The 878,115-nt window shown below is 68.1% G+C and carries 874 protein-coding genes, 10 tRNA genes, 2 rRNA genes, 1 other RNA gene, 2 pseudogenes and 1 riboswitch (2 of these 890 cut by a window edge); of the genes and pseudogenes, 459 read left to right on the top strand and 430 right to left on the bottom strand.

Features of this window, described 5'->3' with window-relative positions; genetic code table 11:
- The 3 genes from ACW172_RS06205 to ACW172_RS06195 form a co-directional block, all read left to right on the top strand.
- Window positions 1-1,666: ribosomal RNA gene (locus ACW172_RS06205) — 23S ribosomal RNA — on the top strand (it extends 1,116 nt beyond the left edge of the window).
- Window positions 1,667-1,753: 87 nt separating this feature from the next.
- Window positions 1,754-1,868 (top strand): 5S ribosomal RNA (rrf, locus tag ACW172_RS06200).
- A 74-nt stretch (window positions 1,869-1,942) separates the two neighbouring features.
- Window positions 1,943-2,019: transfer RNA gene (locus ACW172_RS06195), tRNA-Met, on the top strand.
- Window positions 2,020-2,075: 56 nt separating this feature from the next.
- Here the strand turns inward: ACW172_RS06195 and ACW172_RS06190 are convergent.
- On the bottom strand, window positions 2,076-3,305 hold the full coding sequence (locus ACW172_RS06190) for a TetR/AcrR family transcriptional regulator (RefSeq protein WP_492034311.1): 1,230 nt from the start codon (window positions 3,303-3,305) through the stop codon (window positions 2,076-2,078).
- A gap of 158 nt (window positions 3,306-3,463) precedes the next feature.
- Here ACW172_RS06190 and ACW172_RS06185 point away from each other — a divergent pair, with 158 nt between their 5' ends.
- The 12 genes from ACW172_RS06185 to ACW172_RS06130 all read left to right on the top strand — a co-directional run bounded on the left by ACW172_RS06185 (window position 3,464) and on the right by ACW172_RS06130 (window position 13,835).
- Complete coding sequence (locus tag ACW172_RS06185; RefSeq protein ID WP_492034310.1) at window positions 3,464-6,100, top strand: TonB-dependent receptor; 2,637 nt, start codon at window positions 3,464-3,466, stop codon at window positions 6,098-6,100.
- A gap of 23 nt (window positions 6,101-6,123) precedes the next feature.
- Window positions 6,124-6,999 carry a tyrosine-protein phosphatase gene (locus tag ACW172_RS06180; RefSeq protein WP_492034309.1) on the top strand — a complete coding sequence of 292 codons (876 nt, stop codon included), beginning with the start codon at window positions 6,124-6,126 and terminating at the stop codon, window positions 6,997-6,999.
- 207 nt (window positions 7,000-7,206) lie between these two features.
- The gene (gene moaA / locus ACW172_RS06175; protein WP_492034308.1) at window positions 7,207-8,250 is read left to right on the top strand and encodes a GTP 3',8-cyclase MoaA; all 1,044 of its coding nucleotides are present in this window, start codon (window positions 7,207-7,209) and stop codon (window positions 8,248-8,250) included.
- A gap of 2 nt (window positions 8,251-8,252) precedes the next feature.
- Window positions 8,253-8,507 (top strand): MoaD/ThiS family protein, encoded by a 255-nt coding sequence (locus ACW172_RS06170; RefSeq protein WP_492034307.1) that lies wholly within the window; start codon window positions 8,253-8,255, stop codon window positions 8,505-8,507.
- A gap of 1 nt (window position 8,508) precedes the next feature.
- The gene (locus tag ACW172_RS06165; RefSeq protein WP_492034306.1) at window positions 8,509-8,958 is read left to right on the top strand and encodes a molybdenum cofactor biosynthesis protein MoaE; all 450 of its coding nucleotides are present in this window, start codon (window positions 8,509-8,511) and stop codon (window positions 8,956-8,958) included.
- Complete coding sequence (gene moaB, locus ACW172_RS06160) at window positions 8,951-9,517, top strand: molybdenum cofactor biosynthesis protein B (RefSeq protein WP_492034305.1); 567 nt, start codon at window positions 8,951-8,953, stop codon at window positions 9,515-9,517. The genes ACW172_RS06165 and moaB overlap by 8 nt, the downstream gene beginning before the upstream one ends.
- Window positions 9,517-10,005 (top strand): cyclic pyranopterin monophosphate synthase MoaC, encoded by a 489-nt coding sequence (moaC, locus tag ACW172_RS06155; RefSeq protein ID WP_492034304.1) that lies wholly within the window; start codon window positions 9,517-9,519, stop codon window positions 10,003-10,005. The genes moaB and moaC overlap by 1 nt, the downstream gene beginning before the upstream one ends.
- Entirely contained in the window at window positions 10,002-11,201 is a 1,200-nt protein-coding gene (locus ACW172_RS06150) for a molybdopterin molybdotransferase MoeA (protein ID WP_492034303.1), read from the top strand. The genes moaC and ACW172_RS06150 overlap by 4 nt, the downstream gene beginning before the upstream one ends.
- Window positions 11,202-11,211: 10 nt before the next feature.
- Entirely contained in the window at window positions 11,212-11,727 is a 516-nt protein-coding gene (locus ACW172_RS06145) for a molybdopterin-binding oxidoreductase (RefSeq protein WP_492034302.1), read from the top strand.
- Complete coding sequence (modA, locus tag ACW172_RS06140; protein ID WP_492034301.1) at window positions 11,724-12,500, top strand: molybdate ABC transporter substrate-binding protein; 777 nt, start codon at window positions 11,724-11,726, stop codon at window positions 12,498-12,500. The genes ACW172_RS06145 and modA overlap by 4 nt, the downstream gene beginning before the upstream one ends.
- Before the next feature lie 67 nt (window positions 12,501-12,567).
- Window positions 12,568-13,209 (top strand): molybdate ABC transporter permease subunit, encoded by a 642-nt coding sequence (gene modB / locus ACW172_RS06135; RefSeq protein WP_492034300.1) that lies wholly within the window; start codon window positions 12,568-12,570, stop codon window positions 13,207-13,209.
- Window positions 13,206-13,835, top strand: coding sequence for an ATP-binding cassette domain-containing protein (locus ACW172_RS06130; protein WP_492034299.1), 630 nt, complete (start codon window positions 13,206-13,208; stop codon window positions 13,833-13,835). The genes modB and ACW172_RS06130 overlap by 4 nt, the downstream gene beginning before the upstream one ends.
- A gap of 5 nt (window positions 13,836-13,840) precedes the next feature.
- On the opposite strand, the gene ACW172_RS06125 is transcribed toward ACW172_RS06130, so the two are convergent.
- The 3 genes from ACW172_RS06125 to ACW172_RS06115 all read right to left on the bottom strand — a co-directional run bounded on the left by ACW172_RS06125 (window position 13,841) and on the right by ACW172_RS06115 (window position 15,373).
- Window positions 13,841-14,314, bottom strand: a complete 474-nt coding sequence (locus ACW172_RS06125) for a hypothetical protein (RefSeq protein ID WP_492034298.1) — start codon at window positions 14,312-14,314, stop codon at window positions 13,841-13,843.
- 330 nt (window positions 14,315-14,644) lie between these two features.
- Window positions 14,645-14,720, bottom strand: a tRNA-Ala gene (locus tag ACW172_RS06120).
- A 188-nt stretch (window positions 14,721-14,908) separates the two neighbouring features.
- Complete coding sequence (locus tag ACW172_RS06115) at window positions 14,909-15,373, bottom strand: TIGR02300 family protein (protein WP_492034297.1); 465 nt, start codon at window positions 15,371-15,373, stop codon at window positions 14,909-14,911.
- Between the two features lie 235 nt (window positions 15,374-15,608).
- Here ACW172_RS06115 and aroA point away from each other — a divergent pair, with 235 nt between their 5' ends.
- From aroA to mscL, 5 genes are all read left to right on the top strand, one after another.
- Entirely contained in the window at window positions 15,609-16,844 is a 1,236-nt protein-coding gene (aroA, locus tag ACW172_RS06110; RefSeq protein ID WP_492034946.1) for a 3-phosphoshikimate 1-carboxyvinyltransferase, read from the top strand.
- A 2-nt stretch (window positions 16,845-16,846) separates the two neighbouring features.
- A complete protein-coding gene (cmk, locus tag ACW172_RS06105; protein ID WP_492034296.1) occupies window positions 16,847-17,491 on the top strand; it encodes a (d)CMP kinase in 645 nt (214 codons plus the stop codon).
- Window positions 17,492-17,666: 175 nt separating this feature from the next.
- Window positions 17,667-19,370: a 30S ribosomal protein S1 gene (gene rpsA, locus ACW172_RS06100; protein WP_492034295.1), complete on the top strand. Its 1,704-nt coding sequence runs from the start codon at window positions 17,667-17,669 to the stop codon at window positions 19,368-19,370.
- A 244-nt stretch (window positions 19,371-19,614) separates the two neighbouring features.
- Window positions 19,615-19,905, top strand: coding sequence for an integration host factor subunit beta (locus ACW172_RS06095; protein ID WP_492034294.1), 291 nt, complete (start codon window positions 19,615-19,617; stop codon window positions 19,903-19,905).
- A gap of 96 nt (window positions 19,906-20,001) precedes the next feature.
- On the top strand, window positions 20,002-20,421 hold the full coding sequence (gene mscL, locus ACW172_RS06090) for a large-conductance mechanosensitive channel protein MscL (protein WP_492034293.1): 420 nt from the start codon (window positions 20,002-20,004) through the stop codon (window positions 20,419-20,421).
- 13 nt (window positions 20,422-20,434) lie between these two features.
- Here mscL and ACW172_RS06085 read toward each other — a convergent pair whose 3' ends face one another.
- Window positions 20,435-21,604 (bottom strand): N-acetyltransferase, encoded by a 1,170-nt coding sequence (locus ACW172_RS06085; protein WP_492034292.1) that lies wholly within the window; start codon window positions 21,602-21,604, stop codon window positions 20,435-20,437.
- Between the two features lie 192 nt (window positions 21,605-21,796).
- Here ACW172_RS06085 and ACW172_RS06080 point away from each other — a divergent pair, with 192 nt between their 5' ends.
- The 4 genes from ACW172_RS06080 to ACW172_RS06065 all read left to right on the top strand — a co-directional run bounded on the left by ACW172_RS06080 (window position 21,797) and on the right by ACW172_RS06065 (window position 29,435).
- On the top strand, window positions 21,797-22,471 hold the full coding sequence (locus ACW172_RS06080) for a hypothetical protein (RefSeq protein ID WP_492034291.1): 675 nt from the start codon (window positions 21,797-21,799) through the stop codon (window positions 22,469-22,471).
- The gene (locus ACW172_RS06075; protein WP_492034290.1) at window positions 22,389-23,999 is read left to right on the top strand and encodes a Y-family DNA polymerase; all 1,611 of its coding nucleotides are present in this window, start codon (window positions 22,389-22,391) and stop codon (window positions 23,997-23,999) included. The genes ACW172_RS06080 and ACW172_RS06075 overlap by 83 nt, the downstream gene beginning before the upstream one ends.
- Before the next feature lie 44 nt (window positions 24,000-24,043).
- Entirely contained in the window at window positions 24,044-27,406 is a 3,363-nt protein-coding gene (locus ACW172_RS06070) for an error-prone DNA polymerase (protein WP_492034945.1), read from the top strand.
- 208 nt (window positions 27,407-27,614) lie between these two features.
- Window positions 27,615-29,435: a peptide MFS transporter gene (locus ACW172_RS06065; protein WP_492034944.1), complete on the top strand. Its 1,821-nt coding sequence runs from the start codon at window positions 27,615-27,617 to the stop codon at window positions 29,433-29,435.
- Window positions 29,436-29,527: 92 nt separating this feature from the next.
- On the opposite strand, the gene ACW172_RS06060 is transcribed toward ACW172_RS06065, so the two are convergent.
- The gene (locus ACW172_RS06060) at window positions 29,528-31,621 is read right to left on the bottom strand and encodes a TonB-dependent receptor plug domain-containing protein (protein ID WP_492034289.1); all 2,094 of its coding nucleotides are present in this window, start codon (window positions 31,619-31,621) and stop codon (window positions 29,528-29,530) included.
- Between the two features lie 149 nt (window positions 31,622-31,770).
- On the opposite strand from ACW172_RS06060, the gene ACW172_RS06055 reads away from it, so the two are divergent.
- Window positions 31,771-32,739 (top strand): TraB/GumN family protein, encoded by a 969-nt coding sequence (locus tag ACW172_RS06055; RefSeq protein WP_492034288.1) that lies wholly within the window; start codon window positions 31,771-31,773, stop codon window positions 32,737-32,739.
- Between the two features lie 4 nt (window positions 32,740-32,743).
- On the opposite strand, the gene ACW172_RS06050 is transcribed toward ACW172_RS06055, so the two are convergent.
- Entirely contained in the window at window positions 32,744-33,190 is a 447-nt protein-coding gene (locus tag ACW172_RS06050) for a hypothetical protein (protein WP_492034287.1), read from the bottom strand.
- A 342-nt stretch (window positions 33,191-33,532) separates the two neighbouring features.
- On the opposite strand from ACW172_RS06050, the gene ACW172_RS06045 reads away from it, so the two are divergent.
- The gene (locus ACW172_RS06045; RefSeq protein ID WP_492034286.1) at window positions 33,533-34,669 is read left to right on the top strand and encodes an acyltransferase family protein; all 1,137 of its coding nucleotides are present in this window, start codon (window positions 33,533-33,535) and stop codon (window positions 34,667-34,669) included.
- 65 nt (window positions 34,670-34,734) lie between these two features.
- Here the strand turns inward: ACW172_RS06045 and tldD are convergent, their stop codons facing one another.
- The 4 genes from tldD to ACW172_RS06025 form a co-directional block, all read right to left on the bottom strand.
- Complete coding sequence (tldD, locus tag ACW172_RS06040; RefSeq protein WP_492034285.1) at window positions 34,735-36,165, bottom strand: metalloprotease TldD; 1,431 nt, start codon at window positions 36,163-36,165, stop codon at window positions 34,735-34,737.
- A gap of 136 nt (window positions 36,166-36,301) precedes the next feature.
- Window positions 36,302-37,087 (bottom strand): GIN domain-containing protein, encoded by a 786-nt coding sequence (locus ACW172_RS06035; RefSeq protein ID WP_492034284.1) that lies wholly within the window; start codon window positions 37,085-37,087, stop codon window positions 36,302-36,304.
- Window positions 37,084-37,674, bottom strand: coding sequence for a DUF1700 domain-containing protein (locus tag ACW172_RS06030; RefSeq protein WP_492034283.1), 591 nt, complete (start codon window positions 37,672-37,674; stop codon window positions 37,084-37,086). The genes ACW172_RS06035 and ACW172_RS06030 overlap by 4 nt, the downstream gene beginning before the upstream one ends.
- Window positions 37,671-38,042 (bottom strand): PadR family transcriptional regulator, encoded by a 372-nt coding sequence (locus tag ACW172_RS06025; protein WP_492034282.1) that lies wholly within the window; start codon window positions 38,040-38,042, stop codon window positions 37,671-37,673. Before ACW172_RS06025 ends, ACW172_RS06030 begins: the two co-directional genes overlap by 4 nt.
- A gap of 276 nt (window positions 38,043-38,318) precedes the next feature.
- Here ACW172_RS06025 and coxB point away from each other — a divergent pair, with 276 nt between their 5' ends.
- From coxB to ACW172_RS05965, 12 genes are all read left to right on the top strand, one after another.
- Window positions 38,319-39,296, top strand: coding sequence for a cytochrome c oxidase subunit II (gene coxB / locus ACW172_RS06020; RefSeq protein WP_492034281.1), 978 nt, complete (start codon window positions 38,319-38,321; stop codon window positions 39,294-39,296).
- A gap of 20 nt (window positions 39,297-39,316) precedes the next feature.
- Window positions 39,317-41,002 (top strand): cytochrome c oxidase subunit I, encoded by a 1,686-nt coding sequence (gene ctaD / locus ACW172_RS06015; protein ID WP_492034280.1) that lies wholly within the window; start codon window positions 39,317-39,319, stop codon window positions 41,000-41,002.
- A 114-nt stretch (window positions 41,003-41,116) separates the two neighbouring features.
- Window positions 41,117-42,106, top strand: coding sequence for a heme o synthase (gene cyoE / locus ACW172_RS06010; protein ID WP_492034279.1), 990 nt, complete (start codon window positions 41,117-41,119; stop codon window positions 42,104-42,106).
- A 12-nt stretch (window positions 42,107-42,118) separates the two neighbouring features.
- Complete coding sequence (locus ACW172_RS06005; RefSeq protein WP_492034278.1) at window positions 42,119-42,331, top strand: cytochrome c oxidase system small membrane protein; 213 nt, start codon at window positions 42,119-42,121, stop codon at window positions 42,329-42,331.
- The gene (locus tag ACW172_RS06000; RefSeq protein WP_492034277.1) at window positions 42,328-42,918 is read left to right on the top strand and encodes a cytochrome c oxidase assembly protein; all 591 of its coding nucleotides are present in this window, start codon (window positions 42,328-42,330) and stop codon (window positions 42,916-42,918) included. The genes ACW172_RS06005 and ACW172_RS06000 overlap by 4 nt, the downstream gene beginning before the upstream one ends.
- A 118-nt stretch (window positions 42,919-43,036) precedes the next feature.
- Window positions 43,037-43,915, top strand: a complete 879-nt coding sequence (locus ACW172_RS05995) for a cytochrome c oxidase subunit 3 (RefSeq protein ID WP_492034276.1) — start codon at window positions 43,037-43,039, stop codon at window positions 43,913-43,915.
- Between the two features lie 24 nt (window positions 43,916-43,939).
- On the top strand, window positions 43,940-44,308 hold the full coding sequence (locus ACW172_RS05990; RefSeq protein WP_492034275.1) for a DUF983 domain-containing protein: 369 nt from the start codon (window positions 43,940-43,942) through the stop codon (window positions 44,306-44,308).
- Window positions 44,305-45,030: an SURF1 family protein gene (locus ACW172_RS05985; RefSeq protein ID WP_492034274.1), complete on the top strand. Its 726-nt coding sequence runs from the start codon at window positions 44,305-44,307 to the stop codon at window positions 45,028-45,030. Before ACW172_RS05990 ends, ACW172_RS05985 begins: the two co-directional genes overlap by 4 nt.
- Window positions 45,031-45,080: 50 nt before the next feature.
- Window positions 45,081-46,292 (top strand): M16 family metallopeptidase, encoded by a 1,212-nt coding sequence (locus tag ACW172_RS05980; protein WP_492034273.1) that lies wholly within the window; start codon window positions 45,081-45,083, stop codon window positions 46,290-46,292.
- Between the two features lie 58 nt (window positions 46,293-46,350).
- A complete protein-coding gene (locus ACW172_RS05975) occupies window positions 46,351-46,953 on the top strand; it encodes a GNAT family N-acetyltransferase (RefSeq protein WP_492034272.1) in 603 nt (200 codons plus the stop codon).
- A gap of 19 nt (window positions 46,954-46,972) precedes the next feature.
- The gene (locus ACW172_RS05970; protein ID WP_492034271.1) at window positions 46,973-48,643 is read left to right on the top strand and encodes a putative bifunctional diguanylate cyclase/phosphodiesterase; all 1,671 of its coding nucleotides are present in this window, start codon (window positions 46,973-46,975) and stop codon (window positions 48,641-48,643) included.
- 1 nt (window position 48,644) lies between these two features.
- Window positions 48,645-49,007 carry a hypothetical protein gene (locus ACW172_RS05965; protein ID WP_492034270.1) on the top strand — a complete coding sequence of 121 codons (363 nt, stop codon included), beginning with the start codon at window positions 48,645-48,647 and terminating at the stop codon, window positions 49,005-49,007.
- A gap of 4 nt (window positions 49,008-49,011) precedes the next feature.
- Here ACW172_RS05965 and ACW172_RS05960 read toward each other — a convergent pair whose 3' ends face one another.
- A complete protein-coding gene (locus ACW172_RS05960) occupies window positions 49,012-50,640 on the bottom strand; it encodes a carboxylesterase/lipase family protein (protein ID WP_492034269.1) in 1,629 nt (542 codons plus the stop codon).
- 138 nt (window positions 50,641-50,778) lie between these two features.
- Between ACW172_RS05960 and ACW172_RS05955 the strand changes: the two genes are divergently transcribed.
- The gene (locus tag ACW172_RS05955; RefSeq protein WP_492034268.1) at window positions 50,779-51,420 is read left to right on the top strand and encodes a hypothetical protein; all 642 of its coding nucleotides are present in this window, start codon (window positions 50,779-50,781) and stop codon (window positions 51,418-51,420) included.
- Here ACW172_RS05955 and ACW172_RS05950 read toward each other — a convergent pair.
- Window positions 51,417-52,865, bottom strand: coding sequence for a hypothetical protein (locus tag ACW172_RS05950; RefSeq protein ID WP_492034267.1), 1,449 nt, complete (start codon window positions 52,863-52,865; stop codon window positions 51,417-51,419). The genes ACW172_RS05955 and ACW172_RS05950 overlap by 4 nt on opposite strands.
- 201 nt (window positions 52,866-53,066) lie before the next feature.
- Here ACW172_RS05950 and ACW172_RS05945 point away from each other — a divergent pair, with 201 nt between their 5' ends.
- Entirely contained in the window at window positions 53,067-53,816 is a 750-nt protein-coding gene (locus ACW172_RS05945) for a DUF72 domain-containing protein (RefSeq protein WP_492034266.1), read from the top strand.
- A gap of 16 nt (window positions 53,817-53,832) precedes the next feature.
- On the opposite strand, the gene ACW172_RS05940 is transcribed toward ACW172_RS05945, so the two are convergent.
- A complete protein-coding gene (locus ACW172_RS05940; RefSeq protein WP_492034265.1) occupies window positions 53,833-54,153 on the bottom strand; it encodes an antibiotic biosynthesis monooxygenase in 321 nt (106 codons plus the stop codon).
- Between the two features lie 348 nt (window positions 54,154-54,501).
- Between ACW172_RS05940 and phbB the strand changes: the two genes are divergently transcribed.
- Window positions 54,502-55,227, top strand: a complete 726-nt coding sequence (phbB, locus tag ACW172_RS05935) for an acetoacetyl-CoA reductase (RefSeq protein WP_492034264.1) — start codon at window positions 54,502-54,504, stop codon at window positions 55,225-55,227.
- Between the two features lie 49 nt (window positions 55,228-55,276).
- The gene (locus tag ACW172_RS05930) at window positions 55,277-56,062 is read left to right on the top strand and encodes a DUF4908 domain-containing protein (protein ID WP_492034263.1); all 786 of its coding nucleotides are present in this window, start codon (window positions 55,277-55,279) and stop codon (window positions 56,060-56,062) included.
- Here ACW172_RS05930 and gloB read toward each other — a convergent pair whose 3' ends face one another.
- Complete coding sequence (gloB, locus tag ACW172_RS05925) at window positions 56,063-56,791, bottom strand: hydroxyacylglutathione hydrolase (RefSeq protein ID WP_492034262.1); 729 nt, start codon at window positions 56,789-56,791, stop codon at window positions 56,063-56,065.
- A 56-nt stretch (window positions 56,792-56,847) separates the two neighbouring features.
- Between gloB and ACW172_RS05920 the strand changes: the two genes are divergently transcribed.
- The 5 genes from ACW172_RS05920 (at window position 56,848) to ACW172_RS05900 (ending at window position 61,691) form a co-directional block, all read left to right on the top strand.
- Window positions 56,848-57,636 carry a class I SAM-dependent methyltransferase gene (locus tag ACW172_RS05920; protein ID WP_492034261.1) on the top strand — a complete coding sequence of 263 codons (789 nt, stop codon included), beginning with the start codon at window positions 56,848-56,850 and terminating at the stop codon, window positions 57,634-57,636.
- A gap of 9 nt (window positions 57,637-57,645) precedes the next feature.
- Window positions 57,646-58,158 carry a SixA phosphatase family protein gene (locus tag ACW172_RS05915; RefSeq protein ID WP_492034260.1) on the top strand — a complete coding sequence of 171 codons (513 nt, stop codon included), beginning with the start codon at window positions 57,646-57,648 and terminating at the stop codon, window positions 58,156-58,158.
- Window positions 58,155-58,499 carry a DUF952 domain-containing protein gene (locus ACW172_RS05910; protein WP_492034259.1) on the top strand — a complete coding sequence of 115 codons (345 nt, stop codon included), beginning with the start codon at window positions 58,155-58,157 and terminating at the stop codon, window positions 58,497-58,499. The genes ACW172_RS05915 and ACW172_RS05910 overlap by 4 nt, the downstream gene beginning before the upstream one ends.
- Window positions 58,496-59,539: a quinone-dependent dihydroorotate dehydrogenase gene (locus tag ACW172_RS05905; protein WP_492034258.1), complete on the top strand. Its 1,044-nt coding sequence runs from the start codon at window positions 58,496-58,498 to the stop codon at window positions 59,537-59,539. Before ACW172_RS05910 ends, ACW172_RS05905 begins: the two co-directional genes overlap by 4 nt.
- 76 nt (window positions 59,540-59,615) lie before the next feature.
- Window positions 59,616-61,691 carry an ATP-binding protein gene (locus ACW172_RS05900; protein WP_492034257.1) on the top strand — a complete coding sequence of 692 codons (2,076 nt, stop codon included), beginning with the start codon at window positions 59,616-59,618 and terminating at the stop codon, window positions 61,689-61,691.
- Here ACW172_RS05900 and ACW172_RS05895 read toward each other — a convergent pair.
- Entirely contained in the window at window positions 61,688-62,107 is a 420-nt protein-coding gene (locus tag ACW172_RS05895; RefSeq protein ID WP_492034256.1) for a very short patch repair endonuclease, read from the bottom strand. The two genes, ACW172_RS05900 and ACW172_RS05895, sit on opposite strands and share 4 nt — an antisense overlap.
- A gap of 46 nt (window positions 62,108-62,153) precedes the next feature.
- Window positions 62,154-62,636: a peroxiredoxin gene (locus ACW172_RS05890; protein WP_492034255.1), complete on the bottom strand. Its 483-nt coding sequence runs from the start codon at window positions 62,634-62,636 to the stop codon at window positions 62,154-62,156.
- Window positions 62,637-62,766: 130 nt separating this feature from the next.
- On the opposite strand from ACW172_RS05890, the gene ACW172_RS05885 reads away from it, so the two are divergent.
- A complete protein-coding gene (locus ACW172_RS05885; protein ID WP_492034254.1) occupies window positions 62,767-63,336 on the top strand; it encodes a YqgE/AlgH family protein in 570 nt (189 codons plus the stop codon).
- A gap of 19 nt (window positions 63,337-63,355) precedes the next feature.
- Here the strand turns inward: ACW172_RS05885 and ACW172_RS05880 are convergent, their stop codons facing one another.
- The 6 genes from ACW172_RS05880 to ACW172_RS05855 all read right to left on the bottom strand — a co-directional run bounded on the left by ACW172_RS05880 (window position 63,356) and on the right by ACW172_RS05855 (window position 72,333).
- Window positions 63,356-64,219, bottom strand: a complete 864-nt coding sequence (locus ACW172_RS05880; RefSeq protein ID WP_492034253.1) for a hypothetical protein — start codon at window positions 64,217-64,219, stop codon at window positions 63,356-63,358.
- A 30-nt stretch (window positions 64,220-64,249) separates the two neighbouring features.
- Entirely contained in the window at window positions 64,250-65,923 is a 1,674-nt protein-coding gene (locus tag ACW172_RS05875) for an amidohydrolase (protein ID WP_492034252.1), read from the bottom strand.
- 105 nt (window positions 65,924-66,028) lie between these two features.
- On the bottom strand, window positions 66,029-68,551 hold the full coding sequence (locus tag ACW172_RS05870) for a TonB-dependent receptor (protein WP_492034251.1): 2,523 nt from the start codon (window positions 68,549-68,551) through the stop codon (window positions 66,029-66,031).
- A 201-nt stretch (window positions 68,552-68,752) separates the two neighbouring features.
- Complete coding sequence (msrA, locus tag ACW172_RS05865) at window positions 68,753-69,454, bottom strand: peptide-methionine (S)-S-oxide reductase MsrA (RefSeq protein WP_492034250.1); 702 nt, start codon at window positions 69,452-69,454, stop codon at window positions 68,753-68,755.
- Window positions 69,455-69,577: 123 nt separating this feature from the next.
- Window positions 69,578-70,843, bottom strand: coding sequence for a capsule polysaccharide biogenesis protein (locus tag ACW172_RS05860; RefSeq protein ID WP_492034249.1), 1,266 nt, complete (start codon window positions 70,841-70,843; stop codon window positions 69,578-69,580).
- Window positions 70,844-71,166: 323 nt separating this feature from the next.
- A complete protein-coding gene (locus ACW172_RS05855; protein ID WP_492034943.1) occupies window positions 71,167-72,333 on the bottom strand; it encodes an OmpA family protein in 1,167 nt (388 codons plus the stop codon).
- A 234-nt stretch (window positions 72,334-72,567) separates the two neighbouring features.
- On the opposite strand from ACW172_RS05855, the gene ACW172_RS05850 reads away from it, so the two are divergent.
- Together ACW172_RS05850 and neuC are read left to right on the top strand one after the other, a co-directional pair.
- Window positions 72,568-73,647: an N-acetylneuraminate synthase family protein gene (locus ACW172_RS05850; protein ID WP_492034248.1), complete on the top strand. Its 1,080-nt coding sequence runs from the start codon at window positions 72,568-72,570 to the stop codon at window positions 73,645-73,647.
- Window positions 73,644-74,825, top strand: a complete 1,182-nt coding sequence (gene neuC, locus ACW172_RS05845) for a UDP-N-acetylglucosamine 2-epimerase (RefSeq protein WP_492034247.1) — start codon at window positions 73,644-73,646, stop codon at window positions 74,823-74,825. Before ACW172_RS05850 ends, neuC begins: the two co-directional genes overlap by 4 nt.
- Here neuC and ACW172_RS05840 read toward each other — a convergent pair.
- Window positions 74,822-75,514, bottom strand: coding sequence for an acylneuraminate cytidylyltransferase family protein (locus tag ACW172_RS05840; protein ID WP_492034246.1), 693 nt, complete (start codon window positions 75,512-75,514; stop codon window positions 74,822-74,824). The two genes, neuC and ACW172_RS05840, sit on opposite strands and share 4 nt — an antisense overlap.
- A gap of 123 nt (window positions 75,515-75,637) precedes the next feature.
- On the opposite strand from ACW172_RS05840, the gene ACW172_RS05835 reads away from it, so the two are divergent.
- Both ACW172_RS05835 and ACW172_RS05830 read left to right on the top strand, forming a co-directional pair.
- The gene (locus tag ACW172_RS05835; RefSeq protein WP_492034245.1) at window positions 75,638-76,636 is read left to right on the top strand and encodes a GDP-mannose 4,6-dehydratase; all 999 of its coding nucleotides are present in this window, start codon (window positions 75,638-75,640) and stop codon (window positions 76,634-76,636) included.
- Complete coding sequence (locus ACW172_RS05830; RefSeq protein ID WP_492034244.1) at window positions 76,633-77,709, top strand: nucleotidyltransferase family protein; 1,077 nt, start codon at window positions 76,633-76,635, stop codon at window positions 77,707-77,709. Before ACW172_RS05835 ends, ACW172_RS05830 begins: the two co-directional genes overlap by 4 nt.
- 3 nt (window positions 77,710-77,712) lie before the next feature.
- On the opposite strand, the gene ACW172_RS05825 is transcribed toward ACW172_RS05830, so the two are convergent.
- The gene (locus ACW172_RS05825) at window positions 77,713-77,889 is read right to left on the bottom strand and encodes a hypothetical protein (protein ID WP_492034243.1); all 177 of its coding nucleotides are present in this window, start codon (window positions 77,887-77,889) and stop codon (window positions 77,713-77,715) included.
- A 101-nt stretch (window positions 77,890-77,990) separates the two neighbouring features.
- Here ACW172_RS05825 and argB point away from each other — a divergent pair, with 101 nt between their 5' ends.
- The 3 genes from argB to dapD are packed head-to-tail and all read left to right on the top strand — an operon-like array spanning window position 77,991 to window position 80,499.
- On the top strand, window positions 77,991-78,917 hold the full coding sequence (gene argB / locus ACW172_RS05820; protein WP_492034942.1) for an acetylglutamate kinase: 927 nt from the start codon (window positions 77,991-77,993) through the stop codon (window positions 78,915-78,917).
- A complete protein-coding gene (locus ACW172_RS05815; RefSeq protein ID WP_492034242.1) occupies window positions 78,914-79,633 on the top strand; it encodes a pyrimidine 5'-nucleotidase in 720 nt (239 codons plus the stop codon). Before argB ends, ACW172_RS05815 begins: the two co-directional genes overlap by 4 nt.
- Window positions 79,630-80,499, top strand: coding sequence for a 2,3,4,5-tetrahydropyridine-2,6-dicarboxylate N-succinyltransferase (gene dapD, locus ACW172_RS05810; protein ID WP_492034241.1), 870 nt, complete (start codon window positions 79,630-79,632; stop codon window positions 80,497-80,499). The genes ACW172_RS05815 and dapD overlap by 4 nt, the downstream gene beginning before the upstream one ends.
- Here dapD and ACW172_RS05805 read toward each other — a convergent pair.
- Together ACW172_RS05805 and ACW172_RS05800 are read right to left on the bottom strand one after the other, a co-directional pair.
- Complete coding sequence (locus ACW172_RS05805; protein WP_492034240.1) at window positions 80,496-82,169, bottom strand: TadG family pilus assembly protein; 1,674 nt, start codon at window positions 82,167-82,169, stop codon at window positions 80,496-80,498. The genes dapD and ACW172_RS05805 overlap by 4 nt on opposite strands.
- 1 nt (window position 82,170) lies before the next feature.
- Window positions 82,171-82,611, bottom strand: a complete 441-nt coding sequence (locus ACW172_RS05800; RefSeq protein WP_492034239.1) for a TadE/TadG family type IV pilus assembly protein — start codon at window positions 82,609-82,611, stop codon at window positions 82,171-82,173.
- A gap of 272 nt (window positions 82,612-82,883) precedes the next feature.
- On the opposite strand from ACW172_RS05800, the gene ACW172_RS05795 reads away from it, so the two are divergent.
- A complete protein-coding gene (locus tag ACW172_RS05795) occupies window positions 82,884-86,339 on the top strand; it encodes a TonB-dependent receptor domain-containing protein (RefSeq protein ID WP_492034238.1) in 3,456 nt (1,151 codons plus the stop codon).
- Window positions 86,340-86,525: 186 nt separating this feature from the next.
- Here the strand turns inward: ACW172_RS05795 and ACW172_RS05790 are convergent, their stop codons facing one another.
- Window positions 86,526-87,485: a rhamnogalacturonan acetylesterase gene (locus ACW172_RS05790; protein WP_492034237.1), complete on the bottom strand. Its 960-nt coding sequence runs from the start codon at window positions 87,483-87,485 to the stop codon at window positions 86,526-86,528.
- Between the two features lie 124 nt (window positions 87,486-87,609).
- On the opposite strand from ACW172_RS05790, the gene ACW172_RS05785 reads away from it, so the two are divergent.
- Window positions 87,610-89,262, top strand: a complete 1,653-nt coding sequence (locus ACW172_RS05785; RefSeq protein WP_492034236.1) for a family 43 glycosylhydrolase — start codon at window positions 87,610-87,612, stop codon at window positions 89,260-89,262.
- Here the strand turns inward: ACW172_RS05785 and ACW172_RS05780 are convergent.
- On the bottom strand, window positions 89,259-90,020 hold the full coding sequence (locus ACW172_RS05780) for a FadR/GntR family transcriptional regulator (protein WP_492034235.1): 762 nt from the start codon (window positions 90,018-90,020) through the stop codon (window positions 89,259-89,261). The genes ACW172_RS05785 and ACW172_RS05780 overlap by 4 nt on opposite strands.
- Window positions 90,021-90,142: 122 nt before the next feature.
- Here ACW172_RS05780 and ACW172_RS05775 point away from each other — a divergent pair, with 122 nt between their 5' ends.
- On the top strand, window positions 90,143-91,945 hold the full coding sequence (locus ACW172_RS05775) for an IlvD/Edd family dehydratase (protein WP_492034941.1): 1,803 nt from the start codon (window positions 90,143-90,145) through the stop codon (window positions 91,943-91,945).
- 12 nt (window positions 91,946-91,957) lie between these two features.
- On the opposite strand, the gene ACW172_RS05770 is transcribed toward ACW172_RS05775, so the two are convergent.
- The 7 genes from ACW172_RS05770 to ACW172_RS05740 all read right to left on the bottom strand — a co-directional run bounded on the left by ACW172_RS05770 (window position 91,958) and on the right by ACW172_RS05740 (window position 99,724).
- Window positions 91,958-92,788 (bottom strand): aldose 1-epimerase, encoded by an 831-nt coding sequence (locus ACW172_RS05770; protein ID WP_492034234.1) that lies wholly within the window; start codon window positions 92,786-92,788, stop codon window positions 91,958-91,960.
- A gap of 7 nt (window positions 92,789-92,795) precedes the next feature.
- Complete coding sequence (locus tag ACW172_RS05765; RefSeq protein WP_492034233.1) at window positions 92,796-94,238, bottom strand: aldehyde dehydrogenase family protein; 1,443 nt, start codon at window positions 94,236-94,238, stop codon at window positions 92,796-92,798.
- Between the two features lie 72 nt (window positions 94,239-94,310).
- Entirely contained in the window at window positions 94,311-95,744 is a 1,434-nt protein-coding gene (locus ACW172_RS05760; RefSeq protein ID WP_492034232.1) for a sugar porter family MFS transporter, read from the bottom strand.
- Between the two features lie 60 nt (window positions 95,745-95,804).
- Window positions 95,805-96,563 carry a D-xylose 1-dehydrogenase gene (xylB, locus tag ACW172_RS05755; RefSeq protein WP_492034940.1) on the bottom strand — a complete coding sequence of 253 codons (759 nt, stop codon included), beginning with the start codon at window positions 96,561-96,563 and terminating at the stop codon, window positions 95,805-95,807.
- On the bottom strand, window positions 96,560-97,705 hold the full coding sequence (locus ACW172_RS05750; RefSeq protein ID WP_492034231.1) for a fumarylacetoacetate hydrolase family protein: 1,146 nt from the start codon (window positions 97,703-97,705) through the stop codon (window positions 96,560-96,562). Before ACW172_RS05750 ends, xylB begins: the two co-directional genes overlap by 4 nt.
- A gap of 102 nt (window positions 97,706-97,807) precedes the next feature.
- A complete protein-coding gene (locus ACW172_RS05745) occupies window positions 97,808-98,797 on the bottom strand; it encodes a LacI family DNA-binding transcriptional regulator (protein ID WP_492034230.1) in 990 nt (329 codons plus the stop codon).
- A 42-nt stretch (window positions 98,798-98,839) separates the two neighbouring features.
- On the bottom strand, window positions 98,840-99,724 hold the full coding sequence (locus ACW172_RS05740; RefSeq protein ID WP_492034229.1) for an SDR family NAD(P)-dependent oxidoreductase: 885 nt from the start codon (window positions 99,722-99,724) through the stop codon (window positions 98,840-98,842).
- 188 nt (window positions 99,725-99,912) lie between these two features.
- Between ACW172_RS05740 and ACW172_RS05735 the strand changes: the two genes are divergently transcribed.
- From ACW172_RS05735 to ACW172_RS05715, 5 genes are all read left to right on the top strand, one after another.
- On the top strand, window positions 99,913-102,096 hold the full coding sequence (locus ACW172_RS05735) for a TonB-dependent receptor (RefSeq protein ID WP_492034228.1): 2,184 nt from the start codon (window positions 99,913-99,915) through the stop codon (window positions 102,094-102,096).
- Window positions 102,097-102,188: 92 nt separating this feature from the next.
- The gene (locus ACW172_RS05730; protein WP_492034227.1) at window positions 102,189-103,763 is read left to right on the top strand and encodes an AMP-binding protein; all 1,575 of its coding nucleotides are present in this window, start codon (window positions 102,189-102,191) and stop codon (window positions 103,761-103,763) included.
- Window positions 103,764-103,836: 73 nt separating this feature from the next.
- Window positions 103,837-104,592 (top strand): TetR/AcrR family transcriptional regulator, encoded by a 756-nt coding sequence (locus ACW172_RS05725; protein WP_492034226.1) that lies wholly within the window; start codon window positions 103,837-103,839, stop codon window positions 104,590-104,592.
- A 61-nt stretch (window positions 104,593-104,653) separates the two neighbouring features.
- Window positions 104,654-105,970: a spinster family MFS transporter gene (locus tag ACW172_RS05720; protein WP_492034225.1), complete on the top strand. Its 1,317-nt coding sequence runs from the start codon at window positions 104,654-104,656 to the stop codon at window positions 105,968-105,970.
- Window positions 105,970-107,610: a carboxylesterase/lipase family protein gene (locus ACW172_RS05715; protein WP_492034224.1), complete on the top strand. Its 1,641-nt coding sequence runs from the start codon at window positions 105,970-105,972 to the stop codon at window positions 107,608-107,610. The genes ACW172_RS05720 and ACW172_RS05715 overlap by 1 nt, the downstream gene beginning before the upstream one ends.
- A gap of 80 nt (window positions 107,611-107,690) precedes the next feature.
- Here the strand turns inward: ACW172_RS05715 and ACW172_RS05710 are convergent.
- A tRNA-Arg gene (locus ACW172_RS05710) sits at window positions 107,691-107,767 on the bottom strand.
- 133 nt (window positions 107,768-107,900) lie between these two features.
- On the bottom strand, window positions 107,901-110,180 hold the full coding sequence (locus ACW172_RS05705) for a S8 family peptidase (RefSeq protein ID WP_492034223.1): 2,280 nt from the start codon (window positions 110,178-110,180) through the stop codon (window positions 107,901-107,903).
- Between the two features lie 264 nt (window positions 110,181-110,444).
- Between ACW172_RS05705 and ACW172_RS05700 the strand changes: the two genes are divergently transcribed.
- The 6 genes from ACW172_RS05700 (at window position 110,445) to ACW172_RS05675 (ending at window position 115,964) form a co-directional block, all read left to right on the top strand.
- On the top strand, window positions 110,445-112,058 hold the full coding sequence (locus ACW172_RS05700) for an alpha-D-glucose phosphate-specific phosphoglucomutase (protein ID WP_492034222.1): 1,614 nt from the start codon (window positions 110,445-110,447) through the stop codon (window positions 112,056-112,058).
- A 133-nt stretch (window positions 112,059-112,191) separates the two neighbouring features.
- A tRNA-Val gene (locus ACW172_RS05695) sits at window positions 112,192-112,266 on the top strand.
- Window positions 112,267-112,448: 182 nt separating this feature from the next.
- Window positions 112,449-113,222 carry an ABC transporter permease gene (locus tag ACW172_RS05690; RefSeq protein ID WP_492034221.1) on the top strand — a complete coding sequence of 258 codons (774 nt, stop codon included), beginning with the start codon at window positions 112,449-112,451 and terminating at the stop codon, window positions 113,220-113,222.
- 44 nt (window positions 113,223-113,266) lie between these two features.
- Window positions 113,267-114,433, top strand: coding sequence for a KpsE/RkpR family capsule polysaccharide export protein (locus tag ACW172_RS05685; RefSeq protein WP_492034220.1), 1,167 nt, complete (start codon window positions 113,267-113,269; stop codon window positions 114,431-114,433).
- Window positions 114,433-115,107, top strand: a complete 675-nt coding sequence (locus ACW172_RS05680) for an ABC transporter ATP-binding protein (RefSeq protein ID WP_492034219.1) — start codon at window positions 114,433-114,435, stop codon at window positions 115,105-115,107. Before ACW172_RS05685 ends, ACW172_RS05680 begins: the two co-directional genes overlap by 1 nt.
- A gap of 8 nt (window positions 115,108-115,115) precedes the next feature.
- A complete protein-coding gene (locus ACW172_RS05675; RefSeq protein WP_492034218.1) occupies window positions 115,116-115,964 on the top strand; it encodes a hypothetical protein in 849 nt (282 codons plus the stop codon).
- A 7-nt stretch (window positions 115,965-115,971) separates the two neighbouring features.
- Here ACW172_RS05675 and ACW172_RS05670 read toward each other — a convergent pair whose 3' ends face one another.
- The 12 genes from ACW172_RS05670 to ACW172_RS05615 form a co-directional block, all read right to left on the bottom strand.
- On the bottom strand, window positions 115,972-116,847 hold the full coding sequence (locus ACW172_RS05670) for a class I SAM-dependent methyltransferase (RefSeq protein ID WP_492034217.1): 876 nt from the start codon (window positions 116,845-116,847) through the stop codon (window positions 115,972-115,974).
- A complete protein-coding gene (locus ACW172_RS05665; RefSeq protein WP_492034216.1) occupies window positions 116,844-120,119 on the bottom strand; it encodes a glycosyltransferase in 3,276 nt (1,091 codons plus the stop codon). The genes ACW172_RS05670 and ACW172_RS05665 overlap by 4 nt, the downstream gene beginning before the upstream one ends.
- Window positions 120,120-120,185: 66 nt before the next feature.
- On the bottom strand, window positions 120,186-121,328 hold the full coding sequence (locus ACW172_RS05660; RefSeq protein WP_492034215.1) for an AGE family epimerase/isomerase: 1,143 nt from the start codon (window positions 121,326-121,328) through the stop codon (window positions 120,186-120,188).
- Window positions 121,328-122,578: an HAD-IIIA family hydrolase gene (locus ACW172_RS05655; RefSeq protein ID WP_492034214.1), complete on the bottom strand. Its 1,251-nt coding sequence runs from the start codon at window positions 122,576-122,578 to the stop codon at window positions 121,328-121,330. Before ACW172_RS05655 ends, ACW172_RS05660 begins: the two co-directional genes overlap by 1 nt.
- Window positions 122,566-123,597 carry a GHMP family kinase ATP-binding protein gene (locus tag ACW172_RS05650; RefSeq protein ID WP_492034213.1) on the bottom strand — a complete coding sequence of 344 codons (1,032 nt, stop codon included), beginning with the start codon at window positions 123,595-123,597 and terminating at the stop codon, window positions 122,566-122,568. Before ACW172_RS05650 ends, ACW172_RS05655 begins: the two co-directional genes overlap by 13 nt.
- A 102-nt stretch (window positions 123,598-123,699) precedes the next feature.
- The gene (locus ACW172_RS05645) at window positions 123,700-124,773 is read right to left on the bottom strand and encodes a GSCFA domain-containing protein (protein ID WP_492034212.1); all 1,074 of its coding nucleotides are present in this window, start codon (window positions 124,771-124,773) and stop codon (window positions 123,700-123,702) included.
- 9 nt (window positions 124,774-124,782) lie between these two features.
- Window positions 124,783-125,580: a hypothetical protein gene (locus tag ACW172_RS05640; protein WP_492034211.1), complete on the bottom strand. Its 798-nt coding sequence runs from the start codon at window positions 125,578-125,580 to the stop codon at window positions 124,783-124,785.
- Between the two features lie 11 nt (window positions 125,581-125,591).
- Entirely contained in the window at window positions 125,592-126,749 is a 1,158-nt protein-coding gene (locus ACW172_RS05635) for a glycosyltransferase family 2 protein (RefSeq protein ID WP_492034210.1), read from the bottom strand.
- 43 nt (window positions 126,750-126,792) lie between these two features.
- Window positions 126,793-127,095: a hypothetical protein gene (locus ACW172_RS05630; protein ID WP_492034209.1), complete on the bottom strand. Its 303-nt coding sequence runs from the start codon at window positions 127,093-127,095 to the stop codon at window positions 126,793-126,795.
- Complete coding sequence (locus ACW172_RS05625; protein WP_492034208.1) at window positions 127,095-129,065, bottom strand: glycosyltransferase; 1,971 nt, start codon at window positions 129,063-129,065, stop codon at window positions 127,095-127,097. The genes ACW172_RS05630 and ACW172_RS05625 overlap by 1 nt, the downstream gene beginning before the upstream one ends.
- Window positions 129,062-130,132, bottom strand: a complete 1,071-nt coding sequence (locus ACW172_RS05620) for an NAD-dependent epimerase/dehydratase family protein (RefSeq protein ID WP_492034207.1) — start codon at window positions 130,130-130,132, stop codon at window positions 129,062-129,064. The genes ACW172_RS05625 and ACW172_RS05620 overlap by 4 nt, the downstream gene beginning before the upstream one ends.
- 65 nt (window positions 130,133-130,197) lie before the next feature.
- Complete coding sequence (locus ACW172_RS05615; protein WP_492034206.1) at window positions 130,198-130,947, bottom strand: hypothetical protein; 750 nt, start codon at window positions 130,945-130,947, stop codon at window positions 130,198-130,200.
- A gap of 268 nt (window positions 130,948-131,215) precedes the next feature.
- Here ACW172_RS05615 and ACW172_RS05610 point away from each other — a divergent pair, with 268 nt between their 5' ends.
- The 3 genes from ACW172_RS05610 to ACW172_RS05600 all read left to right on the top strand — a co-directional run bounded on the left by ACW172_RS05610 (window position 131,216) and on the right by ACW172_RS05600 (window position 133,906).
- Window positions 131,216-132,211, top strand: coding sequence for an NAD-dependent epimerase/dehydratase family protein (locus ACW172_RS05610; protein WP_492034205.1), 996 nt, complete (start codon window positions 131,216-131,218; stop codon window positions 132,209-132,211).
- Window positions 132,208-132,834, top strand: a complete 627-nt coding sequence (locus ACW172_RS05605; protein WP_492034204.1) for an SIS domain-containing protein — start codon at window positions 132,208-132,210, stop codon at window positions 132,832-132,834. Before ACW172_RS05610 ends, ACW172_RS05605 begins: the two co-directional genes overlap by 4 nt.
- Before the next feature lie 112 nt (window positions 132,835-132,946).
- The gene (locus ACW172_RS05600; RefSeq protein ID WP_492034203.1) at window positions 132,947-133,906 is read left to right on the top strand and encodes a GHMP family kinase ATP-binding protein; all 960 of its coding nucleotides are present in this window, start codon (window positions 132,947-132,949) and stop codon (window positions 133,904-133,906) included.
- Here the strand turns inward: ACW172_RS05600 and ACW172_RS05595 are convergent.
- The 5 genes from ACW172_RS05595 to rfbC form a co-directional block, all read right to left on the bottom strand.
- Complete coding sequence (locus ACW172_RS05595) at window positions 133,888-134,622, bottom strand: FkbM family methyltransferase (RefSeq protein WP_492034202.1); 735 nt, start codon at window positions 134,620-134,622, stop codon at window positions 133,888-133,890. The two genes, ACW172_RS05600 and ACW172_RS05595, sit on opposite strands and share 19 nt — an antisense overlap.
- A gap of 108 nt (window positions 134,623-134,730) precedes the next feature.
- Window positions 134,731-135,603, bottom strand: a complete 873-nt coding sequence (gene rfbA, locus ACW172_RS05590) for a glucose-1-phosphate thymidylyltransferase RfbA (RefSeq protein ID WP_492034201.1) — start codon at window positions 135,601-135,603, stop codon at window positions 134,731-134,733.
- Window positions 135,600-136,502 carry a dTDP-4-dehydrorhamnose reductase gene (gene rfbD, locus ACW172_RS05585; RefSeq protein ID WP_492034200.1) on the bottom strand — a complete coding sequence of 301 codons (903 nt, stop codon included), beginning with the start codon at window positions 136,500-136,502 and terminating at the stop codon, window positions 135,600-135,602. Before rfbD ends, rfbA begins: the two co-directional genes overlap by 4 nt.
- Window positions 136,495-137,550, bottom strand: a complete 1,056-nt coding sequence (gene rfbB / locus ACW172_RS05580; protein ID WP_492034199.1) for a dTDP-glucose 4,6-dehydratase — start codon at window positions 137,548-137,550, stop codon at window positions 136,495-136,497. Before rfbB ends, rfbD begins: the two co-directional genes overlap by 8 nt.
- A gap of 11 nt (window positions 137,551-137,561) precedes the next feature.
- Window positions 137,562-138,143 (bottom strand): dTDP-4-dehydrorhamnose 3,5-epimerase, encoded by a 582-nt coding sequence (gene rfbC, locus ACW172_RS05575; protein WP_492034198.1) that lies wholly within the window; start codon window positions 138,141-138,143, stop codon window positions 137,562-137,564.
- Window positions 138,144-138,359: 216 nt separating this feature from the next.
- On the opposite strand from rfbC, the gene ACW172_RS05570 reads away from it, so the two are divergent.
- Window positions 138,360-140,147, top strand: coding sequence for a glycosyltransferase (locus ACW172_RS05570; protein ID WP_492034197.1), 1,788 nt, complete (start codon window positions 138,360-138,362; stop codon window positions 140,145-140,147).
- Here ACW172_RS05570 and ACW172_RS05565 read toward each other — a convergent pair.
- Genes ACW172_RS05565 through ACW172_RS05555 form a run of 3 tightly spaced genes read right to left on the bottom strand, consistent with a single transcriptional unit; the run spans window position 140,144 to window position 143,264 of the window.
- The gene (locus ACW172_RS05565) at window positions 140,144-141,457 is read right to left on the bottom strand and encodes a glycosyltransferase family 4 protein (protein ID WP_492034196.1); all 1,314 of its coding nucleotides are present in this window, start codon (window positions 141,455-141,457) and stop codon (window positions 140,144-140,146) included. The genes ACW172_RS05570 and ACW172_RS05565 overlap by 4 nt on opposite strands.
- Window positions 141,454-142,104: a hypothetical protein gene (locus ACW172_RS05560; protein WP_492034195.1), complete on the bottom strand. Its 651-nt coding sequence runs from the start codon at window positions 142,102-142,104 to the stop codon at window positions 141,454-141,456. The genes ACW172_RS05565 and ACW172_RS05560 overlap by 4 nt, the downstream gene beginning before the upstream one ends.
- A complete protein-coding gene (locus ACW172_RS05555; protein WP_492034194.1) occupies window positions 142,104-143,264 on the bottom strand; it encodes a polysaccharide biosynthesis/export family protein in 1,161 nt (386 codons plus the stop codon). Before ACW172_RS05555 ends, ACW172_RS05560 begins: the two co-directional genes overlap by 1 nt.
- Window positions 143,265-143,455: 191 nt before the next feature.
- Here ACW172_RS05555 and ACW172_RS05550 point away from each other — a divergent pair, with 191 nt between their 5' ends.
- Complete coding sequence (locus tag ACW172_RS05550; protein ID WP_492034193.1) at window positions 143,456-145,207, top strand: gamma-glutamyltransferase family protein; 1,752 nt, start codon at window positions 143,456-143,458, stop codon at window positions 145,205-145,207.
- A gap of 47 nt (window positions 145,208-145,254) precedes the next feature.
- Here ACW172_RS05550 and ACW172_RS05545 read toward each other — a convergent pair whose 3' ends face one another.
- From ACW172_RS05545 to ACW172_RS05535, 3 genes are all read right to left on the bottom strand, one after another.
- A complete protein-coding gene (locus ACW172_RS05545; RefSeq protein WP_492034192.1) occupies window positions 145,255-147,468 on the bottom strand; it encodes an AGE family epimerase/isomerase in 2,214 nt (737 codons plus the stop codon).
- A gap of 97 nt (window positions 147,469-147,565) precedes the next feature.
- Window positions 147,566-149,047, bottom strand: coding sequence for a sensor histidine kinase (locus ACW172_RS05540; protein ID WP_492034191.1), 1,482 nt, complete (start codon window positions 149,045-149,047; stop codon window positions 147,566-147,568).
- A gap of 37 nt (window positions 149,048-149,084) precedes the next feature.
- Window positions 149,085-149,807, bottom strand: a complete 723-nt coding sequence (locus tag ACW172_RS05535; protein ID WP_492034190.1) for a TVP38/TMEM64 family protein — start codon at window positions 149,805-149,807, stop codon at window positions 149,085-149,087.
- 147 nt (window positions 149,808-149,954) lie between these two features.
- Between ACW172_RS05535 and rpmH the strand changes: the two genes are divergently transcribed.
- From rpmH to yihA, 4 genes are read left to right on the top strand one after another with little or no spacing between them, the layout of a single operon-like run.
- A complete protein-coding gene (rpmH, locus tag ACW172_RS05530) occupies window positions 149,955-150,089 on the top strand; it encodes a 50S ribosomal protein L34 (RefSeq protein ID WP_013268133.1) in 135 nt (44 codons plus the stop codon).
- 46 nt (window positions 150,090-150,135) lie between these two features.
- Window positions 150,136-150,552 (top strand): ribonuclease P protein component, encoded by a 417-nt coding sequence (gene rnpA / locus ACW172_RS05525; protein ID WP_492034189.1) that lies wholly within the window; start codon window positions 150,136-150,138, stop codon window positions 150,550-150,552.
- A gap of 4 nt (window positions 150,553-150,556) precedes the next feature.
- A complete protein-coding gene (gene yidC / locus ACW172_RS05520) occupies window positions 150,557-152,395 on the top strand; it encodes a membrane protein insertase YidC (protein WP_492034188.1) in 1,839 nt (612 codons plus the stop codon).
- Between the two features lies 1 nt (window position 152,396).
- Entirely contained in the window at window positions 152,397-153,035 is a 639-nt protein-coding gene (gene yihA, locus ACW172_RS05515) for a ribosome biogenesis GTP-binding protein YihA/YsxC (RefSeq protein WP_492034187.1), read from the top strand.
- A gap of 6 nt (window positions 153,036-153,041) precedes the next feature.
- On the opposite strand, the gene ACW172_RS05510 is transcribed toward yihA, so the two are convergent.
- Window positions 153,042-153,605 carry a hypothetical protein gene (locus tag ACW172_RS05510; protein ID WP_492034186.1) on the bottom strand — a complete coding sequence of 188 codons (564 nt, stop codon included), beginning with the start codon at window positions 153,603-153,605 and terminating at the stop codon, window positions 153,042-153,044.
- Window positions 153,606-153,707: 102 nt separating this feature from the next.
- Between ACW172_RS05510 and ACW172_RS05505 the strand changes: the two genes are divergently transcribed.
- Window positions 153,708-153,917 (top strand): hypothetical protein, encoded by a 210-nt coding sequence (locus ACW172_RS05505; protein WP_492034185.1) that lies wholly within the window; start codon window positions 153,708-153,710, stop codon window positions 153,915-153,917.
- A 31-nt stretch (window positions 153,918-153,948) separates the two neighbouring features.
- Here ACW172_RS05505 and ACW172_RS05500 read toward each other — a convergent pair whose 3' ends face one another.
- Window positions 153,949-154,806, bottom strand: coding sequence for a glutamate racemase (locus ACW172_RS05500; RefSeq protein WP_492034184.1), 858 nt, complete (start codon window positions 154,804-154,806; stop codon window positions 153,949-153,951).
- A gap of 39 nt (window positions 154,807-154,845) precedes the next feature.
- Complete coding sequence (locus ACW172_RS05495; protein WP_492034183.1) at window positions 154,846-155,490, bottom strand: hypothetical protein; 645 nt, start codon at window positions 155,488-155,490, stop codon at window positions 154,846-154,848.
- Window positions 155,491-155,619: 129 nt separating this feature from the next.
- On the opposite strand from ACW172_RS05495, the gene ACW172_RS05490 reads away from it, so the two are divergent.
- The gene (locus ACW172_RS05490; RefSeq protein WP_492034182.1) at window positions 155,620-157,815 is read left to right on the top strand and encodes a M3 family metallopeptidase; all 2,196 of its coding nucleotides are present in this window, start codon (window positions 155,620-155,622) and stop codon (window positions 157,813-157,815) included.
- A gap of 113 nt (window positions 157,816-157,928) precedes the next feature.
- Here ACW172_RS05490 and ACW172_RS05485 read toward each other — a convergent pair whose 3' ends face one another.
- The 6 genes from ACW172_RS05485 to ACW172_RS05460 form a co-directional block, all read right to left on the bottom strand.
- Window positions 157,929-158,270 (bottom strand): UrcA family protein, encoded by a 342-nt coding sequence (locus ACW172_RS05485; protein ID WP_492034181.1) that lies wholly within the window; start codon window positions 158,268-158,270, stop codon window positions 157,929-157,931.
- Window positions 158,271-158,424: 154 nt separating this feature from the next.
- Window positions 158,425-158,772, bottom strand: coding sequence for a UrcA family protein (locus ACW172_RS05480; RefSeq protein WP_492034180.1), 348 nt, complete (start codon window positions 158,770-158,772; stop codon window positions 158,425-158,427).
- A 179-nt stretch (window positions 158,773-158,951) separates the two neighbouring features.
- Window positions 158,952-159,245: a UrcA family protein gene (locus ACW172_RS05475; RefSeq protein WP_492034179.1), complete on the bottom strand. Its 294-nt coding sequence runs from the start codon at window positions 159,243-159,245 to the stop codon at window positions 158,952-158,954.
- A 235-nt stretch (window positions 159,246-159,480) separates the two neighbouring features.
- A complete protein-coding gene (locus ACW172_RS05470) occupies window positions 159,481-159,654 on the bottom strand; it encodes a DUF1328 family protein (protein WP_492034178.1) in 174 nt (57 codons plus the stop codon).
- A gap of 71 nt (window positions 159,655-159,725) precedes the next feature.
- Window positions 159,726-162,434 (bottom strand): phosphoenolpyruvate carboxylase, encoded by a 2,709-nt coding sequence (gene ppc / locus ACW172_RS05465; RefSeq protein ID WP_492034177.1) that lies wholly within the window; start codon window positions 162,432-162,434, stop codon window positions 159,726-159,728.
- A 91-nt stretch (window positions 162,435-162,525) separates the two neighbouring features.
- A complete protein-coding gene (locus tag ACW172_RS05460) occupies window positions 162,526-164,571 on the bottom strand; it encodes a S9 family peptidase (protein ID WP_492034176.1) in 2,046 nt (681 codons plus the stop codon).
- A 303-nt stretch (window positions 164,572-164,874) separates the two neighbouring features.
- Here ACW172_RS05460 and ffh point away from each other — a divergent pair, with 303 nt between their 5' ends.
- The 4 genes from ffh (at window position 164,875) to ACW172_RS05440 (ending at window position 168,437) form a co-directional block, all read left to right on the top strand.
- Window positions 164,875-166,416 carry a signal recognition particle protein gene (ffh, locus tag ACW172_RS05455; protein WP_492034175.1) on the top strand — a complete coding sequence of 514 codons (1,542 nt, stop codon included), beginning with the start codon at window positions 164,875-164,877 and terminating at the stop codon, window positions 166,414-166,416.
- A gap of 28 nt (window positions 166,417-166,444) precedes the next feature.
- Window positions 166,445-167,020, top strand: a complete 576-nt coding sequence (rpsP, locus tag ACW172_RS05450; RefSeq protein ID WP_492034174.1) for a 30S ribosomal protein S16 — start codon at window positions 166,445-166,447, stop codon at window positions 167,018-167,020.
- A 116-nt stretch (window positions 167,021-167,136) separates the two neighbouring features.
- Entirely contained in the window at window positions 167,137-167,667 is a 531-nt protein-coding gene (rimM, locus tag ACW172_RS05445) for a ribosome maturation factor RimM (RefSeq protein WP_492034173.1), read from the top strand.
- Window positions 167,668-167,732: 65 nt separating this feature from the next.
- Window positions 167,733-168,437, top strand: a complete 705-nt coding sequence (locus ACW172_RS05440) for a glutathione S-transferase N-terminal domain-containing protein (protein ID WP_492034172.1) — start codon at window positions 167,733-167,735, stop codon at window positions 168,435-168,437.
- Here the strand turns inward: ACW172_RS05440 and ACW172_RS05435 are convergent.
- The 8 genes from ACW172_RS05435 to trhA form a co-directional block, all read right to left on the bottom strand.
- The gene (locus ACW172_RS05435; RefSeq protein WP_492034171.1) at window positions 168,415-168,609 is read right to left on the bottom strand and encodes a hypothetical protein; all 195 of its coding nucleotides are present in this window, start codon (window positions 168,607-168,609) and stop codon (window positions 168,415-168,417) included. The two genes, ACW172_RS05440 and ACW172_RS05435, sit on opposite strands and share 23 nt — an antisense overlap.
- Window positions 168,609-168,806 carry a hypothetical protein gene (locus ACW172_RS05430; protein WP_492034170.1) on the bottom strand — a complete coding sequence of 66 codons (198 nt, stop codon included), beginning with the start codon at window positions 168,804-168,806 and terminating at the stop codon, window positions 168,609-168,611. The genes ACW172_RS05435 and ACW172_RS05430 overlap by 1 nt, the downstream gene beginning before the upstream one ends.
- Window positions 168,807-169,096: 290 nt before the next feature.
- Window positions 169,097-169,273, bottom strand: a complete 177-nt coding sequence (locus tag ACW172_RS05425; protein ID WP_374037556.1) for a YegP family protein — start codon at window positions 169,271-169,273, stop codon at window positions 169,097-169,099.
- A 129-nt stretch (window positions 169,274-169,402) separates the two neighbouring features.
- Window positions 169,403-170,701: an ATP-dependent protease ATPase subunit HslU gene (gene hslU / locus ACW172_RS05420; protein ID WP_492034169.1), complete on the bottom strand. Its 1,299-nt coding sequence runs from the start codon at window positions 170,699-170,701 to the stop codon at window positions 169,403-169,405.
- 22 nt (window positions 170,702-170,723) lie between these two features.
- Complete coding sequence (locus ACW172_RS05415) at window positions 170,724-171,614, bottom strand: DUF4440 domain-containing protein (protein ID WP_492034168.1); 891 nt, start codon at window positions 171,612-171,614, stop codon at window positions 170,724-170,726.
- Between the two features lie 206 nt (window positions 171,615-171,820).
- The gene (locus tag ACW172_RS05410) at window positions 171,821-172,234 is read right to left on the bottom strand and encodes a hypothetical protein (protein ID WP_492034167.1); all 414 of its coding nucleotides are present in this window, start codon (window positions 172,232-172,234) and stop codon (window positions 171,821-171,823) included.
- Window positions 172,234-172,896 (bottom strand): polyhydroxyalkanoate synthesis repressor PhaR, encoded by a 663-nt coding sequence (gene phaR / locus ACW172_RS05405; protein WP_492034166.1) that lies wholly within the window; start codon window positions 172,894-172,896, stop codon window positions 172,234-172,236. The genes ACW172_RS05410 and phaR overlap by 1 nt, the downstream gene beginning before the upstream one ends.
- A 110-nt stretch (window positions 172,897-173,006) precedes the next feature.
- The gene (gene trhA / locus ACW172_RS05400; RefSeq protein ID WP_492034165.1) at window positions 173,007-173,711 is read right to left on the bottom strand and encodes a PAQR family membrane homeostasis protein TrhA; all 705 of its coding nucleotides are present in this window, start codon (window positions 173,709-173,711) and stop codon (window positions 173,007-173,009) included.
- 155 nt (window positions 173,712-173,866) lie between these two features.
- Here trhA and ACW172_RS05395 point away from each other — a divergent pair, with 155 nt between their 5' ends.
- The gene (locus tag ACW172_RS05395) at window positions 173,867-175,054 is read left to right on the top strand and encodes an acetyl-CoA C-acetyltransferase (RefSeq protein ID WP_492034164.1); all 1,188 of its coding nucleotides are present in this window, start codon (window positions 173,867-173,869) and stop codon (window positions 175,052-175,054) included.
- Between the two features lie 3 nt (window positions 175,055-175,057).
- Here the strand turns inward: ACW172_RS05395 and ACW172_RS05390 are convergent, their stop codons facing one another.
- From ACW172_RS05390 to ACW172_RS05380, 3 genes are all read right to left on the bottom strand, one after another.
- Complete coding sequence (locus ACW172_RS05390) at window positions 175,058-175,189, bottom strand: hypothetical protein (RefSeq protein WP_492034163.1); 132 nt, start codon at window positions 175,187-175,189, stop codon at window positions 175,058-175,060.
- Window positions 175,190-175,706: 517 nt separating this feature from the next.
- Window positions 175,707-177,695 carry a M1 family metallopeptidase gene (locus ACW172_RS05385; RefSeq protein ID WP_492034162.1) on the bottom strand — a complete coding sequence of 663 codons (1,989 nt, stop codon included), beginning with the start codon at window positions 177,693-177,695 and terminating at the stop codon, window positions 175,707-175,709.
- Window positions 177,696-177,755: 60 nt separating this feature from the next.
- Window positions 177,756-179,042 carry a multidrug effflux MFS transporter gene (locus ACW172_RS05380; protein ID WP_492034161.1) on the bottom strand — a complete coding sequence of 429 codons (1,287 nt, stop codon included), beginning with the start codon at window positions 179,040-179,042 and terminating at the stop codon, window positions 177,756-177,758.
- A gap of 143 nt (window positions 179,043-179,185) precedes the next feature.
- On the opposite strand from ACW172_RS05380, the gene ACW172_RS05375 reads away from it, so the two are divergent.
- The 4 genes from ACW172_RS05375 (at window position 179,186) to ACW172_RS05360 (ending at window position 182,961) form a co-directional block, all read left to right on the top strand.
- On the top strand, window positions 179,186-179,356 hold the full coding sequence (locus ACW172_RS05375) for a hypothetical protein (RefSeq protein WP_492034160.1): 171 nt from the start codon (window positions 179,186-179,188) through the stop codon (window positions 179,354-179,356).
- A gap of 274 nt (window positions 179,357-179,630) precedes the next feature.
- Complete coding sequence (locus ACW172_RS05370) at window positions 179,631-180,752, top strand: HlyD family secretion protein (RefSeq protein WP_492034159.1); 1,122 nt, start codon at window positions 179,631-179,633, stop codon at window positions 180,750-180,752.
- Window positions 180,749-182,368 carry a DHA2 family efflux MFS transporter permease subunit gene (locus tag ACW172_RS05365; protein WP_492034158.1) on the top strand — a complete coding sequence of 540 codons (1,620 nt, stop codon included), beginning with the start codon at window positions 180,749-180,751 and terminating at the stop codon, window positions 182,366-182,368. The genes ACW172_RS05370 and ACW172_RS05365 overlap by 4 nt, the downstream gene beginning before the upstream one ends.
- The gene (locus ACW172_RS05360) at window positions 182,368-182,961 is read left to right on the top strand and encodes a TetR/AcrR family transcriptional regulator (RefSeq protein ID WP_492034157.1); all 594 of its coding nucleotides are present in this window, start codon (window positions 182,368-182,370) and stop codon (window positions 182,959-182,961) included. Before ACW172_RS05365 ends, ACW172_RS05360 begins: the two co-directional genes overlap by 1 nt.
- 18 nt (window positions 182,962-182,979) lie before the next feature.
- Here the strand turns inward: ACW172_RS05360 and ACW172_RS05355 are convergent.
- From ACW172_RS05355 to ACW172_RS05340, 4 genes are all read right to left on the bottom strand, one after another.
- Window positions 182,980-183,064, bottom strand: a tRNA-Leu gene (locus ACW172_RS05355).
- Between the two features lie 67 nt (window positions 183,065-183,131).
- Window positions 183,132-184,286, bottom strand: a complete 1,155-nt coding sequence (locus ACW172_RS05350) for a metallophosphoesterase (protein ID WP_492034156.1) — start codon at window positions 184,284-184,286, stop codon at window positions 183,132-183,134.
- Window positions 184,287-184,370: 84 nt separating this feature from the next.
- The gene (locus tag ACW172_RS05345; RefSeq protein WP_492034155.1) at window positions 184,371-186,764 is read right to left on the bottom strand and encodes a TonB-dependent receptor; all 2,394 of its coding nucleotides are present in this window, start codon (window positions 186,762-186,764) and stop codon (window positions 184,371-184,373) included.
- Window positions 186,765-186,907: 143 nt separating this feature from the next.
- Complete coding sequence (locus ACW172_RS05340; RefSeq protein ID WP_492034154.1) at window positions 186,908-188,422, bottom strand: S41 family peptidase; 1,515 nt, start codon at window positions 188,420-188,422, stop codon at window positions 186,908-186,910.
- A gap of 121 nt (window positions 188,423-188,543) precedes the next feature.
- On the opposite strand from ACW172_RS05340, the gene ACW172_RS05335 reads away from it, so the two are divergent.
- From ACW172_RS05335 to ACW172_RS05325, 3 genes are read left to right on the top strand one after another with little or no spacing between them, the layout of a single operon-like run.
- Window positions 188,544-189,701, top strand: a complete 1,158-nt coding sequence (locus tag ACW172_RS05335; RefSeq protein WP_492034153.1) for a winged helix-turn-helix domain-containing protein — start codon at window positions 188,544-188,546, stop codon at window positions 189,699-189,701.
- 53 nt (window positions 189,702-189,754) lie between these two features.
- A complete protein-coding gene (locus tag ACW172_RS05330) occupies window positions 189,755-190,705 on the top strand; it encodes an ATP-grasp domain-containing protein (RefSeq protein WP_492034152.1) in 951 nt (316 codons plus the stop codon).
- A complete protein-coding gene (locus ACW172_RS05325) occupies window positions 190,702-191,745 on the top strand; it encodes an LLM class flavin-dependent oxidoreductase (protein ID WP_492034151.1) in 1,044 nt (347 codons plus the stop codon). Before ACW172_RS05330 ends, ACW172_RS05325 begins: the two co-directional genes overlap by 4 nt.
- 3 nt (window positions 191,746-191,748) lie before the next feature.
- Here the strand turns inward: ACW172_RS05325 and ACW172_RS05320 are convergent, their stop codons facing one another.
- From ACW172_RS05320 to hppD, 7 genes are all read right to left on the bottom strand, one after another.
- Window positions 191,749-192,285, bottom strand: a complete 537-nt coding sequence (locus tag ACW172_RS05320; RefSeq protein WP_492034150.1) for a CcdC protein domain-containing protein — start codon at window positions 192,283-192,285, stop codon at window positions 191,749-191,751.
- 72 nt (window positions 192,286-192,357) lie between these two features.
- On the bottom strand, window positions 192,358-193,365 hold the full coding sequence (locus ACW172_RS05315; protein ID WP_492034149.1) for a fumarylacetoacetate hydrolase family protein: 1,008 nt from the start codon (window positions 193,363-193,365) through the stop codon (window positions 192,358-192,360).
- A gap of 97 nt (window positions 193,366-193,462) precedes the next feature.
- On the bottom strand, window positions 193,463-194,224 hold the full coding sequence (locus tag ACW172_RS05310) for a hypothetical protein (protein ID WP_492034148.1): 762 nt from the start codon (window positions 194,222-194,224) through the stop codon (window positions 193,463-193,465).
- 129 nt (window positions 194,225-194,353) lie between these two features.
- A complete protein-coding gene (locus tag ACW172_RS05305) occupies window positions 194,354-194,620 on the bottom strand; it encodes a hypothetical protein (RefSeq protein WP_492034147.1) in 267 nt (88 codons plus the stop codon).
- On the bottom strand, window positions 194,617-195,720 hold the full coding sequence (locus tag ACW172_RS05300) for an isoaspartyl peptidase/L-asparaginase family protein (protein ID WP_492034146.1): 1,104 nt from the start codon (window positions 195,718-195,720) through the stop codon (window positions 194,617-194,619). The genes ACW172_RS05305 and ACW172_RS05300 overlap by 4 nt, the downstream gene beginning before the upstream one ends.
- 42 nt (window positions 195,721-195,762) lie before the next feature.
- Window positions 195,763-195,885, bottom strand: a complete 123-nt coding sequence (locus tag ACW172_RS05295; protein ID WP_492034145.1) for a hypothetical protein — start codon at window positions 195,883-195,885, stop codon at window positions 195,763-195,765.
- Window positions 195,886-195,949: 64 nt separating this feature from the next.
- On the bottom strand, window positions 195,950-197,059 hold the full coding sequence (gene hppD, locus ACW172_RS05290; RefSeq protein ID WP_492034144.1) for a 4-hydroxyphenylpyruvate dioxygenase: 1,110 nt from the start codon (window positions 197,057-197,059) through the stop codon (window positions 195,950-195,952).
- Window positions 197,060-197,241: 182 nt separating this feature from the next.
- Between hppD and ACW172_RS05285 the strand changes: the two genes are divergently transcribed.
- The 5 genes from ACW172_RS05285 to ACW172_RS05265 all read left to right on the top strand — a co-directional run bounded on the left by ACW172_RS05285 (window position 197,242) and on the right by ACW172_RS05265 (window position 199,815).
- On the top strand, window positions 197,242-197,823 hold the full coding sequence (locus ACW172_RS05285; protein ID WP_492034143.1) for a YqaA family protein: 582 nt from the start codon (window positions 197,242-197,244) through the stop codon (window positions 197,821-197,823).
- Between the two features lie 26 nt (window positions 197,824-197,849).
- A complete protein-coding gene (locus tag ACW172_RS05280) occupies window positions 197,850-198,413 on the top strand; it encodes a disulfide bond formation protein B (protein ID WP_492034142.1) in 564 nt (187 codons plus the stop codon).
- Between the two features lie 4 nt (window positions 198,414-198,417).
- Window positions 198,418-199,008 carry a demethoxyubiquinone hydroxylase family protein gene (locus ACW172_RS05275; protein ID WP_492034141.1) on the top strand — a complete coding sequence of 197 codons (591 nt, stop codon included), beginning with the start codon at window positions 198,418-198,420 and terminating at the stop codon, window positions 199,006-199,008.
- 95 nt (window positions 199,009-199,103) lie between these two features.
- A complete protein-coding gene (locus ACW172_RS05270) occupies window positions 199,104-199,397 on the top strand; it encodes a hypothetical protein (protein ID WP_492034140.1) in 294 nt (97 codons plus the stop codon).
- Between the two features lie 106 nt (window positions 199,398-199,503).
- Window positions 199,504-199,815, top strand: coding sequence for a hypothetical protein (locus ACW172_RS05265; RefSeq protein WP_492034139.1), 312 nt, complete (start codon window positions 199,504-199,506; stop codon window positions 199,813-199,815).
- Between the two features lie 13 nt (window positions 199,816-199,828).
- On the opposite strand, the gene ACW172_RS05260 is transcribed toward ACW172_RS05265, so the two are convergent.
- Window positions 199,829-200,824 carry an esterase-like activity of phytase family protein gene (locus ACW172_RS05260; RefSeq protein WP_492034138.1) on the bottom strand — a complete coding sequence of 332 codons (996 nt, stop codon included), beginning with the start codon at window positions 200,822-200,824 and terminating at the stop codon, window positions 199,829-199,831.
- Window positions 200,825-200,832: 8 nt separating this feature from the next.
- Window positions 200,833-202,725 carry a cobaltochelatase subunit CobT gene (gene cobT / locus ACW172_RS05255; protein ID WP_492034137.1) on the bottom strand — a complete coding sequence of 631 codons (1,893 nt, stop codon included), beginning with the start codon at window positions 202,723-202,725 and terminating at the stop codon, window positions 200,833-200,835.
- 102 nt (window positions 202,726-202,827) lie between these two features.
- Here cobT and ACW172_RS05250 point away from each other — a divergent pair, with 102 nt between their 5' ends.
- From ACW172_RS05250 to hisC, 5 genes are read left to right on the top strand one after another with little or no spacing between them, the layout of a single operon-like run.
- A complete protein-coding gene (locus ACW172_RS05250; RefSeq protein WP_492034136.1) occupies window positions 202,828-205,752 on the top strand; it encodes an ATP-dependent DNA helicase in 2,925 nt (974 codons plus the stop codon).
- Complete coding sequence (locus ACW172_RS05245; protein ID WP_492034135.1) at window positions 205,753-207,063, top strand: hypothetical protein; 1,311 nt, start codon at window positions 205,753-205,755, stop codon at window positions 207,061-207,063. It begins immediately after the preceding gene.
- Between the two features lie 56 nt (window positions 207,064-207,119).
- A complete protein-coding gene (locus tag ACW172_RS05240; protein WP_492034134.1) occupies window positions 207,120-208,178 on the top strand; it encodes a DUF2125 domain-containing protein in 1,059 nt (352 codons plus the stop codon).
- Window position 208,179: 1 nt separating this feature from the next.
- The gene (locus tag ACW172_RS05235; RefSeq protein ID WP_492034133.1) at window positions 208,180-208,866 is read left to right on the top strand and encodes a hypothetical protein; all 687 of its coding nucleotides are present in this window, start codon (window positions 208,180-208,182) and stop codon (window positions 208,864-208,866) included.
- 9 nt (window positions 208,867-208,875) lie between these two features.
- Window positions 208,876-209,970 (top strand): histidinol-phosphate transaminase, encoded by a 1,095-nt coding sequence (gene hisC, locus ACW172_RS05230; RefSeq protein WP_492034132.1) that lies wholly within the window; start codon window positions 208,876-208,878, stop codon window positions 209,968-209,970.
- Window positions 209,971-210,060: 90 nt separating this feature from the next.
- On the opposite strand, the gene ACW172_RS05225 is transcribed toward hisC, so the two are convergent.
- Genes ACW172_RS05225 through ACW172_RS05210 form a run of 4 tightly spaced genes read right to left on the bottom strand, consistent with a single transcriptional unit; the run spans window position 210,061 to window position 213,050 of the window.
- Complete coding sequence (locus ACW172_RS05225) at window positions 210,061-210,774, bottom strand: lysophospholipid acyltransferase family protein (protein ID WP_492034131.1); 714 nt, start codon at window positions 210,772-210,774, stop codon at window positions 210,061-210,063.
- On the bottom strand, window positions 210,771-211,427 hold the full coding sequence (locus ACW172_RS05220) for a YdcF family protein (protein ID WP_492034130.1): 657 nt from the start codon (window positions 211,425-211,427) through the stop codon (window positions 210,771-210,773). Before ACW172_RS05220 ends, ACW172_RS05225 begins: the two co-directional genes overlap by 4 nt.
- A 9-nt stretch (window positions 211,428-211,436) precedes the next feature.
- On the bottom strand, window positions 211,437-212,342 hold the full coding sequence (locus ACW172_RS05215) for a cell division protein FtsX (RefSeq protein WP_492034129.1): 906 nt from the start codon (window positions 212,340-212,342) through the stop codon (window positions 211,437-211,439).
- On the bottom strand, window positions 212,343-213,050 hold the full coding sequence (locus tag ACW172_RS05210; RefSeq protein ID WP_492034128.1) for a cell division ATP-binding protein FtsE: 708 nt from the start codon (window positions 213,048-213,050) through the stop codon (window positions 212,343-212,345).
- A gap of 71 nt (window positions 213,051-213,121) precedes the next feature.
- On the opposite strand from ACW172_RS05210, the gene ACW172_RS05205 reads away from it, so the two are divergent.
- Together ACW172_RS05205 and ACW172_RS05200 are read left to right on the top strand one after the other, a co-directional pair.
- Window positions 213,122-214,192, top strand: coding sequence for an MJ0042-type zinc finger domain-containing protein (locus tag ACW172_RS05205; RefSeq protein ID WP_492034127.1), 1,071 nt, complete (start codon window positions 213,122-213,124; stop codon window positions 214,190-214,192).
- The gene (locus ACW172_RS05200) at window positions 214,185-214,730 is read left to right on the top strand and encodes a phosphoribosyltransferase (RefSeq protein WP_492034126.1); all 546 of its coding nucleotides are present in this window, start codon (window positions 214,185-214,187) and stop codon (window positions 214,728-214,730) included. Before ACW172_RS05205 ends, ACW172_RS05200 begins: the two co-directional genes overlap by 8 nt.
- 95 nt (window positions 214,731-214,825) lie before the next feature.
- Here ACW172_RS05200 and lysA read toward each other — a convergent pair whose 3' ends face one another.
- Genes lysA through argH form a run of 3 tightly spaced genes read right to left on the bottom strand, consistent with a single transcriptional unit; the run spans window position 214,826 to window position 217,798 of the window.
- On the bottom strand, window positions 214,826-216,127 hold the full coding sequence (gene lysA / locus ACW172_RS05195; protein ID WP_492034125.1) for a diaminopimelate decarboxylase: 1,302 nt from the start codon (window positions 216,125-216,127) through the stop codon (window positions 214,826-214,828).
- A gap of 7 nt (window positions 216,128-216,134) precedes the next feature.
- Window positions 216,135-216,374 (bottom strand): hypothetical protein, encoded by a 240-nt coding sequence (locus ACW172_RS05190; RefSeq protein ID WP_492034124.1) that lies wholly within the window; start codon window positions 216,372-216,374, stop codon window positions 216,135-216,137.
- Window positions 216,371-217,798: an argininosuccinate lyase gene (gene argH, locus ACW172_RS05185; protein ID WP_492034123.1), complete on the bottom strand. Its 1,428-nt coding sequence runs from the start codon at window positions 217,796-217,798 to the stop codon at window positions 216,371-216,373. The genes ACW172_RS05190 and argH overlap by 4 nt, the downstream gene beginning before the upstream one ends.
- On the opposite strand from argH, the gene ACW172_RS05180 reads away from it, so the two are divergent.
- Window positions 217,797-218,417, top strand: coding sequence for a TlpA family protein disulfide reductase (locus tag ACW172_RS05180; protein ID WP_492034122.1), 621 nt, complete (start codon window positions 217,797-217,799; stop codon window positions 218,415-218,417). The genes argH and ACW172_RS05180 overlap by 2 nt on opposite strands.
- A 27-nt stretch (window positions 218,418-218,444) precedes the next feature.
- Window positions 218,445-218,690: a hypothetical protein gene (locus ACW172_RS05175; protein ID WP_492034121.1), complete on the top strand. Its 246-nt coding sequence runs from the start codon at window positions 218,445-218,447 to the stop codon at window positions 218,688-218,690.
- A gap of 79 nt (window positions 218,691-218,769) precedes the next feature.
- On the opposite strand, the gene ACW172_RS05170 is transcribed toward ACW172_RS05175, so the two are convergent.
- Both ACW172_RS05170 and ACW172_RS05165 read right to left on the bottom strand, forming a co-directional pair.
- Window positions 218,770-219,084: a hypothetical protein gene (locus ACW172_RS05170; RefSeq protein ID WP_492034120.1), complete on the bottom strand. Its 315-nt coding sequence runs from the start codon at window positions 219,082-219,084 to the stop codon at window positions 218,770-218,772.
- Between the two features lie 87 nt (window positions 219,085-219,171).
- Window positions 219,172-219,248: transfer RNA gene (locus ACW172_RS05165), tRNA-Met, on the bottom strand.
- A gap of 229 nt (window positions 219,249-219,477) precedes the next feature.
- Here ACW172_RS05165 and ACW172_RS05160 point away from each other — a divergent pair.
- Complete coding sequence (locus ACW172_RS05160) at window positions 219,478-220,713, top strand: PQQ-dependent sugar dehydrogenase (RefSeq protein ID WP_492034119.1); 1,236 nt, start codon at window positions 219,478-219,480, stop codon at window positions 220,711-220,713.
- Between the two features lie 3 nt (window positions 220,714-220,716).
- Here ACW172_RS05160 and ACW172_RS05155 read toward each other — a convergent pair whose 3' ends face one another.
- The 3 genes from ACW172_RS05155 to ACW172_RS05145 all read right to left on the bottom strand — a co-directional run bounded on the left by ACW172_RS05155 (window position 220,717) and on the right by ACW172_RS05145 (window position 225,814).
- A complete protein-coding gene (locus ACW172_RS05155) occupies window positions 220,717-221,556 on the bottom strand; it encodes a TIGR02186 family protein (RefSeq protein WP_492034118.1) in 840 nt (279 codons plus the stop codon).
- Entirely contained in the window at window positions 221,553-222,479 is a 927-nt protein-coding gene (locus ACW172_RS05150) for a sulfite exporter TauE/SafE family protein (RefSeq protein ID WP_492034117.1), read from the bottom strand. The genes ACW172_RS05155 and ACW172_RS05150 overlap by 4 nt, the downstream gene beginning before the upstream one ends.
- A gap of 134 nt (window positions 222,480-222,613) precedes the next feature.
- Complete coding sequence (locus ACW172_RS05145) at window positions 222,614-225,814, bottom strand: SEL1-like repeat protein (RefSeq protein ID WP_492034116.1); 3,201 nt, start codon at window positions 225,812-225,814, stop codon at window positions 222,614-222,616.
- 227 nt (window positions 225,815-226,041) lie between these two features.
- Between ACW172_RS05145 and ACW172_RS05140 the strand changes: the two genes are divergently transcribed.
- From ACW172_RS05140 to ACW172_RS05125, 4 genes are all read left to right on the top strand, one after another.
- Window positions 226,042-226,248, top strand: a complete 207-nt coding sequence (locus ACW172_RS05140; protein ID WP_492034115.1) for a hypothetical protein — start codon at window positions 226,042-226,044, stop codon at window positions 226,246-226,248.
- Window positions 226,249-226,325: 77 nt separating this feature from the next.
- The gene (locus ACW172_RS05135; RefSeq protein WP_492034114.1) at window positions 226,326-226,826 is read left to right on the top strand and encodes a pyridoxamine 5'-phosphate oxidase family protein; all 501 of its coding nucleotides are present in this window, start codon (window positions 226,326-226,328) and stop codon (window positions 226,824-226,826) included.
- Between the two features lie 37 nt (window positions 226,827-226,863).
- Window positions 226,864-227,217: an MmcQ/YjbR family DNA-binding protein gene (locus tag ACW172_RS05130; RefSeq protein ID WP_492034113.1), complete on the top strand. Its 354-nt coding sequence runs from the start codon at window positions 226,864-226,866 to the stop codon at window positions 227,215-227,217.
- Complete coding sequence (locus tag ACW172_RS05125) at window positions 227,214-227,594, top strand: VOC family protein (RefSeq protein ID WP_492034112.1); 381 nt, start codon at window positions 227,214-227,216, stop codon at window positions 227,592-227,594. The genes ACW172_RS05130 and ACW172_RS05125 overlap by 4 nt, the downstream gene beginning before the upstream one ends.
- Here ACW172_RS05125 and argF read toward each other — a convergent pair.
- Entirely contained in the window at window positions 227,591-228,520 is a 930-nt protein-coding gene (argF, locus tag ACW172_RS05120) for an ornithine carbamoyltransferase (RefSeq protein ID WP_492034111.1), read from the bottom strand. The two genes, ACW172_RS05125 and argF, sit on opposite strands and share 4 nt — an antisense overlap.
- Window positions 228,520-229,701 carry an aspartate aminotransferase family protein gene (locus ACW172_RS05115; RefSeq protein ID WP_492034939.1) on the bottom strand — a complete coding sequence of 394 codons (1,182 nt, stop codon included), beginning with the start codon at window positions 229,699-229,701 and terminating at the stop codon, window positions 228,520-228,522. The genes argF and ACW172_RS05115 overlap by 1 nt, the downstream gene beginning before the upstream one ends.
- Before the next feature lie 182 nt (window positions 229,702-229,883).
- Between ACW172_RS05115 and ACW172_RS05110 the strand changes: the two genes are divergently transcribed.
- Window positions 229,884-230,264, top strand: coding sequence for a VOC family protein (locus tag ACW172_RS05110; protein WP_492034110.1), 381 nt, complete (start codon window positions 229,884-229,886; stop codon window positions 230,262-230,264).
- A gap of 3 nt (window positions 230,265-230,267) precedes the next feature.
- On the opposite strand, the gene ACW172_RS05105 is transcribed toward ACW172_RS05110, so the two are convergent.
- Window positions 230,268-230,486, bottom strand: a complete 219-nt coding sequence (locus ACW172_RS05105) for a hypothetical protein (protein WP_492034109.1) — start codon at window positions 230,484-230,486, stop codon at window positions 230,268-230,270.
- A 460-nt stretch (window positions 230,487-230,946) separates the two neighbouring features.
- Window positions 230,947-231,852 carry a hypothetical protein gene (locus ACW172_RS05100; protein ID WP_492034108.1) on the bottom strand — a complete coding sequence of 302 codons (906 nt, stop codon included), beginning with the start codon at window positions 231,850-231,852 and terminating at the stop codon, window positions 230,947-230,949.
- A 457-nt stretch (window positions 231,853-232,309) separates the two neighbouring features.
- Between ACW172_RS05100 and ACW172_RS05095 the strand changes: the two genes are divergently transcribed.
- The 3 genes from ACW172_RS05095 to ACW172_RS05085 all read left to right on the top strand — a co-directional run bounded on the left by ACW172_RS05095 (window position 232,310) and on the right by ACW172_RS05085 (window position 237,035).
- Window positions 232,310-233,515 (top strand): acetyl-CoA C-acetyltransferase, encoded by a 1,206-nt coding sequence (locus ACW172_RS05095; protein ID WP_492034107.1) that lies wholly within the window; start codon window positions 232,310-232,312, stop codon window positions 233,513-233,515.
- A 16-nt stretch (window positions 233,516-233,531) separates the two neighbouring features.
- Window positions 233,532-235,733 carry a 3-hydroxyacyl-CoA dehydrogenase NAD-binding domain-containing protein gene (locus ACW172_RS05090; protein ID WP_492034106.1) on the top strand — a complete coding sequence of 734 codons (2,202 nt, stop codon included), beginning with the start codon at window positions 233,532-233,534 and terminating at the stop codon, window positions 235,731-235,733.
- A gap of 189 nt (window positions 235,734-235,922) precedes the next feature.
- Window positions 235,923-237,035 (top strand): class I SAM-dependent methyltransferase, encoded by a 1,113-nt coding sequence (locus ACW172_RS05085; protein ID WP_492034105.1) that lies wholly within the window; start codon window positions 235,923-235,925, stop codon window positions 237,033-237,035.
- 358 nt (window positions 237,036-237,393) lie between these two features.
- Here ACW172_RS05085 and ACW172_RS05080 read toward each other — a convergent pair whose 3' ends face one another.
- Window positions 237,394-238,239 carry an aldo/keto reductase gene (locus ACW172_RS05080; RefSeq protein WP_492034104.1) on the bottom strand — a complete coding sequence of 282 codons (846 nt, stop codon included), beginning with the start codon at window positions 238,237-238,239 and terminating at the stop codon, window positions 237,394-237,396.
- 69 nt (window positions 238,240-238,308) lie between these two features.
- On the opposite strand from ACW172_RS05080, the gene ACW172_RS05075 reads away from it, so the two are divergent.
- Together ACW172_RS05075 and ACW172_RS05070 are read left to right on the top strand one after the other, a co-directional pair.
- Window positions 238,309-239,268, top strand: coding sequence for an alpha/beta fold hydrolase (locus tag ACW172_RS05075; protein ID WP_492034103.1), 960 nt, complete (start codon window positions 238,309-238,311; stop codon window positions 239,266-239,268).
- Window positions 239,269-239,346: 78 nt separating this feature from the next.
- Complete coding sequence (locus ACW172_RS05070) at window positions 239,347-240,288, top strand: hypothetical protein (protein WP_492034102.1); 942 nt, start codon at window positions 239,347-239,349, stop codon at window positions 240,286-240,288.
- 4 nt (window positions 240,289-240,292) lie between these two features.
- On the opposite strand, the gene ACW172_RS05065 is transcribed toward ACW172_RS05070, so the two are convergent.
- Complete coding sequence (locus tag ACW172_RS05065) at window positions 240,293-241,231, bottom strand: pirin family protein (protein ID WP_492034101.1); 939 nt, start codon at window positions 241,229-241,231, stop codon at window positions 240,293-240,295.
- Window positions 241,232-241,256: 25 nt separating this feature from the next.
- Window positions 241,257-241,745 carry an Lrp/AsnC family transcriptional regulator gene (locus ACW172_RS05060; RefSeq protein ID WP_207869007.1) on the bottom strand — a complete coding sequence of 163 codons (489 nt, stop codon included), beginning with the start codon at window positions 241,743-241,745 and terminating at the stop codon, window positions 241,257-241,259.
- 158 nt (window positions 241,746-241,903) lie between these two features.
- On the opposite strand from ACW172_RS05060, the gene ACW172_RS05055 reads away from it, so the two are divergent.
- The 5 genes from ACW172_RS05055 to lpdA are packed head-to-tail and all read left to right on the top strand — an operon-like array spanning window position 241,904 to window position 247,794.
- The gene (locus ACW172_RS05055) at window positions 241,904-243,136 is read left to right on the top strand and encodes a 3-methyl-2-oxobutanoate dehydrogenase (2-methylpropanoyl-transferring) subunit alpha (RefSeq protein WP_492034100.1); all 1,233 of its coding nucleotides are present in this window, start codon (window positions 241,904-241,906) and stop codon (window positions 243,134-243,136) included.
- Window positions 243,137-243,138: 2 nt separating this feature from the next.
- The gene (locus tag ACW172_RS05050) at window positions 243,139-244,260 is read left to right on the top strand and encodes an alpha-ketoacid dehydrogenase subunit beta (protein ID WP_492034099.1); all 1,122 of its coding nucleotides are present in this window, start codon (window positions 243,139-243,141) and stop codon (window positions 244,258-244,260) included.
- Window positions 244,260-245,921, top strand: a complete 1,662-nt coding sequence (locus ACW172_RS05045; RefSeq protein ID WP_492034098.1) for a dihydrolipoyl dehydrogenase family protein — start codon at window positions 244,260-244,262, stop codon at window positions 245,919-245,921. The genes ACW172_RS05050 and ACW172_RS05045 overlap by 1 nt, the downstream gene beginning before the upstream one ends.
- A 4-nt stretch (window positions 245,922-245,925) precedes the next feature.
- Window positions 245,926-246,387 (top strand): hypothetical protein, encoded by a 462-nt coding sequence (locus ACW172_RS05040; RefSeq protein WP_492034097.1) that lies wholly within the window; start codon window positions 245,926-245,928, stop codon window positions 246,385-246,387.
- 9 nt (window positions 246,388-246,396) lie between these two features.
- Window positions 246,397-247,794, top strand: coding sequence for a dihydrolipoyl dehydrogenase (lpdA, locus tag ACW172_RS05035; RefSeq protein ID WP_492034096.1), 1,398 nt, complete (start codon window positions 246,397-246,399; stop codon window positions 247,792-247,794).
- 44 nt (window positions 247,795-247,838) lie between these two features.
- Here lpdA and ACW172_RS05030 read toward each other — a convergent pair whose 3' ends face one another.
- From ACW172_RS05030 to ACW172_RS05010, 5 genes are all read right to left on the bottom strand, one after another.
- A complete protein-coding gene (locus tag ACW172_RS05030; RefSeq protein WP_492034095.1) occupies window positions 247,839-248,129 on the bottom strand; it encodes a GIY-YIG nuclease family protein in 291 nt (96 codons plus the stop codon).
- Between the two features lie 90 nt (window positions 248,130-248,219).
- The gene (gene thrS / locus ACW172_RS05025) at window positions 248,220-250,142 is read right to left on the bottom strand and encodes a threonine--tRNA ligase (protein ID WP_492034094.1); all 1,923 of its coding nucleotides are present in this window, start codon (window positions 250,140-250,142) and stop codon (window positions 248,220-248,222) included.
- Window positions 250,139-250,390, bottom strand: coding sequence for a membrane protein insertion efficiency factor YidD (gene yidD, locus ACW172_RS05020; RefSeq protein ID WP_492034093.1), 252 nt, complete (start codon window positions 250,388-250,390; stop codon window positions 250,139-250,141). Before yidD ends, thrS begins: the two co-directional genes overlap by 4 nt.
- 43 nt (window positions 250,391-250,433) lie before the next feature.
- Window positions 250,434-250,904, bottom strand: a complete 471-nt coding sequence (locus tag ACW172_RS05015; RefSeq protein WP_492034092.1) for an iron-sulfur cluster assembly scaffold protein — start codon at window positions 250,902-250,904, stop codon at window positions 250,434-250,436.
- 31 nt (window positions 250,905-250,935) lie between these two features.
- Complete coding sequence (locus ACW172_RS05010) at window positions 250,936-251,598, bottom strand: HAD-IA family hydrolase (protein WP_492034091.1); 663 nt, start codon at window positions 251,596-251,598, stop codon at window positions 250,936-250,938.
- 241 nt (window positions 251,599-251,839) lie between these two features.
- On the opposite strand from ACW172_RS05010, the gene ACW172_RS05005 reads away from it, so the two are divergent.
- A complete protein-coding gene (locus ACW172_RS05005) occupies window positions 251,840-252,430 on the top strand; it encodes a DUF4168 domain-containing protein (protein WP_492034090.1) in 591 nt (196 codons plus the stop codon).
- 24 nt (window positions 252,431-252,454) lie between these two features.
- Here the strand turns inward: ACW172_RS05005 and ACW172_RS05000 are convergent, their stop codons facing one another.
- Window positions 252,455-253,297, bottom strand: a complete 843-nt coding sequence (locus ACW172_RS05000) for a tetratricopeptide repeat protein (RefSeq protein WP_492034089.1) — start codon at window positions 253,295-253,297, stop codon at window positions 252,455-252,457.
- Window positions 253,298-253,380: 83 nt separating this feature from the next.
- Entirely contained in the window at window positions 253,381-254,025 is a 645-nt protein-coding gene (locus ACW172_RS04995; RefSeq protein WP_492034088.1) for a dihydrofolate reductase family protein, read from the bottom strand.
- 98 nt (window positions 254,026-254,123) lie between these two features.
- Between ACW172_RS04995 and ACW172_RS04990 the strand changes: the two genes are divergently transcribed.
- Entirely contained in the window at window positions 254,124-255,509 is a 1,386-nt protein-coding gene (locus ACW172_RS04990; RefSeq protein WP_492034087.1) for a leucyl aminopeptidase family protein, read from the top strand.
- Here ACW172_RS04990 and ACW172_RS04985 read toward each other — a convergent pair.
- Window positions 255,494-255,973, bottom strand: a complete 480-nt coding sequence (locus ACW172_RS04985; RefSeq protein WP_492034086.1) for a hypothetical protein — start codon at window positions 255,971-255,973, stop codon at window positions 255,494-255,496. The two genes, ACW172_RS04990 and ACW172_RS04985, sit on opposite strands and share 16 nt — an antisense overlap.
- Before the next feature lie 167 nt (window positions 255,974-256,140).
- On the opposite strand from ACW172_RS04985, the gene ACW172_RS04980 reads away from it, so the two are divergent.
- On the top strand, window positions 256,141-256,935 hold the full coding sequence (locus ACW172_RS04980; RefSeq protein WP_492034085.1) for a C40 family peptidase: 795 nt from the start codon (window positions 256,141-256,143) through the stop codon (window positions 256,933-256,935).
- A 61-nt stretch (window positions 256,936-256,996) separates the two neighbouring features.
- Here ACW172_RS04980 and ACW172_RS04975 read toward each other — a convergent pair whose 3' ends face one another.
- A complete protein-coding gene (locus ACW172_RS04975; protein WP_492034084.1) occupies window positions 256,997-257,728 on the bottom strand; it encodes a c-type cytochrome in 732 nt (243 codons plus the stop codon).
- A 149-nt stretch (window positions 257,729-257,877) separates the two neighbouring features.
- Here ACW172_RS04975 and ACW172_RS04970 point away from each other — a divergent pair, with 149 nt between their 5' ends.
- The gene (locus ACW172_RS04970; protein ID WP_492034083.1) at window positions 257,878-258,600 is read left to right on the top strand and encodes a 3-deoxy-manno-octulosonate cytidylyltransferase; all 723 of its coding nucleotides are present in this window, start codon (window positions 257,878-257,880) and stop codon (window positions 258,598-258,600) included.
- Here the strand turns inward: ACW172_RS04970 and nudC are convergent.
- Window positions 258,597-259,529: an NAD(+) diphosphatase gene (gene nudC / locus ACW172_RS04965; RefSeq protein ID WP_492034082.1), complete on the bottom strand. Its 933-nt coding sequence runs from the start codon at window positions 259,527-259,529 to the stop codon at window positions 258,597-258,599. The two genes, ACW172_RS04970 and nudC, sit on opposite strands and share 4 nt — an antisense overlap.
- 38 nt (window positions 259,530-259,567) lie before the next feature.
- On the opposite strand from nudC, the gene ACW172_RS04960 reads away from it, so the two are divergent.
- Together ACW172_RS04960 and ffs are read left to right on the top strand one after the other, a co-directional pair.
- Window positions 259,568-259,954, top strand: a complete 387-nt coding sequence (locus tag ACW172_RS04960; RefSeq protein ID WP_492034081.1) for a hypothetical protein — start codon at window positions 259,568-259,570, stop codon at window positions 259,952-259,954.
- A gap of 31 nt (window positions 259,955-259,985) precedes the next feature.
- Window positions 259,986-260,081, top strand: an RNA gene (gene ffs / locus ACW172_RS04955) — signal recognition particle sRNA small type.
- Between the two features lie 137 nt (window positions 260,082-260,218).
- On the opposite strand, the gene apaG is transcribed toward ffs, so the two are convergent.
- The gene (gene apaG, locus ACW172_RS04950) at window positions 260,219-260,626 is read right to left on the bottom strand and encodes a Co2+/Mg2+ efflux protein ApaG (RefSeq protein ID WP_492034080.1); all 408 of its coding nucleotides are present in this window, start codon (window positions 260,624-260,626) and stop codon (window positions 260,219-260,221) included.
- 132 nt (window positions 260,627-260,758) lie between these two features.
- Between apaG and ACW172_RS04945 the strand changes: the two genes are divergently transcribed.
- On the top strand, window positions 260,759-261,781 hold the full coding sequence (locus ACW172_RS04945) for a 2'-deoxycytidine 5'-triphosphate deaminase (protein ID WP_492034079.1): 1,023 nt from the start codon (window positions 260,759-260,761) through the stop codon (window positions 261,779-261,781).
- Between the two features lie 6 nt (window positions 261,782-261,787).
- Here the strand turns inward: ACW172_RS04945 and ACW172_RS04940 are convergent, their stop codons facing one another.
- Together ACW172_RS04940 and ACW172_RS04935 are read right to left on the bottom strand one after the other, a co-directional pair.
- A complete protein-coding gene (locus ACW172_RS04940) occupies window positions 261,788-263,098 on the bottom strand; it encodes an MFS transporter (RefSeq protein ID WP_492034078.1) in 1,311 nt (436 codons plus the stop codon).
- Window positions 263,082-263,573: a cupin domain-containing protein gene (locus ACW172_RS04935; protein WP_492034077.1), complete on the bottom strand. Its 492-nt coding sequence runs from the start codon at window positions 263,571-263,573 to the stop codon at window positions 263,082-263,084. The genes ACW172_RS04940 and ACW172_RS04935 overlap by 17 nt, the downstream gene beginning before the upstream one ends.
- A 46-nt stretch (window positions 263,574-263,619) precedes the next feature.
- Here ACW172_RS04935 and dapE point away from each other — a divergent pair, with 46 nt between their 5' ends.
- From dapE to ACW172_RS04915, 4 genes are all read left to right on the top strand, one after another.
- The gene (dapE, locus tag ACW172_RS04930; RefSeq protein WP_492034076.1) at window positions 263,620-264,816 is read left to right on the top strand and encodes a succinyl-diaminopimelate desuccinylase; all 1,197 of its coding nucleotides are present in this window, start codon (window positions 263,620-263,622) and stop codon (window positions 264,814-264,816) included.
- Window positions 264,817-264,970: 154 nt separating this feature from the next.
- A complete protein-coding gene (locus ACW172_RS04925; protein WP_492034075.1) occupies window positions 264,971-265,447 on the top strand; it encodes a carboxymuconolactone decarboxylase family protein in 477 nt (158 codons plus the stop codon).
- Entirely contained in the window at window positions 265,434-266,339 is a 906-nt protein-coding gene (locus ACW172_RS04920; RefSeq protein WP_492034074.1) for a sigma-70 family RNA polymerase sigma factor, read from the top strand. The genes ACW172_RS04925 and ACW172_RS04920 overlap by 14 nt, the downstream gene beginning before the upstream one ends.
- Before the next feature lie 85 nt (window positions 266,340-266,424).
- Window positions 266,425-266,781, top strand: coding sequence for a hypothetical protein (locus ACW172_RS04915; RefSeq protein ID WP_492034073.1), 357 nt, complete (start codon window positions 266,425-266,427; stop codon window positions 266,779-266,781).
- Here the strand turns inward: ACW172_RS04915 and ACW172_RS04910 are convergent.
- Window positions 266,778-268,238 carry a LytR/AlgR family response regulator transcription factor gene (locus ACW172_RS04910; protein ID WP_492034072.1) on the bottom strand — a complete coding sequence of 487 codons (1,461 nt, stop codon included), beginning with the start codon at window positions 268,236-268,238 and terminating at the stop codon, window positions 266,778-266,780. The two genes, ACW172_RS04915 and ACW172_RS04910, sit on opposite strands and share 4 nt — an antisense overlap.
- Window positions 268,239-268,337: 99 nt before the next feature.
- Between ACW172_RS04910 and ACW172_RS04905 the strand changes: the two genes are divergently transcribed.
- Window positions 268,338-269,786, top strand: a complete 1,449-nt coding sequence (locus ACW172_RS04905; protein ID WP_492034071.1) for an alpha/beta hydrolase — start codon at window positions 268,338-268,340, stop codon at window positions 269,784-269,786.
- Between the two features lie 18 nt (window positions 269,787-269,804).
- Here ACW172_RS04905 and ACW172_RS04900 read toward each other — a convergent pair whose 3' ends face one another.
- Entirely contained in the window at window positions 269,805-270,704 is a 900-nt protein-coding gene (locus ACW172_RS04900) for a LysR family transcriptional regulator (RefSeq protein WP_492034070.1), read from the bottom strand.
- 106 nt (window positions 270,705-270,810) lie between these two features.
- Between ACW172_RS04900 and ACW172_RS04895 the strand changes: the two genes are divergently transcribed.
- Together ACW172_RS04895 and ACW172_RS04890 are read left to right on the top strand one after the other, a co-directional pair.
- Window positions 270,811-272,238: an alpha/beta fold hydrolase gene (locus ACW172_RS04895; protein WP_492034069.1), complete on the top strand. Its 1,428-nt coding sequence runs from the start codon at window positions 270,811-270,813 to the stop codon at window positions 272,236-272,238.
- A gap of 23 nt (window positions 272,239-272,261) precedes the next feature.
- Complete coding sequence (locus ACW172_RS04890; protein WP_492034068.1) at window positions 272,262-273,083, top strand: alpha/beta hydrolase; 822 nt, start codon at window positions 272,262-272,264, stop codon at window positions 273,081-273,083.
- 11 nt (window positions 273,084-273,094) lie between these two features.
- Here the strand turns inward: ACW172_RS04890 and ACW172_RS04885 are convergent, their stop codons facing one another.
- The 4 genes from ACW172_RS04885 to ppa form a co-directional block, all read right to left on the bottom strand.
- Window positions 273,095-273,877 (bottom strand): helix-turn-helix domain-containing protein, encoded by a 783-nt coding sequence (locus ACW172_RS04885; protein WP_492034067.1) that lies wholly within the window; start codon window positions 273,875-273,877, stop codon window positions 273,095-273,097.
- A gap of 125 nt (window positions 273,878-274,002) precedes the next feature.
- The gene (locus ACW172_RS04880) at window positions 274,003-274,884 is read right to left on the bottom strand and encodes an AraC family transcriptional regulator (RefSeq protein WP_492034066.1); all 882 of its coding nucleotides are present in this window, start codon (window positions 274,882-274,884) and stop codon (window positions 274,003-274,005) included.
- A 72-nt stretch (window positions 274,885-274,956) separates the two neighbouring features.
- Complete coding sequence (lepB, locus tag ACW172_RS04875) at window positions 274,957-275,730, bottom strand: signal peptidase I (protein ID WP_492034065.1); 774 nt, start codon at window positions 275,728-275,730, stop codon at window positions 274,957-274,959.
- Between the two features lie 247 nt (window positions 275,731-275,977).
- Entirely contained in the window at window positions 275,978-276,544 is a 567-nt protein-coding gene (gene ppa / locus ACW172_RS04870) for an inorganic diphosphatase (protein WP_492034064.1), read from the bottom strand.
- A gap of 135 nt (window positions 276,545-276,679) precedes the next feature.
- Here ppa and ACW172_RS04865 point away from each other — a divergent pair, with 135 nt between their 5' ends.
- Entirely contained in the window at window positions 276,680-277,402 is a 723-nt protein-coding gene (locus ACW172_RS04865) for a DUF599 domain-containing protein (protein ID WP_492034063.1), read from the top strand.
- A 402-nt stretch (window positions 277,403-277,804) separates the two neighbouring features.
- A complete protein-coding gene (locus ACW172_RS04860; RefSeq protein WP_492034062.1) occupies window positions 277,805-278,323 on the top strand; it encodes a VanZ family protein in 519 nt (172 codons plus the stop codon).
- Here ACW172_RS04860 and ACW172_RS04855 read toward each other — a convergent pair.
- The gene (locus ACW172_RS04855) at window positions 278,274-279,131 is read right to left on the bottom strand and encodes an N-formylglutamate amidohydrolase (protein ID WP_492034061.1); all 858 of its coding nucleotides are present in this window, start codon (window positions 279,129-279,131) and stop codon (window positions 278,274-278,276) included. The genes ACW172_RS04860 and ACW172_RS04855 overlap by 50 nt on opposite strands.
- 160 nt (window positions 279,132-279,291) lie before the next feature.
- On the opposite strand from ACW172_RS04855, the gene cpdR reads away from it, so the two are divergent.
- Window positions 279,292-279,648, top strand: a complete 357-nt coding sequence (gene cpdR / locus ACW172_RS04850; protein ID WP_492034060.1) for a cell cycle two-component system response regulator CpdR — start codon at window positions 279,292-279,294, stop codon at window positions 279,646-279,648.
- On the opposite strand, the gene ACW172_RS04845 is transcribed toward cpdR, so the two are convergent.
- A complete protein-coding gene (locus tag ACW172_RS04845; RefSeq protein ID WP_492034059.1) occupies window positions 279,645-281,795 on the bottom strand; it encodes a phage terminase large subunit family protein in 2,151 nt (716 codons plus the stop codon). The two genes, cpdR and ACW172_RS04845, sit on opposite strands and share 4 nt — an antisense overlap.
- Window positions 281,796-282,030: 235 nt before the next feature.
- On the opposite strand from ACW172_RS04845, the gene ACW172_RS04840 reads away from it, so the two are divergent.
- Entirely contained in the window at window positions 282,031-283,113 is a 1,083-nt protein-coding gene (locus ACW172_RS04840; protein ID WP_492034058.1) for a DNA cytosine methyltransferase, read from the top strand.
- Window positions 283,114-283,208: 95 nt separating this feature from the next.
- Complete coding sequence (locus ACW172_RS04835) at window positions 283,209-284,861, top strand: ATP-binding protein (protein WP_492034057.1); 1,653 nt, start codon at window positions 283,209-283,211, stop codon at window positions 284,859-284,861.
- 4 nt (window positions 284,862-284,865) lie between these two features.
- Here ACW172_RS04835 and polA read toward each other — a convergent pair whose 3' ends face one another.
- Window positions 284,866-287,796 carry a DNA polymerase I gene (gene polA, locus ACW172_RS04830; protein WP_492034056.1) on the bottom strand — a complete coding sequence of 977 codons (2,931 nt, stop codon included), beginning with the start codon at window positions 287,794-287,796 and terminating at the stop codon, window positions 284,866-284,868.
- Between the two features lie 108 nt (window positions 287,797-287,904).
- Between polA and ACW172_RS04825 the strand changes: the two genes are divergently transcribed.
- Window positions 287,905-288,330: a hypothetical protein gene (locus tag ACW172_RS04825; RefSeq protein ID WP_492034055.1), complete on the top strand. Its 426-nt coding sequence runs from the start codon at window positions 287,905-287,907 to the stop codon at window positions 288,328-288,330.
- 1 nt (window position 288,331) lies between these two features.
- Here ACW172_RS04825 and ACW172_RS04820 read toward each other — a convergent pair whose 3' ends face one another.
- From ACW172_RS04820 to ACW172_RS04805, 4 genes are all read right to left on the bottom strand, one after another.
- Window positions 288,332-288,952 carry a DUF6655 family protein gene (locus tag ACW172_RS04820; protein WP_492034054.1) on the bottom strand — a complete coding sequence of 207 codons (621 nt, stop codon included), beginning with the start codon at window positions 288,950-288,952 and terminating at the stop codon, window positions 288,332-288,334.
- Window positions 288,949-289,389, bottom strand: coding sequence for a VOC family protein (locus ACW172_RS04815; protein WP_492034053.1), 441 nt, complete (start codon window positions 289,387-289,389; stop codon window positions 288,949-288,951). Before ACW172_RS04815 ends, ACW172_RS04820 begins: the two co-directional genes overlap by 4 nt.
- Before the next feature lie 67 nt (window positions 289,390-289,456).
- Window positions 289,457-289,708 (bottom strand): zinc-finger domain-containing protein, encoded by a 252-nt coding sequence (locus ACW172_RS04810; protein WP_492034052.1) that lies wholly within the window; start codon window positions 289,706-289,708, stop codon window positions 289,457-289,459.
- 107 nt (window positions 289,709-289,815) lie between these two features.
- Window positions 289,816-290,079, bottom strand: a complete 264-nt coding sequence (locus ACW172_RS04805) for a hypothetical protein (protein ID WP_492034051.1) — start codon at window positions 290,077-290,079, stop codon at window positions 289,816-289,818.
- A 207-nt stretch (window positions 290,080-290,286) separates the two neighbouring features.
- Between ACW172_RS04805 and ACW172_RS04800 the strand changes: the two genes are divergently transcribed.
- Window positions 290,287-291,261 (top strand): ABC transporter ATP-binding protein, encoded by a 975-nt coding sequence (locus tag ACW172_RS04800; protein ID WP_492034050.1) that lies wholly within the window; start codon window positions 290,287-290,289, stop codon window positions 291,259-291,261.
- Between the two features lie 78 nt (window positions 291,262-291,339).
- Here ACW172_RS04800 and ACW172_RS04795 read toward each other — a convergent pair whose 3' ends face one another.
- Genes ACW172_RS04795 through bioB form a run of 3 tightly spaced genes read right to left on the bottom strand, consistent with a single transcriptional unit; the run spans window position 291,340 to window position 293,486 of the window.
- Complete coding sequence (locus tag ACW172_RS04795; protein ID WP_492034049.1) at window positions 291,340-291,762, bottom strand: Tat pathway signal protein; 423 nt, start codon at window positions 291,760-291,762, stop codon at window positions 291,340-291,342.
- 34 nt (window positions 291,763-291,796) lie between these two features.
- The gene (locus ACW172_RS04790; protein ID WP_492034048.1) at window positions 291,797-292,453 is read right to left on the bottom strand and encodes an HPP family protein; all 657 of its coding nucleotides are present in this window, start codon (window positions 292,451-292,453) and stop codon (window positions 291,797-291,799) included.
- Window positions 292,454-292,460: 7 nt separating this feature from the next.
- Entirely contained in the window at window positions 292,461-293,486 is a 1,026-nt protein-coding gene (bioB, locus tag ACW172_RS04785) for a biotin synthase BioB (protein WP_492034047.1), read from the bottom strand.
- A gap of 159 nt (window positions 293,487-293,645) precedes the next feature.
- Here bioB and ahcY point away from each other — a divergent pair, with 159 nt between their 5' ends.
- The gene (gene ahcY, locus ACW172_RS04780; RefSeq protein ID WP_492034046.1) at window positions 293,646-295,037 is read left to right on the top strand and encodes an adenosylhomocysteinase; all 1,392 of its coding nucleotides are present in this window, start codon (window positions 293,646-293,648) and stop codon (window positions 295,035-295,037) included.
- Between the two features lie 64 nt (window positions 295,038-295,101).
- Here ahcY and ACW172_RS04775 read toward each other — a convergent pair whose 3' ends face one another.
- Complete coding sequence (locus ACW172_RS04775; RefSeq protein ID WP_492034045.1) at window positions 295,102-296,229, bottom strand: hypothetical protein; 1,128 nt, start codon at window positions 296,227-296,229, stop codon at window positions 295,102-295,104.
- A gap of 143 nt (window positions 296,230-296,372) precedes the next feature.
- Here ACW172_RS04775 and ACW172_RS04770 point away from each other — a divergent pair, with 143 nt between their 5' ends.
- The 3 genes from ACW172_RS04770 to ACW172_RS04760 are packed head-to-tail and all read left to right on the top strand — an operon-like array spanning window position 296,373 to window position 298,184.
- On the top strand, window positions 296,373-297,341 hold the full coding sequence (locus ACW172_RS04770) for a bifunctional helix-turn-helix transcriptional regulator/GNAT family N-acetyltransferase (RefSeq protein WP_492034044.1): 969 nt from the start codon (window positions 296,373-296,375) through the stop codon (window positions 297,339-297,341).
- Between the two features lie 59 nt (window positions 297,342-297,400).
- Complete coding sequence (locus ACW172_RS04765) at window positions 297,401-297,607, top strand: twin transmembrane helix small protein (RefSeq protein ID WP_492034043.1); 207 nt, start codon at window positions 297,401-297,403, stop codon at window positions 297,605-297,607.
- A 4-nt stretch (window positions 297,608-297,611) separates the two neighbouring features.
- Entirely contained in the window at window positions 297,612-298,184 is a 573-nt protein-coding gene (locus tag ACW172_RS04760) for a cob(I)yrinic acid a,c-diamide adenosyltransferase (protein ID WP_492034042.1), read from the top strand.
- 25 nt (window positions 298,185-298,209) lie between these two features.
- On the opposite strand, the gene ACW172_RS04755 is transcribed toward ACW172_RS04760, so the two are convergent.
- From ACW172_RS04755 to ACW172_RS04740, 4 genes are read right to left on the bottom strand one after another with little or no spacing between them, the layout of a single operon-like run.
- The gene (locus tag ACW172_RS04755; RefSeq protein ID WP_492034041.1) at window positions 298,210-298,743 is read right to left on the bottom strand and encodes a DUF3916 domain-containing protein; all 534 of its coding nucleotides are present in this window, start codon (window positions 298,741-298,743) and stop codon (window positions 298,210-298,212) included.
- A 1-nt stretch (window position 298,744) separates the two neighbouring features.
- The gene (locus ACW172_RS04750; RefSeq protein ID WP_492034040.1) at window positions 298,745-298,939 is read right to left on the bottom strand and encodes a hypothetical protein; all 195 of its coding nucleotides are present in this window, start codon (window positions 298,937-298,939) and stop codon (window positions 298,745-298,747) included.
- A gap of 43 nt (window positions 298,940-298,982) precedes the next feature.
- Window positions 298,983-299,864 carry a hypothetical protein gene (locus ACW172_RS04745; protein ID WP_492034039.1) on the bottom strand — a complete coding sequence of 294 codons (882 nt, stop codon included), beginning with the start codon at window positions 299,862-299,864 and terminating at the stop codon, window positions 298,983-298,985.
- Between the two features lie 27 nt (window positions 299,865-299,891).
- Window positions 299,892-300,230: a hypothetical protein gene (locus tag ACW172_RS04740; protein WP_492034038.1), complete on the bottom strand. Its 339-nt coding sequence runs from the start codon at window positions 300,228-300,230 to the stop codon at window positions 299,892-299,894.
- Between the two features lie 129 nt (window positions 300,231-300,359).
- Between ACW172_RS04740 and ACW172_RS04735 the strand changes: the two genes are divergently transcribed.
- The 7 genes from ACW172_RS04735 (at window position 300,360) to arfB (ending at window position 306,397) form a co-directional block, all read left to right on the top strand.
- On the top strand, window positions 300,360-301,124 hold the full coding sequence (locus ACW172_RS04735) for an electron transfer flavoprotein subunit beta/FixA family protein (protein WP_492034037.1): 765 nt from the start codon (window positions 300,360-300,362) through the stop codon (window positions 301,122-301,124).
- Entirely contained in the window at window positions 301,125-302,054 is a 930-nt protein-coding gene (locus ACW172_RS04730) for an electron transfer flavoprotein subunit alpha/FixB family protein (protein WP_492034036.1), read from the top strand.
- 25 nt (window positions 302,055-302,079) lie between these two features.
- Complete coding sequence (locus tag ACW172_RS04725; protein ID WP_492034035.1) at window positions 302,080-302,361, top strand: DUF167 domain-containing protein; 282 nt, start codon at window positions 302,080-302,082, stop codon at window positions 302,359-302,361.
- Between the two features lie 87 nt (window positions 302,362-302,448).
- Complete coding sequence (locus tag ACW172_RS04720) at window positions 302,449-303,942, top strand: amidohydrolase (protein WP_492034034.1); 1,494 nt, start codon at window positions 302,449-302,451, stop codon at window positions 303,940-303,942.
- Window positions 303,942-305,318, top strand: coding sequence for an amidohydrolase family protein (locus ACW172_RS04715; protein ID WP_492034033.1), 1,377 nt, complete (start codon window positions 303,942-303,944; stop codon window positions 305,316-305,318). Before ACW172_RS04720 ends, ACW172_RS04715 begins: the two co-directional genes overlap by 1 nt.
- A 186-nt stretch (window positions 305,319-305,504) precedes the next feature.
- Window positions 305,505-305,996 (top strand): YaiI/YqxD family protein, encoded by a 492-nt coding sequence (locus ACW172_RS04710; protein ID WP_492034032.1) that lies wholly within the window; start codon window positions 305,505-305,507, stop codon window positions 305,994-305,996.
- Complete coding sequence (gene arfB / locus ACW172_RS04705) at window positions 305,993-306,397, top strand: alternative ribosome rescue aminoacyl-tRNA hydrolase ArfB (protein ID WP_492034031.1); 405 nt, start codon at window positions 305,993-305,995, stop codon at window positions 306,395-306,397. The genes ACW172_RS04710 and arfB overlap by 4 nt, the downstream gene beginning before the upstream one ends.
- Here the strand turns inward: arfB and ACW172_RS04700 are convergent.
- From ACW172_RS04700 to ACW172_RS04675, 6 genes are all read right to left on the bottom strand, one after another.
- Window positions 306,394-307,251 carry an EF-hand domain-containing protein gene (locus ACW172_RS04700; RefSeq protein ID WP_492034030.1) on the bottom strand — a complete coding sequence of 286 codons (858 nt, stop codon included), beginning with the start codon at window positions 307,249-307,251 and terminating at the stop codon, window positions 306,394-306,396. The genes arfB and ACW172_RS04700 overlap by 4 nt on opposite strands.
- A 37-nt stretch (window positions 307,252-307,288) precedes the next feature.
- Window positions 307,289-307,792 (bottom strand): hypothetical protein, encoded by a 504-nt coding sequence (locus tag ACW172_RS04695; RefSeq protein WP_492034029.1) that lies wholly within the window; start codon window positions 307,790-307,792, stop codon window positions 307,289-307,291.
- Between the two features lie 23 nt (window positions 307,793-307,815).
- Window positions 307,816-309,321, bottom strand: coding sequence for a 2-polyprenylphenol 6-hydroxylase (ubiB, locus tag ACW172_RS04690; protein ID WP_492034938.1), 1,506 nt, complete (start codon window positions 309,319-309,321; stop codon window positions 307,816-307,818).
- A gap of 98 nt (window positions 309,322-309,419) precedes the next feature.
- Window positions 309,420-310,220 (bottom strand): class I SAM-dependent methyltransferase, encoded by an 801-nt coding sequence (locus ACW172_RS04685; protein ID WP_492034028.1) that lies wholly within the window; start codon window positions 310,218-310,220, stop codon window positions 309,420-309,422.
- Between the two features lie 9 nt (window positions 310,221-310,229).
- Complete coding sequence (locus ACW172_RS04680; RefSeq protein ID WP_492034027.1) at window positions 310,230-310,979, bottom strand: hypothetical protein; 750 nt, start codon at window positions 310,977-310,979, stop codon at window positions 310,230-310,232.
- A gap of 39 nt (window positions 310,980-311,018) precedes the next feature.
- Window positions 311,019-311,720 carry a Crp/Fnr family transcriptional regulator gene (locus tag ACW172_RS04675; RefSeq protein ID WP_492034026.1) on the bottom strand — a complete coding sequence of 234 codons (702 nt, stop codon included), beginning with the start codon at window positions 311,718-311,720 and terminating at the stop codon, window positions 311,019-311,021.
- Window positions 311,721-311,858: 138 nt separating this feature from the next.
- On the opposite strand from ACW172_RS04675, the gene ACW172_RS04670 reads away from it, so the two are divergent.
- Together ACW172_RS04670 and ACW172_RS04665 are read left to right on the top strand one after the other, a co-directional pair.
- On the top strand, window positions 311,859-312,164 hold the full coding sequence (locus ACW172_RS04670) for a 4a-hydroxytetrahydrobiopterin dehydratase (protein ID WP_492034025.1): 306 nt from the start codon (window positions 311,859-311,861) through the stop codon (window positions 312,162-312,164).
- Window positions 312,161-312,943 (top strand): SDR family oxidoreductase, encoded by a 783-nt coding sequence (locus tag ACW172_RS04665; RefSeq protein ID WP_492034024.1) that lies wholly within the window; start codon window positions 312,161-312,163, stop codon window positions 312,941-312,943. Before ACW172_RS04670 ends, ACW172_RS04665 begins: the two co-directional genes overlap by 4 nt.
- A 74-nt stretch (window positions 312,944-313,017) precedes the next feature.
- Here the strand turns inward: ACW172_RS04665 and ACW172_RS04660 are convergent, their stop codons facing one another.
- The 4 genes from ACW172_RS04660 to ACW172_RS04645 all read right to left on the bottom strand — a co-directional run bounded on the left by ACW172_RS04660 (window position 313,018) and on the right by ACW172_RS04645 (window position 316,085).
- Window positions 313,018-313,470 carry a PaaI family thioesterase gene (locus ACW172_RS04660; RefSeq protein ID WP_492034023.1) on the bottom strand — a complete coding sequence of 151 codons (453 nt, stop codon included), beginning with the start codon at window positions 313,468-313,470 and terminating at the stop codon, window positions 313,018-313,020.
- Window positions 313,471-313,574: 104 nt separating this feature from the next.
- A complete protein-coding gene (locus tag ACW172_RS04655) occupies window positions 313,575-314,141 on the bottom strand; it encodes a DUF3035 domain-containing protein (protein WP_492034022.1) in 567 nt (188 codons plus the stop codon).
- Window positions 314,142-314,220: 79 nt separating this feature from the next.
- Window positions 314,221-314,742: a signal peptidase II gene (gene lspA, locus ACW172_RS04650; RefSeq protein WP_492034021.1), complete on the bottom strand. Its 522-nt coding sequence runs from the start codon at window positions 314,740-314,742 to the stop codon at window positions 314,221-314,223.
- Window positions 314,743-314,789: 47 nt separating this feature from the next.
- Entirely contained in the window at window positions 314,790-316,085 is a 1,296-nt protein-coding gene (locus tag ACW172_RS04645) for a hypothetical protein (RefSeq protein ID WP_492034020.1), read from the bottom strand.
- A gap of 166 nt (window positions 316,086-316,251) precedes the next feature.
- On the opposite strand from ACW172_RS04645, the gene ACW172_RS04640 reads away from it, so the two are divergent.
- A tRNA-Arg gene (locus ACW172_RS04640) sits at window positions 316,252-316,328 on the top strand.
- 95 nt (window positions 316,329-316,423) lie between these two features.
- Here the strand turns inward: ACW172_RS04640 and ACW172_RS04635 are convergent.
- The 4 genes from ACW172_RS04635 to ACW172_RS04620 form a co-directional block, all read right to left on the bottom strand.
- Window positions 316,424-317,674 (bottom strand): class I SAM-dependent methyltransferase, encoded by a 1,251-nt coding sequence (locus ACW172_RS04635; protein WP_492034019.1) that lies wholly within the window; start codon window positions 317,672-317,674, stop codon window positions 316,424-316,426.
- Between the two features lie 18 nt (window positions 317,675-317,692).
- A complete protein-coding gene (locus ACW172_RS04630) occupies window positions 317,693-320,089 on the bottom strand; it encodes a TonB-dependent receptor (RefSeq protein WP_492034018.1) in 2,397 nt (798 codons plus the stop codon).
- 16 nt (window positions 320,090-320,105) lie between these two features.
- Window positions 320,106-321,083, bottom strand: a complete 978-nt coding sequence (locus tag ACW172_RS04625; protein WP_492034017.1) for a FecR family protein — start codon at window positions 321,081-321,083, stop codon at window positions 320,106-320,108.
- Between the two features lie 109 nt (window positions 321,084-321,192).
- Window positions 321,193-321,786 carry an RNA polymerase sigma factor gene (locus ACW172_RS04620; protein WP_492034016.1) on the bottom strand — a complete coding sequence of 198 codons (594 nt, stop codon included), beginning with the start codon at window positions 321,784-321,786 and terminating at the stop codon, window positions 321,193-321,195.
- Window positions 321,787-321,874: 88 nt separating this feature from the next.
- Between ACW172_RS04620 and ACW172_RS04615 the strand changes: the two genes are divergently transcribed.
- From ACW172_RS04615 to ACW172_RS04560, 12 genes are read left to right on the top strand one after another with little or no spacing between them, the layout of a single operon-like run.
- On the top strand, window positions 321,875-322,570 hold the full coding sequence (locus ACW172_RS04615) for an MtnX-like HAD-IB family phosphatase (protein ID WP_492034015.1): 696 nt from the start codon (window positions 321,875-321,877) through the stop codon (window positions 322,568-322,570).
- Between the two features lie 14 nt (window positions 322,571-322,584).
- Window positions 322,585-324,000 (top strand): aspartate aminotransferase family protein, encoded by a 1,416-nt coding sequence (locus ACW172_RS04610; protein WP_492034014.1) that lies wholly within the window; start codon window positions 322,585-322,587, stop codon window positions 323,998-324,000.
- A gap of 8 nt (window positions 324,001-324,008) precedes the next feature.
- The gene (locus ACW172_RS04605) at window positions 324,009-324,926 is read left to right on the top strand and encodes an arginase family protein (RefSeq protein WP_492034013.1); all 918 of its coding nucleotides are present in this window, start codon (window positions 324,009-324,011) and stop codon (window positions 324,924-324,926) included.
- Window positions 324,923-325,279 carry an EamA family transporter gene (locus ACW172_RS04600; protein ID WP_492034012.1) on the top strand — a complete coding sequence of 119 codons (357 nt, stop codon included), beginning with the start codon at window positions 324,923-324,925 and terminating at the stop codon, window positions 325,277-325,279. Before ACW172_RS04605 ends, ACW172_RS04600 begins: the two co-directional genes overlap by 4 nt.
- Window positions 325,280-325,312: 33 nt before the next feature.
- On the top strand, window positions 325,313-326,167 hold the full coding sequence (locus ACW172_RS04595) for an alpha/beta hydrolase (protein WP_492034011.1): 855 nt from the start codon (window positions 325,313-325,315) through the stop codon (window positions 326,165-326,167).
- A complete protein-coding gene (locus ACW172_RS04590; RefSeq protein ID WP_492034010.1) occupies window positions 326,160-327,272 on the top strand; it encodes a peptidogalycan biosysnthesis protein in 1,113 nt (370 codons plus the stop codon). The genes ACW172_RS04595 and ACW172_RS04590 overlap by 8 nt, the downstream gene beginning before the upstream one ends.
- Window positions 327,269-327,676, top strand: a complete 408-nt coding sequence (locus tag ACW172_RS04585; RefSeq protein ID WP_492034009.1) for an EamA family transporter — start codon at window positions 327,269-327,271, stop codon at window positions 327,674-327,676. The genes ACW172_RS04590 and ACW172_RS04585 overlap by 4 nt, the downstream gene beginning before the upstream one ends.
- On the top strand, window positions 327,673-328,803 hold the full coding sequence (locus tag ACW172_RS04580) for an ABC transporter permease (protein WP_492034008.1): 1,131 nt from the start codon (window positions 327,673-327,675) through the stop codon (window positions 328,801-328,803). The genes ACW172_RS04585 and ACW172_RS04580 overlap by 4 nt, the downstream gene beginning before the upstream one ends.
- Entirely contained in the window at window positions 328,800-329,681 is an 882-nt protein-coding gene (locus tag ACW172_RS04575; protein WP_492034007.1) for an efflux RND transporter periplasmic adaptor subunit, read from the top strand. Before ACW172_RS04580 ends, ACW172_RS04575 begins: the two co-directional genes overlap by 4 nt.
- The gene (locus ACW172_RS04570) at window positions 329,678-331,000 is read left to right on the top strand and encodes a TolC family protein (protein ID WP_492034006.1); all 1,323 of its coding nucleotides are present in this window, start codon (window positions 329,678-329,680) and stop codon (window positions 330,998-331,000) included. Before ACW172_RS04575 ends, ACW172_RS04570 begins: the two co-directional genes overlap by 4 nt.
- A complete protein-coding gene (locus ACW172_RS04565) occupies window positions 330,993-331,706 on the top strand; it encodes an ABC transporter ATP-binding protein (protein ID WP_492034005.1) in 714 nt (237 codons plus the stop codon). The genes ACW172_RS04570 and ACW172_RS04565 overlap by 8 nt, the downstream gene beginning before the upstream one ends.
- A complete protein-coding gene (locus tag ACW172_RS04560) occupies window positions 331,703-332,485 on the top strand; it encodes a hypothetical protein (protein WP_492034004.1) in 783 nt (260 codons plus the stop codon). Before ACW172_RS04565 ends, ACW172_RS04560 begins: the two co-directional genes overlap by 4 nt.
- 16 nt (window positions 332,486-332,501) lie before the next feature.
- On the opposite strand, the gene ACW172_RS04555 is transcribed toward ACW172_RS04560, so the two are convergent.
- From ACW172_RS04555 to ACW172_RS04530, 6 genes are all read right to left on the bottom strand, one after another.
- Window positions 332,502-332,966, bottom strand: coding sequence for a hypothetical protein (locus ACW172_RS04555; protein ID WP_492034003.1), 465 nt, complete (start codon window positions 332,964-332,966; stop codon window positions 332,502-332,504).
- An 85-nt stretch (window positions 332,967-333,051) separates the two neighbouring features.
- Window positions 333,052-333,411, bottom strand: coding sequence for a PepSY domain-containing protein (locus ACW172_RS04550; RefSeq protein ID WP_492034002.1), 360 nt, complete (start codon window positions 333,409-333,411; stop codon window positions 333,052-333,054).
- A gap of 114 nt (window positions 333,412-333,525) precedes the next feature.
- Window positions 333,526-336,579 (bottom strand): efflux RND transporter permease subunit, encoded by a 3,054-nt coding sequence (locus ACW172_RS04545; RefSeq protein ID WP_492034001.1) that lies wholly within the window; start codon window positions 336,577-336,579, stop codon window positions 333,526-333,528.
- The gene (locus tag ACW172_RS04540; protein ID WP_492034000.1) at window positions 336,576-337,634 is read right to left on the bottom strand and encodes an efflux RND transporter periplasmic adaptor subunit; all 1,059 of its coding nucleotides are present in this window, start codon (window positions 337,632-337,634) and stop codon (window positions 336,576-336,578) included. The genes ACW172_RS04545 and ACW172_RS04540 overlap by 4 nt, the downstream gene beginning before the upstream one ends.
- Complete coding sequence (locus ACW172_RS04535) at window positions 337,631-338,977, bottom strand: TolC family protein (protein ID WP_492033999.1); 1,347 nt, start codon at window positions 338,975-338,977, stop codon at window positions 337,631-337,633. Before ACW172_RS04535 ends, ACW172_RS04540 begins: the two co-directional genes overlap by 4 nt.
- A 122-nt stretch (window positions 338,978-339,099) precedes the next feature.
- The gene (locus ACW172_RS04530; RefSeq protein WP_492033998.1) at window positions 339,100-339,765 is read right to left on the bottom strand and encodes a response regulator transcription factor; all 666 of its coding nucleotides are present in this window, start codon (window positions 339,763-339,765) and stop codon (window positions 339,100-339,102) included.
- Window positions 339,766-339,874: 109 nt separating this feature from the next.
- On the opposite strand from ACW172_RS04530, the gene ACW172_RS04525 reads away from it, so the two are divergent.
- From ACW172_RS04525 to ACW172_RS04500, 6 genes are all read left to right on the top strand, one after another.
- Window positions 339,875-340,564, top strand: a complete 690-nt coding sequence (locus tag ACW172_RS04525) for a response regulator transcription factor (protein ID WP_492033997.1) — start codon at window positions 339,875-339,877, stop codon at window positions 340,562-340,564.
- Complete coding sequence (locus ACW172_RS04520) at window positions 340,551-341,894, top strand: sensor histidine kinase (RefSeq protein ID WP_492033996.1); 1,344 nt, start codon at window positions 340,551-340,553, stop codon at window positions 341,892-341,894. The genes ACW172_RS04525 and ACW172_RS04520 overlap by 14 nt, the downstream gene beginning before the upstream one ends.
- A gap of 305 nt (window positions 341,895-342,199) precedes the next feature.
- Entirely contained in the window at window positions 342,200-342,646 is a 447-nt protein-coding gene (locus tag ACW172_RS04515) for a helix-turn-helix domain-containing protein (RefSeq protein ID WP_492033995.1), read from the top strand.
- Between the two features lie 35 nt (window positions 342,647-342,681).
- On the top strand, window positions 342,682-343,023 hold the full coding sequence (locus tag ACW172_RS04510; RefSeq protein WP_492033994.1) for a hypothetical protein: 342 nt from the start codon (window positions 342,682-342,684) through the stop codon (window positions 343,021-343,023).
- A gap of 10 nt (window positions 343,024-343,033) precedes the next feature.
- Complete coding sequence (locus ACW172_RS04505) at window positions 343,034-343,468, top strand: hypothetical protein (protein ID WP_492033993.1); 435 nt, start codon at window positions 343,034-343,036, stop codon at window positions 343,466-343,468.
- A 70-nt stretch (window positions 343,469-343,538) separates the two neighbouring features.
- Entirely contained in the window at window positions 343,539-343,928 is a 390-nt protein-coding gene (locus ACW172_RS04500) for a hypothetical protein (protein ID WP_492033992.1), read from the top strand.
- A 50-nt stretch (window positions 343,929-343,978) separates the two neighbouring features.
- Here ACW172_RS04500 and ACW172_RS04495 read toward each other — a convergent pair whose 3' ends face one another.
- The 3 genes from ACW172_RS04495 to ACW172_RS04485 form a co-directional block, all read right to left on the bottom strand.
- Window positions 343,979-345,727 carry a ShlB/FhaC/HecB family hemolysin secretion/activation protein gene (locus ACW172_RS04495; RefSeq protein WP_492033991.1) on the bottom strand — a complete coding sequence of 583 codons (1,749 nt, stop codon included), beginning with the start codon at window positions 345,725-345,727 and terminating at the stop codon, window positions 343,979-343,981.
- The gene (locus ACW172_RS04490) at window positions 345,724-361,260 is read right to left on the bottom strand and encodes a beta strand repeat-containing protein (RefSeq protein ID WP_492033990.1); all 15,537 of its coding nucleotides are present in this window, start codon (window positions 361,258-361,260) and stop codon (window positions 345,724-345,726) included. Before ACW172_RS04490 ends, ACW172_RS04495 begins: the two co-directional genes overlap by 4 nt.
- Before the next feature lie 146 nt (window positions 361,261-361,406).
- Complete coding sequence (locus ACW172_RS04485) at window positions 361,407-363,464, bottom strand: M13 family metallopeptidase (RefSeq protein WP_492033989.1); 2,058 nt, start codon at window positions 363,462-363,464, stop codon at window positions 361,407-361,409.
- Between the two features lie 68 nt (window positions 363,465-363,532).
- Between ACW172_RS04485 and ACW172_RS04480 the strand changes: the two genes are divergently transcribed.
- Window positions 363,533-364,039, top strand: coding sequence for a PadR family transcriptional regulator (locus ACW172_RS04480; RefSeq protein WP_492033988.1), 507 nt, complete (start codon window positions 363,533-363,535; stop codon window positions 364,037-364,039).
- A gap of 3 nt (window positions 364,040-364,042) precedes the next feature.
- Here ACW172_RS04480 and ACW172_RS04475 read toward each other — a convergent pair whose 3' ends face one another.
- The 4 genes from ACW172_RS04475 to ACW172_RS04460 are packed head-to-tail and all read right to left on the bottom strand — an operon-like array spanning window position 364,043 to window position 365,823.
- A complete protein-coding gene (locus tag ACW172_RS04475; RefSeq protein ID WP_492033987.1) occupies window positions 364,043-364,507 on the bottom strand; it encodes a hypothetical protein in 465 nt (154 codons plus the stop codon).
- Window positions 364,504-365,076 (bottom strand): response regulator, encoded by a 573-nt coding sequence (locus tag ACW172_RS04470; protein ID WP_492033986.1) that lies wholly within the window; start codon window positions 365,074-365,076, stop codon window positions 364,504-364,506. The genes ACW172_RS04475 and ACW172_RS04470 overlap by 4 nt, the downstream gene beginning before the upstream one ends.
- A gap of 28 nt (window positions 365,077-365,104) precedes the next feature.
- The gene (locus tag ACW172_RS04465; RefSeq protein WP_492033985.1) at window positions 365,105-365,437 is read right to left on the bottom strand and encodes a hypothetical protein; all 333 of its coding nucleotides are present in this window, start codon (window positions 365,435-365,437) and stop codon (window positions 365,105-365,107) included.
- Window positions 365,434-365,823 carry a response regulator gene (locus tag ACW172_RS04460; RefSeq protein WP_492033984.1) on the bottom strand — a complete coding sequence of 130 codons (390 nt, stop codon included), beginning with the start codon at window positions 365,821-365,823 and terminating at the stop codon, window positions 365,434-365,436. The genes ACW172_RS04465 and ACW172_RS04460 overlap by 4 nt, the downstream gene beginning before the upstream one ends.
- Before the next feature lie 371 nt (window positions 365,824-366,194).
- Between ACW172_RS04460 and ACW172_RS04455 the strand changes: the two genes are divergently transcribed.
- The 7 genes from ACW172_RS04455 (at window position 366,195) to ACW172_RS04425 (ending at window position 375,329) form a co-directional block, all read left to right on the top strand.
- Complete coding sequence (locus ACW172_RS04455) at window positions 366,195-369,125, top strand: chemotaxis protein CheW (RefSeq protein ID WP_492033983.1); 2,931 nt, start codon at window positions 366,195-366,197, stop codon at window positions 369,123-369,125.
- Window positions 369,122-369,610: a chemotaxis protein CheW gene (locus ACW172_RS04450; RefSeq protein ID WP_492033982.1), complete on the top strand. Its 489-nt coding sequence runs from the start codon at window positions 369,122-369,124 to the stop codon at window positions 369,608-369,610. Before ACW172_RS04455 ends, ACW172_RS04450 begins: the two co-directional genes overlap by 4 nt.
- Window positions 369,611-369,644: 34 nt before the next feature.
- Window positions 369,645-371,246, top strand: a complete 1,602-nt coding sequence (locus tag ACW172_RS04445) for a methyl-accepting chemotaxis protein (protein ID WP_492033981.1) — start codon at window positions 369,645-369,647, stop codon at window positions 371,244-371,246.
- A gap of 82 nt (window positions 371,247-371,328) precedes the next feature.
- Window positions 371,329-372,447: a protein-glutamate methylesterase/protein-glutamine glutaminase gene (locus ACW172_RS04440; protein WP_492033980.1), complete on the top strand. Its 1,119-nt coding sequence runs from the start codon at window positions 371,329-371,331 to the stop codon at window positions 372,445-372,447.
- Window positions 372,444-373,271, top strand: a complete 828-nt coding sequence (locus ACW172_RS04435; RefSeq protein WP_492033979.1) for a CheR family methyltransferase — start codon at window positions 372,444-372,446, stop codon at window positions 373,269-373,271. Before ACW172_RS04440 ends, ACW172_RS04435 begins: the two co-directional genes overlap by 4 nt.
- A 99-nt stretch (window positions 373,272-373,370) precedes the next feature.
- A complete protein-coding gene (locus tag ACW172_RS04430) occupies window positions 373,371-374,105 on the top strand; it encodes a BLUF domain-containing protein (RefSeq protein WP_492033978.1) in 735 nt (244 codons plus the stop codon).
- Window positions 374,106-374,240: 135 nt separating this feature from the next.
- Window positions 374,241-375,329 (top strand): branched-chain amino acid aminotransferase, encoded by a 1,089-nt coding sequence (locus tag ACW172_RS04425; protein ID WP_492033977.1) that lies wholly within the window; start codon window positions 374,241-374,243, stop codon window positions 375,327-375,329.
- Here the strand turns inward: ACW172_RS04425 and ACW172_RS04420 are convergent.
- From ACW172_RS04420 to ACW172_RS04405, 4 genes are all read right to left on the bottom strand, one after another.
- Window positions 375,308-376,528: a winged helix-turn-helix domain-containing protein gene (locus tag ACW172_RS04420; RefSeq protein ID WP_492033976.1), complete on the bottom strand. Its 1,221-nt coding sequence runs from the start codon at window positions 376,526-376,528 to the stop codon at window positions 375,308-375,310. The genes ACW172_RS04425 and ACW172_RS04420 overlap by 22 nt on opposite strands.
- A 198-nt stretch (window positions 376,529-376,726) precedes the next feature.
- Window positions 376,727-378,682: a sulfate adenylyltransferase subunit CysN gene (gene cysN, locus ACW172_RS04415; RefSeq protein ID WP_492033975.1), complete on the bottom strand. Its 1,956-nt coding sequence runs from the start codon at window positions 378,680-378,682 to the stop codon at window positions 376,727-376,729.
- The gene (gene cysD, locus ACW172_RS04410; RefSeq protein ID WP_492033974.1) at window positions 378,682-379,629 is read right to left on the bottom strand and encodes a sulfate adenylyltransferase subunit CysD; all 948 of its coding nucleotides are present in this window, start codon (window positions 379,627-379,629) and stop codon (window positions 378,682-378,684) included. The genes cysN and cysD overlap by 1 nt, the downstream gene beginning before the upstream one ends.
- Before the next feature lie 45 nt (window positions 379,630-379,674).
- Window positions 379,675-381,387: a phosphatidylglycerol lysyltransferase domain-containing protein gene (locus tag ACW172_RS04405; protein WP_492033973.1), complete on the bottom strand. Its 1,713-nt coding sequence runs from the start codon at window positions 381,385-381,387 to the stop codon at window positions 379,675-379,677.
- A gap of 140 nt (window positions 381,388-381,527) precedes the next feature.
- On the opposite strand from ACW172_RS04405, the gene ACW172_RS04400 reads away from it, so the two are divergent.
- Window positions 381,528-382,118 (top strand): superoxide dismutase, encoded by a 591-nt coding sequence (locus ACW172_RS04400; protein WP_492033972.1) that lies wholly within the window; start codon window positions 381,528-381,530, stop codon window positions 382,116-382,118.
- A 123-nt stretch (window positions 382,119-382,241) separates the two neighbouring features.
- Window positions 382,242-382,754 carry a hypothetical protein gene (locus ACW172_RS04395; RefSeq protein WP_492033971.1) on the top strand — a complete coding sequence of 171 codons (513 nt, stop codon included), beginning with the start codon at window positions 382,242-382,244 and terminating at the stop codon, window positions 382,752-382,754.
- 69 nt (window positions 382,755-382,823) lie between these two features.
- Here ACW172_RS04395 and ACW172_RS04390 read toward each other — a convergent pair whose 3' ends face one another.
- The gene (locus ACW172_RS04390; protein WP_492033970.1) at window positions 382,824-383,078 is read right to left on the bottom strand and encodes a GlsB/YeaQ/YmgE family stress response membrane protein; all 255 of its coding nucleotides are present in this window, start codon (window positions 383,076-383,078) and stop codon (window positions 382,824-382,826) included.
- Window positions 383,079-383,309: 231 nt separating this feature from the next.
- Here ACW172_RS04390 and ACW172_RS04385 point away from each other — a divergent pair, with 231 nt between their 5' ends.
- Together ACW172_RS04385 and hisN are read left to right on the top strand one after the other, a co-directional pair.
- A complete protein-coding gene (locus ACW172_RS04385; protein WP_207868832.1) occupies window positions 383,310-383,690 on the top strand; it encodes a helix-turn-helix domain-containing protein in 381 nt (126 codons plus the stop codon).
- 150 nt (window positions 383,691-383,840) lie between these two features.
- Window positions 383,841-384,626, top strand: a complete 786-nt coding sequence (hisN, locus tag ACW172_RS04380; protein WP_492033969.1) for a histidinol-phosphatase — start codon at window positions 383,841-383,843, stop codon at window positions 384,624-384,626.
- Between the two features lie 64 nt (window positions 384,627-384,690).
- Here hisN and ACW172_RS04375 read toward each other — a convergent pair whose 3' ends face one another.
- The 3 genes from ACW172_RS04375 to ACW172_RS04365 all read right to left on the bottom strand — a co-directional run bounded on the left by ACW172_RS04375 (window position 384,691) and on the right by ACW172_RS04365 (window position 387,608).
- Window positions 384,691-385,725: an alpha/beta fold hydrolase gene (locus tag ACW172_RS04375; protein ID WP_492033968.1), complete on the bottom strand. Its 1,035-nt coding sequence runs from the start codon at window positions 385,723-385,725 to the stop codon at window positions 384,691-384,693.
- On the bottom strand, window positions 385,722-386,630 hold the full coding sequence (locus ACW172_RS04370; protein ID WP_492033967.1) for a class I SAM-dependent methyltransferase: 909 nt from the start codon (window positions 386,628-386,630) through the stop codon (window positions 385,722-385,724). The genes ACW172_RS04375 and ACW172_RS04370 overlap by 4 nt, the downstream gene beginning before the upstream one ends.
- A gap of 165 nt (window positions 386,631-386,795) precedes the next feature.
- Window positions 386,796-387,608, bottom strand: coding sequence for a class I SAM-dependent methyltransferase (locus tag ACW172_RS04365; protein ID WP_492033966.1), 813 nt, complete (start codon window positions 387,606-387,608; stop codon window positions 386,796-386,798).
- A 245-nt stretch (window positions 387,609-387,853) separates the two neighbouring features.
- On the opposite strand from ACW172_RS04365, the gene ACW172_RS04360 reads away from it, so the two are divergent.
- On the top strand, window positions 387,854-388,321 hold the full coding sequence (locus ACW172_RS04360) for an Hsp20 family protein (RefSeq protein WP_492033965.1): 468 nt from the start codon (window positions 387,854-387,856) through the stop codon (window positions 388,319-388,321).
- Window positions 388,322-388,378: 57 nt separating this feature from the next.
- On the opposite strand, the gene ACW172_RS04355 is transcribed toward ACW172_RS04360, so the two are convergent.
- The 4 genes from ACW172_RS04355 to gpmA form a co-directional block, all read right to left on the bottom strand.
- Window positions 388,379-389,626, bottom strand: a complete 1,248-nt coding sequence (locus tag ACW172_RS04355; RefSeq protein ID WP_492033964.1) for a pentapeptide repeat-containing protein — start codon at window positions 389,624-389,626, stop codon at window positions 388,379-388,381.
- Window positions 389,623-390,891 (bottom strand): pentapeptide repeat-containing protein, encoded by a 1,269-nt coding sequence (locus ACW172_RS04350; protein WP_492033963.1) that lies wholly within the window; start codon window positions 390,889-390,891, stop codon window positions 389,623-389,625. Before ACW172_RS04350 ends, ACW172_RS04355 begins: the two co-directional genes overlap by 4 nt.
- 71 nt (window positions 390,892-390,962) lie before the next feature.
- On the bottom strand, window positions 390,963-391,562 hold the full coding sequence (locus ACW172_RS04345; RefSeq protein ID WP_492033962.1) for a bifunctional diaminohydroxyphosphoribosylaminopyrimidine deaminase/5-amino-6-(5-phosphoribosylamino)uracil reductase RibD: 600 nt from the start codon (window positions 391,560-391,562) through the stop codon (window positions 390,963-390,965).
- A 29-nt stretch (window positions 391,563-391,591) separates the two neighbouring features.
- Window positions 391,592-392,305 carry a 2,3-diphosphoglycerate-dependent phosphoglycerate mutase gene (gene gpmA / locus ACW172_RS04340; RefSeq protein ID WP_492033961.1) on the bottom strand — a complete coding sequence of 238 codons (714 nt, stop codon included), beginning with the start codon at window positions 392,303-392,305 and terminating at the stop codon, window positions 391,592-391,594.
- A gap of 280 nt (window positions 392,306-392,585) precedes the next feature.
- On the opposite strand from gpmA, the gene ACW172_RS04335 reads away from it, so the two are divergent.
- Together ACW172_RS04335 and ACW172_RS04330 are read left to right on the top strand one after the other, a co-directional pair.
- A complete protein-coding gene (locus ACW172_RS04335; RefSeq protein WP_492033960.1) occupies window positions 392,586-394,082 on the top strand; it encodes a phosphomannomutase/phosphoglucomutase in 1,497 nt (498 codons plus the stop codon).
- Between the two features lie 73 nt (window positions 394,083-394,155).
- Complete coding sequence (locus ACW172_RS04330) at window positions 394,156-395,457, top strand: FAD/NAD(P)-binding protein (protein WP_492033959.1); 1,302 nt, start codon at window positions 394,156-394,158, stop codon at window positions 395,455-395,457.
- On the opposite strand, the gene ACW172_RS04325 is transcribed toward ACW172_RS04330, so the two are convergent.
- The 5 genes from ACW172_RS04325 to thiC all read right to left on the bottom strand — a co-directional run bounded on the left by ACW172_RS04325 (window position 395,458) and on the right by thiC (window position 401,182).
- Entirely contained in the window at window positions 395,458-395,823 is a 366-nt protein-coding gene (locus ACW172_RS04325) for a hypothetical protein (protein WP_492033958.1), read from the bottom strand.
- 82 nt (window positions 395,824-395,905) lie between these two features.
- Complete coding sequence (locus ACW172_RS04320) at window positions 395,906-396,739, bottom strand: DUF2461 domain-containing protein (RefSeq protein ID WP_492033957.1); 834 nt, start codon at window positions 396,737-396,739, stop codon at window positions 395,906-395,908.
- A 17-nt stretch (window positions 396,740-396,756) separates the two neighbouring features.
- Window positions 396,757-397,062, bottom strand: a complete 306-nt coding sequence (locus tag ACW172_RS04315) for a hypothetical protein (RefSeq protein WP_492033956.1) — start codon at window positions 397,060-397,062, stop codon at window positions 396,757-396,759.
- 827 nt (window positions 397,063-397,889) lie between these two features.
- The gene (locus tag ACW172_RS04310; RefSeq protein ID WP_492033955.1) at window positions 397,890-398,900 is read right to left on the bottom strand and encodes an AAA family ATPase; all 1,011 of its coding nucleotides are present in this window, start codon (window positions 398,898-398,900) and stop codon (window positions 397,890-397,892) included.
- 452 nt (window positions 398,901-399,352) lie between these two features.
- Complete coding sequence (gene thiC, locus ACW172_RS04305; protein WP_492034937.1) at window positions 399,353-401,182, bottom strand: phosphomethylpyrimidine synthase ThiC; 1,830 nt, start codon at window positions 401,180-401,182, stop codon at window positions 399,353-399,355.
- Window positions 401,183-401,324: 142 nt separating this feature from the next.
- A riboswitch (TPP riboswitch) is annotated at window positions 401,325-401,433 on the bottom strand.
- A gap of 221 nt (window positions 401,434-401,654) precedes the next feature.
- Here thiC and ACW172_RS04300 point away from each other — a divergent pair.
- The 13 genes from ACW172_RS04300 (at window position 401,655) to accD (ending at window position 412,043) form a co-directional block, all read left to right on the top strand.
- Complete coding sequence (locus ACW172_RS04300; protein ID WP_492033954.1) at window positions 401,655-402,074, top strand: BLUF domain-containing protein; 420 nt, start codon at window positions 401,655-401,657, stop codon at window positions 402,072-402,074.
- Window positions 402,075-402,147: 73 nt separating this feature from the next.
- Entirely contained in the window at window positions 402,148-403,146 is a 999-nt protein-coding gene (cuyA, locus tag ACW172_RS04295) for a D-cysteate sulfo-lyase (RefSeq protein WP_492033953.1), read from the top strand.
- A complete protein-coding gene (gene cuyB / locus ACW172_RS04290; RefSeq protein WP_492033952.1) occupies window positions 403,146-403,805 on the top strand; it encodes a cysteate racemase in 660 nt (219 codons plus the stop codon). Before cuyA ends, cuyB begins: the two co-directional genes overlap by 1 nt.
- Window positions 403,806-403,829: 24 nt before the next feature.
- A complete protein-coding gene (locus tag ACW172_RS04285; protein WP_492033951.1) occupies window positions 403,830-404,393 on the top strand; it encodes a hypothetical protein in 564 nt (187 codons plus the stop codon).
- 50 nt (window positions 404,394-404,443) lie between these two features.
- A complete protein-coding gene (locus ACW172_RS04280; protein WP_492033950.1) occupies window positions 404,444-405,403 on the top strand; it encodes a nucleoside hydrolase in 960 nt (319 codons plus the stop codon).
- Complete coding sequence (locus tag ACW172_RS04275; protein WP_492033949.1) at window positions 405,400-406,248, top strand: ribokinase; 849 nt, start codon at window positions 405,400-405,402, stop codon at window positions 406,246-406,248. The genes ACW172_RS04280 and ACW172_RS04275 overlap by 4 nt, the downstream gene beginning before the upstream one ends.
- Before the next feature lie 39 nt (window positions 406,249-406,287).
- Window positions 406,288-407,187, top strand: coding sequence for a class I SAM-dependent methyltransferase (locus ACW172_RS04270; RefSeq protein ID WP_492033948.1), 900 nt, complete (start codon window positions 406,288-406,290; stop codon window positions 407,185-407,187).
- A complete protein-coding gene (locus tag ACW172_RS04265) occupies window positions 407,184-407,921 on the top strand; it encodes a pseudouridine synthase (protein WP_492033947.1) in 738 nt (245 codons plus the stop codon). The genes ACW172_RS04270 and ACW172_RS04265 overlap by 4 nt, the downstream gene beginning before the upstream one ends.
- 31 nt (window positions 407,922-407,952) lie before the next feature.
- Window positions 407,953-408,606, top strand: a complete 654-nt coding sequence (locus ACW172_RS04260) for a phosphoribosylanthranilate isomerase (protein ID WP_492033946.1) — start codon at window positions 407,953-407,955, stop codon at window positions 408,604-408,606.
- Window positions 408,607-408,637: 31 nt separating this feature from the next.
- Window positions 408,638-409,852 carry a tryptophan synthase subunit beta gene (gene trpB, locus ACW172_RS04255; RefSeq protein WP_492033945.1) on the top strand — a complete coding sequence of 405 codons (1,215 nt, stop codon included), beginning with the start codon at window positions 408,638-408,640 and terminating at the stop codon, window positions 409,850-409,852.
- 2 nt (window positions 409,853-409,854) lie between these two features.
- Window positions 409,855-410,307 carry a hypothetical protein gene (locus ACW172_RS04250; protein WP_492033944.1) on the top strand — a complete coding sequence of 151 codons (453 nt, stop codon included), beginning with the start codon at window positions 409,855-409,857 and terminating at the stop codon, window positions 410,305-410,307.
- Complete coding sequence (gene trpA / locus ACW172_RS04245; RefSeq protein ID WP_492033943.1) at window positions 410,304-411,134, top strand: tryptophan synthase subunit alpha; 831 nt, start codon at window positions 410,304-410,306, stop codon at window positions 411,132-411,134. Before ACW172_RS04250 ends, trpA begins: the two co-directional genes overlap by 4 nt.
- 9 nt (window positions 411,135-411,143) lie before the next feature.
- Window positions 411,144-412,043 (top strand): acetyl-CoA carboxylase, carboxyltransferase subunit beta, encoded by a 900-nt coding sequence (gene accD / locus ACW172_RS04240; protein WP_492033942.1) that lies wholly within the window; start codon window positions 411,144-411,146, stop codon window positions 412,041-412,043.
- Window positions 412,044-412,279: 236 nt separating this feature from the next.
- Here accD and ACW172_RS04235 read toward each other — a convergent pair whose 3' ends face one another.
- From ACW172_RS04235 to ACW172_RS04200, 8 genes are all read right to left on the bottom strand, one after another.
- On the bottom strand, window positions 412,280-412,693 hold the full coding sequence (locus ACW172_RS04235) for a DUF6491 family protein (protein ID WP_492033941.1): 414 nt from the start codon (window positions 412,691-412,693) through the stop codon (window positions 412,280-412,282).
- A 76-nt stretch (window positions 412,694-412,769) separates the two neighbouring features.
- Window positions 412,770-414,578: a tRNA (5-methylaminomethyl-2-thiouridine)(34)-methyltransferase MnmC2 gene (gene mnmC2, locus ACW172_RS04230; RefSeq protein ID WP_492033940.1), complete on the bottom strand. Its 1,809-nt coding sequence runs from the start codon at window positions 414,576-414,578 to the stop codon at window positions 412,770-412,772.
- 93 nt (window positions 414,579-414,671) lie between these two features.
- Complete coding sequence (locus tag ACW172_RS04225; protein ID WP_492033939.1) at window positions 414,672-414,983, bottom strand: hypothetical protein; 312 nt, start codon at window positions 414,981-414,983, stop codon at window positions 414,672-414,674.
- Between the two features lie 165 nt (window positions 414,984-415,148).
- Window positions 415,149-415,442: a hypothetical protein gene (locus ACW172_RS04220; RefSeq protein WP_492033938.1), complete on the bottom strand. Its 294-nt coding sequence runs from the start codon at window positions 415,440-415,442 to the stop codon at window positions 415,149-415,151.
- Window positions 415,443-415,548: 106 nt separating this feature from the next.
- On the bottom strand, window positions 415,549-415,842 hold the full coding sequence (locus ACW172_RS04215) for a hypothetical protein (protein WP_492033937.1): 294 nt from the start codon (window positions 415,840-415,842) through the stop codon (window positions 415,549-415,551).
- 129 nt (window positions 415,843-415,971) lie between these two features.
- The gene (locus ACW172_RS04210; RefSeq protein ID WP_492033936.1) at window positions 415,972-416,322 is read right to left on the bottom strand and encodes a hypothetical protein; all 351 of its coding nucleotides are present in this window, start codon (window positions 416,320-416,322) and stop codon (window positions 415,972-415,974) included.
- A 100-nt stretch (window positions 416,323-416,422) separates the two neighbouring features.
- Complete coding sequence (gene motA, locus ACW172_RS04205; RefSeq protein WP_492033935.1) at window positions 416,423-417,289, bottom strand: flagellar motor stator protein MotA; 867 nt, start codon at window positions 417,287-417,289, stop codon at window positions 416,423-416,425.
- An 84-nt stretch (window positions 417,290-417,373) separates the two neighbouring features.
- Entirely contained in the window at window positions 417,374-419,173 is a 1,800-nt protein-coding gene (locus ACW172_RS04200) for a long-chain-acyl-CoA synthetase (RefSeq protein WP_492033934.1), read from the bottom strand.
- 274 nt (window positions 419,174-419,447) lie between these two features.
- Between ACW172_RS04200 and ACW172_RS04195 the strand changes: the two genes are divergently transcribed.
- Together ACW172_RS04195 and ACW172_RS04190 are read left to right on the top strand one after the other, a co-directional pair.
- Window positions 419,448-419,924 (top strand): peptidase S1, encoded by a 477-nt coding sequence (locus ACW172_RS04195; RefSeq protein WP_492033933.1) that lies wholly within the window; start codon window positions 419,448-419,450, stop codon window positions 419,922-419,924.
- Between the two features lie 153 nt (window positions 419,925-420,077).
- Window positions 420,078-420,608 (top strand): hypothetical protein, encoded by a 531-nt coding sequence (locus ACW172_RS04190; protein WP_492033932.1) that lies wholly within the window; start codon window positions 420,078-420,080, stop codon window positions 420,606-420,608.
- Window positions 420,609-420,713: 105 nt separating this feature from the next.
- Here the strand turns inward: ACW172_RS04190 and ACW172_RS04185 are convergent, their stop codons facing one another.
- Both ACW172_RS04185 and ACW172_RS04180 read right to left on the bottom strand, forming a co-directional pair.
- Window positions 420,714-422,039, bottom strand: coding sequence for a PQQ-dependent sugar dehydrogenase (locus ACW172_RS04185; protein ID WP_492033931.1), 1,326 nt, complete (start codon window positions 422,037-422,039; stop codon window positions 420,714-420,716).
- Window positions 422,040-422,048: 9 nt separating this feature from the next.
- The gene (locus tag ACW172_RS04180) at window positions 422,049-422,609 is read right to left on the bottom strand and encodes a lipocalin family protein (RefSeq protein WP_492033930.1); all 561 of its coding nucleotides are present in this window, start codon (window positions 422,607-422,609) and stop codon (window positions 422,049-422,051) included.
- A 147-nt stretch (window positions 422,610-422,756) separates the two neighbouring features.
- Between ACW172_RS04180 and ACW172_RS04175 the strand changes: the two genes are divergently transcribed.
- The 4 genes from ACW172_RS04175 (at window position 422,757) to ACW172_RS04160 (ending at window position 426,185) form a co-directional block, all read left to right on the top strand.
- Entirely contained in the window at window positions 422,757-423,062 is a 306-nt protein-coding gene (locus tag ACW172_RS04175) for a DUF2218 domain-containing protein (RefSeq protein ID WP_492033929.1), read from the top strand.
- Between the two features lie 109 nt (window positions 423,063-423,171).
- A complete protein-coding gene (locus ACW172_RS04170; RefSeq protein WP_492033928.1) occupies window positions 423,172-424,140 on the top strand; it encodes an ABC transporter ATP-binding protein in 969 nt (322 codons plus the stop codon).
- The gene (locus tag ACW172_RS04165; protein ID WP_492033927.1) at window positions 424,137-424,904 is read left to right on the top strand and encodes an ABC transporter permease; all 768 of its coding nucleotides are present in this window, start codon (window positions 424,137-424,139) and stop codon (window positions 424,902-424,904) included. Before ACW172_RS04170 ends, ACW172_RS04165 begins: the two co-directional genes overlap by 4 nt.
- Before the next feature lie 120 nt (window positions 424,905-425,024).
- Window positions 425,025-426,185, top strand: coding sequence for a hypothetical protein (locus tag ACW172_RS04160; protein ID WP_492033926.1), 1,161 nt, complete (start codon window positions 425,025-425,027; stop codon window positions 426,183-426,185).
- A 28-nt stretch (window positions 426,186-426,213) separates the two neighbouring features.
- Here the strand turns inward: ACW172_RS04160 and ACW172_RS04155 are convergent, their stop codons facing one another.
- Complete coding sequence (locus tag ACW172_RS04155) at window positions 426,214-426,591, bottom strand: hypothetical protein (RefSeq protein WP_492033925.1); 378 nt, start codon at window positions 426,589-426,591, stop codon at window positions 426,214-426,216.
- A gap of 186 nt (window positions 426,592-426,777) precedes the next feature.
- On the opposite strand from ACW172_RS04155, the gene ACW172_RS04150 reads away from it, so the two are divergent.
- From ACW172_RS04150 to ACW172_RS04135, 4 genes are all read left to right on the top strand, one after another.
- On the top strand, window positions 426,778-427,206 hold the full coding sequence (locus ACW172_RS04150; RefSeq protein WP_492033924.1) for a hypothetical protein: 429 nt from the start codon (window positions 426,778-426,780) through the stop codon (window positions 427,204-427,206).
- Window positions 427,207-427,279: 73 nt separating this feature from the next.
- Entirely contained in the window at window positions 427,280-428,464 is a 1,185-nt protein-coding gene (locus ACW172_RS04145; protein WP_492033923.1) for an acyl-CoA dehydrogenase family protein, read from the top strand.
- 4 nt (window positions 428,465-428,468) lie between these two features.
- On the top strand, window positions 428,469-429,593 hold the full coding sequence (locus ACW172_RS04140; RefSeq protein ID WP_492033922.1) for an acyl-CoA dehydrogenase family protein: 1,125 nt from the start codon (window positions 428,469-428,471) through the stop codon (window positions 429,591-429,593).
- Window positions 429,594-429,681: 88 nt separating this feature from the next.
- Window positions 429,682-430,047, top strand: coding sequence for a hypothetical protein (locus ACW172_RS04135; RefSeq protein WP_492033921.1), 366 nt, complete (start codon window positions 429,682-429,684; stop codon window positions 430,045-430,047).
- Between the two features lie 78 nt (window positions 430,048-430,125).
- Here ACW172_RS04135 and ACW172_RS04130 read toward each other — a convergent pair whose 3' ends face one another.
- The 15 genes and pseudogenes from ACW172_RS04130 to ACW172_RS04060 all read right to left on the bottom strand — a co-directional run bounded on the left by ACW172_RS04130 (window position 430,126) and on the right by ACW172_RS04060 (window position 442,454).
- On the bottom strand, window positions 430,126-430,425 hold the full coding sequence (locus ACW172_RS04130) for a hypothetical protein (RefSeq protein ID WP_492033920.1): 300 nt from the start codon (window positions 430,423-430,425) through the stop codon (window positions 430,126-430,128).
- A 79-nt stretch (window positions 430,426-430,504) separates the two neighbouring features.
- Window positions 430,505-430,747 (bottom strand): hypothetical protein, encoded by a 243-nt coding sequence (locus tag ACW172_RS04125; RefSeq protein WP_492033919.1) that lies wholly within the window; start codon window positions 430,745-430,747, stop codon window positions 430,505-430,507.
- Window positions 430,748-430,761: 14 nt separating this feature from the next.
- On the bottom strand, window positions 430,762-431,739 hold the full coding sequence (gene glk / locus ACW172_RS04120) for a glucokinase (protein WP_492033918.1): 978 nt from the start codon (window positions 431,737-431,739) through the stop codon (window positions 430,762-430,764).
- Window positions 431,739-433,586 carry a phosphogluconate dehydratase gene (gene edd, locus ACW172_RS04115; RefSeq protein WP_492033917.1) on the bottom strand — a complete coding sequence of 616 codons (1,848 nt, stop codon included), beginning with the start codon at window positions 433,584-433,586 and terminating at the stop codon, window positions 431,739-431,741. The genes glk and edd overlap by 1 nt, the downstream gene beginning before the upstream one ends.
- Window positions 433,586-434,290 carry a 6-phosphogluconolactonase gene (gene pgl / locus ACW172_RS04110; RefSeq protein WP_492033916.1) on the bottom strand — a complete coding sequence of 235 codons (705 nt, stop codon included), beginning with the start codon at window positions 434,288-434,290 and terminating at the stop codon, window positions 433,586-433,588. Before pgl ends, edd begins: the two co-directional genes overlap by 1 nt.
- Entirely contained in the window at window positions 434,283-435,740 is a 1,458-nt protein-coding gene (zwf, locus tag ACW172_RS04105; RefSeq protein WP_492033915.1) for a glucose-6-phosphate dehydrogenase, read from the bottom strand. Before zwf ends, pgl begins: the two co-directional genes overlap by 8 nt.
- 41 nt (window positions 435,741-435,781) lie before the next feature.
- Window positions 435,782-436,420 carry a bifunctional phosphoribosyl-AMP cyclohydrolase/phosphoribosyl-ATP diphosphatase HisIE gene (gene hisIE / locus ACW172_RS04100; protein WP_492033914.1) on the bottom strand — a complete coding sequence of 213 codons (639 nt, stop codon included), beginning with the start codon at window positions 436,418-436,420 and terminating at the stop codon, window positions 435,782-435,784.
- A complete protein-coding gene (gene hisF, locus ACW172_RS04095) occupies window positions 436,417-437,184 on the bottom strand; it encodes an imidazole glycerol phosphate synthase subunit HisF (protein WP_492033913.1) in 768 nt (255 codons plus the stop codon). The genes hisIE and hisF overlap by 4 nt, the downstream gene beginning before the upstream one ends.
- Window positions 437,181-437,909, bottom strand: coding sequence for a 1-(5-phosphoribosyl)-5-[(5-phosphoribosylamino)methylideneamino]imidazole-4-carboxamide isomerase (gene hisA / locus ACW172_RS04090; protein WP_492033912.1), 729 nt, complete (start codon window positions 437,907-437,909; stop codon window positions 437,181-437,183). The genes hisF and hisA overlap by 4 nt, the downstream gene beginning before the upstream one ends.
- Window positions 437,906-438,505, bottom strand: coding sequence for an imidazole glycerol phosphate synthase subunit HisH (gene hisH, locus ACW172_RS04085; RefSeq protein WP_492033911.1), 600 nt, complete (start codon window positions 438,503-438,505; stop codon window positions 437,906-437,908). The genes hisA and hisH overlap by 4 nt, the downstream gene beginning before the upstream one ends.
- Window positions 438,502-439,092: an imidazoleglycerol-phosphate dehydratase HisB gene (hisB, locus tag ACW172_RS04080; RefSeq protein WP_492034936.1), complete on the bottom strand. Its 591-nt coding sequence runs from the start codon at window positions 439,090-439,092 to the stop codon at window positions 438,502-438,504. The genes hisH and hisB overlap by 4 nt, the downstream gene beginning before the upstream one ends.
- Window positions 439,093-439,332: 240 nt before the next feature.
- Window positions 439,333-439,617, bottom strand: a pseudogene (locus tag ACW172_RS04075) (aminotransferase class I/II-fold pyridoxal phosphate-dependent enzyme); the annotation flags it as partial.
- Window positions 439,618-439,922: 305 nt separating this feature from the next.
- Window positions 439,923-441,242, bottom strand: coding sequence for a histidinol dehydrogenase (gene hisD / locus ACW172_RS04070; RefSeq protein WP_492033910.1), 1,320 nt, complete (start codon window positions 441,240-441,242; stop codon window positions 439,923-439,925).
- A complete protein-coding gene (gene hisG / locus ACW172_RS04065; protein ID WP_492033909.1) occupies window positions 441,242-442,123 on the bottom strand; it encodes an ATP phosphoribosyltransferase in 882 nt (293 codons plus the stop codon). The genes hisD and hisG overlap by 1 nt, the downstream gene beginning before the upstream one ends.
- Before the next feature lie 7 nt (window positions 442,124-442,130).
- Complete coding sequence (locus tag ACW172_RS04060; protein ID WP_492033908.1) at window positions 442,131-442,454, bottom strand: YerC/YecD family TrpR-related protein; 324 nt, start codon at window positions 442,452-442,454, stop codon at window positions 442,131-442,133.
- A gap of 166 nt (window positions 442,455-442,620) precedes the next feature.
- On the opposite strand from ACW172_RS04060, the gene ACW172_RS04055 reads away from it, so the two are divergent.
- The 8 genes from ACW172_RS04055 (at window position 442,621) to pgsA (ending at window position 453,167) form a co-directional block, all read left to right on the top strand.
- The gene (locus tag ACW172_RS04055; protein ID WP_492033907.1) at window positions 442,621-444,024 is read left to right on the top strand and encodes a circularly permuted type 2 ATP-grasp protein; all 1,404 of its coding nucleotides are present in this window, start codon (window positions 442,621-442,623) and stop codon (window positions 444,022-444,024) included.
- On the top strand, window positions 444,024-444,962 hold the full coding sequence (locus ACW172_RS04050) for an alpha-E domain-containing protein (protein WP_492033906.1): 939 nt from the start codon (window positions 444,024-444,026) through the stop codon (window positions 444,960-444,962). The genes ACW172_RS04055 and ACW172_RS04050 overlap by 1 nt, the downstream gene beginning before the upstream one ends.
- A 4-nt stretch (window positions 444,963-444,966) precedes the next feature.
- The gene (locus ACW172_RS04045) at window positions 444,967-445,809 is read left to right on the top strand and encodes a transglutaminase family protein (RefSeq protein WP_492033905.1); all 843 of its coding nucleotides are present in this window, start codon (window positions 444,967-444,969) and stop codon (window positions 445,807-445,809) included.
- 84 nt (window positions 445,810-445,893) lie between these two features.
- Window positions 445,894-446,667 carry a proteasome-type protease gene (locus ACW172_RS04040; RefSeq protein WP_492033904.1) on the top strand — a complete coding sequence of 258 codons (774 nt, stop codon included), beginning with the start codon at window positions 445,894-445,896 and terminating at the stop codon, window positions 446,665-446,667.
- A 53-nt stretch (window positions 446,668-446,720) separates the two neighbouring features.
- Entirely contained in the window at window positions 446,721-448,619 is a 1,899-nt protein-coding gene (gene uvrC, locus ACW172_RS04035; RefSeq protein ID WP_492033903.1) for an excinuclease ABC subunit UvrC, read from the top strand.
- A gap of 74 nt (window positions 448,620-448,693) precedes the next feature.
- On the top strand, window positions 448,694-451,762 hold the full coding sequence (locus ACW172_RS04030; protein ID WP_492033902.1) for a tetratricopeptide repeat protein: 3,069 nt from the start codon (window positions 448,694-448,696) through the stop codon (window positions 451,760-451,762).
- A gap of 40 nt (window positions 451,763-451,802) precedes the next feature.
- Complete coding sequence (locus ACW172_RS04025; RefSeq protein WP_492033901.1) at window positions 451,803-452,435, top strand: carbonic anhydrase; 633 nt, start codon at window positions 451,803-451,805, stop codon at window positions 452,433-452,435.
- A 75-nt stretch (window positions 452,436-452,510) separates the two neighbouring features.
- Window positions 452,511-453,167 (top strand): CDP-diacylglycerol--glycerol-3-phosphate 3-phosphatidyltransferase, encoded by a 657-nt coding sequence (pgsA, locus tag ACW172_RS04020; protein ID WP_492033900.1) that lies wholly within the window; start codon window positions 452,511-452,513, stop codon window positions 453,165-453,167.
- A gap of 14 nt (window positions 453,168-453,181) precedes the next feature.
- Here pgsA and ACW172_RS04015 read toward each other — a convergent pair whose 3' ends face one another.
- The 4 genes from ACW172_RS04015 to ACW172_RS04000 all read right to left on the bottom strand — a co-directional run bounded on the left by ACW172_RS04015 (window position 453,182) and on the right by ACW172_RS04000 (window position 458,434).
- A complete protein-coding gene (locus ACW172_RS04015; protein WP_492033899.1) occupies window positions 453,182-453,397 on the bottom strand; it encodes a hypothetical protein in 216 nt (71 codons plus the stop codon).
- 181 nt (window positions 453,398-453,578) lie between these two features.
- On the bottom strand, window positions 453,579-454,097 hold the full coding sequence (locus ACW172_RS04010) for a GNAT family N-acetyltransferase (RefSeq protein WP_492034935.1): 519 nt from the start codon (window positions 454,095-454,097) through the stop codon (window positions 453,579-453,581).
- Between the two features lie 2 nt (window positions 454,098-454,099).
- Complete coding sequence (locus tag ACW172_RS04005; RefSeq protein WP_492033898.1) at window positions 454,100-456,160, bottom strand: S46 family peptidase; 2,061 nt, start codon at window positions 456,158-456,160, stop codon at window positions 454,100-454,102.
- A 192-nt stretch (window positions 456,161-456,352) separates the two neighbouring features.
- Window positions 456,353-458,434 carry a S46 family peptidase gene (locus ACW172_RS04000; RefSeq protein ID WP_492033897.1) on the bottom strand — a complete coding sequence of 694 codons (2,082 nt, stop codon included), beginning with the start codon at window positions 458,432-458,434 and terminating at the stop codon, window positions 456,353-456,355.
- Window positions 458,435-458,617: 183 nt separating this feature from the next.
- On the opposite strand from ACW172_RS04000, the gene ACW172_RS03995 reads away from it, so the two are divergent.
- From ACW172_RS03995 to ACW172_RS03985, 3 genes are read left to right on the top strand one after another with little or no spacing between them, the layout of a single operon-like run.
- Window positions 458,618-459,790 (top strand): ABC transporter permease, encoded by a 1,173-nt coding sequence (locus tag ACW172_RS03995; RefSeq protein ID WP_492033896.1) that lies wholly within the window; start codon window positions 458,618-458,620, stop codon window positions 459,788-459,790.
- Complete coding sequence (locus ACW172_RS03990) at window positions 459,787-460,545, top strand: ABC transporter ATP-binding protein (RefSeq protein WP_492033895.1); 759 nt, start codon at window positions 459,787-459,789, stop codon at window positions 460,543-460,545. The genes ACW172_RS03995 and ACW172_RS03990 overlap by 4 nt, the downstream gene beginning before the upstream one ends.
- 34 nt (window positions 460,546-460,579) lie before the next feature.
- Window positions 460,580-461,590 carry an efflux RND transporter periplasmic adaptor subunit gene (locus ACW172_RS03985; protein ID WP_492033894.1) on the top strand — a complete coding sequence of 337 codons (1,011 nt, stop codon included), beginning with the start codon at window positions 460,580-460,582 and terminating at the stop codon, window positions 461,588-461,590.
- Between the two features lie 32 nt (window positions 461,591-461,622).
- On the opposite strand, the gene ACW172_RS03980 is transcribed toward ACW172_RS03985, so the two are convergent.
- Genes ACW172_RS03980 through ACW172_RS03970 form a run of 3 tightly spaced genes read right to left on the bottom strand, consistent with a single transcriptional unit; the run spans window position 461,623 to window position 465,049 of the window.
- Window positions 461,623-462,270 (bottom strand): DsbA family oxidoreductase, encoded by a 648-nt coding sequence (locus ACW172_RS03980; protein WP_492033893.1) that lies wholly within the window; start codon window positions 462,268-462,270, stop codon window positions 461,623-461,625.
- A 60-nt stretch (window positions 462,271-462,330) separates the two neighbouring features.
- The gene (locus ACW172_RS03975) at window positions 462,331-464,490 is read right to left on the bottom strand and encodes a histidine kinase dimerization/phosphoacceptor domain -containing protein (RefSeq protein ID WP_492033892.1); all 2,160 of its coding nucleotides are present in this window, start codon (window positions 464,488-464,490) and stop codon (window positions 462,331-462,333) included.
- Window position 464,491: 1 nt separating this feature from the next.
- The gene (locus ACW172_RS03970) at window positions 464,492-465,049 is read right to left on the bottom strand and encodes a biliverdin-producing heme oxygenase (protein WP_492033891.1); all 558 of its coding nucleotides are present in this window, start codon (window positions 465,047-465,049) and stop codon (window positions 464,492-464,494) included.
- A gap of 107 nt (window positions 465,050-465,156) precedes the next feature.
- On the opposite strand from ACW172_RS03970, the gene ACW172_RS03965 reads away from it, so the two are divergent.
- Window positions 465,157-466,368 (top strand): hypothetical protein, encoded by a 1,212-nt coding sequence (locus ACW172_RS03965; protein WP_492033890.1) that lies wholly within the window; start codon window positions 465,157-465,159, stop codon window positions 466,366-466,368.
- A gap of 12 nt (window positions 466,369-466,380) precedes the next feature.
- On the opposite strand, the gene ACW172_RS03960 is transcribed toward ACW172_RS03965, so the two are convergent.
- Window positions 466,381-467,193 (bottom strand): crotonase/enoyl-CoA hydratase family protein, encoded by an 813-nt coding sequence (locus tag ACW172_RS03960; RefSeq protein WP_492033889.1) that lies wholly within the window; start codon window positions 467,191-467,193, stop codon window positions 466,381-466,383.
- Window positions 467,194-467,305: 112 nt separating this feature from the next.
- Window positions 467,306-467,461, bottom strand: coding sequence for a hypothetical protein (locus ACW172_RS03955; protein WP_492033888.1), 156 nt, complete (start codon window positions 467,459-467,461; stop codon window positions 467,306-467,308).
- A gap of 149 nt (window positions 467,462-467,610) precedes the next feature.
- Between ACW172_RS03955 and ACW172_RS03950 the strand changes: the two genes are divergently transcribed.
- Window positions 467,611-467,853 (top strand): DUF1289 domain-containing protein, encoded by a 243-nt coding sequence (locus ACW172_RS03950; RefSeq protein ID WP_492033887.1) that lies wholly within the window; start codon window positions 467,611-467,613, stop codon window positions 467,851-467,853.
- Between the two features lie 118 nt (window positions 467,854-467,971).
- Window positions 467,972-468,505, top strand: a complete 534-nt coding sequence (locus ACW172_RS03945; RefSeq protein WP_492033886.1) for a TIGR02281 family clan AA aspartic protease — start codon at window positions 467,972-467,974, stop codon at window positions 468,503-468,505.
- Here the strand turns inward: ACW172_RS03945 and ACW172_RS03940 are convergent.
- A complete protein-coding gene (locus ACW172_RS03940; protein WP_492033885.1) occupies window positions 468,502-469,176 on the bottom strand; it encodes a hypothetical protein in 675 nt (224 codons plus the stop codon). The genes ACW172_RS03945 and ACW172_RS03940 overlap by 4 nt on opposite strands.
- An 86-nt stretch (window positions 469,177-469,262) precedes the next feature.
- The gene (dusA, locus tag ACW172_RS03935; protein ID WP_492034934.1) at window positions 469,263-470,258 is read right to left on the bottom strand and encodes a tRNA dihydrouridine(20/20a) synthase DusA; all 996 of its coding nucleotides are present in this window, start codon (window positions 470,256-470,258) and stop codon (window positions 469,263-469,265) included.
- A 213-nt stretch (window positions 470,259-470,471) separates the two neighbouring features.
- On the opposite strand from dusA, the gene ACW172_RS03930 reads away from it, so the two are divergent.
- Window positions 470,472-472,952, top strand: a complete 2,481-nt coding sequence (locus ACW172_RS03930) for a S9 family peptidase (protein ID WP_492033884.1) — start codon at window positions 470,472-470,474, stop codon at window positions 472,950-472,952.
- Between the two features lie 43 nt (window positions 472,953-472,995).
- On the opposite strand, the gene mmsB is transcribed toward ACW172_RS03930, so the two are convergent.
- From mmsB to ACW172_RS03910, 4 genes are read right to left on the bottom strand one after another with little or no spacing between them, the layout of a single operon-like run.
- On the bottom strand, window positions 472,996-473,895 hold the full coding sequence (gene mmsB / locus ACW172_RS03925) for a 3-hydroxyisobutyrate dehydrogenase (protein ID WP_492033883.1): 900 nt from the start codon (window positions 473,893-473,895) through the stop codon (window positions 472,996-472,998).
- Window positions 473,892-474,212, bottom strand: coding sequence for a hypothetical protein (locus ACW172_RS03920; RefSeq protein ID WP_492033882.1), 321 nt, complete (start codon window positions 474,210-474,212; stop codon window positions 473,892-473,894). The genes mmsB and ACW172_RS03920 overlap by 4 nt, the downstream gene beginning before the upstream one ends.
- Window positions 474,209-475,348, bottom strand: coding sequence for an isobutyryl-CoA dehydrogenase (locus ACW172_RS03915; RefSeq protein WP_492033881.1), 1,140 nt, complete (start codon window positions 475,346-475,348; stop codon window positions 474,209-474,211). Before ACW172_RS03915 ends, ACW172_RS03920 begins: the two co-directional genes overlap by 4 nt.
- Window positions 475,349-475,357: 9 nt before the next feature.
- Complete coding sequence (locus tag ACW172_RS03910; RefSeq protein WP_492033880.1) at window positions 475,358-476,860, bottom strand: CoA-acylating methylmalonate-semialdehyde dehydrogenase; 1,503 nt, start codon at window positions 476,858-476,860, stop codon at window positions 475,358-475,360.
- A 186-nt stretch (window positions 476,861-477,046) separates the two neighbouring features.
- Here ACW172_RS03910 and ACW172_RS03905 point away from each other — a divergent pair, with 186 nt between their 5' ends.
- From ACW172_RS03905 to ACW172_RS03855, 11 genes are all read left to right on the top strand, one after another.
- Entirely contained in the window at window positions 477,047-478,147 is a 1,101-nt protein-coding gene (locus ACW172_RS03905) for a DUF2855 family protein (RefSeq protein WP_492033879.1), read from the top strand.
- Between the two features lie 24 nt (window positions 478,148-478,171).
- On the top strand, window positions 478,172-479,062 hold the full coding sequence (locus tag ACW172_RS03900) for a LysR family transcriptional regulator (RefSeq protein ID WP_492033878.1): 891 nt from the start codon (window positions 478,172-478,174) through the stop codon (window positions 479,060-479,062).
- Window positions 479,063-479,105: 43 nt separating this feature from the next.
- Window positions 479,106-479,750, top strand: a complete 645-nt coding sequence (locus ACW172_RS03895; protein WP_492033877.1) for a TetR/AcrR family transcriptional regulator — start codon at window positions 479,106-479,108, stop codon at window positions 479,748-479,750.
- 63 nt (window positions 479,751-479,813) lie between these two features.
- Window positions 479,814-481,346 carry an acyl-CoA carboxylase subunit beta gene (locus ACW172_RS03890; RefSeq protein WP_492033876.1) on the top strand — a complete coding sequence of 511 codons (1,533 nt, stop codon included), beginning with the start codon at window positions 479,814-479,816 and terminating at the stop codon, window positions 481,344-481,346.
- A complete protein-coding gene (locus ACW172_RS03885) occupies window positions 481,346-481,747 on the top strand; it encodes a hypothetical protein (RefSeq protein WP_492033875.1) in 402 nt (133 codons plus the stop codon). The genes ACW172_RS03890 and ACW172_RS03885 overlap by 1 nt, the downstream gene beginning before the upstream one ends.
- The gene (locus ACW172_RS03880; RefSeq protein WP_492033874.1) at window positions 481,747-483,729 is read left to right on the top strand and encodes an acetyl/propionyl/methylcrotonyl-CoA carboxylase subunit alpha; all 1,983 of its coding nucleotides are present in this window, start codon (window positions 481,747-481,749) and stop codon (window positions 483,727-483,729) included. The genes ACW172_RS03885 and ACW172_RS03880 overlap by 1 nt, the downstream gene beginning before the upstream one ends.
- Window positions 483,729-485,132, top strand: coding sequence for a methylmalonyl-CoA mutase family protein (locus ACW172_RS03875; protein WP_492033873.1), 1,404 nt, complete (start codon window positions 483,729-483,731; stop codon window positions 485,130-485,132). The genes ACW172_RS03880 and ACW172_RS03875 overlap by 1 nt, the downstream gene beginning before the upstream one ends.
- Window positions 485,129-487,303, top strand: a complete 2,175-nt coding sequence (scpA, locus tag ACW172_RS03870; RefSeq protein WP_492033872.1) for a methylmalonyl-CoA mutase — start codon at window positions 485,129-485,131, stop codon at window positions 487,301-487,303. Before ACW172_RS03875 ends, scpA begins: the two co-directional genes overlap by 4 nt.
- Entirely contained in the window at window positions 487,300-487,722 is a 423-nt protein-coding gene (mce, locus tag ACW172_RS03865) for a methylmalonyl-CoA epimerase (RefSeq protein ID WP_492033871.1), read from the top strand. The genes scpA and mce overlap by 4 nt, the downstream gene beginning before the upstream one ends.
- A 46-nt stretch (window positions 487,723-487,768) precedes the next feature.
- Complete coding sequence (locus ACW172_RS03860; RefSeq protein ID WP_492033870.1) at window positions 487,769-490,123, top strand: TonB-dependent receptor; 2,355 nt, start codon at window positions 487,769-487,771, stop codon at window positions 490,121-490,123.
- A 124-nt stretch (window positions 490,124-490,247) separates the two neighbouring features.
- Window positions 490,248-491,123: a bile acid:sodium symporter family protein gene (locus ACW172_RS03855; RefSeq protein WP_492033869.1), complete on the top strand. Its 876-nt coding sequence runs from the start codon at window positions 490,248-490,250 to the stop codon at window positions 491,121-491,123.
- 14 nt (window positions 491,124-491,137) lie between these two features.
- Here the strand turns inward: ACW172_RS03855 and ACW172_RS03850 are convergent, their stop codons facing one another.
- The 5 genes from ACW172_RS03850 to ACW172_RS03830 form a co-directional block, all read right to left on the bottom strand.
- Complete coding sequence (locus ACW172_RS03850) at window positions 491,138-491,893, bottom strand: hypothetical protein (protein ID WP_492033868.1); 756 nt, start codon at window positions 491,891-491,893, stop codon at window positions 491,138-491,140.
- Window positions 491,894-492,002: 109 nt separating this feature from the next.
- Window positions 492,003-492,797, bottom strand: a complete 795-nt coding sequence (locus ACW172_RS03845) for a hypothetical protein (protein ID WP_492033867.1) — start codon at window positions 492,795-492,797, stop codon at window positions 492,003-492,005.
- A gap of 11 nt (window positions 492,798-492,808) precedes the next feature.
- Window positions 492,809-493,333 (bottom strand): hypothetical protein, encoded by a 525-nt coding sequence (locus ACW172_RS03840; protein ID WP_492033866.1) that lies wholly within the window; start codon window positions 493,331-493,333, stop codon window positions 492,809-492,811.
- Between the two features lie 8 nt (window positions 493,334-493,341).
- On the bottom strand, window positions 493,342-494,133 hold the full coding sequence (locus ACW172_RS03835) for a DUF2092 domain-containing protein (protein ID WP_492033865.1): 792 nt from the start codon (window positions 494,131-494,133) through the stop codon (window positions 493,342-493,344).
- On the bottom strand, window positions 494,130-494,732 hold the full coding sequence (locus ACW172_RS03830; RefSeq protein WP_492033864.1) for a DUF4136 domain-containing protein: 603 nt from the start codon (window positions 494,730-494,732) through the stop codon (window positions 494,130-494,132). The genes ACW172_RS03835 and ACW172_RS03830 overlap by 4 nt, the downstream gene beginning before the upstream one ends.
- A 302-nt stretch (window positions 494,733-495,034) precedes the next feature.
- Here ACW172_RS03830 and ACW172_RS03825 point away from each other — a divergent pair, with 302 nt between their 5' ends.
- Window positions 495,035-496,141: a BamA/TamA family outer membrane protein gene (locus tag ACW172_RS03825; protein WP_492033863.1), complete on the top strand. Its 1,107-nt coding sequence runs from the start codon at window positions 495,035-495,037 to the stop codon at window positions 496,139-496,141.
- Here the strand turns inward: ACW172_RS03825 and ACW172_RS03820 are convergent.
- Together ACW172_RS03820 and ACW172_RS03815 are read right to left on the bottom strand one after the other, a co-directional pair.
- Complete coding sequence (locus ACW172_RS03820; protein ID WP_492033862.1) at window positions 496,138-497,097, bottom strand: HAD family hydrolase; 960 nt, start codon at window positions 497,095-497,097, stop codon at window positions 496,138-496,140. The two genes, ACW172_RS03825 and ACW172_RS03820, sit on opposite strands and share 4 nt — an antisense overlap.
- Before the next feature lie 163 nt (window positions 497,098-497,260).
- Entirely contained in the window at window positions 497,261-498,799 is a 1,539-nt protein-coding gene (locus tag ACW172_RS03815) for an arylsulfatase (protein WP_492033861.1), read from the bottom strand.
- Between the two features lie 134 nt (window positions 498,800-498,933).
- On the opposite strand from ACW172_RS03815, the gene ACW172_RS03810 reads away from it, so the two are divergent.
- Together ACW172_RS03810 and ACW172_RS03805 are read left to right on the top strand one after the other, a co-directional pair.
- Window positions 498,934-499,956: a hypothetical protein gene (locus ACW172_RS03810; protein WP_492033860.1), complete on the top strand. Its 1,023-nt coding sequence runs from the start codon at window positions 498,934-498,936 to the stop codon at window positions 499,954-499,956.
- A gap of 15 nt (window positions 499,957-499,971) precedes the next feature.
- Window positions 499,972-500,646: a hypothetical protein gene (locus tag ACW172_RS03805; protein ID WP_492033859.1), complete on the top strand. Its 675-nt coding sequence runs from the start codon at window positions 499,972-499,974 to the stop codon at window positions 500,644-500,646.
- 16 nt (window positions 500,647-500,662) lie between these two features.
- Here the strand turns inward: ACW172_RS03805 and ACW172_RS03800 are convergent, their stop codons facing one another.
- Window positions 500,663-501,373 carry an NAD-dependent deacylase gene (locus ACW172_RS03800; RefSeq protein ID WP_492033858.1) on the bottom strand — a complete coding sequence of 237 codons (711 nt, stop codon included), beginning with the start codon at window positions 501,371-501,373 and terminating at the stop codon, window positions 500,663-500,665.
- Window positions 501,363-501,650: a hypothetical protein gene (locus ACW172_RS03795; RefSeq protein WP_492033857.1), complete on the bottom strand. Its 288-nt coding sequence runs from the start codon at window positions 501,648-501,650 to the stop codon at window positions 501,363-501,365. The genes ACW172_RS03800 and ACW172_RS03795 overlap by 11 nt, the downstream gene beginning before the upstream one ends.
- A 217-nt stretch (window positions 501,651-501,867) precedes the next feature.
- On the opposite strand from ACW172_RS03795, the gene ACW172_RS03790 reads away from it, so the two are divergent.
- From ACW172_RS03790 to ACW172_RS03770, 5 genes are all read left to right on the top strand, one after another.
- Complete coding sequence (locus tag ACW172_RS03790) at window positions 501,868-502,974, top strand: S-(hydroxymethyl)glutathione dehydrogenase/class III alcohol dehydrogenase (protein WP_207870670.1); 1,107 nt, start codon at window positions 501,868-501,870, stop codon at window positions 502,972-502,974.
- Window positions 502,975-503,003: 29 nt separating this feature from the next.
- Window positions 503,004-503,387 carry a VOC family protein gene (locus tag ACW172_RS03785; protein ID WP_492033856.1) on the top strand — a complete coding sequence of 128 codons (384 nt, stop codon included), beginning with the start codon at window positions 503,004-503,006 and terminating at the stop codon, window positions 503,385-503,387.
- Between the two features lie 590 nt (window positions 503,388-503,977).
- Window positions 503,978-505,438 (top strand): OprO/OprP family phosphate-selective porin, encoded by a 1,461-nt coding sequence (locus tag ACW172_RS03780; protein WP_492034933.1) that lies wholly within the window; start codon window positions 503,978-503,980, stop codon window positions 505,436-505,438.
- 223 nt (window positions 505,439-505,661) lie between these two features.
- Window positions 505,662-506,510, top strand: a complete 849-nt coding sequence (gene fghA / locus ACW172_RS03775) for an S-formylglutathione hydrolase (protein ID WP_492034932.1) — start codon at window positions 505,662-505,664, stop codon at window positions 506,508-506,510.
- The gene (locus tag ACW172_RS03770) at window positions 506,510-506,743 is read left to right on the top strand and encodes a hypothetical protein (RefSeq protein ID WP_492033855.1); all 234 of its coding nucleotides are present in this window, start codon (window positions 506,510-506,512) and stop codon (window positions 506,741-506,743) included. The genes fghA and ACW172_RS03770 overlap by 1 nt, the downstream gene beginning before the upstream one ends.
- Window positions 506,744-506,749: 6 nt before the next feature.
- On the opposite strand, the gene ACW172_RS03765 is transcribed toward ACW172_RS03770, so the two are convergent.
- Window positions 506,750-506,977, bottom strand: a complete 228-nt coding sequence (locus ACW172_RS03765) for a hypothetical protein (protein ID WP_492033854.1) — start codon at window positions 506,975-506,977, stop codon at window positions 506,750-506,752.
- Between the two features lie 203 nt (window positions 506,978-507,180).
- Here ACW172_RS03765 and ACW172_RS03760 point away from each other — a divergent pair, with 203 nt between their 5' ends.
- From ACW172_RS03760 to ACW172_RS03735, 6 genes are all read left to right on the top strand, one after another.
- The gene (locus tag ACW172_RS03760) at window positions 507,181-507,798 is read left to right on the top strand and encodes a superoxide dismutase (protein ID WP_207870675.1); all 618 of its coding nucleotides are present in this window, start codon (window positions 507,181-507,183) and stop codon (window positions 507,796-507,798) included.
- A gap of 70 nt (window positions 507,799-507,868) precedes the next feature.
- Window positions 507,869-508,795 carry an MBL fold metallo-hydrolase gene (locus ACW172_RS03755; protein WP_492033853.1) on the top strand — a complete coding sequence of 309 codons (927 nt, stop codon included), beginning with the start codon at window positions 507,869-507,871 and terminating at the stop codon, window positions 508,793-508,795.
- Window positions 508,796-508,956: 161 nt separating this feature from the next.
- A complete protein-coding gene (locus ACW172_RS03750; RefSeq protein ID WP_492033852.1) occupies window positions 508,957-511,326 on the top strand; it encodes a bifunctional diguanylate cyclase/phosphodiesterase in 2,370 nt (789 codons plus the stop codon).
- 201 nt (window positions 511,327-511,527) lie between these two features.
- The gene (gene rpsD, locus ACW172_RS03745) at window positions 511,528-512,145 is read left to right on the top strand and encodes a 30S ribosomal protein S4 (RefSeq protein ID WP_207870678.1); all 618 of its coding nucleotides are present in this window, start codon (window positions 511,528-511,530) and stop codon (window positions 512,143-512,145) included.
- Between the two features lie 91 nt (window positions 512,146-512,236).
- Window positions 512,237-512,800: a GNAT family N-acetyltransferase gene (locus tag ACW172_RS03740; protein ID WP_492033851.1), complete on the top strand. Its 564-nt coding sequence runs from the start codon at window positions 512,237-512,239 to the stop codon at window positions 512,798-512,800.
- Window positions 512,801-512,832: 32 nt separating this feature from the next.
- Complete coding sequence (locus tag ACW172_RS03735; protein ID WP_492033850.1) at window positions 512,833-512,961, top strand: hypothetical protein; 129 nt, start codon at window positions 512,833-512,835, stop codon at window positions 512,959-512,961.
- Between the two features lie 6 nt (window positions 512,962-512,967).
- On the opposite strand, the gene ACW172_RS03730 is transcribed toward ACW172_RS03735, so the two are convergent.
- Window positions 512,968-514,170, bottom strand: a complete 1,203-nt coding sequence (locus tag ACW172_RS03730) for a serine hydrolase domain-containing protein (RefSeq protein ID WP_492033849.1) — start codon at window positions 514,168-514,170, stop codon at window positions 512,968-512,970.
- A 79-nt stretch (window positions 514,171-514,249) separates the two neighbouring features.
- Here ACW172_RS03730 and ACW172_RS03725 point away from each other — a divergent pair, with 79 nt between their 5' ends.
- On the top strand, window positions 514,250-514,657 hold the full coding sequence (locus tag ACW172_RS03725; protein ID WP_492033848.1) for a hypothetical protein: 408 nt from the start codon (window positions 514,250-514,252) through the stop codon (window positions 514,655-514,657).
- A 3-nt stretch (window positions 514,658-514,660) separates the two neighbouring features.
- Here ACW172_RS03725 and ACW172_RS03720 read toward each other — a convergent pair whose 3' ends face one another.
- A complete protein-coding gene (locus ACW172_RS03720; protein WP_492033847.1) occupies window positions 514,661-515,773 on the bottom strand; it encodes an NADH:flavin oxidoreductase/NADH oxidase in 1,113 nt (370 codons plus the stop codon).
- Between the two features lie 287 nt (window positions 515,774-516,060).
- On the opposite strand from ACW172_RS03720, the gene ACW172_RS03715 reads away from it, so the two are divergent.
- The 3 genes from ACW172_RS03715 (at window position 516,061) to ACW172_RS03705 (ending at window position 518,417) form a co-directional block, all read left to right on the top strand.
- Window positions 516,061-516,459 (top strand): hypothetical protein, encoded by a 399-nt coding sequence (locus ACW172_RS03715; RefSeq protein WP_492033846.1) that lies wholly within the window; start codon window positions 516,061-516,063, stop codon window positions 516,457-516,459.
- 73 nt (window positions 516,460-516,532) lie between these two features.
- A complete protein-coding gene (locus ACW172_RS03710; RefSeq protein ID WP_492033845.1) occupies window positions 516,533-517,555 on the top strand; it encodes a UbiA family prenyltransferase in 1,023 nt (340 codons plus the stop codon).
- A gap of 13 nt (window positions 517,556-517,568) precedes the next feature.
- Complete coding sequence (locus ACW172_RS03705; RefSeq protein WP_492033844.1) at window positions 517,569-518,417, top strand: DUF3298 and DUF4163 domain-containing protein; 849 nt, start codon at window positions 517,569-517,571, stop codon at window positions 518,415-518,417.
- A gap of 3 nt (window positions 518,418-518,420) precedes the next feature.
- Here the strand turns inward: ACW172_RS03705 and ACW172_RS03700 are convergent, their stop codons facing one another.
- From ACW172_RS03700 to ACW172_RS03685, 4 genes are all read right to left on the bottom strand, one after another.
- Window positions 518,421-519,362 carry an alpha/beta fold hydrolase gene (locus ACW172_RS03700; protein ID WP_492033843.1) on the bottom strand — a complete coding sequence of 314 codons (942 nt, stop codon included), beginning with the start codon at window positions 519,360-519,362 and terminating at the stop codon, window positions 518,421-518,423.
- Window positions 519,363-519,397: 35 nt separating this feature from the next.
- On the bottom strand, window positions 519,398-519,595 hold the full coding sequence (locus ACW172_RS03695; protein ID WP_492033842.1) for a helix-turn-helix transcriptional regulator: 198 nt from the start codon (window positions 519,593-519,595) through the stop codon (window positions 519,398-519,400).
- Window positions 519,592-519,996: a hypothetical protein gene (locus ACW172_RS03690; RefSeq protein WP_492033841.1), complete on the bottom strand. Its 405-nt coding sequence runs from the start codon at window positions 519,994-519,996 to the stop codon at window positions 519,592-519,594. Before ACW172_RS03690 ends, ACW172_RS03695 begins: the two co-directional genes overlap by 4 nt.
- An 87-nt stretch (window positions 519,997-520,083) precedes the next feature.
- Window positions 520,084-520,464 carry a lysozyme inhibitor LprI family protein gene (locus ACW172_RS03685; protein ID WP_492033840.1) on the bottom strand — a complete coding sequence of 127 codons (381 nt, stop codon included), beginning with the start codon at window positions 520,462-520,464 and terminating at the stop codon, window positions 520,084-520,086.
- A 68-nt stretch (window positions 520,465-520,532) separates the two neighbouring features.
- Here ACW172_RS03685 and ACW172_RS03680 point away from each other — a divergent pair, with 68 nt between their 5' ends.
- Together ACW172_RS03680 and ACW172_RS03675 are read left to right on the top strand one after the other, a co-directional pair.
- On the top strand, window positions 520,533-521,522 hold the full coding sequence (locus ACW172_RS03680; protein WP_492033839.1) for a fatty acid desaturase family protein: 990 nt from the start codon (window positions 520,533-520,535) through the stop codon (window positions 521,520-521,522).
- Window positions 521,519-521,974 carry a hypothetical protein gene (locus ACW172_RS03675; RefSeq protein ID WP_492033838.1) on the top strand — a complete coding sequence of 152 codons (456 nt, stop codon included), beginning with the start codon at window positions 521,519-521,521 and terminating at the stop codon, window positions 521,972-521,974. Before ACW172_RS03680 ends, ACW172_RS03675 begins: the two co-directional genes overlap by 4 nt.
- On the opposite strand, the gene map is transcribed toward ACW172_RS03675, so the two are convergent.
- Together map and ACW172_RS03665 are read right to left on the bottom strand one after the other, a co-directional pair.
- Window positions 521,971-522,738, bottom strand: coding sequence for a type I methionyl aminopeptidase (gene map / locus ACW172_RS03670; protein ID WP_492033837.1), 768 nt, complete (start codon window positions 522,736-522,738; stop codon window positions 521,971-521,973). The genes ACW172_RS03675 and map overlap by 4 nt on opposite strands.
- Window positions 522,735-522,953: a ParD-like family protein gene (locus tag ACW172_RS03665; RefSeq protein ID WP_492033836.1), complete on the bottom strand. Its 219-nt coding sequence runs from the start codon at window positions 522,951-522,953 to the stop codon at window positions 522,735-522,737. Before ACW172_RS03665 ends, map begins: the two co-directional genes overlap by 4 nt.
- Before the next feature lie 142 nt (window positions 522,954-523,095).
- Here ACW172_RS03665 and ACW172_RS03660 point away from each other — a divergent pair, with 142 nt between their 5' ends.
- On the top strand, window positions 523,096-523,695 hold the full coding sequence (locus tag ACW172_RS03660; RefSeq protein WP_492033835.1) for a DUF998 domain-containing protein: 600 nt from the start codon (window positions 523,096-523,098) through the stop codon (window positions 523,693-523,695).
- Window positions 523,692-524,345 (top strand): class I SAM-dependent methyltransferase, encoded by a 654-nt coding sequence (locus tag ACW172_RS03655; protein WP_492033834.1) that lies wholly within the window; start codon window positions 523,692-523,694, stop codon window positions 524,343-524,345. The genes ACW172_RS03660 and ACW172_RS03655 overlap by 4 nt, the downstream gene beginning before the upstream one ends.
- A gap of 48 nt (window positions 524,346-524,393) precedes the next feature.
- Here the strand turns inward: ACW172_RS03655 and ACW172_RS03650 are convergent, their stop codons facing one another.
- A complete protein-coding gene (locus ACW172_RS03650) occupies window positions 524,394-524,960 on the bottom strand; it encodes an EF-hand domain-containing protein (protein WP_492033833.1) in 567 nt (188 codons plus the stop codon).
- Window positions 524,961-525,126: 166 nt separating this feature from the next.
- Here ACW172_RS03650 and ACW172_RS03645 point away from each other — a divergent pair, with 166 nt between their 5' ends.
- Window positions 525,127-525,297: a hypothetical protein gene (locus tag ACW172_RS03645; RefSeq protein ID WP_492033832.1), complete on the top strand. Its 171-nt coding sequence runs from the start codon at window positions 525,127-525,129 to the stop codon at window positions 525,295-525,297.
- Between the two features lie 58 nt (window positions 525,298-525,355).
- On the opposite strand, the gene ACW172_RS03640 is transcribed toward ACW172_RS03645, so the two are convergent.
- Window positions 525,356-525,544: a hypothetical protein gene (locus ACW172_RS03640; protein WP_492033831.1), complete on the bottom strand. Its 189-nt coding sequence runs from the start codon at window positions 525,542-525,544 to the stop codon at window positions 525,356-525,358.
- Window positions 525,545-525,641: 97 nt separating this feature from the next.
- Here ACW172_RS03640 and ACW172_RS03635 point away from each other — a divergent pair, with 97 nt between their 5' ends.
- Window positions 525,642-526,028, top strand: a complete 387-nt coding sequence (locus ACW172_RS03635; RefSeq protein ID WP_492033830.1) for a hypothetical protein — start codon at window positions 525,642-525,644, stop codon at window positions 526,026-526,028.
- A 73-nt stretch (window positions 526,029-526,101) separates the two neighbouring features.
- Window positions 526,102-526,965, top strand: coding sequence for a KPN_02809 family neutral zinc metallopeptidase (gene ypfJ / locus ACW172_RS03630; RefSeq protein WP_492033829.1), 864 nt, complete (start codon window positions 526,102-526,104; stop codon window positions 526,963-526,965).
- On the opposite strand, the gene ppk2 is transcribed toward ypfJ, so the two are convergent.
- Window positions 526,966-527,712: a polyphosphate kinase 2 gene (gene ppk2, locus ACW172_RS03625; RefSeq protein WP_492033828.1), complete on the bottom strand. Its 747-nt coding sequence runs from the start codon at window positions 527,710-527,712 to the stop codon at window positions 526,966-526,968.
- Window positions 527,713-527,809: 97 nt separating this feature from the next.
- Here ppk2 and ACW172_RS03620 point away from each other — a divergent pair, with 97 nt between their 5' ends.
- From ACW172_RS03620 to ACW172_RS03610, 3 genes are all read left to right on the top strand, one after another.
- The gene (locus ACW172_RS03620; RefSeq protein WP_492033827.1) at window positions 527,810-528,961 is read left to right on the top strand and encodes a serine hydrolase domain-containing protein; all 1,152 of its coding nucleotides are present in this window, start codon (window positions 527,810-527,812) and stop codon (window positions 528,959-528,961) included.
- 74 nt (window positions 528,962-529,035) lie between these two features.
- A complete protein-coding gene (locus ACW172_RS03615; protein ID WP_492033826.1) occupies window positions 529,036-529,857 on the top strand; it encodes an extensin-like domain-containing protein in 822 nt (273 codons plus the stop codon).
- A 205-nt stretch (window positions 529,858-530,062) separates the two neighbouring features.
- The gene (locus ACW172_RS03610; protein ID WP_492033825.1) at window positions 530,063-530,266 is read left to right on the top strand and encodes a cold-shock protein; all 204 of its coding nucleotides are present in this window, start codon (window positions 530,063-530,065) and stop codon (window positions 530,264-530,266) included.
- A 28-nt stretch (window positions 530,267-530,294) separates the two neighbouring features.
- On the opposite strand, the gene ACW172_RS03605 is transcribed toward ACW172_RS03610, so the two are convergent.
- The 10 genes from ACW172_RS03605 to radC all read right to left on the bottom strand — a co-directional run bounded on the left by ACW172_RS03605 (window position 530,295) and on the right by radC (window position 538,256).
- The gene (locus ACW172_RS03605; RefSeq protein ID WP_492033824.1) at window positions 530,295-531,263 is read right to left on the bottom strand and encodes a DMT family transporter; all 969 of its coding nucleotides are present in this window, start codon (window positions 531,261-531,263) and stop codon (window positions 530,295-530,297) included.
- 50 nt (window positions 531,264-531,313) lie between these two features.
- Window positions 531,314-532,603: a glutamate-5-semialdehyde dehydrogenase gene (locus tag ACW172_RS03600; protein ID WP_492033823.1), complete on the bottom strand. Its 1,290-nt coding sequence runs from the start codon at window positions 532,601-532,603 to the stop codon at window positions 531,314-531,316.
- Window positions 532,600-533,733: a glutamate 5-kinase gene (gene proB / locus ACW172_RS03595; RefSeq protein ID WP_492033822.1), complete on the bottom strand. Its 1,134-nt coding sequence runs from the start codon at window positions 533,731-533,733 to the stop codon at window positions 532,600-532,602. The genes ACW172_RS03600 and proB overlap by 4 nt, the downstream gene beginning before the upstream one ends.
- A gap of 67 nt (window positions 533,734-533,800) precedes the next feature.
- Window positions 533,801-534,226, bottom strand: a complete 426-nt coding sequence (locus ACW172_RS03590) for an acyl-CoA thioesterase (protein ID WP_492033821.1) — start codon at window positions 534,224-534,226, stop codon at window positions 533,801-533,803.
- 6 nt (window positions 534,227-534,232) lie between these two features.
- Complete coding sequence (gene grxD / locus ACW172_RS03585) at window positions 534,233-534,604, bottom strand: Grx4 family monothiol glutaredoxin (RefSeq protein WP_492033820.1); 372 nt, start codon at window positions 534,602-534,604, stop codon at window positions 534,233-534,235.
- 78 nt (window positions 534,605-534,682) lie between these two features.
- Window positions 534,683-535,612, bottom strand: a complete 930-nt coding sequence (locus ACW172_RS03580; RefSeq protein ID WP_492033819.1) for an aldo-keto reductase family protein — start codon at window positions 535,610-535,612, stop codon at window positions 534,683-534,685.
- Window positions 535,613-535,616: 4 nt separating this feature from the next.
- Window positions 535,617-535,856 (bottom strand): BolA/IbaG family iron-sulfur metabolism protein, encoded by a 240-nt coding sequence (locus ACW172_RS03575; RefSeq protein WP_492033818.1) that lies wholly within the window; start codon window positions 535,854-535,856, stop codon window positions 535,617-535,619.
- Window positions 535,857-535,928: 72 nt separating this feature from the next.
- Window positions 535,929-536,447: a GNAT family N-acetyltransferase gene (locus ACW172_RS03570; RefSeq protein ID WP_492033817.1), complete on the bottom strand. Its 519-nt coding sequence runs from the start codon at window positions 536,445-536,447 to the stop codon at window positions 535,929-535,931.
- A 52-nt stretch (window positions 536,448-536,499) separates the two neighbouring features.
- Window positions 536,500-537,489, bottom strand: coding sequence for a glycosylasparaginase (locus tag ACW172_RS03565; RefSeq protein ID WP_492033816.1), 990 nt, complete (start codon window positions 537,487-537,489; stop codon window positions 536,500-536,502).
- Window positions 537,486-538,256 carry a RadC family protein gene (gene radC / locus ACW172_RS03560; protein ID WP_492033815.1) on the bottom strand — a complete coding sequence of 257 codons (771 nt, stop codon included), beginning with the start codon at window positions 538,254-538,256 and terminating at the stop codon, window positions 537,486-537,488. The genes ACW172_RS03565 and radC overlap by 4 nt, the downstream gene beginning before the upstream one ends.
- Window positions 538,257-538,590: 334 nt before the next feature.
- Between radC and ACW172_RS03555 the strand changes: the two genes are divergently transcribed.
- Window positions 538,591-539,895 (top strand): OmpP1/FadL family transporter, encoded by a 1,305-nt coding sequence (locus ACW172_RS03555; RefSeq protein ID WP_492033814.1) that lies wholly within the window; start codon window positions 538,591-538,593, stop codon window positions 539,893-539,895.
- A gap of 129 nt (window positions 539,896-540,024) precedes the next feature.
- Here the strand turns inward: ACW172_RS03555 and ACW172_RS03550 are convergent, their stop codons facing one another.
- Both ACW172_RS03550 and ACW172_RS03545 read right to left on the bottom strand, forming a co-directional pair.
- Window positions 540,025-541,548 (bottom strand): DEAD/DEAH box helicase, encoded by a 1,524-nt coding sequence (locus ACW172_RS03550; RefSeq protein WP_492034931.1) that lies wholly within the window; start codon window positions 541,546-541,548, stop codon window positions 540,025-540,027.
- A 315-nt stretch (window positions 541,549-541,863) separates the two neighbouring features.
- The gene (locus tag ACW172_RS03545) at window positions 541,864-542,565 is read right to left on the bottom strand and encodes a DUF1345 domain-containing protein (protein WP_492033813.1); all 702 of its coding nucleotides are present in this window, start codon (window positions 542,563-542,565) and stop codon (window positions 541,864-541,866) included.
- Between the two features lie 127 nt (window positions 542,566-542,692).
- On the opposite strand from ACW172_RS03545, the gene ACW172_RS03540 reads away from it, so the two are divergent.
- Together ACW172_RS03540 and ACW172_RS03535 are read left to right on the top strand one after the other, a co-directional pair.
- Complete coding sequence (locus tag ACW172_RS03540) at window positions 542,693-543,574, top strand: ABC transporter ATP-binding protein (RefSeq protein ID WP_492033812.1); 882 nt, start codon at window positions 542,693-542,695, stop codon at window positions 543,572-543,574.
- 12 nt (window positions 543,575-543,586) lie between these two features.
- Complete coding sequence (locus ACW172_RS03535) at window positions 543,587-547,159, top strand: ABC transporter permease/M1 family aminopeptidase (protein ID WP_492033811.1); 3,573 nt, start codon at window positions 543,587-543,589, stop codon at window positions 547,157-547,159.
- A 163-nt stretch (window positions 547,160-547,322) separates the two neighbouring features.
- Here ACW172_RS03535 and alaS read toward each other — a convergent pair whose 3' ends face one another.
- The 5 genes from alaS to recA form a co-directional block, all read right to left on the bottom strand.
- On the bottom strand, window positions 547,323-549,971 hold the full coding sequence (gene alaS, locus ACW172_RS03530; protein ID WP_492033810.1) for an alanine--tRNA ligase: 2,649 nt from the start codon (window positions 549,969-549,971) through the stop codon (window positions 547,323-547,325).
- A gap of 133 nt (window positions 549,972-550,104) precedes the next feature.
- On the bottom strand, window positions 550,105-550,614 hold the full coding sequence (rraA, locus tag ACW172_RS03525) for a ribonuclease E activity regulator RraA (RefSeq protein WP_492033809.1): 510 nt from the start codon (window positions 550,612-550,614) through the stop codon (window positions 550,105-550,107).
- Between the two features lie 50 nt (window positions 550,615-550,664).
- A complete protein-coding gene (locus ACW172_RS03520; protein ID WP_492033808.1) occupies window positions 550,665-550,874 on the bottom strand; it encodes a hypothetical protein in 210 nt (69 codons plus the stop codon).
- A gap of 26 nt (window positions 550,875-550,900) precedes the next feature.
- Complete coding sequence (locus ACW172_RS03515; protein ID WP_492033807.1) at window positions 550,901-551,368, bottom strand: hypothetical protein; 468 nt, start codon at window positions 551,366-551,368, stop codon at window positions 550,901-550,903.
- 1,016 nt (window positions 551,369-552,384) lie between these two features.
- Window positions 552,385-553,467, bottom strand: a complete 1,083-nt coding sequence (gene recA, locus ACW172_RS03510) for a recombinase RecA (protein ID WP_492033806.1) — start codon at window positions 553,465-553,467, stop codon at window positions 552,385-552,387.
- A gap of 215 nt (window positions 553,468-553,682) precedes the next feature.
- On the opposite strand from recA, the gene ACW172_RS03505 reads away from it, so the two are divergent.
- Window positions 553,683-553,829, top strand: coding sequence for a hypothetical protein (locus tag ACW172_RS03505; protein ID WP_492033805.1), 147 nt, complete (start codon window positions 553,683-553,685; stop codon window positions 553,827-553,829).
- Here the strand turns inward: ACW172_RS03505 and ACW172_RS03500 are convergent.
- The 5 genes from ACW172_RS03500 to chpT all read right to left on the bottom strand — a co-directional run bounded on the left by ACW172_RS03500 (window position 553,826) and on the right by chpT (window position 558,557).
- Window positions 553,826-554,581 (bottom strand): DUF1223 domain-containing protein, encoded by a 756-nt coding sequence (locus ACW172_RS03500; RefSeq protein ID WP_492033804.1) that lies wholly within the window; start codon window positions 554,579-554,581, stop codon window positions 553,826-553,828. The genes ACW172_RS03505 and ACW172_RS03500 overlap by 4 nt on opposite strands.
- Window positions 554,582-554,641: 60 nt before the next feature.
- Window positions 554,642-556,519, bottom strand: a complete 1,878-nt coding sequence (locus ACW172_RS03495) for a M20/M25/M40 family metallo-hydrolase (RefSeq protein ID WP_492033803.1) — start codon at window positions 556,517-556,519, stop codon at window positions 554,642-554,644.
- Between the two features lie 87 nt (window positions 556,520-556,606).
- Window positions 556,607-557,425: a CheR family methyltransferase gene (locus ACW172_RS03490; protein ID WP_492033802.1), complete on the bottom strand. Its 819-nt coding sequence runs from the start codon at window positions 557,423-557,425 to the stop codon at window positions 556,607-556,609.
- A 19-nt stretch (window positions 557,426-557,444) separates the two neighbouring features.
- A complete protein-coding gene (locus ACW172_RS03485) occupies window positions 557,445-557,816 on the bottom strand; it encodes a response regulator (protein WP_492033801.1) in 372 nt (123 codons plus the stop codon).
- 87 nt (window positions 557,817-557,903) lie between these two features.
- Window positions 557,904-558,557 carry a histidine phosphotransferase ChpT gene (gene chpT / locus ACW172_RS03480; RefSeq protein WP_492033800.1) on the bottom strand — a complete coding sequence of 218 codons (654 nt, stop codon included), beginning with the start codon at window positions 558,555-558,557 and terminating at the stop codon, window positions 557,904-557,906.
- A 105-nt stretch (window positions 558,558-558,662) separates the two neighbouring features.
- Between chpT and cysQ the strand changes: the two genes are divergently transcribed.
- Window positions 558,663-559,442, top strand: coding sequence for a 3'(2'),5'-bisphosphate nucleotidase CysQ (gene cysQ / locus ACW172_RS03475; protein ID WP_492033799.1), 780 nt, complete (start codon window positions 558,663-558,665; stop codon window positions 559,440-559,442).
- A gap of 132 nt (window positions 559,443-559,574) precedes the next feature.
- Here the strand turns inward: cysQ and ACW172_RS03470 are convergent, their stop codons facing one another.
- The 6 genes from ACW172_RS03470 to ACW172_RS03445 all read right to left on the bottom strand — a co-directional run bounded on the left by ACW172_RS03470 (window position 559,575) and on the right by ACW172_RS03445 (window position 565,624).
- Window positions 559,575-559,940, bottom strand: coding sequence for a hypothetical protein (locus ACW172_RS03470; RefSeq protein ID WP_492033798.1), 366 nt, complete (start codon window positions 559,938-559,940; stop codon window positions 559,575-559,577).
- A 335-nt stretch (window positions 559,941-560,275) separates the two neighbouring features.
- Window positions 560,276-560,827 (bottom strand): CDP-alcohol phosphatidyltransferase family protein, encoded by a 552-nt coding sequence (locus ACW172_RS03465; RefSeq protein WP_492033797.1) that lies wholly within the window; start codon window positions 560,825-560,827, stop codon window positions 560,276-560,278.
- 32 nt (window positions 560,828-560,859) lie between these two features.
- Entirely contained in the window at window positions 560,860-562,113 is a 1,254-nt protein-coding gene (locus ACW172_RS03460; RefSeq protein WP_492033796.1) for a hypothetical protein, read from the bottom strand.
- A 135-nt stretch (window positions 562,114-562,248) separates the two neighbouring features.
- Complete coding sequence (locus ACW172_RS03455) at window positions 562,249-562,587, bottom strand: hypothetical protein (protein ID WP_492033795.1); 339 nt, start codon at window positions 562,585-562,587, stop codon at window positions 562,249-562,251.
- A 48-nt stretch (window positions 562,588-562,635) separates the two neighbouring features.
- Window positions 562,636-563,901, bottom strand: a complete 1,266-nt coding sequence (locus tag ACW172_RS03450; protein WP_492033794.1) for a DUF1570 domain-containing protein — start codon at window positions 563,899-563,901, stop codon at window positions 562,636-562,638.
- 91 nt (window positions 563,902-563,992) lie between these two features.
- Window positions 563,993-565,624, bottom strand: coding sequence for a peptide chain release factor 3 (locus ACW172_RS03445; protein ID WP_492033793.1), 1,632 nt, complete (start codon window positions 565,622-565,624; stop codon window positions 563,993-563,995).
- A 186-nt stretch (window positions 565,625-565,810) separates the two neighbouring features.
- Here ACW172_RS03445 and ACW172_RS03440 point away from each other — a divergent pair, with 186 nt between their 5' ends.
- The gene (locus ACW172_RS03440) at window positions 565,811-565,966 is read left to right on the top strand and encodes a hypothetical protein (RefSeq protein WP_492033792.1); all 156 of its coding nucleotides are present in this window, start codon (window positions 565,811-565,813) and stop codon (window positions 565,964-565,966) included.
- 39 nt (window positions 565,967-566,005) lie between these two features.
- Here the strand turns inward: ACW172_RS03440 and ACW172_RS03435 are convergent, their stop codons facing one another.
- From ACW172_RS03435 to ACW172_RS03420, 4 genes are all read right to left on the bottom strand, one after another.
- Window positions 566,006-567,565 (bottom strand): DUF1570 domain-containing protein, encoded by a 1,560-nt coding sequence (locus ACW172_RS03435; protein WP_492033791.1) that lies wholly within the window; start codon window positions 567,563-567,565, stop codon window positions 566,006-566,008.
- 86 nt (window positions 567,566-567,651) lie between these two features.
- Window positions 567,652-569,217, bottom strand: a complete 1,566-nt coding sequence (locus tag ACW172_RS03430) for a hypothetical protein (RefSeq protein WP_492033790.1) — start codon at window positions 569,215-569,217, stop codon at window positions 567,652-567,654.
- A gap of 86 nt (window positions 569,218-569,303) precedes the next feature.
- The gene (locus ACW172_RS03425; protein ID WP_492033789.1) at window positions 569,304-569,684 is read right to left on the bottom strand and encodes a hypothetical protein; all 381 of its coding nucleotides are present in this window, start codon (window positions 569,682-569,684) and stop codon (window positions 569,304-569,306) included.
- 135 nt (window positions 569,685-569,819) lie between these two features.
- Complete coding sequence (locus ACW172_RS03420) at window positions 569,820-570,152, bottom strand: DUF1491 family protein (protein ID WP_492033788.1); 333 nt, start codon at window positions 570,150-570,152, stop codon at window positions 569,820-569,822.
- Window positions 570,153-570,209: 57 nt separating this feature from the next.
- Between ACW172_RS03420 and ACW172_RS03415 the strand changes: the two genes are divergently transcribed.
- Complete coding sequence (locus ACW172_RS03415; RefSeq protein WP_492033787.1) at window positions 570,210-571,082, top strand: hypothetical protein; 873 nt, start codon at window positions 570,210-570,212, stop codon at window positions 571,080-571,082.
- Window positions 571,083-571,089: 7 nt separating this feature from the next.
- Here the strand turns inward: ACW172_RS03415 and ACW172_RS03410 are convergent, their stop codons facing one another.
- On the bottom strand, window positions 571,090-572,784 hold the full coding sequence (locus ACW172_RS03410) for a sensor histidine kinase (protein ID WP_492033786.1): 1,695 nt from the start codon (window positions 572,782-572,784) through the stop codon (window positions 571,090-571,092).
- A gap of 219 nt (window positions 572,785-573,003) precedes the next feature.
- Here ACW172_RS03410 and ACW172_RS03405 point away from each other — a divergent pair, with 219 nt between their 5' ends.
- On the top strand, window positions 573,004-573,432 hold the full coding sequence (locus tag ACW172_RS03405; RefSeq protein ID WP_492033785.1) for a SufE family protein: 429 nt from the start codon (window positions 573,004-573,006) through the stop codon (window positions 573,430-573,432).
- 3 nt (window positions 573,433-573,435) lie between these two features.
- Here ACW172_RS03405 and ACW172_RS03400 read toward each other — a convergent pair whose 3' ends face one another.
- Window positions 573,436-574,155 (bottom strand): DUF6456 domain-containing protein, encoded by a 720-nt coding sequence (locus tag ACW172_RS03400; protein WP_492033784.1) that lies wholly within the window; start codon window positions 574,153-574,155, stop codon window positions 573,436-573,438.
- Entirely contained in the window at window positions 574,152-574,535 is a 384-nt protein-coding gene (locus ACW172_RS03395; protein ID WP_492033783.1) for a chromosomal replication initiator DnaA, read from the bottom strand. The genes ACW172_RS03400 and ACW172_RS03395 overlap by 4 nt, the downstream gene beginning before the upstream one ends.
- 380 nt (window positions 574,536-574,915) lie before the next feature.
- On the opposite strand from ACW172_RS03395, the gene ctrA reads away from it, so the two are divergent.
- Window positions 574,916-575,617: a response regulator transcription factor CtrA gene (gene ctrA / locus ACW172_RS03390; protein WP_207870745.1), complete on the top strand. Its 702-nt coding sequence runs from the start codon at window positions 574,916-574,918 to the stop codon at window positions 575,615-575,617.
- 93 nt (window positions 575,618-575,710) lie between these two features.
- Here ctrA and ACW172_RS03385 read toward each other — a convergent pair whose 3' ends face one another.
- The 6 genes from ACW172_RS03385 to ACW172_RS03360 form a co-directional block, all read right to left on the bottom strand.
- Window positions 575,711-576,622, bottom strand: a complete 912-nt coding sequence (locus tag ACW172_RS03385; protein WP_492033782.1) for an oxygenase MpaB family protein — start codon at window positions 576,620-576,622, stop codon at window positions 575,711-575,713.
- Between the two features lie 51 nt (window positions 576,623-576,673).
- Entirely contained in the window at window positions 576,674-577,156 is a 483-nt protein-coding gene (locus ACW172_RS03380) for a hypothetical protein (protein ID WP_492033781.1), read from the bottom strand.
- A 32-nt stretch (window positions 577,157-577,188) separates the two neighbouring features.
- Window positions 577,189-578,259: an endo-1,4-beta-xylanase gene (locus ACW172_RS03375; RefSeq protein ID WP_492033780.1), complete on the bottom strand. Its 1,071-nt coding sequence runs from the start codon at window positions 578,257-578,259 to the stop codon at window positions 577,189-577,191.
- Complete coding sequence (locus ACW172_RS03370; RefSeq protein WP_492033779.1) at window positions 578,259-578,669, bottom strand: flagellar export protein FliJ; 411 nt, start codon at window positions 578,667-578,669, stop codon at window positions 578,259-578,261. Before ACW172_RS03370 ends, ACW172_RS03375 begins: the two co-directional genes overlap by 1 nt.
- A 28-nt stretch (window positions 578,670-578,697) precedes the next feature.
- Window positions 578,698-580,041 carry a flagellar protein export ATPase FliI gene (gene fliI / locus ACW172_RS03365; RefSeq protein WP_492033778.1) on the bottom strand — a complete coding sequence of 448 codons (1,344 nt, stop codon included), beginning with the start codon at window positions 580,039-580,041 and terminating at the stop codon, window positions 578,698-578,700.
- An 86-nt stretch (window positions 580,042-580,127) separates the two neighbouring features.
- Window positions 580,128-581,102, bottom strand: coding sequence for an alpha/beta hydrolase family protein (locus ACW172_RS03360; protein ID WP_492033777.1), 975 nt, complete (start codon window positions 581,100-581,102; stop codon window positions 580,128-580,130).
- 161 nt (window positions 581,103-581,263) lie between these two features.
- Between ACW172_RS03360 and ACW172_RS03355 the strand changes: the two genes are divergently transcribed.
- The 4 genes from ACW172_RS03355 to ACW172_RS03340 all read left to right on the top strand — a co-directional run bounded on the left by ACW172_RS03355 (window position 581,264) and on the right by ACW172_RS03340 (window position 584,962).
- Complete coding sequence (locus ACW172_RS03355; RefSeq protein ID WP_492033776.1) at window positions 581,264-582,013, top strand: LytTR family DNA-binding domain-containing protein; 750 nt, start codon at window positions 581,264-581,266, stop codon at window positions 582,011-582,013.
- A 106-nt stretch (window positions 582,014-582,119) separates the two neighbouring features.
- The gene (cysK, locus tag ACW172_RS03350; RefSeq protein WP_492033775.1) at window positions 582,120-583,094 is read left to right on the top strand and encodes a cysteine synthase A; all 975 of its coding nucleotides are present in this window, start codon (window positions 582,120-582,122) and stop codon (window positions 583,092-583,094) included.
- Between the two features lie 59 nt (window positions 583,095-583,153).
- Window positions 583,154-584,371, top strand: a complete 1,218-nt coding sequence (locus ACW172_RS03345) for a DUF2336 domain-containing protein (protein WP_492033774.1) — start codon at window positions 583,154-583,156, stop codon at window positions 584,369-584,371.
- Between the two features lie 162 nt (window positions 584,372-584,533).
- Window positions 584,534-584,962, top strand: coding sequence for a Ros/MucR family transcriptional regulator (locus ACW172_RS03340; protein WP_492033773.1), 429 nt, complete (start codon window positions 584,534-584,536; stop codon window positions 584,960-584,962).
- 63 nt (window positions 584,963-585,025) lie between these two features.
- Here ACW172_RS03340 and ACW172_RS03335 read toward each other — a convergent pair whose 3' ends face one another.
- The 7 genes from ACW172_RS03335 to ACW172_RS03305 form a co-directional block, all read right to left on the bottom strand.
- Entirely contained in the window at window positions 585,026-586,153 is a 1,128-nt protein-coding gene (locus tag ACW172_RS03335) for a DUF2336 domain-containing protein (RefSeq protein WP_492033772.1), read from the bottom strand.
- Window positions 586,150-587,211, bottom strand: a complete 1,062-nt coding sequence (locus ACW172_RS03330) for a hypothetical protein (protein ID WP_492033771.1) — start codon at window positions 587,209-587,211, stop codon at window positions 586,150-586,152. The genes ACW172_RS03335 and ACW172_RS03330 overlap by 4 nt, the downstream gene beginning before the upstream one ends.
- 64 nt (window positions 587,212-587,275) lie before the next feature.
- A complete protein-coding gene (locus ACW172_RS03325) occupies window positions 587,276-588,043 on the bottom strand; it encodes an ABC transporter permease (RefSeq protein ID WP_492033770.1) in 768 nt (255 codons plus the stop codon).
- Entirely contained in the window at window positions 588,040-588,798 is a 759-nt protein-coding gene (locus ACW172_RS03320) for an ABC transporter ATP-binding protein (protein WP_492033769.1), read from the bottom strand. Before ACW172_RS03320 ends, ACW172_RS03325 begins: the two co-directional genes overlap by 4 nt.
- On the bottom strand, window positions 588,791-589,840 hold the full coding sequence (locus ACW172_RS03315) for an ABC transporter substrate-binding protein (RefSeq protein WP_492033768.1): 1,050 nt from the start codon (window positions 589,838-589,840) through the stop codon (window positions 588,791-588,793). Before ACW172_RS03315 ends, ACW172_RS03320 begins: the two co-directional genes overlap by 8 nt.
- Window positions 589,841-590,428: 588 nt before the next feature.
- Window positions 590,429-591,427, bottom strand: a complete 999-nt coding sequence (locus ACW172_RS03310) for an alpha/beta hydrolase (RefSeq protein WP_492033767.1) — start codon at window positions 591,425-591,427, stop codon at window positions 590,429-590,431.
- A gap of 42 nt (window positions 591,428-591,469) precedes the next feature.
- The gene (locus tag ACW172_RS03305) at window positions 591,470-593,287 is read right to left on the bottom strand and encodes an ABC-F family ATP-binding cassette domain-containing protein (protein WP_492033766.1); all 1,818 of its coding nucleotides are present in this window, start codon (window positions 593,285-593,287) and stop codon (window positions 591,470-591,472) included.
- Window positions 593,288-593,387: 100 nt separating this feature from the next.
- On the opposite strand from ACW172_RS03305, the gene ACW172_RS03300 reads away from it, so the two are divergent.
- From ACW172_RS03300 to ACW172_RS03275, 6 genes are all read left to right on the top strand, one after another.
- Window positions 593,388-593,807 carry a YcgN family cysteine cluster protein gene (locus ACW172_RS03300; RefSeq protein WP_492034930.1) on the top strand — a complete coding sequence of 140 codons (420 nt, stop codon included), beginning with the start codon at window positions 593,388-593,390 and terminating at the stop codon, window positions 593,805-593,807.
- Window positions 593,808-593,929: 122 nt separating this feature from the next.
- Window positions 593,930-595,438: a phage tail protein gene (locus ACW172_RS03295; protein ID WP_492033765.1), complete on the top strand. Its 1,509-nt coding sequence runs from the start codon at window positions 593,930-593,932 to the stop codon at window positions 595,436-595,438.
- 98 nt (window positions 595,439-595,536) lie between these two features.
- Window positions 595,537-596,466, top strand: coding sequence for a DnaJ C-terminal domain-containing protein (locus ACW172_RS03290; protein ID WP_492033764.1), 930 nt, complete (start codon window positions 595,537-595,539; stop codon window positions 596,464-596,466).
- A 2-nt stretch (window positions 596,467-596,468) separates the two neighbouring features.
- Window positions 596,469-597,629, top strand: coding sequence for a phosphoserine transaminase (locus ACW172_RS03285; protein ID WP_492033763.1), 1,161 nt, complete (start codon window positions 596,469-596,471; stop codon window positions 597,627-597,629).
- Window positions 597,630-597,713: 84 nt separating this feature from the next.
- Window positions 597,714-599,009: an adenylosuccinate synthase gene (locus ACW172_RS03280; RefSeq protein ID WP_492033762.1), complete on the top strand. Its 1,296-nt coding sequence runs from the start codon at window positions 597,714-597,716 to the stop codon at window positions 599,007-599,009.
- Between the two features lie 87 nt (window positions 599,010-599,096).
- Complete coding sequence (locus ACW172_RS03275) at window positions 599,097-599,903, top strand: response regulator (RefSeq protein ID WP_492033761.1); 807 nt, start codon at window positions 599,097-599,099, stop codon at window positions 599,901-599,903.
- 78 nt (window positions 599,904-599,981) lie between these two features.
- On the opposite strand, the gene rpoH is transcribed toward ACW172_RS03275, so the two are convergent.
- Window positions 599,982-600,869: an RNA polymerase sigma factor RpoH gene (rpoH, locus tag ACW172_RS03270; RefSeq protein ID WP_492033760.1), complete on the bottom strand. Its 888-nt coding sequence runs from the start codon at window positions 600,867-600,869 to the stop codon at window positions 599,982-599,984.
- 228 nt (window positions 600,870-601,097) lie between these two features.
- On the bottom strand, window positions 601,098-602,105 hold the full coding sequence (locus tag ACW172_RS03265) for an RluA family pseudouridine synthase (protein ID WP_492033759.1): 1,008 nt from the start codon (window positions 602,103-602,105) through the stop codon (window positions 601,098-601,100).
- Between the two features lie 81 nt (window positions 602,106-602,186).
- On the opposite strand from ACW172_RS03265, the gene ACW172_RS03260 reads away from it, so the two are divergent.
- Window positions 602,187-602,822, top strand: coding sequence for a DUF2799 domain-containing protein (locus ACW172_RS03260; protein ID WP_492033758.1), 636 nt, complete (start codon window positions 602,187-602,189; stop codon window positions 602,820-602,822).
- A 41-nt stretch (window positions 602,823-602,863) separates the two neighbouring features.
- Here the strand turns inward: ACW172_RS03260 and fba are convergent, their stop codons facing one another.
- From fba to ACW172_RS03220, 8 genes are all read right to left on the bottom strand, one after another.
- Window positions 602,864-603,949, bottom strand: coding sequence for a class II fructose-bisphosphate aldolase (fba, locus tag ACW172_RS03255; protein WP_492033757.1), 1,086 nt, complete (start codon window positions 603,947-603,949; stop codon window positions 602,864-602,866).
- 117 nt (window positions 603,950-604,066) lie between these two features.
- The gene (locus ACW172_RS03250; RefSeq protein ID WP_492033756.1) at window positions 604,067-605,263 is read right to left on the bottom strand and encodes a phosphoglycerate kinase; all 1,197 of its coding nucleotides are present in this window, start codon (window positions 605,261-605,263) and stop codon (window positions 604,067-604,069) included.
- Between the two features lie 63 nt (window positions 605,264-605,326).
- Entirely contained in the window at window positions 605,327-605,746 is a 420-nt protein-coding gene (locus ACW172_RS03245; RefSeq protein WP_492033755.1) for a ribosomal maturation YjgA family protein, read from the bottom strand.
- A gap of 2 nt (window positions 605,747-605,748) precedes the next feature.
- A complete protein-coding gene (gene gap / locus ACW172_RS03240) occupies window positions 605,749-606,756 on the bottom strand; it encodes a type I glyceraldehyde-3-phosphate dehydrogenase (RefSeq protein WP_492033754.1) in 1,008 nt (335 codons plus the stop codon).
- Window positions 606,757-606,881: 125 nt separating this feature from the next.
- On the bottom strand, window positions 606,882-607,262 hold the full coding sequence (locus tag ACW172_RS03235; protein ID WP_492033753.1) for a hypothetical protein: 381 nt from the start codon (window positions 607,260-607,262) through the stop codon (window positions 606,882-606,884).
- On the bottom strand, window positions 607,198-608,241 hold the full coding sequence (locus ACW172_RS03230) for a S41 family peptidase (protein WP_492033752.1): 1,044 nt from the start codon (window positions 608,239-608,241) through the stop codon (window positions 607,198-607,200). Before ACW172_RS03230 ends, ACW172_RS03235 begins: the two co-directional genes overlap by 65 nt.
- The gene (locus tag ACW172_RS03225) at window positions 608,241-609,830 is read right to left on the bottom strand and encodes an ATP-binding protein (protein ID WP_492033751.1); all 1,590 of its coding nucleotides are present in this window, start codon (window positions 609,828-609,830) and stop codon (window positions 608,241-608,243) included. The genes ACW172_RS03230 and ACW172_RS03225 overlap by 1 nt, the downstream gene beginning before the upstream one ends.
- Window positions 609,827-610,531 (bottom strand): response regulator, encoded by a 705-nt coding sequence (locus tag ACW172_RS03220; protein ID WP_492034929.1) that lies wholly within the window; start codon window positions 610,529-610,531, stop codon window positions 609,827-609,829. Before ACW172_RS03220 ends, ACW172_RS03225 begins: the two co-directional genes overlap by 4 nt.
- A 131-nt stretch (window positions 610,532-610,662) precedes the next feature.
- Between ACW172_RS03220 and ACW172_RS03215 the strand changes: the two genes are divergently transcribed.
- Entirely contained in the window at window positions 610,663-611,358 is a 696-nt protein-coding gene (locus ACW172_RS03215) for an EF-hand domain-containing protein (protein ID WP_492033750.1), read from the top strand.
- 111 nt (window positions 611,359-611,469) lie between these two features.
- Window positions 611,470-612,744 (top strand): S41 family peptidase, encoded by a 1,275-nt coding sequence (locus tag ACW172_RS03210; RefSeq protein ID WP_492033749.1) that lies wholly within the window; start codon window positions 611,470-611,472, stop codon window positions 612,742-612,744.
- 12 nt (window positions 612,745-612,756) lie between these two features.
- On the opposite strand, the gene purT is transcribed toward ACW172_RS03210, so the two are convergent.
- The 4 genes from purT to tkt are packed head-to-tail and all read right to left on the bottom strand — an operon-like array spanning window position 612,757 to window position 617,192.
- A complete protein-coding gene (purT, locus tag ACW172_RS03205; RefSeq protein WP_492033748.1) occupies window positions 612,757-613,962 on the bottom strand; it encodes a formate-dependent phosphoribosylglycinamide formyltransferase in 1,206 nt (401 codons plus the stop codon).
- 4 nt (window positions 613,963-613,966) lie between these two features.
- A complete protein-coding gene (locus ACW172_RS03200; protein WP_492033747.1) occupies window positions 613,967-614,359 on the bottom strand; it encodes a VOC family protein in 393 nt (130 codons plus the stop codon).
- Entirely contained in the window at window positions 614,356-615,207 is an 852-nt protein-coding gene (locus tag ACW172_RS03195) for an alpha/beta hydrolase (protein ID WP_492033746.1), read from the bottom strand. Before ACW172_RS03195 ends, ACW172_RS03200 begins: the two co-directional genes overlap by 4 nt.
- Window positions 615,204-617,192, bottom strand: a complete 1,989-nt coding sequence (tkt, locus tag ACW172_RS03190; protein WP_492033745.1) for a transketolase — start codon at window positions 617,190-617,192, stop codon at window positions 615,204-615,206. Before tkt ends, ACW172_RS03195 begins: the two co-directional genes overlap by 4 nt.
- A 96-nt stretch (window positions 617,193-617,288) precedes the next feature.
- Between tkt and ACW172_RS03185 the strand changes: the two genes are divergently transcribed.
- The 8 genes from ACW172_RS03185 (at window position 617,289) to ACW172_RS03150 (ending at window position 621,793) form a co-directional block, all read left to right on the top strand.
- Entirely contained in the window at window positions 617,289-617,570 is a 282-nt protein-coding gene (locus tag ACW172_RS03185) for a hypothetical protein (protein ID WP_492033744.1), read from the top strand.
- Window positions 617,570-617,884, top strand: coding sequence for a cell division protein ZapA (gene zapA, locus ACW172_RS03180; RefSeq protein ID WP_492033743.1), 315 nt, complete (start codon window positions 617,570-617,572; stop codon window positions 617,882-617,884). Before ACW172_RS03185 ends, zapA begins: the two co-directional genes overlap by 1 nt.
- 311 nt (window positions 617,885-618,195) lie before the next feature.
- Window positions 618,196-618,720 (top strand): 5-formyltetrahydrofolate cyclo-ligase, encoded by a 525-nt coding sequence (locus ACW172_RS03175; RefSeq protein ID WP_492033742.1) that lies wholly within the window; start codon window positions 618,196-618,198, stop codon window positions 618,718-618,720.
- A 3-nt stretch (window positions 618,721-618,723) separates the two neighbouring features.
- On the top strand, window positions 618,724-619,545 hold the full coding sequence (locus tag ACW172_RS03170; protein WP_492033741.1) for a TIGR00282 family metallophosphoesterase: 822 nt from the start codon (window positions 618,724-618,726) through the stop codon (window positions 619,543-619,545).
- A gap of 125 nt (window positions 619,546-619,670) precedes the next feature.
- Window positions 619,671-620,132 carry a hypothetical protein gene (locus ACW172_RS03165; protein WP_492033740.1) on the top strand — a complete coding sequence of 154 codons (462 nt, stop codon included), beginning with the start codon at window positions 619,671-619,673 and terminating at the stop codon, window positions 620,130-620,132.
- 47 nt (window positions 620,133-620,179) lie between these two features.
- Entirely contained in the window at window positions 620,180-620,575 is a 396-nt protein-coding gene (locus ACW172_RS03160; RefSeq protein WP_492033739.1) for a MotA/TolQ/ExbB proton channel family protein, read from the top strand.
- Entirely contained in the window at window positions 620,575-620,886 is a 312-nt protein-coding gene (locus ACW172_RS03155) for a BlaI/MecI/CopY family transcriptional regulator (protein WP_492033738.1), read from the top strand. The genes ACW172_RS03160 and ACW172_RS03155 overlap by 1 nt, the downstream gene beginning before the upstream one ends.
- Before the next feature lie 67 nt (window positions 620,887-620,953).
- The gene (locus tag ACW172_RS03150; RefSeq protein WP_492033737.1) at window positions 620,954-621,793 is read left to right on the top strand and encodes a DUF5694 domain-containing protein; all 840 of its coding nucleotides are present in this window, start codon (window positions 620,954-620,956) and stop codon (window positions 621,791-621,793) included.
- Between the two features lie 3 nt (window positions 621,794-621,796).
- Here the strand turns inward: ACW172_RS03150 and ACW172_RS03145 are convergent, their stop codons facing one another.
- The 8 genes from ACW172_RS03145 to ACW172_RS03110 form a co-directional block, all read right to left on the bottom strand.
- Window positions 621,797-622,150, bottom strand: a complete 354-nt coding sequence (locus tag ACW172_RS03145) for a DUF1428 domain-containing protein (protein ID WP_492033736.1) — start codon at window positions 622,148-622,150, stop codon at window positions 621,797-621,799.
- A gap of 114 nt (window positions 622,151-622,264) precedes the next feature.
- Window positions 622,265-623,830 carry an alkaline phosphatase D family protein gene (locus ACW172_RS03140; RefSeq protein ID WP_492033735.1) on the bottom strand — a complete coding sequence of 522 codons (1,566 nt, stop codon included), beginning with the start codon at window positions 623,828-623,830 and terminating at the stop codon, window positions 622,265-622,267.
- A 71-nt stretch (window positions 623,831-623,901) separates the two neighbouring features.
- Window positions 623,902-625,305, bottom strand: coding sequence for a cytochrome P450 (locus ACW172_RS03135; RefSeq protein ID WP_492033734.1), 1,404 nt, complete (start codon window positions 625,303-625,305; stop codon window positions 623,902-623,904).
- Window positions 625,306-625,346: 41 nt separating this feature from the next.
- Window positions 625,347-626,387 carry a glycosyltransferase family 4 protein gene (locus tag ACW172_RS03130; RefSeq protein ID WP_492033733.1) on the bottom strand — a complete coding sequence of 347 codons (1,041 nt, stop codon included), beginning with the start codon at window positions 626,385-626,387 and terminating at the stop codon, window positions 625,347-625,349.
- A 109-nt stretch (window positions 626,388-626,496) separates the two neighbouring features.
- Window positions 626,497-626,976: a hypothetical protein gene (locus ACW172_RS03125; RefSeq protein ID WP_492033732.1), complete on the bottom strand. Its 480-nt coding sequence runs from the start codon at window positions 626,974-626,976 to the stop codon at window positions 626,497-626,499.
- A gap of 8 nt (window positions 626,977-626,984) precedes the next feature.
- Window positions 626,985-629,174 (bottom strand): phosphoribosylformylglycinamidine synthase subunit PurL, encoded by a 2,190-nt coding sequence (purL, locus tag ACW172_RS03120; protein ID WP_492033731.1) that lies wholly within the window; start codon window positions 629,172-629,174, stop codon window positions 626,985-626,987.
- A gap of 49 nt (window positions 629,175-629,223) precedes the next feature.
- Complete coding sequence (locus ACW172_RS03115; RefSeq protein ID WP_492033730.1) at window positions 629,224-629,637, bottom strand: DUF1801 domain-containing protein; 414 nt, start codon at window positions 629,635-629,637, stop codon at window positions 629,224-629,226.
- 36 nt (window positions 629,638-629,673) lie between these two features.
- Window positions 629,674-630,468, bottom strand: a complete 795-nt coding sequence (locus tag ACW172_RS03110) for a TspO-related membrane protein (RefSeq protein WP_492033729.1) — start codon at window positions 630,466-630,468, stop codon at window positions 629,674-629,676.
- A gap of 119 nt (window positions 630,469-630,587) precedes the next feature.
- On the opposite strand from ACW172_RS03110, the gene ACW172_RS03105 reads away from it, so the two are divergent.
- Both ACW172_RS03105 and ACW172_RS03100 read left to right on the top strand, forming a co-directional pair.
- A complete protein-coding gene (locus ACW172_RS03105) occupies window positions 630,588-630,791 on the top strand; it encodes a hypothetical protein (RefSeq protein WP_492033728.1) in 204 nt (67 codons plus the stop codon).
- Between the two features lie 118 nt (window positions 630,792-630,909).
- A complete protein-coding gene (locus tag ACW172_RS03100) occupies window positions 630,910-631,908 on the top strand; it encodes an aspartyl/asparaginyl beta-hydroxylase domain-containing protein (protein WP_492033727.1) in 999 nt (332 codons plus the stop codon).
- Here ACW172_RS03100 and purQ read toward each other — a convergent pair.
- The 3 genes from purQ to ACW172_RS03085 all read right to left on the bottom strand — a co-directional run bounded on the left by purQ (window position 631,905) and on the right by ACW172_RS03085 (window position 635,796).
- A complete protein-coding gene (gene purQ / locus ACW172_RS03095) occupies window positions 631,905-632,567 on the bottom strand; it encodes a phosphoribosylformylglycinamidine synthase subunit PurQ (protein ID WP_492033726.1) in 663 nt (220 codons plus the stop codon). The genes ACW172_RS03100 and purQ overlap by 4 nt on opposite strands.
- A 45-nt stretch (window positions 632,568-632,612) precedes the next feature.
- Window positions 632,613-633,842: an MFS transporter gene (locus ACW172_RS03090; RefSeq protein ID WP_492033725.1), complete on the bottom strand. Its 1,230-nt coding sequence runs from the start codon at window positions 633,840-633,842 to the stop codon at window positions 632,613-632,615.
- A gap of 145 nt (window positions 633,843-633,987) precedes the next feature.
- Entirely contained in the window at window positions 633,988-635,796 is a 1,809-nt protein-coding gene (locus ACW172_RS03085) for a methyl-accepting chemotaxis protein (RefSeq protein ID WP_492033724.1), read from the bottom strand.
- A gap of 345 nt (window positions 635,797-636,141) precedes the next feature.
- Between ACW172_RS03085 and ACW172_RS03080 the strand changes: the two genes are divergently transcribed.
- Window positions 636,142-637,185 (top strand): carbohydrate porin, encoded by a 1,044-nt coding sequence (locus ACW172_RS03080; RefSeq protein WP_492033723.1) that lies wholly within the window; start codon window positions 636,142-636,144, stop codon window positions 637,183-637,185.
- Window positions 637,186-637,188: 3 nt separating this feature from the next.
- Here ACW172_RS03080 and ACW172_RS03075 read toward each other — a convergent pair whose 3' ends face one another.
- The 4 genes from ACW172_RS03075 to purC all read right to left on the bottom strand — a co-directional run bounded on the left by ACW172_RS03075 (window position 637,189) and on the right by purC (window position 640,274).
- Entirely contained in the window at window positions 637,189-637,653 is a 465-nt protein-coding gene (locus tag ACW172_RS03075) for a YbhB/YbcL family Raf kinase inhibitor-like protein (RefSeq protein ID WP_492033722.1), read from the bottom strand.
- A 72-nt stretch (window positions 637,654-637,725) separates the two neighbouring features.
- Window positions 637,726-639,090, bottom strand: coding sequence for a hypothetical protein (locus ACW172_RS03070; protein ID WP_492033721.1), 1,365 nt, complete (start codon window positions 639,088-639,090; stop codon window positions 637,726-637,728).
- Between the two features lie 189 nt (window positions 639,091-639,279).
- Window positions 639,280-639,516, bottom strand: a complete 237-nt coding sequence (gene purS, locus ACW172_RS03065; RefSeq protein ID WP_492033720.1) for a phosphoribosylformylglycinamidine synthase subunit PurS — start codon at window positions 639,514-639,516, stop codon at window positions 639,280-639,282.
- Window positions 639,516-640,274 (bottom strand): phosphoribosylaminoimidazolesuccinocarboxamide synthase, encoded by a 759-nt coding sequence (gene purC / locus ACW172_RS03060; RefSeq protein WP_492033719.1) that lies wholly within the window; start codon window positions 640,272-640,274, stop codon window positions 639,516-639,518. Before purC ends, purS begins: the two co-directional genes overlap by 1 nt.
- Before the next feature lie 263 nt (window positions 640,275-640,537).
- Here purC and ACW172_RS03055 point away from each other — a divergent pair, with 263 nt between their 5' ends.
- Window positions 640,538-640,861 (top strand): DUF1476 domain-containing protein, encoded by a 324-nt coding sequence (locus ACW172_RS03055; protein ID WP_492033718.1) that lies wholly within the window; start codon window positions 640,538-640,540, stop codon window positions 640,859-640,861.
- 301 nt (window positions 640,862-641,162) lie between these two features.
- Here the strand turns inward: ACW172_RS03055 and ACW172_RS03050 are convergent, their stop codons facing one another.
- From ACW172_RS03050 to purB, 4 genes are all read right to left on the bottom strand, one after another.
- Window positions 641,163-641,783, bottom strand: a complete 621-nt coding sequence (locus tag ACW172_RS03050) for a fasciclin domain-containing protein (RefSeq protein WP_492033717.1) — start codon at window positions 641,781-641,783, stop codon at window positions 641,163-641,165.
- A gap of 133 nt (window positions 641,784-641,916) precedes the next feature.
- Complete coding sequence (gene purU, locus ACW172_RS03045; RefSeq protein WP_492033716.1) at window positions 641,917-642,759, bottom strand: formyltetrahydrofolate deformylase; 843 nt, start codon at window positions 642,757-642,759, stop codon at window positions 641,917-641,919.
- Between the two features lie 15 nt (window positions 642,760-642,774).
- Window positions 642,775-643,275 carry a DNA-deoxyinosine glycosylase gene (locus ACW172_RS03040; RefSeq protein ID WP_492033715.1) on the bottom strand — a complete coding sequence of 167 codons (501 nt, stop codon included), beginning with the start codon at window positions 643,273-643,275 and terminating at the stop codon, window positions 642,775-642,777.
- 8 nt (window positions 643,276-643,283) lie between these two features.
- Window positions 643,284-644,585: an adenylosuccinate lyase gene (gene purB, locus ACW172_RS03035; RefSeq protein WP_492033714.1), complete on the bottom strand. Its 1,302-nt coding sequence runs from the start codon at window positions 644,583-644,585 to the stop codon at window positions 643,284-643,286.
- Window positions 644,586-644,721: 136 nt separating this feature from the next.
- Between purB and ACW172_RS03030 the strand changes: the two genes are divergently transcribed.
- Window positions 644,722-645,363, top strand: coding sequence for a glutathione S-transferase (locus ACW172_RS03030; protein WP_492033713.1), 642 nt, complete (start codon window positions 644,722-644,724; stop codon window positions 645,361-645,363).
- Between the two features lie 129 nt (window positions 645,364-645,492).
- Window positions 645,493-645,618 carry a hypothetical protein gene (locus ACW172_RS03025; RefSeq protein WP_492033712.1) on the top strand — a complete coding sequence of 42 codons (126 nt, stop codon included), beginning with the start codon at window positions 645,493-645,495 and terminating at the stop codon, window positions 645,616-645,618.
- Window positions 645,619-645,622: 4 nt separating this feature from the next.
- Here ACW172_RS03025 and ACW172_RS03020 read toward each other — a convergent pair whose 3' ends face one another.
- Window positions 645,623-647,362 carry a lytic transglycosylase domain-containing protein gene (locus ACW172_RS03020; RefSeq protein WP_492033711.1) on the bottom strand — a complete coding sequence of 580 codons (1,740 nt, stop codon included), beginning with the start codon at window positions 647,360-647,362 and terminating at the stop codon, window positions 645,623-645,625.
- A 151-nt stretch (window positions 647,363-647,513) separates the two neighbouring features.
- Window positions 647,514-648,314, bottom strand: coding sequence for a uracil-DNA glycosylase (locus tag ACW172_RS03015; protein WP_492033710.1), 801 nt, complete (start codon window positions 648,312-648,314; stop codon window positions 647,514-647,516).
- A 194-nt stretch (window positions 648,315-648,508) separates the two neighbouring features.
- Here ACW172_RS03015 and ACW172_RS03010 point away from each other — a divergent pair, with 194 nt between their 5' ends.
- The 6 genes from ACW172_RS03010 to glyS all read left to right on the top strand — a co-directional run bounded on the left by ACW172_RS03010 (window position 648,509) and on the right by glyS (window position 657,172).
- Window positions 648,509-650,158: an electron transfer flavoprotein-ubiquinone oxidoreductase gene (locus tag ACW172_RS03010; protein WP_492034928.1), complete on the top strand. Its 1,650-nt coding sequence runs from the start codon at window positions 648,509-648,511 to the stop codon at window positions 650,156-650,158.
- Window positions 650,159-650,215: 57 nt separating this feature from the next.
- The gene (locus tag ACW172_RS03005) at window positions 650,216-652,198 is read left to right on the top strand and encodes a tetratricopeptide repeat protein (protein WP_492033709.1); all 1,983 of its coding nucleotides are present in this window, start codon (window positions 650,216-650,218) and stop codon (window positions 652,196-652,198) included.
- A gap of 1 nt (window position 652,199) precedes the next feature.
- On the top strand, window positions 652,200-653,078 hold the full coding sequence (locus tag ACW172_RS03000) for a 4-(cytidine 5'-diphospho)-2-C-methyl-D-erythritol kinase (protein WP_492033708.1): 879 nt from the start codon (window positions 652,200-652,202) through the stop codon (window positions 653,076-653,078).
- Window positions 653,079-653,200: 122 nt separating this feature from the next.
- The gene (locus tag ACW172_RS02995) at window positions 653,201-654,007 is read left to right on the top strand and encodes a fasciclin domain-containing protein (RefSeq protein WP_492033707.1); all 807 of its coding nucleotides are present in this window, start codon (window positions 653,201-653,203) and stop codon (window positions 654,005-654,007) included.
- An 82-nt stretch (window positions 654,008-654,089) separates the two neighbouring features.
- A complete protein-coding gene (locus tag ACW172_RS02990) occupies window positions 654,090-654,986 on the top strand; it encodes a glycine--tRNA ligase subunit alpha (RefSeq protein ID WP_492033706.1) in 897 nt (298 codons plus the stop codon).
- Window positions 654,986-657,172, top strand: a complete 2,187-nt coding sequence (gene glyS / locus ACW172_RS02985; protein WP_492033705.1) for a glycine--tRNA ligase subunit beta — start codon at window positions 654,986-654,988, stop codon at window positions 657,170-657,172. The genes ACW172_RS02990 and glyS overlap by 1 nt, the downstream gene beginning before the upstream one ends.
- Here glyS and ACW172_RS02980 read toward each other — a convergent pair.
- Together ACW172_RS02980 and queA are read right to left on the bottom strand one after the other, a co-directional pair.
- Window positions 657,118-657,642 carry an endonuclease domain-containing protein gene (locus ACW172_RS02980; protein ID WP_492033704.1) on the bottom strand — a complete coding sequence of 175 codons (525 nt, stop codon included), beginning with the start codon at window positions 657,640-657,642 and terminating at the stop codon, window positions 657,118-657,120. The two genes, glyS and ACW172_RS02980, sit on opposite strands and share 55 nt — an antisense overlap.
- 297 nt (window positions 657,643-657,939) lie before the next feature.
- Window positions 657,940-659,004 carry a tRNA preQ1(34) S-adenosylmethionine ribosyltransferase-isomerase QueA gene (gene queA, locus ACW172_RS02975; protein ID WP_492033703.1) on the bottom strand — a complete coding sequence of 355 codons (1,065 nt, stop codon included), beginning with the start codon at window positions 659,002-659,004 and terminating at the stop codon, window positions 657,940-657,942.
- Between the two features lie 84 nt (window positions 659,005-659,088).
- On the opposite strand from queA, the gene ACW172_RS02970 reads away from it, so the two are divergent.
- From ACW172_RS02970 to ACW172_RS02950, 5 genes are all read left to right on the top strand, one after another.
- Window positions 659,089-659,556: a hypothetical protein gene (locus ACW172_RS02970; RefSeq protein ID WP_492033702.1), complete on the top strand. Its 468-nt coding sequence runs from the start codon at window positions 659,089-659,091 to the stop codon at window positions 659,554-659,556.
- Between the two features lie 57 nt (window positions 659,557-659,613).
- Window positions 659,614-661,056 (top strand): response regulator, encoded by a 1,443-nt coding sequence (locus tag ACW172_RS02965; protein WP_492033701.1) that lies wholly within the window; start codon window positions 659,614-659,616, stop codon window positions 661,054-661,056.
- A gap of 74 nt (window positions 661,057-661,130) precedes the next feature.
- On the top strand, window positions 661,131-662,801 hold the full coding sequence (locus ACW172_RS02960; RefSeq protein WP_492033700.1) for a lysine--tRNA ligase: 1,671 nt from the start codon (window positions 661,131-661,133) through the stop codon (window positions 662,799-662,801).
- 73 nt (window positions 662,802-662,874) lie between these two features.
- The gene (locus tag ACW172_RS02955) at window positions 662,875-663,255 is read left to right on the top strand and encodes a hypothetical protein (protein ID WP_492033699.1); all 381 of its coding nucleotides are present in this window, start codon (window positions 662,875-662,877) and stop codon (window positions 663,253-663,255) included.
- A 78-nt stretch (window positions 663,256-663,333) separates the two neighbouring features.
- Window positions 663,334-663,798 carry an SH3 domain-containing protein gene (locus ACW172_RS02950; protein WP_492033698.1) on the top strand — a complete coding sequence of 155 codons (465 nt, stop codon included), beginning with the start codon at window positions 663,334-663,336 and terminating at the stop codon, window positions 663,796-663,798.
- A 64-nt stretch (window positions 663,799-663,862) separates the two neighbouring features.
- On the opposite strand, the gene ACW172_RS02945 is transcribed toward ACW172_RS02950, so the two are convergent.
- The 6 genes from ACW172_RS02945 to ACW172_RS02920 all read right to left on the bottom strand — a co-directional run bounded on the left by ACW172_RS02945 (window position 663,863) and on the right by ACW172_RS02920 (window position 666,848).
- The gene (locus ACW172_RS02945) at window positions 663,863-664,507 is read right to left on the bottom strand and encodes a S24 family peptidase (protein WP_492033697.1); all 645 of its coding nucleotides are present in this window, start codon (window positions 664,505-664,507) and stop codon (window positions 663,863-663,865) included.
- A 72-nt stretch (window positions 664,508-664,579) separates the two neighbouring features.
- Window positions 664,580-665,008, bottom strand: coding sequence for a hypothetical protein (locus ACW172_RS02940; protein WP_492033696.1), 429 nt, complete (start codon window positions 665,006-665,008; stop codon window positions 664,580-664,582).
- 89 nt (window positions 665,009-665,097) lie between these two features.
- Complete coding sequence (locus ACW172_RS02935) at window positions 665,098-665,466, bottom strand: hypothetical protein (protein ID WP_492033695.1); 369 nt, start codon at window positions 665,464-665,466, stop codon at window positions 665,098-665,100.
- A gap of 91 nt (window positions 665,467-665,557) precedes the next feature.
- On the bottom strand, window positions 665,558-665,902 hold the full coding sequence (locus ACW172_RS02930; protein WP_492033694.1) for a hypothetical protein: 345 nt from the start codon (window positions 665,900-665,902) through the stop codon (window positions 665,558-665,560).
- Window positions 665,903-665,961: 59 nt separating this feature from the next.
- On the bottom strand, window positions 665,962-666,360 hold the full coding sequence (locus ACW172_RS02925; RefSeq protein WP_492033693.1) for a PaaI family thioesterase: 399 nt from the start codon (window positions 666,358-666,360) through the stop codon (window positions 665,962-665,964).
- Complete coding sequence (locus ACW172_RS02920; RefSeq protein ID WP_492033692.1) at window positions 666,357-666,848, bottom strand: PaaI family thioesterase; 492 nt, start codon at window positions 666,846-666,848, stop codon at window positions 666,357-666,359. Before ACW172_RS02920 ends, ACW172_RS02925 begins: the two co-directional genes overlap by 4 nt.
- A gap of 59 nt (window positions 666,849-666,907) precedes the next feature.
- Here ACW172_RS02920 and ACW172_RS02915 point away from each other — a divergent pair, with 59 nt between their 5' ends.
- On the top strand, window positions 666,908-667,942 hold the full coding sequence (locus ACW172_RS02915; protein ID WP_492033691.1) for a ligase-associated DNA damage response exonuclease: 1,035 nt from the start codon (window positions 666,908-666,910) through the stop codon (window positions 667,940-667,942).
- On the opposite strand, the gene ACW172_RS02910 is transcribed toward ACW172_RS02915, so the two are convergent.
- Window positions 667,939-669,561: a response regulator gene (locus ACW172_RS02910; protein ID WP_492033690.1), complete on the bottom strand. Its 1,623-nt coding sequence runs from the start codon at window positions 669,559-669,561 to the stop codon at window positions 667,939-667,941. The two genes, ACW172_RS02915 and ACW172_RS02910, sit on opposite strands and share 4 nt — an antisense overlap.
- A 233-nt stretch (window positions 669,562-669,794) precedes the next feature.
- Here ACW172_RS02910 and queC point away from each other — a divergent pair, with 233 nt between their 5' ends.
- From queC to ACW172_RS02895, 3 genes are read left to right on the top strand one after another with little or no spacing between them, the layout of a single operon-like run.
- Entirely contained in the window at window positions 669,795-670,523 is a 729-nt protein-coding gene (queC, locus tag ACW172_RS02905; RefSeq protein ID WP_492033689.1) for a 7-cyano-7-deazaguanine synthase QueC, read from the top strand.
- Window positions 670,520-671,155 carry a 7-carboxy-7-deazaguanine synthase gene (gene queE, locus ACW172_RS02900; RefSeq protein WP_492033688.1) on the top strand — a complete coding sequence of 212 codons (636 nt, stop codon included), beginning with the start codon at window positions 670,520-670,522 and terminating at the stop codon, window positions 671,153-671,155. Before queC ends, queE begins: the two co-directional genes overlap by 4 nt.
- The gene (locus ACW172_RS02895; protein ID WP_492033687.1) at window positions 671,156-671,521 is read left to right on the top strand and encodes a 6-pyruvoyl trahydropterin synthase family protein; all 366 of its coding nucleotides are present in this window, start codon (window positions 671,156-671,158) and stop codon (window positions 671,519-671,521) included.
- A 49-nt stretch (window positions 671,522-671,570) separates the two neighbouring features.
- Here the strand turns inward: ACW172_RS02895 and ACW172_RS02890 are convergent, their stop codons facing one another.
- On the bottom strand, window positions 671,571-672,260 hold the full coding sequence (locus ACW172_RS02890; RefSeq protein WP_492033686.1) for a hypothetical protein: 690 nt from the start codon (window positions 672,258-672,260) through the stop codon (window positions 671,571-671,573).
- 105 nt (window positions 672,261-672,365) lie between these two features.
- Window positions 672,366-673,625: a S8 family serine peptidase gene (locus ACW172_RS02885; protein ID WP_492033685.1), complete on the bottom strand. Its 1,260-nt coding sequence runs from the start codon at window positions 673,623-673,625 to the stop codon at window positions 672,366-672,368.
- A 214-nt stretch (window positions 673,626-673,839) separates the two neighbouring features.
- Here ACW172_RS02885 and ACW172_RS02880 point away from each other — a divergent pair, with 214 nt between their 5' ends.
- Together ACW172_RS02880 and ACW172_RS02875 are read left to right on the top strand one after the other, a co-directional pair.
- Entirely contained in the window at window positions 673,840-674,301 is a 462-nt protein-coding gene (locus ACW172_RS02880) for an RNA polymerase sigma factor (RefSeq protein WP_492033684.1), read from the top strand.
- Window positions 674,298-675,023 carry a hypothetical protein gene (locus ACW172_RS02875; RefSeq protein WP_492033683.1) on the top strand — a complete coding sequence of 242 codons (726 nt, stop codon included), beginning with the start codon at window positions 674,298-674,300 and terminating at the stop codon, window positions 675,021-675,023. The genes ACW172_RS02880 and ACW172_RS02875 overlap by 4 nt, the downstream gene beginning before the upstream one ends.
- Window positions 675,024-675,157: 134 nt before the next feature.
- Here the strand turns inward: ACW172_RS02875 and ACW172_RS02870 are convergent, their stop codons facing one another.
- Genes ACW172_RS02870 through ACW172_RS02860 form a run of 3 tightly spaced genes read right to left on the bottom strand, consistent with a single transcriptional unit; the run spans window position 675,158 to window position 678,220 of the window.
- Window positions 675,158-675,850: an alpha/beta fold hydrolase gene (locus ACW172_RS02870; protein ID WP_492033682.1), complete on the bottom strand. Its 693-nt coding sequence runs from the start codon at window positions 675,848-675,850 to the stop codon at window positions 675,158-675,160.
- Window positions 675,851-675,900: 50 nt separating this feature from the next.
- On the bottom strand, window positions 675,901-676,995 hold the full coding sequence (locus tag ACW172_RS02865) for a M48 family metallopeptidase (protein ID WP_492033681.1): 1,095 nt from the start codon (window positions 676,993-676,995) through the stop codon (window positions 675,901-675,903).
- Window positions 676,996-677,008: 13 nt separating this feature from the next.
- Complete coding sequence (locus ACW172_RS02860) at window positions 677,009-678,220, bottom strand: DUF898 family protein (RefSeq protein ID WP_492033680.1); 1,212 nt, start codon at window positions 678,218-678,220, stop codon at window positions 677,009-677,011.
- A gap of 149 nt (window positions 678,221-678,369) precedes the next feature.
- Between ACW172_RS02860 and ACW172_RS02855 the strand changes: the two genes are divergently transcribed.
- From ACW172_RS02855 to ACW172_RS02845, 3 genes are all read left to right on the top strand, one after another.
- The gene (locus ACW172_RS02855; RefSeq protein WP_492033679.1) at window positions 678,370-679,065 is read left to right on the top strand and encodes an NlpC/P60 family protein; all 696 of its coding nucleotides are present in this window, start codon (window positions 678,370-678,372) and stop codon (window positions 679,063-679,065) included.
- Between the two features lie 84 nt (window positions 679,066-679,149).
- Window positions 679,150-679,401: a hypothetical protein gene (locus ACW172_RS02850; protein WP_492033678.1), complete on the top strand. Its 252-nt coding sequence runs from the start codon at window positions 679,150-679,152 to the stop codon at window positions 679,399-679,401.
- Window positions 679,401-680,063, top strand: coding sequence for a hypothetical protein (locus ACW172_RS02845; protein WP_492033677.1), 663 nt, complete (start codon window positions 679,401-679,403; stop codon window positions 680,061-680,063). Before ACW172_RS02850 ends, ACW172_RS02845 begins: the two co-directional genes overlap by 1 nt.
- Before the next feature lie 39 nt (window positions 680,064-680,102).
- Here the strand turns inward: ACW172_RS02845 and ACW172_RS02840 are convergent, their stop codons facing one another.
- Both ACW172_RS02840 and ACW172_RS02835 read right to left on the bottom strand, forming a co-directional pair.
- Window positions 680,103-680,387: a hypothetical protein gene (locus ACW172_RS02840; RefSeq protein ID WP_492033676.1), complete on the bottom strand. Its 285-nt coding sequence runs from the start codon at window positions 680,385-680,387 to the stop codon at window positions 680,103-680,105.
- Between the two features lie 209 nt (window positions 680,388-680,596).
- Window positions 680,597-682,234 carry a long-chain-fatty-acid--CoA ligase gene (locus ACW172_RS02835; protein ID WP_492033675.1) on the bottom strand — a complete coding sequence of 546 codons (1,638 nt, stop codon included), beginning with the start codon at window positions 682,232-682,234 and terminating at the stop codon, window positions 680,597-680,599.
- A gap of 221 nt (window positions 682,235-682,455) precedes the next feature.
- Between ACW172_RS02835 and udk the strand changes: the two genes are divergently transcribed.
- The 3 genes from udk (at window position 682,456) to ACW172_RS02820 (ending at window position 685,072) form a co-directional block, all read left to right on the top strand.
- The gene (gene udk, locus ACW172_RS02830; RefSeq protein WP_492033674.1) at window positions 682,456-683,118 is read left to right on the top strand and encodes a uridine kinase; all 663 of its coding nucleotides are present in this window, start codon (window positions 682,456-682,458) and stop codon (window positions 683,116-683,118) included.
- Window positions 683,119-683,174: 56 nt separating this feature from the next.
- Window positions 683,175-683,807 carry a TetR/AcrR family transcriptional regulator C-terminal domain-containing protein gene (locus tag ACW172_RS02825; protein ID WP_492033673.1) on the top strand — a complete coding sequence of 211 codons (633 nt, stop codon included), beginning with the start codon at window positions 683,175-683,177 and terminating at the stop codon, window positions 683,805-683,807.
- Window positions 683,808-683,881: 74 nt separating this feature from the next.
- Window positions 683,882-685,072 (top strand): hypothetical protein, encoded by a 1,191-nt coding sequence (locus ACW172_RS02820; protein ID WP_492033672.1) that lies wholly within the window; start codon window positions 683,882-683,884, stop codon window positions 685,070-685,072.
- A 24-nt stretch (window positions 685,073-685,096) separates the two neighbouring features.
- Here the strand turns inward: ACW172_RS02820 and pdxH are convergent, their stop codons facing one another.
- Complete coding sequence (gene pdxH, locus ACW172_RS02815; RefSeq protein WP_492033671.1) at window positions 685,097-685,771, bottom strand: pyridoxamine 5'-phosphate oxidase; 675 nt, start codon at window positions 685,769-685,771, stop codon at window positions 685,097-685,099.
- 88 nt (window positions 685,772-685,859) lie between these two features.
- Between pdxH and ACW172_RS02810 the strand changes: the two genes are divergently transcribed.
- From ACW172_RS02810 to ACW172_RS02800, 3 genes are all read left to right on the top strand, one after another.
- A complete protein-coding gene (locus ACW172_RS02810; RefSeq protein ID WP_492033670.1) occupies window positions 685,860-686,579 on the top strand; it encodes a DnaJ C-terminal domain-containing protein in 720 nt (239 codons plus the stop codon).
- Between the two features lie 9 nt (window positions 686,580-686,588).
- Window positions 686,589-687,674: a chorismate synthase gene (gene aroC / locus ACW172_RS02805; protein WP_492033669.1), complete on the top strand. Its 1,086-nt coding sequence runs from the start codon at window positions 686,589-686,591 to the stop codon at window positions 687,672-687,674.
- A gap of 63 nt (window positions 687,675-687,737) precedes the next feature.
- Entirely contained in the window at window positions 687,738-688,451 is a 714-nt protein-coding gene (locus ACW172_RS02800; RefSeq protein ID WP_492033668.1) for a hypothetical protein, read from the top strand.
- Here the strand turns inward: ACW172_RS02800 and ACW172_RS02795 are convergent.
- Both ACW172_RS02795 and ACW172_RS02790 read right to left on the bottom strand, forming a co-directional pair.
- Window positions 688,448-689,368 (bottom strand): MBL fold metallo-hydrolase, encoded by a 921-nt coding sequence (locus ACW172_RS02795; protein ID WP_492033667.1) that lies wholly within the window; start codon window positions 689,366-689,368, stop codon window positions 688,448-688,450. The genes ACW172_RS02800 and ACW172_RS02795 overlap by 4 nt on opposite strands.
- A gap of 76 nt (window positions 689,369-689,444) precedes the next feature.
- Window positions 689,445-690,398 (bottom strand): SGNH/GDSL hydrolase family protein, encoded by a 954-nt coding sequence (locus ACW172_RS02790; protein ID WP_492033666.1) that lies wholly within the window; start codon window positions 690,396-690,398, stop codon window positions 689,445-689,447.
- Window positions 690,399-690,606: 208 nt separating this feature from the next.
- Between ACW172_RS02790 and ACW172_RS02785 the strand changes: the two genes are divergently transcribed.
- Window positions 690,607-690,753, top strand: a complete 147-nt coding sequence (locus tag ACW172_RS02785) for a hypothetical protein (RefSeq protein WP_492033665.1) — start codon at window positions 690,607-690,609, stop codon at window positions 690,751-690,753.
- 3 nt (window positions 690,754-690,756) lie between these two features.
- On the opposite strand, the gene ACW172_RS02780 is transcribed toward ACW172_RS02785, so the two are convergent.
- A complete protein-coding gene (locus tag ACW172_RS02780; protein WP_492033664.1) occupies window positions 690,757-691,161 on the bottom strand; it encodes a protein tyrosine phosphatase family protein in 405 nt (134 codons plus the stop codon).
- Between the two features lie 30 nt (window positions 691,162-691,191).
- Window positions 691,192-691,623, bottom strand: coding sequence for a hypothetical protein (locus tag ACW172_RS02775; protein WP_492033663.1), 432 nt, complete (start codon window positions 691,621-691,623; stop codon window positions 691,192-691,194).
- A 404-nt stretch (window positions 691,624-692,027) separates the two neighbouring features.
- Here ACW172_RS02775 and ACW172_RS02770 point away from each other — a divergent pair, with 404 nt between their 5' ends.
- A complete protein-coding gene (locus ACW172_RS02770) occupies window positions 692,028-694,991 on the top strand; it encodes a TonB-dependent receptor domain-containing protein (RefSeq protein ID WP_492033662.1) in 2,964 nt (987 codons plus the stop codon).
- A 199-nt stretch (window positions 694,992-695,190) separates the two neighbouring features.
- The gene (locus ACW172_RS02765; RefSeq protein WP_492033661.1) at window positions 695,191-695,763 is read left to right on the top strand and encodes a hypothetical protein; all 573 of its coding nucleotides are present in this window, start codon (window positions 695,191-695,193) and stop codon (window positions 695,761-695,763) included.
- Window positions 695,764-695,933: 170 nt separating this feature from the next.
- Here the strand turns inward: ACW172_RS02765 and metH are convergent, their stop codons facing one another.
- From metH to ACW172_RS02735, 6 genes are all read right to left on the bottom strand, one after another.
- A complete protein-coding gene (gene metH / locus ACW172_RS02760; RefSeq protein ID WP_492033660.1) occupies window positions 695,934-698,600 on the bottom strand; it encodes a methionine synthase in 2,667 nt (888 codons plus the stop codon).
- A 12-nt stretch (window positions 698,601-698,612) separates the two neighbouring features.
- The gene (locus tag ACW172_RS02755) at window positions 698,613-699,152 is read right to left on the bottom strand and encodes a RidA family protein (protein WP_492033659.1); all 540 of its coding nucleotides are present in this window, start codon (window positions 699,150-699,152) and stop codon (window positions 698,613-698,615) included.
- A gap of 14 nt (window positions 699,153-699,166) precedes the next feature.
- Window positions 699,167-700,738: a flavin monoamine oxidase family protein gene (locus ACW172_RS02750; protein ID WP_492033658.1), complete on the bottom strand. Its 1,572-nt coding sequence runs from the start codon at window positions 700,736-700,738 to the stop codon at window positions 699,167-699,169.
- Between the two features lie 80 nt (window positions 700,739-700,818).
- A complete protein-coding gene (locus ACW172_RS02745) occupies window positions 700,819-701,913 on the bottom strand; it encodes a homocysteine S-methyltransferase family protein (protein WP_492033657.1) in 1,095 nt (364 codons plus the stop codon).
- A gap of 1 nt (window position 701,914) precedes the next feature.
- Window positions 701,915-702,889 carry a methylenetetrahydrofolate reductase [NAD(P)H] gene (gene metF / locus ACW172_RS02740; protein WP_492033656.1) on the bottom strand — a complete coding sequence of 325 codons (975 nt, stop codon included), beginning with the start codon at window positions 702,887-702,889 and terminating at the stop codon, window positions 701,915-701,917.
- Entirely contained in the window at window positions 702,889-703,854 is a 966-nt protein-coding gene (locus ACW172_RS02735) for an ArsR/SmtB family transcription factor (RefSeq protein WP_492033655.1), read from the bottom strand. Before ACW172_RS02735 ends, metF begins: the two co-directional genes overlap by 1 nt.
- A gap of 140 nt (window positions 703,855-703,994) precedes the next feature.
- Between ACW172_RS02735 and ACW172_RS02730 the strand changes: the two genes are divergently transcribed.
- On the top strand, window positions 703,995-704,495 hold the full coding sequence (locus ACW172_RS02730) for an EF-hand domain-containing protein (protein ID WP_492033654.1): 501 nt from the start codon (window positions 703,995-703,997) through the stop codon (window positions 704,493-704,495).
- A gap of 3 nt (window positions 704,496-704,498) precedes the next feature.
- Here ACW172_RS02730 and ACW172_RS02725 read toward each other — a convergent pair whose 3' ends face one another.
- The 4 genes from ACW172_RS02725 to ACW172_RS02710 all read right to left on the bottom strand — a co-directional run bounded on the left by ACW172_RS02725 (window position 704,499) and on the right by ACW172_RS02710 (window position 709,939).
- Window positions 704,499-705,428: a 2-hydroxyacid dehydrogenase gene (locus ACW172_RS02725; RefSeq protein ID WP_492033653.1), complete on the bottom strand. Its 930-nt coding sequence runs from the start codon at window positions 705,426-705,428 to the stop codon at window positions 704,499-704,501.
- A 91-nt stretch (window positions 705,429-705,519) separates the two neighbouring features.
- Complete coding sequence (ettA, locus tag ACW172_RS02720; RefSeq protein ID WP_492033652.1) at window positions 705,520-707,187, bottom strand: energy-dependent translational throttle protein EttA; 1,668 nt, start codon at window positions 707,185-707,187, stop codon at window positions 705,520-705,522.
- 120 nt (window positions 707,188-707,307) lie between these two features.
- Entirely contained in the window at window positions 707,308-709,068 is a 1,761-nt protein-coding gene (locus ACW172_RS02715) for a cellulase family glycosylhydrolase (protein WP_492033651.1), read from the bottom strand.
- 118 nt (window positions 709,069-709,186) lie between these two features.
- A complete protein-coding gene (locus ACW172_RS02710) occupies window positions 709,187-709,939 on the bottom strand; it encodes a 3-oxoacyl-ACP reductase family protein (protein WP_492033650.1) in 753 nt (250 codons plus the stop codon).
- Between the two features lie 115 nt (window positions 709,940-710,054).
- Between ACW172_RS02710 and ACW172_RS02705 the strand changes: the two genes are divergently transcribed.
- On the top strand, window positions 710,055-710,684 hold the full coding sequence (locus tag ACW172_RS02705; RefSeq protein WP_492033649.1) for a TetR/AcrR family transcriptional regulator: 630 nt from the start codon (window positions 710,055-710,057) through the stop codon (window positions 710,682-710,684).
- Here ACW172_RS02705 and ACW172_RS02700 read toward each other — a convergent pair whose 3' ends face one another.
- The 3 genes from ACW172_RS02700 to ACW172_RS02690 are packed head-to-tail and all read right to left on the bottom strand — an operon-like array spanning window position 710,685 to window position 712,533.
- The gene (locus tag ACW172_RS02700) at window positions 710,685-711,320 is read right to left on the bottom strand and encodes an NrsF family protein (protein ID WP_492033648.1); all 636 of its coding nucleotides are present in this window, start codon (window positions 711,318-711,320) and stop codon (window positions 710,685-710,687) included.
- Window positions 711,310-711,870 carry a sigma-70 family RNA polymerase sigma factor gene (locus ACW172_RS02695; RefSeq protein ID WP_492033647.1) on the bottom strand — a complete coding sequence of 187 codons (561 nt, stop codon included), beginning with the start codon at window positions 711,868-711,870 and terminating at the stop codon, window positions 711,310-711,312. Before ACW172_RS02695 ends, ACW172_RS02700 begins: the two co-directional genes overlap by 11 nt.
- A 51-nt stretch (window positions 711,871-711,921) precedes the next feature.
- Complete coding sequence (locus ACW172_RS02690) at window positions 711,922-712,533, bottom strand: TIGR02466 family protein (protein WP_492033646.1); 612 nt, start codon at window positions 712,531-712,533, stop codon at window positions 711,922-711,924.
- 88 nt (window positions 712,534-712,621) lie between these two features.
- Here ACW172_RS02690 and ACW172_RS02685 point away from each other — a divergent pair, with 88 nt between their 5' ends.
- Window positions 712,622-713,980, top strand: coding sequence for an MATE family efflux transporter (locus tag ACW172_RS02685; protein ID WP_492033645.1), 1,359 nt, complete (start codon window positions 712,622-712,624; stop codon window positions 713,978-713,980).
- Here the strand turns inward: ACW172_RS02685 and ACW172_RS02680 are convergent.
- Window positions 713,953-714,711 (bottom strand): hypothetical protein, encoded by a 759-nt coding sequence (locus tag ACW172_RS02680; RefSeq protein WP_492033644.1) that lies wholly within the window; start codon window positions 714,709-714,711, stop codon window positions 713,953-713,955. The two genes, ACW172_RS02685 and ACW172_RS02680, sit on opposite strands and share 28 nt — an antisense overlap.
- A gap of 74 nt (window positions 714,712-714,785) precedes the next feature.
- Window positions 714,786-715,121 carry a glyoxalase superfamily protein gene (locus ACW172_RS02675; RefSeq protein WP_492033643.1) on the bottom strand — a complete coding sequence of 112 codons (336 nt, stop codon included), beginning with the start codon at window positions 715,119-715,121 and terminating at the stop codon, window positions 714,786-714,788.
- A gap of 115 nt (window positions 715,122-715,236) precedes the next feature.
- Between ACW172_RS02675 and metG the strand changes: the two genes are divergently transcribed.
- The gene (gene metG, locus ACW172_RS02670; protein WP_492033642.1) at window positions 715,237-716,937 is read left to right on the top strand and encodes a methionine--tRNA ligase; all 1,701 of its coding nucleotides are present in this window, start codon (window positions 715,237-715,239) and stop codon (window positions 716,935-716,937) included.
- Between the two features lie 91 nt (window positions 716,938-717,028).
- Window positions 717,029-718,024 carry a peptidyl-alpha-hydroxyglycine alpha-amidating lyase family protein gene (locus ACW172_RS02665; protein WP_492033641.1) on the top strand — a complete coding sequence of 332 codons (996 nt, stop codon included), beginning with the start codon at window positions 717,029-717,031 and terminating at the stop codon, window positions 718,022-718,024.
- A gap of 9 nt (window positions 718,025-718,033) precedes the next feature.
- On the opposite strand, the gene ACW172_RS02660 is transcribed toward ACW172_RS02665, so the two are convergent.
- Window positions 718,034-718,834: a TerC family protein gene (locus tag ACW172_RS02660; protein ID WP_492033640.1), complete on the bottom strand. Its 801-nt coding sequence runs from the start codon at window positions 718,832-718,834 to the stop codon at window positions 718,034-718,036.
- Window positions 718,835-719,033: 199 nt separating this feature from the next.
- Window positions 719,034-719,687, bottom strand: coding sequence for a 23S rRNA (guanosine(2251)-2'-O)-methyltransferase RlmB (gene rlmB, locus ACW172_RS02655; protein ID WP_492033639.1), 654 nt, complete (start codon window positions 719,685-719,687; stop codon window positions 719,034-719,036).
- Between the two features lie 384 nt (window positions 719,688-720,071).
- Between rlmB and ACW172_RS02650 the strand changes: the two genes are divergently transcribed.
- From ACW172_RS02650 to ACW172_RS02635, 4 genes are all read left to right on the top strand, one after another.
- Window positions 720,072-720,155 (top strand) — tRNA-Tyr (locus ACW172_RS02650).
- A gap of 90 nt (window positions 720,156-720,245) precedes the next feature.
- Window positions 720,246-720,319: transfer RNA gene (locus ACW172_RS02645), tRNA-Gly, on the top strand.
- Between the two features lie 52 nt (window positions 720,320-720,371).
- Entirely contained in the window at window positions 720,372-721,562 is a 1,191-nt protein-coding gene (gene tuf / locus ACW172_RS02640) for an elongation factor Tu (protein WP_492033024.1), read from the top strand.
- Between the two features lie 175 nt (window positions 721,563-721,737).
- Window positions 721,738-723,345 carry a carboxylesterase/lipase family protein gene (locus ACW172_RS02635; protein ID WP_492033638.1) on the top strand — a complete coding sequence of 536 codons (1,608 nt, stop codon included), beginning with the start codon at window positions 721,738-721,740 and terminating at the stop codon, window positions 723,343-723,345.
- Between the two features lie 4 nt (window positions 723,346-723,349).
- Here ACW172_RS02635 and ACW172_RS02630 read toward each other — a convergent pair whose 3' ends face one another.
- From ACW172_RS02630 to ACW172_RS02620, 3 genes are read right to left on the bottom strand one after another with little or no spacing between them, the layout of a single operon-like run.
- The gene (locus ACW172_RS02630; RefSeq protein WP_492033637.1) at window positions 723,350-724,414 is read right to left on the bottom strand and encodes a L,D-transpeptidase family protein; all 1,065 of its coding nucleotides are present in this window, start codon (window positions 724,412-724,414) and stop codon (window positions 723,350-723,352) included.
- A 56-nt stretch (window positions 724,415-724,470) separates the two neighbouring features.
- Entirely contained in the window at window positions 724,471-725,280 is an 810-nt protein-coding gene (locus tag ACW172_RS02625) for an SGNH/GDSL hydrolase family protein (protein ID WP_492033636.1), read from the bottom strand.
- The gene (locus tag ACW172_RS02620) at window positions 725,277-725,444 is read right to left on the bottom strand and encodes a hypothetical protein (RefSeq protein WP_492033635.1); all 168 of its coding nucleotides are present in this window, start codon (window positions 725,442-725,444) and stop codon (window positions 725,277-725,279) included. Before ACW172_RS02620 ends, ACW172_RS02625 begins: the two co-directional genes overlap by 4 nt.
- Window positions 725,445-725,592: 148 nt before the next feature.
- Here ACW172_RS02620 and ACW172_RS02615 point away from each other — a divergent pair, with 148 nt between their 5' ends.
- From ACW172_RS02615 to ACW172_RS02455, 33 genes are all read left to right on the top strand, one after another.
- Window positions 725,593-726,765, top strand: coding sequence for a GNAT family N-acetyltransferase (locus ACW172_RS02615; RefSeq protein WP_492033634.1), 1,173 nt, complete (start codon window positions 725,593-725,595; stop codon window positions 726,763-726,765).
- Window positions 726,766-726,773: 8 nt separating this feature from the next.
- Window positions 726,774-727,679 (top strand): cupin-like domain-containing protein, encoded by a 906-nt coding sequence (locus ACW172_RS02610; protein WP_492033633.1) that lies wholly within the window; start codon window positions 726,774-726,776, stop codon window positions 727,677-727,679.
- 103 nt (window positions 727,680-727,782) lie between these two features.
- Complete coding sequence (locus tag ACW172_RS02605; RefSeq protein WP_492033632.1) at window positions 727,783-728,721, top strand: GIN domain-containing protein; 939 nt, start codon at window positions 727,783-727,785, stop codon at window positions 728,719-728,721.
- A gap of 484 nt (window positions 728,722-729,205) precedes the next feature.
- Complete coding sequence (gene rpsJ / locus ACW172_RS02600; protein ID WP_003164367.1) at window positions 729,206-729,511, top strand: 30S ribosomal protein S10; 306 nt, start codon at window positions 729,206-729,208, stop codon at window positions 729,509-729,511.
- 20 nt (window positions 729,512-729,531) lie between these two features.
- Window positions 729,532-730,284: a 50S ribosomal protein L3 gene (rplC, locus tag ACW172_RS02595; RefSeq protein ID WP_492033631.1), complete on the top strand. Its 753-nt coding sequence runs from the start codon at window positions 729,532-729,534 to the stop codon at window positions 730,282-730,284.
- On the top strand, window positions 730,284-730,952 hold the full coding sequence (rplD, locus tag ACW172_RS02590) for a 50S ribosomal protein L4 (RefSeq protein ID WP_492033630.1): 669 nt from the start codon (window positions 730,284-730,286) through the stop codon (window positions 730,950-730,952). The genes rplC and rplD overlap by 1 nt, the downstream gene beginning before the upstream one ends.
- Window positions 730,952-731,254, top strand: coding sequence for a 50S ribosomal protein L23 (locus ACW172_RS02585; RefSeq protein WP_207870902.1), 303 nt, complete (start codon window positions 730,952-730,954; stop codon window positions 731,252-731,254). Before rplD ends, ACW172_RS02585 begins: the two co-directional genes overlap by 1 nt.
- Window positions 731,255-731,258: 4 nt before the next feature.
- Window positions 731,259-732,092 (top strand): 50S ribosomal protein L2, encoded by an 834-nt coding sequence (gene rplB, locus ACW172_RS02580; protein WP_492033629.1) that lies wholly within the window; start codon window positions 731,259-731,261, stop codon window positions 732,090-732,092.
- Window positions 732,093-732,094: 2 nt separating this feature from the next.
- Window positions 732,095-732,373 carry a 30S ribosomal protein S19 gene (rpsS, locus tag ACW172_RS02575; RefSeq protein ID WP_492033628.1) on the top strand — a complete coding sequence of 93 codons (279 nt, stop codon included), beginning with the start codon at window positions 732,095-732,097 and terminating at the stop codon, window positions 732,371-732,373.
- A gap of 1 nt (window position 732,374) precedes the next feature.
- Window positions 732,375-732,755, top strand: a complete 381-nt coding sequence (gene rplV, locus ACW172_RS02570; RefSeq protein WP_492033627.1) for a 50S ribosomal protein L22 — start codon at window positions 732,375-732,377, stop codon at window positions 732,753-732,755.
- Window positions 732,755-733,504 carry a 30S ribosomal protein S3 gene (gene rpsC, locus ACW172_RS02565; protein WP_492033626.1) on the top strand — a complete coding sequence of 250 codons (750 nt, stop codon included), beginning with the start codon at window positions 732,755-732,757 and terminating at the stop codon, window positions 733,502-733,504. Before rplV ends, rpsC begins: the two co-directional genes overlap by 1 nt.
- 5 nt (window positions 733,505-733,509) lie before the next feature.
- Window positions 733,510-733,950 carry a 50S ribosomal protein L16 gene (gene rplP / locus ACW172_RS02560; protein WP_207870906.1) on the top strand — a complete coding sequence of 147 codons (441 nt, stop codon included), beginning with the start codon at window positions 733,510-733,512 and terminating at the stop codon, window positions 733,948-733,950.
- The gene (rpmC, locus tag ACW172_RS02555; protein ID WP_492033625.1) at window positions 733,950-734,147 is read left to right on the top strand and encodes a 50S ribosomal protein L29; all 198 of its coding nucleotides are present in this window, start codon (window positions 733,950-733,952) and stop codon (window positions 734,145-734,147) included. Before rplP ends, rpmC begins: the two co-directional genes overlap by 1 nt.
- A 9-nt stretch (window positions 734,148-734,156) precedes the next feature.
- The gene (gene rpsQ, locus ACW172_RS02550; protein WP_183213200.1) at window positions 734,157-734,408 is read left to right on the top strand and encodes a 30S ribosomal protein S17; all 252 of its coding nucleotides are present in this window, start codon (window positions 734,157-734,159) and stop codon (window positions 734,406-734,408) included.
- A gap of 18 nt (window positions 734,409-734,426) precedes the next feature.
- On the top strand, window positions 734,427-734,795 hold the full coding sequence (gene rplN / locus ACW172_RS02545; protein ID WP_492033624.1) for a 50S ribosomal protein L14: 369 nt from the start codon (window positions 734,427-734,429) through the stop codon (window positions 734,793-734,795).
- Between the two features lie 2 nt (window positions 734,796-734,797).
- Complete coding sequence (rplX, locus tag ACW172_RS02540; RefSeq protein WP_492033623.1) at window positions 734,798-735,106, top strand: 50S ribosomal protein L24; 309 nt, start codon at window positions 734,798-734,800, stop codon at window positions 735,104-735,106.
- On the top strand, window positions 735,106-735,666 hold the full coding sequence (gene rplE / locus ACW172_RS02535) for a 50S ribosomal protein L5 (RefSeq protein ID WP_492033622.1): 561 nt from the start codon (window positions 735,106-735,108) through the stop codon (window positions 735,664-735,666). Before rplX ends, rplE begins: the two co-directional genes overlap by 1 nt.
- Before the next feature lie 19 nt (window positions 735,667-735,685).
- Entirely contained in the window at window positions 735,686-735,991 is a 306-nt protein-coding gene (gene rpsN / locus ACW172_RS02530; RefSeq protein WP_492033621.1) for a 30S ribosomal protein S14, read from the top strand.
- A 14-nt stretch (window positions 735,992-736,005) separates the two neighbouring features.
- On the top strand, window positions 736,006-736,404 hold the full coding sequence (gene rpsH, locus ACW172_RS02525) for a 30S ribosomal protein S8 (RefSeq protein ID WP_492033620.1): 399 nt from the start codon (window positions 736,006-736,008) through the stop codon (window positions 736,402-736,404).
- Window position 736,405: 1 nt separating this feature from the next.
- The gene (gene rplF, locus ACW172_RS02520; protein ID WP_492033619.1) at window positions 736,406-736,939 is read left to right on the top strand and encodes a 50S ribosomal protein L6; all 534 of its coding nucleotides are present in this window, start codon (window positions 736,406-736,408) and stop codon (window positions 736,937-736,939) included.
- 3 nt (window positions 736,940-736,942) lie between these two features.
- Window positions 736,943-737,299, top strand: a complete 357-nt coding sequence (rplR, locus tag ACW172_RS02515) for a 50S ribosomal protein L18 (RefSeq protein WP_207870913.1) — start codon at window positions 736,943-736,945, stop codon at window positions 737,297-737,299.
- Between the two features lie 12 nt (window positions 737,300-737,311).
- The gene (rpsE, locus tag ACW172_RS02510) at window positions 737,312-737,938 is read left to right on the top strand and encodes a 30S ribosomal protein S5 (RefSeq protein WP_492033618.1); all 627 of its coding nucleotides are present in this window, start codon (window positions 737,312-737,314) and stop codon (window positions 737,936-737,938) included.
- A gap of 3 nt (window positions 737,939-737,941) precedes the next feature.
- The gene (rpmD, locus tag ACW172_RS02505; protein WP_184277823.1) at window positions 737,942-738,130 is read left to right on the top strand and encodes a 50S ribosomal protein L30; all 189 of its coding nucleotides are present in this window, start codon (window positions 737,942-737,944) and stop codon (window positions 738,128-738,130) included.
- 216 nt (window positions 738,131-738,346) lie between these two features.
- A complete protein-coding gene (gene rplO, locus ACW172_RS02500) occupies window positions 738,347-738,940 on the top strand; it encodes a 50S ribosomal protein L15 (RefSeq protein ID WP_492033617.1) in 594 nt (197 codons plus the stop codon).
- A gap of 114 nt (window positions 738,941-739,054) precedes the next feature.
- A complete protein-coding gene (gene secY / locus ACW172_RS02495) occupies window positions 739,055-740,434 on the top strand; it encodes a preprotein translocase subunit SecY (protein ID WP_492033616.1) in 1,380 nt (459 codons plus the stop codon).
- Window positions 740,435-740,463: 29 nt separating this feature from the next.
- Complete coding sequence (locus tag ACW172_RS02490) at window positions 740,464-741,027, top strand: adenylate kinase (RefSeq protein ID WP_492033615.1); 564 nt, start codon at window positions 740,464-740,466, stop codon at window positions 741,025-741,027.
- Window positions 741,028-741,109: 82 nt separating this feature from the next.
- On the top strand, window positions 741,110-741,832 hold the full coding sequence (locus tag ACW172_RS02485) for an energy transducer TonB (protein WP_492033614.1): 723 nt from the start codon (window positions 741,110-741,112) through the stop codon (window positions 741,830-741,832).
- A gap of 90 nt (window positions 741,833-741,922) precedes the next feature.
- Entirely contained in the window at window positions 741,923-744,400 is a 2,478-nt protein-coding gene (locus ACW172_RS02480) for a zinc-dependent metalloprotease (protein ID WP_492033613.1), read from the top strand.
- 127 nt (window positions 744,401-744,527) lie between these two features.
- Complete coding sequence (gene rpsM / locus ACW172_RS02475; protein ID WP_207870920.1) at window positions 744,528-744,896, top strand: 30S ribosomal protein S13; 369 nt, start codon at window positions 744,528-744,530, stop codon at window positions 744,894-744,896.
- Between the two features lie 10 nt (window positions 744,897-744,906).
- The gene (rpsK, locus tag ACW172_RS02470) at window positions 744,907-745,296 is read left to right on the top strand and encodes a 30S ribosomal protein S11 (RefSeq protein WP_492033612.1); all 390 of its coding nucleotides are present in this window, start codon (window positions 744,907-744,909) and stop codon (window positions 745,294-745,296) included.
- Window positions 745,297-745,382: 86 nt separating this feature from the next.
- A complete protein-coding gene (locus ACW172_RS02465; RefSeq protein ID WP_492033611.1) occupies window positions 745,383-746,402 on the top strand; it encodes a DNA-directed RNA polymerase subunit alpha in 1,020 nt (339 codons plus the stop codon).
- 108 nt (window positions 746,403-746,510) lie between these two features.
- Window positions 746,511-746,927: a 50S ribosomal protein L17 gene (gene rplQ / locus ACW172_RS02460; protein ID WP_207870922.1), complete on the top strand. Its 417-nt coding sequence runs from the start codon at window positions 746,511-746,513 to the stop codon at window positions 746,925-746,927.
- 264 nt (window positions 746,928-747,191) lie between these two features.
- A complete protein-coding gene (locus ACW172_RS02455) occupies window positions 747,192-748,094 on the top strand; it encodes a LysR substrate-binding domain-containing protein (protein WP_492033610.1) in 903 nt (300 codons plus the stop codon).
- A 6-nt stretch (window positions 748,095-748,100) separates the two neighbouring features.
- On the opposite strand, the gene ACW172_RS02450 is transcribed toward ACW172_RS02455, so the two are convergent.
- Window positions 748,101-748,967, bottom strand: coding sequence for a hypothetical protein (locus ACW172_RS02450; RefSeq protein WP_492033609.1), 867 nt, complete (start codon window positions 748,965-748,967; stop codon window positions 748,101-748,103).
- Complete coding sequence (locus ACW172_RS02445; RefSeq protein ID WP_492033608.1) at window positions 748,964-749,872, bottom strand: ABC transporter ATP-binding protein; 909 nt, start codon at window positions 749,870-749,872, stop codon at window positions 748,964-748,966. Before ACW172_RS02445 ends, ACW172_RS02450 begins: the two co-directional genes overlap by 4 nt.
- Before the next feature lie 106 nt (window positions 749,873-749,978).
- On the opposite strand from ACW172_RS02445, the gene ACW172_RS02440 reads away from it, so the two are divergent.
- The 5 genes from ACW172_RS02440 to bla all read left to right on the top strand — a co-directional run bounded on the left by ACW172_RS02440 (window position 749,979) and on the right by bla (window position 755,776).
- Window positions 749,979-751,193, top strand: a complete 1,215-nt coding sequence (locus tag ACW172_RS02440) for an alkaline phosphatase family protein (RefSeq protein ID WP_492033607.1) — start codon at window positions 749,979-749,981, stop codon at window positions 751,191-751,193.
- Window positions 751,194-751,255: 62 nt separating this feature from the next.
- Entirely contained in the window at window positions 751,256-752,143 is an 888-nt protein-coding gene (locus ACW172_RS02435) for a CPBP family intramembrane glutamic endopeptidase (protein WP_492033606.1), read from the top strand.
- Between the two features lie 34 nt (window positions 752,144-752,177).
- Window positions 752,178-753,404, top strand: a complete 1,227-nt coding sequence (locus ACW172_RS02430; RefSeq protein ID WP_492033605.1) for a TCR/Tet family MFS transporter — start codon at window positions 752,178-752,180, stop codon at window positions 753,402-753,404.
- Between the two features lie 66 nt (window positions 753,405-753,470).
- Entirely contained in the window at window positions 753,471-754,844 is a 1,374-nt protein-coding gene (locus tag ACW172_RS02425) for a trypsin-like peptidase domain-containing protein (RefSeq protein ID WP_492033604.1), read from the top strand.
- Window positions 754,841-755,776, top strand: a complete 936-nt coding sequence (gene bla, locus ACW172_RS02420; RefSeq protein ID WP_492033603.1) for a subclass B3 metallo-beta-lactamase — start codon at window positions 754,841-754,843, stop codon at window positions 755,774-755,776. Before ACW172_RS02425 ends, bla begins: the two co-directional genes overlap by 4 nt.
- A 50-nt stretch (window positions 755,777-755,826) precedes the next feature.
- Here bla and ACW172_RS02415 read toward each other — a convergent pair whose 3' ends face one another.
- Both ACW172_RS02415 and ACW172_RS02410 read right to left on the bottom strand, forming a co-directional pair.
- The gene (locus tag ACW172_RS02415) at window positions 755,827-756,240 is read right to left on the bottom strand and encodes a VOC family protein (RefSeq protein ID WP_492033602.1); all 414 of its coding nucleotides are present in this window, start codon (window positions 756,238-756,240) and stop codon (window positions 755,827-755,829) included.
- A 5-nt stretch (window positions 756,241-756,245) separates the two neighbouring features.
- Window positions 756,246-756,662, bottom strand: coding sequence for a VOC family protein (locus ACW172_RS02410; protein WP_492033601.1), 417 nt, complete (start codon window positions 756,660-756,662; stop codon window positions 756,246-756,248).
- A 69-nt stretch (window positions 756,663-756,731) separates the two neighbouring features.
- Here ACW172_RS02410 and ACW172_RS02405 point away from each other — a divergent pair, with 69 nt between their 5' ends.
- From ACW172_RS02405 to ACW172_RS02380, 6 genes are all read left to right on the top strand, one after another.
- Complete coding sequence (locus ACW172_RS02405) at window positions 756,732-758,054, top strand: replication-associated recombination protein A (RefSeq protein ID WP_492033600.1); 1,323 nt, start codon at window positions 756,732-756,734, stop codon at window positions 758,052-758,054.
- 68 nt (window positions 758,055-758,122) lie between these two features.
- Window positions 758,123-758,560 (top strand): hypothetical protein, encoded by a 438-nt coding sequence (locus tag ACW172_RS02400; protein ID WP_492033599.1) that lies wholly within the window; start codon window positions 758,123-758,125, stop codon window positions 758,558-758,560.
- Window positions 758,557-758,934 carry a VOC family protein gene (locus tag ACW172_RS02395; RefSeq protein WP_492033598.1) on the top strand — a complete coding sequence of 126 codons (378 nt, stop codon included), beginning with the start codon at window positions 758,557-758,559 and terminating at the stop codon, window positions 758,932-758,934. The genes ACW172_RS02400 and ACW172_RS02395 overlap by 4 nt, the downstream gene beginning before the upstream one ends.
- A gap of 265 nt (window positions 758,935-759,199) precedes the next feature.
- Window positions 759,200-759,637, top strand: coding sequence for a hypothetical protein (locus ACW172_RS02390; RefSeq protein ID WP_492033597.1), 438 nt, complete (start codon window positions 759,200-759,202; stop codon window positions 759,635-759,637).
- Between the two features lie 230 nt (window positions 759,638-759,867).
- The gene (locus ACW172_RS02385) at window positions 759,868-760,599 is read left to right on the top strand and encodes an RluA family pseudouridine synthase (RefSeq protein ID WP_492033596.1); all 732 of its coding nucleotides are present in this window, start codon (window positions 759,868-759,870) and stop codon (window positions 760,597-760,599) included.
- 241 nt (window positions 760,600-760,840) lie between these two features.
- Entirely contained in the window at window positions 760,841-761,332 is a 492-nt protein-coding gene (locus ACW172_RS02380) for a CC0125/CC1285 family lipoprotein (protein WP_492033595.1), read from the top strand.
- A gap of 2 nt (window positions 761,333-761,334) precedes the next feature.
- On the opposite strand, the gene ACW172_RS02375 is transcribed toward ACW172_RS02380, so the two are convergent.
- From ACW172_RS02375 to ACW172_RS02365, 3 genes are all read right to left on the bottom strand, one after another.
- Complete coding sequence (locus ACW172_RS02375) at window positions 761,335-761,511, bottom strand: hypothetical protein (RefSeq protein ID WP_492033594.1); 177 nt, start codon at window positions 761,509-761,511, stop codon at window positions 761,335-761,337.
- A 27-nt stretch (window positions 761,512-761,538) separates the two neighbouring features.
- Complete coding sequence (locus ACW172_RS02370; RefSeq protein WP_492033593.1) at window positions 761,539-762,777, bottom strand: hypothetical protein; 1,239 nt, start codon at window positions 762,775-762,777, stop codon at window positions 761,539-761,541.
- A 163-nt stretch (window positions 762,778-762,940) separates the two neighbouring features.
- A complete protein-coding gene (locus ACW172_RS02365) occupies window positions 762,941-763,429 on the bottom strand; it encodes a hypothetical protein (RefSeq protein ID WP_492033592.1) in 489 nt (162 codons plus the stop codon).
- Between the two features lie 30 nt (window positions 763,430-763,459).
- Between ACW172_RS02365 and crcB the strand changes: the two genes are divergently transcribed.
- Genes crcB through ACW172_RS02345 form a run of 4 tightly spaced genes read left to right on the top strand, consistent with a single transcriptional unit; the run spans window position 763,460 to window position 766,345 of the window.
- On the top strand, window positions 763,460-763,855 hold the full coding sequence (crcB, locus tag ACW172_RS02360; protein WP_492033591.1) for a fluoride efflux transporter CrcB: 396 nt from the start codon (window positions 763,460-763,462) through the stop codon (window positions 763,853-763,855).
- Window positions 763,852-764,904, top strand: a complete 1,053-nt coding sequence (locus ACW172_RS02355) for an RluA family pseudouridine synthase (RefSeq protein ID WP_492033590.1) — start codon at window positions 763,852-763,854, stop codon at window positions 764,902-764,904. The genes crcB and ACW172_RS02355 overlap by 4 nt, the downstream gene beginning before the upstream one ends.
- Window positions 764,901-765,581, top strand: a complete 681-nt coding sequence (locus ACW172_RS02350; RefSeq protein WP_492033589.1) for an HAD-IA family hydrolase — start codon at window positions 764,901-764,903, stop codon at window positions 765,579-765,581. The genes ACW172_RS02355 and ACW172_RS02350 overlap by 4 nt, the downstream gene beginning before the upstream one ends.
- Window positions 765,581-766,345, top strand: coding sequence for an ATP12 family chaperone protein (locus tag ACW172_RS02345; RefSeq protein WP_492033588.1), 765 nt, complete (start codon window positions 765,581-765,583; stop codon window positions 766,343-766,345). Before ACW172_RS02350 ends, ACW172_RS02345 begins: the two co-directional genes overlap by 1 nt.
- Here the strand turns inward: ACW172_RS02345 and ACW172_RS02340 are convergent.
- From ACW172_RS02340 to ACW172_RS02325, 4 genes are all read right to left on the bottom strand, one after another.
- Window positions 766,342-766,506 (bottom strand): hypothetical protein, encoded by a 165-nt coding sequence (locus ACW172_RS02340; protein ID WP_492033587.1) that lies wholly within the window; start codon window positions 766,504-766,506, stop codon window positions 766,342-766,344. The two genes, ACW172_RS02345 and ACW172_RS02340, sit on opposite strands and share 4 nt — an antisense overlap.
- A gap of 84 nt (window positions 766,507-766,590) precedes the next feature.
- On the bottom strand, window positions 766,591-767,742 hold the full coding sequence (locus ACW172_RS02335; protein ID WP_492034927.1) for a GNAT family N-acetyltransferase: 1,152 nt from the start codon (window positions 767,740-767,742) through the stop codon (window positions 766,591-766,593).
- A 2-nt stretch (window positions 767,743-767,744) separates the two neighbouring features.
- Window positions 767,745-768,203, bottom strand: a complete 459-nt coding sequence (locus tag ACW172_RS02330; protein ID WP_492033586.1) for a RidA family protein — start codon at window positions 768,201-768,203, stop codon at window positions 767,745-767,747.
- Window positions 768,204-768,281: 78 nt separating this feature from the next.
- A complete protein-coding gene (locus ACW172_RS02325) occupies window positions 768,282-768,455 on the bottom strand; it encodes a hypothetical protein (RefSeq protein WP_492033585.1) in 174 nt (57 codons plus the stop codon).
- Window positions 768,456-768,582: 127 nt separating this feature from the next.
- On the opposite strand from ACW172_RS02325, the gene ACW172_RS02320 reads away from it, so the two are divergent.
- Complete coding sequence (locus ACW172_RS02320) at window positions 768,583-769,515, top strand: hypothetical protein (RefSeq protein WP_492033584.1); 933 nt, start codon at window positions 768,583-768,585, stop codon at window positions 769,513-769,515.
- 3 nt (window positions 769,516-769,518) lie between these two features.
- Here the strand turns inward: ACW172_RS02320 and ACW172_RS02315 are convergent, their stop codons facing one another.
- Together ACW172_RS02315 and ACW172_RS02310 are read right to left on the bottom strand one after the other, a co-directional pair.
- Window positions 769,519-769,986 carry a hypothetical protein gene (locus tag ACW172_RS02315; protein ID WP_492033583.1) on the bottom strand — a complete coding sequence of 156 codons (468 nt, stop codon included), beginning with the start codon at window positions 769,984-769,986 and terminating at the stop codon, window positions 769,519-769,521.
- Between the two features lie 41 nt (window positions 769,987-770,027).
- Window positions 770,028-770,768, bottom strand: a complete 741-nt coding sequence (locus tag ACW172_RS02310) for a polysaccharide deacetylase family protein (RefSeq protein ID WP_492033582.1) — start codon at window positions 770,766-770,768, stop codon at window positions 770,028-770,030.
- Window positions 770,769-770,865: 97 nt separating this feature from the next.
- On the opposite strand from ACW172_RS02310, the gene ACW172_RS02305 reads away from it, so the two are divergent.
- Window positions 770,866-771,705: a c-type cytochrome gene (locus tag ACW172_RS02305; RefSeq protein WP_492033581.1), complete on the top strand. Its 840-nt coding sequence runs from the start codon at window positions 770,866-770,868 to the stop codon at window positions 771,703-771,705.
- Between the two features lies 1 nt (window position 771,706).
- On the opposite strand, the gene ACW172_RS02300 is transcribed toward ACW172_RS02305, so the two are convergent.
- Complete coding sequence (locus ACW172_RS02300) at window positions 771,707-772,969, bottom strand: DNA polymerase IV (protein WP_492033580.1); 1,263 nt, start codon at window positions 772,967-772,969, stop codon at window positions 771,707-771,709.
- Window positions 772,970-773,096: 127 nt separating this feature from the next.
- Between ACW172_RS02300 and ACW172_RS02295 the strand changes: the two genes are divergently transcribed.
- The gene (locus ACW172_RS02295) at window positions 773,097-773,486 is read left to right on the top strand and encodes a response regulator (RefSeq protein ID WP_492033579.1); all 390 of its coding nucleotides are present in this window, start codon (window positions 773,097-773,099) and stop codon (window positions 773,484-773,486) included.
- On the top strand, window positions 773,483-774,847 hold the full coding sequence (locus ACW172_RS02290; RefSeq protein WP_492033578.1) for a PleD family two-component system response regulator: 1,365 nt from the start codon (window positions 773,483-773,485) through the stop codon (window positions 774,845-774,847). The genes ACW172_RS02295 and ACW172_RS02290 overlap by 4 nt, the downstream gene beginning before the upstream one ends.
- A 22-nt stretch (window positions 774,848-774,869) precedes the next feature.
- Here the strand turns inward: ACW172_RS02290 and ACW172_RS02285 are convergent, their stop codons facing one another.
- The 5 genes from ACW172_RS02285 to ACW172_RS02265 all read right to left on the bottom strand — a co-directional run bounded on the left by ACW172_RS02285 (window position 774,870) and on the right by ACW172_RS02265 (window position 777,870).
- Entirely contained in the window at window positions 774,870-775,679 is an 810-nt protein-coding gene (locus ACW172_RS02285) for a class I SAM-dependent methyltransferase (RefSeq protein ID WP_492033577.1), read from the bottom strand.
- A gap of 131 nt (window positions 775,680-775,810) precedes the next feature.
- Window positions 775,811-775,978, bottom strand: coding sequence for a 50S ribosomal protein L33 (gene rpmG / locus ACW172_RS02280; RefSeq protein WP_207870951.1), 168 nt, complete (start codon window positions 775,976-775,978; stop codon window positions 775,811-775,813).
- Window positions 775,979-776,060: 82 nt separating this feature from the next.
- Window positions 776,061-776,462 (bottom strand): DUF5990 family protein, encoded by a 402-nt coding sequence (locus ACW172_RS02275; RefSeq protein ID WP_492033576.1) that lies wholly within the window; start codon window positions 776,460-776,462, stop codon window positions 776,061-776,063.
- A gap of 2 nt (window positions 776,463-776,464) precedes the next feature.
- Window positions 776,465-777,103 carry an NUDIX hydrolase gene (locus tag ACW172_RS02270; RefSeq protein ID WP_492034926.1) on the bottom strand — a complete coding sequence of 213 codons (639 nt, stop codon included), beginning with the start codon at window positions 777,101-777,103 and terminating at the stop codon, window positions 776,465-776,467.
- A gap of 116 nt (window positions 777,104-777,219) precedes the next feature.
- A complete protein-coding gene (locus tag ACW172_RS02265; protein WP_492033575.1) occupies window positions 777,220-777,870 on the bottom strand; it encodes a hypothetical protein in 651 nt (216 codons plus the stop codon).
- A 134-nt stretch (window positions 777,871-778,004) separates the two neighbouring features.
- On the opposite strand from ACW172_RS02265, the gene ACW172_RS02260 reads away from it, so the two are divergent.
- A complete protein-coding gene (locus tag ACW172_RS02260) occupies window positions 778,005-778,541 on the top strand; it encodes a TetR/AcrR family transcriptional regulator (RefSeq protein ID WP_492033574.1) in 537 nt (178 codons plus the stop codon).
- Between the two features lies 1 nt (window position 778,542).
- Here ACW172_RS02260 and ACW172_RS02255 read toward each other — a convergent pair whose 3' ends face one another.
- Window positions 778,543-779,715 carry an MFS transporter gene (locus tag ACW172_RS02255; protein ID WP_492033573.1) on the bottom strand — a complete coding sequence of 391 codons (1,173 nt, stop codon included), beginning with the start codon at window positions 779,713-779,715 and terminating at the stop codon, window positions 778,543-778,545.
- Window positions 779,716-779,727: 12 nt separating this feature from the next.
- Window positions 779,728-780,762: an aldo/keto reductase gene (locus ACW172_RS02250; RefSeq protein ID WP_492033572.1), complete on the bottom strand. Its 1,035-nt coding sequence runs from the start codon at window positions 780,760-780,762 to the stop codon at window positions 779,728-779,730.
- A gap of 86 nt (window positions 780,763-780,848) precedes the next feature.
- Here ACW172_RS02250 and ACW172_RS02245 point away from each other — a divergent pair, with 86 nt between their 5' ends.
- Window positions 780,849-781,754, top strand: a complete 906-nt coding sequence (locus tag ACW172_RS02245; RefSeq protein ID WP_492033571.1) for a LysR family transcriptional regulator — start codon at window positions 780,849-780,851, stop codon at window positions 781,752-781,754.
- On the opposite strand, the gene ACW172_RS02240 is transcribed toward ACW172_RS02245, so the two are convergent.
- From ACW172_RS02240 to ACW172_RS02225, 4 genes are all read right to left on the bottom strand, one after another.
- On the bottom strand, window positions 781,751-782,317 hold the full coding sequence (locus tag ACW172_RS02240) for an NADPH-dependent FMN reductase (protein ID WP_492033570.1): 567 nt from the start codon (window positions 782,315-782,317) through the stop codon (window positions 781,751-781,753). The genes ACW172_RS02245 and ACW172_RS02240 overlap by 4 nt on opposite strands.
- The gene (gene rnr / locus ACW172_RS02235; protein ID WP_492033569.1) at window positions 782,314-784,674 is read right to left on the bottom strand and encodes a ribonuclease R; all 2,361 of its coding nucleotides are present in this window, start codon (window positions 784,672-784,674) and stop codon (window positions 782,314-782,316) included. The genes ACW172_RS02240 and rnr overlap by 4 nt, the downstream gene beginning before the upstream one ends.
- 42 nt (window positions 784,675-784,716) lie before the next feature.
- Complete coding sequence (rcdA, locus tag ACW172_RS02230; RefSeq protein ID WP_492033568.1) at window positions 784,717-785,238, bottom strand: protease adaptor protein RcdA; 522 nt, start codon at window positions 785,236-785,238, stop codon at window positions 784,717-784,719.
- A 144-nt stretch (window positions 785,239-785,382) separates the two neighbouring features.
- Window positions 785,383-785,589, bottom strand: a complete 207-nt coding sequence (locus ACW172_RS02225; protein WP_492033567.1) for a DUF1192 domain-containing protein — start codon at window positions 785,587-785,589, stop codon at window positions 785,383-785,385.
- A gap of 78 nt (window positions 785,590-785,667) precedes the next feature.
- Here ACW172_RS02225 and ACW172_RS02220 point away from each other — a divergent pair, with 78 nt between their 5' ends.
- Window positions 785,668-786,639 (top strand): NAD(P)H-quinone oxidoreductase, encoded by a 972-nt coding sequence (locus ACW172_RS02220; RefSeq protein WP_492033566.1) that lies wholly within the window; start codon window positions 785,668-785,670, stop codon window positions 786,637-786,639.
- A gap of 3 nt (window positions 786,640-786,642) precedes the next feature.
- Here ACW172_RS02220 and ACW172_RS02215 read toward each other — a convergent pair whose 3' ends face one another.
- Window positions 786,643-787,536 carry a beta/gamma crystallin-related protein gene (locus tag ACW172_RS02215; RefSeq protein ID WP_492033565.1) on the bottom strand — a complete coding sequence of 298 codons (894 nt, stop codon included), beginning with the start codon at window positions 787,534-787,536 and terminating at the stop codon, window positions 786,643-786,645.
- A gap of 222 nt (window positions 787,537-787,758) precedes the next feature.
- Between ACW172_RS02215 and ACW172_RS02210 the strand changes: the two genes are divergently transcribed.
- Window positions 787,759-788,427 (top strand): DUF1013 domain-containing protein, encoded by a 669-nt coding sequence (locus ACW172_RS02210; RefSeq protein WP_492033564.1) that lies wholly within the window; start codon window positions 787,759-787,761, stop codon window positions 788,425-788,427.
- 127 nt (window positions 788,428-788,554) lie between these two features.
- On the opposite strand, the gene ACW172_RS02205 is transcribed toward ACW172_RS02210, so the two are convergent.
- Window positions 788,555-788,728 (bottom strand): YdcH family protein, encoded by a 174-nt coding sequence (locus tag ACW172_RS02205; protein WP_492033563.1) that lies wholly within the window; start codon window positions 788,726-788,728, stop codon window positions 788,555-788,557.
- Between the two features lie 124 nt (window positions 788,729-788,852).
- On the opposite strand from ACW172_RS02205, the gene ACW172_RS02200 reads away from it, so the two are divergent.
- The 5 genes from ACW172_RS02200 to ACW172_RS02180 all read left to right on the top strand — a co-directional run bounded on the left by ACW172_RS02200 (window position 788,853) and on the right by ACW172_RS02180 (window position 791,746).
- Window positions 788,853-789,491, top strand: coding sequence for a UbiX family flavin prenyltransferase (locus ACW172_RS02200; RefSeq protein ID WP_492033562.1), 639 nt, complete (start codon window positions 788,853-788,855; stop codon window positions 789,489-789,491).
- Window positions 789,488-789,958, top strand: a complete 471-nt coding sequence (locus ACW172_RS02195; protein ID WP_492033561.1) for a TIGR02444 family protein — start codon at window positions 789,488-789,490, stop codon at window positions 789,956-789,958. The genes ACW172_RS02200 and ACW172_RS02195 overlap by 4 nt, the downstream gene beginning before the upstream one ends.
- A gap of 55 nt (window positions 789,959-790,013) precedes the next feature.
- The gene (locus ACW172_RS02190) at window positions 790,014-790,238 is read left to right on the top strand and encodes a YdcH family protein (RefSeq protein ID WP_492033560.1); all 225 of its coding nucleotides are present in this window, start codon (window positions 790,014-790,016) and stop codon (window positions 790,236-790,238) included.
- Window positions 790,239-790,334: 96 nt separating this feature from the next.
- Window positions 790,335-791,444, top strand: coding sequence for a tRNA guanosine(34) transglycosylase Tgt (gene tgt, locus ACW172_RS02185; protein ID WP_492033559.1), 1,110 nt, complete (start codon window positions 790,335-790,337; stop codon window positions 791,442-791,444).
- Window positions 791,445-791,446: 2 nt separating this feature from the next.
- The gene (locus tag ACW172_RS02180) at window positions 791,447-791,746 is read left to right on the top strand and encodes a hypothetical protein (protein ID WP_492033558.1); all 300 of its coding nucleotides are present in this window, start codon (window positions 791,447-791,449) and stop codon (window positions 791,744-791,746) included.
- Here the strand turns inward: ACW172_RS02180 and ACW172_RS02175 are convergent.
- On the bottom strand, window positions 791,743-792,279 hold the full coding sequence (locus tag ACW172_RS02175) for a hypothetical protein (protein ID WP_492033557.1): 537 nt from the start codon (window positions 792,277-792,279) through the stop codon (window positions 791,743-791,745). The genes ACW172_RS02180 and ACW172_RS02175 overlap by 4 nt on opposite strands.
- A 92-nt stretch (window positions 792,280-792,371) precedes the next feature.
- Between ACW172_RS02175 and ACW172_RS02170 the strand changes: the two genes are divergently transcribed.
- The 4 genes from ACW172_RS02170 to ACW172_RS02155 all read left to right on the top strand — a co-directional run bounded on the left by ACW172_RS02170 (window position 792,372) and on the right by ACW172_RS02155 (window position 795,678).
- Entirely contained in the window at window positions 792,372-793,154 is a 783-nt protein-coding gene (locus ACW172_RS02170; protein WP_492033556.1) for an ATP-binding cassette domain-containing protein, read from the top strand.
- Window positions 793,147-794,700 carry an ABC transporter permease/substrate-binding protein gene (locus ACW172_RS02165; protein WP_492033555.1) on the top strand — a complete coding sequence of 518 codons (1,554 nt, stop codon included), beginning with the start codon at window positions 793,147-793,149 and terminating at the stop codon, window positions 794,698-794,700. Before ACW172_RS02170 ends, ACW172_RS02165 begins: the two co-directional genes overlap by 8 nt.
- On the top strand, window positions 794,697-795,179 hold the full coding sequence (locus ACW172_RS02160; RefSeq protein ID WP_492033554.1) for a YybH family protein: 483 nt from the start codon (window positions 794,697-794,699) through the stop codon (window positions 795,177-795,179). The genes ACW172_RS02165 and ACW172_RS02160 overlap by 4 nt, the downstream gene beginning before the upstream one ends.
- A gap of 70 nt (window positions 795,180-795,249) precedes the next feature.
- Entirely contained in the window at window positions 795,250-795,678 is a 429-nt protein-coding gene (locus tag ACW172_RS02155) for a cupin domain-containing protein (RefSeq protein ID WP_492033553.1), read from the top strand.
- Here the strand turns inward: ACW172_RS02155 and ACW172_RS02150 are convergent, their stop codons facing one another.
- Complete coding sequence (locus tag ACW172_RS02150) at window positions 795,679-796,206, bottom strand: gamma carbonic anhydrase family protein (RefSeq protein WP_492033552.1); 528 nt, start codon at window positions 796,204-796,206, stop codon at window positions 795,679-795,681.
- Between the two features lie 289 nt (window positions 796,207-796,495).
- Here ACW172_RS02150 and ACW172_RS02145 point away from each other — a divergent pair, with 289 nt between their 5' ends.
- Window positions 796,496-797,287 carry a PhoH family protein gene (locus tag ACW172_RS02145; protein WP_492034925.1) on the top strand — a complete coding sequence of 264 codons (792 nt, stop codon included), beginning with the start codon at window positions 796,496-796,498 and terminating at the stop codon, window positions 797,285-797,287.
- 58 nt (window positions 797,288-797,345) lie between these two features.
- Here the strand turns inward: ACW172_RS02145 and ACW172_RS02140 are convergent, their stop codons facing one another.
- Window positions 797,346-798,164, bottom strand: a complete 819-nt coding sequence (locus tag ACW172_RS02140; protein WP_492033551.1) for a DUF2306 domain-containing protein — start codon at window positions 798,162-798,164, stop codon at window positions 797,346-797,348.
- A 178-nt stretch (window positions 798,165-798,342) separates the two neighbouring features.
- Here ACW172_RS02140 and ACW172_RS02135 point away from each other — a divergent pair, with 178 nt between their 5' ends.
- A complete protein-coding gene (locus ACW172_RS02135) occupies window positions 798,343-799,332 on the top strand; it encodes a helix-turn-helix domain-containing protein (protein ID WP_492033550.1) in 990 nt (329 codons plus the stop codon).
- Here ACW172_RS02135 and ACW172_RS02130 read toward each other — a convergent pair.
- Window positions 799,329-800,558: a cation:proton antiporter domain-containing protein gene (locus tag ACW172_RS02130; RefSeq protein ID WP_492033549.1), complete on the bottom strand. Its 1,230-nt coding sequence runs from the start codon at window positions 800,556-800,558 to the stop codon at window positions 799,329-799,331. The two genes, ACW172_RS02135 and ACW172_RS02130, sit on opposite strands and share 4 nt — an antisense overlap.
- A 318-nt stretch (window positions 800,559-800,876) precedes the next feature.
- On the opposite strand from ACW172_RS02130, the gene ppdK reads away from it, so the two are divergent.
- Window positions 800,877-803,567, top strand: a complete 2,691-nt coding sequence (gene ppdK / locus ACW172_RS02125) for a pyruvate, phosphate dikinase (RefSeq protein ID WP_492033548.1) — start codon at window positions 800,877-800,879, stop codon at window positions 803,565-803,567.
- A 19-nt stretch (window positions 803,568-803,586) separates the two neighbouring features.
- Here the strand turns inward: ppdK and ACW172_RS02120 are convergent, their stop codons facing one another.
- Window positions 803,587-804,141 (bottom strand): hypothetical protein, encoded by a 555-nt coding sequence (locus ACW172_RS02120; RefSeq protein WP_492033547.1) that lies wholly within the window; start codon window positions 804,139-804,141, stop codon window positions 803,587-803,589.
- Between the two features lie 148 nt (window positions 804,142-804,289).
- Here ACW172_RS02120 and ACW172_RS02115 point away from each other — a divergent pair, with 148 nt between their 5' ends.
- Both ACW172_RS02115 and ACW172_RS02110 read left to right on the top strand, forming a co-directional pair.
- Window positions 804,290-805,195 (top strand): 2-dehydropantoate 2-reductase, encoded by a 906-nt coding sequence (locus ACW172_RS02115; RefSeq protein ID WP_492033546.1) that lies wholly within the window; start codon window positions 804,290-804,292, stop codon window positions 805,193-805,195.
- 252 nt (window positions 805,196-805,447) lie between these two features.
- Entirely contained in the window at window positions 805,448-805,921 is a 474-nt protein-coding gene (locus tag ACW172_RS02110; protein WP_492033545.1) for a porin family protein, read from the top strand.
- A gap of 86 nt (window positions 805,922-806,007) precedes the next feature.
- Here ACW172_RS02110 and ACW172_RS02105 read toward each other — a convergent pair whose 3' ends face one another.
- Window positions 806,008-806,289: a hypothetical protein gene (locus tag ACW172_RS02105; RefSeq protein WP_492033544.1), complete on the bottom strand. Its 282-nt coding sequence runs from the start codon at window positions 806,287-806,289 to the stop codon at window positions 806,008-806,010.
- A gap of 197 nt (window positions 806,290-806,486) precedes the next feature.
- Between ACW172_RS02105 and ACW172_RS02100 the strand changes: the two genes are divergently transcribed.
- Window positions 806,487-807,683, top strand: coding sequence for a M48 family metallopeptidase (locus tag ACW172_RS02100; RefSeq protein ID WP_492033543.1), 1,197 nt, complete (start codon window positions 806,487-806,489; stop codon window positions 807,681-807,683).
- On the opposite strand, the gene ACW172_RS02095 is transcribed toward ACW172_RS02100, so the two are convergent.
- From ACW172_RS02095 to ACW172_RS02075, 5 genes are all read right to left on the bottom strand, one after another.
- A complete protein-coding gene (locus tag ACW172_RS02095) occupies window positions 807,667-808,098 on the bottom strand; it encodes a Cif family virulence factor (RefSeq protein WP_492033542.1) in 432 nt (143 codons plus the stop codon). The genes ACW172_RS02100 and ACW172_RS02095 overlap by 17 nt on opposite strands.
- Window positions 808,098-809,219: a beta-ketoacyl-ACP synthase III gene (locus tag ACW172_RS02090; protein WP_492033541.1), complete on the bottom strand. Its 1,122-nt coding sequence runs from the start codon at window positions 809,217-809,219 to the stop codon at window positions 808,098-808,100. The genes ACW172_RS02095 and ACW172_RS02090 overlap by 1 nt, the downstream gene beginning before the upstream one ends.
- Before the next feature lie 74 nt (window positions 809,220-809,293).
- The gene (locus ACW172_RS02085) at window positions 809,294-811,360 is read right to left on the bottom strand and encodes a capsule polysaccharide biogenesis protein (RefSeq protein ID WP_492033540.1); all 2,067 of its coding nucleotides are present in this window, start codon (window positions 811,358-811,360) and stop codon (window positions 809,294-809,296) included.
- 32 nt (window positions 811,361-811,392) lie between these two features.
- A complete protein-coding gene (locus ACW172_RS02080) occupies window positions 811,393-812,238 on the bottom strand; it encodes an HpcH/HpaI aldolase/citrate lyase family protein (RefSeq protein ID WP_492033539.1) in 846 nt (281 codons plus the stop codon).
- Window positions 812,239-812,261: 23 nt separating this feature from the next.
- Window positions 812,262-812,756 (bottom strand): GAF domain-containing protein, encoded by a 495-nt coding sequence (locus tag ACW172_RS02075; RefSeq protein ID WP_492034924.1) that lies wholly within the window; start codon window positions 812,754-812,756, stop codon window positions 812,262-812,264.
- A 365-nt stretch (window positions 812,757-813,121) separates the two neighbouring features.
- Here ACW172_RS02075 and ACW172_RS02070 point away from each other — a divergent pair, with 365 nt between their 5' ends.
- Complete coding sequence (locus tag ACW172_RS02070) at window positions 813,122-814,552, top strand: tetratricopeptide repeat protein (protein ID WP_492033538.1); 1,431 nt, start codon at window positions 813,122-813,124, stop codon at window positions 814,550-814,552.
- Window positions 814,553-814,566: 14 nt separating this feature from the next.
- On the top strand, window positions 814,567-816,204 hold the full coding sequence (locus ACW172_RS02065) for a hypothetical protein (protein WP_492033537.1): 1,638 nt from the start codon (window positions 814,567-814,569) through the stop codon (window positions 816,202-816,204).
- Between the two features lies 1 nt (window position 816,205).
- On the opposite strand, the gene ACW172_RS02060 is transcribed toward ACW172_RS02065, so the two are convergent.
- Window positions 816,206-817,384 carry an aminotransferase gene (locus ACW172_RS02060; RefSeq protein WP_492033536.1) on the bottom strand — a complete coding sequence of 393 codons (1,179 nt, stop codon included), beginning with the start codon at window positions 817,382-817,384 and terminating at the stop codon, window positions 816,206-816,208.
- Between the two features lie 143 nt (window positions 817,385-817,527).
- Between ACW172_RS02060 and ACW172_RS02055 the strand changes: the two genes are divergently transcribed.
- Window positions 817,528-817,665: a hypothetical protein gene (locus tag ACW172_RS02055; RefSeq protein WP_492033535.1), complete on the top strand. Its 138-nt coding sequence runs from the start codon at window positions 817,528-817,530 to the stop codon at window positions 817,663-817,665.
- Between the two features lie 18 nt (window positions 817,666-817,683).
- Here ACW172_RS02055 and ACW172_RS02050 read toward each other — a convergent pair.
- Window positions 817,684-817,759, bottom strand: a tRNA-Ile gene (locus ACW172_RS02050).
- Window positions 817,760-817,954: 195 nt separating this feature from the next.
- Between ACW172_RS02050 and ACW172_RS02045 the strand changes: the two genes are divergently transcribed.
- From ACW172_RS02045 to ACW172_RS02020, 6 genes and pseudogenes are all read left to right on the top strand, one after another.
- Entirely contained in the window at window positions 817,955-818,716 is a 762-nt protein-coding gene (locus ACW172_RS02045) for an SIMPL domain-containing protein (protein WP_492033534.1), read from the top strand.
- Between the two features lie 86 nt (window positions 818,717-818,802).
- Window positions 818,803-820,050, top strand: coding sequence for a dipeptidase (locus ACW172_RS02040; RefSeq protein ID WP_492033533.1), 1,248 nt, complete (start codon window positions 818,803-818,805; stop codon window positions 820,048-820,050).
- A gap of 402 nt (window positions 820,051-820,452) precedes the next feature.
- Window positions 820,453-820,551 (top strand): annotated as a pseudogene (locus tag ACW172_RS02035) (DUF4236 domain-containing protein); the annotation flags it as partial.
- Window positions 820,552-820,710: 159 nt separating this feature from the next.
- A complete protein-coding gene (locus tag ACW172_RS02030; RefSeq protein ID WP_492035034.1) occupies window positions 820,711-821,583 on the top strand; it encodes a hypothetical protein in 873 nt (290 codons plus the stop codon).
- Window positions 821,584-821,620: 37 nt separating this feature from the next.
- The gene (locus ACW172_RS02025) at window positions 821,621-822,220 is read left to right on the top strand and encodes a hypothetical protein (RefSeq protein WP_492033532.1); all 600 of its coding nucleotides are present in this window, start codon (window positions 821,621-821,623) and stop codon (window positions 822,218-822,220) included.
- Between the two features lie 131 nt (window positions 822,221-822,351).
- On the top strand, window positions 822,352-822,876 hold the full coding sequence (locus ACW172_RS02020; RefSeq protein ID WP_492033531.1) for a hypothetical protein: 525 nt from the start codon (window positions 822,352-822,354) through the stop codon (window positions 822,874-822,876).
- Here ACW172_RS02020 and ACW172_RS02015 read toward each other — a convergent pair.
- Window positions 822,830-823,270 carry a tRNA (cytidine(34)-2'-O)-methyltransferase gene (locus tag ACW172_RS02015; RefSeq protein WP_492033530.1) on the bottom strand — a complete coding sequence of 147 codons (441 nt, stop codon included), beginning with the start codon at window positions 823,268-823,270 and terminating at the stop codon, window positions 822,830-822,832. The genes ACW172_RS02020 and ACW172_RS02015 overlap by 47 nt on opposite strands.
- A 198-nt stretch (window positions 823,271-823,468) precedes the next feature.
- Between ACW172_RS02015 and petA the strand changes: the two genes are divergently transcribed.
- The 14 genes from petA (at window position 823,469) to lpxC (ending at window position 841,353) form a co-directional block, all read left to right on the top strand.
- Window positions 823,469-824,005 carry a ubiquinol-cytochrome c reductase iron-sulfur subunit gene (petA, locus tag ACW172_RS02010; protein WP_492033529.1) on the top strand — a complete coding sequence of 179 codons (537 nt, stop codon included), beginning with the start codon at window positions 823,469-823,471 and terminating at the stop codon, window positions 824,003-824,005.
- Between the two features lie 14 nt (window positions 824,006-824,019).
- A complete protein-coding gene (locus ACW172_RS02005; protein ID WP_492033528.1) occupies window positions 824,020-825,348 on the top strand; it encodes a cytochrome b in 1,329 nt (442 codons plus the stop codon).
- A 5-nt stretch (window positions 825,349-825,353) separates the two neighbouring features.
- Window positions 825,354-826,226, top strand: a complete 873-nt coding sequence (locus ACW172_RS02000) for a cytochrome c1 (protein ID WP_492033527.1) — start codon at window positions 825,354-825,356, stop codon at window positions 826,224-826,226.
- Window positions 826,227-826,452: 226 nt separating this feature from the next.
- A complete protein-coding gene (locus ACW172_RS01995; RefSeq protein ID WP_492033526.1) occupies window positions 826,453-827,043 on the top strand; it encodes a DUF1579 domain-containing protein in 591 nt (196 codons plus the stop codon).
- Window positions 827,044-827,108: 65 nt separating this feature from the next.
- On the top strand, window positions 827,109-828,539 hold the full coding sequence (gene murC / locus ACW172_RS01990) for a UDP-N-acetylmuramate--L-alanine ligase (protein WP_492033525.1): 1,431 nt from the start codon (window positions 827,109-827,111) through the stop codon (window positions 828,537-828,539).
- A gap of 1 nt (window position 828,540) precedes the next feature.
- Window positions 828,541-828,909: a VOC family protein gene (locus ACW172_RS01985; RefSeq protein WP_492033524.1), complete on the top strand. Its 369-nt coding sequence runs from the start codon at window positions 828,541-828,543 to the stop codon at window positions 828,907-828,909.
- Window positions 828,910-828,978: 69 nt separating this feature from the next.
- Window positions 828,979-829,893, top strand: coding sequence for a UDP-N-acetylmuramate dehydrogenase (murB, locus tag ACW172_RS01980; protein WP_492033523.1), 915 nt, complete (start codon window positions 828,979-828,981; stop codon window positions 829,891-829,893).
- A 76-nt stretch (window positions 829,894-829,969) separates the two neighbouring features.
- Complete coding sequence (locus ACW172_RS01975) at window positions 829,970-831,262, top strand: hypothetical protein (RefSeq protein ID WP_492033522.1); 1,293 nt, start codon at window positions 829,970-829,972, stop codon at window positions 831,260-831,262.
- 149 nt (window positions 831,263-831,411) lie between these two features.
- On the top strand, window positions 831,412-832,356 hold the full coding sequence (locus ACW172_RS01970; RefSeq protein ID WP_492033521.1) for a D-alanine--D-alanine ligase: 945 nt from the start codon (window positions 831,412-831,414) through the stop codon (window positions 832,354-832,356).
- Window positions 832,344-833,270, top strand: coding sequence for a cell division protein FtsQ/DivIB (locus ACW172_RS01965; RefSeq protein ID WP_492033520.1), 927 nt, complete (start codon window positions 832,344-832,346; stop codon window positions 833,268-833,270). The genes ACW172_RS01970 and ACW172_RS01965 overlap by 13 nt, the downstream gene beginning before the upstream one ends.
- A gap of 21 nt (window positions 833,271-833,291) precedes the next feature.
- Complete coding sequence (gene ftsA, locus ACW172_RS01960; RefSeq protein WP_492033519.1) at window positions 833,292-834,614, top strand: cell division protein FtsA; 1,323 nt, start codon at window positions 833,292-833,294, stop codon at window positions 834,612-834,614.
- 384 nt (window positions 834,615-834,998) lie between these two features.
- Window positions 834,999-838,361, top strand: a complete 3,363-nt coding sequence (locus tag ACW172_RS01955) for a TonB-dependent receptor domain-containing protein (RefSeq protein WP_492033518.1) — start codon at window positions 834,999-835,001, stop codon at window positions 838,359-838,361.
- Between the two features lie 300 nt (window positions 838,362-838,661).
- Entirely contained in the window at window positions 838,662-840,260 is a 1,599-nt protein-coding gene (gene ftsZ / locus ACW172_RS01950; protein ID WP_492033517.1) for a cell division protein FtsZ, read from the top strand.
- Between the two features lie 193 nt (window positions 840,261-840,453).
- Entirely contained in the window at window positions 840,454-841,353 is a 900-nt protein-coding gene (gene lpxC / locus ACW172_RS01945) for a UDP-3-O-acyl-N-acetylglucosamine deacetylase (RefSeq protein ID WP_492033516.1), read from the top strand.
- Between the two features lie 159 nt (window positions 841,354-841,512).
- Here the strand turns inward: lpxC and ACW172_RS01940 are convergent, their stop codons facing one another.
- On the bottom strand, window positions 841,513-841,902 hold the full coding sequence (locus ACW172_RS01940) for a DUF1801 domain-containing protein (protein WP_492033515.1): 390 nt from the start codon (window positions 841,900-841,902) through the stop codon (window positions 841,513-841,515).
- A gap of 208 nt (window positions 841,903-842,110) precedes the next feature.
- Between ACW172_RS01940 and ACW172_RS01935 the strand changes: the two genes are divergently transcribed.
- The 8 genes from ACW172_RS01935 to ACW172_RS01900 all read left to right on the top strand — a co-directional run bounded on the left by ACW172_RS01935 (window position 842,111) and on the right by ACW172_RS01900 (window position 851,337).
- Window positions 842,111-843,397, top strand: a complete 1,287-nt coding sequence (locus tag ACW172_RS01935) for an MFS transporter (RefSeq protein WP_492033514.1) — start codon at window positions 842,111-842,113, stop codon at window positions 843,395-843,397.
- Window positions 843,394-844,425 carry an AraC-like ligand-binding domain-containing protein gene (locus ACW172_RS01930; RefSeq protein ID WP_492033513.1) on the top strand — a complete coding sequence of 344 codons (1,032 nt, stop codon included), beginning with the start codon at window positions 843,394-843,396 and terminating at the stop codon, window positions 844,423-844,425. The genes ACW172_RS01935 and ACW172_RS01930 overlap by 4 nt, the downstream gene beginning before the upstream one ends.
- A gap of 202 nt (window positions 844,426-844,627) precedes the next feature.
- Window positions 844,628-846,043, top strand: a complete 1,416-nt coding sequence (gene uxaC, locus ACW172_RS01925) for a glucuronate isomerase (protein ID WP_492033512.1) — start codon at window positions 844,628-844,630, stop codon at window positions 846,041-846,043.
- A complete protein-coding gene (locus ACW172_RS01920) occupies window positions 846,040-847,503 on the top strand; it encodes a mannitol dehydrogenase family protein (RefSeq protein ID WP_492033511.1) in 1,464 nt (487 codons plus the stop codon). Before uxaC ends, ACW172_RS01920 begins: the two co-directional genes overlap by 4 nt.
- Before the next feature lie 3 nt (window positions 847,504-847,506).
- Entirely contained in the window at window positions 847,507-849,006 is a 1,500-nt protein-coding gene (locus ACW172_RS01915; RefSeq protein ID WP_492033510.1) for a UxaA family hydrolase, read from the top strand.
- Window positions 849,007-849,054: 48 nt separating this feature from the next.
- Window positions 849,055-849,252, top strand: coding sequence for a hypothetical protein (locus ACW172_RS01910; protein WP_492033509.1), 198 nt, complete (start codon window positions 849,055-849,057; stop codon window positions 849,250-849,252).
- Between the two features lie 75 nt (window positions 849,253-849,327).
- The gene (locus ACW172_RS01905) at window positions 849,328-850,323 is read left to right on the top strand and encodes a hypothetical protein (protein ID WP_492033508.1); all 996 of its coding nucleotides are present in this window, start codon (window positions 849,328-849,330) and stop codon (window positions 850,321-850,323) included.
- Window positions 850,324-850,365: 42 nt separating this feature from the next.
- Window positions 850,366-851,337 (top strand): hypothetical protein, encoded by a 972-nt coding sequence (locus tag ACW172_RS01900; protein WP_492033507.1) that lies wholly within the window; start codon window positions 850,366-850,368, stop codon window positions 851,335-851,337.
- 21 nt (window positions 851,338-851,358) lie between these two features.
- Here ACW172_RS01900 and ACW172_RS01895 read toward each other — a convergent pair whose 3' ends face one another.
- From ACW172_RS01895 to ACW172_RS01875, 5 genes are all read right to left on the bottom strand, one after another.
- On the bottom strand, window positions 851,359-853,056 hold the full coding sequence (locus tag ACW172_RS01895) for a bifunctional protein-serine/threonine kinase/phosphatase (RefSeq protein WP_492033506.1): 1,698 nt from the start codon (window positions 853,054-853,056) through the stop codon (window positions 851,359-851,361).
- A 56-nt stretch (window positions 853,057-853,112) separates the two neighbouring features.
- Complete coding sequence (locus ACW172_RS01890; protein WP_492033505.1) at window positions 853,113-854,750, bottom strand: pectate lyase; 1,638 nt, start codon at window positions 854,748-854,750, stop codon at window positions 853,113-853,115.
- 135 nt (window positions 854,751-854,885) lie between these two features.
- Window positions 854,886-856,028: a hypothetical protein gene (locus ACW172_RS01885; protein ID WP_492033504.1), complete on the bottom strand. Its 1,143-nt coding sequence runs from the start codon at window positions 856,026-856,028 to the stop codon at window positions 854,886-854,888.
- Window positions 856,029-856,069: 41 nt separating this feature from the next.
- Window positions 856,070-857,074 carry a cobaltochelatase subunit CobS gene (gene cobS, locus ACW172_RS01880; protein WP_492033503.1) on the bottom strand — a complete coding sequence of 335 codons (1,005 nt, stop codon included), beginning with the start codon at window positions 857,072-857,074 and terminating at the stop codon, window positions 856,070-856,072.
- 10 nt (window positions 857,075-857,084) lie between these two features.
- The gene (locus ACW172_RS01875) at window positions 857,085-858,206 is read right to left on the bottom strand and encodes an FAD-dependent oxidoreductase (protein ID WP_492033502.1); all 1,122 of its coding nucleotides are present in this window, start codon (window positions 858,204-858,206) and stop codon (window positions 857,085-857,087) included.
- A gap of 112 nt (window positions 858,207-858,318) precedes the next feature.
- On the opposite strand from ACW172_RS01875, the gene ACW172_RS01870 reads away from it, so the two are divergent.
- Entirely contained in the window at window positions 858,319-860,115 is a 1,797-nt protein-coding gene (locus ACW172_RS01870; protein WP_492033501.1) for a caspase family protein, read from the top strand.
- A gap of 3 nt (window positions 860,116-860,118) precedes the next feature.
- Here ACW172_RS01870 and ACW172_RS01865 read toward each other — a convergent pair whose 3' ends face one another.
- Window positions 860,119-860,547, bottom strand: coding sequence for an organic hydroperoxide resistance protein (locus ACW172_RS01865; RefSeq protein ID WP_492033500.1), 429 nt, complete (start codon window positions 860,545-860,547; stop codon window positions 860,119-860,121).
- Between the two features lie 128 nt (window positions 860,548-860,675).
- On the opposite strand from ACW172_RS01865, the gene ACW172_RS01860 reads away from it, so the two are divergent.
- Window positions 860,676-861,140, top strand: coding sequence for a MarR family winged helix-turn-helix transcriptional regulator (locus ACW172_RS01860; RefSeq protein ID WP_492033499.1), 465 nt, complete (start codon window positions 860,676-860,678; stop codon window positions 861,138-861,140).
- On the opposite strand, the gene ACW172_RS01855 is transcribed toward ACW172_RS01860, so the two are convergent.
- The gene (locus tag ACW172_RS01855) at window positions 861,137-861,808 is read right to left on the bottom strand and encodes a J domain-containing protein (RefSeq protein ID WP_492033498.1); all 672 of its coding nucleotides are present in this window, start codon (window positions 861,806-861,808) and stop codon (window positions 861,137-861,139) included. The two genes, ACW172_RS01860 and ACW172_RS01855, sit on opposite strands and share 4 nt — an antisense overlap.
- 45 nt (window positions 861,809-861,853) lie before the next feature.
- On the opposite strand from ACW172_RS01855, the gene ACW172_RS01850 reads away from it, so the two are divergent.
- The 6 genes from ACW172_RS01850 (at window position 861,854) to ACW172_RS01825 (ending at window position 867,764) form a co-directional block, all read left to right on the top strand.
- Window positions 861,854-862,171, top strand: a complete 318-nt coding sequence (locus ACW172_RS01850) for a BolA family protein (protein WP_492034923.1) — start codon at window positions 861,854-861,856, stop codon at window positions 862,169-862,171.
- Window positions 862,172-862,221: 50 nt separating this feature from the next.
- Window positions 862,222-864,030 (top strand): ATP-binding protein, encoded by a 1,809-nt coding sequence (locus tag ACW172_RS01845; protein ID WP_492033497.1) that lies wholly within the window; start codon window positions 862,222-862,224, stop codon window positions 864,028-864,030.
- Between the two features lie 95 nt (window positions 864,031-864,125).
- On the top strand, window positions 864,126-864,626 hold the full coding sequence (locus tag ACW172_RS01840; RefSeq protein WP_492033496.1) for an RcnB family protein: 501 nt from the start codon (window positions 864,126-864,128) through the stop codon (window positions 864,624-864,626).
- 224 nt (window positions 864,627-864,850) lie between these two features.
- Entirely contained in the window at window positions 864,851-865,294 is a 444-nt protein-coding gene (locus tag ACW172_RS01835; protein WP_492033495.1) for an RcnB family protein, read from the top strand.
- A 207-nt stretch (window positions 865,295-865,501) separates the two neighbouring features.
- A complete protein-coding gene (locus tag ACW172_RS01830) occupies window positions 865,502-865,912 on the top strand; it encodes a hypothetical protein (protein WP_492033494.1) in 411 nt (136 codons plus the stop codon).
- A gap of 145 nt (window positions 865,913-866,057) precedes the next feature.
- A complete protein-coding gene (locus tag ACW172_RS01825) occupies window positions 866,058-867,764 on the top strand; it encodes a cisplatin damage response ATP-dependent DNA ligase (protein ID WP_492033493.1) in 1,707 nt (568 codons plus the stop codon).
- On the opposite strand, the gene ACW172_RS01820 is transcribed toward ACW172_RS01825, so the two are convergent.
- The 3 genes from ACW172_RS01820 to ACW172_RS01810 all read right to left on the bottom strand — a co-directional run bounded on the left by ACW172_RS01820 (window position 867,761) and on the right by ACW172_RS01810 (window position 870,441).
- Complete coding sequence (locus tag ACW172_RS01820) at window positions 867,761-868,276, bottom strand: hypothetical protein (protein ID WP_492033492.1); 516 nt, start codon at window positions 868,274-868,276, stop codon at window positions 867,761-867,763. The two genes, ACW172_RS01825 and ACW172_RS01820, sit on opposite strands and share 4 nt — an antisense overlap.
- Window positions 868,277-868,366: 90 nt before the next feature.
- Window positions 868,367-869,710, bottom strand: coding sequence for an ATP-binding protein (locus ACW172_RS01815; RefSeq protein ID WP_492033491.1), 1,344 nt, complete (start codon window positions 869,708-869,710; stop codon window positions 868,367-868,369).
- On the bottom strand, window positions 869,710-870,441 hold the full coding sequence (locus ACW172_RS01810) for a response regulator (protein WP_492033490.1): 732 nt from the start codon (window positions 870,439-870,441) through the stop codon (window positions 869,710-869,712). Before ACW172_RS01810 ends, ACW172_RS01815 begins: the two co-directional genes overlap by 1 nt.
- A gap of 544 nt (window positions 870,442-870,985) precedes the next feature.
- On the opposite strand from ACW172_RS01810, the gene ACW172_RS01805 reads away from it, so the two are divergent.
- Window positions 870,986-872,260 carry a NupC/NupG family nucleoside CNT transporter gene (locus tag ACW172_RS01805; protein WP_492033489.1) on the top strand — a complete coding sequence of 425 codons (1,275 nt, stop codon included), beginning with the start codon at window positions 870,986-870,988 and terminating at the stop codon, window positions 872,258-872,260.
- 33 nt (window positions 872,261-872,293) lie between these two features.
- A complete protein-coding gene (locus tag ACW172_RS01800) occupies window positions 872,294-872,914 on the top strand; it encodes a glutathione S-transferase family protein (protein WP_492033488.1) in 621 nt (206 codons plus the stop codon).
- 7 nt (window positions 872,915-872,921) lie between these two features.
- Here the strand turns inward: ACW172_RS01800 and ACW172_RS01795 are convergent, their stop codons facing one another.
- Window positions 872,922-873,356, bottom strand: coding sequence for a PaaI family thioesterase (locus ACW172_RS01795; protein ID WP_492033487.1), 435 nt, complete (start codon window positions 873,354-873,356; stop codon window positions 872,922-872,924).
- Between the two features lie 48 nt (window positions 873,357-873,404).
- Here ACW172_RS01795 and ACW172_RS01790 point away from each other — a divergent pair, with 48 nt between their 5' ends.
- The 6 genes from ACW172_RS01790 to ACW172_RS01765 all read left to right on the top strand — a co-directional run.
- Complete coding sequence (locus tag ACW172_RS01790; RefSeq protein WP_492033486.1) at window positions 873,405-873,719, top strand: DUF3253 domain-containing protein; 315 nt, start codon at window positions 873,405-873,407, stop codon at window positions 873,717-873,719.
- Entirely contained in the window at window positions 873,709-874,299 is a 591-nt protein-coding gene (locus ACW172_RS01785; protein WP_492033485.1) for a uracil-DNA glycosylase family protein, read from the top strand. Before ACW172_RS01790 ends, ACW172_RS01785 begins: the two co-directional genes overlap by 11 nt.
- Window positions 874,296-875,348, top strand: a complete 1,053-nt coding sequence (locus ACW172_RS01780) for an alpha/beta fold hydrolase (RefSeq protein ID WP_492033484.1) — start codon at window positions 874,296-874,298, stop codon at window positions 875,346-875,348. Before ACW172_RS01785 ends, ACW172_RS01780 begins: the two co-directional genes overlap by 4 nt.
- 90 nt (window positions 875,349-875,438) lie before the next feature.
- Window positions 875,439-877,070 carry a flagellar basal-body MS-ring/collar protein FliF gene (gene fliF / locus ACW172_RS01775; RefSeq protein ID WP_492033483.1) on the top strand — a complete coding sequence of 544 codons (1,632 nt, stop codon included), beginning with the start codon at window positions 875,439-875,441 and terminating at the stop codon, window positions 877,068-877,070.
- Entirely contained in the window at window positions 877,070-878,113 is a 1,044-nt protein-coding gene (gene fliG, locus ACW172_RS01770; protein WP_492033482.1) for a flagellar motor switch protein FliG, read from the top strand. Before fliF ends, fliG begins: the two co-directional genes overlap by 1 nt.
- A 1-nt stretch (window position 878,114) precedes the next feature.
- Window position 878,115: a 1-nt sliver of a FliH/SctL family protein gene (locus ACW172_RS01765; RefSeq protein ID WP_492033481.1), read on the top strand. Its footprint extends 656 nt past the window's final position; just 1 of its 657 coding nucleotides falls inside the window; its start codon straddles the right edge of the window (only 1 of its three bases is visible, at window position 878,115); the stop codon falls past the right edge of the window.

The following is an 878,115-nucleotide window of genomic DNA, read 5'->3' as shown; positions in this document are numbered from 1 at the left end:
AAAGAAAGCGTAACAGCTCACTGATCAAGCGATCCTGCGCGGAAAATGTAACGGGGCTCAAGCCAGTCGCCGAAGATATGGGTGCACTTATGTGCGCGGTAGCGGAGCGTTCCGTAAGCCGGTGAAGGTCAGGCGTGAGCCTGGCTGGAGGTATCGGAAGTGAGAATGCTGACATGAGTAACGATAGGAGTGTGAGAGACACTCCCGCCGAAAGACCAAGGGTTCCTGCGTAAAGCTAATCTGCGCAGGGTTAGTCGGCCCCTAAGGCGAGGCTGAAAAGCGTAGTCGATGGGAAGCAGGTAAATATTCCTGCACCAGCCAGAAGTGACGGATGGCGCAACTTGTCAGGGCTTATTGGATTGTCCTGGCAGGGAAGTTGTCCCTGGAAATAACTCTGGCAGAGACCGTACCCGAAACCGACACAGGTGGTCAGGTAGAGCATACCAAGGCGTTTGAGAGAACTATGCTGAAGGAACTCGGCAAATTGCACGCGTAACTTCGGAATAAGCGTGACTCTGCTAAGGGCAACCTATGTAGAGTGGCACAAGCCAGGGGGTAGCGACTGTTTAGCAAAAACACAGGGCTCTGCGAAGCAGCAATGCGACGTATAGGGTCTGACGCCTGCCCGGTGCCTGAAGGTTAAAGGGAGATGTGAAAGCGTCGAACTGAAGCCCAGGTAAACGGCGGCCGTAACTATAACGGTCCTAAGGTAGCGAAATTCCTTGTCGGGTAAGTTCCGACCTGCACGAATGGCGTAACGACTTCCCCACTGTCTCCAGCATAGGCTCAGTGAAATTGAATTCCCCGTGAAGATGCGGGGTTCCCGCGGTCAGACGGAAAGACCCTATGAACCTTTACTATAGCTTCGCCTTGGCGTTAGCGACCGTATGTGTAGGATAGGTGGGAGGCTATGAAGCCGGGGCGCCAGCACCGGTGGAGCCATCCTTGAAATACCACCCTTACTGTCGTTGACGTCTAACCGAGGGCCGTTATCCGGTCCCGGGACATGGCGTGGTGGGTAGTTTGACTGGGGCGGTCGCCTCCTAAAGTGTAACGGAGGCGCGCGATGGTGGGCTCAGACCGGTCGGAAATCGGTCGTCGAGTGCAATGGCATAAGCCCGCCTGACTGCGAGACTGACAAGTCGAGCAGAGACGAAAGTCGGCCATAGTGATCCGGTGGTCCCGAGTGGAAGGGCCATCGCTCAACGGATAAAAGGTACTCTAGGGATAACAGGCTGATTTTGCCCAAGAGTCCATATCGACGGCAAAGTTTGGCACCTCGATGTCGGCTCATCACATCCTGGGGCTGGAGCAGGTCCCAAGGGTTCGGCTGTTCGCCGATTAAAGTGGTACGTGAGCTGGGTTCAGAACGTCGTGAGACAGTTTGGTCCCTATCTGCCGTGGGTGTTCGAAGCTTGAGAGGATCTGTCCCTAGTACGAGAGGACCGGGATGGACATACCTCTGGTGTACCTGTCATGGCGCCAGCTGTGCAGCAGGGTAGCTAAGTATGGAATAGATAACCGCTGAAAGCATCTAAGCGGGAAACTAACCTCAAAACAAGGCTTCGCTGAGGATCGTGGAAGACTACCACGTTGATAGGCCGGGTGTGGAAGTGCGGCGACGCATGAAGCTTACCGGTACTAATAATCCGATCGGTTTGATCGTTTCTCAGATAAACTCATTCGATTTTCCTTCGGCAGCGCGCCGAAGATGACAATGTCTTCTCATTACAGTCGATATCCTCCTGGTTGACCTGGTGGCTATGTCGGAGGTTCCCCACCCGATCCCATCCCGAACTCGGTCGTTAAGCCCTCCAGAGCCGATGGTACTATGTCTCAAGGCATGGGAGAGTAGGTCGCCGCCGGGTCTACCAGGCGGATATCTCTGTAATGTTGCTCTTCACGAGCTCTCTCGAACACCTTCCTTCACACTACCGTTTGCCGCGGGATGGAGCAGCCCGGTAGCTCGTCAGGCTCATAACCTGAAGGTCGCAGGTTCAAATCCTGCTCCCGCACCCAAACTTCAAAACGCCCCGCTGATCCCAGCGGGGCGTTTTGCGTTCCACGCCTGATCCTCAAGGCCGCGGAAACAGCAGGCCTGCAAAAGCCGGGATCGCCCGCTCGGCCGCGCCCTGTCCGTCCGGGTCGGCCGACGAACGGCGCGCGGCGCCGGAAATCCAGTGCGAGATCAGAAGGGCGTCCAGTCGCGTCAGCCAGGGCGTGACGGGGCCGAGGAAGCTGAAGGTGGTCGCGCCGCGGCTGTAGCGAACCCGGGCCGCGAAATCGGCCAGGGCCGGATCCCGCGTGGCGGAGAAGAAGAAGGTTTCGAAGGCCCGGACGCGCGGCGCCGACTGCCCGACCGCCAGGAAGGTCAGGATGTGTCGGCCGAGGTCGTCGTGGTCCGCGCTGACGGCTCCCGCCCTCTGGGCCGAGGCGACGATGCTCTGATAGAGCCAGGCGTAGCCGGCCGCCATCAGGGCGGTGCGCGTGGGGAAGTGGTGGGTCACGGCCCCGAGGCTCAGGCCGGCCCGCATCGCCGTGGCGCGGTGCGTCAGGGCCCCCTCGCCGCCCTCGTCGACGGCCTCGACCACCGCCTGGGCGATCTTGGCCGCGGCCCCCGCCAGAGGCGGAAAGATGGTCGCGCGTTGTGACAGGGCCTCGGCCGCCGTCCGCCACGGTGCGGACCGGCCAAGGAGTTCGGTGTCGCCCGACAGCCGCGCGGTCAGGCGGACGCAGACCTCCTCCAGCCCTGCCCGGTCATGCGGGGCGCGCCAGCGCGCGAGGTGTCCAAACCGCTCGGACTGGAGGACCGCGGCCGCTACGGGCGCGAGGTGGGCCGGCAAGGAGAAGCGGGGCAGGGCGACGGCCCAGAATTCGTCCCACAGGCCGATCCACTGGCCGGCGGTGTCGGAAACCTCCCAGGCCATGGCGGCGGAATCGCAGGCCTCTGCCTGGGCGAGGACGCGCCGATGCGTGCACCAGTCGTCGATGACGGCGGTCGCGAAGGGCGGAAAGGCGGCGGGAGGCCAGGGCGCCCCGGCCTCGGCCTCGGCCAGCCGCGCCATGAGCCAGCCGCGGGTTTCAGTGATCGCCTGAAGCTGGGCGATGCCGTACAATCGTTCCAGAGAGTCAAAGTGGTAGTTGATGGCCGAAGGGGAGGCTCCGGCCCGCGCCGCCACGACCCGCGCGGTGGCTCCCGCGATTCCCGATTCGGCCATCTGGGCCAGATAGGCCTCAATGATGTCTCCGGCCCGCGTGGTGCGGCTGTCCAGGGAAGAAGGCGGGGAGGCGGACGATCTCGACATGATCCTTGTGTGCCGGGCCGTGGCGTCCGGGGCAACCTTGGCCGCGGCTTGTCGCTCAACCTTCGCAATAGCGTCGCGGAGATCGAGAACAACTGTTCTGAAACAGCGAAACAAGCGTTCTAAACGGACGGCCATCCAGTCGCGTCGGGGGTGTCGCCATGTCCAACAATCGTTCCAGTGTCCTGCGTTTCCTTCTCGGCGGCGGCGTCGCCGCCATCGCCCTCCTCGCCGGTACGGCCCAGGCCCAGACCGCCGCAGCCTCCACGGCCCAGGATGAGGCCCAGGCCGTCGACGACGTGGTCGTCACCGCCCGCCCCATCGTCGGCAGCCAGCGCGCCGCTCTGAACCAGCAACGCAATGCCGACAATCTGATCAATGTCATCGCCGCCGACACCGTCGGCCAGTTCCCCGACCAGAACTCGGCCGCGGCCCTCGCCCGCCTGCCGGCCGTGGCCGTCCAGCGCGACCAGGGCCAGGAACGTTATCTGCAGGTCCGCGGCGGTCCGAACCGCTGGACCAGCGTTTCGGTCGACGGCGTCAACATCATCGGCGTCGACGAAGGCGGCGTCTCGCGCGCCTTCCGCTTCGACGCCGTCCCGGCCGTGATCCTGAGCGCGCTGGAAGTGAACAAGTCGCTGACGCCCGACCTGCCGGGCGAGGCCATTCTGGCGCGGGTCAATCTGCGCACCTTCTCCCCGTTCGACCGAAGCGGCCTGCATGCCCAGGGCGACCTCGGCTACGGCGAGATGAAGTTGGGCGGCGGTCCCCAGGAACAGGCGGCCCTGCGCGCCTCCTGGTCCGGTGACCGCTTCGGCGTGATGGCCGCGGCCTCCCACTATGAGCGCGAGCAGATCACCGATAACCGCGAGTTCGCCTATGATGCGACGACCGGCCTGCCGACCACCTTCGACATCCGCAACTATCGCGTCACCCGATCCAGCGAGGCGGCGATGCTGGGTCTGGCCTTCCGTCCGGCGGACGGCCACGAGATCTTCCTGAAGACCCTCTATTCGAACTTCAACGATGACGAGGAGCGCAACCAGTATGTGCTCGAGCTGGGTCAGGCCGCCGCCGCCGGTCGCGGGACCATCGGCGCGACCACGGGCAGCCTGGTCGGGGTTCCGGTCACCGGCGCCTTCAACTACGGCGAATACCGCAACGACAACTGGATCACGACGCTCGGCGGCGACCATCATATGGCCGGCTGGGACGTCGCCTGGCGCATCAACTATACCGAGACCGAGAACAGCACCTACCTGCCGCTGATGCGCCAGATGTGGGTCGATCCGCGCTCGGCGCCGTCGCTGACCTATGACCGCTCCAACCCCAACCTGCCGTTGGTCACCCTCTATGACACCGCCGTCGGTCCGACGGGCCTGACCCGGGGCGCGGCGCGGACCACGCTCAGCCAGGGCAATCCGACGGTCAACATCCTGATCCCGATCGTCAGCCAGGTGAACACCGAGAGCTGGGTCTACAAGGCCGACGTCAGCCGCACCCTGGATCTGGGCGGTCGCGAGGTCCAGGTCTCGGCTGGTCTGGAGTATGACAGCCGCGATGTCGCCGGCGCCGCCGTCTCGACCTCCACGGTCCTGGTGTTCAACAGCCTGCTACCGCGCATCGGGGCGACCTTCAACGCCGCCGACTATGTCACCAGCCAGCCCTGGCGCACCGGCTTCCCGCTCGGCTTCGGCATCAACTGGGTGGACAACACCGCGATGCGTCGTGACATCGACGCCATCCTGGGCAAGCTCCAGACCGCCGGCCTCTACGACCCCGCCGCCCTGACGCCGAAGAACGGCGGCTATGTCATCGGCGAGGACCTGATCTCGGGCTATGCCATGGCCAGGTTCCAGGCCGGTCCGGCCCAGATCGTCGCCGGTTTGCGCGTCGAACACATGGCCCAGGACATCGGCGGCTTCGTTCCGGGCACGGGCGGCTTCACCCCGGTGAACACCAGCCAGGACGACACGAGCTTCTTCCCCAGCATCAATGTGAAGTTCGACCTGAAGGACGACATCGTGCTGCGCCTGTCGGCCCAGACCGGCATCGCGCGTCCCTCCTTCTCGGTCGTGCGCACCAGCGCCTCGATCGACGATATCGGCCGCCGGGTCACCGCCGGCAATCCGTATCTGGAGCCGGAACGCACCTGGGGCGGCGACGTCTCGCTGGAGTGGTATCTGCCGGGTTCGGGCCTGGCCTCGGCCGGCGCCTTCTATCGCAACGTCGACAATGTCCTGTTCGACAGCCAGACCAAGGTCACCGGCGATCTGTTCGACGCTCCGGGTCTGGACCGCACGGGCTATGACTACGTCACCACCCTGAACGGCGGCCAGGGCAAGCTGTACGGCGTGGAACTGGCCTATATGCAGCAGTTCGTCTTCCTGCCCGGCGCCTGGAGCGGCTTCGGCTTCCAGGGTAATCTGTCGCTGCTGGACGGCGATTTCGAGGCTCCGGACGGCCGCACCGTCGCCTTCCCGGGCGTGTCGAGCACCATCGTCAACGCCTCGCTGTTCTACGAGAATTTCGGCCTGTCGGCGCGCCTCAGCTACCAGTGGCGCTCGGCCTGGATCGATACGCTCGACTTCGCCGGCTTCGGCGACCAGATGCGCGACGCCTATGACAACGTCGACCTGTCGCTGCGCTATGCGGTTACCGGGAACGCCTCGCTCTACTTCGACGCCAACAACCTGACCGACGAGACCTATGTCGCCTACGAGGGCGACGTCCAGCACCCGACCGAGGTCGAGCAGATCGGCCGCCGCTATCTGGCCGGCGTGCGCTTCCGCTTCTGATCCCGAAAAGAAAGGACACCGAGATGAAGAGGCTTCTTCTCAGCGCCGCAGCCCTGATGCTGGCCGTCGCCCCGGTCCAGGCATCCTTCGCCCAGACCGTACCCGCCCCCGCACAAGCCCAATCGCAGGAGCATTCGCGCCTCCTGCCGCTGGAGGGGGTGCAGAACGCCCGTGATATCGGCGGTTATCGTACCGCTGACGGGCGCATGGTGAAGTGGGGCTTGATCTATCGGACGGCCGAGCTGTCGCACCTGACGGAACACGACAAGGCCCTGCTGGAGGCGCGCGGCCTGCGCTCCATCCACGATCTGCGCACCGTTGAGGAACGCCGCGCCCAGCCGACGATCTGGACCGATGCGAACGCCCCGACCATCACCGCCTTCGACTATTCCATGGACACCCTGGGCTTCGCGGCCCTGTTCCAGGGCGGCATGCCGACGGCGGACCGGGCGCGGGAGGTCTTTGCGGCCTCCTATCCGGAGATGTTGAAGTCGCAACGGCCGCAACAGCGGGCCCTGTTCGAGGAGCTGCTGCGCGGTGAGGGGGCAGTCCTCTATCACTGCTCGGCCGGCAAGGACCGGACGGGCATGGCCACGGCCCTGATCCTGTCGGCCCTCGGCGTGCCGCGCGAGACCATCCTGACGGACTATGAGCTGTCCAATCAGTACTACCGCCCCGACGCCTCGCCGGAGGCCGTCGCCGCCAATCCGCAAGCCGCCGCCTTCATGCGACTTCCGGCTGATATCCGCGCCGTCTTCATGGGCGTGGACAAGCGCTACCTGCAGGCGGTCTTCGATCTGATCGACCGCGATTACGGCTCGGTCGAGGTCTATCTCGACCGCGAACTGGGCGTCGATGCGGCTGACATCGCGCGCCTGAAGGCCCTGTACCTGGTCTGATCCCCGGACTGATGACAGGCGAACGCCCCCCGGTTCCGCCGGGGGGCGTTGTGCGTTTGGGGCTGTCCGACGTCGGAGCTTGAAACCTGTGGGGGCTGTCGTGCGAACCCTGTCCAAAGGCCGAGGTTTCATGTGGGAGCCGGAAATGCGATGTCGGGCGTTCGAGGCGCGAAAGGAGCGGATTATGAGACGGGAAGGGCGATCGGCATGACGATCCTGTTCCAGTCCGTCCCGTCCATGGCGCCTCATCGATCCGCCCTGATCGACCCGTTCGGACGGCGGATCGACTATCTGCGCGTCTCGGTCACCGACCGTTGCGACCTGCGCTGCGTCTACTGCATGGCCGAACGCCAGACCTTCCTGCCGCGCGAGGATCTGCTGACGCTGGAGGAGCTGGACCGGCTCTGCACGACCTTCATCGGTCTCGGCACGCGACGGCTCAGGCTAACCGGCGGCGAGCCGCTGGTGCGCAAGGGGTTCATGGATCTGGTGGCGGGACTGTCGCGCCATCTGCGATCGGGCGACCTCGATGAGTTGACCCTGACCACCAACGGAACGCGGCTGGCCGAACACGCGGAAGATCTGGCCCGCCACGGCGTGCGGCGGATCAATGTCTCGCTGGATACGCTCGATCCCGAAACCTATCGCCGGATCACCCGGGGCGGGGACCTGGCGCGGGTCATGGCCGGGCTGGACGCGGCTCAGGCCGCCGGGCTGGAGGTCAAGATCAACGCCGTGGCCCTGAAGGGGGACAATGCCGGCGAACTGGCCGGGATGGTGCGGTGGGCTCATGGTCGGGGCATGGGGCTGACCCTGATCGAGACCATGCCGCTGGGCGAGACCGGGATCGACCGGACAGACCAGTATCTGCCGCTGTCGGAGGTGCGCGCCGGGTTCGAGGCGCAATGGACCCTGACGCCGATCGCGCGGCGCACGGCGGGGCCGGCCCGCTATGTCCGGGTCGAGGAGACGGGCGGCGTTCTCGGCTTCATCACCCCGATGAGCCATCGGTTCTGCGAGGCCTGCAATCGGGTGCGGGTGACCTGCACCGGCGATCTGGTCCTGTGCCTGGGACGCGAGGACGGCGTGGCGTTGCGGCCGGTGCTGCGAGACGATCCGCATACGGACGAACCGCTGCGCGAGGCGATCCGCGCGGCCGTCGGCGGTAAGCCCGAGGGGCATGATTTCCATATCGACCGGCCCGGGGCGGCGCCCGCCGTGGCGCGGCCGATGTCGATGACGGGGGGCTGAGGATGGCGACGGTGAAACTGTTCGGCGTCTTCCGCGATCTGACCGGCTGGAGCGAAAGCGTCATCGACGTCCCGACCCTGGGCGCGTTGAGGGCGAAGCTGGTCGCGGATCATCCGGGGCTGGCCGATCGGCTGGATCACCCAACGACCCTGGTGATCAAAAACGCGCTCATGCTGCACCGGAGCGAGCGCGGCGACGAACTGCCGCTGGAGGCCTCGGACGAGATCGCCTTCGGGCCGCCGGTCAGCGGGGGCTGAGGTGATCCGTATCCAGACCGAGCCCCTGTCCCCCGGCGAGTGGCTGGACGCCTTTTCGCACGGTCGTCAGGCGACCGGAGCGGTCGTCAGCTTCACCGGCCTGACCCGGGGAGGGGACGGGATCGCGCAGCTGGTGCTGGACGCCTATCCGGGCTTCACCGAGACGGTGATGGAAGGGATCGAGGCCGAGGCGCGGGCGCGGTTCGAGGCGCACGACATTCTGGCTGTGCACCGCTGGGGCCCGATCGCGGTGGGGGAGCCCATCGTTTTCGTCGCCGTCGCGGCGGCCCATCGCCGGGCGGCGTTCGAAGCCTGCGACTTCCTGATGGACCAATTCAAGACCCGCGCTCCCTTCTGGAAGAAGGAGGAGGGCCCGGGCGGTTCGCGCTGGGTCGAGCCGCGCGATCAGGACCGTGCCGACCTCGCCCGCTGGGAGACCCCAAATGACTGACGCGCCAGTGACCGACATCCTTCCCGCCCCCGCCGGCAAGCTTCTGGACGGCCCGCTGACGCCGGTGCGGATCGCGGTCCTGACCGTGTCGGACACACGCGACGAGGAGAGCGACACCTCGGGCCGGATCCTCGCCGACCGCATCGTCGAGGCGGGACACGTCTGCGCCGCGCGCGGCATCGTCCCGGATGACATCGGCGCCATCCGGACGCAGGTGAGGGCGTGGATTTCAGCGGGGGCGGCGGACGTCGTCATCACCACAGGCGGCACGGGCCTGACCGGGCGGGACGTGACGCCCGAGGCGCTGGAGCCGCTGTTCGACAAGCGGATCGACGGCTTCTCCGTGATTTTTCATCAGGTCAGCTACCAGACGGTCGGCCTGTCGACCCTGCAGTCGCGGGCGACGGCGGGGATCATCGACGGGGTCTTCGTCTTCTGCCTGCCGGGCTCGAACGGGGCGGTGCGCGACGGTTGGGACAAGGTCATCCGCTGGCAACTCGACAGCCGGCACCGGCCCTGCAACATGGTCGAACTGATGCCCCGGCTGCTGGAGCGATGATGCCGGACGACCCCTCCCGCCTGACCCATATCGACGCCGACGGTCGCGCCCGGATGGTCGACGTCTCCGACAAGGCCGAGACGGCGCGTGAGGCCACCGCGCGCGGCCGGATCGTCATGGCGCCGGAGACCCTGGCGCTCGCACTGTCGGGTGGCGGGAAGAAGGGCGACGTGCGGGCGGTCGCCGAGATCGCCGGGGTGATGGCGGCCAAGCGGACCGGCGACCTGATCCCGATGTGTCATCCCCTGATGCTGACCTCGGTCAAGGTCTCGGTCGAGCCGACCGCCGACGAAGCTGGGCTGGAGGTCACGGCGATCGTGCGGACCCGGGGGCAGACCGGGGTGGAGATGGAGGCCCTGACGGCGGCGACGGTGGCCCTGCTGACCCTCTACGACATGCTCAAGGCGGCGGATCGCGGCATGGTCATCGAACAGGTGCTGCTGCTGGCCAAGTCCGGCGGCGCCTCGGGCGACTGGACCCGCGCATGAGCCTGCCTACGGTGGAGGCGGCGCGCGCCGCCATGCTGGCGGCGACCCGGCCGCTGGGGACGATCTCCGTGCCGTTGCACGAGGCCGACGGGCGTCGGCTGGCCGAGCCGGTGCGGGCCATGCGCGACCAGCCGCCCTTTGACGCCTCGGCCATGGACGGCTGGGCGGTGCGGGTCGCCGACGTCGCCCGCGAGGCGCGGCTGGAGATCGTCGGCGAGAGCGCGGCGGGACGGCCCGTGGACCTGTCCGTCGAGCCGGGTCAGGCGGCGCGGATCTTCACCGGCGCGGCCCTGCCGGCGGGCGCCGACTATGTGGTGGTGCAGGAACAGGCCCGGCGCGACGGCGACCATGTGGTGCTGGAGGCCGCGCGTGGTCCGGCCGGCTACGTCCGTCCCAGGGGCGGCGACTTCCGCGAGGGGCAGGTCCTGCTGGAGGCGGGGGTGCGGCTTGATCCCTGGCGGCTGGCCCTTGCAGCCTCGGCGGGGTGGGCGCGGCTGGTCTGCGGCGGCCGACCGCGCGTCGCCATCCTGCCCAACGGCGACGAGCTGGTGGAGCCGGGTCAGGCCGCCGCCCCGCATCAGATCTACAACTCGGCCGGACCGGGTCTCGCCGCCTTCATCGGGCGTCAGGGCGGGGTGGCCAAACCGCTAAGGCCCGCGCGCGACGAGGACGCCGACATCCAGTCCCTGATCGAGGGCGCGGGCTTCGACCTTCTGGTCGCCGTCGGCGGGGCCTCGGTCGGCGACCACGACCGGGTCAAGCCCACACTCCGGGCCATGGGCGCCGAGCTTCAGGTCGAAGGCTGCGCCATGCGGCCGGGCAAGCCGGTCTGGTTCGCCCTCCTGCCCGACGGGCGGCCGGTGCTGGGCCTGCCCGGCAATCCGGCCTCGGCCCTGGTCTGTGCCGAGCTCTTCCTCGCCCCCATCCTGACGGTGCTTCAGGGCGGGACGGGCGAGACGGGGTTCGAGACGGCCATTCTCGCCGAGGCCCTGCCGTCCAACGGCCCGCGCGACCATTATATGCGTGCGCGCATCGAGACCGGCCGGGACGGCGCGCGGCGGGTGACGCCCTTCCCCAATCAGGATTCCTCGCTGGTCTCGGTCATGGCCCAGGCCGAGGTTCTGGTTCGGCGTCCGCCCTTCGCCCCGGCCGCGCCTCTGGGGTCGATCGTCGAAATTCTGCGTCCGAGAGGCTAGGGTCAGCGCCATGTTCAATCGCGGTTTTCTCCTCGCCGGTTTCGCCGTCTGCGCCGCCCTTGCCGGCTCGGCAGCGGCTCAATCTGCAGACCTGCCTGTCTGGGTGACCGGGGTCGATGGCGCGACCCGGATGCTGGAGGCGCCGGATATCGCGGCCCTGCCCCGGGTCTCGGTCCCGCTGACGATCCACGGTGAGACCCATGTCTTCGAAGGGCCGTTGCTGATCGATGTGTTGAAGGTGACGGGGGTGGAGACTGGTCCGGCCCTGCGCGGCCCGGCCCTGGCCCAGGCGGTCGTGGTGCGGGCCGCCGACGGCTATACGGTCGTCTTCGGTCTGGCCGAGCTGGACCCGGGCGTCCGGACCAACCGGATCATCCTAGCCGACACCGTCGACGGCGCGCCCCTGACCGCCGAGGACGGGCCGTTCCGGCTGGTGGCCGAGGGCGACGTCCGCCCCGCTCGCTCTGTGCGTCAGGTCTCGGCGTTCCAGATCGTGCGCTTTCCCGTCCCCCCGGCGCATCCATGAGCGGGATTTCGCGCCGCGCCGCTCTGACCGCCCCCTTGCTGGGGATGCTTCTGGTGGCCTCCGCCTGTTCGCGGGCGCAGGAGGAGACGGCCGCTCCGGTCACCGTCTTCGCCGCCGCCTCCCTGACCGACGCCTTGACCGAGCTCGCCGGGATCTGGCGGCGCAAGACCGGCCAGACCGTCCGCCTGTCCTTCGCCGCCAGCGGCCAGATCGCGCGCCAGGTTGAGGCCGGGGCGCCCGCTGATGTGATCATACTGGCCGATACCCCGTGGATGGACCGTCTGGCCGCCGCCCACCGGATCAATCTGGACAGCCGTCAGGACCTGCTGGGCAACCGGCTGGTGCTGGTCGCCGCGCCGGACGCGCGCATCGAGGGCGACCCGCTGGTCTGGCTGAAGCGGACGCGCGGCAAGCTCGTTATCGGCGATCCCGACAGCGTTCCGGCCGGCGCCTATGCCCGCGACTGGCTGAAGGCGCGGGGCGTCTGGGACGGGCTGCAGGGCTCGCTCGTCACCGCCGCCGACGTCCGGGCCGTGCGCGGCTTCGTCGCCCGGGGCGAGGCCCGGCTGGGTGTCGTCTACCGCAGCGACACGGTGGGCGCGGCCGGGGTCCGGGTGGTCGAGGAACCGCCGGCCTCGGAACAGCCCCGTATCGTCTATCCGGCCGCCATGCGGACCGGAGCGCCCGAGGCCTCCAAATCCTTCCTGCGCTGGCTGCCGACGGTCGAGGCGGGCGCCGTCTTCCGCCGTTACGGCTTCGAGCCCCTGAGCTGAGGAGCCGCCGGTCCTGTTCGCGTCCCTGACTCCATTTGAAACCGAAGCCCTGTGGCTGTCGCTGAAGGTGGCGGCGGCCTCGCTCCTCGGCGTCGTTCCGGTGTCGTTGGGACTGGCCCTGCTGCTGGCGCGCGGGCGGTTTCCCGGGAAATGGCTGGTCGAGGCCCTCGTCAACCTGCCTCTGGTTCTGCCGCCCGTGGTCACGGGGCTGGTCCTGCTGATCGTCTTCGGGGTTCGGGGACCGGTCGGAGGCTGGTTGCACGACGTCTTCGGGGTGACCCTGGCCTTCCACTGGACCGGCGCGGCCCTGGCCGCGGGGGTCATGGCCCTGCCGCTGGTCGTGCGGCCGCTCAGGCTGTCGCTGGAGGCGGTGGATCGGCGGCTGGAAGAGGCGGCCGCCACGCTCGGCGCCCCGCCTTTACAGGTTCTCACGCGGGTCACCCTGCCGCTGGCCGCCCCGGGGCTGGTCGCGGGGGCGGTGCTGGGCTTTGCCCGGGCCTTCGGGGAGTTCGGGGCCACCGTGACCTTCGCCGGCTCCATCCCCGGCGAGACCCAGACCCTGCCGGTCGCCATCTATACGGTGCTGCAGCGTGCGGACGGGGAACAGGCGGCCCTGCGGCTGGCCCTGCTGTCGGTTCTGGTGTCCGTGGGCGCCCTCGTCATCGCCGAATGGATCAACCGCCGCGCCCTGAGCCGGAGGGGCGCATGAGCGTCTCCTTCTGGGTGCGCGCCCGGCGCGGCGACTTCGCCCTCGACGCGGCCTTCGAGGCCTCGGGCAAGGCGATCGCCCTGGTCGGCCCCTCGGGGGCGGGCAAGACCACCCTGCTGCAGGGGTTGGCGGGCCTGATCCCGGCTGAGGAGGTCCGGCTGACGGTCGACGACCGGACGCTGGTGGATACGGCCATGGGGCTGGCCCCGCCGCCGCATCAGCGTGGCCTCGGCTATGTGTTTCAGGACGGGCGGCTGTTCCCGCATCTGTCGGTCGGCGGCAATGTCGCCTTCGGGACCCGCTGGGCGGCGAACCCGATGACGGTCGCCGAGGCCCTGAAACTGGTCGATCTGGAGGGCTTCGCGCACCGCCGCCCGACAAGCCTCTCGGGCGGAGAGATGCGTCGTGTGGCCATCGCCCGGGCGCTTCTGCCGCGCCCCCGCCTGCTGCTGCTCGACGAGCCCTTCGCCGGGCTGGACGACGGCCGGCGTCAGGCCCTGATTCCGTATCTGGTGAAGCTGCGCGACACGGTGAAGACGCCGATGATCGTGGTCTCCCACGACGACCGCGATGTCGCCGCCCTGGCCGAGACCGTCCTGATGCTGGATCGCGGGCGGTCAGTCTGACCAGATCAGGGGCTCAGAAGCTTTTCCAACTCGCTACGGCGATGCTGTAGCGTTTCCAGATCATGTTGGAGGTCGTCTAATCTTGCCTTCTGTAAGTCGATCTTTCGACGTGTGGCGTCGGCTCGATAGTTGAGGCCAGAATCAACAAAATTGGCCAACTCAATTTTAAGATCGTGCAATTCCAATTGCTCTGAAGCCATATCTTGGCTTATGGCGATGTTTCTTTGAACTTCTGAAAGTTCACTTTGAAGTTCTTTTCTTCTCTGTTCCGATATAGCGGCTCTTCTTGCCTCTCTGTCTTCTGAGTTTTTTCGTATCTCGGTGTCCAGATCGGTCCGCAGCTGTTCAAGCTGCAGTTTGTTTTCCTCCAATTTGGCCAGCCTGCCCTGATCAAAACGGCCGGTGGAAAAGGCGGCCACAGATAGAACCAGACCCGCGAGGGCAATCATTGTCGCAGGAGATTTCCAGCCTTCAGCCATCGGGGTCTCCAGTCACGTTTGTTTTGAAGCCTGCGCGCGGCCCAACCTCGGAAACCCACGGTGTTTGATGAGATGGTTGATAGCGCGGTCTGGCGTGCGCTCGTTTCGGTTGTGATGTGAACCGACCATGGATAGACCCGGAAATCAACATGGGATACCGGTGTTTTACGAATTTGGGGCCAGGTGTCGGACTGGCGCTTACCGAGCCCAACAGATTTTCGGCGGATCTCGCCACCCCAACTGACAGTCGAGGGCGCGGCGCGCGTGGGACTTTTGAGGGGGCCGAAAAGCAAAGGGGGCCGACAGCGATGCTGTCGGCCCCCAGGAAATTGGTGGAGCTTAGCGGAGTCGAACCGCTGACCTCTTGCATGCCATGCAAGCGCTCTACCAGCTGAGCTAAAGCCCCGTTCCGAAGGTTTGATCCCCCGGTGGGTGTCGTCCGGTTCCCTGTGGTCCCCGGCGAGGCGGCGTTAGTATGTCAGGCCGATTTTTCGATCAAGCCCGATTCTGATTTTATTTTCCGCCGCCTTCTGAAGGTCTCGCGCAAGCTCCGGAAACCGGGTTGGGCCCGGCTTCCGGCATGTCGCTGTTCGATCAGAGATCGTCGTCGTCGGCGCCGCCCTTGGCGATGTCCTCGTCGAAGGCGTCGTCGTCTTCGTCCTCGATGAAGGGCACGGAGTCGTCGTCATCGTCGGCCAGGACGTCGTCGTCGTCGCCGTCGGTGGACCCCATGCCGGGCTCGTCGGTCGGGTCGGTGACGCTGTCGTCCTCGTCGTCCGGCGTCAGGATCGGCTCATGGCCTTCCTCGTCGATTTCCGGGGTTGCGACGTCCTCTTCCTCGTCCTCGTCGTCCGAGACCTTCTTCTCGTCGACCTGATCGTCGGCGTCGTCGGCGGCGTAACCGCCCGGACGGCCGCGGCGGCTGCGCAGCTTGATCGCTTCTTCAGGATCGAACTCGGTGTCGCATTTCGGGCAGTGGGCGGGACGACGGTTCAGGTCGTAGAATTTGGCCTGGCAGTTCGGACAGACCTGCTTGGCGCCAAGTTGGGGATCGGCCACGTGAGGGGAGCCTTTGATTGGGTGTGGGGATTTCGGTCGCGTCCCTTGCCACTGTGGGGGCTCGCTGTCAAAAGCCGTCTTTGGTCCCGGCGGCTGCACTGCGGCCGCGATCGCGGGGCGCACCCCCTCCATTTTTCTCTTTCCGGAGCCCACGCGGGTGTCTTCCGTCTCTCATCTGACCTCCAAGCCCGGCTCGGCCCTGACCGGAACGGTCCGCGCACCGGGCGACAAGTCCATGTCCCACCGCTCGATGATCCTGGGCGCCATGGCGACCGGCGTGACCGAGGTCGAGGGCCTGCTGGAGGGCGATGACGTCCTGGCCACCGCCCGGGCCGCCGAGGCCTTCGGCGCGACGGTCGAGCGTCTGGGGGACGGGAAATGGCGTGTGACGGGCAAGGGCGGCTTCGAAAGTCCCGCCTCGGTCATCGACTGCGGCAACGCCGGCACGGGCGTGCGCCTGCTGATGGGCGCGGCGGCCGGCTATCCGATCACCGCGACCTTCGATGGCGACGCCTCCCTGCGCGGCCGCCCCATGGGCAGGGTCACCGACCATCTGAGCCGCATGGGTGCGACCTTCGACTGGAGCGGAAAGGCGGGGCTTCTGCCCGCCACCCTGACCGGCGGGACGTTGACAGCCATCGATCACGTCCAGACCGTCGCCTCGGCCCAGGTCAAGTCGGCCATTCTTCTGGCCGGTCTGAACGCCGAGGGCGTGACCGCGGTCACCGAGCCGGAGAAGAGCCGCGACCACACCGAACGGATGCTGCGCGCCTTCGGGGCCACCGTTGACGTCGAAGAGGCTGGCGAGGGCTGGATCATCCGTCTCAAGGGCGGTCAGCCCCTGACCGGGACCGCCGTCGCCGTGCCGGGTGACCCGTCCTCGGCGGCCTTCCCGCTGGCGGCGGGGCTGATCGTCCCGGGGTCCTCGGTGACGGTCGAGGGCGTCATGCTGAACCCGCTGCGCACCGGCCTGTTCGACACCTGGATCGAGATGGGCGCGGACCTGACCATCGCCAACCGTCGCGAGAGCGGCGGCGAAGAGGTCGGCGACATCACCGCCCGCCATTCGGCGCTCAAGGGCGTGGTCGTGCCGGAAGAGCGCGCCGCCTCCATGATCGACGAATATCCGATCCTGGCCGCCATCGCCGCCTTCGCGGACGGTGTGACGGTCATGCGCGGCGTCGGCGAGATGCGGGTCAAGGAGAGCGACCGCATCAAGTTGATGGTCGACGGCCTGCGCGCCTGTGGCGTCGCGGTCGAGGAGGAGGCCGAAGGCTTCCTCGTGACCGGTGGTCCGGTTCCGGGCGACGCCACGGTCCACACCGCCCACGACCACCGCATCGCCATGAGCCATCTGGTGCTCGGCCTCGCCGCCGCCGCCCCGGTGACCGTGGACGAGCCCGACATGATCGCCACCAGCTTCCCCGGCTTCGTCGATTTGATGAACGGCCTCGGCGGGTCTATCGGTTAACGGTGACTACGCCTTCGCTCATCATCGCCGTCGACGGACCCGCCGCCTCGGGCAAGGGGACCATCGCCGCGCGTCTGGCCGCCGAATACGGCCTGCCGCATCTCGATACCGGCCTGCTCTACCGCGCGGTGGGGTTGAAGGTGCTCGACGCCGGCGGCTCGCTGGACGACGGAGCCGCCGCCGAGGTCGCCGCCCGGTCACTGGAGGTCTCGGGTCTTTCGGACAATCCGCGCCTGACCACGGGCGAGGCCGGAGAGGCCGCCAGCCGCATCGCCGGCTATCCGGGCGTGCGCGCCGCCCTGCTGGAGCTGCAACAGGATTTCGCGCGCCAGTCGGGCGGGGCGGTGCTGGACGGCCGCGACATCGGCACCGTCATCGCGCCTGACGCCCCGGCCAAGCTGTTCGTCACCGCCACGCCCCACACCCGCGCCACGCGCCGCTGGAAGCAGCTGACCGCGCGCGGCGACCAGATCGGCTTCGACGAGATGCTGGCCGACATCGTCCGCAGGGACGAGCGCGACGCCGGCCGCGGCGCCGCCCCCATGGTCCAGGCCGAGGACGCGGTCTTGCTGGATACGACCGATATGGATATAGAGACCGCCTTCGATGCGGCCCGCCGTATCGTCGAGGCGGCGCGCGCCCGTTAGGCCATGGGCCCTGACGGACAAATCCAACGCTCCCATCCTCGGCTTCCGCGGGCGTCCTGCTTCAGTTGCTTCAACTGGGACTCGCCTCGTCGCGATTGAATTCCCAACTTCTGTTCCACCTCGCGCGGGGCCGTCCGGTCACGCGCCTCAGCCCATTCGGAAACACCAGAGCTACATGTCTGACACCCATAACCCCACGCGCGACGATTTCGCCGCGCTGCTCGACGAACAACTGCAGGGCCGCGACCTCGGCGAAGGCCAGGTCGTTCACGGCCGCGTCGTCGGCGTCGAAAAGGACATCATCATCATCGACGTCGGTCTGAAGACCGAAGGTCGTATCCCGGCCCGTGAATTCGGCATCGGCGAAGGCGCCGTGATCCCGAAGGTCGGCGACGACGTCGAAGTCTACCTCGAGCGCGTCGAGAACGCCCTGGGTGAAGCCGTCATCAGCCGCGACAAGGCTCGCCGCGAAGAAGCCTGGACCCGTCTGGAAGTCGTCTTCGCCGAAGGCGTGCCGGTCAACGGCGCCATCGTCGGCCGCGTCAAGGGCGGCTTCACCGTCGACCTGGGCGGCGCCTCGGCCTTCCTGCCGGGCTCGCAGGTCGACATCCGTCCGGTCCGCGACGTCGGCCCGCTGATGGGCAAGGAACAGCCGTTCCAGATCCTGAAGATGGACCGTCCGCGCGGCAACATCGTCGTCTCGCGTCGCGCCATCCTGGAAGAAGCCCGCGCCGAACAGCGCACCGAGCTGGTCGGCCAGCTGCAAGAGGGTGAAGTCCGCGACGGCGTCGTCAAGAACATCACCGACTACGGCGCGTTCGTGGACCTGGGCGGCATCGACGGCCTGCTGCACGTCACCGACATGTCGTGGAAGCGCGTCTCGCACCCCTCGCAGGTCCTCGCCGTCGGCGACACCGTCAAGGTCCAGATCGTCAAGATCAATCCGGACACCCAGCGTATTTCGCTGGGCATGAAGCAACTGCAGTCGGACCCCTGGGACGGCGTGGAAGCCAAGTACCCGGTCGGCGCCAAGTACACCGGCCGCATCACCAACATCACTGACTACGGCGCCTTCGTGGAGCTGGAAGCCGGCGTTGAAGGCCTGGTGCACGTCTCGGAAATGTCCTGGACCAAGAAGAACGTCCACCCCGGCAAGATCGTCTCGACCTCGCAGGAAGTCGACGTGGTCGTTCTGGACGTCGACGCCTCCAAGCGCCGCATCTCGCTGGGCCTGAAGCAGGCCCAGGACAACCCGTGGGACGCCTTCGTCGCCGCCCACCCGATCGGCTCGACCGTCGAGGGCGAAGTCAAGAACGCCACCGAGTTCGGCCTGTTCATTGGTCTGGACAACGATATCGACGGCATGGTGCACCTGTCCGACCTCGACTGGTCGGTTTCGGGTGAAGAAGCCATCCAGCGTTACCGCAAGGGCGAAATGGTCAAGGCCAAGGTCCTGGACGTCGACGTCGAGAAGGAACGCGTCTCGCTCGGCATCAAGCAGCTGGGCGGCGATCCCGTCGGCGACGGCGACACCTACAAGAAGGGTCAGACCGTCACCGTCACCGTCACCTCGATCGAAACGGGCGGCATCGAAGTCAAGTTCGGCGAAGACGACGCTCCGGTCTCCAGCTTCATCCGCAAGTCGGACCTGAGCCGCGACCGCAACGAGCAACGCACCGAGCGCTTCGCCGTCGGTGATCGCGTCGACGCCCAGATCACCGCCGTGGACAAGGCCTCGCGCCGCGTCTCGGTCTCGATCAAGGCGCTGGAAATGGCCGACGAGAAGGAAGCCATCGAGCAGTTCGGGTCCTCGGACTCGGGCGCCTCGCTGGGCGACATCCTCGGCGCGGCCCTGCGCGAGAAGGCCGGCAAGGACTGATCTCAGTCCTTCTGGTAGAAAGAATGGAGGCGGCCGGAGCGATCCGGCCGCCTTTTTCTTTGCCGATCAAGCATCAATGACCTCTGTCAGGTTGCGTACAATTAATGATCTTTGCCGACCCCTTTTGCTCAAGAGGGCTTTTTCACCAGCCGCGCGAGAGTTAGGGTGTCGCTCGCTGTCGCGTATCTGACGGCTCAAACGCCTCTGGAAGGGCAAAACAAGACAGGGCGGGGGCCTTGAATGAATGATCAAGTCTGAGTTGATCGAGAAGCTGGCGGCCGAGAACACCCACCTCACTCACGCTGAGGTCGAGCGGGTGGTCAACGTCGTTCTGGGCCGTATGACCGAGGCCATGGCTGAAGGCGGTCGTGTGGAATTGCGCGGCTTCGGCGCCTTTTCCGTGCGTTCGCGTCCGGCCCGCGCCGGCCGCAATCCGCGCACCGGCGAGACCGTCGATGTGCCCGCCAAGTCGGTGCCCTTCTTCAAGAGCGGCAAGGAGCTGCGTGAGCGGCTCAACGCCTCGGGCGACGCCTGATTTTCCTACCGGGTTGAAAAGACGGGCGAACCGGTCTTCATTCTCCCTCAGCAACCGTGTCTGCGGCTGATCGCTGCTGCCTGAGAGGATGATTCCATGAGTCTGGTTTCCGAGTTTCGCGAGTTCGCCATCAAGGGCAATGTCGTCGACCTCGCGGTCGGGGTGATCATCGGCGCGGCCTTCAACTCCATCGTCAAGAGCCTGGTCGATCAGGTGGTCATGCCGCCGATCGGCCTGATCACCGGCGGCATCGACTTCTCCAAGCTGGAGTGGGTGCTGCGGCCCGAGAACCCGGCGACGGAGGCGGTGGAGAAGGTCTCGATCCAGTACGGCGCCTTCCTGAACACGGTGATCCAGTTCGCCATCGTGGCCTTCGTGGTCTTCATGCTGGTCAAGGGTATCAATCAGCTGCGCCGCCAGAACGCGGCCGATCCGGCGCCGGAGGCTCCGGCCGCCCCGACCCCGACCGAGCTGCTGCTGACCGAGATCCGCGACGAACTGAAGGCCCGTCCCTGACCGGGGCCGCCCTTCAGGCGGCTTTTCCCGGACGGACTCCCGTCCTGGCCTCGACGCCCGCCTGAGCCTGAGCCTGAGCCTGCGCGCGGGGCGCGGGACGCTGGCAGAAGCCGTGATCACCGTCGAACGGCGTTGGCGACCAGGTAGCCAGATCGCCGGTTTCGGCCCCCTCGCGGAAGCGGATATGGCCGTGGCCCCAGCCGCCCTCATGCCGCGCCCCGATGGCCCAGGCGCCCAACCGGCGCTGCATCTCCTCATGGACGACCTGCAGACGCACCTTGGCCGCGCCGCGCGCCCGCGCCTGGTCGATCAGGGCGCGCATCAGGGCCGGGATGGCGTGGGGCTCGTCGTCCAGGGCCACCAGGTCGAGAATCTCGAGGAACACCGGATCGATCGGCGTGGCCTTGGCGCGCATGGCCATGGCGTAGCCGGTGATCGCCCCGTCGCGCATATAGGCCAGCAACAGCGGAGGGTCGGTCTGATCCGGATCGGCGATGCGCCAGCGCAGGATCTCCGGACTGCGGTCGGCGACGGCCCGGCCGTCCGCCTTCAGCGCCCGCCAGAAGGCGTCGTAGGGCGAGCTGTCGGAAAGGTCGCTCAGGACCGAGACCGGTGAGGGGCGACGCCCGGCGACCGTCCGGCTCAGGCCCCGCTCCGAACGCAGGAACCGCTCGCGATAGGGATCGGTCAGATGCGGCGCCCGGCGCACCGCCTCGCGCAGCAGCCGGCCGCGCAGGCAGTCGATGGGATCGACGATCCAGGACAGTTTCAGGGCGCTGGTCCGATGCGGCCAGGCGCTCATGCCGTGACGGCCGTAGAGGGGCGCCGATCTGGGATTGGCGTTCAGCGTATAGCCGGCGGCGATGTTCGGCTGGTCCAGGACCGCGCGGATCAGGGCGCGGCTCTGACCGCGGGCCGCCGGAGGCACGATGACGGAAAAGCCGGTGGCGACATGATGCCGCCGGTCGTCCTTCCACACCCGCTGGATCAGATTGCCCATGAAGGCGGCAGCTTGACCGTCTCGTCCCGGGAAGACCCAGCCGGACGGCGCCCCGATGTCCAGCCGCGCCGGATTGGCCGCCAGCCACGCCCAGCCCGCGTCCGACCGCTCGGGCCACCAGACGCCGCGGTGCAGGGCATTGACGGCGTCGTGGTCTTCGGTCCGGAACGGGCGCAAACTCATCGAACAGGTCCTTCCCGATGCGGGACGGCGGGGGTCTCGGCATCCGGACGGTGCATGGTCCGGGCCAGCGGAAGGCCTGCCTTATAACAACTATAGATTGCACAAGGGTTTCCGTCTTCACGCGAAACGATTCAGGATTTGACTCTCAGGGTCTGTGGAACAAATAATGAACATCGAGGTTCAGCCCAGCCGATGTCCATTGCCCCGCCCCTGCAGACCCTTCCGGGCTCCACCGCCTGGCCCGCCCTCGCCGAGGGGCTGGAAGAGGTGCGCGCGGTCGGGACCCGCGATATGGCCGGGGCCCTGGTTTTCGCCCTGTCCCGCCTGCCGCAGGTCGACGCGCGGCCGGTGCTGCTGGCGGCGGGACGTCGGTGGGCGGGGGAGCATGGACGGCCCTACGGCCCCGGTTTCCGGGGCGCCGGGGTGGATGGGCGGGGGACCGGCCTGATCCTGACGGAGGGCCGGACTGAGGGGGAGTTGCTGTGGATCATGGAGCAGGCCCTCAGGTCGGGGGCGGTGTCGGCGGCCCTGGCCACGGTCGAGGCGGCGTCTCTGGCCCAGACCCGGCGGCTGGAGTTCGCGGCCCGCGACGGGGCCGCCGTCGGGGTTGTTCTGCGCAACACCGAGGGCGGGCTCAGCGCCGCACGCCGCCGTTGGAGTATCACAACCCTGAAGGGTGCAATCAACCGCGATGACCCGCGGGCGCCGGGGGGCTTCGCCCTCGCCGCCGAACTGACCCGGAGCCGTTCGGAGCGCCCCGGTTCCTGGAGACTGGAGCAGGATGATGAGACGTATCGTCTCCGTCTGGCTGATCGACTGGCCGGTGACGGTCTGGGCGAACGGGGCCGGGCGGGTCTCGCCGCCTGAGGTCCCTGTCGGAACCCACGACGGGCCGCCCTTCGCCCTGATCGCCCGCACGGCGCGGGGCGCGGTTCTGCACGCCCTGAACGCGGCGGCGCGGGCCGCGGGCCTGTCTGCAGGCCAGACCCAGGCCGACGCCCGGGCGATCCTGCCCTCCCTGATCTGCCGCCCCGCCGATCTCGACGCAGACCGTGCGGCTCTGGAGCGGCTGGCCGTCTGGGCCGAGCGCTGGTCCCCTTCCGTTTCGGTCGATGTGGAACAGGAGGGGATGGAGGGGCTGTTCCTCGACGTCACCGGGGCCGGCCATCTGTTCGGCGGGGAGGCGGCGCTTCTGGCCGGGATGGAGGCGCGGCTGGCCGAGGCCGGGGCCCGCGCCCGCCTGGCTCTGGCCCCTACGCCCGGCGCCGGTTGGGCTCTTGCGCGCTGGGGTCGCGAGCAGGCGGTGGTCCTTGAAGACGGGACGAAGCCGGCCCTCGCGCACCTGCCGGTCGAGGCCCTGCGCATCGAGGCGGCGGCCCTCAGGCAGGCGCGGCGGTTCGGGCTGAAGCGGATCGGCGACCTCTATGACATGCCGCGCGCCGGCCTCGCCCGCCGCTTTCGCGACGGGGCGGGGGTCGGTCTGGTCCAGCGGCTGGATCAGGCCCTGGGTCTGGCCGCCGAGGCCCTGATCCTGACGCGCCCGCCGCCGAAATATCGCGCGTGGGAGGCCCATGCCGAACCCCTGTGCGACATCGCCGGGGTCGAGGGGCGGTTGCCGGAACTGGCCGCCGTCCTCGCCGCGGCGCTGGAAAAGGACGGGCAGGGTGCGCGCGTCCTGACCCTGACCGGCTTCCGCACCGATGGCCGGACCACGTCACTGACCATCAAGTCGGGCCTGCCGGGCCGTGAGGTCTCCGTCTGGCTGCGGCTGTTCCGCGAGCGGGGGGTGGAGCGGCTGGATCTCGGCTTCGGCGTCGACGCCCTGATGCTCTCCGCCGACCTGACCGAGCCGGTGAAGGCGCATCAGGTCTCGCTGGAGGATGAGGCGGCGGCCCGTCATGCCGAAAGTCTGACCGCCCTGATCGACCGGCTCTCGGCGCGTCTGGGCGAGGGGGCGGTGCGGGTCGCGGAGCCGCAAGGATCCTGGCTGCCCGAACGCGCCGAACGCTGGCGGCCCGCCCTCGGTATGAAGAAGACGGTGCGGCCGGATGCTGATGTCGCCGAGGCCGATCCGCGTCATCGCCCCATCCTGCTTCTGGATCCGCCCGAGCCGGTCGAGGCCATCGCCGAACTGCCCGACGGGGCGCCGGCCCTGTTCACCTGGCGCAGGCTGGCGCGCCGCGTCGCCCGCGCCGACGGGCCCGAGCGTCTTTCGCCCGAATGGTGGCGGCCGCCGGCCCCGGACCGCGAGGCCCGCACCCGCGACTATTACCGCGTCGAAGACGATCAGGGCCTGCGCTACTGGCTGTTCCGCGAGGGGCTCTACGGCCGCGAATACACCGGCGCGGACAATGAGCGCGCGCCGTCCTGGTGGATGCACGGGATGTTTCCGTGAGCCGGTCTTCCCAATGGTCGGGCGAATACGCCGAGCTAGGCGTCATGACCAACTTCAGCTTTCTGGAGGGGGCGTCGCATCCGGGCGAGCAGATGATGCAGGCCAAGGCCCTGGGCCTAGCCGCCGTCGGCGTCGCCGATCGCAATACGCTGGCGGGAATGGTGCGCGCCCTGATGGGCGCCGAGGATCAGGATATCCCTCTGGTGGTCGGTTGCCGGCTGGGCTTCCTCGATGGGACCGAGCTGATCGTCTTCCCGCGCGACCGCGCCGCCTATGGCCGGCTGTGCCGCCTGCTGACCCTCGGCAAGAGCGAGATCCTCGATGGTCCGGCCGTGGCGGAATGCGGAGCGCCGGCCTCGAACGTGGTCGACTTCCCCGGCGGCGAGGCCCGCCCGGAAGCCGCTGATCCCGCGCCGGATCCTGATCCCGTCGACCGAACCACCAAGGGCGAGACCCGGCTGACCTTCGATCAGGCGGTCGTCTTCGGGGAGGGAATGATCGCCCTGGCCGTCGCGCCCATCGTCCCCGACGCCGCCTTCGAGGCGCGGCTGACGGACTGGCGCACGCGCTGGCCGGATACCCTCTATCTGGCGGCCCAGCCCCTGTGGCGCGGCGGCGACCGGGCGCGGCTGAACCGGCTGGCGGCCATGGCCGAGCGCACCGGCGCACCCCTGATCGCCACCAACGCCGTCCTCTATCACAAGCCTGACCGTCGCCCTCTGCAGGACGTCCTGACCTGCATCCGTGAGGGGACCACCATCGACGTCGCCGGGGTTCGACTCCAGTCCAACGCCGAGCGCCACCTGCGCAGCCCCGCCGCCATCGCCCGCCTGTTCCGGGGCCATGAGGCGGCGCTGGAACGGACGATGGAGGTGGTCGCCGCGTGCAAATTCTCCCTGCGCGAGCTCAGCTATCAATATCCGGACGAGCCGGTGCCGCCGGGGTGGTCGCCGCAGGGCTGGTTGATCCGCCTGACCTGCAAGGGCGCAAGAGCGAAATGGCCCCGGGAGAACGGGCCGGTCCCGACAAAGGTAGTGGAGACCATCCGCAAGGAACTCAGGTTGGTCCGCGAGCGTGACTACGCCCCCTATTTCCTGACGGTCCATGACGTCGTCGCCTGGGCGCGCGATCCGGAACGGAACATCTTGTGCCAGGGCCGAGGATCGGCGGCCAATTCCGTCATCTGCTTCTGTCTGGGGATCACCAATGTCGATCCGACCCGTCAGGACATGCTGATCGAGCGCTTCATCTCTTCGGAGCGATCGGAGCCGCCCGATATCGACGTCGATTTCGAGCATGAGCGGCGCGAGCTGGTCATGCAGTATGTCTATGACCGCTACGGTCGCGACCGGGCCGGCATCGTGGCGACCATTATCCACTATCGGCCCCGCTCGGCGATCCGTGACGTCGGCAAGGCGCTGGGCCTGACCGAGGACGTGACCGCCCGGATGGCCGACACCGTCTGGGGCTCATGGGGCGACGCGGTGAAGGACGACCATGTCGATCAGACGGGTCTCAATCGCGACGACGCCCGTATGGCGCTGGCGCTCCAGCTGACGGCGGAACTGATCAAATTCCCCCGTCATCTGTCACAGCACGTCGGCGGCTTCGTTCTCAGTCAGGGTCCGCTGGTCGAGATCGTTCCCATCGGCAATGCGGCGATGGAAAAACGCACCTTCATTGAATGGGATAAGGACGACATCGATCATCTGAAGCTGATGAAGGTCGATGTCCTCGCGCTGGGTATGCTGACAGCCATGAAGCGCGCCTTCGCCTTGATCGAGGGCAGCTATGGCGAGGCGTGGGCGCTGGACACGATCCCCAGGGAGGCGCCCGAGGTCTATGAGATGCTGTGCAAGGCGGATTCCCTCGGCGTCTTTCAGGTCGAGAGCCGGGCGCAGATGGCCATGCTGCCGCGCCTCCAGCCCCGCGTCTTCTACGATCTGGTCGTGCAGGTGGCGATCGTCCGGCCGGGACCGATCCAGGGCGGGATGGTCCATCCCTATCTGAAACGCCGGCTGGAGCGTCGGCTCCACGAGGCGGAACATGGCAAGGGCAGCTACCGGTTCGAAATGCCTGGCTCCCGGGAAGACCCGCAGGAACTGGCCAATGTGCTGCGCAAGACCCTGGGCGTGCCCCTGTTCCAGGAGCAGGCGATGCGGATCGCCATGGTCGCGGCCGAGTTCACCGGCGGGGAGGCCAACGGCCTGCGCCGGGCCATGGCGACCTTCCGGCACATGGGCACGATCGGTGAATACGAGAAGATGATGGTCGAGCGGATGATCGCGCGGGGCTATGAGCCCGATTTCGCCCAGCGGTGCTTCGATCAGATCAAGGGGTTCGGGGAGTACGGATTCCCGGAGAGCCACGCCTGTTCCTTCGCCCACATCGTCTATGTCTCGGCCTGGGTGAAATGCGTCTATCCCGAGGTGTTCGCGGCCTGTCTGCTGAACAGCCAGCCGATGGGGTTCTATGCGCCCGCCCAGATCGTGCGGGACGCCCGGGAGCATGGGGTCGAGGTACGACATCCGGATGTGAACGCCAGCGACTGGGATGCGACCCTTGAGACGCGAGACGACCAGACGCGCCGCGCTCTGCGTCTCGGCCTTCGCGCCATCGACGGCTTCCGTGAGGCCTGGGCGGAGCGGATCGCGGATGAGCGGGCGCTGGCCCCCTTCGTCGATCTGGAGGACCTGCGGCTCAGGGCGAAGCTGCCGCCCGCGGCGCTCGACCGACTGGCGGAGGCCGACGCCTTCGGGTCGCTGAAACTGTCGCGGCGCCAGGGGCTGTGGGCGGCGAAGGGCGCGCCCCCGGCCGCGAGCGCGCCCCTGTTCGAAGCCATGGGGCTGGACGAGGCCGACGGCCGCCCGCCCGAGGCCTTGCCGGAACTCAGCCCTGGCGAGGAGGTGGTCGGCGACTATCAGACCATCCGCCTGTCGCTGAAGGGCCATCCGGTGTCCTTCCTGCGCGATCGGCTGACGCAGGCGGGCGCCCTGACGGCGCTGGACTATCAGTCGGCCCGGGCGGGGCGGCGGGTCGCGGTCGGTGGCGTGGTTCTGGTGCGCCAGAGGCCGGGCTCGGCCAAGGGGGTGGTCTTCCTGACGCTGGAAGACGAGACCGGGGTCGCCAATCTGGTCGTCTGGCCGGACATCTTCGAACGCTTGCGTCCCGTCGCCATGGGCGCGCGCATGATCCTGGCGAAGGGCCGCATCCAGTGCGCCGAGGGCGTCAGCCATCTGGTGGTCGAGGACCTGATCGACTGGACCCCGATGCTGGGCCACATCAGCGAGGACGACCGGATCACGCCCGATCCGGCCCCGGGATCGGGCCATTCGCCCAGCAACCCCAACCGTCGCCGCCATCCGCGCGACGTGCGCATCCTGCCCGGATCGCGGGATTTCCACTGAGGCGAAGGGCTCCGACAGGCCGCATGCGACACTGCGGCGACGGTCCGGATTCATCCTTAAGACTTGTCCGGTCTTTCCCGGCGTGCTGCTTATGCGCCCAATCGCGCCGGATGGGCGCACCTGAAGGAGCAGTCGCTTGAGTATGACGGATGGGGGAGGGGCTGTTGAAGCGCCTCAGAAACAGTTTCTGGGACACCCACGGGGGTTGGTGATCCTGTTCTTCACCGAGATGTGGGAACGGTTCTCCTTCTACGGCATGCGGGCCTTGCTGGTCCTGTATCTGACCCAGCATTTCCTGTTCGACGCGAACAACGCCCAGGGCATCTACGCGGCCTACGCCGCCCTGGTGTATCTGATGCCGGTCATCGGCGGGGCCATCGCCGACCGCTTCCTGGGCTCGCGCAAGGCCGTGACCATCGGCGCGCTGCTGCTGGTCGCCGGTCATTTCCTGATGGCGTTCGAGGGCTCGGGCGGCAAGGAGTTCATCCAGTACCAGGGTCGTGAATATCCGATCGTGGTCGAGGGTCGCGACACCAACCGCCAGCTGTTCATCATGGACGGCGAGAAGCGGGTTCCGATCAAGATCGGGCCGGAAGGCATCCGGGTTCTCAACCTGCCGACGGCGGTCGAGAGCGCCCAGGCCGTCGCCGCCTCGCCTTCGCCCGAAGCCGTTCCGGCGACCGCCACCGTGACCGATCCGGCCGCGGCCGCGGTTCCGGCCGACGGTCCGGCCGCCGCCGCCGCCACCTCGCCCGAGGCGGCCGTGGCCCGGGCCCAGGCCGACAACGCCGCTGCGGGCTTCCCCAATGAGATCGCCAACGGCGCCTATGAGAAGAAGACCCAGGTGGACCTGACCGGTCAGGCGACCCTGTTCTTCGCCCTGGCCCTGATCATCGTCGGCGTCGGCTTCCTGAAGCCGAACATCTCGACCGTTGTGGGCTCGCTCTACGAACAGGGCGATCCGCGTCGCGACGCCGGCTTCACCATCTTCTACGTCGGCATCAACCTGGGCTCGGTCCTGGCCTCGGCGGTCTGCGCCTGGCTGGGCATCAAATACGGCTGGAAGTACGGCTTCGGCCTGGCCGGCATCGGCATGCTGGCCGGTCTGATCACCTTCTGGGTGGGCCAGAAATGGCTCGGCAACCGCGCCGATCCGCCGGCCTCGGCCAAGCTGGACAAAAAGACCTTCGGCATCCCGCGCGAGGCCTGGATCTATATCCTGGGCATCCTGTTCGTCGTGCCGATGTGGCTGATCGTGCAGCAGCACGATGCGGTCGAGGCTTCGCTGCTTTACCTCGTGCCGGCCGTCTTCATCGGCCTGCTGGGCTATTCGGTGATCTTCATCAAGGGCGACGGCCGCTGGAAGATGCTGGCGGCCCTGCTGCTGACCATGTTCTCGGTGGTCTTCTGGGCCCTGTTCGAACAGGCGGGCTCCAGCCTGACCCTGTTCGCCGACCAGTCCACCGAGATCCCCGGCTGGTTCAACGCGGCCATGACCCAGACCTTCAACCCCGGCACCATCATCATCTTCGGCCCGATCATGGCCGGTCTGTGGGTGTGGCTGGGCAAGAAGGGCCTGGAGCCCAATGTGCCGGTCAAGTTCGGCATGGCCCTGGTCGGCGTCGGCGCCGGCTTCCTGCTGCTGGTGTGGGCCGCCCACACCCAGGCCGACAGCGCCTTCAAGGTGCCGTTGATCTGGCTGTTCCTGGCCTATTTCCTCCACTCGATCGCCGAGCTGATGCTGTCGCCGGTCGGCCTGTCCATGATCACCAAACTGTCCGTGCCGCGGATGGTCGGGATGATGATGGGCGCCTGGTTCATGGCCTCGGCCCTGGCCCACATCATCGCGGGCCTGGTCGCCAAGTCGACCTCGACCGAGACGGTCGGCGGCGTGGTCACCAACCCGGAATTGGCCCTGGCGACCTATGCCAAGGTGTTCCAGGAGATCGGCATCTGGGGCGTCGGCTTCGGCGTTCTGCTGCTGCTCGGTTCGCCGGTGCTCAAGTGGATGATGAAGGGCGTGAAGTAGCGTCTGATCCCCGGCTCAAAAAGAAAGGGCGGCGCCGTCGGCGCCGCCCTTTTTCGTTATCGACCGTGTGAGCGGCCTCGAACGAAGGCTGATCAGAAGGTTTTTCTTACGCGGAACGACCAGAAGGTGCGCGGGTCGATCTGGCGGTCCTCGGTGAAGGACACCGCCCCGGCCGCGCGGTCGGAATAGACGGTGCGGCGGATCTGGAAGTCGTTCCAGATGTTCAGCTGGCCGCGGATCGACAGGGTCGTGGTCGGTTTGTACTCGACGAAGGCTTCGTAATACTCCGCACCACGCCAGCCCGAGACCTGGTCCGGGTAAAACTGCTTCTGGCCCAGCAGCGGCAGGATGTTGATGCCCCACTGGGTCTTCCACGAATGGATGTCCTGGGAGAAGCCGACATTGACCTGGGTCGGACGCACGCCCGAGATGGGACGGGTCTCGTGGGTGGTCGGGTCGGTGACCTCGGTCTTGTTCCAGTCGTTGCGGAAGGTGAAGCGGCCGCCGGGAATGTGCAGCTTGTCGGTCGGGACCACCACGTTCAGCGACAGCTGATCGAGCGTGCCGTCGCCGATGTTGCCGGTCGCCGACAGGCCGCCGGGCAGGGGCAGGCTGTCGATCACATCGATGATCTTGTCGTGGCGATAGCCGATGGAGACGATGCCCTCGCCCCAGAAGCGGCGCTCATAGGTCAGTTCCGAGATCCAGCGCTGTTCCGGCTCCAGATCGACGTTGCCGCCATAGACATTGCCGTCGTTCAGGTCGGCCGAGGCGGCGAAGTCGCCGAAGTCCAGCTGACCCAGCTCGCGCTCGAAGCGGAAGCGCAACTGGTTGTTGGGCCGGGGCGTCCAGGTCGCCAGGAAGCGCGGCTTGGCGAAGAAGAAGCTCTTCTCCTGATTGGCGTCGCCCGACTGGCTGATGGTCGAGGCCTCCATGCGCAGGCCGCCCTCCAGGGTCAGGTCGGGGTGGATGCGCCAGGTCGCCTTGCCGAAGGCCTCGCCGCGCGTCTCCTCGACCTTCACCGAGGCCGAGGGCAGGGGGATGTTGGTCCCGCCGATGGTGAAGGCCTGTTCGACCTCCAGCATATTGTAGGCGATCTCGGCCCCGGCCTCGAAGGTCAGGGCAGGCGAGCGCTCGTTGCGGACCAGGCCGCGCAGGATGCTCTCGGACGAGTTGCCGCTGGCGTTGAAGGCCTGTTCCGGGTCGGCGACGCCATTGAATCGGGCGTTGCTGGTCGAGGTGTTGTCGAAGTCCTCGTACTGATGGATCAGTCGGGCCTCGGCCGTCCAGCGGGCGTTCAGCGGGCGGGTGTAGACCAGGCCCAGTTCGCCGGAGGTGCTGTCCTGATCGTCGCGGCTGTCGCGCAGGGCGGTGGCGGAGGTCTGGGTCTGGACACCGTGCCAGTCGTTGATCCCGACCCGGGCGGTCAGATCGATCTTGCCGCCGGCGAAGGGCCCCGAATAGTTGCCGCGAATGCCGTTGCCGCCGCCGTAGCCGTCGGTGAAGACGTGCTCGTCGCGGGTGAGGTTGCCATTGGCGTCGCGGCGGATCACGCGGCCGACGCCGTTGGAATCGCTCATCCCCATGCCGTCGCTGAGGGTCACGCCCCAGCTGCGGTCGCCGTTGGTGGCGGTGAACTGGTAGCTGCCGCCGTAGATGTCATGGCCGCCCTCGAACAGGGTCGAGTTCCAGGTCAGGATCGACTGGTGGCTGGTCCCGCTCTTCAGGATCACGTTCACGACGACTGAATAGCCCTGCATGTCGATGCCGGCGGCGCCGCCGCGGACCAGTTCGATGCGCTCGACCCGGTTGGCCGGGGTGCGCGACAGGACGTTGGAGCCGGTGTCGTTCTTGGACGCCGGGCGGGCGTTGTTGATCAGGACGTTGCCGACCGAGCCCTCGAAGCCCCGGCTGCCGGAGCCGTCCTCGACCGAGAAACCTGGAACGCGGTTGACCATGTCCAGCGCCGTATTGGGCCGCTGTTCGGCGAAGAAGTCGGGGGTGAAGACCAGAACGCCGCGCTGGGTCGCGTCGGCCAGGGGGGCGACGCCGGGACCCGCCTGGGTCGGGCCGGTCGGAACCGGAGCCTGGGCGACCTGGGGATCGGTTCCGGCGAACACCAGAGTCGGAGCGCCGGCGGCGCTCAGGATCAGGGCCGTGGAGGCCAGCAGGATTGTCTTGGTCATCGCCTTGGGGTTCCCCTCTTTCGTGATGAGGGTTTTGGAGGGACAGGCGGTCTGTCTCCAGTTACAAGGCTGAAAGGTGGATTAAATCGCCTCCATCATTACAGGAAAGTCATGTGGATGTTCTGTAATCGTCAGGCCATTATTCGAACATGATGACATTCCGCCGCCTGATTTCAGTGTTCGCGCTCTGCGCCGGCCTTGCCGTTGCGCCCATGGCCGTGGCCCAGACCCCGTCTCAGGACGAGTCTGCGGATCGCGTCGAGGACGTGGTCGTCACCGCCCGCCGGGCCGGGGCGCCGATGTGGGAGATTTCCGACGGGGCGAGCACGGTCATTCTGATCGGCGCCCTCAGCGGGGTGCCGCGCGATTTCGAATGGCGGCCCGAGGCGCTGGAGGCGGCGACGGCGCGGTCGCAGCGCATCCTCTATCCGCAGGAGGGCCGGGCCTCGCTCAGCGACGTCTTCCGGCTGATCTGGCGCATCCGCACCATCGCCCGCCTGCCCGAGGGCAAGACCACGGCCGACTATCTGTCGCCGGAGTGGCAGGCCCGGCTGGAGGCGCTCAAGGCCGGTGAGCGCGATCAGAAATGGCGCACCCAGAGCTTCGTCGGCCTGAGCTTCGACCTGATGGAACAGGCCGGCTATGCGCGGGGCCGCAACCGGGGCGCCGTCGACGCGGTCCGGGGCGCCGCGCGGCAGGGCCGGATCGGCGGCGAGCCGGTCGGGATCGTGCGCGGCGACGAGATGATCGACAATCTGATCACCCAGCCGCCCCAGACCTATCTGCCCTGTCTCCAGGCCTCGATCCGGGCGGCCGAGGCGGGGCCGGCGGGCGCCGCGGCGCGGCTGGACGCCTGGCGTTCGCTGAAGGTCCCCGAGGTGCTGGCGACGCCGTTGGATCAGGCGGTCAGCCTGTGCTGGCCCTGGGGCGACCCCGAGATCGCGCCCGTGCTGCGCGGCCAGTGGGCCGATGCGGCCAAGCTGGCCCTGACCCGGCCCGGCGTGACCATGGGGGTGGCCCCCTTGCGCGTCCTTGCCGAGCCCGGCGGGGTGCTGGACCAGCTGGAAGCCCAGGGGCTGGACGTCGAGGGCCCGATCTGGCGCCCCGATCAACGCTGAGGCTTCAGTAGAACAGGCCGGTGTTCGAATTGGACGGCGCGGGCGTCTTCACCGGCGGCGGGACGGCGTTACGGTCCAGATAAGGATGGACCTCCTCACCAGGTCGGGGCGGCGGCATCGGGGCCGGGCCGGTCTCGGTGTAGGCGGGCTGTTCGGCGTGGTAGTCGTCGATGGGAGCGCCGTCGGTCGAGGCCGGTTGCGCCTCCGGCAGCTTGCCGTCGAAGCCGTTGTTCAGCTGACCCACCTCCATGACGCCGCCGGGCGCCACGTCGGGCTCGACCGGGGCCACCACGGCGACGCTGAGGTCCGCGCCGCTTCCGGCTCTGGCTTCGTCATCGCCGCCGGCCAGCATCAAGCCGCCGAGACCGAGGGCGGCGACGACGACGACCCCGGCGATGATCCACCGGGCCCTCGGCTGGCTGAGATAGTCGAGCACGTCCTTGCCGGTCATCGGCGTGTTCCTTTCGGTCCAGGCGGTCGTTTCTAACGCTCAAACCCCGGGCTCGCCAGCGGGGTTCCAGCGCCGCAGAGATCAGAGCGGAACGGCAATGCGAGGAGGAGGGGTCCTTCGACCCTGTCGCAACTCCTGACTGTGGCTGTTCAACCGCAGTGCAGCATTTTTGGGTGCGCCGCACTATTCCCAAAAAATGGCGTTTGCTAAGCATTGAAAAATCGAATGATCCCCGGGGGAAGGTTGGCGGCTTCGGGGCTTTTCGGATTTGGACTGGATCGGTTTGGGGTCCGGCGTCCGGCCACTTCCCGTGTCCGGCCTTGAGCTGAGGATGGGCATCCAGTGAACGAATCCGTGGGCCAGATTTCGCTGGGCAGGAAGCTCGAGATCGATAGATTCCGACCGTCCGGTTTCGACTATATGCGCCTGATCCTGGCGCTGTCGGTTCTCATTCCCCATTCCGCGCTGGTGGCCCAGGGCGAGGCCTACGGGGTCTGGTTCTTTGCGGCGGGCGCACCCTATTTCAAGCTTATCCTCCCCGCCTTCTTCGCACTGAGCGGCTTCCTGGTCGCGGGCAGTATGGAGCGCAGCAAGACGCTGGTGACCTTCCTGGGTCTGCGTGTCATCCGCATCTATCCCGCCCTCATGGTCGAGGTGATCCTGTCGGCCCTGTTGATCGGCCCCTTCGTCACGACGCTGCCGCTCGGCGACTACTTCACCGACCCGAAATTCTTCCACTATCTGGTCAACGTCACCGGACACATCACCTACTATTTGCCCGGCGTTTTCACGACCAATCCCAAGCCGGACATCGTCAATCTGCAGCTCTGGACCGTGCCGTGGGAGCTGATCTGCTACCTGTCGCTGACCGCCCTGATCCTGGTCGGAGGAAAGCGGTCGCGGCATATCGTACTGGCCGGCCTCGCTTTCGCCTTCGTGGCCGGGATCGTGGTGCGGGTCGTGCTTCCGGCCCTGAAGGGCGCCGACACCTTCGTGCCGTTGACCGGTCACGTCTGGGGGCCGGAGCTGGTGCTCAACTTCCTGTGCGGCGTCACCATCTATCTTTACCGTGACGTCCTGCCCTGGAACCGGTGGTGGGGCCTCGCGGCGCTGGCGCTGTCGGTCTTGCTGCTGCAGTTCGCGCCGGCCGGCCAATATCTGTCCATCCTGCCGATCGGCTATGCGACGGTGTTCCTTGGGCTCTGCAATCCCAAGCGGCACCGGTTCGCGGGGGTCGCGGACTATTCCTACGGCGTCTATCTGTACGGCTTCGTGGTTCAGCAGTTCGTCGCCTACGCCCTGCCTTTCACCCGCGTCTGGTATCTGAATCTGCTGTTCGCCGTTCCCTTGAGCCTGCTGTGCGGCGTCGTGTCCTGGCATCTGGTCGAAAAGCCGGCCGCCGGGTTGCGTGAGCCCCTCAAGAAGCTTGAAGCCGCCTGGCTGCGGCTCAAGGCGCGTTTCCCGGCGCCGTGGTCTTAAGCCCCCGCGGCTCTGTCGGACTCCGGAGCGTAACCGGGCCTGGCCGGCGTCCCTTCAGACCGCCCCTAGACCGCGGTCCCGCCGACGGTCAGGCCGCCGATCTTGAGCGAGGGCTGGCCGATGCCGACGGGGACGCCCTGTCCGGCCTTGCCACAGACGCCCACGCCCGGATCGAAGGCGAAGTCGTCGCCGATCATGGTGACGTTCTGCAGGGCCGTGGCGCCGTCGCCGATCAGGGTCGCGCCACGCACCGGGGCGGTGATCCTGCCGTCCTCGATCAGATAGGCCTCGGTGCACTGGAAGACGAACTTGCCGTTGGTGATGTCCACCTGGCCGCCGCCGAAATTGGCCGCGTAGAGGCCGCGCTTCGTCGAGGCGATCATGTCGGCCTGTTTGTCCTTGCCCCCTTCCATGAAGGTGTTGGTCATGCGCGGCATGGGCATGTGGGCGAAGGACTGGCGGCGGCCGTTGCCGGTGGCGCGCTGGCCCAGCTGGCGGGCCGAGAGGCGGTCGTTCATCAGCCCGACCATGATGCCGTCCTCGATCAGGACGGTGCGTGAGGTCGGGGTGCCTTCGTCGTCGACGCTGAGCGAGCCCCGGCGGCCGGCGATGGAGCCGTCGTCGACCACGGTCACGCCGGGCGCGGCGACCCGCTTGCCCATCATCCCGGTGAAGACCGAGGAGCCCTTGCGGTGGAAGTCGCCCTCGAAGCCGTGGCCGATGGCCTCGTGCAGCAGGACGCCGGGCCAGCCGGCGCCGAGAACGACGTCCATCTCGCCCGCCGGGCAGTCGACGGCGTCCAGGTTGACAAGGGCCTGGCGCAGGGCCTCGTCGACCTGGGCCTGCCAGCGCTCGGGCGCGATCCAGGCCTCGAAGCCGGCGCGGCCGCCGGCGCCGGCGGAGGCGCTCTCGCGGCGGCCGTCGCGCTCGACCGTGACCGAGACGTTCAGCCGGACCAGGGGGCGGATATCGCGCACCGTCATGGCGTCCGCACGCAGGATCTCGATGGCGCGGCGCTCGCCGATCAGGGAGGCCGAGACCTGGACCACGCGCGGATCGCGGGCCCGGGCCCAGGCGTCGATCTCGGCCAGCAGGGCGATCTTGTCGGAGAAGGCCGGCGAAGCGAGGGGATCGACCTCGTCATAGAGCTTCTGGTTGGTGGCGCGCGGTCCCTCGGCGCTCACGCCGGCATGGCCGGCCTTGGCCAGGGCGGCGCTGTCGGCGGCGCGGCGCAGGGAGGCGGCGGAAATCTCGTTGGCGTGGGCGTATCCGGCCGTCTCTCCAGCGACGACGCGCAGGCCGAAGCCTTCGGAGGCGTCATAGGCGGCGGACTTCAGCCGGCCGTCGTCGAACACCAGGGATTCCGATTCCGAGCGCTCAAGGAACAGCTCCCCATCGTCGGCGCCGACGAGGGCGCCTTCGAGGATCGACAGGGCCTCGGACGGGTCGACCCCGGCGGTTTCGAGAATGGGGGGCGGGGAGGTGTGGACAGTCATGGGCGATAGATAGGACGCGGAGGACGGTTCGTCACGGGCGGTTCGTAATGGGAGGCGGCGGAGTGGGGTGACGTGCAAAAGAAAATCCCCCTCCCGCAGGGCGGAAGGGGGATCAGCAGGTCAGTTTCGGTGCGGCCTATTCCTGGCGGACGTCGCCCGAACCGGTGATGGACTGGCGCAGGGTCGCCGGCGGGGTGAGGAGCTCCAGGTCGCCGGAGCCGGAGAGGTCCGCCACCACGGCCCCGGTCGGGGCGACCCGGGCGTCGCCGCTGCCGGAGATGTCGACATTGGCGTCGGTGGTCAGCAGATTCTCCAAATCGCCGTCGCCCGAGCCGGTCATGGTCAGGTCCAGGGCCTTGGTCACGCCCGAGACGCTGAAGTCGCCGCTGCCCGAAGAGTCGATGGTCAGGCTTGGCTGGTCATAGGCCTTGACGGTCAGGTCCGAGGAGCCGCGCAGGTCGAAGATGTGCACGGCCGGGGCGGTGACCACGATGTGGACCTCGCCGCTGTCGACCCAGATGCCCTTGCCGTTGGCGCGGCGCCCGAAGACGATCGTCTCGCCGTGGTGGCTGTCTTCGCCGGTCCAGACCAGACGGTCGCCCTCGATGCGGACCTTGTCGACCCGGTCGGCCGGCCCCCGGACGGTGATGCCGGGAGTGTCGCCCTGGACGTATTCGACGTCGGCCGAGAGATCGACCACCAGCTTGTCGCCGCCTGCCCAGGCCAGGGTGCGGGTGACTTCCGCCGCCTGGGTCCCGTCCTGACGGGTGATGGTCAGGTCGCCGCCGTCGCCGTGATTGGGGAAGGTCCAGTTCCAGCCGTGGGCGGCCATGTCGCGACCGCCGATGGCGACGCCGCCGGCCATGGAGGCCAGGGCCAGCACGAAGGCGGCCCCGGCGATGATGAGAAGGGTGCGGATCATGCCGGGTCTCCCGAGCTGGCGACGGCGTGGGGTTCAAGGGCCGGCTTGAGCAGCCGGTAGTGCAGGCGGGCGAACCAGATCAGGCCGTTCACCAGCAGGACGGTCGCGACCGACAGCAGGGCGCCGACGGTCACGGCGCAGGCCATCAGGCCCAGGCCGATGAAGAAGGCCGCGACGCCGCCGCCGGGGAAGCCCGCGAAGGGACCGGCGACCATGACCGCGATGCCCGAGCCGAACAGGGCCACGACCGCGACGAAGCAGCCGAACAGGGTCCCGATGACGCCCATCAGGATCGGCAGCAGGATGATGATGTCGATCGCGCCCAGACCCAGCACCGCGAAGACGGCGCCGGCCGCGGCCGACGGGGTTTGTTCCTGGGTCCAGCGCTTGACCCCGGCCTCGGCCTTGAGTTCGCGCGCCAGACGGTCGGGATCGCCCAGGGCGGAGGCCACCTCGGCCTCGGAGCGCCCGGCGGCCTTGCCGTCGTCGAAATGAGCCTCATAGTCATTGAGGATGTCGGCGGCGGTCGAGGTCGGCAGTCCGACAAGGCCCCGCTTCAATCGGGCGAGAAAGTCGGCGCGCGTCATTGGACGTCTCCAGTCGTGGTGGCTGTTTCGGGGACAGGGCTGAGCGGGGCCTCGTTGAGGACCGCGTCGACCGCGTCGGTGAAGGTCTTCCAGTCGGCGGTCTGGACGGCGAGCGCCTCGCGCCCGGCGTCGGACAGACGATAGTATTTGCGCGAGGGGCCGGCGCTGGATTCGACCAGATAGGTCTCGACGAGTCCGTCGGACTGCATCCGCCGCATCAGCGGGTAGATGGTCCCCTCGCCCATGTCGATCGCGTCCGACAGGCGGCTGGCGATCTCATAGGCGTAGCTGTCGCCTCGCTTGAGGAGGGCCAGGACGCACAGTCCCAGCACTCCCTTCTTCAACTGAATCTCTATGGTTTCGGGCACGGCGTGTCCTCCTTCGATGAAGGGAGACTATGGCAAGGTATCGTGCGTCGCAAGGTAGCTGTCTAAACATGACTGCGATTTAATGATCGACCCTGATGACTGTGTGGCTTCTTCGCGGCGCGGACCGCTTGGCAAGCGTGAAACGAGCCGATAAGGACCGGCAGAGCGCCGTGTTCAGAGAGCGCGGCGGGCGTTGCGAGTCGCTCGCAAAGGCCTGTTGCAAATGGGTTTATGGGGGTCCGCATGGGATTGGGGCTGGGGCAGAACATGGTGCGCATGCGCAGGACCGTCGGCGGGCTGATGGCCTCGGCGACCTTGGCCTTCATGTCCGCGCCGGCCTGGGCGCAGGATCGTCTGGGTCAGCCGACGCCGGGCGCGATCGACCTGCAGCCGGCCGCCTCCGCCCTGAAGCATGACGCCATCTGGTTCCACAACGTCATCCTGCTGCCGATCATCACCGTGATCAGCCTTTTCGTTCTGGCGCTGATCATCTGGATCGCCGTCCGCTACAACAAGAAGGCCAATCCGGTCCCGGCGCGCTGGAGCCACAACACCCTGATCGAGGTCATCTGGACCCTGGCCCCGGTGGCCATCCTGCTGGTCATCTCGATGTTCTCGTTCAAGCTTCTGTTCGCCTACCACAACACCCCGCCGGTCGATCTGACCATCAAGGCGACCGGCAACCAGTGGAACTGGGCCTATGAATATCCGGACCAGGGCATCGCGGAGTACGTCTCCAACGTCCTGCCCGAGGCCGAACTGGCCAAGCGCGGCATGCCGCACGACCTCTACCGCCTGGCCGCCGACGAGCCGCTGGTGGTGCCGGTCGGCAAGGTGGTCCGTGTTCTGGTGACCGGCGCCGACGTGATCCACGCCTTCGCCCTGCCGGCCTTTGGTCTGAAGACCGACGCCGTCCCGGGCCGGGTCAACGAGACCTGGTTCCGCGCCGAGCGCGAGGGCATCTTCTACGGCCAGTGCTCGGAACTGTGCGGCGACGACCATGCCTTCATGCCCATCGAGATCCGCGTGGTCTCCCAGGCCGAGTTCGAGAAGTGGGTCGTGTCCAAGGGCGGCTCGATGACGAAGAAGGATGACGCGGCGGCCGCCGCCGCGGGCGCTATCGCGACGACCGCCGCCGCCGCCGCTGACGCCGCCGTTCCCGCGGCCGCCGCCGGCGCCGCCCCTGTCGGCGCCACGACCGGCGCCCCCGCAACCGCTCCTGCCGCGGCTCCCGCCGCGCCGGCCGCCCAGTAATCGCGAGCCTGGAAGAGATCATGGCCACCGACATCACCGCCGACGACCACGCGCACGGGCACGACGCCGCTCACGACGCGCACGACCACAAGCCCGGCTTCTTCACCCGCTGGTTCCTGTCCACCAACCACAAGGACATCGGCACCCTGTACCTGCTGTTCGCCATCATGGCGGGCATCGTGGGCGGCGCCCTGTCAGGCCTGATCCGCTGGGAACTGGCCGAGCCGGGCATCCAGCTGTTCAAGGAAGGCACCTGGGTTCAGTACCTGGGCATCGTCGACGCCTCCAAGCACGGCTATAACGCCACCGTCACCGCCCACGCCCTGATCATGATCTTCTTCATGGTCATGCCGGCGATGATCGGCGGCTTCGGCAACTGGTTCGTGCCGATCATGATCGGGGCGCCGGACATGGCCTTCCCGCGCATGAACAACGTGTCGTTCTGGCTGCTGGTCGCGGCCTGGGTGCTGCTGATCCTGTCCATGTTCGCGGACGGCGGTTCGGGCCACGGCATCGCCGGCGGCTGGACCATCTATCCGCCGCTCTCGACCAAGGGCGCCCCCGGACCGGCGGGCGACCTGGCCATCTTCGCCCTGCACGTCGCGGGCGCCAGCTCGATCCTGGGCGCGATCAACTTCATCACGACCATCTTCAACATGCGGGCCCCGGGCATGACCCTGCACCGGATGCCGCTGTTCGCCTGGTCGGTGCTGATCACCGCCTTCTTGCTGCTGCTGTCGCTGCCGGTGCTGGCCGGCGCCATCACCATGCTGCTGGCCGACCGTAACTTCGGCACCAGCTTCTTCGACCCGGCCGGCGGCGGCGATCCGGTGATGTTCCAGCACCTGTTCTGGTTCTTCGGTCACCCCGAAGTCTACATCCTGATCCTGCCCGGCTTCGGCATCATCTCGCACATCGTCTCCACCTTCAGCCGCAAGCCGGTCTTCGGCTATCTGGCGATGGCCTATGCCATGGTCGCCATCGGCTTCATCGGCTTCATCGTGTGGGCGCACCACATGTACACGGTCGGGATGTCGGTGAACCTGCGCGCCTATTTCGTCGCGGCGACGATGATCATCGCCGTGCCCACGGGCGTGAAGATCTTCAGCTGGATCGCCACCATGTGGGGCGGCTCCATCAGCTTCAAGACGCCCATGCTGTGGGCGATCGGCTTCATCTTCCTGTTCACCGTCGGCGGCGTGACCGGCGTGGTCCTGTCCAACGCCGGCATCGACTACAGCCTGCACGACACCTACTACGTCGTCGCCCACTTCCACTACGTCCTGTCGCTGGGCGCGGTGTTCGCCATCTTCGCCGGCTTCTACTACTGGTTCGAGAAGATGTTCGGGGTGAAGTACAACGAGTTCCTGGGCTGCCTGCACTTCTGGATCATGTTCGTCGGCGTGAACGTGATCTTCTTCCCGCAGCATTTCCTGGGCCTGCAGGGCATGCCGCGTCGCTACATCGACTATCCGGACGCCTTCACCCTGTGGAACCACGTCTCCTCGATCGGCTATGCGATCACGATCGTCGGCGTCGGCGTCTTCCTGGTGATGCTGGCCGAGGCCGCGATCCGTCGTCGCAAGGGCGTCGCCAACCCCTGGGGCGAGGGCGCCACGACGCTGGAGTGGACCCTGTCCTCGCCGCCGCCGTACCACCAGTTCAACGAACTGCCGGTGGTCAAGGACGACGACCACGGGCACTGAGACCGACGCTCCCGACACGGGGGCGGACGTCGAAACGATAAAGAACCCCGGTGGCCGCCGCGCCGCCGGGGTTCTTCTCTTCCAGCGCCCCGGATCCGGGGGTAAGAGACCCGCGTGACCAAGACCGCCGCCACCCCCGTTCTCTCCACCGCCCAGCCGGAAGACTATTTCCAGCTGCTCAAGCCACGCGTCATGTCGCTGGTGGTGTTCACCGGCGCGACCGGGCTGATCGTGGCGCCGGGATCGATCAATCCCTTCGTCGCCGCCATCGCCATCCTGTGCATCGCCGTGGGCGCGGGCGCGGCGGGCGCGCTCAACATGGCCATCGAGGGCGAGACCGACGCCCTGATGCGGCGCACGCGCGGCCGTCCGGTCGCGGCGGGCCGCGTCAACAAGAACGACGCCATGGCCTTCGGGGCGGTGCTGAGCCTGTTCTCGGTCATGCTGCTGGGCATGAACACCAACTGGCTGGCGGCCGGGCTGCTGGCCCTGACAATCGTCTACTACGCTGGCTTCTACACGGTGATGCTGAAGCGACGGACGCCCCAGAACATCGTCATCGGCGGCGCGGCGGGCGCGCTTCCGCCCGTGATCGGCTGGGCGGCGGCGACGGGTTCGGCGCCCTGGCAGGCCTGGCTGCTGTTCCTGATCATCTTCCTGTGGACCCCGCCGCACAGCTGGGCCCTGGCCCTCTATTCGGCCGGTGACTACGCCAAGGCGGGCATTCCGATGATGCCGGTGGCGCGGGGCGCGAAGTCGACCCGGCTGCAGATCCTGCTCTACTCCCTGATCTTCGTGCCCGTGGCGATCGCACCGGGCCTGACGGGTCTGGGCGGCTGGATCTATCTGGCCGTCTCGGTGCTCGGCGGCCTCGGCTTCCTCGGCCTGGCCTGGCGGCTCTATCGCTCGCGCGCCGGCGATCCTGTCGGCGCGGAGGGCCCCGACAAGGCCGACACCGTGGGCCGCGAGGGCGCCATCTATGACGTCAAACAGGCGTCGCGTCCGGCCCGAAACCTGTTCGCCTTCTCGATCCTGTATCTGATGGCCCTGTTCGCCGCCCTGCTCGCGGAGAATCTGATCGGCCTGCCGCCCTTCACCCTTTAGGACCTGCTCACCATGGTCATCCGCCTTTCGCCTGAGGAAGTCGCCGCCCGCAGCCGCCGCAACGTCTGGATCGGCCTGGCTCTGGTCGCCTTCGTGGTCCTGTTGTTCTCGACCACCTTCCTGAGGATGCAGGCCAATCAGAAGGCCGAGCGGGAGAAGGAAGCTGCATTGGCCGCCGGCCCGATGCACCCGGAAAAGACCTACGATTCGACGCTCGCCCGATGAGCGGAACAGCCAGCAAGCGGGCGCGGACCATCGCGGCGATCTGCCTGCTGACGGTGCTCGGCATGACCGGCGCCGCCTTCGCCGCCGTGCCCCTCTACCGGATGTTCTGTCAGGCGACCGGCTTCGACGGCACGGTCAGGAAGGCCGAGAAGGCGCCGGATCAGGTGCTGGACCGCATGGTCACCATCCGCTTCGACACCAATGTCCGTGACCTGCCGATGCGGTTCGTCGCCGAACAGACGGTGCAGCGCGTCCGCATCGGCGAGACGGGCCTCGCCTATTTCGACGTGACAAATACCTCGGACCAGCCGATCCAGGCTCGCGCCGCGTACAACGTCGTGCCGGAATATGCCGGACCCTATTTCCAGAAGCTGCAGTGCTTCTGTTTCGACGCCCAGACCATCGCCGCCGGCGAGACGCGGAAATTCCCGGTCCAGTACTTCGTCGCCCCGGAGCTGGCGACGGACCGCGAGGCGAAGGGGGCGACCGAAATCACCCTCAGCTACACCTTCTATCCGGCGAAAGACGGCGCTCCGCGGGCTCTGGGTAACGGTCAGACCGGGCTGGCGATTCCGGCGAAAAGCTGAGCCTGCGGGCTTACGGCGACGCTCGCCTCATTTTTGCCCCGCGCCCCGCTCGACGGACCGTCAAAATCGGCTATAGCCTGAGACTGACGACATTCGCGTTCTCAACGAGATCCTGAAGATGGCCGACAACCACGCCGCTCCGCATCACGACTATCACCTCGTGAATCCCAGCATCTGGCCCCTGTGGTGCTCGGCCACCACGGTGGTGATGATGGTTGGGGCGGTCATCTGGATGAAGGGCCTGTTCGGCCTGCCGGAAGGCGACCATCTGGTCTTCATCATCGGCCTGTTCGCGACCCTGCTGGGCATGGGCCTGTGGTGGGCGGACGTGGTCAAGGAAGCCAACCAGGGCGATCACACCCCGGTCGTGGCCATCGGCCTGCGCTACGGCATGGTCCTGTTCATCGCCTCGGAGATCATGTTCTTCGCGGCCTTCTTCTGGATGTTCTTCGAGATGTCGGTGTTCCACACCGCGCGTCAGCACATCCCGGAAGTCGCCGGCTGGGCCGACACCGCCAAGTCCTGGTCGGCCTGGCCGCCCAAGGGGATCGAGACCCTGGACGCCTGGCAGCTGCCGCTCCTGAACACCGTGACCCTGCTGCTCTCGGGCTGCACCGTGACCTGGGCTCACCACGCGCTGCAGGTCGGCGACCGCAAGGGCGCCAAACTGGCCCTGTTCCTGACCATCGCGCTCGGCCTGATGTTCACCTGCGTGCAGGCGTACGAGTACCACGAGATCATTCTGGAGAAGCTGTTCTTCAACGAGGAGGCCGCCAACTCCGGCCTCTACGGGTCGATCTTCTTCATGGCCACCGGCTTCCACGGCTTCCACGTCCTGGTCGGCACCATCTTCCTGATCGTCTGCCTGATCCGTCTGCTGAACGGCGCCTTCACGCCCAAGCAGCATTTCGGGTTCGAGGCCGCCGCCTGGTACTGGCACTTCGTCGACGTGGTGTGGCTGTTCCTGTTCGCCTTCGTCTACGTCATCTTCGGTTGATCCCCGCTTTCGCGGGGATGACAAATGCCGACTGAAAGCAAAACGCCTGAACCGGCCCGGATCGACCCGATCCGGGCCGGTCTGCTTTGCCGCTGCCCGAACTGCGGCCAGAGCCGGCTGTTCGAGGGCTTCCTGAAGGTGGTCGAGCGGTGCGCGGCCTGCGGCTTCGACTTCACGCGGCTGAACACCGGCGACGGGGCGGCCATCTTCATCATGCAAATCGCCGGCGGCATCGTGGTCTTCACCGCCCTCTGGCTGCAGATCGCCTATGATCCGCCGATCTGGCTGTTGCTGCTGCTCGCGGTGCCGACCGCCCTGGCGCTGGCGCTCGGGCTGATGCGGCCCGGCAAGGGGCTGATGATCGCGCTACAGATGAAGGGACGGGACCGGTGAAACGTTTCCCCTGGATCCTGACGCTCGCCGTCCTTCCCTGCCTCGTCCTGCTGATCGGGCTGGGCGTATGGCAGGTGCAGCGGTTGCACTGGAAGGAGGGGCTGATCGCCCAGGCCGATGCGGCGGCCAGGGCGGCGCCTGGCCCCATCGACGAGATCCTGGCCGCGTCCGACCCCGAGTTCAGAAAGGCCCTGATCGTCTGTCCGGGCCTGCCGACCGCGCCCTTTGTCGAGTTGCAGACGATCCATGAGGAGAAGGTCGGGGTGCGGCTGATCTCGGTCTGCCGGGCGCCGGGCGAGGCCAGGCCCTTCCTGATCGACCGGGGCTTCCTGCCGGATACGGTGTCGGCCCGGCCGCGCGTGATCGAATCGACCCTGCCGCTGTCCCTGCTGGTCGAACTGCGCCGGACGCCCAGGGCCGGGGGCGGGATGACGCCGGCGCCTGCCACGATCTCGGGCGTCAATCACTTCTACGCCCGCGACAGCGTGGCCATGGCGAAGGCGCTCGGCGCGCCGGACGCCTCGGCATTCACCCTGTTCGCCCTGTCCTCGAGCAATCCTGAGCTGGGCGCGCTTCAGGCCTCGGCCCCGCCCGCCGCCTTCGCCAACAATCATTTCGGTTATGCCCTGACCTGGTTCGGACTGGCGGTGGCCCTGATGGGCTTCTATGTGGCGATGCTCCGTCGGCGACTGGCGCCGACGCCCGTGAAAGATTCACACTGACCGCCACCCTCCATACCCTCGCCAACGGCGTCCGCGTCGTCTGTGATCCGATGCCCGGGCTGAAGACCCTGGCCCTGACCGTCGCCGTGCGCGGCGGGGCGAGGTGGGAGAACGAAACCCGGTCCGGCTGGTCCCATCTTCTCGAACATCTGGTGTTCAAGGGCGCCGGAGACATGGGCGCCAAGGACATTGTCGAGCGGATCGAGGCCGAGGGCGGGACGATCAACGCCGCCACAGGATACGAGCGGACCAGTTTCGAGGTCCGGGCTCTGGACGGCTCCCTGGGGCTGGCCATGCAGGTGGTCTCCGACCTCGTCTTCCGCCCGAGGCTGGATCCGGTCGAGATCGAGCGCGAGAAGGACGTCGTGGCCCAGGAGATCGCCGAGGCCTTCGACACCCCTGACGACCATGTGTTCGAGATGGTCCAGACCAGGGCCTTCGCCGGCCAGTCGATGGGGCGGCCCATCCTCGGCTCGGTCGAGAGCCTGAAGCCGGTGACGCGCGAGAGCATCGGCGACTGGCGCGCCCGCCTCTATTCGCCCGACCGGATGGTGGTGGCGGTGTCCGGTGCGGTCGATCAGGCCGAACTGCTGGACCTGGCCGGGCGCTGGTTCGGGTCAGCGGTGGCGACCCCCGCCGAGGCGCCCGAACCCGCGACCTTCATCGGCGGGGCGGCGAGGCTGAGCCGCAAGATCGAACAGGCCAATATCGTCTTCCAGCTGCCCTCGGTGTCGGCGACCGATCCGGACCTGCCGGCCATGCGGCTGTTCACCGAAATCCTCGGCGGGGGGATGGCGTCGCGCCTGTTCCAGAGCGCACGCGAGGAACGGGGGCTGGCCTATGCCATCGACGCCTATCAGGAAGCCTATGAGGACATCGGAGTGCTGGGCGTCTATGCGGGCGCCGCCGCCGACCGGGCCGTGGAACTGGCCGGGGTCTGCGCCGAGGAGATCCGGGCCCTGGCGACCGAGGGGCCGAGCGAGGCCGAGCTGTCTCGGGCCAAGGCGGTGCTCAAGGCTGGCCTGTGGATGTCGGACGAAAGCCCGGCCAGCCGCGCGGGCCGCAACGCCGCCCAGACCCTGATCTACGGCGCGCCCGTGTCGTCGGACGACAGCGTGGCCCGGATCGCGGTGACGACAGCGGAGGATCTGCGCCGTGTAGGTCAGCGCGTGCTGGCTTCGGGCCTGTCGGCGACCTCGGTGCTGGGACCGAAGGCGGCCCATGCGGCGGGCGCGGCTTTCGTGAGGGGGTTGGCGGGCTGATTCTCCCCTTCCGGGACAGGGGTCGCCAACCGCGCTTTCTCCGGTTTAAGTTGCCCCCATGGCCCTTCTCGACTGGATGACGGATGCGACCGGCCCGGTGGTCGAGGGGCGGGGGGTGATCCTTCGGCCGCCGCGCATCGGCGACTATGCGGCCTGGGCCGACCTGCGGGAAAACTCGCGCGACTATCTGCAGCCGTGGGAGCCGGCCTGGCCCGACGACGACCTGACCCGGGCGGCCTATCGCCGCCGCCTGACCGTCTATGCGCGCGAGATGGAGCTGGGCAACGCCTGGCCCTTCTTCGTCTTCGACCCGACCGGGCGGACCCTCTACGGCGCCATCACCCTGTCCAACATCCGCCGGGGCGTCGCCGAGACCGGGACCCTGGGCTACTGGATCGGCCGTCCGTTCGCGGGCGAGGGCCACGGCACGGCGGCGGTGAAGGCCATGTCGCGCCACGCCTTTCGCCAGCTGAAGCTGCACCGGCTGGAGGCCTCCTGCCTGCCGTCCAACGCCGCCTCGCGCCGCGTGCTGGAGAAATCCGGCTTCCGGCTGGAGGGCGAGGCCCGGGCTTATCTTAAAATTAACGGCGCATGGGCAGATCATCTGCTGTTCGGCCTCTTGTCAGAAGACGCCGAACGGGCCGAGGTAAGGTCCGTCTGAAGGAAGAGCGCCCCCGCCCGTGACCCCCTCGCGATCCAGAACCCTGGCCTGGGACGCGACCACGGCGATCGAGGCGCTCGCCGCCGCCGACACGGCGCTGTGGATCTGGACCCCTTCGGAAGACACTCTGAGATTCACCGGCGCGACCCGGCCGCTGGGCCTGGGACCGCTGGCGCCCGAGTGTTCGGGCGCGGCCTTCGTCGCCGTCACCCTGCCGCAGGACCGGTCGCTGGCCGAAAGCATCCTGACCCCGAAGGAGGAGGGCGCCGAGATCGCCGTCCGCCTGAGGATGCGCGGTTCCGAGACCTGTCTGTGGCGCGGCGTCTGGCTGGAAGACGGCTTGCGCGCCGCCGGGATGGTGGCGCTGGAAACGAAATTCGCGGGCGCCGCCAAGGACGCCCTGACCGGTCTTCTGGACCGCCGCGCCTTCCTGGCCCGGGCTTCCGACATTCTGGCCACGCCGGGCGACTATGAGCTGGTGGTCGCCGACGTGGACCGTCTGCGGCGGCTGAACGAGGCCCTGGGCCATGAGCGCACCGATCTGGTGCTGTCGGCCCTGGGGTCGCGGTTGGCGGCCGCCTTCTCCGACGGCGCGGCCCCGGCCCGGATCGGCGAGGACGAGTTCGCCGTGGTCCTGCCACGCGGCATCGTCAACGCCTGCGACCGGGTGCGTGACGCCCTGGAACAGCCGCTGCGCATCGCCGGCTTCGACATCTATCCGACCGTTTCGATCGGTTCGGTCGCCTGCGAGGGCGGCGCCGATGCGCCCGATCCGGCCGAGCTTTTGCGCCGCGTCGAACTGGCCGTGGGGCAGGCCAAGGGCGCCGGTCGCGGCGGGGCCGCCGCCTATGGCCGCGCGCTGGAGAGCGACAGCCTCAGCCGCCTGGCGCTGGAGGCGGACCTGCGCAACGCCTTCGTGCGCGGCGAGATCGAACCCTTCTTCCAGCCGATCGTGAACCTGAACACCGGCGCCGTCGCCGGCTTCGAGGCCCTGGCCCGCTGGCGTCACCCCAAGCGCGGTCTGGTGCCGCCCGACGAGTTCCTGGGCCTGACCGACGAAATGGGCCTGATGAACGATCTGGGCCTGATGATGATGACCCAGTCGGCGCGGCAGCTGGCCGAATGGCTGCAACGCCATCCGCTGGCCGGGAAACTGTTCTGCAGCGTCAATCTGTCGGTCGGCGAGATCGAGCGGCCCAATCTGGTTGAGGACGTCCAGCGGGTCATTCAGGAGACCGGCCTGCCCAAGGGTGCGCTCAAGCTCGAGGTCACCGAGGGCGACATCATGCGCGACACCGCCCGGGCGGCGGTGATCCTGCAGCAGCTCAAGGACGTCGGGGCCTCGCTGGCGCTGGACGACTTCGGCACCGGCTTCTCGTCCCTGTCCTATCTCGCACGCCTGCCGTTCGACACGCTGAAGATTGACCGCTACTTCGTCCTGACCATGGACAAGGACGAGGGCTCGGCCAAGATCGTCAAGTCGGTGGTCAATCTGGGCCGCGACCTGAACCTCGAGGTCGTCGCCGAAGGGGTGGAGAACGCCCCACTCGCCAAGCTGCTGCTCGACGCCAGCTGCCACTATGGTCAGGGCTTCGGATACGCCCCCGCCCTGCCGGCGCAGGAGGCCGAGGTCTACCTCAACGAAAGCCTGTCCGACGGCGTGGCGCCGCTGAAGCAACGGTCGGCGTGATTTGAAGGTCGTCCAGCTATCGGCGGCGGTGCTCGTCGCTGCCCTTCTGGCCCTAATGTTGTTCGCTACGCGCCCCAAACCCGAGAGCTTGGCCATCAAGACGGTCGAGAGTGCGCTGGGCGAGAACTTTACGCGGACGGCCAGAGTGACCGGCCGCTATCTTTTTCGCGATACCGACGGCGACGTTCGGCGCTGGACGGAGCTGGTCTGCGGCGTGGCCGGAGACATCGATCGGCGGACCTTTGCGGTTCTGGTCTACAAGCGCCGCAGCGCCATGAGACTGGAGGAGTTCGCGATCTCGTTGCCGGCGGGCCGGACGCCGACCGCGCGAGAGGCCCAGTTACTTGGCGCCTGCCCCACCTGATCCTTTACGTCCCCGGCTGGCGATAGGGGATCAGGCCGACCAGACGGCGTTCCTCGCCGCGCGGGTCGGGGGTGGCTTTCGAGACGGTGTTCCACTGCATGGTGACCCGGCCGGGAAGTTCGTATTTCGGCCAGGCGGGCACGCCGGCGCCGTTCGGATCGCCGGTCCGGGCGAAGTTGATCAGGGCCGAGGACATGGCGTCGGCGACGGCGTCCGTCTCGGGCCCGCCCCCGGTCATGCTCACCATCTCGCGGTGATTGCGGAACATGAAGGGGATGTCGCCGCAGTGGGGCGCGCCCATCCGCCCGTCCAGAACCGGGCTCTGCCAGTCGAACTGATAGACCCAGGTATTGGCCCCCGGCTGGACAGCGCGGCGGTCGGCCTGGATGATCTGGGCCCGCCAGGAGCGCAACTCGGTTGTCATGGCGAAGAAGATCTGGCTCGGCGAATAGCCGGGGTGTTTGTCGCGGTACCAGACGACCGCCGATTCCGGCGTCAGGGGGCCGAAGAAGTTCGGGATCGACCGCTTGAGCGCCGGGACCAGCTGGTCCCAGGTCAGGGCCGAGAGGTCGGGCTCGTCGAGGCCGATCAGATAGCGGGTCTCGTCATGGGTATTGCCCATGATCAGGGCGACGTCGCGGGCGAGCGGTGTGGCATCCGGCTCGAACGGGTCGCGGGTCAGGGAGCGGCCGTCCAGCACCGGGCCGGTCGAGACCCCGCGCGTCGCCGCGATCAGCTGGTCCTTGGACATCGTCAGCAGGGCGTCGGGAGTGTCGACGGCGGCGTTGGTCAGGAACTTCCGCGCGGCGGTCGTGGCCATCTCCGCCGGGGTGACGGTGACCTGCTGGCCGCTCATGGTCATGACGCGGTGGAACAGGCCGCGCGCGGCGGGCATGGCCATCAGGACCGAGGCCTTGGCTCCGCCGCCGGATTGGCCGAACAGGGTGACCCGGCCGGGGTCCCCGCCGAAGCCCTCGATATTGTCACGGATCCACTGCAGGGCGAGGACGAGGTCCAGCATCCCCGCATTGCCGGAATCGGCGAAGCGCTCGCCGCCCAGTTGGCCCAGATACAGATAGCCGAAGGCGTTCAGACGGTGGTTTACGGTGACGACCACCGCATCGCCCCACTTCGCCAGATTGGCGCCGTCATACAGCGGGCTGTTGGCCGACCAGCCCGAGAAGCCGCCGCCGTGGAACCAGACCAGCACGGGCCGCCTGGCGCCGTCCAGCGCCGGGGTCCAGAGGTTGAGGTTCAGGCAGTCCTCGGAGGTCTGATCCTGCGTATAGGTGCTGTCGGGCAGATAGCCGGCGCCGGGGTTGCCGCCGGGCTGGGGCGCGGGGGCGCCGAAGTCGAGACAGGGCCGCACGCCGCGCCACGGCCGGGGCGGCTTCGGGGCGGCGAAGCGGGTCCGGGCCGTGTCGTCGCCATAGGGCACGCCCTTGAAGACCGCGACGTCGCGGTCGCGAAAGCCCCGGATGCGGCCTGCGGTGGTTCGGGCCCCGATGCTGGCATGGACACCGGTGTCATCGCGAGGTCCGGCAAAGGAGGGCGAGGCGGCGAGGCCCAAGCCCAGACTTGCGCTCGCGGCGGCGCCGGCCAGCAGGCCGCGGCGGTCGATGGGATCGGTCATGGGGTTTCCTCGGGCCTTTGACAGGGTCTTGTTGCGGGGACCTTCGGCCCGCGAGGAAGGGCGGTCAAGGTGGCGAAGGGCGGAACGAGCTTGCCTCGGACGCGCGCCGGGCCGAGGTTGGCGGCGGGAGAAGAAATCATGTCCAGACGCCGTCTCGCCGCCTTCGCCCTGGTCGTCTTGCTGGCCGGCTGTAGCGACCGCAAGCCCGCCGAGAGCTCGCCACCCCCGGCCGCGACCGCGCCGCCGTCGGCCGCGGCCCCTGCGTCCGCGTCCACGTCCGCCGTTCCGGCTGGGTGGAAAACCTATAGCGACCCAAGCCTGGGCATCGCCTTCGACTACAGCCCCGATCGTCACACGGACGGCTGTGGCGACGTCGGGGAGGGGGTGGTCTGCATCGGCCTGTTCGGAGCCGACGCGAAGGAGGCCCTGATCTATTTCCAGCCGGTCGACGGGCCGCTGGACACGGTGGCGAAGGATCAGGCCGGGTTCGAGAAGAACGCCCAGGGCGTCCTGATGACCACCTGGGGCCGGTTCGAGCCCGTGCCGGTCGAGCCTTTCACGGCGCGCGGCGGGCCGGGACTGAAAGCGGTGGTGACCTGCGGCATCGACGATGCGGAGACCGGCTTCCACGCGGCGGGCGGCGAATGTCTGTGGGCCGTGGTCAGCGACGGGACCCGGGCAGTGGTGGCGACGACCCAGGGGAGGATCGGCCTGGACCCCGAGACGCTGCAGACCCTGGCCTCGGTGCGATTCGCGCCCAGGGGCGGATCGGGTCGCTAGGCGCCGGGTTCGATCCGGGTGCCCGAGCCGGCGTCGAGGACGCGTGGCCGCCCCCGGGCGGTGGTCACCCGGCCGGGATCGTAGCGGAAGCGGGTGTTGGTCGCGCCGGCGGAGGCGCGCAGGGCGACGTTGGTGCGGTTGGCGCGGCGCAGATTGACGTCCATGCCGTCGGTTTCCATCCCGGCGCGCGCCCGGACGTCCACCCCCACTCCACCGCCGGCGCCGTTGTTGAACAGCTCGATCTCCCAGGCGCTGTCCCGGCCGGAGAGGGAGATGTCGGGGCTGTCGTCGCCGGACGGACGGTTCATGGCGACCGTGACGCCGCGCGCCTGAATCCGGTCGCCGATCACGGTGATGGCCCGGTCGGCGCTGGGGTCCATGGCCAGGGAGATCGCGTTGAAGGTTCCGTCCCAGCATCGCGTCACCACGTCGCTGTTCTGCAATCCGACGACCAGGGCGCCGACGCCGTTCTGGTCATGTCCTCGCCGCGCCGTGACGCCGGAGACGGTGAAGCCCCGGACGCTGATCATGTTGAGGGCGCCGGCCCGGTCCGAGACGAAATTCGATCCGAGGAAGCCGTCCGTGAACTTGATCTGTACGGGGGCGGCATTGGGGCAGTTGTCGGTCTGGACGTCGCTCACCGTCAGATTGGTCGAGCGGAAGCCTTCGTTTCCGGTCGCATAGATCGCGTGCTGGGGGTTCGGACTGTTGGGAGACAGGGTGATGTCGCGGGCCCGCACCCGGCGGATGACGGCGTCGGTCTGGCCCTTGAGCAGCACGCCCATGTCGACATTGCTGACCTTCAGCCGTTCGATCAGGTTCGCGCGGCTGCCGATCTGGTTTTCCCTGCCGTTCCAGGGGCTGAGCCAGATGCCCGAGACATGGCCGTCGATCTCCACATCGGTGACCCGGTTGTTCGAGCCGTTCAGCCAGACAGCGGAGGAGGAGCCGTAAAGACTGTCGCCCCGGAAGCTGTGGTCGCCCACGAAGATGCGGGTGTAGTCGGCGCTGAATTTCAGGTCCCGGATCCAGCAGTCGCTCACGCCGATCCCGTCCAGAGTCCGCTCATGCAGCGCCTTCTGCAGCAGGACCGCGCCCGGCTGGCCCTGCACTGTCAGGCCGTAGCCGGTCGGCAGGAGCATGGAGCCGTCGATGACATAGGCGCCGGCGTCGGCCGGGATCAGGATATGGCGCGCGCCGGAGGTCAGGGCGGCGGCGATCCGGGCCGTGACGTCCGTCCGGCCGTCGCCGAGGATGCGCGGATCCAGGCTCTTCAGGCTGCGCGGCGTGGCGTCGAGGGCGTCGCCGACCGCCGGGAGCAGGGCCGGAGCGGCGAAGGCGCGCGAACCGGACAGGGCGGCGCCCAACCCCATTATGCCCAGTCCCGTCGCGCCCAGGCTTGCGGCTCCGGTCAGCAGGCGGCGGCGGTCGAAAGGCGCGGTCATGCGGGTCCGGAAGCGGGAGGGCGGCGGCTGGGACGAACCTTCGGCCCACGACCGGCGTATGGTCAAGGCGTCGAAATGCCCCCTGCAGGCCCGCGCCCCGGTCCGTGCGCGGAATCCGGCCGTCGTGTCGCGAACCGGTGGCGGTCCCGGCCGTTTCCTGCCATCGAGACAGGACGGAAAATCAGGGATCGGGAGGATGGAATGACGGGAACCGTGCGGGTCGGCATCGGCGGCTGGACCTTCGAGCCCTGGCGCGGCGTCTTCTATCCGGACAAGCTGAGCCAGAAGAAGGAGCTTGGGTATGCCAGTTCGAAGCTGACCTCGATCGAGATCAACGGCACCTACTATTCCGGATTCAAGGTCGACACCTGGATGAAGTGGCGCGACGAGACGCCGGACGACTTCGTCTTCGCGGTCAAGGCCAGCCGCTTCTGCACCAACCGCAAGGTCCTGTCGGAAGGCAATGAGAGCCTGGAGCGGTTCCTGGATCAGGGGCTGACGGCGCTGGGCGACAAGCTGGGGCCGATCAACTGGCAGTTCATGGCGACCAAGAAGTTCGATCCGGTCGACTTTGAGGGCTTCCTGAAGCTGTTGCCCAAGGAGAAGGACGGGGTCCGGCTGAGGCATGCCCTGGAGGTGCGCAGCCCGACCTTCGACACTGAGCAGTTCTATGATCTGGCCCGCAAATACGGCGCTGCCATCATCTACGCCGTCGACGACGAGAGCCCGACCTGGCCCAGGATCGATCAGGAAACCGCGGACTTCACCTATGCCCGGCTGATGTCGAGCCGCGAGGACGAGCCGACGGGCATGACCTCGGCCGAGCTGGACGCGGTGGCGCAGCAGACACAAGGCTGGGCCAAACGCGGCGATGTCTTCGCCTACTTCATCGCCGGGGCCAAGGTGAGGAACCCGGCGGCGGCCATGGCCCTGATCGACAAGCTGAAATAGGCGAAGACGGGACCGGTCAGCGCTCGACTGTTTTGATGACGCGGTAAAGATCCGGATGGGCCGTGCCGAAGGCGCGGTTGCGGTCCAGCCAACCCTCCGCGGTCAGATGGGCGAAGACCTGCCGCATGGCCGCTTCGTCTTCGGTCTGGGCGTAGTTGACCACCCGGGCGCCGTCGAGGCTCAGATGCAGGCTGGCCGAGATCCAGCCGGGGATATGGTCGCGGCAGGACCGGGCGGCCTCGGCGAGGTGATCGATCAGTTGCTCCTGACGGCCGGGATGGACATCGAAAACGTTGATCTGGGTGACGAGGCCGGTCTCGGCGGTGATTTTGGGCAAGGCTCTTCTCCACGGTTGGGCTTGCCGGGAGAGGTCGTTCGGACATCCCGACAAGCCGGACGACGCACAGGCGTCAGGCTTGTCGAGGGGCGGCGCGTGGGGCGCTGCCGGAGCCTTCCGTTTCGGGAAGGACGGCGGGCTTACCGATGCCGCCGCAGGTCCTTTTCGACGCCGCGGAGCCTAGCCTCTCCGAATGGCGCCGGCAATCGACCTCGGCGCCTTCGATTCGGATCACGCCGCGTAACACCGGCTTTTCGCGCAACCCCGCGCGGGCTAAAGCTTTTTCGAAGGACCGATCGGGGCGCAAGACCCGGCGGCGAGGACAGCAAACAGGACGGGGAAACGCATATGGCGCGAGTGGCTCTGGTGACCGGCGGAACGCGCGGCATCGGCAAGGCGATCGTTCAACGGCTGAAGGAAGACGGCATGTCCGTCGCCGCCGGCTATTCCGGAAACACCGAGGCCGCCGAGGCCACCGCGCGCGAACTGGGCGTCATGGTGGTCAGGGGCAATGTCGGTTCCTTCGAGGACTGCGCCCGCGCGGTCGCCGAGGTCGAGGCCGAGCTGGGGCCCATCGACGTCCTGATCAATAACGCCGGAATCACCCGAGACGGCTTCTTCCACAAGATGAGCCACGACCAGTGGTCCGAGGTCATCCGGGTCAACATGGACTCGGTCTTCAACATGACCCGCCAGGTGATCAACGGCATGCGCGACCGGGGCCATGGCCGGATCGTCAACATCTCCTCGATCAACGGCCAGAAGGGGCAGATCGGCCAGGCCAACTATTCCGCCGCCAAGGCCGGGATGATCGGCTTCACCAAGGCCCTGGCGCTGGAAAACGCGCGCAAGGGCGTGACCGTCAACTGCATCGCCCCCGGCTATATCGACACCGAGATGGTCGGCGCCATGGACCAGAAGGTTCTGGATTCCATCATCGCCCAGATCCCCGTGGGACGGCTGGGCAAGGGCGAGGAGATCGCCGACATGGTGTCCTGGCTGACGGGCGAACGTGCCGGATATGTCACAGGCTGCACACTCAGCCTGAATGGCGGCCAGTATCTGGTCGGCTGAACACAGCGGCGCCCAAAATCCGCCGCGCCAAGCTTGCACCGATAAAGGCATGAAGTTGCAATGGGTCGAGACGGCGACAGCGCCGCTTTCGGCGACGATGGCGTTCGTCGCCCTCGTCGCTTCGACCCTCCTTGCCGGGGCGGCGCCCGCTGACGCCGAAGCCCAGGTCCGCACCAACGCCCAGGCCGAACAGTCGCGCAGCCTCGGCCGGGGCGCCGCCCGCACCCAGCCGGAGAGCGGCCGCTATGTCGCCGAGACGGGCGAGAGCTTCGTCTTCGACCGCTCGGGCCCGCGCCCCCTGTTCCGTTTCGCCAGCCGCAACGAGACCTGGGCCCTGACGGCCCGTCCGGCCCCGCGCGGCGACATCATCTATCGCAACGATGCGGGCGATCAGATCCTGCGCGTCACGCCGGACGGGGGGATGACCCTCTATTCGGTGCGGGCCCCGAACGGCTCGCCCGCCTCCATGACCGGCCCGGCGCCGGCGCTGGAGCGGCCGCTGCTGGGCCCGATCCAGCTGTCCAACCTGATGGTCCAGCGCAGCTTCCTGATGAGCCGCGCGCTCGGCCGGATGATCAGCGTCCAGCTGGACGGCGAACAGGACGAGGGCCTGTGCACCGACGCCCTGATGGTGACCACAGACGCCATCCTGCGCATGGCCGCCTCTCCGGCGCTGCGGGCCCAGCTGAACGGCCTGCAGACCGTGACCATCACCGAGGGTCGATCCAGTTCGGTGACCTATACCAACGGCGAGCTGCGGGTGACGGTGCACCCGAACCAGGGTCCGACCGGCCGTCCGTCCTCGGCCCGGATCATCCAGGCGATGCGCCGCTAGTCAGCCCTGGAAGCCGTCCTTGGCCGCCCGCCGGACGCCGAAGTCGGCCGCGTCGGCTGCGCGCAGGAAGGGATTGAAGGCCTTCTCCACAGCCAGAGTCGTCGGCTCGGTCGGTTCGCCGCGCTCGCGCATGGCGAAGATCTCGTCCGCATGGGCCCGCATCTCCGGTCGGTCGTCGATCGACAGGGCGAAGCGGGCATTGGCGGCGGTGTATTCATGGGCGCCGTAGAGGACGGTGTCGTCAGGCCAGGCGGTGATGGCCGCGAAGCTGGACCACATCTGTTCGGCCGTGCCCTCGAACAGCCGGCCGCAGCCGAGCGGGAACAGGGTGTCGCCGACGAAGGCGATGCCATCCTTGGCCGAGCGATAGAGGATATGGCCGAGCGTATGGCCGGGCGCGGCCGTGACCTGAAACGCCGTCTCGCCCAGCATCACCGTCTCACCGCCCGAGAGGACGCGATCCAGCGGCGCGATGCGGCGGACTTCCTCGGGACCCCAGATCTCGCAGCCGGTCGCGGCCTGGATCGCGGCGTTGCCGCCCGCGTGATCGGGGTGCCAGTGGGTGTTGAGGATCAGGTCCAGCCGGCCCCAGCCCAGCCGCTCCAGCTCCGCCAGGATGGCCTCGGCGTCGGGGGTGTCGACCGTGGCGGTCATGCCGGTCGCCGCGTCGCGCAGCAGGAAGCCATAGTTGTCAGACAGGCAGGGGAAGAGGTGGACGGTCAGGGCCATGGAGGGTCTCTGGAGGTGGGGCGACGAATGCCGTCCGAACGCATATAGTGCGCCCCATGCGTCGCAGCATCGAGGATCTTCGCGCCTTCTACGGCGAGCCGACCGGGGCCCTGGTGCGCCGGCTTCTGGCGCGGCGTCTGGAGGACGCCTGGGGCGAGGCGACCAACTGCGATGTTCTGGGGATCGGCTATCCTACGCCCTGGCTGGACGCCTTCGTCGGCGCGCGGCGGGTGGTCGCCGCCATGCCGGGCGGGCAGGGGGTCGAGCTCTGGCCCGCCGCCGGTCGCAACCGCACCCTTCTGGTCGACGACAAGCGCCTGCCCTTTGCGGCGGGCGCCTTCGATCGCATCCTGATGATCCATGCGCTGGAGGAGGCGGATGATCCGGCCCTGATGCTGACCGAGGCGGTGCGGGCGCTCGCGCCTGCCGGGCGGATCATTCTGGCGGCCGCGGCACGCGGCGGCCTGTGGGCGCGCGCCGAGGCGACGCCGTTCGGCCATGGACGGCCCTTCACCCGGGGCCAGCTGGAGCGGCTGGTGCGTTCGGTCGGGCTGGAGCCGACGGCCTGGTCCCAGACCCTTTACACCCCACCGTGGCGGCCCCTGCTCGGCATGGCGGACGGAATCGAGCAGATCGGCAAGACCCTGGCGCCGGGGACGGCGGGGGTGATCCTGCTGGAGGCCTCGCGTCAGGCCTATGCCCGTGTCCGGCCCGGCGGCTCGGCCGTGCGTGTGCGGGCCACGCCCGATCTGGTCCCCCAACCGGCGTCGCGAAGCCACAGGTCAGCGGGTGAAATGGAGTCCCGGACCGGCGGCGGTCTGGATGCCCCGTCCAAAGCACCGTAAAGCCGGGCCATGCACCGTCTTATCCTGATGCGACACGCCAAGACCGAGCGCGCCGCCGCCTCCGGGCTCGACCGCGACCGGTCGCTGACCGACCGTGGCCGCGCCGACGCCGCCCTCATGGGCCGCGTCCTGGCGGAGAAGGGGCTGAGACCCGACCTGGCTTTGGTCTCGACCTCGACCCGGACGCGCGAGACCTGGGAGGTGCTGCAGGAATCGTTCGGCGACGTCGAGGTGCGGCTGGAGCCCACCCTCTACAACGCCCCCCAGGAGGTCATCCGCCGCTTCGTCGAGGGCGCGGAAGAGGAAGCCGGCTGCCTGCTGGTCCTGGCCCACAATCCGGGCGTCCACATGCTGGCCTATGAATATCTGATCGAGAGCGCGGCCTCGCCGAGCGTGATGGACAAGATGGCCGGGGGCTTCCCCACGGCGGCCGCGGCGGTGTTCGAGGTCGATGTGGCCGGACGCTGCGCCTATGACGGCTATCTGATCCCCAAGGCTTTCGGCGGCGGCGCGGACGAATGACGGCTCACCCTGACGAGGCCTTCAAGGTCGTCGATGCGGCCGAATGGGCCGAGGCCGAGGCGGCGGGCGCCTATGGCGGGTCGGCGGTCGATCTGGCCGACGGCTATATCCATCTCTCGGCTGAGGACCAGCTGGCGGGTACGGTGTCCAAACACTATGCGGGCCGCGAGAACCTGCTGCTGCTTACGGTGGACCTGACGGCCCTGGGCCAGATCCTCGTCTGGGAACCCTCGCGCGGCGGCGCCCTCTTCCCCCACATCTACGGGCCCCTGCCGGTCGAGGCGGTGACGGCGAAGGCGGCCTTTTCGGTCGACGCCGACGGCGGCATGGTCTTCGCATGAGCGGCGTGACGGACATGGCTGCGGCCCTGCTGCGCAAGCTCGATCCGGAGACCGCGCACGGCCTGGCGATCAAGGCCCTGCAGGCGGTTCCCCTGCCGACGCCGCCCGCCGACGACCCGATCCTGATGACCACCATCGCGGGCCTGACCCTGCCCAATCCGGTCGGTCTGGCGGCGGGGTTGGACAAGAACGGCGAGGCGCTGAACGGCCTGTCGAAACTGGGCTTCGGCTTCGTCGAATGCGGCTCGGTCACGCCAATGGCCCAGGCCGGAAACCCGAAGCCGCGCCTGTTCCGGCTCAGCGAGGACCGGGCGATCATCAACCGGATGGGTTTCAACAACGCCGGACTGGAGGCCTTCGCGGGGCGCCTCGGCGACCGCAGGCCGGGCCCGGTGGTCGGGGCCAATCTGGGGGCCAACAAGGACACCGAGGACCGCGCCGCCGACTATGTGGTCGGACTTCAAAGGCTGGCCGGCCTGGCCGACTATTTCACCGTCAACATCTCCTCGCCCAACACCCCGGGGCTGCGCGCCCTGCAGGGGCGCGAGGCGCTCGATGACCTGCTGGGCCGGGTCGCAGAGGCGCGGCCGAATGTCGCAGGCCGAAAGGCGGCGCCGGTCTTTCTGAAGATCGCGCCTGACCTGACTGCGGCCGAGATCGCCATGATCGTGGAAGCCGCCATCGCCCACGACATCGACGCCCTGATCGTCTCCAACACCACCCTGGACCGGCCGAACCTGAAATCGTCCGATGCCGGAGAATCCGGGGGACTGTCCGGAGCCCCCTTGAAAGACAAGGCCTTGCACGCGCTTCGCGACGCCGCCGCCGCCGCGGGCGGACGTCTGCCGTTGATCGGCGTCGGGGGCATCGCCTCGGGCGAGGACGCCTATGCCCGCATTCGCGCGGGCGCTTCGGCGGTGCAGCTCTATTCGGCCCTGATCTATGAGGGGCCGGGTCTGGTCGGGCGGATCAAGCGCGATCTGGCCCAGCGTCTGCGCGCGGATGGATTTTCCAGCATTTCCGAGGCAATTTCGACCTGACGTTGACGGAGCGTTAGGGCCGAAGGGTCATTGTCCCGCGATCGGAGGCGCGTACTCGCCTCGGCCGGGGACCCGCATGTCGGAGGTTTCTATCCAGACCACCGCCGAGCGTTGGCAGCCGGCCGTGCAGCAGCGCCGCAAGGCCCTGCTGCAGCGCCTCGGCATGGGCGCGGCCACCGCCATGATCTTCAGCCCCCTGTTCGGCTGGGAAGTCAGCGCGGCCTGGATCGTCGTCTATTTCGCCGTCCAACTGCTGGACCTGGCCATCTTCGCCCCCCTGAACGCCGGCCATCCGGAAAAGATGGGCCCGCTGCGCGTCTTCGCCGGCGGGGTCATGCTGTTCCTGAACGCCGCCAGCTTCGGCAGCCTGTCGATCGCCCTGTGGCTGTTCGGCGGCCCGATGGGCGGTGTCTGCGCCGCCATCGTCCTGGCGTCCGGCGCGATCTACGGCGTGGTCAACTCGCCGCGTTCGGCCGAGGTCCTGGTCATCACCATCGCCCCCCACTGCCTGTACATGGCGATGATGCCCTTCTTCATGATCGCCAACGGGGCCGAGCCGTCCTTCGTGACGGCGGTGGCCATCTCGGTGGTCGTCTTCATCGCCTATTGCGTGTCGACCTGGCGCAGCATGAACGAGGCCTATGAGGCCGAAAGCCGGGCCCGGATCGACGCCGAACGGCGCGGAATCGAGGCTGAGCGCGCCATGGCCAGCCGCTCCGCCTTCCTGGCCGCCATCGGCCATGACCTGCGCACGCCCATCGGCGCGATCATGACCGGGGCGGCCGAGATGGACCGCATCGCCGGCGATGCATCCACCCGCGCCAACGCCGCCCTGATCACCGACGCCAGCCTGATGATGAAGGGGCTGCTCGACAATCTGCTGGATCATTCCAAGCTCGACGCCGGCCGGATGACGGTCGAGGTCGCCGACTTCAACCTGCGCGCCATGCTGGCCCAGACCCTGCGCCTGTGGGCCGGTCCGGTCCGGGCCAAGGGACTGTCGCTGCGCGTCGAAGGCGCCAGCGAAATGCCCGACATGGTGCGCGGCGACGCCATGCGCCTGCGTCAGGTGCTCAACAACCTGGTCTCCAACGCCCTGAAGTTCACCGATGCGGGCTCCATCACCCTGCGCCTGAAGGCCTGGGCCGAGGAGCCCTCGGGCCACGCCATACTGATCGAGGTCCAGGACACCGGTCCCGGCATGACAGCGGCCCAGCTGCTGCGCCTGTTCACCCCGTTCGACCAGACCGCCGAGGGCATCAGCGCCCGCCACGGCGGCACCGGCCTGGGCTTGGCCATCAGCCGCGATCTGGTCGGCCTGATGGGCGGCCGCCTGACCGCGCGCAGCCTGCCGGGTCAGGGCGCCTGTTTCACCCTGTCACTGACCCTGGCGCCAGCCATCAATCCCGAGGCGGTGGTCAAGGTTCTGGATGCCGACAGCCGCGCCGACGTGGCCCGGGTCCTGCGCCCCGCCGAGGTCGTCCGCGCCGAGGCCCAGCCCCGGCCGGAAGCGAAGCCCGAACCCGTCACCGCTCCGGTCCTGGAACTCCCGGCTGAACCGGCCGTCCAGCCGGGGAGCGCGGTGGAAGCCCTGCTGGTCTCTCTCCTGCCCGGCGGAGCCGCCGTCGAACCGGCGCCGGCCCTGGAAGGGCCTGCAGAAGGGTCTGATGAGGTCGCGCTCGAGGCCCCGACCGTGGAGGCCGTCTTCCCGGTCGAGGACGCCGCCGAGACCGTTGTGGACGAGGAGGACGACCGTCCGCTGCGGGTTCTGGTGGTTGACGACCACGACATCAATCGCCGCGCGGTCGAGCTGATCCTGGCGCCCCTCGGCTGCGACATCTCCACCGCCGCCGACGGCATGGCCGCCCTGCGCCAGTGCGAGGCCGCCGCCTTTGACGTCATCTTCATGGATGTGCGGATGCCGGAGCTGGACGGGCGTGAGACCACTCGCCGTCTGCGCGCCGGCCAAAGCCCCAACGCCACGACCCCGGTCATCGCCGTCACCGCCGATACGGCGCCCGACGACATTGCCGCCTGTATGGCTGCGGGTATGGATTATTTCGTCTCCAAGCCGCTGACCCCGCCGGCTCTGCTCGGGGCCCTCCAGCAGGTGCTCTCGGCGACGGAAGAGGCCCAGACCGTCGCGGCCTAGACACGGTCGGGCGGTCTGATCTCCGCGATCAGGTCACGGGCGAAGTCCGGCGCCTTCATCGCGCATTCCCAGACAGTGACCACCCGCCAGCCCTGTGCGGTCAGGGCCGTGGCATTGCGCGCGTCGCGGTCGCGGTTGCGGCCGATCTTGGCGATCCAGTAGTCGGCGTTGGCCTTGGGCTGACGCGCGCCGCGCGCGCAGTCGTGGCCGTGCCAGAAACAGCCGTGGACGAACAGGGCCACGCGCCGGCCCTTCATCACCACATCGGGTTTGCCGGGCAGGCCCGCGCCGCCCAGCCGATAGCCGATGCCGGCCCCGCGCAGAATGCGGCGGACGGCCAACTCGGGCGATGTGTCCTTGCCCTTCACCCGGCGCATGACGGCGCTGCGTTTCTCGGGCGAATAGACGTCGGTCATATCAGGCGCCGCCCGTCCGGCGAGGGCCGGACGGGCGGCCTCCGGATCAGAGCTGCGCCAGCAGGTGCTCGGCGGACGACACCTTGAACTCGCCGCCGGCCTCGATGTTGAGTTCGGTCACGACGCCGTCCTTGACCAGCATGGAGTAGCGCTGCGAGCGCTCGCCCATGCCGAAGCCACGCGCGTCCAGCGTCAGGCCCAAAGTGCGGGTGAAGTCGCCCGAGCCGTCGGCCAGCATCAGGATGTCCTCGGCGCCGTCGGTGGCCTTGGCCCAGGCGCCCATGACGAACGGGTCGTTGACCGACAGGCAGGCGATGGTATCCACGCCCTTAGACTTCAGCTCGGCGCCGTTGTCGATATAGCCGGGCAGGTGGCGGGCCGAGCAGGTCGGGGTGAAGGCGCCGGGAACGGCGAACAGGGCCACGGTCTTGCCCTTGAAGATCTCGTCCGTGGTGATCGGCTTGGGGCCGTCCGGGGTCGGGGTGCCGAGGGTCGCGGCCGGGATGGTGTCGCCGATCTGGATGGTCATGGGTGTCTCCAAGGGTTTGGTTGGAAGCCGTGGCTCCAGAAGCGCAGATAGGCCCGCACGGTTGCGTCGCCAAGCCGCAAACGGGCGCCGCGGCTTGCAAAGAAGGCTCGTCGCACCGATCATTCGTCACATGGACGCTTTCCAATCCCTCGTCGGACGACTTCTGGTCGCGATGCCGGGCATCGGCGACGACCGGTTCGAACATGCGGTCATCCTGGTCTGCGTGCATGAGCCCGACCACGCCATGGGTCTCAGGCTCGATCTGCCCGCTCCCGCCGTGGATCTGAAGTCGGTGCTGGCCAAGCTGGAGATCCCGGCGCCCGACAGCGCCGCAGGCCGTCCCGTGATGGACGGAGGGCCCGTGGACCGTGAGCGCGGCTTCGTCCTGCACACCGATGACTGGATGTCGCCCGAGGCCAGCGTCGGCTTCTTCAGCGGCCTGGCCATGACCGGCACGAAAGACGCCCTTCTGGCCATGACCGACGTCGCCACCGGACCGCGCCGGTCCAAGCTGCTGCTCGGCTATGCCGGCTGGGGCGAGGGCCAGCTGGAGGACGAGCTGGGTGAGAACGTCTGGCTGACCGCCGACGCCGACATGGACCTGATCTTCGACGGCGACCACGAGACCAAATGGAGCCGGGCGCTGGCGCGGCTGGGCGTCAATGCGGCCTTCCTGTCGGGGCAGGCTGGGCGGGCATAAGAGGGTCGACCATCAGCCCTCAGTGACCGCGTGAGATGCGGCGGCGGGTGGCCGTTTCCGTGATGGTCTTCTTTTCAGTGACGCCCTCGGCGTCGGTGATCTCTGTGGACGTGGTCCGGACGCGCCGGACGACACGACCCGTGTGATCCGTCTCGTAGCGGAGGGTGATCGTGCCCGATATCCGGTCGGCATTCCGGTTCGCCAGCGCCTGTTCCAGACTGACCGGCGCGCGGGTGATTTCACCGACGATGACGTCGCGCTCCGCAAGCTCGCGTCGAACCGCGGCGGGGTCGATCTGCATCTCGACGAACCAGGCGGCGCTACGGCTCCCCGCCTCGCGCCGCCATGGCTGGGGGGCCAGTACGCCCGGCTCCTCGTGCAGGCCGCCTTCGACCAGATCGCCCGGCCTCATATCGTACCGCGCCAGGGCCGGGAGGATCGATTGGGGGTCGCAGTCGATCTTGAAGGCGTTCCAGGTGAAGATCCATTGACCGCACTGTTCGCGGGTCATGTCGCCCGCCTTCAACCAGGGATCGACCCGGGTTTCCATCTCTGCGGCGTTCGTCAGCTGGAGGGGGCCTGTGACGGGCTTCAGAACCCGCGCGGGAAACTGCCAGTTCGAGGCCCGGTCCGCCTCGGTGGCCTTGGCCGGGAGATCGAATACCAGTTCGACGTCGCCGCCGTGGATGGCCACGACCCGTTCGGTGAGGGCGTCGATGTCGGTCGAGCTGCCTGAGGATCCATTGTCGCTCTCCGATCGGGAGCGGGCGTCCAGACGAACTTCATAAACGTCGCCGACGCGATCCTCGACCGGCGTCGGGCTTGCCGAGACATCGGGCGTCTGGCCGAGAAGCGTGAAAGCGATGGCCAGAAGTCGCAGCATGGAGTTCCCCTTCCGGCCAATGCCGGTTCGTCACTCTCGCCCGTAAACGACCTTGCCGTCCACCACGGTCAGGACCGCATGGCCGTGGGGGATCTCAGCCGCCGGGACGGTCATCAGGTCGATGTCGAAGGCGGTGAAGTCGGCGCGTTTGCCGACCTCGATGGTGCCCAGCTCGTTTTCGCGGAAGGACGCATAGGCCGGCCAGAGGGTGAACATCTTCAGGGCCGTCTCACGCGACACCGCCTCCTCCGGATGCCAGTCGGGGCCCTGGAAGCCTTCCAGATCGCGGCGGGCGACGGCGGCGTAGAATTCGATCAGGGGATCGCCGCGTTCGACGGGCGAATCCGAGCCGCCGACCACGATGACGCCGAGGTCGACCAGGCTCTTCCAGGCATAGGCGCCGTTCAGCCGTTCCTCGCCCAGACGGGCCGGGGCGAAGTGGAAGTCGCCGATGGCGTGGCTGGGCTGCATGGAGGCGATGATCGGCAGGTCGACGAAGGCCTGATAGTCGGACGGCCTCAGGATCTGGGCGTGTTCGATGCGCCAGCGGATATCGGTTCCGCCCTTCCAGTCGCTGCGGGGGACCTCGGCCATGGCCTGACGGTACCATTCGATCACCGAGCCGTTGCCCCGGTCGCCGATGGCGTGGGTGGCGACCTGGATCCCCGAGCGCAGGGCGCCCTCGTAGATGGGCACGATCTCGGCGGCGTTGGTCTGCATCAGGCCGCGCGTCTCGGGCGCGTCCGAATAGGGGTCGTAGAGGGCGGCCCCGCGCGAGCCGAGCGCGCCGTCGGCATAGAGTTTGATCGCCCGGGTGATGATCCGGCCGTCGGCGACGCTACGCGGGCCCGAGGCGAACAGGGCCTGGGCGCCGTCGGGGGTGACGGAGGTGTAGACGCGGATCGGCGCCTCACCGGCCTCGGCCATCTGCTCCAGCAGGGGGATGTCCTTCCACGGCGCGCTCATGAAGTGGACGCCGGTCCAGCCATAGGCGGCCTCGACCCGGAAGCCGGCCTGATAGGCGGCGCGCAGGGCGGCTGGGTCGGCCTGGGGCCTCAGGTCCTCGACGAGCGACATGGCGGCGTCCAGCAGGAAGCCGGTGGGCTTTCCGGAGGCGTCCCTGGCGATCTCCCCGCCTGCCGGAGCCTGCGTCGTCTCATTGATGTGGGCGGCGGCGAGGGCTGCGGAGGAGGCGGTCACCGCATGGCCGTCGGCGCGGCCCAGCAGGACGACCCGGCCGGGGGCGGCGGCGTCCAGATCGGCGGCGGTCAGGAAGCGGGGTCCGTTGGCGCTTTCGGGCCAGCGGGTCTCGATCCAGCCGCGGCCGATGATCGGCCCGTCCGGATGGGCGGTGGCCCAGGCGCTGAGCCGGGCCATGGCGTCGACGACCGAGGTCGAGCCTTCGAGGTTCAGCGTCAGCTCACGCCAGCCGATGCCGTCCAGATGGGCGTGGCCGTCGGTGAAGCCGGGAAACAGGGTCGCGCCCTTCAGATCCACGACCGGGACGCCGGGGGCGGCGGGGAGATCGGCGGCCTTGCCGACGAAGGCGATGCGGCCGTCACGGACCAGAACCGCCTCGGTGGTCACGTCGCCGGGCAGGCCTGTGTGGATGGTCCCGCCGCGCAGGACCATGTCCTGGGCAAGGGCGGGCGAGGCGCAGGCCGCCAGCAGGGCGGCGAGAGCGGGGACGGTGGACCTGGGCATCGCGACGGCTCCTGTGAGGCGCACAGGGGTATCGGGTCCCGGGGCAAAGAAAAAGGGGCGGTCCGTTTCCGGACCGCCCCCTGATCGTCTTGACTGCGTTTCGTCTTAGAAGGCGACGCGCAGGCTGGCCATCATCGTGCGCGGAGCGCCGACCTGGGCGAACGGACGGCCGTAGCCGGGTTGGCCCGGGGTGGCCGAGGTCACGGTGCCCAGCGAGCCGTAGTAGTCTTCATCAGTGATGTTGATGATGTTCAGCTGCAGGTAGGTGCCTTCGAAGCCCAGCGACGAGAAGTCGAAGCGGGCGTCGACGTCGGCGGTGGTGTAGGAGTCATCCTTCAGGTCGTTGACGTCCGAGAGCCAGCGCTCACCGACGTACTTGGCCTGGATGCCGGCCGAGAAGACTTCGTTGAACTTGTAGTCCAGACGCAGGCTGTACATCTGGTCCGGGGTTTCAACGAGTTCCTTGCCCTTGGTGGCCGCGACGGTGGTCGAGGTCAGGACGTAGTCGCTCAGCAGTTCCGAGTTGGTGAACGAGGCCGAGGCGTAGACCGACAGGGCTTCGGTCGGCGACCAGCCGATCGAGGCGTCCAGACCCTTGATGTCCACGTCGCCGACGTTGCGGTCGACGAAGTAGCCCAGGACGTCATCGTAGGTGTTCACGATGCGGTTCTGGTACTTGTTATAGTAGCCCGCGATCGAGGCCACGACGGTCGGCGACGAGTAGCGGTAGCCGAGGTCGTAGTTGGCCGAATGCTCGGGTTGAACGTTCGGGTTGCCGACCGAGCCGTCCGCCAGACGCAGGACCGTGTACAGGCTGTCCGTACGCGGAGCCGAGAGGTTTTCGGCGTAGGAGGCGAAGATCGAGTGGCCTTCACCGAAGCGGTACAGGGCCGAGACGTTCGGCAGAACGTCGTCGTACTTCTTCTCGGCGGTGTAGGGACGGATGTACTGGGTCGTCGAGGTGCCGAAGGTCACGTTGCCGTTGGCCAGCGGGGCGTTCGGGGTCTCGGTGGTGCAGCGGACGTTCGACGAGGCGTTCTGCGAGTAGCAGTACTGGTTCAGTTCACGCTTGAAGAACGGAGCGCGGACACCGAGGTTGATGCGCAGGGCGTGGTCGAAGAAGTAACCGCGGTACTCGACCGCGAACTGGTTCAGTTCGGCGACCGACTTACGGTCGCGGGCGCGCAGCTGGTAGCCGTCCAGGTTGGTGATGATGTTCGTGTCGCTGTCGCGGCCGCCGAACGGGTTCACGTAGGTGGGGTTGGCCGGATCCGAGAAGTTGATCAGGCCGTAGATGCCGGTCTGACGGTGACGACCCCAGTCCAGGGTGTAGGCGCCGCGGATGCGGTGATCGTCGTTCAGATCCCAGATCAGCGAGGTGTTGACGCCGTAGCGGTGGGTGTTGGTCACCGACGGGTTCATCACGCGGACGGTGTCGAGCGTGTCGCCGTCCTTGTTGATGTCAACGCCGGCCGTAGCGGTGGCGGCGCCGCTGGTGCCGCGGATCAGGGCGTCACGTTCCGAGATGGTCGTGTTCTGGGTGCCGCCGTCGGCCAGGGTGTACTGGAACGAAGGGTCGAAGGTGAAGGTCAGGCCGTGGCCCAGGGTGATCTTCGACTGGCCGCGGATGTTGCCCGTGTTCGACGGGTTGACGCGCAGGCCGTAGTAGGCGGTGCCGTTCGAGTCCACGTCGGCGGTGCCGTTGCGGAAGGTCGGGGCGGTGTAGGTCGGCGTCAGGTCGACGTTCCAGCCGAAGGCGTTGGTCGGGTCATTGACCTGATCGACGCAGACCTGGGTCTTGGCGACGTCGCAGAAGCCGGTGGCCGTGCGCAGGTTCGGGCCGAGGTAGTTGTTGTTGCGGTTGACGTTGTAGTGCGCCGACAGCGACATGAAGTCGCCGTTGTCGCCCAACGGTTGATAGACGCGGAAGTTGTACTGGGTCTTGCGCAGTTCGCCCAGGCCCTTGAACTTGTCGTATTCCTGCTTGGAGACGGCGAACCAGGCCGAGGTGCCCCAGGGGCCGAACTCGCCGGTGTCGACCAGGCCCATGATGCGGCGGTAGCCGAAGTCACCCAGCGAACCCTGGACCCAGCCGCCGAAGTCCGAAGCCGGACGGCGGACGGTGTAGTTGATGGTGCCGCCGGTCGCCGAGGCGGTCGGGCTGTCGACGTCGGTGGTGCCGGTGTTGACCGAGGCGCGCTCGATCAGTTCCGGGTCCAGCTGCTGGTTCGAATAGGTGGCGTAGTTGCCGGTGTCGTTCAGCGGAATGCCGTCGAAGGTCAGCGAGACGCGGTTGCCGTCGAAGCCGTGCAGACGGATGTTGCCGCCCGACGAACCGTAGGGGTCGTTGTTGGTGAAGTTCAGGCCGGGGGTCAGGTTCAGGGTCTGCAGGATGGTTTGACCCGCGGCCTGCTTGCCGATGAACTCTTGCGTGATGGTGTTACGCGACTTGCCGGCGTCCTCGGCGACGATGGCGCCGTCGATGGTGCGCGGGCCGCGCGTTCCGGTGACGATGACCTGTTCGACTTCGGTCGCTTCCGTACCGGTCGATTGGGCGGAGGCGGCGCCGGCGATCAGCATGCCGGTAAAGAGGGCGGAGGTCGCCCAGAACACGCGTTTGCGGTTCATCATTGTATCTGTATCCCCAGATGAATGCGGGCAAGCGGGCCCATGGCCGTCAGATGGCTGACCTGACGAAATCTTGCCCCATCTAGTTCGGCTCTTGTAACGTCGGACGACAGTGATGTGACAGTGATATGACAGCGCCACAGGGTTGCCCCTCGGCCACAGTCATTAACCTGTCACTGTTCCTTGAACAATGTCAGGAACTTAAGCGCCCCAGATCGCTCTCAGCCGCGCGGCGCGGCCACAGAATCGCGAATAACCTGCATAGCGGACCGGATTCAGCCGTGCAAAATCCTGGTGATAAGCCTCGGCCGGCCAGAACCGCCCCGCGTCCCGCACCGGAGTGACGAAACGACGGGCGCCGATGACCGCTACGGCGGCCTGACGCGAGGCCTCGGCAATGGGCTTCTGGGCCTGGGTGGCGAAGACCGCCGTGCCGTAGGCCGGGCCGGTGTCGCAGAACTGGCCGCGCGCGTCGGTCGGGTCGATGGTGCGCCAGAACCGGTCGACCAGCTGCCGATAGCTGATGCGGGCGGGGTCGAAGGTGACCTGGACCGCCTCGACATAGCCGTTACCGGCCTCGACGGCCTCATAGGTGGGGCGGGGCGTGGTTCCGCCCGCATACCCCGACACGGCGCTGACCACCCCGGGGATGTGTTCCATATTGGACTCCACCGACCAGAAGCAGCCGCCCGCGAAAACGGCGACCTCGCGCCGGCCGCTGTCTCGAGGCGCCGGAGACGGCGTCTGACCGCCCGTGCGGCCCGGTGTCTGGTCTGATGTCTGGCCCGACGTTTGGGCGGAGGCGGGCGTTTCGCCCTGGGAGCAGGCGGCGGCGACGACGAGGGCCGCGGCGGCGATCAGGCGGAAACGGAAAGACGTGACGGATGAAGACGAGACGGGCATGGCTGTGCTCCCGGCGTTGACGGACCGGCGCCGCCTCGGGCGGGCGCCGAAATCAGATACGTCCGAAAGGCCTGGCCGGATACATCACGGGCCGGCGGGGCGGCGGGCTCGGATCGATCTGGCTCAGATCGATCCGGCCCGGGTCTCGAAGACCGTCGCCAGAGCCAGGGCCGTCGGAAGCATGGAGCGCGGCTCGTGATAGTTGCCGTTCACCTGGGACCGGGCGATCACATGGGCCCGGAAGCGGGTGAAGAGGTCCTTGTCGGGCGTCGAGGGCGCCGACCAGAAGGCGTCAAGCGGCTGTTGATCCGTGAGGCCCTCGAAATCGAAGAAGGCCTGGCCGAGGACCTTGACCGGAGTCTGGAAGCCCAGGGCAGACAGGGCGGCGCTGGAGTTGTTGACCACCATGCCCATGGAGGCGCGGCACAGCTGGGCGAGGTTGCCGCCGTCGATGAAGTCGACGCGGTCCGCCAGCCCCCGCTCCTCGGCGAGCACGCGGGTGATCTTCGCCAGGTCGATCAACCCGGGATCGAGCGGATGGTTCTTGACCACCAGCCGGGCCTCGGGCGGAGCGTGTTCGGCGAAGCTGTTCATCACCTCGGCGAGGAAGGCGGTGTTGTCGGCGAACCGGGAATAGCGCAGCAGCTGGGCGTCGCCCTCGCGCTGCAGGCAGGCGATGAAGAAGGGGCCGCGCCGGGCGATGACGTCGGCGTCGCTGCGGGCCCGGGACTGGAAGGCCAGTCCGAAATACCGGCGGATATGTCCGGCGCACTGCAGCCACGGCGCCTGGGTGTAGGGTGCGACGTAACGCGGGAAGAGCCAGCGTCCGGGCAGCTGTATCAGGTGGTAGGCGCTGATGTTGAGCACGTGATACGGCAGGATCCGGCCGACCGGCCGGGTTACCGGCGTCTCGGGAATCGGCGGCTCATAGGCCAGGCGATGACGGGGCAGGGCGCTGGAGGAATTGACGCCGTTGCGTTCGACGGTGATCCAGTCGGGCCGGAAATAGCCGTTCTCAAGAACCCAGACGCGCACCCCAAGCGTGGCGGCGTCGCGCAGGACGGCCTGATTGTAGGGGCCGCCTTCGCCGAAGACGATGACGTCCGTGTAGGACGGCAAAAGCGCCTTGAGCCGGTCCGGCCACTGGGTCGCCCGGTCCTTGAAGTGGATCGCGCCCGGCCCACGCCAATAGAGGACGTCTCCGGCGTTGAAGAGCATCCGGGAGACGTCTGCGCCGCGCGAGCGCAGAGCCTCGGCGAGGACACGGCCGAACGGACCGAACGGAGCCGTGACGATCAGGAAGCGCCGACCCGTCAGCCCAGCGGTCCGTGCGCCCACCTGAACGGGGGCGGGGGCTTCGGGATAGTCGGGATCGAGGCTGGCAAGCAAACCCGTGGACTTTCTGAGTTCTGCGCTGGGGTCGCTCTTAGTAGAGCCCCATCTCATCCGCTGACAAGGCGGCTCTCGCATGGGTCGTGGGAAAGATGGCGATTCCGTCAAGCTTGCGCCGAAATGGTGACGCTTCACACGCCTGCCCCGCACCAGAATGCTTCGATTTCCCATTCGGTTCCGGCCCGCGAGGCGATGGCGGAGGGCGGCGGAAAAGGCGATTCAAATGCAAAACCCCCGGCCCCGCTTGCGCGGGACCGGGGGTTCTGAAGTCTTCGACATTCGAAGACCGTCGGGGCCTGCGGGAGCAGGCCCCTCGGGACTTAGAAGTTGATGTCGATGGTGGCGCGGCGGTTCAGCGGCTCGCGGACACCGTCGGCGGTGGCGCGGGCCAGCTGGGTTTCGCCCTTGCCGTCCAGCGAGATCACGCCGCCGGCGACGCCTTGAGCGACCAGGGCGTCAGCCGTGGTGCGGGCGCGGCGGTTCGACAGGCCGACGTTGTAGGCGGCCGAACCCGAGGTGTCGGCGTGACCGACGACCAGGATACGGGTCGGACGGCCCGACTTGGCGTAGTTGGCGGCGGCGGTGATCACGTCGCGGGCCTGAGCGGTCAGGTCCGAGCGATCCCAGTCGAAGTAGACCACGAACTGACGGGCGACCGGAACCGGAGCCGGGGCCGGACGCGGGGCCGGCGGCGGCGGCGGGGGAGCCGGCGGGGCCGGCGGAGCGACGTACGGCGGCGGGGGCGGCGGGGGGGCTTCCGGCTCGGCGCCGAAGGCGTACCGCAGACCCAGGGTCACGGTGTGGCTGTTGTCGTAGTCGCCCGCGAAGGTGCCCTGGTTGTAGGCCGCGACCGAGGTGGTCGAGGCGAACTCGGCGTCGCCGGTCAGGTAGCGGTAGGTCAGGTCGATGTTGGCGCGGTCCGAGATGGCCCAGGCCAGACCGGCGATGGCTTGCGCGGCGAACTTGGTCGAGGAGTCGTCAGCGGCGAAGCCGACGGCACGGTTGTTGCGCAGGCGACCGATGACGTCGGTGTTGACGTGGTTCACGCCGGCGCCGATGCCGACGAAGGGACGAACGCCCCAGGCCGAATAGCCGAAGTCATAGATGACATTGGCCATCAGGGTGGTGGATTCGATGTCGCCGTCCGGCGAGGTGCAGGGGCCGGTGGCGGGCACCAGGTTGCAAACGCCGTTGGCGCCGGAAATGGCGCGGACCTTGCCGACGTCGCCCGAGCGGTAGCCGCCCTCGACTTCAACGCGCCAGTTGGGGTTGAAGCGGTAGCCCAGACGGGCGAACGCGGCCCAGCCGTCGTTGACTTCGAAGTTCCAGTTGTTGCCGGTCGTCTGGGATTCGGCGTTGATGCCGTCTTCCATGTGGTGGTAGCCGGCGTCGACGGCGCCGTACCAGCCGTCGGGCTCAGCCGAAGCGGCGCCGGCCGACAGCGCGATCGCCGCAGCGGCGCTGGACGCCAGAAAAACAGTTTTAATACGCATGGGTGTGAGCCCTCCGCAGCCAATATTGTTTCATGCGGCGGTCTCACCGCCTGAGGCCTTCTAACAGCGTTGCCATTGCAGGTCGAGCCGATATCGGCGGTATTTCCCAGTGGCGGCTGGACCGTGACGCTGAAGCTACACGGCAAAATCCTGCTCTGGTTCCGAGGGTTCCGGGCAAGGAAAGGCCGGTGGCTTCCGGCGGGCGGCGAAGCATCCTATGCACGGGGCATGACGCCCCACCCGCGCTGTGAAATCATCGCCGAAGCCGGCGTAAACCATGACGGGCGCGAGGATCTCGCGCTCCGGTTGGTCGAGGCCGCTGCGGAGACCGGGGCGGACACCGTCAAGTTCCAGACCTTCGACCCCGCCGAACTATCCACCGCCGCAGCGCCCACCGCCGCCTATCAGGCCGAGGCGGGTCAGGGGGCGGTTCAGTCGGAGATGCTGTCCCGGCTCGTCCTGCCCCGCGACGCCTTGTCGCGGGTCGTCGATCACGCCGGGGCCTGCGGCGTCCGGTTCCTCTCGACTCCCTTCGATATCGGTTCAGCGCAACTGCTGGTCGAGGGACTGGGCATGGAGCGGATCAAGGTCGGTTCGGGCGAACTGACCAACCTGCCCTTCCTGCTGGCCCTGGCGCGAATGGGGCGCCCCTTGCTGCTTTCGACCGGGATGGCGACGCTGGCCGAGGTCGAACAGGCCCTGGGCTGTGTGGTGTTCGGGCGGGTCGCGGGCGCCGCCGCGGCGCCGTCCCTGGCCGCCTTCGCCGAGGCCTTCGCCTCTCCCGAGGCCGCGCCGGTGCTGGCGGAGACGGTCGTGATGCAGTGCACGACCCAGTATCCGGCGCCCCACGATCAGGCCAATCTGAGCGTGATGGACGCCTATGCGGCGCTCGGCGTCCGGCCAGGCTATTCGGACCATACCCTCGGCATCGACATCGCCCTGGCCGCCGTGGCGCGGGGGGCGACGGTCATCGAGAAGCATCTGACGCTGGACCGCACCGCCGAGGGGCCGGATCACAAGGCCTCGCTGGAGCCGGACGAGATGGCGGCTCTGGTCGCCGGGGCGCGTCGCGTCTCGGAGGCTCTGGGCGATCCGGTCAAGCGACCGGTCGCGGCCGAGATCCCCAATATCGCCGTGGCGCGGCGCGGTCTGGTCGCGGCCCGGCCCATCGCGGCGGGCGAAGTCTTCAGCGCCGACAATCTGGCGGCCCGGCGCGCGGGGGGCGGTCTCGCGCCGGGGCGGCTGTGGGACCTGATCGGCCGACCCGCGACCCGGGCCTATGCGGCCGACGAGATCATCGAGGCGTGAGCGTGGGGGCTCCGGCGAGGATCGGCGTCTTCACCGCGACCCGGGCGGAATACGGTCTGTTGCGCCCCGTGCTGGCCAAGCTGGAGGCCTCGGCGCGGCTGGAGCCCGTTCTGATCGTCAGCGGAACCCATCTGTCGGAACGGCACGGGGCGACGGTCTCGGAGATCGAGGCCGACGGCCGGGCGATCGCGGCGCGGATCCCGGTCCCTCTGGCGGGCGACGACGGAATCTCGGCCGCAGGCGATATGGCGGCGGTCCTGGCCGGGGCAGCGAAGGCCTATGTCGAGCTGAAACTGGACGCCGTCATGATCCTCGGCGACCGGACCGAGGCGCTGGCGGCGGCTGCGGCGGCGGTTCCGCTGGGCCTGCCGATCCTGCATCTGGAGGGCGGGCACCGGACGGCGGGGGCCGTGGACGACGCCATCCGCCACGCCATCACCAAGCTGGCGGCGCTGCATTTCACCGCCGCCGAGCCCTACAGCCGCCGCATCGTCCAGATGGGCGAGGCGCCCGAGCGGGTCTTCACCGTCGGCGCGACGGGCGTGGACAATCTGGTCGCCTTCGGACGGTCCAGCCGGGCCGAGGCGGCGGTGATGCTGGGCCTCATGCCGGACGGGCTGGAGCCGGGCTTCCTGTTGGTCACCTTCCATCCGGAGACCCTGGCGACGCAGTCGGCCGAGGCGCAGATCGCGGCCTTCCTCAAGGGGCTGGGGACGGTCACGGACCGGAAGATCGTCATCACCCTGCCCAACGCCGATGCGGGCTCGGAAGCGATCCGGGCGGCGCTGAGGGCTTTCGCCGCCGAACGTCCCGATCAGGTCCTGACCTTCGAGTCGTTGGGTGCGCGGCGCTATGCGGCGGCCCTGACGGCCAGCGACGCCGTGGTCGGCAACTCTTCCAGCGGGGTGATCGAGGCTCCCGCGGCGGGGACGCCCACGGTCAATGTCGGCGACCGGCAGGCGGGACGGCTGAAGCCGCCCAGCGTCATCGACTGCGCCAATACGCCGGAGGCGGTCGCTGAAGCCTTGGCACAGGCGCTCGAGCCGCACTTCCGCGCGGCGGCGCGCAGCCAGCCGGCGCCCTTCGGCGACGGGCATGCGGCGGAGCGGATCGTCGAGGTGCTGGAGCGGACGGACTTCGCCGGACTGGCGCGCAAGCCGTTCGTCGATCTGGCCTAGCGGCGGACCCCGCCCAAGTCCTCTCCCATCGTCACATGGGGCCACAGGGCTTCACAGACAACGAAATCGAACAGGGTGTCGACGTCCCAGCCGCGTTCGGGCGGCATCGACCAGCTCAGGGTCCCGTCGGACTGAAAAGAGCGGTCGCGGCGGAGGATTTCCGGCCGTCCGACGTAGACGGCGCCGTTGATGATGACGGCTTCGTCCGTGGACGGATCGTTGCGCTTCCACAGGCCGTCGGCGTCCACCGAACCATAGAAGCCGGGCGGCTTGGGCATGGGGGAGACGCCGATGACCGAGGGCGCGCTGCGGGCATGGCAGAGGGCGACGGCGCCGTCGATGTCGGCTGCGGTTCGGAGCGGCGAAGTGGGCTGCAGCAGGACGACATAGTCCCAGTCGCCCCCGATGGCGGTCAGGGCGTGGTCGATGGCGTCCATCACCGAGGCCGAGGCGCTCGCCAGTTCGGCGGGCCGGCGCAGGGTCTCGACGCCCATGCTCCCGGCCAGGGCGATGACGGCCTCGTCGTCGGTCGTGACCACCAGCCGGTCCAGCGTTGTCGAGGCCTGCCCCGCCAGCAGCGTCCAGCCGATCATCGGACGACCGGCGAGCGGACGCAGGTTCTTGCCCGGAAGGCCTTGCGAGCCCGCGCGGGCGGGGACGAGGCCGAGCACCCGTTTGCCGTCGATCATGTCGACCTCCTGAAGACATAAGGATTAATGCCGGCCCCGGCCTTACGTGCGGTTAACCACGTCCGGAGAATCATGCGCGCGACAGCGGCCCGCCGGGGAGCGCGGCCGCACGGAGCAGACGGCGTGGACGATCTTTTGAAGGCCTATGCGGGCAGGCGCGTGCTGGTCACGGGCGCGGGCGGCTTCATCGGCAGCCGCCTGACCGAGCGTCTGGTCGAGCTGGGCGCGAACGTCCGGGTGCTGGTGCGCTACACCTCGGACGGCGATGCGGGCTGGCTGGACCGGTCGCCGGTCCGCCCCGACCTCGACGTGCGACGCGGCGATCTGGCCGACCGCGACAGCGTTTACGACGCGGTGAAGGACCGGGAGGTCGTCTTCCACCTCGGCGCCCTGATCGCCATTCCCTATTCCTATCTGGCGCCAGAGAGCTACGTCCGGACCAATATGATGGGCACGCTGAACGTGCTTCAGGCGGTGCGCGAGCTTGGCGTCGGCCGGCTTGTCCACACCTCGACCAGCGAGGTCTACGGCTCGGCCCAGACCATTCCGATGACCGAGGCCCACCCTCTGGTCGGTCAGTCGCCCTATTCGGCCACCAAGATCGCCGCCGACAAACTGGCCGAGAGCTATCATCGCTCCTTCGAGACGCCGGTCGTGACGCTGCGGCCGTTCAACACCTTCGGGCCGCGCCAGAGCGCCCGCGCCGTGATCCCCTCGATCACCATGCAGGCTCTGGCCGGACGTCCGGTCATGCTGGGCGACACCCGGCCGACGCGGGACTTCGTCTTCGTCGATGACACCGCCGATGCCTTCCTGAGGGCCGGGATCGTTCCCGGCATCGAGGGCCTGACGGTCCATACCGGCGGCGGGCGCGAGGTCCGCATCGGCGACCTGCCGGCCATGATCGGCAAGGCGGCCGGGATCGAGGTTGAGGTGGTCGAGGACAAGCAGCGCATCCGCCCGCCGGCCAGCGAGGTCGAACGGCTGATCGCTGATGCGTCTCTCGCCAGGGCGAAGCTGGGCTGGGCGCCTACGGTCAGTGTGGAGGAGGGGCTGGCCCGCACCGCCGACTTCATCCGCGAACATCCGCAGCTCTACCGCCCGGCGGAGTATGCGGTGTGAGCCTGCCGACCAGCTCCCCGTCCAATCTCGAGGCCCAGATGATGGGCCCGGAGACGCCGCTGCTGGCCGCGATCGAGCGGCTGGATCAGGTGCGTCGCAAGCTGATCCTTGTGGTGGACGAAGAGCGGCGGTTGGTCGGCTCGGTCTCGGACGGCGACATCCGCCGCGGTCTGATGCGGCGCCTGACCATGGACGCCCCGCTCAGCGCGGTGATGAACGCCAATCCGGTGTCGCTGAAGTCCGGCGTTTCGGACAAGGATGCGGTGCGCGCCCTGTCGGACCGCGGCGTCGGCCTGGCCCCGCTGGTGGACGGCAAGGGGCGCGTGATCGGCCTCTATCCCGATGTGCTGGGCGTAGCCGCGCCGCGTGACAATCTGGTGGTGCTGATGGCGGGCGGGCGCGGGGCGCGGCTGTTCCCCCTGACCCAGAACTGTCCCAAGCCGATGCTGAAGGTGGCGGGCCGGCCCCTGCTCCAGACCATCATCGAGCGGTTGCAGGCCCAGGGGTTCCGGCGCTTCCGTCTGGCGGTCAACTATCTGGCCGAGATGATCGAGGATCATTTCGGCGACGGCTCCAGCCTCGGCGTCGAGATCGACTATCTGCGGGAAGACCATCCGCGGGGCACGGCGGGGGCCCTGTCCCTGCTGACCGATAGTCTGGATCAGCCGATGCTGGTCATGAACGGCGACCTCCTGACCCGGATGAGCTTCGGCGAGCTGATCGACTTCCATGTCGAGCATCAGGCGAAAGCGACGCTCTGTGTTCGGGAACACAATTTCCAGTCGCCGCATGGGGTGGTCGAGACCGACGGGCCGCGCGTCACCAGCCTGACCGAGAAGCCGACCTTCCGCTGGCTGGCCAACGCGGGGGTCTATTGCCTCTCGCCCGAGGTGCTGGCGCGGGTTCCCGCTGAAGGCATGTACGACATGCCCGATCTGCTCAACGCCCTGAATGCGGACGGAGAGACCGTCGGCGCCTATCCGATCCACGAATACTGGCTGGATATCGGACGGCCTCCGGACTTCGAAAGCGCCCAGGCGGAGTTCACCGCCATCTTCGATCCGGCGGAGTAGGGCTTAGCCGCCGCCGGTGCGGCCCGTCGCCTTGCCCGTGCCCTCGCAGACCGGACAGGTCTCGCCGTCCGGAAGCGTGCCGGTCCCCTCGCATTCGGGGCAGAGGCTCGCGTCGTGATGCTGGGCCTCGGCCGGATCCACCGGGGTCAGGCCGTGGTCGTCGATGTCATGCTCTTTCATGTCGCCCTCCTTCTCCAAGCCTGAACGGTCAGGCGGGGCGTGGAGTTTCATGGCCTTTCGCCGTGACAGCGCCACGCTTCGCGTTTATCAGCCCGCCGATGATGGACGAAGTTGAACGCCAGTCGGAAGAGCGCGGCTGGGCCACGGCGAAAACCCTGGCCGAGGCCCTGCCCTATATCCAGATCTACGACCGCGAGACGGTGGTGATCAAATACGGCGGCCACGCCATGGGCGAGACCGCCGTGGCGAAGCAATTCGCCGCCGATGTCGTCCTGCTCAAGCTGATGGGCGTGAACCCAGTGGTCGTCCACGGCGGCGGCCCGCAGATCAGCGCCATGCTGGACAAGGCCGGCGTGAAGTCGAACTTCATCGACGGCCTGCGCGTCACCGACCGCGACACCATGGTCGTCGCCGAGATGGTCCTGTCCGGCGCCGTGAACAAAGAGATCGCCCACTGGATCAGTGTCGCGGGCAAGGAGGCCGACGTGCGCGGCATCGGCCTGTCGGGCAAGGACGCCGGCCTGCTGACCGTCGAGAAGACGACCCGCACCCGCCGCGACCCCGACAGTCTGATCGAGCACGAGGTCGACCTCGGCTTCGTCGGCGAACCGACCAGGGTGGACCCCAAGCTGATCGCCGGACTGATCGCGTCCGAGACCGACGACTGGGTTCCGGTCATCGCCCCCATCGGGGTGGCGGAGGACGGCATGACCTATAACGTCAACGCCGACACCGTGGCGGGCGCCGTCGCCGGATCGCTCAACGCCAAGCGCATGCTGCTGCTGACCGACGTCAAGGGCGTGCTCGACAAGAACGGCCAGCTGATCCGCCAGATGACGGTCGCCGAGGCGCAGGCGCTGATCGACGACGGCACCGCCTCGGGCGGGATGATCCCCAAGCTGCAGACGGCGATGGACGCGGTGAAGGCCGGGGTCGAGGCCGTGGTCATCCTGGACGGCCGCCGTCCCCACGCCATGCTGGTCGAGCTGTTCACCGAGCACGGCGCCGGCACGCTGGTGAAGGCGTGACGGCTGAACCCGTCGCGGCTCCCCTCGAAACGGGCGAACCGGCGACCGAACTCTCCGCCGACCTGACCGGGATCACCACCTGGCTGTTCGATCTGGATGACACCCTCTATCCGCCCGAGAAGCAGATCCTGAAGCGGGTCTCGGGCCGGATCTTCGACTATATGGTGCGGCTGACCGGCCTGCCCGAGGACGAGGCGCGGGCGTTGCAGCTGCGCTATCTGACGGACCACGGCGCGACCTTGGGCGGTCTGCTGCAGGACTACAAATTCGACCCGGCGGACTTCCTCGAAGACGTTCACAATGTGCCGCTGGACGGGCTGGAGCCTGAGCCGGGCCTGCGTCTGGCGTTGGAGCGGCTGCAGGGGCCGCGCTACGTCTTCACCAACGGCTCGACCGGACACGGACGGCGGGTGCTGGAGGCTCTGGGTCTGACGGACCTGTTCAGCGGCCTGTTTTCGATCGAGGACGCGGACCTGCTGCCCAAGCCCGCGCCCGAGACCTTCGCGAAGATGATCGCCCGCTTCGGCATCGATCCGAAGCGCACCGCCTTCTTCGAGGACACGCCGCGCAATCTGGAGCCGGCCAAGGCGCTGGGCATGACCACGGTGCTGGTCGGCCCGAGGGCGCTGACCTCGACGGACGCCTATATTGATTTCCGGGCCGCCGCGCTCGGCCCCTTCCTCGCCACCGCCCATCTTGCGGAGAAAAGCTCATGACCCTCGATCGCGCCCAACTGGAAACCGTCATCGAAAAGGCGTGGGACGACCGCGCAGAGCTGTCGCCCTCGACCCATGGCGAGGTGCGCCATGCCGTCGAACAGGCCCTGGCCTTGCTGGATTCGGGTGAGGCCCGGGTCGCCACGCGTGGCGACGACGGCGTCTGGACCACCCACCAGTGGCTGAAAAAGGCGGTGCTCCTGTCCTTCCGCCTGAATGACAACCAGATCATGCGCGCGGGCGAACGCGCCGTGGCCAGCCCGACCTCGGGCGCACCCGGCGTCGGCCCCTTCTGGGACAAGGTGCCCAACAAGTTCGGCGACTGGACCGCCGCCGACTATCAGGCCGCGGGCTTCCGTTCCGTGCCCGGATCGATCGTCCGTCAGGGCGCGCACATCGCGAAGAATGTGGTCCTGATGCCCTCGTTCGTGAACATCGGCGCCTTCGTCGACGAGGGTTCGATGGTCGACGCCTGGGCCACGGTCGGCTCCTGCGCCCAGATCGGCAAGAACGTCCACCTGTCGGGCGGCGCCGGCATCGGCGGGGTTCTGGAACCGCTGCAGGCCAATCCGACCATCATCGAGGACGGCTGCTTCATCGGCGCGCGCGCCGAGGTCGCCGAGGGGGTGATCGTGCGCGAAGGCGCGGTTCTGGCCATGGGCGTCTATCTCTCCGGTTCTACGAAAATCGTCGACCGGGCCACGGGCGAGGTGTTCCGCGGCGAGGTGCCGGCCTACAGCGTCGTGGTGCCGGGCTCCCTGCCCGATCCGAACGGCGGCCCGTCGCTCTACTGCGCCGTCATCGTCAAGCGCGTCGACGCCCAGACCCGGGCCAAGACCGGCGTCAACGAACTGCTGCGCGACTAGCCCACCAGGACGGGACGTCCGGCGCCGTCCGGGCACACCGCGCCCAGCACCGTGACGTCGGCCTCGCCGAACCTCAGGCCGAGCGTCTCGAGGATCGGATTGATCACGGCGTCCAGCACGGGGCCGAGCGGCGCCAGCAGGGTCCCGAGCGCGCTCACCAGCCCGCCGAGACCGAGCGGCAGGCCGACGATGTTGACCGTGACGTCCAGCTTCTGAAGCAGGCTGACGACGATGCCGTTGACCAGTCCGGTCGCGTGGACGGTCTTCATTGTCTGGGCGGTGATCTCCGGATCGGTGAAGGCGACGGGTTTGAAGCCCTGATCCGCGGCCTCGACCGTGGCCCGGCCCGTCAGGCTGACCAGACCCGCGACCGACATCAGGGTCGCCGGGGCCGGGGTCAGGGCCTGTTTGAAATCATCCAGCTTCGTCTCGTCGATCACCCCGATGTCGGCCCGCGCCAGGCCGGGGCGGACGCCCAGCGTCACGGTGCGCGACGGCTTGCAGGCGATGGCGTCCAGTCGCGCTTCGGACGACGCCAGCTGGATCAGGATCGGCAGATCGACCTGGGCGAGACCGGACAGTTTCTGGCTGGTCCGTGCACGGACATAGAGTCGGGTCTGGGCGGTGCGGACGATCGGTTCGCCCTTCGAGGTGACCGTGATCCAGGGCGACTGATTGGGGCGTTCGCCGATGGCCAGGTTGATCTTCAGCTCCGCGATACCGGTCTGGGCCGCGGCGGTCAGGGCGATCTGTCGCTCGCCGCCGCCGATCTCCAGCATGGCCATGGCGAGATCGAGGGTCGAGACCTTGGCGTCCAGACCTTGTGCGAGCCCGTCAGTCGCATCGGCCTCGGCCCCGATCAGATCGCCGACCTTCAGCTTCGTTCCCGTGGCGGCATTACCCAGACGCGACAGGGCGCTGGCGGACTGGCCGCCCGCGAGGGTCTCCAGAACCTTCAGGGCCCGCCCGGCGTCGACGTCATGTTTCAGCAGGGCGTCATAGTCGCCGACTTGAAGGCCCAGATCGGTCGAAAGGGCGTCGGAGAAGGTCAGCAGATTGACCTTCGCGCCGGCCAGGGCGTTGTAGTCCATGGCCGTCAGGGAGACGCTGTTGCCGGTCAGTCCGCTGACCAGCTGGTTGGCGATGCCGCCGTTCAATGAGGCCAGACGCGAGCCGATCGAGAACAGGGCGCGCGGCTCGCCCGGCGTGGCCGCCGTGCCCGAGCGGGTGATTTCCACTGAGTCCTTGCCGAGGATCCAGCCGCCGAAATAGAGGGGCGCCCGGTTGGTCAGGCTGACCCGGACGGCATTGGCCTCCGCCGTCCCGGCGGTGAAACGCCGGGCCGGAGCGACGGCCTTGTCCGAGACGTAGCGGCCCTTCAGGACGACCGTGGCGACCCCGGTTCCGGCATTGGCCAGGGCCGTCGCTCGCGCGGCCGCCTCGGCGTGATCCATGTCGCGGGCGCCGGAAAGGGCGGCCAGGTCGGCCGCGCCCTGGAGCTGGCGGGCGTGCAGGGCCAGGGAGCCCAGATCAACCGTGACCGCGGCCATGGCGCAGAACAGGCCCCCGGCCATGGCGGCCATGACCGCGATCCCGCCTCTGAGGTCGTGGATCAGCCCCTCCGGGCGGTCTCGCCGGACGCCCCGGTCTCGCTTCTCATGGGGGCGCATCTCAATAGCCGCCGATCCGGACGGTGGCCGAGCGGGTGATCAGGGTCGGGGGCTTGGGCAGGGGGCCCGCCAGCAGCATCACCGGATTGTTCTGTGCGTCATAGGCGACCTGGACGCGGATGGCCTGGGCGTCGCTGGTCACGCTGACGGTGACCAGGGCCGGATCCAGCCCGCCAGCGCCGGCCGCCTGATCGGCGACGAACGCGCGCGCCAGTTGTTCGCGCTCGGAGGCGTCCAGCCCCCCGACGGCGGCGCGCGCGCCCTCCGTCGCGAGGGACTGCACCGATTGGGCCAGCCAGAACCAGCCGCCGTAGACGACCATTCCGGCCAGCAGAAGGATCATCATCGGCCCGACCAGGGCGAACTCGATCGCCGCCGACCCCTGTCGTCGGACCGGCCCCGCGCCGCCCGCTGCCGCCTCGCTGCGAAAGTCCCGTCCCATGGCGCTCGCCTCATTTTCAGCGACAAGCGTCTCAAAGCATCATTAAACAATGATTATGGTGCAAATATCATCGTATTTTGATGTTCGAAATCTGGAGCCAGCACTGTGTCGCGGACGCCGCGCCGCCGATTTCATTTGTAATATGATTTGATCTTTTCGCTCTTGTTGCTTGACACCGGTGTCACGTCAGGCTTTGTAACCAGGCCGAAACACGGCGAGATTCTGTCCAGCCTCCAGAGAGAGCGCGGACGCCTTGGGAGGAGACCTGTCACATGAACACGCTTCGCGCGCGCGCGCTCCAGTGCGCTTCCGCCACCGCCCTGATCATGGGCGTCCTGTCCGCGCAACCGGCGCTGGCGCAATCGGCCCAGCCTCAAACCGACGCCCAGGCCCAGCCCGACGACGGCTCGACCCAGGTCGATGAGGTCGTGGTCACCGGCATCCGCGGCGCCCTGCGCAGCGCCCTGAGCACCAAGCGCAATGCGAACGTGATGGTCGACGCCATCAACGCCGAGGACATCGCCGACTTCCCCGACGCCAACCTGGCCGAATCGCTGCAGCGCCTGCCGGGCGTCTCGATCGACCGCGACAACGGCGAAGGCCGCACCATCACCGTCCGCGGCCTGGGCTCGGACTTCACCCGCGTGCGTCTGAACGGCGTCGAGGCCCTGTCGACGGCCGGCGCCTCGATCGCGGGCGACAGCCCTAACCGCTCGCGCGGCTTCGACTTCAACACCTTCGCTTCTGAACTGTTCAACTCGCTGAAGGTCCAGAAGACCGCCTCGGCCGAGACGGACGAAGGCTCGCTCGGCGCCACCGTCGACCTGCAGACGGGCCGCCCGTTCGACTATCGCGGCGCCCGCTACGCCCTGTCGGTCCAGGACGCCTATTACGAGAACGGCCAGACCAACAATCCGCGCGTCGCCGCCCTGGTCTCGGACCGCTGGCGCTTCAACCACGTCGGTGAAGTGGGCCTTCTGGGCTCGATCGCCTACAACAAGCGCGACCAGACCATCGACAGCTACCAGCGTCAGGCCGGTCAGTCGGACTACACCTACCGCGGCGCGACCTTCGCCGGCACGCCGAACATCGCCGCCGGGACTTCCATCCTGACCCGCCAGGGCTTCGCCGCCCCGACCGGCACCTCGTGTAACAACGGCGTCATTCCGGGCGTCAACATCACCAACATCTCCTACTGCGACGCCCTGCGCGGTTCGAATCTCGCGGCCTACAACCTGATCAACAATCCGATCGGTTCGACGCTGAAGAACACCAACGCCACCGGCACCGCGGCAGGCACGACCGTTTCGCCCGGCTCTCTGGTCCGCATTCCGGCCCTCCCGACCCTGAACCAGCAGGATCTGAGCCAGGAACGTGTCGGCATGACCTTCTCGGCCCAGTGGCGGCCGACCGATCGGACCACGATCAGCTTCGACGGCGTCTATTCGCAGCTCGACCAGGTTTCGACCAACTACCAGATCGTTCCGGTCGGCCTGAACCGCAACAACACCCAGGGCACCGCCAACCAGGCGACCTACCAGCTCTCGAACGCCAATGTCGGTGGAACGGCGGCCCAACGCCGCGCGCTTTACGCCACCTGTAACGCCCGCGCCGAGACCCCGATTCTGGCGGGCATCGACTGCGGCCAGCAGCTCTACGGCACGACCCCGGTCACCGGCACCCTCTCGGGCTTCAGCTTCAACCCGAACAATCTCGAGCCGTACGACTACTATAACAGCCCCACCTCGCGCGGTTTCATCGCCGACTCCACCGGTCTGGCGATGCGGAACGCCCTGATCGGTCGTCCGTCGATCCGGCTGATCGACGCGGCGCTGAGCCCGAACGGTCAGAACGCCGACTATCTGGTGCTGGGCAATGTGGATATGCGCTCGGCTGCGGACGAGGCGCGGTTCACGACGATCTTCCAGCAGGGCACGATCAACGTCGATCACCAGTTCAGCGACACCTTCCGGATGCACGCGATCTATGGCGAGAGCCGGTCGGTCAACAAATCGCAGGGGTCGCTGGTCGAGTTCACCCGCCTGAACTCGGGCACGGGCGCGGCCGGTGACGGCTATTTCGTCTATGACGCCCGCAACGGCGGCGACATGCCGTCGATGAATTTCGGTTTCGACGTCGCCGACCCGACCAAGTGGGACGTGGTCAAGGGTTTTTCGGCCATCCGCTATTTCGAGCGGGTCGTGGACAACCACTATGAAGGCGGCGCGATCGACTTCGCCTATGACGCCAACGAGAACATCACCCTGAAGTGGGGTCTCTCGCAGCGCCGCTACACCTTCTACACCACCGCCCTGCAGCGGGAATCGGCGCGTGAGACCCTGAACCCCAGCCTGCTGGAAGCCGGCGTCTCGATCGGCCAGGTGGGCGCCGTCCACGAGTTCGGTCAGGGCCTGAACCTGCCGGCCGGAACACCGACCAGCTTCTTTGCCCCGAACCTGGACGCCTTCCGCAATCTGTTCGACTTCGAGTGCAACTGCGTCAACAAGTGGAACGACTGGCGCATCTCGGAGAAGTACAACTTCGCCCAGACCTATCAGGTCCAGGAAACCGACAACTCCTTCTTCGGTCAGGTCGACTTCAACTTCCCGGTCTTCGGCCGCACCCTGCGCGGCAACGTCGGCCTGCGTCGTGCGATCACCGACGTTCAGTCGGACGGTTTCACCAACCGCGGCCGGGCGATCAACGCCGGCAACAACTACGAAAACGACCTGCCGTCGCTGAACATGGCCTATGAGGTCGCGGACAACATGATCGTCCGCCTGGGCATCGCCAAGGTCATGGCGCGTCCGATGCTCGGCAACCTGGCGCCCAGCGTCACCGCCTTCACCGTGCCCAACGCCCTGGGCGCGACCACGGGCGGCGCCATCACCATCGGCAACCCGCAGCTGAGCCCCTTCACGGCGACCAACTACGACCTCAGCTTCGAATGGTACTTCCAGCCGGACGCCCTGTTCTCGGTCGCCATCTTCGACAAGGAAATCGAGAGCTTCCCGCAGACCCTGGTCGGTGACGGCCCGCTGAGCTCCATCCTCGACACGGCCGGCATCGCCGAGCTGCGGGCCGAGTTCGAGGCCATCGCCGCCGACACGACCCAGACGGCGGCGGCGCGTCAGAACGCCCAGAACCAGGTCGACTACATCAACGCCGACCGCGCCTTCGCCATTCGCCAGTATCGCGATGCGCCGGGTGGTTATATCCGCGGCGTCGAGGTCAACTATCAGCAGAACCTGACCTTCCTGCCCTGGTACTTCGAGAACCTCGGCGTTCAGGCCAACTACACCCACCTCGAATCCGAGCTGAACTACATCCTGACGCCCCAGCCCCTGGTCACCGGCGTGGGTCCGTTCACCGGCGCCTCGCCGGATGCGTTCAACTTCACGGTCTTCTATGAAGTTCCGAAGTTCTCGGCCCGCGTTTCGGCCGCCTACCGTGCGGAATATGTGACCCAGTATCCGATCGCCTCGGGCACCACCGATCCGGGCTACTCGGACTCGCCGCTGGTCAACGACTTCCTCGGCTCGGAATCGACGCTGAACATCGACGCCTCCATGACCTACAAGCTGAACAAGCAGATCACCCTGACGGTCGAGGCGCTGAACCTGACGAACCAGACCACCAACCGCTGGGGTTACGCCGACGATCCGGTGGTGACCAACTACGGTTCGACCGGCCGCCAGTTCTTCGTGGGCGCCCGCGCGGTCTTCTAAGGGCGAGCCGAACACTTCCCCGGGCTTCCGTCCTGCCGGAGCGTCTGAACGGACGCTCCGGTTCTTTTTAGGAAGGCCGGGTGTCGCGAGACGCTCCGGTTCTTTCTGGAAGAGCTCCGGGCGCCGCCAGGCGCAAAAAAGGCCGGGCCGTCGCGCGACGGCCCGGCCTTTTGTCTTGTCCAGGGATCAGTTGATCAGGCTGCGGCGCAGGGCGGGAACGGCGATCGCCAGTTCGCGCGTCACCATGGTCGCGAAGAAGGTCGCGCCGGTCGGGCCCAGGTGAGTGTAGTCGAACGACAGCTTGGCGTCCCCCATCGGCTCGACCGCCGCATTGTTCTGGGCCGGGGCCGGCGCCGAAGAGGGTGACGGGCCGGCGGCGGCGGGCGCGGCCGGAACCGGCATCCCCGTATTGGCGGCGATGGTCGTGCCGGTCAGCAGGGCGGCGGCGACGATCGGAGAGGGAGGCGACTGGGCGAAGCCGGCGGCGAGGCTGGGGCCCATGGCCTGGACGGCGGCGGAACTGTCGGCGTTCAGGTCCAGCAGGGGCGTGTGGGTCTCGGCGGCGACGGCGCGGACGGCGGCGGCCCAGGGCTCAAGATCATTGTCCAGCTTTCCGTCCACGAACTGACGGCGCGTCAGCGGCGTGACCAGAACCGGAATGGCTCCCCGCTCCCGCGCCTCGGCGACGTAGCGGCGCAGGTTCTGCGGGAACTCGGTGGCCAGATCGGTCGAGCGGCCCGGCTTGCCCGGCTGGTCGTTGTGGCCGAACTGGATCAGCACATAGGTGTCGACATAGGCGCGCGTTCCCGAGGGGATGGTCGACGCCATTTCGGCCAGGGCGATGTCCCACGAGCCTTCCGCTCGATAGTTGCTGGTGCTGCGACCGCCGCGCGCGAGATTGATGCAGGCGACGAAGGACACGACGTGATCCGAGCAGAAGCGGCCGCCCCAGCCGCTGCCACCCTGGGTGGTCGAGTCGCCGACCAGAATGATTTTGGAGGCGCGGATCGGGCGAACGGGTTCGGGGGTCGGTGCGGCGGCGGGGGCCGTCGTGGCCGCTGTCTGGGCGAAGGCGGCGGACGCGGCCGAGGCCAGAAGAATGCTCGCAAGGGCGGCGGTCAGCAGGCGAGGCACGGGATGGGTCATGGGGACGTCAACTCTCCGAAATCGGCGGCCCCCGAAGGCGATTCTTCGGTTCAGCCCCTTGTCGCCGTCTCACGCGGCGCTACGATAGATTTATAATACAAATCAGCTCGACGAGGAAACAGCCATGAAGATGACGAGACGTGGAGCCTTCGGTCTGGCCGCCCTGGGCGTGGCCGCGCCGACGCTGTCCAGGGCCCAGACTCCGAATCCGGCGCCGGCGGCGGAAACCCCGGCTGCGCCCCTCAGCCGGGATGCGGCCCGCTCGTTTGGCGACTGGACGTCGATGACCTGGCCCAAGGGCATCGAGGGCCAGCGTCTGGCCGATCTCGGCGACGGGACCTTCCTCAATCCGATCCTGGCCGGCGACCACCCCGACCCGTCGATCCTGAAGGACGGCGACACCTATTACATGACCCATTCGTCGTTCGAATCCGTGCCCGGACTGACGATCTGGTCGTCAAAGGATCTGGTGAACTGGACCCCGGTCGTGGCGGCCCTGACGAAGAATATCGGCTCGGTCTGGGCGCCGGAGCTGTGCAAGCACGACGGCCGCTTCTTCCTCTACATCCCCGCCCGCACGGACGAATACCGCTCCAGCTACGTCATCCACGCCGAGAAGATCGAGGGGCCGTGGAGCGAGCCGGTCGACCTCAAGCTGCCCAACCACATCGACCCGGGCCACGTCGTCGGCGAGGACGGCAAACGCTATCTGTTCCTCAGCGGCGGCGACATGATCCAGCTGACCGAGGACGGCATGGCCACGGTCGGCGAGGTCCGCCACGTCTATGATCCCTGGCGCTATCCGGTCGACTGGGACGTCGAGGGCTTCTCGCCCGAGGGCCCCAAGGTCCTGAAGCACGGCGAGTATTTCTACATGATCACCGCCGTGGGCGGCACGGCCGGCCCGCCGACCGGCCATATGGTTATCGTCGCCCGCTCGAAGTCGGTGTTCGGCCCGTGGGAGAACCATCCGCGCAATCCCATCGTCCGCACCGCCACCGCGCGCGAGAAGTGGTGGTCACGCGGCCACGCGACGCTGATCGAGGGCCCCGCAGGCGACTGGTGGACCGTCTATCACGGCTATGAGAACGCCTTCTGGACCCTGGGCCGCCAGACCTTGCTGGACAAGATCGTCTGGTCGGCGGACGGCTGGCCCGACGCGGTCGGCGGCGACCTGTCCCATCCGATGGCCAAGCCCGCCAACCTGCCCGGCCAGCATCACGGCATGGCCCTGTCGGATGACTTCTCGACCGACAAGTTCGGGGTGCAGTGGAGCTTCTACAATCCGGGCCCGGACGAAGGCCGCCGCTTCCGCCGCGAGGGCGGGGTGCTGCACATGGCCGCCAAGGGCACGGCGCCCAAGGACTGTTCGCCCCTGACCTTCGTCCAGGGCGAGCACGCCTATGAGATCGAATGCGAGATCGAGATCGACGAGGGCGTCACGGCGGGCCTGCTGCTCTTTTACGACTTCGGCCTCTACGCCGGCCTGGGCTTCGACGAGAAGCGCTTCGTCACCCACACCTACGGCATGGAGCGCGGACGGCCGGGCAATCCGAACGGGCGACGCATGCATATGCGGATGACGAACGATAACCACATCGTCACCTGCTACTCGAGCCCGGACGGCGTGACCTGGACCAAGTTCGACCGCCAGATGGAGGTCTCGGGCTATCACCAGAACGTGCGCGGCGGCTTCATGATGCTGCGTCCCGGCATCTATGCCGCCGGGGGATCGGGCGAGGCCCGGTTCAGGAACTTCAAGTACCGGGCGCTCTAGGCCTGATGCTCGCTCTCGACCCGTCGGAAGCCCGCGTCGATGACGGCGAGCATGGCGGCGGCGGCTCCCGGGCCGTCGCCCGCCTCGATGCGGTCGACGATACGTTCATGGGCATCGACGGTCTCGCGGTGCAGCTCGGGCGCGCGGGTCGGGGGGCTGAGGGTGAAGGCCTCCAGCAGGGCCGTCTCGATGACGCTGGCGATCGAGCGCATCATCGGATTGTTCGACGCCGCCCCGATGGCCAGGTGCAGCCCGAGGTCGGCGCGAGCGAATCCGTATTCGGAACGGGTCTCGGCGCGCATGGCGGCCACGGCCTCACGCATGGCGGCGACATCGTCATCGGTGCGGTGCTGGGCCGCCAGTTCGGCCGCCGCGGGCTCCACCGCCCGGCGCATCTCGGCCAGATGGCGGCGGAAGTCGGCGTCCATGCCGGTGCGCACCTTCCACGACAAAACCTCGGGATCGAACAGGTTCCAGCGCACCCGCTCGGCGACCTTGGTGCCCACCCGCGTCTTCACGATCAGCAGGCCCTTGGCCGTCAGGGTCTTGATCGCTTCGCGCAACGAGGTGCGCGATACGCCGAAGCGGTCCAGAAGATCGGGCTCGGGCGGCAGTTTCTCGCCGGGCGGATAGCGTCCCGCCAGGATGTCCTCGCCGAGTGTCCGCACGATCTGGGCGTGGCCCGACAGGGCGCGGTCGCCGCGTTCGGGCTGACCCTCGTGTCCGATTCGGGAAGTTCTGGTCGCGCGTCTGGCCATATTTCTCCGGCTGTACAACCCTTTGAGCTCAACGACAAAGCGCCGATTTGTCGGATGATAACACCAAACCACATTCAGACGCGCCGCTCCGGCGCAGGACGACCCGCGTGACCGAGACTCCCATGAAGACCTCAAAGCCCCTGCCCAAGCCGCTGCGTTCGCGCGCCTGGTTCGACAATCCGGATAATCCGGACATGACGGCGCTCTATCTGGAGCGCTACCTGAACTACGGCCTGACGCTGGAGGAACTGCGCTCGGGAAAGCCGATCATCGGCATCGCCCAGACCGGGTCGGATCTCGCCCCCTGCAATCGTCACCACATCGAACTGGCCAAGCGGGTTCGCGAAGGCATCCGCGAAGCCGGCGGCATCTGTCTGGAGTTTCCGGTCCATCCGATTCAGGAGACCGGAAAGCGGCCGACGGCAGGCCTCGACCGCAACCTCGCCTATATGGGGCTGGTCGAGCTGCTCTACGGCTATCCTCTGGACGGCGTCGTCCTGACCATCGGCTGCGACAAGACGACCCCGGCCTGTCTGATGGCGGCGGCGACTGTCGATATTCCGGCCATCTGCCTGTCGGTCGGGCCGATGCTGAACGGCTGGCTGAAGGGCGAGCGGATCGGCTCGGGATCGATCATCTGGAAGGCGCGCGAGATGATGGCGCGCGGTGAGCTGGACTATGAAGGCTTCATCAATCTGGTCGCCACCTCGGCGCCCTCAGTCGGCTATTGCAACACCATGGGCACGGCCTCGACGATGAACTCGCTCGCCGAGGCCCTGGGGATGTCATTGCCCGGCTCGGCCGCCATCCCGGCGCCCTATCGCGAACGGCCCCAAGTGGCCTACCAGACCGGCAAGCGGATCGTGGAGATGGTGCATGAGGACCTGAAGCCCTCCGACATCCTGACGCCCGACGCCTTCCACAACGCCATCGTGGTCAACTCGGCTATCGGCGGCTCGACCAACGCCCCGATCCACATCACGGCGCTGGCGCGTCACTCGGGCGTCGAGCTGCCGATCAAGGACTGGGAGACGGTCGGCCACGCCGTGCCCCTGCTGGTCAATTTGCAGCCGGCCGGGACCTATCTGGGCGAGGACTTCCATCAGGCGGGCGGCGTCCCCGCCGTGATCAACCAGCTGATGGACCAGGGGCTGATCCGCGAGGGCGCCCTGACCGTCAACGGCAAGACCATGGGCGAGAATTGCGCCGGCGCCGGGATCGTCCTGCCCGACGTGATCCGGCCGTTCGATCAGGCCCTGATGACCGACGCGGGCTTCCTCGTGCTGGGCGGCAATCTGTTCGAGAGCGCCATCATGAAGACGAGCGTGATCTCGCCGGAGTTCCGCGACCGCTATCTGACCGACCCCGAGGACCCTGAGGCCTTCGAAGGCCCCGCCGTGGTCTTCGACGGGCCCGAGGACTATCACCACCGCATCGACGACCCGGCGACGGGGATCACCGAACGGTCGATCCTGTTCATGCGTGGGGCCGGCCCCATCGGCTATCCGGGCGCGGCGGAGGTCGTGAACATGCGCCCGCCGTCCTACCTGATCGAGAAGGGCGTCACGGCCATCGCCTGCATCGGCGACGGGCGGCAGTCGGGCACCTCGGGTTCGCCCTCGATCCTCAACGCCTCGCCGGAAGCGGCGGCTGGCGGCAATCTGGCCCTGCTGCGCGAAGGCGACTGGATCCGTGTCGACCTGAAGACCCGGCGCGTCGATGCGAAGGTGTCAGACGCTGAGATGGTCGAACGGCGCGCCGCGCTGGAGGCGGCGGGGGGCTTTAAGTACCCGCCCTCGCAGACGCCCTGGCAGGAGCTGCAGCGCGCCACGGTCGGCCCGCTGCAGACCGGCGCCGTGCTGGAGCCGGCGGTGAAGTACCACCGGATCATCGATAAATTCGGCAACCCGCGCGACAACCACTAAGGGCGAGGGCCGCTACTCCCGGCCGATGGTCATCCACAGCGACAGGGTCTCTCCGGGCTGGAGCACGGTAAAGCCTTGTTCGCCCGGGGTCGCCTGATTGAAGACGTCGGGGCGATGGCTGACCGGCTCGACGCAGAGGAAGGCCTCGCCGGTCGGGACATAGACGTGCAGCCGGTCGGCGGAAGCGCGGACGGTGGTGGTCCCGGCGGCGTCGGACAGGCGGGCCTCGCCGGTCCAGCCCTCATAGGCATTGTCCACGAAGGGGGCGTCGGCGACCGGGCGGTCGGTCCAGTCGGCGACCTCGTCCGAGGGGGCGAGGCGGTCGGGGACGATGTCTTCGCCGGTCCAGACGCCGGTCGCGGGGGCGTCGAGGCGGCTGTCCGTCTTGCGCGGGAAATAAGGGTGCAGGCCGATGCCGGCGGGCATGGGCGTGGTGTCGCGGTTGGTCAGAGACAGGTCGATGCGCAGGCCGTCGTCGGACAGGCTGAAGGTCTGGCGCGCCTCATAGCGCCAGGGCCAGCCGTCGGCGCCGAAGCTGAGGACCAGATGGTCGAGGGCCTGCTCCAGCACGGTCCAGACGCCCAGCCAGCCCTCGCCGTGCAGGGCGTGGGGCGCAAACCGGGGCAGGACGGGCAGGCGGACCTCGCGGCCGTCGAAGACGAACCGCCCCTGCGCGATGCGGTTGGCATAGGGGACCAGGGGGAAGCAGGCGAAGTCGAGGATGTCGGTCGCGCCCGCCGGCGTCGGACGCAGGACGTCTTCACCGGCCCTGGTCAGGGCGGCGACGGCGCCGCCCTGAAGCGCGATCGTGGCGGACCAGTCGCCGTGTCGGAGCCCAATCACCGGAGTGTCATCCGGCGGAGTAGGACGTCTTGGTCTGGGTGAAGAACTCCTGCGCCGCGAAGCCCTGTTCGCGCGCGCCGTAGCTGGACTTCTTCGTGCCGCCGAAGGGCACGTGATAATCGACGCCGGCGGTCGGCAGATTGACCATGGTCATCCCCGCCTTCGCCCGGCGCTGGAAGTCTCGGGCGTGCTTGAGGCTCGAGGTCACGATGCCCGCCGACAGGCCGAATTCGACACCGTTGGCGACGGCGAGGGCGTCCTCATAGGAGTTGACGCGGATCGTCGAGGCGACCGGGCCGAAGACCTCCTCGTTGTTGATCTTCATGTCCGGGGCGGTGTCGGCGATCAGGGTCGGCTGGACGTACCAGCCCGGCGTTTCCAGCGTCAGCCGCTCGCCGCCGACGGCGATCCGGCCGCCTTCGTTCCTCGCGATGTCGATGTAGCGGTAGGAGGTCTCCATCTGGGCCTCGGACACCGCCGGCCCCATCTGGCTGGTCGGATCCAGCGCCGGGCCGACCTTCAGGGCCTTCAGCTTTTCGGACAGGGCCGCGACGAATTTGTCGTGGATGCCGTCCTGGACGATCAGACGGCTGGAGGCCGTGCAGCGCTGGCCGGTGGCGAAGAAGGAGCCGTCCAGCGCGATGGCGACGGCGCGGTCGAGATCGGCGTCGTCGAGCACGATCAGCGGGTTCTTGCCGCCCATCTCCAGTTGCACCCGCGCCTGACGCGCGACCGCGCCCGCCGCCACGCCCGCGCCGACGCCCTGGGAGCCGGTGAAGGAGACGGCGTCGACATCCAAGTGGTCGACGATGGCCTGACCGACGCCGCCGCGGCCGATGATCATATTGACCACGCCCTTCGGCAGGCCCGCCTCATGCAGGATAGCGACCAGGGCCTCGGCGGTCGCGGGGGTCAGGCCGGCGGGCTTGATGACGACCGTGTTCCCGAAGGCGAGGGCCGGGGCCATCTTCCAGGCCGGGATGGCGATGGGGAAGTTCCAGGGCGTGATCAGGCCGACGACGCCGACCGCCTGACGATAGGTCTGGATCTCGACGCCCGGGCGGGTCGAGGCCAGGTTCTGGCCGTGCAGGCGCAGGGCCTCGCCGGCGAAATACTTCAGGATGCGACCGGCGCGGACGGTCTCGCCGATGCCTTCCGGCAGGGTCTTGCCCTCTTCGCGCGACAGCAGGCGGCCCAGCTGTTCGCGGCGCTCCATGACCAGAGTCCCAGCGCGGTCCAGCACGTCGGAGCGGACTTCCGGAGAGGCCTCGGACCAGCTTTCGAAGGCGGCCTTGGCGGCGGCGACCGCCTGATCGACCTCGGCGACACCGCCGTCGGGCGTGCGGGCCACGACCTCGCGCGTGTCGGACGGGTTCAGACCCTGTCCCGGACGGTCGGCGGAGACCTTCTCGCCATTGATCCAGTGGGAGAGTTCAAGGGTGTCGGTCATGGGAATGCCTTCAAAAGAAAACGGGCGGCGGGGGAGCGCCGCCCGATGGTGGGATGAAAGTCGGCCGGGCGATCAGCCCTGCATGTCTTCCAGTTCGCGGCCGCGCGTCTCCTTCACCCAGGCCTGAACCAGGAAGTAGGAGATCAGGGCGCAGGCGGCGTAGAAGCCGTAGGTGATCGGCAGGCCGAGACCCGCGGCCATGGCCGGGAAGCTGACCGAGATCCCGAAGTTCGCCAGCCACTGGGCCAGACCCGCGACCGCCAGCGCCGAACCGCGCATCTGGTTGGGGAACATCTCGCCCAGCATGACCCACATCACGGGGCCCCAGCTGAAGTTGAAGAAGACGACGTAGAGGTTGGCCGAGATCAGGGCGATCAGGCCGACCTGATCGGGCAGGTGCATGGCGCCGTCGACGAACTGGGCCTGCGAGAAGCACCAGGCGAGGACGCCCAGCGTTACCGCCATGCCCGCCGAACCGATCAGCAGCAGCGGCTTGCGGCCGATCTTGTCGATGACGGCGATGGCGGCGAGGCAGGCGAGGATCGACAGGCTGCCCGACAGGATGTTGATCAGGAGGGCGTCGTTTTCGGAGAAGCCGACCGACTGCCACAGGGTGGCGCCGTAGTAGAAGACGATGTTGATGCCGACGAGCTGCTGGAACACAGCCAGGATCAGGCCGGCCCAGAGGATCGGGCGCACCTTGTGGGTCGACGGATCGAGCAGGTCCTTGAAGCTGGGCTTGTGGTCGGCGGCCAGCGAGGCGCGGATCTCGGCGACCTTGCGGGCCCCGGCTTCGGCGCCGAACAGCTTGGACAGCACGGTTTCGGCCTGGGCGTCCTTGCCCTTGGCGACGAGGAAGCGGGGGCTTTCCGGGATGGCCAGCAGGGCCAGCAGATAGATGGTCGCCGGAACCACCTGCAGCCAGAACATCCAGCGCCAGGCGGGGAAGCCGCCCCAGAACTCGGCGGTCGAGCTGCCGGCCGTATGGGCCAGGGCGTAGTTGCCGAGGAAGGCGCCGGTCAGGCCGGTGATGATCATGATCTGCTGCACGCTGGACAGACGTCCGCGCATCGAGGCGGGGGTCACCTCGGAGATATAGGCCGGGGTCAGGACGCTGGCCGCGCCGACGCCCAGACCGCCGATGAAGCGGGCGATGACGAAGTGCAGCGAGGAGTCCGCCGCGCCGGCCCAGAAGGCGCTGATCACGAACAGGGCGGCGGCGATCAGCATGACCGTCTTGCGCCCGATCAGGTCGGCCAGACGACCGGCGATGAAGGCGCCGACCGCACAGCCCAGAAGGATGGCGCCGACGTTGATGCCGACGCTGAGCTCCGACAGGTTGAAGGCGCTCTTCAGCCCTTCCTGGGTGCCGTTGATGACGCCGGAATCATAGCCGAACATGAAGCCGCCGATGGTGGCGACGGCCACGATCAGGGCGATGAAAGCCATATTGACCTTGTCGGTCCCGGCGATGTTGGGGCCATTGCCCCCGGTGGGTCCTGCCATTTGCCTCTTCTCCTCCGCATGGGGCTCTGGCGGCCCCTGTTGTGATGACCGACCTTCGCCTCAGCGCCAGCCGGCGTCGACCCAGTATTCGTGGCCTGTAATGAAACGTGCGTCGTCCGAGGCGAGGAACATCGCGAGCGCCGCGACATCCTTCGGCTCGATCCGGCCCTTCAGGCATTGAGCGGCGACGATCTCGGCCTCGCCCTCGGGCGTGTACCACTTCATCTGACGCGGGGTTTTGACGTTGCCGGGCACGATGCAGGCGACGCGGATTCCGTCGACGCCCAGCTCGCGCGCCAGACCCCGGGTCATGCCCTCGATCCCGGCCTTGGCGGTTTCATAGAGCGACAGGTCGGGCAGGCCGAGATGCCAGGAGATGGAGCCGAGGTTCAGGATCACGCCCTGACCCGCCGCCTTCATGCCGGGCGCCACGGCCTGGGCCGCGAAATAGAGGTGGCGTAGATTGACCGCGATCCGGTCGTCCCAATAGGCGGGGGTGACCTCAGCCAGCGAGTGGCGGTCGTCGTTGGCGGCGTTGTTGACCAGGACCTCGATCGGTCCGACCTCGGCGGCGATCGCCTCAAGCGTCGCCTTCAGGGCGGCGAGGTCGGTCAGGTCGCAGCGGCGATAGACGGGGGCGGGCGAAAGGCCCGACAGGCTGTCGGCCAGGGCGGTGGAATCCGCATCGGCGACGTCGAGGAAGACGACCCGGGCGCCCTGACGCGCGAAGCCCTCTGTGAGGGCCGCGCCGATGCCGGAGCCGCCGCCGGTGACCACCACGACCTTGCCGGCGAGGGAGGGGTAGACGTTGCTCATCAGGCGGCTCCGAGCAGGCCGCGGCCGGCGAGGTTCTTGATCAGGGCCATGACGCCCATGGTCCAGGGGGCGGCCAGATCGCAGGTGGTGACCTCATTCTCCAGAACGCCGAGGCGCGGGGAGGAGACCTTCACCCGGTCGCCCACCTTGTGGGTGAAGCCGCCGCCGGGCGTGTCGCGGTCCTGGATCGGGGCGAACATGGTGCCGAGATAGAGGGCGAAGCCGTCGGGATACTGGTGGTTCCGGCCCGAGGCCTGTTTCGCCAAATCGTCCGGATCGCGGCTGATCAGGCGCATGGAGCTCGAGCCCGACAGGACGAAGCCTTCGGGGCCTTTCACTTCCAGCGAGACGGTGGCGTCGCGGACGTCGTCCATCGAGAAGCCGGCGTCGAACAGGCGGATGAAGGGGCCGACCGAGGCGGAGGCGTTGTTGTCCTTGGCCTTGCCGAGCAGCAGGGCCGAACGGCCCTCGATGTCGCGCAGATTGACGTCGTTGCCGAGCGCCGCGCCGACAGGCTTGCCGGCCGGATCGACGACGATGACGACCTCGGGCTCGGGGTTGTTCCAGGCCGAGTCCGCCCGGATCCCGACATGGGCGCCCCAGCCGACCGAGGACAAACAGGGGGCCTTGGTGAAGATCTCGGCGTCGGGGCCGATGGCGACCTCCAGATACTGGGACCACAGCCCGTCGGCGATCAGGGCGGCCTTCAGCTCGGCGGCCTGTTCCGAACCGGGCTTCACCTTGGCCATGTCGCCGCCGATGCGCTCGGACAGGCGTTCGCGGATGCCGGCGGCGACCGAAGCCTCGCCCCGCGCCCGCTCCTCGATGACCCGCTCCAGGGCCGAGACGGCGAAGGTCACGCCGGAGGCCTTCACGCATTGCAGGTCGAGCGGGGAGAGCAGTTTCAGGTCGCCGGCCTCCCAGACGGAGGCGACGGTCAGGTCCTCTACGGAGCCCAGATCCGGGCCGGTCGCCTCGGCGATGTCATGCAGGGACAGGGCCTCGGCGGTGGTCGGGGCGAAGCCGGAGATGTCGAGGAGGCGGCCCGCGCGCAGCAGGACCGGGGTCGGGCCCTCGGCGGTCTCGATACGGCCCAGAAGGGTCGCGTCGCGCCAGTCCTCCGGCAGGATGTCCGTCAGCCTCATCGATTTCCTCCGCCCCGGTCTGTGCTCGCCGGGATCGTTGTTGTGTTAGCGCTAACATCATCCGGCGCGATGCGGATTGTCAAGACGACTTCGGGCGGGAGGTCAGGCAGGTGGGCCGGAGGTGCCGCGTTCGATCAGGGCGTGGGGGAAGACGACGTCGTCGTCGCCGGAGCCGCCGACCAGCAGGGCTACGGCCTCGGCGGCCATGCGGGCGACGGGCTGGCGAACGGTGGTCAGGGGCGGCCAGACCGCCGTGGCCATGGGGATGTCGTCGAAACCGACGACGGTCAGATCGCGCGGCACGTCCAGCCCCCTTTGATGCGCCACGGCGACGGCGCCCAGGGCCATGTCGTCGTTCGAGGCGAAGACGGCCGTCGGCGGGGCGGGCCGGTCCAGCAGCCGTCCGGCGGCGTCGAGCCCGGAGCGATAGGTGAAGTCGCCCGCCTCAATGACGGCCTCGGCGCCCGGGCAGGCGTCGATCTCCGACTGGAAGCCGATCAGCCGCTCAGCGCTGGCGCTCTGGTTGGCGGCGCCGGTGATCAGGCCGATGCGACGATGGCCGAGATCGAGCAGGCGACGCGTCATGGCGGCGGCGGCGGCCCGGTCGTCGATGCGGACCCCCAGGGCGTCCGGCCGGAAGCTGCCGGCGGCGACCACCACCACCTTCAGCCCCAGTCGGTCGGCCTCGGAGAGGGCCGCGACCGACTCCCCGTGCGGCGGCGGCAGGACCAGGCCCTTGGCGCCGCCCGCGGCCAGACGGCGCACGGCCGCGACCTCGCTCTCGGCGTCGTCGTCGCACTGTTCGACCAGCAGCTGGCCGCCGTGGGTCCGGACCCCCTCCAGCGCCCCCAGCAGGAACTCGCTCAGGTAGCCGGCGCTGGGGTTGGACCAGATCAGGCCGATACGGTCGAGGCCGCCGAGCGCCAGACTGCGCGCCGCGACATTGGGCGCGTAGCCCAGTGCCTCGACAGCCTTGAGCACGGCCTCGCGCGTCTCGGGCTTCACCGCGCCGCGGTTGTTCATGACGCGCGACACGGTCATGGCCGAGACCCCGGCCCGGGCCGCGACGTCGCTGATCCTGATTCCGCTCATCCGCCGACCATGGGGCGCGGCGGACGAAAGGTCTATCCGAAGCTACGCCGGAACGTGCTCCAGGGTGTGGCGGACCTCATGCTTGTACTGGGCGGCGCCCGATTCCGGGACCAGTTCGCCCGCGCGGTCGCTGATGACGCTCCACTGCGCCTGCACCTGCTCGGCCGCATCGGCGGCGTCGCCGACATAGATGCCCTGCGTCATGGTTATGTGCGCCTGTTCGAAGGCGCCGGCGCCGGCCAAAAGCACCGTGCGGGTCGGGGCCCCTTCGGCGGCCAGGGCGACGACGCCGGGGCTGACCAGACCGGACGACAGGCCTTTCAGGTCGTCGGCGGAATAGAGGCCTTCGGTCATCTGGGTCGCGGCGCTGGGCGCCAGGCAGTTGACGTGGATCCCGGCCTTCTGGCCCTCGAGCGCGAGCGTCTGCATCAGGCCGATGAGGGCCATCTTGGCTGCGCCGTAGTTCGACTGGCCGAAGTTTCCGTAGAGGCCCGAAGACGAAGTGGTGAAGATCACCCGGCCATAGCCCTGCGCCTGCATGAAGGGCCAGGCGGCCTTGGTGACATTGACCGAGCCCATCAGGTGGACCGACAGCACCAGTTCGAAATCGTCGAGATCCATCTTGGCGAAGGTGCGGTCGCGCAGGATGCCGGCGTTGTTGACCAGGATGTCGATCGAACCCCAGCGGTGGACGGCGCCCTGCACCATGTCGGAGACCGCCTGACGGTCGGTGACGCTGCAGACGCAACCGACGGCTTCGCCGCCCGTGGCGGTGATCTCGGCGACCGTGGCCTCGACGCCGGCGGCCGACATGTCGTTGATCACGACCCGGGCGCCGTAGCGGGCGAGGGCCATGGCGTGGGTGCGGCCCAGGCCGCCGCCGGCGCCGGTGACGATGGCCACGCGGCCGGTGAGATCGATGGTCATGGTGTTCATCCCCTGAGACTGGCGGTCGGACTGCGCCGACCTTCATGGGGTGCAATGCAGCAAATACTAGCCGTATGGTCAATCTTCACCGGACGGCTAGTGAATGTTGACGGGCGGCGAAATCGGTGAGAGGCTTCGCTTCGATGACGCCGTCAGAGCGTCCGAGGAAACATCGAGGAGGGACAGCCATGGGCCGCAAGCTCTGGATAACGACATCTGCCGCCGCTCTGCTGTGGTGCGCCGCCGCCGGCGCTCACGCGCAACAAGCCGACACCGACAACAGCCGCCGCTCCGAACAGGACCAGTCGACCAGCGTCGCCGACGTGGTGGTCACCGCCGAACGCCGCACCAGCAACCTCCAGACGACCGCCGTCGCCGCCACGGTCCTGAGCGGTCAGGATCTGGAGAACAAGGCGGTCACCTCGCTGGACCAGCTGCAGTTCGCGGCGCCGTCGACGACGATCCAGAATTTCGGCCAGGGCAATTTCTTCAACGTGCGCGGCATCGGCAAGTCCGAGGCGACCACGGCGGTCGGCGTGGGCGTGATCACCTATCGCGACGGCGTCGCCGCCTTCCCCGCCTATTTCCAGACCGAGCCCTACTACGACATCGGCAGCCTGGAGCTGCTGCGCGGGCCGCAGGGCACCTTCGCCGGCGCCAACGCCACGGGCGGCGCGGTCTTCATCACCGCCCGCAACCCCGACTTCACCGGCATCAACGGCTATGCCTTCGCCCAGGCCGGCAACTACAACGACATCAAGCTTCAGGGCGCGATCAACCTGCCGCTGACCGATACGGTCGCGATGCGGCTGGCCTTCAACCACGAGACCCGCGACAGCTTCTACACCGTCACCGGCGCCTATCGCGGCCATCCGGGCGTGGTGGATTCCAACAGCGTGCGCGCCAGCCTGCTGTGGCAGCCGAGCGACGCGCTGAAGGTGCTGTGGAAGACCGACTACAACAACATCGACCTGGGCGGCTACATGGCCGACCCGGCCCTGGCCACCAACGACCCGTTCCACATCACCTCGAACGGCCCGAACGAGGCCCATGACGAGTTCGTCCGGACCTCGCTGAACGTCAGCTACGTCTTCGACAACGGCATGACCCTGAAGTCGATCACCGGCTATCAGAACGGCACGTCGCGCTTCGCCACCGACCTCGACGGCACCTCGGCCGGCAACAACACCTTCTATGACCAACTGGACGAACAGGTCTGGTCTCAGGAGTTCAACCTGCTGTCGCCCGACAGCCAGCGCCTGACCTGGCTGCTGGGCCTCTACTACCAGAACGACATGGCCCAGTTCCCGCCGACGACGCCGGGCAAGGGCGAGTACCGCATCGGCTTCCCCGAGAACGTCGTCGACATCTATCTGTACGGCGACACGCCCAAGGAGACGACGGCGGCCTTCGGTCAGATCAGCTACGACATCTCCGACCGGCTGCAGCTGCAGGTCGGCGCGCGCTACGCCCATTCGGTCTCGACCAATGACAACGTCTACCAGACCTATCCGCAGTTCGGGGTCGTGCTGTTCCAGGACGACAAGGTCGAGGACGACAAGCTGACCGGCAAGGTCACCCTGAACTGGAAGCTGGACGACGCGAACTTCGTCTATGGCTTCGTGGCGACGGGCCACAAGATGGGCGGTCTGAACGGTCCGAACCTCTATCAGCCGGCCGCCCACTTCGACGCCGAGAACCTGGTCGACTATGAGCTGGGCTGGAAGTCGACAATGATGGACGGCCATCTGCGCACCCAGCTGGGCGCCTACTACACCGTCTACGAAGACTACCAGGTCAGCATCGGCGACCCGATCTACCCGCAGATCAGCCGCATCCAGAACGTCATCGGCGATACGACCATGATGGGTCTGGAAGCCTCGGCGCAGGGCCGGTTCGGGCCCCTGTCGTTCGACATCGCCGGTTCGTGGTCGAGCTCGGAGATGGGCGACTTCTTCGCCGCCGATCCGCGTCTGGGCCGCACCGGGGTTTGCAACCCGTCGACCGGTCCGACCAGCGCCAACTGCGTGAACATCTCGGGCAACACCAAGAACTATGCCCCGGAGTTCACCTTCAATGCGGGCATCCAGTACGCCTTCAGCCTGGGGTCGAACATGACCCTGACGCCGCGGGTCGACTATTCCCACATCGGCGAGAGCTGGACCTCGATCTTCAACAACGCCGCCCTCGGCGACAAACTGGGCGCGCGCGACATCGTCAACGCCTCGATCAAGCTGAGCACGGGCGAGTGGACCTGGGCGGCCTATGCCGTCAACGCCACCGACGAGACCTATATCGCCGCGATCAACTCGGGCCTGCGCTACGCCGGACCGCCGCGGCAGTACGGGATCAACCTGCTCAAGACCTTCTAGCCGGCCTGCGAGCGTGGGCGGCGACCCCGTCCACGCTCGTATTTTTCAGTTTCCATTCGCCTGACCGCCTGCCTCCCCGAAAGCCGCCTTTGATGACCCTCGCCCCCGGTTTCATGCAGGACTACGCCCTGACGGTGGACCGCTTCCTCGACCACGGCGCCAAATGGCACGGCGGCGCGCGGATCGTGACGGCGGGTCTGGAGGGCGACGATGACGTCGCCGGCTATGCCGATATCCGCGACCGCGCCAACCGCCTGTCGGGCGCCTTTCTTGATCTGGGCCTCAAGCCCGGCGAGCGTGTGGCGACCCTGGCCTGGAACACCGGTCACCATCTCGAGGTCTGGTACGGCGCCATGGGCGTCGGCCTTGTCTGCCATACCCTCAATCCCCGCCTGACCGTGGCCCATCTGGCGGCCATGATCATCCAGGCCGAGGACCGCGTCCTGATCGTCGGCGCGGGTCTGGCCGCTATGGCCCGGACCCTGATGGACGAGTGCCCGTGCCTTGAGCGGCTGGTCCTGCTGGACGGCGATGCGGGCCCCGGCGCCGTCATGCTCGAAGAGCTTCTGGCCGCCTCGGGCCGTCCGGCCGTCTGGGGCGATTTCGACGAGCGGACCCCGGCGGGCCTCTGCTTCACCTCGGGCACGACCGGCGCGCCCAAGGGCGTGGTCTACACCCACCGCTCCAACTATCTGCACACCATCCGCTCGCTTCAGGCCGACGCCATGGCCCTGACGGATGTGGATACGGTGCTGGTCGCCGTGCCCATGTTCCACGCCAACGCCTGGGGCCTGCCCTTCGCGGCGCCGGCGGTGGGGGCGAGCCTCGTCCTGCCCGGCCGGGTCACCGACGGGCCGTCTCTGGCGCGGCTGATCAATACGCATGGCGTCACCGTCGCCGTCGGGGTGCCGACGGTGTGGATCGGCCTGCTGGATCACCTCGACGCCACGGGCGAGGACGTACCCTCGCTGACGCGAGTGATGATCGGCGGCTCCAGCTGCCCCGACACCCTTCTGAAGCGGATGGAGAGCCGCCTCGGCGTCACGGTCCAGACCAGCTGGGGCATGACCGAGCTGTCGCCGCAGGGGACTATTTCGCCCATGACCACGCCGGACGGCGTCTCGCGCGGCTCGGGCCGTCCGCCGATGGGGATGGATCTGCTGCTGACCGACGCCTCGGGCGCCGCCCTGCCGGAGCAGAGGAATGTCGTCGGCCATCTGAAGGTGCGCGGCCACTCGGTCGTCGGCCGCTATTTCGGGGCCGAACAGCCCGCCGTCGGCGCCGACGGCTGGTTCGACACGGGCGACCTCGCCGTCATCGCCGACAACGGCGCCCTGACCCTGGCCGGCCGCTCCAAGGACCTGATCAAGTCGGGTGGGGAGTGGATCAATCCCGTAGAGATCGAGGAGATCGTCGGGGCCCTGCCGTCCGTCGGCCTCGTCGCCGTCATCGGGCGGGCCGATCCGAAATGGGGCGAGCGGCCCCTGATGATCATCGAGCCGCGTCAGGGACAGGAGATCGAGGACGCCGAGCTCAAGGCCAGTCTCAAGGGCCGCGTCGCCGACTGGTGGATACCCGACCGGATCGTGCGGGTGCCGGCCATGCCTCTGGCGGCGACCGGCAAGATCAACAAGATCCAGCTCCGCGCCACCTACGGAGCGGCCTGAGATGGCGGCTGTTTTCACCACGGAGACGGCGGACCGGTTTTCCGGAGCGTCGAACCGTGCTGAGGTTCAGCCCATGTCCGAGACGACCCCCAAAACGGCCCCGAAACCGCCCGCCCGTCCTGCCGCGAAACCCGCCACGCGCACGCCGCGCCGCAAGGCGGAACAGCGCGCCGAGAGCCTGGAACAGATCCTTGACGCCGCCGAGGAGCTGTTCTCCCGCCATGGCCTGCACGGGGTTACGGTGCGCGACATCGCCGACAAGGTCGGCGTTCACAAGTCTTTGATCCACTACTACTTCACCGACAAACAGGACGTCTTCGACAAGGTCATGGCCCGTCGCGCGCCGGTGACCTCCGGCCGCCGGATGGAGGCCCTCGACGCCTATGAGATCGCCTGCGGCGGCAAGCCGACGGTCGAGGGCGCGCTGCGGGCCTTCCTCGACACCGATCTGGACACCTATTCGACGGGCGGGGAGGGGTGGCGCAACTTCGGCGCCCTCAGCGCCCAGATCAACAATACGCCGGTCTGGGGCGCCGAGGTCATGGACCGGCTCTATGACCCGGTGGTGCTGCGCCTGATCGGCCTGCTGAAGGCCGCCATGCCCGAGAGTTCCGACGAGGACATCTTCTGGGGCTATCACTTCGTCACCGGAGCCCTGACGCTGAGTCTCGCCCGCACCGGACGGATCGATCATCTGTCCGGTGGTCTGTGCCGCTCCGACGACTTCGAGGCCATCAAGGAGCGGATGGCCGCCTTCATGGCGTTCGGCTTCGTCGGCATCTGCAAGAGCCGCGCGGCCGAACGACTGGGCGCCGCCCCACCGGGTTAGGCCCCGGCTTCCCCTTCCAGAACAGAGACGGGTCTGAAGGCCCGCAGTCCGAGGAAACGACATGAGCGAGATCGAGGCGACTGCGACGCCGGGAGCCACCCGAACGTCATCCGTAGGGGCGAGGGCCTGGATCGCCCTGGCGACCCTGTGGTTCATCTACGTCCTGAACTTCCTGGACCGGCAGCTGCTGTCGATCCTGGCCAAGCCGATCCAGGACACGCTGCATGTCACCGACAGCCAGCTGGGCCTGCTGGGCGGGCTCTACTTCGCCTTCTTCTATTGTTTCATCGCCATCCCCGTCGGCTGGCTGGCCGACCGGACCAACCGGGTGGCGGTGGTCTCCGTCGCCTGCGGCATCTGGAGCGCGGCGACCATGGCCTGCGGCCTGTCGCGCAACTTCGGCGAACTGGCCACGGCGCGGATGACTGTGGGCTTCGGCGAGGCCGGGGGCGTGCCGCCCTCCTATGCCATCATCACCGACTACTTCCCGGCGGGCCGACGCGGCATGGCGCTGGGCCTGTTCAATCTCGGTCCCCCCGTCGGCGCGGCCCTGGGCATCGCCTTCGGGGCCACCATCGCCGCCCTGTTCAGCTGGCGAGACGCCTTCGTCGCCATCGGGATCGTCGGTCTGGTGGTCGCCGTCGCCACCCCCTTCCTCGTGAAGGAGCCCAAGCGCGGCGGTCTGGATCAGGTCGCGGGCGCGCCCTTTGTCGCCCCGGCCAAGGCGCCCTTCTGGGCCACGGTGAAGATGTTCTTCTCGCGTCCCGCCCTGGTTCTGGCGGCGCTGGCCAGCGGCATCACCCAGATCATCACCTACGGCATGGGCAATTTCTCGGTCCTGTTCCTGATGCGCGAGAAGGGCATGGGCCTCGGCGACGTCGCCGTCTGGTACGCCCTGGTCGTGGCCATCGGCATGAGCGGCGGCATCTTCGTCTCGGGCTGGCTGCTGGACCGGTTCACGCGCAAATCGAAGAAGGCCTACGCCCTGCTGCCCGCCCTCTCTCTGTCGCTGGCCCTGCCCTTCTACGTCGCCTTCGTCTGGGCCCCGTCCTGGCCGCTGGCGCTCGCCCTGCTGATCGGCCCGACCTTCCTCAACTACTTCTATCTCTCGTCCTCGGTGGCCCTGGTTCAGGAAGAGGTGAAGCCCAATCAGCGGGTCATGTCGGGCGCCCTTCTGCTGCTTGTGATGAACTTCATCGGCATGGCCGTGGGACCGACCTTCGTGGGCATGGCCAGCGACGTCTTCCATGCGGCTCATCCCAACTCGCTGCAGCTGGCCCTTTACGCCTTGGCGCCCGTCTACCTCGTCGCCATCGGCCTGTTCCTGTGGCTGGCGAAGGTGCTGGGCCGCGAACCCCAAACGAGCGGAGACGCCTGATGTCCGTGCGCAACCTCCTGACCGCCACCGTCGCGGCAGCCGCCTTCCTGATGACCGCTTTCGCGCCGCCCCCGACGGATCGGCCGACGGTCCACGCCCCTGCCGGCGCCGTTCAGGGCAGGGCCGCCGACGGCATCGAATCCTTCAAGGGCATTCCCTACGCCGCCCCGCCGGTCGGTCAGAACCGGTGGCGGCCGCCCGCCCCGATCGCGGCCTGGTCGGGGACGCGCGACGCCTCCGACTACGGCGCGGCCTGCATCCAGCCCTCGCGGGGGCAGCCGTCGATCTATTCGTCGGATCTGGGCCGCACCAGCGAGGACTGCCTGACCCTGAACGTCTGGACGCCGAACACGACCGGCAAGGCGCCGGTCATGGTCTGGATCCACGGCGGGGCCCTCGTCGCGGGTTCCAGCAAGGAACCCCTCTATGACGGCGCCGCCCTGGCCAGACAGGGGATCGTCGTCGTGTCGATCAACTATCGCCTCGGCGTGCTGGGCTTCCTCGCCCATCCCGATCTCAGCGCGGAATCCCCGGTCGGGATCTCCGGCAACTACGGCCTGATGGATCAGGTCGCGGCCCTGACCTGGGTCAAGCGCAACATCGCGGCCTTCGGGGGCGATCCGGAGCAGGTGACCATCGCGGGTGAATCCGCCGGCGGGCTCAGCGTCATGTATCTGATGGCCTCGCCCATCGCCCGGGGGCTGTTCCAGCGCGCCATCGCCCAGAGCGCCTATATGATCTCCACCCCCGAGCTGAAGGACGCCCGCTACGGCGCCCCCTCGGCCGAGACGGCGGGGACCAATCTGGCCCGCGCGCTTCAGGCGCCCAGTCTGCAAGTGCTGCGCGGGAAGGATGCGCAGGAGCTGACCGACGCCGCGGCCATGTCCGGCTTCTCGCCGTTCGGGGCCGTGGACGGCAAGGTCCTGACCGGCCAGCTGATCGACGTCTTCGCCCAGGGCAAACAGGCGCCCGTGCCGATCCTCGCCGGCTTCAACAGCGGCGAGATCCGGTCGCTCCGCGTCCTCGCCCCGCCCGCGCCCCGGACCGCCGCCGACTATGAGGCCGTGATCCGCGCTCGCTACGGCGATCTGGCCGACGAATTCCTGCGGCTCTATCCGTCGTCGGACCTGGGCGAGAGCGTTCTGGCCACGACCCGCGACGCCCTCTACGGCTGGACCTCGGAGCGGCTGGTGCGCGACCAGACGGCGCTGGGCAAGCCGTCCTTCCTCTATCTGTTCGATCACGGCTATCCGGCGGCGGATCAGGCGAACCTGCACGGCTTCCACGCCTCGGAACTGCCCTTCATGTTCGGCAACACCGACCGCACCACGCCGCGCTGGCCCGCCATCCCGGATACGGCCGAGGAGCACGCCCTGTCACAGGCCATGGTCGGCTATTGGGCCTCCTTCGTGAAAACCGGCCGCCCCGAGGCACCCGGCGCCGTCGTCTGGAGCCCCTACGGTACGGACGAGGCCTATCTGACCTTCAAGGCGGTTCCCGAGGCCGGCCACGACCTCATGCCCGGTATGTTCGACCTGCACCGCTCCGCCGTCTGCCGCCGTCAGGCCCTGAACCTGGCCTGGAACTGGAACGTCGGGGTGGTGTCGCCGGATCTGTCGGCGGGCGCGCCCGGCTGCTGATCTCGCAAGGCCCGGAAGCCCAACAGCAAAAAGCCCCGCCATCTTGCGATGGCGGGGCTTTTTAGTCGCTGAAGGAGAAGTGGCGCACCCGGAACGATTCGAACGTCCGACCCTCAGATTCGTAGTCTGATGCTCTATCCAGCTGAGCTACGGGTGCGTACTGCCTCTCGGCGAGGGCGGCTATCTAGCGGCTTGGTCCGGCGGGCGCAAGCGCCTTTCGTCACAATCGTCACACGATGCCGGCGCGGACCCCCAATGCCTCAAGCGGGAGCCCGCGCCGGGGTTCGCGATCAGAAGCCGCGCGCCCAGCTGGCCAGCAGGGCATAGCCCATGGCGGCGTCGCGGCGGTGCTGTTCCTGGCTGATGGCGACCGCCTCCAGACGCAGGGCCGAGCCGTCGGGCAGGCGGTGCAGGCTGCGCAAGGTCCAGTCGATCTCGCGGCCCGAGGGCGAGGCGGAGAAGCGCCGCGTCGAGAAGGTGGTCGGGTCGAAATACTCGAGCGGCACATCGGCCAGCCGGGCCGAGAAGGTCCCGCTTTCGATGCGCAGCGGCTGCGACGCCTCAAAGGTCAGGCTGGCGCACCAGGGGGCCCAGGACGGGCAGTCGGCGGTCAGGGCCGCGCGCCAGGTCGAGGAGATCGCCGCCCCGTCCAGGCTCAGCAGACTGCCGTCCAGCTCGGTGCGGCCGAGGCCGAATTCGCTGCTGAACCAGGCGTGCTTCGCGATCCGCCAGTCGCCGCCGACGGCCGAGAAGGTGGTCTTCGACGGCAGGGCCAGATCCGATCCGACCGGGAAATAGGCCCCCAGCGGTCCCATCCGCTCGTCCAGATGACCGAAGCTCAGGTTCAGCCCGCCCTTCGCCGTGCGCCAGTCCAGGGCCGCGCGGGCATAGGTGGAGGCGTCGCGCACCACCGGCCGCAGGAAGGAAGTCCGGTCGCCGCCGCCGGTCTCGGCGGTGAAGGTCAGGGCGCCCAGGTTGACCGCACCGCGCACCGCGTGGTCGGCGTTGGCCAGGGCCGCGAAGCCGTCGCCCGAGGCCGAACGGAAGGGCGAACGCGCTCCGCCCTGACCCTGCCAGGCCGAGAAGCCGTAGCGGCCGACGGTCAGGTCCAGCATGGCCGCCTGACGCGGTTCGGCGCCCAGCCAGGGGGCGTCGAAGGGGGTGATGCGCGCCACCACCGCCTCCGGCTCCGGCGCCGGGGTTGAGGCCATGAGGTTCAGGCGGGTGCCGTCCGGCATGGCGAAGTCCAGCCGGGCCGTCTGTGACGCCTGCCGGGCCTCGGGCTGATAGCTGCGCTTCGGCGCCGTCGGATAGGCGGCGCCCAGATCAGTGCGGAACAGGCGGTCGTATTCGTCGCGGGTGACCGTCTCCAGCGCCGTGGTGCGGCTGAGCGCATCGCCGAAGGCGCCGCCGATGAAGGCGCCCGGCTCGACGGACACGCGCACCAGACCGCCGGTCGCCGAGGGGGTGCTGGTGGTCCCCACGGGGGCGAAGGCGCGGGCCAGGTCCAGCAGGCCGCGTCCGTAGACGATGTCGGTCCCGGTGTCGCCGGCGTCGCGCGCCGTGCGCAGCAGCAGATCCACAGCCTGCTTGCCGGTCAGATTGGGGAAGGCCTCGATCAGCAGGGCCAGGGCCCCGGCCACGGCGGGCGAGGAGAAGGAGGTGCCGCTGCCCTTGTAGCAGCTGGTCCCGTCACAGATGCTGATGATGTCCACCCCGGGCGCGCTCAGGAAGTCCTGGGCCGAGACGCCGGCGCGGTTGGAGAAGTCGGCGATGGTGTTGGCCGAGTTGTGGGCGCCGACCACGATGATGCTGCCGGCGAAGCGGGGGTCGGTGGCGTAACGGCCCGGATATTCGGGATTGGTCCCGCTGTCGTTGCCCGAGGAGATGGCGAACACCACCCCGGCGTTGACGGCGCGCAGAAGAGCTGCCTCGAAGGTCGCGCCGAGGGTCCCGTCCCCGCCCAGGGACATGTTGATCACCCGGGCGCCATTGGCCACGGCGTAGTCGATGGCCCGCGCCAGGTCGCTGCTCTTGAAGCAGGTGTCGTCGTCGGGGTCGGTGCAGGTGCTGACGTCGGCCCGGACCGACAGGACGGTCGAGTTATAGGCCACGCCCACGGTGCCGAAGCCGTTGAAGCCGGCGGCGATGACGCCCGAGACGAAGGTGCCGTGGTTGGAGGTCCCGCCGGGCGCGTTGCGGCCCGAGACGATGTCGGTCGACAGCGACGAGATCCGTCCGGCCAGGTCCGCCTGGTCCATCTGGATGCCGGTGTCGATGACGCCGACGGTGACGCCGGTTCCGGTCCAGCCGCTGTTCCAGGCGGTCATCGCCCCGACGTTGGCCACGCCGTAGTTGCGCAGGTACTCGCTCGAGGTCGCCGAGGGCACGGCCGGCGGTGGCGGTGGCGGTGGTGGCGGTGGCGGTGGTGGCGGCGGCGGCGGGGGAGGGGGCGGCGGCGTCACCGGAGGGGTGACGGGCGGTGTGACCACCCCTCCGCCCGTGCCGCCGCCTCCGCCGCCACAGGCGGCGAGCGGCAGGAGCAACAGGCCGCCGAGGCAGGCGGTCACGCCCCAGCTCTTCCAGCGGCCCGGATCTTTCCGATTAGAATGAAGCCCCACGGCGAACTCCCCAGTACGCAACGAACCCTGAACCCCCCGGTCATTTGCATCATTTCTGAAACAAGCGGTTATGGCCAGCGTTGCCGTGGCCGACGGCAAACGGCCCCCGGCCGGGCGGTCGTGGTTTTGGCAGTGCAAATCGATGCACGCTGTGTTCAAAACCTCCCCGATTTTCCGGCTGCGCGAGGGCGACCCTTGATTTCGACCGTTTCGGTGACCCCGTTTTCCGATCAGAAGCCCGGCACCTCCGGCCTGCGGAAGGCGGTCGGCGTCTTTCAGCAGCCCCACTACGCCGAGACCTTCATCCAGTCGGTCTTCGACGTTCTGGCCGACAAGGCCGGCGCCGTCCTGGTCATCGGCGGCGACGGCCGCTTTCTGAATCGCGAGGTCATCGGCAAGGCTGTCCGCATGGCGGCGGCCAACGGCTTCGCACGCGTGCTCATCGGCCGGGGCGGCATCCTGTCGACGCCCGCGGCCAGTCATGTGATCCGCCTGAACGGCGCGCTAGGCGGCCTGATCCTGTCCGCGAGCCACAATCCCGGCGGTCCGGACGGCGATTTCGGGATCAAGTACAATATCGCCAACGGGGGTCCGGCGCCGGAATCGGTGACCGGCGCCATCCATGCGCGCAGCCTGGTGCTGGACCGCTATCTGACCCTGGAAGGCGGGGCGGATATCGACCTCGAAACCCTGGGCGAGACCCGGGTCGGGGATATGGTGGTGGAGATCATCGATCCGGTCGCCGCCTACGCCGACCTGATGGAGACCCTGTTCGACTTCGATGCCATCCGGGCGCATCGGGCCAGGGGGTTCACCCTGTCCTTCGACGCCATGAGCGCGGTCACCGGCCCCTATGCCCATGAAATCCTCGAGCGGCGGCTGGGCTTCACGCCGGGCTCGGTGGTCAACGGCGTCCCGCTTGAGGATTTCGGCGGCCATCACCCAGACCCCAACATTGTCCACGCCCGTGAGCTCTACGACCGGATGATGGGCCCCGACGCGCCCGATTTCGGGGCCGCCTCGGACGGGGATGGCGACCGCAACCTGGTCATCGGACGCGGCCGGTTCGTGGCGCCCTCAGACGCGCTGGCCATCCTGGCGGCGAACGCCCATCTCGCGCCCGGCTATGCCCGGGGACTGGCTGGCGTGGCGCGGTCGATGCCGACCAGCGCCGCGGTGGACCGGGTCGCCGCCGCCCTGGACATTCCCCTCCATGAAACGCCGACCGGCTGGAAATTCTTCGGCAACCTGCTCGACGCCGGCCAGGTCACCCTGTGCGGCGAGGAGAGCGCCGGGGCGGGGTCCGACCATGTGCGCGAGAAGGACGGGCTCTGGGCGGTCCTGCTGTGGCTCAACATTCTCGCTGTGCGCGGGGTGTCGGTCGACGAACTGATCCAGGAGCACTGGCGCCGGTTTGGCCGCAACTACTATGTCCGCCACGACTATGAGGGCGTCTCCAGCGAGGGCGCCGACGCCCTGATGGCCGCGCTGCGCGGCCGGCTGGCCTGGCTGCCGGGCCAACGCCACGGCGACCTCGTCATCGCGTCCGCCGACGACTTCGCCTACGTCGATCCCGTCGACGGGTCGGTCAGCGAGGGCCAGGGCTTGCGGATCCTGTTCGAGGGCGGCTCGCGCGTCGTCTATCGCCTGTCGGGCACGGGAACCTCCGGCGCGACCCTGCGGGTCTATATCGAGCGCTACGAGCCCGCCGACGGCGTTCTCGACGCCGATCCGGCCGAGGCCCTGTCTGCTCTGGTCGAGGCCGGCAAGGCCATCGCCGGGATCGAGCGCTTCACCGGCCGGACGATGCCGGACGTCGCGACCTGAACGCCCCGGGCGCGCGGAAACGACGGTCGTTGGAAATAGAGGGAAAAGCCCCTTGCGGCCCGCGCCGATCACGGGCTATAGACCGCGCCTTCCCGTTCCGGAGCCGCTGCGGCGACCTCGGAACCGTCAAGGCGGACGCGTAGCTCAGCGGGAGAGCACTACGTTGACATCGTAGGGGTCACAGGTTCAATCCCTGTCGCGTCCACCATTCTCCCTCCAAACCCATGACGGCGCTTTCGAGCGCATCGGGGTCCGCGCCGCGGGCCGGTCGATCCTCCGGCGTCCGTCCGGATGTTCGCGCGTCTCGCGTATTCCGTCGCCCGAGGGGCCATGCTACGGCCTCTGCGGGGACTTTTGCGCTCCACGCCCGGGCGGCGCCAGGACACACTAATGTTTCGCTTCATCCACCGCCATTCGACCATCATCGGTTCGTTGGTCATGCGCGAGATCGTCACGCGCTTCGGCCGCGAGGGCCTCGGGTTTCTGTGGCTGGTGGGCGAGCCCCTGATGTTCTGCCTCGGGGTCATGACCCTGTGGTGGGTCCTCAAGCCGGAGTACGAGCACGGTATCCGCGTCGCCCCGTTCGTGATGACGGGCTATATGTCGATCCTTCTCTTCCGCCACGTCGTCAGCCAGGCGAGTGGGGCGCTGCAGGCCAATGTGGGCCTGCTCTACCATCGGCGCGTGCACCCGCTGCACATCTATATCTCGCGGACCCTGATGGAGATGGCGGGCGGCACGGTCGCCTTCTTCATTGTCTATGTTCTGCTGCTGCTGCTCGGCCTCGTCGAGCTGCCGTCGAACTATATCCTCCTGTACGGCGGCTATATCCTGATGGCCCTGCTGTCCCACGGGTTCGGGGTCTGCGTCGCGGCGCTGGGCATCCGCTTCGAGGTGATGGAGCGGATTCTTCCGGTCTCCATGTACCTGATGATCCCATTATCGGGGGCCTTCATCATGGTGGACTGGGTGCCGCAGCGGTATCAGGGCATCTATCTGCTCAATCCCCTGCCCCATACGGTCGAGATGATTCGGGCCTCGGTGTTCGGCGAGTTCGTGCCGACGCATTATGACATCGGCTATGCTCTGGCATGGGCTTTGGGACTGAATTTGCTGGCTTTGATGCTGTTGTCGCAAACACAGCGCTTCCTCGACATCGAATAGCAAACCCCCTAAACCGCGCAGTTGAAATCAAACGAAAGCGATCGATGAATCAGCCCGAACTCCGGTATCTGGGTCCGACCGAGCGCCCGTCGTCGGACGGCCTTCCCCGTGGGCTGGCCTTCTTCAGGAAGTTGCCGCGGGCCTTCGTCCTGGTCGTCGTGGTCCCCACTCTTCTGGCGATGTTGTACTTCCTGGTGCTCGCGAGCCCCCGGTATGTTTCGGAATCGCGTTTCATGGTGCGATCCGCGGGCATGGACCAGCCGTCCACGCTCGGGGCGGCCCTGCAGGGCGTCGGCCTGACCAGCGGCTCCTCGAACGCCTTCGCGGTTCATGAGTACATCACCTCTCGGGACAGCCTGCAGGACGTTCAGCGCGCGGTTGATCTTCGTAAGGTCTACGGTCGTCCGGGGATCGACTTCCTGTCGCGCCGGCCGCATCCGTGGAGCGGCGGTTCCAGGGAGAGCCTGTACAAGGGCTTCCAGTCCTATGTGACGGTCGGCTACGAATCCACCACGGGTATCAGCACCTTGCGGGTCGAGGCCTTCTCGGCCGAGGAGGCGCGCAAGATCAACGACACCCTTCTGTCCGGCGGTGAGCAGCTGGTGAATCGTCTGAACGAACGGTCGTCGAGCGACGCCGTCCGGGAGGCGACCCGGACCCTGGAAGAGGCCCAGCGTCGGCTGAACACCGCACAGGCCGCCTTGACCGCCTTCCGGAACCGCGAAGGCATAATCGATCCCGCCCGCACCGCTCTGGCGAGCACTCAGCTGATCGGCGAACTGAAGCTGGCGCTGGCGACCCTCAACGCCGAGCGGGCCCAGGTCGCGTCGGATACGCCGGCCAGCCCCCAACTCCCGACGCTGGACAGCCGGATCCGCGCTCTCAGCGCGCAGATCGCCCTTGAAGAGCAAAAGGTCGCGGGTCAGGCCGACTCGCTCGCGCCGAAAATCTCGGCCTACGAGGACCTGGCTCTGGAGAAGGAGTTCGCGGACCGGCTGGTCACCTCCGCGACGGCGGCGCTCAACGCCGCTCAGCTCGATGCGCGTCGCCAGCACCTCTATCTGGAGCGTGTGGTGAGCGCGAGCCTGCCGGACCACGCTGAAGAGCCGAAGCGCTGGTTCATGATCCTGTCGGTGTTCGCCACCATGCTCATCGTCTACGCCATCGGCTGGTTGGCCGTCGCCAGTGTGAGAGAGAGCGGGTCTCACTAATGAGTTCGGCCCACGGGGTTGGTTTGCGCGTCGAGAATCTGGGCAAGGTCTATCCGACGCCCGGGTCGAAGCCTGTGTTTTCTGATCTCTCGTTCGACCTTGGTCGCCAGGACCGCCTGGCGGTTCTGGGGCGCAACGGGCAGGGAAAATCGACCCTGATCAAGATCCTGGGCGGGATCCTGCCCCAGTCGGAGGGGACCGTCCGCTGGGACATGACCTCCTCCTGGCCGATCGGCTTCGGCGGCGGCTTTCAGGGCAGCCTGACAGGCATCGACAACATCCGTTTCATCACGCGGATCTACCATCGATCCTACCAGGACGTTTTCGACCGGGTCGAGGGGTTCGCCGAGCTCGGCTCCGCCCTGCACCGGCCGGTGAAACACTATTCGTCGGGCATGAGGGCCAGGCTGGCGTTCGGCCTGTCCCTGGCGATCGAGTTCGACTGCTATCTGATCGACGAACTGGTGTCCGTCGGCGACGCCCGCTTCCAGCGCAAGTGCAATGAAGAGCTGTTCGAACGACGGGGCGACCGCGCCTTCCTCATGGCGTCGCATGACATGCACATGATCGGCAGCCTGTGTGACCGAGCCCTGATTATCGAGGGCGGGCGGGCCCGGATGTTCAACGATGTCGAGGAAGCGATCGACATCTACACTTGGCTGCGCGCCGCATGAGTTCGCCTATGCGTGTGCGTGTTCTCCAGGTCCCGGCGCGGGACTCGGATTTTTGGCGGGCGCAGTTCGCTCAGGCCTGCCAGGCCGCGGACTGGGACTATGTCGAATACTGGGGCGGCGATGAACCGGCCCTCGCCGAGGGGCGGTCCGCGCTGATCGTCGGCTGGGACGCGTCCGGCGCGAGCCTCGCGCCGGATCACTGGATCATCCTCGGCTGTACGCCCGAGGAGGCGATTTCGGTCTCGGAGGCGAGCCTTCATCTGCCCCGGCCCGACGCCATCTATCACACCTCAAACCGTTTCGCCCTGTGCAGCACGCTGGCTGTCGCGGGCGCCGCCGTCTTCCAGAATACGGACGCCTTCATCGAGACGCCGGGTCTGGGACGCATTTCCCGCCACCAGATCGAGTTCGACTCCGTCACCGACCCGGCCAGTCCGCTCAGCCTCTACGAGGTCCTGCCCCCGGCGCCGGGCGTCCGTGTCCATTGGCCCGCGGACCTGTTCGTCTATCCGACGAAGGATGGGAGCCCGGGCGGATCGCCGACGATCGGGTTGCTGGGCCGCCGCCGGCTCTTGCTGAATGGCCCCAATATCGCCCTTCCGGCCGGCGCCTGGCAGGCGAAGGCCTCCTTCTACCTTGATCCTCCGGGCAAGGCGGATCTCCTGATCGAGTGGGGGTTTGGCGTCTCGGTGGCCAGCTTCCACCAGATCCTCGAACGGGAGGGGCTGTACGAGCTCACCCTGACCCATGTCTGGCCGGAAGCGGCGCCGGCCGATTTCAGGATCAGCCTGATGATGCCGGCCCTCGACGGAACGCTCGAGATGCGGGGTCTCGACCTCTCACACGTTCCGGCCTGACGGAGCCTCAGGGCTTGCGGTAGATGCCCAGCATGAAGTCGTGCTTCAACGCGCCGGCCAGGGTCAGTTCGTCCTCCAGGGCGATGAGCATCTGAACCAGGGCGGTGCTTTCCGGCGACCCGTCGTTGACCTTCGCCCCGTTCAGATAGCCGAACAGGGGGTGCAGCAGGCCGCCGCCCACGAACCGCTCGTAGACCGGTTCGAAATACATGGGCGTGAGGATCGGGATCAGGGCGGAGCGCACGCCCTCTGTCGGATCGTTCGCCATGATCATGTCGATCGTCGGCAGCGTCAGCCGCTCGTCAGCCATCCTGAAGATCGGGGCGATGCGATCAAGCACCCGGTTCACGATCTCGACCTGCGAGACGGGATAGATCTGGTAGCAGGGGCCGCAGTATTCGTTGACGATGACGTGCCCGCCCGGCGCCAAAACAGTCCGGACAGCCGACAGCATGCCCTCGATGTCCGTCACATGGTGCAGCGACCCCGAGAACAGGACGACGTCATACTGATTGGCGGGTCCGGGATCGGCGACGAACGACTCGAAAAGCCGGACCGAAAAGTCCACGTTCAAAGAGAGCGCGCGGGCATTGGCGGTGGCCTGTTCGATGGCGACGGGCGAGGCGTCGAACGCCACGATGTGTTGGGCATGGCCGCGCTGGGCCATCATGAGCTCATGGCCACCGTCGCCGCAGCCGATCGAAAGAACCCGGTTGGCCGGAGAAAGCTTCTGCGTGAAGACCCATTCCAGCCAGAAGCCCGACTGATCGGTCATGCGATGATAGAGGGCCTGTTCGACGATCGGATTTTGCGTCCAGGCCGACCGGGTCGAGGTCTCGTACATCCGGTCCCAGTGAGCGGTTGCGGTGCTGGAAGCGGTCATGAGGTCAACTCGGGGAGGGTGTTGGCGGCGTTGAGAAGCGCGGCTTCGCGAATGAGGGCTGAATAGCCGACGAGCATCTCTCTGTAACCTGGCCGGCTGTGCAGGACGTCGAGACTGGCGTCGCCGAGGCGCCGCCGGCGGCCGGCGTCCACGGCCAGACCGAGGATCAGATCCTTCAGGGCCATCACGTCGTCAGGGGGGTAGAACAGGGCATTGACGTCGCGACCGACCAGCTCCGGAATCCCGAAGACCGGGGTGGTGATGATCGGCAGGCTGAAGGCCATGGCCTCGACGATCACGCGCGGCGCGCTCTCGATCCGCGAGGTGCAGACGAAGATGTCCGCCGCGGCATAGTAGACCGTCATATCCTCGACGGAGCCGACGAGGTCGACGTTCGCCGAAACCGCCGGGGCCAGGTCGGCAATCGTGCGTGCGACGTCTGTGGCGTAGTCAGCCTCGACATGGGCGCCGACGATGAAGACGCGCAGGTTCGCCGCCGCGCTCTCCGACATGCCGGCGAGCGCCTTGACCAGATCCATCTGGCCTTTCCGGCGGCAGACCGTGCCGATCAGGATCAGCACGAGTTCGTCGCCTCGCACCTGAAGATGTCGCCGCGCCTCGACGCGGGTCCAGCGCGACACCTCGGCCTCCAGCCGTTCCGGCGGGATGCCGTGGCGGATGGTCACGGCGTTGTGGCGGGTCTGCACCGGCTGCCACCGTCGCCGGGTCGCCTCGGCGACATAGGTGACGGCATAGGCCTGACCGAAGGCGGCATAGGCATGGCTGCGAACCCCCGGCGTCAGGTCGTTGAAATAGGTTTCCCAGGGCTCGCTCTCGTGCTGGCACCAGATCGAGGCCAGGCCGAGATCGGCGGCCGCCGAGACCGCGTAGTAGGCCGTCAGGGTATTGGCCACGACAACCTCGGCGCCGACAGCGGCGAAGGTCTCGCCGAGCGCGTGGCGAAGCGTCAGAAAGTCGGACAGGCTTGATTGAGGGGCGGGCTGGCGGAACAGCCGCACCTCGATGCCTTCGCGCGCATAGGCCTCCGCCAGCGGGCCGTCGCTTGGGCTCAGCACGACCGGATCGATCACACCTGCCCGCTTCAGACCGACCAGAAGGTCCAGCAGGGTGTTCGGCGCGCCTTCCAGTCTCAGGTTGTGGGTCACGGCGGCCACCCGGATCGGCCGCGAAGCCCGCAGGGGCAGCCGGCGCGCCGCGGGCTCGAACTGTTCGTTGTCGAGCGACAGATTGGGGTTGTAGAAGCCCTCCCGCCAATCGCGGTACGTCTCACGCAGGGCGATCACCTCCCTGGGGTTGTCGCGCTGGCCCCTGGATTTTCCTTCCAGATGGTAGAGCTCGGCTTCGGGGCAGTAGACACAGCCATAGCCGTTGGCGACCAGTCGGAACCCGTAGTCTACGTCATTGTAGGCAACCGCGAACCGGGCCTCGTCGAAGCCTCCCAGACTCTCGAAAAGCGCGCGCGGGGTCAGGACGCAGGCGGCCGTGACGGCGGAATATTCGCGTGCCGTCCGCATGAAGCCCATATAGCCCCAGTCGTGCGCGGGGGCGCCGCGGAAGGCGTGCCCCACCAGGCCCTCGTTGTAGCCGTGCACAATGCCCGCGTGCTGGACGGTGTTGTCTCCGAACAGCAGCCGGGCTCCGACCGATCCGACCCCTTCCATCCGGCCATATCCGACCATCTGGCTCAGCCAGCGCTCGTTGATGACCTTTGTGTCGTTGTTCAGGAAGAGGACGAAGTCGCCGTCGGCGTGTCGAACCGCCTCGTTCATGACCGCCGCGAAGCTGAACCCGTTCGGCCCGCGCGGTACGCCGAGGACGCTGAAGCCGGGCGTCTGTCGAAGGCGTTCGAGATAGGCGATCGTGTCCGGATCGTCGCTGCCGTTGTCGACGACGAGGACGCTGTAGTTGTCGTAGGTGGTCTTCGACAGGGAGGCGACGCAGTCGGACAGCAGGTCGACCTTGTTGTAGGTCGGAATGATGATGGTGACCGACGGGCCGGTGTCGGGGAACTCCAGGGCATACATGCCGACCCGGGTCTGGAGCGCCCATGCCGGGTGCAGGACCCCGGCGTCGATCTTGCGTCGCTGCATGGCCTCTTCGACGGCCTTGCGGCCGGCCTCGAAGCTTTCGGGCTTGGCGTCGCCGGACAGGGCGGTGGAGCCGGCCGTGGCGCGCCAGTTGTACAGGACCCGGGGGATATGGCCGATGTGGCGGGCCTGTTCCGTGGCGCGCAGCGCGAAGTCGTAATCCTGGGAGCCGTCGAAGCCGGAGCGGAAGCCGCCGAGCCTCTGGAACAGGCTGCGGCGGACCGTCAGGACGTGGCCCATGTACATATAGGACAGGAGCAGGGTCGGGGCCCAGTCGGGCTTGAACTGGGGGGCGTAACGCCGACCGCGCTCGTCGATCTTGTCGTCGTCGCTGTAGACCAGGTCAGCGGTGGGGTGGGCGGTGTAATAGAGGGCGACTTCGGCCAGGCAATCGGGGGTCAGAAGATCGTCGTGGTCGAGGAAGGCGATGACCTCCCCCGTGGCCATGGCGACGGCCGCGTTCGTCGCGGCGCTGATCCCGCCGTTGACGCCTTGATGCGCAACCCGGATGCGCGGGTCGCGGGCCGCCAGCCCGTCGAGAATCTCGCGGGTCTCCGCCGAGGAACTGGCGTCGTCGACGATGCACAGCTCCCAGTTCTGATAGACTTGGCCCAGGACGGATTCGACCATCTCTTCCAGCTGATAGGCCGGCGTGTTGAAGACGGGCGTGATCACCGAAATACGCAGATCGGCGCCGGAAGCCTCCAGGGCCTGCTGAAGATCGGCGCGGGCCACGGCCGTGAAGGCGTTGGCGGCCTGCCAGGCCTCGTAGCGGTCCAGAGGCTCCAGAAAGGGCTTCAACGCCTCCGGCGCGGCCGCGAGCGCGTCCTGAAGGGTCGTCAGGCCCTGGCCTTTCGGCGTCTCGCCGGTGGTCGGGTTCGGCAAGAGGCCGAGCGCCCGCAAACGCTTGCGGACAACGCGGATGATTTTGGGCGTCGGCCGCGTGCGCAGGGCCGCGATCTGGACCGCCAGGTCGTCCACCCTGGCCGTCAGATCCCGATGATCGCGACGCAGCCCGTCGATTTCCAGGTCCCGACGGGCGATGACCGCCATCAGCCTGGCGACCATCTGGGCGTCAGTGGCCGTCGCCGAACCCGGAGCGACCGGCGCCGCGCTTGTTGTCAGGTCTTTCCGCCTTGCGGTGGAAGCGGGTCGATCACCCATCGAAATCCTTTCAACCCGTAGGACGCGGGACGGATACCCGTCGCGTCGCCTCGGGAAGCGTAAGCTTTAAGCAGACAAAGACGCCATTTCGCCGACGGCGCAGGTGATATGATAGAGTGAGCTCGCGCGGGACGGCTCCTGTGACGGGGCCCCGTCCGCGTTTATGTGTTCCCACCAGGCGCCCTGAACCGGGTGGTCGAAGAACCGCAACAGACCTGTCGCCGCCTCCGCCGTCTTCTCTCTCGCCGCCGTGGCTTCGGCCTCGGTCCGCGCCAGGGCGCCCAGGGCCACGAAGGCCTTGATCCGTTCTGTCTGGGGCCACAGCCGGTGCCGGTCGTCCCGGACGGACAGGTCCTGATTGAGTTCGTTCACGGCCATGCGCATCGGCGAAACCCCGCGCTCCTCGGCAATGCGGATCAGGGTGCGGGCGGCCTCGAGGGCGTCGGGACGGCCGCGCGATCGTCCCCAGCGAATGAGGAGCCAGGCCCATTCGAACTGATGCCCCGGCTCGACCACGTCCAGTCCGGCTTCGGTCAACGGCCGCCAGTCGGCATCGAAATATTCCTGCAGCGCCCCGGTTTCGGGATGCAGGAAATGCTTCAGGCAAAGTTCCACGATCTCATCGGCGAGGAGCCCCCAGGCGGGGTCGTCGTCCACCACCGCCCAGGCGAGCGACGCCTCCAGGATGTGCATGTGGGGGTTGGCTTTCAGGGGAAGCGACGGCGGGTCGGATTCCTCGAAGCCGCCCAGCGGGTGTTTCCAGCCCGCGCACATCCGGTCGCGGATCGAACGGGCGAGCGTCGTCAGCTCGGGCTTGCGCACGCCGAAGCCCGCGGCGGCGGCCAGACCGAACAGCACAAAGGCGTGGTCGTAGAGGTCGAAGCCCTCCACGACCGGTTCGCCCTGGGCTGTCACCACCGGCCGGATGACATCGCCGCGCAGACTATGGGTCGTGAGGAAGTCCAGCCCGTGTTCGACGATCTCGCGCGCGGGACCGTCCCAACCCAGGCGCGCGGCGGCGACGGCGGAGTAGATCTGACGGCCTACGAGCCGCGCGCGGCGGGGATCATCCAGCATGGACCCGTCCACGGACATCCGCTCCAGGAAGCCTCCGTTGACCCGATCCACTCCGGCGGAGAACCAGAATGGGAAGAGGCTGTCGTTGAGCCGGTTGCGCAGCGCGATGAACTCGGGCGAATCTTGGGTCATCAGGCTGTCCTTCCCTCGAGGATATCCGCCACGAAGGCGTCGAGCCGCCCGCCGCTGAACAGATGTCCGGCGACGCCGGCCGCCTCGGCCGCCTCCATGTCAGTGAGGTTGTCGCCGATCATGACGCTTGAGGCGACATCGACCGGCCATTTTGCGATCAGATCGTTCAGCATCCCGGGGCGGGGCTTTCGCCAGTCCGAGTCGCGTCGGTAGGCCTCGTCGACGGCCTCGAGGTGGAACGGGCAGTAGCGTTCGTCGTCGATGCGGGCTCCGGCCTCGGCCAGGTCGTCACGGATATGGCGGGTCAGCTGGTGGTAGTCGGCTTCGCTGTAGAAGCCCTTGCCGATCCCGGCCTGGTTGGTCACCACAAAGGCATAGTAGCCGCGCGCGTTGACGAGGGCGATGGCCTCGCGCGCGCCTTCGATCCATTCGAATCGGTCGCGGGTTCCCACATGTCCGTGGTTGACGTTCAGCACGCCGTCACGATCGAAAAACACGGCCGGACGTCGCCGGCTGGCCTGGATTTCGGTCTGGGCGCGGGCGAAGTCCTCAGGCACGCCGATGTCCAGGAAGAAGCCCGTCACGGGCAATCCCCTCAACCGGCCGGCGGCGGCCAGACCCGGGAGATTGTCCCGTTCGAACGAGCCCTGCGCCGCCAGGCCGTCGACGAAGGTCCGGCGGAAGACCGCGACGCCGCCGTTGATCCAGGCCGGCTCGTCCGGCGCCGCGACCCGGCCGAAGGCGGTGATGCGGTCGCCTTCGAGATCGACGACGCCATATCGGCCCGCGGCCTCCAGGCGGCGCAGGGCCAGGGCGCCGATCACCTCGGGATCCTGGGCAAGCCTCGCCAGCTGGTCCAGCGGGGTGTCGAGGAAGGTGTCGCCATTGAACAGATAGAAGACCTCATCCAGCCGATCGCGGGCGTGATAGAGGGCCCCGCCGGTCCCGGCCTGATCCGGCTCGATCGCGACCTCGACGATGATGTCGCGGCCGATCCTCTGTCCGACCTCCCGGGCGAAGGATTCGATCTGTTCGGACCGGAAGGCGGCCAGAAGCAGGAAGCGGCTCACGTCGTAGCGCGTGATTTCCTGGATCAGGATTTCAAGGAAGGGCCGCCCCGCGACGGGCAGAAGAGGCTTCGGCGTTTCGCGGGTCAGCTCTCCAAGGCGTGTGCCGAGACCGCCGCACAGGATGACCGCCTGGGCGATCCTGGGGGGGCTCGGCTCGCCGTTCCGGGTCAGAAGCGCCACGTTTCGCTCCCGCTTCCCGTGAGCTTGACCGGGGAGGCCACGCCGCCGGCCGCGTTCAGCGCCTCAATCAGCCGATACCGGTTTTCCGGATGCACCAGGAAGAACATGAAGCCGCCGCCGCCGGCGCCCGAAACCTTTCCGGCGAGGGCGCCGGCGGCCATCGCGATATCGAACAGGTTGTCGAGCATGGAGTTCGAGACCGCCTTGGCGGTCGCCTTCTTGGCGCGCCACGACGCATTGAGGATTTCCGCCATCAGGTCGATATCGCCCAGCAGCAGGGCCTGTTTCATGGCCATGGCGTCGGATTTCAGCGTGTGCATCGCCGCCAGTGTGGCTTCGTCAAGCGCGCGGATGCCGGCCGTTTGCTGGTCGATGATCGCCGCCGACTGCCGGGATCGCCCGGAGAAACACATCACCAGCGAACTTTCGAGTTCGTTGTAGACCGGCGTCGACACCCGCAACGGGTTCACGATGACCCGGTCGGCCTGCAGGAATTCGATGAAGTTCACGCCGCCGAAGGCCGCGGCGTACTGGTCCTGACGACCGCCCGAGAGGCCGAGGTCCTGGCGCTCGATCTCGAAGGCAAGATGGGCGACGTCGTACTTGCCGAGCGGTGCGCCAAGGATATCGCGGAATCCGTCGACCAGGGCGACCACGAGCGAGGACGAGGAGCCCAGTCCCGAGCCGGCGGGAGCGTCGACCGTGGTCTTGACGGTGACGGGCAGGGGCTTGCCGCCGTTGAACTCGGCGATCATGCGTCGATAGACGCCGCAATGCAGAATCAGTTCGGCGTGCAGCGGTTCGTCGGCCTCGAAGCTTTCGGACACGCCGATGTCGTCCGCCTCGAAGACGACCTTGCCGTCGGTGCGGGGAATGATCGACGCGAAGGCGTAGCGGTCGATCGTCATATTGAGGATCGCCCCGCCAAAGGTGTCGCAATAGGGGGACAGGTCCGTCCCGCCGCCGGCGAGGCCGAGGCGCAGCGGGGCTCTGGCGCGGGTCTTTGCAAAGGGCTTCATGGATTCATCTTCTCAAATCCGGTCGGTCGCGCTCTGTCGGCGACATGACCTGATGGGATCCTGGGCAGTCTGTCTTTCCCCCGACGCCGCCTGGAGGCGGGGCTAGAGCGAGCGCTCGATCAGCTCCTCGTCGCAGATCACCTGCACCACACGGGTCATTCTTTCCAGATAGGGGTCGGGTTCCTGCTCCACCGGGGGCGGGGGAGGCGCATCGGTCTCGACATTGGCGACATGTCCCAGGAACAGCCGCATGACATGTTCGACGCCTTCCTCGGTGACCTGACGCAGATCCTCCGCGAAGTATCGACCGCGATTGTAGTTTCCGACGATGATTTCGTAGGAAGGGAAGTAGGCGACATCCGTCTCCGAGCGGGACAGCTCTTCGCAGACCACCCGAAGCACCGATTTCGAATAGGTCGTCGACACCAGGACGTGACGGTTCTCGGCCGTGGCGATGAGCGGCACCGGAGACACGGTTATGATGACCCGAGACTTCGGATTGACGCTTCTCAGGCGCGTCAGGAACTCACGCATGTCCGCCAGGGTGTCCGCGACCGAGAAGTTCACGAACGCATAGCGCGCCTCGTCGAAGGTCCCCCCGGCGACGCCCGGGCAGACGGGGAAGACGGTTCCGTCTTCCAGAGACACCCAGGCCTCGGTCAGGCCCAGGGTGAAGACGAAGACGTCCAGCTCCTCGAACATCCGACGGACGGCCGCGAAGTGTATCTCCCGATCCAGTTTGAGCTCTTCAAGGCTCGGGAACCCGCCGACCTGGATCGCCGGCCGCAGGGGGTCGACATAGCCGCCTTCGGGGCCTGTCCAGACGTCCTCGATCGGCGTGAAGCGACCGTAGGCCCGGTCAAAGAGCTGAACGAGCTGACGCGCCGTATAGAGGTTGCCGTAGCGGGCGGAGTAGGTGCCGTAGTTGAAGGCGACCTTGTCCTCTTCGGAGCCCAGAGGGTGACCGTCCTCGGTCACGAAATAGCAGAACCCGTTCTTGCGCAGGTGACGCGCGATGTTCTGGGCGAAGCAGCTACCCGCGGTGGCGACCTTGTCGTCGGGCGCGACCACGAAGGGGAAGTCCACCACCGGGTCCACGGTGGAGTATGCGGGCCGTTCGACCGCGCGGGTCCAGCGCGTGTAGTCGGGCATGGACTGGTAAGGATGTTGCGCCATGTTCAGATCCTAATAGAGCCAGGCCCATCCGGCGTACTGGACGTTCAGCATGCGCTCGAAATGTCGCAGCGCCATGTCGCCATAGGCCGGTCCCGCATGCGTCGAATCGCCGCCGTAGCACTCCGGAACGAGGAAGCCCTCGTTGTCCTGTGACTGAACCGGCGAGCCGACGAAGCGAATGTCGTTCGGCTCGCTGGCGCTCCGGATGAGTTCCGAATGCAGTTTCCACAGCTTGTAGCGCAGATCGCGCGGAGCGATTTTCGGAGTCTCGACCTGGGAGCGGAAATAGCCCTCGAGGTGTTCGAGGATATAGTCGTTGTCGCCGCAGGGCGGCGGGGATTCCAGGTGGAAGACCGGCTGGTCGACGGCTTCCCGCAGCGTCATCATATTGAGCACATAGGGCGCCGCGAGCCGGCCGATGATGCGCTGCATATAGCCGTAGGGAATCAGTTCGCGGCCTTCCAGATAGCGATCCGGCTGGCTGGGCATGATGATCTCGAACGGGCGCGGGTGCTCGAGCAGGTTCAACGCGTTGTGGGCGTTGCCTCCGAACATCGACACATAGATCAGCTCGCGATCCGCCGGTATACGCTCCGAAATCATCCGGAAGATGTCAGGGTTCAGAATGTATTTTCCAGGCTCTCCCTCTTTCTCGACGGAGAACTGGTAGTCTCCACCCATGCGCACAGTGTCGAAAACGTAATATTCGATGCCGAGGCTGGGGTCGGTGCATTCATACTGGCGAGGGAAAAGCGCGTTGATGACAGCGGACATATGACTATGTCCAATAATCACTGCTGCCTTCATTCTAAATCACCTTAAACTGGCCAGACTGACGTCGGATAGGTTCGGAGAGGGCTGCGACCCGCCTTGGCGGATCGCTCCTTCAGTACGGTCGGATCGTAGCCGTCAATCAATACGGGTGCACGATCGAATCGTCCCGTAAAGATCTCAACGAGATCGGTCGACAGCCCGACCTCGAAGGTCTGGGTGAAGCCCCGGTACGACACGCTCAGCACGGGCGGAACAAGGGTGGGGTTGAGGCCGACATGAACCAGGTCCGGCGTCTCCATCCCCGTCATCTGGCTGTTGTCGTGGTCGATCCTGTAACCGACCTCGCCGGCCGTCTTGACGATGAGGGCGTCGATCGCCTGGTCCCGGACGTCCCAGAGTTCGGTTTCGCGCTCGAAGGTCGTGACCTGCTGGCGGAACTCCGGATAGCGCATGTCAATGATGTCTTCGTTCTCGGGCACGGTGGTGTGCGCGCCGCTGACGAGACCGGCGGAGACATTTGACCCGCGCCCCATGTGGTAGACGAAGGCGCTCGGGGTCAGGCAGATGCGATAGCCATAGGCCAGGCTGCGCAGGCTCCAGTCGGTTTCCTCGCAATATCCGCGACCGAAGATCGGATCGTTCAGACCGACTTCCCGGATGACGGCGGTCGGGATCATGATGCAGAACGAGATGCCCGCCGGCGTGTCGATGACCTTGTTGCGGAAGGTCTCGTGCAGGGTTTCCGAAATATAGTCGACGGCCGCCTGGTCGGCGATCAGGGCGTCCGGGTCCTGATTCGGGAGGGTGAACACCGACACATTGTTCGACCAGGCCGTGACCGAGCCCACCTTCGGCTGTTGGCAGGCCGCCACCATCACCGTGATCAGGTTTTTCGGGAAGATGACGTCGGAGTTGTTGATCGTGACGAAGTCATAACCGTTATGCACCGCGGCCAGGAGGCCGAGGTTGCAGTTGCGCGGGATGCCGAGGTTCCGCGGCGTGCAATAGTAGGACGCTCCCTCTTCCGCGCAGATCTTTTCGAGATCCGCGCTCCAGCCCGGCTCGGGACTCGCATCGTCAAGGATCAGGACGTCGACCTCCGCGGCGGTCTGGTCCATGCGCCGGGCGCTGCGAATGGCGCGGGGCACGAAGGCGCGTCCGTTATAGGCGGTGATGACGTGCAATACGCGGAGGCGGCTCATGGCGGGCCTTCTGGTCGAGCGGGAAGGAATGGGAGGAGGCGGGTCAGCCGGCGCGGTCGGTCAGGGCCATTTCCCTGGCCTTCTGAAGCCGCAACGCCGCGAGCTGGGCGCGAAGGTCGCTGACCTCCCTTTCCATCGCGGCGACGTGGCTTCCCGAAAGCTGGCTGCGCAGGGCGGCCAGCTCCTTGGACATGCCGGCGAGGCGGCGCGTCAATTCGATGACGCGACGATTGGCGACCTCCACATCGATCAGGGCCTGCTCGAGCGAGAGCCGGTCCAGCCCGAGTTCGGGCAGTTTCGCGGCCGGTCTGGCCGTGTCGTTCGAGGTCTTCTGTTTGATCGGCATCACATCCCCCTTGGGCGACCGAGAATGGAGAAATAGGCTTCGACGGATTTTTCGGCGGTCCGTTTCCAGGTGTAGTCGCCGATGTTCCTGAGCGCTCCGGCGACGGCCTTCCTGGCGGCGTCGGGGTCGGTCAGCAGCAGCTCCGCCCGATCCGTCAGGGCGTCCAGATCGTACTGCCGCGGCGCGTCGGGGTCATCGGTCAATTCACGCAAGGGACCGAACGAAACGTAGAGAGAGGGACAGCCGAAGCTGCCGGCCTCGAACGGAATCTGGCCAAAGCCCTCCGCCGCCGTGGGATAGAGGAACAGCGAGGCGTGCCTCAGCATCCAGTTTCTTTCCTCGCCCGGGACGTCGGGGAGAACCAGAAGGTCCTCGTGATTTCCCTGGAGAAGCTTGACCTCTTCGAGCCGCGTCGAGCCCTGGGGGACGTTGGCGCCGACCAGAACGAGCTTTTCCTTGCGGCCTCGTTCGCGCAGCTTTTGCCAGACCCGGATGCCGAGATCCCGGTTCTTGTGGGAATAGTTCGCGCCCAGGATCACCAGGAACGGTTCGGCCTGCCATCCCCGGCTCAGGAAGGTGGAGGGGATGGAACTGGGTTCGTTCTCCGACCGATGGTCGATGCCGTTCTCGACGACGAACAGGGCGTCGTCGGCGATGCCCAGCTTTTCTTCCCGAATGGGGCCGAGCACGTCATGGCTGATGCTGAAGACGGCGTCGGCCCGGGCGACCGCGGCTTCGAGGTTGAGCCGGTAGCCGGCCCAGTTTTCCCAGTTCTGGAAATAGGAGCCGTTCCGGTAGGCGATCAGGTCCTGGATGGTGATGATCGACCGCTTTCCGAGCGCGCGCCAGCGATCCCAGGGGATCGGCTCGATCGGTTGGTAAGGGCGGTGGATGATGTCCACTTCCGGCGCGTCCGGGAAATGCAACCCGCCCGCGCGATGGAAGGTGATCTTCGGCATCAGCCTGAGGTGCTGGGCGTAGGCGGGGATGTTCGCGGGATCCGGAACGCAGAGCGCCACCGACTTGATGTCGGGATGCTCGGCCAGCTGGGAGGTCAGGGCCACGATGAGCAACTGTGTGCCCATCTCCTGCGGCCCGAGGGCCGAGCCGTCGATCAGGACCCTGAGGCCCTGGGCCTTGGCCCGGGCGAGGTCGAGCGCGGAGGCGAGAGGGGTCGCCATCGTGTCGCGCTGGTAGTCGTGAAGGCCCGGGAAGAAGGGGTGCTTCAGGTGCAGCCGGTGACGGGGCGCGTCGTGGGTCAGGCCGGAGGTGCTGCCCGGGGCCGTCATGCGCCAGACGAAGGTGCCGGCGTCGAGATAGTTGTTGAAGCCCCGGCGGCTCGCCCGAAGGCCGAATTCGACCAGACAGAAGAAGGGGTCGGCGTCCGGCCACGGCTGGAGCCCGTCGGACGTGGACAGGGCGCCGCAATTGATCAGAACCGCCGCGCCTTCCGGGTTCGAGATCGGGACAGGGCCCGTGTCGGGCAGGCGGGTCCGCAGTCGCTCGGTCAGGGTCTGTTCGTTGTGGCCGGGCGGGGGAACGGGGACTTCACTATTCCGGTGCGGGAAGCTGAGGTAGCCCGCCGCGTTGGACAGGAAGGACACGGTGCCGATCCGGGGATCTTCGTCGATCCAGTCGATCGCCCGTTCAAAGGCCTCGGGCGCCACCGCGATCGGTTCCAGCACCACCAGCAACTGGCCTGTCCCGGCCGCGGCGACGGCGGCGGCGTCCGGCAGGGAGAAGGTCTCGATGACCTTGATCTTGTCGTGCTTGAAGACCTTGCCGACATCGTCGGCGCTGTGGTGGACGCAGACAAAGACCGTGGCGATGCCGGACATCGCGCAAAGCGACAGCATGGTCTCGAGCCAGAGCTCGGGGCGTTCGACCACCCAGAGCAAGGCGTTGGCGCGGGGGGCGGCCGGCGCGTCCGTCGCGGGCCGCCCGGCGGTCTGCGTGATCGTCGGTGTCATATGATCCCCTGGGCGACCAGCCATTTCGCGACCGCGTCACTGCCCTGCTCGAAGCTCACGCAAGGCTTGTCCCCGAAGACGCGCTTCATGGCCGTGGCGTCGGCGACCGCCCAGCGGACGTCGCCGTCCCTGAATTTGCCGCAGATCACCGGCGTGGGCGCTCCGTGATAGCCCGCGATCGTGATCGCCGCGTCATGGATCGTGGTCGCGACGCCCGATCCGATGTCGATGGTCTCTACGCCGGGGGTGTCGTGTGTCGCCGCCGCCGCGCAAGCGCTCGCCACGTCGTCGATGAAGACGAAGTCGCGCCCGATCGCGCCGTCCTCATAGACCTCGATCGTCTTTCCGGCTTTCGCCTGGCGATGGAACAGGGTGATGATCCCCGTATAGGCGTTGTCTGGCGACTGGCCCGGGCCGTAGACGTTCTGGAAGCGAAGAATGGTCAAGGGCACGCCCATCGCGCCGGTCCAGGCCTCCAGGATGTGCTCCTGGGTCAGTTTGGTGGCGCCATAGACGCTGGTCGGCCGGGGGTGGACCCTGGCGGCCTCGTGGCTCGACGGCCTCGCCGGACCTCCCGCGGGGTCGGTGAAATCCCATTGGCCGGCGGCGAGTTGGGCGTGGGAGCGCGCGCCGGGATAGAACAGGTCGCCGGAGCCCGACTGCCAGGCGCCCTCGCCGTAGACCGCCCGGCTGGACGACAGGATGATGCGGCGCGGACGCAGGCCCTTGCGGGTCAGGCCGTCGAGCATTTCGGCGGTGCCCGTCACATTGACGCTGGCGTGCCGGCTCGATTCCGTCAGGGATTGCCCCGTCCCGGTCTCGGCCGCCAGATGATAGATGATCTCGGGCTCGTAGCGGCCGAAGAAGTCATCCCAGAACGCCGCGTCGCGAACGTCGGCGACCTCAAGGCGGACGTCCGACGGCAGGGCCGCGGGCCGCTCGCGCGTCCGGTGCACCTGCGGGTGAAGATTGTCGACCGCGACGATTTCCAGGTCGCGCGGCAACAGGCGGGCGATCTCGCAGCCGATGAACCCGGCTCCGCCGGTCAAGAGAATACAGGCCGTCATATTCCATTTCCCGGGACCTTCGCGCTGGGAGTGCGCTGATCCCTTCTGGTTACGCCCGCTCCGGACTAGTCCGGGCGCGGGCTTCTGTTCTCGAGCAATCCGTACCGCACGAAGTGGACGAGGGCGTTCAGGGAAGACGCCGCGATGTCCGGGTAGGTCGTGAGGTACCAGCGGCTGTCGAAGTGCGGACTGGGGTTGCGCCCCTCCCGATCACCAACCGCGAGGTAGTGAAGCAAGGGGTTGACCCCGGCCGCCGCGACGTCCGGATACATATGCTGATAATACAAGGTACTGAACATGGGCGACGGGTCCGTGCCTGTTCGCCAACCTTCGCTCAGGTAATGGTAAATCGGGTGCTTGTCACGAACCTGATAGCGATCCGCGTACCAGGCTTCGTCGAAAAGCGTATGGGGGAAGGTTTTGGCGGGCGAGGCGAGGTAATGGGCGAGGGGGTTCTGCCCCGCGCTGTCCGGATGAAGTTCGCGATAGAGTGACGAGTCGAACAGGGGGCCGGGCTCGCGCCCCTCCTTGAAGCCCCGGGTGACATAGTGATGCACGGGCGAAACGCCGGCCTGGGTCACGTCCTGATTGATCTGCCCATACCAATCGCGATCGAACAGCGGGTTCGGGTTCAGACCCTTGGAGGCCTCGTGTCGAAAGAAAAACTCGAAGGGGTCGGTATTATCTTCAACGAGGCCTGCATACTTCGATGAAAACCACTCACGATCAAATATCGCCTTGAGTGAGTTCTTAAGCTTGGCGTCGCTTTTGGTGTTCCCGCGTCGGAATTTCTTCAATGCTTTCTTTAACTGCATTGCGCGCGCCGCCTCGATCGCGTTTCATCACTCGAATGGATTGGGTATAGAACGGAATATTTCAACGATCCAGCGGAAAACGCGGTCTTTTCGGGTGGGGCGGGCCGGCAGGCGACGTTGGCGCGGCCGCGAGGTTCCTGTTTTCGCGGACGGGATCGGGCCCTGTTTCGCACCGATCGATTTCGCGTTTCGCGCATGTCCGGAACGGGATCCGGGCGCTCGATTTGTGGGCTAGGCGCTCCAGATATTGTGCCCTAAAGACGCGCCAATGCGCAGTCCTGTTCATCTCATTACTGGCGGCGCCGGCTTTATCGGAAGTAATCTGGCGCGGACGCTCATCGCCCAGGGCAAGCCCGTCTGGCTGGTGGATGATCTGTCCCGCGGATCGATCGGATTCATCGAGGATATGCTGGACGATCCGCTGGTCCAGTTCAGCCAACTGGATTGCGCCGACGGGCGCGCGGTCGCCGCCGCGGCGACGTCCGTGGGGGCGCAGGTCAGCGACATCTGGCACATGGCCGCGAATTCGGACATCCCGGCCGGTGTCGAAGATCCGGCGATCGATCTGAACCGCACCTTCCTGACCACCGTCGGCGCGCTTGAGACGGCCCGTATTCTGAAGTCCGGGGTTTTCCATTTCGCCTCGAGTTCCGCCATCTACGGCGACTTCGGCGACGATGCGATCGCGGAGGACTCAGGCCCTCTTCAGCCGGTCTCCAACTACGGCGCGATGAAACTGGCGTCGGAGGCCCAGATCAGCGCCGCCGTGGAAGCCTTTCTGCCGCGTTCCGAGGTCTTCCGCTTCCCCAATGTGATCGGCTTTCCGTCCACCCACGGCGTCATTCATGACTTCGTGCGAAAACTGGCCGCGACGCCGGACGAGCTCCAGGTTCTCGGCGACGGCAACCAGAGAAAGCCCTATCTGCACGTTTCGGACCTGGTGGGGGCGATGCTGCACATCGGGCGGATCGAAGGCCGCCGGGTCCTGTTCAACATCGGCCCGACGGACGACGGCGTCACGGTTCGCCATATCGCCGAAACGGTTCGCGATCATGTCGCTCCCGCGGCGCGGATTGTTTTCGGCGCGTCCGACAGGGGATGGGTCGGAGACGTGCCGCGGTTCCGCTATTCCACCGAACGTCTTGCGGCGACGGGCTGGCGACCCCTGCTTTCCTCGTCCGACGCGATCGCCCGGGCCGTGGTTGAGATCGCAGGCCAGAGCGCGGACAGCGGCGCATCCCTTGTTTCATCAGTTGAGTCATGACCTTCTTTCCCGATCACCGCTTTGACGACGCGGCCTCGTTTCTTGACGCCTACGCCGAACGGGTAGGGCGGGCGCATGCCAGTGTGGATCGCGGCGCGATCCGCGCCGCCGCCGGGCTTCTCGGCGAAGCGGTGGCGCGGGGCAGCATGCTCTACTCCTGCGGAAACGGCGGCTCGGCGGCCATCGCCAACCATCTGGTCTGCGACTGCCTCAAGGGCGCCGCGAACGGCAGTACGATCCGGCCGAGGGTCTACAGCCTCTCGTCGGCCAGCGAGCTGATGTCGGCGATCGTCAACGACATCGGTGTCGAGGAGGTGTTCGCCCTGCCGCTCCGGTCTCTGGGCCTGGCGGACGATGTTCTGATCGCGATCAGTTCCTCCGGAGCGTCAGCCAACATCGTTCGCGCCCTGGAGGTCGCCGCCGAGCGGGGGATGCGGACCATCGCCATGACGGGCTTCGACGGGGGCGCCGCGCGACGGCTCGCCGATGTCTGCCTGCATGTCGAGGCCGACAACTACGGGGTGGTCGAGGACGTCCATCAGTCGCTGATGCACGTCCTTGCCCAGTACCTGAGGCAGACGGCGCTGCGCGATCCCGCCGATTTCGGCAAGGTCCGCTTCTGAGGCCTGTCGACCCGCGCGTCATGAACCCGAAGGCGGCGCTCAGCGGGGGGCTTCCCGCCGCTATGCGGTGTGCTAGGTCCGAGCGATGATTATCAGCCAGACACCTTTGCGGATGAGCTTTGTGGGCGGCGGAAGCGATCTGCCGGAGTTTTACCGTCAGTACGGCGGGGCGGTCCTCAGCACCGCGATCGACCGCTACGTCTATGTTTCGGTGAACCGGAAATTCGACGGTGGCATCCGCCTTGCCTATTCCCGGACGGAAGAGGTCGAACGCCTCGACCAGATCGAGCACAGGCTGTTCCGGGCCGTGTTCGAGATGCTTGGCGTCGACGGAGGCGTGGAGGTCACGACGACGGCCGACATTCCGTCGCGGGGCACCGGTTTGGGGTCATCGAGCACCTTCACGGTCGGCCTGCTGCAGGCCGCTTCCGCCTATCTCGGGCGCTATGTCTCGTCCGAGGCCCTGGCGCGGATGGCTTGTGAGGTCGAGCTTGAGCGGTGTGGCGAGCCGATCGGCAAGCAGGACCAGTACGCGGCGGCCTTCGGAGGGCTGAATCTCATCGAGTTTCAGCCCGACGACTCGGTCAAGGTGTCGCCGGTGATCATGCCGCCGTCGACCCGTCAAAAGCTGGAGGACGAACTTCTCGTCTTCTACACCGGCGGCGGACGGAGCGCGTCAGAGATCCTGAAGGTTCAGCGCGACGCCATGCGCGAGGAGCAGGGCGCGCAGGACGCCCTGAAGCGAATGGTCGAACTGGCCTTCCATCTGAGAGACGAACTGGCGGCCGGAAACCTCGACAGCTTTGGCGAAATCCTGCGCGAGAACTGGGCGCTGAAGAAGTCTCTGGCGGCGGGGATTTCCAATCCCGCGATCGAGGGCTGGCACGACGCGGCGATCTCGGCCGGCGCTTCGGGCGGCAAGCTGCTGGGCGCGGGGGCGGGAGGGTTCCTGATGTTCCACGCCCCACTGGACCGTCACGAGGCGATCGAGAGGGCCGTGGGACTGCGTCGCGTGCGTATGCGGTTCGAACCACTGGGCTCGCGGATCATCCTCTACAACCCGACGGAATAGCTCCCGGTGGAGGCGCACCTGTCCAGAACGCCCAGAACCTCCGCCTCGTCAGGCAGGATCGATCGGGCCGACGATGACTGGTCCCTGTGGAACGCCACGACGTTCGAAAGCTCGGCCGTCGGCGACACTTGAGAGAGCAGACCGCACACCTCGTAGTTCATCTCGGACAGCAGGGCTTCGGTCGCCTGGGTGTTGTTCTCGAACACGATGACCGGCCTGAACCGCTCGATCGTGTCATGCAGCCCCTGCATCGCCTCAAGTTCGTGGCGTTCGACATCGATCTTCATGAATGAGATCGGCCGGTCCGTCGCCTCGACCAGGATGTCGATCGGAATCTGGAGCACCGTCAGAATCTTGATCGGGATATCGCCCATGAAGTCGCGGGCGTCGACGAGAGAGCCGATCTGATTGTGGTCCAGCGGCAGGTAGAAGCGCTCTACCGATAGCCGATCGCCGACGGCGTAGGGCCAAAGCCGGACATTCTCCCGTTCCATGAGGTGCGGCCACAGCTCGGGATTGGGTTCAAAGGCGTGGACCATGCCCGTCGGACCGACACGTTCGGCGAAATCGTCCGTGTGAAAGCCCGCGTTGGCGCCGAGGTCGAAAACGGAATCGCCGGGTCGGATGACATGCGACGCCACGCAGCGTGTCAGGAGCTCGTTGAGAACATGCCGGCCCTGATCGTCCAACCCGGCGATCTCGGATCGGATATCCACCAGCCGTCTCGTCGTGGACGGCCGCGGAAGGAAGCTGCGGATAATGCCCTCTAGCATTCGCGGCGGCGCCGGACGGGGCGGCGGGCCGCGGCGAGCGCGGAGGGAAGACTACCGGCTGCTGGCCAGACGGCGGCGCAGGTAGACGCCATAGCTCGACTTGCCGAGGGCGTCGGCGAGAGCTTCGAGCTTGCCTGCGTCGATGAAACCCTTCTCGAAGGCGATTTCCTCGGGGCAGGCCATCTTGAAACCCTGACGCTTTTCGAGAACGCGCACGAACTCGGCGGCCTCGATAAGGCTGTCAGGCGTACCTGTATCAAGCCATGCATAGCCCCGCCCCAGGATTTCCACCGACAGCCTGTTCCGCTCCATGTAGATGCGGTTCACGTCGGTAATCTCGAGTTCCCCACGCGGCGACGGCTTCAGATCGCGAGCGATCTGGATGACCTCGCTGTCGTAGAAGTACAGGCCAGTAACCGCCCAGTTCGACTTCGGTTCCGCCGGCTTCTCCTCGATGGACAGCGCCCGCATCCGGTCGTCGAATTCGACGACGCCGTACCGCTCCGGGTCATTGACGTGATAGGCGAAGACCGTGGCGCCGGTCGGCCGGCTCATCGCGCTGGTGAACAGGTCGGTGATGCCGTGGCCGTAGAAGATATTGTCGCCCAGGATCAGGGCCGAAGGGCTGTCGCCGACGAAGTCCGCGCCGATGATATAGGCCTGGGCCAGACCGTCGGGGCTGGGCTGGACGGCGTACTGGATCTCCATCCCCCACTGCGACCCGTCGCCCAGCAGGGCCTGGAAACTGGGAATGTCGCGTGGGGTGGAGATGATCAGCACCTCGCGGATGCCGGCCAGCATCAGGGTCGACAGCGGATAGTAGATCATCGGCTTGTCGTAGACCGGCATCAGCTGCTTGGACGTGACCAGGGTCATAGGGTGCAGCCGGGTGCCGGAGCCGCCGGCGAGGATGATGCCCTTCATGACGGGGACCTTTCGGGAGCCAGTTCGGTGATGATCTCGGCGACGGCCGCCTGCCAGGGCCGGGGCTGAACGCCGTAGTCCGCCGTCAGTTTCGCCGTCGACAGACGCGAGTTGGCGGGGCGCCGGGCGGGTGTCGGATAGTCGGCGGTGGTGATCGCCTCGACCGTGGCGGACGGGCCGCCGCGCGCTGCGCTGAGGGCGAAGACCTCCGTGGCCAGTCCGGCCCAGGTCGTTTCTCCGGCGTTGACGAACTGATAGACGCCGGTCGGCGCCTCGGGGTCTGTGATCATCCCGAGGGCGATGGTCTTCAGCGTCGCGGCGATGTCGCGCGCCGAGGTCGGGCAGCCGGTCTGGTCGCCGACGACCCGCAAGGCCGGACGGTCGGCGGCGAGCCGCAGCATGGTCTTGAGGAAGTTGGCCCGGTGGACGCTGAGCACCCAGGCGGTGCGCAGGATGACCGAGCGCGGATTCCCCGACTGAACGGCCAGCTCGCCCGCCAGCTTGGAAGCGCCGTAGACGCCAAGCGGTCCGACGGGGTCAGCCTCGACATAGACGCCCTGCTTCGAACCGTCGAAGACATAGTCGGTCGAGACCTGGATCAGGGGCACGCCCGCCGCCCGGGTGACCTCGGCGAGGATCGCCGGCCCCATGGCGTTGGCGGCGAAGGCGGCGGCGACCTCGGTCTCGGCCTTGTCCACAGCGGTATAGGCGCCGGAGTTGATCACGGCGGCGAAGGGCGTCGCGGCGAATGCGGCGCGCACCGAGGCGATGTCGCCCAGATCCAGCTGGTCGCGGGTCGGGGCGTGCAGCACGACGTCGGCGGGCCAGTCCGCGGCCTGAAGCTCCAGCCCGACCTGTCCGGCGCCGCCGGTGATCAGGATGTGAAGGGGATCAGCCATTGGAGACGCCCAGCCGCTGGGTGGAATAGCGGGCGCCGAGGATGTCCTGCCACCAGCTCTGGTTCTCCAGATACCAGACGACCGTCTGTTCGATGCCCTGTTCGAAGGTCACCGAAGGGGTCCAGCCGAGGTCGGCGCGGATCTTGGACGCATCGATGGCGTAGCGGTGGTCGTGGCCCGGACGGTCGGTCACATAGGTGATCTGGTCGGCATATTTGCCTTCGGCCTTCGGGCGCAGACGGTCCAGGATCGAACAGATGGCCGTGACCACCTCGATGTTCTTGCGCTCGGCGTTGCCGCCGACATTGTAGGTCTCTCCGGGCGTGCCCTTTTCGAACACCGCCTGCAGGGCGCGGGCGTGATCGTCGACGAACAGCCAGTCGCGCACGTTCGACCCGTCGCCATAGACCGGCAGGGGCTCGCCGTTCAGGGCGCGGATGATGATCAGGGGGATCAGCTTCTCGGGGAAGTGATAGGGGCCGTAGTTGTTGGAGCAGTTGGTCACCAGCACCGGCAGGCCGTAGGTGTGACCCCAGGCGCGGACCAGATGGTCAGACCCGGCCTTGGACGCCGAATAGGGCGAGCGCGGATCATAGGGGGTGGTCTCGGTGAAGAAGCCGTCCTCGCCCAGCGAGCCGAAGACCTCGTCGGTCGAGATATGGTGGAAGCGGAAGGCCGCCTTCTCCGCCTCGGGCAGGCCGCGCCAATAGCCCAGGGTCTGGTTCAGCATGACGAAGGTGCCGACCAGGTTGGTCTGGACGAAGGCGCCGGGACCGTCGATCGAGCGGTCGACGTGGCTCTCCGCCGCCAGGTGGGCGACCACCTCGGGCTTGAAGTCGGCCAGCGCCTTCGCCACCGCCTCGGGATCGCAGATGTCGGCCTGAACGAAGCCGTAGCGATTGCTGCCGGCGACCGGCTCCAGCGAGCTGAGCACCCCGGCATAGGTCAGTTTGTCGAAGACCAGAACCTCGTGGTCGGTGTGTTCGATCAGGCGGCGGACGAGGGCCGAGCCGATGAAACCGGCGCCGCCGGTGACCAGAATGCGCATGTCGATCTTCCTTAGAGCGCGGGCAGGGGCTCAAGCGGACGGCCGTCGTACTCGAACGGGCTGTCGAACTCGGCCAGGGTCGGCAGCACCTTGTCCTTCTCGGAAAGGACCGGACCCGAGGCGGGCAGAGGCCAGTCGATGCCGATGGTCGGGCAGGACCACAGGACGCCGCCGTCGCAGTCGGGGGCATAGACGTCCGTCACCTTGTAGGCGACCTCGACGTTCGGCTCGAGGGTGACGAAGGCGTGGCCATAGCCGACCGGCACATAGAGCTGTTCCCCGCCTTCGGCGGTCAGCTTGGCCGCGACATGCTGTCCATAGGTCGGCGATCCACGCCGCAGATCGACGGCGTAGTCCATGATCGAGCCGCGAACACAACGCACCAGCTTGCCCTGGCCGTGGGGAGCCTTCTGGTAGTGGATGCCGCGGATGGTGCCCTCGAAAGCCGAAAACGACTGGTTGTCCTGGACAAAGACTTCGGCGATGCCGGCCGCCGCCGCCGCGCCGACGGAATAGGTCTCCATGAACCAGCCGCGATCATCGCCAAAACGACGGGGCTTGAGCAGGACAGGTATGGTGGTCGTCTGGATCATGGTTTCCGTCATAGTAGATGGGGGCGGCATGGCAACCTCGCCCATTTCGATCTCGTAGCCTTGCCTTGTCGGCCTTGCTACCCCGGGTATATGCGAAGTGGCCTTTCGGCGAGGGCAAAGCGGTTCAGAGGGATTTGCGTGGGCCGCGAATGGCTTGAGAGAGTTAGGGCCGGCTGGGCCGCCATGGTGGCGCGGCGCCGGGAACGCCTGCGCCGAGTGGCGGGCGTCGCCCGGGCGGATGACGCGCGCCGCGGGTCGGACTGGACGACGGCCGTCGAAGGCTACCGGTCCTATCTGCTGCGACGCCCCCGCGATATCGGCGTGGGGATCAGGCTGGCCCGCACGCTTCATGCCGCCGGCCGGCTCGACGAGGCCGAGGTTCTGATCGTCGCGCTTCAGCGCGCGCGCCCCGACAAGGCCGAGCTGGCCGAGCTCGCCGCGAGCGTTCGTGCGGCCAGAACCGCTTCGGTTCCCGTCGCCGAATATGAGGCTTTCCGGCGCGCCCTCACCCTGCCGGAGCTCCCGCCGACCGCCCCCCCGACCGCCCTGCCGCCGGGACGCGTGACGGCTCTGATTGACGCCCGGGACGCCTCCGCCTCGCGGATCGAGCTCACCCGCGCCAGCCTGCGGCGGTCGGAGGTTTCCGTCGATGCCGTGGTGGTGTGGTCAGGCGATCAGCCGCCGCCCCTGGAGGCCCAGCCCGTGCTCTTGCTCGACGCGGGTGTGACGCTCGACCCGAGGGGACTCGGTTGGCTTTTGCATGCGGCTCAGGCGACCGGCGCCGCCGCCGCCTATGGCGATGACGATCAGGCTGTCGGCGAAGGGGAGGCGACGATCCGGCTCCGGCCCGCCTTCCGCTCGGCCTTCCACCCCCTCGACCTCGCGACCGCCCCATCGGCTCCGGCCGCGATCCTGTTCCGCTCGGGGGAGCTGGGCGGCTTCGCCACGACCCGCGACAGACGCGTCCTTCTCGCCGAGGCCGCCGGTTCCGGAACCGTCGCCCATGTCCCCCTTGTGCTGGCGACGACGCATGACGCGGCGGGATCGCCTGCGGATGTCCCGACGATGGGCCGAGACGGTCCGGGCGAGACGACGATCCTGGCGATCATCCCGACGCGGGACGAGGGCGCCGTTCTGGAGAAGATGATCGCGAGCCTGCGCTCCAGGGCGAGCCGGCCTGACCGGCTCGACATCCTCGTCGTCGACAACGGCAGCCGTGATCCGGACACCCTCGCCCTGCTGGCGCGCCTCGGGGATGAGGGGCGAATCCGTGTCCTGACCATCGACGAGCCCTTCAACTGGTCGCGTCTGAACAATCTCGCTGCGGCCGGGGCGGGGGCGGAGGCCGAAATCCTGCTGTTCGCCAACAACGACATGCAGATGCTCACCGAGGGTTGGGACGACCGTCTGCGCCAGAGTCTGCTTCTGCCGGGCGTCGGGGTGGTCGGGGCCCGGCTCGTCTATCCGAACGGCAGGATCCAGCACGCCGGGATGGCGCTCGGCGCGCTGGACGGCAGGCCGGTGCACGAAGGCCTGGGCGCATCGCCCGACGACGGCGGCCCGCTCGACCGCTGGCGCAGAAACCGGCCGGCCGCGGCGGTGACGGGGGCCTTCATGGGGGTGCGTCGCGAGGTTTTCGAACAGGTCGGCGGCTTCAACGCCGTGGAGTTCGCCGTGGGCTGCAACGACATCGACTTCTGTCTGCGCGTCCGCGAGCAGGGCTGGTCGGTGCTCTATGCGGCCGATCTCGAGCTGGTCCATCTGGAATCGCACAGCCGAGGCCACGACGACGGCGAGGCGCGGATGCGGCGGGCGCGGGGCGAGCTTGAAGCCCTGTTTCGCATTTGGGGCGATGAGGCCGGACGCGACCCGGGCCGCAACCCGCATTGGGTCAATCACGAGACCCTGCTCTACTACGGCCTGCGTCAGCCGGATCGCGAGGCGGTCGAGGCCTGGATCGTCCGCAGCACGGATCTCTGGCGCGTCCGGCGGCGCGAGGGCTAGCCGGCCGAAAGCCCAAGGCCGCGGTAGAGGCTCGCCAGGCGCCCGGCATAGGCCGCCGGAGAGAAGCGGGCGGCGCGCGCCCTGCCCCGAACCGAAAGATCGGCCCGCAGGTCGGCATCGGCGTCGAGAAGCCTGAGCCCTCGCGCCATGTCCTCGATGTCATAGGGATCGACCAGCACCGCGGCATGCTCCGCGATCTCCGGCAGGGAGCCGGCGTTTGACGCCATCACGGGCGTGCCCAGCATCATTGATTCCAGGACCGGCAGGCCGAACCCTTCGTACAGCGACGGAAACAGGGTCGCCCGGGCACCGCGCACCAGGTCCAGGAGGATCGCCCGGGGCATGTAGTCGTATTTCCGCAACCGGCCGCCGGCCCCCAGGCCGCCGGCGATCAACTCGGTGAGGAAGCCGCTCTCCTCCTCGTCCATCCAGGCCTTGCCGCCGATGACGATCAGCGGGGTGTCGACGCCGCTGCGCAGCCAGGCCTCGACCAGCCGGCCCAGGTTCTTCTTGGGTTCGATCGCGCCGAAGTGGACGAAATAGCCCTTCCACGGCAGGGCGAAGGCGCGCTCGATCTCGGCGGCGACCTCGGCTTCCGGACGGCCGGTGACCGAGGCGGGCAGGTCGGCGGACTGCCAGGTGGTCGTGACGCGGCTCTCGTCGGCGCCCAGCATCTCGATGACGTCGCGGCGCGTGGTCTCGGAGACGGTCACGACATGGTCCGCGTCCCGCACGATCCGGCGGCACAGGTCCAGGAACCGGCGTTTGTCGTCCAGGGTGGTGTGCGGAAGCTTCAGGGGGATGAGGTCGTGGATGGTATAGATGTTCGGTATCGCCCGGACCTTCACCGGCGTGGGCCAGGTCCAGTGCATGACGTCCGGAACCCCGGGGGCCGCTTCGAAACGCAAGGGCGTGACCACACGATCGTTGGCGAAGGCCCGATTGGCGATCCGGTAGAGGTCCTGCGACAGCCAGAAGCCTTCCGCTTCGGGCGCCGTCCCATGGTCAGGCCAGAGCACGTGACCGCTGGGCGCCACGAACCGGGCGGACCGGCCGAAGCGCGCCAGCGCCGCCTGGACGCGGCGGTTCGGCCTCGGTGCGGCCATCGCCGCCATCCGTCGCCAGCGGGCGTCCCCGACCATGACCTCGCGCAGCAGCCGATCCTCGGGGACCGGCGACGGGGGCGCATGCAGAATCTGGCGCTCGAACCCGATGGCGTGCAGGCCGTCCAGCAAGGTTCGGGCATAGGTCGCGATGCCCGAACCCCGGGGAAGCGCGAGATTGTGCCCGTCGACGCAGACGGTGGTCATGCCTTGCCTCCTGATTTCATCTTTCGGGCCGGGCGGGATTTGCCGGTTTTCTTCGACGGCGCCCGCGCGGGCGGAAGATGGGCCGCCGGTTCTTCAGGCGGGAAATAGAGCCTCAACGGCTCCCGCCGGTCGGCGATCGGCACGATCCGGGCGACCTGGAATTCAGCCCAGGCGACCGCCAGCTTGACCGCGGCCTCGACCCCGCCGGCTCCCGGTTGGTCGGCCCTGGCCAGACAGGCGGCGCCCTGTTCGAGAATCTCGGCGGCCTGGCGAACCATTTCCTCGTCGGGCCGCGCCTCGCGGACCAGCTGTGGAAGGGTCGCGTAGCGCCATCCCTCGCCGGCGGGGGCCTCCAGAACCATGGCCCAGCGCTCCGCCGGCGTCATGCGGCTGGACAGGAAGGCCCATTCCAGCCGGTGTGGATCCCATCGATAGAAGCCGGACCGGTGCGGAAGTCCCAGCGCCTTCAGGACGCCGACGGCCTCCTCAAGCATCATGGCCAGGGCGCGACGCGCGATCTGTTCCGCCGAGCCTTCGGCCGCGGAGGTCTCGGCTTCGTCCGGAAGCGGATCGGAGCCTCCCGAAACGCGACGGCCGAGTCGCTGGAGAATCGTCCTGAAACCGAAGGGCTCCGATCTGGCCGCCATCAGTTTGTGGTCAGGGTGCTCGTGACGCTGACGTCGTAGATGATGCCGGTGATGCTGCGCACGAATTCGAAGAAGGTCTTCATCTCGGTCACGCTCGAGCGCGGCACGAAGATTACGTCGTCCGGGCGGATCTCGAAACCGTTGGCGATGAAGAAGCCGGTCGGCGACGACAGGTCCAGGCGATAGATGACCGGCACGCCCTTGGGCGTCGGGGGCAGGGTCACGCCGACCAGGCGGGCGGCCTCGGGGCGCTCGAAACGGAAGACCAGGACGGATCGGGCGTTGGCCGTGGTGGCGTCGAGCCCGCCGAGCTGACCCAGGGCCCCGGTCAGGGTCAGGGTGCCGCTGGGCATCTCCAGCTGGCTGACCCGGCCCAGGGCGCCGAAGCTGCTGTAGCGGCGCGGGGCGTAGACCAGATTGACCTGGTCGCCACGCTTCAGTCGGACGTTCTGGTCGAATTCGGACAGAACCTTGCGAAGCGGAGCCTCATAGGTGGTCCCGGCGCGGTTCACCGTCACCCGGATGTCGTCGATATTCCGGTTCGGGCCGCCGGCCGCGGCGATGGCGTCGAGCAGGTTTTCCGCGCCCGGCCGGACGGACGCCCGACCCGGGTTGCGAACCTCGCCCAGAACCACGATGCCGTTGGCCGGGCTGCTGGCGACGGCGACGAGAACCTGGGGATTGGCGACGCGGCCGCGCAGGCTCCTGCGAATCGCCTCGGAGGCTTCGCGGGTGGTCATGCCGGCGACGTTCACCGTGCCGCCGAACGGGATCACGATGGTCCCGTCCCGGTCCACCATCAGCGCCGGCAGGGTCTGATTGCCGGCCTGGACCGAGGCCGTGGTCGCCGAAGGGATCGCCGCGCGGGACGAGAACAGCCCGCCGCTGGGGTCGAAGATGGAAACCTGGAGTTCGTCGCCGATGTTGATTGTGTCGGCGGTGGTGCTGTTCGCCAGGGCCGCCAGACTGGAGTCCTCGACCTTGGGCGCCTGCAGCAGCTGCTGACTGACGGCATAGTTCAGATCGACCAGGGAATAGGTGAGGCCGGAGGTTTCGACTCCGTCCTGCCGGGTGATCGACCGCCCCGACGGGCCGTCGGCCGGCAGACCGGCGCAGGCGCCGAGAGAGGCGAGGAGGGCGAGGGTCGCGATACGGCGCATACGGGCAGGATCCGGCATCATGGAGTTGAGTGTGATTAAGCAGTTTTGCCGAAGCACGCCACGGCAATGTGCGGAAGCAGGTTCGGGGCGGGGCGCCAAATCGTCCGATATCGCAATCCTCTATTGGCGCGGCGGCGCGGGAGGACTAGGCCGGAAGCCTGCCAGTTTCCTCAACGGTCGCAAGGACACCGATGCGTTTTGATCGTCTGTGCGTCGCCGCGCTGCTCTTGCCGTTTCTGACTTCCGCCTGCCTCGGCGTCGCGCCCGGCGCGCGGTCCCCGGCTCCTGCGGTTTCCACAGCCGAGGCCGCCCCGCCCGCCCGCGGTCCCTTCGTCGCCGCCGCCAATCCCCTGGCGGTGCAAGCCGGGCTGGATGTGCTCAAGCGCGGCGGTTCGGCCGTCGATGCGGCGGTCGCGGTCCAGGCGGTCCTGGGTCTGGTCGAGCCCCAGTCCTCCGGCCTCGGCGGCGGCTCCTTCATGATGGTCTATGACGCCGCGACGCATTCCGTCACCGCCTATGACGGGCGGGAGACCGCCCCGGCCGCGGCCACGCCCGAACTCTTCTATGAGGACGGCAAGCCCCTGCCGTTCCAGCAGGCGGTGCTCAGCGGCCGTTCGACCGGCGTGCCCGGCGCCGTGGCCATGCTGGGAATGGCCCAGAAGGAGCACGGCAAGCTGGCCTGGAGCGAGCTGTTCGGCGACGCCGAGCGTCTGGCCCGCGACGGCTTCGTGGTCAGCCCGCGTCTGGCCGGGATGATCGCCGCCCCCGCCAATATGGGCCAGGGCCGCACCCGCTGGGCCGACGCCTATTTCACCAAGCCGGACGGGACCCGCTATGTGGCCGGCGACGTCCTGAAGAACCCCGCCTATGCCGAGACGGTCGCGACCCTGGCGCGCGAAGGCGCCGGAGCCCTGTATTCGGGCCCGATCGCCGAGGCCATCGTCGCCGCGACGCATGAGGCGCCGCGCCCCGGCGCCCTGACGATATCCGACATGGCCGCCTACAAGCCTATTGAGCGCGGCGCCCTGTGCCGACCGTTCCGCGTCTATCAGATCTGCGTGCCGCCGCCGCCGTCCAGCGGCGTGGCCCTGCTGCAGTTTCTGGCCATGTCGGAATATTCGCCGGACCTGGCCTGGGGACCCGAAAACCCCATCTCCTGGGTCGCCTTCGCCCAGCTGCAGCGGCTGATGTACGCCGACCGCGACCGCTACGTCGGCGACCCGGCCTTCGTCGGGGTTCCGGTCGAGGGGCTGCTGGACGAGGACTATGTGGCGGAGCGCGCGGCTCTGGCCCCCAATCTGACCGGCGCCGCGCCGGCGGGCACGCCTCCCGGCGGGGTCTTCCGCGGCGGCGACGCCACGCGCGAGCCCGGTGGCACCAGCCACATGGTCATCATCGACGCCGAGGGGAATGCAGTCAGCATGACCACCACGGTCGAGAGCATCTTCGGTTCGGGCCGGATGGTCGACGGCTTCTTCCTCAACAACCAGCTGACCGACTTCTCCTTCGTCCCGACCCGTCCGGACGGCGGGGAGGCGGCCAATGCGGTGGCGGCGGGCAAGCGGCCGCGTTCGTCGATGTCGCCGGTGATCATCCTGGATCAGCAGGGCAATCTGGTCGGGGCCATGGGCTCGCCCGGCGGGTCGTCGATCCTGGCCTATAACGCCAAGGGGCTGATCGGGACCCTGGTCTGGAACCTGCCGGTCCAGGGAGCCTTCAACCTGCCCAATCTGGTGGCCAAGGGCGACGGCTTCGGCGCGGACACCGAACGGTTCAGCCCGGCGCTGCGCGAGGGCATGGACGAGGCCGGCATCCACATTCAGCCCAATGCGTCGGAGAACTCCGGCCTGCACGGCGCCCTGTGGCGGCGCGCCGCCGACGGGACCTGGGGCTGGGACGGCGGGGCCGACGACCGGCGCGAGGGCCAGGCCAGAACCCACTGAGGCCAGAACCCACTGAGGCCAGAACCCGCTGAGGCCGGTTCCGGCCTTCAGGCCAGATCGAGCGCCGCGCTGCTCGGGTCCAGGAACTGGCTGGTCCGGACCAGCTGATCGAAGGCGACCATGATGTGGTAGAAGGAGCTGGCGGGCGCGGGTTCGTCGATGAACTCGCCCGACGGCAGCCGCTTGTCGCGCCACACCCCGTCCTCGGTCAGATAGAGCTTCAGTGCGCGCAGGGCGGCGGCGGCGTCGTCCAGCAGCGTCTGCCGTTCGGCGTCGACGGCGTCCTCGGCCAGGATCAGCGCGGCCTTCAGCCACTCGGTCTGGGGCCACAGGCGGGCGCGGCGGCTGCGCAGGCTGAGGTCGTCGTTCATGGCGTCCACCGCGATCGGCGGCCGGTGGGCGACGCCCTTGCGGCCGACCTGATAGAGCCGGCGGGCGGCGGCCAGGATCGCCGGGTCTCCGGTCAGGTGACCGTAGCGCGTCAGCAGCCAGGCCCATTCGAACTGGTGCCCCGGCTCGACCAACCGGCCGTCCTCTCCGGCGGCGGGTTTCCAGTCTTCGCCGAAGAACTCGCGCAGGAAGCCGCCGTCGGCGTCGATGAAGGTCGACAGGGCCAGGCCCGCGATCCGATCCGCCATCGCGCGCCAGGCCGGGTCCTCGCTGATCTCCGACCAGGCCAGGGCCGCCTCGAACAGATGCATATGGGCGTTGGACTGGTACGGATGGTCGCCGATCTCGACCATGGCTCCATTGGCCATGGCGCCGGCCAGCAGATGACCGCGCAGCCGGACCGCATCCGCCTCCAGGTCCGCGTCCTCAAGCCCCGCCTGTTTCGCGGCGCAGAGGGCGAACAGGACGAAGGCCTGGTCGTAGAGGGCGGCCTCGTCCTTCAGAACCGTCCAGTCATTGGCCAGCAGAGAGCGCGAGGCGCCGTCCGGCCGCAGATAAGCCTGGCGCAGACGGGCCAGGGCGGCGGTGACGATGGACCGCCAGGGGCCCTGCCAGCCCAGGAGCCCGGCCTGGGAATAGACGTAGATCTGACGCGTCTGCACCCGCGACCGGCGGAAGCCGATGGTCGCCTGGCCCCCCAGGGTCAGGGATTCCCGGAAGCCGCCGTCGGCGCCGAAGCCCACTGTCGACCACATCGGCAGGGCGCGCAGACGCAGCCAATTGGCGAACCAGCGACCGCCCTCGGTCAGGCCTTCGGGGGCGGGCATGGCGAAATCCAGATGCTTGGGCGAAATGGTGCGAACCCGCTCGACGATCCGCTTGATCTCCTGCGAGCGGTTGATGTCGCAGACCAGGACCGCGTCGTGCTCGACCACGATTGCGATGTCGTTGACGCCCAGGGCGGCGACCATGACCCCGTCCGGAGCCCGGGTCAGGACCCGTTCGGCGTCCTCGAGAATGCGGATGCCGGTGGAGCCTTCGCCGCTCTGGGCGATGGCGTCCCAGGCGCCCAGGTCGGACCAGGCGAAGTCCACGGCCAGGACGGAGGCCTTGGAGGTGTGCTCCATCACCGCATAGTCGATCGAAATCTTCGGCGAGGCGAGGAAGGCGTCCTCCAGCGTCTGCATCGACGGCCCTTCGGTCGCGGGCGGCAGGGCCTGGGTCGCCGCCGCCAGCACATTGGGCGCATACTTCTCGAGATCCGCCGTCAGGGTCGCGGCCGAGACGATGAAGTTGCCGCTGTTCCACAGATAGCCGGAGGCGATGAAGTCGGCGGCCGCCTCGGCGTCGGGCTTTTCGTGGAAGGAATCGACCGCGGACAGGCCCGGCCCCGTCGGCTTCACATAGCCATAGGCCGAGGACGGTTCTGTCGGCTTGACGCCGAGGGTGACGATGCGGCCGTTTCGGGCCTCCGTCGTGGCCTCCACGACCGCGCGCCGGAACGCCGTGGCGTCGGGGATGTAGTGGTCGGAAGCCACGAAGCCGATCACGCCCTCGGGGTCGTGACGGCGCACCCAGGCGGCGGCGGCGGCCATCGCGGCGGCGGAATCGCGCGGTTGGGGCTCCAGCAGCACCTGGGCCTCGATGCCGATCTCGGACAGCTGGTCGGCGATAACCTCGCCATGGGCGACGCCGCCCACCACGATCAGCCGTCCCCCGCCTGCCGCCAGTCCGGCGACCCGCTCCACCGTATCCTGGAACAGGGAGCGGTTGCCCGCCAGGGCGATGAACTGTTTGGGACGCGAGGGGCGGGACGCCGGCCAGAGCCGGGTGCCGGAACCGCCGCACATGATCACGGGAAAGAAGGCCATGATGATCCCTACAAGCGGCTGACGGGGAAGGAAAAGGGACGCGATGTTGCACTGCAACGCAACCCGGTTCGCGTGATCTTCAGGCCACATCCCATCGTTATGCGATGGCCCGGTTCTGCGGCAGGCGGATCTCGAAGGTGGTGCCGTTCGGCCCGGTGTCGACAAGCCGCAGCTCGCCGCCGTGATTGGCCGCCAGTTCGCGCGAGATGGTCAGGCCCAGGCCCGTGCCTTCCGACGCCTTGCCGCTGACGAAGGCCTCGAACAACCGTTCGGACAGGCGCGGCGGAATGCCGGGGCCGTCGTCGGCGATCAGGATGACCGCCACATCGCCGTCGGTCTCGGCATTGATGCGGATGACGCCCTTGCCCTTGCGCGCACCGCGCGTGGCGTCGGCCTCGATAGCCTGGCGGGCGTTGCGCATCAGATTGACCAGGATGCGGTGCAGCTGGTCGCTGTCGGCGACGACGGCGAAGCGGGCCGGAATGGCCTTGGTCAGCCGCACGCCCGCCGGGTCCAGCCCCGCGTCCTCGGCGGCGCTGGCCGCCGCCGTGGCCAGCGGGATACGGATCAGCACCGGCGCCGGCTCCTCGGACTTGCCGTAGTCCAGCACATTGCGGGTCAGGGCGGCGGCCCGGCCCAGCGCCCGCTCCAGCCGCGGCATGGCCTTGGCCACCTGCGGATCGGCCGAGGCGGCCAGACGTTCGGACGCCATCTGGGCCGACGTCAGCATGTTTCTGAGGTCGTGATTGATCTTGGCCACGGCCTCGCCCAGCGCCACGAGCCGTGAACGGGCGCGCAGCGACTGACGCACCTCGTCCTGCATCCGCGCCAGTTCGCGCTCGACCCGGCCGATCTCGTCATGACGGTCCGAGGGCGTGGGGGCGATGGTCTCGACGTCGGCGGCGAAGCCCTCGATGGACCGGGTCACCCGTCGCAGCGGCTGCAGCACCAGGAAGGCCAGGCCGGCATAGAGCAGGGCGCCCGCGACGATGGAGATCAGCATCGAGACCAGCAGGCTGTTCAGCAGGAAGGCGCGCAGCTCCAGCTTCAGCGGCTGGGCCGGCGCGACCACGTCGATGAAGTCGCCGGTGCGGTAGCGCGGCTTGGCCCGCACCCGGATCGACCGGTCGGGCTTGCCCGCCAGGGTCACGACCGGGTCCCACAGCCGGGCGGCCAGACCCCGGCGGCGCAGGTCGATGAAGTCCGGCGCCCGGGTCAGCTGGGGCGCCTGCAGCAGCTGGCGCATCACCCCCTGATCCGAGATGGCCACGGCCGAGACGCCGCCGATGCGCAGCATGCTCTCGGCGGTCTTGTCGTCCACCGCGTTGTAAGGCAGGGCCTCGACCCCGACCGAGGCCAGCTCGGCCGCCTGCAGCCGATCGGTCAGCCAGCGCTCGTGGAAGGAGGCGGCGCTGGGGGCGATGATCAGGGCCTCGACCGCCAGGGTGAAGGCGACGGTCAGCAGCAGCAGGCGCGACGACAGCCCGTCCGGCGCGTGCGGCTTCATCCGCTCACGCCAGTCGGCGGGAATCTTGAGGCGCTCGCGCACCTTTCCGGCCAGATCGTCCCCCAGGCTCATGTCCAGGGTCCTGCAAGACTGGCGCCGCGCGGTCGCTTCATCCGGAGACCTTCGGCGCGAAACGGGCCTGCACCGCCTTCAGGGCGAAGGGCAGGACCACGGCCAGGACGAAGACGCCCGTCATCGGGGCCCAGAACTGGCCGAACAGGGCCTGGAAGTCGGGGTTGGGGTCGCTCACCAGAAGGGCGTTCAGCCGCGCCCCGATCCAGCAATAGATGATGTGGGCGGGCAGCAGGCCGATCACCGTTGCGATCACATAGGGCAGGAGCCGCACCCCCATGACCCCGGCGGCGATGTTGATCATGTGGAAGGGCACCACCACGGCCAGACGCGAGGCCAGAACGTACCAGAAAGTATCCTTGTCGATGGCGACGCAGACCCTCTGCATCAGGCCGTCGTTCTGTTCGGCCCGCTCGCGCATCGACCGTCCCAGCGCCGACCGCGCCACCCCATAGACGATCAGGGCCCCCAGGGTCGCTGCGATCGAGGTCGAGACCCCGCCGACCCACGGCCCGAACAGATAACCGGCGGTGATGGTCACGAAGAAGACGCCCGGCACCACGCTGGCGGTGGCGATGGTGAAGATGGCCATCAGGGCAAGAAGGCTCAAAATCCAGTGCTCGGCGGTGAAGGCGCGCAGCTCCGCGCCGTGCACGCGCAGGGTCTCCAGCGACAGATAGCGGTTCCAGCCCATGCCGAAGATCAGGGCCGCCACACCGGCCAGAAGGATGAGGGGCGCGAAACGCCTCAGACGATTCATTCAAACTCCGACACGCGACTGCGTGCGATAAGGGCTTTCGGGCGCGTTCCGGCGTTGACTCATGCCGACAGGCCCCTTATACGCCCGCCCTCCTGCAGCGGACGCTTATCTGTCCGTCGCACAAACATTCAACCCGAGGAGCCGACCGTGAAGCGGACCTATCAGCCGTCGCGACTCGTGCGCAAGCGCCGTCACGGCTTCCGTTCGCGGATGGCCACCAAGAACGGGCAGAAGATCGTTGCGCGCCGTCGCGCCAAGGGCCGCAAGAAGCTGACTGCTTAAGCGGCCTGTATTCTTCCCCCCAATTCCTTACCTTGGGGGAGGAACCATGACGGATGTTCTGAAAATCGAACGCCTGACCTCGCGGCCCCAGTTTCTGGCGGCCGCGAAAGGCGTTTCCCAGGCCCGTGGCGCCGTGGTGGTCCAGCGTCTGGACCGGGCCGACGGCGATCCCGTCGTGCGCGTCGGCTTCACCGCCACCCGCAAGGTCGGCGGCGCCGTGGTCCGCAACCGCGCCAAACGCCGTCTGCGCGAGGCCGCCCGCGCCCTCGTTTGCGATCACGGCGTGCCGGGCAGCGACTATGTGTTGATCGCCCGCATGGGCACGGCGGCCCGCGAGTGGCCGCGTTTGCTTGACGACGTGAAATCGGCGCTTACAAGGCTGGCGACCGCGCCGGCGCCTCCGGCAGGGACTTCTGGCGACACGCCATCCGCTGCCCGCGACAAAAACTCCCAGGACCGCTGACCGAATGAAATTCGATAACGCCCGCAACACGGTGATCTTCGTGATCTGCACCGTGGTGATCCTGATCCTGTATCAGATCTTCGTCCTGGAGCCGCAAAGCAAGGCGCGTCGCGCCGCCATGGCCGCGCACGAGACCTCGCAGGCCGTCCAGACCGGCAAGCCGGGCGTGTCCGACGCTGTCGGGCCGCAGACGACGCCGACCAGCGCGAACTTCGTCACCGACCGCGCCCAGGCCCTGGGCGGCGCCGCACGCGTGCCGATCGCCACCCCGACCCTGAAGGGTTCGCTGTCGCTGCAGGGCGGCCGCATCGACGACCTGTTCCTGACCAAGTACCGCACCACCATCAAGCCCGACTCCGGCATGGAGGAACTGTTCCGCCCGCAGGGGATGGAGCACGCCTATTTCGCCCAGTTCGGCTGGACCGGCCCCAACATCACTGGCGGCGTTCCCGGTCCGAACACCGTCTGGTCCCTGACCAACGGCTCGACCCTGACGCCCGCCACCCCGATCACCCTGACCTGGGACAACGGCCAGGGGCTGCGCTTCACCCGCGTGGTCTCGGTCGACGACCAGTATATGTTCGCGGTCAAGGACACCGTCGCTAACCTGGGAACCCAGGCCGTGACCATCGCCCCCTACGGCCGCGTCGAGCGCCAGGGCGTGCCGCCGGCTCTGGGCAAGACCCAGATCCTGCACGAGGGCGCCATCGGCACCTTCAGCGCCGACGGCGGCAAGGGCTATTCGACCGAACAGCTCAAGTACAAGGCCTGGGAAAAGAAGCCGCTCGAGGAGCACGCCTCGACCGGCGGCTGGCTCGGCATCACCGACAAATACTGGATGGCGGCCCTGATCCCGCCACAGACCGAAAAGGTCACCGCCCAGTTCAAGGTCGATGACGCGACCCGTTTCGACATCCATGTCGCCCAGATGCTCGGCGCCTCGCACACGATCCAGCCCGGCCAGACCATCGTCGAGCAGCAGCACCTGTTCGCCGGCGCCAAGCGCAACGAAATCCTCGCCGGCTATGAGAAGTCGCTCGGCCTGCCGCGCTTCATCTACGCCATCGACTGGGGCTTCCTGTTCTTCCTGACGCGCCCGATCTTCCTGCTGGTCGAGTTCTTCTATGGCCTGGTCCACAACTTCGGCGTGGCCATCCTGCTGCTGACGCTGACGATCAAGCTCATCATGTTCCCGCTGGCGAACAAGAGCTACGAGAGCCTGTCGAAGATGCGCAAGCTCCAGCCCAGGATGGAGGCCATCAAGGCGGCGCATAAGGACGACCCGGCGGCCCAGCAGCGCGAGACCATGGCGCTGTACCAGTCCGAGAAGATCAATCCCCTGGCGGGCTGTCTGCCCATCCTGGTCCAGATCCCGGTCTTCTACGCCCTCTACAAGGTGCTCTACGTCACCATCGAGATGCGGCACGCGCCCTTCTTCGGCTGGATCCGCGACCTGTCCGACCGCGACCCGACCAATATCTGGAACCTGTTCGGCCTGATCCCCTGGGACCCGGCCTCGGCGCCCCTGATCGGCCAGTTCATCTCGCCCCATATGGGCGGCGGCTTCACCCTGGCGCTCAGCGTTCTGGCCATCGTCTACGGCCTGACCATGTGGCTGCAGCAGGCCATGAACCCGCCCGCGCCCGATCCGGTCCAGCGCCAGATCTTCATGTTCATGCCGCTGATCTTCACCTTCATCATGGCCAGCTTCCCGGCCGGCCTGCTGGTCTACTGGGCGTGGAACAACATCCTGTCGATCGTGCAGCAGTATTTCATCATGCACCGCTTCAAGGCCGAGAACCCGATCGACACCTTCTTCGCCAAGCTCAAGAAGGCGACCTGAGTTGGAATACGATGACGAGGAGATCGAGGCCGCGCGGATCCTGTTCCAGCGCCAGGCGACCTTCGTCATGGGGGCGGCCAAGATCGAGCAGCTGCCCGAGCCGAACCTGCCCGAGATCGCCTTCGCCGGCCGGTCGAACGTGGGCAAGTCCAGCCTGATCAACGGCCTCGTCGGGATGCACAAGCTGGCTCGCGCCTCCAACGAGCCGGGCCGGACGCGTGAGGTCAATTTCTTCGACCTGGACGGCCAGCTGCGTCTGGTCGACCTGCCCGGCTACGGCTGGGCCAAGGCGTCGAAGACCACGGTCAAGAAATTCCAGGATCTGGGCCGTGACTATCTGCGGGGGCGGGTGACGCTGAAGCGGGTCTATCTGCTGATCGACAGCCGCCACGGCCTCAAGTCGGTGGACACCGAGGCGCTCGACGCCCTGGACCTCGCCGCCGTCAGCTACCAGATCGTCCTGACCAAGGCCGACAAGCTCAAGAAGGGCGAGGGCGAAGCCATGCGGGAGAAGACCCTCAAGGCCATCTCCAAACGCCCCGCCGCCTTCCCCGACGTGGCCCTGACCTCGGCCGAGAAGGAGCTCGGCATGCCCGAGCTGCGCGCCGAGATCATGCGCACCACCGGAACCGCGCCCTAGGCCATCCTAGGAGGCCGGCGGCGTGTCCGCCGGGACGTCCGGACCATATTCGGCGAAGTGGACCCAACGGCTGAACTGGCCCTGCATGACGCCGTCGACACCCTCGGCGAAGGCGCCCAGGCCCGGACCGCGCACGACATAGGTCATGACCATTTCCCAGCCCCCGGCGACGCCGGACCAGCCGAGGCTCCAGTCGGCCTTGGTCGCCTTGCCCTTGAGCGGGCCCAAAGGGGCGTCGAGCAGGACGCCCGTCTCCGGATCGGCCGCCACGACCCGCCCGTGCTCGAAGGTCTTGCCGTCGGCCAGGGCCTCGCAGAAGCAGGCCCCGACTTCCAGCGGCAGGGTCAGGTTGTGCGCGTCGCCACTGTAGGTATGGGCCGAATCCCACCATTGCCCGATGTCGCCGATCGCGCCGTAGATGTCCTCTGGCGTGGTCTCCAGGGCGACGGAATAGCGCAATACGAAATGGTCGGCGTCCTTCTCGATCACCTCGGCTCGGGCGTTGGTGGCCAGAGCGGCTGTGGCGAAGGCGGAAAGGACGAACGCGGCGAACGCGGCTTTCACGGACATGGCGGTTCCTCCCCGGATGACCCTGCGACACGACGCGCCGCCCGGCGGCGCTCGTCAAGCCCGGGATCGATGTTACAACCGTCCCGAACCCTGGAGACGCCCATGCCCGCTGCCGCCCATCCCGAAGGCCCGGGCGTCTGGACCCTGCTGCAGGATCACGTCACCCACGCCCTGTGGCAGCAGGACGAGGCCGATGCGGGCGGGCGCACGGTCAGCCGCTTCTGGGTGGTCAATCCGCCCGAGACCCTGATGTTCGACACCTTCGACGAGGCCGAGGCGATGTTCGAACGGCTCGGCGAATTCGAGGACTGAGGATCAGTCGGCCGCGGAGGCGGGGCGAAGGTCAGGCGGGGGCGAAGGTCAGGGGCGCGCCCCAGAACTGGCTGACCAGCTCCGACTGCGGTCCCGGCGTCCCGCTGGTCAGGAAGTCGCGGCGGCCCGACGATCCCAGTTCATACTCCGGGTGCTGGGCGAAGTAGCGCTCCAGGGCGTCGGCGACGGCGGTCGGCTGATGGATCAGGCTCGTGCCCGCCGGCAGGGCCTGGGCGAACAGGTCGGCGATGATCTCATAGTGGGTGCAGCCCAGGATGGCCGTGTCCGGATGGCGGCCGATGCGGCGACGCAGGGCGTCGACATGCTCCTGGACCACCACCTTCAGCTCCTCGGAGGTGGCGCCCAATTCGATCAGCCCGGCCAGACCGGGGCAGGGCTCGGAGAAGACCGCCAGGTCCTCGCGCCGCTTGTCGATCTCGATCTCATAAACCCGGCTCATCGCCGTCGCCGCCGTCGAGAAGACCCCCAGGATGTCGATGGCCTGGATCTTGTCGTCCTTGGCCGTCTTGTCGGCCTCATAGGTCCAGGGCAGGCCGGTCGCGGCCTCGATGGTCGGGACGATGATGCCCAGCACGTTCACGGGACGGCCATAGTGGGCCTTCAGCCCCGGGATCCAGGTCTGCTGCAGCCGGCGCAGGGCCACGGCCGAGGCCGTATTGCAGGCGAGGACGACCAGGCTGGCGCCCGCGTCGAACAGGGTCGTGCAGCCCTCGCGGGTCAGTTCGACGATCTCCTCGCCGGTCTTGCCGCCGATCGCGCCACGCGCCTGGTCGGCGAAATAGACAAAGTCCCGCTCCGGAAAGCGGGCCACGAGTTCGCGGTGGACCGTCAGGCCCCCGACGCCGGAGTCAAATACGCCTATCGCCATGCCCGGGGCTTTAGCCGGGATCAGGGGCTCTGGGAAATCCTATCCGCGCCGCTCACGCATCTGTTCGGCCAGCCAGGCGGTCAGGGCGTCGATCAGGACGGGGTCGCCTGCCCGTTCCGGCGCGATTCCCGACCATGGCGCGCGGATCGCGGCCTCCGCCTCGGCCCGCAGCGAGGCCGCGTCTCCCGAGGGGCCGTATGCGCGCTGCCGGGCCCAGTCCCTGAGGTCGGGCGACAGGCAGTCGCGGCAGGGGGCGGGCGCCATGCGGGATGTGGGCGTCGGGGCGTCCAGAGCCGCATGCTGCACGGTCGGGGCCGCCTTCAGCATGGCGTCCCGGGCCTGCACCTGCCGCACCCGGTCGGAGACGGTCCGCACCTGGCCGCTCAGGCCCACGGCGTCGCGCACATAGACGCCCGAGTCGGGATCGGCGATGGCGGCGTTGGCCTCGGCGTCCAGGGCCTCCTGATCGCGCACCGGCCGCTCGGCCCGGTCCCGCGCCCATTCCTCCAGCCAGGGCGTCAGGGTGGTTGTCCCCGCCGCCCGCTGAGGCGTCTCCGACCGGGTCCGGGACCGGTATTCCAGCGGCGCCGGATGCGGCGAGGCCGAGGTCTGGGCGGCGGACTGGGCCGAGGCCGCGCCCCCTCCGGCCACGCTCGCCGTCAGGCCCAAAAGTGTCGCGACCATGAAACACGATCTGTTCATCCGAACCCCCATCCGTGAACGAACGATCAGGGTTACACGACGTTCAGGTGACCGCCAGCGCGTTCGCGCCTAAAGGTTCTTCATCATGACCGCATCCGACCGGAGTTTTCGATGCATCGACGCCAGCTTCTCATCGCGGGCGGCAGCCTGATGGCCCTGTCCGCCTGCGCCACGGGCCCCGGCACCGCCGACAGCATGGCCGGCGAATACCTGCCTGTCTCCAACCCCACGACCGTCGCCGAGGAAGCCCGCATCGCCCGCGCCGTCCTGCCGCAGACGGCTCCGAAGGCCGAGCTGCTGCAGCCCTGGACCGGCCCCTATGACGGCGTGCCGCCGTGGGACAAGGTCACCCCCGCCAAGCTGCGCGAGGCCCTGCTCGAAGGCATCACCCTGAACCGCGCCGACGTCGCGGCGGTGGCTGACAACCCCGAGGCCCCGACCTTCGCCAACACTCTGGTGGCCATGGAGCTGATGGGCGCGCCGCTGGATCGCGTCTCCAACATCTACAGCGTCATGACCGGCAATATCGGCGGTGATGAATACGACGCCCTCGACACCGAGATGTCGCCGATCCTGTCGGCCTTCTTCGACGAGATCAGCTTCAACGACAAACTGTTCCAGCGCGTGAAGACCGTCGCCGACAACGCTGACGCCATGGGTCTGAACGCCCAGCAGAAGCGTCTGGCCGTGCGCAGCCGCGACAGCTTCATCCGTTCGGGCGCCAATCTGGACGCCGCCGGCAAGGCCGAGCTGGGCCGCATCAACACCGCCCTGTCCAACGCCTTCACCCGCTTCGGCCAGAAGGTCGTCGCCGACGAGAACGCCTGGACGGTGATCCCGACCGAGGCCGGGGTTGCAGGGCTCCCCGCCTCCAACAAGGCCGCCGCCGCCGCCGCCGCGCGCGCCAAATCGATCCCGGGCTGGATCATCATGAACACCCGCTCGAGCGTCGATCCCTTCCTGACCTTCGCCAACGACCGCGCCATGCGCGAGACGGTCTGGAAGAAGTTCGTCAATCGCGGCGACAACGGCGACGCCAACGACACCAATGCGACCATCGCCACGATCGTGAAGCTGCGCGACCAGCGCGCCAAACTGCTGGGCTACAGGAACCACGCCGAATTGCGCATGCAGGACACCATGGCCAAGACCCCGGCCGCCGCGCAGTCGCTGATGGACCGCGTCTGGGCCCCGGCCAAGGAGCGGGTCGTGGAAGAGGTCGCCGACATGAAGGCGATCGCCGGTTTCGACATCGAGCCCTGGGACTACCTCTACTTCGCCGAGAAGGTCCGCAAGGCCAAGTACGACCTCGATCAGAACGAGCTGAAGCCCTATTTCGAGCTCAACGCCGTCCGCGCCGGCTCCTTCTACATGGCCGAGCGCCTGTACGGCTTCCAGTTCAAGAAACTGCCTGCCGGAACCGTGCCGGTCTTCGAGGAAAACGTCGTCACCTACGAGGTCCACGACAAGGCCACCGGCCGTCTGCTGGGCCTCTACTACACCGACGACTACGCCCGTCCGGGCAAGCGTTCGGGCGCCTGGATGACCACCTACCGGTCGTTCTCGCAGCTGGACGGCTCCAAGGTCATCCTGGCCTCGAACAACAACAACTTCACCAAGCCGGAACCCGGTCAGCCCGTCCTGCTCTCGCTGGACGACGCCGAGACCATGTTCCACGAGTTCGGCCACGCCCTGCACTATTTCAGCTCGGTGGTGACCTATCCGTCCTACGGCAACACCCCGCGCGACTTCGTGGAATATCCGTCCCAGGTGCATGAGCACTGGGTCCTGACCCGCCCGATCCTCGACGGCTTCATGAAGCATGTGGAGACGGGCCAGCCGATGCCGCAGGCGCTGGTGGACAAGGTCGACGCCTCGGGCACCTTCAACCAGGGCTATGCCACGGTCAGCTACCTGTCCTCGGCCATCGTCGACATGGACCTGCATACCCAGGAAACCCCGCCGACCGACATCGACGCCTTCGAGAAGGCCTCGCTGGCGCGGATCGGCATGCCGAAGGAGATCGTGATGCGGCACCGTCTGCCGCAGTTCAATCACCTCTTCACCTCGGACGCCTATTCGGCGGGCTATTACAGCTACCTCTGGTCCGAGACGATGGACGCCGACACCTGGGCCTATTTCGAGGAGTCGGGCGACGTCTTCAATCCGGACATCGCCGGGCGGTTCAAGTCGATCATGCTGGCGCCGGGCAACACCACCGACCGCGCCGACGCCTATCGTCAGTTCCGCGGCCGCGACGTCGACGTCTCGGCCCTGCTCAAGGTGCGTGGCTTCCCGGTCTCCTGAGTTGCCCTAACGCCCCTTCGGGCTGCTTGAGGGCGCCGCGCGTTAGCGCGGGTGCAAACGTGAAGGGCCGGCGGGGAAACCCGCCGGCCCTTTTCAATTCCGGCGTTGAAGGCTTACGCCGAGACGGTCGGCACCATGGCCAGGACGCGGCCCGAGCGGGCGCGGGCGTAGTCCTCGCGTTGCGGGGCGGGCAGGGCCCCGCGCAGTTCGCGCGACAGGGTCTCGCGGCACTGCATGCCCGAGAGCGTCGGGCGGCCGGCGCAGGCGGTGCGGGCGCGGCGCTCGACACGTTCGTCGAAACGGGCGGCGCCGTTGGCCGAGGACAGATCCAGATCGTCGATGCGGACGCGGACGTCATCGTTACGGGGGGCGGGGGCGCGGTCTTGTGCAAAGGCCGGGGCGGCGACGGCGAGGGTGGCGCAGGCGAGAAGAGTGGGGAGGGCGAACCGGGTCATGACCGATATCCTTGTTCGTCGCGGTGGGGTGCGACGGCGCCCCTCTAGTCCGGGTCGGTGACAGTGCGACGCCCGCTTTGTGAGACTTTCCTCACGCTTTGCGGGCGCCGTTCTGACAGTCGCTCCGGGGACGAACGGCCCTTAACCAGACGAACTAGAGGTCGATCCGGGGCAGGCGGGCCACGGCGTAGTCGCGCTGGGCGGCGAGGGGCAACTGACGCATCACCTCGGCCCGGACCGCGGCCTGGCACCAGGCCCGGTCGCTGATGCGACCACCGGGGCGGCGCGCATCGCGGCACAGGTCGCGCGCGGCCTGGTCGATCCGGACGTCCAGCACATCGGCGCCCCGGGTCGTGGACAGGTTCAGGTCGGAGAAGGGGATGCGCGCCTCCTTCTCGGCGGCGAAGGCGGGGACGCCCGTACCCAGAAGGGCCGCGGCGAAGGCGGCGGCGGCCAACAGGGAGGCGGAAAGGAAGGACGCGGTGGGGAACTCGGTCTTCATGGCGTGTCTCCTGAGGGGGTTCATCGCTCTGTCGGCGACCAGTGCGGTGTGGGCTTTGCGTGTTTCGCGCGCGTGTGACGCTGATGGCCGCGATGTGGCGCCGCCTTAAATCGCGGACAGAAAAGGACCCGACGGATCGCTCCGACGGGTCCTGTGGACGCCACTGCCTTTCACCCGGTTTACAGGGTGATCGGCTGGCGGTTGGCGGCATATTGGGCGCGGGCCTGGGCGGGAAGTTCCGACACCGCCTCGGCGCGGACGGCGGCGGCGCAGTTGGCGCTGTCGTTCAGCCGGCTGTTGGGACGGGTGGCGTCCTTGCACATGGATTTGGCGGCGGCCTCGACGCGGGCGTCGAAGGCGGCGGCGCCGGCCGCGCTGGAGAGGTTCAGATCGCCGTAGGGGATGCGGGTTTCGGCGGAGGCGGCGCCGGCGATTGCAGCGACGACGAGGGCGGAAGCGAGGAGCAGTTTCATCGGAGCGGTTCCTGAGTTGGGCGTCGCTCTTGTCGGCGACGACGGCTCTTCTGAACCCCTTCCGGAGCGGCACGCGGACCCTTCGGCGGCGACCGTGTGGCCAAGCTTTAATTCGAAGTCATGACATTGAAGTCATTACGTTTTTGTCAGGGGTTTTTTATCGTCCGTCTACGGAAAACGGCGGCCCCGAAGGACCGCCGCTTCATCGCTTTGGACTGTCTCGCAAGCCGCTGTTTCAGGTGACCTTCTTGGCCACGGTGAAGCCCAGCAGCAGGAAGACGGCGAAGACGATCAGAGCCAGAACCGCCAGGAATTTGGCGATACCCGCCGCGGCGCCGGCAATGCCGCCAAAGCCGAGCAGTCCCGCCACGATGGCGATGACGGCGAAGATGAGAGCCCATTTCAACATGACGTGTTTCCCTTGCAGGTCATTCCCTTGCAGGTCTGGGAAACGGGACAGAATGTCGCAGGTTCCTGCCGTCAGCCGCTGTTTCTCAACCCCGCCGCCACCCCGTTGATGGCCAGCAGGATGCCTTCGCGGACCAGGGGGTCGTCATCCCCCGCGCGGCGGCGCCGGATCAGCTCGATCTGCACATGGTTCAGCGGTTCGACATAGGGCATGCGCAGACGGATCAGCCGGTCCAGCTCGGGCTGGCCGCCCAGCAGGTCCGACTGGCCGGTGATGGTCAGGACGGCGTCCTTCGTCTTGTCCCACTCATCCTTGATCGCGCCGTAGATGGTGGCGCCCAGATTGGCGTCGGGAACCAGACGCGCATACCGGCGGGCGATGGTCATGTCGGCCTTGGCCATGATCATCTCCATGTTCTGGATCAGGGTGCGGAAGAAGGGCCATTCCTTGCCCATGGCCTGCAGCTCGGCCATGTCCATGCCCTGCACCGCGCTGCCGAAGCCGAACCAGCCGGGCAGCATCACCCGCGACTGCGACCAGCTGAACACCCACGGAATGGCCCGCAGGTCCTCAATGGCCGTGGAGGAGGTCCGCGAGGCCGGGCGCGACCCGATCTTCAGCTCGGCCAGTTCGGCGATGGGCGTCGCGGCGCGGAAATAGTCGACGAAGCCCGGGGTCTCATAGACCAGCGACCGGTAGGCCGACATCGAGGCCTGCGACAGCTTCGACGCCGTCGGCCCGTGGCGCGCGGTCAGTTCGTCGTCCGGCGGCGGCGCCAGGGAGGCGATCAGCACCCCGGCGGTCAGGGCGTCGAGGTTGCGGCGGGCCACGTCCGGCTCACCGTATTTGTTGGCGATGACCTCGCCCTGTTCGGTGATGCGGATGCGGCCGTGGACCGTGCCCTGCGGCTGGCTGACGACGCCGGCGAAGCTGGAGCCCCCGCCGCGCCCGACGGCGCCGCCGCGGCCGTGGAACAGCTGCAGCTTCAGGCCCGCCGCGTCGGTGACGTCCAGCAGGGCCCGCGACGCCTCGTGCAACTCCCAGGTCGAGGTCAGATAGGAGCCGTCCTTGTTGGAATCGGAATAGCCGATCATGACCTCCTGCACCCCGCGCGCCTTCGCCACGGCCAGAGCCGAGGGCTCCTGAAGCAGGCGCGACAGGGTCGGCCTGGCGGCCCTCAGGTCGTCGATGGTCTCGAACAGGGGCGCGGCCTGGATCGGGCATTCGCCGGGCGCCTCGGGCCGGTAGAGACCGACCTCCTTGAGCAGCAGATAGACCTCCAGCAGGTCCGAGGCCGCGTCGGTCTTGGAGACGATATGGGTCCGGATCGCCTGCGGTCCGTAGACGGACAACGCCTTCGCGGCCGCCTCCAGAATGGCCCGCTCCTTCAGGGTCTCGTCCGTATAGGCGGCATAGGGGCTGAACAGCAGCCGGCCCGAGGCCAGTTCGGCCGACAGCAGGGCGATGCGGCCCTCCTCATCCAGCCCACTATAGTTCGCCTCGACGCCCGCCACCTTGAACAGGTCGGCGACCACCCGCTCGTGCACATCGGAGTTCTGGCGCAGGTCCAGCGTCGCCATGTGGAAGCCGAAGATGTCCACGGCGGTGATTAATTGCGTCAGGCTGTCGTCGGCGAACACCTGGCCGTGGTTGGCCACCAGACTGTCGCGCAGCACCGCCAGTTCGGCGCGGAAGGCGTCGGGGCCGGGATAGGGATCGGCGCCGAACCGGGCGGCGCGCGGGGCCGGGGTCCCGGTGATGCTCTGGTGGGTCGCCGCCAGCCGGGCGTAGATCTCGGTCAGGGCGCGGCGATAAGGCTCGTCGGCGCGGTGCGGGCTGTCGTCCTCCGACGCCCCCGACAGGGCCGCCATCTCGGGCGAGACATGGGCGAGGCTGCCCGACAGGCTCAGCTCGGCGCCGAGCGCATTCACCTCTTCGAGGTAATAGCGCAGCACCGCCCGCGAGGCCGTCGCCAACGCCGCCGTCAGGGTCTTGCCATCGACATTGGGATTGCCGTCGCGGTCGCCGCCGACCCAGGCCCCGATGCGGATGAAGGGATTGAGGTCGGGCGCGTCCAGCGCCTTGCGCCACTCCTGCAGCTGCTCCGGCGCGACCCTCAGGAAGATGCGGTCGAGGAAGGAGACGACGGTGTCGATCTCGTCCTGCACCACAAGCCCCGTGGTCCGCACCAGCCGCGTCGCCCACAGGATCACCGTCTGGCGCCGCAGTCCCCGATCCAGCACGTCCGGTGCGCAGGACAGATCATCCTTGTCGCAGGCGTCCAGCAGGTCCGACACCGCCGCGATCCGGTCGATGACGCTCTTGCGCCGCACCTCCGACGGGTGAGCCGTCAGGACGGGCGAGATCAGGCCGTCGTTCAACAGGTCGCGCGCATCGGCCGCCGTCTTGCCCGCCGCCGCCAGCCGGGCCATGGCCCCCTCCAGCGTATCGGGTCGCGCGCCTTCCGCGGTCTGGGTCCGCGCCCGGCGCTTGCCGGCCCGGTCCTCGGCGACATTGGCCAGAAGCGAGAAGACCGCGAAGCCGTGGGCTAAGCCCACCGCCTGCTCCAGCGACAGTTCCGACAGCAGCCGCTCCAGTCGTCCGGCCGGATGCGAGCCCGGGTCGCGGTGATAAGCGACCGAGGCCTGCCTGACCGCCTCGATCCGGTCGTAGAGCTCCTGCCCGCCCTCGTCGCGAATGACTTCGCCCAGCACCCCGCCCAGCTTTCGGACCTCCTCGCGCAGACGGTCGTCGGCGACAGGAGCGGAGGAAGTCGGCATGGGCGTATCTCTGGGCAGGGGGAGCTGCGGGTGAAAGCGGGACCGTATCAGGGGTTTTCCGTCTGACCAGCGTCCCGCCGCCGGTTGAAACCTATTGTGCCCCCGGAGTTCCCGTCGCCGCCGCCGTTTCCGGCGGTTCCAGACCGAACACCTGACGCAGGAACAGGTTGGTGACCTCGGCCTGGGCGTCGGCGTTGCGCTTCTTGCGGAAGCCGTGGCCCTCGTCATTGGCCAGCAGATACCAGACGGGGTGACCCTCGCCGCGCACGGCGGCGACGATCTGTTCGGCCTCGGTATGGGGCACGCGCGGATCGTTCAGGCCCTGGACCACCATCAGCGGGCTGGTCATCCCGTCGGTCAGGTTGAGCGGCGAGATGCGGTCGAACACCGCCCGCATGGCCGGGTCGCGTTCGTCGCCGTATTCCGCGCGCCGCAGGTCGCGGCGATAGCCTTCGGTGTTCTGCAGGAAGCTGATGAAGTTGGAGATGCCGACAATATCGACCGCCCCCGCCAGCCGGTCCGAATAGGCGGCGAGCGACGCCAGAACCATGAAGCCGCCGTAGGAGCCGCCGTGCACCACGACCCGCTCCGGATCGAGGTCGGGCTGGGTCGCGATCCAGTCCAGAAGGGCGCCGATGTCCTTGACCGAGTCCTGACGCAGCGGGCCGTTGTCCATCGCCACCCAGGCCTTGCCGTAGCCGGTCGAGCCCCGGACGTTGGGCACGACGACGGCGGCGCCGAGGTCCGCGATCCACTGCTGATAGGTGGGGTTGAAGCCGGGGCGCGACTGGCCCTCGGGTCCGCCGTGAATGTCGATGATCACGGGTCGGCGTCCCGATCCGCCCGCCGGAGGACGATAGACGAAGGCCGGAATCTGAAGACCGTCGAAGGAGGGGAAGCGCACCAGTTCCGGGGTGACGAAGCTGGCCGGATCGACCGGCCCGACCTCGGAGGTCGTCCAGCGGGTCAGGCCGCCGGCCGCCACGTCCCAGCTCCAGACGTCGCCCGACGAGGCCGGGGTCGACAGGCTCAGGGCCAGGCGCGACCCGTCGGCCGAGAACTTCAGCCCCCCCAGAACCCCGGCGGGCAGATCGGGCGCCGTCAGGGGACGTCCGGTCGAAAGATCCAGGATATGGGCCCTGGCGAAGCCGTCCTCATTGACGGAATAGGCCAGCAACCGCCCGTCGTCCGACAGGTCGAATCCCTCGACGTCCCACTTCAGGGCTTCGGTCAGGGCCGTCGCCGCTCCGGACGCCAGATCGATCCGCACCAGCCGGCTGACGTCGGAGCCTTCGTCCGAGGTGGTGATGATCGACCGCCCGTCGGCCGTGAACTCCGCCGGTCCGAACGAAACCGGAGTCGCCGTCTCATGCACCCGGCTCACGCGGCCGTCGGCCACATCCAGCACCCACAGCTGGCTGTCCTGCACCGAGACGTATTTGCTGAGCAGCACCCGGGTTCCGTCCGGAGAGACGTCGACGGGCGACCAGGCGCCTTCGCCGCGATACAGGGTCCGGCGCGCCGTCGGCGCGGCCAGATCGACCGCCACGATCTCATAGTTGGGCTGGCCCGGGCGGACCTGGCTCCAGATCGCGGTCTTGCCGTCGCGCGAGAAGGTCAGTCCCTCGTTGCGCGTGCCCGGTTCGGTGATCTGAACCTCACCGCCGGTCAGGCCGGCGACGAAGATCTGGTAGTATTCCGCCCCGCCGACGTCGCGGCTGTAGGCGAAGCGGTCCCCGCCGGGCACGACCTGGGCGCCGGCGACCGGCTCGTCGAAGAAGGTCAGCTGGGTGCGGGCCCCGCCGGGCGCGGCGACCCGGTGAATCTGGGGCGTTTCGCCGAAGCGGGTCGCGATCAGGATGGAGCCGTCGGGCAGCCAGTCCTGGAACGAGGCCGATCGGGCGTTGCGATAGCGCTGGATCTGGGGTCTCAGGGTCGCCGGGATTTCAGGTATGCCGTCATAGACCAGCGTCCCCGCCTGACGCCGCGCGGGCGTTTCCCCCGCCGCCGCCGTCGTGGGCGCCGACTGCGCCAGCGCCGCCGTCGCGGTCGACATCATCAGGGCGGCGGTCAAAGCGCCAGTCAGGGCGCCAGTCAGGGCGCCGGACAGGGCGAGGGCAGGGCTGCGTCGGGTCATGGGGGGCTCCTGAAGGGTGAGGCGTCATAAGACGGCGTTCTGTCTGGACGCTCAAGTCGGGAGTCGCCGGTGAACCCTTTTCGCCCTCGCCTTGTCTTCGCCGCCCTTTTCCGTCATAAGCCGCCGCTTCCGACGCAATTGAACCTGCGTCTCCACCTGCACGTCCCCATCTTCGCGATGGACGAGGCAGGCGAGAAACCTCTGCCGACGTGATCGTCGCCAGGGGCCGTTTCGCTATGGAGACCGGTTCAGGCGCGGAAATCACGGCCCGCGCCAATCCCGGCGAGGCTGACGAGGTAGTGAATGTTCGAGGCTCTGAACGAGCGGCTGACAGGCGTTTTCGACCGGATCACCGGCCGCGGCGCCCTGTCCGAAAAGGATGTCGCCGAGGCGATGCGCGAAGTGCGCGTGGCCCTGCTGGAGGCCGACGTCGCCCTGCCGGTGGTCAAGGACTTCATCGCCTTCGCCACCGAACGCGCCACGGGCGAAGAGGTCATCCGCTCGGTCAAGCCGGCCGACCAGGTGGTCAAGATCGTCTATGACGGCCTGATCGAGATGCTGGGCGGCGAGGAGCCGGTCGGCCTCAACACCAACGCCACGCCCCCCGCCGTCGTCCTGATGGCCGGCCTGCAGGGCTCGGGCAAGACCACGACCTCCGCCAAGCTGGCGCTGCGACTGACGAAGTTCGATCGCAAGAAGGTCATGATGGCCTCCCTCGATACGCGTCGCCCGGCGGCGATGGAGCAGCTGGCCACCCTCGGCAAGCAGATCGAGGTCGCCACCCTGCCGATCGTGGCGGGCGAGAGCGCCGTCCAGATCACCAAGCGGGCCCTGACGTCGGCGAAGCTTCAGGGCTTCGACGTCCTGATCCTCGACACCGCCGGCCGCATCACTCTCGACGAGGGTCTGATGGCCGAGGTCGCCGAGGTCGCGGCCATCGCCAATCCCGTCGAGACCCTGCTGGTCGCGGACAGCCTGACCGGTCAGGACGCCGTCCGCACCGCCAAGGCCTTCCACGAACGCCTGCCCCTGACCGGCCTGGTCCTGACCCGCGCCGACGGCGACGGCCGCGGCGGCGCCATGCTGTCGATGCGCGCCGTCACCGGCCTGCCGATCAAATACATGGGCTCGGGCGAGAAGGTCGATGCGCTGGACGTCTTCGACGCCCGCCGCGTCGCCGGCCGCATCCTGGGTCAGGGCGACATCGTCGCCCTGGTCGAAAAGGCGTCGCAGGAACTCGACCAGGCCAAGGCCGAGAAGATGGCCCGGAAACTGGCCAAGGGTCAGTTCGACCTCGATGACCTGGCCGCCCAGTTCCAGCAGATGAAGAAGATGGGCGGTCTTCAGGGCATCATGGGCATGCTGCCCGGCGTGGCCAAGATGAAGAACCAGATGGCCGACGCCAATATCGACGACCGGTCGATCGCGCGTCAGGAAGCCATCATCTCCTCGATGACCAAGGCCGAGCGCAAGAAGCCCGACCTTCTGAACGCCAGCCGCAAGAAGCGCGTCGCCGCCGGCGCCGGCGTCGAGGTCCAGGACATCAACCGCCTGCTCAAGCAGCACCGCCAGATGGCTGACATGGTCAAGTCCATGTCCAAGGGGGGTCCGCGCAAGATGCAGCAGATGGCCGCCATGCTGGGCGGTCTCGGCGGCGGCGCTGGCGGCGGTATGCCCGGCATGGGCGGCCCCGATCTCAACCGTTTGAAGGCCATGGGCGGGGGCAAGATGCCCGAACCCTCGGCCGACGAAATGAAAGCCATCCAGGACCGGCTCGCCGGTCTGGGCGGCGGACAACTTCCGGGAGGCCTGCCGGGCCTTCCGGGCTTCCCACCCAAGAAATAAGACTTCGATTTAAAGAAAGAGACTGAAAATGCTGAAGATTCGTCTGGCCCGCGGCGGCGCCAAGAAGCGCCCCTACTACCACATCGTCATCGCTGACTCGCACGCCCCCCGCGACGGCAAGTTCATCGAGAAGGTCGGCGCCTACAACCCGATGCTGCCCAAGGACAGCGCCACCCCGCGCGTCACCCTGAAGGCCGACCGCATCGCCGAATGGCTCGGCAAGGGCGCCCAGCCGACCGACCGCGTCGCGCGCTTCATCTCGCAGAGCCAGGACGAAACCCTGGTCGGCAAGGTCAAGTGGACCCAGTCGAACAACCCGAACAAGGGCACGCCGGGCAAGAAGGCCCAGGAACGTTCGGCCGAACGCGCCCAGCGCGAAGCCGACCGCGCCGAAGCTGAAGCCGCCGCCAAGGTCGAGGCCGCTGAAGCCGCCGTCCGCGCCAAGGAAGAAGCCGCCGCTGCCGCCGAAGCCGCCAAGAACGCTCCGGCCGTCGAAGAAGCTCCGGCTGAAGAGGCTCCCGCCGCCGACACCGAAGGCTCCGCCGAAGTCAGCGTCGAAGAGGCCCCGGCCGAAGGCGCCGCCGAAGAAACCACCGAGGGCTAAACCCCTTACCGCTTGCCCCGGCGAAAGCCGGGGCCGGCTGGAGAAAGGCAGTGTCCGGTATCCGGGCGCTGCCTTTCTGCTATCTGGCGACACACGGATCGAACGGAGCGGCCACGATGGCGCAGAACGACCAGAAACTCATCCTCGTCGGCCATGTCGCCGGCGGCTTCGGGGTGAAGGGCGAGGTGCGGATCACCGCCTATACCGCCGACCCCCTCGCCCTGACCGAATACGGTCCCCTGCTGCGGGCCGACGGCTCGCATGGCCTGACCGTGACCGCGGCCCGCGCCACCAAGGACGGCGTCGTCGGCCGGGCGAAGGAGATCGCCACCAAGGAGCAGGCCGACGCCCTGCGCAATCTGAAACTCTACGTCCCCCGCGACCGCTTCCCTGAGCCGGAAGAGGACGAGTTCTATCTCGCCGACCTCGTCGGCCTGGAAGCCCGCGATCCGGAAGGCGTGGCGCTGGGCAAGGTCAAGGCGGTCCAGAATTTCGGCGCCGACGATATGCTCGAAATCACGCCCAGCGCCGGCGGCCAGACCTGGTATCTGCCCTTCACGAAAGAGGCCGCGCCCGAGCTCCACATTGCCGACGGCTGGCTCCTCGCCGTCCGCCCGACCGAGACCGGCGACCGCGAACCGGATTGATCGGTCCGAGCTTGCGGCGACGCTTTCGTCTCCCGACATAGGGGCTCGCCACGAGAGGGAGCCCCATGGCCGATCTGTCCGCCTTTGCGATCACCAACCAGTACCCGGCCAAGGACCCGACGGTCCTGCAGTACTACGGCCTGCCGACGCCCAACGGCGTGAAGGTCTCCATCATGCTGGAGGAGATCGGCATCCCCTATGAGGTCCACCTCGTGGACATCATGAAGAACGAGACCTGGACGCCCGACTATCTGTCGCTCAATCCGAACGGCAAGATCCCGGCCATCCTCGATCCCGACGGCCCCGGCGGAAAGCCTCTGCCGCTCTGGGAATCCGGCGCCATCCTCATCTATCTGGCCGAGAAGACCGGCAAGCTCCTGCCGACAGATCCGGCGGCCCGCTACGAGACCCTCCAGTGGCTGATGTGGCAGATGGGCGGCCTGGGCCCGATGTTCGGCCAGCTCGGCTTCTTCCACAAGTTCGCCGGCAAGGACTATGAGGACAAGCGTCCGCGCGACCGTTACGCCGCCGAATCCAAACGTCTGCTGGGCGTGCTGGAGAGCCGCCTTGAGGGGCGCGACTGGATCATGGGCGACGACTACACCATCGCCGACATCTCCATGATCGGCTGGGTCCGCAACCTGATCGGCTTCTATGAGGCGGCCGAGATCGTCGATTACGCGAGCCTGAAGAACGTCCCGCTCTGGCTGGAACGGGCGCTGGCCCGTCCCGCCGTGCAGCGCGGGCTCACGATCCCCGCGCGCTCTTGAGCACCACCACATGGCCGGGGTGGGATTCCGCCTCGGCCATGGCGTGACGCAGGGCGGCGCGGCGGTCGGTGAAGATCCCGCTGAACAGCCGGTCGCTGGATTGCAGCCGCCAGCGCGGACCGTCGGGAATGACCTCGATCACCGCCGGCGGCGTCTGAAGAGTCACGGCCATCAGCGGGCCCTTTCGCCATTAAGGGCGTCGGCCTGTTTCTGCAGCGACTTCGCGATCCGCTCGGCCGCCCGGCGGCTGCGGAAGGGGCGGGTGCAGGCGCCGTTCAGCACCACGCTCCAGCCCCCCGCCCGGGCCACGACCTCATAGTGACGCGGAGCGACCGCGCGCGGCCGGGTCTCCGAAATGCCCCCCGACATCATTTGGCGGCCCTCCGGCTGACCGGCTCGGAGGAGGTCGATCCAGAGCGTGGCGCGGCCCCAAAGGCGGCGCCCAGAACGATCAGCGCCGCTCGCCAGCAGGTCCATGGGGAAGGCTCCGGCGAGGCGGATTTGATAGGCGACATGGGAAGATGTCCTTTCGCACGGACATCACTCCCGAACCCCGTAAGCGCGCCATGCCGAAACCCGGGCGGGGCATAAGGCGGGCATAACGAAAAGGCCCCGCGGACGAACCGCGGGGCCTCATCTGTCGTGGCTGTCGAGCCGGACTATTCGATCTCGACGGTTTCCGCGTCGCCGACGTGCTTCTTGATCGACTCGATCGCCCGCTTGGCGCCCGACTTGTCGGAGTAGCCCTCGGTCGAGAAGATGATCTCGGAATTGTACTTGAACCGGACGCGGAACTCGCCGGCCTTGTCCTTGTAGACTTCGAACTTGTGCGCCACGGGGCGTCTCCTTGATTTCACGGCCCTGTCGGGCCCCGCCAAGCTGGAGCGGATCAGCCCCGGGGGTCAATCGCGAACTGTCGGCCGCCGCACACAGGCGCGTGAGTTACAATTGCCCCCTGCGTCCGGTCAGAGGATGTACCGGCTCAGATCGGCGTTCTTGGCCAGGTCGCCGATCTTCTCGCGCACCTGATCCCCGTCGAAGGTCAGGGTCTGGCCCGACAGGTCCGAGGCCTTGAAGGAGGTCTCCTCCAGCACCCGTTCGATGACGGTGACCAGACGCCGCGCGCCGATGTTCTCGACCTGGCCGTTGGCCGCCACCGCCGCATCGGCCATGGCCTCGATGGCGTCGGGGGTGAAGGCGAGCGTGACCTCCTCGGTCGCCAGAAGGGCCTGGTTCTGACGGATCAGATTGGCTTCGGGCTCGGTCAGGATGCGCACGAAGTCATCCCGCGTCAGGGCCTTCAGCTCGACCCGGATCGGCAGCCGCCCCTGCAGTTCGGGCAGCAGGTCCGAGGGCTTGGCCACATGGAAGGCGCCCGAGGCGATGAACAGCACATGGTCGGTCTTCACCGGTCCGTACTTGGTCGAAACGGTGGTTCCCTCGATCAGGGGCAGGAGGTCGCGCTGCACGCCTTCGCGCGACACATCGGCGCCGCCGCGATCCTGACGGCCGGCGACCTTGTCGATCTCGTCGAGGAAGACGATGCCCTCCTGCTCGGCCAGGGTTACGGCGTCGCGGGTCAGGCTGTCCTGGTCCAGCAGCTTGTCGCTCTCCTCGGTGATCAGGGGCGTCAGGGCCTCCTTGACCGTGGTGTGGACCGACCTGGTGCGCGGCCCGCCCATCTTGCCGAGCATCTCCGACAGATTGATCATTCCGACGCCCCCGGCGCCCATATCCATCCCTTGCATCGGCGAGCTCGTGTCGGCCAGGTCGAGGGTGATCTCCTTGTCGTCCATCTCGCCGGAACGGAGCTTCTTGCGGAAGCTGTCCCGCGTGGCCGGGCCCGAGCCGGGGCCGACCAGGGCGTCGAGGATCCGCTCCTCCGCCGCCGCCTCGGCCTTGGCCCGCACACCGGCGCGGCGCGTGTCGCGGACCATGATCAGGGCCGCCTCGACCAGGTCCCTCATGATCTGGTCGACGTCGCGGCCGACATAGCCGACCTCGGTGAACTTGGTCGCCTCGACCTTCAGGAAGGGGCTGCCCGCCAGCTTCGCCAGACGTCGGGCGATCTCGGTCTTGCCGACCCCGGTCGGGCCGATCATCAGGATGTTCTTGGGCGTCACCTCGTCGCGCAGATCGGCGGGCACGCGCTTGCGCCGCCAGCGGTTGCGCAGGGCCACGGCGACGGCGCGCTTGGCGTCGTGCTGGCCGACGATGAAGCGGTCGAGTTCGGAAACGATTTCGCGGGGGGACAGATCGGTCATGACGTCCAGATAGGGCGTCGGTTCAGCTTGCGGGAGGGGGCTGCGTCGTCACGCGCAACGGCGGCGGCGGAACGCCCGGCACAAGCTGGACGAAGACCAGCTTCCAGACTTCGTCCGTGTCACGCCGCCAGACCCGCACGAACCAGCCCTGATGCAGGGCGTTGTCGGCGTCCCAGGCCGCCTCGCCATAGGTCCAGACCAGATCGCCCGCGTCCGAGGCGCCGCCCCCGGTCATAGGTGCGAACAGGAAGGCTTGCGGCCAATGGGACAAAACCTCCCCGGCCTGCGTGAGCCCCGCCGCCGGCGCCCGGCGCGCAACATAGACCCGGGCATCCTCGGCCAGGACGGCCAGATGGGCGGCGCGCTGGTCGGTCCCGGCGGCTTCGGCCAGATCCGCCTCGACCTCGCGCACAGCGGCGAGAGCCGTGTCCGGCGTCATCGGGGTCGTGGCGCCCGGGATCATGGCGACCGGCTCCGTCTCCGGGCCGGGGACGCCCGCCGCCGTCGCGCCGGATCCGCCGTCATAGACCCACTTCCACGATCCGTCGGCCTGCCGCTTCCAGACCGTGAAATAATGCCCCGTCCGGCGGCCCCCGACCTCGACCCCGCCGGTGGTGAAACCCAGGTCCCCGGACCGCGCGATGCCCGCGAAGTTCGGCCACCAGCTCAGGCTCGGCTCGCCCTCGGGGCGCTCACGGTCGGGATAGGTGGCGCGCACCGTCGAGGCGCGGCCCTCGTCGAAGACCACGGCGTCATCGACCGACCAGTGGGTGAAGCCCCGATTGATTCCGACCCGGGCGGTCTCCGCCGCGAAAGCGCGCTCGGCCGCGACGACGGGCGCCGGATCAGCCGTCTGAGCGACGGCGGGCGCGGCGACAGCCACGGCGGCGAGGAAGGCAAAGGTTCGGATCATGCTCGGTCTCCAGACCCGCATTGATCCCCGGCCGGGCCTCCCCGACCAGTGAATTCCGCGACAGGTTCTAGAGCAGGGCCGCGAAGATCAGGGCGACGACGATCACGTCGAAGGCGCGGAAGGCGGAGCTGAAGGCGAGGGACATGGGCGCGGACCACGTGAGCGGGACAGTTGCCTGTCTTCACTGCAAGCCTCACGCCAGTCTCTCAGATGTCCGTGCGCTTGGTCGTCCCGGCCGGCGGGCGGCGGTCCTTCTCACCCGCATATTCGGCGCCGAGGTAGGTGGCGCGGGCCGCGTCCAGCACCACGGGGCCGCCCTTGATGCCGTTCCTCTGCCCGCCCTGGCCCAGCATCTGGGCCGAGAAGGCGGCGGCCGCCGCCGCGGCGTCGGCCGTCGAGACCGTCCGGGCGGCAGGGCCTGCCGGGTCATGGTGAACGGGCTTGCCGACCGGGACCAGATCGCGCGAGGCGCTTTCCTTCTTCGCCCTTCGGTCGGCCGAGCGGCGCTCCTGTCCGCGCCGGTCGTCGGCGTTGGCGCGGGTCACCGAGGGGATGACGGCCCCGCCGCCGACCCCGTTCGCGCCCCCGACCGGGCCGATGGGCGGGATGCGGTCGGTCATCAGTCGCCCTTGCCGCCCTTGGACGCCTTGGGCGGGGTGGAGATGCGCTCGATCTGGGCGCGCATCTCGTCCATCTGCCGGCGCATCTCGGCGAGAGGGTCGTTGGCCGCCTCGGGTGCGGCCGATGGCGCGGCGTCGGGCGCGTCCTTCGCCGCCTCCGGCTCGGGCCGCGCGCCATAGGCGCCGCCGAAGGCCGGGAACATCTTCATGGCGTTCTGGAAGATGGCCATGTTCTGTTTGACCGCCTCCTCCATCAGGGAGCCCGTCGAGCCGCCGCCGAAGGCCTTGGCCATCTGGGCGCGGTACTGCTCCTGCTGGCGTGAGAAGTTCTCGAGCGACATCTCCAGGTAGGAGGGCAGGACCCCCTGCATCTGACCGCCGTAGAAGCCGATCAGCTGGCGCAGGAACTGGACGGGCAGCAGGGCCTCGCCCCGGCTCTCTTCCTCGAAGATGATCTGGGTCAGGATCTGACGTGTCAGCTCCTCATTGGTCTTGGCGTCGAACACCACGAACTCGACCCCGTCCCGGACCATCTTGGCCAGGTCCTCCAGCGTCACATAGGCGCTGGTCGAGGTGTTGTAGAGACGGCGGTTCGCATACTTCTTGATGACGACCACTTCGCCCGTCCTGGTCTTCCCCGTCTGGGGTTTATCGTCGGCCACGCCAATCAACTCCCTTTGTATCTTTTCCTCAGTATCCCGCAGTGCGAAGACGGACGCCAGCGCAATATTTCGCGGCGCACAAGCGGGTAATGCTCAGGTTTGACAAGGGCTTAGGCGAACTGGGGCGCGAGGACGACGCCCAGCAGCACCGCGACCCAGTGCACCCCGGCCCCGGCGACGACGAAGCCGTGCCAGATCGCCCGGCGGTATTTGACGCGCGGACTGATGAAGACGAAGACCCCGGCGGTATAGATCAGCCCGCCCAGCACCAGCAGGCCCAGCGCCACCGGATGCACCGTCTCCAGCATGGGCTTGAGGGCGAAGACGGCCAGCCAGCCGAACAGCACATAGACCCCGCTCCAGAAGGCGTCGGAGATGCGCGGCGCGACCAGCTTGGTCGCCACCCCCGCCCCCGCGATCAGCCAGACCGCCAGGGTGAAGCCGATCGCCCACATCCCCTCGAACCGCTGCGTCGTGAACGGGGTGTAGGAGCCCGCGATCATCAGGAAGATGGCCGCCTCGTCCATCCGCCTCAGTACGGGCCGCGCGGCGCAGGGGTTGGTCCAGTTGTAGATGGTCGAGGTCGTCAGCATGGCGATCAGACAGACCGCATAGACGGCCGTCGCGATGATCGTTCCCGGCCCGCCATAGACGGCCGCCAGTCCCGCCAGGACGATGCCGCCGACGCCGGCCAGAGACAGGCCCGTCACATGCACCCAAAGGTCCGCCAGCCGCTCGGCGCGCGTCTGGTAGTGATCGATCATGTCCAGCGCGTCAGGCGTGCAGACATGGGTGAACAGGGATCGCAAACGCATCTTCATGGCCCCATCAAGCCCACGACCGTTCGGTTCGTTCCCTCCATCTGCGCGCGACACGATGACCATCCGCTGAATCCGGCTTAAAGGTCGTGACGAAAGCCCCGGGATGCGGCAGAAACGCCACGCAGAATTTCCTCAGTGAGTGAATAAACATGACCTCCGCTGTCTCCGACGTCGTCATCGTCTCCGCCGCCCGGACCCCGGTCGGCGCCTTCCTCGGCGGCCTGTCGAGCCTGCCGGCCTCCAAACTGGGCGAGATCGCCATCAAGGCGGCGTTGGAGCGGGCGGGCGTCGCGGGCGCCGAGGTCGATGAGGTCATCCTGGGTCACGTGCTTCAGGCTGCCGCGGGTCAGGGCCCGGCCCGTCAGGCCTCGATGGGCGCGGGCGTGCCGAAGGAGACCCCGGCCTGGAGCCTGAACCAGATCTGCGGCTCGGGCCTGCGCGCCGTCGCCATCGGCGCCCAGCAGATCGCGCTCGGCGATGCGAAGATCATCGTCGCCGGCGGTCAGGAGAGCATGAGCCAGGCGCCCCACGCCCAGCATCTGCGCACCGGTCAGAAGATGGGCGACATCGCCCTGGTCGACACCATGATCAAGGACGGTCTGTGGGACGCCTTCAACGGCTATCACATGGGCCAGACCGCCGAGAACATCGCCGCCGAGGCCCACATCAGCCGCCTCGCCCAGGATGAGTTCGCCGTCGCCTCCCAGAACAAGGCCGAGGCCGCCCAGAAGGCCGGCAAGTTCGCCGACGAGATCGTCCCCGTCGTCATCCCGGGTCGCAAGGGCGACGTCACCGTCGATCAGGACGAATACATCCGCCACGGCGCGACGCTTGAGGCCATGGAGAAGCTGAAGCCCGCCTTCACGAAAGACGGCACGGTCACCGCCGCCAACGCCTCAGGCCTCAATGACGGCGCCGCCGCCCTCGTCCTGATGTCGGCGGAAGACGCGAAGGCGCGGGGTCTCGAACCCCTGGCCCGCATCGCCTCCTGGGCCACCGCCGGCGTCGATCCGGCCGTCATGGGCACCGGCCCGATCCCGGCCTCGAAGAAGGCGCTGGAGAAGGCCGGCTGGACCGTCGCCGACCTCGACCTCGTCGAATCCAACGAGGCCTTCGCCGCCCAGTCGCTGTGCGTGCTGAAGGAGCTCGGCCTCGACGCCTCCAAGGTCAACGTCAACGGCGGCGCCATCGCCATCGGCCACCCCATCGGCGCCTCGGGCGCCCGCATCCTGACCACCCTCCTGTTCGAGATGAAGCGCTCGGGCGCGAAGAAGGGCCTCGCCACCCTCTGCATCGGCGGCGGCATGGGTGTCGCCATGTGCGTGGAGCGGGCTTAAGCCTCAGTCGTAGTCGCCGCGGCGCTTCCGTTTGGGCTTCTTGAGGATCCCGCGCCGCATCAGCGGATCGCGGATCGACAGCCAGACGAGGACGCCGACGGCCCCCGCGACGATGGCGTAGAACAGCAGTTGCATCGCTTGCCCCAAAGCGAACCTGACATGCGCAATTGACGGCGCCGGCCACGCGCCGCCTCATCGGGGGATGCCCTTCTCCCCTTGCGGGAGAAGGTGGCGGCCGAAGGCCGACGGATGAGGGGTCACGCAGGCGTGTATGGTGAGGAAGCCGCGCTCACGTCTGGCGGGGCACAACCCCTCATCCGACCTCGCTGCGCTCGGCCACCTTCTCCCGCAAGGGGAGAAGGATCAGATTGGACGCGCATATTCGCGCGCAGAAACCCCCGCCGGATCAGCGCTCTACCTGATCACCACTCCATTCGACCTGGCACGCCCCGCACAGGTGCTACCCTTCGCGCGGGTCTTTGACATCGCCATCCGCCGCCGGCGCGCGCCGTTGCACTCCGATTGCACCCGAGTGCAACGAACCCCGTTCTGAAAACTTGCGTGAATCCAGCCGTCTGCGGGGCGAACCTCTCGCCCCGCTTTCAGCTTTGCACTTTTTGCACCCGGTTTTTTTCGAGTGCAGAACCGGCGGCTACTGCCCCGCCGGCTTGCCGATCAGGGCGTCGACCGAGCCGGTGGTCACCGGGTGATAGCCGGGCCGGGCGCGGGCGTAGATGCGCGTGGCCAGCGGACGGCCCCAGTCGCCCTCCTTCCACAGGCTGGTGAACAGCGGCATCACGAACTTGCGCCGTCCCTGCGAGGTCAGGAACCGTTCCAGCGTCGGCACCGCCGGCTGATAGCGGTGGGCCACGGCGATCTGCAGCCAGGCGAAGGTCAGCTCGGAGTTGCCCTCGTGCTCCAGGTTCAGGGTCTGATCGAGGTCCGCCAACTGCTGGTTGGTCATCCAGTCGGCCCCATCGCGCAGGTTGGCAGGCCGCCACTGCAGGAAGCGCTGCCGCTGCTGGGTGCTCCAGTCCTTCCACGGGATGGCCGAGGCCGGGCCGCGGTCGGCGAAGAAGGCCGTCGCGGCGCGGTCCACGGCGTCGAAGTCGGCTGAGGTCGGGGCCACGGCGTTCGACGGCAGGCCGGGCTGATAGACCCATTCGTCCAGCTTCAGCTGCTGCTCCAGCGCCTGATCGCCCTTCACCAGATTGGCGCGGATGTCCTGCAGGAACAGCTCCGAGGTCATCGGCCGGAAGGCGTTGCGGTCGAAGTAGCCCTTCAGCCAGGCGTCGAAGCGCTGACGGCCGACGATCCGCTCGATGGTCTCCAGGAAGGCCGCGCCCTTCTCATAGGCGATGTCGGTCATGCCGTCGTCCGGGTCGCGCCCGGTCAGGTCGAGGTGCAGCCGGGTGTCCGCCGCCGGCTGGGTCTTCAGCTGCTCCTGCAGGGAGTCCCAGCCGAGGACGCGCTCCTGCTGGGCGCGGGCGGGGCTGTAGACGGCCTCCATGATCCGGTTCTGGAAGTAGGTGGTGAAGCCCTCGTTGAGCCAGAAGTCGGCCCAGACGGCGTGGGTCACCGTATTGCCCGACCAGCTGTGGGCCAGCTCGTGCGCCACCAGCGAGACCAGCGACTTGTCCCCGGCGATAACCGTCGGCGTCGCGAAGGTCAGGCGCGGGTTCTCCATCCCGCCGAACGGGAAGGAGGGCGGCAGGACCAGGACGTCATAGCGGCCCCAGCGATAGGGGCCGTACAGGGCCTCGGCCGCGTCGACCATCTTGCCCATCTCGGCGAACTCGGCCTTGACCGCCTCCAGACGGCTCGGCTCGGTCCAGACGCCCACGCGGCCGCCTTCCGAGGCGAAGGCCAGGTCGCCCACGGCGATGGCCATCAGATAGGGCGGGATCGGGTTGGTCATGCGGAAGCGGTAGCTGTGCATGGGCTGGCCGTTCAGGGCCGGGGCGCGCTCGCCGTTCGGCGTCAGCATCTCGGCGCTCATCACCGCCTTCAGCGCCTCGGGGACGGTGATGGTGGCGGAGTAGGTCTGGCGGATGCCCGGGCTGTCCTGGGTCGGGACCCAGGTCCGGGTCAGGATGGCCTCGCCCTGGCTGAACAGGAAGGGCTGTTTGCCGCCCGCCGTCTGGGCCGGGGTCAGCCACTGCAGGGCCGCCGCGTCGGGCTTCGTCGCGTAGTCGATGAAGATCTTGCGGGTCTCGCCGGCCGCGAAGGCCGGGAAGGTCACGGTCAGGCTCTGGCCCAGGATCGGGTCGGCGGCGCCGAGGACGAACTGCAGCGGCCCCTTGGCGTCGCGCACGGCCTTGATGTCCAGGTTGCGGCTGTCCAGCACGATCTGGGTCGCGCCCGGCTCGGCGGTGATGTCCAGCGCCGCCGTGCCCGACAGGGTGTGGGCCGCGAAGTCGGCGGTCAGGTTCAGGTCGACGTGCTTGACCCGCGCGATCTGCGGCTGGGCGTAGGAGTGGATGTCCTTCGGATAGGTCACCGGCGCGGTCGCCGAGGCGGGCAGCGGCGGCATGTCCGAGGCCGGATCGGCGGCGGGCTGCTGGCAGGCGGCGATCGCCAGCACGCCCGCGAGGGCGGCGCTCAGCGCGAGGAGGGACACGGCGGTCTTGCTGCGGGACATGGAACGCTCCGTTGAACTTCGGCGCGGACCTGAAACCCGTTGGGCCCCGAGATCAAGGGCTTATTGAGCGGCGGCAGGAACCGGGTTGTGCGGCACGAACAGCCGTCCGCGTTCGGCGAACAGCACCGCGACGATGGCGATCAGGCCGCAGCAGGTGAAGCCCACGATCATGGGGACCACGGTGCCGTTGAACTGCTGGCCGATGGCGAAGCCGGTCAGGGAGCCGATGATGGTCGACATGAAGCCCTGGGCCGAGGAGGCGGTGCCGGCGATATGGCCCATCGGCTCCATGGCCATCGAGCCGAAGTTGCCGGCCAGCAGGCCGAAGCAGAACATGGTCATGGCCTGCAGGATGGCGAAGCTCCAGATCGACTCGTGGCCCGAGATGACCACGGTGGCGTGGACGGCCGCGATGCCGGTGAAGCCCAGCAGGGCGGTGTGGCTGATCTTGCGCGAGCCCAGCTTGACCACGATCCGGGCGTTGACGATCGAGGCGATGGCGATGCCGCCGGCGATCACGGCGAACACGGTGGTGAACAGGCCGGGGGCCTTGAACACGTCGTAGAAGATCTGCTGCGAGGAGTTGATGAAGCCGAACAGGGCGCCCTGTACCGCCGCCATGGCCAGGGTGTAGCCCATGGCCTGACGGTTGGTGATCACCGCCTTGAAGGCCCCGGCGATTCGCTTCGCCTCGATCGGCAGCCGGTCTTCCGGATGCAGGGTCTCGGGCAGGCGCAGGCCCGCCCAGACCATCAGGGCGATCCCGGCGAAGGCGAGGACGGCGAAGATGCCTTCCCACGGGGCGATCAGCAGGATCAGCTGGCCCAGCGAGGGGGCCAGGATGGGCACGCCGAGGAAGACGAGGAAGCTCAGGGACATGACCCGCGCCATGGTCCGGCCGCTGAACCGGTCGCGCACGATGGAGACGGCCAGCACCCGCGTCGCCGCCGAGCCCAGCCCCTGTCCGACCCTGGCGATGATCAGGGTCTCGAAGCTCGGCGCCAGCATGGCCACCACGCTGAAGGCCACATAGATGCCCACGCCGATCATCAGGATGGGCTTGCGTCCGAACCGGTCGGCCAGCGGCCCATAGACGATCTGGGCCACGCCGAAGCCCAGCAGATAGGCGGTGACGATCCACTGCCGGCTGTTCTCCGACGCCACGCCGAGCGCGTCGCCCATCGCGGGCAGGGCCGGCAGCATCGAGTCGATCGCCAGGGCGTTCAGCGCCATCATCAGGGCGATCATGCAGACGAACTCGGGGAAGCCCGGCCCCTTCGCCGCGACCCTAGCCTCGGCCTCGAATTCGGCGGCGTCCGTGGGGGTCTGGTCAGAGGGCCTCGTCATGCCGTGACCCATGCGCCACGGACAGCGTCGCCGCAACCACAGAGGCCGGAAAATGCTGCGCCGCAGCATTATTTGACTGGCCCATTTTACAATCTGGCCTACGGTGAAGGCGGCTCTTCACTCCTGCAGATCGACAACGGCGCATGATCGTCCTCGGGGTTCTCATCATCGTGGTCTTCCTGGGCGCGCTGCTCTGGGACTACCTTGGCCAGCCGACCAAGCTGCGCCATCTCGGCCGCCGCCGCGGTTCGATCGGCAAGTCGCGCGGCGTCTCCTCTCGCAACCGCGACAAGAACGCCCCCGGAGCCGACTGAGGCCTGCCGCCCCAGCCTTGCTGACAGGGCGCCTGATCCCCACATTCGCAGCGCGAGCGCCGGCCCTCAGCGGGGTGGGCTCCGACCCCTGTCCGTGGCCCCTGTCCGTGGCCCCTGTCCGTGGCCCCTGTCCGTGGCCCCTGTCTGAGGCCAAACGGACACAGGCGCCCGGCTGTCGAAATTCCTTACAGCTTGTGAGGTTGTTTTCTGGACGATTGGGTCTATTTAACGCCCGTTCCTCCCCGAACGCCTGTTTCCCAACATCTGGTCGTCCATGCCCGCTGCACCCGCTCTCAAGAACCGCCTGCCCCTGATCGTGGCCGGCGTCGTGGTCCTCGCCCTGATCATCGGCGGCTTCTTCTGGTGGCAGAACAAGCAGCGCTGGGAGGCGACCGACAACGCCTTCGTTCAGGCCGACACCACCATCGTCAGCCCCCAGATCAACGGTTACGTCACCGAGGTCCTGGTCAGCGACAACCAGCGCGTCGAGCCCGGCCAGATCCTGGTCAAGCTGGATGACGCCGACGCCAAGGCCCAGCTGGCCCAGGCCGAGGCCAATCTGGCGGCCCTGGTCGCCGCCGTCGGCAATGTCGACGCCCGCGCGGTGCAGGAGCAGGCCACCATCGCCTCGCGCGCCGCCGCCGTCCGCTCGGCCCAGGCCAACGCGGCCCTGGCCGAGGCCCGCGTCGACCGCTACGGCAAGCTGGCCCAGCAGGGTTGGGTGTCGCAGCAGGGCATCCAGACCGAGCGCGCCGGCGCCCAGACCGCCCAGGCCTCGGTCGCCGAAGCCCAAGCCGCCCTCTCGGCCGAACAGCACTCCATCGGCGTCCTGGGCTCGACCCGCGAACAGAGCGTCGCCGCCGTCGAACAGGCCCGCGCCGCCGTCGAGGTCGCGCGCACCAATCTGGACCGCACCGTGATCCGCGCCGCCAGCGCCGGCGTCGTCGGCGCCCGCAGCGTCCGCGTCGGCCAGTATGTCCGCGTCGGCGGCCAGATCCTGTCGATCGTGCCGCTGGGCGACGTCTATGTCGTGGCCAACTTCAAGGAGACCCAGCTGGATCGCCTGCGCATCGGCCAGACCGTCGAGATCAAGGCCGACGCCTTCCCCGGCCAGCATATCACCGGCCGCATCGACAGCTTCTCCCCGGCCACCGGCTCCGAGTTCGCCCTGATCCCGGTCGAGAACGCCACCGGCAACTTCACCAAGATCACCCAGCGCGTGCCCGTCCGCATCGTGGTCAGCCGCGCCAACGGCGGCGCCGCCCTGCGCCCCGGCCTGTCGCTGGAGGTCAAGGTCGACCTCAAGAGCCCCGGCGGGGTCAGCTTCGCCGAGGCCGCCACCGGCCAGACCCGTCTGGCCGACGCCTCGGCCACCCAATCGGGCGCGCACGAGTGACCGACGCCGCCGCCTCCGAGGGGGCAGTTCCGGCGGCGGGCGGCGGCAAGCCCGCCGCGCCTGTCGCGGGCCACCCCGAGATCAACTGGACCATGCTGCTGCTCGGCTTCGCCGGCATGGTCATCGGCCAGTTCATGGCCATCCTCGACATCCAGATCGTCGCGGCCTCCCTGCCGCAGATCCAGGCGGGCGTCGGCGCCTCGGCCGACGAGATCAGCTGGATCCAGACCGCCTATCTGATCCCCGAGGTCGTGATGATCCCCCTGTCGGGGTATCTGTCGCGGCTGTGGGGCACCCAGCGGCTGTTCCTGATCTCCTGCACCGGCTTCCTGATCATGTCCGTGGCCACGGGCCTGTCGAACTCGATTGACACCATGATCCTGTTCCGCGCGCTTCAGGGCTTCGTCGGCGGGGCCATGATCCCGACCGTCTTCGCCGTGGCCTTCACCGCCTTCCCGCCGGACAAGCGCGTCACGGCCAGTGTGGTGATGGGCCTGATCGTGACGCTCGCCCCCACCGTCGGCCCGACCCTCGGCGGTCACCTGACCGAGTGGCTGAGCTGGCGCTGGCTGTTCTTCATCAACGTCGTGCCCGGCATGCTGGTCCTGTTCCTGGTCAGCCGCTACGCCAACTTCGACAAGGGGGATCCGTCCCTGGCCAAGGGCTTCGACTGGTGGGGTCTAGGCCTGATGGCGACCTTCCTGATGAGCATGCAGTATGTGCTCGAGGAAGGCTCCAAGAACGACTGGCTGGCCGACAACCTGATCCTGATCCTGACCATCGTGGCCTCGGTCGCCGGCCCGGCCTTCGTCTGGCGCTCCCTGACCTATCGCAATCCCATCGTGGAGCTGCGGGCCTTCGGCAACCGCAACTTCATGGTTGGCGTCGTCATGACCTTCACCGTCGGCTTCGCCCTGTTCGGCGGCACCTTCCTGCTGCCGCTGTTCCTCGGGCGGGTGCGTCACTATTCGCCGTCGGAAGTGGGCACGACCATGGTCGTCTCGGGTCTGGCCATGTTCGCCACGGGCCCGTTCGCCGGCCGTCTGGTCCGGGCGCTGGATCCGCGCATCCTGATGTTCGGCGGCTTCATGCTGTGCGCCTGGGGCATGTGGGACGCGCGTCTGGTCACCGACGACTGGGGCTTCTGGCAGTTCGCCAGCGTCCAGGCCCTGCGCGGCGTCGGCGTCATGATCGCCATGATCGCCTCCCAGCAGGTGACGATGTCGACCCTGCCGCCGCACATGGTCAAGAACGCCTCGGGTTTGGTGAACCTGTTCCGCAACGTCGGCGGCGCCTTCGGCCTGGCCTTCCTGAACACCTCCCTGACCACCAATACCGCCGCCCACATGAGCGAGCTGACCAGCCGCATCAGCCAGTCCAGCGTTCAGATGCAGGATATGATGACCGGCATCGCCGACCGCTTCTCGACCTCCATCAATCCGGACGGGGCGGCCATGAAGGCCATCTACGGGATGATGCAGCAACAGGCGACGACCCTGGCCTTCGGCGACGCCTTCGCGGTGCTGGGCATCGGCTGCGCCGTGGCGGCCTTCGTCACCCTGTTCGCCCGGCCGGTGAAGCCCAATCCGTCCGCCCCGCCTTCGGACGCGCACTGATGCCCAGGGCCGCCGGTCAGATCGATCCGAGGAAGAGCGAGGCCATTCTCGAGGCCGCCGCCACCCTGTTCCACGAGCTGGGCGGGGCGGTGTCGATGGAGGCCATCGCGAAGAAGGCCGGGGTGTCGAAACAGACCCTCTACAACCGCTTCGCCTCCAAGACCGAACTGGCCCACGCCCTGGCCGAGCGGCGCTCCGAAGCCATCACCGCCCCCCTGCGCACCGAGGGCGATCCCGAGGCCGTACTGACGGCCCTGGCTGCGACCCTGATCGCCAAGGTCTGCAACGCCCACAAGACCGAGAGCCTGCGCGGCGTCGCCCTGATGTCGCCGTCCATCCCGGGCATCGCCCAGGCCATCTATGACGGCGGCCCGGCGGCCAGCCTGCGCCGCATCGCCGCCTGGCTGGCCGAACAGGACCGCAAGGGGTTGCTGAGGGTGCCGGACCCGGACCACGCCGCCGAGATGTTCTCGTCCATGGCCGTCGGCCACGGTCACCTGCGCGCCATGCTGGGTCTGGACCATCCCGAGGTCGACATCGAGGCCCGCGCCCGCGAGACGGCGCAACGCTTCATCCGCGCCTTCGCGGTCTGATCATCGATCTCTGAAGATTGGTGCCCCGGGTCGGGCTCGAACCGACACTCCTCTCGGAACCGGATTTTGAGTCCGGCGCGTCTACCAGTTCCACCACCGGGGCCCGCAAGAGGCTGTGACCTAGCCAGAGGGCGGGCTGGTGTCCAGAGAAACCGTCCCGCCGGCCTGTCTCAATGGCGGTTCAACAGCTGGGCCGGGAAGTCGAGTTCGAACTCGGAGTAGGTCGCCGCGACGCCGAAGGTCGCTTCGCCGTTGCGGCCCGCATAGCGGTCCAGCAGCGGGGAGTAGGTGTAGAAGCGGATCTTCCGGCGCTCCACGTCGAACTCCATGAAGCGCAGCCAGCCCCCGCCGCCGTTGGCCGAGCCCGCCTGACCATCCGGCCCGACCGTATTGCCCTGGAAGTCCTGCAGCACCTGATAGACGGGCAGGCCCGCGTCATTGCGGTCGATCCTCAGGTTCTCGCCCAGCGACACCCCCTCGACGGCGGGGGTATAGGCATGGCCGCTCAGGACCATGAAGATCATCGGGTTCTGGCGCACGAACCGGTCCCAGATCTGGTCGGGCGACAGATGGTTGGTCCCGGCGAACAGGCTGGTGGTCGAGTTGGACCGATCGGTCGCGCCGGTCTTCGACGGCGCCAGCCACTCGTGGGTCGAGATGATCACCGGGGTGTCCGGATGGGCGTCGATCACCCCTTGCGCCCAGTCGAGCACGGCCGGCGGCGCGTCCATCTCCAGCGACAGGTGCAGGAAGGGTTTGCCGTCGCCCTCGAAGGTTTGCCAGCTGTTCAGGCCGTTGTCGGTCGCCCCGCCGTACCAGGCCTTGCCGGCGAAGTGGCGCGAGGTCGGACCGAAGTAGAAGCTGAAGGCCCGGCCGCCGGCGAGAGGCCGCGCCGCGCCCGGCCCGCCGTCCTCGGCCCACCAGCTGTAATTGTCGTAGTCGTGGTTGCCCGGAACCATGCCGAAGGGGACGCCCGAGCGGCTGAGGATCGAGATGGCGTGGTTGGCGATGTCCCACTCCTCACGGGTGTCCATCACGCGGGCGGGCGCCGTGTCGGTGGCGGGCAGGCGGAACTGGCCGTCGCCGTGCTGGATGATGTCGCCGACGAAGGTGACGAAGGCGAGGTTCTTCGGCCCCTTCTGATCGGCCAGATACTGCATCTCGCGCGCGAAGGTCTCGGCGCCGCGCGGCTGGGGCAGGGCGATGTCGGAATAGTTCTGGGTGTCGGGCACGACCGCGACGGTGAAGCTCTGGGCCAGGGCCGATCCTGCCGTGAACAGGAGGGCGGCGGCGCCGATGATCGGCAGGATCTTGTGGGTCTTCACCGAGGGGTTCTCCCGAAAGCAGAAAGGCCCTCCCGCGCCGTCGCCGACGCGGAAGGGCCCTGAGAAGGTCAGCCCGAACGGGGCCTAGAAGTCAAAGCTGATCGTCGCGAACACCTGGCGCGGGGCCGAGGCGTGGAACACCAGGATCGAGCCGGCCGCATCGTCCGGCGCGAAGACGCTGCTATCGAAGTTCGAGGCGTAGCGCTCGTCGGTCAGGTTGGTGATGTTGACCGCGAACTTCGCGCCCGAGACCTCGGCGTCGAGGTCGTAGCTGAGACCCAGATCGAAGGTGGTGACCGCGTCGAAGCCCTGATCGTTCGTATAGGTATAGAAGCGCTCGCCCGTGTACTTGCCCTGGAGCGAGGCCGAGAAGGGCCCGTTGCGGACGGTCAGGACGGAGGCGATCAGTTCCTTCGGCGTATCCACCTGTTGCTTGCCGGCCGTCGCCTTGACCACACAGGTGGTGGTGCACCAGTTCAGATCGTCGTCATAGGTGGTCTCGTTGTACGAGGCCGAGTTGTACCAGGTCAGCCAGGGCAGGGGCTTCCACAGCAGGCCCAGCTCGACGCCGTTCGAGGTGACGCCGCCGGCGTTGTGGAAGGAGTTGCCGCAGCCCGGGTTCTGCTGCTGGTTGGTCGGGCAGGGGTTGTACTGCAGCAGGCGGTTCTCGAAATTGACGTGATAGGCCGCCAGCGAGACCTGCAGCGGGCCGCTGACATAGCGGTAGCCGGCGTCCCAGCTGCGCGAGGTTTCCGGCTCCAGATACTGGCCCTGGGCGTCCCAGACCGTCTGGGTCACCGATTGCGGCCCGAGTTTGAAGCCGCCCTGATACATGGCCATGTTCTCGGCATAGCTGATGTACAGCTCATGACCGGGGGCCAGCTGGTAGTGGACGCCGACCTCGGGGAGGAAGTTGTCCTCGGCGGTCAGGCTGCCGGTGGCGAACTGGCTGGTGGCCGGCGGGGCGTTGGTCGCGATGCCGCGGATCGCCTCGGCGTCGGACTTCGAGTACGTGCTCTTGAAGCCGAAATCGATGGTCAGGCGGTCGTCCAGCAGGCGCACGGTGTCCTGGACGTAGAACTGACGCGTCTCCCAGTCGGTCTCCTGAACCCACTGCGCCGTCGAGGGCGTGCCGCCGAAGAAGCGGCCCAGATCGATCGGACCCTTCACATCGGTGCGGATGTAGCGGGCGGCGCTGGAGGTGTTCTCCTCCAGCCAGAAGCCGGCCTGGATCTCGTTGAAGCCGATGTTCCACTTCAGGCTGCCGACCACGCCGTCACGGTCGATGGTGTAGCGGGTGTCGCGGATCTGGACCGGCAGGTCGTCGGCGGTCGAGGTCGTGCCCTGGTTGGACAGGCCCGCGATGAAGTTGTTCCCGGCGCCCTTGTCGGTGTGGCTGTAGACCTGAAGATGGGCGCTCAGGGCGTCGGTGATGTTGTAGTCGCCGGCCAGGTAGTAGAGCTCGTCGTTCCGCAGGATCTGGCCGTTGGTGTAGGTCACGTCCGACAGCTTCTCGGGCGCGGTCGAGGTCACGCATTTCGCGGCCAGCGAGGCCACCGAGCACGAGGCGCGGCTCAGATAGTCGGCCCAGTTCGGCGCATAGCCGGCCCAGTCCCAGCCCAGACGGCCCAGCATGTCCTTGGACAGATAGGCGTCGTCGGCCTGGTTGGTGCGCGAGATGTCGGCGAAGGCGGTGATCTTGCCGCGGCCGAAATCATAGATCGCCTTGGCGTTGATCTGCCGGCCGTCCGAGGTGTTCTGGTCCTTCTGGTTCACGAACAGGTCCTGCCGGGCGTACTGGCCCGACACATAGGCCGAGAAGCCGTAATGTTCGCCCGTGTCGAAGCGCAGGAAGCTGCGCAGCGAGGACACCGAGCCCATCGTCTGGCTGGCGCGGAAGTTCATGTCCCTGGTTGGGTTGGACGAGGTGTAGATCATCGCGCCGCCCAGGTTGCTGGTCGACGGAATGCTCAGGCCCGCGATGCCTGTGGCCAGATCGGCGCGGCCCAGGTTGTCCGAGATCAGGGCGCGGCTGATGGTCAGGCCGTTGTAGTTGTTATAGGCGCCGTCGCCGAGCGGCATGCCGTCCAGCGAATAGCCGAGGTGGGTGGTCGAGAAGCCGCGCACCTGCAGCGACAGCGACTGTTCGTTGACGCCCAGGGCGTCGATCGACTGGGCCATGACGCCCGGCAGGATGTTGAGCGCCTTCTGGATGCTGGTCCCCGGCGGCAGGGTGTCGAGGTTCTGCGGCGTCAGGGTCGAGACCGAGCGGGTCTGGCCAGAGCCGATGACCACGATATCGTCGACGGTGTCCGGCCCGGCCTCGGGGGCGGCGGCGTCAGGCGCGGTGGCCATGGCCAGGTCGGGGGTCGTATCCGGCGCGGCGACGTCGCCGGCGAAGGCCGCGCCGGCCGCCGTGGCCAGCATGGTTCCGGCCAGAAGCCCGGCCAGCCGGGTGTATTTGATGTGTGACAACATGACGCGATCCCCCCAAGGTCGGGGGAGGCTCTAGGCTTGGCCTGTAACGGCGCAGCTTCGGTTACATGACGGCAAGATGACTTTTGTGTTGCGGCGCATCCTGTGTTGGCAACCGTGTCTCCGGTGCATCCATAACGGCGTTTTCAGCGGGTCGCCGAGCCGCGCGAGGCCTTCACCCGGGCCAGGGCCTGTTCCAGCACCGGGTCGTTCGGCCCCTCCAGGATCGGGGTTTCGATGGCGACGTCGGGCGCCACGCCGCGCGCGGTGCGGTCGCCGTCGGGGCGGACGATGAAGGCCTTGGGGTAGCCGACGACGAACCCGGTGCGGGGCAGGGCGAAGGTCTCCATCGCCCCATAGGTCGTGGCCAGATCCGAGGTCTCCTCGCCCATCAGGGTCGCGAAGCCGTAGTCCTGCAGTGTCGCCGCCATGGCCACGGTGTTGGAATAGGAGCGGCGATTGATCAGGGCGTAAACCTTTCCGGTGAAGCGCCGCCCGGTGCGGGGATCGACCATGGGGATGGGGAAGTCGATGGCCGTCCCCGGCATCGCCCCGGCATAGGCCCGGGCCATGGCCGCCGAGATCCCTGTCGGATCGTTGTCGGCCACCGTCAGCCGCGCGGCGTTGGAGGCGGTGGTCTGTGCGCTCACCCGGATGGTGAAGGAGGAGGTGAAGCGGAAGGGCCGGGTGGCGAACCAGGCCAGCACGAGGTCGCTGAAGCTGCTGTCGCCGCCGGGATTGTCCCTGAGATCGAGGACCAGGTCGGTCGCCCCGGCGTCCAGAAAGTCCGCGAACGCCCTGTCGACGAAGGCCTTGAAGGTGGTGTTGTCATAGGCCGTCGCCTCGGTCTGGGCCTCGACATTATAGGTCGGGCCGGGGCGCAGATAGGCGACGCCGTCGCCCAGCATCCGCGCCTCGCGAGTGGTCCAGCTGAGCTCGAGGCGCGGCGGTTGACCGGCTTGGGCGGCGGTCAGATCGGTCGGGCTTAGCGCCGGCACCGTGACCGCGAAGGGGGCGCCGTCGCCACGCCTCAGGACCAGATCGAAGCCGGCGACGTCGCCGAGGTCGCTCCACAACAGGCGGCGGAACCCGCTCTCCATCATCGTGCCCAGCATGTAGGGGGTGTCCGCCGACATCAGGGTCGAGGCGCGGGCGAACCAGTCGGCGACCGAGATCCCGTTGATGGAGACAATCTCGTCGCCCGGCGCGATCAGGGCGGAACCGGAGCCGTTCAGGGCGACGAAGATGCGTTCGTCGCGGATGTGGACGTCGAGCGGGAAGGCCCGGCCGCCAGCCTGTCTGTAGGCGCCATAGGCCTCGGAGGCGGCGTCGATGCGGGCGTGGGCGATATGGCCATAGGCCATGAAGCGCTGGAAGAAGGCGGCGGCCTCGGCCCGGCTCATGGGGCCGGTGATCCCGGCGTTCATTCCGGCGAACAGCCGGTCGTAGTCGGCCTTCGAGGTCCGGACGAAGAGGTCGTAGTGGGCCTGCTTCAGGCCGGCGTAGAGGTCGGCGAAGTCCTGCCGCACCGCTTCGGCCGGAATGGAGACCTCCGCAGGGGCGGCCGTCGCCTGACCCTCGCGCGCCACGGCCGCATCGCCCCCTCCGGCGGCCATCATGACCGCCAGTCCCATCGCCGCGCCAAACGTCTTGATCCGCACGTCCATACCCCTGAAGCTGTCGCTGAAGTCAGGCCGGAAGGGTAGGGGCGGCAGCCCGGAGACGGAATGACGGCGACCTCCCTTTTCCCTGACCTTTTTCTGACCGAGAGGCCTTCTGACCGTGTCCGCGCCCGCTTCTTCTGACATTCTGGATATCGGGGGTTGGCGCGCCCATCGCGACGAGGGTCGGCTGCGACGGGGCGACGAGAGCCGGACGCTGGAGCCCAAGGTCATGGACCTGCTGTTTCTCCTCGCCTCGCGCCCCGGCCATGTCTTTTCGCGCGAGGTGCTGGCGGCGGCGCTGTGGCCTGACACCACCGTCGGCGAGGACGCCCTGTCGCGTTGTGTCTTCAAGCTGCGTAAGGCGCTGGAGGAGGCCGAAGGCGGCGGACGGATCGAGACCATTCCCAAGCGCGGCTACCGGCTTGTCGCGGCGGCGCCGGAGGGCGGGGCAGGGCCGCGTCCGAAGCCGTCTCGTAAGGTCGTGATCGGCGCGGCCATCGCCCTCATCACCGTGGCGGGGGCCGTTGTTCTGGCCCTGAGCTTATTCCGGCCCGCGCCCTCGCCGGCCCCCGTCGTCGACCGCACGGTGGCCCGGGCGACCGACAGCTACTACCAGTTCACCCGCGCCGATAACGACGCCGCCATCGTCCTCTATGAGCGGGCGCTGAAAGCCGACCCCAATGCGCCGGAGGCCCAGGCCGGCCTGGCCGGCGCCCTGGTCCAGAAGCATATGCGCTGGCCCGACGGCCGGGACGCGCCGCGTCCGACGGGCAGCGCCCTGAGGGCGGCCCTGGCTTCCGGCCGGCTGGCCGAGCCCGCGGCCGTCGCGGACCTTCGCCGGGCCGTCGATCTGGCCGGGCGGGCGGCGGCGGCGCGGCCGCGCGATCCGGAGGTCCAGCGGGCCTTGGGTCTGGCCCTTTCGGCGAGCGGTCGTCTGGCGGAGGCGGCGACCGTCTATGACCGGGCCCTGGTCGATCACCCCGACGACTGGGGCCTGCTGATCAACCGCGCCGACCTTCTCGACATTGCGGGACGCGAGGATGCAGCCCTGTCGATGCTGGAACGCGCCTATGAGGGCATGGACCGGGCCTATGCCGCAGAGCCCGTCCGGGTCCGGCCCTGGCAGGCCGAGCTGGGGCTGGAGATCGGACGGCGGCATGAGGCGCGGTCGGAGGTGGCGAGCGCCCGGGCATGGTATCGTCGCACCCTGGCCGACGATCCCTCGGCCACGGGCGCCGCCGCCCGGCTGGCGGCGCTCCCGCCCGACCCGGCCTGAGAATTCGGCGTCCGCCCTTGCGTTTCAACGCGCTGTAACGCATCTGCCCTGACATGACCGATACCGAACTGCCCGATCTCGCCATCGTCTATGAGCATCCCGAATGGTTCGAGCCGCTGTTCGCGGCGCTGGACCGGCACGGCGTTTCCTATGTGAAGGTTCCGCTGGCCGGGAACACCTTCGACCCGGCGGGATCGCCCGCGCCGGCGAAGGTGGTGTTCAGCCGGGTGGCCATGTCGTCCTTCCTGCGCGAACCTGAGCATCCGATCTTCTACGCCCAGAGCCTGTTCGAGCATTGGCAGGGGCAGGGGACGCGGGTGGTCAACGCCTCGGCCCTGAACATCGACACCTCCAAGGCGCGGCAGATGTCACTGATCGCCCGGCTGGGGCTGAAGGGGCCGGCGACGCGCGTGGCGCACCGTCAGGCCGACATCCCGGCGGCGGCCGAGGGCCTGCGCTTCCCCGTTCTGGTCAAGGCCGACATCGGCGGCGCCGGGGCCGGCATCACCCGCTATGAGAGCCCCGAAAAGCTGGCCGAGGCCGCGGGAGAGAAATGGTGCCCGGTCGGGGTCAACGGCCTGTCGCTCATTCAGGAATACGCCCCGCGGCGGGAAGGCAAGATCACCCGGGTCGAGACCCTGGGCGGCAAATACCTCTACGCCATCGACATCGAGAGCCCGGGTGACGCCTTCGATCTCTGCCCCGCCGACGCCTGTCTGGTGCGGCCCGGCGCCCCGACCCTGACCATGACCAAGACGACGCCGTCGCCGGAGATCATCGATGCGGTCGAGCGGCTCGCCGTGGCGGGCGAGCTGGAGATCGGCGGCATCGAATATCTGATCGACGATCGCGACGGGTCGGTCCTGTTCTACGACATCAACGGCCTGTCGAACTTCGTGGCGAAGCCGGCCGAGGTGCTGGGCTTCGACCCGCACGACAATCTGGTCGAATGGCTGGTCGGCATCGTCGCCGAACAAACTCTCAAGGCGGAGAAGGCGGCATGAGGTACGGCTATTGGGCCCCGGTCTTCGGCGGCTGGCTGAGGAATGTCGCCGATGAGCCGCGCGCCTCCTGGGAGCATCTGTCGGCCATCGTCAAACGCTCCGAGGAGATCGGCTATGACCTGACTCTGGTCGCCGAGCTGAACCTCAACGACATCCAGGGCATCGACGCCCCGGCCCTGGACGCCTGGTCGTCGACGGCGGCTCTGGCGGCCGTGACCTCGAAGATCGAGCTGATGACGGCGGTGCGGCCGAACTTCCACCAGCCGGCCCTGTTCGCCAAACAGGCCGCCAATATCGACCGGATCTCCGGCGGCCGTCTGGCCCTGAACGTCGTCTCGTCCTGGTGGGCGAAGGAGGCCGAGAGCTATGGCCTGCAGTTCGACCAGCACGACGACCGCTACGCCCGCACCACCGAATGGCTTCAGGTGCTGGACCAGCTCTGGTCCGATCCGCGCACGGACTTTTCGGGCAGCTACTACGAACTGAAGGACGCCATCGTCGAACCCAAGCCCCTGTCGACGCCGGAACGCCGCCGTCCGGTCATCTACGCCGGCGGTGAATCCGAAGCGGCCAAGACCCTGATCGCCCGCCACTGCGACGCCTATGTCATGCACGGCGATACGCCCGAGGTGATCAGGGACAAGATCGCCGACATGAAGGCGCGCCGCGAAGGCTTCGGCCTGCCGCCGATGCAATTCGGCATGGCCGGCTACGCCATCGTTCGCGACACCGAAGCCGAGGCGCAAGGCGAGCTGGCGCGGATCACCACCATCCCGGGTCTCGCAGAAGGCACGCCGCCCGCCGGCTTCGCCAATTTCGACCAGTGGCTGTCGGGCACCCAGCTGGAGCGGGAGCTGAAGATCCGCGAATACTCGGTCTCCAACCGCGGTCTGCGCCCCGGCTTCGTCGGCACGCCCGAAACCGTCCGGGAACGGATCGAGGAATTCGAAGCCGCCGGCCTCGACCTCGTCCTGCTTCAGATGTCGCCCCAGGCCGAGGAGATGGAACGCTTCTCCGCCCAGGTCATCCGCCCGAACTGACCTCTAGGCCGTCGCCTCGACGTGACTGTCCGTGCCGCCGTGCTGGACGCGGCGGGCGCGGATGTACATCTCGACGCGCTGGACGATGATCGTTCCGACCACGAAGACCAGGAAGGCGTCGGCGACGGCCGTGGCGTTCAGACCCCAGGCAGCGGCATGGGGCTCGAGGAAGGCGCTGAGCGCGCGGCGGCCCAGCAGCAGGATGACGATCAGGATCATGCCGATGGGCGAGGCCTGGGCCTTCAGCGTGCCGTCGGCATGTTTTTCGATCGTGGTCATCTTGCCGCGCCACCAGCCGGCGACGCCGCCGAGGATCAGGCCGACGGTCAGGACGACCCAGTCGAGCGCCGCGAAGGGGGCGTGGCTGGCGCCGGGCTGTTTGCTGGTTCCCCAGATCGCCAGGGCCATCAGGGGCACGATGATGGCCGGAGCGACCCACAGATACTGCGGCCGCAGGGTTCTCGGGGCCCGGTTGCGGAGCACGACCATCAACAGGGCGAGGCCCACGGCGATGAGCGGAATATACTGTTGCGGCGTCATGCCCGGTGTCCCCCTGCGGCAGGGCGCCGCAGGGCTCAGACTATGACGGGAACCCGGCTTCGGGGAAGGGGTCTAGACCTTCACGACCGTCTGTTCGATGGCGCCGAAGATCGAGTGATGCTTGTCGTCCAGCATCTCGATGCGGACCGTGTCGCCGTACGTCAGGAAGGGTGTTTCGGGCGCGCCGCGCAGGATGGTCTCGACCGTGCGGACCTCGGCGATGCAGCTGTAGCCCAGGCCGCCCTCGGCGACCGGCCTGCCCGGGCCGCCGTCGGCGCCCTTGTTGGACACCGTGCCCGATCCGATGATCGTCCCCGCCGCCAGCGACCGCGTCTTGGCCAGATGGGCGATCAGGGTCCCGAAGTCGAAGGTCATGTCGACCCCGGCGTCGGCCATGCCGAAGTCCTTGCCGTTCAACTGGACGCTGAGCGCGCCCGACAGCTTGCCGGCCTTCCAGCGGTCGCCGAGGGCATCGGGGGTGACGAAGACCGGAGACAGGGCGCTGGCGGGCTTGGACTGGACGAAGCCGAAGCCCTTGGCCAGTTCGGCCGGGATCAGGTTGCGCAGCGAGACGTCGTTGACCAGACCGACCAGACGGATGTGGTCCAGCGCCCCGGCCGGGGTCACGCCCTGGGGCACATCGCCGACGACCACGACGATCTCGCCTTCCAGATCGCAGCCCCAGGCGTCGTCAGCGAGCAGGATCGGGTCGCGGGGCGAGAGGAAGCCGTCGGAGCCGCCCTGGTACATCAGGGGGTCGGTCCAGAAGGTGGCGGGCATTTCGGCGCCGCGCGCCTTCCGCACCAGTTCGACGTGGTTCACATAGGCCGAACCGTCCGCCCACTGATAGGCGCGGGGCAGGGGGGCGGCGGCGTCGTGCTCGCGGAACCGGCCTGTCGGCACGGCCTCGTGTTCGAGGCTTTCGGACAGGGCGCGCAGCTTGGGTTCGCACCGCTCCCAGTCATCGAGCGCCGCCTGCAGCGTCGGGGCGATCAGGAAGGCGTCCGTGAACCAGTGCAGGTCGTTGGAGACGACGACGAGGCGGCCGTCACGGCCGTGCTTGAGCGAGGCGAGCTTCATGCCCGAGGCTTAGGCCGATTTTTCCTGAGGGGAAACCGGGGATGGCGCCTGATCAATGATCAGAAATGTTCAGGGCGTCCGATTCAGGAGGGGCGGGTCAGGAGGCCCGCGTCAGCTGTTTGCGCGCCGCGCGCAGCTCGGCCAGCCGGGCGGGCTTGTCGCTCCAGTGGTCCGACAGATTGTGGACGGCGGCGCGCACCGCCTCGATCTGGGCCGCCGCGCTGAGCGTCTTCGGCGGGTGGTCGCCGCCGCCGTGACCGCCACCATGGCCGCCGCCGGCGGGCTTGTCGTGGCCCTTCTCGTCTTTGCCGTGGCCGTCCTTGTGCCCATCCCCATGGCCGTCCTTGCCGTGGTCGTCGTCGTGACCGTCGGAGGCGGGGGCGTGGCTGATGAAGACGTCACGGGCCTTGATGATGACCTTCTCGACGCCGGACTTCTCGGCATGGGCCTCGGGCTTGTGATCGGGCTTGTGGTCGGCCTTGGGCGGGCTCTTGTCGATGCCGTCCAGCGCGGGGCCGAGCGCGCCGTAGGGACCGGACAGGCCCTTGGCCAGGACCAGGACGTCGCCCAGCTGGTCCTTGATCACGGCCTGGGCCCTGCGGGCGGCGGCGATGACGCTGTCGCGCGGCGCCCCGGTCGCTTCGGCCAGGGCTTTCTTGATGGCGGTATAGATGGCTTCGGACGGATCGCCGCTCGGGCGCTTGCTGCGTCCCCAGAGCCAGCCCAGCAGCACCGCCAGACCCAGAAGCAGGATCAGGGTCGCGGTCATGGCCGGCGACAGGCTGAAGAACAGGCCGCCGGGTTCCTGGGTGTAATAGGCGTCCGGCGCCGGGAAGTCGGTCGGGGTCGGGGCTGACATGCGGCGATCCTTCTCCGGCCGGTTGCGAAGCCGCCATCATGGCTGAACGGCGGCGCTTCGCAATGAAAAGGTTAACGTCGTTGTGCGAAGTTTTTCCTGAGGCGGATCAATCGCCCGACAGGGGAATTCTCACGCAGGCGGCGCCAGGACCGCTCGCGTCTCGACCCCCGTGCGGGCGGCGGCGTCCCGCACCTCGACCTCGACCACGATGGCGCCCTCGGGCTCCAGCGCCCAGAGGTAGCGGCGCTCGACCTCGACCGTGCGCCCCGAGGGCGCGAAACCCTCATAGCTGTCGCCCCAGGGGGTGATCCGCTTGAGCTCGGGCCAGGTCAGGTCGCAGGCGGCGGCCAGCTCCTCCTCGGCCATGGCGGTCAGTTCGTGTTCGGCGAAGCTCATTGGGCCTCCGGGGGGCGCGGCGTCTCGTCGGCGTAGATGGCGACGCGGGCGGCCTCGCCCGGGTGAATCTCGCCGCGATACATGCCCGAGGTCGACATGGCGAAGGCCGGGCGGCCCTGAAGGTCCAGGGCCACGACCCCGCCCTTGCCGCCCAGCTGTTCGGCGTCGGCGACCTCGGCCTGGGCGGCGGGCAGGATGGCCGATCCGGTCGCGGTGCGGCCGCAGATGTCCCGCGCCACGCTCGCCCGGATGTAATACTCGCCGTCGCCGGTCGCCGAGACCGCGCAGCCGTCGCGGTTGGAGGCGTAGGTGCCGGCGCCGATGACCGGCACGTCCCCGACCCGACCCCAGCGCTTGCCGTTGGTGCCGCCGGTCGAGGTGCCCGCCGCCAGATGGCCGTGGGTGTCCAGCGCCACCGCGCCGACCGTGCCGAACTTGCGCTCGTTCAGCGGCGGGGCGGAGGGATCGTTCGCCGCCATGCCCTGCGCGGGCGGCGGAGGGGCGCCCTCGGGCCGGTCGGGGATCGGCTGGTGCTGTTCGTTGAGCAGGCGAACCAGCCCCTGCCAGCGGCGCTCGGTGAAGAAGTACGACGGCGGGACCTGTTCCAGCCCCACGGAAGCGGCGAAGGCGTCGGCGCCCTGGCCGATCAACATGACGTGCGGGCTCTGCTCCATCACCGCCCGGGCGGCGGCGATGGGGTGGCGGGTGGTGGTCAGGCCCGCGACGGCCCCGGCGGTCAGGTCGGCGCCGTTCATGACCGCGGCGTCCAGCTCGTTCTTGCCGGCGGCGGTGAAGACAGCCCCGCGCCCCGCGTTGAACAGGGGGTCGTCCTCCATGATCTGGATGGCGGCCTGAACGGCGTCCAGCGCCGAGCCGCCGTCCTCCAGCACCTTGCCGCCCGCCTCCAGCGCCTTCCTCAGCGCCGCGCGGTAGGCCGCATCCTGTTCCGGAGACAGGCTGGCCCGCTCGATCACCCCGGCCCCGCCATGGATGGCGAATGACCAGCGGGGCGTTTCATCTGCCGTCTGGGCGAAGGCGGGGGCGGCGATCAGGGACAGGCCGAGCGCCAGTCCGGCGAGCTTCAGGGAAGGACGATGCATGATGGGCTCCCGCGTAAACAGATCAAACATTCCGGCCGCCGGTCACTTCCGGTGATGCCACCGCTTCCACAGCCGATAGATCACGATCGGGGCGAAGCCGCAGGCGATCCCGGCGCTGAACACCATCCAGAACCCCCCGCCCAACCAGAATTCGCCGGCCAGCATCCCGGCGCCGGCCGCGAGGACCGGGCCGAGAAACGGCAGCCAGGACGGGGGTTTGGCCGGGAGCTTAATGGGCGTCGACCTTGATCACGCCGCGACGGATCTGGTCCAGCTCGATGGAGTCGAACAGGGCCTGGAAGTTGCCGTTGCCGAAGCCCTCATTGCCCTTGCGTTGGATGATCTCGAAGAAGATCGGGCCGAAGACGTCGGTAGTGAAGATCTGCAGCAGCAGGCCCTCCTCGTCCGAGCCGTCGATCAGGATGCGGTTCTTGCGCATCCGCTCCACGTCGTGCCCGTGGTTGGGCAGGCGTTTGTCGATCAGTTCGAAATAGGTCTCGATGGTGTCCTGGAACTCCACGCCGCGCTCGCGCATCGCCTCCACCGTGGCGAAGATGTCGTCGGTGGCCAGGGCGATGTGCTGGATGCCCTCGCCGTTGTAGCGCTTCAGGAACTCCTCGATCTGGGAGTTGTCGTCCTGGCTTTCGTTCAGGGGGATGCGGATCGCCTTGTCGGGGGCGATCATGGCCTGGGAGAACAGGCCCGTCGCCTTGCCCTTGATGTCGAAATACTTCTGCTCCTCGAAGGCGAAGACATCGCCGTAGAAGCCCGACCAGGTGCGCATCTGGCCGCGACGCACATTGTGGGTCAGGTGGTCGAGCAGGTGCAGGCCGACATTGTTCTTGCGTTCCTCCTCTTCCCAGCCCTCGATCTCGTCCCAGGCGTCATAGAGGGAGCCGGTCTCGCCATAGGCGTCGATGAGGTACAGCAGCGAGCCGCCGATACCGCGCAGCACATAGGCGCCTTCGCCCAGGGCGCCGCCCGCATGGGCTTGCGCCGGCTGGGCGCCGCGCGCGACGGCGCCGTCATAGGCGGCCTTCGCATCATTCACGCGGAAGGCCATGCCGTTGGCCGAGGGGCCGTGTTCGCGCGCGAATTCGCCCGCCTGACCCGTCGGGGTGCGGTGGACCAGGAAGGAGATGTCGCCCTGCTTCAGGCGCACGACATTGGTGCGCGGATTCACATGGGTCTGGACAAAGCCCATGGTCTCCAGCTGCTGGATCATGGCCTCGGGTTCGGGGCCGGTGAACTCGACGAACTCGAAGCCGTCCACGCCCAGGGGGTTCTCGGCGGCGGGGATGGTGGCGTCAGGCGTAAGGGTGGTGGCTGCAGGCGTCATGCGGCGTCTCTCCACGGAACAGGTTGTGCGGCGCTCGCCGCGATTGGGCCGGAACCTAGTGGGGGAAGTCGGCTTCGCCAAGGCGCGGGATGTTTCAGCGGTTTTCGCGTCACTGCGGCGCCGACGCCGATGGACCGCGCGCCCTGCCGTTGCTAGGGCTTGCCGGCTTTCCGGGGACATCCATGCTGCGCAAACTCTACGACTGGGTCTTCGAACAGGCGCGCAAGCCCTATGCCGAGAAGACCATGGCGGCGGTCTCTTTCGCCGAGGCCTCCTTCTTCCCCATTCCGCCGGACGTCATGCTGGCCCCGATGATCCTGTCGCGGCCGGATCGGGCCTATCGCTATGCGGCCGTCTGCTCTGTCGCCTCCCTGCTGGGGGCGTTGCTCGGCTATGCGATCGGCATGTTCCTCGAGCCCCTGGCCGTGAAACTGCTGCACATCTTCGGTCACGGCATGGATATCGCCGTCTACCAGTCCTGGTTCGCCACCAACGGCTTCCTCGTCATCCTCGGCAAGGGTCTGACGCCGATCCCGTTCAAGCTCGTGACGATCGCCTCGGGCCTGGCCCATTTCAATCTCGGCCTGTTCATCGTGGCCGTGGCCATCACCCGCTCGGCGCGCTTCTTCCTCGAGGCCTGGATCCTCAAGACCTGGGGGCCGGCGATGCTGGAAGTTGTAGAGAAGCGGCTGGCCCTGTTCTTCGTCATCGCCCTGGTCCTGCTGGTCGGCGGCTTCTTCCTTCTGAAGCTGTTGGAGCATTGAGCGTAGCGGGTTAGAACCGTCGCCTGATGATCGAGATCTATCGCCTCCTGACCCGCTGGTGGACCGCCTTCGCCCTGGCGATTTCGCTGGCCATGCTGGGCGCGGCCCACGCTTCCGAGCGCCTGTGGGGCCTGACGCCCTGCAACCTCTGCCTCAAGCAGCGCGAGGTCTTCTGGGGCGCCGTGGCCATCTCCGCCGTCGCCACCCTCTGGGCCGTGATCAGCCGCGCCAGCCGGGGCACGCCGCGCATCGCCGCCTTCCTGCTGTTCGTCGTCTTCCTGACCGGCGCCGTCACCGCGACCTTCCATACGGGCGGCGAGATGAAGTGGTGGCATCTGCCCGCGACCTGTTCGGGCGCCGGCGGGGCGGCCAGTCTGGAAAGCCTGACGGCCCTGGCGCTCGGCACCGGTCCCGCGCCCAAGGTGGTCATGTGCGACGCCGTCACCTGGCGGTTCCTGGGCCTGTCGATGTCGTCCTGGAACGCCCTGATCTCGGCCGGGCTGGCCATCTTCAGCCTGCTCGCCGCCAAACGCCCCAAGGACGCCCGCGCTCCGAAGAACGGCGCCGAGGCCATGCTGAAGGCGGCCTGAGGTCATGACCGAGGCCCGTATCCCCCATCCTCGGGTTCCAAGGCCGCCCCTGCCGCGTCCGGGCCGGGGCGCGTCGCGGGCCCGGATGGCCGAGATCCTGCGCGTCGACCACGCCGGCGAATACGCCGCCGTCCAGATCTACCGCGCCCAGCGCGCCGTCTTCGAGGCGGCGAAGGGCAAGGGCGCCATCGCCGCCGACCTCGCCCATATGCAGGATCAGGAGGCGGTGCATCTGGCCCGGTTCGACGCCCTGCTGAACGACCGGCGGGTGCGGCCGACCCTGATGGTCCCGGCCTGGCGGCTGGCGGCCCAGGCCCTGGGCGCCGGCACGGCCCTGATGGGCGAGAAGGCCGCCCACGCCTGCACCGAGGCCGTGGAGAGCGTGATCGAGGAACACTACGCCGACCAGATCGCCGAGCTTAAGGACCGCGATCCGGACCTGGCCGCCGAGCTGGAGCGGTTCCGCGCCGAGGAGCTGGAGCACCACGACCACGCCGTCGCCCACGGCAGCCGTGAGGCGCCCGGCTACCGCCTGCTCAGCGCGGTCATCAAGGCCGGCTGCAAGGTCGCGATCAAGGTCAGCGAACGCGTCTGACGTCCCCAACTGAGCAGTTGCAACATTTTTGTGTTGCATTTGCGAACAACTGGCGCATCGTCGGGCTTTCCAGTCTTCGAACAGGATACAGCCCTATGTTGTTCGCCCTTCTGACTCTGGTGGCCGCCCTGCAGACGCAGCCGGCCAAGCCTTCCGAACCCGTCCCGCCGGCCCAACCCATCCAGATCGCTCTCGCGGCGCCGACGCCTCCTGTGGCGCCCGTCGCCGCGCCCGCCCCGGCTCCCGCGGCGGTGGCGGAAGAGGCCGCGGTCGAGCCGGAGCCCGCCGCCGAGCCCGCACCCCGCACCCGCCAGCAGTGCCGCTATGTCGAGGTGACCGGTCAACGCTTCCCGGTTCGTCAGTGCCGCACCGTGGAAGTGCGCGACTGAGCAGACCGGCTTCGCGGTCGTTGCAGGCGATATTGCGCCGCAGCACAACTCATGCATGATGGGGGCAGACTAACTCCCCCATCATGGTTCCAGTCTGGAGTCTCGCATGCTCGCCGTCGCTCTCGCCCTCGCCGCCCTCGTGCAGACCGTGCCCGCCCAAACCGGCGGCATGACCAACCCGATGCCCGTCATGCCCGCCCCGGCCGCCAACGAAACGCCCGCGGCCGCGGAGGCCGTGGCGCCGACGACGACGGCCGAACCCCAACAACCGCGCATGATCTGCCGCAACGAGCAGGTCACCGGCACCCGCTTCCCCATCCGCCGTTGCCGCAGCGCGGTGCAGACCGAGGCCGAACGCGCCGAAGGTCGGGACATGCTGCGCCGGATGCAGGGCGCCCGAACCCCGCCGCAAGGCTGAGTTCAGCGACGATTCAGTGCGCTGACGGAGTCGCCGTCGGCGTCACGTCGAAGGCCAGCATCAGGGTCCGCTGGGCCGCGCTGAAGTTGTCGTCAGACAGGATGTAGATCCGCGTCCGCTCGCCGCCCGGTCCACTGCGGGTCTCGGCGGCTATGCCCTCGAAATTGTCGGTGGTGCCGGGCAGTTTCAGCTCGACCAGGACGGGGCCGAGCGTTCCGTCCGCCGTCATCCGCCGCACCCGCGCACGGGCGTCGATCGGCGGGGCGTAGGAGCGCTGCACCACGAACCAGCCACCCTGCGGGTCCCTGTCCATGCCGGTGATCCGGTAGTCGCTGTCGCGCAGAAGCGGCGTCGGCGGCGCCGTCACCACCGTGCAGCCGCCCGGCGTGCAGTCCCAGACCCCGCCGCTCTCGCCGTTGACCCGCCAGCCGTGCGGCGCGGCCGTCAGTCCCTCCATCCCGTCGTTCTCGGGGAAGGGGAAGTCGGGCCTGGCCGCCGGGACCGGGTCGCGAAGGGCGGCCAGGGGACCATAGTTCCAGATACGGTGGTCGCGCTCGAAACTGACCAGAAGCTCGCCGTCGTCCAGCAGGGCCAGGCCCTCGGAATCGCCCTCGAACTTGTCCTGGATCGGTGTGCCGTCGGCCAGGGTCAGGCGGCGGGTGCGGGCGCCGTCGATTCCGGTCAGCCGCCCTTGCGCGTCCAGCCTGAGCTCGGCCCGGACCAGATCGCCGACGTCGGACACGGTGACGAAGCCGCCGTCGCCGGTCAGCTTCAGGTCCGACAGACTGTGCAGGGGCGACCCGACCGGGGCCACGATCTCGATCCCGCCGGCGAAGACCACGCCGGGCGCCAGCATCGCTCCGCCGGGCAGGCCCAGACCCACGGGCTTGATCGTCGCCTCTTCCGGGATCCAGCCGCCGACCGCCGGGACATAGGGGCGCGGCACGCCCATCGAGCCCGAACAGGCGGTCAGGGTCATCACGCCCCAGACCACGAGCAGACGCTTCATTTGAGGATTCATGCCGCCCGTCGTGCAGGATCGCGGCCAGTTCCGGCCTTGCGCGTCGCCGCCTTCGGCTCGGTCTCGAACAGTTCGGCCAGCTTCTCGATCATGACCCCGCCCAGCTGTTCGACGTCGACGATGGTCACGGCGCGGCGATACCAGCGGGTCACGTCGTGGCCGATGCCGATGGCGATCAGCTCGACCGGGCTCTGGGTCTCGATCCGCTCGATCACCTGGCGCAGATGCTTGTCCAGATAGAGGGCGGCGTTGGCGCTCTGCGTGGAATCGTCGACCGGCGAGCCGTCGGAGATGACCATCAGGATCTGGCGCGCCTCGGTGCGCGACCGCAGCCGGTCGTGCGCCCATGTCAGGGCCTCGCCGTCGATGTTTTCCTTGAGCAGCCCCTCACGCATCATCAGGCCGAGGTTCTTCTTGGCCCGGCGCCAGGGCGCATCGGCGGCCTTGTAGATGATGTGGCGCAGGTCGTTCAGGCGGCCGGGCATGGGCGGCTTGCCGGCGGTGATCCAGGCCTCGCGCGACTGGCCGCCCTTCCACGCCCGGGTGGTGAAACCGAGGATCTCGACCTTGACCCCGCACCGCTCCAGCGTCCGCGCCAGGACGTCGGCGCAGACCGCCGCCACCATGATCGGCCGCCCGCGCATCGAGCCGGAGTTGTCGAGCAGCAGGGTCACGACCGTGTCCCGGAACGGGCTCTCGCTCTCGGCCTTGAAACTGAGCGGGCTGGTCGGATCGGTGATCACCCGGGTCAGGCGGGCCGTGTCCAGCACCCCCTCCTCGAGGTCGAAGGTCCAGGTGCGGTTCTGCTGGGCCATCAGACGCCGCTGCAGCTTGTTGGCCAGCCGCGCCACGATCGAGGACAGGGCTGTCAGCTGCTGGTCGAGCAACGACCGCAGCCGTTCCAGCTCGTTCGGATCGCACAGGTCGGCGGCGTCCACCGTCTCGTCGAAGGCGGTGGTGAAGACGCGGTAGGCGTCGATGGTCCGGCCGTCGTCGGCCGTCTGCTGACGGTTGGGCAGGTCGCCCTCCGACAGTTCCGGGCCGTCGTCCGTGGCGTCGCCGTCCATCTCGGCGGGCGCTCCGTCGGGGCGGCTGTCGCGCTCCTCCTCGGCGGCCTGGTCGTCGGAGGAGCCGTCCATCGACTGACCGCCTTCGCCGCCGCCGTCGTCCTCTTCCTCGTCCTGATCGTCGTTGGCGTCAGGGTCCTGCGGATCGGGTTCCTCGTCGCCCTGATCCTCGGACGCGTCGTCGCCCTTGCCGTCGCCGGGGTCGAGCTCCAGGGCGCGCAGCACCTCCTTGAGCACCTTGCCGAAGGCGGCCTGATCCTCTGCGACCGCGGCCAGTTTGTCGAACTGGGCGCCGGCCTTGGCTTCCAGATTGGGGCGCACCAGATCGAGCATGGCGCCGGCCCCGTCAGGATTGCGCTGGCCGGTGATCCGTTCGCGCACCAGCAGGGCCACGGCCTCGGCCATCGGCACCCGCTCGGCCTCGGCGCGCAGGGCGCCCATTCGTTCCAGCCGGGTCAGCAGGGCCGCGTTCATATTGGCCCGGACCCCGGCGAGGGCGTTCGATCCCACCGCCTCGACCCGCGCCTGTTCGACCGCGTCGAAAACCTCGGCGGCCTGGCTGTCGGATGGGCGCAGTTTCGCGTTCACGGCCGGGTCGTGATTGGCCAGACGCAGGGCCAGCCGGTCGGCCTGGCCCCGGACCGTGGCGCTGTCCGGCCCCGACGGGTCGCGCGGCGGATGCGGCAGGGTCAGGACGCCGTTCGCCAGCTTCGGCCCGTCCGAGCCGAACACGACCTCCAGCTCCGATTGCTCGGCCAGGGCCCGGGCCGCATGGGCCAGGGCGCGTTTGAAGGTTTCGGCGGGAGTTTCGGGAGCGGCCATTTCGATCCGTCATAGCAGGGGGGCGCGGCGAGGAAAGGGCGCGCGTGTCCGTCTTTGCGTGTTCCCGTTCCGTTTCCGGGCCGGAATCGCTATCTAGGGGTGGTGTCAGGCGAATCCGTCATCACCCATCCTTCCGTGACCGGCGCCGAGGCCTGGCTGGCCCTGCCGCCGGCGCTGGCCGTGCCGCCGGGCGCCGGGGCGATCTGCGACGACGAGGGGGCAAGGAAGATCGGCCGTGGAGCCGCAGAGGGCGTCTTCACCACCGCTCCGGTCATGGTCGCCCACGCCAGCCTGACCGCGCGCCGTCTGGGTCTCGCCGCGCCGCCGCGTTCGGCCGACATCCTCGATGTGCTGGAGCTCTACGCCTTCGTCCGGCCCGCCCGCTTCTGCGCCCCGTCGCCGAGTGGTCTGGCCCTCGCGCTCGGCCTGTCGGAGCCCAAGGGGGCGGAGGCCCAGGCCGAGGCCCTGCGTCACGCCGCCGGCGCCCTGCTGCGCGAACTGGCCGATCCCGCCTACCCGGGTCGGGAGGAGGCCTTCACCCTGGTCGAGACGCTGGGCAAGGCCGCTGGAGGCGGGGGGGCCGGCGCCTGGGGCTGGGCATGGCGAGTGGCGGGGGCGTTGCAGCACAATCCGATGCGCGACCGCCGCTACAGAGGCTCCGGCCTGGACGCCTGGTCGCGCCTGCCGGAGTGGGAGGACGAGGCGCCACGCGGCGATGCGGGTTCCGCCCCGGTCGATTCCGAAAGCGCCCGCATCCGTCTGGCCAAGCTGCTTCAGGCCTCGGGTCTGGACGAGACCCGCCCGACCCAGTCCGACTATGCCGCCGAGGCCGCCTACGCCTTCTCGCCGCGCAACGAAGAAGGCCGCCCGCGCGTGCTTCTGGCCGAGGCGGGGACCGGCACCGGCAAGACCCTCGGCTACCTCGCGCCCGCCTCCGTCTGGGCCGAGCGCAATCAGGGCGCCGCCTGGGTCTCGACCTATACCCGGGCCCTGCAGCGTCAGATCGACCGCGAGAGCGCCAGCCTCTGGCCTGACCCCACCGAGCGCAAGCGCAAGACGGTCGTGCGCAAGGGCCGCGAAAACTACCTCTGCCTTCTGAACCTTCAGGACATGGTTCAGGCGGCCCAGCTGGGGAACGGCGACCTGATCGGTCTCGCCCTGACCAGCCGCTGGGCGCTGCACACCCGCGACGGCGATATGACCGGCGGGGACTTCCCCGGCTGGCTGCCCGGCCTGTTCGCCACGCCCCAGAGTAATCAGGCCTCGGCCGCCAACCTCGTCGACCGGCGCGGCGAATGCGTCCATGCGGCCTGCCCCCACTACCGCACCTGTTTCGTCGAAAAGACCATCCGCGCCAGCCGCAAGGCCGACCTCGTCGTCGCCAACCATGCGCTGGTCATGACCCAGGCGGCCTTCGACGGCGCCCGGTCGGCGCGCGGCCTGAAGCAGGACGGGGAGACCGCCGCCCTGAAGCGCATCGTCTTTGACGAGGGCCACCATCTGTTCGACGCGGCCGACAGCGCCTTCTCCGCCTGCCTTTCGGGTCAGGAGGCCGCCGAGCTGCGCCGTTGGATCCGTGGTCCCGAAGGCCGGGGGCGTCGGGGGCGCGGGCTGGAGCAGCGGCTCGGCGATCTGGTCGGCGACGACAGCGCCGCGCGGAAGGCGCTGCAGGACGCCATCCGCGCCGCCGCCGCCTTCCCGGGCGAGGGCATCTCGGGCCGCATCGCCCCGCCCTCGGGCGAGGTGAACCCCGTCGGCCCGATCGAACAATTCCTCATGGCGGCGCTGGAGCAGATTCGCGCCCGGACGTCGGAGGCCGCGTCTTCGGCGTCATCGGAGTTCGGCACCGAATGCGCCGTTCGCCCGGCGACCGAGCCCCTGCTGGAAACCGCGCGCGGCGCCGCCCAGGCCATCGCCGCTCTGGAGGCGCCGCTGTTGGCCCTGGCCCGGCATCTGGAAGACATCCTCGACGAGGAATCCGCCGAGCTCGAACCCTCGGCCCGGGCGCGGATCGAGGGCGCGCTGCGGGGTCTCGACCGCCGGGCCCGCATGACCCTGCCGGGCTGGCGCTCCATGCTGGCCGCCCTTCAGGAAGGCGGGGACGAACAGGATCCGGACTTCGTCGACTGGCTGTCGGTCGAGACCGCCTTCGGCCGTATCCACGACGTGGCCCTGCGCCGCCACTGGATCGATCCGACCGTGCCGCTGGAGGCCGCCGTCATCCTGCCCTCGCATGGCGTGCTGGTGACCAGTGCGACGCTCAGCGACCCCATCGCGGCGGCGGCGGGGGGCGACCAGTTCGACATGGCCCGGATGCGCACCGGCTCGGCCCGGCTGATCGAGCCGCCGCGCACGCTGAAGGTCGAGAGTCCCTTCGACTATGAGGCCAACAGCCGGGTCATCGTCGTCACCGACGTGGCCAAGGACGATCCGCGCCAGACGGCGGCGGCGATGCGCGAACTCTTCCTCGCGGCGGGCGGCGGGTCGCTCGGCCTGTTCACCGCCATCCGGCGTCTGAAGGCGGTCTATGAGCGGCTGGGCCCGGACCTGGCCAAGGCCGGCTATCCCCTCTACGCCCAGCACGTCGATCCGCTGGAGGTCGGCGCCCTGGTCGACATCTTCCGCGCCGAGCAGGACAGCTGTCTGCTGGGCACCGATGCGGTCCGGGATGGCGTGGACGTGCCCGGCCGGTCGCTTCGTCTGCTCGCCTTCGACCGCGTGCCCTGGCCGCGGCCCGACCTGCTGCACAAGGCGCGGCGGCTGAAGTTCGGGGGCGAGAGCGCCGCCGGTCGCGGCTATGACGACAGCCTCGCCCGCGCCCGCATCGCCCAGGCCTTCGGCCGCCTGATCCGTCGCGCCGACGACAAGGGGGTCTTCGTCATGCTCGACGCCGCCACCCCGACCCGCCTGTTCGCCAGCCTGCCCCCTGGCGCCGAGGTCATGCGCATGGGGCTGGTCGAGGCGGTGGAGCTGACGAAGGGGTTCTTGGGCGAGGAGGTCTCTTCCCTCGCGGCCGGGAGCGCCTAGATGCCCGGCGGCGAACAGCGGCCTCTGGCTCTGGTCGAAGGAAACTGTCAGGCCCACTTCCTGGCGGCCGTTCTACGCCATTCCGGTCTGGCTGAAGCCTGCGTCGTCGGCAGCGATCTGGGGTTTATCCCGGCTTGGGGAGGCAAGGCCTGCGTCTTTGTAGATGAGGCCGAGGCGATGGCCCTGGTCCGCGAAGCCCGCGACGCCGGCAGACCCGTGGTGAGCGGCGAACAGGTGGCCCTGGCGCCTCCGGACCATGCCAGGCCGTGGAACGGCGATGTGGAGGCCGTGATCCGGTTTCCGCAGCTCCAGTTTTTCGCCCAGAGTCCGGCGGAATTCCAGCGGCACTACGGGGTCGAGCAGTCGCCGGAGGCGCTGTTCGAGGCGGACGTCGATGCAGTTCGGGCCTGCCAGCGCCAGTCCGGGGCCCAGACGGACTATGCCGGGATGATGCTGACCGTCGGGCGGCGCGAGCCGCTGTTTCACAGCGCCCTGCATCCCGGCGCGCGCCTTAACGCGGCGATGCTGTCCGACTTCGCCCTTCGCCTTCCCGGATGCGATCCGGTCGCCATCGGGGAAGTCACCCGTCAGCTGGCCTGTGGGGAAGGCATCAATTTCACCAGCTGCCACCCCGTTCCGCGATCGCGGCAAACGGCTTTCGGCGCCGATTGGGACGGAGACTACCCGTTCTATGCCGAGTTTCTGGGGCGGGCGGAACGGTCGGATTGGGGCTGGGTGATGGAGAATGCGGACAGGGCGCGCCGGCTGTTCCCGCAAGACACCCAGACCTGGAACGTGTTGTCCCTGGCCGCGACAGCTCACCAGGATGGAGGGCTTGCAGCCCTGGCTCTGGAACGGCTGCTGGCCTTGTCGCCCGGGTTTGCGGAGTTCTGGCGGCGCGCATTCGAGCGCTGCGTCCAGACGGGGGATGACGCCGGATTTTCCGCCCTGATGGCGCGAGCCGGAGAGTTCTTCGGTGAACGGCGGCAGTTCTTCGGCCTCGCCGCCCACGCCTGGGCTGGCCGGGGGAGATGGGAGGAGGCGATCGCTTGCGCCAGGACCGGGGTGCGGCGGACGCCGGGCCGGCTTGATGCTCATCGGGTCTTGTTGGAGGTTCTGCTCAAGGCCGGGCGTCGGAACGAGGCCCAACGCCATGCCTGGACCCTGGCGCGAGGTCGCGACGTTCCGCGCATGGGGGAACTGAAGGCGTGTCTCGCCGGAATGCCAGAGGTCGAATGGGAGTGCCTGACGCGGCCCGACCCTGTGCTGTCGAGCGACGAAATCCATGCTCTGATCCTCAATCAGGCCTGAGGCGAGCGGGCGTGTGAAGCGTTCATTTCCCGACGCCTCTGCTGTAACAGGACCTCATGAGCGACACCGCACCCCCGAAAAAGCACAGCCGCGCCGGCCTGTTCGGCCCCTTCATCCTGCTGCTGATCGTGATGGCGGGCTGGAGCGTCTGGTGGTTCTACCTCGCCGATCAGGTGAAGACGCGGCTGGAGGCCCAGGTCGACGGGATGCGCGCCGCCGGATGGCAGGTGACCTATACGAAGCTGAGCATGAGCGGCTGGCCGTTCCGGCTTCGGGCTGAGGCCGACCATGTGTCGTTCGATGCGCCGTCAGGGCACGGGGTCGCCGGACCGCAGCTGGTCGCCCAGGCCACGGCCTGGAACCCCGACAAATGGGTGCTGATCGCGCCGCACGGCCTGACCGTCACCCGGGCGGGCAAGGGCAAGGTCGCCGTGCGCGGCGAAGCCATCCGCATGAGCATCCACGGCCTGACCCAGCGCTGGCCGAATGTGGCGATCGAACTGGCGAAGCCCGAGTTCACCATCCTGCCCGGCGCCGAGCCCTTCCCGATCTCGCGCGCGAAATTGATCCAGCTCTATCTGCGGCCGCATCTGGCGCCGGCGGGGACGCCGGGCGTCGAGACCAGCGTCGACATGCTGTTCCGCCTCGTCGACGCCGAGGGGCGTCCGCACGGCCCGGTCGAGGGCATGACCCGCAACGGCATGCTCAGCGCCCAGATCGAGACCGTCATCGAACACGCCGACCAGCTGTCGGGCGCTGACGCCGCGGGCATCTTCGGCGCCTGGACCCGGGGCGGCGGCCGCTTCACCCGGGTGCGCGGCGAGCTTCAGGCGGGCGACAGCCGCGCCGTCCTGTCCAGCGACCTGCTGTCGGCCCAGCCCGATGGTCGCCTGCAGGGCCAGCTGGCGCTCAAGGCCGAGAAGCCATTGCCGGCCATCGCCGGTCTGGCGCGCTCCAACTCCGGCGCGGTCAATCAGGCCGGCGCCATGGGGGCGGCCGCCGCCACTGCCGTCGCGGGCGGGGCCGGCGACAACATCGACCTGACCCTGGTGTTCAAGAACGGCCGCACCTTCCTCGGCCCCTTCGCCCTCGCTCCGGCGCCGAAGCTGTTCTGACGTGTTGATCGAGCCTGAGCTTGATGGGGAAACCGCGGCCCTCGACGCCGCCCTCGCCGAGGCCCTGAAGATGCGGCTCGAAGCGGGCGGCCGCGCGGGTCCCGACGCCGAGGCCCTGGCTCTGCGCGGCCTTCTGGACCATGCCGACACGGTCGATCAGGCCGCCCTGATCAAGGCGGTCTGGGGTCGGATCGCCGCCGATGTCGGTCCGGTCCTCTTCGCCGCCGGTCCGACCGCCCATCTGCTGGCCGCCGACCGCTTCGGCCTGCCGGTCCGAAGCTCCGCCGACGCCGAGGCCGCCCTGGTCGAGGCCGGACGCGGCGCCCGGGCCTTGATTGATCTGGACGGACCGCGGCCCTGGTGGGGCAAGCTTCTGGCGCGGCCCGACCTGCGCATCGTCGCCGCCCTGCCTGATGACCGTCACGGCCGTCCGCGCGCGGTGCTGATCTCGAACGAGACCTCCGGCCCGACCGGCGAGGACCGCACCTTCTGGATCACCGACAGCCGCGATCCGGACGCGAAGATCGCCGATGCGCTCGCAGCCTCCGGCTTCCTTGCGCAAAGCCTTGTTTCGGCGGGCGGCTTGAAGCTGTTCATGCTGGCGGGCTATGTGCAGTCCGAGGACGGGCGGCTGATCGATGCGCCCGGCTCCCTCAAGGGCGTGATCGGCGCCGCACCCGTATTCTGAGACTGCTGAATGACTGACACCGGACCCGCCCCCAAGCCCGGCATCCTCGACATCGCCCCCTATGTGGGCGGCAAGTCGGCCATCGCCGGCGTCGCCGAGCCGATGAAGCTGTCGTCCAACGAGAACGCCCTGGGCGCCGGGCAGAAGGCGCGCGAGGCCTATTCCGAGGCGATCAAGACCATCCACATCTACCCCGACGGCCGCGCCACGAAGCTGCGCGCCGCCGTCGCCGAGCACCACGGCCTGGAGCCCGAGCGGCTGATCTTCGGCAACGGCTCGGACGAGGTCTTCGCCCTGCTCAACCAGACCTATCTGACCGCCGGGGACAATATCGTCTGCGGCCAGTACGGCTTCCTCGCCTATCAGATCAGCGCCAAGGCCTGCGAGGCCTTCGTCAAACAGGCCCCGGAGCCCGGCTTCAAGGCCGAGGTCGACGCCCTGCTGGAACAGGTCGATGAGCGGACGAAGATCGTCTACGTCTCCAACCCGTCCAACCCGACCGGCAGCTACAACACCGGCGAGGAAATCCGCCGCCTGCACGCGGCGCTTCCCGAAAACGTCCTTCTGGTCATCGACGAGGCCTATGCCGAGTTCGTCACCGAGAGTGACTGGGAGACGGCCCTGCCGCTGGCGAAGGACGCGCCCAACGTCGTCGTCACCCGCACCTTCTCCAAGATCCACGGCCTCGGCGGCCTGCGCATCGGCTTCGGCTATGCCCCGCTGGCGGTGGAGCAGGCCGTCGACCGCATCCGCCTGCCGTTCAACGTCTCGGTCGCCGGCCTCGCCGCCGCCGAGGCCGCCCTCGGCGACGAGGCCCACCAGCAGGCCTCGCGCGATCTGGTCCAGACCTGGCGCCCGCGCCTGACCCAGTCGATCCGGGGCTTCGGCTTCGACGTCCTGCCCTCGGCCGGGAACTTCGTCCTCGTCATGTTCGACGGCGAGAAGCACACCGCCGCTGCGGCCAACGACTGGCTGAATTCGAAGGGCATCATCGTCCGCCCCGTCGGCGGCTACGGCCTGCCCAATGCGCTCCGCATCACCGTCGGCACGGAAGACCAGAACCGCGCCGTCATCGACGCCTTGAGCGAGTTCGCGGCATCCTAGTGCGCTAACGCCGGCGACGCGGTCGCCGGCTGCTTGAGCGCGAAGGTGTGATCGAGACGAGAGGGGTGTCCTCTGTTCCGGTCGCCTGCGTCAGCGCAGCCGTTCGAGCAGGGCCTGTGACGCCGGTTCGATGCGGCTTTCGATCAGGGTCATGAAGGCCCCGCGCTTCAGGCCGGCCGGGGCGGGCGGCAGGAATTCGAACACCACCTTGCCGGGGATGCGTTTGAAGCCGTGCGCCGGCCAGTGCTCGCCCGAGTTGGTCGCCACCAGGGCGCAGGTCGCTTCCAGATCGCGATAGATGGCCGCGACGCCGGGCTTGTACTGGCCGGGTTCGCCGGGCGCCGTGCGGGTGCCTTCGGGGAAGATGATGATCTGGCGGCCCTCGGCCAGCCGGGCCTTGGCTTGGCGCGTCATGTCGCGCAGGGCCGTGGCGTGACCTGCGCGGTCGACGGCGATCATCTTCGTCTTCCAGGCGAACCAGCCGAAGAAGGGCAGGGGCATCAGCTCCTTCTTCAGCACGAAACAGGGCTCGGGCAGAATGGCCAGCAGGGCCACGACGTCCAGCATGCCCTGATGCTTGGAGGCGACGAGGGCGGCGCCCTTGGGCCGATGCTCCAGCCCGCGCACCTCGACCCGCACGCCCGCGATGTGGCGCAGGCCGAACAGCACGAATTTTGCCCAGGCGCGAACGACCTTCAGCGCCACCGGCACGGGCATCAGCAGGGCGGGGGACAGGCCGACCGCGAAGAGCGGCATCGACAGATAGAGCCACAGGGTGAACAGCAGCGAACGCAGGGTAATCAACCGGCCTTCTCCGGAGAGGCTTCGGACGTCGCGGTCGAACCCGGGAAGACCGGATCCCGCTCGGGATGCTTGCCCGTCAGGCGATGCAGGCCCTCGCGGCCCAGAACGGCGAGGTATTTCATATATTCCAGCGTCATCCGCCGCGCCGTGACGGCGGCCTTCCACCAGCGGGAATTGTCCAGCGACGGCGTCTCGACCGCATAGGGGGTCAGCTTGATGCCCGGCGCCACGCTGTGGATCAGCACCAGCGAGCGGGGCATGTGATAATCCGAGGTCACCACGATCAGGGTCTTGTAGTCGTGGGATTTGGCCCAGGCGGCGATTTCCTGGGCGTTGCCCACGGTGTTCTCGGCCTCGAAGCCCAGGTCGACGCAGCAGTTGAACAGCTTGTCCGAGCCGGGGGTGAGGGCGCGCAGCTCCTGACGCCGGACCTCCGGATTGACGCCCGAGATCAGCACCCGGTCGCCCTTGTCATGTTCCAGCAGGCGGATGGCCGCGTTCACCCGCTCGGCCGAGGGACCGGTCAGGGCCACGATGGCGTCGGCGCGCTCGGGCTCGGGGGCCGGGGTCAGTCCCCGCACCCGGTCGGCGAAGACAAACAGTCCGACCAGCCACAGCAGGGCGACAACGCCGATAAGCGTCAGAAACTTCATCTGAACCTCCTATCGTCGTGAACGGCGTCCGCCAAGGGCGCCTCGGGCAAGGGTCGTTTGGGCCGCGATTCTGGCCGCGACAAGCGCCACCGTACCCGCCAGCAGCGGACATGGCGAGAGCAGCAGGATGTCGCCCCAGGCCATGGGGAGGGCGGTCGTCAGTCCGCCAGGGCCGCCGAGCGCGCGAAGCGCCGCGATCAACAGGGCCGCCGCGACCGCCCCGCTGGCCCCCGCGCCCGCGGCCAGCAGTCCGAACCGGGTCTGGAACAGGCCGGCGATATAGCCCTCGGTGGCGCCCGACAGGCTCAAGGTCTCGATCACGCCGCGCTGGGCCTGAAGTCCCGCCCGCGTGGCGTAGACGATGGCCGCCGCCGCCGCGCAGGCGATCAGGAGGAAGCCCGCGAGACTGAGGGCGGTGATCAGACCGGCCGACCGCTCGACCTCGCCGCGCCACAGGGCGTGATCGTCGACGCTGGCGTCCAGACCGGCCTCGGCCAGGGCCCGGCTCAGCACCACGGAACTGGCGGGCGCCTTCGGATCCAGTCGCACGGTGACGAGGAAGGGCAGAGGCAGGTCCGGCAGGACGGCCTCGCCCAGCCAGGGCCGCAGCAGATCCTCGGCGGTCTTGCGGTCCATGACGGCGGCCTCGGACACGCCCGGCACGCTGGACAGGGTCTCGGCGGCGCGGCCGGCGGCGGCCAGACCCGTCTCGCCGACGCGCGGGCGCACCTGCACCGTCGCCTCGGCGCGCAGCTGACCCGCCCAGCCATGGGCGGCGCGGTCGGCGGCGACCGCCCCCACACAGGCCAGACAGGCGATGAAGCACAGGACGGCGATCACCGCCGCCAGCCAGGTCTCGCCCGCCGCATCACGGGGCAACAGGCCGGGCGACCGACCGGGGAAGCTGGCCTTCATCTAGACGCCCCCCGTCAGGCGGCCGCGATCCAGCCGCAGCCGGCGCGCGCCCGACTGCTCGGCCAGGGCCTCGTCGTGGCTGGCGATCAGCACCGTGGCGCCCAGTTTGTTCAGCGTCTGGAACAGGTTCAGCAGCTTGTCGGCCATGGCCTTGTCGACGCTGCCCGTCGGCTCGTCGGCGATGATCAGCTCGGGTTTGGTCATCACCGCCCGGGCGATGGCCAGCCTCTGCTTCTCCCCGCCCGACAGGGACGGCGGCCGGGCGTCCATGCGCCCGCCCAGCCCGACCCAGCGCAGCATCTCCTCCACGTCGGGGGCGTATTCGGCGCGCTTGCGGCTGGCCAGCCGCAGCGGCAGGGCCGCGTTCTCGAACAGGTCCAGATGGTCCAGCAGGCGGAAGTCCTGGAAGACCACGCCCATCCGCCGCCTCAGGGCCGGGGCCGCCGAGCGGCTGATGTCGGTGACGTCCTGCCCGAACAGACCGATCCGGCCCTCGGTCGGGCGCTCGGCGAGGGTCAGAAGCCGCAGCAGCGACGACTTCCCGGCTCCCGACGGCCCGGTAAGGAAGTGGAAAGAGCCACGCGGCAGAATGAGGTTAACGTCCCGAAGCACCTCGGGCGAATCGGCATAGCCGAAACCCACGCCGCTCAGGCGGACGGTTTCGGGCGCGGATTCGGCAGCGGCGGCGCGGCGGGACGGAGCAGGCATCGATTTTCTTTGGGACCGGGGCGCGCGCGCCTCGACGGGAGGGGGCGGATCGCGCCCCGCAGTCAGACCATATGATACTGACCTGTCCGTCCTGCGCCACCAGCTATTTCACGCCTGACGAGGCCATCGGGCCCAATGGCCGCAAGGTCCGTTGCAAGACCTGCGCCCATGTCTGGCACGCCTCCCTGGCCGACGAACCGCTTGAGCTGACCGCCCCGCCCGAGGCCGCTCTGGTCGACATGGTCGCCAATGGATCGGCAGGGGGAACCGCTGCCGGCTTCGGCAAGCGGGAGGAGGCGCCCGAGAGCCTCGCCGACACCCCGGCGCCCGAGCTGCCCAAGGCCTTCCGGGCCCGCGCGGAGGAACAGCGCCGCGTCCGCCGCGCCGCCACCCACGGCGCCGTCTGGGCGGGTCTGGCCAGCGTCTTCGTCGCCATCCTGGGCGCCGCCTGGCTGTTCCGGGTCGAGGTCGTCGAACTCTATCCCCGCGCCGCCGCCGCTTACGCCATGGTCGGCTCGCCCGTGAACCCCGTCGGCCTGCAGTTCGAGGCCGTCGGCGCCAAGGCCCTGCCCAATGATCCGAACAAGGTCGTGGTCTCCGGCGCCCTGAGGAACGTGCGCGACAAGGAGGTCGTGGCCCCGCCGGTCCGCGTCGCCCTGCTGGACGCCCACGGCGCCGAGATCGGCCATGCCATCGTCGAGATCGACGCCGCCCCGGTCCTGCCGGGCGGGGTCCAGGGCTTCGCCGTCGTCATTCCTGATCCGGGCGCGCGCGGCGCCGGCGTCGGCGTCGATTTCGTCGCCCAGCCCAAGGGCAAGGCCGCGAAGGCCGCCCACGGCGAGGATGAACATGCGGCTCCGGCTCACGGCGCCCCGGCTCACGGCGATGACCACGCTGCGCCGGCGGCGACCGAGGCGGCTCACGGCGACGACCACGCTCCGGCCCCTCAGGGCGAGGCGGCGACCGCCGCCGGCCACGGACCCGCCCCCCTGACGGGCGACGCGGCCCATAGCGGCCTGCGCACGACGATCGATCACGGCGCCTCCAGCCCGGCCCTGCCGCCGGTCGACGCCCATCCGGTGAGCAGTGCGCCTGTGGACAAGGGCCATGGCGGGGCGGTATCCGCTTCGCATCATGGCTGACCCTTCCTCCCCGACGCCCGCCAAACCCGAAATCCTGCTGTCCGAGGCCGAGATCGCCCAGGTGGTCGCGCGTCTCGCCGAAGAGATCGCGCCCGTCATCGACGACGAGACCGTCGCGGCGGTGTTGCTGACCGGGGGGCTGTGGTTCGCCGCCGACCTGACCCGGGCCCTGTCGCGCATCGGCCGCCACGTCCGCTTCGACGCCCTGTGGCTCGCCTCCTACGGCGATGAAAAGACCAGCCGGGGCCGCATCGACACCTATGCGAACTTCCAGCGCTCGCTGGAGGGCCGCAAGGTCCTGATCCTGGATGACGTCTTCGACACCGGCCTGTCGCTGGCCGAGGCGGTGCGGATCGCCAGGGAGAAGGGGGCGACCGAGGTCTTCACCTGCGTCTTCGCCCGCAAGCCCTTCCCCCTGCCCGACGCGCCCGAGCCGAACTTCGTCGGCTGGCACGCGCCCAACCGCTTCCTCGTCGGCTACGGCCTCGACAACGCCGGCGCCCTGCGCGGCCTGCCCGACATCTGCGCGCTGGATTGATGTGGAAGGGACCAGGGACTAGGGACCAGGTCGAGATTCAGACGGGTAGGTCGGCCAACCAAACTAGTCCCTAATCCCTTTTCCCTGGTCCCTTTCTAAAGCCAATCCGCCATCGGTTCGCGGGCCAGCATCTCCTCATAGGTCGGACGCGGGCGGATGACGGCATAACGGTCGCCGTCGACCAGCACCTCGGGGACCAGGGGCCGGGTGTTGTACTCGCTCGACATCACCGCGCCGTAGGCTCCGGCGCCGGTGAAGACGACCAGATCGCCCGCCTGCAGCGGCGGCAGGTCGCGGCCGCGGGCGAAGGTGTCGCCGGTCTCGCAGATCGGACCCACCACATCATAGGCGGTGGGGGTGTTGTCGCCGCCGGCCTCACGCGGGCGCACCGCCTTGATCTCATGGAAGCTGTCGTACATGGCCGGGCGGATCAGGTCGTTCATGGCCGCGTCGAGCACCAGGAACCGGCGTCCATCCGCCCGTTCGGTGATCTGGATCACCCGGCTCAGCAGGACGCCCGCATTGGCCGCCAGCAGTCGGCCTGGCTCGAACGCCGCCTCGACGCCGAGGCCGTCCAGCACCCGGGCCGCCATGGCCACATAGTCGGCCGGGGACGCGGTCGGGGCTCCACCGACGTAGGGCACGCCCAGGCCGCCGCCGAGGTCGAGCCGGGTTACGGTCTGGCCCTTGGCGCGGAGCTCCTCGGCCATCGACCGCAGCAGGCGGAAGGCGGCTTCGAGCGGGGTCAGGTCGGTGATCTGGCTGCCGATATGGCAGGCCAGACCCACGGGCGTCACATGGGGCGAAGCGGCGGCACGGACATAGAGGTCCATGGCCTCGTCCGCCGGGATGCCGAACTTGTCGCCCTCGCCGCCGGTGGTGATCTTGGCGTGGCCGCCGGCGCCGATCTTGGGGTTCACCCGGATGGCGATCTCCGGGACCTTGCCCAGACGCGCCGCGATCGGAATGAGCCGGTCCAGCTCGGCCGGGCTCTCGACATTGATCTGGCGCACACCCGCCTCGATGGCGAAGGCCAGTTCGCCGTCGGTCTTGCCGACGCCGGAGAAGATGATCTTGCCCGCCGGCACGCCCGCGGCGAGCGCCCGGCGGATCTCGCCCTCGGAGACGGTGTCCGCGCCGCAGCCCAGCCGGGCCAGGGTCGCCAGCACCGACAGGTTTGAGTTGGCCTTGACCGCATAGGCGATCAGGGCGTCGCCCCCCTCTGGACCACCCAGCGCCGACTTGTGCGCATCCGCCGCCTCGCGCAGCACGCCGTAGTGCCGCGTCAGCGTGGCGGTGGAATAGACATAGGCGGGCGTCCCGACCGTTTCGGCCAGGGCTTCCAGAGACACGCCCTCGGCTTGCAGGGCGCCGTCCTTGAGGTCGAAATGATGCAAGAGGTCTCTACTGGGGATCGCGTCCCGCGGCGGGAGCGCCGAGGGGATTGGAGGGGCCGCCGTCGATCGGCACCTGGCTGGACGGCCGGTTGACCGTGGCGGGATCGGGCAGATGCGGCGCCCAGGCGTCGCGCGGCGCGCGCTCGGTCTCGCGGGGCTTCGGCGCCTCCAGATCGGCCATTCGCCCACAGGCGGCGGCCGATGCGGCCAGAACAGCGAGAACGCCGAGAACAATCAGCTTTTTCATAGACGCGACTTCCAATCGGCGATGCGGGCGCGGACCTGCTCGGGGGCGGTTCCTCCGAAGCTCTGGCGGCTGGCGCAGGAGGCCTCGGGAGAGAGCACCTTGTAAATGGCTTCGGTGATCCCGGCTTCAAGCGATTGCAATTCCGCTTGCGACAGTTGCGCCAGGCCCACGCCCTTCGCCTCGGCCATCTTTACCGCCGCGCCCGTCACATGGTGGGCCTTGCGGAAGGGCAGGTTCAGCTCGCGCACCAGCCAGTCGGCCAGATCGGTGGCGGTGGAGAAGCCGGCGCCGGCCGCCGCCGCCATACGCTCCGTGTTCGGAATCAGGGCCGCGACCATGGCCGTCATGGCGGTCAGGGCCAGATCGAGGGCGTCGAAAGCCTCGAACACCGGCGGCTTGTCCTCCTGCATGTCCTTGGAATAGGCCAGCGGCAGGCCCTTCATCACGGTCGACAGGGCGACGAACGATCCGAGGATGCGCCCGGTCTTGGCCCGCACCAGTTCGGCGGCGTCCGGATTGCGCTTCTGCGGCATGATCGACGAACCGGTGGTCAGATCGTCGGGCAGGGCGGCAAAGCCGAACATCGGCGTCATCCACACCACGATCTCCTCGGCGAGGCGCGACAGATGGCCCGCGGTGATCGAGGCGGCGGCCAAGCTCTCCAGCGCGAAGTCGCGATCCGAGACGGCGTCCAGAGAATTGGCCATCGGCCGGTCGAAGCCGAGATCGGCCGCCGTGGCATGGCGGTCGATGGGGAAGGGCGAACCGGCGAGCGCGGCGGCGCCCAGCGGGTTCTCGTTCATCCGCTTGCGGGCGTCGGCGAAGCGTCCGGCGTCGCGCCCGAACATCTCGACATAGGCCATCAGGTGATGGCCCAGGGTCACCGGCTGGGCGGTCTGCAGATGGGTGAAGCCGGGCATCAGATCGCCCGCATGCTGTTCGGCCCGGGCCAGCAGGGCCTTCTGCAGGGCGGCCAGCTGATGGCCGGTGCGGTCGCAGGCGTCGCGGACCCACAGGCGGAAGTCGGTGGCGACCTGGTCATTGCGGCTGCGCGCCGTGTGCAGTCGGCCCGAGGGCTCGCCGATCAGTTCCGACAGCCGCGCCTCCACATTCATGTGGATGTCCTCGAAGCTGTCGCGGAACGGGAAGGAGCCGTCGCGGATCTCGCCCTCGATCGTCTCCAGCCCGCCCAGAATGGCCTCGCCGTCGGCCGCGCCGATGATCCCCTGTTTGATCAGCATGCGGCAATGGGCGCGCGATCCGGCCAGATCCTGGGCCCACAAACGCTGGTCCACGCCGATCGAGACGTTGATCGCCTGCATGATGTCGGCGGGCTTCGACGAGAAGCGGCCGCCCCACATGTCTTGACCTGCGGGCTTTTGATCCGCTTTGGTCTTTTCTTCGGGGGTGGAAACGTCGGTCATGAGCGGCTCGAAGACGGCGATCGGGGTCATTGCGGGGGTGCTGCTGATCGGAGCGATCGGCGGCGGCGCGTTCCTATACGCCAAGCCTGACGCCGTCGCCAAAGGTTCTGCACCCGCCGAGGCGCCGAAAAGCGCGCTGGCCCGCTTCGCGACCGGCTCGCTGGCGACGCTCGAGACGCCCGCCGCCACTCCGGTGGCGCCCGACTATGTGTTCAAGACCGCCGAGGGCGCCGACGTTCGCTTCGCCGCCTTCCGGGGCAAGGTGGTGCTGGTCAACCTCTGGGCCATGTGGTGCGTGCCCTGCCGCACCGAGATGCCGACCCTGGCCGCCGCCGCGAAGACGTATGAGGGCAAGGACCTCGTCGTCCTGCCTATCAATGTCGACGTCGAACCCGACAAGGTCGCGGACGCGAAAAGCTTCATCGGCGTCCACGAACCCCTGCCGCTCTACAGCGACCCGAAATTCCAGCTGCCGTTCGAGTTCCCCGGCAAGGGCAAGATGCCCCAGACCATCCTGCTGGACCGTCAAGGCCGCATCCGCGCCACCTTCGCCGGCGAGGCCGACTGGAACAGCCCCGAAGCCCGCGCCCTGATCGACGCGGTGCTGGCGGAGGGGTAGACGAGCGAGCGTTTGGTGGAAAACCCGTTGAAAACGGAAGATCGGGACCGGTGGGTCACGCTCATCAAGACGCTTCGTCAGACGTATGATGTCGACCTTTTCGAAGCCGAACGCCTCGCTCTGTCGAAACCCGAGTGGCGACGCTGGGTCGAACGGCAGATCAATTCGGACAGACGATGCCGGCGAATGGCGCTGACGCACATCCGAACTCACGGTCCCCTGGCCCTGGTGATCAAGGACGGCGACCGTCTCAACATCCGTGGAGACGCCTAGGCGTCTTTCGCGTCAGCGAGGCCTGAGGCGCCCACGGCTGATCTTTGGCAAGGCAGAGACCAGCCGTAAGAGATCGGACTCAGTGCTCCGCTGGAGCCGGAACGCGCTGGTCGGTCGACGGGTTGACGGCGCCGGGCTTGCCCTCGGCGGCGGCCTCGGCCTGATTGGCTTCCAGATGGTCGGCGACCTTGCCGGCGCCCTTCTCGACAGCCTGGGCGGCCTTCATGGCGCCGCTCTCGACCACTTCGCCGGCCTGGGCGGCGGCGTCCTTGGTCTGGTCGCCGACGACGGCGGCGTCCTGCTTGGCCTCGGTGGTTTCCGTCCTCGTGCAGGCGGCGGCGCCCAGGGCGACAGCGACGACGGCGATCAGGGCGGTGGGAATACGAACAGACATGGAAAATCTCCGGCTGAGGTGAACCTTGGCTGGAGAAACGCAGGCGACGAACGCGGGTTGCGATCGGCTTTCGCGAAGGGGGACCGATGGTGGCTGGAGGCGGGCTCGAACCGCCGACCTGTGGGTTATGAATCCACCGCTCTAACCAGCTGAGCTACCCAGCCACGCTATCGGTCGCCCGGCGGAGCCTGACGGCCGCGCGCGGGAAGAGGCGTGCCTATATAGACGGCAGGGCGGCGGTTCAAGTCGCTTCGCAAAAAGCCTGTTCCCGGTCTGCGAATTGCAAGCGGACGATCGGTCGCAGCGACAGGCCCGGGCCGGGCTGGAACGGTCAAGTCCGGCCTCCGTTTTCCCGCCTGCAGTTCTGATTCCCTCGCCTGAAAGAGTTTCCCGATGCGCACCCTCGTCCTCGCCTCCAGCGCCTCCCTGATGGTCCTCGCCGCGGCCTGCGGGGCGCGGGGCGAGAACGATGGCGCGTCGGGGGCGGCGGCGGGCGCCCAGGTCGAGACCCGGCCCGCCAACGGTCAGGGCCAGACGCCGGCCTTCGCCGGCCAGACCCGGGCCCCGGGCGTGACTACCCAGGCGACGCTGGCCCACACCGTGGTCGCGGCGGGGCTGGAGCACCCCTGGGGCCTCGCCCTCCTGCCCGACGGCCGCTGGCTGGTGACCGAACGGCCGGGCCGGCTGCGCATCATCACCGCCGAGGGTCAGAAGAGCGAACCTATCGCGGGTCTGCCCGCCGTCGCGGCCGTGGGTCAGGGCGGTCTGCTCGACGTCGCCGTCGGCCCGACCTTCGCGAGCGACCGGCTGATCTACTGGGCCTATGCCGAACCTCGTGAGGGCGGCAACGCCACCTCGGTCGCCCGCGGCCGCCTGTCCGATGACGGGACGAAGGTGGAGAACGTCCAGGTAATCTTCCGCGCCCTGCCGACCTATGAGGGCAACAAGCATTTCGGCGGCGCCCTGGCCTTCGCCCCCGACGGCAAGCTGTTCCTGACGCTGGGCGAGCGCTCCGACGCCCCGATGCGCCCACAGGCCCAGGACCTCGGTTCCCACATGGGCAAGGTGATCCGCATCAACACCGACGGCTCGGTCCCGGCCGACAATCCCTTCGTCCACACCGCCGGGGCCCGGCCCGAGATCTGGAGCCTGGGTCACCGCAACGTCCAGGGCGTGGCCATTACCCCCGACGGTCAGGTCTGGACCATCGAGCACGGCACCCGCGGCGGCGACGAGGTCAACCACGACCGCGCCGGGGTCAACTACGGCTGGCCGATCGTCGCCTATGGCGTCGAATATGCGGGCGGCCCGATCAACGGCGGCGTCACCGCCCGCGAGGGGCTGGAGCAGCCGGTCTACTACTGGGACCCGGTCATCGCGCCCGGCGGCGCGACCTTCTATGAGGGCGCCATGTTCCCGGGCTGGCGCGGCAATCTGCTGGTCGCGGGCCTGAAGGAGAAGCACATCGTCCGGCTGGTGCTGCAGAACGATCGCGTCGTCGGCGAGGAGCGTCTGCTGACCGATCTGGGCGAGCGCATCCGCGACGTGGCGGTCGGCCCCGACGGCGCCGTCTGGGCCATCACCGACGAGACCGACGGCAAGCTGGTGCGACTGGCGAAGGCGAACTGACGGCTAGTTCCGGCGGAACAGCCTCGAGGCGCCGTATCCGGTCGCCGCCGCCAGCAGGACCGACAGCACGCCGTACAGCCATGGGCTGCGGTGGGCGAACTCATAGACGTCGCGCTCGAACCCGACCTTCTCGACGGTCAGGGTCAGGTTGGACACCGACTGCGGCGCCCCGTCCTGAAACAGCCAGACGTCGGCGTGGTACTCGCCCGTCGGGGCCGTCGCCGGCAGATTGACCTCGGCGCGGAACAGACCCTTGTCGACGAAGCGGACACCCTCCGGATCGGTGTCGTAGAGAGCCGCCTGTTCCTTCAGCCGGATCACGGCGCGGCGCCAGTCGAGATAGTCGTCGCCGAGGCGAGACACGACCACGTCGCGCACCCCGTAGCGGGTGACCGTATGCTGCTCGTCCGGCGCCCCGATCCTCAGGTGGTCGACGCCGACGCCCAGCCGGCGCAGCTGGCCGAAGTCGGCGATGTCGCTCAGCGGCCGGGTCGATGCGGTCATGTAGAAGCCGGGCGCGCCCTCGAACAGCACCGGCCGGCTGTTCAACCAGACGCCCATGTTGCGCGTCTTTTTCACCAGTCGGATCGGGGTCTCCGGACCGCGCATGACCACCACCACGTCGGTCGGGGTGTTCGAGGGATTGAAGACCGCGCCGTAGAGCACGATGGAGGCCCCGCGGAAGCTGGAATCGACCCGGATGCGGGCGTCGGTCAGGGCGGCGGCGACGCGCAGCCCGCCCTCGGTCGCGGCCGACTGTTCCGACGGCGGAACCACAGGCGCATCGGGGACCAGAGGCGCCGAGAGGGCTGGAGGAGGCGGGGGCGGGGGCGCGCTGATCATTTGTCGGCGATCCCGGGAGCCAGCATGAAGATGTCATGCGGCTGCACGAACAGCTCCAACCCCATATAGACCCCGACGCCCAGCACGATCAGCCCGAGCAGGGCGCGCAGGGTGTCGGCGCGGAAGCGGCTGGCGAAACGCGCCCCCAACTGGGCCCCGACGACGCCGCCGAGCAGCAGGATGGTCGACAGGACGATGTCCACCGTCTGGTTGCGCCCGGCCTGGAGGATGGTTGTGATGGCCGTGGTGATGATGATCTGGAACAGGCTGGTCCCGACCACCGCCCCGGCCCTCATGCGCAGCACATAGAGCATGGCCGGCACCAGCACGAAGCCGCCGCCCACCCCCATGATCGCCGACAGGATCCCCGCGAAGATGCCGAGCGCCAGCGGCGGAATGGCGCTGATGTAGAGGCCCGACTTGGGGAAACGCATGCGGAACGGCAGGCCGTACAGGAACAGGGGGCGACGCCGGTCCTTGTGCGGGGCTGTCTCGCCGCGTCGCCGGCGGATGATCTCGGTCAGGCTCTCGTTCAGCATCAGGGTGCCGATGGCGCCCAGGAACATCAGATAGGACAGGGCGACGACGAGGTCGGCCTGTCCCAGCAGGCGCAGGTAGCGGAACAGTTCGACCCCCGCGAGGGCCCCGATCGCCCCGCCTGCGGCCATGATGCCGCCCAGCTTGAAGTCAACCGCCTTCTGGCCCGAGTAGCGGATCACGCCCGAGGTCGAGGAGGCCACAACGTGGCTGGCCTGGCTGGCCACCGCCACGGTCGGGGGAATGCCGAGGAAGATCAGGATCGGCGCCATCAGGAAGCCGCCGCCCACGCCGAACAGGCCGGACACGACTCCGACCGCCGTCCCCAGCAGCACCAGGATCGGCCAGTTCACCGAAACCTCGGCGATCGGCAAATAGATATCCAAAGGACGCGCCTTCGGCTGACGGACAATGAAAGCGCCGGAAGGCACTGGAGAAGGGTCTAGCGCCCGGGCGGCGGCTTCACCACCCGCTGCGCCTCATTGGGGCAAGACAGGCCGGCGAGCGGACGAGGCCGTCGTCAGCCGGTCGAACCGTTCTGGAAGGCCAGGGCGGCGCTGCGGGCCGATGCGCGCGCGGTCGCCGACAGCGTCGGCCCCAGGCGATCCGCGGCGGCACGGGACTCCTGGTCGCCGCCGCGCGCCGCGATCAGGTACCATTTGTAGGCCTCGGTCGGATTGACGGCGACACCCTGGGTGCCGTTTTCGTAGATCCTGGCCGCGTTGAACTGGCTGGCGACATCGCCGCGGTCGGCGGCCTTGACGAACCAGTCGAGGGCCTCGGGACGGTTCTCGGCGCCGCCGATCCCGTCGAAAAGATAAAGGCTGTAGGCCCGCATCCCGAGGGGATCGCCGCCGTTGGCCGCGCGGCGAGCCCAGAGCCGGGCCTCGGTCCGGTTGGCGGCGACGCCGTTCTCGCCGTTTTCGTAGATGCCGACCAGCTTCATCTGGGCGGCGGGCAGGCCCATGTTGGCCGCCCGGGTCAGGGTGGCGAGGCCTTCCGCCTTGCCGCCGTCCAGCTCCTCGACAGCCTTGTCGTAAAGGGCCTGGGCCTCGCCTGAGGGCAGGGGGGCCGCATCGATCGGTGTCGCATCGCCCGAGGTCAGGGCGACGGCGGCCAGGGGGGCGGCCTCTTCCTCGGCGGCGGCGACCGGAGCCAGACCCAAAGCCTGACGCACCCCGTCCATGCCCGGCAGCTCGAAGCCCTGACCGCCGGCCAGACGGTTGGTCGTGTAGAGGGCGCCGACGAGCGCCATGCCGGTCACCGAGGCCAGCAGGCCCTTGCGGATGGTCGAGCCGCTCTTCGCCTGCTTGTCCAGCCGCTCCTGCAGGCGCGACTTGCCGCCGCGCTTCAGGCCGAAGCCCGAACGGGGCTCCTCGGCGGCCTCGGGGGCCACGGTCATGGCCGCGCGGGCGGCGTCGATGGCGTTGCGGGTCGAGGCGGAACGGGCGCCCGCGGCGCCGGCGGCCAGTCCGGCGCGCATCGCGCGGGGGTCGACGAACTCGGTCTCGGCCGAGAACTCGTCCGGGCCGGCGTCGAAGTTCGGCGAGGCTCCGAAGCCCGTCGGGGCGGCGGGGGCCTGCGGTGCGAAGGCGGGCTCGGGCTCGAAGGCCGGGGCGCCGAAAGCGGAATGGGTCGCCGGAGCCTCGTCAGGGAAGGCGTCCGGTGCGACGGCCGCGGTCGCCTCCAGCGCGTCCTCGACATCGGCGCCGCCGAAGCCGCCGAAGGTCTGCTCGGGGTAGGCCTGTTCCGCAAAGGCCGGGGCGGCGAAGGGCTCGGGCACGGAGACGGGCGCGGCGGGCGCATGGGCGGGTTGGGCGAAGACCGGGGTCGACAGTTCCGGCTCGATCGCCGGCTCGGGCGCGGTGGGTTGGGCCAGGCGCGGCGAGGCCAGGATCTCGGCGACCGCGCGGGCCGGATCGAAGACGGTCTCGGCGACCGGCTCGGGCTCGCCGAAGCGGCCGGGGAAGGGGGCGGGCGCGCGTTCGCCGGAGGCCAAAGCCTCGGAGATCAGGGGATCGGTCGACCAGATGTCGTCGGGCGCCGCGCCGAAGTCTTCGTCGGGGAAGGCGGCGGCGCGCCAGTCGGGCTGGCTCAGGTCGGAGGCGCGGCTGAGAACGGGTTCGGGGGTCGGCTCGGGCGCACGGGCCGCCTCGACCTGCTCGGGGATGTCGAAGGTCCGGCCGAGCGCGGATGCGGGGCGATCGGTGCGGTCGACGCGGGTCTCGATCCGCTCGCGGGCCTCGTCCAGCAGACGGGCCGTGCGCTCCTCGGACAGGCGCATCCGTTCGGCCAGCTCGCCCGAGGCGCGGTCGTAAGTCTGTTCGATCCGGGCCGAGCTGTCGGCCAGGCGGCGGCCGATGTCTTCCAGGGCCTGGGCCGACTTGCGCTCGGACTGGGCGATGCGGTCGGCCAGACGGTCAGAGATGCGGGTGATCTCGCCGCCCAGCTTTTCCAGCGCCAGGGCATGCTGGTCGTCGGTGCGGTTCAGCCGGTGCTCGACGGCCTGGGCGTAGCGGCCCATGTCGCGATCCAGCTTGTCGCCGAGGCTGGTGTTCAGATCCGCGGCGATGGCCTGGCCGGCGCGGGCGATCTTGTCGGACACGCCCGACTCGACGCGCTGGATGGCGGCGTCCAGGGCCACGGCGCGGGCGTCCGCCGTCTGCATCCGGCCGTTGAGGTTCTGGGCGATGCGCAGAACCTCGCGGCCCATGGCGTCGATGCCCTGGGCCGAGCGCTGCTCTGCGGCGCGGGCCTGCTCGCCGATGGCGGCCATGGCGCGCTCGATGCGATCCATCCGGCCTTCGCGTTCGGCCGTGTCCAGCCGCTGCATCATTTCGGCGCGGTTGGCGTCGACTTGGCGGGCGAGGGTTTCGGCCAGTTTCTCGAAGCGGGCGGCCTCGCGCGAGCCCTCGGGCTCGACCCGCCCCTCGGCGGCGCGCAGACGCTGGTCGAGGCCGGCGAAGGAGCGCTCGAGCCCGCGCAGGGCCTCGGTGGTGCGGGCCTGGGCGCTGTCCAGACGGGCGCTGACCAGGGCCATGGCCTCGGTTCCCGCGCCCTGACCATTCGGCAGGGCCGTGACGGTCTTTTCGGCCGCGTCCATGCGCTGGCGCAGCTCGTTCAGGCTGGTGCGCTGACGCTCCTCGATGTCGTAGAGGCGCGAGGCGATGGCGCCGATGCCGGTCTCGACCTTGCCGAAGCTCGCCTTGGTGTCGGGGCCGACCTCCTGCTCGAAGCGGCGCAGGCGGCGATGGCCTTCCTTCAGCTCTTCGGAGATGTCGTCGATGCGGCGGCCGTAGCTGCGTGTGTCCTTGTCGGCGCCGTCCAGACGCTGGACCAGTCCGGCGACGGCCTGATCCACGCCCTGGATGGCCACGGTCGAGCGGCGCTCGGCAGCTTCGAGGCGGGCGGCGATGGCGTCGACCGAGGCGGCCAGCCGCTGCAGGGTTTCGTCGGAACCGCCGCCGTAGCTCGCCTCGCGGCCATAGGACGGCTCGCGGTCATAGGCGTCGTCGAGGCGGCGCGAGCGGTTGCGACGTTCAAAGGAATCCGCGGCGTGGGGACGACGCGACAGGGGCACGACGCCCTCGTCCTCATCGTCCATGATCATGGTGTTGAGCCACTCGCCAAGCGTCATGCCGGAGCGCCGCGCGAGGTCCTTTGCGACTTCGCGTGCCTTGGGGTCGATACCCTTGACGCTCCAAGGCGCAGCTGCGCTCACCGATTCGCTCCCCGACCTACGAGAGGCCACGCTAGTCGCCCATATCCGGGGTGTAAATCTTACGTTAACCCCAAGATGTTGGGGGCGGCCGATCTTCCTGTGGAAATCATCGGTCCCCAGGCCGTGTGTGGCTTAATCATGGTTAACCGCCCGTAAAGATTAACGCCCGGGCAAGGAATTCGAGCCTCGGACTTGCCTGTCGGGGCAGCGGACGCCAGTTGGGCCGGGTGTCCCTGTCCCTCACCCTGATCCTTCTGGCCGTCTGTCTGGCGGTGACCGTGTTCGCGGGCTGGCGCGGCCAGCGTCCGCCGGACCTGCTGAAGGGGGTGCGCATGGCGCCCTGGCGTTTTCTGATGCTGCTGTTCGGCGCGATCAGCTTCCTGCTGGCCGTGCATCTGGCGGCCCTGTTCGGGATCACCCATCCGGGCGGCTGATCAAGCGGAGCCTTAGGAACTTCAGGAACTTACGTCGGTTCAATCTCCAACCCGAACCCGAGGAACAGGAGACGACCATGGCCGACGAACTGACCGCCGCCGAGGCGGAAAAGGAATTCTGGAAGCATCTGAAAAACTCCAACACCGGCATGCTGGGTCTCGACCAGCCCGGCTATCACAACCAGCCCATGACCGGCTTCCGCGAGGAGGAGACCGGGACGATCTGGTTCTTCACCCGCGACGACACCGACTTCGCCCGTGACGTCGCCGTCGGCGGCCAGACCGGCATGTTCACCTATCAGTCGAAGGATCAGGAGGTTTACGCCTGCATCCACGGCGACCTGTCGATCGACCAGAACCGCGAGCGCATCGACCGCTACTGGAACCCGGTGCTGGCCGCCTGGTATCCCGAGGGCAAGGACGATCCGCACCTGACCCTGATCCGCTTTGACGGCGACGACGGGCGGGTCTGGGTCTCGAAGAAGGGGCCGGTCGGCTTCATGTTCGAGATCGCCAAGGCCAATCTGACCAAGACTCTGCCCGACGCCGGCGGCGTGGCGGACGTCAATCTGAACTAGGCTTGCGAAGACTGCGGAAAGGGCGTGGTCTGCCGGAATGGCCACGCCCGCCGATCTTGCCCGTATCGCGCTCGCCCTGACCGGCGTTACGGGCGAGGGCGTGGGCTTCGGCGTCGGCAAGAAGGGTTTGTGCTGGAGCTATCTGGCGCGGGTCCAGCCGAAGGCGAAGCGCGAGGTCGTGCCCGGCGTGGTGGCCATCCGCTGCGACCTCGCCGCCAAGGAGATGCTGATCGAGACGGCGCCCGAGCGCTTCTTCGACGACGACCACTATCGCGGCTATCCTGCGGTCCTGGTCCGGCTGGAGAGGCTGGAGGTGTCCGAGCTTGAGGGTCTGATCCGGTCGGCCTGGGCGATCCAGGCGCCGAAATCACTGCAGAAGGGGGCCGCATGAGCACGGTGAAGGGGCTGGTTCCTATCCTGCTGGTTTCCGACGTGCCGCGATGCGCGGCCTTCTTCACGGACAAGCTCGGCTTCAAAACCGACTTCCTCTACGGCGAGCCGGTCTTCTATGGCGCGGTGTCGCGCGACGGCGTCGTGATCCACATGCGCCATGTCGACGACCCGCCCTTCGCGGCGGCCGCGGCGAAGGAGGAGCAACTGATCTGCGCCTCCTTCTCCGTCACCGACGTGAAGGCCCTGTACGAGGAGTTCGCCGCGCGCGGCGTCCCCTTCGCCCATCCGCTCACGGTTCAGCCCTGGGGCGGGACGGACTTCCACGTCGCCGATCCCGACGGCAACGTGGTCTCCTTCGTCGCCTACGAGGTCTAGAAGGCTCCGAAACACCAGGCCAGGACGGCCTTCTGGGCGTGGATGCGGTTCTCGGCCTCGTCCCAGACCAGAGACTTTGGCCCGTCGATGACGGCGTCGGTCACCTCCTCGCCGCGGTGGGCGGGCAGGCAATGCAGGAAGACGGCGTCCGGATCGGCCAGGTCCATCAGGGCCTCGTCGACGGTGTAGCTCTCGAAGGCCTGGAGGCGGGCCTCATAGTCGCTGTCGCCCATCGAGACCCAGGTGTCGGTGACCACGACGTCGGCGCCCTTGACCGCCTCGCGCGGGTCGGAGGTCAGGGTGACCGAGTTCCCGCCCTTGGCCAGGTCGTGCAGGTCCGGGTGATACTCGGCCGGGCAGGCGACGTTGAGGTGGAAGCCGAACTTGGGCGCCGCATGCATGAAGCTGTGGCAGACGTTGTTGCCGTCCCCGACCCAGGCGATGGTCTTGCCCGCGATCGGCCCTTTCTGCTCCTCGATGGTCTGCAGGTCGGCCAGGATCTGGCACGGGTGCGAGCGGTCGGTCAGGCCGTTGATCACGGGCACGGTCGAGACGCGGGCGAAGCGTTCGACGTCCTCATGGCTGTTGGCGCGGATCATCACCGCATCGACCATGCGCGACAGCACCCGGGCGGTGTCCTCGACGGGCTCGCCGCGGCCCAGCTGCATGTCCGAGGCCGTGGCGATGATCGAGGCTCCGCCCAGCTGGCGGATGGCCGCGTCGAAGCTGAAGCGGGTGCGCGTCGAATTCTTCTCGAAGATCATCGCGAGCACGCGATCTTTCGCCGGGGCGTCGGCATCGGCGCGGCCCTGGGGCCAGCCCTTGCGGGCGGCCTTGCGGGCGTGGGCGTCGTCGAGGATGGCGCGCAGGTCGGCGGCGTCCAGCCTGTGGATATCGAGGAAGTGGCGAACGGGGGTCTGGGCCATCACGCAGCCGCCTTCATCTGTTCGCGCGCCGTCTCGCAGGCGCCTTCGAAGCGACGGATCGCCTCGCGCGCCTCGTCGAGCGTCAGGTTGAGCGGCGGCAGGATGCGGCAGCAGTTGTCGCCGCCGCCGGCGATCAGCAACTGCTGGTCGTCGCGCGCCAGGGCCATGAAGTCGCGGTTGTTCGGGACCAGCTTGACCCCGATCAGCAGGCCCTTGCCGCGCACGTCGACGATGACGTCCGGGAAGCGGTCCTGCAGGCCCGCCAGCTGCTGCTTCAGGTAGGCGGCGATCTCGTTGACGTTCTGAATCAGCTCGGGCTTCACCAGTTCGCCGAAGGCCGCCAGACCCACGGCCATGGCCAGGGGGTTGCCGCCGAAGGTGGTGCCATGCACGCCCGGAACCATGCCCGAAGCCGCCTTTTCACTGGCCAGGCAGGCGCCGATCGGGAAGCCGCCGCCCAGGGCCTTGGCGATGGCCATGATGTCCGGGGCGATGCAGGCCCATTCGTGGGCCCACAGCTTGCCGGTCCGGCCCATGCCGCACTGGACCTCGTCGAAGATGATCAGGACGCCGTTGTCGTCGGCCATCTGGCGCATCCAGCGCAGGTCCTCGTCGGGGGTGACGCGGCAGCCGCCCTCGCCCTGGACAGGCTCCAGCACGATGGCGCAGGTGGTCGGATTGGTCAGCGCGGCTTCCAGCGCCTCGCGGTCGCCCCAGAGCAGCTGGTGGAAGCCTTCCATCTTCGGGCCGAAGCCCTCGACATAGGCCGGGTTCGCGGCGGCGTTGATCGCGCCGTAGGTCCGGCCGTGGAAGGAGCCGTCGAAGCCGTAGATGTCGATCCGCTCAGGGGCGCCGTTGGCCCAGTGGTAACGGCGCGCGGTCTTCAGGGCGCATTCGACGGCCTCGGTGCCCGAGTTGGCGAAGAAGACCCGGTCGGCGAACGAATGGGCGCACAGCATGTCGGCCAGTTCTTCCTGGCCCGGGATCCGGTAGATGTTGGAGACGTGCCAGAGCTTCTCGGCCTGGTCCTTCACGGCCTGGACCAGCACCGGATGGGCATGGCCCAAGGCGTTGGTCGAGATGCCGGAGACCATGTCCAGATACTCGGTGCCGTCCGTGGACCACAGACGCGCGCCTCGCCCGCGTTCCACTTCCAGCGGAGCACGATTGTAGACACCCATCAGATGGTTTGTGGACACGGGACCTGTACCTCCAAAAGCAGAAAGCCCGCGCGCGGAATGCGGCGGGACTTTTCCGGAGCGGCGTTGTCGGACGGGGGAGGGGGTGTGTCAACACCGCGCGGCGTCGCGGGTTTGGGCGCCAACCGGTGTCAGGCGCGTTGAGCGAGGGAAGGAGGTCTCCCATGATCGACCATATCGGCCTGGCGGTGACCGACATCGCCCGTTCCAGAGCCTTCTATGAGGCCGCTTTGAAGCCTCTTGGATATCGCTTCATCCATGACGCCACCAACGACGTCGGCGGCACGGCGGTGATGTTCGGGGTGGGGGACGAGGTCGACTTCGTCATCGCCGACAAGGAGCGTCCCGGAGAAGGCAACCACGTCGCCTTCCGCGCCGCGACCCGGGCCGAGGTTGACGCCTTCCATGCGGCGGCTCTGGCGGCGGGCGGTCGGGACAACGGCGGGCCGGGCTTACGCCCGCAATACGGCCTTACCTATTATGCGGCCTTCGTTCTGGATCAGGACGGCTTCAACGTCGAGGCGGTCTGCCACGCGCCGGAATAGCGGTCAGGCGCTGTGTGGCGCTGACGGCAGCAGGCGCTCGATCAGGGGGCTGAGCGGGCTGCGCAACCAGGCGACGGTGCGGCGCGCCTGACCCAGGGCTGCGGCGCGATCGGGAGCGTGACCCGAGCGCAGCTGGTCCCCTTCCTCGTCGAACACCACCCACAGCCAATCGCTACGGCCGCCGTGCACTTCGATCTCATAGCCGTGATGGCCGATCCTCATCGTTCCCAACCTGTATCGATCAGACCCGTTCCGGGCCCGTTCGCCCCGTCTTCGCAGGGTTCATGCCAAACGATGCTACGCGAAACGGGTGAGAAAACGGCTAACGCGAACGACCCCTTCTAGCGTTGCTCTGTCTAGAGCGGGCACTGGGATAGACATCTGCGAGCCAGGACCCGCCGAGGCGAGCACAAGTACAAGGCGGCCGTTTAGGTGGCGCTCAGGCGGGCCTGATTGCCCTGTAAGTCTGCAATCGAAACTTAGAATATCGGCTGCTGCCGCGAGCTAGACGGCGCGGCGGCTCATTTTCGGGAAAGCCGGGTCAGTCCTTCGTGCGGCCGTGGCTTAGGAGCGCGGATTCTCCTGGGTGGCTCATTGAGCCTTTGGGTGAAGGAAAACCACTAGGAGGTGCGCTTAATCCTGTCCGGCCGAGCGGAAGACGATCAGGTTTGAGTTGATCGTCTCATCGGTAGGTCGCTTTGCCCGATACGAGAACAACGGAGTGGATATTATCGAATTCGGGAGGGCGCGGGGAATGGAGCGACAAGGATGTCAGTTGGTCCTTCTTCAGATGGTGAGCTTTCACGTCAACTTCATGATCGATCTCAGGCATGGGCTCATCTGACGTCCAGACTATCAAGGAGTTGAAATGGGTATCCTCCGTATGAGCTTGTCCGAGGAAAATTTGGGCCGATTTACCGTTCCAAACTCCTTGGATGACAGGGCCTTCCATCCGCACCACGCTGCGAATGGTCCTTTCGACCCCCGGGGTCGCTTCTCCAGACATAAGGCCGAATGGATCGAAACGGCTTGCGCCTCCGAAGATCGGGACTGCTGGTTCATCAAGGACGATCAATTCAACGCGCTTCGCGCCCGTCTTGGATGCGGCCTGGATGAGAAGGTTGATCTTTTGAGTGGTTTCCGGGCTCAAAGCCTGCGTTGACGCGACGATCTTAAGATCGTCGACTAGTGTCGGATGTTCCGGCTGGGGCTGGGGGCCATTGGTCCGGATGTCAAGAACCGACCGGCCTCCAAAAATAACAGCATAGAGGAGTGCCGACAGGGCGATTTTGTCGCTAACCGTAAGCCCGGATGCCCCGCGTACTGCTGCTTTAAATGCGCTCCCAGTTGGCCCTTCGAGATCTCTGATCAAGCCCTGAATATGCCAAAGGGCCACCTCCAGTGAACCTCGCCTAGGAGAGGCCGCGATACGATACTCCACCTCCCCGCTGTAACCGAGATCCTGCAAAGCAGTGCTGTAAATGCCGGATAAGTAGGTGCAGAGGTGAAGGAGGTCTACGGGGGCGAGTGAGGGTATCTCACCGTCAATCTCGCTGTAGAATTTTAGAATCGTCAACTCGTTGTTCATGACGCGGACCTGCCAGACCAGAGGGCTTCTCGGGCGTGGGCGTCGCGCGTCATCTGTGCCTCGGTGGCGAGGGTGGACTCTATGCTAACGACGGTGTTGATCACCCCGCACGGTGCCTGCAGCCATGAGGGCATAGGCCCAAGGACCTGCTTCGCGGCCGAGTCTCGGCGCGCGTCAAACGGGTCATTTCCGACGTTCTGGCTCAGCTGTCGCTGTCCTCTTTCAAACCCGCTATCCGAGCGAATGCGGGCGATTCGTCCCTCAAGAGGGATAGTAGCGCCGCCTGTAGAAGCGCGCACCGCCTATCGGCGGGGGCGTACTGGACACTAGAGCGCCTCTGGGCCGATCACGAATGCAGGACTACCGTTCCGAGGCGCGCCTTCTTACTTGACGTTGACGTAAACGTAGGGTTCATGGCGCCAACGCTTCGAACCGTCCTTATTGGAGACTGACTCCCATGGCTGACGCCTATATCTACGACGCGGTGCGCACCCCGCGCGGCAAGGGCAAGAAGGACGGCTCGCTGCACGAGATCACCGGCCTGGACCTGGCCACCCAGGTGCTGCAAGCCCTGCGCGACCGCAACGATCTGGACACCTCCAAGGTCGACGACGTCATCCTGGGCTGCGTCACCCCGGTGGGCGAACAGGGCGCCGATATCGCCCGCACCGCCGTGCTCAACGCCGGCTGGTCGCAGTACACCGCGGGCGTCCAGATCAACCGCTTCTGCGCCTCGGGTCTGGAAGCGGTGAATATGGCCACGGCCAAGGTGAAGTCCGGTGAGGCCGACTTCGCCGTCGGCGGCGGCGTCGAGGCCATGAGCCGCGTGCCGATGGGCTCGGACGGCGGCGCCTGGCCGGTCGACCCGACCTCGGCCTTCAACACCTATTTCGTGCCCCAGGGCGTCTCGGCGGACATGATCGCCTCGAAGTACGGCTTCAGCCGCGACGACGTGGACGCCTATTCGGTCGAGAGCCACAAGCGCGCCGCCAAGGCCTGGGCCGAGGGCCGGTTCGCCAAATCGGTCGTGCCGGTCAAGGACCAGCTGGGTCTGGTCCGTCTGGACCATGACGAGACCATCCGTCCGAACTCGGACATGCAGACCATGGGCGCCCTGAACCCGTCCTTCACGATGATGGGCGAGATGGCCTTCGACGCCGTGATCAACCAGCGCTACCCAGAGGTCGAGCGGGTCAACCACGTCCACACCCCGGGCAACTCCTCGGGCATCGTCGACGGTTCGGCCGGCGTCCTGATCGGCACCCTGGAAGCCGGCAAGGCCCTGGGCCTGAAGCCGCGCGCCAAGATCCTGGGCGGCGCCTCGATCGGCTCGGAGCCGTCGATCATGCTGACCGGTCCGGAGTATGTGACCCGCAAGCTGCTGGGCAAGCTGGGCATGACCCCCGACGACATCGACCTGTGGGAGCTGAACGAGGCCTTCGCCGCCGTCGTCCTGCGTTACATGCAGGCCCTGAACATCGACCACGCCAAGATGAACGTGAACGGCGGCGGCATCTCCATGGGCCACCCGCTCGGCGCCACCGGCGCCATGATCACCGGCATCGCCCTGGACGAGCTGGAACGCTCGAACAAGTCGACCGCCCTGGTCACCCTGTGCATCGGCGGCGGCATGGGCACCGCCACCGTCATCGAACGCGTCTGATCCGGAGATCCCGACCATGAAATCCTTCGAGAACTTCAAGATCGACGTCGACGCCGACGGCATCGCCGTCATCGCCTTCGACGTGCCGAACAAGTCTATGAACACCCTGACGTCCAGCGTCATGAACGAGCTGCCCCAGCTGGCCGAGCTCATCAAGACGGAAGAGTCGATCAAGGGCGCCGTGATCACCTCGGGCAAGGCCTCGGGCTTCTGCGCCGGCGCCGACCTCGGCGACATGGCCGGCGGCATGATCGGCGGCGCCTCGCTTCAGGACGCCTTCGACGCGGGCTGGAAGATGAACGGCGCCCTGCGCGCCATCGAGACCTGCGGCAAGCCGGTCGCGGCCGCCATCAACGGTCTGGCGCTCGGCGGCGGTCTGGAGCTGACGCTGGCCTGCCACTACCGCGTCGCCGGCGACAATCCGAAGATCCAGCTCGGCCTGCCCGAGATCAAGGTCGGCCTGTTCCCCGGCGGTGGCGGCACCCAGCGCCTGCCGCGCCTGATCGGCGTCCAGGCGGCGATGATGGCCATGACCGAGGGCAAGTCCTTCCGTCCCAACGACGCCAAGGGCGCCGGCATCATCCATGAGGTCGTCCCGGCCGGTTCCGAGGTCGAGGCCGCCAAGGCCTGGATCAAGGGCGGCGGCAAGGCGGTCGCGCCCTGGGACGACAAGGGCTTCAAACAGCCCGGCGGCGGCCCCTACCACCCGGCGGGCATCCAGAACTTCCTGGTCGGCAACGCCATGATCAAGAAGCAGACCTACGGCAACTACCCGGCCGCCCTGAACCTGATGAAGGCCGTCTATGAAGGCATTCAGGTGCCGATCGACGCCGCCCTGCGCATCGAGACCCGCTACTTCATCAAGACCCTGATGACGCCGCAGGCCCAGGCCATGATCCGTTCGCTGTTCCTGTCCAAGCAGGAGCTGGACAAGGGCGCCGTGCGTCCGGCCGGCGTGCCCAAGTCGGATCCGAAGAAAGTCACCGTCATCGGCGCCGGCATGATGGGCGCGGGCATCGCCTATGTGCAGGCCATGGCGGGCATCGAGACCATCCTGATCGACCAGACCCAGGAAGCCGCCGACAAGGGCAAGGCCCACGTCGAGGAACTGCTCAAGAAGCGCCTGTCGCGCGGTCAGCTGACGCAGGAGAAGTTTGACGCCCTGCTCGGCTCGGTCACCGCGACCACCGACTACGACCTGATCAAGGGTTCGGACCTGGTCGTCGAGGCCGTGTTCGAAAACCGCGAGATCAAGGCCGACGTCACCAAGCGCGCCGAGGCCCAGCTGGCCGAAGGCGCCGTCTTCGGCTCCAACACCTCGACCCTGCCGATCACCGGCCTGGCCGAGGCTTCGGTCCGCCCCGAGGACTTCATCGGCATCCACTTCTTCTCGCCGGTCGACAAGATGATGCTGGTCGAGATCATTCTCGGCGAGAAGACGGGTGAGGCGGCCATCGCCAAGACCCTCGACTACGTCCTGAAGATCAAGAAGACCCCGATCGTCGTGAACGACAGCCGCGGCTTCTACACCTCGCGCTGCTTCTCCACCTTCCTGATGGAAGGCATGGCGATGCTGGAAGAGGGCTGGGGTCCGGCCCTGATCGACAACGTCGGCCGTATGACCGGCATGCCGCGCGGTCCGCTGGAGATGCACGACGACGTCGCGCTGGACCTCTCCTACAAGATCGCCAAACAGACGGCTCTGGACCTGGGCGACAAATACGTCCCGGCCGAGGGCGCCGATATCGTGGCGAAGATGGTCGAGGGCGGTCGCTTCGGGCGCAAGAACGGCATGGGCTTCTACGACTACGCCACCAAGCCCAAGACCCTGTGGGCGGGCCTCGCCGAACTGGCGCCGGTCACCAAACACATCGACGGTCCGGAAGAGCCCGGCGCCTTCGCCCAGATCGACGAGCTGAAGACCCGCCTGCTGTACCGTCAGGCCGTTGAAGTCGCCCGCTGCTGGGAAGAGGGCGTCATCGACGACCCGCGTGAAGCCGATCTCGGCGCCATCCTGGGCTGGGGCTTCGCGCCCTGGACCGGCGGCCCGATCACGATGATCGACCAGACCGGTCTGGCGAAATTCGTGGAAACGGCCGACCGCCTGGCCGCGACCTACGGCGACCGCTTCAAGGTCCCGCAGCTGCTGCGCGACATGGCCGCCAAGGGCGAGACCTTCTACGGAAACTTCGCCGGCGCCCAGAAGGCCGCCGCCTGAGGATGCGAGGCCGGCCCCCGCGCGTTCGCGGGCAGGGGCCGGCTGTCGTCTCGTCTGCCGAGCTCCCTTGGCAGGCGAGATTGGGCTTGGTTGTCCATACGCCCACGGATAAGGTCCCCTCTACCCGAACTTGCAGACCCCCTGGCATGGGAGAGTCTGGTTCCGGCTACAGCAACCGAGAGGGATTCAATGGCTCTGGCGCTGCCGGACTGGTCGATAGACCATGTTGTCATCGTGGATGGGCGGGTCGAGATTGAAGGGTGGATTCTTCCACCGCGCAACGCCGCCGACATCGAGGTTCTGGTCAACGGAGAACCTGCGGAACTTCAGCTCCGGGAAGCGCGGCTTGACGTCAAGGACGCCTGGATCGCTCTCGAGCAGGTCGAGCCGCTCAGCTTCACTGCCTTCGCCCCTGTCCCGGCGGGCGTCATTGAGTTCGAGCTGAGATGCGATGGGGTCATTCGCCCCCTGAACGGTTGGTCCCAGGCGCAGGACGAGCGGTTTTCCGTGCCCGAAGGCACACGCCGCGAACGCGTGCACGGCACCGCGGCCGAACAGAACTTCCTTCGCACCGGTCACAGCAACTATTGTCGGATCAAGGCGCTGATCGCCCGGTTCGCACCCCGGAAGCGGAGGCCGATCCGCATTCTGGACTGGGGCTGCGGAGCGGGTTCCGTCGGGCGCTATGCGATCGTCGATCCGCAGCTCGACTATACGGGCGCCGACATCGACATCGACAACATCGCATGGTGCCGCCAGCATATCGATCCTGATCGCTTCATCGCGATCGATACCGAACCGCCTACGCCGCTGAAGAAGTCGAGTTTCGACGTCGTTTTCGGCATTTCGGTCCTGACCCACCTCAACGAGCAAAACCAGTTCAAATGGCTGGCGGAGCTGCAGCGGATCACCCGGCCGGGCGGAATATGTCTGCTGTCCATTCTCGGCGTTCAGGCCCAGGCGAAAATCCCCTGGCTTCTGACCGACGCCTATGCGTTGGGTGCCTATGGCTTTCAATTTATTGAGGAAGTTCACGAAATCGGCCAGATCGTCGGTCAGGACACCTATTACGGCATCGCCTATCATCTGAAGCCCTATGTTCGCCGCGAGTGGAGCCGTTGGTTCGATGTCATCGATTTCGTGCCCGGCGCACTGGGACACCAGGACGTGGTTGTCCTTCGGCGCCGGCGTTTCCCGAAGTGGATGCGCGTGAAGCGTTGGCCAAAACTCGCCCTTGACGCCATTTCAAGCCGGGGCGGCCCTGTGCGGACTCCCGAGCAAAGCGCGAGGGATCAGGCCTGAAATGCAATACGGCCCCGGGAGCGATCCCGGGGCCGTTCTGATTTTGGGGTTACAGGAGCGGCGGCCGCGTCCCCCGACGAAGCCGCCGCCCGTGTCGGCCGGCAGGGCCGGCCGTCGGTCGGAAGAATTAAGCCGCGTCCCCCGACGCCGCCAGTCACCGACCGATCTCGACGCGTCCGGCGCCTCCCGTTGAACGGGAGTCAGGCCGGCGCGAACGGAAATCATCGCGTGATGATCCCCCGAACGGAAGCACAAGCTTTACCTTAACGGTGGCGTGTTTCAAGTTTGGGACGAAATCAAGCTCGGCTTTTCGCCTTCAAGGCGAATGTCGCCGTCTCCGCTCGCCGACGTTCACATCTCAGATGATGTCCAGCGGCTGGGCCGTGGTCGGGGGCGGGAAGGCGTGCTCCAGGACGGCCATGTCCTCGGCGTCCAATTCGATCTCCAGCGCCTCCGCATTGGCCTCGACATGGGCGACGGTCGAGGCCTTGGGGATGGCGATGATCCCCTCCTGGCGCAGGATGGAGGCCAGGGCGATCTGGGCGGTGGAGACGTCGTGCCGGTCGGCGACCGCGACCAAGGCCGGATGCTCCAACAGACCCCCCTTTCCCCCGCGTCCCAGCGGCGAATAGGCCATCAGGGGCATGGTCCGCTCCTGCGCCCAGGGCAGGAGGTCGAACTCGATGCCGCGCGAGCCCAGATGATAGAGGACCTGATCGGTCTGGCAGCCGGTCCCGCCGTCCAGGGCCTCGATCCGGTCCATGGCCCTGAGGTCGAGGTTGGAGACGCCCCAGCGCGCGATCAGCCCCTCGTCGATCAGCTCCTCGAAGCCGGCGATGATCTCGTCCATCGGGAAGCGGCTTTCCCAGTGCAGAAGATAGAGATCGAGCCGGTCCACGCCGAGGCGCTCGAGGCTCTTTTCGCACGCCAGCATCATCGACATCTCGCCGGCGTTCTCGGGCCGGACCTTGGAGACGAGGAAGACCTCCTCGCGGCGATCCCTGATGACCTCCCCGACCAGCCGCTCGGACCTGCCGTTTCCATAGAGTTCGGCGGTGTCGATCAGGGTCAGGCCCAGATCCAGCCCGCGCGACAGGGCCGCCTGTTCGGCGTCGGCGGTCTTCGGATCGTCGCCGATCTCCCATGTGCCTTGGCCCATCACGGGGAGCAGGGTACCGTCCGGAAGCGAGGTCATGCGGGTCATGGCCCTTCAATGCACGACGCCCGCCAAGGGTGCAAAGGGCGGCGCCGACCGGGCCGCGGGAGAGGCACCATGCAGACCCGGATCATCAGGACCGACGGCCTGAACCAGCAGATCCTCGAGGCCGGCGAAGGCCCATTGGTTCTGCTGATCCATGGCTTCCCCGAGCTGGGCGTCAGCTGGCGGGCGCAGGTTCAGGCCCTGGCGGCAGCCGGCTATCACGCCGTGGCGCCCGACATGCGCGGCTATGGCGGGACCGACAGGCCGGAGCGGCGCGAGGACTATTCGATCCTCAAACTGGTCGGGGACATGGTCGATCTGGTCCGGGCGCTCGGCGAGAAAACCTGCGTCGTCGTCGGTCACGACTGGGGCGCGCCCGTCGCCTGGCACTGCGCCCTGCTGCGACCCGACATTTTCAAGGCGGTGGCGGGCCTGTCGGTGCCGTTCCAGCCGCGCATCCCCAAGGGGGCGCCGACGCCGATGATGGCGGCCCTGGCCAAACGGGCGGGTCTCGGCGACCTCTATATCAGCCGTTTCCAGCCGGACGACGCCCATGCCGACTTCGACGCCGATCCGGCGACGGCGCTCAGGAAGATGTTCTGGTCCTATGACGGCGCCACGCCGGATGAGGGCCTGTCGACCGGTTTCCTCGCGCCCGGCGTCTCCCTGCTGGAGAGCATAGACGACGACGCGACCCTGCCGCCCTGGCTCAGCGAGGCCCATTTCGCCGAATACGTCGCCGCCTTCTCCGCGGGCGGCTTCCGCGGCCCGATCGACTGGTATCGCTGCATCGATCTGAACTGGAGCCTGACCGCCTTCATGCAGGACAAGACCATCGACCAGCCGTCGCTGTTTCTCGTCGGCGAGCGAGACCCGGTGCGCCGCTACGCCGGCCAGCATGAGGCCGGGCTGTCGAAATGGCTGACCGACCTGCGGGGCCAGACCGTCCTGCCCGGCGCGGGCCACTGGCTGCAGCAGGAACGGCCGGACGAGATCAACGCCGCCCTGCTGGCGTTCCTCAAAGGGCTGTAAGCACCGGAGGCCGCAAGCCGTCTTGATGCGGGATGTCCCTGACGTATCATCCCGGAGTGGCATGCGGAGGAGGGACTGATGAGGCCGGGACGACTACCGCTCTGGGCTTTGGCGGGCCTTGTCCTCTCCAGCGCCGCTTACGCCCGGACTCCTCCTCAATCAGCCGATCCCGGCGCCTCGGCCGTCGAGGACGTGACCGTGGTTGGGGCGGCGTCGCGGCGCGCGATGGAGATCTATGCGCGCCGGATCGGCTCGGGGCCGATGGGGCGTCTGAGCCCGCGATGGAATGACCGGATCTGCGTCCGTGTCGTCAATATGGACGCCGACCATGCGAGCTTCCTGAAGAGCCGCATCGGAACAGTGGCCAGGGCGATCGGTCTGTCGCCCGACGCCTCGCCGGACTGCGAACCGAACATCACCGTCTATGCCTCGGACGATCCGGACGCCCTCGCGGATCGGCTGACCGAGGCCGCTCCGCGAAGCTTCCGTCCCGCCCGCGCCAACGTCAGTCTCGGCGATGCGGCGCTGGAGGCCTTCCGCACGTCCGACGCCCCGGTACGCTGGTGGCAGGTCAGCCTGCCCCTGATGGCCGACAGCGGGCAGCCCGCGATCGAGCTGGGGGTCAATGATCCGGCGCCGCTGTCGCGTTCCGTCGCCGTGCACAACGGCTCGCGCCTGGGCGGCAATGTCCGCGACGATCTGATCGGGGTGACGATCATCCTCGACCTGACGAAGCTGGGCGGCGTCCCTTTCAACGCGGTCAGCGACTATGTGGCCTTCGTGGCCTTGGCCCCGGCCGATCCGCGTGTCGAGACGCAAGGGTTCGACACGGTCCTCAACCTCTTCGAGCGCCCGGGTACCGGGGGCCTGACCCTGACCGACGAGGACTATCTGTTCGCCCTCTATTCGTCCTCGCGCGCCCCGGGCAACGCCGCCGTCCAGGTCGCGGAGATCGCCGACCGCATGGCCACCGAGCGCCGCCGCCGCGAGACCCTGCAGCAGCAGGGCGCGGGCCAGTGAGTCTCTAGACCGGGTCGGTCGGCTTCGGCGTCACCTCGGCCGGAGCGGGCTCAGGCGTCGCCGGGGTGTCGGGCAGGGGAATGAACTCGAGGTCGTCTTCGGTCGGCAAGGCCATCCGACCCGCCTTCCAGTCGGCCTTGGCCTGATCGATCCGCTCCTGCGAGGAGGCGACGAAATTCCACCAGATCAGCCGCTCGCCGACCGGCTCGCCGCCCAGGGCCATGACGGTCGACTGCGTCAGGGATTTGACGGTCGGCTCGGCCTGGGGCTCCAGCACGATCAGCTGACCTTCGTGGAAGGTGCGGCCCGCGACCTCGATCTGGCCCTTGGCGACATAAAGCGCCCGTTCCGACATGCCGCCGGCGCCCTTGCCCGGAGGCGGTGCGGTGCGCACCCCCTCCTGCATCTCCCAATGGACGTAGAAGAGCGGCGAGGAGGTCTTCACCGCCGACGACGCCCCATAGGCCTCGCCCGCGACCAGACGCGCGAACAGGCCGCCGTTCTCATAGGCGGGCAGGTCGGCTTCGCCATGGTGGAAGAAGCCGGGATCCATCTCCTCGGCCTCGTTGGGCAGGGCGATCCAGGCCTGCATCCCGTGCATCGGGCCGCCCTGCGCCTTCTTCAGCGGATCGGTGCGCTCGGAGTGGACGATGCCCTTGCCGGCCGTCATCCAGTTGACCTCGCCCGGACGAATGGCCTGGGTGAAGCCCAGACTGTCGCGGTGCATGATCTCGCCCTCGAACAGATAGGTCAGGGTCGACAGGCCGATGTGCGGGTGGGGGCGGACGTTGATCGAGTCAGCGCCGGGAGCGAACTCCGCAGGCCCCATCTGATCGAGGAAGATGAAGGGACCGATCATCCGCCGCGAATGGAACGGTAGGACCCGGCCCACCTCGAACCCGCCGAGATCCTTGCGCCGCGCGTCGATCACCATCTCGATCATGTCGTATCCCCTCTGAGCCCGTGTCTTATCGCACGTGGGGGGTGATGATGCCGAGGGGAAGGGCGGTCACATTCTTCACGCCGCGCGTCACGATGTGGCTTTCGCAGTCCGAGACGATGGCCAGGGCCAGAAGCTTCTCGCGCAGGAATTTGTCGAAGGCGTGCATATCGGAGGTGACGATCCGCAGCACATAGTCCTCGCGGCCGGTGATGGTGGCGCACTGGACCACTTCCGGCCAGTCGCTGACGGCGGCCTCGAAGGTCTGCAGGTTCTCGGAGGAGGGCAGCATCAACTTGACGATGGCGTAGACCTCGAAGTCCAGGCCCAGAAGCTTGGCGTCCAGAAGCGTCACGCGCTTGCGGATCAGGCCGGAATCTTCCAGTCTCTTGATGCGCCGCCAGCACGGCGAGGCGGACAGACCGACCCGATCGGCGACCTCCGCGACGGACAGCCCCGCGTCCTGCTGCAGGATGTCCAGAATTCTCGCGTCGATAGGATCGAGTTCGTCCGCCAAGGCGTTTCTCCGTTTTTCGTTATGGCGCAATAAAATACCCTTGAACCGCCATATGCAAGGCGAAATTCGGTAAGTCTTGATGCGCCGCGTCTGCTATCAGGCGCTATAAAGGCAAATGCGGCCGGATCAACCAGGCGCAGGCCAACAGGCAGGACCAAATGACCAGGAACACCCAGCCCCTGTCCCTGCGCGTTCCGGAGCCTTCGGGCCGTCCCGGAGACGCACCGGACTTCAGCGGACTGAAGCTCGACGTCGCCGGGGCCGTCGACCGTCCGCCCGTCGATTCGCGGCCCGTGCAGATGATGGACCTGGCCTTCCGCCTGATCCGGGTGCTGGATGACGCGGGCAATGCGGTCGGTCCGTGGAACCCGCGTCTGGACGCCGACACCGCAAGGCGCGGCCTGAAGGCCATGATCCTGACCCGCGCCTTCGACGACCGGATGCACCGCGCCCACCGCCAGGGCAAGACCAGCTTCTATATGAAGTGCACCGGCGAGGAGGCCATCGCCGTCGCCCAGGGGATGATCCTGTCCCGCGAGGACATGGGCTTTCCCACCTATCGCCAGCAGGGCCTGCTGATCTCGCGCGGCTATCCGCTCGCGACGATGATGAACCAGATCTATTCGAACGCCGCTGACCCCATCAAGGGCCGCCAGCTGCCGATCATGTATTCGGCGAAGGACTTCGGCTTCTTCACGATCAGCGGCAATCTCGGCACCCAGCTGCCCCAGGCCGTGGGCTGGGCCATGGCCAGCGCCTACAAGGGCGACGACAAGATCGCCATCACCTGGATCGGCGACGGCTCGACGGCCGAGAGCGACTTCCACTCGGCCCTGACCTTCGCCAGTGTCTACCGCGCCCCGGTGATCATCAACGTCGTCAACAACCAGTGGGCCATCTCGTCCTTCCAGGGCATCGCCGGCGGCAATGAGACGACCTTCGCCTCCAAGGCCATCGGCTACGGCCTGCCGTCCCTGCGCGTCGACGGCAACGACTTCCTCGCCGTCTGGGCCGCGACCCAGTGGGCCGAGGAGCGGGCCCGCACCAACCAGGGCGCGACCCTGATCGAGATGTTCACCTATCGCGGCGCCCCGCACTCGACCTCGGACGATCCGTCGAAATACCGCCCGGCCGACGAGCACGACCAATGGCCGCTCGGCGATCCGATCCAGCGCCTGCGCCAGCACCTGACCCTGATCGGCGAATGGGACGATGACCAGCACGAGGCCGCTCTGAAAGAAGCCGTCGAACAGGTCCGTCAGGCCGGCCGCGAATCCGAGGCCATCGGCACCCTGGGCCAGTCGCGCCCCTCGGTGAAGGAGATGTTCGAGGAGGTCTATGCGACCGAGGACTGGCGTCTGGTCGAACAGCGTAGCGAAGTGGGGATCTGATCATGAGCGAGACCTATTCCCCCGCCGACCAGCACGACGGCATCGATCCCGACATGGCTGACGCGACCGAAGCTCCCGCCTCCGTTTCCCAAGGGTCCGGCGTGGTCCCGATGAACATGATCCAGGCCCTGAACTCGGCCCTGGCGGTCAAGATGACCGAGGACCCCAATGTCCTGTCGTTCGGCGAGGACACGGGTTTCTTCGGCGGCGTCTTCCGCGTCACCGACCAGCTGCAGCAGAAGCACGGCCTGACCCGCAGCTTCGACGCCCCGATCAATGAAAGCGGCATCGTCGGCGCCGCCATCGGCATGGCCGCCTATGGCATCCGCCCGGTCGTCGAGGTTCAGTTCGCCGACTACATCTATCCGGCCTACGACCAGATCGTCTCGGAAGCCGCCAAGATGCGCTATCGCTCGGGCGGCCAGTTCTCCAGCCCGATCGTGGTCCGCACCCCCTACGGCGGCGGCATCTTCGGCGGCCAGACCCACAGCCAGTCGCCGGAAAGCCTGTTCACCCACATCGCCGGGCTGAAGGTCGTCGTGCCGTCCAACCCCTACGACGCCAAGGGCCTGCTGACCGCGGCCATCGAGGACGACGATCCGGTCATCTTCTTCGAGCCCAAACGCCTCTACAACGGCCCCTTCGATGGCTGGCACCAGAAGCCGGTCTCGCCCTGGAAGGCGCAGCCCGAAGCCCAGGTCCCGACCGAGAAATACGTCGTGCCGATCGGCGAGGCCAAGGTCGTGCGCGAAGGCGCCGACGTGACCATCCTCGCCTGGGGCACCATGGTCTGGGTCTCGCTGGCCGCCGCCGAACACGCGGGCGTCGACGCCGAGGTGATTGACCTGCGCACCCTCGTGCCGCTCGACATCGCCACCATCGAGGCCTCGGTGAAGAAGACAGGCCGCTGTGTCATCGTGCATGAGGCGCCGAAAACGTCCGGGTACGGAGCGGAGCTGTCCGCCCTGGTCCAGGAGCGCTGCTTCTATCATCTCGAGGCCCCCATCGGCCGCGTCTGCGGCTGGGACACCCCCTATCCGCACGCCTTCGAGTGGGAGTATTTCCCCGGGCCGGAACGGGTCGCCACCGCCCTGAAAGCCGTCATGACCGGAGGCGCACGCTGATGGGCCGTTATGTCTTCAAACTGCCCGACGTGGGCGAAGGCACCGCTGAGGCCGAACTGGTCGCCTGGCACGTCAAGGTGGGCGACCGCGTCGAGGAGGACCAGATCCTCGCCGACGTCATGACCGACAAGGCCACTGTCGAACTGACCTCGCCGGTCTCCGGCGTCGTCACCGCCACCCACGGCCAGCCCGGCGTCATGTCCGCCATCGGCTCGCCCCTGGTCGAGTTCGAGGTCGAGGGGGCTGGCAATGCCTCCGACGCCCCGGAGTCCGAAGCCCAGCCCGCCGCGCCGGTTGCCGCCGAGCCCGAAGCGGTCGCCGAGCCGGTCGAGGCCCCGGCGCCCGAACCGATTGCGGCTGGCGCCGGCAACTATGTCTTCAAACTGCCCGACGTGGGCGAGGGCACGGCCGAGGCCGAGCTGGTCGCCTGGCACGTCAAGGTCGGCGACGCGGTCGAGGAAGACCAGCTGCTGGCCGAGGTCATGACCGACAAGGCCACCGTCGAACTGACCTCGCCGGTCATGGGCGTCGTCGCCGGCCTGTTCGGCGAACCCGGCCGTCAGGTGCCGGTCGGTGGTCCGCTGGTGACCTTCACGGTCGAGGGGGCGGGTAATGTGACCGCCGCCGCTCCGGTTCCGGTCGCCGCGCCGAAGCCTGCTGAAAAGCCGGCGCCCAAGGCCGAGGCGCCGAAACCCGCTCCGGCCAAGGCCGCTGCGCCGAAGCCCGCAGCCGTCGCCGAGGCCGCACCCGTCGCCCGCACCGCCCAGACCCCCGGCGTTCGTCCGCTCGCCTCGCCCGCCGTGCGCAACCGCGCCCGCGAACTGGGGATCGAGCTGCAGTTCGTGCCCGGCTCCGGCCCGGCCGGCCGCATCGAGCACGCCGACCTCGACGCCTTCCTGGCGCGCGGGTCGCAGGCCCCGGCGGCGCCCGCCGCCGCCGGCTCGCTCTACGCCCCGGCGGAAGGCACGACCGAGGTCCGCATCATCGGCCTGCGCCGCAAGATCGCGGAGAAGATGGCCGAGAGCGTGCGCCGCATCCCGCACATCACCTATGTCGAGGAGATCGACATGACGGCGGTGGAGGAGCTGCGCGCCCATCTGAACGCCCAGGCCAAGCAGACCGGCAAGGCCAAGCTCAACGTCCTGCCCTTCATCGCCCGCGCCATCATCGTGGCCCTGCGCGACCAGCCGCAGATCAACGCCACCTACGATGACGAGGCCGGGATTTTGACCCAGCACGCCGCCGTCCATCTGGGCATCGCCGCCCAGACACCGAACGGCCTGATGGTGCCGGTGGTCCGCCATGCCGAGGCCCGCGACCCCTACGATACTGCGGCCGAGATCGCCCGCGTTTCCGGCGCGGCCAAGGACGGTTCGGCCAAACGCGAGGAGCTCAGCGGCTCGACCATCACCATCACCTCGCTGGGGACCCTGGGCGGCGTCGTCCACACCCCGATCATCAACCACCCCGAGGTGGCCATCGTCGGCCCCAACAAGATCGCCGAACGGGTTGTGGTGAAGGACGGCCAGATGGTGGTCCGCAAGATGATGAACCTGTCGTCCAGTTTCGATCACCGCATCGTCGACGGTCACGACGCCGCGGTCTTCGTCCAACGGATCAAGGGCCTGCTGGAGCACCCCGCCACCCTGTGGATGGGGTGATCGCGTGAAGCTCGCGGCTGCCGTCTCTGCCCTGACGTTGCTGGCCGCCTCGGCGATTCCAGCGCTGGCCTGCACCTATGTGGTCATGCCTCCGCAAGTCGAGGCGCAGCTGGAGCGTGAGCGCGAGATCGCCATGGTGGACGGCGCGGACCTGATCTACTTCGGAAGTCTGTGGAGCACCGGAGGCCTGACGCGGGATCGCTATGCGGTCCGGGGTGAGCAGACCATCCGGGGTGGCCGCGCGCCCTTCTATGCCCAGACCTCGCCTCGCTACGAAACGAGTTGTGGCCGAGAACCGACCTATTCGCTCGACGGCGTCCGGCGTCTTCTGCCGGGACAGCAGGTCATCGTGGTCGCGAGACGCCGCTCCTGGTGGCGGATCGAGATCGTCGAGATCGCGCGCAGGGACAGCATCCGTGGCCGCCGCCTCTATAGCCTGGCGCGATCTCGCGCAGCCCGTCACTGACCGGATCCCATGACCCAGACCCTCAAAACCAAAGTCCTGATCATCGGCGCCGGCACCGGCGGCTATGTGGCCGGTATCCGTTGCGGCCAACTGGGGCTGGACACCGTGCTGGTCGACGGCGGCGACGGTCTCGGCGGCACCTGCCTGAACGTCGGCTGTATTCCGTCCAAGGCCATCATCCATGCGGCGGGCAAGTATGAGACGGTGCTCAAGGCCGCCGGCGACGGGACCCTGGGCATCACCGCCTCAGAACCGGCCATCGATCTGTCCAAGACGGTCGCCTGGAAGGACGGGATCGTCCGTAAGCTGAACAATGGCGTCGCCGCCCTGCTGAAGAAGGCGAAGGTCAAGGTCATCAAGGGCTGGGCGAGTTTCGCTGACGCCAAGACCTGCGTCGTCACCACCGAAGACGGCGACATCCGCATCACCGCCGAACACGTCATCCTGGCCACGGGCTCGGAGCCGGTCGAACTGCCCTTCCTGCCCTTCGGCGGCGACGTCATCTCCTCGACCGAGGCCCTGTCGCTGGACGCTGTGCCGAACAAGCTGGTCGTGGTCGGCGGCGGCTATATCGGGCTGGAGCTGGGCATCGCCTATCGCAAGCTGGGCGCCCAGGTGGCCATCGTCGAAATGGCCGACCGCATCCTGCCCCTCTACGACAAGGCCCTGACCGACCCGGTCATGAAGTGGCTGACCAGCCACGGCGTCGAGATGCACCTCGGCGCCCGCGCCGGCGGCTTCGGCGACGGGAAACTGTCGATCACGACGAAGGACGGCGAACCCCTGCAACTGGACGCCGACAAGGTGCTGGTCACCGTCGGCCGCCGACCCCGCACCAGGGGTTGGGGCCTCGAGAACATGGGCGTGACCATGGACGGTCCGTTCGTGAAAACCGACAACCGCTGCGCCACGAACATGAAGAACGTCTGGGCCGTCGGCGACCTGACCGGCGAACCCATGCTGGCCCACAAGGGCTCGGCCCAGGGTGAGGTGGTCGCCGAGATCATCGCCGGCCATGACAAGATCTTCGACCCCGTCACCATCGCCGCCGTCTGCTTCACCGAGCCGGAGATCGTCTCCGCCGGCCTCGGCCCCAACGATGTCGAGGGCCGTAAGGACGTGATCACCGCCGTCTTCCCGCTCGCGGCCATCGGTCGGGCTCTCGCCATCGAGGCGGGCGAGGACGGCGGCTTCGTCCGGGTTCTGGCTTCGAAGGACGACCATCGCCTGCTCGGCGTCCAGGCCGTCGGCCAGCACGTCGCCGAACTGTCCAACAGCTTCGCCCAGATGCTGGAGATGGGGGCTGTGCTGGAAGACGTCGCGGGCGTGATCCACGTCCACCCGACGCTGGGCGAAGCCTTCCACGAGGCGACCCTGCGCGCGCTCGGGCACGCGATTCATATTTGACTTTTATCCGCTCATCCCCGCGAAGGCGGGGACCCAGGTTTTGGCTACGGCTGCAGCCTTTCAAACAGGTCGTGCCACCCAGGGTTCGTCTCTTCGATGAGCTTGAGCTTCCACAGCCGGTTCCATTTCTTGAGCTGCCGCTCGCGTCGGAAGGCTGTCGCCCGGGTTTCGTGGACCTCGAACCAGACGAGGATGTCGACGCCGTATTTGGCAGTGAAACTGTCCGGCCGCGCCTTTTCCCTGTGTTGCGAGACGCGAACGATCAGATTGTCGGTCGAGCCGATATAGAGGGTGCCGTTGCGCTTGCTGGCGACGATGTAGGTGTAGAAGGCCAACGGCGGAGACCTCGGCTAAAACCTGGGTCCCCGCCTTCGCGGGGATGAGCGGAATAAAATCCGATCATCCATGCAAGTCAAACGTGTATCTTACGCGCGCAGATCCGGCGGCGTCGCTTCTTCCGTCAGCAGACGGATCGCCTCTTCCACCGAGACGATGGTCTGAGCCTGCGAGCCCAGACGACGGATGGCGACCATGCCTTCCTCGGCCTCCTTGCGGCCGACGACGGCGATGGCGGGCACCTTGCCGACCGAGTGTTCGCGGATCTTGTAGTTGATCTTCTCGTTGCGCAGATCGGTCTCGACGCGCAGGCCCGCGGCGCGGAACTTCGCAGCGACGTCCTCGGCATAGCCGTCGGCGTCGAAGGTGATCGTCGCCACCACCGCCTGCACCGGCGCGAGCCACAGGGGGAAGGCCCCGGCGTAGTTCTCGATCATGATGCCGATGAAGCGCTCGAACGATCCGAGGATCGCCCGGTGCAGCATCACCGGCCGGTGCTTCTGGCCGTCCTCGCCCGTATATTCCGCACCCAGACGTTCGGGCAGGACATAGTCGAGCTGGATCGTGCCGCACGTCCATTCGCGGCCGATGGCGTCCTTGACGATGAAGTCCAGCTTGGGCGCGTAGAAGGCGCCGTCGCCCTCGGTCACGACGGGCTCGGTCCCGGCGGCGCGGGCCGCCTCGGCCATCAGGCTTTCGGCCTTGTCCCAGAACTCGTCCGTGCCGGCGCGGTTCTCGGGGCGCGTGCCCAGGCTGATATAGGCCGTCTCCATGCCGAGGTCGGCGTGGACCGAACGGGCCAGCTTGATGAACTCGGCCGTCTCCTCGACGATCTGGTCCTCGCGGCAGAAGATGTGGGCGTCGTCCTGGGTGAAGCCGCGCACCCGCATCAGGCCGTGCAGCGACCCTGACGGCTCATAGCGGTGACAGGCGCCGAACTCGGCCATGCGCAGCGGCAGTTCGCGGTAGGAGCGCTGGCCCTGGTCGAAGATCTGCACGTGGCCCGGGCAGTTCATCGGCTTGAGGCTCAGTTCCTCGCCCTCGACCGTCTCGCAGACGAACATGTTCGGGCGGTACTTCTCCCAGTGGCCCGACTTCTCCCAGAAGGTGCGGTCCAGCACCTGGGGCGTCTTGACCTCGACGTAGCCGGCCTTGTCCAGACGGCGGCGCATATAGGCCTCGAGCACGCGCCACAGGACCCAGCCCTTGGGGTGCCAGAAGACCATGCCCCGGCCCTCTTCCTGCATGTGGAAGAGCTCCATGGCGCGGCCCAGCTTGCGGTGGTCGCGCTTCTCGGCCTCCTCGATGCGGAGCAGATAGGCGTCCAGATCGGCCTGGGTCGCCCAGGCCGTCGCATAGATGCGCTGGAGCTGCTGGTTGCGATGGTCGCCGCGCCAGTAGGCGCCGGCCAGCTTGGTCAGCTTGAAGGCCTTGCCCACGAACTTCGTCGAGGGGAAGTGCGGCCCCCGGCACAGGTCCTGCCAGGCGCCCTGGTGATAGACGCTGATGTCCTCGCTCTCGGGCAGATCGCGGATGATCTCGGCCTTGTACTTTTCGCCCATGGCCTCGAAGCGGGCGATGGCCTCGTCGCGCGGCAGGACCTCGCGGCGGATCTTCTCGTCGCGGTCGACGATCTCGGCCATCCGCTTTTCGATCTTCGCGAAGTCGTCCGTCGAGAAGGGCTCGTCGCGGGCGAAGTCGTAATAGAAGCCGTCCTCGATGGCCGGGCCGATGGTGACCTGGGTGCCGGGGAACAGCTCCTGCACGGCCTCGGCCATGATGTGCGAGGCGTCGTGGCGCAGGGTGTCGAGCGCCTCGGGGCTGTCGCGCATGATGATCTTCAGCGCGCCCGAGCCGCCGATGGGGGCGTCGAGGTCCAGAAGCTTGCCGTCCAGCTCGATCAGGGCCGCCTTCTTGGCCAGCGACGGCGAGATGGAGGTCGCGACGTCACGGCCCGTGGCGTCGGACGGATACTGGCGCACGGCGCCGTCGGGGAATTTCAGGTCGATCATGAGTCTGTCTTTACTGGCGGCACCGGGTCGTATCCCGACCCGCCGAAGGGATGGCATTTACAGAGGCGTCGCACGGTGAGCCATCCCCCTTTGACCGGTCCGTGCTGGATCAGCGCGTCGCGGCCATAGTCGGAACAGGTCGGCAGGAACCGACACGACTGCCCGAAGAAGGGAGACAGCGTCAGCTTGTAGCCGCGATGGGCCGCGCGGACGCCGCGTTCGTAGAGGGTTGTGCCGGTGCGGGCCATTTCGCCGTGCTTATCCCCTGCGCATGGCGAAGGGGCAAGCCGCTCAGGCGGCGCCGGCGAGGCTAGTTCGCGTATCGGCCGTGTCGCGGGCGGAGGCCTGCCGCACGGCGTCCAGCGTCGCCTCGATGGCGACCATGGTGGAGGCGTGGCGCGCCGGATAATCGGCGACCAGTTTCAGGGCGCGCAGCCCCTCGAACCGGCCTTCGGGGCCTTCGCCGCCGGACTTGAGCATGGCCAGCATGGCGTCGCGGGCGTCGGCGATCTCGGCGACCGAGGCGCCGATCACGCTCTCGCCCACCACCCCGGCCGCGGCCTGGCCGAGGGCGCAGGCCTTCACATCCTGGGCGAAGTCGGCGACCCGGCCTTCTGTATCGAGAACCACATCGACGATGGCCTTGGATCCACACAGCTTGGCGACCCGTTCACCGGTGCCCTCAGGCATGGTCAAACGCCCGCTGTGCGGCAGGTTGGCCGCCAGCGACAGGATGCGCGCGCTGTAGAGCTCGTCGATCATGCGGTGAAGATAGGCGTTCCGGCCACGGCGTTCAAATGGCCAGTGAAAGCCGTCCGTCGACCCCGACCTCGCACCGCACCCCCTCATAGCCGTCCAGCGTCGGATGGGGCGTCTCCAGCGGGTGCTGATGGGCCGCGGTGATGACCACGACGTCGGCCGGGGCGGCCTCAGCGGCGGCGATGCCGGCGACCGCGTCCTCGAACACCAGGCAGTCTTCGATTGCGAACCCCAGCCGTTCGGCGGCCAGACGGAAGCCGGCGGGATCGGGTTTGCCGCGCTCCACATCGTGTGCGGTGACGACCAGGGCCGGGGGCGTCAGCCCGGCGGCCCGCAACCGGACCTCGGCCAGCTCCGGCGAAGCGGAGGTCACCACGGCCCATCGGTCGGCCGGCAGGCCGGCGACGAAGGCGATGGCGCCCGGGATTTCCGTTACGCCCCGTGTGTCCTCGATCTCGCGGCGCGTGACCCAGTCGACCTCGGCGTCCAGATCGATGCCGGGCAGGTTCTGGTTGCGAATGGTGTCGACGGCGCGGACGCCGTGGATCGTCGGCATGAAAACCTCCAGATCCAGCCCGTGCCGCCCGGCCCAGGCGGCCCATGCCCGCTCGGCGGCGGCGACGGAGGTGATCAGGGTGCCGTCCATGTCGAACAGGAAGGCGTCGTAGGAGCGGGTAGGGAGCGTCGGGGAGGGCATGCCCCCATCCAGCACGCGCGCCGTCCGGGGGCAATCACGACCGGCTGACGCGGGGTTGAACATTTGTGACCACGCCGCCCATGGAACCCTTTGGCCGCCCTGGCGATATGTCCTGTTCCGAAAGGGCCGTCTCCCCCGGCCCGAAGTAGTCTCGCGCCCGTATGGGGGCCGGAGGGTCGTGGCTTAAGTCTTGGGCTTTTGTCGTGGCGCAGCCGGTCGGGCGCGTCCTTCAGGAGTGACCATGCGTCTTCAACTCATCGCCGCCGTTTCCGCCCTCTCGCTCGCCGCCGGTCTGGCGGCCGTCGGGACCGCCGCCCTCGCCCAGGAGGCGCCCGCCGCCGCCGCTACTGCACCCGCCGGTGACGTCACCGACGCCCAGCTGACCGCCTTCAACACCGCCATGCAGAAGGTGAAGACCGTCAGCGCCACGGTTCAGGGCGGCACGCCGACCGCCGAGCAACAGGCCGAGATGGCCGCCGCGGTCGAGGCCTCGGGTCTGGGCATCGAACAGTTCAACGCCATCAGCGGCAAGGTCTCGTCCGACGCCGTCCTGCGCGCCCGTCTGGCTGTGCTCGACGCCCCGGCCAGCAGCGGCGTCGCGGCCAATGTGACGGACGAAGAGGTCAGCCAGTTCGCCTCCGCCATGGTCAAGCTGCGCGAGCTCGCTCCCGCCGGCGGCGCTGCGCCGACGCCCGAGCAGCAGACCGCCATGGCCGCCGCCGTTGAGGAATCGGGTCTCAGCCGCGAGCGCTTCAATGAGGTGGCGACGGCGGTGTCCGCCGATGCGCGTCTGCGCGCCCGGGTCCAGCTGGCCGACGCGCGCCGGGGCTGATCGGCAGTGACCGAGGGGCGGCCGTTATTGGCCCTGGAGTGACGTCCAGGTCCGGGCGGTCGCCGACCCCATCGGGAGAGAGGCCGGCGTCGCCTGCGGCGCCGACTTCTCGCGCAGCCATTGCAGATTGCGGTCGGCCTGTTCCGGCGGCAGGTCGCGGCGGATGATCTGTTCCGCCTCCGGCGTCTTGCCCTGCAGACCCAGAACGAGGGCGAGGTTCAGCCGCATCTTGGCCGTTGCGGTCGGCTGGGCCACCGCGCGGCGCAGCATGTTCTCCGCGCCCGGCAGATTGCCGTCGGTCATCAGGGCCACGGCGGCGTTGGTCAGGATTTCGGGATTGTCGGCCGACAGCTGCAGGCCCTGGTTCCAGGCCGCCCGGGCGTCCTCGCCGCGCCGCACCTGATTATAGGCCACGCCCAGCAGGGACAGGGGCCGCCAGTCGGCCGGAGCGATGGCCCTGGCCCTCTCCAGCGCTGCGATCCCGTAGAAGCCCTGACCGCGCGCGATCTGGTCGCGTCCAACCTCCAGCAGGGCCTCATAGTTGTCGGGCTGGACGGCCAGAACGGCCTGGGCGGCGTCGGCGGCCTGATCGTACTGGCCGAGTTCGCGCAAGGACGCGGCCAGCTTGACCCCGGCGACCGGGTCGGCCGGATTGATGTCGCGTTCGCGGTTCCAGAACACTGACCGGGTCAGGGCGTCCTGCCGTTCGATCGCGGCGCGCTGCTCGGCCGGGGCGGGCATGGGCGCGGTGGCGGCGGGCGCGGGCTGAGCCGTGGGCGTACGGTCGCCTGCCAGAACGGGCGCGCCGATCAGGCTGGTCAGGACGAGGGCGGAGGCGACGGTGAAGCCGGGGGCGAGGCGCGACATGGGGCGATCCCACTACGAATGAGCGGCCCCCAGAATCGCCTTTCGGCGTCAATCAGTGGTTAACGGTCGCGATCGGCCCCTGATCAGGCCTTTCGCACGATCACATGCATGGCTCCATCGGTCGCCATATGGTTTGCGACGTCATAGCCGAGCTTCGGCAGGTCCAGCCCCGCCAGCAGGGCCTCGCCCGCGCCCAGCAGCACGGGCGACACCGCCAGATGCATCTCGTCGATCAGCCCGGCTTCGAGGAAGGCCCGCACGGTCGCGACCCCGCCGCCGATCCGCACATCCTTGCCGCCCGCCGCCGCCACGGCCTGTTTCAGCACCTCGCGCACGTCGCCCGAGACGAAGTGGAAGACATTGTCGCCCTCCATCACCAGCGACTCGCGCGGATAGTGGGTCAGGACGAAGATCGGCACATGATAGGGCGGATTGGGACCCCACCAGCCCTTCCATTCGTCGTCGGGCCAGTCGCCGCGGACGGGGCCGAACATATTGCGCCCCATGATCCAGGCGCCGACGTTCTCGAAACCCTTGATCGCGAAATCATTGTCCGCACCGGTCGAGCCGCCCTCGGCGCCGATCATGTCGTGGAAGGTCTTCGTCCCGCGCAGCCAGCCGTGCAGCAGGCCGCCGCGCCCGCCCATCGGGTCCTCCAGCGTCTGGCCCGGCCCGGCCCCGAAGCCGTCCAGCGAGATGGTGAAGCCGTCCACCCGAACCCTGGTCATGACATCGTCTCCGGCCGATTGAAGTCGCCGCGATGCTGGCGCGGGCGGGCGAAAAGCGCAATGTAGGCCGCACCTTCCGACGCCTGCGAGATCGTCTCATGTCCGCCTCTACCGCCGCCCTCATCGCCTCCGCTGACGCCGCCGTCCCGGTGCGACTGGTCGGCAAGGATGCGGCGCTGGAGGGGCCGGTCGCCGCCTGGGCCGCCGCCAACGCCTTCACCGGCAAGCCCGGCCAGCTCCTGCTCGTCGCGGGCGCCGACGGCGCCCTGTCGGAGGTCCTGTTCGGCATCGGCGCCGCCTTCGAGGCCAAGGCGCTGCGGGCGCTCCCGGCGAAGCTGCCCGCCGGGACCTACCGGCTGGACGGCGTCCCCGCGACCGAAACCGGCGCCGCCGCGCTTCAGTTCGCGCTCGGGGCCTATCTGTTCGACCGCTACAAGGCCCGGCCCGAGCGGGGCGCCGTGCATCTGGTCGCGCCTGAGGGCGTGGATCTCGCCGAGACCCGGACCATCGCCTCGGCCTGCGCCCTGGCCCGTGAGATGGTCGACACCCCGGCCGCCGACATGGGGCCGCTGCAGATCGAGACCATCGCCCGCGAGATCGCCCAATCTGCGGGCGCGACGATCACCGTCACCGAAGGCGCCGCCCTGTTGGAGGACAACTACCCCGCCGTCCACGCCGTGGGCCGCGCCGCCGCCTCGCACCGCCAGCCGCGCGTGATCGAGATCGGCTGGAACCTCGACCGGACCGAACTTCCGCTCGTCGCCCTGGTCGGCAAGGGGGTGGTGTTCGACACCGGCGGTCTCGACCTCAAGCCCGCCGCCGGCATGCGCAATATGAAGAAGGACATGGGCGGCTCGGCCCACGCCCTGGCGCTCGGTCGTCTGGTCATGGCGGCGGGGCTGAACGTCCGGCTGGTGGTGCTGGTCGCGGCGGTGGAGAACGCGGTCTCCGGCGATGCCTTCCGGCCCGGCGACGTCCTCAACAGCCGCAAGGGCCTGACCATCGAGATCGGCAATACGGATGCCGAAGGCCGGTTGATCCTTGCCGACGTCCTGACCCGCGCCTCCGAGCATTCGCCCGACCTGACGCTGGATTTCGCCACCCTGACCGGCGCTGCCCGCGTCGCCCTGGGGCCCGAGCTGCCGCCCCTCTATACCGATGATGAGGCCCTGGCCGCCGACCTTCTGGCGGCCTCGTCGGCGGTCGACGACCCGCTTTGGCGGATGCCGCTCTGGGCCGGCTACAAGGCCTCGATCGACAGCGAGATCGCCGATGTTCGGAACGATTCCGCCGCCTGGGCCCAGGCCGGATCGGTGACCGCCGCCCTGTTCCTGCAGAAGTTCGCGCCTGCGACCGGCGCTTGGGCCCATATGGACATCTTCGCCTGGAACAGCCGCGGCCGCCCCGGTCATCCGGAAGGCGGCGAGGCCCAGGCCATGCGCGCCTGCTACGAGATGCTCAAGCGCCGCTACCCGAAGGCGTAGGCGCCGAACGGGTCGGGATCGTCGGACCGCGTCGGACGCGGCGCCGTCGGCCGGGGCTTCGGCGACCTCCGCCGTCCCCGGGCCAGAACCGTGCGGATGGCCGTTACGACCTGACCGCCGAGCATCAGCACCCTGTCCCTGACGGCCCGGACCCGCGTCGTGGCGGCCATGGCGACGGCCACGGCGGCGAGGTCCAGAACGGCGGCGGCGTCGAACATGGCCAGCCAGCTCATGACCTCGGGCGCCGCCATCCCGACCAGCCTGACGCCCTCCCATTCGAACAGCAGGATCAAGGCCGTCGCCAAGGCGATCAGCACGCCCGCGAAGATCAGATGACCGGGCTGCACCCGGTTCAGCCGCCGCGCCAGAGACTCCACCAGAACCCGGTGCAGCGCCCGCCCGATGGGGGTTTCGGGGAAGGCGATCAGGGTCGCGAGAATCCCCAGCAGCAGGCTCAGCAACATCGGATTTCATTCCCCTTGGGCGCCTCTTCGATCTGGGAAACGAACGGCGACGCTTCAAGCCATGCAAATCGCCTGGGGAAAAATCGTCCGCTGTTAACGCCGCTTTCGCCTTCCTTGCACAGACTATGCGTCCGGGTCGTCAGGGACCCAGTCTCGTCGGGATTTGCGTGACCGCAGCCGCCGCCATCGAGGAACGCAGCTGGCTCCTTCGGCCCGATCTGGCCGAACTGGGGCTGGAGGGGCGCGTGCGCGCGCCGGCCTTCCGGGCGGTCGTCCCGATGCACGGCCGCCTGCCGGTCACCGATATTTCGCTTTCCGCCGACCCCGCCTCCGAACGCGTCGACCAGCTGATCTTCGGCGAAGTTTTCGATGTGCTCGACGGTGACGGCGACCGCCTCTGGGGCCGCGCCCGTCGCGACGGCGTCGTAGGCTGGATCGACCGCTCGGCCCTCGACCGGGGCGCGCCTCTGGCCACCCACCGCGTCGCCTCGACCACCGCCGTCCTGCCGCTGAACGCCCTGATCCATCACGCCTGGTCCGGCGTCGCCGCCGACGACCTGATGCAGACCGGCGACTTCGAGCGCGACCCCGTCGCCGTCGCTGAACGCATGCTGGGCACCCCGCATCAGCTCGGCGCCCGCACCTCGCGCGCCACCGACTGTTCGGGCCTGATCCAGTCCTGCCTGTACGCCTGCGGCCTCGCCGGCCCGCGCCGCACCGACGAACAGGCCGAGCTTGGCCGCGCGGTCGAGCGCGCCGACCTGCAGCGCGGCGACCTCGTCCTCTGGCTCAAGCCCGACAGCGGCGAGAGCTGGACCGGTCATTCCGCCTTCGCCTACGACGCCGATCGCGTTATCCACGCCACGGGCCATGCCGGGGCGGTGGTCATCGAGGATCTGGCCGAGGCCGAGGCGCGCTATGCCGCCGATGGCTTCCAGGGCCCCGTCTTCCGTCGCCTGTAGGCCCCAAACGAAAAGGGCGGCCCGAAGACCGCCCTTCCCGATATTTCTGAAGGACCGAACCCTAGTGGTTCGCGGGCGCCGGGCTGGTCGAGGCCGGCGGAGCTGCGGGGGTCGCCTGGGTGGTCGCGGCGCCGGCGGGACCGGCGGCCGGAGCCGAGGCGCCCGAGGCCGGAGCCCCTTCGGCGGCGGCGGGAGCCGCAGCAGCGCCGGCGGCGGCGGGAGCCGCGCCGGGCTGACGCGAGGGATCCGGCGCCGGGATGGCGAAGCCGGTCGAGCCCTGCGAGCGCAGATAGGCGATCAGATTGATCCGGGTCGCGGTGTCGCGCAGGCCGGCGAAGGACATCTTGGTGCCCGGGACATACTTGCCCGGAGCGGTGATGAAGGCGTCCAGCTCGTCATAGCCCCAGGTCGGGTGCTCGGCCTTGTGCTTGGCCATGGCGTCGTCATAGGCGAAGCCGGCGCGGTGCATGACCGGACCGCCGACCACGCCGTACAGGTTCGGACCGATGGCGTCGGGACCGCCCTGGACGTTGTTGTGGCAGGCCTTGCAGCGGGCGAAGGCGGCCTCGCCGGCGGCCAGGTCGGCGGCGGGCAGGACCGTGCCCCAGTCGGGCTTCAGCGCCGGGGCGTCGCCGCCCTCGGCGGCTTCATCCGGGACATTGACCGCATAGCCGGGCTTTTCAGGGGCGTGGGTCGCATAGACGTGAACGCCTACCTGCTGAACCACGATAATGACGAAGGCCGTCGCCAGACCGGCGCCGAAAATCTTGTTCCACTCCAGATTGCCGCTCATCCGTGTCGTCGCACCCCGTTTTGGACCTCGTCGCTTGAATGAACGAGGCGAATTCTTGCGTGGGCGTCTCTGACACGCTAGCGCCGCAATCGCAACCGACCCACAACGCAGTTAGAAACGTCCCGCCGCAACAAGGCAACACCTGCACGATGAACCCGCTCATATTGATACCCGCTCGCATGGCGGCGACCCGTCTGCCGAACAAGCCGCTGGCCGATATCGGCGGCAAGCCGATGATCGTCCGGGCTTATGAAAGCGCCCTGAACTCGGGCCTGCCGGTTGCGGTTGCGGCGGGGGATCAGGAGATCGTGGACGCCATCGTCGACATCGGCGGACAAGCCGTCCTGACCGATCCGGACCTGCCCTCGGGCTCGGACCGGATTCGCGCGGCGCTCGAGGCCATCGACCCCGACGGCGAATATGACGCGGTGATCAATCTGCAAGGCGACATGCCCTTCGCCGACCCGGGCCTGGCCACGGCCTGCGCCGCCCTGCTGCACGGCGAGCCGACCTGCGACATCGCCACCCTCGTCGCCCCCGAATCGGACGCCTCGGACCGGACCAACGTCGATGTCGTGAAGGCGGTCCTCGCCCTCGCCGAGGGCGAACGTCAGGGCAAGGCCCTCTACTTCACCCGGTCGACCCTCTACGGCGACGCGCCGATCTGGCGTCACATCGGCGTCTACGGCTACCGCCGCGAGGCTCTGATGCGCTTCTGCGCCGCCCCGCCGTCGCCGCTGGAGAAGCGCGAGAAGCTGGAGCAGCTGCGGGCGCTGGAAATGGGGCTGTCGATTTGGGCCGCGACCATCGCCGAAGCGCCGCTGTCGGTGGACAATCCGGCCGATCTGGAAGCGGCGCGGGCGCTGGCCTAAACCTCAAAACCTTCCACCCACGCCTTGATCAGGGTGTGCGCAATCGCGAACGGCGGCGGGGCCTTGATGGCCGGGTGCACGCCCGCGATCACATCCGCCGCCTCCGCCCGCGTCAGCCAGGCCACGCTCTCCAGTTCCGTCTGGTCCGGCGCCGCCTGGTCGTCGGACACCTCGGCGATCAGGCCGATCATCAGCTGGGACGGGAAGGGCCAGGGCTGGCTGGAGTGGTAGCGGACGGCGGTGACCGTCAGTCCGCTCTCCTCCTTGATCTCGCGGGCGCAGGCCTCCTCGATGCTTTCGCCGGGCTCGAGGAAACCCGCCAGCGCCGACATCCGTCCCGCCGGCCACGCCGCCTGACGGCCCAGCAGGCACAGGGGCTCGGGCCCGCCCTTGTAGACCGGCAGCATGATGGTCACCGGGTCGACGCGCGGGAAATGTTCGGTCCCGTCGGCCGAGCAGATCAGCTTCCAGCCGCCGTTGGCGATGCCGTTCTTCTGGCCGCAAGCGGCGCAGAATCCGTGACGACGCCGCCAGTCGAACAGGGCCTTGGCCGTTCCCGCCATGGCCGCCTCATTGCCCGGCAGCAAGGCGGCTGCCTCGCGCATCCCGCTGAACTGGCCCAGACCCCGCACCGGCCCGGTGGTCGGGTCCTCGGGCGTCTCATATTCGATGGCGAAGACCGGCGCCTCTTTCCAGAGCCCGAGAAACAGCTCCCGGTCCTTCACCAGATCGCGCGCATGGGCCATCGACAGCCAGGCCAGTCTCGGACCCTCGGGACCCTGCTCCAGCAGCGGCTGACCCTCCCACAGCACCATGGCCAGCGCCTCCGGGTGGGTCGCCTGCGCCTCGATCCAGGCCGGATCGTTTCGGAGATCGCCCGCCCGATCGAGCGGATTGCCGGCGAAGGTGTTGACGGGAGCAAAGGCCATGTGACCTCCTTATCCTCTCAGTCCGCCGGAGCAAGATGATGAAGGTCCTTACCGCCCTGGTCCTGGCAATGATCGCCGGCGGCGCCTCGGCGCAGCCGTCGGCGCAGATTTCGGAATTCCTTCCGGGCGGGCCGTCGCCCGAGGTGGTCGCCCGGGTGGAGGCCAAGGTGTCGATGCCGCGAGGCTCCAAGCCGATCGGCGACTATCTGAGGATCTATTTCCCCTATCAGGGCAAGGTCGTCGGCTACTACCGGGGATCTGAACGTGCGGATCCAGCCGATCCCCGCTCGGCTCCGGTTGTCGGTATCCGCAGTGGTCCGGTGCAGACAGGCTACGTTTTCGACGGCGGGTGCGACTTCATCACCGTGGTCTACGACCCGGCCACGGACACGGTCGAACGTGCGGACTGCAACGGTTACGCTTGATCTCGCCGCATTGAACCGTCATATCCCCGCTCGGAGATCGGTGCGGGCGAAGGCTTCGCCAACCTGGTCAGGGCCGGAAGGCAGCAGCCACAACGAATTCCCCTTCGGGTCGTGTCGGTCTCCACTTTCCTTGTTTTCTGGCGCTAACGCTCGCAACGCGGTTGCTCGCTGCTTGAGCGCATGGTGTGCGCTACCGCTCGGCTCGCGGAGCCTCGCTGCTTGAGCGCGGCCCGATTCCGCTCATCCCGGCGAAGGCGGGGACCCTCAGTTCAGCGTCCGCCGCTTGTCCGGAATATCCAGGCTGAACGCGGGGATGGCCGCCTCGAACATCCGGCCCTCGCCGTCGGTCATCGAATAGGCGCCGACCATCGAGCCCGAGGGCGTCGTCAGCGGGCACCCGGAGGCATAGGAATAGCTGTCGCCCGGCGCGATCACCGGCTGTTCGCCGATGACGCCCGAGCCGCGCACCTCCTCGACATGGCCGCGCGCGTCGGTGATCACCCAATGGCGCGCCACCAACTGGATCGCCGTCGGGCTCAGATTGACGATCTCGACCTGATAGGCCCAGACCCAGCGCCCCGCCTCGGGATCGGACTGGCCGGCCAGATAGCTGGGCCGGACCTTGACCAGGACCCCTTCGGTTTCCGCGATGTACGGCTGACTGTCGTGCACTTTACCGAGGGCCTAACGCGCCTTGCGCTACTTGAGGCCACCACAGTCGCGCGCTCTCGTGCAGCCTTCAAGTCCGCTCGCTTTTCCGGCGGGGCCTCTCGCTTTTAAGGCGCAACGTGTATGGCTGTCGGAATGAGCATCGACCTTACCAAAGCGGGCATTCTGCCCTGCCAGTCCATCGAGACCCTGATCGCCACGGGCGCCATCACCTCGCAAACCCCCTTCGACGCCGATCAGGTCCAGCCGGCCAGTCTCGACCTGCGCCTGTCCGACCGCGCCTGGCGCGTGCGCGCCTCCTTCCTGCCGGGCCAGCGTCTGGTCGCCGACCGCATCGCCGACGTCTCCATGCATCCGATCGACCTGTCCGGCGGCTATGTGCTGGAGAAGGGCTGCGTCTATATCGCCGAGCTGCAGGAGCGCCTCAGCCTGCCGAAAGGCCTGATCGCCCGCGCCAATCCCAAGTCCTCGACCGGCCGCGTCGACGTCTTCGTGCGCCTGCTGACCGATCGCGGCGCCAGCTTCGACGACGTCGCCGAGGGTTATGAGGGGCCTCTCTATATGGAGATCGCGCCCCAGACCTTCTCCATCCTGGTCCGTCCCGGCACCCGGCTGAACCAGCTGCGCCTCAAGGCCGGCGAACCGCCGAAGCTGGAGACCCGCTCGGTCGGCGTCGACCTGCGCGGCGGCGACATCGTCGGCTTCCGCGGCCGTCGCCACGCCGGCGTCGTCGATCTGGAGAACATCGACGGCCACGATCCGCGCGACTACTGGGAGCCGCTGTCCCTGCGCCGGGGCGAGCTGCTGCTGGATCCGGGCGAGTTCTACATCCTCGCCTCCTCCGACGAGGTCGAAATCCCCGTCGATCAGGCCGCCGAGATGACCCCCATCGACCCCTCGGTCGGCGAGTTCCGCGTCCACTACGCCGGCTTCTTTGACCCCGGCTTCGGCACCGACGAGGCCCACGGCGCGGGCTCGAAGGGCGTGCTGGAGGTCCGCACCCACGACACCCCCTTCCTGCTGGAACACGGCCAGATCGTCGCGCGGCTCGTCTATGAACCCCTGACCGAACGTCCCACCCGCCTCTACGGCGAGGGCGGCAGCCACTACCAGAAGCAGGGGCTCAAGCTCTCCAAGCACTTCAAGGTCTGGGGGTAGCCGCGGCTACTCCAGCCGGTCGGCCTTCCTCAGGCTCGGGAACATCCTCGCCCACAGGCCGGTGGCGGCCAGCGCGCCGAAGCCGCCGAACACCGCGGCGCCGACCGGTCCCAGGATCCGCGCCATCAGCCCGGTGAAGGCGTCGCCCAGTTCGTTGGAGGCGCCGATGAACAGCATGGAGACCGAGGACACCCGGCCGCGCATCTCGTCGGGGGTGGCCAGCTGGATCAGGGTCTGGCGGATATTGACGCTGATCATGTCGGCGGCGCCGGCGATGGCCAGGGCCATGCCCGAGACCCAGGCGATCCGCGACACGCCGAACACCAGGGTGCAGAGGCCGAACACGGCCACGGCGCCAAACATCCAGATCCCGCCCCGGCGCACGATCGGGAAGCGCGCCAGATAGAGCCCCATCAGGAAGGCCCCGACCCCGAACGAGGCGCGGAACAGGCCGAAGCCTTCCGATCCCACATGAAGGATATCGCGCGCGAAGACCGGGATCAGCAGGGCCATCCCGGCCAGCAGGACCACGACCAGATCCAGCGAGATGGCCCCGATCACCACCCCCGTCTTCCAGATGTAGCTCAGACCTTCGCCGACGGCCGTGATCCGGTCGCGCAGGTCGCCGCCTTCCCGGGCGTTCAACGGCTTGCCGCTGGTCTTGACCAGAAGGATGCAGGTCAGGGCGGCGATGAACAGGGCCGCTGAAACGCCATAGGAGGCCGTGATCCCGAACTGACCGATCAGCAGCCCGCCCGCCGCGGGTCCGGCGATGGCGCCGACCTGGAAGGCCAGCGACTGGGAGACGATGGCGCGGGGCAGGGCGGCGCGGCCGACGACCATGGGCAGATAGGCCTGGCTGGCGGGCGCCAGGAAGGCGCGGCTGACCCCGAACAGGCCCGCCACGACCAGCAGGGCCCATAGGGGCACGGCGCCCAGCAGGGCCAGGCCCAGGAACAGGACCGCGCAGGTGAGCTCCCCAGCCACCGAAAAGGCCACGGTGCGGCGCCGGTCGCGTCGGTCGGCCATCTCCCCGGCCGGCAGGGTCAGGATCAGCAGCGGGATGAACTGCACCAGCCCCACGGCGCCCGCATACAGCGCCGCCTCCTGCACCGAAGCCCCGCGACCACGCGCCAGATCCAGCACCTGCCAGATCACCGTCGTCGACTGGATCTGGATGGCCACGCCCGCCGCGATCCGCGTCAGCCACAGCAGGCGGAAATCGGGCATCGTCCACGGATTGGTCCCGTGGGCGGCCAGCGCCGCCTCGGCCACGGGTTTGGTGATCGGCTCGGGGGCTTCAGGTGCGTCGGTCATACTTGGGGTAGGGCGTTCCGTCTCGGTGATGATAGCGGTCGGCGCCCAGCGGCAGGACCATGTCGATGTCGGGGTAGTCGCAGCCGTCACCGGTCGGGTTGCGCGTCCCGACCTCCAGCAGCACGGCAAGCGCGTCCGAGCGGTTCTCCAGCTTGTGGCCGTTGGGAACCCCGGCCTTGAACCCCGCGCACTCTCCGGCGCGCAGCACGGTCTCGGTCAGGGGCTCGCCTTCAAGACCCTCGACCAGGACCACCTCGCCGGACACGACCCAGACGAATTCGTCCTCGGTGAAATGCCAGTGGCGCTGCGCCGACCAGGCGCCGGGCGGCAGGTGCAGAAGATTCACCCCGAACTGGTCCAGCCCGACCGCATCGCCCAGCTTCCAGCGGCGACGCGGACGGCATTCTTCCGCAAACTCATCGGGGTAGGTAGTTCCGCCGATAGCCGGGGCGTCCTCATTAACTATCTTGGGCACGGCGATCCCTTCTCGCAGTCGCACAAGCCCCGTAAAGCATACCGTCATGAGCCGCGCATCAACTCCTGTGATCGATCCTGTCGAACTGACCCGACTTCTGATCAAACGGCCCTCGGTGACCCCGGCGGACGCCGGCGCCATGGAGGTGCTGGAGACGGTGCTGACCGAGCTCGGCTTCACCTGCCGCCGCATGCCCTTCGAGGGGCCGGGCGGCGAGGGGGTCCACGCGCGGATCGAGAACCTCTACGCCCGGCGCGGCACGGCCTCGCCCAACCTCTGCTTCGCCGGCCATACCGACGTCGTGCCCACGGGCGCCGAGAGCGGCTGGTCGTCGGACCCGTTCCAGGCCGAGGTCAAGGACGGCATCCTGTTCGGCCGGGGCGCGGTGGACATGAAGGGGGGCATCGCCGCCTGGGTCTGCGCCGTCGCCGAGGTCCTGGCCATGGGCGAGCCGCACGGCTCCCTGTCCTTCCTGATCACCGGCGATGAGGAAGGTCCGGCGCTGCACGGCACCAAGCGCGTCGTCGAGGCCCTGATGGCCGAGGGCGAGATCATCGACGCCTGCATCGTCGGCGAACCGTCGTCCCAGGGCGTGCTCGGCGACATGATCAAGATCGGCCGCCGCGGCTCGCTCAACACCTGGATCACCGTCCACGGCAAACAGGGTCACGTCGCCTATCCCCAGCGCGCCGCCAATCCGGCCCCGGTCCTGGTGCGCATGCTGTCGATCCTCGACGCCCAGATCCTCGACGAGGGCTATGAGGCCTTCCAGCCGTCGAACCTCGAGATCACCACCATCGACATCGGCAACGGGGCGACCAACGTCATCCCGGCCGAGGCCAGGGCGCGGCTCAACATCCGCTTCAACCCTGCCCACACCGGCGACCAGCTGATCGCCTGGCTAAACCGCGAGGCGGGTCGGATGCAGGCCGAGACGGGGATGCAGATCACTCTGGAGCATATGTGCTCGGGCGAGGCCTTCCTGACCCCCGTCGGCCCCTTCGTCACCCTCGTTCAGGACGCGGTCGAGGCCGAGCTGGGCCGCCGCCCGGAGGCCTCCACCACCGGCGGCACCTCGGACGCCCGCTTCATCCGCGCCCTGTGCCCGGTGCTGGAACTGGGCCTCGTCGGGGTCACCATGCACCAGTTCGACGAACGGGTCCCCACCGCTGAACTCGACGCCCTGACCTCCGTCTACCGCCGCGTCATCGAGGACTTCTTCGCCTCCCCTCCCCACGCCTGACGTGGGGAGGGGACTGCCCGCGTCTTCGCGGGTGGTGGAGGGGGCAACCGCGCATGCGGCTCATGAGGAAAATTCCTCTTCCCATGTCACACTCGTCCCGCCCGTCTCGTCATCGGGGGTGAAGCGCATGGATGCGCCGCATGGAGAGACGATGATGACCCCCCGCCTGACCGCCCCCTTCAAACTGGCCCCCAGCCACTATCAGGCCATGCTCGCCCTTGAGCAGGCCACGGTCGACAGCGGTCTGGACAAGACCGTGATCGAGCTGATCAAGACCCATGTGTCCCAGATCAACGGCTGCGCCTTCTGCATCCATATGCACACCACCGACGCCCTCAAGGCCGGAGAGACGCCGCTGCGCCTCACCATGCTGCCGGCCTGGCGCGAATCCAGCCTCTATTCGGACCGCGAGCGCGCCGCCCTCGGCTGGGCCGAGGCCCTGACCCGCGTCGCCGACACCCATGCCCCGGACGCCGACTGGGAAGCGCTCAAGGCGGTCTTCGACGAGGCCGAGATCGCGAAGCTCACCTTCGCCATCGGCGCCATCAACGTCTGGAACCGCCTGGCTATCGGCTTCCGCTTCGCCCACGGCGCGGACCACACCAAAGACACGGCGCATGTCGCGGCCTGACGCCCCGACCGATCTGTTCGAGACGCACCGGCCCCGGCTGGTGCGTCTCGCCTATCGCATGCTCGGCTCGGTCGCCGAGGCCGAGGACGTGGTCCAGGACGGCTGGCTGCGCTGGCGCTCCGTCGATCCGGACGAAATCCGCGAGCCCGCCGCCTGGCTGACCCGCACCGTCACCCGCCTGTGCCTGGACCAGATCAAGTCGGCCCGGTCGCGGCGCGAGACCTATGTCGGCGCCTGGCTTCCGGACCCCCTCGTCGGTTCGGTCGACCCGGAGGAGGATCAGGCCGACGACCTCACCCTGACCCTGATGATGGCGCTGGAGCGTCTTTCGCCGCTTGAGCGGGCCGCCTTCCTGCTGCACGACGTCTTCGGCGTGGCCTTCGACGAGGTCGGCCGCACCCTCGACCGCGACCCGACCGCCGTGCGCCAGCTGGCCTCGCGCGCCCGCAAGCACGTTCAGGACGCCCGCCCGCGCTTCCCGGTGGCGCGCGAGGAGGGCGACCGCATCGCCCACGCCTTCTTCGCCGCCAGCCGCGACGGTGACCTTCAGACCCTGGGCAGCTTGCTGGCCGAGAACGCGGTCCTCTACGCCGACGGCGGCGGCAAGGTCATCGCCTTCCACAATCCGATCCGCGGCCTTGCGCGCCTGCTGCGCCTGTTCGCCGGCCTGAACCGGAAATACGGGGCCGACGCCTTCAGCCTGCTCCGGCCCATGTGGATCGACGGCCTGCCGGGCTATGTCAGCCTCGAACGCGGTCAGGTGCTCCAGACCACGGCGCTCGACATTCGCGACGGCCGCATTGTCGGGGTCTACATCACCCGCAATCCGGACAAGCTGGCCCCCGTCGCCCGCCTCCTCGCGGCGCCGGATCCCGGAGCGGCGGCGCACTGACCTTCGGAAGAATGACCGATTTTAAACTGGCGGCCCGGGCCGATCGGGGGTTCACTCCGCGAAAGCCCGCCACAGGACGCCCCGCATGAGCCTCCAGCCCTCTCCGAAGAAGAGCGAAACGCTCGAGATCCGCCTGCCGCATCCGACCAAGACGGCCTTCATGGCTCGCTGTCAGGACCAGGGCCGGACCGCCAGCGAGGCCGTCCGTCGCTTCATCGACGCCGAGATCGCCGGGAGCGAACCGCGCCGCCCGCGTGTGTCCCTGTGGCAGGCCCTCGCCGCCGCCGCCGCCGGTCTCGCCATCGGCGCCGTCGCCGCGCCTTCATTGGCGCAAACGGCTCACGCTCAAATCAATGTCGGGGCCGACCCCCGCGCCGCCTTCGACCGCCTCGACCGCAACCACGACGGCGTGGTCAGCTATTCCGAGTTCCGCGCGGGCTAGGCGGTCGCCTGCAGTGCGCCGTCCTCCAGCGCATCACGGACCGCCGGCAGACGGTTCCGGCTGATCGGCAGGGGCGGGCCGTCGTCCATCAGCAGCCGCCCCCGGCCGCCGTCCCGTTCCAGACCGCGCACGTGAGCGAGGTTGGCGATCACCGAGCGATGGACGCGCAGGAAGGTCGCCGGCAGCTCCGTCTCCAACCGGTCGAGACGCGCCGCATGCAACAGCCGCCGTCCGTCCGTCAGCCGCAGCTCGACATAGTCGTCCGCCCCGACCACGGCGACGATATCCGCCAACGGCACCCGCTCGACCCCGCGTGACGAGGCCACGGTCAGGCAGTTCGGACGGGCCGCCGCGCGGGTCAGGGCGACCTCCCGCGCCCGGTCGTCCCGCCCCAGCCGCACCACCTCGGCCATCAGCAGTGGCAGCAAAAGGCCGGCGGCGAACAGGAAATAGGTCAGGTCCGACAGCCAGGCGGGGAAGATGAAACCGACCGCGAGGAAGGCCGCCAGATAGGCCAGGGTCAGCCGCGCACCCGGGACGCGGCGCCAGACCGCGACGGCGGCGATCGCGGTGGAAAATCCCAACCCGATCAGCAGGGCCAGCACCGTCTTCAGATCGAACCCGGGGGCGAGGCCGGTCGCGGCGACGGCGACCAGCGCCACCACGATCAGCGGCCGCCGCGCCCGGGGCTGGAAGCGCGATGCGGCCCAGGAGACCAGCAGCACCGCGAAGGCGGCGCTCAGGGCCCAGATCCCGATCAGCCGCCACCCGTGCACTGGATAGGCATAGGGGATCAGGCTCCTCAGGCTCTCCACGATGGCCTGCAATCCCGCGACCCCCGCCAGGACCGCCAGCGTCAGGCTGGAGCCGGTGCGGCGCAGGCTGTGGATCACCCCGAAGCCGAAGGCGGCGGCGAACAGGGTCCCGGCCGCGATGAAGGTGATCGCCAGCAGCCCCGCCGGCGGCGACCACGGGTAAGCGCCGACCACGATCCCGGCGATGGGTCCGTCCAGACGCACCCCGCCGTGGAAGGAGGACATGTGGATCGTCACCACATTGTCCGCCGGCCGCCACATCCGCTCGGGGATCGGGAAGGCGATCTGGTAGCGCCCGGCCGCCTCCGTCGCGGCGGACGACCCCGGCCGCCCGTTCGCGCCCAGAAGCTCGCCGTTGAGCCAGACGTCGGAGGAGGCGACGCCCGCGATATAGAGGGCGACCGGACCCTCGCCGGTCGGGCGCTGCACGACGGAGCGAAGCCAGAGTTCGCGTCCCTGCGGATCGATGACCCCCTCGACCGGACGGCAGTCACGCAGGACGGGCGCTCCGGGTCCCGCCGGGACCTCGGCGCGACAGGTCTCCCAACTCCGCTCCCAGCCCGGCGTTTGCGCCCGCGACAGGGTCGGGAGCGCGATCAGAAGAAGGGTGAAAAGCAGGGTCCGCCACATGGCGAAACTCATATCGCGTCATTCGCCGGAAAGCGCTGCCGTTCGCCGATCCAGAGCGACCGTTCGCCGAAGCGCGCTCCACAGCCGGGAAAAACCCGCTTCAACACCGCCATGACCCAGACAGCTCTCAACCGCCGCTCCCTCCTGACCGCCGCCGGCGCCGCCCTTCCGGTCCTGACCCTTCCGTGGGCCGTCCGGGCCCAGACGGCGACCGCGCCCCAGCCCGGCCCGTTCCGCTTCGCCTCGGGCGGCGGCGAGGAGACCGACGCTGAACGCGGCTTCTTCGAGGTCCCGGAGGATCGTCGCATCCCCGGCTCGCGTCGCATCCGTCTCGGCTATGTGCGCTTCCCCTCGACCGCGCCCAATCCGGGGCCGCCCATCGTCTATCTGGCCGGCGGCCCCGGCGGCTCCGGCGTGCGCACCGCCATGGGCCCGCGCTTCCCGATCTTCATGGCCCTGCGGTCGGTCGCCGACGTCATCGCCTTCGATCAGCGCGGCGTCGGCCTGTCGGCCCACATCCCCGACCGGCCCGCCTCCACCGGCCCCTGGCCCGTCATGACCCATGAGGGCATGACCCGCTGGTATCGCGACGAGATGCAGAAGGCCTGGGTCGACTGGACCCGCGCCGGGGTGGCGATGACCGGCTACACCACCGAACAGAACGCCGACGACATCGACGACCTGCGCCGTCACCTCGGCGTGGAGACGATCAACCTGTGGGGCATCAGTTACGGGACCCACCTCGCCCTGTCTGTCCTGAAGCGTCACGGCGACCGCATCGGCCGCGTCGCCCTCGCCAGCCTCGAAGGGCAGGACCAGACCGTCAAACGTCCGGCCCATATCGACGCCTTCCTCGACCGCGTGGACCGGCTGATGGGCGAAGACCCCCTCGCCCGCGCCGCGGTTCCGGACCTGAAGGCCCTGATGCGCCGGGTGCACGACCGCTACGAAGCGAACCCGGTCACGACGGGGGAGGGCGCGGATGCGGTGAAGCTCGGCGGCTTCGGCATCCAGCTCGCCGCCTCGGGGCTGGTCGCCAATCCCCAGACCCTGTCCATGCTGCCGGGCCTCTATCTGGCGCTCGACGCCGGCATGACCGAGGTCATGACGCCCTTGATGCCCTCGCCCCGCGACTATTTCAGCATCGCCGGCATGCCGGAGACGATGGATCTGGCTTCGGGCATCTCGCCTGGACGGCTGGCGATGGTTGAGCGTGAGGCGAGGACTGCCGTGCTCGGCGACGCCTTCAACTTCCCGATGCCCCATCTGCTGGGTTCTATCCCGGGCCTCGATCTCGGCGAGGGCTTCCGGTCGTCGATGCGCATCGACACCCCGGCGCTTCTGGTCGCCGGCTCGCTCGACGGCCGCACCCCGCTGGAGGAGCAGGCCGAGGTCATCGCCCAGTTCCGGCGCAAGTCGCAGATCCGGGTCGAGAACGCCGGTCACAACGTCTTCGAGGCCCATCCCGGTGTGCAGCCCCTGCTGGTCGACTTCTTCCGCGGCGAGGCCGTGCCCGACACGACCCTGACCCTGCCGCCCCCGACCTTCAAGGTCAGCTGACCAAGCGCGCAGAGATCTTCAGCCCCGCATCCGCTCGACCAGATAGTCGACGAACACCCGCACCCGCGCCGGCATATTGGGGCCGCCGACGAAGACCGCCTGGAAGACCTCCGAGTCGCCCGGATTGAAGTCCTCCAGCAGGGGCACGAGCCGCCCCTGCGGGATGTGGTCGTCGAGACAGAAGTTGCCGAGCCGCGCGATCCCCACCCCGGCCAGGGCCAGCTGGCACAGGGTCTCGCCGCTGTTCGCCTCCATCACCCCGTCGATCTTCATCGCATGGTCGATCCCGTTCTCGCGGAATGGCCAGACCGGCTCGGTGCGGCGGAAGTTGAAGTTCAGACAGTCGTGGTCCAGCAGGTCGCCCGGCGTCCTCGGCGTCCCGCGCCGGGCCAGATAGGCGGGGGAGGCGACGATGGTCCGCCCGTTCTCGCTCAGCCGGCGCGCGGTCAGGGTGCTGTCCGGCAGGACGCCCGAGCGTATCGCCACATCGGCCTGACCCGCCGCCACATCGATCATGGCGTCGGTCAGATGGACGTCGATGACGATCTTCGGATAGCGCTCGGCGAACCCGGCCAGCAGGGGCACGAGACAGTGCCGCCCGTGCGAGATGGCGCCGGTCACCCGCACCCGGCCCTGGGGGGCGCCCAGATCGACGATGACCCGGTCGGCCTCGTCCAGATCCGCCAGGATGCGACGCGCCGCGCCCAGATAGGTCTGGCCCTCTGGCGTCAGGGTCAGGGCCCGGGTCGAGCGCAGCATCAGCCGCGCCCCCAGCCTTGCCTCCAGCCGGTCGATGGTGCGGCTGACCCCCGACGGCGTCATGTCCGTCGCCCGCCCGGCGCCCGAGAAGCTGCCCGTTGTCGCCACCGCGACGAAGACCTCCAGCTCGCGCGCACGGTCCGCCCCGGTGATCGCCATCTTTGCCCCTCGATCAAGAATGCTTCGCCGAGCTCCCGGCTAATCGCGTTCGCTGAGTTCTGCAAATCTCTGTCTCAGCCGATAGGGGCTCTCAGGAGATCGACCGATGACCACCGCCGACGCCACCCGCACCGCCTTCCGCCGCCTCGCCCTCGCCGGCGCCGCCCTGACCGTGATCGCGACCTCGATGGTCGCCGCTCCGGTCTTCGCCCAAACCAGCCAGCCAGCCGCGGCCGCTGCCGCCTCCGCCCGCTCGGGCCTCGACTTCCCCGCCAGCTTCCGCACTCAGGAGATCGCGACCAACGGCACCACCCTGCACGTCCGCATCGGCGGCTCGGGTCCGGCCGTCGTCCTGCTGCACGGCTATGGCGAGACCGGCGACATGTGGGCCCCGCTCGCCGCCGACCTGGCCCGCGACCACACGGTGATCGTGCCCGACCTGCGCGGCATGGGCCTGTCGGCGACCGCGACCGACGGCTTCCGCAAGGCCAATCAGGCCGAGGACATCCTCGGCGTCATGGCCGCCCTCAACGTCGACCGCGCCGACGTGGTCGCCCACGACATCGGCAATATGGTCGCCTACGCCCTCAGCGCCCGCCATCCGGACAAGGTGACCCGGCTGGTGCTGATGGACGCCCCCATCCCCGGCATCGGGCCGTGGGAAGAGGTGCTCAAGAACCCGCTGCTCTGGCATTTCCGCTTCGGCGGCCCGGATATGGAGCGTCTGGTTCAGGGGCGTGAGCGCATCTACCTCGACCGCTTCTGGAACGAGTTCTCGGCCAATCCCTCGCGCTTCACCGAGACCTCGCGCGCCCACTATGCGGCCCTCTACGCCGCCCCGGGCCGCATGCACGCCGGCTTCGGCCAGTTCGCCGCCTTCGATCAGGACGCCATCGACAACCGCGCCTGGCTGGCCGACCACGGCAAGCTGACCATGCCCGTCCTCGCCGTCGGCGGGGCCAAGAGCTTCGGCTCGACCATGGCGGTCGTGACCCAGGCGGGCGCGGTCGATGTGCAGGAACGCGTCATCCCCGACGCGGGCCACTGGCTGATGGAAGAGCAACCGGCTCTGACGGTCGCCGCCATCCGCGAGTTCCTCGACCAGACGCCCGTCGTGACCACTGGCCGTCATCTGGGCCAGACCGCGATGTCGCTCGGCCAGACCCAGGCCCTGCCGACCTCGGGCGCGGGCGCCGGAACCTCCGGACTGGCGGGCGTCCAGACCGTTCTCCTCTACGGCGACCCGTCCAAACCCGGCCCCTACGCCTTCGAGATCCACGTCCCGGCCAATACGCGGATCCAGTCCCACACCCACCGCGACGACCGCTTCGCCACGGTGATCTCGGGCTCCTGGTTCTTCGGCTACGGCCGTGAGGCGACAGACGCCACGGTCCGGCCCCTGACCACGGGCGGCTTCTACACCGAGCCCGCAGGCAGCCCCCACTTCGCCTTCACCCGCGACGAACCCGCCGTCGTCCGCATCACCGGCAATGGCCCCAGCGACACCGTCTACGTCGCCGGCCCGGCCCACTAAGCCCTGCAGGGAAGGAGCCGACCATGACCTCGCCAACCGTTCAGGCCGCCATCGACCGCGCCAACGCCTCCGGGCGGCAGCCGGTGGTCTTCATCCACGGACTCTGGCTTGCGCCAGAGTCCTGGACTCCCTGGGCCGAACGGTTCGAGGCCGCGGGCTACGCCGCCCTGACCCCGGGCTGGCCGGCGGAGGAGGGCCTCCTCGAAGGCGCCGAAACCATCGTTCAGGTCCGCGAGCACTTCGCGGGCATCGCCCGGGGCCTGAGGCGCAAGCCGGTCCTGGTCGGCCATTCCTTCGGCGGCCTGATCGCCCAGATCCTGGCCGGTCAGGGTCTGGCGCGGGCGACGGTGGCGATCTCGCCCGCGCCGTTCCGGGGCGTCCTGCCCCTGCCGCTGTCGGCCCTGCGCTCGGCCTGGCCGGTGCTCGGCAATCCCGCCAACGCCGCTCGCCGTGTCCCCCTGACGAAGGCCCAGTTCCGCTACGCCTTCGGCAACGCGCTCGACCCCGCCGAAAGCGACCGCCTCTACGAAGCCTTCCACGCCCCGGCGCCCGGCAAGCCGATCTTCCAGGCCGCCGCCGCCAACCTCAATCCCTGGACCGAGGCCCGCGTCGACACCCGCGCCCCGGATCGCGGGCCCCTGCTGCTCATGAGCGGCCGGGTGGACCACACCGTCCCGCCTCCCGTCGTCCGCGCCGCCTGGACCCTCCAGCGTCGCAATGAGGCCGCCGTCACCGAGCTCTTCCAGCTCGACGGCCGCGGCCATTCCCTGACGGTGGACGGGGGTCTGGGCGAGGTCGCCGACATCGCCCTGGCCTTTGTCGAACGGGCGACGGCCGAGGGGTAGGTGTCCGAGGGCTACCGCACGAAGTAGCCCACGGCCTTCCAGCCGCCGGCTTCGTGAACGAAGACGGCGGTTTCGGTCGCGGCGGGACGGTTGGCGAAGGTGGTCTGATACTGGATCACCGCATAGTCGCCGGCGGGGGCGCCCGGCAGGGACGCGGTTCGCGTCGCGCTTTTCTGGACGCGGGAGACGACCGGACCGACGCCTTCGCGAACGGACCGGGCGTTCGCGGCCCAGTCGGCTTCGGACACCTGGGCCTTGAAGATCGCGCCGGCGCCCGCCCAGCTTTCCGCCCACTGGCCGTGATCCAGAAGTGCGATCCAGGCCATCGCGGCTTCGGTCGCTTCCGGCGTGGCGGCCGTCTGCATGGCGGCGGACGAGGTCGCCCCCGACGCAGGCATGGGCGCCGGGGCGGGCTGCCCCGCAGCGCCGCTGAGGCTGTAGACGACGGCGGCGACGGCGATCGAAATCATGATGAGCGATCCTGCGAAGAGCCAGGCAGGCCATGGCCTCTGGCGGGTGACGGGTGTTCCGGATCCTGCCGCCTCGCCCGTCGCCCCGGCTTCCCCCAATTTCTTGTCCGCAAGAAATTGGGGGGCTTCGGCTTCGGCCAGTCGCCGTGCCGCCGCCCGGCTGCTGGAGACCCCCAGCTTGCGTCTGGCCTCGCGCAGCCTGTCGTTCACGGTGTGGACGGACAGCCCGAGATGGTTGGCGAGCGACTTGGCGTCATGGCCCGACGCCAGCAATCTCAGGGCGTCCTTTTCACGTTCGGTCAGTGTCTGAAGCGCGTCGTCCATCCCGCTCACGATTCCGACTGCCCCTTGCTTGCGCATCCCGCTGTTCCGTCGCCCTGGGGCGGGACAAGCGGTTCAGACAAGCAGGAGTTATCAGCCGCCGCAACCGTGACAAGGCGACCCGCTCCTCACCGCAACGGCAGATGCACCTCCGCCGCCGTCCCCTGTTCCGGCGCCTCGAGGAAGAATCTCTGGGCGTAGACGGGGAAGTCGCGCATCTCCTCGCCGCTGTCGGGCAGCCAGTCGCGATAGAGGAACAGGGCGGCGGGCTCCAGATTGTGGGTGTCGCCGGTGACCCTCAGGACGGCGCAGCGCCCGCCGGGAATTTCGCCCTCCTTAACGTCATGCCCGCCCGCCTCGAAGGCATGGCCCTCGGGCAGGCCGACGCACAGGTCCATGGCATAGTCGGCGGGGTTCGCCGGGCGGCGCTCGGTGTGCCAGATGTTGAAGGTGGCGCTGTTGGCGGGCGACAGGCCCTGCGACTTCCGCCAGGCGATGAAGCGCTGGATGGTCTGGTCCAGGGTCTCGGGGTCGCCCCGGTGTTCGAAGATCGCGACCCGGGTCGGGGCGGTCTCGCGGATGACGACGTCGGCGGTGGTGAAGGTCTGGGGCATGATCCGGCTCCGGGCTGAGTTGAGCGGCGAAAAGGCCGCGAGCCACGGCTCCCAGGCGGGAGATTTCCGGAACTCCGACGGCGACTGCCCCAGCCTCTGGCGAAAGGCGCGGGCGAAGGCGTCGGGCGTCTCGTAACCGGCGTCCAGGGCGATGTCGGTGACGCTGTCGCCGCCGATGTCCGCCAGCCGTTTCGAGGCCTGTCTCAGGCGGGCCAGCTGGACATAGCGGTGCAGCGACAGGCCGAAGGTCGCCCTGAACTGCCGATGGAAATGGAATTTCGAAAACGCCGCGACGGCGCTGACGCTCTCCAGGTCCAGATCGCCGTCCAGGCGCCGGTCGATATGATCCAGCACCCGGGCCATCCGGGCCATATAGGGGGTCAGCGTCGCCGTCATCGTCCTCGCATCCTCGTGACGAGGCCTGTCTGAGGCAAGGCCGCCCGGCGCGCTCGACCGATCTTGCTGACCTTACCGGATCGGTTTGAAGAACCGGTTTCCGCGCAGGTCCAGCCAGGTCCAGGGCTTGATCAGGGCGGCGCCCGCGTTCCACGACCCGACGACGATCTCGGCCTTGCCGATGATGTTCTTCGCCGGCAGCAGGCCGACCCCCACGGTTCCGGGCCAGCGGCTGTCCAGCGAGTTGTCGCGATTGTCGCCCATCATGAAATAGTTCCCGGCCGGCACGACATAGACGCCTGTGTCGTCGCCCGGCAGGCCGGAACCGCCGTCATAGGTGACGTAGCTCCTAGATCCCTGCGTTTCGCGCACCTGCATCACCTCTCGCGTCGGCGCGTCGAAGTCGTGGGTCAGGCCCTCGGCCGCCTGCGGGATGGCCACGCCGTTGACCGACACCACTCCGCCCGTCACCTGCACCCGGTCGCCGGGCAGGCCAATGACCCGCTTGACCCAGGTCTGTTTCGGATCGCGCGGCAGGCGGAAGACGACCACGTCGCCGCGCTTCGGACCGTGCCCCAGCAGACGCCCGTTCCCCGGGATCAGCGGCAGGTTCAGCGGCAACGACGCCCGGCTCCAGCCGTAGGCGAACTTGGACACCACGATATAGTCTCCAGTCACCAGTCCCGGCTCCATCGAGGACGAGGGGATGGTGAAGGGCTGGAACAGCACGACCCTCAGCACCGTCGCCAGGGCCAGGGCGACGACCACGGTCTTCACGATCTCGAGGATCTCGCCACGCGTGGAGGGAGCGGAGGAGGGGGCGGTCGGTTCGGTGATCTCGGTCATGGCGGCATCGAGCCCGACCGCTCGCCTTCACGCAATCAACAGCCTGTCCGGACAGCCCCGAAATCGTGTCCGGACACGAAAACGCCCCCGGGGCGGAACCCCGGAGGCGTCGATCCTCCCCCATCGGGGGAGGGGGACCGCGTAGCGGTGGAGGGGGCCGGCTTCAGGCGCGGTGAGCGCGGTGATCCCCCTCCGTCTCCTCGCAAGCGCTCGGAGCCACCTCCCCCGATGGGGGAGGATTTGAGGATCAGGCCGCGTTGGCGGCGCCGCCCTTCTTGGCCTTCTGCTTCTCTTCGTGGGCGCGCATGCCCTCGGCGATCAGGGCGGCGGCTTCGCCGGCGTCGCCCCAACCCTTCACGGTCACCGACTTGTTCTTCTCCAGATCCTTGTAGCGGGTGAAGAAGTGCTCGATCTGCTCGACCAGGATCATCGGCAGCTGCCGATAGCTGGCGATGTCGGTGTAGTAGGGGTTCAGCTTGTCGACCGGCACGGCCAGGATCTTGTCGTCGCCGCCGGCCTCGTCGACCATGCGCAGCACGCCGATCGGGCGGCAGCGGATCACGCAGCCCGGCACCACCGGCGAGGGGTTCAGCACCATGACGTCGCAGGGGTCGCCGTCGTCGGCCAGGGTGTGCGGCACGAAGCCGTAGTTGCCCGGATAGTACATGGCGGTGTGCAGGAAGCGGTCGACGAACAGGGCGCCGGAATCCTTGTCCATCTCGTACTTCACCGGCAGGCCGCCCTGCGGGATTTCGATGATGACGTTCAGGTCCCAGGGCGGGTTCGGGCCGACGGGAATGGCGTCGATGTTCATGGTGTGCTCGGATTGTGCATCTGCGAAGTGTCGGGCGTCATAGTCCGACCGGCCGTTCCGGGCAAGTCAGCATCCCTGACAGGCCGTTCCACTTGCGGTACGGTCGGCCTCTGCTTCAGAGCTGACGAGAGCTGAATGACCACCCCCGACTGGGCCGCGCTTGGGCTCTTCATGCTGTGCTGGCTGGGCTACGACCCCCTGCTCAAACTGCTGGCCCGGCGCAGCGGCGCCCTGAACGAGGACATGCTGACCATCCGGCACGCCTGGATGCGCGCCATGACCCATCGGGAGATGCGGCTGCTGGACAGCCAGCTGCTGGGTCATTCGATCAACTCCGGCTCCTTCTTCGCCTCGTCCAACCTGCTGCTGATCGCGGCCGTGGGCGGCGTCCTGTTCGGAGGCGAGAACGCGCTGCGCGCCTTCGCCTCGGTCGGCGCCGAGGCCGTGCCGGTCCGGCTGCTGGAGGCCAAGCTGGCCCTGATCCTCGCCTGTCTGGCGCGCGGCCTGCTCGATTTCATCTGGTCCCTGCGTCAGATGAACTATGCGCTGGCCCTGATCGGCGCCGCGCCCGAGATTCACATGCCCGGCGACAAGGTCGCCTTCGGCGAGGCCACGGCCAGGGTTCTGAACCCGGCGCTGGCCTCCTTCAGTCAGGGCGTGCGCGGTTACTACTTCGCCCTCGCGGCCGGGGCCTGGCTGTTCGGCCCGATCTGGCTGGCGGCGGCGGTCGTCTCGGCCTTCGGCCTTCTGGCCTGGCGTCAGGCGGCCTCGCCCGCCGCCCAGGCGATTCGTCAGGCCCGCCGTCTGCTCGAGGCCGAGGAGGCGCGTCCGCCCCTTCTCGATGACGAAAACAGCTGAACGGCACAGCTATTTTGCATCGCAGCATCACGGATTGCGTGATCGCAGCCGTTTCGGGTCCGATTCCACCGTGGAAACCGGTTACCTGACGTCAGGTGAGGCAAAAACGAGTAACAACCCGTGATCCGATGCGCCAATTGAATGGTTGACGCATTGTGCATCGCAACCTAGATTGACCTTCGACGCCTCCGGGCGTCTTGCCCTTCCTGGGCGTTTCCTCCCTATAGACTTTCATGGCCGCGCCGGTATGGCGCGGCCTTTTTTTCGTTCTGAACGCCGGGTCTGCGGTGTGCGGGCGGCGCCGGGGATTTCCCCGATTTACCGCAGGTTCACCATCCCGCTTCATGGCGCATTCGAGAACGGCGGCGTAACCTCAGGTTCTCTCTCCAGGAGTGTTCGCGCGTGTCGCCGCCTTCCGATCTCACGCCCCGCCGGGTCCTGCGAATCCTGCGTCCGGCCGCCGCCGTCTGTGGCCTGATCCTGGTCATCCTGATGCTCGGGCCCTTCCATGGGCTGGAGCGGCTCTTCGGCCTGGCGGACGGCCCCGCCCACGTCATCGCCTTCTTCTGGATCACCACCGGCCTGTTCGCCGTCGCGCCCGGCTGGCGGCGCAACGACATCGCCCTCGGCGCCGTCCTGATCGCCGTGATGATCGAGACGCTTCAGGCGATCACCGGCCGCAGCCTGTCCCTGCTGGAGCTGGCCGCCGACGGCGCCGGCATCGTCGTGGCCATGGTCCCCGGCTGGATCGAGCGGCTGCGCCACCTCGCCCGCACCTGCCCCGATGCGAGCTTCGCCGAGATCCGCGCCGCCGACCGCCGGGGCCGGGGCGAGGAGGCCGAGGAGGAGGGGCTCGAGGTCACCGCCCTGCTCAGGGCGCCCGCCACCCGTCTGCGCCGCCGTCGCAAAGACCGGCGATGATCCGCTCCAGCACCGCCTGGCACCGCCCGTAGCCCGGCCCGGGCTCAAGCGTCGTCTCGTCGAGATAGAGGGCGCGGTTCAGCTCGATCTGGATCGCCTGATACCCCTCGTCCGGCCGGCCCCAGGTCTGGGTCGTGTATCCGCCCGCATAGGGCTGGTTCAGCCCCACGCGCCAGCCCGCCGCCTCGAACAGGGTTCGCAGACGCCGCGTCAGCCCGGCCTCGCAGGCCATGCCGTGCCGGTCGCCCAGCACCACGTCCGGTCCTGGAGCCCCGCGCGCCCCGCCCCGCACCGCCCGCGACGGCATCGAATGCCAGTCGATCAGCACCGCCAGGCCATGCCGCGCCCGCGCCGCCCGCATCAGCTCGCCCAGGGCCGCATGATAGGGTCCATGCGCCTTCGCCAGCCGCGCCCGGGCCTCCTCAAGCGTCAGCCGCCGGTCGTAGAGCGCGGCCCCGTCCCCGGCCTTGCGCGGGATCACCCCGAACCCCGCCGCCGTCTTCGCTGACGCCTGTACCGCCTCGCAGCCCTCGATCAGGGCCGGATCCAGCTCTTCGGGCGCCCGGTTCAGATCGACGTAGGACCGGCTGAAGGCCCCCGCGATCAGGGGGGCGCCGCGCCGGGGTCCCGAGGCGACCAGCCGGTCCACTCCCACGTCCTCGGCGCTCCGCAGCGAGGCCTCGGCCAGCCCCGCCGCCGCCGCCATGTCCTGCGGAATCCCCGCCCCCGAGTGCGGCGAGGCGAAGACCAGGGGGCCCGCCTCCCCCTCGGGCAGGCTCAGGCTGAAGGGCGCGGCGTCCGGCGTCATCCCTCCCGCATAGCCGATTCCCGCCCCCCGTCCACTGGCCCGTCCACAGGCCGTCCACCGCCCCGTCCCCCACGACCGCTCGCCCTAACGATGATTTTCATGGGCGGTTTACGCTTGGAGGCCTAGTGTCGCGGCTTCGTAATCGTGGGGACGAAGAACTATGGCGCGTATCCTTCTGGCGGAAGACGACGCCTCTCTGCGCGGCTTCCTGACCCGGGCGCTCGAGCGCGCGGGCCACACGGTGGTCGACTGCGAGAACGGCGACGACGCCATCGACGCCCTCGAGCACGGCCCCTACGACCTGCTCCTGACCGACATCGTCATGCCCGGCGCCGACGGCATCGAGGTGGCCCGCGTCGCCGCCGCCCGCATGCCCGGCCTGCGCATCATGTTCATCACCGGCTTCGCCGCCGTCGCCCTCTCGGCCGCCCAGGCCAGTCCGCAGGCCAAGGTGCTCTCGAAGCCCGTCCACCTCCGCGACCTCGTCAATGAGGTCGAGCGCATGGTCGCCGCCTAGGCCGACCAAGGCGCCTCAGGCCACGGCGTCCTGACCGACAACCCCCTCGGCGTCACCCCGAAGTCCAGCGTCCGGATCCTCGGCCCCTCGCCGCGCGGCCCCAGCAGCAGGGCCGTCACGCCCCAGACCAGGGCGTCCGCCCGGTCGAGGTCATACCGCCCCTCGTCCTCCGACCCAAAGGCCATCAGCTCCTCCTCCAGAGCGCTGAATACCCCCGCGTGCCGCACCCGCCCCTGCTCGTAGAGGGCCGCCACCGGCTCGGCCCGCGCCCGCTTGCCCGAGGTCGCCCGCACCGGCCGGAACCGCAGGACTGACCCGCGCAACCCCACGGCATCCAGCACCGCCCGCACCATCTCCCCGCCCTGATTGACCTCGGCGACGATCTCCGCCGCCCCGAACTCGCTCGCCGCCGCCAAGGCCCGCCGCGCCCAGCCCTCGGGCGACAACCCCCGCGCCGACCGGTCCGCCAGCACCACGGCCCGCTCTCCGCTTCTGGCGACCACCACGATCCCGCAGGCGTTCCCGGCAGCCGTCGTCGTCGGATCCACCGCCACCACGACCCGGTCGAACGGCCCCTCCACCGCCTCCCTCACCCCGGCCAACATCTCGGCTGTGAAGAGCCCGCCCTCCGGCTCCACGACCAAGCCCTCCAGCTCCTGCGCCGCCCGTCTTGTCCCGCCATAGAGCGCCTGCAGCCCCTCCAGAAACGCCGGCGCCAGGTTCTCCGCATTGTCCGCCGTCGGGGCGTGGCTCTGCTTGCACGAGGCTTCCGCCCGCAGCGCCTTCAACGCCGCCGTCGGTCGGGGCGTGGTGGTGACGCACAGACGCGGCGCTCCCGTCTCCTCCCCACGCAGTGGGGAGGGGGACCGCGAAGCGGTGGAGGGGCTCTTCACGCCCACACCGTGTTCGCCCTCAAGACCCCCTCCGTCTCCTCGCGAAGGGCTCGGAGCCACCTCCCCATCGCTGTGCGACGGGGAGGAGACGGTCGGTCCCAACGGCAACCGCAACCCCATCCGCACCATGGCCAGCACCTCGCCCCCGTCCCGCCAGGCGCAGAACTCATCCGCCCAGGCCGCCGCGAACTGCGGCCCTCTCAGCGAATCCGGGTCCTCGGCCGAAAACACGAACGCCTCCGCCCCGCCGGGAAACACCAGCCGCCGCCGCGACGCCTGATACACAGGCCATCGCCCCAGCGCTCGCCACCGCGGCAGGCTCAATATCCCCGACGGCCCCCCGATCATCACCTCGCGCGCGTCATGCAGGGTCGCCCCGATCAGGGCCAGCCGCCCGCACCTGTCCGCCATGTCCGAAATCCACGACGCCCCCGCCAGCGTCTTCCCCGCCCCGCGCCCGCCCAGAAACAACCACGTCGACCACGCCCCCTCCGGCGGCCGCTGTTCTTTCCGCAAAATCAGCGCCGACCGCGTCTCCTCCCCGCTTCGCGGGGAGGGGGACCCCGAAGGGGTGGAGGGGCTCTTCCCCCGCGCCTCCGCCCGCTGAAACAACTTGTCCATCGCCGCCTCCGCCCCACAGGCGTCGGTGATGCCGCGATAGTCCCCCCGCTCCCCCATCTCCGCGATCTGCACCCTGAGCGCCGCCCGCGTCCGCTGCGGATTCCCGGGATCGATCACAGGTCGAGGCGGCCCCACAAAGTCTCCTCCCCGTCGCTCCGCGATGGGGAGGTGGCGCGGCCCCTCTTCGGGCCGTGACGGAGGGGGCGAGGCGACCTCTCCGCCCGGCCCGGCCTCCACCCCCGCCCGCAAATCCGCCCGCCGGATCCCCCGCGCCTCCGCCTGCGAACAGATCGTCGCCGCATGCACCCCGAACTTCGCGACCAGAACCGTATCCGGCGTCCCCGCCGCCCGCAGGGCGAACAGGGCCCGCCACTGCCCCTCGGTCAGCCGGCTGTTCGGATGCCGATACTCATCCGCCCGATCCTCGAACGCCGGCGCCCCGCGCTTCGCCGGATGCCCCTCGGGCAGGTCCGCGATCCGCATCCCCAGCCGCCGCGCATTGGCCTGCCAGGTATCCGACGACACCCCGGCCCCGGCCCTCAGAACGGCGGCCGTCGCCTCCCCCGCATGCCAGCGCCCGAACAGAGCCCGCCACGCCGCGTCATCCAGCTTCGCATTGAAGTGCTTCCCCATGCCCGCAAGCATAAGGCTCCCGCCGACCCGGTCGCGCCGAACGCCGCGAGAAAAGCGCAAACCCGGGCGGGCCTTGGGATTGGGAGGTTCAGTTATGATGGCTGGCGGATTTGGGCGGGGGTATAGAGGCGAAGCGCTTTTGTTCGGTGTTGGTGGGGCAGGGGTCTGGCATCCCTTGCCTTGCGCTTGATTTTGAACGCTGGTCAGCTACTTCCCCGGTCTGCTAGGGGGTGTCATGCAAGCTGAAGTGGTTGATCTGTTCTGTGGTGTTGGCGGGCTGAGCGCCGGCTTCCGCAACGAGGGATTTGCCGTTCGCGCTGGCATCGATTCCGATGCGTCCTGCGAGTACGCCTACAAAACGAACCTCGAAGCCGAGTTCATTCCCGATGACATCACGACTGTCTCAGGCGATCGCATAAGTGCCTTTTACTCAGGGACTGTCCCCAAGGTCCTTGTCGGCTGTGCGCCTTGTCAGCCCTTTTCCACCTATACGGGCCGGTACCGCCGGTCAGACGACCACCAGAAAAAAGACACTCGCTGGAAACTGTTAGACGAGTTTGCGCGTCTGATCGAAGAGGTGCAGCCCGACGTCGTTTCGATGGAAAATGTACCGCGCCTCTTGGTGCATCCGATTTTCCAGTCGTTTATCCAGCGCCTCAAAGACCAAAAGTATGAGGTGACGACCTACACGGTGCGAGCCGATCACTATGGTGTTCCGCAACGGCGCAGCCGCCTGGTTCTATTCGCGTCGAAGCATGGTGAGATCACGTTGTGTGATCCATCTCACAAAGATGAACCACTCACCGTACGTCAGGCTATTGGCAACTTGCCACCAATCGACGCTGGAACGTCTCATCCGGACGATCGCCTTCACCAGTCGCGAGGCTTGGGAGAATTGAACCTGCGACGTCTTCGGGCGACAACGGAGGGTGGAAGTTGGAAGGATTGGGACGAAGACCTCAAGCTAGCCTGTCACAAGAAGGATGCCGGGAAGACGTTCCGGTCGGTCTATGGGCGGATGACTTGGGACGACCCATCTCCAGTGATTACCACTCAGTGTCTCGGCATCGGGAATGGTCGATTTGGACACCCTAGCCAGGATCGAGCGATTTCGATCCGTGAGGCTGCTATCCTTCAGTCGTTCCCACCCGAATATGAGTTCATTGCCCCTGGCGAGCCCGTCAACGGTTTGCGTTTGGCACGCCAGATCGGAAATGCCGTACCGGTGAAATTGGGAGAGGCGGTTGCTCGCTCTATCCGAAATCACCTTGAGGCGTTGAGCGGATCACCGCTGCAAGAGGACCCGGTCTCGCACTGATAAACGGTTGATATATTTGTATTGCGTGTGGGCGTGCGGTTGATGCAATCTGAAGTGAGATAAAAAATCACTGGCGACCCCAGGGGGGGGGGGAGATGGCAGACCAATTCAATTTTGAGATTTCTCTAAGTGTATTGAACCATCTTGGCCGGAATCTGTACCGGAATTTTATAACTGTCTTGGCTGAGGCGGTGTCTAATTCGTGGGATGCTGACGCGAAGAACGTTTGGATAAATATAGATACCGATAAATCGTCATTCTCAATTAAAGATGATGGCGATGGAATGAGTCCTGAAGATTTTCAGGGAAAATTTCTAAAAATTGGATACTCAAAGCGCAAAGATGGCCACAGAAAAAGTGGTCTAAAGAGGCCTTACATAGGGGCCAAGGGGATCGGAAAGTTAGCGCTTCTGTCCTGCGCGAAGCGCGTGTCTATATTCACGAAGACGAAAGAATCCGAATACACAGGCGGTGTTATAGACAACACTGGCTTAGATAAAGCCATTAAAAACGACAACACGGCCGATGAGTATCCTCTTGAGGTTCTAGATTTCTCCCTCATTGAGGGATTGTCTGACGATCATGATAAGGGGACCATTATCGTCTTTGATGGTGTAAAGGACAAACTGAATAGCTCTCCGCAGCACATCAAAAAGATGCTCGCCTTAAGCTTTAAGTTTTCAGTTGTGGATCCGTCATTCAACATTTTTGTGAATGGAGACTTGGTTAGCGAGCTGGACCTGAAAGACTTGGCGGATTCCACTGAGTTTGTCTGGATTGTTAACGGATATGGAGATTCCTATACAAGATCCCTATCCAAGCTGAAGAGCGACCCGATCGTAACCACAACCTCCTTGGGGGTGAAGGGGTTTGCTGCAACCGTCGAAAAGCCGAGAAATCTAAAAATAACCGGCACAGACGAGCGAGCGACAATTGATCTGTTCGTCAATGGCAGGTTGCGCGAGAAGAATATTATTCGCCACATACCGACCCAGAGGATTGTTGAAAGCTATCTGTATGGGCAAATACATTTCGATATTATGGATCGTGATGGCGTCGATCCATTCACGAGCAGTCGAGAAGGTATAGTTGAGGATGACACTCGATTTCTCGAGTTGATGTCTTATCTAAAGGACGATCTCATACCCAAGATAATCGACGAGTGGGACGATCTACGTCTCGATCGCGGACAAGAGGGGGACGATGAGAACCCGAGAAAAACCAAGAAAGCAAGAAAGGCTAGAGATCTTTATAATTTGACGACTTCAGATTTTTCTCCGGGTCCGCAGGATGCTGAAAAAGATCAGGTAGACGCGTGGCTGGATGAGCTTCGGGGTGACGCAGAGTTTAACCTGCAGGCTTACACGGACTGCTTCTTGTCGGAAAATTTGGTGAGAAAGCTGCTGATTAAAAATGGCTCCTCAATCTCCGATTCCAGCAAAAAGGAGGCGGAGAAGTGGAAAAAGGCCGAAGTGGATGGTAAAGGTTCGGCGAATATCAGCTTTGATATTCGTAAAGATAATTCAGATCTTTACTACTTAGATATGCACAACCTTGCGTATACAGCGGAAGGATCTAAAGGAAATTCCGACAAACCCTCTCTTTATCGCGACGCCACATCTTACAAGCCAGTTCGGAATGCGGTCGGCCATACTGGATTGCTTACCGGCGTAGCAAAAAACCATCTAAATGCTACGTATGAAAACATAAAATCCCGGGTGAGGGCTCTGCTAAAAGGGGCCGTATAGGGCCTCAATGCGCCTCATCCCAGTTCTTCGCGGCCCGCGCATCCACCACCAGCGGCACGCTCAGCTTCACGGCCGGTTCGTCCGCCGTCTCCATGACGCGCCGGATCACGACCATGGCCTGTTCGGCCAGACCTTCCGGGGCCTCGAAGACCAGTTCGTCGTGGACCTGAAGCAGCATCTTCACTTCGGATAGTCCGGCCTCCGCTAACGCGGCGTGCATCCGCATCATGGCGCGGCGGATGATGTCGGCGGCGGCGCCCTGGATGGGGGCGTTGATGGCGGCGCGTTCGCCGAACTGGCGTTCGGCGCCGGACTTGGAGTGGATGGCCGGGATGTGGATCTTGCGGCCGAAGATGGTGGAGACGAAGCCGTGTTCGCGGACCTCGGCCCTGGTCCTGTCCATGTAATCCCGGATGCCGGGGAAACGCTCGAAATAGGTCTTGATATAGGCGCCGGCCTCGCCCTGATCGATGCCCAGCTGGGCGGCCAGACCAAATGCGCTGATGCCGTAGACGATGCCGAAATTGATCGCCTTGGCGCGGCGCCGGGTCTCGGCGGGCATGCCCTCGACGGGGACGCCGAACATCTCCGACGCCGTGGCCGCGTGGATGTCGAGGCCGGCCTTGAAGGCGCGTTTCAGCTCGGGGATGTCGCCGATATGGGCCAGCAGGCGCAGCTCGATCTGGCTGTAGTCCGCTGAGATCAGGACATTGCCGGGGGCGGCGATGAAGGCCTGACGGATCTGGCGGCCGATCTCGTTGCGGACCGGGATGTTCTGAAGGTTCGGGTCGGAGGAGGCGAGGCGGCCGGTGGTGGCGGCGGCCAGCTGGTAGCTGGTGTGGACGCGGTCGGTGGCCTCGTCCATGGCGGCGACGAGGGCGTCGGTGTAGGTGCCCTTGAGCTTGGACAGCTGGCGCCAGTCGAGGATGGCGCGGGGCAGGGGGTGGGTCTCGGCCAGGGCCTCCAGGGTGGCGGCGCCGGTCTCCCACTGGCCCGAGGCGGTCTTCTTGCCGCCGGTCAGGTTCATCTCGCCGAACAGCAGCTCGCCGATCTGTTTGGGGCTGCCGATCGAGAAGGGGCGACCGGCCAGCTCCTGGGCCTGGGTTTCCAGCTCGGCCATGCGGATGCCGAACTCCGAGGACAGGCGGCGCAGGCGGTCCGGATCGACGCGGATGCCCTCCAGCTCCATCTTCGACAGGGTGACGGGCATGCCGCGTTCCAGCGTCTCATAGACGGTGGTCAGGCCTTCCTTCGCCAGACGGGGCTTGAGGAGGCGCCACAGCCGCAGGGTGACGTCGGCGTCCTCGGCGGCATAGGCGGTGGCCGGTTTCAGCTCGACATGTTTGAAGGATTTCTGGGCCTTGCCGGTCCCGGCGACCGATTTGAACGGGATGGGGTCGTGGGCGAGGTGGAGGCGGGCCAGCTCGTCCATGCCGTGGCCGTGCAGCCCGCCTTCGAGGACATAGGAGATCAGCATGGTGTCGTCGGTCGGGCTGACGGCGATGCCCCGGCGCGCCATGACGGCGATGTCGTATTTGCCGTTCTGGGTCACCTTCAGGACGGCGGGGTTCTCCAGCAGGGTCTTGAGGCGGGCCAGGGCCGTGGGCTTGTCCAGCTGGACGATCGGCTCGCGCGTGTCGGGCGTATCCCCGAAGTCGAGTCCGCCGGCGCCGGCCATCGGCTCATGCTCATGCGTCAGGGGGATGTAGCAGGCGTCATTGGGCCCGATGGCCAGGGACACGCCGCACAGGCCCGAATGGGTGGCGCTGAGGGAGGAGGTTTCCGTGTCGAAGCCGACCACGCCCGCCTCGGTCGCGCGGGCGAGGAAGGCGTCGAGGACGTCGAGGTCCTGAATGCAGTGGTAGGCGTCGTGGTCGAAGACATGGGCCTCGATGTCGGCGTTGACGGCCTTGGGGGCGTAGCGCGGGGTGATGACGGGGGCGGTGGGGGTCTTCGCGGAGGCGCGGTTCTGGGGGGCGGTGAAGGCCTGGCCGTCGTGGTCGGTGGTCTTGCCGTCGCCGACGCGGCGGGCGAGCGAGCGGAACTCCATCTGCTCGAGGAAGGCCGAGAGGGTCGCGGGGTCGGGGTCGCGGACGGCGAAGGCCTCGATCGGCTCGGGCGCCGGGGCGTCGCAGGTCAGGCGGACCAGTTCGCGGCTGAGCAGGATCTGGTCCCTGAAGTTGATGAGCGTTTCGCGGCGCTTGGGCTGTTTGATCTCTTCCGCCCGGGCCAGCAGGGTGTCCAGATCGCCGTATTCATCCAGCAGCTGGGCCGCGGTCTTGGGCCCGATGCCGGGCGCGCCGGGGACGTTGTCGACGCTGTCGCCGATCAGGGCCTGAAGGTCGACCATCTTGTCCGGCGTGACCCCGAACTTCTCCATGACCGCGTCTTCGGCCAGGCGCCGGTCCTTCATCGGATCGAACATCACGACCCCGTCGCCGATCAGCTGCATCAGGTCCTTGTCGGAACTGACGATGACCGCCTCACCCCCCGCCGCCCGCGCCTTGCAGGCATAGGTCGCGATCAGGTCATCCGCCTCATACCCCGCCAGCTCGACGCAGTGCACCCCGAACGCCGCCGTCGCCTCCCTGACCAGCGGAAACTGCGGAATCAGGTCCTCCGGCGGCGGCGGCCGGTGCGCCTTGTACTGGTCGTACAGCGCGTTCCGGAACGTCTTCTCCGAATGATCGAAAATCGCCGCCAGGTGTGTCGGCCCGTCGGAGCCCTTCATGTCCTGCAGCAGCTTCCAGAGCATGTTGCAGTAGCCCTGCACCGCCCCGACCGGCAGGCCGTCGGACTTGCGCGTCAGGGGCGGAAGGGCGTGGTAGGCGCGGAAGATGTAGGCCGAGGCGTCGATCAGATAGAGGCGCAGGGGCGGGCCGTCCTGCGTGAGCGGGCGGGAGGCTTCGGTCGGATCGGCGGGGGTGTCGGACATGGCGGCCAACATAGGGGGCGTCGGCGGCGACGTCAGCCTCGATGTGGCGGCAGGCTTGCATCCAACACGATTAGAGCCAACACCGCTGGGGAGCCTTCGGGGATCTTCATGCTCAGACAGTGGTGGTGGATCGCGCTGGCGATCATTCTGGCCTCGGTGGCGGCGGGGCTGCTGCTGGGCGCCGAGTTCGCGGTGGCGTGGCTGTGGCCGAATGATGAGCCGGTGGGGCCGTCGCCCGTGGCGGGCTATTGGCTCTTCCTGCTGGTCATGGCTGTCGCCACCCTGGCCTGGAGCCTCGGCCTGACGCTGCTGGGCATACCGGCGGGGATGGCGCTCAGGCGGATCGGGCGCGACGGCTATGTCAGCGCGATGCTGGCCGGGGCCATTGGAGGCTTCATTGCCCTGTTGATCGTGCTCGTGGTGCTCAGCGGCTTTCCGGGGCCGGCGGTCCTGTTCGCCTATCCGGCCCTGATGCTCATTCCCGGCGCCGCCGCGGGTCTGATCGTGCGGCGGATCGCCTACCAGTCAAAGTGACCTAGAACTCGCGCCAGCTGTCGCCGGGGTCGCGCTCGCCGGGGGAGAGGGACTGCTGGCCCCAGGCGATGACCATCATCACCTTGTGGCTGCGGATGCGGAAGGTGCCGATCATCGGGGTCACGGCGCCGAGCGGGGCGCCGGTCTGGGCGTCGTAGAGGAAGCCCGAGAACTCGGCGACGCCGACCCGGTCCCGCCGGCTGTAGACCGACAGCTCGGGGATGGAGACCACGTTGAAGGTCTCGTTGATCGGCACGGCCAGGGGCGGCAGGCCGACGACGCGGCGCATCTGCTCCAGCGACAGGGCGCCGGCGCGCAGTTCGAAGACGGCGTCGGCCTTGTCGCGGCTGTCGGCGAGAGCGTAGCCGGCCTCGGAGATGGCGGCGCGGATCGAGGAGATGGCGTAGCTGGGGTTGTCGACGTTGAAGAAGGTCCCGTCGACGAAGATGCGGCTGCCGACTGGCAGGGGCAGGGTCAGGTGCTCGACCGCCCGGTCGGCGGCGCGGGCCAGCAGCAGCTGTTCGGTCGCGGTGCGGCCGGTGTTGCTCTCGGTCGTGGAGGCGCAGGCCGTGGCGAGGAGACAGGCCCCCGCGACGCCGATCGCCTGGAGGGCCGGCCTCACCATACGCCGACGTTGGGCATGGAGACCCAGGGCTCGGCCGGGGCGAGGGGCTCGCCCTCCTGCAGCAGTTCGATGGAGATGCCGTCCGGCGAGCGAACGAAGGCCATGTTGCCGTCCCGGGGCGGGCGGTTGATGATCACGCCCGCGTCCATCAGCCTTTGGCAGGCGGCGTAGACGTTGTCGAACTTGTACGCCAGATGGCCGAAATTCCGGCCGCCCGTATAGACTTCCGGGTCCCAGTTGTACGTCAGCTCGACCTCGGGCGAACGCTCGGCGGCCGAGCGCTCCTTGTCCTTCGGCGCGGCGAGGAAGACCAGGGTGAAACGCCCCTTCTCGCTCTCGGTGCGGCGCACCTCCTCCAGTCCGAGCGCGTCGCACCAGAAACGCAGCGAGGCGTCGAGGTCGGCGACGCGGACCATGGTGTGGAGATAGCGCATGTTCGGAACCTTCGGGGGAAGAGGCGAGGCCTTGTCAGCCCCAATCCGGACTTTCTGACGTCAGGGTTCAGTGCGCCTCGGGCGGACGGGCCGCCGGGTCGAGGTATTCGCTCTCGCTGTGCGGATGGGCCGACAGGACGAAACGGCGGTCGCAATAGCCGCACTCGATGAAGTCGTCCTCGCCCATGTCCAGATAGACCAGCGGGTGGCCCAGGGTCGCGCCGTGGACGCCGTTGCCACCGTCGCAGGCGACGCGCTTGGACGAGACCACGATCTCTTCGGGCGGCGGGACGGGGGTATCGAGATGGCGCGGGGGCATGGGAACTAGCCTGAAAGGGAGGTGTCCGTTTCCTAGGCGGGGAGGCCCGCGTCGTCAAACCCTCCCCGCCGCAGCCCTTTGTCGAGGACGGGCGTCCAGGGCGGGCCTCAAGCCTGCGCAGCAACCACTTTACGGCGCCGGAACACCCGGTCGAACAAGGCCTGACGCTTCTTGAAGATTGTCAGGCCGAGGCAGCCCGCGGCGACCCACAGTCCGCATTCGCCAATCAGGGCCGCGATGGCGCCGAGAAGCAGAGCCATGGTCGCGTCCAGCGATCCCGTTTTCGCCAGAACGGCGACGCCCGCACAGCTCGCATAGCCGAGCCCACAGATCACCATGGCGCTCCAACCGATCATCCGCGTCTTCGTCATGTTCATTCTCCGTCAAGGGTGTTTGTCTCAATGACAAGGAAGCTGGACATTTTGCATCCAAAAGTCAAGTATCATTGACATAAAGTCCGCAACGCTTGTCGCTACGCACTTTCCGTAATGTCTTTCCGGCGGCGCCTTGGCGAACCGGGGCGGGGGGCATACCTATGCGGCGCGCCGTTCCGCGCGCTCTCCGACCAAAGCCGACGCATGACCGAGACCGAAGCCCTGCCCGTCAACGCCATCGAGGTGCGCGGGCTGGAGAAGACCTACGCCGGAACCAAGAAGGCGCCGCCCAAGACCGCCCTGCGTGGCGTGGATCTGGTGATCCCGCGCGGATCGATGTTCGGCCTGCTGGGCCCGAACGGGGCGGGCAAGTCGACCCTGATCAACATCCTGGCCGGGATCGTGAACAAGACCGGCGGGACGGCCGCCATCTGGGGCCGCGACATCGACAAACAGCCGCGCGACGCCCGCGCCGCGCTCGGTGTCGTGCCGCAGGAGATCGTCGCCGACGTCTTCTTCACCCCGCGCGAGGCGTTGGAGGTCCAGGCCGGCTTCTACGGCGTGCCGGCCAATGAGCGGCGCTCGGACGAGCTGCTGGCCGCGCTCGGCCTGTCGGACAAGGCCCATGCCTATGTCCGCGCCCTGTCGGGCGGGATGAAGCGCCGGCTGATGGTGGCCAAGGCCCTGGTGCACAATCCGCCGATCCTGATCCTGGACGAACCGACCGCCGGCGTGGACGTCGAGCTGCGCCGCCAGCTGTGGGAATACGTCCGTCGCATCAACGCCGAGGGCGTGACCATCCTCCTGACCACCCACTATCTGGAGGAGGCGCAGGAGCTCTGCGACACCATCGCCATCATGAACCGGGGCGCGGTGGTGGCCTGCGAGCCGACGCCGCAGCTGCTGCGCCGACTGGACACGCGCAATGTGGTGGTGACGCCCGAGGGCGAGTTGGATGGCCTGCCGACCGTCCCGGGCTTCGACGTGGTCGCCCGGGCCAACGGCGCCTTCGCCATCAGCTACAAGAAGGGCCAGTCGTCGGTGGAGCACGTCCTCGCCGCCGTCCGCGCCGCCGGGGTGACCATCGCCGACATCACGACCGAGGACCCGGATCTGGAAGACGTCTTCCTGGCCCTGACCTATGGCGACGCGAACGCGGTCAGCCCGACGAAGGACTAGGGTCCCTGCCTTCGCAGGGATGAGCGGAGCCGGGTCGCGCTCAAGCCGCGAGCGACGGCGTCGCGAGCATAGCGCGGCCTAGAGCACCATCACCGTGCCGAGCAGCACCACAGCGCCGCGTTTTCTCAGGATCTTGAAGGTCGCGACCTGAAGGTCGTGGGCCAGCTGGTCGATGTCGGGGATCTGGCCGGGCAGCAGGACCGCGGCGGTGGTCTGGACCACCTCATTGTGGGCGGCCGCCAGGCGCGGCTTGTTGATCAGGGCCTTGGCGTTGAGTTCGGCTTCCGGGACGTCGAGACCGATCTCGACCGTCATCACGCCGCGCTGGCCGTCCGGCCGCAGAATGGTCGCGGTCAGGGTGTCCAGCCGCATGAAGCTTTCCTTGGGCGCGCCGCCTTCCCCGCCTTCGCCGCCGCCGCCTGAGGCCTGGGCGGGCAGGGCCGTCGCCGCCAGGGCGAGGCCGGCGAGCGGGGCGAGGGAGAAGAGGGCGCGACGATCCATGCGCCGACCCTAGCGGACAGCGTTTAAGGCCGGGTTACGCCCGTTTACGCGCCTCTGCGGCGGCGAGGTTGGCGATCTTCAGCAGGTCCGCCGCGCTGACGTCCAGCGGCTCGCCGAACGTTTCCAGCGCGACACCGATGTCGACCTCGGTGATGGGCGGCGGAGCGGCCGGGACCGGGCTGGCCCTGTGCGGATAGGCGGGGCCGGTGAAGCGGTGGAACAGCCAGCCCGTGGCGACCACGATCACGGCGTTCAGGCCGATGGGCACGAAGGCGAACATCCAGCCGTGGCTGGCGAAGGCCGGGCCGCCGAGCGCCGCGACCAGGGCGGAGCCGCCGCCGGCCGGGTGCAGGCTGCGGGTGAGGGACATGGCGGCGATCGACAGGGCGACGGCGGCGCCCGCCGCGATCATCGGCTCGGGAATCAGATGGGCTGCGACCACGCCGGACAGGGCGGAGATGACGTTGCCGCCGATCACCGGCCAGGGCTGGCCCATCGGACTGGCGGGAACGGCGAACACGAGCACGGCCGAGGCGCCCAGGGGCGCGGCCAGCAGCAGGGCGAGGTCGAGATCGCCGAGGATCGTCCGGCTGATCAGGCCGGTCGCGGCGATGCCCAACAGGGCCCCCAGACAGGCGATGGCGCGGTCGCGCAGGGTGGCCCCGGCGAGGATGGGCGCGAAGACCTTCATGGGCGGATCAGGCGTGCAGCGGCTGCATCGGCTTCAGGTCGAGCAGGGCGAACAGCCTGGCGTCCTCGTCCTGTTCGGGATTGGGCGTGGTCAGCAGCTTGCCGCCGACGAAGATGGAGTTGGCGCCGGCGAGGAAGCACAGGGCCTGCATCTCCGGGCTCATGGTCTCCCGGCCCGCCGACAGCCGCACCATCGCTTTCGGGCAGACCAGACGGGCGACGGCGACGGTGCGGACGAACTCGATCGGATCGATCTCGCCGGTCTTCAGGACCCGTTCGCCCAGCGGGGTGCCGGTGACGGGCACCAGCGCATTGACCGGCAGGCTGTCGGGATGCTCGGGCAGGGTGGCCAAGGCGTGCAGCAGGCCCGCGCGGTCCCGGCGGCTCTCGCCCATGCCGACGATGCCGCCGCAGCAGGTTGACATTCCGGCGTCGCGCACATGCTGCAAGGTGTCGAGCCGGTCCTGATAGGTCCGCGTCGTGACGACCTCGGCGTAGTACTCCGGCCCGGTGTCGAGGTTGTGATTGTAGTAGTCCAGCCCGGCGTCCTTGAGCTGCTGCGCCTGGTCGGCGGTCAGCATGCCGAGCGTCGCGCAGGTCTCCAGGCCCAGGGCCTTCACGCCGGCGATCATGGTGGCCAGCCTGGGGGTGTCGCGGTCCTTCAGTTCGCGCCAGGCCGCGCCCATGCAGAAGCGCGAGGCGCCGCCGGCCTTGGCCGCCATGGCCTCGGCGATGACGGCGGTGGCGTCCATCAGCTTCTCGGCCTTGAGGCCCGTGTCGAAGCTGGCCGATTGGCTGCAATAGCCGCAGTTCTCGGCGCAGCCGCCGGTCTTGATCGACAGCAGCTGGGACTTTTGCACCTCGGACGGATCGAACCAGCGCCGGTGCACGGTCGCGGCCTCGAAGACCAGTTCCATGAAGGGGCGGGCGAACAGGGCCTCGACCTGATCCAGCGTCCAGTCGTGGCGCGGCAGGCTGAGATCAAAGCCAGCCTGGTTCTTGGGGGGGCGGATGGGGGATGCGTCGTCGGCCATGCGGGATTCCGTAGACCTGTCGGCGGAGCGCGCCAAGCGGCGACTCTCACATAAGGATATCCTTATATGTTTATTGCCCCATTAACCGGCTGGGGCTATAGGGCCTGCAACCGCCAATTCGCGACCGGCCAGAGGTCGTGCGCTCCAGGAGCCCCCTGAATGACCGACTACATCGTCCGCGACATCTCGCTCGCCCCGTTCGGCAACAAGGAAATCGCCATCGCCGAAACCGAAATGCCGGGCCTGATGGCCCTGCGCGAGGAGTTCGGTCCGGCGCAGATACTGAAGGGCGCGCGCATCGCCGGCTCGCTGCACATGACCATCCAGACCGCCGTCCTGATCCAGACGCTGGAAGCCCTGGGCGCCGACGTGCGCTGGGCCTCGTGCAACATCTTCTCGACCCAGGACCACGCCGCGGCCGCCATCGCCGCCAACGGCACCCCGGTCTTCGCCACCAAGGGCGAGACCCTGGAAGAGTACTGGGACTACGCCCACAAGATCTTCGAATGGGCTGACGGCGGCTATCCGAACCTGATCCTCGACGACGGCGGCGACGCCACCCTGTTGTGCGTGCTCGGCCCGAAGGCCGAGAAGGACCTGTCGCTGATCTCGAACCCGCAGAACGAAGAAGAGGAAGCCCTCTTCAAGGTCATGAAGCGCTACATCGCCGAGAAGCCCGGCTTCTACACCGCGATCCGCGAGGCCATCGGCGGCGTGTCGGAAGAGACCACCACCGGCGTCCATCGCCTGTACGAAATGGCCAAGAAGGGCGACCTGCCGTTCCCGGCCATCAACGTCAACGACAGCGTCACCAAGTCCAAGTTCGACAACCTTTACGGCTGCCGTGAATCCCTGGTCGACGCCATCCGTCGCGGCACCGACGTGATGCTGTCGGGCAAGGTCGCGGTGGTCTGCGGCTACGGCGACGTGGGCAAGGGCTCGGCCGCCTCGCTGCGCCAGGGCGGCGCCCGCGTGATCGTCACCGAGATCGACCCGATCTGCGCCCTGCAGGCCGCCATGGAAGGCTATGACGTCCAGACCCTGGAAGACGTCGCCGACAAGGCCGACATCTTCGTCACCGCCACGGGCAACAAGGACGTCATCCGCGTCGAGCACATGCGCCGGATGAAGAACAACGCCATCGTCTGCAACATCGGTCACTTCGACTCGGAGATTCAGGTCGCCGGCCTGAAGAACTTCAAGTGGGACGAGATCAAGCCGCAGGTGCACCACATCGAGTTCCCGGACGGCAAGAAAATCATCCTGCTGTCGGAAGGCCGCCTGGTGAACCTGGGCAACGCCACGGGCCACCCCTCGTTCGTGATGTCGGCGTCCTTCACCAACCAGACCCTGGCGCAGATCGAGCTGTGGACGAACATCGCGTCGTACAAGAACGACGTCTACACCCTGCCCAAGCACCTGGACGAGAAGGTCGCCTCGCTGCACCTCGGCAAGCTGGGCGCCAAGCTGACGGTGCTGGACAAGGAACAGGCCGACTACATCGGCGTGCCGACCGAAGGCCCGTTCAAGCCGGATCACTACCGTTACTGAGTGAGGGCGAAAGCCCGAACGAAAGAGCCCCGCGACGGTGTCGCGGGGCTTTTTTGATGGCCGATCAGGCGGCGAGGGAGATGCCGCCCGGCGCCTCGTCGCGGCCGGTCAGGCTGACCTCGAAATCGGCCAGGAGGTCGAGCAGTTCCTCCGGCGTCGGCAGGGGCTTGCCGGGCGCCATCCGGTATTTCCAGAAGCTGACGATATGCTGGACCGCGCCCAGCCGCTCGCCCAGCTTGGCGAACAGGTGCGGGGCGTCGCGCAGGAAGTCGCGGAAGCCGGCCGGGTCGCCCTCCTGGGTCAGGCCGTTGAAGGCGTCGTCATAGACCCGGAGCATGGTCGCGGTGCTGTCGCAGGTGGCCGAGATGCGGCGGCGCACCGTCTCGCGGCTGCGGTCCAGGGCGACATACTGCTGGTCGGTCGGGCGGCCACGAGGCTTGACGGTGCGGACCGCCTCGACGACGGCGCCCACGTCCCCGATGACGCCGCGCAGAACCCATTTGTAATAGAGGAAGCCCTTCCAGCAGAAGATGCCCTCCTCATACTCTTCGGGCTTGAGGCGCAGGGTCATGCCCAAGGCGCTCAGGTCGTCGCCGGCCGAGTTGGACAGGATCTTGTCGGTCAGGCGGGCGACGGGGTTCTCGGCCGAGAGATCGGCGTCGGGCCCCATCGACAGGTCGACCAGGGGGGTGATCTCCTCGCCGACGAAGGCGATCATGGCGCCGAGGTCGGCTTCCGACAGGTTGAAGTAGCAGGTCGCCGGGCTGACGCCGCTGCGGCGCAGGGCCTCGCGCAGCAGGAAGGGGTCGAGGCCGGGCAGGGCGTCCATGACCTTCAGCGTGGCGATGTCGGGGTGATCCGGGCCGATGCCGAATACCTGCTGCATCGTCGCCTCATAACCGATCTCGCCGACGAAGATGTAGCGGCCGCCGACGCGCAGATCGTCGGCGTCGATCGGCAGGACGATCTTGGTGGCCACGTGACGGCGCAGGCGGAAGCGGTCCAGCTCGTCGCGGCGCAGTCGGTGCTTGATCAGCAGGGCGCGGTTGAGCAGGGGGTTCCTGAACAGGGGCGCCTCGGCCCACTCCTCCGTATGGCCGTGCTCGGCATGGACGGCCGTGAGGTTGAGCACACGGGAGGTCGACGCCGAGTCGCGCAGATTGGCCAGGTTTCGGATCGAGCGGTCGGTCATCAAGGGTCCCGGGGAGGAAGCGCCACCGTACGCAGGAAAGGTTGACCAAGGCCCCTTTGAACACGGTCACCGGGGCGTTAACCCGCTTGACCGGCACTGATTGCATATGCAGTTATATATCCAGTTATATAAATGGGTGCGCCATGGTCTCCGACGTCATTCGCGAACGGCCCTTCCTGTTTCTCGGCAGCCGTCTGAAGCGGATCGGGGAGAGCATGCAGGCCGATGTGCTCAAGGTGGTCGAGCAGGCCGGTCTGCCGGTGCAGCCGGCGCAGTATCCGGTTCTGGCGGCGCTGGACCGGCACGGGCCGCTGGGCGTCGGCGATCTGGTCGAGGCGACCGGGGTCAGCCAGCCCGGCGTGACCCGCACAGTGGCCAAGCTGACGGAGATGGGGCTGATCGAGGCGGCGACGCCGTCGTCGGACCGGCGGCGGCGGACGGTGCGGCTGAGCCCCGAGGGGCTGGAGCTGATGGCCCGGTCGCGTGTCGCGGTCTGGCCCGCGGTGGAGGCGGCGGTGGTCGCCCTGTGCGCGGAGTTGAAGGGAAGTTTGCTGGAACAGCTGGACGCCATCGAGGCGCGATTGACCGAAAAGCCGCTCAATGAGTGGGGCGGGGGGGCGGTCCGGCCAGCCGTCGAGATCCTGCCCTTCGAGAACAGCCGGGCCCAGGACTTCCACGACATCAACGCCGAATGGATTTCCTCCATGTTCGTGCTGGAACCGACGGACCGCGAGGTGCTGGAGAACCCGCGCGCGCGCATCGTCGATCCCGGCGGCGACATCCTGTTCGCGAAGGCGGGGGCGCTGGGCGTGGTGGGGACCTGCGCCCTGCAGAAGACCGGCGAGCATCAGTTCGAACTGACCAAGATGGGGGTGCGCGAGACCGCGCGGGGGCTGAAGGTCGGGGAGGTGCTGCTGGAGGCCGTCATCGCCCGGGCGGGAGAGCTGGGGGCCGAGACCCTTTATCTGCTCACCAACTCCAAATGCGCCCCGGCCATCCATCTGTATGAGAAGCTGGGCTTCGTCCACGACGCGGACATCATGGCCCGGTTCGGCGCGCGATACGCCCGCTGCGACGTGGCCATGCTGTATCGGGGCCGGCAGAGAGGCTGAGGCGAGGAACGAGACGAAATCCGCTCCCGTCCCCTGCGGCGATGGGTTAGGGTCGGGGCATGGGAACCCTGTTCAACATCCTGATCCCGCTGTCGGTCCTGGCGGTCGCGATCGCCCTGGGCTTCGGCCTGTATTCGCTCTACCGGGGCGGGGACTATGCGCGGTCCAATTCCAACAGGCTGATGCGGCTGCGCGTCGGGCTGCAGGCCACGGCGGTGGTGCTTCTGATCGCCGGCCTGTGGTGGAAATCGACGCACGGGGCCTGACGCCGTGGTCGTCCTGAACAAGATCTACACCCGCACCGGGGACGCCGGCACGACCGGTCTGGCCTCGGGCGCCCGAGTGTCCAAGACCGATGTCCGGGTCGAGGCCTATGGCACGGTGGACGAGCTGAATGCGGTGATCGGGGTGGCCCGGCTGCATTCGGGCCAGAACGACCGCATCGACGCCATGCTGGGCCGGATCCAGAATGAGTTGTTCGATCTGGGCGCCGACCTCGCCACCCCTCTGGATCCGCCGCCGAAATGGGAGGCGCTGCGTATCGTCGCCTCGCAGATCGACCGGCTTGAGGCCGAGATCGACTGGATGAACGAGAGCCTGAAGGCGCTGGACAGCTTCATCCTGCCGGGCGGCTCGCCGCTGGCCACCTACCTGCATCTGGCCCGCACCGTGGCGCGCCGGGCCGAGCGCGACGCCATCCGCCTGGCCGAAACCGGAACCCCGATCACGCCCGAGGCCCTGCGCTATCTGAACCGCCTGTCCGACCACCTGTTCGTCGCCGCCCGCCGCGCCAATGCGAACGGGGCGGATGACGTGAAATGGGTTCCGGGCGGGACGCGGTAGAGTCGGCGAGACCCGTTCCGGTCTTCTAGCCGTCGACCTCCCCGATCAGCCAGACCTGATTGGCGCTGGTCCACGGCGGGTCGAAGGAAACGTCGCGGCAGACCTCGTCGAAACCGCGTACGCCGAACCCGGCCGGCAGGGAGAGGTTCAGGGTCTCGACGAGATCGGCGGCCGGTCTGGGGCTCCACCGCTGCTCCTCCAAATCCCGATCGCAAAAGCCCGCGAAATAGTCGGGATCGAAGAACAGGCAGATCTCGCTGCTGAACATGTCCGGGAAGCCCAGGATCGTCACCGCCCGGACATGCCCAAGGTGTCGCGGCCTGGAAAGAATGAGCCTTTCCGTCGTGTCGATCAGCACCTGGGCGCAGGCCGATTGAACTGGCAGCCTCCCATGTGGCGGAGAGACCATGACCTGGGGCATGGCCAGCTTCCAGTGATAGTAGCCCGCGCCCTCGTACGGCGTTTCGGGAAACTGCAACGACGCGGCCCAGCGTCGGAGACGCCGCATCTGGCGGACCGGGTCGTATCGAAACCGTCTGGCGGACTTCAGCCCGCTCACGTCACTTCGACATCCAGGGCTTGGACTTGCCTGCGGCGACGCGGGCGGCCTGTTCGCGCTGGAAGCGGCCCCCGCGCGGCGGCTTGGGCTTGGCGTCCTGAACCGCCTTCTTCAGCCGCAGAGCCTTCTGGATCGGGGTCTCGCCGGGGATGTCGCCCGCGATCTGGTCGGGGGTCTCGTCTGTGGGATCGCTCATGGGGCGGACCGTAGCACATCAGACGCCCCTCGTGAGAGCGGCCTCAGTCGACGATGGTCATCCAGGTCGAAAGGCCCACGCGATCGATGCTGACCCGGACCTCGCCGTCGCCGTAGGTCGCCCGGCCGGTGATCTGGCTGCGAATGGTGGTCGCGCTGCCGAACCCGATCTGGCGGTCCGCGAAGGTGACCGCGAGACATTCACCGCCCGGCGGCAGGGTTTCCGGGCGAACGTCGGGACAGCGTTCGATCGAGACAATCCCGTCGCGAGTCAGACGCCGTGTCTGAGCATCGCAGCCCTCGCCAGCCGGGGCGCAGTCCAGAACGAAGGGCGGCTCCGCCTGAACCAGACCCTCGCGGATCCGGTCGATGAAGATTCCGGCCAACTGGGCCACGCCGGCGTCAGGCGCGAAGAAGAAGCCGGAACGATCGGTGAAGCCTGAACAGGCCTCCGCCGGGGCGCCGGGCGGCAGCAGTCTGTAGAGCAGGTCCGTCTTGATATCGTCGACCCGGACCGGATGATCGGGATCCCGAGGAGGCTCGCTGGGGTCGAATATCGGTTGAGGCGAGCCTGGCCGCCGGGGCAGGTCCGGCCAATGTTCAGCGTCGGGAGCATCGCCGAAGCTGACCGTGACGGTGCGCAGGGTGCAGACGCCGTCGGACCCGAAGGCGGGGCGCGGCCGAAGGTCGAAGGTCGCCCACATCAGATCCTTGCGGGCGAAGCTGAGCGGCGGACGAAAGCCGGGATCGCGATGAACGGCCACGACCAGATCGGCGAGCTGGCCGAGGGCCCGGCGGGCGAGGTCCGAATCCGACAGGGCGTCGGCCTGGGCCAGGGTCAGAGGCGGCCCGGCGGGCGGGGCCGGCGCAGCGGCCTGCCCGGCGCCCAGGACGGCGAGCGCGGCCGGGAGAAGCGCGAACGTCATACCGAGCCGATCCCCTGCAAAAGTACTCTAGTGCCCCGAAGCCTTCATCTTGTCCCGCTCCTTCTGGACGGCGGCGTCGATGGCGGCCTGCTGGATCACGGCCTGGTTTTCCAGCCTGACCAGTTCGGCGTTCTTCGCGGCCGAGGCCTGGGCGCGGGTCACGCCGGCCGGACGGTGGGTGATGTCGGGAATGTAGATGGGCGTCGCGCAGGTGCGGCTCTCGACGTCGTACCAGTTGCCGTCGGCCTCGCAGCGCTTGCCGGGGTTCAGCCAGAAGGCCTGGAAGGTCATGGCCCCGGCGACCAGGACCGCGAACAGGCCAAAGAACATGAAGCTCAGGCGTTTGATGCTCAGGAAGCGATGCATGCGGTCTCTCTACGGCGAACTTTTCGAGCGGTTGGGCCCATTTAGTTCACGCTACGTTACGTTGACAGGGGCTCCGGCCCGTACCATTCCCTGCCCCAACAATTCGACGAAGATATGGATAGGCTTCCCATGAAGGTACTCGTCCCCGTCAAACGGGTGATCGACTATAACGTCAAGGCCCGCGTCAAGGCGGATCAGACGGGCGTCGATCTCGCCAACGTCAAGATGAGCATGAACCCGTTCGACGAAATCGCCGTCGAAGAGGCCGTGCGCCTGAAGGAAGGCAAGGAACATCACGCCGCCGGCACCGCCGCCGAGATCGTGGTCGTGTCCATCGGCGTGACCCAGGCCCAGGAAACCATCCGCACCGCCCTGGCCATGGGCGCGGATCGCGGCATCCTGATCCAGTCGGACGCCGACCTGGAGCCGCTGGCCATCGCCAAGCTGCTCAAGGCCGTGGTCGAGGAAGAAAAGCCCAACCTGGTCCTGATGGGCAAACAGTCGATCGACGGCGACAACAATGCTGTCGGCCAGATGCTGGCGGCCCTGCTGGACTGGCCGCAAGCCACCTTCGCCTCCAAGGTCGTGATCGGCGATGGCAAGGCGACCGTGACGCGTGAAGTCGACGGCGGCCTGCAGACCCTCGCGGCGACCCTGCCGGCCGTGGTCACGGTGGACCTGCGCCTCAATACCCCGCGCTATGCCTCCCTGCCCAACATCATGAAGGCCAAGAAGAAGGAGATCGCCGTGAAGGCGGTCGCCGACTATGGCGTGGACGTCGCCGACCGGCTGAAGGTCCTGAAGGTCACGGCCCCGGCGACCCGCTCGGCCGGCATCAAGGTGGCCGACGCCGCCGAACTCGTCTCCAAACTCAAGACCGCGGGAGCCCTGTAAATGGCCGTCCTCGTCATCGCCGATCACGACGGCTCGACCGTTCGCGACACCACCAACAAGACCGTCACCGCCGCCACCGCCATCGGCGGCGACGTGGACATCCTGGTCGTCGGTCAGGGGGCCAAGGCCGCCGCTGACGCCGCCGCGAAGATCGCCGGGGTCCGCAAGGTCCTGCTGGCCGAAAGCGCCGGCCTGGGCCACACCCTCGCCGAGGCCGTCGAGGCGACCGTGATCGCCCTGGCGCCGGGCTATGACGCGATCCTGTCGCCCGCCACCATGGACGGCAAGAACTTCATGCCGCGCATCGCCGCCAAGCTGGATGTCGCCCCGATCTCGGACATCGTCGAGGTCGTCTCGGCCGACACCTTCGTGCGCCCGATCTACGCCGGCAACGCGCTGGAGACGGTCCAGTCGTCGGACGCCAAGAAGATCATCACCGTGCGTCCGACCGGCTTCGCCGCCGCGGCGGAAGGCGGGTCGGCCTCGGTCGAGACCGTCGCCGGTTCGGAAGCGCCCAAGACGACCTTCGTCGGCGAGGAACTGGTCAAGTCGGACCGTCCGGAACTGGGCGCCGCCAAGATCATCGTCTCCGGCGGTCGCGCCCTGGGCTCGTCCGAAGAGTTCCACGCCGTGATGGAGCCCCTGGCCGACAAGCTGGGCGCCGCCATCGGCGCCTCGCGCGCCGCCGTGGACGCGGGTTACGCCCCGAACGACTATCAGGTCGGCCAGACCGGCAAGGTCGTGGCGCCGGCCCTGTACATCGCCATCGGCATTTCGGGCGCCATCCAGCACCTGGCCGGGATGAAGGACTCCAAGATCATCGTCGCCATCAACAAGGATCCCGACGCCCCGATCTTCCAGGTCGCGGACTACGGCATCGTCGGCGACTACAAGACTGTCGTGCCCGAGCTCATGGCTGCGCTCGGCTGATGACTGCACTGATCGCGGGGCGGGCGTGACCGCTCGCCTCGCCGTCAGACTGACCCCCGGAGCCTCCGCCGATCAGGTGGACGGATGGGATGTCGATGCGGATGGACGGCCTGTGTTGAAGGTCCGCGTCCGCGCCCGCCCGGTAGAAGGCGAGGCGAATGAAGCCCTTGTGAAATTGTTGGCCAAGACACTCGGCGTTCCGCGATCGTTGGTCGTTCTGACCCGCGGCGCCCAGTCGCGGTTGAAGCGGGTCACGGTCGACAACCTCGACGACGAGACTGTCCGGACAAGATTGTCCGCTTGCTGATTTTCGACCTTTACAGGTCGGGGAACGCACCGTTTCTATGTCGCCGTTCGGAAAGCCCGGCGGTGGTCGGGGACACGGGGAATATCCATGAAGATGTCTCGCCTGCGGGGAGCCAGCCTCGGCGTGCTCGCCTGCGCCATGGTCGGCGCATTCGGTCTGTCGGCCTGCGCCACGACCGGAACCTCATCCTCTTCGTCGAGCGCCAGCGCCGAGAGCAAGGCGCCTGACCCGCTCGCGCCGGGCCTCGACTATGCGGCCAACCACGACCCCTATCCCTCGACCTACCAGCCCCTGCCGCGCCAGAACTCGGCGATCGTGGGCGCGACGGTGTTCACGGGCACGGGCCAGAAGATCGAGAACGGCGTCGTCCTGATGGCCGACGGCAAGGTCCAGGCGGTCGGCGGCGCCGATCTGGCCATCCCGGCCGGCTACACCGTCATCGACGCCAAGGGGCGCTATGTGACCCCTGGCGTGATCGACGTGCACTCCCACCTCGGCGTCTATCCGTCGCCGGGCGTGCAGGGGATGTCGGACGGCAATGAGGCCACCAACCCCAACACCGCCCAGGTCTGGGCCGAGCATTCGGTCTGGCCGCAGGATCCGGGCTTCAACACCGCCCGCGCCGGCGGCGTCACCACCCTCCACATCCTGCCCGGTTCGGCGAACCTGTTCGGCGGCCGCGGCGTGACCCTGCGCAACGTCCCGGCGATGAGCGTCCAGGGCATGAAACTGCCCGACGCCCCCTATTCGCTGAAGATGGCCTGCGGCGAGAACCCCAGCCGCGTCTATGGCTCGCGCAACCAGTCGCCGGCGACCGGCATGGGCAATGTCGCCGGCTACCGCGCCGCCTTCATCGCCGCGCGCGACTACAAGGCCAAGTGGGACAAGTGGCGTGAGACGGGCAAGGGCGATCCGCCCACCCGCAACCTGCAGCTCGAGACCCTGGCCGACGTTCTGGACGGCAAGATCCTGGTCGAGAACCACTGCTACCGGGCCGACGAGATGATCGTCATGCTCGATATCGCGAAAGAGTTCGGCTACCGCGTCACGACCTTCCACCACGCCATCGAGGCCTACAAGATCGCGCCGCTGCTGGCCCGCGAGCACGTCTGCGCGGCCATGTGGTCCGGCTGGTGGGGCTTCAAGATGGAGGGGCTGGACGCGGTCGAGTCCAACGCCGCCCTGGTCGACGCGCCAGAAGGCTCCTGCGCCGTCATCCACTCCGACGACCCGCAGCTGACCCAGCGCCTCAATCAGGAAGCCGCCGCGACCCTGGCCGCCGGTCGCGCCGCCGGTCTGAACATTTCCGAGGAACACGCGGTCGCCTGGTTCACGCTAAACGCCGCGAAAGCCATCGGCATCGCCGACCAGACCGGTTCGCTGGAAGCCGGCAAGCGCGCCGACGTGGTGATCTGGTCCGCCGATCCCTTCTCGGTCTACGCCCGCGCCGATCAAGTCTTCGTCGACGGCGGCAAGGCCTTCGACCGGTTCGACCCGGCCTATCAGCCGACCTCCGACTTCGAGCTGGGCCAGCCCGGATATGGCATGACCGCCGCCACCGTGAACGAGGGAGCCCGCTGATGCGCCGCCTCATGACCAAGAGCGCCCTTCTGGGCGCCGTCACGGCCTTCGCCTTCGCCGGCGCGGCCTTCGCCCAGTCCACCCCGGTCGCCATCACCGGCGGCAAGGTGCTGACCGGGACCTCGGTGATCGAGAACGGCACGGTGGTGATCCAGAACGGGCGGGTGGTCTCGGTCGGAACCGGTCCGGCCCCCGCCGGCGCCCGCGTCATCGACGCCACGGGCAAGACGGTCGCCCCCGGCTTCATCGCGGTCGACTCAGGCCTCGGCGGCTCGGAAGTGTCTTCGGTGCAGGGCTCCAACGATCTGGCCAGCGGCGCCAATACGATCTCGGCCTCGTTCGACGTCTCCTACGGGCTGGACCCCTGGTCCTTCACCCTGCCGGTGGCGCGTCTGGGCGGCATCACCCGGGCCATCGTCGTGCCGAACCATCCGGGCGGCGGCGGCGGCAACCACAAGGACGACGGCGAGGACGACTTCGCCGGTCTGGGCGGCGGCGGTCTGCAGTCGCCGGGTCTGTTCGCCGGGCAAGCCGCGATCATCACCCTGGCGCAGGGCAATGACATCCTGGTCAAGCCGCGCGTGGCCATGATCGCTCCGTTCGGCGAGGCGGGCGCCCGCGTCGCCGGCGGCGCGCGCGGGGCCGAGTTCATCCAGTTCAAGGAAACCCTGGCCGAGGTCCGCCTCTATGCCCGCAACAAGGCCGCCTATGACCGCGCGGCCCTGCGCGACCTCAGCCTGTCGCGCGCCGATCTGGAGGCCCTGATCCCGGTCGCCAACGGCTCGATGCCGCTGATCGTCACGGTGCACCGGGCCTCGGACATCCAGCAGGTGCTGCGTCTGGCCAGGGAGGAGGGCGTCAAGGTCATCCTGGACGGCGCCGAAGAAGGCTGGCTGGTCGCCGCCGACATCGCCGCCGCAGGCGTGCCCGCGCTGATCAACCCGATCGACAACCTGCCCGGTGATTTCGAGACCCGGGCGGCGCGGATGGAGAATGCGGCGGCGCTGAACGCGGCTGGCGTGACCATCGCCATCAAGGGCAATGAGGGTTCGATCCACCGCGCCCGCGAGATGCGCTACAACGCCGGCAACGCCGTGTCCCACGGCCTGCCCTATGCGGCGGCCATCGCGGCGATGACGGTCAATCCGGCGAAGATCTTCGGCGAGGCCGGTCAGGCGGGCGAGCTGACGCCCGGCGCCGCCGCCGACGTCGTGGTCTGGACCGGCGACCCGCTTGAGCCTCTAACGACGGCGACCAACGTCTTCATCGCCGGTCAGGAACAGCCGCTCTCGAGCCGCCAGTTCCTGCTGCGCGACCGCTATCGCAACGGCGGCGCGCAGGCGAGCGGCATGCCGGCGGCTTACAACCCGCAGTAAGAGACAGCGCCCTTCTCCCCCTGCGGGAGAAGGTGGCCGAGCGCAGCGAGGTCGGATGAGGGGTCGTGCAGGCATGAACGTCTGCGCGGCGTGAAGACCCTCACCGGCCTCGACGGCGTGACCCCTCATCCGTCACGCTCCGCGTGCCACCTTCTCCCGCAAGGGGAGAAGGGATAAACGGCGGGAATGACGACCCTTCCCCGCCTGTTCATCGACGCCGACGCCTGTCCGGTGAAGGACGAGGTCTATCGCGTGGGCGCGCGGTACGGCCTGCATGTGTTCGTGGTGTCCAACAGCTGGATCAACACCCCGCGCGAAAAGTGGATCGAACAGGTCGTGGTCGATGCGGGGCCGGACGTCGCCGACGACTGGATAGCAGAACGCGCGGTGACGGGCGATGTAGTGATCACGGCCGATATCCCGCTGGCCGACCGCTGCCTGAAAGCGGGGGCGCAGGCGATCAAGTCCAATGGCCAGTTCTTCACCCCGGACATGATCGGCTCGGCCCTTGCCGGGCGGATGGTGGGCGAGCATCTGCGGTCGATCGGGGTGGCGACCTCGGGCCCGCCGCCGTTCGGGCCGAAGGACCGGTCCAACTTCCTGCAGGCGCTGGATCAGGCTGTGGTCAAGGCGAAGCGGGCGCTGGCGTTGCAGGCCGCCGGAGCGCCGCCTCAATGACGACCATCCCCGAGGACGAGCTGGAGTTTCGCTTCTATCGCGCGGGCGGTCCGGGCGGCCAGAACGTCAACAAGGTCGCCACCGCCGTCCAGATGCGGTTCGATGCGAAGAACTCGCCGTCCCTGCGTGATCCGGTGCGCGAGCGGCTGATGAAGCTGGCGGGCAGCCGGCTGACGCTGGACGGGGTGATCCTGATCACCGCCGTCCGCTTCCGCACCCAGGAACGCAACCGCGCCGACGCCATCGAGCGGCTGCAGGAACTGGTCGACAAGGCCTCGGTGGCCCCGACCTATCGCGTTCCGACGAAGCCGACCCGGGCCTCGAAGGAGCGGCGGCTGGTGGCCAAGTCGCACCGGTCGGGCATCAAGAGCGGACGCGGGAAGCCGGTGTCGACCGACTAGCGGCGACGCCCGCCGTGTCCCATGCCTCTGCCTTGGCCGCGGCCTTCCTGCAGCTGGGTCTTCGGCAGTTCGGCCAGGGTCAGGACGCCGTCCTTGTCCGTGTCCAGCAGGTCGAACCAGCGGTCGCCGGCGCGGGCCCATTCCTCAGGGGTGATGCGCTGGTTGACGTCGACGTCGGCCGCCTTGACCGGTTCGGGCACGTTCAGAAGTCCGGCCATGGCGAGGATGGAGGTCGCCGCCATGGCGCGATGGCCGCCGCCGCGCGGAGCCTGGTCCATGCCGCGACTGCCGCGACCGCCGCCGCCGCCCGGACCTCCCATGCCGCCGCCGGGCATGCCCCCGCCTTCCTGATCGTTATCGGCCAGAGAGGCCCCACCGCCCGGCGCGCCGCCGGGACGCCCGCCCCAGCGGCCGCCGCCACCCGGACTCCCGGGGCCGCCGCCCGGGCCTCTCATGCCGCCGCCCAGTTGAGCGGCCATGGCCTCATAGGCGACGATCTCGGCCTGGCCGATATCGCCGTCCTTGTTGACATCCAGCCGGTCGAACCAGCGCACGCCGTCGGCCATGAACTCGGCGCGGGTCAGCTTGCCGTCGTGATCCGTGTCCGCCCCCGCGAACCAGGCGGCGACCGGGTAGGGCTCGCCCGGTCCGGAGCGGAAGGGCTCGCCGAAGGGGCTGACGAACAGGCCCGGCGCCATGGGTGGCCCACCCTCATGGCCGCCTTCGGGACCACCGGGCCCGCCCGGCCCGCCCGGCCCGCCGGGGACACGATCAGGACCGGAGGCGCAGGCGGCGCAGGTTATCGCAAGGCAGCCGATCGCGATCGGGCCGAGGGCGGCCAGAGACTTTCGCATGGGGATATCCGGAGTGGAGAGAGAGGAGGAAGGCGTATCAGGTAGCGGGCGCGGCCGGGGCCGGGCGGAACAGCAAGGCGTTGATCTTGCCCTCGGGCGTCAGATTGATGATCCACTGGGTCGGGGCGTTGGCGAACATGACCAGGAACAGCTCCGCGCCGTTCTGGGTCCCGACGTGGCTGAGGCCGTTCAGGGTTCCGAAGCCCTGGATCAGGGGCGTGACCGTCGCGGCCTGTTCGCGGACCTTGGCGGCGAGGTCCGGGGTCATGGCGTCATAGTTGGGCGTTCCCGCCTGCATGGCGGCGATGGTCGCCTTGAGCGCGGTCTCGGCGGCGGCGACCCTGGCGGGATCAGAAGGCGTGATGGTCGCGTCGGACGGGACGGTGACCTGGGCCTGTGGCGTCTGAGGCGCTTGCGAGGCCGGGCGGTCGAAGGTGTTGGGCAGGGTGCCCGCGGCTCCGAGCGACTGGGCCGAGGCGACGGCCGGGAGGACCAGGGCGGCGGCGAGAGCCGCGAGGCCCGTCAGGGTGGTCTTGGTCATGGTGGGATCCGCGAAACCGGTCGTCACCGATGGATGATCGACCAAATGGACAGAAGAAGGGCGCCGATGGAGGCGCTTGTTGCAACGCTGATACAAACCACCAGCCAGGCGGGTGTTCCGTACTTCTCGATCACGACCGTCTCGGGACGCGGCGGATCCTGCACCAGACGCGACAGGGCGCGGGCGCCGGAGATGAGTTCGCGGACGCCGTCACGGATCTGGGCCCGGGGGCCGAGCTCGCGCAGGATCCAGCGTTCGACCACAGGCCGGGCGGCGGCCCAGAGGTCGTGGTCGGGGTTGAGGCGGCGGGCCACGCCCTCGACCGAGACCATGGTCTTCTGAAGCAGGATCAGCTCGGGCCGCAGATGCATGTCGAACAGGGCCGTGATCTCGAACAGCTGGCCCAGCAACCGGCCCATGGAGACCTGGGACGCCTGTTTGCCGATGACCGGCTCGCCGACCGCGCGCAGGGCCTGGGCGAAGGCCTCGACCGAATGGTTGGGCGGGACATAGCCGGCCTCGAAATGCACCCGGGCGATGCGGGGATAGTCGCGCTGCAGGAAGCCCCAGAGGATTTCCGCGAGGTAGCGCCGCTCCCCCGGACCCAGTCGACCCACGATGCCGAAGTCAACGGCGGTCAGCTCGGCGGGAGCCGAGGCGAAGAGGTTGCCCTCGTGCAGATCGGCGTGGAAGGCGCCGTAGTCCAGCGCCTGGCTGAGGAAGGCGCGCACGACATTGTCGGCCAGGGCGTCCTTGTCGAGGCCCGGCTGTTCGATGCACAGCGGGTCCGTCATGGGCATGCCGTTGGCCCATTCCAGTGTCAGGACCCGCTTGCCGACCCCGTCCCAGACCACGCCCGGCGCGGTCATATGGGCGCCGTCTTCCGACGCGGCCTTGTCCATGATGTCCTTCATCTCGGAGGCGGCGGCGGCCTCCAGACGCATGTCCAGCTCCAGCTCCATCGAGCGGGCGATGGTCTCGACGAAGGCGTCGGGCTCCAGACGGCGGGCGACGGGCACGAAACGGTGCACCAGCCGGGCGGCCAGACGCATGGAATCCAGCCCCCGCGCCACGCGGCGCTCGACGCCGGGACGCAGGATCTTGACCGCCACCTTGCGGCCGTCGGCGAGCCAGGCCGGGTGGGCCTGGGCGAGCGAGGCCGCGCCGATGGGATCGCCGAAGTCGAGGAAGAGGCTGTCGACCGGTCGGCCCAGGGACCGTTCGATCTCGCGCCGCGCCTGATCGGTGGGGAAGGGGGCGAGCTTGTCCTTGAGGCGGCCGAGGTCGGTGGCGAACTCCCCGCCGAAGATGTCGGCGCGGGTGGCGAGGACCTGACCCAGTTTGATGGCCACGGGACCCAGATGCTCGAAGGCCTTGCCCAGACGCTGGCCGGGCCGGCCCTCCCGGCCCTCACGCCCGGCGAACAGATGGATGAAGGCGGCGATCGGCCGGACCCAGGCGGGCAGCAGAGGAGTGATCTCGCGCGGGATCAGGGCGTCGTGACGGGCGAGGACCGAGCCCCAGCCCATCAGCCGCCAGGCCGCGCCGACGGGATCGCGCACGGGCACGGCCTTCGGCGCGGCCGGAGCGACCCTGAAGGTCGCGGGGTCGGGAGACGGCGGCGTGGTCAGATCGCCCACCCGAAGTGGATGGCCGCGACCCCGCCCGACAGATTGGTCACCGAGACATTGCGGAAGCCCGCCGTCTCGATCATCGCCTTGAAGGTCGACTGGTCGGGGAAGCGGCGGATGCTCTCGACCAGATACTGGTAGCTGTCGCGGTCGTGGGCGACCCACTGGCCGATGGCCGGAATGGCGTGGAAGGACCAGGCGTCATAGGCCTGACGGATGACCTCGGTCGTGGGACGCGAGAACTCCAGGCACAGGAAGCGGCCGCCGGGCTTGAGCACCCGACGCGCCTCGGACAGGGCGACGGCGATGTCGGCGACGTTGCGAATGCCGAAGCTGATCGAATAGGCGTCGACCGAGGCGTCGGGCAGGGGCAGATGCATGGCGTCGCCGACGGTCCACTGCATCTCAGGCTCGCCGCCCTTCTGGACGCCGGCCATGATCATCTCGGCGTTGTAGTCGAGCACGATGACCGAGGCGTCGTCGCCACCGCGCCGTTCCTGGGCCCGGCGCGCCATCTTCGAGTAGCGGCGCGCCATGTCGCCGGTGCCGCCCGCGACGTCGAGGATGGTCTCGCCCGGACGCGGATTGAGTTTGGCCGCCGCCGCGTCCTTCCAGAGCCGGTGGACGCCGCCGCTCATCAGGTCGTTCATCAGGTCGTAGCTGGAGGCGCTGTCGAAGACGCCGCGCACCATCTTCACCTTCTCCTTGGCGTCGACGTCGCGGAAGCCGAAGGAGGAGGTGTCGCCCGACGAATGGGGGCCGAAATCGTGAGGGCCGGGGGAGGAGGCGCTGGTCATGACAGGGGTCTAGCTCTTCGCAGGCGCGGCGTCACCGGGCCTGTTTGTCCCGCTCTTCGATTGGGCGCTGACCACCACGCGGGGCGCGTCGTCCAGCTCGGCCAGGGCCTGGTCATAGAGGGCGATCAACCGCCTCTCCTGGGCGACCATGTCCTCCAGCATCAGGAGGGTCCGCATCAGTCGCACCTTGGCGTCCTCGCCCGTCGCCAGTAGCTCGACAAGGCCGGTCGCGGCCTCATAGCCGGCCAGGTTCACGTCATCCAGATTGCCCTGGTCCCGATAGAGGGCGGCCAGCATGAAGACCTCGCGGGGGTCCATATGCTCCATAAGCTCGCCGCCCGAGAGGCTGGTCCAGACAGCGTCGCTGACGTGGGTGGGGTGCAGGCCGGTGGCGAACAGGCTGCGGGCGGCGCCGACGGCGGCCTCGCGCGACACGGGTGCTTCCAGCGACCCCATGCTCTCGCCGAAGACCTGCTTCAGCCGCTCATGGTGGGGCAGGGCGTCGGGATGGGCGATCAGGTCGCGGTTGGCCTGGATCTCGGCGCGCAGGAAGCCGCGCATCTCCTTCACGCGGGCCGCCGTCTTCTGGTCGTCGGCCCATTGGGAGACGGCCATGGCGACGATCACCGACAGGATGATCAGGGCGCTTTCGAAGGCGCCCTTGACCAGCCATGGCCGCCAGTTTGGCACGGGCTTCGTCGCCGTCTGGCCTGCGGTCTGGGCGGGCTCGGCCGGATCGTTGTGGGACGCATCGGACATGCCGCCACCCTTACCGCGATCCGGCCGGTTGCGAACAGTCTAGCTGGCTCGCGGGCGCGGCAGACCCAGATCATGCATGACGCCGCGCATGACCCCGTAGCAGCCGCACGACGCCTGTTCGAGCGCCTTGCGGTCCGTGACCTCGACCCAGCCGCGACCGCGCTTGATCAGGTGCTTGCCCTCAAGCACGGCGCCGACCTCGCTGACCGTGGCGCGGCGCACGCCCAGCATGCCGGCGACATCGGACTGGGTCAGTTCGAAGCGGTTGCCCTCGGACCGGTCGTGGATGGTCAGCAGCCAGCGGGCGAGCCGTTCATCCAGACGGTGCTGGGCGTTGCAGGCGGCGGTCTGCTGAACCTGGGCGAACAGCCCTTCGGTGAACTTCGACAGAGAGACCCGCATCGCCTCGCTCTTGCCGAGGGCATCGGAGAAGATATCGTTGGGCAGGCAGGCGGCAACGCCTTCGGACTGCGAGATCGCCCGGCTGAAGGCGCGGGCGTTCATGGGGCCGCAGGTGACCCCGACCAGACCCTCGCGGCCGATGGCGGCGGTTTCGATCATCTTGTCGTCGGGCAGCATGGTCATCAGCGAGACCACGCCCTTGAGCGGGAACCAGACTTCGTCGACGGCCTCGCCGGCGTCGTAGATGATCTGGCCCTGATCGAAGGCCTTTTCGCGCAGGTGCGGCTCGATCCGCTTGCGGTCGGCGGGGTCGAGCGAAGCGATCCAGAGATTGTCCATGGGTCCACTCCGTTGAAGCATGCCAATGAATGGCGACGCTCGGTAACGCCCAAGCTTGGGACTGCGTTCCTTTGTCGCGATGCGCGCTTGTGAGGGACCGTCGAGAAGGCTAGGGCGGAGAGAGGCGAGGAACATAAAATGGCGCAAATGCCTGTTGACGTTGCGGAAACTCTGGCCGCCCTGCCCCTGTGGAGCCGTGCGGACGATCCGCGTCCGGCCATTTCCCGCAACCTGATCTTCAAGGATTTCAACGCCGCATTCGGCTTCATGACCCGTGTCGCCCTGATGGCCGACAAGATGGACCACCATCCGGAATGGTCGAATGTCTACAACCGGGTCAGCGTGGTTCTGACCACCCATGACGCCGGAGGCGTCACCGAACTCGATATCAAGATGGCCCGTTTCATCGACGAGGCCGCGCAAATGCTGGGAGCGAAGGCATGACTGGACGCGTCGAAGGCAAGAAGGCCCTGATCACGGGCGCCGCAGGGGGGCTGGGCGAGGCCTTCGCCTGGATGCTGGCGCGCGAGGGGGCCAAGGTCGCCCTCAGCGACATCGACGGCGGCCGCGCCGAGGCTCTGGCCAAGGCGATCGATGCGGAGATTCCGGGGTCAGCCTTTGCCTATGCCCATGATGTGGCGTCGGAAGAGCAGTGGGTGTCGGTCGTCGCCGCGGCCGCTTCCGACATGGGCGGGCTGTCGGTGCTGATCAACAACGCCGGCGTCGGCGGGCCGCTGGTCTTCGTCGAGGAGGACACGGCCGAGAACTGGCAGCGCCAGTATGAGATCAACCTGCGCTCGGTGATGTTCGGCTGCAAACACGCCATGCCGCATCTGCGCGCCGCCGCACCCGCTTCCATCATCAACATCTCGTCCATGGCCGGTCTGGCCGCGGCGCCCGGCATGGGCGCCTATAACGCCACCAAGGCCGGGGTCTGGAACTACAGCCGCACCATCGCGCTGGAGGCCGCCAAGATGGAGTGGAATGTCCGCTCGAACTCGGTCCACCCGGTCTTCATCAAGACGCCGATCCTGGATCCCTTCGTCGCCATGGCCCACGGCGACGAGGCCAAGGCCCACGAGCGTCTGGCGCGCGGCATCCCGCTGAAGCGCATCGGGGAGCCCGACGACGTGGCCTATTGCGTGCTCTATCTGGCCTCGGACGAATCCAAGTTCGTGACGGGTTCGGAGTTCCGCATCGACGGCGGTATGCTCGCGCAATAGGCGGCAAGCCGCCTATTGCCTTTGCTTTTTGGCCTATCGCCCCTTGGGCTACTCGAGGCCCGCTATCGCGCGGGTCAGCGTTCCATCACCAGACACGTCGAGGTGGCGGTGGCGTAGAGCTTGCCGTCCAGGCCTCTCAGTTCTGCCTCGGAGAAGGCGGCGCGGCGGCCGATCTGAACGATCTTGCCCACGGCGCGGACCGGGACGTCGGCCTTGAGCGCCTTATGGAAGACGGTCTTGAGCTCCAGCGTCGTATAGGTTTGGCCGGGTTTGAGCATGGAATGGACCACGCAGCCGCAGGCCGAATCGAGCACCGTGGCCATCCAGCCGCCGTGGACCGTGCCGAGCGGATTGTAGACGGCGCGTGTGGGGACGGCTTCGAACACCACCCGGCCTTCCTCGACTTCGACGAGATCGAAGCCGACGGTCCTGGCGATGGGGGCGATCGGCGCCTTGCCCTCCATGCCGAGACGAAGCTGGTCGATGCCCGACAGGTCGGCGAGAAGGGCGGTGATGGATTCGGACATGCGACGCTCCGGGGAGGATGCGATAGGGTCCGTTTACAATAAGGACGCACAAGCCTGTGGCAAGCGCGTCCTTATCTCAAGTGCGTGTAAGGGGCTGGAAAGCCCTAGAGGCCCGGCAGCTTGAAGCCGCTCGAGCGGCGCGGCTGGATGGTGATGCCGGCGTTCGTGCCGGTCAGGGCTTCCAGGCGGGCGTGTTCGCTGGCGGCGTCGATGGTCACGGCGCCCTGGGCGGTCTGGCTGACCGTCGGGGCCTGGCTCTCGGCGCTGTCCTTGCGCCAGAACATGACGCGGTTGGCGAAGCTTTCTTCCTTGTGCGTCAGGTCGCCGAACTCATCGTCGACGACGTAACGGGCCAGGGGGTCGGCGCGGTCGGCGCCGGCGGCGTTGACCAGGGTCGTTTCGCCCGGAGTGCGGGTGATCGACTGACGCTGACCCAGAAGGATCTGGCGGGCGGCGCTTTCCGGCGCCAGTTCCTGCGGGCGCGGTTGGCCGGGCGCCGGCGGACGCAGGCCGTATTCCGGCGGCACGCTGAGCGGGGCGGTCGAGACGGTGACGAACTCGTCCGGGACGACCTTGGTCAGGCCGATGGTCTGCTTCAGGCCGCCACAGGCGCCCAGCGCCACGGTGGAAACGGCCAGCAGGCTGACGACGGCGAGGCTGCGAATGCGCATGTCTGGGCTTAACTCCGGCGACGCTGGTTGGGCGCGCCCCTAGGACACTCAAGAATGGGGAATACTCAAGAGCGGCTGATTACGACTTTTCGTGGACCACGCCAACCTGAGCGGCGCGGCGATCCGACAAAACGCTGTCGAGGATCAGCAGGACCACGCCGACGGTGATGGCGCTGTCGGCGATGTTGAACACCCAAGGGAAGACGCCGGTGCCGGAAAAGTCCAGAAAATCGACGACGTAGCCGAAGCGGATGCGGTCGATGGCGTTGCCGAGCGCTCCGCCGATGACGAAGCCGATGGCGGTGATCAGCAGGCGGCGGTCGGCCTGGGTGGCCCACCAGGCCAGTCCCGCGGCGACGACGACGGAAAACAGCGACAGCACCCAGCGCGCCGAGCCGCCGCCGAACAGGCCGAAGCTGACCCCGGTGTTCTCGACATAGCTGACGTTGAAGACGGGTGGGAAGACGAACACCCGGCCGACGTCACGCAGCTCCAGCCCGCCCAGGACGTAGGCCTTGCTCCACTGGTCCAGAACGATGATGGCCAGGGCGAAGCCATAGGCGGCGAGGGCGATGCGGGGGATGCGGTCGGGGAATTTCATGCGGTGCGGTGGTTAGCAGGATGAGGGGTGAGGGTCGAGGGTCGACCCTATTTCAGCAGATCCACCGGCAGGATCTGGCTGGCCAGCAGGGTCTCCATGCCGCGCCAATGGTCCGAACCCTGCCCTTCGACCCAGGCCCGAACCGTGTCGCGGCCGAGGCCGTAGTTGATGATGTAGCTGCGGTAGGTGTCGATGAAGCGCAGCCGCTGGGCCGCCTTGTCCGGCTGCATCAGCAGATATTTCGACAGCCGGGCGATGCTCTCCTCGCGGCCGATCCGGCCCGACAGATAGTCGTCGGCGATGGTGTATTCTGCGCGCGCCAGCTGCCGGGTGAGTCGCCCCAGTTCGGCGTCGGCGACGATGTCGGCGCGCGGCAGACCGGCCAGGGGCATCAGAACGTCGCGCTCGAAGACCTGGGCCTCATCGCCCGGGAAGGCCAGGTCGATGCCGTAGTTGGCGCTGCCCTCGGCGACGAAGGACATCGGCGAGAACAGCGGATAGACGCTCATCTCCACCCAGCCCTTCTCCTTGACGAAGGTCCGCTCCAGCAGGGCGTTGTAGACGTGGTGGCCGGGATAGCCCTCGTGGCAGCCCAGATCGATCGCCCGGTCCACATCGATGGGAAAGTCGGCGTTGATCTCGATCTTCGAGGCCGCGTCGCCGAGGTAATAATTATAGCCCGACCACGGCTTGTCGCCGACGAAGGCGAGGGTGAAGCGTTCATTGGCGGGCAGGGCGATATGTTCGGCGGTGCGTCTGCGGCACTCGGCGATGGCGGCGGAGATCACCGGCTCCAGCCGGTCCTTCGGGATCACGAAGCCGGCCTTGAAGGCGGCGATGCGGGGCGTCAGCGGGCCGGTTCCGGGGACGATGGCGTCGATGCGGGCCAGGATGGGGTCGTAGTCCGCCAGCGGCTTTAGCTCGGGGCGGATGCCGAACAGGGCATAGGCCTCGTCCGCAAAAGCCAGTTTTTCGCCCGACAGCATCCGCAGGCGCGCCGAGGCGGCGGAGACATGGGCCTTGAGGTATTTGCGGCGCTGCAGGCTCCGGGCGTCGAGGCCGCGGTCGGACACGGCGTCCAGACGCTGGGTCAGGCCGGCGGCGCCCTGGATCAGTTGCGGCACGGTGCGCGGGTTCGCCTTGGCCGCCGCCTGCCATTCGGCCGGGCCGTAATAGGCGTCGACATAGCCGGGCTCGCGCTCGCCGATCTCCAGCGTCAGGGCGACGTAGTCGCGGGCTATGGCGTCCAGGCTGTCGCCGGTCGCATCCGGCCCCCGACCCGGCTGGGGCGCGGTCGCGCAGGCGCCCAGCAGAAACAGAAGCATCAGGACGACGGCGCGCATGGCGGAACTCCGGGATCGGTCAGGGCGCGGACGCTAGGCCCGCATACGGCTTTCGCCAAGACGCAGGCGCCGATCGTCTGCTTTGCCGCCGGTCTTCATCGCTTTGGGATTGAGGACGCCCGCATCCTGCTGTAAGGCCCGTCGTCCGTCGCGTCGTCGCCGGAATGCACCCGTAGCTCAGCTGGATAGAGCGTTGCCCTCCGAAGGCAAAGGTCACACGTTCGAATCGTGTCGGGTGCGCCATTTTCCCCTTTTAAAAAAGATAGTTACCGATCCTGCATCGTCCCTGTAGGGCCGAATGGCTTTGGCGGGCGCCGTCGTAAGTCGTCCCTGGTCGATCAGGCGGCGTCTTTCCGGGCTGTTCCGGCTTCGGCCTGACGCAGCGCCGCCTCGGCCAATGGCAGATAGTCCCGGGTCACGGGCACGTTCTCCTGCCGGCGCGCCAACTGAAGTTGGAAGATGACGATGTCCTCATGGCGGAAGGCCGCCTCTGACAGCGACAGATAGAATTCCCACATCCGGCAGAAGCGAGCGTCGAACATGGCTTCAGCCTCCGCGCGGCGCGCGTCGAAGGCGTCGTGCCAGGCGCGCAGTGTCTTCGCATAGTGAAGTCGAAGCACCTCGACGTCCGTGACCACCAATCCGGAGCGTTCGATCGCCGGCGCCAGGTCCGACAGCGACGGCAGGTGACCTCCCGGGAAGATGTAGCGGGTCATCCACGGGTTGGTCACCGTGGGTTCGTCCGACGATCCGATGGTGTGCAACAGCATGACACCGTCCTCGGTCAGCCGCTCGCGGCAGGTGGCGAAGAAGGTGTCGTAGAAGTTCAGGCCGACATGCTCGAACATCCCCACCGACACGATCCGGTCAAAGGTTTCGGGCACGGCGCGGTAGTCCTGGATACGGAAGTCCAGCCGATCTCCGCGTGGTGACCGGCTGGCTCGCGAACGCGCCCGGGCAAGCTGTTCCTCCGACAAGGTGACGCCGACCACCGAGGCGGCGTCCGCGACCTCGGCCAGATACAGGCCCAACCCGCCCCAACCGCACCCGATGTCCAGAACCCGGTCCCCGGGGCGAACCAGAAGCTTGGCCGCGATATGGCGCTTCTTGGCCAGTTGGGCGTCGGCCAGGCTCTGGTCGTCGCTCTCGAAATAGGCGCAGGAATACTGCCAGTCGGGATCGAGGAAGAGGGCGTAGAAGTCGTCGCCGAGGTCATAGTGGTGGGCGACGTTGCGGCGTGACTGGCCGGGCAGGTTCTGCTGCCTCCACAACGACCAGGCCCGACGGCTGCGTTCGATGAACCGCTCGAGAGGTTTGCGGGGTTCCGAAGGCTGGCTCATGATCAGGCAGAGCAGGTCATAGACCGTGCCTTGCTCCATGATCATCCGACCGTCGGTAAAGGCCTCGCCCAGCCGCAGGTCGGGGTTGGTCAGCACACCGATGATGCTGCCGCGATCGGTGAAGCGGATGCGGACAGGCTGTCCGCTCCCGTCGCCGAACGCCAGCGCCTCGCCGCCCGGCAGAACCACCGTCAAACGGCCCGTCCGGACCACCGAAGCGAATGCCTTGTTCACCAGCCAGGTCAGCATGACTGCACAGCTTTCCGATTATCTGAAGATGTTGACCGAGAGGCCCACGGTGCGTGGGCGCAAGGGCGTGACGGCGGCGGCGTCCGCGAGGCGGAACGGGTCGCCGAACGAGAAGGTGTTCGCCCGGCTGTCCAACGGGTTGTCGACAAAGGCCGTGATCGACCAGTCGTCGCGTGACAGCCCCAGGGCGATCCGTCCGGTGGCGTAATCGCCCATCCGGTAGCGGTCCTCGCCGGAGAAGGTCAGGCGCGAGGCTCCCACATAGGTCAGGTTGGCGTTCCCCGAGAGCGTAAAGCCCTTGTCCAGCGCTTTGCGATACTGAAGGGCGATGTTGGCCGAAAAGCCGGGCACGCCGGGAAGGCCGGAATCCCCGCGGGAATCGAAATCGGGGCTGGGCGTCGTGATCTGGGGATCGTCCAGGACCGCATTGCCGCGCAGCGCCCAGTCGTCCGTGACCTGCCAGGCCGCCTCGACTTCGACACCGTCGTTGGCCCCGTTGCCGACGTTGACGGCATAGGCGAGGCCGCTGGGCAGGAATTGGTCGCTCTGGATATCGCTCCATGTCGAATGGAACAGGGCGATGCGGGCGGTGGCGCGTCCATCCAGAAACGAGGATTTGGCGCCGATCTCGTAGTTCCACAGCTCGTCCGGCAGATACTCCCGCGCAGGCGACCCCGGGCCGCCGTCGAAGACCTGCCCGATGGGGCCGGCGGTGTTGAACCCTCCGGCGCGATACCCCTGCGAGACCTGGGCGTAGAGGTTGATCTGCTCACCCAGACGGTAGGCCAGACCAAGCTTCGGAGAGAAGCCGGACGCGGTGTCGCTGGCGGCGAACCGGCGCTCCGTTCCGGCCTGGCCCACGGTGGAGTCGACGTCGTAGTCGAAGTTGAAATACCGGACGCCGGCGGTCGCGGTCAGCCGATCGGTCAGGTCGAACACGATCTCGCCGAAGGCGGCGATGTCGTTCAGGGTGTCGGCGCGATCCTCGTCATAGATTTCGGCGCGGGTCGGGGTGAGTTGCGACAGCAGGGTCGAACTGGTGGTGGTGCTGGTCGAGGCGAATCCGCCCGCGAGCCACCTCAACCGCCGGTCCTGTGGCGAGGAGACGGTGAGTTCGGCCACGAACAGGTCGATCGCCTTGCTCTCGTCCAGCGCGCCCGTTCGTCCGGTGGAACCGAAGGCGGGCAGGGCGGCGGAGGCGTCGTAGCGGCTGTCGAAATGGTGACTGACCTCGGCGACGGAGGCGACGACCCGTCCCCACGACCCGCCGCCCTCGATCGTGGCGTAGAGTTCGTCGAAATCGTTGTCGTGCGGCTCCCGCACCAGATTGCGCCGTTTCAGGGCGCCGTTCTGACGCTGGCCGTAGTGGGTGTCGTCGGTATTGATCGACTGGTGAACCAGGCCGCCGGTCAGGGTCCAGTCGGGATTGATGCGCGCCGAGACCGCCAGACGGGCGCCGTCGCGCTGGCCGCTGTTGACGTTTCGCCCCAGGTTGAGATCGTCGACATAGCCGCTGAAGGTCTCCCGGTAGACGTCCGCGCGAACCGCGACCCGGTCGTCAAACAACGGCTTGTTTGCGATGACCGACAGGTCGGTATTCAGTCCTCCGGATTCAGTGATGGACCCCGTCGCGTCCAGGGCCAAGGACGGCAGGTCAAAGGAGGGGCGACGGGTGACCATTCGGACCACGCCGCCGATCGGCCCCGTGCCGTAGAGCGTGCCCTGGGGCCCACGCAGAACCTCGACGCGGTCGATGTCGATCAGCTTTAGATCGGGGTCCGGAGCATTGTAGGTCACCGGAACGAAGTCGAGATACAAGGCCACCGTCGACTGGGTAAGGCCTGTGAAAGCGCCGTCTGACAGGCCTCTCAGGAAGATTTTGTTGCGGCCCGGCCCCAGGTTGGTGACCGTCATTCCCGAGACGAGGCCGGCCAGACCATTGACGTCCTCGATCCCGGCGTCCCGGACCTGGGCGCCTGTAACTGCTGTGATGGCCGTGGGCGACCGCAGGGGAAACTCCGGACGGCGGCCGCCGGTGACGACGACATCGCTGACCTGCGACACGATATCGACGGCGGGCTCGGGAGGCGGAGGTATTGACGGATGAGAGGCGGGGCGTGGCGGCGGGGCGCTGCGCACGATGACGGCGCCGTCCCGACGGATGGTGAAGGCGCAACCTGATCCCTGCAACAGACGGGTCAGGGCCGCATCCAGTGTCATCGAGCCGACGATGCGCGGCGACCGGCCCCTGCAGGCGGCGACCTCGCCGCCCAGTGACAGCTGGGCCTGCAAGCCCAGTTCCAGCAGCGCGGTGGAGACGCGCTGTGCGGGGATGTTGAACGAGATCGTCCGGGGCGCCGCCTCGACCGGAGGCGCGACCGCCCATCCCAGCGCCATCAGGGTCGCGCCGAACACCGCGTTTCGCCGGACCTCAGTGCGTGGCACGTTTGCGCAGACGCAGTTCCGGAGAGGTCGTGTCGCGCTCGACCGGCAGGAAGCTGGTCAACTGGCCGATCATGGCCGCCTCGTCGCCGAGCCTCAAGGTGCCGGTGAAGCGCACGGCGCCGGCATCAGGGGTGACCAGCAGCGGATGCACGGTGTAACGCGAGATATCCGCCGCCACCTCCGACAGGGGCCGGTCCTCATAGACAAGGACGCCGCGTCGCCAGCCCGAGATCTGACCAGGATTGACCCGACGTGTCGTGGCCGGGCCGGTTCCGGTCTGGGCGACGCTCTGGCCTGCGACCAGTCTGACAGTCGGCGATCCGCCGGCGGGGGTTACGGCGACGACGCCGCGCTCAACACCCACCGCAAAGCGATCTTCGTGGTTGAGGACATTGAATGCGGTGCCCAATACCCGAACAGAACGAGCGCCGGCCCGAATCTCGAACGGCTTCGAAGGGTCATGGGTGACATCAAACGCGGCCTCTCCGTCGCCCAGGGTGACCGAGCGGCGGTCCCGGCCCATGCGTACGGTCAGGTCAGTGTCGCGGTTGAGATAGATGTGGGTGCCGTCCTTAAGCGCCACGGTCATTGGCGCCGTTGTCGTCTGGTAGGTTTGCAGCCCCCCCTGGCCGGACAGGGACGGCCAAAGGCCGATGGTCAGCACTGCAGCGGCCGCCGCCGCCACTCCGGGAACCAGCCAGGCCGGGCGGCGGCGTCTGCGCGCCTCCGGGCCCCGCAGGACGACTTCGTCGTTCGCGGCCACGATCTCGGGAACGGCCACCGGTTCGGGCGTGCTCCCCATGACGATCCAGGCTTCCTCGACCCGGTCATAGGCATGACGGTGCGCGGGATCTTCTTCCAGCCAGTCGGAGAAGGCGTTCCATTCGGCGTCGGACGCAGCCTCGTCCTGCAGGCGGATATGCCAGCGGGACGCCTCGGCGATCTGTTCTCGGGTCGGGGTCATGATGCTGCGGACCGGGTCGATACGGCGTCGGAAGACGTCTTATGCATAGACGAAGACCGGCGAGCCCTACCCCATGCGGTTTTGACGCTCTGTGGCGAAAGAGTGACGGTCATGGCCGCACCTTCGCGGCCAGAGCCTGCAGCGCGTCCGACATATGCTTCTCCACCGAACTCTGGGAGATGCCGAGCGCGACCGCCACTCCTGCGTAGGTGACCCCGTCGAATTTGTGCATCCGGAAGATCTGCTGGGTGCGTCTCGGCAAACGCTCAAGCTCGGCCATCAGCAGCGCCAGCTTCTGACGGTGTTCGACGACCTTGTCCGCCGAAGGCGCGTCGTCGATGTCCTCGACCGGGCCGGTCGTATAGTTGGCCAGCCGCCAGGCATGGTCGCGCGAGACCGACTGCACGCGCGAGCGCCAGCGATCGGTCAACAGGTTGGAGGCCAACCGGAACAGATAGCCGCCCAGGTTCTCGACCTCGGCGCCGACCTCGGCGACGGCGACCTTCAGATACAGCTCCTGCAGAAAGTCCTCGACCTCGGCGCTGTCGCCGAGACGGGCGCGGAAGAAGCGGGCGAGGCTGTCACGCCTCGCGAAATAGGCAGCCACCAGAGGGGGCGCATCGGGCGCAATCACATCCAGGATCCGGGCTGACGTCTCGTTCGGGTTGTGGACATCGGTCGCGTCGCAGCAAGGCCTTTCCATGGCCCGCAACTTTTTTTGAGGCAAGCCGAAAGGGCCTCCGTCAGCCACATCAGGACCGCAAGAGGCGGTCGCTCGTGAGGCGTATTCCATGCGTATCTTCTGCGACTTCGACGGAACCATCAGCCGTAAGGACACCACTGACACGGTACTTTCCGCCCTTGGCGATCCCGCCTGGCGCGCCCTGGAGGACGAGTGGGAGGCGGGCACGCTTTCGGCCGCCGACTGCATGCGTCGCCAGATTGCGCTCGTCGGCGGAACGGACGCGGATCTGGACGCGGTGCTGGACGGGATCGAGATCGATCCCGGGTTCGTAGACTTCATCGCATGGGCGCGGGCGCAGGAGTTCGAGGTCACCATTCTCAGCGACGGCGTCGACTATTTCATCACCCGTCTGCTCGGCCGCGTGGGGCTGGACGATCTGACCATCGTCGCCAACCGCCTCGCCGGAGAGCCGGGCGCCCGGGAACTCTACCAGCCCTGGGCGCGCCATGGCTGCGCGGCGGCGTCCGGAGTCTGCAAATGTGAGGCGGTCCGGCCCAAGCCGTTCCGGCGCGATCCCGTCGTCTTCATCGGTGATGGCCGCTCGGACTTCTGCGTTTCCGGCCGCGTGGACATCCTCTTCGCCAAGGACCGGCTGGCCGAATACGCCGCCGGCCGAAATCGTCCTTTCCACCCGTTTGAAACCTTCGCCGACGTCACCGCGGCGCTGGAAGCCCTGGTGGATGTGAGCACGCCGAAGTTCGCCGCCCCGATCTATGCCGCGCCCAAACACGCCTCCCTCTGAACGGACTCCCCTTGATGTACGACACCCTCAAATCGCCGGTCACGCCGGCGACGCCCCTGATCGACGAGACGGAACTGCGCCGGCTTGAAGCCGAGTATTGTTCGCGGGGCGACACCGTCCACTACATGGCCGACCCGAAATTCTTCGACGGCTGCGAAGGCTCATACATGTTCGACGCGGCGGGCAACCGCTTCCTCGACCTGCAGATGTGGTACTCGGCCGTCAATTTCGGCTACCGTAACCCGCGCCTGAACGCCGTCGCCCACCGCCAGCTCGACACCCTGCCGCAGGTCGCGTCCCAGTATCTGCATCGTGAGAAGGTCGAACTGGCCGCCATGATCGCCCAGGACGCCGAGCGCAAATTCGGTCACAAGGGCCGGGTTCATTTCAATGTCGGCGGCGCCCAGGCGGTCGAGGACTCGCTGAAGCTGGTTCGCAACGCCTCGAACGGCAAGCAGCTGATGTTCGCGTTCGAGGGCGGCTATCACGGCCGCACCCTGGGCGCTTCCGCGATCACCTCGTCCTACCGCTACCGCCGCCGCTTCGGCCACTTCGGCGACCGGGCCCAGTTCATCGAATTCCCGTATCACTTCCGCGGCCCCAAGGGGATGACCAAGGAGGAGTACGGCCACTACTGCGTGCAGAAGTTCGCCCGCCTGTTCGAGACCGAATACAACGGCGTCCTCGACATCAAGACGGGTCAGGCCGAATACGCCGCCTTCTACATCGAACCGATCCAGGGCACCGGCGGGTACGTCATCCCGCCGCCGAACTTCTTCATCGAGCTGAAGAAGGTGCTGGACCAGCACGGCATCCTGCTGGTGGTCGATGAAATCCAGATGGGGATGTTCCGGACCGGCAAGCTCTGGTCGATCGAACATTTCGGCGTCGAGCCCGACGTCCTGGTCTTCGGCAAGGCCCTGACCAACGGCCTGAACCCGCTGTCGGGCGTCTGGGCGAAGGAGGCCCTGATCAGCCCGGAGATGTTCCCGCCCGGATCGACCCACTCGACCTTCAATTCCAACCCGATGGGCACCTCTGTCGCGCTCGAGACCCTGAAGATGGTCTCGGAAGTCGACTACGGCGCACGGGTCATGGAGAAGGGCGCCTACTTCCTGGAAGGCCTGAAAGACCTCCAGAAGCGCTGGCCGCAGATCGGTGATGTCGATGGCCTCGGTCTGGCCCTTCGCTGCGAGATTTGCGAGGCCGACGGCTTCACCCCCAACAAGAAGCTCCTCGACCTGATGGCCGACGAGGGGATGAAGGCTGACCTGAAGGCGAAGAGCGGGACCTACGGCCTCATCCTCGACGTCGGCGGCTACTACAAGAACGTCATCACCCTGGCGCCGTCGCTGGAGATCACTCACGAGGAGATCGACCTGGCGATCGAACTGCTCGACCTGTTGCTGCGCCGATGCACGGCCGACTGAGAGAGCCGGTGAAGCCGGCCCTGCTGCATCTCGACGACGCCCTGATGCAGCAGGGCGGCCTTAGCGCCCGTGCCGCCCGAGATGGCTTGTCTCTCGACTGCCGCGACCTGGGGCCGGCGCTTCGCCTGTGGAGCCGCCCCGGTCCGCTTGAGATGCTCGAAGGCCGGATCCGGGAAGGGTTCCCGCTGGACCGCCGCCCCTTGGTGACCTTCCTCGGATCCGGTGACTTCCACCATGTGACGCCCATGCTGGTGCGCCGCGCCTGCGACGCCGCCGGGACTGGGGCGGTCACCGTGATCCATTTCGACAATCACCCTGACTGGGTGAGATTTGGCGCGGGGCTGCATTGCGGCTCCTGGGTCGGAGAAATCGCGCGCGACCAACGCGTGGCGCGGGTCTTCACGGTGGGGGTGTGCAGCGACGACATCAGCGAACGCGGCCGCCGCTCGGCCGACGCCGACCTCATTCGCGAAGGGCTGGTCGAGATGTTCGCCTATCGCGCGCCGGCCGACCGTGAAGGGCTCGAACTCTTTGGGCGCATCTGGCCGACCCTGACCGACCTCGGCCTGGCCGCCTTCGCCTTGCGACTGGCGGAATCGATTCCGACCCGGGCCATCTACGTGACCATCGACAAGGACGTCCTCGCGCCCGAGGACGCGGCCACCAACTGGGACCAGGGTGAACTCAGCCTCTATGCCCTGAAGACATTGCTGGGGGCGGTGATCACTGGTCGGACCCTGATCGGCGCCGACATCACCGGCGACTGGTCGCCCGCCCGCTATGGCGGCCAGGGTCTGGATCCCTGGGTGAAGCGGGCCGAGGCCGTGATGGACCAGCCCTGGTCGCGCCCCGGCGACGGCGCCTTGCGGCACAACCAGGCGGTCAATCTGCATCTGCTCGACTGGCTGAGCGAGCTGGCCACATGACCTGGGCATCGGTCGCCTTGATTGGCCTCTGCCTGGCGGCGGAGGTGACGCACGAGCTCAGTTTCAAACTGGCTGCCGACCGCGCCCGACCCGCTCGCCGCTATGTGGCTGGGGTGGCGGTCCAGCCGTGGCTGTGGCTGGGGATCGGGGTCTGGCTGATCGAGACGGTCGCCTGGATTTTTGTGCTTCAGTCCACTCCGCTGACCATCGCCTTCCCGCTGATGACCCTGACCTACGCCGGAGTGCCGCTGATCGGCGCCCTGGTTTTGCGCGAGCGGGTGACCTTCGAACAGGCGGTCGGGATCGTCCTGATCATGGGCGGCGTCCTCTGCGTCGGCCTGGCGGGAGCCTGAGCCGTGATTTCCCTTCCAGCCCCAGGAGCCGCCATGCGCCGTCCGGTCCAGCCGCTGCGTACCGATCTGGACTTCTTCGTGGAGGGCGAGAACGGCCGCGGCGTTCTCCTGCTTCACGGCATGACCGGCGCGCCGGCGGAGATGAAGCCCCTGGCAAAGAGACTGCGTCGTCGAGGTTTCACCTGCGCCGGGCCGCTTTTGGCCGGCCACGGCGGCGACAAGAACGATCTGCTGAAGACCGACTGGCGTGACTGGCTGGACAGCGTGCGGGCCGCCTGCGCCCGGTTCGCGCCCGAGGTGGATGAGCTGCATGTCGCCGGCATCTGCGCGGGCGGCGCCCTGGGTCTGCTGCTGGCCGCCGAGGAGCCGAAAATCCGCAGCGCCGCCGTCTATTCCATGACGTTCGAATACGACGGCTGGAACATGCCGCGCTGGGCCATGGCCGCGCCGGTGATCCAGTTGGTCGCCAACCTGCCGGGCCTGCGTCGCATCGCCATCGACGAGCCCGCGCCGCATGGCCTGAAGGATGAACGCCTGCGCCAGCTCGCGGCGAACAATCCGGCCTTCGTCGAGGGGGCGATCGACGAAATCCCCCTGGGCTCCCTTTATCAGCTCTACCGGCTGGGCCGCAGGGTCGAGACCGTGGCGCCGGACCTGACAACCCCGACCCTGATCCTGCACGCCCGCGAAGACGACATGAGCAGCCCACGCAACGCCGCCCGGCTTCAGGCCGCGCTTGGCGGGCCGACTGAGCTCTCGTTGCTGGACGACAGTTTCCACATGATCCACGTCGATCGGGAACGCGACGTGGTGGCCGATCGGACCGCGGCCTTCTTCGTGAAGCACGGCGTGTGCGAGCCGGTGACGCCGGAGGTCATCCATGCCTGACGCCCGGATTGCGTCCTCAATCCGCGAGGTGGGTCGAGACGCTTGGGACCGGCTGTTCCCGGGGCAGATCGAGACCTGGGACTATCTGTGCGCGGTCGAGACGGCGGGTCTGCCGGGGTTCAAGTGGCGCTATGTCCTGGTGGCGGACGAGGGGCGGCTGGTGTGCGTCACGCCCATGTTCATGACGGACTATCCGATCGACACCACGCTGGACGGGGCGGGGCGCGAGCTGGCCCATGCGGTGACCCGATTGTTTCCGCGCGCTCTGACCCTGCGGCTGGCCTGTCTGGGATCGCCTTGCACCGAGACCCTGACCGTGGGGTTCGCACCGGAGCTGACACCGGACGCGCGCGTGTCCGTGGCGGCGCTTCTGCTGCAGGCTTTCGAAGCGGAGGCCGGGCGGGCGGGGTGCGGCCTGCTCGGTATCAAGGACGCGCCCGAGGACCAGTCGGTGCTTTGGGACCGGGTCGCGGTCCGGGCTGGATATGGTCGTGTCCCGGGTTTGCCGGTGGCCTGGCTGCCGATCGATTTTGCGGACCGCGAGGCCTACCTTGAGCGGTTGTCGCCATCGACGCGCAAGGACATGCGCCGCAAGCTACGGTCGGAGAGCCAACTCCGGATCGAGGTCCGCGCCGATCTGGACGGGATGCTGGACCGGGTCATGGACCTGTATCGCCAGACCCGCGCCCGAGCCGAGATGACGCTGGAAGACCTGACCCCGGCCTATTTTCAGGGTGTCTGCGAGACCATGCCTGGGCGCGTGGTCCACATCCTGTACTGGCAAGGCGACGATCTGATCGCGGCCAATATGCTGCTGCGGGACGACGCCGTTCTGATCGACAAGTTCTTCTGCATGGACGCAGCGCGGGGCCGCGCGCTGAACCTGTACTTCCTCAGTTGGTTCCGCAACATCGACTACTGCCTGGAGCACGGCCTGACGCGCTACCAGAGCGGTCAGGCGGCCTATGAGGTCAAGCTGAGGCTGGGCAGCCGGCTGATCCGCACCGCCATGCTGTTCCGTCACCGCAACTCGCTGGTCAACGGCGCCCTGCGGCTGGCCGCCCCTCTGTTCGCCGCCGATCCGACGCTGGAGATGGCGGCATGACGATCTGGAGCGAAGGCGACGGGCGGTCGCTGCTGCGTCGCCGAACGGCGCTGGCGGCCCTGTGCGTGGCCGTACCGTTGCTCGGGCTCGGTTATCAGGTGGCGGCCCGATATACCGCAGTCGCCATGGCCGGTGTCCCTTTCGGCCCTGCCTGGCTGCTGGGCGCCCTGCTGCAGCCTTGGGGCGTAATACTGCTGCTCTGTGAGGGCCTGGGCCTGATGGCCTGGATGACGGCCCTGTCCGAGATCAAGCTCAGCGTCGCCGTGCCGCTGTCGGCGCTCAGTTACGTTCTGGTCGTGTCCTTCGGCTGGATCGTGCTGCACGAACGGTTCGATCCCGTGCAATTGCTGGGCGCTGTGGCCATCCTCGGCGGCGTGTGGCTGGTGGGGCGGAGCCGGTCATGATTTCACTGGCTCTCAAGACCCTGCTCCACGACTGGCGCCGATACATGCCGGCGGTGGTGGCGGTCGCCTTTTCCGGGGTCTTGGTCCTGCTGCAGGGCGCCCTGATCCTGGGCATATTCTCCCTGTCGAGCCTCTACGTGACCCGGTCGGGCGCGGATTTGTGGATCGGATATCCCGGGGTGCAGAGCATCGATCTGGGCCGCCCCATCGGCAGTCAGGCTGAGCTGGACGCCTGGATGGAGCCTGATGTCCGTCAGGTCGAACCGTTCCAGTGGGGCGCCGGCGAGTGGCGTACGCACGATCAGGGCATGGTCAATGTCTATCTGGTCGGCGTGTCGCTGGCCCCCGACGCCATGGCCCTGTCGGAGGCCCTGACCCCGGCCCAGCGCGCGGCGCTTGCCGAACCCGGCTCGGTGCTGGTCGATGCCGGCGATCGGAACAAGCTCGACGCCGGACTGGGCCAGACGGTTGAGATCAACGGCCGGCGCGTCCGCATTGCGGGTTTCACCGAGGGGCTGCGCGGCCTCGGCGGCGTTAATGTCATCGGGTCCCAGGCCACAGTCCGAACGCTGGATCCCGCCGCCGGAAGCGATGGGCGGGTGGCTTATTTCCTCGCCCGTTTCGGTACGCCGGAGGCCGCCGTAGCCTCGGCGCGACGCCTGACCGAGCGGGGCAGGACGCGGGGCTTCGAGGCCGTGACGGCAAAGGCCTTCGCCGATCGCACCACCAGCTACTGGCTGGGCGAGTCCGGCGCGGGCGTGGCTTTCCTGTTCGGCAGCAGCATCGCCCTTCTGGTCGCGGTCATCATCACCAGCCAGACCCTGACCGCCGCCGTCGCCGGCTCCATCAAGGAATACGCCGCCCTGCGCGCCCTCGGCTTTCCCATGGGGTCCCTGCGCGCGCTCGTACTGGAACAGAGCGCCTGGGTCGGGGTGGCGGGGCTGGTCGTCGGCAGCCTGTTGACCCTCGCCCTCGCGGTCACCGCCCGCACCCAGGGCGTCCCGATCGTGCTGTCGCCCGCCATGACAGGGGCGGCGGCCCTTCTCATCCTCATCGTCGCCCTTGGGTCCGGAGCGTGGGCGCTTCGCCGTGTCGCCCGGGCCGATCCCGCGAGTCTGCTGCTATGATCCGAACTTGCCTCTCTCTCGCCGCCGTCGGCCTGACGGTGATCGCTCTGGCCGGATGCCAGGCATCCGCCAGACCGGTCGGGCCTGTCGCCGCCGCTCCCCAAGCTGTGGCGCGGGGCGTCGTCCAGTCCCGCGAAGGGCTGGTGCGGATCGCCGCTCCCGTCCAGGGCGTGCTGGCCTCGGTCAATCTGTACGAGGGCGATGTGGTGGTTCAGGGCGATGTCCTGGCCCGTATGGACGACCGGCTGGCCCGGCTCACTCTGGCTGCGGCCGACGCGGACGTGGCCCAGTTCGACGCCCAGACCGCCATCGCTGATGCCCGGGCCGGCGGGGCCCACCTGCAGGCGAACCGGCTCGGGCGACTGGCCTTTGCCGATGCAGGGCCGCGTGACGTGGCTGAAGGCGCCGCAGCCTCGGCGACGGTCGCCCAGCGTGAACTCACCGCCGCGCGTCTGGCGGCGCAGGCGGCGCGCGCGCACCGCCAACTGCAGGTCTTCGATGTCGACCTCAGAACGGTTCGGGCGCCTGTCTCCGGCCGGATCATCCGGCGCACGGCTGTGACCGGCGCCTCGGTAGAGGCGGGCACGGCCCTTTTCCTGATCGAGCCGGCAGGCGCCCGCATTGTCAGCGCCGACCTCGACGAGACCTATGCCGATCGTATCCGGCCGGGCGCGAAGGCCTTGATCTCGCTGGAGAGCGATCCGTCCAAAGTCTATCCGGCCCACGTCAGCCGCGTGGCCGAGGCCTTCGGCGCACCGATGCTCCAGGACGATCCCACCGCGCCCAGCGACACTCGCACCCTGCCGGTGCAACTGACGTTGGACGGCGCTCCGGCTCTGCGGCTCGGTCAGCGCGTTCTGGTCCGGTTCGTCCGATGAGGGCGCGCGTTCCTGTGCTCCTGGCGGTGCTGGCGTCCGGACTGGCGGCCTGCGCCACCGACGGCGCGGCGCCGAGGCCGTCGGCGCTTTTGCTGCAGCCGGTCGGGTCGTCTCCCTGGGTCGAGGATTTCGGCGATCCAGAACTGCGTCAACTGCTCGACCGGGCCGATCTCGGCAGCCTCGACGTCAAAGCGGCTCTGGCCCGCCTCGAGCGCGCGACGGCCGAAGGTGACAGGGCGCGAGCGTCACGCTCGCCCGTGGTTCAAATCGGCCTGGCCGGGGCGGTCGGCGGGGACAGTTTCAGCCGGGGCCGGACAGCCGCAACGCCGACCCTGGAGGCCAGCTACGACATCGATCTGTGGGGGCGGCGCCGCGCCGCCATCGCCGCCGCTTCGAACGAAGCCCTCGCCGCCGCCGCTGAAGTTGAGCAGGCCCGCCGCACGGTCGCGGCCGAGACGGTGAGGACCTGGGTGGCGCTGCGGGCTGATCAATCCGCCGTGGCCGCGACCCACAGGCGTCTCGTGCGGGCCCAGCATCAGGCCGACCTGATCGCCGTCCGTATTCGCGAGGGCGTAATCGACGCCCCCGCCGCCGCGGCCGCCGCGGAGGCGATCGCCGAGGCCCGGGCCAACGAGGCCGACCTCGGGTTGGATATCGCGGGCGACCAGCGCAGGCTCGCCGTCCTGCTCGGCGTCGCCGATCCTGTCGCACCTGGTCCGGGAGATTTGCCACGGTTCGCGCCTGCGCCGGCCGACGTCTCGTCAGACGTGGTCGACGCCTTGCCGGAGGTCCGGGCGGCTTTCGCCCGGCTGCACGCCGCCGACGCCCGACGTGCGGAGGCGGTGGCCGCGACCCGGCCGCAGTTCCAGCTTGTCGCCGCCCTGGGGGCGCCCGATGCGGCGGTCTCGACCTTGCTGGACGTCAAGGCTTTGGCCTGGGCTCTCGCCGGCGCACTGACCCAGACGGTTCTCGATGGAGGCGCACGCAAGGCCGAGGTGGCCCGGGCTTCGGCCGAGGCGGATCTCGCGGAACTGGCCTGGCGGGCGGCGGTGCTGCAGGGCTGGTCCGACATTCAGGGCGCTCTGGCCGAGGAAGCGAAAGCCGGCTCCCGGCTCGAGATCGCCGACCGCGCGGCTGACAGGGCTGCGGAGATGTTCGAGATTTCTGTTCGGCGTCACGACGCCGGTGTGATCGACGGCGTCGCCCTGACCGAGGCCGAAGCCGCACAAGACGACGCACGCCTGGCCGTCATCAACGCCCGCAAGACGCTTCTGGACGCCGTCGTCACCCGCCATCTGGCCGAGCCAAACGATGGGTGAGGTGTTGCTCGATGCGCGTGGCGTCACCAAGAGCTATGGGCAGGGCGCTGGCCGCGTCATCGCCCTGCATCCGACGGATATCGTCCTGAAGACGGGCGAGTTCGTGATCGTCGCAGGTCCCTCCGGTTCGGGAAAGTCCACGCTGCTGGCCATGATCTCGGGCCTCCTCACCCCGGAGGCGGGTGAGGTCCATATTCTGGGACACAATCTGTCGAACCAGACGCGCGCCCAGGCGGACGCCCTGCGTCTGGCGGACATCGGGTTCATCTTTCAGGGGTTCCATCTGCTGCCTGCGCTTACGGCGGTGGAGCAGGTATCCATCGTGCTGAAGCGGCAGGGGCTGAAATCGCGTTTGGCGCATGCCCGCGCAGGTCTCGCGCTGGAACGCGTCGGCCTGTCCCATCGTCTGAACAGCCGTCCGGACCAGCTGTCGGGTGGCGAGCGGCAGAGGGTCGCGATCGCCCGGGCCCTGGCCAAGGCGCCACGCATTATTTTCGCCGACGAACCGACCTCGGCGCTGGACTCGACCAACGGTCGGCAGGTTGCGACCCTGCTGCGGGAGACGGCGGTAGAGACCGGGGCGGGCGTCCTGTGCGTCAGTCACGATCCCCGTCTGGAAGGCTTCGCCGATCGGGTGATCCGTATGGAAGACGGTCGGGTCGTGGGCGAGCATCGCGCCGAAGTCGTCGCCGGGAGCGGGTGGTGAAGGACCCCGCTTACCGATCCGCACCGGTTCGCCGCGGCCTTGCCCTGATCATCGGTCCGATCCTGGCGCTGGGCTCCGCCGCCTGTGGTGATCCTCCAGGTGTGGCGGCCGGTGGGCGTCCTCGCCCGCAGGCAGCTGGCGCTCTCGGGGCGCAGGAACAGGCTGAGCGCCGCAAGGTGCTTTCGTCGGCGACGGATTCGTTTCGCCTGGTCGCCGACGGCGCGCTCGGGCGGGACTTCCCGGCGCTGGATGTGGAAATCGTGCGCCTTCACGTCGTCACCGCCGCCGCCTTGTCTGCCCTCACACCCGAGCAGGGGGCGGACCTTGTGCACTGCGTGAACCTCATCGAGACGGCGAGGGATCGTCAGGCTCGTCCCGACATGGCTCTTGCCGGCGCGGCTGGATACCGGCTGCTGGTCGTTGCAGCTCCCCCGGCGGCGATCCCGGCCGAGGTCGGCTTGCTTGACTACTCGGGCCTTCGCTTCGCTGCCGATGTCGCCGCAGACCCGCCCCGATGGACCGACGCTGTTCTGGCTGCGGATGAAGCCGGCGAATTCTGGGACCAGGTCGCCCCACGCGTACGCGACGTTGGATTGCGGGGGCGGTTCGGCGCGGCGGTTATCGACCTCAAGAGGGCGGCTCGCGCACGCAACTTTCGCAAGGCGGAGGCGGTGATACGCAGCCGAAGCGGTTTGCTGGACGAACTCGCGGCCGACCTGTCGCCGGAGAGCGGCGGCGCGGACCTTTCAGCCCGCCCGCTGCCGGATGACGGCCTTTGACGAGCCATCGCCCTGATCAACGCATTCCGACCAGCGCGTCGCGAGACGGTGTCTGAGCGGCGAGGGCGTCCCGGATCGCGAAAGAGCGTTTGAGCACGGCCTCGGCGTCGTCGCCCGGCTTGTAGGGATACATCAGCCCGATCGCGCCGATGGGATGGCGGCCTGCGTCGCGCATCTGGACCAGAACGCCGATCCTCACGCCATCCTTCTGAACTTCCACGAGCGGCGCGCCGGTCGTCATGACGCCGAGATCGTCTTCGCCCGAGGGTTCTCCATTGGCGTGCCGGAGGTGGGCCGCCACCACGATGTTCGCCGCCGAGGGTGTCGGGCTGACGTGCAGGATGACATCCAGCATATCGGGGTTGCGGGCGACGATGTCATCCGCCACCGCCTGGGCGTGCGGATAGGGAGCGGCGTCTTGCGCCGACGCGACGGCCGGCGTGAGGATCAGGGCGAAAGCAGCCAGAAATAGGGACTTCATGGGGAGGGCCTTTGACTGGGGGAAGAGGTAGCAAGCGCGACGTCGCAAGGCCGCGGGCCCTGCGACGTCGCTTGGGTTGTCACGCTCAGTCCGGATTTGCGCCTTCCTCGGCGTTCTCCAGCACAGCGCCGTCGGCGGCGTCGACGCCGACCTCGAAGGTCTTGCCGTTGACCAGGATGTCGAAGGAATACCGCAGGCCGCTGCCACCGGCCTCCTTCTCCAGTTCGTGGTCCTTGACCTCGCCCGGGCGAGCGTGAAGGGCGATCGCCTGGGCGTCGGCCAGCGAGATTTTGGCTTCTGCGGCCAGTTCGGGGCCGTCGTCGTCTTCTTCGGTTCCGGGCGCTTCGGCCGCTTCGTGGTGGGCGGGAGCGTGGGCCGACTGCGCGAAGGCGTAGCCGCCGACAGCGAGGGAGGCGACGGCAGTCGCCAACAGGATGCGTTTCATTCTTGAGTCCTCTCTATTGGAGGTGGACCCTCCGCTTGTGACCCTAGAGAGCGCTCCATTCGCGCAAGGTGACTCCGACATTCGCATTTTCAGCCCGCAACCTTCGGCCAACCTTCAGTCCGGACTTTCCGGCGCGCGGAGTGTCAGGCTGATCAGGGCCGGCATCGCCAGCAGCACCAGCGGAAACTGCAGGAACAGACCGCCGATGATCGCGATGGCCAGGGGCTGCTGGATCGCCGAGCCCTGACCGATTGCGAAGGCCAGCGGCGCCAGGGTCAGCATGGCGGCCAGTGTCGTCATGGTGATCGGCCGCAGACGGTCACGGCTGGCCTGACGCAGCGCCTCGCGCGGCGGCAGATGGTGCGACAGCTCCTGGTATTCCGAGACGAAGAAGATCGACATCTCTGCTCCGATGCCGATGATCATGGTCATGCCCATCAGGGCGGTGATGTTCAGGTCTACATGGGCTAGCCACAGGGCGGTGAAGACGCCCGCGGTGGACATTAGCGAACAGCCGATGATGATGACGGGCAGCCACAGCCGGCGGTACAGCACCAGCAGCAGGATGAACTCCGCGATCAGGGCCGCGACGAACACCTTTGACAGGTCGGTGAAGGCGATCTGCTGTTGTTGATACAGGCCACCCAACTCGTAGCGGACACCGGGGCTCAGCACGCCCGGTTTGGCCAGGGCGGTCTTCACGTCGGCGATCGCGGCGCCCATTCCGCGGCCCTCGATCCGGCCGGTTATGGCGACCATCGGCTCAAGATTGTCGCGCGACAGCTGGGGCTGGCCAGTCACCGGCACGATCTGCGCGACGCGTGACAGGGGGAACAGGTGGCCGTCGGGCGCGCGGATCGGCAGGGCCGCCAGATCGGGCTGTTGCAGCGTCATGGCGTTGGGCAGGCGGACACGGACATCGACCACCTTGGACGGCAGGACGACGCGGGTGGCGACAACCCCGGTCAGGGCGGCGTCGACGGCCTGGGCCACCTGATCCGGCGTGACGCCTTCCAGCCCGGCGCGGACGGGATCGATCCGCAGGTCCAGAGCGTCTCCGGCCAGTTTGATCCCGTCCTTGACCTCGACCACGCCCGTGATGGCGGAAATGGCGGCGGCGACGCGCCTGGCCTCCGGGATCAGGGCGGTGTTGTCGGCGCCGTACAGCTTGACCTCGATCGGCTGGGGCACGGCTGTCAGGTCCCCGATCAGATCTTCCATCAACTGGGCCAGTTCGATCTGGACACCGGGGACCTCCGCGGTGGCCTGGGCCAGGATGCTGGCCATGACTTCGGGCGTGGGGCGTTTGTGGTTGTCCTTCAGCCGCACGAAATAGTCGCCGTGGTAGCTCTGCCCCAGGTTGCCGCCCAGACCTGTGCCCAGTCGTCGGGAATAGGTCGCGACTTCGGGGGTCCGGGTCAGGATGGCGTCGATCTGGGCGACCTCGCGGTTGGTTTCGTTCAGCGAGGAGCCAGGGCGGGTGGTGTAGTCGATGATGAAGCCGCCCTCGTCGACCTTGGGCATGAAGCCGGTCGGCACGGAACGGCTGGCCAGTCCGCCGATCAGCAACACCGGGATCAGCACCACAAGCAGCAGCCAGGGACGGGCCATGGTTGCGTCCAGCAACCGCGCGTGAGTGCGGCCCAGCCAGCTGTCCTTCTTCGAGGCGCCCGGGTCGCGCCAGCGTTTGAAGTCGACCATTCGCCGCGCCAGGATCGGAACCACGAAGGCGGTCATCAGCCAGGAGATGACGAGGGCGGCGGTCATGGTGATCGACAGGGCCTTGGAGAAGGCGCCCGTCACCCCGCTCATGAAGCTCAGCGGAATGAAGACGATCAGGGTCGCCAGGCTGGAGCCGGTCAGGGGGGACATGAACTCGCGCGCGGCCGGCAGGACGGCCTCGGCGCCGGCGACATTGCCGTCCTTGTCGACGGCCCCGGCGCGGCGGGCGATGTGTTCGATCATGACGATGACGTCGTCGATCAACAGGCCGACGGCAGCCGCGATCCCGCCCAGCGTCATGATGTTGAAGCTCAGGCCCAGAAGGCTCAGCACCAGCAGGGTCGCGGCCAGGGTGGCGGGCACCACCAGGACGGCGATCAGCGTCACGCGCCAGCTCCGCAGGAACCACAGCAGGACGGCGCCGGCCAGAACCAGGCCGATCAGCACCGCGTCGCGCACGCTGGCGGCGGACTGGGTGACCAGCTGGCTCTGGTCATACCAGCTGACCAGACGCACGCCCGGAGGCAGGGGGGACGCCTTCAGCCGGGTCTCGACCGCCTTGACGATCTGGACCGCATTGCCGCTGGGCTGTTCGTAGACATTGAACAGGACGGCGGGTTTGCCGTCCTCGAACACACGCGTCCACTGGGGGGCGACCCCGCTCTGGACCGTGGCCACGTCGCGCACCCGGACCACGCCGGAGGCGTCAGCGCGCACCGTCATGTCGGCGATTTCGGAGGCCTGTGTCGCGCTGCTGTTGGTCACGACCAGGAACAGCTTGCCGCGGTCCTGAACCCGGCCGGAGGCCTGCAGCACATTGCAGGTCTTCAGGGCCTGGGCCAGGTCGTCCATCGACAGATTGTGAGCCGCCAGTCGCTGGGGATCGCTCAGCACCTGGATTTCGGCGGTGTCGCCGCCCTGCACCGACACCCGGGCCAGACCCGGGATCGAGGAGAGCATCGGCTTGATCTGATACTGCGCCAGATCCTGCAGGGCGACCGGCGACAGGGTGTCGGACTCCAGCGCGTAGGACAGGATCGGATAGACCGTCGGATCCATCCGCTTGACGTCATAGGTCGTTCCGGGCGGAAGGCCGGGCAAGGCCCGCGCCACCGCCGTCTCGACCAGCAGGGCGCCGGCGGTCATGTCGCGACCCCAACCGAAGTCGACCGAAATCTGGGCCGAGCCCCGGCTGGTGTCGGAGCGCACGTCCTGAACGCCGGGGATGGTGCGGATCGCCTCCTCGACCGGGCGGGTGACCAGAAGCGCGGTCTGGTCGGCGGGGCGACTGCCGGAGTCGAGATCGACCACGACGCGCGGGAAGGCGGCCTGGGGGAACAGGCCGACGGGCATTGATGTCGCCGCGATGGCGCCTGCGACGGCGATCGCGAAGGCGACCAGCAGGATGGCCCGGGATTGGCTGGAGATGAAACGCGGGAGAGTCATGGTCTGGCCTGTCTGGTGGGAGCTTGAATTCTGGCGCTCATGCCGTCGGTCAGCTGGAAGGCGCCGTCGACGATCACCGGACGAGAAGGGTTCAGGGCGCCTTCGACGAGGTCGTCGGTCGATGACGGCGCGCGGACCTTGACGGGAATCCGGACGGCCTTGCCGCCCGCGAGCTGGAACAGATAGTCGCCCTTCTCGTCGTTCAGGACGGCGGCGTGGGGCACGATCCAGCCCTGGGCCTGGCCGATCGGAACCGACGCCTTCACGGCTTCGCCGACGATCGGGGCGACACCCGGCGCCGACACATCGACATCGATCATCCGCGAAGCCGGGTTCAGGGCATTGTCGACCCGCAGCACCCGTCCGGACTGGCTTGCGCCGCTGGACAGGGACTGGACGGCGACAGCGTCGCCCAAGTGAACCTGACGCGCGGCGTCAGGCTCGACCCCGACCGTGGCCACCAGACCCGCGCCGGGCGCCAGGGTCAGAAGCACCGTGCCCGGCTGCGGCCGGTCGCCGGTCGCCGCCGTGACGCTGATCACCACCCCGTCGAACGGGGCGACGATCGCACCGCTCCCGCCCGCCCCCTGTTGGCGCAAGGCGGACAGGCCGGCCTGGGCGGTCTGCAGGGCGGCGTCGGCGCGGGCGACATCGTCGCGGGTCGCCAGCTGATGGGCGAAATTGTCGGCGGTGTGGGCCTGCTGCGCCTTGGCCAGATCGACGGCGGCCTGGGCCTGGGCGGCGGCGGCGCGGGCTTCGGGCGCGGCGGCGTAGGTCAGCAGGGTCTGGCCTGCGCGCACTGCGGCGCCGGGCGCGACGTTCAGGCTGGTCACCACCGCGGCCTGTTGCAGGCTGATGGCCCGCACGGCGGTCGCCGGCGCCCCGACCGTGCCGAACGCCTCGACGGTCAGGGGCAGGACGCCTTGCCGCGCGGGTCGAACGGTCACCAGCACGCTGGGATCGGCGGGGGCGGCGGGTTTGGCCCCGCAGGCTGCGGCCGTCAGGGCCATGCCGACCAGCAGCACCAGTCGCGAGTGGAAACGGATCCGCTTCATTTCAGGGAGTCCTTGGGCAGGTTCTCGACAGGGGGGAGGCCCGCGCCCGTCAGGGTGGCGATGGCCACACGTTGTTCGAGCAGGGACTGTTGAAGGGTCTGGATCTCCTCGGCCCTGGCCAGGCGGAGCGAGGCGAGATCGGCATGGGTTCGGGCGTCGAGATCGCGAGATTGGAAAGCGGCGTCAGCGCGCGCCGCGAGCGCGTCGGCGGCAGGCAGTTCAGCGTGCAGCCGCGCCAGCCGCTCGGTCTGGGTCGCTGTCTCGCGCCGGAGCGCCGCCAGTTGGCCGACGGCGGAGGCCAGCCGTGCCACGTATTCGGCGCGCAGTTGTTCGCGTGTGGCCTGTTCCACCGAGACCCCGCCCTGGTTCCGGTCGAAGATCGGCAGGCCGATGCTGGCCTGGGGGCCGCCGTTGATGACCTTGGCGTTGTCGCTGCCGATGGTTCCGCCCAGGGTCAGGGCCGGGAACTGACCCAGAATGGCGGCGCGCACCCGGGCGTCTTCGGCGGCGTAGCCGAGGCGCAGGGCCACCAGATCCGGCCTCCGCATCGCCATGGCGTCGGGATCGGACAGGGCCTCGGGATCGATCACGGGCAGGTCCGCTGTGTCGGCCAGTGTCAGCATGACGTCCGGCGCCAGTCCCAGCAGGGCGTTGAGCTGGTGACGGCGCGACAACTGCAAGGCGTCCAGATCGTCGAGCCGGGTCTGCACGGACTGCAGGGCGCCGAGACCCGGGGCGATCATAGTCAGGGTGGCGTCGCCGCGCGCCAGGGCCGCCTGGTCGCGCTGCACCCGATCGGCCAGCAGGGTCCGCGTCTGCAGCAGTAACGCCCGCAGGCGCGCGCCCTCGATCAGGTCGACGGCCACGAGCCGGACCTGCCCGACCGTCTGCCACTCCTGCCAAAGAATCTGGGCGTCAACCTGTTCGGCGGCGTGGGTGGCGGCGTCGCGGCGGGCCGACAGGGTGATCAGGGCCTTGATGTCGACGCTCAGAGCGGCGTTCCAGGCGGTCACCGTGCCCGCGCCTGACAGCAGGGGCAGCAGCGCGCCGGACAGGGTGGGGTTGGGCGCGGCGCTGTCGCGCTGGCGTTGACCCTGGGCGACGGCGTGCTGCAGGCGCAGGGCGCGCAGGTCCAGATTGTCCGTCAGGGCGATCGCGACCAGATCGGAAACGCTCAACGGCCGGCCGGGCGCCATGGAAGCGGGGGCGACGGGAGACAGGGCCGTGCCTTGTGGCAGGGGGGCGGGCTGATAGCCGGCGCAGGAGGCCAGCAGGGCGCCGATCAGCACGATCGGCGTTCCGATCCGGCCTGTACGTCTGGTGAGGGCGGCGGAAGCGGCCAAGACATGATCCTCATGCGTCGCCACACCCATCGGCGACGACACGGAGACCATGCGTCCTCGCGCATGAGGCGCCCTTCACCGCTCCATGAAAACGCCTTCAGATTCGAGGTGAGGCTTTGAGGTCAGGGCTGCAGCCGATAGCCCACGCCCGGAACCGTCCCGATCATGGGCGTGTCGAACCCGTCGTCCAGCTTCTTGCGCAGGCGGTAAACATGGGCGTCGATGACCGCGCTCTGCGGGTCGAACTCGAGGTCCCACAGCGCTTCCATCAGTTCGGTCCGCGTCACCACCGCCCCGACGCGCTCCATCAGCACATGCAGGATGGACAGTTCGCGGTGAGTGAGCCTCAGCGGCCGGCCGGCCCGGGTGGCGCTGCGGGTCGGGAGATTCAGCTCCAGATCGCCGACCTTCAGCACCGTTCCGCCGTGATCGCCGTAGCGCGTGAGGGCGTCCAGCCGCGCCAGCAGTTCGGCCAGGGCGTAGGGCGCCGCCAGATAGTCGTCGCAGCCCGCCGCCAGTCCCTCGACCCGCTCGCCTGCCGAGGTTCCGGGACCCAGCATCAGGATCGGCGCGTTACAGCCTTCCGCGCGCAACCGGCGTGCGGTCGCCAATCCGTCAAGGGCTGGCAAGGCCCGGGCCAGGATGACCGCGTCGAAGGGATACTCTGTCCCCAGGTTCAACGCCGTCTCTCCGTCCTTCGCCAGATCGATCACATGGCCGCTCTCGGCCAGGGCCCGCTGCAGATAGGCGCCCGCGCGGCGATCGGCCTCGGCGATCAGCAGGCGCATCGAAACTCGAATCTGAACATATCTTCAGTGTCCGGCGATGAGGGTCTCATCGTTGGGGACGCACTGTGCCACTCTCGCGCCGGCGCGCAAACGAAGGGCGGATCTCTTCATGGCCAGAATCCTCGTTGTCGAGGACGATCTTGAAACCGCGGCCGAGCTTTCGGCGGCGTTGAACGATCATGGGCTGGAGGTCGACTGCGTCCACACCGGCGCCGACGGCCTCGTCCGGGCGGTGCAGCAGTCTTACGACGCCATCGTGCTGGACCGTATGCTGCCTGGCGGTATGGATGGCCTGTCGATGCTGGCGGCCTTGCGCGGCGCGAATATCGAGACGCCGGTCCTGATCCTCAGCGCCCTGTCCAGCGTCGACGAGCGCGTGCGCGGTCTGCGGGGAGGCGGCGATGACTATCTGACCAAGCCTTTCGAATATCTGGAGCTGACGGCCCGGGTCGACGGTCTGCTGCGGCGTCGTCGCGCCCCGGCGGCGGTTGAAAGCCGGATCGAGTTGCGCAAACTCTCCCTCGACCTTCTGGCCCGCGTCGCCCGCTGGGGCGATCAGGTCGTGGATCTGACGCCACGAGAATACCGGCTGCTCGAATATCTCGTCCGCCATCCCGGCGAGGTTCTCACCCGGACCATGCTGCTGGAGGGGGTTTGGGGCTATCGCTACGACGAGCGCAGCAACTTGATCGATGTCCATATGAACAAGCTGCGGCGCAAGCTGGAAGCCGCCGGCGCCGATTCCGCCTTCATCCAGACCGTCCGGGGGGCAGGCTATGTCGTCGATGCGCCTGCGTGACCTGCCGCGCACCACCGGCTTCCGGGTGGCGGTCCTGTTCATGGCCTTGTTCACCGTCCTGTCGGTGGCCCTGTTCGGCTTCGTCTACAGCCAGACCTCGACCTATCTGTCGTCGCGCGTCGATGACTTCCTTCATCGCGAACAGATCCCCCTGCTAGCCATGTCCCCGCCCGAGCGCGTGCGGCGGCTGAATGAACACGCAGCAGCTGATCCGGGCGGAACCCGGCCGTTCGGCCTCTTCACCGTCACCGGCGAACACGTCGCGGGCAATCTTCGCGACATCCCGCTGCATCCCCTGCCGACGAACCGCACCTTCGCCTTCGATGGACCCGGCGCGGTGGGCGAGGCCTCATTCCGTGGACTGGCGGCCCGGCTGCCCGACGGCGGCGTGCTGATCGTCGCCGATCAGCTGGTCGATCACCAGACGTTCAAGGCAGGCCTGCTCAGGCGGATGGTGTGGGGGGGGCTGCTGATCCTGGTGCTGGGCGCGATCGGCGCCGTCTTCGTCGCCAGCGAGGCTGTCCGGCGCATTGACGCCGTCGCCGTGGCCATCGACAGGATCATGAAAGGCGATCTGGCGGAACGGCTGCCGACGCGCGGCGACGGCGGCGACGTCGAACATCTTGCGGCCGCCGTCAACCGGATGCTGGATGAGATCGAGCGGCTCATGTCCGAGGTCAAGGTGGTCGGCGACGGCGTCGCCCACGACCTCAGAACGCCGATGACCCGGATGCTGTCGGGACTGGAGCGGGTGCGCCGCCGCGATTCATCCACCGCCGACTACGAGGCCGCGGTCGATCTCGCCATTACCCAGATCGGCGGACTGCTGCGGACCTTCAACGCCATGCTCCGTATCGCCGAGATCGATCATGCCGAACGACGCGCCGGCTTCTCGACCGTAGATCTGGGCGAAATCGCGGTCGACGTCGGGGAGTTCTACGAACCGGCCGCTCTGGACAGGGGGGTTCGCCTCTCATGGCCTGCATCGCCGCCCTCCGCGCCGATCGAGGGCGATCCCAGCCTGTTGTTCGAGGCGATCGGCAATCTGGTCGATAACGCCATCAAGTTTACCCCGGCGGGGGGGCAGGTTCACATCGAGATCGACCCCTCGGGGGTCGCCGTCCGCGACACCGGCTCAGGGATTCCGGCGACCGAGGTCGCGACCCTGCTCAGGCCTTTCCATCGTGGAGAGGTCAGCCGCAACACCCCTGGAAACGGCCTGGGACTGGCGCTTGTCCAGGCCATCGCCCGGCTGCATCGAATGGACCTGTCCATCGCTGATGCCGGACCGGGCTTGCGAATTCGTCTGACGTTGGTCGGTGACGTGTGAGGGGCCTGTAAGCCAGGAGGTCGTCATTCAGTCGGGCTTAAAGATCCGTGTGGACGCGGGCATTCCGCCCCCGGGGGATGCTGGGCCCGGTCGGCGCAGCAATACTCCGAAGGCAAAGGTCACACGTTCGAATCGGGTCGGGTGCGCCATTCCTCCCAAGGAATCTAACCTAAGGTTGAATTTTCAACCCGATATTACCCCTGTGGTGCAATTATTTCGCGCCTGTGGCTGGACGTCGCCGGACGAAGCGGCATGATCCTCCTGCGGATCCGGAGAATCCGCGAGGCGTTGGGGCAGTAAGACTGATGGACCGGCCGTTGTCGCCGATGCAGCTCGAGTGTCTTCGTCGTGCGGCGAGCACCGACAAGGAAATCGCCCGCGTCCTGAACATCTCACCCGATACGGTCAGCAACCACATCCGTGAGGCCATGCGACGCTTGGGCGCGTCGGACCGGCGTGACGCCATGGGGCGCCTAGCGGTTCATCCGCTATACGGAGCGGTCGACATACCCGGGGTGGTGATTGTGACGCCTTCTCCGGTGGCGACAGACGCTCCGTCGCCGCCGGAACCGAAACTCCAGCGTCCCCAGATCTTCGGCCGTGACCTCCCGGACCTTCCGGGAACGGCGGGCCGGTTGCGATGGGTGCTCCTGACCTTCCTGGCCCTGACCGGCCTGGGGCTGCTCGGGATCGCCCTGATCAATGCGCTGGCGGACCTGGGCAATCGGCTGGCGCCGCCGGGAGCCGTCTGACGCGATTGACTGATCGCCTTCAGGGGAAACGCGACATGACCAACAAGCACGAAACGGGCATCAGGATCGCCCGGCAGCTCCGCACCACCGAACACGCCGTCGATACCGCCCTGGCCGAGATGTTCCGTCTCGGCGCCCAGATGGTCGATGGACGCAAGGCCGCCAATCTGGCCGCCGCCGTCGGTCAGGACAGTCTGACTGAGATCGTCTCCGGCCTTTCCGCGCTCAACACCGCGCGTCGGGCGACGGTGGCGGCTCACGGCAACCTCCTGGAAGTGGCCCAGGACCACGGCGTCGTCTGGCGCATGGACGGAACGACCGAGGACAAGCCGGTCCCGACCGGCGGCACGACCGGCCATCTGGCTGTGGTGGCCTGAGGCGGTCGGCGTGCAGGCTTTCGTCTTCGCCCCGTTCAACATCTTCTCCGCCATGGCGCTGGCGACCCTGGCGCTGTGCGGAGGCCGTGTGGAACGGGCGGGGGCGGCCCTGTTCGCCGCCGTTCTCCTGCTTACGCCGCTGTTCGACGGGCTGACGATCGGAACCTTCCGCTGGGCGGTCGCCCTGTCGTCCCTTGTCCTGTTCGCGGTGCTCCTCTGGGGCGCCATGACCCGGGACCGCTGGTGGCTGGTCTTCGCGGCCGGTTGTCAGCTCATGGCGCTGTCCACCCATCTGGTGGCCTTGCTGCGCGTCGACAGCCTGCTGTGGACGATGGTCTCGATCCGCTGGTTCTCATGGCTGTTCATGATGACCATCGTCCTGTTCGGAGCCTGGGAAGGCTGGGCGCTGAGCCGCATCGCGCGGCAACGCCCGCCGGCGGCCTGAGCGCTCATCCCTTTTTTCGGAAGCGCGGTCGTCCGCCGCCTCCATTCTTACCTGTATCGGAGACACCGCCATGGCGGAGCTTGATCACGACGCCTTCATGACCCACGCCCTGATGTGGGCCGCCCATGCCGAAAGCCCGTCCTCGCCCGAGCTCGAGGTCGAGGACGAGAACGGCCTGACCCTGATGGAGATCGCCGAGGCCTACATCCTGGGGCACCCGCCCGAGAACACCGCCCAGATCATCGTCCAGCTCGAGCTCATCTGCCAGGACCTGGGCGCGGAGGGTGTTCGACACGACGGGCTGGATGTGCTGGCGCTTCGCAGCATCCAGGCCGCCCTGTTCGCCCCGTCCCTGGCCACGGACGGTGATCTGGGGCGGTTCGCCGCGACCCGCAGGATATCCCGGACCATGGCCGACGGCGGTTGGAACGGTCCGCTCGACACTTCCCTGAGCAACTAGGGCGCGGCGAGACCGAGCGTTTGCCGCCCGGTCCGCTCCGGGCGGCGGATCTAGAAGCTGAAGGTCGCGGTGACGGCGATCTGGGTGTCGTGCTTGTTCGCTCCGGGGGCGCGGCGCAGCTGGGAGCCGACCTCCATCTGAATGTCGAACCGCCGGTCGACGCTGTAGTGGACGTTGAAGCCGACGCTGGCCAGGGTCGCGCTCTCGGGCAGGTCCGGGAAGGGATCGGGCTGGCTCAGCCAGGCGTAGTCGACGAACAGGCCCAACTGCATCCGGTCGTCGATCCGGGGCAGGACGCCGAAGGCGCCCGAGCGCACCTCGGTGCTGAGCACCACCCCCTGGCTGCCCAGGGCGACATTGGGGTCATAGCCGCGCACCCCGCCGAAGCCGCCGCCGCCGATCTGTTCGCTGTAGGGAAGGTTGCCGCTGGCGTACTGGCTCATGCCCCGGACGATCCAGGTCATGCCGCGCGACAGGACGGTGGTGCGGGTCACTGACAACCGGTCATAGGCGTAGTTGGCGTCGGCGAAGGGCACGAGCTGGCGGAGGGCGGCGTCGGTGTTGTGGTCGGACAGACCGCCAGGTGAGATCACCGTCATGTTCTCGAGCACCGTCTGGCCGTGTCGGTCGGGCGCGGCCAGGGTGTAGAAGATCGGGATCTGGATGATCTCCACCGAGCTATCGAGGACGGTGAAGCCGAGGAATTCCAGATCGTTGTCGGTGCGCTTGTAGTCGAAGCCCAGCTGCAGGCTCTGGGTCAGGGCGGAGTTGCGGCCGAGGTCGTGGATCAGGCGGGCGCTGACCTGGGCGGTCTTGCCGTCGCTATTGAAGATCGTCCCGTCGCCGATCTCGGGCCTCTGGGTGGCGTAGGCGCCGAACAGCCACAGCCGGGCGTCGCTGTTGATCGGGATGACGTCGCTGAGCGAGTGGGATTCGTACCGGCCCGAAAAGCTGCGCGTATACTGATAGGACAGCACCTGGGCCTGGCCGAACAGATTGCCGAGGTTGAAGCCGGCGTACCATTCGTCGCGGCCCAGCGACGGGGCGCCCTGGTTGTCATAGCCGGCGTAGACCCGGACGGGGGTGCGGTCCTCGACCTTGAGCGCGATGTCGGTCAGGCCGATGGTCTGGCCGGGCCTGGCCACCGCGCTGACCGACAGGAAGGGGTTGCGGTTATAGTCGTCCAGCGCCTCGCGCAGACGGGGCAGGGTCAGAAGATCGCCCGATTCCAGTCCGCCCAGGCGCAGGATGGTCTCGTCCGAGAAATGGCGATTGCCGCTGATCTCGATCTGGTCCAGCCGGTATTCGACCACCACGATCCGCACCACGCCGTTCTGGACGTTCTGGGGCGGGGCGGTCACGTCCATGAAGGGATGGCCGGCCGCGCGATAGCGATCACGCACGAGGGCGATCAGGGCCTCGAGATCGGCCCGGGTCAGAGGCCGGCCGACAGAAGCCTGCGCGGCGGCGAGGAAGGCCGAATCCTCTGCCAGCAGGGGCAGCCCCGCCGCGCTGACGCCGTCGGGGGGCGTCTCGACGGCGCCCCGGGCCCGAACATCCGCCGGCTCGCCTACGAAGACGATCCCCTTCAGTTCGGGGATCAGGACGGTCTGGTCCTCCGAGGCGGGTGGCGCCTCCGCCGGCGTCTGCACCGCGAGTGGCGGCGCCGTGGCCGGAAGCCTCGGCGCCACGTGTTCGAAATCCTGGGCCAATACCGCCGTCGCGGCCGCCGAGGCCAGGATGACGGACAGGACGGTGGGCAGGGCCAGACCCGTGGCGACGCCTCCCGACGCCCTCACGGCCGGGCCTCGAGCATCTCGCCGCTCGGGCGCGGGGGGAAGCTGATCGAGAAGCGCTTGGCCCGGCCGCCCTGACGCAGGATCTGGCCGGTCGAGTTGATCACCGGCGCCCCGGTGTCGATGAAGACGCCGTCCTCGAGGGTCGTGGTGCTGGGCGCCCAGATGATGCTCGGCAGGGCGGCCAGGCCGCTGGTTCCGCCCTGATAGATCGAATCGATCACCGGATACGGCACATAGAAGCGCACCGTGCCGATGACGTGGGCCACGGGCAGGACGTCGTCGGGATCGATGCATTCGTTCAACGACCGGCATGGCGTCGGGCCTGGAGGAGCCGGGGGTGTCGCCGAGGTGATGTGGCCCTCGCCGCTCGCGCTCTCCGGCAGCACATAGTTGGCGAGCAGGGTGCCCTGGGCCGCCTGATAGTCGGCCGCGGTCAGGGACGCGGTGACCGTATGGGCGCCGATCTCGGGAGCCGCATAGGCGCCGAGGGTCTGGGTGACAGCGGCGCTTTCGCCGCCGACGAAGCCGCTCAGGCCGTAGTTGGCCGAAGTCAGGGTCGCCGTGGTCGTTCCGTCGAAGGTCTTGGTCGGATCGCCGATGATGGCGGCGCTCAGGACGGCGCGGTCGATCTGGCCGGCCCCGCTTGCCGAGGTCGGCAGGACATAGTTGGACAGCAGGGTCGAACCCGCGGCGGCGAAATCTCCGGCGCCCAGGCTGACGCTGACCGTGCGGGCGCCGGCATTGGCGCTGTCGTAGGCGCCGACCGTCTCGGTGACCGTCGCGCCTTCGGATCCGACGAAGCCGGTCAGCTGATAGTTGGAGGCGGTGAGGGTCGCCGTGACGGTGGCGTTGTAGGTCCGGGTCGGGTTGCCGACCACGGCGGCCTGGAGCAGGGCGCGGTCGATGACGCCCGCCCCCGTGGCCAGGGTTGGCAGGCTGTAGTTGGAGAGCAGGGTCCCGCCGTTGGCGGTGAAGTCGCCACTGTCGAGGGCGGCGGTTGCCGTCCGGGCGCCGGCGTTGGGGCCGTCGTAGGTCCCGACCGTTTCGGTGACGGTCGCGCCTTCCGCTCCGACGAAGCCGGTCAGCTGGTAGTTGGCGCTGGTCAGGATCGCGCCCGTCGTCGCGTCATAGGTCCGGGTTGGGGTTCCGACGATGGCGGCGGTCAGGGCGGCTTGGGTGATGTGGCCGGTCCCTGTCGCCGACGTGGGCAGGATGTAGTTGGACAGGCGGGTGGATCCCGTGACCGAGAAGTCCCCGGCCCCGAGGCTGACCGTCAACGTCCGCCCCCCGGCGTTGGGGCTGTCATAGAGGCCGACGGTCTCGCTGACGGCCGCGCCTTCGCCAGCGACGAAGCCCGCCAGTTGGTAGTTTGCCGAGGTCAGGGTCGCGACGGTGGTCGCGTCATAGGTGCGGGTCGGATCGCCGATGATGGCTGCCGTCAGAGCCTTCGGGTTGATGGTTCCCGCTCCAGATGCGTTGGTCGGAACGATATAGTTGGTCAGTAGGGTCGATCCGCTCGCGGTGAAATCGCCGCCGTCGAGGCTCGCGGTGACGATACGCGCCCCCGCATCGGCGCTGTCGTAGACCCCGACAGTCTCGGTGACCGTGGCGCCTTCGGAGCCGATGAAGCCGGTCAGGCTGTAGTTGGCCGAGGTCAGGGTCGCCGTGCGCGTCCCGTCATAGGTCTTGCTCGGATCGCCGATGATCGTCGCCGTCAGGGCCGCCGGGGTGATATGGCCGAGGCCGAGAGCCGAGGCGGGCAGAATGTAGTTCGACAGCAGGGTCGAGCCGTCGGCTGTGAAGTCGCCGCTGTCGAGGGCGGCTGTGACGGTGCGCGGCCCGGCATTGGGGGAGGCATAGGCGCCGACGGTCTCGGCGACCGTGGCGCCCTCGCCCGCGACGAACCCGGTGAGTTGGTAGTTCGCCGAGGTCAGGGCCGCGACTGCGGTCGCATCATAGGTCCGCGTCGGGTCGCCGATGATGGCCGCCGTCAGGGCCGCCTGGCTGATTTGACCGATGCCGGGGGCGCTGGTGGGCAGGACGTAGTTGGCCAGAAGCGTCGCGCCCGTTGCGGTGAAGTCGCCGCTGTCGAGGCTGGCGCTGACCACCCGCGATCCCACATTGGCCGAGGCATAGGTCCCGGCGGTTTCCGTGACCGTGGCGCCTTCAGAGCCGACAAAGCCGCTCAGGCTGTAGTTGGCCGAGGCCAGCAAGGCCGCGGTCGTGCCGTCATAGGTCTTGGCGACCCCGATCAAGGCCGCTGTCAGGGTCTTCTGATCGATCTGGCCTGCGCCTGAGGCCGTCGTCGGCAGGAGGTAGTTCGACAGCAGCGTGCCGCTTCCGGCCGTGAAGTCGCCGCTGTCGAGGCTGGCGGTCACCATGCGGGCTCCGGCGTTGGCGCTGTTGTAGGTCCCGACGGTCTCAGTGACCGTGGCGCCCTCGGAGCCGATAAAGCCGGTCAGGGAGTAGTTGGCCGAAGTCAGGACCGCGCCCGTGGTGGCGTCATAGGTTCGGGTCGGATTGCCGATGATCGCCGCGGTCAGGGCGGCCTGATTGATCTGTCCGATGCCCAGGGCGCTCGTCGGCAGGATGTAGTTCGCCAGCAGGGTGGAGCCGGTGGCGGTGAAGTCACCGCTGTCGAGGCCGGCGGTGACGACGCGCGCCCCGGCGTTGGGCGAGGCGTAGATCCCGACCGTTTCGGTGACGGTCGCGCCCTCGGCCCCGACGAAGCCGGTCAGGGCGTAGTTGGCGGCGCCGAGCGCGGCGTCGGTCGTGCCGTCGTAGGTCTTGGCCACCCCGACGAGCGCCGCCGTCAGGGTTTTCTGGTCGATGGTCCCCGCGCCCGAGGCCGAGACCGGCAGCACATAGTTGGACAGGAGCGTCGAACCGGTGGCGGTGAAGTCGGATCCGTCCAGAGTGGCGACGACCGTGCGGGCCCCTGCGTTCTGGCTATCGTAGGTTCCGACCGTTTCGGTGACGGTGGCGCCCTCGGAGCCGACGAAGCCGGTGAGGCTGTAGTTGCTCGCGACCAGACTTGCTGCGGTCGTGGCGTCATAGACCTTGGTCGGGGCGCCGATGATGGCGGCTGTCAGGAGGGCCTGGGTGATGTGTCCCGTCCCGGCGGCGCTCGTGGGCAGGATATAGTTCGACAGGAGCGTCGAGCCGGTCGCCGTGAAGTCTCCGGCGTCGAGGGCGGCGGTGATCGTGCGCAGTCCGGCGTTGGGAGAGCCATAGGTCCCGACGGCCTCGGTGATCGTCGCACCGTCCGTGCCGATGAAGCCGGTGAGGCTGTAGTTGGCCGAGGTCAGGCCGGCGATCGTGGTCGCGTCATAGACCCGGGTCGGGTCGCCGATGATGGCCGCGAGCAACTGGGCCTGGCCGATCTGGCCGATGCCGACCGCCGTGGTCGGCAGGATGTAGTTGGACAGGGAGGTGGAGCCTGTCGCGGTGAAGTCGCCGCTGTCGAGGCCGGCAGTGACGACATGCGAACCGACATTGGGCGAGGCATAGGTCCCGGCCGTCTCGGTGACCGTGGCGCCCTCCGAGCCGACGAAGCCTGACAGGGTGTAGTTGCCCGCCGCGAGCACGGCGTCGGTCGTGCCGTCATAGGTCTTGGCCACGCCGACAAGCGCCGCCGTCAGGGTCTTCTGATCGATCTGTCCGGCGCCGGAAGCGCTGGTCGGCAGGACGTAGTTCGACAGCAACGTCCCCCCACCGGCGGTGAAATCGCCGCTGTCGAGGATGGCGGTGACTGTCCGCGATCCGGCGTTGGCGCTGTCATAGGTCCCGACGGTCTCGGTGACGCCGGCGCTTTCCGAACCGATGAAGCCGGTCAGGGTGTAGTTGGCGCCTGTGAGGGTTGCGCCGGTGTTGGCGTCATAGACCTTCGTCGGATTGCCGATGATGGCGGCGGTCAGGGTCGCCTGGTCGATATGGCCGATCCCTGAGGCCGAGGTCGGCAGGACGTAGTTCGACAGCAGGGTCGCGCCGTCGGCGGTGAAGTCCGCACCGGTCAGGATCGCGGTGACGATGCGCAGTCCGGCGTTGGGGGAGGCGTAGGTCCCCGCCGTTTCGGTGACCGTGGCGCTTTCCGTGCCGACGAAACCCGTCAGGCTGTAGTTGGCGCTGGTCAGGACGGCCACGTCCGTGGCGTCATAGACCCGGGTCGGGTCGCCGATGATGGCGGCGGTGAGGGTCTTCTGGTCGATCGCGCCGGCGCCCGACGCGCTGGTCGGCAGGATGTAGTTCGACAGCAGGGTGGAACCGGTGGCGGTGAAGTCAGACCCGTCGAGAGCGGCGGTGACGGTGCGCGATCCTGCATTGGCGCTGTCGTAGGCGCCCACCGTTTCGGTGACCGCGGCGCCTTCCGAACCGATGAAGCCGGTCAGGCTGTAGTTGGCGCCTGTGAGGGTTGCGCCGGTGTTGGCGTCATAGACCTTGGTCGGGTTGCCGATAATGGCGGCCGTCAGGGCCGCCTGGGTGATGTGGCCGACGCCGGAGGCCGTGGTCGGCAGGAGATAGTTGGACAGCAGCGTCGAACCGGTGGCGGTGAAGTCGGAGCCGCCCAGTGTTGCGGTCACGATACGGGCGCCGGCATTGGCGCTGTCGTAGGCGCCGACGGTTTCGGTGACCGTGGCACCTTCCGCGCCGACGAAGCCGGCCAGGCTGTAGTTGGCGCTGTTCAGAGCGGCGACGGTGGTCGCGTCATAGGTCTTGGTGGGGTCGCCGATGATGGCGGCGGTCAAGGCCTTCTGGTCGATCTGCCCCGCGCCCGAGGCCGTGGTCGGCAGGACGTAGTTCGACAGCAGGGTGGAGCCGGTGGCGGTAAAGTCGCCGCTGTCCAGCGCCGCGGTGACGGCGCGCGACCCCGCATTGGCGCTGTCGTAGGTCCCGATGGTTTCGGTGACCGTCGCGCCTTCTGCGCCGATGAAGCCGGTCAGGCTGTAGTTGGTCGCGGTCAGGGTCGCGCCGGTGGTGGCGTCATAGACCTTGGTGGGATTGCCGATGATGGCGGCAGTGAGTGTCGCCTGGTCGATCTGCCCCGCGCCCGAGGCCGTGGTCGGCAGGACATAGTTGCTCAGCAATGTGGAACCGTCGGCGGTGAAGTCGGAACCGTCCAGCGTCGCGGTGACGGTCCGGGATCCCGCATTGGCGCTGTCGTAGGCGCCGACGATCTCGGTGACGGTGGCTCCCTCGGCGCCGATGAAGCCGGTGAGGCTGTAGTTGATCGAGGTCAGGACGGCGCCGGTCGTGGCGTCATAGGTCTTGGTCGGGTTGCCGATGATGGCGGCGGTCAGGGTGGCCTGGGCGATATGCCCCGCCCCCGCCGCACCCGTCGGCAGGATGTAGTTGCTGAGCAGGGTTCCGCCGTCGGCGGTGAAGTCCGCGCCGGTCAGGGTCGCGGTGACGGTCCGCGCCCCCGCGTTGGCGCTGTCATAGACCCCGGCCGTTTCGGTGACTGTGGCGCCTTCCGTGCCCACGAAGCCGGTGAGCTGGTAGTTCGCGCTCGTCAGGGCGGCGACGGTGGTGGCGTCATAGACCCGGGTGGGGTCGCCGATGATGACGGCGGTGAGGGATTTCTGGTCGATCGCGCCCGCGCCCGAAGCATTCGTCGGCAGGATGTAGTTCGAGAGCTGGGTCGAGCCGATGGCGGTGAAGTCCCCGGCCCCCAGGCTGGCGGTGACGGTGCGCGCGCCGGCGTTGGCGCTGTCATAGCTCCCGACCGTTTGGGTGACCGTTGCGCCTTCCGCACCGATAAATCCGGTCAGGCTGTAGTTGGTCGAGGTCAGGGTCGCGCCGGTCGTGGCGTCATAGACCTTGGCCGGATTGCCGATGATGGCTGCGATCAGGGTGGCCTGGTCGATCTGGCCCGCGCCCGAGGCGGTTGTCGGCAGGACGTAGTTGGAGAGCAGCGTCCCGCCGCCCGCCGTGAAGTCTCCGGCGTCGAGCAAGGCGGTGACGGTGCGGGCCCCGGCATTGGCGCTGTCGTAGGTCCCGACGGTTTCAGTGACGCTGGCGCTCTCGGAACCGATAAAGCCGGTCAGGGCGTAGTTGCTGCTCGTCAGCGCAGCGCCGGTGGTGGCGTCGTAGGTCTTGGTCGGAGCGCCGATGATGGCGGCGGTCAGGGTCGCCTGATCGATATGGCCGATCCCCGTGGCCGAGGTCGGAAGGATGTAGTTGGACAGCGATGTCCCGCCGTCGGCGGTGAAGTCGGCGCCGGTCAGGGTCGCGGTCACGATGCGGACGCCTGCGTTGGGCGAGCCATAGGCCCCGACCGTCTCGGTGACCGTCGCGCCTTCCGATCCGACGAAGCCCGTCAGGCTGTAGTTGGCGCTGGTCACGGCGGCGACGGCGGTGGCGTCATAGGTCTTGGTCGGGTCGCCGATGACGGCGGCGGTCAGGGCCTTGGGGTCGATAGTCCCCGCGCCCGAGGCGGCTGTAGGCAGAACGTAGTTGGACAAGAGGGTCGAGCCGGTGGCGGTGAAGTCCCCGTTGTCGAGGGCGGCGGTCACCGTGCGTGATCCCGCATTGGCGCTGCTGTAGGCGCCGACGGTCTCGGTGACGGTGGCGCCTTCGGAACCGGCGAAGCCGGTCAGGCTGTAGTTGCTTGAGGTCAGGACGGCGCCGGTCGTGGCGTCATAGGTTCTGGTGGGATTGCCGATGATGGCGGCGGTCAGGGCCGCCTGGGTGATGTGGCCGATGCCGGAGGCGGTCGTGGGCAGGGTGTAGTTGGCCAGGGAGGTGCCGCCGTTGGCCGTGAAGTCGCTGCTGCCGAGGGCGACGCTGACCGTCCGCGCCCCGACGTCCTTGCCGCTGTAGGTCCCGACCGTCTCGGTGACCGTCGCGCCCTGGCCCCCGACGAAGCCGGTCAGTTGATAGTTGGCCGAGGTCAGGGTCGCCACCGTGGTGGCGTCATAGGCCCGGGTCGGGTCGCCGATGACGGCGGCCGTCAGCAGGGCCTTGGTGATCACCCCGCCGCCCGAGGCGCTGGTCGGCAGGACATAGTTGGACAGCAGGGTCGAACCCGTCGCGGTGAAGTCACCGCTCGCCAGGGTGGTCGAGACGTTGCGGATGCCGGCGTCGGCCGAGACATAGACGCCGGTCGTCCTGGTCACATCGGCGCCCTCGCCCGTGACGAAGCCGGTCAGGCTGTAGTTGGCGCCGGTCAGGGTCGCGCCGGTCGTGGCGTCATAGGTCTTGGTCGGCAGGCCGACGATGGTGGCGGTCAGGATGGCCTGGGTGATGATTCCCAGCCCGGCGGCGCTGGTCGGCAGGATGTAGTTTGAAAGCGAGGTCCCGGCTCCGGCGAGGAAGTCACTGGCCAGCAGGCTTGTGGTCACGGCCTGCGGCCCGGCGTTGACCCCGGCATAGGTCCCGGCGGTCCGGGTGACGCTGGCGCTCTCCGACCCGACGAAGCCGGTCAGGCTGTAGTTGGCCGAGGTCAGGGCAGCGACATCGGTTCCGTTATAGGTCCGGGTCGGATTGCCGATGATGATGGCGGCCAGGCTCTTCTGGTCGATCTGGCCGGCTCCTGCGGCGCTGATCGGCAGGACGTAGTTGGACAGCAGGGTGCCGCCGTCGGCCGTGAAGTCTCCGGCGCCCAGGGTCGCGGTGACCGTCCGCGCCCCGGCGTTGGCGCCGTCGTAGACGCCGACGGTTTCGGTGACGGTGGCGCCTTCCGATCCGACGAAGCCGGTCAGGCTGTAGTTGGCGCTGGTCAGGGTCGCGCCGGTCGTGGCGTCATAGACTTTGGTCGGCGTGCCGATGATTGCGGCGCTCAGGGTCGCCTGGCGGATATGGCCCACGCCGCTGGCCGAGGTCGGCAGGATGTAGTTGGCCAGCAGGGTCGTGCCAGTGGCAGTGAAGTCTCCGGCGGCCAGGATCGCGGTGACCGTCCGGGCCCCGGCGTTGGCGCTGTCGTAGGCGCCGACCGTCTCGGTGACGAGGGCGCCTTCGGAACCGACGAAGCCGGTCAGCTGGTAGTTTGCGTTGGTCAGGCCGGCGACGGTGGTGGCGTCATAGATCCGGGTGGGGTCGCCGATGATCGCCGCCGTCAGGGTCTTCGGATCGATTTGGCCGGCGCCCGAGGCCGAGGTCGGCAGGATGTAGTTGGACAGCAGGGTCCCGCCGCCCGCCGTGAAGTCGCCCGCGGTCAGGGTCGCGGTGACGGTTCGGGCCCCGGCGTTGGGGCTGTCGTAGGTCCCGACTGTCTCGGTGACGGTCGCGCCTTCAGAGCCGATGAAGCCGGTCAGGCTGTAGTTGGCGGAGGTCAGGGCGGCGACGCTGGTGGCGTCATAGGTCCGGGTCGGGGTTCCGACGATGGCGGCCGACAGGGCCTTGGGGTCGATGGTCGCCGAGATGCCGCCGGGCTGGGTCAGGACGTAGTTGCCCGCGTCGATCCCGGTCAGCAGATAGCCCGAGGCGGCGACCGAATAGGTCCCGACGTTCGGCGACCCGAAGGCCGCGCTGGAGCCTGCGCTGTTCACGCCCAGATCGTCGCTGCCCAAGGTCCCGACCACGGTCGTGCCGGTGTTGTTCAGCGTCAGGGCGGTCGTGCCGTCATAGATTTTGGTGTTCGCCAGCATGCCGGTCAGGGTGACCGTCGCCGGGGTGATCTCGCCGATCGCCGCATTGGTCAGGGCGGTGGCGATCGAATAGTTGCCCGCATCCGCGCCGGTCAGATCCAGGCCGGTGAAGGTGACGTTGATGTTCGTGCCGACGTTCTTGGTGGCGTAGTCCCCGATGATGCCGCTGGCGTCCACCGCGACGTCGTCGCCCGAGACGATCCCCGCCAGGCTGTAGGCCGCACCGTCCGTCGGCAAGGGGGTGAAGGCGGTATAGACCCGCGTCACCTTGACCAAGGTCAGCAGCGCCTGGGTGATGTCGGCGGTCAGATAGTTGGGCTGCTGCAGGATGTAGTTCGGCGCATCGGTTCCCGAAATCGAATAGCCGTTGGTCGTCACGCTCTTGGCGGTCCCGACATTGGCGTCGGCGAACTGGCCGGTCGTGGCGTTGGTCAGGGTGACGGCGTCGCTGCCCAGCACCCCGACCAGCGACGTGCCGGTGTTGGTGATGGTGGCGTTGGTCGTGCCGTCATAGACCTTGTTGTCAGCGACGGCGCCCGCGACGGTCAGCAGGGCCTGACTGATCTGGCCCGCGCCCGAGGCGCTGGCCGGCAGGACATAGTTGGTCAGCAGGGTGCCGCCGTCGGCCGTGAAGTCGCCGCCGCCGAGCGAGGCGGTGACCGTGCGCGCCCCCGCGTTCTTGCTGTCATAGGCCCCGACCGTCTCGGTGACCGTGGCGCCTTCACCGGAGACGAAGCCGGTCAGGCTGTAATTCGCCGAGGTCAGTGTGGCGGTCGTGGTGGTGTCATAGGTCTTGGTGGGGTTGCCGATGATCGCCGCGATCAGGGCCTTGGGCGAGATCACCCCGATGGCCTGATTGACGACGTCGGAGACGACGTAGTTGCCGGCGTCGGTTCCCGACAGGCTGAGGTTGGCGACGCTGACGTCGATACCGGCGGTGACCACTCCGCCCGACAGGCTGCCGCCCACATTCTTGCCGGCATAGGCCCCGGTCGCGCCCGCCGGACTGGCCGAGACCGCGTCGCCGCTGAACACGCCGCTGAAGCCATAGGCGGCGCTGTCGGTCGGCAGGGCGGTGGTCCCGTCATACGTCTTGCTGACCGAGGTCAGGAAGATCTGGAACGGAGTGATGTCGGCGGTCAGATAGTTGGGCTGCTGCAGGACGTAGTTGCCCGCATCGACGCCGCTGACGCTGTATCCGGTGGTGGTGACCGGCTTGTTCGTCCCGACGTTCTTGTCGGAGAACTGGCCGCTGTTCGAGACCGTCAGGGTGACGTCGTCGCTCAGCAGGACGCCGTTCAAGGTCGTGCCCGAGTTGTCGATCGTGGCGTTGGTGGTCTGGTCATAGACCCGGTCGTTGGCCACGGCGCCGGCGGTGGTCAGCTGGGCCGGGGTGATGGTCCCGATCGGGGCGTTGGTGGTCGTGGAGGCGATCAGATAATTGCCCGCGTCGGCCCCGGCGATGGCCACCCCTGCGAGGCTTATCGCCTTGCCCGTGCCGACGTTCTTGGTGTCATAGTCGCCCGTGATGCCCGCGGCGGTCACCGTCACGACGTCGGCGCCGAACACCCCGGACAGGGCATAGGCGCTGTCGTTGGTCGGGGCCGTGGTTGTCGCCGTATAGACCCGGGTCACCGAGGCCAGGGCCAGGGTCGCCTGGCTGATGTCGGCGGCGAGGCCGGTCGGCTGGACCACGACATAGTTGCCCGCGTCGGCGCCCGCGAGCGCGTACCCGGTCGCCGTCACCGCGATATTGGTCCCGACGTTCTTCGTTGCGAAGACGCCGCTGGAACCTGAGGAATCCACCGTGACCGTGTCGGCGCCCAGAATGCCGGACAGGTCGGCGAGGCTGTTGTCGAGCCCGGCCGCCGTCGTGCCGTCATAGACCTTGTCCAGGGCCACCACGTCGGTGACGCTGACGCTGGCCGGGGTGATCATCCCGCCGCCCAGGGCGATGTTGGGCAGGTTGTAGTTGGCCAGATTGGTCGAGCCGGTGGCGGTGAAATCGCTGTCAGTCAGCAGGGCGGAGATCGACCGGTTCCCGACGTTCTTGCTGGCGTAGAGGCCGGAGGTCTGGGTGACCGTGGCGCCCTGGCCGGCGACGAAGCCAGTGAGCGAATAGTTGGCGCTGGTCAGGGTCGCGGTCTGGGTCGCGTCATAGACCTTGGTCGGATTGCCGATGATCGCCGCCGCCAGGGTCAGGCGGTTGATCAGGCCCGGCCCGGTGAGGGTTGTGGGCAGGAGGTAGTTGGACAGGTCGGTGCCGGCGCCGGCCTGGAAGTCTGAGACCACCACCGTCGCCGTGACGGTGCGCGCGCCCGCGTCGGGACTGTCGTAGGCCGCGCCCGCCGCCTGGGTGACCGTGGCGCTCTGGCCGGCGACGAAGCCGCTGACGCTGTAGTTGGACGAGGTCAGGAAGGCTTGGGTGGTGGCGTCATACGTCCGGGTCGGCGTGCCGATGATCGCGCCGGTCAGTTGTTTCGGCGTGATGGCGGCGGTCAGATAGGAGGGTTGGCTCAGGGCGTAGTTGCCGGCGTCAGTCCCGTTCAGGGCGAAGCCCGAGGCGTTGACGTGCAGGCCGGTCCCGACATGGCTCTGGCCGAAGGCGCCGGCCGCCCCGGCGGTGGTAAAGCCGACGGCGTCGCCCGCGAAAACCCCGTCCAGCGTCGCACCGCCGAGGTTCAGGGTTGCGGTGGTGGTGGCGTCGTAGATCTTGTCCAGGGCGATGACGCCGAGAATCTGGACGCCCTTGGGCGTGATGCTGGCGGTCAACCCTTGCGGCTGGGTGAGGACGTAGTTGGCCTGATCCGCACCGGTCAGGGCGTAGCCCGAGGCGGTGACGGCGATGCCGCTTCCGACATTGCGAGACGCGAAGGTCCCGGTCGCACCGACGCCGTCGAGGCCGACGATGTCGCCGTCCACCAGTCCGAACAGGGTCGCGGTCCCGGCCAGCTGGGCGGTGGTGGTGGTGTCATAGACCTTGTCGGCCGCCGAGACGTTGAGGATGGTCAGCGGCGCCTGGTTGATAGTGCCGGCGCCCACGGCCAGGGTTGGCAGGACGTAGTTCGATAGCAGGGTCCCGGCGTCGGCGACGAAGGCGGTGGGGCTCAGGGTCTTGGAGACGATGCGCGTCCCGGCGTCCTCGCTGCTGTAGGTCCCCACCGTGGCGGGCAGGCTGGCGCCCTCGCCCGGGACGAAGCCGGTGAAGCTGAAGTTGGCCGAGGTCAGGATGGCGTTGGTCGAGCCGTTATAGACCTTGGTCGGGTTGCCGATAATGGCGGCCGTCAGCTGGGCGCGCAGGATGGTGCCGATGCCGGTCGCCTCGGTCGGCAGGTTGTAGTTGTCCAGATTGGTGCCGACGTCGGCGGTGAAGTCCGTCGGCGCCAGATAGGCGATGACCGACTGCTGTCCGGCGTTCTTGTCGCCATAGGTTCCGACCGTCTGGGTGATGGTCGCCCCTTCGCCCGCGATGAAGCCGGTCAGGGTGTAGTCGGACGGCGTCAGGGTGGCGATCGTATTGCCGTCATAGGTCTTGGTCGAGTTGCCGGTGATGTCAGCGTAGAGAGTCCCCGGGCCGATATCCCGACGCGTGATCGTCCCGATCCCCGTCACCGGCGAGGGGATGATGTAGTTCGACATCAGGGTGCCGCTGTCGGGATCGAAGTCGCCTGCGTCCAGATCGGCGCTGACGGTCCGCGTGCCGGCGTCGGACGAGCTGTAGGTGCCGCTGGTCTCCGTGACTGTGGCGCCTTCGCCGGGGATGAAGCCGTCGACCTCGAAATTGCTCGAGCCGAGCGAGGCGCCGGGCGTGCCGTCATAGGCTTTGGTCGGATTGCCGACGATGGTGATGGTCAACTGGGCCGGGTCGATGGTCCCCAGCCCCGTGGCCAGAATCGGCAGGATGTAGTTCGACAGGGCCGTGCCCGCGTCGGCGACATAGTCGGGCGGCGACAGGGTGGCCGACACCATCCGCGATCCAGCGTCCTTTGAGGCATAGGTCGCACCGCTGGTCTGGACGATGGAGGCGTTCTCCCCCGCGACGAAGCCGGTCAGCTGAAAGTTGAGCGGAGAGACGGCCGCCTGGGTGTTGCCGTCATAGGTCTTGGTCGGATTGCCGATGATCGAGGCGACCAGCGGCGCGGGGGTGATATCCGCCGAGAAGGGGGTGAGGGCCACCACATTGTAGTTGCCGCCGTCGGCGCCGCCGATCTGAACGTCCGAGGCGCGAACGGCGATGTTGTCGCCCACGTCCTTGCTGTCGAAGGTGAAGGCGCCGGACGTCACCGAGACATCGTCCCCGGAGATCAGCCCCAGGAAGGTCGCGCTGGAGGTGTCGGCGGTGGCGGTGCGCGTGCCGTCATAGACCTTGTCGTTGATCGTCACCGACGCAACCTGCAGCGTCGCCCGGGTGATGTCGGCCGAAAGGCCCGTCGGCTGCAGGACCTGGTAGTTGGCGGCGCCGGCGCCGCTGACCGAGAATCCGGAGGCGGTCACGGCGATGCCGGTCCCGACGTTCTTCGTGGCGAACAGGCCTGTCGCGCTCGCCGTGCTCAGGGCCACGTCCTCGGAGCCGATGACGCCGAACAGGGCGGCCGAACCGGTGCTCAGGGAGGCGGTGGTGGTCCCGTCATAGACCTTGTTGTTGGCGCTGACGTTGAGCACCGTCAGCGGCGCCTGGGTGATCAGGCCGGCCCCGCTCGCGTTGGTCGGCAGGACGTAATTGTTGAGATTGGTCGCGGCGCCGGCCACGAAATTGGTGCCGCCGAAGGTGGCCGTGACGGTGCGCGCTCCCGCGTTGGCGCTGTCGTAGTTGGTGGTCGCGGCGCCGTTGACGGTGATGGTCTCGCCCGCCACAACCCCGGTCAGAGAGACATTGCTCGGGACCAGCTGGGCCAGGTTGGAGGCGTTATAGACCTTGGTCGGGGTGTTGATGATCGCGGCCGTCAGGCTGGCTCGCGTGATCTCGGCCGTCGTCGTGGTCGCGGCCGGATCGGAGACGGCGTAGCCGTAGACGGGGATGCCGCCGTTGGTCGCCTGGAAGTTGCTGGCGGTGACGGTCAGGCCTGTTCCGGCGTCCTTGGTCGAATAGGCGCCGTCCAGCGCCCAGTCGTCGCCGCCCAGAAGGCCGGTGACGGTGGTGTTCGTCCCGTTCAGGATGGCCGTGGTCGTGCCGTCATAGACCTTGGTGATCGTGCCGAGGGTGACCGTGGCCGTGGGCGCGACCCGGTACAGCACGGCGTTTCCGGTCGAGGCCGCGGTTTGGGTGGTCAGGAAGTCGTACTGGAAATAGTCCGGTGTCAGGCCGCCGAGGGTGGTCGAACCCGGCCCGTCGGTGAGGATGAACCACTCGGCGCTGCTGCTGATCGCGCCGGCCCCGGCCTGGTTCACGAAGGATCCGCCGACGACGCCGACGCCAAGGGCGCCCGTCAGGGATCCTCCGGCGGCGATGGTGTAGGTCCCCGCCACCCCGGCGAAGGCCGGCGATCCGGTCGCGATGGCGGTCGCGCTCACCGGGGCGGCGATGGTAGCGTCGCGTCCGGCCTCGAAGGTCACCCAGCCGCCGCCGCTGATCGCCGCGTTGACGTTGAGGTCACGATAGGCGGTGAGGGTCAGATCGCCGGTCCCGGTCCAGACGATCGGCGCCGCCACCGTCAGATCGCCGCTGCCGCCCGTACCGCCGGCCGTGGTCGTCGGGTTGACGTTGCTTCCGCCGTCGAGGGTCGAGACGATCGTCGCCGCGGCGGCCGCGTCGATGGTCAGGTCATCGGGGTCGAGCAGCCATAGCCCGCCCTTGCCGGGATCGATGCGGGCGCCGGCGAAGGCGAGGGTCTGGCCCGAGGTCTCGATCCGCCCGCCGCCCGCCGGTCCGCCGGCCCGGAGGGACGCGCCCTCGGCGATGGTCGTATGGGCGGCAAGATCGGCGGCGGTTCCAAAGGCCGAGGTCCCGATCAAAACCTCGCCGCCCTTCATTCCGGTCGCGGCGACATTCGCCGTCCCTTCCAGGGTCACGGTCTGGCCGTTGATCAGGATTTGCCCGCCGCCTCCGTCAGCCTGCGTCGCCGCCAGCGCGCCGGCGACCCGAACCTCCCCCTTGGGCGCCGTCAGCCACAGCTGCCCGTCGATGGTCTCGGAGCCGGTCGCCTGGATCAGGCCGTCGCGGTTTCCCGCCAGGGCGAAGATGTTCCCGCCCGCCGCGTGCAGCGAGACGGCGGCTGCCCGGATGCGACCGGTTTGGGTGACATCGCCGTCTCCGCCCTCCGCGACCGAGACGAACAGATCCTTGCCGTCGGCGTCGCTGGTGGTCAGCAGAACGTCGTCGGCGGCGGCCAGGGTGACGCGCCCTTGAGACGCCTGCACCGTCCCCGCGTTCGTGACCGAGCGCGCGATCATCACCACGCTGCCGCTCTGCGACTGCAGCTGACCCTCGTTGAGAATGGTACCGTAGGAGGTCCCCGAGGCCGCCAGCGGTCCGCCGCCCATGAAGGCGTCGGGGTTCATCGGGCGTGTCGAGACGACCAGATTGCCGCCGGACAGGATGCTGCCGTCGGTGCCGACGATCACCCCGGCGGGGTTCATCAGATACACCGACCCGGTCGCGCTCAGCCGCCCGTCGATCTGCGAGATCTGGCCGCCGAGTACGCGGTTCAGAGTGGCGCCGGCGCCGTTGTTGATGTCGACCTGGCCGTCCTTGCCGATCGAGAAGGTGCTCCAGTCGATCACCCCGCGTGTGCTCGACTGGGTGATGACCATGGCGCCCGGCCCGGTCTGGCTGATCTCGCCGTCACCACGCACGAAGGCGCCGCCGGTGGGCAGGGTTTGAGGGGCTGTCTGGGCGAGCGCGGGGCTCGCGCCGGCCACGAGGGCGGCCGTTCCGAGCAGGGCGTAGCGGCGGGCGATCACCAGCATACTGGTGGAAAACAGAACGGATTTCAGCCGGCGAACACGCACTCGGGCCCTCGTTTCCCGGACCCCCCTTCCTGCTCTGAGGGTCGAGAAATTTAGAGCACCGACCCGACCTTCCGAACTATCGGGCCAAACCCCGAACCGCCCGTAAGATCATCCGCCTTTCCGGAGACAGGCCCGCGCCGCCGGACCTACCACAGCCGGATCCGGTCTCCGGGCGGGACATACATCGGGTCGCCGGGATGGACGTCGAAGGCGGTCTGGAAGGCGTCCAGATGGACCACGATCCCGTTGACCCGATAGCGTTCGGGCGCATGCGGATTGGACTTCAGCAAGGCGATGAGGGCCGCCTCGCGGCGCTTGCCCATGAAGCTCTGGGCATAGCCGAGGAAGAAGCGCTGCTCGCCCGTCAGGCCGTCGATCACCGGAGCCTCGGCGCCATTCAGCGAGGCGCGCCAGGCATCGTGGGCCAGCTGCAGTCCGGCCAGATCGGCCATGTTCTCGCCCAGCGTCAGGGTCCCGTTGACGTGCTGGCCGGGCAGGGGCTCGAAGGCATCGAACGCGCGCGTTAGCCGGTCGGACAGGGCCTGATAGCGGGCGCGGTCCTCGGGCGTCCACCAGTCGCGCAGGTTGCCGTCGCCGTCGTAACGGCTGCCGCGCACGTCGAAACCGTGGCTGATCTCGTGTCCAATCGTCGCGCCCGTGGCCCCGTAGTTGTACGCGTCGTCCGAGCCCGGATCGAACATCGGCGGCTGCAGCACCCCCGCCGGGAAGGCGATCTCATTGGTGGCGGGGCTGTAGTAGGCGTCGACGGTCGGGGTGGTCATACGCCATTCGCGGCGATCGACCGGCGCCGACAACAGGGCCCGCTTGCGCCGCCATTCGAAGGTTCGGGCGCGGAAAATGTCGCCCAGCAGATCGTCCGGCTGGATCTCGAGCGCCGAATAGTCGCGCCAATGGTCGGGATAGCCGATCTTCACATCGATCTTCGCCAGCTTGGCCAGAGCCTCGGCGCGGGTCGCCGGGCTCATCCAGGCAGCGTCGTTCAGGCTGCGCGCCTGGGCCGTCATCAGGTTCTGCACCAGGGCGTCGATGCGCGCCTTGGCCTCGGGGGGAAACTCACGCTCGACATAGAGCCGGCCCGAGATGTCGCCCAGCAACTGGTCGACCAGGGCGGCGCCGCGCTTCCAGCGTTCGCTGTTGGTGGTGGTTCCGCGCAGCACCCCTTCGTTGAAGCCGAAGGCGGTGTCGGCGAAGGCCCGGGACAGGAAGGGCGCCGAGGCGTCCAGGACCTTCAGGCGCAGCCAGGCGCGCCATACCGGCAGGGGCGTCTCGGCCGCCAGTCGCGACAGGCCTTCGAAGAAGCTCGGCTCCCGCACGACGATCAGGGGCGTCGCGCCGCCGAGTCCCTGCGCCGCCATCCAGCCGGTCCAGTCGAGGTTCGGCGCCGACCGCTCCAGATCGGCGAGCGTCCGGGGATTGTAGGTCTTGTCCGGATCGCGGGCGTCGACCGGCGACCAGTAGAGTCGGGCCAAGGCTGTCTCCAGCGCCAGCACGGCCGCCGCGTCCGATTCCGCCTGCGCCGACGGCTCTCCGGCCAGCACCAGCATCCGCGCGACATAGGTCCGATACTGGTCGCGGACGGTGATGAACCGGGTTTCCGCACTCAGATAATAGTCGCGGTCCGGCAGGCCGAGCCCGCTCTCGTAGAGCCACAGGGCATTGCGATCAGCGTCCTTCGCATCCGGATCGATGAAGACGCCGATGGGGGTCGTGACCCCGATCGCATCCAGCCGCGCCATCAGCGGGGCCAGGTCCCTGACCGTGGAAAGGGCGTCTACCGCCTGCAACTGCGGCTGGAGCGGGGTTAGGCCCGCCGCCTCGATCCCGGCCTCGTCCATGAAGGCGGTGTAGAGGTCACCGACCTTGCGCGCCTCAGGATCGGTCGCGGTCGTCGCCGCTTCGGCGACGGCGCGCTGCTTGATCAGAGACCGCTCCGCCATCATGGAATCCACGCCGTAGCGCGAGCGATCGTCGGGGATGGGGGTATCGCGCAGCCAGCGGCCATTTGCGAAGGCGAAGAAATCGTCCTGCGGCCGCACGGCCGTATCCATGTCTGCCGTCTGCACGCCCGAGCCCAGGGCGACGACCGACGGCACAGGTGCTGTCGTTTGGGGCTCGGCCAGACCCGCGCAGGCCGCTAAAGCCAGCAGGGAGACGCCGAGGACGGCGGAAAAAGGGGTTCGCATGGCCGTATCCGTGTGAATAGTCTTTTTCGTACTATCACGGCGAACGGTTCGCGCAAGGGAGGCTGGCGATGCTGACGGAACTGGAAGGCTCGGTGCTGTCCGAACTGCATCACCGGGGGCGTCAGACCGCCTTTCAGGTGCGCCGCTCCTTCTCGACGTCGCCGTCCATCGAGTGGCGCGGTAGCGCGGGCGCGGTCTATCCGGCGATCAAGCGGATGGAGCGGGACGGCCTGATTGCGGCCGAGGCCAAGGGCGACGGGCGGGCGACGCGGCTGCTGTCGGTCACGGCTGAGGGCCTTGAGGCGATGATGCAATGGGCGTGCGACCCCGGCCGCGCCTCCAGCGTCGGCATCGACCCTTTCCGGATGCGGGCCGGCATCTGGATGCAGTTGGAGGGCGCGCGCCGGGCCGAGGTCCTGACCGCCGTCCGGCAGGAGTTGCTGGAGGGGATGGAGCGGCTGGCCGGCTGGTCCCGGCACGGCGACTCCATCGAGCGCGCCAGCGTCGATCTCAGTCTGCGCCTGCAGCGCGCCCGGCTGGACTGGCTGGATGAGGTCGCCCAAGGCGAGGGCTGAACTCTATTCGAGCGCGCCGATGGAGGCGCGGGCGCTGCGCAGGCCGGACAGAAGGGCGCCGACGTTGGGCTTCTCTCCGCGGTTCATGACCAGGCCCAGGGCGGCCGCATGGACATGGATCAGATCGGCTCGCCAGCCGCCGTCGGCGTTCAGATGCCGGATCAGGACGGCGATTCCCTTGGCGATGTCGCCGATGGGGTTGGGCCGGCCCGAGCCCGCCACCTCGGCCAGAAGGCCGGCTTCGGTGGCCAGGGCCAGGCGGGCCTCCGGCGTCGCGGGCGGCGGACCCGCCATGGCGCGGAGCAGGGCCACGGAGCGATCCGCCACATAGACGTCGACGGCCGGCGCCATGGCCTCGACCCGGCGGGCGGCGTCGCGAAGCATATCGTGGATGTCGGCGGCGCCGGGCGCGTCGATGCCGCGCGCGAGGGTGTTCTCCGGGACGAAGATACGGGCGGCGTCGGTCATCCGAACAGCGAGTCCAGGTCGGCCTGGGACATTTCCCGGGTGGCGTCCGAGGTCAGGGCCAGGGCCTCCGCTCGGCGCTCATCGACGCCCTGTGGCGGCCCGGCCTTGCGGAAGCGCCGGTCGGGCCCGGAATAGTTGTCGGCGACGACGAAGGCGCGATCGTTACGGGCGATCCACTCGATCCGGCTGAGAAGGGCCGCCGGCGATACCGGCTTGGACACCACCATATTGACCCCGTTGTCGCGCGCCTCGCGCACGGTCGTCGGGGGAGTGAAGGCTGTCACGATCATGATCGGGGTGGTGAAATTGGTCTGGTCCACCCGCGACCGGACGTAGCGGCTCAGGTCGAGGCCGCTCTGGGCGGGCATCTCCCCGTCGATCAGAAGCAGGTCGAACGGCTCCTCGTCGATGGCCTTGCGGGCCTCCTCGGCGGAGCTGCACTCCCGCAGGTGCTTGATACGGAAGCCGTTCAGGATCTGCTTGAGCAGATCCAGGGACATCGGATTGTCGTCGACGGCGAGAACTGAGGCCTGACGCAGGTTCAGGCGACGGGTCGTTTGGGATGACATATCGCGCTTGCTCTTCGCTGAAGGGAGATCAGGACGTCAGCAGTCGGTCGGCGGCCTGTTGGTCCAGGCCGCCGGTTAGGGCGGGGCCGTTCAGAAGAGGGTCGGCGGTCGTGGCCTTCGGCGCCGGGTCGATCAGGCCGCCGAGGACCGTCAGCCGCTGGCCGGTCAGATCCTGGAAGGCGCAGGCCTCCATGATGCTGAAGAGGGCCTGTTCCAGCCGATCGAGCGCCTCCGCCGATCCGCCGCGAACCCCCTCCATCTCCCGCAGGCAGGTCTCGGCCCCGGTCAGCACCTGATCAACGCCGGCTTCGACCTCGCTCCGGACCGCGGCGATGATCGCGACGGGATCCAGCTGGGTCATCCCAGTTCTCCCAGCACGGTGGTCAGCTTCTGTTTGAGCACCGCCAGGGTGAAGGGCTTGATGATGTAGTTGTTCACCCCCGCCTGCCGCGCCGCGACGACGTTTTCGGTCTTGGCCTCGGCGGTGACCATGACGAAGGGCGTCTTGGCCGTGCGGGGTTCTGCGCGGACCTGGGTCAGCAGTTCCAGGCCGGTCATCGGGACCATGTTCCAGTCCGACAGGATCAGCCCGTACTCCTGGTTCCGGATCTTCTCCAGGGCGCTGGGCCCGTCCATCGCCTCATCGACATTCTTGAAGCCGAGTTGCTCCAGAAGGCCGCGAACGATGCGGATCATTGTCTTGTAATCGTCCACGACCAGTACGGGCATGTTTTTATCGACAGCCATAGTCAACGTTCCTGCTGATCTGGTTCATATCGCTGGAAGTCAGCAATATTCACTCGATGAAATCAGGAAAAAGGTTCCTTTATGGTTAAACATATAGTTTTCAAAGGAATTTCAAAATTTATATGGAATTGCAATACAGTATGAAATCGCAACGGATTGCACTCAAGGTGTAAAAATATCCGCATTTTGGGCAATCAATTCGTTTATACGTACACAACAATGCGTGTAATCTCAAGTTGCGATCTATATAAATTGATATGTTGGTCGGTTGTATGAGTAACGATGGGTCAGATTAACCATTAAGTAACAGTATTAACCCTCAATAACGTTGGGGTATCAAGCAATGCGCTTGGTCATTGAGGGGCGAGCGCTTGGACGAGCTGGTCAGCGATTTCATTGCCGAAACGCGCGAGGGGCTCGAAACGCTCGACAGCGAACTGGTGCGGTTCGAGAAGAACCCCGGCGATCCCGAAGTGCTGGGCGGGGTCTTCCGTCTGATCCACACGATCAAGGGGACCTGCGGCTTCCTGGGCCTGATGCGTTTGCAGACCGTGGCTCATGCCGCCGAGAATGTGCTGGGCGAGTTCCGCGACGGCTCCCTGGCCGTCACCCCCGCCGCCGTTTCGGCCATTCTGGATACGGTCGATCTGATCCGCGATCTGGTCGACGGCCTCGCCAGGACCGGACTAGAACCTGCGGGAGACGACGGCGAGCTTATCGGGCGTCTCGAAGGCGTTCTGGCGGGGGCGTCGGCTGATGGCGCCGCGCCCGTGATGTCCGCGCCGACGGCGGTTGAGACGTCCGCCGATCCACGCCCTCTGATCCAGCGTCTGGGTGGAGAGGCAACCCTGGATGCGGCGGTGGAATCGGCCCTGTCCCGATTGCACGCCTGGCCGGCCGTCAACGCCGCCTTCCTGTCCGTCGATCCCGACCGCCTCCAGGGCGAGTTGCGCGACTGCCTGACCACCGGCGCCTCGGGCAGTGCGGCCGCCGTCTCCCTGTCCGCGACCGTTCGGGGCCTGGTCGGGGCGCCGGTCGAGGCCGTGGCCCTGGCGGGCCTGATGGATATCGTCGGCCTTTGCCTGGCCGAGCTGGACGTCGACGATCGGTCGCTGGCCGATCTGGCCGCCGTCTTCGCCGCCGAGACAACCGCGGCGCCGTTGGTCGAGATCGCGCCGGCCCCAGTGGAGAGCCCGACCGCGCCTTCGCCCTCCAGCGAGGCCATCGCGCCCGTCGCCGCCGCACCCGTGTCGTCCCGGCCGAAGACCCTGACGCCCGACGCGTCCGACGTCGAACTGGCGGGCCCGGCCCAGACCATCCGGGTCAGTGTCGACGCCCTTGAGCATCTGATGACCGTGGCCAGCGAGCTGGTCCTGATCCGCAATCAGCTGATCCAGGTTCTCAGGCTCGATCCAGAGAGCCCGTTCGCGGCGCCGCTCAACCGCCTGAACCAGGTCACGACCGAGCTTCAGGAAGGGGTGATGACCACCCGGATGCAGCCGATCTCCGGCGCCTGGGCCAAGCTGCCGCGTCTGGTCCGCGACCTGGCCCAGGACCTGGGAAAGTCCATCGAACTGTCGATGCACGGTCAGGAGACCGAGCTGGACCGTCAGGTTCTGGAGCTGATCAAGGATCCGCTGACGCATATGATCCGCAACGCAGCGGACCATGGCATTGAGACGCCGGCGGACCGTCTGGCGGCGGGCAAGTCCGAGGCGGGGCGCATCACCCTTCAGGCCCGGCACGAGGGCGGCGCCATCGTCATCGAGGTGATGGACGACGGGCGTGGGCTGTCGGCGACGAAGCTGCGCGCGAAGGGTGTCTCGCAAGGTCTGATCACCGCAGCCCAGGCCGAGGCCATGTCGGACTCCGAGGCGCGCCATCTGATCTTCCGTCCTGGCTTCTCCACCGCGCCGGAGATTACCGCCGTCTCCGGTCGCGGCGTGGGCATGGATGTCGTGCGCACCAATATCGAGCGCATCGGCGGCGCCATCGAGATGACCTCGACCGAGGGCGCCGGCACCCGCTTCACCATCCGCATTCCCCTGACCCTGACCATCGTTTCGGCCCTGATCGTCGAATGCTGCGGCGAGCGGTTCGCCATGCCCCAGTCCTGTGTGATCGAGTTGGTCAGCGCCAGCGATGGCTCGGGCCGGGTGGTCGAATATGTCGATGACGCCGCCGTCCTGAGGTTGCGCGACCGGCTGCTGCCGCTGGTGTCGCTCGGGACGCTGCTGGGCCTGCCCGCCAACGTCGAGGTGACGGGCGAATCCTGCATCGTGGTGGCCCAGGTCGGGTCCTTCACCTTCGGGGTGATTGTCGACCGGGTGTTCGATACGGAGGAGATCGTGGTCAAGCCGGTGGCCTCGGTTCTGCGTCACCTGAAGCTCTATTCCGGGGCGACCATCCTGGGCGACGGCTCGGTCATCCTGATCCTGGACTTCAAGGGCATCTCGCAAGAGGCGGGCGCCCAGCAGAGCGCTGACGGCGCCCGGGACGAGCTGGAACTGCCGGCCTCGGCCTCAATGGAGCGGACCGCGCTCCTGACCTTCCACGCCGGCGATGCCACGCCGCGTGCGGTGCCCCTGTCGCGCGTTGCCCGGATCGAGGAGCTGCTGTCGCATCAGATCGAGACGGTCGAGGGCCGTACGGTCATCCAGTACCGCGGCGGGCTGATGCCCGTGGTCGACGTCGATGCGCGGCCCGTCCAGCCCTGGACCGACGAGACGACCCGGCCGCTGCTCGTCTTCGCACGCGGCGAACAGGCCGTCGGCCTCCTGGTCGACGAGATCGTGGACATCGTCGAGGACGAACCGGCGAAGGTCGGGGATCCCGACACCGCCGGCCTGATCGTCGCCGGCCGCGCCACCGAGATGGTCGATATCGACCGCTACTGGGGCGATGCGCCGGCCGCATCGCGGTCGGCGGCGTCTCTCGCCGCGAGGACCCCGGTCGCCGGCCTGAAGCGTCTGCTGCTGATCGACGACAGTCCGTTCAGCCGCCTGCTGCTCCAGCCGCTGCTGGCCCAGTCCGGCTATGACGTCGTCGTCGCCGAGGGCGCCGTCGAGGCTCTGACCCTCTATGAGGCCGGCGAGCAGTTCGACCTGATCATGGCCGAGACCGATCCCCAGGGTGAGGAGGCGCGCCGCTTCGCCCAGGCCTTCGGCAAGGCGACCCGCTGGCACGCCACGCCGCTGATGGGCCTGTCGCTGCAAGGCCGCGATCGCGGCGCCGCCCGGTTCGACGGCTCGCGCCTGCTCGACGCCGTGAACTCGGCCTTCAACACGAGGCAAGCCGCATGACCGCTTCCGAAACCGGGCCGGCCGCCGTGTCCTCGGGGACCGATGACGTCGAGGGTCTCGTCTCCATCCGCGTCGGGTCCCAGACCTTCGGCGTGCCGGTGCTCAAGGTTCAGGACGTCATCGCCCAGACCACTATCAACCGCGTGCCCCTGGCCCCGCCCGAGGTCGCCGGGTCGCTGAACCTGCGCGGCCGGATCGTCACTGCGGTCGACATGCGTCTGCGTCTGCGCATGGCCCCGCGCGAGGCCGGCGAAGGCTTCATGTGCGTGATCGTCGAACGGGGCGGCGAGCTTTACGCCCTGCTGGTCGATGATGTCGGCGACGTCCTGTGGCTGTCGCCCGAGACCCGCGAGATCCCGCCCGTGACCCTGTCCAACCGGTGGCAGTCCGTCTGCACCGGCCTGTACCTGCTCGAGAGCGAACTCCTGATCGTGATGGACATCGACCAGGTTCTGACCCTCGCGCCCGTTCCTATCGCCGCCTGATCTTCACACCGAAATCTCTTCAAAGGACAACGACATGCCCAGCAGCAACGCGGCCCTGAAAATCGATTCCGAGGCCGAGGAATTCGACCTCCTGTTCCAGGACTACCGGGGCAAGGTGGCCGCCATCGAGCGGTCCCAGGCCGTGATCGAGTTCGAACTGGACGGCAGGATCACCACCGCCAACGAAAACTTCCTGACCGCCCTCGGCTATTCCCTGTCGGAGATCCAGGGCCAGCATCACTCGATGTTCGTCGATCCGGCCGAACGCACCGGCCCCGAGTATCAGGGCTTCTGGGCCAAGCTGGGCCGCGGCGAGTATGACGCCGGCCAGTACAAGCGTATCGCCAAGGGTGGCCGCGAGATCTGGATCCAGGCCAGTTACAACCCGGTCTTCGACGCCGACGGCAAGCCGGTGAAGGTCGTCAAGTTCGCCACCGACATCACCGCCCAGAAGGTTCAGGCCGCCGATTACGAAGGCCAGCTGGACGCTATCTCGAAGGCCCAGGCGGTCATCTCCTTCTCGCTGGACGGCAAGATCCTGGACGCCAACGAGAACTTCCTCGCCGTCCTCGGCTACAGCCTCGATGAGATTCGCGGCCAGCATCATTCGATGTTCGCCGAGCCGGCCTATCGTCAGAGCCCTGAATACCAGGCCTTCTGGGCCAAGCTCGGTCGCGGTGAGTATGACTCCGGCCAGTACAAGCGCGTCGCCAAGGGCGGGCGCGAGGTCTGGATCCAGGCCAGCTATAACCCGATCCTCGATCTGAACGGCCGCCCCTACAAGGTCGTGAAATACGCCACCGACATCACCGCCCAGCGCGACCAGCGCAAGCTGGCCGAGCGGGTCGGTGAAATCTCCAACATCGTCGCCTCGGCCGCCACCCAGATGCAGGCCACCGCCGAGTCCATGGCCCGCTCGGCTGAAGACGCGACCCGTCAGGCCGGCGCTGTCTCCTCTGCCGCCCAGGTCGCCTCGGCCAACGTCCAGACCGTCGCCGCCGCCGGCGAGGAGCTGTCGGCCTCGATCAACGAGATCGCGCGTCAGGTCGCGGAATCGACCAGCATCACCCGTCAGGCCGTTTCCGAAACCGACAAGACCAGCGCCGCCATCCAGTCCCTGGCCGAAGCCGCCCAGAAGATCGGCAACGTCGTCACCCTGATCAACAACATCGCGGGCCAGACCAAGCTGCTGGCCCTCAATGCGACGATCGAGGCGGCGCGCGCCGGCGATGCGGGCAAGGGCTTCGCGGTCGTGGCGTCCGAGGTGAAGAGCCTGTCCGACCAGACCGCCAAGGCGACGCAGGAGATCTCGTCCCAGATCACCGCCATGCAGGCCGCGACCGCGACCTCGGTCGGCGCCATCCAGGGCATCGCGGGCACGATCAACAAGGTCGCCGAGATCGCCGCCGCCATCGCCAGCGCGGTGGAGGAACAGTCGGCCGCGACGGGCGAAATCTCCGCCAGTGTCGTAGAGGCCGCCGCCAGCACCCGCGAGGTGACGACCAACATCATCGGCGTCAACGAGGCGATCGCCCAGACCAACACCGCCTGCGGCGAGGTCACGACCTCCTCGGGCGAGCTGTCGGTTCAGGCCGAGGCCCTGCGCCGCGAGATGGACGCCCTGCTGGCCGCCTGATCCGGCGACCGATCCTTCCGGCCGGGCCGTCGCGCCCGGCCGGTCCTGTTTTCCGAGTCCGATTTTCCCGAGGTATGAGACTGTGACCTTAGCCAGCCCGGCGATGCCGACGGAGGCCTCGGCCATCCGGGTCATGGTCGTCGACGATTCCGCCGTGGTCCGGGGAATGATCTCGCGTCAGCTCGGGGCCGATCCGGCGCTGACCGTCGTGGCGACCGCGGCCAACGGCGAGCTGGCCCTGGCCGAACTGGACCGGCGGCCGGTCGATGTCGTGGTGCTGGATATAGAGATGCCGGTGATGGACGGCATGGCCGCCCTGGCGCGGATGCGCGAGCGCCATCCGACGGTGAAGGTGGTCATGGCCTCGACCTTCACCCGCCGCAACGCCGAGATCAGCCTCAAGGCCCTGCGCATGGGCGCCGGCGACTATGTGGCCAAGCCGGAGACGGGCCTGGGCGCCGCCGAGGCCTTCCAGCAGGAACTTCTGGCCAAGGTGAAGGCGCTTGGGCGGGCCCGCGCCAGCACACCGCGGGCCCCCGCTGTCTCGCCCACAGCCGCGCCTGCGACCGTCGTGGCCGCTCCGCCGAAGACCCGACCGCATACAGGCAAGTTCGTCCGTCCCGCGGTCATCGCCATCGGCGCCTCGACCGGCGGTCCTCCGGCCCTGCTCAAGGTGTTCGAGGCGATCCGGGGTTCGGTCGAGCAGCCGATCCTGCTGACCCAGCACATGCCGGCCGCCTTCACCGGCCCGTTCGCCGAACAGCTGGCCCGCGCCGGCGACCGCCCCTGCGCCGAGGCCGTCGACGGCGAGCCCGTCCTGCCCGGCCGCTGTTACGTCGCTCCCGGCGGCTGGCACATGACGGTGGAGAGCCCGGGCGTCGGCGTGCCGCCGATCATCCGCCTGAACCAGGAGGCGCCCGAGAACTTCTGCCGCCCCGCCGTCGATCCGATGCTGCGCAGCATCGCCCGGGTGTATGGCTCCGCCGTCGTCACCCTGATCCTGACGGGCATGGGCGCGGACGGGGCCAGGGGCGTCGATTCCATCGCCAGGGCCGGCGGGCGCATCGCCGCCCAGGATGAGGCCACCAGCGTCGTCTGGGGCATGCCCGGCGCCGTCGCCGCCACGGGCCTGGCCGAAACCCTTCTTCCCCTCGACGAGGTCGGCCCCTGGCTGGTCCGGATCTCGGAGCAACGTGCATGACCGGTCCTGATTTCGATTATTTCTGCAAGCTGATGCGCGACCGTTCGGGTCTCGTCCTCTCGGCGTCCAAAGCCTATCTGGTGCGTGGCCGGTTGGAGCCGGTGGCGCGGGCCGCCGGCCTGGCCGACGTCGAGGGCCTGCTGGCGAAGCTGCGCTCGGGCGCGACGGATGCTCTGATCCGTCAGTGCGTGGACGCCATGGCGACCCACGAATCCTCCTTCTTCCGCGACGGCGCGCCGTTCGAACAGCTCGGCAAGACCATCCTGCCCGCTCTGATCAGCCGGCGCCGGGCGTCGCGGCGGCTGCGGATCTGGTGCGCGGCCTGCTCCAGCGGTCAGGAGCCCTGGTCCGTGGCCATGATCCTGAAGGAAAACGCCCAACTGGCTGGCTGGACCCTCGAGATCGTCGCCACCGACATGTCCGAGGGAATCCTGACCAAGGCGCGCAGTGGCCTCTACAGCGACTTTGAGGTCCGCCGCGGTCTGGCGCCCGAGCGCTTGACCCGATGGTTCGAGCCGCACGAAGGCGAGTGGCGCGTCCTGCCCGCCCTGAGGGAAATCGTTTCTTTCCGTCCCCACAACCTGCTGCAAGGTGTCGCAGGGCTGGGCGTGTTCGACATCATCCTGTGCCGCAATGTGCTCATCTACTTCGACGTAGAGCGCAAGCGTGAGGTGTTCGTACATCTGGATCGCGCCCTCGCGGATGACGGAATCCTGTGCCTGGGCAGCTCGGAGACCGTTCTCGGCGTCGTGGATACCTTCGCCACGGCGGAGGGAGCCAGAGGCTTGTATCGTAAGGTGAATCAACGTTACGCGGTGGCGTGACAATCCATTCGCGCCAAGCGTGTTTGTCAAAAAACGATCATATCTCGAAGCTTGGCCATTCATGTTAGTGCTTCGCAGTCTCTCTCCCCCGGAGTCCCCGTGTACGTCGATGAATATTCCATCACAGGCGAGCAAGTCCGCGCGGCGCGGGCCCTGCTGAGGGTCGATCAGAAGCAGATCGCGCTCGCCGCCGGCGTCAGCCTGGAGACCATCAAGCGGCTCGAGGCCGTCGAGGGGCCGATCAACGTCACCTCGCGCACCCTGTCGGCCCTGAGAAACGCCTTCCTGAAGTTCGGCGTGGTCTTCGACGGGCGTGAGGACGCCGACCTGGCCGTGGGCTGGGCGCGCCGCGACGTCGGGCTGATCCTGCGCCCGAGCGTGCCGCGCCCCCGGCGGCGGACAGAGCCGGCGCCCCTGACGCGGCTGATGTTCTGGAGCAGGCGTCCTGCTGACACCGGTAGCGCTCCGGGGGCGGGCGGTGTGCCGAAATGGCTGAAGCAGCAGCTGAAAGCGGACGTCACGGGCGCCGAACTCGAACACGGCGACTATCGGATGCAGGTGCTGGAAGGGCCGACAGACGTGATCGCGGCCATGTTCGACACCCTGCGTCGCGACGGCGCCAACGACGAAACCACCCAGATTCAATCGCGGGCGGTGACCGGCCGGCTTTTCGACGGCTGGACCGTGTTCGGCGATGATCCGGACCTGATCGAAGACATCCTGTTCCGCGACGTCGGCCTGACCGGTGAATTCCGCCCGGGCGACCTGGCCCCGGCGACCGCGCTGGGCCTGTTTATCCTCTTGCTGGCGTCCCAGGCGTCCTCGCGGCGGTAGCGCCATCCTCCGCCGTCAGGGATGGCGTCAGGATCGTCGAAAGAATCGACCTTGGCGGTAAAATCCGGCTAGGTGTCGCAGCCGTGCGCGGGTATTCCATGCGCGCACAAGCTCATCTGCCGCGAGACACCGCCCATGACCGCCGCCTTTACCCGCGTTCCCCATCCCTCGCTGGTCACCGCCGCCGACCGCGCCGTGCTGATGGAAGACCCGGGCTTCGGCCGGGTGTTCACCGACCATATGGTGACCATTCGCTACACCGCCGGTCAGGGCTGGCACTCGCACAAGGTCGAGCCGCGCGGCCCGATCCCGCTCGATCCCGCCGCCTCGGTCCTGCACTACGCCCAGGAAATCTTCGAGGGCATGAAGGCCTACAAGACCGACGACGGCCGCGTGGCCCTGTTCCGCCCCGAACAGAACGCCCGCCGTTTCGCCGCCTCGGCCGAGCGTCTGGCCATGCCGGTCCTGCCCGAAGAGCTGTTCCTCGAGGCCGTCGCCGAACTGGTCAAGACCGATGCCGACTGGATCCCGGAAGGCGAGGGCAGCCTCTATCTGCGCCCCTTCATGATCGCGACCGAGGCCTTCCTCGGCGTGCGCGCGGCCAATGAATATCTGTTCGTCGTCCTGGCCTCGCCGGTCGGCGGCTATTTCAAGGGCGGCAAGAACAGTGTCACCATCCGGGTGTCGGAGCACTACACCCGCGCCGCGCGCGGCGGCACCGGCGCGGCCAAATGCGGCGGCAACTACGCCGCCAGCCTGATCGCCCAGGCCGAGGCCGTGGCCAACGGCTGCGACCAGGTCGTCTTCCTCGACGCCGCCGAGGGCAAGTGGATCGAGGAACTGGGCGGGATGAACGTCTTCTTCGTCTTCAAGGACGGCTCGCTGCAGACCCCGCCGCTGGGCGGCACCATCCTGCCCGGCGTGACCCGCGCCTCCATCATCCAGCTGGCCAAGGACGCCGGCGTCACCGTGCGCGAAGCCCCCTACGCCTTCGAACAGTGGCGCGCCGACGTGGCCTCGGGCGAGGTGGTCGAGGCCTTCGCCTGCGGCACCGCCGCGGTCCTGACGGCCATCTCCAAGGTGGTTTCGCCCGGCGGCGACTTCACCATCGGCGACGGCAAGCCGGGCCCGGTCACCACCGACATGCTGGGCAAGCTGGTCGGCATCCAGCGCGGCCGCGTCGCCGACCCGCACAACTGGGTTCAGACGATCATCGAAGCCTGAGGCGCTTCTCGCAGCGCTTCTGAAAGGGCGGCCGAAAGGTCGCCCTTTTCCATGATCTCGACCCGCTCCAGCCCCAGCCAGCCGGACATGGCCCGCAGCTGTTCGGCGAGGACGCGCGGCGTCTCCGCATTCGCGTCCGGCTCGCGCCAGGCGGCCTGGACCAGCAGGGCCGAGCTCTTGCGGTCGCTCTTCAGATCGACCCGAGCGGTGATGGCCTCGTCCTGAAGCAGGGGCAGGACGTAGTAGCCGTGCTCGCGCTTGTGGGCGGGGGTATAGATCTCCAGCCGGACGCGGACACCGAACAAGCGTTCTGTCCGCTCACGGAACCAGATCAGATTGTCGAACGGCGACAGCAGGGCCGCGCCTTCGATGCGACGGGGCTTGCGCGCGGCTGGGTCGAGGAAGGCCGGCTTGTTCCAGCCTTTGACGGAGACCGGGATCAGCTCACCCGCTTCGACCAGTTCGTGGATCCGCGCCCGGCTGTCGGCCAGCGGCAGGCGGAAATAGTCGCGCAGGTCGGCGGCCGTGGCGATTCCCATGGCCCGGGCCGAAATCCGCACCAGTTCGCGCTGGGCGTCCTCAGGGCTCGGCGTCGGCGCCTCGACGACGGCGCGGGGCAGGGCGCGTTCGGGCAGGTCATAGACGCGCTCGAAGCCACGCCGGGTCAGGGTGGTGATCCGTCCGGTCCAGAACAGCCATTCCAGCGCCCGCTTGCCGTCCGACCACTCCCACCAGCCGGGCGCCCCGCGCGGCCCCTCGGCGAAGTCGCCGCCGGTCACGCCGCGCCGTTTGCCGATCTCGGTCAGGATGCCGTCGACATAGTCGCTCTTCTCATGGCCGAAGCGGGCGATGGAGCCCCAGATGCCTTGCCCGGCCTCGGCCGCCGCCATGCGCCAGCGGAACAGGGGCTGGGTCTCGACTGGCAGCAGCGAGGCCTCATGCCCCCAGTATTCGAACAGGCTGCGCTTCTTTCCCCAGGCCTCGCTCTCCAGCACATCGCGTGGATAGGCGCCCAGACGCGAGAAGGCGGGCAGATAGTGGGTGCGGGTCACCACATTGACGCTGTCGATCTGGATGACGCCCAGCTTGCGCGCCGTGCGGCGAAAGGCGGCGGCGTTCACTCCCGCTGGAGACGTCCCGAAACCCTGCGCGGCCAACGCGATGCGGCGGGCCTGGGCGGCGGAAAAAGTTTCAGTCATGGGGCTCTCTGCGACTCGGTCCGCCAGTGAACGACAGAGTGTCGCGGAACGCAAAGGGAACGGCAGCGCTTGCGATCCGGTCCAGCGTGCATAGATGGGTTACGGACGCTTCGGCGTCCCACCCTCCTTCCAGGGTGTTTCCTCCCAAGAGAAACTTCGGCCGTGTCGTTTGACGCGGCCTTTTTTCTGCTTGTCGTTCTAGACGCCGCCACCCTCGGAGAACTCCGGGTCGGGCCGCAGATAACCGCCCTTGCGCAGGCGTTCGACGATCATTTCCGCCGCCTGTTCCGGCGTCATTGAGGCCGTATCGACCACGATTTCAGGGCTCTCCGGCGCCTCATAGGGGCTATCCACCCCGGTGAAGTTCCTGAGCGCGCCCGATCGGGCCTTGGCGTAGAGGCCCTTGACGTCGCGGGCCTCGGCGACCGCCAGGGGCGTGTCGACATGGACCTCGAAGAACTCGCCCGGGCCCAGCAGTTCGCGCGCCAGCCTTCGTTCGGAGCGGAAGGGGGAGATGAAGGCGGTCACGACGATCAGGCCGGCGTCGACCATCAGCTTCGCCACCTCGCCCACGCGGCGGATGTTCTCCACCCGGTCGGCGTCGGTGAAGCCGAGGTCGCGGTTCAGGCCGTGGCGGACGTTGTCGCCGTCCAGCAGATAGGTGTGTTTGCCCTCGAAGCGCAGTTTCTTCTCGACCAGATTGGCGATGGTCGACTTGCCAGCGCCTGACAGGCCGGTGAACCAGATCACCGCCGGCTTCTGACCCAGATCGCTGGCGCGCGAAGCCTTGGTGACGTCCAGCGCCTGCCAGTGGATGTTCTGGGAGCGGCGCAGGGCGAAGCGGATCATCCCCGCCCCGACGGTGGCGTTGGTCAGCCGGTCGATCAGGATGAAGCCGCCGGTATCGGGAACCTCCGAATACGGATCGAAGCCGACGGGCCGGTCGAGCGACAGGTTGCAGACGGCAATGCCGTTCAGCGGCAGGGACTTCGCCGCCCGCTCCTCCAGCGTGTTGACGTTGATCTCGTGCTTGATCTCGGTGATCTGGGCCGAGACCGTCCGGGCGCCGACCTTGAGCAGGTAGGGACGGCCGGGCAGCAGGGGCTCGTCGGCCATCCAGACGATGGTGGTCTCGAACTGGTCGGCGACCTCGGGGGCGGAGGTCGCGGCCGCCAGGATGTCGCCGCGCGAGCAGTCGACTTCGTCGGTCAGTGTCAGGGTCACCGACTGGCCGGCGACGGCCTGATCCAGATCGCCGTCCTTCGTCACGATCCGGGCGACGGTCGAGGTCCGGCCCGAAGGCTCGATCCGCACGGCCTCGCCGGGCCGCACCGCGCCCGAGGCGATCAGGCCGGAGAAGCCGCGGAAGTCGAGGTTGGGTCGGTTGACCCACTGAACCGGCATGCGGAAGGGCTTGGACTGCAGCCGGTCGGCGTCCAGCTCGACCGTCTCCAGATGCTCCATCAGGGCGGGGCCGGCGTACCAGGGCGTCGCGTCGCTCTTCGTCGCGATATTGTCTCCGGCGAGGCCCGACAGGGGGATGGCCAGCACGTTCTTGAGCCCGACCTGCTCCGCGAAGGCCGTATAGTCGGCGACGATGGCGTCGAAGACCGACTGGTCGTAGCCGACCAGATCCATCTTGTTCACCGCCAGCACAACGTGGCGGATGCCCATCAGCGACACGAGGAAGCTGTGCCGGCGCGTCTGGGTCAGGACGCCCTTCCTCGCATCGATCAGGATGACGGCGAGGTCGGCGGTGGATGCGCCGGTGACCATGTTGCGGGTGTACTGCTCATGCCCCGGGGTGTCGGCGACGATGAACTTCCGCCGGTCGGTGGCGAAGAAGCGATAGGCGACGTCGATGGTGATGCCCTGTTCCCGCTCGGCGGTCAGGCCGTCGACCAGAAGGGCGAAGTCGATGTTCTGGCCCTGCGTGCCGACCCGCTTCGAATCCGCCTCCAGCTGGGCCAGCTGGTCCTCGAAGATCTGGCGCGAGTCATAGAGCAGCCGCCCGATCAGGGTCGACTTGCCGTCGTCCACCGAGCCGCAGGTGATGAAGCGCAGCAGGGATTTGGTCTGGTGAGCCTTCAGATAGGCGTCGATGTCCTGTTCGATCAGGTCCGACGGCCTGTAGGCGTTCGAGGGCAGATCCATCAGAAATAGCCCTCCTGCTTCTTCTTCTCCATCGACCCGGCCTGATCGTGGTCGATAGCCCGGCCCTGACGCTCGGAGGTCGTGGTCAGCAGCATTTCCTGGATGATGGCGGGCAGGGTGTCGGCGGTGCTTTCGACCGCGCCTGTCAGGGGATAGCAGCCGAGCGTCCTGAACCGCACCGACTTCATCTGCGGCGTCTCGCCGGGCCTCAGGGGCATCCGCTCGTCATCGACCATGATGATCTGGCCGTCACGCTCCACCACGGGCCGCTCGGCGGCGTAGTAGAGGGGCACGATCGGGATGTTCTCCAGATGGATGTATTGCCAGATGTCCAGCTCGGTCCAGTTGGAGATGGGGAAGACGCGGATGCTCTCGCCCGGGCTCTTGCGGGCATTGTAGAGCTTCCACAGCTCGGGCCGCTGCGCCTTGGGGTCCCAGCGGTGGCCGGCCGAGCGGAAGGAGAAGATGCGCTCCTTGGCCCGCGACTTCTCCTCGTCGCGCCGCGCCCCGCCGAAGGCCACGTCGAAGCCGTGCAGATCCAGAGCCTGCTTCAGCCCCTCGGTCTTCCAGAGGTCGGTATGCAGGGCCGAGCCGTGGTCGAACGGATTGATGCCTTTCGCCAGCGCTTCCGGGTTCTGGTGCACCAGAAGTTCGAAGCCCAGCTCCTTCGCCATCCGTTCGCGCATCTCGTACATGGCGCGGAACTTCCACGTCGTATCGACGTGCAGCAGGGGGAAGGGCGGTGGCGAGGGCCAGAAGGCCTTGGCCGCCAGATGCAGCATCACCGCCGAGTCCTTGCCCACGGAATAGAGCATGACCGGGCGCTCGGCCTCGGCGACGACCTCGCGCAGGATGTGGATGCTCTCGGCCTCCAGTCTCTGGAGGTGGGTCAGGGTCGGCAAGGCGAAATCCTCGGTACTTGAGGGGGCGACATAGCCGGGCTGCATCGCCGTCCCCTCACGAAATAAGCTGAAGCCAGACCATAGGGATGCTTATCGCGTCTTTTGTCGGGCTGCAGGTTTCGCACTGTTTCCGCCCCCGAACATTCCCGGCCAGCCGCCGCTGGTCAGCAGGGCGACGTCCAGCAGGGCCAGAGGCAGGGGCGTCGACACCGGGGCGGCGATGAAGCGGGCGCGCCAGTCGGGCGCGAACTTCGACTTGTAGCTGCGCAGGCCCTGGAAGCCGTACAGGGCGCCGCCCTCCTCGAACACCAGGGCGCCGACGCGGGCGAAGACGGGGGCCAGGCGGCGATCCTCCAGCCCGGCCAGGGGCGCCATGCCCAGGTCGAAGGCCTCGAAGCCCTCCGCCGCCGCCCACTGGATGGCGCGAATGAACAGATAGTCCATCACCCCCGGAGGGGCGTTGGGCAGGTGGCGCATCAGATCGATGGCCACCTCGCGGTCGTCCCCTTCGCCGGGCAACAGGTTGGCGAAGGCCACGATCCGTCCCCCGGGGCAGGTCTCCGAGGTCTGGCGCACGATCGCCAGCGGGGTCAGGTCCAGGTAGGTGAAGTCGAACCGGCCCAGGGAAAAGGCCTTCTCAGCCCCATTGTGGTCCGCGAGCCAGGCGTCCGATACGGCCTTCAACTCGTCGCCGAGCGCACTCGCCGACCCGGCGGGCAGAACCTCGAAGCTCGCCCCCTCGCGCTCCGCCCGATTGATCGCGGTCCTCAGGTTCTGCTTGGCCTTGCCCTCCAGAGAGAACTCCGCGACCGGCACCACGGCGGTCTCGCCCACCTTGCGCATGGCCAGACCCATGGTGGCGAGGTCCGCCAGCACGCCTTCGCCGACCGAATAGAAGACCGCCGCCCCGCCGTAGCTGTCGGCCAGTTCGGCGAAGGCCCAGAGCAGGTCCAGCCGCTCGCTCTTCAGCCCCGCCGGTTCGCCCATGGCGATCCAGCGCCTACCGCGCACGCGGTAGGCCAGGAAGCTGCGGCCCGAGGGGCTGAACAACAGGGTCTTGTCGCCCAGGGTCGCCAGCCAGGCCTCGGGGGTGGCGTGGTCGGCTTGCGACAGCGCCTCCAGAGCCTTGGCCCGATCCGCCGCATTGCCGAGCCGCCGCCGTCCGGACCCCGGTGAGGACAGCAGCGACACAGCCGCCATGGCCAGGGTCAGGATGGCCAGGATCGCCGCCGCCCTCAGGAAGCCCGAGGCCTCGCGGTCGGTCAGGAAGCTCCACCACAGCTGATCGGTGTAGTCGATGTCCCGATAGGCGAAAAAGCCCAGCCAGATCGCCGCGATCACCGCCGTGGTCAGAAGGATCAGCCAGCCGGGCCGCAGCGGCTCCAACAGTCGCGACCGCCGGTTGAAGGCCGTTCGGCAGGGGATCAGCAGGGCGGCGATGATGGCCAGGGCCAGGGCTTCTTCCCAGTCCAGGCCCTTGAGCAGGGAGAAGACCACGCCCGCCCCCATGGCGGCCAGGGCGGTCCAGTAGGCGCCGCGTCGCCGCCGCCACAAACCCGCCGAGAGCAGTAGCAACAGGAAGCCGACCACGCTGGCCGCGAAATGGGACAGTTCGATCAGAACCGGCGACACCGACCCGCTGAGCGCGCGCAGGCGGTCGGAAAAGGCAGGAGTCACGGCCGAGATGATCATCAGGGCGCCGACCGCGAAGACGGCCACGGCGAAGATCTGGGGCGTCGCCTCCCTGGCCAGACCGGCCAGGCGGCGGCCCACGCCGCGTCGCGGTTCGGCTTCGTTCGTCATTCGACCCTGATGCCACGATCCCGTGAATCGTCCAATCGTGACCGCTCCGGGGTCATTTCTGGGCGGTGGAAACAATCCGAAACATTGCGGGTTTGTAATCCTGCGGCGCTCCCGGCCGCGCAGATATTCGGAGAACGGACATGATCCGCAAGACCGCCCTGATGACCGGCATCGCCGGCCTGATGCTGGCCGCCGCCCCGGCCGCCTTCGCCCAGGATGCTCAACCGACGCCTGCCCCCGCCCCGACGCCGGCTCCCGCGGAAGCTCCGGCGACCGCCCCGGCCCAGTCGCCCGGCACCCTGACCCTGCAGCCCGGTTCCGACGTCAAGGGTTCCGATGGCGCCGTCCTCGGCAAGCTGGAAGGCGTCCGCAACAACGCCGGCGCCCAGGAACTGACCGTGCGCGGCACCGACGGCCAGCTGAAGGGCGTGCCGCTCGCCGGTCTCAAGCCGGAAGGCACGGGCGTGACCGTCGGCTGGACGATGGCTGAATTCACTGCCGCCCCGGCCATCCCGGGCGCGCCGGACGCCGCTTCGTCGGCCGCCCCGGCCTCGACCCCGGCGGCCGAGCCGCCCGCGTCGGACGCCGCGTCGCCGGAAGCCGCGCCCCCGGCCTCGGAGTCCTCGACGACTGAGGCCAAGCCCACCGAAGAGCCGGCGACCGAGTCGACCCCGACCGAGACCCCGGCCCCTGAAGAGCCAGCGACCCCGCCGGCCCAACCCCAGGCCTGATCAAGGTCTGATCCGGGCTCAAGCCGGATAGGGATTGTTAATCCTGATGAAACGCGCCGGACCTCCGGCGCGTTTCTGCTTTCAATGGCGCCATAGCGGCGCCCAACAGAGAGGAAGCCCACTATGCGTACCCTTCTTTTGACCACCGCGGCCGCCGCCCTGGCGATCGCTCTTCCCGCCTCGGCCCAGGTGCTCGGCGGCGGTGTCGGGGCCCAGGTGGGGGCTCAGGTCGGCGTGCCCCAGACGGCGCCCATCACCGGCCAGGTCGGTTCGACCGTTCGGGGTGTCGGTGATCTGACACGCGGAACTGTCCGTGACGCGCGCTCTGCCGCCAGCAGCGCCGCCAATGCTTCGGCCTCGGTCCAGTCGGATACGGAGGTCTCCGCCGACCGCAACGGCTCGGAGGCCAGCCTGAACATCTCGACCGGAGCCATGGTCCACGGTTCCGACGGCAATATGCTCGGCTCGGTGGTTCGCCTGACCCGCAACTCGGCCGGTCGTGTCGAAAGCTTCGTGGTCCGTTCGGCCGACGGGACCTTGCGTTCGGTGCCCGCCACGGGCGCCAGCGTCCAGGGCGACGCCGTGGTCACCGCCTGGACCTCGAGCGAGTTCAACCGCGCCGCCCCGGTACAGTAGTCTCGCCTTTCCGGCATGAAGAAGGGGCGGCCCGCGAGGACCGCCCCTTCTTGACGTCTGATCTGTCGATCAGGCCCGGCGCTTGACCAGGCCGAGCAGGAACAGCAGCAGACAGGCGCCGCCGAATGCCACCAGCAGCGTCAGCAGATTGAAGCCGCCCACCGGAATGCCCAGCAGGGCCCCGGCGATCCAGCCGCCCAGAATGGCGCCCACGACGCCCACGATCAGATTCGTCAGCAGGCCGTGATTGCGCCCCATGACCTTTTCAGCCAACCAGCCGGCGACGATGCCGATGATCAACCAACCGATAATTCCCAAGCCCATCATGTCCTCCAAAGCTTGACTGCTTCTGGCGACCTGAACTCCCGTCGGCGACGGAGGTTGCGTTTCGGGATTGGGACGGGCGTTCCCGGTCCGTGGTCCTAAGCTCCCGCCCATAAATAGTTCGCCGAACGCGGCTACTCCCTCGGCTGGGGAAAGCGGCATGTGGTTTGCGGCGAACAAGGCGAGCCGTTCCATTTCGGGACAGTCCGTCAAACTGGGGAATATGGGGCCATGGCCACCGATATCGATCTTCACCTGGGCCGCCGCCTGCGTCGCCGCCGTCGCCTGCTGGGCCTGACGCAGCAACAGCTGGCGCTGCAAGTCGGCATCCGCTTCCAGCAGATCCAGAAGTATGAGTGCGGCGCCAACCGGATTTCGGCCGCCCGCCTGTGGCAACTGGCCGAGGCGCTGGAATCGCCGGTGAACTATTTCTACGACGGCCTGACCGAAGCCATGGAACGCAAGGAAGCGGCCGGGGCCAACGGCGGTGAGATGTTTTCCCGCAAGGAAACCCTCGACCTGATCCAGGCCTACTACCAGCTCGGCGAGCGCCCGCGCCGCCGCCTGCTGGACCTGGCCAAGTCTCTCCACGCCGAAGAGCCGGCGGCCTGAAGCCGTCGTGAGCGCTCCGGGTTCGGGGGCGAGGCGGCGAGGGCCGAGTATTGCAGACCCGGCGGCGGTCCTTGGGGGAGGACACCGGCGACCGGGCGGGGTAGAGGTCATCGCGACCCCTGACCCCTCAAGACCCGGCCCTCGCCCCTCATGACCGAATTCGAAGCCTTCGCCGTCGAACTGGCCCGTGAAGCGGCCGGGGTGACCCTGCCCTTCTTTCGCGGCGACTACGCCGAAGAGAACAAGGCCGGACCCGGCGCTTTCGATCCTGTGACACAGGCGGACAAGGACGCCGAGGCCGCCATTCGCCGCCTGATCGCCGCCCGCTATCCCGATCACGGTGTCATCGGTGAGGAATACGGCGAGGACCGTCCGGATGCGGAGCATGTCTGGATTCTCGATCCCATCGACGGCACCCGCGCCTTCATTTCCGGCCTGCCGTTGTGGACCACCCTGATCGGTCTGCGGGTCGCCGGCCGACCGTCCGTCGGCGCGATTTCCCAGCCCTATATCGGCGAACTCTTCCTGGGCGGGCCCTCTGGCGCCGTGCTGATGAGTCGGGGTCAGACGAAACCGATCAAGACCCGCGCCTGCGAGCGCCTGACCGATGCGGTCATTTCGACCACGGATCCCGAAATCTTCACCGGCTCGGAACTGGGCGCGTGGACCCAGGTGCGGGCCGCAGCGCGCCTCGCCCGCTACGGCTGTGACGCCTATGCCTATGCCATGGTGGCGGCCGGCCGCATGGACCTGGTCGCCGAGACCAGCCTGAAGCTCTGGGACTGGTCGGCCCTGATTCCGGTGGTCGAGGCCGCCGGCGGCGAGGTCACCAACTGGCGCGGCGAAGCGGTCGACGGCACGGGCCAGATCCTGGCCGTCGGCGACGTCCGTATCCGCGAACAGGCGCTGGTCACGCTGAAACGCGCGGCGCTCTAGTCACTCACCAACTGATCCCGCGCTCAGGCAGCGCGCGACCGCGTCGCGCGCGGTAGCGCACCAACTATGCCGCGCCGACCTCGACGTCGTCGGGCTGGGGCAGGGGCCGCAGGTCCTGGGTCGGGGCGACGTAGTCGGACATGGCGTCGAACTCGCTGAGGAAATGCGCCCTCAGATCGTCGGTCTCCATGATGATCTCGTGCTTGGCGCCCGGGACCTCGACATAGCGGCCGCGGCCCAGACGCTTGGCCGCCCATTTGTTGGTCTGCTTCCACACGCGGTCGTCCTCGCCCGCCTGGACGAAGGTGCAGGGGATACGGACGTTCTTCAGGGCCTTGGGCTTGAGCGCGCGCTCGCCGGCGTCCAGGGCGAAGGCCAGCCAGCCCCAGGTCGGGCCGCCGACCGCCAGGTGCGGACAAGCGTAGAGCTGCTGCCGCCACAGTTCGTAGCGGGTCTCGTCCGTGGTCAGGGCGTCCTTTTCGAAGGTGTGGTCGAAGGGATCGTCCGCATCGTCCAGTACGAAGTCCCCGGCCTTGCCGTGACGCAGGTTCCAGCGAACGGCCAGCTTGACCGACCACATCGAGCGCTTGCCCGTCTTGATACGGAGCATCGGGCCCGACAGCACCGCGCCCGAGAACCGCTCTTCGCCGTTCTCCAGCGTGAGCAGGTTCAGAGCCGCGCCCATCGAATGGCCGACCATGATCCAGGGCTTGGGCGCCCGGGTCTCGAAGGCGTCGAGCAGGCGGTGATAATCGTCGAGGAACTCCTCGACCGCGCGGGCGTGGCCCTTCAGCCGGTCGGGCAGCAGCCGGGCCGACAGGCCCTGGCCGCGCCAGTCATGGGCCAGGACGCAGAAGCCGCGCGCCAGGAAGTTGCCGATGACCTCGAAATACTTCTCGATCGGCTCGGTGCGGCCGGGCGACAGAATGACGGTGCCGCGCGGCTTGGCGGCGACCAGGGCCGAGGGCGTCCAGAAGGCGGCGCGCAGACGCAGGCCGCCGGCGCCGCGGAACCAGTCGCCCTGGCCTCCGGGCGGCGACGAGGCGCCGGGCACGCCCATCAGGGGGGCGTTGGCGGCAAAGGCTTGGGCGCGGTTCACTCAGGTTTCCTGAACTTCAAGGTCATGCGGTCGCTCTCACCGATCGCATCATATTTGCTGCGGTCGAATGTGGGATCGGGCGCCTGGCCTTGCGGGGCCGTCAGGCTTTGCGGAGGCAGGGTTCCGACACCGAACGGATGATCCTTGGTATCTGTTGCATTCGCGTTGATTTCTGACGACGCGACGAAAACAAATCCGGCCTCGGCGGCCAGCTGTTTGACGAAGGCCTCCTGGACATAGCCGTTGGCGGCGGCCGGGTCCTGATCCTCGTCGGGAGCCAGGCGATGCTGCTCGATGCCCAGGACGCCGCCGGGACGCAGAGCCTCGAAGGCGTCGCCGAAGGCCTTTTCGGCGATGCCGGTGGCCATCCAGGCGTTGAGGTTGCGCATGAACAGGACCAGATCGGCCGTCCCCGGCGGGGCCACCTCGCCCGACGACGGTCCGAAGGCGGAGAATTTGATGTCGCCGTACAGCTTCTTGTCGGCCGTAAATCGCGTTTCGTAATTGGCCATCAGCGAGGCCTGGGCGGCGTCGGCGCCGGGGCCGGTGCTGAAGCCCGCCGCGTAATAGGTCCCGCCGCCGCGCGCCAGATAGGGGGCCAGGATCTCGGTGTACCAGCCGCTCCCCGGCCAGAAGTCGACCACGGTCATATTAGGCTGCAGGCCGAAGAAGCGCAGGGTCTCCATCGGGTGACGCCATTGGTCGCGCGGACGGTCGGCGGCGCGCCAGGGACCCTGCACGGCCCATTCCAGCGAGCCCTCGGGCGGGCCGGCGGGCGCGGTCGGCGCCGGCGCCTCGGCCTTCTCGACGGGCTTGGCTTTACGGTCGCAGGCGGCGAGACCGAGCGGCGCCAGGGCGACGGCCGCAGCAAGGCCGCTCAGCACCGATCGGCGTGATCCCGTCATCGCTTCTGGTGTCCCGCCGGACGGCGCGCGTTTCTGCATACGGGTCTCCCGCCGAGCCGCCCCCAAACCTTGCGGTTCTGCTCGGGTCGAACGGGCTTAACGGGCTTCGTCGCGGTCGTCAAAGCCACGCGCGAAGGCGTGATCGGGGACCGGACGAACAGCGCCTCAGAAGGGCTTGCGGAAGCGCAGGGTCATGCGGTCGCTCTCGCCTATCGCGTCCAGCGCGGCTCTCTGTTCGGGCGTCAGGGCGCCGGATCCGTCGCGGGCCTGGGACTGGCGGGTCGGCGGCAGGCTCCAGACTCCGAACGGGTGGTCGTGGTCGTCCCCGGGGTTGGCGTTCAGCTCGCTGCGGGCCTCCAGCACGAAGCCCGCCGCCTGGGCCGCGCGGATGACGTAGCTTTCGGGCACATAGCCGGTCGGGGCGGTCGTCGCGACATTCAGCCCCTCGGCGCTGCGGTGCTGTTCCACGGCCAGGACCCCGCCCGGCTTCAACGCCTTGAAGAAGGCCGCCAGATAGGGCTCGGTGCGGCCGTCGCGGGCCCAGTTGTGGAAGGCGCGGGCGACCACGACCATGTCGGCGGTTCCGTCGGCGACCCCCATGCTGTCTGTCGGCTTGTCGACCGGCACATAGGTCCCGCCGGTCGCCGCGGCGTAGGGCTCGAGAATGTGGCGCCACCAACCGGCCCGGCCGGGCTCGATCTCGACCACCGTCAGCCCGGGGGTCAGGCCCCAGAAGGTCAGGGTCTCCAGCGGATGACGCTGGCCGTCGCGAGCGATGTCGGCCGCGGGGCGGGTGTCCGATCCGATCGCGGACTGCAGCGCCTCGTCCTCCTGCAGCACCGGCGGCGCCATGGCGGCGCGGCGCGCGGCGCGCTGGGCCGGGGTTTCGCCGACGCTGGGCGCGTCCTGGGCCAGAACCGGAGCCGCCATTGCGGTAAGAGGCAGGGTGGCCGAGAGGGCGAGGGCGATCAGGCGCATGGTCGTCTCCAGAAGGGGCCCGCCATCCCTAACGGCTCGGGTGGCCGAAGCAAGGCGACGAAACGTCCGCAAGATTGATGCCTCTTGCGCGGCCGAAACCGTATCCCACATCGATAGGCGAAGGCGCCGATCACCGGGCCTTCTCAGACCCACGGGGCCCAGAAGGGACCGCGGACCTGACCACCCAAGGCGGCTCCGGGCAAAACGCGGAGCGGCTCAATCTTGCTGATAATCAGGAGATCGACATGCGTACCATCGACTTCACCCCCCTCTATCGTTCGGCCGTCGGTTTCGACCGTCTGGCCCGTCAGCTGGAAAGCGCCGCACGCACCAGCGAGGCCGCCGGCTGGCCGCCCTACAACATCGAGACGACCGCCGAGAACCAGTACCGGGTCGAGATCGCCGTCGCCGGCTTCAAGCCCGAAGAGCTGAACATCGAGGTCAAGGAAAACCTCCTGACCGTCACCGGCCGCAAGACCGCCAATGACGACGCGGCCCCGCAGAAGACCTATCTGCACCGCGGTCTGGCCGAGCGCGACTTCGAGCGCCGCTTCCAGCTGGCCGACTATGTGGTCGTGACGGATGCGACCCTCGACAACGGCCTGCTCGCCATCAGCCTGAAGCGCGAGCTGCCGGAGGCCCTGAAGCCGCGCCGCATCGAGATCGGCACGACGAAAACGCCTCTGATCGAGGGCGAAAGCGCTGCCGCGTAAGCGAGGCGTCGGATTTGATCTGAGTTGGAAGGGGCGGTCTTCGGGCCGCCCCTTTTTCTATGCGGCTTCCGAGGACACGCCGTTGACGTGGTCGATCCGGGCGCCCTTGAAGGTCACCTCGGTCAGGTTGGCGCCCCGGAAGTCCGCGCCCGACAGATCGGCGCGGTCCAGACAGGCGCGGCCGAGGTCGGCGCGCCTGAGGCAGGCGTAGCGAAGACGGCTGTCGGCCAGGGTCGCGGGCAGGGTCCGGCCGCCGCCCATGGGCAGGGGACCTAGCTGCGTATCGGTCAGATTGGCCTTGTTGAGCAGTGCGCCGTTCAGACGTACGCCGCGCAGGTCCGAGCCCGACAGGTCCGCGCCGCGCAGGTCAGCCTTCTCGAGGTTGGCGCCCTGAAGCGCCAGATCCTTCAGGTCCATCCCGACCATACAGGCGCCCTTGACGCTCAGGGCCGGCAGCTTCAGCCCGCCCAGACGGCCGCTCAGCGGGCGCAAATCCTCGTTGTCGAACACCGCGGGCGCGCCGAGGACGCCGCCGCTCTCGGCCCAGGCGTTGGCGTCCAGCGCCTGACGCATCAGCTCCTCGGCCCGCGCGATCGCCGCCGCGGTCGGCGCCTTCAGGACACCGGTCAGATCGGTTTTGTCGAGACGGGCGGCCTCCATCTTCACGCCCGACAGGTCGGCGCCGATCAGGCGCGCCCCGGCCAGGTTGGCGCCCGAAACCTCGGCGTTCTCCAGCATGGCGCCGGACAGGTCGGCGTCCTTCAGATTGGCGCGGGTCAGGACGGCGCCGCGCATGGAACAGTCGGTGAAGTCGGCCTTGTGGGCGCTGACCCCGTCGAAGCGCGAGCCATCCAGCGTCGCCCCGGCGAAGCTGGCGCCGTCGGCCAGACCGACGCGCGTCTCGTGCTTGACCGCCGACAGGCCCTTGGTCTCGTGAGGCATGGCGATGACACCCTCGCGGAAGTCGGCCTGGGTCAGGTCGGCGTTTTCCAGACTGGCGCCCTGCAGACAGACGCCGCGGATGTCGGCGCGGACCAGAACCGCCTCGGACAGATCGGCGCCGCGCAGGTCGCAGCCGAACAGGACAGCGCGCTCCATCCGCGCGCCCCGGAGCCTGGCGTTCTCCAGACAGGCGCCGGTGAAGTCGGCGTCGTCCAGCAGCCGTCCGCTCAGGTCCAGGCCGGTCAGGTCGAGGAATTTCAGCGACAGACGGCGGCCGCCGGCCTTGCCCTCGACGAAGCGGGCGTGGGCGACGAGGAAGAGGTCGAGATCGCCCTGCGAGAGTTTGCGGCGAACCACGGTCATGCGGCGTCGGCCTTGGGATCATAGCCGCGCGCGGCCGTCAGGATCGCGCCCGTGAAGTCGGCGAGGCGGGTCTGGGCGCCGTGCAGGCTGGCGCGGCTGAGGTCGGCCTCGCAGAAGACGGCGCGGCGCAGATCGGCGCCGGACAGGTCCGCGCCCCGGAGGGAGGCGCCGGTCAGGTCGGCGGGCAACAGGCGTTCCGGCCCCAGCATCAACGGCCCCAGCTGGGCCTCGCGCAGATCGGCGCCGCCCAGTCGCGCGCCGTTCAGCCGGGCGCCGCGCAGGTCGGCGCGGCGCAGCCGGGTCGAACGCAGGTCCGCTCCCTGAAGCTGGGCGCCCTGAAGCTGAACCCCCTCCATGTCGAGGCCGTAGAAGACCGCGCCCTTGGCCGACAGGGCCGTCAGGTTCAGGCCGGTGATCGAGCCCAGCGGACGCAGGTCGACGCCGTCGAAGACCGAGGGCTGGCCCTGGGCGCCGCCGGTCTCGCACCAGACGGCGTGGTCGTGCAGCATGTCGGCGGCGGGCATCTTGGCGACGGAGGCGCAGGCCGAACCCTTGTCGGTCAGGGCGCCGTCCAGATTGGCGCCGTCGGTGCGCCACATGGAGGCGGTGACGCCGACGAGGACCGCATCGCGCAGGTCGGCCCCGGTCAGGTCGGCGCCCGACAGATCGGCTCCGGCGAGGTCGGCGCCGCGGAAGTTGGCGGATTTCAGATTGGCGCGCACCAGCTTGCAGCCGGTCATGATGGCGTCGGAGAAGTCGGCCGCCTGGGCGGCGATGCCGGACAGGCGAGAACGCTGCAGATTGGCGCCGGCCAGGCAGGCGCCCTGGGCCTGGGTCTCGTTGCGCTTCTTGGGCTCGACGACGCGGAAGCCGTCTTTCGCGTCGGCGGTCGCCAGGGTGCCTTCGCGCAAATCGGCTTCGAACAGGTCGGCGCCCGACAGATCGGCGCCGCGCAGACAGGCGCCGCGCAGGTCCGCTCGCCTCAGGCTGGCGTCGACCAGGATCGCCTCCTGCATGTCGGTGCCGAAGAAGGTGGCGTTGTCCAGTTTGGCGCCGGTCAGGTCGCAGCCGGTCATCTCGGCCGCGGAGAAGTCGGCGTCGGTCAGGTTGCGGCCGCTGAGGTCCAGGCCCGACAGGTCCATCCAGGCGAAGACGGCGCGCGCTCCGCCCGGACGCGCCTGCCAAAGGCGGTCATGTCGGGCGCAGATGACGTTCAGCTCTTGCTGGCTGATCCGCTTGCGCAGCTTTTCCTCGGGGGCTCCCATCCGGCCACTATCGACCCGTCGCGTTTAAGGAAGCCTTGCGAAAACGGGGGTTTCGCCAGCCGCCTGACTCGTCAGGCGGTGAGGAGTCCTTGCTCGGCGAGGGCGTCGGCCAGTTCGCCGGGGCCGGTCCACAGCCGGGTATAGCCCGCCTCGCCCAAGCGCTTTAGTTCGGTGACCAGGTCGGCCCGCGGGGAGGCGACGAAGCGGGCGTCGAACCCTTGGCCGTCCTGGCTGATCCGGACCATGGGTCGGCCAGTCTCCAGACGGTGCAGGAAGCCTTCGCACAGCACCTTGCCCTCGTCGCACATGAGGCCGGTCTCGACGATCAGTCCGGCCTGACGCAGCCGCTCCGTGCCTCGGCCCGAGGCGAAGGGGGAGGGGTCCAGGCAGGCGACGACGACCCGCGCCACCCCGGCCTCGGCCAGATAGTGGGCGCAGGACTGGCGGCCCGAAGACCGCGCCCCGCACGGCTCCAGCGTCACATAGGCGGTCGATCCGGCGACGTTCGGGCCGGCGGCGGGGACGGCCTGTTCCTCGGCGTGGGGGCGTCCACCCGGCGCCGTTGCGGACTCCGAGAGCACCTGCCCATCCTTGACGATGATGCAGCCGACCGCCGGGTTGGGCCAGGTCTCGCCCATTCGCCCCATGGCCAGTTCGATGGCCCGAGCCATGAACCGGGAGTCTTCTGCTTCGGGCGTGCTCACGCGATGGCCGGCAGGCTTTCGGCCCGTCCCGCATCCAGATAGCGCGCCGAAACCGGCTTCAGATCAGCGTCCAGATCGATCTCCAGCGGATTGCCGGTCGGGATCTCGACCCCGACGATCTGGTCGTCCGGCACGTCGAACAGGTGTTTGACGATGGCGCGCAGCGAATTGCCGTGGGCGGCGATCAGCACGTCCTCCCCCGCCTTCAGGCGCGGGGCGATGGCGCTGTCCCAATAGGGCAGCACGCGATCCAGCGTGGTCTTCAGGCTTTCGGTGTCCGGAATGTCCTGACCGGCGTAGCGGGGGTCGGCGGTGAAGTCCCATTCGCCGCCGGGGGCCAGGGGCGGCGGCGGGACGTCATAGCTGCGGCGCCAAACCTTGACCTGGTCGTCGCCGTGCAGCTTCGCCGTCTCGGCCTTGTCGAGCCCGGTCAGGCCGCCGTAGTGGCGCTCGTTCAGCCGCCAGTCCTCGATCGTCGGCACGTCCTTGAGGCCCGCGGCCTGCAGGGCGATGGCGCCGGTGCGCTTGGCCCGGGTCAGGACCGAGGTGAACATCACCGCCGGGGTGAAGCTGGCCTCGGCGATCAGTTCGCCACCGCGCCGCGCCTGGGCCTCGCCCTCCGCCGTCAGATCGACATCGACCCAGCCGGTGAAGCGGTTCTCGAGGTTCCACTGGCTCTGGCCGTGACGAAGAAGGATCAGACGAGGCATGGTCGGCTCCGGCGTCGCACCGGAAGGGAGCCGGCGGCGCGGTTGGGAATTTTCTGGACCCTCGGCCTAGGACGCGACCCTTCAGGGGTCAAGCCGGGACCGTGACGGAATGATGAACCGTGATACGCGGAAGGCGATCCCGGTTGTTCCCCGCGCGGGCCGCCTCTATTAGGTCTGATCATGTCCGACCGATTGTTCTTCGCCCTGGCCGTTGTGATCGCGGCGGCCATGACGGCGGTGGCGCTCGTCTGGCCCTGATCATCCTCCCCAGGACTCTCGCATGTTGAAGCCCCGCCAGGATCTGGTTCCGAACACGGCCGATTATGAGGTTACGCCTCTGGTCAAGCCGACCGGGTTCCGCGAATACGACGCGCGCTGGATCCTGGAGAAGGAAATCAACCTGCTGGGCATCCAGGCCCTGGGCCTGGGCCTGGCCACCTATGTCCACGAGATCGGGGTGCAGCCGCGCATCGTCGTCGGCCACGACTTCCGGTCCTATTCGCTCAGCGTCAAACAAGCCCTGATCCTGGGTCTGCTGGACGGCGGGATGGAGGTGCTGGACATCGGTCTGGCCCTGTCGCCGATGGCCTACTACGGCCAGTTCGCCCTGAACGCGCCCTGCGTCGCGATGGTCACCGCCTCGCACAACGAGAACGGCTGGACGGGGGTCAAGATGGGCGCCCAGCCGCCCCTGACCTTCGGTCCCGACGAGATGGGCCGACTGAAGACCCTGGTGCTGGAAGGTCAGGGCGTCTCGCGTCCCGGCGGCCGGCTGGAACGCATCGAGGGCTTCCGCGAGCAATATATCGCCGACGTCGCCGCCAAGACGAAGTTGGCCCGTCCGCTCAAGGTCGTCTGCGCCTGCGGCAACGGCACCGCCGGCGTCTTCGCGCCTCAGGCACTGCGCCTGATGGGGTGCGAGGTGATCGAGATGGATACGTCACTCGACTATACCTTCCCCAAATACAATCCGAACCCGGAAGACCACGCCATGCTGGTCCAGATGGCCGAGAAGGTGAAGGAGACGGGTGCCGACCTGGCCCTTGGTTTCGACGGCGACGGCGACCGTTGCGGCGTCGTAGACGACACGGGCGAGGAGATCTTCGCCGACAAGATCGGCCTCATGCTGGCCCGCGACCTGTCGGTCTTGCACAAGGACGCGACCTTCGTGGTCGATGTGAAGTCGACGGGCCTCTACAAGACCGACGAGGTGCTCAAGGCCAACGGCGCCACGACGGTCTACTGGAAGACAGGCCACTCCTACATCAAGCGCAAGACCGCCGAACTGGGCGCCCTGGCCGGGTTCGAGAAGTCGGGCCACTTCTTCCTCTCGGGGCCGCTGGGCCACGGCTATGACGACGGCATCGTCGCCGCCGGCGCCGTTCTGGCCATGCTGGACCGCAACCCGGGCAAGAGCCTGTCGGAGCTGAAGACGGCCCTGCCGGACGCCTGGACCTCGCTGACGATGTCGCCGCACTGTTCGGACGAGACCAAGTATCAGGTCCTCGAAAAGCTGGTCGCCGAATACGAGGCCCTGTTCGCCGCGGGCGGTTCGATCCTGGGCCGCAAGATCGTCGAGGTGATCACCGTCAACGGCGCCCGCGTCCATCTGGAAGACGGCTCCTGGGTCCTGATCCGCGCCTCCTCGAACAAGCCGGAGATGGTCGTGGTGGTCGAGAGCATGCGCTCGGCCGACGACATGCGCGACCTGTTCCGTCAGGAGATGAAGCCGCGCCTCGCCGCCCACGGCGTCACCGACTACAATCAGGAAATCTAGATCGTGATCCGGAGCCTGCGGTTTGACGCCGCAGGCGACCCGGTCCAGAACCGCGTCATGTGTCGGAGCGGTCGTGACTGAGTCTGTGAAGCGGATCGCGATTGTCGGCGGCGGGTTTTCCGGCGCCATGCTGGCCGCGCGTCTGGCCGAGAGCGGCCTGTCCTCTGTCCTGATCGGCGCCACGCCCGAGGTCGGCCTCGGCGTCGCCTATTCGACCCCGTTCGAGGGGCATCTGCTCAATGTCCGGTCCAACCGGATGACGGCGGTCGAGGGCCAACCCGACGACTTCGTCGACTGGCTGAAGGCGAACCGGCCCGAGCTGGCCGACGCCTCCGACTTCGCCCCTCGCAAGGTCTATGGCGACTATGTCCGCGCCCGGCTGGCGGCGGTGGAGGCCGCGCATCCGGGTCGGATCGAACGCCGCGTGGGCATGGTCGCCGCCGTGACGCCTTCCGGTCTGACCCTGTCGGATGGAGAGACGGTGGAGACCGATACGGTCGTCCTGTGCACCGGCAATCCGGCGCCCAACGCGGGTGACGCCCGGGGCGAGCGGGTCATCGGCGATCCGTGGGCGCCCGGAGCGCTGGACCGGATCGGCCCCGAGGACGACGTCATCATCGTGGGCACGGGCCTGACCATGGTCGATATGGTGCAGGTGCTGGTCGCGCGCGGCTGGACCGGCAAGGCGACGGCCCTGTCGCGGCGGGGGCTGACGCCCCGGCCGCATAATCTGTTTCCGGACACGCCGACGCCCTTGCCGGCCGAGGCGCTCAGCGGACCGCTGTCACAGCGGTTGAAGGCGGTGCGCGAACTGGCCCGGCAGGGCTGCTGGCGCTGTGTGATGGAGGCCTATCGTCCGATCACGGCGGATCTCTGGATCGCCGCCACGCCGGACCAGCGCGCCCGGATGGTCCGACATCTGCGGCCCTGGTGGGACGTGCATCGCCACCGGATCGCGGCCCGGATCGGCCATGCCCTCGATGCGCTGAAGGCTGGGGGGCGGCTGACCGTTCTGGCCGGTCGGTTGGGACGGGTCGAGAGCGGCCCGGACGGCGTGACGGTCCACTGGTCTCCGCGTGGGGGAGGATTGGCTCAGCCCCTGACCGCCGCATGGATGATCGACTGCACCGGTCCGGCCCATTCGGCGGCGACCGATCCGCTGACCGCGCCCCTGATCGAGAGCGGCCGGGCGCGGATGGATCCGCTGCGGCTGGGGCTCGAGCTGGACGCCGCGGGGCGGGTGCTCAACGCCGACGGGACGCCGGACGCTGGCCTGTTCGTCCTCGGTCCCCCGGCCCGCGCGGCCTTCTGGGAGACCATCGCCGTGCCGGATATCCGGAAACGGATCGAGGCCGTCGTCGCGGCCCTGATCTGATCAGTCGGCGCGCGCCGGGAAGCTCGGCAGGCGGCCGTCGGGCGCGACGTCGTAGGAGATCGGCACGGAGCACTGGCCGACGCGGCGCTCGAGCAGCAGGGTCATCTGCACCGGATCGCCCTGACGGAACATCAGATCGGTCTGGACGGGACCCGACGGCCGCTCGGTCGAGGGGGTGTCGGCCCGCTGGAGTTCGCCGTTCCTGCAGTCGCTTCGGGCGGTCCCCTGCGACCGGACAACGCCGGGCAGGACATCATCGGCATCGATCCGGACGGTGGGCGCGACCGGCGGTTCGGCCGGGGGCGCAGGCCGGGACGCCGTCTGCGGCAGGGGCGCGGCGAGCAGCATCAGCATCAGGGGCAGCATGGGCGGTCTCCGTTGCGACGGTTCAAACCTGTGCTGGCCAGCCTCGGCCAGGCGGGAGCCGGACGCAAGTCACAACTGCGGGTCATGTCGCCGCATTCCCGAGCGCCTTCCAGCCGAACTCCAGCAGGGGGCGGGCGTCGGCGGCGAAGGCGGCGATGACGGCGGGCAGGCGGTCCGAGCCGATCTCGGCGCCGGTCAGCCGACGGCGGACGATCCAGCGGGTGCGCTTCAGGGCGGGGTCGAGCGGGCCGCCGGCGTGATCGGCGAAGTCACGGGGCGTCTTCTTGACCGGATCGCCGGGCGCGAGTTCGAGACCCGCCTTTTCCAGCGCCTCGACCATGGCGAAATACGCCGCCGGATTGGCGACCATGGCGCGGCGGACGGCGTCGATATTGGGCCGTTCCGACAGCCAGAAGCCGGCGGCCACGAAGGGGCCGGAGCCGGAATAGCTGTCCTCCTCGGTCTCCGGTTTGGCCGCGACGACCGCGCCGCGCGCCGAGGGCAGGGTGGCGGGATCCAGAGGGTCGATGCTGTCGGGATCGAAGTCCGGAACCGGCGCCCGCGAGCCGCCCTCGGGCTCGATATGGATATAGACCATGCCCGGCGACATCTTGCGCCATTCGCCGTCGGGGCCGGTGCGGCTGACGGTGGCGGCGACATGGACCTTGTACGGACGTTTGTCGTTGGAGAAGCGCACGTCGCGGTGAATGCGGAACTGGCTCTTCTTAGCATCGCCGCGCAGGGGGATGCCGCGCGCCGCCAGCAGGGGATTCAGATCGTCGATCAGGGCCGCCAGCCCGGGCTTCAGCCCCTCGTCATAGGCGGCGCGGTGGGCGGTGAACCAGTCGCGGTCGTTGTTGGCGGCCAGACCGGTCAGAAAGGCCAGGTCGGCGGCGGCGAAGCCGGTGAAGCTCATACTTAGTCGGGGCCTGTTCAGTCGTGGTCCAGAGGTTCGATGCGGCCGAGGCGCAGGCGGTCGACGGTCAGTTCGCCGATGTGCAGCCGCTCGAACCGGCCGCGTTTGACGCTCAGCCGACCGATGGCCAGCGCCCCGATCGCCATGGCCCCGACCATCAGACTGCCCAGACCGAGGGTCCCGACGGCGCCCGCCCCGACCGCGCCTGCGCCCAGAGCTCCGGATTCCGCCGAGACCTTGCGCAGAGTGCGCGTCGGCGGCGCGTGGCCGGGAACGGCCCCTCGGGCGCGGGATCGGGCTTCGCGATCGAAGACATTGCTCATGGGCGGGAGGATAGCATGGAACTCCGCTTCCTTCCCCCCTTGCGGGAGAAGGTGCCCCGGAGGGGCGGATGAGGGGTTGCGCCGACGTTTGACGTCCCACGCATTCGGATATTCCTCTCCTGACGGGCCTGTGTGACCCCTCATCCGTCGCGCTCCGCGCGCCACCTTCTCCCGCAAGGGGAGAAGGCACAAATAATCGCCCTCACACGCCATGCGCTGAAGCTGTCGGGGGCCCATCCTGGTGGGGGCTGGGCGGAGCGACGGGCCTTCGCCCGGGACCGTGGGGTTATGTGTTTTTCGGCAAAGACAGATCGCTCCGCACGGACGGTTTTCGACTGCGCCGAGGGCCTGGCTTCGCTCTTAACGAACGCCCCGTCTGCGCGCCGTGGGCGGCGGAGGCGACGACCTCCTGCCGGACCGGTACGGGTACTCCTCCCCGCCCCTGAGCCTGCCGGACTCGCACCGGCTCGACTTCGCGTCCCCTTCGGCGTCTCCGCCGCCAGGTCGCGCCCACTCCCTCCGTTCCCGCCGCCGCTTCGGATCGCCGGCCGAGCGAGCCCCCTGACGACAGGACGCGAGCATTATAGGCGGGTTTTCGGGCGTGCTTGATTGGGGCGGGTGAGAAAGGCGGAAACCCGGGAAATCGTTGGGATTGGGGAGGGGGTATTGTGATGGCTGGAGCGGGTCGAGGTCGCAATCCTCCCCCAACGGGGGAGGGGGACCGCGAAGCGGTGGAGGGGGCTCACCGCTGGCTCTTGCAGTAAGCGCTAGTGGAAAGCGGCTTTCCAGCCACTGCTAGGGACGGGGAACGAGAGTGGTATGTGTCCCTAACCAGTCACTCGCACTAGGAGCGGGATAAGATCTGCGCGGAACTCACGCCAAGAAAGTTTAGCGAACTCTCGGCACAGCTCATCTTGAACCGCGTCAGTGGACCGGCCCGTCCGTTGACTCAGATATTCGAGAACCCGCTCTACGGCATCCTTCGCCGACCTGCGGAGGGGGCCTCCCGCTAGATTTTCGTCGAATGCCGCAATTGATGCCCCCAAGCGGATTTGGTTGTCTCGCATGCGGACACGCAACCCCTGCTCAACGGCCGCTAGATTGGTTCTCATATACGCGATCAGGCCAACTTCAGGAGCCCAAGGCAGATAGGCGATGTGGTTGGCCAGCCGGTCAAACTTGGCAAGACGAGGATTGTGATTGGCGCGCCAAGCCACGAGCGTTTCCTGCGCCACATCTCCGTCCAATAGCGCTTGTTGTCGACACCTATCTGGAAGGACGGCCCTGTTCTGATCGAGAAATGCCACTACCTCCTTAAATCCCCCGACTGGAAGGACTTTTACTGTAGGTCTAACGCTCGGATCTTCAAAACGTTCTTCAAGATACTGATCTAAATATCCCGAAACTATATCCTTTGCGAACAGGTCCTCAACGTAAGCGACCCCGTCAGGAATTGTCTCCTCGTCGTAAGCGATGTTTCCGATGGCGTAAGTGGGGTAGCAGCCGACGATAGGAACAATCTCTCCATCATCTTGGCGATCGAGATATATAATGCGTCGACGATCTGCTACCTTCAGTAAAGTCACGGAATGTGTTGAAAATAAAACCGTCAGTCGTTTTTGATTTGACTGCTCTGTTAAATACTCAAGAAGTCTAATTTGTGCCTTGGGGTGAAGAGCCATTTCTAACTCGTCCACAATGATCATGCTGTTATTCTGAACGGAATGGACAAGCTTAAGGAGCTTTAGCACGCAAAGCTCGCCCAAGCTGAAATGTTTTTCAGAGTGGTAGGACGTGGGGTTTCCGCCTGTTAACAGGACGAAGGCGTCGTTTCCCACGCCTCTTGCAAGGTTTACGGTCCTTAGGTCGTCCTGTCGCCCGTGGCGCCCATGTACGTGACCGAGGGGTAGCCAAATCGGGCAAGTAGGGTGGCGTTGCTTCGGGGGCGAGGTGTCCACCGCTCGCCTCGATAAGCGTATTCGACGGTATCCCCATTAATCTCGTAGGTAACGCTGCCTTGAGCGTGATTGTCTAAGCGAGTGGACCTCAATGAACTCGGAAAGTGGACCGGAAACGCGTTTGGGTAACCGATCCGTCGGATGCAGGCCAAGAGTGAGGTCTTACCAGCGCCATTGCCGGCGGTCAGAAGCCATACCCCTCGGTCAGGAACTTCGAAGCGCAGCTTCGCTATGTTCCGTAGGTTCCGAATCTCAATTGTTCCAGCCATAGGCACCTCCCCTAAGCGGGAGCGTTAGCCATTTTGTCCGGGAGGTAAAGCGTCAGGTTGTGCTCACACCTTCACCTCCACCACCCCGCCCCCGGCGCGGAACTTCGCCGACATCTCCGCCATCCCGGCCTCGGCCGCTTCCAGGCTCGCCCCCGCATCATTCTGCGCCTGGGCATCCCGGCGGATGTCCTGGCTGATCTTCATCGAGCAGAATTTCGGGCCGCACATGGAGCAGAAGTGGGCGGTCTTGTGGGCTTCTTTCGGGAGGGTCTCGTCGTGGTATTTGCGGGCCGTTTCGGGGTCGAGGCCGAGGTTGAACTGGTCTTCCCAGCGGAACTCGAACCGGGCGCGTGACAGGGCGTCGTCGTGCAGGCGGGCGGCCGGGTGGCCCTTGGCCAGGTCGGCGGCGTGGGCGGCGATCTTGTAGGTGATGACGCCATCCTTGACGTCCTGACGGTCGGGCAGGCCGAGGTGCTCCTTGGGCGTGACGTAGCAGAGCATGGCCGTGCCGAACCAGCCGATCATGGCCGCGCCGATGGCCGAGGTGATGTGGTCATAGCCGGGGGCGATGTCGGTGGTCAGCGGGCCAAGCGTATAGAAGGGCGCCTCGTGGCAGTGTTTGAGCTGCTCATCCATGTTCGCCTTGATCTTGTGCATCGGGACGTGGCCCGGGCCCTCGATCATCACCTGACAGCCCTTCGCCCAGGCGATCTTCGTCAGCTCGCCCAGGGTGCGCAGCTCGGCGAACTGGGCCTCGTCATTGGCGTCGGCGATCGAGCCGGGACGCAGGCCGTCGCCGAGGCTGAACGACACGTCGTAGGCCCGCATGATGTCGCAGATCTCTTCGAAATGCTCGTAGAGGAAGCTCTCCCTGTGGTGGCTCAGGCACCATTTGGCCATGATCGAGCCGCCGCGGCTGACGATGCCGGTGACCCGTTTGGCCGTCATCGGGATGAAGGGCAGGCGGACGCCGGCGTGGATGGTGAAATAGTCGACGCCCTGTTCGCACTGCTCGATCAGGGTGTCGCGATAGACCTCCCAGGTCAGGTCCTCGGCGATGCCGTTGACCTTCTCCAGCGCCTGATAGATCGGCACGGTGCCGATGGGGACGGACGAGTTGCGGATGATCCAGTCGCGGATGTTGTGGATGTTGCGGCCGGTCGACAGGTCCATGACGTTGTCGGCGCCCCAGCGGGTGGCCCAGACCAGTTTGTCGACCTCGTCGTCCACCGAGCTGAGGACCGCCGAGTTGCCGATGTTGGCGTTGATCTTCACCAGGAAGTTGCGGCCGATGATCATCGGCTCGACCTCGGGGTGGTTGATGTTGTGCGGGATGATGGCCCGGCCGCGGGCGATCTCCTGACGCACGAACTCCGGGGTCACGAAGTCGGGGATCGCGGCGCCGAAGTCCTCGCCGTCGCGGATGCAGGGGGCGTTCTGCTCGCGGCGCAGGTTCTCGCGGATGGCGACATATTCCATCTCGGGCGTGATGATGCCGGCCCTGGCGTATTCGTACTGGGTGACCGGGCGGCCCTCGACGCCCTTGAACACCTTGTGGTTCGAGACGTCGAAGCGCGGGGCGAGGTGGCGGCCCGAGGCGTGGCCGTTGTCCTCGGGTTTGACCTCGCGGGGGTTCTCGACCGGGGCGATGTCGCCGCGGTCCAGCTGCCAGCTGGTCTTCACCAGCGGCAGGCCCTTTTTGATGTCGATCGTGACGGTCGGGTCGGTGTAGGGGCCGGAGCTGTCATAGATGGTCACCGGCGGCTCGTTGGCGCTCGGGTGGACGGCGACCTCGCGGAAGGGGACGCGGATGTCGGGGAAGAGCTCGCCCGAGACATAGACCTTCTTCGACCCGGCGCGCTCGCCGGTCGGGATGGTCCCGGTCTCCGCCATCACCTGTTCGCGGGCGTCTTTCAGAGCCAGTTCGACGTTCGGCTCTTCCGGGAGCGCGGGCGGGGTGACTTGAATGTTCATGGCGGCCTCAGGTGTTGAGGGCTGCGCCGGCGCGGGGAATGAAATTGGTCCTGTGGCGTGCGGACCGGAAGCGTACTCATCCCTTCGCCGGCATGACCCGGATCAGGTTCGGCCGGTCAGAGGGCTACCTCAATCTCAGCGGCTCGAATGCCGCCCCCGGGAGAACGCGATGACCCTAGGGCAATCGGGCGCCGGGCTCAACCGGCGAGGTTCAGGTAATCGGGGAGGTGGTGCGGCGGCCAATTGTGGCGCGTTTAAGGCGAATTTCATTGGCCCGCAAGCGAGGGTTGTGAGATTTTCGTTTCCGTTCAGGGCCTTATGAGTTTGGAAACGTTTACAGGAAATGGTCGTTTCCTAGTAAACCGCTTCGCTTCCATCCCCCGGGAACGCCATGACAAAGACGCTCCAGCGACTGGTGTATCGCAGTACCGCCACCGGCAGCACGACCTCCCTCCTGAACCTTGTTTCCATCCTCGGCGAGAGCCAACGCAACAACGACCGCGATGAGCTGACCGGGGCGCTGGCCGCCCACGGCGGGCGCTATGTCCAGGTGGTCGAGGGGGCGGCGACGACCCTGGACGGCCTGCTGCGCCGGCTGGAACGGGACCCGCGCCACAAGGACATCAAGCTGCTGGAGCGCGAGAACATCGCCACGCGCGAGTTCGGGCGGTGGGCCATGGCCAATGCGGTGGTGACGCCCGAGGCGGCGCCGGTGCTGGAAGAGCTGATGGCGTCCGACTTCCCCTCGGCGGCCCTGATCGTCGAGGCGCTGAAGGCGGCGGTCGACCTGCAGCACGCCGAGGCGGCTTAGGCGTCTTCCCTCAGTCGTCTGGGCGCCGCCGCATCGGCGGCGTAGGAGGGTTTCGCAAACCGGAGCCCCCCTCATGCACCTCGCCCGCTTCCCCCGCGTCCGACTGGCCCATCTGCCCACGCCGCTGGAGCCCCTGCCGCGCCTGTCCGAGGCTCTGGGCGTCGAACTGTGGATCAAGCGCGACGACTGCACCGGCCTGGCCGGCGGCGGCAACAAGACGCGGAAGCTCGAATTCCTGCTCGGCGACGCCTTCGAACAGGGGGCGGATACGCTGGTGACCCAGGGCGCGGTCCAGTCCAACCATGTGCGCCAGACCGCGGCGGCCGCGGCGGCCCACGGGCTCAAGTGCGAGATCATTCTGGAAGAGCGGACGGGGTCGAAGGCGACCGACTACACCCGCAACGGCAACGTCCTGCTGGACCGGCTGTTTGACGCCCAGATCCGCACCGTGCCGGGCGGCTCGGACATGGTCGCCGAGCTGGAGATCTCGGCCGAGGCGGTGAGGAAGCGCGGCGGCAAGCCCTATGTCATCCCGGGCGGCGGCTCCAACCCGATCGGGGCGCTGGGCTACGCCGACTGCGCGCGCGAGATCGTGGTCCAGGCCGATGAGCTGGACATGCCGATCGACCGGATCGTGACGGCGACGGGCAGCGCCGGGACCCATGCGGGTCTGGTCGCCGGTCTGGCGGTCATGGGCGCGGACATCCCTGTGCTGGGCATCGGGGTCCGGGCGCCGAAGGAGAAGCAGGAGGCCAATGTCCTGAAGCTGGCGAAGGAGACGGCGGTGCTGCTGGGCCGTCCGGACGCCGTGACCGACGGGATGGTCGTCGCAGACTGCGACTATGTCGGCGCGGGCTATGGTCTGGTCGACGAGGCGGTGATCGAGGCGCTCAAGCTGGCTGCCCGCACCGACGGCATCGTCCTGGACCCCGTCTATACCGGCAAGGCGATGAAGGGGCTGATCGCCCTGGCCCGCGCCGGCCGGTTCGAGAACGAAACCGTGGTCTTCCTGCACACCGGCGGAGCGCAGGGCCTGTTCGGCTATCAGGGCGAGATCGAGGGTTCGCTGTAATGAAGGTGCTGGGCGTTCTCGGCGGCATGGGGCCGGCGGCGACGGTGGCGTTTCTGGCGCGGGTCCAGGCCCTGACCCCGGCCGAGGGCGACGCCGACCACATCCGCGTCCTGATGGACATGAACCCCCAGGTGCCGGACCGGAACAGGACGCCGGATCAGGCCGAGGCGGTGCTGGGCGAGATGGCGGCGCGGCTGAGGGACGCGGGCGCCGAGGTCATCGCCATGCCGTGCAATACGGCGCACGCTCAAGGCGCCGGCATCCGGGCGGCGGGCCTGCCCTTTATCGACATGATCGCCGAGACGACGGCGGCCGTCGTGGCGACGGGAGCAAGGCGGGCGGGCATCCTCGCCACGCCCGGCGGCGAGGCCCTCTATACGGCGGCCCTGACGGCGGCGGGGATCGAACCGGTGGTGCTGGACGGCGCCGACCGCGAGACCTTCATGGCCCGGGTCTATGGGGTCAAGGCGGGCGACATGGGCGAGGCGGCGCGGACGCGCATGGCCCAGCTGGCGGCGGCCCTGGTCGCGCGTGGGGCCGAGGTGGTCATCGCCGGCTGCACCGAGGTGCCGTTGCTGCTGAGCGCGGCCGAGGTGACGGTTCCGCTGGTGGATTCCGCCGAGGTGCTGGCCGGGGCTTGCGTCAAGGCCTGCCGCTGAGCTTAACAGGTCCGGGGGGACATCATGGCCGACGACATTCGCAGCTATCTGCTGGCCGGAGAGAAGGTGCTCTGGTCGGGCAAGCCGCAGCAGGGGCTGAGGTTCGCGCCGATCGACATCTTCCTGGTGCCGTTCAGCTTCATCTGGGCCGGAATGGCGGTCTTCATCGGCGGCCAGGCGATCTGGTCCATGCCGTTCTCGCTCTTCACCCTGATGCCCTGTCTGTTCGTCGTGGTCGGCGTCTATATGAGCGTCGGCCGTTTCGTTCAGGACATCTGGGTCCGCGCCCGGACCGACTATCTGCTGACCGATCGAAGAGCGGTTATCCATCGTCGCCCGGCCTTTGCGGGTCTGGGCAGCGATCTGGTCGTCGTGGATCTGACGCGGGGCGCGCAGGTGCGGTTCAAGGCCGGCATGGGCGATCGTGGCTCCATCGTCTTCGGACAGGAGATCGGCTTCAACCTCTTCCGTCGCGCCAACGTCGGCCAGTGGGTGCCCAGCCTTGACCCGACGGCCCGCTTCATCGGCATCGAGAACGCCCGCCGGGTGTTCGACCAGATCCAGACGCTGCAGAGCCGCGCAGGCTAGGGAAAAGGCGAGGCTTGCCCTTCGCCCCGACCCTCGCCAAACCTGTCGCGATGACGACGCGTAGCCTGATTATCGATTGCGACCCCGGGGTGGATGACGCCGTGGGGTTGTTCCTCGCCTTCGCCGCGCCCGGGCTGGAGCTGCTGGCGGTGACCACGGTGGGCGGCAATGTCCCGGTGACGGCGACGGCGCGCAACGCCCGGATCATGCGCCAGATCGCCGGGCGCGGGGATGTGCCGGTGTTCGCGGGCGCCGAGCGGCCTCTGGTGCGCGAACCGGCCGGGGCGGGCGAGTTCCATGGACTGGAAGGGACCGGCGACCTGACCGCCTTCGAACCCGAGGCGCCCGTGGCTAAGGGGCATGCGGTCGACGCCATCATCGATCTGGTCATGAGCCGGCCGGCGGGTGAAGTCGCCCTGTCGGTCATGGGGCCGATGACCAATGTCGCCCTGGCCATGCGCAAGGAGCCCGGGCTGGCCGCCCATGTCGGCTGTGTCGTCGTCATGGGCGGCGCGCGCAGTGAAGGCGGCAACATCACCGCCTCGGCCGAGTTCAACATCTGGGCCGACCCGGATGCGGCGGCCGAGGTCTTCGCCTCGGGCTGCGAGATGATCGTCATGGGTCTGGACGCCACCCATCAGGTGCGCGCGACCGAGGACAGGATCGCCGCCATCGAGGCCATCGGCACACCGGCCGCCGACGCCACGGCCTCCATGCTGCGCTTCTCCCAGCGGATCGAGCGGACCGTCGTCGGTTGGGATGCGGCGCCGCTGCATGACCCCTGCACCGTCGCCTGGCTGCTCAAGCCCGAACTGTTCGAGACCCGGCCCTGCCGGATCGAGGTCGAGACCGCGTCCGACCTGACCCGCGGCCATACGGCGGTGGAGTTCCGCATCGACCCCGCGACCGCGCGACATCACTGGGCGACGCAAGCGAACGGGCAGGGGGTGTTCGACCTGATCACGGCGACGCTGAAAGGCGCCGCCCCGTCGCGAAAGGCCGTCGGATGAACATCACCGTCGTCGGCTCGATCAACCTCGACTTCGTCGCCTCCGCCCCCAGCCTGCCGGCGCCGGGTGAGACGGTCACGGGCGCGACCCTGATGCGCCATCCGGGCGGCAAGGGCGCCAATCAGGCTCTGGCGGCCGAGAAGCTGGGCGCCGAAGTCGCCCTGATCGGCCGCGTCGGCGACGACGGCATGGCGGGCGTGGCCCTGGCCCTGATGGAGGATTTCGGAGTCGATCTGGCGGGGGTCGAGGTCGATATCGCCGCCCCGACCGGCGTCGCCCTGATCGCCGTCGATCCGTCGGGCGAGAACCAGATCGTGGTCGCGGCGGGCGCCAACCACATGGTTACGCCCGAACAGCTGCCCGCCCGGATCGAGGGGCCGCTGATCGTCCAGTTGGAGCTGCCGATCGCGACGGTGGAGGCCGCTGTCGGCCGCGCCGTCGGCTTCGTCTGCGCCAACCTGGCCCCGGCGGCGCCGGTGTCGGAGGCCCTGCTGCGCCGCGCCGACCTGATCGTGGTCAATGAGGGGGAGGCCGCCTTCTACGGCGACCTGCTGCATCACGGCGGCGGCCGGGTGGTGATCACCCAAGGCGCGCGCGGGGCCGAGATGTACCAGCGCGGGGTCAAGATCGCCTGGGCCAGTCCGCCGAAGATCACGGCGGTGGACGCCACCGGCGCGGGCGACGCCTTCGTGGGCGCCATCACCGTGGCCCTGCTGGACGGGATGGAGCCGGCGGAGGCGCTGAAGTTCGCCTGCGCCGCCGGGGCCGTCGCCGCCACCCGGGCCGGGGCCCAGCCGTCCCTGCCGACGCGCGACGAGGTCGAGGCGCTGCTGGCTGAGGGCTGAGGTTTCCTGTTCGAGGCGGAACCGGCTATAGGCGCCGCGATGAACACGATCCTCTATGGACGGCCGCCGCTGGTCTTCGATCCGCCCGGCGCCGCGACCCAAACCTCGCCCCTGATCCCCGGCTCGACCCCGCTGGAAAGCCTTGAGCCCGGCTCGGCCGACGAGATCATGATCTATGCCCCGCCCGGCGTGCTGGAACGGCGCTACACCCTGGCGCTGGCGCTCAAGGCGTTGAAGGTCGGCGGGCGGCTGGACGTCATGGCCCCCAAGGACAAGGGTGGCTCGCGCCTGAAGAAAGAACTGGAGGCCTTCGGCGTTGAGATCGGCGAGACGGCCAAGGCGCATCACCGCCGCTGCGTGGTCATCAAACCGGAGAGCATGACCGGGATCGAAGCGGCCATCGAGGCGGGCGCGCCGCGTCTGGTCGAGGGTCTGGAAGCCTGGTCGCAGCCCGGCATCTTCGCCTGGGACCGGATCGACGGCGGGTCGGCCCTGCTGGCCCAGGTCCTGCCGCCGCTGAAGGGCAAGGGCGCCGACCTCGGCTGCGGCTACGGCGCCCTGTCGACGGTGGTGTTGCGCTCGCCCGCGGTGACGGCCCTGAAGCTGGTCGACACCGACCGGCGCGCAGTCGAGGCCGCGAAACGCAATGTCGAGGATCCGCGCGCGAGTTTCGACTGGGCCGACGTGCGGACGCTGGAAGGCGAGGGGAACCTCGACTTCATCGTCATGAATCCGCCCTTCCACGACGGCGGCGCCGAGGACCGGCGTCTGGGTCAGGCCTTCATCAGGAAGGCCGCGGAAATGCTCAAGAAGGGCGGGGTCCTGTGGCTCGTCGCCAATCGTCACCTGCCCTATGAGGCCGAGCTGAAGGACGCCTTCAAGCGCGTGACCCCGGTCGGCGACGGCGGCGGTTACAAGCTGTTCGAAGCTGTGAAATGAAGACCCCTACGAGCCGCGTCGACAAGCTGCTCGGCTCCATGGGCTACGGCTCGCGGACCGAGATCGCACGGCTGGGCAAGGTCGGGGGCATCGTACTGGACGGCGTCGATCTGACGGATGTGTCGAAGCGGATTCCGGTGACGCCGGACCTGCCGTCGCGGATGGAGATCGACGGCGAGCCGCTGGATCCGGTCGCGGGTCTGGTCATGCTGCTGAACAAGCCGCTGGGCATGACCTGTTCGCGCAAGGAAGACGGGGCGCTGGTCTATGACATCCTGCCGGAGCGCTGGAAACGTCGCGACCCGGCCCTCTCGACCATCGGGCGGCTGGACAAACAGACCTCGGGCCTCTTGCTGCTGACCGACGATGGCGACCTGCTGCACCGGGTGATCAGCCCGAAGAAACATGTGGCCAAGGTCTATCGCGCGACGCTCGCCCGGCCTCTGGTCGGGACGGAGGGCGCGCTGTTTGAGCAGGGCGGTCTGGTGCTGGAGGGCGAGGACAAGCCGCTGGCGCCGGCCTGGCTGGAGGTTCTGTCGCCGACCGAGGCCCGGCTGACGGTGACTGAGGGCCGCTACCACATGGTGCGCCGCATGTTCGCCGCTGTCGGCAACCACGTCGAGGCCCTGCACCGCGAGCGGCTGGGCGGCTTACGCCTGCCCGACGATCTGGCGCCCGGCGAATGGCGGTTGCTGGATCAGGCGGGCATTGACGCGATCTTCGTGGGCTCTTGACCTCGGACCGCCCGCCGCGCACCTGCGGGGCATGACTACCGGCGTGAAGATCTGCGGCCTGACCACTCCCGAGACGCTCGACGTCGCGCTGGACGGCGGGGCGCGCTTTGTCGGGGCGGTGATCTTCGAGAAGAGCCCGCGCCATCTCGAGCCGCTGGAGGCCGCCTCCCTGTTCGAGCGGGCGCGGCGACGGGCGAATGTGGTGGCGGTGGTGGTCGATCCGGGCGACCGGCTGCTGACCGAGATCGGGCTGATGCTGCGACCGAACTTCATCCAGCTGCACGGCTCCGAGACGCCCGCGCGCGCCGAGGAGGTCCGGCGACTGACCGGAGCCGGGATCATCAAGGCCCTGCCGATCCGGAGCGCGGAGGATTTCGGCGCGGCTGACGAGTGGGCGCCTTTCGCTGACCATCTGATGTTCGACGCCAAGCCGCCCGAGGGCGCGGATCTGCCGGGCGGGGTGGGGGCGTCGTTCGACTGGTCCCTGCTGGCCGGCCATATTCGCAAGGGTGGGGCATTCAAGAACCCCTGGTTCCTGGCGGGTGGGCTGAACCCGGAAAACGTCGCCGAGGCGATCCGGATCTCGGGCGCGCCCCTGGTGGACGTGTCCTCTGGCGTCGAAAGCGCCCCGGGTGTTAAGGACCCCGCTCTGATTGCGGCGTTTCTGAAGGCGGCGCGGTCGTAATTCCGACGCCTGCCCGCTCGAAGGTCCGCCTGTGAACGCCATCCTGCCCAACGCCTACGCTCAACCCGACGCCGAGGGCCGTTTCGGTCCCTATGGCGGCCGGTTCGTGCCCGAGACCCTGATGCCGCTGGTGCTGCAGCTGGACGAGGCCTATGCGGCGGCCAAGGCGGACCCGAGCTTCCAGGCCGAGCTGGACGGCTTCCTGACCCACTATGTCGGTCGCGAGAGCCCGCTCTATTTCGCAGAGCGCCTGACCGAGCATTTCGGCGGGGCGAACATCTGGCTGAAGCGCGAGGACCTGAACCACACGGGCGCGCACAAGATCAACAACTGCATGGGCCAGATCCTGCTGGCCCGTCGTATGGGCCGAACCCGGATCATCGCCGAGACCGGCGCGGGCCAGCACGGGGTGGCGACGGCGACCGTCTGCGCCCGCTTCGGCCTGCCCTGCACCGTCTATATGGGCGCGGTCGATGTCGAGCGGCAGCAGCCGAACGTTTTCCGCATGAAGCTTCTGGGGGCCGAGGTCTTCCCCGTCACCGCCGGCGCCGCGACCCTGAAGGACGCGATGAACGAGGCGATGCGTGACTGGGTCACCAATGTCGAGGACACCTATTACATCATCGGCACGGCGGCCGGGATGCACCCCTATCCGATGATGGTGCGCGACTTCCAGTCGGTGATTGGCAAGGAGATCAAGAGCCAGTCGATGGCCCGGATGGGCAAATTGCCAGAGGCCGTGGTCGCCTGTATCGGCGGCGGGTCGAACGCCATCGGCGCCTTCCATCCCTTCATCGACGACGCCGGGGTGCGGCTGATCGGGGTCGAGGCGGCGGGCCATGGGCTGGACACGCCCGATCATGCGGCCTCGCTGAAGGGCGGGCGGCCCGGCGTGCTGCACGGCAACCGCACCTATCTGCTCCAGGACGACGACGGCCAGATCCTCGAGGGTCACTCCATCTCGGCCGGCCTCGACTATCCGGGCATCGGGCCCGAGCATGCCTGGCTGCACGATATCGGCCGCGCCGAATACCGCTCGGCGACCGATCAGGAGGCGCTGGACGCCTTCCAGCTGTGTTCGAAGCTCGAGGGCATCATCCCCGCTCTGGAGCCCTCCCACGCCCTGGCCCGCACCGGCGAGATCGCGAAGGAAGTCGGCAAGGGCGGCGATGTGGTGCTGCTGATGTCGGGACGGGGCGACAAGGATATCTTCCAGGTCGCGAAATATCTGGGTGTGGAGCTGTGAACATGAAGATCCTGACCATCGCCGCGACGGCGCTTCTGTTGTCCGCCAGTATGGCGTCGGCCCAAACTCCGGCGGAGCAGGGGCAGCCGGCGACGGACACGCCCGTTCTGGCCGGCGCCACCCCGGCTCCGGATTGCGGAAATCTGTACGAGCTGAACGGCAAGGCGTTCTGCGTGTCGGCCCTGCTGACCGGCGTGGGCGCCCTGGCCGAGACCTATATCTCCGACTTCGAGAGCAAGGGCTGGCTGGTCGCCGCCGGCGACAACAACCGCGTGGTCTTCGTCAAGCGCCGCACGAGCGGCGGTTGCGACGGGCTTCAGATGCAGGCCTTCTACGACACCGCGACGGCGACGACGCCGACGACGCTCGGTTACCTCGGCTTCGCCACCATTCCGGGCGACCTTTGCGCCGCTCGTCCGGCCCCGACGGCGCCCGCCGGACCGCCCGCCCAATGACCACCGCCCGTATCGACGCCCGTTTCGCCGCGCTCAAGGCCGAGGGCCGGGCCGGCTTCGTCGCCTATGTGATGGCCGGCGATCCCTCGCGCGACCAGGCGCTGGACATCCTGAAGGGTCTGCCCGCCGCCGGGGCCGACATCATCGAACTGGGCTTCCCCTTCTCGGACCCCATGGCCGAGGGGCCGCCTATCCAGCGCGCCGCCCAGCGCGGTTTGAAGGCCGGGCTGACGTTGAAGGGCACGCTGGCGCTCGCCGCCGCCTTCCGTGAGACCGACGCCGACACCCCGGTGATCCTGATGGGCTATCTGAACCCCATCGAGAGCCACGGCTATGAGGCCTTCGCGCGCGATGCCGCCGCCGCCGGTATCGACGGCCTGATCGTCGTCGACTGCCCGCCGGAAGAGGCCGATCCGCTTTCCGACGCCCTTGATGCGAACGGCGTGTCGCTGATCCGTCTGGCCACCCCGACCTCGGACGACGCCCGGCTGAAGGTCATCGCGCGGCGCACCTCGGGCTTCGTCTACTACGTCTCGGTCGCCGGTGTGACCGGGGTGAAGGAGGCCCAGGCCCAGTCCGTCGCCCCCGCCGTCGAGCGCGTCCGCAAGGCCTCGGGCCTGCCGGTCGCCGTCGGCTTCGGGGTCAAGACGCCCGAGCGCGCCGCCGAGATCGCCCGCGTCGCCGACGCCGTGGTGGTCGGTTCGGTGCTGGTCGAGGAAGTCGCCGCCGCCCTTGCCGCGAACGAACCGGCAGCCCCGCGCGTTCTGGCGAAGGTGAAGGCCCTCGGCGACGCCGTCCGGGGTGCGCGCGTGGGCGAAACCGTCTAGAGACCCCCGATGGCCGATAACAAATCCCCCAATGACAAGCCCAAGGTCGGCTGGCTCTCGCGCTTCGCCCCGGGCGTGCGCAAGATCGTCAGCCGCCGCACGAACGAGACCCCCGACAATCTCTGGGTGAAGGATCCGGACTCGGGCGAGATGCTCTACCGCTCGGACCTGGAGGCCGCCCTGTGGGTGACGCCCTCGGGCCGGCACATGCGGCTGAACGCCGAGCAGCGGCTGCGCTACACCTTCGACGACGGCCAGTTCGAGGCGATCGATACGCCCGACGTGCCCGAGGATCCGCTCAAGTTCTCGGACGGCAAGTCCTACAAGGATCGCCTCGGCGCGGCGCGCAAGGCGGCCGGCCGCAAGGACACGATGATGATCGGCTTCGGCGAGATCGACGGCACGCCCGCCGTGGTCATCGTCCAGGACTTCAGCTTCATGGGCGGATCGCTGGGCACCGCGGCGGGCGAGGCCTTCATCGCCGCCGCCCAGGCCGCCATCGCCCGTGAGGTTCCGCTGGTCTGCTTCACCGCCGCCGGCGGCGCCCGGATGCAGGAGGGCGCGCTCAGCCTGATGCAGATGGCCCGCTCGACCCTGGCCGTGCAGGAGCTGAAATCGGCCCAGCTGCCCTACGTCGTGGTCCTGACCGATCCGACCACGGGCGGCGTCACCGCCAGTTACGCCATGCTGGGCGACGTCCACCTGGCCGAGCCGGGGGCCCTGATCGGCTTCGCCGGCGCGCGGGTGATCGAGAGCACCATTCGGGAAAAACTGCCGCCCGGCTTCCAGCGCGCCGAATATCTTCAGGAGAAGGGGATGGTCGACAAGGTGGTCGCCCGCCCCGATCTGCCGGAGACCCTGGGCGCCGTCCTGTCGATGCTGATGGGCGGCAAGCGCCGCGCCGCCTGAACCGGCCGGAGAGACAGGCGAGGGGGTTGCCCGAAACGACCCCTTTTCGCGACCTGAGGGGGCAGGAAATACCCCCGAAGTGGCAAGTCCATACCAAAGTTAGGACGCGCGCCGGGCGCGCGTCCTCTAGATTGCCTCTGGTCCGGACGTAGTAAGTCCGGGCGGGCGGCCCGGTCGCTTAAGTCCCTTCCAGACTGACCGGGCCGCATCCCTTCCGCGGGAACCGTCCCGTCCTATCAAGGACGGGAACGGGCCGGTAGAGCCGCGACCTCGGCCTCCGTCAGCTTCCGGTCGATGTGGGCGCGACACGTCTGGCCCTGGCCGTTCGCATCCGGCGCCGCCACCGTCACCCAATCGTTCGTACACAGACGGCTGGCCCCGGCGTCGGCGACGATCGCCATGCGGAAGGCATCCTGAAGGGCGGTGCAGGCGCCCGAGGTGTTGACCTCATAGACGTCGCCGCCGCGCACCTTCACATACAAGGTCGTCGAGGACCCGGCCCGGAAGTTGTCGATCTGCTGCTGGAAGAAGCACTGCCGTTGCGGAACCCCCGAGACCGCCTCGGAGGCTGTCCCGGACGCCATCTGGCCGGGGGCGGAACAGGCCGCGACGGCCAGGGCGGGAAGAAGAACCGGCAGGAACTGACGCACGAGGGGCTCCTTGAACAGGTTCGCGACTGTGCGCCCCGCCCCATGGCTGCGCAAGCGGGGCGGCGCAAGACGCGCGTCACCCGCCCCGGAGACGCCGGGGAGACAGACGGGCCGCGAAGCCGGCGGGAAGAGGCGAGGACCCGCGCGCGATCGTCGCCGCCAGATGTTCGCCGAGCAGGGGGGCGACGCAGAAGCCGCGCGAGCCGAGGCCGCCCAGGATCCAGACCCCGTCCTCCAGGACGCCGCAGACCGGCAGGCGGTCGGCGGTGGTCGCACGGATCGCGGCTCGCGCCGACGTCGGGGTTCCGACGATGAGGTCGGCGGTCGCGGGCAGGCGGGCGGCCAGGACGGCGCGATTGCGGTCGGTGTCGCCGGGGCGGACCTCGGTCGTGGTGTCGTCGCGGTCGTGGGTGGCGCCGAACAGGAAGCCGGTCCCGGTCGGTGCGAGATAGCCGCCCCAGGCCGTGGCTTCCGGCGCCGGTTCCATCTCGACCCAGTCAGCCTGACCCCGGACGGGGCGCAGCGTCAGGTCGGGCGCCAGATCGGCCGCTCCCCAGCCGGCGGTCACCGCCACGGCCGCGGCCTCGGCCAGGATCAGGCCCGTTGCGTCGACCAGGCGCAGGATCTCGCCGTCCCGCTCGATCCGGTCGACCCGACCGGTCACGACGGGAACGTCCTCCAGCCAGGCGTCGAGGATCCGTCGCGGGGCGGCGGTCAGGGCGCCGGCCATGTGCAGGCCGCCGTCGAAGACCGTCATCTCACCCTCGGACCACCAGGGCTGGTCCGCGACCTTGCCGAAGCGGACGGCGTCGCGATCGGCCTGGGTCAGCTGGGTCACGCCGGAGGCGATCACCGCGCCCGGCGTCGCCGCATAGAGGGTGCGGGCCCGCTCCAGGGCCTGGGCGTGGAGGCCGGCGATGACGGCGTCCCCGGCGTCCAGTCGGGGCGTGACCAGTGACGCCGGGAAGCCGGATCCCCCGGCGCCGGGCCGTTCGGTCTCGATCAGCACGACGGGGACGTCGAGGGCCTTGAGGGCGCGCGCGACCGAGGCGCCGGCGATCCCGCCGCCGATGACGGCGACCGAGGCGGGCGTTCCGGTCGGCGCGGCCGCTTCGGCCATGGCTTCGGCCCCCGCTTCGGGAAGGCGGGCCTCGAGCCGCTCGCGCTTGCGTCCGTGACCGGGGCGTTTCTCGACCGCGAAGCCCCGCTCCGACAGGCCGCGCCGCACGGCCCCGGCGACGGTGAAGGTGGCGACGCGGGCGCCGGGCGCCGATCGGGCCGCGATCCCGTCCATGACCGCATCGGACCACATCAGGGGGTTCAGGGCCGGGGAGAAGCCGTCCAGGAACCAGGCGTCGGCCCCCACGCCTCCATGGCCCTGCCACTCCTCAAGCGCCCAGGCCGCATCGCCGACGGCGAGGTCGATGGTGGCGCGGAAGTCGGGCAGGTCGATGCGGTGGAAGCCGGGCGTTCCGGCGGGCCAGGCGGCGATCAGGGCCGAGGCGATGTCGGCCACCTCGGGCCAGGCCGAGAGCGCCCGCGCCGCCTCCTCCGCCGTCAGGGGAAAGGCCTCGAGGGTGAAGACGTTCAGCCGCCCGTCCGCCGGACCCTGGCGCCGCCACAGATCCAGAAGGGCGATAATGTTGAGCCCCGTGCCGAACCCGAGTTCCGCGACGGTGAACGATTTCCGCCCGGCCCATCTCTCCGGCAGGCCGCAACCGGCGAGGAAGACCGCCCGACTTTCCGCCAGGCCGTCGTCCTTTGAGAAATAGACGTCGCCGAAACGGGCCGAGCGCGGTGCGCCGTCCTCGGACCAGGTGAGATCGGCGTGTCCGCCGGCCTCGAAATCCGGGGCGTCATCTTCGGGAAGTGTTTGATCGGGCATGGGGCGCCACCTCTAGCGGCGGCGGCGGATACGAAAAAGGGGCCGCCCGTGGGCGACCCCTTTCCGTTCAGGCCTGAAGGCCGTCTCGAAGGTTCAGTGCTTTTCCGGAGCCGGGGCGGCCGGAGCGGCGTGCGGCGCCATGGCGCTTTCCGCCGGAGCGGCATGGGCGTCGGCCGGAGCGGTCGTGGTGGCGGCGGCGGCGTTGGAGGCGGCTTCGCCCGCGGCGGCGGCGGCGTCGGCGGCGGCCTGGTCGGCGGTCGCGGCGGCGTCGGCGGCGGTATCGGCGGCGGCGGCCGAATCAGCGGCGGCGTCGGCGGCCTTTTCCTCGGGCTTGGCCGAGCAGGCCGTGATGGCCAGAGCGGCGGCGGCGGCGGCCGACAGGGCCATCAGATGACGAATGGTCATGGGAATTCCTTCCTTTTCCGCGGGATCGTGAAGCCCCGCAACGGGGAGCTAACGACCGCCCGGACCAAACCGCAAGTTAAAAACATCACGCGTTCGTGATTGCCGATCATGGTGCAGTGCGAGGTCGGAGTGCGGTCGTCCGGACCCGGAAAGGACCAAAGCGGCTCAGTGTGGGGCGGGTTCAGGCAGGGGGCGGGTGGTCGGTGCGCCCGTCTCCGGAAGCCCTGCGGCCTCGGCGGCCTGGGTGCCGGCCTTGAGCGCGGTCTCGCCCGCCTCGGCGGCGTCGGCATTGGCCCGGGCGGCGTCGGCGGCGGCCTGATCGGCGGAGGCGGAGGCCGCGTCTGCCGAAGCCTGGGCGCTCTTTTCCGGGTGATCGGAGTGGCAGGCCGCGAGGGCCAGGGCGACGACGGCCAGAACGGCGCCGAACAGGGGCGCGGTCTTCGACGGGCGGTGGGTCATGGCGGGCTCCCGGCGGGCGGGCGCCGGACCCGCATCCCGGCGTAACGCGACGAGCCGCTGGGACGCAAGAGGACGCCGCCACGCAGCGACGACGTCCTCGAAGCCGTCAGTGCTTCGGGGCCATGGCGCTGTCGGAGGCCGGCGCCATCTTGTCGGCGGCGGGCGCCATGGCGTGATCGGCCGGGGCCATCGCGCTGTCCGACGGGGCCATGGCGCTGCTCGAGGCGGGCGCCATCTTGTCGGCGGCCGGGGCCATGGCGCTGTCCGAGGCCGGGGCCATCGATCCTTCAGCGGCGGGGGCCATGGGGGTTTCGGCCTTCTCGTCCGGCGCCGGCTTGCAGGCGGCGATCGAAAGGGCGGCGAGGCCGGCGGTGATGAGTGCGATGCGGCGAACGGTCATGGAACAGTCCCTCTGTCGGCGATCGGCGAGACGATGTGTCGCGCCTTTGATCGTCCCTTCGAGGGCCGGTCCGTCCGCGCCCTCGACCCGCTTACGCGGACGAGGGGCGAAGGGTTACAGAATCAGACGTCAGTGCGGGGCGGTCGGGCCGCTGGAGGCGCCGGCGGGCGACAGGGTCCCCTTGGTCGCGGCGATGGTTTCCTGCGAGGTCGGCGGGCGGTCGGTGGTCGCCGGGGCCATGGCGGAGCCGGAAGCCGGGGCCATCGCCCCCGAGGCCGGGGCGGACGACGACATGGCTCCGCTGGACGGGGCCATCGCTCCCGAGCTCGCCGGAGCGTTGGCCGAGGCGTTCGATCCGGCATCGCTCGCCGACATCGCGCCCTCGGTCGAGGCCGCGGGGGCGGTTTCCTCGGCGGGCTTCTGGCAGGCTGCGACGGATAGCGCAGCGGCGCCGGCGGCGAGGATCATCAGTCTTTTCATGGCGTTCTCCCGGACGAGATCGCCTGGCCGGAACGGCCCGCCGTCATCGGCTCGCGCGATCGTCTCTCGGGGTGAACGAGCTTGAGTGGACTGTGTTCCGTCAGTCGGTGGGCGCGGCGGCCAGGGCCTCTTCCATCTCGGCGAAGGAGGGCTGGGCCGCCGAGGGGATGTCGCCGCGGCCGATTTCGACCGAGATCTGGGCGGCGTTGCCGTGCAGGTGGGCGACCAGGACCGACTGGATGATCTTGTAGAAGGCGGCTTCCTCATCGACGATCGCGTTCAGACGCGCCGCGAACGGACCGACCAGGCCGTAGGCCAGGAACACGCCGAGGAAGGTGCCGACGAGCGCCGAGCCGATCATCTCGCCCAGCACGGCCGGGGGTTCGGTGATGGCGCCCATGGTCTTGATGATGCCGAGCACGGCCGCGACGATGCCGAGCGCAGGCAGGCCGTCGGCCAGGTTCTGCAGCGCGTGCGGGGCCATGGCGGCCTCGTGGTGGTGCTTCTCCAGCTGCTTCTCCATGGCGTCCTCGATCTGGTGAGGATCCTCCAGGTTCATCGTCATCATCCGCAGGGTGTCGCAGATGAAATCGATGGCGAAGTGGTCCTTCATCACCTTGGGATACTTCTGGAAGATGCTGGATTCGCCGGGCTTTTCGATATGACTTTCCAGGGCGATGACGCCCTTCGATTTCATCGTCTTGGTCAGCTGGAAGAGCAGGGAGAGCAGGTCCTTATAGTCCTGCTTCTTCCACTTCGGCCCGGCGAAGCATTTGCCGAAGCCGCCCATCGCGCCTTTGATGACCCCGATCGAGTTGGCCATCAGGAAGGCCGCGACGCCGGCGCCGAGGATGGCCATCAGTTCGTGCGGAGCGGCGTGAATGATCACGTCCATCTTGCCGCCGGACATCAGGAAGCTGCCGAACACCAGGCCGAACAGCAGCACAATGCCGATAATCTGGAACATGAAGGGCCCAACGTCCTCGAAGGAGAGGCCGCGACCATCGCCGTTAATGATTAAGGGGCGGTTGCGATTTGCCGCCCGACGTTCTCAGAGCCGGTTTTCGCCGCTGATGATGGTCGCCAGGATCGCCGGGGTCAGCTTCTGATAGCCGGACTTGCCGCCGCGCACATAGATCGTCCCGTCGGTCTTGGCCGGATCGAAGCCCTCGGCGACCAGATCGACCTTGCGGTATTTGAAGGTGCCGGTGGTCTCCACCGTCTTGGCGATGCGGACGAAGACCGGCCGCGCATAGGGCGGCAGCTGTTCGTCGGCATAGTCGGAGAAGGCCTTGGCCGAGAACTTGCCCTCGGGGATGATGGTCACCATCCCGGCCTTGCCTTCGGTGAAGGGCACGGGGACGCCGTAGGCGATGACTTCCTGGACGCCCGGCGCCTCGGCCAGCCGCTGCTCGACCTCGGAGGTGGAGACGTTCTCGCCCTTCCAGCGGAAGGTGTCGCCGATCCGGTCGATGAAATAGAGATAGCCCTCGGAGTCCTGACGCATCAGGTCGCCGGTGCGGAACCATTTGTCGCCGCGCGCGAAGACGTCGGTGAGGATCTTCTTCTCGGACGCGGCCTTGTCGGCATAGCCGGAGAAGTCATGGCGGACGTCGTTGCCGATGGCGCCGATGGCCTCGCCGATCTCGCCGGGCCGGGCTTCCTCGCACAGGCCGTTGGCCCCGCGGACGGGCTCGTTGGAATCGACGTCGAAGCGGACCAGACGGATGTTGATCTGCTTCTTGAGCAGCTTGGGCACCCGGCCGATGGCGCCCTGTTTGCCGTCGAAGTTGAACAGGGAGACGTTGCCCTCGGTCGAGCCGTAGAACTCCAGGATGTCGGGAATCTTGAACCGGCTCTGGAAGTCGGGCCAGACGTCGGGGCGCAGGCCGTTGCCGAAGGCCAGCCTCAGCTTGTGGGCGCGATCGTCCTCACCGGGCGGGCAGTTGACCAGATAGCGGCACAGCTCGCCGATATAGACGAACATGGTCGCCCTGGTGGCCCGGACGTCGGCCCAGAAGTTGGTCGCCGAGAAGCGCTTCCTGAGGATCAGCCGGCCGCCGTTCAGCAGGGCCGGGCCGATGCCGACCAGGCCGCCGGTCGAGTGGTACAGTGGCAGGACATCATAGATGGCGTCCTGGGGCGTGGAGTTGGTGCAGCCGGCGAAGGCCCGCATATAGGTCCGGGCGCGCGAATGGGGGATGCGCGCCGCCTTGGGCAGGCCCGTGGTGCCGGAGGTGTAGATGTAGAGGGCGGTGTCGCGGTTGGTCAGGCCTTCGCGCACGGTCTTCGGCGGCCGCACGGAGGAGGCGCTGCGCACGGCGTTGTCCAGGTTGCGGCGGGCGTCGGCCTCGTCCTCGGACTTCAGGCCCACGACCCACAGCATCAGGCTGCGCGTGGCGAAGGGCCGGGCCTCCTCGACCTGTTTCCAAGTGCTCTCGTCGGCGACCACCTGGGCCACATTGACGATGTTCAGGCAGTGGGCCAGCGCCTGACCGGTCAGGTTGGTGTTGATCAGGGCCGTGGCGATGCCGACCTTGGAGAAGCCGATCCAGGCCGCGATGTATTCGATGCGGTTGTGCATCACCAGGCCGACGACGTCCGAGCGGCGCAGGTTGCGGCTGCGGGCCCAGGCGCCGAAGCGGTTGGCCAGGGCGTCCAGCTCGCGATAGGTGACCTTGCGGGTCTCGTCCTCGATCGCGACGTTGTCGCCGAACTTGTCGACGGCTTCCTCGAAGTCGTCACAAAGCAGGACCGGGCTGTCCAGCTCGATCGGTTTGATCCGCTTCAGCAGCCGCCGCAGACCATTGGCGAATTTGAGGTCGCGCCTGATGTTCGCTGCGAGACCCATGATTGCCGTCACTCCGTATGCGCCTTCTGTTCTCCTGATGGACAACCCGCCCGCCCGGGTCAACTCGCGGGCGAATTCAGAACGATGCTCCATGAGGTTTTGGGCGGTCCGTGGCGCCGTTGCGCCGGTAACGCACGGTCAAGTTTCGGCTTTCAGGGGATTTGAAAGGACGTCAGTTTTCGTCGGCTTGATCCGGAGCCAAGCGCGACGTTAAATCGCACAACGCCGGTCGTCGGATCGTCCGAATGAATTATCGGCGGGGGGAGTTTTCGAGATGCGCCGTCTTTCCATCGCCGCCGGTCTGTTCGCCATGCTCGCCGCCGTCGCGGCGCCCGCGCTGGCCCAGGACTATGACGCCGACACCACCTACGGAAACCTGGAGCTCCAGGCCGGCTTCACGCCCGACCCGGCTTTGGTCAGCCTGCAGGCGGGCGGATCGATCGACGCCTCGACCCGGTTCGACAGCTGCCAAGGCTTCATCGCCCAGGCGCCGGACGTGCGGCTGATGTGGAGCGGTTCGACCAAGGGCGGTTCGCCGATCAAGATTTCGGTCGTGTCCAATGCCGACACCACCCTGGTGGTCAATGCCCCGGACGGCAGCTGGCACTGCGACGACGACAGCGGCGAGGATTCCAACCCCTCCCTGACCCTGACGCCCCAGAACGGCCGCTACGAAATCTGGGTCGGCACCTATACCTCGGGCGAGACCAAGAATTCGGTTCTGTCGGTATCGGAAGTCACCAGCTTCTAAGGCCGGTTCAAGCCTTGCCTTAAGGCAAGCGGCGCCGTGAGGAGCGGTTGTCGTCACGATTGTGGCGACAACGGTGTTTCTTCCGGGCGGTGACGATTTGGCGGAACCCGGATCGGTGGCGAATGTTCTTTCTCCGAACTTTTGGAGGATACAATGTCCGTCACCTATACTGGCGATGAAGTCGCCCCGACTACTGAAGATGTCTATGTGCCGTCCTTCGCGCGCCGTCCGGCGAAGCAGAAGAAGGTGCGCGCCTGGATGGTCCTGGCCCCCATCGCGGCGGTCGCCCTGATCGGCGGCGGCGCGGCGGTGCTGATGTCCAGCGGTGGCGAACCCGCCCAACCGCTGGCGGAGCTGGCCCCGGCCCCGACCCCGATAGTCCAGCCGACGCCCGCCCCGGTCGTCCAGGCTCCGGTCGCCGCCGTTCCGGTCGAGGCCACGCCGGCTCCGGCCGTCCGTCAGGCTCCGGCCCCCGTCGCCCGTCGCGAAAGCGCCCCGGTCCGTCCGGCCGCCCGTCCGGCGCCCCGCGTCGAGACCCCGGCCCCGACCGGTCCGCAGCCCTACACTGGCGCGACGTCTTCGCTGAACGCCACGGTTCCGGCCCCGCGCGTCGTAACGCCTTCGATCCCGGCGCCCACCCCGGCGGCTCCTGCGCCGGTGATCGTGGTCCAGCCCCTGAACTAACGTGTGAGCTAACGTCTGCGCGTTAGGGTCCGCGCTTGAGTTTGCGGACCTGAAATGAAGAGGCCCCGGTGGAGCGATCCGCCGGGGCCTTTTGCTGCCTGAAGCCTAGTTCGCCGACGACACCCGCCAGACGACATTGCCGACGTCATCCGCCACCAGCAGGGCGCCCGTGCGGTCGGTCTGGACGCCCACCGGCCGGCCCCGCGCCTCGCCCTGGGCATTGAGGAAGCCGGTCAGGACGTCGCGCGGCCCGCCCGCCGGAACGCCATTGGCGAAGGGCACGAAGATGACCTTGTAGCCGTTCGGCGCGCTGCGGTTCCACGAGCCGTGCTGGCCGACGAAGGCCCCGTTGCGGAAGGCGGCGGGCAGGGTCGCGCTGTCCGAGAAGGTCAGGCCCAGCGAGGCCGTATGGGCCCCCAGCGCATAGTCGGGCCGGATCGCGCTGGCGACCAGCGCCGGGTTCTGCGGCTTGACCCGCTCGTCCACCGTCTGGCCGTAATAGCTGTACGGCCAGCCATAGAAGGCGCCCGGCGTGACCGAGGTCATGTAGTCGGGGACCAGATCATTGCCGATCTCGTCGCGCTCATTGACCGAGACCCACAGCTTGCCGCTCTCGGGGTTCCAGGCGAGGCCGACGGGGTTCCGCAGGCCCGAGGCATAGACGCGGCTGGCGCCCGTCGCCCGGTCGATCTCCAGGATGGCGGCGCGGTTGACCTCCTCGCCCATGCCGAAGTCGGCGACGTTCGAGTTGGAGCCCACCCCGACATAGAGCTTCGTTCCGTCGGGGCCGGCGACCAGACTCTTGGTCCAGTGGTGGTTCCGGCCAGCGGGGAGGTCGGTCAGCTTGACCGGCGCCGCGGTGATCCGGGTCTGACCCGTCTGATAGGGGACGCTGACCACGGCGTCGGCGTTGGCGACATAGAGGCGGTCCCCGACCAGGGCCATGCCGAACGGCGACATCAGACCGCTCAGGAAGACGGTCTTCAGCTCCGCCGTTCCGTCGCCGTCGGCGTCGCGCAGCAGGGTGATGCGGTTCGGGCTCGGCGCCCGGGCCCCGGCCTTCTTCATGAACAGGCCCTGGAAGAAGCCCTTGATGCCTTCAGATTTCACCTCGGGCGGCTTGGGCGGGGCGTTGGTCTCAGCCACCAGGATGTCGCCGTTCGGCAGCCGGTACAGCCAGCGCGGATGGTTCAGGCCCGTGGCGAAGGGCTGGACCTTCAGCCCCGCCGCCGGGGTCGGCATGGCGCCGGCCGGCCAGCCCACGGCCGGCGCCACCTTCACCGTCGGGAACAGACCCGAGTGCGGCGCGGGCAGGGTGGGGTTCGCTCCGAAGCCGACGGCGGGATCCAGCGCCTCCTGACCTCCGCAGGACGCCAGCATCAGGGCGGCGGCGCAGACGGCGACGGGGGCGGCGGTGAGCGATCGAGACATGGACAGTCCTCAGTTGGGCAGCGGTGCGGGAAACTCGAGCCGGGCGGGATCATAGCCCAGCTGGCGGACGCGTTCGACGAGCCGCGCCAGTTCCGGCTGCGATGGGACGGTGCGGGTGTAGATCCACAGTCGGTCGAAGGTCGGATCGGCCGAGATAAACCAGCTGTAGTCCTCGGCATGGTCGAGGATCCAGAACTCCCAGGTCACCAGACCGCCGAAGTACCGGGCGCGGAATTTGGCATTGGTTCCGGGATCGAGAATGGTCGCGCGCGCCCCGATGGCCTTTTCCTTGCCGGTCGGGGTCTTGTCCTGACAGGTGTCGCGCAGGGTGAGGGCGGCGGGACCTGTGAGGGTGTAGCTCGTCGTTCCCGCCACGCAGCCGTCGGTCAGCCGCATCGGCAGCCGCCCGATCTCCAGCCAGCGGCCGGAGTAAAGCCGTTCAGCGTCCACGGCCTTGGCCGGTTGCGGCGCCCGATATTGCGCAGGCGAGGGGGCCGTGGCGCAGGCGCTGAGCCCCGCCGAAAGCGCCAGCGCGGCCGAGGCGGCGAGGGCGAGGGATCGAAGGGACATCGGGGCAGGCTCCACGGCTGCGGTGACAACCTTCAGCTACGAACGCGGTTCCCGTCGCGATGCGGTCATCCTGTCGACACAAGAAGATATATCTTGAGAATTGTTCGCAACTGACTATATGCGGAGCCCGACAGAAGGAATATCCCCATGGCCGACACCGCCCCCACTTCACTGGCCCGGACCGAAACCGTTCACGCCAGCCGCTACCTGCAACAACTGGCCAAACACTGGAGCCACAAGTTCGAGGTCCGCTTCACCCCGACGGCGGCGACCATCGACCTGCCGCTGGGCCGCTGCGAACTGACGGCGGACGATCAGGCGCTGGAGGTGACGCTTAAAGGCACGCCCCACGTCGACATGGGCCGGTTCCAGACCGTCGTCGCCGAACACCTGCAGCGCTTCGGTTACCGCGAAACCCTGACCTTCGACTGGCGCGACGCGAACCCGGCCTGAAGTCGACCCGACGCCGAATTGTGTCAGCAGCCCCTTCCGGCGCCTTGAGGGTCTGAAGAACGTCGCCATATTCCCCGCGCAGCCGGATGCCGGCGCGCGGGGAGCCTGCATGACCTTGACGACCAATACGCCGCCGAAAGCGGCCCCCGTGATCACCATCGCGGGCCTGTCCAAGACCTACAAGTCCGGCCTCCAGGCCCTGAAGACGGTGGATCTGAGCATCGGCAAGGGCGAGATCTTCGCCCTGCTGGGGCCGAACGGGGCGGGCAAGACCACCCTGATCTCCATCGTCTGCGGCATCGTCACCCCCTCGACCGGCACGGTCGTCGCCGACGGCTTCGACATCCAGACCCAGTACCGTCAGGCCCGCTCGCGCATCGGTCTGGTGCCGCAGGAGCTGACCACCGACGCCTTCGAGACGGTCCTGGCCACCGTCACCTTCTCGCGGGGTCTGTTCGGCAAGGCGCCGAACCCGGCCTTCGTCGAACAGGTGCTGCGCGACCTCAGCCTGTGGGACAAGAAGGACGCCAAGATCATGACCCTGTCCGGCGGGATGAAGCGCCGGGTCATGATCGCCAAGGCCCTGAGCCACGAGCCCGACATCCTCTTCCTCGACGAGCCCACGGCCGGCGTCGACGTCGAGCTGCGCCGCGACATGTGGCAGCTGGTCCGCAAGCTGCGGGACCGCGGCGTGACCATCATCCTGACCACCCACTATATCGAGGAGGCCGAGGAGATGGCCGACCGGGTGGGCGTCATCCTCAAGGGCGAACTGATCCTCGTCGAGGAAACCAAGGCCCTGATGAAGAAGCTGGGCAAGAAGACCCTGACCCTCAACCTCGCCGAGCCCATGGCCGCAGTCCCCGCCGAACTGGCCCAGTGGTCACCCGTGCTCAAGAACGACGGCCATGAGCTGGAATACAGCTTTGACGCCAATGCCGACGATACCGGGGTGCCGTCCCTGATCCGGGCGCTGGAAAAGCTGGGCGTCGGCTTCAAGGACCTGAACACCAAGCAGAGCTCGCTGGAAGACATCTTCGTCTCCCTTGTTCATCGCGACAAAGGAGAAGCCGCATGACCTTCAACGCTTACGGCGTCTGGGCCATCTATCGTTTCGAGATGGCGCGGGCCCTGCGCACCCTGTGGCAGTCGGTGGTCACCCCGGTCATCACAACGGCCCTCTATTTCGTCGTCTTCGGCTCGGCCATCGGCGGCCATATGAACTCGGTCGACGGCGTGCCCTACGGCGCCTTCATCGTGCCGGGCCTGATCATGCTCAGCCTGTTCACCCAGTCGATCTTCAACGCCTCCTTCGGCATCTACTTCCCCAAGTTCACGGGCACGATCTACGAGATCCTGTCGGCGCCGGTCAGTTCGATGGAGATCGTCATCGCCTATGTCGGGGCGGCGGCGACCAAGTCGGCGGTGCTGGGGCTGATCATCCTCGCCACGGCCGCCTTCTTCGTGCCGCTGCAGATCCTGCATCCGGTCGCCATGTTCGCCATGCTGGTGCTGATCTCGGTCACCTTCAGCCTGTTCGGCTTCATCATCGGCGTCTGGGCCAACGGCTTCGAACAGCTGCAGATGATCCCGATGCTGATCGTCACGCCCCTGACCTTCCTCGGCGGCTCTTTCTATTCGATCGACATGCTGCCTCCGGCCTGGCGGACCATCACCCTGTTCAACCCCGTGGTCTATCTGATCTCAGGCTTCCGCTGGACCTTCTACGGGGCCGGGGATGTGGGGGTGGGTTACAGCGTCCTGGCGACCCTGGGCTTCCTCGCCGTCTGTCTGGTCATCGTGGGCTGGATCTTCAAGACGGGCTACCGGCTGAAGAACTGATCGGACGCTCTGGCCTGAAGCGCGTGTAACGCTCGGGTCACGAAAGGGTCGAACTGCGCCGCCATTGTGGCGTTCCCGTTGTAACGTCCGCACGGTTCCCGCCGACGGACCGGAGTGCGCATGTCCGACAAGACCCCGGAAAATCAGCCGTCCGCCGAGACGGGGACGCCCGCCGCCGGAGCGCCGTCGGCTCCCGAGGGCGGTGCGCGGCGTCCGCTCCAGTGGGGACGGCCGCCGTCCCAGGTCTTCCACGTCGGCCCCCTGCCCAAGGGGCCGCCGATCGCTCTTGCGCCACGGCCCCAAGCTCAGCCTCCGGCCTCCGCCCAATCCTCGCCCCCGATATCGGGCGCCGGTTCGACGGTCGCTCCCATCCGTCAGGGTCAACCCGGCGCCCGCCCGGCCGCGACCGGCCGCGGCGGCATCTACAGCGGCTCCCTGATCCCGCGCGCCCGGCCGGATAAGGGGTTCGGGACCCTTCCCCCCGTCGCCAACCCGCCCGTTGCAAAGCCGTTTGCGCCGACCCCGACCCCCGTTCCGAGCCTGGCCGAACACCCGGCGCGCAAGGCTCTGGCAGCGGCCCCGCGTCCCGCGCCCGCCGCTGATCCGGTTGTCCTGCCGCACGCCCCCGCCGCGCCGGTGGAGGCTCTGGCGCCCGCGCAGGCACAGTCCTGGCCGGACACCACCGTGCGCCCCCTGCCCGAGGCCGCCACGCCGCCCCGGACGGTCGCCCCTGCTCCTGCCAGCGCGCAGGTTCCGCCTCAGGCTCCGGCCCTTGCCCGCACGACCGCCAGAAAGAGCTCCGGCCGGCTGCCGCTCTACCTCGGCGCCGGGGTAGTGGTCATTGCCGCGATCGCCGCCGCCGTCTGGGTCCTGCGTCCCAAACCCGCCGAGCCGCCGGCCCCGGTCGAGACGGCGCCCGTCGCCGCGCCTGTCCAGCCGACTGTCACACCTGAACCGGTTCCGCTCGACGCCGGTATGGTGGCTGAGACCGCCGCGCCTGTCGTCCAGCCCGCCCCGACGCCGGCGCCGGTTTCGACGGCCGCCCGCCCGGCCGCCCCGATCACGACCTCGCCTCGACCGGCCGCCACGGCCCCGGCGGGACCCGCCGCTTCGGCCCCTCGCCCGGCGACCACACCCTCGACGACACCGGCCGCCCCGCCGCCGCAGATCGTTGTAGCCCCGCTGCCGACGGCGCCCGTCGCCCCGCCGCCGACCGCCGCGCGGCCGCAGACAAACGACCCCGACGCCCCGATCACGACGCGGCCCCAGCCGTTGGATTAAGCCTCTGGATTGAGGGAAAGCCCCGTGCCTAGCGCAGGGTGATATAGCCTCGCTCGACCATGCGACGCAGCCCCTCATAGGCCTCGGCCAGCTCCTCATAGGCGCTGCGGTGGGCGGTCAGGCGGGCGGTCTGGTCGGGCGTCACGGGCGAGCCGGATTCCGACAGGCGCAGGGCCTCGGACACCCATTTGGTCCGGGCTGTGGCCACCGTCACCGCCAGCCGCTGGAAGGTCGACGGGTCGATGACCGACAGGGCCGCGCCGATCACCTCGCGGTTGGAGATGAAGGCGGTGTAGTCGATCTGCTCCATCAGGCCACGCAGCTTGCGGACCTCGCTCGGATCGCTGTCCTGGGGCTCGAAATGGTCGCGGGTGCGGCGCGTGCTCGAGGTCATGATGCTCGACATCGGTTCGTCCTCTGGCCTCTGGATGGCCGTTCAGAGCGGAGGTTGCGCCGCGCCGGTTAACGATCGGTTCCGGATCATCCCCAACTGCGACGTTCCGACCGCTGATCCTGTCTGGCGACGCTTCCGGAATCGCGCGAGTCTTCCGCCACGGAAGGGGGACGGGTGATGATGCGGGAGCGACCTTACATGCGGCTGGCCATCGTCCTGTTCGGCGCCCTGATCGTGATGCTGGGGGTTGGTCACGCCCTGACGGCGCGGGCCGAGCATATCCACATCAGCGCCGACCACATCTATCTGGCCCTGATGGCCGTGGCGCCGATCGGCATCCTGCTGCTGTTCCTGCTGGGCGAGCTGTTTCCCAGCAAGAAGATGAACTACGGCCTCGGCTGCGCCTTCGCGGTGATCTTCGTGGGCGCCTTCGTCGGGGCCCGAACCCAGATCGGCGTCAGCGAGAGCGACTTCGCCGGGGCCATGATCAGCCACCATTCCCACGCCGTGACCCGCTGCGGAAACGCCAGCCTGAAAGACCCCCGGCTGATCGCCTTCTGCGAGCGCATGACCGCCCGCAACCACGCGGAAATCGCCGAGCTCGAACAGATTCTCGACAAACCCTGACGCTGCGTCATTGCGAAATCCTGTTAGACAGGTCACGGGCGAAGGCGGAAAACACGCAGGCCCGGGAGATGACATGACCGATCTGGAAACCTTCCGCGCGGAGACCCGCGCCTGGCTGGAGGCGAACTGCCCGGCCGAAGTTCGAGGCCCGCAGGGCGGCGAGGAAGACCGTGTCTGGGGCGGCCGCAACCCGACATTCAAGACACCCGCCCACAAGCTCTGGATGGAGCGGATGGGCGCGAAGGGCTGGACCGCGCCCGAATGGCCGAAGGAATACGGCGGCGGCGGCCTGAGCCGGGAAGAGTCCAAGGTCCTGCATTCCGAGCTGCGCCGCATCGACGCCCAGCTGGCCCTGTCCAGCTTCGGCATCTGGATGCTGGGCCCGGCGCTCCTGCAGTTCGGCACCGAGGAACAGAAGAAGCGTTTCCTGCCCGAGATCGTGCGCGGCGAGATCCGCTGGTGCCAGGGCTATTCCGAGCCGGGCGCCGGCTCCGACCTCGCGGGCATCCAGACCCGCGCGGAAGACAAGGGCGACCACTGGATCGTCAACGGCCAGAAGGTCTGGACCTCCTACGCTGACAAGGCCGACTGGATCTTCTGCCTTGTTCGCACCGACCCGGACGCGCCCAAGCATCTGGGCATTTCGTTCGTCCTGTTCGACATGGCGACCAAGGGTGTCACGACCAGACCCATCACCCTGATCAGCGGCAAGTCGCCCTTCTGCGAGACCTTCTTCGACGACGTTCGCGTCGAGAAGGAGAACCTGGTCGGGACGCTGAACCGCGGCTGGGACGTCGCCAAGGCCCTGCTGGCGCATGAGCGGACCATGATCGGGGCCATGGGCTCCATCGCCTCGGGCCGGCCCATGGGTCTGGTCGCCGCCGACAGCCTGGGCGTCGATTCCGACGCGCGTCTGGAAGACCCCATGCTGCGCGCCCGCATCGCCGAGCTGGAAGTCGACCTGGCCGCCTTCAACCTGGCCATGGAGCGGGTCGGCGATCAGGTGAAGGCGCGGCAGGTCTCGCCCGCCATCGCCTCCATGTTGAAATACTACGGCTCTGAGCTGAACAAGCGCCGCCACGAAGTGCTGATGACGGCTGGCGGCTCGGATACGCTGGAGTGGGAGAGCGAGCGCTCGGACCACGGGGCGGCGGCCCGGGACTGGCTGCGCACCAAGGCCAACTCGATCGAGGGCGGGACCAGCGAGATTCAGCTGAACATCATCGCCAAACACCTGCTGCAACTGCCCGGAGCCTGAGCGGATGCCGCTGATCCTGACCGAAGAACAGACCATGCTGAAGGAGGCCGCCGACGGCTTCCTGAGCGAGAACGCCCCCATCGCCCACCTGCGCGCCCTGCGGGACGGCCACGACGCCGACGGCGTCTCCCGCGATCTGTGGAAGGCGTTCGGCGAGATGGGCTTCGCCGGGGTGATCATCCCCGAGGAACATGGCGGCTCCGGCCTCGGCGCGGTCGAGGCCGGGGTGGTGGCCGAGGCTCTGGGCCGCACCCTGACGCCCTCGCCCTTCATGGGATCGGGCCTGCTCTGCGCCAAACTCCTCACCGACGGCGGCTCGCAAGAGCAGAAGTCAGAATGGCTGCCGAAGATCGCGGCGGGCGAGGCCATTCTGTCCCTGGCCATCGACGAAGGCCCCAAGCACCGGCCCTCGGCCATGACCGCCCGCGCCGAGCGCTCGGGCAACGGCTTCAAGCTGAACGGCAAGAAGGGCTTCGTGCTGGACGGTCACATCGCCGACGCCCTGATCGTCGCGGCCAAGACCGATGACGTGACCCTGACCCTCTTCCTCGTCGATCCGAAGACGCCGGGCGTGGAGATCGAGCGCACCGTCATGGTCGACGCCCACAACGCCGCCCGCGTCACCCTGACCGACGTCCAGGTCGATGCCGACGCCATGGTCGGGGCCATCGACCAGGGCGAGCCCCTGCTGCAGAAGGCGCTCAACCTCGGCCGCGCCTGTGCCGCCGCCCAGCTGAACGGCGCGGGTGATCAGGCCTTCCAGGTCACCCTCGAATATCTGCGAACCCGAAAGCAGTTCGGCAAGCTGATCGGCGAGTTCCAGGCCCTGCAGCACCGCGCGGCCCATCTGTTCTCCGAGATCGAACTGGCCCGGGCCGCCACCCTCGGCGCCCTGCAGCGCATCGACGCCGGTGTCGACGAGAAGGGTCTGTCCGCCTCCATCGCCAAGTCCAAGGCCGGTCGTGTCGCCGAACTGGCGGTGCAGGAGGCGGTCCAGATGCATGGCGGCGTCGGCATGACCGACGAGTTCGACGTGGGCCTGTACATGAAGCGCGTCCGGGTCCTGAACGAACTGCTCGGCGACGCCGGATTCCACGCCGATCGGCTGGCGAGGGCCCAAGGATACTGATGGGTTACTGATCGGTCGGCTGTCACGAAACGGACCCATCCGACCCTTAGGCGTGTTTCAGGACTGAAGCCTGAATTCGGAGACCTCCATGCGCATCCTGATCGCCGCCCTTGCTCTCGCCGCGTCCCTGACGGCGGCCTGCACCCCGGTGGCGACGCCCGCCGATCCGACGATCCCGGGCCAGAGCGCCGACGCCGCATCCTGCGCCTCGCGCGGCGGCGAACTGCGTCGCGTGGGCCGGATGCAAACCCAGCAGTGCATCGTCAAATACGCCGACGCGGGCAAGTCCTGCACCTCGGGTTCCCAATGCGCCGGCGACTGCCGTCTGGAAGGCAACAGCGGCGTCGCGCCGGGCGCCTCGGTCACCGGCCAGTGCCAGGCCGACAGCGACCGCTTCGGCTGCCACACCACCGTCGAGGACGGCAAGGCGGGCCCGACCCTCTGCATCGACTGACGCGCCGCTCCCAACAGGCATGAAAAAGCCCCCGCCGATCGCTCGGCGGGGGCTTCGTCGTTTCAGGCCGTCAAGCGATCAGTGCTTGGCTTCGTCCTTGACCGCGTCGGCGTGGGCGTCGGCGTTGGTCTTGGTCTGATCGGCCGCGGCGCGCATGGCGTCGGCGGTCGCCTCGCCCTGGGCCACCGTCTGGTCGGCGGCGGCCTGGGCGTGAGCCTCGGTGGTCTTGGCGTCGGCTTCCAGCTTCTCGGCGTTGGCTTCGCCCTGGGCCTGGATGGCGTCGGCTTGCGAGTCGGCGGCTTTTTCGGCCGGCTTCTGGCAGGCGGCGACGCCGGTCAGGGCAGCGATGGCGGCGGTGGCGATAATCAGCTTACGCATGGGGACTTCCTCCTTATGGAGACACCCAAACGCCTGCCGACTCTGTCGGTTCACGCCGCCGTGAGAAAATCGTGACCGATCAGTGATCAGTCTTTTCGGCCGGAACCGGCGTGACTTCCATCGTCTGCATCTGGGCCTCGATCTGGCGCTGGGCGCTTTCGATCTGAAGCTCGTGACGGCGCTCTTCGGGGGTCATGGTCGACTTGTCCGGCACGGGCTCGGCGGCCGGGGCGGGCGCCGGGGCCGGAGCCTCGGCCTTCTGCTCGCAGGCGGCGATGGTCAGGGCGGCGAGCGCCAGGGCGGAAACGGTCAGGATGCGCATTGAAGAAGGTCCAATCAGCCGAGGTCGGCAAAAGCCACGCGGGCGGCGCCCAGCAGGGCGGCGTGTTTGTGCAGGATAACGTGCGTCGGAATGGCCTGCATATACTCCTTGAACCGGCCCTTGCGCTCGAACCGCTCACGGAACGGGCTGACCTTCAGGAAGGGCAGGATGCGCGGGGCGATGCCGCCGGCGATATAGACGCCGCCGCGCGCGCCGGTGGTCAGGGCGATGTCCCCGGCGACGGCGCCCAGGATGGCGCAGAAGCGGGCGAGCGTCGCGCCGCAGTGGCTGTTGGGATTGTCCAGGGCTTCCTGGGTGATCTGGGCCGGATCGTCGATATGGCTCTCGCGGCCGTCGATCTCGGCCAGGGCGCGGTGCATGTTCAGCAGGCCGGGGCCGCAGATCAGGCGCTCGATCGAGACCCGGTCATAACGGCGGCGCAGGATGCGCAGGATTTCGTCCTCGACCGGGTCGCCGGGCGGGAAGCAGGCGTGGCCGCCTTCGGACGGCATGGCCATTTCCCGGCCGTGGGAATCGCGGATCAGGGCCGAGACGCCGAAGCCCGTGCCCGGGCCCAACACCGCGACGGCCGAATGGGGATCGCCTTCCTCGGGACCGCCCAGCGAGGCCAGTTGGTCGGACGGCACCACAGGCGCGCCCCAGGCCAGGGCCTCGAAGTCGTTGATCAGCCGCACGGGGTTCAGGCCCAGCGTGCCGAGCTCCTTTTCCGACACCGCCCAGGGGGAGTTGGTCAGGTCGATCTCGCCGTCGGTGACCGGTCCGGCCACGGCGATGACGCCGCCGGTCGGCTTGACCTCGCAGCCGTCGATGAAGGCCTTCACGCCTTCAAGGAAGGTCGGATAGCGTTCGGCGGGGAAGCTGTCGTGATGCTCCAGCACCGGCTTTCCCTCGACCATGTGCGCGAGCGCGAAGCGGGCGTTGGTGCCGCCGACATCGCCGACGAGAAGGGTCTTGTCCCAGGCCACAGTCATCAGTCTTCATCCTCCCGGGAGAAACAAACGGTGGCGCCCTCTTCTGCGGAGGTGACCACCCGGCGGAACGCCGAGAACAGTTCGCGGCCATAGCCCCAGGATGAGGCGTCCGCATTGGCGGCCGACCGCCTGGCGCGCGGTCGGGATTGCAGGTCGGAAACGGCAACCGTGGTCAGGACCCCGGCGTCGGCGTCCAGACGGATGATGTCGCCCTCCTGGACATAGGCCAGGGGGCCGCCCGCGAGGGCTTCCGGCGAGACGTGGATGGCGGCAGGGGTCTTGCCCGAGGCGCCCGACATCCGGCCGTCGGTGACCAGGGCGACGCGGAAGCCGCGATCCCACAGCACCGACATCAGCGGCGACAGGGAGTGCAGCTCCGGCATGCCGTTGGCGCGCGGCCCCTGGAAGCGCAGGACGATGACGACGTCGCGGTTCAGCTCCCCGGCCTTGAAAGCGGCCTGGACGTCTTCCTGGGTCTCGAACACGGCGGCGGGCGCCTCGACGATGCGGTGCTCGGGCTTGACCGCCGAGACCTTGATCACCGCCCGGCCCAGATCGCCCTTGACCAGCCGCAAGCCGCCCTCGGTGTCGAACGGATCGGAGACCGGACGCAGGATGTCGCGGTCGAGGCTTTCCCTGACCCCGTCGCGCCAGACCAGCTCGCCCTCGACCATCGACGGCTCCTGGAAATAGGCCTGAATGCCCTGTCCCATGATCGTCGTGACGTCGGAATGGATATGCCCGTTCTCGGCCAGTTCGCGGGCGATGAAGGCGACGCCGCCGGCGGCCTGGAAGGCGTTCACATCGGCCGAGCCGTTCGGATAGACGCGGGCCAGAAGCGGGGTCACGGCCGACAGCTGGTCCATGTCGGTCCAGTCGATCAGCACCCCCGCCGCCCGGGCCATGGCGACCAGATGGATGGCGTGGTTGGTCGAGCCGCCGGTGGCCAGAAGGGCCACGATCATGTTGACGATCGACTTCTCGGAGATGACGTCGGCCATGCGGCAGTCGCCGGTCTTCGCCAGTTCGACCGCCCGCTTCGCCGCCGCCGCCGTCAGGGCGTCGCGCAGGCCGGTGTCCGGATGGACGAAGGCGGTGGAGGGCATGTGCAGGCCTCCCAGCTCCATCATCATCTGGTTGGAGTTGGCGGTGCCGTAGAAGGTGCAGGTGCCGGGCGAGTGATAGCTGCCGACCTCGCTGGCGAGCAGCACATTCCGGTCAACCTTGCCCTGCGCATACTCAGCGCGGACCCGGGCCTTTTCGGCGTTCGGAATGCCCGAGGGCATGGGACCGGCGGGCGCGAAGATGACCGGCAGGTGTCCGAAGGCCAGGGCCCCCATGAACAGGCCCGGGACGATCTTGTCGCAGACGCCCAGCATGATGGCGGAATCGAAGGCGTCATGGGTCAGGGCCACGCCCGCGGCCATGGCGATGGCGTCGCGGCTGAACAGCGACAGCTCCATGCCCGGACGCCCCTGGGTGACGCCGTCGCACATGGCGGGGGTGCCGCCCGCGACCTGGGCCGTGCCGCCGACCTCGCGCGCCGCCTTGCGGATGATGTCGGGGAAACGCTCGAACGGCTGGTGGGCCGAGAGCATGTCGTTATAGGCGGTGACGATGCCGAGGTTGGGCTTCGACCCGTCCATGGCGGTCAGCTTGTCGGCGATGGTCTGGCCGGCGAAGGCGTGGGCCCAGTTGGCGCACGACAGCTTGGCGCGGCCGGCGCCCGAATCCCGGGCGGCGTCCATGCGGCGGATATAGTCGGCGCGGGTCGCCTTCGACCGTTCGACGATACGGGCGGTGACCTCGGCCACAACCGGATGGAGGGGGGGATGGAGAGTAGGCATCAGCTGGCTTCCGTCCACACGACTTCGAGCGGGACCTTGTTGGCGATCAGGGCGGCGATGGGCTGGATGGCCGGATCGCCTTCGGCCTCCATTTCGAAGACCTCGCGCTTGGCGGCGCCCTTGAGGCCGAGGATGACCCGCTCGGCCTGCATCAGCCAGGGCAGGTTGATCGAGATCCGCTCCAGCGTCGGGGCCGAGCCGTCACGCCCGTGGGGCACGCCCAGCACCGTCGGCTTCAGCGTCGGGGTCAGCAGGGTCTTCAGCGTCGGGCTGTTGGGGAACATGGAGCAGATATGGCCGTCCTCCCCCATGCCGAGAAGGACCGCGTCGAAACGCCCGCCTGTGGCGGAGCCCAGGGCGTGGGCCGCGACGGCGGCGGCGCGGTCGACGGTGACTTCGGGCGTATAGAGGGGAATGAAGGTCGCGGCCGCGGCCTTGTCCTGCAGCAGGACGTCGCGGATCAGACGCGCGTTCGATTCCGGCGAGCTCTCGGGCACGTAGCGCTCGTCGACCAGGGTCACGGCGATCTTCGACCAGTCGATATCGGCCTGGGCCATCCGCGCATAGACCGGCGACGGCGTCGATCCGCCCGGACCCGCGAAGGCGGCGCGACCGTTGGCGAGAACCGCCTCGCCGAGGGTCTCTTCCAGCCGCCCGGCGATGGTCGCGGCCCAGCTGTCGAGGGTGGGGAAGGCCTCAAGCATCGGTCGTGTTCCAGTCGCGGCCCGTGCGGGCCATCAGCATGTCCGAGCCGTCCGGACCCCAGGTCCCGGCGACGTATTCCTGCGGCTTCACGTTTCCATCGACCCAGGCCTCGGAGACCTCGTCGACCCATTTCCACGCCTGTTCGGCCTCGTCGCGGCGCACGAACAGGGTCGAGTCGCCCTTCAGCGCATCGAGCAGCAGCCGCTCATAGGCGATGCGGCGGCGCGGCGGCACATCGTGCTTGTCGCGGAAGCCCCAGCTCAGGCTCATCTTGATCGGCTGCAGCTGCATCCGGCTGTCGAGGCCGGCCTTCTTGTTCATCACCGTCAGGGAGATGTCTTCCTCGGGCTGCAGCTCGATGATCATCTTGTTGGCCTGCGGCTCCCCGTCCTCATAGTCGAAGATCGAGTGGGGCAGGGGCTTGAACTGGATGACGATCTCGGTGCGCTTCTCGGGCAGCCGCTTGCCGGTCCGCATGAAGAAGGGCACACCCGCCCAGCGCCAGTTGTCGATGTCGGCGCGGATGGCGACGAAGGTCTCCGTGTCCGAATCCTGGCCCCGCTCTTCGTCGTAGCCCTTGACCAGTTTCCCATCGACGAGCCCGCCGACGTATTGGCCGCGCACCGTCACCCGCTCGGCGTCCTCATGGGTGATGGGCCGCAAGGAGCGCAGCACCTTGACCTTCTCGTTGCGCACCGATTCCGGATCGAGATCCGACGGCGGCTCCATGGCCACCAGGCACAGCAGCTGCAGCATGTGGTTCTGCACCATGTCCCGAAGGGCGCCGTACTCGTCGTAGTAGGGCCAGCGGTCGCCGACGCCGACGGTCTCGCCGACGGTGATCTGGACGTGGTCGATGTTCTGGGCGTTCCACAGCGGCTCGAACACGGTGTTGCCGAAGCGCAGGGCGATCAGGTTCTGGACCGTCTCCTTGCCGAGATAGTGGTCGATGCGGAAGACCTGGTTCTCGGAGAAGGCGTCGGAGACCGCGTCGTCGATGGCGCGGAAGCTGTCCAGGTCGCGGCCGACCGGCTTTTCCAGCACGACCCGGTCATCGACCTCGGCCAGACCCGCGGCGCGCATGGCTGTGACGATCTTCGCATAGAGGGACGGGGAGACGGCGAGGAAGGAGGTCACCGACCCCTGACCCACCTTGTCCTTGAGCGGCTTCAGGCTTTCGGCCGAGGTGGCGTCGACCGCGAGGTAGTCGAGCCGGGCCTCCATCCGCTTCCAGACGGTCTCGTCCCAGACGTTGTCGGCCTTCGCCTTGGCCTCGCAGGTCTCGCGGACCTTGGCGATGTATTCGGCGGCGCTCTCCTCGGAGCGGGCGGCGCCGATGATCTTCAGATCCTCGGGCAGCAGGCCGTCGTGGTCGAGGAAATAGAGCGAGGGCAGCAGCATCCGCATGGCGAGATCGCCGCCGCCACCGAACAGCACCAATGCCGCCATGCCTGTTTCCTTCCGGAGATAGGGGCCGTGAAAGACCCTTCTTACGACGCGTCTTTGGCCGGTTGGGCCCGCTGAGCCAACACGTCCAGCACGTCCTGAAACACCAATTGACGCGACCGTAACAGGACCAGCAGATGATAGACCAAATCCGCAGCCTCGCTCGCGAGTTCCGCATCGGGTCCGGCGACCCCGGCCAGCGCCGTCTCCACGCCTTCCTCGCCGACCTTCTGGGCCAGACGCTTGGGCCCTTCGGCGATCATCCGGGCGGTGTAGCTGACCGATGGGTCTTCTGAGGCGCGTTGGGCGATGGTCCGTTCCAGCGCCGCGATCCGGCCGAGACCCGGGGCATCGGCGTCGCCGAAGCAGCTGGTCGTGCCCAGGTGGCAGGCCGGTCCCATGGGGCGCACGGCGACGACCAGCGCATCACCGTCGCAGTCGGGGATGATCGAGACGACCGTCTGGCGGTTGCCCGAGGTTTCGCCCTTGCGCCACCGCCCGCCGCGCGAGCGCGAAAAGAAGGTCGCCTCGCCGCTCTCGATCGTCTCCTCCAGTGCGGCCCGGTCCATATAGGCCAGGGTCAGCACCTGAAGCGTGTCGGCGTCCTGGACGATGGCCGGGATCAGGCCGTCGCCCTTGGCGAAGTCGAGCTGGGCGAAGTCCAGAGCGTTGGGATCGATCATTGTCTCACCTCCACGCCGGACGCCGCCAGCGAGGCCTTCAGGTCGGGGATGGCGATGGCGCCGGTGTGGAAGACGCTGGCCGCGAGCGCGCCCGAGACATTGGCCTGCTCGAACACGTCGAGGAAGTGCGACACCGCGCCGGCGCCGCCCGAGGCGATCAGGGGAATGGTCAGAAAGCTGCGCGCCTCGGCCAGCTGGGCGACATCATAGCCCTTCCGAACGCCGTCCTGATCGATGCAGTTGAGCACGATCTCCCCGGCGCCGAGAGCCTGCGCTTCCGTCAGCCAGTCCAGCGTTCGCTTGCCGGCCAGGCGGCGGCTGTCGGGATCGCCGGTGTATTTGTGGACGACGTACTCGCCGTTCTCGCTGCGGCTGTCGACGCCGACGACCACGCACTGGCTGCCCAGCCGCTCGGCCATTTCGGCGATCAGTTCGGGGCGTTCGAGCGCAGGCGAGTTGATCGAGACCTTGTCCGCGCCGTGGTCGAGACAGGCCGCGGCCTGATCGACGCTGCGAATCCCGCCAGCGACGCAGAAGGGGATGTCCAGCAATCGGGCGATCGACTTGACCCAGGCATAGTCCAGCGTCCGCCCCTCGGGGCTGGCGGTGATGTCGTAGAAGACCAGTTCGTCGGCGCCCTCGTCGCGGTAGCGGGCGGCCAGTTCGGCGGCGTCGCCCATGTCGACGTGGCCCTCGAAGCGCACGCCCTTCACGACCCGGCCGTCCTTGACGTCCAGACAGGGGATGATCCGGCGCGCGGTCACTGGCAGGCCACGATGGCTTCGGCGGCGGTGAAGCGGCCTTCGTAGATGGCGCGGCCGACGATGGCGCCGTCGCAGCCGATGGCGGCGGCGGCGGTCAGGTCGTCCAGCGAGGACACCCCGCCCGAGGCCTGGACCTTCAGATCGGGACGACGACGGCGCACCTCAGCCAGCAGGTCGAGATTGGGTCCGGTCAGGGCGCCGTCCCGGCCCACGTCGGTGATCAGGACATGGCTGAGGGTTCCCGCCGGATAGCGGTCCAGCGCTTCCCACAAGGTCACGCCCGCGCGCTCCGTCCACCCCTTGAGCGCGGGAATGGGCACGCCGTCCTCGATCTTGACGTCGAAGGCGAGAGTGAACTGCTCCGGTCGATACTCGATCCAGGACAGAACTTCTTCCGGGTCGCGGACTGCGACCGAGCCCACGACCACGCGCGACACTCCAGCGCCGAGCAGTGCTTCGGCATCAAGGATGGTGCGAATGCCGCCACCGGCCTGAATCTTTGCGGTGGAGCCCTTTGCCAGAGATCCAATCAGCTCGTGTTGCACCGCCTGCCCGGCTTCTGCGCCGTCCAGATCGACGATGTGGACCCAGGTAGCTCCCTCGGCCGTGAAGGTGGCAAGCCGATCGGCTGGGTTCTCATCATACTCGGTGACCTGATCGAAGCGGCCGTGCATCAGCCGCACGCAGGTCCCGGCGCGGAGGTCGATGGCGGGATAGACGATCATGCGGGCAGCTCGATGAAATTCTTCAGGATGCGGGCGCCGGCCTCGGCCGAACGCTCGGGGTGGAACTGGCAGCCCCAGCGATTGCCCTTGCGGACCACGGCGGGGACGACGGTTCCATAGTCGGCGCGGGCCAGGGTCGCCTCGCCGTCCGGACAGACGAAGCTGTGCACGAAGTAGGCGTAAGACCCTTCGGCGACACCCTCGATCAGCGGATCGGCCTTCACCGTCGTCAGCCGGGTCCAGCCCATGTGCGGCACCGGCAGTTCGGGATCGATATCGAACTTGGTCACCACGCCCGGGATGCAGCCGAGCAGATCGACGCCGCCCCCTTCTTCACTGCGTTCGAACAACAACTGCTGGCCGAGGCAGACGCCGAGCAGGGGGCGCTGGAAGGCTTTCAGCGGTTCGATCAGGCCCAGCGCGGCCAGCCGCTCCATCGCATAGCCCGCCGCCCCGACGCCGGGCAGGATGACCCGCTCAGCGCCTGCGACAACGGCGGGGTCGTCGGTGATCACGGCGTCGGCACCCAGCCGCTCCAGCGCGAACTGGACCGAGGCGGTGTTCCCGGCGCCGTATCCGATGATGGCGACGCTCACAGGACGCCCTTGGTGCTCGGCACCGCGTCGCCCTCGATCCGGATGGCCTGACGCAGGGCGCGGCCGAAGCCCTTGTAGACGGCCTCGGTCTTGTGGTGGTCGTCGTCGCCCGAGACCTTGATGTGGACGGCGGCGCCCATGGCCTCGGCCAGAGACCGGAAGACGTGGGCGGTCAGGTCGGTGCGGTATTCGCCGATGAAGGGGGTCGCGAACGTTCCCTCGAACAGCGGATAGGGCCGACCCGACAGGTCGATGGCGACATGGGCTTCGGCCTCGTCCATGGCCAGGACGAAGCCGTAGCGGGCGATGCCGCGCCGCTCGCCCAGCGCCTGTTTCAGGGCCTGACCGAGGGCGATGGCGCTGTCCTCGATGGTGTGGTGCGGATCGGTGTGCAGATCGCCCTCGCACGACAGGCGCAGGGAGAAGCCGCCGTGGGCCGCGACCTGTTCCAGCATGTGATCGAAGAAGCCGACGCCGGTGTGGATCGTGATCGGGCCGGTCGCATCGAGGTCGACGGCGCAGACGATGCGCGTCTCTTTCGTGTCGCGCACGGCCTGTCCGGTGCGGTGCGGCCGGGCGCGCGGCACGTTGAGCCCCAGCGCCAGCAGCAGCCGGTCGTTGACCTCGGGCCTGATCGAGATCGGCAGGCGCAGCCGGTCGCCGGAGCGATCCGCCGCCACGCCGTATTTCGCCAGCTCGGCCAGGGTCGTCTCGGGGGCGCTCGGCTTGGCCATCAGGATCGGGCCGACGCCGCTCTCGATGGTCATCAGCCGCTCCACCTCGCGGGCGACGCGGGCGCGCTCCAGCTTGACCGAGGCGATGCGCTCGGCGGTCTCGATCATCCGCGACGGATCCAGCGCCTGCTGCGCCAGCCGGACCAGAGGCTCGGGCAGGGCGTAGGGCTCCAGCACCGACGTCAGACGCGCAAGGGTCTGGGCTTGCGCGACCGCCGCCCCGACGCGGGCGCCGGCGAGGCCATAGGCCAGCGACAGGCTGCGCAGCACCACCAGATTGGCGTGGTCGCCGACGACCGTCACGGCCGAGGCGCCGTCGGCGAACTCGATCAGCCCCTCGTCCACGACCAACAGGGCGGGGGCGACGCGTTCAGCCATCTCGGCGACGGCCTCGGGCGAGCCGAGGGCGCGGATGACCACAGCTGCCGCTTCGCCCTTGCCGGGGTAGATGGCGGCGAGGCCGGAATAGGGCTGGGCGTCCGGAGCCTGGACCGATTTTCCTTCGCGGGCGGCGAGGCGCCAGACCAGCTCCAGCCCGTGGGTCAGGCCCCGCACCGGCAGGACCTGTTCGACGAGCGTACCGTAGATCTGCGCCATCCGGGCGGCGAGCGCCGACGGATCGGCCGGATAGCGATCCAGACCTTCGCCGCCGGAGACCAGCGGGGCATAGGGGGCGGGCAGGGTCATTCCGGGCTCCGCAGGTCGGCGGCGCGGGCGTGGGCTTCCAGCCCTTCCAGCCGCGCCAGACGGGCGGCGACGGGGGCGAGGACGGCGGCGCCGGCCTCGGTCACCGTCTGGACCGACATGGAAGTCATGAAGCTGGCGGTGGTGATCCCGCCCAGGGTCCGCGCTCCACCGTCGGTCGGCAGGACGTGGGATGGACCGGCGGCATAGTCGCCCAGGGTCTCGGCGGCCCAGCGGCCGACGAAGACGGCCCCGGCGGCCGTGATCTGTCCGACCAGTTCGTCGGCGTCCTCGGTCTGGATGGCGAGGTGTTCGGGGCCATAGAGGTTGGCGACTTCGCAGGCCGTCTCCATGTCGCGCACCTTGACGATCCGGGCCTCGGCGAGGGAGGCGCGGGCGATGTCGGCGCGGGGCAGGGTTTCGAGCTGGTCCTCGACCTCTTCGAGGATGGCGTTGATCGTCGCGGTGCTGTCCGAGACGAGGAGCACCTGGGCGTCCGCGTCGTGCTCGGCCTGGCTGAGGAGGTCGGCGGCGGCGATTTCCGGATCGGCCGAGCCGTCGGCGATGACCAGCAGTTCCGACGGTCCCGCCGGCATGTCCTGCGACGGCCCGCCGGGCAGGGCGGAGGCGTAGCGCTTGGCCTCGGCGACATAGGCGTTGCCCGGTCCGAACAGCTTGTCGCAGGCCGGGATGACCCCGTCTTCCAGCTCGACCCCGTAGGTCAGGGCGGCGATGGCCTGGGCCCCGCCGATCAGCCACAGGGCGTCGAGCCCGGCCTCGGAGGCAGCCAGGATCATGGCGGGGTGGACGCCCCCAGAATTGGGAAAGTCCTTCGACGGAGGCGTAACCGCGACCCGCTCCCGCACGCCCGCGACCCCCGCCGGGATGGCCAGCATCAGCAGGGAGGAGAAGAGGGGCGCGCTGCCGCCGGGCACATAGAGGCCCGCCGCGCCGATCGGCCGCCAGACAAGGCGCGATTTCACGCCCGGCGTCGTCTCGACCCAGGCAGTATCGGACGGCTTCGTCATCTGGTGGAAGACGCGGACGTTCTCGGCGGCGATGCGCAGCGAGCGGGTGTCGGCGGGCGCGAGCGCATTGCGCGCCTCGGACACCACATCCGGCGTGATGGCGATGCGGCGCGGCGCGGCCTTGTCGAGCTTCAGGCTCCAGTCGGTGACCGCCTGGCCGCCGCGAGCGCGGACGTCCTCGAAGATCTCGCGCACCACATCGACGACGCGACCTTCGGTGCGTTGCGTCGGGCGGGCGAGCGCGGCCTTGCGGCCGGCGGAGTCCAGTGATGCCCAATCAACCCGCTTCATCACATCATCTTCTCGATGGGGAGGACGAGGATGGCCGAGGCGCCGGCGGCCTTCAGCTTCTCCAGCGTCTCCCAGAAGACGGCCTCCTGACAGACGGCGTGGACGGCGACCGCGTCGTCGCGGCCCATCAGGGGCATGACGGTCGGGGCGCCGGCGCCCGGCAGGATGGCGGTGATCTCGTCCAGCGCCGAGCGCGGGGCGTTCAGCATGACGTATTTGGCCCCCTGCGAGGACACCACGCCCGCCATCCGTTCGATGATCGAGTCCAGCAGATGCGCCAGTTCGGGCTCGGGTCCGGTCGGCGACTTGATCAGGACGGCCTGGCTTTCGAACACCGTCTCCTTGGCGTTCAGACCATTGGCTTCCAGCGTGGCCCCGGTTGAAACCAGATCGCAGATGGCCGAGGCCAGCTTCAGACGGGGGGCCACCTCGACAGCCCCGCGCATGACGACGGTGTCGGCCTGAACGCCCCGCTCGTTGAGGAACCGCTGCAGGATCTTGGGATAGGAGGTCGCGATCCGCAGGCCCTGCAGCGAGTGCGGGCCCTCATAGGCCAGTGTCGGCGGCACGGCGAGCTTGAGCGTGCAGCGGCCGAAGCCCAGCGGCATGATCACCTCGGCGGTCGCGCCGCCGTTCTTGTCCTCCTCCAGCACATTCTCGCCGACGATGCCCAGGTCGCAGACGCCGTCGGCGACGAAGGTCGGGATGTCGTCGTCGCGCACGCGCAGCAGGTCGATCGGATAGTTCTCCACCCGGTACAGCAGGTCGTTGTGGCCCTTGACCCATTTCAGGCCCGCATCGCGGATCAGCTCGAGCGAGCGGTCGGCCAGACGGCCGGATTTCTGGACGGCGATGCGCAGCCGTCCCTGGACAGTACTCATGGCGGGGTCAGGCCTTCTTCTTTTTCAGGCGTTCCAGCACCAGGCTGTAGCCCTGATGCGGCATGTCTTTCAGGAACCGGGCGACGCGCACCACGGTGGTCGGGCTGGCGCCGGCCTCGGCGGCGATCTCGCGATAGGACTTCACCTGCTCATGCAGCAGGCGGGCCACGGCCCAGCGCTCGGCGAAGGCGCGGAGTTCCGAGGGCGTGCACAGGTCCGACAGGAAGGCGTCGACCTCCTCTCGCGTCTTCAGCGACAGCAGGGCGTCATACAGGGCGAGCCTGTCGTCGGCGGCCTGATGAACGGCCTTGCGGGAGATCGGGGCGGGCATGGCGCGTTCCACTAGAGTGTAACAGTGAAACAGTCAAGCGACGGAACGCAATCGGGTTGCGAGGCGAGAAATCGTCTTCGCGCTGCAACATTTCTGTTGCGCGATGCGACGAGGCCAGCCCAATCTGAACGGGCTTAACAGAGGGAGCGGGGCCACGTTCGACGAGATGTCAGGCGAAAGCGGATCCGGCGAGATCCGTCCCAGCTACCGGACACTGGCCCGGTGGCTCGAGAATGCGCCGTCCGATCTGCTACAGTCCCGGTCCCGTCAGGCCGAGCTTTTCTTCCGCCGCATGGGGGTGACCTTCGCCGTCTACGGCGATGTGGAATCCAATGAACGGCTGATTCCCTTTGACGTGGTGCCGCGCATCATCGGTGCGAAGGAGTGGGAGGACCTGGAGAAGGGCCTCAAACAGCGCGTCTCGGCCATCAACGCCTTCCTCAAGGACATCTACGGCCCGCAGGAATGCATCAAGGCCGGCATCGTCCCGGCCGACCTGATCTTCACCAACCCCCACTACCGCCCCGAGATGCAGGGCCGCCGCCCGCCGGGCGACATCTGGACCCACATCACCGGCGTCGACCTGGTCCGCACCGGCGAGGACGGCTTCCTGGTGCTGGAGGACAACTGCCGCACCCCCTCGGGCGTCTCCTACATGCTGGAGAACCGCGAGATGATGATGCGGCTCTTCCCCGACCTGTTCGCCGAGCACCGCATCCGCCCGGTCGAGACCTATACGGACATGCTGCTGGCCTCACTGCAGGCCTCGGCGCCGACGGGCGCGGGGGCCGATCCGAACATCGTCGTCCTGACGCCGGGCCCGTATAATTCCGCCTACTACGAACACTCCTTCCTGGCCGACAAACTGGGGGTGGAGCTGGTCGAGGGCGGCGACCTCGTGGTCAACGATGACATCGTCTACATGCGCACGACCGAGGGTCTGAAGCGCGTCGACGTCATCTATCGCCGCGTCGACGACGAGTTTCTCGATCCCCTGACCTTCCGCCCGGACTCGGCGGTCGGCATCCCGGGGATCATGGCGGCCTATGCGGCGGGCAATGTCACCCTGTCGAACGCGGTCGGCACCGGGGTCGCGGACGACAAGGCCGTCTATACCTATATGCCCGACATCATCCGCTTCTTCTCGGGCGGCGATCCGATCCTGGGCAATGTGCCGACCTGGCGCTGCCGCGAGCCGGACGCGCTCAAGGAGGTGCTCGACAAGCTGCCGGAGCTGGTGGTCAAGGAGGTCGGGGGCTCGGGCGGCTACGGCATGCTGGTGGGGCCCGCCGCGACCAAGGCCGAGATCGAGGAGTTCCGCGCCAAGCTGATCGCCGATCCCGACGACTTCATCGCCCAGCCGACTCTGGCGCTGTCGACCGCGCCGACGCTGGAGGGCGGCAGCCTGTCGCCGCGCCACGTCGACCTGCGGCCCTTCGTCCTGTCCAGCCCCAAGGGTATTCGTGTCGCCCCCGGCGGCCTGACGCGAGTGGCGCTCAAGGCCGGATCGCTGGTGGTGAACTCCAGCCAGGGCGGCGGAACCAAGGACACCTGGGTGCTGGACGACTGATGCTTAGCCGGACCGCAGACAGCCTTTACTGGACCGGCCGCTATATGGAGCGGGCGGACTTCCTCGCGCGTATTCTGGAAGCCGCCGTGCGTCTGGCCGCCCTTCCGGCCAAGGACGGCGCCGCCGCCACGGCCTGGGCCAGCGCCATCGCCTCCGCCGGCGTCTCGCGCGCCTTCGCCGCCTCGGGCCGGACGCCGAACGAGAAGTCGGTGCGCGAATACCTGGCCTTCGCCCCGGACAATCCGTCGTCGATCCGCGCCTGCATCACTGCCGCCCGCACCAATGCGCGCTCGGTCCGCACCGCCCTGACCATCGAGCTGTGGGAGGCGATCAACGGCGCCTGGAACGGCATGAACGAGCTGGGCGAGCCGGGCAAACGCGACGACTTCGTGCGCTTCCTGGAGTGGGTGAAGACCGTCTCCCTGAACGTCGAGGGCGCCTCGTCGCGGACCATGCTGCGCAACGACGCCTACTGGTTCCTGCGTCTGGGCATGGCCATCGAGCGGGCCGACAACACAGCCCGCCTGCTGGACGTGAAGTATCACCTGCTGCTGCCGGCCGATGAACGGGTCGGCGGCCAGCTCGACTATTTCCAGTGGACCACCCTGCTGCGTGAGGTCTCGGCCCTGACCGCCTATCGCTGGGTTTATCGCGAAAGCGTGCGGCCCTGGCTGGTCGCCGATCTGATGGTGCTGAACCGCCAAATGCCGCGTTCACTGGCCAGCTGTCAGGGGATGATCGTCTCCTATCTGGAGAAGCTGGCCACCGACTACGGCCGGCGCGGCCCGTCCCAGCGTCTGGCCTCGGCGCGTCTGGCCCAGTTCAACGACGCCAGGATCGAGGACATCTTCCAGTCCGGCCTGCACGAGTACATTCTCGGTTTCCTGAACGAGAACAACAATCTGGCCGCCGCCATCCACGACCAATACCTGGTGTGACCTGATGCGCATCCGGATCGACTACCAGACCCAATATGCCTACGCCCGGCCGGCGCGGTTCATCGTCCAGACCCTGCGTCTGACCCCGCGCTCGACCGAGAGCCAGCAGGTGCGGGAGTGGCGGATCGAGACCGATGTCGACACCCGTTTGCGCCGCTCGGAAGACGCCTTCGGCAACATCGTGCACACCCTCTATACCGAGCGGCCGACGCCGACCCTGACCATCCGGGTCTCGGGCGAGGTGGCGACGACCGACACCGGCGGCGTCCTGCGCGGGACGCCGGAACGGCTGTCGCCGCTGGTTTATCTGCGCGACACGCCCCTGACCCACGCCGACGCGGCCCTGCGCGCCTTCATCGACAAGGTGGACGGGGAAGGCGACGTCCTCGGCCGCCTGCACCGGCTGATGTCGGCCATCCATGGCGAGGTGGCCTTTATGGTCGGGGCCACGACCGCCGACCACACCGCCGCCGACGCCTTCGCCCAGCGCCAGGGCGTCTGTCAGGACCACGCCCAGATCTTCATCGCCTGTGCGCGGCGCATGGGCATTCCGGCCCGCTACGTCTCGGGCCACCTGCACCGCAGTGACGGGATCATCGATCAGGACGCCGCCCACGCCTGGGCCGAGGCCTGGGTCCCCGATTTGGGCTGGGTCGGCTTCGACGCGGCCAACGGCATCGCCCCCACCGAGCACTATGTGCGGGTGGCCTCGGGTCTGGATGCGCTCGGAGCCTCGCCCTTCCGGGGCACCAGCTACGGCGGTGGCCCCGAGACCATGACCGTGGCCCTGCGTGTGCGCCAGATGCAACAGACCCAGCAACAACAACAGACCATCGGATGGTCATGAAGTGTCAAGGGTCGTTGTGAGAAGAGAATCTGTTAGCGTTACGGCTTGCTTAGCGCGTGCGCGCCCCGAGGCTGTACTGAACCGATGACCTATTGCGTCGGCATGTTGGTGAACGAAGGTCTGGCGATGATCGCCGACACCCGGACGAACGCGGGCGTCGACAACATCTCGTCCTACAAGAAGCTGCACGTCACCGAGGTGCCGGGCGAGCGCATCATCTCCATCTGCACCGCCGGCAATCTGTCGGTCACCCAGACGGCCCTGTCGATGGTCGCCGAGGGCATCAAGATGCCCGGTCACGACGACATCGAGACCCTTGAGAACACGCCCAGCCTGTTCCGTGCGGCCCAGCTGGTCGGCTATGCGCTCAATCAGGTCCGCAAGGAAATCGCCCCCTCGCTGGAGGCCGACAGCCTGAAGGTCTCGGCCTCCATGCTGCTGGGTGGCCAGATCCGCGGCGGCAAGATGGGTCTCTATCTGATCTACGCCCAGGGCAATTTCATCGAGTGCAGCGCGGACACCCCGTACATGCAGATCGGCGAGCTCAAGTACGGCAAGCCGATCCTCGACCGCGCCCTGCGTCCCGACACCCCGATGGCCGAGGCGGTCAAGCTGGGGTTGATCAGCTTTGACTCGACCATCCGCTCCAACGTCGCCGTCGGCGCCCCGTTCGACATGGTCGTGATCAAGCGCGACAGCGTCCACGGCGAGCAGCGCCGCATCGAGGTCGACGACCCCTACTTCAAGGACCTCGGCCGCCGCTGGTCCGAGGCCCTGGCCAACGCCCACCGCGCCATGCCGGCCCCGCCCTGGCTTGAAGAGACGAACGGCCGTCCGCAGATTTCGGTGGTCGGCTAAGCGGCGGTTCGATCCCGCCAGCAATCGGTTTCAAATCGCCTATATTGCTCCCGATGACCGAGGAGACGATTCTGGCTGAGGATGGTTCGGGCGCGCTGAAGGCCGCCGAGCTGATCCGCGACGAGGCGCGGCGCGCGCCGGACAAGCCGGGCGTCTATCGCATGTACGGCGAGGACGGGACCTGCCTCTATGTGGGCAAGGCGCGGTCGATCAAGAAGCGCATCCTCCAGTACGCCCAGGGGCGGTTCCACACCCAGCGCATCGGGCTGATGGTGTCCCTGACCCGGTCGATGGAGCTGGTGGTGACGGCCTCGGAGACCGAGGCCCTGCTGCTGGAATCCAACTTCATCAAGAAGCTGAAGCCGCGCTTCAACGTCGTCCTGCGCGACGACAAGTCCTTCGCCGAGCTGATGATCCGCCGCGACCACCGCGCGCCCCAGGTTCGCAAGCATCGCGGCGCCCATACGACGCCCGGCGACTATTTCGGCCCCTTCGCCTCGACCTGGGCGGTGAACCGGACGCTGAACACCCTGCAGAAGGCCTTCCTGCTGCGGTCCTGTTCGGACAGCGTCTATGAGACCCGGACGCGGCCCTGCATGCTGCATCAGATCAAGCGCTGCTCGGCGCCCTGCACCGGCCTGATCTCGCTGGAGGACTATGGCGAGCTGGTCACCGAGGCCGAACAGTTCCTGCGTGGCAAGTCGCGCGCGGTCATCGGCCGCCTGTCCGCTGAAATGACCGCGGCCGCCGAGGCCGAGGACTTCGAACAGGCCGCCCGCGTCCGCGATCGCATCCGCGCGCTTTCAGCCATCTCGATGGAGAATTCGGTCTCGGCCGAGGGGGTGGCGGAGGCCGACGTCTTCGCCCTGTTCGCCGAAGGTGGTCAGGCCTGCGTCCAGGTCTTCTTCTATCGCGCCGGCCAGAACTGGGGCGGCCGCGCCTATTTCCCGCGCGTGGACAAGTCCGACACGGATCCCGAGATCCTGTCGTCCTTCCTCGGCCAGTTCTATGAGGACAAGCCGGTGCCGCGCCTGATCCTGTCGAACGTCGTCCCGTTCGAGAAGGAACTGCTGGAAGAGGCTTTCTCGATGAAGGCCAGGGAGGCGGACGGGCGGCGCGTTGTCTCCATCGATCGCCCGCAGCGGGGCGACAAGGCTGCCCTCATCGACCATGCCCTGACCAACGCCCGCGAGGCCCTGGGCCGGAAGATGGCCGAGGGCTCTGCCCAGGGCAAAATCCTCGACGAGGTCTGCGAGGCCTTCGGTCTGGAGAGCCGGCCAGAGCGGATCGAGGTCTATGACAACGCTCACATCTCCGGGACCAATGCGGTTGGCGGCATGATCGTGGCGGGTCCCGAGGGCTTCCAGAAGTCGCAGTACCGCAAGTTCAACATCCGCGATCAGGAGATCACGCCTGGCGACGACTACGGCATGATGCGCGAGGTCATGCGCCGCCGCTTCGGCCGACTGGTCAAGGAAGAGGAGGAGGGCGCCGAGGAGGTGGTCCGTCCTGATCTGCTGCTGATCGACGGTGGCGCGGGCCAGCTGGCCGAGGTGCTGGCCGTGCTGGCCGATCTGGGGCTGGACGACATCCTGGCCGTCGGCGTGGCCAAGGGGCCGGACCGGGATGCGGGTAAGGAGCATTTCTTCGTGCCCGGCAAGCCGCCCTTCATGCTGCCGCTCAAGTCGCCGGCCCTGTATTACATCCAGCGGCTGCGCGACGAGGCCCACCGCTTCGCCAACGGCGCTCACGCCAAGCGCCGGTCGATGGACATCAAGAAGAACCCGCTCGACGAGATCGAGGGCGTCGGACCGGGCCGCAAGAAGGCCCTGCTGCACGCCTTCGGCTCGGCCAAGGGGGTGTCGCGCGCCTCGGTCGTGGACCTCGTCAAGGTCGACGGGATCAGCGAGCCCTTGGCCGAACGCATTCACGCCTTTTTCCGCAAATCCTGATTCTCCAAACAGGGTTCGCCCTCTGGCCCGGCCAAGCTTCCGTGCTAAACCTTTGCGGGAGCTCTGGAGGGGTTATGTCGAAAGCGTGGTTGTGTGCGTTGGCCGCCGTGGTGGCGCTGACGGCGGGTGAGGTGCGTGCCCAGGAGGTCGAGCGCGCCGCGACGCCGTCATGGGTGCGAGCCCTGCCCCGGGAGGTAGCCGCCCCCGCCGACGCCTCGCCGATCCGCATCCTGGCCATGGACCAGCAGGTCCGCTTCACCCGCGACGGGGTGGACACCTACACCTTCCGTCGCTTCCGTGTGCAGACCGCACAGGGTCTGGGCATGCTTTCGACCGTCAGCGCCGTCTGGTCGCCGCCGCGCGAGACCGTCCAGGTTCACGCCGTGCGCATCATCCGCGGTGACCAGATCATCGATCTTCTGGACAGCCAGCAGTTCGAGCTGCTGCGCCGCGAGAGCAATCTGGAAAACGCCACCCTGGACGGCGCCCTGACGGCGACGCTTCAGCCACGCGACCTGCGCGTCGGCGACATTCTGGAAACGGCCTTCACCATCCACGATTCGGGCGGGGTTCTGGCGCCCCACCGCGAGCTGATGGACGGCATGAACTCCACTCTGGTGGTCGATCACTACCGGATGCGGGCCACCTGGCCGGACGATATGCAGATCCGCGTCCAGGGCATCGGCTCCTGGGCCGACGCCGCGGCCCGGCCCGATCGCTCCGGCTGGGTTCTGGAGATCGACAAGCGCGACATGCAGCCACGCCGGATGCCCGACGACCTGCCGTCCCGCTTCTACTTTGACCGGACGATCCAGTTCACAGACTTCTCCGACTGGTCCCAGGCCTCGAACCTGATCGCTCAGCTCTACGTCAAGGCGACGACGCTGGAGGCGGATTCGCCGCTCAAGGCCGAGATCGAACGTATCCGCGCCGAGAACCCGACCCAGGCCGGCCAGGCCGCCGCCGCCCTGCATCTGGTCCAGGACCAGATCCGCTACATCGCCCTGCTGATGGGGGAGGGGAACTACAACCCTGCGTCGGCCGACGACGTCTGGCGCGCGCGCTTTGGCGACTGCAAGGGCAAGACCGCCCTGCTGCTGGCCCTGCTGCACGGCCTGGGCATCAAGGCCGAGGGCGCCATGGTCAGCACGGAGCTGGGCGACGGGCTCGACACCCGCCTGCCGCTTCTGTCCTGGTTCGACCACATCATCGTGCGCGCCGAGGTCGACGGGAAGGTCTACTGGCTGGACGGCACCCGCACCGGTGACCGCGACCTCGCCTCGATCCGCCCGCCGTCCTGGCATTGGGCGCTGCCCGCGCGGACCGGCCCGGTCGCGCTGGAGCGGCTGGTCGTTCCGCCGGCGGACCGGCCGATGACCGACATGATCATCACTGTCGACGCCTCCGAGGGCCTGGACGCCCTGGCCAGGATGGACATGGACATGATCATGACGGGCGACGGGGCCACCGCCTTCCGCCGCCAGATCTCGACCATCCCACCGGCCCAGTTCCAGGAAATCATGAAGTCGCGCTTCCAGGGCGACGATGACGACGACAGCGTGCAGATCACCTCGGTCGAGACCCGCGACGACCTGGCCGCCAACGAGTTCCACATCCTGTTCAAGGGAACGATGCGTCAGGCCTGGGTGGCCAGTTCGGGCGGGCGGCTACTGGCGCTCGACACCACTGGCCTGCGGGCCTCGACCCAGGACGAGCGCAAGGGCCTCTACGTCGCCTGGAAGGACGATCCCTACGCCAACGCCTATCCCTATCAGATCCGCACGCGCACGCGGATCATCCTGCCCAACGGTGGCGCCGGCTTCCGCATCGAGGGCGGCGATCAGGTCGTTGAATCGGGCGGCTACCGGATGGAGCGCGCGGCCTCGATCGTCGACGGCGTCGCCGATGTGGTCGTGACCACGACCAGCATCCTGCCCGAGGTTCCGGCCGCGGAGATGGCCGCGGCCCGGACCCGCAACGAGAACCTGAGCAACGCCCAGATGCGCCTGCGCGCTCCGGCCGACTATCAGGCGACGGCGGCGGACCGCACCCGTCTGGCCACCGCCGAAAGCGACGTCGAGGAACTGGTCAAACGCGCCGAGCGCCTGACCGGGAACGGTGACTACAAGGGCGCAGTCGCCCTGATGGATAGCGCTCTGGAGAAGGAGCCCGAGAATGTGAAGGCCCTGCGCGCGCGGGGCGACGCCCGTCTGGCGGACCACGACTATGAGGGCGCCCGGGCGGACTACGACAAGGCCGTGGATCTGGACCCCGCCGACCTCGAGGCGGTGATCGGCCAGGGCGTCGTCGCGCTCAGCGATGGCCGGCCCTCCGACGCCGTGATCAGCTACAGCGTCGCCCTGCGGCTCGATCCGGGCAGCCTGGGCGGGATGTGGGGGCGCGCCAGCGCCTATTATCAGCTCGGGCGCTACGACCGGGCCCTGGCGGACTTCCGCGCGCTGAAGACCGCCGCGCCCCAGGTCGAGGCCGCCGGCTATGGCGAGCTGCGGTCCCTGTTCCGCCTGAACCGGCTGGACGAGGCCGCGCCGATCATCGCGGCCCTGCTGGAGAAGGACCCGACCGACGGCGTCGGCCTGGACACCCGGGTCAAGCTGGCGACGCTGAAGGGCGAACCGGCGGCGGCCCTGCCGGCGCTCGACGCCGCCGTGACGGCGGCTCCGGAAAATGCCGTACTCCGCGCCCTGCGTGGCAAGACCCGGGTGCTGACGGGCGATGCGGCGGGGGCGCGCGCCGACTTCTCGACCCTGCGCACCCAGGCGGCCGGCGACCCGACCCTGCTCAACAACCTGTGCTGGGCCGAGGCGGAGGCCGGCTTCGATCTGGAGGCGGCCCTGACCGATTGCGACGGCGCCATCGCGGGCGCCGAGGAGGCCGGCTTCATCGACAGCCGGGCGCTCGTCCTGCTGCAGCTAGGCCGTTACGCCGAGGCCAAGGCCGCCTATGACCAGGCTTTGGCGGCCCAGCCCCGGCAGAGCGCTTCGCTCTACGGACGGGGGCAGGCGCGTCTGGCCATGGGCGACGCGGGCGGGGCCCAGGACCTGGCCGCGGCCAAGGCCCTGGACATGGATGTGACGGACAGTTTCGACGCCTTCGCGGCCCGTCACCCGGAACTTTCGCGCTGACGATCTTGGCGTCGCCTTCGGGCGGCGCCAAAAGCGTCTCATGACCGATCCGAAGAACGACGCCCTCGACACCCTGACTGAAGGCTACCGCCGCTTCCGTCAGGACCACTGGCCGGAGGCCCGCGCTGAATACGAGGCCCTGGCCGGAGGGCAGAAGCCGCACACCCTGATCGTCGCCTGTTCCGACAGCCGCGCCGACCCGGCCCTGATCTTCGACGCCGCTCCCGGCGAGCTGTTCGTGGTCCGCAACGTCGCCAACCTGGTCCCGCCCTATGAGCCTGACGGCCAACGCCACGGCGTCTCTGCGGCGCTGGAGTTCGGGGTCAAGGTCCTGGGCGTGTCGCGCATCGTGGTCATGGGCCACGCCAGCTGCGGGGGGGTCGGCGCCATGCTGCACGGCGCCCCCGACAACTGCCGCGATTTCGTCGCCCCCTGGGTCGAGCAGGGCACCCCCGTCGTCCGCCACGTCGCCGAGACGGTCGCCCCCGATCAGGTCCAGAGCGCGGCGGAGGAGGCGGTAGTCCGCCTGTCGATCCGCAATCTGCGCACCTTCCCCTGGATCGCCGAGCGCGAGGCGGCGGGCCAGCTGACCCTGACCGGCCTGCATTTCGGCATCGCCGACGGCGTCCTGCGCAAGCTGGGCGACGGACCCAGGTTCGAACCTCTGGGGTAATCGCCCGTTAGCCCGGATGGTCGCGTCCAGCGGCGAAGCATGGCAAACGGTATGAAGCCGCCTGAAAGAGACCCGATGACCCCCGCCTATCACGCCAATCCGATCCCCAACATCCTGACCGGCATCCGCCTGTTCGCCGGGGTGGTGATGTTCCTGATCCTGGCCGGGGCCACCGGGGGCTTCCCGATCTTCTCGGCCTATCTGGACCCGGACGACCAGTTCGCCCTGTATCGCGTGGCCTTCTGGATCTTCGTGGTCGCGGCCTCGACCGACTGGGTCGACGGCTATCTGGCGCGGCGCTGGAATGCGACGACCCGCTGGGGCGCCATCCTCGACCCCATCGCCGACAAGATCCTGGTCACCGGGGCGATCCTGGGCGTGCTGACCTCGGGCTCGGTGCCCCAGATCGCCATCCCTTGCGGCCTGATCCTGTTCCGAGAGTTCGCCGTCTCGGCGCTGCGCGAAACCACGGCGGGTCGGGTCAAGCTGGATGTCACCCTGCTGGCCAAGTGGAAGACGACCCTGCAGATGGTCGCCCTCGGCGCCCAGCTTCTGGCGCGCAACTGGGACGGCTTCGGCTGGGACCTGGAATATATCGACCAGTTCCAGCTGGTCGCCGACTGGCTGATCTGGCTGGCCGCCTTCGCTACCCTGTGGACCGGCTGGCAGTATTTCGACAAGGCGCGGCGCGAGCTGAACAAGCCCGAAGTCGTCAAGCTGGACCCGCTCTAGGGCCGGAACGGAGGTCAGCGACGGCGGCCGGGAGGCGTGTTGTCGTTCAGCCCCTGGAACGGCTCAGTGGCTTTCGCTGTGTGGCGGAGGGACCGTCGCTCCCGAAGCAGCGCGTGGAAGTCGTCGGCGAGCTCGAGCAGCTGTCGGTTCGACAGACGCCGGGCCACGACGATCAGTTCGTTTTCCAGCTTGCTGAAGCTCCGCAACGATACGCCTGGACGGCTGGGCATGCGAACCTCTGTACGATTTCGGGGGCGGGGGAGACCCGCTGATCAGCTAAATCGTCATGCGTCTCAGTGTCATGGGGGCAGCATGATTAACGCCACGCAGAACTCGCCATTTCTGAAAAGCGTCCACAGCTTTTAGCTGCAAAGCTTGCCGGCTCGCGGGCGGGCGATCAGGCTGACCCGATCATAACGCCTTCGCCAGCACCACGAACTCCAGGTCGCGCCGTTTGGGCAGGCCGAAGCGTTCGTCGTCCAGGGGGAAGGGGTGGATCTCGCCCGTCAGGGCATAGCCGCGCCGTTCGTACCAGGCGATGAGCTCCGCGCGTTGGCGGATGACGGTCATCTCCATGCGCGGCGCCTTCAGTGTCTCCGCCGCGAAGGCCTCGGCGCCCGCCATCAGCTGACGGCCCAGACCGCCGGCCTGCCGGTCCGGATCGACCGACAACATGCCCAGATAGGCCGAGCCGTCGGCCTGATGTGCCACGAGGACGCAGCCGACCAGACCCTCGCCCTCCAGCGCCAGCAGAAGGGTCTTGGCGGGATCGGCGATGATCTCCGCCAGACCGTCCGCGTCGGTGCGCTGACCGCCCAGCAGGTCGGCCTCGTGGGTCCAGCCCTTCCTGGCCGTCTCGCCGCGATAGGCGCTTTCGACCAGACGGTGCAGGGTCGGGATATCGTCCGGCGTCGCCGGTCTGAGGTTCAGGTTCACCGAACCCCCAGCTCAGCGACCAGACCCGACATGCCGTAGACATCGCGCAGGGCGGCGGTGACGGCGCCGGTGGTGACGATGACGCTGCGGTTGACCTGACGGTCATAGCCATAGGCGTTGCGCTGGCTGAGGACGGTCGAGTCGAAATTGGCCCCGACGATCTCGCCCCTGGCATTGACCACCGGCGAGCCCGAAGAGCCGCCGATGGTGTCGGACGACACGGTCATGTCCAGCACGGTGTCGGCCGGGATGCGCTCCTTCGCCGCCAGCAGCTTCGGCGCGACGTCGAACGGCGGAGCGCCGGTGGCGCGGTCCCACAGGCCGGCGAAGGTCGTGAAGGGCCCCCAGCGCTGGCCGGGAACGTCCGAACCCTCGATCTTGCCGTAGGTCAGACGCAGGGTGCCCGTCGCGTCCGGATAGACGGCGTCGCCATAGGCGGCGAAACGGGCGGCGGCCAGTTGCTCCGAGGCGCGGTCGGTCGGGGCCTGGACCTTCGCCTCCCATTCGGTGCGGATGGCGCGGGTCGGCTCCTGGATCGACAGCAGGTACTGGATCATCGGATCGTCGGAGGCCTGAATGGCGGCCAGACCGCCTTCCCACAGGGCGCGGCGCACGGCCGGGTCCGCCAGCTTGGTGCCCGAGACGACGCGCGCCGACAGCTGCTCGGGCGACTCGCGGCCCAGCAGCGGACGGACATAGGGGCTGTCGACGGTCAGCCATTCGCGGGTCTTCGAGAGCCACCATTCCATTCGGATCTGCTCAAGCTCCGGATAGACGGGCTTTTCGGCGAACAGGGCGGTGCGGGCGGCGGACAGGCGGCTGTCGGCGAACTCGGGCAGGCGCTGGTCGGAGGGCTTCTCCCGCTCCTGCGCGCCGCGCACCAGCGTCCGGGCCCAGAGGAACAGCTGCGAGCCGCCGGCGACCGAGGTGGTGCCGATGCCGGTGCCGCCTTCCAGCAGGGCGTAGGGGGCGTAGAGCTCGCGCACGGCGGGCTGGATCGCGGCGAGATCGTTGAAGGTTGCTTCGCCGGCCTTCTGGCGGAAGTCGGCCTCGCCTGCCGCTCGGGTGGCCATGAAGGCCGGGTCGGTCAGGGCGCGCATCCGGCCCAGACCGCGCTTGTAGGTGTTCTCGAGGCTGACGATCGGGTCCATGGCCTCGAAGGCCTGACGCTCGCCCTCTTCGGAATAGCGGATCATCCGGCCGCGCAGCTCCGAGGCGATCAGCTGGTCCATCGGCAGGACCACGTCGCGCACCGTCATCAGCTGGTCCTGAGTCAGCAGACGCTGGGTCGCGCCCGGGCTGCCGGAGACAAAGACGGGCGTGCCCTCGACCGGGGCCGAGGCGTTCCACTTGAAATGGGTCGGGGTCCGGGCGGGCGCGTCGTTCTCGTACAGCCGGATGAAGGCCGCATCGATGGCGAAGCGCGGGAAGGAGAAGTTGTCGAGGTCGCCGCCAAAGGTCGCGGCCCGGTCCTCGGGCGCGAAGGCCAGGCGGACGTCGGTGTACTTCTTGTAGGTGTAGAGCTTGAACTGGCCGCCCCGGTACAGGCTGACGACCTGACAGCGCTTGTCGGTGGCGTCGCCGCAGGCCTCGCTCTCGATCCGCCCGGCCTCGGCGTCGCGGGCCTGGGTGAAGGCGGACCCCGACAGGCCTTCGCCGGCCTTGTGCATGCGCTCGGTGACATCGGCGATGCCGGTCAGGACCTCGGCGGTCGAGCCCGGGCATTTGACCTCTTCCTCACGCGCCTTCGGGGTGAAGCCGGTCTCGGCGTAGTTGGTCGCCTGGGTCGAGATATTGGCCACGCAGGTCGCGACGCAGTGGTTGTTGGTCATCACCAGCCCCTCGCCGGAGACGATCCCCGCCGAACAGCCGCCGAACTTCACCGACGACAGCCGCACCTGATCGAGGAAATCCTGATCGATGCGGGTCCCCAAGGTCTGGTTGGCCCGGGCGATGGGGAAGTTGTCGAAGGTCCACATGCCTTCCTCGGCACTGGCCGAGGAGGCGGCGGCGAAGCCGAGGACGGCGATGGAGGCGGCGAAGGCGAGATGACGCATGGATAACTCCTGTTTCCTCCCTGTCGCGCAGCAATGGGGAGGTGGATCGGCGGCCGCTTGGCCGGCGAGACGGAGGGGGTCTTGAAGCGGACGCGGTCCGAGGTCTTCAGATCGTGGTGCGGCGAGAGCCCCTCCACCACTTCGTGGTCCCCCTCCCCATTCGCAAAGCAGCGAACGGGGAGGAGATATCGATCAGCGAACCCCCAGTTCCGCTAGCAGGCGGGGCTGGTGGTAGATGTTGCGCAGGGCCTCGGTGATGGCGGCGGTCGAGACCGTCACCGTCCGGTTCAGCGTGCCGTCGTAGCCGAACGACCCGCCCAGCGAGTGGATGTTGCCGTCGAAGGCCGCGCCGATGACTTCACCCCTGGCGTTGATCACGGGCGAGCCCGAGTTGCCGCCGATGATGTCGTTGGTCGAGACGAAGTCGTAGACGGTCTGCTTGTTCACCTTCGACTCGTTGTCGAGGAAGGCCTGGGCCGCGTTGAACGGCTCGGCGCCCGTGGCCCGCTCATAGAGGCCGCCCATATAGGTGAAGGGCGGGACGGTGACGCCGCGATAGGTCCAGCCCTCGACAGCGCCATAGGACAGGCGAAGCGAGAAGGTCGCGTCGGGATAGAGGTTGGTGCCGTAGACCGCGAACCGGGCCTGGGCGATCTTCTCGCCGGCCTTGGCGGTCGGGCCGTTGACCGCCGAGTCCCACTGGGCGCGCACGGCCTGGGCCGCGTCGTCATTGGCCAGGACGAAGGCGATCATCGGGTCGCCGGAGGCGGCCAGCTGTTCCGGCGTCATGGCGAACATCTGTGCACGGACGGCCGGATCGCCCAGCTTCGTACCCTGAACCAGACGGTCGGCGATGTCGGCCGGAGCGTCCTTGCCGAGCATGGCCTTCACCTCGGCGTTGTCGACGGTCAGGTACTCCCGCGTCTTCAGCATCCAGTGGGTCAGGTAGATTTCTTCCAGACCCTGATCGATCGGGGTGACTTCGGCCAGACGCCGGGCCTGCTGGGCCAGGGCGGCGTCGGTATAGCCGGCGCGGCGTTCGGCCAGGGGCTTGGCGCGTTCCTTCGCCGCGCGGACGATGGTCTTGGCGTAGCGGTACAGGTCCGAGCCGCCGCCGGCCGAGGCTTCCAGCTGGCGGTAGGGCAGGTAGAGGTCGCGAGCCGAGGCCTGGACGCGCTCCAGATCACCCCACGGATCGCCGATGCGGGCGGCGATGGCGGGATCGGCGGCGACGCGGGCGCGCAGCTCGGCCTCTTCCTCACGCTTCTTGCCCATGAAGGCCGGGTCGGTCAGGGCGCCTTCCTGGCCGTAATAGACCTTGAAGCTGTTCTCCAGGCCGAACAGGGGGTCGAAGACGACCCGCTTGGCCTCTTCCGAGGTGGTCGCATATTCCTGCAGCCGGCCGCGCAGCTCCGAGGCCTGGATCAGGGTGATCGGGTTCACCTGATCGCGCAGGCGTTCCAGCTGCGACATGGTCAGCAGGCGCGAGGTCGAGCCCGGGTTGCCCGCGACGAAGGTGACGTCGCCTTCCTTGGGCGGGTTCGGGTTCCAGGTCAGGTGGGTCGGGGTCGAGACCGGCTTGCCGTCCTCATAGATGCGCAGGAAGCCGGTATCGAGGGCGTAGCGCGGGAAGTTGAAGTTGTCGGGGTCCCCACCGAAGAAGGCGGCCTGGTTCTCCGGGGCGAAGACCAGACGGACGTCCTCGTACTTGCGGAACTTGTACAGGGCGTAGCGGCCGCCGCGGTAGAAGCTGATGACCTGACAGGTCTGGGTTTCCTTGTCGGTGCAGTTCTCGTCCTCGATCTTCGTCGTCTCGGCGGCGCGCGCCTGGACGAAGGCCGCGCCCTCCAGGCCCTGGCCGGCGCCCAGAACCCGGTCGGTGACGTCGACGATGTCGGTCAGGATCTCGGCGGTCTCGCCGGGGCATTCCTTCTCTTCCTCGCGGTTGGCGGTCAGGAAGCCGTTCTTGACGTAGTCATGCTCGGCCGAGGACAGTTCCTGGGCGCAGCCGACGACGCAGTGCCAGTTGGTCAGGATCAGGCCTTCGCCCGAGACCAGCGAGGCTGAGCAGCCGTTGATGCGGACCGCCGAGTTACGGACATGGTCCAGCCAGGCCTGGTCGATGTGGGTGCCGTATTTGTCGTTCACCGTCTGGATCGGGAAGTTGTCGAAGGTCCACATGCCCTCGTCCGCCTTCGCGGGGGTAGAGGCGGCGGACAGGACAGCCGTGGCCGCGCCGAGCGTAGCGAGTGAGACGGTGAAACGTAGCGACATAGGGTCGATCTCCGATTGGAACGCGGGAGTGCTAGACCCAAGCCGGGGGACCTGTCCATGCCGTCGGCCTGTGTCGTCGCGACACGCCCTTCGGCCGACGCGGCGCCTTACCCCGATTTAACTTGGTCTTGATCTCCGGCGGCCTCAGATAACGGCAACACTTCGGGGTTGAAACGCTTTTCCATGTCGCTTGCACTATCCACGCTGCTGTTCGAGTGGCGGCGCTATATGGCCGCCGTCATGGCGCTCGCCCTGTCCGGCCTCCTGGTCCTGGCCATGACCGGTGTCTTCATCGGCATCGGTAAGGGCTTCACCGCCACGATCGAACGTTCCAGCGCCGACATCATCATCATGCAGCCGGGCGCCAAAAGCCTGATGGGCGGCCCCTCGGGCGTGCCGCGCCGGTTCATCCCGCTCGCCTACAACCACCCCGAGGTGGTCGAGGTTAAGCCGCTGGACGGTGCCGGCGGCTCGTTCCAGTCGATCAAGAACGTCGATCCGACCATGTCCCAGGCCGAACGCGCCCGGCGCGGTGCGCCCAAGCAGCAGTTCGTCCAGACCTCGATCATCGACACCACGCCCGGTTCGGTGACCATTCCGACCGACTATTCCCAGGAACTGATCGACGCCCTGCGCCAGCCCTATACGGTCGCCATCGACGAGACGGCGCTCAAGCCGCTGGGCGTCAAACTGGGCGACAAGGCGCTGTATAACGGCCAGACCGTGACCGTGGTCGCCGTCCTGCGCGGCTATCCCAACATGATGCAGTCCACCATCGTGATGTCGCGCGACACCCTGCGGATGGTGGGCCAGGCCGACACCGGTCCGCGCGTCGGACCGCTGATGGTCAAGCTGCGCGATCCCGCCCGTTCCCAGATCGTCGCCGCTCAGCTCAACGCCATCGGCAACGGCCAGTGGAAGGCCTGGACGCGTCAGGAACTGGCCGACGCCAACGCCGGCGCCATGTTCGAAGAGGGCATCCTGGTCATCATCATCGGCGGCTGCGTGGTGCTCGGCACCATCATCGGCGTAGCCATCACCTGGCAGACCCTGCGCGGCGCCATCATGGCCAACATCAAGGAGTTCGCCTCCCTGCGGGCGCTCGGCGTCGGCATGGGTTCGCTCAACCGGATCGTGGTCGAGCTCAGCTTCTGGGTCGGCTGCGTCGGGGTGGTGGCGGCCATCGTCCTGACCTGGCTGGTGTCGCTGCTGGCCATGGCCAACGCCGTCATCATCGCCCTGCCGCCCATGCTGCTGGTGGTGGTCGGCGGCGGTCTGATCCTGATCGCCATGCTGTCCGGCATCCTGTCGCTGGGCATCCTCAAGAACAGCCAACCGGCGGACCTGCTGCGATGAACGCCCATACGAAAGTTCACGGCAAGCACGGCGACTTCGCCATCGAGGCCAAGAAGCTGGTCAAGCGCTTCAAGTCCGGCAAGGCTTACGTCGAGGTGCTCAAAGGCGTCGATTTCGATGCCCGCCACGGCGATCTGACCATGGTCATGGGGCCCTCGGGCTCGGGCAAGTCGACCCTGATCGCGGCGCTCTCGGGCCTGCTGCGTCCGGAGGAAGGCCGCGTCGACGCCCTCGACGTCGATGATCTGTGGAAGCTTTCCAGCGGCCGGATCGACAAGTTCCGCCTGGACCACTGCGGCTTCATCTTCCAGGGCTTCAACCTGTTCCCGGCCCTGACCGCCCTGCAGCAGGTCGAGATCGTGCTCAAATTCCAGGGCCTCACGCCCGGCCAGGCGAAGAAGCGCGCCACCGAGGCCCTGACCGAGGTCGGACTGTCGCATCGCCTGCACCAGCGCCCCGCCATCCTGTCGGGCGGTGAGAAGCAGCGCGTCGCCATCGCCCGGGCCCTGGCCAAGGATCCCAAGATCCTCTTCGCCGACGAACCGACCTCGGCGCTGGACGGCGAGAACGGCCAGGTGGTCATCCGCCTGCTGCGTCGCGCCGCCACTGAACACGGCGCCGCCGTCATCTGCGTGACCCACGATCCCCGCCTCGAGGCCTGGGCCGACCGGGTCATCAAGATCGAGGACGGCGTCATCGTCTCCGACGAGCGGCGGGTCCCCGACCCGACCGCCACCCTCTCCTCGCACCACTAATCGCCAGAACACGATCCCTCAGGACCCAACGCAAATGCCCGCCTTTCTGAAGAACAAATGGACCTGGATCGGCCTTCTGCTGATCATCGTGCTGGTCGTCGGCTTCCTCGTCGTCAGCAAGGGACAGGCCGCCAAGAAGGCCGAGGTCGAGAAGGCCGCGGCGACCAAGGTCGAGAGCCCCTATGCGGCTATCGCCAACGGCAAAGTCGATATCGAGGGCGGCATCATCCAGGTCGCGGCCCGTCGCGGCGGCATCATTCGCGAAGTCCTGGTCCAGGAAGGCGACCGCGTCGTCGCCGGCCAGATCCTGGCCCGGCAGGAAGACGATGAAGCCCGTCTGGCCGTCCAGAGCGCCCGCGCCGCCGTCGCCCAGTCGGAAAGCCAGCTGGCCCAGATCCGCGTCGACATCCGCACCGCCCAGCGCGAGCGCGACCGCCTGCAGAAGCTGGTCGCCACCAACTTCGTCGCCGCCCAGCGCATCGACCAGGCCCAGGACGCCATCGACATGGCCCAGGCCCGCCTGGGGTCCCAGACGGCCGCCGTCCAGACCGCCCGCGCCCAGCTGTCTCAGTCGCTCTACAACGAAGAGCTGACGGTGATCCGCAGCCCCATGGCCGGCCGCATCGTTCGCCGCTACGCCAACCCCGGCGCCGGCGCCTCGACCCTGAACGTCTCGGCCATGTTCGATCTGGAGCCCGACGCCCCGCGCATCGCCCGCGCCGAGATCGTCGAATCCGACATCCCCAACATCGCCGCCGGTCAGGCCGTCGAGATCACGCCGGAAGGCGACCCGACCAAGGTCTATATCGGTTCGGTCCTGCGCCGCGCCGCCGTCTTCGGCGCCCGCAAACTGGCGTCCGACGACCCGTCGCAACGCTCCGACGAACGCGTCGTCGAGGTCGTGGTCTCGGCCGGCGACGCGCCCCTGCTGATCGGCCAGCGCGTCCTGGTCAAGTTCATGAAGCCCGGCCAGACCGCCGGCGCCCCGCGCGCTCCGTCCAACGGCGTGCCGGCCACGCGTTCGATGCGTCAGCCGGGGGCGTAATCTGATCCTTCTCCCCTTGCGGGAGAAGGACTCTAGGCCTCCGCCGCGACCTGCCTCAGGGCGCCTTCGAAGACCTCGGCGGGCTGACCGCCCGAGATCAGATATTTGTCATTGATGATGACGGCCGGGACGGAGCTGATCCCCCGGCTGCGCCACAGCTCTTGCGCCGCGCGCACCTCGGCGGCATAGCGGCCCGAGGCCAGCACCTCCGCCGCCTCCGCCCGGTCCAGTCCGACCGAGGCCGCCGCATCGGCCAGGACCTCAGGGTCTCCGGGGTTCAGCTGTTTCGTGAAATAGGCCTCGAACAGGGCCGCCTTCAGCGCCGCCTGCCTGCCGCTCTCTTCCGCCCAGTGCAGCAGCCGGTGGGCGTCGAAGGTGTTGTAGATGCGGCTCTCATCCGTCATCCGCATCTCGAAGCCGTATTCGGCGGCGCGGCCCTTGATCATGGCCCGGGTCTGGGCCGACTGCTGCGGCGTCGCCCCATATTTGCGGCCGATGTGTTCGACGATGTTCTCGCCCTCGGGCGCCATCTGCGGGTTCAGCTCGAACGGCTGGAAGTGGATGTCGACGTCCGCCAGATCCCCGACCCGGCCGATCGCCGTCTCCAGCCCGCCCAGTCCGATCACGCACCAGGGGCAGGAGACGTCGGAGACGAAGTCGATCTTGATCGGGGTCGGCATGGCGATTGTCCTCAGGGGTTCGTCCGCATATGGGCGCTGATGCGTCCCCCGCCAGACCCGTCAGCCGATCGGCGCCGTCAGGATGACCCGCAGACCCGGCCTGGCGGCCCGATATTCGATCGCCGCCCCCAGCTGGCCGGCCAGGCTTTCGATCAGGCGCGAGCCGAAGCCCTTGCCCGACTGGTGCCCGCCCACCCCCTCGTCGGCGACGATGACCCGGGCAGAGCCGCGGTCTTCCTCCAGCGTCACGTACAAAGGGCCCGGGCTGCCGCCATAGGCGTATTTCTGGGCGTTGATGATCAGTTCGGTCAGGACCAGGCCGAAGGTCACGGCGCGACCGGCCTCGATGCTGATCGGCGCCAATTCGGTATGGATCAGCGTGGCCCAGTCCTGACCCGAGGAGGTCGCCATGTCCTCGATCAGCTCCGAGAAATAGCGACCCAGATCGATCGTCTCGAACTGGTCGGCGCGGTACAGGCGGCTGTGAACCAGCGACACCGCCTTCACCCTCCGCTGGGCTTCCTTCAGCACCTCGGACGGCGGCCGGGTATCCACATTGTCGCGCGCCTGCAGCGACAGGAAGCTGGCGATCAGCTGAAGGCTGTTCTGAACCCTGTGATTGACCTCGCGCAGCAGGAAGTCCTGATGCTCGAGTTTCAGGTCGCGGTCGGCGACCGATTCCTGCAGCGACTGGTTGACCCGGCGCATCTGGCGCAGCGCCCGAAGTTCGAACAGGGCGTCGCGGAACCGGCCGGCGCTTTCGATCTCGGGGTTGGTCCAGCGCTGGGCCCGGCCGCTCACCGTCTCGGTCCATTCGGTGAAGCTGGCGCGCGGCGTCAGCTTGCCCGCCTCGCCCGTCTTGACCGCCGTATGCGGATCGCCCGCCCAGCGCACGACCTCCAGCTTTTCGGCCCGGAACCACATCAGGACGAAGGGCTCTTCGGCGGCGATAACGAAGGCCATGAAGCCACTGGCCTCGGCCTTCCAGGCAGTCGCCGCCGGGAAAATTTCCGACAGGCTGGCGCTTGAGACAAGCCGTCCCGCCGCAGTCTTCGCCACCCAGTTCCCGAGGGCCGCGACGCCATCGGCCGGCGGGCAGGCGCCGCCGGTCGAGACGTTCTTGCCGCGCAGCACGGCCGCGCCTGTCGCCCCGATCAGGGACGCGATCTCGTCGAGGTGCTTGGCCAGGGCCGCGTCGAGCGGTTCCTCAAGCGGGATGCGGGCGACGAGCTCGTCCTCAAGCCCGCGCAGCCGCACCCGCTCGCGATACAGTTCGGCGTCGTCCTTGGCCTTGAGCTGTCGGGCCAGGCCCCGGGCGAGGGCAGTGGCGGCGATCCGCGTCTCATGGGTCAGAAGCCGGGACCGGCTGTCATGGCAGGCGACCAGACCCCACAGCACCCCGTCGGTGACGATGGAGATCGAAGCGGAGGATCCGACCTCCATGTTGCGCAAATACTGGAGGTGGATCGGCGAAACGCTGCGCAGGACGCTGTCGCTCATGTCCAGCGGCGGCTCGCCCTCCGGCAGGGCGGGACGCAGGGGGCGCGGGGCATAGCGCACCTCGGGGATGACCCGCACCGGGTTGCGGACATAGAGGGCGCGCGCCTGCTTCGGAATGTCCGTCGCCGGGAAGTGGTGGTTCAGGAAGGACGACATCTCCGGCGCCTTCGACTCCGCCAGCACGCTGCCCGCCTCGTCGTCGAGGAAGCGGTAGATCATCACCCTCTCGAAGCCGGTCAGACTGCGGAACTCGTCGGCGGCGCGGGCGGCCAGCTGGCGGACATTGGCGGCGCGTTCGAAGGCGACCCCGGCCTTGTCCATCCGCGACAGGAGGTCGATGCCGATGTGGGTCGTGTCGCCGCTACGTTCGACTTCGACGATCCGCCGCGTCCCGCTCAGATGAGTGCTGACGTCGAAGGCCTCGCCCGAGGGCGCGGTCCAGCGGCCGACGAAGACGGCGCCCTCGCCGGGGGCGGGGGACGCGGCGGCTTGCGCTATCACTTCGCCGAGCAGGGCGGAGACGGGCTGTCCGACCCAATCCTGGACGCCGGTAATGTCTTCGATGTCGCCCGCGCCGTGGGCCACGACGGCGTCATCGGCGCCGGTCACCAGCATGAAGCCGTGGGGCTGGATCGACCCCGGGATGTGGATGGGTTCGCGGTCGCAGTCGTTCAGATCGGCGTCGGAGACGGCAAGGTCAGCAGAGAGCGTTTCAGGCACGTCAGTCTCCGCAAAGAACCTCATGGGCATAGCGGAAGCCGGCGACGCCGCCGGCCAGAACGTCCGGACGCGCCTCGGGTTCCCGGCGGTCGGCCGCGTCGAGAACCTCGACGAAACGACGCCACCAATCCCCTGTATCAGCCCCGTACGGATGCAAAAAGCGCAATCCGGCCAAATCCTTACCCTGGCCGAGAAGTGTACGGTGGATGACCCGGCCGCCCAGTGAACTGCCCTCCAGCACATACCACCGGCCGAGGGCCTCTGCGGCCGAGCGAACGGTCGGCGGCGTGGCCGTCAGGGGCTGGCCGCCGAGCTCGGCGAGGTCCCGCGCAATGCCCTCCGCCCGGCGGCGACGCCCGAACTCCAGTCCCGGCATGTCTCCAAGCCACGGCTCCACCGCCGGCTCGACCGAGGCATGCAGCCGGTGGAAGCGGGCGACCAGATCGCGGCGCCGCTCCGGATCGGCGACCCGACCGAACAGGTCGATGTCGGTCTCCAGCGCCTTGTGCGCTTCGCCGGTGGCCTCGCGCAGGGCCGCGATGATCTGGGGTTGGGACATCAAGCCTGTCTGCCGAAGCCGGCGCACCGACGCCAGAGGCGAATGTGTCGTGAGACGTTAAGACCGATGGTGCAGGGTTCGTTTCGGGTCGTTTCGGGAGGGACGTCATGAAGCGGGCGACGCCCATCTTGTTTCTGTTCCTCGTGATCGCGTGGGTCGCGGGGCCGTTCCTCTATCGCGCCAGCTGGGCCCTGACCGGCGCGCCGGTCGCGACGCGGACGACCTTTCCCCTACCGAAGGTCACGCCGGAGAAGGCGCGGGTTTTCGGTCGCGACACCACTGTCGCGACCGAGCCGACGCCCTCGTGGGCGGTGCCGCCGTCGTCCGGCTTGTACGAGTGGCCCGGCGACAAGCCGCTCTCGTCGGAGGCAAGGCTAAAGAAATGCGGTCTGCCGCGACCCGACCCGAACGCCGAAATCATTCTGCTGGGGGTCGGGAGTGGCGAGGCGCTTGCCACCGTCAGTCTGGCGCATGAGGGCATGGCGACGACCGTGGTCGATCTGATCATAGAGCCCGGAGATCGGCCCCTCTATCTGGTTCTGTCATCCTGGCAGAACATCATCTGGCGGCTCGAGGGCGCCACGGACCGTGTGTCGCAGGTCGGTCTGCTGGCCTGGCCCCGGGCGTTCGCGTGGCCAGGGTCGCGAAAAGGGTTGCAGTTCAATGTCCCACCGCCTCCGCCGCGCTATGCAGGGGTAACTGGTCTTCCGGCGGCGCGCGTCGTGACTGCGCAACCCGCCAACTGTCTCATGGTGGGCGACCTGGCGCGTGAGGACCTGATGGAGACCACTGCGGCCCGGGCGAAATCCCTGTTCGGACGGCCTGCGGTGGTAATGGCCGGAGGCGACCGGGCCAGCGCCGTCCGGTTGCCGTCCGGAGTCGCCGCGACGATGCAGGCGCCGGCTCAAACGACCGGATCGGTCATGCCGGCTCCTCCCGCCACGATGCCCGAATCCTGGGCAGAGGCGCCGGATCCGCTCAGCCAGTGGCCGGGTGGGTTGGTCACGGTTCACACGAGCCAGGTCGCTTCGTCGGTGGCGGTCAGGCCCGCCGGGCTTTTACCCGGGTCCATGGGGCTGGCGCAGTTGATCGAAGCCGGCGACATCCGCCGGGTCCGGCGCGGCGATCGCGTCGAATATCAGGTCCATCGGCCGATCGCGCGCCTGCCGTCCGGGATGTCGCCATGGTCCGTCTTCGTGCTGGAACCGGGCGTCCCGGCGCCGGCCCGTGGTGATGGGACAGACTGCATTCGACGCCGAACAATCTCGGGACTGCCCTTCACCTATCCAGTTGGGCCGAGGCCATGCATGAAGTGGTGATCCCGGCCCGCGTCAGTCGCCCGTGAAGGTCCCGGGGCGCTTCTCGAGCACCGCCGTCACCCCTTCGATATGGTCGTCGGTCAGATGGGCCAGGGCCTGCATGGCCGCCGACAGCTCAAGCGTCTGGTCGAAATTCATGTCGCGGCCCTGACGGAGCAGGGACTTGGCCATGCGCAGGGCGCGGGGCGGCTGGGCGGCGACCTGTGCGGCGGTGGCGAGCGCCTCGGTCATCAGGGCCTCATGCGGCACGACACGGTTGACCAGACCCCAGCGGTCGGCGGTCTCGGCGTCCACGGACCTTGCGGTGAACAACATCTCGGCGGCGCGGACATAGCCGACGTTGCGGGGCAGCAGCCACGAGCCGCCGTCGCCGGGGATGATACCCAGCTTCAGGAAGGGCACGCCGAAGCTGGCCCGGTCCGAGGCGATTCGGATGTCGGCCAGCCCGGCGATGTCGCAGCCCAGACCGAATGCGGGGCCGTTGACCGCCGCGATCAGCGGGACCTCCAGCCCGTAGAAGGCGCGGACGATCCGGTGCACGACCCGGCGGTACTGCTCACGGATGGCCGCGCCCGAACCCGAGAACAGATCCTCGCGCGCCTTCATGGAATTGAGGTCGCCGCCCGCCGAGAAGGCGCGACCGGCGCCGGTCAGGACCACGCAGCGGATATCGAGGTCGGCGTTCACCGCCTCGCAGATGGCCGCCACCTCGTCGCCGTCGGTCAGGTCGGGCAGGGCGTTCAGCCGCTCGGCCCGGTCGAAGGTCAGGACCAGCACCGATCCGCCGCCGGGCTGGGCGATCTTTTCCTGAAGGATGAAGGCCACGACGCGCTCCGGAATTGCAAAACCCCGGCCTTGTCGGGGCCGGGGCGCGGTGGCGCAAGTCGAAACCTGCTGTCTGATCTTGCGATCTGGCTTCGGCCCGGATCAGCGGACCCTATCGGGGGCGCTTGATCTCGATGGGCGTGAAGTTGGACGGATGGCTGACCACGCGATCGTTCGCGCGGCTCTGTTTGCCCGAGTTGACCAGCATCCCGCCCCAGAAGGCGAAGGACGTCATGGCGTGCTGGAGATTCCGTTCCTTGTCGTTCATGTTTGATGTCTCCTTTCGTTGAACGAGGAAAAGAGACGCGTCGTGCTTGCAGGGGTTTGCACCCTCTTAGTCGTTTTGCGTCGAGTTTTAGATCGCACACGGAACGATTAATTGCAAGGGTTTTGGTCTGGGTTCGGAGTATATTTCGCATGTCTGTCACGCCTGTGACTCATGAGCCACGGCCAGAGAACCGGGTTGTTCCCCGCGCCATCGCGACCCCTTGCGTCAAGGTCTGCATCGTCGACGGCGTCTCCGGCCTCTGCCTCGGCTGCTACAGGACGCTGATCGAGATCGGCGGCTGGTCCGGTCTGACCGACGAACGGCGCGCTGAAATCATGGCCGAATTGCCGGGGCGAAAGAGCCAGATCGAGCCCGCAAAACTGGGGCTCTAACGCGCCGCCGATACGGCTCTGCTCGCTAACCTTTTGTCAGCCACATCGGTTCACCGCATCCCAAGACGGCTGTGAGAGAGTGATCTGGCCGCAGAAGCGGTTTCAGTCGCGTGAGCCCATGATCCGCTTCGATTTTCAGACGGTCGCCGTCATGCTGATGGCCACGGCCTCCTCGCTGAGCGTGGCCTTCTGGCTGAATCACGCCGATGCGCGGGGCCAGGCGCATGCCGAGACCGTCGCGGTCATTCCCGCGGTGGCCGCGCCCGCCCATCCGCATTCCGGCGCGAGCGCCGCCCAGGTGCTCAAGGCCGCCGACGGCCACTACTGGGCCGAGGCCGAGATCGACGGTCGCGCCGTCCGCGTGCTGGTCGATACCGGCGCCAGCGTCGTGGCCCTGACCCGCGAGGACGCCCTGCGTCTGGGGCTTCATCTGACTTCGGACGATTTCACCCGCACGGTCCAGACCGCGTCCGGCCCCGCCCGCGCCGCGGCGGTCGAGCTCAAGTCTGTCGCCATCGCCGGCGCCGAGGTTCGTCAGGTCCAGGCCCTGGTGGTCGAGAACGGTCTCAGCCAGTCCCTTCTGGGCATGAGCTATCTGGGGCGTCTGTCCGGCTTCGAGGCGACGCCCGCCGGCCTCACCCTGCGTCCCTAGAACCTGTAGGTCACACCCACCTGCACCACGGGCAGGACCTTGTAGTTGTCCGCTTCGTTCTGGATGTCGGCCTCTTCCTGCGCCAGCCGCGCCTGGAAGGTCGGGTCGCTGGACAGCGTCCCGCCGCTGGAATTCAGATCGACCTGGGGCGCATCCCCGAACGCGGCCCCGGCCAGCAGGCGGAAGCCCCAGTGGCCCGCGTGGGTGAAGGTGTTGTCATAGCCGATGCCGACGAAGGGCGCGGTGCTCTCCAGCTCGATCTTGCCGTTCAGATTGCCGATCTGGGCTGGGGTGAAGACCACGCCGCCGATGTTCGTATTGGTGGTCGGGGTGGCGTCCAGATTGACATCGCGCGAGCCAAAGAAGGCGCCGGCCGAGACGAAGAAGGCGTTGCCGGTCGGGTGCCAGTCGATGAAGGCGCCGGGCGAGTTGAAGTCCAGCTGGGCGTTGTAGGCGACGTCGTTGTAGCTGTCGTCGCGGTCGAACTTCAGCGCGTCATAGGAGCCTCGCACCACAAAGTTCGGCGACAGGGAATAGAGGACCGAGACGCCGCCGCCGGGCGTGCCCAACTGGCCGCCGACGGCGAACCGGCCGTCCTGGGCGGAGGCGCCCGACGCGAGGGCGAGAGCGGCGACGGCGGTCGCGGCGAAGAGGCAGGTCAGGCGGATCATGGGAGAACTCCGAAGAGGGCGGCCGGGGGAGCGGTTCGCCTTCTAATGGATTCACCCGATAGACGTTCCCCGCCGCCTGTGCCTGGTCAGGCGGCGCGGTCTTCGGCCTGGCTGACTTCAAACGCCCGTTCGGCCTCGCGCACGGCCTCGACGGCGCGATCGACGACCTCTATCCCGGCGCCCCTGGCGATGGCCTCGACGGTCAGGATACGGCGGAAGGCGCGGGCTCCACGACGGCCGTGCATCAGCCCCAGCATGTGCCGCGTCATGGCCGGCATATGCACCCCTTCTTCCAGTCGGGCGACCAGATAGGGGCGATAGCGGGCGATGGCTTCGAACGGATCGACGTCGGGCGTCTCCGCCCCGAACAGCCGCCGGTCGACCTGACCCAGAAGGGCCGGCTCGTGATAGGCGGCGCGGCCCAGCATGACCCCGTCCAGCTGCACCCCGTCCGAGGCGTCCAGATGGGCCTCTGCGGCCTCCAGCGAGGCGATGCCGCCGTTGATGCAGATGGTCAGATGCGGCCGCTCGCGCTTCAGTCGGCGCACCAGATCATAGTCCAGCGGCGGCACGTCGCGGTTTTCCTTGGGCGACAGACCCTTCAGCCAGGCCTTGCGGGCATGGACGATGAAGGTCGTGATCCCGACGGCGGCCGAGGCGTCGACCGTGGCGAACAGGCTGGTTTCCGGATCCTGATCATCGACCCCGATGCGGCATTTGACGGTGGCGGGAACGCTGACGGCCTCCTTGATCGCGGCCATGCAGTCGGCGACCAGCTCGGGCTCGCGCATCAGGCAGGCGCCGAAACGCCCCGACTGCACCCGGTCCGAAGGGCAGCCGACGTTTAGATTGATCTCGTCATAGCCGAAGGCCTCGCCGATCTTCGCGGCCTCGGCCAGCTGGGCCGGGTCCGAGCCACCCAGCTGCAGGGCGACCGGATGCTCGACCGGGTCGAAGCCCAGCAGCCGCTCCCGATCGCCATGCACCACGGCCGGCGAGGTCACCATTTCGGTGTAGAGCAGGGCCCGTCCGCTCAAGGCGCGGTGAAACGCCCGGCAATGCCGGTCGGTCCAGTCCATCATGGGGGCGACGGACAATCGGTGCGCCGGAGCGGTCAAGCCTTGGGCCTTTTGCGGAAGGGGAGGAGAGGGAAGCTGGGGTCTCTAATCCATTTCGCAAGATTTTTCGCCCCCGATCTGGCGGCGCGCCGGACCGGCGGTCGAGACGGGGTTGTCAGGCTTGGCCTTACCGATAGTGTCGCGCCTCCATTCGTCCGCAAAGGAGCTTGAGCCGCCATGACCCTTCGATCCCTGCGTGGGCTGGCGCCCGTTCTGTTGTGGGCGCTCGCCGCCCCGGCCCTGGCCCAGAACGCCGCTCCGGCCGCCTCGGGCGCACTCGCCTATCAGCAACCTCCGGCGCCCATCGCCTCGATCCTGGACGCCCGGCCGACGCCGAGCGCCAGCGTCAGCCCCGACAACAAGGTCCTGGCCCTGCTGGACCGGTCCAACCTGCCGACCATCGCCGAACTGGCCGAGCCCCAGCTGCGGCTCGCCGGCTATCGCATCAATCCGCGCAACAACGGCCCGGCCAATGCCCGGATCTCCTGGCTGACGGGGCTCAGCTTCCAGTCGGTGGACGGCGGCGCGGCGCGCGTCGTGGCCCTGCCCGCCGGAGCGCGGTTCACGGCGACGACCTGGTCGCCGGACGGCAAGCGGCTGGCCTTCCTGCTGGACCGTCCTGGCGGGCTTGAGCTGTGGGTCGCCGACGTCGCCACCGCCTCGGCCAAAGCCCTGACCGGTCCGCGCGTCAACGCCGCCGCCGGGGCCGAACTCGACTGGCTGCCCGACAGTTCGGCGATCCTGACCCTGCTGGTCCCCGAGGGAAGGGGCGTCGCACCCGACACTGCCCGCGCACCGACCGGACCGACGGTCGCGGAAAGCATGGGCCGCGCCGCGCCTGTGCGCACCTATCAGGACCTGCTGACTGATCCCGTCGACGCCGCCCTGTTCGACCACTATTTCACGGCTCAGCTGGCCCGGGTCGGCCTGGACGGCCAGACGCGGCTTCTGGGCGCGCCGGGCGTGATCCTGAACGTCTCCCCCTCTCCGGACGGCCGCTATATTCTCCAGACCGTGGCCAAGGGGCCGTGGAGCTATTCGGTGCCGGCGGGTCTGTTCCCGGCCGACGTCTTCATCACCGATGCGGACGGCAAGGTGGTCCACGAGGTCGCCGACCTGCCGCTACGCGACGACATCCCGATCGCCTTCGACGCGGTCGCGCCCGGACCCCGCGCGGCCCAATGGCGCGCCGACGCCCCCGCGACCCTGGTCTGGGTCGAGGCCCAGGACGGCGGCGATCCGCGCAAGCCCGCCGAGGTTCGCGATCGCCTGTTCAGCCTGGCCGCGCCCTTCAACGCCGCGCCCCAGACCCTGGTGGACCTCAAGGAACGCTACGACGGCGTGCGCTGGGGTCGGGCCGACGTCGCCCTGGTCAACAGCCAGTGGTTCAACACCCGGCACGAGACCCGCTATGTTATCGACCCCTCCAAGCCGGGCACGGCGCGCGTCCTGTTGGAGCGCAACTATCAGGACCGATACAACAATCCCGGCGATCCGATCATGGAGCCCAACGCCGCCGGGCGGTCGGTGCTTCAGTTCACCGCCGACGGTTCGGGCGTGCTGATGACCGGCCCCGGCGCCTCGGCCTCGGGCGAGCATCCCTTCCTGGCCGCGATGAACCTGACGACCGGGCGTTCGACCCGTCTGTGGCAGGCGGCTGAGAGTGACTATGAAACCGTGGTCGGCCTGGTCGATCCAGCGGGGCGCCGCATCATCACCCGGCGCGAAAGCCGGCTGGATCCGCCGAACCTGCAGATCCGCGACACCCGCAACGGCCGGGTCACGCCGCTGACCCGTTTCCCTGATCCGGCGCCTCAACTGGCGGGGGTGACCCAGCAGTCGATCACCTACACCCGCGATGACGGGGTGCAGCTGTCCGGGACCCTCTATCTGCCGGCCGGTTACGACAAGACCCGGGACGGGCCCCTGCCGATGCTGATGTGGGCCTATCCGGCCGAGTTCACCGACGCCGCCGTCGCGGGTCAGGTGGTCGGCACGGGCAACCGGTTCGTGCGCCCCGGCGGCTCCAGCCACCTGTTCCTGCTGACTCAGGGCTATGCGATCCTCGACAACCCCTCCATGCCCATCATCGGCAAGGACGGGGCGGAGCCCAATGACACCTATGTCGCCCAGCTGACGGCGGATGCGAAGGCGGCCGTCGATGCGGTGGTCGCCATGGGCGTCGCCGATCGTGACCGCATCGCCGTCGGCGGCCACAGCTACGGCGCCTTCATGACCGCCAACCTGCTGGCCCACACCGATCTGTTCCGCACCGGCATCGCGCGCTCGGGCGCCTATAACCGCACCCTGACGCCGTTCGGCTTCCAGTCCGAACAGCGCGATTACTGGGAGGCGACGGACGTCTATACGGAGATGTCGCCCTTTACCTACGCCAACCGGTTCAACGAGCCGATCCTGCTGATCCACGGCGAGGCCGACGACAACTCGGGCACCTTCCCGATCCAGTCGGAGCGGTTCTATGCGGCGCTCAAGGGCAATGGGGCGACGGTGCGCTATGTCGTCCTGCCGCTGGAAACCCACGGTTATCGGGCGCGGGAATCCGTCGGCCATACCCTGTGGGAGATGACCCGCTGGCTTGACCAGTATGTGAAGAACGCGCCGCCGCGGACCCCCGCGGCGGCCCCGACGGCTCAATAGGGCGAGGCGCCGCCCCGGAACCCGGTTCCGGGGCGGTTTCGCTTCAGGCCTTCGGCAGCCCGTCCAGCTGTCCACGCAGCATCTGCAGGATGGCCGAGAAGTCGCGGCCGCCGTAGCCCAGGCCGTTGAACATCTGGAACAGGGCCTCCGACTGGGCGCCCAGCGGGGTCGAGGCGCCGGCCTTGGCCGCTGCGTCCTGGGCGAGCTTCAGGTCCTTCAGCATCATGGCCGTGGCGAAGCCGCCGTCGTAGTTTCGGTTGGACGGCGCCGTCGGCACCGGCCCGGGCCAGGGGTAGTAGGTCGTCACCGACCAGCTCTGACCCGACGACTTGGCGGCGATGTCGAAGAATTTGACCGGGTCCAGACCCAGCTTTTCAGCCAGGGCGATCGCCTCGCAGGTCCCCAGCATGGTGATGCCCAGGATCATGTTGTTGCAGATCTTGGCCGCCTGTCCCGCGCCGTGATCGCCGGCGCGGAAGGTGGCCCGGCTCATCGGCTCCAGCGCCGCCTCAATGCGCGCGAACTGGTCCTCGACGCAGCCGACCATAAAGGCCAGGGTCCCGGCGTCGGCCGCCATCGTTCCGCCCGAGACCGGGGCGTCGGCGAAGACATAGCCCGCCTCGCTGGCCAGGCCCGCGACCTTGCGCGCCGTGTCGACGTCGATGGTCGAACAGTCGAGCAGCAGGGCGGAGGAGGGGGCGGCGCCGATGACCTGCTCGGAATAGACCGACAGCACATGCGGTCCGGCGGGCAACATGGTTATGACGATGTCGGCGTCCTTGACCGCCTCGGCGACCGAGCCGGCCGACGAACAGCCTGCGCCCTTGGCCCGGTCCAGCGCCGCCTGCGACAGGTCGAAAGCCGAGACCTCATGGCCCGCCTTCGCCTGGTTCGCGGCCATGCCGCCGCCCATATTGCCCAGGCCGATGAATGCGATCTTCATGGTGTTTCCTCGTTGAGTTCAGGCCCGGTTTGTCCGGATCTCGTGGCTATGAGCTTGCTTGCGATCTCGAGATTGAACGCTCTCGGCTGAGGGCATTCCATGTGCTCGTTTGACGCCCAGTCGAGATAGTCCGCGATCTGCTCCGGTGTTTCGTCGCGCATGACCTTGCCGATGATCGGCCAGACATAGCCGTCGTACTCGTCGTCAGGCCCCCAATCGTAAACCCCGATTGGATCCCAGTCGCGCCAGAGGATGGCATGCACCGCCGGTCCCAACGGATGCTTGAGCCTCTGTTCGACCGGAAGAAGGAGGCTCACTGTCTCAACATCTCCCGGGCGGTGATGACCCGCATGATCTCGTTGGTGCCTTCAAGGATGCGGTGGACCCGCAGGTCCCTCACGATCCGCTCCAGCGGATAGTCCTTCAGATAGCCGTAACCGCCGTGCAGCTGCAGAGCCTCGTCGGCGATCTGGAAACAGGCGTCGGTGGCGAGGCGCTTGGCCATGGCGCACCATTTGGTCTTCTCGGCGTGGTTCGTATCCAGAGCCCAGGCGCCGCGCAGCACCATCAGCCGGGCGGCCTCCAGCTCGGTCGCCATGTCCGCCAGTTTGAACTGGGTGTTCTGAAACTCGGCCAGGGCCTTGCCGAACTGCTTGCGGCTCGCGACGTAATCCTGCGCCGTCTCCAGCGCGAGGCGGGCGCCGCCCAGCGAACAGGCGGCGATGTTCAGCCGCCCGCCGTCCAGCCCCATCATCGCATAGCGGAAGCCGTCGCCCTCCTTGCCCAGAAGATTGGCCGCCGGGATGCGGCAGTCGTCGAACTGGACGATGGCGGTCGGCTGGGCGTTCCAGCCCATCTTCTTTTCCTGGGCCCCAAAGCTCAGGCCCGGGGCATCCTTGTCGACCACGAAGGCCGAAATGCCCTTCGGCCCCGCCTCGCCCGTGCGGGCCATCACGACATAGACGTCACTGGTCCCGGCGCCCGAGATGAAGGCCTTGGAGCCGTTCAGGACGTAGTGATCGCCGTCCAGCGTCGCGGTCGTCCGCATCGCCGCGGCGTCCGAGCCCGAGCCCGGCTCGGTCAGGCAGTAGGAGGCGATTTTCTCCATAGCGACCAGCGACGGGACGTAGCGGCCGCGCAGGTCGTCCGAGCCGAACCGGTCGACCATCCAGGTCGCCATATTGTGGATCGAGATGAAGGCCGCGACGGAAACGTCGCCCCGGGCCAGCTCCTCGAAGATCACCGCCGCCTCGACCCGGCCCAGCGCCATCCCGCCGTGCTCTTCGCCCGTGTAGATGCCGCAGAAGCCCATCTCCGCCGCCGAACGCATGACGTCGACGGGGAAGATCTTCTTCTCGTCCCACTCGGCCGAGTGGGGTTTGAGCTGATCCTCGGCGAAGGCGCGGGCGGCCTCCTGAATGGCGCGCTGGTCGTCGGTGAGGGCGAAGTCCATCTGGCGGCCTTACGCCATCGTCGGGATGACGAAGGAGCTGTCTGCGTGCTCGAGCTCCGAGTCCGGCCAGCGGGCGGTGATGGTCTTGACCTTGGTCCAGAACTTCACGCCTTCCATGCCGTGCTGGTTGGTGTCGCCGAAGGCCGAACGCTTCCAGCCGCCGAAGGTGTGATAGGCGACCGGCACCGGGATCGGCACATTGATGCCCACCATCCCGACATTGACGCGGGCGGCGAAGTCGCGGGCCGCGCGGCCGTTCTGGGTGAAGATGGCGACGCCGTTGCCGTACTGGTGCTTCGACGGCAGCGACAGGGCTTCCTCGAACGACGCGGCGCGGACGATCTGCAGCACCGGGCCGAAGATCTCTTCCTTGTAGGATTCCATCTCGGGCGTGACATTGTCGAACAGCGACGGGCCGACGAAATAGCCCTTCTCGTGCCCCTGCAGGGTGAAGCCGCGGCCGTCGACGATCAGGTCGGCGCCGTCCTTGACGCCCTGTTCAATCCAGCCCTCGACCCGGGCCTTGTGCTGGGCCGTGACGACCGGGCCGTAGTGGGCGCCGGCGTCGGTCGAGATGCCGACGCGCAGGGTCTCGATCTCGGCGACCATCCGGTCACGCAGTTCGTCGGCCGTCTTCTTTCCGACCGGCACGACGACGGGCAGGGCCATGCAGCGCTCGCCCGCGCTCCCGAAAGCGGCGCCGGCCAGATCCTTGACCACCTGGTCCATGTCGGCGTCGGGCAGGACGATACCGTGGTTCTTGGCGCCGCCCATGGCCTGGACGCGCTTATGGTTGGCGGCGCCCGTCTGGTAGACATAGTGGGCGATGTCGGACGAGCCGACGAAGCTGACCGCATGGATCAGCGGGTGGGTCAGGATGGCGTCCACGGCCTGCTTGTCGCCGTGCACGACGTTCAGCACCCCGGCGGGGGCGCCCGCCTCCATCATCAGTTCGGCCAGACGCACCGGCACCGAGGGATCGCGCTCGGACGGCTTCAGGATGAAGGTGTTGCCCACCGCGATGGCCACGCCGAACATCCACATCGGGATCATGGCCGGGAAGTTGAACGGGGTGATGCCCGCGACCACGCCCAGCGGCTGGCGCATGGAATAGACGTCGATGCCGGGGCCCGCGCCCCAGGTGTATTCGCCCTTCAGCGCGTGCGGGATGCCGCAGGCGAATTCGATGACTTCCAGACCGCGCTGGATGTCGCCCTTGGAGTCGGCGATGACCTTGCCGTGCTCCGAAGACAGCATTCCGGCCAGCTCGTCCATGTTGGCTTCGACCAGGCGTTTGAACTCGAACATCACCCGGGCGCGGCGCTGCGGATTGGTCGAGGCCCAGCCGTCGAAGGCGCCCTGGGCGGCCTGGACCGCGCGGTCCATCTCCGCGTCATTGGCCAGCTGCACCCGGGCCTGAACCTCGCCGGTGTTCGGATTGAACACGTCCGAGAAACGCCCCGAGGCGCCGGTGAAGCTCGCGCCGTTGATGAAGTGATTGATCTCGCGCATCGGCTGCGTCCTGTTGGTTTCTGTCCCTGTTGCGGCCCGATCTAGCAGGCCGGGCAGGGCGATGGCATTGCAAAGTTGCGGTCACTGACCTGCGAAAACGCATTGTCGCGCGACACTGAAGCTTCTCCTGCGTCAACCGCGATATCCGCTACGCTTGGCGTAACGAGGAAATGCCGGAGAGGCCAGATGCCCGATTTGAACCGTCGCCTGATGACGTCGAAAGCCGACCTCGGCGCCACCCTGCTGCAGCCCAGCGGGCCGTTCGAGCCGAAGGCGGGCGAGGTGGTTCTGGCGCTGGACCGGTTCTCGCTGACGACCAACAACATCACGTATGCGGCCTATGGCGACAGCATCGGCTACTGGAGCGTCTTCCCGACGGGACAGGAGGGCTATGGCCTGATGCCGGTCTGGGGCTTCGCCGATGTGGTCAAGTCGCGCGCCGAGGGCATCGAGGTCGGCGCCCGGGTATTCGGCTATTTCCCCATGGCGGATGCGCTTCTGGTGCAGGCCGAGAAGATTTCGAAGGGGGGCTTCGCCGACGCCGCGCCCTGGCGCAAGGCCGTGCCCGACATCTACAACCGCTATGTCCTGTGCGCCGCCGACGCCAACTATTCGGCGGCCCTGGAGAACCCCGAGGTCCTGTTCCGGCCCCTGTTCATCACCTCCTATACGGCCGTCGACTTCCTGCGCGACCACGACTTCTTCGGCGCGAAACAGGTCGTGGTCTCCAGCGCCTCGTCCAAGACCGCTTATGGCTCGGCCTGGTGTCTGGCTGAGGACGACGTGACGCTGATCGGCCTCACCGGCGCTCGCAACCGCGCCTTCGTCGAGGGTCTCGGCGTCTATTCGTCCGTGTACGGATATGACGAGGTCGAAAACCTGCCGACCGGCATCCCGACCCTTTGCCTCGACCTCGCCGGCGACCCCGTCCTGCGCCGCCGGGTCCATGCCCATTTCGGCGCCGACCTGACCTACGACTGCCTCGTGGGCTCGACCCAGAGCGATGAGTTCACCAATGACGATCCGGAACTGAGCGGCCCCAAGCCCGAGTTCTTCTTCGCCGCCACCTGTCTGGACGCCCACCGCGAGCGCGGCACGCTCAGGGCCTTCTACGAGAAATTCTTCGCCGACCAGCGCGCCTTCTTCGAACGCGTCGTCGATCCGGCCTCGCCCTGGATCCGCATCGTCGAGCACAAGGGACTGGGCGAGGCGGCCAAGGTCGTGCGGGCGCTGGCGGACGGTGTGTCGGAAGCTGCCGAGGGGGCGGTGGTCCGCATTCAACGCTAGGGTCTTGCATTATCGCAGCGGTCCATGCGCAATCGCGCAATGTTCGACTGGGACGACGTTCGCATCTTCATCGCCGCCGCCCGCGCCGGCTCTCTGGGCGGAGCCGCCACGCGGCTGGGCATAGACGCCGCCACCGTCGGCCGCCGGGTGGCCCGGCTGGAGAGCGCGCTGAAGTCCACCCTTGTGGTCCGTTCCGCCTCCGGCCTGCAACTGACGGCGGCCGGCGCCCAGTTGCTGCAGGTGGGGCTCGAGGCTGAGAGCGCCATGGACGCCGCCGCCCGGGTGGCCCAGCCCGACGTCGTCGCCGGCACCGTCCGGATCAGCGCTTCCGAGGGCTTCGGCGGCGCAGTGCTCGCCCCGGCGCTGGCCGGGCTTCACGCCGCCCGGCCGGGCCTGCGCATCGAGCTGGCCGCCAGCTCGGGCTTCCTGTCGCCATCGCGACGTGAGGTCGATATGGCCATCACCCTCAGCGCGCCGGACAGCGCCCGGCTGATCGTCGAACCCCTGACCCCCTATCAGTTGGCCCTCTACGCCAGCCCTGCCTACCTCGCCGCCCGTCCGGCCCCGGACAGCGTCGAGGCCCTCAGCGACCACGACATCGTCGGCTATGTCGACGACCTGATCTATGCGCCCGAGCTGCGCTATCTCGACGAGGTCCGTCCCGGGCTGACGCCGCATCTGGCCTCCTCCTCCATCCGGGCCCAGCGTGAGATCATCGCCGGCGGCGGCGGGATCGGCGTCCTGCCCTGCTTCCTGGCCGATGGGCTCGCCCGCGTCCTGCCCGGCGTCCTGATCGAGCGCCGCTTCTGGCTCAGCACCCATCGCGAGGTCCACGATACGGCCCGTCTGCGCGCCGTCACCGCATGGGTCCGCGACCTCTGCGCCGGGGCAGGAGAGCGGCTCTCTCCGTTCTAGAACGGCGGGCTGACATTCGCGTCCAGTCTGCTATGTCTGACGCATGAGTAGTGTTTCTTCCCCCACTGCAACGTCGACAGCCACAGACGACCTCTGGTCCGCGCCCGGCCGGCCGCGCGACCCTGACGCCAAGCGCGAGGCCATCCTGACCGCCGCCGCCACCGCCTTCGTCAAGGACGGCTATGGCGCCACCTCCATCGACGACGTCGCCGCCCGCCTGGGGGTGTCCAAGCCCACGGTCTACTACTACGCCGGATCGAAACAGGCCCTGCTCAGCGCCTGTTTCATGATCGCGCTGGACGCCTATTCCGAAGCGGTGGAGGAGGGGGCGGTCTCGGGCGCTGACGGCCGCGAGAGGCTGCACCAAGTCGTTCAGAAATATGTGGAAATAACCACGACCGTGTTCGGGCGCTGCCTGCACCGGGTGCCTGATGTCGAGCTGACCCCGCCGGTGCGCGAGCGGCTGCGCGCGGTCAAACGCAAGGTGGACGCCCGTATCCGCGACCTGCTGCGCGAGGGCGTCCGCGACGGGTCGCTCCGCACCGCCGACGTTCGCATGTCGACCTTCGCCATCTCCGGCGCGATGAACTCCATCGCCCAGTGGTACGCCCCCGAAGGCAAGCTGAGCCCCGAGGAAATCGCCGAACGCCTGTGGGATGCCTTCTCCGAAGGGGTACGTCCCCGGTGATTGGCCCCGTTGACCTTCCGGAACCGTTCCGCCATTAAGTCTACTCGCAAGTAGGAAATCGTGATGCAAGCCATCCTCGACCAACTGGAACAGCGCCGCGCGGCGGCCAAGCTCGGCGGTGGGGCCGCCCGCGTCGCGGCCCAGCACGCCAAGGGCAAGCTGTCGGCGCGCGAGCGTATCGACGTCCTGCTGGACGAGGATTCCTTCGAAGAGACCGACATGTTCGTCGAGCACCGCTCGACCCAGTTCGGCATGGAGAAGCAGCGCATCCCCGGCGACGGCGTGGTCACGGGCAGGGGCACCATCGGCGGCCGTCTGGTCTATGTCTTCTCCAAGGATTTCACCGTCTTCGGCGGGTCGCTTTCGGGCGCCCACGCGGCCAAGATCGTCAAGCTGCAGAAGATGGCGCTCACGACCGGCGCCCCGATCATCGGCCTGTTCGACGCCGGTGGCGCCCGCATCCAGGAGGGGGTCGAGGCCCTGGCCGGCTATGCCGACATCTTCCTGCAGAACACCCTGGCCTCGGGCGTCATTCCCCAGATTTCGGTGATCATGGGGCCGTGCGCGGGTGGGGACGTCTATTCGCCCGCCATCACCGACTTCATCTTCATGGTGAAGGACACCTCCTACATGTACGTCACCGGCCCGGACGTGGTGAAGACGGTCACCAATGAGGTCGTCAGCCATGAGGACCTGGGCGGCGCCAAGGTTCACGCGGGCAAGTCCGGCGTCGCCGACGGCGCCTTCGACAACGATCTGGAGGCCCTGGCCGAGGTCCGCCGCCTGATTGGCTTCCTGCCTCTGTCGAACCGGGAAAAGCCGCCGGTGCGCGACAGCTACGACGATCCGGATCGTCACGAGGCCTCGCTCGACACCCTGGTCCCCGACAATCCGAACCAGCCCTATGACATGAAGGAGCTGATCCTGAAGACGGTCGACGAGGCCGACTTCTTCGAGATCGGCGCGGATTTCGCCAAGAATATCATCTGCGGCTTCGGCCGTCTGGACGGCCAGCCGGTCGGTATCGTCGCCAACCAGCCGCAGGTTCTGGCGGGCGTGCTCGACATCGACTCCAGCCGCAAGGCCGCCCGCTTCGTCCGCTTCTGCGACGCCTTCGGCATCCCGCTGGTGACCCTGGTGGACGTCCCCGGCTTCATGCCCGGCACCAAGCAGGAGTACGGCGCCCTGATCAAACACGGGGCCAAGCTGCTGTTCGCCTATGCCGAGGCGACCGTGCCCAAACTGACCCTGATCACGCGCAAGGCCTATGGCGGCGCCTATGATGTGATGAGCTCCAAACACCTGCGCGGCGACGTCAACTACGCCTGGCCCACCGCCGAGATCGCGGTCATGGGCGCCAAGGGCGCGGTCGAGATCATCTTCCGCAAGGAGGCCGGCGACCCCGAGGCCCTCGCCGCCCGCGAGGCCGAATACAAGGACCGCTTCGCCAACCCCTTCGTCGCCGCCGGCCTCGGCTATATCGACGACGTCATCATGCCCCACGGCACGCGCCGCCGCCTGATCCGTGCGCTCAAGACCCTCGCCAACAAGGTCCAGGACAATCCCTGGAAGAAGCACGACAACATTCCGCTGTGATGGGCTCGCTCGGCGACATCGATCCCGCGGCGATTGCCTGCGCGCGTGCCGAGGACAGCCAGCGGCTGATCCGCATGGATGCGATGCGTCCTGAGGACTGGTCCGACGAAGATCTCGATACGCTTCTGTTTCGCGCGACGACGACCATCCATTCGGACAGGATCGTTCGCTCCATGGTCCCGGAATTTCTGCGCCGCGTCATCCGGGAGCCCTACGGCTATGGATGGATGGTTTTTGGCGATGTGGTCCGCTCCAAGCTCGAACGGGCCAACTTTCCCGCCTGGCCCGAAGCCGATCAGCAGGCCGTTTTGACCTTGCTGCCCGCCTTTATCGCCACCCCCGACACTGACTCCGAAAGCCTGGCCGAATGGCTGCGAGCTTTCAGCCTGAAGGACGCCTGATGTTCTCCAAAATCCTCATCGCCAACCGGGGCGAGATCGCCGTTCGGATCATCAAGACCTGTCGCCGGATGGGCATCAAGACGGTGCTGGTTCACTCCGACGCCGACACCGGATCTCTGGCCTATGAGATGGCCGATGAGACCGTGCATATCGGTCCGTCGCCCGCCGCCCAGTCCTATCTGTTGCAGGACAAGATCGTCGAGGCCGTGCGCCAGACGGGCGCCGAGGCCGTGCATCCGGGCTTCGGCTTCCTGTCTGAAAACCCCGTCTTCGCGCGCCGGCTGGAGGCCGAGGGCATCGCCTTCATCGGCCCCAACCCCCACGCCATCGAGGCCATGGGCGACAAGATCACCTCCAAGAAGTTCGCCGCCGAGGCCGGAGTCTCCACCGTCCCCGGCCATATGGGTCTGATCGACACGCCCGAGCAGGCGGTCGAGATCGCGCGGACCATCGGCTATCCGGTCATGATCAAGGCGTCGGCCGGCGGCGGCGGCAAGGGCATCCGGGTCGCGGAATCCGACGCCGACATGGCCGAGGGCTTCGCCGCGGTGAAGGCCGAGGCCCTGACGGCCTTCGGCGACGACCGCGTCTTCCTTGAGAAATTCATCGTCAACCCGCGCCACATCGAGATCCAGGTGCTGGGCGACAAACACGGCAATATCGTCTCCCTGTTCGACCGCGAATGCTCGATCCAGCGCCGTAACCAGAAGGTCATCGAGGAAGCGCCGTCGCCCCTGCTCGATGAGGCCACGCGCAAGAAGATGGGCGATCAGGCCGTCGCCCTGGCCCGCGCCGTGAACTACGACTCGGCCGGCACGGTCGAGTTCGTCGCCGGTCAGGACAAGAGCTTCTACTTCCTCGAAATGAACACCCGGCTGCAAGTCGAGCATCCGGTCACCGAGCTGATCACCGGCGTCGATCTGGTCGAGCAGATGATCCGTTCGGCGGCGGGCGAGACCCTGGCCTTCGGCCAGGACGATCTGAGGATCGAGGGCTGGGCCATCGAGAGCCGCATCTACGCCGAGGACCCCTATCGCGGCTTCCTGCCCTCGATTGGCCGTCTGGTCCGCTACGAACAGCCGGAAGAGGGCGATCAGGGGGATTATACGGTCCGTAACGACACCGGCGTCCGCGAGGGCGACGAGATCTCGATGTTCTACGACCCCATGATCGCCAAGCTCTGCACCTGGGGAGAGACGCGGATCGCGGCCGTCGACGGCATGGCCCGGGCGCTGGAGGACACCCATCTGTCGGGCGTCGGCCACAACGTCCCCTTCCTCGCCGCCGTGATGGATCAGGAGCGCTTCCGCTCGGGCGCCCTCTCGACCAGCTACATCAAGGACGAATTCCCCGAGGGCTTCCACGGCGTCCCCGCCGGCGCCCTGCAGAAGGACGTCATGGTCGCGACCGCCGTGGCCATGAACGAGATCCTGTCGGATCAGGCCGGCGACCCGTCGCAACGCACCGACTGGATCGTCCTGATCGACCGCGAGGCCGTCGGCGTCACGGTCGGCTATGACGACGAGGAGGCCCTGACGCTGGAACTGGTCGAGGAAGACCGCGTCCTGCAGCTGTCCGAGATCGACTGGCGGCCGGGTCTGGCCCAGTTCCGCGGCGTGCTGGATGGCGAGGCCTTCACCGCCGAGGTCAAGCGCGTGCCCGGCGGCTTCGAGATCCGCAGCCGCGCGTCGAAGGCCCGCGTCCGCGTCCTGTCGCCCCACCACGCCGAACTCTTCGCCCGCCTGCCCGAGAAGGTCGCGGCGGATACGTCGAAGCTGATCCAGTCGCCCATGCCGGGTCTGGTCGTCTCCATCGCGGTGGAGCCCGGCCAGTCGGTCAAGACCGGCGAGACCGTGGCCATCATCGAGGCCATGAAGATGCAGAACATCATGAAGGCCGAGCGCGACGGCGTGGTCAAATCGGTCGGCGCCAAGGCCGGCGACCCGGTCGCCGCCGACGACGTCCTGGTCGAGTTCGAGTGATGTCCAGCTCCGGTGAATCTGGGGCCTTCGACACCCCCACGCCCGAGCAATGGCGCGAGTCCGCCGTCAAGGCGCTCAAGGACAGGCCGCTCGAAAGCCTGCTTCATCTGGATACGGATCATCTGGTCACCCGGCCCCTCTATGCCGATGCGACCGGGATCCAGCCCCTGTTCGCGCCGCGTCCCTCTGACGCCGAAGGCCGGGCATGGGATCTGCGCACCCAGGTCGAGGGCGATGATCCCGAGGCCGTTAACGTGGCCGTCCTGACCGACCTCGAAGGCGGCGCCGCCAGCGTCATCCTGTCCGGCGCCGTGCTGTCGGATTCCGAACCTCTGGGCAGGGCGCTGGACGGCGTCGCGCTGGAGCTGGCCGCCGTCGGCCTCGACGCCGGGCTGGACGGTCCCGAGGCCGCCAATGCCCTCGCCGTCGTCGCCAAGGGCTCCCCACGCGCGAAGCTGATGTTCCACATGGACCCGCTGTCGGCCTACGCCGCGAACGGCGGTTCGCCCCTGCCGATCGAGATGCATCTGTCTCAGATGGCCGCCACCGCCGATCGCCATTCGGGCGCCTATCCGGAGGCCAGTTTCTTCCTCGCCTCGGGCCGCGCCGTGCATGAGGCGGGCGGCTCGTCCGGGCAGGAACTGGGCTTCGCCGCCGCCGCCATCGTCGCCTATGTGAAGGCCGCCGTCGACGCAGGCCTGTCCGCCGAACGGGCGCTGAAGGGCACGGTCCTCGGCGTCTCGGTCGATGCGGAATATTTCGACAGCCTCGCCAAGGTCCGGGCGTTGCGCCTCGTCTGGGCCTCGGTGACGAAGGCCTTCGGTCTCGACATCCCGGCGAACATCGAAGCGCGCTCGTCGCGCCGCATGCTGGCCGCGCGCGATCCCTGGCCCAATCTGCTGCGTCTGACCGCCGCCGGGTTCGCCGGCGCCGTCGGCGGCGCCGACGCCGTGGTGCTGGACGGCTTCACCCGCGCCTCGGGCCGCCCCGACGCCTTCGCCCGGCGTCAGGCTCGCAACACCCAGATCGTCCTGATGGAGGAGGCCCACCTCGGCCGGGTCGACGATCCCGCCGCCGGCAGCTGGTTCCTCGACGCCCGCACCCGCGACCTCGCCGAGGCCGGCTGGGCCGAGTTCCAGCGCATCGAACGCGAGGGCGGCGTCGTCGCCTCGCTCAAGGGCGGCGCCATCCAGATGCGCGTCGCCGCGAGCCGCCAGACCCTGCAAACCGCCTTCGACAAGGGCGCGAACCAGATGATCGGCGTGACCAAATACGTCGACCCCGACGTCCGCCCGGCCCCCGTCGAAGCCAGCGCTCAGACGCCCGTCGCCGCCATCATCGACAGCTGCGCTCCGCTGGTCCCCCTCCGCTTCGCCGCCGCCTTCGAGGAGGCCGGACAATGACCGCTCCCGGGACTTTCCCCGACTTCACCAGGGTCGAGCTCGACCTCGGCGCCACCGGAACCGGCCCCGCCCGCGACCCCTGGCGTACGCCCGAGGGCATCGAGGTCGCCTCCGCCTATGACGCCTCGGCCATCGCCGGCAATGAGACGGTGCACGGCCTGCCCGGCTTCGCCCCCTTCCTGCGTGGTCCCTATCCGACCATGTACGCGGGCAATCCCTGGACGATCCGCCAGTACGCCGGCTTCTCCACCGCCGAGGCCTCGAACGCCTTCTACCGCCGCAATCTCGCGGCCGGTCAGAAGGGGCTGTCGATCGCCTTCGACCTGGCCACCCACCGGGGCTATGACTCGGACCACCCGCGGGTGAAAGGCGACGTCGGCATGGCGGGCGTCGCCATCGATTCCATCCTCGACATGCGGACCCTGTTCGACGGCATTCCGCTGGACCAGATGTCGGTGTCCATGACCATGAACGGCGCCGTCCTGCCGATCCTGGCCCTCTATGTCGTCGCGGCGGAGGAGCAGGGCGTGCCGCACGCCGCCCTGACCGGGACCATCCAGAACGACATCCTCAAGGAGTTCATGGTCCGCAACACCTACATCTATCCGCCCGAGCCCTCGATGCGGATCATTGCGGACATCTTCGAATGGACGGCGAAGGAGACGCCGAAGTTCAACTCCATCTCGATCTCGGGCTACCACATGCAGGAGGCCGGGGCCTCGGCCGATATCGAGCTGGCCTACACCCTGTCCGACGGCATCGAATATCTGCGCGCTGGCAAGGCGGCGGGCATGGCCATCGACCGGTTCGCGCCGCGTCTGAGCTTCTTCTGGGCCATCGGCATGAACTACTTCATGGAGGTCGCGAAGATGCGCGCCGGCCGCCTGCTGTGGGCCGAGGCGGTGCGCAAGGAGGGCGGCGTCGATCCCAAGTCGCTGAGCCTTCGCGCCCACTGCCAGACCTCCGGCTGGAGCCTCGCGGCCCAGGACGTCTTCAACAACGTCTCGCGGACCATGGTCGAGGCCATGGCGGCGGCGGGCGGCCAGACCCAGTCCCTGCACACCAATGCGCTGGATGAGGCCCTGGCCCTGCCCACGGACTTCTCGGCCCGGATCGCGCGCAACACCCAGATCCTGCTGCAGCAGGAGACCGGCCTGACCCGCGTCATCGATCCCTGGGGCGGCAGCTACTACGTCGAGAAACTGACCCAGGAACTGGCGTCGAAGGCCCGCGCCCTGATGGACGAGGTCGAGGCCGCCGGCGGCATGGCCAAGGCCATCGAGGCCGGCATCCCGAAGCTGCGCATCGAGGAATCCGCCGCGAAGACCCAGGCCCGCATCGACACCGGCCAGCAGACGGTCGTCGGGGTGAACCGCTATCTGAACGACGTCGCCGACGACATTCCGATGCTCAAGGTCGACAACGCCGCCGTCCTCGCCGCCCAGATCGAGAAGCTCAAACGCCTGCGCGCCGAACGCGACGAGGCGGCGACGCAGACCGCGCTTCAGGCCCTGACGGACGGCGCGCGCGGCACTGCCAATCTGCTGGAGCTGGCGGTTCAGGCCGCACGCGCCCACGCCACCGTCGGCGAGATTTCCGACGCGCTCGAGGCCGCCTTCGGTCGCCACGTCGCCTCGGTGAAGACCGTCTCCGGCGTCTATGCGAAGGAGGCCGGCAAGGATGCCCGCTTCGCCCGCGCCCGCGACATGGTCGCCACCTTCGTCGAGAACGACGGCGGCCCGCCGCGCATCCTGATCGCCAAGCTCGGCCAGGACGGTCACGACCGGGGCCAGAAGGTCATCGCCACCGGCTATGGCGATCTCGGCCTCGACGTCACCGCCGGGGCCCTGTTCCAGACCCCGGCCGAGGCTGCGCGCGACGCGGTCGCGGCCAATGTCCACGCCGTCGGCGCCTCCTCGCTGGCCGCCGGTCACCTGACCCTCGTCCCCGAGCTCAAGGCCGAGCTGGAGAAGCTGGGGCGGTCCGACATCATGATCGTGGTCGGCGGGGTGATCCCTCCGAGCGACGTCCAGCCCCTGATCGAGATGGGCGCCGCCGCCGTCTATCCGCCCGGCTCGACCGTCGCCGACACCGCCGTCGACCTGATCGAGAAGCTGAACCAGCGTCTCGGCTACGCCCAGCCCGCCCCCGTCAAGGAACCCGCCCGATGATCGGCAAGCTGAACCACGTCGGCGTCGCCACGCCCTCGATCGCGGACTCCATCGTCCTCTACCGCGACGTCCTCGGCGCCACCCGGATCGGCGAACCTTTCGACCTCCCAGCCCAGGGGGTGAAGGTCTGTTTCGTCGACCTGCCCAATGCCCAGATCGAGCTGATCGAACCGTTCGACGACACCTCTCCCATCGTCGGCTTCCTCGCGAAAAATCCGAAGGGCGGCCAGCACCACGTCTGTTTCGAGGTCGAGGACATCCACGTCGCCGTCGCCGAAAGCCGCGCCAAAGGTCTGACCATCCTCGGCACGGGCGAGCCCCGCATCGGCGCCCACGGCACCCCCGTCGTCTTCCTCCATCCGAAAGAGATGGGCGGCGTCCTGATCGAGCTGATGGAGACGCCGAAAGGCGCTCACTGATCCCGTCCCCCGACGGCCTTTTCTCTCCCCCAACAAGAGTCCTTCGATGACCTCCGCTTCTCTCGCCCGCGCGAGCGCTCTCGCGCTCGCCGCGTCCGCCTTCGCCCTTCCTGCTCTGGCCCAGACTGCCCAGCTTGACGAGATCGTCGTCACCGCCGAACGGCGCGAGAGCCCGCTGCAGCGCACGCCCCTGTCCGTCTCGGTCGCGGCCCAGCCCCTGCTGGCCGGCGCGGGCGTCGTGGACATCAAGGACCTGGCCATCGTGACGCCCGGCCTGCTGGTCGCCTCGACCTCGAACCAGACCTACACCACCGCCCGCATCCGCGGCGTCGGCACCGTGGGCGACAATCCGGGTCTGGAGAGCTCGGTCGGCGTCGTGGTCGACGGCGTCTTCCGCGCCCGCAACGGCGTGGCCCTGGGCGACCTCGGCGAGGTGGTCCGCACCGAGGTTCTGCGCGGTCCGCAATCGACCCTGTTCGGCCAGAACACCTCCGCGGGCGTCATCAATGTCGTCACCGCAGGCCCGAGCTTCGACTTCGGCGCGACAGGCGAGGCCACGGTCGGCGACCACGGGACGCGCGGCGGTTCGGTCTCTGTCACCGGTCCCCTGATCGAGGATAAGCTGGCCGGTCGTCTCTATGCCGCCGTCCGCCGCCGCGATGGCCTCTATGACGTGCGTACCGGCAATGGTCCGCGTACGGAATCCGACGACCAGGACGAGGCCTATGAGACCATCCGGGGCCAGCTGCTCTGGACGCCGGTCGAGGGGATCTCGAACCGCCTCAGTGCCGACTTCACTCACCGCGACGAGCGCTGCTGCATCGGCGTCCAGCAATCGACCGGCCCGACCGCAGGCATCCTCGCCCTGCTCAGCCCCGACGGCGGCGTCATGAACCCGGCTGATCCGTCCGCCCGCACCGGCTACGCCAATCGGGACACCAATACCCGCATCAGGGACGGCGGCGTCTCGCTGCATACGAAGATCGACACCCGGCTCGGCCTCGTCGAACTGACCACGGCGGGTCGCCAGTGGCGCGCCGTCCTCAGCCAGGACTGGGACTTCACCTCCGCCGACATCGCCTACCGTCCCGATGACGGCAGCTGGTCCAACCGCTTCCGCACCTTCAGCGAGGAGGCTCGCCTGACCGGCTCGCGCGGCGCGGTCGACTATACCGGCGGCGTCTTCCTCCTGCGCGAGACCCTGCTGCGCAAGGACGCCTTTCTCTACGGCTCGGCCTATGAGGACTATCTCGGCCGTGTCCTGACCCGCTCGACCGCCAATCCCGTCGGCCTCGCCGGATATGTCTCGACCCTGACCGGCCTGCCCGTGGGCCAGAGTTTCGTGGCCGGGCAGGGGGCATTGGACACCTACGAACAGACCGCCACCACCGCCGCCCTGTTCGGTCAGACGACCTGGCACGCCACCGACAAGCTCGGCCTGACCCTGGGTCTGCGCTACAGCCATATCGAGAAGGATCTCGACGCCCGCTATACGAACACCGACGGCGGCAAGGCCTGCGCCGCCGCCCTCGTGCGCGGGATCACCAACGCCACGATCTGCCTGCCCTGGGCCAATCCGGCCTTCAACAATCTGAGCCGCTCCGAAGGCCTGACCGACGACGGCTGGTCGGGTCTGGCCCGCGTCGAATACCAGTTCACCCCGGCGGTCCTCGGCTATGTGTCCTACGCGCGCGGCCGCAAGAGCGCGGGCTACAACCTCGACCGCGCCCAGACCAATCTCGTCCCCGACGCCTCCACCGCCTTCGCGCCCGAGGTCGTCGATTCCGTCGAGGTCGGCGCCAAGGCCAGCCTTCTGGACGGCCGCCTGCTCGTCTCCGGCGACGCCTTCCATCAGGCCTATACGGACTTCCAGCTCAACACCTTCCTCGGCACCACCTTCCTCGTGAAATCCATCCCCGAGGTGACCGCAAAGGGCGCCGAGCTCGAAGGGACATACCGTCCTTTCGCCGGCCTCAGCCTTCAGGCGGGCGTCGTCTATGCCCAGACCGAATACGGCGACGCCCCGGTGTCCGGCCTGCCGCTTCTGGCCGGTTCGCGCCTGTCCTTCGCCCCCCTGTGGTCGGGCAATCTGGCGGGGACTTGGCGCCGCGACATCGGTAACGGGTTCGCGGTCCGCGCGGCTCTCGCGGCCAAATACTCCTCGGCCTACAACACCGGCTCGGACCTCGCGCCCGAGAAGGTGCAAGACGCCTTCTGGCTGGCCAACGGCTCGGTGGGTCTGGAGGCGGACGCAGGTTGGTCGGTCGAGCTCTGGGGCCGCAACCTGTTCGACGAGCAGTATCGCCAGGTGGCCTTCGGCGCCCCCTTCCAGACCGGCACCATCGGCGCCTTCCTCGGTGCCCCGCGCATGGTCGGGGTGACCCTCCGCGTCACGCGCTGAACCTGAGGCCGGAGATCCGCCGCACGCGGGTCTCCGGCGCGGCCGTCAGGGTTCGTGCTGATTTCCGGGATCGGGCCGGGCGGGGACACTTCGCGTCTCTCCTCACGATCCCGAAGGCGCGATCATGGAAGCCCTCAAGACCCTCCTCCCGATCATCCTGACCGGCAGCCTCGCCGGTCTGGTCCTGACCGTCGCCCTGAACTCGACGTCGGGAGACCTGCTCTACGTCCTGCGCCGGCCGGGCCTTCTGGGCCGCAGCATCCTCGCGGTCATCATCATCCCGCTGATCGTCGCGGGCCTGGTGGTCTGGCTCCTGCCACTCGATCCGGTGGTCAAGGCGGGCATCATGCTGATGGCCGTCGCGCCGGTGCCCCCCCTGGTGCCGGGCAAGGAGCTGGGCGTCGGCGCCCGCAAGGAGTTCGCCTATGGCCTCTACGCCGCCATGGCCCTGCTGACCGTGATCTCCGTGCCGATCGCCTTCAATCTCGCCTCGCAGCTGTTCGGGCGCGACGACACGGTGACGGTCGGCAAGATCGCCATGACCGTCCTGACCGGCGTCCTGATCCCGCTCGCCCTCGGCCTGCTGGTTCGCCGGTTCGCCCCGGCCCTCGCGGTGAAGGTCGCGCCCTGGCTCTACAAGCTCAGCCTGCTGCTGGTGGTGCTGGCCTTCCTCCCCATCCTCATCAAGGTCTGGCCGGCGCTTCAAAGCCTGATCGGCGACGGCACGCTCGTGGCCATGGCGGTGGTGATCAGCCTGTGCATGGCCGGTGGTCACCTGCTGGGCGGCCCTGATCGGGTTGATCGCGCCACCCTTGCGGTGGCCAGTTCGGTGCGTCACCCGGGCATCGCCGCCGCGTTGGCGGGGGCCAATTTCGAGGACCGCCGGGTCGTCGCCGCCATCCTCCTGTTCCTGCTCGTCGGCCTGGTCCTCGGCATCCCCTACAAGATGTGGATCAAGCGCACGACGAAGCCGGAACCGGCGGCCGCCGCGACCGTCTGAGCCTCGGCCCGCCGTCAGAAGGTGATCGACATCCCGATCAGCGGGCCATACTCCGCGACGTCGAAGACGAAGCCGTCGTGGTCGTAGTCGATGGCGTAGTACCGGTAGCCCGCCGTCAGGGCGAGGCCGTCGCTGAAGTGGTAGTTGACCGAGGCCAGCGCCTGCCAGGTCAGGTCCGAGGACACGCCGAAGCCGCCGACGTCGCCATAGCCCGTCAGCGACCAGCGCGGACTCAGCCAGACCATCCCCTTGGCCCCGATGATCGGATCGGCCCAGGTCTCGTTGTCGTTAGCCTTCACCGAACTGCTGTCGGGCCGCATCAGTCGCACGTCGTTGTCGGCCCAGTTGATCCGGGCGCCGCCCAGCAGGTCCAGCGAGGCGCCGTCCCCGTCCACGACCCGATACGAGATCGCCAGGGTGCTCATCAACGACTTGGAATCCAGACCCGCGGAATCGAAGCCCGAGGTCGGAACCTTCAGATCAGCGCTCTGACCGGTGTCGACATAGCTGAGGTCGCCGACGAAGGCCCACAGGCCGTTGCGGATCTCGAACGACGAGGCCAGGCCCAGCTGCAGCTCATCGACAATGTCGCTGAAGCTGGAATCGGTCTCCACCGTCGGCAGGCCCGGCACCGGGGCGACGTCCCCCTTCATGCCGGCGGCCCAGAAATAGGGGGTCACCGTGACCTGTGCGGCGGCGGGGAGGGCGGTTGCGGCCAGGGGCAGGGCGAGGGCCAGACCGGCGCAGGCGGCGGGGATGAGCGGCTTCATTGTCGGGACTCTCCGGAGGCAGACGATTGATCCGCCTCAGTATTTCGGGGTCGCTCCGCATGGCCCATCGGGCGAAACCCCATGCGGGCCGCGCGGCCTCGCGGGCGCGCTATTTCGGGAACAGGAAGGTCGCGTTCGCGCGCAGGCCCCAGTCCGGCGCATTGGTCTCATTGACCAGATAGATCTTGGCCCCGACGCCCAGCTGCACCCTCTGGCCGCCGAAATTATAGAGGTGCGACACCGACAGATTGGCCGGCACGCTCCAGGTCTCGTGGGTCCAGTCGTATGCGGCCTCGAGGTTGGCGCCCCATGTCGTCGCGTCGTGGGTGGTGTAGCTGTAGAAGGGCTGCAGGAAGGTCTGGCTGACGTCGTCGCGCGCCTTCGATCCGGCATAGGACCAGATGTGGTTGGCCAGCAGGCCATAGGTGTTCTGGCCCTGCTGCTTGAGCACCAGCCCGGTCGGCCCCGCGCCCCATTTGTTGGTGCCCAGTTCGTCGGTCCCCACGGGCCACAGGAAGACCGGCCCCACCGCCCAGGTGAGGCCGTCCTTCGACCGGGGCGAGAAGAAGAAGCTCTGGGTGACGTCCGACAGGCCGTAGGCGTCTTCCACCCCCGGCGCCGGGCTCTCCTGATAGACCAGGGGCACGATGGTCCGCACGATCAGGTTCCACTCGTCGTTCAGCTTGACCGGCACGACGGGCTGGATGTTCAGCGTCTGCCGCGCCCCGTCGTCGGGGCCGAAGCAGCAGTCGTAATTATACTGGAACGGCACGCTGATCATGCTGGCCACAGGGTTGGACAGCTTCTTGGCCAGTTCCTGGGCGTCGTCCTGTGCCCGGGCCAGGCCCGGCGCCGCCCAGGCGGCCACGATCGCAGCCGCCCGGATCAGATTTCCCCGCGTCATCCGCCCATCCGTCAGGGCCGGTCGACGACGACGTAGGTGATCGTGTCGCCCTGATACTGCGGGGCGTAATAGACCCCTCCGCAATAGTAGTAGCTCCCCGCATAGGGCGAGCAGGACGGCGGCAGGGAATAGACCATCGAGCCGATCACCGCCGAGGTCACCGCCGCGGCCGTGCCGATCGCCACTCCCGTCGCCACCGGGTGATAATGGTCGTCCCAGTCGTAGCCGTGGTCGTGGTGGTCGTTGTCGACGTTGATGTTCACGTCACCGGTGTTGATGCGGTTGTTGTTGCCGCGGTTGCCGCTGTTGTTGCCGCCTCTGTTGACGGTGTTGTTGTGGACGCCGCCGCCGTTGCGGCCGGGCTCGGCCCGACCACCGCCGCCTCCGGGGCTGCGGGGCGCCCCGGCGTGAGCGCCGCCGCCGTGACCGACGTTGGAGCGTCCGGCGCCGCGCACCTGGGCGGCGGCTTCGAGCGCCGGAGCCGAGGCCAGCAGGGCGACGGCCGCGGCGACGATCAGCTTGTGAGAGGAAGTCATGGCGAACCTCACTGTTCGGCCATGCGGATGGCCGCATCGCCGCTGGCGGGACTGAAGGCGAAGGTCGAGGCGTTAAAGCGCGGGTTCACGGTCCAGGACAGCTTGGCCGAAAACTCCGGCTGCGCGGGATCGGTCCGATCGACGATGACGATCTTGCGCGGCAGGGGCTGGTCGCCGCGCTGGATCCAGATCTGCCAGTCGATCTCGTCGCCGCCGAAGGCGTACTGGTCGGTCTCGACGCCGTCGACGGTGGCCACGCCGATGTAGTCGGCGTGGTTATAGCCGGTCGGCAGATTGGCCGGATCGTCCCAGTGGAACAGGTCCTGAAGCGGCAGGACGATGCCGTAGCGGTCGGCCGCGATGTCCAGCACCTCGGCGATCGTCGGCGGGGCCTCGACGCTGGCGTAGAAGCCGCGCGCCGGCGCATAGACCGTGAAGCGCTTGCCGTCATAGATGAAACGACGAAGCTTTTTGTCGGTCCTGGTCTCGATCACGAAGCCGTCGGGGCGGCGGACCTTATAGGTCGTGGTTCCGTCCAGATCGATCCGACGGTCGTCCTCGGTGACCAGATCGATGCTGCTCTCCGAGGTTACCTCGAAGGCGTCGAGCGTCGACAGATAGGCGCCCATCCGGTGCAGGGCGGTGGCGGGATCGGGGGCGGCGGGGGCCGCCGAGGTCTGGCTCGTCGAGCTCTGGGCCGCCGCCGAAGCCGGCGCGAGGGCGAGGATGGCTGCGGGGGCGGCGGCGATCGCCGTCGTCAGGGCCAGGGTTGAGAGGATGTTGCGCATGGTCGGGCTCACGGCAGGGTCTTGAGCATGTCGGCGGCGACGGCGTTCAGCGCGGCCTGATCGGCGTCGGCGCTGTCGACCCGGCGCTGCGATGTCGCCCGCCAGGCCAGCTGGCCCGACGCGCGATCGACCAGGTCCAGGATCATCGTGCCCTGGGTATAGTTGATCGTCTCCACATCCATCATCGGCGCGCCGTAGAAGCCCCAGCCCGCGACACAGCCGCGGAAGCCGCAGGCGGCGGCGGGCGGCGGGCCCATGTTGTTGGACTGGATGTCGGAACGCGCCTCCAGCCCGACGTAGTAGGAGACCAGCAGGGTCGCCTGACCCGGCGAGCTGACGCGGCGATACCCCTTGGCGGCCAGGGCTCCGTCGACGGCGGAGATGATGCGCTGATTGATGATGTCGTTGGCCACGCGCGGATCGGTCGCGCGCTGCGTCGGGCTGGTCACCGGGGCCCAGGCGTAGGTAGAGCCCGCGACGACCGAGGTCGCGCTGGACTGAAGCACATCGACCTTGCCTGCGGGGGTTTCGCAACCGGTCAGGGTCAGGGCGGACAGGGCGACGGCGGCAAGGCCGATCCGGGCCGCAAGACGGGTGGAGACAACGGACATGGGACGATCCCTTCGGGCTGAATGTCGGCCCCAATGTTCGATCCGCCGGTGGTCCGGAGTAATCGGGTAAAGACCTGAGACCCTTGCGGTCCTGCCCCTGATGCCCGTGTCCGGGCCGGGAGTGCCCTGGGCCGGCCTAGGGTGCCGGCCCGATAGGATTCCCCGGCGCGGCGCCGGATACGGGATAGGTAAGGAGGCGCGCGCGAATGCCGTTCGACCGATTCCGATTTCACCATCCCGCGCCGATCGGCGCCGTGAAGAGGCGGCTCGGGCCGTGGGCTTCGGTTCCGGCATTTTGCTTCGTGGTGGGAAGTGCGGCGACGGCGTCGGCCCAGAATTCGGCTCAGGATCAAGCCCCCGTCGCCTCCCTTCCGGCCGTTGAACCGGCCGCACAGGACGCCACCCGAAAACCCCACGACTTCAGCTTCGTCGCCCTGCCCATCCCCGTTTCCAACCCGACCATCGGCAGTGGCTTCGCCTTCGGCGCGGGCGCGCTCTACAAGGCCGGCAAGTCGGACAAGCCCTGGGTCACGGGCGTCGCCTTCCTCTACACCAACACCGAAAGCTGGGGTCTGGCCCTGGTCCAGAAGGCCTATATCGGTGACGACCGCCTTCGGCTTGTCGGGGCGGTCGGCGGCGGTGAGTTCCACATCGACTACTACGGCATCGGACCCGACGCCGGAGACCGCGACGTATCGATCCCGATCACCCAGAGGGCGGGCTTCATCGGCGCACAGGGTCTGGTTCGCGTCGCGCCCCATCTCTATGCGGGGCTGCAGTATCGCTATCTCGATATGGGCACGAGCCTGCATATCGATCCGCCGCCGTTCCCGGACCTCAGGCCGCCGGACGCGGAGCTGGAGTCCGTCTCCTCGGCCCTCGGCCTGTCGGCCGAATACGACAGTCGCGATAGCGAATACCAGACGTCCAGCGGGCTCTACGCCACGGGCGTCTGGCTGGTCTCTGATACGGCCCTCGGCAGCGACCGCGACTACAGCCGCGGCGAGGCGCGCATCAACGGCTATCAGCGGCTGGATCCGAAGTCCGTCCTGGCCTGGCGGGGCTCGGTCTGCGTCGCCGGCGATGACGCCCCCTTCTACGACATTTGCAACTACGGCAGTCAGGGCGACCTCAGGGGCTACGCCTCGGGTCAGTACCGCGACCGGGCCATGGTCGCCGCCCAGGTCGAGTATCGGCGCAAACTGTTCGGCCGGTTCGGGGGCGTCGTCTTCGCCGGCGTCGGCGGGATCGGACCGGATCTCGGGTCGGTCGGCGACGCCTTCCTGCCCGCCGGCGGCGCGGGGCTGCGGTTCGAGGCCTCGCGCAAATACGGCGTCAACGTCGGGGTCGACTATGCGGTGGGCAAGGACTCCTCGGCCTTCTACTTCCGTATCGGCGAAGCCTTCTAGAAGCCGCGCCGCCGGACCCGCCTGACCGGCTGCGCCTCGCAGACGGCCGGAAAGACCGACGCCCAGTCCCGGCTCATGCTGACCCGTTTCAGCCCGAAGCCGTCGGCGTGATCGAGGGCTTCGGAAAGCGGGCTCAGGATGAAGTCGCGGTCATAGGCGACCTCCCGATCCGCATCGTCGTGATGCAGCAACAGGGCCAGCCGCTTGCCGGGGCCTGACAGAGTGTAGCGCATCATCGACAGGTCGCCGTCGGAGTTGCCGAACGCCAGGATCGGCCGCCGCCCGATGTGAAGGCCGATGTTCTCCGTCTTGGCCTCGCGGTCGTCGAAGGTCTCGAGGTGCGGCAGTTTGAACAGGTCCAGATGGCCGTTGCTGTCCAGCACCTGGGTGCGCACGGCGCTGCCGATCACCCGCTCGGGCGGCACCCCGTAGCGGGCCTCGGCGAAGGCCCGGATGAAGTCGGCGCCGCCGCCGGAGACGATCCAGATCTGAAAGTCGTGGGCGCGCAGATAGTCCAGCAGCTCCAGCTGGGGCTGGTAGACCAGATCCGTATAGGCGCGATCGAACCGCGGATGACGCGCTTCGGCCAGCCAATCTCTGGCCGAGCGGATGAAGGTCTCGACGGTCATTCCGGCATGGACAGCGAAGGCGACCTCGAACACCCCGCGCTTGCCCAGAGCCTTCAGCGCCGCCAGGTCGTGGTCGAGGAAGGCCTTGTAGGGGGCGCGGTCGGCCAGCCCCGGATTGGTCCGGACCAACTGCTTCAGTCGGGCCTGACAGAAGGCGACCTGGGGCTGTACCGGCTGTTCGCACCACAGGGTGCCGTCATTGTCGAACACGGCGACCCGCTCGGCCGGGGGCACGAAGTGAGCCCCCTTGGTCGTCACCGCCTCGACGAAGCCGATGATGGCCTTGCGGATCGCGCCCGCGCGCCAGGAGGGGAGGGGTTCGGTCATGAACGGGCCGCTGACATGGGAGAGAGGCGGCCAGACAGCCACGGTTGCGGCCGGAGCGGGATCAGGTGAAACCCACATAAGGCCCAGCTCGGCCTTCGGGGCCTTTAGGCAAAGGACCGACGGTCGCCCGCCGGCCCTTCGGTCTTCCGGATTCTGCGGGCGCTCAGCCGCCGCCGCCGGCCTCCGCCATCTTCGCCACCGCATCGTCGATGGTGAAGCTGTTGGGCTTCTGCACCGGCGGGAAGTCCTTGAAGGTCGCGGCGAAGCCGTCGGCGACGCCCCAGGCGCCATAGATGATGTAGGCGTGGTAGAGGAACCACTCGTAATAGCTGTTCGAGGTGATGTCCGCGTACTCGTACGGATCGGTCCTCAGGTTGAACAGCTTGGGCAGGCGCAGCGGCGTGAAGGGCTCGGCCCACAGCTGCATGGTGCCCTTCAGTCGCTGCTCCATGAACACGACCTTCCAGTTGTCGTAACGCACCGCCAGGATGTCGCCGTCGTCCGAAATGTAGACGAACAGCTGACGCGGGCTCTTGTCGACCTCGCCGGTCAGATAGGGCAGCAGGTTGAACCCGTCGATGTGGTTCTTGTAGGTGCGGCCGTTGGCCGTCACGCCCTTCTTGACCTTCTCCACGATGTCCGGCTCGCCCGCCGCCGCCAGGAAGGTCGGCAGCCAGTCATGGTGCTGGATGATCTCGTTGGAGATCGAGCCCGCCTTGATCTTCCCGGGCCAGCGGATCAGTTCGGGCACCCGGAAGCCGCCTTCCCAGTTGGTGTCCTTCTCGCTGCGGAACGGGGTCGTGCCCCCGTCCGGCCAGCTGTTGCGGTGCGGCCCGTTGTCGGTCGAATAGACCACGATGGTGTCCTCGGCCAGGCCCAGCTCATCGAGCAGATCCAGCATCTGGCCGACGTTCTTGTCATGATCGATCATGGTGTCGTGATACGGCGACTGCCACCGCCCGGCCTGACCCAGGCTCTCCTTCTTCGTGTGCGTGAACATGTGCATGTGGGTGGTGTTGAGCCAGACGAAGAAGGGCTTGTCGTCGCCGTCCGCCCGCTTGATGAAGTCGGCCGCCGCCTCCACGAACTCGTCGTCGCAGGTCTCCATCCGTTCGATGGTCAGCTGGCCGGTCTCCTCGATCTTCTGCTTGCCGACCCGACCCCAGCGCTCATGGGTGGTGTCGTCGTCGACATCCGTCGCCCAGCTGTGCACCACGTCGCGCGGCCCGTTCTTCTTCTTGAAGTTCGGAAAGTCCGCGTCCGGATAATAGTCGTACATTTCCGGCTCTTCCTGCGCATTCAGGTGGTACAGATTGCCGAAGAACTCGTCGAAGCCGTGGTTGGTGGGCAGCATGTGGTTCAGGTCGCCGAGGTGGTTCTTGCCGAACTGGCCGGTGGCGTAGCCCTGCTCCTTGAGCAGGGCGGCGATGGTCACCAGCTTGTCGTTCATGCCCACGGGCGCGGCCGGCGCCCCGACCTTGGACAGGCCGGTCCGCAGCACGCTCTGGCCGGTGATGAAGCTGGACCGGCCGGCGGTGCAGGACTGCTCGCCATAGCTGTCGGTGAACAGCATGCCTTCATCGGCGATGCGGTCGATATTGGGCGTTTGATAGCCCATCAGACCCTTGGAATAGCAGCTCAGATTGCTGATCCCGATGTCGTCGCCCCAGATCACGAGGATGTTCGGTTTTCCGTTCGGCATGGCGGTTCTCCACTGAAAGGTAGGGCAGGGGTAGCGCCGCCCTGATCGAGCCGGGATCGGGTCAAACCCGCCTGACCCGCCCCTCAGGCCCTCGCCCGATGGCGGGCCTGAGGCAAACCGGCTTTTCTGCCGCCATGCCCAGCCGTCTGGTCACCCTTGCCGGCGTCGTCTCCCTCGCCCTCACGAGCGGGGGCTGTATCGGGCTGGGCGGGCAGCGCATCGGCATCGACCGCGCCGACTACACCGTCCGCCTGCGCGACAGCGAGAAGGCCGAGCTCCTGTCCAACATCGTCGCCCTGCGCTTTGGCGACGCCCCCAGCTTCCTCAGCGTCGCCTCGGTGATCAGCCAGTACACGCGCGAGACCAGCGGCCGCCTGCACCTGGACCTCTCGCCCCCGGTCGACGACAGCCCGGGCAATACCGACGGCTCCATCCTGTTTCGCGAGACCCCCACGGTCACCTACACCCCCATGTCCGGCGAGCGGTTCGCGCGCAGTCTGCTGTCGCCCATTCCGCCCGCCTCCCTGCTGGGCATGATCGAGGCGGGCTGGGCGGCGGACGACCTGTTCCACATCGCCGTCCGCTCGATCAACGGGGTGCGCGCCGGCGCCAGAGCCCCGCTTTTCGCCACCCCCGGAGACCCCGACTTCGCTGTCGTCGGAGCCCTGCGCCGGCTCCAGGCCTCGGGCGCCCTCAGCATCCGGCTGAAACAGGAGGACGGCGTCTGGGCTTCCGTCGCCCGGTTGTCGGAGACGATGACCGACCAGGACCGCGCCGATCTGGCGACCCTCAGCAACCTGCTGAACCTGCGTCCCGAAGGTCGCGACATGCGCGTTGTCTTCGCCGTCGAGCCGGTGGCGAAGGACGAACTGGCCCTGACCACCCGCTCCATGATCGAGGTGCTGCAGGAGATGGGGCAGGGGGTCGACCTGACCGGCGAAGACCGGTTCGACCCCGGCGACCTGATCCGCGTCCACTCCGGCCCCAAGGCGCCCGACCAGGTCCACGTCGCGGTCCAGCAGCGGGGGCGCTGGTTCTGGATCGAACAGGACGACACCGCCTCCATCCGTGCCTTCCTGCTGGCCCAGATCCTGATGTCCCTCAACGACGACACCGGCGCCGCCCGCTCGCCACTCGTCACCATCCCTGCGGGTTGATCCCCGGAGATCGCCATGGCCACCGCCGCTGACATCGCGCCCGCCACGCCCCAAACCTTCTGGTCCCGCGTCGTCCACTGGATCGGCGGTCATGCCGACATCGCCAGCGCCGTCACCCTGTCGATCGCGGGGCTGCTGACCTCCTGGTCCGGCTATCAGGCGGCCCTGTGGGACGGGGACCAGGCGGCCTCCTACAGCCAGGCCGGCGCCCTGCGCACCGAGGCCTCGCGGCGTCAAATCCAGGCCGGCCAGATCGAGGCCGCCGACATCGTCATGTTCACCCAGTGGCTGGACGCCGAGGCGCGGGGCGACACCGGCCTGGCCGGCTTCTACGAACAGAGGTTCCGCCCCGAATACCGCACCGCCCACGCCGCCTGGCGAGCCCGCCGGCCCCTGACCGATCCGGCCGCCCCGCCGACCCCCTTCGTCATGCCGGAATACCGGCTGGCCGCCCGCGCCGAAGCCTCGGCCCTTGAGACGCAGGCCTCGGCCATGTTCGAGGACGGCCAGAGGGCCAACCACATCGGCGACGGCTTCGTTCGCGCCACCGTCATCTTCGCCAGCGCCCTCTTCTTTGGCGGCATCGGCCAGGCGTTCCGACGGCCGGCCCTGCACGTCGTCATGCTGGTCATCTCGGTGCTGCAGTGCGCCTGGGGCGTCATCGCCATGATCCAGCTGCCTCTGAACTGAAGGTGGAGACTGGTGGTCAAAGCCCGGCGAGGAAGGCCGGGACCGTCTCCGTCGCCGGGCCATAGATCCTCTCATCGAAGGCGCCGGCGCCCATGCCCGGCTCCAGATTGATCTCCACCGTCCGTGCCCCCGCCATCCGGGCCAGTTGGACAAAGCCCGCCGCCGGATAGACCGTCCCCGAGGTACCGATGGAGACGAAGAGGTCGCACCTCGCCAGCGCCGCCTCGATCCGATCCATATGCAAGGGCATTTCGCCGAACCAGACGATGTGCGGCCGCATCCGGCCTTCAGGATGGTCGAGAGAGGGCTCGTCGGGGGCCATGTCGCTGGTCCAGTCGCTGACGACGCCCGAACGGGTGCAGCGCCCCTTCAGCAGTTCGCCGTGCATGTGGATCAGCTCGAAGCCCGGCGCGGGCGGGGCCTCGGCTTCGGCGCGGTCGTGCAGATCGTCGACGTTCTGGGTCACCAGCAGGAAGTCGCCCTCCCATCGCGCAGCCAGCTCGGCCAGGGCTCGGTGGGCGGCGTTGGGCTGAACCGTCGGCAGGGCGGCGCGGCGCAGGTTGTAGAACCGCTGCACCAGCACAGGGTCGCGCGCGAAGGCTTCGGGCGTCGCCACATCCTCGAACCGATGACCCTCCCACAGCCCGTCCGCCCCGCGAAAGGTCGGCACGCCCGATTCCGCCGAGACGCCGGCACCGGTCAGGACGACGAGGTTCCTATGAGCCATGCGATCTCGTACCGCGCCCGTGTGACGATTCGCGTCGCGCACGGCGAGCGGCGGCGAAACTGCTCTCGCTGTTCGCATATTCGGGCGGCAGCAGGAATTTGCCGCTGCGGTCGTAGTCGCGTGCGCTCAGGATCGAGGCCGCTCTTGTCAGGCGACCGGCCCGCCAGATGACGAACGCCGTCCATGCCAGGGCCAACGGGATTGGAAGAAGCCAGAACCAGTCCGGCATGGCCCCATCCGTCGCCCACTCAAGCAGGGTGAAGGGAAGAAGCAGCATTCAGGCCGGCGCCAAGGCCCCGCCCTGAATGCTCGGCGAGGGATTCGACAGGACCTTGTCCACCCATCGGCGGAGCGGGAGATACGCTTCGAGAAGGTTCACGCGTCTCATGCCAGGGACGCTGAACCATCCAATCATGGCTGGCAACGGCCAAGGTGGTTTCGATCCGCGCGCCCGCCCGCTAGAACCCTTCCAGACTCACGGAAAGGATCTCCCCATGAAAACCCGCGCCGCCGTCGCCTTCGAGGCCAAACGTCCGCTGGAGATCGTCGAGGTGGATCTGGAAGGTCCTCGTGCGGGTGAAGTGCTGATCGAGATCAAGGCCACCGGCATCTGCCACACCGACGCCTATACGCTGGACGGCCTGGACTCGGAGGGCATCTTTCCCTCGATCCTGGGCCATGAAGGCGCGGGCGTGGTGGTCGAGGTCGGACCCGGCGTGACCTCGCTGGAGGTCGGGGATCACGTCATCCCGCTCTACACCCCCGAGTGCCGCCAGTGTAAATCCTGCCTCAGCCGCAAGACCAACCTGTGCACCTCGATCCGCGCGACCCAAGGCAAGGGGCTGATGCCCGACGGCACCAGCCGCTTCAGCTACAAGGGTCAGGCCATCGCCCACTATATGGGCTGCTCGACCTTCTCGAACTACACCGTCCTGCCCGAGATCGCGGTGGCCAAGATCCGCAAGGACGCGCCCTTCGACAAGGCCTGCTACATCGGCTGCGGCGTGACCACGGGCGTGGGCGCGGTGGTCAACACGGCCAAGGTCGAACCGGGCGCCAACTGCGTCGTCTTCGGCCTGGGCGGCATCGGCCTGAACGTCATCCAGGGCCTGAAGATGGTCGGCGCCGACATGATCGTCGGCGTGGACATCAACGACACCAAGGAGGAGTGGGGCCGCCGCTTCGGCATGACCCACTTCGTCAATCCGAAGAACGTCTCCGATGTGGTCGCCCATCTGGTCGAGATGACGGGCGGCGGCGCCGACTACACCTTCGACTGCACCGGCAACACCGTGGTCATGCGACAGGCGCTTGAGGCCTGCCACCGCGGCTGGGGCGAGAGCGTCGTCATCGGCGTGGCCGAGGCCGGCAAGGAGATCGCCACCCGCCCGTTCCAGCTGGTCACCGGCCGCGTCTGGCGCGGTTCGGCCTTTGGCGGCGCGCGCGGCCGCACCGACACGCCGAAGATCGTCGACTGGTACATGGACGGAAAGATCGAGATCGATCCGATGATCACCCACACCCTGCCGCTGGAACGCATCAACGAGGCCTTCGACCTGATGCATGCGGGCGAAAGCATCCGCAGCGTCGTGGTGTTCTGAGACAACGAAAAGAGAGGGAGGAGACACACATGTTCACGCACCTGACGGTGGGCGCCAACGACGTCGAGGCGTCGCGCAAATTCTATGACGCGGTTCTGCCCGTTCTGGGCATTCCGGCCTCGGCCGGACCGGACCCCAAGGGGCGCTACTGGTGGCGCACGGACAAGGGCGCCTTCGCGATCGGCAAGCCGATCGACGGCGAACCGGCCTGCCATGCCAACGGCGGCACCATCGGTTTCGCGGCGAGGGACGCGGCGATGGTTAAGGCCTTCCACGACGCCGGCGTCGCGGCCGGCGGGACGTCGATCGAAGACCCGCCCGGCGAGCGCAACGGGACCTTCGGCACGCTCAACCTGGCCTATCTGCGCGATCCGTCAGGCAACAAGATCTGCGCGGTTCATCGGCCGGGCTAAGGGGTCGCGCAAATGACAGCGCCGTCGCCCACCTGAGGGCGGCCGCGAAGGCCCGGGCCATGTCCCTCGGCTGAGAGCCGGGACATGGCCCGGGATGGGCGCCGCTCCAGCGCGGTGCGCCTGCTCGGCGTACTTTGACGAGCCTTGACGGCAAGGTGTGGGAATTTCTCGCCTGAATAATTGCAACGGCGACAAATTTGTTTCCTTGAAAGCGCACGTGATGGAATATTTTTTGTTCCACGCACCTATAAGTAAAATGCGCTACCTAGGGTTAGTCCCGCATTAACCCTCTCCATGGCACGGCTTTCGCGTGGGCTAACGGCCAACGGGGGCGAAAGTGGTTGTCTAAGAAGTTTGATGGATCGTGCTCCTAGTGGAGACGGTCGCCTATAAATTGCGCCAAGGGCTACGTTACCGTCCCCAAGAAGACGGAAAGTATTTGGAAACGCTTTTGTCCTGTCCTCGGGACCTTACTTCAAATACGCGCGCCCGTTAAACCTGGGTTGCCTTTTGAAAATGCACGTCGTGCCGCCAGAATGAGCGGGCGCTTGATCTATTCATTATTGACCAAACTCAGGGCTTTCTTGACCATGAAATCTATTCTTCTCGCCGGCGCAGCGATGTGCGCGCTGACGTTCGGCACCCCAGCTCTCGCGCAGAGCCAAACGCCCGATGTCGCTGAGCTCGTGAGCCTGTTGCGGGCCCAGTCCGAAGAGATAGCTGCACTGCGTGCTCGTCTGGATGCTGTCGATGGAGGCGGCCAGACGGCTGTCGTCAACCGCCAGGCAGCGGCCCAGGTCGATGCGACCGCAGACTCGGCCTTCGTGCCCGGCAACGCTGTGGCGAACCCGCCGATTCAACTGATAACCACCGGGCAAGGGGGCGCCGCCAATCCCGCCAATGTGACGACGGAGTGGAGGGGCGGTCTGCCGACCTTCCGTTCGCCGGACGGCAACTACCGGTTCAAGGTCCGCGGCCGGATCATCAGCCACGCCAGCACCACCTTCGGGTCCGAGTTCGACGACCGCAACATCACCACGACCGGAATGCGCGCTGCTCGTATCGGTATCGAGGGGTCAGCCGGCTCGCATTTCTTCTACCAGTTCGAAAACGACTTCGCTGACAACGTGTCAGATGTCGGCACGCTGTTTGTCGGCTGGCGTGACAAGATCAACAAGGACATCTCCTACGACGTCCGCTTCGGCAACATGTTCAACGACCGCGGGTTCGAAGGATCGGGCGGATCCGATGCGCCGCCGTTCCTGGAGCGTAACGTCGTCGGGACGGCGATCATCCCGCAACGCGGCTTCTATGGCATCGCTCTGATGCCGAGAATCTTCTGGAACAGCGGCCACGCCTCACTCACCATCAGCGGCGACACGGTCGACAACCGCCAAACCGCCGCCGACAGCCTGACCGTCATGGGCCGGGCGCACTGGAACCCGGTCAAGACCGACCGCAGCATCGTGCACCTGGGGCTGTGGGGCTTTGACGAGCAGCTCTCCTCAGTGAACGGTTCGCTGACCCGCAACACGGTGATCGGCGGGCGCTTCAACGGCAACCTGCGTGTCTCCAGCGGTACGCTGACCGGCGGCACCAGCACCACGGGCTACGGCCTGGAAGCCGGCGGCTATGTCGGGTCGGTGTGGGCGATGGCCGAGGCCGGCGAACGCAACGCAGCGCTGGACGCCGGACGTCCCGACTTCAAAACGCGCGCCTTCAGCGTCTCGAGTGGTTGGTTCGTTACCGGCGAACTGCCGCCGTACAACGCTCTTCTCGGCACGTTCGCTCAACCCAACGTGCTGCGCCCCGTCTTTGAGGGCGGTCCCGGTGCGATCGAACTGTTGGCTCGCTACGAGGATCTGGAGTTCTCGGGCGTTCCCACCGCCGGTCAGGGATGGGCCGCCACCGCCGGCGCCAACTGGTATCTGGACGACGTCATTCGCCTGCAGTTCAACGTAATCCACTGGAACGCGACCAACCGCTTCGGTGCGTTCAGTGGCAACGACAGCGGCGAAACCATCAGCGCGGGTATCGGCGTCACCTACTGAAGACCCTTCTATTGCAAGAGCGCGGCAGCCCGGTCCCTGAGGCCGGGCTGTCCTGTCGTTTAGCGCAAGAGGTTTCCCTGGGGCGCGGGCCGCAGACCCACCCCCGACCGTGGCCCTTTCGTGAGGCGATACTTCGTCCCGCTGGTCACAGCGAAGGTGAAACTGTTCCGCAAGTTCGCTAATGCTCCTGCATCCCAGACCTGATGCCGGAGTCGCCTTGCCCCTGGAAATGCTCAAGACCCATGCCGTTCACGGCGGGACGCTGCGCTATCTGAGGCATGACAGCGCGACAACCGGCACGCCCATGACCCTGTCGGTCTTCGTCCCGCCCGGCGAAGGTCCGTTCCCGGTGCTGATCTGGCTGTCGGGCCTGACCTGCACCGAGGACAACTTCACGACCAAGGCCGGGGCCTATCGGTCGGCGGCCGAGCATGGCATCATCGTCGTGGCTCCCGATACCTCGCCGCGCGGACCGGACCTGAAGGGCAGGGCGGTCGCCGACGATGCGGCCTATGATCTGGGCCAGGGCGCCGGTTTCTACGTCGACGCCACCGAGAGGCCCTGGGCGCCGCACTTCCGCATGGAGACCTATGTCACGGACGAACTGATCGCCCTGATCGACGCGGAGTTTCCGACAACGAGGGCGCGGTCGATCAGCGGCCATTCCATGGGCGGGCACGGCGCCCTGACGCTCGCCCTGCGTCATCCCGAATTGTTCAAATCGGTCTCGGCCTTCGCCCCCATCGCCTCACCGACGCGTTGCGCCTGGGGCGAGAAGGCCTTTACCGCCTATCTGGGCGAGGACCGGTCGCTTTGGGACGTGCATGACGCCGCGAAACTGGTCGAGGCCGGCGCAGCCAAGGGGGTGTTCGACGACATCCTGATCGATCAGGGCGACGCCGACGGCTTCCTCGCCGACCAGCTCAAGCCCGAGCTTCTGGTCGAGGCGGCCAGGGCCGCGGGCCAGACCCTGACGATCAGGATGCAACCCGGGTACGACCATTCCTATTTCTTCATGGCCAGCTTCATCGCCGACCACGTCGCCTTCCACGCCAAACGACTGAAAGCCTGATGACTGACACTGCCCAGTCCGACTACGCCGAAATGTTCGCGGCCTTGTGCCGTGAACTGGGCTACTGCCTGCACGCCAAGGGGGAGAAGCGGGTGATTGCGGCCCTGCCTCAAGGGCTGGACGCGGCCGTGACGGCGGTGCTGGAGGCTGAGGGCGCCGATGTTCTCAACACGGCCGGTTCCCTTAAGCGCCAGATCCGCGACTGTCTGAAGGCCAATCTGCCCGCCGGCTGACAGAGGCTAGAAGGGGAAATGCTGGCCGCTGTCGTGGCAGAGGCGTTCTTCAAGCCGGTGGTGGACCTTGCCGCGCATCTGGCGCCGCGCGCGCAGGGCGTCATGCAGATGATCCGCCAGGCACAGGATCTGTTCGTCGGCCATATATTCCGCGGCGTCGCAGACCTGCTTGCAGAGCAGATTGAGCTGGGTCTCGCTCAGGCGTGGCGGGTGATAGTCCAGCGAGTGTTGCACGCGTCAGTCCTTCTATCGTCTCCCGGCAGCCCTCCCAACCGAAGCCATCAATGGTTGTGTGCGGCGATCTGTTCCCGAGCAAGATAGCTAACGACTCGCAACAGGAACGAAATCGCATCCTTCGGCTTGGGTTCGGCGAAAGGGCGGACTATCTGCTGCCTGCACAGCCTTGACCGCACAACCCCGCCGCACGGAGCTCTCCCATGGCCTTCACCCTGCCCCCGCTGCCCTACGCCTATGACGGCCTGTCGCCGGTGATCAGCAAGGAGACGCTGGAGTTCCACCACGACAAGCACCATCAGGCCTATACGGACAACCTGAACAAGGCGCTGGACGGCCTGGCCGAGGCCGAGGGCAAGTCGCTGGAAGAGATCTTCGCCGAGATGTCGAAATACCCCAAGGCCGTCCGCAACAACGGCGGCGGCTACTGGAACCATATCTTCTACTGGGAAAGCATGGCCCCCGCCGATGAGGCCGGCGCCCCTTCGGCCGAGCTGGCCGCCGCCATCGACGCCGACCTCGGTGGGATGGACGCCTTCAAGACCGCCTTCGAACAGGCCGGCGTGACCCAGTTCGGCTCCGGCTGGGCCTGGCTGATCTTCGCCGACGGCAAGCTGAAGGTGATCAACACGCCGAACCAGGACAACTCCCTGATGGACATCAATCCGGACAAGGGCGTGCCCCTGCTGGTCAACGATGTCTGGGAACACGCGTACTATCTCGACTACCAGAACAAGCGCCCGGCCTTCCTCGGCGCCTTCTGGCCGATCGTGAACTGGAACAAGGTCAACGAACGTTTCGCCGCCGCCAAGGCGGGCTGAAACCCACGGATTTGAATACAGCGCCCGCCGGTCGATCCGGCGGGCGTTTTCGTCACTGGAGGATGCTTCGATGAAACTGCTGACAACCGGCGCCGTCGCCGCCCTGATGCTGGCCGCCGCGGCCTGCGTCCCTGCCGAGAATGCGAAGCGGCCTGAGGCCAAGGCCGAGGCGGCGGCGGGGGTCGCTTCCGACGCGGTGCATCCGTTCAAGGTTGGATCGCTTCAGGCCTATGCCCTGCTGGATGGCGACAACCTCGTGCCGAACGACAACTCGGTGTTCGGTGTCGGCCAGACGCCGGAAGCCGTCGCCGCGGTTCTGACCGCCGCCGGTCAGCCGGCGGATGGTCTGGCGCTGAGCATCCATCCGTTGCTGGTCAAGGACGGCGACCGCACGGTCCTGATCGATGCGGGCGCCGGCGCAGCCTTCGGCGACAAGGCGGGCAAGCTGGGCTCCAGCCTGGCCGAGGCGGGCATCGACCCGGCGACGATCACCGACGTGCTGATTTCCCATGGCCACCCGGACCACGTCGGCGGTCTGGTCACAGCCGACGGCGCCCTGACCTATCCGAACGCCACGATCCGCATGTCGGAGGCGGAATGGGCTTCGCTGCAGGCCAATACCGACATGGCGGTCCTGGTCCAGGCCATCGCGCCGAAGGTTCAGGCCTTCGCCCCCGGCGCCGTCGTCGCGCCCGGCATCACCGCCATCGCCCTGGCGGGCCATACGCCCGGTCATACGCTGTACGAGATCGCCTCGGACGGCCAGAAGCTGCTCTATGCCGGTGACACGGCCCACCACTTCGTCGTCTCTCTGGCCCATCCGGAATGGGCCATGGGCTATGACGGCGACAAGGTCGCGGGCGCCGCGCAGCGGCAGGCGGAGCTCGCCGCCCTCGCCGCTTCGGGCGAGCGCGTTTACTTTCATCATTTCCCCTTCCCGGGCGTCGGGCGGGTTCAGAAGGCCGCCGAGGGCTATATCTGGGTTCCGGAGAGCTGAGGTCTGAGACCAAAGTCATACGGCGAGAATGTAAAACAATCTTTGGTTGCGTACTGAGTATTCACCAGTATACCGTTGTCCGGTAACGGTCATACGGGGGCGGATTATTAACCAGCGACGGTTAGGGTGTGCTGTCCAAAAGCAGCTCTCCCCGGCCGTCGATGCGCATTCTGACCTGTCTGGTCCAAGACCATAACCTTCTGCTCGTCCTTCTCGCGGCCGCGATCTGCGTGGTCGGCGCCTGGACCAGCATCCGGTTGTTCAACCGCATCCGCAGCCGTCTGGACGGCCAGAAGGCGGCCTGGCTCTTCCTCGGCGCGGTCGCCGCCGGGGCGACGATCTGGTGCACCCATTTCGTGGCCATGCTGGCCTATCAGCCGGGCGTGGCGGTGACCTACGCCCCGGTCCTGACTGGCGTCTCCCTGCTGGTGGCCGTAATCGGCTGCGGCCTGGCCATGGGTGTCGGCGCCCTGAACCACCGTTTGGCCCCGGCCGTCGGCGGCGCGATCTTCGGCGGGGCCGTGGCGACCATGCACTACACCGGCATGTCGGCCTTCGCGGTCGACGCCTTCGTCATCTGGTCCGGCCCCTATGTCGCCGCCTCCCTGATCGCGGCCCTGGGTCTGGGCGCCCTCAGCTTCCATCTCGCGACGCGCGAGGACGCGCTCAAGAACCATCTGATCGGCGCCGGCGTCATGGTCCTGGCCATTGTGGCCCTGCACTTCACCGGCATGGGCGCGATGGAGATCATCCCCTTCGCCCCGCGCGACATGGCCACCACCGCCGACGACGCCTCGGCGATCATGGCCCTGGGCGTCGCCGGCGTGGCCTTCCTGGTGCTGGGCATCAGCGTCGCCAGCCATATGATCGACGCCCAGATGAGCGCCCAGTCGCGCTCGCGCCTGCATGACCTGATGGAGGGCTCCGTCGACGGCATGTTGGTGGCCCGGGACGGCCAGGTGGTCGCCGCCAACTCCGCCTTCCTGACCCTTTCCGGCTTCGACCTTGATGTCCTGATCGGCCAGCCGGTCGAGCGCTTCATCGAGGGCGCGGACGCCATGACGGAAGGGGCCCTGATCCAGTGCCAGCTGGCCTCCTTCGCCGAGGGCGCCGTTCCCGTCGAGGTCGCCATCCGTCATGAGACCGGGGTCGGCGGCCAGGCCGTCATCTTCGCCGTGCGCGACCTGCGCGCCCGTCTGGCGCAGGAGCGCCGCATCAGCCATCTGGCCCGCAACGACAGCCTGACCGGCCTGCCCAACCGGACCTCCTTCCTGGAGAGGCTGGAGCGCAGCGTCGCAACCCTGAAGGGCGGCGAAAGCCTGGCCCTGCTGGCGATCGACCTGAACCGCTTCAAGGAGGTCAACGACCTCTACGGCCACGCCGCCGGCGACCAGCTTCTGATCCACGTCGCGGACCAGATGCGGGGCGCGCTTCAGGAGGGCGAGTTCGTCGCCCGTCAGGGCGGGGACGAGTTCGTGGTCATCGTGCCGGGCGTGGACCGCGACGGCGCCTTCCGCGCCGCCGAGCGCATCCGGGCGGCCATCATCGTCCCGACCGAGATCGAACGCGCCGAGGTCGGCTGCGGCGCCGCGATCGGCATCGCCCTGTATCCCGACGATGCGACCGAGACCTCCAGTCTGATCAACGACGCCGACCTGGCCATGTACCGGGCCAAGGGTTCGCTGACCCGGTCGATCTGCTTCTATGAAGAGGCGATGGACGAGGCCGTCCGCACTCGCCGCCGCCTGACGCAAGGTCTGCGCGAGGCGCTGGACCAGAACCAGTTCCAGCTCCACTACCAGGTCCAGGGTTCGCTCGAGACCGGCAAGGTCACGGGCTATGAGGTTCTGCTGCGTTGGCGCCAGGACGATGGTTCCTTCATCCCGCCGGACAGGTTCATTCCCCTGGCCGAGGAGACCGGCCTGATCCTGCCGATCGGCGAATGGGTGCTGCGCGAGGCCTGTCGCGAAGCCGCGAGCTGGGCCGAGCCGCACAAGATCGCCGTCAACCTGTCGCCGATCCAGCTGGCCCACGTCGACCTGCCGCGTCTGGTCCACCAGATACTGATCGAGACGGGCCTGAAGCCCGCGCGTCTGGAGCTGGAGATCACCGAGACGGCGATGATCACCGATCTGGACCGCACCACCCACATCCTGCGTCAGCTGAAGCTGCTGGGCGTGTCGGTGGCCATGGACGACTTCGGCACCGGCTATTCGTCCCTGTCGACCCTGCGGGCTTTCCCGTTCGACAAGATCAAGCTGGACCGCTCCTTCATGCTGGAGCTGGACGAAAGCCCGCAGTCCAAGGCCATCATCCGCGCCGTCCTGGCCCTGGGCGAAAGCCTGGAGATCCCGGTTCTGGCCGAAGGGGTCGAGACCATGGATCAGCTGGCCTTCCTGCGCGAACAGGGCTGTGACGAGGTCCAGGGCTATCTGCTGGGCCGCCCCAAGCCCGAGGCCGAACAGGTCGCGGCGCCCGAGGCCATCCTGTCGAGCGAGGCCGACTTCGAGGAGCATCGCCGGGTCGCCTGACACCGGTGACCCGACCTCCGTCGCGCCGCGAAAGTCCATACGGACATTGACTCAGGAGGGGCGGGCCGTCATAAGCCCGCCTTTCCCGCATTCGGCCCATGGTCGAAGGCGCGAATTCACTACGGACGATGCGTGGACCGCCGTTGAGATCGTCTTCCCACTTTCGGGGAGGCCGGGCCGCATCAAGTTGAAGAGATACGAATGTCCAAGCGCCACAGCGCCAAGTACAAGATCGACCGCGCCATGGGTGAAAACCTGTGGGGCCGCGCCAAGAGCCCGGTCAACAAGCGGTCCTACGGCCCCGGCCAGCACGGCCAGCGCCGCAAGTCCAAGGTTTCCGACTTCGGCCTGCAGCTGAAGGCCAAGCAGAAGCTCAAGGGCTACTACGGCAACCTGACCGAAAAGCAGTTCCGCAAGACCTATGACGAGGCCGCTCGCCGCAAGGGCAACACCTCGGAAAACCTGATCGGTCTGCTGGAAGCCCGTCTTGACGCGATCGTCTATCGCGCCAAGTTCGTCCCGACCGTCTGGGCCGCCCGTCAGTTCGTCAACCACGGCCACGTCACGGTCAACGGCAAGAAGGTGAACATCGCCTCCTACCGCGTGAAGCCGGACGACGTCGTCGCCGTCAAGGAAGCCTCGCGCAACATGGCTCTGGTGCTTGAAGCCCAGCAGTCGTCGGAACGCGACATCCCTGACTACATCGAACAGGGCGACCGTGGCTTCTCGGTCCGCTTCGTCCGTCAACCCGAACTAGCCGACGTGCCGTTCGCGGTGAAGATGGAGCCGAACCTGGTCGTCGAATACTACGCGTCCTAAGTTCGATCCGTTCGAAATGGAGAGGGCCCCGGAGCGATCCGGGGCCCTTTTTCTTTGGTCCGCCGGTCGCCCGCAGGCCGGAGGAAAGACGATGCCCGATATGGTTCTGGTCACGCCCGCGGCCGCGCATCTGGACAGCTATGTCCAGGCGCTGGAGACCGGCTGGTCGCCCGACAGCACGCGCGGCAGGGAGGCGGCGGACCAGCAGCTGGCGCTGATCCGGACCGACCCGGCGGCCTTTCTCGCTTCGCTGGATGATCCGGAGGCGCGGGGCGCGCCCGTCGAACTGCCGGACGGCAGCACGGTGCCGCGCCTGCCGGGCGTGATCCGCTGGATGTGGGACGGCGCCTTCTGCGGCATGATCGGCTTCCGCTGGCAGGCGGGGACGGCCGAGCTGCCACCCTCCTGCCTGGGACACATCGGCTATAATGTCGTGCCGTGGAAACGCGGGCAGGGGCATGCGACGCGCGCCCTGTCCATGATGCTGGGTGAAGCGCGTCGTGTCGGCATGCCCTGGGTCGAACTGACCACCACGCCCGACAACGCCTCTTCGCGGTATGTGATCGAGGCCAACGACGGCCGGCTGGTCGAGCGGTTCGAGAAACTGCCGGCCTATGGCGGCGGCGAGGCCCTGCGGTTCCGGATCGATCTCTAGGTTCGCGCATTTCTCTCCAGCAGGAGAGACCGATGTTCGATTGGGACGCCCCGACACGCCACAAACACCCCGGCACCCGCAGGGCGCTGGCGGCCTATGCCGCGATGGCGGGGTTCTCGCTTCTCATCTGGATGGGCGTGACCGCCGCCGTCCTGAAATAGGCGCGCCTAAAGCGCCGGCTGCGGTCCGTATTCCCACGCATAGGGCACGCCGGTGTCGCCGAGGATGAAGCGGACCAAGGCCGGGAAGGCCGCCTCCGACCGGACGTCGTTGGACAGGATCAGGACGCAGCGGCGGCTGGCCTCGACGCAGACCCAGCTGTTGCCGGTCGAGTCATTGTGGCCGCCCTTGAAGAAGCCCGGACCCTGAGGGCCTGTGAAGGTCACCACGCCGAGACCGGCGGACAGGCCCGGGTGTTGCTCCGCCGCCGGCAGTTCGTCCTGGAAGCTGGGGAACTGAGTCGCGGTCTTGATCGGCAGTTGCGGCCGGACCAATTCGGCGGCCGAGGCGGGGCTCAGGCCGTCGCGACGGACGTAGGCGGCGACGAACTTCGACAGGTCGGCGATGGTCGTGTCCATCGATCCGGCGGCCCGGGGTTTGGAGCGTTCGTCATGCGGCTCGACCGAGCCGTCCGCAGTCCAGCCGTCAGCCAGATTGGTCGCGAAGTCGGGCCGCCACATCATCCCGGTCATGGGCATGCCGAAGCGGTCGAAGACCCGGCGCTGCATCTCAGCGCCGATGTCCATGCCCAGACCCTGCTCCAGCACGAACTGCAGCAGGATCAGGCCGTCGCCGGAGTAGGCGTAACGTGTCCCCGGATCGTAGTGGATCTTCAGCTTCCCGTCGGGCTCCAGAAAGCCGAAGTTGGAAAAGCCCGCCGAATGGGTCAGCAGGATGCGCGGGGTGATGGTCCGCCAGCGCGGGTCGTCAGCCAGGCCGCGATAGTCGGCGTAGCGGTCGGAGAGCTCCTCGCTCCAGTATTCCGGCAGGGGTTTTGGCAGGTAGGCCGCGATGGGGGTGTCGAGATCGATCTTCCCCTCGTCGACCAGTTGCATCACCGTCCAGGCGAAGACGGCCTTGGTCAGGGAGGCGCCGTACATGACGGTGTCGGTTTCGAGCGGATCGCCCTTGGCGTTGCGGTCGCCCCAGGCCCTGACCTGGGTCACCTGACCGTCATCGATGACGGCCAGCGCCAGCCCCTCGGAATGGGTCGCGCCCATCAACCGTGTGACTTCGGCGTCGATAGCGGCGGGCGAGGGGATCGGGCGGCTTTCAGCCCCCGTTTGAGCCAGGGCCGGCGCGGCGACTGTCAGCAGGGCCATGGCGGCGAGGGCGGCGAGAGACGTCACGGGCGTGGGCATCAAGGCCATGGGGAGCAACTCGCTTTTCGGGTGCGTTCAGGGGCGAATTAAGCGCATAATGGGCGTCTGGCTGTTGAGGGTAAGGGGCATGGCGCCCGTTCGCGCATTAATTCTTTGTGGGGTTTCCGGCCTCGCTCTGACCGCCCTGTCGGCCTGCGCCTCCGTGACCTCGCGGCTGGGTCTCGGGCCGGAGCAACAGGCCGGGGTTTCGCAGCCCATGCCGGGCGTGCTCGAGCCCATCCACGCCGCGGCCCTGGTCAACAACACCGCCGTCTTCTGGGTCAGCTCGAACGGCTGCACCAAGAAGGATGACCTGCGTCCCTTCGTGGCGGCGCGCGGCGACGAGTCGGTCATCACCCTGCGCCGTATCACCGAGGATCTGTGCGCCACCCCCGAAGACGAGGGGGTGGAGATCAAATGGTCGTTCGAGGAGTTGGGGCTGAAGCCCGGCGCGCGCGTCTCGGTCAACAACCCCTACCAGCTGCCCCAGACCTGAAATTTAAGCCGGGGCGTGCACCCGGCCGTAGCCCGGCCAGGTGCTGTCGGTCGCCCGTGCATACTGGTCCGGCAGGCCCTCGGGTTGACCCAGGGCCGACGCCGCGTGGTGCGGCCAGTTGGGATCGTCCAGCACCGCGCGGGCGATGGCCACGGCGTCGGCCTGGCCCGAGGCGACGATCTGTTCGGCCTGATGGGCGTCATAGATCATGCCCACGGCGATGACGTTGGCCTCGGGAAGCGCCGCTTTCACGGCTTCGGCGAAGGGCAACTGATAGCCGGGTTGGTCGCCCGGGATCTTCGCCGTCGCGACATTGCCGCCACTGGTCAGGTGCAGATAGTCGTAGCCCAGATCGTGCAGGGCGCGGCTGAAGGCGACCGCCTCGTCCGGGGTGATGCCGCCATCGGTCCAGTCCGAGCCGTTCAGGCGGGCGCCCAGGGCTCGTGTCCGGGGCCAGGCGTCGCGCAGGGCCGCCGCGACCCGCAGCGGGAAGCGCATGCGGTTCTCCAGCGAGCCGCCGTAGTCGTCCGTCCGGCGGTTCGACAACGGCGACAGGAACTGGGTCAGCAGATAGCCGTGGGCGGCATGCAGCTCGACCACGTCGAAGCCGGCGCGCTGGGCCCGCTGGGCGGCCTGGACGAAGCCGTCGACGACGCGCTGCATCCCGGCCTCGTCGAGGGCCTCGGGCGTATGCCAGTCGTCGCGGAAAGGCTCGGCGGAGGCGGAGACCGTCTGCCACGCCTTGTCGGCGCCGGCCGGGCCGCCGCGCTCGACCCAAGGCGGATTGGTCGAGGCCTTGCGACCCGCATGGGCCAGCTGGATGCCGACGGGCGTGTCGGAATAGGTGCGGATCTGCCGGATCAGGGTCGCGAAGGCGGCCTCCTGTTCGTCGTTCCACAGGCCGGTGTCGGCCCAGGAGATGCGGGCCTCGGGCACGATCCCCGTCGCCTCGACGATCACCAGGGATGCGCCCGACAGGGCCAGCTTGCCCAGGTGCTGGGCATGCCAGGGCTGGGGCACGCCGTCGATGGCCGAATACTGGCACATCGGGGCGATGACGATGCGGTTCTTCAGCGTCAGGGGACCGACGGCGAGAGGCGAAAACAGCTGGCTCATGAAAGCGTCCGTGGCGGAGGAGGCTCAGTAGCTATGCCGGTTGCGGATCGGATCAAGGGGCGCCGCCCACGGACCCGTCAGGCGTGAAACCCTTTCCGATTATTCACGTGTCTTTTGAACGGCGTCGGGTGATCAAGGATCACAAGCTTCAGTAAGGGGATCTCACCAATGCTTCGTCTCGCCCTCGCCATCGCCATCGCCGCCCCGCTGCTGTCGGGCTGCATCATCATCGCCACCGACAAGCCGACCACCCGCGTCGTCCAGACCACCCCGGCCGACGCCCAGTAATGCGTGCCGTCAAGGGCCTGCTTCTGGCGGCGGCGATCACGCCGCTGCTGGGGGCCTGCGTGATCTATGACAGCGGCGGAGAGGACAAGGTCTCCGTCCGCGTCGGGTCGCACACCACCATCGCCTCCAGCGACGATCTGGAGGTGCTGCGCGCCGTGCGTTTCGAACCGGGCGCCCTGGTGGTCCGGGCCGATTCGAACGGCTGCACCGACGCCTCGGCCTTCGCGGTCGAGGTTTCCGAAGGCGACGGGCCGACCCGCCTGACGCTCACACGCCGCACGCCCGACGCCTGCAAGGCCCTTGTGCCCGAAGGCGTCGAGCTGCGCTGGACCTACGAAGAACTGGGCCTTCAGCCCGGCAAGTCGGTCAGCGTGACCAACCCGGTCCGACTGCCCTAGCAGACCGGAAAAAGGGGCGGGCGCCGCCGCGTCCGCCCTTCTCGGCCCGCCCCCGAAGGCGCTAGAAGACGGCATGTCCTCCGCCCTGCCTGATGCGCCCCTTCCCGACGCGAGCCGCAACTGGGTCGACGCCCATGCGCCGGAGGCCCTGAAGCCCTGGCTGAAGCTGGGCCGCTTCGATCGCCCCATCGGCATCTGGCTCCTGCTCCTGCCCGGCTGGCAGGGCATCACGCTCGCCCACGCCCGCTATTCGGAGGCGCCCGGCCTCTACGCCCTGTGGCTGTTCGTCGGCTTCGGCCTCGGCGCCTGTCTGATGCGGGCCGCGGGCTGCGCCTTCAACGACATCGTCGACCGCGACATCGACGCCAAGGTTTCGCGCACCGCCCTTCGCCCCATTCCTTCGGGCCGGATCTCGGTGAAAAAGGCCTGGGCCTTCGTCATCGGCTGCAGCCTGATCAGCCTGCTGATCCTGCTCACCCTGAACCTCCCCGCCATCCTGCTGGGCGTCGGATCGCTGGCCCTCGTGGCGGCCTATCCCTTCATGAAGCGGATCACCTGGTGGCCCCAGGCCTGGCTTGGCCTGACCTTCAACTGGGGCGCCCTGATGGGCTTCGCCGCCGCCGTGACGGTCGCGGCCTCAGCCTTTGTGGCCAAGGCCGCCGTGCAGAGCGGCGCGGACGCCGGCGCTCTTGAGCCAGTCTGGAGCCTGCAGGACGCCCTGCCAGCCCTGTTCCTCTATGCCGGGGGCGTGTTCTGGACTCTGGGCTATGACACCATCTACGCCCTTCAGGACATCGAGGACGACGCCATGGTCGGGGTGAAGTCCTCGGCGCGGCGGCTGGGTCCGGCGGTCAAACAGGGCGTTGCGACCTTCTATGTCCTGACGGTGCTCTGCGCCCTCGCCGCCGGCTGGGCGGCCGGGCTGGGGCCCCTGTTCTATGCCGCCGTCCTGACCTACGCCGGTCATCTGGTCTGGCAGGTGCGTACGCTTCGCCCCGATGACGCCACGCTTGCGCTGAAACTGTTCAAGTCGAACCGGGAAGCCGGTTTCATCCTGCTGGGCGCCCTCGCGCTCGGCGCCGTCCATTTCGCCTGAGGAGCCCTCCCGCATGACCTCCGCCCGGATGATCAAGGCCCTGCTGCTGACCCCCCTCGCTGTGGCCGCCGTCGCCGCGACCCTGTCGGCCTGCAACCGCGACAAGGACAAGGCCGCCGCTCCGGCGTCCGCCCCCGCGGCGACCGTGACCGAGACCCCCGCCTCGGCCGGCGCGCCCTTCGGCTACAAGTCCGAGACGCCGTACGCCACGGTCGAGTTGAAGCTGCCCGAGGCGGTGCGCAACCAGCCCGACCTGCACGTCCGCCTCTATTCGGAATCGGTCAAGGACCTGAAGGCCTTCGTCGAGGGCGCCCAGGCCGACCGCACCGAGGCCGGCGGAGACCAGGGCATGCCCGTCTATGAATCCCTGATCACCTTCGACACCCCGGTCGAGACCGGCAAGCTCTTCAGCCTGGCCCGTTCGGACTATGAGTTCACCGGCGGGGCGCACGGCAACACGGCCTATACCGGCGTCCTGTGGGACAAGGCGATGAAGCGGCCGGTGACGGCGGCGGGCCTGCTGAAGCCGGGCGTGGCCCTCTCGGCGCTGGACGGCCTGCTGTGCACCGCCGTCAACGCCGAGAAGCGCAAGCGCGACCCGCAGGCCGAGACCGTCAGCCTGAACCCGAAGGACGCCTCGGGCTGGAGCTGCCCCCACGCCGCCGACACCCCCATCGTCCTGGCCCCGAGCACCGAGCCGGGCAAGGCGGGCGGTCTGGTCTTCCTCGTCGGCCCCTATCAGGTCGGCCCCTATGCCGAGGGATCCTATCAGGTGCCGGTGCCGCAGGCCGCGATCCGCAGCCTGCTGGCCCCCGCCTATGCCGACGAGTTCGCCGGCGCCCCGGTGATGCCGAAGGGCTAGGCGCTACTTCAGGAACTCATCGACCAGTGCGTCGAAGCGGGCGGGCTGGTCGGCCATGATGAAGTGGCGGCTGCCGTCGACGCGGATCAGCGTCACTCCCCGCAGGGCGGCGTATTCGTGCGCCCACAGGCCATCGGCCATGGCCGCGGGGGCGCCGCCGTCGGCGTCCGAGGCATAGACGGCGGTGACCGGCGTGGTCATGCCGGCCAGACCGGGGCGGGCGTCGGTGGTCATGACGTCCTTCAGGGCGGCGGCGAGGGCGTGGCGGTCGCTGGCCATGGACCATTCGACGACGAGGGCGCGGGTGGCGGGATCGCGGACGAGGCCGGCGGCCGTCTGGGCCTGCTGGGCGCGGAAGGTCGCCTCATCGGCGGACAGGATGCCGGTGGCGGCCTGATCGGCGAAGGGGCGGGCCTGTTCCGCCGTGACCTGCGGTCCGTACATGGCGCTGAAGAAGGGCAGGGAGTCGACGCTCATCAGTCGCCCGACCAGTTCGGGGTGGGCCTGGGCCAGCAGCAGGCCCGACAGGCCGCCCATGGAATGGCCGATGACGGCGGGGTGGTCGAGACCGGCGGTGCGGATGTAGCGGGCCAGTTCCTCGACCTCGGGGGCGACGAAGGCGCCGTCGCCGTGGCTCCAGGGTTCGCCCGCGAAGCCCGCCAACTGGATAAGATGGACCCGGTGCGTCGCCGCCAGCCGCGTCGCCAGCGGCCGCCAGACCTCTCGCGAGGAGGCGAGGCCGGGGATCAGGATGACGTCGGGGCCGGAGCCGATCACCTCGACCGACAGCCTGTCGGAGGTGAAGGCGGCGGCCTGAACCGCGGCGGCAGGCTCGCCGGCGAGCGCCTGGCCGGCGGCGATACCGCAGCCGATGATGACGGCGGCGGCTGAGGCGATGGCGATGGCGCGCAGGCTCGCGGCCCCGCGATGACGCAGGAAGAACATGTCAGTCTCCTGAGGTTTGCGTTGGTCCGCCGGGCTCAGCCGTGCGGGTTTTCGAAGATGTCCTCGACCGGCCGGGCGAACAGGACGGCGATCCGGTAGGCGAGGTCGAGGGAGGGGTCGTGTTTCTCGGTCTCAAGGGCGTTGACGGCCTGACGTGAGACCCCCAGAGCCTGACCCAGCTGTTCCTGGGTCCAGCCGCGCTCGACGCGCAGAAGTTTCAGCCGGTTCTTCATTTCGAGGTCCGGATGAAGGGCGCGCTGACGCCCCAGAAGAACCAGAACAACGGATAGATCAGCCAGGCGGGCAGGTGATAGGCGCCGGCGTAGCTCTCGCCGAAACCCCAGACGCTGGCCACCGCCATGGCGAGACCCGAGGCGACGATGAACTGTTTGGCCGTCAGGGCGCGCACGAACTCGTCGGACTCGCGGATCAGGCTCAGGGTGGCCCAGATCTGTCCGACCATGGGAGCGGCGACGACGAAGGCCAGCACCCAGGCGGCGGGTTTGCCGTGGATTTCGTCAAAGGCGCCGAAGATGGCGAGGGTGTTGACCACGACGTAGGGCAGCATGAAGGCCATGGTCCGGATGACGTATTTCCGGTGAGCCGGGGTGGTCGATTTGCCGAGCGCGAGCATGACGCGTTCTCCTGACTTGATGTCAGGAGAACATGACACGACCTTCGTGTAAGGTCAACATGACTTTTCGTCAGGGCTGCCTGACGTTCAGAATGGACCGTTCGAGACCACCCGCTCGTCGATGGTGGCGCGCAAGGCCGCGATGCGGCGGTCATAGGCGCGGCGCAGGCAGGGGACGTCGGCGCCGCAGCGGCCGCGCCCCGCCAACCATTGGGCCTGTTCGCGCCGGATGGCGTCGCGCGATCCCATCGGCACCAGCTTCTGGATCAGACCGTAGAGGACGGACAATTCGACGTCGCGATCCTCCAGAACGCGGTTGCCGCAGATGGCCCGCTCGTCGGTCGAGCGGGCGCGGGCGCAGTCGAAGCTGGCCGCCCGTGCAGTCGAGGCGAGGGGCGTGACGCCCTGACCGACGGTCAGAATTCCAGCGAGGGCGAGGGTGGAAACGATCAGGCGAAACGGGCGCATATCCGGTCTCCGATGACGGAATCGGGCGCACGCTAGTCCCGCCTTCCTTGCGGCGCTATCCTGAACCCATGTCAGCCGCACCCCGCGTCTCGCCGTCCGACCTGTTCACGCCCGAGGAATGGGCGCCGTTCCAGTCGCGCTCGGCGTGGAAGGGGCCGCTGCTGGTCGCCCATGCCTGGGGCGTCATCGCCTTGGCCGTCGTCGCGGGCGTGATCTGGCCGGTGCTGATCCCGGTTTGCGTCATGATCATCGGCACGCGCCAGCTGGGTCTGGCCATCCTGATGCATGAGGCCGCGCACGGGGCCCTGGCGAAGAACCTGAAGCTCAACGACTGGCTCGGTCACTGGCTGTGCGCCGTGCCGATCGGGGCGTCGCTCAGCGCCTACCGCCCCTACCACCTGTCCCACCACCGTTTCGCCCAGCAGCCCGAGGACCCGGACCTGATGCTGTCGGCGCCCTTCCCGGTGACGCCGGCCTCCCTGCGCCGCAAGATGATCCGCGACCTGACCGGCCAGACCTTCTTCAAGCAGCGGGTCCTGCTGCCCATCGCCATGGCGAGGAAGGCGAACGCGGAGGCGGCGGGCTCAAGTAGCGCGACGCGCGGTAGCCAAAAAAATGAAGCTCATGACTATGATTCCATCGTCACGGGCCGGTCGGTTCTGCCCTTCCTGTTGGTCAATCTGGCCATGCTCGCCGGTTTCGTCGCCGCCGGGGTCTGGTGGGCCTGGTTCGCCCTGTGGCTGCTGCCGATGGCGACCTGGTTCCCGTTGGTGACGCGTCTGCGGAACATCGCCGAACACGCCTGCGTCGAGGGCTCGGCGACTGACCCCTACCGCGCCGCCCGCACCGCCCGCGCCGGCTGGTGGGAGCGCGCCCTGATCGCCCCCTACTGGGTCAATTTCCATGCCGAGCACCACCTGTTCATGCATGTCCCCTGTTGGAGCCTGCCCCGCCTGCACCGCGAGATCGGCGCCCGTCCGCAGGCTGAGGGAATGGAAATCGCGCCGGGTTATCTTGCGGTGCTGAGGCAAGCCGCGTCGCGGACGGATCCGGCATGAGCGGCTGGAAGCCGGGTCGCGGCTTGCTGGGGCCGCTCAAGCCGCTGATGGGCGATTGGGTCGCCGAGGCCGAGGCGCACGGTCAGGTCATGGTCTGTACGCGGACGTTCGTGCCCTTTGGCAAGGGCTGGGTCCGGCTGGAGGCGGTGTGGAATATGGGCGAGCGCGGCGACTACCGGGAGGTGGCCCTGTTCGGCGCCGGAGATGACGGGGGCCTGTCCTTCTTCTCATTCACCAACGACGGCAAGCGGTCGATGGGCCGGCTGGCGGACGGCTCGGACGTCCATCCGCAGGCCGTGGCCTTCGAGGCCCGGATGCCGGCGGGGCTCGCGCGTATGATCTACTGGCCCGCGGACGACGAAGAGCCGGGCTTCTGCTTCGCGGTCGAGAGCCGCAACAGAAAGGGCTGGAACCGCTTCCTGCTGCACCGCTACCAGCCGGCGGAGACCTAGGCCGCCGCCCGTTCCTCGGCCCTCAGCGTCAGAACTCGCACCCCGTCCTTCGTCACCGCGACCGTATGCTCGAACTGGGCGGAGAGCTTTCCGTCGGTGGTGACCACCGTCCAGCCGTCGTCCTCGGTGCGCACTGTGCGGCGGCCCTGGTTCAGCATGGGCTCGATGGTGAAGACCATGCCCTCGCGCAGCGTCATCCCATGACCCGGCCGCCCGAAATGCAGCACCTGCGGCGCCTCGTGCATCTCGCGGCCGATGCCGTGGCCGCAGAAATCGCGCACCACCGAATAGCCGTGGCGTTTGGCGTGCTGTTCGATGGCGAAGCCGATGTCGCCGAGCGTCGCGCCGGGCTTCACCGCCTGGATGCCCTTCCACATGGCGTCATAGGTGGCCTTGACCAGCTTGCGCGCCGGGGCCGCGACATTCCCGATCAGATAGGTCTTTGAGGAGTCGGCGATGAAGCCGTGCTTCTCCAGCGTGATGTCGAAGTTGACGATATCACCGTCCTTCAGGACTTCGTCCGGCGACGGCACGCCGTGGCAGACCACCTCATTCCTCGAACTGTTCAGGGCGAAGGCGAAACCGTACTGGCCCTTGGAGGCCGGGCGGGCGCGCAGCTTGTTGACGATGAAGGCTTCGACCAGGTCATTGACCTGAAGCGTGCTCATCCCCGCCAGCGGCTGCTCGTCCAGATAGGCGAAGACGGAGGCCAGCAGGGCGCCCGCCTCGGCCATCAGCTCGACCTCGGCCGGGGTCTTGGTCATGCCGCCAAAGTCCGGGCCGCCTGATCCACGGACTCGACGCCCGCCGCCTTCAGCTCGCGCGCGACCAGTTCCTGGAAGGTCAGGCCTGGATTGAGTTCGCACAGCATGCCGATCTTGATCCAGAAGGCGGCCTGGCCGTTGGTCGAGCGGCAGGCGGCCTTGGCGGCGCGGCGCAGCTGCTCGTGCAGCTCGTCCTCGATATTGACGATGCCCATGGGGTGTCTCTGAGTATACGATATGTATGCGTTTCATATATTCGAATGAGGCGCGCGGCAAGGGGCGAGCAACATGACAGGGGGTTAAGTGGACGCCGCTGAAACCCTGCTCTAGGCGTCGTTGCGCTGAGGGGACCGCGCCATGACCCAATCGAGGACATCCATTCTGCTGCTCGGGGCGGTGCTGTTGCCGATCCTCTATTTCGGCGTCCAGATCGCCCTTTGGCCGACCTTCCCGGGCTATAGCCCGTTGACCGATGCGGCGAGTCTGCTGGGCTCGGACAAATCTCCCCATGCCGCCGTGTTCAATGCGGTCGCCTTCCTCTGCGGCGCCTGTGGGCTGGCGGGGGCAGCGGGCCTGTTCGGAGCGCTTCGGGCCGACGGGTGCCCGCTGATCCTCAATATCCTGATCGTTTTGGCCGTGACAATCGCCGCCGCGGGCTGCATCTGGGCTGGGCTGTTTCCGCTGCCGGACCCCCGCCACCGGATCAATCCGACGGGACCGGCCCTGCTGGCCGTGCCTCTGTTTCTGACCGTAGCCGCCTTCATGGTTCGAACGCTGAAGCCTTGGCGGATCGTCTTCATCGGCGCCTTGCTGATGCTGGTCGTCATGGTGCTGATCATGGCCGGCGTCATTCCCGTCGATCGAGCGGCATATGGCGGTCTGGTCCAGCGGTTCATCGCCCTGGCCGGGCTTGGGCCTATCGGCGTGGCCGGTTTCGCCCTGTGGCGCCGACCTTGACCCGCATCACCGATCCCGAGGCCTTCATCCTGGCCAACACCCGGCTGCAGCCCGTGCCGCATACGCCGGAGATTTCGCTCTGGCTGGCCGACGAGATCACCCCGATCTGGCGCATGACCGAGGAGGAGCTGGGCGAGATCGGCCTGCCGCCGCCGTTCTGGGCCTTCGCCTGGTCGGGCGGGCAGGGGCTGGCGCGCTGGATCCTCGACAACCCGGATGAGGTCGCGGGTAAACGGGTCGTGGACTTCGCGACCGGCTCGGGGCTGGTGGGTGTGGCGGCGATGCAGGCGGGGGCGACCGAGGTCCTGTGCGCCGACATCGATCCTTTCTGCGGCGCGGCGGTGAGGCTGAACGCCCAGGCGAACGGGGTCGCCCTGAACTTCACCGATGTCGATCTGTTGGACGCACCACCCCCGCAGGTCGACGTCATCTGCGCCGGCGACGTCTGCTACGAAAAGCCGATGACCGAGAGCGTGCTGGCCTGGCTCTCGAAGGCTCGGGCCAACGGGACGCGCGTCCTGATCGGCGATCCGCACCGGACCTATTTCCCGAAAGAAGGGCTGGAGTTTCTGGCCGAATACCGGGTGCCGACGACGCGCGAGCTCGAGGATTTCGAGATCAAACGCTCAAGCGTCTGGGCCATGCCTTGAAGTGAGGCGATGAACGGCCGCGCCCGTTCGAGGCGCGGCCGAAACTCATCAGGCGGCGAGCGAGACCGAGGTCGTGCTGGTGGCGCCGTCGGTCGCCGAGTTGGCGTTGGCCGCATAGGTCGCCAACTGCTTCTCGAACAGGGCCTTGATCCCCGCCGTCAGTTCGTCTGAAGCCAGGGAGCCGTCGCCGTTCGTGTCGAGAGACGAGAAGGCGCTGGTCAGGCTGGTGTCGCTGCTGTCCCTGCCCAGAAGCGAGTTGATCTCGCTCAGGCTCAGCGATCCGGTGTCGTCCGTATCGGCGGCGGACAGCAGGCTGGAAGCCGTGTCAGAGGCCGAGGCGGATTGACCGGGGGGCGGTCCGGGAGGCGGGCCATGCGGCGGCCCCTTGGCCTTGAAGCCGGCGTCCAGTTCGGTCGAGGTGATCTGGCCGTCGCCGTTCGTATCCACCGCGTTGAAGGCGTCGGTCAGGCTCGAGGAATCGGCGCTGAGCGAGGCCGCCAGCTCTTCCAGACTCACCGTGCCGTCGCCGTTGGTGTCGGCGGCGTCGATGACCTGGGATGAGAAGCTGGAGCTGGAAGAGCCGGAGCTCTCCTGGCTGCCCAGCAGGGCGGACATTGTGTCAGCGCTGAAACCTCCGCCGTTCATCGAGGCGGGGGGAGGGCCCGGAGGCGGGCCAGACGGCGGGGAACTTCCGCCGCCTTCCGAGGCGAAGCCGGGCAAGGTTTGCCCGGTCGACCCGGTGGAACTCGTCTGGAACAGGTCGCGCAGGGCCTGGAGGGCCATGCTCGAACTCGCCGCAGACGATGAAGATATCTGCATCCTCGGCTCCTTGAGAGGAAACGCCGGTGTCCCGAGGCCCTTTCAGGCCCCGTCCCGGCGCTCCGGAGACATGCAAAAATCCGTCCGCGAATGCGGCGAAATTATTGAAAAGATTGAGATGTTTCATCGATGAAACATCGGGCGCCCGTCTTCGCCCGAAACCGGCCCCAGGTCTTGCCGAAAGATGAAGCTCAGACGCCGGTGGAAGCTCCGTCCTCGTCGGTCAGATCCGGCGAGAAGTGGATATGGCGCTCCGGATTGGGGTCGACGTCCAGCTTGTGCGGGTCCAGGTCGGCGTCGGCGGGGCGGCCGGTCCCGCGCGCCTTCTCCAGCGCCTGATCGCGGCCGTAACCGGGGTCGGAAGGGGTCATGGCGGTCATGGGAGTCCTCGAAAACGCGTGGTCGTTTGTCGCTGACCGTAACCCTCTCGCGGCCCGGGCGTTCCGGTCACGCTTGGTGACGGATGGAAACACGCCCATGTTCAAGGCCATGAAGACCCTTCTTCTCGCCTCGACTGTTCTGGCCCTGTCGGTGTCGTCCGCCGGGGCGCAGGTGCGGCCGTGGGCTCCGATCGGGACGCCCGGGGTGTCGGGTCTGGAGACCCAGCGCTACGCCATTGAACGCCAGCGTCAGCAGGCCGAGGCCGCCGAGGCTTTGGCCCGGCAACAGCAGCTGCAGACCCGACTGACCCTGATGGAGCTACAGGCGCGCCGAACGCCCTCGCCGACGCCGGACAATCCCGTCCCCGCCCTGAGGTCGCCTGAACAGGAACGCGCCGCGCGCGAGGCGGCGACCGCCCGACGACAGGCGATCACGCAGGGCGTGGGCCAGATCGACAGCTGGCTGGATCGCCAACCGCATTAGGGCGTTCGATCCCGGCGCTTTTCTCGCGCGGCGGTCGGCGCTAGCGTGACCGGAGCTTCGGAAGGGATCGACGATGCGGTGGCAAGGCGGACGTGAAGGCGGCAACGTCGAGGACCGGCGCGGCATGGGGGGCGGCGCCCTGACCGGCGGCGGCATCGGCGTCGCGATCCTGGGGCTGATCGGGTATTTCGTCTTCGGCATCGACCCCTCCACGACCCAGCAGGTCGCGGGCGCGCTCGGCGCGGGCGGGCAGGCCGAGCAGCAGGGTCAGGTCGGCACGCCCAGCGATCAGGCGGGCCGTTTCGTCGATGTCATCGGCACCAATATCGACGACGTCTGGAAGTCGCGCATCCGCGGCTACGACTCCCCGACCGTGGTCCTCTACGAACAGGGCACCCCGACCGGCTGCGGCATGGGCCAGTCGGCGATGGGGCCCTTCTACTGTCCGGCCGACAACAAGGTCTATCTGGACCTCGGCTTCTGGCAGGAGATGGAGACCCAGCTGGGGGCCTCGGGCGCCGAGTTCGCCCGCGCCTATGTCCTGGCCCACGAATACGGCCACCACGTCCAGAATCTGGTGGGCACTTCCGACAAGGTCCAGGCCCAGGAGCAGCGCGCCGGCGGCGGGGCCGCGGCCAACCGCTATTCGGTGGCCCTGGAGCTTCAGGCCGACTGCTATGCCGGGGTCTGGGCCAAGAACGCCGCCGGCGCCTCCAACGGTCAGGTCGCCGTCGACGGCGCCGATCTGGAAGAGGGTCTGAAGACGGCCAGCGCCATCGGCGACGACACCCTGCAACGCCGCTCCGGCCGCGAGGTCGCACCCGACAGCTTCACCCACGGCTCCTCGGCCCAGCGGGTCCAGTGGCTGAGGCGCGGCTATGAGAGCGGCGATCCGTCGTCCTGCGACACCTTCGCCGGCCTGCCCGGGATGAGCTGATTATCTCGCCAGCCGATCGCGGCATTTGTCGGCGGCGAAGACGACGTCGGGATCGGGCTTGTGGGCCTTGGAGCCCGGCCGGTCGATGCGCTGAAGGATGTGGCGCAGGATGTTGATCCGGGCCGTCTTCTTGTCGTCGGTGGCGATGACCGTCCAGGGCGCGTGGCCGGAATGGGTCTCCTCCAGCATCCGGTCGCGCGCGGCGCTGTAGGCGTCCCAGCGGGCCTGGGCCTCGCCGTCCAGCGAGGAGACCTTGAACTTCTTCAGCGGATCCTCGATCCGCTCCTCCAGCCGTTTGGCCTGTTCTTCCTTCGAGATATCGAGCCAAAGCTTGATGATCAGGGTGTCGGCGTCGGCCAGCAGCCGCTCGAAGCGCGGCGCGTCCTTCAGGAAGCGGGTGTACTGTTCCGGGGTGCAAAAACCCATCACCGGCTCGACCCCGCCGCGATTGTACCAGGAGCGATTGAGGATCACGATCTCGCCCGCGCCCGGCAGGTGCGAGACATAACGCTGGAAATACCACTGGCCGGTCTCGCGCTCGGTCGGCTTGGGCAGGGCGACGACGCGGGTCTGGCGCGGCGAGGCGTATTCGGTGATCCGCTTGATCGCTCCGTCCTTGCCGGCGCTGTCGCGGCCCTCGAAGACGATCAGGATCTTGAGCCCCTTCTCGATGGCCCAGGCCTGGGTGTCGACGAACTCGATCTGAAGCTTTTCGAGCTCGCGCTCATAGTCGTTCTTCTTGCTCATCCGGTGAGAGTGGGCCGGTGTGTCTGCGACCGCAAGCGGGGTCGCGCGTCTGTCGTGGTTCTGCTTCAGTCTGTCCAAACGTCACCGGAGACCGAGCATGATCCCGATCGACCGTCGCGCCCTGATGACCGGAGCGCTCGCCGTCTCCGGCATGGCCGCAAACGCCGCTTTCGCGCAGGATCTGTCGATCCGCCCTGCCGGCTCGGCCGCGACGGGGCCGGACGCCGCGCTGGACATGGCCGCCGCCCTGGTGGGAGGCCCACCGGCCATCGCCGCCGGCATCGTGACGCGTGAGGGGCTGGAATGGTCGGGCGTGCGCGGGGTGCGTCAGACGGGCGGGACGGACAAGGCGACCCTGGACGATCGCTGGCACCTGGGATCGAACACCAAGGCCATGACCGCCGCCGTCTTCGCCCGGCTGGTGGATCAGGGCCGCGCGAAATGGGCCATGCCCCTGTCCGAGGTCTTCCCGGGCGCCACGCTCGATACCGCCTTCGCCGACGTCACCCTCGACGACCTGATGCGGCACAAGGCCGGGCTGACCGATGCGGCGATGGCCTCACCCAATGTGGCCCGCGCCGATCCTCGCCCGGTCATGGAACAGCGCGCCGCGGTGGTGGATAGCGCCCTGTCGCGCCCGCCCATGGGGACCAGGGGCGCCTTCGCCTATGCCAACATCAACTATGTGCTGGTCGGCGCCGCCATCGAGCGGATCAGCGGCAAGCCATGGGAAGAGATGATGGGCTCGGAGATCTTCCAGCCGCTCGGCCTCGCCACCGCCGGCTTCGGCGCGCCCGCGACCAATGCAAAGGGCGGCGCCAACGCCTGGGGGCACCGCGTGACGCCCGATGGGACGAAGACGCCGATGGATCCCGCCGGTGTCGCCGACAATCCCGCCCTCTACGGCCCGGCGGCGACGGCCCATATGACGCTGGCCGACTATGCGACCTGGATCCGCGCCATGATTGGCGGGGCGCCCGAGGGCTGGCTGCGGCCCGAGCGCATCGGGGTCCTGACCACGCCGCTTCCGGGCGACACCTATGCCATGGGCTGGATCGCCCGACCGGAGACCTGGGCCGGGGACACGGTCACCATCGCTCACGAAGGCTCCAACACCCTGTGGCACGCCATCGCCGTGGCCTCTCCGGCCAAGGGGCTGGGTTTCATCGTTCTTTCCAACGGCGGCATTCAGGGCCGCTCGACCGCCGTCCCCCTGATCCAGCGCCTGATCCGCGAGCGCGCGGCATAAAGATTAACGGCGGCGCCACCGGACCGCGTTCCGAGCGTTGCCGTACGACGAACGACGGTCAATGTTAGGGCGGCATGAAGCGCGACTTCGCCGATTTCTGGAATTTGTTGTGGGAGCTGGGGCTGGCGGCCTGTGCCGGCTTCGCTCTCATGAACGCCTTCGTCCCGCCCCAGGACCTGCCGTGGAAGCCGCTGGATCTGAACCACCCGGTCGGTCAGGCGACCAGCGCCAAGGTGGCGGATTTCGAACTCCCCTTCGCCGCTCCCGCCGAACAGGTCCAGGGGGCGACCGAGGCCTGCATCCAGACCCTGCGCGCGGCCGGGGTTGAGGTCGAACGGGTCCCGGACCGCGACGACGGCGGCTTCTGCCGGGTGCAGGGGGCGGTCAGGATCACCGGCGGGGCGGTGACGCCACTGGCGCCCAGCGACGTCATCATGCAATGCCCCCTGGCGGTGCGCTACGTCATCTGGGATCGCCAGATTCTCCAGCCGACCGCACGCGAAGTCTTTGGTTCGTCAGTGAAATCCGTCGACGATTTTGGAACCTACTCCTGCCGCCGCATCTATGGCTCGAGCCAGGTCAACGACCGGCCCAGCGAGCACGCCCGTGCCAATGCCCTGGACGTCGGCGGGGTGACGCTCGCCGATGGGCGCAAGATCTCGGTGCTGGACGACTGGAATGGAACAGGGCCGGCGGGACCTCAGGGCTCGGTCTTCCTGAAGCGCCTCAGGGACGGCGCGTGTCGCGTTTTCTCCACGGTTTTGACGCCGGACTACAACAAGGAGCACGCGAACCATTTGCATCTGGACGGGGCGCCGCGCAGCCTCTGCGCCACGGGACCGTCGCCCCGGACTCAGGCCGGGGCCCGGGCGCTGCAGACGCCGATGGCTCCCTGAGCGCGGCCAGACCTCACTTTCCACGCGAATCGAAACCGGTTGACCGTTGTGGATAGACGCGAGAGAACGTCTCCGCAGTCCGGATTTTGTGCGTGGGGTCCAAACCCATGTTTCGCTCCTTCGCCTGAACGAGCCGTCCAGATGGACTGACAGGCCTCTCCATGTGAGGGCCTGCCTGGAAAGCGCGTTTATGGAGAGCGCAGATATGGCGACCGGTACGGTCAAGTGGTTCAACCCCACGAAAGGCTATGGCTTCATCCAGCCGGAAAGCGGCGGCGCCGATGTGTTCGTGCACATCACCGCCGTTCAGAAGGCGGGCCTCGCTGGCCTGGATGAAAACGCGAAGGTCGAATACGAGCTGGAATCCCAGCGCGGCAAGACCTCGGCGGTCAACCTGAAGCTTCTCTGATCCGGCTCCCTCCCAAAGGAGGGGGACTTTAGAGATTGACGGGCGTGGGATCTTCGGACCCCACGCCCGTTTTCGTTTGGGCGTCGACTTTTCGCGTTGACCACTGGGCCAGGACGATGGCGGCCAGAACCAGTGCGCCGCCCAGGGCCTGAACCGGCGTCAGGGTCTCGCCGAACACCCACCAGCTGACCAGGCCCGCCACGACCGGCTGGACCAGGATGGTGACGGCGGTGATGGTGGCCGGCAGCTTGCCCAGCGCCCAGGCGACCCCGCCCTGACCCGTGACATGGACGAGGCCCAGACCGATGCAGGCGGCCCAGCCCGCGGGGCCCGTCGGGATGATCTGCTCACCCATGATCAGGGCCACCAGCAGCATGATGGGGGCGCCGACGGCGGTGGACCACAGCATGACCCTCTGGGCCGAGGCGGTCTTGCGCGCCGCCTGGATGGTCAGGAAGTAGCTGGCGTACCAGACCGTCACCGACAGCGAGAGGGCGTCGCCCAGCAGGGACCGGTCGGCCCCGCCCGAGTGATTGGCCCCCAGCGCCATGGCCGCCGCCCCGACCATCGACAGAACCAGCGCCACGAGGAACAGGCTTTTCGGCCTTTGTCTCAACACGACCCAGGCGAACAGGGTCACGACCACGGGCGTCAGATTGCACAGCACCGTAGCGTTGGCGACAGAGGTCAGGTGCAGGCCGTAGTGCCAGAAGCTCATGTCCAGGGCGAAGAACATCCCGGCCAGAGCCATCCACTTGCCGGGCCGGCCGATGCCCGCGCCGCCCAGTGACGCGGGCCGCCCCACGAAGGCCAAGAGCAGGGGCAGGGCGAACAGCAGCCGCCAGAAGCCCGCCGTCGCCGGACCCGTCTCGGTCAGCCGCACCAGCACCGGCGCGAGACCCAGCACCGCCGCCGCCAGCATCAGGACGATCAGGGCGAAGGCGCGGGAGGTCGCGGGCGCTGTCTCTGGCGCTGTCGGCGAGGCAGGGGAGGACATGCGCCGGGCCTAGACCCTGACGCGCCTGCTGTGAAGGCTTCAGGGCCGGATCACGGTCTGATCTGGCCGGTTCCGCGCACGACGTATTTGTAGCTGGTCAGCTGCTCCGCCCCGACGGGCCCGCGCGCATGCAGGCGCGAGGTCGAGATGCCGATCTCCCCGCCGAAGCCGAACTCCCCGCCGTCGGCGAACTGGGTCGAGGCGTTCCACAGCACGATGGCGCTGTCGACGGCGTTGAGGAAGGCGGCGGCGGCTTCCGCATCGTCTGTGATGATCGCTTCGGTGTGGCCCGAGCCGTGAGTGCGGATATGGTCCACAGCGGCGTCCAGCCCGTCGACGATCCGGACGGCGAGGATCGGCGCCAGATATTCGGTGGTCCAGTCGGCCTCGGCGGCGGGGATCATCGCGGGGACCAGCGCCTGGGCCCGGGCGTCGCCGCGCAGTTCGCAACCGGCGGCGATCAGGGCCTCCGCGACCGGGGAAAGGAGGCGTCCCGCCGCCTCGGCGTCGACCAGCAGGGTCTCGGTCGATCCGCACACGGAGACACGGCGCATCTTGGCGTTCACGACGATGTCGCGCGCCATCTCCAGATCGGCGGCGGCGTGCAGATAGGTGTGGTTCAGCCCTTCCAGATGGCCGAGCACCGGGACGCGCGCCTCGGACTGGACCCGGGCGACCAGGCTCTTGCCGCCGCGCGGGATCAGCAGATCGACATTGCCGTCCAGCCCGGTCAGCAAGGCGCCGACGGCGGCGCGGTCGGGCGTGGGGACCAGTTGCACCGCATCGGCAGGCAGGTCGGCGGCGACCAGCCCCTCGACCACCGCCGCATGAACGGCCAGTGAGCTGTCCAGACAGTCCGAGCCACAGCGCAGAATGGCGACATTGCCCGAGCGGATGCACAGGGCGGCGGCGTCGGCCGTCACATTGGGCCGGCTCTCATAGATGATGGCCAGCACCCCCAGAGGCGTACGCACGCGGGCGATGTCCAGACCGTTGGGCCGGGTCCAGCGCTCGGTCTCGACGCCCAGCGGATCGGGGAAGGCGGCGATCTCGTCCACGGCCCCGGCGATGGCAGCCACGCGGGCGGGCGTCAGGGCCAGCCGGTCGATCAGGGCTTCGCTGAGGCCGTTGGCGCGGGCGCGAGTGATGTCACGGACATTGGCGGCGAGGATGGCCTCGGCCCCGTCGCGGATCGCGCTCGCGATGGCGCTGAGCGCCGCGCTTCTGACTTCCGGCCCGGCCAGACGCACGGCGTCGGCGGCGGCGCGCGCACGGCGGCCCATCCCGGCCATCAGGGCGGCGACGTCTTCCGTCTGCGCGGTCAGAGGTTGAGCGGTCATGCGGGGTCCAGCACCAGATCGTCGCGGTGAATGGCGACGCCGGGTCCCTTATAGCCCACCAGCCCCTCGATTTCGCCGGAGTGCCGGCCCCGGATCTTCTCCATCTCGTCAGCGGCGTAGGCGGCCAGGCCCACGCCCAGCGACCCGCCTTCCATCCGGACGATGCGCACGCAGTCGCCCCGGTCGAACCGGCCCTCGACCCGCTTGACGCCCGAGGCCAGCAAGCTGCGGCCGGTCGCGAGCGCCGAAGCCGCTCCATCGTCCACGACCAGCGACCCCGCCGGCTCCAGACTGCCCGCGATCCACGACTTGTAGGCCGCGATGGGCGTCGCCGGCGCCGTGATCATCGTATGGCGCGCGCCCGCGTCCAGCGCCCTCAGCGGATGCGGCTCCAGTCCGGATACGATCAGGGTCACGCACCCCGCCGATCGGGCGATACGCGCCGCTTCCAGCTTGGTGGCCATCCCGCCGGTGCCGACGTCGGCCTCGACATTGGCGCCGCCCGCCGCCGCGAGAATTTCGGGTGTCAGGGCCTCGACGACGGCCAGGTGTTCCGCGTCCGGGTTCTTCCTCGGATCGGCGGTGTAGAGGCCGTCGACGTCGGACAGCAGGATCAGCAGGTCCGCGCGCGCCAGCTGGGCCGTCCGCGCCGCCAGCCGGTCGTTGTCGCCATAGCGAATCTCCTCGGTGGCGACCGTGTCGTTCTCATTGACCACCGGCACGGCGCCCAGTTTGAGCAGGGCCTCCAACGTCGCGCGACCGTTCAGCCAGCGGCGGCGGCGTTCGGTATCCTCGCGGGTCAGCAGAACCTGGGCGGGGACCAGCGCCTGTTCGCTGAGCGCCGCCTCCCAGGCCTGCATGAGCAGGGGTTGGCCGACGGCGGCGGCGGCCTGCTTCTCGTCCAGCCGGGCGTTCTTCTCCAGACCGAAGCGGCCGCGACCCAGGGCGACGGCGCCGGAAGAGACCACGATCACCTCGCGCCCGTGTCGGCGCCAGTCGGCGATGTCTTCGGCTAGGGCCTTCAGCCAGGCCGCCGCCGGGGCGCGCGTCTTCACATCGACGACCAGCGACGAGCCGATCTTGATGACGACGCGGTTGATGGGGCGAGGGGAGGCGGGGATATGGAACACGGCGGGACCATTACGTCAGGATCTCGCGCGGACAAGCGCTGATCCCGCCTTGCGCGACAAGTTTTGTCTAACGGGCCTCGAACGTGGGCAACATCGTTGCCGGAATTCGCTGCGGCCTCAGGGTCGCGGCCTCGACCAGGCACCATTCGGAAACGCCCTGGGCGCACAGCCGGCCTTCGCCGTCCTCGATGCGGACATAGCGGTTGAAGCGCGGCCCCTGTGGATCGCCGACCCAGGTCCGGGCCACGGCGGTGGAGTCGGGCTGGAGCGCGCGCAGATAATCGATCTCGTGCCGCAGGGCGACCCAGGACCATTTGGCGCGGTCCGCCTCGTCGAACCGGGCGTTCCAGTGGGCGGTGCCGACTTCCTGCAGCCAGCCGACATAGACCACATTGTTCACATGGCCGTTGGCGTCGATGTGCTCGGGCAGGATGGCCAGGGGCACGGTGAAGATCTCGCGATCCTCACGCGGCTGGAGCGTCGGCCGCGCCAAGCCGGATCAGTCCTGACCGAGGGCGACGCCCTTTTCCGCCAGCAGGGCCTGGAGCTCGCCGGACTGGAACATCTCGCGGATGATGTCCGAGCCGCCGATGAACTCGCCCTTCACATAGAGCTGGGGAATGGTCGGCCAGTCGGTGAAGACCTTGATGCCGTCGCGCAGGGCTTCGTCCTGAAGCACGTCGACGCCGACGAAGGGGGCTTCGATCTGGTCGAGGATTTGCACTGACAGGGAGGAGAAGCCGCAACGCGGCTGGTCCGGGGTGCCCTTCATGAACAGGACGACGGCGTGGTCCGCGATCGTCTGGGCGATGAAGGCGTGGACGGGATCGGCGCTCTGGGCGCCGTTGGGGGCGACGACTTGATCGGTCATGGGAGTGGCCTCTGGTTCAGCCCGTCAGCTAGGGACGAAGGCCCCGTGGGTCAAGGCCGGACACGGCTTTGACGCGGCTCAGGCGACCTTGTTGGCCGCCCCCACGCGGGCCATTTCGATCTGGGCGGACAGGCCGGGGGGCATGTCGCGGTCGGGAATCTTCGCCAGGGCCTCGAGCCGGGGAATATCGTGCGCCTGGACCAGGACGGTGGCCACGGCCGGGTCGTTCATGACATGGGCCAGACAGATCGACTCCGCGTCCCAATGCGGGGTGTCGTGCAGGAAGGCGAAGGTGCCCGCCCCGGCCAGGGGATCGTCCTTGGCGCGCTTGGAGCCGCCTCCAAAGCCGAAGAAACCCTTCTTCTCCTCGTGAACAGCGGTGGCCTTCTTCTTGGTGTTCAGGGCCTCGGGGAAATAGTCATAGGCCATGACCGCCATGTCCTGTTCCTGGGCGGCGCGGATACGGGCACGCACCTTCCACGAGGAGTTGACGTTGGACGGAGTGGCGATGACGTCGAAGGCGCCGGTCGAAACATAGGCGTCCATCACCTCGCCGTCGCCGAAGACGCCGAGGAAGCGGACCCGCTGGGTCGCGCGCAGGGCCTTGAGGGCGTTCAGCGAGGATTGCGGCAGTTCGTGCTCGCCCGGACGCTCGAGCAGGGCGACGTCGATCCAGCCCAGGCCGGAGACGTGCAGGGCCCGATCAATGGCGTGGGTCATGCTCTCGGCCGAGAAGTCACGGTCCATGTCCTGACGGCGGCCGTCGCGACGGCCCAGCGTCAGGCTGACGATCAGAAGCTTGCGCTCGACCGAGGACAGGGCGTGACCCACGACCTCGGCCAGCACCGGGTCGGCGCTTTCCAGACGGTAGCTGTTGATGCCGGCCTCGAGCGCCGAATAGATCAGCTCGGCGGCGGCCTCGGGCCCGCGCGAGACGGCGTCCAGACCCAGGCTCAGGGTGATGTTGGAGATGGCGGCGCCGGTGGAGCCGAAGGGGCGATAACGCATGGGTTCAGCCTCCAGTCGGAATAGAGGTTTCGAGCGCCAGGGCGTGCAGTTCGCCGCCCATCTTGCCCTTCAGGGCGGCGTAGACGAGCTGATGCTGACGCACGCGCGGCAGGCCGGCGAAGGCAGTCGAGACGATGCGCGCGCGATAGTGGTCGCCGTCGCCGGCCAGATCGTCGATGGCGATCTCGGCGTCGGGAAAAGCTTCGGCCAGATGGGCGTGCAGCGTTTCGACGGACATGGGCATGCGGGCGGTCTCGCGGTCTTCTCACAGGGAAAATGACCGATAAACCTTAATGTCCCGCATACGCGGAAGAGGTCACACAGCGGCGGGCCGCTCCAGCAGATGGACGAGGTGGTCCTTGTAGAAGGCGTCGGCGTAGGGGCGATAGCCGACCCGCTCGGCCAGTTTCAGCGAGGGGGCGTTGTCGGGCGAGATCATGCAGACGGTGCGCGGCGCCTTCAACCCGGTGTCGGCCCAGCGGAGCGCCGCCTCCAGCCCCTCGCGCGCCAGGCCCTGACCCTGAAAGGCCGAGGCTACGCCCCAGCCCAGCTCGGGCGCGTCGAAGGGCTGTTCGAGCGTGCGCAGATAGTGGAGCACCCCGACGCTGCCGACATAGGCGCCGGTGTCGCGCGACCGCATCGCCCAGTTGCCGTGCCCCATCGCCTGCCAGTGACCCAGGTCGCGCAGCAGGCGGAACCAGACCTCTTCCTCGCCGAGCGCGCGGCCGGTGATGGCGCGGGTGAAGGCCTCGTCGCCCCAGACGGCCTTCAGGTCCTCGAAATCGGAGATCGCCACGGGGGTCAGGATCAGGCGGTCGGTGGTCAGAATTGTCATGCGCCCATTCCTTCCATCGCCCGGCGGGAAGGGGAAGCCCCCACCGTCGCCGTTAACTGAAGAAGGATCCGGCCCGATCAATGCGGGTGTTCCCGGCGGCGTCAGTGACGGCATAGGTGAAGCCGGGCTGCAGGGCCCATCCGCCCGCGACGCCGGTCTTCGACAGGGCCAGAAGGGCGACCTGGTGGTCCTTGATCGCCGTCCCGCGCAGCCGGGCCAGACGCTCGATCACCGACCGGCAGGCCTCGCTTGGCTCCATCCCGTGACGCATGGCCTCGACCACCGAATGGGAGCCGCAGATCCGCACCACGTCCTCGCCGACCCCGGTGGCGGTCGCCGCACCGACCTCGTCATCGACATAGAGTCCCGCCCCGACGATCGGGCTGTCGCCGACCCGGCCGCGCATCTTGAACGCCATGCCCGAGGTGGTGCAGGCGCCGGCCATATGGCCGTCCGAACCGATGCCCAGGATGCCGATGGTGTCGTGGTTGCCGGGGCCGCCCGGCTGCGAGCGCCAATCGGTATTCTCGCTGTTGATGCGCGGCGCGTATTGGGCGGTCTTCAGCCAGTCCTTCCACGCCGCCTCGGCCTCGGGCGTCAGGAGGTTGGTCAGGGGAAAGCCCTGATCGACGGCGAAGCTGCGCGCCCCGACGCCGACCAGCATGGTGTGGGGCGTCTTCTCCAGCACGGCGCGCGCCACCGAGACGGCGTGGACGATGTCTTCCAGCGCCGCGACGGCCCCGACATTGCCGGCGTGGTCCATGACCACCGAATCCAGCGTCACATGGCCGTCCCGGTCGGGATAGCCGCCATAGCCGACGGAGTGGTTGGTCGGATCGGCCTCGGGAACCCTGGCTCCCGCCTCGACCATGTCCAGCCCGGAGCCGCCCGCCATCCTCGCCCTGACCGCCTCGGCGTTGGCGGCGGCGCCGAAGTCCCAGGTCGAGACCACGACGGCGGGGGTCGGGACATCGGCGCGCGCGGCGCCCGCAACCGTCGCGAGGCCGGAAGCGGCCAGCATGGCCCGGCGGGAAAGGTTCATATCAGCCCCAGTTGCTTGAAACTGGCCACGCCGTCGCGGCCGACCACCAGATGATCATGAACCTCGACATTGAGCGCGCGTCCAGCGGCGATGATCTGTCTGGTCATGTCGACGTCGGCGCGGCTGGGGGTCGGATCGCCCGAAGGGTGGTTGTGCACCAGGATCAGGCTGGACGACGACAGCTCCAGCGCCCGGCGCACCACCTCGCGCGGATAGACGGGGGCGTGGTCGACCGTGCCCCGGTTCTGGATCTCGTCGAGGATCAGCTGGTTCTTCTTGTCGAGATAGAGGACGCGGAACTGCTCGCGCGGCTCATGTTGCAGGGCGACGCGCACATAGGCCAGTAGCGCGCTCCAGGACGAGATCACCGGCCGCTTCGACGCCGGCTCGCGCGCCACCCGCCGCGCGACGTCATAGATCAGCTGAAGGTCCAGGGCCGTCGCTCGCGACAGCTTCCCGCGCACGATCGACAGCGACTTGGCGATTTGGTCATCGATGGCCTCATGGCTCGCCGCCCCAATGCCTTCCAGACTGCCGAAGCGCGCCAGCAGGTCCTTGGCCAGGGGTTTGGTGTCCCGATAGGGAATGCTGCGGAACAACAGCATCTCCAGCAGCTCATAGTCGGGCAGGGCGTCTATCCCGCCCTTCGCCGCCCGCTCGCGCAGACGTTCGCGATGGCCCGCGTTACGACTTTTGGCCGGCGCGGGCGTTTCGGCCAATGACGGTCCATTTTGTGGCGTGTCGCCGTCGGCGATGAAGTCGCTCAAGACCCGGCCCCGTGGATTCGACCGAAGGATGCCTCCGGAGGTTGTCGGGAACGGTAGCGATTACGCGATTTCGATCAAGGGTCGGCGAACAACCGTCACAGTGTATGTTTCCCTTACGGAAACGGTGGTTGTCGCCTGATTTTGCGACTTCGGAGGCACAGTATGCCCTTGAAACGTTCCATCTAACGGCGATCCGAAACAAATTCGTCAAAATCGTTGCAACGGTTTGCCCGAATGCGCATTTGCGGGTCCGAAGGCCTCCCCAAGACCTTTTCAATTCCCAGGAAACAGGGCCGCACCGGGCGAAACCGGGGCGTCCGCAAAAGGTAATTCCATGAACGCTCCCCAAGTCGCCCGCCTCGGCGGTCTGACCCTGACCGCGGCTCTGCTGGCCTCGGTCGCCACCCCCTCGCTGGCCGGTTCCTTCTATCTGCAGGAACAGTCCGCCCGCGGCGCCGGCCGCGCCTATTCGGGTGAAGCCGCCGACACCGGCGTCGCCTCCATGTGGTGGAACCCGGCCTCGATCGCCCGCTCGGGCCGCGAGGTCTATGTCGGCATGCACGGCCTGCTGCTCGATTCCGACGTCGACAACGCCGGCTCGACCATCACCTATCCGGGCGGTACGACCGTTCCGGTCCAGGGTCAGGCCCACAACGGCGACCCGATCGAAAGCGGCATCGTCCCCAACTTCGCCATCTCGACCCCGATCGGCGACCGCTTCGCCGTCGGCCTGGCCGTTGAAGCCCCCTACAACTTCACCACCAAATACGCCCCGGGCTCCTTCGCCCGCTATGACGCCCTGACCTCCGAGCTGCGCTCGGCCAACGTCAGCGTCGTCGGCGCCATGAAGGTGACGGACTGGCTGGACCTCGGCGTCGGCGTCGACGCCCAGTACGTCAAGGCCAAGCTGACCTCGGCCCTGCCGAACCTGTCGCCCCTGCTGCCCGACGGCAACTCCTCGCTGGAAGGCAACGGCTGGGACTACGGCTGGAACGTCGGCGCCCAGGCCCACACCGGCCGTTGGAACTTCGGCCTGAGCTACCGCTCCAAGATCGAGCATGAGCTGGACGGCGATGTCGCCATCACCGGCCTGCTGGGTCCGATCGCCGCCGGCAACTACACCGGTTCGGGCACGGCCGGCTTCAACACCCCGTGGTTCGCCTCGGCCTCGGTCCGTTACGCCGTCAACGACAAGCTGACCCTGAACGCCCAGGTCAACCGCATCGGCTGGTCCGAGTTCGACGCCATCCGCATCCGCTACGCCGCGACCGGCGGCGACACCTACGTCCAGGACTACAAGGACGTGACCACCGGCGCCGTCGGCTTCGACTATGTCGCCAACGACCGCGTCACCTTCCGCGGCGGCATCGGCTATGACCCGACCCCGACCCGCGACGGCGAGCGCACCGCCCGTATTCCGGACGCCGACCGCTGGCTGTTCTCGGGCGGCGTCTCGGTCAAGGCCACGGACTCGATGACCGTCGACACCGGCCTGACCTACATCGCCTTCTCGGACAGCGACATCGCCAGCTCGCACACCTCGTATGCGGGCACTGCGGCGGCGACGACGTCCAACCTGCGCGGCACCGCCGAAGGCTACGGCATCGGCGCCTCGGTCGGCGTGCGCTGGGCCTTCTGATCCAGCGATAGCGTCCGATAACGGAAAGGCCGGTCCCTCACAGGGCCGGCCTTTTTGCTGCGCGTCATGCAAGGAAAAAGCCCGCCCGGCGCGAACCGGGCGGGCTTCTTTTCAGTCAGGCCTCAAGGCTCAGCCCTTGGAGGCGTAGCCCTTGCCGCCGTTCGACGGGCGGCGGCCGCGCGGGCGGCGCTTGAACTCGCCGTCGGGCTTGGCCTGGCCTTCGGGGCGCGGCGTCTGCGGACGGTTGGCGTTCGCGGCCGAGCGGGCGCGGTCGGCGGCCAGCGGATCGAAAGGCTGGGTCGAGGCCACGGAACGCTCACCACGGTCGTTGTGGTGGGTGCGGTCGCGTTGACCCTCGCCACCGCCCCGGTTGCCGCCCTTACGGACGCGGTGCGGCTGGCCGCCGTGCTCGGGCTTGACGCCGTCGCGACGCGGGTTGCGCGGGCCGCGCTGCTGACGGTCGCCCCGGCCGTCGTCGGGCATGGAGGCCTTGGAGGCGACGCCCGAAGCCATGATCGACTGGTCGAGCAGGCCCAGGGCCTTGTCGTTGCGGCGGTCGGTGGCCGGGATCTTCTGACGCGTGACCTTCTCAATGTCGCGCAGCAGCTTCATCTCGTCGCCGGCGACGAAGCTGACGGCGGTGCCGTCCTTGCCCGCGCGGGCCGTACGGCCGATGCGGTGGACATAGGCTTCCGGCACGAAGGGCAGTTCGAAGTTCACGACGTGCGAGACGCCGTCGACGTCGATGCCGCGCGCGGCGATGTCGGTGGCGACCAGAACGCGCAGCTTGCCGGCCTTGAAGGCGGCCAGGGTGCGTTCACGCTGGGGCTGGGACTTGTTGCCGTGGATGGCGCCCGCCTGGACGCCGCCGGCTTCCAGATAGGCCGCGACCTTGTCGGCGCCGTGCTTGGTCTTGGTGAAGACCAGGCAGCGCGTGTACTCGGGGTCGGCGAACATCTCGGTCAGCAGGGCGCGCTTGCGGCCCTGTTCGATGTGCACGACCGACTGCGAGATGCGCTGAACGGTGGTCGACTGCGGCGTCACCTGGACCTTGACCGGGTCCTTGAGCAGTTCGCCGGCCAGCTTGCCGATTTCGGTCGGCATGGTGGCGGAGAAGAACAGGTTCTGGCGCTTGGCCGGGATGCGGGCGACGATCTGGCGGATCGGCTTGACGAAGCCGAGGTCCAGCATCTGGTCGGCCTCGTCGAGGACGAAGATCTCGGTCGACGACAGGTCGATGGTCTTCTGCTGCATATGGTCCAGCAGACGGCCGGGGGTCGCGACCAGGACGTCGAGGCCGCCCTGCAGGGCGCGTTCCTGCGGGCCGTACTTCACGCCGCCGAACACCACCGCGACCTTGAAGCCGAGGTGACGGCCATAGGCCTTGAAGCTGTCGGCGATCTGGCTGGCCAGTTCGCGCGTGGGCGACAGGATGAGGGTGCGGGTGGTGCGCGGCGCCGGGGCGACGCGGTTCTCGGCCAGACGATGCAGGATCGGCAGGGCGAAGGCCGCGGTCTTGCCGGTGCCGGTCTGGGCGATGCCCAGCAGGTCCTTGCCGGTCATGACCGAGGGGATGGCCTGGGCCTGGATCGGGGTCGGGTTGGTATAGCCCTCGGTGGTGAGGGCCTGCAGCAGGGCCTTGTTCAGGCCCATGGATTCAAAAGTCGTGCTCACTCGTATGTCTTTCGCGTGCGGCGACGCGCATCAGCCATGGCTCAACGCCAGATAGGGCCGCGCGCCGCCAGTCCCGACGGAGCCTCTGGATGAGGCCTTCGGGGTGGATCGGGCGCCGCCCCGCGTGTCCGGGCAGCGAATGATTTTGAGGGCCGGCCGCTGCTACAGTCAGGTCTTCGACGGGGAGGTGAAGACCCACACGCGCTGGAGCGCACCGGGGGCCGCAATTGTGCGACGCAGCGCAGATGGGCGCTTCCTGTGGCGAAGTCAAGGCGTAGCGGCGTTTTGCGGCCTCTAGTGCCCCAGCAGGCTGACGGCGAAGTTTACCGCCAGCGCCACGATCACCGTGTTGAACACGAAGGCGGTGACGCTGTGGATCGAGGAGATGCGGCGCAGGCGGCGGTCGGCGATCTGGATGTCTGCGGTCTGTGAGGCCACGCCGATGATCAGGGCGAAGTGGATGAAGTCCCAGTAGTCGGGCTCGGTCTCCCCGGGGAAGATCAACCCGCCCCGATCCTTTCCCTTCTCACCCGGCCCGTAGAAGCCATGGGCGTAGTGTTCGGCGAAAATCAGATGGATGAAGCACCACGACAGGGCCACCGTCGTGATGGTCAGGAAGGCGCTCGACGCCGCCTCGCTGGCCGGGGCGCCCGCCGTCTCGCCGATGACGATGACCACGCTGGCCATGGCCGCGATCCAGCTGACAGGCAGGACGGCGGCCCCGGCGTCGTCCAGTTCGGCGGCGCGTTTGCGGATCGTGTCCAGCGAGCGGATGCGCGCCAGCTTGATCACGCTGACCAGCAGGAACAGGCCGACGCCCGCGTCCCACCCCGAGGCGACCCGCGTCGGCCAGCGCCAGTCGGCCGGGGTCAGCACTCCCACCGCGATCGCGCAGGCCAGGGCCAGCAACAGGGTCCAGTGCAGATGGATCAGGCGTTTGGGCGACGGCATGGGGCGATAGTGGTCCGGGCCGGGCCGCGACGCCAGAGCGAACAACGACGGGCCGCCTGGCTATCCTTACAAGTCGGTAACTTGCGGAGGGCGGTCGCCGATGACAAGGTCGCTTGACAAAGTCGGGGACCGGTTCAGGACTGTCCACCGCACTGCGAAAAAGGGGCGCCTCATGCTGTCGATCAAGAATCTCGTCCACGTCTACGGCAACGGGACGAAGGCGCTCGATAACGTCAGCCTGGAGGTCCCGACCGGGATGTTCGGCCTGCTCGGCCCGAACGGGGCGGGCAAGTCGACCCTGATGCGCTCGATCGCCACGCTTCAGACCCCGACCTCGGGTTCGATCGATTTCGACGGCATCGACGTGATCAAGGACCCCGACCTGCTGCGCCGCACCCTCGGCTATCTGCCCCAGGATTTCGGCGTCTATCCGCGCGTCTCGGCCTACGACATGCTCGATCATATGGCGGTGCTCAAGGGCATCGCCTCGGGCAAGGACCGCAAGGCGACGGTCGAGAGCCTGCTCCAGCAGGTCAACCTCTGGCCCGTGCGCAACAAGGCCCTGGCCGGCTTCTCGGGAGGGATGCGCCAGCGCTTCGGCATCGCCCAGGCCCTGATCGGCAATCCGAAACTGATCATCGTCGATGAGCCCACGGCGGGTCTGGACCCCGAGGAGCGCAACCGCTTCCTGAACCTGCTGGCCGAGATCGCCGACAATGTCGTGATCATCCTGTCGACCCATATCGTCGAGGACGTCGCCGACCTCTGCCCGCGCATGGCGGTGCTGGCGGGCGGCAAGATCCAGCGTCAGGGCGCCCCGCTGGAACTCATCAAGGAGATGGACGGCCGGGTCTGGAAGAAGACCATCGACAAGGAGGCGCTCAAGGAGGCGCGCGACCGCTACGAGGTCATCTCCACGCGCCTGTTCGCCGGCAAGACCGTCATCCACGTCCTGTCCGACCGCCGTCCGGGCGAGGGCTTCGAGCCTGTCGCGGGCGGGCTGGAGGACGTCTACTTCGCCACCCTGACCGCCTCGCGCAAAGTTCCGGCGTAAGGGCGAGCCATCATGTTCGCGAAAGTCGCCGCATTCGAATTCCGCTACCAGCTGCGCCAGCCGGCCTTCTGGGTCATCGCCATCATGTTCGCCCTGTTCGGTTTCGGCATGCTGGCCATCCCGAACGTCAACGTCAGCGCCGGCGGCAACGTCTTCAAGAACGCGCCCTATTTCCTGGCGGCCATCCACGTCTCGATGGCGCTGTTCTTCATGCTGGGCTCCACGGTGATCGTGGCCAATGTGATCGTGCGCGACGTCCAGTCGGGTTTCGGACCCATCGTCCAGGCCACGCGGATGTCGAACTTCGACTATCTGTACGGTCGCTTCACCGGCGCCTTCCTGGCCACCGCCCTGTGCTTCGCCAGCGTGACCCTCGGCATGTTGGCGGGAACCCTGGCGCCCTGGATCGATCATGAGACCATCGGGCCGTTCCGCCCGCTGGACTATCTCTACGCCTATGCCGTTCTGGGCCTGCCGGCCCTCTTCCTGACCTCGGCCCTGTTCTTCATGCTGGCGACGGTCACCCGGTCGATGATGGCGACCTATATCGGGGTGGTCGGGGTCCTGATCGCCTATCTGATCGCCTCAGGCGTGCTGGGCTCCAAGCCGGAGTATGAGCACATCATGGCCTGGGCCGAGCCGCTCGGCTCCTCCGCCTACGGTCTGGCCACCAAATACTGGACCCCGGCCGAGAAGAACACGATCAACCTGCCCCTGACCGGCGTCTTCCTCTGGAACAAGCTGATCTGGACGGCGGTCGGCTTCGGCATTCTGGCGGCGACCTATGGGCTGTTCCAGCCCACCGCGCGCGGGGCCAAGGCGGGCACGACCGAAAAGCTGCACAAGATCGCCGCCGCCCCGACGCCTGAACTGATCACCGGCGCCCTGCCGGCCGCCAGCCACGGCTGGGCCAGCGGCTGGACCCGTCTGCGCGCCCGCACCGGCTTTGAAATGAGCCTGGTGTTCAAGAGCGTCGCCTTCGGCATCCTGATGGTCTTCGCCCTCGGCTTCGCCGTGGTCGTGACCCTTGTCTCGGGCGAGATCTACGGCACCCCGGTCCTGCCGGTGACGCGCACGATGATCACCGCCCTGCAGGGCTCGTTCGGCTTCGTCGCCATGATCGTGGCCATCTACTATTCGGGCGAACTGGTCTGGCGCGACCGCGACCGCAAGATGCACGAGCTGATCGACGCCTCGGCAACGCCGGACTGGACCTTCCTCCTGCCCAAGACCCTGGCCCTGATCCTGGTCCTGGCCTCGATCCTGCTCGTCGGCGTGGTCGCCGGGATCGGCATCCAGATCTTCAAGGGCTATTTCAACTTCGAGATCGACAAATACCTGCTGTGGTACGTCCTGCCCGGGACCATCCGCTTCGCCATGACCGCGGTCCTGGCCATCGTGGTGCAGTCGCTGTCGCCCAACAAGTTCGTCGGCTGGGCCATCATGGTGGCCTATCTGATCTCCACCATCGTCCTGTCGGGCATGGGCTTCGACCACGTCCTCTACCGCTACGGGACCGGCGTCGGCATGCCCCTGTCGGACATGAACGGCATGGGCGACGCCTGGAAATTCGCCCTGTGGACCAACGGCTATTGGGCCATGGGCGCCACCCTGCTGCTGGTGCTGGGCTACGGCCTGTGGCGGCGCGGGACCGAGAGCCGCTATCTGCCGCGCCTCCAGCGCCTGCCGCATCGGCTGAAGGGACCCGCCGGCGTCGTCGGCGCCCTGGCCCTGATCGCCTTCATCGGTCTGGGCGGCTTCATCTTCGTCAACACCAATGTCTGGAACACCTACCGGAACACCGACGCCGACGAGAAGCGCTCGGCCGAGTACGAAAAGACCCTGCTGCGCTTCGAGACCACGCCCCAGCCGACCATCGTCGATGTGAAGCTGGACCTCGACCTGCACCCCCATGCGCCGCGTCTGGAAACGCGCGGTTCCTATGTGATCCAGAACAACACCGGCGCGCCGCTCGGCGAGATGCACCTGCGCTGGAACGAAGATCTGGAGATGAAGGCCCTGACCGTCCAGGGCGCGCGGATGGTGCGCGAGTGGAAGGACTTCGATTACCGCATCTACCGCTTCGACACCCCGATGCAGCCGGGCGAGCGCCGCACCGTCAGCTTCGACACGGTCATGGAGCAGCGCGGCTTCAAGAACGACGGCAATATGACCCGGATCGCCGACAACGGCACCTTCGTGAACAATATGGAGTTCACGCCGATCGTCGGGATGAGCCGCTCCGGCGGCCTGCTGACCGACCGGACCAAGCGCCGCAAATACGGCCTGCCGCCCGAACTGCGTCCGGCCAGGCTGGAGGACCTGTCCGCCACCCGCCGCAACTACATCGGCGCCGACTGGGTCAATGCCGACATCACCGTCACCACCGATGCCGACCAGACGCCGATCGCGCCCGGCTACCAGCGCTCGGACGTCACGAAGGACGGCCGCCGCACAGTGCGCTTCGTGACCGAGTCGCCAGTGCTCTACTTCCTGTCGATCCAGTCGGCCCGCTACCAGATCGCGCGCCAAAGCCACAACGGCGTCGACCTGGTCGTCTATTACGACGCCCAGCACGGCCGAAACGTGCCCAAGATGATGCAGGCCCTCAGCGCCTCGCTGGACTACTACACCGCCCACTTCGCGCCCTATCAGTTCCGTCAGGCGCGGATCAGCGAGTTCCCCTACGGCTCCTACGCCCAGTCTTATCCGAACACCTTCGCCTGGAGCGAGAACCTGGGCTTCATCGCCGACGTCTCGGATCCGAACAAGGTCGACTATGTCACCTACGTCGGGGCGCACGAGTTCGCGCACCAATGGTGGGCGCATCAGATCGTCGGCGCGGACATGCAGGGGGCGACCTCCCTGTCCGAGACCCTGGCCCAGTATTCGGCCCTGATGGTCATGGAGAAGTTGTACGGCCCCAGCCAGATCCGCCGGTTCCTGAAGTACGAGCTGGACGCCTATCTGCGCGGCCGCGGCATGGAGCGTCTGGAGGAGTTGCCGCTCGAGCGCGTCGAGAACCAGCAGTACATCCACTACCGCAAGGGGGCGATGGTCATGTACCTGCTGCGCGACCAGATCGGGGAGGATGCGGTCAACCGCGCCCTTCAGTCCCTGCTGCAGCGCTACGCCTTCCACTCGGCGCCCTATGCCCGGTCGGTCGATCTGGTCGAGGCCCTGCGCGCCAACGCCCCGGCCGACAAACAGGCCCTGATCACCGACCTGTTCGAGAAGGTCGCCCTCTATGACCTGAAGACCACGGCGACCCGCGCGGTCCGTCGCGCCGACGGCAGGTGGGACGTGACCCTGACGGTCGAGGCGAAGAAGCTCTACGCCAGCGGCAAGGGCGTCGAGACCGAGGCCCCGCTCAACGAAAGCATCGACATCGGTCTGTTCACGGCCGAGCCGGGCAAGAAGGGCTTCGGCGACCGGTCGGTGGTGGTGATGGAACGCCGCCCCCTGCACTCGGGCGTCCAGACCTTCCGCTTCGTCACGGCGGTCAAGCCGACCTTCGCCGGCGTCGATCCGTACAACAAATGGATCGACCGGACGTCCGACGACAATGTGAAGGCGGTGAGCTGACCTGATCCTTCTCCCCTTGTGGGAGAAGGTGGCAGCCGAAGGCTGACGGATGAGGGGTCACGCAGGTCCATGAGGTGAGGGGGCGTACGTCAAACGTCGGAACGACCCCTCATCCGACCCGCTTCGCGGCCCACCTTCTCCCGCAAGGGGAGAAGGATAGCGGTCAGCCCAACGCCGCTCTCACCGCCGCCAGACCGTCCTCGGCCTTGGAGCCGTCCGGCGCGCCGCCTTGTGCGAAGTCGGCCTTGCCGCCTGCGCCCTGACCGCCCATCGCCAGAACCGCCGCGCGGGCCAGTTCGGCCGCGTTCACGCGATCGGTCACGTCCGAGGTTGCGGCGACGGTCACCGCCGCCTTGCCGTCGGTGACGCCGATCAGGGCCACGACGCCCGAGCCGACCTGTTTGCGGAAGTCCTCGGCGACGCCGCGCAGGCCCTTGCCGTCGACGCCGTCCAGAACGCGGGCGATCAGCTTGATGCCGTTGATCTCTTCCGGGGCCGTCGAGGCGCCCGAACCGCCGCCCAGGGCCAACTGCTTCTTCAGGTCGGCGACCTGCTTCTCCAGCGCCTTGACCGAGGTCTGCAGGCTTTCGACCCGGGCCGGGACGTCCAGCGGCTGGACCTTGAAGCCCTGGGCCAGACCCCTGGCCACGCCCGCCTGGGCCAACAGATACTGACGCGCGGCCTCGCCGGTCAGGGCCTCGATGCGACGCACGCCGGCGGCGACGCCGGTCTCGGAGATGATCTTGAACAGGGCGATGTCGCCGGTGCGGGCGACGTGGGTGCCGCCGCACAGTTCGACCGAGAAGGCCTTGGCCTCATCCGTCAGCGAGCGGCCCAGCGTCAGGACGCGGACCTCGTCGCCGTATTTCTCGCCGAACAGGGCCACGGCGCCCGCGTCGATGGCGTCCTGGGGCGTCATCAGCTTCGTCTCGGCCGGGATGTTCTGGCGGATGACGGCGTTGACCTCGTCCTCCATGGCCGCCAGCTCGGCTTCGGTCACCGGGGCGTTGTGGCTGAAGTCGAAGCGCATCCGGTCGGCGTCGACCATCTGGCCCTTCTGCGCCACGTGGGCGCCCAGCACATGCGACAGGGCCGCGTGCAGCAGGTGGGCGGCGGAGTGGTTGGCGCGGGTGGTCAGGCGCTTCTCGGGCGAGACGCGCAGCTGGACCCGGGTCCCGATCTCCAGGGTGCCCGCCGTGATCTCGATGCGGTGGGCGTAGAGGTCGCCGCCGTGCTTCTGGGTGTCGAGCACCGTGCCCGAACCTTCAGCCCATTCGATCTCGCCCTGGTCGCCGGCCTGACCGCCGCCCTCGCCATAGAAGGAGGTCTGGTCGAAGACGACCTCGGCCGTCTGGCCGGTCTCGACGCGGTCGACGGACTCGCCGTTGTGCACGAGGGCGAGCACCTCGCCCGAGCCGTCGACGCTGTCATAGCCGGTGAAGACGGTCGGCCCGAGGCGGTCGCGCAGGGCCAGCCATTCGCCGGCGTTGGCCGACTGACCCGAACCCTTCCAGTTGGCGCGGCCGCGCTCGCGCTGCTCGGCCATGGCTTCCTCGAAGCCGTCGACATTGACCGAATAGCCGCGACGGCGCGCCTCGTCCTGGGTCAGGTCGAGCGGGAAGCCGTAGGTGTCGGACAGGGTGAAGGCCGTCTGGCCGTCCAGCATGTCGCCGGGCTTGAAGTCCTGGGTGGCGGCGTCGAACAGGGCCATGCCGCGGCCCAGCGTCGTGCGGAAGCGGATCTCTTCCTGCTTCAGCGTGTCCTCGATGAAGGCCTGGGCGCGGCCGAGCTCGGGATAGGCCTCGCCCATTTCCGACACCAGGGTCGGCACCAGACGGTGCATCAGGGGATCCGAGGCGCCCAGCAGGTGGGCGTGGCGCATGGCGCGGCGCATGATCCGGCGCAGGACGTAGCCTCGGCCCTCGTTCGACGGCGTCACCCCGTCGGCGATCAGGAAGGAGGACGAGCGCAGGTGGTCGGCGATGACCCGGTGGCTGCCGGCCCGCTCGCCCTCGGCCTTGGTCGAGGTCGCCTCTTCCGAGGCGGCGATCAGGGTGCGGAACAGGTCGGTCTCGAACACCGAATGCACGCCCTGCAGCACGGTGGTCATCCGCTCCAGACCCATGCCGGTGTCGACCGAGGGCTTGGGCAGTTTGCGAACGATCTCGTCGTTCTCCTTCTCGAACTGCATGAAGACGTTGTTCCAGATCTCCACGAACCGGTCGCCGTCCTCATCGGGCGAACCCGGAGGGCCGCCGGCGACCTTGTCGCCGTGGTCCCAGAAGATCTCGGTGCAGGGGCCGCACGGACCGCTATCGCCCATGGCCCAGAAATTGTCCGAGCCGGCGATGCGGATGATCTTGTCGTCGGAGAAGCCGGTGACCTTCTTCCAGATCGCGGCGGCCTCGTCGTCGTCGATATAGACGGTGACCAGCAGGCGCTTGGGATCCAGACCGAAGTCCTTGGTCACCAGGTTCCAGGCGCGGTCGATCGCGTGTTCCTTGAAATAGTCGCCGAACGAGAAGTTGCCGAGCATTTCGAAGAAGGTCAGGTGGCGCGCCGTATAGCCGACGTTGTCCAGATCGTTGTGCTTGCCGCCCGCGCGGACGCATTTTTGCGAGCTGGTGGCGCGCGGATACGGAGGCGTGGCGGCGCCGGTGAAATAGTCCTTGAACGGCACCATGCCCGCGTTGACGAACATCAGCGTCGGGTCGTTCTGCGGCACCAGCGGGGCCGACTGGACCTTGGCGTGACCATCGGCCGCGAAGAAGTCGAGGTAGGTCGAACGGATCTGCTTCAGGGTCACGGTCATGGGGCGTCTCGGGCGGTCTTGAATACACGGGCGTCGGAATACAGCCGGGTCGCACGCGTCGAACAGGCGGAACGGGCGTCATATAGGGGTTTTGGCGCCGACGCATCACCCTGTTGCGCGATGGCGCCGGACCTTAGTCGAGCGGCAGGGCGTGGGGCGCCACGACGATCCCGTCCTCGTCGCTGTACAGCCACTGGCCGGGGGCGAAGGTGACGCCGCCGAAAGTGACAGGGATGTCTGCCTCGCCCGCGCCGGTCTTGGCGCTCTTGGCCGGATTGGTCCCCAGGGCCTTGAGGCCGAGGTTCAGGGCGCCGATGGCGACGCTGTCACGGATCGCGCCGTTGACCACCACTCCGGCCCAGCCGTTTTCGACCGCCAGACCGGCGATGATGTCGCCCACCAGGGCCCGGTTGAGGGAGCCGCCGCCATCGATCACCAGCACCGCCTCCTCTCCGGGCGAGGACAGGGTGGATTTCACCAGGGCGTTGTCCTCGAACACCTTCAGCGTCCGCACCGGGCCGTGAAAGCGGGCGCGGCCGCCGAGGTTTCTGAACTGCAGAGGGCAGGAGCTGAGGATCGCCTCATGGGCGTCGATCAGGTCGGCGGTCGCGGGGGAGGCGACGGCAGGGGAGGCTTCAGGCATGGGGGCGCTCCGGGAGGAGGGGCCACTGTGCCGGGCGTGGACGCGGGCGGCTAGTCCTCGATCTCGTCGTCACCGTCTTCGACGACCGCGTCGTCATCGGCCGAGATGAGGGCGTCGAGGGCCTCGATGATGGCGTCCAGCTGTTCGGCGGTAGCCTCGACGGTGATCATCCCGCCCTTGTCGCCGCCGATTTCCAGCAGATAGCCGTCGTCGGTTTCGGCCAGGTTGAACTGGGCCAGCTTCTGAATGGGGGCGGCCATGGGGAAACTCCGGGCAGGCGTGAAACTCAGGCCTTGGGGCCTAGCATCCGCGAGGCGGTGAAGGCGAGGGCCAGGCCGAACAGGACGTGGGCCAGAAGGCCGAGGCCGAGCATGACGGCGGTCGGCGCGTGCCGCTCGGGCGCGTTGGACAGGGGCACGACGATGGCGTTCATGATCCCGTAGACGCAGACGCCGAACACCGGGCCGGCGACCAGCGGCTTCTTGAGCAGCACCGGCACCTGACCGGCCGCGAGGACGAAGATGCCGGCGAAAATGATGGCGATGGCGAAGTGGGACACGAGGCCCAACGCCGCCGCCTGAAGTCCGCCCTTGAACGACGCCTTGCCCAGCCAGCCGCTGGCCACGGACTGCAGGATCACCACCGGCGTCGCCGGGCGATAGATGACGAAGGCGGTCAGGATATCGGCCGCCCCACCCGCCAGACCGGCAAGCAGGATGGCGACGGGCGTGTTCGCCCGCGATCTTCTGGACATGTCTCCCCCTCGGAAACGGCGCTCCCTCCCCGGAGCGGGGATGAGCGTCGCGCTTCGGCTGGGCGGTTTCAAGAGGGGGCCACTGCGTCGAGCGAATCCGGGATGTCCGGAAGACGCGCGTGGGATCAGGTCGCAGGCCGACCCGTTGCGGACATTGGCCATGATGACTGTTAGGCTAGGCTGTGCCGCTGCCAGAGAAGGGTATCCTGTGTCTTCTGCAAGCCCAACTGAACCAACTTGGCTGTTCCGCATGAGCAACAAGGGGGCGATCTGCAGCTGGATTTTGACTGCATGTATCGCTGCGGGCTGCCTAGTCCTTTTCCCTGCTTTGTCCGATTGGAAGGGCGCGCGATATTCGGCGGCAAACGCAAACGTCGTTTTTTACATAAGTGCAGCTAGTGCAACGTTCTTTTTTCTTGTTTCACTCTATGCAACTTTTGTCCGACTTACGAGCAAAGGGGCAATTTACATATGCGGAAACGTTTTCGGTATATTTTCTCAACTTCGTTGGAGGAGGTTCAAACTCGACGAGGCGTTAGAAATACGACCGGGAAAGCCCTCGTGGGTGACAAGTTCCATAATCATCACGGGCTCGGACGGGGTTCACACCATCGACCTTGCGTATGTCCACGGCTCGCCGTCGGAAGTGGCCTACCGTCTGAATGCGTATCGTTCCGTTTGATCAAACGGATGATTGCACCTGCACGGCGCTAAGCCCGCTTCCCACCCATAGCGGACATTGTGGAGGCCCGGTTTGGAGGAGGTCCCGAAGGCGCGGGCGGATTGGCGAGCGGTGTCGGCTGATACGGCGCTGGCCAAGGAAAAAGGGCCGCCTCGCTTGCGCGGGGCGGCCCTTGCTCGCTCCGGCCCGAGCCCCGCGGGGTCGGCGGCGGGTCGCGGGGACCAGCCGGAGGGAGTGTGGGTGGGGATGATGAGTAGAGGCCGCCGAGTCCGGACGCCCCCTCCACCCCGACGCAAGCGCGTCGCGGTCCCCCTCCCCCGATGGGGGAGGATTTCTATCCCTCCATATCCTGGCCTTCGTCAGGCTCGGGCGAGCCCAGCAGGTCTTCGGCGATCTTGTTCTGCGACTTGCGGACCTTGTCCTCGATGGCATCGGCCATGTCGGGGTTGGCCTTGAGGAAGGCGCGGACGTTCTCGCGGCCCTGACCGATGCGGGTCGAGTCATAGGAAAACCAGCTGCCCGACTTCTCGATCACCCCGGCCTTGACGCCCAGGTCAATGACCTCGCCCAGCTTGGAGATGCCCTCGCCGTACATGATGTCGAAGATGACCTCGCGGAACGGCGGGGCGACCTTGTTCTTGACCACCTTGACCCGGGTGGTGTTGCCCGTGACCTCGTCGCGGTCCTTGATCGCGCCGGTGCGGCGGATGTCCAGACGGACGGAGGCGTAGAACTTCAGCGCATTGCCGCCCGTCGTCGTTTCCGGCGAGCCGTACATGACGCCGATCTTGTGGCGGATCTGGTTGATGAACAGGACGATGCACTGCGTCTTGTTGATCGAGCCCGTCAGCTTGCGCAGGGCCTGAGACATCAGGCGGGCCTGAAGACCCGGCAGGCTGTCGCCCATCTCGCCCTCGATTTCGGCGCGGGGCGTAAGCGCCGCGACCGAGTCGACCACCACGATGTCGACCGCGCCAGAACGGACCAGGGTGTCGACGATTTCCAGCGCCTGTTCGCCGTTATCGGGCTGGGAGACCAGCAGTTCGTCGAGGTTGACGCCCAGCTTCTGGGCATAGGAAGGATCCAGCGCGTGTTCGGCGTCGACGAAGGCGGCGGTGCCGCCCGCCTTCTGGATCTCGGCCACCGTGTGCAGGGCGAGGGTGGTCTTGCCCGAGGATTCAGGGCCGAAGACCTCGATCACCCGGCCCCGCGGCAGGCCGCCGATGCCGAGCGCGATGTCGAGGCCGAGCGAACCCGTCGAGACCGAGGGGATGACCTCGGCGACGCCGTTCTTGCCCAGTTTCATCACCGAGCCCTTGCCGAAGGCGCGATCGATCTGCGCGATCGCCGCCTCCAGGGCGCGCTGCTTGTCGCCGTCTTCCTTGCCCACCAATTTCAATGCCGCCTGCGAAGCCATCTTACCGCTCTCCCTTGCCATGATTCCCATCGATGCTTGGGAGAGACCCGCCGTGGACCCGCTCCCTGTGAACAGATGTAGAACACGCTTTCGGGGTGTTGCCAAGACGTTCCGGAGAACATCAGTGGAACGTTTTCGGGGCATGCGACCGTTTCTGACGCATCACGGCGGCGTGTTGACCGCAACCGTGGCGGCCGCCGATCGTTAACGACGGCATGACCTGCCACCATCAGCCTCACGAACACGACTATCGCGCCGCGACCGCCTCGGGCGATCTCGCGGCCTTTCTGCATCGCCACAACCGCCTTCTGATTGCAGGCGGCGCGGCGGTCGCCGCCGTGCTGCTGCTGACGATTCTCTAGAGACGCGCAGCCGCCAGAATCGGGCCGCCGCCGGGGCTCTGGACGAGGACTGCCGTTCGAAGACCGTCACGGGTCGCGGCAGGCAGGGCATAGCCCACGGTCCGGCCGTTCCAGCCCCCGAGCCGCACCAGTTCGCGCACGACGTCGACATGCGGCAGGGTCCGGCCGCCATTCTCGCCCCGCCGCACCGGGACCTCGACGACACGGGGGTCGTATCGCACGAGCCAGACGTCGGCCGGCCTGGCAGGCGCGGCGCCTCCGGCCAGCCCGACGCCGCCTTCGCGGAACACCACGGTCGGGCCGGTAAAGGCGCGGTGGCCGCGGATCAGTCGTTCGATCTCGACCAGATTCTGGCCGACGACATCGGCGCGACCGTCGACCACGACCTGTGGCGTCCAGACATTGTCGTTGCCCAGGCCGTTCTGATAGGCGCGCTGGCGGGCCGTGAAGACCGGGCTGCCGAAGGTGTCGGTCCAGCCGAGTTGGTCCCAGTAGGTGACGCCGAAGCTGAGAGCAAGAATCTCGGGCCGGGCCGCAAGGCGCGTCAGATTGGCGTTGGCGGGCGGACAGGAACTGCACCCCTGGCTGGTGAACAGTTCCACGACGGTGAGACCGGGCGCGGGAACGCCGGCGCCGGCCGGCGTCGCGGCGACATGACCGGCGACCAGGGCCGCGACGAGCGCGGAGACGCCGACCACCAGGCCGAGGCCGCGACGCACGGCGCGCGAAGAGAAGGCGGGGATGGACGACATGGCGACGCTCCGGAGTGACGCCGGTGAGTTCGCCGGAGCGGGCGCTGCGGTTACGCGCCCCTACCGGGCCGCGACCGCGGCGGGCGCCGCCATCGGCGCCTCGAAGCGAGCGGTCATCGACACGCCGCAGGCGAAGATCAGACAGGCGGTCGCGCAGCCGGCCAGGGCCCGGCGCACCTGATGCGGAGCCAGAGGCCGCACGAACATAAGGATCAGCAGGCCGAGCAGGGCCAGCACGGCCGGATAATCCATGCCGATGCCGAGGAAGACGGGGTGGGCCAGGCTGACGATCCAGCCGCCGCCGACGGCGCCGACGATCGCGGCCGGGATCATCGACCCCGCGCTGACCATCCGCGCCCCGATCAGGGCCGAAAGCGCCGCCGCCGCCGCCGCGGTCAGGGCCGGCCAGATCAGCAGGAAGGCGGCCTCGGGGGCCAGGGCCTGGATCGCCGTCCCCATCAGGCCGATCAGCAGGATCAGGCCCAGCCAGCCGCCCCAGACGGAGCGCGGCGCGGCCTGCGACCACAGGCTCAGCCCCACGGCGACGACGGAGGCCCCGGTCACGATGGGATCGAAGCCTCCCATCAGATTGGCGGCCACGGCCGCGACGATGATCGCTCCCGCCAGCACCTTGCGGCCGACGATGTCGCGCCCCGCCAGGGCCGCCAGAGCGACGGCGAGGACGGTCAGGGCCGCTCCGCCCTCGATCCACGGCAGGCGGCGCAACAGGACATAATAGGTATCGGCCGAGGTCACCCGGCTGGCGATTGGCCCGGCCAGCAGCCGCACCGCCTGGGCCAGGACCAGACCCGTCGTCAGGAACCACAACCCGCCCAGCAGGCCGCGTCCGATATCGGCGAACGCAAGGTCGGTCGCGTGTCGCCCGCCCCAGACGGCGAACAGGAACAGGGCCGCGGTGATCGCGATCAGGACCCAGCCCGTCGCCGGGGCGTGGGCGAGGATCAGGTGGTCGAGGACGTCGGCATAGACCCGGCTCTCCGTCGCCTTGGGCAGGGCGGGGGCGCGCAGCAGGGCGTCGGTCGCCTCCAGCGCCTGTGAGCCGATGTGCTGGACGCTGCCCTGATCCAGGGCGTCCGGCGTCGAGGTCGGGGAATGGTACTGCGACGGCCGGCCGATGAAGGCCAGGTTGATCCCGGGCAGCCCCTGTTTGCGCGGTACGGTGAAGTCGGTGCCGTTCGGCATCAGGCTGTAGATCAGGACCGCCAGCGAGTTGCTGGTCGCCCCGCCGTCCGCCTTGGCCGCCGCCCGGGTGAACAGGTCGATGGTCTGGCGGTTGCCCGGACCCGTCTCGAACATCATGGCCCGTCCGCCGCCGCCCCGGGCCTCCAGATTGACGATGGCCCCGGCGCGGCCGCGCAAGGGGTGGGTCGTGAAGAAGTTGCGCGCCCCGTCCAGTCCAAGTTCCTCGCCGTCGGTCAGCAGGACGATCAGGTCGCGCTCGGCCGGACCGCGCGCCTTGATGGCCCGCACGGCTTCCAGAATGGCCGCCACGCCCGCGGTGTCGTCGGCGGCGCCGGGCGATTTGGCGACGCTGTCATAGTGGGCCATCAGGACCACGGCGGGCTTGGTCGGATCGCGGCCCGGCAGGACGCCGACCAGACTGATCGCCGGCCTGGACGGATCCAGCCCCCACTTCGCGAGACGCGTCTTCGCGAAATCCTCCAGCGGCCCGGCGTGCAGGCTCGGGTTCAGCCCCAGGGCCGTCATCCGCGCGAACAGATAGCCGCGCACCGCCTCATGCTCGGGCGAACCCAGCGGGTGGGGCCTGGCCGCGATCACCCTCACGTCGGTCATGGCGCGCGTAGCGGAGAAGGCGGCGGCGGGCGTCTCCGGCCCCCTGGGCGACGGCGTCTGCAGGGCGATCACGCCGATGAACAGCGCGAGCGCCAGCGAGCCGAGAAGCAGGGCGAGCCGCATGAGATGATCCCCTCCGATCAGAGAGGAGACTGTAGGTGGGCGGACGATGGTTTGGGAAGCCGGTTCGCCCGTCAGGACAAACGGAAATCAGGCCGCGCGGCTGAGCGCCGACGGCGCCTTCACGAACAGGCCCCGGCGGCCGTTGACCGGGCGGAAGGCGACCGTATCTCCGTCCAGACGCTCGTCCGTGCCGAGGAACAGGCAGCCGTCGTCGACCAGACGCCGCTCCAGCCCCTCGATGACCATGCCGCGCTTGGCCGGGTCCATGTCGCAGAGCACGTTGCGGCAGAAGATGACGTCGTAGCGCGGCGTGCCGGCGACCGGCTCGTCCAGCAGATTGGCGCGCTCGAACTGGACGACCCGACGCAGCTCTTCGCGCGCGGCCCATTGCTCGTCCGACGGCTCGAACCAGCGCAGCATGGTCGAGGCCGACAGACCGCGCTGGATCTCGAAGGTGGTGTAGCTGCCGGCCCGGGCGCGCTCGATGGCGCGCTGTGACAGGTCGGTGGCGACGATCTCGACATTGGCCTGGGCTTCCAGCCCGCCCATGGCCAGGGACCAGGCCTCCTGGCCGTTGGAGCAGCCGGCCGACCAGACGCGCACCAGCCCGTTTTCGCGCACCCGGCCGATGGCGGGCAGGAGTTCGCGGCTGAAGGTGTCGAACGGCGCCCGGTCGCGGCGGAACCAGGTCTCGGCGTTCAGCAGGGCCTCGATGACCGCCCATCCGAGGGAGGCGACGGGCTTGGCCCACAGCGCGGCCAGCAGATCGTCGACGCTGTCGAAGCCCTCGCGGCGGGCGATCGGCGCCAGCCGGTGTTCGGCCAGATGAATCCGGTCGCGCGTCAGGCGGAAGCCGGCCCTGGAGGCCAGCAACGTCTGGAGGCGGTCGAAATCGTCCTGGGTCATGGGCGTAAAGAAGACGTCGTCAGACGGCCCCCACCTCCGCCAGTTTGGATTGCAGGATCTCGCCGTCGAACGGCTTCATTACATAGTCGTCGGCGCCGGCGGCCAGGCCCTCGGCGATGCGCTCGGGCGCCGTCTCGATGGTGCAGAACAGGACCTTGGGCGCCGAGCCGTTGGGCTGGGCGCGCAGGCGGCGCAGGAAGGTCAGGCCGTCCATGACCGGCATGTTCCAGTCCAGCAGGACGATGTCGGGCATGACGGAGGCGCAGTAGGACAGGGCCTCGGCCCCGTCGGCGGCCTCATCGACCTCGAAGCCCAGCCCCTCCACGATGCGCCGCGCGACCTTTCGGATAATCCGGCTGTCGTCGACGATAAGGCAGGTTCTGGCGTCCAAGTCCTGGGTCTCCAGCCGGGCCCTAAGCGCCCGCACTTCAAGGTTATTATCGCTTTACGCCGGTTAACGAGCCGTTGGGAAAAGGGATTAAACCGGCATCCGGGCGACCAGCGCTACGCGGCCTTCCTCGGCGACGACGCTCAGGCTTCCGCCCGCCTCATGGGCCGTCAGCCACAGCCAGTAGGGCTGGATCCACTGGCCCGCGAGGCCTTCCGTGAGGCGTTCGCCGCGCAGACCGACCAGGGCTTCGGGCTTCAGCCGGGCGCGCACCCCCTCGGCCAGACCGGTCAGGATCAGCGCATCTCCGTCGCGCCGGCTGGTGATCACCGCCTCGCCGCCCGAGGGCAGGGCGCCGGCGGTCAGATAGGCGAGGTTGAGCAGGGCCCGGGCCGAGGGCTTGTCGAAATCCGTCTCCGACACCCGCCAGTCCATGGTCGCCCGTCCGCCCTCGATCATCCCCTCGACCAGGGCCTTCAACTCCTCGCCGGTGAAGCGTTCGCTGGTCGTGGCGGCGCCGAAGGCCACACGGCAGAAGTAGACGAGGGACAAAAGCTTGGTCGCGCTCTGGGTGATCAGGCCCAGGGCGTCGTCGCGCATGTCGGCCGCCGACGGGTCGTTCAGCAGGTCCAGACCCGAGTTGATCGCCCCCGCCGGGCTGACGAAGTCGTGGCACAGCTTGGCGGCGACATAGGTGGCCAGTTCAGCGCCCGTCGGGATGGCGGCGGCTTGTTCGTCGGTCATGGGGCTCGTTTTCCGGCGCGGAGAGGTCGTTGGAATCGGTCGCGGGGCAAACTGGGGTGATTTGCCGGTTCGCGAAACCGGTCGGATCGGCTATCGACCCGCCCCATGACCAAGAATCTGACCCGGGACCTCGCTTCCGGCGCCCTGCACGACGCCATCGCCGACATCGCCGAAGAGGCCGCGGCCGTGATCCTGCCCTACTGGCGCTCCGGCGTCGCGGTGACTGCCAAGTCCGACGACAGCCCCGTCACCCTGGCGGACCAGCAGGCTGAGGCCCTGATTCTGGAACGGCTGAACGCCCTCTATCCCGGGGTCCAGACGGTGGCGGAAGAGGCCGTGGCGGCCGACGGCGCGCCCGAAGCGGCGGCGAAACGCTTCTGGCTGATCGACCCGCTGGACGGCACCAAGGGCTTCATCGCGGGCAAGGAGAGCTTCACCGTCAACATCGCCCTGATCGAGGACGGCGCCCCCGTCGCCGGGGTTGTCTCAGCGCCCGCGACCGGGATCAGCTGGCGCCTGGGTCCCGACGGCGCCCAACGCCGCCGCTTCGGCGAGGCCTGGACCGCCATCAAGGTCCGCAATCGGCCGGAGGAGGGGATCGCCCTTCTGAGCCACAGCGTCAGCGACGAGGAGGCCGCGCGTCTGGCCGCCCGCCACGGCTGCACCCAATGGCAGGGCACGGACTCCTCGCTGAAATTCTGCCTGATCGCCGAGGGCCGCTTCGACGCCTATCCGCGCACCGGCCCGACCCATGAATGGGACACCGCCGCCGGTCAGGCCGTGCTCGAAGCCGCCGGCGGCCGCGTCCTCGGCGCCGACGGCCAGCGCCTGGCCTACGGCAAGCCGGGGTTCAAGAATGGGGCGTTTGTGGCGGTGGGCGGCTAGGGCAGGGGGCGGAGCCCGCCATGCGCCCTTCCTTCATCCTCGCTCTGCTGACCGCAGTCGGAGGCTGTTCCCAGCCTGTTCGCTCAAAGATGAGATCCGCGATGGCTGGGACGCGGACATGGCGTGCCGACCCTAGCTGATGCGCCAGTCGTACGCGGGATAGACGCTCGTAACGATGTCGATCACTCGGTCATTGGCGTCATAGTATAACTTGATTTGCCAATCTTTCGGTGTGAGCTTCCCCAAGGTACGCGCCCGACTGACACAAGCTATGAGCGGCCTTGGATCTGAGCCTTCGCCGCGAAAGCAACGATAGCCTTTTGAAATCAGCAAACCTTGCGCCTCGGATATACTCGTCCCGATAGGAACGGCTTGGCTGATCTGCTCATCAAAGGCGCTACTGGGCAGGGCGTGTAATTCACGTGATCCAGCGCAGCCGCATAACGCAAACACCGTGGCTGCCGCGGACAACAGGGCAATCTTCGATTGAACGTTCATGGCGGGATGATTGTCAGGGTTGAGCGCCCCGTGCAATGGTCGCGCTTGGTAGAGCAGGAGCCCCTTATGGGATGTGGGCTCAGGAATTTATTCCTGACTTAACCTTGCGCCGCCCGCACCGCCGACCCATGTCGCCCCGACGGTCTTTGACAGGTTTGGGGGAGGCGTTTCCGTATGTCCGACAGGCAGCCGGAACTTCGCATAATGGGGCAGGGCGCCCATCAGGCGGTCTGACAAGCTACTGATTTCGCTCAGACCGAAAATCGGTTTGGCACGGTTTGGCACGGTTTGGCGCCCGTTTTTATATTCTCCGGCTACGACGTTTGACGGTCGCCTCAGCCCTTCAGGCTGAACACCGAAGGCACATCACAACGCCATTCCCTGAGCCGCATCGTGATGGCGAAGGCCTCGATCTGGGAGGCGACGCCGAGGGCGAGCACGATCCACAGGGTCGGCAGGGCGCCTCCTGTGAGCAGGGCCTGGGTGACCAGGGCCCACAGACCCAGTCCGAACAGCTTGGACAGATAGTGGTGTGGCGAGGCCTCGCGACGGAAGCGGGCGAAGCTGACCAGATGGTTGGCGATCTCCAGCGCCGCGATCAGGGCGGCGGCGGGCCAGAGCAGGGGGATCAGGCCGGGGCGGGCGATGGCGACCGCGGCGAAGGCCGAGATCCAGAAGACGACGTCGGCGCGGCTGTCCCAGGTTCTGAGGGCCTCGGTCGCGACCTTCAGTCGCCGGGCGATGATGCCGTCGAAGATGTCGGACAGGACGCCGAGCGCCAGCAGCAGGGCGCACAGGCCGGGTCGCCCGAGAACGGCGAGACCGATCATGGCGGGCCCGGCCGCGAGGCGGAACAGGACCAGCATCCAGGGCAGACGGTTCAGCATCCGCCAGAGCTAGCACGCTATGGTGAAGCTGGTCAGGCGGTCAGCCGCACCGCCAACAGGGACCGGGCGCGGGCGGCGAGGTCCAGCAGGCCGTGGTCCGAGGCCACCTCGGCGGCCTCCAGCAGGGCCAGAGAAGCGGCGCTGTCGTCCGAACCGGTCAGCAGGGCGCGGGCCCGGGCGATGCGGGCCATGGCGATCTGTTCCACGGCCCAGTCCAGCTCCGACGGATTGCTGGCCAGGCGGATGCGGGCGGCGGTCTCGGCGTCGGTCAGACGCGGCACGTCGCCGGTCGAGGTCGCGGCGGCGATCTCGCCCTCGATCAGCATGTCGCGGGCCATGGCGCCGACGACCAGCGACTGGCCGGCGGTCAGGGCCTCGGCCTGACGCAGGGCGGCTAGGGAGACGGCGCCCGGGGCGCCGCCGCGCACGATCTGGATCACGACCCAGTCCAGCGGGCTGTGGTCGGGGGTGAACTGGTCGGCGGCGGCGTCGAACATGGCCCGGCCCTGATCGCGCGCGGCCTCGTTGTCGGCCAGGGCGCCCAGGGCCGACATCCCGGCCCCGCACAGGGTCAGGGCCCGGGCGCGGGTCAGGGGGCGATAGTCGGGCGAGGCGCTCTCGACCAGACGCAGCAGTTCGCGCCCGGCCTGATCCAGCAGATTGGGGTCGCGGCGGGTCAGGCCGACCTCGAGGGCCAGGGCGGCGCGGTCCATCCGCAGCTCGTCCAGATTGCCGGCCCGGGTGCGGTCCATCTCGTGGATGGCGGCGTCCAGCAGGGCCGCGGCGGCCATCAGGGCGCCGGAGCCGTCCTTCTCGTCGTCTTCGAAGCGGGCCTGACGCGAGCGGATGCGGGCGTGGACGGCCGAGATCAGGGCGACGGTCGCCGGACGGCATTCCCGGGTTCCGGGCACGGCCTCGGCGGCCATGTCCAGCACGCCGCGCCCGCCCGAAAGGTCGAAGCGCAGCAGCAGGGTCAGGGCCTTCTCGATGGCGGCCCGGGCGATCTCGTCGTTGGTTTTGGCCTGCCGCGCGGCGTCGAGAGCGGCGCCCAGCGCCTTGCGGATGCTGTCGGCCGAGCCGGTGCGGCGGGCGTGTTCGCGCCACAGGGCGGCGCCGCGCAGCCAGGCGGGATGGGGCTTGGAGCAGGACACCCGGCCCGCGTCGGTGCACTGCTGGCGGGCCTCGACGGCCAGAAGATCCACGCCGATCAGCTCCAGCCAGCTCAGGTCCTCGCTCTCGCGCGCCTGGGCGAACAGCCGTCTCAGATCCCTGCCGAATTCAAACATGCGCCTCGTGAGCCTCTCGGTCGTCCCGCTTCGGGACCGCGGGGGCGGTCCTGAGGGGCCCCACGCAAACGCAGGGCCGCTCGGGCGGTTCAGCTCAGGTTTGTCCGGAAACGCGGGGGATTCCGCCATCGGGTATCACCCCAGGTCGGGTGTGCGGGTGCGGCAGCGCTGCAGGGCCGCCTTGGCGTCGCCGTCGCGGGCGTTCAGCTGCTGCACCGCCCGGATGCGGGCGCGGTTCTGGTCGGCGTCGGCGACGGTCGCGTTCCGGTTCGAGGCCTGGGCCGCCTGGGTCGCGGCGAGGGACCAGTAGAGGGCCGCGTCCGACAGGGCCTTGCCCTCGGCCGACTCTCCGCCCTCCAGTTCGGAGGCGGCCTGGGTCAGGCCCGCGCACCGCACCGTCTCGTCATAGGAGATCAGCGCCGCCGGGGCGGCGGTCTGGGCGCTCAAAAGGGTGGCGATCCAGATCGCGGACATGGCGACACAGAACCACGGCGGGAAGGCGGAAGGAAGGCCTGCCCAGCTTCAATCCCGGACATACCGGCGGACGCGCCTCTGGGCGTTGTGGACCCGTTGGTCGGTGGGATCGGCCGCCAGGGCGCGGGCGACGAAGCCCTGGGCCAACTCAAACTGCCGGGTCTGTTCAGCGTCTTCCGTGGCGTCGAGGCCCCGTTTGGTGCTCAGGTCGGCCATCAGGATCAGGCCCTCGACATTGTCGCCCTGAAGGTCGAGCGCATGGGTCAGAGCCGTCTCGGCGGCGGCCTCGTCGCCCCAGCGCATTTCCGCCCGACCCGCGGCGACCAGGGCCAGCGGATCGTCGGGGAAGCGCGCCGCGGCGGCCCGCAGCGTCGCCAGAAGCGCGGGGCCGTTGATCGCCTCGGGGTTCCAGGACCGCGCGTTGATCGCCGGCAGGATGACCGTATCCGCGGCGGGCGACAGGGTCGTCACCGTGATGACCGGCCTGATCGGCGGAATGTCGAGCTTGGCGTAGGTGAGGCGACCCCGGACGTGGTCGCGAAGCTGGGCCGTCAGCTGATCCATCGTCATGCCGAAGATCGCCTGCCAGGCCTCGACAGGATCCCGGCCGCTATTGACCGCCGTGACATAGGCGGAAAGGTTTCGGATCCGCGCGGCGTCGGTCACCAGCCAGTGCGTCAGCGCCCAGGACTGGGCGTAGTACATCCCCATCTGTTGCTGGCCGGCGACGCCCAGCGAGCTGTCAGCGCGCAGCACCACGTCCATCGGCAGCCAGCGCTGTTGGGCCAGGGCCTGCAGGCGCCCGATATTGGGCAGGCCGAACGACGCCGAACCCGCCTCGCTCACCGTCGCGGTGGCGAAGAACTCGGCGAACCCCTCACGGAACCAGCCCGGATAGGGGACGTCCCCGGACCGGGCCATGACGTGGTGGCTGTACTCGTGCAGCAAGATGTCGTCGCCATCGCCCCGGATCAGCACGGCGAAGACATCGTTGTCGCTGCTGGAGTAGTAGCCGGCGATGCCGGGCGGCAGGCCCGGCACGGCCACGCGCAAGGCCTTCCCGTCACCGACCAGATAGACCGGCAGCCGGCGCGCCTCCGCACGCGCGCCGCCGAAGCGGGCGGTCAGCAGTTGGTCGAAGCGTTCGAGCTTGGCCGTGTAGTCGCGCAGGGCCCGTTCCGAGCCGTCGCTGTAGACGACGAAATGCTCGCTCTGGGCGCGCCGCCATTCGGCCAGGGCGGACAGGGGCGTAAGGGCGGTCAGCGCCAGGGCGAAGACCGGGGCGAACAAGAGACGTTGGGCGACTGACGACAAGATGGAACTCCCCCGAGAGCCCTCACCCTAAAGCCGCTTTATCGGGGCCGGTCCACCGTTCGTTGAACCGGGCGCACAACTTTCGCGCCGGTCAGCCGCGTTCCTTCGTCTTGGTGAAGACGACCTTGGGGAAGCGCTCGCCGACATAGCCGGTCTCCCAGCTCGACTTGGCCAGGAAGACCGGGGCCTGGTCGATGTCGCGGGCCATCTGGGGCCGGTATTTGGAGGCGAAGTCCTCGACGTCGGCGTCCGAACCGTTGACCCAGCGGGCCTCGGCGTAGGGGCTCGGCTCGAAGATGACCTCAAGGCCGTATTCCTCGCCCAGCCGGTCGGCCATGACCTCGAACTGCAGCTGGCCGACGGCGCCGACGATGAAGTCCGCGCCCAGCTCCGGACGGAACAGCTGGGTCACGCCCTCTTCGGCCAGACCGTCCAGCGCCTTCTTCAGATGCTTGGCCTTGAGCGGGTCCTTGACCCGCACCCGCTGCAGGATCTCCGGCGCGAAGTTGGGCAGGCCGGCGAAGCGGACCATGCCGCTCTCGGACAGGCTGTCGCCGACCCGCAGAACGCCGTGGTTGGGGATGCCGATCACGTCGCCGGCATAGGCGTCCTCGGCCAGTTCGCGGTCCGAGGCGAAGAACATGATCGGGGCGTTCACCGACAGCTGCTTGCCGGTGTTCTGGACCTTCAGCTTCATGCCGCGCTTGAAGCTGCCCGAGGCCATGCGGAACATGGCGATCCGGTCGCGGTGGTTGGGGTCCATGTTCGCCTGGACCTTGAAGACGAAGCCGGTGACTTCGTTCGCGCCCGGCTCGACGGTCAGGTCGACGGGAGCAGGGGCGTTGCGGGTCTCGGGCGGGGCGGCCTTCTGGGCCTTCATGGTCTTGGGCGGCGGAGCCCAGTCGCCGATGGCCTTGAGCAGTTCGTCGATGCCGAAGTGGCGCAGGGCCGAGCCCCACAGGATCGGCGTCATATGGCCTTCGAGGAAGGACTGTTGGTTGAAGGCCGGATAACCGCCCTCGACCAGCTCCGCGGCCTCGCGCAGCTCGCCCAGCTCGCCCGCCTCGAAATGCTGCGAGGCGGCGTCGATGTGCAGGGCTTCGGGGTGGCCCGCGTCCTCGACCGCGCCGGGGACCTTGCGGGCATAGGGCTGGAAGTTTCCGGTCCCGACCTCGATCATGCCGCGCAGGCGGTTGCCGCTCTGGGCCGGCCACCAGATCGGGGCGGGGTCGAGCTGCAGCTGGGACGCGATCTGGTCCAGCAGCTCCATCGGGTCCAGGGCCTCGCGGTCCAGCTTGTTGATGAAGGTGATGATCGGGATATCCCGAAGACGACAGACCTCGAACAGCTTCAGCGTCTGTGGCTCGATGCCCTTGGCGGCGTCCAGCACCATGATGGCGCAGTCGGCGGCGGTCAGGGTGCGATAGGTGTCTTCCGAGAAGTCCTCGTGCCCCGGGGTGTCGAGCAGGTTGAACATCTTGCCGTCGTGCTCGAACGTCATGACCGAGGCCGAGACCGAGATGCCGCGCTCCTTCTCTATCTTCATCCAGTCGGACTGGGTGCGCCGGTTCTCGCCGCGGGCCCGCACGGCGCCCGCCGCGCGGATGGCCCCGCCGGCCAGCAGGAGGTGCTCGGTCAAGGTGGTCTTGCCGGCGTCCGGGTGCGCGATGATGGCGAAGGTTCGGCGGCGCGCGGCTTCTTCAGGCAGGGTCAGTTTCGACATGGTGGGCGCACCTAGCGTGTCGAGCCCCGGAAGTCACGCGAGCCGCTCGGCAAAGCCCTATCGACGAACTGTCGATAAAATCCACAAAGACCCCTCGCCAGCAGGGGTTTTTGGAGTCATCCTTCGATCCGCACGAGACGTTTCCGGCCACGCAGTCGGGCGCCGCGCGGGAAAAAGGAAACGACCATGGCCCTGCTCGATCCGTCGGACGACACCTTCGCCCGGCCCGCCTCTTCCGACCACGAAAAGACGAACCACCCCTTCCTGTGCGTGATGGGCGGCTTCGGCTTCATCGTCGCCACCGCGCTGGTGGTGCATGTGGTTTTCAACGTCCTGGTTTGACGGCGAACCGTTCGGGAAGGTTCGCCGCCTGACCTGAACTCAGGACCCCGACGCGGCCGTGTCGCCTTCCGCGTCGGCCGGCGGAGGCGGCGGTGCGCTTGTCGGCGCCAGTCCGGCCTTTTCTCGCGCCTGGGCCAGGAGCGCCCGCGCCGGAGCGGAACTCTCGTCACCATGCGGATTGCTGGCGACCGGAGCCAGAATTTCGATCGCCTGCCGGTAGATGCCCTTGTTGACCAGGGCCTGGGCGGCCAGGAGGCGCACCGTATCCACCTGGGGCGCGTATTCCTCGGCGGCGAGCAGGACTTCGAGATCGTTGTCGGTCGGATACCCGGGGCCGCCTCTGCGGGACTCGTCCAGCCCGAGATAGATGCGATAGTCGGTGGGATCAGCCTGGACCGCGCGCGCCAGAAGGCGGCGGGCGCCCTGATATAAGGTCGCTCGCTGTGTTGGGGCCACCCCGTCCTCGTCCGCGCGGTGCATGCGGGCGATGGCGGTCAACCGCAGGGCCTCGGTATTGACCGCGTCGGCGGCGACCAGAGGCGCCACGGCGGCTTCGGCGGCGTCCCACTTCTTGTCCTGGATCTCGGCCTTGGCGAGGACCACCTCGGCGAAGGCATCGCCGGGGTAACGGGCTGCGCGTTCGCGCACCTGGGCCAGGGCTTCGGCCTTGCCGTCGGGGCCGAGACGGTCCATCCGCAGATCCAGCCAGATCAGATCCCGGGCGCTGCGTGCCATGGGCGCGATCGCGACCTCCGTCGGCCCCTCGATCGCCTGCAGCGGGGTGAAATAGGTGATGCGGCCGTTCACATAGGAGCGGATCGCGTTCTGCAGCTGGTTCGGGGTCATGCCGACGGTCGTCTGCAAGGCCTCCACCGGGTCGCCTCCGAGACGAAGGGCCCGGAGATAAGCCGCCAGCTGCTGCTGCCGCTCGGGCGTGCTCATGAAGTAGTGGGTCATCGCCCAGGCCTGGGCGTAGTAGCTGTGGCCCAGGGTGCGGGGCACCTCGGTCTTGCCCAGAACCGCCTCCATCGGGGCCCATTCGTTGAAGGCCATGGTGAGGGAGTTCATCCGGCCGGGGCTGTGCATGCCGATGCGCACCCGGTCGCGGCCCAGGTCCGCCGTGGCGTAGTATTCGGCGAAGCCCTCGGTGAACCAGCCCGGATAGTCACCGGCCATATTGGCCCGCATGAAGTGGTGGCTGTATTCGTGGAAAAGGGTGCTCTGTCCCTCGGATCGGGTCAGGTCGACGACCGCGAAGATCCGGTCCACGTCGCCGGAATAGAAGCCCGCGACCGACCCGCCGAGGCCCGGATAGATCTTCCTCAGATCATCGATGCCGTGGGCGAGGAAGATCTCGAGCTTGCCGCTCTCGCGATCGTTGGCCACCGGGTAGTAGAGGCGAAGCATGGCGTCGAAGCGCTCGACCTTGCGCACATAGCTGCGCAACTCGCCTTCGTTGACGTCGCCATAGACGATGAAGTGCGGGCTCTCGGCGCGCAGCCATTCGGCATGGGCGGGCGCGGCGACCGCCATCAAGGCCACGGCGCTCGCGGCGCACGCCAGCAACGGGCGCAGGCGCGCTCCGATCGATTTCAACATCCCGACTATCCCCAACTCATACAGCCCACGGCCAGCGTGTGACGCGACGCGGCTCCCGTCAAGCGGGACGCCCGTTGAGGGACCGATCAGCTCCCTTGGGCGTCACCGGCGGTGTCGGCGTCTTCGGGCTCGGCCGGCGCATCGTCTTCGGCTGCCTGGTCCGCGTCGGACACACCCTTGATCTGGTTGATCATCGACTGGGCCGCCGAGGCGGCCCCGCCGCCGTGGGGGTCGTTGGCGAGGGGGCGGAGCAGGCTGAGCGCCTCGTCCTTGTCGCCCTTGTAGATCAAGGCGGAGGCCAGTTGCAGGACGGTGTCCGACAGCTGGGGCGCCAGGGTGTAGGCGAAGCGCAGCGTCGCCATGTCATTGTCGTTCGGATAGTTGGGCATCCCGCGGCGGGCGTCGGTCAGCAGCATATAGGTGCGGAAATTGCCTTCGTCCGCCCGGAAGGCGCGGCCCAGGAAGGCGCGGGCCTGGCCCATGGCGCGATCGCCGGCGTCGGGGGCGTCGGCATCGCGAGCGGTCTTGATCGCGGCCGTGGCGAGCAGTTGCAGGGCCTCGACATTGGCGGGCTCACGTTCCAGCAGCTTTGTGGCCAGGGCCTGGCCGGCGGCCAGATCGCCCAGTTTCATTTCGGCGTGGGCCAGGACCAGGGTCGCCAGATCATCGTCGGGGAAGCGCGCGGCCCTTTCGCGCACCGTGGCCAGAACCCGGGCCGCGTCATCGTCTTCCGGGTCCATGACCTTCACCCGCTGGCCGAGCACCAGAAGCGCGTCCGCCGAACGGGGCAGATGGGTGATCGTGACGGGGGCCTCGGGGAAGTTCATCACCACAGCCTTGTACGGAATTCCGCCGCTCATATAGCGGCGCAGGGCGCGGCGAAGCCCGACCGGGTCCAGGCCCGTGGCTTTCTGCATCGCCTCCACCGGATCGGTTCCGGCGCCGACGTCGACCAGATAGGCGTTGAGCTGGACCTGCCGCTCGGCGTTGCCCCAGAACCAGTGGGTCAGGAGCCAGGCGAGGGGGTAGTAGGTCTCGCTGCCCCGCGCCCGGCCGCCCGGTCGGTTCGACAGCAGGTGGCGCATGTCCAGCCAGGTTCCACCCTGAAGCCAGCTGGCCCGGTTCTCGTTGTACTGGCCGACCAGGACGCGGTCCGACTTGAACTCGGCCGTGGCATAGTATTCGGCGAAGCCTTCCACGAACCAGCCCGGGTAGGGATAGGCCGCGTTCTGGAACATGAAGTGGTGCGCGTACTCGTGCAGCAGGGTGTCGTCGTCACTGTCCCGGATGACCATGGCGAAGATGTCTTCTTCATCCGTCAGGTAATAGCCGACGATGTTGGGACCGAGATCCGGGCGCACAGTGACGAGGCCTGCGCGCGATCCGACCAGATAGATCGGCAGCTTGCGCGGCGGCGGCTCGCCCATCGAATTGCTCAGGGAGATGTGCAGGATCCGGTCGTAGGTATCCAGGTGCTGGACGTAGCGGCGCAGGCTGGCTTCGCTGCCTTCGCTGTAGACGATGAAGCGTTCGCTCTCGGCCTTCAGCCATTCGGCGTGGGCCGGGACGGCGCCGGTCAGGGCCGCGAAGGCGAGACCGGCCGCGGCGGCCGTCGAAAGACCGCGCGCGCCCGCGATGATGGATTTGATCATAGACGCCCCCGCATCCCTACAACTTGAGGGTCAAGCCATAGTGTGGCCGGGGGTTGCGTCAAGCGGATACGCCTGACGCCGGCGGCTCAGGCCGCCATGCGGTTCCAGACGGCGCGGTCGGCGGCGACGGCGTCGAGGCGGCCGCGCTTCTCCTGACGGCCCAGCTGGCCGATCACGGCCTCGGGCAGGGCGCAGAAGCGGGGTTCGACCAGGTCGGGATCGCAGTCGGCTTCCGGGGCGGCGAACAGGGCGGCGTTGATCTCGGGGCTGCGGTCGGCGATCAGCCAGGCCAGACGACGGGCGCGGCCCGGATCATTCCGGTGCAGCATCGGGTCCTCGGCGAACAGCTCGCAGCCGAGCTCCAGCACATAGTCGAAGCCCAGCTTCTCGAACCGGCGCGCGTCGGCGGGCGTGACCGGGGTGGCCTCGTCCAGATCGAACACGACGTCGTTCAGAAGAAACAGCATAGGGCCCTACTCGCCAGAACGCCGACGCTTCTCGCCGACAAACCGACCCTAGACCCGGTGCGCTTGCAGTCCCGTTCACGAACGCGGTTAAGGTTTTCTGACCGGTGGGGTCGCCCTCGCGCGCACGTGAGAAGATCAGGTCTTCGCCACATCCTCGGTAATGAAATGCCGCCCCTCGCGGTCCTCGATCTCGACCACCCAGATGTCGGGGTCGTAGCCGATCTGGCGCTGGATGTAGGCGTCGAGCTCGCTTTCGAACTCGCTGGTCACGGGCTGGATCCAGAGGCGTTCGCCGTCGGGGCCGAAGGCTTCCGTGTAGAGCCGGGCCGTGCGGTCGAGCGTGTTCCAGGCCTTGACGATGACGGTGCCGGCGCGCTGGTCGCCACGCCGGGCGACCGTCGCATTGGCCCCGGCCAGCTCGGCGCGGCGGATCAGGGCGCTGACCCAGAGATCGCTGGAAAGAAGCAAATCGCTAACCCTGCTCGGAAACGGGACCGGAACCCCGATGGGTCTACGGTCGGGGTCATGAGGACTGCCCCTGCGACCCGATACGCCAGAACCACCGTGCTCGCCATGGCGATGCTGGCGGCGCCGTTCACCGCCCTGGCGGATGCGACAGTCCCTTACTTCGAGCGGAGCTTCGTCCTGGCCGCCGACGCCAAGTGCCGGCTGTTCGACCCGGCCCTGACCACCGCCCTGACGGCTTCTGCCTGGCAGGCGCGCGGCGCGGCCGCCCGTGCGGGCGCCACCGACGTGGCCCTGGCCGAGACCGCCGAACGGGCCCGCACGAGCGCCGCCCGAACCCCTTGCGCGGATCCCCAACTGGCCATGGTCAAGGGCCGGGTCAGCGACGCCTTCGACGGCTGGTCGCGGATCGCGAAAATGAGTTTCCCGGGCGGCCGCGCCGCCTGGACCGCTGACCGCACCACCTTCTCCAGCCCGACCTGGCGGCTGATGCAAACGACCCGCGTCGGCGCCTCGCCGGTCACCTTCGGCTATGTCGAGGGCGGGGCCGAGCGCCAGACCTTGAAGGCCGTGGTTTCCTTCGTCGGCCAGTCGCGTCCCTATGCGGCGAAAGTGGTGATGCGCGACGTCGAACGCGCGCCCCACCCCTATATGACCTCGCCGGGCGTCGCGGCCATGCCGCCGGAAACCATGCGCCGCGCCTTCTTCGCCGCCGGAACCCTGCCGGCCGACAAGGGGCTGCTGCAGCCCGAGAAGACGCAGGGCGACGCCTGGCTCTTCCCCGCGGACACCGCCGACGCCCTGTCGAAGCTGGATCCGCGCGAACCGTTCGCGGTCGACTTCCTGTTCAGCGACGGCAGTATCGCCCGTGCGACCTTCGAGGCCGGGGACTTCGCCGCCGGCCGCGCCTTCATCGCCATGGGGTCGCTCTAGGGGCGTTTCAGCCCGCGTCGTTGGCCGAGTTCAGGTCGGGGTGCAGGGGGATGATCTCGGCTCCGCCCTCGGGCGGCGCGGCGCGCGTCAGGCCGACGACCGGCATCCGCACCGTGACCGCCGTGCCTTCGCCGAGGGTGCTTTCGATGCTCATCCGGCCGCCGTGCAGCTCGGCCAGGGCGCGGACCAGCGACAGGCCCAGACCGGTGCCCTGCGCCCTCTGTTCGGCTCCGCCCGCCTGTTCGAACGGACGACCCAGTCGGCGCAGGTCCTCGGGCGCGACGCCGACGCCGGTGTCGGCGACGACCAGCTCCATATAGGGGCCGATGGCGTCGATGGTCAGGGTGACCGAGCCGCGCGCCGGGGTGAACTTGATCGCGTTGGACAGCAGGTTCAGCGTCATCTGCTTGAGCGCCCTCTGATCGGCGTCGACCATCAGGGGCTCGGGCGGCAGGACGCCGTTCAGATCGATGCCCTTGTCGGTCGCCGACAGACGGACCAGGGCCAGGGCCGCCGAGACCGCCTCGCGCGCGTCGAACCGCTCGACGGACAGCTCATAGCGTTCGGCCTCGATCTTGGAGACGTCGAGTACGTCGTTGATCAGGTCCAGCAGATGGCCGCCGGCCTCGTGGATGCTGTCGGCATAGTCGGCGTAGCGGTCGGGCAGGGGTCCGAACAGCCGCTGGCGCATGATGTCCGAGAAGCCGAGCACGGCGTTCAGCGGGGTGCGCAGCTCATGGCTCATATTGGCGAGGAAGCGGGTCTTGCCGGCGTTCTGGGCCTCGGCTTCGGCGCGGGCGCTTTCCAGACTGGCCTCGCGTGCGAACTGGGGCGTGCCGTCGAAGGCCTGGGCGATCAGGCGGACGGCAGCGTCGTTGCCGTCGAGGCGGCGCAGCACCAGGGTGACGCGCCGATCGAGGGCGATGCGGGGAGCGAAGATGACCTGGGCCTCCATGCCGACGCGAGCCCTCTCGAGCGCGGCAAGGACCGGAGTGCGATCCGGGGCGTGGACCTGGGCAATCAGGCCCTGGCTGAACAGGGCGTCGACGTCCAGCGCCGGGGGCGGGGCCCCATAGGCGCCGAGCACCCGGCCGTCGGGGTCCATGACCAGCGTCAGGCCGGGCTGGCCGGCCAGGACGCTCTCGACGCGGGCCAGGCTCTCGCGGGCTTGTCCGGCGACGTCCTCACGCGGACGGGTGGCGATGTGCAGGGCCGCCGCGGCCGACAGGGCGGTGATCACGGCGGCGGCCGTGGCCAGGGTCGGGCTATCGCCGGGCGCGCCGCCGAGCAGGACGGAGACAAGGCCCACCAGGGCCGACAGGGCCACGGCGAAGGCGCCGGTCAGGGACAGCAGCCGCCCGCCCAGCAGGATGCCCGCGATCAGGGGCATGAAGACGAAGGCGGACAGCGATCCGGTCAGGCCGCCGGACAGGGCCGAGGCCGCCACGGCCGCCAGGCTCCAGACGCCCAGCACCAGCCCCCGCTCACCGGGACCGTCGGCGCGGGCCAGCCACAGGCCCGCCAGACCGGGCAGGATCAGGCCGATCAGCCCGGCCAGCACCGTCCCTTGCAGTCCCGGCGAGAGCCAGGGCGCCGCGACCGTCAGCAGCAGAGCCGCCCCGGCCCAGCCCGCATGCCAGCCGACCACGGCGCGCACGTCCTGGGCGCGTCCGGGGTCTGAGAGGGCGGGGGCGAGGTTCAAGACAGGGTTCCGATGGGCGTCGGGCGCGGACCGCCCGACCGTGAAACCTAGCTGTGGCGGCGAGTCGGGGCGAGGGCGCTCACGCCTGAGGCGACTCCGTGCAAGGGGAGAAGGAGTCGCAACTGGGGACCATGTCGCCCGTTAGGGTTACCGCCCCGACTTGTCCCCAACCGGCGCCCGCGGTTGTCCTCGCGGGATGGGGCCTCTATCTGGCGCCTCATGACCGCGTCCGCCGCCAGCATTGCCGATACTTTCGCCGCCATGGTCGAGGACTTCGACCTGTTCGACGACTGGGAACAGAGGATCGAATACGTCATCGATCTCGGCAAGGGGCTGGAGCCCCTGGCCGAGGCCGACCGGATCGAGGCCAACAAGGTTCCGGGATGCGCGGCCCAGGTCTGGCTGGCGACCGAACGCCGCGACGGGCGGCTGGTCTTCCGCGCCGATTCCGACAGCGCCATTTCGAAGGGCAATGTCGCTCTGCTGCTGTCCCTGTTCTCCGACCGGACGCCCGAGGAAATCCTCGGCTTCGACGCCAAGGCGGCGCTCGACCGGCTGGGTCTGCCCCAGGCCCTGACCCGCCAGCGCGCCAACGGGCTGAATTCGATGGTGGGGCGGATTCGTCAGGAAGCGCTGGCGGGGGCTTGAAGCTCAACCGATCCCATAGTGCTCCGCCAGCGCCTCCAGCCCCTGTTTGAGCAGGGTCTTGCCCTGACGGCGGCGCAGGCCAAGCTCGCGTTCGGCCAGCTGCAGGCTGGAGCTGCGAAGGCAGACGTGGACGACGAAGGCGCGCACGCGGGGGCTGACGGCGTTCAGCGCGGCCTCGACCCGGGTGGCGGCCGACAGGGCCCGATCGCCGGGTTCGACCCGCGCCGCCGAGCCGGCGCCCGAGCGGGGCAGGGCGTCCCAGCGCATGGTCAGGGAGGGGCCGGACGCGGCCAGCTCTCCATCCTGCCTCAGCCGCTCGCCCGCCGCGACCTCGGCCGGGGTCAGCCAGGGGCGGCCCGAAGCGTCGCGCCGCCGGGCGAGCCAGGCGATGGGGCTCTCGCCAAGATTGCCGGCGCGGGGCGTCATCCGGCCGTCAGCCTCCATCACCATTATCTCGCCGGGCAGAATCCCGGGGCGGCCCGGGGCGGGAGCCGAGGCGTCAGCGGTGGGCCGGGCGGTCCAGCCGCCGTTTGCCCGGCCCCTGAGACCCGGATCGGCGACCAGGGCCCGGAAGCCGGCTTCGTCCAGTGTCAGGCTGACGCGCGAGCGGCGATCGCCGCCGACCCGGATCGGATAGCGGCCGTCCTGCTGGTCGATCCAGGCGCCGGGCCGGGCCAGCATGCGGCGAGCGCGCTCGATAGGGTTTGAGGCTTCGGCGGTCATGCGGCGCCTCCGACCGACAGCTCCAGCCGGGGCGTGTCGCAGATCAGACGCAGAGTCTGCTCCATCCGATCAAGGGCGGCGTCCATGGCCGGATCGTCGCGCGCGTCTTCCGACCAGCGACAGGCCGAGCCGGCGGTCGCCCGGTTGATGCCGAAGGCGAGACCGACCCGTTCCAGCGTCCAGCCATACCCCACATGAGCCAGATAGACCGCGAGGTAGCGGGCCCGGCAGGCCCTGGGCGCCAATCGCGCACCGCTCATCGCCGCGACCGGCACGTCGAAACTCAGGGCGATCAACTGCATCGCCAGCCCCACCCGCGTCCGATCGCCCTCCGTTACCGGCGCCCGCCAACCCGCCTCTTCCATTCCTGCCTGCGACATTGTCCTGAACTCCCTGATCGAGAATCGCAGTGTGAATGCGTCCCTGACCTATCATAGGAATAACGTCCTATATGACGTCAGAAGCGGTCACATCGCCAGTCAGGGGCAGGGATTGGAGTGGGGCGGTTATGCGCGTCAGCGGATTCCGCCTGTGGTTTCAGCAGCCTTCGACCGGGCTCGCCTGATGCGCGAAGAAAAATGGAATCGTTGACTCATGGAGGTCGACGCGGATTCGCAAATCAGCCTACGATTCGACTCAATGACCGGCCATTAACTGTTCTTAAGGTTTTGACCGGTTAACTCACGAACAAGGTTACCCGGGCGTGTCCGAGACGGGACAGTCGGGTCATATGATCAAGCTTTGCCTGGAGGGGCAGTGAATGCGCGTTCTGCTGATTGAAGACGATCACGCGACGGCCCAGAGCATCGAACTGATGCTGAAGTCGGAAGGCTTCAACGTCTACACGACCGACCTCGGCGAGGAAGGCATCGATCTGGGCAAGATCTATGACTACGACCTGATCCTGCTCGACCTGAACCTTCCCGACATGAGCGGCCTGGAAGTCCTGCGCCAGCTGCGCGTCGGCAAGGTCAACACCCCGGTCATGATCCTGTCGGGTTCGACCGAGATCGAAACCAAGGTCAAGACGTTCGGCGGCGGCGCCGACGACTACATGACCAAGCCCTTCCACAAGGACGAGCTGATCGCGCGGACCCACGCCGTGGTCCGCCGCTCCAAGGGGCACGCCCAGGCCATCATCCACACCGGCGAGATCGCCGTGAACCTGGACGGCAAGACGGTCGAGGTGAACGGTCACCGCGTCCACCTGACGGGCAAGGAATACCAGATGCTGGAGCTGCTCTCGCTCCGCAAGGGCACCACCCTGACCAAGGAAATGTTCCTGAACCACCTGTACGGCGGCATGGACGAACCCGAGCTGAAGATCATCGACGTCTTCATCTGCAAGCTGCGCAAGAAGCTGGCGACGGCCGCGGGCGGCAAGCACTACATCGAAACCGTCTGGGGCCGCGGCTATGTCCTGCGCGACCCGTCGGAAGCCGCCAACAGCGTCGCGGCCTGATCAGCCTTCGGCCCGAGACCAGTAAGCGTCAGGGAAGAAACGGCCTTTAAAAAATGAACGCCCGTCGGATCGCTCCGGCGGGCGTTTTCAATTTCAGCGCCGATACAGCCAGTCCGCGGGCAGGCCGAGGCGCAGGCAGGCCTGGGCGGGCGGGGCCTCCTTCAGCGGCAGGCGGTCGGCGGCCCGGGCGGCGGCGCGGACGATCGGCGCTTGCCAGGACGCCAGGCCGTGACGCGGCTCCAGCCCGACGATGCGCGCGACCTCTGGCGGGGTCAGGTCGACGGCGGCGCGGATCAGCAGGGACTGCAAGGGCCGGGCGAGGCCGGGCAGCAGGGGCGCGGCGCGCATGATGTCCAGAAACTCGAACACGATGGGGGAGGCGGTCAGTTTCGGCGTCATGGCCTCCAGCCGGGTCTGCCACTGCGCGCGGGAGGCGGGAGCGCCGGTCGCGCCGTAGAGGCGGGCGGCGGGACCGGCCTCGGCCCAGGCGCGGTCGCGGTCCTCGGGCGACAGGGGGCGGGCGAAACGGTGGAAGGCCTCGATGAAGCCATAGCTGGCCGTGGCCTGGACCCAGTCCAGCAGCTCCAGATCGTCGGCGGCATAGGCGCGGCCGTCGTCGGCCGTGCCGGTGACCCGGGCGTGGCGGCGGTTGACACTCACGATCATGGCCTCGGCCTGGGACCGGGCCGCATAGACGGTGACCATGGCCGCCAGACCGGTGCGCCTCAGGCGCGGGGCCGGATCGGTGCGGAAGGAGGTGTGGTCCCAGACCCCGGAGCGCACGCGCGGTTCGGCCAGCTCCAGGATCACCGCCGCCACCCCGCCGATGAAGAGGGCGATCGGGTTCTTGAAGATCCGCCACGACACGGAGTCCGCCGCGATCAGAGCGGGCTCCCCCTTCGGCTCGGAGAAATCGATCACAGGCAGGCCGTCCGCACGCAGAAAGCCTCCGGCGGCGGCCTCGACGCGGCGCTGCAGCGCTTCAGGCAGGACGATGGCGGTCATGGCAGGGGAAGGCGTTGAGCCTGACGCGGGTTCCGACATGGCTTTCGATGTTCAGCCGGCGGAAGGCCTGGTGCGTCGCGGGGTCATCCTAGCCCAGACAGACCATCCCAAGGCGCCGACGAAAACCAACAGGGCCAGAAGAGTCAGTGCGTAGCCGACGAGGGATACGGCATTCATCCACCGGAACAGGGAAACGGGGGCCGCGGCCGTGGCGCTGTCCGGAAGCCAGGCGAGCGCCACGGAGGGCGCGATAATCAGCGCCGCGCCCGAGGTCATCAAACCAAAATGGGCCCAGGCAGCCGTTCTGCCGAACGGCAGCTGCAGACGTTCGATCAGGAGATAGCCGCCTGCGAAGGCCAGGAACCAGATCCCGACGCTCAAGCCGTAATGGAAGAAGGGCGACATAGAGAACAGGCCGCCCCGGTGGAGGTGCGCCAGGTTCGGTCCCAGCCAACTTGCGAGAAAGACGGCGGCGCCACCCACGAGCCACAACAGGGGAATGTATGCTCGTCGTGGCTCGTGTTGGTCAGACATAAGGCTCTCTCGTCCGAGGCCGAGCTTACAACCTAGGCGAAAGCGCCCGCTACCGCTGAATACGTCGGCCCGGGCCGCCCGGCGCCGTCGAAGAGCAGGGGCTGGTCCTGGCCGTCGTCGCGGTCGCCCTGACGCAGCCAGCTGTCCGTGTCGCGCGCGCCCCAGACGGAGAAGGCGAAGCGCTGGCGTTCGGGCAGGGCCATGAAGGCCTCGGCCAGTTCGCCGACGCGGGCGGTCTGCTGTGCGATGCGTTCGCTGCGGCTGCGCAGGTCGACGCGCTCGCCGCTGCGCAGGGACGCGTCCTGCTCCGACACATGGATCGGCAGGCCCAGCGACGCCGCGTCGCGGAAGAAGGCGCGGATCTGGCCGGCGGGGATGCGGATATCGAGGTGGGACTGGCTGCCGATACCGCCGACGGGCGCGCCGGCCTTCATCAGCCGTTCGACCAGCTTCAGGAAGGTCGCGCCCTTCCGGGGCGTGTTTTCGAGGTTGTAGTCGTTGAGGAACAGGATGGCATTGGGATCGGCCGCGCGCGCCTTCTCGAAGGCCCGGATCATATAGCCGTCCATGCCCAGCGTCCGGCTCCAGTGGCAGTCGCGGAGTTCCGAGCCCTCGTCGGTGACGGGCTCATTGACCACGTCCCAGCTGACGACCTGGCCGCGATAGCGTCCGGCGACGGCGGCGATGTAGCGATCGAAGGCGGCGGTGAAGGCGGGACGGTCCAGTCCGGCGAAGGCCTGTTCGCCTTGCGCGTACCAGATCAGCGTATGGCCGTGCAGGCGAAGGCCGTGGTGTTTGGCGAAGGCGGCGATGGCGTCGGGGGCGTCGAAGCGATAGGCGCCGATGTCGCGCGGCCGTCCCTCCGGCAGGATGTATTCCATCTTCATCTCCCACTCGGGCGTGAGTTGGGAGAAGTGGGTGGTGACGAGCTGGACCCAGGCCGGGTCCTCGAACTGAGGGCTTTTGGCGCAGACCCCGACCGGGAAGGGGGCGAAGGATTTCAGGGGGCGGGCAGGCGGGGGAGCGGCGGGTTCGGCCGAGGCGAACCGCTCACACGCTGCCAGGGCGAGAGGCAGCGCGAGGAGGGCGCGCCGGTCCAGCATCAACCGGCGCGGCGGCGCAGACCCATTTCGTCGAAGGCGGCGGTTTCGCGCTTGCCGGCGGCGACGATGGCGTTCAGCCGGGTCATTTCAGCGACGTGTTCGAACTTCTTCAGCTCGCCGAAGGCGTCGGTCAGGGCGTCACGGGCGCCGGCTTCCTCGGCGTCGAGGGTGACCAGATCGGCCTCGGCGACGCCCTTGCGCGCCTTCCAGCCGTTCATATAGGCGCCCAGAAGCATGTTGGCGGCGGCGTCCGAGCGGGCGCGCTCGCGCTCGATCTCGACCTCGGCGTCCAGCACGGCCAGACGCATCTCGGCGGAGGCGCGGCGCTCGCTGATCTCGGCCAGACGCTTCTGCAGCGTCTCGACCTCATAGTTCGAGATACGGATCAGGGAATGGGCCCAGGCGGTCATAAGCGGTCTCTCCGAATACCGGTGCAGATTACGACTGCACCATCCCCTGGTTCAGGATTGCCTCCAGGCGGGTAAAGGAATCGGTAAGACGCGTGGCGTCGTCCTTGTCCTGGCCCAGAAAAGCTTCCAGCGCGGGGTTCAGGGCGATGGCCCTGTCCGTGATGGGATCGGCCCCCGCGCGGTAGGCGCCGATCTTGATCAGCTCCTCCATCGAGGAATAGGCCGACAAACATTGGCGGGCGCGGCGGTTCAGCTCGCGCTCGGGCGGGGTCTGGCATCCGGGCAGGGTCCGGCTGACAGATTTCAGGACGTCAATGGCCGGGAAGCGGCCACGCTCGGCGATCTTGCGGTCCATGACGATGTGCCCGTCGAGGATACCGCGTACGGCGTCGGCGATGGGTTCGTCGTGGTCGCCGCCGTCGACCAGGACGGTGAACAGGGCGGTGATCGGCCCGGCCGTGGTGCCGTCCGGGCGGATCGGCCCGGGCCCGGCCCGCTCCAGCAGCTTGGGCAGTTCGGTGAAGACGGTCGGCGTATAGCCCTTGGTGGTCGGGGGCTCGCCGGCGGCCAGACCGATCTCGCGCTGGGCCATGGCGAAGCGGGTGACGGAGTCCATCAGGCACAGGACCTCAAGGTCCTGATCCCGGAAATACTCGGCGATGGCCAGAGTCATATAGGCCGACTGGCGGCGCTTCAGGGCAGGCTCGTCCGAGGTGGCGACCACGACGACGGCGCGGCGAAGGCCTTCTTCGCCGAGGGTTTCCTCAATGAACTCGCGGACTTCACGGCCCCGTTCGCCGATCAGCCCGACCACGACCACGTCGCAGGTCGCCTGTTTGGCCAGCATGGACAGCAGCACCGACTTGCCGACGCCCGAGCCGGCGAAGATGCCCAGGCGCTGACCCCGGCAGGTGGTGGTGAAGACGTCCATCGAGCGGACGCCGAGGTCCAGACGCTCGCCCACCCGTCCGCGCGAATGGGCCGGTGGCGGCGACGCGCGCAAGGGATAGGGCGCCGGGCCCTGGGGCAGGGGGCCCTTGCCGTCGATCGGATTGCCGAAGGCGTCGATGATGCGGCCGAGCCAGGCGGTCGTCGGCCTGACCGAGGCCTGTTCGCCGATGATGCGGATGTCGGCGCCGGGGGCCACGCCCTCGACCGGACCGAAGGGCATCAGCAGGGCCTTGGAGTCGCGGAAGCCGACGACCTCGGCGGGCAGGGTGGTCGAGCCGCGCCGCACGATCTCGGCCCGGGCCCCGACGGCCAGTCGCGACAGGCCGCCCCGCGCCTCGATCAGCAGACCGCTGACGCCGGCGACCTTTCCGGTCACGACCAGCGGGTCGATGGCTTCGACGGCGGCGACGAGATTGCGCAAATTCACACCCGGGAACAGGCGTTAACGAATGCGGGATCATGGTTAACGAGGGATGAAGTAGGGGCCAGTTCGGTGGGGGCCATCACCTATTTCAGGGCCTCCTCGAAGAAGTGCACGACCTCGGCGTTGAGGGTGCGATGGAAGGCGGCGCGGTCGAAGCCGGGGGAGGAGCGGCACAGGTCGGGCAGTTCGGTTGCCATGCCGGGGCTGCAGGGCGGCAGGAAGTCATAGTGCATGGCCCCGTCGACGCGGTGATACTCCGGCCGGGCGCCCAGTCGGTCGCGGATCGGCTCGACATTCCAGGGCGCGGGCAGGATTTCATCTTCCGCCGCCTGCCATAGCTGGACCGGGATATGGACCGAGGCGAGGCTGGCGCCGGTGAAGGAGAAGCCGAGCGCCGGGGCGGCGATGACGGCGGCCTTGATCCGGTCGTCGCGCGCCTCGGGACGCCAGTTGGCGATGTCGATCCCCTGTCGGGCCAGCAGGCGACAGGCGAAGAAGTCCGGATGGGCGAGGCAGTGGTCCCGGATGGCGACGGCGTCCGACACCCCGCCGATGGCCGAGGTCACGGTGAAGCCGCCGGCCGAGAAGCCGAAGGCGCCGATGTGGTCCGGATCAACGGCGACCGGTCCGGACCAGTCGCGGATCATATAGTCGATCAGCCGGCTGAGCTGGGGCGCGCGCATGGTCAGTTGGGTCGAGCGACTGAGGTCGCGGAAATTGTCGCCCGGATGGGTCAGGGCCGCGACGAGGAAGCCGGCGTCGGCGAGGGCGCGGGCCGTATCGGGATGGCCGCGGTACCAGCCGCCGTTGCCGTGGGAGATGACAATCAGCGGGACCGGCTTTCCGTCGGCGGGAGTGGCGGGCAGCCAGACTCCGGCCTCGATGGGGCCGTCGGCGCCGCCGGGAAAGGTGAAGGACTGGTCGGGGATGAGCCGGTCAGTCTGGGCGTGAGCCGAGAGAGGCAGGCCGGCGATCACGGCCAGAAGGATGAAGGCGAACAGGAGGAAGCCGGCGAGGCAGGCGATCCGGCTTCGGGGCGAGGGGGCGGGTTGAGGCATGGTCGGTTCCGGGGTTGAGGGCGTCTCCTGTTCCGGTGTCCGGCGATGGCTCGCCACTGCGGTTTCGCCAATGGGCGAACGGGTGCGTCGTTCGGCGAACGGTTCCGTCGGTTGAGAGCGCGGCTATAAGGGTCGGGATGACGCGACCCACGCCAGAAGTATTGAACACGACGCGCGCCTGGGCCGTCGATCTGGCGGCCTGCGCGGCGACCGGCGTGGTGCTGGGCGTCGTCGGGCCGTTCGGCAGCTTCTTCAACGACGTCCTGCCGGTGCGGATCGTCTACTGGACCCTGGTCTTCGTGATGAGCGGCGTGGTGTTCGGGGCCGCGATCCGCTGGCTCTGGCCCCATGCACGCCGCGTCCGGCTGCCGCTGTGGCTCTGGCTGCCGATGCTGGTCGCCGTGGGCAGTCTGCCGCTGACCGTCGTGAGCCGGCTGATCGCCATGGGGTTCTGGCCCGGCATCCGTCACGCCGTGGGCTGGGTCGAATGGTACGGGCAGTCGGTGCTGATCGGCCTGATCTATGTCGGTCTCTATGCGGTGCTGCGGATGCGGACGGCGGCGCCTGAAGCTGCGGAAGTGAAGGGCGAGCCGGTCATCCTGCGGCGGTTGCCGGGGCGGTTGGGCCGAGACCTGATCGGGCTTCAGATGGAGGACCACTATGTCCGGCTGCACACCGCTGAGGGCTCGATGCTGGTCCTGATGCCGCTGGGCAAGGCCATGGCCGAGGTCGGCGATATCGAAGGGATGCAGGTGCACCGCTCGTGGTGGGTGGCGCGACGGGCGGTCGAGGGCGTGATCGAGGACGGCCGCAATCTGCGTCTGAAGCTGAAGACCGGTCTGGAGGCGCCGGTGTCGCGCGCTCATGTCGCGCGGTTGAAGGCGGCCGGCTGGCTGCCGGATCGGGACTGACGCTTCACGAAATCTCGCATGGCGGCGATCAGAAATCGCTTAGCTGCGCCTTGCGATCGGCGTATGCGGCCTATCTGAAGACGACCTCGAACGACGGAGACGCCCCATGTCCGCATATGACGCCAGCCGCCACGCCACCAAAGGCCGGGGCAAGATCTACGACTCGATCATCGACACCATCGGCGACACCCCCCTGGTGCGCCTGCCGCGCCTGTCGGCAGAGTACGGGGCCAAGGCGACGGTCCTGGCCAAGCTGGAGTTCTTCAACCCGATCGCCTCGGTCAAGGACCGCATCGGCGTGGCCATGGTCGAGGCGCTGGAAGCAGCCGGAAAGATCACCGCCGACACTGTCCTGGTCGAACCGACCAGCGGCAACACCGGCATCGCGCTCGCCTTCGTCGCGGCCGCCAAGGGCTACAAGCTGATCCTGGTCATGCCCGAGAGCATGTCGATCGAGCGCCGCAAGATGCTGGCCCTGCTGGGCGCCCAGCTGGAGCTGACCCCGGCCGAGAAGGGGATGAAGGGCGCCATCGCCCGGTCGCAGGAGCTGCTGGCCTCGACCCCTAACTCGGTCAGCCCCTCGCAATTCGACAACCTGGCCAATCCGGCCATCCACCGCGTGACCACCGCGGAAGAGATCTGGAACGACACGGCCGGGGCGGTCGACATCGTCATCGCCGGCGTCGGCACCGGCGGCACCATCACCGGCGTCGGCCAGGCCCTGAAGGCCAAGAAGCCGTCGGTGAAGATGGTGGCGGTCGAGCCGACGGCCTCTCCGGTCCTGTCGGGCGGCGAGCCGGGCCCGCACAAGATCCAGGGCATCGGCGCCGGCTTCATTCCGGCCATCGTCGACCGCTCGGTGATCGACGACGTCGAACAGGTCTCCAACGAGGACAGCTTCGACATGGCCCGCAAGGTCGCCCGTGTCGAAGGCGTGCCGGTGGGCATCAGTTCGGGCGCCGCCCTGACCGCCGCCTTCCGCCTGGCGGCGAAGGACGAGAACGCGGGCAAGACCATCGTGGCCATCATCCCCAGCTTCGCCGAACGCTATCTGTCGACGGCCCTGTTCGAAGGTCTCTGATCGGGAGCTTTGACAGGCGTCATCAGCGGTTAACCGGCGCGGCCTAGGGTCCTTCGACCATGTCCGATCCTGCGGTCATTCCTGAAGGCGAAGCGCCGCAGCCCGCGGTCCGGGCCCGGCACGCCCTGCTCAAGCGGCTGGCTGACGTCGTCTCCCTGCCCGCCAGCCGGATCAATGCCTTCGAGCGCGCGGTGACCGGCGACCTGCTGGTCGAGATGCTGAGGCTGGCCGAGCCACGCGAGCGCAAGCGCGTCGCCGAACGGCTGGCCCCGCTGTCGGAACTGCCCAACAGCCTGGCGCGGATGCTGCTGCGCGACGACCCGGCCATCGCCGGCCTGCTGATCGAACAGTGCGCCTCCCTGACCGACGCCGATCTGGTGGCCTGCGCCCGCGACGCCGGGCCCGAGCACCGCTTCCTGATCGCCAGCCGTCGTGGCCTGTCCGAGGTCGTCGCCGAGACCCTGGTCGGGTTCGAGGAAACGGCGGTGATCGAGGCCCTGCTGCGCAATACGACCGCGCGGATTTCACAGGGGGCGGTAGAGAGCATCGTCAGCCTGAGTCGCCAAACGCCGGGTCTGTGCGCCCATCTGCTGCGTCGGAGCGAACTGAGGCCTTCGGGGGCCTATGTGATGTTCTGGTGGAGCAGTCCCGAGGACCGCAAGACCATCCTCCAGCGCTTCGCCGTCTCGCGCGAGGTCATGCAGGAGGTCGTCGAGGACGTCTTCGCCATGGCCGCCGAGGAGGGCTGGGCCGACCCCGTGTCACGCAAGGCCCTGCAGTTCATCGAGCGCCGCCAGCGCAACCGCGCCGCCATCGCCAAGTCGCCCTATGACAGTCTGGAGCATGCCGTCGCCGTGGCGGGGCAGGGTGGGCTGACGCGCGAACTCGCCTCGGAAATCGCGTATCTGGCCGGGATCAAGCCGCTGACCGGGGCCAAGATCCTGGGCGACACGGGCGGCGAGCCCCTGGCCATCCTGTGCAAGGCGACGGGTCTGAGCCGGATCGACCTGCTGAATCTGTGGCGTTCGATGCGTCGGCCAGAGACGACGGCCGATGGGGCGGCTGATCCGGTGTGGGACCGTGTCTGCATCACCTTCGAGATGCTGGCGGTCGACCGTGCCCAGACGGTTTTGCGTTACTGGAACTGGTCGCTGTCCTCTGCCCTGACGCCCGCACTGCTCAAGGCCATACGTGAGGGTGAGAATGAAGCCCTGGACGAATATTCAGCGCCTGAACGCGCGGCGATGATGGCCCTGGCGGAAAACTTCGGCCGATAGTGTGAACTCCCCGTTTCTCGGACGAAACACAGAAAACGGGTGAGGCGGCGTCCAGAAATCGACATCCATTGCTTTCCCGAACGAACGTCAGTATTGGCGGAATCACGATTGTGATGGCGATGTCAGTCGTCAATGGGGTTTAGCCAAGTGGAAACGACGAATATGGACGACAAGAGCGAACTTCTGGAGATGACGGCGGACATCGTGTCGGCCTATGTCGGCAACAACAGCGTCGCGGCGAACGACCTGCCCGCGCTGATCGCCAATATTCACGCCGCCCTGTCGACAGTCTCCACCGGTGTCGTCGAAGTCGAGCCCGAGCCCAAGGAACCGGCGGTTCCGGTCCGCAAGTCGATCAGCCCCGACTTCCTGATCTGCCTGGAAGACGGCCGCAAGTTCAAGTCGTTGAAGCGCCACCTGCGCACCAAGTACGACATGAGCCCCGAAGAATATCGCGCCAAGTGGAACCTGCCCAAGGACTATCCGATGGTCGCCCCGAACTACGCCAAGGCGCGTTCGGACCTGGCCAAGCAGATGGGCCTGGGCCAGGGCGGCCGGAAGCCAGCCCGCGCGACCCGCGGCAAGAAGTAGTTCGCCGAACTTATCGGTTGAAGCGCCCGCTTCCGAAAGGAGGCGGGCGTTTTCGTCTGCAGATCAGGCCGCCTGAACGCCGCGGCGCATGCGCCAGAAGCGCAGGGTGCGGCTGGCCTGTTCGCGGGTCAGGTCAGCGTAGAGGCGGGCATAGCCGTGCGCCTTGGCCATGGCCTCGCCGTCGTCGTTGAGAATGACCACGGCGAAGGTCAGGAACAGGGCGCGATCCAGATCGGCGGCGCGGCAGATGACGGCCAGGGCGTCCAGTTCGCGGCGCTCGATGATCTGGCGCGCGGTGTGGAAGTCGACGTCCGCCAGCTGGGCGAGCGAGATCAGGAAGGGCGTGCGCGAGCCCGAACGCAGGAAGCGCGCCAGCATCTGGGGCGACAGCTGGTTGGCGGCGGCCAGTTCCTGAACATAGGCCAGGCTTTCGGCATAGTCGGCCGGGAAGACGCCGTCCTCGGTGGCGACGCGGGCCCGGCCGGCGGTCAGGGCGGCCTCGAGCAGGACCGGGTCCATCGAGGCGTTGGTCTCGAGGATGTGCTGGCGCAGCCGGGCCTCGACGACGAAATACATCTCGTTGAGCAGGTCGGCGGGCAGGGCGCTGCGTTCGACGGTCGCGGCGTGCAGCGCCGGATTGACCTTGGCGCGCTCGACGGCGGTTTCGGAGGCCGTGCGCGACAGGCGGGCGCCGTCGTTGCGCAGCAGGGCGCCCAGGGTTTCGTCGTCGCCGCGCTCGACGATGACTTCGGAGACGGCCTCGGACACTTCCGGACGGCTGGAGACGGCGCGCAGATGCTCCTGGCCGTGGACACGCACGACGCCGAGCAGATCGGCTTCGGTCAGGACGGTCGAGGCGCGCAGGACGGCGTCGGCGACCTCGGCCTCGTCATTGGCCAGGCGCCGGACGAGGGCGCGAGGGGCGTCGGCGCGGGCCGAGAAGCGGTTGGACAGCTCCTTGCGAACCGCGATCTCCATGTCGGCGGACAGGTCGGACAGGACCGAGCCGTAGAGTTCGTCTTCCTTGGCGGTGCGCAGGGTCGAGCCGAAGAAGTGGTCGGTCAGCTCGCGCAGCAGGGCGCGGCGGCTGTCGCTGGAGGGCTCCTGGGCCAGGGCGATCAGCGCGGGAAGGCGCGATTCCGTCAGGGCGATCTCATCGGCCGCGGAGAGGGGGGCGGCGACGTCACTCATGGTAGATTGGGATCCTGATTGGGCACGACGACCTGGGCCTGGCCGTTGACGGTGCGGGTGCGCACCGGCGCCGCAGGCGGCTCGGCGAGGTCGATGGGGGCGTTGTCGAGGTAGACGGATTCGGGGATGGCGATCGGGTCCGGCTGACGGCCCACGGCGCGCTGGACCGAATAGTAGCGGACACCTTCACGCGGCGGCTCAGCGCCGGCGTAGGCCTGGCCGCCCGTCGTCCGACCCGCGACCGGCTGGGTCAGGACCGGCGACTGGACCTCGCCCTGGGCGTTGGCCTGGGTGGAGGCGGTCGGCGCCTGTGGCTGGGTCTGGGCCTGCGGCTGCTGCATGCGGAAGATCGGCGCGTCGCGTCGCGGTGCCATGGGGTCATAGCCGGGCGCAGCGTCGGCGCGTTGCTGGAGCTGCGGCTGCTGTGGTGCCTGATCGTCGGCGGGCGCCTGCGTATGGACGACCTGCTGCTGCGGCTGCGGCTGCGGCATGGCGCGGACCTGGGCCTCGTACTGGGCCTGGGCCTCGGATTGGTACCAGGCTTGGTACTGAGACTGGATTTGCGCCTGATAGGCGGCCTCGGCGCGGGCCTGTTCGGCGGGATCGACCTGGGGCGCCTGGGGGGCGGAATAGACGGGGATCGGGCCGCGAGGGGCAGCCTCCTGCGGCGCGGGAGCCAGTGCGAGCGGGACGGGGGCGGGAGCCGGCGTGCGGCCGGAGCCGGTCCAGGCGGAGGCGGGGGTCAGGCCGGCGCCGGAGCCGACACCGTAGCGCGAGGGACGGGCCGAGGCGTTCTGAATGCCGGGGTAGCGGGCGCCGTTGGCGGCCAGCGGCGTGGGCGGTCCGGCGGCGTTGGAGCGGCGCAGGCTGTCACCGGAGGTCGTGGCGGGGGCGTCGGGCTTGCCGGCCCAGGTCAGGTAGCGCAGGCCCATGACCTCGCCGGGACGCGCCTGCTGGGCGAGTGAGGGGGAGGCGGCGAAGAGGCAGGCGCCGACGGCGAGCACCGGCGCGAGCATGTTTCGCTCAAACACGGGCAGGACGTTGGAACGGTTGCGCAAATCGGACTCCCCGCGTTCGCACGGAACGTCCGACCAAGGTATCCGAAGGCGCATTAACCCGGGGCTAACGGCCCGAACGCTGTTTCAGGATTTCACGGCTCCCGGCGGCGACCGCCAGATTGAGCAGCAGGCCGAGGGCGGCGAGCCAGACCAGGGCAGCCAGAAGTTCGGGCGTCCGGAGACGGTTTCCGGCCTCGAGCAGGCGCCAGGCCAGACCTTGCGTCTGGCCGGTGCCCGAGACGAATTCTGCCACGACCGCGCCGATCACCGCCAGGCCGGAGGCGACGCGCAGGCCTTCGAGCGCGAAGGGCAGGGCGGTCGGAAGGCGCAGCCGGACCAGCCGCTGGATCCGGTTCGCGCCATAGAGGTCGAACAGGCGCTCCAGATCCGCGTCGGCCGACTGGAGCCCGGTCAGGACGCCCGAGAAGACGGGGAAGAAGGCGGCGGCGGCGGCGAGGGCAATGACCGCGAACTCGGCATTGTCGAGCCCGGCCCAGATAACCACCAAGGGGGCGATGGCGACGATGGGGGTGACCTGAAGCGCCACCGCCAGGGGGCGGACGGCGCGTTCGGCGATCGGGCTCAGGGAAACCGCGACGGCGAGGCCGCCACCGATGATCGAAGCCGCGATCAGGGCCTGGATCGCCATGCGGAAGGTCTGGAAGGCGGAGGAGGCCAGGACGGGCGCCCGTTCGACCAGGGCGACGGCGACGGCGCTGGGCGGCGGCAGGAAGTAGATGGGGACGTGCAGCAGCCGGCAGGCGGCCTCCCACAGGCCCAGCAGAAGGGTGAGGAGGAGCAGGGGGGCGAGGCGGTGGGCGAAGCCGGTCATGCGACCGGGGCCATGGCTGAGGCGAGAGCCAAGGCCCCGGCGACGGCTTCGACCGTCTGGCGGTAGGCAGGATCGGCGCGCCAATGCGGCGGGCGGGGGATCGGGCCCGGTGTCGGGATGGCGGCTCCGGCACGGCCGGTAGCGGCGTCGAGGACGATGACGCGTTGGGCGAGGTAGACGGCCTCCTCCACATCATGGGTGACGAAGACGATGGCGGGGCGGGTCTCGGACCACAGACGGTGCAGGTCTTCGACGAGACCGCGGCGGGTGATGGAATCGAGGGCGGCGAACGGCTCGTCGAGCAGCAGGAGGTCGGGCCGGGTGACCATGGCGCGGGCGAGGGAGACCCGCATGGCCATGCCGCCGGACAGCTGGAACGGCCGGGCCTTCAGACGATCGCCGAGGCCGACGGCCGCAAGGGCGTCAGCGGCGCGCGCCTGGGCCTCCGGGCGGGCAATGCCGGTCAGTTCCAGAGGCAGGGCGACATTGGTCCGGGCGTCGGCCCAGGGCATCAGGGTCGGGCTCTGGAAGACGAAGCCGGTTCCCCCGAGCGTGATCTGGCGGACGACGGCGCCGTCATGAGGCCGTTCGAGATCGGCGAGCAGGCGGAGGATGGTGGACTTGCCGGCGCCGGACGCGCCGACAAGGGCGAGGATTTCACCGGGGGCGACGGAAAGGTCGACAGGGCCGATCGGCGCCCGGTCCTCGTAGTCGACGACGACGCCAGAGAGGCTGGCCGCGACCGGTTCAGCCACGGCCGGGCAGGTAGCTGTCCGTGAAGGCGTTGCGCCAGTTCAGGTTCTGCGGATAGACGCCGGCGCCCGAGGTTGTGTCGAAGAAGGCCTGCCAGCGCTCGACGGTCATCGTGCCCAGACCGTAAAGGGCCGCGTCGCCGCCCTCGACGATGGAGTTGGCGTTCAGGGCCTCGCGCGCCTGGGCCAGGACCGCGTCAGTCATGTCCGGATTGTCGCGCTTGATCAGGGCGTTGGCCTCTTTGGGGTCGCCGTTCATATAGTCGCGCCAGCCCTCGGCCGAGGCGGCGATGAAGCTGCGCAGGGCGGCGGCGTTGTCACGCGCGAAGCCGTTCGGCGACAGGACCATGGCGGCGTAGGAGGGATAGCCCTCGTCGGCCAGGAGGAAGACCTTGGGCTTGAAGCCGCCGACCTTCTCGATCGTATAGGGCTCGGACGTCAGATAACCCTGCTGCACCGCCCGCTCGTCGGCGAGGAAGGGGGCGGGGTTGAAGGTGTATTTGCGGACCTGATCGTCGGTGAAGCCGTATTTGGCCTTCAGCCAGACCCAGAAGGCGGAGATCGAGGCGTCGGCCAGAAGGAAGGGACGATCCTTCAGATCGGCGATGCTCTTCAGTTCCGGATCGGGGTGGGCGATGAGGACCTGGGGGTCCTTCTGGAAGAAGGCGGCGACGGCCTTCACCGGCGCGTCCTCGGCGACCAGGTTGAAGGGGATGAAGGAGTTGGAGCCCATGCCCAGCTCGACGGCGCCCGAGGCCAGCAGCTGGGGCACGTTCACGCCTGGTCCGCCCTGGACGATCTGGACGTTGAGATTGCGCTTTGCATAGAGGCCCGTCGCCAGGGCCTGGTAGAAGCCGCCGTGTTCGGCCTGGGCGCGCCAGTCGGTGGCGAAGCGGATGCGGACGCGGCCCTGGTCGTCGACCGGCGCCTCGGAGCGGAAGCAGGAGGCGAGGCCGGTCAGGGTCGTGGCCACGGCTGCGAGCGCACCGCCTGCAAGGACGATGCGTCGGCTAGCGATGACAGGTCGATTCTGGTCCCGCGACATGGGACGCAAGCTAGTGTGCGGCGGCGGCGAAGGAAAGGCGAACGAAGGTGCGGTTCGAAGCCGGGGCCCGGAATTGAGCGAGGGGACGAGCGCACCGGCGAACCGACACTCTCGTCCCCTCGCCAAGTCCGGGTTGGACTTGGCCAATGAGGTTCAGGGCCCTGGCTTCAGCACCCGCGAGGCAAGCCCCGGAGATGGTCCGCTGTATCCTGGCGGCTCCTGTCCGATGCCGGTCCGTCGAGGATTGCGTCCCCGCCGTCGTTCATCGATCCCGATCCGGTTCCCTTGCCGGGCCTCCCCGCCGAAGCGGTTCCGCCCTTCAGAGCCTGGATCCTGCCGTCCCGTCTCGCTTCGTCGCCCGAGGGCGCCAGTGGAAGACCGTCTGGTCAGAGAGCCGGACCGACCCGCTTGAGCCCCGGTTCTCACCGGATTTCCGCGCCGCCGTGTCCCTCGGCCTGTTGACGTTCGCGCCAAATCCGTTAGACGGCAAGCGTCCGAATTTCCCCGTCTGTGCAAAGGCTTATGCCGAGCGGTGGACAAGGCTGTGTATATCTGTGGGCGGATTAAAATTCACCATAGATATCAGCGCTATGGATTTTCCACAGAAACGGGTTCGAGTGCGGCGGTTTCGTCGATCCAGCGCCGCATGAACGCTTGGGCGAGGGCTGCGGTGGGGGCACCGAAATGCTGGAAGCCGTGTGGAGCGGTCGGAATGTCGAGGAGATCGACGCGCGCGTAACGACCCCAGGCCTCGGCCATCAGCAAGCTGTCGTCGCGGAAGGGATCAAGCTCGCCTGTCACGAAGAGCGCGGGCGGGAGACCGGTGAGATCTGCATGGAGTGGAGACAGGTCCGGAGCCCGCCGGCCAGCCTCGTCGAGACCGGGCGTCAGACGGGCGAGATCGCGTGGTAGATTAGGGCCGTCGAAGAGCAGGGTCTCGGACCCCGCCGCATGGACCGCCGGCGTCCCGGACAGGTCGAACACGCCCTGAACGAAGATGCAGGGCGGTAGACGCGCCTCGCCTTCGTCACGCAACCTCAGCAGCGCAAGGGCGGCCAGATGGGCTCCGGCGGACTCGCCCATCAGGAAGAGCTGGTCGACACCGAAACGGTCGCGGCCTTCGTGCAGCGCCCAGCGCAGGGCCGTAGCGCAGTCTTCGACAGCGTCGGGCATCCAGATCTGCCGAACATCATCGAGGAGACGGTAGTCGACGGAGGCGACCGCGAAACCGGCCTCCGCGAAGTGACCGGTCAGGCGGTCGTTGAGGGCGGCGCTACCCACCACCCAGCCGCCGCCATGGAAATCGAGCAGGAGGGCGCGAGGCTGGAGCGAGGGTTCGAGCATGCGGACCCGGACCGGATGCCTGGCGTCCAGGCTGACGGCGGAGACGCGCACGCCGCGACGCTTGAGAACCATGGCTCCGACGCGACCGAGAGCCGGAGCAGCAATCGGCATCAGCCGTTGTCCCAGCCGCAACCGCCAGCCGTCAGGCTTGAGACGCGGGGCGACGGCCATCGTGGCGTTGACGCGGCGGGCCGCCTTTTCCTGGGCGGGCGTCAGCGGCAGGGTATGGAGCGTCAGGGACATGGGCAACCCTAGACCATCAGCTCAGGGTCGCCATGGGGTGTGTCAGCCCGCCAACGCCTCGCGCTTCTCCTCGAGCGCCAGCCATTCTTCTTCGGCGTCGGAGAGCTTCTGCTGGGCGGCCTCGAGCGCCTTCATCGTGGAGGCGAAGCCGGCGGGGTCGCGGGAGTAGAAGTTGACGTCGTCGAGCCGGGCCTGATGGGCCTTGATGGTGTCGGGCAGCTCATGGATCAGGGCATCCAGTTCCTTGAGACGGTGGGTGTCCTTGAAGGACATCTTGCCCTTGGCGGCGGGGGCGGGTTTCGCCGGGGCCGGAGCGGGAGCTGGGGCAGGCGCGGCGGGCGACCCGGTCCGGCCTTCCGCGATCTGCTTCAGAAAGTCCGGGTTCTGGCTGATGAAGTCGGTCCAGCCGCCGGGGGTTTCGACGATGTCGCCCCGGCCGTTCATGCCGATGGTCGAGGTGGCGAGGCGGTCGACGAAGTCGCGGTCGTGGCTGACCAGGATCAGGGTGCCGTCATACTGCTCGAGCAACTCCTCGAGCTTGTCGAGGGTGTCCATGTCGAGGTCGTTGGTCGGTTCGTCGAGGACCAGCATGTTTGCGGGCTTGGCGAGAGCCAGGGCCAGCAGCAGGCGGTTACGCTCGCCGCCCGACAGGGTCGAGATCGGCTGGCGCAGCTGGGCGTCGGTGAACAGGAAGTCCTTGGCGTAGGCGGCGACGTGTTTGGAAATCCCGCGCACGATGATGGAGTCGCCGCCGCCGGGCGTCAGGGCGTCCCACAGGGTCATGTCGGACTTCAGGCCCTCACGCGACTGGTCGAGGTAGACGGTCTCAAGGCTGGCGCCGAGCTTGACCGTGCCCGCCGTCGGTTCCAGCTCGCCGAGCATGATCTTGACCAGGGTGGTCTTGCCGGCGCCGTTGGGGCCGACGATGGCCAAGCGGTCGCCACGGATGATGCGGCTGGTGAAGGGCTTGATGACGACACGGTCGCCGAAGGATTTGGTGACGCCCTTGAGGTCGGCGACCAGCTTGCCGGACGTGCCGCCGGAATCGACGCCGAGCTGCATCTCGCGCGGCCGGTCGCGGGCCTGTTCGGCGCGTTCGGCGCGCAGGGCCTCCAGAGACCGGGCGCGGCCCTCGTTGCGGCTGCGGCGGGCGGTGATGGAGCTGTAGAAGGTCGCGGTCTCGCGCTCGATGGTCTTGGTCAGCTTCTGGAAGGCGATGGCCTCTTCTTCCTGAACCTTGGTGGCCCACTCGTCGAAGGCGTCGAAGCCCTTGTTCAGGGTGCGGACCTGACGGTTGTCGAGCCAGTGGCAAGACTGGGTGACGCGGTTCAGGAAGGCGCGATCGTGGGAGACGATCAGGGCGGCGCAGCGGGCGGCGATGATTTCCTTTTCGAGGAGCTCGATCGCCAGGATGTCCATGTGGTTGGTGGGCTCGTCCAGCAGGAGCAGGTCGGGCTCCTCGGCGAAGGCCTTGGCCAGGGCGGCGCGGCGGGTCTCGCCGCCGGACAGGCCCTTGGTGGACTTGTTCGGATCCATGCCGAAGGTTTCGAGCCAGGATTCCGCGGTCCAGTGTTCGGCGTCGTTGGAGGTGGCGTAGTCCAGCAGGGTGTCGCCGGCGATCAGCGGTTCCTGCGGCACATAGGCGAATTTGACGGCGCCCTGGACCGAGCGCGTACCGGAATCCGGCTCGATCAGGCCCATGACGACCTTCATCAGGGTAGACTTGCCTGCGCCGTTGCGGCCGACGAGGCAGGAACGGGTGCGAGGTTCGATGGCGAGGTTGACCCCGTCGAAAAGCGGCCGTTGACCGTCCTGCAGACGGACATCGTTGAGCGAAACGAGAGGCGGGCGAGCGGCCATGGGTGCTTTCGGGAGCGGGGAAGGCTATGGGGAGGGCGTGGATGTAGAGCGTACCGACCCGGCAACCAAGCCCTTCTGGCAGACCAAGCGTCTGGAGCAGATGACCCGCGAGGAGTGGGAGAGCCTGTGCGACGGCTGTGGACTGTGCTGCCTGATCCGTTTCGAGGACGAGGATTCCGGCGAGGTCTTCGCGACCAAGGTGCATTGCAAGCTGTTCGACAGCGAGAAATGCACCTGCACCGACTATGCGAACCGCAAGGCGCAGGTGCCGGACTGCATCAAGCTGACGCCATGGAATATCGACGCCCTGCAGTGGATGCCGAGGTCCTGCGCCTATCGCCGGATCAATGAGGGGCGGGGGCTGGCCAACTGGCATCCGCTGGTCTCGGGCGATCCCGAGAGCGTGCACGAGGCCGGGGTGTCGGTGCGCGGGCAGACGATTTCGGAACTGGATCTTGCCGACCCCGAGGACGCCGTGGAGCTGGCGGCGCCCGAGTGGGACGTCGAACGCGGCGTCTGAGACCGGCCATACGGGCGCCCGATCCGGCGAATGCGCATAACAGACGAGTCCAATCCCAATGCAGGCCTGGGTTTGCGCTTTTCTCGCGCCTGCCGGCCCGCCTGAGGACGCTGATCGGCTGTGTGATCGATCGGCCGATGCGGACGCGTGACGCGTTGGAACCTCTTCTGAAGGCCTTCGACATGGCGGCGGCCGAGCAGGGCGGGGGAGTCGTTCTGACTGGAAGCCGGCTGGCGACGGCGGTTCTGGCGCCAGACGATCTGGCTCTGCCGGATGAGGGCGTGTCGATGATCCGCAAGCGGGTAGCGGAGCCGACGCCTTCGACGGCGCGGGTGCGTTTCATCGACGAGGGCGCCGACTATCAGACCGGGGCGGTGACCATCAGGTCCGGGGCGGGAGCGGGTGCGGACGGTGGGGCTGTGGACCTGATCCTGCCCGCTGTTTGCGGCGCCGCGTTGGCGAGCGGGATGGCGAGACGGGCGCTCAGCAGCGCTGAGGCGGATCGGTTGGTCATCGCAGCCGGGCCACTGGATGTTCTGACTCTGGAGGCAGGCGATGTGATCGCCTGGGCGAACGAGGAGGGTCGCTGGCGGATCGAAAGCCTGAATCTGGACGAAACCCCGACATTGACCCTGGCCAGGGTTATGGACGGCGAACCGACCGACGCCGCGGAGATCTGGCGCCCGGGGGATGCGCCGACGGTTTTCGCAGAGCCGTTTTTCGCCGTGCTCGATCTGCCGCCTTTGCCGGGCGCGGAAGCCGATGAACGACCGGTTCTGGCGGTCGCGGCCAATCCTTGGCGGGCCATGCGTGTCTTCGCCGGTCCCGGGGGGGAAAGCTTGACCTCGCGAGGCGAGACGCGAGCACCCGCTCGGCTCGGACTTTTGACGCAGGCGCTGACCGCGGGGGTCACCGGGCGCTGGGACGAGGCCAACTCGATCGTGGTCGCGGTCGAGGGCGCGGCGCCGGCAAGCCTGGGACAGTCGGCGGTGCTGGCCGGCGCCAATGCCGTGGCGATTCAGGCCGGGGACGGCTGGGAGATCCTGCAGTTCAGCTCGGCGCAGTTGGTCGTCGAAAACGTCTGGCGGCTGACGGGGCTCTTGAGGGCGCAGCAGGGTACCGACGCCGAAATGGCTACGGGATCGGCGGCCGGTGCTCTGGTCGTGTTTCTGGACGAAGGGTTGGGGCGCGGCTCGGCGTTGCTCAGCGAGATTGGCCTGCCTCTGATCTGGCGCGCAGGACCGGTCGGCGGCGCTGCGGGCGGTCAGGGTGTTTCAGAGCGGTCGGTGACGCTGCGCGGCGTCTTCCACCGACCGTGGAGCCCGGCCCATCTGCGCATAGACCAAGGTGCGAGTGGCTATGACATACGGTGGATCAGCCGGACCCGGCTGAACGGCGACCTGTGGGACCGCGATCTGGCCGCAGACCCGATGCGATTCAGAATCCGGGTGCTAGACGGGGGCGACGTCGTTCGAATCTGGGAGGTGGAAGGGACGGCGGGGGTCTATGAGACCGGCCATGTGACAGCGGACTTTCCGGCCGGACCCGGCCCGGGTGTACGGATCGGCGTAAGTCAGGCCGGTGAGATTTTCGGATGGGGCAGCGAAGCGGTCACGGGACTTCCGGTCTGAAACCCATTGCTTTGACGCGCCCATGCCTTAACTGACGGCTTTCCCTTTCGGGCGCGGCGCGTGGTGTGTCGGGCCGATCTCGGCGGAGCGGTGCAGACGTGGCGGGCGATCCCTACAAGGAACTTGGCGTTTCCAGGGGCGCGAGCGCGGACGAGATCAAGAAGGCTTTCCGCAAGCTGGCCAAGGAACTGCATCCCGACAAGAACCCCGGCGACAAGGCGGCCGAGGAGCGGTTCAAGAGGATCACGGCCGCCTTCGACCTGTTGGGCGACGCCGAAAAGCGCGCCAAATACGATCAGGGCCAGATCGATGCAGACGGGCGCGAGCAATACGCCGGGTTCGGCGGTGGGCGCGGCGGTAGCGGAGGCGGCTTCTCGGGCTTCGGTGGCTTTTCCGGCGCCGGTGGTCCAGGCGGACGCGCCAGCTTCGACGACATCGATCTGGAAGAGCTGTTCGGACGGTTCGGCGGCGGCGGCGCCAAGGCCGGCGGGCGGTCGCCGTTCAACGGGAAGGGCTCGGACGTCCGCGCGACCCTCGATATCAGTCTGGAAGACTCGATCACGGGCGCGACGCGGCGGATCCAGTTTTCGGATGGCCGCACCCTCGACGTCGCCATTCCCAAGGGGGCGGGCGACGGCCAGACGATCCGGCTTAAGGGGCAGGGCGCGCCCGGTCGCGGCGGTCCGGCGGGCGACGCCTTGATCGAGCTGAAGATCTCCGCGCATCCCGTGTTCAAGGTCGAGGGGGCGGATCTGACGATGGACCAGCCGGTGTTGTTGTACGATGCGGTCCTGGGCGGAAAGATTCCGGTGCGGACGCCGGAAGGCACGGTCAGCATGACCATTCCCAAGGGCTCGACCTCGGGCAAGGTGCTGCGCCTCAAGGGGCGCGGCGCCTATGCCAACGGCCAGCGCGGCGACCTGCTGGCCAAGCTGATGATCGCCCTGCCGGAAGGCGATGACGAGGCCCTGACCAAACTGGCTCAGAAGCGGCGCGACGAGGGCCCGATGCGGCCGTTCCGGGACTGACCATGACCAAGCCTGCCGTGAAGCCTGCCCGTCCCTGGTTCGGTTCGGGGCCGACCGCGAAACGTCCGGGGTACAGTCTCGGCGCCCTTCCTGCCGATCTGCTGGGGCGCGGGATTCGTGCGCCGGAAGTGGTTGAGCGGTTCGCCCATGGCCTGCGGCTGACCCGGGTCGTGCTGGAGGTCCCGGAAAGCCATGTGATGCTCTACACCCCGGGTTCCGACACCGGCGCGGTCGAGGCGGCGCTGTGGGGCATGCTAGGCGAGCGGCCGGCGCAGGTGGTGGCCTATGAGAATTTCGGCCTGACCTGGCTTGCGGATGTGAAGGCCCATCTGGGGCTTGAGCCCGAGGCGCTGACGGCGCCCTGGGGTGAGCTGCCGGATCTTTCGCAGGTCGATTGGTCGAAGGACGTCGTCTTCCCCTGGAACGGCACGACCTCGGGCGTGCGCGTGCCGGACGGCGACTGGATCGCGGGCGATCGCGAGGGGCTGGCGATCTGCGACGCCACCTCGGCGGCCTTTGCCATGCCCCTGCCCTGGGACAAGCTGGATGTGGTGACCTTCTCGTTCCAGAAGGCGCTGGGCGGGGAGGCGGGCATCGGGGTGATGGTGCTGTCGCCGCGTGCGGTGGCGCGGCTGGACGGCTTTACGCCGGATCGGCCGATCCCCAAGGTGCTGCGGATCACCGACAGCAAGGGCTTTGACCGCTCGCTGGCTGATGGGGTGGCGATCAACACCTTCTCCATCCTGACCATCGAGGACTGGATCGACGCGCTGGAATGGGCCGAGGGCGCGGGAGGGTTGGCGGAGCTGATCCGCCGGACCGACGCCAACTATGCGGCGCTGGAGGCCTGGGTCGAGAAGACCGATTGGATCGCCTTCCTGCCGGATCGGCCGGAGATCCGGTCGACCACCTCGGTCTGTTTGAAGTTCACTGATGCGCGCGTCGCCGCCTTGGATGAGACTGCCCAGAAGGCCTTTGTGAATCGGTTCAAGGCCCTGCTGGAAGGCGAGGCGGCGGTGTTCGATATGGAGCCGCACCGCAACGCCCCGCCCGGATTGCGCCTCTGGTGCGGCTGTACGGTCGAAACGGCCGATGTGATCGCTGCGGCGCCATGGCTGGAATGGGCCTTTGAGACGGCCGTCGGCGAGCTTCCCGCAAGATAAAACGTCCCGACCGGGACGACATTCGGCGATTCCCCCGCTATAGGCTGCGCCCGCCCATTCAGGCATCGGTGCGGAGAGACGGTTTTGGCGAATGTTGCGGTAGTCGGCGCCCAATGGGGCGACGAGGGCAAGGGCAAGATCGTCGACTGGCTGTCGAACCGGGCCGACATGGTCGTGCGGTTCCAGGGCGGCCACAATGCCGGCCATACGCTGGTCGTAGACGGCAAGGTCTACAAGCTGGCGCTGCTGCCCTCGGGCGTGGTGCAGGGCAAGCCCTCGATCATCGGCAACGGCGTGGTTGTCGATCCCTGGCATCTGGTCGGTGAGATCGAGAAGATCGAGGCGCAGGGGGTCGCCATCAATCCCGATATCCTGACGGTCGCGGACAACGCCTGCCTGATCCTGCCCATCCATCCGGCGCTGGACGTGGCGCGAGAGGCGGCGGCCAGTGCGCCGGGCGCCAAGATCGGTACGACCGGCCGGGGCATTGGCCCGGCCTATGAGGACAAGGTCGGGCGCCGGGCGATCCGGGTCTGCGATCTGGCCAACGAGGAAGACCTGAAGGTCAAGATCGACCGACTGCGTTCGCACCACGATCCGCTGCGCGCCGGACTGGGCCTGGAGCCTATCGATCCGGAGGCTCTGCTGGCTCAGCTGCTGGAGATCGCACCGAAGATCCTGCCCTATGCCCAGCCCGCCTGGCGCGTGCTGGATCAGGCCCAGCGCGCCGGCAAGCGCGTGCTGTTCGAAGGCGCGCAAGGCGCCTTCTTGGACGTCGATCACGGCACGTATCCCTATGTCACCAGCTCTAACACGGTCGCCGGTCAGGCGGCGGCGGGCTCGGGCATCGGTCCCAAGGGGCCGGGCTATGTGCTGGGGATCGTGAAGGCCTATACGACCCGCGTCGGTGAGGGCCCCTTCGCCTGCGAACTGTTCGACGAGGTGGGCCAGCACCTGGCGACCGTGGGTCGTGAAGTCGGCGTCAATACGGGCCGTGCGCGACGCTGCGGCTGGTTCGACGCCGTACTGGTCCGGCAGTCGGTGGCGATCAACGGCATCGACGGCATCGCCCTGACCAAGCTGGACGTTCTGGACGGGTTGAAGACGCTGAAAATCTGCGTCGGCTACAAGATCGACGGGCAGGTTCTGGACTATCTGCCGTCCAGCCTGAAGGCGCAGGCCGCTGCGGAGCCGGTGTTCGAGGAGCTGGAAGGCTGGAGCGAGAGCACGGCTTCGGCGCGTAGTTTCAAGGATTTGAACGCCAACGCCATCAAGTATGTGCGGCGGATCGAGGAACTGATCGGGGCTCCGGTGGCGATCCTGTCGACCAGCCCGGAGCGGGACGACACCATCCTGGTTCGCGACCCCTTCCTGGGCTAGGGGCCGGGTAAGGGCAAAAGGCTCGGCCGTTCAACGCGGTCTTAACCGGAAGCGGTTAGGGATAAGGCTCCACCGCGGAGTATTCCCTTGTTTGCTGCCGACGCCAAAACCCTTGCTCGCATCGCGCCGACCATCCACCGGGTGGTGGTGATCGATCCGAATATGGCCTCGGCGCGTCTGCTGATCGACGTGATGAAGAGCCTCGGCTCTCGCGAGGCGGTGCATGAGGTCGATGAGGCGCGGGCCATGGACGCGATCCGCGAGATCGAACCGGGCCTGATTTTCACCGAACGCGCTGGTCCCCGTCTGGACGGCGAGAATTTCACCCGCAAGCTGCGCCGTTCGAACCTGGCGAGCCGCCGGGCGCCGGTAATTATGGTGACCGCGGAGGCGACGGCGAGTTCGATCAAGGGCGCGCGCGACTGCGGAGTTCACGAATTTCTGCGCAAGCCCTTCACCTCGGCGGACCTGTTCCGTCGGGTCGAGAACGTTGCCCTGAAGCCGCGCGACTGGATCGAGGGCGTGGCCTATGTCGGTCCGGACCGTCGGCGCTTCAACTCGGGTGAATACGCCGGACCGCAGAAGCGCAAACAGGATAAGCCCGCGTCAGGCGCCGCTGCGGCCCTGGCGGTCAAGGATCAGGCGCTGCGGATTCTCGCTGCCGCCTTGGCGCAGTTCGACAACGATCCGACCCAGGCCGTTCGGGCGGCGCGCCAACAGGCCGAGACCCTGAAGGTCCTGGCCATCAAGACCGCGGATGCAAAACTGGCGATCGCGGCGGCGGGTCTGGAAGCGCTTCTGGCGGCCGGAATGCCGACCAAGGCGACCCTTGCCCAACCGATCGGCGCCCTTCTGGCCCTGGCGGAGCCCGAGCCGCTGGCCCGGGCTTCCTGAGGAGAAAGCCAGGCCGGCGCCGGACCCGCTGTTCAGGCCCTATCGCTCGCCGCGCGGCGGCTCGCTGCCTGAGGGCGGTCAGGCGTCGACGAGGTTCCGTTCCTCGGCGGCGGCGCGCATGGCCTTTTGCAGCTTCTCGAAGGCGCGGACCTCGATCTGGCGCACGCGTTCGCGGCTGACGCCGTACTGGCTGGCCAGCTCTTCCAGGGTCACCGGATCGTCCTTGAGTCGGCGTTCGGTCAGGATATGCTTCTCGCGGTCCGTCAGCTCGCCCATGGCTTCCTGAAGCAGGCCCATACGGAGCGACTTCTCTTCGTTGTCGGCGAGGGCGGTTTCCTGCGAAACGGCCGTGTCGTCGGCGAGCCAGTCCTGCCATTCGCTTTCACCATCCACACGCAGCGGGGCGTTCAGCGAGGCGTCGCCGCCGAGGCGGCGGTTCATATTGGTGACCTCTTCCTCGGACACGCCCAGCTTGGTGGCGATGGCCGAGAGGTGTTCCGGATGCAGATCGCCTTCCTCGAAGGCCGAGATCTGGCTCTTCGCCTTGCGCAGGTTGAAGAACAGCTTCTTCTGCGCCGCCGTGGTGCCCATCTTCACGAGCGACCAGCTGCGCAGGATGTATTCCTGGATCGAGGCGCGGATCCACCACATGGCGTAGGTCGCCAGGCGGAAACCCTTGTCCGGATCGAATTTCTTGACGGCCTGCATCAGGCCGACGTTGCCCTCGGAAATGACTTCGCCGATCGGCAGGCCGTAGCCGCGATAACCCATGGCGATCTTGGCCACCAGGCGAAGGTGCGAAGTGACCAGACGGTGGGCGCTCTCGGCGTCCTGGTGTTCAGACCAGCGCTTCGCCAGCATGAACTCCTCGTCCTTGGTCAGCATCGGAAACTTGCGGATTTCCGTGAGATAGCGCGACAGTCCCTGTTCAGGCGACATCACCGCGATCGATTTCAGTGCAGCCATAGTCTGATCCCTCCGACCCGTATCAACGAGCGGGCTCTCCGGTTCCGGCCACCGAATGTGCGCCGGGCCCTCACCCCTCAACCAATCAAGTAGCTACGGGTTTCCGCACATTGTAGGGGCGGATCGTCACACATCAGCGTGACCGTGTTCCTGGCGCCACTTGCACCGGTCGAGAGACCATATAGCGTCGAGTCAGTCCTTAATCAAGACTTACTATTGCGGCGAGGGTCAGAGCGCCGCGAGGAGGGCCTCAAGGGCCACCATATCCGGTGGCGGCGTCGTCTCGAAACGTAGCCTCTGGCCGGTCACCGGATGGACGAAGCCGAGGACAGCGGCGTGGAGCGCCTGCCGCGTCAGGCCGACTTCGGCGACGGCGGCCTTGACCGGCGCGGCGGCGCTGCCCGAGCCGTAGACGGCATCGCCGAGGATCGGCGTACCCTTTGAGGCCAGATGCACGCGAATCTGATGCGTACGGCCAGTGTGAAGGGTGCAGGCGACGCGTGCGGCTTTGGGCGGATCAGTCAGGCGAAGTCCCAGGCCGAATACGCGCTCGACTCTGTAGTCGGTGATTGCTTCCCGTCCGCCCGACTTCAACACCGCCATCTTCTTTCGATCGCCGTGCGACCGGCCGATCTGTGTCTGGATTCGCCCTTCGCGAGGCATCGGCATCCCGCGAGTCAGGGCGATGTAGGTTCGTTCGATGTCGTGGGTCGCGAATAGGGCGGAAAGCCCGGCGTGGGCGCGGTCGGTCTTGGCGGCGACCATGACGCCGGAAGTGTCCTTGTCCAGGCGGTGGACGATGCCGGGACGGGCAACGCCGCCGATGCCGGACAGGCTGTCGCCACAGTGGGCCAGAAGGGCGTTGACCAGGGTCCCGGTCTCGCAGCCCGGCGCCGGATGGGCGGCCATGCCGGCGGGCTTGTCGATGACGATCAGGTCGGCGTCCTCATAGAGAACGGTCAGGGGGATGGCCTCGGGCTGGGGCTCTGCCGGGGCGACGGGGGGCAGGGCGACCGCATAGAGACCGGGTTGGGCCTTGGCCGAGCCGCCGGTCAGGACCTGGCCGTCGCGGCTGACGGCGCCCTCGGCCAGAAGCGCTTGCAGGCGCGCGCGCGACAGGGTCGGGAAGGCTTGCGCCAGCGCCTTGTCCAGCCGCACCCCGGACGCATCGATGCGCGCCTCCAGAACCTCGGTCGGAAGGGGATCGTCCTCGTCAATCAGGTCAGGGGCGGACACCGGGCCTTCCTAGCACGCCGGTGCGCTTGCGGCAGACATAACCTCGCTCAATAGTGACGCTTGGAAGGGGAGGGTCATCCGATGAAGCGGTTTCTGATCGCCGGCGGAATGCTTGCGGGAGCCATGCTGCTGGGCAGTTGCGCGACCATGAGCGAGGACGAGTGCCTGGCCGGAGCGTGGGGTGAGAAGGGCTATTCCGACGGCGCGGCGGGCTATCCGATGTCGCGTCTGACCGACCACGCCGAGGCCTGTGCCAAGTTTCAGGTGACGCCGGATCCTGCGGCCTACAGCTCGGCGCGCGAGGCGGGGCTGAGGACCTATTGCACCTTTGATCGGGGCTGGGCCGAAGGGCGGTCCGGGAACACATACTATAACGTCTGTCGGCCTGAAGAGGAGGCGGCCTTCATGCCGGCCTATCAGGACGGTCTTCGGCTGCATGCGGTCGAAGAGGCGGTTGAAACCGCCACGAGCGCCCTGAACAGCGCCGTGGCCCGGATTCGCGATCGCGAGGACAAGCTCGACGCCAAACAGCGTGAACTGCGCGGCGAAGGCCTGACCGACGAACAGCGGCAGCAGATCCGTGATCGAATCCAGGAGGTTCGCGGTGAAATTCGCGATGCGCGCCGTGATGCCGATGCCGCCAACGCCGCGCTTGAGCAGGCCGAGTGGGACGTTCGCCGGGTGCGGCGCGAGTTGAGTGGTCGCTACCCGGTCTAGAATTGAAAAGGGGCGGCCTTTCAGGTCGCCCCTTGGTCTTGTCAGGCCGCCTTGCCGACCGCGCCGCGGAACGACGGGTCAAGGTCGCCGGAGGCATAGCGCTTGGCCATCTGGGCGGTGGACAGCGGGGTGATCTTGCTGGCCATGCCTTCGCAGCCGAACTGCATGTAGCGCTCCTTGCAGAGCTTCTTCATGGCTTCCTTGGCGGGCTTCAGATAGGCGCGCGGGTCGAACTCGCCGGGCTTTTCGGCCAGGATTTTCCGGATCGCGCCGGTGATGGCCATGCGGTTGTCGGTGTCGATGTTGACCTTGCGCACGCCATGCTTGATGCCGCGCTGGATTTCCTCGACCGGCACGCCCCAGGTCTGGGGCATCTGGCCGCCATAGGCGTTGATCATGTCCTGCAGGTCCTGCGGCACCGAGGACGAGCCATGCATCACCAGGTGGGTGTTGGGCAGGCGGCGGTGGATTTCCTCGATCACGTTCATGGCCAGGACCTCGCCGTCCGGCTTGCGTGTGAACTTGTAGGCGCCGTGCGAGGTGCCCATGGCGATGGCCAGGGCGTCGACCTTGGTGGCGGCGACGAACTCGACCGCCTGATCGGGGTCGGTCAGCAGTTGCGAGTGGTCCAGCTTGCCTTCGAAGCCGTGGCCGTCCTCGGCCTCGCCCATGCCGGTTTCCAGCGAGCCCAGAACGCCCAGTTCACCCTCGACCGAGACGCCGCAGCTGTGGGCCATCTCCGTGACGCGGCGCGTGACGTCGACATTGTATTCGTAGCTGGCCGGGGTCTTGGCGTCCTCTTCCAGCGAGCCGTCCATCATCACCGAGGTGAAGCCGTACTGGATGGCCGTGGCGCAGGTCGCCGGGCCGTTGCCGTGGTCCTGGTGCATGCAGACCGGGATGTTCGGATAGAGCTCGGCCAAGGCGTCGATCAGCTTGGCCAGGACGATGTCGTTGGCGTAGTTGCGGGCGCCGCGCGAGGCCTGGATGATGACCGGGGCGTTGACCTCATGGGCCGCCTCCATGATCGCCAGACCCTGCTCCATGTTGTTGATATTGTAGGCCGGCAGGCCGTAGTCGTTCTCGGCCGCGTGGTCGAGCAGTTGCCGCAGCGTGATGCGCGCCATTGTGTAGTCCCCTGATGTCAGTCGTTTTATTTTGTCAGGAGACTAGCGCCGCAGCGCAACAAAGTCACGTCATGTAACAGGGTTTACGCCGCGTCACGCTGACCCAAAGCCCGGCGCTCAGATGCGCAAGGCCTCGACGCCGGGCAGGGGCTTGCCTTCCATCCATTCCAGGAATGCGCCGCCGGCGGTGGAGACGAAGGTCAGGTCGTCAGCCACGCCCGCGTGATTCACGGCCGCGACGGTGTCGCCGCCGCCTGCGACGGCGATCAGGGCGCCGGCCGTGGTCTTCGCCGCGACATGTTTGGCGGCGGCGACGGTGGCGGCGTCGAAGGGGGGGACTTCGAACACGCCGAGCGGGCCGTTCCAGATCAGGGTCTTCGAGGCATCGATGGCGGCGTTCAGCTTCGCCACCGTCTCCGGGCCGGCGTCGAGGATCTTGTCGTCGGCGGACAGGGCTTCGCCCGCCTTGACGGTCCGGGCCTCGGCGCCCGGCTTGACCTCGGTGGCCACCACCACGTCGACGGGCAGCAGCAGCTCGCAGCCGGCCTTTTCGGCATTGGCCATGATTTCGTGCGCGGTGTCGGCCATGTCCTTCTCGGCCAGCGAGCCGCCGATATCCACGCCCTGTGCGAACAGGAAGGTGTTGGCCATGCCGCCGCCGATGGCGAGTTTGTCGAGCTTGCCGACCAGGTTCTTGAGCAGATCGAGCTTGGTCGAGACTTTCGATCCTCCCACGATTCCGATCACCGGCTTCTGCGGATTGCCCAGCGCCGCGTCGAGGGCTTCGAGCTCGCGTCGCATCGACTCGCCGGCATAGGCGGGGATGTGGTGGGCGACGCCTTCCGTAGACGCGTGGGCGCGGTGGGCGGCCGAGAAGGCGTCGTTGACATAGAGGTCGGCCAGTTCAGCGAGGCTGGTCGCGAACTCGGGGTCATTGGCCTCTTCCGCCGCGTGGAAGCGGACGTTTTCCAGCAGGACCACGCCGCCGGCGTCCAGACCGTCGATGGCCGCATGGGCCGGACCGCCGACGCAGTCCTCGGCGAAGTGGACCGGGGCGCCCAGCAGTTCCGCCAGCGGGCCAGCGATCGGCTTCAGGCTCATCGACGGCACGACCTGGCCCTTGGGGCGGTCGAAGTGGGCCAGCAGCGCGACCTTGGCTCCGGCCTCGCGCAGCTTGTTGATCGTCGGCAGGGCGACGCGCAGCCGGGTGTCGTCGGTGACCTTCCCGCCCTCCATCGGCACATTGAAGTCCACGCGGACCAGGGCGGTCTTGCCTGCGAGGGAGCCGGCGTCATCGAGGGTGCGGAAGGTCATGGAATTCTCGGAGGATGAGGCGGGGAGGACGGAAGAGGCAGGCAGGACTTCAGGTCAGAGCATTCAGGTCTTACGGGCGGCCTCAAGGGCGATCACACCCATAGCGCCAGCCGTGTAGGCGGCAAAATCCCGAAGGTCGTACGCGCTGCCCAGAACGGTGCGCGCAAGGGCGTTGCTGCGGAGGCCGAGGGCGTCGATGAGATTCAGCGCCTGCGCGAACTCCACGGCGAAGGCGAAGGTCAGGGTGGCCGCCACCGCCGGCAAGACCGGCAAGGGCGTGACGGCTCTCAGCACCAGATAGATCAGGCCGATCACAAGGGCGTCGCCCAGATAGGGCCGGACGAAGCCATCGTGCACGAACAGGGCGATGACAACTTCGATGCCAAAGACGATCAGGGCCGCCAGGGCGTAGAAGCCGCGCTCGCCTTGGCGAATTGGGCCGCGCGCCGCCGACATTTCCGCCGGGTTGCGCGCGGCCCTCACGATCAGAGGAACTTCGCCATCACCAGGGCCGTGTCGGCCATGCGGGTCGCGAAGCCCCATTCGTTGTCATACCAGCTGAGCACGCGGGCCAGCTTGCCGTCGACGACCTGGGTCTGGGGCAGGGCCGCAGTCGAGGAGGCCGCGATGTGGTTCATGTCGTGCGAGACCAGCGGATCGGTGGTCGTGGCGAGGACGCCCTTCATCGGACCGTCGGCGGCGGCCTGCAGCGCCGCATTGATCTCTTCGACCGTGACCTCGCGGCCGGCGACGACCTTCAGGTCGACGACCGAAACGTTCGGGGTCGGGACGCGGATCGACGAGCCGTCCAGCTTGCCCTTCAGTTCCGGCAGGACCAGGCCCAGGGCCTTGGCGGCGCCGGTCGAGGTCGGGATCATCGACAGGGCGGCGGCGCGGGCGCGGTACAGGTCCTTGTGCATCGTATCCAGCGTCGGCTGGTCGCCGGTGTAGGAGTGGATGGTGGTCATATAGCCGCGCTCGATGCCGAACAGGTCGTGCAGGACCTTGGCGACCGGGGCCAGGGCGTTAGTGGTGCAAGAGCCGTTGGAGACGACGATGTCGTCGGCGGTCAGGGTCTCATGGTTGACCTTGAAGACGATTGTCTTGTCGGCGCCGTCGGCCGGGGCCGAGACCAGCACGCGCTTGGCGCCTGCGGTCAGGTGGGCCGAGGCCTTGTCCTTGGACGTGAAGATGCCGGTGCACTCGAAGGCGATGTCGACGCCCAGATCCTTGTGCGGCAGTTTCGCCGGGTCGCGTTCGGCCGTGACCTTGATCTTGCCCGTGCCGACGTCGATCCAGTCCTCGCCCGAAGTCACCGTGCCGGGGAAGCGGCCGTGCACCGAGTCGTAGCGGAACAGGTGGGCATTGGTCTCCACCGGACCCAGGTCGTTGATCGCCACGACCTCGATGTCCGTGCGGCCATGCTCGACGATCGAGCGGAGGACAAGGCGGCCGATGCGGCCGAAGCCGTTGATGGCGACGCGAAGGGTCATGGGCGGGCTCCTGAAGCGGGTGGTTTATCGCTGGCGCTTCAATGGGGCTCTGACGCGCGAGGATCAACCCCGCGGGCGTAACATCGCGTGATGAACTGTGACGCTTGATGCCGCGGAAACCGTTGTCAGGCGGTTCGGCGGATTCTTTGGGGGGCGCCGCCGATGCCGACGGCCTCAAAACCCATGACCTTGCCGTCATCGCCGCGCAGGAACTGATAACGCCGTCCGGGATCGCCCACGACGGTGAACAGGTCGTCGCCCAGGGGCGCGAGCATGACCGGAGGGCGACGGCCTGCGATGACCTTCAGACGATTGCCCTCCACCGAGACGGTCCGGTCGCCGTAGGCGCCGACGTAGTCCGGCAGGTTTCCCGCCACCTCGGCCGGCAGGTCTTGAGACCGCAGGGCCTCCAGCGCCCAGACGGCGTCGGTGCGGTCGGCGTCAGCGGCGATGATCTTCTCCAGGGCCAGGGTCTGGGCCTTGTCCAGCGCCTTGTCCCAGGACACGCCGACGTCCGGCTTCACGCCCGTGCCTTCCCAGTTGCCGCCGGTGATCGCATTGATGGGCGAGCCCATGGAGACGAAGATCGCGAAGCCGGCGCCGGCCGGGACCATGCCGCCGGGATTGGCCGCCCCGCCGCTGGCCTCGCCGACGATCACCGCGCGGCGCGCCGCCTGCATCGTATAGGGGGAAGGCCTCGCCGGCCGAGCCGGTGCGGGCGCTGATCAGGATATAGACCGGCACGGTCAGGCGCGGATCGGGGTGATAGACCTCCGGCGCCTCGCTCTCAGTCCCCTCGCGGCTATGGAAGACGTTGTAGATCGGGGCGTTGGCCGGGGTGAAGGCGCTGGTCAGATAGCCGACCATGGACGGGGCCCCGCCGCCGTTGTCGCGCAGGTCGAAGATCACCGCATCGGTTCCGCCGATGAAGGTCAGCGCCGCATCCGCCGCCGCCCGGGCCGGATCCTTCGGATCGTTGAAGTCGATCTCGGAGAACTGGCGCAGATCGATATAGCCGATGTTGCCCGGCAGGATCTGGACGCCCCGGAAGCCGTAGTGAGCACGGGCTTCACCGGGGTTTACCGGGCGCGGATCCGGCGGAGGTCCGGCCTGCGGACCGGGGCCTGGTCCAGGGCCGCGCAGGGGCGGGCCGTCACCGAGCCGGGGATCGAAGACGACGTTGAAATGTGCGTCCAGCGGCTTGAGACGCATCGTCAGGGCCGTGGCCAGATCGCGGGGATCGGTCAGGGCGTCGAACTCTCCGGCCGCGGCGGCGGTTTCCAGCCCCTTGGCGATCTCTTCGGCGCGGCGGGGATCGAAGTAGAGATCGCGAACCCGCGCCGCCACGGCCTGAACCGTCTCGCGCGGAGACCGTGCGGTCACTGTGGGGGCGGCGGCCGGGCTGATGCCCGGGCCCTGCGTCTGGGCCACGGCCGGGACCGGTGAGGCCGCCAGCAGAAGCAGGACTGTCGTGAAGGCGCGCATCAGATCGTCTCCAGCTTCAGGGGCAGGACCATCAGGGCGGTCAACCCACCCTCCGGTCGATTGATCAGTGTGACATCGCCGCCGGCGCCGCGCGCCGCCTGACGCGCGACGGACAGGCCCAGACCCGCGCCGCCCGTCTCGCGATTGCGCGACCGTTCGCCGCGCGCAAAGGGCTCGAACACCGTCTCCAGCTCTTCCTCGGGCAGGCCGGGGCCGTCGTCCTCGACCGAGATCACGGCCTGGTCGTCGAGCAGGAAGGTGCGGACGCGGGCGGCGTCGGCGAACTTGACCGCGTTCTCGATCAGATTGGCGACGGCCCGACGCAAGGCGGCCGGATCGCCCTCGACCGGCAGGGCGCGGCCGCCGTCGAAGGTCACCGCGGCGCCCGTCTCCGAAAAGCCGGCGGCGCAATGGCGGGCGAGCGCGTCCAGATCCAGAGGTTCGCGCCGATCGGCCTGGGTTTCGCCGCGCACGAAGGCCATGGCCTGGCCGATCAGGGCGTCCATCTCCTCCACATCGGCGACCATGCGGTCACGCAGCTTAGGCGGCGCCTGTTCGACCCGGAAGCGAATGCGCGTCAGGGGGGTGCGCAGGTCATGGGCGATGGCGGCGATGGTCTGGGTCCGCTTGCGCATGTGATCGCGCAGCGAGGCCTGCATGTCGTTGAAGGCGCCGATGGCCGTGCGCACCTCGGTGGGGCCGGTGGGCTTCAGCGGCTCGGCGTCAGGATCGGCGCCCAGGCGCTCGGCGGCCTCGGCGAAGACCCGGATCGGCCGTGTCAGCCGCCGCGCCATCAGCCAGACGATCGGCGCCAGGATCAGGATCGAGATCAGCAGCGAGGCCAGCAGCCTCGCCTGCCAGGGCGAGATCAGGCTGCGCGGCGGCTCCACCGTCGCCCACCTTCCATCCGGCAGTTTCATCGAGGCCGAGAAGGGGTCGAAATTCAGCCGGTCGGCGATGATGTTGAACCGCGCCGTCTCCGCGGTCCCTGCGAATCCCTGACGACGAACCGTGACGTGGGTCGTGACCTCCGCCGAGGTGACGCCGTCTTCTCCGCCCCGGCCCTCCGGCAAGGGCGGACGATCCGGCCCGGGGCCAGGCTGCGGCGGCGAACCGTCCGGTCGCACGAAGACGAAGCTGGTCTGGCTGCCGCCGAAGGCCGGGCGTCCTTCCGGTCCCATGCCCGGGCCGGGACCGGGGAAGGGGCCAGGCCCGGGCCTCCGCCGGCCCATGCCGAAGGGCGGGCGCCGGTGTTCGATCCGGACGCGCACGTTTTCGACCGGCGTCTTCAATCTCTGCGCCAGTCCGGCGGCGACGAAGGTCACCAGCGGGTCGTTGGGTCGCCGGTCGTTGTCGGCGTCGACGGCGATCGGGCGGTCGCTGACCTTGCGCACCAGCTTTCGGCCGTCGCTTGTCTTCGCCGGCTGACCCTGCAGGGCTGCGGCGGCGGAGGCGAGGCTGTATCCGGCAGGCGCCGGTTCGGGAGCCAACAGGATGACGGCGAAGGTCACGGCCTGGGACATGACGATGGCGAGGGCGGCCAGCGCCCCGACGGACACCAGCACAGGCAGCGATGAAGGCCGTTTCACCGGCGGGTCACCTTGACGTCGAAGCGATAGCCCTCGCCGCGCACGGTCTGGATCATCTCCAGACCCGAGCCGTCATCCAGCTTCTTGCGCAGGCGGCTGATCTGCACGTCCATGGCGCGGTCGAAGACGTCGGCCTCGGCGCCGCGCGCGGCTTCCAGCAGCTGGTCGCGCGTCAGGATGCGGCCCGGCCGTTCGGCGAAGGCGTTCAGAAGCGCGAACTCTCCGCCCGACAGTCCGACCAGCATGCCGTCCGGCCGGGTCAGTTCGCGGCGCATCAGGTCCAGCCGCCAGCCGGCGAAGGTCAGGGCGGGGCCGCCCGTCGGAGCTTCCTCGTCGCGCGGACGACGCAGGACGGCGCGGACCCGGGCCAGCAGCTCGCGCGGATTGCACGGCTTGGCCAGATAGTCGTCGGCGCCCAGCTCCAGCCCCACGATCCGGTCGGTGTCTTCGCCCATGGCGCTGAGCATGACGATCGGCGGGCCGTTGCCCGAGAGGCGGCGCACGACCGACAGGCCGTCCTCGCCGGGCATCATCAGATCCAGCACGATCAGGTCGATGGAGGCGGCGGCGAGGGCGCGGTCCATTTCGGAGGCGGAAGCGGCGCCGCTGGCTTCATAGCCGTGCTGACCGAGGTAGTCGCAGAGCACTTCGCGGATGCCGGGGTCGTCATCGACGACGAGGATACGGGAGGGGATTTCCATAAGCATGGCCGCCTTATGCCGATGCTGATGCATCGCATCATTGCAGCGATGAAACAAATCCATGCGGTTCTGAAATATGGATGCAAGCCCGGCGTGGTGGATGACGGCGTCCAGAACGGAGACACCCAAGAATGCTTATCGCCATGATCCTCGCCGGCATCGTCGCCGGTCCTGACGCCGTCCAAACCCCGCCGGTCCCCGCCGAGGGAATCCATCAGGAGGTGCGCGTCTTCACCCTGGGTGGTCCGGGCGGCCCAGACGGCCCCGGCCCGCGCGGCCCGGCGCTCGACAAGAACGGCGACGGCTTCGTCACCCGCGACGAGTTCACCGCCCCCCAGACCCAGGCCTTCGACTTCCTTGACAAGAACCACGACGGCAAGATCTCCACCGAGGAGTTCGCCGAAGGCCGTGCGGCGGCCATGGTCGTGCTCGGCGGCGCGGGTGGTCCTGGCGGCCCCGGCCGTGGTCCGGTGCGCGTTCATGTCGGCGGCGGTCCGGAAGGCGCCTTGTTCAGTGGTCAGATGGGCGGCCCTGCCGACGGAGACAGCCGGGTCTTCGTCATTCGCCGCGACGGCGCCGACGGCGACCTTCCCCCGCCGCCGCCCGGCGCCCGTATCCAGATCGACCGCATCGGCGGTCCGGGCGAGGGCCCCGGCGATCTGGACAAGGACCACGACGGCAAGGTCAGCGAGGAAGAGTTCCTGGCGCCCCTGCGCGAAGCCTTCCAGCGCATGGACGCCGACCACTCGGGCTACCTCGAAAGCGGCGAGAAGGGCGAGAGCGGCGTACATGTCTTCACCCGCCGGATGAACAGCTCCGCCGAATAGGGCGCGGGCTGACAAGTTCGGCATCACGCTTGAGAAGCGCCGCAATCGCGGCATAGGGTGGCGGGGATGATCTCCGCCACCCTTTTCCATGGCAAAGCCTTCAGCAGAGCTTTGTATCGCCGACTGATTCCGGCGGTGGCGGTGGTCAGCCTGCTAACCGTCGGCCCGGTGCAGGCCGGTGACGGCCCCATCCCGACCGCGGCCCCTGCCTCCGCCTCGACGCCTGCGGCCGCGCCCGATCGCGACCGGGCTCGCATGAACCAGCGGGTCTTCGACCAGGTCTGGAGCGAGGTTCAGCGCGACTACTACGACCCCTCGATCCACGGGCTGGACTGGCGGGCGGTGCGCGCGACCTATCGGCCCCAGGCCCTCGCCGCGACCAGTGACGGCGCCCTGTATCGGGTCCTCGACCGGATGCTGGACCTGCTCAACGACGACCACGCCGGGGTCGCGGCGCCGGCCGCCGTGCGCCGTCAGGATCTTCTGCGCGAGCGCCACCCGATCATGGGGGTGACCCTCTATCCCGAGGACGACGGCGTCTATCGGATCGAGCGTGTCCGCGCGGGCTCTCCGGCCGAGGAGGCGGGCGTTCGTGTCGGCTGGCGGCTGCGTCCCGACGACAATCGCTGGAGTCCGGACATGGACGTCGTCGACGGCCAGTCCATCGCCCTGCGCTTCGTGGACGACGCCGGCGCCTTCCACGACGTGACCGTCATACCGCGCGAGATGGATGGCCTTCCGGCCTTCGTCGCCGACCGCTCGCGTCCGGGCGTCCTGGTGCTGAGGATCGAAGGCTTCGAGCCCGGGCTCGGCGACTGGATGGGCGGCCAGCTGGCTGATCTGCCCGCCGACACCGACGTCGTCCTTGATCTGCGCGCCAATCCCGGCGGCCTTCTGATGGAGGCGGATGCGGTCCTGTCCTGCTTCCTGCCGGATCGTCAGGTCTGGGCAACCCGCACCTCACGCAGCGGCCGGGCCTCGATCCTGCGGGTCCAGCAGGGCTGCGGCGCGCTGGAATCCCCCGCGCCCAACGCCCTGGCGGTTCTGGTCGACCGGTCCAGCCGCAGCGCCGCCGAACTGACCCCCGCCGCCCTGCAGGAGGCCGGCCGCGCCGTCATCGTCGGCGAGAAGACCGCCGGGGCCGTGCTCATTTCACAGGATACGCGTCTGGCCGACGGTGGGCGTCTGACGCTCAGCCGTGCCGACTTCGTGACGCGTGGCGGGATACGTCTGGAGAAGCGCGGCGTCCATCCGGACATCACGGTCGCCGACGCCGATGAGCCGATGAGCGCCGCCGCGCCCGACCCGGCGCTCGACGCCGCCGTTGCGACCCTGCGTCAGCGCGAAGCCGCCGACCGCGCCTCGCCCCCGACGTCTCCCTCCTGAAGGAAGGCCTGATCAGGCCCGAACCGGCCTGACCTTGCCGGCGGCTTCGCGAGCCCGGTCGCGGGCCTCGTCGGTGGTGGCGCCACGCGCCGTGGCGACGCCCATGCGCCGCCGCTCGAAAGCCTCGGGCTTGCCGAACAGGCGCAGGTCGGCGGTCGGAACCGACAGGGCCTCGGCGACGCCCTCGAAGGCGATGCCAACCGCTTCCATCCCGCCATAGATCACCGCGCTGGCGCCGATCTCGCGCTGGCTGACATCGACGGGCAGGCCGAGGATGGCCCGCGCATGCAGGGCGAACTCGCTCATCGCCTGGGTGGCCAGGGTCACCAGGCCGGTGTCGTGCGGGCGCGGCGAGACCTCCGAGAACCAGACCTGATCCCCCTTCACGAACAGCTCCACGCCGAAGACGCCGAGACCGCCCAGCGCCCCCGTCACCTTGCCCGCGATGTCCTGCGAGGCGGCGAGGGCGGCGGCGCTCATCGCCTGCGGCTGCCAGCTCTCGACGTAGTCGCCCTTGACCTGGCGGTGCCCGATGGGGGCGCAGAAGTCGGTGCGGACCTCGCCGTCGGCGCCCAGCGAGCGGACGGTCAGCAGGGTGATCTCGAAGTCGAAATCGATCCGCCCCTCGACGATGACCCGCGCGGTATCGACGCGTCCGGCGGACTGGGCATAGGCCCAGGCGCCGGCGATTTCGTCGGCGTTCTCGACGAAGGACTGGCCCTTGCCGGACGAGGACATCACCGGCTTGACGAAGCAGGGATAGCCCACGGCCTGCGCGCCCGCCGACAGTTCCCCGGCCGAGCCGGCGAAGGCGAACGGGCTGGTCGCCAGCCCCAGGTCCTCGGCCGCCAGCCGCCGGATGCCCTCGCGGTTCATGGTCAGCTGCACGGCGCGTGCGGTCGGGATGACCACGGCCATTCCCGCCGCCTCGATATGGGCCAGGACGTCGGTGGCGATGGCCTCGATTTCGGGCACGATGATGTGCGGCGCCTCGGCCATGATGACGCCGTTCAACACCTGCGGATCGGTCATCGGGATGACGTGGCTGCGGTGCGCTACCTGCATGGCGGGGGCGTTGGGATAGCGGTCGACCGCGATCACCTCGGCGCCCAGCCGTTGCAGCTCGATGGCCACCTCCTTGCCCAGCTCTCCCGAGCCCAGCAGCATGACGCGGATCGCGGTGTCCGAAAGCGGCGTGCCGAGTTTCATGGCGGGCATGGGTTCAGACTCCTTTAGACGGTTCGATCAGGTCCCAGGCGTTGCCGTACAGGTCTTCGAAGACCGCCACCACGCCATAGGGTTCATGCCGCGGCGCCTCGCGGAAACTCACGCCCGCCGCCGTCCAGGCCGCATGGTCGCGCGCGAAGTCGTCGGTCTCGAGAAACAGCCAGACCCGGTCGCCGGCCTGTTTGCCGACGGCGGCGATCTGCGCCTCGGTAGTCGCCTTCGCCAACAGCAGGGAGGTGTCGCCACCCTTCGGCGTCACCCGCACCCAGCGCTTGCCGCCGCCCATGTCGGTGTCCTCGCTCAGGTCGAAACCCAGCGCGCCGACATAGAAGGCGATGGCCTCGTCATAGTCGCGGACCAGCAGGCTGACGGCGCCCAGACGGCTCACGGCGCAGGAACGGCGTACAGTCGGCGGAAGGCGTCCAGCGCCGCGCCGTGATAGATGGTGGCGTGGCTTTCGGTCGGGCGCGGCGTGAAGCTCCAGCTCACCCCGGGCAGGGCGTGATCGCGCAGATTGGCGATCAGCAAATCCATCGGCGCCTGCATCTCCTCGCCTTCGTCGCCGAGGGTCAGGATCAGGGTATGGGGCGCGTTGGACTGGTCGCGCAGGCGAGCGCCCGACTGGCGGGCCAGTTCGCCGCCGTCCCACCACAGGCTCGGGCTGACGGCGACATAGGCGCCGAACATCTGCGGTTCCTTCAGGAAGGTCTCGACGACGAACAGGCCGGCGAGGGATTCGCCCATCAGGGCGGTCTCGCCGCTGGTGCGGAAATGCGCCGCGATGAAGGGCTGCACCTCCTCGCCGAGGAAACGACGGAAGCGTTCCGACTGCCCTTGCGTGGGGTAGCGGGCGATCAGTTCCGGATTGGTCGTCGGCAGGGCCAGTTCGTTGCGGCGATCCACCGAGGCCACGCCCACCACGATCACGTCGCGCGTCGTGCCGACGATGGTGCCCAGCTGGGCGATGCCCGAGATGTGGTGGAAGTCCTGATCCTGACCGCCATCCAGCACAAACAGGACGGGATAGGTCTTGCCGCTGTCGGCATAGCCGGGCGGAAGCCAGACGTTGATCTCGCGCGTCGCCCCCATCACCGTCGAGGGCAGGGCGAAGGAGCGGCCGATGACGATCGGCGTCTCGGCGACGGCAGGCCCGGTCGTCGTCTGGGCGTGGGCGGCTGGAACGAGGATCAACCCCGCGACCAGACCGACCGCCACCAGACGGCGAGTGTGGATCACAGCCGCGCCTTGACCGCCGCGATCACGGCGTCCGAAGTGATACCGAACTTCTCGTACAGGATCTCGGCCGGGGCCGAGGCGCCGAAGGAGGTCATGCCGATGAAGGCGCCGTCTTCGCCGATGAAGCGTTCCCAGCCCTGTTTGATCGCGGCCTCGACGGCGACGCGGACAGTCCCCCGGCCGATGACGGAGGCCTGATAGGCCGCGTCCTGCTTGTCGAACAGCTCGACGCAGGGGACGGAGACGACGCGGGTCGCCACGCCTTCGGCTTCCAGCGTCTCGGCGGCCTTCAGGGCCAGGGCCAGTTCCGTGCCGGTGCCGAACAGGGTGACCCTGGCCTCGCCGTTGGCGGCCTTGATCTCATAGGCGCCGCGGGCCGTCAGGTTCTCGGCCGACGCGACGGTGCGGACCGCCGGGGTCTTCTGACGCGACAGGCACATGGCTGACGGGGTGGTCTTCGTTTCCAGCGCGATCTTCCACGCCTCCATGGCCTCAACCGTGTCGGCCGGGCGGAAGACGTAGAGGTTCGGAATGGCGCGCAGGGCCGCCAGATGCTCGACCGGCTGGTGCGTCGGGCCGTCTTCGCCCAGACCGATCGAGTCGTGGGTCAGGACGTGGATGGCGCGCACCCCCATCAGGGCGCCCAGACGGATGGCCGGACGGCTGTAGTCCGAGAACACCATGAAGGTGCCGCCGTAGGGGATGATCCCGCCGTGCAGGGCCAGGCCGTTCAGGGCCGCGGCCATGCCGAACTCTCGGATGCCCCAGTTCACATAACGCCCCTCATAGGTCGGGGCGTCGAAGATCGGGGTGTCCTTGACGAAGGTGTTGTTCGATCCGGTCAGGTCGGCCGAACCGCCGATCAGTTCGGGAATGGCGGCGAAGACCTCGTCGAGCGCGGCGCCCGACGACTGGCGCGTGGCCTGGGCCGGCCTGGTCTCGATCAGTTCGGCGATCCTGGCGTCCAGCTTGGCGAAGGCGGTCTCCGGCAGGTCGCCCTTCATGGCGCGGGTGAAGTCGGCGGCCTGCTTCGAGGCGGCCAGACGGGCTTCCCAGGCCTTGCGGTGCTTGGCGCCCTGACGGCCGACCTTCAGCCAGGCCTTCTGGATGTTCTCGGGCAGTTCGAACGGGTCGTGATCCCAGCCGAGGCCCAGACGGGTCGCGGCGACCTCGGCGGCGCCCAGGGCCGCGCCGTGGGTCTTGTGGCTGCCTTCCATGGTGGCGGCGCCCTTGCCGATCTTGGTCTTGCAGGCCAGCAGCGTCGGCTTGTCCTGCTTGGTCGCCCACTTCAGGGCGGCCTTGATAGCGTCGACGTCATGGCCGTCCACGGCCTTGACCGCCCAGCCGGCGGCCTTGAAGCGGGCCTTCTGGTCGGTGGCGTCCGACAGCGAGACCTTGCCGTCGATGGTGATCTCATTGTCGTCCCACAGGACGGTCAGCTTGTTGAGCTTGTAGCGACCGGCCAGGGCGATGGCCTCCTGCGACACGCCTTCCATCAGGCAGCCGTCGCCGGCGACCACCCAGGTGCGGTGGTCGACCAGATCGTCGCCGTACTTCGCCGCCAGATGCCGCTCGGCCATGGCGAAGCCGACCGAGGTGGCCAGACCCTGACCCAGCGGGCCGGTCGTGACCTCGACGCCGGGCATATGGCCGTACTCGGGGTGACCCGCGGTCTTCGATCCCCACTGGCGGAAGTTCGACAGTTCCTCCTTGGTCGCGGCCTTGTAGCCGGTCAGGTGCAGCAGGGCGTAGATCAGCATCGAGCCATGGCCGGCCGACAGGATGAAGCGGTCGCGGTCGGCCCAGTCGGGGCGGCTGGCGTCAAACTTGAGGAATTTCGAGAACAGCACCGTCGCCACATCCGCCATGCCCATCGGCATTCCCGGGTGGCCGCTCTTCGCCTTCTCGACGCCGTCCATGGCCAGAACGCGGATCGCGTTGGCCATCTGCTTCTGGGTCGGTTTCACAGTGCTGGCGTCGGTCATGGGGAGGACTTTCGTCGGGGAGAAGGTAAAATGAGGCTTGGCCGCTTTACCCCGGGCCGTCCACGGGTTCTATAAGAAATCTGGAGGATGCGACTGATGGCCGACGCCACGACCGCCGCCAGGGACCGGGTCGACCGGGCTCTGGCCGCACTGGAACGCAAGGTGCTGGAATTGAAGGCGAGACCCGCCTCCGCGCCGGTGATCGCCGATGACGATCTGTTCGCCATTCCCTCGCCGGACGCGGCTGCGTCCAATGCCGCGGATCAGGCGCGGATCGAAGCTCTGGAAGCGGCAGGCCGCGACGCCTCCGCCGCCCTGGCCCGCGCCGCCGACCAGCTGCGTGGCCTCCTGTCCGTCGAACAGGAGCCGGAGGACTGATGGCCACCGTCACCGTCGACATCAATGGTCGCCCCTATGCCGTCGGTTGCGCCGACGGCCAGGAGGAGCGCGTCCGCATCCTGGCCAAGCAGTTCGACGGCCATGTGCGCTCCGTCGCCGGCGACGTCGGCCATGTCGGGGACCTGCGCCTGTTTCTGATGGCCGCCCTGCTGCTGGCCGACGAACTCCACGAGGCCCGGCTGGCCCTTCAGCTCGGGACTCCCGTCTCGCCCGGCGCCGCCTCGACCGAGGGCGTCGCCGAGGCTCTCAACGCCGTTGCCGCCAGGCTTGAGAAGCTGGTCCAGACGATCTGACATCCTTGCCTTGTGAGCGCCCGGTTCAGGGCCTATCTTGATCGATGGCGGGTCCTGCTGGGTCTCACGTCGAAGGCAACATATCCTCGCGGCCTTAATTCACTCGAAGGGATCTGTCCCTGTCTGGGTCCGTGGACCCGGGTATATGGAACCCACCTGGCTACCCAGGCTCGAGAGGATTCAAACCGTCCTTCACGGCTATTCCGGCGCCGCCAACATTCCCTCTTCTGAGCGCTACCGCTCGCGACGCGGTCGCTCGCTGCTTGAGCGCGGTTGCGATGATTTCCGACAAGCCCGCTCTCCGCGCTTCGATGCGCGCGCTTCGCAAACGACTGGCCGAGGCTGATCCTCTGGCCGCCGAACGCGCCGCCGATCACGCAGGGGCTCTGCCCGAAGGGGGGCTCGTCGCCCTGTACCGCGCCATTGGATCAGAGCTCGACACCGACGCCCTGGTCCAGGCGCTGCTCGCCTCGGGCCGGACGCTCTGCCTGCCAGTGGCGCTGGAGCGCGACGCGGCCATGGTCTTCCGGCTCTGGTCGCCGGGCGAACCGCTTGAGCTGGACGCCGCCGGCTGCCCCGCGCCCCTGCCTCTGGCCGCGACCGTGGTTCCCGACCTGATCCTGACGCCGCTGCTCGCCTTCGACGACTTCGGCGGGCGGCTGGGGCAGGGGGGCGGCTTCTACGACCGCACCTTCGCGGTCCTGCCCGAGGCCGTGCGCATCGGCTTCGCCTATGCCGGCCAGCGCCTCGACGCCGTGCCGATGGAGGGCCACGACCAAGGTCTGCATGGCGTTCTCACCGAGGTGGGCTATACCCCGGCGCGAAAGGTCCCCTAACCCATGCGTCTTGCCTTCTTCGGCGACGTGATCGGCAAGTCCGGTCGCGACGGCATCAGCGATCATCTCCCCGGCCTCAAGCGTGACCTGAAGCTCGACTTCGTGGTCGTGAATGCGGAAAACGCGGCCGGCGGCTTCGGCATCACCGAGAACACCGCCCGCGAGCTGTTCATGGCCGGCGCTGACTGCCTGACGCTGGGCAATCACAGCTGGGACCAGCGCGAGGCCCTGACCTATATCGTGCGCGAGCCGCGCCTGATCCGTCCCGCCAACTATCCCCGGCTGATGGACGCCCCCGGCGCCGGCGCCAATCTGTTCGAGACCCATTCGGGCCGCACCGTCCTGGTCATGAATGTGCTCGGCCGCATCCACATGGATCCGATGGACGATCCGTTCAGCGCCGTGGACCGCGAACTGAACGCCGCTCCGCTGGGCGCCGTCGCCGACGCCGTCATCGTCGACATGCACGCCGAGGCCACCTCCGAGAAGATGGCCATGGGCCATTTCTGCGACGGCCGCGCCTCTCTCGTCGTCGGCACCCACACCCACGTCCCGACCGCTGACTGCCAGATCCTGCCGGCCGGCACCGCCTATCAGACCGACGCCGGCGGCTGCTGCGACTACGACAGCGTCATCGGCAACGAGAAGGAGGAGCCGCTGCGGCGCTTCACCACCCGCATCTCGCAGGGGCGTTACTCCCCGGCCCATGGCCCCGCGACCATCTGCGGCGTCTTCGTCGAGACCGATGACCGCACGGGTCTGGCCGTCCGCGTCGAGCCCATCCGCGTCGGCGGCCGCCTCAGCCAGGCGATTCCGGTGGTCTGAGGGACCTTCCGTCATGGCCGACGGAGGCTCGACGGCGGCCTGATCCAGCGTTTCCTGCATCGATGCTTGACTCGACTACAGCTGTAATCCACAAAGATTACGAATGTAATCTACAAGAGGGTTCGATGTCTCGCTCCGCCGCCTTCCTCGCCGCCATCGCCACCGTGCTCATGTCCAACGCCGCCCACGCCCAGAACGCCGTCCATCCCGGCGGCACGGGCCAGAAGGTGCCCTCGGTGATCCTCGACGCCGGCCCGATCGCCAAGGCCTGCCTTCTGCTCATGATCGTCGCGGCGATCACGGCCCTGGTCCTCGGCGCGGTCTCGCGCCTTCGCCGGACTTCGGCCCCCAAGGGTCAGTCCTTCGTCTCCAGCCTGCGCCTCGGCGGCCCCCTGTTCGCCGCGGCCGTGGCCATCTACCTCGGCGCCAATATTCTGGTGCGGATCAACTATGATGGCGGACTGCCGCCCTTCCACATCATCTCGCCCGGTCTGGCGGAGATGGCCGTGGTGGTGCTGGCGGGCCTTCTGGCCTCGGTCGCGGCGGTCTTCGCCCATGGCTGGATGGCGAACCGGCAGCCCGCCTGACTTTCACACACGCCTCCAACCAGACACAGAAATTCCGGGAACGCCTCATGTCCGCTCCAGACCCCGTCACCCCGCTCACTGTCTTCCTCGACGCCTCCGTACCCGTGAAGATCATCGTGCTGGCGCTTGTCATCGCCCTGATCGCCGCCGTCGTGGTGACCGTGCGCAAGGTGATGTCCGGCCCGCATCTCAATGGCGGCTCGACCTTCCTCTCTGCATTGCGTCTCGGCGCTCCGCTGCTGGGCCTGCTCGGCGCGGCCTATAATCTGCTGATGATCTTCATCGGCGTCTCGAACATGGGAGCCCAGCCGTTCAACGTCCTGGCCCCCGGCCTCGCCGAGGCCGCCTTCCTTCTGGTGCTCGGTCTGATCGTCGGGGTGGTTGCGGTGATCTGCCACTGGATCATCGAAGCCCGCGTCGACCGTCTGGTGCTCAAGGCCTGATGGCCCGCATTCCCGTCACCGAGGCCGAGAGCGAGGTTCTGGCCGCCCTGTGGCGCAAGGGCCCGCTCTCCTTCGCCTCCCTGATCGATGAGGTGAAGTCGGTCCAGCCCTGGGGCGACGCCACCATCAAGACCCTGCTCAACCGGCTGATGCACAAGGGAGCCGTCCGTTCGGTGCGCGAGGACGGCCGCCAGCGCTATCACGCCGCTATCGACCGCAAGGCCTATGTGGACGGCGAGATTCAGGCTCTTGCCGACCGCCTGTTCGCCGGCGACCGCGCCGCCCTCGTCCGCCACCTTTCCGAAACTTAATCCTGTCTGGCGCATCCGATGGGCCGCGCCTGAGGCTCTGAGCAGCATCACCTGTCCGGAGACATTCATGCTGAAGATCCTCGCCGCCGCGATCGTCTTGCTCGCGCCATCCGCCGCTTTCGCCCAGACCTCTGCCGCTGCGCCGGAACCCATCCAGGTGATGCTGGTGGGAACCTTCCATTTCGACAATCCGGGACACGATCTCTACAACATGGCGGTGGATCCGGTGACAACGCCGGCTAAACAGGCCGAGCTGGCGGCTGTCGCCGAAGGCTTGCGCCGCTTCCATCCGACGGCGATCGCCGTTGAGCGTGAGGCCTCCGACACCGCCACCCTGCTGGATCAACGCTATCCTGCCTACAAACCCGCTGACCTTTTGACCAACCCGGATGAGCGGGTTCAGATCGGTTACCGGCTGGCTTCACTCGAAGGTCTGACGCGTGTCTATGCGATCGACGAGCAGCCGGGCGAGGGCGAGCGCGACTACTTCCCGTTCGACAAGGTCCAGAACTGGGTCACAGCCCATCATCAGGAGGCCGTTCTGGAAGCAGTCAACGCCCCTATTGCTGCTGACGTCGCCGAAATGACCGTGCGCCAACGGACCGAAACCCTGGGCGCGCTTCTGGCCAACGAGAATCGTCCGGATCATCCGCTCAACGGAACCGCCGCCCTTTCCTACGGCCTGCTTCAGTTCGGCGACGCGGTCGATCAACCGGGCGCGGAGCTGAACGCCGGCTGGTATGAGCGTAACGCCAAGATTTTCGCCAAGCTCATGCTGACAGCGAAACCCGGCGATCGGATCGTGGTCGTCTACGGCGCAGGCCACCTCTTCTGGCTCAGGCATTTCGTCGAGAACACGCCTGGCTACGTTCTGGTCGACAGCGTCCCCTACCTCGCGGGGACCTGATCGTCAGGCCGAGACGATCTGCCTGAAGCCGCCGAAGATCATGCGTTTGCCGTCCACCGGCATCTCGTTCATCGCGGCGGCCATCGCCTCGTTTTCCATCATCTTCTTGTTGGCCTCGTCGCGGACCTCGCGCGACGGATAGGTGATCCAGGAGAAGACGACGATCTCGTCCTCCTCCGCCATCACCGCGCGGGGGAAGGACGTCAGCTTGCCGTACGGGACGTCGTCCGCCACGCACTCGACCACGCTCAGGGCGCCCAGCTCCTTGAAGATGGCGGCGCTCTCGGTCGCGATCCGCTTGTAGTCCTCGATCCTGTCCTTCTTCACCGCGATGATGAAGCCATCGACATAGTCCATGCGCGTCTCTCCCTGACCAATTGGCCTGATCAACTCGACTAAGCGAGTTTGGCGAACACTGGCCCAAGGATCGGCGTTCGAACAGGTTCCCGTCAGGCGGCGAAGGGTCGCGGATCAGGCTTCCACCAGTCCCGGCTTGCCCGCCTCGATGGCGTACTTGGCCCGGGTGGTCAGAACGCCGTCGCGGTTGTGGATCTGGTCCAGCACCTTGAACTCGGTCTGCCAGCGCTCTGGCGTCACGTCGCAGACCAGATAGCCGCGCTGGCTGTTCAGGAACTTCAGCTGCGGATTGGCGGCCATGAAGGCGGCCCATTCCGGCTTCTGGTCGACCCCGTCGCCGCCCGAGCTGATCGAGGTGCCGACAAACTCGCTGGCGATCGGGGCCCCCTCGGGATGGCGGCCGTCGAGGAACAGGTCGCCCGCGAAATTCTGATGCTCGTCGCCGGTCAGGACCACGGCGTTCGACACCTTCCGATCCTGCAGATGCTTCAGCAGGTGGCGGCGCGGCGTCGAATAGCCGGCCCAGCTGTCGGGGTTGACGCTCCAGCCCTCGCTGGAGTTCCGGTTCAGGTCCATCATCATCACCTGCTGCGCCAGCACCTTCCAGGTGGCGGTCGAGCGGTCCAGATTGTTGAACAGCCAGGCCTCCTGCGCCTGCCCGAGGACCTGGGCCTCCGGCGCATCGATGGCCGCGCAGCTGGCGCCGAACTTGTCGTCGCAGGGCTGGTCCGAACGGAACTGGCGCGTGTCGAGGAAGCTCAGGTCCATCAGATTGCCGTACTGGGCCCGGCGATAGAGCTGCATCGACGAGCCACGCGGGAAGGCCGACTTCCGCATCGGCATGAACTCATAGAAGGCCTGCATGGCCGCCGCCCGGCGCAGCAGGAAGATCTCCGACGGCGTGCCGTCCTGATCGATCTCCCCGACCCAGTTGTTGTCGACCTCATGGTCGTCGAACACGGCGAACCAGGCCGCTGCGGCGCGCGAGGCCTGCAGGTCGACGTCCATCGTGTATTGCGAATAGCGCCGACGATAGTCGTCCAGGCTGTAGACCTCGCCGCCCAGATGGACGCGCGGATTCTCCATCGGGCCGGCGGCGTTCTGATAGGTCGGATTACCCCGGCCTTCGTAGATGTAGTCGCCGTAGCAGAAGATGAAATCCAGATCCTCGGCCGCGATCTTGCGGTGGGCGGTATAGTAGCCGCTCTCATAGGCCTGACAGCCGAGTATGCCGAACTTCGCCCGGTCCATGGCGGCGCCGACGACCGGTGTCGTCTTGGCGCGGCCCACGCCGCTGCGCTCGGTCCCCACGGTGAAGCGGTAGAAATAGGCGCGGGCGGGCTCCAGATCCTCGACCTCGACGTGGACCGAATGGCCCAGCTCCGGCCGGGCGACGGCCTCGCCCGTGCGGACCACGGTTCGGAAGCCGCGATCCGCCGCCACCTCCCACTGCACCGCCATCGGGGCGTTGGGCATGCCCGAGCCCCACGCGAGGGGATCGGGCGCCAGGCGCGTCCAGATGACGAAGCCGTCGGGTTGGGGGTCGCCGGCGGTGACGCCCAGCCGGAAGGGGTTCACGTCGAACGCCGCCTGGGCCAGGGCCGGGCCCGTCTGCGTCAGGGCCAGGCCGCCGCCGAACGCGGTCAGAAGCCCGCGGCGGGACAGGTCGAAACGGCTCATGGGGCGGGCTCCGGTCAGCTGAGGTCTTCGCCCCTACGCCCGGATTGCGACACTAACGCTGCAGCCGTTTCTCAAGCCGCGGCCGCCTCGGGCGAGCTTCGACGCGGCCGCAATCGCAGGTGTATGGGCAGGCGGCTGCGCAGGGTGACCTGATGCGTCGGGTGGGGCTCGACCGTGCTGATCGCCTCGACCTCGGCGGCCTTGAGCAGGGTGGTCAGGGCGATCATCGCCTCCTGCATGGCGAAGGCCGCGCCGATGCAGACCCGGGGTCCAGCGCTGAACGGGATATAGGCGTAGCGGTCGATCGACTTGCGGTTCTCGGGCAGGAAGCGCTCGGGCCGGAAGGCGTCCGGCTCGTCCCACAGCAGTTCGTGCCGGTGCAGGATCCACGGCGAGATCAGCACCGCACAGCCCTCGCCGATGGCCTCGCCGCCGACCACGTCGGGCCCCATGGACCGGCGCGCCAAGGTCGGGGCGGGCGGGAACAGCCGCATGGCTTCCTCGATCACCGCCCGCGTCCACGGCAGCCCCTCGGCCCATTTCGGATCGCTGATGTCGAAGGCGTCGGCCTCGGCCTGCAAGGTCTCCGCCACCGCCGGACTGCGCGAGATCAGATGCAGGGCCCAGCCCAGCGTCCGCGCCGTCGTCTCATGTCCGGCCAGGATGAAGGTCAGGATGTTGGCCGCGACCTCCCGGTCGTCCAGACCTTTTCCATCTTCGGCCTCATCGCGCGCAGTCAGAAGGGCGGTCAAGAGGTCGTCGGGCGCCGCCTCTCCCGCCTCGATCCTCGCCCGCCGACGCGCCACCAGCGCCCCGACCCTCTGCTCGAAATAGCGGGCAGACCGATAGCTGGCGGTCTTGCCGAGCCGGGGAATCCAGCTCGGCGCATTGAACACATCCAGCGGATCGATCCGCGCCCCGACCGCCAGATACTGATTCAGCGCCGCCTCGAACCCGCGCGCATCCCCGTCCAGCTCGTCCGAGAACAGGGTCGCCGACAGGATGTCGAAGGTCAGGCCCGACATCTCGGAATCGATATTCAGCACCCGCGCCCCATGCTCCAGATGCAGGGCCTCGACCCGGGCGCGGCAGACCTCGTCCATCCGCGCCGCCATCTTCAGCGTCCGCGCCGGGGTGAACAGGGGCGCAAGGATGCGTCGGGCGCGCCGCCAGACCTCGCCCTCGGTCAGCAGCAGGCCGTCGGCCAGCATCGGCCCCAGCACCCGCCGCTGCAGGGCGCCCTTCTCATAGTTGGCGGCGTTCTCGGTCAGGACGTGGCGCACCCCCTCGGGATGGCTGACGACCAGAACCTCTCCCAACGGCCCACGACCGTGCAACTGCGGCTCGGCGAAGTGTCGGTCCGACCACATCAAGAGCGGATTGCGCCAGCTGACCCATAGAAACGGGATCAACCCCAGCGGCTTGGGCTGCCGGGGCGGCGTCCACGGGCGGAAGGTCTGTGATCCATCGGCCATGACCGGACGCTACGCCCGGATCATGACGGACGGAAGGCGGCTCAGTGGCGCACAGAGACTGCTTTCCGGAATCGGCGGCGCGTTGCGTCAAGCTCACGGGACCGATCATGGGCGTCATGGACCTGCACGGCATGGGCCTGACCGGCAGCGGCCAGCGCCTCGCGCTCTTCCGGTTGGTTGGCGAGCCACAACAGGCCTTCGGCCAGTCTGGCGGCGAAATCGTCGCCCGGCGGGACGACCAGAGCGTGATCCCCGCTCGCTTCGGCCAGTCCCCCCATCCCCGAGCTGACGACTGCGCTCCCCGCCGCATGAGCCTCGATCGCGACCAGGCCGAACGGCTCGCGCCACAGGGATGGAATAACGACAATGGCGGCGCGCTGGAAAAGGGTCCGAACCGCGGCGTATGGCGCGTTGTGGACGACGGTCACTCTGTCGCCAAAGCGCGCCAAAGGCCGCAACTGCGCCTCGCTCCAGGCCTGATGCGTGCTCCAGTCGCGTAACGCCAGCTCGGCCCGCCAGCCCGGCGCCGCGTCCAGCATCGTCTCCAGCGCGACGCACAGGGGCGCCAGACCCTTTTCCGGCGCCGCCCGTCCGGCGAAGGCGATCAAGGGAAGGCGGTCCTTCGCCCGTGCCGCCCACAGCGCCGTTTCGATGGCGTTGGGGATGGCGGTCGCCCGGTCGGCCAGCTCCGGGTAGCGGTCCACGAACTGCGCCCGGCCCATTTCGCTGACGAACAGATGCCCGTCGAACAAGGCGACGCGTCGTCGATGGCGCCATTGCTTGAGGAGATTGCCGGCATCCGGCAGCAGATTGTGCCGGTACAGGATCACCGGGATCGGCGGGCCGGGCGCGCGCCGCAACCGTTTGGCCAGGGCCGCCGCGCTCGGCATGTGCTGATGCACCTCGACCAGATCAGGCTTCAGGCGGGCGATGTGATCCGCCACGATCCGCGCCCTCCTGACCGGCGACCGTTCCGGCGTGATAGCCAGGGTCGTCAGGGCGTCGCCTCGCTCGGCGCCGTCGTCGCAGATGACGGTCAGCGCGTCGCGGTCGTGGCTGTGCGCGCCCAGCGACCGGACCACAGTCTCGATCGAGGTTGGCCGGTCAACGTCGAAGCGCGATCCCGGGGGCAGGACGATCACGACCCGCATTGGCGCTTCGGATGAGTGTGCAAGGGGCTGACCGTGGGTGTCAGTGTGCGGTCGGATAGACCGTGGCGCGACTGCGCCCGTCGCGATGCCTGACCGTCGTCGGCGCCCGCGTGCTGGTGGAGGGCAGCTGTGCCGCGAGAGTCCCGTACAGACGATTGGCGGCGGCCTCGTCCTTCGTGACCAGGCACAGGGTGCTTTCGCCCTCCCGACCCCAGGGCTTCATCTCCGAGGCGGTCACGCCGGGATCGGCCTTGAGCAGACTCACCATGCTGTCTCGCAGCGCCGCGTCCGGGCCCGCGCCGTAACTTCCGAAGCTGACCTCGACATCGCATTCGGCGGTCGCCGCCAGAACGGGCTCTGGAGCCACGGCCGGAGCCGCCTTTGCCGCCGCCTCGGCTTCCGTCGCCGCCGCCGCGTGGTTGGCGGCCGAGACGTCGCGAATGACGCTGTCCACCGGATCCTCGCCGTCGCAGGCGGCCAGTCCGAGAACCAGCAGGGCGGGGAGGATCAACCGGTGCATGACGGCGCTCAGGCCGCTTCGATCCAGCCCGGCATCCAGCCTTCGTGGATTTCACGCAGGTGCGCCATCGGAATGCTGAACAGGCCCTCGGCGGCGAAGGCCGCACCGCCCGCCGTACCCACAAGCGACACCGGCAGGCCAGCCTCGCGCGCGGCGGCGATGATCTCGTCCGGGTTGGGCGCGGCGATCAGGTAGCGGGCCTGGTCCTCGCCGAACAACTGGCCGTGGTCGGCGGCGTTCAGGACGATGCCGATGTCCGAGGCCAGGGCCAGGTCGGCCGCCGCGCCGATCAGGCCGCCGTCCGACAGGTCGTGAACCACCGTCAGCTGGCCGGTCTCGATCTGGCTGCGGATGAAGTCGCCCGTGCGGCGTTCCAGCTTCAGGTCCACCGGCGGCGGAGCGCCGTCTTCGCGGCCCAGAACCTCGCGCAGATAGATGGAAGCGCCGAGTTCGCCCTCGGTCGCCCCGATGAGGATCAGGGCGTCGCCCTCCGCCATCGTCGAGAAGCCGGTGACCACGTCATAGTTCCTGAGCAGGCCGACGCCGCCCACGGTCGGGGTCGGCGGGATCGCGGCGCCGTTGGTCTCGTTGTAAAGGCTGACGTTGCCGCTCACGACCGGGAAGTCGAGCTCGCGGCAGGCCTCGGCCATGCCGTCGATGGCGCGCACGATCTGGCCCATGATCTCGGGCCGCTGCGGATTGCCGAAATTCAGGTTGTCGGTGATGGCGATGGGCAGGGAGCCCACGGCCGTCAGGTTGCGCCAGGCCTCGGCGACGCACTGCTTGCCGCCCTCATAGGGATCGTTCTGGACATAGCGCGGGGTGCAGTCCGAGGTGACGGCCAGACCCTTGTCCGTGCCATGCACCCGCACCACGCCGGCGTCGGCGCCGGTGGCCGAGTCCTGCAGGGTGTCGGCCATGACGTGGCGGTCGTACTGTTCCCAGATCCAGCGCTTGGAGGCCATGTCCGGGCAGGAGACCACCTTGAGCACGGCGTCTTCCCAGCTTTCGGGGGCGGCGACGTCGGCGGCGGTCAGGCGACCGTGCAGCTCGGGCTGGACCCAGGGACGGTCATACAGGGGGGCGTCGTCGAACAGCGGCGCCAGCGGCACGTCGCAGACGACCTCACCATGGTGGTTCAGGATCAGACGGCCGGTGTCGGTGGTGCGGCCGATGACGGCGGCGTCCAGACCCCACTTCTTGAAGATACGATAGCCGTCTTCCTCGCGGCCGGGCTTGAGCACGGCCAGCATCCGCTCCTGGCTTTCCGACAGCATCATCTCATAGGCCGACATGCCGGTTTCGCGCTGCGGGACATTGTCCATGTCCAGCTCGATGCCGACGCCGCCCTTGCCGGCCATCTCGACCGAGGACGAGGTCAGGCCCGCCGCGCCCATGTCCTGAATGGCGGCCACGGCGCCCGAGGCCATCAGCTCCAGGGTGGCTTCGATCAGCAGCTTCTCGGCGAAGGGATCGCCGACCTGGACCGTAGGGCGCTTCTCGTCGGAATCCTCGTCGAACTCGGCCGAGGCCATGGTCGCGCCGTGGATGCCGTCGCGGCCGGTCTTGGAGCCGAAATAGACCACCGACATGCCCGCGCCCGGTGCGGCCGAGTAGAAGATGGCGTCCGACTTGGCCAGGCCCACGCACATGGCGTTGACCAGGATGTTGCCGTTGTAGCCGGCGTGGAAGTTCGTCTCGCCCGCCACCGTCGGCACGCCGACGCAGTTGCCGTAGCCGCCGATGCCCGAGACGACGCCCTTCACGAGGCGCTTGGTCTTCTCATGGCCGACGTCGCCGAACCGCAGAGCGTTCAGCAGGGCCACGGGACGCGCGCCCATGGTGAAGACGTCGCGCATGATGCCGCCCACGCCCGTCGCCGCACCCTGATAGGGCTCGATGAAGGAGGGGTGGTTGTGGCTTTCCATCTTGAAGATGCAGGCGTCGCCGTCGTCGATGTCGATGACGCCCGCATTCTCACCCGGTCCGCAGATGACGCGCGGGCCCTTGGTCGGGAATTTGCCGAGGTGGATCTTCGACGACTTGTACGAGCAGTGCTCGGACCACATCACTGAAAAGACGCCCAATTCCAGCTGGTTGGGCTCGCGGCCCAGACGGTCCAGGACGACCTGGTATTCAGCGGGGCTCAGGCCGTATTCCGCGGCGAGTTCGGCGATGGTTTTCTGGGGGGCGCTCATGGCGGGGCTTCTAGCGATGTTCGACGCCGGAGTCAGCCCGGGGAAAGGCCTAAACCCCGTCCTTCTCCGTCGCCAGCTTCGCCCGGATGTCGGCATGGGCCGCCGTGATCAGCTCGGCCAGCGCCGCCTCGTCCACGGGCTTGCCCCAGCGCAGCTTCACATGCCGCATCCGCTTGCCCGTCCCCTCCAGTAGTCCGGCCGGGTCGGGCAGGGCCGCGCCGCGAAAGAAGCCGACGTTCACATGGGCCTTGAAGGCGTCGACATAGCCAAAGGCGGCGTCCTCCACACAGGCCATTGGATGGCCGTCGCCCAGGGTCTCGCGCACATCCTCGCCGCAGTCGCGCATCCGCTGGAACCAGATACGGGCCAGCTGCCGTAGCGGGTCGTCAGACGACAGCCACTGCTCGACGCCCGGATCGCGCCGCACCGTTCCGTTCAGTCTGAAGAGGGCTTCGGCGTCCATAAGGTCACGCTAGCAGCCTGTCATGACCTGTCTATCTCAGGCCACCCGCTCCACCCGCCGCCGCTGCGCGAGGACGATCACCACATCGGCGATCAGCACCGCGACGGCGGCGATCAGGGCGGTGAAGGCCAGCGCCTCGTTCCTCGCCTGCTCCGCCGCGAACACCCCGGCCAGACCCCAGGACACCGGCAGGCCGAAGGCGATCGTCCGGATCCGCCAGGTCATCGCCACGGCGCCGAGCGCCACGACCGCGACCGCCAGCATGGCCCACAACGTCGGGGACAGGGCTGAGGGCAGGTCGCCGTTGCCGGTCGCCACGGTGATCAGATTGACCGGCGCCGCGATGCTCAGCCACCCGGCCAGCAGGCTCAGGGGCCAGACCGTCATCCAGCGATCACGGTCGGCCAGCCTCAGGTTCCGGATCTGACGTGCATGGGCCAGAAGCGGAATGACCAGCACACTCAGCGACCCGAAGATCAGCACGATGGTCGCCACCTCCCAGTCGAACGCCGCCGCCACGATCCAAAGGCCGATCCCGGCGAAGGCCAGGACCGAGGGCCAGCCGAAGGCGTGGATCAGGTCGCTCTCGCCCGTCTGCGGCAGGGCCTGACGCACCGCATAGATCAACAGGCCCAGATAGATCAGACCCCAGATGGCGAAGGCCCAGCCGGCGACCTTCAGCGTCGCATCGCTATCGGCGGCGAAGGCGGCCGCGCTCTGACCCCAGCCCAGGCCCATCTGCGCCTGGGCCACGACCACGGCGAAGACGGCGGCGCCCAGCACGATCCAGCGGCGGGTCTTCTGGGCGGCGGTCGGGCGGACGATGGACATGCAGGCTCCTCGAACGGGTTCAGCCCGCCCTTACGCTTCAGCGCGGTGAAGGTTCACCGGAACCGCAACGGTCGCCCATCGGTTCAGCCTGCATCATCGCTGCAGAGAAGGAGGCTTCCATGCCCGATCCCAAGGACGCTCCGGGGGACAAACCCCATTTCGAAACCGACGACGTCGAGGCCAATCTGGCCATCGAACAGGGTCTGGGCGTCGGCGCCCGCGAACTGGCCGCCCAGCGCGACCCGGGTGGCATCGTCACGCCTGACGAGGACGAAGACGCTGTCGACGAAGACGAACAGCTGTCGCGCACCAGTGACGCCTGAAAACTGATCTTGTTGCGGCGCACCCAGGCAGTTGACGAGACGCGGTTCGGTGGGTTTCGTTCGGTGAATGCCGAACGCCGCGCCCCAGCCCCGTTCCCCTGACGCCGTCGGCGCCATCTTGGCGCGCGCCGACGCGCTTCTGTCGGCCGATCCGGGCGACCTGCGCGGCCTGATCCTGAAGGGCGACGCCCTGGCGGCGCGGGGCGACGCCCGGTCGGCCTCGACCTTCTATACCTCGGCCCTGCGCCAGGCCTCGGGCCGACCGAATCTGACACCCGATCTGATCGCCGACCTGCGCCGCGCCCAGGCCGCGGTCCAGGCCCAGGCCCGGGCCTTCGAGGATCACCTGATCGCCAGCATGGCCGAGGCCGGCTTCGACCCCGCCTGTTCCAGCGACCGCTTCAGCCTGTCGCTGGACCTGATGCAGGGCCGCAAGCAGCTCTATCTGCAGCAGCCGCGCTTCTACCTCTTCCCCGGCCTGCCCCAGGTGCAGTTCCAGCCGCGCGACAGCCTGCCCTGGCTGGCCGAGGTCGAACAGGCGACGGCGGACATCACCGCCGAGCTTCAGGCTCTGCTGGCCGAACCCGGCCTGTTCCAGCCCTATATTCAGCCGCGCGCTGACCGGCCCAACACCGACGCCTCGGGCATGCTGGCCAATCCCGAATGGAGCGCGCTCTTCCTGTACAAGGACGGGGTTGAGCAGCCGGATATCGCCGGCCGCTGCCCGCGCACGATGCAGGCCCTGTCCGGGGTTCCGCTGTGCCGGGTGCCGGGCCGCACCCCGTCGATCCTGTTCTCGCGTCTGACGCCGGGCGCGCGCATCCCGCCGCATCACGGGCTGATCAACACCCGGCTGATCTGCCACCTGCCGCTGATCGTCCCGCCGGGCAACCGCTTCCGCGTCGGCAATGACGTGCGCGAGTGGAAGGAGGGGCAGGCCTGGGCCTTCGACGACACCATCGAGCATGAGGCCAGGAACGACAGCGGCCTGGACCGCACCATCCTGATCTTCGATGTCTGGAAGCCTGAATTGACCGCTGAGGAACGCGATCTGGTCGCCGCCCTGTTCAAGGCGGTGGACGGCTATGGCGCCGGCGGCGCCGCTTGGGGCGTTTAGGCCGCGGCCATCACGCTGCGGAACAGGGTCGCGCCGTCGGCGGAGCCCAGCTCGGCCTCGAAGGCCCGGTCGGGGTGGGGCATCATGCCCAGCACGTTGCCGCGCGCATTCTGAATGCCGGCGATATTGGCCACCGAGCCGTTCGGATTGTCGACGTAGCGGAAGACCACCTGGCCCTCGCCCTCGAGCCGGGCCAGGGTCTCGGCGTCGGCGAAATAGTTTCCATCGCCGTTGCCTTGCGTCATCACCACCTCGCGCTGGCCCTGATAGCCGGCGGTGAAGCGGGTCTGACCGTTGGTCACTTCCAGAGCGATGGGCTTGCACACGTACTTCAGCCCGGCGTTGCGCAGCAGGGCGCCGGGCAGCATTCCGGCCTCGCACAGAATCTGGAAGCCGTTGCAGATGCCGACCACGGCGACGCCGTCGTCGGCGGCCTTCTTCACGGCCTGCATGATCGGGGCCTGGGCCGCCATGGCGCCGCAGCGCAGATAGTCGCCATAGGAGAAGCCGCCCGGCAGGACGATCAGGTCCAGGTCGTCGGGCAGGCTGGTTTCGCCATGCCAGACCATCTCCACCCGCTCGCCGGTGGAGCGTTCGATGGCGACTTTACAGTCCCGGTCGCAGTTGGATCCGGGGAAGACGATGACGGCTGCGCTCATGGGCGGGGCCTCTAGCAGGATTCCGTGAGAGTGTCAGGCCCGAGATCAGGCGGGCGGCGTGCGTTTTGCGTCCCACATCGCCCAGGCCCAGATGATCAGGCCGCCGAACGCCAGGGCGGACCCCACCAGACCCGTCGAGGCCCAGCCGAAACCGGCCGCGATGGCCAGGCCGCCGAGGAAGGGGCCCAGCGCGTTTGCGGTGTTGAAGGCCGAGTGGTTGAGCGCCGCCGCCAGGGTCTGGGCGTCGCCCGCCACATCCATCAGCCGGGTCTGCAGCAGCGATCCCAGCCCCATCCCCGCCCCGATTAGGACGATGACGATCAGCACGGCCCACAGGTGCGGGGCGGCGAAGAAATACAGGATCAGGGAGAAGACGCTCCAGATCAGCATCCCGGCGCCCGCCTTCATCCCGAACCGGTCCGAGGTCCAGCCGCCGATCAGATTGCCGGCCAGCATGCCCCCGCCGAAGACGACGAAGACCCATGGGATCATCTCGGGGCCGACGCCGGTCACCGCCGTCAGGGTCGAGGCCAGATAGGCGTAGACGGCGAACATCCCGCCGAAGCCGATGGCCCCGATGCCCAGCGTCAGCCAGACCTGCTTGCGCTTCAGGGCGCCGAGCTCTCGCAGGGGGCTGGCGTCGGGGTGGGGCGGATCGCGCGGCGCGAACAGGGCCACCAGGGTCATGGTGATCGCCGCCAGCACCGAGACGGCGGCGAAGGTCCATCGCCAGCCGAAGGCGTGGCTGACCCCTGTGGCTATCGGCACTCCGATCACCGTGGCGATGGTCAGGCCCAGCAGGATCGTCGAGACCGCCCGCGTCCGGTAGGCCAGGGGCACGACCGAGGCGGCGACCAGGGCCGCGACCCCGAAATATGCCCCGTGCGGCAGGCCGCTCAGGAAGCGGAAGGCCAGCATCCAGCCGAAGGTCGGCGACATCGCGCTCAACGCGTTGCCGACGGCGAACAGGGCCATGAAGCCGATCAACAGCTTCCAGCGGGCGACGCGCGCGCCGAGCACGGCCAGCAGGGGCGCGCCGACGACGACGCCCAGGGCATAGGCGCTGATGGCGTGACCGGCGGTGGGGGCGTCGACGCCCAGATCATTGGCGAAGTCCGGCAGGACGCTCATGGCCGAGAACTCGGTGGTCCCGATGGCGAACCCGCCCATGCCCAGCGCCGTCAGGACCAGCGCTACCTTTTTTGCATCGACGGCCTGCGGTTCAACGGTGATCGAATGCGCGGCGTCGAGCTCCGGCGTGGTGTCCGTGGCCATGGGGTATCCTGCGGGCAGAGAGAATTGCTGCACTGCAAAATAGGGATGCGGGCCGCGGGATCAACCGCAACCCGCTCCGATACCGATCACACCTTGTTTTCGGCGGCCCCGTTTCAGGCGGCCCCCGTTTCAGGCGGCCCCCGTTTCAGGCGGCGTAGCGCATCCGCGATCCGCCGCGCGCGGCGCCGGTCGCTCCGGACACCTGGAACCGGCTGACCGACTGGCTCAGCAGTTCAGTCTCCTGGGCCAGGGCGTGGCTGGCGGCGGTGGTCTCTTCCACCATGGCGGCGTTCTGCTGCGTCACCTGATCCATGTGGGCGACGGCGGTGTTGATCTCGGTCAGGGCGGTGGCCTGCTCCTGGCTGGCGGCGGCCATTTCGGTGATCAGCGAGCCGACGCGCACCACGCGGTCGGAAATCCGGTCCAGATTGGCGCCCGTCTGACGGACCAGGTCCACGCCCAGCGACACCTGACGGCCCGAGTTCGAGATCAGGGTGTTGATCTCCTTGGCGGCTTCGGCCGAGCGCTGGGCCAGGGCCCGGACTTCGGAGGCCACGACCGCGAAGCCGCGACCGGCGTCGCCCGCGCGCGCCGCCTCGACGCCGGCGTTCAGGGCCAGCAGGTTGGTCTGGAAGGCGATCTCGTCGATCACGCTGATGATCTGGCCCATTTCGTTGGAGGAGGCATGGATGGCGTCCATGGCCGCGACGGCCTCGCCGACCACCCGGCCGCTGGACTCGGCCTCGTCGCGGGCCTCGCCGACGACGTTGGAGGCCTGACGGGCGCCCTCGGCCGAACGGTTCACCGTGGCGGTGATCTGTTCCAGGGCGGCGGCGGTCTCTTCCAGGCTGGCGGCCTGCTGTTCGGTGCGACGCGACAGGTCGTCGGTCGCCTGGGTCATCTCATGGGCGCCGCCGCGAATGGTCGAGGCGTTGCCGTTGACCGAAACCAGGGTCTCCTCCAGCCGGTCCACGGCGGCGTTGAAGTCCGCCTTCAGCTTTTCATAGCCTTCCGGGAAGTCGGTGACGATGCGGTGGGTCAGGTCGCCCTGCATCAGATGGTCCAGACCTTCGGCCATTGAGGCGACGACCTGGGCCTGTTTCTCGGCGGCGGCCAGCTGGGCCTGTTCGGCCTGGCTACGCTGGGCGGCCTGGGCGGCGGCCTCGGCGCGGGCGCGTTCGACGATCAGGGCCTGCAGGGCCACGACCGAGCGGCCGACCCCGCCCAGCTCGTCCTTGCGCCCGGCGCTGGTCAGGTCGACGTCGGTGCGGCCCTGCGCCAGGGCGGCCATCTCGTCGTTCAGCACCCCGATCGGGGCCACCACTTCCCGCATTGACCGGCGGATCAGCAGCAGGCTCAGGCCCACGCTCAGCAGGATGGCGATGATCATCGTCACGATCCCGCCGACGGCCATGAACTCGGCGCGCGCCTTGGTCGCGGCCAGGGTGGATTCGATCTGTTCGGAGATCGCCTCCATCCGGCTTTCCAGCTCGCTGAAGCTGGTCCGGAAGGCGGGCAGGGCGGCCTCGGCGGCGGCGGGGTTGCTGCCGGCCAGGTTCACCATACGCTCGGCCGAGGCGATATATTGCTGCAGCGGGGCGTCGGCCTGTTCCAGGGCGCCGATGGTCTCGGCGTTGGTCGCCTTCTTGTGGTTCTCGTCGATGGCCGCGCGGAAGTTGGCGGAATGCTCCTCCAGATCGGCCCGGATGCCGGTCATCGCCGCGGCGTCTCCGGTCCGGGCGGCCAGCAGGGCGGCCAGGACGTCGGCGCGCAGGGCGTCGTGCATCATATCGGCCTGCATATGGTTGCGCAGGACCTCGGCGATCCGCGCCGAATCCGACATCGATCCGTTCAGCGACAGCGCGATCAACAGGCCCGAGCCGGAGCCCAATGCGCACAGAATGGCCATCGCCAGGCCGGCGAACTTCACCTTGGAACGGATCGTGGAAAGCATCGGGTCCCCCGCTTTTGTATCAGGGTAACGTCGTTAGGGTTAACGACCTCATTCCGTACGGTAAGGAACACTGCGTAGCCAAAACGCTGTTCGAATTGAGAGTTTTTTGAAGAGTTTCCCTGATGATGCAGTCAACAGGGCGACCCAAAAAGGGCAACGCCTCATCTTCCAGAATGGATGAGAAACAAGATGGCGTTGGTGCGGGGCGTATTCGCGTCGGTTGCTTTGGGTGTTCTTCTGTCGGCGACTTCATCTTTCGCAAAGACAGCTGAGACGGATTCGCAATCGCCTTCAGATCAGCCGATCTGGCAATGGCATTCGGCCTATACCGCCGATGTGATCGGGGTGGTCGACGGCGCCGATGTGCGCGCGGGCCGCTACCTCGACAACCTCGACGTCTCCCTCGACGGCGATCTGGAGCGTCAGTTCGGCTGGCGCGGCGCCAAGGCCCACATCAGCCTTCTGGCCAACGGCGGCGGCCAGCCCAATAACGTCGCCGAGACCCTTCAGGGCTATGACAACATCGAGGTCGGCTCTCACGGCGTCCGCCTGTTCGAGGCCTGGATCGAACAGGATCTGGCCGACGGCCGCGCCTCGGTCCTGGCGGGCCTCTACGACGTCAACAGCGAATTCTATTCGACCGAGGCCTCGGACCTCCTGATGTCGCCGCCGTTCGGCATCGGCTCGGAGTTGGCGGCGACGGGACCGAACGGTCCGTCCATCTTCCCCTCGACCTCTCTGGCGGTGCGGGTCCAGATCGGCGCGACGGATGGCCTTCACGCCCGGTTCGCGGCGGTGAACGCCAAGGCCAGCGCCATCGGCGACGACGGCGGCATCGACACCACCCTGGACGACGGCGCCCTCTATCTGGCCGAGATCGGCTGGTCCGGCCCGGCGCGCGTCGCCATCGGCGGCTGGCGCTACGGCAATGCGCAGGAAGACATCCGAGACCTTGATCCGTTCGGCGATCCGGTCCTGACCGACGCCCAGGGCGCCTATCTGGTCGCCGAGGGCACGCTATACGAGGCCGAAGACAAGCCCACGGTCCGCGCCTTCGCGCGCCTCGGCGCCTCGGACGGCGACACCACCGACTTCAAGGGCGGCTGGCAGGCGGGCCTGCGCGTCGACTCCGTCTTCCACAGCCGCCCGGACAGCGCCTTCTCCATCGGCGTCGATCAGGGCTTCCTGTCGGACAAGGCCCGGGCCAACGCCCTGGACGCCGGTACGCAGTTCGGAGAGGCCGAGAGCGGGATCGAGATCACCTACGCCGACACCTTCGGCCCCCTGACCATCCAGCCGGACCTGCAGTGGATCCACAACCCCGGCGGCGACCGCGATCGCGATGCGATCGTCACCGCCGGGCTGCGGGTGATCCTGACCCTGAAGTAGGCTCTAGGCCCTGTTTTCGTAGGTCGCGGTGATTGTGGCCTTGGCGAGCGTATGGAAATGCAGGTTGAAGCCGAAGACGGCGCCCGAGTTGTCGGGCGTGACGTCCAGCTTGTCCGTGTCCACGGCGAAGACGGTGAAGATATAGCGGTGTGGCCCGTGCCCCGGAGGCGGGGCGGCGCCGCCGAAGCCGGGCGCGCCATAGTCGGTGCGGCCCTCGACCGCGCCTGACGGCACGGGGCCGCCGGCCGGCAGCTCGGTCACATCCGCCGGGATGTTCGCCACCGTCCAGTGCCAGAAGCCTGACCCCGTCGGCGCATCCGGATCATAGACGGTGATCGCATAGCTCTTGGTCCCCTCGGGGGCGCCGGACCAGCTCAGCTGCGGCGAGCTATTGCCCTTGGCCGCGACCTGGGCGTCAGGCAGGACGCCGCCGTCGGTGATGTCGGTGGAGGTCAGGGTGAAGGTCATGGGCGCTCCTGTGGACCAGCCGGAAACGCTCCCGGCGCGGGAGGGTTCGGGCGGCCTGTCCTAACAGGCGGCTCAGCGGGGCAGAAGGTCCCGGATGAAGGCGGGCGCGGTGGACGGCAGCTGACGCGCCTGATCGGGCAGGGCGCGGGCCTGGGCCAGCAGGGTCGGTCCATCCAGACGGCCGGTGGCGATGCCCACGCCGATGATGATCGCTCCCGCCACGATGGCGAGGATCAGCAGACGCAGCAGGGCGCCGAAGAAGCCCGTCCCCTTGCGCTTGCCCCGGCTTCCGGCGGCGGCGACCGCCGTGATCGGGCCCAGCGGATCGGGCTCGACGGCCTTCTCCGCCGCGATGGGTTCGGGAACCAGAGGCTCGGCCACCTCGGCGCTGGCGGCCACGGGTTCGGGCGCCAGAGGTTCGACGGCCTGGGGTTCGACGGCCTGGGGCTCAATGACCTCGGGTTCGGCGGCTTGGGGCGCATCCTCGGCGGAGGCCGCCACGGCCTCGACGGCGACCGGCTCGGCCGACGCGGTATCGGTGGCGTGGGCCGCGGTGACGACCTCGGCGATTTCCGCCTCCCCGACGGTGGAAGTGGTCGCCGGCGCGTCGTCCAGGGTCGAGGTCGAATGGGAGGCGACGAGGGCCAGCGGCGCCCCGCCGCCGGCGCCCGCGCCGGTGTCGCCGTCGTCCGGCCGGCTGTGCGGGGTCGGCTCCAGTTCGGCCAGGGCCAACGCCAGCGCGCCCGAGGCCGCCGCCGCCGGTCCCAGCTCGGCCAGAGCCAGGGCCAGGGCGCCTGACGCCACGATCGGCGGGCGCTCCATCGCCACGGCCTCGGCGCTCTGCGGCTCGGTCGGCGGCTCTTCGGTCGGCTCGGGCCGGGGAGCGGTCGCGGCGGGCCGGATCGGCACGACGTTGGACGGCAGTTCCGGCTCCTCATCGGCCGCTTCGGCAAGGTCGGCTTCGGCTTGCGCGACAGCCGTCTCGAGGGGCGCCTCGGGGGGCGTCACGGGCGCTTCGGCCAGGTCCGGCTCCGAGTGGGCGACGACCGGCCAGGGCTCCAGGCTTTCCAGCGGCTCGACGTCTGCGGTCACCGACGAAACCGCCAATGCGGCAGGGAGCGGCGTGTCCGCGTCCTGCTCCGGATGCAGCACCGGCTGGGCGTGCAGGGTCGCGTCGTCCGGGAACTGGACCAGCTGGGCCTGAAGCTGGCCCAGGGTGAAGGGCTCGTCGCTCTCGAACCGGGAGGGGATGATCGGCCCCAGCTGGCGCAGGGCCCAGTACTGGGCCTTGGCCGCTGCCGGACTGGGCGCATAGAAGACGTGCTTCAGGACGCCGCCGCGATGACCGGAGCCGGTCTCGTCGCCGTCGGTCCGGCTGGCCAGGCGATAGCCCAGGCCGTCATTGTATTCCCACAGCTCATGGCGCAGCCAGATCATCGTCGAACCGCCGTATCAGGGGGCCGCGGACCCGGTTTTCGGGCTCAGGCGACCGGTAAGGAAAACGCAGACGTTAACCTTATCCGACCGAACGGCATTAGGCCACAGGACTCACGGCAAAGCTTTACCGTTACGCCGCCCCTGTGGGCTCGGCGCATCGCTTGCCTCGGCGGCGCGACTTTCAGGGCTTCAGGCGGCCTCGATCCGGTAGGATTCGATGACCGTATTGGCGAGCAGCGTCTCGCACATCTTCCTGGCTTCCGCGGCCGGATCCTCGGCGCCGTCGAGGTCGAACTCGATCAGCTTGCCGACCCGGGCGTTGGCGACGCCGGCCCAGCCCAGACCCTGCAGGGCGCCTTCGACGGCCTTGCCCTGAACGTCCAGCACGCCGGGCTTCAGGAACACATGCACCTTCACCTTGGCCATCAGTGCAGTCCCCCCTGAATCACGGTCGGCATATCCTTCATGATGCCGAGGCGGCGGGCCACCTCCGCATAGCTCTCGATGACATTGCCCAGGTCGCGGCGGAACCGGTCCTTGTCCAGCTTCTCGCCGGTGGTGGCGTCCCACAGACGGCAGCTGTCCGGGCTGATCTCGTCGGCCAGGATGACGCGGGCGAAGTCGTTCTCCCAGATCCGGCCGAACTCGATCTTGAAGTCGACCAGGGTGATGCCGACCGCGCCGAACATCCCCGACAGATAGTCGTTCACGCGCACGGTGGTGGCCAGGATGTCGTCGATCTCCTGCGTCGAGGCCCAGTTGAACGCCGTGATGTGCTCTTCCGTCACCATCGGGTCGTTCAGCTCGTCCTTCTTGTAGTAGAATTCGATGATCGAGCGGGGCAGGGGCGTGCCCTCTTCCTGACCCAGACGCGTGGCCAGCGAGCCGGCGACGATGTTGCGGCACACGACTTCCAGCGGAATGATCTCGACTTCGCGGATCAGCTGCTCGCGCAGGTTCAGGCGCTTGATGAAGTGGTTGGTGACGCCGATTCCGTTCAGGCGGCTCATCACGAACTCGCTGATACGGTTGTTGATCACGCCCTTGCCCTCGAGCTGGGCCTTCTTCTCGCCGTTGAAGGCGGTGGCGTCGTCCTTGAAATACTGGATCAGGGTGCCGGGCTCGGGTCCTTCGTACAGGATCTTGGCCTTGCCCTCGTAGAGCTTCTTGCGCTTGGTGTTCATCTTCGGTCCCGAACGGGAAAAGGTAAGGGCTTCGCCGGAAACGGAAATCGCGCTGCCGGGAAGAAGCTCCGGGCGACGCGTTCGGGAATCAGGCTGGGCGGGGAAATCTGTTCCGCCCTCCTTTAGCGGAACGGGGGCCGCGACACAAACCGGGGGACGATCAGACCTCGTCAGGAGCGATCCCGGTTGCGTTGGGCGGCGGGGCGGCTATAGACGCGTCTGCGGCGCCCGGATTGGCCCGCGTGCGGAGCGAATGACGGCTGATGACCACCTTCGATGATCGGGAAAAGGGCTTCGAGTCCAAGTTCGCGCTCGATCAGGAGCAGGAATTCAAGGCCATGGCCCGCCGCAACAAGCTGCTGGGTCTGTGGGCCGCTGAGAAAATGGGCCTGTCGCCTGAATCGGCCGAGGACTATGCCAAGGCCGTCGTGCGCGCCGACTTCGAACAGCCGGGCGACGAGGACGTGTTCCGCAAGGTCGCCGGCGACTTCAAGGGCTCGGGTCTGACCGTCTCGGACAGCGAAATCCGTTCCAAGATGGACGAACTGGCCTCGGTCGCCCGCGACCAGATCCGCGCCGGCGAGTAATCTCCTCACCACGCGAAGCGTGGGGAGGTGGCGCGGCGCCGCTTGGCGCCGTGACGGAGGGGGTTCTTTGTCGAACCGGACTCCGCCCATGAATTAGAGATAGCCAGCATCCCCTCCACCACCCGCCAAGAGGCGGGCGGTCCCCCTTCCCATGCTTCGCATGGTGAGGAACGCGAAAAGGGCCGCACTCGGGGGAAAGTGCGGCCCTTCGTTTCGGGGGCTGGGGGAAAGCCTCACCCGAAATCTTGCGTCTTGCGCCCCCTTAGAATGCGCCGGGCGAAAAACGGTTCACCGAAAAATCTCAGCCCGGCATCACGACGGTGTCGAGGACGTGGATCACCCCGTTCGACTGGGCCACATCGGCTTGGGTGACCTTCGAGGTTCCGCCCTTCGCATCGGTCAGGGTGATCGACCCGTCGGGGCTGACCTCGGCGGTCAGGGTGTCACCCTCGACGGTGGTGAGCTTGATCTTGCCGTCGGTGGTGTCGGCCCGCGCCGACAGATCGGCGGCGGTCAGCCGTCCCGGCACCACGTGATAGGTCAAAAGCTTGATCAGATCGGCCTTGCCCGCCGGGGTGGCCAGTCTCTGCCGCGTCTCGGCCGGCACCTTTTCGAAGGCGGCGTTGTCGGGGGCGAAGACGGTGAAGGGGCCGGTCGCGGCCAGTGTGTCGGCCAGACCCGCTGTCTGGATGGCGCTGACGAGCGTGGTCAGATTGGCGGCCTTTGAGGCGTTCTCCATCACCGTCGCCCGAGGGCTCATCGGTGCGCCCCCGACCATCGGCTCGCTCGTCACAGGGCCCGAAGCGGGCGCCAGAACCTCGTCGCCGCCCGCCTTCGTCTCCGTCTTCCGGTCACAGGCCGCGAGCGCCAGCAGGACGATCGCCGGAATCAGGGCGGCGATACCGGGGCGGGGGGCGGTCATGACGTCATCTCCTCTGGCCGCTCTCCGAGGCGGCGATGCACCCCATACTGCCCAGACCCCGAAAGGATGCATACCGCCCAGCCTGATTTGCCAGCCTGATTGGCCAGCCTGAACCGGCAGATCCCAACGGGGCTCAGTCGCCGAACACCACCGTCTTGCCATGGTGCATCAGGACCCGGTCCTCGAGGTGATAGCGGACGGCGCGCGCCAGAACCCGCCGCTCGATGTCACGTCCCTTGCGGATCAGGTCCTCGGGGGTGTCGCGGTGGCTGATCCGCTCCACGTCCTGATCGATGATCGGACCCTCGTCGAGGTCGGCGGTGACATAGTGGGCGGTGGCGCCGATCACCTTCACCCCGCGCGCATGGGCCTGATGATAGGGTCTGGCGCCCTTGAACCCCGGCAGGAAGGAGTGGTGGATGTTGATGCACCGCCCGGCCAGCGCGCCCGCCAGGTCGTCCGACAGGATCTGCATATAGCGCGCCAGCACCACCAGTTCGGTCCCGGTGTCGGCGATCAGCTTGAGCAGCATCGCCTCCTGCGCCGCCTTCTCCGAGGCCTGCACCGGCAGGTGGTGGAAGGGCAAGGCGCCCAGATCCACATGGCCGATCTGGTCGCGCGGATGGTTGGACACGATGGCGGTCACATCCATCGGCAGTTCGTCGATGCGCCAGCGATAGAGCAGGTCCGCCAGGCAGTGATCGAACCTGGACGTCAGGATCATCACCTTGCGCGGCTCCGTCCCGCGCAGCGTCCAGTCCATCCCGAACCGGTCGCCGACCTCGGCGAAGGCGGCGTGGATCGCCTCGGGCGCATCGTCCTCGACGGGTTCGAACACCACCCGCATGAAGAAGGTCTCGGTCGCCGCGTCCCCGAACTGCTGGGCGTCGGAGATGTTGCAGTCACGCTGGAACAGGAAGGCCGAGACGGCGGCGACGATGCCGTGCCGGTCGGGGCAGGAGAGGGTCAGGATCATCGGGAAGGCGGACTTTCAGGCGTCTTCAGGGAGGAAGGCCTTCAGTATGGCCCAGCTTTCCGCCTTCTCCGATAGAGGTCTTGTGTGGGCCGGGCTGGAGGAGGGCAGGTCGATCAGGGTCAGGCCCTCGATTGTCCCGAGCGCCCGCCGCCCGCCCTTCGCCGCCGACGCCCCGTTGAACGCCACGGCGCGCAGCCTGGGCAGGCCCGCGATCAGGCCGCGCAGATCGGCGGCCTCGGGCGACCGGATGGCGGCGTCCAGACTGCCCGGACGCTCCGCCGAGGCGATCACGTCCCACAGGCCGACGCCCGCCGCCTTCAGGGCTTCCAGTCGTTCGGCATAGGGCAGGGCGTGGATCTCACGCCCGATCACGCCCCCGATCAGCCGCCAGAAGCCGTTCTGAGGATGGGCGTAATATTGCGCGACCTTAAGTGACGCATCGCCGGGCAGGCTGCCGAGCACAAGCAGCCGCGTGTTCTCATCGACGACCGGAGCGAAGTGCCGCTTGATCGTCATGACAGGGTTCAGCTCGCACCGAACACCCGCTGGAACACCGTGTCCACGTGCTTGGTGTGATAGCCCAGATCGAACAGCGCTTCGAGCTCGGCGTCGGGCACGATCACCTCCGGGTCTTCCTTCAGGAAGTCGAGGAAGTTCCCCTCGCCGCGCCACACCTTCATCGCGTTGCGCTGGACGGCCGCGTAGCTGTCCTCGCGCGACTGGCCCAACTGGGTCAGGGCCAGCAGGACGCGCTGCGAGTGGACAAGGCCACCCAGCTTGTCGAGGTTCTTCTGCATGTTCTCCGGATAGACCAGCAGACGCTCCATCACCCCGGCCAGACGGTTCAGGGCGAAGTCGAGGTGGATGGTGGCGTCCGGGCCGATGCCACGCTCGACCGAGGAGTGGCTGATGTCCCGCTCGTGCCACAGGGCGACGTTCTCCATCGCCGGGGTCACGGCCGAGCGGACCAGGCGGGCCAGACCCGTCAGGTTCTCGGTCAGGATGGGGTTGCGCTTGTGCGGCATGGCCGACGAGCCCTTCTGCCCCTTGTCGAAGAACTCCTCGGCCTCGAGGACTTCCGTGCGCTGCAGGTGGCGGATCTCGATGGCCAGACGCTCGATCGAGGAGGCGACGACGCCCAGGGCCGCGAAGAAGGCCGCGTGACGGTCGCGCGGGATCACCTGGGTCGAGACCGGCTCGACCTGCAGACCCATCTGGTCGGCGACATATTGTTCGACGGCCGGGTCGACGTTGGCGAAGGTGCCCACGGCGCCGGAGATGGCGCAGGTGGCGATCTCTTCCTTGGCCACGACCAGACGGCGCTTCGCCCGCTGGAACTCGGCGTGATAGCCGGCCAGCTTCAGGCCGAAGGTCACCGGCTCGGCGTGGATGCCGTGCGACCGACCGACGGTCGGGGTGTACTTGTGCTCCTTGGCGCGAGCCTCCAGCGCGGCCAGCACACGGTCGACGCCGGCGATCAGCAGGTCCGACGATCGCGCCAGTTGAACGGCGAAACAGGTGTCCAGCACGTCGGACGACGTCATGCCCTGGTGCAGGAACCGGGCTTCCTCGCCGACCGTCTCCGAGACGTGGGTCAGGAAGGCGATGACGTCGTGCTTGGTCGTGCGCTCGATCTCGTCGATGCGATCGCTGTCCCAGGCGGCGTCCTTGCCCTTGGCCCAGATGGCCTCGGCGGCCTCGGTCGGGATGACGCCCAGCTCGGCCATCTTGGTGGCGGCATGGGCCTCGATCTCGAACCAGATCTTGTACTTGGTCTCGGAGGACCAGATGGCGACGGCTTCGGGGCGGGAATAGCGCGTGATCATGGGCGCGGGGTGTCGTTGCAACCCCCTCCTGAGTCAAGCGGCGCTTGTGTCTGACGCGCGTAAACTTGCGTGAGCGGCTGTAGCGCGTGGCCCCGAGTCGGCGCATGAGAGCGCCACATCTTCAGGGGAGGGCCTTATGGAACTGATCATCGGACCGCGCCGGTTCTCCACCTGGTCGCTGCGCCCCTGGCTGGTGCTCAAGCGCTGCACCGACGACTTCACGGTGCGCGAACTCGACTTCAACACCCCCGAAGGCCACGCCGAGATGCTGTCGGTCTCCCCCAGCGGCCTCGTGCCCGTGCTTCGGGTCGACGGCGAGACCATCTGGGACTCCCTGGCCATCTCGGTCTTCTGCGCGGAGCGCTTCCCCGAGGCGAAGCTCTGGCCCGCCGACGCCCACGCCCGCTGGCTGGCCCGCTCGGCGACCTGCGAGATGCACGGCGGCTTCTCGGCCCTGCGCACTCACTGCACCATGAACCCCAACCACCCGATGGTCGGCCCCGAACGCTCCCCGACGCCTCAGAACGACGCCGTCGCCGCCGACATCCGCCGTCTGGTCACCCTGTTCCGCGGCCTGCGCCAGCGCTTCGGGACCGGTGGGGACTTCCTGTTCGGCGAATGGTCCGTGCCCGACGCCTTCTTCACCCCGGTCGCCACCCGCATCCGCCACTACCAGATCGATCTGGCCGCCTATGGCGACGAGGATGGCGTCGCGAGCACATATGTCGCGGCCTTATTGCAACAGCCCGATTTTCTCGAATGGGAAGCTCTGGCTTAGCCGGAACCTCGCCTCATTTGGGGCCTTGAAGGGTCAGCGTTCGTTAAGCACGCCTGCTGACCCGGGCTTAAGACGACGCCGTTATCTTTCATACATCCGGGGCCGGTCCCCGACACAGGACTTAAGACCATGACCGCTCCGGTCGAGCCGCGCCCCGTTGTCGTCACCCCGCGTCAGCCGACGCTGGGCAGTGTCGCGCTCGCGCTTCTGGTCGGCTGCTGCCTGTGCGCCTCGCTGGTCGCCAGCATCTTCTGACGGTTCATAGCCCGCCATTGGGCGCGGGCGTCGAGGCCATCTCCACCGGCGCGGTTGCCGGCGCCGGGGGCACATAGTCCAGACCGATCGACACCAGACCCGCGCCCGAGGCCACCGCGTCCAGGGTGTTGAGCGGGTGGTTGAACATCCGCTGATAGATCCAGTAGGCCGCCACGACCTTCTCGACATAGTCGCGGGCCTGGGGCACGTCGATCGTCTCGATCAGCAGCAGCGGGTCCGGATTGGGCCCCAGCTTGCGCAGCGCCGCCAGCATCGGACCGGGTCCGGCGTTGTACGAGGCCACGGCGCGCAGGATGTCGCCCTGGAACTCGGGCCGCGACAGCATCTGGTTCACATAAACCTGACCCAGCCGCATGTTGACCGCCGGGTCGAACAGCTGCTGCGGCTTGGACACGAAGGTGCGGTCGCCGGTCATTTCGGCGGCGGTGCCCGGCATCACCTGCATCAGGCCATAGGCGCCCGCGCCCGAACGGGCCTCGGCGTTGAAGTCGGTCTCCTTGCGCGCCAGGGCGTAGACCAGGGCCGGCTCGACCGTATAGCCGCCCTCGGGCATCAGCACCGGGGTGGGATAGCGGCTGGCGTCGACCCGGGTCACGTCGGGACCGGAGCCGCCGAGGCGCGGGCCGATGGCGTCGGCCAGGCTGACCCACATGTGGCGGGCGGTGTCGGTGACGGCGGTGCGCAGACCCGCGCGCAGTTCGTCCTGGGCGTCGGAGCGGCGTCCGACCTCCAGATAGGCCACGGCGCGGCGGGCACGGTCGTCGGACTGGATGAAGGCGTTCAGGTCGCGCGAGCTGACGTCGCCGGCGGCGCGGGCCGGTTGATAGGCCGCCCGCTGCAGGCTGGGCTGATAGGGGCGCGGCCCCTGGCCCTCGATCACGATGTCCCGGCCCAGCTGACGCAGCGCCACCTGGCCGTAGAAGGTCGCCGGCCAGCGCGCGGCGATGTTCAGGAAGCCGGTGATCCTGTCCTGACGGCCCGACTGGGCGGCGGCCTTGGCGGCCCAGACCCCGGCCCCGGCGCGGACCCAGGGGTCCTCGGTCGGATCCGAGGCGACCCGCTCGAAGGCCTGCATGGAATCGTTGAACTGACCCAGGCGGTAGGCGGCCAGGCCCGTGGTCCACCAGTCGCCGATCTGGATGCCCAGAGTATAGGCGGTCGACAGGTCGTCGTGGTTATAGGCGACGCGCGCGGCCTTGGCCGGATCGTCCTCGGTCGAACCGCCGCCGGCCTCAACCACGCTCGACCAGGTGCGGCCGCTGACCCCGGCGGGGCGCTTCGGCTCGGCCGCGCCGTCCGGGCGACGCTTCAGGGCCAGCGCATAGGCGCGCGGGGCGCAGGGCAGGTCGGAATAGTCGTCCAGCCAGGCCGACAGTTCTTCGTAGGTGGCGACGTGGTCGGGGTGGAACAGCCGCTCGAACTCGACCTGACCCAGCAGGACGCGGTCGCGCGCCTCGCGCGCCGAGGCGCGGGCCAGGTCCAGATCGCCCCGGCGCAGGGCGTCGAAGGCGGTGGTGTAGCTGAGGCGGTCGGCGGAGCTCAGGGCGGTGGGGCCACCTTCATAGGCGGCGCCCTCGTAGGCAACGCCCTCGGCGGAGTCGGTCGCGGCCGTGGCGGCAGACTCGGCGGAGGGCGTTTCCTTGGCGTTCGCGATCCCCGAAGCGAGGCCGCTGAGCGTCAGGACGAGCATCGGCGCGAGTAGCGCCCGGCGGTAAGCGTACATAGGCGGCGGCCCCCTCGTGCAACGCGTCTCCCGTCTCGATCAGGATCGGCGCGTGTGTCTGCGATCGGTCGTCAATCCATAAGCATGCCCGAAAAACGGGCCCGCCTCAATCACATGACTGTCAGTAAGGGTATTCCCCAGGTTCGAGGCCTCAGTGAGGCGCGCCCGATTCGATCTCGTCCAGCCGCGCCGCCAGCGACAGCATATCGGCCCAGGCCGACTTCTTGGCCTGGGGCTGACGCAGCAGAAACGCCGGGTGCAGGGTCGGCAGGGCGGGGGCGGAGACGTCGCCCTCGTGCAGCCGCCACTCCCGCCACTGGCCGCGCATCCGGAGAATCCCCTCGTCGGTCTGCAGCACCGCCTTGGCCGAGGCCGCGCCGAGCAGCAGCACCGCCTTCGGCTTCAGGATGGCGAAGGCCCGCTCCACGAAGGGGGCGCAGCTCGCCTGCTCCTGCGGCGTCGGCGTCCGGTTGCCGGGTGGGCGCCAGAAGACGGTGTTGGTGATGAAAACCTTCCCGGTCAGGCCCGCGGCCTCGAGCATCCGGTCCAGCAACTGGCCCGCCTTGCCGACGAACGGCAGGCCTTGCGCGTCCTCGTCCGCCCCCGGGCCTTCGCCGATGATCAGGATGGGCGCATCCGTCGCGCCGCGCCCGAACACCGATTGCCGCGCCCCCATGCCGCGCAGGGGGCAGCCCTCGAACGTCGCCACCGCCGCCGCCAGGGCCTCCAGCGTCTCCGCCCCCGCCGCCAGCCGCCGCGCCTCGTCGGCCGCATCATGGCTGTGGTCGGGCGCCACGATCGAGGCCGTCGCCTTGGCCACCGCCTTCAGGGCCGGCGCGGGCACATAGGTCCGGTCGACCGCCGCGTCCTCATAGCAGGCGTCGACCCCCGCATCGCGCCAGAAGGCGAGCAGGCTTTCGGTCGCAGCGATGTCCTGGGGAGAAGCGTTCATGTCAGTCGGTACATGGATAAGCCTTGACCGCCGCAACGTCACGTTCTGATAAGCACATAACCACACTGAGAACCGGGATTCAGGAAACCATGGCCGAGGAAGCAATCGAGGGCGGCGCCACCACTCCGGCGCAGGAAGCTATCCTCGACAACCTGCCGCCGCTGGAAGCGCTGCAAGGCGTCGAGCGCGAGGTTATGGAATATGACGTCGTCATCGTCGGCGGCGGCCCCGCCGGGCTGTCGGCGGCCATCCGCCTGAAGCAGCGCGCCGAGGCCGAGGGCAAGGAGATCAATGTCGCGGTCCTGGAGAAGGCGGCCGAGGTCGGCGGTCACATCCTGTCCGGCGCCGTCATCGACCCCAAGGCCCTGAACGAACTCTTCCCCGACTGGAAGGAACGCGGCGCCCCGCTGGAGACGCCCGTCACCAAGGACAAGTTCCTGGTCCTGGGCCCGATGGGGGAGGTCTCCATCCCCATGCCGCTGCTGCCGCCGATGATGCACAACGACGGCTGCTACATCGCCTCGCTGGGCAACGTCACCCGCTGGCTGGGCGAACAGGCCGAGGCGATGGGCGTCGAGGTCTATCCCGGCATGGCCGCCAGTCATGTGGTCTGGGACGAGCCCACCGGCCGGGTGAAGGGCGTCGTCGCCGGCGTCTTCGGCATCGACAAACACGGCCAGCCGACCGGCGACTTCCAGCCGGGCATCGAACTGCACGGCAAATACGTCTTCATCGCCGAGGGCGTCCGCGGCTCGCTCGCCAAGACCATCATCGCCCGCCACAAGCTGGCCGCCGGCAAGTCGCCCCAGAAGTTCGGCATCGGCCTGAAGGAGCTGTGGCAGGTCCCGCCCGAGAAGCACCAGCCGGGTTTGGTCCAGCACTCGACCGGCTGGCCGCTGGATGAGTTCACCGGCGGCGGCAGCTTCCTCTACCACTTCGGCGACAACTACATCGCCCTCGGCTACGTGGTTCACCTGAACTACAAGGACCCGTTCCTGTCGCCGTTCGACGAGTTCCAGCGGTTCAAGCACCACCCCTCGATCGCCGAACACCTCGAAGGCGGCACGCGCATCTCCTACGGCGCCCGCGCCATCACCGAGGGCGGCTTCCAGTCGGTGCCGAAGCTGTCGTTCCCCGGCGGCGTCCTGATCGGCTGCTCGGCCGGCTTCGTGAACGTGCCGAGGATCAAGGGCAGCCATAACGCCATGAAGACCGGCATGCTGGCCGCCGACGCCGCCTATGACGCCGTCATGGCCGGGCGCGAGGGCGACGAACTGGTCGAATACCAGACCGCCTACGAGAAGAGCTGGGTCCACAAGGAGCTCAAGGGCGTCCGCAACGCCAAGCCCTATCTGACGAAGTTCGGCACGACCCTGGGCGGCGCCCTGGGCGTCGCCGAGATGTGGCTCTTCGCCCTGACCGGCCTGACCACGCCCTGGACCATGAAGCACAAGAAGACCGACGCGGCCTCGACCGAGCCGGCCTCCAAGCACAAGCCGCGCGTTTATCCGAAGCCGGACGGCAAGCTGTCGTTCGACAAACTGTCGTCGGTGTTCATCTCCAACACCAACCACGCGGAGGAACAGCCGGCTCACCTGAAGCTGATCGATCCGTCGATCCCGATCCGGGTGAACCTGCCCAGGTACGGCGAGCCCGCGCGCCTCTACTGCCCGGCGGGCGTGTACGAGGTCCTCTACGCCGAGGACGGCAAGTCGGATCCGCGCTTCCAGATCAACGCCCAGAACTGCGTCCACTGCAAAACCTGCGACATCAAGGACCCGTCGCAGAACATCGTCTGGACCACGCCCGAGGGCGGCGGCGGCCCCAACTATCCGAATATGTAGGGCTTGAGGGGAAACCCCCTCTTGCGGGGGAGGGACAAAGTGGCGAGGTTCCTTGTCATGACGTCCCTTCGCCTCACGCTGCTGTCCTTCACCGCGCTCGGTTTCGCCGCCACCGCGCCCGCCGCCATGGCCCAGGAGGCGCCGCCGGTTTCCGACCCGGCCGCCGGTCAGCGTCCGCCTGTCATCGTACCCGTCCAGCCGCGTCAGTCGGACCCGGTCGTCCAGCCGCCCGCACAAACCGATCCCTCGGCGGACCCCGCCGCCAAACCCGACGCCACGGCGCCGGCCGAACCCGAGGACGGCGAGCCTGCGACCGACGAGGCGCCCCTGCCGCCCGCCGCCCCGGTGGTCACCCCCATCCCGACAGTCTGGGCTCCCGCGCCGCGCGACCGCGAAGGCCGCACCGCCTATGGCCTCTATCTGGCCGGCCGCAACATGGTCGCCCGCTCCACCACGGGCGACGGCGACGGAGCCTTGGGCGCCGACTATCTGAATCGGGTCCAGATCCTGACGCCGGAACAGCCGACGGTTCAGCAGCAGGCCTTCACCGCCGCCCTCCTGGCCGGCGATCTCCGCGACGCCGCCCGCATGGCGCCCTCCGGCCCCGACATTCCGCCGGTCCTGTCCGAGGCCGGTCGTCTGGTGCAGGCCGTGGAGCTCTACGCCCACGGCGACGCCCGCGCGGCGAACGCCATCTTCAAGGCCCAGGCCATCCAGATGCCGCATGCCGCGGCGGGGCTCCTGACCCAGCGCTGGATCGCCGCCGCCGCCGGCGACTGGGACTTCGCCCTGATCGGTCCGCCGCCGACCTCCAACGATACCTTCAGCCAGGTGCTGCGCTTCCAGCGCGCCCAGTTGCTGGAGATGCATCGCCGCTATGACGAGGCCGAGGCCGAGTTCAAGGCCCTGTCCTCCAACCCGGCGGCCCAGCCGCCCTTCCACGCGGGCTACGGCGCCTTCCTTGAGCGGCGCGGCCGCAAGGCCGAGGCCATCGCCGTCTATGACGCGGCCCTCGCCGCCAATCCCGACAGCGCCCTGCTGCAGGCGGCCAAGGCGCGCGTGTCTCGCCGCTTCAGCCGGGCTCCGGCCCGGCCGACCCTGAAGAACGGCGTGGCCCAGGGGCTGACGCTGGCCGCCTCCCTCGCCGCCGACAGCCGCGCCAACGAGTTCGCGGCCGTCTATCTGCGTATGGCGCTCGACGTCTCGCCCAGCGACGACCTGCGCCTGCTGCTCGGCGGGGCCCTCGTCAGCGCCAAGCTGGAGGCCGCGGCCCGCGACGCCATGGCTCCGATCCGTCCGCGCAACAAGACGGCCTACGCCGCCGCCCGGCTTCAGATCGGCGCCAGCCTCGGTCGAAGCGACCGAAAGGACGAGGCTCTGGTCGAGTTCCGCAAGGCCTTCGCCGCCGCCCCGGACTCCCAGGACATCGCCTACGCCCTTGCCACCCAGTTGCTGGAGCTGAAGCGCAACGACGAGGCGCTGGTCATCCTCAACGGCCCGCTGCTCAACACGCCGGACCAACCCGCCGCCGTCCACTTCGTGCGCGGCGCCGCCTATGAGGCCTCGGGCAAGATCGCCGAGGCCGAGACCGAGCTCGCCGCCGCCGTCGCCGACCAGCCCAACGAGCCGGCCTTCCTCAACTATCTGGGCTACCTCTGGGTCGACAACGGCACCAAGGTCGCCGAGGGCGCCGCCCTGATCGCCCGCGCCCATGCGGCCGAGCCCAACGACGGCAATATCCAGGACTCGCTCGGCTGGGCCCAGTTCCGTCAGGGCCAGTACGATCTCGCCGTCACCACCCTGGAGGAGGCCGTCGACAAGGAGCCGGCCAACGCCGAGATCAACGACCACCTCGGCGACGCCTACTGGCAGGTGGGCCGCAAGCGCGAGGCGGGCTTCCAGTGGAACCGCGTCCTGACCCTGAACCCCGACGCCGAACGCCGGGCCGGGGTCGAGAAGAAGCTGGCCGAGGGTCTGCCGCCGCAGACGCCGGTCACCGTGACCGCCCCCATCGCCGCACCGGTCGGCGCCGAGCCGTAGGGTGTCGCTGACCGGGCTCGCGCCTGCCAAGATCAACCTCTTCCTGCATGTCGGGCCGCTGCAGGCCGACGGCTACCACCCGCTCGCCAGCCTCGTCGCCTTCGCCGACGTCGGCGACCGGGTCACGGTCGCGCGCGCCGCCACGTTGTCCGGGGGGCTGTCCCTGAGCGTCGAGGGTCCGTTCGGCGCGGGTCTGGCCGCCGAGCCAGACAATCTGATCCTCAAGGCGCTGCGGGCGCTGGGCGAGGCAGCCGGAATCGGCGAGCCCGCCCTGCACGTCACTCTCGACAAACAGCTGCCCATCGCCGCCGGTCTGGGCGGGGGATCCTCCGACGCCGGAACCGCCCTGAAGCTGGCGCGCGACCTGCTCGACCTCGATCTCGATGATGCGGCGCTGGAGGCCGTCGCGGGCGTGGTCGGCGCCGACGGCCCCATGTGCCTGCGCGCCCGCTCCGCCTGGGCCGAGGGCAGGGGAGACGTCCTGAGCGACGCGCCCGACCTGCCGCCGCTGCACGCCGTCCTGGTCAATCCGGGGGTCCCGTCCTCGACCGGCGCCGTCTATCGCGCCTTCGACGCAGGCCCCGCCGGCGCCACCGACCGCCCCGCCGCGCCCGACGACTGGAACGCCGCCGCCGTCATCGACTGGCTGGCAAGGCAGCGCAACGATCTGGAGCCGCCCGCCCTCGCCCTGACCCCGGCGATCCGGCCCGCGCTGGACGCCGTGGCGGCTTGTGAGGGCGTGGGTCTCGCCCGGATGTCGGGCTCGGGCGCCACCGTCTTCGGCCTGTTCGCCTCGGACGCGGACGCGAACGTCGCCGCCGCCGGCCTCTCGCAGGCCCACCCCGGCTGGTGGATCAGGCGGACCGTCCTGGGGGGCTAGACCTCCAAAGATCGGGCTTCGATGGAACCGGCGCCGGGCCCATCGTCTTATGTCGGCACAGTCAAAATCCCCGACCGTCGCGATCCCTCGCGCGGCGGCGCCGGGTTTCAAAGGAAACAGTCATGCTTCGTACCCGTCTTCTGACCGCTACGGCCGCTGTCGCCCTGTTCGCCGCCCCCGCGGCCTTCGCCCAGGACATGACCGCCCCGCACACCGCCCCCGCTCCGACCGCGACGCCGGTGGAAGCCGCCGCTCCGGCCGTAGCCCAAACGGCCGCCGCGACCCCCGCCGCCTCCGACACCATCATCGATGAGCTGAAGGCCAACGGCCAGTTCACGACCCTGCTGGCCGCCCTCGACCGGGCCCAGCTGACGGAAACGCTGAAATCCCAGCCGGCGATCTCGATCTTCGCCCCCACCGACGCGGCCTTCGCCCGTCTGCCCGAGGCCGAGCGCACGCGGCTGATGGACCCGGCCAACGCCAATGAGCTGCGCCAGCTGCTGCTCTATCATCTCATCGTCGCCGACGTGAACTCGAGCCAGATCAAGGGCACCCGCGGCGGGGTCGAGACCGCGGCCCGCACCCAGGTCCAGCTGGACGGCACCGGCGACGCCATCAAGGTCGACGACGCCACGGTCACCACGGCCGACATCGCCGCCTCGAACGGCGCGATCTTCGCCATCGACAAGGTCCTGAACCCGGCCACCTCCGAGGTCGCCTCGGGCGACGCCGACGAGGCCCCGGCCGCCCCCATGACCACCGAAGCCCCCGCCGCCGAGGCTCCGGCCACCGCCCCGGCCGCGCAACCGACGATGACCGCCCCGGTCGCCACCTCGGCGCCCGCCCCCACGCCCCCGGTCGCCCCGACCCCGGACGAGGACAAGAACCCGGCCACGACCGAACCGGCTTCGGCTCCGACGCCCCGGTAATTCCGGGCCTCAGGTTGAGTTTGCAGGCGGCGGGCCCTAGGGTCCGCCGCCTTTACTTTTGCCTGCACAAAGCCTCCCAGCCTTGCCCCACGCATCGACAGAACCCCTCTCGTTTCAGGACCTGATCCTGACGCTCCAGCGCTACTGGGGCGAACAGGGCTGCGCCCTGCTGCAGCCCTATGACATTGAGGTGGGGGCGGGGACGCTGCACCCGGCGACCGTCCTGCGCGCGCTGGGCACGAAGCCGTGGAAGGCCGCCTACGTCCAGCCCAGCCGCCGCCCCGGCGACGGCCGCTATGGCGAGAACCCCAACCGGCTCCAGCACTATTACCAATTCCAGGTCCTGCTGAAGCCGAACCCGGACAATCTGCAGGAACTCTACCTCGGCTCCCTGGCCGCCATCGGCATCGACCCGAAACTGCACGACATCCGCTTCGTCGAGGACGACTGGGAGAACCCCACCGTCGGCGCCTGGGGTCTGGGCTGGGAGGTCTGGTGCGACGGCATGGAGGTGACCCAGTTCACCTACTTCCAGGGCGTCGGCGGCATCGAGGTCGACGTCGTCTCGGGCGAACTGACCTACGGGCTCGAGCGTCTGGCCATGTACGTCCAGGGCGTCGACAACGTCTATGATCTGAAGTTCAACAACGACGGCCTGACCTATGGCGAGGTCTTCCTCGAGAACGAGCGCCAACAGAGTGAAGCAAACTTCCACGGCTATGACGTCGAGGGCCTGAAGCGCCGCTTCGAGGACATGGAGCGGGAGTCGACCCGCCTCCTCGCCATGACCGGCCCGCAAGGCCAGCCTCTGGTCCTGCCCGCCTACGACCAGGTCCTGAAGGCCTCGCACCTCTTCAACCTGATGGACGCCCGCGGCGCCATCGCCGTCGCCGAACGTCAGAGCTACATCGGCCGCATCCGCGACCTCTGCAAAGCCTGCGCCCTCGCCTACGTCGAACAAGAGCGGAAAACCGCCTGATGCCCCAACTCCTCCTCGAACTCTTCTCCGAAGAAATCCCGGCCCGCATGCAGCAAGGCGCCGCGCGCGACCTCGAACGCATGGTCTCCGAAAAGCTGAAGGCCGCCGGCCTGAGCTGGGACGCGCTCAACGTCTTCGCCGGCCCGCGCCGCCTGACGCTGGTCATCGACGGCCTGCCCTCGGCGACGCCTGACCGTTCGGAAGAGCTGAAGGGCCCGCGCGCCAATGCCCCGGAACAGGCGCTGGAAGGCTTCCTGCGCAAGACCGGCCTGACGAAGGACCAACTGACCGAGCGCGACGGCGTCTTCTTCGCCGTCATCGAACAGAAGGGCCGCGCCACCGCCGAGATCATCCCCGAGACGGTCGACGCCATCGTCCGCGCCTTCCCCTGGCCCAAGTCGATGCGCTGGGGTTCCGGAACGCTGCGCTGGATCCGCCCCCTGAAGCGCATCCTCTGCCTGTTCGACGGCAAGGTCGTGCCCTTCGACATCGACGGCATCCAGTCCGACGCCATCACCGAGGGCCACCGCTTCCTCGGCAAGGGCGCCCCCATCGCCGTCAACGACTTCGCCGATTACCGCCGCAAGCTGGAGGCCGACTACGTCCTGCTCGACGTCGCCGACCGCAAGCTGAAGATCCTCGACGCGGCGAAAGCCGTGACGTCCGCGAAAGGCCTCGCCCTCGTCGACGACGACGGCCTGCTGGACGAGGTCGCCGGTCTGGCCGAATGGCCCACCCCCATTCTCGGCGACATGGACCCTCAGTTCCTCAGCCTGCCGCCCGAGGTGGTCCGGCTGTCGATGAAGGTGCACCAGAAGTATTTCGCCGTCCGTGATCCGTCGAAGCACGGCCTCGCCCCCAACTTCGTCGTCGTCGCCAATGTCGAGGCCTCCGACGGCGGCGCGGCCCTCGCCGCCGGCAACAGCCGCGTCCTGTCCGCCCGCCTGAACGACGCCCGCTTCTTCTGGGATGAAGACCTGAAGACCGGCTTCGACGCCTGGTCCTCGAAATTGTCCGGCGTCACCTTCCACGCCAAGCTCGGCACGCTCGCCGAACGCGTCGACCGGATCGCCGCCCTCGCGCGCGAGATCGCGCCTCTGGTCGGCGCCGACGCCGATCAGGCCGAACGCGCCGCCCGCCTCGCCAAGGCCGACCTGGCCTCGGGCATGGTCGGTGAGTTCCCGGAACTGCAGGGCGTCATGGGCGGCTATTACGCCCGCGCCGCCGGCGAGGCCGACGCCGTCGCCGACGCCGTCCGCGATCACTACAAGCCGCAGGGTCCCGCCGACACCGTCCCGACCGCCCCGGTCACCGTCGCCGTCGCCCTCGCCGACAAGCTCGACACGCTCGTCGGCTTCTTCGCCATCGACGAAAAGCCCACGGGCTCGAAGGATCCGTATGCGCTGCGGAGAGCGGCGCTGGGCGTGATCCGGTTGGTGCTGGAGAATGGAAGCCGAGTTTCAATCTACCGATTGATGCCGACGGCTATCGCGCTTGTTCGGAAGGACATTTCCCAGCAGCTGCTATCCGAACTTGAGGGCAAACTCGAAGCGGTCGATGCAATAAGCGCCGAAACGAAGCGACAGTTCTTGGCCGCGTTCTGGGCCAAGCAGGAGGCTGAGCAGCTTTCCAAGGAAGGTGGGGAGCGGGCTTGGGAGGTCGCGAGCCAAATCGTCGCCTTCTTCGCCGACCGTCTGAAGGTCCTCCTGCGCGATCAGGGCCAGCGGCACGACCTCGTCGACGCCGTCTTCGCTCTGGGCGATGACGACCTCGTCCGCATCGTCCGTCGTGTCGAGGCCCTCGCCGCCTTCCTCGCCACCGACGACGGCGCCAATCTGCTGGCCGGCTTCAAGCGCGCCTCCAACATCCTCAAGGCCGAGGAGAAGAAGGGTCCGGTTCCGACCGGCGCCGTCGCCACCGGCCTCGCCAACCAGCCCGAGGCCGAAACCGCCCTGGCCTTCGCCACCGCCGCCGCCGCCACCGCCGTCGACACGGCCCTGGACGCCGAGGACTTCGCCGCCGCCATGACGGCCCTCGCCGCCCTGCGCGCCCCGGTCGACGCCTTCTTCACCGACGTCCTGGTCAACTCCGACGTGCCCGCCGAACGCGACAACCGCCTGAAACTGCTCGGTCAGGTCCGCGACGTCATGGGCCGCGTCGCCGACTTCGGCCAGATCGCGGGCTGACGCGAAGCGTCTCCTCCCCGCGCTGCGCGCGGGGAGGGGGACCGCCCGCCACTTGGCGGGTGGTGGAGGGGTTCTCGGCCGCGCACCCGACCTTCAGCCTCTCGCTGAATCCTCTCAAGAACCTCGTTCAGATTTGTCCGGACGGCTTCCGCCCCGACTCTGAGCACGGCTATGCCTCGTCGCTCCAGCCACGCCGTCCGGCGTCGGTCATGCAGCATCCGATCAGGATGATCATGGCTCATCCCATCCACCTCAACTGCCAGCTTCGCCTCGGCGCAGTAGAAGTCGAGGACGTAAACGCCGATCGGGTGCTGTCGCCGGAACTTCAATCCGGCCAAGGCCTTACCTCGCAACCGCGTCCAGAGCCGCGCTTCCGGTGGCGTCAGGGTGCGCCTCAGGACGCGCGCACGCGATACGGTTCCCTGTGCGGTCAAGAGCCCCTCCGTCGCAGCCCAAGCGGGCCGCGCCACCTCCCCGTTGCTGCGCAACGGGGAGAAGACATGAATGTCTATGCTCTTTTAGATTGCAAGGAATATATTCCTTCCCGCGCCTTGCGGCCCGCTTGCCCCCGCCCCACATCCCGCGCCGGTCTTTGACAACCCATCGCGCGCCGCCGCCTCAGGTCCAGCGTCCGAATTTCTCATAATCTGGCACGGCGGCCAAATTTCAGATCCGGCAACTCTCTGAAATCATTGACCTCGATCTGGCGTTGGCACGGTTTGGCACGGTTTGGCACGCCGTTTCACGAAGCCCGGCCAACCCCCGATCTACCCCGCCCGGAACAGCAACGATCCGTCGCCGTAGGAGTAGAACCGGTACCCGTCCCGGATCGCGTGGTCATAGGCCGCGCGCATCGTCTCCAGCCCCGCGAAGGCCGAGACCAGCATGAACAGGGTCGACTTGGGCAGGTGGAAGTTCGTCATCAGCACATCGACCGCCCGGAACCGGTAGCCCGGGGTGATGAAGATGGCGGTATCGCCGTGGAAGGGCTGAACCACCCCCTCCGCCGTCGTCGCCGACTCCAGCAGCCGCAGCGAGGTCGTGCCGACGCAGACGATCCGCCCGCCGTTCGCGTGGACGGCGTTCAGGGCGGCGGCGGTCTCGGCGGAGACCTCGCCCCACTCGGAATGCATCTTGTGGTCGGCCGTATCGTCGGCCTTGACCGGCAGGAAGGTGCCGGCGCCAACATGCAGGGTCACCGCATGGGTCGTTACCCCCTTCGCCCGGATCGCCTCCAGCAGGTCCGGCGTGAAATGCAGCCCCGCCGTCGGCGCCGCCACCGAGCCGTCGTGTTGCGCATAGACGGTCTGATAGTCGGTCAGATCGCGATCGTCCTCGGGCCGTTTGGCCGCGATATAGGGCGGCAGGGGCATGACCCCCACGGCCCGGATCGCGTCGTCCAGCGCCGGCCCGGCCAGGTCGAACCTCAGGGTGATCAGCCCGTCCTCGCCCTTGTCGGCGACCGTGGCCTCCAGCGTCTGGAACCGGATCCGGTCGCCCGCCTTGATCCGCTTGCCCGGCTTCATGAAGGCCGACCAGACGTCGGGCGCATCGCGGTGATGCAGCGTCGCCTCGACCTCGACGGTCAGGACCTCGCCCGCCAGCACCGGATCAGGCCGCTCGCGCACCCCGGCCAACCGCGCCGGGATCACCCGCGTGTCGTTGAACACCAGGGCGTCACCGGGCCGCAGGAAGCCGGGCAGATCGCGGATCACCCGATCCTGCAGCTCACCGTCCTGCACCACCAGCAGCCGCGCGGAATCCCGCGGCTCCACAGGCCTCAGGGCGATGCGGTCCTCGGGCAGGTCGAAATCGAAATCGGCGGTCTTCATCAGGCGGCGCAAAGGCCACGGGGGAGGGGGCGGGTCAAGTGTGCAAGGCGCTGAACCTCGTGGGAGCCGGGGCGTTCGTCCCGTATGAAAACCTCCCCCCTCCTGCCTTCCGTCCTCATCGGCGCCGTCGCCAGCGCCCGGTCCATGACCCCGATGGCCGCCCTCGCCACCGCCCGCCTTGCGGGTGAGCGCACGCCCGGCAAGCTGGTCCTGCTCGACCACCCCCTGTTCAAATTCGGGGCCCTGGCCATGGGCGTCGGCGAGCTGTTCGGCGACAAGATGAAGACCGCACCCGACCGCACCGTCTTCCTCGGCCTCCTTGCCCGGGTCATGAGCGCCGGCATCGCGGGAGCCGCCCTGGCCCCCAGGGGGCGCGAGAAGACCGGCGCGGCCCTCGCCGTCGGGACCGCCATCCCGCTCGCCTACCTCGGTCTCGCTGGCCGCAAAAAGGCGATGGCCCGCATCGGCCAGACCAAGAGCGGCCTGATCGAGGACGCCCTGATCGTCGCTGCGGGGGCCGCGGTGGTGGGGCTGACCGCACGGCGGCGCTAACCACGAAGCGGACCCGGGTTTAAGTGTTGCTTCAGCCGTTTAGGGCAAGCTGCCCCTATGAGTTTCGACCTTCCACATCTCGCCGACGGCGGGCGGCTCGACGCCTGGGACCGCTTGCGGCGGCCAGTGTGGTTGTTCGACCCGGTCAGCTGCCGGGGCGTCTATGCCAATGTCGCCGCCCTGGCCCTATGGGGCGCGGTCGATCTGGACGAGCTTCTGGCCCGGGACTTCTCCAAACTCTCCCCGGCGGTCCGCGCGCGAACGGATCGCCTGCGGGCGGCGACCACCGAGGGGCGGGAGGTCGAGGAGCACTGGACCTTCTATCCCAACGGCAGCCCGGTGACGGTGCAGGCGGTGATCTCGACCGTCGCCCTCGCCGACAGCCGCGAGGTGCTCCTGTTCGAGGCCGCCGCCGTCGAGGTCGAGGCCGAGGAACGCCGCGCGGTCGAGGCCCTGCGCCACTCCTCGGGGCCCGTCGGCCTGTTCGACGGCGAGGGCAAGTCGCTGTTCGCCAACCCGGCCGCCTTCGCCGCCTATGGTCTGGACGCGGCCTTCGTCGCGCGGTTCGCGACCCCGGAAGACGGCGAGGGGGTTCTGGCCCGCGCCATGGAGGGCCAGGCCACCGGCGCCCTGTTCCAGATGACCACCGGCCCCGGTCCGCGCTGGCACCACATCGATTGCCGCCCGCTCCAGGATCCGGTCACCGGCGCGATCAGCGTCCTGCTCAATGAGCGCGACGTCACCGATCGGGTCGAGGCCGAAGCCGCCCGCGCCGCCGCCGAGCAGAAGGCCGCCATGGCCGAGGCGCGTCAGCGCTTCCTGACCGAGATGTCGCATGAGTTGCGCACCCCCCTGAACGCCGTGCTCGGCTTCTCGGCCCTGCTCTCCGAAGCCGGTCTGGCCTCCGCGCAACAGGATCACGTCGGCCGTATCCATGCGGCGGGCGAGCGTCTGGCCACCGTCGTTGAACAGATGATCGGCCTGTCCCAGCTTGAGGACTGGAACGGCGGCGTCGAACCGACCGCCGACTCCGCCCCGGGCGATGTCGAGGAAAGCCCCATCGCCGCCGACGAAGACGAAGGGCGGGCGATGCGCGTCCTCTATGTCGACGACAACGACAGCAACCGCGCCCTGATCTCCGCCCTTCTGGCGATGCAGGGGATCGTCTGCGAGACGGCCGACGACGGCGCGCAAGGGTTGGCGGCGGCCTCGCGCGGCGACTGGGATGTGATCCTCATGGACATCCAGATGCCGGTCATGGACGGGGTCGAGGCCGCCCGACGCATCCGGCTGCTGGACGACGAGGCCTCGGCGGTGCCGATCATCGCCGTCACCGCCAATACGCTGGACGAGCAACTCGCCGCCTATGCGGACGTCGGGATGAACGACTGCGTCGGCAAACCCGTGAAGGCGCCCGAGCTGCTGACCAAGCTGTTCGATCTGGCCTGCACCCCGTGGCGCGAAACCTGGCGAGCCCGGAACATGGCTGCGGTCGGCTGACGACAGGACGGTGAAGGGCTGCGGGGCGCAAGCAGCCGTTGACCCACGGCGCTCAAGGCGTCAAAGCCCCACCCATGCTTCAGAACCTCGAAACCCTCGCCCGTGAGGCCAAGTCCTGGCCCTTCGAACAAGCCCGCAATCTTCTCGCCCATGTGCTGAAGAAGCGGCTGTCGGACGCCGAGCGCGACGCGGCGAAGCTGCTGATCGACGCCGGCAAGGCGGATGAAGCCCTGGCGACCTTCGAGGCCCTGCAACGGCCCGTGGTCCTGCAGACGGGCTACGGCCCCTCGGGCCTGCCGCACATGGGCACCTTCGGCGAGGTGGCGCGCACCACCATGGTCCGCAACGCCTTCCGCGCCCTGACCGGCGACCACTGGCCGACCCGGCTGATCTGCTTCTCAGACGACATGGACGGGCTGCGCAAGGTGCCCGAGGGCCTGCCCAATCCCGACATGCTGCGCGAGGACCTGCACCTGTCGCTGACCCGGGTCCGCGACCCCTTCGGGACCCACGACAGCTTCGGGGCCCACAACAACGCCCGCCTGCGCGCCTTCCTCGACAGCTTCGGCTTCGACTATGAGTTCATGTCCTCGACCGAGACCTACCGGTCGGGCCGGTTCGACGCGACCCTGCTGACCCTGCTGGAGCGGTTCGACGCGGTCATGGCCATCATGCTGCCGACCCTCGGCGAAGAGCGCCGGGCCACCTATTCGCCCTTCCTGCCCGTCAGCCCGATCACCGGCCATGTGCTGCAGGTCCCGACGCTGGAACGCGACGTCGAGGCCGGGACCATCACCTTTGATGATCCTGCGGGCGGCCGCACCACCGTCCCCGTCACCGGCGGCCATGTGAAGCTGCAGTGGAAGCCCGACTGGGCCATGCGCTGGGTCGCCCTGGACGTCGACTATGAGATGTCGGGCAAGGACCTGATCGAGAGCGTGCGTGAGAGCGGCAAGATCTGTCGCGCCCTGGGCGGCACGCCGCCGGAAGGCTTCAACTTCGAGCTCTTCCTCGACATCCACGGCAAGAAGATCTCCAAGTCCAAGAACAACGGCCTGTCGATGGACGAGTGGCTGCGCTACGGCACGCCCGAGAGCCTGAGCTGGTACATGTTCGGGTCGCCGAAGTCGGCCAAGAGCCTGCACTTCAACGTCATTCCGCGCGCCATCGACGACTATCTGGCCTTCATCGAGGCCTACAAGACCCAGGAGCCGGCCAAGCAGATCGACAACGCCGTCTGGTCGATCCACGCCGGATCGCCGCCGTCGGCCGTGTCGCCGGTGTCGTTCGCCCTGCTGCTCAATCTCGTCGGCGTGGCCAATGCCTCCACCAAGGACCAGCTCTGGGCCTATTTCGCGAAGTATCTGCCGGAGGCGACGCCCGAGACCGAACCGGTCCTCGACCGGCTGATGGGCCATGCGCTGAACTACTACGAGGACTTCGTGAAGCCCTCCAAGTCGTACCGCCTGCCCAACGACAAGGAGAAGGCGGCGCTTGAGGACCTCGCGGCGCGGCTCAGGGCCCTGCCGGCCGACACCACCGACGGCGAGCTGATCCAGAACGAGGTCTATGCGGTGGGCAAGGAGCACGCCTTCGAGCCCCTGCGCGCCTGGTTCGGCGCCCTTTACGAGGTGCTGCTCGGCGCCTCCCAGGGCCCGCGCTTCGGTTCGTTCGCCGCCATCTACGGCCTGCCGCAGACGATTCAACTCATTGAAGAAGGTGCGGCTGGAAAACTCGCTATTTAGCGTTCTTTTACAGTTAGATAGGCGACATTTGTGCGCTGCGGTGTAGTCGTGCGCCTCCTAGGGGAGGCATGCATTGGACTACGTCATCGACCGGGAAGACCGGATCGTTCTGGTGAAAATCGGCCCGTCGGATTCGGGCGAGGCGACAACGGAGAGCCTGCTCGCCCTGGGCGAGGCCGAGCCGGATCTCTGGACCTGGGACTGCATCATCCATGTCCCCGTGGTGGCCCAGGACGCCTCAGTCGAGCAGGTCGCGCGTGCGGCCCGGCAGTACGCCACCCAGAAAGGCGTCCGCGCGACCACGGTCTTCGTCAGCGACGACGCCTATCTGCATCTCTGGGCCAAGGTGATGGATTTCCAGTTCCCTCCGCGCAAGCATCTGGTGGTTCGCGACCTCGCCACAGCCCGCGAATTGATCTTCTCGCGACGCCCTGGAAAGATGAACCGAAAATAACAGCCACGCTCGGGGAGCCTTCAGGCGAGCTGGCGCATTCTTCCTGCCATCGACCAACCTCGATGAATGGAGAGAGCCATGTCGAAGTCCCTCAAGATCACTCTGGCCACGGCTGCCGCCCTGGCTTCCCTCGTCACCGCCGCCCCGATGGCGGCTTCCGCCCAGTCGAACGGCATCACCAGCTGTGACGCCCCCGGCGGCCGTCAGGCGGCCGGCGCCCTGATCGGCGGCGTGCTCGGCGGCGTGGTGGGGTCCAACCTCGCCCGCAACGAGCGCACGGCCGGCACCATCGTCGGCGCCGGCGCCGGCGCCGCGGCCGGGTCCTACATCGGCTGTAACCAGCAGCGCGCCCGCGCCGCCTCGGCGCAAGGCCAGTACCGCGCCACCTCGAACCTGCGCATCCGCTCGGGCCCGGGCACCAACTACGGCACCCGTGGCACCCTGGCCGCCGGTCAGCGCTTCAGCGCCATCGGTTCGTCGGGCGAATGGGTCCAGATCGCCGGCGGCGGCTGGGTCAACGCCCACTACGTCACCACCAACTGAGTTCGGCCCTCGGGCTGATTGAGGAAGGGCCGCTCCGGAAGGGGCGGCCCTTTGTCTTGCCCGGCTACTGGCTGACCCACAGGATGCGCGCCATCCAGACGACCTCGCGGCGGGGCAGGACCCGCGGCGAATAGGCGGGATTGATCGAGCCCAGGGTCACGGCGCGCGCCGTCAGCGCCGTCAGTTCCTTGGCCAGGGTCTCGCCGCCCGTGGTGCGCACCACCACCCGGTCGCCCTTGCGCACCTCCGTGGCGGTCGGATCGACGATGACCCGATCGCCCTCGCGATACAGGGGCGTCATGGAATCCCCGGTGATCCTCAGGCTGAAGAGCCCCTCCTTCAGGCGCGGCAGGTCGGTCTGGTCCCAGCCTTCGCCGGTCGGCAGGCCCGCGTCGTCGAAGAAGCCGTCGGCGCCCGCCTGGGCCAGGCCGATCAGGGGGATGGTCGCCGGCGGGCCGTCGTCCTCGGCCAGGGCCGCGAACTCGCCCAGGGAGATCCGCGCCACCTCCAGGATCCGGGTCAGGCTTTCGGTCGACGGCCAGCGCGGACGCAGCGAATCGCCGGATCCCGAAGAGGGGCCGAACCGTTTGGAGGGGTTGAAGCTGGTGGCGTCCAGACCGGCGCGTCGGGCCAACCCCGACGGCGACAGGCCCTCGCGTCGGGCCAGGTTGTCGATGGCCTTCCAGAGTCGGGCGTGGGAGAGGGGCATGGCGCACTGTCCGGCGAACGGGCCGACAGTGTACTCAGGAATATAAGCCTAAGGCCAGCGGTGTTTTCGGGCCTATTCCAGCCCGGCCGCGCGGCGTTCCTGCCAGGCCCAGAAGGTGCCGACCGCCAGGGCGATCAGGACGCCGTAGCCGGCCAGATTGACCACCGTCAGGAAGGCCGAGACCGAGGGGCGCACATCGGCGATGGACAGGATGTGGCTCATCACGACCAGCAGCTGACAGGCCGCCGCCCAGACGGGCCAGACGCGGCGCGATTTCCACACCAGGGCAGCCAGGACCACCAGCATCACGACGTCGATGGCGAAGACGCCCCACTGGACCTGAAACAGCTTGCCGTCGCCCTGGGCGAGGAGGGAGGCGAACCAGCCCAGGATGTAGGCGCCCGCGGCGACACGCTCCGGCTCATCGCCTTTCAGGAAGGCGAAGGCGCAGATCGCGACCACGAAGATGGCGCCGATCTGGGACCATAGGGTATCAAACATCAAAACGCCCCCGTGCCGAATGACACGGGGGCGATATTGAAACGAGTCTGGCGAATCCGGAATGACCGGAAGCCAACATTACGCCGAATTCAGACGGCGCGCAGACGGGTGGTGACGCCCACGCCGGTCGGCTTCTCGCCGCCGCCGATCGGGGTTTCCCAGTCGTCGGGCTTGTTCAGCGGACCGACGGCGTAGATGCCCCAACCCAGCTTGCGGTGATCTTTCTGCATCTCGGCGTGGCAGGCGACGATGGCCTCACGCGCGGTGCTGAGGGCGGCGATGGTTTCCATCGCCTTGCTTTGCGAACCGGCGGCCGTCACCGGCGACAGCGACAGGGCGGCGCGGGCGCCGATCATCGACTGCACCAGGGTCGTGGCCTGGGTGATCGCGGTATCGATAGCTTTTTCAGTAGCATGCAGGTCGCTAGCGACGCTGGCGACGACTTCAGAACGATCCATGTATCCCTCCTAAGCAACAGGTAAACATATCCTTAACACGCTTTAGGAGAGTCCGGTAGGGATTTGTTTACCCTTTACGAGAGCGTTGCCGTTAGCCGGGGTGCGGCGGCGCGGGTCTGCGCCGCCTCGGGCCGCCGCCGATGGGGGGAGTGTCCTCCGGCTTGTCCAGGGGGCCGACAGTCGCCTCATCCAGTCCGACCCGGCGGGCGAGGTCGGATAGACTCCTGTGGGCCCGGGCCAGACGGATGCGCGCCCGGCCAAGGGCGCTGACGGGGGCCGCGACCGGGGCGGAGGCGGGGAGCATGGATGTCAGGGTCCGGGCCTCGTTCAGGGCGGCGTCCACGGCGGCTTCGGCGGCGTTCAGGCTCTCGGCCACATTGCGAGCCGCGACCTCCGCGGCGCTCTCGCGATCCGAAGTCCCGGAAACCATGCGCATCCCCCAATATCGATCCTGTGTCGCCAAATGAGGCAATCATGGGTAGACGGGGTGCGCAACTATTCGTTGCTTTCATCCAGCAGGAAGTTGGCGACAAGGGTGGCGATCGGCTGGGTGGCGTCCTCCTGCCAGGCCTCGGCCAGGACGTGGGCGACGCGGCGCCCGGCGCGCGAGATCCGGGCCCGGGCCAGGACGTCCACCGGCCGCCCGGAGCGCAGATAGGAGACGGTGACGTTGATCGGCCGGGGCAGGCGCAGCCGCGGATAGGCCAGGGCCACCTGGGCGATGGCCGTCATTTCCAGCAGGGCCGCTGTCGATCCGCCGTGCAGGGCGGGCAGCAGGGGGTTGCCGATCAGCTTGTCGGCGAAGGGCATGACCACCGTCAGGGTTTCGTCTTCCAGCCGCCCCTCGAGGCCGAGAAAGCGCGCATAGGGCAGGCGTTGCAGCAGGTCGCTCATCGGGCCGCTCCCTCGGTGCGGGGACGCAGGTTGGCGCCGGTGCGATGGGAGGCGTTCTCGGTGATCACATAGGCCGACTGGGCGGCGGCGACCGGGTCGTGGGGGCCGTCCTCGCTGCCGGCCTCGAAGGCCCAGGCCCGGACGAAGGCGATGTTGCGGGTCACCTTGAAGCAGTGGGCCTCGGCGATCAGGTCGGTCTTCGGCCGCGCCGCCCGCATGTAATCGACGCGCAGATCCAGGGTCGCGATGTTCTGGAACCCGCCCAGCGCCACCCACGTCGCCAGACCACCGACGTGGTCGAGCATGGTGGTGACCAGGCCGCCGGCGAGAACGCCCGTGTCCGGATCCCCGACCAGATCCTCGCGCCAGGGCGTGCGCAGCCGCACGATCTGACCCTCGACGCTTTCCAGCCTGAAGCCGAGCGCCTGGGTGTGGGCGGCGCCGCCCGCGAGTTGAGGAAGGATTTCTGTCAGGAACGTATCGCTCATCCATCCGTCCTTATCGGGCGCGGCCTTGCGCGCAAGCCCCGGATGCCGACCTTAGGCCCATGATCCGTTTCGAGGACCTGCTGAAGCCGACGCCCGCGGGGCTGTATTGCCCGCCCGGTGACTTCTACATCGATCCGGTCCGGCCGGTGGAGCGGGCGGTGATCACCCACGGCCATTCGGACCATGCGCGGGCAGGCCACGGCGCGGTCCTGGCCACGCCCCAGACCCTGGCCATCATGGCCGAACGCTATGGCGAGGACTTCGCCGTCCATCGGCAACCGGTCCCTTATGGCGAAACGACATCGGTCAACGGCGTCGAGGTCAAGCTGGTCCCGGCAGGCCACGTCCTCGGTTCAGCCCAGGCGGTGATCGGCTGGAAGGGCCTGACCATGGTCGCCTCGGGCGACTACAAGCGCCGGCGCGATCCGACCTGCGCGGGCTTCGAACCCACGCCCTGCCACGTCTTTATCTCCGAGGCGACCTTCGGCCTGCCCGTCTTCACCCACCCGCCGGACGCCGAGGAGGTCGGCCGTCTGGTCCAGTCGCTGGGCCAGTTTCCTGACCGCGCCCATCTGGTCGGCGCCTATGCCCTGGGCAAGGCGCAGCGCGTCATCCGGTTGTTGCGAGAGGCGGGCTGGGACCGACCGATCTACGTCCACGGGGCGCTGGAGCGATTGAACGCGCTGTACGAGCGCAAAGGCGTCGATCTGGGACCGATCCTGCCCGCGACCGGCCTGCCGAAGGATGCGCTGGGCGGGGAGGTGGCCATCGCCCCGCCCTCGGCCATTCAGGACCGTTGGGCGCGGCGCTTCGCCGACCCGGTCACGGCCTTCGCCTCTGGCTGGATGGGGGTGAAGGCGCGGGCGCGGCAGAGGGGCGTGGAGCTTCCGCTGGTGATCTCGGACCACGCCGACTGGACCGAACTGACCTCGACCTTCTCAGAGCTCAAGCCCGAGGAGATCTGGATCACCCACGGCCGTGAGGAGGGGCTGCTGCGCTGGTGCGAGCTGAACGCCCAGCCGGCGCGGGCGCTCAGACTGGTCGGATATGACGAGGAGGACGAGGAGGCGCTGGTTCCGGAGCCTGTCGCCTAGGCGGCGCGGACGCGCTTGGGCGCGGCTTCGGCGGGGGCCAGGGTCTCGCCGGACAGGGCGGCGTTCATGGCCATGCGCAGGCGCTCGGGCTTGATCGGCTTCTCGACCACGGCGGCCATGCCGATGGCCAGATAGGCCTTGGCGTCGTCCGGGTCGGCGTTTGCGGTCAGGGCGACGATCGGGATCTGGCTCTCGGGACCGGTCAGGGCGCGGATGGCCTGGGTCGCCTGAACCCCGTCCATGCGCGGCATCTTGATGTCCATCAGGACCAGGTCGAACGGGCGGGACTGGACCGCTTCCAGAGCCTCGACGCCGTCCTCGGCGGTCTCGGAGGTGCAGCCGAACATCTCGCACAGGGCCTGGGCCACGACGCGGTTGGTTGCGTTGTCGTCGACGATCAGGATGTGCGGATTGGCCTGGAGTTCCAGCTCGGCCAGGGCCTGGACGTTCGACTGGGTCTCGGCCGGGGCGACGCTGCGCGGGGCGACGAAGTCGAAGGCGAAGGTGGCGCCGCGGCCGGCGTTGTTCTCGGCCCAGATGCGGCCGTTCACGCGCTCGACGATCTGGCGGCAGATGGACAGGCCCAGGCCCGCACCGTCGGGGCCGGAGCCGTGCACGAAGGGTTCGAAGATGGCGTCCACACGCCCGGCGTCGATGCCGGGGCCGTCGTCGCGGACGCGGGCCTCCATGCGGATGTCGGAGCCGTCGACCCAGGCCTTCAGCCGGGCCTCGACCATGCCGTTGCGGGCGAATTTCAGGGCGTTGCCGATCAGGTTGTTGAACACCTGCTTGATCCGCATCGGATCGATCTCGGCGGCCAGTTCGGTGTCGCCTTCATAACCGACCATCAGGGTCACGCCGTCCTGCGAGGCGCGCGGCGCCCACAGCTGTTCGACGTCGTCCATCATGGCGCGCAGTGGGGTGGCGACGGGCGAAAGCTCCAGCTCCCCGGCCTCGGCGCGCGACAGGTCCAGCGCGTCCTGCAGGATGCGGATCAGGGTCTCGGACGAGTCGACGATGGTCTGGATGTGGGCCTGGGCCTGGTCGTTGAGCGGCTGGCGGCGCAGCAGTTCGGCGACGGCGAGCACGCCGTTCATCGGGGTGCGCAGCTCATGGCTCATGATGGCCAGGAACTGGCTCTTGGCGCGGGCCGAGGCCAGGGCCTGGGTGCGGGAATCCGTCAGGGCGCGCTGCTGATCGGCCAGTTCGGCGTTCTGGCGGCGCTGCTGGTCATTGATGGCCTGAAGCAGGGAGACGGCGGTGCCGACCCCGCGATAGCGGCCGTCGCGGGTGACGATGAAGCCGCGCATCAGGGCGCCGGGGCCGCCCTTGAGCATGATGTCGCAGAAGGCGTCGATGGCGACCCCGGCCTCGACCACGGCGGGCTCGGAATCCATGACGTAGGTCACCGGGCGGCCCGAGTAGAGGGCATGGCCGAAGGGGCCGGCGATCTTGATGAGGAAGGCGTTGCGTTCGATCAGGCCGACCGGGCGGCCGTCATCGACGACGGGAATGACCAGGGTGTCCGGCTCGTGCTGGAAGCGCGCGAAAATCTCCGTGGCGAGCACGTCGGGCGCTACCGGTTCGGCGCGTTCCGTGAGGACTTCGATGGTCGGCATACTGGCCGGGACTCCGTTCTACCTGTGGACAATGGCCGAGAACCATTTTCAGAAGGGTTAAGCGGGCGGGGATTTTCTCAGATTGAGAAAATTGCCTGTTCGGCCAATGGGTCAGGCGGGGCGGGGCCTGCGGCTTTTGCGCCGGGGGCCGTTTTCGTGTAGAGAAGCCGCCGAAGTTTCATCCCGAAGGCGACCCCAATGCGCGCGGCCATATGGCCGACCGCAGACTTGTCATGAGCGATTTCCAGAATTCCCCCTCTTCATCGGCCCTGGTCCTGTTCTCGGGCGGTCAGGACAGCGCCACCTGCCTGGCCTGGGCGCTGGAGCGTTATGAGCGCGTCGAGACCGTCGGTTTCGACTATGGCCAGCGCCACGCGGTCGAGATGCAGGCCCGTCAGCGGGTTCGCGACGGCATGGCGAAGGTCCTGCCCGAGCTGGCCGACCGGCTGGGTCCCGACCACATCGTCGACCTGACCGGCTTCGGCGCCATCGGCGAGACGGCGATGACCACGGACCGCGCCATCGAGATCGACGCCCGGGGTCTGCCGACGACCTTCGTGCCGGGCCGCAACCTGGTCTTCCTGACCTGCGCTGCCGCTCTGGCGGACCGGCGCGGTCTGGACGTGCTGGTCGGCGGCATGTGCGAGACTGACTTCTCGGGCTATCCCGACTGCCGCCGCGCGACCATCGACGCCATGTCCAGCGCCCTGACCCTGGGCCTCGACAAGCCCGTGCCGATCGACACCCCCCTGATGGCCCTGACCAAGGCCCAGACCTGGGCTCTGGCGCAGCGGCTTGGCGGCCAGAGGCTGGTCGAGCTGATCGTCGAGGAGAGCCACACCTGCTATCTCGGCGACCGGTCGCACCGCCACGTCTGGGGCTTCGGCTGCGGGACCTGCCCGGCCTGCGAACTGCGCGCCGCCGGCTATGCCGAGTGGTCGAACGAGGCCGTAGCCGGATGACCTATGCGGTCAAGGAGGCCTTCCTGACGGTGCAGGGCGAGGGTGGACAGGCGGGACGGCCCGCCGTCTTCCTCCGCTTCGCCGGCTGCAATCTGTGGAACGGGCTGGAGCGCGACCGGGCCTCGGCCGTCTGCGCGTTCTGCGACACCGACTTTGTCGGCGTGGACGGCGACGGCGGCGGCAAGTTCGCCGACGCGGAAGCGCTGGCCGATCACGTGGCGTCGTTCTGGCGCGGTCGTGAGGGCGATCCGCGCCTGGTCGTCTGCACCGGCGGCGAGCCCCTGCTGCAGCTGGACGCCCCCCTGATCGCGGCGCTCAAGGCGCGGGGGTTCGACATCGCGGTCGAGACCAACGGCACCGTCGCCGCGCCCGAGGGCATCGACTGGATCTGCGTCAGCCCCAAGGCCGACGCCGCCGTGGTCCAGACCTCCGGCGCCGAACTGAAGCTGGTCTATCCGCAGGCCCTGGCCCAACCGGATCGGTTCGAGGGCCTCGATTTTGAGCGCTTCTGGCTGCAGCCGATGGACGGCCCCGACCAGGCCGCCAACACCGAGGCGGCCATCGAATACTGCCTGACGCACCCGCAGTGGCGGCTGAGCGTCCAGACCCATAAATACATTGGCGTGCGTTGAATGACCGAGTTCGAGATCACCAAGGCCGCGACGTTCGACGCGGCGCATCACTTCCCCAACGAGCCCGAGGGCAGCATCTATCGCCGGATGCACGGCCATTCATTCCAGGTCGAGGCGACCGTGAAGGGGACGACGCTGGACGGCCACGGCTGGGTCGCGGACCTGGGCGCCCTGGACCGCGCCCTGAAGGCGGCGGCGGAGGAGTTGGATCACGGCCTGCTCAACGAAAAGCCCGGTCTGGAGCTGCCGACGCTGGAGCATCTGTGCCTGTGGTTCGCTGACCGGCTGAAGCCCGACTGGCCGGGGCTGTCGCGGATCACCGTGGCGCGGCCGACGATCCACGAGCGGTGCACTTTGACGCTGTGACACGCAAAGGCCGCCGGGCGAACCGGCGGCCTTCTTCGTTTTTGCGACCTTAGTTCGGGGTCGTGGATTGCGGGCGCTGGCTGGAGCCGTTGGCGCTCGCATTGGCGCCGAGGTTGACCGAGGCGCCGTTGCGGTTGGCCGAGGCCGAACCGTTGGCCGAGCCCGAACCGCCGGCGTCGATCTGACGGCCGCGCGGGGTGGTCACCGAACCGGCGCCAGTGCCCGAACCGGAGCCCGAGGCCGAAACGCCCGAGCCGTTGGCGGCGCCGGCCGCGCCGTTCAGGGCGCCGGAGGCCGAGCCGCTGGCCGAGGAGCTGAGGCCCTGGGCGGTCGAGACGGCCGACCCGGCGGCGCCTTGAGCCGTGCTGACGCCGCTGGCGGCGGTCGACGTGGCGCGGTCGCGGGCCGCGCCGGCGGTGCGCTCGGCCCGGGCGCGGGCCTGGGCGGCGCGGGCTTCAGCGCGGGCCGCGGCGCGTTCGGCGCGGGTCATGGTCTGGTCCACGGCGCCGGTGACGCCCGAACCGTTGACCGTGCCGTTCAGCATGCCCGAGCCGGTCAGGTTGCCGCCGATCTGGCCGCCGCCGAGGCCACCGCCCAGACCACTGCCGATCTGACCACCGAGGCCGCCGCCCAGGCCGCCCCCGAGGCCGCCGCCGCCGCCCAGGATCTGGGCCTGTGCGCCGCCCGCCAGGGTCAGGGTGAAGGCGGCGGCGGTGATGAGCATCATGGACTTGCGCATTGGAAACTCCTTGCGATTTCGCGGGCGGTTGATCCGTCCTCACAAGGTCCAACGACGGGGCCTCCGGCTTTCATCCCGGCGGCTGAAAACTTTTTTCCAAGGCTCTCAGTTCGCCAGTCTCTGGCGGGCGCCGACGGCGTCCGGGGCGGTGCGCAGGGTCTCGCCGACCAGGCCCTGGCCATAGACTGGATCGGCGCCGCGCTGACCCAGATCGCGGGCCGAGCGTTCGAGCGACGACAGGCTCGCGCGCGCCAGCAGGCCCGCGACGAGGGGGGAGGCGAAGGAGGCGCCCCGCACCGTGACCCAGCTTCCGGCGACGCCCGCCGCCGCCATGTCGGCGCCCGGCGCCGAGAGGTCGACCTGCGGCCCGCGCCCGGCCTCGGGCAGGATGTGGTCACGGCGGTCGACGGGCGCGACCCCGACGACGCCATCATAGGCGGCCGGATAGAGGGGCGGGGCGGCGGGGCCGTCATTGCCGACGGCGGCGACGAGGGTCAGGCCGCGCGCCTCGGCCTGTCGCACGGCCGCCTGGACGAGGGCGTTGCGCGGGCCGACGAGGCTGATGTTGACCACCTGCACCCGGCTTTCGACCATCCAGGACAGGGCCTCGGCCAGGGCGGTGGAGGATCCACCGGTCGGGCTGCCGCCATAGACGTCGGCGACCCAGAGGGCCGCGCCGGGGGCGGCGCCCGTGAAGTTCGCTGCGCGGCCGACCATCAGGGAGGCGACGGCGAGGCCATGGCCGCCCATGCGCGGCGGCCCGGCGAAGCCACGCTGGGTCACGCGCGACCCGACGAGAGCCGGGTGGGTGGCCTCGATCCCGGTGTCGATCAGGCCGAGGCGGGCGGAACTGGTGGCCTGAGCCGGGGCGGCGGCGGTCGGCGCAGGCGCGGGTTCGAGCGCGCCCGCCGGCTGGTGCACATGGTTGAAGGCGTAGTCTCCCGCCGGGTCGAGCCGTTGCAGCCGCTGCAGCGCCAGCCGAAGCGAACGGCCGCGCGGCGGGGCGAGGACGACGGTGGTCAGGTCCAGCGCCTCGAGCCGTTCCTCGCGCACGACGGTGAAGCCTTCGGCGAGGGCGGCGCGGCGGGCCTCGGCGCTCATGCCGACGGCGACCAGTTCGCCGCTGACGACGGGCCAGCCCTGCGGATCGGCCTCCAGCGCCCCGCGTGAGCGGCGGATCAGGGCGGTCAGGCGCGACGGCGCACGCAGGGCGTCCTCGGCGCCGGCCTGAACCTGACCGGTCAGGGCGTCGACGCGGTCGGTCGCACTGCCGACCGTGTCCCGCAGGGTGGAGGGCAACTGACCGAGACCTCCCGAAACGCCTCCTCCGGGCAGGCCGACCTGGGCGAGGGCCGGGGCGGCCACCGCAAGGGCTGCGAGCAGAATCGTCAGGGTTTTCAGCGTGCGGGAAATGGTCGTGGCTCCGTGCCCGATGAGTGAAAGCCATTGGCGCGGCGGCGGCAATGACGGAATAAGCATCCTGCGGGATGAAACGCCGGAGCCCGGTCGTTCCATCCCACATGACCGAGGAACGCCTTTGGACGCCTTTCAGACCGGGCTCGTGGAGCTTCTGCCGCGATTGCGACGCTTCGCGCGCGCCCTCGTGGGATCGGACGCCGACGCCCAGGACCTGGTGCAGGAGACGATCGAGCGGGCGCTGTCGAAGCGTTCGGGCTTTCGCGAGGGCACGCGGCTGGACAGCTGGACCTTCACGATCATGAGACGGATCTTCATCGATCAGGGCCGCTCGAAGACCCGGTGGGGCAAGGTGGTCTCGCCCGAGGACGACTTCACCGCCGCCGTGCCCGACGCCGCCATGGCCGGGGAGGGCTTGAGGCTCGACGCCCTGGCGGCGCGCGGCGCGATCCTGGCCCTGCCCGAGGAGCAGAGGCTGGCGGTCGCGCTGGTGCTCATCGACGGGCTTTCCTATGCCGAGGCCGCCCGGGTGCTGGACGTGCCCGAAGGGACCCTGACCAGCCGGCTGGTGCGCGGCCGCCAGACCCTGATCCAGACGCTGACCGAACAGGGAGTGAGCGCATGACTCATTTTGACGACGAGACCCTGATGCGCCGCGCCGATGGCGAGCTGTCGCCCGAGCGGGCGGCCGAGGTCGATGCGGCGGCGGCGAGCGATCCGGCTCTGGCCGCGCGGCTTGCGGCGTTCCGGGGCGACCGGGCGGCGGCGCGCGACGCCTTTCCGATCGCGCCCGATCCGCGCGACGCCGACCTGATGCGACTGATCACGGGCGGGGCGAAGGCGAAGGCCGCGCCAGGCTGGAGCGAGCGTTTGAAGGCGGCGTTCGCGCCGACATCGGCGCCGATCTGGGGCGGGCTGGCGACGGCCTGTTTCGTCGGCGGGCTGGCGATCGGCTGGCTCGGGATGAGGCCGACACCCGAAGGCTTCGCGGTCCAGCCGGGCGGGGTCATCGCCGATGCCGGTCTGGTCCGGGTGCTGGACCAGAGGCTGGCGGCGGACGGGGCGGACGCGCAGGGCCGGGCCATCGGCCTGACCTTCCGTGACGCCGAGGGCCGCTGGTGCCGCACGTTCCAGGCCGGAGAGGCCGGGGTCGCGGGCCTCGCCTGCCGCCGGGATGATCATTGGGCGGTACAGGCGCTGGCGCCGTTCGAGGCGGCGTCCAGCGAGGTGCGCACCGCGTCTTCGGACACGCCCGCAGTCGTTTTGGCCGCCGTCGACGCGACCCTGGCCGGAGAGACGGTCGCGGGTGCCGAAGAGGCGAAGGCGCGGGCGACGGGCTGGAAGTAGCCTCGATCCTCCCCCCTTTGGGGGAGGGGGACCGCGAAGCGGTGGAGGGGCAACTCCACACGCGCCGGCTGGTGTGAGCCCCCTCCGTCACGGCGCAAGCGCGCCGCGCCACCTCCCCCGATGGGGGAGGATTGTCAGCTCGCCACCCACTCCAGCAGCGCCGCATTGACGGCCTCGGGCTGCTCCAGCGAGGAGGCGTGGCCGCAGTTTGGAACCACCACCAGCTTCGCGCCGGGGATGGCGGCGGCCATTTCCTGGGAGCGGTCGGGCGGGGTCAGGGCGTCGCGGTCGCCGACGAGGACCAGGGTCGGGACGGCGATGGCGGAGAGGTAGGGGCGGCTGTCGATGCGATTGATGATGGCCGTCTGCTGGCGCCTGAAGGCCTCGGGACCGACAGCCAGACCCATGCGGACCTGGGTCTCGATCAGGGTGTGGTCCTCCCGGTGATCGGGATGCAGCAGATTGGGCGCGATCTGGCGGATGACCCCCTCCAGATGGCCCTCGTCGGAGCGCTGGATCAGGCCGCGGCGGACGGCGGATTGCTCGGCCGTATCGGGGCGGGCGGCGGTGTCCATGAGGGCGAGCTTCAGGACCCGCGCGGGCGCCTGTCTCATGATCTCCAGCGCCAGATAGCCGCCCATCGACAGGCCGCCGAGGGCGAAGCGCGGCGGGGCGTCGCGCAGGATGGCGGCGGCGATGGCGGCGATGCTGTCGCCCTCGGTCGAGGTGGCCACCGTCACCGGGCCCAGCGGCCACAGGGCCGGGATCTGGGGGCCGAACAGTTCGGCGGTGCAGGCGAGGCCGGGGATCAGGAGGGTCGGGGTCATGGTCGGAGCCTAGACCCTGCGATGTGACAGGGTCTATCGCCGGTTCAGGATCAGACGCCGAAGCGACGGCGGATGACCGGGATCAGCTTTTCCTCGTCCGCGCCGCAGGTCGCCTTGACGGCGGTCCACTCGGCGGGGGTCAGGGCGACGGCGCCGGGGTGTTCGGCGGCCCTGGCGGCGCGGGCGCGGCGGGCGGCGTTGGGGTGGGTGGCCGCGAACTCCGAGACGGTGGCCATGTCGCCTTCGTCCTCGCCCTTGCCGAGGCGGGCGAAGAAGCTGGCCATGCCGGTCGAGGACAGGCCCTGTTTGCGGAGCAGCTGCTGGCCGCGGGCGTCGGCCTCGCTCTCGGCGTCGCGGCCGTAGCGCAGGTCGGTGGCCTGGCCGGCAAGGAGGACCGCCTGCTGGCCCGCGCCGGAGCCGCCGCCGACCACGGCGTCCAGCAACAGGCCGATGCCGAGGCTGCGCCACACCGCCTGCATGACGTGGCGCTTCTCGACGTGGGAGACCTCGTGGGCGATGACGGCGGACAGTTCGTCGGGAGACCTGGCGTCGCGGATCAGATCGTCGGTGACCAGGATCGGGCCGCCGGGCAGGGCGAAGGCGTTCAGCATCGGGGCGTGGACCGCGCGCACCCGGATGTCGAACGGGGTGTCGGCGCCGGCGGCGATCCGCTTGCCGAGGTCATGCAGGACCTGCTGGCCCTCGCGGCCCTCGCAGCGCTGGAAGGCGGCGCCCAGCTGGGCGTCGAAATTGCGGCCCATGCCGATCTCGAAAGATGGCGGCGTCGCCCGGGCCAGGGGGCCGGACGCCAGGGGCACGCCGAAGAAGACGAAGCCGACGGTCGCCGCCGCGAAGGCGGTCAGGCCGATGACCAGGCCGGTCTCGACCCGACGGCGGCGACGGGCGACGTCGGCGAGGTGATCCCCGCCGATGACGATCCAGTCGGTCTCGGGCATGACCAGCCGGGCGTCACGGTTCGAACGATGCGAGAGACGGGCCTGATCGCCCTCGACCACGATCTCCAGACCTTTGACCGGCCAGACGTGGGTCTGGCCGTCGGCGAGGATGCGCACCGTCTTGCCCTCGACCTCGACAGTCGCCGGCAGGGGGCGGGCGCTCTTGCCGTCGAGGAAGCGGGTTTCCATCGGATCAGACGGCTCAGATCAGGGAGAAGCCGAAGGCGTCCGCCAGCCCCTCGCCCGAGCCGGGGCCCGTGCCGGTCTGGACCGCCTCATCGACCCGCGCCTCGCCCTTCGATTTCAGCCGCTCGACCAGGAAGCGGGCGGTCCGCGCCTGGACCCAGGGCATGAGGAAGCCCAGCGTGATCAGCAGGAAGAAGAGGTTGGTGACGATCAGCCACCATAGGGCGATGGCCTTGACCTCCAGCCGGAAGGTCGCGCCGTCGACGCCGACGCCGGCGGTGACCGAGCGCAGGATGGCGGCCTGATAGGGCGCCCAGATCAGCAGGACCAGCGGCACCAGCGGCAGCATGGCCAGATACATGAAGGCGACCACGGCCATGTGGGTCGGCGGGATCGAACCGGGCTCCGGCGGCGGCGGGGCTGCGGCGGCGACAGCGCCGACGAACGAGGTGGGGAAGCCGCCCATGGCCATGCTGACGCCGATCACGACGAAGATCAGCAGGAAGTAGGGCACGATGGTCAGGAACCATCCGAGCGCAAAGGCGCCGTAGACTCCCTCCTGCTCGGCCCGGCCCATGTGGAAACGGAACGGGCGGTTGCCGAAGCGCAGGTTGGTCCACAGGGTCTCGGCCAGCTGACGTTCGCCGGTAGGCGAGTACCAGCCCATGGTGATGCCGTTGAGCAGCAGGATGCCCAGGTATTTGAAGCCGAAGCCGGTCGCCGAGCCGCCCAGGCGGAAGCGGATGCCGCGCCAGGTCGTGCGGCTGGCCATGTAGCGATAGGCGGTGAAGACGCCGAAGCCGTAGAGCCAGAAGATGAAGACATAGAGGGGCAGGATCAGCAGGGGCGCGACGAACGGCCCCAGGAACTGGATGGCGAAGACCAGCAGCAGGAAGGGCAGGCCCAGCACCAAAAGGGCCAGCAGGAAGCCGACGAACAGCTCCACGCCCCGGCCGGTGTATTCGAAGGCGTCGCCGTTCAGACGGATGCCCTGCCAGACGCGGCGACGGACCTCGGTCTTGCCCCAGAAGCGCCAGAGGGTGAGGGTGATCAGGTTGAGCAGGCCGTTCTTCAGGCTGAGGCCGAAGAAGGACGAGGGACGCAGGGTGGTGTCGAAGGTCAGGGTCTGGCCCGGAGGCGGCGGCGCCCCGATCGGATCGTCGGCGGCGATCGGCGGCAGGCCGGCGGAATCCTCGGGCGTGGGCCCGGTCGGCGGCGTATCGGTCATTGGCTTCCCCCTCTTGTCGGCGAAGCTAACCTGCGAGCGCATCGCTATGCAACCGCATGAAGAGCCGCATATACAAAGGGTTGTTTTTCGCGTTGACTCAGACTGGGGTTTAGAGAAAACCTATCGTCGTTATCTGAAAAGGGACGGCGATGAAGACGGTGGATATCCAGGCCGCGCTGGCCGCCCAAGGCTACAAGCCCGGTCCGCTGGACGGCATCTGGGGCAAGCAGAGCGTCGCCGCCCTGAGACTGTTTCAGACGGCCAAGGGCCTCAATCCCGACGGCATCATCGGCCCCCTGTCACTGGCGGCGTTGTTCCCGAACAAGCCCCTCGCCAAGGATCTGGATCAGGAAGGCCTCGTCTGGTTCAAGGAGGCGCGCCGTTTGATCGGAACGCGCGAAAAGCCGGGCACGGGCTCCAATCCCGAGATCCTCGACTGGGCGAATAATCTGAAGCTGGACTACAAGGGCGACGACATCCCCTGGTGCGGCCTGTTCGTCGGTCACTGCATCTCCGCGACCCTGGACCAGGAACCGACGCCGACCAAAATCCTGAGCGCCAGGGCCTGGCAGAGCTTCGGCATCAAGACCGCGCCGACCCCCGGCGCCGTCATGGTGTTCTGGCGCAAATCACCGGCCAGCGGACTGGGCCATGTCGGCTTCTATGCCGGCGAGGACGAAAACGCCTACCGTATCCTGGGCGGCAACCAGAGCGACCAGGTGTCACTGGCCTGGATCGACAAGAAGCGCCTGGTCGCCGCCCGCTGGCCGGCCTCGGTGCCGCCGCCGATCCCGAAGGACGTCCAGGTCAAGCGGAATGAGAGCCTGTCCTGGGATGAGTCCTGAGACCATGGTCGCGAACACGATCCTCACGGGAATGACCTGATGGCGGAGCCGCTTCAGCTCACATACGAACAGAGGATCGAGCTGGTGAAGCTGCTCGACCAGAACAACAAGCTCGAGCGGATCGCCTTTTTCATCCTCAGCGTCGGGGCGACCCTGACCCTGATCGGCCTGGCGGTGTTCTGGGTCGTGACGGATAGACTGGACTTCATGTCCTTCCTTTCCCTGTTCGCGCCGGCCGGTGTGATCGGCCTGACCCAGGCCCAGGTGTTGAAGCTTTGGTACGAAAGCCGGGACATCGTGCTGGGCGTGGGTCCGGCCAGCAAGGCGGGCAAGTGATGTCGGAAAGCCCGCTGTCCGCCTACGTCGATATCGGCGCGCTGGGAAAACGCTCCCGGATCATGGCGTGGCTGACTTTCGCGGCGGGCGTTGCCGTCCTCGCGGGCATGGTCGCCGCGGTCGTGATCCTTCAGGGCAATATCAAGGACCTGGACAAGCAGCAGACGGAGTTGCAGCGGCAGATCGTGGTGAGCCGCCAGCTGCTGGCGCAGCTGAAGGTCCAGGGGGACGAGGCGGCCAAGGCCCAGAAGCGGTATGCCGAAGGCGATGTCGGGGCGGCCAGTGCGATCCTGAACGAGATCGCCGCGGCACAGCCTGCGGGGCAAGCGACGGGGCAAGCGACGGGGCAACCGTCCGCCACTCCCCGCGCGGGCGCTCCGGTCGCCCGCATCTTCTTCCAGATCCGCGACGCCGGCCAGGTCCCGCAGTACCGCGCCTGCGTCGGGCCGCTGGGGGCCGCGGGTTTCCGAACCCCGGCCTATGAGCTGGTCGACAGGGGGCCCGGCAGGACCGAGCTCAGGTACTTCAGGGAAGAAGACCGCGCGGTCGCGGTCGCGGCTCAAACCGTTCTGCAGTCCTGCCTGGGCGGGCCCGTATCGCTGTCCAGACCCCACATCCCGGGCGTGAGCGGCCTCCAGTTCGAGCTCTGGCTGGCCGAGTGATCCGTCGGATCGGGAGCGCCTGTTCTAGCAGCGCTTGCCCTAGCAGCGCTTTCCCTGGCGCTGGCGTTGTTCGCAGCGGCGTTGTTCGCGTTCCCAGTCGCGCTGTTCGCGTTCGCGGCGGGCCCTGGTTTCCTCGTCGGAGGTGGTGACCGCGTCGATGCCGGCGCCGGCGACCCCGCCGACGACCTTGGCCGTTCCGCCCACGACGGCGGCCCCGGCGCCCACGGCCGCGCCGACCAGGCAGCCCTGCAACAGGGCGGCGGCGCCCAGCACGACGGCCAGGCTGATGGCGAGCTTCGGCGCGCGCGTGGAGGCGATGATCATGACTGGGTCTCCCGAAGCCCCGACGTTAACCCTGAAAGGGTGAACGGAAGCTGACGATCCTCCCCCCAGCCCAGCGCAGGGGAAGCCATCGACCGCCCGCGTCTTCGCGGGTGGTGGAGGGGGGCAGTCGCGATGCGGTTCTGGCTTGAGCCCCCTCCGTCTCCTCGCAGGAGCTCGGAGCCACCTCCCCCGAGGGGGGGAGGACCGCCTCAGGCCGGCTGGGTCGCCGTGGGCAGGCGGTAGTCCTTCATGCGTTCGCGGATCAGCTTCTTGTCGACCTTGCCGGTGGCGCCCAGGGGGATGTCGTCGACGAAGACGACGTCGTCCGGCATCCACCATTTGGCGATCTTGCCGACCAGGAAGTCGAGGTGCTCCTGCTTGTCCTGGGTCTGGCCGGGCTTGAGCTTGAGGATCAGGACCGGACGCTCGTCCCATTTGGGATGGGCCGCGCCGATCACGGCGGCCAGTTCGACCTTGGGGTGACCCACGGCGATGTTCTCGATGTCGATGGACGAGATCCACTCGCCGCCCGACTTGATCACATCCTTGGCGCGGTCGGTGATCTGCATGAAGCCCATCTCGTCGATGGTCGAGACGTCGCCGGTGTCGAAGAAGCCCTCGGCGTCGAGGATGCTTTCGTCCGAGCGGAAATAGCCGCCGGCGATGGTCGGGCCCTTGATCATCAGGCGGCCGTAGGTGTGCCCGTCGTGGGGCATTTCCTGACCCGCGTAGTTCTTGAGCTTGAGCTCGACGCCCAGGGGCGGGGTGCCCTGTTTGATCCGGTATTTCATCTGCTCATCGTAGGGCAGGGCGAGGGTTTCCGGCGTCATGTTCGACAGGGTGCCGATGGGCGAGGTCTCGGTCATGCCCCAGCCCTGCAGCACCTCGATGCCGAACTCGTCATGGAAGGCGCGGATCAGGCTTTCGGGCACGGCCGAGCCGCCGATCAGGACGCGTTTGACGGTCGGGATCTGCAGATTGTTCTCGCGCAGGTGCGACAGGAGGCCCTGCCAGACGGTGGGAACGGCGGCCGAGAAGGTCACGCCCTCGGAGACGATCAGCTCATAGATCGCGGCGCCGTCCATCCGGGCGCCCGGCATGACCAGCTTGGAGCCCGCGGCCGGACCACCGAAGGCAATGCCCCAGGCATTGGCGTGGAACATCGGCACGACCGGAAGGATGACCTCGGACGGGGTCGCGCCCAGCACGGTCGACTGCAGGCCCAGCAGCGTATGGATGAAGTTCGACCGGTGCGAATAGAGGACGCCCTTGGGGTTTCCGGTCGTGCCCGAGGTGTAGCAGAGGCCGCAGGCGGTCTGTTCCGGGAAATCGCCCCAGGTCACGTCCCCGGAGGCGTCCGACAGGATGGCCTCATAGCATTCGGCGCGCGGCAACTGGGTCGCCGGCATGGTCCATTCGTCGGTCATGACGATGACCCGCTCGACCTTGGGGCAGTGCGGCAGGATGGCCTCGAGCAGGGGCACGAAGGTGAGGTCGACGAAGATCATCCGGTCTTCGGCGTGGTTGATGATGTAGATCAGCTGTTCCGGGAACAGGCGCGGGTTCAGGGTGTGGCAGACCGCGCCGATGCCCATGATGCCGTACCAGGCCTCGATGTGCTTGCCGGTGTTCCAGGCCAGGGTGGCGATGCGGTCGCCGGGCTTGACGCCCCAGCCGAGCAGGGCGTTCGAGACCCGCTTCGCCCGGGCGTGAATCTCGGCGTAGCTTGTGCGGACGATGGGCCCCTCGACCGAACGGGTGACCACCTCGCGATGGCCATGCCAGTTCTTCGCATGGTCCAGAATCTTGTCGACCGTCAGGGGCCAGTCCTGCATCAAACCCAGCATCGCACTTCCTCGAATTGCGCCGGCTGATCGCGGCGCTTGGGATCACGCTACTCAGGTGAACGCTGATAAGCAAACGTGACCCAAGGTCACGTTGAGAGAGAAAAGGGATCAGGGACCAGGGACTAGGAGGGAAGAAGAAGGTAAGCGGGGCGCGTGGACGGGCCGGGCTCTTTTCCCTGGTCCCTATCCCTCCTCCCTCGTCCCATCAGCGCAGCGCCCCCATGACCATCCTCATCGCGATCACCGGCGGCTCGGGCTCGGGCAAGAGCACCCTGGCTGAAGCCATTGTCTCCTCCCTGCCGGAAGGCGCGGCGGCCCTGGTGCGCGAGGACTCCTACTACCGCGACGCGGCCAGCCTGCCGGGTTTCGACGCGGCGACCTTCGACTTCGACGACGTGGCGGCGCGCGACCATGCGCTGATGGCCGCGGATCTGAAGCGGCTGAAGGCGGGCGAAGCGGTGACGGCGCCGGTCTATTCCTTCATCCACCACGGGCGCGAGCCTGAGGGGGAGCCGATCCCCGCCGCCGAGGTCGTCGTGGTCGAGGGCACCCACGTCCTGTGCACGCCCGAGATGACCGAGCTGTTCGACATCCGCGTCTTTGTCGACACCCCCGCCGACATCCGTTTCATCCGCCGGCTGCTGCGCGACCAGGCCGAGCGCGGGCGCACGGCGGAATCGGTCATCCATCAGTATCTGCTGACCGTGCGACCGGGCCACGAGCGTCTGACCGAACCGTCCCGGGTCTATGCCGACTTCATCGTCGCCGACGCCACGGCGGCGGTGCGGCTGGACGATCCCCAGGCGGTGGTGCGGCTGGCGGCGCCGGTCCTCGCCCATCCGCTTCTGGTTCCGCTCGTCGGAAGGGCTGAACGGTCAAGCTAATTTGCTTGCGAGCGCCGCCGTTTCACGACAGGCTGTGCATAACAGCAGTTGGTCAGATGCCCCCGGAAAGCCCAACGACACCGCCCGACCTCTCCGAAGACCCCCGCAAGGCGGCCATTCTGCGCAGCGCGCGCAAGCCCTTCATGAGCGCCGGATACGCCGCCACGCGGATCGAGCCGATCGCGCGCGAGGCCGGGGTCTCGACCGCCACCCTCTATGCCTACTACCCCTCCAAGGAGGATCTGTTCGCGGCCGTGATCGTGGACGCCGCCGACGACTTCGAGCGGCACATGAAGAAGGTTGGGGCCGGGTCGGGCGATGCGCGCGCGCGGCTGACCCATTTCATGAGCGCCTACGCCGGCTTCATGGGCGACCCCTTCGTGCGCTCGGTCTTCCGGCTGGTGATGGCCGAGAGGCCGCGTTTCCGCGACACGGCGATGAAGTTCTTCGACCGGGGGCGCAGCGACTTCGGCCGCCCTCTGATGACCGCCCTGATGGAGCTGAAGGCCTCTGGCGAACTGGCCATCGACAAGCCGTCGTGGGCGGCGGGCCAGCTGATGGGGATGATCGAGCACCCCATCTTCTTCATGCCCCTGGTCACCGGCGACGAGGTCCAGGCGGTGCGCTCGACCGAGCAGATCGTCTCGGACGCTGTGGAGACGTTTCTGGCGCGCTACGGGGCGAGGTAGCGGGCGCAGGGGCGGGCGCTCTCCTCGCGCAACCTTGGCTATTGATCCTCCGTTGAAGCTGCTACCGGTGAGGGATGTCCCCGGTGTTTCCACGCTCCACGCTCACCAGCGCGCGCCTGGCCCTCGCGGTCGCGATCATCAGCGTCGTTTCGTCGGGTTGCGCCGAGGGCCAGGAGATCAGCAGGACAAGGATCGACACGCCCAGAGGCGGGCTCGAGACCGAATGCTCGGTTCCGCTCGTCTTCTCGAAGCGCCACGGGCTGATCGCCTTCGGCTGCGATGACGGGAGCATCCCGCTCGTGGGCTTCCATGGACCCGCCCGAACGATCCAGGACGCCTTCGTTCTCGATGCGATGTCGGTCACGGACACGGATGCCGGCCTGTCGGCGCTGGCTTTCCGGCCTGCGGGACCGGACGGCGAGCCCGCGTCCCTCATGTCCATCGACCTGATCGCCGGCACGCGCTCCGCCCAAGACCTTGAGGGCGTGGAGGACGTTGACGCGCTTGAGGTCAATGCGGCCGGCGACTGTCTGCTGGCGGCGCGCTCCGACCGCGCGCGCGGCGCCGACTACCGGATCACGGCTCATGCCATTAGCGGGCGCCGGGAGGTTGCGGATGCCGTTCGCCGCCCGCCTGATATCCAGTTGGCTGTGACGGGAAACGAGGCGAGCAGTGTGGGTTCGCTCGCCCATGGCTTCTCGCGGTGCATGATCGGGCCTGACGGGAAGCCAGCCCTGCTTCTGACCCGGATTCGCCCGGTCGACGGGGTCGCGGAATTTACGCTTGAGCTCCACACCGCCGGAGCCGCGCCGAGGCGCCTCTATCAGGCCCGTGCGCAATGGGCGGTTTTGCCACGGCAGGCCGGCTACCGGTTGGCGATCATTGAGGGCGGCACGGGCAAGCTCGGCCTGATCGATCTGTCCGGCCCGATCCCCGCGCTGACCTGGGTCGCGTTCGATGGCCACTGGCTGCACTATGATCCGTCGGACGGGACAGGGGTGGTGATCCGCGACCCCGGTCCTCCCGGAGGGCAGGGAGGCGCGGATTCGCGTGGTCCCCTGGTGGCCGTCCAGTGCGATCCCCTGATCTCCGAACCCGTCTGCCGCGACGCCGAAGTCCTGTCGCAATCGGCGGCCGAAGCCTATCCCACAGGGATCGGGACGGCGGGGTCGGGCGTCATCATGCAGTATTCGGAAGTCACCGTCTCACCGGGATCGACGGCCTACCGGCCCCGAATGCGCTGGCTTTTCAGGGACGCCCCTTGAACGCAGGATGAGGTGCGCGAGCGCTTACGGATACAGCCGCTCGCGCCGCCATTCGCCATCGATCCGGTCGAACCTTAGCCGGTCGTGCAGGCGGAAGGGGCGGTCGCGCCAGAATTCGACGGCCTCGGGGATGACGCGCCAGCCGGTCCAGCGGGCCGGGCGGGGGACGTCCTGGCCGTCGAAGCGTTCGGTCTCGCGGGCGACGGCGGCTTCGAGGGTTTCCCGGTCGGCCAGGGGGCGGGACTGGTCAGAGGCCCAGGCGCCGATGCGGCTCTCACGGGCGCGGGTGGCGAAATAGGCGTCGGCTTCCTCGGCGCTCACCGGCTCGACCCGGCCGCGCACCCGCACCTGCCGGCGCAGCGACTTCCAGTGGAACAGCAGGGCCGCGACGGGGCGGGCGGCCAGCTCCACGCCCTTGTCGCTCTCGGCGTTGGAGAAGAAGGTGAAGCCACGGTCGTCGATGTCCTTGAGCAGGACCATCCGGCTGTCCGGCGCACCCGCGGCGTCGACCGTCGACAGGGCCATGGCGTTGGGATCGTTCGGCTCGGTCGACTTCGCGTCGGCCAGCCACTCCAGGAAGAGGCCGATCGGCTCGGCGCGGTCGAAGATCGTCTCGTCCCCGTTGGCGGCGAGGGCTGCGGCGTAGTCCCGCGCATAGGTTTCGCGGTCGGGGCTGGCGGGGATGGCTGCGTTGGTCATGGGCGGGATATAGCGGCTCGCGCGCGGAATGGAGAGGGGACGAACGCGGTTAACCGGCTCTTGACCATGTTGGCGACAAGGCTGTGGGATGCGCGCGCCCAGCCAGACCCTGACCCAGGCCTATGCCATTCTCGGCCTCCACGGCCCGACGGACGGAGACGCCCTGACCCGGGCGTTCCGCACGGCGGTCAAGGCCGCGCGGCCCGACCTGCCCGGCGGCGACGACGACCGCTTCCGCCGCGTGATCGCCGCCTGGCGGCAGATTCAGGAGGAGGGCGGGGGCCTGACGCCGCTGGCGGCGCCGAAAGCCTCGCCCGAGGCTTTGCCGGTGGTGGGGATCACGGCCCTTCAGGCGGTGACCGGCGGGAAGACGACCGTGCAGCTGGGCGCCAAGCGACTGAAGATCACCGTCGCCGCCGGGATGCGGACCGGCGACCATCTGAGACTGCGGGGTGCGGCGTCCGACGGCGCCGACCTCTATCTGCCGATCCTGATCCGCCCGGTCGACGGATTGAGCGTTCTCGGCGACGACCTGCATATGAGCTGGGCGGTGGCGCCGCGTCTGATCGAGGACGGGGGGCGGGTCGAGATCGACACATATGCCGGGACGCGCGGCGCCTGGGTCACGCCGGGACTGACGGTTCCAGTGCGCATCCGGCTGCGTGACATGGGTTTGCCGGCGCGGGGAAATCGGCCCGCCGGGCATCTGTTCGTGACCCTGAACCCCTCCGAGGACGCCCCCTCGGCCGCCGAACACCTGCTGGCGCGGTTCACGCGGGTCTGGACGCCGGAGCGTCTGGCGGCTTAAGCGGGGACCATGTCCCACAACACCTTCGGCCATCTGTTTCGCGTGACGACCTGGGGCGAGAGCCATGGGCCGGCGATCGGCTGTGTGGTGGACGGCTGTCCGCCGCTGATTTCCCTGACCGAGGCCGATCTGCAGCCCTGGCTGGATCTGCGTAAGCCCGGCGGCAGCCGCTTCGTGACCCAGAGGAACGAGAGCGACACGGCGCGCATCCTGTCGGGCGTCTTCGACGACGGAAACGGGCCGGTCACGACGGGTACGCCGATCGCCATCGAGATCCAGAACGAGGACCAGCGCTCCAAGGACTATGGCGAGATCGCCCGCGCCTATCGTCCCGGCCATGCCGATGTGACCTATCAGGCCAAGTACGGGGTGCGCGACTATCGCGGCGGCGGCCGGTCCTCGGCGCGCGAGACCGCCAGCCGGGTCGCGGCGGGGGCGGTGGCGAGGAAGGTGTTGGGCGAAGGCGTGAAGATCCGCGCCGGCGTGGTTCAGCTGGGGCCGCACCGGATCGCTGACGCCGCGGTCGATTTCGACGCCGTCTATCAGAACCCCCTGTTCGCGGCCTCGGCGGCGGTCGTGCCCGAGTGGGAGGCGTATCTGGACGGGGTGCGCAAGGCCGGGTCCTCGATCGGCGCCGTGGTGGCGCTGGAGGTCACGGGGGTTCCGGCCGGCTGGGGCGCGCCCCTCTACGCCAAGCTGGACGCCGAACTGGCCGCGGCCATGATGTCGATCAATGCGGTCAAGGGCGTGGAGATCGGCGCGGGCTTCGGCGCCGCCGAACTGACCGGCGAGGCCAATGCGGACGAGATGCGGATGGGCGAGGACGGAAATCCCGTCTTCCTGTCCAACCATGCGGGCGGCATTCTGGGCGGCATCTCCACCGGCCAGCCGTTGACCCTGAGGGTGGCGTTCAAGCCGACCTCCTCGATCCTGACCCTGCGCCAGACCGTCAACCGCGACGGCGAGGAGGTCGATCTGCGGACCAAGGGGCGGCACGACCCCTGCGTCGCCCTGCGCGGCGTGCCGGTGGTCGAGGCCATGGCCGCCTGCGTCCTGGCCGACGCCATGCTGAGGCACCGGGCCCAGATCGGGTAGCGGCCACTCAACCCGGGCGGGTTGGGGGTGGCCGGGACGGATGGCCTTGGTTAGGCTGGCTCCATGACCGCTTCGCCCCTGCATGATCGCCGCGACAAGATGTTCCGCCGGGCGCGGCTGGGTCTGATGATCGCCGCCCTGGCGCCGGCGACGGCCTTCGCCGCCTTGCTGGGCTACAAGTTCAACCTCTGGCCGGCGGGCGTCGCCCTGGATGTGCTGACCCTGAAGATCACGCCGGTGCTGGCCGTCCTTGGGGTGTTCGGCGCCCTCTATGCGGCGACCGCGGCCCTGTCGGAGCGGCGCTATGCCGGGTCTCTGGGGCTGGCGGCGGTGCTGGTTTCGGCGATCACCATCGGCGCCTTCGGCTGGCACTACGTCCTGGCGCGAGACGCCCGGGGCGGCGGGGACGTTTCGACAGATGCCGCCGATTCTCCCTACTATCCCGAGCGGATCATGGCCCAGCGGACCGAGAGCCGCGCGCCGCCCGTTCCGGCCCTGGTCGGCGCCGGGGGGTGCGAGGTCAGCTTCCTGCCGACCCAGGTGGCGCCGGGGGTTGTGGCCTATGCGCTCGACAAGGCCGGCTTCGACGTACCGGCCGTCGGCGTCGGCGGCGGCTCGGGCAGCCTGATCACCTTCTGGTACAACCGCACCTATGACGCCGTGGTCCGTGTCCGGCCGGGCCGCACCGATGTGCGCGTCACCGCCCGCGATTTCAGCCACGATCGCGGCGAGGCCTGCCGGCTGGCGAAGAAGATCGTCGCCGGGATGACGGCCTAGGCCTTCAGGCGCCACATCGCATCGAGGACGGCGCCGGGCTCGGCGATGACGCGGCCGTCGCGGACCAGCTTGGTCAGATGGGCCAGGACCGACAGGCTGGCGGCGGGCCACAGCCTCTGATCCACCGCGGCGTAAAGGATCGGCACCATCTGGGCGATCATCCGGTCTCCGGCGGCGAGGCGGGTCAGGATCTGATCCTCACGCGCCTGACGATGGGCGCGATAGGCGATCAGGAAGGGGGCGGGATCGGTGACCGGCGCCCCGTGGGTCGGCCACAGGGTGGCGAAGTTGCGGGCGATGACGGCGTCGAGGCTGGCCATATAGTCGGCCATGTCGCCGTCGGGTGGGGCCACGACCGTGGTCGACCAGCCCATGACGTGGTCGCCGCTGAACAGGGCGTTCTCCTCCCTCAGGATGAAGGCCATGTGGTTGGAGGCGTGCCCCGGGGTGGCCAGGGCCTCGATCGTCCATCCGTCGCCCTCGATCACCTCCCCACCGGTCAGGATGACGTCGGGGGCGAAGGCGGCGTCCTCGTCCTCCTCCAGCGCCTCGCCCTGTCCGGAGTCTGAGGCGTGGACCATCTGCGCGGGCGGTCGGGCGGCCAGGATGGTCGCGCCGGTCGCCTCGGCGAAGGGGCGGGCGAGGGGAGAGTGGTCGCGGTGAGTGTGGGTGACCAGCACATGGCTGACCCGCCGGCCGTCGACCGCAGCCAGCAGGGCCGTCAGGTGGGCGTCGTCGGGCGGGCCGGGATCGATGACCGCGATCTCCGCGCCGGGCTCCGGGCGGCCGACGATATAGGTCCCGGTGCCGGTGAAGGTGAAGGGGCCGGGGTTGTCGGCGATGACCCTTTGTATCAGGGCGGAGACCTGATCGCGGCGTCCGTAGACGACCTCGATTTCACGAACGAAAGGAATCATCGGGCGATCTTCCACAAAGACGCGGCGCGGACCGGGCTGATTATCCCGGAAAGGGCCGCCGCCGCGCGTGGAAAAATCAGCCCCCGCCGTTCAGACGCAGTTCCTCGTTCACGAACCGGGCCACCTTGATCACCGCCCCGGGTTTGGGGTGGATGTTGTCCAGATAGTCGTCGGGGGTCCACCGCGGGTCGCGCGTCAGGTCGTGGAAGACGACGTTCGGGGCGGCGAGCAGGGCCAGCCGGTCGCGGTACGTCTTCAGCTTCGCCGGATCGGTCAGCATGGCCTTGTTCGGATAGAGGATGACGTCGATCGGACGACCATAGCGGCCGGTGAATTCCCGCCAGTGCGTCAGGACCGGCGCTTCCTCGCCGAAGCGCGGATCCTCGGCGGCGGGCTTGAGCAAGGTCTTGGCCGCCAGATAGGTCACCGCCGACAGGGGGTGGCGGCGCGGATGGGTCAGGTCGCTTTTCCAGACCGAGCCGGACTGGATGTCGGCGTAGTTGACGATGAAGACCAGCCGGTCGGCGCCGGCGACGACCTCGGGGTTGGCGTCCAGATAGGCCAGCTCGTTGGCCACGCTCCAGCTGCCGGCGCCGATGGGCCAGACGGTGACGCCGGACAGGGCCTGGAGGTTCGGCCCCAGCCGCTGGTCCTGACGGTAGGATGAGGTCCCGTAGACCAGGCTGTCGCCGATCAGGACGACGTCGGTCGCCGGGCTCGGGGCGAAGGGCGCCGCCACCCCCATGTGATGTTCGTTGAAGACCCAGTCGCGGCCCAGCAGCCGGCCCGCGGTGTCGGCCGTCGGAATATAGCCGGTGACCGGATTGGCGTCGTAGGTGGGGAAGTCGACGGCGCCGACGGCCCGGGCGCCGACCTCGGCCGCCAGCAGGCCCGCCAGGCCGAGACCGGCCAGAATTCCTGCACTGACCAGAAGCTTGCGGCGGCTCCAGAGGGCGGAGAACCGGGCCCACAGCGCCCTTGGCCCGGAGCCCGCATCGCCCGCCGCGGCGCCCGTTTGCGCGTAGTCCATGTCGCCCTCATCCCGTTATGCAATTCTGAATTGCATAAACAAGGCGAAGCTTCAATTTACGGTTGGCGCCCTTGGGCTGCGCGCCCGGTCAGCGAATCCACTCAAGGGTGTATGTCGGCGTTTCGGTCGATGGCGCGCCCGGGATGGGACGACCGGCTGGCCTGGCCCTTGCCTTAACGAGAGGTAAATCCCCTCTCGGAGCGCCGCCGTGGCCAAAGCCCTTGCCCTGAATGTCTCAAATCGGCTCCAGCCGATCGTGGCGGCGATCCTGTGTCTCATGGCGGCGCAACTGATCACGGCGTCGTGCACGCCCGAGCCCGCGCCCTACGCGGCGCGGGTCGCCATCATCCGCTAGGGATCAGAGGGGCAGGCCGCCCAGGGCGTAGCCGGCGCCGGCGGCCGCGGTCAGAATCTCGTCGCGCGACAGGGCGCCCGACCGGTTGACGGCCAGGGCCCAGGCGGCCGAGGACCGCATTCCGGACTTGCAGAACATCAGCACCGGCGTGCCGTCGGCCAGGGCCGCCTCGACCGCGTCGACCACGGCGGCGTCCGGGAGACCGCGCGCCGGGGCGTGGACATAGTCCAGACCGGCCGCCCGAGTCGCCGCCTCGATCTCGTCCGAAGTGGGTTGACCGGGCTCTTCGTGGTCGGGTCGGTTGTTGATCACCCGCCCGACGCCGAGGGCGGCCGCCTCGGCGAGGTCGCCGGTCTGGATCTGACCGGCCACCAGCACGCCGGGGAAGAGTTGTCGAAACGCCGACATGGGGAAGCCTTTTTACGAATATGTATGGTCTTATTGGCGGCGCACGCGCACGGCGCGGCTGCGGTCGATGGTCAGTAGATAGCTGCCGAGGGTGGCGCGGCGAACCCGCACCGCCTGGCCGGCCTGGTTGCGGAAATTGACCCGCTCGCTGTCGATCTGGCGCCAGGTGCTGCCGTCGGCCAGGACGAAGGTCCATTTGCCGTCGCCGGCCGCGACGGCGCGGGTCAGGGTGGTCTCGACGGAATCGATCCGCTCTGGCGCGGGACCGGCGTCAAACAGGGTGATGGAGGGCAGTTCGAAGCCGAACAGCTGGCGGCGAGCGGCGTTCACCTGGGCCCGATCGACCACCACCACCTCGCCCTGGCGCTCGGCCGAGTCGAGGGCGGAGGCGGCGGCGTCATAGCAGGCGAGGCGGGCTTCCGCCGCCGTCACGGCCCGGCAGGCGACCAGCCTCGAGAGCAATTCCGGCCGTTCCTGAGGTGCGGGCTGTTGCGCCGATGCTGCGGTCGCGAATGCGGCGAGGCAAGCAACGCCGAAGAACAGGCCGGAGGTCCGAAGGAAGGGGAGCGGGCGTAAACGCATGGAAGGTGTCACCGGTTCCGATTGGATTCAGGAAATTTTTCGTCTCGGGGGACCTTAGCGCCGTCCCGCTTCGGGTCATAGGCGCCCCTTTCGGAAACGTGTCTCGAATACGACAGTCCCGGGGCGAGTTTGTTACAGCTGCGTAATTGCTGTGGCGCAACACGGAACAAGGCGCCTAACCTTCCTTAGCGATCCGGAAATCCGGTCCGGGGTCAGCGAAAACCAAAACAGAGGTCGGGCCCAGCTTTCTGGAAGGAGCGGGGCCACATTCAGGAGAACGATCCTTGAGAACCCAACAAACGCGTCAACGCCTTCTGGCGACGACCATCATCACCGGGGCGGCCCTCGCGGCCTTCGCGGCGCCGGCCTTCGCGCAAACCGCGCCGGCGACCGACCCGCAGGCCGATGAAGTCGCCGAAGTCGTCGTGACGGGCTCGCGCATTCCGCAAGCCAACCTCGTGACCACCAGCCCGGTGACTCAAGTTACGGCCGAGGACATCGACGTCCAGGGCGTGACGCGGGTCGAGGACCTGATCACCCAACTGCCGCAGGCCTTCGCCGCCCAGAACTCGACGGTGTCGAACGGCGCCTCGGGCACCGCCACGGTGGCGCTGCGCAACCTCGGCTCGTCGCGCACCCTGGTGCTGATCGACGGTCGCCGCATGGGCTACGGCTCGCCGAACGATCCGGCCGCCGACCTGAACCAGATCCCCGGCCAGCTGGTCGAGCGGGTTGAAGTCCTGACCGGCGGGGCCTCGGCCGTCTACGGTTCGGACGCTGTCGCCGGCGTCGTCAACTTCATCATGAAGAAGGACTTCGAAGGCATCCAGCTGGACGCCACCTACGGCTTCTACGCCCACCACAACAGCTATGACGGCACGGGCAACCTGCGCGCGGAAATCACCCGCCGCGGCAGCACCAACCCGTCGCAGTTCAAGCTGCCGGAAGATGACGTTTCGGACGGCGAAAGCCGCGAAATCACCCTGACGATGGGTGTCGCCGCGCCGGACGGCAAGGGCGGCCTGCTGGCCTATGCCGGCTACCGGAACAACAACCCGATCCTGCAACGCGACCGCGACTATTCGGCTTGTACGATCGCCGCGCCGACGGCCGCCTCGGGCCCCACGACCTACTCGTGCGGTGGCTCCGGGACCTCCTTCCCCGGTCGTTTCACCGACTTCGGGGCCTTCAACTACACCTTGGGCGCCGGCCAGACCTTCATCCCGTTCAACAACGACCGGGATCAGTACAACTACGGCCCGGTCAACTACTACCAGCGCCCTGACGAGCGCTACACCCTCGGCGCCATGGGTCATTACGAGATCAACGAACACGCCGAGGCCTTCACCCAGCTGATGTTCTCGGACTATTCGTCGGTCGCCCAGATCGCGCCGTCGGGTAACTTCTTCAACACTGAAAGCATCAACTGCGACAACCCGCTGCTTTCGGCCTCGCAGAAGACCGCCATCGGCTGTACCCCGGCCCTGATCGCGTCGGGCGGCTCCGTGCCGTTCTACATCGGTCGCCGGAACGTCGAGGGCGGCGGTCGTCAGGACTCGCTGAACTATGAATCCTACCGTGCGGTCGTCGGCCTGCGTGGTCTGATCACCGAGGGCTGGAACTACGACGTCGCCGCGAGCTTCTCGCGCGTTCGTCTGTCGCGGACCTACCTGAACGATTTCTCGGTCACGCGTCTGAAGCGTGCGACGGATGTCGTCAGCGTCGGCGGCGTGCCGACCTGTCGTTCGGTCGTCGACGGCTCCGACCCCGCTTGCGTGCCCTACAACGTCTTCGTCGCGGGCGGCGTGACCCAGGCCGCTCTGGACTACCTGCAGATCCCGCTGATCCAGACGGGTGAAACCACCCAGCAGGTCGTCACGGCCGCCGTCACCGGCGACCTGGGCACCTACGGCATCCAGTCGCCCTACGCCGCTTCGGGCGTGAAGGTGGCCTTCGGCGCCGAATACCGCCGCGACTACCTCGGCTCCACCACGGACGCCGCCTTCGCCTCCGGCGACGGCGCCGGCCAGGGCGGCCCGACCATCGGCGTCACCGGTTCCACCGACGTCACCGACGTATTCGGCGAAGTCCAGGTGCCGCTGGCCGACGGTCAATCGTGGGCCTATTCGGCCTCGGTCGACGGCGCCTTCCGTCACTCCGAGTACAAGAACCTGTCGACGGACACCTACAAGGTCGGCGCCGACTACGCCCCGATCGAGGACCTGCGTCTGCGGGCCAGCTACTCGCACGCCGTTCGCGCGCCCACGGTTCTGGACCTGTTCTCGGCCCAGGGCCTGAGCCTGTTCAACATGGCCGCCGATCCCTGCGGCCCGGCCAAGACCGCGACCCTGGCCCAGTGTCTGGCGACCGGCGTTCCGAACTCGACCCAGTACGGCAGCACCGCCCTGACGAGCTCGGCGAACCAGTACAACCAGATCACGGGCGGTAACCCCAATCTGGCGCCGGAAGAATCCGACACCTACACCTTCGGTGTCGTGTTCACCCCGTCGTTCGTGCCCGGCTTCAACCTGTCGCTGGACTACTTCGACATCAAGATCGACGGTTCGATCAGCTCGGTCGGCGCCGCCAACACCGTCAACCTCTGCTACAAGGATAACGACGCGGCTGCGTGTTCGCGTATCCACCGCAACTCGAACGGTTCGCTCTGGACCGGTACGGGTTACGTCGAGAACCTCGCCATCAACATCGGCGGCGTTCAAACGAGCGGCCTGGACGTCAACGCCAACTACTCGTTCGATCTGACCGACCTCGGCGCTCCGGACCTGGGCAAGATCGGCCTGGCCTTCGTGGGCACCTGGCTGAACACGCTGGAAACCGACACCGGCACGGGCACGACCAGCGCGGTCTATGACTGCGTGGGCTACTACGGCTCGGCCGAATGCGGCACGCCGAACCCGGAATGGCGTCACCGCCTCCGCGTCAACTGGTCCACGCCGTGGAACGTCGATGTCGCGGGTACGTGGCGTTACTACAGCTCGGTCGACTACGGCTCGAGCCTGACGGGTTCCGTCGCGGGTCGCCTCGACTCGACGCTGGACGCCATGAACTACTTCGACGTGTCGGCCAACTGGCAGATCACGGACACGGTCTCGGGCCGCGTCGGCGTCAACAACGTGTTTGACACCGATCCGCCGCTGACCACGATCGGCAGCAACGGGAACACCTTCCCGGAACTGTACGACTCGCTCGGCCGCTACGTCTTCTTCGGCGTCTCGGCGAACTTCTAAGGCTGTCGGTCCCTCGCGGACCGGCAACCCTGGAAAAGGATTGGGCGGCGGACCTTCGGGTCCGTCGCCTTTTTCTTTGCCTGAAGGGCGTGGCCCGATTTTTCTTCGCCCCGGAAAAACCATTCGCGGGCGGCAAGCGTTACGGTGCGCCGCCGACGCCTGATGGTCGCCGCGCCCTTTCAACGATTTTGGATCGCCCATGCTCAGCCTGATCGCCGCCGCCGCCCTGCTGCTCCAGACCCAGACGGCGCCCGTCCCGCAAGACGGCCCGATCGCCACGGCGGCCGACGCCGCCGTCGCCGAGACCCCGGCCCAGCTGCGGATGCGGGAGGCCCTGGCCTATTCCAACCCCATGCCGCGCGGCGCGCCGGATCGGGACTATCCGCTGGTCGCCTGGTGCGACGCCCTGGTCAGCGGCCATGTGAAGCTGGGCGAGACCCTGACCGACCGCAATCCCGAGGATCTGGAGATCATCCGCCTGGGCAAGCTGGAGGCGGCGGACTTCCGCGGCGCCCTGGTCGCCGCCCGCTCGCGCCAGTCGGCCGCGACCCGCGCCGCCGCCGACGCCGCCGCCGCTGAAGCGACGGGCCGCTGGACCGCGGTCCTGGCCCAGACCGACGAGGCGGCGCGCAGCCAGGCCTTCGGCCTCTTCTTCGGCCTGCCCGGCCGCTGCGAACACGCCGCCCGCCGCATCCGCGAGAACATCACCACCCCGCCGGCGACGCTGGAAGAAGTGGGGTTGAAGAGCGAAGGCGTCGAGCAGGCGCAGTAATCCCTCTCCCTCTCCCAGAGGGAGAGGGAGGGACCCTCGAACGCAGTGAGTGGGAGGGTGAGGGGTTCTGTCGCTCACCGGTGAGCGCTTAACCCCTCACCCTTTCGCCTTGCCGATCGCTTCGCTCCCGGAGGCCCAAGCCCTCTCCCTATGGGAGAGGGTTTTGTTTTTTACGCCGCCGCCCCTCGCGCCGCCTGACCGGGGTCGTAGTTGAGGATCGGGGCCAGCCAGCGTTCGGCGGTCTCGACGTCCCAGCCCTTGCGGCGGGCGTAGTCCTCGATCTGGTCGCGATCGATCTTGCCGACGCCGAAATAGTGGCTGCCTGGATGGCCGAAGTAGAGGCCGGAGACCGAAGCCGGGGGCGTCATGGCGAAGCTCTCGGTCAGGGCCATGCCGGCGTTCTGACCGGCGTCCAGCAGACGGAACAGGGTGGCCTTTTCGGTGTGGTCGGGCTGGGCCGGATAGCCGGGGGCCGGGCGGATGCCCTGATACTGTTCGGCGATCAGGTCATCGACGCTGGTGGCCTCGTCGGGGATGTAACCCCAGAGCTGGGTCCGGACCTCCTTGTGCAGCCGTTCCGCGAAGGCCTCGGCGAGACGGTCGGCCAGGGCCGCGGCCATGATCGAGGAATAGTCGTCGCCGGCGTCCTTGAATTTCTTCGCGATCTCCAGCTCGCCATGGCCGGCGGTGACGGCGAAGGCGCCGATATAGTCCTCGCCCTCTTCAGCGATGAAGTCCGACAGGGCGAGGTTCGGCTTGCCGTTCGACTTGGCGATCTGCTGACGCAGGGTGTGGAAGCGGGCGATCTCTTCGGTGCGGCTCTCGTCGGCGAAGACGGCGACGTCGTCGCCGAGGGCCCGGGCCGGCCAGAAGCCGACGACGCCCCTGGCCGTGAACCACTTCTCCTCGACGATGGTCTTCAGCATGGCCTGGGCGTCGCGGAACAGGTCCTTGGCCGCCTCGCCGACGATCTCGTCCTCGAGGATCAGCGGATAGCGGCCGATCAGCTCCCAGCTGGCGAAGAAGGGCGTCCAGTCGATGTGGTCGGCCAGGTCCTGAAGGTCCCAGCCGTCGAACGCCTTCACGCCGATGAAGGACGGCTTGCCCGGCATGCGGTCAGCGGGATCGGGCGTGAAGCGGTTGGCCCGCGCCTGAACCAGAGAGGCGCGCGCCTTGACCTCCTGCCCCCGGGCGTACTGTTCGCGGATGCGGACGTATTCGTCGCGGGTGGCGGCCTCGTTCTTCTCGCGCTCGGTCTTCGACAGCAGGCCCGATACCACGCCCACGGCGCGCGAGGCGTCGATGACATAGGTGGTCGAGCCGCGATGATAGCCGGGCTCGATCTTGACCGCCGTATGGGTGCGGCTGGTCGTGGCGCCCCCGATCAGCAGGGGAATGTCGAAGCCGCGCCGCTCCATTTCGCGCGCCACGAAGACCATCTCGTCCAGCGACGGGGTGATCAGGCCCGACAGGCCGACGATGTCGACGTTGTGCTCCTTGGCGGCGTCGAGGATGCGGTCGGCCGGGACCATGACGCCCAGGTCGATGACCTCATAGTTGTTGCACTGGAGAACGACGCCGACGATGTTCTTGCCGATGTCGTGGACGTCGCCCTTGACGGTCGCCATCAGGATGCGGCCGGCCTGCTCGCGCGGCTTGCCGGCCTTTTCGGCTTCCATGAAAGGCTCGAGCCAGGCCACGGCCTGCTTCATCACGCGGGCCGACTTCACGACCTGGGGCAGGAACATCTTGCCCGAGCCGAACAGGTCGCCGACCACGTTCATTCCGTCCATCAGCGGACCTTCGATGACGTGCAGCGGCCGGTCGAACGACAGTCGGGCCTCTTCGGTGTCGGCGTCGATGAACTCGGTGATGCCGTTGACCAGCGCGTGTTCGATGCGCTTGCCGACGGGCTGGTTGCGCCATTCCAGATTGACGACCTTGGCCTCGGTCTTGTCACCCTTGAAGCCGGGCGCGATGTCCACCAGCCGTTCGGTGTTGGAGACATTGGTCCGCTGGGGCCGGTTCAGGATCACGTCCTCGACGGCTTCCCTGAGCACCGGGTCGATGTCGGAATAGACCGGCAGGTCACCCGCATTGACGATGCCCATATCCATGCCGGCGGCGATGGCGTGGTAGAGGAAGACCGAGTGGATCGCCCGGCGCACCGGCTCATTGCCGCGGAAGCTGAACGAGACGTTCGACACCCCGCCCGAGACCCGGGCGTGGGGCAGGGTCGCCTTGATGACCTTCGTCGCCTCGATGAAGTCGACGGCGTAGTTGTCGTGCTCCTCGATCCCCGTCGCCACGGCGAAGATATTGGGGTCGAAGATGATGTCCTCGGGCGGGAAGCCTACCTCGTCCACCAGGATGCGATAGGCGCGGGTGCAGATCTCGATCTTGCGCGCGGCGGTGTCGGCCTGACCCACTTCATCGAAGGCCATGACCACGACGGCGGCACCGTAGCGCAGGCAGGCGACGGCCTGTTCCCGGAACTTGTCCTCGCCCTCCTTCATGGAGATAGAGTTGACGATGGGCTTGCCCTGAACGCACTTCAGCCCGGCCTCGATCACCTCCCATTTGGAACTGTCGATCATCACCGGCACGCGGGCGATGTCGGGCTCGGCCGCGATCAGGTTCAGGAAGGTGATCATGGCCTGCTGCGAATCCAGCAGGCCCTCGTCCATGTTGATGTCGATGACGGCGGCGCCGGCCTCGACCTGCTGACGCGCCACATCGAGCGCGGCGGTGTAGTTCCCCTCGACGATCAGCTTCCGGAATTTGGCCGAACCGGTGACATTGGTTCGTTCGCCGATGTTGAGGTAGGCGGGACGCAAGGCGGAGTATCCTTAGTGGGCGGGCGCCGCGGGGGTGCGAGCGGCCGTGACCTCGACCTCGATCAGGAAGCCGGGGCCGGCGAGGCCCGCGACCTGCACCGTCGAGCGCGAGGGGCGGTTGGGTTGTTCGGGCGTGCCGAAATACTTGCCGTAGGCCTTCATCATTCCGGCGAAGTCCATCCGCTCCGAGCCGGGGGCGGCCATGAGGTAGACGGTCATGGAGACGACGTCGCCCATGGTCAGGCCGCGCGTGGCCAGCAGCCGTTCGATCTTGGCGAAGGTGGAGGCGGCCTGGGTCTCGGTGTCGCCATAGGCGGCGACCGTCCCGGCCGGGGCGGTCGTGTCGGCGACGTCCGGCAGCTGGCCGGACAGGAAGATCAGCTCGGTCCCGGCGGGCACCGTCACCGTCGAGGCGATGAAGGCCGTAGGGGAGGGGTAGGTGCGCTCGATCGTGGAGGTCGAAGCGGTGGCGGGAGCGGGCGCCGTCTGGGCGAAAGCCGGGGCGGCGACGGCTGCGAGCACGGCGGTGGCGGCGAAAGCGATCTTGAACATGGTCATGGTCTCCTTCAGGCGGGTTGAGCCAAAGACTGGCTGGCGCGGCGGGCGGCGATGGCGTTGACGGCGCGCCAGCCCGAGACGATGGCGCCCTGCTGCCAGGCGCCGACATGGCTGAGGTGCTCGCCGGCGAACAGATAGGGGCCGTCGGGATCGTTCATCAGCGTATAGCCCGCCGGGTCTTCCTCGGCCACCTGACCGGCGATGCCGAGATTGAACGGGACTTTGCCCCAGTGGACGGTGACGCCGTCGGTCAGCTTGCCGGACTGGCCGGGGTGCAGCCGCTCGACCGTTTCGCGCGCATAGGCCTGACCTTCGGCGAGGGGCAGGGAGCCCAGCCGGGTCGCGGGGCCCGCGAAGCTGTAGCCGGCGACCAGGATGCCGGTCGGATGCAGGAAACGCCCGGACGGATACCAGGTCATCAGGGTGTCGCGGTCGGTGAAGCTGAGGCCGCCGTAGATCTGGTCCTTGCTCTCCCAGAAGCGCGGCGACTGGAAGGCGATCTTGACCGAGTCGCCATAGACCGCGTTTTTCACCACGGCCTGACGGCTGGGCGAGAAGTCGTTTTCGATCCCGGCCAGGACGGGGAAGGGGATGGTGCAGATACAGTGGTCGGCGGCGACGGCGTGGCTGGCGCCGGCCCGGTCCTTCCATGTGACTTCCACGCCCGCACCCTTGCGCTTCAGGCTGGTGACCTGGGCGTTCAGGGTGACGGCGCGGCCCAGCTTCTCGGCGAAGGCCATGGGGATGCGGTCCATGCCCCCGACCGGCTGGAGCATGGTCGCCTGCATGTCGATGATGTCGTGGAAGGTCGGCGCCCCCCAGGCCACGGGATGAAGCAGGGAGGCCAGGACCATGGCGTCACGCGGCTTGCCGACGACGTCTCCGGCGCTCGGCTCGATCATCAGGCCCGAGGCCTCGCTGTGGCGGAAGGCGAGGTCGGGATCCAGCCCGCCCCAGCCGATCAGGTTCTCGACCAGCTTCGCCTGATCCTCGGCGGTCAGGGCCGTGTCGACGCCGCCGTTCCTTACCCCCTTGGCCAGCAGGGAGGCGACGTGGCCGCGCACATTGTGGATGGCCTGACGCATCTGCAGCGGTTTGCCGCCGTTGAAGCCGTCGGCCTGGACCAGGGCGGAGTCGGAGTGGTTGACCAGCACCTCCATCTCGACGCCCAGCTCCTTGCAGTAGCCGAGCGTGGCCTGATGGTGGCTGGGGATGCGGGCCGGGCCGGCGTTGAAATACTGGCCGTCCTCGAACGTGCAGGTCTGTTCCGGTTTGTCGATGTGGGCGATCTTCGAGCCGCGGCGGACAGTCCAGTTGCGGCCGCCCACGCGATCGCGGGCCTCCAGCACGGTGACGGCATAGCCGGCCTTCTTCAGTTCGTAAGCCGCCGACAGACCGGCGACGCCGGCGCCGAGGATGACGACACTCGCTCCATTGCCCGAGCCGGGGCGCAGGGACGGGGTCTCGGCATGGGCGACGCCGTCGTCGACCAGACCCATGGCCCGCATGGCCATATACATACCGCCGGTCCCGGCCACAGCCGCCAACCGTGTCAGAAACGCCCGTCTCGTCCCACTCATGATTCAGCCCCTTTTCGCAGATGCGAGAAGAGCATCACGACACGGCGAGCTTGACCATAGAAAAGGACGGGCGCGGACGGTCATCCTGCCATTTCGAACGGTTCGAGGCCTGAAAGCCGCATGGCCACCGGGCGCTCCGGGATCGGGCGCGGCGGCAGCTTGGATACGCCCTGGGCGACATGGGCGATGTGGTCGGGCGTGGTGCCGCAGCAGCCGCCGACGATGTTGACCAGACCCGCCTCGGCCCATTCCTCGATGAAGTGGGCGGTCTCGTGCGGCTCCTCGTCATACTGGCCCATAGCGTTGGGCAGGCCGGCGTTGGGATAGGCGGCGACCAGGGTGTCGGCGACGCGGCTCAGTTCGGCGATGAACGGCCGCATCAGATCGGCGCCCAGGGCGCAGTTGAAGCCGATGGCGAACGGCTTGGCGTGGCGCACCGAGTTCCAGAAGGCCTCGGCGGTCTGGCCCGACAGGGTGCGGCCCGAGCGGTCGGTGATGGTGCCCGAGATCCAGATCGGCAGGGCCTCCATGCCCTCGTCCTCGAGGTCCTTGATGGCCTTGATCGCCGCCTTGCAGTTCAGCGTGTCGGTGATCGTCTCGATCAGATAGAGGTCGACGCCGCCTTCGTTCAGGGCCTTCACCTGCTGGCGATAGGCCTCATAGACCTGATCGAAGGTCACCAGCCGCGCGCCCGGATCGTTCACGTCCGAGGACATGGACAGCATCTTGTTCAGCGGGCCGATGGAGCCGGCGGCGAAGCGCGGTTTCGATGGCTCCTTCTCCGTCCAGCGGTCCGCGGCGGCACGGGCCAGCTTCGCGCCTTCCAGATTGATGTCCCAGACCGCCTGGGCGTCCAGCCTGTAGTCGTCCTGGGCGATGACCGTGCCGGAGAAGGTGTTGGTCTCGGAGATGTCGGCGCCGGCGGCGAAATACTGGTCGTGCAGGTCGCCGATGATGTCCGGGCGGGTGATGCACAGGATGTCGTTGTTGCCCTTCATCTGCTCGCGCTCGTCATAGCCGTTGGCCGTCACGAAGCGGTCGCCGCGGAAGTCGTGCTCCTCCAGGCCGCGACGCTGGATCATCACGCCCCAGGAGCCGTCGAGGACCAGGATGCGTTCCTTCGCCGCCTTGTGCAGGGCGGCGATACGTTCGGCGCGGGTGAGAGGGGAGGTCATCTTACGCAACGGCCTTCTGTTCGCGGACGCCCAGCACGCGGCAGATCGCATAGACCAGGTCGGCGCGGTTCAGGGTGTAGAAGTGGAAGTCCTGGAAACCCTCTTCCTGCAGCCGGGCGCAGGTCTCGGCGGCGACCGAGGCGGCCAGCAGCTTGCGGGTCTCGGGGTCGTCGTCCAGGCCGTCGAAATGGTTGGCCAGCCACTGGGGCACCGAGGCGCCGCACGCTGCGCTCATCCGCTGCAGGCCCGCGAAGTTGGACACCGGCATGATGCCCGGCAGCAGGGGCGCGGTGATCCCGGCCGAGCGGATGCGGTCGCGGAAGCGCAGGAAGGCGTCGATGTCGAAGAAGAACTGGCTGATCAGCCGGGTCGCGCCGGCGTCGATCTTGGCCTTGATGACGTCGATGTCGTGGTCGATCGACGGGCTCTCCGGATGCTTCTCCGGATAGGCGCCGACCGAGATGTCGAAGCCGCCGACGCGGCTGACGGCGCGGGCCAGTTCGGTGGCGTTGGCGTATCCGTCGGCGCGGGGCGTATAGGCGCCGCCGATGTCAGATGCGCCCGGAGGATCGCCGCGCAGGGCGACGATGTGATCGACCCCGATGGCCTTGTAGCTTTCGATCACCTCATCGACCTCGTCGCGTGAGGCCTCCACGCAGGTCAGGTGGGCGGCGGGACGCAGGCTGGTCTCGGCCAGCATCCGCTGGACGGTCCGGTGGGTGCGCTCGCGCGTCGAACCGCCGGCGCCGTAGGTCACCGAGACGAAGGCGGGATTGAGGGGCTCCAGCCGGCGCACCGCCTCCCACAGGGTCTGTTCGGCCTTGTCGGTCTTGGGCGGGAAGAATTCGAACGAGACCTTGACCGGGTTGGCGTTGTCACCGGCGCGGGCCACGGGACCCAGCGGCGACAGCAGCAGGGCCCGGGCGGCGGCCAGGGTCCCGGAGGGACGTTCGGGCTGCGGAGCGGCGGAAGCCATCAGGCGGCCTTTCGGGAATCGGAGGAGGCGGCGCGCACGCCGGTCCAGATGGTGACGGTCAGGCCGTCGGCGTCGGGCGGCAGGGCCACGGTCGGCAGGGCCTTGAGGCCGCAGTCGGCGAGCCAGCCGGAGACTTCTTCAGCTCCGAACCCGAGGCGGCGGTGCTGATGCTCCTCGCGCAGGGATTCCATCTCGTGCGGGGCGAAGTCGACGATCAGGATGCGGCCGCCCGGGGCGACCAGCCGCGCGGCCTCGACCACGGCGGCGTGAGGGTCGGCGAGGTAGTGGAGCACCTGGTGCACGATCACCAGATCGGCGCTGGCCGAGGGCAGGCGGGTGGCGAAGATGTCGCCGTGCCTCAGCTCCACCCGCTCCACGCCCGCGCGGGCGACGTTCGACCGGGCGATGTTGAGCATGTTGTGGCTGAGATCCAGCCCCACCGACATCTTCGCCTTCTTGCCCAGAAGGGTCAGCATCCTGCCTGAACCGGTGCCCAGGTCGACGACGCGCTCGAACGGGCCGGGACCGGCGGCGGCCTCGACCGCGCTCTCCACTGCCGTCTCGGCGACATAGAGGGAGCGGATGCGGTCCCATTGGGGCGCGACCTGTTCGAAATAGGCGGCGGCGGCGGCGGCGCGTTCGTCGCGAACCTGGTCGAGGCGGCGGTGGTCGTCCTCGCCCTCGGAATCGTCCAGCAGGTCCAGCACCGTCTCGACCAGGCGTCGGGCCAGGGGGTCCGAAGAAATGCGATAGAAGACCCGGGCGCCGTCCGGAAAACGCTCGATCAGACCGGCGTCGGCCATCAGCTTGAGATGGCGCGAGACGCGCGGCTGGCTCTGCTGCAGCACCCGCGACAGCTCCATGACCGACAGCTCCTCGCCGGTCAGCAGCGACAACACCCGCAGCCGTGTCGGCTCGCCGGCGGCGCGCAGGGCGTCGATGGTTTGATCAGCGGAGAGGCTCATGGGTTTCATATAAAGATATCCTTATATGATTTGGCAAGCGGTAAACGCAGGCGGCGTTTCCGGATCCGCGATATTGGTCGAATTCCCGCGACGGAAGGCCGCAGGGCCCTCGTTCAAAGGGAGTCCTCAGGAGATTTTCCATGATCCGCCTCGCTCTCGCCCCCACCGTTCTGGCCGCCGCCGTCCTGGCCGCCGTCCCCTTCGCCGCTTCCGCCCAGCAGGGTCCGGGCGGCGGGATGATGGGCGGGATGGCCCAGATGGGCCCCTTCACCCTGGCCCAGATGCAGGAGCGGTCCGACGCCCGCTTCCACAACCTCGACGCCAACCACGACGGCTCCCTGACCGGCGCCGAACTGACCCCGCCCCCGACCCCCGGCAGCATGATGAGCGCCGGCCGCGGCATGGAGCGCGCCGACGCCAACCATGACGGCACGGTCACCCTGGACGAGTATCACGCCATGATCGGCCAGGTGTTCGCGCGCATGGACGCCAACCATGACGGCACGGTCACCCCGGAAGAGCTGCAGGCCATGCGCGGCATGATGCGTCCGGGCGGTGGTCAGGGCGGTCCGGGCGGCCCCGGTGGCGGGATGATGCCGCCCTCGGACGGCGGCGGCATGCAGCCGCCCTCCGGCGAGTAAATCTCAGTCCTGGATGGCGGTCTTCAGCGGTTCGCCGGCGAAGACCGCCGCCAGGTTCTGGACCATCAGCATCAACATGCCCTGCACCGCCTCGGTCGTGGCCCCGGCGGTGTGGGGCGTGAGTACGGTGTTGGGCACGTCCGCCCAGTCGGTCGGATCGACCGGCTCGTGGGTGAAGACATCCAGCGCCGCCTGACCCAGGGCCCCCGACTTCAGCGCCGCGATCACCGCAGGCTCGTCCAGCACCTGGCCGCGCGAGACATTGACCAGAAGGCCTGACGGGCCGAGCGCCTCGATGACCTCTTTGGAGATCAGACCGGTGTTGCTGTCGTCCACGCGGCAGGCGACCACCAGGATGTCGCTGTCCTTCGCCAGTTCCAGCAGGGACGCCGCGCGCGGCCAGTCGGCGGGCCGGTCGCGCGGACCCCACCAGCGCACAGCCATCCGCATCGCCTCGGCGCGGCGGGCCACGGCCTGACCGATCAGGCCAAGACCGACGATCCCGACCTTCTGCCCCTTCAGCGAGGGGGTGAGGATGCGCGTCTCCGGCGTCCATTCTCCGGCGCGCAGATGGCGGTCGCCCTCGACGATCTTGCGCCGCGCCGCCAGGATCAGGCCGATGGCGTGGTCGGCGACATCCTCGTGATTGACGCCCGGCGCATGGGTCACCGGCAGGCCGCGCGCCCGGCACCAGTCGACGTCAATGCGATCGTACCCGGAGGTGAAACAGGCGACCAGCTTCAGGTTCGGCAGCCGCTCGATCAGCGTCTTGTCGAGTTCGAACTCTCCCGCGACGATGATCGCCCCGATCCGCGCCTCGACCTCCGCCGGCGGTCCCTCCCAGAAGCGATAGACGTCGTAAGCCCCCTCCAGAAACGGCGTTAGCTGCCCGAGGTGGCGCTGCATGATCAGGACGGCGGGACGGGTGGTCATGGCCTCAACTTACGCTGGCCGTTGGCAGACGCCACCCGAAACGAAAACGGCCTCCCGCGAGGGAGGCCGTTCACATCGGAGCCGATTGAAATCAGCGCCCGAACTTCTGGAACTTGATCCGGTGCGGGATCAGGCTGTCGGCGCCGAGGCGGCGCTTCTTGTCTTCTTCATAGGCTTCGAAGTTTCCTTCGAACCATTCGACGTGGCTGTCGCCCTCGAAGGCCAGGATGTGGGTCGCCAGACGGTCGAGGAACCAGCGGTCGTGGGAGATGACCACGGCGCAACCGGCGAACTCTTCCAGCGCCTCTTCGAGGTTCTGCAGGGTCTCGATGTCCAGGTCGTTGGTCGGTTCATCGAGCAGGATCAGGTTGCCGCCGGTGGCCAGGGTCTTGGCCAGGTGGACGCGGTTGCGCTCACCGCCCGACAGCTGACCGACCTTCTTCTGCTGGTCGCCGCCCTTGAAGTTGAACGAGCCGACATAAGCGCGGGTGTTGATCTCGCGCTTGCCGACCAGCATCACGTCGGTGCCGCCGGAGACTTCTTCCCAGATGGTCTTGTTGGGGTCGAGCGCGTCGCGCGACTGGTCGACATAGGCCAGCTTGACCGTCTCCCCGACCTTGACCGTCCCGCCATCGGGCGTTTCCTGGCCGGTGATCAGCTTGAACATGGTCGACTTGCCGGCGCCGTTGGGGCCGATGACGCCGACGATGCCGTTGGGCGGCAGCTTGAAGGTCAGGTTGTCGAACAGGACCTTGTCGCCATAGGACTTCTGCAGGCCTTCGACCTCCAGCACGACGTTGCCGAGACGCGGGCCGGGCGGGATCTGGATGACGGCGTGGGTCTGGGCCTGACGCGAGTTCTCCTGCTCGGAGACCATCTTCTCATAGGCGGCCAGACGGGCCTTGGACTTGGCCTGACGGGCCTTGGCGCCCGAACGGACCCATTCCAGTTCGCGGGTGAGGGCGCGCTGGCGAGCTTCGGATTCCGACTGCTCCTGCACGACGCGCTTCTGCTTCTGCTCCAGCCAGCCGGAGTAGTTGCCTTCGTAGGGGATGCCCTTGCCGCGATCGAGCTCAAGCGTCCACTTGGTGACGAGGTCGAGGAAGTAGCGGTCGTGGGTCACCAGGATGACGCAGCCCGGGAAGGCTTCCAGGTGGTGCTGCAGCCAGGCGACGGATTCGGCGTCCAGGTGGTTGGTCGGTTCGTCGAGCAGCAGCATGTCGGGCTTGGACAGCAGCAGGCGGGCCAGGGCCACGCGGCGCTTTTCACCACCGGACAGGTTGGTGGTCATCCAGTCGTCCGGCGGGCAGCGCAGGGCGTCCATGGCCATTTCAATGCGGCTGTCGATGTCCCAGACGTCGCCGGCGTCGATCTTCTCCTGAAGGGCGGTCATCTCCTCCATGAGTTCGTCCGAGTATTCCTCGGCCATTTCCATGGCGATGGCGTTGAAGCGGTTGACCCACTGCTTCTCTTCGCACCAGGCCTCGACGTTCTCGCGAACGGTCAGGGCGTCGTCGAGGTGGGGCTCCTGCTCCAGATAGCCGCGCTTGACGCCATCGGCCGCCCGGGCCTCGCCGGTGAACTCGCTGTCCAGGCCGGCCATGATCTTCAGAAGGGTGGACTTACCCGAGCCGTTGACGCCGACGACGCCGATCTTGGCGTCGTTGTAGAAGCTCAACCAGATGTTTTCGAAGATCTTTTTGCCACCGGGGAAGGTCTTGGTCAGACCCTGCATCTGGAAAATATATTGCTGCGCCATGGGGAGCGGTGCGCCCTTCGGGTTCATCGGAATGGGGAAACTGGCGCGGGATGTAGCGATCCCCGCGCCGGGTGGCAAATGAGCTAGCGGACGCAGGGGGCGTTTTGAGGGCGAACGGCCTCAGTCAGCCGCGACCGTCAGGCTGCGCACCGTACAGGCGTCGCAATGCTCGACCTTGAGGATCAGGGTGTTGGTCCCGGCAACGAAGGGCAGGGCCGGGCTGGCAATGTCGTGCCAGTCGGACGAAGCCGGAACCGCGACCTGCATCGGCGCCGCGCCGTTCAGGCTGATCGACAGCCGGGCCGGCGTCCCGCTCCGCACCGACACCGTCACCGTCCGCTCTCCCGCCGCCTCCGCCGTCACCGAGTACCGCAGCCATTCGCCGGTGGTGAACTCCGTGACGTAGGGCGACCCGTCCGCATCACGCGCGATGTCGACGCCGTCGTTGCGCCAGGTGCGGCCCGTGTTCCACCAGATCCTCTGGCTCGGGGTCTCATAGCTGGCGTCGCGCGTGTCGGCCCAGGCGTGGCCGGCGCGGCCGAGGTCGTAGTCGGCGGCGGGGATGACGGCGGGTCGGCGTCCGATGCGGTGGTCGGCGAAGGGCCGCGTCGCATCTGAATGCGGCTGGCGCAGCATGGCGTCGATGACGTCGGGGTGGGCGGTGTTGTTCTCGAAGCGGATGTCGTGTTCGGCCATCCGCATCAGGGTCGCCTCGGCCTCGGCGGGCGTCGGGGCGGGGCCCTTGCCGGTCAGCCAGGCGACCAGAGCCGCCCAGCCGGGGTTGGGCACGACCTCCAGCGGCTGGTTGAAGCCGATCTTCTTCAGCGGCCAGAAGGCCCAGCCGATGTTCTGGTCCTCGACCAGACGGATGGCGTCGCGGAACCAGGTGTTGGAGTTCTCGCCCGACTCGCCCAGCCAGATCGGGACCTGATTGTCGTCCCGCAGCCGCACGATGTCGGCGATGGAGGCCGCGTCGTTGGCGTTCCAGTATTTGTGGAAGCTCAGGGCCATGTTGTCGTCCCAGACGGGCAGGACGCCGCGATAGTTGTTGCCCCAGCAATTGCCCTCGATGACGATCAGGTGGCGCCGGTCGACCTCGCGGATCGCGGCGGTGATCTCCATCGTCAGGGAGCGAAGAGGGGCGTTGGTCGTCTCCTCGCAGCCGTGACCGCCGCCCGGTTTCTCAAAATCCCAATTGGGCTCGTTGATGATGTCATAGGCGCCGACGGCGGGCTCGTTCGCATAGCGTTCGGCCAGCTTGCGCCACAGGGCGACGGTCTTGCGGCGGTTCTCGGCACTGTCCCATAGCGAGGGTTTCGAGGGATCGCGGTCGGAGATGGCGAGGTCGGTCCCCTGACCGCCCGGCGCGGCATGCAGGTCGAGGATCAGGACCATGTTGTTGGCCTTCACCCAGCCGATCAGGTCGTCGATCTGTTTGAACCCCGCCTCGTTCCAGGTGTCGGTTCCCGGCGTCGGCTCGCGGTCGCCGGCCAGGGTCAGCTGGTCGTAGTGCAGGGGCGCGCGCACCGAGTTGAAACCCCAGCGGCCCATGGCGTCGATGTCGGCCTTGGTGACGTAGTTGGCGCGCCAGGCGGCGTAGAAGGCTTCGGTCTTTTCCTCGCCGATCAGGGCTGCGATGCGGGCGCGGATGATGTGCTGCTGACCCAGTTCGGGTAGCTGCAGCATATAGCCCTCCTGCAGCACCCAGCCGCCCAGACCCATGCCGCGCAGGATGACCGGACGCCCCTGACCGTCGACGATCTCGGTCCCTCGCGCATGAAGGAAGCCGGGGTCGGGGGAGGCGATCTGCGCCGCCGTCGGCGAGGCCGCGAAGGCGAGCGAAAGGGTGCCGAAGACGGCGATCAGGCGTGTGGCGACCATTGATGTTCTTCCACGGGACGTTTCCGTTGAGAACGATCACATTTCAGGTGTCGCTTGACCAGAGGGTAGCTGGGACCGGCGACGAATGGCCGCCGGTCCCGCTGCTTTCAGGCGTCGATCAGGCGCCGATGCCGCCGTCGACCAGGATGCTGGTGCCGGTGATGTAGCTGGCGCCCGGACCGGCCAGGAAGGCCACGGCGGAGGCGATCTCCGACGGCTCGCCGTAGCGGCCCAGCGAGATGCCCGCCAGCATGGTCGGGGCGTTCGGGCCGTCGGCCGGGTTCATGTCGGTGTCGGTGGCGCCGGGCTTGACCATGTTGACGGTGATGCCGCGGGCGCCGACTTCGCGCGACAGGCCCAGGGTGAAGGCTTCCAGCGCCGACTTGGTCGCCGAATAGACGGTCACGCCGGGGAAGGGCACGCGGTGGGCAAGCACGCTGGAGATCGAGATGATCCGGCCGCCTTCGCCGAGGTGGGGCAGGGCCGCCTGGCTGGTCAGGAAGACGCCGCGGACGTTGACGTTGAGCAGGGCCTCGATCTCCTCGACCGACTGGTCGGCGAACAGGGCGCCGCCGGCGATCCCGGCGTTGTTGACGACGATGTCGAGGCCGCCGAGACCGGCGACAGCGTCGGCCACGGCCTTTTTCGGCCCTTCGACGGAGCCGGCGTCGGCCTGGATAGCGACGGCCGTGCGGCCCAGGGCGCGGATTTCGGCGGCGAGAGCCTCGGCCTTTTCGGCGGACTTCTCATAGGTAATGGCGACGTCGGCGCCGTCGGCGGCCAGCTGGCGGGCGATGGCCGCGCCGATGCCGCGCGCGCCGCCGGTGACGAGGGCGCGTTTGCCGGAAAGGGGGAGAGAGGAGGTGCTCATGGCGGTGATCCTGTTGCGTTCAGCCAATTCTGTATCGATCGGCACAGAACTAGCTGGGGAGCTTGCCTCGGGAGCGCAAGGGATTATTTATCGGTCAGTACAAAATGAGGTCCGAATGTCGCTATCCGTTGATGGCGCCCCCGCAGCCACCCGGGGCCGCCCCCGCAGTTTCGATCGCACCCAGGCCCTGGAACAGGCGATGCGCCTGTTCTGGGAGAAGGGTTACGCCGGCGCGTCCATGAGCGAGCTGACCGCCGCCATGGGCATCGCCTCGCCCAGCCTCTACGCCGCCTTCGGCTCCAAGGAGGGTCTCTATCGCGAGGCCATCGACCACTATGTATCGAGCTTCAGCGGCGGCTTCTGGGGCGTGATGCAGGCGGCGACGGCGCGCGAGAGCGTCGAGGGCCTGCTCAGGAACGCCGCCCGCATCTTCACCGACGGCGACGTGCCGAGCGGCTGCATGGTCATCCAGACCGCCGCCGAAGCCGGGGAAATGTCGCCCGAACTCGCCGCCCGCCTGTGCGAGATCCGGGCCAGCACCACGGAGACCCTGGCCGCCCGCATCCGGAAGGGGATCGCCGAGGGCGAGCTGTCGCCGGGCACGGACGCGCAGGCCGTCGCGCAGTTCTACGCCGCGATCCACAAGGGCTTGAGCCTCAGCGCCAAGGGCGGGGCGGGGCGTGAGGAACTGGACTCGGTCGTGACCTCGGCGATGAAGGCCTGGCCGGCCCTCACCGCCGGATAGTCACCAGCGGAAGGCGAACTTCCCGATGACGGCGCCCGCCGCCACCGCCATCGCCATTCCCATCGTGTACCAGAGGCCCACGAAGGCGGCAGCATGCTCGGGGCAGTGCAGGCCGTAGAGCGTTGTGGCCAGCCCCCCGGTCAGCAGACCCGCCGCGGCGCCCGCCAGCATCGGCCGGGTCGGGGCGAAGGCGCGGGCGGCCCAGAAGACGAAGGGCGCGGCCACCAGGCTGAGCAGGGCGATGTTCGGCGCGCAGACGTGGGCGCTGTCGCCCATCATGGCCGGCATTCGCTCGGCCATCGGCAGGGTGAACAGCTCATAGAGACCCAGACCGACCGCCAGGGTCAGGACGGCGGCCAGCAGGATCAGCGGACCCTTCGGACTGGCTCCCGGGCGGCCCAGCCGGTCCAGCAGCCAGAAGCCGGCCCCGGCCATGACGGTGGTATAGGCCGCCTTGGCCCAGAAGACCGGGCCGCGCATGGCCGCCATCAGGTCGTCGCGATAGCCGAGCCACAGTCCCACGGTGACCAGCACCACGATCGCGGCGGGGATCAGGGACAGCAGCAGCCGCCGGTCGAGACGGCGCGCGGGCGGCAGGTCGGCGGCCAGGGCCTGGATCAGGTCGTCAGTCTTCATCGACGGCCTCCTGCATGACCGGGGCGAATTTCGCGTTCAGCGTCTTGAGGCTGCGGTGGATCGAGACCTTGGCGGCGGTCAGGGAATATCCGTGGCGTTCAGCGGCCTCGGCGACCGAGAGCCCTTTCAGCCGCACGTCCTCGATCAGCCTGCGCTGGCGAGCGGGCAGCAGGGACAGGCAACGGCTCAGGTCCGCCTTCGTCGCCCCGTCCTCGACCGTGTGATCGGCGAACAGGGCAGAGGCCTCCTCCAGCGGATGGGTCGGGCGGCGGCCGCGACGGCGCAGATGGTCGACCAGCTTGTGGTGAGCGATCGCCCAGGCCCAGCAGCTGAACGACTGGGACGGGTCCCAGGTCGCGCGCTTGGCGTGGATGGCGATCAGGGTTTCCTGCACAAGGTCCTCGGCGTCGGCGCCGCCGTCGAACAGGCGGGCCCGGAAATAGGGGCGCAGATAGCCGCCCAGGTCGGTGAGCAGCACGCGCCAGGCCGCCGCGTCGCCGTCGAGACCGCGGAGCATCAGGCTTTTCAGATGGGCTTCACGATCCGTCACGGTCAAAGGCGTCTTCGTCCGGTGCGCGGCGAAGGTTACACGGCCTGACGGTCAGGCATAGTTGAAGCTGATCGAGATTCGCTCGGACTTCGCCTGATTGGTCGGCACCTCGTGGCGCAGCCAGCTTTCCCACATCAGCACCGTGCCCGCCGAGGGGGCCAGATAGACGAAGGGCTTCTCGGCCTCGGGCGCGTCCTCGGTCACGCCCGGTCGCGCCATCATCATCGGCAGGCGCGGGTCTTCCAGCTTGAGCGCCGAGGCGCCGTCCGGGACCTCGACATAGACGGTGCCCGACAGGAAGGCGTGGGGATGGATATGGCCGGTATGGCCGCCGCCGGGCTTGAGGATGTTGACCCAGAGATTTTCGAGCCGGGGCTTCTTCGCCAGATCGAAATTCAGCGCTTTGGCATAGGCCAGGGCGTGGCGGTCCAGATGCTTCTTCAGCTCGGCGAACTCGGGGAAGCGCAGCGGCAGGTCGTTGAGCGAGCCATAGGAGGTATAGCCGCGATAGCCGTTGGCCTTACACCAGGCGCGGCCGGCGCCGTCCTCGTCGGCCAGCATGCGGCAGGCGTCCGACAGGTCAGCGTTGAATTCCTCGAACCCCGGCGTGGTGGCGAGGGTGGCCTCATAGACCTGGGTGACGAAGAGGGGGCGAAGGGTCATTCGCGCTCCTTAGCCCGCCGCGGCTTATCCATCCATAAGCATCCCCTGTGTTGACCCCGGCTCCCGTCCGTGGTCCGTGCCGCGTCCCATGTTGAGCTCGACTTCCCAAACCGCGACCAAAGACCTGCTGCGCCTCGCCTGGCCGGTGATCCTCGCGCGTCTGGGCATCATGACCATGGGCCTGACCGACGTGATCGTGGTCGGCAACTATTCGGCGCGGGAGCTGGCGTTCAGTTCGCTGGCGCTCGCCCCCATGAGCATCGTGGTGACCACCGCCGTCGGCCTGATGATGGGGGTGCAGGTCATGACCGCCCGCTTCCTCGGCGAGGGGCGGCGGGCCGAGGTCGGCGCGGTGCTCAGGCGCGGCGTCTCCTATTCGCTGCAACTCGGGATCGCGGCCATGCTGGTCCTCTTGCTGCTCGGGCCGCTGGGTCTGCAGCATGCGGGTCTGGCCGACGGTCTGGCGGACGGCGCCAGCCCGGCCCTGCGCATCTTCGCCCTGTCGATGCCCGGCTATCTGGTCAGCGTCGCGGCCCAGTTCTTCCTGGAAGCCCTGCACAAGCCCAAGGCCGGGATGTGGGCCATGTGGGTGGCCAACGGCATCAATCTGGCGCTCAACCTGCTGCTGGTGCCCGACGTTCTCGGCCTCGGCATCCATGGCGCGGCCGCCTCGGCCTGGGCGACCTTCGCGGCCCGGACCTCGCTGGCCGTCTTCCTGATCATCTATATCGTCCGCCTGCCCGAGGCGCGGGAACTGGGCGTCTTCCTCAAGCCTTCGCGTGATCCTCTGGCCGAGCGCGAGCAGCGCAAGGTCGGCTACGGCGCCGGCTCCAGCTATTTCATCGAGGTCGGCGCCTTCGCCGCCATGACCTTCATCGCCGGCCAGCTGGGCGCGATCGAGACCTCGGCCTGGGCCATCGTGCTCAACGTCTCGGCCATCGTCTTCATGGTCCCCATGGGGCTGTCAGCGGCGACCGCGGTGCTGGTCGGGCGGTCGTACGGCGCGCGCGACGGACGCGGCGTGCTGCGGGCCGGTCTCGTGGGGCTGGGCGTGGTCAGCGTCCTGACCATCATCGTCGCCATCGGCCTGTGGCTCTTCGCCCCCGTGGTGGCCAGCGCCTACAACCGCGATCCTGCCCTGCTGGCGGTGGTGACCCCGGCGCTGGTTCTGGCCACCCTGTTCTTCGTGGCGGACGGCATTCAGGTGGTCTCGGCCAGCGCTAACCGCGCGGCGGGCGACGTCTGGTGGCCGACCATCATGCATTTCGGCGCCTACACCCTGGTGATGATGCCAGTGGGCTGGGTTCTGGCCCACCATCTGGGCGTCAACGGACTGGTCTGGGCGGTGATCATCGCCAGCCTGGTGTCCTCGGCCCTGCTCACCGGCCGGTTCGTCCGCGTCGCGCGCCGTCTTGAGGTTCAGGCCGCCAGCGTCACGGGCGCCTGACCGGCGGCGGCCAACCCGCGCCGGTAGATGGCGTCATAGACCCCCCATACCGCCGTCGCGATATAGCCGACCAGCAGGGCGTCCACGCCGAACAGGACCCAGAGCGTCGGCCCCAGCCCGATCAGGGCCATGGCCACGTTGAGCCCCGTGTGCAGCACCAGCAGGGGCAGAAAGACCACGAAATAGATCAGCAGCCCGGCCGGCAGCACCCTCAGCCCCTTCCAGATCGAACCGAAGAAACCCATCCGCCGGTCGCGCAGGGGCACGCCCACGCGCCAGCCCGCCGTCAGCACCTGAAACACCGCGCCGAGGATGAACAGGCCGATCCCGGCGGCGATCGATCCGACCTGACCGAGCCTCGCCGCGCTGAGCCACGGCCCCGCCGCCATCTGGGCGCCCTCCCAGGCCAGGGCCACGACGATCACGGGAAGGAAGGCGGCGAACAGGCCACCGGTGACCTTGCCCGCCAGCTTGCGGTCGCCGCCGCTGTGCCGATACCGGGCGATCCAGAGGCCGACCACCAGCAGGGACGCCAGTTTGACGAAGCCGAACCCGAGCCGGACCGGATGGTTGGACAGCGCCTCCGCCTTCTGGACGCTGTCGAAGACGCCGAGCCGCCACTCGATCACATGCTGGATGAACTCGACGACCGGCGGCAGCAGGAAGACCAGCGGAAAGGCGAGGGCGAACCCCCATCCGAGCCCGTAGCTCGACTTGATGTCAGACCCCATGGCGACCTCCCCTTCTGATTGAGTGAACGTCGGTTGTGGATCGCGCGCAAGTTAAGTCGCGGTAAGGCGGCGCCTCAGCGCTGCACGAAGCAGATCGTATTGCCGTCCGGGTCGTCGACGGCGAACTCGCGCGTGCCCCAGGTCTGGTCGACCGGCCCCTGATGCAGGGGCGACTCCTCGCGGTCGGGTGGGACGAAGCCGCGCTCCTTCATGCCCGCAAAGTCGGCGTCGATGTCGCGGGTCAGGACCAGCACCGTCTGGCCCGCGATCCCGTCGTCCGCCTGACTGGACAGGTGCAGTTCGTCGCCGTCGCGCGTCAGGATGGCGTAGGCCGGGTCCGTCGGGCCGGGGAAGATGTGCGCCAGCTTGAAGTCCAGAATCCAGGTGTAGAACAGCACCGAGCGGGACATCCGCTCGCATTTGACGACGGGAATGACGGCCAGGGCGGATCTCCGGACGGCTCACAGGTGACGGACGCGCCCGCCCACTCTATATCCCACGCCTTCCCCATACGACCGGATTCCCATGGCCCGCATCCTGATCACCTCGGCCCTGCCGTACATCAACGGCATCAAGCACCTGGGGAATCTGGCGGGCTCCATGTTGCCGGCCGACGTCTGGGCCCGGTTCAAGCGCGGTCAGGGCCATGACGTCCTATATATCTGCGCCACCGACGAGCACGGCACCCCGGCCGAGCTGGCCGCCGCCGCCGCCGGTCAGGACGTGCGCACCTATTGCGACGAGCAGCACCAGATCCAGAAGGCGGCGGGCGAGGCCTTCGGCCTGAGCTACGACCATTTCGGCCGCTCCTCCAATCCGCCGAACCATCGCCTGACCCAGCATTTCGCCGAGGCGCTGGAGCGGAACGGCCTGATCGAGGAACGCGTCGACCGGATGATCTATTCCATCGACGACGCCCGCTTCCTGCCTGACCGCTATGTCGAGGGAACCTGCCCCCACTGCGCCTATCCCAAGGCGCGCGGTGACCAGTGTGACAACTGCGGCCGCCTGCTCGACCCGACCGACCTGATCGATCCCTATTCGTCCGTCTCGGGTTCGAAGAACCTCGAGGTCCGCGACACCCGCCACCTCTATCTGCTGCAGACGAAGCTGGAGCAGCCGATCCGCGACTGGATCGCCTCCAAGGACGACTGGCAGACCCTGGCGAAATCCATCGCCTACAAGCACCTCGATGAAGGCCTCATCGACCGGGGCATCACCCGCGACCTGTCGTGGGGCATTCCGGTGGTCAAGGACGGCTTCCCGCGTCCGGGCATGGAGGACAAGGTCTTCTACGTCTGGTTCGACGCCCCCATCGAATACATCGGCGCCACCCAGGAGTGGGCCGAGAAACACGGCACGACCTGGCGTGACTGGTGGCGTCTGGACGCCGGCGCCGAAGACGTTCGCTACGTCCAGTTCATGGGCAAGGACAACGTCGCCTTCCACACCGTCAGCTTCCCCGCGACCATCCTCGGCTCGGGCGAACCGTGGAAGACGGTCGATACGCTGAAGGCCTTCAACTGGCTGAACTGGTACGGCGGCAAGTTCTCGACCAGCCAGAAGCGCGGCGTCTTCATGGATCAGGCGCTGGAACTGCTGCCCGCCGACTACTGGCGCTGGCACCTGACGGCCTATGGCCCCGAAGGCTCGGACGCGGCCTTCACCTGGGAGCAGTTCCAGTCGACGACGAACAAAGACCTGGCCGATGTGCTGGGGAATTTCGTCAACCGCATCGTCAAGTTCACCGAGTCCAAGTTCGGCGGCGTGGTCCCCGAGGGCGGCGAGGCCGGTCCGGTCGAGGCCAAGCTGATCGAGGACGTCAACGCCGGGATCGCCGAGGCCACCGCGGCCTTCGAGGCCATGGAGTTCCGCAAGGCGGCTCAGGCCCTGCGCGCCGTCTGGGTGCTGGGCAATGAGTATCTGCAGGTCGCGGCGCCCTGGACCGCGTTCAAGACCGATCCGGCCCAGGCTGCGGTCGGCGTGCGGATGGGCCTGAACCTCGTCGCCCTGTTCGCCCGTCTTGCCGCGCCGGTCATGCCCTTCTCGGCGGTCAAGATCGCCGCCAGCGTCGGCGCCACCGACCTGACCTGGCCCGCGCCCGGCGAGGACTGGATCACGGCCCTGCCGCTCGGCCAGACCGTTCAGGCCGCCGAGGTCCTGTTCAGGAAGATCGAGGACGTTCAGGTCGCCGAATGGTCCGAACGCTTTGGCGGGGCCGAGTAGGCCTGATCGGCTGCCCGGTCAGGTTGTCGAACCGCGTTCGTTCCGCTTAACTCGCCCCGCCGCATCAAGGTCGGCGAGGGGTGAGGCGACCATGATCTTCCGGACCCTTCTGGCCGCCTCGGCCGCCTGTCTGGCCCTGTCCAGCCCCACGTCGGCCCAGACGCCCGCCGCAGCGCCTCCGGCCTATTCGGTCGTTCACGGCTGGCCGCACATGCCGGCAGGTTACGCCTTGGGGCAGGTGACAGGCGTCGGAATCGACTCCCACAACCGGGTCTTCGTCTTCCACCGCGCCGGCCGCGTCTGGAGCGAGCCCTTTCCGGCCACGAAGATACAGGGCCCGACCATTGTCGCCTTCGACGGCGAGACGGGCGAGGTGGTCCAGGCCTGGGGCGAAGACCTCTTCATCATGCCGCACGGGCTGGAGATCGACAGCGCCGACAACATCTGGGTCACCGACGTGGCCCTGCAGCAGGTGTTCAAGTTCAGTCCGAAGGGCGAACTGCTGATGACGCTGGGCGAGGCCGGGGTGGCGGGCGACGACGACAGCCACTTCAACCGGCCGACGGATGTCGCGGTCGCCCCCGACGGGACCTTCTACGTCAGCGACGGCTACGAGAACTCACGGGTGCTCAAATTCTCGGCGGACGGTCGGCTGCTGCTCAAATGGGGCGAGCGCGGCACGGGGCCGGGCCAGTTCGACCTGCCGCACGCCATCGATCTGGACGCCCAGGGACGCGTCTATGTCGCCGACCGCGAGAATGACCGGGTGCAGGTCTTCGACGCCGACGGCCGCTTCCTGACCCAGTGGAAGTCGGAGGCGATGGGGCGTCCCTATGGCGTCGCCATCGCGCCGGGCGGTCAGGGCTTCGCGCTGGTGGTCGATGGCGGCGAACAGCCGGAACGCGGCCCCGACCGGTCCGGCGCCGCCATCGTGGACCCCGCCGGAGCGGTAGTGCACCGGTTCGGCGCCTATGGCCCCTACGACGGCCAGTTCGAACTGGCCCACGACGGCGCCGTCGGGGCGGACGGGGCCGTCTATGTCGTCGATGGCGTCGGCGAACGGGTCCAGAAGTTCACGCCGCGCTGAAGCGGAGGCCTAGACCTTCGCCACATCCCCGCCAGTGTGGGCCGCCTTCGCGTCCTTCGTCCCGCGCAGATACTCGGCCGCCTCTTCCGGCTTGATGTCGAGGAAGGCCGGGGCCGAGGCGTTGAACTCGTCCATGTGGCCGGTGCGGACGATGACCGAACGGCCGCCGTCCCAGATCATGCGGCCGGCGACGAACAGGACGATGAACAGGCCGACATAGCCGATCCAGCGGAAGCGGTTCAGCAGCTTGGCGATATAGGTCGCCGCCAGACCCATCAGGGCGATCGAGATCAGCAGGCCGCCGGCGAGGATCCACGGATGCTCGTGCGCGGCGCCGGCGACGGCCAGGACGTTGTCCAGCGACATGGTCACGTCGGCGATCAGGATCTGCAGCAGGGCGGCGCCGAAGGTCTTGCGCTTGATGCCCAGTTCTTCCGGCGAGGGGCCGGTGCCGTGCTCGATCGAGGCGGCCAGCTCCAGCTCCTTCTGGGCCTGGGCCTGATCGTGGGTCGCCTGCTCGCGCAGCTCGCGCCACATCTTCCAGCACACCCACAGCAGCAGGAAGCCGCCCGCCAGCAGCAGGCCGACGATGGCCATCAGCTGGACGGTGATCAGGGCGAACAGTATGCGCAGCACCACCGCGAAGCCGAGACCGACCAGAATGGCCTTGCGGCGCTGCTCCTGCGGCAGGGAGGCGGCGGCGAGACCCACGGCGACGGCGTTGTCGCCGGCCAGGACGAGGTCGATCATCAAAACCTGGCCGAGGGCGGCGAGCTGGCTGATCAGAAGGGGCGTGAAGAGGGATTCCATGAAGGGCTCTCTAGCGGGGCCGTGGCTGACCGCCAAGTGTCCTCACCACGCGCAGCGTGGGGAGGGGGACCGCGAAGCGGTGGAGGGGGCTCTTTGCCGGATCCAGACGGTCGGCCCGCAGCGAGTTGCGCAAGAACCCCCTCCGTCTCTTCGCTACGCTACGAGCCACCTCCCCATCGCCAGCGCGATGGTGAGGAGATCAGGCCTTCTTCTGCTTCCGGCTCGCCTCATAAAGCGCCACGGCGGCCGCGTTGGAGACGTTCAGGCTCTCGAACCCACCGGGCATGGGGATCTTCGCCAGCACGTCGCAGTGTTCGGCGACCAGGCGGCGGATGCCGTCGCCTTCGGAGCCCATGACCAGGACGGTCGGGCGGTCGTCGAGCGCCGTCTCCAGCGTCTCGTGCGAATCTCCGTCCAGACCGACGGCGCGCCAGCCGAGGTCGGCCAGACGCTCCAGCGCGCGGCTGAGGTTGGTGACCCGGGCGCAGGGCAGTTTCTCGGTCGCCCCGACAGACGCTTTTGCAAGCGCGCCGGCGAGGGCGGGGGAGTGACGGTCCTGAACCACGATGCCGCGCGCTCCGAAGGCCAGGGCCGAGCGGAAGATGGCGCCGACGTTCTGGGGATCGGTCAGCTGGTCCAGCATGACGATGATCCCTTCGGCCGGATCGGCGATGTCATCGAGCGCCACGCCCTCCAGCGGAGTGACCTTGAACACCATCCCCTGATGCACGGCGCCGACGGGCAACATCCGGTCCAGGGCCTGGACGTCGAAGACCTCGATCTTGTGTCCGTGATTCAGATGACCGCGTTCGAGTTCGGCCGCGCGGTCCTCGGTGACCATCAACCGACCCATGCCTTTTCGCGCCGGATTGGCCAATGCGGCCAGAACCGGGTGGCGTCCCCAGACGAAGGCGTCGGGATCGGCCTTGGCTCCTCGCGAGGGCTTCGGCGTTGAATCGGAAAAGGATTTCGACGGAGGATTGGGATTCCAGCCGCCCTTTTTCGACCCGTCCGGGGCCGTTTGAGGCCGGTTTCCAAAAACAGGTTTTTTGCCTGCTTTCCGGTCGTTGCGTTCTGGATTTCTCGACACTATAAGACGCCCTCCGATTTGGAGCCCTAGGGCTTTCGGGTCTGGCGCTCCCTCTATCTCAGGCGTGCCGGAACATCGAAGGCTTTTGTTGAGCCGCCCCTCGAAAGAGGAACGGCGAGACGGTTTGGTCGGTTCGAAAGGCGCGTTGGGGGAATGTCCCGAGCGGCAAAGGGGGGGGACTGTAAATCCCCTGCGTAAGCTTCGTAGGTTCGAGTCCTACTTCCCCCACCACGCGCTTTCGAAACGAACGATCAGGACGACGGAACGGACCGGTCGTCGAGGCTCCTGTCCCGCAAGGGGAAGGTCCGAGGCGGTCTTCGCGCGGGTATAGCACAATGGTAGTGCAGCAGCCTTCCAAGCTGAGGATGTCGGTTCGATCCCGTCTACCCGCTCCAGGTTTTTGAATGCACACAGCGCCCCTCAACCCGGGCCATCAGGAGTTTGGCCATGGCCAAGGAAAAGTTCGAACGCACGAAGCCGCACTGCAACATCGGCACGATTGGTCACGTTGACCACGGCAAGACGACGCTGACGGCGGCGATCACGATGACGCTGGCGAAGGCCGGCGGCGCCAAGGCGATGAACTACGCCGACATCGACGCCGCGCCGGAAGAAAAGGCCCGCGGCATCACGATCAACACCGCGCACGTTGAGTATGAGACGGCCAACCGTCACTACGCCCACGTCGACTGCCCCGGCCACGCCGACTATGTGAAGAACATGATCACGGGCGCCGCGCAGATGGACGGCGCGATCCTGGTGGTTTCGGCCGCTGACGGCCCGATGCCGCAGACGCGCGAGCACATCCTGCTGGCCCGTCAGGTCGGCGTGCCGGCCCTGGTGGTCTTCATGAACAAGGTCGACCTGGTCGACGACGCCGAGCTGCTCGAGCTGGTCGAGATGGAAGTGCGCGAGCTGCTGTCGTCGTACCAGTTCCCGGGCGACGACATTCCGATCACCATGGGTTCGGCCAAGGCCGCGACCGACGGCGTGAACCCGGAAATCGGCGAACAGCGCGTTCTGGCCCTGATGGAAACCGTCGACGCCTACATCCCGCAGCCGGAGCGTCCGATCGACCTGCCGTTCCTGATGCCGGTGGAAGACGTCTTCTCGATCTCGGGCCGTGGTACGGTCGTGACCGGCCGCGTCGAGCGCGGCATCGTCAAGGTCGGTGAGGAAGTCGAGATCGTCGGCATCCGTCCGGTCCAGAAGACGACCTGCACGGGCGTGGAAATGTTCCGCAAGCTGCTAGACCAGGGCCAGGCGGGCGACAACGTCGGCGTTCTGCTGCGCGGCACCAAGCGTGAAGACGTCGAGCGCGGCCAGGTGCTGTGCAAGCCGGGCTCCATCACCCCGCACACCAAGTTCGTCGCCGAAGCCTACATCCTGACCAAGGAAGAAGGCGGCCGTCACACCCCGTTCTTCACGAACTACCGCCCGCAGTTCTACTTCCGCACGACGGACGTGACCGGCATCGTTCACCTGAAGGAAGGCGTCGAGATGATCATGCCCGGCGACAACGCCGAGCTGAACGTCGAACTGATCACCCCGATCGCCATGGAAGAGAAGCTCCGCTTCGCCATCCGTGAAGGCGGCCGCACCGTCGGCGCCGGCGTCGTCGCCAAGATCATCGCTTAATCGCGATGGCGCGCTAACGCGCGGCTCCCCCGGTTCGGGATTGGGCCGCGCTGCTTGAGCGCGACGATGAGTGAGTACAGAGCGGCCGTCGGGGCAACCCGGCGGCCGTTTTGCTTTTGCGGGTTGTCGCAACCTTCACCGTTGGCGGCGCGTTGGGAGCCGGATGATTCACCACATGCGCGCCGTCCTCTCCGTCCTGTTCGGCGCTGTCCTGTTGACCGGCTGCGCCCTGCATCCCGGGGCGGTGGATCGGGTCAGGCTGGCGTCGGATCTCACCCGGCCTGTCGTGACCACCCCGGCGGGCGAGCTGCGCGGCATCGACGGCGACGGCGTCCGGGCCTTCCTCGGCGTGCCCTATGCCGCGCCGCCGATCGGCGATCTGAGGTGGCGGGCGCCGAAGCCGGTGGCGGCGTGGCAGGGCGTGCGCGACGCCTCGCGCATCGGATCGGACTGCACCCAGGCGCTGGGTCGCCGCGCGATCCTCGGCGGCGGGGGCGGCTTGGTTTTCGGCGACGAGGATTGCCTCTATCTCAATATCTATGCGCCGCCTGGAGAGCCCATCAGACCACGGCCGGTGATGGTCTTCCTGCACGGCGGCGCCTTCACCATCGGGGCGGGCGCCAACTACGACCCCAGCCTTCTGGCGGTCGAGCAGGACCGGGTGGTGGTCACCTTGAACTTCCGCCTCGGCGCCCTCGGCTGGCTGGCCCATCCCGGCTTCGCGGCGGACGGGGAAGGAACCGGCGGCAACTGGGGCCTGATGGACCAGCAGGCGGCCCTGCGCTGGGTGCATCAGAACATCGCGGCCTTCGGCGGCGATCCCGGCGACGTCACCCTGTTCGCGGAAAGCTCCGGCGCCTGGAGCGCCTGCTATCTGATGGCGGCGCCGTCATCGGCCGGGCTGTGGAGCCGGGTCATCCTGCAGAGCGGTCCCTGTCTGGAGCCGTCCTCGCTCAACGACGCCTCGGTCGCCGCCGAGGCCGGACCGGAGTTCGCGAAACTCCTCGGCTGCGAAGGCCCGGAGGCCGTCGCCTGCCTGAGGGCGAAGCCGAACGGCGCCATCGCCAAGACCCGCTCGACCCGCGGGGGCCTCAACGGCCCGGGTTCCTGGGGGCCGGTGTTCGGCGATGCCCTCGTGCCCGTCAGTCCCGCGAAGGCCTTCGCCACCGGCGACTTCATCCGCACCCCTGTGATCATCGGCACCAATGCCGACGAGGGCCGGCTGTTCGCGGTCGAGGTCAAGGACATGGGCCGCTACAACGACGAGACCCGATGGATGTACGGCGACGAGGGAAGCCGGGTCCTGTCCCACTATCCGGTTGGCCCCGAAGGCCCGGGCCTGACCATGGCGCGGAGCTTCACCGACCAGAGGTTTGCCTGTCCCTCTGACGCCCTGCGCCGGGTGCTGGCGCGCCAAGTCCCGGTCCATGGCTATGAGTTCGTGGATCCGGCGCCGCCCATCGTCGTGCCCCGCTTCCTGCTGCCTTACGACATGGGCGCCTACCATGCTTCGGAGCTGACCTACGTCTTCGGCCGGCCCTGGGCCTTCGCCAGCCCGGCCCGGTTCACGCCGGAGCAGGCGGCGCTGGGGCGGCGGATGCGCGACGCCTGGGCGGCCTTCGGCCATGACCCGGCCTTCGAGGCCGGCTGGCCCCGCGTGGGCGCGCGCGGGACGCCGATCCGGGCTTTCGACCCGAAGGGCGACCGCGCCGACGACGGCTTCTTCGACCGCCACCAGTGCGCCATGTGGGACGGCTCCGCCTTCGGAGCCGTCACCCACTAAATCCCTAGCGGAAGTGGACCATCACGCCGGGCTTGACCGCGGCGGCCAGTTCCTGGGCGTCCCAATTGGTCAGGCGGACACAGCCATGGCTGGCGGTCTTGCCGATCTTGGTCGGATCGGGCGTGCCGTGGATGCCGTAGCTGGGCCGGTCCAGATCGATCCAGACCGCGCCGACCGGATTGTTCGGACCCGCCGGCACCGTGACCTTGGGCCCCTTGCCGAAGCTCAGCTTGGCCGGGTCGAAGACATAATCGGGCGCGCGGGCCACGCCGTTGACCTTCACATCGCCGGACGGGCTGGGGTTGTCGCCGCTGCCGATGGTGGCCGGATAGAAGGCGATCAGCCGGCCAGAGGCGTCATAGGCGCGGATGGCCTTCTCCGCCTTGGACACGTCGATGCGGGCGACCTCGGGCAGGGTCGCCTGGGTCACGGCCGGGACCATGATCTTCACGCTCGCCGTCTTGAAGTCGACGCCGGGGTTCAGCAGCTGAAGCAGGCTTTCGGAGATGTGGAAGCGCTCGGCGAGGGCTTCCAGCGCCGTAGAATAGTGGGCGCCGAGCTCGGCCTGCGCCGACAGGTCGTCGGTCGGGGGCGGGCTGAACGGTCCGGCGACGTCGGCGGCGCTGATGACGTAGTCGCTGAGCACCGGGGTGGAATCGACACCGGCCAGGGCCTGGATCAGATCGGCCTCGGTGAAGGCCTCGTCCTCGCGCCCGTTGGCCTTGCGCCAGGCTTCGATCGCCTGACGTGTGTTGGAGCCGCGCAGTCCATCGATCTGGCCGGGCGAGAAGGCGGTGCGGTCCAGCAGGATCTGCAGCCGGATCAGGCCGGCGTCGGGCGGCGTGCCCACGGCGGGATCGGGGGCTTCGACCGCATGACCTGAGACGGCGGTGTCGGGCGTCGCCTCGGGCGCCGGAACGCCGCCCTCGATCTCGGCGCGGCTCAGGCCGGGCGTCGAGGCCGGCGCCGCGATACGGCTGTTCTGGCGGTCAGGCGATCCACAGGCCGCCAGGCCCAGGGTCGTGAGGGGGAGGGCGGCGGAGACGAGGAGTATCGGCAGGAGACGCATGGGCACTCTTTTATACGGCAAGGCTTGATGAAGGCTTCAGGCGCCGGAGAGTTCCCCTACTTCAGGGCATCGGCCAGGCCTTCGGCGGTGATGGCGGCCCAGCAGGCATAGCCTTCGTCATTCATATGCAGGTCGTCCGGGCCGATGCCGCCGCGGCTGAGACGGCCCCAGCCCTGCATGGCCTCGAAGCGGCGCTGGACCGCATAGCCGACGCGGCTGCCTTCCAGGGCGATCATCCGGGCGGCCTCGCCCAGTTCGACATTCTTGCCTCTGAAGTTCACGCCGTTCTCGGGCAGGCGCTGCGGGTCGACCAGCAGGACATCGACCCCGGCGGCCGACAGGATGGCCTCGCCACGCTGCAGGTCGGCGGCGACGTCGTTCCACGGCCGGGCGCGCAGGATGTCGTTGGTGCCCAGCTGCCAGATGACCAGATCGGGCTGGTAGCGCTCGATCTCGGCCTGCAGCCGGTTGACGGTCTCATGCGCCGTCTCGCCGCCGATGCCCCGGTTCCAGACATTGACCGCGACCTCGGGCATCCGCGCGCGCAGATCGGTCTGCAGCAGGGGGACAAAGCCCAGCTCGGCGCGGCTGGCGCCCACGCCCTCGATGCTGGACGAACCGATGGCCAGGATATTGAGCCGGTTCTGGCGCACCGCCGCCTTCGACCGCCGCAGGCCGTCGCCGGCCAGGACCAGGCTGTCGCCGCTGACCGGACAGGCGGGCGCATCGGCCTCGGGCGCCTGGGCCGGGGTCGGGATCACCGGCTCTGTGGCGCGGGGATTTGTCTGGGCGCGCGCGGCGCCGGCCAGGATCAGACCCAGGCCGATCCCGGCGGCGGCGGTCAGCAGGACAGTCTTCAGTCTCACCCGTTCTCTTCTCCGGTTGCGGGGTCGGTGGCGGTTTCGCCGGAATTGCTCGAGCCCTCGGCGCCGCGCGGCTCGGTCGCGGGCCGCGGCGGTTCGCCCTCGGGGCCCGGGCGCAGGTTCTCGTTCTCGACGGCTTTGTCTTTGGGGCGGTTGGGGGAGGTCATCGCAGTCTTCCTGATTATCCACGGTCTGGCCGTCTGCGGCAACGCTCGGGCAAGGGGTTCGGCTCCGGAAAGGTCTCGTTCACCATCCCGCTAAACCGTCCCGAAACAGCGGTTGGTGCAGGGTGCCGGCTGAAATTCGGAGAGCCGCATGACCGGAACCCTCGAGGTCGAGATCATCAGGCCGGAGTCGCTGACCCCGGCCGACGAGACCCTGTGGCGCGCCATGCTGGCCGCCGAACCGGTGCTGGCCAGTCCTTATTTCCGTCCGGAGTTCACCCGCATCGCCGGAGGGATCAGCCCCGACGCGGCCGTCGCCGTATTCAAACGAAACGGCGAGACGGTCGGCTTCTTCGCCTACCAGACGCGAGGCGGCACGATCCAGCCGCTCGGCGCGCCGATGAACGACTATCACGGCGTGATCGCCTTCCCGGGCCAGGCGCCCGATCTGGAGACGGTCGCCCGTCTGCTGGACGCCCCGCGCCTGCGTGTCAGCGCCTGGGTGGGGGAGGCCGAGGTGACCGAGGAACGCCAGACCCTGATGGTCGCCATGCCTGAGGAAGGTTTCGAGGCCTGGTATGCCGAACGCCGCACGACCTGGGGCAAGTATTTCAAGGACAAGGAACGGGCCCGCCGCAGCCTCGAGGCCGAGCTCGGTCCGATCACCGTCGAGCGCAATCTGCGCGACCCGGCCCTGCTGGACCAGCTGATCGCCCTGAAGCGCGACCAGTACAGGCGCACCGGCCGCCACGACATCTTCGACTGCGGCTGGACCGCCGAGCTGCTGCACGCGCTCCTGCAGACCGAGGGCCAGGACGACTTCGGCGCCTCCATGGCCGCCATGTACGCAGGCGAGAAGCTGGTTGCGGTCGAATATTCCCTGCACGCCGGGGGGCGCTACCATTTCTGGTTCCCGGTCTATGAGCCGTCGCTGGCGCGCTGTTCGCCGGGCATCCTGCTGAGCATGGACACCATGCGGCTGGCCTCGGAGAAGGGCTACCGGGTCTTCGACTTCGGCTTCGGCGGCGAGGGCTACAAGAAGTATTTCTGCAACGCCATGCAGACGGTGCGCGAGGCCGTGGTCATGCGCCCCGGTCTTGGCTCGGGCCTCAGCAATGCGGCGGTCGGCCTGCTGAACGCGGCGGGCAAGAGCCGCGGCGACCGGCTGCGCACCAGCGTCCGGCGGCGCTGGGCGGCGATCGAGGCCTGCGAGACCACATCCATGGACCGGTTGAAGGGCGCGGTCGAGGCGGCCCAGGTGGCGCTGAGCAAGGGCAAGGCCCGCGCGGCCCAGCGTCTGGCCGATCCGGCGGTGAGCGGATGAGAGACACTGTGACCAAACGCACCCGCTACCCCGGCCCGATCACCGAGGCGAGGAAGCATCCGCACGATCTGGTCGAGCGCGGCTTCGCGACCGACGAGGCCCTGGCCAAGGTGCTGGACCGCTATCCCCCCGATCTGTTCGACATCAACCTGTACGACTACGACGCCGAGGGGCAGGTCTCGCTCCGCACCGGCGCGCGCGGCAAGCTGTCGGGCGACAGGCTGCTGGAGGCCATCCAGGCCGGGCGGCTGTGGGTCAATCTGCGTGACGCCCAGAACGGCTGCCCCGACCTGTGGGCCGCGGCCATGGGCGAGTTCAGGAAGATCGAGGCGACCTATCCGGGGCTGAAGGCCGTCCGCAACGCCGGCCAGCTGATCATCTCCTCGCCGGTGGCGCGGGTGCCCTATCACTTCGATCCGGCCGGGGTGGTGCTGTTCCACCTGCGCGGCCGCAAGCGGATCTTCGTCTATCCGGGCGACGAGGCCCATCTGCCCGAGCGCAATATGGAGCAGATCGTCGCGCGTCAGACGACCGAGGAACTGCCCTATGTCCGCGCCTTCGAGGCCGACGCCCAGGTCATGGATCTGGAGCCCGGCGAGGCCCTGACCTGGCCGCTCTATGCCCCGCACCGGGTCGAGAACCTGGACCGGTTCTGCGTCAGCCTGTCGATGGACTTCCAGACCTGGCCCTCGCGGTTCCGCAACGGCGCGCTTTATACAAATGCCGTCATGCGCAGCCGGGGCGGGTCGCCGCGCTTCACCGAAGGCATGTCGACGCCCGAGCTGGCCGCGCGCTGGGCGGCGTCGCTGGCGCTCAAGAAGGTCGGCGGACTGAAGAGCAAGCTCGACAGCTTCGAACGCGACTTCGAACCCGAGGTCGGCGCCGCCGACGGGGCAGGCGCCCTCAGGGCCTAGCTCAGTCGGGGCCTAGATTAAATCGAGGTCATGACACCGAGTTAAAATGACTTGCTCGGGGTACGGCGGCATTTTCCGGTCATCGCCGGAGAGGAAACCCGTCATGAATTTCGCAGTCGTCGCCACCGCCGCCTCCATCGCCGTTCTGGGGCTGGCCGCCGCCGCCCCCGCCTCGGCCAAGGACGGCCCCGAGGTCAAGGTCCGTTACGCCGCCGCCCGTATGGTGGTCATCGTTGAGGACCGTCAGGACGTCGCCGTCGAGATCGAGGGCGGCTCGGCCGGTCTGCCGCGCCCGACCGTGACTCGCGTCGGCAACGAAGTCCGCATCAACGGCGAACTGGGCCGCAACCCCATCCGCAACTGCCGCAGTGGTCCGGCGACGGCGACCCAGCCGGGCGAGGGCGCCTCGGTCGAGGTGCGCAACCATGGCCGCGTCGACCTGTCGGCCGCGCCCCTGATCGTGGTGCGCACCCCGCGCAACGTCGACGTCTCAACCCAGGACTCGGCCGTCTTCGGCTCGGTCGGCCGCGGCGCCGAACGCATCGAACTCGGCGCCGGCGGCTGCGGCGACTGGACCGTGGCCAACACCACGGGACACATGGACCTGTCGGTCGGCGGCTCGGGCAACATCCGCGCCGGGACCTCGGGCAGCCTTGAGGCCTCCATCGGCGGCTCGGGCCGGATCACCGCCGGCGCGACCGGCGACCTTGACGCCTCCATCGGTGGGTCGGGCACGGTCATCGTCACCCAGGCCACGGGCCAGGTCGACGCCTCGATCGGCGGTTCGGGCGACATTCGCGTCGGCGGCGGGCAGCCGCGTTCGGTCGACGCCTCCATCGGCGGCTCGGGCGACATCGTCATCCAGGGCGACGCCGGAGCGCTGGACGCCTCCATCGCCGGCTCGGGCAACGTCACGGTCACGGGCACGGTCTCCAGCCTCGACGCCAGCCTGGTCGGCGGCGGCGATGTCCGGGTCGGCCGGGTGACCGGCTCGGTCTCCCAGTCCGTCATGGGCGGCGGCCGGGTCCGCATCGGCCAGTAAGCGCATCGGCCGGGCGGCTCACACCGTCTGACTGAAGGAAGGCCCGCCGACGCCCGGCGGGCCTTTCGCTCGTCGGGCCCTCGCCTCGACAGGGCGGCACGGGGGAGGGAGGGGGCGAGTCCTGCCGCTACGTTTCACTGGATTGGAACGCCGTGACGCGAAGACTCGAGCCCCGGGCGTAAAAGCCCTCCGTGACTCGGTTTCAGGGTCGATCGGTGCTTGACGAAAACGGAATCGAACGTCATAAGCGCCAACTCTTGTTGGACCGGCTGTGCAGAGCAATCTGCAGACGCGGTCCGCAGGAACGACCTGAGTACCCGTTCTTTGTAGCGACTTAGGAATTCAACGGCCTTCGCGGACACCTGCGTGGGCCGATCGTTTTTGCGGACGTGCGTACTCTGAAGGCGTTTTTCGCCTGAAGACCTCCGGTCTTTGAAATGGTTCACAGGGACGCAGGTTCGCCTGCTTGGGAAATAAGACCGATATGGATCAAAGCATCCGCATCAGGCTCAAGGCCTTCGATCACCGCGTCCTCGATTTTTCGACGCGCGAAATCGTGAACACGGCCAAGCGCACGGGCGCGACCGTTCGCGGTCCGATTCCGCTGCCGACCCTGATCGAAAAATTCACCGTGAACCGCTCGCCGCACGTCGACAAGAAGTCGCGCGAGCAGTTTGAAATCCGCACGCACAAGCGCGTGCTCGACATCGTCGACCCCACCCCGCAGACCGTGGACGCGCTCATGAAGCTCGACCTGTCCGCCGGCGTGGACGTCGAGATCAAGATTTAATCAGAAAGAGGCGGGATCCGATGCGCACGGGCGTGATCGCCAAGAAGCTGGGCATGACCCGCGTGTTCGCCGAAGACGGCGCGCACGTTCCGGTCACTGTGCTTCAGCTCGACGACTGTCAGGTCGTCGGCCAACGCACTCAGGAGCGGGACGGCTACGTCGCCCTGCAGCTGGGCGCTGGCGCCAAAAAGGCAAAGAACACCAACAAGGCTCAACGCACGACCTTCGCGAACGCGGAAGTCGAGCCCAAGCACTACGTCACCGAGTTCCGCGTGTCCGACGACGCGCTGATCGACGTGGGTGCGACCCTGTCGGCGGACCACTTCGTGGCCGGCCAGAAGGTCGACATCCAGGGCGAGACCATCGGTAAGGGCTTCGCCGGCGCCATGAAGCGCTGGAACTTCGGCGGTCTGCGCGCCACGCACGGCGTGTCGCTGTCGCACCGCTCGCACGGCTCGACGGGTAACCGTCAGGACCCGGGCAAGACCTTCAAGGGCAAGAAGATGGCCGGTCACTACGGGACCGAAGTCGTCACCACCCAGAACCTGACCGTCGTCCGCGTGGACGCCGAGCGCGGCCTGATCCTGATCAAGGGCGCCGTCCCGGGTCACGAGGGTTCGTGGGTCAAGGTCCGCGACGCGCACAAGAAGCCGTTCGCCGACCTGCCTTTCCCCGGTTCGTTCAAGAAGAACGGCGCCGCCGCTGCTGCTCCGGCCGAAACGCCGGTTGAAGAAGCTCCGGCCGTCGAAACGACCGAAGGCGGTGAAGCGTAATGAAACTCTCTGTCATCAAGCTCGACGGCAAGGCCGCCGGTGACGTGGAACTGTCGGACGTCGTTTTCGGCATCTCCGACATCCGCGGCGACCTGCTGGCCCGTTACGTCAACTGGCAGCTGGCCAAGCGCCGCGCCGGTACGCACAAGGTTCAGACCCGGAACGAGAATTCTCGCACCGGCAAGAAGATGTACAAGCAAAAGGGCACCGGCGGCGCCCGTCACGGTTCGCGCCGTGCGCCGCAGTTCGTCGGTGGTTCGCGCGCTTTCGGCCCGGTCGTCCGCGACCACGGCTATGACCTGCCCAAGAAGGTCCGCGCCCTGGCCCTGCGTCACGCCCTCAGCTCCAAGGCCAAGGCCGGCGAGCTGGTCGTCGTCGACACCGTCGAACTGAAGGACGCCAAGACCTCGGGTCTGCGCGAAACCTTCGGCAAGCTCGGCTGGACCAAGACCCTCATCATCGCCGGTCCGGAAGTTGACACCAACTTCGCCCTGGCGTCGCGCAACATCCCGCACATTCACGTCCTGCCGAACGCCGGCCTGAACGTTTATGACATCCTGCGGGCCGACAAGCTGGTTCTGTCGAAGGCCGCTGTGGAAGCCATCGAGGCCTCCTACGCCGACTACAAGCCCTCGCGTCGCGAGCAAGCCGAGAAGGAAGCCGCGTAATGGCCGCCGCTCCCACCGCCAAACACTACGACACGATCCTGTCGCCGATCATCACCGAGAAGGCCACGATCCTGTCCGAGCAGAACAAGGTCGTCTTCCGCGTCGCCGGCACGTCCACCAAGGACGAAATCGCCGCCGCCGTTGAAAGCCTGTTCAAGGTCAACGTCCTGAAGGTCAACACCATGGTGACCAAGGGCAAGACCAAGCGCTTCCGGGGCATCCTCGGTCGTCGCGTCGACATCAAAAAAGCGATCGTGACCCTGGCCGAAGGCCAGTCGATCGACGTCACCACGGGGCTCTGATCAGATGGCCTTGAAAACCTACAATCCGACGTCGCCGGGCCGCCGCGCCCTGGTGCTGATCGACCGCTCGGAGCTCCACAAGGGCCGTCCCGAGAAGTCGCTGACCGAAGGCCTGACCAAGTCGGGCGGACGCGGTCAGGGCGGTCGCATCGCTGTCCGCTTCCGCGGCGGCGGCGCCAAGCGCCTGTACCGCAAGATCGACTTCAAGCGCCGCAAGTTCATGACCGCCACGGTCGAGCGCCTGGAATACGATCCGAACCGCACCGCGTTCATCGCCCTCATCACCTATGAGGACGGCGAGAAGGCCTACATCATCGCGCCGCAACGCCTGAAGGCGGGCGACGTGATCGTGGCCGGCGAAAAGACCGACGTGAAGCCTGGCAACGCCATGCCGCTGCGCTCGATCCCGGTGGGTACGATCATCCACTGCGTCGAGATGAAGCCGGGCAAGGGCGCCCAGCTGGCCCGTTCGGCCGGCGCCTACGCCCAGCTGGTCGGTCGCGATCAGGGCTACGCCCAGATCCGTCTCGGCTCGGGCGAACTGCGCATGGTCCTGGACGGCTGCATGGCCACGGTCGGCGCCGTTTCGAACGCCGATCACATGAACCAGAACCTCGGCAAGGCCGGTCGCGTTCGTCACATGGGCTTCCGTCCGCACGTTCGCGGCGTCGCCATGAACCCGATCGACCACCCGCATGGTGGTGGTGAAGGCCGGACCTCCGGTGGTCGTACCCCCGTCACGCCGTGGGGTAAGGACACCAAGGGCACCCGCACCCGCAAGAACAAGGCGACGGACAAGTACATCATCCGTACCCGCCACGTTAAGAAGGCTCGCTAAAGATGGCTCGTTCCTCCTGGAAAGGCCCGTTCGTCGACGGGTATCTGCTCAAGAAGGCCGACGCCGCTTCGACGTCGGGCCGCAAGGACGTGATCAAGACCTGGTCGCGCCGCTCCACCATCCTGCCGCAGTTCGTGGGCCTTACTTTTGGCGTCCACAACGGTCACAAGCACGTTCCCGTGCACGTGAACGAGGACATGGTCGGCATGAAGCTGGGCGAGTTCTCGCCCACCCGTTCGTTCCCCGGCCACGCCGCGGACAAGAAGGCGAAGCGGAAGTAACATGTCCCAGACCAAGAACCCCCGCCGCGTCGGCAATACGGAGGCCCGCGCAAAGCTGACCAACGTCCGTATCAGCCCGCAAAAGCTGAACCTGGTCGCCGCCTCGATCCGCGGCATGCCGGTGCAGAAGGCGCTGAACGAACTCGAGTTCAGCCGCAAGCGCATCGCGACCGACGTTCGCAAGGCTCTGTATTCGGCCGTCTCGAACGCCGAGAACAACCACAACCTCGACATCGACAACCTGGTCGTCGCCGAGGCCTTCGTGGGCAAGAACCTGGTGATGAAGCGTTTCGCGAGCCGCGCTCGTGGCCGCTCCTCGCGCATCCTGAAACCTTTCGCGGAAATCACGATCGTGGTCCGCGAAGCCGGTGAGGCCGCCTGATGGGTCAGAAAATCAATCCGATCGGTTTCCGCCTCGGCGTGAACCGCACCTGGGACAGCCGCTGGTTCGCCGACGGCGCCAACTATGCCCGCCTGCTGCACCAGGACCTGAAGCTGCGCGAGTGGCTCAAGGAACGCCTGTCGGCCGCCGGCGTGTCGCGCATCATCATCGAGCGTCCGCACAAGAAGTGCCGCGTGACGATCTACGCCGCCCGTCCGGGCGTTGTGATCGGCAAGAAGGGCGCCGACATCGAGAAGCTCCGCAAGGACATCTCGGCCCGCACCGAAGGCGAAGTTCACCTGAACATCGTCGAAGTTCGCAAGCCGGAAGTCGACGCCCAGCTGATCGCCGAGAACATCGCCCAGCAGCTGGAACGCCGTATCGCGTTCCGCCGCGCGATGAAGCGTTCGATGCAGTCGGCCATGCGCCTGGGCGCCAAGGGCGTCCGCATCAACGTCTCGGGCCGCCTCGGCGGTGCTGAAATCGCTCGTATGGAATGGTACCGCGAAGGTCGCGTGCCGCTTCACACCCTGCGCGCCGACATCGACTATGGCTTCATCGAAGCCAAGACGACCTACGGCATCATCGGTGTGAAGGTCTGGGTCTTCAAGGGTGAGGTGCTCGAGCACGACCCGATGGCCCAGGACAAGCGCTGGGCCGCCGAAGCCGCCGGTCCGTCGTCGAACGAAGGCCGCGAACGCGGCGGTCCCCGCGGTGACCGTGGTCCCCGTCGTGGTCGTGAGGGCTAAGGAACATGCTGCAGCCTAAGAAAACCAAGTACCGGAAGGCCTTCAAGGGCCGTATCCACGGCGCCGCCAAGGGTGGCTTCTCGCTGAACTTCGGGTCCTACGGCCTGAAGACGCTGGAGCCGGAACGCATCACTGCGCGTCAGATCGAAGCGGCTCGCCGCGCGATCACCCGCCAGATGAAGCGTCAGGGCCGCGTCTGGATCCGCGTCTTCCCCGACCTGCCCGTCACGGGCAAGCCCGCCGAAGTCCGTATGGGCAAGGGCAAGGGCGCGGTGGATCACTGGGCGGCGCGCTGCCACCCGGGCCGGATCCTGTTCGAAATCGACGGCGTCGCCGACGATGTTGCGCGTGAAGCGCTGCGTCTGGGCGCCGCCAAGCTGCCGGTCCGCACCAAGGTGGTCACCCGCCTCGACGCCGGCATCGCTCATGTGGAGCACGCCGCCTGATGACCAAGATCGCCGACCTTCGTTCCCAGACGACGGACCAGCTGGGCGACCAGCTGCTGTCCCTCAAGAAGGAACAATTCAACCTGCGCTTCCAGGCCGCCACCGGCCAGATGGAAAAGACCCATCGCGTTTCGGAAGTCCGCAAAGACATCGCTCGCATCTCCACGCTCCTGCGTGAGAAGCGTGCGGCCTCGTAAGGAAACACTATGCCCAAGCGAATTCTCGAAGGCGTGGTCGTGTCCGACAAGGGCGACAAGACCGTCGTCGTCGTCGTCCAACGCACGCTGCTGCACCCGGTCATGAAAAAGATCGTGCGCCTGTCCAAGAAGTACCACGCCCACGACGAAGCCAACGCCTTCAAGGAAGGCGATGTGGCCCGCATCGTTGAGTGTGCTCCCAAGTCCAAGCTGAAGCGCTGGGAAGTCCTGTCCAAGGACACCCCGGCCTCGGCCTCGTAATCAGAAGGATCTGACACTATGATCCAGATGCAAACTAACTTGGATGTGGCCGATAACTCGGGCGCCCGCCGGGTCATGTGCATCAAGGTGCTCGGCGGCGCCAAGCGTCGCTACGCCTCGGTCGGAGACACCATCGTCGCTTCGGTGAAAGAAGCGATCCCGCGCGGCCGCGTGAAGAAGGGCGAGGTCGTTCGGGCCATCGTCGTTCGCACCGCCAAGGACATCCAGCGCAAGGACGGTTCCGTCATTCGCTTCGACAAGTCCGCCGCCGTCATCGTCAACAAGCAAAACGAGCCGGTCGGCACGCGGATCTTTGGCCCGGTTCCTCGCGAACTGCGCGCCAAGAACCACATGAAGATCATCTCGCTGGCCCCGGAGGTCCTGTAACCATGGCCGCCAAGATCAAGAAGGGCGACCGCGTCGTCGTCCTGACCGGCAAGGACAAGGGCCGCACGGGCTCCGTCGCCAAGGTCCTGCCGACCGAAAACCGCGTGGTCGTGACCGGCATCAACATGGTGCAACGTCACACCCGTCCGACCCAGGGCGACCCCCAGGGCGGTATCAAGAACAAGGAAGCCTCGCTTCACCTGTCGAACGTCGCGATCGCCGACGCCAACGGCAAGGCGACCCGCGTCGGCTTCCGCGTGGAAGGCGACAAGAAGGTTCGCTTCGCCAAGACCACGGGAGACGTCATCTAATGGCCGACACCAAGTACACCCCGCGCCTCAAGACGGAATACGTCGAGCGCATCAAGGGCGTGATGACCGAGAAGTTCGGTTACACCAACCCGATGCAGATGCCCAAGCTGGACAAGATCGTCCTGAACATGGGCATCGGCGAAGCCGTCGCCGACTCCAAGAAGGCCAATGCGGCCCTCAAGGATCTGACGCAGATCGCCGGTCAGAAGGCCGTCGCCACCAAGGCCCGTAACTCCATCGCCGGCTTCAAGCTGCGCGAAGGCATGGTCATCGGCGGCAAGGTCACCCTGCGCGGCGACCAGATGTATGAGTTCCTGGACCGTCTGATCACGATCGCCCTGCCGCGCGTGAAGGACTTCCGTGGCCTGAAGCCGACGTCGTTCGACGGTCGCGGCAACTACGCCATGGGCCTGAAGGAGCACATCGTGTTCCCGGAAATCAACTACGACCAGATCGACCAGATGTGGGGCATGGACATCATCGTCTGCACCACGGCCAGGACTGACGACGAAGCGCGCGCGCTTCTGACCGAGTTCAAGTTCCCGTTCGTGAAGAACTGAGCGGGAAGGGAAAAGCACAATGGCAAAGAAAAGCGCCGTAAACCGCAACGAAGCCGTCAAGGCCCTGGTTGCGAAGTATGCCGCGAAGCGGGCCGCCCTCAAGGCGACCGCCAACGACGAGAGCCTGCCTCTGGAAGAGCGCTTCGCCGCTCGCCTGAAGCTGGCCGAGCTGCCGCGTAACTCGGCCGCCGTCCGGATCCGCAACCGCTGCGAAGTGACGGGCCGTCCGCGGGCCTTCTATCGCAAGCTCAAGATGAGCCGTATCGCCCTGCGTGAACTCGGCAACCTGGGTCAGATCCCGGGCCTGACGAAGTCCAGCTGGTAAGGGGAGCGACAGACATGATGATCAACGATCCCCTGAGCGACATGATCGCTCGCATCCGCAACGCGCACATGCGCAAGCGGTCCAAGGTTCTCACCCCGGCCTCCCGCCTGCGCCAGCGCGTCCTCGACGTGCTGCAGGACGAAGGCTACATCCGCGGCTACTCCCTGGTTCAGAACCCGGGCGAGTTCCCGCAGTTCGAGATCGAGCTCAAGTACTTCGACGGCCAGCCGGTCATCGCCGACATCGCTCGCGTGTCCAAGCCGGGCCGCCGCGTTTACTCGGCCATCGGTGATCTGAAGCCGGTCAAGAACGGCCTGGGCATCTCGATCCTTTCGACTTCGAAGGGCGTCATGTCCGACGCCGCCGCTCGCGACGCCAACGTCGGCGGCGAAGTCCTCTGCAGGGTCTACTAAGATGTCCCGTATCGGAAAACGTCTCATCGCAGTGCCCAAGGGCGTGACTGTCACGCTCGAAGGCCAATCCGTCACCGTCAAGGGCCCCAAGGGCGAACGCTCCTGGACCGTCGCCGACGAGATCGAAGTCACCCAGGATGAAGCCGGCCTCTCGCTCGGCCTCAAGACCGACACCCAGCGCGCTCGCGCGATGTGGGGTCTGTCGCGCACCCTGGTCGACAACATGGTCACCGGCGTCACCGACGGCTTCGAACGCAAGCTCGAACTGGTCGGCGTCGGTTACCGCGCCGCCCTGAAGGGCAAGGACCTGTCGCTGCAGCTCGGCTTCTCGCACGAAGTCGACATCGTGGCCCCCGAAGGCGTGACCTTCGTGGTGCCCAAGCAGACCGAAATCAGCATCCTCGGCGCCGACAAGCAGGTCGTCGGCGAACTGGCCGCGAACATCCGCAAGCTGCGTCCGCCGGAGCCCTACAAGGGCAAGGGCGTCCGCTACGCCGGCGAGAAGGTCCGTCGCAAGGAAGGCAAGAAGAAGTAAGTCATGGCACTTTCTCTGCAACAACAAGCCAAGCGCCGCACCGAACGCAACCGCCGCCGCCTCAAGGCCGTGGCCAACGGTCGCCTTCGTCTGTCGGTCTACCGCTCGGACAAGAACATCTCGGCCCAGATCATCGACGACGCCAACGGCGTCACCGTGGTCGCCGCCTCGTCGCTGGAAGGCGGCAAGGGCGCCAGCGGTTCGAATGTCGAGGCCGCCGCCAAGATCGGCAAGCTGGTCGCTGAACGCGCTATCGAAAAGGGCGTCACCGACGTCGTCTTCGACCGCGGCGGTTACATCTATCACGGACGGGTGAAGGCGCTGGCGGATGCCGCGCGTGAAGCCGGCCTGAACTTCTAAGGGACGCGACAGATGGCGCAACAACCCCAACGTGGCGGACAAGGCGGCGAACGCCGTGGCGACCGTCGCGACAACCGCAACGCTCCCGTCGCTGAAGGTCCGGATTCGGACATCATCGAGAAGCTGGTGCACATCAACCGCGTCGCCGCCACCGTCAAAGGCGGTCGTCGGTTCTCGTTCGCGGCCCTGATGGTCGTCGGCGACGGCAAGGGCCGCGTCGGCTTCGGTCATGGCAAGGCGCGCGAAGTGCCGGAAGCCATCCGCAAGGCGACCGAAGAAGCCAAGAAGACGATGATCCGCGTGCCGCTGCGCGAAAACCGCACCCTGCACCACGACGGCAACGGCCGTTGGGGCGCCGGCAAGATCATGATGCGCGCTGCCCCTCCCGGCACCGGCGTCATCGCGGGCGGTCCGATGCGCGCCGTGCTCGAAACCCTCGGCGTCCATGACGTCGTGGCCAAGTCGAGCGGTTCGTCGAACCCCTACAACATGATCCGTGCGACCTTCGAGGCCCTCAAGGTCCAGTCGTCGCCGCGTCAGATCGCTTCGAAGCGTGGCAAGAAGGTCGCCGACCTGATGGGCCGCCGCAACGACGGCGCCTCGGCCCCGGCCGAAGTCGCCGAAGCCGTGGAGTCCTAAGTCATGGCCGAGAAGAAGACCGTCACCGTCAAGCAGACCGGTTCGCCGATCCGCCGCAAGAACGACCAGCGCGCCACCCTGGTGGGCCTGGGTCTGAACCGCCTGGGCCGCGAGTCCACGCTGGAAGACACCCCCTCGGTTCGTGGGATGATCGCCAAGGTCGCCCACCTGACCGAGATCGTCGAAAAGTAGGACGAACGCACATCGCCCTTCCCCTCGGGGGAGGGCGGGTCGTTCTGAACGACCCAGCAGGGGCGGCTCCGCAAGAGTCGCCTTTACTGCTGTCCGGGGAGCCGCTATAGCGCGCGACCTTGAGTTTCGGGTCCGGATCCGTCCGGCCCCGCCGTAAAAATCGAAAAGCCGAGTCCGGATCTGATCCGGGCGCTAGAACCCGAAAGGATCAGGCACATGAAACTGAACGAAATCCGCGACAACGAAGGCGCCCACAAGAAGCGCATGCGCGTCGGCCGTGGCCCGGGCTCGGGCAAGGGCAAGACCGCCGGCCGCGGCGTCAAGGGTCAGAAGTCGCGTACCGGCGTCGCCATCGGCGGCTTCGAAGGCGGCCAGATGCCGCTGTACATGCGTATGCCGAAGCGCGGCTTCAACAATCCGAACGCGCTGAAGCTGGCCGAAGTGAACCTGTGGCGCCTGCAAGAGGCGATCGACGCCGGCAAGCTGGACGTCAAGGGCGAGATCAAGGGCGACGCCCTGGTCGCCGCCGGCGTCATCCGCCGCGTCAAGGACGGCGTCCGCATCCTGGGCACCGGCGAGATCAAGGCCAAGCTGAACCTGGTCGTCTGGTCGGCGACCTCGGGCGCCATCAAGGCCATCGAAGCCGCTGGCGGCTCGGTCGTGCAGGAGCGCATCGCCGCGGAAGCCAAGGCCGCCGCTCTCGTCGAGAAGCGCAACGCCGCCAAGGGCAAGGCTCCGGCTCCCAAGGCGCCGCGTGGCGACGCCAACAAGATCTCGGCCCGTACCGCTCGTACGGCTGCCAAGGCCTGATGCAATAAAGCTTGAGGGGCGGTCTCGCTAAGAGGCCGCCCTTCGCCTATCTGGACTGTGGCCCCGGATTCTCTCTCGGTCTGGCCGCGTTCTGATCAGTCGGGGTAACGACATATGGCTTCGGCCGCCGAACAACTCGCAGCCAATATGAACATGGGGTCGTTCGCCAAGGCGACCGACCTGCACAAGCGGCTGCTCTTCACGCTTCTGGCGCTTCTGGTCTACCGCATCGGCACCTATGTGCCGATCCCGGGGATCAATTCCGAAGCCTTCCTGCAGTTCTTCCAGGATCCGAACGGCAAGCGCGGCATCCTGGACATGTTCAACATGTTCTCGGGCGGCGCCGTTCAGCGGATGGCCGTCTTCGCCCTGAACGTCACGCCCTACATTTCGGCGTCGATCATCGTCCAGCTGATGGGGACGGTGTATCCGCCGTGGGAAAAACTGCGCAAGGAAGGCGGCGAAAGCGGCCGCAAGACCCTGAACCAGTACACCCGCTACCTGACGGTCTTCCTCGCACTCGCCCAGTCGCTGGGCATCGCGGCGGGCCTGAACGGCCAGGCCGGCCTGATCGACCAGCCGGGGATCTTCTTCATCATCTCGACCGTGACCTGCCTGACCGGCGGCACCATGTTCCTGATGTGGCTGGGTGAGCAGGTGACCACGCGCGGCATCGGCAACGGCATCTCCCTGATCATCTTCGCCGGTATCGTGGCGGTCCTGCCCGGCACCGTGGTGCGTCTGTTCGGCCTGGCCCAGCAGGGTCAGCTGTCGGCCTTCGCCCTGCTGGCGATCGGCTTCCTGGCCATGGCCACCGTCGTCTTCATCGTCTTCATGGAGCGCGCCCAGCGCCGCCTTCTGATCCAGTATCCGAAGCGCCAGGAAGGCAACCGCATGTCGGGCGGCGAGCGCTCGTTCCTGCCGCTGAAGGTCAACACCGCCGGGGTCATCCCGCCGATCTTCGCCTCGTCCCTGCTGATGCTGCCGTCGACGGCCGCGACCATGCTGGTCAACGCCAATCTGCCGTCCTGGCTGAGCTGGCTGCCGATGGTCACCGCCCAGCTGACCCACGGCCAGCCGCTGTTCATGGTCCTCTACGCGGCCCTGATCATCTTCTTCTGCTTCTTCTACACCTCGATCACCTTCAACCCCGAGGATACGGCCGAGAACCTGCGCAAATACGGCGGCTTCCTGCCGGGCATCCGTCCGGGCAAGCGCACGGCGGAATATCTGGACTATGTCCTGACCCGCCTGACCGTCATCGGCGCGGCCTACATCACCGCCGTCTGTCTGATCCCCGAGGCGATCGCCGCCTCCATGGGTCCCAGCCTGCTGTTCGGCGGCACCTCGATCCTGATCGTGGTCTCGGTGACGATGGATACGGTCGCCCAGATCCAGTCGCAGCTGCTGGCCCACCAGTACGAAGGCCTGATCAAGAAGGCCAAGCTGCGCGGCCGGGGTGGACGGGGCGCCCCGACTCCCGTACGCCGGTAATAATACGTGATCGCTTAGGGAGGGCGGCTTTGAACCTGATCCTGTTCGGACCGCCGGCCGCCGGCAAGGGTACGCAAGCCAAGCGCCTGGTCGAGGGCCGCGGCATGGTCCAGCTCTCGACCGGCGACATGCTGCGCGAGGCTATCGCCTCGGGCTCGGCGCTGGGCCTGGAATGCCAGGCGATCATGTCGCGCGGCGACCTCGTCTCGGACGAGATCGTCATTGCCTTGATCGAGGCCCGTCTGAAAGAGGCCGAGGACGCCGGCGGCGCCATCTTCGACGGCTTCCCGCGCACCGTGGCCCAGGCCGAGGCGCTCGACGCCATGCTGGCCAAGCTGGGCAAGCAGATCGATCACGTCGTCCGCCTCAAGGTCGATGACGCCGCCCTGCTGGAACGGGTCGCCAAACGCTATGCCGATCAGGGCCGCCCGGACGACAATCCGGAAAGCTTCAAGGTTCGCCTCGACGCCTACAACCGCAACACCGCGCCCCTGCTGCCCTACTACGGCGACAAGGGTCTGTTGACCGAAGTTGACGGCATGGGCTCCATCGAGGCCGTCGCCGCATCCATCGACGCGGCGCTCGACGCCTAGGGCTGCCGATCGGCCGTCAGGCGACGTTCATCCGCCTCATGCGTTAGGGTCCTTCTGGACTCCGCAGGATGACCCCTACGCCGTGACGCCGCCCCGCCCGCATCTCTCGCCGAAGAAGAGCCGCAACCTGCTCGTGGCGTCTGGCGTCGTGGTCCTGCACCTCGGCCTGTTCGCCATCGTCGGGCTGGAGCAGACGCCCGGCGAACAGGCGGGACCGGGCCTGCCGCCCATTTTCGTCGAACTGGTTCCGCCGGTCCGTCCGCCCGACCCGCCGCCGCCCGAGAAGACCGCGCCGGTCGAGGGCGGAGGGGCGCCCGCCGCTCCGTCGCGCGTCCATGTGACGCCCAAGCCGCCCGAGAAGCCTCTGCCCGATCCGCCGCCCGCGCCGATCCAGCAGGCGCCCAAGCCGGATCTCATCGTCGGCGTCGCCCCGACCCCTGGCCCGACGCCGGGCCTCGGACTGGGCGGGCAGGGGACGGGTTCTGGCACAGGCATCGGCTCGGGCAACGGGCCCGGCGTTGGCGACCGGATGGGGCCACGCATCATTCGCGGACCCTCGCCCAGAGACATCGCCCGGGCCCGGCCACGCGGCGCGCGCGGACGCGGCGTCGTCGCCATCCGGTGCCGCATCCGGGTGGACACCGGCCTCGACCAGTGCAGCCTCGTCAGCGAGACCCCACCGGGCCAGGGCTTCGGTGAGGCGGCTTTGGCCCAGTTGGTTCAGAGGTTCAGCTTCCATCCGCCGACCCAGGACGGCGTCCCGCTCGAGGGCCAGACCGTGGTGGTGAACATCAACTACCCCTGAAGCCAGCCGCCCCCCGGACGGTTGTACCGCCGCGTTGACACCCGCCCGCCAATCACCGCCTTATCGCACTGCAGCGTGAAGGGGATCGGCATGGGTATGGGCATGAAGCGGACGGCGACGGCGATCGCCCTGGTGTTGGCCCTCTCGGGCGCAGCCGCTCCCGTCTTCGCAGCCGACCCCGCCCCCAAGACCTTCGCCGAGGCCACCGAGGGCCTGACCCGTCAGGAGGGGCTGTTGCCCGTCTTCGTCGATCAGGACGGCGGCAAGGTGCTGGTCCAGCTGCCAGCCCCCGGCGCCGACGGCGTCATGGCCCGGGTCATCCACCACACCGCCCTGCGCACCGGCGTCGGCTCGGCGGTGACGGGTCTGGACCGCGCCCAGATCGGCGCGACCAACATCCTGGCCTTCCGCCGCATCGGCAAGAAGATCGTCGCCGAGTTCGAGAACCCCAAATACGAGGCCCCGCACGGCTCGCCCGAGGAACAGGCCGCGGCCCGCGACGCCTTCGTCGGCTCCACCGTCTGGGCCGGGGACGTGATCGCGACCGCCGCCGACGGTTCGGTGCTGGTCGATCTGTCGGCCTTCCTGACCCGCGACGCCATGGGCATCGTCGAGACGCTGAAGGCGGCGGGCCAGGGCTCGCTCAAGCCCATGAGCGACCTCACCATGGTCGATCCGGCGGCGACGAAGGACTTCCCCGAGAATCTGGAGATGGAGGCCCGCCTCACCTTCGGCGTCGACAGCCCGGGCCGCGAGCTGTCCCAGATCGCGCCCGAGCCGCGTCTGGCCACCTTCACCGTCCACCACAGCTTCATCAAACTGCCCGACGCCGACTATCAGCCGCGTGAGTTCGATCCCCGCACCGGCGCCTTCGCCACCAATGTCACCGACTATTCGGCGCCCCTGAACGAAGCCATGGTCCACCGTCTGGCCAGCCGCTTCCGGCTGGTGAAGACCGATCCGACGGCGGCGCGCTCCACCGTGGTCAAGCCGATCGTCTTCTATGTGGACCGCGCCGCGCCCGAGCCGATCCGCTCGGCCCTCGTCGAAGGGGCGAGCTGGTGGGCCCAGGCCTTCGACGCCGCCGGCTATATCGACGCCTTCAAGGTCGAGGTCATGCCCGAGGGCGCTGATCCGCTGGACGCCCGCTACAATGTCGTCAACTGGGTCAACCGCGCCACCCGCAGCTGGTCCTATGGCCAGAGCGTCGTCGATCCGCGCACCGGCGAGATCGTCAAGGGCTCGGTCCTGCTCGGCTCCCTGCGCATCCGTCAGGACATGCTGATCTTCGAAGGTCTGGTCGGCGCCGACCACACCGGCGACGGCTCGGTCAACGACCCTCCGCGCATCGCCCTGGCTCGCATCCGCCAGCTGGCCGCGCACGAGGTCGGCCACGCCATCGGCCTGCAGCACAATTTCGCGGCGAGCACGCAAGGGCGCGCCTCGGTCATGGACTATCCGGTGCCGAAGATCGGCATCACCGCCGACGACCAGCTCGACTTCTCCGACGCCTATGCGGTCGGCATGGGCGCTTGGGACGACTTCGCCATCGACTGGCTCTATTCCGACGCCGACGCCGCCACGCTGGAGAAGAAGGCGGAGGAGGGCAGGGCCCGGCTGCGCTTCGCCAATGACGCCGACGCCCGCGTGGGCGGCGACGCCCAGCCCTGGGGCAGCCTGTGGGACAATGGCGAGGACCCGGTCGCCGAGCTGGACCACATCCTGAAGATCCGCCGCATCGCCCTGGATCGTTTCGGCCTGAACAACCTGCCGGCGGGCGCCGCCGTCAACGACCTGCGCCGGCGACTGGTGCCCATCTACCTCTATCACCGGTACCAGGTGGATGCGGTGTCCAAGCTGGTGGGCGGCATCGACTACTCCTATCCGGTCGCGGGCGGCGGGCAGGAGGCGGCGAGCGTCGTCCCCGCTGACGTCCAGCGCGCCGCTCTTGCGGCTCTCGCCCGCACTCTCAACCCCGCCGAGCTCGACCTGCCCGAGCCGCTTCTGGCCCTGCTGGCCGCGCAACAGTCCGGCGACGGCGACCCCCAGAACGACATCGAGGTGTTCAAGGGCCTCAACGGCCGGGCCTTCGATCCGGGCGTCGCCGCCGAGGTCGCCGCCGACGTCACCCTTGACGCCCTGTTCGCCCCCCAGCGGGTCAACCGCATCGCCGACGCCGGGCGCCGCGACCCCGCCGCCCTCGGCCTCGGTGAGACCGTCGACACCATCGTCACCGCCGCCTTCGCCCCGGCGACCGGCCGTCTGGCCGAGCCTGCCCGGCGGGTTCAGGCCCAGACCGTCCTGACGCTCGCGGGCCTGCTCAAGGGCGACGACCTGTCCAGCACCTCGGCCGCCGTCATCGACGACCGGCTCCAGGCCCTGGCGGTCAAGCTGAAGGCTTCACGGGCAGGGGATCCGGTTCAGCGCGCCCACGACCGTTGGCTCGGCGGCCTGATCGGCGACCGCGATCGTCTGGACCAGTTGCTGGAAGCTAGGCATCATGCGCCTGCCACCCCGCCCGGATCTCCGATCGGCGCGGAGGACGGATGGCACGATAACGATGCGTAAACGCCTTCCGAGTGTTGACCCGAACTGAATCACCTGTATAAGGCGCGCTTCCCGCGAAGGGCGCCACGCTCCTGGTCTGTTGACCGGAGCGTTTGTTGCGTCCGATCACGCGTATCTGGAGAGCTTCGTGGCCCGTATCGCTGGCGTCAATATTCCGACCAACAAGCGCGTGGAAATCGCGCTGCAGTATATTCACGGCATCGGCCCGGCCGCCGCCAAGGACATCACCGCCAAGGTGGGCCTCGAGCCCGCGCGCCGCGTGAACCAGCTGACCGACGCTGAAGTCCTGCAGATCCGTGAAACGATCGACCGCGACTACACCGTCGAGGGCGACCTGCGTCGCGAGACCTCGATGAACATCAAGCGTCTGATGGACCTGGCCTGCTACCGCGGCCTGCGTCACCGTAAGGGCCTGCCGGTCCGCGGTCAGCGCACCCACACCAACGCCCGCACCCGCAAGGGTCCCGCCAAGCCGATCGCCGGCAAGAAGAAGTAAGAGCTGACACATGGCCAAGGAACCGGGTCGCGTAAAGAAGCGCGAGCGCAAGAACATCACCTCGGGCGTCGCCCACGTGAATGCTTCGTTCAACAACACCATGATCACGATCACCGATGCCCAGGGCAACGCGATCTCGTGGTCCTCGGCGGGTCACATGGGCTTCAAGGGTTCGCGTAAGTCGACCCCCTTCGCCGCCCAGATGGCTGCCGAAGACGCCGGCAAGAAGGCGCAGGAACACGGCGTCAAGACGCTGGAAGTCAACGTCTCGGGTCCGGGTTCCGGCCGTGAGTCGGCCCTTCGCGCCCTGCAGTCGGTCGGCCTGACGATCACCACCATCCGCGACGTCACCCCGATGCCGCACAACGGTTGCCGTCCGCCCAAGCGCCGCCGCGTCTAAGCGAACCGCCGCCGACCCATTCTCCGCGGGTTCCGCCTCCCTGACGAGGTGAGAGGAACCCGCGAAACTCGTTTCGAGGGACACCTATGATCGAACGTAACTGGCAAGAGCTGATCCGTCCCGAGAAGCCGCAGATCGAACTCGGCTCCGACGCCCAGCGCAAGGCGCGCCTGGTCGCCGAACCTCTCGAGCGCGGCTTCGGCGTGACCCTCGGCAACGCGCTGCGTCGCGTCCTGCTGTCGTCGCTGCAAGGCGCCGCCGTCACCGCCATCCAGATCGACGGCGTCGTTCACGAATTCTCGTCGCTGGAAGGCGTGCGCGAGGACGTGGTCGACATCGTTCTGAACATCAAGCAACTGGCGCTGCGCATGCACGCCGAGGGCCCCAAGCGCATGACCCTGCGCGCCACCGGCCCCGGCCCGGTGACCGCCGGCCAGATCGACGTCCCCGCCGACATCGAGGTCCTGAACCCGGACCACGTGATCTGCACCCTGGACGACGGCGCTTCGGTGCGCATGGAACTGACCGTCCAGAACGGCAAGGGCTATGTGGCTTCGGAGTTCAACCGTCCGGAAGACGCCCCGATCGGCCTGATCGCCGTTGACGCCCTGTACTCGCCGGTCAAGCGCGTCGCCTATCGCGTCGAGCCGACCCGTCAGGGCCAGTCGCTGGACTATGACAAGCTGGTGCTGGAAGTCGAAACCAACGGCGCCGTCTCGCCGGTTGACGCGGTGGCCTACGCCTCGCGCATCCTGCAAGACCAGCTGCAGATCTTCATCACCTTCGAAGAGCCCAAGAAGGCCGTTGAAGCCTCGGACGGCAAGCCCGACCTGCCCTTCAACCCGGCCCTCCTCAAGAAGGTGGACGAGCTGGAACTGTCGGTCCGTTCGGCCAACTGCCTGAAGAACGACAACATCGTCTACATCGGCGACCTGATCCAGAAGACCGAGGGCGAAATGCTTCGCACCCCGAACTTCGGCCGCAAGTCGCTGAACGAGATCAAGGAAGTGCTGACCTCCATGGGTCTGTCGCTCGGCATGGACGTGCCGAACTGGCCCCCGGAGAACATCGAAGACCTGGCCAAGAAGTTCGACGACCAGATCTAGTTTTTAACCCTCCGCCCAATCCCGAGTACGGGACTGACGGGGCGGTTATGAAGAATACGGCGGCTGGTCCTTATCGAGGATACCGTCGCCGGAGTAGGAGAGACCCCGATGCGCCACGGCGCCGCCCACCGCAAGCTCGGCCGTACGAGCGCCCACCGGACCGCGATGTTCGCCAACATGGCTGCCTCGCTGATCAAGCACGAGCAGATCACGACCACCCTGCCCAAGGCCAAGGAGCTCCGCCCCTTCGTCGAGAAGCTGGTCACGCTCGGCAAGAAGGGCGACCTGCACGCTCGCCGTCAGGCCATCAGCCACGTCCGCGACGTGACCCAGGTCGGCAAGCTGTTCGAAACGATCGGCCCGCGCTACGCCGAACGTAACGGCGGCTATATCCGCATCATGAAGGCCGGCTTCCGCCACGGCGACAATGCCCCGATGGCCGTCATCGAGTTCGTCGACCGCGACGTCGACGCCAAGGGCCTGGACTCCGGTCCGGTCTACGCCGTCGAAGGCGACGAGGAATAGGATCCAGCCAACAGGCTGAATCGCAAAGGGCGGCCCGGTGATCCGGGCCGCCCTTTTGCTTTCCGGTCTTCTCACGCTGTGAGGATCTGCCACAGGGCGGCCGCCCAGATCAGGATGGCGCAGGCCGCGTAGAGGACCTTGTCCCAGAGCGTACGGCGAGGCGGCGGGGTGTTTCTGTCGAAGAGGGGCATCGATCAGCTTCAACCCGAATTGCGCCGGGCCGAAAATCGATTAAACGGGCTCATCCCTGTGAGCTGAGATCACATGACGCGTCCTGCGCCACCGCCGCTCAACGCCCTGCGCGCCTTCGAGGCCTTCGCCCGGCACGGCGGCATGACCCCGGCCGCCGCCGAGCTCTGCGTCACCCACGGCGCAGTCAGCCGGCAGGTGAGGGCGCTGCAGGAGAGTCTCGGCGTCGTCCTCGTCTCCGGTCCGCGGCACCGCCTGGTCCTGACCCCGGCGGGCGAGGCCCTGGCCCGCGGCCTGACCCCCGCCTTCGCCGCCATCGACGACGCGGTCGATACGGCCCGGGCTGGAAGCCATCGCGAGATCGAGATCTCCTGCCTCGGCACCTTCGCCCTGAAATGGCTGATCCCGCGCCTGCCGGCCTTCCTCGACGCCCATCCGGACATCAGGGTGAAGCTGTCCGAGAGCTGGGCCCCCATCGACTTCGCCCGCGACCGCTTCGACGGCGCGGTGCGCATCCTCAATCCCGGCCAGACCGCGGGCCGGGCCGAGGCCACGCCCTTCCTGATCCAGTATCAGGGGCCGGTCGGGGCGCCGGGGATCGAACAGCTGTCGCCCGAGGCCTTCGCCCGCCTGCCGCGCCTGCACGCCACGACCTTCCCTGAAAGCTGGCGGGTGTGGAGCGAGCTCACCGGCGTCGCCCTGCCGCCTGCCGTTCTGACGCGGGAGTTCGCCCATAACCATTCGATGATCGAGGCCGCAGCCTCGGGCATGGGCGTCGCCATCGCCCCCTGGGCCTTCGTCGCGCCCGACGTCACGGCGGGGCGGCTGGTCGCCCCCTACGGCTTCGCGGAGCGGCCGTCGCAGTTCGTCTTCCTGCGCCCGGCGGGCCGCAAGGACGCCGCCGCCGACGCCTTCCGCGACTGGCTCGTCGCCGAGGGCGCGGCCAGTCCGCCGCCGCCCTCTCACAACGCCCCCTGAAGGGGCCTACTCCTTCGACAGGTCCTGACGCTGGAACCAGGCGATGGCGCCGACCAGAAGGACCACACACCAGCCGATCAGGCTGATCGCCGCCGCCCAGACCGTGGCGTCCGGCACTGCGGACTGGGCGCCGCCGATGATGGCGCTCTTCAGATTGTCGGAGGCCAGGCCCGGGATGACGGCCTGGGCGTACCATTCCGTGCCCTCCCAGCCGAACAGGGGCATGGTCTGCATCAGGAAGAACTGGCCGATCGAAACCACCAGCGGCACGAACAGGGTCGCCAGCAGCGACCGGCTCATGACGGCGGCCAGCAGACCGATCAGGCCGACCTGTACGATCCGCACATAGCCGGCCAGGGCCAGCAGGCCGAACTGGCCCGCCTCCTTGGCGCCGAAGGTGAAGACATAGCTCTGGCCGTGGATCGCGCCCTTCACCAGCTCGCCGATGAAGCCGAAGATCAGGAAGACGATCACCGCCGCGATGGTCAGCAGCTTGGCCACCCCCACCTTGCCCAGGATCAGATTGGCGCGGGTGTTGCGCGCCGAAGTCAGCCGCCAGGTCTCCCAGCGATAGTCGCCGGCATACAGGGTCGCCGTCCCGATCAGCACGAACAGAAGCAGCATCGGATTGGTGATGTCGCCCGCCAGCTTGACCAGCGAATGGCCGAGGTCCAGCGGCCCCTGCGACAGCAGGCCCGGCGGCAGGTGCGGGTCGGTGGTGATCTGGGCCATCTTCTGCTTGAGGAAGAACTGGCCGGCGCTGCCCAGGACCAGCAGCAGGATGGGCAGGAAGATCACGCTCCAGAAGACCGTCATCCGGTTCTTGGTGAAGCGATAGGCCTCGGAGAAGAGGGCGTCCGCCAGCATGGTCATTGGATCGCCTCCGGGATCTGGACGGAACCGGTTTCGGTCATGAAGACGCTTTCCAGATCGGCGCCGACCCAGCGGGCCTCATCGATGTCGACGCCCTGTTCGATCAGGGCCTTGAGCAGGGCCGGGCCCTCGGCGCGCGGGATGGCGGCGATGACGGCGTCGCCTTCCTTCGAACCCTTGGCCCCCAGCACCTGCAGCACCTTGTCGGACGACTTGACCGACAGACGCAGGCGTTCGCCGCCGGTCGTCAGCTCGCTGACCGAGCCCTCGCGGACCAGCTTGCCCTTGTTCATGATGGCCACCCGGTCGCAGACGCGCTGGACCTCCAGCAGCTGGTGGCTGGCCAGGACCACGGTGATGCCGTCGTGGTCCGACAGCGACCGGATCAGGGCGCGCATTTCCTGAATGCCGGGCGGGTCCATGCCGCTGGTCGGTTCATCCAGGATGATCAGTTCGGGTTCGGTGATCAGGGCGATGGCCACGCCCAGCCGCTGCAGCATTCCGACCGAGAAGCCGCGCACCTTGCGGTCGGCGGCGCCGGTCAGGCCGACGCGGTCCAGCCAGGCGTCGACGCGGCTGTTGTCGGCCTTCAGCCCGTGGGCGGTCGACAGCCAGACCAGCACCTGACGCGCGGTCATGAAGGGGGGGAAGCGCGGCGTCTCGATCATCGAGCCCATGCGGCGCGAGGCCTTCACGTCGCCGATCGGTCCGCCCATGACGATGGCCTGGCCTTCGCTGGGCCGGATCAGGCCCAGAAGGATGCGGAACAGGGTCGACTTGCCGGCCCCGTTCGGGCCCAGAACGCCGTAGACCCCGCCCTTGGGGATCTCCAGCGAAAGCCCGTCGAGGGCGCGGACCGTGCCATAGGTCTTGGTCAGGGAGCGGGTTTCGATCACCGAGGTCATGGCTCAACCTTGGCCTGTGGAACAGCGTCCGGCAAGCCGTCGTGACCCTGTCGCGCATTAAGCTTAGGCAATGTGGACGCCAGTCCGTCCCGCCCGGAGTCCGCCCATGTTCGCCCGTCTGATCGCCGTCCTTTCCGTGACCGTGATGCTGGTCCTGACCGGCTGCGCCTCGGTCCCGCCGACCGGCTCCGGGCAGGCGGAGACGCCCCGGCCGCTGGTGATCCTGATCTCCATCGACGGCTTCCGGTACGACTACCTGACCCGCGGCGCGACCCCGACCCTGACCGCGCTCGCCGCCGACGGCGCCACGGGCCCGATGCGGCCGTCCTTCCCCAGCCTGACCTTCCCCAACCACTATACGCTGGTCACCGGCCTGCACCCCGACCACCACGGCATCGTCGGCAACAGCTTCATCGATCCGGCGATGGGCCGGTTCAGCATGTCCAGGACCGAGTCGGGCTGGTGGGATCAGGCCGAGCCCATCTGGATCTCGGCGGAGAAGGCCGGGCTGACGGCGGCGACCATGTTCTGGCCGGGCTCGGAGAGCGAGAACCACGGCCTGCGCCCCCACTACTACCGCGCCTTCGATCAGGCGGTGACCGGCGACCAGCGGGTGGATCAGCTTCTGGCCTGGATGGACGCCACGCCCCGGCCCGACCTCGGCACCCTGTATTTCGACACCGTGGACACCGCCGGTCACCACGACGGTCCGGACGCGCCCGAGACGATGACGGCCGCGGCGGGCGTTGACGCCTCCATCGCCCGGCTGATCGCGGGGCTGAAGGCGAGGGGGCTCTATGACAATACCGTGCTGGTCATCGTCGCCGACCACGGCATGGCCGCGACCTCGCCCGACCGGGTCATGCTGCTGGACGACCTCGTCGATCCGGCGGCGGTCAACATCACCTACGCCGGTCCGGTCGTCTATCTGGACCCCGTGGCGGGCCATGAGGCCGAGGTCGAGGCCGCCCTGGTCAAACGCCATGCCCACGGCGTCTGCTGGGACAAGGCGCACATCCCGGCGCGCTTCGTCCTCGGCACCAACCCGCGCGTGCCCGCCATCGTCTGCTCGGCCGACATCGGCTGGGTGTTCGGGACCAGGGCCCGTCCGATGCGTCAGGCCGGCGGCGCCCACGGCTACGATAACCAGGCGCCGGAGATGGCCGCCCTGTTCATCGCCCACGGTCCGGGCGTCGCCCGCGGCCGCCGCCTGACGGACCTCGACAGCGTTGACGTCCAGCCCCTGCTGGGCCGCCTGCTGGGCATCCGCGTCCCGGTCGGCGACGGCCGTCTGGCCGACAGTGAAAAGGCATTGCAATAGCGTAACTTGCCTTGGCGCCCGTCACCGTTTCAGATGCCCTCCTGTTCAGGGGGAGTACCGAAATGAGTTTCGAACGTTGGGGTGCGCCCGTCGCGCTGGGGGATCGCCGCGTCCTGCATCCGGGCATGCTGCGCTGGTTGCGGGCGCTGGGCTGGATGGTGCTGGTCGGCTTCCTCAGCGTCCTGTCGTTCGGCCTGCCCTATTCGGTGCTCGACCATTTCCTGCCCGATACCGGCCCCATCGAGGTCGCGTCCAACGCCGTCTGCGCGATCATCGCGCTCGGGGTCTACACCGCCCTCGTCTGGTTCGGAGAGGCGAGGGCGCCGGCCGAGCTGGCGCTTAAGGCGGCCCTGCCCGGCCTGTTCTGGGGCCTCCTGATCGGCGTCCTGATGTTCGCCTCGGTCATGGGGATCATGGCCGCCTTCGGCTTGTACGACATCGTCTTCACCGGCCCGGCCCCGGCATGGAAGGCGATCGGCGGGTCGATCGAGTCGGGCGTGCTGGAGGAACTGCTGCTGCGCGCCGTCATCCTGCGTCTGGTCTGGCGCGCCTTCGGGCCGTGGATCGCCTTCGCCGCCTCGGCCGTCCTGTTCGGCGGCGGCCACCTCGGCAACCCCAACGCCACCGTCTTCGCCGCCGTCTGTATCGCGGTCGAGGCCGGGATCATGCTGGCCGCCTTCTACGCCCTGACCGGCCGTCTGTGGGTCTCCATCGGCGTCCATGCGGCGTGGAATTTCACCCAGGGCTATATCTTCGGCGCGGCGGTTTCGGGCTCCGACTTCGGCCCTTCCATCGCCCATAGCACCGCCCGCCCGGGCTTCGCCGACTACCTGACCGGCGGCGCCTTCGGTCCCGAGGCCTCGCTCCCGGCCCTGTTCGTCGGCGGTCTGGTCGGGGTGGTTGTCCTGTGGATGGCGTGGAAGGCGGGACGGTTCAGCAAGCTGACGTGACGGCGTTACGATCCCCGGCTAAACCCCGGGCGCAATGAAACTCTTCGCCCGCTCCCATCAGGCCGCCATCGGCTTCATCTTCGTGACCGCCGTCCTCGACGTCGTGGCCATGGGGATCATCATCCCGGTCCTGCCGACCCTGATCGAGCAGTTCGTCGGGTCCAACGCCCAGGCCGGGATCATCAACGGCGTCTTCGTCGCCCTGTGGGCCGGGATGCAGTTCCTGGCCTCGCCGGTGATCGGCTCGATCTCGGACCAGTACGGCCGCCGTCCGGTGATCCTGCTCAGCTGCGTGGGTCTGGCCTGCGACTATGTGCTGATGGCCGTGGCGCCGAACCTCTGGTGGCTGGCGCTGGGGCGGATGATCGCCGGCGTCACCTCGTCCAGCTTCACCACCATCTTCGCCTATATGGCCGACGTCACCGAGCCCGAGAAACGCGCCCGCGCCTATGGCCTGGTCGGCGCGGCCTTCTCCGGCGGCTTCGTGCTCGGCCCCGTGCTGGGCGGCTTCATCGGCGAGCTGGGCCCGCGCGCGCCCTTCTGGGTCGCCGCCTGCCTGTCGGGCGTGGCCTTCCTCTACGGCCTGATCGTCCTGCCCGAGAGCCTCGCCCCCGAGAAGCGGATGAAGTTCAGCTGGCGGCGCGCCAACCCGGTCGGGGCCATGGTCCTGCTGCTGCGCCACCCCGAGCTCTCGGGCCTGTCGATCGTCAACTTCCTGCTCTACTTCGCCCACCACGTCTTTTCGGCGGTGTTCGTGCTCTATGCGGCCTACCGCTACGGCTGGGGGCCGCGCGAGGTCGGCTTCCTGCTGGCCCTCGTGGGCGCCATGGACATGCTGGTGCAGGGGCTTCTGACCGGCTGGGTGGTCAGGAAGATCGGCGACCGGGCCGCGATGATCCTGGGTCTGACCGCCGGCGCCGTGGGCATGGCCTGTATGGGCTGGGCCCCGACCGGCTGGTTCTTCATCGCCGCCATGCTGCCCAACGCCCTGTGGGGTCTGGCCATGCCGACGCTGCAGGCCCTGATGACCGCCCGCGTCTCCGAAAGCGAACAGGGCCAGCTCCAGGGCGCCAACTCCAGCGTCGGCTCCATCGCCGGCGTCGCCTCGCCGATCTTCTTCGGCTGGGTCTATTCGATGTCGGTCGCCTCCCTGCCGGGCGCGGCCTTCTACATCGGCGGGGCGGTGCTGCTGGCGGCGGCCGTCATCGGCTGGATCGTGGCCCGCAAGGCCGAGAAGGCGGAGGCGGCGGTCGAGGCCTGACGCGCCATCATCCCGCCGAAATGGCGGAGAGAAATGCTGTCCATGACGTCGCCTTCGAAAGTCCCGATGAAAGCCTCTGCTCTCGCGCTCGCCGCCGTCCTGTCCCTCGGCGCCGTCGCCGCACACGCCCAGGACGCCGCCCAGGACGCCTTCTCCGAGCCCGCCGCCCGCGCCGTCCCCACCGACGCCCTGTCGATGAAGGCCGGCTTCGCGCCCGTCGTCCGGCGCGCCGCCCCCGCCGTGGTCAATATTTCGGCCCGCTCGGTCCAGCAGGTCGATCCCTTCTTCCAGATGTTCCGCGGCATGCCGGCCCAGCGCATGGCCGAGTCGGCCGGCTCCGGCGTCATCGTCCGCGCCGACGGCGTCGTGGTCACCAACAACCACGTCATCGAGGGCGCCCAGCAGATCCGCGTGGTCCTCAACGACCGCCGCGAATATCCGGCCCACGTCCTTCTGGCCGACGAGCGCGCCGACGTCGCGGTGCTACAGCTTGAGGGCGTCACCGAACAGCTGCCGACCCTGGCCATCGACGACCGCGAGGAACAGCAGGTCGGAGACCTCGTCCTCGCCATCGGCAACCCCTTCGGTGTCGGCCAGACCGTGACCAACGGCATCATCTCGGCCCTGAACCGGACCGAGACCGGCATCTCCGATTCCGGCTCCTTCATCCAGACCGACGCGGCCATCAATCCGGGCAACTCCGGCGGGCCTCTGGTCGACATGGACGGGGAGGTGATCGGCATCAACACCGCCATCTTCTCGCGCTCGGGCTCCTCGTCCGGCGTCGGCTTCGCCATCCCGGCCTCGATGGTGAAACGGGTCATCGCCAGCGCCGTCGGCGGCGCCACCAGTGTCGTCCGCCCCTGGCTGGGCGTGAAGGGCGAGGGTGTCTCCGCCGACATCGCCCGCAGCCTCGGCATGGAGCGACCGGTCGGCCTGGTCGTGACCCAGGTCTGGACCACCGGCCCCGGCGACCGCGCCGGCATCAAGGAAGGCGATGTGATCACCTCCGTCGGCGGTCAGGAGGTCAACGACCAGGGCGGTCTGAACTTCCGCGTCGGCACCCACAATCCCAACGACACCGTCTCTGTCGCCCTGCTGCGCGACGGCCGCCCCATGACCGTCAACGCCCGCATCCAGGCCCTGCCGGGCGATGCGGAGGGCGGGACGGTGATCACGCGCGGGCCGCTGGCCGGGTTCAAGGTCGCGGCCCTGACACCCGCGCTGGCCGACAGCCTGGGCGGCGATCCGTTCCTGAAGGGCGTCATCATCCTTGGCGCTGAGGGACGCGTGGCCAACGCCGGCCTGCGCCGTGGCGATTTCCTGCGCGCCGCCAACGGCAATGTGATCAACTCGGTCGCCGACGTTCAGGCCATCACCGGCCCGACCCAGCTGACCATCGAACGCAACGGCCGCCGCATCACGGGCGTGATCCGTTGAGGCATCTCGTATCCGGGGGCCTGACCCTCGCCGCCCTCGCGATGATCGGCTGCAGCGGCGCCGAGCCTGCGGCCGCCCAATCGTCCGCCGCCACCTCCGTACCCGCTGACGATTCCCTGACCCGGCCCCTGAAGGCCAACCCTGCCTGGCTGGTCCCCCAGACCCCGGTGAAGGTCTTTGGCAATACGTATTTCGTCGGCACTCAGGGGCTCAGCATCGCCCTGATCGACACGGGTCAGGGCCTGATCCTGATCGACGGCGCTGTGCCCCAGGCGGTCGACGACATCGAGGCCAATATCGCCCGGCTCGGCTTCCGCATCCAGGACGTCCGCTACATCCTGAACACCGAGGCGCACTACGACCACTCCGGCGGGATCGCCGCCCTGGCCCGCGACAGCGGCGCCACCGTCATCGCGGCCCCGGCGGGGACCCAGGCCCTGCGCGCCGGCCATGTGCTGGACGCCGATCCCCAGGCGACCGACATCGAGGCCTTCCCCGCCATCCCGACCGCCCGGCCGATCGCGGATGGAGAAACCCTGACCCTCGGCGACGTCACCGTCACCGCGATCCACACGCCCGGCCACACGCCGGGCAGCGCCAGCTGGACCTGGTCGTCCTGCGAGGCGGGCGTCTGCCACAGCGTGGTCTTCGCCTCGAGCCTGAACGCCGTCGCCGCCGCGCCCTTCACCTACGCCGGCCACCCGGAGGCCACGCAGGCCCTGCGCGCCTCCATCGCCCGGATCGAGGGGCTGGATTGCGACATCCTCATCTCGGCCCATCCCGACAACTCCGGCGGCGTCGAGAAGCTGGCGGGCCGGGTGGCGAACGCCACGCCCAATCCCTTCATCGACCCCAACGCCTGCAAGGCCTATGCGGCCCGGGCGCAGGGCATCCTCGACCGGCGTCTGACAACCGAGGCCGCCGCCCGCTAGGCCGTCTTGTCATCCCCGCCCCCGGGTCCGACCTTCGGTCGGCCCGAGGATCAACTGCGGCGGGGACCTAACAGCGACCAGACATGGCCGTACGGATCGCGCAGCTTGGCGAGGCGGCCATAGAACTCGTCCACGGCCGGGCGGATGACCTCGGCCCCGGCCTCGACCGCCCGCGCCAGCCAGCGGTCAACGTCATCGACGGCCAGCGAGATGGTCACCGTCGTCCCGCCCAGGGTCCTCGGCGTCAGGGCGCCGACAGTCTCCACCGCCTCCGGAAACTCGTCGGCCAGATAGAGGTCGCCGCCGTTGATCCCGATCATGGCGTGACCCAGCCGGCCGTCCTCCATGTCGTATCGGACCTTCACCTCGGCCCCGAACGCGCGCGCGTACCAGTCCAGCGCCCCCGGTCCGTCATGGACCATCAGATAGGGCATCACCGGCGGATCGGGCGGCGTATAGGCCATGGCGTCTATCCCTTGATCGGCGACCCGATGGACCAGCAATGGCCGAACGGGTCCTTCACCTGGCCGTAGCGGTCGCCCCAGAACTGGTCCGACAGCGGGAACAGGGGCACGGCGCCGGCGATCACCGCCCGGTTCCACCATTCGTCGGCGTCGTCGACCTGCAGGTGGATGGTCACCGAGGCGGGCACGACATCGACCGCTCCGCCCATTTCCGGGAACTCGTCCGACAGCATCACGCTGCCGCCGTTGATCTGCAGATGGGAGTGGATCAGCCGCTCGCCGTCCTCGGCGACCATGCGCCGGACCTCCACCGCCCCGAAGGCGCGGGCGTAGAACTCCACCGCCGCCATCCCGCCGCGCGAGGCGATGCTCAGATAGGGGGTGATCCCGGTCAGGGGCGGCGGCGCCTTGGTCTGGTCCATGGGAAGTCTCCGGTGTCTTGCCTCACTCTAACGCGTGAAAACGACAGCCGAAACGCCTACATCCGTCTGATGTCCGACCTGTTCGAAGCCTCCGGCGTCCTGCCGCCTGACGCGCCCCTCGCCGACCGCCTCCGTCCCCGCACCCTCGATGAGGTCGTGGGTCAGGACCATCTGCTGGGCGAGGGCGGGCCGATCCGGCGCATGATCGAGGCGGGCCGTCTGGGCTCCATGATCCTGTGGGGGCCGCCCGGCACCGGCAAGACCACCATCGCCCGGCTTCTGGCCAGGGCGGCGGGCTATGAGTTCCAGCAGATCTCGGCCGTCTTCTCCGGCGTCGCCGACCTGAAGAAGGCCTTCGAACAGGCGAAGATGCGCCGCCTCGCCGGTCAGTCGACGCTTCTGTTCGTTGACGAGATCCACCGCTTCAACCGCGCCCAGCAGGACGGCTTCCTGCCCTTCGTCGAGGAGGGGGTCGTCACCCTCGTCGGCGCCACGACCGAGAACCCCTCGTTCGAGCTGAACGGGGCGCTGCTGTCACGCTCACAGGTCTTCGTGCTCAAGCGGCTGGACGATGCGGCGCTCGATCAGCTTCTGGTCAGGGCCGAGGCGCACGAGGACCGCGCCCTGCCGCTGTCGCCCGAGGCGCGCCACGCCCTTCTGGCCCTGGCCGACGGCGACGGTCGTTACCTCCTGACCATGACCGAGACCCTGTTCGCGCTTCCCGCCGACGTCTCCCTCGATGTCCAGGGTCTGGCCGCCATCCTCCAGCGTCGCGCCCCGGCCTACGACAAGAGCCGCGAGGAGCACTACAACCTCATCTCCGCCCTGCATAAGTCGGTGCGCGGCTCCGACCCCGACGCCGCCCTCTACTGGCTGGCGCGGATGCTGAACGGCGGCGAGGACCCGCTGTATCTGGCCCGCCGCATCGTCCGCATGGCGGTCGAGGACATCGGCGAGGCCGACCCCCTGTCCATCCTTGTCGCCAACGCCGCCAAGGACACCTACGACTTCCTCGGCAGCCCCGAGGGCGAGCTGGCCCTCGCCCAGGCCGTGGTCCACCTCGCCACCGCGCCCAAGTCCGTCGGCGTCTACGAAGCCTTCAAGGCGGCGAAGCGCGTGGCGGCCGAGACCGGCTCCCTCATGCCCCCCGCCCACATCCGCAACGCGCCCACCAAGCTCATGAAGCAACTGGGATACGGCAAGGGCTACCAGTACGACCCCGACACCGAGGAAGGCTTCTCGGGCGCGAACTTCTTCCCCGACGAAATGGAACGCCGCACCTTCTACAAGCCCAAAGGCGAGGGCCACGAAGAGAAGATCAAGGCACGTCTGGAGCGCTGGGCCGCGATGCGGGCGCGGATTCAGGCCGGAGGAGGCGAGGGGGAAAGCTAGGGTTCGTAGTCCACCCTTGGTTGCGGCCAAGCTTGGAGAGGTTTTGCTTTTCGGACGGAGGGGCGGCGATGACATCGGATAGAGGCAAGCTCCCTTGGCGCATCATCGCCCTGCTTCTCGCCGTGACCCTTCCTCTGGGCCTTGTTTTCACACAATGCGTCGCGATCAGCCGGTCGCCAGACCTTCCTGACGTTTGGCTCTTCTGGAACCTGCTCGCGGCGATCGTCTCGGGCGCTCTGGGCTTTGGAATTATGGCGAGGCGGCTCTGGGTATGGGCGGGTCTAGGAGCGGCGATCTGGGTTTTCACCTTCAGCGTCGCGGCGATGCGCCTGAATATCGCGTGGCGGGTCGCCGGCGGCGTTCCCGAGCATTGGCTTCTGGAACTCTCGGCTGCGAATATGGTGTTCGCAGTGCCCGCAGCGGTTATTGGAGCGGTGCTGGCGGCGACGGCTTCGGGGCGTGCCTGGCTGACTCCATCCGTCCCGAAAGCGGCTCCGGCCGAATGAACCTCAATCAGGTCACCGTCGAGGTCGCGGACATCCCGCTAAGCCGCGCCTTCTACCTGCGTCTCGGCCTGACCCTGATCGTCTCCGCCGACCACTATGCGCGCTTCGCCTGTCCCGGCGAAGACGAGGGGAGGGCGACCTTCTCCATCCACCGGGCCGAGGCGGTGACGCCGAACGGGACCGGGATCTATTTCGAATGCCCCGACCTCGACGCCCGGGTTCAGGCCCTGAAAGCGGCGGGCGTCGTCTTCGACAGCGGTCCCCTCGACCAGAGCTGGCTGTGGCGCGAGGCCTGGCTGCGCGACCCCGACGGCCATCGGCTGTGTCTGTATTTCGCGGGCGAGAACCGCCTCGATCCGCCGTGGAAGGTGTGACCCCTTCTTCTTTCGTCATCCTCCGGCAAGCCGCGTCTTCGCGGCGCAGACCGGGGGACCCAGCGGCGCGCGAGAGCGCGAACCTGTCGCGCACACGTTGCTCCCAGCACCTCGGTTGAACAGATCGCCTTCGGCGCCGCTGGGTCCCCCGGTCCGGCTTCGCCGGCCGGAGGATGACGAAGGATCGCAGCCCTGAGTGATCGCTGTTCATTGTTCCCGGCGCCCGTTGCTGCCAAGCTCGCCGCAAATCCTGGGGAGGGTAACGATGGCCGATATCAAGAAAACGCCGTGGCATCTGTGGCTGGTGGGCGTTCTGGGGCTGCTCTGGAACGGCTTCGGGGCGACCGACTTCGCCATGAGCGTGATCCAGGGCGACGCCTGGTACCGCATGAACGGCATGAATGAGGCGCAGATCGCCCATATGCATTCCTATCCGGCCTGGATGTACGTCGTCTGGTTCGCCGGCACCTGGGGCGCGCTGATCGGCGCCGGGCTGCTGCTGTTGCGCAGCCGTTTCGCCGTCCACGCCTTCGCCATATCGCTGCTCGGCTTCGTGATGAGCCTGGTCTACGCCTACCTCCTGTCGCACACTCCGCCCGAGGCCGAGGCCCATATGGGGATGATGCATTCGATCATCTTCGTCGGCTGCGTCTTCTTCCTCTGGTACGCCTGGACCATGGCGAAGAAGGGCGTCCTGCGCTGAAACGCATCGCACTCTAGGAGTGCAAAATTGTTTCGGAAAAAGCGTTCCAGATCAAGGTTTTGCACTTTTGCACTCTGTTTTTCCGAGTGCAAAGGCGGCGGGCTCGTAGCTGTCAAAATGAATCAAGCTCTGGCCTTAATGAACTGATTTAACAGGCTTTCGTCTGCATTCAGAGGTGCGTCAGCCCGCCATGGGCTGACGCGGGCCTCGCCATGGGCTAGGGACCGGGCGTGAGAACCCGTCCGCCCCCCGTCCTGACGCCTGAGGAGACCGCCGCCGTGCGGTCCTGGGTCCTCCATGAGGACGCCCATGTCATCGCCATCAACAAGCCCGGCGGCCTGACGAGCCAGGGCGGGGTCAAACACGCCCATACCCTGGACGACCTGCTCTGGGCCTTCGCCCGCTCGAACGGCAAGCGGCCCGAGCTGGTCCACCGGCTGGACCGCGACACCTCCGGCGTCATCCTGTCGGCCAAGACCAAGCCCGCCGCCGGCTTCCTCGGCAAGGCCATCCAGGCCCGCAAGCTGACCAAGACCTACCTCGCCCTGGTCTCGCAGGCCCCCCAGCCGCCTTCGGGCCGGATCGAGACGCCCCTGCTGCGGGTCGAGGTCGGGCGCGAGAGCTGGATGAAGGTCGCCGACGCCGACACGCCGGGCGCCCAGGCCTCCCAGAGCCGCTACCGGACGCTCGCCTCCTCCGAGGACGGCGCCCTGGTCGAGCTTGAGCCCTTCACCGGCCGGATGCATCAGCTCAGGGTCCACATGGCCTCCATCGGCCGGCCCCTGATCGGCGACGTCAAGTACGGCGGGGCCCTGACGGCCGCGGGCCGCGCCGCGCCGCGCCTGATGCTCCACGCCGTGTCGCTGGACTTCCCCCACCCCGAGGGCGGCCGCATGACCATCTCGGCCCCGCCGCCCGAGGACTTCCGCGCCCTCGCCGAGGCCATGGGTCTGAAGCTCTAGCCCCCTATCGTCATCCTCCGGCGAGCGTAGCGAGACCGGGGGACCCAGCGGCGCGCGGGAGCGCGACCCTGTCAGGGAAGGCCGGGTTCAGCAGCGCGTTGAACAGATCGCCTTCGGCGCCGCTGGGTCCCCCGGTCTGCGCGGCTGCGCCGCTTGCCGGAGGATGACGAAAGGAAGGAGGAGGGCCATCAGGGAACATCTGAGCTACCGCAACGCTCTCCTTCCAAAGGGAGACCCGCTCATGAAGCGCCTGATCATCATAGCCCTCGTGGCCTCGACCGCGGCCCTGGCGGCCTGCGCCAGCCTCGCCCCCTACGGCCCCCAGCGCGGGCCGGGCGGGCAGGGCTTCTCGGAACAGCGGATCGAGAGCGACCGCTACCGCGTCACCTACAACGGCGTCGGCGCCCCCGGCCCGGTCGCCGACCGCGCCCTGCTGCGCGCCGCCCAGCTGACCACCGCTCAGGGCTATGACTGGTTCGAGGTGACCCAGCGCTACATCGACGGCCGCCCCGACAGCGCGGGCGGCGTCCGGCCCTCGGTCGGCGTGGGCTTCGGCTCGTCCAACTATGGCGGCTGGCGCACCTCCGGGACCAGCGTCGGCGTCGGCCTGAACTTCAGCGGCCCGTCCCCGACCTCGACCACCCTGGAGGTCCGGCTGGGCCGGGGCCAGCGCCCCGACCGCCCTGAGGCCTATGACGCCCGCGAGATCCAGCGGTCGCTACGGCCGGGCTGACCTCAGACACCCGCCCAGCGGGACAGGGACAGCAGGAGGATGCCGGCGGCCCCGGCCACCAGAGCGGCTCTCATGACGGTCTGACGCAGGGCGGGGTTCGCAGCCGGCCGCCAGATGGGCTTCAGGCTCAGGAAGAGCATGCCGCCCAGGGTGATCACGACCACAACGACGGCGACCATCATCATCGCCGGACGGAGGACCTCCACCTAGCGGCCCCGCGTCAGGGCGCGGTACTCGACCAGCCGTTCCTTGTCGCGGCGGACCTGGTCGGCGACGGCGTCGTCGACGTCCAGCGAGGCGTAGCGGACCCAGCCCTCGACGCCCAGCTTGGTCTGGATGGCCTCCACCGGCGTGCTCCACAGGAAGTAGGACAGGGCGCTGACCGCACCGCCCAGCAGGATGGCCAGGATCTGCAGGCCCCGGAACCAGCCGGCCTCGACCGGCGCGGGCTCGAACAGGAAGACGCCCAGCCATATGACGAAGACCAGCGGCGTCACGAAGCGGGCGAACCAGCGCATCCAGTAGCGCTCGCGTCGGACCCGCCACAGCTCCATCTGGACGTACTTCTCCAGGTACTCCATCCGCGCGGCCAGCCACATGGTCAGGCGCGTCAGATAGTGGGAGCGGCGGCCCCAGCCCTTGCCGTCCATCTGGTACTGGGTTTCGGCCTGATCGGCCATGGCCCGGGCGGAGGTGAACAGGTTCTGGAGCTCCCGCGTCCGCTGGACGATCTCGCGCGACAGCTCGTAGGAGTCGTTCTCCAGCCTGAACCGGTACTGGACGAACAGGATCTGCTGGACGCCGAACCAGAGGCCGACGGCGACCAGCATGGCGCCCGCCGCGATGGCCGCGCCGGAGACCAGCGAGCCGGTCCACTGGCTGAACCAGGTCGGGCCCAGGGTCGCCAGCAGGGCGAAGCCGATCAGGGCCAGCAGCTGGCACAGCCGCTTGGTGCCGATGTGGACGCACAGGGCCCGGAAGACGCGGCGGCCATAGGCGTGGATGTGCGAGCGCAGGTCCTCGTCGACCGGGAAGCGCTCCTCGATCTGGCGCGCGAAGAGGACGTGGAACCGGTCCGGCTTCCCCTCGGTCTCCCAGAAGGGGAAGATGTCGAGCGGCTGGTTGAAGTAGGCGTTGATGTGGGACGACACCGCCATGATGGTCGCCGGGTCGCTGGAGAAGACCTCCGCGTCCTGGATCGGCCGCATGATGCCGTCGGCGGCGCGCAGGGCCGTCGGATGGTCGGGCACGGCCTGGGGCACGGGACGATCCGGGTTCACCGCGGCGCCCGGCGGCGGCGCATCGGTCGGCTGGATATAGCCCTGGGGCTCGGACACGCGCGTCGGCTCGTTCACCGGCGGATGGGCCGACGGCGTCTCCAGCTCGAACGGCGAGGGCGGATAGGGATCGCCCCCGGTCGGTCCTTGCGGGTGGTCGTTCGACATGGCCAATCCGGTCCCCTCAGTCAGCCTGACATCGTGGCAGAGATCGCGGCCTCGTTGGACGACGTTCTCTCGCGGCGCGAACTGCCCGCCGACCAGCTATCACCGTTAACCGGTGCGGTTAGCAAGTGACGTTTCGTTCAGACAGCCCAATGCCTTGTCGCTCCTACAGGCGTGGGGCTTCCGTCGGTGCGCCGCCGCCCGGCGGGATGGTCGGGCTCTCGGAGGATACGGTGCAGCTGAACCGCTCGATGTCCTTGCCCACATAGGCCATGTGCGCTGCGATGGGTGCATCCCGGGGCGGCATGTCGTTCTCTCCGACGACGAGTCCGTCCGACCCGGGCCTTTCGACGATTTCAAGGCGGCACAGGCCCGAAACCGGCGGCATGGCCTGCCCGGGGACGCACCAGGTCTGGTAGAAGTAGGTGGTCTCGCCGGTCGGCAGCAACGCCTTGACCGCTACGCTGGTCCTGTAGATGCCGCACTGCGGCTGCCCCGAGTTGTCCCCGCGGGCGAGGATAAGGACGTCCTCATAGACCTGCCTTGGGCGCTGGCTGTCCGGCATGGCGAACCGGGCCGCGACCTCCTCGGGCGTCGGCGTCGCCTGCGCCATCAGGGCCAAAGCCGCCATTCCGGCCATCATCGCGGTTGCCATTGTTCCCTCCAGGTCCGATTAGACCGCATCATGACACGCTTCCTTCTCGTCGCCATCGGCGGAGCCCTCGGCTCCATGGCGCGCTACGGCGTCGGACTGGCCGCCGGGCGGCTCTTCCCCGGCGCGGCCTGGCCCTTCGGCACAATGACCGTCAACCTCGTCGGCGGCCTCGTCATGGGGCTGGTCGTGGGCTGGCTGGCCGCGCGCGGCGGCGCCAGTCAGGAGAGCGTGCGCGTCTTCGCCGCCGTGGGCGTCCTCGGTGGCTTCACCACCTTCTCGGCCTTCTCGCTGGAGACGGCCCTGCTGATCGAGCGCCGTCAGCTGGGCCTCGCCGCCGCCTATGTCGCCGTCTCGGTGGTCTGCGCCATCGCCGCCGTCTTCCTGGGTCTGATGATCGCCCGTCGCGCCTTCGGAGCCGCCGCATGAGCTACGATCCCGCCGACGAGGGCCGCGAGGCTCCTGCTGCCAAGGGCCCCGTCGGGACCCGCGAGGCCCAGATCGTCTATGTCGCCGAGGCCGAGGACGGCATCCGGCTGGACCGCTGGTTCCGCCGGCGCTGGCCCCATCTGTCCAACATCCAGGTGCAGAAGATGGCCCGGGGCGGCCAGATCCGCGTCGACGGCGCCCGCATCAAGCCCGAGGGCCGTCTGACCGCCGGCGCCGCCGTGCGCGTGCCCCCGATCCCCGAGCCCATCGTCCGCGCGCCCGGCGAGCATATGGCCCTGACGCCCGCCGACATCGCCTTCGCCAGGTCGATGGTGATCTATGAGGACGATCTGGTCATCGCCCTGAACAAGCCGCACGGCCTGGCGGTGCAGGGCGGCACCAAGACCACCCGCCACGTCGACCGGCTGCTGTCCGCCTGGGGCGAGGGGATGGACCGGCCGCGTCTGGTCCACCGTCTGGACCGCGACACCTCGGGCGTCCTGCTGCTCGGCAAGGGGCCGGAGGCGGCCAAGCGACTGGCCGGCGCCTTCGCCCGGCGTCAGGCGAAGAAGACCTACTGGGCCATCGTCCAGGGCATGCCCAAGCCCTCGTCGGGCCAGATCGACATGGCGCTCAAGAAGTCCGGCATCAACGACTTCGAGATCATGCGTCCGGCCGACCGCAAGGAGAACGGCGCCGAGCCGGCCGAGACCGCCTTCGCCCTGATCAGCCACGCGGGCCAGCGCGCCTCGTGGATGGCGCTGCGTCCCTTCACCGGACGGACCCACCAGCTGCGCGCCCATATGAAGGGCATCGGCCATCCGATCCTGGGCGACCCCAAGTACGGTGACGAGCGTTCGGCCGAGCTGTCCGGGCCGCTCAAGCTGCAACTCCACGCCCGCCGCATCGAGCTGGACCACCCCTCGGGCGGCAAGCTGATCGTCGAAGCCCCCATCAGCCCCGAGCTACGCGCCGGCTTCCAGCACTTCGGCTTCGAGGAGAGCGAGGCCGACTACGACCCGTTCGAAGGGGTGAAGCGCCAGCGATGAGACGACCCCTCGCCATCTTCGACGTCGACGGCACACTGGTCGACAGCCGCGCCTCCATCTTCGAGGCGGCGACCGAGGCGTCGCGGGCGCTGGGCCTGCCCGATCCCGCCTATGACCGGGTGCGCCAGATCGTGGGTCTCAGCCTGCCCGACGCCATGCAGGCGCTGGAGCCTTCGCTGACGGACGCCGAGCTGGCCGACTTCGTCGCGGCCTTCCAGGCCAGCTTCCGCCGCATGTTCGAGGCGGGCCATGAGGAGCCGCTCTACGACGGCGCCATGGACCTGCTGCACCGGCTGAAGGCCGACGGCTGGCGGCTGTCGATGGCCACGGGTCAGAACCGGCGTGGCGTCGCCCGCAACATGGGCCGCCCGGGCTGGGCTGAGCTCTTCGCCTCCACCCACTGCGCCGAGGACGGTCCCGGCAAGCCCGATCCCGCCATGCTGCTGGCCGCCATGGCCGCCTGCGAGGGCGCGGCCTCGACCGCCATCATGATCGGCGACACGGCCCATGACGCGACCATGGCCGCAAACGCCGGCATCGCCGCCGTCGGCGTCTCGTGGGGCTTCCACACGCCGGAGGAGCAGCGGGCGGCGGGCGTACGCCACGTCGCCGTGGACTTCGCCGACCTCCATGCCCATCTGACCGCCTTCGCCGCCGAAGTATTTGAGACCGTCTGATGAGCCACATCCCGCCGCTCGACCCCATGGTCGCCGCCCGCAAGGGGTTCCGCGAGTCGGAGGAGCGGCTGAAGCGCTTCTGGAAGACGGCGGACGTCGTCGCTGAAGAGGGCGGCTGGAAGCTGGTGCTGGACGGCCGCGCCCCCAAGACTCCGGCCCACGCCGTCTTCCTGCTGCCGACCGAGGCCTCGGCGCGTCTGGTCGCCGACGAATGGGCTGCGCAAGGCGAGTTCATCGAGCCGGGGACCATGCCTGCGACGCGCCTCGCGGCCACCGCCATCGACCGGGTCAGCCAGACGCGCGAGCCGGTCGCGGATGAGATCGCCGCCTACGCCGGCTCCGACGCCCTTTGCTATCTGGCCGAACACCCGAGCGGACTGGTCGCCGAACAGGCGAAGGCCTGGGGGCCGTGGCGCGACTGGGCCGCGTCGGACCTCGGCGTCGTCCTGACGCCCACCGAAGGCATCATCCACCGCGAACAGGACCCGGCCTCCATCGCCCGGGTTCGTGAACTGGCGCTTCAGGCCGACGACTTCGCTCTGACGGCCCTGGCGACCGCCGTGCCCCTGCTGGGATCAGCCGTGCTGGGTCTGGCCGTGATGCGCGGCGCCCTGACCGGCGAGGCCGCCTTCGACCTCAGCCGCCTCGACGAGGACTATCAGGAACGCCAGTGGGGCGTCGACGCCGACAACGCCGAACGCACGGCCCTTCGCCGCGCCGAGGCCGTGCTGGTGGACCGCTGGTTCCGAGCGCTGAAAGCCTAGGTTACCAGCCGCATCGCGCCGGGCATCAGGAAGCCGATGACGACGGCGCCCAACGGTGGAAGCACCCAGGCGCCGAAGATCAGGAAGGCCAGCACCTGACCGAGCAGGAGCACGGACGAGAAGATCAGTCCGGCCCGGAAGTATGCCAGACCCGGACGCACCGGCGGTCGCCTCAGGATGAGGCTGTCAACCCGATGCCCACGGCGGCGAAGGCCAGATAGGCCAGCGAACCGGTCAGTTCCACGCTACCCCTCCCGATACGGCGACAGCTCGCGCGTCATGGCCTCGATCTCCGCCGCCATGCCGGGGCGTTCCTGATCCAGATACCGCGCCACCGGGACCCTCAGCGCCTTGTCGGCGATGTAGTGGGCTGAATAGACCGGGGAGGGCAGATAGCCGCGCGCGATCTTGTGGTCGCCCTGCGCCCCCGCCTCGACGCGCGACAGGCCGCGCGCGATGGCGAACTGGATGGCCGCGTAGTAGCAGAGCTCGAAGTGGAGGAAGGGCACGTCCTCCAGCGTGCCCCACTGCCGCCCATAGAGGGCGTCGCGGCCGATGAAGTTGAGGGCCCCGGCGATCGGCGTCTCGCCCCGGAAGGCCATCACCAGCGCGATCCGCTCGGCCATGGTCTGGCCGATCATCGTGAAGAACTCGCGGGTCAGATAGGGCCGGCCCCACTTCCGCGACCCCGTGTCCATGTAGAAGGCGAAGAAGGCGTCCCAGTGGGCTTCGGTGATCTCGGCCCCGGTCAGGACGCGGATGTCGAGGCCTTCGCGGGCGTCGCGGCGCTCGCGGCGGATGGTCTTGCGGCGGTTGGACGACAGGGCGGCGAGGAAGTCGTCGAAGGTCCGATAGCCGTCGTTGCGCCAGATGAACTGCATGTCCTGCCGCAGCAGCAGGCCCATCTCCCCCATGGCCAGCCACTCGGCCTCGGTCGGGAAGTTGACGTGCAGGGAGGAGACACCCGTCTGGCCGGTCAGGCCCAGGGCGCCCTGCAGCAGGGCCTGCCGCACCGTCGCGGCGTCCGTGCCCGGCGCATGCAGGAAGCGCGGTCCGGTCGCGGGGGTGAAGGGCACGGCGCCCAGAAGCTTGGGATAGTAGCGCCCGCCGGCCCGTTCATAGGCGTCGGCCCAGCTGTGGTCGAAGACGTATTCGCCCTGGCTGTTGCCCTTGAGATAGAGGGGCATGACACCGAGCACGTCGTCGTTGTCGTCGCGTAAGGACAGGTGGCGCGGGGCCCAGCCCTGACGCGGCGCGGCGCTGTCCGAGGCCTCGCAGGCGTACAGGAAGTCGTAGCTGACGAAGGGATCGCCGGTCAGGTCGGCGCAGGCGTCCCAGGCCTCGCGACCGATGGCCGCGAGGCTGTCATGGACGTGGATCGTATAGTTCGACGTCAGGCTCAGCGGACTTCCACGATGGCGTCCACCTCGACGGCGAAGCCCAGCGGCAGCTGGTAGACGCCGACGGCCGAGCGGGCGTGCTTGCCGGCGTCGCCGAAGACCTCGACCATCAGGTCCGAGCAGCCGTTGATCACTGCGGGGATGGCGGTGAAGCCCGGTCCTGCCTGGACGAAGCCGCCCAGCTTCACGATGCGCACGACGCGCTCCAGATCGCCGTCCACGGCGGCGTTGATCTGGGCGATCAGATTGATGGCGCACAGGCGCGCGGCGGCGGCGGCCTGTTCCGGGGTCACGTCGACGCCGACGGTGCCCTTGATCCCGCCCGAGGCGTCGTTCGACAGCTGGCCCGAGATGTGGACCAGATTGCCCGTCTGGACGAAGGAGACATAGCTGGCGACCGGCTTGGCGGGCTCAGGCAGGGTGAGGCCAAGTTCGGCGATACGGGCGGCGACGGTCATGCGGAATGCTCCTTTGAGGGACGCCGGGGGTTTAGCGCGCCGCGCCGGTCCCGTCATCCGCCAAGGCGCGCAAGCCGCTCAGGAAAGCCGGGTTCCCTCGGGCGGGCCGCTGCGTCCCTCGGCCATCTCCTCGGCCTTCTGCTCGCATTCGCGGGCGTAGTCCTCGAGCGCGAGACGGGTCTTCTCGTCCACGGAGACGGCGAACTGGCGCGCCTTGCGGGCCTGCCCCCTCAGTCTCTCGATCTCGTCCATGCTGACCTCCTGTCTGACAGCAGGCCTTCCATCTATCGGACCCGGATCGTGGCCGCCTCCTAACTTTGGGCCGAACTCGGTATGGCCGCTTAAAGGTTCGCCAACCGGCGTGTGTCATGCTGGCGGTATGGAAACGCTCTCGACTGCACAGATCGCGGCCTTCAAGGCCATCCGTGACCGCCTCAGCGCCGAAGAGCGTGCGGTCGTCGATATCGCCTCGGTCGAGGCCGTCTATTCGGCCAGGGCCTCGGCCAGCCACTGGAATTTCGACCTTCCGGCCCATGCGGCCGATGAGGCGCTCGGAGAGGGGGCGACCGACGCCCTGCGCCGCGCGCTCGTGGCCACCTGGGCGCTGGAGCTGCCGGGGCGGGTCAAGGAGGCAGACCTCCCGCCCGAGGTGCTGCAGTTCTATCCCTTCTGGCTCGACAAGCTGGCCGCCTTCCTGACCGAGGCCGCAGAGACGGGCGCCGACTACGACCGCGACCACTGGGCCAAGGATGTGCGCTTCTCGCTGGTGCTCAGCGTTCCGGGCGCGAAGACCCAGACCATCGACCTGTCCTCGCCGATGGGGCCGGGTCAGGTGGTCCGCAACGGCCGCGACGGCTACGGCTGGAGCCAGCTGATCGCCTATGTGAAGGCGCAGGGCTGGAAGAAGCCCTGGCTGGAGGTCCACACCGAAAGCCGCCACACCGACGACTTCTCCGAACCCGGCTGGGATCAGGCCTGGGCCTCGGCCGCCGCCATCTGCAAGCGCCGGCCCGAGCTGGCCGGCATGATCGGTTCGAGCTGGTTCTACGATCCGCCGCTGGAGACGATCAGCCCGCGCATGGCCTATCTGCGCCTCAATCCTCTGAAGGGCGGCGCCTTCATCATCCATCAGGGGCCGGGCCAGATCCATTCGGACCGCGCCGGCGCCACCTCGCCGACCCGCCGCGCCCTGATCGAGAGCGGCGAATACCTGCCGCGCTCCTGGCTGGTCGCCTGGCCGAAGTCGACGCTGATCCCCTGGGCTGAGAAGCGGGCTGCGGCGATGGCCGAGGCGGAGAAGAAAGCGGCCTGACCGTCAGAGGGCGGCCGAGGCGGAGACGAACACCCGCTCGGGCCTTTGGTCGAGGAAGACCACGACTGGATGCTTCTCATAGGGCGCGCACCCCAGTCCGCCCGCGAACACGTACAGATCGGCCCCATACCAGTTCACAATCACCATGGGGCGCGGGGTCGGGAAGACTGCGCGCGCAAGGTAGGGCGTGCCGTCAGGCAAGTCGGATTGGCCTGAGAACCGCTGAGCCTGCTGTGGCGTGATCTCGATGGCGTCCACCGTCGCCAACATCGCCGTGGCGGCCTCGAGGTCCGCCGAGACGGCCAGCACCCGCGCCCTGTCAACCTCCGTGAAGCCGGATGTCCCCACGGCTGGCCCCTGCTTCAGCCATTCGTTCGCCGTCGGCGCATTGCAGACGTACTGGCCGGCTGACCCACCTGGGGCGGGCGACGGGAAGGCGAGCAAGCCGATCATCAGCACAGCGTGGATCATGGTGTTCTCCCGGACAGGCGATCACCCTAGGTCGTGACGGTTCAGGCCGCCACCCGCTCCCACGCCGCCGCCACCGGCAGGATCTCCAGACCGGCGGCTTTCGCCAGACGGATCACGCGGTCGAGGTCATCCGGCGTGCAGCCGTAGGGCGTCGGGCCGTCCATGACGTCGTGGCCATAGGCGATCAGCCAGCCCTTCTCCTCGGCCGTCTTCGCCATCATCGCCTCGAGGTCGTAGCCGGGGATACGGCGGCTCTCCAGACCGATGGCCTGCAGCAGGGCGCGGTCGGCCGTCCCGGCATTGATCCCGTCGCGGACCCCGCGTCCGCACAGGAAGCGGCTGTCGACCACGGGCTTGGAGGCCAGGGCCGCGTCGCCGAACGGATAGGCGAAGGTGCGCATGACATAGCCGTCCAGCCGCTCGGCCACCCAGGCGGCGTTGCGGGCGAAGCTGGCGTCCAACTCGGCGGGGGAGATCGTCAGGGTCGAGACATGCTCATAGGTGTGGCAACCGACCTCGTGCCCGGCCGCATGCAGGGCCTGAAGGTCATCGGTGGAGAACTGGGGCAGGTCCATGTTCGACCCGTCCGACAGGCCGCCGCAGACGTAGTAGGTCGCCGTGATGCCGTGCTCGGCCAGGATCGGCCCGGCCTCGGTCCAGGCGGTGCGCGGAATGTCGTCGAACGACAGGCTGAAGACGCCGCGTTCGGGCGCGATCCGCACCGGGCGGACGTCGAGGTAGCGGCCGGCGCGGCGGCGCATCTTGTCGATGAAGGCGGACATGGCGGGACCCTGACACATCGCCGTTAAGGGGCGTTGAACGGGGCTGGTCAGAGGTTCGGATATCGGCGATCATCGGATGTCGCTGGGGGATCGGCCGATGCTGAAGTTCATCCGATGGGGGCTGATCGCCCTGACGGGACTGATCGTCCTGGCCTTCGTCGTGGTCTATGGCGGCAGCGAGATCATCATCCGCTCGAAGCCGGAAACGCCGATGCCGACCATCGTGGCGGCGAGCGATCCCGGAGCGGTGGCGCGCGGCGCCTATATCGGCCGGGTGTCGGGCTGCGACGGCTGCCACCAGCGCAATCTGCAGGGCGAGGTCTGGCACAGCGATCCGTGGAACGGCACGGTCTATACGGCCAACCTGACGCGGGTTCTGCCTCACTATACCGATAGCCAGCTGGCGCGGGCGATCCGCTCGGGCGTGCGCGCCGACGGCTCGACCCTCTGGGCCATGCCGTCGGAGACCTGGACCACCATGACCGACGCCGAGGTCGCCGACGTCATCGCCTGGTTGCGCACCCATCCGGCCGCGGGACCCGACCGCCCGCGCGAGCGCTTCGGGCCTCTGGGCCGGCTGAAGATCCTGCTGGGCCGGGAGAAGCCGACCCCGGCCTGGGTCGCGGAGGCCAGGGCGAACCCGGCGCCGGACCTCGGGCCGTCGTTCGCGCGCGGACGGCATCTGGCCCAGACAGTCTGCGGCGAGTGCCACCGGTCGAACCTCAAGGGCGAGCCGGGCTTTACGCCGGACCTGCTGATCGCGGCGTCTTACGACCTGCCGGGCTTCACGAAGCTGATGCGCACCGGGGTCGCCATGGACGGCAAGGAGAAGGGGCTGATGTCCGAGGTCGCCCGCGAGAACTTCAGCGCCTTCACCGATGAGGATATCGCCGCGCTCCACGCCTATCTGACCGCGCGGGCGGAGAAGGCGCCCTAGGTCATTTCCGCAGCGCCCGCCCCGCCACCACCGCGTCCTTGCCGAACTTGGCGCGCAGCCTGTCGATGGTGGTCTCGGTCTTCAGGGCACGGCTTTCGGTGGAGGCGAACAGGCCGGTGGGGCCTTCGACCGCATCGACCACATCCGCCATGCCGATGCCGATCAGCCGATAGGGCTGACCCAGTTCCGGTTTCAGCAGGTCGCGGCCGATGGCGAACAGGGCGCGGGCGGTCTGGATCGGCTCGGGCGCGGTGATCCGGCGGGTGATGATCTTGAAGTCGGTGCGGCGCAGCTTGAGCACCACCACCCGGCTGGCCACGCCGTCGCGCCGCGCCTTGGAGGCCAGCTTCTCGCACAGGGGCCAGAGCTCGGCCTCCAGATCCTCCATCGCCGTCAGATCGGTGTTGAACGTGGTCTCGGCGCTCATACCCTTGCGATCGTGTTCGGGGCGCACCGGGCGGTTGTCGCGGGCGTGGGACAGGTCGTGCAGCCGCAGGCCCGTCTCGCCGTAACGCTTGACCAGATCCTTCACATCGGCGGCGGCCAGGTCGCCGATGGTGTTGAAGCCGTCGCTCCTCAGGGTCTTGCCGAACACCGGCCCGACGTGGGGCAGGGCGGTGACCGGGCGGGGCGCGAGAATGGCCTGGGCATCACGCTTCGAGACGACCGAGAAGCCGCGCGGCTTGTCCATCTCGGAGGCCATCTTCGCGAGGAAGCGGTTGGGCGCCAGGCCGATGGAGACGGTGAGGCCCGTCTCCTCCTCGATCCGCTTCATCAGCCGGATCAGCTGTAGCGCCGGCGGTCCGCCGTTCAGCCGTTCGGTGCCCGCCAGATCGATCCAGGCCTCGTCCAGCGACAAGGTCTGGACCAGTGGCGTCAGCTCGCCGACGAAGCCGAAGATCCGCTGCGATTCAAAGACGTACTTGGTGAAGTCGGGCTTGATCACCGTGGCGTCGGGACAGGCCTTCAGCGCCTTGAACATCGGCATGGCCGAATGGACGCCGTACATCCGCGCGACATAGCAGCAGGTCGAGACCACGCCCCGGACGCCGCCGCCGACGATGACCGGCTTGTCCCTCAGTTCGGGCCGGTCGCGCTTCTCCACCGAGGCGTAGAAGGCGTCGCAATCCAGGTGGGCGATGGTCAGCTGGTCGAGCTCGGGATCGCAGACCAGACGCCGCGAACCGCAGTCCGGACAGCGCTTTTCAGCCGGCGCCTCGGCCCCGGTCCACAGACAGTCGCGACAGATGGCCGTGATGGCCAAAACCCAATCTCCCCGGGCGGTTCCGGCTTCACGTCAACTTAAGACCCGGGCGCCCATATTGCACGGGAAGAAGGCGACCCAGCCTCCCCGCCGCAGCGCGACCGGAGGCGAACCAGACCAGGTGATGATGTCCAAGAAAGTCCTCATCGTCGAGGATAACGAGCTGAACATGAAGCTGTTTCATGATCTGCTCGACTCGCAAGGGTACCAGACCCTGCAGACCCGCGAAGGTCTGCAGGCCATGGCCCTCGCGCGCCAGCACATGCCCGATCTGATTCTGATGGACATCCAGCTGCCCGAGATCTCGGGTCTCGAAGTCACCAAATGGCTGAAGGACGACGAGGAGCTGGCCCACATCCCGGTCATCGCCGTCACCGCCTTCGCCATGAAGGGCGACGAGGAACGGATCCGCCAGGGCGGCTGCGAGGCCTATATCTCCAAGCCCATCTCGGTGATGCACTTCCTCGAGACCGTGCGGAAGCACCTCGGGACCCCGGCCCCGGTGACGACCCGATGACCGCGCGCATCCTGGTCGTCGACGACGTCGAGCCGAACGTCCGCCTGCTCGAGGCCAAGCTGACGCTCGAGTATTACGACGTCCTGAGCTGCCACGACGGTCTGACGGCCCTGAAGCTGGCCTCGGCCGAGAAGCCCGACATCATCCTGCTGGACGTCATGATGCCCGGCATGGACGGGTTCGAGACCTGCAAGCGGCTGAAGGCCGATCCGGAGACCCGCCACATCCCGGTGGTCCTGGTCACCGCCCTGGACGGTCGCGAGGACCGTATCCGCGGGCTGGACGCCGGCGCCGACGACTTCCTGACCAAGCCGCTGGACGACCTGGTGCTGTTCGCCCGCGTTCGCTCGCTGGTCCGGCTGAAGCTGATCATGGACGAGCTGCGCGAGCGCGAGGAGAGCGGCCGCCGCCTGGGCGTCTCCACCGACGGCGCCGGGCGACTGCGGGGTTCGGGCGGTCGGGTCCTGATCGTCGACGACAACGAGCGCCAGTCGGCCAAGATCGTCGAGGAGTTGTCGCGCGAGCACCGGCCGGTGGTCGAGACCGACGCGGGCGCCGCCCTGATCGCCTCCAAGGGTCTGATCGACCTGATGATCGTCAATACGGCGGCCGAGAGCTTCGACGGCCTGCGCCTGATCGCCCAGGTGCGCTCGGCCGAACCGACCCGCCACCTGCCCATCCTGGCCATCGTCGACGCCGCCGAGCGGCCGCGGCTGGTCAAGGCGCTGGAGCTGGGCGTCAACGACATCCTGTCCAAGCCCATCGATTCGGAAGAGCTGGCGGCCCGGGCGCGGACCCAGATCCGCCGCAAGCGTTACACCGACTTCCTGCGCGAGAAGCTGGACTACAGCCTCGAGATGGCGGTCACCGACGCCCTGACCGGGCTGCACAATCGCCGCTATATGGCCGGCCAGCTGCAGGCCTTCGTCCAGCGCGCCAACCACGGCGGCGATCCCGTCGCGGTGTTGGTGCTGGACATCGACCACTTCAAGTCGGTCAACGACGGGTTCGGCCACGACGCGGGGGACGAGGTCCTGACCGAGTTCGCCGTGCGGCTGGCGACCAATGTCCGCGCCGTCGACCTGCCCTGCCGTCTGGGCGGGGAGGAGTTCGTGGTGGTCATGCCCGACACCACCCTGGCCGACGCCCATCGCATCGCCGACCGCATCCGCCGCGACATCGGCCTGGCCCCGTTCCGGGTCATGGGCGGCAAGGAACACCTGACCGTGACGGTCTCGATCGGCGTTTCGGCGACCATCGGGTCGGACGACACCCCCGAGGCCCTGCTCAAGCGGGCCGACGAGGGCGTCTATGAGGCCAAGGCCTCGGGCCGCAACCAGGTCATCGCCCGGGCTGCGTAGGACGGGGCTGCGTAGAAGCAGCCTACTTCCGCACCACGACCTTCAGGAAGGTGGCGGGAACCACGATCTGGCCCCGCTCGCCCTGATTCTGGGCCTCGAACAGGGCCAGGAGCTCGGCGTGCAGCTCCTCGGCGCGCCCGTCCTTCGCCGCCGCCTCATAGGCGTTCATCGTCGGGCCGTAGAAGTTGCGGAAGGTGTCGAGGAACTCCGTCACCGTCCCCGGGCGGCTGAACAGATAGGTCTGGGGCTCGCAGCTGATGTGGTCGGCGGGGATGCCCGCCGCGCCGAACCGTTCGACGACATTGGCCGGTACGCCCCAGGTCATGGGGCTGACGAAGCCCTCGGGCGGGGGCGGGCTGTAGGCAGAGGCGATCTTCAGCACCTGGGCGACCAGGGTCGGGTCGCCGGGAATCCAGTTGCCCATGACGATCCGGCCGCCGGGTTTGGTGACCCGCACCATCTCCGAGGCCACGTCGAAGGGTCGGGGCGCGAACATGGCGCCGAAGACGCTGACCACCAGATCGAAGCGCTCGTCCTCGAGATCGGTCAGGGCCGAGGCGTCGCCTTCCTGAAAGCGCAGGTTGGTCAGCCCGGCCTCGGCGGCGCGGGCGTTGCCGGCCGCAACCAGATTGCTGGCGATGTCGACGCCCAGAACGTCCGCGCCCAGACGGGCCGAGGGCAGGGCTGTCGTGCCGTCGCCGCAGCCGAGGTCCAGCACCGCCATCCCGGGACCGACGCCCAGTCCCTCGACGAAGGCCGCGCCGCTGTCGCGCATCGCCGCCGCCAGTTTGGTGAAATCACCCTTTTCCCACAACGCCTTGTTCGGATTCACTGACCTGCCTCCCCGTTGTATATGCGGGCAGGATACCAGCTTTGCGTTTGTCCGGCGACGGCGAGGCCCAAAGCAAAACGCCCGGCTGGAGGACCAGCCGGGCGTTTCGAACTCAGGCGGTTGGCCAGATCTTACTTGATCTTGCCTTCCTTGAACTGGACGTGCTTGCGCGCGACCGGGTCGTATTTGTTGACGACCATCTTCTCGGTCATGGTGCGGGCGTTCTTCTTGGTGACATAGAAGAAGCCGGTGTCGGCGGTCGAGTTCAGGCGGATTTTGATAGAAGCCGGCTTGGCCATCGGAATTACCTCTGCGACGGCGAAAGCCGCTAAAATAAGAGGCGCGGAACATACTCAGGCGCGCCCGGAAGTCAACGTGGATTCAGACAGCGCGCCACGGCTCGATCGGTTTGACCGTCGCACAGGCCGGCAGACCGTCCTTGTCGCGGCCCGGAAGGGTCACCGCCAGCACCTTTCCGGCCCGCGCCTGATCCAGCAGAGGGCCCAGCTGGTGGACGTCGATCTTGGCGCGGCGGCTGACCGTCGTGTGCCCTCCAGCCTGTCCGCCGATGGCGATATAGACGAAGCGGCGCTCCTTACCTTCACGGCGGACGAAGGGACCGGTCAGGCGGTTGTCGTCGGACAGTTTGACCGGCACGTCGAAGGACAGGGGAGTGTCGGTCGCGACCACAGGCCCCACGGGAACAGACTTCTGGTCCTGCAGGCTGTAGGTCATGCCGGGGACCGGATCGGCGATGGTCAGGCGCAGGGTGATGCCGGTCATGGTCAGTCCCGTGTGATGATATGCGATCCGCGCACGAAGCGGACGAAGGGCGGGATGCGGTCCGGGTCGGCGCGGCGTTCGGCGGCCTCGCCCAGCACCATGCGGGTGATGGCGGGCAGCTCCAGCGTCCGGGCCTCAGCCAAGGGCATCCAGGCGATCTCGTCCAGCTCGCCCGATCCGGCGGTGGGTTCGGGCGTCAGCAGGCCCGAGGCCTCGGCCATGAAGAAGCGGGCGTCGAAGCGGCGGGTGCGACCGGGCGGGGTGATGGCGCGGGCGACATAGGTCAGGACCGACAGGTCGGGCAGGGCGCCGACGGCCCGGAACTCGCGCCAGCCGCCGGCGACGGAGGCGACCGGGGCCGGCCGGGCCAGCATCATCCCCGTCTCCTCGAAGGTCTCGCGAATGGCGGCGAGCGCCAGGGCCCGGGCGCGACGGGCCGGGACCTCGGCCTCCAGCCGGGCGGCCTCGACCAGATCGCCGGTGGAGGCGGCGGTGAAGTCGCCGCGCTCGACCCGACCGCCGGGAAAGACCCATTTGGAGGCCATGAAGACGTGGCCCGGCGCGCGGCGGCCCATCAGCACCTCCGGCCCGGCACCTCCGTCGCGGAACAGGATCAGGGTCGCCGCGTCCCTGGGCCGCATCCGCCCGCCGACGCGCGGGGCGTCCTTCAGATCCTGCCGGGCGTCAAAGGGTTCAAGCTCGCTCACCCGGCCGTCATAGCACCGGGGGCGGGCCAGAACAGGGCCGCACGCGAACATCAGATCTCGCGCCTGATCAGCTGGATCGCCACGGCCAGCGACCAGACGGCGAAGACGGCCAGGGCGATCACCGCCGGAAGCAGGCTGAAGTCGCCGTGGCCGTGCATCAGCCACCAGCCCGAGAGGAGGGCGACGACGATGCCGAGGCCGCCTGCGATCTTTGTCATCAAGCCCAGCCGCAGCATCCGCACGGCCCACAGCGCGCAGGCGAGGCCGATCAGGATCATGCCGAAGAAGGCCAGCACCTGATTGAGGGCGCCAAAGGGCGCGGCCTGAAGCCGGGCCAGCTCATGATTGGCTGCGTGGGCCATGATCCGGGGCACGGCGAAGCCGTTGACCAGGGCCGCGCCGATCAGGGCGGCCATCCCGCCGTTGAAGGCGAGGGCGCCGGCGCGCACCGACAGATAGCGCTCGCCCAGCCGACGCGGCAGCACCGTTGCGCCGGCCATCAGGATCAGGATGCAGGCGATCATCCCGCCATGGACCAGCCCGTTGCTCCAGTCGCGCATCAGATGGCCGTCGTCCGGCCCGTGCAGGGAGGTCGGGTGGTGCATCATCAGGAACAGGGCCGCCAGGGTCCCGCCCAGCATCAATCCGCCGCCCAGGCGGTCGTCCGTTCCCGTGTCTGTGGTGTTGGTCTCGTTGGTCATTGGCCCCTCCTGAAATGGTCGCGCGAGGGTGACGAGCCGGAAGGGAGGCTGCGAGGGACGATCCGGCGCGGAGTCCGCTTCCGGACTTTCGCCGCCATTTGTCCGGAAGGGGACGACTGAACAGCCGCCGCCGGATGCCCTATCGTGCGGTCATGACCCATGACGCGCAGGAGATGGACCGGAGGATACGCCGCACGCGGGCGGCGATCTCGGAGGCCTTCATCCGGCTGATGTTCTCGCGGCGCTATGACGCGATCCGCACGGCGGATGTGATCGCCGAGGCCGGGGTCGGGCGCTCGACCTTCTATGAGCATTTCCGCAACAAGGACGAGGTTCTGGTCGCGGTGATCGACCCCCTGTTCATCCCGCTGGCCGACGCCGCCGTGGGACGCGGCGACGTCTACCGGCTGCAGGCCATGCTGGCCCATCTGTGGGAGCAGAGGTCGCTGGGCCGGATGCTGTTCGCCTCCGGCCTGCTGGACAAGCTGCAGCGCAAGCTGGCGGCGATGATCGCGGCGCGGATGGAACAGGCCGACGGGGAGGGGCCGACGGCCCTGATCGCGGCGGGTGCGGCGGCGGGGCAACTGGCCATGCTCAAGTCATGGATGACCGGGGAGGTCGCCTACCCGACCGCCGACCTCGCCCGGCTGATGACGAAGCGGACGGCCTAGCTCAGGCCGTCCCCTCGGCCGTCGCGATCCGCCTCGCAGGCCGCGCGAGGATCAGGGCGAAGACCAGACCCGCGGCGGCCGCGACCGCGCCGGCCAGGGCGACCGCCGGAAGCCCCAGCCCGCCCGCGATCACCGCCCCGCCCAGGGCCGCGCCGATGGCGTTGCCGAGGTTGAAGGCGCCGATATTGACCGCCGAGGCGAGGTTGGGCGCATCGGCGGCGGCGGTCATGACCCGAACCTGCAGCGGCGGGACGAGGGCGAAGCTGGCCACGCCCCACAGGAAGATGACCACCGCGCTGGGCGCCGCGAACGGCATGACGAGGGCGAAGGCGACCAGCAGGACGGCGAGGGCGGCCAGGGTGACGATCAGGGTGCGGTCCACCGACTTGTCCGCGAACCGCCCGCCCAGCCAGTTCCCGAGCGTCAGGCCGAGGCCATAGGTCACCAGCATGGCGGTGACGAAGCCGAGGGAGGCGTGGGTCTGCTCTTTCAGGATCGGGGCGATATAGGTGAAGACGGTGAACATGGCGCTGGACCCGATCACGGTCAGGGCCAGGGCCGAAAGGACCGATCCCTTCTTCAGGACGCGCAGTTCGTCGGCGACGTTTCCGCCCGTCGGCGCGGGCAGGGCCGGCAAGGTCAGGCGCAGGGCGGCCATGACCACCGCGCCGATCCCGGCGATGCCCCAGAAGGAGGCGCGCCAGCCCAGGACGTCTCCGGCCCACGTCGCCAGCGGCACGCCGACGACATTGGCGATGGTCAGGCCCATGAACATGGCGGCGACCGCGCCCGCTCGACGGTTGGGGGCGACGAGGCCGGCGGCGACGACCGAGCCGACGCCGAAGAAGGCGCCGTGGTTCAGGGAGGTCACGATCCGGGCGATCAGCAGCATCGTATAGTCGGTCGAGACCGCCGACAGCAGGTTGCCGACCGTGAAGATGCCGACGAGGCCGATCAGCAGGGTGCGTCTGGGAACCCGGCCGGTGGTCAGGGTCATCAGCGGGGCGCCGAGCATGACGCCCAGCGCATAGGCGCTGATCAGCAGGCCTGCCGTGGGGATGGAGACGCCGAGATCGGTGGCCATCACGGGCAGCAGGCCCATGGGGGCGAACTCGGTCACGCCGATGCCGAAGGCGCCGGCGGCGAGGGCGAGGAGGGGGAGGTTCAGTTTCATCGTTGTCTCGGCTCAGACGAGCGGCGGGTTGAGGCGGGCGAAGCCGGCCTGCTGGCGATAGGGGGTGTGGGGATAGGCGGGCAGGACGTCGCTGGCGGCGTCGAGCACGGCGACCTGTTGGGCCGTCAACGTCCAGCCGACAGCCCCGAGGTTCTGGCGCAGCTGTTCCTCATTGCGGGCGCCGATGATGACCGAGGACACGGTCGGGCGTTGCAGCAGCCAGTTCAGGGCGATCTGGGGCACGGTCTTGCCGGTTTCGGCGGCGACGGCGTCGAGCGCATCGACGACACGGTACAGGTGCTCATCCTCGACCGGCGGGGCGAAGACGGCGGTGTCGTGCAGCCGGCTGCCGGCCGGGATGGGCGCATCACGGCGGATCTTGCCGGTCAGGCGTCCCCAGCCGAGGGGGCTCCAGACCAGGGCGCCGATGTTCTGGTCGGCCGCCAGCGGCATCAGATCGGCCTCATAGGCCCGGCCGATCAGGGAGTAGTAGACCTGATGGGCGACGAAGCGGGGCCTGGCGTCGCGCTCGGCGATCCTTTGCGCCTTCATCAGGGCCCAGCCCGGATAGTTGGAGACGCCGGTATAGCGGACCTTGCCGGAGCTCACGAGGACGTCGAGGGTCGCCAGAAGCTCCTCGGCCGGGGTCGAGGCGTCGAAGGCGTGGAGTTGCAGCAGGTCGATATGGTCCGTGCCGAGCCGCTTCAGGGCGTCGTCGACGGAGCGGATCAGACGGCCGCGCGACACGCCCCACTCTCCGGGGCCATCGCCGGTCGGCAGGCCGGTCTTGGTCGAGATCAGGACGTCGTCGCGACGGCCCTTGATCGCCTCGCCCAGCACCCGCTCGGAGGCGCCGTCGGAATAGACGTCGGCGGTGTCGAACAGAGTAACCCCGGCCTCCAGGCAGATGTCGATCAGGCGGCGGGCCTCGTCGACGTCGCTGGTCCCCCATGCGCCGAACAGGGGGCCGGAGCCGCCGAACGTCCCCGTGCCGAAGCTGAGAACCGGGACCCGCAGGCCCGATGCGCCGAGTTGACGATATTCCATGACTGACCGCTCCAATGTGTCCGGGTGCACAAATGGACGCGAGGCGCGCGTGGGTTTAGTGGGGTCTCGGGCCAAGGATATTTGCTTTGAACGCACAAGTGCAGACGGGAACGGATCGGGCGCGGGAGATGGAGGTCTTCGCCGCCGTGGTCGACGCCGGCAGCCTGTCGGCGGCGGGGCGACGGCTGGGGCTGACGCCCTCGGCCGTGGGGCGGACCGTCGACCGGATCGAGGCGCGGCTGGGCGTGCGGCTGATGCTGCGGACCACGCGGCAGCTGACCCTGTCGGCCGAGGGCCAGTCCTATCTGGCGGCGGCGCGGCGCATCCTGGCCGACATCGCTGACGCCGAGCAGTCGGTCGCCGATCAGGGCGCGCCGAGGGGACGCTTGCGGGTCAGCGTCGCCCTGGCCCACGGACGGCTGGTCATCGTGCCTCTGCTGCGCGAGTTCACCGCGCTTTATCCGCACATCCTGGTCGATATCGGCCTGACCGACGGGCTGGTCGATGTGGCGGCCGGGCAGGCGGATGTGGCGATCCGCTTCGGCCTGCTGGCCGACAGCGGCCTGACCGCGAGGAAGCTGGGCGAGACCGGGCGGGTGGTGGTCGCCTCGCCCGACTATCTGGCGCGGCGGGGAGTACCGAAGGTTCCCGCGGACCTGCTGGACCACGACTGTCTGAACTTCAACTTCCGCCGGGCCGAGCCGGTCTGGCCGTTCCGGCGCGACGGCCGCGACTTCGCCCTGACGGTCCACGGGCCGGTCGAGGCCAACAACGGCGAAACCCTGACCCAGCTGGCGCGGGACGGGGTGGGCATCACCCGGGTCGGGGCGTTCAGCGCCGTGGACGACATTCGCGAGGGGCGGCTGGTCCCCCTGCTGGAGGCCTTCAACCCCGGTGACCGCGAGCCGATCCATGCGGTCTTCGTCGGCGGCGCCAATATGCCGGCGCGGGTCCGGGTCTTCGTCGACTTCCTGACGGAGCGGCTGGCCTAGGGGTTCCGAACCCGTTCGCAGTGACCGGCGAACCCCGCGACGAAGGCGGCGAGGCGACGGGCGATGGCCTCGTCGGTCAGTTCGCCGTTCTCGTTGAAGACCGAACCGGCGCGCTGGACCATCAGACGCTCACCGGCCCAGTGGTCGGCGCCGAGGGTGCGCAGCACGGGCAGCCAGGCGGCCTGGCTCATGATCGTGCCGAAGCCGCCCGGCGAGGCGCCCAGCACCGCCACCGGCCGTCCGCCGAAGACACGGCCGATGTCCGACGACGGGCGGCTGAGCCAGTCGATGGCGTTCTTGAACACCCCGGGGATGCCGTTGTTGTACTCGGGCGTGAACAGCATCAGGCCCTCGGCGCCGAGGATCAGGTCCTTGAGCGCCGTCACGGCGGAGGGAATGCCCTGATCCCGCTCCAGATCGCCGTTGTACAGCGGGATGCCCTCGATCGAGCCCGCGACCAGCTCCACGTCTGGCGGCGTCATGCCTTGCGCCGCGCGCAGCAGGGCGGTGTTGAACGAGCCGGCGCGCAGGCTGCCGGAAACGCCGATCAGTCGCACGGTCATTTGCGCTTGCCCTTCCTGACGCCCTTAAGCCCGCCCGAAGGCCGGCCGCCGCGCGGAGGTTTGGGACCGCCGGGACGGCCGGAGCCGCGCTTGGGCGGACCGTTGCCGCCGCCCGGACCGCGGTCGCGGGCGCGGACGCCGTAGCGGGGGCGCGGGGCGTTGGGATCGCGCGGCTCCGGGTCCGACAGCATCTCGAACAGCAGTCCGCCGGTGACCGGGGTGGCCTCCTTGAGCTTCACCTGCACGGCGCGGCCCAGGGTGTAGCGCTGGCCCGAGCGTTCGCCGACCAGGGCGTGGGCGCGGTCGTCGTGGGTGAAGTATTCGTCGCCGAGCGAGGAGACGGGGACCAGGCCGTCGGCGCCGGTCTCCTCCAGCCGCACGAACAGGCCGAAGCGGGTGACGCCGGTGATCCGCCCGTCGAAGGTCGCCCCGACGCGGTCCTCGAGGAAGGCGGCGACATAGCGATCCATGGCGTCGCGCTCAGCGGCCATGGAGCGGCGCTCGGTCTGGGTCACCTGTTCGGCGATGGCCTGAAGCTCGGCGATCTCGCGGTCCGTCAGCCCGTCCGACCCGAGATTCAGCGCCCGGATCAGGCCCCGGTGCACGATCAGGTCGGAATAGCGCCGGATCGGCGAGGTGAAGTGGGCGTAGCGGTCGAGGTGCAGGCCGAAGTGGCCGACATTGTCCGGCGAATAGACCGCCTGCATCTGGCTGCGCAGCACGACCTCATTGACGACATCGGCGTGGGGACCGTCGCGGGTCTGGTCCAGCAGTTTGTTGAACCGTTTGGTCGTCGCCGGCTCGCCCTTGTTCCAGGGCATGGCGATGGTCGAGAGGAAGTCGGCCAGGTTGAAGATCTTCTCCTGACTGGGCGCCTCGTGGACGCGGTAGATCAGGGGGACCTTCTTCTGCTCCAGCGTTTCCGCCGCGCAGACGTTGGCCTGGATCATCATCTCCTCGATCAGCCGGTGGGCCTCCAGCGACTTGCGTGGGACGATGGCGGCGATGCCCCCGTCCTTGCCCATCAGGATCCGGCGCTCGGCGCTCTCGATCTGCAGCGGGCTGCGCTTCAGTCGGCCCTTGAGCATGGTCTGATAGGCGTTCCACAGCGGGTACAGGATGGTGTCCATGATCGGACCCGTGGTGTCGTCCGTGCCGCCGCCGTTCTCGACCCCGTCGATGGCGGCCTGGGCCTGCTCGTAGCTGAGCTTGGCGTGGGACCGCATCAGGCCGCGGTGGAACTTGTGGCCCGTCTTCTTGCCCTCCTTGTCGAAGACCATGCGAACGGAGAGGGTCGCGCGGTTCTCGCCTTCCTTGAGGCTGCAGAGGCCATTCGACAGCCGCTCGGGCAGCATCGGCTCGACGCGGTCGGGGAAGTAGGTGGAGTTGCCCTTGGCCCGGGCCTCGCGGTCAAGCGCCGTGCCGGGGCGGACATAGGCGGCGACGTCGGCGATGGCGACCCAGACGATCCAGCCGCCGGGGTTCTTCTCGTCCTCGTCGCGCTGGGCGAAGACGGCGTCGTCGTGGTCGCGCGCGTCGGCGGGGTCGATGGTGACGAAGGGAATGTCGCGCAGGTCGTCGCGACCCTTCAGCGTCGGCAGGTCCTGGTTCTCGGCCTCCTTCTCGACGGCGTCGGAGAAGCCGGTCGGGACGCCGTGGGCGTAGATGGCGATCAGGGAGGCGGCGCGGGGGTCGTCCTCCTTGCCGATCTTCTCGAGGATCCTGCCGCGTTTGGGCCCGTGGCGATGGTCGGACTTCTCCGCCGTGGCCAGGACCAGGTCGCCGTCGCGCAGGTCCTCGGCCAGCAGGGGCGGGATGAACAGCACGTCCTTGGAACGTCGATCGACGGGCTCGACGCGGGTCTCGCGGTTGGACTTGCGGATGACGCCCAGGATGCGACCGTGACCGTTGTCCAGCTTCTTGACGACGCGGGCTTCCCAGCCTTCCTCGCCCCGTTCGAATTTGACGAGCAGGCGGTCGCCCATGCCGGGCGCCGGCCCCGATTTGCCGGTCTTGTCGGGGATCAGGACGGCGCGCGGGGCGTCGGCGGCGGCCTCGACCAGCCGGACATAGAGCTCGCCGTCGACATCCTTTTCGACCACATCGACGACGCCGACCGGGGGCAGGGCGCCGGCTTCGGAGAAGCCCTTGCGACCGCGCTTGCCCAACTTTCCTTCAGCTTCGAGCTCGCGCAGCATTTCGCGCAGGGCGCGGCGTTCCGCGCCCTTCAGGCCGAAGGCGCGGGCCAGATCGGATTTGTCGGCTTCACCCGCCTCGCGCAGGAAGCGCAGCAGGGTTTCCTTGTCGGGAAGGCCGCCGGTGGAAGGACCGGACGGGCGGCGGGGAGGTTTGACCATGAATCGAGGTTAGCGCGGATCGCCCGCGCGCACCACGGAGCCTTAAGACCGGAAGGCCGCTTCCAGCATGCCCAGCTGGCTGAGGACCGGGTTGGCCTCGGCCTCGGCGGGGGCGTCCAGATACATCCGGCGGTCCAGGTACAGGACCCGGTCGTGCAGCTTCTCGGCCCGGACGACGTATTCGATCAGGGCGATGGGCAGTTCGGCGTGGCTCGGCTCGCTTTCCAGCGGGCGGGCGGTCAGGCGATAGCGGGGATCGCAGGCGGCCTCGGGCTCCATGTCGCCCTCGCGGACGGCGCGCTGGACCAGCAGCCAGGAGGCGACCTGCATCAAACGGGTCGTCAGCTTCATGCTCTCGGCGGCATAGGCCAGGGCCGCGGCGCGCGACAGCAGCTTGGATTCCCGGCGGCCGTCGCCGTCCAGATAGGTCGCGGTCTCCTCGACCAGCTCCATGCCTTCGCGGAAGGTGCGCTCGAACAGTTCCGAACGGGCGAAATCATGGATCTCCGCCGCACGGCTGCGCGCGCGGGTCGGGTCGCCGGACTGTTGGTCGTCGCTGGCCATCAACTCAATCATACTCATGGAATACGTACGCGTCCGTCCCGTTCTCGCCCCTGACAGGCGTGGTCACGATCCGGTCTGCAACCGCCATGCCACGAACGGCGACGCTGTCAAACCATTCCGGGACGAAACGCATCGGCTTCGCCATCAACTTCGGAAGTTGAACAGGGCGTCGGCGGCGTTCTTCTTTGCGTGTTTGCCGTCGATGGCGGCCCTGGCGCGGTCGATCTCGGCCTGCAGGGCCTCGATCCGCTCGTTCAGCTCCTCGACGGAATAGAGGTCCAGATCTTCGCGGGCCAGGGCGGTCAGGGTCGCGCCGCGCCCCGAGCGGGGCTCCAGATCTTCGAACGTCATCCTTGGCCTCCATGGTCAGGCGTGGTGCAAGCCCCTATCTGAGCGCCTGGATATCCCCGATTGCAAGGTTTGCCCCGAATGCGGACGATCGAGATTGCCGGCGGCGCCGGTCCCGCCGAGGCCCTGACGCCCGGCGAACGGCCCGATCCCATCGCGGGACCGGGCCAGATCCGCATCCGGGTGAAGGCCGCCGGGGTCAACCGGCCCGATCTGCTGCAGCGCCTCGGCTACTATCCCGCCCCGCCCGGCGCGCCCGACATCCTGGGGCTGGAGGTCGCCGGCGAGGTGGATCAGGTGGGGGAGGGCGCTGCCCGCTGGAGCGTCGGCGACCGGGTCTGCGCCCTGCTCGGCGGCGGGGGTTATGCCGAATATGCGGTGGTCGACGCCCGCCACGCCCTGCCGATCCCGGACGGGCTGGATTTCGTCCAGGCGGCGGCCCTGCCCGAGACGGTCTTCACCGTCTTCACCAACGTTTTCGAAGGCGGGGCGCTGAAGGCGGGCGAGACCCTGCTGATCCACGGCGCAACCAGCGGCATCGGGGTCACCGCCATTCAGATGGCCAAGGCGGCGGGCGCGCGGGTCATCGGCACCTCGCGCGGGCCGGAGAAGACGGCGGCGGCGAAAGCCCTCGGCGCCGACATCAGTCTGGATGCGAAGACAGACGATCTGGCGGCGGCGCTCGCTGAGGCGGGCGGAGTCGATGTGGTGCTGGACATGGTCGGCGCCGACTATGCCGCCCTGAACCTGAAGGCGCTCAAGCCCTTCGGCCGCTGGGTGGTGATCGCGACGCTTTCAGGCGCGCGGGCCGAGGTCAATCTGTCGGAACTGATGATGAAACGCATCGTCCTGACCGGCTCGACCCTCAGGGCACGGCCGGCCGACGAGAAGGCGCGGCTGGCGGCGGCGGTCGAGGCGACCGTCTGGCCCTGGGTGGCGTCCGGGGCGGTGCGGCCGCCGGTCGAGGCGACCTTCCCGCTGAAACAGGCCGATCAGGCCCACCTCCGGCTGGAAGCGGGCCATCACATCGGCAAGGTGGTCCTGACCCTTTAGGGTCTACCAGCCGCGCACAGGACGCAGCGACGAGATCCGGTCGTTGAGCGCGGTGTTGTTCAGGTTGCGGACGTCGCCGGTGAAGGTCTGGCAGGTCCCCCGGAAGTACGGATCCGAACAGGCTTCCCAGGCACCGTTCATCTGCATGGAGCTGATGTTGTCGTTCAGCTGGCGACGGCCGAGGTTGGGCATTTCGCCGTTGAAGGTCGCCGAGCCGCCGCGGAAGTTGGAATCCTCATAGACGGTGATGGAGTTGCGTCCGCCCCAGCCGCCGCCGTTGCCGCCGCCGTTGCCATTGCCCGGGCCGTTGCCGCCGCCCCAGCCGCCGCCGTTTCCGGGACGGTCGTCACGCTCGAACCGGCCGAGCGCGCCGTTGCAGGCCAGCAGGCCGTTGCTGTTGCTGATGTCGCCCCGGCACTGGCCAAACTCGATCGAGGTCGAGCGCCGGTCGCCGCGGGTGTCGGAGCACTGGGCGTAGAGGCGGCCGCTGTCGACGCGGATGCTGTTGCAGCTGCGCGTGTAGCTGCCGTCGGGCTGGCGGCCGTTCCAGCCCCCGCCGTTGTTGCCGCCGCCGTTGCCGCCCCCATTGCCGCCACCGCGGTTCTCGAGGCGCGCCTGGGCGCCGTTGCAGGCCAGCAGGCCCTGGTTGTTGCTGATGTCGCCGGCGCAGCGGCCGTACTCGATGGAGCTGTAGCGCGACTCGCGACCATTGCCCGTGCGGCATTCGGCATAGAGGCGACCGCCGTCGACGCGGGCGTCGGAGCAGGTCTGGATATAGCTGCCACCCGGCTGGCCGCCGCCGTTGCCGCCACGCTGGGCGCTGGCCGACATCGGGGTCAGCAGGGTCAGGGCGGCGAAAGCCGCGGCGGAGATTGAGACGCTGGTCTTGATCGACATGATGTTCCCTCCAGAACGATATCGCGGCCGGAGCCGCCCTGGTCCTCACGCTCGGCCATACAACCTGAACCTTAGCTGTACGACGATGACAGTTCTTGTCACGCAACGTTTTCTTTTACTGCGAAACGGCCTATATCCCGAACATCGCGCCCGGCCGAAAGGTCGGGCGCCGCTGTATCCAGAACCCGCCAGAGCGGGTCGAACCTTCCGGGACATATGCCCATGACCGACATCCTCATGCCCAAGGCCACCGCGGTCTGGATGGTGGATAACACCTCCCTGACCTTCGAGCAGATCGCCGATTTCTGCGGCCTGCACCCTCTGGAAGTGCGCGGCATCGCCGACGGCGACGTGGCCCGCGACATCCGCGGCGTCGATCCCATCACCGGCGGCCAGCTGACGCGCGAAGAGCTCGACAAGGCCCAGGAGAACCCCGACTACCGCATGAAGGCGGTGGTCAGCCGTCACGCCGAACTGCTCAAGTCCAACAAGCCGGCCCCGAAATATACCCCGGTGTCGCGCCGTCAGGACCGCCCGGACGCCATCGCCTGGTTCGTGCGCAACCACCCCGAGGTGACCGACGCTCAGATCGCCAAGCTGCTGGGCACCACCAAATCGACCATCGAGAGCGTGCGCAACCGCACCCACTGGAACAGCTCCAACATCAAGCCGGTCGATCCGGTGACCCTGGGCCTGGTCGGCCAGCTGGTCCTGGACGAGCTGATCTCCAAGGCGGCGGCCAAGAAGAACAAGGACGACCTAAAGAAGGGCGGCGGCGTCCTCCAGCCGGTCGAACCGGAAGTCGTCGAGGAAGAAGAGTTTGTCCCCGAGGCCGCCGAACGTCGCACCTCCGAATGGACCGCCGAGTCGGTCTTCGGCACGAAGGAATAAGGGGGAGACCCCTCCACCACTGCGCAAGCGCGCGGTGGTCCCCCTCCCCACGGCGTGGGGAGGAAGAAAGGCCCCGGGGAGCATTCCCCGGGGCCTTTCCAATTCTGGTTTTACAGATCCCCCGGACCTAACCCGTCCGGGCCTCGAGACTGGTAATCTCCTCCTTCAATCGGAGCTTTCTTCGCTTGAGCTCCCTGACCTGCAGCGGATCCGACGACGGGTGGATCAGCTCCCGCTGGATGGTCTCATCCAGCTGACGATGCCGATTTCCCAACTCCCGGATACGAGCTTCGATGGTCATGGCTTGCGCCTCCATGTCTAAGGGACCACACAGTGAGCGCCCGGATCGGCGGCCTGTGAAATCACGGTTGAGTGACGACCACAGACCCTGAACCGCTCCGGACCCGGAGAGCCTGAAGCCCAATATGGACCCTGATGTGAACGGAGCTGTACGGAACCCCGCGACATCCAGCCGCCCCCGGGACCGGGCTCGTCTAGTGGTCGGAATTTCCGGGGCTTCGGGCGTCGTCCACGGCGTGCGGGTGCTGGACGCCCTGCGGGAACTGGACGTCGAGAGCCATCTGGTCGTGACCCGGGCGGCCCTGCTGACCCTGTCGCAGGAGACCGATCTGACGCCCGACGACCTGACCGGTCGCGCCGATGTGACGCATCGGCTGAACGACGTCGGCGCCGCCATCGCCTCGGGCTCTTTCCGGACGCTGGGAATGATCGTCGCGCCCTGTTCGGTCCGCACCATGAGCGAGATCGCCACGGGGGTGACCTCGTCGCTCCTGACCCGCGCCGCCGACGTGGTCCTGAAGGAGCGGCGGCCTCTGGTCCTGATGGTGCGCGAGACCCCGCTGCATCTGGGTCACCTTCGGACCATGACCTCGCTGGCCGAGATGGGGGCGACCATCGCCCCGCCTCTGCCGGCCTTCTATGCGAAGCCGACCTCCATCGCCGAGATGGTGGATCAGTCCGTTGGCCGGGCGCTGGATCTGTTCGGCCTCGACTGGTCGCCGGTGAAGCGCTGGGACGGATTGAAGGGGCCCGCCGACGAATGAGCGACGGCCTCTGGGACTGGGCGCTCAAGGCCTATGCGGCGCCGGGGGTGGCGGACGCCTGCCTGCATCTTCAGGATGCGGCCGATCAGAATGTGCCCCTGCTGCTTTGGGCCGCCTGGGTCGCCGAGACGGGACGCCGTCCCGACGAGGACGACATCGAGGCCGCGTGCGACACCGCCCGGGCCTGGGCCGACAGCGCCGTCTCGCCCCTGCGCGCCGTCCGTCGCATCCTTAAGGCCCCGATCCCCGACATGGACGATGCGGCGCGCGAGGCCGTGCGCGAACAGATCAAGGCGGTGGAGCTTCTGGCCGAGCGCAAGCTTCTGGAAGCGCTGGAGGCCCTCGCTCCCGCGCCCTCGGGTTCGCCACGCCGCGCCATCGAGGGGTTGGTGGAGACGGCCCGGCTCTGGGCCCGGATCGTGCCCCGTCCGGCGCTGGTCTTGCTCTCCGAATCCCTTCCGGCCTGAGCCGCGGTCAGGTATAAAACCAGCGCTCGTCCCGAGGACGGGCCGGGACTGATTCATGAACGACGACGAACCCTTCGTAACCGACGACGAGCTTGCGCTGCATGACGAGGTCAAGCACCTGCGGCAGGAGCATTCGGACCTCGACGCCGCCATTGAGGCCCTGGGTCATATGCCGATCCCGGACCAGCTGCGCATCGCCCGGCTGAAGCGCAAGAAGCTGCAACTGCGCGACGAGATCGTGAAGATCGAGAGCCGCATTCTTCCGGACATCATCGCCTAGGCGGACGCCCCGGATTCGGTCCGGCGCTTTTTCACAGTTTCGCCCCACGCGATCCTGTATGACGCGCGATCCTGACTTGCTGCCCCGGACTTCGCCTTGCCCTTTCCGTTCGAGATTTCCGCCACCGAAGGCCGCGCCCGCACCGGCGTCCTGAAGACGTCGCGCGGCGACATTCGCACGCCGGCCTTCATGCCGGTCGGCACCGTGGCCACGGTCAAGGCGATGACGGTCGATCAGGTCAAGGCGACCGGCGCCGACATCATCCTGGGCAACACCTACCACCTGATGCTGCGCCCGGGCCCCGAGCGGATGGAACGTCTGGGCGGGCTTCACAAATTCATGGGCTGGGACAAGCCGATCCTGACCGACAGCGGCGGCTTCCAGGTCATGTCCCTGGCCGGCATCTCCAAGGTGAAGGAGGAGGCGGTGACCTTCTCCAGCCACATCGACGGTTCCAAGCACGTCCTGTCGCCGGAGCGGTCCATCGAGATCCAGGCCGACCGGATCGGCGCCGACATCTCCATGCAGCTGGACCAGTGCGTGGCCTATCCGGCTGAGAAGGACGCCGCGCGCAAGGCGATGGAGCTCTCGATCCGCTGGGGCCGGCGCTCCAAGGCCGCCTTCGGGACGCGTGAGACGCAAGGCCTGTTCGGCATCCAGCAGGGCTCGACCTTCGAGGACCTGCGCCGCCAGTCATCGGAACAGCTGCAGGAGATCGGCTTCGACGGCTACGCCATCGGCGGTCTGGCCGTCGGCGAGGGCCATCAGGCCATGTGCGAGGTGCTGGACTATGCGCCCGAGATGCTGCCCGCCGACCGGCCGCGCTATCTGATGGGGGTGGGCAAGCCCATCGATCTGGTCGAGGCGGTGTATCGCGGCGTCGACATGTTCGACTGCGTCCTGCCGACCCGGGCCGGGCGGCACGGTCAGGCCTGGACCTGGGACGGGCCGATCAACCTCAAGAACGCCCGTTTCGCCGAAGACCAGGACCCGCTGGACCCGACCATCGACGGGCCGTCGTCACAGTATTCGAAGGCCTATCTGCACCATCTGGTCCGGGCTGATGAAATCCTCGGCAAGGTGCTGCTGAGCTGGCACAACATCGCCTTCTTCCAGGCCCTGACCGCCGCCATGCGCGAAGCCATCGCCCACGGCCGCTTTGAGCAGTTCCGTCGCGACTTCCACGCGCGGCATACGTCGAACTGATCATGCGCATCGAGAAGTCAGGCTTCCACGCCTACAACACCTATCTGGAGGAGCCGCCCCGTCCGGAGGGCAATGAGACGGCGCTGCATCGGCACGTCATCATCATCGGCGGCGACAAATATTCCTTCTTCGCCCGCTGGTCCGGCAAGTTCGCGCACAAGGGCGAGAAGATTTCCTTCGACTGGGACTGGGACAGGACCGGCGAGTTCCGGAACATCGAGAAGACGTCCTTCGAGGCCTTCACGAAGGAAGGCTCGGTCCAGATCCGGGGGGACCGGAGCGATACGGTTCGCCGTCGCTAGCGCTGGCTTCCGCCCCGCGGCCGGAACCATGCGGGGGAGGCCGGCGGGGCGCAGTTGAGCTGCATGCCCAGTCCTTTCAGGAAGGCGCGGCGCAGGCGGCCGGCCTCGATGGCGTCCTGCACGGTGCGCGACCGGGCCTGGGCGCCAGTCAGCATGCGGATCCAGTTGCGGTAGGGGATGAAGTCGGTCGCGGCGTTCTTGATGGCGTCCAGCGCGGCCTTGGCCAGCGCATCCTGCGTCCGTTCGTTCAGGGTCGAGCCGTTCGGGGCGGGGGGCTCGTCGCGGTCGGGCCCGAGCGCCTCGTCCAGCCGCATCACCTCGGCGCCGACGGTCGAGCACTGGTTCAGGTTGCGCTGATCATAGGGATTGGCCTGGGCCTGCAGCAGGACCGTCGGGATCTGGTCGCGACGCACGTTCAGATCGACCAGGGGCGCGGTCACCGCATCGCCGAACCCGCGCTGCACCTGCCCGGCCGTCGAACAGCCGCCCACAACGAGACACAACAGGGCGAGGGGCGGCAACAAACTACGCATGGGGCCATTCACCACGACGGGGCCGTTCCGACAACACTCGCTTTCGGGCGCGACCTCGCCCACTGTGAAGCCTCCCGTCGCAAAGGCCGCCGATGACGTCAGCCCTGATCCTGTCCGGCCTCGGAAAGTCGTTCGACGGCGGCCGGACATGGGCCGTGCGGGACCTGTCGCTGGAGGTGGCGCAGGGTGAGTTCCTGGCCCTGATCGGCGGCTCGGGCTCGGGCAAGACGACCCTGCTCAAGATGATCAACCGGCTGATCGAGCCGGATGTGGGCGAGGTCCATATCGACGGCGCGCTCAACACCGCGACCCCGGCGCCCGAGCTGAGACGGGGCATCGGCTATGTGTTTCAGGGGGCGGGCCTGTTCCCTCACATGACCCTGGCGGAGAACGTCGCGGTGACGCCGCGCCTTCTGGGCTGGTCCGAGGCGGAGATCGCGGCGCGGGTCGCGGAGCTGATGGATATGGTCGAACTGCCGGTCGAGGTCTGGGGCGGGCGGCTTCCGGCCAGCCTGTCGGGCGGCCAGAGGCAGCGCGTGGCCTTCGCCCGGGCCCTGGCGGCGCGGCCGTCGCTGGTCCTGATGGATGAGCCGTTCGGCGCTCTGGACGCCATTTCGCGAGACGGTCTCGCCGAGGCCTACCGCCGGCTGCACGACCAACTCGGCTTGACCACGGTCATGGTCACCCACGACGTCAACGAGGCCCTGCTGATCGCCGATCGGCTGGGCGTGATGCGCGAAGGGCGGCTGGTCGCCTCGGGGCCGCCCGCGGAGCTGATGGGGGAGGGCGCCGACCCCTATGTCCACGACCTGCTGGAGGCCCCGCGTCGGCAGGCCGCCCGGATCGCTTCGAAATTCGGGGGCGCCAATGGATAGCCCCGTCGCGGCCGCCTGGGCGCGGCTGCCCGACTATCTGGGCCAGCATGTGATCCTGAGCGCGCTCGCCCTGCTGCTTGGCGCAGCGATCAGCCTGCCGCTCGCGGTGCTGGCCAGCCGCCGACCGGCCCTGCGCTGGCCGCTGATGACCGGATCGGGCCTGATCCAGACCATCCCGAGCCTCGCCCTTCTGGCGCTCTTCTATCCCCTGCTGCTCGGCCTGTCGGGGCTGATGAAGAGTCTGTTCGGCGTCGGCTTTTCGGCGCTGGGCTTCCTGCCGGCGCTTCTGGCCCTGACGCTGTATTCCATGCTGCCGATGGTGCGGAACACGGTCGCGGGCCTGACCGGGCTGGATCCGGCCGTGCTGGAGGCGGCGCGGGGCGTGGGGATGACGAAGCGTCAGTCCCTGTTCCGCGTCGAACTGCCGCTGGCCGCGCCGGTCATTCTGGCGGGGATCAGAACCAGCGCCGTCTGGGTGATCGGCACCGCAACCCTGTCGACGCCCATCGGCCAGACGTCGCTGGGCAACTACATCTTCACCGGGCTGCAGACCGAGAACTGGGTGTTCGTCCTGTTCGGTTGCGGAGCCTCTGCGGCGCTGGCGCTGGTGGTGGACCAACTTCTTGGGCTCATCGAGAGCGGACTGGCGAGGCGCAGCCGCAAGCGGGTGATCGTGGGCGCCGCCGTCCTGCTGGCCGGGCTGGCTTTGGCCGTCGCCCCTGCCCTGATCCCCAAGCCCGCCACCTATGTCATCGGGTCCAAGACCTTCTCGGAACAGTTCATCCTCTCGGCCCTGATGGCGGACGAGTTGAAGGCGAAGGGGCTGAACGCCTCGGAGCGCAGCGGCCTCGGCTCGACCGTCATCCTGCGTGCGCTGAGCCAGAACGACATCGACGTCTATGTCGAATATTCCGGCACCGTCTGGGGCACGGCGATGGGCCACACCGACAATCCGGGCCGGGAGGAAGTGACGCGCCAAGTCACCGAATGGCTGAAGACGAAGCATGGGATCACCGTCCTCGGCGGCCTCGGCTTCGAGAACGCCTACGCCCTGGCCATGCGGCGTGACCGGGCGGCGGCGCTGAATATCCGGTCGCTGGACGACCTCGGCGGGCGCTCCGGAAATCTGGCCATCGGCGCCGACTATGAGTTCTTCTCCCGGCCCGAATGGACGGCGCTGAAGGACGGCTACGGCCTGAACTTCCGCCAGCAGAAGCAGTACCAGTCGACCTTCATGTATCGGGCTGTGGTCGATGGCGACGTCGACGTCATCTCAGCCTTCTCCAGCGACGGGCGGATCGCGGCCGACGATCTGGTCGTGCTGGCCGATCCGAAGGGCGCCATCCCGCCCTATGACGCCCTGATCCTGATCGCGCCGAAGCGGGCCGGTGACGCCCGGCTGCGCGCCGCCCTCCAGCCTCTGGTCGGCGCCGTTCCCGTCGAAGCGATGCGCGAGGCCAACCAGCAGGTCGACGGCGATACGAACAAGCAGTCCCCCGCCGCCGCCGCCCGATGGCTCAAGACCCGACTGAGGCCCACCCCATGATCCGCACCCTGTTCGCTGCTCTCGCCCTCTCGCTCGCCTTCGCAGCCCCGCTGCGGGCTCAGGAGGCGTTCGACGAAACCGCCGAACGCGCCGCCATCCTGACCGTCATCTCCGACATGCAGGCCGCGTGGAACCGGGGCGACTACGGGGGCTACATGCAGGGCTTCAAGAATCCGGACGTCGTCTTCGTCTCGGGCGGGAAGATCAAGAACGGCTGGCAGGGCGCGCTGGACGACTACATCCGCAACTACGGCCCGACGCCGGAGAGCCGCGGGACCCTGACCTTCTACGACATGACGGTGGAGTTCCTGGCGCCGGATGCAGCCCAGCTGATCGGCCACTACCGGCTGGATCGGCCGGAGAAGCCGATGGAGGGGATCAACACCCGGCTGTTCCGCAAGATCGACGGCCGCTGGGTGATCGCCCTGAACCATGTCTCGGCCTATGAGGTCACGCCGCCGCCTGCATCGGCTCAGTAGGGCGACCGGTCGCAGTGTCCACCGGTGTCATTGAGATTTAGTCTGGCGACATAGACCCTGGAGACCCGCCATGATCCTCGCCGGACTGTTCGCCGCCGCCTTCATCGCTCTGCCTCAGACCGCCGAGCCCGCCGCGCCGCGTCCCATGGTCGTGGTCAAGGAGGCCGATGTGCAGGTCGAGCAGTCGCCGCCGCCGCACAACGGCGTGGGCCGCAGTACCGCCTTCCGCCTGTCGGACGCCGCGCCGGGGCGAAATTTCGAGTTCCGCAAGCGCATCCTGCACCCGGGGGCGACCATCGGCCTGCACGTCCTGACCCATGACGAGATCTATTATGTCGTGAGCGGGCAGGGGGAGGTGGCCTCGGACGGCCGTACCGAGGCCATGGGGCCGGAGACCGCCGCCTATCTTTATGAAGGCGCCGACGTGGGCATCAAGCAGGTCGGGGACGAGCCCCTGGTCCTGATCATCGCCTATCCACTGGCTGCGCGGACGCAATAGTCAGAGCGGCTTCAAATCCGCCGCGAACCGCTTCCAGTTCTGGACATAGTGCCGGGCGGACATCTCCAGCGCGGCGATCTGGCCCTCGTTCAGTTCACGGACGACCTTGCCCGGCTGACCCACGACCATGGAGCCGTCGGGGATGACCTTGCCCTCGGTGATCAGGGCGTTGGCGCCAATCAGGCAGTTCTTCCCGATCACCGCCCCGTTCAGGATCACGGCGCCGATGCCGATCAGGCTGTTGTCGCCGATGGTGCAGCCGTGGAGCATGACCTTGTGCCCGACGGTGACATTGGCCCCGATGGTCAGGGGCGCGCCGGCGTCGGCATGCAGGACGCTGAGGTCCTGGATGTTGCTGTTTTCACCCACCGTCAGGGTATCCGTATCCCCGCGCAGCACGGAACCGAACCAGACGCTGGCGCCCGGTTTCAGAATCACGTCCCCTAGCACCACAGCATTGGGCGCTATCCAGTATTCCCCCTCGGGCGGAAGCTGCGGTTTCTTGTCGCCAAGCGAATACACAGTCATCACAACACCGTCATATCTCAAGAAAATGAGGCCTTTAAGGTCTCGTAAACCACGTTAGCATCAAAGTGTTGATGCGATTCGAGACCCTCTTCTGGTCCCGGATCCGTAACCGGATCAAGCCCGGTCCGGTCAAGCTACGGGGAACGTGAGTGACGCGTTCGGTTCGGCAGCGGTGTTTTCCGCTGGAAGTTGGCCCTTCATCCGACCCCGGACGGCCTGTCGCCGTTTCCTCTCTCCTCCCCACCGTCGTTCGAGGCGATGCTTTTGAAGCATCGCCTTTTTTCATGCCCTGGAGGCAACCATGACCAAGCGTGCAGCCATGAAGCGCCAAACTCGTGAAGGCGTTTTCGATTCCAGCTCGTTCATCGAGGACTCGAAAGTCCGCCGCTTGCCGACATCGCACAACAACAGCCATCAGGGCGCGTGGTCGCCCTATCCGTCGAACGACCGGGACCAGGGCTATCTGAAGACGCTGAAGCCCAAGTCCGAGGGCCAGGCCGAACTGCTGAACGCCATCGACACCCACAACCTTTGCGTGGCGCTCGGCCCGGCAGGCACCGGCAAGACCTATCTGGCCGTGGCCAAGGCGGTCGAGGCGCTGGAGGCCGGCAAGGTCGGCCGCATCGTGCTGAGCCGCCCCGCCGTCGAGGCCGGGGAATCGATCGGCTTCCTGCCCGGCGCCATGGAGGACAAGCTGGCCCCCTATCTGCGGCCCCTCTACGACGCCCTGTCGGACCGGCTGTCGATGAAGCGGGTCGGGGCCCTGATGGCCGAGGGTCTGATCGAGATCGCGCCCATCGGCTATATGCGCGGCCGCACCCTGAACAACGCCTTCGTCGTCGTCGACGAGGCCCAGAACTGCACCTACGTCCAGCTGAAGATGTTGCTGACCCGTCTGGGCTGGCACTCGACCATGGTGGTCACCGGCGACCCGCACCAGTCCGACCTGCTGCCGGGCGTGTCGGGCCTGGCCGACATCGCCCAGCGTCTCGAAGCCGTGCCGGAAATCTCGGTGGTGCGCCTGGCCGAACAGGACATCGTCCGTCACCCGCTGGTCGCGAGCATGATCGGCGTCCTCTGACGCCAGACACAGATTGAACGGTTCGGGGCGCGCTTCGCGAGAGGCGCGCCCCGTTTCGTCAGAGGTAGGGGCCCCACATCAGGGCCGCGGCGCCAACCGAGCCCAGCGCCGTCCAGGCGGCGGCGACCAGCACCAGCCCGGCCACGAGAATCCGGAAGGCGCCGCTGGAACTCCGTCCGGCCGCGAAATAGAGCTCCAGCACTGCCAGCGGGATCAGATAGCTGCCGAAGGTCAGGACGATGTCGGCGGGCCCTGACAGGGTCTTGGTCATGCCGACCGGCCCCCGGTTGATCAGGACCCAGCCCATCAGCCCGACCCGCAGGAACCACACCCCGCTGACCACCATGAAGGTCCGCATGGCCCAGCGCCGATGGCTGTCGAAGCGGCGGCGGGTCGCCTCGCGCCACGCCAGTCCGGCGAAGATCAGGATCAGCAGGCCGTTGATCCCGATAGCCACCTCGGAGACGACCGAGAGGTATGCGCCACGCGCCACCGACATCCACAGGCCGCTGAGCGCCAGGAAGCAGGCGATGGTCAGGAAGCTCCGCCCGGTCCAGCGGTGGACCGCCGGAAAGCGCCGCCGCAGCGCCGGGACCAGCTGCATCAACCCGCCCAGCGTCACCACGGCGGCCAGAAGGACATGGGCGGCGAAGACCCAATTGCCGACGCCGTCGCCCTCGACATAGCCGGTGATCAGGGGCTTGTCGTTCCAGGCGGCGAAACGCCCCGACAGGGTGCGCACGCCGTAAAACAGCACGATGAAGAGGATGAAGGCCGTCTGGCCGGCGGCCGCGACGACGAACCAGGCGACGCCCGCCCGGCTGAGAAGTTTTGAACCGCCGGGTGCGGGCGGCGGTAGTGGGAGAGAGGTCGTCATGGGAGCTCCGGACGCGACCCCGGCATGGAGCCGCGCCGAGGCTGCGAGCCGGAGGTCGTCGCCGTCTCGCCGATTTGCAAATCGGCCAGAAAGAGTTGAGCGAGGGGTTTGACGCCGGGACCTGCGGACCGACACAGTGGCGTCGGGCCGCGATCCGTGCGGCCGATGAGGCAACCGGATGGCGATGACGACCGCCTTCACGACGGAGCGAACGAACGGCCCGTGGCGGGCGCCCGGCCGGCTGGCCGCCTACGGGGCCGCCATGGCAGTCTCGTTCGCCTGCTACGCCGTCGGCCACCTCCTGAACGGTGCGGGCGGCGCGGCGGGGACACTGCTCGATATGATCGGGCTCGGGGCCTGTGGCTGGGCCTGGCTGATCGCGCGGGCGCTGTTCGATCCGGCGCCACGAGATGCCTGGTGGCCCCGGATCGTCGTCGGGGTTCTGGTCGTCAGTGGCGCCCTGACGGTGCTGAACTTGCCGACGGGGCCGCGCCAGATCGCTGACAACACCTATGCGCTGACCGGCTCGGCGGCCCTGCTGCTGACCTTCTTCGAGCCCTTCCATCGCTTTCGGCGGGATTTGCCGAAGGCCGAGAAGCGGTTCCGGCTCGCCTTCGTGGTCGTCTATGCGGCCCTGGTCGCGGTCTCGATCATGGCCCCGCACGGGTCGGCGGTGACGGCGGCGGAGGCGTATCGGCTGGACCTGATCAACAGCGGCTGCGCTGTCGGCGGCCTGATCACAGGGGCGGCGGCGATCGTCTGGCGGCTGCGTCACCCCCTGGTGGAGCCGGTGCGGCCTGCGCGGCGGGCGCCGACGGCCGAGGATCAGGACCTGGCCGCCCGCATCCAGCGGCTTCTGAAGGATGAACAGATCCACGCCGAGCCGAATCTGAAGGTCGCCGACGTCGCTGCGCGTCTGGGCCAGCCCGAATATCGGGTCTCCCAATGCGTGACCGGGGTTCTCGGCTTCGAGAACTTCAACCGGATGATCAATCACCACCGGATCGAACAGGCGAAGACGCTGCTGCGCGATCCGGCGCGCCGGCCGATCCTCGATATCGCTTTCGATTGCGGCTTCGGCTCGGTCGGGCCGTTCAATCGCGCCTTCAAGGCCGAGGTCGGGGTGACCCCGCGCGCCTTCCGCGCCTCGGCCGCCGTGCAGCCCTAGACGACGTCCACCAGCTTGACTGGCTGGGCGGCCGGGGGGGCAGGGGGCTTCGGCTTGCCGCCCAGACGGTCGGTCAGGGCGAAGACGAAGGGGTTGAGCGAGATCGACATCAGGGCGGCGGCCAGGATCAGGTCGTGGGTCTGCTGGCTGAGCGCGCCCAGCGACACGCCGAGCGCGGCCAGGATGAAGCTGAACTCCCCGATCTGGGCGAGGCTGGCTGCGATGGTCAGGCTGGTCGCCTTGTCGAGCTTGAAGGCGAAGGTGATGGCCAGGGCCGCCATGGCCTTGCCCACGATGACGATGCCCAGCACGCCCAGAACGGTCAGCGGCTTGGTCACCAGGATCATCGGGTCGAACAGCATCCCGACCGAGACGAAGAACAGCACCGCGAAGGCGTCGCGCAGGGGCAGGGACCGCTCGGCGGCGTTATGGCCCAGCGGCGAGGAGTTGAGCACCAGGCCGGCCAGGAAGGCGCCGAGCGCGAACGAGTGGAACATCCAGTAGGCGATGAAGGCGATGCCCAGGGCGATGGCCAGAACGCCGAGGGTGAACAGCTCACGCGACCTGGTGTGGGCGATCCGGACCAGCAGCCAGGGCAGGACGCGCGGGCCGATGAACAGCATGGCGCCGACGAAGACCGCGACCTTGCCCAGCGTCCAGCCGATCGACTTGGCCAGCTCGACGGCGCCCAGTTCCTGACCCGGTTGAACGATCAGCAGGGGCAGCATGACCAGTGCGATGACGATCACCAGGTCCTCGACGATCAGCCAGCCGACGGCGATGCCGCCGATCTCGCCCTTGACCTGACGCCGCTCTTCCAGCGCCCGGAGCAGGACCACGGTCGAGGCCACCGACAGGGCGAAGCCCATCAGCGCCGCCTCAAGGTCGCCCATGCCGAGCAGTCGGCCCAGCGCCCAGCCGAGTGCGGTCGCGGCGCCGATCTGAACGAGAGCGCCGGGAACGGCGACCTTCCTGACCTTCATCAGGTCGGCGGGGGAGAAGTGCAGCCCGACCCCGAACATCAGCAGGATCACCCCGATCTCGGCCAGCTGGGGGGCCAGCTCCGTATCGGCGACGAAGCCTGCCGTATGCGGCCCGACCACGATCCCGGCAACCAGATAGCCGACCAGCGGTGAGAGCTTCAGCCGGTTCGCCAACATGCCGAACACGAAGGCGAGGACAAAGCCCCCGACCAGGGTGAGGATCAGGCTGTCGGCATGCGGCATCGGCGCTCCTTGAGGGGGCTCGTGGGTCTGATTGTGGTGAAGCTTTCAGTTGGGGCCTGAGGCGCGCCCTGACAAGGTGACGCATTGTCTCGCATCAGGGACGAGGGCGCCGCACCCGCCGAATTACCCTTTCGGGGCAAGGAATTGATTGGCGCCCGGACGAGGCTCGGCCCATAAATTGTTACGGGAACCGCCATTTTCCTCACGCTTTGTTACAGCCCGGGCTCGCCTTCGCAGTCGCAGCAATGTAGTCAGGCGCGCAGGAGCGGGGGCAACCCGCCGACGACACGACAGACTGGCTAACTCAGGGGCTAAGGCATGACTCAGTGGGTGTACGGTTTCGGCGGCGGGTCCGCCGATGGCGACGCGTCGATGAAGAACCTTCTCGGCGGCAAGGGCGCGAACCTTGCCGAGATGTCGTCGCTGGGCCTGCCGGTCCCGCCGGGCTTCACCATCACCACCGAGGCCTGCGTTCACTACTATTCGAACGGCCAGACCTATCCCGAGACCCTGGCGGCCGAGGTCGCCGCCGGCCTGAAGAAGGTCGAGGGCATCGTCGGCAAGACCTTCGGCGACGCCGCCAATCCCCTGCTGGTCTCGGTGCGCTCGGGCGCCCGGGCCTCGATGCCGGGGATGATGGACACCGTCCTGAACCTGGGTCTCAACGATGAGACGGTCGAGGGTCTGGCGAAACTGTCGGGCGACCGCCGCTTCGCCTTCGACAGCTACCGCCGCTTCATCACCATGTATTCCAACGTGGTCCTCGGCCTCAGCCACGACGACTTCGAGGAGGTTCTGGACGACCACAAGGACCGTCTGGGCGTCACTGTCGACACCGACCTGTCGGCCGCCGACTGGGAGAAGGTCGTCGCCGAATACAAGACCGTGGTCGAGCGCGAGCTGGGCCATCCCTTTCCGCAGGATCCGCAGGACCAGCTCTGGGGCGCCGTCTCGGCCGTCTTCGCCAGCTGGATGAACGACCGGGCGAAATTCTATCGCCGCATGCACGACATCCCCGAAAGCTGGGGCACGGCCGTCAACGTCCAGTCGATGGTGTTCGGCAATATGGGCGAGACCTCGGCGACGGGCGTGGCCTTCACGCGCAACCCCTCGACCGGCGACGCCCGCCTGTACGGCGAGTTCCTGATCAACGCCCAGGGCGAGGACGTGGTCGCGGGCATCCGCACGCCGCAGTCCCTGACCAGGGTCGGCCGCGAGGAGATGGGCGAGACCGCCCCCTCGATGGAAGAGGCCATGCCGGCCGTCTTCGCCGAGTTCGTCGAGGTCGTCGGGCGGCTGGAAAGCCACTACCGCGACATGCAGGACATCGAGTTCACGGTCGAACAGGGCCGTCTGTGGATGCTGCAGACCCGCAACGGCAAGCGCACCGCCAAGTCGGCCCTGAAGGTCGCGGTCGACCTGGCCGCCGAGGGCGTGATCTCCGAGGAGGAGGCCGTCAGCCGCGTCGAGCCCGCCGCGCTGGACCAGCTGCTGCACCCGACCCTGGACCCCAAGGCCGAGCGCAAGGTCGTCGCCGCCGGTCTGCCCGCCTCTCCGGGCGCCGCGACGGGCAAGATCGTCTTCGACGCCGATGCGGCCGAGAAGGCCAGCCAGCTCGGCGACGCCGTCATCCTGGTGCGTGAGGAGACCTCGCCCGAGGACATCCACGGCATGCACGCCGCCCGCGGCATCGTCACCGCCCGCGGCGGTATGACCAGCCACGCCGCCGTCGTGGCGCGCGGCATGGGACGCCCCTGCGTCTCCGGCGCCGGCGAGATCCATATCGACGAGGCGGCCCAGACCTTCACGGCGCGGGGCCGGACCTTCAAGGCGGGGGAGGTGATCACTATCGACGGGTCGAAGGGCGAGGTGCTCGACGGCGCCGTGGCCATGATCGAGCCCGAGCTGACCGGCGACTTCCAGACCCTGATGGCCTGGGCCGACAAGGTCCGCCGCCTCAAGGTTCGCGCCAACGCCGAGACCCCGCTGGACGCCCGCACCGCGCGCGGCTTCGGCGCCGAGGGCATCGGCCTGTGCCGCACCGAGCATATGTTCTTCGACGAGGAACGGATCGCCGCCGTGCGCGAGATGATCCTGTCCGACGACGAGGCCGGCCGCCGCGTGGCCCTGGCCAAGATCGCCCCCTTCCAGAAGTCGGACTTCGTCGAGCTCTTCACCATCATGGCCGGCCTGCCGGTCACCATCCGCCTGCTCGACCCGCCGCTTCACGAGTTCATCCCGCACACGGACGAGGACATCGACGCCCTGGCCGAAACCTCGGGCATCGACGCCGCCAAGCTGAAGAAGCGGGCGCGAGAGCTGCATGAGACCAACCCGATGCTGGGTCACCGGGGCGCCCGTCTCGGCGTCGCCTATCCGGAAATCTACGAGATGCAGGTCCGGGCGATCCTGGAAGCCGCGCTCGAGGTCAAGAAAACCGCCGCCGAGGCCCCGATCCCGGAGATCATGCACCCGCTGGTCGCCCTGGGTCTGGAGATGAAGTTCCTGCGCGAACTGACCGATCGGACCGCCAGGGCCGTCTTCGCCGACGCCGGGGACACCGTCGATTACCTCGTGGGCACGATGATCGAGCTGCCGCGCGCGGCCCTGCGCGCCGCCGACCTGGCCGAGAACGCCGAGTTCTTCTCGTTCGGCACCAATGATCTGACCCAGACCACCTTCGGCATCAGCCGCGACGACTCCGGCCGGTTCCTGCAGGCCTATATGGACAAGGGCATCTTCGAGACCGATCCCTTCGTCCGCCTCGACCAGGACGGCGTCGGCGACCTGATCCGCATTGCGGCCGAGCGCGGCAAGACCGTGCGTCCGGACATCAAGATGGGCATCTGCGGCGAGCACGGCGGCGATCCGTCGTCGATCGCCTTCTGTGAGAGCGTGGGCCTGACCTATGTCAGCTGCTCGCCCTATCGCGTGCCGATCGCCCGTCTGGCCGCGGCCCAGGCCGCCCTGTCGGCGCGTTCGGGCACGGAGCGCGAAAAGGACCGCTGATCCTCGGGGTCTTCAGCGATCAGGTGAAGTCGCAGGTCACCCCGACGTTGATGCGCTGGACGGCGGCCTTGTCCTCGCCCAGCAGCCCCATCAGCTCGCCCGAGGCGAAGGTCCAGCCGATGGTGCTGTCCTCGATCACGGCGCCGGGATAGGCGGCCTTGAGTTCGGCCAGGGTCGAGCCGACGTGGAGGCCCTTGTCGGTCGAGATCGCGGGCGTCTGGGTCTGCCAGCCCGCCAGCTTGTCCTCCTGGAACAGCAGCTGAAGGCCGTTCGACCAATCGGCGTGATCCATCGGGCCCGCGCCGCATTCGGCGAAGGGCCCGGTGGACGTCGGCGTGCCCCCGGCCTCGGTCGCGGCGGCGAGAACCAGAGCCTTTGGAGCGCCAATGGGGAAGATGGCCCTGCCGATGGTGACGGACGCCCCCGACACGATGATCGGGATCGTCTCCGCAGCCGGTGCGGCGGGCTGGGCCGGAGCCGGGGTCGGCGCGGCGGCCTTGTCCTTCGCCGGATCGGAGCAGGCCTGCAGCGATAGGGCCGCAGTGGCGACGGTCAGTATGCGAATGGTCTTCACGGCAGGTCTCCCCCGAAACGCCAGGACGGTCACGCTAGCCTCGAAGACGGTGTGAAGCCATAGCGGCGTTCTTCAGACTCCCGGGTCGGCCGGCGGTTGTGAATGTCCACCGGTGTCGTTAGCTGGACGGCAAAGCCGGAGCCCCGCCATGACTGCATCGAAACTGTCCGTCGCCGTCGTCGGCCCCGGGGCCGTGGGCGGGACCATCGCGGCCTGGATTTCGCGCAGCCCCCTGGTCGGCGACCTGACCCTGTGCGCCCGCTCGCCGCTGGACCGGCTGGTGGTCGAGGCGCCGGACGGGGCGATCGTCGAGGCCAATCCGCGCGTGGTCACCGACCCGGGACAGATCACGGATCCCGTCGACTGGGTGCTGGTCGCGACCAAAGCCTATGACGTCGCTTCGGCCGCCGCCTGGCTGAAGCCGCTGCTCGGTTCGCGGACCCGGGTCGCCGTGCTCCAGAACGGGGTCGAGCACGTCGAGCGGTTCACCCCCTTCCTGCCCGCCGACCGGATCGTGCCGGTGATCGTCGATGTGCCGGCCGAACGGACGGCGCCAGGCCGGATCCAGCATCGCCGCAACGGCACGGTCACCGTTCCGGCAGGGGAGGCAGGCGAGGCCTTCGTCGCCCTGTTCGCCGAGAGCGTGATCGAGGCCTCGACCACCGATGACTTCCTCACCGCCGCCTGGACCAAGCTGTCGCTGAACTGCGCGGGCGCGATCAACGCCCTGACCGGAGAGCCGGGCGGGGTGGTGCGGGCAGGGGGGATCGCCGACCTCACCCGCCAACTGGTCTGGGAATGCGTGCGCGTCGGTCGGGCGGTCGGCGCCGATCTGGGCGATCATATCCCCGACTGGGTGGTGGAGCGCGCGATGACCTCGCCCGCGGACTCGGTGAATTCCATCCTCGGCGACCGGCTGGCGGGACGGCCGATGGAGTGGGACGCCCGCAACGGCGTCATCGTCCGTCTGGGCGAACGCCACGGTATCGCGACCCCCGCCAACGCCATGGCCTCTACCCTTCTGGCGGCGGTCTACTGGTCCGCCGACACGTGAGTTCGGCATGGTCCTGGGTAGGGCCTTTGAGGCAATTAAATAACAACCTTCCGCGAACAGGGTGTGTGGCAGTCGTCGCACACTTTCCGGATTGTAATGGTTTGGCCATGGAACGGCCAAGCCGAATGCCCATTTAACAACTCGCTGGATGGGGCCGGTGACCTCGCAAGTCACTGTCATCTAGGAGTTAAAGAAAAAATGCGTAACATTCTTCTCGCGACCGCCGCTCTTTCGCTGTTTGCTGTTCCTGCCATGGCGCAGACTGTGACTTCGCCGACCTACTACGGCACCCTCGGCTACACTCAACTGGACACTGACAACGCCGATCTCGGCGCGGTGACCGGTCGCGTGGGCGCCAAGCTGCACCCGAACTTCGGCGTGGAGGCCGAAACCTCGTTCGGCGTGGGCCATGACGACGTCAACGTCGCTGGCGTCTCCGGCAAGGTTGAGCACCGGTACGACGTCGCCGGCTATGCCGTCGCCAGCCTGCCGGTGACCTCCAACATCGACCTGTTCGCCCGCGCCGGTTACGGCGTGACCGAGGTCAAGGGTTCGGCCGCCGGCGTTTCCGCCAGCGATCACCTGACCAGCTGGAACTACGGCGCCGGCGCCACCTACAACCTGGACGCCCAGAACGGCATCCGCGCCGACTACACCTACCGTGACTTCCAGCACGACCAGGGCGGCGCCGACACCTATGCGCTGAGCTACGTCCGCAAGTTCTGATCGGACACGTCGGAAACGACAAAGGGGCGGCCTTCGCAGGCCGCCCCTTTTTGCTTATCGGTATGTCGGCCCCGGGCCGGTTTGCCTCAGCCGGGTTCCGCGATCAGCGCCCAGCGCATCGAGCCCTCGCCGAAGGGGCGGGTGAACCACTGGGAATAGCGTTCGAAGGCCTCGACCACGGCGTTGCGCAGGTCCGGCGCGACGGGCTCGCCGCGGTTGCGCTTCATGGCCGCGACACAGTCGATGACGACGTTCTGATGGGCAGAGCCGCCCAGACTCTTGAGCACCAGCGCCACATCGCGGGCGAGGGATTCCAGGAACGAGAGCTTCTCGTTCGGCGCTGCAGAATTCTTCTGGCTCTGGCTCATCGGTCAGGTCACCCCACGTGCACACAGTCTCGATGGGGCCTTCCTCGCAAACTCGCCCTTCGCGTGCAAGCGGGGCCGGGACCTTCGCGGTAGAATATTCGTGAGGCGCCGCGCCTTTCGACCGCCGCCTTTCTTCGAATTTAGCTGACAAACGATGCGTCCGGGCGTCCTCTGCCGCCTCAAAGAGGGGCTCTGACATGACGACTTTCGATCCGGACGCGGCGACCGCCGCATGGCTGGCGACCCTCCCGCCCGCCGACACCGCCAAGGCGGTGGCCTATACGCAAGGCGGGCACTGGCTGATCCTGTGGGGCTTCATCGTCTCGGTCGTGGTGTCATGGATCATCATCCGCACCAACCTGCTCGGCCGGATCCGGGAAGGGATCGAGAAGCGCAAGGCCCGGCCCGTGCTGGCCTCCTTCCTCGTCGGCCTCGTCTATCTGCTGCTCAGCTGGCTCCTGACCCTGCCCTGGGCGGCGTATTCCAGCTGGTATCGCGAGAAGCAGTACGGCCTGACCGAACAGCCCTTCATGGGCTGGTTCACCGAGGGCCTGATCAGTGCGGCCATTTCGACGGTGGTGATGTCATTGGTTCTGGTCGGGCTCTACGCCCTGATCCGGCGGGCGCGGAAGCTCTGGTGGGCCTGGGGCGCGGCCTTGATGGCGGTGGTCATCGTCATCGGCCTGGTGGTCTCGCCGATCCTGATCGAGCCCCTGTTCAACACCTATACGCCTGCGCCGGACGGACCGGTGCGCGACGCCGTCGTGGCTCTGGCGAAGGAGACCGGCACGCCGTCGGACAAGATCTATATCTACAACGGCTCCAAACAGTCCGACCGCTACACCGCCAATGTCTCGGGCCTGTTCGGCTCGGCCCGGGTGGCGATGAGCGACGTCATGTTCGCCAAGGGCGCCGACCTCGCCGAGGTTCGCGGCGTCGTGGGCCATGAGATGGGCCACTATGTGCGCGGCCATATCCTCTGGATCGTCGGGGTGATGATTGTGCTGGTGGCGCTGGCCTTCTGGCTGACCGACCGCCTGTACCCGGTGGCGCGCAAACTGCTGGGCGCCAGGAAGGTCGGCGACATCCGCGACCCTGCGGGCCTGCCGATCGTGATGGCGGTTCTGGCCTTCCTGGGCTTCATCGGCACGCCTCTGATGAACACCCTGACCCGGGTCACGGAGGCCGATGCGGACCACTTCTCGATGGTCCATGCCAATGAGCCGGACGGCCTGTCCAAGGCCCTGATCAAGACCGCCGAATACCGGGCGCCGTCGCCGGGCAAGCTGGAGGAAATCCTGTTCTACGACCACCCCAGCGTCGGCAATCGCATCCACGCCGCCATGGAGTGGAAGGCGACGCATCCTGCCGGGACCCCTACTTCGGGACGGTGAGGCCGGGGCGTTCGTTGTCCCAGATCATGTGCAGGATGGACCACAGTCCGTCCTGCCCGCGGGCCAGCTGGATCGAGTTGACGCCGCGCCGCTCGGGCTCCGCGTCCGTCGGCGCGGTGCGCGCCTCATAGACGCTCCAGACCTGGGCCATGTTGCCGAACACGTCGATGCGGCGCTCGATTTCGACCTCGAAGAAGCCGTTGGCGTCGAAGAAAGGGGTGACGTTGGCCTGATACTCTTCGCGGCCCATGACGATCATGGTCGGCCGGCCCTCGGCGTCCAGACCCGTGCGGGCCTGACGGCTGTCGGGATGGAAGATCTCACGCTGGGTCGCCCAGTCGCGCGGACCGGCCGGGCCCGAGATACAGGCGTACATGGCGTCGACGACGGCGCCGATGTCGCTGCGGTCCACCATCAGGCGCGCTTGCGCACGAAGACGGTGCCCGCCGAATAGCCCGCGCCGAAGCTGCAGATCAGGCCGGTGTCGCCCGGCTCGAAGCCGTCGTGACGCAGGTGGAAGGCGATGATCGACCCGGCCGAGGAGGTGTTGGCGTATTCGTCCAGGACGATGACGTTCTCTTCCGGCGTCGGGTCGCGGCCCAGCACCTTGCGGCCGATGAACTCGTTCATGTTGATGTTGGCCTGGTGCAGCCACAGGCGCTTGAGCTCCTGCGGGTTCAGGCCCAGCTCGCCGGCGTGGTCGACGATCATGTCCGAGACCATAGGCACCACATCCTTGAACACCTTGCGGCCCTGCTGGATGAACAGCTTGTCCGGCTTGCCGATGCCCTCGGGCGCGGCGTTGTTCAGGAAGCCGAAATTGTTCCGGATGTTGTTCGAGAAGACGGTCTTCAGTCGCGTGCCGAGGATGTCCCAGCCGCCAGGACCGGCCTGATCCTTCGCCTCGACGATCACGGCCGTGCAGACGTCGCCGAAGATGAAGTGGCTGTCGCGGTCCTTGAAGTTCAGGTGAGCCGAGCAGACCTCGGGGTTGACCATCAGCACCGCCTTGACCGAGCCCGAGCCGATGAAGTCGGCGGCGGTCTTGATGCCGAAGGTCGCCGAGGAGCAGGCGACGTTCATGTCGAAGCCGAAGCCCTCGATGCCGAGCGCCTGCTGGATCTCGACGGCCAGGGCCGGATAGGGGCGGGGCATGTTGGACGCGGCGCACAGCACGGCGCCGATCTCGGACACCGGCTTGCCCCAGGTCTCGATCGCCTGTTTCGCGGCGGCGACGGCCATTTCGGCCATGATCGACAGTTCGTCGTTGCCGCGTTCGGGGATGTTCGGCGCCATCCGCTGCGGGTCGATGATCCCGGCCTTGTCGAGCACGAAGCGCGACTTGATGCCCGAGGCCTTCTCGATGAAGGGTACCGAAGAGTGGGTCAGGGCCGCGACGTCGCCCTCGGCGATCTCCATCGCATGGTCGGCGTTCCACTGGTCGGCCCAGGCGTTGTAGGCCTCGACCAGTTCCTCGTTGGAGATCGACTGTTCGGGGGTGAACAGGCCGGTGGCGGCGATGACGGATGGGATCATGTCTACTCTACCCTGACGCTCGACGGGCGGCGCCTCGGGCACGAGGGGGCGGTCCGTTCTTTTTCTGGACCCGTCTAATAGGCCGGTGGAGGCGTCCGGTCGAGAGAGGCTCTGATCCCTCTCCACCACCGGTTTATCCGGCCGCGCGGCGGGGCCGGCAGGGGCGTGTCGCGCGCCGCGATCAGGGCCTCGACCAGATCCTCGGCCTCGCACGGCCAGCCCGTCGGGGTGACGTAGAGCGGATAGTCGATCAGGGTCGCGTGCATCAGGGCTTCGAGCGACACCTTCCGGCCCCGGCGTTCGAACGGCCCCGTCCGGTCGTCGGTCAGGCCCCATCCCGCATAGAAGGGCCGGCCATAGGTGGTCACCGCCTTGCCGCGCATCAGGGCCTCGAACCCCGACAGCGACGTCAGGGTCACCAGCCGGTCGCAGGCGTTCAGGCAGTCGATGATGTCCAGATCGTCGGCGACGGCGTCGACGGCGTCCATCGCGCCCGCGTCCAGCAGCCCCGGCCGGTTGCCGGCGGTGACGTCGGGGTGATTGCGATAGATCAGGAAGGCGTCCGGGAAGTCCCGCCGCGCCGCCTCGACAAGGCCGGAGTTGGTGCGGATGTCGGTGCAGCCCAGCCGGATCGAGCGGTCGTTCTCGACCTGACCGACGACCAGCAGCCGCTCTCGGTCCGCAGGCCAGCCCGCGGGCGGCTCGCCCTTCAGATTATACTTCGACAGTCCCGCCTCGACGATCCGGTCGCGCAGACGGGCGGCGCGGGTCAGGGCGGTGGCGTCGTGCTCCGCCGTCCCGATCAGGGTCTCCAGACGGCTGGGCCCGGTCGCATCGTAATAGACCCCCAGATCATCCAGCACGACCGACAGGGCGCCGAAGAAGTCGGAGCCCAGGCCGCGCGAACGGATGAAGCCGTCCTCCATCCGCACCGTGGGGGCCGTGGTCGCGGCGGCGGCCTCAAGGATCGGCGGGCTCTCCTTGCCGGCCCACCAGATCAGCTTGCCCTGGCGCGCCTCGGCGGCCTTGGCGGCGTTGCGCGCGAACCAGTGATAGCGGACTTCGCCGCGCGGGGAGTTGAGCAGTTTGCGGATCGGCGGACGCTTGGCCGGGGCGAAGCCGGCGGCGGCCCAGAAGCCCTGAAGCCTCTCGGCCCGGTCGCGCAGCCGGATCAACCGGTCCAGGGCGGGCTCGGCCTCGCAGCGGGCGCCGGTGATCGGATCGACGTAGCGGGTGTAGCGGATCAGGGCGGCGGCGCTCACCTGTTCGATGGTGCGCGTCTGGCCGCGACGGCCCGTGTCAACGGCGTCGGTCGTCAGGCCCCAGCCCGAATAGAAGGGCGCGCCGAAGCAACGCACCGGCAGGCCGCGCAACAGGGCTTCGAACCCGAGAGCCGAGGTCACCACATAGACGGCGTCCACATGGGCCAGCAGGTCGGCGGGCCGGACATCGGTGTCGATCAGGGTGACGCCGGTCAGGTCGGCTGTGGCGATACAGCCCTGTTTGCGCCCCGCCGCCACCGCCGGGTGGCGTTTGACGATCAACTGGGCGTCGGGCTCATCACGCCGGGCGGCGGCGATCATGTCGCTGAACGACTGCGTCGAGGCCAGGCCGTAGCCGATCGAGGCGTCGCCGAGGGTCTGGTCCACGATCAGGACGCGACGGCCGGGCTTCAAAAGGCTCTGGTCCAGCGGCCCGCCCATATTGGTCTTGGACACGCCCGAGACGACGATCCGATCGATCAGGCCGCGCGCGCGCGCCGTCAGCCCGGCGTCGCACCAGTCGGGCGCCGTCCGGATCAGGTCCTCCAGCCGCGAGGGCCGGGTCGCGTCGTAATAGACGCCGAGGTCGTCGACGATCAGGCTCAGCGAGGTCGCCCCGCTCTCGCCCAGACCGACCGAGCGCAGGAAGCCGTCCTCCAGCGCGACGTAGGGGATGCCGCGCTTCTCCGCGAGCCGCCGTCCCGCCGCCGCCGTCGGCTTCATGCCCCAGCCAAGCACGGCCTTCACATCGGGGCCTGGCAAGGCGCCCAGCGCATAGTCGGGCAGGAACTCCGCCAGGAACGGGACCTTGAGGACGCCGGGCGCGCAGATCCAGGCGGGGGTCACGTTCTGCGAGTCAGGAAGGGGCGGGAGGGTCACCGGTCGTGTCTAGGGGGCGTCAGGCGGCGCGCCTAGTCCCCGCTCGCGATCCGATGCCGTTCCAGCAGCCGCTCGGCCGAGGCGAGATGCAGCCGTTCGACCATGGCGCCGCTCACGCGGATCGCGCCCTTGCCGTCCGAGGCGGGGTCGGCGAAGGCGGCGACGATGACTTCGGCCTGGGCCACCTCGGCGGGGGAGGGGGCGAAGGCGGCGTTGGCGGCCGCGATCTGGGACGGGTGGATCAGGCTCTTGCCGTCGAAACCGTAGAGCCGGCCCTGCACGCATTCGGCGGTCAGGCCTTCGGCGTCCTCGATGCGGTTGAACACCCCGTCCAGCACGGCCAGCCCATGCATCCGCCCCGCCGCCACCGTCGCGGCCAGCCACGGCTTCAGCGGCTCGCGATCCGGCGAAGGCCCCGTGCCCAGCGTCGCGGCCAGATCATTCACGCCCAGCATCAGTCCCGTCAGCGCCCCGCCGGCTCCGGCGATGCTCTCCAGCCGCATCAGGGCCGCCGGGGTCTCGATCATGGCGATCAGGGCGGCGGAGGCAGGCAGGGCGGCGTTGAGCTCGCGCACGGCGTCCGCGCTCTCCACCTTGGGCGCCACGATCAGGCCGACGTCGGTCGCCGCCAGCGCCTTGAGGTCCTCGGCGCCCCATTCGGTGTCCAGCCCGTTGATCCGCACGCCCAGCCGGGGACCGAACCCGCCCTCGCGCACGGCCTCGACGGCGGCGGCCCGGGCCTCGGCCTTCATCTCCGGTGCGACGGCGTCTTCCAGATCCAGCACGGCGACGTCGCAATCCAGCTTCCGCGCCTTCTCGATCGCCCGGGCGTTCGATGCCGGCAGGTAGAGGAGGCTTCTCCAGAGTTGGGTCGTCATTCGGTGCTCCTCGGCTGCCAACCCTAGGCGGCGAAGACGGCCTTGAGCAAACGCTCCAGGGCCTCGGCGTCGACCGCGTCGAAGGCGGCCTTTTCGGTCGCGTCCACGTCGAAGACGGCGATCAGTTCGCCCGAGGCGTCGAACACCGGAACCACGATCTCGCTCTCCGAACGGCTGTCGCAGGCGATATGGCCGGGAAAGGCGTGAACGTCGGGGATCAGCTGGGTTTCTTCCGTCTCCGCCGCCGCTCCGCAGACGCCGCGCCCGAAGGCGATTCTCAGACAGCCCAAGGTACCCTGATAGGGACCGACGACCAGCTCACGCTCCTTTTCAGCGTCCACGACGTAGAAGCCGGTCCAGAAATAGGCGTCGAAGGCGTCGGCCAGCATGGAGGCGACGGTCGCCATCCGGGCGGTGCGATTCGTCTCCCCGTCCAGAACCGCCAGGATTTCGGCCTCGACCTCGGCATAGGCCTGGGCCTTGTCGGCGGGGCGATCATTGCGGGCGACATAGGACATGGGGCGGCTTTCAGGCGTCGAAACGGGTCGGGAAGGGCGCATATAGGCCTCTTCCAGGCGCTGCGCGACCCGTGCGCATACTGACGCACTCGCCTGTCGGGCGAGCGCTGCAAATTCCTGAAAACAGGGAAAAATTCGCCCTACGCCACAAATTGGCCGCTCTGTGGCAACGCTTTGTTGCAAAAGCGCGTTAACCATACTGCAAAGTCACTAGACCCGAACGCCGGTTTGCGGAATGGTTAACGCCGCTGTGCGGTTAAGGTCGCGTGGCGAATGGGGATTCGGGTCAGTAATCGGGGTTGGGGATGAGCGAGGGGGACGACAATCATCGGGCCGGCCGCCGAGCGGCGTCGGGTTCGCGCGACATGCGCGGGCCTGTAACGGCTGTCGCCGCCATCGTCGCCCTGGCCGTGGTGGCCGGAACCGTCGCCAGCTGCGGGGATCACGGCCCGACCTTCTGGCGTCAGGGCGGCGGCGCCAACGCCAACGCCTGTCCGCGCCCCGCCTCCCTGACCGGCTCCGAGTTCAACGCCCAGGAGGCGGGTCTGCGCGCCCTGCGCCGCGCGGCCTTCCGCGGCGACTTCTTCGCCCAGCTCGAGCTGGGTCAGCGCTACGCCGCCGTGCGCGCCACCGACAAGAATATCGAGGATCCGATCGAAAGCTCGGTCTGGACCGGCATGGCCCTGGCCAACGACCAGGGCTATTCGCCGATCAACCGCGCCGAACGCCGGGGCATGTTCGGCCGTCTGCGTTCGCTGTCGCGCTATGATGACTGCCGGGCCTGGGAACGGCACGAGGCCTATAACCGTCTGGACGGGCAGCTGTCCCGCATGTCGCGCGACGAGCAGGAAGAGGTCCGCGACCGGATGATCTACATCCTGTCGACCCAGGACGCCCAGGGCTTCCGCACCCTGGCCCGACTGCACGATTCCCTGTTCGGCCCGTTCGGCGAGCCTGAGGACAATCCCGAGGGCCGCGAGGCCTATGGCCGCAAGGACGGGGCGAACCGCGAGGAGCAATGGCGCGGAACCCGCTATTCGGCGGTCAATCTGTTCCAGCGCAACGACGTTGACGCCTATCTGTACAACTACCTCGCGGTCCAGACCGGCGATGTGGGCGCCTATGTCCTGCTCAAGGACTTCGAGCGATCCTCGCCCAGCCGCGCGGCCTCCGGCGCCTTCGTCGAGGCCAAGGCCCGCCAATGGGTGCCCCCCTACGAATTCTATCCCAACGACGCTCCGGCCTCGGGCGTGCCCTTCTCGGACGAGAGCCGCCCGCGTGGCGACGCCTATGACTACGCCCTGTCGCGGATGCAGACCGAGATGCCCTTCGTCCACGTCGGGCGGGCGCTCAAATACCTCGGCGTGGTTTCGGTGGTTCCGACCGAGCCGAACCGCCTGACCAAGCACGAGATCGAAGCCTTCGAGGCCATGCTGGGCCATCCGATGGATTCCTTCCTGTCGCCCCTGGAGAAGGTGCGGGCCATCCAGCTGGCGGCCATGAACGGCTCGTCCGAGGCCCAGCTGGTGCTGGCGGTCATGTATTCCGAGGGCATCGGCGTCCCGCCCGACTACGCCCGCGCCTTCCACTGGTATGCCCTGGCCGACAAGCAGGGGAACCCGGAGGCCAAGTTCGCCATGTCCACCTTCTTCGCTCTCGGCGTCGCCGGGGTGGCGGATCAGGACAAGGCCGAGGCCGTCGCCTACCGCATCGATTCCGCGCTGGCGGGCTTCGGCCCCTCGGCCTCGCGCCTGCAAGCCGTCCTGGCCCAGGTCTCCCGCTCACCGCGCCGCTAGGAGGCGACTTTCCGATGAAGACGCCGCCGGCTTCCGCCCTCCGCCTCCTGACCCTGGCCGTCGCCGCAACGGCCGTGGTGGTCACCGCCTTCGACGCCGCCCCGGCCGCCGCCCAGACGGCCGCCCGCGTCGAGGCCCAGACCCGTCCGAACTTCGGCCTGCTGCTCAGCCCTTCGGCGGGCAGCCGCTCCAGCCGCAATCACCGCCGCTACGACTACCGCACCTACCGGCCCGACTGGCGCCCGGACTGGCGTCCGGGTCCCGACGGCGGCTGGGGCCCCGGCTATGGCCCGGGCACGGGTCCGAACGAAGTCGTGGTGACCTGCGGCGGCAATCCCGGCAGCGGCGCCATCGAGAACGCGGTGCGCCGCGTCCCGGCGGGCGGCACCCTGACCATCCGCTCCAACGGCGGCGCCTGTGTCGGCTGGCTGAACATCGACAAGCCCATCACCGTGCGCGGGTCGGGCACCTATGCCGGCCAGGTCACGCTCCAGGCGCCCGAAGGCCTGCCCTGCATCACCGTGGCGCCCGGCGTGCGCGTCGTGATCCAGGATCTGGCCATGGCCGCCCCCTCCGCCGGCGACGCCCCCTGCGTGGCGGGCGACGAGGCGACGGTGGTGCTGGACCGCGTCTCGCTGCGCTACGTCGGCAATGAATCGCCCTTCCTGATCCGGGGCGGGCAGCTGGACATCCGCAACGCCTCGATCGACGCCAAGACGATGTCGCCGGCCATTCTGGTCGAGGACGGCACCCTGACCGCCGTCAGCGTCAATGTGCTGAACGCCCAGTCGGGCATCGAGGTCGCGCCGGGCTCCGGCGGGCCGTCGCTGATCAGCTCCGTCTATCTGACGGGTGAGCACAATCCGTCCAACTTCGGCCCGCGCTCCATCGGGGTGAACGTCCGCTCGCGTCGCGAGATCGGCGAGTTGAACATCGTGAACAGCCGGATCTGCGGCTATAACGAGGGCGTCGCCGTCGACGGCACGCGCGTCAGCGTCCAGGGCTCCAAGATCTGCCTCGCCGACAAGGGTCTGGTCGTCTACGGCGGCGAGGCCAAGCTCGACGATTCCCGCGTTCGCGCCCGCTATGTCGGGGTCTATGCCGACGCCGGCCGCGCCGTGGTGACCTCCAGCATCTTCTCGGGCGTGGACCAGCCCTTCTATGCCGGGCCGCGCGGCGACATCGACGCCAACCGCAACCGGGTCTGGTCGCGCGGCGACATCTGCGCCCCCGACTTCCGCGATGAATATCGCGGCCGCTACAGCCCCGACTGGAACGGTCGTCGTCGCGACGACCGCTACACCTGCATGACCCGGCCCTATCCGCAGCAGTGGTGGGCTGAGGAGGAGGGCGCTCTGGGCCTTCCCTATGTCAACGACGCCTATACCCTGCCGGGGCTGGCGCGGTTCAATGCGGGCTGCGGCTGGTATTCGCGCGAGGGCGGCTTCATCGACGATCCGCGCTACTTCGGCGAGGTCCGCTGGGGGCGCCGCAACCCGCCGCTGCCCTATGCCGCCGATCCCCGCTATGATCGTGGCTGGATCCGTCAGCAGGAGCGGCTGCGCGAGGACTCCTGCCGCTTCGCCGCCTCGCCGGGACCGATCCTGGGGCCGTCGCCGCGTGGGCCGGACGGCCCGGGCCCGGGCTACTGATCTAGCGGGCCAGCGCTTCCCGCGCCCGACCCAGCCTCAGGATCGCCTCGTCCAGCACGGCGTCGGCCTTGGCGAAGCACAGGCGAATCACTCCGGTTTCGGGGCCCGTCGCCCGGTCCTCGCCCGTCATGAAGGCCGAGACCGGGATGGCCGCCACCCCGAACTCCGTCACCAGCCGGCGGCAGACCGTCTCGTCGTCCAGATCGACGCCCGAGGCCTTCAGGTCCACGCACAGGAAGTAGGTGCCTTCGCTGGCGGTGGCGACATAGCCCTGGGCCGCCAGCCCCGAGGCCAGCCGGTCTCGCGACCGCTGCATCTCCGCCCGCATGGCGGTGAACCGGTCCTCGTGCCAGGCGAGGCCCTGCGCGACCGCGGTCTGCAGGTTGGGGGCGGTGGCGAAGGTCAGGAACTGGTGCGCCTTGGCCACCGGATCGACGACTTCGGGCGTCCCGCAGACGAAGCCGATCTTCCACCCCGTCAGGCCGAACATCTTGCCCGCCGAGCCGATCTTCAGGGTGCGCTCCGCCATGTCCGGCTCGGCCAGCAGGGAGCAGTGGGTCCGGCCGTCGAACAGGACGTGCTCCCAGACCTCGTCGCTGATCGCGATCAGGTCGTGCTCGACGCAGAAGCGGGCCACCGTCGCCACCTCCTCCTCGTCGAAGGCCCGGCCGGCGGGGTTCAGCGGGTTGTTGAACATCAGGGCCCGGGTCCTCGGCCCCGCCACCCCAGTCAGCAGGTCCCCGGTGATGCGCCAGTGGGGCGGGCTCAGCCGGACCCGCACCGCGACCCCGCCGGCCCGTTCGATCAGGGGCACATAGGCGTCATAGACGGGTTCGAAGACGACCACCTCGTCCCCGGGCCGGACCACCGCGAGCACCGAGGCGGCGATGGCCTCGGTGGCGCCCGAGGTGATCAGCACTCCTTCGGGGGTCAGGCGCAGGCCCTGCAGCCGCCCATAGTGCTCGACCACGGCGGCGCGCAGCTCAGGCAGGCCGCGCGAGGGGGCGTACTGGTTCGAGCCGTGCATCACGGCCTCAGCCGCCGCCCGCCTCAGATCCTCCGGCCCCGGAGCGTCCGGGAAGCCCTGACCCAGGTTGATCGCCCCGTGGGTCCGCGCCAGACCCGACATGGTCTCGAAGACCGTGACGGGCATGTTCTCGAAAACGGGATGGAAGCGCATGGCCCGACCCAAGCCCGGGAACGCCCCGGTTTCAAGGCCCGAAGACACCCGTCCCGGTTCTTATAACTTTGGTATGGGTTTTGATTAACCTTGTTCCGCAATGGCTCAGCCTGTGCGCAGGTAGAGGTCGGGAGGAACAAAAAATGCTGATTCTGACGTCCGTGATCGCGCCGGTCGTGATCGCCTGCCTCATTCTTCCGTCGATCCGCGACACCCTGATCATCCACGACCGCCTCTATGGCCGGCACCGGGTGCGCAAGGACGAGCGCGATCGCCACTGAGGTTCGCGGCGGGGCGACTGGTAGGCCTGGAGGGACTCGAACCCCCAACCAGACCGTTATGAGCGGTCGGCTCTAACCATTGAGCTACAGGCCCCCAAGGTCGAACGGTGGGCCTAGCAGGGGATGGCCCGGCTGCAAAGCCGCCGCCAGTCTGTCGGCGATTTCATCCCGATGAACGAAGCCTGACCGTAAACCTGACGTCGTCGTTCAGGCGCAATGCTCCAAAGGAACCCCCATGGCGGTCACGCATTTCGCGGGCCGTTGCAGGATCGTTCCCAGGAGACCCCAGATGACCCTCAAACTCCGCACCCTGGCCGTCGGCGGCGCCCTGATGGCTGCGACCGCCCTGACGGCTCCGGCCGCCTTCGCCCAATCCGTGGGCAATGCGCCCGTCTCGAGCACCATCCAGATGATCCAGACCCAGCCGTCGCTGAACCTGTCGGCGACGGGCGAGGTCAAGGTCGCGCCGGATATGGCCACCATCACCTTCGGCGTGGTCACCGAGGCCGCGACGGCCCAGGAGGCCATGGCGCTGAACGCGACCCAGATGACCCGCGTCGCCGCGGCCCTGCGCCGGGCCGGGGTCGCCGAGCGCGACATCCAGACCTCGGGCCTGAACCTTCAGGCCCAGTACGACTACGTCCAGAACGAGCCGCCCAAGCTGCGCGGCTATCAGGCGACCAACCGGGTCACGGTCAACATCAACGACCTGACCAAGGTGGGCACGACCGCCGACGCCGTGGTCGCCGCCGGGGTCAACCAGATCGACGGCATCAGCTTCGGCCTGAAGGATCCGAAGACGGCCGAGGATCAGGCCCGCCGCCTGGCCGTCCAGGCCCTGCAGGCCAAGGCGCGGCTCTATGCCGAGGCGCTCGGCGTCCAGCTGGGCGGCATCCGCTCGCTGAACGAGGGCGGCGGCTATACGCCCCAGCCGCCGATGCCGGTCTTCGCTATGGCGCGGATGCAGTCTGCGGGCGCCGACTCGACCCCGGTCTCGGCCGGCGAGCTGTCGGTGAAGATCGACATCACGGGCGTCTACGACATCCGTTGATCGGGACTTTCTGATCAGGTGAGGGCCGGGGCGTTGACGCGCCCCGGCCCTTGGCCTGTTCTGGGCCTCCCGAACCGGAGGCCGCCATGATCCGCACCCTTCTTCTGAGCGCTGTATGCCTCGCGGCCGTCGCCGGCCCCGTTCTGGCGCAGGATGCGGCGGGGGAGGCGAGGGCGCGGCGGATCCTGGAACGGACGCCGCTGATCGACGGACACAACGACCTGGCCGAGGCCCTGCGCGAGCGGTTCCACAACGACCCCTCGGCCGTCGACCTGACCCGAAACCAGCGGGCGGCGGGCCTGCACACCGACATCCCGCGCCTGAGGGCGGGCGGGGTCGGGGCCCAGTTCTGGTCGGTCTATGTGACCGCCGACCAGCCGCCGGTCGAGGCCGCGAAACAGACCTTCGAACAGATCGACACGGTCCGCCGGATCGTGGCCCTGCACCCCGACGTCTTCGAGCTGGCGACCACCGCCGACGACATCGAGCGCATTCACAAGGCCGGGAAGATCGCCAGCCTGATCGGGATGGAGGGCGGCTACGACATCGACGACTCCCTCGGCCTGCTCAGGGTCTTCTACGCCTCCGGGGCCCGGTACATGACCCTGACCCACTCAAGGACCACGACCTGGGCCGACAGCGCGACGGATGCGCCGAAGTGGGGCGGGCTCAATCCGTTCGGCGAGGCGGTGGTCAGGGAGATGAACCGGCTGGGGATGATGGTCGACCTGTCCCATGTGTCGGAAGAGACCATGCAGGACGCGATCCGGGTCTCGGCGGCGCCGGTGATCTTCTCCCACTCCTCGGCGCGGGCGGTGACGGGTCATGCGCGCAACGTCCCCGACAGCGTCCTGGGGCTGATGCCGGCCAACGGCGGGATCGTCATGGTCACCTTCGTGCCGGGCTTCGTCAGTGAGGCGGTGCGCAGCTGGAACGCCGACAAGGCGGCCGAGGCGGCCCGGCTCAAGACCCTGTGGCCCGGCGATCCGGACCGGGCCGCGAAGGACCTGGCCGACTGGACCACGGCCCACCCGGTCCCCCACGCCGCCGTCGCCGACGTCGTGGCCCACATCCAGCATGTGCGGGCGGTGGCGGGCATCGACCACGTGGGTCTGGGCGGTGACTTCGACGGGGTCGACAGCCTGCCCGACGGGATCACTGGCGTCGACGCCTATCCAGCCATCCTCGCCGCCCTGATGGCCGCCGGCTGGACCGAGGCCGACATCCGCAAACTGGCCGGCGAGAACATGCTGCGGGTCATGCGGGCGGTCGAGGCCGTGGCCCGGGCCAAGGCGGGCGAGGCGCCGGGGATGGCGGTGAACACCGCCGGGTGAAGTGGCCGCGCCGCGAAAAGGGCGGCCAAACCGTGCCAAACCGTGCCACGAGGCAGCGGTGTCAGGGCGCGAAACAGGGTGACAGACTGCCAAATCCTGCCACCGATATTCGGCGATTTCAGAGGGTTAGGGTTTTCGAGGTCTGGCGGACTGCCAGATTATGCGAATTCGGGCGCCGAACCTGAGGGCGGTTCGGGACGGGGCGCGATGTCAAAGACCGCCGTGGAGGTGGGAGGGAAGGGGGGAGGGCGCAAGGTGTAAATAGGATTAAATTCTTGTACCGTAGGACGGGTAACTGTTCAGGCCAGATATCTCCGGTTGGGTACTGGACGAACGTGGTTAGGTAGTGGACGGTGCCCTAAAAGAACCGGGGGTGATCGCGTAAGCGCGGTCTAGTCAACAATGCCATTCTATATTCGCAAGAGCGTCAGCGTTGGGCCATTTCGGCTGAATTTCTCCAAGGGCGGGGTAGGTGCCTCAGTCGGCGTGAAGGGCTTTCGCGTCGGTACCGGCCCACGCGGGCACTACGTCCACGCTGGTGTTGGAGGCCTCTACTATCGCTCCTCGGTGGGCCGAGTTGGCGAACGCAGGGCAACTGGTTCCACACCACGAAGGCCGCAGGATACTCGCCTCGACAATGTCACTGCCGATGGCATTGTTATGCGCGAGGTGGATTCCGGTGACGTACTGCTGATGCGCGACGCAACCGCCAAGGATCTCCTCGACGATATCAACGAGAAAGCCAGCAGGACACCTCTGGCCCCAGTCGTTGGCTGGGGTGGTGGCATACTCGGTGTTGGGCTTCTCTTCGCACATCCAACGATCGGAATCTGCATACTCGGCAGCGCTTTGATCGCTTGGCTATTTGTCCGGTGGATCGAGAGCTATCAGCGCAAATCTGTTCTCTTCTACGAACTGGAAGCGGAGGCTGAGCGGTCATACACGCAACTGACGGAGGCGTTCGATGCTCTCTCTGGATGTGGCGGTAAGTGGCATGTGGCGGCCGGTGGTGCTGTTCAGGACCTAACGCAATGGAAGCGCAACGCGGGCGCAAGCCATGTCGTGAGGAAGGCGCCGACAGCACTTGCCTATGCCTTGCCTAGTGTCGTTTCATCGAACCTGACGCCGCCCTCTGTGAAGGTTGGCGCACAAACGCTCTACTTTCTTCCCGATGTCGTCTTGATTGAGCATGGGAAATCATTCGGCGCTGTAGGCTACGCCGGTCTGGAACTGCACTGGCAAGATTCGAACTTCATTGAGGAGGGCGCGGTCCCTGCCGATGCTCTCGTTATCGGACAGACTTGGAAGCATCCGAACAAGAGTGGCGGGCCTGACCGTCGTTTCCGCGACAACTACCAAATCCCGATATGTCGCTACGAGGCCTTCCATCTCCGTAGCTCGTCAGGGCTAAATGAGCTTCTCGAGTTTTCCAAAACGGGCGTGGTTGCGCCGTTCATTGACGCCACTCGAAGGGTGGCTGTGACGGTAACCGCTCCCCGCTCCAACAAAACGCTGGAAGGACTTTCGACTTAGGTTCGGACTCAAAAGCTGAGTCGCGGGGCGACTGCCCGTGATTGATCAAGACCGGGACGAGGGCGCGCGCATGATGGCATTAGGTGGTGGTCGGCGGGCCGGACTCGCAGATCAAATCCAGTACGAAACCTCTTGCCTTATAATCGAGCAGCAAGAAGCCATTCGACAAATATGGGCCGATCATGCCGCTAAGGGCCTGCTGTTCAGTGGAGCGACTGCCAAACGCGCCATTCGCTCCTCAGAGGCTCTCGGGGACAAGTTGGTCGCCTATGGGATTGAGAAGCTGGAAGTAGCCTGCCGCGGTGCCTGGGTGAGTCGTGGTCAACTCAAAGCCATTACCAAGAATGAGGTTAGCGAGGGTATCGGGCGGCTTGCTGACGTTACGCTGGACGCAGTGAAAAATCTCAAGATCGAGGGCGCTGCGTTGAGGGAATGCGAGAGGCTGCTCGAAGAAGCTAGGGGTCGGCTGTTGCGAAAGGTCGATGAACATTTCGCGGGCTGGACCATCGGAGCGAAGACTTGGGTTGAACGGCATCCGTTGCTCAAATGGGTAGGGGTTTCCACGGCGGGGGGCGCGGGCGCGGTCCTTCTCACCGTTTTGGGGGCATGGATCGTCAAGAAGATGGGGTTGAACTAGGAGCTCAAGCATCGTGCTCTGGCCGAGCTCTAGGAGCCGATCCCCATCACCCCCGCTGACGAAACCTGACCCCCGCTTGCCTCCCACGGCGACGCCTCCATCTGATCTCCCGTGGCTGTCGGAGGTGACCCGTGTCCAGGTTCGAGAGGTTTCTGGCGACGCGCGATCCCTGGCGGCTCGGGACCCTCTATTTCAGGACCCAAATGCGACTGACCCGGCTCGGGCGGCGGCTGCGCTATGGCGCGATGCCCCGGGGCGGGTGGGGCGAGGGGTGGCGGGTGCTGGTGTTTCGGCTTTGGCGTCAGGGCGAGCAGCCCCGGGAGCTGCATGTGCTGGCGCCGGTGAGTGGCGAGGCGTTCGACTGGGAGCGGTTGAAGCGTCTGGTCCGGGGGGAGATCCGGCCGGTCTTCGCGCATGAGGCCGGCGTCCTGACAGGAGAGATGCGCTGGAAGGGCAACCATCTGGGCGTGGCGATCGAGGAATTCGACACGCAGAGGATACCGATGGACCCGCTGATCCCCGGCATGTACCGCGGGGGCGTGGTGGACGTGTGTCTGGTCCTGCTCGACGTCCGGCCGGCGGAAGGCGTCGAAGACGGCGAGGTCCAGGCTACCGCGCCTGGCCCAACCCCGCCCAGATCCCGATCCCCGCGCTGATCGCCAGGTTCAGCGAGCGGGTCTCCTTGCGAATCGGGATGAAGACGCGGGCGTCGGCGGCGGCGTGGACATAGTCGGGGGAGCCGACGGTCTCGCGACCGAACAGCAACACGTCGTCGGGTTCGAAAACGAAGTTCGACAGACTGGTCGCGCCCCTGGTGGTGAAGAGCACGAGCCGGCCCGGGGCGCGGTCGCGCTGGAAGGCGTCCCAGTCGGAATGCCGTATCATATGGCCCAGAGGGCCGTAATCGAGGGCGGCGCGCTTCATGGCGCGGTCGTCAAACTGGAAGCCGACGGGCTCGATCACATGCAGTTCGACGCCGAAACAGGCGGCGAGCCGGATGCAGGCGCCGACATTCTGCGGGATGTCTGGTTGAAAAAGGGCGAGACGCATTCTAAGCCCCTAATACGCGTGGCCTGGGGGCTTGTCGCGGTCCAAATTGCGACTGTTTCGCAAGAAGCATCAGCGACTTGCGGGGATCGACCGCGGGACAGGGCCGGACGAAGCCGCGTGACCACGTGAATGACATTCTGCCGACGGAACGGCTTCCCTTTCGGGCGACCGGTATGACGGCCAATAAGAGGGTGAAACGTGGCCGAACCGGTCGTTACAGAGGGCGTCGAGTCTGACGCCACCCGCCGTGACTTCATCCATATCGCAGCCGGGGCCATGGCCGTCGGCGCGGGGGCGATGGTGGCCTGGCCGCTGATCAACCAGATGAACCCGGCGGCGGACACGCTGGCGCTTTCGACCATCGAGTTCGACGTGTCCAAGGTCCAGGAAGGCCAGCAGGTCGTCATCACCTGGCAGGGCAAGCCCGTCTTCGTGCGCTATCGCACCGCCAAGGAAATCAACGAGGCCGCCCATCCGGTCGGGTCCCTGAAGGATCCGGAAGAGGACAGCGCCCGCGTGAAGCCCGGCCATTCGAAATATCTGGTGGTCATCGGCTCGTGCACCCACCTGGGCTGTATCCCGACCTTCGGCTCGGGCGAGTACGGCGGCTGGTTCTGCCCGTGCCACGGCTCGGTCTACGACACCTCGGGCCGCATTCGTAAGGGACCGGCGCCGAAGAACCTGGTGGTTCCGGACTACGCCTTCCTGTCCGACACCCGCATCAAGATCGGTTGAGGCCAGACCAGACCATGAGCGATCACGAATCCACCTACGTCCCCAAGACCGGCATCGAGAAGTGGCTTGACGCCCGCCTGCCGATCGTCCGCTTCGGCGCCGACTATCTGTCGCTGCCCACCCCGAAGAACCTGAACTACTGGTACACCTTCGGCGGCATCCTGACGGTCTGCCTGATGATCCAGATCATCACCGGCATCGTCCTGGCCATGCACTACACCCCCAACACCGCCCTGGCCTTCGCCTCGGTCGAACGCATCATGCGCGACGTCAACGGCGGCTGGCTGATCCGCTTCGTCCACGCCAACGGCGCGTCGATGTTCTTCATGGCGGTCTACATCCACATGCTGCGCGGTCTGTATTACGGATCGTACAAGGCGCCGCGGGAGATGATCTGGATCCTGGGCTGCGTGATCTTCTTCCTGATGATCGCCACGGCCTTCCTGGGCTACGTCCTGCCGTGGGGCCAGATGTCCTACTGGGGCGCCGAGGTCATCACCAACCTGATCGGGGCCATCCCGCTGATCGGCGAGCCGATCCTGATCTGGCTGCGCGGCGGTCCGGGCATCGACAACGCCACGCTGAACCGCTTCTTCTCGCTGCACTATCTGCTGCCGTTCGTGATCTTCGGCGTGGTGGTGCTGCACCTGTGGGCGCTGCACACCTCGGGCCAGAACAACCCGGTCGGCATCCTGATCCCCAAGGATCGCGAGAAGAAGGACATGGTGCCCTTCCATCCCTACTACACGGTCAAGGACGGCTTCGCCCTGATCCTGTTCCTGATGCTGTTCTCGCTGTTCGTCTTCTTCATGCCGGACGCCCTGGGCCACGCCGACAACTACATCCCGGCCAACCCGCTTCAGACCCCGGCGCACATCGTGCCCGAGTGGTACATGCTGCCCTTCTACGCGATCCTGCGCGCCATCCCGGACAAGTTCGGCGGCGTGGTGGCGATGTTCGGCGCCATCGGCGTGCTGTTCATCCTGCCCTGGCTGGATACGTCCAAGGTGCGCTCGATGCGCTATCGCCCGACCATGAAGGTCTTCTTCCTGGTGTTCTGCGTCGTCGGCCTGCTGCTGGGCTGGTGCGGGGGTCAGCTGCCTGACGCCCACGTCATCCCGAACCTGACGACGGTGACCTTCATCGACGGCGACCTGAACACCTATCTGTGGTTCACGCGTCTGCTGACGGCCTACTACTTCGCCTTCTTCTTCATCATCCTGCCGCTGGTGGGACTGAAGGAGACGCCGCTGCCGATCCCGGCCTCCATCTCCGAGCCCGTGCTGGGCGGTTCGGACGCCATGACCCCTGCGGCTCCGGCCCAGGCCGAGAAGAAGGGCTGATCGCGATGACGATTTCCATCCGTAACATCTCCCTTCGCAAGGGCCTCGCCGTCGTCGCGGCCTTCGCCGGCCTGACGATGGCTGCGGCACCGGCCTCGGCCGAGGGCGGTCACCACCTGCGCGACGGCGGCTTCAGCTTCGAGGGTCCGTTCGGCACCTTCGACCAGGGCCAGCTGCAGCGCGGCTACAAGGTCTATCGGGAGGTCTGCTCGGCCTGCCACTCGATGAGCCTGATGCATTTCCGCACCCTGGGCGAGAAGGGCGGGCCCTTCTACGACCCGCACGCCGCCAACCCGGCCGAGAACCGCTACGTCAAGGCGCTGGCGGCCGAGGTCCAGGTCGCGGACATCGACAATGAGACGGGCGAGCCGATCCAGCGTCCCGGCATCGCCGCCGACGCCTTCCCGGCGCCCTATCCGAACCACACGGCGGCCGCGGCGGCCAACGGCGGGGCGGCCCCGCCCGACCTGTCGGTGATGGCCAAGGCCCGTCACGGCGGCGCCAATTACATCTATTCGATCCTGACCGGCTATCACACGCCGCCAGCGGGTCTGAAGATGACCAACACCCAGCACTACAACGCCTATATGTCGGGCGACCTGAAGCCCTTCATGCCGGAAGGCGCCCCGACCCCTCCGGGCGGCTTCATCGCCATGCCGCCGCCGCTGGCCCAGGACGGTCTGGTGACCTACGACGACGGCACCCGCGCCACCAAGGACCAGATGGCCAAGGACGTCGCCGCCTATATCGCCTGGGCCTCCGAGCCCCACGCGGTCGAGCGCAAGCAGGCGGGGCTGGGCGTGCTGGCCTTCCTGGCCCTGTTCGCCGGCGTGACCTACGTCAGCTACCGCCGCATCTGGAAGAACGTGGCCCACTAGGGTCGGGCTTTCAGAGCCAAACGATCAGCCCGCTGGAGCTCGCTCCGGCGGGTTTTTTGTTGCGCCAGCGCGCGCCGCGCGGCGGCTCGCTGCTTGAGCGCGATCCGCGCCCAACCCGCGCTCAAGCAGCCGGCGACCGCGTCGACGGCGGTAGCGCACCAAAATGCCGCATGGACGAACGGCGTTTTCACTTTATGATGCAAAGTGAACTTGGAGGGGAAGCGCCATGAAACTCGTCGCCAGTCTGATTGTCTCCAGTCTGATCTTCGCCGTGGGCCTCGCTGTTGCGGCGCCCACCGTCGCCTCGGCCCAGCAGAACCTGCCTGCGGGCACGCCCGAACAGCGTGCGGCGATGGAGAAGGTGTCCTGGCTGGACGGGGAATGGCGCGGAACCGCGGTGATGACGACGCGGGCGGGGACCCAGACGCTGCGGCATACCGAACGGATCGGCACGGTGCTGGGCGGATCGGTGCGGGTGATCGAGGGGCATTCCTACAATCCCGACGGCACGACCGCCTTCAACGCCTTCGCCATCCTGAGCTGGGACGATGAGAAGAAGGCCTACACGATGCGGTCTTACGCCCAGGGCGGGATCGTCGATGTGCCGTTCGAGGGCGACGCCAGCGGCTTCCGCTGGTCGATGACCGTGCCGGGCGGAGAGATCCGCTATGTAACGACGCTGGAGAACGGGACCTGGCATGAGGTCGGCGACTTCGTCATGGAGGGCCGGCCGCCGTTCAAGATAATTGAGATGCATCTGACCCGCGTCGGCGACAGCGCCTGGCCCGCCGCCGGAGCTGTCTCGCCCGGCGAATGACGGCGCGGACCAACGGTCTGAACAGGCGTCTCGCATTCCGATCCGACCCTTGCTAATCCGCTGGGATGATCGCTCGCCTTCGCCCCGTCCCGTTCGACCTCGGTCCCGTCCACTTCGTCGGTATCGGCGGCATCGGTATGAGCGGCATCGCCGAGATCATGCTGAAGATCGGCTATTCGGTTCAGGGCTCGGACGCCAAGGCCAGCGCCAATACCGAGCGGCTGGAGAAGCTGGGCGCGAAGATCTTCATCGGCCATGACGCCGCCCATGTGAGCGAGGGCGTCTCGGCCGTGGTCTATTCGACGGCGGTCAAGGCCTCCAACCCCGAGATGATGACGGCCCGCGAGCGCCGTATCCCGCTGGTGCGCCGGGCCGAGATGCTGGCCGAGCTGATGCGGCTGCAGTTCTCGATCGCGGTCGGCGGCACCCACGGCAAGACGACGACGACCTCGATGGTCGCGGCCCTGCTGGACGCGGCGGGCTTCGATCCGACAGTCGTGAACGGCGGGATCATCAACGCCTATGGCACCAACGCCAAGGTCGGCGACGGCGACTGGATCGTGGTCGAGGCGGATGAGTCGGACGGCAGCTTCCTGCGCCTGAAGTCGACCGTGGCCATCGTCACCAATATCGATCCCGAGCACCTCGACCACTACGGCGACTTCGACGCGGTGCGGAAGGCGTTCGTGGACTTCGTCGAGAACATTCCCTTCTACGGTTTCGCCGCCGTCTGCCTCGACCACCCGGAAGTGCAGCGGCTGGTCGCCTCGATCGATAACCGGCGTCTGGTCACTTACGGGCTGAACCCGCAGGCCATGGTGCGGGCCGAGAACTGCAAGATGGGTCCCGACGGCTGCCGCTTCGACGTGGTGATCCAGGGGCAGGGCATGGCCGCGCTGGACGAGCCGGTGCGGATCGAGGGTCTGCACCTGCCCATGGCCGGCTGGCACAATGTCTCCAACGCCCTGGCCGCCATCGCCGTGGCGCGCGAGCTGGACGTCTCGGACGAGGCGATCAAGGCGGGTCTGGCCGGCTTCGGCGGGGTCAAGCGCCGCTTCACCACCACGGGCGTGGTCAAGGGCGTGCGCATCGTCGACGACTATGGCCACCACCCGGTCGAGATCGCCGCCGTCCTGAAGGCCGCGCGTCAGGTCACCGAAGGCAAGGTCGTCGCCGTCATGCAGCCGCATCGCTACACGCGTCTGCGCGACCTGATGGAGGAGTTCTCGACCAGCTTCTCCGACGCCGACACCGTCCTGATCGCCGACGTCTATCCGGCGGGCGAGGCCCCGATCGAGGGCGTGGACAAGAACGCCCTGGTCGACGGCGTGCGCCGCTATGGCCACCGCCAGGTCTCGGCTCTGGACAGCGTCACCGCCCTGCCGCGCATCGTCGCCGAGGCCACCTCGGCCGGGGACGTGGTCGTCCTGCTGGGCGCCGGCGACATCACCAGCTGGGCCTACGCCCTGCCGGCGCAGCTGGAAGCGCTGGGGTAGGGTGACCGACTGGTACTCCCGCCCCGTCCTGTTCGTCACGGACATCGAACGGTCGGTGGCCTTCTATCGGGGGCAGCTCGGGTTTCGCGAGGACTGGCGCTACGACGAGGGCGGTGAGCGGTTGATCGTTCAGGTCAGCCGGCAGGAGTGCGAGCTGATCCTGTCGTCGCAATGGCCCGACAAAGTCGGCGGCGGGCTGCTCTTCATCTCTCTCGATCTGGACCTGCTGTCCGCGACGCGGGCCGAGTTCGAGCGGCGCGGGGTGGAGGTCAGGGACGGCCGCTGGGGCTATCCGCTGATGATCGTCACCGATCCGGACGGCAACCAGCTGTGGTTCCCCTATCCGGCGGATGATCAGCCGGGCGCCTGACCTCTTGCCTTGCCCCCTCTTGCCTTGCCCCCTCTTGCCTTGATGGCCCCGAGCGGGCATCGCAGGCCGATGAGCGACTGGCGAGACACCCTTCCTTCCGTGCGCGGCAAGCTGCTGCGCGACGAGCCGCTGGGGCCCTTCACCTGGTTCCGGGTGGGCGGGGCGGCGGAGGTGCTGTTCATTCCGGCGGACGCCGACGATCTGGCCGACTTTCTGAAGGGCCTCGACGCCTCCGTGCCGGTGATGGTGCTGGGCGTGGGCTCCAACGTCATCGTGCGCGACGGCGGGGTCGAGGGGGTGGTCATCCGTCTGGCGGGCCGTCCGTTCGCCGGCGTCACGACCGAGAGCGAGACCATCACCGCCGGGGCCGGGGCGCTGGACGCCATGGTCGCCAAGGCCTCGGCCAAGGCCGGACTGGCCGGGCTGGAGTTCTATGCGGGGATCCCCGGGACCATCGGCGGCGCCCTGACCATGAACGCGGGCTGCTACGGCTCGGAGACCAAGGACATCCTCGTTTCCGCCTGGGGCCTGACGCGGGCCGGGGAGCGGGTCGACTATGCGCTGGCCGACTTCGGCTACACCTACCGCCACTCCGAGGCGCCCGCCGAGATCATCTGGATCGAAGCCGTCTATCGCGGCACGCCCGACGCGCCCGAGGCCGTCTCGGCCCGGATCGCCGAGATCACCTCGCGCCGCGAGACCACCCAGCCGATCCGCGAGAAGACCGGCGGCTCGACCTTCAAGAACCCGCCCGGCCATTCGTCGTGGAAGCTGGTCGACGAGGCGGGCTGGCGCGGCAAGCTGCATGCGGTGACGGGGGGAGGGGCCATGTTCTCGGACCTGCACTCCAACTTCATGATCAATCCCGGCGCGGCGACCGCCGCCGACATCGAGGGTCTGGGCGAGGCCGTGCGCGCCGACGTTCTGGAAAAGACCGGCGTTCAGCTGGACTGGGAGATCAAGCGGATCGGCCGCGCCGGCTAGGCCAGCGTCACAAAGTCGCGATTGCGGATCGCGATATCTCCCGCTAGCCGTGTAGGCCAATCCGGGGGGAATAATCATGAAGTCCATCATCTGCGCTGCGGCCCTGGCCGCGGTCGTGATCAGTCCTGTGTCCGCCAGCGCCGAAGACGCCGCGGTCAAGCCGTTCAGCCTGACCGGCTCCAGCGCGGGCCATACCTATTTCCACCGTGCGGGGGCGACGATCGACCAGCACGACGCGGCGCTGCGGGATTGCGGCAAGGCGGCGGGGCGGATGGCCCAGCCCGCCGACAGCGGCGCGGCGGCGGCGGGGGCCGCGGGGGGTCTTCTGGGCGCGCTCGTGGTCGGGGCGATCAGCGGCTATGTCCAGGCCCAGCGCAACACCCGCGCGGTCATGGCGAACATCGAGAACTGCATGGTCGTCGACGGCTGGACCGTGCGACGGATCGAGCCGGTCGCGGGCGCCGCTCTCGACGAACTGGAGCAACCCGCCCTGCATGAGGCCCTGGCCCTGAAGGTCGGAGCGGCGGCGCCGGAAGACGAACAGGTTCGGGTCTTCGGTGATGAACTGGCCTCGCAGCAGCCGGTGATGTTCGGCTGGGCGGGCGATATGGATGTGGTTTCGCTGAGCGTTCAGGCCCTGCCGCCGGTCGAGAAGGCCGAGCCGGCGCCGCGCGTGCGCCTGCCGCGTCAGGCGCGCACGGCGCGGCCGCCGCGCGCCCTGGCCGAAACCGCCCTGAGCGCGCCGGAGGGTTCCGGACTGGTGATCGTGCGCGTCGACGGCCTGGCCGAGCACGCCAACCGCGCCCTGACCTTCGTGCGGGCGGGCGAAAACCCGGAGACGCCAGCCTGGGTCGCCGACCAGCAGCCGGATCGGTTCTCGGTCGTCCTGTCGGGCCGCGCGGCCGTTCGCGGCGCGCCCGAGCGCACCACCACGGCGGCCTTCGCCGTGCCGCCCGGCCGCTGGCGTCTGGCGTCGGTGAGCGAGGGCCTGTTCAGCCTGAGCCTGTGCCGCGCGGCCCCGGCCTTCGATCTCAAGGCCGGAGAGACGGTGTTCGCCGGCCGGTTCGACCTGAAGACCGCCGCCGCCGCGCCGCAGACCCGGCTGGAGGCGGAAACCCTGCCCGCCGCCTATGCGGCCCTGTCGCCGACGCCCGCCGTCTGGAGCCCGGCCGGTCCGGTCCTGTGCGAGGGCACCTATCTCTACGGGTCGCACCCTGTGTCGACGGCCGGGCCGGCCAGGCTGAGGGAAGCGGCTGTCGCGCCGACGGCGCCCGAGGCTTCAGCGGTCGTCGAGGCCGGAGCCGGCCCGGTGGCGGCGTCTGCCCCCGCTGCGCCCGCTCCCGCTGCGTCGGAACCCGCCCGCCGATAGGTCGGGGAGGATGGATGTGGGTGACAACCTCCGGGGTCACCCACAGCTCCGGCGTCGATCTTTCGTGCGATGGCCCCCTTCGCGTCGTCTTCATTGACGAGGTGTTAAGGACGTTTCGGTCATTGAGGTCAGACCTCCCGGAGCGCTCCATGTCGTCGTCCAAACCCTTTTCCGAATTGCACGTCGCCGTCCTCCTGGGCGGGCTGTCGGCCGAGCGCGAGGTGTCGCTGGTCTCGGGCAAGGGTTGCGCCGACGCCCTGGAAGGGCAGGTGGCCAAGGTCAGCCGCGTGGACGCGGGCCGCGATCTGGCCGCCGTCCTGACCGCGCTCAAGCCCGACGTCGTCTTCAACGCCCTGCACGGCGCCTGGGGCGAGGACGGCTGCGTCCAGGGCGTGCTGGAGACGCTGGGCATTCCCTATACCCACTCCGGCGTTCTGGCCTCGGCCCTGGCGATGGACAAGAACAAGTCCAAGGCCGTGCTCAGGGCCGCGGGCGTCGCCGTGCCCGGCGGCGGCCTGTATGACCGGCATCAGGTGGCGCGCGAGCACGTCATTCCGCCGCCCTATGTGATCAAGCCGAACGCCGAGGGCTCTTCGGTCGGGGTCTTCCTGGTGCGCGAAGGCGCCAACCGTCCGGTCGCCGAGGTCGGCGAGGACAGCTGGACCTATGGCGAGACGGTGATGGTCGAGCCCTACATTCCCGGCAAGGAACTCTGCGTCGCGGTTGTTGGGGAAAAGTCGGGCCCGCGCGCCCTGACCGTGACCGACATCACCCCGACCAAAGGCTTCTACGACTACGAAGCCAAATACGCCCCGGGCGGCTCCACCCATGAATTGCCTGCGGTTTTGCCGCCGCACGTATTCGAGAAGGCCCTGCGTCAGGCGGAGCTGGCCCACGCCGCCATGGGTTGCCAGGGGGTTTCGCGATCCGACTTCCGTTATGACGATGTTAAGGACGAATTGGTCTTTCTGGAGGTCAATACGCAGCCCGGCATGACGCCGACCTCTCTGGTTCCGGAGCAGGCCGCCTACGTCGGGATGTCCTATCAAGACCTTGTCCGGTGGATCGTGGAGGACGCCTCATGCCCGCGGTAGTTCGCGGCGGCCGGCGACAGATTTCGAATTCGGCTCCGAAGCGCGGCGCGTCTCCTTCTGCGAAGAAGGGCGGTCAGCGCGGGGCCCGTAACGCTCCCGTCGTCGCCGGCAAGTTCGCCGCCGTCGGCAAGCTGGATCTGTCGCCCCGCGCTGTCGTCATCTCCATCGTCGCCGGCGTCTGCGTCCTGGGCGCGGTGCTGGCCACGGGGGCGCGCGCCGAGCGCATCGGCGCCTCCATGGGCCGCGGCATGGACAGCCTGACGACCGGCATGGGTCTGTCGCTGCGCCGCGTCCACATCACCGGCGCCTCGGCCGAGGCCACCCCCGCCATCCGCGCGGCGCTTGACGTACACGCCGGCCAGCCGATCACCAGCCTGGACCTGGCCGCCATGCGCGACCGGGTGCAGGGCGTGGGCTGGGTCGAGGAGGCGCGCGTCGTCCGTCTGTTGCCCGACACCCTGATCGTCGAGGTCAAGGAGCACGACCGTCTGGCCGTCTGGCAGACCGGCGGGCAGAACTACGTCATCGACAGCCACGGCAAGACCATTCCGGGGGCCGACGCCGGCCGCTATCCGGCCCTGCCGCTGGTGGTGGGCAAGGGCGCAGACGTCGCCGCCGCCGAGCTGCTGCCCCTGCTGGCCCAGCGCCCGCGCCTGATGGGCCGCATCGACGCCCTGGTTCGCGTGGACGAGCGCCGTTGGGACCTGAGGCTCAAGGACGGCAGCATCATCATGCTTCCGGCCATGGGGCTGGATTCGGCCCTGATCCGCCTGGACTCGCTGGACCAGCGCGAGCGGCTGCTGGACCTCGGCTTCTCGCGCGTCGATCTGCGCGCCGAGGACTCGGTCGCGGTGCGCCCGGGACGTGCGGTCGCCGCCGTCCAGACCCCGGCTTCGGCCGAAGACGACGTTTGATTTAAGGGCAGGGCAGGGACCATGAGCGGACGCAAGAACGACGCCGTAGCCGACGCCGGCAAGGTCAACCGCGCGCCGGTCGTCGCCGCGCTGGACCTGGGCCAGTCCAAGGTCGCCTGCTTCATCATGAAGCCCGACGGCGTGCGCCATGCCGACCGCACCATCCGCGTCGCGGGCGCCAGCCATGTCCAGTCCAAGGGCGTCAAGGGCGGCTCCATCATCAATATGGACGAAGCCGCCCAGGCCATTGGCCATGCGGTCGAGCGCGCCGAGCGGGCGGCGGGCGCCCCCGTGTCCGGCGTCATCGTCTCCACCGCCATCGGCCAGATGGCCAGCCATCGGGTCCAGGCCCGGGTCTCGGTCGGCTCGCATCCGATCGGCGACGCCGACCTGGCGCGCGCCATCGGCATGGCCCTGGCCCAGATTCGCCTGCCCAACCGCCGCCCGATCCACGTCCTGCCGATCGCCTGGTCGGTGGACGGGGCGCGCGGTGTCCACGATCCGCGCTCGATGCGCGGCGGCTCGCTGGGGCTCGACCTGCTGGTCGTCTCCATGGCCGAGAGCGCCTTCGCCTCGCTGAGCCACTGTCTGGAGCTGGCCCACCTCGACCTGCAGGGCGTCGCCGCCGCCCCGGTCGTGTCGTCCCTCGCCGCCCTCGAGGAGGACGAGATGGACCTGGGCTGCGTCTGCATCGACATGGGCGGCGGCTCGACCAGCGCCGCCGTCTGGAGCGGCCGGTCGCTGCTGCACATCGAATCGATCAACGTCGGCGGCGATCATGTCACCGCTGACATCGCGCGCGGCCTGTCGACCTCCAAGGCCGGGGCCGAGCGGCTGAAGACCCTGCACGGCTCGGCCATGGCCTCGGCCAATGAGGACCGCGAGATGCTGGAGGCCCCGCCGCGCGGCGAGGATCCGGCCGCCGGCCCCGTTATCGTGCCCCGCGCCATGCTGAAGACCGTCATCGCCCCGCGCGTGGAGGAAACGCTGGAGCTGCTGCGCGACCGGCTGCGCAACGCCGGCGTGGCCCTCGATCCCGGGGCCAGCATCGTCCTGACCGGCGGCGCCAGCCAGCTGAACGGCGTGCGCGAACTGGCCATCCGGGTGTTCGACCGCCCGGTGCGTCTGGGGCGTCCCCAGCGCGCGCCCCACCTGGCCGACGCCGCCTCTGGGCCGGCCTTCTGCTCCTCGGCGGGCGTCCTGCTGCGCGCCGCCTATGGTCCGCGCGAGGCGGTTTCGGCCCGCAAGCTGATGTCGCGCCAGATCACCGCCGCCGACGCCCCCAAGGTTCACCGCGGCAATATCGTCGCCCGGGCCGCGGGCTGGCTGCGCGAGAATCTCTGAAGCCTTGCCGGGCCGAGGGGCGCTCGGCCGAGGCTCGCCCGTCTGACGTATTTCACCCTGATTTCTCGCCGGCCTTTTTCACGGCGGGATTGTGACCAGCCCGACGTTCGCGGAACGGAGGGCTGTCGCGTTTTGCCGCAATCCGTCGCCCAAGTGTGACAGAGCGACGGCCACATTTCGAAAAAGCTCAATGATTTCAGTTGTGATAACGTCGCACTCTCGTGGCAAGACTGTGTCTCAGCTGTAACAGAAACTCCGCACAGTGGCCCCAATGCGGTCGCAATGCTTGCGAGACCGTCGTTTTCCTCTAAGCCAGACCACAGCGCGCCTTCCGACTCTCCTCGGCGGGCGACCTCTTGTTTCCTTTGGTTGGGGCCAACAAATATGCTTTTGAAGCGCAAGTACCTCTTCGGCACGACGATCCTCGCGGGCGTCATGGCCGCCACCGCTGCGGCTCCGGCCTTCGCGCAGACCGCCACGCCGACGACCGACGACGGTCAGGCCGCCCAGGTCGAAGAAGTCATCGTCACGGGTTCGCGTATCCGTCGTGACCCGACCAACTCGCCGTCGCCGCTGCAACAAGTCAGCCGTCAGGACCTGCTGGACACCGGCCTGGCCTCGACCATCGACTACCTGGCCACCATCCCGGCCCTGTCGAACTCGCTGGTGCCTTCGGACACCACCGGCTCGCTGGGCATCGCCGGTCTGTCGTTCGCCAACCTGCGCTCGCTGGGCTCGGGCCGCACCCTGACCCTGGTTGACGGCCGTCGCCACGTCGGTTCGCAAGGCGGCAACCTGGCTGTCGACGTCGACACCATCCCGCGCCTGCTGATCCAGAACGTCGAAATCATCACCGGCGGCGCCTCGTCGGTCTACGGCGCCGACGCCGTCTCCGGCGTGCTGAACTACGTCCTGCGCAAGGACTTCGAAGGTCTCGAGTTCGACGCCAACTTCGGCATGCTGACCAAGCTCGGCCACAACCAGTCGAAGCGCGCCTCGCTGCTGATCGGCCAGAACTTCTTCGACGACCGCCTGAACCTGTACGGGTTCGCCGAGTACGAAAAGCTGGACCAGATCAAGGGTTCGGACATCTCGTGGCTGCGTGACGGCCGCGCGCTCGTCGGCGTCGACGCCGACCCGACCGCGGCCGCCAACGGCCCGGTCGACGACGGCATCTTCGACACCGGCCTCTTCTACGGCCTGCGCTCGGTCAACCGTCCGCGTTGGGGCGTCACCACGATCGCCAACTCGCAACAGCCCAGCGCCCTGAACGACCCGGACGTGCCGGTCGCGGCCTGCTCCAGCTTCACCTCGGCGAACTGCTACTCGATCGACCCGGCCAAGACCTACTGGTACGACAACGGCGTCGCCCGTCTGGTCAACCTGGGCACCCGCGTCGGCAACACCGGCATCAACCGTCCGTTCAACATCGGCGGCGACGGCTACAACAACAACACCGACTTCTCGGGCTTCAGCCGCACCCCCGGTTCGGAATCGAACCGCTTCCAGGCCGGCCTGAACTTCAAGGTCACCGACAATATCGGCCTGCAGCTGGAAGCCAAGTACGTCGATGAAGACTCCTTCATCGTCACCCAGCCGACCTTCTTCGACGTCTACATCGCCGACATCAACGGCACGAACTCGGCGACGGGCGCCGGCGGCATCAGCGCCACGACCGTCCAGGGCATGACGGGCAACAGCTACTTCACCCGTCTGGACAACGCCTTCCTGCCGACGATCATCCGCAATGCGATGGTCACCAACATGGTGACCACCTACGCCACCCCGACCCTGACCGCTCCGGGCGCCGCCGGCGTCCAGACCAACCGCCAGTGGGCGCGTCACTCGGCCTTCGGTCCGGACCGCACCCAGGAAAACAACCGCCAGGTCCAGCGCTACGTCGCCGCCCTGCACGGTTCGTATGACGAAGTCCTGTTCGTGAAGAACCTGGACTGGGATCTGTCCTACACCTACGGCCAGATGGAGAACTCCAACAAGGAACGTGGGCTCGACAAGATCCGTCTCTCCCACGCCCTTGACTCGGTCGTCGACACCGCCGGTGAAGTGAACGGCCGTCCGGGCGAAATCGTCTGCCGCGTCAAGCTTCTGGCCAAGCGCGGTCTGCCGATCGCCAACTACAATCCGCTGGACAGCCGCGCCACCTTCGCCGCGACCGATCCGGAAGTCGCGGGCTGCGTGCCGCTGAACGTCTTCGGCGCCGGCAACCAGTCGCAAGCCGGTCTGGACTACATCGACGCCACCGTCACCGTGCATGAGCGCAACGAAGAAGAAGACGCCGTCTTCTCCGTCGCCGGTCAGCTGTGGGACTTCTGGGGCGCCGGTCCGATCGGCCTGGCCCTGGGCGCCGAACACCGCCGCGAGTACACCGAGGCCGTGGGTCGCGACACCGACACGCGCGGTCGCTATCTGCAGCTGAACACCGGCGCCGACATGCCGGGGGTCCAGTACGAGAGCGACGAGTTCTTCGCCGAGCTGTCGCTGCCGCTGATCCGCGACAGCTTCCTGGGTGAATACGCCGAACTGAGCGGCTCCTACCGTTCGTTCGACTACACCACCGCCGGCTCGGGCGACGTGTACGGCGTGAACCTGGTCTACCGTCCGATCCCGGACATCACCTTCAAGACCAGCTACAACACCTCGTTCCGCGCCCCGAACCTGGGTGAGAACTTCCAGCCCTACACCCAGACGTTCGCCAACGGCTTCGTCGACCCCTGCGACACCCGTCAGATCACGTCCTCGGCCCGTACGGCCGCGGAGCGGGCCAACCGCATCGCCAACTGTACGGCTCTGGCCTCGGCCAAGGGCCTGACCTACGACTTCGCCGGCACCACCGCCTCGCCGACCGACGACTTCCTGCCGACCTACGCGGCCGGTATCGCCGGCGTCTCGGGCGGCAACCCGAACCTGAAGCCGGAAGAATCGACCTCGTTCACCTTCTCGACGGTCCTGCAGCCGCGCTTCATCCCGAACGCCTCGCTGGTCCTCGACTACTATGAGATCGAGATCACCGACGTCATCGCCTCGGTTTCGGCCCAGGTTCTGGCCAACCAGTGCGTCGACGGTCCGAGCCTGAACGCGGCGGCTTGTAGCACGATCTTCCGGAACAACCCGGTCTCGGGCGACATCTACGACCCGTTCAAGGTCGGCGCCCCGGGCAGCAGCGCGGTCGGCGGCTTCATCATCGGTTCGTTCAACTACGCCAAGCGCACCACCCGCGGCCTGGACTTCACCTTCAAGTACAAGCTGGACACCTCCGAGGCGTTCGGTCACGACTGGGGTACGTTCAACTACAGCCTGGGCGGCACCTGGCTGATCGAGCAGAAGTTCTTCAACGACGCCGTCAACACCGGCGCCTTCACCGAAGCCTCGAGCACCCTGTACTACCCGCGGGTTCGCATGACCTCGCGTCTGGCCTGGCAGCCGATCGAGCCCCTGACCGTTACCTGGACGACCGACTGGCAGACCGCGCAGAACATCAGCTTCTACCGCGACTTCATCGCCTCGGGTAACCTGGACTCCCAGCCGGTGGAGTGGCTGCGCACCAGCAACTTCATGCGTAACGACCTGAACGTCCGTTACGACCTGAACGACCAGGTCACCCTGCGCGCCACGGTGACCAACGTCTTCGACGCCGAGCAGGATCCGTGGCTGGGTTCGACGCTGTACTCGCAGTTCGACCCCTACGGCCGCCGCTTCAGCATCGGCCTGAACTACCACCCCTGGTAAACCCGGGGTTCCGGACAAGGACGAAGGGCGGCTCGCAAGAGCCGCCCTTTTTCTTTTGCGCTTCAGGTGCAAGGACCGGCGGGTTCCCCGACGTGCGGAGGTCAGAAACGGCGATTATCCCCGGCCTGTCTGCGGCCAAGGTTAACGAAATCGTTCGACGACCACCCGACTCACGCTAGTCGGTAACCTTCCCTTAACGGTGACGGGTGTTTCCTTAACAGGCCCGTTAACCACTGCGAATCGGCGGGGATTTCGCGGCGGAGATGTTCGGGGGCAGGGTCGGAAGGTCGGAAACACAATATGTCTACTCTCTCGCTGGTGCGGCCTCAGGCCACGGAATTGAAGCCCCGGATCGTCGTGTTCGGCGTCGGCGGCGCGGGCGGCAACGCGGTCAACAACATGATCGACGCCGGCCTTGAGGGCGTGGAGTTCGTCGTCGCGAACACCGACGCCCAGCACCTGAGCTTCGCCAAGACCGACCGCCGCATCCAGCTGGGCGAGACCATCACCCAGGGTCTCGGCGCCGGCGCCCACCCCGAAGTCGGCATGAACGCCGCCGAGGAGAGCGCCGACGAAATTCATTCGCACCTCGACGGTGCGCATATGATCTTCATCACCGCCGGCATGGGCGGCGGCACCGGCACCGGCGCCGCCCCGATCATCGCCAAATGCGCGCGCGACCGCGGCATCCTGACCGTTGGCGTCGTGACCAAGCCCTTCACCTTCGAAGGCCGTCACCGCATGCGTCTGGCCGATGCGGGCATCGCCGAGCTGCAGCGCTACGTCGACACCCTGATCGTCATCCCGAACCAGAACCTGTTCCGCGTCGCCAATGAGCGGACCACCTTCGCCGACGCCTTCGGCATGGCCGACCAGGTCCTGCACTCGGGCGTCCGCTCGATCACCGACCTGATGATCCTGCCGGGCCTGATCAACCTGGACTTCGCCGACGTCCGCGCCGTCATGTCCGAAATGGGCAAGGCGATGATGGGTACGGGCGAGGCCACCGGCGACGACCGCGCCCTGCTGGCCGCCCAGAACGCCATCGCCAACCCCCTGCTGGACGAGACCAGCCTGAAGGGCGCCAAGGCCGTTCTGGTCAACATCACCGGCGGTCTGGACATGACCCTGCTGGAAGTCGACGAGGCCGCCAACGCCATCTCGGCCGAGGTGGACGGCGACGCCAACATCATCTTCGGCGCCGCCTTCGACCCGGCCCTGGAAGGCAAGATCCGCGTCTCGGTCGTGGCCACCGGCATGGACGAGGTCGCGGCCTCGCGCATCGAGCCCGCCGCCGCTCCGACCTTCGCCGACACTCGCCGTCCGGCCGCGCCCTACGCCGCCAGCCGCGCCGAACCGGTTCGCCACGAACCGGTCCGCGAGCCCGTTCGCGAGCCCGCCCGCGCCGAGGTCTATCGCGCGCCAGAGCCGGCCCCCGTCGTCCCCAGCTTTCAGCCGACGGCTTCGGCCGTAGTCCAGACCCCCGCGCCCGTCGCCGCCCCGGTCGTCCCGACCCCGGCGCCTGAACCGGTCATCCACGTCACCGAACAGCGCACGCTTGAGCCGATCGTCGACCCGTGGGTGGAAGAGTTCGAATCCGACCGTGGCCGCCGTCCGGCCGCCGCCCAGGCGGACCAAGGCGACCTCTATATGGGCCGCGGCCAGGTCGCTCCCGCCGAGGACGAGTATTCCGAGCCGGCCTATGAGGAGCGCGACCACCGCAAGAGCGGCTGGAGCCTGTTCGGCTCCAAGAAGCCGGCGCGGCCTCAGCCGAACTATGTCCAGCAGTCGGCTCCGCAGATGCGCCCGACCAGCTCGGCCCAGCCCGCTCCGGAGCCCCAGGCCCCGGCCGAGGACGATCTGGAAATCCCGTCCTTCCTGCGGCGCCTGGCCAACTGAAAGGCCGCCCCCAAGGGTAAATGACCATCGGACGCCCCGGGGAGACCCGGGGCGTTTGGCGTTTCAGCGTTCCGTTAACCAACGAAACAATCCGAAACCCGAGTTTCGTTTTCCGCTTGAGGCCCGTCCGATAGACAGTTGGTTGACCCGGACCGTCTTGTGGCCGGGTCGGTTTTTGTAACGAGACGCGCTTTTGCAACCCCGCCAGGACCATCGCGAACGGACGATCGTCGCTCCCGCCATTATCGCGGGCGTCGGCGTGCACACCGGTGAGCGCGTGCGTCTGGCCATCCGTCCGGCCGCGCCGGGCGTGGGCATCGTCTTCGTCCGCACCGACATCACCGACCGCGACAATCGCATCCCGGTCTCGGGCGACGCCGTCATCGACGCGCGCCTGAACACCATGATCGAGAACGCCGAGGGCGTTCGCCTGTCGACGATCGAACACCTGATGGCCGCCTTCGCCGCGCTCGGCATCTCCAATGCCGTGGTCGAGGTCGACGGGCCCGAGCTGCCGATCCTGGACGGTTCGGCGCTGCAGTTCGTCCAGCTGCTGGACCGCGCCGGTTTCCGCCGCCAGTCGACTCCGGTGCGCTACATCGAGATCCTGGAGCCGATCCGCATTTCGGACGGTGACAAGCACGCGGCCCTGCTGCCCTGCGACCGTTATGAGATGCGGTTCGAGATCGACTTCGACAACGCCGTCATCGGCAACCAGGTGGTCGACTTCGTCGTGGACGAGGAAACCTTCCGCACCGAGATCATGGCCGCCCGCACCTTCGGCTTCGCCCATGAGGTCGAGGCCCTGCGCAAGGCCGGTCTGGCGCGCGGCGGTTCGCTGGAAAACGCGGTCGTCATCGACGGCGACGAGATCCTGAACCCCGGCGGCCTGCGGATGGAACGCGAGTTCGTCCGCCACAAGGCCCTGGACGCCATCGGCGACCTGTACGTCCTCGGCGCCCCCCTGTTGGGCCGTTATGAAGGCTACAAGGCCGGTCACGCCGTCAACAACCTGCTGGTCCGCGCCCTGCTGGCCAATCCGCAGAGCTGGCGCGAAGTCACCCGCGTGCCGGAGCTGGCCCAGGTCGGCTAGTTTTCCCTTCTCCCCTTGCGGGAGAAGGTGGGCCGCGTAGCGGCTCGGATGAGGGGTTTCGCTGGCGTTTGATATTTGCCCGAACCCTACCTCATCCGTCGGTGTGACCCCTCATCCGTCAGGCTCCGCCTGCCACCTTCTCCCGCAAGGGGAGAAGGATCATTTCTTCTTCGCCGGCTTGGACTGGTTCAGCGTGATCGCCGCCCGGACCAGCGCCTTCAGGGCCTCGGCGTCGATCACCACGCCTTCAGGAATGTCGATGGCGCGGCGGACGTTGCCCTCGAGGCTGGAATTGAACAGGCCGGTGGGGTCGGGCAGGGCGGCGCCCTTGGCGAAGGTCAGTTTGACCACGGCCTTGTAGGTCTCGCCGGTGCAGATCATGCCGTCGCGATACCAGACGGGCACGCCGCGCCATTTCCAGTCCTCGACGACCTCCGGATCGGCTTCCAGGATCAGGGCGCGGCAGCGGGCCAGGGTCTCCCCGCGCCAGTCGGGCAGGGAGGCGATGCGCTGATCGATAAGGTCGGACGGCGTGGGGGCGTCGGTCATGGCGACACCCTACACCCGCGGTCCCGGCCGTCGAGCCCGATGCGGATCGGGGTGCGGCTCAAATATTTCACGGACCCTTGAAATCCCGCCCGAACGGCGCGAGGTCGTCGCTACGCCCCGATTTCGGAAACGCCGAATTTTGCTCAACCCTTCCAATAGCCTGCCGTCCGGTTCGCATGATCCCTCCGCGTCGGGGCGGTCGGCGGTCATGCGGATGGCCGCGATGCTGGCGCTCGCCAATCTGGCGGCCAGCGCGGACAAGGCCGTGGTCGCCGTCTATGCGCCCGAGCTGAGGACCGCCTTCCATCTGAATGACGGCCAGATCGGCGCCTTGCAGGGCGGGCCCTTCCTGGTGGGATATGTTCTGGCCCTGCTCTGGGCCGGGCGGCGCGGCGGCGGGGCTACGACCGGCCGATACATCGCCGTCTGCATCGCCTTCTGGACGGTGGGGGCCGTGGTCTTCGCCCTGGCGCCCGGATACGCCGAACTTCTGGCCGGACGCCTGTTGCTGGCCATCGGTCAGGCGGCCTTCGCCCCGGCGGCGATACTGCTGCTCAACGCCCTGTACGGCGCCGCGCAGGGCGATGAGCCGGGCGAAGCGTCAGGCGCGGGGGCCGCTCGCTTCGTGTCCCTGTTCACCGCCGCCTCGACCGTGGGGCGCAGCCTCGGCCTGATGCTGGGCGGCGCCTTGATTACGGCGGCGGTCGCCCTGGCGGCCCGACTGCCCGACCTGGCGCCCTGGCGGCTGTCGGGACTGGCCCTGCTGGCCCCCAACCTGATCCTGCTGGTCCTGTTTCTGCGCTCGCGACAGGTCGTGACGACCTCGGCCGCCGCCTCGGGACTGGTCGAGACCCTGCGCCATGTCGCCGGCCGGGCGCGGCCGGTCCTGATCTGGACGGTGGCGGGCTGCGGCATGATCCTGGCGGTCCAGGCCTGCGCCGCCTGGGCCCCGTCCATCCTGCACCGGCAGTTCGGGGTGCCGGTCGGAACCTCGGGCGTGGTCATCGGCCTGATCACCCTGGTCGCGGCGCCGCTCGGCCATCTGGGCGCCGGGCAACTGGTGTCCCGCTCAGCCACCGCCTTCCGGCGTTCGGCTCTTCTGCTGGCGGCCGCGGCCCTGCTGTCGGCCGGGTTCGCGGGCGTGGTCGCGGCCTCGACCGTCGAAGCCCTGAGCGTCGCCGCCCTGGCCGGCCTGATGGCCGCGAGCGGTTTCGGCGCGGCCCTGGTCCTGATCCGCATCCAGCCCTTCTTTCCGCGTGACCTTCAGCGCGGGGGCAACAGCCTGTTTCTGGCGGCGACCACGACCTTCGGAACCGCCGCCGGCCCCGTCATCACCGGCCTGGTCAGCGACCATGTCGCCGCCGACGGCGGGCGCCTGCCCCTGGCCCTGGCCGTCGTCACGATCGGTGCGGGATCGGTCGTGGCGTTGGCGGCGTTGACCACGGTGATGTTCCAACGCCCATCCTCCCCCACGCCGGCATCGACCTCGGCATGATCGAGCGCTTCAACTTCTCCTCCGCCGGCCGACCGACGGAGCGCGCCTTCGACGACTATGTCGCCCTCTACGCCGGCGGTTCGGACGTCAGCAGGGGGCGGGGCCCCTTCCGGGCGGAGATGCGCGCCTGGCGGCTGGACGGAATCCTGTTGTTCGACCGGCGGGTGACCGGGGTGGTCCATGCGCGCAAGGACCGCATGGCCGCCGACGCCTTCAGCCACATCGTCCTGACCCTGGTGGTGGAGGGGCGGCTGGAGGGAGGCGCGGACAGCGGGTTCGTCGAAGCCCTGCCCGGTGAGATCGTCATCGCCGATACCACCCGGCCGACCCGGACCGAGCCGGTCGACGCCCACATCATCACCGCCAGCGTGGATCGCGGCATCGTCGAGGCCGGGCTGGGGGCGGCGGGCGGGTTGCACGGGGTGGTGCTGCGGCCGCCCTCGAACCTGATGCTGGCCGATTTCATGCAGTCGCTGGTCCGCCACGGCGACGCCTTGAGACCGGCCTCCCTGCCGCCGCTGTCGCGCGCCTTCGTCGACATCCTGGCCTCGGTCGACGGCCTCGTGTCGCGGGCCAGTTCCGACACCCGCCGTCAGGAGTACATCCGCCGCGAGGTGGTCGAGCGCCACATCGCCCTCAATCTGGGCGACCGCGGCCTGTCGGTGGAGACCATCAGCGCGACGACCGGCATCTCGCGCTCGGCCCTCTATCGGCTGTTCGAAAGCGAGGGCGGGGTGGCGAAGCTGATCCAGCGTCGCCGCCTGGACCGCCTGCGCAGCGCCCTGAACGTTCTGGCCGCGGAGAGGGGGGGCGCCGATCCGGGCGTGGAAGGCGAGGCGGACCGGCAGACCCTGGGCGAGCTGGCCCTCGGCTTCGGCTTTTCCAATGAGGATCAGGCGCGCCGGCTGTTCGCCGAGGCCTTCGGCTTGACGCCGCGCGCCTATGTCGAAGGCCTGGCGTCCCTGGGGGCTGACAGCAGCGAGGCCAGCGCCCGCCGCTGGATCGGCTGGATGACCGAGGTCTCCTGAGCGGCGGCCTCTGGCGTTCCGGCGGCTCCTCGCGCAACATGGCGCGACCGATGCGTCATGCGCATTTGCCAAAGGAATGCTACCGGTGTCATAGACACCCGACGAACCGTCGAGACCGTCGTCAGACCCGGTCCTTCGCCGTCGCCGCGATCACCCCAGGAAGCGCGCGCCCTGCGCCGGCCGCGCGAAAGAGTCCGTACCGATGAGCCATCCGCTGAAGCTGAACCCCGACCGCCTGTTCCCGGTCGACGCCGACACGCGCGGCCTGGCCCGTCGCCTGTATGCGGAGATCAAGGATCTGCCGATCATCAGCCCGCACGGCCATACCGATCCGTCGTGGTTTGCGCTGAACGAGAATTTCGCCAACCCGGCCGAGCTGCTGATCACGCCCGACCACTATGTCTTCCGCATGCTGCACTCGCAGGGGATGGCGATGGAGGACCTCGGGGTCCCGCGCGCCGACGGCGGTCCGGTCGAGACCGATCCCCGCACCATCTGGCGCCGGTTCGCCGAAAACTATCACCTGTTCCGCGGCACGCCTTCGCGCATGTGGCACGACTGGGTCTATGCCGAGGCCTTCGGCATCGATGTGCGCCTCTCGGCCGAAACGGCGGACCACTACTACGACGTCATCGACGCGGCCCTGAAGACCGACGCCTTCAAGCCGCGCGCCCTGTTCGATCGCTACAACATCGAGGTCCTGACCACGACGGAGTCGCCGACCGACACCCTCGAATATCACAAGACCATCCGCGCCTCGGGCTGGAAGGGCCGGGTGCTGACCGCCTATCGCCCCGACCCGGTGCTGGACCCCGACTACGAGGGCTTCCGCGACAATCTGAAGGTCCTGGCCGAACAGACCAGCTGCGACACCACCACCTGGACCGGCTATCTCGACTCCTTGCGCGCCCGCCGCGCCTTCTTCGCCGAGATGGGCGCGACCTCGACCGACCACGGCCACCCGACCGCCTTCACCGCCGACCTGTCCAAGGCCGAGGCCGAGGCCCTGTTCAAAAAAGTCTCGACCGGCCCGGTCTCCGCCGCCGACGCCGAGCTGTTCCGCGGCCAGATGCTGACCGAAATGGCCGCCATGTCGGTCGAGGACGGTCTGGTCATGCAACTGCACCCGGGCTCGTTCCGCAACCACTCGGCGACGGTGTTCAACCGCTTCGGCCGCGACAAGGGCTGCGATATCCCGACCCAGACCGACTATGTCCGGGCGCTCAAGCCGCTGCTGGACCGCTTCGGCTCGGACACCCGCCTGACCCTGATCCTGTTCACCCTGGACGAGACCTCCTACAGCCGCGAACTGGCTCCGCTGGCCGGTCACTATCCGGCGCTGAAGCTGGGCCCGAGCTGGTGGTTCCACGACAGCCCCGAGGGCATGCGCCGCTTCCGCGAGCAGACCACCGAGACGGCGGGCTTCTGCAACACCGTCGGCTTCAACGACGACACCCGCGCCTTCCTGTCGATCCCGGCGCGTCACGACGTGGCCCGGCGCATGGACTGCGGCTTCCTCGCCAAGCTGGTGGTCGAGCACCGGATGGAAGAGGACGAGGCCCACGAACTGGCCCACGCCCTGACCTATGGTCTGGTCAAGGCGGCCTACAAGCTGTGAGCCGGCTTTCTGACGCCACGGTCGCGGCGGCTCCGGCCGTCCTGCCCGCCTATGACCGCGCGGCGGTGAAGACCGGCGTCGTCCACCTCGGCATCGGCGCCTTTCACCGGGCGCACCAGGCGGTGGTGTTCGACGATGCCCTGGCCAGCGGCGACTTGCGCTGGGGCGTGCTGGGGGCCTCTCTGCGATCGCCCGGCGTGCGCGATCAGCTGAACCCGCAGGACGGCCTCTATACGCTGGTCATCCGTGACGGCGCCGCCGAGCATCTGCGCGTCATCGGGGCCGGGCAGGGGGTTCTGGTCGGGCCGGAAGACCCCGCCGCCCTCGTCGCCGCCATGGCGCATCCGGACGTCCACATCGTCACCCTGACGGTGACCGAGAAGGGCTATCGCCTCGATCCGGCGACCGGCGATCTGATGGTCGAGGATCCGGAGGTCGCCGCCGACCTCGCCGACATTTCCGCGCCCCGCACGGCCCCCGGCTTCGTCGTCGCGGCGCTTCACGCCCGCAAGGCGGCGCGGCTGAAGCCCTTCACCGTCATCTCCTGCGACAACCTTCCACACAACGGCGCCCGCATCCGGGCCGGGGTGCTGGAGATGGCCAAACGGATCGATCCTGACCTCGCCGACTGGATCGCCGCGGAAGGCGCCTTCCCCCAGACCATGATCGACCGGATCGTCCCGGCGACCATCCCCGACGACATCGACAAACTCGCCGGCCGGATCGGCGTGCGCGACGAGGGCATGGTCAAGGCCGAGCCCTTCACCCAGTGGGTCATCGAGGACCGGTTCGCGGGCCCCCGTCCGGATTTCGCGGCCCTGGGCGTCCAGCTGACCGACGCCGTCGCCCCGTGGGAGGACGCCAAGCTGCGTCTGCTGAACGGCGCCCATTCGGCCGTCTCCTATCTCGGCGCCCTGTCGGGGCATGAGCATGTGCATGAGGCCGTCGCCCAGCCCGCCTTAAAGGCCTTCATCGAGGCCCTGTGGGATGAGGCGGAGACGACGCTGAGCCCGCCGCCGGGTCTGGACATCGCCGCCTATCGCGCTGAGCTGATGGCCCGTTTCTCCAACTCGGCCCTGATGCACCGCACGCGCCAGATCGCCATGGACGGCTCCCAGAAGCTGCCGCAGCGTCTGCTGGCCGGGACCGCCGAACGGCTGGCCGCCGGGCAGGGGATCGACGCCCTGGCGCTCGGCATCGCCGCCTGGATGAAGTGGCAGTCGGGCGTGACCGAGAGCGGCGAGACCTTCGTCGTCGACGATCCGCTGGCCGCGAAGACCGCCGAACTCCTGGCCGGCGCCGACACCGATGAAGCCCGGGTCGCGGCGCTTCTGACCCTATCCGCCGTCTTCCCGCCCGCGCTCGCCGCCGACCCGGCGTTCGCAAAGGCGGTGACGGCTGCCTATCTGTCGCTCGGCACAAACGGGGCGGTCGAGGCCGCCCGGCTTGTCGTGGAGTAAGTCATGTCCCGCGTCCTGATCCTGAACCCCGCCGACGATATCGCCGTCGCGCTGGACGACATCACCGCCGGCGAGACGCCCGAGGGCCTGAACGCCCCCGCCCGCGCAGACATCGCCCAAGGTCACAAGATCGCGCGCCACGCGATCGCCGAGGGCGGCCTGGTCCGCCGCTACGGTCAGGTCATCGGCCGGGCGAAGACGGCCATCGAAGCCGGGGATCACGTCCACGTCCACAACCTGGCCATGGCCGACGACGGGCGCGAGGCCGAGGTCGGCGCCGACGTTCATCCGCCCAAGGCCCTCGACGGCGCCACCTTCCAGGGCATCGTCCGCAAGGACGGCCGGGTCGGCACCCGCAACTACATCGGCGTCCTGACCAGCGTGAACTGCTCGGCGACGGTCGCGCGCCGCGTCGCCGACGCCTTCCCCGACGCCAGCCTGCCGAAAGGCGTCGACGGCGTCGTGGCCTTCACCCATCAGGGCGGCTGCGGCGGGTCGTCCCTGTCCACCGACGTCGAACTGCTGCAGCGGACGCTGGCCGGCTACGCCCGCCATCCGAACTTCGCCGCCATCCTGATCGTCGGCCTGGGCTGCGAGGCCAACCAGATCCCCGACTGGCTGAAGAAGTCCGAGCTGGAGACCGGGACCACCCTGCGCGCCATGACCATTCAGGAGGCCGGCGGCACCGCCCGCGCCATCGAGGCGGGCATCGAGATCGTGAAGGAACTGGTCGAGGAGGCCGCCAAGGTCGAGCGCCAGACGGTGTCCGCCTCGCACCTGACCGTCGGCCTGCAATGCGGCGGCTCGGACGGCTGGTCCGGGGTCACAGCCAATCCGGCCCTGGGCGCCGCCGTCGACCTGCTGGTCGCCCACGGCGGTTCGGCCATGCTGTCGGAAACGCCCGAGATCTGGGGCGCCGAACACCTGCTGCTGCGCCGCGCGACCTCGCAGGGCGTCGCGGACAAGCTCAACGCCCGCCTCGACTGGTGGCGCGCCTATGCCGACAAGCACGGCATGGAGCTGAACAACAACCCCTCGCCGGGCAACCTCAAGGGTGGTCTGACGACCATCCTTGAGAAGTCGCTGGGCGCGGTGGCCAAGTCCGGCTCGACGCCCCTGACCGACGTCATCGGCTATGCCGAGCCGCTGAAGACGCAAGGGCTGACCTTCATGGATAGCCCCGGCTACGACCCTTGCTCAGCGACCGGCCAGATCGCCTCGGGCGCCAATCTGATCGTCTTCACCACGGGGCGGGGCTCGGTCTTCGGGGCCAAACCCGCCCCCTCGATCAAGGTCGCGTCCAACGCCAAACTGGCCAGCTGGATGGATGAGGACATGGACATCGACGCCTCGCCGGTCCTGACCGGCACGCCCATGGCCGAGGTCGGTCGCGAGATCTTCGAGCGGATGCTGGCGGTCGCCTCGGGCGAGCCGTCCAAGTCCGAGGCGCTCGGCATCGGCGACAACGAATTCGTGCCCTGGGCGGTCGGCGCCTATCTGTGATCGAGCGGAGCCGTTGACGCTGTTCCGTATCGATGGTCTTTAACCATCATGACCCAGCGCCCCGTCTCCCTCGCCAGAGCCGTCCTGACCGTCGCGGTGGGCGCCGCCTTCCTGGCCGGCTGCGGCTATTACGGCCATCGCCGGGAGCGGCTGCACGGGCCCTACTACCCGCCCAACCCGCCTTCGAACGCGGGCCCGTCCTCGCCGCCGTCGCCCCTGCCGGCGCCGCCCCGTCCGAACCTCTAGTTCACGCGCTGACTCCACCACTGGTTGCTGTTCGATCGGCGTGTTAGGTTCACCGAACACGAAGGGATGATCGTCATGCTGGCTCTTGCTCTCGCCGCCGCACTCGCTCTGGCCCCGGAGGGCGGTGTCGATCCCCAGACCGGCGCCCCGTCGCAGGTCCAGTCGCCGGCCCCGGCGGTTACTCAGGCTTCGGCGACGACCTCGGCGCTGGATCCCGATGCGCCGACCGATCTTCAGGACATCGTGGTCGAGGGACGCCGTCTCGAAGACCTGACCGAGCAGTTCGTCGATGAAGTGGGTCAGCCGGCCCGAGGACGCGGTCTGGCGCGCTGGCGCGACGGCGTCTGCGTCGGGGTGGTCAATCTGCAGGGCGAGATGGCCCACTACATCGCCGATCGGGTCTCGACGGTCGCTCAGGACCTGGGCCTGAGTGCGGGGCAGCCCGGCTGCCACCCGTCCGTCCTGATCATCGCCACGGTGGATGCGAACGCCTTCACCGAAGCTTTCGTGGCTCGCCGTCCCCGTCTGTTCGTGGTCGGCGGAGCGGGCATGGATCTGGGCCGCCGCGCCTTGAGGCATTTCGAGACGACCGAGCGTCCCGTGCGCTGGTGGAACGTCAGCGCGCCGACCGACAGCGACACCGGCGACATCGCCGTCCGGATGCCCGGTGACGAATACGCGCCCGTCATCGCCACGCGTCAGGCGACGCGCTTCTCCACCCAGATCGTCGACGACACCAAGCGTGTCTTCATCATCATCGATGTGGACAAGATCAACGGCGTCAATCTGGTCCAACTCGGCGACTATCTGGCCATGGTGACCCTGGCCCAGATCAATCCCGACGCCGACACTTCGGGCTACGCCACGGTGCTGAACCTGTTTGATGATCCGGAGCGGACGGAAGGCCTGACCAACTGGGACATGGCCTATCTCAAGGGGCTCTACGCCTCCCAGCGCACGCGTCTGAACACTCACGCCGCCAACAGCGAGATCGCCGCTTCGATCGTGCGGGTCCATCACCGTATGACCGCCGCCGAGGATGCGGGGGAAAACGAGACTTCCGCCCAGTAAAGGACACCCTGATCGGGACGACAGACGCAAAGGACGGCCGCCATGCTGGGTTTCACCCTCTCCCTCGCTCTGGGCGCCGCCGCCCTGGCCCCGATCCCGCCGGCTGTTTCACCGGCCGTCTCGACCATCGGCCAGACGGCGGCCTCACAGGCGGCCGAGACCTCCCCCGCCGGAGCGCCCACCGATCTGGGAGACGTCGTCATCGAGGGCCGGCGGCTCGAGGAGGCGACACGGGACTTCGTGGCGACGGTCGGCCAGCCCGCCCGCGGACGGGCTCTGGCCCGTTGGCGTGACGGAGTCTGCGTCGGGGTCGCCAACCTGCGCGCCGAGACGGCCCAGTATATCGTCGATCGCGTATCCACCGTCGCCCAGGATCTGGGGCTCAAGCCGGGCGCCCCCGGGTGCACACCCGGCGTCCTGATCGTCGCCACAACCGACGCCAACGCCTTCACCGAGGCCTTCGTGGCCCGACGTCCGCGCCTGTTCGTTCTGGGCGGCTCGGGTACGGACCTCGGACGTAATGCTCTGGAGAAGTTCCAGACCACGGATCGGCCTGTGCGTTGGTGGACCGTCAGCCTTCCCGTCGACCGGGACACCGGGGAAATCGCTGTGCGTCTCCCGGGGCATTCCGCCCCGATCATCAGCCGCGCCGGGCTGTCGACCTTCTCGACCCAGATCGTGGACGACACCGGACGCGTGTTCGTCATCATCGACATCGACCGCATCGACGGGGTCAGCCTGACCCAGCTGGGCGACTATATCGCGATGGTCAGCCTGGCCCAGGTGGATCCGGACGCCGACACCTCGGCCTATGCGACCGTGCTGAACCTGTTCGATACGCCGGAGCAGGTGGACGGGCTGACGGAATGGGACATGGCCTATCTGCACGGTCTGTATGAATCCCAACGGATTCTCGCGAACCCGGGCGCGAGCCGCGACGAGATCGCGTCCTCGATCGTTCGCGTCCGTCGGCAGATGGTCAGGAACGCGGAAGGCCCGCCGCCGACGCCCTGATCTCTTTCGTCGTGTCGCCCGTCAGCGGGTCGCCAGTGAGACCATCAGGGCGATGACCAGAAGGATGCAGACCCCCTGCCAGAAGCGCACCGGGTCGCGTTCGATCAGGGACGGCGGCTGGGGCGGGGCCACGGCGACGGCGCTGCCGCTCTCCAGCACATGGATCAGCTCCTCGACGTCGGCGAAGCGGTCGGACGGGTCGACGGCGATGGCGCGCAGGAGGGCGGCCTCCAGCCAGGCGGGCATGTCGGGCCGCAGCTGGGTCGGGGGGACCGGCTTTTCGAACTTCGGGCGCTGCGGCAGCTCGACCTGACCGCGCGGATAGTCTTTCGCGAACAGGCGGTAGAGGGTGACACCCAGGGCGTACTGGTCGGTCAGGGCGTCGCCGGGATTTCCGTCGAACAACTCGGGCGCCATATATCCGGCCGTGCCCGGCGCCTCGCCCTCGGTGAAGTCCTCGACCTTGGGCAGGCGGGCGACGCCGAGGTCGATCAGCTTCAACCCGCCATTCTTCTCAAGGATGACATTGTCCGGCTTGATGTCGCGGTGGGCGATGCCCTGACGGTGCAGGGCCGCGACGCCGCGCGACAGGCGGATGGCCTCGCGCACGCCCGGCTGGATATCGAGCGGCCCGTCATTGGCCAGACGGGCGTGCAGGGTCCGGCCCTCGTAGAAGGGCTGGGCGATGTAGAGGCGGCTCTGGCGACCCGGATCCAGGGTCAGGGTCTTGCCGACATACGGGCTGTCGATGCGGCGGCCGATGAAGCTCTCGCGCAGGAAGGACAGGCGGGCGCCGTGCTCGCTGAGCAGGGCCGGCTTGGGGAATTTGAGCACGATGGGCGTCGGGTCGGCGCCGTCCTTCGCCAAAAAGACGCGGGTGTATTTGCCGTCCGACAGCAGCCGCTCCAGCTGGAAGCCGTCGACGTTGTCGCCCGCATCGGGGGGCGGCAGGACGGGCAGGCCCTCGGCCTCGACGCCGATGGCTTCGCTATCCAGCGGACCCAGGCGGATGACGTCGATGACGATGGCCGTGGCGTTGTCGGTCGCGCCGTTGGCCGTGGCCTGATCGACGATGCACTGGGCGTCGGCGTCGGGCGAGGCCATGCGGCCCAGAAGCCGGGTCAGGGTCTCCGCATCGACCACGCCGTGGACGCCGTCGGACGTCAGCAGGAAGCGGTCGTAGGGCTTGAGCGGCACCGGCCGGACGTCGAGGCGGACATCGGCCTCGATGCCGACGGCGCGGTAGAGGACGTGGCTCAGCCCCGGCTGGGACAGGACATGGTCCTCGGTCAGCTGGGTCAGGACCCCGTCGCGGAAATGCCAGGCCCGGCTGTCGCCGACGTGGAGCACGGTCGCCTCACGCCCGCGCAAAACGAGGGCGGTGAAGGTGGTCGCGGCGCCCTTCATCTCCGGATCGGTGCGGCCCTTGGAGTGGAGCCAGCGGTTGAAGCCCATCAGGGAGCTGACCCCGGCCGCCGCGATTCCGCCCAGCGGGCTTTTCGACAGATAGCCGTCGATGAAGCTGCGCGTCGCCAGCTCGGCGGCGATGCGGCCGCCCTTCGAGCCCGAAACCCCGTCGGCGACGACCGCGACGATGCCGTGCAGCGCCTGTTCAGAAGGCGTGCCCAGATGGACGGCGCCGAAGTCCTGGTTGTCCGCGCGCGGCCCCAGGGCGGTGGCGAAACCCGCCGCGATCTCCAGCCTGCCCGACGCGTCCATCACCCGCTCCCCTCAGTCCGCCCAAGGGAAGGGAAGCGGACGCGCCGTCAAGTCCCTCAGGCTTCCAGCGCCTCGATCAGGTCGCCCATGTTCTTGATGAACACCGCTGTGGAGATGCACTCCACCGGATAGTCGGTGGTGTAGGGCGAGGTGTCCCACAGGTCGCCGACGCGCGTGGTCTGATACTCGCCGCCCGTCACCGCGGCCGGGGCTTCGCCGATATAGGGGTTGGACGTGGTGGTCAGGGGCGAGGGCCAGTAGCCCCGGGCGTTGAGGCCCGACAGGTGGGCGGCGATCGCCGTCGGTGCCGGGGCCCGCTCGCGCCGCGCGTCCGTCGACATGTCCCAGACGCTGACGTCGCGCAGGGTGAAATACTTCGGCAGCTTCAACGAACCCGCCTTGGCCCGCAGGGGAGAGGCGGCGATCAGGGCGGCCGGATCCATGGCGGCGGCGGCCTCGTATTCACGGCGCAGGGCGGCGGTATCGACGTTGCGGAACGAGCCGTAGTGGACGATCAGATTGTTCGGGTTGGCGTCGGCGTAATACTGGCCGTTGGTGATGTTGGACCCGCGCCGGTGGATGTAGATCGGGGTGTTCGACCCTTCGAGGATGAAGGTCGGATGGGTCCGGCCGGGGGCGATCAGGTTCTGGGGCGTCTTGACCTGATCCAGCCAGTCCAGGGCCTCGGGCAGGCGCGCCAGGAATTTCCGATCGCCGGTGAGTTTGTAGAAGCCGATCATCGAACGGATGTTGGTGCCCGTCGTATGGGTCGCGAAGGCCTGGGGCTCGATGGTCCGGGCCGGGGCGGGCTTCAGAGTGTCGGGGAAATGCTGCAGCCCCCAGGCCGGCTGCGGCATGGGCTGCTGGGTCTTCACATAGATGTCCATGCCGCGCTCGATGGCGTCGACCAGGCGGGCGTCGTTCGAGCCGAGGGCCTGGTGGGCATAGAGCAGGAACTCGATGTTCTCGCCCGCCACATCGTCATTGAAGGTGATGTAGGGGGTATAGTCGGCGTGGCCGTGGACCCCGCCGTTTTCGACGAAGGGGAAGCGCTGCGGCCAGCCGCCGTTCGGATACTGGGCGTCGAGGACGAACTGGATCGCCTTGTCGAGCGGCGCCCGGTACTTGCGCTCGCGTTTCTCCAGATAGACGCGCAGCAGCAGCTGCGAGGCCTCGGCCGTGCCGGCATCGTCGAACGTCGCATTGCCGTAGAAGCGGTGATACTCCTCCATCCGCCAGGCGTTGTGGCCATAGGTGGCGTACCACTGTTTCAGCGTCTCTTCGCCGGCGGTGTCGATGACATAGTTCCAGCCGCCGCGCGGGTGCTGGCCCGCGATCAGGGCGTCGGCGGCGGACTTGGCGGCCTGATAGAACTGCTCGTCGCCGGTGGCGTGATAGGCGTCCAGATAGGCGTGACCCACGGTCGCCGTGCCCGGAGGCTGGACCCAGATCATCGTCGGCGAGGCTTCCAGCTCGCCCCAGCGGCGCGAGAAGTCCGGCAGGACGTTCCAGACATAGCCGCCGCCCACGGCGACTTCGTCGGTCATGAAGGCGGTGGCCTTCTTCATCGCCGCGATCACGGCGGCCCGGTCGGGCGCTGCGGCGGCCTGAACGGTGCGGGCGAGGGCGGGGGTCGCCGAGGCGACCGCGGTCGCGGCGGCGGCGGACAGGAGGGCGCGGCGATTCATCTGCATGACGGTGTTTCCATTTCCCGGGGGAGGGCTCTTGGCGGCCCTTCGATGGCGCGGATACAAGCACCGATGACACCGGTTTCCTAGGGGGTTTTCGAGGGGAATTTCAAAGAACACCGTCCCCTCATGGTTCCGGCCTCAACGCGCAGGCCCGACGCTGTCGTCGGCTCGCACGGGCGGTCTTCCAGCCTCCTGCCACGCGAAGGCCTGATCGACGGTCACGCGTTCAGGACCCGTCAGGTGGACGCCCGGAAACAGGTCGGCGACCCTGACGCTGTCGCCGGTCACTGCAGCCGGGGTGGGCGGAACCCAGGCCCGCGCCTGAAACGATGTCTCGCCGGACTGTCGGGTTGAAGCGGGATAGGCGCTCGTCGAGACCACCAGCAACGTCATCGGATGGCATCTCGTCCGATGGAATGCGAACCACGCATCGAGATTGTAGGTTTCAGCCTCTCCGCCGATCTCCACCTCGGAGGCGAACACGAAGGCTGGATTCCCCCTTAGCAGGCGGGCCGCAACATGACCGGAAGACCGCGCGGTGGCCTCACGGCAACGGGTGACTTGCACCAAGGTCATGAAGGGGGTCGTCGCGAAGGCCTGTTGCGCGGTGAAGGTGCGGGCGCTCGCGGGCTCGGCGGGATCGCGCCTGAGCCAGCCAAGGAATTCATCGTCATCGCGGGACACCGGTTCGGCGCCGACGATCTTCCCGGCCTGGTCGCGGAACAGAACGTAGTCTATCGCCGGGACGAGGAAGGGCCGTCCGCCGCAACTGTTCGTGCCGTCCTTTGCGAACCCGATATCGCCTTCCAGCCAGAACTCCGGCCAGGCATGGCCACCTGAGGCGCGGGCCCTTTCGCCGTCCGCAAATTGCTGCTCATCCGCGATGGAGAACCGTCTGACGTCGCTGAAGTCGCCGTACTCGGGCGCCAGAGACAGGGTGTCCGGCCCTGAACCCTTGAACCGTTCCTCGACGATTCCGGTCAGAGGCGCCGGCGGCTCATTAAAGGGATCCGGCGCGCACTGCTCTCCGGCCGAGGCGTAGTAGGCGTCCCAGACGTCATCCTCGGCGCCGACAGACGGCCGGCGCGGGCAGGTCGGGGGGGCGCCGATCTGCACCCGGACCCGTTCGACGAAGGCCGAGCGGCGGAACAGGGCGTCCAGCGGCTCGCGTTTGTCCCGATCATAGGTGTTGCCGGCATAGGAGCAGGCACGGGCCACCTCGGGCGCGCCGTAAACCAGGGCGACGGCGAGAAGTATCGTTTGCAACAGGGCCTTGCGCATCGTGACGTCCCTTGGGCGCCTCGACACAATCCCGCCGGGCGTCAGCCCACCTTCACTCGCGTCGCCGCCTCGGGCAAGTCTTCCCCGAACGCCCGCTGGTAGAACTCGGCGATGGTCGGCCGCTCCAGCTCGTCGCACTTGTTCAGGAAGGTCAGGCGGAAGGCCAGCCCCACGTCGTTGCCGAAGATGATGGCGTTCTGGGCCCAGGTGATGACGGTGCGGGGCGACATGACGGTGGAGATGTCGCCGTTCATGAAGGCGTTGCGGGTCATGTCGGCGACGCGGACCATGGCGGCGATGCGGCGCAGGCCGTCGGCGTCCGACCACTCGGGCACCTTGGCGGCGACGATGCCGGCTTCGACGTCGTGCTCGAGGTAGTTCAGTGTGGTCACGATGTTCCAGCGGTCCATCTGGCCCTGATTGATCTGCTGGGTGCCGTGATACAGGCCCGAGGTGTCGCCCAGACCGATGGTGTTGGTGGTCGAGAACAGGCGGAACCAGCGGTTCGGGCGGATGACGCGGTTCTGGTCCAGCAGGGTCAGGCGGCCCTGCGCCTCCAGCACGCGCTGGATGACGAACATCACGTCCGGACGGCCGGCGTCATATTCGTCGAAGACGAGGGCGATCGGGCGCTGCAGGGCCCAAGGCAGCATGCCTTCCCGGAACTCGGTGATCTGCTTGCCGTCCTTCAGGACGATGGCGTCCTTGCCGACCAGATCGATGCGCGAGACGTGGCTGTCGAGGTTCACGCGAACCAGCGGCCAGTTCAGCCGGGCGGCGACCTGTTCGATATGGGTCGACTTTCCGGTGCCGTGATAGCCCTGGACCATCACCCGGCGGTCGTAGGCGAAGCCGGCGCAGATGGCGAGCGTCGTCTGTGGATCGAAGCGATAGGCGGGATCGACCTCGGGCACATGGCTGTCGACCGTGTCGAACATCGGCACGACCATGTCGGAATCGACACCGAAGGCTTCGCGCACGGTCACCTTGCGGTGCGGTTCGAACGTCAGGAGGGGATCGGGGGTCGCGTCGAGAGGGGAGGCCATGATTGTGCGATTAGCGCACGTCCGTCGGGTGGTCGAGACCCAGACCGCGCTTAAGCGCCATATCGACCAGGCCGGGAATGGAGGCGGCGATCGGCGGAGCGATCCGCTTGGCGAAACGGGCCATCGGCGACTGGTCGGTGACGAAGCCGGTCAGGCCGTGGGAGGTCTTCACCCATGCCGCATCGACGGCGTGACGCAGCCGGGCGTAGTCGGCGATGCGGGAAAGGTCGCCCTGCAAGGCGTCCACCGCGCAGGCGGCGAAGACGAAGCCGTCCTCGATGCCCAGATTCATGCCGCGTCCGCCGATGGGCGAATGGATATGGGCAGCGTCTCCGGCCAGGGCGACCCGGCCGACGGCCATGGTCGGAACCATCCGGTGTGAGACCCTGAACTCCGAAGCCCAGCGCACCTCTCCGGCCGTCCAGCTCGCGGGCAGGCGTGGCAGCAGGGGTTCGCCGAAACCGATCAGCCGGAAGGTCCCGCCGGAGAAGGGCAGGGCGATGATCGGGCCGCTGCGCTGGAAGTCGATCCGCGCCTCGTCCGCAGGAGCGCCGGCGATGTCGACGTCCATCAGATGCCAGGGCAGATCGGAAGCGTCGCCGGGGAAGTCGAGGCCCAGGGCGTGGCGCACCGCCGAATGGGCTCCGTCGGCGCCCAGCAGCAGGGTGGCGGTCGCGGTCTCACCGTTGGACAGCGCGGCGGTGACGGCGTCGGGCGTCTGGGTCAGGCCGGTCAGGCCCACACCGCGTTCGGGCGTGACCCCGAGGTCGGCGAGCGCCTCGGTCAGCAGGGCCTCGGTCCGGGCCTGGGGCAGGATGGTCATGGGCCGTCCGGGCGCGACCTTTTCCCAGTCGGGCTGCAGGCTGGCGGTGATCCGGCCCTCACGCGCGATGCGTATGGCCGAGACCGACTGGCCCTCGCTCAGGATCCGGGCGGTGACGCCGGTCGGCTGCAGCAGCTCAAGCGAGCGCGGATTGACGGCCAGGGCCCTGGAGGTCGTCGTCGGCGCGGGCGCAGCCTCGATGATCCGCACGGCGACGCCCGCCCGCGTCAGGAACAGCGCCGCCGCCAGTCCCGTGGGGCCGGCGCCGACGATCAGGACCTGTGGCCTTGCCGGGCTGGGGGCGCTCATGCCCGACAGCCTATGCCCCGCCCGCAGACAGGTCCACCGGCCCACCTTTCGTAGATCATTGGTATATCAATTTCTCCCTATGGGTGTAGCTTCGGTTGCGGGAGGACGACCAATGGCCAAGACGATCCGTATCCTCGGGGTGCACGGGCTGGGCGATCAGCGGCTCAAGGACTGGGAAGGCGACTGGGCCAGGGCGGTCGAATCCGTCTTCCCCGATCCCTCGATCCTCAAGTTCGATTTCGTGAACTACGACGACATCTTCGCCGAGCAGGACATCGGCGTGGGCGACACCCTGGAGGCGGCGGCCAAGCTTCTGGGCAGCAAGTTCGGCTCCATCCTCCGGCCCCGGCGCGGCTTTCTGGATCAGGCGAGCCACCGCCTGCGGTGGACGGCCGGCTATGTCGTCGCCTGGACCGCGAGCAAGCCCTTCCAGCAAAAGAGCCGCAAGCGGGTTCTGGACACCATCAGGACGGTCAAGCCGGACGTGGTCCTGGCGCACAGTCTTGGGTCGCTGGTCACCTACAACGCCTTCAGCCACCCCGACGCCATGGCGGACCCCGAACTGGCCAAGGCGCTGGCCAGGGTGAACTATGTCACCCTCGGGTCCCAGATCGGCAACGACTTCGTCGTCGGCAACCTGACCAACGGCCGGGTGATGCGCCTGCCGGTCAAGCACTGGCACCACCTCTACAATCCGTTCGACAAGGTGTTCACCGAACCTCTGGTCGTGCAGTCGGCGGACAATTTCGACCAGATCATCACCTCCTTCGACGAGGCCGACGATCATGACGCCGTGAAATACCTGACCCACAGCGCCACCATCAACAATCTGTGGGGGCCGCTCGGCCGGGATGCGGCGAATGCCAAGGTGTACGGATCCAAGGGCTTCGATGCGGCCCTGAAGGCGGTCAAACCCAAGGCGAAGAAGGGCGGGACGCGCCGGGCCCTGCTGGTCGGGATCAACGAATATGCGGACCCGTCCCAGAATCTGGAGGGCTGCGTCAACGACGTCTTCGCCATGAGCGCCACCCTGCAGCAATGCGGCTTCGACCCTGGCGAGATCCGTGTCTGCCTGAACGAGCGGGCGACGGCCGAAGGGATTCTCAGCCGGCTGGGATGGCTGCTGGACGACGCCGCCGAGGAGGACGAGCGGGTCTTCTACTACAGCGGTCACGGGGCGCGGGTGCCCGAATACGGCGGCAACGGTGAGCCGGATTTCCAGACCGAGGTGCTGGTCCCGCACGATTTCGACTGGACGCCGGAACACTGGGTCGCCGATCAGCAGTTGCGGACGCTCTACAGCCAGCTGCCGGACAACTGCCGTTTCGCCATGATCCTGGACTGCTGCCACAGCGGCGGCATGCACCGGGACGGCGGGGCCCGGCCGCGAGGGATCACCCCGCCGGACGACATCCGTCACCGGGCTCTGAAGTGGAACATCGACGCCGAGATGTGGGTGCCGCGCGATTTCAAGCCGCTCAATGCGGAGTTCGCGCCGGAGTCGCAGGCCCGGCTGGCCGAGCAATTCTACGGGCGGGACAGGGCGACCTACCGCATCGGGCGGTCGGGGACGACCCGGCTGCTGTCGTCGCGCGACTACCAGGCGCTGAAGAAGGAGAACCCGGAGATGGCGCGCGGGGCCTATCTGCCCCTGATCATCGAGGCGTGCGGCGAGGATCAGTTCTCCTATGAGTACCGCCACGGGGCGACCAGCTACGGCGCCTTCACCTTCTGCCTGACGGCTATTCTCCGGGATCAGGTGAAGGTGGGGAAGGTCCCCACCTTCGAATCCCTCGTGGACCTGGTGTCCGCGCGGCTGAAAGGCCTCCGCTTCGACCAGACGCCGGCGATCCTGGGGCCCAGCCAGTATCTCGGGGCCCCGGTGCCCTTCATGAAGGGCGGCGGCTGAGGCCTATTCGGCCGACAGGTCCACGTCGACGTTGCCGCGCGTGGCGTTGGAATAGGGGCACACCTGATGCGCCGCCTGGATCAGGCCGTCGATGGTGGCCTTGTCGAGGCCGTGGTCGGTGACCTTGATGCCGATGTCGAGGTTGAAGCCTTCGCCACGGGTGTTCGGGCCGATGCCTACCGTGGTGTGGATCTTCGTGTCCGGACCGACCGGCGTGCCCGCCTTGCCGGAGACCAGACGCAGGGCGCCCATGTAGCAGGCGGCGTAGCCGGCCGCGAAAAGCTGTTCCGGGTTGGTGCCGGCGCCGCCCTTGCCGCCCATCTCGGCCGGCAGGGACAGCAGGACGTCGATCTTGCCGTCGTCGGTGGTCGAGCGGCCTTCGTCGCGGCCGCCGCCGGTGGAGGTGGCGTGAGCCTTGTACAGAATGTTCATCGGAAACTCCTTCGCAGCCGTCGCGTCGGCGATTTGTTTATCGCGATAAACATCCTCTAGGCCCGCCCTTTCGCCGAGTCCAGTGAAAAGTTTGCGACGCTAACTGTTATTGTGATAAATGGCTGGGCATGGAAAACCCGTCCGCTCTGTCGCCCGCCGAGATGTCGCTCGACGACCACCTGTGCTTCGCCCTCTATTCCGCCTCGATGGCGGTGACGCGGCTCTACAAGCCCATGCTGGATGAGCTGGGCATCACATATCCCCAGTATCTGGTGCTGAACGCCTTGAAGGATGCCGGTTCGGGGGAGGAGGGCTTTCTGACCGTCGGCGGTCTGGCGTCGCGGCTGGCGCTGGAGCCCTCGACCATCACGCCGCTGGTCAAGCGGCTGGAGGCGGCGGGACTGGTCACGCGCACGCGCAGCCCCAAGGACGAGCGCGAGGTTCAGGTGCGGCTGGCCGAGACGGGCCGGGACGTCATCGCCCGCTCGACCTGTCTGGCCGAGGCCCTGCTGGCCAAATCCGACATGGCGGTGAGCGAGCTCGCCCAGCTCCGTGATCTGGTGCGGGAGTTCCGGACGAAGGTGGCGGCTTAAGCGGCCAGCCCGGCCTTCTTCAGTGTCTTGTAAGCCTTGATCACGCGGACCAGCTTGGCCTCGGCCCCGCGGTCACCGCCGTTGTGGTCGGGGTGGCAGCGCTTGAGCAGGGCGTGATAGGCGGCCTTGATCTCTTCCTTGGTCGCCCCGGGCTCCAGGTCCAGGTCGCGCAGGGCCCCGCCCTCGATCTTGCCGACGCGGTAGACAGGTTCTGCAGGGGCGGCCGCGTGTTCGCCGCGACGACCGAACAGGCCGTAGCTGTCGCGCCACGAGCCCTCGCCGGTGTTGTTGGCCGTGCCCATCTTGGCGGCGAAGGTCGCGGCCTCTCTGGAGTTCTTCGAGGCCTTCATGTCCCAGGTCGGACGCCCGCCGGTCATGGCCTCGTTTTCCTTGGCCGCCCGGATCTGGGCCTCGTTCATGCCCGCGTAGAAGTTCCAGGCCTTGTTGTACTCGGCCGCGTGGGGCTGGCAGAAATTGTAGAAGTCGTTCAGCCGCTCGCGCGATTTCGGCGCACGCGCCGTCGCCGCCTTGGAGCAGTCGGGGTGGTCGCACGGCTTCTCGCCGGGCTTCAGACGCAGGACATCCTGTTCCGCCTCAGCCTCTCCGGGCTTCGACGGCTTGATCCGCATGTCCTTGAAACGGGGTTTGTATTCGAATGACGCAGCCATTGTCCCAAGTGTAGGGTGGATTTGGACCTCATCAAGGACGCATCGATGCCGGACGGCCCTGTAGCGACGATTATCCGGGAAAAATTGGTTTCAGCCCTGTCGCCGACCCATCTGGAGCTCGAGGATGACAGCTGGCGCCACGCCGGCCACCATCATGAAGGCGGCATGGACGCCCGGCCCGGCGGCGAGAGCCACTTCAACCTCACGGTTGTGTCCGAATCCTTCGAAGGGCAGGGGCGAGTCGCGCGCCAGAGGACCATCAACGCCCTGCTGGCCGAGGAACTGGCGGGTCCCGTCCACGCCCTTTCGATCCGTGCCCTGACGCCTTCCGAATCTCAAAACAAAGCGTTCACTTCGTCTTAGACACTTTTACGTAGCGTCTGCCCGGGCGGTTCAGTTTTCCGGGAATATCAATGGTCGGATCCGAGGGTATCGGCAAAGGGCTCGGCAGTGGCGCAGGTGATGCGGCCCAGGCCCTGACCGCCATCCTGCAGACCCAGTATCTGCGCTATCTGATCATCGCCAGCTGGGCCATCGGCCTGCTGGGCACGGTCGGCTGGACCAAGGCCCTGATCTGGTTCGCGGTCACCCTGACCGCCGGCGCCATCCGCGGCGCCTTCGAAAAACGTATGGCCGACAAGGTCGGGGCGGGCTGGGGCTTCGTCTTCCCGGCGGTCGCCACCGTCACCACCGGCGCCTGGGCCGCCGCCCCCCTGCTGGCCTGGTTCTCGGGCGCGCCGTTCGGCCATACCCTGGCCGTCGCCCTGCTGATTTCCGGCTATGTCCTGGTGTTCGCCCAGCTGCGCGGCGCTCCGCGTCAGGCCGTCATCATCTCCTCGCCCTACGGCGCCGCCGGCCTCATTATTCTGGCCAGCCAGTGGGGCGGCCCGCTGTTCTGGCCCTTCCTTTGCGTCCTGCCCTTCACCGCCGCCGGGATGTTCGTCCTGGTGACCATGACCATGCTGCGCGAAGAGCGGATCCGCGCCTTCCAGGAGCATCAGGCCCATCTGATCGAAGAGCTGCAGGGCGCCCGCGACAAGGCCGATGCGGCCAATGAGGCCAAGTCCAGCTTCCTCGGCGTCATCTCGCACGAGCTGCGCACCCCGATGAACGGCGTCCTCGGCGCCGCCCAGCTGCTCAGCGCCACCCGTCTGGAGACGACCCAGCGCGACTATCTGTCGATCATCCGCAACTCGGGCGACAACCTCCTGAGCCTGCTCAACGACATCCTCGACATGACCAAGATCGAGGCGGGCAAGATGACCTTCGAGACCGTCGACGTCTCGCTGGAGGACCTGCACCGCCGCGTCACCGGACCCTTCATGGCCCAGGCCGAGGCCAAGGGCATCGAGTTCGTCGCCCATTTCGAGGGCGAGACCCCGTCGATCGTACGTGGCGACCCGCTGCGCGTCTGTCAGGTGATCCAGAACCTTCTGTCCAACGCCGTGAAGTTCACCGAGCGTGGGGCGATCAACTACACCATCCGCTCGACCCGCCTGTCGGAACGCCGGGTGGCCTTCGAGTTCGCCATTCGCGATTCCGGTTCGGGCATCAGCCCCGAGGACCTGGCGCGCCTGTTCCAGCCCTTCACCCAGGTGGACGCCTCCTCGACCCGTCGCTTCGGCGGCACCGGTCTGGGCCTGACCATCGCCCGGCGCATGGCCAACATCATGGGCGGCGACATCACCGTGGAATCGACCGTGGGCGAGGGCTCGACCTTCACCTTCTCGGTCCAGGCCGATGTCGTCGAATGGAGCGCGATCGAGGCCGCCGAGGCCATCGCCGCCGAGATCGACGAGGGCCAGGCCCTGAGCGTGCTGGTGGTCGAGGATCACCCGGTCAACCGCATGATCCTGGAAGCCTGGCTGGGCTCGGCGGGCCATTCCACCGCCTCGGCGGAGAACGGCCAGATCGCCGTCGACATGGCCGCCGACCAGGCGTTCGACCTGATCATCATGGACGTCAACATGCCGGTGATGGACGGTCTTTCCGCCACCCGCCTGATCCGCGAGGCCGGCGCCAATGCCGAGACCCCGATCGCCGTCCTGTCGGCCTCGGCCCGCAGCGAGGACCACGCCGCGGGTCTGGACGCCGGCGCCGACGCCTATCTGAACAAGCCCATCGACTTCGCCGCCCTGGCCGTCCTGATGAACAAGGTCGGCGGAGGCCGGTCGGCGGTGCGCGCGACGCTGGAGCAGGGCGAAACCGCGGCGGCCGCCTGAACCTAACCTTACCAAGGGTGTTCAGACCCGGCTCAAGGGCCGGTGACTAGTCTGAGGGCAGGTCGAAGGTTCGGCTGTCCAAGGATCTCGTCACCATGAAGAAGTTTATCACCACCGCTGTCGCCGCCGCCATCGCCGCCGGTTCGCTGGGCCTGGCCTCGGCCGCCGGCGCCCAGTCGTACGGCCGCCCCGACCAGCGCAATGACCACCGTCAGGAACAACGCCAGGACCACCGCGACGATCGTCGCGATGACCGCCGCGACAATCGGGAAGATCGCCGCGAGTATCGTCAGGACGCCCGCGACGACCGCCGCGAGTACCGGCAGGACCAGCGCGCCTATGACCGCTACCAAAGGGCCGAGCGCCGCTACAACGCCGGTCGCTGGCAGCAGCCGCGCGGCACCCGCTATCAGGTCTATGGCTACGGCCAGCGCCTGCCCAGCTCGTACAACGCCTATGTCGTCAACGACTACAACCGCTACGGCCTGCGGGCCCCGCCGCGCGGCTACCACTATGTCCGCAACGGCAATGACGTGGTCCTGGCCGCCGTCGCCGGCGGTCTGATCACCGCCGTGATCGCGGGTCTGTTCAACTAGGCTTGCGGCTGAAGCCCGAAGGCCTTGCGATCTCGCCCCGGAGGGAAACCTCCGGGGCGTTTTCGTGTGGGCGGATGTATCGCTTCGTGTCGCGGTTTGTCCGCCCGGAAACAGAGGGGCGGATGTTCGGTCCCCCGCTGAACTGAACAAAACGACAGTCTCAGGAACGGCTCAGGTCGTGGGGCGCAATCTCTGTTCATGGCTCTGGAACAAAGGAGATCGCCATGAACAAGAAGGTCCTCACCGCCGCGCTCGCCGCCGTCATCGCGGGTTCGAGCTTCGGCATCGCCTCGGCCGCCGACGCCCAGTCTTACGGGCGTGGCCCGGCTCACGCCCAGCCGCCGCACGCCCAACCGGCCCGTCCGGCCCCGCCTGCTGCCCGTCCGTCCCCCGCGCCCCAGTCCTATGGCCGCTGGCAACAGGCGCAACGTCGCTACAGCGCGCCCCGCTACATCGCCCCGCGCGGCCATCAGTCCCGTGCCTGGAGCTACGGCCAGCGGATGCCCGCCGAGTACCGCACCCGGTCCTATGTCGTGACCGAGTACAGCCGCTACGGCCTGCGCCGCCCGCCCTCGGGCTACCAGTACGTCCGCAGCGGCAATGATGTGGTCCTGGCCGCGGTCACGACCGGCCTGATCACCGCCGTCATCGCCGGCCTGTTCAACTGATGCGACCGACGCCGCCCGGTCCTTCCCGCGAGGGAGGGCCGGGATGGCGGCGTCTCGTGTCGGGACAACATCCTGAAGTTTTACACCATTTTACAACGCCTATAACTTTGGTCGGATAAAAGCCCTCTGTGTCGATGCGCCGCCTCGGGCTGAGGTTCGCGCCACGCGATCACTATTCAGTTTCCGCTATACTGTGTCAGGACAGGTATGCGTCGCAGGGCTTTTCAGGTCCCGGAGATTCCTCCGGGCGTCATCTTCTCGATTGTGGTTATCGTCCTTGCGGCGCTGGTTCTGGTGCTGTTCAAGTCCGGCTGGCCGCAAGGGGTGATGGCGCGGATGCAGGGCGGGCGTGCGGACGACGCGATCGAGGCGCGCCTCGCCGTTCTGCGCGAAGGCCGCACGCCGTCCACCCGACCCCTGTCCCACGCCGACGCCCTGATCGCCTGCTCCGAGGCCCAGGACTTCGCCGTCCGTGTCGCCCAGAGGGACGATGTCGCGGACGCCGCCCTCGCCACGCGCGAGATGCGCCGTATCTGCCAGCCCTATTTCGATTCCGCCGCGCGCCAGCCGGCCCCCGGAACCGATCACGCGACCGATCACAGGGCCGACCCCAGGTGATCGCAGGCGGCCCGGGACAGTCTCCCCCCGCGAGCGCGACCCGGGCCGCCGACCTCTTTCCTCAGACACTTGATCCGAAACGATTAGGGGCCAGAGTCGTTGGCCACGGGTCGCGCCTGGCGACCTTCTCCGGACCACCCGCCACTTGCGCGCCTTCGCCGAGCTTCTGGATCGCCTGTCCCTGACCTCTTCGCGCAATGCGAAGTTGGTTCTGCTGCGCGATTATCTGAAGGCGACGCCGGATCCGGACCGGGGATGGGCGCTCGCGGCCCTGACTGGAGATCTGAGTTTCGACGCGGCCAAGCCGGCGATGATCCGCCGGGCGGTGGAGGCGCGGGTCGATAGCGTCCTGTTCGGCTGGTCCTACGACTATGTCGGCGATCTGGCGGAGACGGTCGCCCTGATCTGGCCCGGCGATCCCGACCGGCGGCCCAACCGCGAGCCCGAGCTGTCGGAGGTGGTCGAGGCCCTGAAGGCGGCGAAACGGGGCGAGGTTCAGGGCCTGATCGAGGGCTGGCTCGACGCCCTGGCGCCCAAGGGCCGCTGGGCTCTGCTGAAACTGGTCACCGGCGGCCTGCGTGTCGGTATGTCGGCGCGGCTGGCCAAGACGGCGGCGGCGATGATCCGACCGGCGTCGGTCAGCGAACCGCCGGAGCCGGGCGGGGGCGAGGCCGTCACGACGCTGGAGCCCGTCGACGCCTCGGACATCGAGGAGGTCTGGCACGCGGTCGCACCGCCTTACGCCGACCTGTTCGCCTGGCTGGAGGGGCGAGGAGAGCGGCCCAGCCCGGACGCGCCGGGGCGGTTCCGTCCGGTCATGCTGGCCGTGGCCATCGACGAGGCCGTGGACTTTCCAAAGCTCGATCCCGCCGACTATGCCGCCGAATGGAAGTGGGACGGCATCCGGGTGCAGGCCGTGCGCGAACAGGGGGTGGCCAAACTCTATTCCCGCACCGGCGACGAGATTTCCGGCGCCTTTCCCGACGTCATGGCCGGGCTGACCTTCGAGGGGGCTATCGACGGCGAACTGCTGGTCTGGCGGGCCAATTCTGAGGGAGTGGGCGAGGTGGCTCCCTTCGGCGACCTGCAGCAGAGGCTGAACCGCAAGACGGTCGATCAGAAGCTGATGGCGGCCCATCCGGCGGCGGTGGTCGCCTATGATCTGCTGGCCGAGAAGGGCGAGGATTTGCGCGGCCTGCCGCTGCGCGAGCGCCGCGCCCGGCTGGAGGCCCTGATCGCCGGCCATGAGGGCGACCGGCTGCATCTGTCGCCGGTGGTCGTCTACGACAGTTGGGAGGGGCTCGGCGTGCTCCGCACCGATCCGCCGGTCGGGGCGGCGGCCGAGGGGCTGATGCTCAAGCGCTGGGACTCGGCCTATGTCGCGGGCCGGCCGAAGGGGCCGTGGTTCAAATGGAAGCGCGACCCCCACACCCTCGACGCCGTCCTGATGTACGCCCAGCGCGGACACGGAAAACGCTCCAGCTTCTATTCCGATTTCACCTTCGGCGTCTGGACCGACGAGGGGACGCTGACCCCGGTCGGCAAGGCCTATTTCGGCTTCACCGATGAAGAGCTGAAGCAACTCGACAAATTCGTGCGGGATCACACGATCGAGCGCTTCGGCCCGGTGCGTTCGGTGCGGGCCGAGCGGGACTTCGGCCTGGTGCTGGAGATCGCCTTCGAAGGGCTGAACCGCTCGCCGAGACACAAGTCGGGCGTGGCCATGCGCTTTCCGCGCATCAGCCGCATCCGCTGGGACAAGCCGGCGCGCGAAGCCGACACCCTGGCCTCGGTCATGGCCCTGCTGGACTCCCTCGAGAGCGGCGGCGGCCGGGTGGCGAAAGTCGCCTAGTAGCGCGCGTTCAGCCGGCCTTCGACGATATTGTCCGCGAACCGGTCATAGGCGCGGTTCGCCTCTTCCCAGGTGTTGAAGCCGAAGACATCGGCGATGCTGGTCGTATAGCGCGAATAGCTGACGGGCAGGCGCTGGCCGTCGGCGGTGATGATCTCGCCCTCGATCGCGACGCCGCCGATGGAGACGCTGTCGAACATCGACAGTCCGGGGCGGTCGATCGTCTGCTGCATTGTCGGATGGTTGGGCTTGAGGTCGGTCATGACCAGATTGATCTGGGCGCCGGGATAGGCGCCGCTGCGGGCCAGGGCGCGGGTGACCGTATTGGCCAGATCCTCGCGCTGTTCGCGCACGTCGCGCTCGCCCAGCTTCGGCGCATCCTTGATGAGGTCGCCGCCGATGGTCACCGTGACCTGGGGCGCGGGAGCCTGGCCGGCGGTCGGCTCGGCGTGAACCAGAGACGCGGCTGCCGCAACGGCGGCGAGGGGGGCGAAGAAGGCGAAGCGGCGCATGACGAACTCCATGAATCCTGATGATCGGCCCTGTCGGACCGCAAGATGATCCTCGCGGCCTCGCTTAACCAGAGGGCGCGACAAAATGATCTAGCCCGGCAGCCGGATCAGCGCCTGAAGCCCGCCCATGTCGCTGCGCGCCAGGGTGATGTCGCCGCCGTGGCCGCGCGCCACGTCGCGGGCGATGGCCAGACCCAGCCCCACGCCCTTGGAGTTCTGATTGCGGCTCTCGTCGAGGCGGGAGAAGGGGGTGAAGGCCTCGTCGTACATGTCCTCGGGGATGCCCGGGCCGTCGTCGTCGACCGCGATCTCCAGCCCGCCGGAGGGCAGGGCGCGCGCCGTCAGCCGCACATGCTCCCCGTGCGAGGCGGCATTGCCCGCCAGATTGCTGATGGCGCGGCGGAAGGCGATGGGGCGCAGGGCGGCGGTCAGGCCGTTGGGGGCGGAGACCTCGACCTCGGCCCCGGCGCGGCGGGCGTCGTCGCCGGCGGCACGCAGCATGGCGCCGACATCGACCGTCTGGGCCGCTTCCCCGGCCTCGCCGCGCGCGAAGGCCAGGTATTCGTCGATCATATGCTCCATCTCATCGATGTCGCCCTTCATGTCCTCGGCCCGCTTGAACGGCGGGGCGAGGGCCAGCTCCAGCCGCAGCCGGGTCAGGGGCGTGCGCAGGTCATGGCTGACCGAGGCCAGAAGGGCGGTGCGCTGGTCGATGTGGCGCTGGATGCGGTCGCGCATGGCCATGAAGGCCGTCGCGGCCTGACGCACCTCGCGCGCGCCGTGGGGTTTGAACCGGGGCTGGATCTCGCCGCGCCCGAAGGCCTCGGCAGCCTCGGCCAGTCGCTCGATGGCCCGGACCTGATTGCGGATGAACAGGATGGCCACCGACATCAGCAGCACCGTCGCCAGCATCAGCCACAGGACGAAGATATGGGCCTGGGTCGCCACCGCCCGCTCGCGTGGGGCGATGACGCGCAGCACCCCGTTCGGCTCCTGCACCTGGATGTCGACATAGGCGGGGTAGCGGGTCGTATCGAACCAGAAGGGCTGGTCCACCCGGGCGTCCAGAGCCTTCTCCAGCGTCCGGTCGACGATGCCGATGGCCCCGCGCCTCTGCTCGGTCGGCAGTTTCTCGTCCTCGATCAGGGCGACGGACAGCTGCATCGATCGCTGGGCCCGGTCGGTGATGACGGCCAGGTTCTGCGGCGTCGGATCGGCGCGGTAGCTTTCCGAGGCCCAGGCGATGTCCCCGGCCAGCCCGTCGGACAGGCGCGCGGTCACGCGTTGCCAGTGGGCGTCGAAGAAGGCCCAGGTCACCGCGCCCTGCATGATCAGGATCGGCGCCACGATGATCAGCAGCGACCGTCCCCACAGCGACGACGGCACCCGGCGCTTCAGGAAGCGCCCCCAGACGGCGAGGGGCGTGAAACGCATCAGTCCGGCGCCAGCATATACCCCACGCCGCGCACGGTCTGGAGATAGCGCGGGTTCTTCGGGTCGGCTTCCAGCTTGCGGCGCAGGCGGGTCACCTGGACGTCGACGGCGCGGCCGGTGATGTCGGCGGTGTCGGGCGACAGGTCCATCCGCTCGACGGGGGAGTGGGCGTGGATGGCCAGGGTCTTCAGCAGTTGCGCCTCGGCCTCGGTCAGGCGCATCGGGGCGCCGTCGCGGGTCAGCTCCAGCCGCTCCATGTCGAACGACGCCGGCCCCAGCTTGATCTCGCGCGGAGTCAGGGGCTTGCCCCCCGTCCGGCGCAGGATGGCGTCGACGCGCAGCGCCAGCTCCTTGGGGTCGAAGGGCTTGGACATATAGTCGTCGGCGCCGCGCGACAGGCCTTCGATGCGGTCCGAGGCCTCACCGCGGGCGGTCAGCAGCAGGACGGGCGTGCGCGACAGCTGCGCCTTGTTGCGGACCCAGCTGGTCAGCTCCAGCCCGCTCTCGCCCGGCATCATGACGTCCAGCACGACCAGGTCGAACTCGATCAGCTCCATCAGGCGGCGGGCGGCGGCGGCATGGGCCGCGCCGGTGGTGCGATAGCCCTCGCGCGCCAGATATTCCTTCAGCAGTTCGCGGATCCGGTCGTCGTCATCGACGATCAGCAGGTGGCGTCCGGCGCCCGCGCCGGCGATCGGGCCCGACCGGCCGCCCCGTGAATCAGTACTCATGGTCGAATCTCATACCCCAGTCGCATCCGGCCGCGCGCCAGCCGGATGGACGAATCTATACGACGGACCGGCGCCCCAGGCCAAGTTTCGGGTTTTGCGCCGTTTCTCGGCCCGTTCGGAAGACCGGTCGTCCTCCCGGAACCGCCGCCGCTCGCTCAGGTAGGTGTTTTCCGTAGATACAACCTTAACAATTCGATGCGATCCTGACCCTATCATACAGGTATTGTGTAATGTACGTCGATTTGTCAGCCGAGGAATGTCGCGACCGGGCGCGGGACTGCTTCGCCCTGGCTGTTGCGGAAGACGATGAGAGACGCCGCGAACAGCATCTGCGTGACGGCGAGATGTGGATGTCCCGCTGGCGCTTCTGGACCCCCGCGAACGCGCCGGCCGTTTACAGTCCGCAAGGCCGGACCCGCGCCGCCTGAGATTTTCGCACCTTTGTCAGGTGAATCCTGATCCCGGGGGACTTGCGGCCCGGCGCGCCTTCGCGTTCAAGCGAAGGAGTGCTCTCCGAGGGGGAGAGATCCGGGATCGTCGTTTCATGTTCAGCCTGCTGAACCTCCAGAGCCTGTTCGGGCTCGTGGTCATCGTCTTCGCCTGCTGGGCCATTTCGGAGAACCGCAGGGCCTTTCCCTGGCGGCTGACCCTCGGCGCCATCGGAGTGCAGGCGGCGCTGGTCCTGGCCCTGTTCGCCATTCCCGGCTCGCAGGTCGTGCTGGCCGGGATCACCGGCGCCGTCGACGGCCTGTCGGTCGCGACCGCGCAGGGCGCCCAGTTCGTGTTCGGCTATCTGGCCGGCGGCGACCAGCCCTATGTGGTGGGGGACAAGGGCGCCCTGTTCACCTTCGCCTTCAACGTCCTGCCGATGATCCTGGTGATCTCGGCCCTGTCGGCCCTGCTCTGGCACTGGAAGATCCTGAAGTGGGTCACCCACGGCTTCGGCTTCATCTTCCAGAAGACCATGGGTCTGGGCGGCGCCTCGGCCCTGGCCGTCGCGGCCAACATCTTCCTCGGCATGATCGAGAGCCCGATCGTCATCCGCGCCTATCTGGACAAGCTGACCCGGTCGGAGATCTTCCTGATGATGGTCGTGGGCCTGGCCACCGTCGCCGGTTCGACCATGGTCGCCTATGCCGCCATCCTGTCGCCGGTGCTGGTCAACGCCGCCGGCCACGTTCTCGTCGCCTCCATCGTCTCGGCCCCCGCCGGCGTCCTGCTGGCGCGGATCATCATCCCCGAGAAGCCGGGCGAGGGCGGGGCGGTCGCCGACTACAATTCGGCGCTCAAATACGACTCGGCCATCGACGCCATCTCCAAGGGCACGGCCGACGGCCTGATGGTGGTCATGAACATCTCGGCCGTACTGATCGTCTTCGTGGCTCTGGTGGCCCTGGTGAACATCATGATCGGCGGCATCGTGGTCTTCGACGCCCCCCTGACGCTGGAGCGCATCCTCGGCTGGATCTTCATGCCGGTGGCCTGGCTGACCGGAGTGGAATGGTCCGAGGCCGGTCGCGCCGGCTGGCTGCTGGGCGTCAAACTGACCCTGACCGAGTTCGTGGCCTTCATCGACCTCGGCAAGGTGCCCGTCGCCGAGATGAGCGAGCGCACCCGGATGATCATGACCTATGCGCTCTGCGGCTTCGCCAACATCGGCTCGGTCGGGATCACCGTCTCGGGCCTGTCGGTGCTGATGCCCGAGCGGCGCGAGGAGGTTCTGGGCCTGATCTGGAAGGCCCTGTTCGCCGGCTTCCTGTCGACCCTGATGACGGCGGCCATTGTCGGAGCCATGCCGGCCTCTATCTTCGGCCTGTAAAAACACCGGGACAGCCCGGGTCAGGAGACGCCGATGAAGCTCTACACCTCCCACCGCGCGCCCAATCCGCGCCGGGTCCGCTGGGTCATGGCCGAGAAGGGCATCACCGACGTCGATCTGGTCGAGGTCGACATCATGGCCGGCGACCACAAGACGCCGGACTATCGTGCTCGTGTCGGCGTGCCCCACGTCCCGGCGCTGGAGCTGGACGACGGCACGACCATTTCGGAATCGGTCGCCATCTGCCGCTATCTGGAGGCGCTGTATCCCGAGCCCAACCTGTTCGGCGTCGACGCCCGCGAGCAGGCCATCGTCGAGATGTGGACCCGTCGCAACGAGTTTTATCTCGCCAACCCGATCATGCTGAACGTGCGCCACACCCATCCCCTGATGGCGGCGCTGGAAGGGGCGCAGGTCGCCGAGGTCGCCGCCTACAATCGCCTCTGGGCCGAGCGCTTCATGCAGACCCTGGACGACCGGCTTGCCGACCATGAGTTCATCGCTCTGGACCGTTTCACCATCGCCGACATCGTCGCCGTGATCGGTCTGGATTTCGCCCGGCTGGTCAAATACCGCCCGCCCGCCGAACTGACCCATCTGGCCCGCTGGCTGGAGACCTGCCGGGCGCGTCCGGCGGCCGGGGCGGGGATCTAGGCGTCCGTCAGGTCCGCGGCGTGAACTTCTTGATCACGCCCGAGAAGGTCATCAGCATCCGGCCGCCGGTGGTGATCTGGCCGCGCACGAAGATCAGCGAGCCGCCGGCGCGGACGACCTCGCCGGTCGCCTCGATCAGTTCGCCGACGCGGGCGCCGTCAACGAAGGTCGAATCCAGCTGCACCGTGACGCCGTTCTTGCCCTCCATCTCCTGATAGGCGGTCTGGAACAGGGCGATGTCGGCGAAGGTCATCAGACAGCCGCCGTGCATCCGGTGGCCCGAGTTCATGTGCTTCTGCTCGGCCCGGAAGGCGCAGCGCATCCGGCCGTCGGGGTCCGGCTTGAAGTAGAAGGGGCCCACGGTCTGGTCGAAGGTTCCGTGCAGGTCATAGGTCTGCCAGCCGGCGAACTCGCCTTCCTCTACGGTAATTTTCGCGACCATTTTGAACTCCGCCTTCTTTCCGGACCTGCAATGCAGCATACAGGCGCGATGAGCGACCCCATCGAAACCGCAATCTTCGAAAAACTTTCCCGCATCGACCCGAAGGGCGACAACGGCAAGAGCATCGAACCCTCCGACGTGGCCAAGGATCTGCAGCCCGAACAGTGGCAGCGGATGCTGCCCAAGGTTCGCGCCGTGGCCCTGGGCCTGATGCGTCAGGGCAGGCTGACCATCACCAAGAAGGGCAAGGCGATCGACCCGAACGCCATGAAGGGCGTCGTCCGCCTGCGCCTGCCGACGGCCGAGGAAGCCGCCGCCGCCAAGGCCGCCCTGCCGCCCGTCAGCGAGGACGATGACGACTGATCTCGAGGACGTCCTTTCGGACATCCGCGCCTGCCGCGCCTGTCTGGGCGAACTGCCGCATACGCCGCGTCCCGTCGTCCGCGTCTTTCCCGAGACCCGGCTGCTGATCTGTGGCCAGGCGCCGGGGCGGCGGGTGCATGAGAGCGGCCTGCCGTTCACCGATCCGTCCGGCGACCGCCTGCGCCAGTGGCTGGGCGTGGACTATGAGACCTTCTACGCCGACCACCGCATCGGGTTGGCGGCTCAGGCCTTCTGCTATCCGGGCACCGCGCCGAAAGGGGGCGATTATCCGCCGCCGCGCCGCTGCGCCGAACTGTGGCGACCCCGGCTGCTGGACGCCCTTCCGCAAATGGAGCTGACCCTGCTTGTCGGCGGCTATGCCCAGGAATGGGCGCTCGGGTCGCGGGCATGGCGAAACATGACCGAGACGGTGCGGAACTGGCGCGCCTTCGCGCCCGACATCCTGCCCCTGCCGCATCCCTCGTGGCGAAACACGGCCTGGCTCCGAAAAAATCCGTGGTTCGAGGCGGAGATCGTGCCTTACTTGCGCCAGCGCGTCGCGGACATCCTGAGCTCATGACCTTTCGTATCCCCGGCCTGATCGCGGTCGCTGCCGCCGCGCTGTCGCTGGCCGCCTGCGCCACGCCTCTGGTCCAGTCGCCTCTGACGCCGCCGCCGGGCTTCGCGGGGCCGCGCATCGAGGACGCCCCGGCGCCCGGGATGACCGGCGCCTTCATCGTTCAGGACGGGGCGCGGCTGCCCTTCCTCCACTGGGCGCCCGCCGACGGCAAGCCCTGGGCGACCATCGTGGCCCTGCACGGGATGAACGACCACGACGCCTCCTTCCGTCTGGCCGGGCCGTGGTGGGCCGCGCACGGCATCGAGGTCTGGAGCTTCGACCAGCGCGGCTTCGGCCAGGCGCCGCAGAAGGGCGTCTGGGGCGGCGAGGCCCTGATGACCGAGGACCTGCGCACCATCACCGCCCTGGTCCGCGCCCGCCGTCCCGAGGCGACCCTGGCGGTGGTCGGCGAGAGCATGGGCGGGTCGGTGACCGCCGCCGCCTTCGGCTCGGACCGTCCGCCGGACGCCGACCGCGTCGTGCTGCTGGCCCCCGGCGTCTGGGGGTGGTCCAGCCAGAACATCCTCAACCGCACCAGCCTGTGGATCACCTCGCGCGTCGTCGGGGACCTGTCGGTCGAGCCGCCGGACTTCATCGCCCGCCACATCCTGGCGTCCGACAATCTGCTCGAGCTGATCCGCAACGGCCGCGATCCCGACAGCCTGCTCTCGACGCGCTTCGACGCCATCTCGGGTCTGGTCGATCTGATGGAGAGTGCTTCGCGGCGCATCGGTCTGATCAAGGCGCCGGTCATCCTGATGTACGGCGCCCACGACCAGGTGGTGGAGCCGGGGCCCATGCGGCTGGCGCTGGAGCGGGCCGGGACGCCGCCCAATCTGCGCACCGCATACTATGACGACGGCTGGCACCTGCTGAACCGCAACCTCGGCGCCGAGCGGGTCTATCGCGACGTCGAGGCCTACATCCGCGACCCGGCCGCGCCGCTTCCGTCAGGCGCGCCGCCGGTGCTGCCCGCGCTCAAAAAAGGGCCGCTAACCAAAGGAAGGTAACCTCTCTTAACGCGCCGTTTACCACGCAGGCGGCAGTTTCTGCCTAGCGGACGTGGTTGGGCTTCCGCCGATTTTCAGTAGGCGGGACGCGTGGGCGGCTTCACGGCGGCGTTGCAGAGATTTGGTGTCGGCCGTCTGGCTGCGGTGCTGGGCGTCGCCGCCGGCGTCGCCGCCGTGCTCGTGGCCCTGATGCTGCGCATGGGCCAGGCGCCGGACGCGCTGCTCTATTCCAACCTCGACCTGAAAGAGGCGGGCGACATCACCGCCTCGCTGGAACAGGCCGGCATCAAGTACAAGACCCAGGGCGACGGCTCGACCATCATGGTCAACCGCGACGAGGTCGGCACCGCCCGTATGCTGGTGGCGTCCAAGGGGCTCGTGACCCAGGGGTCGGTCGGCTACGAGATCTTCGACAACCAGTCGGTGCTGGGCCAGACGGAGTTCCAGCAGAACCTCAATGAGAAGCGCGCCCTGGAAGGCGAACTGGGCCGGACCATCCTGTCCTATCGGGGCATTTCCTCGGCCAAGGTGCTGATCGCCCTGCCGCGCCGCGAAATGTTCGCCTCCGCCACCGGCGAGCCCACCGCCGCGGTCGTGGTCGGGGTCGGCGGCCGCCCTCTGACGGGCGATCAGGTTCAGGCCATCCGCAACGTCGTCGCCTCCTCGGTGCCCGGCATGAAGCCCGACAAGGTCACCGTCACCGACACCGCCAACCGCACCCTGGCAGCCGGTTCGGGCGAGGAGGGCTTCTCCGCCGCTTCGGCCCAGGACGCCAAGAACACCACCGAGGCCCAGCTTCAGGCCCGCATTCTGGATATCGTCGAGGGCGTCGTCGGCCCCGGCGCCGCCAAGGTCCAGGTCACCGCCGACATCGACCACAGCCGCTCCACCACCCAGGAGCAGAAGTTCGATCCGGACGGCCAGGTCGTCCGCTCGACCTCGACCAATGGTTCGGAAAAGACCGACACCACCGGCGATCCCTCCGGCGGCGCGACGGCGACCAACAACATCCCGGGCGGCGCGCCTCCCGCCACGACGCCTGCCGGATCGAGCGACAAGGCCTCGACCGAGACCACCAACTACGAAATCTCCAACACCACCACGACCACGATCAAGGAAGCCGGTCAGGTCCAGAAACTGGCTGTCGCGGTCGCCGTCGACGGCGTCTGGACCCCGGCCAAGGACGGCAAGGGCGAGCCGACCTATGCGCCGCGTTCGGCCGCCGACATCGCCAAGATCGACACCCTGGTGAAGGCCGCTATCGGCTACAATCTGGATCGTGGCGACCAGGTGAAGGTCGAGAACGTCAAGTTCAGCCACGACACCTCGGCCGCCGGCGGCACCGAGACCGGTTCGGCCCTGCTGGACTTCGACAAGAACGACATCATGCGCGGCGTGGAACTGCTGGTCCTGCTGGTCACCGGCCTGCTGCTGATCTTCTTCGTCCTGCGTCCGCTGTTGAAGACGGCCAACACGACGGGCGTCCCGGCCCTGGCCGGCGCGGCCGGCGGCGGCGTGCCCGGCGTGACCCAGCTGCAGACCGTCATGGTCGACGGCGTGCCCCAACTGGTCGGCCCGGGCACCGAGATGGACCAGCGGCTCGACATCGCCCGCATCGAGGGTCAGGTGAAGGCTTCCTCCGTCAAGAAGGTCGCCGAGTTCGTTCAGAACCATCCGGATGAGTCCACCGCGATCCTGCGCGGCTGGCTCCATGAAACCTGATGTCGGCGCGCATGGCCGCTAACAAGAAGCCGTCGGTCGACGACGCCAAGAAGCTGACGGGCCCCGAGAAGGCCGCCGTCATCCTGCTCTCCCTCGGGGAAGAGCACACCGAGCTGTGGAAGAATCTCGACGACGACGAGATCAAGGAGATCTCCCAGGCCATGGCCGGCCTCGGCACGGTCAGCGCCTCGGTGGTCGAGGAACTGCTGATGGAGTTCGTCTCGGGCATGAGCGGCTCGGGCGCGGTCATGGGCTCGTTCGAACAGACCCAGCGCCTGCTGGCCGCCTTCATGCCGTCCGAGCGCGTCGACGGCCTGATGGAGGAAATCCGCGGTCCGGCCGGCCGGACCATGTGGGACAAGCTCGGCAATGTGAACGAGGCCGTCCTCGCCAACTATCTGAAGAACGAATACCCCCAGACCGTCGCCGTGGTCCTGTCCAAGGTGAAGCCCGACCACGCCGCCCGCGTCCTGACGGCCCTGCCCGAGGACTTCGCCCTGGAATGCGTGCAGCGGATGCTGCGCATGGAGCCGGTGCAGCGCGAGATTCTCGACAAGATCGAACAGACCCTGCGCGTCGAGTTCATGTCCAACCTGGCCCGCACCTCCAAGCGCGACAGCCACGAGATGATGGCCGACATCTTCAACTCGTTCGACCGTCAGACCGAGGCCCGCTTCATCGGCGCCCTGGAAGAGCGCAACCGCGAGTCGGCCGAACGCATCCGCGCCCTGATGTTCGTCTTCGAGGACCTGAACAAGCTGGATCCCGGCGGCGTCCAGACCCTGCTGCGCGCGGTCGAGAAGGATCAGCTGGGCCTGGCCCTCAAAGGCGCCTCCGAAGGGCTGCGCGAGATGTTCTTCACCAACATGTCCGAACGCGCGTCCAAGATCATGCGCGAGGACATGGAGTCGATGGGCCCCGTGCGTCTGAAGGACGTCGACGCCGCCCAGATGGCCATGGTCCAGGCCGCCAAGGACCTGGCCGCCAAGGGCGAGATCATGCTGGCCGGGGCCGGCGGCGCCGACGACGAGCTGATTTACTGACA

The organism is Brevundimonas sp. ALps5 (assembly GCF_058681645.1).
This window is presented reverse-complemented; position numbering and strand designations above follow the sequence as displayed.

Bases quoted from the DNA above. Each gene is read 5' to 3' on its own strand.
- ACW172_RS06190 (WP_492034311.1), bottom strand. From the start codon at position 3,305: ATGTCGAGATCGTCCGCCTCCCCGCCTTCTTCCCTGGACAGCCGCACC.
- ACW172_RS06185 (WP_492034310.1), top strand. From the start codon at position 3,464: ATGTCCAACAATCGTTCCAGTGTCCTGCGTTTCCTTCTCGGCGGCGGC.
- ACW172_RS06180 (WP_492034309.1), top strand. From the start codon at position 6,124: ATGAAGAGGCTTCTTCTCAGCGCCGCAGCCCTGATGCTGGCCGTCGCC.
- moaA (WP_492034308.1), top strand. From the start codon at position 7,207: ATGACGATCCTGTTCCAGTCCGTCCCGTCCATGGCGCCTCATCGATCC.
- ACW172_RS06170 (WP_492034307.1), top strand. From the start codon at position 8,253: ATGGCGACGGTGAAACTGTTCGGCGTCTTCCGCGATCTGACCGGCTGG.
- moaB (WP_492034305.1), top strand. From the start codon at position 8,951: ATGACTGACGCGCCAGTGACCGACATCCTTCCCGCCCCCGCCGGCAAG.
- moaC (WP_492034304.1), top strand. From the start codon at position 9,517: ATGCCGGACGACCCCTCCCGCCTGACCCATATCGACGCCGACGGTCGC.
- ACW172_RS06150 (WP_492034303.1), top strand. From the start codon at position 10,002: ATGAGCCTGCCTACGGTGGAGGCGGCGCGCGCCGCCATGCTGGCGGCG.
- ACW172_RS06145 (WP_492034302.1), top strand. From the start codon at position 11,212: ATGTTCAATCGCGGTTTTCTCCTCGCCGGTTTCGCCGTCTGCGCCGCC.
- modA (WP_492034301.1), top strand. From the start codon at position 11,724: ATGAGCGGGATTTCGCGCCGCGCCGCTCTGACCGCCCCCTTGCTGGGG.
- ACW172_RS06130 (WP_492034299.1), top strand. From the start codon at position 13,206: ATGAGCGTCTCCTTCTGGGTGCGCGCCCGGCGCGGCGACTTCGCCCTC.
- ACW172_RS06125 (WP_492034298.1), bottom strand. From the start codon at position 14,314: ATGGCTGAAGGCTGGAAATCTCCTGCGACAATGATTGCCCTCGCGGGT.
- aroA (WP_492034946.1), top strand. From the start codon at position 15,609: ATGTCCCACCGCTCGATGATCCTGGGCGCCATGGCGACCGGCGTGACC.
- rpsA (WP_492034295.1), top strand. From the start codon at position 17,667: ATGTCTGACACCCATAACCCCACGCGCGACGATTTCGCCGCGCTGCTC.
- ACW172_RS06095 (WP_492034294.1), top strand. From the start codon at position 19,615: ATGATCAAGTCTGAGTTGATCGAGAAGCTGGCGGCCGAGAACACCCAC.
- mscL (WP_492034293.1), top strand. From the start codon at position 20,002: ATGAGTCTGGTTTCCGAGTTTCGCGAGTTCGCCATCAAGGGCAATGTC.
- ACW172_RS06085 (WP_492034292.1), bottom strand. From the start codon at position 21,604: ATGAGTTTGCGCCCGTTCCGGACCGAAGACCACGACGCCGTCAATGCC.
- ACW172_RS06080 (WP_492034291.1), top strand. From the start codon at position 21,797: ATGTCCATTGCCCCGCCCCTGCAGACCCTTCCGGGCTCCACCGCCTGG.
- ACW172_RS06075 (WP_492034290.1), top strand. From the start codon at position 22,389: ATGAGACGTATCGTCTCCGTCTGGCTGATCGACTGGCCGGTGACGGTC.
- ACW172_RS06070 (WP_492034945.1), top strand. From the start codon at position 24,044: ATGACCAACTTCAGCTTTCTGGAGGGGGCGTCGCATCCGGGCGAGCAG.
- ACW172_RS06060 (WP_492034289.1), bottom strand. From the start codon at position 31,621: ATGACCAAGACAATCCTGCTGGCCTCCACGGCCCTGATCCTGAGCGCC.
- ACW172_RS06055 (WP_492034288.1), top strand. From the start codon at position 31,771: ATGATGACATTCCGCCGCCTGATTTCAGTGTTCGCGCTCTGCGCCGGC.
- ACW172_RS06050 (WP_492034287.1), bottom strand. From the start codon at position 33,190: ATGACCGGCAAGGACGTGCTCGACTATCTCAGCCAGCCGAGGGCCCGG.
- tldD (WP_492034285.1), bottom strand. From the start codon at position 36,165: ATGACTGTCCACACCTCCCCGCCCCCCATTCTCGAAACCGCCGGGGTC.
- ACW172_RS06035 (WP_492034284.1), bottom strand. From the start codon at position 37,087: ATGATCCGCACCCTTCTCATCATCGCCGGGGCCGCCTTCGTGCTGGCC.
- ACW172_RS06030 (WP_492034283.1), bottom strand. From the start codon at position 37,674: ATGACGCGCGCCGACTTTCTCGCCCGATTGAAGCGGGGCCTTGTCGGA.
- coxB (WP_492034281.1), top strand. From the start codon at position 38,319: ATGCGCAGGACCGTCGGCGGGCTGATGGCCTCGGCGACCTTGGCCTTC.
- ctaD (WP_492034280.1), top strand. From the start codon at position 39,317: ATGGCCACCGACATCACCGCCGACGACCACGCGCACGGGCACGACGCC.
- ACW172_RS06005 (WP_492034278.1), top strand. From the start codon at position 42,119: ATGGTCATCCGCCTTTCGCCTGAGGAAGTCGCCGCCCGCAGCCGCCGC.
- ACW172_RS06000 (WP_492034277.1), top strand. From the start codon at position 42,328: ATGAGCGGAACAGCCAGCAAGCGGGCGCGGACCATCGCGGCGATCTGC.
- ACW172_RS05995 (WP_492034276.1), top strand. From the start codon at position 43,037: ATGGCCGACAACCACGCCGCTCCGCATCACGACTATCACCTCGTGAAT.
- ACW172_RS05990 (WP_492034275.1), top strand. From the start codon at position 43,940: ATGCCGACTGAAAGCAAAACGCCTGAACCGGCCCGGATCGACCCGATC.
- ACW172_RS05980 (WP_492034273.1), top strand. From the start codon at position 45,081: ATGCCCGGGCTGAAGACCCTGGCCCTGACCGTCGCCGTGCGCGGCGGG.
- ACW172_RS05975 (WP_492034272.1), top strand. From the start codon at position 46,351: ATGGCCCTTCTCGACTGGATGACGGATGCGACCGGCCCGGTGGTCGAG.
- ACW172_RS05960 (WP_492034269.1), bottom strand. From the start codon at position 50,640: ATGACCGATCCCATCGACCGCCGCGGCCTGCTGGCCGGCGCCGCCGCG.
- ACW172_RS05955 (WP_492034268.1), top strand. From the start codon at position 50,779: ATGTCCAGACGCCGTCTCGCCGCCTTCGCCCTGGTCGTCTTGCTGGCC.
- ACW172_RS05950 (WP_492034267.1), bottom strand. From the start codon at position 52,865: ATGACCGCGCCTTTCGACCGCCGCCGCCTGCTGACCGGAGCCGCAAGC.
- ACW172_RS05945 (WP_492034266.1), top strand. From the start codon at position 53,067: ATGACGGGAACCGTGCGGGTCGGCATCGGCGGCTGGACCTTCGAGCCC.
- phbB (WP_492034264.1), top strand. From the start codon at position 54,502: ATGGCGCGAGTGGCTCTGGTGACCGGCGGAACGCGCGGCATCGGCAAG.
- ACW172_RS05930 (WP_492034263.1), top strand. From the start codon at position 55,277: ATGAAGTTGCAATGGGTCGAGACGGCGACAGCGCCGCTTTCGGCGACG.
- gloB (WP_492034262.1), bottom strand. From the start codon at position 56,791: ATGGCCCTGACCGTCCACCTCTTCCCCTGCCTGTCTGACAACTATGGC.
- ACW172_RS05920 (WP_492034261.1), top strand. From the start codon at position 56,848: ATGCGTCGCAGCATCGAGGATCTTCGCGCCTTCTACGGCGAGCCGACC.
- ACW172_RS05915 (WP_492034260.1), top strand. From the start codon at position 57,646: ATGCACCGTCTTATCCTGATGCGACACGCCAAGACCGAGCGCGCCGCC.
- ACW172_RS05910 (WP_492034259.1), top strand. From the start codon at position 58,155: ATGACGGCTCACCCTGACGAGGCCTTCAAGGTCGTCGATGCGGCCGAA.
- ACW172_RS05905 (WP_492034258.1), top strand. From the start codon at position 58,496: ATGAGCGGCGTGACGGACATGGCTGCGGCCCTGCTGCGCAAGCTCGAT.
- ACW172_RS05900 (WP_492034257.1), top strand. From the start codon at position 59,616: ATGTCGGAGGTTTCTATCCAGACCACCGCCGAGCGTTGGCAGCCGGCC.
- ACW172_RS05895 (WP_492034256.1), bottom strand. From the start codon at position 62,107: ATGACCGACGTCTATTCGCCCGAGAAACGCAGCGCCGTCATGCGCCGG.
- ACW172_RS05890 (WP_492034255.1), bottom strand. From the start codon at position 62,636: ATGACCATCCAGATCGGCGACACCATCCCGGCCGCGACCCTCGGCACC.
- ACW172_RS05885 (WP_492034254.1), top strand. From the start codon at position 62,767: ATGGACGCTTTCCAATCCCTCGTCGGACGACTTCTGGTCGCGATGCCG.
- ACW172_RS05880 (WP_492034253.1), bottom strand. From the start codon at position 64,219: ATGCTGCGACTTCTGGCCATCGCTTTCACGCTTCTCGGCCAGACGCCC.
- ACW172_RS05875 (WP_492034252.1), bottom strand. From the start codon at position 65,923: ATGCCCAGGTCCACCGTCCCCGCTCTCGCCGCCCTGCTGGCGGCCTGC.
- ACW172_RS05870 (WP_492034251.1), bottom strand. From the start codon at position 68,551: ATGAACCGCAAACGCGTGTTCTGGGCGACCTCCGCCCTCTTTACCGGC.
- msrA (WP_492034250.1), bottom strand. From the start codon at position 69,454: ATGCCCGTCTCGTCTTCATCCGTCACGTCTTTCCGTTTCCGCCTGATC.
- ACW172_RS05850 (WP_492034248.1), top strand. From the start codon at position 72,568: ATGACGCCCCACCCGCGCTGTGAAATCATCGCCGAAGCCGGCGTAAAC.
- ACW172_RS05840 (WP_492034246.1), bottom strand. From the start codon at position 75,514: ATGATCGACGGCAAACGGGTGCTCGGCCTCGTCCCCGCCCGCGCGGGC.
- ACW172_RS05825 (WP_492034243.1), bottom strand. From the start codon at position 77,889: ATGAAAGAGCATGACATCGACGACCACGGCCTGACCCCGGTGGATCCG.
- argB (WP_492034942.1), top strand. From the start codon at position 77,991: ATGGACGAAGTTGAACGCCAGTCGGAAGAGCGCGGCTGGGCCACGGCG.
- dapD (WP_492034241.1), top strand. From the start codon at position 79,630: ATGACCCTCGATCGCGCCCAACTGGAAACCGTCATCGAAAAGGCGTGG.
- ACW172_RS05805 (WP_492034240.1), bottom strand. From the start codon at position 82,169: ATGCGCCCCCATGAGAAGCGAGACCGGGGCGTCCGGCGAGACCGCCCG.
- ACW172_RS05800 (WP_492034239.1), bottom strand. From the start codon at position 82,611: ATGGGACGGGACTTTCGCAGCGAGGCGGCAGCGGGCGGCGCGGGGCCG.
- ACW172_RS05795 (WP_492034238.1), top strand. From the start codon at position 82,884: ATGAACACGCTTCGCGCGCGCGCGCTCCAGTGCGCTTCCGCCACCGCC.
- ACW172_RS05790 (WP_492034237.1), bottom strand. From the start codon at position 87,485: ATGACCCATCCCGTGCCTCGCCTGCTGACCGCCGCCCTTGCGAGCATT.
- ACW172_RS05785 (WP_492034236.1), top strand. From the start codon at position 87,610: ATGAAGATGACGAGACGTGGAGCCTTCGGTCTGGCCGCCCTGGGCGTG.
- ACW172_RS05780 (WP_492034235.1), bottom strand. From the start codon at position 90,020: ATGGCCAGACGCGCGACCAGAACTTCCCGAATCGGACACGAGGGTCAG.
- ACW172_RS05775 (WP_492034941.1), top strand. From the start codon at position 90,143: ATGAAGACCTCAAAGCCCCTGCCCAAGCCGCTGCGTTCGCGCGCCTGG.
- ACW172_RS05765 (WP_492034233.1), bottom strand. From the start codon at position 94,238: ATGACCGACACCCTTGAACTCTCCCACTGGATCAATGGCGAGAAGGTC.
- ACW172_RS05760 (WP_492034232.1), bottom strand. From the start codon at position 95,744: ATGGCAGGACCCACCGGGGGCAATGGCCCCAACATCGCCGGGACCGAC.
- ACW172_RS05750 (WP_492034231.1), bottom strand. From the start codon at position 97,705: ATGAGGCTGACGGACATCCTGCCGGAGGACTGGCGCGACGCGACCCTT.
- ACW172_RS05745 (WP_492034230.1), bottom strand. From the start codon at position 98,797: ATGAGCGGAATCAGGATCAGCGACGTCGCGGCCCGGGCCGGGGTCTCG.
- ACW172_RS05740 (WP_492034229.1), bottom strand. From the start codon at position 99,724: ATGACCATCGATCTCACCGGCCGCGTGGCCATCGTCACCGGCGCCGGC.
- ACW172_RS05735 (WP_492034228.1), top strand. From the start codon at position 99,913: ATGGGCCGCAAGCTCTGGATAACGACATCTGCCGCCGCTCTGCTGTGG.
- ACW172_RS05730 (WP_492034227.1), top strand. From the start codon at position 102,189: ATGACCCTCGCCCCCGGTTTCATGCAGGACTACGCCCTGACGGTGGAC.
- ACW172_RS05725 (WP_492034226.1), top strand. From the start codon at position 103,837: ATGTCCGAGACGACCCCCAAAACGGCCCCGAAACCGCCCGCCCGTCCT.
- ACW172_RS05720 (WP_492034225.1), top strand. From the start codon at position 104,654: ATGAGCGAGATCGAGGCGACTGCGACGCCGGGAGCCACCCGAACGTCA.
- ACW172_RS05715 (WP_492034224.1), top strand. From the start codon at position 105,970: ATGTCCGTGCGCAACCTCCTGACCGCCACCGTCGCGGCAGCCGCCTTC.
- ACW172_RS05690 (WP_492034221.1), top strand. From the start codon at position 112,449: ATGTTTCGCTTCATCCACCGCCATTCGACCATCATCGGTTCGTTGGTC.
- ACW172_RS05685 (WP_492034220.1), top strand. From the start codon at position 113,267: ATGAATCAGCCCGAACTCCGGTATCTGGGTCCGACCGAGCGCCCGTCG.
- ACW172_RS05680 (WP_492034219.1), top strand. From the start codon at position 114,433: ATGAGTTCGGCCCACGGGGTTGGTTTGCGCGTCGAGAATCTGGGCAAG.
- ACW172_RS05675 (WP_492034218.1), top strand. From the start codon at position 115,116: ATGCGTGTGCGTGTTCTCCAGGTCCCGGCGCGGGACTCGGATTTTTGG.
- ACW172_RS05670 (WP_492034217.1), bottom strand. From the start codon at position 116,847: ATGACCGCTTCCAGCACCGCAACCGCTCACTGGGACCGGATGTACGAG.
- ACW172_RS05665 (WP_492034216.1), bottom strand. From the start codon at position 120,119: ATGGGTGATCGACCCGCTTCCACCGCAAGGCGGAAAGACCTGACAACA.
- ACW172_RS05660 (WP_492034215.1), bottom strand. From the start codon at position 121,328: ATGACCCAAGATTCGCCCGAGTTCATCGCGCTGCGCAACCGGCTCAAC.
- ACW172_RS05650 (WP_492034213.1), bottom strand. From the start codon at position 123,597: ATGAAGCCCTTTGCAAAGACCCGCGCCAGAGCCCCGCTGCGCCTCGGC.
- ACW172_RS05645 (WP_492034212.1), bottom strand. From the start codon at position 124,773: ATGGCGCAACATCCTTACCAGTCCATGCCCGACTACACGCGCTGGACC.
- ACW172_RS05640 (WP_492034211.1), bottom strand. From the start codon at position 125,580: ATGAAGGCAGCAGTGATTATTGGACATAGTCATATGTCCGCTGTCATC.
- ACW172_RS05635 (WP_492034210.1), bottom strand. From the start codon at position 126,749: ATGAGCCGCCTCCGCGTATTGCACGTCATCACCGCCTATAACGGACGC.
- ACW172_RS05630 (WP_492034209.1), bottom strand. From the start codon at position 127,095: ATGCCGATCAAACAGAAGACCTCGAACGACACGGCCAGACCGGCCGCG.
- ACW172_RS05625 (WP_492034208.1), bottom strand. From the start codon at position 129,065: ATGACACCGACGATCACGCAGACCGCCGGGCGGCCCGCGACGGACGCG.
- ACW172_RS05620 (WP_492034207.1), bottom strand. From the start codon at position 130,132: ATGACGGCCTGTATTCTCTTGACCGGCGGAGCCGGGTTCATCGGCTGC.
- ACW172_RS05615 (WP_492034206.1), bottom strand. From the start codon at position 130,947: ATGCAGTTAAAGAAAGCATTGAAGAAATTCCGACGCGGGAACACCAAA.
- ACW172_RS05610 (WP_492034205.1), top strand. From the start codon at position 131,216: ATGCGCAGTCCTGTTCATCTCATTACTGGCGGCGCCGGCTTTATCGGA.
- ACW172_RS05605 (WP_492034204.1), top strand. From the start codon at position 132,208: ATGACCTTCTTTCCCGATCACCGCTTTGACGACGCGGCCTCGTTTCTT.
- ACW172_RS05600 (WP_492034203.1), top strand. From the start codon at position 132,947: ATGAGCTTTGTGGGCGGCGGAAGCGATCTGCCGGAGTTTTACCGTCAG.
- rfbA (WP_492034201.1), bottom strand. From the start codon at position 135,603: ATGAAGGGCATCATCCTCGCCGGCGGCTCCGGCACCCGGCTGCACCCT.
- rfbD (WP_492034200.1), bottom strand. From the start codon at position 136,502: ATGGCTGATCCCCTTCACATCCTGATCACCGGCGGCGCCGGACAGGTC.
- rfbB (WP_492034199.1), bottom strand. From the start codon at position 137,550: ATGCGCATTCTGGTCACCGGCGGCGCCGGTTTCATCGGCTCGGCCCTC.
- rfbC (WP_492034198.1), bottom strand. From the start codon at position 138,143: ATGATCCAGACGACCACCATACCTGTCCTGCTCAAGCCCCGTCGTTTT.
- ACW172_RS05565 (WP_492034196.1), bottom strand. From the start codon at position 141,457: ATGACCACCGTCTGCGTCGACGGGCACAATCTCGCGCTTCCCCGGGGT.
- ACW172_RS05560 (WP_492034195.1), bottom strand. From the start codon at position 142,104: ATGGCGGCCAGATCGGAGCCCTTCGGTTTCAGGACGATTCTCCAGCGA.
- ACW172_RS05555 (WP_492034194.1), bottom strand. From the start codon at position 143,264: ATGCGCCGTATCGCGACCCTCGCCCTCCTCGCCTCTCTCGGCGCCTGC.
- ACW172_RS05550 (WP_492034193.1), top strand. From the start codon at position 143,456: ATGCGTTTTGATCGTCTGTGCGTCGCCGCGCTGCTCTTGCCGTTTCTG.
- ACW172_RS05545 (WP_492034192.1), bottom strand. From the start codon at position 147,468: ATGGCCTTCTTTCCCGTGATCATGTGCGGCGGTTCCGGCACCCGGCTC.
- ACW172_RS05540 (WP_492034191.1), bottom strand. From the start codon at position 149,047: ATGAGCCTGGGGGACGATCTGGCCGGAAAGGTGCGCGAGCGCCTCAAG.
- ACW172_RS05535 (WP_492034190.1), bottom strand. From the start codon at position 149,807: ATGAATCGTCTGAGGCGTTTCGCGCCCCTCATCCTTCTGGCCGGTGTG.
- rnpA (WP_492034189.1), top strand. From the start codon at position 150,136: ATGACGGATGTTCTGAAAATCGAACGCCTGACCTCGCGGCCCCAGTTT.
- yidC (WP_492034188.1), top strand. From the start codon at position 150,557: ATGAAATTCGATAACGCCCGCAACACGGTGATCTTCGTGATCTGCACC.
- ACW172_RS05510 (WP_492034186.1), bottom strand. From the start codon at position 153,605: ATGTCCGTGAAAGCCGCGTTCGCCGCGTTCGTCCTTTCCGCCTTCGCC.
- ACW172_RS05505 (WP_492034185.1), top strand. From the start codon at position 153,708: ATGCCCGCTGCCGCCCATCCCGAAGGCCCGGGCGTCTGGACCCTGCTG.
- ACW172_RS05500 (WP_492034184.1), bottom strand. From the start codon at position 154,806: ATGGCGATAGGCGTATTTGACTCCGGCGTCGGGGGCCTGACGGTCCAC.
- ACW172_RS05495 (WP_492034183.1), bottom strand. From the start codon at position 155,490: ATGGTCGCGACACTTTTGGGCCTGACGGCGAGCGTGGCCGGAGGGGGC.
- ACW172_RS05490 (WP_492034182.1), top strand. From the start codon at position 155,620: ATGCATCGACGCCAGCTTCTCATCGCGGGCGGCAGCCTGATGGCCCTG.
- ACW172_RS05485 (WP_492034181.1), bottom strand. From the start codon at position 158,270: ATGACCCGGTTCGCCCTCCCCACTCTTCTCGCCTGCGCCACCCTCGCC.
- ACW172_RS05480 (WP_492034180.1), bottom strand. From the start codon at position 158,772: ATGAAGACCGAGTTCCCCACCGCGTCCTTCCTTTCCGCCTCCCTGTTG.
- ACW172_RS05475 (WP_492034179.1), bottom strand. From the start codon at position 159,245: ATGAAACTGCTCCTCGCTTCCGCCCTCGTCGTCGCTGCAATCGCCGGC.
- ACW172_RS05470 (WP_492034178.1), bottom strand. From the start codon at position 159,654: ATGTTGAAATGGGCTCTCATCTTCGCCGTCATCGCCATCGTGGCGGGA.
- ppc (WP_492034177.1), bottom strand. From the start codon at position 162,434: ATGCCGACTTCCTCCGCTCCTGTCGCCGACGACCGTCTGCGCGAGGAG.
- ACW172_RS05460 (WP_492034176.1), bottom strand. From the start codon at position 164,571: ATGACCCGACGCAGCCCTGCCCTCGCCCTGTCCGGCGCCCTGACTGGC.
- ffh (WP_492034175.1), top strand. From the start codon at position 164,875: ATGTTCGAGGCTCTGAACGAGCGGCTGACAGGCGTTTTCGACCGGATC.
- rpsP (WP_492034174.1), top strand. From the start codon at position 166,445: ATGCTGAAGATTCGTCTGGCCCGCGGCGGCGCCAAGAAGCGCCCCTAC.
- rimM (WP_492034173.1), top strand. From the start codon at position 167,137: ATGGCGCAGAACGACCAGAAACTCATCCTCGTCGGCCATGTCGCCGGC.
- ACW172_RS05440 (WP_492034172.1), top strand. From the start codon at position 167,733: ATGGCCGATCTGTCCGCCTTTGCGATCACCAACCAGTACCCGGCCAAG.
- ACW172_RS05435 (WP_492034171.1), bottom strand. From the start codon at position 168,609: ATGGCCGTGACTCTTCAGACGCCGCCGGCGGTGATCGAGGTCATTCCC.
- ACW172_RS05430 (WP_492034170.1), bottom strand. From the start codon at position 168,806: ATGTCGGGGGGCATTTCGGAGACCCGGCCGCGCGCGGTCGCTCCGCGT.
- hslU (WP_492034169.1), bottom strand. From the start codon at position 170,701: ATGACCGATCTGTCCCCCCGCGAAATCGTTTCCGAACTCGACCGCTTC.
- ACW172_RS05415 (WP_492034168.1), bottom strand. From the start codon at position 171,614: ATGATCCGAACCTTTGCCTTCCTCGCCGCCGTGGCTGTCGCCGCGCCC.
- ACW172_RS05410 (WP_492034167.1), bottom strand. From the start codon at position 172,234: ATGACCGACCGCATCCCGCCCATCGGCCCGGTCGGGGGCGCGAACGGG.
- trhA (WP_492034165.1), bottom strand. From the start codon at position 173,711: ATGCGTTTGCGATCCCTGTTCACCCATGTCTGCACGCCTGACGCGCTG.
- ACW172_RS05395 (WP_492034164.1), top strand. From the start codon at position 173,867: ATGACCTCCGCTGTCTCCGACGTCGTCATCGTCTCCGCCGCCCGGACC.
- ACW172_RS05390 (WP_492034163.1), bottom strand. From the start codon at position 175,189: ATGCAACTGCTGTTCTACGCCATCGTCGCGGGGGCCGTCGGCGTCCTC.
- ACW172_RS05385 (WP_492034162.1), bottom strand. From the start codon at position 177,695: ATGTCCCGCAGCAAGACCGCCGTGTCCCTCCTCGCGCTGAGCGCCGCC.
- ACW172_RS05380 (WP_492034161.1), bottom strand. From the start codon at position 179,042: ATGACGAGGCCCTCTGACCAGACCCCCACGGACGCCGCCGAATTCGAG.
- ACW172_RS05375 (WP_492034160.1), top strand. From the start codon at position 179,186: ATGATCGTCCTCGGGGTTCTCATCATCGTGGTCTTCCTGGGCGCGCTG.
- ACW172_RS05370 (WP_492034159.1), top strand. From the start codon at position 179,631: ATGCCCGCTGCACCCGCTCTCAAGAACCGCCTGCCCCTGATCGTGGCC.
- ACW172_RS05360 (WP_492034157.1), top strand. From the start codon at position 182,368: ATGCCCAGGGCCGCCGGTCAGATCGATCCGAGGAAGAGCGAGGCCATT.
- ACW172_RS05345 (WP_492034155.1), bottom strand. From the start codon at position 186,764: ATGTTGTCACACATCAAATACACCCGGCTGGCCGGGCTTCTGGCCGGA.
- ACW172_RS05330 (WP_492034152.1), top strand. From the start codon at position 189,755: ATGACCGATACCGAACTGCCCGATCTCGCCATCGTCTATGAGCATCCC.
- ACW172_RS05325 (WP_492034151.1), top strand. From the start codon at position 190,702: ATGAGGTACGGCTATTGGGCCCCGGTCTTCGGCGGCTGGCTGAGGAAT.
- ACW172_RS05320 (WP_492034150.1), bottom strand. From the start codon at position 192,285: ATGACGCCGCAACAGTATATTCCGCTCATCGCCGTGGGCCTCGCCCTG.
- ACW172_RS05315 (WP_492034149.1), bottom strand. From the start codon at position 193,365: ATGAAGCTCGCCTCGCTCAAGCACGGCCGTGACGGCCGCCTCGTCGTC.
- ACW172_RS05310 (WP_492034148.1), bottom strand. From the start codon at position 194,224: ATGTCAGCCCCGACCCCGACCGACTTCCCGGCGCCGGACGCCTATTAC.
- ACW172_RS05305 (WP_492034147.1), bottom strand. From the start codon at position 194,620: ATGAGCTTCGCCGAACACGAACTGACCGCCATGGCCGAGGAGGAGCTG.
- ACW172_RS05300 (WP_492034146.1), bottom strand. From the start codon at position 195,720: ATGCATCGTCCTTCCCTGAAGCTCGCCGGACTGGCGCTCGGCCTGTCC.
- ACW172_RS05295 (WP_492034145.1), bottom strand. From the start codon at position 195,885: ATGCTGGCCGGCGAATTCTGGTTGGGCGGGGGGTTCTGGATGGTGTTC.
- hppD (WP_492034144.1), bottom strand. From the start codon at position 197,059: ATGACGCCTGCAGCCACCACCCTTACGCCTGACGCCACCATCCCCGCC.
- ACW172_RS05285 (WP_492034143.1), top strand. From the start codon at position 197,242: ATGCTGCGCAAACTCTACGACTGGGTCTTCGAACAGGCGCGCAAGCCC.
- ACW172_RS05280 (WP_492034142.1), top strand. From the start codon at position 197,850: ATGATCGAGATCTATCGCCTCCTGACCCGCTGGTGGACCGCCTTCGCC.
- ACW172_RS05275 (WP_492034141.1), top strand. From the start codon at position 198,418: ATGACCGAGGCCCGTATCCCCCATCCTCGGGTTCCAAGGCCGCCCCTG.
- ACW172_RS05270 (WP_492034140.1), top strand. From the start codon at position 199,104: ATGTTGTTCGCCCTTCTGACTCTGGTGGCCGCCCTGCAGACGCAGCCG.
- ACW172_RS05265 (WP_492034139.1), top strand. From the start codon at position 199,504: ATGCTCGCCGTCGCTCTCGCCCTCGCCGCCCTCGTGCAGACCGTGCCC.
- ACW172_RS05260 (WP_492034138.1), bottom strand. From the start codon at position 200,824: ATGAAGCGTCTGCTCGTGGTCTGGGGCGTGATGACCCTGACCGCCTGT.
- cobT (WP_492034137.1), bottom strand. From the start codon at position 202,725: ATGGCCGCTCCCGAAACTCCCGCCGAAACCTTCAAACGCGCCCTGGCC.
- ACW172_RS05245 (WP_492034135.1), top strand. From the start codon at position 205,753: ATGCCCGGCGGCGAACAGCGGCCTCTGGCTCTGGTCGAAGGAAACTGT.
- ACW172_RS05240 (WP_492034134.1), top strand. From the start codon at position 207,120: ATGAGCGACACCGCACCCCCGAAAAAGCACAGCCGCGCCGGCCTGTTC.
- hisC (WP_492034132.1), top strand. From the start codon at position 208,876: ATGACTGACACCGGACCCGCCCCCAAGCCCGGCATCCTCGACATCGCC.
- ACW172_RS05220 (WP_492034130.1), bottom strand. From the start codon at position 211,427: ATGAAGTTTCTGACGCTTATCGGCGTTGTCGCCCTGCTGTGGCTGGTC.
- ACW172_RS05215 (WP_492034129.1), bottom strand. From the start codon at position 212,342: ATGAAGGCCAGCTTCCCCGGTCGGTCGCCCGGCCTGTTGCCCCGTGAT.
- ACW172_RS05210 (WP_492034128.1), bottom strand. From the start codon at position 213,050: ATGCCTGCTCCGTCCCGCCGCGCCGCCGCTGCCGAATCCGCGCCCGAA.
- ACW172_RS05205 (WP_492034127.1), top strand. From the start codon at position 213,122: ATGATACTGACCTGTCCGTCCTGCGCCACCAGCTATTTCACGCCTGAC.
- ACW172_RS05200 (WP_492034126.1), top strand. From the start codon at position 214,185: ATGGCTGACCCTTCCTCCCCGACGCCCGCCAAACCCGAAATCCTGCTG.
- ACW172_RS05190 (WP_492034124.1), bottom strand. From the start codon at position 216,374: ATGAAAAAGCTGATTGTTCTCGGCGTTCTCGCTGTTCTGGCCGCATCG.
- ACW172_RS05180 (WP_492034122.1), top strand. From the start codon at position 217,797: ATGAGCGGCTCGAAGACGGCGATCGGGGTCATTGCGGGGGTGCTGCTG.
- argH (WP_492034123.1), bottom strand. From the start codon at position 217,798: ATGACCGACGTTTCCACCCCCGAAGAAAAGACCAAAGCGGATCAAAAG.
- ACW172_RS05170 (WP_492034120.1), bottom strand. From the start codon at position 219,084: ATGTCTGTTCGTATTCCCACCGCCCTGATCGCCGTCGTCGCTGTCGCC.
- ACW172_RS05160 (WP_492034119.1), top strand. From the start codon at position 219,478: ATGCGCACCCTCGTCCTCGCCTCCAGCGCCTCCCTGATGGTCCTCGCC.
- ACW172_RS05155 (WP_492034118.1), bottom strand. From the start codon at position 221,556: ATGATCAGCGCGCCCCCGCCCCCGCCTCCTCCAGCCCTCTCGGCGCCT.
- ACW172_RS05135 (WP_492034114.1), top strand. From the start codon at position 226,326: ATGGCCGACGAACTGACCGCCGCCGAGGCGGAAAAGGAATTCTGGAAG.
- ACW172_RS05130 (WP_492034113.1), top strand. From the start codon at position 226,864: ATGGCCACGCCCGCCGATCTTGCCCGTATCGCGCTCGCCCTGACCGGC.
- ACW172_RS05125 (WP_492034112.1), top strand. From the start codon at position 227,214: ATGAGCACGGTGAAGGGGCTGGTTCCTATCCTGCTGGTTTCCGACGTG.
- argF (WP_492034111.1), bottom strand. From the start codon at position 228,520: ATGGCCCAGACCCCCGTTCGCCACTTCCTCGATATCCACAGGCTGGAC.
- ACW172_RS05115 (WP_492034939.1), bottom strand. From the start codon at position 229,701: ATGGGTGTCTACAATCGTGCTCCGCTGGAAGTGGAACGCGGGCGAGGC.
- ACW172_RS05110 (WP_492034110.1), top strand. From the start codon at position 229,884: ATGATCGACCATATCGGCCTGGCGGTGACCGACATCGCCCGTTCCAGA.
- ACW172_RS05105 (WP_492034109.1), bottom strand. From the start codon at position 230,486: ATGAGGATCGGCCATCACGGCTATGAGATCGAAGTGCACGGCGGCCGT.
- ACW172_RS05100 (WP_492034108.1), bottom strand. From the start codon at position 231,852: ATGAACAACGAGTTGACGATTCTAAAATTCTACAGCGAGATTGACGGT.
- ACW172_RS05095 (WP_492034107.1), top strand. From the start codon at position 232,310: ATGGCTGACGCCTATATCTACGACGCGGTGCGCACCCCGCGCGGCAAG.
- ACW172_RS05090 (WP_492034106.1), top strand. From the start codon at position 233,532: ATGAAATCCTTCGAGAACTTCAAGATCGACGTCGACGCCGACGGCATC.
- ACW172_RS05085 (WP_492034105.1), top strand. From the start codon at position 235,923: ATGGCTCTGGCGCTGCCGGACTGGTCGATAGACCATGTTGTCATCGTG.
- ACW172_RS05080 (WP_492034104.1), bottom strand. From the start codon at position 238,239: ATGACCCGCATGACCTCGCTTCCGGACGGTACCCTGCTCCCCGTGATG.
- ACW172_RS05075 (WP_492034103.1), top strand. From the start codon at position 238,309: ATGCAGACCCGGATCATCAGGACCGACGGCCTGAACCAGCAGATCCTC.
- ACW172_RS05070 (WP_492034102.1), top strand. From the start codon at position 239,347: ATGAGGCCGGGACGACTACCGCTCTGGGCTTTGGCGGGCCTTGTCCTC.
- ACW172_RS05065 (WP_492034101.1), bottom strand. From the start codon at position 241,231: ATGATCGAGATGGTGATCGACGCGCGGCGCAAGGATCTCGGCGGGTTC.
- ACW172_RS05055 (WP_492034100.1), top strand. From the start codon at position 241,904: ATGACCAGGAACACCCAGCCCCTGTCCCTGCGCGTTCCGGAGCCTTCG.
- ACW172_RS05050 (WP_492034099.1), top strand. From the start codon at position 243,139: ATGAGCGAGACCTATTCCCCCGCCGACCAGCACGACGGCATCGATCCC.
- ACW172_RS05045 (WP_492034098.1), top strand. From the start codon at position 244,260: ATGGGCCGTTATGTCTTCAAACTGCCCGACGTGGGCGAAGGCACCGCT.
- lpdA (WP_492034096.1), top strand. From the start codon at position 246,397: ATGACCCAGACCCTCAAAACCAAAGTCCTGATCATCGGCGCCGGCACC.
- thrS (WP_492034094.1), bottom strand. From the start codon at position 250,142: ATGATCGACCTGAAATTCCCCGACGGCGCCGTGCGCCAGTATCCGTCC.
- yidD (WP_492034093.1), bottom strand. From the start codon at position 250,390: ATGGCCCGCACCGGCACAACCCTCTACGAACGCGGCGTCCGCGCGGCC.
- ACW172_RS05015 (WP_492034092.1), bottom strand. From the start codon at position 250,904: ATGATCGACGAGCTCTACAGCGCGCGCATCCTGTCGCTGGCGGCCAAC.
- ACW172_RS05010 (WP_492034091.1), bottom strand. From the start codon at position 251,598: ATGCCCTCCCCGACGCTCCCTACCCGCTCCTACGACGCCTTCCTGTTC.
- ACW172_RS05005 (WP_492034090.1), top strand. From the start codon at position 251,840: ATGCGTCTTCAACTCATCGCCGCCGTTTCCGCCCTCTCGCTCGCCGCC.
- ACW172_RS05000 (WP_492034089.1), bottom strand. From the start codon at position 253,297: ATGTCGCGCCTCGCCCCCGGCTTCACCGTCGCCTCCGCCCTCGTCCTG.
- ACW172_RS04995 (WP_492034088.1), bottom strand. From the start codon at position 254,025: ATGACCAGGGTTCGGGTGGACGGCTTCACCATCTCGCTGGACGGCTTC.
- ACW172_RS04990 (WP_492034087.1), top strand. From the start codon at position 254,124: ATGTCCGCCTCTACCGCCGCCCTCATCGCCTCCGCTGACGCCGCCGTC.
- ACW172_RS04985 (WP_492034086.1), bottom strand. From the start codon at position 255,973: ATGTTGCTGAGCCTGCTGCTGGGGATTCTCGCGACCCTGATCGCCTTC.
- ACW172_RS04975 (WP_492034084.1), bottom strand. From the start codon at position 257,728: ATGAGCGGCAATCTGGAGTGGAACAAGATTTTCGGCGCCGGTCTGGCG.
- ACW172_RS04970 (WP_492034083.1), top strand. From the start codon at position 257,878: ATGAACCCGCTCATATTGATACCCGCTCGCATGGCGGCGACCCGTCTG.
- nudC (WP_492034082.1), bottom strand. From the start codon at position 259,529: ATGGCCTTTGCTCCCGTCAACACCTTCGCCGGCAATCCGCTCGATCGG.
- ACW172_RS04960 (WP_492034081.1), top strand. From the start codon at position 259,568: ATGAAGGTCCTTACCGCCCTGGTCCTGGCAATGATCGCCGGCGGCGCC.
- ACW172_RS04945 (WP_492034079.1), top strand. From the start codon at position 260,759: ATGAGCATCGACCTTACCAAAGCGGGCATTCTGCCCTGCCAGTCCATC.
- ACW172_RS04940 (WP_492034078.1), bottom strand. From the start codon at position 263,098: ATGACCGACGCACCTGAAGCCCCCGAGCCGATCACCAAACCCGTGGCC.
- dapE (WP_492034076.1), top strand. From the start codon at position 263,620: ATGAGCCGCGCATCAACTCCTGTGATCGATCCTGTCGAACTGACCCGA.
- ACW172_RS04925 (WP_492034075.1), top strand. From the start codon at position 264,971: ATGACCCCCCGCCTGACCGCCCCCTTCAAACTGGCCCCCAGCCACTAT.
- ACW172_RS04920 (WP_492034074.1), top strand. From the start codon at position 265,434: ATGTCGCGGCCTGACGCCCCGACCGATCTGTTCGAGACGCACCGGCCC.
- ACW172_RS04915 (WP_492034073.1), top strand. From the start codon at position 266,425: ATGAGCCTCCAGCCCTCTCCGAAGAAGAGCGAAACGCTCGAGATCCGC.
- ACW172_RS04910 (WP_492034072.1), bottom strand. From the start codon at position 268,238: ATGAGTTTCGCCATGTGGCGGACCCTGCTTTTCACCCTTCTTCTGATC.
- ACW172_RS04905 (WP_492034071.1), top strand. From the start codon at position 268,338: ATGACCCAGACAGCTCTCAACCGCCGCTCCCTCCTGACCGCCGCCGGC.
- ACW172_RS04900 (WP_492034070.1), bottom strand. From the start codon at position 270,704: ATGGCGATCACCGGGGCGGACCGTGCGCGCGAGCTGGAGGTCTTCGTC.
- ACW172_RS04895 (WP_492034069.1), top strand. From the start codon at position 270,811: ATGACCACCGCCGACGCCACCCGCACCGCCTTCCGCCGCCTCGCCCTC.
- ACW172_RS04890 (WP_492034068.1), top strand. From the start codon at position 272,262: ATGACCTCGCCAACCGTTCAGGCCGCCATCGACCGCGCCAACGCCTCC.
- ACW172_RS04885 (WP_492034067.1), bottom strand. From the start codon at position 273,877: ATGGACGACGCGCTTCAGACACTGACCGAACGTGAAAAGGACGCCCTG.
- ACW172_RS04880 (WP_492034066.1), bottom strand. From the start codon at position 274,884: ATGACGGCGACGCTGACCCCCTATATGGCCCGGATGGCCCGGGTGCTG.
- lepB (WP_492034065.1), bottom strand. From the start codon at position 275,730: ATGACCGAGATCACCGAACCGACCGCCCCCTCCTCCGCTCCCTCCACG.
- ppa (WP_492034064.1), bottom strand. From the start codon at position 276,544: ATGAACATCGACGCCATTCCCGTCGGCCCGAACCCGCCCTGGGACCTG.
- ACW172_RS04865 (WP_492034063.1), top strand. From the start codon at position 276,680: ATGACCACCCCCGACTGGGCCGCGCTTGGGCTCTTCATGCTGTGCTGG.
- ACW172_RS04855 (WP_492034061.1), bottom strand. From the start codon at position 279,131: ATGACGCCGGACGCCGCGCCCTTCAGCCTGAGCCTGCCCGAGGGGGAG.
- cpdR (WP_492034060.1), top strand. From the start codon at position 279,292: ATGGCGCGTATCCTTCTGGCGGAAGACGACGCCTCTCTGCGCGGCTTC.
- ACW172_RS04845 (WP_492034059.1), bottom strand. From the start codon at position 281,795: ATGGGGAAGCACTTCAATGCGAAGCTGGATGACGCGGCGTGGCGGGCT.
- ACW172_RS04840 (WP_492034058.1), top strand. From the start codon at position 282,031: ATGCAAGCTGAAGTGGTTGATCTGTTCTGTGGTGTTGGCGGGCTGAGC.
- ACW172_RS04835 (WP_492034057.1), top strand. From the start codon at position 283,209: ATGGCAGACCAATTCAATTTTGAGATTTCTCTAAGTGTATTGAACCAT.
- polA (WP_492034056.1), bottom strand. From the start codon at position 287,796: ATGTCCGACACCCCCGCCGATCCGACCGAAGCCTCCCGCCCGCTCACG.
- ACW172_RS04825 (WP_492034055.1), top strand. From the start codon at position 287,905: ATGCTCAGACAGTGGTGGTGGATCGCGCTGGCGATCATTCTGGCCTCG.
- ACW172_RS04815 (WP_492034053.1), bottom strand. From the start codon at position 289,389: ATGCGCTATCTCCACACCATGGTCCGCGTCGCCGACCTCGACGCCTCG.
- ACW172_RS04810 (WP_492034052.1), bottom strand. From the start codon at position 289,708: ATGCCCCCGCGCCATCTCGATACCCCCGTCCCGCCGCCCGAAGAGATC.
- ACW172_RS04805 (WP_492034051.1), bottom strand. From the start codon at position 290,079: ATGACGAAGACGCGGATGATCGGTTGGAGCGCCATGGTGATCTGTGGG.
- ACW172_RS04800 (WP_492034050.1), top strand. From the start codon at position 290,287: ATGACCGAGACCGAAGCCCTGCCCGTCAACGCCATCGAGGTGCGCGGG.
- ACW172_RS04795 (WP_492034049.1), bottom strand. From the start codon at position 291,762: ATGGATCGTCGCGCCCTCTTCTCCCTCGCCCCGCTCGCCGGCCTCGCC.
- ACW172_RS04790 (WP_492034048.1), bottom strand. From the start codon at position 292,453: ATGAAGGTCTTCGCGCCCATCCTCGCCGGGGCCACCCTGCGCGACCGC.
- bioB (WP_492034047.1), bottom strand. From the start codon at position 293,486: ATGGCCGACGACGCATCCCCCATCCGCCCCCCCAAGAACCAGGCTGGC.
- ahcY (WP_492034046.1), top strand. From the start codon at position 293,646: ATGACCGACTACATCGTCCGCGACATCTCGCTCGCCCCGTTCGGCAAC.
- ACW172_RS04775 (WP_492034045.1), bottom strand. From the start codon at position 296,229: ATGACCGACCGCTCGATCCGAAACCTGGCCAATCTGCGCGACTCGGCG.
- ACW172_RS04770 (WP_492034044.1), top strand. From the start codon at position 296,373: ATGGTCTCCGACGTCATTCGCGAACGGCCCTTCCTGTTTCTCGGCAGC.
- ACW172_RS04765 (WP_492034043.1), top strand. From the start codon at position 297,401: ATGGGAACCCTGTTCAACATCCTGATCCCGCTGTCGGTCCTGGCGGTC.
- ACW172_RS04750 (WP_492034040.1), bottom strand. From the start codon at position 298,939: ATGAGCGATCCCACAGACGAGACCCCCGACCAGATCGCGGGCGACATC.
- ACW172_RS04745 (WP_492034039.1), bottom strand. From the start codon at position 299,864: ATGACGTTCGCGCTTCTCCCGGCCGCGCTCGCCGTCCTGGGCGCCGGG.
- ACW172_RS04740 (WP_492034038.1), bottom strand. From the start codon at position 300,230: ATGCATCGCTTCCTGAGCATCAAACGCCTGAGCTTCATGTTCTTTGGC.
- ACW172_RS04735 (WP_492034037.1), top strand. From the start codon at position 300,360: ATGAAGGTACTCGTCCCCGTCAAACGGGTGATCGACTATAACGTCAAG.
- ACW172_RS04730 (WP_492034036.1), top strand. From the start codon at position 301,125: ATGGCCGTCCTCGTCATCGCCGATCACGACGGCTCGACCGTTCGCGAC.
- ACW172_RS04720 (WP_492034034.1), top strand. From the start codon at position 302,449: ATGAAGATGTCTCGCCTGCGGGGAGCCAGCCTCGGCGTGCTCGCCTGC.
- ACW172_RS04715 (WP_492034033.1), top strand. From the start codon at position 303,942: ATGCGCCGCCTCATGACCAAGAGCGCCCTTCTGGGCGCCGTCACGGCC.
- ACW172_RS04710 (WP_492034032.1), top strand. From the start codon at position 305,505: ATGACGACCCTTCCCCGCCTGTTCATCGACGCCGACGCCTGTCCGGTG.
- arfB (WP_492034031.1), top strand. From the start codon at position 305,993: ATGACGACCATCCCCGAGGACGAGCTGGAGTTTCGCTTCTATCGCGCG.
- ACW172_RS04700 (WP_492034030.1), bottom strand. From the start codon at position 307,251: ATGCGAAAGTCTCTGGCCGCCCTCGGCCCGATCGCGATCGGCTGCCTT.
- ACW172_RS04695 (WP_492034029.1), bottom strand. From the start codon at position 307,792: ATGACCAAGACCACCCTGACGGGCCTCGCGGCTCTCGCCGCCGCCCTG.
- ubiB (WP_492034938.1), bottom strand. From the start codon at position 309,321: ATGGGCTGGGGCTCGGTCCTCGCCCGTCACGACGCCCTGATCCCGCGC.
- ACW172_RS04685 (WP_492034028.1), bottom strand. From the start codon at position 310,220: ATGACCAGCGCCTCCTCCCCCGGCCCTCACGATTTCGGCCCCCATTCG.
- ACW172_RS04680 (WP_492034027.1), bottom strand. From the start codon at position 310,979: ATGTCCGATGCGTCCCACAACGATCCGGCCGAGCCCGCCCAGACCGCA.
- ACW172_RS04675 (WP_492034026.1), bottom strand. From the start codon at position 311,720: ATGGACAATCTCTGGATCGCTTCGCTCGACCCCGCCGACCGCAAGCGG.
- ACW172_RS04670 (WP_492034025.1), top strand. From the start codon at position 311,859: ATGGCGCAAATGCCTGTTGACGTTGCGGAAACTCTGGCCGCCCTGCCC.
- ACW172_RS04665 (WP_492034024.1), top strand. From the start codon at position 312,161: ATGACTGGACGCGTCGAAGGCAAGAAGGCCCTGATCACGGGCGCCGCA.
- ACW172_RS04660 (WP_492034023.1), bottom strand. From the start codon at position 313,470: ATGTCCGAATCCATCACCGCCCTTCTCGCCGACCTGTCGGGCATCGAC.
- ACW172_RS04655 (WP_492034022.1), bottom strand. From the start codon at position 314,141: ATGCGCATTCGCAGCCTCGCCGTCGTCAGCCTGCTGGCCGTTTCCACC.
- lspA (WP_492034021.1), bottom strand. From the start codon at position 314,742: ATGAAATTCCCCGACCGCATCCCCCGCATCGCCCTCGCCGCCTATGGC.
- ACW172_RS04645 (WP_492034020.1), bottom strand. From the start codon at position 316,085: ATGCGCGCCGTCGTCCTGATGCTTCTGTTTCTGCTGGGCGCCTGCGCG.
- ACW172_RS04635 (WP_492034019.1), bottom strand. From the start codon at position 317,674: ATGCTGACCTGGCTGGTGAACAAGGCATTCGCTTCGGTGGTCCGGACG.
- ACW172_RS04625 (WP_492034017.1), bottom strand. From the start codon at position 321,083: ATGACCCCGACCCGAGAACAGATCGCCGAGGCGTCCCGCTGGCATATC.
- ACW172_RS04620 (WP_492034016.1), bottom strand. From the start codon at position 321,786: ATGGAAAGGCCTTGCTGCGACGCGACCGATGTCCACAACCCGAACGAG.
- ACW172_RS04615 (WP_492034015.1), top strand. From the start codon at position 321,875: ATGCGTATCTTCTGCGACTTCGACGGAACCATCAGCCGTAAGGACACC.
- ACW172_RS04610 (WP_492034014.1), top strand. From the start codon at position 322,585: ATGTACGACACCCTCAAATCGCCGGTCACGCCGGCGACGCCCCTGATC.
- ACW172_RS04600 (WP_492034012.1), top strand. From the start codon at position 324,923: ATGACCTGGGCATCGGTCGCCTTGATTGGCCTCTGCCTGGCGGCGGAG.
- ACW172_RS04595 (WP_492034011.1), top strand. From the start codon at position 325,313: ATGCGCCGTCCGGTCCAGCCGCTGCGTACCGATCTGGACTTCTTCGTG.
- ACW172_RS04590 (WP_492034010.1), top strand. From the start codon at position 326,160: ATGCCTGACGCCCGGATTGCGTCCTCAATCCGCGAGGTGGGTCGAGAC.
- ACW172_RS04585 (WP_492034009.1), top strand. From the start codon at position 327,269: ATGACGATCTGGAGCGAAGGCGACGGGCGGTCGCTGCTGCGTCGCCGA.
- ACW172_RS04580 (WP_492034008.1), top strand. From the start codon at position 327,673: ATGATTTCACTGGCTCTCAAGACCCTGCTCCACGACTGGCGCCGATAC.
- ACW172_RS04575 (WP_492034007.1), top strand. From the start codon at position 328,800: ATGATCCGAACTTGCCTCTCTCTCGCCGCCGTCGGCCTGACGGTGATC.
- ACW172_RS04570 (WP_492034006.1), top strand. From the start codon at position 329,678: ATGAGGGCGCGCGTTCCTGTGCTCCTGGCGGTGCTGGCGTCCGGACTG.
- ACW172_RS04565 (WP_492034005.1), top strand. From the start codon at position 330,993: ATGGGTGAGGTGTTGCTCGATGCGCGTGGCGTCACCAAGAGCTATGGG.
- ACW172_RS04555 (WP_492034003.1), bottom strand. From the start codon at position 332,966: ATGAAGTCCCTATTTCTGGCTGCTTTCGCCCTGATCCTCACGCCGGCC.
- ACW172_RS04550 (WP_492034002.1), bottom strand. From the start codon at position 333,411: ATGAAACGCATCCTGTTGGCGACTGCCGTCGCCTCCCTCGCTGTCGGC.
- ACW172_RS04545 (WP_492034001.1), bottom strand. From the start codon at position 336,579: ATGACTCTCCCGCGTTTCATCTCCAGCCAATCCCGGGCCATCCTGCTG.
- ACW172_RS04540 (WP_492034000.1), bottom strand. From the start codon at position 337,634: ATGAAGCGGATCCGTTTCCACTCGCGACTGGTGCTGCTGGTCGGCATG.
- ACW172_RS04530 (WP_492033998.1), bottom strand. From the start codon at position 339,765: ATGCGCCTGCTGATCGCCGAGGCCGATCGCCGCGCGGGCGCCTATCTG.
- ACW172_RS04525 (WP_492033997.1), top strand. From the start codon at position 339,875: ATGGCCAGAATCCTCGTTGTCGAGGACGATCTTGAAACCGCGGCCGAG.
- ACW172_RS04520 (WP_492033996.1), top strand. From the start codon at position 340,551: ATGCGCCTGCGTGACCTGCCGCGCACCACCGGCTTCCGGGTGGCGGTC.
- ACW172_RS04515 (WP_492033995.1), top strand. From the start codon at position 342,200: ATGGACCGGCCGTTGTCGCCGATGCAGCTCGAGTGTCTTCGTCGTGCG.
- ACW172_RS04510 (WP_492033994.1), top strand. From the start codon at position 342,682: ATGACCAACAAGCACGAAACGGGCATCAGGATCGCCCGGCAGCTCCGC.
- ACW172_RS04500 (WP_492033992.1), top strand. From the start codon at position 343,539: ATGGCGGAGCTTGATCACGACGCCTTCATGACCCACGCCCTGATGTGG.
- ACW172_RS04485 (WP_492033989.1), bottom strand. From the start codon at position 363,464: ATGCGAACCCCTTTTTCCGCCGTCCTCGGCGTCTCCCTGCTGGCTTTA.
- ACW172_RS04480 (WP_492033988.1), top strand. From the start codon at position 363,533: ATGCTGACGGAACTGGAAGGCTCGGTGCTGTCCGAACTGCATCACCGG.
- ACW172_RS04475 (WP_492033987.1), bottom strand. From the start codon at position 364,507: ATGACCGACGCCGCCCGTATCTTCGTCCCGGAGAACACCCTCGCGCGC.
- ACW172_RS04470 (WP_492033986.1), bottom strand. From the start codon at position 365,076: ATGTCATCCCAAACGACCCGTCGCCTGAACCTGCGTCAGGCCTCAGTT.
- ACW172_RS04465 (WP_492033985.1), bottom strand. From the start codon at position 365,437: ATGACCCAGCTGGATCCCGTCGCGATCATCGCCGCGGTCCGGAGCGAG.
- ACW172_RS04460 (WP_492033984.1), bottom strand. From the start codon at position 365,823: ATGGCTGTCGATAAAAACATGCCCGTACTGGTCGTGGACGATTACAAG.
- ACW172_RS04450 (WP_492033982.1), top strand. From the start codon at position 369,122: ATGACCGCTTCCGAAACCGGGCCGGCCGCCGTGTCCTCGGGGACCGAT.
- ACW172_RS04445 (WP_492033981.1), top strand. From the start codon at position 369,645: ATGCCCAGCAGCAACGCGGCCCTGAAAATCGATTCCGAGGCCGAGGAA.
- ACW172_RS04435 (WP_492033979.1), top strand. From the start codon at position 372,444: ATGACCGGTCCTGATTTCGATTATTTCTGCAAGCTGATGCGCGACCGT.
- ACW172_RS04425 (WP_492033977.1), top strand. From the start codon at position 374,241: ATGACCGCCGCCTTTACCCGCGTTCCCCATCCCTCGCTGGTCACCGCC.
- ACW172_RS04420 (WP_492033976.1), bottom strand. From the start codon at position 376,528: ATGACTGAAACTTTTTCCGCCGCCCAGGCCCGCCGCATCGCGTTGGCC.
- cysN (WP_492033975.1), bottom strand. From the start codon at position 378,682: ATGGATCTGCCCTCGAACGCCTACAGGCCGTCGGACCTGATCGAACAG.
- cysD (WP_492033974.1), bottom strand. From the start codon at position 379,629: ATGCAGCCCGGCTATGTCGCCCCCTCAAGTACCGAGGATTTCGCCTTG.
- ACW172_RS04405 (WP_492033973.1), bottom strand. From the start codon at position 381,387: ATGACGAACGAAGCCGAACCGCGACGCGGCGTGGGCCGCCGCCTGGCC.
- ACW172_RS04400 (WP_492033972.1), top strand. From the start codon at position 381,528: ATGATCCGCAAGACCGCCCTGATGACCGGCATCGCCGGCCTGATGCTG.
- ACW172_RS04395 (WP_492033971.1), top strand. From the start codon at position 382,242: ATGCGTACCCTTCTTTTGACCACCGCGGCCGCCGCCCTGGCGATCGCT.
- ACW172_RS04390 (WP_492033970.1), bottom strand. From the start codon at position 383,078: ATGGGCTTGGGAATTATCGGTTGGTTGATCATCGGCATCGTCGCCGGC.
- ACW172_RS04385 (WP_207868832.1), top strand. From the start codon at position 383,310: ATGGCCACCGATATCGATCTTCACCTGGGCCGCCGCCTGCGTCGCCGC.
- hisN (WP_492033969.1), top strand. From the start codon at position 383,841: ATGACCGAATTCGAAGCCTTCGCCGTCGAACTGGCCCGTGAAGCGGCC.
- ACW172_RS04370 (WP_492033967.1), bottom strand. From the start codon at position 386,630: ATGACGGGATCACGCCGATCGGTGCTGAGCGGCCTTGCTGCGGCCGTC.
- ACW172_RS04365 (WP_492033966.1), bottom strand. From the start codon at position 387,608: ATGCGCCTGATCGCCCTCGCCCTCTCGGCCACCCTGCCTCTTACCGCA.
- ACW172_RS04360 (WP_492033965.1), top strand. From the start codon at position 387,854: ATGCGTACCATCGACTTCACCCCCCTCTATCGTTCGGCCGTCGGTTTC.
- ACW172_RS04355 (WP_492033964.1), bottom strand. From the start codon at position 389,626: ATGACCGTGGTTCGCCGCAAACTCTCGCAGGGCGATCTCGACCTCTTC.
- ACW172_RS04350 (WP_492033963.1), bottom strand. From the start codon at position 390,891: ATGGGAGCCCCCGAGGAAAAGCTGCGCAAGCGGATCAGCCAGCAAGAG.
- ACW172_RS04345 (WP_492033962.1), bottom strand. From the start codon at position 391,562: ATGGCTCGGGCCATCGAACTGGCCATGGGGCGAATGGGCGAGACCTGG.
- gpmA (WP_492033961.1), bottom strand. From the start codon at position 392,305: ATGCCTCGTCTGATCCTTCTTCGTCACGGCCAGAGCCAGTGGAACCTC.
- ACW172_RS04335 (WP_492033960.1), top strand. From the start codon at position 392,586: ATGTTGAAGCCCCGCCAGGATCTGGTTCCGAACACGGCCGATTATGAG.
- ACW172_RS04325 (WP_492033958.1), bottom strand. From the start codon at position 395,823: ATGCTGCCCCTGATGCTGATGCTGCTCGCCGCGCCCCTGCCGCAGACG.
- ACW172_RS04320 (WP_492033957.1), bottom strand. From the start codon at position 396,739: ATGAGCTTCACCGGCTTCGCCGCCGCCGACCTGGCCTTTCTGACCGGT.
- ACW172_RS04315 (WP_492033956.1), bottom strand. From the start codon at position 397,062: ATGAGCAATGTCTTCGATCGCGAAGCCCGATCCCGCGCCCGAGGGGCC.
- thiC (WP_492034937.1), bottom strand. From the start codon at position 401,182: ATGGCGGAGACCGGGACCATCCCGACCGGCGAGCGCGCCGGGTCGAAG.
- ACW172_RS04300 (WP_492033954.1), top strand. From the start codon at position 401,655: ATGACAAAGACGCTCCAGCGACTGGTGTATCGCAGTACCGCCACCGGC.
- cuyA (WP_492033953.1), top strand. From the start codon at position 402,148: ATGCACCTCGCCCGCTTCCCCCGCGTCCGACTGGCCCATCTGCCCACG.
- cuyB (WP_492033952.1), top strand. From the start codon at position 403,146: ATGAAGGTGCTGGGCGTTCTCGGCGGCATGGGGCCGGCGGCGACGGTG.
- ACW172_RS04285 (WP_492033951.1), top strand. From the start codon at position 403,830: ATGGCCGACGACATTCGCAGCTATCTGCTGGCCGGAGAGAAGGTGCTC.
- ACW172_RS04280 (WP_492033950.1), top strand. From the start codon at position 404,444: ATGACGACGCGTAGCCTGATTATCGATTGCGACCCCGGGGTGGATGAC.
- ACW172_RS04275 (WP_492033949.1), top strand. From the start codon at position 405,400: ATGAACATCACCGTCGTCGGCTCGATCAACCTCGACTTCGTCGCCTCC.
- ACW172_RS04270 (WP_492033948.1), top strand. From the start codon at position 406,288: ATGAACACGATCCTCTATGGACGGCCGCCGCTGGTCTTCGATCCGCCC.
- ACW172_RS04265 (WP_492033947.1), top strand. From the start codon at position 407,184: ATGAAGACCCCTACGAGCCGCGTCGACAAGCTGCTCGGCTCCATGGGC.
- ACW172_RS04260 (WP_492033946.1), top strand. From the start codon at position 407,953: ATGACTACCGGCGTGAAGATCTGCGGCCTGACCACTCCCGAGACGCTC.
- ACW172_RS04250 (WP_492033944.1), top strand. From the start codon at position 409,855: ATGAAGATCCTGACCATCGCCGCGACGGCGCTTCTGTTGTCCGCCAGT.
- trpA (WP_492033943.1), top strand. From the start codon at position 410,304: ATGACCACCGCCCGTATCGACGCCCGTTTCGCCGCGCTCAAGGCCGAG.
- accD (WP_492033942.1), top strand. From the start codon at position 411,144: ATGGCCGATAACAAATCCCCCAATGACAAGCCCAAGGTCGGCTGGCTC.
- mnmC2 (WP_492033940.1), bottom strand. From the start codon at position 414,578: ATGCCCGATCAAACACTTCCCGAAGATGACGCCCCGGATTTCGAGGCC.
- ACW172_RS04225 (WP_492033939.1), bottom strand. From the start codon at position 414,983: ATGACCATTCGTCATCTGATGGCCCTGTCGGCCGCCGCCGCCGCCGCT.
- ACW172_RS04220 (WP_492033938.1), bottom strand. From the start codon at position 415,442: ATGACCCACCGCCCGTCGAAGACCGCGCCCCTGTTCGGCGCCGTTCTG.
- ACW172_RS04215 (WP_492033937.1), bottom strand. From the start codon at position 415,842: ATGACCGTTCGCCGCATCGCACTCATCACCGCCGGCCTCGCCGCCCTT.
- ACW172_RS04210 (WP_492033936.1), bottom strand. From the start codon at position 416,322: ATGAAAAGACTGATGATCCTCGCCGCCGGCGCCGCTGCGCTATCCGTC.
- motA (WP_492033935.1), bottom strand. From the start codon at position 417,289: ATGTTCCAGATTATCGGCATTGTGCTGCTGTTCGGCCTGGTGTTCGGC.
- ACW172_RS04200 (WP_492033934.1), bottom strand. From the start codon at position 419,173: ATGGGTCTCGCAGCGAACATCAGGCGCGACCTCAAATTCGCCAATGGT.
- ACW172_RS04195 (WP_492033933.1), top strand. From the start codon at position 419,448: ATGCGCCGTCTTTCCATCGCCGCCGGTCTGTTCGCCATGCTCGCCGCC.
- ACW172_RS04190 (WP_492033932.1), top strand. From the start codon at position 420,078: ATGTCCGTCACCTATACTGGCGATGAAGTCGCCCCGACTACTGAAGAT.
- ACW172_RS04185 (WP_492033931.1), bottom strand. From the start codon at position 422,039: ATGTCTCGATCGCTCACCGCCGCCCCCGTCGCCGTCTGCGCCGCCGCC.
- ACW172_RS04180 (WP_492033930.1), bottom strand. From the start codon at position 422,609: ATGTCCCTTCGATCCCTCGCCCTCGCCGCCTCGGCCGCGCTGGCGCTT.
- ACW172_RS04175 (WP_492033929.1), top strand. From the start codon at position 422,757: ATGGCCGACACCGCCCCCACTTCACTGGCCCGGACCGAAACCGTTCAC.
- ACW172_RS04170 (WP_492033928.1), top strand. From the start codon at position 423,172: ATGACCTTGACGACCAATACGCCGCCGAAAGCGGCCCCCGTGATCACC.
- ACW172_RS04165 (WP_492033927.1), top strand. From the start codon at position 424,137: ATGACCTTCAACGCTTACGGCGTCTGGGCCATCTATCGTTTCGAGATG.
- ACW172_RS04160 (WP_492033926.1), top strand. From the start codon at position 425,025: ATGTCCGACAAGACCCCGGAAAATCAGCCGTCCGCCGAGACGGGGACG.
- ACW172_RS04155 (WP_492033925.1), bottom strand. From the start codon at position 426,591: ATGTCGAGCATCATGACCTCGAGCACGCGCCGCACCCGCGACCATTTC.
- ACW172_RS04150 (WP_492033924.1), top strand. From the start codon at position 426,778: ATGCGGCTGGCCATCGTCCTGTTCGGCGCCCTGATCGTGATGCTGGGG.
- ACW172_RS04145 (WP_492033923.1), top strand. From the start codon at position 427,280: ATGACCGATCTGGAAACCTTCCGCGCGGAGACCCGCGCCTGGCTGGAG.
- ACW172_RS04140 (WP_492033922.1), top strand. From the start codon at position 428,469: ATGCCGCTGATCCTGACCGAAGAACAGACCATGCTGAAGGAGGCCGCC.
- ACW172_RS04135 (WP_492033921.1), top strand. From the start codon at position 429,682: ATGCGCATCCTGATCGCCGCCCTTGCTCTCGCCGCGTCCCTGACGGCG.
- ACW172_RS04130 (WP_492033920.1), bottom strand. From the start codon at position 430,425: ATGCGTAAGCTGATTATCGCCACCGCCGCCATCGCTGCCCTGACCGGC.
- ACW172_RS04125 (WP_492033919.1), bottom strand. From the start codon at position 430,747: ATGCGCATCCTGACCGTTTCCGCCCTGGCGCTCGCCGCCCTGACCATC.
- glk (WP_492033918.1), bottom strand. From the start codon at position 431,739: ATGACTGTGGCCTGGGACAAGACCCTTCTCGTCGGCGATGTCGGCGGC.
- edd (WP_492033917.1), bottom strand. From the start codon at position 433,586: ATGCCTACTCTCCATCCCCCCCTCCATCCGGTTGTGGCCGAGGTCACC.
- pgl (WP_492033916.1), bottom strand. From the start codon at position 434,290: ATGCTTGAGGCCTTCCCCACCCTCGACAGCTGGGCCGCGACCATCGCC.
- zwf (WP_492033915.1), bottom strand. From the start codon at position 435,740: ATGGCGGCATTGGTGCTGTTCGGTGGCGGCGGCGATCTCGCCATGCGG.
- hisIE (WP_492033914.1), bottom strand. From the start codon at position 436,420: ATGATCGATCCCAACGCTCTGGACTTCGCCCAGCTCGACTTCGCCAAG.
- hisA (WP_492033912.1), bottom strand. From the start codon at position 437,909: ATGATCGTCTATCCCGCCATCGACCTCCGCGCCGGGACCTGCGTGCGG.
- hisD (WP_492033910.1), bottom strand. From the start codon at position 441,242: ATGAAGCGGGTTGATTGGGCATCACTGGACTCCGCCGGCCGCAAGGCC.
- hisG (WP_492033909.1), bottom strand. From the start codon at position 442,123: ATGAGTACTGTCCAGGGACGGCTGCGCATCGCCGTCCAGAAATCCGGC.
- ACW172_RS04060 (WP_492033908.1), bottom strand. From the start codon at position 442,454: ATGCCCGCCCCGATCTCCCGCAAGGCCGTTCATCAGGCCGCCGACGAC.
- ACW172_RS04055 (WP_492033907.1), top strand. From the start codon at position 442,621: ATGTCAGGCGAAAGCGGATCCGGCGAGATCCGTCCCAGCTACCGGACA.
- ACW172_RS04050 (WP_492033906.1), top strand. From the start codon at position 444,024: ATGCTTAGCCGGACCGCAGACAGCCTTTACTGGACCGGCCGCTATATG.
- ACW172_RS04045 (WP_492033905.1), top strand. From the start codon at position 444,967: ATGCGCATCCGGATCGACTACCAGACCCAATATGCCTACGCCCGGCCG.
- ACW172_RS04040 (WP_492033904.1), top strand. From the start codon at position 445,894: ATGACCTATTGCGTCGGCATGTTGGTGAACGAAGGTCTGGCGATGATC.
- uvrC (WP_492033903.1), top strand. From the start codon at position 446,721: ATGACCGAGGAGACGATTCTGGCTGAGGATGGTTCGGGCGCGCTGAAG.
- ACW172_RS04030 (WP_492033902.1), top strand. From the start codon at position 448,694: ATGTCGAAAGCGTGGTTGTGTGCGTTGGCCGCCGTGGTGGCGCTGACG.
- ACW172_RS04025 (WP_492033901.1), top strand. From the start codon at position 451,803: ATGACCGATCCGAAGAACGACGCCCTCGACACCCTGACTGAAGGCTAC.
- pgsA (WP_492033900.1), top strand. From the start codon at position 452,511: ATGACCCCCGCCTATCACGCCAATCCGATCCCCAACATCCTGACCGGC.
- ACW172_RS04015 (WP_492033899.1), bottom strand. From the start codon at position 453,397: ATGCCCAGCCGTCCAGGCGTATCGTTGCGGAGCTTCAGCAAGCTGGAA.
- ACW172_RS04005 (WP_492033898.1), bottom strand. From the start codon at position 456,160: ATGCGTCATCTCGCCTTCGCCGCCTCCATCGCCGTCCTCGGCTTCGCC.
- ACW172_RS04000 (WP_492033897.1), bottom strand. From the start codon at position 458,434: ATGTCGCTACGTTTCACCGTCTCACTCGCTACGCTCGGCGCGGCCACG.
- ACW172_RS03995 (WP_492033896.1), top strand. From the start codon at position 458,618: ATGTCGCTTGCACTATCCACGCTGCTGTTCGAGTGGCGGCGCTATATG.
- ACW172_RS03990 (WP_492033895.1), top strand. From the start codon at position 459,787: ATGAACGCCCATACGAAAGTTCACGGCAAGCACGGCGACTTCGCCATC.
- ACW172_RS03985 (WP_492033894.1), top strand. From the start codon at position 460,580: ATGCCCGCCTTTCTGAAGAACAAATGGACCTGGATCGGCCTTCTGCTG.
- ACW172_RS03980 (WP_492033893.1), bottom strand. From the start codon at position 462,270: ATGCCGACCCCGATCAAGATCGACTTCGTCTCCGACGTCTCCTGCCCC.
- ACW172_RS03970 (WP_492033891.1), bottom strand. From the start codon at position 465,049: ATGTCCCAACCCCAGATCATCGCGGCCCTGCGCGAGGCCACCGGCGAA.
- ACW172_RS03965 (WP_492033890.1), top strand. From the start codon at position 465,157: ATGAAGCGGGCGACGCCCATCTTGTTTCTGTTCCTCGTGATCGCGTGG.
- ACW172_RS03955 (WP_492033888.1), bottom strand. From the start codon at position 467,461: ATGAACGACAAGGAACGGAATCTCCAGCACGCCATGACGTCCTTCGCC.
- ACW172_RS03950 (WP_492033887.1), top strand. From the start codon at position 467,611: ATGTCTGTCACGCCTGTGACTCATGAGCCACGGCCAGAGAACCGGGTT.
- ACW172_RS03945 (WP_492033886.1), top strand. From the start codon at position 467,972: ATGATCCGCTTCGATTTTCAGACGGTCGCCGTCATGCTGATGGCCACG.
- ACW172_RS03940 (WP_492033885.1), bottom strand. From the start codon at position 469,176: ATGATCCGCCTGACCTGCCTCTTCGCCGCGACCGCCGTCGCCGCTCTC.
- dusA (WP_492034934.1), bottom strand. From the start codon at position 470,258: ATGATGGACTGGACCGACCGGCATTGCCGGGCGTTTCACCGCGCCTTG.
- ACW172_RS03930 (WP_492033884.1), top strand. From the start codon at position 470,472: ATGACCCTTCGATCCCTGCGTGGGCTGGCGCCCGTTCTGTTGTGGGCG.
- mmsB (WP_492033883.1), bottom strand. From the start codon at position 473,895: ATGAAGATCGCATTCATCGGCCTGGGCAATATGGGCGGCGGCATGGCC.
- ACW172_RS03915 (WP_492033881.1), bottom strand. From the start codon at position 475,348: ATGGACTTCGCCCTCACCGACGACCAGCGCGCCATTCAGGAGGCCGCC.
- ACW172_RS03910 (WP_492033880.1), bottom strand. From the start codon at position 476,860: ATGCGCGAGATCAATCACTTCATCAACGGCGCGAGCTTCACCGGCGCC.
- ACW172_RS03905 (WP_492033879.1), top strand. From the start codon at position 477,047: ATGCCCGATTTGAACCGTCGCCTGATGACGTCGAAAGCCGACCTCGGC.
- ACW172_RS03900 (WP_492033878.1), top strand. From the start codon at position 478,172: ATGCGCAATCGCGCAATGTTCGACTGGGACGACGTTCGCATCTTCATC.
- ACW172_RS03895 (WP_492033877.1), top strand. From the start codon at position 479,106: ATGAGTAGTGTTTCTTCCCCCACTGCAACGTCGACAGCCACAGACGAC.
- ACW172_RS03890 (WP_492033876.1), top strand. From the start codon at position 479,814: ATGCAAGCCATCCTCGACCAACTGGAACAGCGCCGCGCGGCGGCCAAG.
- ACW172_RS03885 (WP_492033875.1), top strand. From the start codon at position 481,346: ATGGGCTCGCTCGGCGACATCGATCCCGCGGCGATTGCCTGCGCGCGT.
- ACW172_RS03880 (WP_492033874.1), top strand. From the start codon at position 481,747: ATGTTCTCCAAAATCCTCATCGCCAACCGGGGCGAGATCGCCGTTCGG.
- ACW172_RS03875 (WP_492033873.1), top strand. From the start codon at position 483,729: ATGTCCAGCTCCGGTGAATCTGGGGCCTTCGACACCCCCACGCCCGAG.
- scpA (WP_492033872.1), top strand. From the start codon at position 485,129: ATGACCGCTCCCGGGACTTTCCCCGACTTCACCAGGGTCGAGCTCGAC.
- mce (WP_492033871.1), top strand. From the start codon at position 487,300: ATGATCGGCAAGCTGAACCACGTCGGCGTCGCCACGCCCTCGATCGCG.
- ACW172_RS03860 (WP_492033870.1), top strand. From the start codon at position 487,769: ATGACCTCCGCTTCTCTCGCCCGCGCGAGCGCTCTCGCGCTCGCCGCG.
- ACW172_RS03855 (WP_492033869.1), top strand. From the start codon at position 490,248: ATGGAAGCCCTCAAGACCCTCCTCCCGATCATCCTGACCGGCAGCCTC.
- ACW172_RS03850 (WP_492033868.1), bottom strand. From the start codon at position 491,893: ATGAAGCCGCTCATCCCCGCCGCCTGCGCCGGTCTGGCCCTCGCCCTG.
- ACW172_RS03845 (WP_492033867.1), bottom strand. From the start codon at position 492,797: ATGACGCGGGGAAATCTGATCCGGGCGGCTGCGATCGTGGCCGCCTGG.
- ACW172_RS03840 (WP_492033866.1), bottom strand. From the start codon at position 493,333: ATGACTTCCTCTCACAAGCTGATCGTCGCCGCGGCCGTCGCCCTGCTG.
- ACW172_RS03830 (WP_492033864.1), bottom strand. From the start codon at position 494,732: ATGTCCGTTGTCTCCACCCGTCTTGCGGCCCGGATCGGCCTTGCCGCC.
- ACW172_RS03820 (WP_492033862.1), bottom strand. From the start codon at position 497,097: ATGACCGAACCCCTCCCCTCCTGGCGCGCGGGCGCGATCCGCAAGGCC.
- ACW172_RS03815 (WP_492033861.1), bottom strand. From the start codon at position 498,799: ATGCCGAACGGAAAACCGAACATCCTCGTGATCTGGGGCGACGACATC.
- ACW172_RS03810 (WP_492033860.1), top strand. From the start codon at position 498,934: ATGCCCAGCCGTCTGGTCACCCTTGCCGGCGTCGTCTCCCTCGCCCTC.
- ACW172_RS03805 (WP_492033859.1), top strand. From the start codon at position 499,972: ATGGCCACCGCCGCTGACATCGCGCCCGCCACGCCCCAAACCTTCTGG.
- ACW172_RS03800 (WP_492033858.1), bottom strand. From the start codon at position 501,373: ATGGCTCATAGGAACCTCGTCGTCCTGACCGGTGCCGGCGTCTCGGCG.
- ACW172_RS03795 (WP_492033857.1), bottom strand. From the start codon at position 501,650: ATGCTGCTTCTTCCCTTCACCCTGCTTGAGTGGGCGACGGATGGGGCC.
- ACW172_RS03790 (WP_207870670.1), top strand. From the start codon at position 501,868: ATGAAAACCCGCGCCGCCGTCGCCTTCGAGGCCAAACGTCCGCTGGAG.
- ACW172_RS03785 (WP_492033856.1), top strand. From the start codon at position 503,004: ATGTTCACGCACCTGACGGTGGGCGCCAACGACGTCGAGGCGTCGCGC.
- ACW172_RS03780 (WP_492034933.1), top strand. From the start codon at position 503,978: ATGAAATCTATTCTTCTCGCCGGCGCAGCGATGTGCGCGCTGACGTTC.
- ACW172_RS03770 (WP_492033855.1), top strand. From the start codon at position 506,510: ATGACTGACACTGCCCAGTCCGACTACGCCGAAATGTTCGCGGCCTTG.
- ACW172_RS03760 (WP_207870675.1), top strand. From the start codon at position 507,181: ATGGCCTTCACCCTGCCCCCGCTGCCCTACGCCTATGACGGCCTGTCG.
- ACW172_RS03755 (WP_492033853.1), top strand. From the start codon at position 507,869: ATGAAACTGCTGACAACCGGCGCCGTCGCCGCCCTGATGCTGGCCGCC.
- ACW172_RS03750 (WP_492033852.1), top strand. From the start codon at position 508,957: ATGCGCATTCTGACCTGTCTGGTCCAAGACCATAACCTTCTGCTCGTC.
- rpsD (WP_207870678.1), top strand. From the start codon at position 511,528: ATGTCCAAGCGCCACAGCGCCAAGTACAAGATCGACCGCGCCATGGGT.
- ACW172_RS03740 (WP_492033851.1), top strand. From the start codon at position 512,237: ATGCCCGATATGGTTCTGGTCACGCCCGCGGCCGCGCATCTGGACAGC.
- ACW172_RS03735 (WP_492033850.1), top strand. From the start codon at position 512,833: ATGTTCGATTGGGACGCCCCGACACGCCACAAACACCCCGGCACCCGC.
- ACW172_RS03730 (WP_492033849.1), bottom strand. From the start codon at position 514,170: ATGGCCTTGATGCCCACGCCCGTGACGTCTCTCGCCGCCCTCGCCGCC.
- ACW172_RS03725 (WP_492033848.1), top strand. From the start codon at position 514,250: ATGGCGCCCGTTCGCGCATTAATTCTTTGTGGGGTTTCCGGCCTCGCT.
- ACW172_RS03720 (WP_492033847.1), bottom strand. From the start codon at position 515,773: ATGAGCCAGCTGTTTTCGCCTCTCGCCGTCGGTCCCCTGACGCTGAAG.
- ACW172_RS03715 (WP_492033846.1), top strand. From the start codon at position 516,061: ATGCGTGCCGTCAAGGGCCTGCTTCTGGCGGCGGCGATCACGCCGCTG.
- ACW172_RS03710 (WP_492033845.1), top strand. From the start codon at position 516,533: ATGTCCTCCGCCCTGCCTGATGCGCCCCTTCCCGACGCGAGCCGCAAC.
- ACW172_RS03705 (WP_492033844.1), top strand. From the start codon at position 517,569: ATGACCTCCGCCCGGATGATCAAGGCCCTGCTGCTGACCCCCCTCGCT.
- ACW172_RS03700 (WP_492033843.1), bottom strand. From the start codon at position 519,362: ATGTTCTTCCTGCGTCATCGCGGGGCCGCGAGCCTGCGCGCCATCGCC.
- ACW172_RS03695 (WP_492033842.1), bottom strand. From the start codon at position 519,595: ATGAAGAACCGGCTGAAACTTCTGCGCGTCGAGCGCGGCTGGACCCAG.
- ACW172_RS03690 (WP_492033841.1), bottom strand. From the start codon at position 519,996: ATGCTCGCGCTCGGCAAATCGACCACCCCGGCTCACCGGAAATACGTC.
- ACW172_RS03685 (WP_492033840.1), bottom strand. From the start codon at position 520,464: ATGCGCCCGTTTCGCCTGATCGTTTCCACCCTCGCCCTCGCTGGAATT.
- ACW172_RS03680 (WP_492033839.1), top strand. From the start codon at position 520,533: ATGTCAGCCGCACCCCGCGTCTCGCCGTCCGACCTGTTCACGCCCGAG.
- ACW172_RS03675 (WP_492033838.1), top strand. From the start codon at position 521,519: ATGAGCGGCTGGAAGCCGGGTCGCGGCTTGCTGGGGCCGCTCAAGCCG.
- map (WP_492033837.1), bottom strand. From the start codon at position 522,738: ATGACCAAGACCCCGGCCGAGGTCGAGCTGATGGCCGAGGCGGGCGCC.
- ACW172_RS03665 (WP_492033836.1), bottom strand. From the start codon at position 522,953: ATGGGCATCGTCAATATCGAGGACGAGCTGCACGAGCAGCTGCGCCGC.
- ACW172_RS03660 (WP_492033835.1), top strand. From the start codon at position 523,096: ATGACCCAATCGAGGACATCCATTCTGCTGCTCGGGGCGGTGCTGTTG.
- ACW172_RS03650 (WP_492033833.1), bottom strand. From the start codon at position 524,960: ATGTCCGCCCTGCTGGGCAGCCAGGAGAGCTCCGGCTCTTCCAGCTCC.
- ACW172_RS03645 (WP_492033832.1), top strand. From the start codon at position 525,127: ATGCTCGAACTCGCCGCAGACGATGAAGATATCTGCATCCTCGGCTCC.
- ACW172_RS03640 (WP_492033831.1), bottom strand. From the start codon at position 525,544: ATGACCGCCATGACCCCTTCCGACCCCGGTTACGGCCGCGATCAGGCG.
- ACW172_RS03635 (WP_492033830.1), top strand. From the start codon at position 525,642: ATGTTCAAGGCCATGAAGACCCTTCTTCTCGCCTCGACTGTTCTGGCC.
- ypfJ (WP_492033829.1), top strand. From the start codon at position 526,102: ATGCGGTGGCAAGGCGGACGTGAAGGCGGCAACGTCGAGGACCGGCGC.
- ppk2 (WP_492033828.1), bottom strand. From the start codon at position 527,712: ATGAGCAAGAAGAACGACTATGAGCGCGAGCTCGAAAAGCTTCAGATC.
- ACW172_RS03620 (WP_492033827.1), top strand. From the start codon at position 527,810: ATGATCCCGATCGACCGTCGCGCCCTGATGACCGGAGCGCTCGCCGTC.
- ACW172_RS03615 (WP_492033826.1), top strand. From the start codon at position 529,036: ATGAAGCGCGACTTCGCCGATTTCTGGAATTTGTTGTGGGAGCTGGGG.
- ACW172_RS03610 (WP_492033825.1), top strand. From the start codon at position 530,063: ATGGCGACCGGTACGGTCAAGTGGTTCAACCCCACGAAAGGCTATGGC.
- ACW172_RS03605 (WP_492033824.1), bottom strand. From the start codon at position 531,263: ATGTCCTCCCCTGCCTCGCCGACAGCGCCAGAGACAGCGCCCGCGACC.
- ACW172_RS03600 (WP_492033823.1), bottom strand. From the start codon at position 532,603: ATGACCGCTCAACCTCTGACCGCGCAGACGGAAGACGTCGCCGCCCTG.
- grxD (WP_492033820.1), bottom strand. From the start codon at position 534,604: ATGACCGATCAAGTCGTCGCCCCCAACGGCGCCCAGAGCGCCGATCCC.
- ACW172_RS03580 (WP_492033819.1), bottom strand. From the start codon at position 535,612: ATGCGTTATCGCCCCTTCGGCTCCACCGGCGCCGCCATCTCCAACATC.
- ACW172_RS03575 (WP_492033818.1), bottom strand. From the start codon at position 535,856: ATGCCCATGTCCGTCGAAACGCTGCACGCCCATCTGGCCGAAGCTTTT.
- ACW172_RS03570 (WP_492033817.1), bottom strand. From the start codon at position 536,447: ATGACAATTCTGACCACCGACCGCCTGATCCTGACCCCCGTGGCGATC.
- ACW172_RS03565 (WP_492033816.1), bottom strand. From the start codon at position 537,489: ATGAACCTTTCCCGCCGGGCCATGCTGGCCGCTTCCGGCCTCGCGACG.
- ACW172_RS03555 (WP_492033814.1), top strand. From the start codon at position 538,591: ATGAACGCTCCCCAAGTCGCCCGCCTCGGCGGTCTGACCCTGACCGCG.
- ACW172_RS03550 (WP_492034931.1), bottom strand. From the start codon at position 541,548: ATGGGCCTGAACAAGGCCCTGCTGCAGGCCCTCACCACCGAGGGCTAT.
- ACW172_RS03540 (WP_492033812.1), top strand. From the start codon at position 542,693: ATGCTGTCGATCAAGAATCTCGTCCACGTCTACGGCAACGGGACGAAG.
- ACW172_RS03535 (WP_492033811.1), top strand. From the start codon at position 543,587: ATGTTCGCGAAAGTCGCCGCATTCGAATTCCGCTACCAGCTGCGCCAG.
- alaS (WP_492033810.1), bottom strand. From the start codon at position 549,971: ATGACCGTGACCCTGAAGCAGATCCGTTCGACCTACCTCGACTTCTTC.
- rraA (WP_492033809.1), bottom strand. From the start codon at position 550,614: ATGCCTGAAGCCTCCCCTGCCGTCGCCTCCCCCGCGACCGCCGACCTG.
- ACW172_RS03520 (WP_492033808.1), bottom strand. From the start codon at position 550,874: ATGGCCGCCCCCATTCAGAAGCTGGCCCAGTTCAACCTGGCCGAAACC.
- ACW172_RS03515 (WP_492033807.1), bottom strand. From the start codon at position 551,368: ATGTCCAGAAGATCGCGGGCGAACACGCCCGTCGCCATCCTGCTTGCC.
- recA (WP_492033806.1), bottom strand. From the start codon at position 553,467: ATGGCTTCGCAGGCGGCATTGAAATTGGTGGGCAAGGAAGACGGCGAC.
- ACW172_RS03505 (WP_492033805.1), top strand. From the start codon at position 553,683: ATGACCTGCCACCATCAGCCTCACGAACACGACTATCGCGCCGCGACC.
- ACW172_RS03500 (WP_492033804.1), bottom strand. From the start codon at position 554,581: ATGTCGTCCATCCCCGCCTTCTCTTCGCGCGCCGTGCGTCGCGGCCTC.
- ACW172_RS03495 (WP_492033803.1), bottom strand. From the start codon at position 556,519: ATGCGGCTCGCCCTGCTTCTCGGCTCGCTGGCGCTCGCGCTGTTCATC.
- ACW172_RS03490 (WP_492033802.1), bottom strand. From the start codon at position 557,425: ATGACCCAGGACGATTTCGACCGCCTCCAGACGTTGCTGGCCTCCAGG.
- chpT (WP_492033800.1), bottom strand. From the start codon at position 558,557: ATGACCGACGAACAAGCCGCCGCCATCCCGACGGGCGCTGAACTGGCC.
- cysQ (WP_492033799.1), top strand. From the start codon at position 558,663: ATGACCAAGAATCTGACCCGGGACCTCGCTTCCGGCGCCCTGCACGAC.
- ACW172_RS03470 (WP_492033798.1), bottom strand. From the start codon at position 559,940: ATGAACGTTCAATCGAAGATTGCCCTGTTGTCCGCGGCAGCCACGGTG.
- ACW172_RS03465 (WP_492033797.1), bottom strand. From the start codon at position 560,827: ATGCTGAACCGTCTGCCCTGGATGCTGGTCCTGTTCCGCCTCGCGGCC.
- ACW172_RS03460 (WP_492033796.1), bottom strand. From the start codon at position 562,113: ATGTTTGAATTCGGCAGGGATCTGAGACGGCTGTTCGCCCAGGCGCGC.
- ACW172_RS03455 (WP_492033795.1), bottom strand. From the start codon at position 562,587: ATGTCCGCGATCTGGATCGCCACCCTTTTGAGCGCCCAGACCGCCGCC.
- ACW172_RS03445 (WP_492033793.1), bottom strand. From the start codon at position 565,624: ATGTCGAAACTGACCCTGCCTGAAGAAGCCGCGCGCCGCCGAACCTTC.
- ACW172_RS03440 (WP_492033792.1), top strand. From the start codon at position 565,811: ATGGCCCTGCTCGATCCGTCGGACGACACCTTCGCCCGGCCCGCCTCT.
- ACW172_RS03435 (WP_492033791.1), bottom strand. From the start codon at position 567,565: ATGTTGAAATCGATCGGAGCGCGCCTGCGCCCGTTGCTGGCGTGCGCC.
- ACW172_RS03430 (WP_492033790.1), bottom strand. From the start codon at position 569,217: ATGATCAAATCCATCATCGCGGGCGCGCGCGGTCTTTCGACGGCCGCC.
- ACW172_RS03425 (WP_492033789.1), bottom strand. From the start codon at position 569,684: ATGCTGTTTCTTCTGAACGACGTCGTGTTCGATCTGGACGAGGCCACC.
- ACW172_RS03415 (WP_492033787.1), top strand. From the start codon at position 570,210: ATGAGGACTGCCCCTGCGACCCGATACGCCAGAACCACCGTGCTCGCC.
- ACW172_RS03405 (WP_492033785.1), top strand. From the start codon at position 573,004: ATGACCGCGTCCGCCGCCAGCATTGCCGATACTTTCGCCGCCATGGTC.
- ACW172_RS03400 (WP_492033784.1), bottom strand. From the start codon at position 574,155: ATGACCGCCGAAGCCTCAAACCCTATCGAGCGCGCTCGCCGCATGCTG.
- ACW172_RS03395 (WP_492033783.1), bottom strand. From the start codon at position 574,535: ATGTCGCAGGCAGGAATGGAAGAGGCGGGTTGGCGGGCGCCGGTAACG.
- ctrA (WP_207870745.1), top strand. From the start codon at position 574,916: ATGCGCGTTCTGCTGATTGAAGACGATCACGCGACGGCCCAGAGCATC.
- ACW172_RS03385 (WP_492033782.1), bottom strand. From the start codon at position 576,622: ATGACCGCCATCGTCCTGCCTGAAGCGCTGCAGCGCCGCGTCGAGGCC.
- ACW172_RS03380 (WP_492033781.1), bottom strand. From the start codon at position 577,156: ATGTCTGACCAACACGAGCCACGACGAGCATACATTCCCCTGTTGTGG.
- ACW172_RS03375 (WP_492033780.1), bottom strand. From the start codon at position 578,259: ATGCTGGACCGGCGCGCCCTCCTCGCGCTGCCTCTCGCCCTGGCAGCG.
- ACW172_RS03370 (WP_492033779.1), bottom strand. From the start codon at position 578,669: ATGACCGCCTGGGCCCATTCCCTGATCCGTATCTCGAACTATGAGGTC.
- ACW172_RS03360 (WP_492033777.1), bottom strand. From the start codon at position 581,102: ATGCCTCAACCCGCCCCCTCGCCCCGAAGCCGGATCGCCTGCCTCGCC.
- cysK (WP_492033775.1), top strand. From the start codon at position 582,120: ATGTCCGCATATGACGCCAGCCGCCACGCCACCAAAGGCCGGGGCAAG.
- ACW172_RS03345 (WP_492033774.1), top strand. From the start codon at position 583,154: ATGTCCGATCCTGCGGTCATTCCTGAAGGCGAAGCGCCGCAGCCCGCG.
- ACW172_RS03340 (WP_492033773.1), top strand. From the start codon at position 584,534: ATGGACGACAAGAGCGAACTTCTGGAGATGACGGCGGACATCGTGTCG.
- ACW172_RS03335 (WP_492033772.1), bottom strand. From the start codon at position 586,153: ATGAGTGACGTCGCCGCCCCCCTCTCCGCGGCCGATGAGATCGCCCTG.
- ACW172_RS03325 (WP_492033770.1), bottom strand. From the start codon at position 588,043: ATGACCGGCTTCGCCCACCGCCTCGCCCCCCTGCTCCTCCTCACCCTT.
- ACW172_RS03315 (WP_492033768.1), bottom strand. From the start codon at position 589,840: ATGTCGCGGGACCAGAATCGACCTGTCATCGCTAGCCGACGCATCGTC.
- ACW172_RS03310 (WP_492033767.1), bottom strand. From the start codon at position 591,427: ATGTCCCTGACGCTCCATACCCTGCCGCTGACGCCCGCCCAGGAAAAG.
- ACW172_RS03305 (WP_492033766.1), bottom strand. From the start codon at position 593,287: ATGGCCGCTCGCCCGCCTCTCGTTTCGCTCAACGATGTCCGTCTGCAG.
- ACW172_RS03300 (WP_492034930.1), top strand. From the start codon at position 593,388: ATGACCCGCGAGGAGTGGGAGAGCCTGTGCGACGGCTGTGGACTGTGC.
- ACW172_RS03285 (WP_492033763.1), top strand. From the start codon at position 596,469: ATGACCAAGCCTGCCGTGAAGCCTGCCCGTCCCTGGTTCGGTTCGGGG.
- rpoH (WP_492033760.1), bottom strand. From the start codon at position 600,869: ATGGCTGCACTGAAATCGATCGCGGTGATGTCGCCTGAACAGGGACTG.
- ACW172_RS03260 (WP_492033758.1), top strand. From the start codon at position 602,187: ATGAAGCGGTTTCTGATCGCCGGCGGAATGCTTGCGGGAGCCATGCTG.
- fba (WP_492033757.1), bottom strand. From the start codon at position 603,949: ATGGCGCGCATCACGCTGCGGCAACTGCTCGACCACGCGGCCGAGAAC.
- ACW172_RS03250 (WP_492033756.1), bottom strand. From the start codon at position 605,263: ATGACCTTCCGCACCCTCGATGACGCCGGCTCCCTCGCAGGCAAGACC.
- gap (WP_492033754.1), bottom strand. From the start codon at position 606,756: ATGACCCTTCGCGTCGCCATCAACGGCTTCGGCCGCATCGGCCGCCTT.
- ACW172_RS03230 (WP_492033752.1), bottom strand. From the start codon at position 608,241: ATGCGCGCCTTCACGACAGTCCTGCTTCTGCTGGCGGCCTCACCGGTC.
- ACW172_RS03220 (WP_492034929.1), bottom strand. From the start codon at position 610,531: ATGGAAATCCCCTCCCGTATCCTCGTCGTCGATGACGACCCCGGCATC.
- ACW172_RS03215 (WP_492033750.1), top strand. From the start codon at position 610,663: ATGCTTATCGCCATGATCCTCGCCGGCATCGTCGCCGGTCCTGACGCC.
- purT (WP_492033748.1), bottom strand. From the start codon at position 613,962: ATGCCCGCCATGAAACTCGGCACGCCGCTTTCGGACACCGCGATCCGC.
- tkt (WP_492033745.1), bottom strand. From the start codon at position 617,192: ATGACCGACGCCAGCACTGTGAAACCGACCCAGAAGCAGATGGCCAAC.
- ACW172_RS03185 (WP_492033744.1), top strand. From the start codon at position 617,289: ATGGCCGACGCCACGACCGCCGCCAGGGACCGGGTCGACCGGGCTCTG.
- zapA (WP_492033743.1), top strand. From the start codon at position 617,570: ATGGCCACCGTCACCGTCGACATCAATGGTCGCCCCTATGCCGTCGGT.
- ACW172_RS03175 (WP_492033742.1), top strand. From the start codon at position 618,196: ATGCGCGCGCTTCGCAAACGACTGGCCGAGGCTGATCCTCTGGCCGCC.
- ACW172_RS03170 (WP_492033741.1), top strand. From the start codon at position 618,724: ATGCGTCTTGCCTTCTTCGGCGACGTGATCGGCAAGTCCGGTCGCGAC.
- ACW172_RS03165 (WP_492033740.1), top strand. From the start codon at position 619,671: ATGTCTCGCTCCGCCGCCTTCCTCGCCGCCATCGCCACCGTGCTCATG.
- ACW172_RS03160 (WP_492033739.1), top strand. From the start codon at position 620,180: ATGTCCGCTCCAGACCCCGTCACCCCGCTCACTGTCTTCCTCGACGCC.
- ACW172_RS03155 (WP_492033738.1), top strand. From the start codon at position 620,575: ATGGCCCGCATTCCCGTCACCGAGGCCGAGAGCGAGGTTCTGGCCGCC.
- ACW172_RS03150 (WP_492033737.1), top strand. From the start codon at position 620,954: ATGCTGAAGATCCTCGCCGCCGCGATCGTCTTGCTCGCGCCATCCGCC.
- ACW172_RS03145 (WP_492033736.1), bottom strand. From the start codon at position 622,150: ATGGACTATGTCGATGGCTTCATCATCGCGGTGAAGAAGGACAGGATC.
- ACW172_RS03140 (WP_492033735.1), bottom strand. From the start codon at position 623,830: ATGAGCCGTTTCGACCTGTCCCGCCGCGGGCTTCTGACCGCGTTCGGC.
- ACW172_RS03135 (WP_492033734.1), bottom strand. From the start codon at position 625,305: ATGGCCGATGGATCACAGACCTTCCGCCCGTGGACGCCGCCCCGGCAG.
- ACW172_RS03125 (WP_492033732.1), bottom strand. From the start codon at position 626,976: ATGCACCGGTTGATCCTCCCCGCCCTGCTGGTTCTCGGACTGGCCGCC.
- purL (WP_492033731.1), bottom strand. From the start codon at position 629,174: ATGAGCGCCCCCCAGAAAACCATCGCCGAACTCGCCGCGGAATACGGC.
- ACW172_RS03115 (WP_492033730.1), bottom strand. From the start codon at position 629,637: ATGGACGCCGAAGCCCTCTTCAGACTGAACGGAACGGTGCGGCGCGAT.
- ACW172_RS03110 (WP_492033729.1), bottom strand. From the start codon at position 630,468: ATGTCCATCGTCCGCCCGACCGCCGCCCAGAAGACCCGCCGCTGGATC.
- ACW172_RS03105 (WP_492033728.1), top strand. From the start codon at position 630,588: ATGCCCGATCCCAAGGACGCTCCGGGGGACAAACCCCATTTCGAAACC.
- purQ (WP_492033726.1), bottom strand. From the start codon at position 632,567: ATGAGCGCAGCCGTCATCGTCTTCCCCGGATCCAACTGCGACCGGGAC.
- ACW172_RS03090 (WP_492033725.1), bottom strand. From the start codon at position 633,842: ATGGCCACGGACACCACGCCGGAGCTCGACGCCGCGCATTCGATCACC.
- ACW172_RS03085 (WP_492033724.1), bottom strand. From the start codon at position 635,796: ATGCTTTCCACGATCCGTTCCAAGGTGAAGTTCGCCGGCCTGGCGATG.
- ACW172_RS03075 (WP_492033722.1), bottom strand. From the start codon at position 637,653: ATGACCTTCACCCTGACCTCCACCGACATCACCGACGGCGGCGTCCTG.
- ACW172_RS03070 (WP_492033721.1), bottom strand. From the start codon at position 639,090: ATGATCTGGCTGCGCCATGAGCTGTGGGAATACAATGACGGCCTGGGC.
- purS (WP_492033720.1), bottom strand. From the start codon at position 639,516: ATGGCCAAGGTGAAGGTGCATGTGTTCCTGAAGCCCGGCGTGCTGGAC.
- purC (WP_492033719.1), bottom strand. From the start codon at position 640,274: ATGAACACCAAGCGCAAGAAGCTCTACGAGGGCAAGGCCAAGATCCTG.
- ACW172_RS03055 (WP_492033718.1), top strand. From the start codon at position 640,538: ATGACCACCTTCGATGATCGGGAAAAGGGCTTCGAGTCCAAGTTCGCG.
- ACW172_RS03050 (WP_492033717.1), bottom strand. From the start codon at position 641,783: ATGACCGCCCCCCGCCCCGGTATCGCCGCCCTGATTCCGGCGATCGTC.
- purU (WP_492033716.1), bottom strand. From the start codon at position 642,759: ATGATCCTGACCCTCTCCTGCCCCGACCGGCACGGCATCGTCGCCGCC.
- ACW172_RS03040 (WP_492033715.1), bottom strand. From the start codon at position 643,275: ATGACGATCAAGCGGCACTTCGCTCCGGTCGTCGATGAGAACACGCGG.
- purB (WP_492033714.1), bottom strand. From the start codon at position 644,585: ATGATCACGCGCTATTCCCGCCCCGAAGCCGTCGCCATCTGGTCCTCC.
- ACW172_RS03030 (WP_492033713.1), top strand. From the start codon at position 644,722: ATGGAACTGATCATCGGACCGCGCCGGTTCTCCACCTGGTCGCTGCGC.
- ACW172_RS03025 (WP_492033712.1), top strand. From the start codon at position 645,493: ATGACCGCTCCGGTCGAGCCGCGCCCCGTTGTCGTCACCCCGCGTCAG.
- ACW172_RS03020 (WP_492033711.1), bottom strand. From the start codon at position 647,362: ATGTACGCTTACCGCCGGGCGCTACTCGCGCCGATGCTCGTCCTGACG.
- ACW172_RS03015 (WP_492033710.1), bottom strand. From the start codon at position 648,314: ATGAACGCTTCTCCCCAGGACATCGCTGCGACCGAAAGCCTGCTCGCC.
- ACW172_RS03010 (WP_492034928.1), top strand. From the start codon at position 648,509: ATGGAATATGACGTCGTCATCGTCGGCGGCGGCCCCGCCGGGCTGTCG.
- ACW172_RS03005 (WP_492033709.1), top strand. From the start codon at position 650,216: ATGACGTCCCTTCGCCTCACGCTGCTGTCCTTCACCGCGCTCGGTTTC.
- ACW172_RS02995 (WP_492033707.1), top strand. From the start codon at position 653,201: ATGCTTCGTACCCGTCTTCTGACCGCTACGGCCGCTGTCGCCCTGTTC.
- glyS (WP_492033705.1), top strand. From the start codon at position 654,986: ATGCCCCAACTCCTCCTCGAACTCTTCTCCGAAGAAATCCCGGCCCGC.
- queA (WP_492033703.1), bottom strand. From the start codon at position 659,004: ATGAAGACCGCCGATTTCGATTTCGACCTGCCCGAGGACCGCATCGCC.
- ACW172_RS02970 (WP_492033702.1), top strand. From the start codon at position 659,089: ATGAAAACCTCCCCCCTCCTGCCTTCCGTCCTCATCGGCGCCGTCGCC.
- ACW172_RS02965 (WP_492033701.1), top strand. From the start codon at position 659,614: ATGAGTTTCGACCTTCCACATCTCGCCGACGGCGGGCGGCTCGACGCC.
- ACW172_RS02960 (WP_492033700.1), top strand. From the start codon at position 661,131: ATGCTTCAGAACCTCGAAACCCTCGCCCGTGAGGCCAAGTCCTGGCCC.
- ACW172_RS02950 (WP_492033698.1), top strand. From the start codon at position 663,334: ATGTCGAAGTCCCTCAAGATCACTCTGGCCACGGCTGCCGCCCTGGCT.
- ACW172_RS02945 (WP_492033697.1), bottom strand. From the start codon at position 664,507: ATGCCCCTCTCCCACGCCCGACTCTGGAAGGCCATCGACAACCTGGCC.
- ACW172_RS02940 (WP_492033696.1), bottom strand. From the start codon at position 665,008: ATGTTTGATACCCTATGGTCCCAGATCGGCGCCATCTTCGTGGTCGCG.
- ACW172_RS02935 (WP_492033695.1), bottom strand. From the start codon at position 665,466: ATGGATCGTTCTGAAGTCGTCGCCAGCGTCGCTAGCGACCTGCATGCT.
- ACW172_RS02930 (WP_492033694.1), bottom strand. From the start codon at position 665,902: ATGCGCATGGTTTCCGGGACTTCGGATCGCGAGAGCGCCGCGGAGGTC.
- ACW172_RS02925 (WP_492033693.1), bottom strand. From the start codon at position 666,360: ATGAGCGACCTGCTGCAACGCCTGCCCTATGCGCGCTTTCTCGGCCTC.
- ACW172_RS02920 (WP_492033692.1), bottom strand. From the start codon at position 666,848: ATGAGCGATACGTTCCTGACAGAAATCCTTCCTCAACTCGCGGGCGGC.
- ACW172_RS02915 (WP_492033691.1), top strand. From the start codon at position 666,908: ATGATCCGTTTCGAGGACCTGCTGAAGCCGACGCCCGCGGGGCTGTAT.
- ACW172_RS02910 (WP_492033690.1), bottom strand. From the start codon at position 669,561: ATGCCGACCATCGAAGTCCTCACGGAACGCGCCGAACCGGTAGCGCCC.
- queC (WP_492033689.1), top strand. From the start codon at position 669,795: ATGAGCGATTTCCAGAATTCCCCCTCTTCATCGGCCCTGGTCCTGTTC.
- queE (WP_492033688.1), top strand. From the start codon at position 670,520: ATGACCTATGCGGTCAAGGAGGCCTTCCTGACGGTGCAGGGCGAGGGT.
- ACW172_RS02895 (WP_492033687.1), top strand. From the start codon at position 671,156: ATGACCGAGTTCGAGATCACCAAGGCCGCGACGTTCGACGCGGCGCAT.
- ACW172_RS02890 (WP_492033686.1), bottom strand. From the start codon at position 672,260: ATGCGCAAGTCCATGATGCTCATCACCGCCGCCGCCTTCACCCTGACC.
- ACW172_RS02875 (WP_492033683.1), top strand. From the start codon at position 674,298: ATGACTCATTTTGACGACGAGACCCTGATGCGCCGCGCCGATGGCGAG.
- ACW172_RS02870 (WP_492033682.1), bottom strand. From the start codon at position 675,850: ATGACCCCGACCCTCCTGATCCCCGGCCTCGCCTGCACCGCCGAACTG.
- ACW172_RS02865 (WP_492033681.1), bottom strand. From the start codon at position 676,995: ATGGAAACCCGCTTCCTCGACGGCAAGAGCGCCCGCCCCCTGCCGGCG.
- ACW172_RS02860 (WP_492033680.1), bottom strand. From the start codon at position 678,220: ATGACCGATACGCCGCCGACCGGGCCCACGCCCGAGGATTCCGCCGGC.
- ACW172_RS02855 (WP_492033679.1), top strand. From the start codon at position 678,370: ATGAAGACGGTGGATATCCAGGCCGCGCTGGCCGCCCAAGGCTACAAG.
- ACW172_RS02845 (WP_492033677.1), top strand. From the start codon at position 679,401: ATGTCGGAAAGCCCGCTGTCCGCCTACGTCGATATCGGCGCGCTGGGA.
- ACW172_RS02840 (WP_492033676.1), bottom strand. From the start codon at position 680,387: ATGATCATCGCCTCCACGCGCGCGCCGAAGCTCGCCATCAGCCTGGCC.
- ACW172_RS02835 (WP_492033675.1), bottom strand. From the start codon at position 682,234: ATGCTGGGTTTGATGCAGGACTGGCCCCTGACGGTCGACAAGATTCTG.
- udk (WP_492033674.1), top strand. From the start codon at position 682,456: ATGACCATCCTCATCGCGATCACCGGCGGCTCGGGCTCGGGCAAGAGC.
- ACW172_RS02825 (WP_492033673.1), top strand. From the start codon at position 683,175: ATGCCCCCGGAAAGCCCAACGACACCGCCCGACCTCTCCGAAGACCCC.
- ACW172_RS02820 (WP_492033672.1), top strand. From the start codon at position 683,882: ATGTCCCCGGTGTTTCCACGCTCCACGCTCACCAGCGCGCGCCTGGCC.
- pdxH (WP_492033671.1), bottom strand. From the start codon at position 685,771: ATGACCAACGCAGCCATCCCCGCCAGCCCCGACCGCGAAACCTATGCG.
- ACW172_RS02810 (WP_492033670.1), top strand. From the start codon at position 685,860: ATGCGCGCGCCCAGCCAGACCCTGACCCAGGCCTATGCCATTCTCGGC.
- aroC (WP_492033669.1), top strand. From the start codon at position 686,589: ATGTCCCACAACACCTTCGGCCATCTGTTTCGCGTGACGACCTGGGGC.
- ACW172_RS02800 (WP_492033668.1), top strand. From the start codon at position 687,738: ATGACCGCTTCGCCCCTGCATGATCGCCGCGACAAGATGTTCCGCCGG.
- ACW172_RS02795 (WP_492033667.1), bottom strand. From the start codon at position 689,368: ATGATTCCTTTCGTTCGTGAAATCGAGGTCGTCTACGGACGCCGCGAT.
- ACW172_RS02790 (WP_492033666.1), bottom strand. From the start codon at position 690,398: ATGGACTACGCGCAAACGGGCGCCGCGGCGGGCGATGCGGGCTCCGGG.
- ACW172_RS02780 (WP_492033664.1), bottom strand. From the start codon at position 691,161: ATGTCGGCGTTTCGACAACTCTTCCCCGGCGTGCTGGTGGCCGGTCAG.
- ACW172_RS02765 (WP_492033661.1), top strand. From the start codon at position 695,191: ATGCTCAGCCTGATCGCCGCCGCCGCCCTGCTGCTCCAGACCCAGACG.
- ACW172_RS02755 (WP_492033659.1), bottom strand. From the start codon at position 699,152: ATGTTCAAGATCGCTTTCGCCGCCACCGCCGTGCTCGCAGCCGTCGCC.
- ACW172_RS02750 (WP_492033658.1), bottom strand. From the start codon at position 700,738: ATGAGTGGGACGAGACGGGCGTTTCTGACACGGTTGGCGGCTGTGGCC.
- ACW172_RS02745 (WP_492033657.1), bottom strand. From the start codon at position 701,913: ATGACCTCCCCTCTCACCCGCGCCGAACGTATCGCCGCCCTGCACAAG.
- metF (WP_492033656.1), bottom strand. From the start codon at position 702,889: ATGGCTTCCGCCGCTCCGCAGCCCGAACGTCCCTCCGGGACCCTGGCC.
- ACW172_RS02735 (WP_492033655.1), bottom strand. From the start codon at position 703,854: ATGAGCCTCTCCGCTGATCAAACCATCGACGCCCTGCGCGCCGCCGGC.
- ACW172_RS02730 (WP_492033654.1), top strand. From the start codon at position 703,995: ATGATCCGCCTCGCTCTCGCCCCCACCGTTCTGGCCGCCGCCGTCCTG.
- ACW172_RS02725 (WP_492033653.1), bottom strand. From the start codon at position 705,428: ATGACCACCCGTCCCGCCGTCCTGATCATGCAGCGCCACCTCGGGCAG.
- ettA (WP_492033652.1), bottom strand. From the start codon at position 707,187: ATGGCGCAGCAATATATTTTCCAGATGCAGGGTCTGACCAAGACCTTC.
- ACW172_RS02715 (WP_492033651.1), bottom strand. From the start codon at position 709,068: ATGGTCGCCACACGCCTGATCGCCGTCTTCGGCACCCTTTCGCTCGCC.
- ACW172_RS02710 (WP_492033650.1), bottom strand. From the start codon at position 709,939: ATGAGCACCTCCTCTCTCCCCCTTTCCGGCAAACGCGCCCTCGTCACC.
- ACW172_RS02705 (WP_492033649.1), top strand. From the start codon at position 710,055: ATGTCGCTATCCGTTGATGGCGCCCCCGCAGCCACCCGGGGCCGCCCC.
- ACW172_RS02700 (WP_492033648.1), bottom strand. From the start codon at position 711,320: ATGAAGACTGACGACCTGATCCAGGCCCTGGCCGCCGACCTGCCGCCC.
- ACW172_RS02690 (WP_492033646.1), bottom strand. From the start codon at position 712,533: ATGACCCTTCGCCCCCTCTTCGTCACCCAGGTCTATGAGGCCACCCTC.
- ACW172_RS02685 (WP_492033645.1), top strand. From the start codon at position 712,622: ATGTTGAGCTCGACTTCCCAAACCGCGACCAAAGACCTGCTGCGCCTC.
- ACW172_RS02680 (WP_492033644.1), bottom strand. From the start codon at position 714,711: ATGGGGTCTGACATCAAGTCGAGCTACGGGCTCGGATGGGGGTTCGCC.
- ACW172_RS02675 (WP_492033643.1), bottom strand. From the start codon at position 715,121: ATGTCCCGCTCGGTGCTGTTCTACACCTGGATTCTGGACTTCAAGCTG.
- metG (WP_492033642.1), top strand. From the start codon at position 715,237: ATGGCCCGCATCCTGATCACCTCGGCCCTGCCGTACATCAACGGCATC.
- ACW172_RS02665 (WP_492033641.1), top strand. From the start codon at position 717,029: ATGATCTTCCGGACCCTTCTGGCCGCCTCGGCCGCCTGTCTGGCCCTG.
- ACW172_RS02660 (WP_492033640.1), bottom strand. From the start codon at position 718,834: ATGGAATCCCTCTTCACGCCCCTTCTGATCAGCCAGCTCGCCGCCCTC.
- rlmB (WP_492033639.1), bottom strand. From the start codon at position 719,687: ATGGGTCGGTTGATGGTCACCGAGGACCGCGCGGCCGAACTCGAACGC.
- tuf (WP_492033024.1), top strand. From the start codon at position 720,372: ATGGCCAAGGAAAAGTTCGAACGCACGAAGCCGCACTGCAACATCGGC.
- ACW172_RS02635 (WP_492033638.1), top strand. From the start codon at position 721,738: ATGCGCGCCGTCCTCTCCGTCCTGTTCGGCGCTGTCCTGTTGACCGGC.
- ACW172_RS02630 (WP_492033637.1), bottom strand. From the start codon at position 724,414: ATGCGTCTCCTGCCGATACTCCTCGTCTCCGCCGCCCTCCCCCTCACG.
- ACW172_RS02620 (WP_492033635.1), bottom strand. From the start codon at position 725,444: ATGACCTCCCCCAACCGCCCCAAAGACAAAGCCGTCGAGAACGAGAAC.
- ACW172_RS02615 (WP_492033634.1), top strand. From the start codon at position 725,593: ATGACCGGAACCCTCGAGGTCGAGATCATCAGGCCGGAGTCGCTGACC.
- ACW172_RS02605 (WP_492033632.1), top strand. From the start codon at position 727,783: ATGAATTTCGCAGTCGTCGCCACCGCCGCCTCCATCGCCGTTCTGGGG.
- rpsJ (WP_003164367.1), top strand. From the start codon at position 729,206: ATGGATCAAAGCATCCGCATCAGGCTCAAGGCCTTCGATCACCGCGTC.
- rplC (WP_492033631.1), top strand. From the start codon at position 729,532: ATGCGCACGGGCGTGATCGCCAAGAAGCTGGGCATGACCCGCGTGTTC.
- rplD (WP_492033630.1), top strand. From the start codon at position 730,284: ATGAAACTCTCTGTCATCAAGCTCGACGGCAAGGCCGCCGGTGACGTG.
- ACW172_RS02585 (WP_207870902.1), top strand. From the start codon at position 730,952: ATGGCCGCCGCTCCCACCGCCAAACACTACGACACGATCCTGTCGCCG.
- rplB (WP_492033629.1), top strand. From the start codon at position 731,259: ATGGCCTTGAAAACCTACAATCCGACGTCGCCGGGCCGCCGCGCCCTG.
- rpsS (WP_492033628.1), top strand. From the start codon at position 732,095: ATGGCTCGTTCCTCCTGGAAAGGCCCGTTCGTCGACGGGTATCTGCTC.
- rplV (WP_492033627.1), top strand. From the start codon at position 732,375: ATGTCCCAGACCAAGAACCCCCGCCGCGTCGGCAATACGGAGGCCCGC.
- rpsC (WP_492033626.1), top strand. From the start codon at position 732,755: ATGGGTCAGAAAATCAATCCGATCGGTTTCCGCCTCGGCGTGAACCGC.
- rplP (WP_207870906.1), top strand. From the start codon at position 733,510: ATGCTGCAGCCTAAGAAAACCAAGTACCGGAAGGCCTTCAAGGGCCGT.
- rpmC (WP_492033625.1), top strand. From the start codon at position 733,950: ATGACCAAGATCGCCGACCTTCGTTCCCAGACGACGGACCAGCTGGGC.
- rpsQ (WP_183213200.1), top strand. From the start codon at position 734,157: ATGCCCAAGCGAATTCTCGAAGGCGTGGTCGTGTCCGACAAGGGCGAC.
- rplN (WP_492033624.1), top strand. From the start codon at position 734,427: ATGATCCAGATGCAAACTAACTTGGATGTGGCCGATAACTCGGGCGCC.
- rplX (WP_492033623.1), top strand. From the start codon at position 734,798: ATGGCCGCCAAGATCAAGAAGGGCGACCGCGTCGTCGTCCTGACCGGC.
- rplE (WP_492033622.1), top strand. From the start codon at position 735,106: ATGGCCGACACCAAGTACACCCCGCGCCTCAAGACGGAATACGTCGAG.
- rpsN (WP_492033621.1), top strand. From the start codon at position 735,686: ATGGCAAAGAAAAGCGCCGTAAACCGCAACGAAGCCGTCAAGGCCCTG.
- rpsH (WP_492033620.1), top strand. From the start codon at position 736,006: ATGATGATCAACGATCCCCTGAGCGACATGATCGCTCGCATCCGCAAC.
- rplF (WP_492033619.1), top strand. From the start codon at position 736,406: ATGTCCCGTATCGGAAAACGTCTCATCGCAGTGCCCAAGGGCGTGACT.
- rplR (WP_207870913.1), top strand. From the start codon at position 736,943: ATGGCACTTTCTCTGCAACAACAAGCCAAGCGCCGCACCGAACGCAAC.
- rpsE (WP_492033618.1), top strand. From the start codon at position 737,312: ATGGCGCAACAACCCCAACGTGGCGGACAAGGCGGCGAACGCCGTGGC.
- rpmD (WP_184277823.1), top strand. From the start codon at position 737,942: ATGGCCGAGAAGAAGACCGTCACCGTCAAGCAGACCGGTTCGCCGATC.
- rplO (WP_492033617.1), top strand. From the start codon at position 738,347: ATGAAACTGAACGAAATCCGCGACAACGAAGGCGCCCACAAGAAGCGC.
- secY (WP_492033616.1), top strand. From the start codon at position 739,055: ATGGCTTCGGCCGCCGAACAACTCGCAGCCAATATGAACATGGGGTCG.
- ACW172_RS02480 (WP_492033613.1), top strand. From the start codon at position 741,923: ATGGGTATGGGCATGAAGCGGACGGCGACGGCGATCGCCCTGGTGTTG.
- rpsK (WP_492033612.1), top strand. From the start codon at position 744,907: ATGGCCAAGGAACCGGGTCGCGTAAAGAAGCGCGAGCGCAAGAACATC.
- ACW172_RS02465 (WP_492033611.1), top strand. From the start codon at position 745,383: ATGATCGAACGTAACTGGCAAGAGCTGATCCGTCCCGAGAAGCCGCAG.
- rplQ (WP_207870922.1), top strand. From the start codon at position 746,511: ATGCGCCACGGCGCCGCCCACCGCAAGCTCGGCCGTACGAGCGCCCAC.
- ACW172_RS02455 (WP_492033610.1), top strand. From the start codon at position 747,192: ATGACGCGTCCTGCGCCACCGCCGCTCAACGCCCTGCGCGCCTTCGAG.
- ACW172_RS02450 (WP_492033609.1), bottom strand. From the start codon at position 748,967: ATGACCATGCTGGCGGACGCCCTCTTCTCCGAGGCCTATCGCTTCACC.
- ACW172_RS02445 (WP_492033608.1), bottom strand. From the start codon at position 749,872: ATGACCTCGGTGATCGAAACCCGCTCCCTGACCAAGACCTATGGCACG.
- ACW172_RS02440 (WP_492033607.1), top strand. From the start codon at position 749,979: ATGTTCGCCCGTCTGATCGCCGTCCTTTCCGTGACCGTGATGCTGGTC.
- ACW172_RS02435 (WP_492033606.1), top strand. From the start codon at position 751,256: ATGAGTTTCGAACGTTGGGGTGCGCCCGTCGCGCTGGGGGATCGCCGC.
- ACW172_RS02430 (WP_492033605.1), top strand. From the start codon at position 752,178: ATGAAACTCTTCGCCCGCTCCCATCAGGCCGCCATCGGCTTCATCTTC.
- ACW172_RS02425 (WP_492033604.1), top strand. From the start codon at position 753,471: ATGAAAGCCTCTGCTCTCGCGCTCGCCGCCGTCCTGTCCCTCGGCGCC.
- ACW172_RS02415 (WP_492033602.1), bottom strand. From the start codon at position 756,240: ATGGCCTATACGCCGCCCGATCCGCCGGTGATGCCCTATCTGATGGTC.
- ACW172_RS02410 (WP_492033601.1), bottom strand. From the start codon at position 756,662: ATGGACCAGACCAAGGCGCCGCCGCCCCTGACCGGGATCACCCCCTAT.
- ACW172_RS02405 (WP_492033600.1), top strand. From the start codon at position 756,732: ATGTCCGACCTGTTCGAAGCCTCCGGCGTCCTGCCGCCTGACGCGCCC.
- ACW172_RS02400 (WP_492033599.1), top strand. From the start codon at position 758,123: ATGACATCGGATAGAGGCAAGCTCCCTTGGCGCATCATCGCCCTGCTT.
- ACW172_RS02395 (WP_492033598.1), top strand. From the start codon at position 758,557: ATGAACCTCAATCAGGTCACCGTCGAGGTCGCGGACATCCCGCTAAGC.
- ACW172_RS02390 (WP_492033597.1), top strand. From the start codon at position 759,200: ATGGCCGATATCAAGAAAACGCCGTGGCATCTGTGGCTGGTGGGCGTT.
- ACW172_RS02380 (WP_492033595.1), top strand. From the start codon at position 760,841: ATGAAGCGCCTGATCATCATAGCCCTCGTGGCCTCGACCGCGGCCCTG.
- ACW172_RS02375 (WP_492033594.1), bottom strand. From the start codon at position 761,511: ATGGTCGCCGTCGTTGTGGTCGTGATCACCCTGGGCGGCATGCTCTTC.
- ACW172_RS02370 (WP_492033593.1), bottom strand. From the start codon at position 762,777: ATGTCGAACGACCACCCGCAAGGACCGACCGGGGGCGATCCCTATCCG.
- ACW172_RS02365 (WP_492033592.1), bottom strand. From the start codon at position 763,429: ATGGCAACCGCGATGATGGCCGGAATGGCGGCTTTGGCCCTGATGGCG.
- crcB (WP_492033591.1), top strand. From the start codon at position 763,460: ATGACACGCTTCCTTCTCGTCGCCATCGGCGGAGCCCTCGGCTCCATG.
- ACW172_RS02355 (WP_492033590.1), top strand. From the start codon at position 763,852: ATGAGCTACGATCCCGCCGACGAGGGCCGCGAGGCTCCTGCTGCCAAG.
- ACW172_RS02350 (WP_492033589.1), top strand. From the start codon at position 764,901: ATGAGACGACCCCTCGCCATCTTCGACGTCGACGGCACACTGGTCGAC.
- ACW172_RS02345 (WP_492033588.1), top strand. From the start codon at position 765,581: ATGAGCCACATCCCGCCGCTCGACCCCATGGTCGCCGCCCGCAAGGGG.
- ACW172_RS02330 (WP_492033586.1), bottom strand. From the start codon at position 768,203: ATGACCGTCGCCGCCCGTATCGCCGAACTTGGCCTCACCCTGCCTGAG.
- ACW172_RS02325 (WP_492033585.1), bottom strand. From the start codon at position 768,455: ATGGACGAGATCGAGAGACTGAGGGGGCAGGCCCGCAAGGCGCGCCAG.
- ACW172_RS02320 (WP_492033584.1), top strand. From the start codon at position 768,583: ATGGAAACGCTCTCGACTGCACAGATCGCGGCCTTCAAGGCCATCCGT.
- ACW172_RS02315 (WP_492033583.1), bottom strand. From the start codon at position 769,986: ATGATCCACGCTGTGCTGATGATCGGCTTGCTCGCCTTCCCGTCGCCC.
- ACW172_RS02310 (WP_492033582.1), bottom strand. From the start codon at position 770,768: ATGTCCGCCTTCATCGACAAGATGCGCCGCCGCGCCGGCCGCTACCTC.
- ACW172_RS02305 (WP_492033581.1), top strand. From the start codon at position 770,866: ATGCTGAAGTTCATCCGATGGGGGCTGATCGCCCTGACGGGACTGATC.
- ACW172_RS02295 (WP_492033579.1), top strand. From the start codon at position 773,097: ATGTCCAAGAAAGTCCTCATCGTCGAGGATAACGAGCTGAACATGAAG.
- ACW172_RS02290 (WP_492033578.1), top strand. From the start codon at position 773,483: ATGACCGCGCGCATCCTGGTCGTCGACGACGTCGAGCCGAACGTCCGC.
- rpmG (WP_207870951.1), bottom strand. From the start codon at position 775,978: ATGGCCAAGCCGGCTTCTATCAAAATCCGCCTGAACTCGACCGCCGAC.
- ACW172_RS02275 (WP_492033576.1), bottom strand. From the start codon at position 776,462: ATGACCGGCATCACCCTGCGCCTGACCATCGCCGATCCGGTCCCCGGC.
- ACW172_RS02270 (WP_492034926.1), bottom strand. From the start codon at position 777,103: ATGCGGCCCAGGGACGCGGCGACCCTGATCCTGTTCCGCGACGGAGGT.
- ACW172_RS02265 (WP_492033575.1), bottom strand. From the start codon at position 777,870: ATGACCAACGAGACCAACACCACAGACACGGGAACGGACGACCGCCTG.
- ACW172_RS02260 (WP_492033574.1), top strand. From the start codon at position 778,005: ATGCCCTATCGTGCGGTCATGACCCATGACGCGCAGGAGATGGACCGG.
- ACW172_RS02255 (WP_492033573.1), bottom strand. From the start codon at position 779,715: ATGAAACTGAACCTCCCCCTCCTCGCCCTCGCCGCCGGCGCCTTCGGC.
- ACW172_RS02250 (WP_492033572.1), bottom strand. From the start codon at position 780,762: ATGGAATATCGTCAACTCGGCGCATCGGGCCTGCGGGTCCCGGTTCTC.
- ACW172_RS02240 (WP_492033570.1), bottom strand. From the start codon at position 782,317: ATGACCGTGCGACTGATCGGCGTTTCCGGCAGCCTGCGCGCCGGCTCG.
- rnr (WP_492033569.1), bottom strand. From the start codon at position 784,674: ATGGTCAAACCTCCCCGCCGCCCGTCCGGTCCTTCCACCGGCGGCCTT.
- rcdA (WP_492033568.1), bottom strand. From the start codon at position 785,238: ATGGCCAGCGACGACCAACAGTCCGGCGACCCGACCCGCGCGCGCAGC.
- ACW172_RS02225 (WP_492033567.1), bottom strand. From the start codon at position 785,589: ATGACGTTCGAAGATCTGGAGCCCCGCTCGGGGCGCGGCGCGACCCTG.
- ACW172_RS02220 (WP_492033566.1), top strand. From the start codon at position 785,668: ATGCGGACGATCGAGATTGCCGGCGGCGCCGGTCCCGCCGAGGCCCTG.
- ACW172_RS02215 (WP_492033565.1), bottom strand. From the start codon at position 787,536: ATGTCGATCAAGACCAGCGTCTCAATCTCCGCCGCGGCTTTCGCCGCC.
- ACW172_RS02210 (WP_492033564.1), top strand. From the start codon at position 787,759: ATGACCGACATCCTCATGCCCAAGGCCACCGCGGTCTGGATGGTGGAT.
- ACW172_RS02205 (WP_492033563.1), bottom strand. From the start codon at position 788,728: ATGACCATCGAAGCTCGTATCCGGGAGTTGGGAAATCGGCATCGTCAG.
- ACW172_RS02200 (WP_492033562.1), top strand. From the start codon at position 788,853: ATGGACCCTGATGTGAACGGAGCTGTACGGAACCCCGCGACATCCAGC.
- ACW172_RS02195 (WP_492033561.1), top strand. From the start codon at position 789,488: ATGAGCGACGGCCTCTGGGACTGGGCGCTCAAGGCCTATGCGGCGCCG.
- ACW172_RS02190 (WP_492033560.1), top strand. From the start codon at position 790,014: ATGAACGACGACGAACCCTTCGTAACCGACGACGAGCTTGCGCTGCAT.
- ACW172_RS02180 (WP_492033558.1), top strand. From the start codon at position 791,447: ATGCGCATCGAGAAGTCAGGCTTCCACGCCTACAACACCTATCTGGAG.
- ACW172_RS02175 (WP_492033557.1), bottom strand. From the start codon at position 792,279: ATGCGTAGTTTGTTGCCGCCCCTCGCCCTGTTGTGTCTCGTTGTGGGC.
- ACW172_RS02170 (WP_492033556.1), top strand. From the start codon at position 792,372: ATGACGTCAGCCCTGATCCTGTCCGGCCTCGGAAAGTCGTTCGACGGC.
- ACW172_RS02165 (WP_492033555.1), top strand. From the start codon at position 793,147: ATGGATAGCCCCGTCGCGGCCGCCTGGGCGCGGCTGCCCGACTATCTG.
- ACW172_RS02160 (WP_492033554.1), top strand. From the start codon at position 794,697: ATGATCCGCACCCTGTTCGCTGCTCTCGCCCTCTCGCTCGCCTTCGCA.
- ACW172_RS02155 (WP_492033553.1), top strand. From the start codon at position 795,250: ATGATCCTCGCCGGACTGTTCGCCGCCGCCTTCATCGCTCTGCCTCAG.
- ACW172_RS02150 (WP_492033552.1), bottom strand. From the start codon at position 796,206: ATGACTGTGTATTCGCTTGGCGACAAGAAACCGCAGCTTCCGCCCGAG.
- ACW172_RS02140 (WP_492033551.1), bottom strand. From the start codon at position 798,164: ATGACGACCTCTCTCCCACTACCGCCGCCCGCACCCGGCGGTTCAAAA.
- ACW172_RS02135 (WP_492033550.1), top strand. From the start codon at position 798,343: ATGGCGATGACGACCGCCTTCACGACGGAGCGAACGAACGGCCCGTGG.
- ACW172_RS02130 (WP_492033549.1), bottom strand. From the start codon at position 800,558: ATGCCGCATGCCGACAGCCTGATCCTCACCCTGGTCGGGGGCTTTGTC.
- ppdK (WP_492033548.1), top strand. From the start codon at position 800,877: ATGACTCAGTGGGTGTACGGTTTCGGCGGCGGGTCCGCCGATGGCGAC.
- ACW172_RS02115 (WP_492033546.1), top strand. From the start codon at position 804,290: ATGACTGCATCGAAACTGTCCGTCGCCGTCGTCGGCCCCGGGGCCGTG.
- ACW172_RS02110 (WP_492033545.1), top strand. From the start codon at position 805,448: ATGGCGCAGACTGTGACTTCGCCGACCTACTACGGCACCCTCGGCTAC.
- ACW172_RS02105 (WP_492033544.1), bottom strand. From the start codon at position 806,289: ATGAGCCAGAGCCAGAAGAATTCTGCAGCGCCGAACGAGAAGCTCTCG.
- ACW172_RS02100 (WP_492033543.1), top strand. From the start codon at position 806,487: ATGACGACTTTCGATCCGGACGCGGCGACCGCCGCATGGCTGGCGACC.
- ACW172_RS02095 (WP_492033542.1), bottom strand. From the start codon at position 808,098: ATGGTGGACCGCAGCGACATCGGCGCCGTCGTCGACGCCATGTACGCC.
- ACW172_RS02090 (WP_492033541.1), bottom strand. From the start codon at position 809,219: ATGATCCCATCCGTCATCGCCGCCACCGGCCTGTTCACCCCCGAACAG.
- ACW172_RS02080 (WP_492033539.1), bottom strand. From the start codon at position 812,238: ATGACGACCCAACTCTGGAGAAGCCTCCTCTACCTGCCGGCATCGAAC.
- ACW172_RS02075 (WP_492034924.1), bottom strand. From the start codon at position 812,756: ATGTCCTATGTCGCCCGCAATGATCGCCCCGCCGACAAGGCCCAGGCC.
- ACW172_RS02070 (WP_492033538.1), top strand. From the start codon at position 813,122: ATGCGCGGGCCTGTAACGGCTGTCGCCGCCATCGTCGCCCTGGCCGTG.
- ACW172_RS02065 (WP_492033537.1), top strand. From the start codon at position 814,567: ATGAAGACGCCGCCGGCTTCCGCCCTCCGCCTCCTGACCCTGGCCGTC.
- ACW172_RS02060 (WP_492033536.1), bottom strand. From the start codon at position 817,384: ATGCGCTTCCATCCCGTTTTCGAGAACATGCCCGTCACGGTCTTCGAG.
- ACW172_RS02055 (WP_492033535.1), top strand. From the start codon at position 817,528: ATGCTGATTCTGACGTCCGTGATCGCGCCGGTCGTGATCGCCTGCCTC.
- ACW172_RS02045 (WP_492033534.1), top strand. From the start codon at position 817,955: ATGACCCTCAAACTCCGCACCCTGGCCGTCGGCGGCGCCCTGATGGCT.
- ACW172_RS02040 (WP_492033533.1), top strand. From the start codon at position 818,803: ATGATCCGCACCCTTCTTCTGAGCGCTGTATGCCTCGCGGCCGTCGCC.
- ACW172_RS02030 (WP_492035034.1), top strand. From the start codon at position 820,711: ATGCGCGAGGTGGATTCCGGTGACGTACTGCTGATGCGCGACGCAACC.
- ACW172_RS02015 (WP_492033530.1), bottom strand. From the start codon at position 823,270: ATGCGTCTCGCCCTTTTTCAACCAGACATCCCGCAGAATGTCGGCGCC.
- ACW172_RS02005 (WP_492033528.1), top strand. From the start codon at position 824,020: ATGAGCGATCACGAATCCACCTACGTCCCCAAGACCGGCATCGAGAAG.
- ACW172_RS02000 (WP_492033527.1), top strand. From the start codon at position 825,354: ATGACGATTTCCATCCGTAACATCTCCCTTCGCAAGGGCCTCGCCGTC.
- ACW172_RS01995 (WP_492033526.1), top strand. From the start codon at position 826,453: ATGAAACTCGTCGCCAGTCTGATTGTCTCCAGTCTGATCTTCGCCGTG.
- murC (WP_492033525.1), top strand. From the start codon at position 827,109: ATGATCGCTCGCCTTCGCCCCGTCCCGTTCGACCTCGGTCCCGTCCAC.
- murB (WP_492033523.1), top strand. From the start codon at position 828,979: ATGAGCGACTGGCGAGACACCCTTCCTTCCGTGCGCGGCAAGCTGCTG.
- ACW172_RS01975 (WP_492033522.1), top strand. From the start codon at position 829,970: ATGAAGTCCATCATCTGCGCTGCGGCCCTGGCCGCGGTCGTGATCAGT.
- ACW172_RS01970 (WP_492033521.1), top strand. From the start codon at position 831,412: ATGTCGTCGTCCAAACCCTTTTCCGAATTGCACGTCGCCGTCCTCCTG.
- ACW172_RS01965 (WP_492033520.1), top strand. From the start codon at position 832,344: ATGCCCGCGGTAGTTCGCGGCGGCCGGCGACAGATTTCGAATTCGGCT.
- ftsA (WP_492033519.1), top strand. From the start codon at position 833,292: ATGAGCGGACGCAAGAACGACGCCGTAGCCGACGCCGGCAAGGTCAAC.
- ACW172_RS01955 (WP_492033518.1), top strand. From the start codon at position 834,999: ATGCTTTTGAAGCGCAAGTACCTCTTCGGCACGACGATCCTCGCGGGC.
- ftsZ (WP_492033517.1), top strand. From the start codon at position 838,662: ATGTCTACTCTCTCGCTGGTGCGGCCTCAGGCCACGGAATTGAAGCCC.
- ACW172_RS01940 (WP_492033515.1), bottom strand. From the start codon at position 841,902: ATGACCGACGCCCCCACGCCGTCCGACCTTATCGATCAGCGCATCGCC.
- ACW172_RS01935 (WP_492033514.1), top strand. From the start codon at position 842,111: ATGCGGATGGCCGCGATGCTGGCGCTCGCCAATCTGGCGGCCAGCGCG.
- ACW172_RS01930 (WP_492033513.1), top strand. From the start codon at position 843,394: ATGATCGAGCGCTTCAACTTCTCCTCCGCCGGCCGACCGACGGAGCGC.
- uxaC (WP_492033512.1), top strand. From the start codon at position 844,628: ATGAGCCATCCGCTGAAGCTGAACCCCGACCGCCTGTTCCCGGTCGAC.
- ACW172_RS01915 (WP_492033510.1), top strand. From the start codon at position 847,507: ATGTCCCGCGTCCTGATCCTGAACCCCGCCGACGATATCGCCGTCGCG.
- ACW172_RS01910 (WP_492033509.1), top strand. From the start codon at position 849,055: ATGACCCAGCGCCCCGTCTCCCTCGCCAGAGCCGTCCTGACCGTCGCG.
- ACW172_RS01905 (WP_492033508.1), top strand. From the start codon at position 849,328: ATGCTGGCTCTTGCTCTCGCCGCCGCACTCGCTCTGGCCCCGGAGGGC.
- ACW172_RS01900 (WP_492033507.1), top strand. From the start codon at position 850,366: ATGCTGGGTTTCACCCTCTCCCTCGCTCTGGGCGCCGCCGCCCTGGCC.
- ACW172_RS01895 (WP_492033506.1), bottom strand. From the start codon at position 853,056: ATGGACGCGTCGGGCAGGCTGGAGATCGCGGCGGGTTTCGCCACCGCC.
- ACW172_RS01890 (WP_492033505.1), bottom strand. From the start codon at position 854,750: ATGCAGATGAATCGCCGCGCCCTCCTGTCCGCCGCCGCCGCGACCGCG.
- ACW172_RS01885 (WP_492033504.1), bottom strand. From the start codon at position 856,028: ATGCGCAAGGCCCTGTTGCAAACGATACTTCTCGCCGTCGCCCTGGTT.
- cobS (WP_492033503.1), bottom strand. From the start codon at position 857,074: ATGGCCTCCCCTCTCGACGCGACCCCCGATCCCCTCCTGACGTTCGAA.
- ACW172_RS01875 (WP_492033502.1), bottom strand. From the start codon at position 858,206: ATGAGCGCCCCCAGCCCGGCAAGGCCACAGGTCCTGATCGTCGGCGCC.
- ACW172_RS01870 (WP_492033501.1), top strand. From the start codon at position 858,319: ATGGCCAAGACGATCCGTATCCTCGGGGTGCACGGGCTGGGCGATCAG.
- ACW172_RS01865 (WP_492033500.1), bottom strand. From the start codon at position 860,547: ATGAACATTCTGTACAAGGCTCACGCCACCTCCACCGGCGGCGGCCGC.
- ACW172_RS01860 (WP_492033499.1), top strand. From the start codon at position 860,676: ATGGAAAACCCGTCCGCTCTGTCGCCCGCCGAGATGTCGCTCGACGAC.
- ACW172_RS01855 (WP_492033498.1), bottom strand. From the start codon at position 861,808: ATGGCTGCGTCATTCGAATACAAACCCCGTTTCAAGGACATGCGGATC.
- ACW172_RS01850 (WP_492034923.1), top strand. From the start codon at position 861,854: ATGCCGGACGGCCCTGTAGCGACGATTATCCGGGAAAAATTGGTTTCA.
- ACW172_RS01845 (WP_492033497.1), top strand. From the start codon at position 862,222: ATGGTCGGATCCGAGGGTATCGGCAAAGGGCTCGGCAGTGGCGCAGGT.
- ACW172_RS01840 (WP_492033496.1), top strand. From the start codon at position 864,126: ATGAAGAAGTTTATCACCACCGCTGTCGCCGCCGCCATCGCCGCCGGT.
- ACW172_RS01835 (WP_492033495.1), top strand. From the start codon at position 864,851: ATGAACAAGAAGGTCCTCACCGCCGCGCTCGCCGCCGTCATCGCGGGT.
- ACW172_RS01830 (WP_492033494.1), top strand. From the start codon at position 865,502: ATGCGTCGCAGGGCTTTTCAGGTCCCGGAGATTCCTCCGGGCGTCATC.
- ACW172_RS01820 (WP_492033492.1), bottom strand. From the start codon at position 868,276: ATGCGCCGCTTCGCCTTCTTCGCCCCCCTCGCCGCCGTTGCGGCAGCC.
- ACW172_RS01815 (WP_492033491.1), bottom strand. From the start codon at position 869,710: ATGCGTTTCACGCCCCTCGCCGTCTGGGGGCGCTTCCTGAAGCGCCGG.
- ACW172_RS01810 (WP_492033490.1), bottom strand. From the start codon at position 870,441: ATGAGTACTGATTCACGGGGCGGCCGGTCGGGCCCGATCGCCGGCGCG.
- ACW172_RS01805 (WP_492033489.1), top strand. From the start codon at position 870,986: ATGTTCAGCCTGCTGAACCTCCAGAGCCTGTTCGGGCTCGTGGTCATC.
- ACW172_RS01800 (WP_492033488.1), top strand. From the start codon at position 872,294: ATGAAGCTCTACACCTCCCACCGCGCGCCCAATCCGCGCCGGGTCCGC.
- ACW172_RS01795 (WP_492033487.1), bottom strand. From the start codon at position 873,356: ATGGTCGCGAAAATTACCGTAGAGGAAGGCGAGTTCGCCGGCTGGCAG.
- ACW172_RS01790 (WP_492033486.1), top strand. From the start codon at position 873,405: ATGAGCGACCCCATCGAAACCGCAATCTTCGAAAAACTTTCCCGCATC.
- ACW172_RS01785 (WP_492033485.1), top strand. From the start codon at position 873,709: ATGACGACTGATCTCGAGGACGTCCTTTCGGACATCCGCGCCTGCCGC.
- ACW172_RS01780 (WP_492033484.1), top strand. From the start codon at position 874,296: ATGACCTTTCGTATCCCCGGCCTGATCGCGGTCGCTGCCGCCGCGCTG.
- fliG (WP_492033482.1), top strand. From the start codon at position 877,070: ATGTCGGCGCGCATGGCCGCTAACAAGAAGCCGTCGGTCGACGACGCC.